We start from the raw sequence: 913,290 nt of genomic DNA on the forward strand, positions 1-913,290 counted from the left end.
GCCCGGCCCGGCCCCGATTCCCGCCGGCCTTTCTTTCTTTTCAGGTCAGCTTTTCGTGACCTTCCGGGTGTACAACCCTCGCCCAATGCAAAACCAAGACAACAAAGCAACGCAGGACCTTCGCCACGCCTCGCCGGCCGGACTCGCGCGCGGGCGCGTGGGCTGGCCCCGCCAGGGCGTCGTCCTGGGAGCGGCCCTGCTGCTGAGCGCCTGCACGCTTGGCCCCGACTTCAAGACCCCGGGCCTGCCGCCCGCCGCGCAGGGCGCCGACTACACGCCCTCGCCGATGCCCGAGCGCACCGCGCAGGCGCCGGTGCCGGGCGGCCAGTCGCAGCTGCTGCTGCCGGGCCGCGACATTCCCGCGCAGTGGTGGGCCGTGTTCCGTTCCGAACCGCTCGACCGCCTGATCCGCGACGCGCTTGCGCAGAGCCCCACGCTGGCCTCGGCCCAGGCCACCTTGCGCGAGGCCCAGGCCAACTACGAGGCGCAGTCGGGCAGCCTGCTGTGGCCCCAGGTCAACGGTTCGCTGGGCGGCACCCGCGAGCGCGCCTCGCAGGTGACGACGCAGGTGCCGGGCGGCCAGCTGCTCACGCTCTACAACGCCCAGGTCAACGTCAGCTATGCGCTCGACGTCTTCGGCGGCAACCGCCGCGCGCTCGAGGGCGCGCAGGCCACGCTCGAGGCGCAGCGCTACCAGGTCGAGGCGGTCTACCTGACCCTCACCGGCAACCTCGTGACCACCGCGATCCGCGAAGCCGCGCTGCGCGCGCAGCTGGAGGCCACGCGCGAGGTGCTGCAGGCGCAGCAGCAGCAGCTCGACGTGATCGAAAAGCAGTTCGACACCGGCGCGATCGCCAAATCGATCGTGCTGCAGCAGCGCACCCAGCTCGCGCAGACCCTGGCCACGATCCCCGCGATCGAGAAGTCGCTCGCGCAGACGCGGCACCAGCTCGCGGTCTACGCGGGCCGCCTGCCGAGCGAGGCCGGCCTGCCCGAATTCGATCTCGCGAGCCTGAGCCTGCCGGCCGAACTGCCGCTGTCGCTGCCCTCCGAGCTCGCGCGCCAGCGGCCCGACGTGCGCGCCAGCGAGGCGCGGCTGCACGCGGCCAGCGCGCAGATCGGCGTGGCCACCGCCAACCTCTATCCCAAGTTCAACCTCACCGGCAGCTACGGCAGCAGCGCCACGCGCTCGCGCGAGCTGTTCCGCTCGGCCACCGACTTCTGGAGCGTGGGCGCCGCGCTCACGCAGCCGATCTTCGACGGCGGCACGCTGCGCGCGCAGAAGCGCGCGGCGGTCGCGGCCTACGACGCGGCCGCGGCGCAGTACCGCGACACCGTGCTCGGTGCCTTCCAGAACGTGGCCGACGCGCTGCGCGCGCTCGAGATCGACGCCACCGCGCTGCAGACCCAGGCCACGGCCGAGTCGCTCGCCAGGCAGTCGCTCGACCTGGCGACGGCGCAGTTCCGCGCCGGGGCCGTCAGCTACGTGCAGCTGCTGACCGCGCAGCAGGCCTGGCTGCAGACGCACACCGCGCTGGTGCAGGCCCAGGCCGCGCGCCATGCCGACACGGCCGCGCTGTTCCAGGCGCTGGGCGGCGGCTGGTGGAACCGCGGCGAACTCGCCGACGCGACCATCGCCCCGGCCGCCGACGCCGCCGATGCCACTTCTGCCCCGGCGCGCAACTGAACCCCGCCGCGGCATGACAACCTCATGCCGCGGCAGCTCACCCCCTCATCCTTGACTCGAAGAGAAGCCTACCCATGACCCGGAGAATGATCATCATGATCGGCTGCGTGCTGCTGGTCGTTGCCGCGCTGGCGCTCGGCAAGTTCCTGCAGATCCGCGCGTTGATTTCCGCCGTGCCCAAGCCGGGCCCGCAGACCGTGTCGACGGTCGAGGTGCAGAAGCTGCAGTGGCAGTCGCAGTTCTCCGCGGTCGGCACGCTGAACCCGGTGCGCGGCGCCGACCTCGGCACCGAGGTGGCCGGCCTGGTGCGCCAGGTGCATTTCAAGTCCGGGCAGGACGTGAAGGCCGGCGCGCTGCTGGTCGAGCTCAACGCCGACTCCGACATCGCCCAGCTGCATGCGGCCGAGGCCGCCGCCGCGCAGGCCGCCACCGTGCTCAAGCGCGACCAGGCGCAGCTCGCGGTGCAGGCCGTGAGCCAGGCGCAGATCGATGCCGACACCAACGACCTCAAGGCCAAGCGCGCGCAGGTCGAGCAGCAGGCCGCCGTGGTGGCGAAGAAGTCGATCCGCGCGCCGTTCGCGGGCCGCCTGGGCATCACCACGCTGAACCCGGGCCAGTACGTGAACGCGGGCGACAAGCTGGTCACCCTGCAGACGCTGGACCCGATCTACGTCGACTTCACGCTGCCGCAGCAGCAGCTCGCCGGCCTCGCGGTCGGCCAGGTGGTGAACCTCGCGGTCGATGCCTTCGCGGGCCAGGCCTTCAGCGGCAGGATCAACGCGATCAGCCCCAAGGTGGATGCCGCCACGCGCAACGTGCAGGTGCAGGCGACCGTCTCGAACCCGAAGCAGCAACTGCTGCCGGGCATGTTCGCCACCGTGAAGATCGACATCGGCGGTGCGCGCGAACAGCTCACGCTGCCATCCACCGCCGTCACCTACAACCCCTACGGCTCGACGGTGTTCGTGGTGAAGACGGCCGATGCCTTCAAGGCCGCGACCGCGCCCGCCGCTGGCGCATCGGGCGCCGCGCCGGCGGCCAACGCCAATGCGCCGAGCGGACAGCAGCTGGTCGCGCAGCAGGTCTTCGTCGAGACCGGTCCGACGCGCGGCGACCAGATCGCCATCGTCAAGGGCCTGGAGGCCGGCCAGGTGGTGGTGAGCAGCGGGCAGAACAAGCTGAAGAACGGCACGCCGGTGAAGGTCGACAACAGCGTCCAGCCGACCAACAACCCGAACCCGACGCCGCAGGAAAAGTGAGGCCGCACGCATGAACTTCACCGACATCTTCATCCGCCGGCCCGTGCTGGCGATGGTGGTGAGCCTGCTGATCGTGGTGCTGGGGCTGCGCGCGCTGGCCGGCCTGCCGGTCAACCAGTACCCGAAGACCGAGAACGGCGTGGTCACCATCAGCACCGCCTACTACGGTGCCGACGCCGCCACGGTCGCGGGCTTCATCACGCAGCCGCTCGAGGCCGCCGTGTCGCAGGCCCAGGGCATCGACTACCTGTCGTCCTCGAGCAGCCTGGGCGTGTCGACCATCACCGCCACCCTGCGGCTGAACTACGACTCGAACCGCGCGCTGACCGAGATCAACACCCAGGTCAACTCGGTGCGCAACCAGCTGCCGCCGCAGGCGCAGCAGCCGGTGCTGACGGTGGCCACCGGCCAGACCACCGATGCCATGTACATCGGCTTCTACAGCGACACGCTGCCCAACAACAACGTCACCGACTTCCTGGTGCGCGTGGTGCAGCCCAAGCTCAATGCCATTCCCGGCGTGCAGACCGCCGAGATCCTGGGCGCGCGCACCTTCGCGCTGCGCGCCTGGCTCGACGCGCAGAAGATGGCCGCCTACGGCGTGACGGCAACCGACGTGAGCGCCGCGCTGGCCGCCAACAACTACCTCGCCGCCGTCGGCCAGAGCAAGGGCCAGATGGTGAGCGTGCCGCTCACCGCGGGCACCTCGCTGCACAGCGTGGACGAGTTCAAGCAGCTGTCCATCAAGAGCAGCAACGGCGCCATCGTGCGGCTGCAGGACGTGGCCAACGTGACGCTGGGTTCGGAGAACTACGACTTCAACGTCGCCTTCAACGGCGTGCGCTCGGTGTTCATCGGCATCAAGGTCGCGCCCGAGGCCAACATCCTCGACGTGGCCAAGCAGGTGCGCACCACCTTCCCCGAGCTGCAGGCCCAGCTGCCCAGCGGGCTGACCGGCAAGATCGTCTACGACTCGACCGACTTCATCAACACCTCGATCAGCGAGGTGATCAAGACGCTGGTCGAGGCGCTGTTGATCGTGACGGTGGTGATCTATCTGTTCCTCGGCAGCCTGCGCGCGGTGCTGGTGCCGGTGATCGCGATGCCGCTGTCGCTGATCGGCACCTTCTTCGTGATGCTGGCGCTGGGCTACTCGATCAACCTGCTCACCTTGCTGGCGCTGGTGCTGGCGATCGGGCTGGTGGTGGACGACGCCATCATCGTGGTGGAGAACGTCGACCGCCACATGCGCGAGGGCAAGACGCCGATGCAGGCCGCGCTGCTCGCGGCGCGCGAGCTCGGCGGGCCCATCCTCGCGATGACCGTGGTGCTGGTGGCGGTGTACGTGCCCATCGGCTTCCAGGGCGGGCTGACCGGCTCGCTGTTCACCGAGTTCGCGTTCACGCTCGCGGGCGCCGTGGTGGTGTCGGGCGTGGTCGCGCTCACGCTGTCGCCGATGATGTGCTCGCGCATCTTCAAGCCCGAGCAGGACAGCGGCAAGTTCGCGTCGAAGATCGAGCACGTCTTCGAGCGCGTGCACCACCGCTACGAGCTGATCCTGCGCGGCGTGCTTCGCACCTGGCCGGTGATGATCGTGATGGGGGTGATCCTCATCGGCCTCCTGTTCGTGATGTTCAAGATGTCGAAGTCCGAGCTGGCGCCTGAGGAGGACCAGGGCATCGTGCTGTCGCAGGTGGTGGGCGCGCCCACGGCCACCATCACGCAGATGCAGACCTATGCCGACCAGATCTTCAAGGTCGCGCACGACACGCCCGAGTACGCGCAGCTGTTCCAGCTGACCGGCGTGCCGAGCACCAATGCCGGCATCGCCGGCGTGCTGCTCAAGCCCTGGGACCAGCGCACGCGCAGCGCGCACGACATCCAGGCCGACCTGCAGCAGCGCTGGAACGGCATCGCCGGTGCCAAGGTGGTGGCCTTCCAGTTCCCGGCGCTGCCGGGCGCCTCGGGGCTGCCGGTGCAGTTCGTGATCAAGACCACCGAGCCGTTCGAGAACCTCAACACGCTCGCGCAGCAGATCATGGACAAGGCGCGCGCCGAAGGAAAGTTCTACTACATCGACGCCGACCTCAAGATCGACCTGCCGCAGGCCACCGTGGTGGTCGACCGCGACAAGATCGCCTCGCTCGGCATCACGCAGCAGGACGTGGGCAACGCGCTGGGCGCGGCGCTCGGCGGCGGCTACGTCAACTACTTCTCGATCTCGGGCCGCTCCTACAAGGTGATCCCGCAGGTGCAGCAGGTGGACCGGCTCAACCCCTCGGACGTGCTGAACTTCTACATCAAGACGCCCAACGGCGTGGTGCCGGCCAGCACGGTCGCGAGCCTGAAGTACAGCGTGCAGCCGCAGACGGTGAACCACTTCCAGCAGCTCAACTCCGTGACCATCCAGGGCGTGCCCAGCGGCACGCAGGGCGAGACGCTCGAGTACCTGCGCGGCGTGGTGCAGCAGCTCGCGCCCAGCGGCTACACGGTCGACTACGCGGGCCAGTCGCGCCAGTTCGTGCAGGAGTCGGGCAACTTCGCCATCACCTTCGTGTTCGCGCTGATCATCGTGTTCCTGGCGCTGGCGGCGCAGTTCGAGAGCTTCCGCGATCCGATCGTGATCCTGGTGTCGGTGCCGCTCGCGCTGTTCGGCGCCATGATCTTCATCTTCTGGGGCTTCGCCTCGATGAACATCTACACGCAGGTCGGGCTGGTCACGCTGATGGGCCTCATCAGCAAGCACGGCATCCTGATCGTCGAGGTGGCGAACCGGCTGCAGAAGCAGGGCCTCAGCAAGCTCGACGCCATCGTCGAGGCCTCGGGCACGCGGCTGCGCCCGATCCTGATGACGACGGCCGCCATGGTGTTCGGCGTGCTGCCGCTGGTGATCGCTTCGGGTGCGGGCGCGGCGGGCCGCAAGGCGATGGGCATCGTGATCTTCAGCGGGCTGTCGATCGGCACGCTGTTCACGCTGTTCGTGGTGCCGGCGATGTACCTGTTCATCGCGGCGCGGCACCAGAAGGAAGAAACCGGCCAGGCCGACCCGGTTGCGCCGCAGGGGCAGGTGGCGCCCGAGGCCTGAGCCGGCGCCCGTGCAACAGATGCAGAGCCCGCGGTCGCGAAGACCGCGGGCTTCTTTTTTGGGGCGGCCTTCTCGTGCCCGCGGCCTTGCCCGCGCGCTTTCAACTGCGCGACACTTAGGCCCATGCAACTCCCCACCTACGACGACGTCACCGCCGCGGCCGCGCGGCTCGAAGGCCATGCCCACCGCACGCCGGTGCTGCGATCCAGCACCGCCGATACCCGATGGGGCGCACAGTTCTTCTTCAAGTGCGAGAACTTCCAGCGCATGGGCGCGTTCAAGTTCCGCGGCGCGTTCAACGCCCTGTCGAAGTTCGACGCCGAGCAGCGCAAGGGCGGCGTGATCGCCTTCTCGTCGGGCAACCATGCGCAAGCGATCGCGCTCGCCGCGCGCCTGCTGGCCATGCCCGCGGTGATCGTGATGCCCAAGGACGCGCCGGCCGCCAAGCTCGTGGCCACGCGCGGCTACGGCGCCGAGGTGGTGCAGTACGACCGCTTCACCGAGGACCGCGAGGCGCTGACACGCCGGCTCGCCACCGAGCGCGGCATGACGCTGATCCCGCCCTACGACCATCCCGACGTGCTTACTGGCCAGGGCACGGCCGTGAAGGAACTGATCGAGGAAACGGGCCCGCTCGACCACCTGTTCGTCTGCCTCGGCGGCGGCGGGCTGCTGTCGGGCTCTGCCCTGTCGGCGCGCGCGCTCGCGCCCGGCTGCAAGGTTTACGGCGTCGAGCCCGAGGCCGGCAACGACGGCCAGCAGTCGTTCCGCGCGGGCCGCATCGTGCACATCGACACGCCCAAGACCATCGCCGACGGCGCGCAGACGCAGCACCTGGGCGAGTACACCTTCGGCATCATCCGGCGCGACGTCGACGACATCTTCACCGTGAGCGATGCGCAGCTGGTGGAGGCGATGCGCTTCTTCGCCGAGCGCATGAAGATGGTGGTCGAGCCCACGGGCTGCCTCGCGTTCGCGGCAGCCTGCGCGGCCGGTCCGCTGATCGCGGGCCAGCGCGTGGGCGTGCTGATCAGCGGCGGCAACGTGGACCTGGGGCGCTACGCGGCGCTGCTCGGCGGCACCGCCTGACAAGGTGTGAATAAACCTACTGCGCGCCCCGATCTCGCACCTGCGGTCCTCACCGTACAGAGTACGGCTCCGGGTCCTCGGCGCGACCTCGGGGCGCTCGCTACGGTTTCTTCACACCTTGTGAGGTCGGCGCCAGACGACCCGGCGCGCGTTCTCCCCGCATTCGAGCAACTGCCGGTAGGCCGGCGCATCGAAGCCCGGCAGCTCGAACAGCCAGGCCTCGAAGCGCGCGAAGCCGCCGGCCAGTGTGGTGACCGCCATCAGCGGCTGCGTGCCGTCGCGCTGCGCGCAGGGCTCGATCCACACGCGCGGCAGGCCCTCGGCCAGGGTCTGCGAGCGCACCGCGATCGCATCGATGGTCGCGAGCTCGACACGGGTCTGCACGCTGCCCTGGCGCACCAGCATCAGCGCGTCGCTGCCGAGCGCGATGCGCGCGCCGTCGTAGGGCGATTGCGACGGGGCCGCCGGTCCCTTGCCGCGCAGCGCGCCGCGCGACTGCTGGAACGCGCGCAGCGAGCGGCTGCCGAAGATGTAGGCCGTGCCCACCGCATAGAAGACGGCCTGGAAGCCGATGAAGGCGATCGTCGCCGGGCCCACGCCGTTGGCGTTGCGCGTGGAAACCAAGGTCCAGAGCGCGAAGGCGCTGGCGACGGCCGCGACCGCGCTGATCGCGCCCCAGAGCCAGGCCGCCGCGCGGCTGCCGCGCAGAGCGGCCAGGAACACCAGCGCGTAAACGGCCAGCCGGATGCCGATCATCGAACTGGGCCGCGCGGCCACCTGCCACAGCTCCGTGGCGACATAGATCGCCGCGATCGCGGCCAGCGGCCAGGGCGCGCGCGCCATCAGCCGACGCGGATGCCCGCGGCCGTGAGATGCAGCAGCCGGTCGGCGCGCGCGGCCGCGCTCTCCGAATGCGTGACCAGCACCAGCGAGGCGCCATGCTCGCGCGTCTGCGCGATCAGCAGGTCCATGACCTTGGCGGCGGTCGAGGGATCGAGGTTGCCCGTGGGCTCGTCGGCCAGCAGCAGCGCGGGCCGGTGAATCAGCGCGCGCGCGATCGCCACGCGCTGCAGCTGGCCGCCCGAGAGCGTCTGCGGCAGCCGCGCGCCCATGCCCGGCAGGCCCACGGCTTCGAGCATGCGCGCGATGCGCGAATCGTCGCGGCGCTCGCCGAGCAGCATCAGCGGCAGCGCGACGTTCTGCGCCACGTCGAGGTGCGGCAGCACGTGGAAGGCCTGGAACACGAAGCCCACGTGGCGCCGGCGCCAGAGCGCGCAGGCCTCGGCGTCGAGCGCGCCGATGTCGGTACCGTCGTGCACCACGCTGCCGGTGTCCCAGCGGTCGAGGCCGGCCATGCAGTTGAGCAGCGTGGACTTGCCGACACCCGATTCGCCGACGATGGCGACGAACTCGCCGGGCTCGATCGCGAGGCTGACGTGCTCGAACACCGGCGCCTGGCCGTAGTGCTTGCCCAGATCGGAGAGGCGCAGGGTCATGGGATAAGCGTGGGTGCGATGAGGCGCACCGCCGACGGCAGCGCGTCGGGCGCGTCGCAGGCGATCACGGTGCGGTGGGGCATGCCGCGCAGCCAGGTGACCTGGCGCTTGGCGAGCTGGCGCGTGGCGGCGATGCCGCGTTCGCGCAGGTCCTGCAGGGCGGCGGCATCGGGCGGGTCGGCGACGCCGAGGGTTTCCCAGGCCTGCCGGTAGCCCACGCAGCGCATCGAGGGCTGCTCGGGCGAGAGGTCGCCGCGCGCGCGCAGCGCACGCACCTCGTCGAGGAAGCCCGCGGCCAGCATGGCGTCGAAGCGCTGCGCGATGCGCGCATGCAGCCAGGCGCGGTCGGCGGGCTCGAGCGAGAACAGTCGGCCGCCTTCGACGCCACGCGTGGACTTGCTGTCGCTGCCATGGAAGTGCGACAGCGGCTGGCCGCTGCTCTCGTAGACCTCGAGCGCGCGCTGGATGCGCTGGCTGTCCTGCGGCGCGAGCCGCGCGGCCGTGACCGGATCGACCTGCGCGAGCCGCGCATGCATCGCGGGCCAGCCGCGTTCGGCGGCCTCGGCATCGATGCGCGCGCGCACCGAGGCATTTGCCGCGGGCATCGCGTCGATGCCGTCGAACAGCGCCTTGAAATACAGCATGGTGCCGCCCACCAGCAGCGGCATCGCGCCGCGCGCGCGGATCTCGTCGATCAGCCGCGCCGCATCGGCCACAAAGGCCGCGGCGCTGTAGCTCTCGCGCGCATCGAGGATGTCGATCAGGTGGTGCGGCACCGCGCGCAGTTCGTCGGCGCTCGGCTTGGCGGTGCCGATGTCCATGCCGCGGTAGACCAGCGCCGAGTCGACGCTGACGATCTCCACCGGGTGTTCGCGCGCGAGTGCCAGCGCGACGGCGGTCTTGCCGGAGGCGGTGGGGCCGGCGAGGGCGATGAAGCGCGGTGGATCGGGAGAGAGGAAAAGGGACCCATGAAGGGGTCGAGCGTAGCAAATAGAGGGGACGAAGACGGGGAGCGGACTTCCGGACGCAGAGGACGCGAAGGTCTCGCGAAGGACGCAAAAGGAATGCAAGGAGATTTTTTGAATTTCTCTTTCGCGCTCTTCGCGAAACCTTCGCGTCCTCTGCGTCCGGCTGTTGTGTTTCTATATCAACTCGTCTCGCGCATGCGCCGTATGTCGCGCAGCGGCGGTGCCCCGAACAGCCGCGCATATTCGCGGCTGAACTGCGAGGCGCTCTCGTAGCCCACGCGCACGCCCGCGGTGCCGGCGTCGATGCCCTGGTTCAGCATCAGCTGCCGTGCTTCCTGCAGCCGTAATTGCTTGAGGTACTGCATCGGGCTCATGCCCGCCACGGCGCGGAAGTGCTGGCGGAAGGTCGAGGGGCTCGATGTTCGCGGAGGCCGCCAGTTCGTCGGCCAGCACGTTGCGCGTGAAGTTGAGCTTGAGCCAGGCCATGCTCTGCGCCACCTGCTGGCTCGGCGAGCCGATCGCCACCAGGCGCTGCAGCTGCGGTCCGTGGCGGCCCGCGAGCAGCCGCACCATGATCTCGCGCTGCAGCAGCGGCGCCAGCTGCGGGATCAGCCGCGGCTCGGCGAGCAGCTCGACCAGCCGCGTCACCGCGCCGAGCAGCGTGGGGTCGAGGTCGCCGAGCGACATCGCGCGCTGGTTGCCGTCCCGGGGCGGCGCGGGCAGCGCCATCTCGGCAGCCAGTTGCACGACCGCGCGCGGATCGAGCTGCAATGCCAGGCCGACGAAGGGATGCGCCGCGCTGGCGCGGGTGATGTGCGAGACCACGGGCAGGTCGGCCGTGGTCAGCAGCGACTGGCCCGCCGCGTAATCGAACACCTCGCCGCCGAGCGCCACCCGCTTCTGCCCGCTGACCGTGATGCCCAGGCCGAAGCCGTAGAGGCAGTGCAGCGGCGCTGTCGCGGCGCTGCGGCGGTGCAGCGAGAGCGCGGGAATGGCCGTGAGGTAGTCGCCGTCGGCGTGCGCGGTGCGCGCCACGGCGCGTTGCAGGTCGTCGAGCACGGCCGGGGAATCCAGCCGCGCGGGCTCGGCGAGGTCCATCTGGATCCTTTCGAAGTACAGGTCGCGAAAAGTCTAGCCCGCCGCTTTCGTGCGGCGCGCATTTCCGTCGCAGTCTCGGTGTTTCAGGCGAGAACGCGAGCGAATCAGGCAAACGCGCGGCCGGTCTACGCCCCACACTCGCCGGCGGTGGGCCCGCGGCGCTGCGGTGTCGCGCGCCGCGGGCCCGCCGTCGAATCAGGCAACCCTCCTTTCCACGATGAACACAGAAAAGATCACCTCCATCGCAGCACCGCTCGTGCTGGCCCTGGCCGTCGGCGCCGGCGCGCTGTGGCCGCTGCAGGCCGACGCCAGCCTCGCGCTGGCCCAGAAGTACGCCTGCGTCGCCTGCCATCAACCCGCCACCAAGGTGGTGGGCCCGTCCTGGAAGGACATCGGCGCGAAGTACGGCGACGGCAAGGGCACGGCCGCGCAGCTCGCGGCCAGCATCAAGGCCGGCAGCTCGGGCAAATGGGGCCCGATGCCGATGCCGCCGCAGGCCCAGGTGCCCGACGCCGACCTGCAGGCGCTCGCGCAATGGCTGCTCGACGGCGCCAAGTGAATCCCGTTCCCCCACCCACCCTCGGAGAAAACAAGCAATGACTGCGCTCCACGTCAATGGCCGTGACCACACGGTCGATGCCGACCCCGGCACGCCCATCCTCTGGGCCCTGCGCGACACGCTGGGCATGACCGGCACCAAGTTCGGCTGCGGCGCCGCGCTGTGCGGCGCCTGCACCGTGCACCTCGACGGCCAGGCGATCCGCTCGTGCATCACGCCGATCGCCGCCGCCGAGGGCAAGAAGATCACCACCATCGAACGCATGACCGACGGCAGCGACCGCGTCGGCGCGGCCGTGCACGCCGCCTGGGTGCGGCACGACGTCGCGCAGTGCGGCTACTGCCAGAGCGGCCAGATCATGAGCGCGACCGCCTTCCTGCAGTCGCTGCCCGCGGGCAAGCAGCCCAGCGCCGACGAGATCGACTCGGCCATGGCCGGCAACATCTGTCGATGCGGCACCTATGCGCGCATCCGCGCGGCCGTGGCCGATGCAGCCCGCAACCTCGCCTGAAGGAAAAGCCATGCTGCCCCCACATCGACTACCACGACCTGCCGCGTTCGCTGCAACGCCTGATGGCCCGCCCCGCGGCCGACGAGCCCGCCGCGCTGCCGCGGCGCAGCTTCCTCAAGATCGTCGGCGCGAGCGGTTTCGCGCTCGGCACCTTCCCGCACCTGGCTCTGGCGCAGTCCGGCGCCGCGGCTCCCGCCGCTGGCGGCCTCAAACCGACCCAGCAGCCGCTGGCCTTCGTGCAGATCGCGCCCAACGGCGAGGTCATGGTGACCATCAACCGGCTCGAGTTCGGCCAGGGCGTGCAGACCGGCCTGCCGATGATCCTGGCCGAGGAGCTCGACGCCGACTGGGCGCTGGTGCGCAGCCGCAGCGGCACCAACGACGCCGCCTATGCCGATCCCTTCTTCGGCATGCACCTGACCGGCGGCTCGAACACCATCAAGAACAGCTTCGTGCAGTACCGCGAGCTCGGCGCGCGCGCCCGCGCCATGCTGCTGTCGGCCGCGGCGGCGCGCTGGAAGGTCGATGCCTCCACCCTGCGCACGCAGGCCGGCACGGTGCTCGGCCCGGGCGGGCGCAAGGCGAGCTATGGCGAACTGGCCGAGGCGGCGATGGCGCTGCCGGTGCCCGAGAAGGTGGTGCTCAAGGACCCGAAGGACTTCCGCATCATCGGCCGCCCGACCCAGCGCCTCGACGCGGCCGCCAAGAGCAGCGGCCGGCAGGACTTCGGCATCGACGTCAAGCACCCGGGCCAGCTCACGGCGGTGGTGGCCCATCCGCCGGTGTTCGGCGCCCGCTTGGCTTCGGTCGACGACAGCGCCGCGCGCGCCGTCAAGGGCGTGAAGGCCGTCGTGCGCATTCCGCTCGACCGCGGCGCCGAGGGCGTGGCGGTGGTGGCCGACGGCTACTGGCCCGCCAAGCTGGGCCGCGACGCGCTCAAGCTGCAGTGGGACACGGCGGCGGTCGAGAAGGTCGACTCCGACAAGCAGCTGGCCCAGTACCGCGAACTGGCCGGTCGTCCCGGCAACCGCAAGTTCGACGCCGACATGGCGCCGCTGGCCAGCGCGCCGCGCAAGCTCGAGGCCGAGTTCGTGTTTCCCTACCTGGCGCATGCGCCGATGGAGCCGCTGAACTGCACCGTGAAGCTGTCGGACGGTCGCGCCGAGCTGTGGGTCGGCACCCAGTCCGCCGACCTCGACGGCTTCGCCGCGGCGCGCGCGCTGAAGCTCGAGCCCGCGCAGGTGAAGGTCAACGTGCAGATGGCGGGCGGCGGCTTCGGCCGGCGCTTCGTGAGCACCAGCGACTTCGTGGTCGAGGCCTGCGAGATCGCCAAGGCCACGCGCGCGGCCGGCCTCGACGTGCCGGTGCGGCTGCTGTGGAGCCGCGAGGACGACATCAAGGGCGGCTACTACCGGCCGATGCACCTGCATCGCGCGCGCATCGGTTTCGACGAACGCGGCAGGATCCTCGCATGGGACCACGTCATCGTGGGCCAGTCCATCACCGCGGGCACGGTGTTCGCCGGCGCCATGGTGAAGGACGGCATCGACGCCACGGCGGTCGAGGGCATGCGCGATCCCTATCCGCTGCCGATGCGCCTGACGGTGCACCATCCGCAGCTCAACGTGCCGGTGCTGTGGTGGCGCAGCGTGGGCTCGACCCACACCGCCTTCGTGATGGAGACGCTGATCGACGAGATCGCGCGCAGCACGAAGCAGGACCCGGTGGCCTACCGCATGCAGCTGTTCGGCGACAAGCATCCGCGCCATCGCGCCGCGCTGCAGCTGGCGGTCGACAAGAGCGGCTACGGCAAGAAGAAGCTCGCGGATGGCCGCGCCTGGGGCGTGGCGGTGCACGAGTCCTTCGAATCGGTGGTGGCCTACGTGGTGGAAGCCTCGGTCAAGGACGGCCAGCCGGTGCTGCACCGCGTGACCAGCGGCGTGCACTGCAACCTGGCCGTCAATCCGCGCAGCGTGGAAGCGCAGGTGCAGGGCGCGGCGGTGATGGGGCTGTCGACCTGCCTGCCGGGCAGCGCGATCACCTTGAAGGACGGCGTGGTGCAGCAGGGCAACTTCGGCGACTTCACGGTGGCGCGCATCACGCAGGTGCCGGAGTTCGACATCCACATCGTGCCGAGCGCCGATGCGCCCAAGGGGATGGGAGAACCGGGCCTGCCACCGCTGGCGCCCGCGTTCGCCAATGCCGTGGCGCAGCTGACGGGCAAGCCGCTGCGGCAGTTGCCGTTCGACCTGGCCTGAAAACGGGGCGGTGAGAAAGGTCCGTGCCCTCGGGCACGGACCGGCGACGCTACTAGATCTAGATCGCCGCGGGCGCGGTGCTCGCGCGCGCTTCGCCGCGCACGTCCTGCGGCGACACCGCGGGCGGCAGCGCCGGCGAGGGCGGCGACAGCTTGGGCTGGTTGCGCGCCACCATGTTGTCGGGCTTCATGCGGAACAGCTGCGTGAGCGCCGCGCGGTACTGGGCCTCGCCGACCGAGTTGGTGTTGTGGTGCGAGCCGCCTTCCACCAGCACGAAGAGCTTGGGCACGGTGGCCGCGTCGTAGAGCTTGCGGCCAAGGGTCGGGTTGATCAGGCTGTCGGCGGTGCCGTGCACCACCAGCAGCGGCGCGCCGATGTCCTTGACCTTGTCGATGGCCTCGAACCGTTGGGTGATGAAGGGACGGAAGGGCAGCCAGCCCCACTTGAAGCTGCCGACCACGTCGGCGATCGAGGTGAAGGTGCTCTCGACAATGGTGCCGCTCTCGTCGTTCACGCGCGCGGCCAGGTCGATGCCGATGGCGCCGCCCAGCGAATGGCCGAAGATGTAGCGGTGCTGGCGCGGATGGCGCGCGGCCAGCCAGGTCCAGGCGGCGCGGGCATCCTCGCGCGCCGATTCCTCGGAGGGCAGGCCCTTGGAGCTCTTGCCGAAGCCGCGGTAATCGATGGCCAGCACCGAGAAGCCCAGCTCGTGCATGCGCTGGATGCGCGGGGCCGAGCCGGCCACGTTGTAGCGTGCGCCGTGCAGGTACAGCAGCACCGGGGTGTCGGTGGTCTCGGGCTCGCCGCCGAGCCACAGGCCGTGCAGGCGCGCGGGCTCGCCCGTGATGGAGGACTGGAAGTCGATCCACACGTCCTGCATGCCCTGGGCCATGGTGGCGGTGTTGCCCCAGCTGCGGTCGCTGGGCTGGAAGATCCATTCACGCTGCTGCTCGTCGAAGGTCGAGCAGCCGGCGGCAAGAATGGCGCAAAGCGATAGGACTGACGCGAGGAGGGTCCAGCGTTTCATCATGGGAATGAGGGACAGCGAAGCCGGCGAAAAAGTTCATCTGCTTTCTGCCGAAACACGCCGACGTGCATTTCGACACCTCCCTGGCCAGCGCTTCATGGCGTCTTTGGCGAACTCACCATGCAACGTGCGTGCCCGCCATGCGGATGACGGCCCCAAACCCGGAAAAACCCTCAAAAAGCCGCCAGTTGGCGGCTTTTGGGACGGCTTTTCGGGGCGGATTTCGCTCAGCGCCCGCGCATGAACAGGGCGTCGAGCTCCCGGATCGAGAGCTGGCGCCAGGTCGGACGGCCGTGGTTGCACTGGTCCGAACGCTCGGTCGCCTCCATCTGGCGTAACAGGGCGTTCATCTCGTCGAGCGTGAGCTTGCGGTTGGCGCGCACCGCGCCGTGGCAGGCCATGGTCGACAGCAATTCGTTCTGGGCCCGCTGCACCACGGTGCTCGCGTCGTGCTGCGACAGCTCGGCCAGCACGCTGCGCGCCAGCTCGACCGGGTCGCCGTCGGCCAGCGTGCCGGGCACCGCGCGCACCGCCAAGGTGCGCGGCGAGAAGGGCGTGATCTCCAGGCCCAGGGTAGCGAGCACGGCGGTGCAGGCCTCGGCCGTGGCCACTTCCTGCGGCGTGGCAGCGAAGGTGGCGGGGATCAGCAGCGGCTGGCTCGAGATGGCGGCACCGTCGAGCTGGGTCTTGAGGCGCTCGTAGACGATGCGCTCGTGGGCCGCGTGCATGTCGACCACGATCAGGCCCTGGCTGTTCTCGGCCAGGATGTAGATGCCCTGCAACTGCGCCAGCGCGCGGCCCAGCGGCCAGGCTTCGTCGTTGTGGGCCAGCGTTTGGGGCTCGGCTGCCAGGCCCGCGGAAGCCTGGAACGGCGCGGCCGGGGCCTGGGTGCCGAAGGCGGCGGCGGGCGCCGCGCCGACGCCGGAATCGGACAGCACGGGCCAGTGGGCCGAAGACGATTCGGGCGCCAGCAGGGTCTCGCTGGCGCGCCGCGGCCACATGGCCTCGAAGTCGCCGGCGCCGCGCTCGGCGGCCCTGAAATTGATGGCGGGCTGCGACCACGAGCCGGTCGTGACCGGCGACACCGGCTTGAAGAAGGGCTGCTGCGCCTGGGCCGCCTGCGTGGCGTCGCCGGCGCGCGGCGCGGCCAGTGCGTTCTCGACCGCATGGCGCACCGCCTGGTGCACCTCGCGGCCGTCGCGGAAGCGCACCTCGATCTTGGTCGGGTGCACGTTCACGTCGACGCGCGCGGGGTCGATCTCGAGGTAGAGCACGTAGACCGGCTGGCGCTGGCCGTGCAACACGTCCTCGTAGGCACTGCGCACCGCGTGCGACAGCACCTTGTCGCGCACGAAGCGGCCGTTGACGTAGAAGAACTGGTGGTCGGCGCGCGAGCGCGCGGCATCGGGAATGCCGGCGCGGCCGACCACGCGCACCGGGCCTCCGACGTGCTCGACGACGACGCTCTGCGCCACGAAATCCTCGCTGAGCGCGTCGCCCAGGCGCTGTTCGCGCTGCTCGCTGGCGCGCCACTGCTCGACCAGCTTGCCGTCGTGCCAGACCGAGAAGCCCACGTCGGGCCGTGCCAGCGCATGGCGGCGCACCGCCTCGATGCAGTGGGCGAGCTCGGTGGCATCGGTCTTGAGGAACTTGCGCCGCGCCGGGGTCGCGAAGAACAGCTCGCGCACCTCGACCGTGGTGCCGCGCGAACGCGCCACCGGGCGCAGCTCGCCGGTGCGGCCGTCGAGCGACCAGGCGCCGTCGGCACCCACCGCGCGCGACTGCAGGCTCAGCTCGGCGATCGCGTTGATGGCGGCCAGCGCCTCGCCGCGAAAGCCCATGGTGCCGACCGTCTCGAGGTCGTTGAGGCTCGCGATCTTGCTGGTGGCATGGCGCCGCAGCGCCACCACGAGTTCCTCGCGCGGGATGCCCAGGCCGTCGTCCTCGATCGAGATCAGCCGCACGCCGCCGGACGCCAGCCGCACCGTGACCTGTGTCGCGCCCGCGTCGAGCGCGTTGTCGAGCAGCTCGCGCACCACCGAGGCCGGGCGCTCGACCACCTCGCCCGCGGCGATCTGGCTGATCAGCTCGTCGGGCAGTTCGCGGATCGGGCGGCGTTCGGCGGGGGGAGGGAGGAGGTGGGAAGGGCGCTCACCGAACCATTCTAGAAGCTGGCCCGGACCGGACCGGCGGGCGGGGCATCGGCTGTATTTGCAGCGCTTATACGGCCTCGCAACCGATCTCATTGGCGCTCGCGCGGCGCTCTCCCTAAGCTCCGGCCGCTCCACGAGAACGCCCTTCGAGAAAGACCTCCAATGACCCCCCGCCCCCTCCGTTCCGCCGCCTGGTTCGACAACCCCGAGCACAGCGAACTCTCGGTCCTCCACCTGGCCTGGTACCTCAACTACGGCCTGACGCGCGAGGAGCTGCAGTCCGGCCGCCCGATCATCGCGATCGCGCAGAGCGGCTCCGACCTGACGCCGTGCAACCGGCACCACCGCGAGCTCGCGCAGCGGGTGCGCGACGGCATCCGCGAGATGGGCGGCATCGCGATGGAATTCCCGATGCACCCGATCCAGGAGAACGGCCGCCGGCCCACGGCCGCGCTCGACCGCAACCTGGCCTACCTGGGCCTGGTCGAGACGCTGACCGGCTACCCGATCGACGGCGTGGTGCTGACCACCGGCTGCGACAAGACCACTCCGGCCGCGCTGATGGCCGCGGCCACCGCGAACATCCCGGCCATCGTGCTGTCGGGCGGGCCGATGCTCAACGGCTGGCACGACGGCCAGCGCACCGGCACCGGCACCACGCTGTTCAAGGCGCGCGAGCTGTTCGCCAAGGGCAGCATCGATTTTCCGGGCTACATCGACCTGGTCGGCTCCACCGTGCCCTCGATCGGCCACTGCAACGTGATGGGCACGGCCTCGACCATGAACGCGCTGGCCGAGGCGCTGGGCATGAGCCTGCCGGGCTGCGCCGCCATTCCGGCACCGTACCGCGAGCGCGGGCAGATGGCCTACGAGACCGGGCGGCGCATCGTGCAGATGGTGCGCGAGGACCTCAAGCCCTCGGACATCCTCACGCGCGCGGCCTTCGAGAACGCGATCGTCGTCAACTCGGCGATCGGCGGCTCGACCAACGCGCCGATCCACCTGATCGCGATCGCCAAGCACGCGGGCGTGGACCTGACCATCCAGGACTGGGAGAGCGTGGGGCTCGAGGTGCCGCTGCTGCTCGACATGCAGCCGGCCGGCAAGTACCTGGGCGAGGAGTTCTACCGCGCCGGCGGCGTGCCGGCCGTGGTGGCCGAGCTGCATCGCCACGGCCTGATCCGCGAGGGCGCGCTCACGGTCACGGGCCGCACCCTGGCGCAGAACTGCGCGCAGGCGCCGGTGAAGGACGCCGACGTGATCCGCCCCTTCGAGGCGCCGCTGCGACAGAACGCCGGCTTCCTCGTGATGTCGGGCAATCTGTTCGACAGCGCGATCATGAAGACCAGCGTGATCTCGGACGAGTTCAGGGCGCGCTACCTGAGCGCGCCCGGCGACCCCGATGCCTTCGTCGGCCGCGCGATCGTGTTCGACGGTCCCGAGGACTACGAGCGCCGCATCGAGGACCCGGCGCTGGACATCGACGCTTCCTGCATCCTGTTCATGCGCGGCGTGGGGCCGATCGGGCACCCGGGCTCGTCGGAGGTGGTGAACATGCGCGCGCCCGCGCACCTGCTCAAGAGCGGCATCTCGGCGCTGCCCTGCATCGGCGACGGCCGGCAGTCGGGCACCTCGGGTTCGCCCTCGATCCTCAATGCTTCGCCCGAGGCCGCGGCGGGCGCGGGCCTGGCGCTGCTGCGCACCGGCGACCGCGTGCGCGTGGACCTGAAGGCGCGTCGCGTCGACATGCTCGTGGACGACGAGGAACTGCGCTCCCGCGCGCGCCAGCTCGAGGCGGCGGGCGGCTATCCGATCCCCGCGAGCCAGACGCCGTGGCAGGAGATCCAGCGCGCGATGGTCGACACGCTGTCCGAGGGCATGGTGCTCAAGCCGGCCGTCAAGTACCAGCGCGTGGCGCAGACGGCGGGGATTCCGCGCCGCAACCACTAGCGCCAAAGAACCCCACCCAGAACACCCAGGAGACAACGACGATGAATCCCTACAGCCCCCTGGTCGGCGCGGCCGTCCACAAGGCGCGCTGGCGCCTGCTGCCGATGCTGATCCTCATGTACATCATGTCGATCCTCGACCGCGTCAACGTCGGCTTCGCGAAGAACGCGCTGCAGATCGACACCGGCCTCAGCGACGGCGCCTTCGCGCTCGGCGCCGGCATCTTCTTCGTGAGCTACGCCATCTTCGAGGTGCCGAGCAACGTGATCATGACGCGCGTCGGCCCGCGCATCTGGCTCAGCCGGATCATGGTGAGCTGGGGCCTGGTGGCCTCGGCCATGATGTTCGCGACCACCGAGACCTCGTTCTACCTGCTGCGCTTCCTGCTCGGCATCGCCGAGGCCGGCTTCTACCCGGGCGTGCTGCTCACGCTGACCTACTGGTTCCCGGCCAAGGTGCGGGCGCAGGCCAACGGCATCCTGCTGTTCGGCTTCGCGGGCGCGCTGGTGATCGGCGGGCCGGTCTCGGGCGCGCTGCTCGAGATGCACGGCATCGGCGGGCTCAAGGGCTGGGAGTGGATGTTCCTGATCGAGGGCGCGATGGCGGTGGCGGTCGGCATCGCGGCCTTCTTCGTGATCGTCGACCGGCCGCATGCCGCGAAGTGGCTCGCGCCCGCGGAGCAGGATGCGCTGCAGGCCGTGCTCGACCAGGAGGCGGCGCAGAAGGCGGCCGGCAGCCCGCACACCGTGATGCAGACCTTGCGCAACCCGAAGGTGATGTTCTTCGCGCTGAACTTCTTCATCGTGCAGATCGCGGCCTACGGCCTGATCTTCTACCTGCCGAGCCAGGTGTCGCAGATCCTCGGCCAGAAGATCGGGCTGATGGTGGGCTTCGTCACCAGCATCCCGTGGCTGCTGGCGCTGTTCGTCGTCTACTTCGTCACGCGCTGGTCGGACCGGCACCACGAGCGGCGGCGCCTCACGGTGGCCTCGCTCTACACGGTGTTCGGCGTGTGCGTCTGCCTGTCGGCGCACGGTTCGCCGATCTTCGCGATCGCCGCGCTGTCGATCGGCGCCTCGACCTGGCTGTCGGGCACGCCGATCTTCTTCGCCTTCCTGTCGGAGCGCCTGTCGGGCCTGGGCATCGCCGCCGGCATCGCGCTGGTGAACTCCATCGGCAACCTCGGCGGCTTCGTGGCGCCGAGCCTGCGCACCTATGTCGAGCAGAGCCATGGCGGCTCGGCCGCGGGCCTCTACACGCTGGGCGGCGCGGCGCTGCTCGCGGCCCTGATGCTGGCGCTGATGCCCAGAGGCTGGCGCACGGTGGCCGCCGCGCCGCGCGAGGCCGCGCGGTCCGGCGCGGCGCTCGAAGGCTCGGCGCTGCCGCGCGGCTGAGGCCGGGTCAGAGCGAGAGCCGCCAGGCGCGCGCGAGCGCCTGCATCGCGCAGTCGACCTCGGGGCGCCGCAGCGCGCCCGCGAGGCAGACGAAGCGCAGGTCGCTCTCGATGCCGACCTGGTCGGCGATCACCAGCCCCTCGCGCTGGCTGGCGCGCAGCGCCACCGCGTCGCGCGCCAGCGAGATGCCCACGCCCGCGCGCACCAGCGCGAGCATCGACGACTCCTGGTCGGCCTGCGCCGCCTTCTTCAGCACCAGCCCGCGCGCCTGCAGCATCGGCGCCAGCAGCCGCGAGTGCGAGGAGGTCGCCGGCGCCAGCACCCAGGGCAGGCAGCTCAGGTCGGGCCAGTCGCGGCCCATCACCTGCGGCCCCCAGCCCGGCGGGCCGATCACCTGGTAGCTGAAGCGCGTGAGCACGCTCGAATGGAAGGCCTTGCCCTCGCTGCGGCGCGAGGCCGAGCTGGCCTGCGGCAGGTCGCTCGCGTCGGGATCGCCGAGGTAGAAGCCGACGTCGACCTCCTTGTTCAGCAGCTTCGCGAGCACCTCGCCGCTGGTGCCGTGGTGCAGCTCGGTCTCGAGCTCGGGCGCCAGCGTCACCAGCTCCCTGAGCAGGCCGCTCAGGCGCGTGAACTCGGGGTCGAGGATGGTGCCGATGCGCAGCGCGCCGCGCACGCCGCCCTTCATGCGCTCGGCGGCGATCGCGAAATCGTTGAGGCCCTCGAGCGCGTGTTCCGCATGGTTCAGCAGCGCCGCGCCGTCGCGCGTCAGCAGCAGGCCGGTGGGCGTGCGCTGGAACAGCTCGAGCTCGACCAGCGCGCCGAGTTCCTTGAGCTGCAGGCTGACCGCCGGCTGCGTGAGGAAGAGACGCTGCGCGCCTTTGGACACCGATCCCTCGCGCGCGACGGCCACGAAGGCCTGCAGCAGCCGCGGGTCGATCTTCTTCATGCGGCGCGCGTGTTCAGGGCATCAGCGTGTTCGACGGCAGGGTCTCGTCGAGCAGCTTGCGTGCCGTCTCGATGCCGGCCACCGGCAGCAGCTTCGGATCGAGCAGGCCCACCTGCACCAGCACGCTGGCCTGGTCCCAGTAGATGTGCTCGTGGTAGAGCTTGTCGCCGCGGAACTTGATGACCGCGAGCAGCGGCACCTCGACGCGCCGGCCCGTGGGCGCCACGCCCGGCAGCATCCACGGGATCTCGGTGGTGTGGGTGAAGGTGAACAGCAGCTCGTCGACCACCTGCGTCGCGCCGACGGTGCGCGAGATCGAGGTCAGCGCGGTGTCGGGCGGATTGCTGTTGACGAAGTGGTGGGTATAGAAGGCGTGCAGGTTCTTGTAGCCCACGCCGCCGGTCATGGTCGGGATGTGGTTGACGTAGGGCTCGGCCACCATGGTCGACATGGTGTCGTCGACGTTGCGCGTGCCGAACTCGTACTCGCAGTGCTTGTCCCACAGCGCCGAGAGGTCGTAGTGCGGGCCGATCGCGCCCTTGAGCGCGGCGATGCTGCGCTCGTGCGCCATCAGCGCCGAGGGCTTGTGGAAGTGGTCGCCGCCCGCGCGCGCGAAGGCGTGGTCGACGCCCGGATAGACGTGCAGCGCCACCTTCGGATGGCCCCGGAGCGCCTGCACGATGCGCTCGCGCGCCTCGGGCGGGCAGAACTTGTCGAGCTCGGCCACGTGCAGCAGCAGCGGTTTCTTGATGTTCTTCGCTTCCTCGAGCGCCGCGTCGATGCCCACGCCGTAGTAGCCCACCGACACGTCGGCATCGGTGCGGCAGGCCGCGAGGTAGGCCAGCTTGCCGCCGAGGCAGAAGCCCAGCACGCCGGCCCGGCGCTCGACCACCTCGGGCCGGTCGCGCAGCACGTCGAGCGCGGCCTGGATGTCCTCCATGCCCTTGGCCTCGTCGAAGCCGCCGTAGAACTTGAAGGCCTGCTGCCAGTCGGCCTCGCTGTAGCCCAGTTCCACGTCGGGCTGCTGGCGCCAGAACAGGTCGGGCACCAGCGCCACGTAGCCTTCCTCGGCGTAGTAGTCGGCCACGTCGCGCATGGTCTTGTTCACGCCGAAGATCTCCTGCGCGATCACCAGGCCGGGCCCGTGGCCCGCGGCCGGCACGGCGAGGTAGCCGCGGAAGCTGCCGCTGCCGTCTTTGGCGGCGAGCTGGATGTATTGACCTGTCATGGGTGTCTCCAAGGTGGGGATGGGTGTTCTGCAGGCGCGTTCGCGGCCTGGGGTCTTCGATCGAGGGGCGGACGCTGCAAGGATAATCCGCCCCCATGGAAATCATCAGCTTTCTCGTCGACTTCATCCTGCATGTCGACAAGCACCTCGAGGCCTTCGTCATCGCCTACGGTCCCTGGGTCTACGCGCTCCTGTTCCTGATCGTGTTCGTCGAGACCGGGGTGGTGGTGATGCCCTTCCTGCCTGGCGATTCGCTGCTGTTCATCGTGGGCGCGCTGTGCGGCGTGGGGCTGATGAGCTTTCCGATCGCCTGCACCTTGCTGGTGATCGCGGCGATCCTCGGCGACCAGTGCAACTACAGCATCGGCCGCTACTTCGGGCCCAAGGTGTTCCAGTGGGAGAGTTCGCGCTTCTTCAACCGCAAGGCCTTCGACCAGGCCCATGCCTTCTACGAACGCTACGGCGGCATCACCATCGTGCTCGCGCGCTTCATGCCCTTCATCCGCACCTTCGCGCCCTTCGTGGCCGGCGTGGCCGAGATGAGCCGCGCCAAGTTCAGCATGTTCAACGTCGGCGGCGCGCTGCTGTGGGTGCTCGGCATCGCGACCGCGGGCTACTTCTTCGGCAACCTGCCGCTGGTGCGCCAGCACCTCGACAAGATCATCTGGGCACTGATCTTCGTGCCGGGCCTGCTCGCGATCTTCGGCGCCTGGCGCGCGGCGCGGGCCGAGAAGGCGCGTGCGCAGCAGGGCGCCTGAAGCCGCGTCCGCCCACGAAGAAAGAGCGCCCCGCGGGGCGCTCTTTTCGTTGGTGCAGCACGGGTGCCTGGCACCCGGGTGGTCAGTAGGTCGGGCCGTTGCGCGGGTAGTAGTTGCCCTGCGGATAGCGCTGCTGGTTGTAGTAGTTGCGTTCGTCGGCGTTGCGGCCGACCTGGTTGCCGATGATGCCGCCGATGGCGGCACCACCCACGGTGCTGGCGGTGTTGCCGCCGATCGCATTGCCGACCAGCGCGCCGCCGACCGCGCCGACACCCGTGCCCAGGTTCTGGTTCGGGCCCGACGCGCAGCCCGCCAGTGCCATCACCGAGGTGGCCGCCGCAGCGGCAATCCAGATGCGTGCTTTCATGATGTCCACCTTTCTGTTTAAAAATCGATGGAGTGATCTTCTGCAGAACGGTGTTCCACCCCATGTAGGAGCCCGCCGCGCCTGCCTGTGCGGGGCGCCGGGCCGCGGCGTGGGAAGGGGAGCCTGCGCGGGGTCGGCGCTGCCCACGCCGCCCTCTGAAAACCGGCCCGCGGGCCGGCTCAGAGCTGCCGGCTGCGCGCCAGCGGCGGGTTCTGCGCGAAATAGCGCTGGATGCCGCGCATCAGCGCGTCGGCCAGGTCTTCCTGGTACTGCACGCGGCGCAGGTTGGCTTCTTCCTCGGGGTTGCTGATGAAGGCGGTCTCGACCAGCACGCTCGGGATGTCGGGTGCCTTCAGCACCGCGAAGCCGGCCTGCTCGACCTGGCCCTTGTGCAGCCGCGCGCCGATGCCCTTGATCTCGCCGAGCATCGCGCCGCCGAGCTTGAGGCTGTCGTTGATCTGCGCGGTGGTGCTCATGTCGAGCAGCGCGCGCTGCACCTGCGCCTCGTGGTTGCCGACGTTCACGCCGCCGACCTTGTCGGCGTCGTTCTCCTTGTTGGCGAGCCAGCGCGCGGCGCTGCTCGAGGCGCCGCTCTGGCTCAGCGCGAACACGCTGGCGCCGCGCGCGGCCGGCGTGGTGAAGGCGTCGGCGTGGATGCTCACGAACAGGTCGGCCTGCACGCGCCGCGCCTTCTGCACGCGCACGCCCAGCGGCACGAAGAAGTCGGCATCGCGCGTGAGGAAGGCGCGCATCGGGTTGCCGTTGATGCTGCTGGCGTTGATGCGGTCGCGCAGGCGGAACGCGACCTGCATCACGATGTCCTTTTCGCGCGTGCCGGCCGGACCGATGGCGCCGGGGTCCTCGCCGCCATGGCCGGGGTCGAGCGCGACGATGATGATGCGGTCGGTGCGGTTGGTGGTGGCACCGCCGCGCGCGACCGCCACCGGCGGCGGCGGGGCCACGGGCCGGGGCGCGGCCGCAGGCGGGCTCGGCGGCATCGGCAGCGGGCGGTTGTCGGCGACCGCGGGCGGCGGCGTCGCGGGGCCGGGCCGCATCGACTGCTGCGCCATGAGATCGCCCAGCGGGTCCTGCACGGGAGGCGGCGCGGTCGCCACGACGGGTGGGCGCGGCGCCGGTGCCGGCGCGACCGCGCCGGGCACGGGCCGCGGTGCGGGCACGTTGGGCGAGGGCCGCACGAGGATCGGCGGGCCGCCGTCGGGTGCCAGGCCCGAGGGCGGCGTCGCGGGCGGCGGCACCGCGGGCGCGCTGGCCACCGAGGTGTCGTTGCTGCCGCTGGTGCGCGGGGCGTCGCGCAGGCGCTCGGTGATCAGCGCCTCCATCGGGTCGATGGCCTTCTCGGGATAGAGGTCGAGCACCAGCCGGTGCTTGTAGGCGGCGATGGGCGCGAGCGAGAACACCTGCGGCGCCACGGTCTGCTTGAGGTCGAACACGATGCGCACCACCTTCGGTGCGTTCTGTCCCACGCGCAGGCCGTTGATGTAAGGGTCGCCGGGCTTGATCTTGCCGACCAGCTCGCGCAGTTCGCTGCTGAGGTCGATGCCCTCGATGTCGACCGCGAGCCGCGGCGGGTTGCCGACCACGAGCTGCTGCGAATGCAGGCGCACGTCGGACTCGATGGTCACGCGCGTGTAGTCGGCCGCGGGCCAGACGCGCACCGCGAGGATGCTGGCGCCGCGCGCGATCTGATGGACGCCGAGCACCAGCGCGAGGCTGCCGCCCTGCAGCAGCACGCGCCGCTTGAGGCCGCCCGCCTTCATGCGGCGGCGTGGGACAGCAGGTCGCCGCCGCGAGGTGTGTTCGCCAGGAGTTTCACGCTGCGTGTGTCGTCGGTCATTGCTTCGATTTTAATAGCTAGGTCCGCAATTGGAGTGCGCCCCGCCGCGTTTTCGGGCCATTCCGCCAGCTTGAGGCCCGGGCCCGCGAAGATGTCGCGGAAGCCCGCGTCCTCCCATTCGCGCGGATCGCTGAAGCGGTAGAAGTCGAAGTGGAAGATCGCGAGGCCGTCGGGCGCCTCGTGCGGCTCGACCACCGCATAGGTCGGGCTCTTGATGCGCCCCGTGATCCCGAGCGCGCGCAGCAGGTGCCGCACGAAGGTGGTCTTGCCGGCCCCGAGGTCGCCGTGCAGTTCGACGAAGGCATCGCGCAGGGCGGGGGAGGCCGCGAGCGAGCGAGCGAAGGCCTCGGTGTCGGCCTCGTCGCGCCAGCGCATTTCTACAATCGGCAAGTGATCGTCAGCAGCCATCCACTCGTTGTGCGTATTCAGGCCTTGGCCCGGGAACTCGGATTCTCCCAAATCGGAATCGCGGGCGTCGATCTGTCGAGCGCCGAGGACGGTCTGATGCAATGGCTGGCCCATGGGTTCCATGGCGAGATGGAATACATGGCCGCGCACGGCACGCGGCGCGCGCGGCCCGCCGAGCTGGTGCCCGGCACCGTGAGCGTGATCACCGCGCGCATGGACTACCTGCCGCGCGACACCGATCCCGACTGGCAGGCGATCGAGTTCGAACGCCTGCGCCGACCCGGCGAGGCCATCGTCTCCGTCTATGCGCGCGGCCGCGACTACCACAAGGTGCTGCGCAACCGGCTCGCGAAACTGGCCGAGCGCATCGCGCAGGAGGTCGGGCCTTTCGGGCACCGCGCCTTCACCGATTCGGCGCCGGTGCTCGAGGCCGAGCTGGCCTCGCGCAGCGGGCAGGGCTGGCGCGGCAAGCACACGCTGGTGCTCGATCGCAACGCGGGCTCGATGTTCTTTCTCGGCGAGATCTACGTCGACATGGTGCTGCCCGAGAGCGAGCCGGTGAGCTCGCACTGCGGCAGCTGCAGCGCCTGCATCGACGTGTGCCCGACGCAGGCGATCGTGGCGCCGCGGCGGCTCGATGCGCGGCGGTGCATCTCCTACCTCACGATCGAGCATGGCGGGGCGATCCCGGTCGAGCTGCGCACGTCGATGGGCAACCGGATCTATGGCTGCGATGACTGCCAGCTGATCTGTCCGTGGAACAAGTTCGCCAAGAAGAGTTCGTTGCCGGACTTCGATGCGAGGGAAGGGTTGACGGGGCGCGGCCTGGCCGAGCTGTTCGCCTGGACCGAGGAGGAGTTCCTGCGCCGGACCGAGGGCAGTCCGATCCGGCGGATCGGGCATGAGCGATGGCTGCGGAACATCGCGGTGGCGCTGGGGAATGCGCTGAGGGCTGGCGAGGAGGGGGCTCGCGAGGCCCTGGTTTCGCGCAAGGACGGGTCCAGTGCCCTGGTTCGGGAGCACGTCGAGTGGGCCTTGGGGGCGGTCGCTTCCGAATAGTTTTTTTGGGGATTGGCCGGCCGCGTTCGACCTCGGTGTCCGTCAGCCGGCTTCGCGCGCCACGGCGATGGCGGGCTGGCGGGCCAGTTCGATGAAGGCGCGCACGTAGTCGATGGCGGTGTCCGCCTCGCGTGCCCGAGGAAGATCTGCTTGGCGATGCCGCGCGGGCCGAGCCGCACCGGCACCACGTCCATCTTCTGCGCGTACTCCTCGACCAGCCAGCGCGGCAGCGCGGCCACGCCGCGGCCGCTGGCCACCATCTGCAACATGATGTCGGTGGTTTCGATCGCCTTGTGGCGCTTGGGCGTGACGCCGGCCGGCAACAGGAAGTGGTTGTAGATGTCCAGGCGCTCGACGTCCACGGGATAGCTGATGAGCACCTCCCCGGTCAGCTGCCGGGGCTTCACGTAGGGCGCCGAAGCCAGCGCATGACCCTTGGCCACGACCAGCACCTGCTCGTAGTCGAACACGGGCTCGAACTTCAGGCCCGGCTTGTAGAGCGGGTCAGGCGTGACCAGCAGGTCGATCTCGTAGCCGAACAGCGCGCCGATTCCGCCGAACTGGAATTTCTGCTTCACGTCCACGTCCACGTCGGGCCAGGCGGCCAGGTAGGGTGACACCACCTTGAGCAGCCACTGGTAGCAAGGGTGGCATTCCATGCCGATGCGCAGCGCGCCGCGCTCGCCCTGCGCGAACTGGCCCAGGCGCTCCTCGGCCAAGTCCAGTTGCGGCAGCACGCGGTTCGCCACCGCCAGCAGGTACTGGCCGGCCTGCGTCAGGCGCAGGCTTCGGCCTTCGCGCAGCCAGATGTCGGTGCCCAGCTGCTGCTCCAGCTTCTTCATGCTGTGGCTCAGCGCCGACTGGGTCAGGTTCAGCACGCCCGCGGCGGCCGTCAGCGAGCCTTGCTGTTCGACCTGCCGGACGATGCTGAGGTGGAGGCGTTCAAGCATTCACATGACTCCTGCTCATGGATTGTTGAAATAAAACCATTTTACGTCATCGATTCCCCTGGCTAGCATCCCCCCAGATGAAAGAAGAAATGACACGTCCACTCCGTCTCGTCGCCGTTTCCGGCGGGCTGCAACGCCCATCGAAGTCCGCCGCGCTGGCGGAACACCTGCTCGACCTGATCGCCGACGCGGTCCCTTGCGAACAGCGCCTGATCGAACTCGGTCCTCTCGCACCGCAGTTCGGCGGTGCGCTCCGGCGCTCCCTACTGCCCGACACGGTGGAGCGGGAACTGGCGGCGATCGAAGGAGCCGACGTGCTGGTCGTCGCAACGCCGGTCTATCGCGGCGCATACACGGGACTGTTCAAGCACTTCTTCGACTTCATCGGCCAGGACGCCCTGATCGACAAGCCCGTGCTGTTGGCCGCCACCGGTGGCAGCGAGCGCCATGCGCTGGTGATCGACCACCAGCTGCGACCGCTGTTCAGCTTCTTCCAGGCGCGCACCTTGCCGCTGGGTGTCTACGCGACCGACAACGATTTCGTCGACCACCGCCTGCGGAACCAGGCCCTCATCGAGCGGTCGAGGCTGGCGGTCCAGCGGGCATTGCCATTGATCGAATGGCTGCGCCACGCCTCGCCCTCCGCGGCCGAGGAAGCGGCGCTGGCCTGAAGCAGGAACTCGTCTTCCCTCTCGAAAAAATCAGATCACCGGATTCCAATGAACCAAGAACCCACCTTCACCCTCAAGAGCATCCGTTTCGATGAGAACTACCAGCCATCGGACAGCACGCGCATCACCACCAACTTCGCCAACCTGGCGCGCGGGAGCGAGCCGGCAGCAGAACCTGCGCAACACCTTGAGGATGATCGACAACCGCTTCAACGACCTGGCGCACTGGGACAACCCGACCGGCGATCGCTACGCCGTCGAGCTCGAGATCATCTCGGTGGAGATGAGCCTGGATGCCGAGAGCGGCAACGCCATGTTCCCCGCTGATCGAGATACTGAAGACCTGCATCCTCGACAGGACGACGAACCAGCGCATCGACGGCATCGCGGGGAACAACTTCTCTTCCTACGTGCGCGACTACGACTTCAGCGTGCTGCTTCCCGCATACAACGCCGACCGGGCGGAGTTCGGCACGCCCGAGGATTTCGGCGATCTGCACGGCAAGCTGTTCCAGCAGTTCGCCGGCTCGCGCATCTACAAGGAGCGTTTCGGCAAGCCGCCCGTCATCTGCATCAGCGCCTCGACCAGCAAGACCTATAGCCGCACCGGGAACCAGCATCCGGTGCTGGGTGCCGAGTACCAGCAGAACGAGCTGTCCTCGACCGATCGGTACTTCGCCAAGATGGGGATGCAGGTTCGTTTCTTCATGCCGCCCAATGGCGTGGCGCCCCTGGCCTTCTATTTCCATGGCGACCTGCTGGGCGACTACACGAGCCTCGAGCTGATCGGCACCATCAGCACGATGGAAAGCTTCCAGAAGATCTATCGCCCCGAGATCTACAACGCCAATTCCTCGGCCGGAAAGATCTACAGCCCGAGCCTGAAGAACCAGGACTACTCGTTGACGCAGATCGTCTACGACCGGGAGGAACGCAGCCAGCTGGCGGTCAGGCAGGGGAAGTTCGCGGAGGAGCACTTCATCAAGCCCTACGGGAACGTGCTCGCGCGGTGGGTTGCCGACTGCGTTGCCTGACCCCATCCCCACGCCATCAAACAGCTGCGCGGCCTGACAGGCCCCGCAGTACGCTCGCCATCCCGTCTTCGCTTGAAAAGGAAAATCCAGATGTTCGAAACCTCCATCGCCGGCAGCCTGCCGAAGCCAGCCTGGCTGGCCGAAACCGACAAGCTGTGGCCTCAATGGGCGGCCGAGGGCGATGCGCTGCGCCAGGCCAAGGCCGACGCGACCCTGCTGTGGATCAAGGCCCAGGAGGACGCGGGCCTGGACATCGTGTGCGACGGCGAGCAGTCGCGCCAGCACTTCGTGCACGGCTTCCTCGAGCAGGTCGAGGGCATCGACTTCGAGCACAAGGTGAAGATGGGCATCCGCGACAACCGCTACGACGCGATGGTGCCGCAGGTGGTCTCGGCCCTGCGCCTGAAGGGCCGCGTGCATGCCTTCGAAGCGCAACTGGCGCGTGCGCACACGAAGAAGAAGCTCAAGTTCACCCCTGCCGGGCCCGATGACCATCGTCGACACCGTGGCCGACCGCTTCTATGGCGACAAGGTCAAGATGGCCTTCGCTTTCGCCGAGTTGCTCAACCAGGAAGCCCTGGCGCTGCAGGCCGATGGCGTCGACATCATCCAGTTCGACGAGCCCGCCTTCAATGTCTACATGAAGGATGCCGCCGACTGGGGCGTGCAGGCGCTCGAGCGCGCGGCGCAGGGCCTGACCTGCACGACCGCCGTGCACATCTGCTACGGCTATGGCATCAAGGCCAACACCGATTGGAAGAGCACCCTGGGCGAAGAATGGCGCCAGTACGAGCTGGTGTTCCCCGCGCTCGCCAAGAGCCGAATCGACCAGGTGAGCCTGGAGTGCATCCACTCCCACGTGCCGCCCGACCTGATGAGCCTCTTGGCCGGCAAGGACGTCATGGTCGGCGTGATCGATGTGGCCAGCGAAGCGATCGAGACCCCCGAGGAAGTGGCCGACACCATCGGCAGGGCCCTGGAGTTCGTCCCGAAGGAGCGCCTGTTCCCGTGCACGAATTGCGGCCTGGCCCCGATGGGCAGGGACGTGGCATGGCGCAAGCTCAAAGCCCTAGCGGAAGGCACCCAGCTGGCCAAGGAGCGCCTGGCCACGACGTAACAACACCAAACACAACGAAACCCGCACAAGGACGCGCCATGGCGCGTTGACCCTCATCCCCTCTGGCTGTGCCGAGGAGCGCAGGAGAAAGCGGGATCAGGGCCGCAGCTGTTTGAGCGAAGCGAGTTCTGCGGACCCCCGCTTCTCCGAGCACCGCAGGTTGCCCGTAGCGAAGCGGAGGGACACAGGCAGCGGGGTCGCCTTCTCTTTGGTTACTTTCTCTTGGCGAGACAAGAGAAAGTGACTGGCCCGCCGGGGCGAGACCCGGCCAACGGCGCAACCAAAGCAAACAGTCGAAGATCGACCAAAAAGATCAACGAGGCAGAGCCAAAGCAAACGGCAAGCTGACCACCCCCAACACCGTAGACATGGTCACCAACCCCGCCACAAACGCCCCGTTGTACCCCATCCTCTGCGCCAACACATAAGCACTCGAAGCCGTAGGAACCGCAGAAAAAGCCATCAACACCGAAGCCTGCGCCGCATCCAGCCGCAACCACCGCGCCAGCCCCCAGGCCACCAGCGGCAACACGAAGTGCCGAATCGACAGCACCGAGACAGCCAGCACCTTCCCCCGCCCCAACGTGGCGAACTGCATCCCCGCCCCCGCCGCCAGCAACCCGAGCGCCAACGAAGCCGCCCCGATCCGCGACAAGGTCGGCGTGAGCCAGCCAGGCACCGTGAACCCCAGCACATTCGCCAGCAACCCCGCCACCGTCGCCACGATCAGCGGATTGCGCACCAACTGCCGCGCGAACCCCGTCTGCGCATGCCGCGTCATCGGCCACACCGCCGCGATGTTCATCATCGGCACGCACACCCCGATCAGCACCGCGATCAGCAGCAGGCCTTCGGGTCCCGCGAGCCGCTCGGCCATCGCGAGGCAGATGAAGGAGTTGAAGCGGAACGCGACCTGCACGCTCGCCGCATGGTCGCGCCGATCGAGGTGCGAGCCGATGCCGGGCACCCAGGGCAGCGCATAGGCCAGCGCCACGCCGCACAGGCTCACGCCCACGCCCGCCATCAGCAGGCTCGAGGTCGCACCAAAATCGAGCGGGCTGCGCACGATCGAATGGAACAGCAGCGTCGGAAAAAGAAAGTAGTAGACGAGGCTCTCGACCTGGTCCCAGACCTTGCGGTCCAGCGCGGTGTAGCGGCACAGGAGCCAGCCGATGGCGATCAGGGAGAAGTCGGGGAAAAGCAGCTGCGCGTAGTTCACCGCGCCGAGCATAAACCGCTCAAACCATGGGTATTCCACAGCCCGGGCCACGGCGGCGAGCCGCTAGCATCGCTGCTTTCGCAATTTCGTCCCCATCGTTCAAGGAGTAATCGATGCAACGTCGTCAATGGAGTGCCTTCGTCGGTGCCGCCGCGCTGGTCGCGGTCGCGGGCCCGGCCTTCGCCCAGGGCTATCCCAACAAGCCGGTCGAACTGAGCGTTCCCTTTGCCCCGGGTGGCACGACGGACATCGTGGCGCGCGTGGTGGCCGATCCGCTGGGCAAGGTGCTGGGCCAGCCGGTGGTGGTGATCAACCGCGCCGGCGGCGGCGGCATCGTGGGCGCGGCCGAGACGGCGCGCTCGGCGCCCGACGGCTACAAGCTCGGCGTGGCCACGGTGTCGAGCACCGCGGCCAACCCGGCCATCAACCCGAAGACGCCGTACGACCCGATCAACGACTTCACGCCGATCATCAACATCGCGGCCACGCCGAACATCATCGCGGTCAACCCGAGCTTCCCGGCGAAGAACTACGCCGAGTTCGTGGCCGAGCTGAAGAAGAACCCCGGCAAGTACTCGTACGCCTCGTCGGGCACGGGCGGCATCGGCCACCTGCTGATGGAGCTCTACAAGAGCCTCACCAACACCTTCGTCACGCACATCCCCTACCGCGGCGCGGGCCCTGCGCTCAACGACGTGGTGGCCGGCCAGGTGCCGATCATGTTCGACAACATCCCCTCGGCCATGCCCTTCATCCAGAGCGGCCGCCTGATCCCGATCGTGGTGTCGGCGCCGCAGCGCCTGGCCGCGCTGCCGAACGTGCCGACCTTCAAGGAAGTCGGTCTCGAGCCGGTGAACCGCATGGCCTACTACGGCATCCTCGGCCCGAAGGGCCTGCCGAAGGAAGTGGTCGACAAGATCAGCGCCGGCGTGAAGAAGGCGGTGGAAGACCCGGCGGTGAAGAAGCGCATCGAGGACACCGGCTCGCTGATCGTGGCCAACACGCCCGAGCAGTTCTCGGCCCAGATCAAGGCCGAGTACGAGGTCTACAAGGAAGTCGTGGCCAAGCAGAAGCTCAAGCTCGACTGATTCCGCGCCATCCGCAGGAAGGGCCGTTCCCCGTCGCGGGGGAGCGGCCTTTTTTTTGCTATCTTGCCCATCCATGACCGAGGCCGCCGCCGCACCCACCCCCGACATTGACGAGTTCATCGACGCCCTCTGGCTCGAGGACGGCCTGTCGAAGAACACGCTCGCCGCCTACCGGCGCGACCTCGCGCTGTTCGCGCACTGGCTCGACCAGCAGCGCGGCGGCATGACGCTCGGCGCCGCGCAGGAGTCGGACCTGCAGGCCTACATGGGCGTGCGGCTGTCGGCCAAGGGCAAGGCCACCTCGGCCAACCGGCGGCTCACGGTGTTCAAGCGCTACTACCGCTGGGCGCTGCGCGAGCGCCGCATCGTGGCCGACCCGAGCCTGCGGCTGATGCCGGCGCGCCAGATGCCGCGCGCGATCAAGCTGCTGTCGGAGAAGCAGGTCGACGACCTGCTCGGCGCGCCCGACGTCGACACGCCGCTGGGCCTGCGCGACCGCGCGATGCTCGAGCTGATGTATGCGAGCGGGCTGCGCGTGAGCGAGCTGGTGTCGCTCAAGGTGATCGACATCAGCCTCAACGACGGCGTGCTGCGCGTGCTCGGCAAGGGCAGCAAGGAGCGGCTGGTGCCCTTCGGTGGCGAGGCGCGGCGCTGGATCGAGCGCTACATCGAGGAATCGCGCCCCGTGATCCTCGACGGCCAGCAGACGCCCGACCTGTTCGTGACCGCGCGCGGCGCGGGCATGACGCGCGTGATGTTCTGGGTCATCGTGAAGAAGCAGGCGGCCGCGGCCGGCATCCACGTGCCGTTGTCGCCGCACACGCTGCGCCACGCCTTCGCGACCCACCTGCTGAACCACGGCGTCGACCTGCGCGCGGTGCAGATGCTGCTGGGCCACGCCGACATCTCGACCACCACCATCTACACCCACGTGGCGCGCGAGCGGCTCAAGCAGCTGCACGCGCAGCACCATCCGCGCGGCTGAGTCCGCCGCTCAGTGGCTCCTGCGGCGCCGGCCCTCTGGCGCGGCCGAGAGCGCGGGCGAGAGCGTGTCGAAGAAGGCGCTGACCATGCGCATGTCGCGCCGCTCGGCCAGGCACAGCGCATGGGCCGAGGTGAAGATCTCGGTGTCGCTGATCGCCACGCGATGCAGGTCGGGCGCGGGCACGTACTCGACCTCCGACACCGCGGCGATGCCCAGGCCCTGCAGCACGGCTTCGCGGATCACCTCGCGGCTGCCGATCTCCATCACCACATCGGTGCGGATGCGCGCCTTGTCGAGCGCGAGCTCGAGCGCCTTGCGCGTGGTCGAGCCCTGCTCGCGCATGATCAGCCGCTCGCCCTCGAGCTCGGCCAGCCGGATCGCGCGGCGGCGCGCGAAGCGGTGCGAGGAGGGCACGAAGATCACCACCGGCTGCTTCATGAAGGGCACCGCGAGGAAGCGCTCGTCGCGCACCATCTGCGCGAGCACGCCCACGTCGGCGCTGTAGTCGAGCAGCTGGTTCAGCACGTCCTGCGAGTTGCCGGTGCTGACCGTCACCTTGATGCCGGGATAGCGCTGGTTGAAGTCGACCAGCATCTTCGTCACGTGGTAGGGCCCCACGGCTGCCACGCGCAGGTGGCCGGTGCGCAGCTCGCCCGCGTCGCCCAGCAGGTTCACCGCGTCGGCCTCGAGGCTGAAGATCTGCTGCGCGAGCTGCATCAGCTGCTCGCCCATCACCGTGAGCTGCACGCGCCGGCCGCGGCGGTGGAACAGCTCCACCTTGTAGGCCTCCTCGAGAAAGCGCACCTGCGTCGTGATGGTGGGCTGGCTCACGTGCAGGCTCTCGGCGGCGCGCGTGAAGCTGCCTTCGCGGGCCACCGCGAAGAAGGAACGAAGCTGGGTCAGGCGCATGCGGCGGCTCCGGAAAAAGGCGGAATTCTCGATGAACTCGACTATAGGTTCATTGAATACATCGACGAAAAAATTTGAATTGGATCGATGAATAGGCCGGTGATGTACTCGCCGCCAGGTGCTCCAGGTCGGCACGAAAAAAAGACGACCGGAGCGCCACGAATCCTCGGGCCGCCACGACGGCGGCGCGAGGGACCGGAACCGCAGAAGAATGGAGACACAGATGATGAAACGCAGAAGCTTGCTGTTCGGCTCGGCCGCCGCCGTGGGCGCGGCCTTCCTTCCACCGGCGCGGGCGCAGCAGGCGCTCACGGTCGGGCTGATTCCTTCCGAGGATTCGCGCGCGATGATCGCCAACAGCCAGCGCATGATGGACATGCTGGCCCAGGGCCTCGGCATGCCGGTCAAGCCCTTCGTGGCGGCCGACTACAACGGCGTGATCGAGGCGCTGCGCTCGAAGCGGCTCGACGTGGCCTATCTCGGCCCGTTCTCGTACGTGCTGGGCGCCACGGTGGCCGACATCGAGGCCTTCGCGGTCGCCGAGACCAAGAAGGCCGGCCGCACCTTCTATTACAGCCAGGTGGTGGCCCACAAGGACAGCGGCATCAAGAGCGTGAAGGACCTGAAGGGCCGCACCTTCGCCTTCGTCGACCCCAGCTCCACCTCGGGCCACCTGTTCCCCAAGGCCGGGCTGATGAAGGCCGGCTTCGATCCCGACAAGGACTTCGGCCGCGTGATCTTCTCGGGCTCGCACGACTCGAGCGCGATCGCGGTGCAGAACCGCAAGGTCGACGCGGCCGCCATCGCCGACCGCATCCTCGATGCCGCGGTGGCGAAGGGGCTGGTCAAGCGCGAGGACCTGGTCGAGGTCTGGCGCTCCGATCCGATCCCCGAGTCGCCCACGGTCTGGCGCAAGGACCTCGGCGCCGATCTCAAGCAGCGCGTGCAGGCGGCCTTCTTGCAGGTGAAGGACATCCCCTGGTCCGACCAGGGCCTGCTCAACGGCTTCCATCCGACCAACGACGCGGCCTACAACGTGATCCGCGACACGGCCAGGATCCTGAAGCTCGATCTGGGGAAGATGAAATGATCGAGATTCGCGGCCTTTGCAAGCGCTACGGCGACTTCACCGCGCTCCACCAGGTCGACCTCGCGGTCGGCAAGGGCGAGTTCGTCGTCATCCTCGGTGCCTCGGGCGCCGGCAAGTCGACCCTGCTGCGCTGCATCAACCAGCTCGCCGAGCCCACGCAGGGCGAGGTACGGGTGGACGGCGCGCCGGTGCGGCGCGATCGCGCGGGACTGCGCCGCGTGCGCCGCGACGTGGCGATGATCTTCCAGCACTACAACGTGGTGCCGCGCCTGTCGGTGCTGAAGAACGTGCTGACCGGGCGGCTGGGCTCGATGCCGGCGCTGGCCTCGTGGTTCCAGGTCTTTCCGGCGCGCGACATCGCGATCGCGCGCGAGTGCCTGCGCCGTGTCGAGCTCGACCACAAGGCGGACCTGCGCACCGACACGCTCTCGGGTGGCCAGAAGCAGCGCGTGGGCATCGCGCGGGCACTGGCGCAGCGGCCCAAGGTGATCCTGGCCGACGAGCCGGTGGCCAGCCTCGATCCGAAGACCTCGCGCAAGGTGCTGAACTACCTGCGGCAGGCCAGCCGCGAGGACGGCATCACCGTGATCTGCAACCTGCACCAGGTCGACTACGCGCGCGAGTTCGCGCAGCGCGTGATCGGCGTGGCGGGCGGGCGCGTGGTGTTCGAGGGCCGCCCCGACGAACTGACCGACGAGGTGCTGCAGCGCATCTATCCGGGCGGCCTCGAGCCCGACCCGGGGGAGCCGAAGGAAGACGCGGCCCTGGCCGCCGCGCACGCGCCGGCGCTGCCGCCGGTCCAGCAACTCGCCCTGGAGCAGCCATGATCGCGATCGGACGCTACAACCTGTTGATCGCCCGCAGCGGCGGCAACCCCGGCTGGTGGAAGTACCTGGTCGCCGCGGCGGCCGGGCTCGGCGTGCTCTGGTGGGCCGCGATCGGCGCGCAGGTGAGCTTCGGCGAGCTCGCCAAGGGCATGCCGTGGATCGCCGACTTCCTCGGCCGCATGCTGCCGCCCAACTGGGAGTTCATGGGCAAGCTGGTGAAGCCCGCCATCGAGACGGTGCAGATCGCGCTCTGGGGCACGCTGCTGGCGGTGGTGCTCGCGGTGCCGCTGTGCTTCTTCGCGGCGCGCAACATCTCGCCGAACGCGGCGGTGTTCCATGCGATGCGGCAGGTGCTCAACATCACGCGCGGCATCAACGAGATCATCCTCGCGCTGATCTTCGTGGCGGCCGTCGGGCTCGGGCCCTTTCCCGGCGTGCTGGCGCTGGCGCTGCATGGCGCGGGCATGCTCGGCAAGTTCTTCGCCGAGTCGATCGAGGAGATCGACCAGGGGCCGATCGAGGCGCTGCGCTCCACCGGCGCGGGCCCGATCCAGACCATCGTCTTCGGCGTGATCCCGCAGGTCGTGACGGCATGGATCGGCGTCATCGTCTACCGCTTCGAGACCAACTTGCGCCAGGCCACGGTGCTGGGCATGGTGGGCGCGGGCGGCATCGGCTTCGAACTGGTGGGCAGCATGAAGCTGTTCCAGTACCAGGACACGGCGACCTGCATCCTGGTCATCGTGGTCATGGTGATGACCGCCGACTACCTCTCGACCCGGCTGCGCGCCTGGATCCAGCAGGGCGCGCGTTCCTGAAGCGGCGGCGGTTCGCGCTCCCCGTCTCCCGTGCTTCGAGGCCGTGCCGCGGCTTGCCGCAGAATCGGCGGCTTTCGAACACGAGAGACATCGACATGAGGATCCACCGCGTCTTCCTGGCCGGCCTGGCGCTGGCCGCAACCGCCGCCGCCACCACCGGCCCCGCCCTGGCCCAGGGCTACCCGTCGGCCAAGCCGATCCGCCTGATCGTGGGCTATCCGCCCGGCGGCGGCATCGACTTCGCGGCGCGCACGGTGCAGGTGCCGCTGCAGGAGGCGCTCAAGCAGCAGCTGGTGGTCGACTACAAGCCCGGCGCCAGCGGCATGATCGCCGCCACCGAGCTCACGCGCCAGCCGGCCGACGGCTACACGCTGCTGCTGGCCAACACCGGGCCGTTCGCGATCGCGCCGTACCTGCAGAGCAAGCCGCCGTACGACCCGATCAAGCAGTTCACCTACATCGGCCAGATCAGCCAGGGCAGCTACATCGCTGTGACGCGGCCCGACCATCCGGCCCGGGACCTCAAGGAGTTCGTGGCCTGGGCCAAGGGCCAGCCCGGCAAGGTCAACTTCGCCTCGGGCGGCAACGGCACCTCGACGCACCTCAACGGCGAGCTGATGAACCAGGTCACCGGCCTGGACATGACGCACGTGCCCTACAAGGGCAGCGCGCCCGCGGTGCAGGACCTGATCGGCGGGCAGACGCAGATCCTGATCGACGCGGGCAGCGTGCTGCTGCCGCAGGTGAAGGGTGGCAAGCTCAAGGCGCTGGCCGTGACCGGGCCGCAGCGCGATCCGCAACTGCCCGACGTGCCGACCGTGAAGGAGCTGGGCCTCGCGGGCATGGAGTCGGTGGGCTTCCAGGGCCTGGTGGGACCGGCGGGCATGCCGAAGGAGGTGGTGGACCGCCTGTCGGGCGAACTCGCCAGGTCGGTCGCGCAGCCGGCGATCCGCGCCAAGTTCGCCGCGGCGGGCGCCGAGGTCCATTCGCTGGGCCCGGTGGAGTTCGCGGCCTTCGTGAAGGCCGACAACGAGAAATGGTCGAAGCTGATCCGCGAGCGCAAGCTGCAGCTCGACTGATGGAGGCAGACTCGAGGGCCATGACGAATTCGATGCATTCCTTCTTCCCGTCGACGCGCCGCACCGCGGTGCTCGCCTCGCTGGCCGCGGCCGGCGCCTTCCTCTGCGGCGCCGCGGCGGCCCAGACCCCGGCCGTGCCCAAGACCCTGCGGCTGATCGTGGCCTATCCGGCCGGCGGCGTCAGCGACGTGGTCGCGCGCGCGCTCGGCGACCGGCTCGCGGCGCAGCTCGGTACCACCGTGGTGGTCGAGAACCGCGCGGGCGCCAGCGGCGCGATCGGCATGGACGCGGTGGCCAAGGCCGCGCCCGATGGCGCGACCCTGGGCTTCTCGGCCATCAGCCCGCTGGTGCTGAGCCCGCACCTGGGCAAGCTGCCCTTCGATCCGCTGAAGGACGTGGCGCCGGTGGCCAGCGTGATGTATTCGCCGGTGCTGCTGATCGCCACGCCCGCGAGCAAGGCGAAGGACTTCCGCGCGCTGCTCGACGACGCCAGGGCCCATCCGGGCGCGGTGCGCTGGGCCACCTCGGGGCCGGCCTCGCTCGGCCACATCGTGCTCGAGCAGCTGCGCTCGGCCGCCAACGTCGACATCACGCACGTGCCCTACAAGGGCGGCGGCCAGCAGCTCAACGATGCGCTGGGCGGGCAGTTCGAGATCCTCTCGACCAACGCCAGCCCCACGCTGGGCGCGCACATCCAGTCGGGCAAGCTGCGCCCGCTCGCGGTGGGCGCGCCGGCGCGGCTCGAGAGCCTGCCGCAGGTGCCCACGCTGGGCGAGCTGGGCTACAAGGCCGCCAACATCAACTCGCTGTTCGGCGTGTTCGCGCCGGCCGCCACGCCGCCCGCGCTGCTCTCGCGCTACAACGCCGAGATCAACAAGGCGCTGGCCAGCCCCGAGCTGCGCGCCAAGCTCACGGCCACCGACAACGTGCCCACGGGCGGGCCCGCGGCCGACTTCGCGAAGGAGATCGCCAGCGAGTTCGAGAGCAATGGCAGGATCGTGAAGGCGGCGGGCATCAAGGCGGACTGAGAACGCGCTGCGGACCCCGGCGGCGACGCGGGCATGTCGCCCGCGCGATAGGCCTTCTTTTTCCCCTACCTTATAGTAGGCAACATCATGAGCAGCGTTTCCTCAGCGGCCTCAGCGGCACTCGCCACCGGCAGCACGCGCGACCAGATCCTGGGCGCGGCGCGCGAGCTCATCACCACGCGCTCGTACCTGGGTTTCAGCTTCCAGGACGTGGCCGACGCGGTCGGCGTGCGCAAGGCCAGCCTCTATCACCACTTCCCGTCGAAGGAGGCGCTGGGCGTGGCCGTGCTGCGCGAGGCGATCCAGGGCTTCCGGCGCTGGGACGAGGCCAAGGCCCGCGCGCCGCGCGAGGCGCTCGACGCCTATTTCCGCATGTGCCGCAACGGCCTGCGCGCCGGCTCGGCCGTCTGTCCCGCGGGCGCGCTGACGCCGGGCTGGGACTGCATCCACGACGAGCTGCGCGGCACGGTGCAGGAGTTGCGCGAGCTGCAGGTGCGGTGGCTCGCGGGCGTGTTCGGTGCGCTGCTGCCCGCGCGCCCCGCGGAAGGCGGCGGCCCCGATGCCGCGGCGCTCGCGGCCTATGTGTTCGCGGTCTGCCAGGGCGCGCTGCTCGCGTCGCGCATGACCGGCCGCGTGGAGGATTTCGACGAGGCGATCGCGCAGCTGAGGAGCTCGCTGCCCGTCTGACACACCTGCATTCACCCGCAGGCACGCCCCGCGTGCCTCTTTTTTGACCTGTCAGCCTACCGATTGGATGGTAGTTTTAAGGAGCACACCATGAAAGCCGTCATTTCCGCCTATGCCCGTTCGCCGTTCCATTTCGCGAAGAAGGGCGCGCTGGCCGGGGTGCGTCCCGACACGCTGGCCGCCGGCGTGGTCCGGGGCCTGCTGCAGCGCACCGACCTCGATCCCGCGTTGCTCGAGGACATCGTCCTGGGCTGCGCCTATCCCGAGGCCTCGCAGGGCAACAACCTCGCGCGCATCGTCGGCCTGCTGGCCGGCCTGCCGCACGAGGTGGGCGGCATGACCGTCAACCGCTTCTGCGGCTCGTCGATGCAGGCGGTGCACATTGCCGCCGCGCAGATCGAGGCCGGCATGGGCGAGGCCTTCCTCTGCGTGGGCGTGGAGTCGATGAGCATGGTGCCGCAGGGCGGCTTCAACTTCTCGCCGAGCCCGGAGCTGCTGGCGAACACCGACGCCTACATCTCGATGGGCGAGACCGCCGAGAACGTGGCGCAGCGCTGGAACGTGAGCCGCGCCGACCAGGAGGCGCTGGCGGTGGAGTCGCACCGCAAGGCCGCGGCCGCGCGCGAGCAGGGCCGCCTGGCCGGCGAGATCGTGCCGGTGCGCCTGGCCTCGGGCGACCTGGTCGAGGCCGACGGCTGCATCCGTCCCACCACCTCGGCCGAGGCGCTGGCCAACCTCAAGCCCGCCTTCCGTCCCGACGGCGTGGTGACGGCCGGCACCTCGTCGCCGCTGACCGACGGCGCGGCCGCGGTGCTGGTGACCAGCGATGGCTTCGCCGCGCGCCATGGCCTGAAGGCGCTGGCGCGCATCAGGTCCTTCGCCACCGTGGGTGTCGACCCGGCGATCATGGGCATCGGCCCGATCCCGGCGACGCGCAAGGCGCTGGCACGCGCGGGCCTGAGCGTGGCCGACCTCGACGTGGTCGAGATCAACGAGGCCTTCTCCTCGCAGGCGCTGGCCTGCATCCGCGACCTCGGGCTCGACCCGGCCACGGTCAACCTCGACGGCGGCGGCCTGTCGATCGGCCATCCGCTGGGCGCGACCGGCGCGCGCATCACGGGCAAGGCGGCCTCGTTGCTGGCGCGCGAGAACGGCCGCTATGCGCTGGCCACGCAGTGCATCGGCGGCGGGCAGGGCATCGCGACCATCCTCGAGCGCGTCTGAGCGCCGGCGCGACACGACGCGGCACGGTGGCGACAATGCCGCCGTGCCATCAGCGAAGGAGGAACGCACCATGACCGACACCACCGCCACCCCCCGCGCCAAGCTCTACCTCGACGACCTCGCCGTGGGCGACCGCTTCACCAGCGGCGAATACGCGCTCGACGCCGAGAAGATCAAGGCCTTCGCGCTGCAGTTCGACCCGCAGCCCTTCCACACCGACGAGGAGGCCGCCAAGCGCACCTTCTTCGGCGGCCTGGCCGCGAGCGGCTGGCACACGGCGGCCGTCACCATGCGCCTCCTGGTCGACAGCGGCATCCCGCTGGCCGACGGCATCATCGGCTCGGGCGGCGACGAGATCCGCTGGCCGCAGCCCACGCGGCCCGGCGACGTGCTGCACGTGGTCAGCGAGATCGTCGAGATCGTGCCCTCGCGTTCCAAGCCGGGCCGCGCGATGGTCCGCGTGCGCTGCGAGACGCGCAACCAGCGCGGCGAGGTGCTGCAGCACTTCTCGCCCAAGCTGGTGGTGATGAAGAAGCCGGATTGACTTCGGTCGCTAGGGGGCTGGGCTGCCGCCGCCCAGCGCCTTCAGTTCCTCGTCGCTGAAGCCCGCGCGCGTGCGCGCCTCGAGGTTGAACGGCGGCTTGAGCCGCGGCGCCTCGTAGCGCGCCACGAGCGCCGGATAGGCCCTTTCCGCATCGATCCCCCGCGCGCTCGCAGAGCCAGCGATACCAGTGGTTGCCGATCGCCACGTGGCCCACCTCGTCGCGCAGGATGATGTCGAGGATCTCGACCGCGCGCAGCGCATCGGGCGTGTTCACGCGCTTGAGCTTGGCCTGGATCAGCGGCGTGGCGTCGAGCCCGCGCGCCTCGAGCGTGCGCGGCACCAGCGCCATGCGCGCGAGCACGTCGTCGCGCGTCTTCTCGCACATGCTCCACAGGCCGTCGTGGCCGGTGAAGTCGCCGTAGCGCCAGCCCATGGTTTGCAGGTGCGCATGCAGCAGCGTGAAGTGCTGCGCCTCCTCGTCGGCCACGCGCAGCCAGTCCTGGTAGTAGCGCGCGGGCATGCCGTCGTAGCGCCAGGCGGCGTCGAGCGCGAGGTTGATGGCGTTGAACTCGATGTGGCAGATCGAATGGACCAGCGCCGCGCGGCCCTCTGTGTTGAACGGCGAGCGCTTGCCCACCGCCATGGCCGACACGCGCAGCGGGCGCTCGGGGCGGCCCGGCACGCCGAGCTCGTCGCCGGGCACGCGCACGGGTTCGTCTGCTATGGTTTCGCTAGCGATATGCGCTGCCAGCGCGCGGGTTGCCGCCACTTTCTCTTCGGGGTCGGTGAGGCGCAACGCGGCCAGGGCGCTCAATCGGGGGTGCATCCCTACAATTCTAGGTTTCACCCCTCTTTCCCTTTCCGGAGACTCCCACGATGGCCCTCTATGAACTCGACGGCGTGGCGCCGCAACTCGGCGACGGCGCCTGGGTCGCCGACAGCGCCGAGGTGATGGGGCGCGTGACGCTGGCCGAGAACGCGAACGTCTGGTTCGGCGCCGTGCTGCGCGGCGACACCGAGGCCATGACCATCGGCCGCAACAGCAACATCCAGGACCTGTCGGTGCTCCATTGCGACATCGGCTGCCCGCTGACCGTGGGCGAGAACGTCACCGTGGGCCACCAGGTCATGCTGCACGGCTGCACCATCGGCGACAACACGCTGATCGGCATGCAGGCGGTGGTCTTGAATAACGCCAAGATCGGCCGCAACTCGATCGTCGGCGCCGGTGCGCTCGTGACCGAGGGCTCGGAATTCCCCGACAACTCGATGATCCTGGGATCGCCCGCGAAGGTGGTGCGCACGCTCGACGAAGCGGCCGCCGTCAAGCTGCGCCAGGGCGCGGAGCACTACGTCAAGAACGCCCGCCGCTTTGCGGCCGGCCTGAAGAAGATCGCCTGAGCCTGCGCGCGAGGGCACCCGAAGAAAGAACCCCGTTGTGAGCGAGCTGCATAAATTCCTGTTCGATGGCCTGCCGGTGCGCGGCATGATCGTGCGCCTGACGGACGCCTGGCAGGAGATCCTCGCGCGGCGCGCCTCCAACACCGCCACCGGCGCCTACCCGCCGCCGGTGGTCGAGCTGCTAGGCGAGATGACGGCCGCGGCCACGCTGATGCAGGCCAACATCAAGTTCAACGGCGCGCTGATCCTGCAGATCTTCGGCGACGGCCCGGTGAAGGTGGCCGTGGCCGAGGTCAAGCCCGACCTGAGCCTGCGCGCCACCGCCAAGACCATCGGCGAGCTGCCGGCCGATGCGCGGCTGCCCGACATGGTCAACGTGAACAACAAGGGCCGCTGCGCGATCACGCTCGACCCCAAGGACAAGCTGCCGGGCCAGCAGCCCTACCAGGGCGTGGTGCCGCTGTTCGGCGACGAGGGCGAGAAGCTCGGCAAGCTCAGCGAGGTGCTGCAGCACTACATGCTGCAGAGCGAGCAGCTCGACACCACGCTGGTGCTGGCGGCCGACGACAAGGTGGCCGCGGGCCTCCTGATCCAGCGCCTGCCGGTCAAGGGCGAGGGCAACCTCGAGGGCACCTCGCCGGCCGATCGCGACCAGGCGAACGAGGACCAGATCGGCCGCAACGAGGACTACAACCGGATCTCGATCCTGGCCTCGACGCTCACGCGCGAGGAGCTGCTCACGCTCGACGTCGAGACCATCCTGCGGCGCCTGTTCTGGGAAGAGAAGCTGCTGCGCTTCGAGCCGCAGCGCGGCATGCTAGGCCCGCACTTCGCCTGCACCTGCGGCCGCGAGCGCGTGGCGCAGATGATCCGCGGCCTCGGCGCCGAGGAGGCCGAGAGCATCCTCGCCGAGCGCGGCGACATCGAGGTGGGCTGCGACTTCTGCGGCAAGCAGTACCGCTTCGACGCGGTCGATGCGGCGCAGATCTTCCGCCCGCCGGGCGATCAGATTCCCGGCACGCCGGTGGTGCAGTAAGTCGGTGCCGGGCGCTCAGCCCGGCTGGCGCAGCACCTTGACCATCGCCGCGAGCCGCTCGTTCGCATAGCCGGCCGCGAGCGCGCGGTCGAACCAGCCCATCAGGAAATCGGGAAAGCCCGCGTCGAGCTTCGCCTCGCGCGCCTGCCGCACGAACAGCCGGCCCGAGCCCGCGCAGGTCGCCATCGAGCTCTCGGCTTCGCCGTAGCGCTCGGCGTGGATGTCCTCGCCCTCGGCGCGGATCATCTCGCCGATCACGGGCGAGATGGTGCCGATCATGTGTGCGAAGTCCCGCACCGGCAGCCGCTCGGATTCGAAGATGCGCACGCCGTGGAAGAAGCCGGCCATCGCGCCGAACATGCACGAGAGCGTGGCGAGGTCCCAGGCGGCGGCATTGCCGATCGGCTCGCCCAGGTAGGTGATGTGGCCCGCGATGGCCTCGAGCACCGGCCGGCAGGCCGCGAGCGCGCGCGCCTCGCCCGACACGAACAGCGGCGTGTCGGGCCGGCCGATCTGCGAGGGCGTGGCGAGCAGCGCGCCGTCGAGGTACGCGACGCCGTCGAGGCGGGCCCAGTCGTCGCGCGCATCCTGCGGCGTGCCGGTGCTCAGCTGCACCAGCACCTTGCCGCGCAGCGCCTCGGCCACGCCCGGCTGCGCGAGGATCGCGCGCCAGGCCGCGTAGTCGGCCACGCAGACCAGCACGATGGGGCTCGCGGCGACGGCGGCGCGCGCATCGGCGGCGAGCACGGTGCCCTGGCCAAGCAGCGCTTCGGCGCGGCTCGGCGTGCGGTTCCACAGCGTGAGCGTGTGGCCGCGCTGCAGGGCACGCGCGAGCGCGATGCCCATCGGGCCGAGGCCGATGAGGGAGACGTCGGTAGGGGTCATGGTTGCTTCCTGCATGGATCGGGGATGCGGTTCACTCGTGCGCCGGGCTGAGGTTCTGGCCCAGGCCGCCGTCGACCGTGAGCCGCGCGCCGGTGGTGAAGGTGGCGTCGAAGGCCAGGAACAGCACCGCGCGCGCCACCTCCTCGGCGCTGCCGTGGCGCCGCATCGGCGTGATCTGGTCGCCCAGGCGCACGAACTCCGCGCGCTCGGCGGGCGTGGCGTCGGCCACGCCGAGCGTGGGCGTGTCGATGAAGCCCGGGCTCACCACGTTGACGCGGATGCCGCGCCCGACCAGCTCGGCCGCGAAACCCGATGCGAAGGAGCGCAGCGCCGCCTTGGTCGCGCTGTAGACGCCCATGCCGTGCATGCCGCCCTCGTCGGCGATCGACGAGGTGAAGACGATGGACGCGCCGGGCTTCATCAGCGGCGCGAGCTTCTGCACCGTGAAGAAGGCGCCCTTGGTGTTGATCGCGAAGGCGCGGTCGTAGCCGGCCTCCGTGACCTGCTCGAAGGGCTCGAGCGTGGCGATGCCGGCGTTGACGTGCAGCAGGTCGACGTGGCCCAGCGTCGCGCGCGCGGTGGCCGCCAGCGCATCGATGTCGGCCAGCGAGGCGGCGTCGCTCGCCAGCACCTGTGCCTGCGGGCCCAGCGCGTGTCGTGCGGCCTCGAGGTTCTTCGGATTGCGCCCGGTCAGGATCACGCGGGCGCCGCCCGCGAGCAGGGCCTGGGCCGTGGCCAGGCCCATGCCGATGGTGCCGCCGGTGATGACGGCGGTCTTGCCGCGGTAGCGGGTGTGGCTGTGGTGGTGGAGAGTGGTGTTCATGGCCGCGATGATTCCGCGCGCATCGCGCGCGGTCGCGCACGATCGGGCAGCCCCGAGCACGAACGGACGACGGCGCGCGGCCGATAAATCGGCCCGATGAGCGACACCGACCTGCGCATCGAACTGCGGCAGACGCCCGCCGGCATCGTCGGCTACGAGCCGCTGCCCGAGCACCGCATCAAGCTCCACACGGGCGCGCCGGTGGCCGGTGCCTGCCAGTTCCACCGCTTCCTCTACACGCGCGGCGACCTCGACATCGTGCCCGCGGGCGTGAGCGACGTGTGGCACGAGGAGGCCGCGAGCACCTCGCTGATGCTGCGCGTGTCGAACGCGCTGCTGCGCCGCACGGCCGACGAGATGGGATTGCCTGCCGATCGCGCCACGCTCGCGCAGCGCCACCAGTTCCGCGATGCCCACATCGAGCACATCGCCTGGGCCCTCGACGCCGAGCGCCGCGCCGGCTTTCCCAACGGCACCCTGTATGCCGACAGCCTCGGCACCGCGCTCGCCGTGCACCTGCTGAGCGGCCAGCGCCGCCCCGAACCCGAGCCCGCGCGCGGCCTCACGCGGCCGCAACTGCGCCGCGTGACCGAGCACATCGAGGCCCACCTCGACGGCGACCTTTCGCTGTCTTCATTGGCGGACGTGGCGGGCCTCAGCGCCTCGCACCTCAAGACCTTGTTCAAGCGCTCGACCGGCCTGCCGGTGCACGCGTACGTGGTGCACCGCCGCGTCGACCGCGCGCGCGGCCTGCTGCTGCGCAGCGACCTGCCCGCGAGCCAGGTGGCGCTGGAGAGCGGCTTCTCGCATCAGAGCCACATGGCGCGCTGCATGCGGCGCGTGCTGGGCGTGACGCCGGGCGAGGTGCGGCGCGCGGGTTGAACGAGGCGCTCAGCGCGCCTTGGCTTCGCGCGGGTTCGCGCTGTCGAACCCCCCGAAGAAGATATCGGGCGCGCTCGTGTTGTGCTTCGACGGCACGCTGCGACCGAAGCGGAACTGCGTGCCCTCGAGCGTCTTCACCTCGGGCAGCGGCGTCGCGACCGGCGGCGCCTCGGGCGCGGCCTGCCAGCGCACTTCGCTGACGTCGGCGTTGTCGGGCGTCACGTACATCGAGCGCAGCACCGCGAAGGGCCGTGCCTCGCGGGTGGGGGCCGAGAAGCGCACGTCGAGCGCGGTGCGTTCGCGGCTGATCTCCTCGACGTTGGCGACGGCGCTGCCGCCGCGTGTGAAGCGCAGGTGGATCGACAGCGGCTTGGGCACGATGCGGATCGAGGCGATGTCGACCACCGGCCGGCCGGCCTGCTCGACCGGGCCGAGCAGGAACGAGGAACCGTAGACGCCGTCGCCGAAGCGCGCCTCGGGCAGGGGCTTGATGCGCCAGTAGCCGTCGGAGGGATAGAGCACCAGCGCCTCGAGCGCCTTGCCGTTTTCCTTGCGGAACACCTGGAGCAGATGGAAGCCGCGGTCGCTGACGGTGCCCACGCGCACCGGCACGCGCTGCGGCCGCCAGAAGCTCGCGAGCGTCATGCCGACGATGCGCCACTGCGCGTTGTCGAGCAGCACCACGGTGCGCGGCTCGAAGCGATGCGCGGGATCGGTGGGGTGCTCGCCGCCGTCGAAGTTGCAGCCCGAGAAGTCGGGCGCGGTGACGTCGTTGCCGATGCTGTCGAGGTAGGACGGCTGCAGCGCCTCGATGCGCAGCCGCCGGATGCCTTCGCCGCGCAGCACCAGCGAGACGTTGTCCTCCTCGGCGCAGGCGGTGGCCGTGGTGCCGTTCTCGACCGTGGCGCGCAATGGGGTCGCGCTGGCGGTGGCGCCGACCAGCACCGAGGCCGCGAGAGCGGCGGCGAGGAGGGCGGCGGTGCGGAAGCGGCGGCGAAGAGGCATCGGTTCTCCAGGCGAGAGGAAGAGGGGAAACAACGGCAACGAACGCCGAAGCTTAGAGGATGGCGCAGCACCGGCCGGCACCATGTCGGAGGGCACCGCGCGGGCGCGGCGGCCTCACTCGCGGCGCGCGAGCAGGTCGGTGAACAGGCGGTGCTCGCACTCGGGATCGGAGCACTTGTCGCAGGACCAGGTCCAGCCTTCGCCCGCCGTGGCCGCGTCGCGATCGGGCAGCGCGGCATCGCGTCCGCCGTCGCGCGCCAGGCCGCCGCGGTCGGCCACGCTCTGGATCGCGCGCCAGGCGCTGGCCAGCCGCTCGCTGCCATTGCCATGCACCACGGTGTAGGCCACGCCCGCGCCGGCGAGCGCGCGGCGCACCATCGCATCGACCGGCTCGCGCACGTGCGGGCCGTCGCGCATCTCGTCGGCCACCCAGGGCAGGTCGAGCGCGGTCAGCAGGGTGATCGCGCAGCGCTGCTGAGCCGCGAGCGCATCGGGGTAGAGCGTGGTGTCGGCGAACAGCAGCTCGCTGTAGACGGCGGTCATGACGGCCGTGGTGTCGGCCACCGCCACGCCGAGCGCGGCCGCGGCATCGATGCGGCGGGTCTGCTCCTCGGCGATGGCCTGCTGCTCGTCGGCACGCGGCGTGCGGCCCTCGCGCTCGCACCATTCGCGCAGGTACTCGCCGACGAAGGTGGCGTGGAGGCCGCGCTCGTTCATGCGCTGCACGAGGGCACGCGCGAGCTCGGTCTTGCCGGTGCTCTCGGCGCCGAGCAGCGCCACGATGCAGCCGGTGGGCAGCACGGGCGTCATGCGGCGGCCGCCCTCGGCAGCCGCTGGCGCCAGGCCAGGTAGCCGGCCACGCTGAGCGCCGCGAACACGGCGTACAGGCCGACCGTGAGCCACAGGCCCTTGTGGACGAAGAGGCCGATGCTGACCAGGTTGACGGCCAGCCACACGACCCAGTTCTCGATGAACTTGCGCCCGAGCAGGAACTGGCCGACCAGGCTCAGGCCGGTGGCGAAGCCGTCCCACCAGGGCACGTCGGTGTCGGTGAAGCGGCGCAGGAAGAGGGCGACCGCGGGCCAGGCCAGCGCGCAGGCCAGCAGCGCGAGCGCGAGGCCGCGGCGCGAGAGACGGCTCACGCGCAGCACGGAGCCGTCGGCCCGGTGGCCGCGCAGCCATTGCAGCCAGCCCCAGAAGGCGACGACGGCGAAGAAGACCTGCAGCGAGGCGTCGCCATAGATCTTCGCCTGCGCGAACACGCCCACGTAGAGCAGCGAGCTGACGATCGCCAGCGGCCAGCCCCAGTGGATCTCGCGCATGTTGCAGCCGACCATGGCCAGTGCCAGCACGGCGGCCACGCATTCGAGCCAGGTGACGGGGGAGCCCCAGAGCGCGAAGGCGGGGGCGGAGAGGAGTTCGGGCATCGGCTGGGCGGCGTGCACGGCGCGCCGAGGGCTCGGCGAGAGCGGCCCGCGTGGATCAGTGGGCGATCTGGACGAAGACCTCGTTGGGCTTGACCATGCCCAGTTCCTGGCGGGCACGTTCCTCGACCATCTCGAGGCCGTCCTTGAGGTCGTTGACCTCGGAGGCCAGCCGTTCGTTGGTGATGGTGGCCTTGGCGTTCGACTCCTTCTGCGAGGCCAGCTTGGCCTGCAGCTGCGCCACGTCGCGCACGCTGCCGCGCCCGTTCCACAGCTGCCACTGGAGGATGGCCAGCAGCACGAGCAGAACGATGGGGGGAATGAAGCGCGCGCGCATGGTCCGCGGACTTTACCCGCGCTCCCCGCACGGCCCGCCAAAGGCGGCGCACCGCCGGTCCGCGAAATGCGAACAAAGCGGCAATGCGCGCGGCTCGTCGGGCCGGGGAGGGGGCATCACTTGAGGTTGTAGAACGCGCCGCGGCCCGGGTACACGGCGATGTCGCCGAGGTCTTCCTCGATGCGCAGCAGCTGGTTGTACTTGGCGATGCGGTCCGAGCGCGAGAGCGAGCCGGTCTTGATCTGGCCGGCGTTGGTGCCCACGGCGATGTCGGCGATGGTGCTGTCCTCGGTCTCGCCCGAGCGGTGCGAGATCACGGCGGTGTAGCCGGCGCGCTTGGCCATCTCGATCGCGGCGAAGGTCTCGGTCAGGGTGCCGATCTGGTTGATCTTGATCAGGATCGAGTTGGCGATGCCCTTCTCGATGCCTTCCTGCAGGATCTTGGTGTTGGTGACGAACAGGTCGTCGCCCACCAGCTGCACGCGCTTGCCCAGGCGTTCGGTCAGGTGCTTCCAGCCGTCCCAGTCGCCTTCGTGCATGCCGTCCTCGATGCTGATGATCGGGTACTTGTCGACCCAGGTCGCCAGCATGTCGGTCCAGTTCTCGGCCGACAGCGAGAGGTTCTCGCCCGACAGCACGTACTTGCCGTCCTTGTAGAACTCGCTCGCGGCGCAGTCCAGGCCCAGTGCGATCTGCTCGCCGGCCACGTAGCCGGCCTTGTCGATGGCTTCGAGGATCAGCTGGATCGCCGCTTCGTGGCTCTCGACGCTCGGCGCGAAACCGCCTTCGTCGCCCACGGCGGTGCTGATGCCGCGGTCGCCCAGGATCTTCTTGAGCGCATGGAACACCTCGGCGCCGTAGCGCACGGCTTCGCGGAAGCTCGGCGCGCCCACGGGGATGATCATGAACTCCTGCAGGTCCAGGCTGTTGTTGGCGTGCGCGCCGCCGTTGATGACGTTCATCATCGGCACCGGCATCTGCATGCCGCCCATGCCGCCGAAGTAGCGATACAGCGGCAGGCCCGATTCCTCGGCGGCCGCGCGGGCCACGGCCATCGACACGGCCAGCGTGGCGTTGGCGCCCAGGCGGCCCTTGTTGTCGGTGCCGTCGAGGTCGATCATCGTGCGGTCGAGGAAGGCCTGTTCGCTGGCATCGAGGCCGAGCACGGCTTCGGAGATCTCGGTGTTGATGTTCTCCACGGCCTTGAGCACGCCCTTGCCGAGGTAGCGCTTCTTGTCGCCGTCGCGCAGCTCGATGGCTTCGCGCGAACCGGTGGATGCGCCCGAGGGCACGGCCGCGCGGCCCATGGTGCCCGATTCGAGCAGCACGTCGCACTCGACGGTGGGATTGCCGCGGCTGTCGAGGATCTCGCGGCCGACGATGTCAACGATTGCACTCATCTTCTTTTCTTTCTCCAGTAAAAACGGATCACAGACCTTCGACGACGATCATGCGCATGATCGCGGCACCCTGGCGCGCTGCGCGCGCCTTGCCGTATTCGGGCGAGCCGTCGAACTTCTTCGCGGCCTCGACGCTCGGGAACTTGAGGATCACGATGCGCTGCGGCGCCCAGTCGCCCTCGAGCACCTCGACCTTGCCGCCACGCACGCAGACCTCGGCGCCATGCGCCTGCATGGCGGCGGTCGACCACTTCTTGTACTCCTCGTACTGGGTCGGGTTCGTGACTTCGACGTTGGCGATGATGTAGGCGCTGGTCATGCCACCGCCTTCAGTGCCTTGCCCGTATTGCCGGCGCCCTGGCCCTTGTGGTCGAGCGCGGCCTTGATGAAGGCGTTGAACAGCGGATGGCCGCTCCACGGCGTGGACTTGAACTCGGGATGGAACTGCACGCCCATGAACCAGGGGTGCACGTCCTGCGGCAGCTCGACGATCTCGGTGAGCTGCTCGCGCTGCGTGAGCGCGGAGATCACGAGGCCGGCCTTGCGCAGCTGGTCGAGGTAGTTGACGTTGGCTTCGTAGCGGTGGCGATGGCGCTCGGTGACCACGTCGCCGTAGATGCTGTGGGCCAGCGTGCCGTCGGTCACGTCGGAGCTCTGCGCGCCCAGGCGCATGGTGCCGCCGAGGTCGGACTTCTCGTTGCGGACCTTGATCGTGCCGTCGGCGTCCTTCCACTCGGTGATCAGCGCGATCACGGGGCAGGAGGTCTCGGGGTCGAACTCGGTGCTGTTGGCATCGGGCAGGCCGGCCACGTGGCGTGCGTACTCGATGGTGGCGACCTGCATGCCCAGGCAGATGCCGAGGTAGGGCACCTTGCCTTCGCGCGCGAAGCGGGCCGCGAGAATCTTGCCCTCGACGCCGCGCTGGCCGAAGCCGCCGGGCACGAGGATCGCGTCGTACTTGGCCAGGCGCGAGACGTCCTGCGCGGTGATGGTCTCGGAGTCGACGTAGTCGATCTTCACGCGCGCATGGTTCTTCATGCCGGCGTGGCGCAGCGCCTCGTTGAGCGACTTGTAGCTGTCCGACAAGTCGACGTACTTGCCGACCATGGCGATCGAGACCTCCTGCTGCGGATGCTCGACCTCGTAGACGAGTTCGTCCCAGCGCGAGAGCTTGGCCGGCGGCGTGTTGATGCGCAGCTTGTCGCAGATCAGGCCATCGAGGCCCTGCTCGTGCAGCATGCGCGGCACCTTGTAGATGGTGTCCACGTCCCACATCGAGATCACGCCCCATTCGGGCACGTTCGAGAACAGCGAGATCTTGGCGCGTTCGTCGTCGGGGATCGGGCGGTCGGCGCGGCACAGCAGGGCGTCGGCCTGGATGCCGATCTCGCGCAGCTTCTGCGCCGTGTGCTGCGTGGGCTTGGTCTTGAGCTCGCCGGCGGCGGCGATCCAGGGCACGTAGCTCAGGTGCACGAAGGCCGAGTTGTTCGGGCCCATGCGCAGGCTCATCTGGCGCACGGCCTCGAGGAAGGGCAGCGACTCGATGTCGCCCACGGTGCCGCCGATCTCGACGATGGCCACGTCGACCTCGTGCGCGGTGCCGATGCCGGCGCCGCGCTTGACGTATTCCTGAATCTCGTTGGTGATGTGCGGGATCACCTGCACCGTCTTGCCGAGGTAGTCGCCGCGGCGTTCCTTCTCGAGCACGGTCTTGTAGATCTGGCCGGTCGTGAAGTTGTTGGCCTTGCGCATGCGCGTCGTGATGAAGCGCTCGTAGTGGCCGAGGTCCAGGTCGGTTTCAGCACCATCGTCGGTGACGAACACCTCGCCGTGCTGGAACGGCGACATCGTGCCGGGGTCGACGTTGATGTAGGGATCGAGCTTGATGAGGGTGACTTTGAGGCCGCGGGATTCGAGGATCGCGGCCAGCGAGGCGGAGGCGATTCCCTTGCCGAGGGAAGACACCACACCACCTGTGACGAAGACAAATTTGGTCATGCCAGTTCCGGACGCGAGGACCGGGCAGTGGGAAATTGAGATTATAGGTGTGCCCCCGGCGACACCCGGCGCGGGTGGACACTGTTACCTCGCCCGGCGCGGGACATCGGGGCTGCCGCGAACGACCGTTCGCCCCAGGGCGCGGCGGGGATGCGCGGGTCATTACACTCCGCCCCACCATGCAAGACCTCGCCGGCAAACACATCGTTCTGGGACTCACGGGCGGCATCGCCTGCTACAAATCGGCCGAGCTGTGCCGGCTGTTCGTGAAGGCGGGGGCCACGGTCCAGGTCGTCATGACCGAATCGGCCGAGCAGTTCATGACGCCGGTGACGATGCAGGCGCTGTCGGGCCGGTCCGTCTACACCTCGCAGTGGGACGCGCGCGAGCCCAACAACATGCCGCACATCAACCTGAGCCGCGAGGCCGACGCGATCGTGCTCGCGCCCTGCAGTGCCGACTTCATCGCACGCCTGGTGCAGGGCCGCTCCGACGAGCTGCTGAGCCTGCTGTGCCTGGCGCGCCCGCGCGACCGCGTGCCGCTGCTGCTCGCGCCCGCCATGAACCGCGAGATGTGGATGCATCCCGCGACCCAGCGCAACCTGGCGCAGGTGGCCGCCGACGGCGCCACCGTGCTCGGCGTGGGCAACGGCTGGCAGGCCTGCGGCGAGACCGGCGACGGTCGCATGCTCGAGCCGGCCCAGTTGCTGGAAGACATCACCGCCTTCTTCCATCCCAAGCTGCTCGCGGGCCAGCACCTGCTGGTGACGGCAGGGCCGACTTTCGAGGCGCTCGATCCCATCCGCGGCATCACCAACCACTCGTCGGGCAAGATGGGTTTCGCCATCGCCCGGGCCGCGCGCGAAGCCGGCGCCGAGGTCACGCTGGTGGCCGGGCCGGTCCACCTGCCGACGCCGCGCGGCGTCACCCGCATCGACGTGCGCTCGGCGCAGGAGATGCTCGCGGCGACCGTCGGCGCATCGTCGCGTGCTAGCGTTTTCGTAGCAACGGCGGCGGTCGCCGACTGGCGCCCCGCGACCCAGAGCGACCAGAAGATCAAGAAGGACGGCAGCGGCAAGACGCCGGTGCTCGAATTCGTCGAGAACCCCGACATCCTGCTGACCGTGGCGCGCGGCGAGCGCGCGCAGGCGAAGAAGCTGTTCTGCGTGGGCTTCGCGGCCGAGAGCGAGAACCTCGTCGCGCATGCCAAGGCCAAGCGCGAGCGCAAGGGCATCCCTCTGCTGGTGGGCAATATCGGCCCGCTGACCTTCGGCCAGGACGACAATGCGCTGCTGCTCGTGGACGCTGATGGCGTGCGCGAACTGCCTCGCGCGCCCAAGCTCACGCTGGCGCGCGAGCTCATGACGGAGATCGCGGCGCGGCTGCCCGACTGGAGGGTCTGATGAAGGCTGAATGGAACACCCCGCCCAATGGCGACTTCGTGCGCTATGTCGAGGGGCTGACGGCCCAGGCCGCGCGCAATCTCGGGCGTGGCCAGGCGGACGTGACCGGCGAACACGGCCTCGACGTCGGCATGACGCAGACCGCGGGACCGGGCGCGGTGGTGCCGCCGGCGCAGGCCCGCGCGCGTGCCGCGGCCACGAAGGCCGCCAAGTCCGAGTCCGCGCAGGGCGGGCCCTTCGGTGCGCTCACCAAACCCATCCTCGGCGTGGCCGGCGTGGCCTTCGTGATCCTGTGGTCGATCGGCGTGCCGATCTACGTGCTGGTGGTGCTGGCCGGCCTGGCCTTCTGGTTCGCCGGCAAGCTCAAGACGCTGGCCTTCCCGGGCGCGGCCAAGTGGCAGCAGGTGCTCGAGGAGGCGAACCGCCGCGGGACCGAATCTCAACAAGGAAAAGCAAGCAAGTGAAAGTCGACGTCCGCATCCTCGATCCCCGCATGGTGGAACAGTTGCCCACCTACGCCACGCCCGGCAGCGCGGGGCTCGATCTCAGGGCCTGCATCGATGCGCCCGTCACGCTGGAGCCCAATGCCTGGCAGCTGGTGGGCACCGGCATCGCGATCCACCTCGGCGACCCGGCCTATGCGGCGATGATCCTGCCGCGCTCGGGCCTGGGCCACAAGCACGGCATCGTGCTGGGCAACCTGGTCGGTCTGATCGACAGCGACTACCAGGGCGAACTCAAGATCAGCGCCTGGAACCGCAGCGACACGCCCTTCGTGCTGCAGCCGATGGAGCGGCTCGCGCAGCTGGTCATCGTGCCGGTGGTGCAGGCGAAGTTCCATGTCGTCACCGAGTTCGCGCCCACGCAGCGCGGCGAGGGCGGCTACGGTTCCACCGGCAAGCACTGACCGGCAGCTGACCGCGACCACGCGCAACCGCGCGCAACGGCGCGTATCGCGGCGGTAAAGAACGGAACCTCGACAGCCGGCTCCGGCTCACAGGTTTCAGCTTGTGTCCTTGCGTCATCGCCGCGGCCACTGCGGCGTTGAACACACAGGCGGGTGCGCCGGTCCTTCACAGGGCGCACCGTTCTTTCCGAGGAGCCTTTCAACATGAAGATCTCAATGCGCTTCGTTTCCGTCACCGCATCCGTGCTGGCCCTGGCCACGCTCACTGCCTGCGTGGCACCCGCACCGGTCTACCAGACCTCCCGCTATCCCTATCAGCCGCCGCCGCAGGCCGTGCCCTACCGCGAGGCCGCCTACGTCGAGTACGGCCACGTGGCGAACATCGAGGTGCTGCGCAGCGAGACCGCCGGCACCGGCACCAGCGGCGGCGGTGCCGTGGCCGGTGGCGTCATCGGCGGCGTGGTGGGCAACCAGTTCGGCCACGGCAATGGCCGCGCGGCCGCCACCGCGCTCGGCGTGATCGGCGGCGCGTTGCTGGGCAACACCATCGAGGCGCAGCAGAACGGTCCGCGCGCCTACGAGAGCTACCGCATCTCGGTGCAGACCGACCGCGGCGGCTACCGTGCCTTCGACGTGCAGCACCCGGGCGACCTGCGCATCGGCGACCGCGTGCGCATAGACAACGGCCAGCTCTCGCGCATGTAGTCCTGCGATCGCCGGATCGCATCGGTCGAAAAAAAGCCGGGCTCTGCCCGGCTTTGTCGTTGATGCGGTCGAGGGATCAGTGCAGCGTGCCGTTGCCCGGCGAGACCGGCTGCACCTTGAAGAAGGCCGTGCCCGCGGTGCCGCGGCCGATCTCTTCCTCGGTGGCTTCGCGCACCGAACGCACGAGGATGTCGAGCCGGATCGCGATGCCCGCCAGCGGATGGTTGCCGTCGAGCACGAGGTGCTCGGGTAGATCTCGGACACCGTGTACATCGCATCCTTCGGGATGTTCTCGCTCACGCCCGCGGGCAGCGCGCTGCCCTCGAAGCTCATGCCTTCCTCGGTGCCTTCGGGGAAGAGGGCGCGCGGCTCGAGGAAGAGCAACTGGTCGTTGAAGTCGCCGAAGCCTTGTTCGGGCTCGACCTGCAGCTGGACGCGGTCGCCGGGCTCATGGCCCTGCAGGGCCGCCTCGATCACGTCGAACAGATCGTCGCCGCCGATCAGGAATTCGACCGGTTCGTCGAGCACGTCCAGCACATCGCCGAGCGTGTCTTTCAGGGTCCAGGTCAGGCCGACCACGCATTGTTCAGAGATTTCCATTGCAGAATTCTCCCATGGAGATCACAACACCGCTGCCCCTGCTGGGCGGCCTGAGCGCCGCGCAGTTCATGCGGCGGCACTGGCAGAAGAAACCGCTGCTGGTGCGACAGGCGGTGCCCGACATGGTGCCACCCATCGACCGTTCCGCGCTGTTCGCGCTGGCCGAACGCGAGGAGGTCGAATCCCGGCTGATCCGCCACGGCAAGGCCGGCTGGAGCCTGAAGCACGGCCCGCTGCCGCGCCGCTCGCTGCCCTCGCTGAAGCAGGCCGCCTGGACCCTGCTGGTGCAGGGCGTGGACCTGCACCACGAGGGCATCCATGCGCTGCTGCGGCAGTTCAGCTTCCTGCCCGACGCGCGGCTCGACGACCTGATGATCAGCTACGCGAGCGACGGCGGCGGCGTGGGCGCGCATTTCGACAGCTACGACGTGTTCCTGCTGCAGGCACAGGGCCGGCGCCGCTGGTCCATCGGCAAGCAGGGCGACCTGCGGCTGCAGCCCGACGTGCCGCTCAAGATCCTCGAGCGCTTCGAGCCCGAGCAGAGCTTCGTGCTCGAGCCCGGCGACATGCTCTACCTGCCGCCGCGCTATGCGCACGACGGCGTGGCGGTCGGCGGCGACTGCATGACCTTCTCGATCGGGCTGCGTTCGCCGTCCGCGGGCGAGCTCGGCGCCGATCTGCTCGCGCGCATCGCGCAGGCCCATGCCGACGAACTCGAGGACGCGGGCCCGTCGGCCGCCGTGCGCTATCGCGATCCCGCGCAGCCCGCGGTCGAGGCGCCCGGTGCCATGCCCGCCGCGCTGCAGGCCTTCGCGCGCAAGGCGGTCGAGATGGCGCTGCGCGATCCCGATGCGATCGACCGCGCGCTCGGCGAGTCGCTGACCGAGCCCAAGGCCAGCACCTGGTTCGACGAGGGCGGCGAGGCGCCCGACGAGCTGCATGCGGTGCGGCTGGACCGTCGCACGCGCATGCTCTACGACGCGCGCCATCTCTACATCAACGGCGAGAGCTTTCGCGCGGGCGGTGCCGATGCCACGCTGATGCGGCGCCTCGCTGACCGGCGCGCACTCGGGCCGCGCGAACTCGCGAAGGCCAGCGACGATGCACTCTCGCTGCTGGCCGAATGGTGCGAGGCGGGCTGGCTGCATGCCGAGTGACACCGCGTTGCCGTCGCCGCTGCCCGAGGGCCGCTTCGACGGCCGCGAGGCATTCGACCAACTGCTGCGCACCGCGCTCGCGTCGGCCGCGCGGCAGGGCTGGAAGGAACTGATCTTCAGCGACCCCGACTTCGCCGACTGGCCGCTGGGCGAACGTGCGAGCATCGAGGCGCTGCAGGCCTGGTCGGCCAGCGGCCGCAGGCTGGTGCTGCTGGCCGAGCGCTTCGACGGCATGGAGCGCCGGCATGCGCGCTTCGTCGGCTGGCGCCGCACCTGGGACCACATCGTCGAATGCCGCGCGCTGCGCGTGCCGCATGCGCAGGCGGGCAGCGGCGTGCCGAGCGCGTGGTGGACGCCCTCGTGGTTCATTCATCGCATCGACGTCGAGCATGGCCGCGGTCTCAGCAGCGCCGATGCACGCGCGCGCAGCGCGCTGCGCGAGTCGATCGAGGAATGCTGGCGCCAGGCCCGGCCCGCCTTTCCCGCGAGCACGCTGGGCTTGTAAGCCAATGCCGCGAATCCCGCGGCCAGACATAAGAGCGACGGCATGCGGGTCTAGAATTTTTTTCGTCCCTCAAGACCTTCATTGCCAAAGGAGCCTTTTCATGAAGAAGACAACGTCCGTCCTGCTCGCCTCGCTGCTCGCCGCTTCCGCCCTGGTGGCTTGCGGCAAGAAGGAGGATGCGGCGCCCGCCGTGACCACGCCGCCGCCCGCGCCCGTGACCGAGCCCGCGCCGGCCCCCGCACCCGCACCTGCCGCATCGGCTCCGTCGGCGGGCGCCTGGCACCCTCGGCGGCGGCATCGTCGGCACTCGATGCGGCCAATGCCGCGACCGAAGCCGCGAAGAAGGGCGAAGCGCCGAGCAAGTAAGCCGTCGCCGCACACGAAGCAAAGCCGCCTCCAGGGCGGCTTTCTTCATGGGGCTTTCAATCGCCTTTCAATCGGCTGCCGATAGGCCCCCGATCGCGGCGTGCGTTCAGACGTCGAGCCAGGGCGAGCCTTCGGCCGCGCTCGCGGTGAGCATCTCCGCCTCGTTGCCGCCGAGTGCCTGTGCCATCAGCTGGCGCACGATCTCGGGCCGGTTGTTCTGTTCGCTCAGGTGCGCCGCGACCACGTGGCGCAACCCGTCGTGCAGCAGCGCGCGCGCGATGTCCGCGGCGGCCTGGTTCGAGAGGTGGCCGTAGTTGCCGCCCACGCGCATCTTCAGGAACGGCGGATAGGCCGAGTTGGCCAGCAGCTCGCTGTCGTGGTTGAACTCCAGCAGCAGCGAATGCGCGCCGCCCAATCGCGCAAGCACGTGGGTGGTGGCATGGCCGAGGTCGGTCAGCACGCCGAGCGTGCGGTTGCCGTCGGTGCAGCGCAGCTGCAGCGGCTCGCGCGCATCGTGCGGCACGGTGAAGGGATGCACCGAGAGATCGCCGACCGCGAAGTCCTCGTCGTCGCGCGCGAGGCGCAGCTGCCCTTCGAAGTCGCGCCCGCCCGTGGCGAGCCAGGTGCCTTCGCTCATCCAGACGGGAATGCGGTTGCGCCGCGAGAGGGTGTGGGCGCAGCCGATGTGATCGCCGTGTTCGTGCGTGACGAAGATGGCATCGATGTCGCTCGCGGCGAGCCCGGCGCGGGCCAGCCGCTGATCGAGCTGGCGGATGCCGAAGCCGCAGTCGATCAGGAGCCGGGAAGTGCGGCCGCCGCTGGTCGCCTCGACCAGCGCGGCATTGCCCGTGCTGCCGCTGCCGAGGCTTCGGAAGCGGAGCATGGGACTTACCTCAGGTCGTCGGCGATGACCTTGACGATGCGCTCGGCGTTGACCGAGGTCTCGGGCGCGCCGGCTTCGTTCTGCACCGACACCGTGCTGTTCTCGCCCTGGCTCTTGATCAGGATGCGGAACTTGAGCGGCGACTCGGTCTTGCTCGAGCTGAACAGCTTGCCGAAGAAGCCGGGCTCCTTCTTGTCGGGGTTCGGCGGCACGTAGCGCACGAAGTAGACGCCGGCGCTGCGGTCGCGGTCTTCCACCGTGAAGCCGGTGCGGTCGAGCGCGAGGCCGACGCGGCGCCATGCGCGGTCGAAGCCGTCGTTGAGCTGCACGATCGGCTGGCCGCCGACGTTGGACACGCGGGCGGTCTGCACCGGTGCCGCGGCGGCGGTGGCCGCGACCTGCTTGGCCTGCTCCTGCGAGACGCCGAGCTTGACCATCAGGCGGCGCAGGAATTCGGCTTCGAGTTCGGGGTCGGACGGACGCGGCTGCCAGACGGTCTGGTCCTGGCGCGTGGTCGTGTAGACCTCCTGCATGCCACGGTGGCTGATGTAGATCTCGGTGCCGGTCGGCGTGCGCTCCATGCGGGTGCGGAAGCGGTCGAGTTCGCCGGTGGAGTAGACCGAGTCGACCAGCTTGCCCAGCGTGCCGCGGATGATGTCCTGCGGCAGCTCGGCGCGGTTCTCGGCCCAGTCGGTTTCCATGATGCCGAGGTTGCGCTGCTCGGTGGTCAGCAGGAAGCCGCTTTCCTGCCAGAAGTCCTTGACCGGATCCCAGAGCTGGTCGGGCGAGCGGTTGATGACCAGCCAGCGCTGCGAGCCGGTGCGCTCCATGCGCACGTCGCCGAGGTTGGAGACGGCGGTGGGCACGCCCGGCGCGTTGGCGACGCCGGTCTGGTAGGAGTTGGCGGTGACGGCACCGCCGGGGATGGCGTAGCGGTTGTCACGCGCGAGCTGGGACAGGTCGGGCGGCACTTCGAGCGTCGGGGCCTTGCCGGCGCTCTTGTAGTCGATCTTGTCGCTCTCGAGAACGGAGCAGGCGGCGAGGCTGGCGACGAGGGCCAGGAGTGCGAATCGCGAGAGGTACTTCAACGTCGTCTTCCTTGTTGGAATGGTTCGGTCAATCGATGGGCCGCTGTGCCCGCCCGTTCTGAGCTCGGTTCAGGCAAAAGGTTGCTTAACCTCGGACGCGGCAGGGTAAAAGAAGATCGTGGAGGGATTGTGGAGGGGGAGGGCGCGTCGGCGCGCATCAGTCCTTGAGCAGCCCGGTCGCGCGCAGCGCGGCCTCGACCGCCGGACGGTTGGCCTCGGAGAGCTCGGTCAGCGGCAGCCGCAGCGCACCGCCGCAGAGGCCGAGGCGGGACATGGCCCACTTGAGCGGAATCGGATTGGGTTCGACGAAGAGATTGCGGTGCAGCGGCATCAGCTCGAACTGGATCTGCATCGCGCGCTTCACGTCGCCCGCGAGCGCGGCCACGCAGAGCTCGTGCATCTTGCGCGGCGCCACGTTGGCCGTGACGCTGATGTTGCCCTTGCCGCCGCACAGCATGAGCGCCACGGCGGTCGGGTCGTCGCCCGAGTAGACGGCGAAGCGCTCGGGCAGGTCGCGGATGAGCCACTGCGCGCGCTCGATGTTGCCGGTGGCTTCCTTGATGCCGATGATGCCGGGCACCTGGGCCAGGCGCAGCACGGTGTCGTGCGCCATATCGGCGACCGTGCGGCCGGGCACGTTGTACAGCACGGTGGGCAGGTCGCCCACGGCTTCGGCGATGGCCTTGAAGTGCTGGTACTGGCCCTCTTGCGTGGGCTTGTTGTAGTAGGGGACGACCTGGAGCTGGGAATTCGGCACCCACGCCCTTGGCGAACTTGGCGAGCTCGATCGCTTCCTTGGTCGAGTTGGCGCCGCAGCCGGCCATGACGGGTACGCGGCCCCGGGCCTGCTCGACCGACACGCGGATGATTTCGCAGTGTTCTTCCACGTCGACCGTGGGCGATTCGCCGGTGGTGCCGACGACGCCGAGGCAGTCGGTGCCTTCGTCGATGTGCCAGTCGATCAGCCGGCGCAGCGCGGGATAGTCAACGCTGCCGTCGTCGTGCATCGGCGTGGCCAGCGCGACGATGCTGCCTGTGAGTTGCTCCAAGGGGGAATCTCTTTGTCGTGGACGAAAGCACGCATTCTAATAGCGCACCCCCCGCCCGCCACCCGGGCGGCCCCGGGTCCCGAGGGGGTGGTCAGGCGGCCTTCAGCGGATGGCGCGCCGGCGGCTCCTCCGCTGCGGCGGGCGCCCGGACCGCCGCGATGCGCTGCACGAAGCGCGCCGGCTCGCTCAGGAAACCGTCCTCGTAGGCCACCACGCGCAGCCCCTCGCAGGCGGCCAGCAGCTCGCCCGGGCGCAGCAGGAAGTCGGGCCGCGAGGGCTTGCCCACGCTCTCGTTGCCCGCGGCGAAGGTCTCGTAGAGCAGCACGCCGCCGGGCGCCACGGCCGCGACGATGTCGGCCAGCCGCGCCCGCCACAGGTAGTTGGTGACGACCACCGCGCCGAAGCCCTGGCCGGCGAAGGGCCAGGGGCCGTCCTCGATGTCGGCGGTGACGACCGTGCCGAAGGCGGCCGCGGCCGCCGTGGCCTCGGGCGAGCGGTCGACGCCGGTGGCCGGGTGCCCGCGCCGCGCGAACCAGTGCATGTGGCGGCCGGCGCCGCAGGCCACGTCGAGCACGCTGGCGCCCGGCGCCAGCAGGTGGCTCCAGCGCACGATCCATTCCGAGGGCGCCGACAGCCCGTGGAGCGGGGCAGGGGGATTGGTTACATCTTTCATGGCGCCTTGCGCCCGCGGGGGCGCGCGAACGGTCAGAAGCACGACCAGATCTGGTCGACCAGCATCACCGCGAATTCGGGGTGGGTGTAGAGGCTGAACACGCCCGCCAGCGCCAGCGCCGCGGCGGCGAACCAGCCGGTGCGTGCGAGCCGTTGGCGCGAGAGGGGTGTCATGGCCGCCATTGTGATCCCGGCTCAGCCCGCGTATCAGCCCGCGTGCGCGGCGGGCCGGCCCACCGGGCGCGCGATCGCGCTCTCGCGCACCGGCAGGTTGACAAGCGCCGCGAACACCCCGAGCGCGATCGCGAGATACCAGACCACGTCGTAGCTGCCCGTGGTGTCGTAGAGGTAGCCGCCGAGCCAGACGCCGAGGAAGGAGCCGACCTGGTGGCTCAGGAACACGAAGCCGCTGAGCATCGAGAGGTGGGCCACGCCGAAGATGCCCGCCACGATCGCGTTGGTGGCCGGTACCGTCGAGAGCCAGAGGAAGCCCATCGCGGCCGAGAACAGGTAGACGCTCAGCGGCGAGGTCGGCACCACGAGGAACAGCGCGATGGACACCGCCCGCGCGAAGTAGATCGCGGCCAGGATCTTGCGCTTGGCGAGCTTCTGGCCCAGCAGCCCCACCGTGTAGGTGCCGAACACGTTGAACAGGCCGATCAGCGCCAGCGCATAGCCGGCCACGTCGGCCGGCAGGCTCTTGTCGCGCAGGTAGGTCGGCATGTGGATGCCGATGAAGGCGAGCTGGAAGCCGCAGACGAAGTAGCCGGCCATCAGCAGGCCGAAGCTCGGATAGCGGAAGGCCTCGCCCACGGCCTGCAGCACCGACTGCTCGCGCTGCGCGGCCGCCGCCTCGCGCCGCGGCTCACGCAGGCCGAAGGCCAGCGGCACGATCACCAGCACCAGCACCGCGACCACCGCCAGCGCGGTCTGCCAGCCGAACTGGCCGATCAGCCGGCCCTCGACCGGCGCCATCAGGAACTGGCCGAAGGAGCCGGCCGCCGCCGCCACCCCCATGGCCCACGAGCGCCGCTCGACCGGGATCTGCCGCCCGATCACGCCGTAGATCACCGCGTAGGTGGTGCCGGCCTGGGCCGCGCCGATCAGCAGGCCCGCGCTCAAGGTGAACAGCAGCGGCGTCGGCGAATGCGCCATGCCCAGCAGGCCCAGCGCATAGAACACCGCCCCGCCGATCAGCACCCGGAACGCCCCGAAACGGTCGGCCAGCATGCCCGCGAACACCCCGAAGACGCCCCACGAGAGGTTCTGTATCGCCAGCGCGAACGAGAAGGTCTGCCGGCTCCAGTCCTGCGCCTGCGTGATCGGCTGCAGCCAGAGCCCGAAGCCATGGCGGATGCCCATCGAGAGCGTGACGATCATGGCGCCGCAGAACAGCACCTGCCTGATCGAGAGGGTGGGAGTGGGAGACGGTTGCATGCGGCGACTGTAGCCAAGAGCCGGCTGCGGCATGCGCGCCGCCGGCGACAGCCATTGATGATTTATCGGCGGCAGATCGATGCGTGAATCGCATCAAAATCGCGCCGTGCCGCGCACCTGTATACACATCCAGTTCTTTTCCCGGCGACTGACTACAATCCGCCCCCATGGCGACTCCCCCCAAGACTCCAACCAGTTCCTCCGACGCCTCCGGCTACTCCGAAGGCTCGATCCGCGTGCTCAAGGGCCTCGAGCCCGTCAAGCAGCGCCCGGGCATGTACACCCGCACGGACAACCCGCTGCACATCATCCAGGAAGTGATCGACAACGCGGCCGACGAAGCGCTCGCGGGCCACGGCAAGAAGATCAGGGTCACGCTGCATGCCGACGGCTCGGTCGCCATCGAGGACGACGGCCGCGGCATCCCGTTCGGCCTGCATCCCGAGGAGAAGGCGCCCGTGGTCGAGCTGGTCTACACCCGGCTGCACGCGGGCGGCAAGTTCGACAAGGGCTCGGGCGGCGCCTACAGCTTCTCGGGCGGCCTGCACGGCGTGGGCGTGTCGGTGACCAATGCGCTGTCGAAGCGGCTCGAGGTGACGACGCACCGCGAAGGCTCGGTGGCGAAGCTGGCCTTCAGCGGCGGCGACGTGATCGAGCAGCTCGAGGTCCGCAAGCTCGAGGCCGGCGAGCGCAAGCAGGGCACCACGGTGCGCGCCTGGCCCGACGCCAAGTACTTCGAGTCCTCGGCGCTGCCGATGGGCGAGCTCACCCACCTGCTGCGCAGCAAGGCGGTGCTGATGCCCGGCGTGAGCGTCACGCTGGTCAACGAGAAGACCAAGGAAACGCAGCAGTGGCTCTACAAGGGCGGCCTCAGCGACTACCTGATGCAGACGCTCAACGGCGATCCGGTGATTCCGCTGTTCGAGGGCAGCGGCCATGCCGACAAGAACGCCGACAACTTCGCCGAGGGCGAGGGCGCCGACTGGTGCGTGGCCTTCACGGAAGACGGCCAGCCGGTGCGCGAGAGCTACGTCAACCTGATCCCCCACCAGCGCCGGCGGCACGCACGAGAGCGGCCTGCGCGACGGCCTGTTCACGGCGGTCAAGGGCTTCATCGAGCTGCACTCGCTGCTGCCCAAGGGTGTGAAGCTCCTGCCCGAGGACGTGTTCGCGCGCGCTTCCTATGTGCTCAGCGCCAAGGTGCTCGATCCCCAGTTCCAGGGCCAGATCAAGGAACGCCTGAACTCGCGCGACGCGGTGCGGCTGGTGTCGAGCTTCGTGCGCCCGGCGCTCGAGCTGTGGCTCAACCAGCACGTCGACTACGGCCGCAAGCTCGCCGAACTGGCGATCAAGGCCGCCCAGACGCGCCAGCGCGCGGGCCAGAAGGTCGAGAAGCGCAAGGGCTCGGGCGTGGCCGTGCTGCCGGGCAAGCTGACCGACTGCGAGAGCAAGGACATCGGCCACAACGAAGTCTTCCTGGTCGAGGGCGACTCGGCCGGCGGCAGCGCCAAGATGGGCCGCGACAAGGAAAGCCAGGCCATCCTGCCGCTGCGCGGCAAGGTGCTCAACACCTGGGAGGTCGAGCGCGACCGGCTGTTCGCCAACACCGAAATCCACGACATCTCGGTGGCGGTGGGCGTCGATCCGCACGGCCCCGACGACACGCCCGACCTCAGCGGGCTGCGCTACGGCAAGATCTGCATCCTCTCCGATGCCGACGTGGACGGCTCGCACATCCAGGTGCTGCTGCTCACGCTGTTCTTCCGGCACTTCCCCAAGTTGATCGAAACCGGCCACGTGTATGTCGCGAAGCCGCCATTGTTCCGGGTCGACGCGCCCCGCGCGCGGCAAGAAACCGGCCTCCAAGGTCTATGCGCTCGACGAGGGGGAACTGACCGCCACGCTCGACAAGCTGCGCAAGGACGGCGTGCGCGAAGGCGCCTGGAGCATCAGCCGCTTCAAGGGCCTGGGCGAAATGAGCGCGGAACAATTGTGGGAAACCACGCTCAATCCGGACACCCGGCGCCTGATGCAGGTCCAATTGGGCCGTTTCGACTTCAGCGCCACCCAGGGCGAGATCACCAAGCTCATGGGCAAGGGCGAAGCCGCGGCGCGGCGCGAACTGATGGAACTGCGCGCCGACGACGTCGACATCGATGTTTGATTCCACCCCGCATGTCCCTCCTCAAGCCTTCGCTGCTCCTGGCCTTCCTGCTGCTCGCGCTGCAGGGGCCGGCGCGCGCCGCTGACGTCTACGGCTACATCGACGCCAACGGCGTGGCGCACTTCGCGGCCGAGAAGGTCGACGAGCGCTACCAGGTGTTCTTCCGCGACGGCCAGAGCTTCGACACCACGCAGGGCATCTCGCCGCTCGGCCGCCTCGGCCGCGGCAACCGCAAGCTCGACGGCAAGTTCGACGGCAAGGTGTCGCCGGCCTCGCAGACGCTGCTGGCCATGTTCGAGGCCTCGCCGAGCTACAAGATCGCCAAGAGCGCGCTGCGCGATGCCTCGAACAAGCATGCGATCGACTACGAGCTGCTGCAGGCGCTGATCGCCACCGAGTCGGGTTTCGACGCGCATGCCGTCTCGCCCAAGGGCGCGCGCGGGCTGATGCAGCTGATGCCCGGCACCGCGCAGCGCTACGGCGTGGCGGGCGACCAGCGTGCGAGCCTCGAGAAGAAGCTGTTCGACCCGCGCATCAACATCGCCGCCGGCTCGCACTACCTGCGCGACCTGATCGCGATGTTCCCGGGCCAGATCGAGCTGGCGCTGGCGGCCTACAACGCGGGCGAGGGCGCGGTGCAGCGCGCGGGCAACAAGATCCCGAACTACAAGGAAACGCAGAACTACGTGCAGACGGTGCTGCAGCTCTACGCCTACCTCAAGCCCTCGGTGGCCCGGGGCGGCGGCCTGCGCGGCGGCAAGACGCCGGGGCGCATCCGCATGGAGATGACGGTGCCCGCCGGCGGCGCGATCGGCCGCGGCAACATGCCCCCGGATTCGCCGCGCAGCCTGCCGGCGATGCCGGCCGTGCCCGAGTCGGCCGCGCCGCCCGCCGCCGATGCCGGCGCCGGCGATCCCCCCGCTTCGCCGCTGTCGTGAGCGCAGCGTCCCGCGAGCGAGCGCCTTCGCCCGCCCCGACCATCCCAAGAACGAGGAGACCGCGATGCAACGCCGAGATTTCGTCCTGGCCGGCGCCGCCGCGCTGAGCGGTGCCGCGCGCGCCCAGCATCCGGCCTCGCACGCCGCGCCGCAGCCCGTGCCGTCCTCGGCCGAGCCCTATGCGCGGCTGCAGGGCGGCGTGCCGCACCACATGACGCCCGAGCAGGAGGCGCAGCGCGTCACCGACAGCCCCGCGCCGCGCGGCCCGCAGGGGCGCTGGACGGCGCGCGCGGCGCTGCCGCTCCCGCGCAGCGAGATGGCCTGGGCCACGGCCGCGCAGGGCCGCATGCACGTGGTCGGCGGTTACGGCGAGGGCGCGGTCAACCGCGACTACCACCACATCTACGACCCGCAGGCCGACCGCTGGCTCGACGGCGCGCCGCTGCCGCGCGGCGCCAACCACGTGGCCGTGGCGGCCGACGGCGGCCGGGTCTACGCGCTCGGCGGCTTCGTCGAGCAGAACCGGCGCTCCGACACGAATGCCTACGTCTACGAGATCGCGGCCAACCGCTGGACCGCCATCGCGCCGCTGCCGCGTCCGCGCGGCGCGGCCGCCGCCGTCGTGCTCGACGGGCAGCTGCACCTGATCGGCGGCGCCTCCGAGCCCGCGGCCGAGCGCGCCAGCGTGGGCTGGCACGAGGTCTACGATCCCAAGACCGACCGCTGGAGCGCGCGCAAGCCGCTGCCCGGCGCGCGCGACCACGTGGGCTGCGTGGCGCATGGCGGCCTGATCCACGTGGTGGGCGGGCGCTTCAACACCTTCGAATACAACACCGACCTGCACCACGTCTACCTTCCCGCGCGCGACACCTGGGAGCCGCGTTCGCCGCTGCCCACCGCGCGCTCGGGTCATGGCCTGGTGGTCTACCGCGACCGCTTCTTCGCCATGGGCGGCGAGGGCGGTTTCCTCGTCGGCGGCGTGCCGCGCCAGGCCAAGGTCTTCGGCCAGATGGAAAGCTACGATCCGGTGGCCGACAGCTGGCAGCGCCATGCGCCCATGACCACGCCGCGCCACGCGGTCGGCGCCGCCGTCATCGGCGACTGGATCTACGTGGCCGGCGGCGGCGCCGTGCTCGGCGGCTCGGTGCAGTCCGCGGTGCACGAGGCCTTCACGCTGGGCTGAACGCCTTCGCCGCCACTCCTTTTTTTCGTTTTCTCACCCGCTCTTTCATGGACTCCCAACCCCCGCTCGATCTCCTGCCTCCCGGCGACGACAACAACGACGGCGGCGACGGCACCTCGCTCACGCTCGCCGACTATGCCCAGACCGCCTACCTCGAATACGCGCTGAGCGTGGTCAAGGGCCGGGCACTGCCCGACGTGTCGGACGGCCAGAAGCCGGTGCAGCGGCGCATCCTCTATTCGATGTCGCGCATGGGCCTGGGCTTCGGCGGCACCAACGGCACCGTGGGCGCCAAGCCCGTGAAGACGCGCGCGCGTGGTCGGCGACGTGCTCGGCCGCTTCCATCCGCACAGCGACCAGGCCGCCTACGACGCGCTGGTGCGCATGGCGCAGGACTTCTCGCAGCGCTATCCGCTGGTCGACGGCCAGGGCAACTTCGGCAGCCGCGACGGCGACGGTGCCGCGGCCATGCGCTACACCGAGGCGCGCCTCGCGCGCATCACCAGCCTGCTGCTCGACGAGATCGACGAAGGCACGGTCGACTTCATCCCCAACTACGACGGCAGCACCGAGGAGCCGCGCCTCCTGCCCGCGCGGCTGCCGTTCACGCTGCTCAACGGCGCCAGCGGCATCGCGGTCGGCCTGGCCACCGAGATCCCGAGCCACAACCTGCGCGAGATCGCCGATGCCTGCGTGGCGCTGATCAAGTCGAACGGCAAGCTCAGCGAGGAAGAACTGTTCGCCATCGTGCCCGGCCCCGACTATCCGGGCGGTGCGCAGATCATCAGCAGCGCGGGCGACATCGCCGATGCCTACCGCAGCGGCCGCGGCTCGCTCAAGGTGCGCGCGCGCTGGAAGATCGAGGACCTCGCGCGCGGCCAGTGGCAGCTCGTGGTCAACGAGCTGCCGCCGGGCGTGAGCACGCAGAAGGTGCTCGAGGAGATCGAGGAGATCACCAACCCCAAGGTCAAGGCCGGCAAGAAGGCGCTGAGCACCGAGCAGACGCAGGTTAAGGCCGCGATGCTCTCGGTGCTCGACGTGGTGCGCGACGAGTCGAGCAAGGACGCCGCCGTGCGCCTGGTGTTCGAGCCCAAGACCTCGCGCATCAGCCAGGAGGAATTCATCACCACCTTGCTGGCGCAGACCTCGCTCGAGACCTCGTCGTCGATCAACCTCACGATGGTGGGCATCGACGGCAAGCCGACGCAGAAGTCGCTGCGCCAGATGCTCGAGGAATGGATCGAGTTCCGCGCCGCCACGGTCGAGAAGCGCTCGAAGCACCGCCTGGGCAAGGTGCAGGACCGCATCCACATCCTCGAGGGCCGGCAGCTGGTGCTGCTCAACATCGACGAGGTGATCGCGATCATCCGCGCCGCCGAGGATCCGAAGGCCGCGCTGATCGCGCGCTTCAACCTCAGCGATCGCCAGGCCGAGGACATCCTCGAGATCCGGCTGCGCCAGCTCGCGCGGCTCGAAGCCATCAAGATCGAGCAGGAGCTCTCCAACCTGCGCGAGGAGCAGAAGAAGCTCGAGGAGATCCTCGGCAGCCCGGCCGCGCTGCGCCGCCTGCTGATCAAGGAGATCGAGGCCGACGCCAAGACCTTCGAGGACCCGCGCCGCACGCTGATCCAGGCCGAGAAGCGCGCCGTCGCCGAGGTCAAGGTGGTCGACGAACCGGTCACCGTGATCGTCTCGCAGAAGGGCTGGGTGCGCGCGCAGAAGGGCTGGGCCAGCGAGAAGGCCGCGGGCAACGGCGCCGCGGCGCCCGAGTACAGCTTCAAGTCGGGCGACTCGCTCTACGGCGCCTTCGAATGCCGCAGCGTCGACACGCTGCTGGTGTTCGGCTCCGCCAAGGACAAGAGCGTGCGCGTCTACACCGTGCCCGTGGCCTCGCTGCCGGGCGCGCGCGGCGATGGCCAGCCGGTCACCACGCTGATCGAGCTCGATGCGGGCACGCATGTCACGCACTACTTCGCCGGCCCGGTCGCGGCCAGCCTGCTGCTGGCCAACTCGGGGCGGCTACGGCTTCATCGCCACGGTCGAGAACATGATGTCGCGCCAGCGCGGCGGCAAGGCCTTCATCGACGTGGGCGAGGGCGAGCAGCTGTGCCGGCCCTCGCTGGTGGGCGGTGCCGGCGGCGCCGAGCCCATGCCCGCGGCCACGCACGTGGCCTGCGCCTCCACGGGCGGGCGCATCCTGACCTTCGAGATCGCCGAGCTCAAGAGCCTGCCCAAGGGCGGCCGCGGCCTCACGCTGATCGACCTCGAGCCCAAGGACACCCTCGCGGGTGCCGCGGCCTACACGCGCAGCGTGAGGATCGAGGGCATCGGCCGCGGCGGCAAGGAGCGCGACGAGACGCTCGAGATCCGTACCCTCAACAACGCGCGCGGCACCCCGCGCGCGCAAGGGCAAGGCGGCCGACCTGGGCTTCAAGCCGGCCAGCATCGTGCGGGTGCTCTGATGGGCGGCCTCGACATCAGCACCATCGGCTTCGTCATCGCGATCGTGACCGGCGTCGGGAGCTTTCTCGTGGGCCGGCACTTCCGCCGGCAAGCGCGCCGAGAAGAAGCGCGCGAAGGACCGCGTGGCGGCGCAGGCGCTCGAGACGCGCCAGCAGCGCCGCGCGCGCGAGCGGCGCGAGCGCGGCTAGCCGCTCGCTACGCCCCCTCGTTACTTCAGGCCTTCCCACCAGCGCACGTTGGTGCGCGCCTGGCCCACCGTCAGCACCTCGCCGATCACCGGCGTGGCCAGTTCGATCTTGCGCTCCTGCGTGAGCTTCGCGATGCGGTCCAGCGGGTCGTGCCAGCTGTGGAAAGCGAGGTCGAAGGTGCTGTTGTGCACCGAGTACAGCACCTTGCCGCGCAGGTCCTCGAAGGCCTGCACGCTCTGCTCGGGCGTCATGTGGACCGCGGGCCAGTAGGCGTCGTAGGCGCCGTTCTCCATCAGCGCGAGGTCGAAGCCGCCGAAGCGCTCGCCGATCTGCTTGAAGCCCGGGAAGTAGCCCGAGTCGCCGCTGTAAAAGATGCGCTGCTCGCCGCTTTGCACCACCCACGAGGCCCACAGCGTGCGGCCGCGGTCGGTCAGCGAGCGGCCCGAGAAATGCTGCGCCGGCGTGGCCGTGAGCTTCACGCCGTCGTGCTCGCCGCCCTGCCACCAGTCGAGCTCGCTGATGCGCTCGGGCGGCACGCCCATCGCGACCAGCCGCGCCTTCACGCCCAGCGGCACGAAGTAGTGCTGCACCCGCTTCGCGAGGTACTCGATGGTGTAGACGTCGAGGTGGTCGTAGTGGTCGTGCGAGAGGATCAGGCCCTCGATCGGCGGCAGGTCCTGCAGCGCGATCGGCGGCTGGTGGAAGCGCTTGGGCCCCGCGAACGAGAACGGCGACACGCGCTCGCCGAACACCGGGTCGATCAGCCAGGTACTTGCCCCGCAGCTTCAGCAGGTGCGAGGAATGGCCCAGGCGCACCACGTGGTTGGCCTGCGCATCGAGCGCGGCCAGCGCCGCCGGCGTCAGCGGCTTCACGGGGATCGCATCGGTGGGCACCGAGTCGGTCTTGGTCTCGAAGAAGAAGCGGGTCCAGATCTTCCACGTGCTCTGGTTGGGCAGCACGTCGGGGTTGTCCATGTTCTCGAAGGTGCAGCCCTTGAACTGCGGCGAGGCGTCGTAGCGGACCTCGCAGCCGCTGTTGCTGCTGCAGCCGGCCAGCAGCGCGCAGGCGGCCGCGAAGGCGGCGGTGGCGCGCCTGCGCAGGCGCTGCGAAAGGGAAGGAGCGTTGGGGTCGGTCATGGCAGGTGTTGTGTGGTTCTGCGGGCGGCGCGAGCTTAGCGGCGGGTGCGCGGGCAATGGTTTCAACGTCAGAAACATTCGCCGGGCAGGGGCATTGGCGACGTCCTGTGCGATCCTTCGGCCCTGCCGTCCCGCGCACCAGAAAGGGTTCCCATGACACTCGCCGTCCTCGTCATCGACATGCAGCGCGGCCTCGTCGACGACGCCCCGCGTTCGCATGAAGCCGCCGCGGTGATCGAGCGCATCAACGCGCTCACCGAGCGTGCCCGCGCGGCCGGCGTGCCGGTGGCCTTCATCCAGCACGAGAACGAGGTCGACCTGGTGTTCGACTCCGAGCGCTGGCAGCTTGCCGGCGAGCTCGACACCGACACGCGCGACGCGCGGCTGCGCAAGACCACGCCCGATTCCTTCCTGCGCACGCCGCTCGATGCCTGGCTCTCGGAGCGCGGCGTGAAGCGCGTGGTGGTCTGCGGCTATTCGTCCGAGTTCTGCGTCGACACCACGGTGCGCCGCGCGGCCGGGCTCGGCTACGAAGTGACGCTCGCGGCCGACGCCCACACCTCGCACGACAAGCCGCATGCCACGGGCGCACGGATCCGCGCGCACCACAACGCCACGCTGGCGGACATCACGAGCTTCGGCGTGCCGATCCGCGCGGTCGACAGCGCGCAGGTGTCGTTCGGCGGTTGAAGCCGGCGCGCGGCTTCAGTCGGCTCCCGGCCGCCACACCCGCACCAGCGCCCCGAGCTTCTCCCGGAAGCTCATGCGGTCGTTCGACAGCACGTCGATGAAGTCCGACAGCCGCTGCGACTTGACCATGGTGTAGACCGTGAGCCAGGTCGTGAACACCAGCACCACGCCGAACCAGATCGCCTTGCGCCACAGCGGCGCCTCGGCCTCGGCCAGCAGGTTCATGCCGAGGAAGCCGGTGGTGATGGTGCCGATCAGGCCGAACAGGGTCACGACCGTGAGCCGCACCACGGTGTTGGCCTGGCGCCGCAGGCTGTCGGCGTCGAGGTAGGTGTTCATGTCGGCGATGCGCTCCTTGACCTCGTCGTAGAGCGGATCGAGCCCGAGGTGGGTGGCGCACAGGTGCGACAGCGCGCGCACCTGCGCCTGTTCCGAGATCTCGTGGAACCAGTAGCGGTGCGTGAAGCGCAGGAAGCGTTCGAAGCTCGCGCGGATCGCGCGCTTGAAGCGCTTCACGCTCGGCGTGCTGCGGATGTCCAGCCGCTTGAGCGCCTCCACCAGCTGGTCCGAGAACATCAGCAGCGAGGCCTTCTGGAAGTGCGCGATCAGGAACAGCAGGAAGTGCTGGTGGCGGAACTGCGCGAGCACGCCGCGGTCGCGGCAGCAGAAGAACTCGGAGCGCGCATCGCCCACCACGATCAGTGCATGGCCGTTGCAAAGGTAGCGCGTGTTGGGGGCCGCGCCGGCATCGACCCAGAAGCGGTCGTAGCAGTAGCGGCTCTCGAAGTCGGCCAGGTGGTGGTCGGCATAGGGCAGGTGGTCCTGGCGTCCCGCGAGCGCCGCCTCGGCCTCGCCCGCGCCCGTGACCAGCCCGAGGCGGACGAAGTCGTTGCGCGTGAGCCGCTTCGGATCGTCGAGCGACAGGTAGGCCATCACCGGCATGCGGTAGTACTCGATCTGCCGGTAGCGCAGCGCGCCCTTGTCCTCCGAATGGTCGCTCACCAGCGGCTGCATCAGGTAGGCCCAGTGGGCCGCGATGCGCGGCGCGCGGTGCTGCGCCACGTGCGAGATGAAGGCCTCGCTGTGCTGCGCGTCGGAGCTGGCGAGCACGCGGCCATCGGCGGCCAGCCATTCGACGCTGGCCATGCAGTGCAGCGCGCCGCCCTCGGCATCCCAGCCCGCGGGATAGGCGCGGCCGAAGCGGTAGAGCAGTTCCTGCGCCTGCGCCAGGCTCAGGTCGTTCACGCCGACCTCGAGGTTCAGAAGCACCACGTCGACGTCGAAGAAGAAGTAGAGGTCGCAGTGCACCACCTCGAGCGTGATCGGTGCCTCGCCGGCGCGCGTGACCACGCGCACCGCGGCGATGTCGTGGCGGCGGAAGATGCGCATCGGCGAGTCGCCGTCGCTGCCCGTCCCGGGTCCGCCGGCCTGCGCGCGCGAGCGTCCCTCGCCGTAGAGGAAGCGCTGCACGTAGGGCAGGAAGCTCACGAACTCGTTGTAGTGGCGCTGGTGGAAGCGGCTGCTGTCGCCCGTGTATTCGTCGATCTCCTCGCGCCACGGCGAGGCCTCGCCCATCTCGCGCAGCAGGTGCCAGGGCGCCTGGTGCGCGGACTTCGCATCGCGCACCGGCATCAGCCGCACCGGCCACAGCAGGGCCTGGCGCAGGTGCTTCACGGCGGGGGGCATGGGCGGAGGTCTCGGCAAGCATGGCGCCGGGGTCTGCGGCCATGTCGTCCAGCTGCGCGGTCGTGGGGTCGGCCAGGGGTGTGAGCATCGCGGAAGTGTAGGCAGCGGCCCCCCGCAAAGACCGACTAGGGTAATCCCTCGGTCATCGTGAAACCGGTTTCATATAAGCTGCAAGCATTGCTTTTCCACTGTGCGCGTGCACCCGCGCCGCAGCCGGACCATGAACTACCAGTTTCAATTCGACGCCGTCTTCGCCGCCTGGCCGCTGCTGCTCAAGGGCACGTGGATCACCGTCCAGCTGTCGCTGGTCGCCACCGTGCTCGGGCTGGTGGTGGCCATCTTCTGCGCCTGGGGCAAGACCTCGGGGCCGGGCTGGCTGCGCTTCGTGATCAACGCCTACATCGAGGTGATCCGCAACACGCCGTTCCTGGTGCAGCTGTTCTTCTTCTTCTTCGCGCTGCCGGCCATCGGCCTGCGCTGGTCGCCGCAGACGGCCGCGCTGGTGGCGATGGTGGTGAACCTCGGCGCCTATGCCACCGAGATCATCCGCGCCGGCATCGAATCCATTCCCAAGGGCCAGATCGAGGCGGGCCGCGCGCTCAACCTCAAGTCCTGGGAGATCTTCCGCTTCATCATCATCAAGCCCGCGCTCAAGGCCATCTATCCCGCGCTCACCAGCCAGTTCATCCTGCTGATGCTGAGCTCGGCGGTGGTCTCGGTGATCTCGGCCGACGACCTGACCTCGGTGGCCGCCAACCTGCAGTCGCAGACCTTCCGCAGCTTCGAGATCTACATCGTGGTCGCGGCCATCTACCTCGCGCTGGCGCTCGCCTTCTCGGCGATGTTCAAGCTGATCTACAAGCGCACGCTCAACTACCCGGACCGCCGGTAAGCGTCGACCGACGGAGACCACCACACCATGCGCACCTTCGGCTTTCCCGAATTCCTGTTCATCCTCGAAGCGGCCCAATGGACGCTCGCGCTGTCGGCCATCGCCTTCGTGGGCGGCGCGATCCTGGGTCTTGCGATCGCGCTCATGCGCACGTCCGAATCGGCGTGGGCACGCGGCGTCTCGACCACCTTCATCCAGATCTTCCAGGGCACGCCGCTGCTGCTGCAGCTGTTCCTGGTGTTCTTCGGCGCGCCGGTGCTGGGGCTGGACATCAACCCCTGGGTCGCCGCGGGCGTGGCGCTGGTGCTCAACAGCGCGGCCTTCCTTGGCGAGATCTGGCGCGGCTGCATCGAGGCCATCCCGCGCGGCCAGTGGGAAGCGGCGCAGGCGCTGAGCCTCAACTACAGCGCGCGCATGCGCGACGTGGTGTTGCCGCAGGCCTTCAGGATCGCGCTCGCGCCCACCGTGGGCTACCTGGTGCAGATCATCAAGGGCACCTCGCTCGCGGCCATCATCGGCTTCGTCGAGGTCACGCGCGCCGGCCAGATCGTCAACAACGCCACCTTTCAGCCGCTGGTCGTGTTCTCGGTGGTGGCCGCCATCTACTTCGTCATCTGCTGGCCGCTGTCGCTCCTGGCCGCGCGCATGGAACGCAAGCGCGCTCGCGCGCTGGCCCGCTGATTTCCCCGTTCGCTTTTCTTTTTTTCCGTCGCTTCCTTTCTTTTCAGGAGACACATCCCATGACCCGTACCACCACCCGCCGCGCAGCGATCGCAGCCCTCGGCCTCGGCGCCGCCCTCACCGTGTTCGCCCCCTTCGCCTCGGCGCAGAGCGTGGCCGACATCAAGAAGAAGGGCGAGATCACCATCGGCATGCTGGTCGACTTCCCGCCCTACGGCACCACCGATGCGAAGAACCAGCCCGACGGCTACGACGCCGACGTGGCCAAGCTGCTGGCCAAGGACTGGGGCGTGAAGGCCAACATCGTGCCGGTGACCGGCCCGAACCGCATTCCCTTCCTGCTGACCAACAAGGTCGACCTGCTGGTCGCTTCGCTGGCCATCACGCCCGAGCGCGCGAAGCAGGTGCAGTTCTCGCAGCCCTACGCGGCCGCCACCATCGTGCTGTACGGCGCGACCAAGACCCCGATCAAGGCCGCCGGCGACCTCAAGGGCCTGCGCGTGGGCGTGGCCCGTGCCTCGACCCAGGACGTGGCCGTGACCAAGGCCGCGCCCGAAGGCACCGAGATCCGCCGCTTCGACGACGACGCCTCGGCCATGCAGGCGCTGATCTCGGGCCAGGTCGACGCCATCGGCTGCTCGGTGACCGTGGCCGCCCAGATCGCCAAGCGCGTGCCCGCCGGCACCTACGAAAACAAGTTCACGCTGGTCCAGCAGTCAATGGGCATCGCGATGCGCCCGGGCCAGGACGAGCTGACCAAGGCCGTCAACGACTTCGTGGCGAAGAACACCGCCAACGGCGAGCTCAACAAGCTCTACCAGAAGTGGCTGCAGGCCGACCTGCCGAAGATGCAGTAAGCCGGGAGCGGAACACCTCATGACCGACCCCATCATCCGCATGGAAGCCGTCAACAAGTGGTACGGCGACTTCCAGGTGCTGACCGGCATCGACCTCAGCGTGCGCGCGGGCGAGCGCATCGTGATCTGCGGGCCCTCGGGCTCGGGCAAGTCGACGCTGATCCGCTGCATCAACCGGCTCGAGACGGTGCAGAAGGGCCGCATCGAGGTCGACGGCATCGATCTCACGGCCGGCGGCAAGAACGTCGACGCGGTGCGCGCCGAGGTCGGCATGGTGTTCCAGCAGTTCAACCTGTTCCCGCACCTCACGATCCTGCAGAACTGCACGCTGGCGCCGATGCGCTCGCGCGGCATGACACAGGCGCAGGCCGAGGAGGTGGCGATGAAGTACCTCACGCGCGTGCGCATTCCCGAGCAGGCCAACAAGTACCCGAGCCAGCTCTCGGGCGGCCAGCAGCAGCGCGTGGCGATCGCGCGCGCGCTGTGCATGACGCCCAAGATCATGCTGTTCGACGAGCCCACCTCCGCGCTCGACCCCGAGATGGTGAAGGAAGTGCTCGACACCATGATCGGCCTGGCCGAGGACGGCATGACCATGCTGTGCGTGACGCACGAGATGGGCTTCGCGCGCAGCGTGGCCGACCGCGTGATCTTCATGGCCGAGGGCAAGATCGTGGAGCAGGCGCCGCCCGAGGAATTCTTCGGCAATCCCAGAACGAGAAGACCCGGCAGTTCCTGGGCCAGATCCTCAGCTCGCACCAGGCCCACTGATGTCCTTCGAGGTCCTGATCTCCCTGTCCTCCTTCGGCGCGGCCGAGGTGGGACGCCATGGCCAGCTCTGGTGCTCGCAGCTGTCGAAGCGCGCGGGCGCAGATTCGGTGGAAGTGCGCGGCGAGATGCTGCGCGACGCCGAGACCGAACTGCCGGCGCTCAACGGCCTGGCCTCGGTCTACTCCAGCCCCGAGGGCCTGTGGGCCCAGGGCGGCTGGCTCGACAGCGCCGCGCTCAAGCGCGGCATCGCGGCCGCCACGCGCGTGGGCGCGAAGCGGCTGAAGATGTCGATCGGCGACTTCCAGCCGTCCTCGCACGGCTCGCTCTGGGGCCTGAAGGTCGAGCTGGCCGAAACCCGCGTCGAGCTCGTGATCGAGAACGACCAGAGCGTGCGCGCCGGCACCGTGCCCGCGCTGCAGGCCTTCTTCGAAGCCGCCGACCGCGCGGGCGTGTCGCTGGGCATGACCTTCGACATGGGCAACTGGCACTGGGTCGGCGAATGTCCGCTGCAGGCCGCGCAGGCGCTCGGCCAGCGCGTGCGCTACGTGCACTGCAAGGGCGCGCAGCGCCTGCCGCACAAGTGGGTGGCGGTGCCGCTCGGCGACTCCGTGGCCCCCTGGCGCGCCGTGCTGCGCGCGCTGCCGGCCGACGTGCCGCATGCCATCGAATACCCGCTCGTGGGCGACGACCTCGAGGCCGTCGTCCGCGCGCAGATCGACTTCATCCGCGCCGCGCGCGCGTAAGCGAAACCACACACACCGATGACAGAACCCACCGCCTTCGACGTCGCCCTGTTCGGCGAGGCCATGCTGCTGCTCGTGGCCGACCGGCCGGGGCCGATCGAGGATGCGCAGTCCTTCCACAAGCGCACCGCCGGCGCCGAGACCAATGTGGCCATCGGCCTGTCGCGCCTGGGCCTGAAGGTGGGCTGGGCCAGCCGGCTCGGCACCGACTCGATGGGCCGCGCGCTGCTCAACGCGATGCGCGCCGAGGGCATCGACTGCTCGCACGTGATCGCCGACGCCACGCAGCGCACCGGCTTCCAGTTCAAGGGCCGCGTCACCGACGGCAGCGATCCGCCGATCGAATACCACCGCAAGGGCTCGGCCGCGAGCCACATGGGCCCGGCCGACATCGACGAGCCCTGGCTGCGCTCGGCGCGCCACCTGCATGCCACCGGCGTGTTCGCGGCCATCTCCGAGACCAGCCTGCAGGCCGCGCTGCGTTCGATGGAGGTGATGCGCGCCGCGGGCCGCACCATCTCCTTCGACACCAACCTGCGCCCGACGCTGTGGTCCTCGAAGGAGACCATGCGCCACTGGATCAACGAGCTGGCCGCGCGCGCCGACTGGGTGCTGCCCGGCATCGAGGAGGGCCTGCTGCTCACCGGCCACGACCGGCCCGAGGACGTGGCGCGCTTCTACCGCGAGCGCGGCGCGAAGCTGGTGGTGGTCAAGCTCGGCGCCGAGGGCGCCTACTACGACAGCGACGTGGCGGGCACCGGTCGCGTCGAGGGTTTCCCGGTGAAGGAAGTGATCGACACCGTGGGCGCGGGCGACGGCTTCGCGGCCGGCGTGATCAGCGCGCTGCTCGAGGGCCGCAGCGTGCCCGAGGCGGTGCGCCGCGGCGCCTGGATCGGCGCGCGCGCGGTGCAGGTGCTCGGCGACACCGAGGGCCTGCCGACGCGGGCCGAACTCGAAGCGGCGGGGCTGTGAACGCCATGGCTTCCTCTTCGTCTTCCTCCCGCAAGAACGTCCTCGTCTTCCGCACCCTGCCCGAGGACCAGCTGGCACGCCTGCAGGCCGCGCACGAGGTCGTCGTGGCCGACGCGCGCCAGTCGCCCGAGGCCTTCGCGGCCGCGCTGCCGGCGGCGCAGGGCCTGATCGGCTCGAGCGTCAACTTCAATGCCTCGATGCTCGACGCGGCGCCGCGGCTCGAGGTGATCTCGAGCGTCTCGGTCGGTGTCGACAACTACCCGCTGACCGAGCTGCGCCGCCGCAACATCGTGCTGTGCCACACGCCCGACGTGCTGACCGAGACCGTGGCCGACACCATGTTCGCGATCCTCATGGCCACGCAGCGCCGCGTGGTCGAGCTCTCGACCCTGGTGCGCGAGGGCCGCTGGACGAAGAACATCGGCGAGGACCTGTTCGGCACCGACGTGCACGGCAAGACGCTCGGCATCCTCGGCTTCGGCCGCATCGGCCAGGCGGTGGCGCGCCGCGCCGCGTTGGGCTTCGGCATGCCGGTGCTCTACCACGCGCGCCGCGCGGTCGACCTGGCCGCGCAGGCGCCCGAGCTGCAGGGCCGCGCCACGCACACGCCGCTCGACGAACTGCTGGCGCGCGCCGACATCGTGCTCGCGATGCTGCCGCTGACCGAGGCCACGCGCGGCATGGCCGACGCCGCTTTCTTCGCGCGCATGAAGCCCGGCGCCGCCTTCATCAACGGCGGCCGCGGCGCGACCGTGGATGAGCAGGCGCTGCTCGACGCGCTCGACAAGGGCACGCTGCGCGCGGCCGGCCTCGACGTGTTCGCCAAGGAACCGCTGCCCGCCGACTCGCCGCTGCGCACCCATCCGCGCGTGACGCCGCTGCCGCACATCGGCTCGGCCACGCACGAGACCCGGCATGCGATGGCCGAGCTCGCGACCACCAACCTGCTGCAGGTGCTGGCCGGGGAGACGCCGACCGCGCCCTACGACACGGCCAGCGCATGACCGAACCCAGGTGTTTCTCCCTCCCCCGCCGGGGGAGGGCAGGGGTGGGGGCTCCGGGCCTTTGCACCGGCGGCAGCGCGCCGGTGGCCGCATGCCCCCATCCGGCCTTCCCCCAGAGGGGGAAGGAGGAAGACCATGAAAGCCACCGGCCGCGCCACCATCGCCGACGTGGCGCAGGCCGCGGGCGTTTCCAAGGCCACGGTCTCGCGCTTCCTCAACCACCGCGAGCGGCTGCTGAGCCCCGACATCGCCGCGCGCGTCGAGGCCGCGATCGCGCAGCTCGCCTATTCGCCGAGCCCGATGGCGCAGGCGCTGAGCCATGGCCGCTCGCGGCTCATCGGCCTGATCGTGGCCGACATCACCAACCCCTATTCGGTGGCGGTGCTGCGCGGCGCCGAGAAGGCCTGCCAGGACGCCGGCTACCTGGTGATGCTGTTCAACCTCGGCAACGAGAGCGAACGCGAGCGCGAGGCCATCGACGCGCTCGCGGGCTACCAGGTCGACGGCTTCATCCTCAACACCCTGGGTCGCGGCAGCGGCGTGTTCGACGCGGTCGCGCTGCACGGCAAGCCCGCGGTGCTGGTCGACCGGCGCCATGCGGGCATGCACACCGACTTCGTCTCGCTCGACAACGAGGCCGCGATGAAGGCCACCTGCGACCACCTGGTCCAGGGCGGCTTTCGCGAGCTGCTCTACGTGACCGAGCCGCTCGCGGGCGTGAGCTCGCGGCGCGAGCGCACCGCGGCCTTCGGCGCCTGCGTGACCGCGAACGGGCCGCGCATGGCCGGCGAGGTGTTCGAGAGCGTGGAGGGCGAGCAGCAGGCGCTCGACGATGCGCTGGCGGCGCTGCGCAAGCGTGCGAAGCGCGGCCGGCGCGCGGCCGTGGTGGCGGGCAATGCGGTCGTCACCCTGCGCGTGGCGCAGGCGATGGCGCGGCTGGGCTGGCAGTTCGGTGCCGACCTCGGCTTCGTCGGCTTCGACGATCCCGAATGGGCCTCGCTGATCGGCCCGGGCCTGAGCACCGTCGCCCAGCCCACCGACGAGATCGGCCGCGCCGCCGCTAGCTGCCTGATCGACCGGCTGCGGGGCTCGAAAGCCCGCCGCGGCAGCTGCTGCTGCCGGGGCAGCTGCAGGTGCGGGGCTCGTCGCAGGCGCCTGTCCCCGCGTAGCCGGATCGGCTTCGGCCGCGAAGCGCAGCGGCCCGCGCATCCAGTCGGCCGCGCGCTCGGCGATCATCACCGTGGGTGCGTTGGTGTTGCCGCCGATCAAGGTCGGCATCACCGAGGCATCGACCACGCGCAGGCCCTCGATGCCGCGCACGCGCAGCCGTGGATCGACCACCGCCCCCGCGTCGTTGGGCGCGCCCATGCGGCAGGTGCCGACCGGGTGGTAGATGGTGTCGGCGCGCGCGCGGATCTGGCGCACCAGGTCCTCGTCGCCGCGCGCATCGGCCGTGTAGAGCTCGCGCTGGCGGTACCTGGCGAGCGGCGCCGCCGCCATGATCTCGCGCGTCTTCTTCACGCCCTGCAGCAGCAGCGCGAGGTCCTCGGGGTCGGACAGGAAGCGCGGATCGATGCGCGGCGCCGAGGCCGGGTTGGCGTCGGCCAGCCGGACCTCGCCGCGGCTCTTCGGCCGCAGCACGCAGACATGGCACGAGAAGCCGTAGCCCGCATGCAGCTTGCGCGCATGGTCGTCGGTGATGGCGATCACGAAGTGCAGCTGCAGGTCGGGCCGGCGCAGCTCGGGCGAGGACTTCACGAAGGCGCCGCCCTCGGCGAAGGGCGTGGCGATCAGGCCGGTGCCGGTCCTGCGCCACAACAGCGCCTGGCGCAGCAGGGTCCAGCTCGCGCCGAGGCCGATGCCGAACAGGTCGCGGTGCTTCGAGCGGTAGGCGAGGATGAAGTCGAGGTGGTCCTGCAGGTTGCGCCCCACGCCGGGCAGCGCGTGCTGCACCGCGATGCCGTGCTGCTGCAGCTGCGCGGGATCGCCGATGCCCGAGAGCATCAGCAACTGCGGCGAATGGAAGGCACCGCCGCACAGCGCCACCTCGCGCCGCGCATGGATGCGCTCGACGTTGCCGCCGCGGCGCACCTCCACGCCCACGGCGCGGCCATGCTCGACCACCACGCGCAGCGCCTGCGTGTGCGTGAGCACCGCGAGGTTGGGGCGCGTCATCGCCGGATGCAGGTAGGCGGCCGCGGCCGAGCAGCGCTCGCCGTTCCTCGCGCCGCCATGGAACTGCGTGACCTGGAAGAGGCCCGCGCCTTCCTGCTCGATGCCGTTGAAGTCGTCGTTGAAGGGCACGCCGGACTGCACCGCGGCGCGCACGAAGTCCTCGCTGATGGCGCGCGGCGTCTGCTGGTCGGCCACCTGCAGCGGGCCGTCGGCGCCGTGCAGCGGGCTCGCGCCGCGCTGGTTGCCCTCGGCGCGGCGGAACCACGGCAGCACCTCGCCCCAGGACCAGCCGCTGCAGCCGGCGCGCTCCCAGTCGTCGTAGTCCTCGCGGTGGCCGCGCACGTAGAGCATGGCGTTGATCGCGCTCGAACCGCCGAGGCAGCGCCCGCGCGGCTGGTAGCCGCGGCGGCCGTCCAGGCCCGACTGCGGCTCGGTGCGCAGCGCGTAGTTGTTGATCGGCGGGCGGCCCGGCAGCATCGCCACCGTGGCGGCCGGCGCGCGCACCAGGATGCCGCGGCCGTCGCCGCCTGCCTCGATCAGGCACACGCGCACGCGCGCGTCCTCGCTGAGCCGCGCGGCGAGCGTGGCGCCTCCCGAGCCGCCTCCGACGATCACGTAGTCGAACTCCATCGCCCCGTGTCCTTTCTTGCTTCTTCTTCGATTGCGCCGATGCCGGCCCGTGGACTGTAGGAACGAAACGATGCAGGGCGCCTAGCGTTTTCCCCGTCGGACCAAAGTGGCACTGTCGCGTGCGCGACGCGTGTAGTAGGAAGCTCCGACGGGGTTTCCCCTGGCGAGGCCGACAGGCGAATGACAGTTGCGCGGTCCACACTCGGCGAAGAACGACGACAGCTCCCGGAGACCGCGCCATGCCGCCACCCGATTCTTCATCCTCCTCCTCCTCCTCTTCCTTCCCCGCGCTCTCGCGCCGCGGCGCGCTGCGCCTGTCGCTCGGCGGCATGGCGATGGCCTCGGTGCCCGGCCTCGGCTGGGCCGCCACCGGGCTGGCCGCGCCCGTGCCCGCCGACGGCCTGCCGCGCGGCGTGCCCGAGGCGCAGGGCGTGTCGTCGGCGGCGATCCTGGCCTTCCTCGACGACGCCGAGCGCGGCGCCTTCGAACTGCACGGCTTCATGCTGTGGCGCCGCGGCCAGGTGCTGGCCGAGGGCTGGTGGGAGCCCTACGGCCCGCAGCGCCGCCACATGACGCATTCGCTGACCAAGAGCGTGACCGTCTGCGCGGTCGGCATGGCGGTGGCCGAGGGGCGCTTCGGGCTCGACGACAAGGTGGTGTCCTTCTTCCCCGAGCACCTGCCGCCGGTGGTGAGCCCGAACCTCGCGGCGATGACGGTGCGCGACCTGCTGACCATGCGCACCGGCCATGCCGCCATGACCTCGGGCTCTGTCTGGCGCCAGATCCGCACCAGCTGGATCGCCGAGTTCTTCAAGATCCCGGTGGTGAATCCGCCCGGCACGCAGTTCGTCTACACCAGCGCCGCCACCTACATGCTGTCGGCCATCGTCACCAAGACCACGGGCCAGCCGGTGGCCGACTACCTCAAGCCGCGCTTCTTCGATCCGCTGGGCATCACGGGCTACGAATGGGAGGTCGGGCCCGAGGGCATCTCGCCGGGCGCCAACGGCCTGAGCTGGAAGACCGTCGATTCGCTCAAGCTCGGCATCCTGCATGCGCAGAACGGCGTGTGGAACGGCCGGCAGGTGCTCACGAAGGAATGGGTCGACGCGGTGCACCAGCCGCACACCAGGGACAAAGTACGGCTACCAGTGGTGGCTGGGCCCGAACGGTGCCTACAACGCCGACGGCCTGTTCGGCCAGTACGCGGTGGTGTTCCCCGCGCACGACGCGGTGCTCGCGATCAACGCGGCGCTGCCGCCGAAGGCCGGCTTCAACGCGGGCCTGCTCTACAAGCACTTCCCGGCCGCGTTCGAGAACGCGCCGGCCGACGGCGGCCAGGCCAGCGCCGCGCTGCGCCGGCGCATGGCGGGCCTGCGCCTGCTGCCGCCGGTGCGGCCGACCTCGTCGCCGGTGGCCGCGGCCGTGTCGGGCCAGCGCTACGAGTTTCCCGACAACCCCGACAGGATCAAGGCCGCGCGCCTGGACTTCGGCGCCGAGGCCTGCAGCTTCACGCTCGAGGACGAGCGCGGCACGCACACGGTGCAGGTGGGGCTCAGGAAGCCGATCGAGGGCGACACCACCATGACCGGCAACCGCCTGCATCATGAGTACCAGCCCGCGGTGATGCGCGTGGTCGCGAGTGGCGAATGGCTCGACGAGCGCACCTTCGTGATGAGCTGGACCTTCGTCGAATCGGCCTTCCGCGACACCGTGACCTGCCGCTTCGCCTCGCGCTACCTGCGGCTCGACCGCAGCGTGAACGTGAACTCGAGCGCGACCGAGATGCCGACCCTGACCGGCGCGCGCGCGGTGAAGGCGGCCTGACAACTACGAAAGGTCGTAGGCCTTGCAGGCGCGGCACGGCGGTGGCGATGGCCTGTTGTCCTGCACGCGGCGGCGGTCTCCGCAACCTTTGGCGACACGATGCGACGGATTAAAACCTCGAGTATCGAAAACCAGATGGAGGCCCGACCCGTGAATGAAGAACACCACTACCTCGACCAGTTCGAAAGCTTTCTGAAGCGCCGCGAGCAGGCCGCCGAGATATCGGTCAGCACCACGGTCGAGATCGAGGAGCGGCAGCCGCTCGGCGTGCCCGACAACTTCTGGGCCGGCGCCGATGGGTCGGGGGGCGAACGCGGCGTGGCCGCGCATTAGATCCTCGATGCCGGGGCGACAGCTCCGGCTCAGGCCGCGCGCAGCCAGACCTTGCCGTCGGCCGATTCCTCCACCGCCAGGGGAACGAGGCGCGCGCCCTTGCAGGGACCGCCCACGCACAAGCCGGTGTCGGGTTCGTAGATCGCGCCGTGCCGCGCGCACATCAGGAAGCGACCCGAACGCTCGAGCACCTGGCCCTCGAAATCGATCGGTCCGCCCACGTGCGCGCACTGGTTGAGGTAGCCATGGACACGGCCCTGCCAGCGCACGACGAAGGCCGGGCCGCGGCCCGGCGCCTCGAACTTCACCGCGTCGCGGGATTCGGGCAGCGCGTCGCAGATCAGCAATGCATCGGTCATGGTCGTGAAGGCATTCAGGGCGGGGAGGGCTGCGACAGCACCCACTGCGCGAGCCGGCGCGATTCGTCGAGGCTCATGTGGGGCTGGCGCGGCATGATGACGCGGCCCCAGGCGCCGACGCTGCCGTCGCGCAGCTTGTCGGCAAGCCGGGCCGGGGCCTCGGGGTCGTTGCGGTAACGCGCCGCGATCTGCGCGAAGCCCGGGCCCACCTGCTTGCGCACCATGCCATGGCAACTGAGGCAGGCATAGCGCGCGACCGGTTCGCGCAGCGGCGCCGGTATCTCGTCGGCCGCGGCCGCCAGCGGCGCGATGGTCGCGAGCGGCACTGCCAGCCACAGGGACCGCGGCAGGCGAATCAGCCGATCTCCGCGATCAGCTCGATCTCGACGCAGGCACCCATCGGGATCTGCGCCACGCCGAAGGCGCTGCGTGCATGCGCGCCCTTCTCGGGGCCGAACACTTCGGCGAACAGTTCGCTCGCGCCGTTGGTCACGAGGTGCTGCTCGGTGAAGCTGCCGACCGAGTTGACCAGGCTCATCACCTTGACGATGCGCTTGACCTTGTTCAGGTCGCCCACGGCCGCATGCAGCGTGCCCAGCAGGTCGACCGCGACCGCGCGCGCGGCCTGCTTGCCCTGCTCGGTGCTGACGTCGGCGCCGAGCTGGCCGGTCCAGACCTTGCCGTCCTTCTTGGCGATGTGGCCCGACAAGAACACGAGGTTGCCGGTCTGCACGAAAGGCACGTAGGCGGCGGCCGGAACCGAGACCGGCGGGAGGGTGATGCCGAGGCTGGAAAGCTTGTCGTAGACGCTCATGAAGAAGGCTCCTGGTGAGACGGTGGTGAAGGCGGCCGCGCGGAGGGCGGCTGCGGGGAATCGACCGGCGTTTGTACCGGCGAAGCCGCGATCGTAGGCGACGCCGCGGCCGAAGGCCCTGCGCCGCCGGGGGCTTGCGGCGGCTCGAGCTCGTCGACCGGCTGCACCGTCACGCCCACGTGCAGCGTGTGGCGCGCGCCGCCGTGCAGCACGCCGCGCATCGGCGAGACGTCGGAGTAGTCGCGGCCGATCGCCAGCGTCACGTAGTCCTCGCCGGGCTGGCGGCCGTTGGTGGGATCGAAGTCGGCCCAGTCGCCGGCGCTGTCGGGACCATCGCCTTCGCCCGGCAGGTAGACCGACACCCAGGCGTGCGAGGCATCGGCGCCGATCAGCCGCGGCTGGCCCGGCGCCGGCTGCGTCAGCAGGTAGCCGCTGACGTAGCGCGCCGGCAGTCCCATGCCGCGGAAGCACGCGATCATGATGTGCGCGAAGTCCTGGCACACGCCCTTGCGCTGGGCCAGCGCCTCGGCCGCGGGCGTGTTGATCTCGGTGCTGTCGGCGTCGTAGTCGAAGTCGCGGTGGATGCGCTCGGTCAGGTCCATCGCCACGTCGAAGGTGGGGCGGCCCGGCGCGAAGCTCGCGCGCGCATAGGCGACGAAGTCGTCGTGGCGCGGCACGTAGGGCGAGGGGAAGACGAACTCCGAGGCCGGGTCGAACAGCGCGTCCTTGCGGAAGCGGAAGCGCTCGCGCACCGACTCCCACGGCAGCTCGCGCGCCACCGCGCTCGAGAGCACGGGCTCCGAGGTCTCGACCACGCTCTCGGCCGTGACCACCAGGCTGTCGTGCGTGGTGTCGAGCGCGAAGAAGGCGCGCACGTTGCCGTAGAGGTCGGCCTGCTCGACGCGCTGCGCGGGCGCGGGCTCGATCGCGAGCCGGTGGCTCACGAGCCGCTGCGAGGGCGTGGCCAGCGGCCGCAGGTGCGCGAGATGCTGCGCGGTCTCGACCGGCGGCGCGTACTCGTAGCGGGTTTCGTGGGTGACGTGGAGTCGCATGATGCGGACCTATTTCGACGCGGCGCCGAAGTGCGCGGCGTAGATGCGGTCGTAGCTGCCGTCGGCCTTGATCCCGGCCAGGCCCTGGTCGAGTCTGGCGAGCAGCTCGGCGTTGCCCTTCTTCACGGCGAGGCCGTACTGCTCGGTCGCGAAGCCGGCATCGCTCACGGTCTTGAAGCCCGCGCCCGCGTTGTTCGCGAGGTAGTGCGCGACCACGCCGTTGTCGGCCACCACCGCCTGCACGCCGCCGGCCTCGAGCTCCTTGAGTGCGAGCGGCGTCGATTCGAAGCGCTTGATGCTCGCGTTCGACTTGCCCAGCAGCTTGCCGACCACCTCGTCGCCCGTGGTGCCGTTCTGCACGCCGACCTTGAGCGTCTTCAGGTCCTCGAAGCGGGTCACGCTCGCGTCGCTCCGGACCGCGATCAACTGGCGCGCGTCGAAGTAGGGCTGCGAGAAGTCCATGGTCTGGCGGCGCTCGGGCGTGATGGTGATGGCCGACACCAGCAGGTCGCGGTCGCCCTGGTCGAGCGTGTTGAAGATGCCTTCCCACGGCGTGTTGACGAACTTCACCTCGAGGCCGGCCTTCTTCGCGACGGCGTTCACGATGTCGATGTCGAAGCCCACGATCTCGCCCTTCTCGTTCTGCGATTCGAAGGGCGTGTAGGCGGCATCGGTGCCCACGACCAGCACGCGCGCCGCGGGCGGCGCGGGCGGCGCGGGCGGGGCCGATGCGGCGGCGGGCGCGGCGGCTTCCTGCTTGCCGCAGCCGGCGAGCGCGAGGACCGCGGCGAGGCCGGCGGCGGCCAGTGCGAAGCGGCGATGGATCGTGGTCATGGGGAGCCCTCCTGGGTCTGTCGTTGCTTGTGCGGTGGTCTGGTCGCGCGGCGCGCGCAGCGAGGGCTCAGGCGCCCACGGAGCGCAGCGATTCCGAGGTCAGCGTGAAGTAGCGGATGCCGATCGCATCGGACACATGGTAGGCGGCGGCCTCGCACTGCGCGAGCAGCGCGGCCAGCGCCGCATAGAGGCCGTCCTCGCCGTCGGCGGGGCCGGGATCGCACAGATGCTCGAGCGTCCAGGTGGCCGGGTCGGGGCAGCTCGTACGACAGGGCCGTGAGCTTGCCGGGCGCGCTGCCCGCGAGCCGCGCGATGCGCCCGCGCAGGGTCTGCGTGACCCAGGCCAGCGAGCGCGGGTTCTCGGCGTCGAGCACCAGCAGGTCGACGAGAGTGGCGACGTCGCGGCGCTGCTGGTAGCGCGCATGGAAGGTGATGGTGCTGTCGAACAGCGCGACCATGGCCTCGAAGCCGCTGACCTCGTGCACCGCGTGGTTCTGGAAACCCGCGAGCAGCGCGTTGGCGAGGAAGCTCAGGCGCTCGATGTGGCGGCCGATCGACAGCAGCCGCCAGGCATCGTCGCGCGTCATGCGGTCGGTCTGCGCGCCGGTCATGGCCGACAGCGCCGAGCTCGCCGATTCGAGCGAGCGCAGCGCCGCGCCGGTGGCGAAGCTGCCTTCGCCGGCCTGCTCGGCGGCGCGGCGCAGGAAGTCGGCTTCGGCGCGCACGATCTGGTTCCAGTGGTCGGGCGAGAGCCGCTCGCGCACCGCGGCCGCGGCCTGGCGGATGCTGCGCAGGCTGTAGCCCACGCTGCCGCCCTGCGCCACGTCGCCGAGTTCGGCGATCAGCGCGCGCTCGAACACGCGGCGCGACTGCGGCGCGCTCGGCACCCCGGCCGGCACCAGCGCATTGCGCGCCGCCATGCGGTGCAGCCATTCGAGCAGCGGGCGCGAGGATTGGTCCTCGCCGCCGAGGATGTTGAGCGTGAGGCGCGCCAGCCGCACCGCGTTCTCGGCACGCTCGGTGTAGCGGCCGAGCCAGAACATGTTCTCGGCCGCGCGGCTGGTGACCGGCGCGCGGTGCCGCGCCAGCGAGGCCGGCGTGGCCTGCGGCTGCAGCAGCGTGGTGCGGTCGACCTCGCCATGGGTCTGCACCCAGACGTCGGCGCTGCTGCCGCCGCGCTGCATCGAGGCGATCTGCGCATCGGGCCCCGCGAGCCGTGCCAGCCCGCCGGGCAGCACGCGCCACGACTGCGCGCCGTCGCTGACCGCGAACACGCGCAGCAGCACCGCGCGCGGCGCGATCTGGCCGGGCCCGAGGTCGCTGGCCCAGGTCGGCATCTGCGACAGCGGCAGGTAGCTCTGCACCGTGTGGGCCTCGCCCTCGCGCACGATGCGCCCGGCCCATTCGTCGAGTTCGCGGCGGCCGAGCTGGCGGCCCAGCACCGCGTCGAAGCTCTCGCGGCCGTCGATGCCCGGGTAGGTCGGCTTGATGAAGCAGTCACCGAGCTGCGGCAGCACGGCCTCGAGCGCCGCGCGCTCGCCGCACCACCAGGTGGGCAGCGCGGGCAGCAGCAGCTTCTCGTCGAGCAGGTGGCGCGCCAGGCCGGGCAGGAAGCCCAGCAGCGCCGGCGATTCGAGAAAGGCCGAACCCGGCATGTTGGCCACCAGCACGTTGCCCGCGCGGATCGCCTGCAGCAGGCCCGGCACGCCGAGCGTGGAGTCGGGGCGCAGCTCGAGCGGATCGAGGAACTGGTCGTCGAGCCGCTTGATGAGCCCGTGCACCGGGCGCAGGCCCTGCAGCGTCTTGAGGTACAGGCGCTGGTCGCGCACCGTGAGGTCGTTGCCCTCGACCAGCGTGACGCCCAGGTAGCGCGCGAGGTAGGCGTGCTCGAAGTAGGTCTCGTTGTAGGGACCGGGCGTGAGCAGCGCGATGTGCGGCGGCACGCCGGCCGGGCACATGCGCTGCAGGCCGTCCATCATGGCGCTGTAGGTGGCGGCCAGCCGCTGCACGTGCAGCGCCTCGAAGGCCTGCGGGAACTGGCGCGTGATGGCGAGCCGGTTCTCGAGCAGGTAGCCCAGGCCCGAGGGCGCCTGGGTGCGCTGCGACACCACCCACCAGTTGCCGTCGGGGCCGCGCGCGAGGTCGAAGGCCGCGATGTGCAGCCAGGTGTCGCCCGGCGGCTTCACGCCGTGCAGCGCGCGCAGGTAGCCCGGATGGCCGCGCACCAGCGCCGGCGGCAGCAGGCCTTCGGCCAGCAGGCGCTGCGGGCCGTAGACGTCGGCCATCACGCGGTCGAGCACGCGCATGCGCTGCAGCACGCCGGTCTCGATCTGCGCCCAGCTCTCGGGCGAGACGATCAGCGGGAACAGGTCGAGCGACCAGGGCCGTTGCGGGCCGTGGGTGGCGTCGGCGTAGACGTTGTAGGTGACGCCGTTGTCGCGGATCTGGCGCTCCAGGCTGACCGCGCGCCGCGGCAGGTCGACGAAGCCGTCGGGGCCGAGCTGTTCGAAGAAGGCATGCCAGGGCGGCAGCAGCGGGGGCTTGTCGCCGGCGGCGGGGGCCGGCGCGGCGGTGTCGGCGGTGTCGGCGGTGGGGGCGCGCTGGGCCGCGGATGGCGCCTGGGTCTGGCCGCCCTGTGTCTGGGATTGGCTTTGGCTGCCCGCCGTCGCGTCGTGCAGGTGCGGCCCCGTGGGCGCTACCGGCCCCGCGGCGGGCCGTGCGGGTGCCTCGGGCGTCGCGATGCCGCGCAGCTCGTCGAAGTGGCCGGGCAGGGCGGCCGGGGCGAGCGCCGACGCCAGGGCGGCCGGAAAATCCAGCGCCTGGGCGTCGAACAGGGATTCGTTGAGGGGTTCCACAGGGTTGGGATTGTCACATCGCTGTCACCGGGCCCGCCGGCGATGGCGTGCGAAATGCCCGCTGCAGCCATCCGTGTGGGCGGGACGACACACCCGGCGGCCCGGCCCGCGCCCCGTTGCCGGGGGGCGGGCCATGGGCGCCGCTCAGCGCCGCAGGTCGAGCGTGAACGGGAATTCGCGGCTGCCGGGCACCTCGATGGTGGCGGCCGGCGTGCGCATCAGCCCCGGCGTGTGGCCGGTGCGCGTGAAGCGCGACATGCGCCGGCTCTCGGCCTCGTAGGCATTGACCGGGAAGGTCTCGTAGTTGCGTCCGCCCGGATGGGCCACGAAGTACTGGCAGCCGCCCAGCGAACGCTTCATCCAGGTGTCGACCAGGTCCACCGTCAGCGGCGCATGGGCCTTGATGCTCGGATGCAGCGCCGAGGGCGGGTTCCAGGCCTTGTAGCGCACGCCGGCCACGAACTCGCCGGCCACGCCCGTGGGCTGCAGCGGCAGCACGCGGCCGTTGACGGTGACCACGTGGCGGCTCTCGTTGAGGCCGGTCACGCGCACCTCGATGCGCTCGAGCGAGGAATCGACGTAGCGCACCGTGCCGCCGGCCGAGCCTTCCTCGCCCATCACGTGCCAGGGCTCGAGCGCGTTGCGCAGCGAGAGCTCGACGCCCATCGCCTGCACCTGGCCCACGAGCGGGAAGCGGAACTCGAAGTGCGGCGCGAACCAGTCGGGATCGAAGGCGAAGCCGGCCTGGCGCATCTCGCTGATGACGTCGTCGAAGTCCATCCTGACGAAGGTCGGCAGCAGGAAGCGGTCGTGCAGCTCGGTGCCCCAGCGCGTGACGGGCGCCTTGTAGGGTTCGTCCCAGAAGCGCGCCACCAGCGCGCGGATCAGCAGCTGCTGCGCGATGCTCATGCGCGCATGCGGCGGCATCTCGAAGGCGCGCAGCTCGAGCAGGCCGAGGCGGCCGGTGCTGGAGTCGGGCGAGTAGAGCTTGTCGATGCAGAACTCGCTGCGGTGCGTGTTGCCCGAGACGTCGATCAGGATGTTGCGCAGCGTGCGGTCGACCAGCCAGGCCGGCATGTGCTGGCCGTAGAGCTCGCGGTTCTTCGCGATCTCCTTGAGCGCGATCTCGAGCTCGTAGACCTGGTCGTTGCGCGCTTCGTCCACGCGCGGCGCCTGGCTGGTCGGGCCGATGAACATGCCCGAGAACAGGTAGCTCAGCGAGGGATGGTTGTGCCAGTACAGCAGCAGGCTGGCCAGCAGCTCGGGCCGGCGCAGGAAGGGGCTGTCGGCCGGCGTGGCGCCGCCCATCACGAAGTGGTTGCCGCCGCCGGTGCCGGTGTGGCGGCCGTCGGTCATGAACTTCTCGGCCGACAGCCGGGTCTCGAACGCGGCCTGGTAGAGGAATTCGGTGTGGTCGACCAGTTCCTTCCAGTTGTGGGCCGGATGGATGTTGACCTCGATCACGCCGGGGTCGGGCGTGACCTGCAGCATCTTCAGGCGCGGATCGCGCGGCGGCGGATAGCCTTCCATCACGATGCGCACGCCGAGTTCGCGCGCGGTGGCTTCGACGGCGGCGACCAGGTCCAGGTAGTCCTCGAGGCGTGCCAGCGGCGGCATGAAGACGTAGAGCACGCCCGAGGCGCTGCCCTTCTTCTCGGCCGCCGGGCCGTTGGCGCGGCGCGGGTCGCGCACCTCGACGCACAGCGCGGTGCGCGTGACCCAGTGAGCCGACTCGCCGCGCAGCGGCTGGCGCGTGGCGGCGGTGTCGAAGGTGGCGTCGGCATCGGAATCGGCAGCATTGCCGTCGCCCGGGCCTTCACCGGTGCCGGTCCCCGGCCCCTGCATGCGCAGCGCGGCGGGCACGGCCGCGGGCGTGCCGAAGGCATAGGGTACGGCGCCCAGGTCGGCACCGGTGCCGCCGGTCGCGCCCACGGTGTAGCGCGCACGGTAGTCGGCCGCGCTCGGCAGCGCGTCGCGCGCCGCGGTCGGGTCGCGCTCGATCAGGTAGGGGTAGTCGCCCTTGCTGGCCCAGGGTTGGGAGTCGAGCGGCAGGCGGTAGCCCATTGGCGAATCGCCGGGGATCAGGTAGAGCCGGTCGTCGCGCAGGAACCAGGGGCCGGTCTTCCAGGCCGGGCCCTCGAGCGCGGGCGCGTCGCGGTTCGCGTTGCCGGGCTCGATCGGCAGCATGTAGCCGATCACCGCGTCGAGCTTCTGCGTGAACACGCGGCGCAGGCGCACGCGTTCGAGTTCGTCGTCGAGCTTGGAGTCGAAGGGGTCGACGTTGACCGGCAGGCGGCGTTCGCGCCAGAGGTAGTAGTAGATGTCCTCGAAGCCCGGCTGCACGTAGCGGTCGGTCAGGCCGAGCTTGCGCGCCAGCAGGCTGGTGAAGCGGCGCGCGTCCTCGCTGGTGTAGTGGGTCGGGAAGCGTTCGTCGGCGAACAGCTCGGGGTCGTGCCACAGCGTCTGGCCGTCGGCGCGCCAGAAGATCGACAGCGCCCAGCGCGGCAGCTGCTCGCCCGGGTACCACTTGCCCTGGCCGAAGTGCAGGAAGCCGCCGTGGCCGTATTCGGCGCGCAGCTTGTGGACCAGCTCGGTGGCATAGCCGCGCTTGGTGGGGCCGAGCGCGTCGGTGTTCCACTCGGGCGCGTCGCGGTCGCTGGTGGCCACGTAGGTGGGCTCGCCGCCCATCGTGAGGCGCACGTCGCCGGCCTTGAGCCGCGTGTCGACCGCGTCGCCCAGCGCCAGCACCTCGGCCCATTGCTCCTCGGTGTAGGGCTTGGTCACGCGCGGCGATTCGTAGATGCGCGTGACCTTCATGTCATGGCCGAACTCGACCTTCGACTCGTCGACGCCGCCCTCGATGGGCGCCGCGCTCGAGGGCGTGGGCGTGCAGGCCAGCGGGATGTGGCCCTCGCCGGCCAGAAGCCCCGAGGTGGCATCGAGGCCGATCCATCCGGCGCCCGGCAGGAACACCTCGCACCAGGCGTGCAGGTCGGTGAAGTCGACCGTGGTGCCGCTCGGGCCGTCGAGCGCCTTCACGTCGGGCGTGAGCTGGATCAGGTAGCCCGAGACGAAGCGCGCGGCCAGGCCGCAGTGGCGCAGCAGCTGCACCAGCAGCCAGCCCGAGTCGCGGCAGGAACCGCTGCCGTTGGTGAGCGTTTCTTCCGGCGTCTGCACGCCGGGCTCCATGCGGATCAGGTAGTTGACGTCCTGCTGCACCTGCTGGTTGATGCCGACCAGGAAGTCGATGGTGCGCTGTTCCTTGCGGTCGATCTTGTCGAGGTAGGCCGCGAGCAGCGGCGTGGGTTCCTCGGTGACGAGATAGGGCGCGAGCTCCTCGGCCTGCGAGGGCGTGTACTTGAACGGGAAGTTCTCGGCCTGCGGCTCGAGGAAGAAGTCGAAGGGGTTGTAGACCGCCATCTCGACCACGAGGTCGACCGTGACCTTGAATTCGCGCGTCTTCTCGGGGAACACGAGCCGCGCCTGGTAGTTGGCGAACGGGTCCTGCATCCAGTTGACGAAGTGCTCCGCCGGTTCGACGCGCAACGAGTACGAGATGACGTTGCTGCGGCAATGCGGCGCCGGCCGGAGCCGGACGACCTGCGGGCCGAGTTGCACCAGGCGGTCGTATTTGTAGTGGGTGACGTGGTGGAGCGCGGCGTGGATGGACATGCGTTTTTGTGTGCAGTACTGGCAGATTGCATCGAAAAGATGTCTCTGGTGAGACGCATACTAGCCCAGAAGACAAAGCAATTAGCGCGCCACGGAGCGTCGTTGGGGGAGGGTTTGCATCATGGTCGCCAAGGGGGAGCGAGGCGCATCCGATGCCTTCGTGCGCGCGCGCTGCGCCTTCGTCGCGCTCGCGGCAGCGCTCGCGGGCGTGGCGTTGCAGCTGCGGCAGCCGCAGCTGTGGGACGGCATGGTCTACGCGGGTGGACTGCTCGCGGGCATCGCGGGTCTTCGGGTGGCGTGGCACGTGCCGCGTCGTGCGTGGATCGCCTGGACCTGCGCCGCGCTGGCCGGCGCGGCGATCGGCGCGGGGCTCGCGGGCGCACGCGCCACGGTCTATGCAGCCGGCGCGCTCGATCCCGCGCTCGAGGGCCGCGACCTGCAGCTTGTGGGCGTCGTGTCGCAGATGCCGCAGCGTGGCGAGGCCGGCACGCGCTTCCGCTTCGCCGTCGAGTCCGCGCGCTGGGCCGACCCTGCGAGCACCGGATCGCCCGCGGTGCCCGACCGCATCGCGCTCGGCTGGTATGCCGAGGGCGCCAGCCTCTGGGATGGCCCCGCCGATTCATCCGCGCCCGCGCCCTGGCCCGAGAGCCCGGTGCATGCCGGCGAACGCTGGCGCCTGACCGTGCGCCTCAAGGCGCCGCACGGCCATCGCAATCCGCACGGCTTCGACAGCGAGCTGTGGATGTGGGAGCAGGGCCTGCGCGCCAGCGGCCATGTGCGCATCGGCGCGCGCGACGAGGCGCCCGCGCGGCTGGGCCCCACGGGACGGCATCCGATCGAACGCGCACGCGAGGCCGTGCGCGACGCCATCTTCGAACGCGTGCCCGAGCGCTTCGGCGCGGGCGTGATCGCCGCGCTGGTCACGGGCGACCAGGGCGCGATCGACCGCGAGGGCTGGGACGTCTTCCGCGCCACCGGCGTGGCCCACCTGATGTCGATCTCGGGCCTGCACGTGACCCTGTTCGCGTGGCTCGCCGCGCACGTCGTCGGCGCGCTCTGGCGCCGCAGTCCGCCGCTGATGCTGCGGCTGCCGGCGCAGCGCGCGGCGCTCGTGGGCGGCGTGCTGCTGGCCACGCTCTATGCGCTGTTCAGCGGCTGGGGCGTGCCGTCGCAGCGCACGGTCTGGATGCTCGCGACCGTCGCGCTGCTGCGCCTCACCGGGCGGCGCTGGCCCTGGCCGCACGGCTGGCTGCTGACCGCGGCGGTGGTGGTCGCGCTCGATCCCTGGGCCCTGACGCAGGCCGGTTTCTGGCTCAGCTTCGTGGCGGTGGGCGTGCTGTTCGCCACCGACGCGGGGCTGCCCGGCGACACGCGAGCGGGCCTGCGCGCACGGCTGTGGCGGCTGCTGCGCGAGCAGTGGACGATCACGCTCGCGCTCACGCCCCTGAGCCTGCTGCTGTTCCAGCAGGTGTCGCTGGTCGGGCTGGTGGCCAACCTGGTCGCGATCCCCTGGGTCACGCTGGTGATCACGCCGCTGGCGATGCTCGGCAACGTCGCCGCGCCGCTGTGGGACCTCGCGGCGCGCGCGGTGTGGGCCCTGGGGCTGCTGCTGTCGTGGCTCGCGGCGCTGCCATTCGCCAGCGTCTCGATGGCCGCGCCGCCGACGTGGCTGGCGGCCTGCGGCGTGGCGGGCGGCGTGCTGGTGGCGATGCGGCTGCCGTGGTCGCTGCGCGCGCTGGGCCTGCCGCTGCTGCTGCCGGTGCTGCTGTGGCAGCCGGCGCGTCCTGCCCTCGGCGAGTTCGAACTGCTCGCGGCCGACGTCGGCCAGGGCAACGCGGTGCTGGTGCGCACCGCGAACCACAGCCTGCTCTACGACAGCGGCCCGCGTTACAGCCTCGAGAGCGACGCCGGCCAGCGCGTGCTGGTGCCGCTGCTGCGCGCCCTGGGCGAGCGGCTCGACCTGCTGGTGCTGAGCCACCGCGACAGCGACCACACGGGCGGCGCGAGCGCCGTGCTCGCGACGCATCCGCGCGCCGGCTTGCTGAGTTCGATCGAGGCTGGGCACCCGCTGCAGTCGCAGCGCCCCGCGCGGCGCTGCGAGGCGGGCCAGCGCTGGACCTGGGACGGCGTGGATTTCGAGCTGCTGCATCCGCAGGCCGGCGACTACCTGTTCTTCACGCGGCCCAATGCCATCTCGTGCGTGCTGCGCATCGGCAACGGCCGCGCGACCGCGCTGCTGGCCGGCGACATCGAGCGGCTGCAGGAGGCCGCGCTGCTCGAGCGCCTGCCCGAACGGCTGCGCGCCGACGTGCTGCTGGTGCCGCATCACGGCAGCAAGACCTCCTCGAGCGCCGCCTTCCTCGACGCGGTGCGCCCGCGCATCGGCCTGGTCCAGGCCGGCTACCGCAACCGCTTCGGCCACCCGGTGCCCGAGGTGGTGGCGCGCCATGCCGAGCGCGACGTGCGGCTGGTCGAGAACGTGCGCTGCGGCGCCGCGCACTGGCGCAGCGCCAGCCCGGCCGAGGTGGGCTGCGAGCGCGAGCGCGCGCCTCGCTACTGGCAGCATCGGCCGGCGGCACTGCGATCTGTTGGGGTTAAAACTGTGAACTAGTTGTTAAAAACCCGCCGGACGAACCCTCGCGAGGTCGCGCGGCACGGCGTCCCATGCGTTGTAGCCAGGGACAACGCATCGAGGGGACACATGACATCGCACCACCGCCCGATCTTCTTCCCGCGCTCGCCCGCGGGCACCGCGCCATGACCGCCGCCGTTCCGGCCATCACCAGCAGCCACGTCGGCGGCAGCTCCGCCGCGCGGCTCAAGACCCACCGCGACGGCCCGGTGCTGGTGCTGACGCTGAGCAACCCCGGCGCGCGCAATGCGCTCAGCCCCTCGGTCTATCGCGCCGCCGCCAAGGTCATGCGCGACGCCGCGGGCTTTCGCACGGTGCGCGCCATCGTGCTGTGCGGCGAGGGCGAACATTTCAGCGGCGGCGGCGACCTGCGGCGCCTGTCGCGGCAGCGCCGGCTGCCGGCCGCCGAGCAGCACGAGCACCTGGCGGCGCTGCACGACTGGATCCTCGCGATCGAGGCGGCGCCGCAGCCGGTCATCGCCGCGGTCGAGGGCGCGGCGGCCGGAGGCGGCTTCTCGCTGGCCCTGGCCTGCGACCTGGTCGTGGCGGCCGAGGACGCGAAGTTCTTCACCTCCTTCGTCAGCATGGGCCTGACGCCCGACGGCGGCGCCACCGATTCGCTGGCCCGCGCGCTGCCGCCGCAGGCCGCGCTCGAGCTGCTGCTCGACGACGAGCCCTGCACGGCGCGGCGGCTGCACGGCTGGGGCGTGGTCAACAAGGTGGTGCCGGCCGGCGAGGCCTGCGCCGAGGCGATCGAGTGGGCCCAGCGGCTCGCGCGCGGCCCGTTCGAGGCCCAGGCGCGCACCAAGCAGCTCGTGCATGCGGCGCGCGGACGCAGCCGGCGCGAACAGCTCGATGCCGAGCGCGAGTCCTCGGTCGCGAGCCTCTACGGCGAGGAGAGCGGGGAGCGCATCAAGGCTTTCCTGTCGCCGCGCAACAAGCGCGCGGCCGACGAGGCACCCGTTCCCGAAGCGCGCGAATAAATCCGACCGTCGCCTGGCCGGGCTTGGCATCAGGGGTTCTACTGGCCTCGAACTTGCTAAGCTATGGCTCAAGGAGATTGGTCGTTCCATGCACAAATTCGATGAGATGTATGAGCAGCTCCCCTATGCGGGAGCCGCGATCCGGCAGCACTACAAGCGATACGACCAATGGCTGGCGAAGCAACCCGGTGAGGTGATGCGTTCGCGGCGCGAAGAGGCGGAAATGATCTTCCGCCGGGTCGGTATCACCTTCGCCGTGTACGGCGCCAAGGACGAGGACGGCTCGGGCACCGAGCGGCTGATCCCGTTCGACCTGCTGCCCCGGATCATTCCGGCGCACGAGTGGGACAGCATGGAGAAGGGGCTGGTGCAGCGCGTCACGGCGCTCAACCGCTTCCTGCATGACGTCTACCACGACCAGGAAATCATCAAGGCCGGCATCATCCCGGCCGAGCAGATCCTCAACAACGCGCAGTTCCGCCCCGAGATGATGGGCGTCAACGTGCCGCACAACGTCTACTCGAACATCTCGGGCATCGACATCGTGCGCGCGCCCGACGCCAGCGGCAACGGCGAGTACTACGTGCTCGAGGACAACCTGCGCGTGCCCAGCGGCGTGAGCTACATGCTCGAGAACCGCAAGATGATGATGCGGCTGTTCCCCGAGCTGTTCAACCAGAACCGCATCGCGCCGGTGGCGCACTACCCCGACCTGCTGCTCGAAACGCTGCGCGCCAGCGCGCCGGCCGCCACGGCCGAGCCCACGGTGGTGGTGCTCACGCCCGGCATGTACAACAGCGCCTACTTCGAGCACGCCTTCCTCGCGCAGCAGATGGGCGTCGAGCTGGTCGAGGGCCAGGACCTGTTCGTCAAGGACAACTTCGTCTACATGCGCACCACGCGCGGACCGAAGCGCGTCGACGTGATCTACCGCCGCGTCGACGACGACTTCCTCGACCCCGAGGTGTTCCGCCCGAGCTCCACGCTGGGCTGCGCGGGCCTGATGCGCGCCTACCGCGACGGCAACGTCGTGATCTGCAATGCCGTGGGCACCGGCGTGGCCGACGACAAGTCGATCTACCCGTACGTGCCGAAGATGATCGAGTTCTACCTCGGCGAGCAGCCGATCCTCAAGAACGTGCCGACCTACATGTGCCGCAACAAGGACGAGCTGCAGTACACGCTCGACAACATGAAGGACCTGGTGGTCAAGGAAGTGCACGGCGCCGGCGGCTACGGCATGCTGATCGGCCCGGCCGCCACGCAGGCCGAGATCGAGGACTTCAAGAAGGCCGTGATCGCCAAGCCCGACGGCTACATCGCCCAGCCCACGCTGAGCCTGTCGACCTCGCCGACCTTCGTCGACGCCGGCATCGCGCCGCGCCACATCGACCTGCGGCCCTTCGTGCTCTCGGGCAGCGAGGTGCAGATGGTGCCCGGCGGCCTCACGCGCGTGGCGCTCAAGGAAGGCTCGCTGGTCGTCAACTCCTCGCAGGGCGGCGGCACCAAGGACACCTGGATCCTCGAGGCCGACCGCACGGCCAGGCCGAAGGCGGAATCGCAGTCCCAGTCGCAGTCGCAGAGCCTGTCGGCCTGAGTGCAAGAAGCCCGGAGAACCACATGCTGTCCCGCACCGCAGACCACCTCTACTGGATGTCCCGCTACACCGAGCGCGCCGAGAACACCGCGCGCATGCTCGACGTCAACTACCAGACCTCGCTGCTGCCGCAGTCGGCCGAGGTCGCCAAGTACGGCTGGCAGGGCGTGCTCTCGATCAGCGAGCTGCTGCCCTGGTACAACAAGAAGTACGACCAGATCGCGCCCAACGAGGTGATGGAGTTCATGGTCAAGGACGAGAGCAATCCGTCCTCGATCGTCTCCTGCCTCAAGGCCGCGCGCGAGAACGCCCGCGCCGTGCGCGGCGCGCTGACCACCGAAGCCTGGGAAACGCAGAACACCACCTGGCTCGAGGTCAACCGCATGCTGCGCGCGGGCGACTTCGAGCGCGATCCCGGCCAGTTCTTCGAATGGGTCAAGTTCCGCTCGCACCTCTCGCGCGGCGTCACGCTGGGCACGATGCTGCAGGACGAGGCCTTCTACTTCTCGCGCCTGGGCACCTTCCTCGAACGCGCCGACAACACGGCGCGGCTGGTCGACGTGAAGTTCCACGCGCTCAACAGCGAGTTCTTCGGTGCCGCCACCGAGGAAGACCAGGAGTACGACTTCTATCACTGGAGCGCGATCCTGCGCAGCGTCTCGGCCTTCGAGGTCTACCGCAAGGTCTACCGCGACGTGATCAAGCCCGAGCGCGTGGCCGAGCTGCTGATCCTGCGCGCCGACATGCCGCGCTCGCTGCACGCGAGCCTGGCCGAGGTGGTGGCCAACCTCGCGAAGGTGCAGAACGAGCAGAGCGCCGAAACCCAGCGCCGCGCCGGCAAGCTCCTGGCCGACCTGCAGTACGCGCGCGTCGACGAGATCCTCGCGACCGGCCTGCATGCCTACCTCACGCAGTTCCTCGACCGCGTGAACGAGCTCGGCGTGCGCATCAGCCAGGACTTCCTGGTGCCGGCGCACTGAGCATCGGGCTTCACGTCCGCGCGATCGACCGCGGCGAATGAACCTCCGGGTTCATTCGCCGCCGTCTCAACGCTCGAACGACTCCACCGCCACCGGCAGCGCGGGCGCCTGCCAACGGTAGCCGGCACCGAGCACGTCGCGTTCGGGCCTTTGGCCGTTCCAGCGGATGTCGAGCAGGTTCATCAGCGTCCAGCCGGCCCAGTCGGCGCGGAACGGTTGCTGCGGCTGCTGCGGCGCATGGCCCGCGAACGGCGTCTGCGGACGGCGCCAGATCACGGTCGGTATACGGTAGCCCGAAGCGGTCGCGGGGCTGTGGCCCGCGCGGTCGCTGCCGTGGCCCACTTCCTGGCCGTGGTCCGACAGGTACATCCAGGCGCGGGGCTCCTGCGGCGAACCCGCGCTGCGCGTCTGCTGCAGCAGCTCGGAGACCACGAAGTCGTGATAGAGCAGGGCGGCGTCGTACTCGTGGCGGTAGTGGCGCACCCAAGCGGAGCGGCCGTTCTTCACCAGGCCGGTCTCGACCGCGTCGACGCTGTCGTCGAAGGGATTGGCGTCGGGCGGAAAGCGCAGGCTGTAGTGCGGATGGGCTCCCATCAGATGGACCACGATCAGCTTGCGCTCGGCGCTGGTGTCGTCGAGCGCCTCCTGCATGCAGTCGAGGATCTCGCCGTCGAGCGAGGCGCTCGCGCGGCCCGGCGTGCGGTTGACCATGTCGACCACGTCGGCGTAGCGCGCATGCTGCTGCTCGATCGCGAGGTCGTCGTGGTTGCTGATCCACCAGACCTTGTAGCCGGCCGCGCGCGCGAGCGCGATCAGGTGCGGCGGGTTCTCGCGCTCGGGCAGGCCGAAGTGGAACATGTTGCGCAACGCGGGCACGGTGGTGGCATCGACCGACCAGGCGTTGGGCAGCACCTCCATGTGCGCGCCCGCCTGCGCCTTGTGGGCCAGCAGGCGCGGCGTGGTCGGGCGGCCGTAGCCGTAGAGCGCCATGTTGTCGCGGTTGATGCTGTCGGTGATCACCAGCACCACGGTCGACGGACCGGTGCTCTCGATCACTGGCGCCATGGCCTTGGCGCGCGCGAGCATCTCCCCGCGCGTGCGTTCCTGGTCGGCCCAGAGTCCGCGCAGCGCATGGATCGACTGGCTCCATTGCGACCAGAAGAGCACCGGATGCAGCCGCCGCCACGGCTTGCTCGCATAGCCCACGCAGGCGAGCAGCAGCAGCAGCGCGAGCAGTGCCGTGGCCCAGGCCGGCGGCCGCGCGCGCGGACCGGCCGGCGCGGCGGCACCGCGCCGCGCGAAGGCCGCCACCAGCAGGGCGGCCGCGAGCGCCGCGCCGCTCCACAGCAGCGCCGAGCGCCAGTGCATCCGCAGGTACTCGCCGCTCTCGCGCGCATTGGTGTTGGCCGCGGCGCTGAGCACCATGGCGCCGTCGGGCGCGGCCTGGTAGGTGTCGAGCAGGTAGGCGCGCAGCGCGCCGTCGAAGGCGAAGGCCAGGGTCCAGGCACAGGCCAGCACGGTGCGCCAGCGGCGCACGCGCGCGCTGCGCACCGGCCAGGCCAGCCACAGCACCATCGGCAGCGCCAGCACCGCGAGCTGCGCGATGCGGCGCCCGTCGTGGCCCAGCACGATCATCGCGAGCAGGGTGGCGCCCACCACGCCGCAGGCGAGCAGGCCGTTGCTGCGCGGCGCGGTATCGGTGGAGGGGAGGGCCGGCGCCTGGAGCAGGTCGGGGGCTTGGGCGGGCGGCGGGGTCAAGCGGGGGGCGGGCGGAGGATGGATCGCGGGCGGATTCTGCCGCCCCGCGCCGCCGCCGCCGGCAGTGCCCCCGCCACTCGGGAGGACTTCGCCGCCGGCAGGGAGCGCTACGCGGCCGCGGCGCCCTCGCTGATCTCGCGGCAGTTCATCTGCAGCTGCTGGAAGTGCGAGCGCCATGCGACCGCGTCGATCCAGCGATCGAGGTCGAGCTTGAGCCGGACCTCCCGCTCGCCGTCCTCGAGGTGCTGCGCGAGCTTCACGCGCAGGCCGCTGCCGGTGGGCTGGGTCGCGATCTCCACGCTGGTCTCGAGCAGCGGGATCACGATGCGCTGCACCTGGCCGGCCTCGCGGCGCTTCTTGAGCACCACGTGGCAGTCGTCCTGGCTCACGAGCTTGCGGTGCACGGTGCCGCTCGCGGTGGCGCCGAGCGCGAGGTAGTCGTTGAGGGCGCGCAGGTGCTGGGCGCCCGTCATGTGGCGCACGTTCGGCGCATCCTCGCTCGGATAGCCGTCGGTGCAGCCCGATGCGAGCAGGCCGAGGGCGAGCAGCGCGGCCGCGGCGGCCCATGGAAGGGCGCGCCACACCCGCCGCGCGCGATCGTTTCGAGGATTCCTGGAGAGCGGGGACATCGCGCGAGTATCGATCAGCCATCGGCCCGGCCGCGGAACTTCTGCGGCGCATGCGGCCCAGAAGGGCTCGCGCCGGCCTTGCCGGCCCTCTGGAAAACCCTTGTTTCGCGAGAAAGGAAACCCTCCTCCATGAACGGATTCAGCCGACTGCCCGCACTGCTCCTCGTCATGACCCTGCTGCTCGTCTCGGCCCCGGCCGCGTGGGCGCGCGAGATGGTCAGTTCCGCGGTCAAGACGCTCAACCTGCGCAGCGGTCCGGGCGTGCGCAACCCCGCGCACTGGACCGTGACCCACGGCTATCCGTTCCAGGTGCTCCAGCGCAAGGGCGACTGGCTGCAGGTGCGCGACTTCGAGGGCGACCGCGCCTGGGTCTACCGCTCGATGACCAACAAGGTGCCGCACCGCGTGGTCAAGGCGCAGGTGGCGAACCTGCGGCGCGCGCCGGGCGTGCGCAGCCCGATCGTGAAGAAGGCCGGCTACGGCGACGTGCTGCGCACGCTCGAGAAGCGCGGCAAGTGGACCAAGGTGCGCCACGAGGGCGGCGCGGTCGGCTGGGTATCGACCAGCCTCACCTGGGGCTGGTGAGTACCGCGCAGGTGGCTCAGGCCTGCGTGGCCTGGCGCACCGCGCGTTCCCAGCGCGCCATCGATTCCTCGGCCTGCGCGCGGCCCATCGTGGGCATGAAGCGGCGCTCCACCTTCCACTGCTGCGAGAGCTGGCCGACGTCGCCGTAGACGCCGGTCGACAGCCCCGCGAGATAGGCCGCGCCGAGCGCGGTGGTCTCGACCACTTCGGGCCGCACCACCGGAATGCCCAGCAGGTCGGCCTGGAACTGCATCAGCAGGTCGTTCACGCTGGCGCCGCCGTCGACGCGCAGTTCGGCCACCGGCTTGCCGCCCGCGGCCACCGCGTCGCGGCTCATGGCCTGCAGCAGCGCGGCGCTCTGGTAGGCGATGCTCTCGAGCGCGGCGCGTGCGATGTGGGCCACGGTGGTGCCGCGCGTGAGGCCGGTGATGGTGCCGCGCGCGTCGGCGTTCCAGTAGGGCGCGCCCAGGCCGGTGAAGGCCGGCACCATCATCACGCCGCCCGCGTCGGGCACGCTCTCGGCCAGCGACTGCACCTCGGCGCTGCCCTTGATCGCCTTGAGGCCGTCGCGCAGCCACTGCACCACGGCACCGCCCACGAACACGCTGCCTTCCATCGCGTACTGCGGCTGTGCCGTGGTCTGCGCCGCGCTGGTCACGAGCAGGCCGTTGCTCGAGGGCTGGAAGGCCGCGCCCGTGTGCATCAGCAGGAAGCAGCCGGTGCCGTAGGTGTTCTTGGCCATGCCGGCCTCGAAGCAGGCTTGGCCGAACAGCGCGCTCTGCTGGTCGCCGGCCACGCCGCCCACCGGCAGCGAGCGGCCCAGCAGCGCGGCGTCGGTGTCGACGAAGTGCGAGGCCGAGGGCTGTACCGCCGGCATCAGCGCGGCGGGGATGTGCAGCGCCGCCAGCAGCTCGGCATCCCATGCGTTGTCGTGCACGTTGAACAGCATGGTGCGCGAGGCATTGCTCACGTCGGTCACGTGCCGGCGGCCGCCCGTGGCTGCCACATCAGCCAGCTGTCGACGGTGCCGAAGGCGAGCTCGCCGCGCTCGGCCTGTTCGCGCGCGCCGGGCACGTTGTCGAGCAGCCAGCGCAGCTTGGTGCCCGAGAAGTAGGCATCGATCACGAGCCCGGTCTTCTCGCGGATGGTGTCGGTCAGGCCTTCCTCGCGCAGCCGCGCGCACAGCGGCTCGGCGCGCCGGTCCTGCCACACGATCGCGTGGTGCACCGGCTTGCCGGTCCTGCGGTTCCACAGCACGGTGGTCTCGCGCTGGTTGGTGATGCCGATCGCATGGATGTCCTCGGGCCGCAGCTTCGCCTTGGCGATGACCTCGCGCGCGGTCGCGAGCTGGCTGTCCCAGATCTCGAGCGGGTCGTGCTCCACCCAGCCCGGCTGCGGATAGATCTGCGTGAGCTCCTTCTGCGCGATGGCCACCACGTGGCCGCCGCGGTCGAACACGATGCTGCGCGAGCTGGAGGTGCCCTGGTCGAGGGCGAGCAGGTAGGTGGTCGTCATGCGGGAGTCATTCCTTCGGGGTCTGATGGAGCCGGGCGATCTCGAGCCGCACCTGCGCGTCGCGCAGCAGCGTCGGGAAGGGATCGGGCGGTTCCGCATCGGTGAAGAGGCGGTCGATCTGAGACAGGGTACCGAGCTGGATCATCGCGGGGCGGTTGAACTTGCTGGCGTCGGCCGCGAGCCAGACCTCGCGCGCCTGCGCGATGATGGTCTGCGCCACCTTCACCTCGCGCAGGTCGAAGTCGCGCAGCGAGCCGTCGGACTCGATGCTCGACACGCCGATCAGCGCGATGTCGACCTTGAACTGCCGGATGAAATCGATCGTGGCCTCGCCCACGACGGCGCGGTCGCGCGCGCGCACCGAGCCGCCCGCCACGATCACCTCGCACTGGCTGTTGCCGCTCAGGATGGTCGCCACGTTCAGGTTGTTGGTGATCACGCGCAGGCCGCTGTGGCGCATCAGCGCCTTGGCGATCGCCTCGGTGGTGGTGCCGATGTTGAGGATCAGCGAGCAGTCGTTGGGCACCAGCTCGGCCACGCGCCGCGCGATCCGCGCCTTGCCTTCGGCATGCAGCGTCTCGCGCTGCTGGTAGCCGATGTTCTCGGTGGTCGAGCTCGGCACGCGCACGCCGCCATGGAAACGCGTCAGCAGGCCCTCGTCGGCCAGCCGCTGCACGTCGCGCCGCACCGTCTGCAGGGTCACGCCGAGCATGTCGGCGAGCTGTTCGACCGTGACCGAGCCGCGCGCGCGCACGGTGTCGAGGAGATTGATCTGGCGGGGGTTGGAATTCACTGAGTGGGGGCGGAAACGAATGAAAGTAAGCCGAGAGTACGCAAAAAAACGCGCCTGGAGCGGTGGCGGGGCGCAAGGTGCGTGACTTTATAGAACGAAAAAAAACGAACATGCTTAAGGGAAAACTCGGAGGAAAATCGCGCCATAAGGAACTCAAATGAAAAATACCGAAAATACAATGGCCGCCTCCGGTGACTCCGGTCACGCATCGAAACCACAAGCGACGGGCGAAAGGACGGGTGGCATTCCAGTGAGCGATCTCTCCCAGAATCCGCCGGCACCGGCCACCGACTGCGATGTGCTGATCGTCGGCGGCGGCATCAACGGCTGCGGCATCGCGCGCGATCTCGCGGGCCGCGGCTGGCGCGTGGTGCTGTGCGAGAAGGACGACCTCGCCGCCCACACCTCCTCGTCGTCGACCAAGCTGATCCACGGCGGGCTGCGCTACCTCGAGTACTACGAGTTCTCGCTGGTGCGCAAGGCGCTGCAGGAGCGCGAGGTGCTGCTCAAGAGCGCGCCGCACATCATGTGGCCGCTGCGCTTCGTGATGCCGCACGACCCCTCGATGCGTCCGGCATGGATGATCCGCATCGGCCTGTTCCTCTACGACCACCTCGCCAAACGCGAGGTGCTGCCGGGCTCGCGCAGCGTGGACCTGCGCAGCCATGCCGCGGGCGCGCCGCTCAAGCCGCAGTTCAAGCGCGGCTTCGTCGATTCGGACGGCTGGGTCGACGACGCGCGGCTGGTGGTGCTCAACGCGCTCGATGCGCGCGCGCGCGGCGCCGAGGTGCTCACGCGCACCCGCTGCGTGCATGCGCGGCGCGAGGCCGACGGCTGGACCGCGGTGCTCGAGGGCCCCGACGGCACGCACCGCACGGTGCGCGCCCGCGCGGTGGTGAATGCCGCCGGGCCCTGGGCCGAATCCTTCCTGCGCGGCGTGGCGAAGCCCTCCAACGGCGAGGCGCTGGCCACCAAGAGCCTGCGGCTCGTGAAGGGCAGCCACATCGTGGTGCCGCGCGTGTTCGCGCACGACCACGCCTACATCTTCCAGAACCCCGACAAGCGGATCATCTTCGCGATCCCCTACCAGGACGACTTCACGCTGATCGGCACCACCGACATCGAGCTGAATGGCGACGATCCGGGCGCGGCGCGCATCGCCGACGAGGAGGTCGAGTACCTCTGCACCCAGGCCAGCCGCTATTTCGAGAAGCCGATCGCGCCGAGCGACGTGGTGTGGACCTACTCGGGCGTGCGCCCGCTGCTCGACGATGCCTCGGGCGATCCGTCGGCGGTCACGCGCGACTACATGCTCGAGTCGAACACCGCCGCCGCGCCGCTGCTGTCGGTGTGGGGCGGCAAGATCACCACCTTCCGCAAGCTGGCCGAGGACGCCGCCGACGAGGTCGGCCGCATGCTGGGCCAGCCGAACAGCCAGCGCCCGGCCTGGACCGAGGGCGCCTTCCTCGCGGGCGGCGACCTGTCGGCCTGGATCGGCGCGGCGCAGCGGCCCGACGGCGACTTCGAACGCTTCCTGGCCGCCGTGCAGCAGCGCTACGGCTGGCTCGATGCGAAGCTCGCGCGGCGCCTGGCGCGTGCCTACGGCGCACGCATCGGCGAGCTGCTCGGCGATGCCGCATCGATGGCCGACCTCGGCGCCGAGGTGGCGCCCGGCCTGCACGAGCGCGAGCTGCGCTTCCTGCAGCGCGAGGAATGGGTGGTGAGCGCCGACGACGTGCTGTGGCGCCGCTCCAAGCTCGGGCTGCGCTACACGCCGCAGCAGCGCCGGCAGGTGGCCGACTGGCTGGACGCGCGGCGGGTGATTCCGGCAATGCAAGGGAGGGAAGGCTGATGCAGCTGTCACTGGAGCGCGTGACCAAGAAGGTCGGCGCGCAAACCTGGCTCTACGAGCAGAGCATCGCGCCGAAGAGCGGCGCGGTGACCGTCCTGCTCGGCGCCACGCAGGCCGGCAAGACCAGCCTGATGCGGCTGATGGCCGGCCTCGACACGCCGACCGAGGGCCGGGTGCTGGTCGACGGCCAGGACGTCACCGGCATGCCGGTGCGCGAACGCAACGTGGCGATGGTCTACCAGCAGTTCATCAACTATCCCTCGCTGAAGGTGGCCGACAACATCGCCTCGCCGCTCAGGCTGCGCGGCGAATCGAACATCGACGCGCGCGTGCGCGCGCTGGCCGACAAGCTGTCCATCGGCATGTTCCTCGACCGCTATCCGCAGGAGCTCTCGGGCGGCCAGCAGCAGCGCGTGGCACTGGCGCGCGCGCTGGCCAAGAACGCGCCGCTGATGCTGCTCGACGAGCCGCTGGTGAACCTCGACTACAAGCTGCGCGAAGGCCTGCGCGAGGAACTCACGCAGCTGTTCGCGGCCGGCGACTCGACCGTGATCTACGCCACCACCGAGCCCGGCGAGGCGCTGCTGCTCGGCGGCCACACGGCGGTGATGGATGCCGGCGAACTGCTGCAGTACGGCCCGACCGCCGAGGTGTTCCATGCGCCGCAGTCGCTGCGCGTGGCGCGCGCCTTCAGCGATCCGCCGATGAACCTGCTGGCAGGCACCGCCGCCGCGGGCAGCGTGCAGCTGGCGCGCGGGCCGGCGCTGGCGCTCGCGCTGCCCGAGTCGGTGGCGGGCGCGGTCACCATCGGGCTGCGCGCGAGCGCGCTCGACGTGGAAGCGGGCGAGGGCGACATCGCGCTGCCCGGCACCGTGGAGCTGGCCGAGATCTCGGGCTCCGACACCTTCGTGCACGTGGAGACCGCGGTCGGCGAACTGGTGGCGCAGCTTACCGGCGTGCACCGCTTCGAGCTGGGGGCCTCGATCACGCTGTATTTCAGCGCGGCGCGGGCCTATGTGTTCGATGCCGGCGAGAAGCTGGCGCGCGCGCCGGCATGGCGCAAAGGAAACTGAGATGGCCCGCATCGACCTCGACCTGGCCCACGCCTACCGACCGAACCCGATGCAGGACAGCGACTATGCGCTGCTGCCGCTCAAGATGAGCTTTCGCGACGGCGGCGCCTATGCCTTGCTCGGCCCCTCGGGCTGCGGCAAGACCACCATGCTCAACATCGTCTCGGGCCTGCTCGTGCCGTCGCAGGGCACGGTCAGGTTCGACGGCCGCGACGTGACGCAGGCCACGCCGCAGGAACGCAACATCGCGCAGGTGTTCCAGTTCCCGGTGATCTACGACACGATGACCGTGGCCGAGAACCTCGCGTTCCCGCTGCGCAACCGCAGGATGCCGGCCGACCAGATCAAGAAGCGCGTCGGCGAGATCGCCGAGATGCTCGACATGAGCGGCCAGCTCAACCAGCGCGCGGCGGGCCTCGCGGCCGATGCCAAGCAGAAGATCTCGCTGGGCCGCGGCCTGGTGCGCAGCGACGTCTCGGCGGTGCTGTTCGACGAGCCGCTGACCGTGATCGACCCGCACCTCAAGTGGCAGCTGCGGCGCAAGCTCAAACAGATCCATCGCGAGCTCAAGCTCACGCTGATCTACGTCACCCACGACCAGGTGGAGGCGCTGACCTTCGCCGAGGAGGTGGTGGTGATGACGCGCGGCAAGGCGGTGCAGGTGGGCAGCGCCGACGCGCTGTTCGAGCGCCCGGCCCACACCTTCGTCGGCCACTTCATCGGCTCGCCGGGCATGAACTTCCTCGCCGCGAAGAGTGCCCACGGCACCATCGAGGTGGCGGGCACGCCGCTGGTGCCCACGCGCGAGCTGCCGGCGGGCGAACTCAAGATCGGCATCCGTCCCGAGTACCTGCGGCTGGCCCCGGCCGGTGCCGGCGGCGCCGTGCCCGCGACGGTGGCGCAGGTGCAGGACGTGGGCACCTACACGATGGTGAGTGCCCGTACCGAGGGCAGCGACGGCAGCCCGCTCAAGGTGCGCCTGCATCCCGACGAGCAGCCGCCCGCGGTGGGCGACACGGTGTGGCTGCGCGTGCTGGATGCGCACACCTGCTACTACAAGGACGAGGAGCTGGTCGCATGAACGCCACCAACAAGCCGATCAACCAGAAGGCCTGGTGGCTCGTGCTGCCGGTGCTGATCTGCGTCGCCTTCTCGGCCATCGTGCCGCTGATGACGGTGGTCAACTACTCGGTGCAGGACATCATCTCGCCCGAGCGCCGCGTCTTCGTCGGCACCGAATGGTTCGCCGCCGTGATGCGCGACGACGAGCTGCACCAGGCGCTGTGGCGCCAGCTCGGCTTCTCGCTCGCGGTGCTGCTGGTCGAGATCCCGCTGGGCATCGCGCTCGCGCTGTCGATGCCGGCCAAGGGCTGGAAGTCCTCGGCCGTGCTGGTGGTGGTGGCGCTCTCGCTGCTGATTCCCTGGAACGTGGTCGGCACCATCTGGCAGATCTACGGCCGCGCCGACATCGGCCTGCTGGGCCACGCGCTGCAGAAGCTCGGCGTGGACTACAACTACACCGGCAGCGCCACCGACGCCTGGCTCACGGTGCTGGTGATGGACGTCTGGCACTGGACGCCGCTGGTGGCGCTGTTGTGCTATGCCGGCCTGCGCTCGATCCCCGACGCCTACTACCAGGCCGCGCGCATCGACGGCGCCAGCAAGTTCGCGGTGTTCCGCTACATCCAGCTGCCCAAGATGCGCGGCGTGCTGATGATCGCGGTGCTCTTGCGCTTCATGGACAGCTTCATGATCTACACCGAGCCCTTCGTGCTCACGGGCGGCGGGCCGGGCAATGCCACCACCTTCCTGAGCCAGTACCTGACGCAGAAGGCCGTGGGCCAGTTCGACCTGGGGCCGGCGGCGGCGTTCTCGCTGATCTATTTCCTCATCATCCTGCTGCTGTGCTTCGTGCTCTACAACTGGATGCAGCGGGTGGGAACGCAGGAAGCGGAGGTCGAGCGATGAACGAGAAACGGTTCCACAAGCGCAGCATCTTCCTGGTGCTGTACATCCTGTTCGCGCTGTTGCCCATCTACTGGATGATCAACATGAGCTTCAAGACGAACGAGGAGATCCTCTCGAGCTTCTCGTTCTTCCCGCAGCAGCTCACCTGGGCCAACTACGCGCGCATCTTCACCGACGAGTCCTGGTACTCGGGCTACATCAACAGCCTGATCTACGTGGCGATCAACACCGTGATCTCGCTGACCGTGGCGCTGCCGGCGGCCTATGCCTTCTCGCGCTACTCGTTCCTCGGCGACAAGCACGTGTTCTTCTGGCTGCTGACGAACCGCATGACGCCGCCCGCGGTGTTCCTGCTGCCCTTCTTCCAGCTCTACAGCACGGTCGGCCTGATGGACACGCACCTGGGCGTGGCGCTCGCGCACCTGCTGTTCAACGTGCCGCTCGCGGTCTGGATCCTCGAAGGCTTCATGAGCGGCATACCGCGCGAGATCGACGAGACGGCCTACATCGACGGCTACTCGTTCCCGCGCTTCTTCCTCACCATCTTCCTGCCGCTGATCAAGGCCGGCGTGGGCGTGGCGGCCTTCTTCTGCTTCATGTTCAGCTGGGTCGAGCTGCTGCTGGCGCGCACGCTCACGAGCGTGAACGCCAAGCCGATCGTGGCGACGATGACGCGCACCGTGAGCGCCTCGGGCATGGACTGGGCGACCCTGGCGGCGGCCGGCGTGCTGACCATCGTGCCGGGCGCGATCGTGATCTGGTTCGTGCGCCACTACATCGCCAAGGGTTTCGCGATGGGTCGGGTGTGACGGGATTTGCTCCTTCCCCCAGAGGGGGAAGGAGGAAGAGAAGAAGACAAGGAGATCTTGAAATGTTCGACTGGATGGTCTGGACCACCCCGGTGGCCGTGTTCTTCATCTGCATCGTGCTCATGCTGGCCGGCATGACGGTGTGGGAGCTCAAGTCGCCGACCACGCTGCGCCGCGGCTGGCTGCCGATCGCCACCACTCGCGGCGACCGGCTGTTCATCGGCCTGCTGTCGGCGGCCTACGTCAACCTGGCCTTCGTCGGCCTGGCCGACAAGCTCCAGGCCTGGTTCAGCCTCGAGGCCGAGCCCTCGGTCTGGATCAGCTTCGTGCTGTCGATGGCGCTGCTCGCGCTGATCCTGCGCAAGGGCTGAACGCGGCGCGCCTTCTTCTACCACAACGAATCCGGCTCTCCGCCTCCCCGGAGCCGTGATCGACAAGACCGGGGAAGCAATCGACCGAGGAGACACGTTCATGAAGATGCGCTACACAGCGTTGGCGTTGGCGGCTGCGATGTTCGCCGCGCACGGTGCGTCGGCCGGGGAGGCCGAGAGCCAGGAAATGGATCGACAGCGAATTCCAGCCTTCGACCTTGTCAAAGGACAAGCAGGCGGAAGAGATGAAGTGGTTCATCGAGGCCGCGAAGAAGCTGCAGGGCAAGGGCGTGAAGGAGATCTCCGTTGTGTCCGAGACGATCACCACGCACGAGTACGAATCGAAGACCCTGGCCAAGGCCTTCGAGGAGATCACGGGCATCAAGGTCAAGCACGACCTGATCCAGGAAGGCGACGTGGTCGAGAAGCTGCAGACCTCGATGCAGTCGGGCAAGTCGATCTACGACGGCTGGATCTCCGATTCCGACCTGATCGGTACCCACTACCGCTACGGCAAGATGATGAACCTCACCGACTACATGGCCGGTGCGGGCAAGGAGTGGACCAACCCCGGCCTGGACGTCAAGGATTTCATCGGCACCAAGTTCACGACCGCGCCCGACGGCAAGCTCTACCAGCTGCCCGACCAGCAGTTCGCCAACCTCTACTGGTTCCGCGCCGACCTGTTCGATCGCAAGGACCTCAAGGACAGGTTCAAGGCCAAGTACGGCTACGACCTGGGCGTGCCGCTGAACTGGAGCGCCTACGAGGACATCGCCGAGTTCTTCAGCAACGACGTGAAGACCATCGACGGCAAGCCGATCTACGGCCACATGGACTACGGCAAGAAGGACCCGTCGCTGGGCTGGCGCTTCACCGATGCCTGGCTCTCGATGGCCGGCACCGCCGACATCGGCAACCCGAACGGCATGCCGATCGACGAGTGGGGCATCCGCGTGGCCGACGACAAGTGCACGCCGGTGGGCGCGGCCGTGTCGCGCGGCGGTGCGACCAACTCGCCCGCGGCCGTCTATGCGCTCACCAAGTACATCGACTGGATGAAGAAGTACGCGCCCAAGGAAGCCATGGGCATGACCTTCGGCGAGTCGGGCCCGGTGCCGGCGCAGGGCCAGATCGCGCAGCAGATCTTCTGGTACACGGCCTTTACCGCCGACATGACCAAGAAGGGCCTGCCGGTCGTCAACGAGGACGGCACGCCCAAGTGGCGCATGGCGCCCGGCCCGAACGGCCCGTACTGGAAGCAGGGCATGCAGAACGGCTACCAGGACGTGGGCTCGTGGTCCTTCTTCAACGGCCATGACGCCAACAAGACCGCGGCCGCCTGGCTCTACGCCCAGTTCGTGACCTCGAAGTCGGTGTCGCTCAAGAAGACCATCGTCGGCCTGACGCCGATCCGCGAATCGGACATCCAGAGCAAGGCGATGACCGACCTGGCGCCCAAGCTCGGTGGCCTGGTCGAGTTCTACCGCAGTCCGGCGCGCGTGGCATGGACCCCGACCGGCACCAACGTGCCCGACTACCCGAAGCTCGCGCAGCTGTGGTGGAAGAACGTGGCCGAGGCCGTGACGGGCGAGAAGACCCCGCAGAAGGCGATGGACAACCTGGCCGACGAGATGGACAACGTGATGGCCCGCCTGCAGCGCGCCGGCATGGCCCACTGCGCGCCCAAGCTCAACCCGAAGGGCGATCCGAACAAGTGGCTCAGCGACCAGCACGCACCGTGGAAGAAGCTGGCCAACGAGAAGCCCAAGGGCGAGACCATCGACTACAACAAGCTGCTGTCGGCCTGGAAGGACGGCAAGGTCCGCTGATCGGCGGACCGCGAGGGATGTGACCGCAGGGGCCGCGCCGCGAGGCGCGGCCCCTTTTTTGCATGCGCGCAGGACATGCGCCCCTCGGGCCTACGAGTCCTCGTACGCCGCGCGTCGTCGGTTGGCCGCATCCTTTCGATGCATGACCTATGGCAGATGCGCGATGCCGGGGCATCGCGTACATTCGACGGCCCTTCGAACCGCCCACCCGTGAATTCCAGCTTGTCCAGCCCTTCCGAGGCCGCCGCGCCCCCCATCGCCAAGCGCGTGCTCGTGATCCACTATTCGCAGACCGGCCAGCTCGGCAGCGTCGCCGAGCGGATCGTGGCGCCGCTGCGCGACGACCCGGCGATCGCGGTGCACGTGGAGACGCTGCGGCCGGTGCGGCCCTTTCCGTTCCCCTGGGGCTTCATCCGCTTCTTCGACGCCTTCCCCGAGACCGCGCACCTGAAGCCGCCCGCGCTGCAGCCGCTGGCGCTCACGGGCGAGGAGGACTTCGACCTCGTGATCCTGCCCTACCAGGTGTGGTTCCTCGCGCCCTCGCAGCCGATCACGGCCTTCCTCAAGCACCCGGTGGCGGCGCGGCTGCTCCAGGGCAAGCCCGTGGTCACGGTGATCGCCTGCCGCAACATGTGGCACCTCGCGCACGAGAAGCTCAAGGGCCTGCTGGCCGCCATCGATGCGCGGCTGATCGACAACGTGGTGCTGACCGATCCGGGCCCCACGCTCGCGACCTTCTTCACCACCCCGGCCTGGCTGGTCTGGGGCCGCAAGCGCGGCTTCTGGGGCATGCCAGACGCGGGCCTCGAGCCGGGCCAGATCGCGCGCACCGTGCGCTTCGGCCGCGCGCTGCGCGATGCGCTGCACCAGGGGCTCGAGCGCGGCAGCGCGCCGCTGCTCGCGGGCCTGGGCGGGGTCAACGCCAATGCGCAGCTGCTGGTCAGCGAGAAGGCCGGCACGCGCAGCTTCTTCCTCTGGGGCAAGCTGCTGATGGCCGCCGGCGGCCCCGGGGCCTGGCAGCGCAAGCCGCTCTTGGTGCTCTACGTGCTGTTCCTGCTCGCGCTGATCGTCACCGTGGTCCCGGTGAGCCTCACGCTGCAGGCGCTGCTGCGCCCTCTGCTGCGAGGGTGGCTGACTAGAATGACCGCCCATTTCGAGTGGCCCTCCGGCTCGGCCACGGACCGTTCCCATCTCTATGACGACTGATGTCTTCCTGACCCGCACCGCCGCCTTCCTGCCTTTTGCTCCGGTCAGCAACGAAGACATCGAAGAAGTCCTGGGCCGCGTCGGCGATCGGGTGTCGCGTGCGCGACGCCTGATCCTGCGCAGCAACGGCATCCAGTCGCGCCACTACGCGATCGACCGCGCGACCGGGCTGCAGGCCATGAGCAATGCCGAGCTCACCGCCGCGGCGATCCGCAACCTGGGCACGCCCGAGGAACTGGGGCGCATCGACTGCCTCGTCACCGGCACCTCGATGCCCGACCAGCTGATGCCCAACCATGCGGTGATGGTGCACGGCGAGCTCGGCTGGCCGCGGCTCGAGGTGGTGGCCTGCGCGGGTATCTGCCTGGCCGGCGCCACGGCCCTCAAGCACGCCTGGCTCTCGGTGCGCGCGGGCGATGCCGAGCGTGCCGTGGCCACCGGTTCGGAGCTGGCGTCGCCGCTGATGCGCGGCTCGCGCTTCGAGGCCGAGATCGAGCACCGCATCGACCTGCTCGAGACCCATCCCGAGATCGCGTTCGAGAAGGACTTCCTGCGCTGGATGCTCTCGGACGGCGCGGGCGCGGTGCTGCTGGAGCGCGCGCCGCGCGGGCCGCTGTCGCTCAAGGTCGAGTGGATCGATCTCTCCTCGGCCGCGCACGAGCTGCCGGTGTGCATGTATGCCGGCGCCGACCGCAATGCCGACGGCAGCCTCACCGGCTGGGCCCGCACCGCGCCGCGCGACTGGCATCGCGACTCCACCTTCGCGATCAAGCAGGACGTGCGGCTGCTCAACGAGAACATCGTGCGCGCCACGCTCGGCGAGCCGCTTGCGGCCATCGTCGAGAAGCGCGGCCTGCGGCCCGATGACGTGGACTGGTTCCTGCCGCACCTGTCGTCGAGCTACTTCATGGAACCGGTGGCGCGCTGCCTCGAGCAGATGGACTTCGCGATTCCGCGCGAGCGCTGGTTCAGCAACTTGGTGCAGAAGGGCAACACCGGCTCCGCCTCGCCCTACATCATGCTCGACGAGCTGTTCCGCTCGGGCCGCATCCGGCCCGGCCACAAGCTGCTGATGTTCGTGCCCGAGAGCGGCCGCTTCTCGAGCGGCTTCATCTACCTCGAAGCCGTCTGACACGAAGCCGATGGTGAAGGAGAGACGCTGACATGGACCTCGACGCAGTTCCCCAGGAAGGCAATGCCACGCTCGCGGGTCACGCGAAGCTGATGTACGCGCGCGATGCGCAGGGCCGCGTGGTCACGACCACCTCGCGCGGCTGGGAGGCCGAGGAGATCGTCACCACCCATGCGGTCGACGCGCTGGTGGCGCAGGCCGCGGCCGCGCGCGAGCGCGTGGCGCAGGGCCTGGCCTCGCCGCTCGAATACTGGATGTACGACCGCCGCATGGACGTCGCGCTGCTGTCGCAGACCAGCGGCTTCTGGCAATGGCGCGTGCGGCGCCACCTGCAGCCGCGGCACTTCGCGGCGCTCTCCGGGGGACCGGCTCGCGCGCTATGCGCAGGCGCTGGGCCTGTCCGTCGCCGCACTCAAGGAACTGCCATGAATGCCATCGCCGCACCGGTTGCCGACGCCGGCTTCCGCCACAGCCAGGCCGCCCACTGCGAGAGCGGCGTGATCTCGAGCCTGATGCGCCACCACGGCGTGCCCGCGATGACCGAGAGCATGGCGCTGGGACTGTCCTCGGGGCTGTCGTTCGCCTACCTGCCGTTCATCAAGCTCTCGGGCCTGCCGCTGATCTCCTACCGCATGCCGCCGCGCGCGATGATCAAGGGCCTGCTCGCGCCGATGGCCGCGCGCTTTTGCTTCGAGACCTTCCGAAGCCCCGAGGACGGCCAGCGCCGGCTCGACGCGCTGCTCGCCGACGGCCACCTCGTGGGCCTGCAGACCTCGGTCTACTGGCTGCCCTACTTCCCGCCCAACATGCGCTTCCATTTCAATGCGCACAACCTGCTGGTCTACGGCAAGGAGGGCGACGAGTACCTGATCAGCGACCCGGTGTTCGAGGAGCCGGTGCGCTGCGCCAGCGCCGACCTGGCGCGCGCGCGCTTCGCCAAGGGCGTGCTCGCGCCCAAGGGGCTCATGTACTACCCGCAGGCGATCGAGCGCAAGGCGGTCGACGCGGGCGCGGTGCGCAAGGCGATCCTGAAGACGGTGCGCAACATGCTCGCGCCGGTGCCCATCGTCGGCGTGCGCGGCATGCGCACCCTGGCCGGCCGCATCGCGAAGCTCGCGCCCGCCGATCCGCGCACCGTGGCCTTCGTCGGCCACCTGGTGCGCATGCAGGAGGAGATCGGCACCGGCGGCGCCGGCTTCCGTTTCATTTACGCGGCCTTCCTGCAGGAGGCCGCGGCGCTGCTCGGCAAGCCGCAGCTGCTGCAGATGTCCGACCGCCTCACGGCCATCGGCGACGACTGGCGCGCCTTCGCGCTCAAGGCGGCGCGCATGGTCAAGGGGCGCGAGGCGGTCGATCCGGCGAAGCTCGCGGCGCTGCTGCGCGAGCAGGCGCGGCGCGAGGAGAGCTTCTTCCGCGACCTCAAGGCCGCCGTGTCCTGATGCTCGAACTGCAGGGGCTGAGCCACCGCTACCCGCACGCCGAAGCACCCGCGCTCGACGCGGTGTCGCTGGCCGTGCCGCGCGGCTGCGTGCTCGGCCTGCTCGGCCCCAACGGCGCGGGCAAGACCACGCTGATCTCGCACCTGTCGGGCGCGCTCGCTGTGCAGTCGGGCCAGATCCGCATCGATGGCGTGCCGCTCGCGCAGGTGCGCGCGCAGGCGCCCACGCGCATCGCGGTGGCGCCGCAGGACCATGCCTTCTATCCGATGCTCACCGTGGCCGAGAACCTGGCCTGCTTCGCGGCCGCGGGCCGGCTCGCGGGCGCGCGCCGGCGCGAGCGCATCGCGGCCTGCCTCGCGTTCGCGCAGCTCGAGGCCTTCGCGGGCACGCGCGCCGAGCGGCTCTCGGGCGGTCTCAAGCGCCGGCTCAACCTCGCGATCGCGCTCCTGCCCGAGCCCGAGCTGATGCTGTTCGACGAGCCCACCGTCGGCGTCGATCCGCAGTCGCGCGCCTTCGTGCTCGACGCCATCAAGGGCCTGGCGCGCGCGGGCGCGGCGGTGATCTATGCCTCGCACTACATGGAGGAGATCGAGGCCATCGCCGACCGCGTGGCGATCCTCGACCATGGCCGGGTGCTGCGCGAGGGTTCGCTCGAGGCGCTGCTGTCGAAGAACGCGATGCTGCTCACGCTGGCGGCCGAGGGGCTCGATGCGCGGATGCTCTCGCGCTTCGGCACGGTGGAGCAGGGCGGCGTGCACTGGCGCATCCACCTGCATCCGGGCACCGGCCCGGCCCCGGTGCTGGCGGCGCTCGAGGCCGCGGGCATCGAGGTGCGCCACGCCGAGTTCGGCCGCCACGACCTCGAGCAGCTGTTCATGGCGCTCACCCACCGCTCGCTGCGGGACTGACGACCGATGCTCCGGGCCCTCATCAAGAAGGAACTGCTCGCGCTGCGGCGCGACATGCACGGCCTGGCCGCGCTGTTCCTGATGCCGATGATCTTCATCGTGCTGATGTCGCTGACGCTCAAGGACATCTACCGCCCGCCGCTGGCCGCGCTGAACTACGCGGTCGACGTGCGCGACGACGGCACGCCCGCGCAGTGGCTGCTGCAGCAGTGGCGCAAGGCGCATGGCGCGCCCGAGCCTCTCGGCGCCGACTGGCAGGCACGGCTGCGCCGCGGCGAGCTCAAGTACGTGATCGTGCTGCAGCCGGGGCTGTCGGACGAGCTCGAATCGGTGGCGCTGTCGACGCGCCCCTACATCCAGCTGCTGACCGAGCCCGGCATCGACAGCAACCTGCACAACGCGCTGCGCGCCGAGCTGGTCGGTGCCTCGGGCGAGCTCAAGGCGCGGCTCGCGCTGCAGGTGCCGGGCACCGCGGGGCCGGCGCAGGGCGCGTCGATCCAGGCGCTGGTGCAGGCCGAGCGTTTCGCGAGCAGCGGGCCGCGGCCGACCTCGGTGCAGCAGAACGTGCCGGCCTGGCTGGTGTTCGGCATGTTCTTCGTCGTGGCCTCGCTCTCGAGCCTGCTGGTGCAGGAGCGCGGCTCGGGCGCGCTGGGCCGGCTGCAGAGCCTGGGCGTGTCGCGCGCCATGCTGCTGGCCTCGAAGGCCTTGCCCTATCTCGCGGTGAACGCGGTGCAGGCGGCGCTGATGCTGGCCGCGGGCATCTGGCTGATGCCGCTGATCGGCGGCGATGCGCTCTCGCTCGCGGGCATCGACTGGGGCGCGCTGCTGGTCGCGCTGGTCGCGGTGAGCCTCGCGGCCGTGAGCCTCTCGCTGGCATTGGCCTGCGCGGTGCGCAGCCATGCGCAGGCCGCCACCATCGGGCCGATGGTCAACGTGCTGATGGCGGCCGCGGGCGGGATCATGGTGCCCAAGTTCGTGATGCCGGGCTTCATGCAGCGGCTGGTCGAGCTCTCGCCGATGAACTGGGGCCTCGAGGCCCTGCTGACCGTGCTGCTGCGCGGCGGCGGCGTGGCCGACACGCTGCCGCAGGTCGGGCGGCTCGTGGTGTTCGCGGCCGCCATGTTCGTGCTCGCGGTCTTTCTCTTTCGCAGGCGCACGCCATGAACCCCGTCACTCCCGAATTCATCGCCCGGCTCAAGACGCTGGTGCTCGAGGCCGTCGAGAAGGAGCCGCCGCCCGGCGGCCTGTCGGACGACGAGGCCCTGTTCGGCCCCGAGGCCCGGCTGGACCTCGACTCGCTCGATGCGCTGCAGGTGTCGATGGCGATCCAGCAGGCCTTCGGCGTGCGCATGCCCGACAGCAAGGAGACGCGCCGCGCGCTGAGCTCGGTGGCGCACCTGGCCGAGCACCTGCTGCGCGAGCGGAAGGCATGAACGCGCGATGAGCGATGTGTACCTCGGCGGCGTGGGGCTGGCCTGCGCGCTGGGCGACGACCTGGACGCGGCGCTCGCCAGCCTGCGCGCGGGCGGCGTGCGGCCCGTGCCGGTGGCCGTGTCGGCGCAGGCGCAGTGGCCCGTCTACAAGCTGTCGGCGAGCGATGGCGGCTGGGACGAACGCGTGCGCCGGCGCGTGCGCGCGGTGGTGGCGCAGGCCGATCGCGCGGGCGGCGCGGTGTCGCGCGACGCGCCGCTGTTCGTCGCCTCGTCCTCGCTCGACATCGGCCACATGGAGCACGAGAAGGAGGACCGCCGGCTCGGCGGCGACCTGCTCGACTTCGCCGAGATCGTGGCCGGCGCGCTCGGCTGGCGCGGCCCGGTATTCACCGTGTCGACGGCCTGCACCTCGGCGCTCAACGCGATCCTCGCGGCCTCGGACTTGCTGCGCGGCGGCGGGGCCGAGGAGGCGCTGGTGCTCGGCGCCGAGCCCGACAACCGCTTCACCGTGGCCGGCTTCGGCGCGATGCAGCTGCTGTCGCCCGATGGCGCGCGGCCCTTCGGCGCCGGCCGCGACGGGCTGGTGCTCGGCGAGGCCTTCGCGGCGCTGCAGCTGCGCACGCGGCCCGCGCGCTGGCGCGTCGCGGGCGGCGCGAACATCGTCGACGGCAGCAATCCCGCGGGCAACGAGGCGGGCGCGGTGCGCGCCGCGTGCGAGGCCGCGCTCGCGCAGGCCGGGCTGCGGCCGCGCGACATCGGCCTGGTCAAGGTGCAGGCCGCGGGCAGCCCCGGCAACGATGCGGTGGAGGCGCAGGCGCTGCGCGCGCTGTTCGATCCGCTGCCGCCGCTGGTGTCGTTCAAGACCGCGATCGGCCACACGCTCGGCGCTTCGGGGGCGGCGGAGCTGGCCCTGCTGACCGGCTGCATCGCGCACGGCGTCTGGCCGGTGGCGACGCATGCGCCCGACGAAGCGCTCGGCCTGGCGCTGAGTGCCTCGGCACCGCGCGGGCTGCGGCATGTGCTGTTCAACGTGCTGGGCTTCGGCGGCGGCCATGCGGCGCTGGTGCTCGAGGATGCGGGGGAGGGCGCGCGGTGATCGAAGGCTGGCGCATCGTCGCGCACGTCGGTGCCGATCCGGGTGCCGGACGACTGGCACGCGCAGCTCGTGCAGCGGCTCGGCTACCGGCCGCGCCGTGTCGGCAACTGGACCGAGCTCGCGATGCATGGCGCGCTGCGCTGCATCGACGCGGCCGGCGAGGCCACGCTGCCGGCCGGCGCGCGCCTGCGCGTCGGCAGCCGGCGCGGGCCCTGGGCCGCGACCTGCGCCGGGCTCGAGCAGCTCGATGCGGGGCTCACCATGCCCTTCACCTTCATGCAGAGCCAGCCCGCGCTGGCACTGGCCGAGGTCGGCCGCTGCCTGGGCTGGCGCGGCGACGGCAGCTTCGTGCTGAACCGCGATGCGGCGCAACTGCTGCGGCTGGTGGTGCACGGCGCGGGGCCCGACGGCCTGCTGCTGGGCCAGGTCGAGGAGGCCGGCGGCGCCTTGTCGATGCGCTCGGAATGGTGGCGGCTGCTGCCGGCCTGAGAGACCGGCGGCGCGTTCAGCCCGCGATCGAACGGCGCAGGTTCTCGCGCGCGCGGGCCTCGAGCAGGGCGTGCATGCGCGGCGAGGCGTAGATCGCCTCGCGGTCAAGGAAGCGCTGCAGGATCTCGCGCCGGCGCGGCAGGCGAATCTCGAGCGGCACGAAGGCGTATTCCCGTCCGACCTGCGTCTCGTACTCGTCGAAGCGCGCGCGCTCGGCGCCGAGGATCGAGAGGTCGATGTCGATCAGCAGTTCGGCATCGCGGCCCTCGGGCACGGCATCGTGGCGCGTGGCCATCACGAGCTCGTGCACGCGCTGCGCCGCGTCCTCGCCGGCCTCGAAGCGGCGCAGCGCCTCGAGCGCCCAGGCGGCGCTGCGTGCCTCGTTGTCGTGCGCATGGACGTCGTAGACCGCGTCGTGGAACCACAGCGCGAGCGCCACTTCACCGGGCCGCTGCGCGGCGGCCTGCTCGCGCTCGAACCAGGCCAGGCACTCGCCGAGGTGCTGCAGCGTGTGGTAGTGGCGCTGCGGCTCGGCGTAGCGGCGCTGCAGTTCGTCGCACAGCGCATCGCGTTCGGGCGTGCCGGGTTGCGCGATGCCGAGCGCGCGCCAGGCGGCGTGCCAGTTGGCCCGCAGGGCCGTGCGCGACAGGGGCGTCATCGCGTGGCCCTCACTGCGGCAGCGGCATCGGTTGCCGCGGCGACGAGGCGGGCGGCAGCGGTTGCGACGGGGTCGGCTCGGTCGGCGTCGATTGCAGGGGCAAGGGCATCGGCTGCGCATCGAGCCTCGGCTGCGAGCGCAGCGGCGGCTGGTACTGCGGCGCGGGGGCCGGCGCCAGCACCGGCTGCGGCGCCGGCGCATAGCCCATCGCCGCCTTGACCTCGTTGCCGAGGTCGAGCACCGACATCGCGTAGTAGCTGCTCCAGTTGTAGCGCGTGATCACGTAGAAGTTGCGCGTGCCCGCCACGTAGGTCGGTGCGGCGTTGACGCCGTTCTGCAGCTCGATCAGCGCGAGCAGGCCCTTGTGCCGGATGCCCTCGCCCTCGGGCACCGCGCCCGCGGCCACGAAGCTGTCGGCGCTGAAGCTCGGCAGGATGTCGGGCGCCAGCAGGATGTCCTTGCGCAGCCGCGACTCGTCGAAGCGCACCGGGTAGATCGCGGGCATGCCCGGCTGCCAGCCGAAGGCCTTGAAGTAGCTGGCCACCGAGCCGATCACGTCGGCCGTGTTGTTGACCAGATCGATGCGGCCGTCGCCGTCGAAGTCGACCGCGTACTTGGCGATGCTGCTCGGCATGAACTGCGGCATGCCCATCGCGCCCGCGTAGCTGCCCAGCGGCACCATCGGATCGTCGGCGGTGCGGCTCTCGGTGCTCAGGAAGCTCTCGAGCTCGCCGCGGAAGAAGGCCTGCCGCTCGGCCGCGCGCGGATGGCCCTGCGGGAAGTCGAAGGCCAGCGTGGCGAGCGCGTCGATGACGCGGAAGTTGCCCATGTTGCGGCCGTAGATGGTCTCCACGCCCACGATGCCCACGACGATCTCGGGCGGCACGCCGTAGGTGGCCTCGGCGCGCGCGAGCAGGTCGGCGTTGGCGCGCCAGAAGCGCACGCCCGCGGCGATGCGCGTGGCGTCGATGAAGCGGCTGCGGTAGACCTGCCAGTTCTTCACCGTGCCCACCGGTCCCGGCAGCATCAGCCGCGGCACGTTGGGCAGGAAGCGCGCGCTGCCGATGGTGGCGCGCACCCATTGGCGGTCCAGGCCGCGGCGCGCCGCCACCTCGTCGGCGAAGCGCATCGCGTCGTCGCGCGTGGCGTAGGGCGTGCTGCCGACCACGGCCTTGACCGCGGGGCGGGGCTGGGCCGCGGCCTGCGTGGCGAACCCGGCGGCACAGGCGGCGCAGGCAGCGAAGAGGGCGAGGGCGGCGGCGCGGACCGGTTGGTGCCGCGAGGAAAGGGAGGATCGCATCGGCCGATTGTGCCGCCCGGCCGCGAGAGGGCCGGCGGGCGACACATGTGGTTGCGTTCAGCCGGGCTGCAGTCGTGCGGGCCCGGCCTTGCGCGCGGGCCATGGCAGGCGACGGAACTCGGCGCGCAGCGCGGCCGGCGTCTCGGGGCCGGCCGGTGCATAGCGCTGGGCCTCGAGCTTCAGCAGCCAGTCGCGCAGCGGCGCGCTTTGATCGGCGCCGAAGAAGGCCTCGGCCAGCGCCGCCATCTGGCGCGGCGGCGCGGTGTCGGGCACCGCGAGGCCGGCCTTCGCGAGCCGCGCGCGCGCACGGCCCAGCAGGCGCAGCCAGGGATCGTGCTGGCTGCGTTCCCACAGCGTCCAGAGCGCGCCGGCCAGGCTCGCGCCCACCAGCAGGTAGAGCAGCACGTAGGCCAGGTCCTCGAGGCTCGGCGCCGTGAAGCCGATGTTCTTCAGCAGGTCGAGCTGGCGGCTCTGCGTGTAGTTGAGCACCCACTGGTTCCAGCCGTTGTTGACGGCCTCCCAGGCCGCGCGCAGGTTCTGCGCGAAGGTCGGGCTCATCGCGATCACTGCGCCCGCGAACAGGCCCGGCGGTTGCACGAGGCGCATCGACTGGCCGACGCGTCCGGCGCCACCGCGCCCGTGGGATCGACGCGCACCCAGCCCTTGCCGGCCTCCCAGACCTCGGCCCAGGCATGGGCGTCGCTCTGGCGCAGCACCCAGTAGCCGTCGATGCCGTTGAGTTCGCCGCCCTGGTAGCCGGTGACGATGCGCGCGGGCACGTTCATGCCGCGCATCAGCACCACGAAGGCCGAGGCGATGTGCTCGCAGAAGCCTTCCTTGCGATCGAACCAGAACTCGTCGGCGGTGTTGTCGCCGTAGACGCCGGGCTCGAGCGTGTAGCTGTAGCCGCCGGTGCGCAGCCGCTGCAGCACCGCCTGCACCAGCGCGGGCGTGGCGGCACCGGCCAGCGCCGGGTCGGCGAGCATCTCGCGCGCGAGCGCCGCGGTGCGCGGGTTCGATGCGGGCGGCAGCGCGAGGTAGGCGCGCAGCGAGTTCGCGCTGGTCGCGGGGCCGCTCTCGAAGCGCGTGTAGCTCTGGGCGCGGTAGCGCACCAGGTCCGACAGCGGCCGGTTCACGAACCATTGCAGGTCCGAACTGCCCGTGACCTCGTAGCCCGGCAGTTCGGGTGCGCGTGGTGCGGCGTCGAGCGTCAGCAGCCGGGGACGGTTGCTGGGCTCGAGCGTGACCTCGTAGCCCAGCGGCTCGCCGCTGGTGCGCAGCTCGGAGCCGGCCGCGCCACGGCGCCAGGACGGCAGCGCGGTCCATTCGCGGCCATCGAACTGCGCGAGCACCGGGCCGCGGAAGTAGAGCTGGCTCTGCGGCGGCGCGCGGTTGCCGTCGAACTTGATGCGTGCCGCCACGCGCTCGTCGAGGGCGAGCTCGGCGATGGTGCCCACGCGCATCGTGTTCGACAGCCCGCTGCGGCCTGCCATCGCGTCGGTCGGCGTGCCCCACAGCGGCGCGAGCCGCGGGAACAGCAGGAACAGCGCGAACATGATCGGCGCGCCCGCGAGCGCCATCCAGCCGGCGGTGCGCGCGGCCTGCGCGAGCGGAGGCCGGCCCACCGGCATGTGGGCGTTGACCAGCGCGGTCAGGAGGCCCAGCAGCGCGAGCAGCATCGTGACGGCGGTGGCGAGCGACTGCGAGTGAAGAAAGTTCGTGAGCATCGCGAAGAAGCCCAGGAAGAAGACGACGAAGGCGTCGCGGCGGGCGCGCAGCTCGAGCGTCTTGAGTGCGAGCAGGATCACGATGAGGGTGACGCCGGCGTCGCGGCCCAGCAGGGTGCGGTGGGTGGCGAAGGTGGCGGCTACTGTCACCACGAGCAGGGCGATGCGCCACCAGCGGGAGGGGAGGGGTCTGGATTGGACGGCCAGGGGTGCCGCGCCAGATCAGGACCGCTGTGGTGAGGGTGGTGCACCACCAGGGGAGGTTGTCTACCTGGGGGAGGATGATGAGGGCGATGACTGCGAGGAGGAAGAGGGTGTCTCTTGTGTCTCTTGGCAATGTCGCCATTGTTAGCTTCTTCATGAAGTTGGTTTCTTATGAAGGCTGTTGGCCGGGTCTCGCCCCGGCGGGCGAGTCACTTTCTTTTGCTTCGCCAAAAGAAAGTAACCAAAAGAAAAGGCGACCCCACTGTCTGCGACCCCTTCGCTGCGCTACGGGGCAACCTGCGGTGCTCGCGTTTCGCGGGGTCTCGCAGAACTCGCTCCACTGCGTTCCGCTCAGACAGCTGCGAGCCCTTATCCGCGAAACGCTGCGCTCCTCGGCGCAGCCAGAGGGGGTGGGTCGGGCCTTTGCTTCGCTCGGCCTTGGAATGCCGCTCGGGCCATCGCTTCGCTCGGCTTCTTGTTCCCTCTCCCTCTGGGAGAGGGTTAGGGTGAGGGCACCGGGCCTTACCAAGGGTCTGACGGTATCCATCGCCCAGTGCCCTCACCCCAGCCCTCTCCCAGAGGGAGAGGGAGCAAGACCGAAGCCGAGCGAAGCGATGGCCCGTTGGGTATCCGAGGCCGAGCGAAGCAAAGGCCGATCACCCCCCTCTGGCTGTGCCGAGGAGCGCAGGGAAAGCGGGATAAGGGCCGCAGCTGTCTGAGCGGAACGAAGTGCAGCGAGTTCTGCGGACCCCGCTTTCCCCGAGCACCGCAGGTTGCCGCAGCGAAGCGGAGGGACACAGACAGCGGGGTCGCCTTCTTTTGCTTACTTTTCTTGGCGAGACAAGAAAAGTGAGTCGCCCGCCGGGGCGAGACCCGGCCAACGCCCTGCCGCACAAGGAGCAAAGCCAAGAACAACCCAAGAAGTCGAACATAGAGCCAGCATCTCCAGACAAGCCCTCCGATGCGCCTCCCCTTGCGAAGGCTTCAACACCCACCGCCAACACGAACCCCATAGTCCACCCCCAACCGATCCGCCATCAACACCCAGGCACACAACCGAGAAACCCGCCCTTCGACATCAGCCAACCCAGTAGCCTGCGCATCCAGCCAGAGCTCCTCGCGTTGCGTCTGCTGAGCATCCCGACTCACGAACTCCTCGGACCCGCAGCCAACGCCTGAGCCGCCTTCTTCCAGACCACCAGCTTCAACGGATCCCTTCGCCGATAAGCCCGCACCCCGTCATACTCCCCAGCCCCCAGAGCACGCACGACGGAAGAAACAGCCGCAGACCCGACAACGGTTCCCCCGCAGGCAAGGGCGGCGGATGCACCTCAGGCGCCGGATAAACAAGCATCCGCGAAGCCGGCCGCCACACCGTCCAAACCCGAAAGGTACCCAGCGGAAACCGTGTCTCCGCCGTCAGCGCAGGCACCGGATGCAACCCCCTTCGCTCCGGCAGAAAAGCGATCTCCACCGTCGAGCTGCCCTGCGCCGGCACATCGGTCCAGGCCCATTGCCCGCTGCCGCGCACCGCCATCCGATCCCGTAGCGCACCCCGCGCCGCGCGTTGTGCAGCACCACCCGGAACACCGCCGCGCTCCCCGCGTAATGCGCATCGGGCGGCATCAGGTGCATCGCCAGCCCGCGCAAGGTGCCGTGGCACACGTGCATGCCCACCGCCACGCTGCCCGCGAGCAGGAAGGTCAGCAGGTAGCCGAGGTTGAGCTGGTAGTTGATCGACGCCACCAGCAGCACCAGCAAGGTGAGCGCCAGGGTCCAGCCGGCGCGCGTGGGCAGGATGTAGACGTTGCGCTGCGTGAGCTCGAGCATGTCCGACGGCGGCCGGCGCGAGAGGAACCAGCCGTCGATGCGCGAGCGGATGGCGCCGACGGCGTTCACGGCAGCGGCACCGCCGCGATCATTGCCCGCACCTGCTCGACCGCGCCGCGGCCGGCATCGCCGACCGGCGTGAGGCGGTGCGCCACGGTCTGCGGCAGCACGGCCTGCACGTCGTCGGGCGCAACATAGTGGCGGTTGGCCAGCAGGGCCTGGGCCTTGGCGGCGCGCAGCACGGCGATGCCGGCGCGCGGCGACAGGCCCTGCAGGAACCAGCGGCCGAGCGGGTGGCGGCGATCAGGTCCTGCACGTAGTTCAGCAAGGGCTCGGCCGCGTGCACCTGCTGCACGCGCTGCTGCAGCGCGGTCAGCTCGCCGGGCGTGAGCAGCGCGGGCAGGGTAGCCAGCATCTCGCGGCGGTCGATGCCGGACAGCAGCTGGCGCTCGGCGGCGCGGTCGGGGTAGCCGAGCGAGATGCGCATCAGGAAGCGGTCGAGCTGCGACTCGGGCAGCGCGAAGGTGCCGAGCTGGTCCTGCGGGTTCTGCGTGGCGATCACGAAGAAGGGGGTGGGCAGGGGGGCGGGTCTCGCCCTCGATCGTCACCTGCTTCTCCTCCATCGCCTCGAGCAGCGCGCTCTGGGTCTTGGGGCTGGCGCGGTTGATCTCGTCGGCCAAAGCACCTGCGAGAAGATCGGGCCCGGATGGAACACGAAGGCCTGTTGGCCGCGGTCGTAGATCGCCACGCCCGAGAGGTCGCCCGGCATCAGGTCGGCCGTGAACTGCACGCGCAGAACTGCAGCCCGAAGGTGTGCGAGAGCGCATGGGCCAGGGTGGTCTTGCCGACCCCGGGCACGTCCTCGATCAGCAGGTGGCCGCCGGCCAGCAGGCAGGCCACGCAGTCGCGCACCTGGGCCTCCTTGCCCACGATCACCGTGTTAAGCTGGCTCAGCAAAGTGGCAAGCTTCGCGGCAACGTCCATATTTGTATCCATATGCAAACGATACCGTAAGACCCGGCAGCCCCGCGCCGCGTGAGGTCTAGACGCGACACCGAGACATGGGCAAGACCGGTTACTTCACTCATCGCGACTGCTGGAAGCACGACATGGGCCGGGGTCATCCCGAATGCCCCGAGCGCCTGGATGCCATCGAGGACCGGCTGCTGGCCACCGGCGTCGGCGACGCGCTCGAGCGGCGCGACGTCCCGCTGGCCACGCTGCCGCAGATCACCCGGGCGCACAGCACCGAACACGTCGAATACCTCGAGGCGCTGCACCAGCGGCTGGTGGCCGACGAGCCGGTCGGCGGCCCCGACCATGCGCACATCGACCCCGACACCGCGCTCAACCGCTTCACGCTGCTGGCGGCGCGGCGCGCCGCCGGGGCGGCCATCGCGGCCACCGACGCGGTGATCGCCGGCGAGGTCGAGAACGCCTTCTGCGCCGTGCGTCCGCCCGGCCACCATGCCTGCCGCGAGCAGGCGATGGGCTTCTGCTTCCTCAACAACGTCGCGATCGCGGCGCGCCATGCGCTCGAGGTGCACGGCTTCGACCGCGTGGCCGTGGTCGACTTCGACGTGCACCACGGCAACGGCACCGAAAACATCCTGTCGGACGATCCGCGCGTGCTGATGGTCGGCTTCTTCCAGCATCCGTTCTATCCCTACAGCGGCACCGAGCATCCGGCTTCGAACATGCTCAACCTGCCGATCCCGGCCTACACCAAGGGCATGGACGTGCGCGAGATGATCGAGGCGATCTGGATGCCCCGGCTCGAGGCGTTCCGGCCGCAGATGGTGTTCGTGAGCGCGGGTTTCGATGCGCACCGGGACGACGATCTCGGGCAGCTCGGTCTCAACGAGAACGACTTCGCCTGGATCACCGACCGCATCCGCGACGTGGCGCGCCGCCATTCGCGCGGACGCATCGTCTCGATGCTCGAGGGCGGCTACAACCTCGACGCGCTCGCGCGCAGCGTGGAAGCGCACATCCGGGTGCTGGCCGACCTCTGATTCGAAGGGCGCGGGCGCACCCCGGTGGTGCGCCGAGCGCGCCGTGTGTGGGCCCGGCCCCTTTTGCTGCAAGAGATGAACTTCAACGACTTCACCCAACGACTCGCGCAGGTCGACGCGCGCGGCATCGCCATCGAGCTGGCCGCGCTCGCCGCCTGTATCGCCCTGGCCTGGGGCATCTGCCGCTGGTTCGGACGCGACCAGCCCAAGGACTCGATCTGGTTCGGCGAGCGCACCTTCGACGGCGTGCTGTTCCCGCTCCTGGCGCTGGTGTTCGCCGAACTCGCGCGGCGGCTGGTGGCCGAGTACCAGACGATCCTGGTGCTGCGCATCGGCGTCTCGGTGTTCCTGTCGCTGGCCGTCATCCGGCTGTTCGCGCGCGTGCTGCGCGCCGTGTTCCCGGCCTCCAACCTCGTGCGGCTGCTCGAGCGCACCATCTCGTGGCTGGCCTGGGCCGCGGCCGTGCTGTGGATCATCGGCCTGCTGCCGCCGGTGCTGGCCGAGCTCGACGACATCACGCTGGCCTTCGGCAAGACCCGGGTGAGCCTGCAGACCATCATCCAGGGCGCGCTGTCGGCCGGCCTGGTGCTGGTGATCGCGCTGTGGATCGCCTCGACGATCGAGAAGCGCATCCTGCGCGAGGCCGTCACCGACCTGTCGATGCGCAAGGTGGCCTCGAACGCGGTGCGCGCGCTGCTGCTGCTCGTGGGCCTGCTGTTCGCGCTGTCGGCGGTGGGCGTGGACCTCACGGCGCTGTCGGTGCTCGGCGGCGCGCTCGGCGTCGGCCTGGGCTTCGGCCTGCAGAAGCTGGCGGCCAATTACGTGAGCGGCTTCGTGATCCTGCTCGAGCGCTCGATCCGCATCGGCGACAACGTCAAGGTCGACACCTTCGAGGGCCGCATCACCGACATCAAGACCCGCTACACGCTGATCCGCGCCGGCAACGGCCGCGAGGCGATCGTGCCGAACGAATCGCTGATCACCTCGCGCGTGGAGAACCTGTCGATCGCGGACCGCAAGTTCAACATCACGACCAGCATCGTGGTCGGCTACGAGAGCGACGTGGCGCAGGTGCAGGCCATCCTCTGCGACGCCGCCAAGGCCCAGTCGCGCGTGATGACCGATCCGGCGCCCGTGGCCTTCCTCATGAACTTCGCGCCCGACGGGCTGGAATTCACGCTGAACTTCTGGGTCGCCGATCCCGACAAGGGCAAGGACAACCTGCGCTCGGCGATCAACGTCGCGATCCTCGAAGGCCTGCGCGCTGCGAAGATCGACATTCCCTATCCGCAGCGCGTTCTGCGCGTCGAATCGCTGCCGCCCGGGATTTCGCCACCGGCGGACGCTGCCTTATAATCGAGGAAAAGCACGACCGTTCTTTTTTCGCCCCGCGGCGTGAATCGGAATGAGATCAGAGACGGCAAAGGTCGCGTCCTAAAATGACCGGTTGCTCTCAGAGCCCCCTTTTTGCAATCCCAATGGAGTCAAGTCAATGAAGGTTCTTGTGCCTGTCAAACGGGTCGTCGACTACAACGTGAAGGTGCGCGTCAAGAGCGACGGCACGGGCGTGGACATCGCCAACGTCAAGATGAGCATGAACCCCTTCGACGAGATCGCCGTCGAAGAGGCCGTGCGCCTGAAGGAGAAGGGCGTGGTGACCGAGGTCATCGCCGTCTCGTGCGGTGACGCCAAGTCGCAGGAAACCCTGCGCACCGCGATGGCCATCGGCGCCGACCGCGGCATCCTGGTCGGACCTCGGAAGAGCTGCAGCCTCTGGCCGTCGCCAAGCTGCTCAAGGCGCTGGTCGACAAGGAACAGCCCTCGCTCATCATCCTGGGCAAGCAAGCGATCGACGACGATGCCAACCAGACCGGCCAGATGCTGGCCGCGCTGGCCGACCTGCCCCAAGCCACCTTCGCCTCGAAGGTCGAAGTCGCAGGCGACAAGGCCAACGTCACGCGCGAAGTCGACGGCGGTCTCGAGACCGTCTCGCTCACGCTGCCGGCCGTCATCACGACCGACCTGCGCCTGAACGAGCCGCGCTACGTCACGCTGCCCAACATCATGAAGGCCAAGAAGAAGCAGCTCGACACCTTCAAGCCCGAGGACCTCGGCGTGGACGTCAAGCCGCGGCTGAAGACTCTGAAGGTCTCGGAACCGCCGAAGCGCGGCGCCGGCATCAAGGTGCCCGACGTGGCGACCCTGGTGGACAAGCTGAAGAACGAAGCCAAAGTGATCTGAGGAAGACAACGAACATGACCGCACTCGTCATTGCCGAACACGACCACGCCAGCATCAAGCCGGCCACCCTCAACACCGTGACCGCCGCGCTCGCCTGCGGTGGCGACGTCCACGTGCTCGTGGCCGGTGCCAACGCGGCCGAAGCCGCCAAGGCCGCTGCGCAGATCGCCGGTGTCAGCAAGGTCATCGCCGCTGACAGCCCGAGCCTCGCCGAGAACCTGGCCGAGAACGTCGCGGCTCAGGTGCTGGCCATCGCCGGCAACTACAGCCACATCCTGTTCCCCTCGACCGCCAACGGCAAGAACGTCGCGCCGCGCGTCGCCGCCAAGCTCGATGTCGCGCAGATCAGCGACATCACCAAGGTCGACAGCCCCGACACCTTCGAGCGTCCGATCTATGCGGGCAATGCGATCGCCACCGTGCAGAGCAGCGATGCCACCAAGGTCATCACCGTTCGCACCACCGGCTTCGACGCCGCAGCCGCCACCGGTGGCAGCGCAGCGATCGAAACCGCCGAAGGCGTGGCCGACAGCGGCAAGAGCAGCTTCGTGGGCCGCGAGGTCACGAAGAGCGAACGCCCCGAGCTGACGGCCGCCAAGATCATCGTCTCGGGTGGCCGCGCCCTGGGCAGCGCCGAGAAGTTCACCGAGGTGATGGCCCCGCTGGCCGACAAGCTCAACGCGGGCCTCGGTGCCAGCCGCGCCGCGGTCGACGCGGGCTACGCGCCGAACGACTGGCAAGTGGGCCAGACCGGCAAGATCGTCGCGCCGCAGCTGTACATCGCAGCGGGTATCTCGGGCGCGATCCAGCATCTGGCCGGCATGAAGGACTCGAAGGTGATCGTCGCGATCAACAAGGACGAGGAAGCGCCGATCTTCTCGGTGGCCGACTACGGCCTCGTGGCCGACCTGTTCACGGCCGTGCCGGAACTGGTCAAGGCGCTCTGATCGCCTCCATGCGTTAAGCCACAGGGCATCGTTCGCGATGCCCTTTTACATCCGCAGTATCGGGAGACATGAGATGAGCTACACCGCCCCCCTCAAGGACATGCTGTTCGACATCGAGCACCTGGCCAACATCGGCGAGATCGCCAGGCTGCCCGGCTTCGAGGACGCCGGCCTCGAGACCGCGCAGGCCGTGCTCGAGGAATGCGCGCGCTTCAACCAGGACGTGATCGCGCCGCTCAACGTCGCGGGCGACCGCAATCCCTCGTCGTTCAAGGACGGCGAGGTCACGACCACGGCCGGCTTCAAGGACGCCTTCGCGCAGTACGTGTCGGGCGGCTGGCAGGGCCTGCAGCATCCGGCCGACTTCGGCGGCCAGGGCCTGCCCAAGACCATCGGCGCCGCCTGCGGCGAGATGCTCAATTCGGCCGAACATGAGCTTCGCGCTGTGCCCGCTGCTCAGCGACGGCGCCATCGAGGCGCTGCTGACCGCGGGCTCCGACGAGCTCAAGGCCACCTACCTCGAGAAGCTCGTGAGCGGCCAGTGGACCGGCACGATGAACCTCACCGAGCCGCAGGCCGGCAGCGACCTCGCGCTGGTGCGCAGCCGCGCCGAGCCGCAGCCCGACGGCAGCTACAAGGTCTTCGGCACCAAGATCTTCATCACCTACGGCGAGCACGACATGGCCGAGAACATCGTGCACCTCGTGCTGGCGCGCGTGAGCGGCGCGCCCGAGGGCGTGAAGGGCATCAGCCTGTTCGTGGTGCCGAAGTTCCTGCTGAACGCCGACGGTTCGCCGGGCGCGCGCAACGACGTGCACTGCGTGAGCATCGAGCACAAGATGGGCATCAAGGCCTCGCCGACCGCGGTGCTGCAGTACGGCGACCACGGCGGTGCCGTCGGCTACCTCGTGGGCCAGGAGAACCGCGGCCTCGAGTACATGTTCATCATGATGAACTCGGCCCGCTACGCGGTGGGCATGCAGGGCATCGCGATCGCCGAGCGCGCCTACCAGCATGCGGTGGCCTACGCCAGGGAGCGCGTGCAGAGCCGCCCGGTCGACGGCTCGATCAATGCGAGCGCGGCGATCATCCATCACCCCGACGTGAAGCGCATGCTGATGACCATGCGTGCCTACACCGAAGGCTGCCGCGCCATGGCCAGCGTGGCCGCCGCGGCCTACGATGCCGCGCACCACCATCCCGATGCCGACGCGCGCAAGCAGAACCAGGCCTTCTACGAATTCATGGTGCCGCTGGTCAAGGGCTACAGCACCGAGATGAGCCTCGAGGTGACCTCGCTGGGCGTGCAGGTGCATGGCGGCATGGGCTTCATCGAGGAGACCGGCGCGGCGCAGTACTACCGCGACGCGAAGATCCTCACGATCTACGAAGGCACGACCGCGATCCAGGCCAACGACCTCGTGGGCCGCAAGACCGCGCGCGACGGCGGCCAGACCGCCAAGGCCATCGCCGCGCAGATCGAGAAGACCGAGGCCGAGCTCGCGAAGAGCGACAGCGCCGCCGCCAAGGCCGTGCTCAAGCGCCTGAAGGCCGCGCGCGAGGCCTTCGTCGAGGTGGTGGATTTCGTCGCGGGCCAGACCAAGGCCTCGCCCAACGCGGTGTTCGCGGGCAGCGTGCCCTACCTGATGCTCGCGGGCAACCTGGTGGCCGGCTGGCAGCTGGCGCGTTCGCTGATCGTGGCGCAGGACCAGGCCTCGCACAACGTCGACGTCGACTTCATGCAGGCCAAGATCACGACCGCGCGCTTCTATGCCGAGCACATCCTCGCGAAGGCGCCGGGCCTGCGCGACAGCATCGTCGACGGCGCCGAGAGCGTGAACGCGCTGGCGCTCGAGGCCTTCTGACATCCGGACTTCCGTACGCGAAGGTCGCAAAGGTTACGCAAAGGACGCGAAAGAGAAATCAAAATTTGATTTTGCTTTTGCGCACTTCGCGGAATCTTCGCGTCCTCCGCGTCCGGCTGTCCGCTCCCGAATTCAACAACCCCTGAGACAACGACCATGTCGAAACTGCCCCCCGTGCTCGCGAACCTGCCGCTGCCGATCATCGGCTCGCCGCTGTTCATCATCAGCAACCCCAAGCTCGTGATCGCGCAATGCAAGGCCGGCGTGGTCGGCTCGATGCCGGCGCTCAACGCGCGGCCCGCGGCGCAGCTCGAGGAGTGGCTGATCGAGATCACCGAGGAGCTCGCGGCCTACAACAAGGCCAACCCGGACAAACCCGCCGCGCCCTTCGCGATCAACCAGATCGTGCACAAGAGCAACGACCGCCTCGAGCACGACATGGAGATGGTCGTGAAGTACAAGGTGCCGATCGTCATCACCTCGCTGGGCGCGCGCACCGACGTCAACGACGCGGTCCACAGCTACGGCGGCGTGACCTTGCATGACGTGATCAACAACAAGTTCGCGCAGAAGGCGATCGAGAAGGGCGCCGACGGCATCGTCGCGGTGGCGGCCGGTGCCGGCGGCCACGCGGGCATCAAGAGCCCGTTCGCGCTGATCCAGGAAATCCGCCAGTGGTTCGACGGACCCGTCGCGCTGTCGGGCTCGATCGCCACCGGCGGCGCGGTGCTCGCGGCGCAGGCCATGGGCGCCGACTTCGCCTACATCGGCACCGCCTTCATCGCCACCGAGGAAGCGCGCGCGAGCGACGCCTACAAGCAGGCCATCGTCGAGGGCACTTCGGACGACATCGTCTACTCGAGCCTGTTCACCGGCGTGCACGGCAACTACCTCGCGCCCAGCATCGTCAACGCCGGCATGGACCCGGCGAACCTGCCCGAGGGCGACGTGAAGACCATGAGCTTCTCGGGCGGCGAGGGCAGCAAGGCCAAGGCCTGGAAGGACATCTGGGGCTCGGGCCAGGGCATCGGCGCGATCAGCGAGGTGTCGAGCGCCGGCGTCTTCATCGAGAAGCTCAAGCGCGAATACCAGGAGGCTCGCCAGCGGCTCGCGCTTTGAGAACGCGTTCCTAGCGTGCACGACCTGCCGGCACCCGCGGCGACAGCCGCAGCTGCTCCCGCCGCGCGGCGGGAGCGCATGCCGCTGCTCGACGCGGCCAAGGGGCTCGCGTGCGCGGTGATCGTCGGGCATCACCTCTCGCGCTACGGGCCGATGCCCGCCGGCGCTTTCCCGCTCGCGCCCGACTTCCTGGGCTGGCTGGCCAACGACGGTCGGCTCGCGGTCCAGATCTTCCTCGTGATCGCCGGCTTCCTCGCCGCGGCCAGCCTCGCGCCCGACGGGCTGCTGCGCATCGACCGCCCGTTCGTGCGCATCTTCCAGCGCTACGGCCGGCTGGTGATGCCCTACCTCGCCGCGCTCACCGTCTGCGTGCTGGTGGCAGCCGCGGTGCGGCCCTGGCTCGACGCCGACCTCGTGCCGGCCTCGCCGAGCATCGGCCAGCTGCTCGCGCACGGGCTGCTGCTGCAGGACCTGCTGGGCTACGAGGCGCTGTCCACCGGCGTCTGGTACGTGGCGATCGACTTCCAGCTGTTCGCGCTGGCGCTCACCTTGATCGGCCTGCCGGCGCTGCTCGCGCCCCCGGCCGACCAGGCGGCGCGGCCCGGCGAGGCCAGGCGCCGGCGCTGGCTCGCGGTCGCGCTGGTGCTCGGCGTGGCCGTCGCATCGCTGGCGTTGTTCAACCGCGAGTCCGAGCTCGACGACACCGCCTTCTATTTCTTCGGCGCCTACGGCCTCGGCATGCTGGTGTTCTGGATCGGCCGCGCCACGCGCGCGAGCACCTGGCAGAGCGCGGTCGCCTTGCTGCTGCTGGTGGGCACGGGCGCGCTGGCGCTCGAATGGCGTAGCCGCATCGCGACCGCGTTGGTCACGGCGCTGCTGATCGCGGTGGCGCAGCGCCGGCAGTGGCTGTCGCCGCCGCGCTGGCCGCTGGCGGCGGTCGCGCTGCAGCGGCTGGGGCGCATGTCCTATTCGCTGTTCCTGATCCACTTCCCGGTGCTGCTCGCGGTGAATGCCGCGGTGGTGCGGCTCGGGCCGCACGCGCCCTGGATCGACGGGCTCGGCATGCTCGCGACCTTCGGCCTGTCGATCGCCGCGGCCGCGCTCCTGTACCGCTGGGTCGAGGCCCGGCCGGCCTCGTGGCGCGCCGTCGCCGCGCTGTTCGCGGGGCTGCTGATCAGCGGCATCGTCGTCTCGCACTGACATCCCGCCGGCCGCTCTGGCCGGACGCGTTCCTTCGTTGACTTGCGCCTGCCCGCCGAAGCGAGCAGGCTTCGCCGTGCTCGCTGTCCGGTCAGGTTTTCGGTATCATTGTGGAAATTTCAGTAAATACTGAAAATTCACGAAATCAAAAACAGATGAACCCTTCCGCCCACCGTCGACCCCTGCGTGCCCTGGCCCGGCCGGAGATCGGTGGCGTGGTGCAGGGCGCGGCCGCGCTGTTGTGGCTGCCGCAGGCGGCGCTGCTGGCGGGGGCGGTGCAGGCGCTGGCCGATGGCGGCGGGCTGGCCGCGGTGCTGTGGCCCGCGCTCGGCATCCTCCTGTTCGGCTGGCTGCGCGCCGGCTGCGAAGCCTGGGGCGCGCGGCGCACCTTCGGACGGGCACGCGCTCGGCTCTCGGACTTGCGCGCCCAGGCCGCGGAAGCACTGGCCGGTGCGTCGCCGCTCGACCGCGGACGCGTGCCCTCGGGCCTGGCCGCGAGCGCGCTGGCCGAGCAGGCCGAGGCGCTGGTGCCGTACCTGGTGCGCTACCAGCCCGCGCGCTGGCGCGCCACCGTGGTGCCGCTCGCGATCCTCGCCGCGGTCGCGAGCCAGACCTGGGTGGCGGCGCTGGTGCTGCTGTTCGCGGCGCCGCTGATCCCGCTGTTCATGGCCATCGTCGGCTGGCGCGCCAAGGCGGCCAGCGAGGCGCAGATGGTGCAGATGGGCGGCATGAACGCCTTCCTGCTCGATCGCCTGCGCGGCCTCGCGACCCTGCGCGCGCTCGGCGCGGTCGATGCCACGGCGGCGCGGCTCGCCGACTCGGCGCAGTCGCTGCGCGAACGCACCATGGCCGTGCTGCGCATCGCCTTCCTGTCCTCGGCCGTGCTCGAGCTGTTCTCGGCGCTGGGCGTGGCGATGGTCGCGGTCTACGTCGGCTTCCACCTGCTGGGCACGCTGGGCTTCGGCACCTGGAACGGGCCGCTGAGCCTGGGCCAGGGCCTGTTCGTGCTGCTGCTCGCGCCGGCCTTCTTCGAACCGCTGCGCGAACTCTCGGCCGTGTGGCACGACCGCGCGGCGGGCGAGGCCGCGCTCGAAGCGCTCGAGGGCCTGCGGCGCGAGGCGCTGCCGCTGCCGGGCGCCCACGCGCCGGACATGCACCTGGTCTCGGTGCAGCCGTCGAACGCCGCGCCCTCGGTGGTCGTGCACGACCTGCATTTCGCGTGGCCCGGCGAATCGCGCCGCGTGTTCGAAGGCTGCGAGCTGCGCGTCGCCGCGGGCGAGCACATCGCGCTGGCCGGCGCCAGCGGTGCCGGCAAGACCGCGCTGCTGTCGCTGCTCGCGGGCCTGGTGCCGGCGCAGCAGGGCGAGATCCTGATCGGCGGCGTGCCGATGAACGACCGCACGGCCGCCGCGCTGCGTGCGCGCATCGGCTGGATGGGCCAGAGGCCGCATGTGTTCGCGGGCCCGGTCGCCGCCAATGTCGCGTTGGGCCGCGCGCTCGACGCGCTCAGCGTCGAAGCCGCGATGCGTTTCGCGCAACTCGAGCACGTCGCGCAGGCGCATCCGGGGCGCGGCGCTGGGCGAGGGCGGCCTGGGCCTGTCGGGCGGCGAGGCCGTGCGCCTCGCGCTGGCGCGCATCGCGGTCCATCCGCAGGCCGACCTGCTGCTGGTCGACGAGCCCACCGCCCACCTCGACACCGAGACCGCGCGGCGCGTGGCCGATGCGCTGCTCGCGCTCGCGCGCGGCCGCACGATGATCGTAGCCACGCACGACCCCGCGCTGGCCGCGCGCCTGGACCGCGTCGTGCAGCTCGGCGCCGATGCCGCGGAGAAGGCCGCATGAAGCCGAACACGCAACGTCACGCCGGCGAATTGCGCCTGGTGCTGCGCCCCTTCTTCGCGGCCCAGTCGCGCGCCTTGCGCTGGGGCGCGCTGCTGGCCGCGGTGACCGTGCTCACGGGCATGGCGCTGCTCGGGCTCTCGGGCTGGTTCATCACCGCCACCGCGCTCGCGGGCCTGCATGCGGCCACGGCCTTCACCTTCGACGTGTTCGCGCCCTCGGCCGGTATCCGGCTGCTGGCGCTGGGCCGCACCGCCTCGCGCTACGGCGAACGGCTGGTCACGCACGATGCCCACCTTCGGCGCGCTGGCCGCGCTGCGCGTGCGGCTGTTTCGCGGCTGGGCGCGGGCCGAGGCGGCACGCGCGCTGGCGCTGCGTCCGGCGCGCCTGCTGTTCCGGCTGACCAGCGACATCGATGCGCTCGAGTCGCTCTACCTGCGCCTGCTGGTGCCGGCCGCCGCCGCGCTCGGCGCCGCGTTGCTGGCTGGCGTGGTACTCGGCACGATGCAGGCCGCGATGGGCGCGGCGCTCGCGGCCTGGCTCGTGACCGTCGGCTGGGCCTGGCCTTCGCGGTGTCGCGCCGCGCGCGCCGTCCCGCCCTGCCGGCCGCGCGCGCGCGCCATCGAAACCCTGCGCGAGCGCGCGGCCGACCTGGTGGCCGGCCAGACCGAACTGGCGATGGCCGGCCGCCTCGATGCACAGCGCGAGGCGCTGGCCGCGGCCGACCAACGGCTGGCGCGTGCCGACCTTGCGCTCAACCGGCTCGAGAGCACGGCCGGCCTGGCATACGGCGGCGCGGGCACGCTCACGCTGGTGGCGGTGCTGCTCGCGGTGGCGGCGCTGGTGGGCGAGGGCGCGATCGGCGCACCCGCCGCGGCGCTCTGCGCGCTGCTCGTGGCGCTCACCGCGCTCGAACCCTTCGCGGCCTTGCGCCGCGGCGCGCTCGACGCGGGCCGCACCTGGCTCGCGGTGCGTCGCCTGGCGCCGCGCATGGCGCAGGAAGACACGCCCATCGCGCCCCGGCTTCCTGAGGACGCATCGCTCGCGCTGCGCCTCGACGCCATCGAGGCCTTCCACCGCGCCAGCGCCCGTGCCCGCGCTCGAAGACCTGTCGTTGACCATCGCCGAAGGCGAGCGCGTCGCCATCGTCGGCCCCAGCGGCAGCGGCAAGTCGACGCTGCTCTCGGTGATCGCGGGCGAGCTCGCGCCGCGCCGCGGCGAGGTGGCCGCGCAGCCGTGCTGCCTGCTGACTCAGCGCACCGAACTGTTCGAGGACACGCTGCGCGACAACCTGCGGCTGGCCGATCCCGCCGCGAACGACGAACAACTTGTGGGCCGTGCTGCAGGCCGCGGGCCTGGCCGACGACGTGCGCGATCTGTCGGCCGGTCTGTCCACGCGCCTCGGCGAAGGCGGCCTCGGCCTCTCGGGCGGCCAGTCGCGCCGCCTCGCGCTCGCGCGCCTGTTCCTGCGCCCGGGTACCGCTGTGGCTGTTCGACGAGCCCACCGAGGCGCTCGACGCCGGGGTCGCGCACGACGTGCTGCAGCGCCTCGCGCGCCACGCCGAGGGCCGCACGCTCGTGATCGCCACCCACCTGCGCCGCGAGGCCGCGCTCGCCGACCGGCTGCTGCGCATCGAGGACGGCCGTGTCGTCGCCGACCTGCGGCGCGGCAGCGAGGCCTTCGAGCAGGCACTGCGGCAACTGCGCGCCGATTGAACGACACCGAAGCCACGCCAACCACTCCACCACGAAGAACACAGGGAACACCAAGGAAGCCATCATGGACCCGACATCGTCGCCTTGTCGCGACTTCAATTCGCCGTCACGGCGCTCTACCACTTCCTCTTCGTCCCGTTGACGCTGGGCCTCTCGGTCGTCATCGCGATCATGGAGACCGTCTACGTCATGACGGGCCGCGTGATCTGGCGCGACATGACGAAATTCTGGGCGTGCTGTTCGGCATCAACTTCGCGATGGCGTCGCCACCGGCGTGGTGATGGAGTTCCAGTTCGGCATGAACTGGAGCTACTACAGCCACTACGTGGGCGACATCTTCGGCGCGCCGCTGGCCATCGAAGGCCTGATGGCCTTCTTCATGGAGGCGACCTTCGTCGGCCTGTTTCTTCGGCTGGGACCGGCTCTCCAAGGTCGGCCACCTCGCCACCACCTGGGCCGTGGCCATCGGCTCCAACTTCTCGGCGCTGTGGATCCTGATCGCCAATGGCTGGATGCAGAACCCGGTGGGCGCGGCCTTCAATCCGCAGACCATGCGCATGGAGGTCACCGATTTCGCCGCCGTGCTGACCAACCCCGTGGCGCAGGCCAAGTTCGTGCACACGGTGTCGGCCGGCTATGTCTGCGCGGCGGTGTTCGTGCTGGGCATCTCGGCCCGGTACCTGCTGAGGGCGCCACATCGAGCTCGCCAAGCGCTCGATGACCGTGGCCGCCTCCTTCGGCCTCGCGGCCTCGCTGTCGGTGGTGGTGCTGGGCGACGAGAGCGGCTACCTCTCGACCGAGCACCAGAAGATGAAGCTCGCGGCCATCGAGGCCATGTGGGAAGACCCAGCCCGCGCCCGCGGCCTTCACCGCCTTCGGCTTTCCCGACCAGGCCGGCGCGCGAGACCCACTACGCGATCCACATCCCGGGCGTGATGGGGCTGATCGGCACGCGCTCGCTCAGCACCGTGATCCCGGGCATCGACGAGCTCGTGAAGCGCGCCGAAGCTCGCATCCGCGAGGGCATCAAGGCCTACGACGCGCTGCAGAAGATCCGCGAGGCCGGCGGCAAGCCGGTCACGCAGGGCGTGCGCGACGCCTTCGAGAACAACGGCGTCGACATGGGCTATGCGCTGCTGCTCAAGCGCTACGTGGACGATCCGCGCCAGGCCACCGACGAGCAGATCGCCAAGGCGGCCTGGGACACGGTGCCCGCAGGTGGCGCCGCTGTTCTGGCTGTTCCGCATCATGGTGGGCATCGGCATGTTGCTGATCCTTCTCGACCGGCACCTTCTTCCGTGCTGTCGGCGCGCCGCACGCTGGACCGCCACCGCTGGCTGCTCAAGGCCGCGGTGATCGCGATCCCGCTGCCATGGATCGCGGCGGAGGCCGGCTGGCTGGCGGCCGAGTTCGGCCGCCAGCCCTGGGTGATCGAGGGCGTGCTGCCGACCGCGGTGGCGGTCTCGAACATCGGCATCAAGTCGGTGCTGTTCACGCTCGCGGGCTTCGTCGCCATCTACACCGTGCTGCTGGTCATCGAGCTCAAGCTGATGGTCAAGGCGATCCGCAAGGGGCCGGTCGCCGAGCACTCGCCCGACGAGGGCGACGCGCGTTCGCACGTTCCGCCCGCCCACGCCGTCTCGACCACCGGGAGCGCCGCATGATCCTCCACACACTCCTCGACTACGACACCCTGCGCTTCATCTGGTGGGCGCTGATCGGCGTGCTGCTGGTCGGCTTCGCCGTCACCGACGGCTTCGACCTCGGCAGCGGCATGCTGTTGCCGTTCGCAGCGCGCAACGACGTCGAGCGCCGGCTCGTCATCAACAGCGTGGGCCCGGTCTGGGAAGGCAACCAGGTCTGGCTGATCCTCGGCGGCGGCGCGGTGTTCGCGGCCTGGCCGCAGCTCTACGCCGTCTCGTTCTCGGGCTTCTACCTCGCGATGTTCGTCGTGCTCTCGGCGCTGATCCTGCGGCCGGTGGCCTTCAAGTTCCGCAGCAAGCGCGAGTCGCCGCAATGGCGCGCGCGCTGGGACGGCGTACTGTTCTTCAGCGGCCTGGTGCCCGCGCTGATCTTCGGCGTGGCGGTGGGCAACGTGCTGCAGGGCGTGCCGTTCCGCTTCGCGACCGACATGCACATCCACTACGACGGCAGCTTCCTCGGCCTGCTCAACCCCTTCGCGCTGCTGTGCGGGCTGGTGTCGGTGGCGATGATGGCGATGCACGGCGCGGCCTGGCTGCAGCTGAAGACCGCCGGGCCCGTGGCCGAGCGCTCGCGCCGCTACGGCATGGTCGCGGCCGTCGCCACCATCGTGCTCTACGCGGCGGCGGGCTTCTGGATGGCCTCGGCCGTCGGCGGCTACCGCATCACCAGCGTGGTCGACACCGTGGGGCCCTCGAACCCGCTGCTCAAGTCGGTCGAGCTGCAGGCCGGTGCCTGGTTCGCGAACTACGCGGCCCACCCCTGGACCCTGGCCGCGCCGGTGGCCGGCTTCGCGGGCGCGCTGCTGGCACTGGTCGGGCTCGCGCTGCGGCGCGAACTGCTCGCGCTGCTGGCCGGCGCGCTCGGCATCGCCGGCATCATCCTGAGCGTGGGCGCCTCGATGTTCCCGTTCATCCTGCCGTCCTCGATCGATCCGCGCGCCAGCCTCACCGTGTGGGACTCGTCCTCGAGCCACCTCACGCTGTTCATCATGCTGGTGGTCACGGCCATCTTCATCCCGCTGATCGTGGCCTACACGACCTGGGTCTACCACGTGCTGTGGGGCAAGGTCGACGAGAAGGCGATCCCGCGAGGAACGCGGTCACGCGTACTGATTGCAAGGAAGGAAAAGAACGATGTGGTACTTCGCCTGGATCCTCGGCCTGCCGCTGGCGGCCGCCTTCGCGGTGCTCAATGCGATGTGGTTCGAGCTGATGGCCGACGACGCCATCCGCAAGGAGAAATTCGAGATGCCTGAAACGCCGGAGGGGCAGGAAAGGCTCTGAAAGCGGACAGCCGGACGCAGAGGGCGCGAAGGTTTCGCGAAGAACGCAAAAGGGTCAAGGAAGAAATTTCAAATGTCTTCTTTCGCGACCTTCGCGGAATCTTTGCGTCCTTCGCGTCCTTGTCCCCGTATTCGACAGCCTCAATCTGTCGCAGGCTTCTTCTTCCTCGATGCACCCCCCGTGATCCGGTCCTTGAGCGTCAGCACCTTGGTCACGGTCGAGCCCATGCCCATGAGCTGCATCGCGGTCTCGGGCGACAGCCGCTGCACGTCGTCGAACCACTTCATCAGCCGGTCGATCAGGTCGTGCATCTCGCGCATGCGCTCCTGCGCATGGCGCTCGGCCTCGCTGTGGGGCGACTCAGCAGGGCGTTGCGCAGCATCGAGAGCGTGGGCTCGATCTCGCGGCGGCGGCGCTCCTCGGCCAGCACGCGGAAGATCTCCCACACGTCCGACGGTGCCTCGAAGTATTCGCGCCGGTCGCCGGGCTGGTGGCGCAGGCGCACCAGGCGCCAGGCCTGTAGCTCTTTCAGGCCCATGCTCACGTTGGAGCGCGAGAACTCGAGCAGCTCGGCGATCTCGTCGGCATTGAGCGGACGTTCCGAGAGGAAGATCAGCGCGTAGATCTGGCCGACGGTGCGGTTGATGCCCCACTTGCTGCCCATCTCGCCGAAATGGGCGACGAACTGGCGGTTGAGCGGGGGCAGGTCGGAGGTGGGAGGCATGGGGCGATTGTCGCCCGGGCCTTGCGGTGGTTCCGGAACCTTCTGAAAACTCAGGGCGCCGGCAGGGAATCGCCACCGCCCGCCGCGGCCACGCGCCGCCGGTACGAGCCCGGCGCGCCGCCGGTCCAGGTCTTGAAGGCGCGCTGGAAGGCCGCGCTGTCGGCAAAGCCCAGCTCCGCGGCCAGCGCCGCCAGCGGCACCGCGCTGGTGGCCAGCCGCACGATCGCCACGTCGCGCCGCAGCTGGTCCTTGAGCGCCTGGAACGAGGTGCTCTCGGTCGCCAGGTGGCGCTGCAGGGTGCTGACCGACATGTGCAGGCAGGCGGCCACGGTCGCGAGGTCGGCCCAGGCCGGGCGCTTCTGCTGCAGGATCTCGCGCACCCGGGCGCTGATGGGCTGCTCGGCCAGCCGCGGCAGGATCACGTTGCCGGGCGAGGCCGCGAGGAAGTCGCGGATCGCATGCGCGTCGCGGTGCATTGGCGTGCGCAGTGCCTCGGCGTCGAACCACACGGCCGAGCAGGGCTGGCCGAAGCGCAAGGTGCCCGGGAACACCTGGCATAGCCAGCCGCGTAGGGCGGCAGCGCGAAGCCGAAGTCGAAGCGCCGCGCCGCCAGCCGTCCGCCATGCAGCCAGGCCAGCAGGCGCCAGTACACGCGCAGCATCAGCTCGTGCAGGAAGTTCTGGTGGCCGATCGCCGGGTTCTCGATCGCGATGCCGAAGCCCGCGAGTTCGCCCTCGCGCAGCAGCACCAGCCGCAGGTCGTCCTGCAGCAGGCTGAAGGTGTGGGCCACGCGGCGCAGCGCATGGCCGAAATCGGGGGCGCCAGCGTGGAGCGCGCGATCAGCGCCAGGCTGCCGCGGCGCATCCGGCGCGTTCAGGAAGCACAGCGACTCGTCGTCGAGCCGGTCCATCAGCAGCGCGAACAGCGCCACGTACTGCTCGGCCGTGACGCGCGCGCCCGGCTCGGACAGCAGCGGCGGCGGCACGCCCGCGTCTTCCAGCGCCCGGTCGATGTCGATGGGCGCGGCGGCGCCGCGGGCGCGGATGCCGGAGAGCATGCCTTCGACGAAGGCGACCGGGATGGTGACGGGCGGCTGGAGCATGGAGGAGGGCGATTCGACCGTACACGGGACGCGCCGGGCCGTCGATTGACGTTTTCTGCAATGCGAACGACGCGAAGCGCAATCGCCGGCCCGGGCCCGGATTTCTACCATGCGTCCACGCCAGAAAAAGACCTGCAAAGGCGTGCCGACAAGACCAACGATTAGGAGACGAGCCACCATGTACCTGACCCAGGCGCTGCACCGCGCGATGCAGCAGAAACCGGACAAGACCGCGGTGCGCTTCGGCAGCCGCAGCAAGAGCTTCCGCGAATTCGGCGAACGCGTGGCCCGGCTGGCCGGCGCGCTGCAAAAGCTCGGCATGAAGAACGGCGACCGGGTCGCGATGCTGTCGCTCAACTCCGACCGCTACCTCGAATACCAGATGGCCGTGCCCTGGGGCGGCGGCGTGCTCAATCCCTGCAACATCCGCTGGTCGCCGGCCGAGATCCTCTATTCGCTCGAGGACTCGGGCTCGCAGATCCTGCTGGTCGACGAGGCCTTCCGTGCCGCCGCCGAGCAGCTGCGCGGCCAGTCCACCACCCTGCGCGAGCTGATCTACTGCGGCGACGGCGCGGTGCCCGCGGGCATGCTCGGCTACGAGGCGTTGCTCGACAGCGCGGCGCCCGTGCCCGACGCCTACCGCCATGGCGACGACCTCGCCGGCATCTTCTACACCGGCGGCACCACGGGTTTTCCCAAGGGCGTGATGCTGAGCCACGCCAACCTCTGCGCCTCGGCGCTGACCGCGCAGGCCGAGGGCATGGCGCCGGCCGAGGGCTGCTACCTGCATGCGGCGCCGATGTTCCACCTGGCCGACATGGGCATCTCCGGGCCGCACTGGTTCCAGGGCAACACGCACGTGGTGATCCCGATGTTCAATCCCGAGGCCGTGCTCGATGCGATCGAGCGCGAGCGCGTGAGCCACACGCTGCTGGTGCCGACCATGATCCAGATGCTGGTCGACCATCCCGCCATGCGCGACAGGCCGCGCGAGCTCGGCAGCCTGCGCGGCATCGCCTACGGCGCCTCGCCGATCTCCGAGGCCGTGCTCAACCGCGCGATGGCGGCGCTGCCGGGCGTGGACTTCGTGCAGGCCTATGGCATGACCGAGCTGTCGCCGATCGCCACCATCAACCCCGCCTGGTACCACACGGTCGAGGGCCGCAAGGCCGGCAAGCTGCGCTCGGCCGGCCGCGCGAGCTTCTGCATGGAAGTGCGCATCGTCGATGCCGAGGGCGCCGAAGTGCCGCGCGGCACCGTGGGCGAGGTGGCGGTGCGCGGGCCGAACGTGATGCTCGGCTACTGGAACAAGCCCGAGCAGACGGCCGCCGCGGTGCGCGAGGGCTGGATGCACACCGGCGACGGCGCCTACATGGACGACGACGGCTTCATCTTCGTGGTCGACCGCATGAAGGACATGATCATCAGCGGCGGCGAGAACATCTACTCGGCCGAGGTCGAGAATGCCATCGCCCAGCATCCGGCGGTCGCGGCCTGCGCGGTCATCGGCATCCCGAGCGAGGAATGGGGCGAGGCCGTGCACGCGGTGCTGGTCGCCAAGCCGGGACAGCCGGTCACGGCCGACGAGCTGATCGCGCACTGCAAGACTCTGATCGCGGGCTACAAGTGCCCGCGCAGCGTGGCGGTGGTCGAGGCGCTGCCGCTCTCGGGCGCCGGCAAGGTGCTCAAGACCAAGCTGCGCGAGCCGTTCTGGAAGGATCGCCAGCGCGCGATCGCCTGAGCTCTTCGTTTTCGCTTCAACACCCAGAGAGGAATTCCCATGACCCAGGATGTGCATGTCGTCGGCGTCGGCATGATCCCCTTCACCAAGCCCGGCGCGAACCTGCCCTATCCGCAGATGGCGGCGCAGGCCCTCAACGCGGCGCTGGCCGATGCCGGCATCGGCTACGAGCAGGTGCAGCAGGCCTACGTGGGCTATGTCTACGGCGACTCCACGGCCGGCCAGCGCGCGCTCTACGAGGTCGGCATGACCGGCATTCCCGTGGTCAACGTCAACAACAACTGCTCGACCGGCTCGACCGCGCTGTTCCTCGCGCGCCAGGCCGTGGCCAGCGGCGCGGCCGACTGCGTGCTCGCGCTCGGCTTCGAGCACATGAGCCCGGGCGCGCTGGGCGCGGTGTTCAACGACCGGCCCAGCCCCTTCGACCGTTTCGAGTCCATCACCGACGAGCTGGTCGGCAACGAACAGGTGCCGCTGGCGCTGCGCTACTTCGGCGGCGCGGGCCTGGCGCACATGCAGCAGTACGGCACGCAGCTGTCGACCTTCGCGAAGATCCGTGCCAAGGCCAGCCGGCACGCGTCGAACAACCCGGTGGCGCTGTTCCGCACCGTCGTGACCGAGGACGAGGTGCTGGCCACGCCCGTGATGTGGCCCGGCGTGATGACGCGGCTGATGGCCTGCCCGCCGACCTGTGGCGCGGCCGCCGCCATCATCTGTTCGGCCGCGTTCGCGCAGCGCCACGGCCTGGACCGAAGCGTGCGCATCAAGGCCCAGGCCATGACCACCGACCGCCCGGTGAGCTTCGAGGCGCGCGACATGCGCGAGGTGGTCGGCTTCAGCATGGCGCGCGAAGCGGCGCAGAAGGTCTACGAGGCGGCGGGCGTCGGCCCGCAGGACATCGACGTGGTCGAGCTGCACGACTGCTTCGCGCACAACGAACTCATCAGCTACGAGGCGCTGGGCCTGTGCCCCGAAGGCGGGGCCGAGAAGTTCGTGCTCGACGGCGACAACACCTATGGCGGCAAGGTCGTCACCAACCCCTCGGGCGGCCTGCTGTCCAAGGGCCACCCGCTGGGCGCCACCGGCCTCGCGCAATGCACCGAGCTGGTCCAGCAGCTGCGCGGCACGGCCGACAAGCGCCAGGTCGAGGGCGCGCGGCTCGCGCTGCAGCACAACCTGGGCCTGGGCGGCGCCTGCGTGGTCACGCTCTACGAACGCGTCTGAAGAAAGGCCCGCCGATGATCGACAGGAAATGGATCGGCCACGAGCTGCCCGCCTCGGTGCTGCCGCTGGAGCGCACGCGGCTGCAGTTCTTCGCCAAGGCGATCGGCGAGACCGATCCGGTCTACACCGACCCCGCGGCCGCGCGCGATGCCGGTTATGCCGACCTGCCCGCGCCGCCCACCTTCCTGTTCGCGGCCGAGCTCGACTCGGGCGCGTCCAGCCAGCTGCTGGCCGACCTGGGCATACCGCTGGCCAAGCTGCTGCACGGCGAGCAGGGCTTCAGCTACCACCGCGCGGCCTGCGCGGGCGACACCGTGACGGTGCGCTCGACCATCACCGACATCTACGACAAGAAGAACGGCGCGCTCGAGTTCGTGGTGAAGAGCTCGCGCGCCACCAACCAGCGCGACGAACTGGTGGCCGAGTTGCGCACCGTGATCGTCTGCCGGCATTGAGCCCGAGGAAACCCATGACCGCACCCAACCACGACACCGTGCAGGTCGGCGACGAACTGCCGCCGCTGCAACTGCCGCCGGTCGACCGCACCACGCTCGCGCTGTTCGCGGGCGCCTCGGGCGACCACAACCCGATCCACATCGACATCGACTTCGCGCGCCGCGCCGGTATGCCCGACGTGTTCGCGCAGGGCATGCTGGGCATGGCCTGGCTCGGCCGCCTGCTCACGCAGTGGGCGCCGCAGTCGAAGCTGCGCCGCTTCGACGTGCGCTTCCAGGGCGTGACCCACCTGGGCCACGCGGTGCGCTGCACGGGCCGCGTGGTCGAGAAGCTCGAGCGCGACGGCGAGCGCTGCGTGCGCGTGGAAGTCAGCAGCACCAACCAGCATGGCCAGGTGCGCATCGCGGGCGAAGCGCTGGTGGCGCTGGCCTGAAGACCCAACGAAGAAAGACACCCTGACATGACATCCAGACTCGAAGGCAAGGTCGCCCTCATCACCGGCTCGGGCCGCGGCATCGGCCGCTCGATCGCGCTCAAGCTCGCCTCGGAAGGCGCGCGCGTGGTGGTCAACGACCTCGATGCCGGCCCCGCGGAGGAGACCGTGCAGGCCATCCGCGCCGCCGGCGGCCAGGCCGTGGCCTGCAACGGCAGCGTGGCCGCGCCCGATTTCGCCGAACGCTTCGTCGGCACCGCGGTCAGCGAGTTCCAGGGCCTCGACATCATCGTCAACAACGCCGGCTACACCTGGGACAGCGTGGTGCAGAAGATGACCGACGAGCAGTGGTACGCCATGCTCGACGTGCACCTGACGGCGCCGTTCCGCATCCTGCGCGCGGCGCAGCCGGTGATCCGCCAGCTCTCGAAGACCGAGACCGAGGCCGGCCGGCGCAACGTGCGCAAGGTGGTCAACATCTCCTCGGTGGCGGGGCTGTTCGGCAACGCGGGCCAGGCCAACTACGCGACCGCCAAGGCCGGCATCGTCGGCATGACGCAGACGCTGGCCAAGGAATGGGGGCGCATGAACGTCACCGTCAACTGCGTGGCCTTCGGCTTCATCCAGACCCGCCTGACCGCGAGCGCGGCCGATGCGACCACGGCCCACATCGATGGCCGCGAGATCAAGGTCGGCATCAACCCCGGCCTGCTGTCGATGATGGAGCAGACCATTCCGCTGGGCCGCGGCGGCACGCCCGAGGAAGCGGCTGGCGCGGTCTACCTGCTGTGCATTCCCGAGTCGGACTACGTCAGCGGCCAGACGCTGATGTGCACCGGCGGCCTCACGGGCATCTGAGATGCCGCTCGAGCAGGGCATCGCCTGGTCGGTGGAGGAGGGCATCGGCCGCATCGTGCTGCGCCGTCCCGAGCGCGCCAACGCGATCGGCGCCGCGAGCAGCCGTGCGCTGGTGCGCGCGATCGACGAGCTGCTGGCGGCCGCGCCGCGCGTGGTGCTGCTGACCGGCGAAGGCCGGGTGTTCTGCGCCGGCGGCGACATCGAGGAGTTCGTCGCGGCCGGGGAGGACCTGCCCGCGCTGGTCGATGAGATCCTCGATCCCCTGCATCCGGCGCTGCTGCGGCTGGTGAACGGCCCGGCACCGCTGATCACCGTGCTCAACGGCGCGGTCGGCGGCGCGGGCGTGGGGCTCGCGCTGGCCGGCGACTTCGTGCTCGCGGCCGAGTCGATGAAGCTGCGCACCGGCTATGCGGCCATCGGCCTGTCGCCCGACGCGGGCAGCTCGTGGTCTCCTCGCGCGGCGCATCGGGGCGTTGCGCGCGCAGCAGTGGCTCATGCTCAGCGATCCCATCGACAGCCAGCGCTGCCTCGCGGCCGGGGCGGTCGATGCGCTGCATCCCGACGCCGAACTGGCCGCGGCCGGCGAGGCACTGGCGCGGCGGCTGGCCGCGGGCGCACCCGGCTCCTTCGCCGCGATCAAGGCGCTGTGCGCCGATGCGCCGGGCCGCACGCTCGAGGCGCACCTGGCGCTCGAGCACCGCCTGCTGCGGGAGCGCGCCGGCAGCGCCGATGCGCGCGAGGGCGTGGCGGCTTTCCTTCAGAAGCGCGCGCCGCGTTTCGGCGCGCCCTGAGGCGCGGCGGCGTTCAGCCGCCCGGCAGGCGCGCCGCCCCGAGCATCTCGTGCGTGTCGTGCGCCATCACCGCGAGAAAGGCCACCAGCCCGATGTAGTAGACGGCGTAGGTCAGCCGCGTCTCGGCCGACACCGCGTAGTACTGCCGATTGGCCGGGTCCTCGGGGTCGTACTTCCAGGCCCGCATGACCTGCGGCGCCGCCAGCACGGCCACCAGCACCAGCATCGGGCTCGGCCGCCAGAAGAAGAGGGCGACCAGCACCGGCACCCCGAGCAGCCAGATGCGCGGCGTGAGCACCGCGGTGATGCGGCCGCCGTCGAAGGGCGACAGCGGGATCAGGTTGAACAGGTTGATGAAGAAGCCCGCGTAGGCGAGCGCCAGCAGCAGCCGGCTGTCGCTCTCGCGCGCGAGGAAGTAGCAGGCCAGCGAGGCCAGGCTGCCGAGCAGCGGCCCCGCGAAGCCCACCCAGGCCTCGGTCTCGACGTCGCGCGGCTGGTCCTTGAGCTCGATCCAGGCGCCCACGAAGGGAATGAAGGTGGGCGCGCCCACATCGAGGCCGCGCTGGCGCGCCGCGAGGAAGTGGCCCATCTCGTGGATGAAGATCAGCGCCACGAAGCCCGCCGCGTAGCGCCAGCCGAAGACGAAGGCATAGGCGACCACCGACAGCAGCATCGTGCCGCCGGTGAGCAGCAGCTTGCCGAGCTTGCCGCGCTCAGCAGCAGGAGCAGCAGCTTGACCACGGCCCGCGCGCGCTCAGGCCGCGGGCGGATTCGTCGGCGGCAGCCCGCCGGCCGGCGTTTCGCTCGCCACCGGCGCCTTCTCCTTGCGGCGGAACAGCTTGCCCGCGCCCCACAGCGCGCCGCCCACGGCCACCGCGATGATCTTGGCGAACTTGGCCAGGAAGGCCGCGACCACCGCGAACAGGCCAAGCTTCTTGACCGCCGCGCCCGCCACCAGCGCCGCGAGGCCATAGGCCGCGACCTTGTCGATGGAGGCGTCGAAGTCGGCGTAGCGCTTGCCGTCGTCGTACTGCAGCGCCGCCAGCAGCTGGGTCGCGTCGGGCTTGTACTTCTCGAGGTCGTTGGCGTTGGTCACGAGGTTCAGGCTGATGTAGCCCTCGCGTCCCAGCGCATAGGTGTTGTAGTTGACGCCCTGGCTGCCCGAGGGCTCGTCCTTGTGCCTGGACAGCGCCGACCACACGAGGCGGTGCACCGAGGCGTCGTACTGCGGCTTCTGCGCCCAGCCCGTGACCTCGATCGCGGGGATGCCGCGCTTGGCGCGCTCCTCGTTCGCGGCCTCGGTGCCTTCCTTGAGGCTCTTGAGCAGGTCGTCGGCGTTCCAGTCCTTGGCGTCGTCGTCCTTGATGTAGCCCTCTTTCACGAACTTCACCACCGCGAACCAGTCGGCGTCGTTGTCGGGGAACACCGCGCCGAGGAAGCTGTCGTCGACCCGGTTGCCCATGCTGCGCATGAGCTGCGCCGCGGCCGGCGTGGGCACCCAGACGTAGCCCGGCGGCAGCTTCAGGTGGGCCTGGTCGCGCAGCGCGATGTCGGCAGGGCCGGTCTTCTGCACCGCGCGCGCGGCCTTGAAGGCGGCCTCCTGCTCGGCTTCGAGCGAGTCTGGCCGGCACGGCGGCGGAACTGGGTGGATTGGAAGGCGGCGCGGCGGCGGCGGGGCCGGCGGCCAGGACGGCGAACGCGAACAGGACGCCCGCCGACAGGCGGGCCATGGGGGATCCTCATGCTCTCTCTCCTCGGTTGTTATCGGTTTTGCGAGACGAGGGCGCAGTCTATCGGGCAGGCCGGAACGCCGTCCGTAGGACGGCGGCGAAAGCCGGTTCGCGGCGGCTCAGGGCCAGGGCGTGGGCGCCGGAATCTCGCACACCGGCTCGACGTCCACGCTCTTGAAGTCGGCCGGCGAGACGATCTCGAGGTACTCCATGTCGGGCGAGTAGTCGAACAGGAAGTGCCGGATGCCCGGGCGCTGGTGCACCACGTCGCCGGCCTCGACCAGCGTTTCCTTGTCCTCGTACATGAAGCGGGCCCAGCCCTTGACCATGATCACGATCTGGAAGTCGGCCTCGTGGCGATGCCAGCCGGTGCCCGCTTCCGGTGCCATGTTGGCCTTGACGAGGTGCGCGATCACCTTGCCGTTGGTGGCGGCGGCCACGCCGAGGTCGCGGTAGAGGAAGAAGTCGCGCAGTCCGCCCGAGACGAACTCGGTGTCGCCCGGTTTGACGTGGGAGAACTGGGTGGCGGTACGGTCCAGCATGGAAGCTCCTTGGCGGCGAGTGGGGATGCTGCGCCGCAGCACGCATAAAGCGTTCCCGCGGTCGCCCCTCCCATGCCCCCACGCCTTGACGCTGGCGCGCCGGGTCCAGATACTCAACCGCATGGTTCACTCAGATGCCGCCGCGCCGCCCGCGCCCGTTGCCCTCGATGCCGTGTTCGCCGCGCTCGCCGACTCGACGCGCCGCGCGGTGCTCAGACCCTGGGCGAGCGCAGCCTCAGCGTGACCGAGCTGGCCGCGCCCGCATGCGATGTCGCTCACGGGCTTCATGAAGCACCTGCGCGTGCTCGAGGACGCGGGGCTGATCTCGCGCACGAAGGAAGGCCGGGTCGTGCGCTGCGAGCTCTCGCCGCGGCCGATGCAGGAGGCCGCCGTGTGGCTGTCGCGCTACGAGAAGTTCTGGACCGGGCGCCTCGATGCCTTGGCGCGCTTTCTCTACCACCAGGAGCAAACCGAATGGCGCAACCTGCCAGCCCCAACACCGGACGTCCCTCCCTCACCCTCCGCCGCCACTACGCCGTCGCGCCCGACAAGGTCTGGCGCGCGTGGACCGACCCGCAGGCGCTGAGGCACTGGTTCGGCCCCGAGGAGATCGTCGCGGTGCCGCATGCCGAGGTCGACCTGCGCGTGGGCGGGCGCTTCCGCGTGGCGATGCTCGCGGCCGACGGCGAGACGCACGACGTCAGCGGCACCTACCTCGAGATCGTGCCGCAACGCCGGCTGGTCTTCAGCTGGGCCTGGCGCAGCACGCCCGAGCGCGAATCGCGCGTCACGGTGCGCATCGAGCCCGATGCGGCCGGCACCGGCTGCGAGCTCGAATTGCTGCACGAGCAGTTCTTCGACCAGGCCGCGCGCGAGGGCCACGAACACGGCTGGGCCGGGTCGATGGTGCGGCTCGAGCGCTGGCTGGCGGACGGCGGCCGATGACCGGCGCCGCCCCGCCGCGCGCCACGGTGCGCGAATGGACCGGCCTGGCCGTCATCGCGCTGCCGTGCATGCTCTATTCGATGGACCTCACGGTGCTGAACCTCGCGATCCCCGCGATCAGCGAGGCGCTCAAGCCCACGGCGGCGCAGCTGCTGTGGATCGTCGACATCTACGGCTTCCTGGTCGCGGGCCTGCTGGTCACCATGGGCACGCTGGGCGACCGCATCGGGCGGCGCCGGCTGCTGCTGATCGGCGCGGTGGCCTTCGGGCTGGCCTCGGTGCTCGCGGCCTTCTCGAGCAGCGCCAACATGCTGATCGCCACCCGCGCGCTGCTCGGCGTGGCCGGCGCGACGCTGGCGCCGTCCACGCTCTCGCTGATCCGCAACATGTTCCTCGATCCCGGTCAGCGCACGCTGGCCATCGGGGTCTGGATCTCGAGCTTCTCGGCGGGCGCGGTCATCGGCCCGGTGGTCGGCGGCGTGCTGCTCGAGTACTTCTGGTGGGGCTCGGTGTTCCTGGTCGGCGTGCCCGTGATGGTGCTGCTGCTGGTGCTCGGCCCCGTGCTGCTGCCCGAGTACCGCGACCCCGCCGCCGCGCGGCTCGACCTCGCGAGCGTGGCGCTGTCGCTGGGCGCGGTGCTGCCGGCCATCTACGGCGTGAAGCAGACGGCCGAGCACGGCGCGAGCGCGCTGTCGCTCGCCGCCATCGCGGTGGGGCTGTCCATCGGCTGGCTGTTCGTGCGGCGCCAGCGCCGGCTGGCCGATCCGATGATCGACCTGCGGCTGTTCCGCGCGCCGGCCTTCAGCGTGGCGCTGGGTGCCTACATGCTGTCGTGCTTCGTGATGTTCGGGCTGTTCCTCTACGAGGCGCAGTACCTGCAGATGGTGCTGGGGCTGTCGCCGCTGCAGGCCGGCCTGTGGAGCGTGCCCAGCGCGGGCGCCTTCATCGTCGGCTCGATGGCGGCGCCCGCGCTCACGCGGCGCGTGCGGCCGGTGCATGCCATGACGGGCGGACTCGTGGTCGCGGCGCTGGGCTTCGCGCTGCTGATCGCGCTGCCGGTGCAGGGCGGCCTGGCGCTGCTGGTGGGCAGCATGGTCGTGTCATCGCTCGGGCTGGCGGTGGTGTTCACGCTGTCGACCGACCTGGTGGTGGGCAGCGCGCCGCCCGAGCGCGCGGGCGTGGCCTCGGCGATCTCGGAAACCAGTTCCGAATTCGGCGGCGCGCTGGGCATCGCGATCCTTGGCAGCGTGGGCGCGGCGGTCTATCGCGCGATGATGGTCGACGCCGTGCCCGCCTCGCTCGGCGATGCCGCCGCGGTCGAGGCCGCGCGCAGCACGCTCGGCGGTGCCGTGGCGCTGGCGGGGCAGCTCGGCGGGGCCGCCGGTGCCGAGCTGCTGGCCGACGCGCGCACGGCGCTGCTGCGCGGCCTGCACCTGATGGCCGGCATCGGCGTGGTGGTGCTGCTGGCCATCGCGGCGCTGCTGGCCGTGGTCATGCGCCGCTCGGGACAAACCCGGCCCGCCGCGGCCGATGCGTTGCCCTGAGCCCGGGCCGGGCCCATACTGGCCGCGTCAGTCACCGAACGAAAACCCACGGAGCGCCCATGAGCAACGAACTGCGCAAGAAGCTGCACGACCTCGCGGAGCTGGTCGACAACACGCCCGATCCGCAGACCCGCGCGATCGTCGAAGCGATCCGGCTGCAGACCGCGGTGCTCAACGAGCGGCTGTTCTCGATCGAGCTGCAGCTCGGCGCGCTGGCGCGCCGGCTCGAGGGCGCGACCGAATAGGCCGCGCGGGCGTTGCCCTCGGGCATTCGGGCGCCGCGCCGTCCGGCCCGGCTTTGCGGGGGATAATCCCCGCCCATGAGCGGCAACACCTTCGGACATCTCTTCGCGGTCACCAATTTCGGGGAATCCCACGGCCCGGCCATCGGCTGCGTGATCGACGGCTGCCCTCCGGGCATGGCGCTCAGCGAAGCCGACATCCAGGCCGACCTCGACCGCCGCCGTCCCGGCACCAGCCGCCACGTCACCCAGCGCAACGAGCCCGACGCGGTGCAGATCCTCTCGGGCGTGTACGAGGGCAAGACCACCGGCACCCCGATCGCGCTGCTGATCCAGAACACCGACCAGCGCAGCAAGGACTACGGCCAGATCGCCCAGCAGTTCCGCCCGGGCCACGCCGACTTCACGTACCACAAGAAATACGGCATCCGCGATCCGCGCGGCGGCGGTCGCTCCTCGGCCCGGCTCACCGCGCCCACGGTCGCGGCCGGCGCGGTCGCCAAGAAGTGGCTGGCCGAGAAGTACGGCATGGTGTTCCGTGGCTGCATGACGCAGATCGGCGAGATCGCGATCCCCTTCGAGAGCTGGGACCACGTACCGAACAATCCCTTCTTCGCGCCGATCGCCGACGTGAGCGCGCTCGAGGACTACATGGACCGGCTGCGCAAGGCCGGCGACTCCTGCGGCGCGCGCGTGCGCGTGACCGCCACCCGCGTGCCCGTCGGCCTCGGCGAGCCGCTCTACGACAAGCTCGATGCCGACATCGCCTACGCGATGATGGGCCTCAATGCCGTGAAGGCGGTCGAGATCGGCGCCGGCTGGGACAGCGTGACGCAGCGCGGCACCACCCATGGCGACTCGATCACGCCGACCGGCTTCCTCGGCAACAACGCGGGCGGCATCCTCGGCGGCATCAGCTCGGGGCAGGACCTCGAGGTCAGCATCGCGATCAAGCCCACCAGCTCGATCATCAGCCCGCGCCAGTCGATCGACGTGAACAACAACCCGGTCGAGGTGGTCACCAAGGGCCGCCACGATCCCTGCGTCGGCATCCGCGCGACGCCGATCGCCGAGGCGCTGCTCGCGCTGGTCGTGATGGACCATGCGCTGCGTCACCGCGCGCAGTGCGGTGACGTGCACGGCGACGACGAGAAGACCCAGGCCACCTCGCCGCAGGCGTCCTTCCTCTAGTGTCGACACCGCCTCCAGTGGCCGCCGGGCGCGGCCACCTGTTGGCGTTCGCTGGCCTGTCGGCCAGCTACTTCGCGCACATCGGCTTCTTCAACCCCTACCTGCCGCTGTGGCTCAAGGACCAGGGGCTGCCGATCTTCACCATCAGCCTGCTGGCCTCGGTGCAGTCGGTCACGCGCGTGTTCGCGCCCTATGCCTGGGGCGCGCTCAGCGACCACACGGGCCAGCGCGTGCTGCTGCTGCGCATCAGCGCCGCGATCGCGCTGCTCAGTTCCTTCGGCCTGTGGTGGAGCGGCGGCCCCTGGTGGCTGGCGCTGGTGCTGCTTTTGATGTTCACCCACACCAGCTCGATGATGTCGCTGACCGAGGCCGCCATGGCCCACCTCGTGGCCGGCGACTGGGGCCGCTACGGGCGCATCCGGCTGTGCGGCTCGGCCGGCTTCCTGGTCACGGTGTTCGTCGCGGGCGAGTGGTTCGACCGCTTCGGCATGAAGCACTTCCCGGCCTGGGCCGCCGGCACCCTGGCGCTGGTGCTGTTCGCCACCCTGCGCCTGCCCGACAGCCGCGAGCCCGTGGCCGCGCACGACGCGCCCGGCGAGCCCATCGGCCCGGTGCTGCGCAACCGCGTCGTGCAGTGGTTCTTCGCCGCGCTGTTCTTCCAGGTGATGTCGCACTTCTCGGTCTATGCCTTCTTCTCGCTCTACCTCGATTCGCTCGGCTACGGCAAGAGCACCATCGGCCTGCTGTGGGCGCTGTCGGTGGTGGCCGAGATCGTCTGGTTCTTCCTGCAGGGCCGTCTGATCGGTCTGCTGCCGATGCCGCGCTGGATGCTGGTGTGCGGCATTGCGGCCGTCGCGCGGCTGGGCCTGACCGCCGGCCTCGGCGGCTGGATCGCCGCGCTGGTCGTCGCCCAGTGGCTGCATGCGCTGAGCTTCGCGGCCCACCACACCACCTGCATCGCCGTGGTGTCGCGCCGTTTCCCGGGCCGGCTGCGCGGGCGCGGCCAGGCGCTGTTCACCGTCATCGGCTACGGCTTCGGCGGCGTGCTCGGCGTGCTGCTGGGCGGCGCGGTGGCGCAGGCCTTCGGCTACCGCACGATGTTCGCGCTGGCGGCGCTGCTCGCGGTGGCGGGGATCCTGTGCGCGTGGAAGGTGATGCGGCTGGAGGCTGCGGCGCGGCGGGCTGCCAGCCCGGCCTGATGCCGGGTCAGCGCGGCAATGGCCAGAGAAAGGCCGCCAGCGCCACCACCCACGACAGCACCGAGCCCAGGAACACCAGCAGCGCCGCCTGCGTGGCCTGCGGCGGCCAGCGCCGCGCCAGTTCCGTGCGCTCGAACAGGGCCTGCAGCAGGAAGCCGCCGTTGCTGCCGGGCAGCGGCAGCAGGTTGAAGGCGGCGGTCTTCGCCGCGACCAGGCCGAGCAGCGGGATGAAGTCCAGCCCGCCGGCCGCTTCGGCCGCGAGCCGCAGCAGCCGCTGCGCCTGCCCGAACGGCGACAGCGCGCCCGCGACGTACTGAACGAAACCGCTGCCGACCTGCCCGAGGCCGTCGAAGGGCGACACCAGCAGCGCGAGCGTCAGCAGCGCGAACGGCCCGGCGCAGCCGATCAGCAGCCGCGTCATGCGCGGCTGGCTGTCGAAGGCATCGCGCTTGGCATCGCCTGCGAGCCCTTCGGCCCCGCCGTCCTTGAGCACGACCGAGCCCGCGAACACCAGCGGCTTGATGCGCAGCGGGCCGAGGCGCAGCAGCGTCGGACCCCAGCCGTAGTGGATCTCCCGGATCGGGATGCCGAAGCGCATCGCCGCCAGCGCGATGGCGCCCAGGTGGAGGGCGGTGCAGAGGGCAGCGGCGAGAAGAAGCCAGGGCATGCGCGAAGCGGTCGGTCCTCGCAGTCTATTTCTTCTTGCCGCCCCGGGCCTTCACCGCCTTCTGCGGCTTGACCACCACCGCCGACACCGCCGGATCGCTGCTGCGCCGGGCCTTGCCCGACTGCGTCTCGAAGCGCGCGAAGTACTCCGAGGCCAGCTTGCGCAGCGAGCGCCCGATGTTGGCGTAGTCGTACTCGTTGAGGTTGGCCAGCGAGACCCGGCCCGAGGCGTGCTTGCCGCCGAATCCGCGGCCCGGCAGCAGCACGATGCCGGTCTCCTCGGCGATGCGGAACAGCGCCTCGTTGGGCTGCAGCTGGGTCACGATCCAGTCGCCGAAGCGCTCGCCGTGCATCTGGGTGGCGATCTCCTGCAGGTCGAGCAGGTGGTAGTAGCTCACCGAGTTGGGGTCGGCCGACAGCGGCAGCCCGAGCTCGCGGTAGAGCGCCTCCTTGCGCCGCTTCACGATGCGCTTCATCGCGTGCTTGTAGGCCTCGGGTTCGTCCATCAGGCAGAACAGCGAGAACATCACCATCTGCGCCTGCACCGGCGTCGACAGGCCGGCCGTGTGGTTGAGCGCCACGGTGCGGCTGTCGGCCACCAGCCGGTCGATGAACTTGAGCCGGCGCGGCTCGGTGGTGATGGAGCTGTAGCGCGCGTCGAGTTCCTTCAGCGCCGCCTCGGGCAGGGCCGCGATCTGGTGGTCGAGCACGTTGTCCTCGTGCGTGGCCACCACGCCCATGCGCCAGCCGGTGGCGCCGAAGTACTTCGAGAACGAATACACGAGGATGGTGTTGCGCGGGCAGATCGCGAACAGCGAGCGGAAGTCGTCGGCGAAGGTGCCGTAGACATCGTCGGTGAGGATGATCAGGTCGGGCCGCTGCTTGACGATGTCGGCGATGTAGCCCAGCACCTCGTCGCTGATCTTCACCGAGGGCGGGTTGCTCGGGTTGCACAGGAAGAAGGCCTTGACCTTCGGGTCGAGCAGCTTCTGCAGCTCCTTCTTCGTGTACTGCCAGCCGTTCTCGGACGGCGCGTCGATCAGCGCCTCGATCAGCTGGTAGTCGTTGAGGTGCGGGATCTCGATGTAGGGCGTGAAGATCGGCATGCCCAGCGCGATGGTGTCGCCGGGCTCGAGCAGCCTGTTCTCGCGCAGGCTGTTGAACAGGTAGGTCATGGCGGCGGTGCCGCCTTCGACCGCGTACATGTCGAACCCGCCCACGAAGGGATGGGTGCCGATCATCTCCTTGTGGATGTACTGGCCCACGATGATCTCGCTGAGCCGCAGCATGCGGTCGGGCACCGGGTAGTTGCAGCCCAGGATCGCCTCGCACATCTCGTAGATGAAGTCGCCGGCCGACAGCCCGAGCTGGTCGCGCACGTACGACACGGCGGCCTCGATGAAGCGCACGCCGGGCCGGCCCGCGTTGGCCTTGGCGAAGATCTCGAAGCGCGCCTCGATGCCCTCGCGCTGCGGGAAGCCGCCCACGCCCTCCATGTAGACGAAGGAGCGCTCGCTCTCGGTCATGGCGAATTCGCCGAACGCGAAGAAGCCGTGGCGCGGCGTGGTCGCGAGGAAGTTCGGATTGCCGCGTCCCGCGTTGAGCATCAGGCGGTCGCCCTGGCTGGCCACCTGGATCAGCGCGTCCTTGAGCTCGAAGGGGCTCAGGCCGCTGAGTTTTTTCACGTCGCCGAAATCCATGGAAAGGCTCCTTGGTTGTGAGTAAGGCAAAAAAGAAGGGACGCCGCGCTCAGACCAGCGCGACGATCAGCGGCCCGAGCAGCGTGAGGAACACGTTGGCCAGCGCATAGGTGATCGCGAAGGGCACGGTGGGAATGGCGTTCTCGGCCTTGTCGAGCACCTCGCCGAAGGCCGGGTTGGCGCTGCGCGAGCCGCTGAGCGCGCCCGCGAAGACCGCGGTGTTGGCATAGCGCAGCACGTAGCGGCCGAACAGCATCGTGAGGATCATCGGCACGAGGGTCACGACCACGCCCACGCCGAAGATCGTGAGCCCGTGCTGCTTGACGGTCTGCACCGCCTGCAGCCCCGACGAGAGCCCGACCACCACCACGAAGCCGGCCAGGCCCAGGTCCTTGAGCAGTTGCACGGCGCTGGTGGGCAGCGCGCCGAAGGTCTGGCGCCGCGCGCGGTACCAGCCGAACAGCAGGCCCGAGAGCAGGGCGCCGCCGCCGGCGCCGAGCGTGAGCGGAATGCTGCCGATCTTCACGCTCAGCAAGCCCACCAGCAGGCCGACCACCAGGCCCGCGCCGAGATAGACGAAGTCGGTCTTGGCGCTCGGCACGATCACGTCGCCGACGATCGCGGCCACGCGCTTGACGTCCTGCTCGGCGCCGAAGATCGTGACCACGTCGCCGGCCTGCACCACGGTGTCGGGCTGCATCGGCAGCACCTGGCCCATGCGGCTCAACTGCACCACGAAGATGCCGTGGCGCACGCCGCCCGCGGTGGCCTCGCGGATCTGCGCCACGGTCTTGCGCTCGAAGTCCTTGTGGGTCAGCACGATGTCGCGCTTGTGCATGGTGAGCTCCATGCCCTCGACCGCGTAGACTTCCTTGCCCAGCAGCGGCGCGCTCGCCACCACCGCGTCGCGCCGGCCCACGGCCAGCACGATGTCGCCGCGGCGCAGCGCGAGCGTGGGGCTGACCTCGACGAAGCGGCCGTCGCGCTTCACGCGCTCGATCGTGATGGTGGTGGCCGGGTCGGCGTTCTCGATGTCGGCCACGGTGCGCTGCGGGTCGGCCGTGAGCTCGTAGATGCGGCCCACCAGCGAGGGCGCGGCTTCCTCCTGGTCGGCGCCCAGCACCTTCACGCCGGACTGCATCGCGGTCTCGGCCGCGATCGCGTCGTCGCGGATGGTGCGGCCCATGAACTTGGGCAGCAGGTTGACGCAGACGATGATCGCGCCGAAGGAACCGAAGACGTAGGTCACGGCATAGCCGATCGCCACGTTGGCCTGCAGTCGCGCGGTCTCGGCCGCGTCGAGGCCGAGCTTGGCGATCGCGTCGCCGGCCGTGCCGATGATGGCCGACTGCGTGAGGCCGCCGGCCGCGACGCCGGCCGCCAGGCCCTTGTCGAGACCGAACCACTTGGCCATGAGCACCACGGTGGCCAGGCCGGTGGCCGCCATCACCGCGGCCAGGACGATCTCCTTGACCGACTGCCGGCCCAGCGAGCTGAAGAACTGCGGCCCGCTCTCGAAGCCCACCGCGTAGATGAAGAGCGCGAACAGCACGGCCTTCACGCCGGCGTCGACCTGCACGCCGACCTGGCTCACGATCACCGCCACCAGCAGCGAGCCGGCCACGCCGCCGAGCTGGAACTTGCCGAACTTGATCTTGCCGATCCAGTAGCCGACCGCCAGCGAGAGAAAAGAGCGCCATCTCGGGCGACTTCTTGAATGTTTCGTGCAGCCATTCCATGGATCAGCTCCTTCGAGGTTGAGTCTTCATTTCGCCGCGTGGTGCACCAGGCCGGCCAGCGCGACGATCAGCGGTCCCATCAGCGGCAGCACCACGTTCGAGATCGCATAGGTGATGGTGTAGCCCAGCAGCGGCGTGGCGTTGCCGGCCGCGTTCTGCACCGCGCTGAGGGCCGGCGTGCTGCACTGCTGGCCCGCGATCGCGCCCAGCAGCACCGGCGCCTCGAGCTTGAGCAGCCGGTGGCCGACGAACAGCGACAGGCTCGCCGGCACCACCGCCACGGCCACGCCGACCAGCGGCAGCGCCACGCCGAACTTCTTGATCAGCGCCAGCGCCTGCGGCCCCGAGGCCAGGCCGACGCAGGCGATGAAGGTGGCGAGGCCCAGGTCCTTCATCAGCGCCAGCGCATCGGGCGGTACGCTGAGCCGGTGCGGGTTCTTCGCCTGATACCAGCCGAAGGCCAGGCCGGTGAGCAGTGCGCCGCCGCCGGTGCCCAGCGAGAACGGAATGCCGCCGAGCCTGACGCTGAAGCCGCCGATGAAGACGCCGAGCAGGATGCCTGCGGCCGCGAAGCTGATGTTGCTGCGCGTCGAGGCCAGCACCCGATCGCCGGCCAGCGGCAGCGCGCGCGCCACCTCGTCGACCGGGCCGTAGAGCTGGAGCACGTCGCCGCGCTTGAGCCGCAGGTCGCCCAGCAGCGGCATCGCATGGCGGTCGCGCGTCACACCCGTGAGCTGCACCGAGGGCGGCAGCGCCGCGGCCAGCTCGCGCAATTCGCGGCCGAACCACTCGCGCCGGTTCAGCACCGCCTCGGTGGTCTCGACCACCGCGTCGAAGGCCGTGGTGTCGGCGAACTCGCGGCCCAGCAGCTCGGCCACGTTGACCAGCGCCGCGCGGCGGCCGATGGCCAGCACCCGGTCGTGGGCGCGCAGCCGCAGCGCGGGTTCCAGCGCCAGGCTCTGGCCGGCACGCAGCACGCGCTCGATGTGGGCCTGGCCGCCGAGGATCGCCGCCAGCTCGCCGATCGAGCGGCCGCGTCCGGTCGTCACCTCGAACACGCGGCCGACCATCTCGGGCACGGCGCTCGCGGCGCCGGGATCGTCGCCGCCGCCACCCATGGTCTTCCACAGGCGGTCGGCCTCGGCGCGCAGGTCCACGCGCAGCAGCAGCGGGAACACCTGGCTCGTGAAGACCACGATCGCGATCAGCCCGAACACGTAGGTGATCGAGTAGGCCGTGACCACGTTGGCCTGCAATTGCTGCATGTCCGCCGCCGGCAGGCCGAGCTTGGAGATCGCGTCGGTGGCCGTGCCCACCACCGCCGACTCGGTGGCCGCGCCGGCCATCAGCCCGGCGGCCGTGCCCTGGTCGAGCGACAGCAGCACGGTGGCGCCCAGCACCAGCGCGAGCACCGCCACCACCTCGACCAGGCACAAGAGGCCCAGGCGCAGGCCCTTGGCGTCGAGGTTGGCGAAGAACTGCGGGCCGCCCGCATAGCCGAGCGCGAAGATGAAGAGCATGAAGAACACGTTCTTCACGCTGTCGTCGACCCGGATGCCGAGCTGGCCGACCACCAGCGCGGCGATCAGGGTGCCGCAGATGCCGCCGAGCTGGATCGGTCCGAAGCGGATGGCGCCGATGGCATGGCCGATGGCGAGCACGAGGAACAGCGCGATCTCGCTCTGGGTTCTCAGCAGTTCGACGACCTCGCCACTCACGCGTGCCTGACCTCCAAAGTGCCGGCTCATTCTGTCGGCAATGCGACCAAATGCAAGTAACTGTTTCGTTTGACAGACGTCCAGATCGCGCGCCGCGAGCCGAATCCTTGATGCTTCCTGTGCGGGTTTCCGATAACTAAATCATATTGATTTAGTCGCTTCCTTCGCCGATAGTCCGCTGGCGCCCGGCCCGGCGACGCCATCCGCATGGCGAGCCGGCCGGATTTCGAGAACCAAGAGGCGGTCCGATCCAGCCGCCTGCCCAAGGAGAGACAACCATGCCCCGCATCCGCTGCATCCTGGCCCTGGCGGCCGCGTCCGTCGCCGCATCCACCGCCTTCGCCGCCGGCGAACCGGTGATCGGCCTCGTCACCAAGACCGAGACCAACCCCTTCTTCGTGAAGATGAAGGAGGGCGCGCAGGAAGAGGCGAAGAAGCTCGGCGCCAAGCTGCTGTCGGGCGCGGGCAAGGCCGACGGCGACAACGCGGGCCAGATCACGGCCATGGAGAACATGATCGCGGCCGGCGCCAAGACCATCCTGATCACGCCGAGCGACGCCAAGGCCATCGTGCCGGCGATCAAGAAGGCGCGCGACAAGGGGATCATGGTGATCGCGCTCGACAGCCCGGCCGATCCGCCCGAGGCCACCGACGCGCTGTTCGCCACCAACAACTACACGGCCGGCGTGCTGATCGGCGAATACGCCAAGGCCGCGATGGCCGGCAAGACGCCGAAGATCGTCGCGCTCGACCTGCTGCCGGGCCACCCGGTGGGCGCGCAGCGCCACAACGGCTTCATGAAGGGCTTCGGGCTGGCCGCGAACGACGCCAAGTCGAACGAGCTGTCGAAGGCGCCCGAGATCGTCTGCATGGCCGACAGCTTCGGCGACCAGGCCAAGGCCCAGACCGTGATGGAGAACTGCCTGCAGAAGGCGCCCGACGTGAACCTGGTCTACACCATCAACGAGCCCGCCGCGGCCGGTGCCTACAACGCGCTCAAGCGCGCGGGCAAGGAGAAGGGCGTGCTGATCGTCTCGGTCGACGGCGGCTGCCAGGGCATCAAGGACACCAACGCCGGCATCATCGCCGCGACCTCGCAGCAGTACCCGCTGAAGATGGCCGCGATGGGCGTGGCGGCAGGCGTCGAATTCGCCAAGACCGGCAAGAAGGCCTCGGGCTACGTCGACACCGGCGTGACCCTGATCGCGGGCAAGAGCGTGGCCGGCGTCGAGAGCAAGGACACCAAGACCGGCGCCGAGCTGTGCTGGGGCAAGAAGTAATCGGCCGGCCCCGGGGAGGCACGACGATGGCGAAATCCGCAACGCACCACATCCCGTGGGGCGCCCTCGGGCCGTGGCTGGCCCTGCTGGGTGCCTGCATCTTCTTCGCGACCCAGTCCGACCGCTTCCTCACCGGCGGCAACCTCTCGCTGATCCTGCAGCAGGTGATGGTGGTCGGCGTGATCGCGATCGGCCAGACGCTGATCATCCTCACGGCCGGCATCGACCTGTCGTGCGGCATGGTGATGGCGCTGGGCAGCATCGTCATGACCAAGTTCGCCACCAAGCTCGGCCTGCCGGTGCCGGTGGCCATCCTCTGCGGCATCGGCGTGACCACGCTGTTCGGCCTGCTCAACGGCCTGCTGGTCACGCGCATCAAGCTGCCGCCCTTCATCGTGACCCTGGGCACCTTGAACATCGCGTTCGCGATCACGCAGCTGTACTCGTCCTCGCAGACCATCACCGACCTGCCGGCCGGCCTCACGGGCCTGGGCACCACCTTCGCCATCGGCGGCACCGAGGTCGCCTGGGGCGCGGTGCTGATGGTGCTGCTGTACCTGCTCGCCTGGTTCGTGCTGCGCGAGACTGGCGCCGGCCGCCACATCTACGCGGTGGGCAACAACGCCGAGGCCACGCGGCTGGTCGGCATCCCGACGCAGCGCGTGCTGCTGGGCGTGTACGTGGCCGCGGGCGTGTTCTACGGCATCGCCTCGCTGTTGTCGGTGGCGCGCACCGGCGTGGGCGACCCGAACGCGGGCCAGACCGAGAACCTCGATGCCATCACGGCCGTGGTGCTCGGCGGCACCAGCCTGTTCGGCGGCCGCGGCATCGTGCTCGGCTCGCTGATCGGCGTGCTGATCGTGGGCGTGTTCCGCAACGGGCTCACCTTGATGGGCGTATCGTCGATCTACCAGGTGCTGGTGACGGGCGTGCTCGTGATCCTCGCGGTGGCGGCCGACCAGCTCTCGCGCAAGGGGGCCCGCTGATGAACGCCGTGACGAACCCGAAGGTGGTGATGCAGGCCCAGGGCCTGGTGAAGCGCTACGGCCAGGTCACCGCACTCGACGGCGTCGACTTCGAGCTGCGCGAGGGCGAGATCCTCGCGGTGATCGGCGACAACGGCGCGGGCAAGTCCTCGCTGATCAAGGCGCTGTCGGGCGCGATCGTGCCCGACGAGGGCCGCATCCTGCTCGACGGCCAGCCGGTGCAGTTCCGCAATCCGCTCGATGCGCGCCGTGCCGGCATCGAGACCGTCTACCAGGACCTGGCCGTCGCGCCCGCGATGACCATCTACGAGAACCTGTTCCTCGGCCGCGAGCTGCGCCGCCCCGGCTTTCTCGGCAACGTGCTGCGCATGCTCGACAAGAAGAGGATGTTGCAGGAGAGCGCCGCCCGCATGGCCGACCTCAAGGTCGGCATCCAGTCGATGACGCAGGCCGTCGAGACCCTCTCGGGCGGCCAGCGCCAGTGCGTGGCGGTGGCGCGCAGCGCGGCCTTCGCGCGCCACGTGGTCATCATGGACGAGCCCACCGCCGCGCTCGGCGTGAAGGAGGGCAACATGGTGCTCGAGCTGATCCGCCGCGTGCGCGACCGCGGCCTGCCCGTGGTGCTGATCAGCCACAACATGCCGCACGTGTTCGAGGTCGCCGACCGCATCCACGTCGCGCGCCTGGGCAAGCGCGCCGCCGTGCTCGATCCGAAGAAGATCAGCATGAGCGACACCGTGGCCGTGATGACCGGCGCCATGCTGCCGAGCGCCTTGCCCGCGGAGGCGCATGCCTGATGCCGCGCCCGCCGCGCGCATGCCCGACCTGCTGCGCCCGCGCGGCTCCAACCAGGTCGGCATGCGCCAGTTCAACGAGCGCACCGTGCTGCAGGCGCTGCGCGTGCACGGCAGCCTGCCCAAGGCCGAGCTCGCGCGCCTCACCGGCCTGAGCGCGCAGACCATCGGGCTGATCACCGCGCGACTCGAGGAGGACGGCCTCATCGTCAAGCAGAGCCGCGTGCGCGGCCGCATCGGCCAGCCCTCGGTGCCGCTCGCGCTCAACCCCGACGGCGCCTTCGCGATCGGCGTCAAGGTCGGCCGGCGCGGCGCCGAATGGCTGCTGATCGACTTCACGGCCCAGGTGCGCGAGCGCCATGCGATGGCCTACGACTTTCCCGACGCCGAGGCGCTGCTGCCCGCGATCGCGCAGCACACCCACCGGCTGCGCGACGGCCTCGGACCCTTGGCCGCGCGCACCGTCGGCGTGGGGCTCGCCGCACCGTTCCTGCTCGGCGGCTGGCACCGCACGCTCGGGCTGTCGAAGGCGCAGTCCGACCTGTGGAACGGCATGGACCTGGGCGCCGAGGTGCGCCAGCGCACCGACCTGCCGGTGATCTTCGCGCGTGACACCGTCGCGGCCTGCGTGGCCGAGCTGGTGAGCGGGCGCGGCCACGACCTCAAGAGCTTTCTCTACGTGTTCGTCGACACCTTCGTCGGCGGCGGCCTGGTGCTCAACTCGCACCTGCATGGCGGTGCGCACGGCAATGCCGGTGCGCTCGCCTCGCTGCCGATGCAGCGCGTGCGCGACGCGCAGCGTGATGCCGACGCGGCGCCGCCGCAACTGATCGCCGAGGCTTCGCTGTGGGAGCTCGAGCAGCGGCTGCAGCGCGAGGGCGTCGACCCCGACGCGGCCTACGACGAGCGCGCGCTGCAGCCACCGTTCGCCGACGCCACCCGCGCCTGGCTCGCCTCGGCCGCCGAGGCTCTGGCCCACGCGATCGCGAGCGGCACCGCGATGCTCGACCTCGCCGACGTGGTGATGGACGGCTCGATGTCGCGCCCGCTGCAGCAGGCGCTGCTCGAGGCCACGCGCGCCGCGCTCGACGGCTGCAACTGGGAGGGCCTGTGGCGTCCGCAACTGCATGGCGGCCGCGTCGGCGCGCAGGCCTGCGCGCTGGGCGGTGCGATGCTGCCGCTGCACGTCAACTTCGCGCCCGACCACGAGGTGTTCCTCAAGGCCGGCTGAAGACCGGCCGGCATGCGGGCATGCCCGAGAATCGGCGCATGCCCCACGCCGTCTCCCTGCTGCGCGCCGAACGCCTCGCGCGCAGCGTCAAACCCTTCCTGGCCCGTGGCGGCTTCAAGCGCGAGCGCTGCGCCGGCTGCCGGCTCGCGCCCAGCCATTGCCTGTGCGCGCTGCGGCCCTCGATGGCCACGCGCGCGGGGGTCTGCCTGATCATGGGCGACATCGAGGCGCTCAAGCCCAGCAACACCGGCTGGCTGATCGCCGACGTGGTCGAGGACACCTTCGCCTTCGGCTGGTCGCGCACCGAGGCCGATCCCGCGCTGCTGGCCTTGCTGGCCGATCCGCAATGGCAGCCGTACGTGGTGTTCCCGGGCCAGTACGCCGCGCCCGAGCGTGTGGTGCAGACCGTCGCGGCGCCCGATGCGTCGCCGGACGGCCCCGCGAAGCGCCCGCTGTTCGTGCTGCTCGACGGCACCTGGGCCGAGGCCCGCAAGATGTTCCGGCGCAGCCCCTACCTCGAGCATTTGCCGGTGCTGAGCCCGGCGCTCTCGCGCAGCACGCAGTACCGGCTGCGCCAGTCGGGGCGCGACGACCACCTCTGCACCAGCGAGGTCGCGAGCCTGTGCATGGAACTGGCCGGCGACGCCCTGGCCGCGCAGATCCTCGATGCGTACCTTGCTGTCTTCACCCACCATTACCTGCAGGCGAAGAACCAGTCGCCGGTCGATGGGGAGGGCGAGGCGCATCGGAGGTTGCGGGCGCTGTCGGCACAGCGGCATCCGCGGGCCGAGCCCGTCGTGGCCGTGTAGCGCAGCGCGCCCGCGATCACCCGCCGGTCCTGAGCGCCACGAATTCCCCCGTCAACCGCCCCACGACCTGCCCGCCGAACTCGAGCTGCGACGACACCGAGATCCGCGCCTTGCCCTTGCGCGCCAGCATGCGCGCGAACTGCGGCCATTGCGCGGGCTCGTCGAAGGCCGAGCGCGCGATGAAGTCGCCCTCGATCGGCAGGTCGTAGGCCATGGTGTTGCGCTGGATCACGAGCCGGCTGGCCAGGCCCTCGGCCGTCAGTCGCGTGTTGAGCAGCGACCAGGCCGCGAGGATCGCGACCGCCGAGGCGCTGCCGCCGAACACGGTGTCGCGGTGGTTGATGTTGGGCGCGAGCGGTGCGCGCAGCACCACTTCATGCGGCGCTACCGAGGCGACGGACACGGCCATGGCCTTCGAGAGGGTGATGTGGTCGTGGAGGTAGGTTTGCAGTTCCGCGGGGGTCAAGACTTCTCCTGGTTCGAAGGATGTATCGCCTTCGGTGGATCGACGCGGCACTTCCCTCGCGCCAGACTTCGCGGCAAAGGAAGGAACACCATGGACCTCGACACCACCATCGATTGGCTGACCATCATCTCGATTGTCACGGGGGCGCTGTTCGTGCTGCTGCTCGTCATCTCGAAGGCAAGGAAGAAGGGCAAGTAGGCCCCCTCGAGGGCCGGTTCTGCATCAAGGATTCCACCGCCGCAGCCCCAACGCCTCGGCCTGCTGCCGATAAAGCTGGATGCGTTCCCGCACATAGGCATCGAGCGCGGGCCCCGTGAGCGCGAAGGGATAGAGCCCATGCCGCTCGCGCAGCGCAGCATAGCCGGACGCGGCCATGGCCTCCTCGAAAGCGGCGGTCCAGGCGCGCAGCGCGGCGTCGGGCACGTCGGCGCTGATGTAGAGGCCGCGCACGGTGGGCCACACGAGGTCCACGCCCTGTTCGCGCGCGGTCGGCACGCCCGCGAGCGCGCCGCCGAGCCGCGCTTCCGACAGCACGGCGAGCAGGCGCACGGCGGTGCCGCCGGCCATGGCCTGCAGCGCCTCGGCGGCGTCGCCCGCGAACACGTCGACATGCCGGCCCTGCAGCGCGCCGAGCGCATCGCCGCCGCCCTCGAAGGAGACGAAGCGCATCGCGCGGTGGTCGCCGCCGGCGGCGCGCACGAGCAGCGCGGCCTTCACCCAGTCCTGGCTGCCGACGGTGCCGCCGGCGCCGAACACGATGCGCGACGGCGACTGGCGCAGCGCGGCCATCAGCTCGCGCAGGCTGCGGTAGGGCGAATCGCGGTGCACCACGACCACGCCATAGTCGGTGCCGAGCGCGGCGACCCAGCGCACGGCGCTGGTCGGATGCGGGCCGAAGCGGCCCTGCGCGAGGTTGAGCAGCGAACCGCTCGAGAACGCGACCAGCGTGCCCGGGCCGCCGAGGCGGCCGGTGGCGATGCGGTCGAAGGCGACGGCGCCGATGCCGCCCGGCAGGAAGCGCTGCGCGAGCGGCGCGCGCGCGGGGCGCACGGCCTGCAGCGCGTCGCGCGCGAGCGCGCAGGTGAGGGCGAAGCCGCCGCCGGCCTTGGCGGGAATGATGCATTCGGCCGCGGCCTGCGACGGATCGGCCGGATCGAGCTGCGGCGCGGCGAAGGCACGCGCGATGCCGGCGGGCAGCAGCAGCGCCGAGAGTGCGCGCAGGGCCTGGCGTCGAGGAGGGGCGGTGCGGGTCGGCATGGCGAAGGGAGGGCGATGCGAGGCGGCGGCAACGCGCTCAGGCGCTGCCGGGTCGCGGCCACCAGATGATGGCATGCAGCCCGCTGCCGCCTTCGCGCACCTCGAGCCGCAATTCGCCGCCGTGGCGCTGCGCGATCGAGCGCGCGATGGCCAGGCCGAGCCCGAAGCCGCCCTTGCCGGCGCGCGCGCCGCGTCGGAAGCGCTGGCCGAGCTGGGCGCGCTCCTCCTCGCCGAGGCCGGGGCCGTCGTCCTCGACATTGAGGCTCCAGCCGGCCGCGTCGCCGGCCGCGAACACGGTGATGGTGCCCGCGTCCGGCGTGTAGGCGATCGCGTTGGCGACAAGGTTGGTGAGCGCCTCGCGCAGCAGCGCGCGGTCGGCCACCGCGAGGAGCGCAGGCTCCGCGGTCTCCTCGGGCGCATGGATGCCGAGGTCGATGCGCTTGGCGCGCGCCCGCGGCAGCAGGTCGACGGCGACCTCGCGCAGCAGCCCGGCGAGTTCGAACGCGGCCGGCGCCACGGCCACGGTGTCGCTGCGGCCCAGCGCCAGCAGCTGCTGCGCGCTGCGCGTGGCGCGGCCGATCTCGGTGCCGAGCGCGTCGAGCGCGGCGCGCACCTGCAGCGGATCGTGCTGGCGCTGCGCGTAGTCGGCCTGCATCTGCAGGGTGGTCAGGTGGGTGCGCAGCTGGTGCGAGGCATCGTCGAGGAACTGCCGCTGCTGCGCCACCAGGTCCTGCGTGCGCGACATCTGGCGGTTGACCGCGGCCACCAGCGGCCGCACGTCTGCGGGCAGGTCGGCGTCGGCGATGCGCGTGAGGTCGTCGGGCTTGCGTGCCTCGACCTCGCGCGCGAGGCGCGACAGCGGCCGCAGCGCCGCCGCCAGCGCGGCACCGGTGCCGAACACCAGCAGCGCGAGCACCAGCGCATCGCGCAGCGCCGCGCTGCGCACGAAGCGCGCGCTGAAGGCCTGGCGCGAGCGCGTGCTCTCGCCGACCTGGATCAGCACGCTGCGCCCGGCGCTGCCGGCGGGCGCGCGGTCGAGCTCGCGCCGGTAGGCCGCGAGCCGCACGGCCTCGCCGAAGTACTCGGCGTCGTAGAAGGCCGGCACGCCGAGCGCGAGCGAGGCGGGCGGCGCGGGCAGGTCGGCGCTGCCGAGCTCCACCAGCCCGTCGGAGGTGGCGACGCGAAAGAACACCTGGCCGCTGGCCGTGAGTTCGAAGAACTCGAACATGGTGTAGGGCAGCTCGACCGAGAGCCCGCCCGAGGCGGTCGAGATGTTGGCGTCGATGGACTTGAGCGCGCCGAGCAGCGAGCGGTCGTAGGCCGCGTTGGCCGATTCGAGCGCATCGTGCCGCGTGCGCCACAGCTCGATGCCGGTGACGACGACCAGCGCGGGCAGCAGCAGCAGCGCGAGCCGCTGCCAGAGGCTGGCGCGGCGCAGCCAGGCGACCGAGCGACGCACCATGCCGCCTTCAGTCCGCCTCGAGCACGTAGCCCAGGCCGCGCAGCGTGACGATGCGCACGCCGCGGCCGTCCAGCCGCTTGCGCAGCCGGTAGACCAGCACCTCGACGGCCTCGGGATGGACCTCCTCGTCGTCGGAGAACACGCGCTCGAGGATCTGCTGCTTCGACAGCGGCTCGCCGCTGCGCTGCACCAGCACGCGCAGCACCGCGAGCTCGCGCGGCGACAGCGCGAGCGCCTCGCCGGCCAGCGTGAACTGCCGCCGCGCGCCGTCGTACACCAGCGGCCCGCAGGCCAGCCGCGGATGCTCGACGCCGCGCGCGCGGCGCACCAGCGCATGCAGCCGGGCCTCGAGCTCGGCCAGCGCGAAGGGCTTGGCGAGGAAGTCGTCGGCGCCGGCATTGAGCGCGCTCACGCGCTCGTCGAGCGAGTCGCGCGCTGTGAGGATCAGCGCGGGCAGCCGCTGGTCGCGTTCGCGCAGCCGCTGCAGCACCGCGTGGCCGTCGAGCCCGGGCAGGCCGAGGTCGAGCACCAGCGCATCGTGGTCGCGCTGCTGCAGCGCGCGGTCGGCCAGCCGGCCGTCGTCCACCCACTCGACCTGGATGCCCGCATGCTCGAGCGCCTTGCTGAGCCAGGTTCCCAGGGTGTGTTCGTCTTCGGCCAGCAGGATGCGCATGGGGCGACTGTAGGGCGCGGCGGTGCCGCCGCCCAGGCGGCTTTCCCGCAGGTCCGCGCTCAATCGGGCTTGATGCCCGCCCGCGCGATCACCTTCTGCCAGCGCCCCTGCTCGCTCGCGATGAACTGCGCGAACTGCTCGGGCGTTCCCCCGACGGCCTCGGCCGCGTCGCCCGTGAGGCGGCGCATCGACTCGGGCGCCTTGACCGCGTTCATGGTCTCGGCCGAGAGCTTGGCGAGCTGGGCCGGCGTGATGCTGGCGGGCGCGAGCATGCCGTACCACTGCGTCATCTCGAAGCCCGGGAAGCCCTGCTCGGCCACGGTCGGCACGTCGGGCAGCTGGGCCAGCCGCCTGGCCGAGCCGGTGGCGATGCAACGCACCTTGCCGGCCTTGATGAAGGGAATGACCGCGGCCGCGCCGATGGCCGAGGCATCGAGTCGGCCCGAGAGCAGGTCGGTCACCATCGGGCCGGTGCCGCGGTAGGGCACGTGCAGCATGAAGACCTCGGAGGTCATCTTCAAATATTCGAAGGCGAGGTGGCCCGCGCTGCCGTTGCCGGCCGAGCCGTAGCTGAGCTTGCCGGGCTTGCTCTTGGCATAGGCGATGAACTCCCTGAGGTTCTTCGCGGGCACGTCGGGATGCACCACGTAGAGGCTGGGCACCTTGGCCAGCAGGCTCACGGGCTTGAAGTCCTTGTTCGCGTCGTAGGGCAGCTTGGCGAAGATGTACGGGTTGACCGCCAGGGTGCCGATGTGGCCGAGGATCAGCGTGTGCTGGTCGGTGCTGCGCGCCACCTCGCTCATGGCGATGTTGCCGGCCGCGCCGGGCTTGTTGTCGACGAACACGTTCTGGCCCAGCGTGCGCGAGAGCTCGACCGCGGTCGAGCGCGCCACGATCTCCGAGCTGCCGCCCGGCGCGAAGGGCACGACGAAGCGCACCGCCTTGTTGGGCCAGGTGTCGTCGGCGCGGGCGATGCCGGCGAAGCCCGGCAGCAGGCCGCCGAGCGCGAGCGCGCTGCCCGACTGCAGCCCGGATCGCAACCATTGGCGGCGGGTGGGCGAACCCAGCTGGTGGGGAAGTTCGAGGCGCATCGGTCTTGTCTCCGTGGTTTTTTCAGAAGGCCGCATGGTGCCTCGGGCTGGCTGTCGGAATGCTGTCAGTGCCGTGGACCGATGGTCGGGGCGGCGGGTTGGCATGTAGTTCTTACTGACTCAATTCCGTTTGCGCGGTATGTGGAACGTTGTGCCCCCCAAACACTTCCTTCCCCGCGTTCTGGAAATCCTTCGAACTGCAGGGTGACAAATTCACCGCAGGGTTAACAATAGTTAACAAACAACGGAGGCGAGACCTGTGAACCACATCTACCGCGTGATCTTCGACCGTCGGCTTGGCCGCTTCCGCGTCGCATCTGAACTGGCGAAGAGCTGCGGGAAGGGCAGCGGCACGGCGACGAAGGTCGGGGCGCTGCCGGCGCTCGCGCTGTTCGCGGCGCTGCAGTTCGGTGGTGGGGCGGCCTGGGCTGCCTGCGCGCCGGGCGCTCCGGTCGACGGCGCCACCGTCAGTTGCACGGGCGCGCCGATCCTGCTGCCGCCGAACCCCAACAGCTTTCTGAGCAACGCGAACAACCTGAACCTCACGGTGCAGGCGGGCGCGGTCATGAGCACGCTGCCCGGCGGCACGGCGATGAACCTGGGCGGCACCGGCGTCACGCTCACCAACCTGGGGGCGATCGACGCCAATGCCGCGGGCTCGCTGGTGCTGGCGCGCGCGCTGAGCATCGGCAACCTCTTCGCGCCCGGCAGTGGCGCGCTGGCGGTCAACAACCAGGGCAGCATCGAGGGCACCTTCGACGGGACCTTCAGCCTGGGCGGCGCCGCCATGCTGATCGGCAATGCGGGCACGAGCACCATCACCAATGCGGGCGCGATCGGGTTGGCCTCGCTCGGGTCCTTCGATGCGATCCAGGGCATTGCGGTCGGCATCTACGGTGGCGGCAATGTCAACTTCACGAACACCGGCACCATCACGGGCCGGGTCGCGTTCCAGAGCCCGACCACCGGCGGCCACCGCTTCGTCAATGCGGGCACCATCAACGGCAGCGTCGCGCTCGGCAGCGGCGAACGCGACGACACCTTCATCGCGGTCACCGGTTCGAGCGTCAACCCTGGCGCGGTGGCGCTGCCCGGCATCACGATTCCGACCGATGCGAAGAACTCGCTGAGCTACGCCGCCAGCGGCACGGTCGACGCGGGCTTGGGCGGCACCGACACGCTGGTGCTGCAGAACACCGTCAACAGCCCGGGCTCGGGCAACGGCGGCATCGGCACGATCTCTTCGACCCAGTACCTCAACTTCGAGAACCTGCTGGTCAACAGCGGGACCTGGACCCTGCAGGGCCCGGTCGTCAGCGGCAGCGCCGTGCTCAACGGCGGTACCGCGATCTTCGACAACGCGCTGTCCTTCGGTACCGGCACGCTGACCGGCAGCGGCGGCGCGATGCAGGCCTCGGTGGATGGCCTCGCGTTGGCGCAGAACGTGAACCTCAACAGCGGCCTGATCGTGCAGGGCGCCAACAGCCTCACGCTGAACGGCACCGTCAGCGGCGGCGCCGGCCTCGTCAAGTACGGCACCGGCACGCTCACGCTGAACGGCTTCAACAACTTCAGCGGCGGTTTCGCGCTCAACGGCGGCGGCGTGACGCTGGGCAACGCGAGTGCGCTCGGCTCCGGCCTGTTCCTGGTGGGCGGCAACGTCGCTCTCAATACCTTCTTCACCGGCACGCTCATCAACCAGGTGCAACTCAACGGCGCGCTGACGCTCGACGGGACCGGCACGCTGACCTTCGGCGCACCCATCTCGGGGGGCGGCAGCCTGACGTCGAACGGCAACCTTGCACTGGCCGCCAGCAATACCTATGGCGGCGGCACGACGATGGGCGGCGGCCGGCTGGACGTGGGCAGCAACACGGCGCTCGGCACGGGCGACCTCACCATCAACGGCGCCTCCGTGCTGACCGGCGTGAATGGCGTGGCACTCGCCAACAACGTGGTGCTCAACAACACGCTGAACTTCGGCGCGGGCGGCAGCGGCGGCGTGCTCACGCTCAACGGCACGATCAGCGGCGCCGGCGGCATCAGCCTGGCCGGCGCGCCGGGCGTCAGGCTCAACGGCGCCAACACCTTCACCGGTGGCTTCAACCTCGGCGCCGGCACGCTCACCGTGGGCAACGACCAGGCGCTGGGCCAGGCCGGCGTCACGGTCAGCGGCCCGAGCTCGCTCGCGTCGAACCAGGCGGTGAGCCTCGCCAACGACTTCCGCCTCAATGCGGCGCTCACCGTCGGCGGCGCCAGCGACCTCGCGCTCAACGGCACCATCAGCGGCCTGCGCGCCTTGACGAAGAACGGCACCGGCCTGCTCACGCTCGGCGGCGCCAACAGCTTCTCGGGCGGCGTGAACCTGGAATCCGGCGCGCTGCGCGTGGGCACCGACACCGCGCTCGGCGGCGGCGATCTGACGGTGAGCGGCATGGCCGCGCTCGACGCGAGCGCGGCCGTGAATCTCGGCAACGCGGTGCTGCTCAACGCCAACCTGGAGATCAACGGCGCGAACGACATCGCGCTCGGCGGCCAGATCACGGGCGCCGGCGGCCTCTCGTACAGCGGCACCGGCACCCTGACGCTCGGCAGGAACAACGGCTTCACCGGCGGCACCACGCTCAACAGCGGCACGCTGAGCCTCGGCGACAGCCTTGCGCTGGGAGGCGGCAAGCTTTCGGTGACCGGCGATGCGATCCTGCGCAGCGGCGTGGCGAACATCGGGGTGAACAACAAGCTGAGCCTGGGCGCCGGCACGACGCTCGGCGTGGACGGCAGCAACCCGCTGACGCTGGCCGGCACGATCGACGGCGACGGCGCGCTCGCGCTGTCCGGCACGGGCGCGGTGGGGCTGACCGGTGCCAACACCTACGGTGGCGGCACGACCGTCACCGGCACCACGCTGATCGTCGCCAACACCAGCGGCAGCGCCACCGGCAGCGGCGCGGTGCAGGTGCAGGGCGGCGCAACGCTCGGCGGCAGCGGCAGCATCGCGGGCACGGTGAGCGTGGGCGAGGGCATTCTTTCGCCGGGCGCCGGCGGCGCGGGCACGCTGACCGTCGGCGGCCTGAACCTCGCGGCCGGCTCGGTGCTGAACTTCGAGCTCGGCCAGGCCGGCACGGCGGGCGGCGCGCTCAACGACCTGATCAGCGTCAACGGCAACCTGCAGCTCGACGGCACGCTCAACGTGACGCAGTCGCAGGGTGGCAAGTTCGGCGCCGGCCTCTATCGCCTCATCGACTACACCGGCTCGCTGATCGACAACGGCCTGGAGATCGGCAGCGCGCCGACCGACGCGAAGAACCTGCAGGTGCAGACCGCGATCGCGAACCAGGTCAACCTCGTGAACCTCGACGGCGCGACGCTCACCTTGTGGGACGGCAGCGACCCGGCGAACTTCAACGACGGCAAGATCGCGGGCGGCGGCGGCACCTGGCGCGCGGGCGGCTCGACCGCGAGCTGGACCGGCGTCGACGGCAAGCTCAACGCGGGCTGGCAGCAGGACGGCGTCGCCATCTTCAGCGGCCAGGCCGGCATCGTCTCGGTCGACACCCAGGGCGGCGCGAACCCGCTGCGCATCGGCGGCGCGCAGTTCGCGGTCGACGGCTACACGGTCAACGGCGATGCGCTCACCATCGGCGCGCCGGCCACGGTGGTGCGCGTGGGCGACGGCACCGCCGCGAGCGCGGGCATGACCGCGACCATCGCTTCCGAAATCGCCGGCACCGGTGGCCTGGTCAAGGACGACTTCGGCACGCTGGTGCTCGACGGCAGCAACAGCTACAGCGGCGGCACCACCATCAAGGGCGGCATCCTGCAGATCGCGTCGGATGCCAACCTCGGCGCGGTCGGGGGCGACCTCGCGCTCGAAGGCGCCACCCTGCACGTGACGGGCGACACCGCGAGCAAGCGCGCCGTGAGCCTGGGCGCGGGCGTCAACACTTTCGACATCGACAGCTCCCTTGCGCTGGACGGCACGGTCAGTGGCGCGGGCAGCCTGCGCAAGACCGGCGCCGGCACCCTGCAGCTCGGCGCGGCCAACGCCTACGTGGGCGGCACCGACATCGCCGCGGGCTCGGTCGAGGCCCTGGTCACGGACGCGCTGGGTACGGGCCCCGTGTCGGTGGCGAACAATGCTTCGCTGGCCTTCGCCAACACGGCCGACGCGGGCAAGCTCGCGATCACGGTGGCCGCGCGCGGTGGCGCGCCGACCGACAACGGCGGCTTCCTCGCGTTCCGCGACAGCAGCTCGGCCGGCAATGCGAGCATCACGGCGAACCAGGGGGCCTCGGTCGAGTTCCGCGACACCTCGAGCGCGGGCAGTTCGGTGATCGAGAACCGCGGCGGCTCGACCACGCTGTGGTTCAACGCGGAGGGCGGCAAGGCGCAGATCACGAACTTCGCGGGCGGTCGCATCGACCTGCTCGACGACGCGAGCGCGGGCCAGGCACGCCTGGTCAACGAGAGCGGCGGTGTGATCAACCTGGCAGACCGCGTGAGCGCGGACCAGGCGACGGTGGTGAACGGCGCGGGCGGGAAACTGCGCATCATCAGCCTCACGAATGCGGGCGTGGGCATCGGTTCGCTCGAAGGCGCGGGTGACGTGTTCCTCGGCGCGAAGGCGCTGACCACGGGCGGCTTGAACACGAGCACGACGGTGTCGGGCACGATCAGCGGCACTGGTGGCTCGGTCGTCAAGGTGGGCAGCGGCACGCTCGAACTCAGCGGTGCCAACACCTACACCGGTGGCACCACGGTGGCGGGAGGCACCCTCGCCGCGAACAACACGAGCGGCAGCGCAACCGGCACGGGCAGCGTGCAGGTGCAGTCGGGCGCCACGCTCGCGGGCACCGGCAGCATCGCGGGTTCGGTCACGGTCGCCAAGGGTGGCGTGCTGTCCGCGGGCAACGGCGGCGTCGGCACGCTCACGCTGGGCGGCCTGAGCCTCGCAGCCGGCTCGGTGCTGAACTACGAGCTCGGCCAGGCCGGCGTGGCGGGCGGCGCGCTCAACGACCTGATCAGCGTCAACGGCAACCTGCAGCTCGACGGCACGCTCAACATCGCGCAATCCGCGGGCGGCAAGTTCGGCGTCGGCCTCTATCGCCTCATCGACTACACCGGCACGCTGACCGACAACGGCCTGGACATCGGCACCGCGCCGACCGCCGCGAAGAACCTGCAGGTGCAGACCGCGATCGCGAAGCAGGTCAACCTGGTCAACAGCGAAGGCGTGACGCTCACCTTGTGGGACGGCAGCGACCCGGCGAACTTCAACGACGGCAAGGTCGCGGGCGGCAGCGGCACCTGGCGCGCGGGCGGCTCGACCGCGAGCTGGACCGGCATCGACGGCCAGCTCAATGGCGGCTGGCAGCAGGATGGCGTCGCCATCTTCAGCGGCCAGGCCGGCACGGTCACGGTGGACAACAAGGGCACGGGTGGTGCGGTGCGCATCGGCGGCGCGCAGTTCGCGGTCGACGGCTACACGATCAACGGCGACGCGCTCACGATCAGCGCACCCCAGACGGTGGTGCGCGTGGGCGACGGCACCGGCGCCAGCGCGGGCATGACCGCGACCATCAACGCGGCCATCAGCGGCAGCGGCGGACTGGTGAAGGACGATGGCGGCACGCTGGTACTGACCGGCAACAACGGCTACACCGGCGGCACGACCATCAAGGGCGGCATCCTGCAGATCGCCGCCGACAACAACCTCGGCGCCTTCGGCACGGGGCTCGCGATCGACGGCGGCACCCTGCGCATCGCGGCCGGTTCCGCGCCGTTCTTCAGCATGCGTGCGCTCGCGCTCGGCGCGGGGCGGCGGCACCATCGACCTGGGCAACGGCCTCTTCGGCGTGGGCGGCCTCATCAGTGGCAACGGCCTGCTGACCGTCACGGGCAAGGGCGGCACCCTGGGCCTGGTGACGGCCAACAGCTACAGCGGCGGCACGCTGCTGCAGGACGGCGCGAGCATCACCACCACCGTGAGCGGCGTGCTCGGCAGCGGCGCGGTGCGCCAGCAGGGCAACGGCACGCTGCTGCTGTACACCGACAAGGCGAGCGCCGGCGGCAACGACTACACCGTGGGCCGCGCCGCGAGCGCGGACGCCGGCAACATGCTGCTGTTCTCGCAGAACGCCACCGCCGCCAGCTCGAAGATCACGCTCAATGGCGCGACCTGGCAGATGCTCGGCGCGAACTCGGTGCAGTTCAGCGGCAACACCAGCGCGGGCACGTCGAACATCACGAATGCCGGCGGGGCGATCAGCTTCTTCGAGAACGCCAGCGCCGGGTCGGCGACGATCGCCAACGGCGGCAAGAGCCTGCTGGGCTTCGGCGGCACCGCCACGGCGGGCAGCGCGCAGATCAGCAATGCCTTCGGCGGCCTGGTGCGCTTCGCCGACAGCAGTTCGGGCGCGGGTGCCACGGTCGGCAACGCCGCGGGCGGCGTGGTCGACGTGTCGGGCTCGACCGCCAAGACCGGTGTCGAACTCGGTTCGCTCTCGGGCGCGGGCGGTGTCGTTCTCGGCGCCACGCGGCTCACCGTGGGCGGGCTGAACACCAGCGATGCCATCTCGGGCGCCGTCAGCGACAAGGGCAGCGTGTTCGTGCAACCGGGATCGGGCACGGGCGGCTCCATCGTCAAGGTCGGCAGCGGCACGCTCACGCTGAGCGGCGCCAACACCTACACCGGTGGCACCACCGTCGCGGCCGGCACGCTCGCCGCGAACAACGCGAGCGGCAGCGCGACCGGCACGGGCGCCGTGCAGGTGCAGGCGGGCGCCACGCTGGTGGGCAGCGGCAAGGTCGCGGGCGCGGTCACGGTGGCCAAGGGCGGCACCTTGTCGGCGGGCAGCGCCGGCGTCGGCAGCGTGGGCACGCTCACGCTCGGTGGCCTGAGCCTCGCGGCCGGCTCCACGCTCAACTACGACCTGGGCCAGGCCGGCGTGGCCGGCGGTGCGCTCAACGACCTGATCAACGTCAACGGCAACCTGCAGCTCGACGGCACGCTCAACGTGAGCGAGACCGCCGGCGGCAAGTTCGGAGCGGGCCTGTACCGCCTCATCAACTACACGGGGACGCTGACCGACAACGGCCTGGACATCGGCAGCGCGCCCACGGGCAAGCTCGCCGTGCAGACCTCGGTCGCGAACCAGGTCAACCTGCTCAACAGCGATGGCCTGGTGCTCAACCTCTGGGACGGCGGCAACAGCGCCAACTTCAACGACGGCAAGATCGCCGGCGGCTCGGGTACCTGGCGCGCAGGCGTGCCCGGCGACAACTGGACCGACGCCAACGGCCTGGCCAACGGCACCTGGGGTGCAGGACGGCTTCGCGATCTTCAGCGGCCAGGCCGGCACCGTCACGGTGGACAACAAGGGCGGGTTCGGGCCGGTGCGCCTGGGCGGCGCGCAGTTCGCGGTCGACGGCTACACGATCAACGGCGACCCGCTCACGATCAGCGCCCCGCAGACGGTGGTGCGCGTGGGCGACGGTACCGGTGCCAGCGCGGGCATGACCGCGACCATCAACGCGGCCATCGGCGGCGCGGGCGGGCTGGTCAAGGACGATGGCGGCACGCTGGTGCTCACCGGCAGCAACAGCTACACGGGCGGCACCACCATCAAGGGCGGCATCCTGCAGATCTCCGCCGACAACAACCTCGGCGCCTTCGGCACGGGGCTCGCGATCGACGGCGGCACCTTGCGCATCGCGGCCGGCTCCGCGCCGTCTTTCGCTTCGCGCGCGCTCGTGCTGGGCGCGGGCGGCGGCACCATCGACCTGGGCAACAGCCTCTTCGGCCTCGGCGGTCCTATCAGCGGCAACGGCCTGCTGACCGTCACGGGCAAGGGCGGCAACCTCGGCCTGGTGGCGGCCAACAGCTACAGCGGGGGCACCGTGGTGCAGGGTGGCGCGAGCATCGGCGTCGGCGCGAGCGGGGCCTTCGGCAGCGGCGCGGTGCAGCAGCAGGGCAGCGACACGTGGGTGTACTTCTACAACTCGGCCAGCGCCAGCGCCGGCGGCAACAGCTACACCATCGCGCGCGCCGGCACGGCCGACAGCAACAACCGCCTGAGCTTCAGCGCGAACTCGACCGCTGGCAACGCGACCATCACGGTCAATGGCTCGGACTGGAAGTCGCCAGTGGCGAACTACCTGCTGTTCGGCGAGAACACGAGCGCCGGCACGGCCACCATCTTCAACCAGGGCGGCTCGGTCTACTTCCAGCAGGCCTCGACCGCGGCCAGCGCAACCATCGCCAATGGCGCCAACAGCGCCCTGAGCTTCCTGGGCACGTCCAGCGTCGGCAGCGCGAAGATCAGCAACGCGAAGGGCGGCCTCGTCTACTTCGCTGAAAGTGCCTCGGGCGCGGGTGGGTCGATCTCCAACGCCGCGGGCGGCGTGGTCGACGTGTCGGGCTCGATCGCCAAGACCGGTGTCGAACTGGGCTCGCTCTCGGGCGCCGGTGGCGTGGTGCTTGGCGCCACGCGACTCACGCTCGGCGGCCTCGGCACCAGCGATGCCATCTCCGGCACGGTCAGCGACAAGGGTGGTGCCTTCGGGGTACCCGGCCCGGGCGTAGGCGGCTCGATCGTCAAGGTCGGCAGCGGCACGCTCACGCTGAGCGGCGCCAACACCTACACCGGTGGCACGACGGTGGCGGCGGGCACGCTCGCCGTGAACAACGCCAGCGGCAGCGCGACCGGCACGGGCGCGGTACAGATCCAGGGCGGCGCGACGCTCGCGGGCAGCGGCAGCATCACGGGCGCGGTGAGCATCGCCAAGGGCGGCGTGCTGTCGACCGGCAATGGTGGTCCCGGCACGCTGACGGTGGGCGGCCTGAGCCTCGCCGACGGCGCGGTGCTCAACTACCAGCTCGGCCAGGCCAACACCGTGGGCGGTCCGCTCAACGACCTCGTCAACGTCAACGGCGACCTGCGCCTGGACGGCACGCTCAACGTGGCGCAGTCCACGGGCGGCAGCTTCGGCGCGGGCCTGTACCGGCTCATCAGCTACACCGGCGGCCTGATCGACGCCGGCCTGGACATCGGCACCGCGCCGGGCGCCAAGACCGACCTGCAGGTGCAGACCTCGGTGGCCAAGCAGGTCAACCTGGTCAACCGCGCGGGCCTGTCGCTGAACTTCTGGGACGGCGGCGACCCTAGCAAGTACAACGACGGCCAGATCGCCGTCGGCAGCGGCACCTGGCGCGTGGGCGTGCCGGGCGACGGCTGGACCGGCGCCGACGGCAAGATCAACGCCGCCTGGGTGCAGGACCAGTTCGCCGTCTTCAGCGGCACTGCCAGCATCGTCAGCGTGGACGGCGGCAACGGCACCGTGCGCATCGCCGGCGCGCAGTTCGCCACCGACGGCTACCGCGTGCAGGGCGACGCGCTCCTACTCGGCAACGCGGCCACCACCGTGCGCGTGGGCGACGGCACCGCGGCCAGCGCGGGCATGACCGCGACCATCGCCTCGGCACTCACCGGCACGGGCGGCCTGGTCAAGGAAGACCTGGGCACGCTGGTGCTCGAGGGCAGCAACAGCTACAGCGGCGGCACCACCGTCAAGGGCGGCATCCTGCAGATCGCATCGGACGCCAACCTCGGCGCGGCCACCGGTGGCCTCGCGCTCGAGGGCACCACCTTGCACGTGACCGGCGATACCACGAGCACGCGTGCCGTGAGCCTGGGGCGCGGGTGCCAACACCTTCGACATCGACCTGAGCCGCACCGTCGCGCTCAATGGCGCGGTCAGCGGCGCGGGCGGCCTGCGCAAGACCGGCGCGGGCACCCTGCAACTCGGCGCGGCCAACGGCTACGCGGGCGGCACCGAAGTCGCGGCGGGTTCGCTGCAGGCGCTGGTCACGGGCGCGCTGGGCACGGGGCCGGTGTCGGTCGCGGGCAATGCCTCGCTGGCCTTCACCAACAAGGCCGACGCGGGCAAGCTCGCGATCACCTTGGCACAGCGCGGCAGTGCGCCGACCGACAACGGCGGCTTCCTGGCCTTCAGCGACAGCAGCTCGGCCGGCAGCGCGACCATCACGGCGAACAAGGACGCCACGGTCGAGTTCCGCGACAGCTCGAGCGCGGGCAATGCCGTGATCGAGAACCGCGGCGGCATCACCACCCTGTGGTTCAACGCGAACGCAGGCAAGGCGCAGATCACCAACTTCGATGGCGGACAGATCAACCTGCTCGACGATGCGAGCGCCGGACAGGCGCGCTTCGTCAACGAGAGCGGCGGCCTGATCGACATGTACGACCGCGTGAGCGCGGACCAGGCGACGGTGGTGAACAACGCGGGTGCGCTGCTGCGTATCAGCAAGCTCGCCACGGCGGGCGTGGGCATCGGCTCGCTCGAAGGCGCGGGCAACGTGCAGCTGGGGGCGAAGGCGCTGACCACGGGTGGGCTGAACACCAGCACGACAGTGTCGGGCACGATCAGTGGCGCGGGCGGTTCGCTCGTCAAGGTGGGCAGTGGAACGCTCGAATTGAGCGGGGCGAACACCTATACCGGCGGCACCACCATCGCCGCGGGCACGCTCGCCGTGAACAACGCGAGCGGTAGCGCAACAGGAACTGGCGGCGTGCAAGTTCAGTCCGGCGCAACGCTCGCAGGCAATGGCAGCGTCGCAGGCGCGGTCAGCATCGCCAAGGGCGGCATCCTGTCGGCGGGCAACGGCGGCGTCGGCACGCTGACGCTCGGCGGCCTGAACCTCGCCGAAGGCGCGGTCCTCAACTACGACCTGGGCCAGGCCAACACCGTCGGTGGCGCGCTCAACGACCGCGTGCAGGTCAACGGCAACCTGCAGCTCGACGGCACGCTCAACGTGGCGCAATCGAAGGGCGGCGTGTTCGGCGCGGGCATCTATCGCCTGATCGACTACACCGGCAGCCTGACCGACAACGGCCTGGACATCGGCAGCGCGCCGATCGCGGCCAAGGACCTGCAGGTGCAGACCTCGGTGGCCAAGCAGGTCAATCTGGTGAACCGCACGGGCCTGTCGCTGAACTTCTGGGATGGTGGCGACAACACCAAGTACAACGACGGCAAGATCGCGGGCGGCACTGGCACGTGGCGCGTGGGCGTCCCCGGAGATGGTTGGACCGGTGCGGACGGCAAGATCAACGCGGCCTGGGCACAGGACCAGTTCGCGGTGTTCAGCGGCACGGGTGGCACGGTCACGGTCAGCAACGCGGGCGGTACGGTGCGCATCAACGGCGCGCAGTTCGCGGCCGATGGCTATGTGCTGCAGGGCGATGCAATCGAGCTCGGCGCTTCGGGCACGGTGGTGCGTGTGGGCGATGGATCGGGTACCGATACCACGCGCAGCGCAAGCGTGAATGTGGCGTTGACCGGCGCGGGCGGCTTGGTAAAGGACGACGTGGGCCGCCTGATCCTCGGCGGCACCAACACCTACACGGGCGGCACGACCGTGAAGGCCGGCGTGCTGCAAGGCAACACCGCGAGCCTGCAAGGCGGCATCGTCAACGATGCGGAAGTCGTGTTCGACCAGGCCAAGACCGGCAGCTACGCGGGCACCATGAGCGGCAGCGGCAAGCTGCGCAAGATCGGTGCGGGCACGCTGACACTGACCAGCGCGAACAGCTACGCAGGCGGAACCTTCGTCGATGCCGGCACACTGGCCACCGACGTGACCGGCGCCCTCGGCAGCGGCGCGGCGAGCGTCGCCTCGGGCGGCACGCTGCAACTGGGTGGCGGCTTCGATGCCGGCACCACGGCCATCGGCAACCAGGGCACGGTGCGCTTCCAGGACAAGGCGAGCGCGGGCACGTCGACGATCACGAATGCCGCGGGCGGTGTGCTGGCCTTCGCGGACGACGCGACGGCCGACAAGGCCACGGTGCTCAACCAGGCCGGCGCGCAGGTGCGCATCGACCAGTCGACCACGGGCGTGAGCTTCGGCTCGCTCAGCGGCGCGGGCGAGTTCGTGCTCGGCGCCAAGGCGCTCACGCTGGGCGCGAGCGGCGACAGCGCCACGCTGTCGGGCACGATCAGCGGCAATGGCGGATCGGTCGTCAAGGTGGGCGCTGGCACGCTGACGCTCACGGGCGCCAACACCTATACGGGCGGCACCACGGTGGGCGCTGGCACGCTGAGCGTGAACAACAAGAGCGGCAGCGCGACGGGTACGGGTGCCGTGCAGGTGCAGGCGGGCGCGACGCTCGCGGGCAGCGGCAGCATCGCTGGCGCGGTCACCATCGACAAGGGCGGCATCCTCGCGGCGGGCAACAGCCCGGGCACGTTGACGCTTGGTGCGCTCACGCTCGCGGGCGGCTCCACGCTCAACTACGAGTTGGGCCAGGCCGGCGTTCCTGGCGGCGCGCTCAACGACCTGATCAACGTGACGGGCAACCTGAACCTCGACGGCACGCTGAACATCGCGCAGTCGGCGGGCGGCAGCTTCGGACCCGGCCTCTACAGGCTCATGAGCTATGGCGGCAGCTTCACCGACAACGGTCTGGACATCGGCACGGTGCCGGGCTCTGCGAAGGTGGCCGACCTGCAGGTGCAGACCTCGGTGGCGAACCAGGTCAACCTGGTGAACCGCGCGGGCCTGTCGCTGAACTTCTGGGACGGCGGCGACAGCACCAAGTACAACGACGGCCAGATCGCCGGCGGTTCGGGCACCTGGCGCGTGGGCAACCCGCAGCCCTCGATGGACGCCTGGGCCGACATGGACGGCAAGCTCAACGGCAACTGGGCGCAGAACCAGTTCGCGGTGTTCGGCGGTAAGGCTGGCACCGTGACGGTGGATGCGGCCGGCGGCGCGGTGCGCATCGCGGGTGCGCAGTTCGCCACCGATGGCTATGTGGTGCAGGGTGACGGCATCGTGGTGGATAGCGCCAACTCGGTGATCCGCGTGGGCGACGGCACGGCTGCCGGTGCGACCATGACGGCCACGCTCAATGTGGCGCTCAGCGGTACGGGCGGTATCTCGAAGGAGGATGCCGGCAGACTGATCCTGGGCGGTGCCAATACCTACACCGGGGGTACCACCGTCAAGGGCGGTGTGCTGCAGGGCAGCGCGACGAGTCTGCAGGGCAATATCGTCAACAACGCGGAGGTGGCCTTCGACCAAGGCAAGACGGCCGGTACCTATGCAGGCGTGATGAGCGGCACGGGCAAGCTGCGCAAGATCGGCACGGGCACCTTGACCTTGAGCAGCGCCAACAGCTACAGCGGCGGCACGTTGGTGGATGCAGGCACGTTGACGACCGACACCACGGGCGCACTGGGAACAGGCGCGGTCAGCATTGCTTCGGGGGCAGCACTGCAGTTCGGCGGCAAGGCCGATGCGGGCAAGCTCGCGATCGCCAATGCGGGCACCTTGCGTCTGCAAGACACCGCGAGCGCTGCAGGCGCCACGGTGACCAATGCAGCGGGGGGCCAGGTGCGCATCGACCTGACGACCACTGGGACGAGCATCGGCTCGCTTGGCGGTGCAGGCGATGTGGTGCTCGGTACCAAGGCGCTGACCACCGGCGCGCTCGGCATGGACAACACGATCTCGGGCGCCATCACTGGCACGGCGGGCTCGCTCGTCAAGGTCGGCGCAGGCACGCTCACGCTCTCAGGTACCGCCAACTACAGCAGGCGAGACCCGCGTGACCGGCGGCACCCTCAAGGCCGGCGCGACCAACGCCTTCAGCGCCGCATCGAGCGCTGTAGTCGCCAGCGGCGCCACGCTCGACCTCGGCGGCTTCAGTCAGAAGATGGCCGGCCTGACCAACGCGGGCACGGTCTCCTTGCTCGGCACGGTCCCAGGCACGACCTTGACCTTGACCGGCCCCTACGTCGGCAACAACGGCGTGCTGCGCCTGGGCGCGAAGCTCGACAACCCGGGCATCGCAGACCGCCTGGTGCTCGATGGTGCATCGGCCAGTGCGAGTGGCAAGACGACGGTGCAGGTCACCAACCTCGGCGGCCTGGGCGCACGCACCAGCGGCGCGGGCATCGAGCTGATCAGCGCCAAGAACGGCGCCACCACCACCGCGCAGACCAGCAAGGACGCCTTCGTGCTATCGGGCGGCCGCGTCGACGCCGGTGCCTACGAGTACCGCCTGTACGCGGGCGACGCAGGCGGTGAGGGCGAGAACTGGTACCTGCGTACCGAGGCAGAACCCGGCGCCTCGCTGCCGACCTACCGCGCCGAAGCTTCCCTCTTCGCAGCACTTCCGAACCAACTTCGCCAAAGCAACCTCGGCATGCTCGCAAGCCTGAGCCAACGCATCGGCGACGACGACGTGCGCGGCAGCGGCGGTACGAGCTCGAGCATCGACGGCGGCAACCGTCGCGCGTGGGGCCGTCTGATCTCCACCGACATGGACATCCGCCAGGGCGGCACCGTCTCGCCGCATGCCGAAGGCCGCGTGAGTGGACTGCAGGCGGGCACCGACCTGTGGGCCAATGCGAACTGGCGCGCGGGCATCTATGTCGGCCAGCTCGAAGGCGATACGCGTGTCAGCGGCTTCAGCAGCGGTCTCCTGAACGGCGCCGCGGGCCGCAACGACCTGCGCAGCCAGTACCTCGGCCTGCTACGGCACCTTCACGAGCGACGACGGCTTCTATGCGGACACCGTGCTGCAGGCCGGCCGTCACCGCTACACGGTGCAGCCGCAACTGAGCGCGGGCGTGACGGGCAAGGGCAACAGCTTCCTGGCCTCGATCGAGGTCGGCAAGGCCTTCGCGCTGGGCACGGGCGGCTGGTCGGTGGAGCCGCAGCTGCAGCTGATCCATCAGCGCCTGCGCCTGGACGACGTGGCGATCCCCGGTGCGCTGGTGCAGCAGGACGCCGACAGCAGCTGGACCGCACGCGCGGGCGTGCGCATCAAGGGCAGCTTCGCGACGAGCGCGGGCACGCTGCAGCCGTATGCGCGCCTGAACGTCTATCGCAGCTCGAAGGGCAACGACATCGCGCGCTTCGTCAACCCGGCGGCGATCACGCCGGTGGGCGCGCCGATCGGCGGCACGAGCACCGAGCTGGCAGCAGGGTTCACGTTGGCTCTGAGCCAGCGCACGAGCCTCTATGGCGAACTCGGCAAGCAGTGGGCCTCGGGTGGCGTGGCGCGCGTGGGCAGCTCGGTCAATGCAGGGGTGGGTGTGCGTGTGAAGTGGTAACGACGTGCAAAGGGCCGGCGGTCGCGCCCCCCCGATGCATGACGCTTGGCGCCAGCTCGCGGATCGAAAGAAAAAGCAAGATGCAATCTCCGCGGCCGCGCCCCGGAATCCGATGCGAAACGGCGATGGAACCGTGCACACCCTTCGCGTGAAGCCCCGCATGAATTCGAGGACTCGGACGGCCACTTTGTTCATCGCGTCATGCGTGACGCGTCTGGTGGCATGGCTCGCCATGTGCCTGCTACGGACCGTGGCTGGCGCTGCCTGGTCATGCGCAGACGCAGGTGCCGCGCGCAGGTGGAGCCGCTGAGGCTCGACGCCGCGTTGAGCATGCGCGAACGCAACTTCGACGGACACCTGCAGGCCTATCACGACAGGACCGGTCTGCTGACGCGCGAGCAGGTGGCGTCGCCCGACTACGCGCAGCGATTCGAGACGCTGCCGGGCGCCTTCAATGGCGGCTACGCCCGCGGCGCGTGGTGGGTGCGCTTCCGGATCGAGGCCTCGCCCGAACAGGTCGCGCGGCCGCTCGAGGAACGGCTGGTGGCTGCGGCTCAATGCGCCCTATGTCGACTACCTCGACGTCTGGTGGCCCGATGCCGAGGCCGGCGCGAGCGGGGGCTTCACGCATCGCGCGCTCGGCGGCATGCGCGCGGGTTCGAGGCGCGAGCTGCCCTGGTCGATCCCGGCGACGCGCCTGCCCGATCTGCGCGATACGCAGCCGCGCTGGGTCTGGGTGCGGCTCGCGGGTGACCGTGTCGCTGAGCCTCGCGGGGGGTGTGTCGCCGCTGCGCGAGATGGCCGCGGTGCAACAGGAATTCAATTTCGCGGATGCGGGCGTCGTCGGCATGGCCCTGCTGATGGCCGTGGTGAGCCTGATGATGGGCATCGCGCTGCCGGACCGCCGCTTCATCGCCTACGCGGGCTACCTCGTCACGCTCGGATTGCTGTTCGCGAGTTCGGAAGGCATGCCGGCCTCCCTGTGGCTGCAGGACAGCCCCATTGGCCGCGGTTCGCTTGCACAACTTCTCGGTCTGCCTGCACACGGCGGCCGCATTCGCATTCGCCCGGGTGCTGCTCGACATGGACCGGCAGTTCCCGCGCATGAACCGCGTGTTCCAGGTGATGACGTTTCTCTGCTTCGCGGCCTGCGCGATTGGCCATCGCCGGCTGGGTACGGGTTCGTCGGCGCGGCCTCTGAACATGCTGTGGGTGGTGTTCGCGGCCTGCATCGTGCCGATGTGCGCCCTCGTGCTGCGCCGGAACATCCAGGCCTGGCCCGGGACTGGTCGGCTATGCGATCTATTTGATGATGGGCGCGGTGCACTTCGCGAAGAACCTGCAATGGCTGCCCTACAACCGACGCCACCCAGTACAGCTACGCGATCGCCAGCATCCTGCACATCATGGCCTTCTTCTTCGCGCTGGGCTGGCGCGTGCGCCAGCGCGAGCGGCGCGCGCTCACGCTGTCGCTGCGGCATCGCGCACGCCTCGCGCAGCGCGTGCACCAGCGCACGCGCGACCTGCGCCAGGAGATCACGGAGCACCATCGCACGCACGACCAGCTGGCGCTGGCGCTGCGCGAGCAGCGCGGCCTGCTGGCCATGGTGTCGCACGAGTTCCGCACGCCGCTGGGCACGATCGGCGGCGCCGGCGCAGATCCTCTCGGACGACCGGCTCGGCGCTGGCGCGCGAGGAGGTCAGGAAGGAGGCCGAGAAGATCAGCCGCACGGTCTATCGCATGCGCGATCTGGTCGACACCCTGCTGGCCGACGAATCGGCTCGATGCCTCGAGCAACAACCTGCACCTGGCGCCGCTCGAGCTCGCGGTCTTCCTGCGCGAGAAGATCGCGGAGCACAACGAAGGCGTCGCCGCCGGCCGCATCTCGCTGCAGCTCGACGCGCACGCGCTGCCGGTGCTCGCGGACGAGACGCTGATGCACATCGCGATGGACAACCTGTTGACCAACGCCATCAAGTACGCGCCGGCCGCATTCGCCGGTGCGCGTGCGCGCCGGCATCCGGCGCTGCCGTTCCGACGACTTTCCGGAAGGCGACCGATACCGGGCGTCTGCATCCAGGTGTGCGACGAAGGCCCGGGCTTCATGCCGCAGGACCTCACGCATGTGTTCGAGCGCTTCTACCGCGCGGCCGGCGTGCGGCGCATCCCGGGCATCGGGCTGGGCCTGCACATGGTGCACCGCATCGCCACGGTCCATGGCGGCAGCGTGGTCGCCTCGAACGGCGCCCAGCGAGGGCGCGGTGCTGACCCTGACGCCTGCCGCTGCTCGGCGGCGCCGAGCCGTCGCGAACGCCCGAGGCGGAAGGCGCATCGGCACCGCCGATGCCCGAGCGCGGAGGGCTGTCGATGAGCGTCGCAACGCGGGTGCTGGTGATCGAGGACGACGACGACCTGCGCGACACCGTGTTGCGCTACCTGCGCGGTGTCGGCATGCTCGCGCGCGGACTCGAGAGCGCCGAGATGCTCGATGCGGAACTCGAGCGGCAGGACTTCGATGCCGTGGTGTGCGACGTCAACCTGCCGGGCGAGGATGGCTTCAGCGTGCTGGCGCGCCTGCGCTCGCGCAGCGCCATGCGCATCGTGATGCTGACCGCGCGCGGCATGCTCGACGATCGCCTGCACGGACTCGGGCTCGGCGCCGATTACTACCTGGTCAAGCCGGTGAACCTGCGCGAGCTCGAGATGGTGCTCAACAACCTGCTGCAGCGCAGCCAGGAAGCGCAGGGGCAGGGCGCGCGCGAACCCGGTCACCATGCGGCGACGGAGGCCGGCGACATTACTGCGCACGCGCCCTGGCGCTATCACGACACAACCTGGCTGCTGCTGTCGCCGGCCGGCGACCGCGTGCAGTTGTCGAGCGCGGAAGCGCGCCTGCTGTTGTGCCTGATCGAACAGCCGCGCGAAGTGGTGGGCCGCGCCGCGCTGCTCGCGGCGATGGGCCGCCCCGGGCTCGAAGCCTACGAGCGCAACCTCGATGTGACGGTCTCGCGGCTGCGCCGCAAGGCCGAGCAGGCCTGCGGCGAGAAGCTGCCGATCGTCGCGGTGCGCGGCGAGGGCTACAGCTTCCAGGCCGACGCGCGCATCGACCCGTGAGCGCAGCGCGCACGCCGGCGCGCGCTGCACGAATCAATGCCTTCCTTTGCCGGCGAAGCCCACGGTTTTCCGTGGAGCGTTTTCGCCGTTCGTTGCAAGAAAAAGTAAGGTGCAAATCAGGTAGCGCCCTTTGAGAATTTCCTCCCAAGCGGCAACGCAGTGATGCCGCACGCGCCATCGCGCCTTTCGCGCCTGCATGGCAGGAGGAGATCCCATGAAAACAAGCACGCCAGCCATCGACCTGCGGTCGTCGGCTGCATTGGCCGTGCCCGGCTTCTTCATCCATTCCCGGCGCGGCACCCGCCTCCCTTGCCTGCCGCTCCCGATCTGATTTTTGCCTCGGCGCCTTGCGCGCACGGCCCACGGAGAACCGTTGATGAATGTCGTCTACAAAACCATCTGGAACGCAGCGCTCGGAGCCTGGGTGGCGGTCTGCGAAACGGCACGCGCACGCGGCAAGCGCGGCAGCAGCCGGCGCGCGCTGACCGGCGCGAGCCTGGTGGCGCCGCTGCTGGGCGTGCCGCTCTTCCTGCTGAGCGGAACGGCCTGGGCGGTGTGCACGCTCGCGGGCAACGCGCTCGACTGCACGGGCACCACGCCGGGCTGGGTCGGCGTTGCGAACGGCGGCACGATCAACAACAGCGGCGACGATCGCCAAGCTCGGCGACGGCACCTGGGGTATCTACACGGGCGCCAACATCACGGTCAACAACACCGGCACGATCAGCGGCACGTCGGGCGTGGTGATCGGCGGCAACGCGGTCATCAACAACGACGGCGGCATCATCCGCAGCACCGACCGCGCGATCCAGGTGACGGGCGGACCGGTCACGCTGACCAATTCGAACGGCGGCATCATCGAGGGCGTCGCGGGTGCCCTGATCTACGGCGGCGGCACGATCGTCAACACCGGCAACAGCCGCATCAGCAGCACGGGCGGCTATCTCGGCCTGGGCTTCGGCGGCGGCAGCGCCAGCATCACCAACACGCTGGGCTCCACCATCTCGGGCGCCGCCGCCAGCATCTACGGCCAGGCGACTTCGCTCACCCTCGACAACGGCGGCCTGCTGCAAGGCAGCGCCATCCTCGAAAACGGCCTGGTGCAACGGGTCACCTTGCGTGTGGGCAGCCAGATCGCCGGCGACCTCAGCATCGGCGCCCAGACCGGGTCGACGCTGACGCTGTTGGGCGCGGGCACGCAGCTGTATTCGCAGGCGGCCACGGGCACCACCACCTTCGGCGGCGACCTGATCAAGAACGACAGCGGCGACTGGGTGATCAATCGCTCGATGGCACCGCGCACCGCGACCGTCAATGCGGGCGCGCTGGGCTTCGCGGCCGGCGGCAGCTTCGGTGGCAACACCGCGCTGAGCCTGGCCGCGGCGGGCACCACGCTGCATACCGATTCGGGCAACGCCGTCGTGGGCAATCTCACGGGCGTGGCGGGCAGCAAGGTCGCGCTCGCGACCGGCTCTTCGCTGCGCATGGCGGACAACAGCAGCACCACGATTGCCAGCGACTTCAGCGGCGGCGGCACGCTGATCAAGAGCGGCACCGGCACGCTCACGCTGGGCGGCGACAACAGCGGCTTCAGCGGCAGCTTCACGGCCAATGCCGGCACGCTGCAGGCCGCGAGCGCGAATGCGATCGGCGGCGCCGCGCTCGGCATCGGCGGCGCGGTGACGCTCACCAGCCCTGGCGCGCTCGCGCTCAACGCGGTCGGCCTGAACACCAGCGCCGGCACCGGCGTGCTCAGCGTGCAGACGCCGGGCGCGGTGAGCTTCAACGGCGCCGTGTCGGGCGCGGGCTCGCTCGACCTGCGCGGCGTCGGCGGCAAGGTCTCGCTGCTCGGCAACAACAGCTACGCGGGCGGCACGCGCTTCGCCGACAACACGGTCGTGCTCGGCAGCAACACCGCGCTGGGCACAGGCGTGGCGACCATCGAGGGCAACACGGCGCTGTCGGGCAACGCGGCATTGACGCTGGGCAATGCCTTCGTCATCGGCAAGGCAAACCTGCTGGCCATTTCCGGGCCGGCCCTGACGCTCAACGGCCCGATCTCGGGCGCCGGCGGCATCGTGAAGCAGGGCACCGACACGCTCACGTTCGGCGGCGCAAACACCTATGCCGGCGGCACCACGGTGACAGCCGGCACGCTGAGCATCAACAACGAGAGCGGCAGCGCCACGGGCACGGGCGCGGTGCAGGTGCAGTCGGGCGCGACGCTCGTGGGCAGCGGCGCGATCGCGGGTCCGGTGAACGTGGCGGCGGGCGCGCGGCTGTCGATCGGCAATGGCGGCGTGGGCACGCTGACCACCGGCGCGCTCACGCTGGCCGCGGGTTCGGCGCTCGACATGGAACTGGGCCAGGCCGGCGTCGTCGGCGGCGCGCTCAACGACCTGCTCAACGTCAACGGCGACCTCTCGCTGCGCGGCACGCTCAATGTCGGCCAGTCGGCCGGCGGCAATTTCGGCGCGGGCATCTACCGGCTCATCAACTACACGGGCACGCTCACCGCCAACGCGATGACCATCGGCAGCGCGCCGACGCCGCCGGGCTATCTCGCGCTGCAGACCGGCCTGGCCAACCAGATCAACCTGGTCAACACCGGCGGCCTCGCGCTCAACATGTGGGACGGCGGCAATCCCGCGAACTTCAACGACGGCAAGATCACGGGCGGTGCGGGCAGCTGGCGCGCGGGCAGCCCGGGCGACAACTGGACCGACGTCAATGGCGTGGCGAACGCGGGCTGGATCCAGGACGGCTTCGCGGTCTTCGCGGGCACGGCCGGCGCCGTCACCGTCGACAACACCGGCACCGACGGCGCGGTGCGCATCGGGGGGGCGCAGTTCGCGGTCGACGGCTACGCCATCAATGGCGACGCCTTGACGATCAATGCGCCGGCCACGGTGGTGCGCGTGGGCGACGGCACGAACGCGGGCGCGGGCATGACCGCGACCATCGCGTCCGCGCTGGTCGGCACCGGCGGCCTCGTCAAGGACGACCTCGGCACGCTGGTGCTCGACGGCCTCAACAGCTACGGCGGCGGCACCACCATCAAGGGCGGCGTGCTGCAGATCGCATCCGACGGCAACCTCGGCGCGGCGACGGGCGGCCTGGCGCTCGAGGATGGCGCCACGCTGCGCGTGGCCGCCGGCGTTTCCAGCACGCGTGCCGTGAGCCTGGGCGCGGGTGCGGCCACCTTCGAGGTCGTGCCGGTCGAGACCCTGAGCCTCGGCGGCAAGGTCAGCGGCGCGGGCCGCCTGCGCAAGACCGGCGCGGGTCTGCTGCAGCTCGGCGCGGCCAACGACTACACGGGCGGCACCGAGATCGCGGAGGGTGGGCTCGATGCGACGGTGACGGGCGCGCTCGGCAGCGGGCCGGTGTCGGTGGCGGGCAATGCGACGCTGGCCTTCGCCAACACGGCCGATGCGGGCAAGCTCGCGATCACGGCCGCCGCGAGCGGCGGCGCGCCGGCCGACAAGGGCGGCTTCGTGCAGTTCGGCAACGGCAGCTCGGCCGGCGAAGCGACCATCGACGGCGAAGCCAGGGCGCCGCGGTCGAATTCGCGCGACAGCGCGAGCGCGGGCAAGTCCGTGATCGAGAACCGCGGCGGCCTGAGCACCTTCGGCTTGACCGCCAGCGCGGGCCAGGCGCAGATCACCAACGTCGCCGGCGGTCGCACTGAACTGCGCGGCGACTGGGCGACGCGCGGGCCAGGCGCGAAGCTGGTCAACGAAAGCGGCGGAACGATCGACTTCCTGAGAGCGCGCGAGCGCGGACCAGGCGACGGTGGTGAACAACGCGGGCGGCAACTGCGCATCGACGGCCTGGCCAATGCGGGCGTGGGCATCGGCTCGCTCGAAGGCGCGGGCGATGTGCTGCTGGGCGCGAAGGCACTGACCACGGGCGGGCTGAACGCCGAGCACCGACCCTGTCGGGCACGATCGCGCAGCGGGCGCGGCATGGGCTCGGGTGGTCAAGGTGGGCAGCGGAACGCTGGCGCTGACCGGCGCCAACACCTATACCGGCGGCACCACGGTGGCGGGCGGCACGCTGGCCGCGAACAACGCGAGCGGCAGCGCCACGGGCACGGGTGCGGTGCAGGTGCAGTCGGGCGCGACGCTCGCGGGCACGGGCAGCATCGCGGGCGCGGTGAACGTCGCGAAGGGTGGCGTGCTGTCGGCCGGCAATGGCGGTGCGGGTACGCTGACCGTTGGGCAGCTTGAATTTGGCCGAGCGGCGCGGTGCTCAACTACGACCTCGGCCAGGCCGGCGTGGCCGGCGGGGCACTCAACGACCTCGTCAACGTCAACGGCAACCTGCAGCTCGACGGCACGCTCAACGTGGCGCAGACGGCCGGCGGCAAGTTCGGCGCGGGGCCTCTACCGCCTCATCAACTACACCGGCACGCTGACCGACAACGGCCTGGAGATCGGCACCGCGCCCACCGATGCGCGCAACCTGCGGTGCAGACCGCCGATCGCGAACCAGGTCAACCTGCTGAACGTCCACGGCCTGACGCTCAATCTGTCGGGATGGCACCGACAGCGCGAACATCAACGACGGCAAGATCGCCGGCGGCCGGGCACCTGGCGCGCGGGCGCGCCCGGCGACCAGCTGGACCGACGTCAACGGCACGCTCAACGCGACCTGGCAGCAGGACGGATTCGCGATCTTCACCGGCAAGGCCGGCACCGTCACGGTCGACAACAAGGGCCCCGGCGGCGCGGTGCGCATCGGCGGCGCGCAGTTCGCGGTCACGGCTACACGGTCAACGGCAGCCCGCTCACGATCAATGCGCCCGCCACCGTGGTGCGCGTGGGCGACGGCACCGCGGCGAGCACGGGCATGAGCGCCACCATCGCCGCCGCGATCGGCGGTGCCGGGCGGCCTGGTGAAGGACGACGGCGGCACGCTGGTGCTGAGCGCCGCAAGAACAGCTACAGCGGCGGCACCACGGTGAAGGCCGGCGTGCTGCGGATCTCCTCCGATGCCAACCTCGGCGCCGCCAGCGGCGACCTCGCGCTCGACGGCGGCACGCTGGCCATCGCCGCGGGCTCGGGTCCACTGGCACCACGCGCGACATCGCGCTCGGCACGGGCGGCGGCACGCTGGACCTGGCGAACAACGCCTACGAGGTCTGACGGCGTCCGGTCAGCGGCAAGGGCGCGCTCGACGTCACAGGCAAGGGCGGCACGCTGCTGCTCTCCAAAGACCAGCAGCTTCTCGGGCGGTACCGTCGCTGCGCGGCGGCGCCGGCATCACGGCCTTTGCCGCCGGCGCGCTTGGGCAGCGGCGACGTGCGGCAGGTCGATACCGACACCACGCTCGTCTTCTCCGCCGGCGGCGGCGCCGGTTCCAACGACTTACATCGTCGGCACGGCCGGCGTGCCGGGGCGGCAACACGCTGGCCTTCGCGCAGAACGCGACGGCCGCCGCGGGCGAAGATCGCGCTGTTCGGCGCGGGCTGGCAGGACCCCGACCGCAACTCGCTGCAGTTCCTCGACGGCGCCGTCGGCGCCAGCGCCACGATCAACAACAAGGGCGCGGCGGTCGTCTTCGCGGCGAAGTCGAGCGCGGGCAGCGCGACGATCACCAACGGCGCCAACAGCCTGCTGTCCTTCATCGGTGCGTCCTCGGCGGCCAAGGCGGCGATCGACAACCAGGGCGGCATGCTGCAGTTCGCCGGCACCGCGACGGGCACCACGGGCACCGTCGTCAAGTCGACGGGCACGGTCGATGTCTCGGGCTCGACCGCGCCGACCGGCGTCGAACTCGGTTCGCTCTCGGGCTCGGGCGCGGTGGTGCTCGGTGCCCACGCGCCCTCACCGTGGGCGGCTTCGGCGGCAGCGACACGCTCTCGGGCGTGGTCAGCGACAAGGGCAGCGTATTCGCGCAGCCGGGCTCGGGCACCGGCGGCTCGATCGTCAAGGTCGGCGCCGGCACGCTCACGCTGAGCGGCGCCAACAGCTACACCGGCGGCACGACGGTGGCCGCGGGCACGCTGAGCGTGACCAACAAGAGCGGCAGCGCGACCGGCACGGGCGCGGTGCAGGTGCAGTCGGGCGCGACGCTGGCCGGCACGGGCACCATCGCCGGCACGGTCACGGTGGCGAACGGCGGCGGCGGTGCAACCCCGGCAATGGCGCGGGCACGCTGACCGTGGGCGGCCTGGCCCTCAATGCGGGTTCGGTGCTGAACTACCAGCTGGGCCAGGCCGGCGTGGCCGGCGGCACGCTCAACGACCTGATCAACGTCAACGGCAACCTGCGGCTCGACGGCACGCTCAACGTGGCGGAGACCGCGGGCGGCAAGTTCGGCGCGGGTCTCTACCGCCTCATCAACTACACGGGCACGCTGACCAACAACGGCCTGGACATCGGCACCGCGCCGAGCGACACCGGCAAGCTGTTCGTGCAGACCTCGGTGGCCAACCAGGTCAACCTGCTCAACACCAACGGGCTGGTGCTGAACCTCTGGGACGGCGGCAACGCCGCCAGCGTCAACGACGGCAAGATCGCCGGCGGCACGGGCACCTGGCGCGCGGGCGGCCCGGGCGACTACTGGACCGATGCCAACGGGCTGGCCAACGGCACCTGGTTGCAGGACGGCTTCGCGGTGTTCGCCGGCAAGGCCGGCACCGTCACGGTCGACAACAAGGGCGCGGCCGGCGCGGTGCGCATCGGCGGCGCGCAGTTCGCGGTCGACGGCTACACCATCGGCGGCGATGCGCTGACGATGAACGCGGCGGGCTCCGTCATCCGCGTCGGCGATGGCACCGCCGCGGGCGCGGGCATGAGCGCGACCATCGACGCGGCCCTCACGGGCACCGGCGGCCTCGTGAAGGACGACCTGGGCACGCTGGTGCTCGGCGGCGCCAACAGCTATGCGGGCGGCACCACGGTCAAGGGCGGCGTGCTGCAGATCACGGCCGACGCCAACCTCGGCAAGGCCGGAACGGGCCTCGGCCTCGATGGCGGCACCCTGCGCATCGGCGCGGGCGCCGCGCCTTTCGTGAGCACCGCGCGCCGTGGCGCTCGGCACGGGCGGCGGCACCGTCGACCTGGGCAGCAACAGCTTCGGCATCGGCGGCGCGGTCAGCGGCAAGGGCGCGCTCACGGTCACCGGCAAGGGCGGCACGCTGAGCCTGGCGCAGGCCGGCAGCTACAGCGGCGGCACGGTGCTGCGCGACGGCGCGGCCATCACCACCACCGCCAGCGGCGCGCTCGGCAGCGGCGCGGTGCTGCAGCAGGGCAACGACACCACGTTGACCCTGCTCGGATCGGCCAGCGGCGGCAGCAATGGCTACGCGGTCGGCCGGGCGGGTTCGAGCGACGACGGCAACCTGCTCGCGTTCGGACAGACCGCGACGGCCGCCGCCGCGAACATCGTGGTCAACGGCAAGGGCTGGCAGTCGGCGACGACGAACGAACTGCGGTTCGGCACCAGCGCCAGCGCGGGCAGCGCGACCCTCGCCAACGCGGGCGGCGCGATTCGTTTCCGTCGGCGCCTCCAGCGCGGGAACGGCGACGATCTCCAACGGCGACAAGGGCCTGCTGGCCTTCGCCGGGAGCGCCACGGCCGGCGGCGCGAAGATCGCCAACGCCTCCGGTGGCCTGGTGGCGTTCCTCGATGGCGCCAGCGGCGCGAAGTCGACGCTGGCCAATGCCGCGGGCGGCGTGGTCGATGTCTCGGGCGCGACCTCGAAGACCGGCGTCGAGCTCGGTTCGCTGTCGGGCGCGGGCGGGGTCGTGCTCGGGTGCCACGCAGCTCACGCTCGGTGGGCTGAACGCGGGCGACACGATCTCGGGCGTCGTGAGCGACAAGGGCAGCGTCTTCGCGCAGCCCGGGTCGGGCATGGGTGGCTCGATCGTCAAGGTGGGCAGCGGCACGCTCTCGCTGAGCGGCGCCAACACCTACACCGGCGGTACGACGGTGGCGGGCGGCACGCTGGCCGCGAACAACGCGAGCGGCAGCGCGACCGGCGCGGGTGCGGTGCAGGTGCAGTCGGGTGCGACGCTCGCGGGCACGGGCAGCATCTCGGGCGCCGTCGATATCGCCAAGGGCGGTGTGCTGTCGGCTGGTAATGGCGGTGCGGGCACGCTGACGGTCGGCAGCCTGAGTCTCGCCAATGGCGCGGTGCTCAACTATGACCTGGGACAAGCGGGCGTGGCCGGTGGGGCGCTCAACGACCTGGTCAATGTCAACGGCAACCTGCAGCTCGATGGCACGCTCAATGTGGCGCAGTCGAAGGGCGGGGTGTTCGGCGCGGGTATCTACAGGCTGATCAACTACACGGGTGGGCTGACAGACAACGGCCTGGATATCGGCACGGCGCCGGGTTCGAAGACCGACCTGCAAGTACAGACCTCGGTGGCCCAGCAGGTCAATCTCGTGAACCGCTCGGGCCTGTCGCTGAACTTCTGGGACGGCAGCGACGCGAGCAAATACAACGACGGTCAGATCGCCGGCGGCTCGGGTACCTGGCGCGTGGGCGTGCCGGGCGACAGCTGGACCGGGGTGGACGGCAAGATCAACGCGGCCTGGGCACAGAACCAGTTCGCGGTGTTCGGTGGTGTCGCGGGCACCGTCGATGTCGACGATGGCAATGGCACGGTGCGTATCACCGGTGCGCAGTTCGCTACAGGCGGCTATCGCCTGCAGGGCGATGCGATCGAACTCGGCGGCGCGGCCACCACCGTGCGCGTGGGCGATGGCAGCGCGGCCGGCGCGGGCATGACGGCGACCATCGCGTCCTCGGTGACCGGCACCGGCGGCCTGGTCAAGGAAGACCTGGGCACGCTGGTACTGGACGGCAGCAACGGCTACAGCGGAGGCACGACCATCAAGGGCGGCGTGCTGCAGATCGCTTCGGACGCGAACCTCGGTGCGGCCGCGGGAGGGCTCGCGCTCGAAGGCACCACGCTGCACGTGACGGGCGACACCGCCAGTGCGCGCGCCGTGAGCCTGGGTGCAGGCAGCAACAACTTCGACATCGACAAGACCGTCGCGTTGAATGGCACGGTCAGCGGCGCGGGCAGCCTCCGCAAGATCGGCGCGGGCACCTTGCGGCTCGGTGCGGCCAATGGCTACGTGGGCGGCACCTTCGTCGACGCGGGCACGTTGGCCACTGGCGTGACGGGCGCTCTGGGCAGCGGCGCGGCGAGCGTGGCTTCGGGCGCCACCTTGCAACTGGATGGCGGCTTCGATGCCGGAACCACGGCGATCGGCAATCAAGGCACGGTGCGCTTCCAGGACAAGACGAACGCGGGCACCTCGACGATCACCAATGCCAAGGGTGGCGTGCTGGCCTTCGCGAACGACGCATCGGCCAACAAGGCCACGGTGCTCAATCAGTCGGGCGCGCAGCTGCGCATCGACCAGGCGACAACCGGCGTGAACGTCGGTGCGGTCAGCGGTGCGGGCAACGTGCTGCTGGGCGCGAAGGTGCTGACCACGGGCGGTCTCAACACCAGCACGACGCTGTCTGGCACGGTCAGTGGCGCGGGTGGATCTGTCATCAAGGTGGGCAGCGGCACGCTCTCGCTGAGCGGAGCCAATACCTACACCGGCGGTACGACCGTGGCAGGCGGCACGCTGGCCGCGAACAACACGGGCGGCAGCGCGACCGGTAGCGGGGGCGGTGCAAGTGCAGTCGGGTGCCACGCTCGCGGGCACCGGTAGCATCGCGGGGACGGTGAACGTTGCCAAGGGCGGCGTGCTGTCCGCGGGCAATGGTGGCGCGGGCACGCTGACGCTGGGCGGTCTGAGCCTGGCCGATGGCGCGGTGCTCAACTACGACCTGGGCCAGGCCGGTGTTGCCGGTGGTGCGCTCAACGACCTCGTCAACGTCAACGGTAACCTGCAGCTCGACGGCACGCTCAATGTGGCGCAGTCGAAGGGCGGAGTGTTTGGCGCGGGTATCTACAGACTCATCAACTACACCGGTGGCTTGACCGACAACGGTCTCGACATCGGCAGCACGCCGAGCGCCAAGACCGACCTGCAGGTCCAGACTTCGGTGGCCCAGCAGGTCAACCTGGTCAATCGCGCAGGCCTGTCGCTGAACTTCTGGGACGGCGGCGACGCAAGCAAGTACAACGACGGCCAGGTGGCCGGTGGCAACGGCACCTGGCGCGTGGGCGTTCCAGGCGACGGCTGGACCGGTGCCGACGGCAAGATCAACGCGGCCTGGGCCCAGGGCCAGTTCGCGGTGTTCGGCAGCAGCGCCGGCACCGTCGACGTCAACGACGACAACGGCACGGTGCGCATCACCGGTGCGCAGTTCGCGACCAACGGCTATCGCGTGCAGGGCGATGCGATCGAGCTGGGCAATGCTGCGACGACCGTGCGTGTGGGCGACGGCAGCGCGGCCGGTGCCGGCATGACCGCGACCATCGCGTCGTCGCTGACCGGCGCGGGCGGATTGGTCAAGGAAGATCTCGGCACGCTGGTGCTCGATGGCAGCAGCAGTTACAGCGGCGGTACCACCATCAAGGGCGGCGTGCTGCAGATCGCATCCGATGCAAATCTCGGCGCGGCCGTCGGCGGGCTCGCGCTCGAGGGCACCACGCTGCATGTAACGGGCGACACCGCGAGCAAGCGCGCCGTGAGCCTGGGCGCTGGCAGCAACAACTTCGACACCGACAAGACCGTCGCGCTGAACGGCACGGTCAGCGGCCCGGGCAGCCTGCGCAAGATCGGCGCGGGCACCTTGCGGCTCGGCGCGGCCAACAACTACGCGGGCGGTACCTTCGTCGATGTCGGCACGCTGGCCACCGACGTAACCGGTTCGCTGGGCAGCGGTGCGGCGAGCGTGGCGTCGGGCGCCACCTTGCAACTGGATGGCGCATTCGACGCAGGCGCCACGGTCATCGGCAACCAGGGCACCGTGCGCTTCCAGGACAAGGCCAGCGCGGGCACGTCCACCATCACCAATGCCAAGGGCAGCGTGCTGGCCTTCGCGGACGACGCATCGGCCACCAAGGCCACGGTGCTCAACCAGGCCGGCGCGCAACTGCGCATCGACCAGTCGACAGCGGGCGTGAACGTCGGCGCACTCGATGGCGCGGGCGACGTGCTGCTGGGCGCGAAGGCGCTGACGACCGGTGGGCTGAACGCCAGCACCACGGTGTCGGGCACGATCGGCGGCGCCGGCGGTTCCGTCATCAAGATGGGCAATGGCGCGCTCGAGCTGAGCGGCGCGAACACCTACACCGGCGCGACCATCGTGGCGGGCGGCACGCTGGCCGCGAACAATGCAAGCGGCAGCGCAACCGGCACGGGCGCCGTGCAGGTGGAGTCGGGTGCCACGCTGGCGGGCACCGGCAGCATCGCGGGGACGGTGAACGTCGCCAAGGGCGGCGTGCTGTCCGCGGGCAATGGTGGCGCGGGCACGCTGACGCTGGGGCGGCCTGAGCCTGGCCGATGGCGCGGTGCTCAACTACGACCTGGGACAGGCGGGCGTTGCAGGCGGCGTGCTCAACGACCTCGTCAACGTCAACGGCAACCTGCAGCTCGATGGCACGCTCAATGTGGCCGAGACGGCCGGCGGCAAGTTCGGCGCGGGCATCTACCGGCTCATCAACTACACGGGCGGCCTGACCGACAACGGCCTCGACATCGGCACGGCACCGGGCGCGGCGGCCGACCTGCAGGTGCAGACCTCGGTGGCCCAGCAGGTCAACCTGGTCAATCGCGCGGGCCTGTCGCTGAACTTCTGGGACGGCGGCGACAGCACCAGGTACAACGACGGCCTGGTAGCCGGCGGCAGCGGCACCTGGCGCGTGGGTATACCGGGCGATGGCTGGACCGGTGCGGACGGCAAGATCAACGCGGCCTGGGCGCAGAGGCAGTTCGCGGTGTTCGGTGGTGTCGCTGGCACTGTCGACGTGGACGATGCCAATGGCACGGTGCGCATCACCGGTGCGCAGTTCGCGACCAACGGCTACCGCCTGCAGGGCGATGCGATCGAGCTCGGCAGCGCGGCCACCACCGTGCGCGTGGGCGATGGCACGAACGCCGGTGCTGGCATGACCGCGACCATCGCGTCTTCGCTGACTGGCGCGGGGCGGATTGGTGAAGGAAGACCTCGGCACGCTGGTGCTGGACGGCACCAGCAGCTATGCGGGCGGAACCACTATCAAGGGCGGCATCCTGCAGATCGCATCGGATGCGAACCTCGGTGCGGCCACGGGCGGCCTCGCGCTCGAAGGCACCACTCTGCACGTGACCGGCGACACCGCTGGCACCCGCACCGTGAGTCTGGGCACAGGCAGCAACAGCTTCGACATCGACGCGGCTCGCACGCTGGCGCTCAACGGCGCAGTGAGCGGCGCGGGCAGCCTGCGCAAGATCGGCGCGGGCACCTTGCGGCTCGGCGCGGCCAATGGCTACGCGGGCGGTACTTTTCGTCGATGTGGGCACGTTGGCCACCGGCGTGGCTGGCGCGCTCGGCAGTGGCGCGGCGAGCGTGGCCTCGGGTGCCACGCTGCAACTGGATGGCGCATTCGACGCCGGCACCACCGCGATCGGCAACCAGGGCGCCGTGCGCTTCCAGGACAAGGCGAGCGCGGGCACCTCGACCATCACCAATGCCAAGGGTGGCGTGCTGGCCTTCGCGGGCAACGCCTCGGCCGACAAGGCCACGGTGCTCAACCAGGCGGGCGCGCAACTGCGCATCGACCAGGCCAGTACCGGTGTGAACGTCGGTGCGGTCAGCGGCGCGGGCAACGTGCTGCTGGGCGCCAAGGCGCTGACCACGGGGGGACTGAACACCAACACGACGCTGTCGGGCACGATCGGCGGCGCGGGCGGTTCGGTCGTCAAGGTGGGCAGCGGGACATTGACGCTGACGGGCGCGAACACCTACACCGGCGGCACCACCGTGACGGGCGGCACGCTCGCCGCGAACAACGCGAGCGGCAGCGCGACGGGCACGGACGCCGTGCAGGTCCAGGGCGGCGCGACGTTGGCCGGCACCGGCAACATCGCGGGGGCGGTGAACATCGCGAAGGGAGGCGTGTTGTCGGCTGGCAATGGCGGTGCGGGAACGCTGACGCTGGGCAGCCTGAGTCTCGCCAATGGCGCGGTGCTCGACTACGAGCTGGGGGCAGGCGGGCGTTGCCGGCGGCGCGCTCAACGACCTGGTCAATGTCAACGGCAACCTGCAACTCGACGGCACGCTCAATGTGGCGCAGTCGAAGGGCGGGGTGTTCGGCGCGGGTATCTACCGGCTGATCAACTACACCGGCGGGCTGACCGACAGCGGCCTGGATATCGGTACGGCGCCGGGTTCAAAGACCGACCTGCAAGTGCAGACCTCGGTGGCGCAGCAAGTCAACCTGGTCAATCGCGCGGGCCTGTCGCTGAACTTCTGGGACGGCGGCGACGCGAGCAAGTACAACGACGGCCAGATTGCCGGCGGCTCGGGCACCTGGCGCGTGGGCGTGCCGGGCGACGGGTGGACCGGTGCGGACGGCAAGATCAACGCGGCCTGGGCACAGAACCAGTTCGCGGTGTTCGGCGGCGTCGCGGGCACTGTCGACGTGGACGATGGCAACGGCACGGTGCGCATCACCGGTGCGCAGTTCGCTACCGGTGGCTACCGCCTGCAGGGCGATGCGATCGAACTCGGCAGCGCGGCCACCACCGTGCGCGTGGGCGATGGCACGAACGCCGGTGCTGGCATGAGCGCGACCATCGCGTCTTCGCTGAGCGGCGCGGGCGGATTGGTGAAGGAAGATCTGGGCACGCTGGTGCTGGACGGCACCAACAGCTATGCGGGCGGAACCACCGTCAAGGGCGGGGTCCTGCAGATCGCATCCGACGCCAATCTCGGCGCGGCCACCGGCGGGCTCGCGCTCGAGGGCACCGCGCTGCATGTGACGGGTGACACCGCCGGCACACGCACCGTGAGCCTGGGCGCGGGCAGCAACAGCTTCGACATCGACGCGGCTCGCACGTTGGCGCTCAACGGGGTAGTGAGCGGCGCGGGGCAGCCTGCGCAAGATCGGCGCGGGCACCTTGCGGCTCGGCGCGGCCAACAACTACGCGGGTGGCACCTTCGTCGACGTCGGCACGCTGGCCACGGACGTGACCGGTTCACTTGGCAGCGGCGCGGCGAGCGTGGCATCGGGCGCCACCTTGCAACTGGATGGCGCATTCGACGCCGGCACCACCGCGATCGGCAACCAGGGAACCGTTCGCTTCCAGGACAAGGCAAGCGCGGGAACGTCCACCCTCACGAATGCCGCGGGCGGCGTCCTGGCCTTCGCGGACGACGCATCGGCCACCAAGGCCAAGGTGCTCAACCAGGCCGGTGCGCAACTGCGCATCGACCAGGCGACCACGGGCGTGAACGTCGGCGCACTGATGGCGCGGGCAACGTGCTGCTGGGCGCCAAGGCGCTGACCACCGGTGGGCTGAACACCAGCACGACGGTATCGGGCACGATCGGCGGTGCGGGCGGTTCGGTCGTCAAGGTGGGCAGCGGGACGCTGACGCTCACCGGCGCCAACAGCTACACCGGTGGCACGACGGTGACGGGCGGCACGCTGAGCGCGAACAATGCCAGCGGCAGCGCGACCGGCGCGGGCGCGGTGCTGGTGCAGTCGGGTGCCACGCTGGCGGGCACGGGCAGCATCGCGGGTGCCGTGAACGTTGCCAAGGGTGGTGTGCTTTCCGCGGGCAATGGTGGTGCGGGCACGTTGACGGTTGGCAGTCTGAGCCTGGCCGATGGCGCGGTGCTCAATTACGACCTGGGTCAGGCCGGTGTTGCCGGCGGTGCGCTCAACGACCTCGTCAACGTCAATGGCAACCTGCAACTCGACGGCACGCTCAATGTGGCAGAGACGGCCGGCGGCAAGTTCGGCGCGGGCATCTACCGGTTGATCAACTACACCGGTGGTCTGACCGACAACGGTCTCGACATCGGTACGGCGCCGAGCGCCAAGGCCGATCTGCAGGTGCAGACTTCGGTGGCCCAACAGGTCAATCTCGTGAACCGCGCAGGCCTGTCGCTGAACTTCTGGGACGGCGGCGACGCGAGCAAGTACAACGACGGCCAGGTGGCCGGTGGCAACGGCACCTGGCGCGTGGGTGTGCCGGGCGACGGTTGGACCGGTGCCGAGGGCAAGATCAATGCGGCCTGGGTGCAAGACCAGTTCGCGGTGTTCGGCAGCAGCGCCGGCACCGTCGACGTGGACGATGGCAACGGCACGGTGCGCATCACCGGTGCGCAGTTCGCCACCAACGGTTATCGCGTGCAGGGCGATGCGATCGAACTGGGCGCTGCGGCGACGACCGTGCGCGTCGGCGACGGCAGCGCGGCTGGTGCCGACATGACCGCGACCATCGCATCGTCGCTGACAGGCACGGGCGGTCTGGTCAAGGAAGACCTCGGCACGCTGGTGCTGGACGGCAGCAACAGCTATGCGGGTGGCACCACCATCAAGGGCGGCATCCTGCAGATCGCATCGGATGCCAACCTCGGTGCGGCCGCGGGCGGCCTCGCGCTCGAAGGCACGACGCTGCATGTGACGGGCGACACCGCCAGCAAGCGCGCCGTGAGCCTGGGCACGGGCGTCAACAGCTTCGACATCGACAAGACCGTCGCGTTGAACGGAACGGTCAGCGGCGCGGGCAGCCTGCGCAAGATCGGCACGGGCACCCTGCAACTCGGCGCGGCCAATGCATACGTTGGCGGCACCGACGTCGCCGCAGGCTCGGTCGAGGCCCTGGCCACGGACGCGCTGGGCACGGGAGCGGTGTCGGTGGCGGGCAATGCCTCGCTGGCCTTCACCAACACGGCCGACGCGGGCAAGCTCGCGATCACCTTGGCCAAGCGCGGCAGTGCACCGACCGACAACGGCGGCTTCGTCGCTTTCCGCGACAGCAGCTCGGCCGGCAATGCGACCCTCACGGCGCACCAGGGCGCCTCGGTCGAGTTCCGCGACACCGCGAGCGCGGGCAGTTCGGTGATCGAGAACCGCGGTGGCTCGACCACGCTGTGGTTCAACGCGGAGGGCGGCAAGGCTCGGATCACGAACTTCGCGGGCGGTCGCATCGACCTGCTCGACGACGCCAGCGCGGGCCAGGCACGACTGGTCAACGAAAACGGCGGTGTGATCAACCTGGCCGACCGCACGAGCGCGGACCAGGCGACGGTGGTGAACAACGCGGGCGGGCAGTTGCGCATCGGCAGCCTCACCAATGCGGGTGTGAGCATCGGCTCGCTCGAAGGCGCGGGTGAGGTGTTCCTCGGAGCGAAGGCGCTGACGACGGGCGGTTTGAACACGAGCACGACGGTGTCGGGCACGATCAGCGGCGGCGGTGGCTCGGTCGTGAAGGTCGGCAGCGGCACGCTCGAACTCAGCGGTGCCAACACCTACACCGGCGGCACGACGGTGGCGGGCGGCACGCTGGCCGCGAACAACAAGAGCGGCAGCGCGACGGGTACGGGCGTCGTGCAGATCCAGGGCGGCGCGACCTTGGCCGGCAATGGCAGCATCGCCGGTGCCGTGAACATCGCCAAGGGCGGTGTGCTGTCGGCCGGCAATGGGGGCGTGGGCACGCTGACGCTCGGCAGCCTGAGCCTGGCCGACGGCGCGGTGCTCAACTACGACCTGGGCCAGGCCAACACCGTGGGCGGTCCGCTCAACGACCTCGTCAACGTCAACGGCAACCTGCGGCTGGACGGCACGCTCAACGTGGCGCAGTCCACGGGCGGCAGCTTCGGCGCGGGCCTGTACCGGCTCATCAGCTACACGGGCAGCCTGACGGACAACGGCCTCGACATCGGAACGGCGCCGGGCGCGGCGGCCGATCTGCAGGTGCAGACCTCGGTGGCGCAGCAGGTCAACCTGGTCAACCGCGCGGGCCTGTCGCTGAACTTCTGGGACGGCAGCGACGCGAGCAAGTACAACGACGGCCTGGTGGCCGGCGGCAACGGCACCTGGCGCGTGGGCGTGCCGGGCGATGGCTGGACCGGTGCCGACGGCAAGATCAACGCGGCCTGGGCGCAGGGACAGTTCGCGGTGTTCGGCGGCAGCGCCGGCACCGTGACGGTCAGCAACGCGGGCGGCACGGTGCGCATCACCGGTGCGCAGTTCGCCACCAACGGCTACCGCGTGCAGGGTAACGAGATCGAGCTCGGCAATGCAGCGACCACCGTGCGCGTGGGCGATGGCACCAACGCCGGCACGGGCATGACCGCGATCATCGCGTCCTCGCTCACCGGCGCGGGCGGTCTGGTCAAGGACGACCTCGGCACGCTGGTGCTGGACGGCAGCAACAGCTACAGCGGCGGCACGACCATCAAGGGGGGCATCCTGCAGATCGCGTCGGACGCCAACCTCGGCGCCGCGGCGGGCGGTCTCGCGCTCGAAGGCACCACCCTGCGCGTGACGGGCGACATCGCCAGTGCGCGTACGGTGAGCCTGGGGGCGGGCAGCAACCGCTTCGACGTCGACGCGGCGCGTACGCTGGCGCTCAACGGCAGCGTGAGCGGCGCCGGCAGCCTGCGCAAGATCGGCGCGGGGCAGCTTGCGGCTCGGTGCGGCCAATGCGTATGCCGGCGGCACCTTCGTCGACGCGGGCACCTTGACCACCGACGTGACCGGTGCACTCGGCAGCGGCGCGGCGAGCGTGGCCGCGGGGGCCACGCTGCAACTGGGTGGCGGTTTCGATGCCGGCACCACGGCCATCGGCAACCAGGGCACGGTGCGCTTCCAGGACAAGGCGAGCGCGGGCACGTCGACCCTCACCAACGCCGCGGGCGGCGTGCTGGCCTTCGCGGACGACGCTTCGGCGAGCAAGGCCACGGTGCTGAACCAGGCCGGGGCGCAGGTGCGCATCGACCAGGCGAGCGCTGGTGTGAATGTTGGCGCTCTTGGCGGCGCGGGCGACGTGCTGCTGGGCGCGAAGGCGCTGACCACGGGTGGACTGAACACCAGCACGACCGTGTCGGGCACGATCAGCGGCAACGGTGGCTCGGTCGTGAAGGTGGGCAGCGGTACGCTCGACCTGATCGGCGCCAATACCTACACCGGTGGCACGACGGTGGCGGGCGGCGCGCTCGCCGTGAACAACGCGAGCGGCAGCGCGACGGGCACCGGCGGCGTGCAAGTCCAGTCCGGCGCCATGCTCGCGGGCAACGGCAGCGTGGCGGGTGCGGTCAGCATCGCCAAGGGCGGCGTACTGTCTGCGGGCAACGGTGGCGTCGGCACGCTGACGCTGGGCAGCCTGAATCTCGCCGAAGGCGTGGTGCTCAACTACGACCTGGGCCAGGCCAACACCGTCGGTGGGGCGCTCAACGACCGCGTGCAGGTCAATGGCAACCTCCAGCTCGACGGCACGCTCAACGTGGCGCAATCGAAGGGCGGCGTATTCGGCGCGGGCATCTATCGCCTGATCGACTACACCGGCAGCCTGACCGACAACGGCCTGGACATCGGCAGCGCGCCGATCGCGGCCAAGGACCTGCAGGTGCAGACCTCGGTGGCTCAGCAGGTCAATCTGGTGAACCGCGCGGGCCTGTCGCTGAACTTCTGGGATGGCGGCGACAACACGAAGTACAACGACGGCAAGGTCGCCGGGGGCAATGGCACCTGGCGTGTCGGTGTGCCCGGAGACGGTTGGACTGGTGCGGACGGCAAGATCAATGCGGCTTGGGCGCAGGATCAGTTCGCGGTGTTCGGCGGCACGGGTGGCACGGTCACGGTCAGCAACGCGGGCGGCACGGTGCGCATCAACGGCGCGCAGTTCGCGGCCGATGGGTATGTGCTGCAGGGCGATGCGATCGAGCTCGGTGCTTCGGGGTCGGTGGTGCGTGTGGGCGATGGCTCGGGCACTGACGTCGATCGCACGGCCACGGTCAACGTCGCGCTGACCGGCGCGGGCGGCTTGGTGAAGGACGACGTGGGTCGCCTGATCCTCGGCGGGACCAACACCTACACCGGCGGCACGACCGTGAAGGCCGGCGTGCTGCAAGGCAACACGGCGAGCCTGCAAGGCGGCATCGTCAACGACGCAGAAGTCGTGTTCGACCAGGCCAAGACCGGCAGCTATGCGGGCACGATGAGTGGCAGCGGCAAGCTGCGCAAGACCGGTGCGGGCACGTTGACCCTGACCAGCGTGAACAGCTACGCAGGCGGCACCTTCGTCGACGCCGGCACGCTGGCCACCGACGTAACCGGAGCCCTCGGCAGCGGCGCGGCGAGCGTGGCTTCGGGCGCCACGCTGCGGTTCGGCGGAAAGGCCGACCTGGGAAGCCTGTCGGTCGCCAACAGCGGCACGGTGCGCCTGCAAGGCAACGCGAGCGCGGGCAGCGCCAGCCTCGTCAATGCCTCGGGCGCCGTGCTGGCCTTCGCGGACGACGCGACGGCCGACAAGGCCACGGTGAGCAACGCGGCCGGTGCGCAGGTGCGCATCGACCAGGCCACGACGGGCGTGAGCATCGGCACCCTCGATGGCGCGGGCGACATCGCGCTGGGAGCGAAGGCGCTCACGCTCGGTGGGTTGAATGGCGATGCGAGCCTGTCGGGCACGATCGATGGCAATGGCGGTTCGATCGTGAAGGTGGGCAGCGGCAAGCTCACGCTGACCGGCGCGAACACCTACACCGGCGGCACCACCGTGGGCGCGGGCACGCTGAGCGTGAACAACAAGAGCGGCAGTGCGACGGGCACGGGCGCGGTGCTGGTCCAGAGCGGCGCGACCCTCGCGGGCAGCGGCAGCATCGATGGCGCGGTGACCATCGACAAGGGCGGCATCCTCGCTGCGGGCAACAGCCCTGGCACGCTGACGCTCGGTGCGCTCACGCTCGCGGGTGGCTCCACGCTCAACTACGAACTCGGCCAGGCCGGCGTTCCCGGCGGTGCGCTGAACGACCTGATCAACGTGACGGGCAACCTGAACCTCGACGGCACGCTGAACATCGCGCAATCCGCTGGCGGCAGCTTCGGCCCTGGCTTGTATCGCTTGATGAGCTATGGCGGCAGCTTCACCGACAGCGGTCTGGACATCGGCACGGTGCCGGGCTCGGCCAAGGCAGCCGACCTGCAGGTGCAGACCTCGGTGGCGAACCAGGTCAATCTGGTGAACCGCGCGGGCCTGTCGCTGAACTTCTGGGATGGCGGCGACAGCACCAAGTACAACGACGGCCAGATCGCCGGCGGCTCGGGCACTTGGCGTGTGGGCAACCCGCAGCCCTCGATGGATGCCTGGGCCGACATGGACGGCAAGCTCAACGGCAACTGGGCGCAGAACCAGTTCGCAGTGTTCGGCGGCAAGGCTGGCACCGTGACGGTCGATGCGGCCGGCGGCGCGGTGCGCATCGCCGGTGCGCAGTTCGCCACCGATGGCTATGTGGTGCAGGGCGATGGCATCGTGGTGGACAACGCCAACTCGGTGATCCGCGTGGGTGATGGGACGGCCGCGGGTGCGACCATGACCGCGACCCTCAATGTGGCGCTGAGCGGCACGGGCGGGATCTCGAAGGAGGATGCCGGCCGACTGATCCTGGGGCGGTGCCAACACCTACACCGGTGGCACTACCGTCAAGGGCGGCGTGCTGCAGGGCAGTGCGACGAGCCTGCAAGGCAATATCGTCAATAACGCCGAAGTCGCGTTCGACCAGGGCAAGACTGCTGGTATCTATGCGGGCGTGATGAGCGGCACGGGCAAGCTGCGCAAGATCGGCACGGGCACGCTGACGCTGGCCAGCGCCAACAGCTACAGCGGCGGCACGTTGGTGGATGCAGGCACGTTGACGACCGACACCACGGGCGCACTAGGAACGGGTCCCGCCAGCATCGCTTCGGGCGCCACGCTGCAGTTCGGCGGCAAGGCGGATGCGGGCAAGCTCGCGATCGCCAATGCAGGCACCTTGCGACTGCAAGACACCGCGAGCGCGGCAGGCGCCACGGTGACCAATGCAGCGGGTGGCCAGGTGCGCATCGATCTGACGACCACGGGCACGAGCATTGGCTCGCTTGGTGGTGCAGGCGATGTGGTGCTTGGCACCAAGGCGCTGACCACCGGTGCGCTCGGCACTGACAACACGATCTCCGGTGCCATCACCGGCACCACGGGCTCGCTCGTCAAGGTCGGCGCAGGCACGCTCACGTTGGCAGGAACCGCCAACTACGCTGGAGAAACCCGCGTGGCCGGCGGTACCTTGAAGGCAGGCGCCACCAACGCGCTGAGCGCGGCCTCGCGCACCGTGGTCGCCAGCGGCGCCACGCTCGACCTCGGTGGCTTCAGCCAGAAGATGGCCGGCCTGACCAATGCCGGCACGGTCTCCTTGCTCGGCACGGTCCCAGACACGACCTTGACCTTGACCGGCCCCTACGTCGGCAACAACGGCGTGCTGCGCCTCGGTGCGAAGCTCGACAACCCCGGCATCGCAGACCGCCTGGTGCTCGACGGCGCCACCGCTTCCGCCAGCGGCAAGACCACCGTGCAGGTCACCAACCTAGGCGGCCTGGGGGCACGCACCAGCGGTGCAGGCATCGAGCTGATCAGCGCGAAGAACGGCGCCACCACCACCGCGCAGACCAGCAAGGACGCCTTCGTGCTCTCGGGCGGCCGCGTCGACGCCGGTGCCTACGAGTACCGCCTGTACGCAGGCGATGCGGGCGGCGAGGGCGAGAACTGGTACCTGCGTACCGAAGCAGAACCCGGTGCCTCGCTGCCGACCTACCGCGCCGAAGCTTCGCTCTTCGCAGCCCTGCCAAACCAACTGCGCCAAAGCAACCTCGGCATGCTCGCCAGCCTGAGCCAGCGCATCGGCGACGACGACGTGCGCGGCAGCGGCGGTACGAGCTCGAGCATCGACGGTGGCAACCGTCGCGCCTGGGGCCGTCTGATCTCCACCGACATGGACATCCGCCAGGGAGGCACCGTCTCGCCGCACGCCGAAGGCCGCGTGAGCGGGCTGCAGGCCGGCACCGACCTGTGGGCCAATGCGAACTGGCGCGCGGGCATCTATGTCGGCCAGCTCGAAGGCGACACGCGTGTCAGCGGCGCAGCCAGTGGCTTGCTCGACACGGCCACCGGCCGCAACGACCTGCGCAGCCAGTACCTGGGCCTGTACGGCACGTTCACGAGCGACGATGGCTTCTATGCGGACACGGTGCTGCAGGCCGGCCGCCACCGCTACACGGTGCAGCCGCAACTGAGCGCGGGCGTCACGGGCAAGGGCAACAGCTTCCTGGCCTCGATCGAGGTCGGCAAAGCCTTCGCGCTGGGCACGGGCGGCTGGTCGGTGGAGCCGCAGCTGCAGCTGATCCACCAGCGCCTGCGCCTGGACGACGTGGCGATCCCCGGTGCGCTGGTGCAGCAGGACGCCGACAGCAGCTGGACCGCACGCGCGGGCGTTCGCATCAAGGGCAGCTTCGCGACGGGCGCGGGCACGCTGCAGCCGTATGCGCGCCTGAACGTCTATCGCAGCTCGAAGGGCAACGACATCGCGCGCTTCGTGAACCCGGCGGCGATCACGCCGGTGGGCGCGCCGATCGGTGGCACGAGCACCGAGCTGGCGGCGGGCTTCACGCTAGCGCTGAGCCAGCGCACGAGCCTCTATGGCGAGCTTGGCAAGCAGTGGGCATCGGGTGGCGTGGCGCGCGTGGGCAGCTCGGTCAATGCGGGGGTGGGCGTTCGCGTGAAGTGGTGAGGTTTCAGTCCGGTGGCTTCCCGCCCTGGGCCTCGGCCCGGGCGGGAATCGCCTCGGTCCACACCGCGATGTCCTCGGGCGTCATCGTGCTCGCGGGCGTGAGGCGTCCGTCGACATAGCCGAGCCGCTCGATGTCGTGCAGGAACTGCTCGCGCGAGAGCAGGGTGCCGGCGCACACGTTGTCCCCCGTGGCGGCCGTTGCGCGCAGCTCGCCGGCGAGGCGGCTCATGAGCAACGTCATCACCCAGCTTGGCACGTGGTCGCGCTCGGCGGGATAGATGTAGCCGAACAGCGTCAGGTGCGCGAGCAGCACGCGCCAGTGCGCGCCGAAGCGCTCCAGCAGCCCGGGCCAGTCGAGCCGCTGCGCGTTGACCTGCAGCAGGTGGGCGATGTCGCCGCCGTCGTAGCGCTCGCGTTCCATGATGAAGGCCTTCGACACCAGGCAGTCCTCCACGTTGGCGACGCAGACGGGAACGCCGAGCACGTCGGCGCGGCAGTTGTCGTGGAACCAGCGCGCGTCCACCGGCATGAGGCCGTTGCCCGAATTGAAGATCAGGTCGATGAACTCCTGGCCGTCGTAGACCTTGCCGAGCCAGTGCGGAAAGGTCATCTCGGTGCGCCATCCATGCGCGAGCGCGACCTGCGCGATGCGCTCGTAGTCCTCGCGGCGGATGAAGAGGTCGAGGTCCTTGGTCGAGCGGCGGATGCCGGTGTAGCAGGCCTGCGCGAAGGCGCCGCCGACGAGGAACGGAATGCCGGCCTCGTCGAGCGCGCGCAGCGCGCGCCGATAGAAATCGGCCACCCGTGGTTCGACTTCGTCTTCGAGCGAGGGCGCGAGGATGGTGGAGGGCGTCATGCACGCAGTGAATGCCGCCGCGCCGGCGGCGGGGCAGGGGCAAAGGGCCCCATCGAATGTCAGACGGGCGCCTACAAGCGCAGCGGGATGAGGCCGATGACGGCGCGCGGCGGCGGGGTGCACGGTGGGTTGCATGCCTACCCCCAAATCATCCACCCACGTCCGTTTCGCCGCCGTCGGCGACATCCATGTGCAGAAGGACTCCGCGGGTTCGCTGCGCGACTTCTTCGCCCAGGCCGCTGACGAGGCCGACGCGCTGCTGCTGTGCGGCGACCTAACCGACTACGGCACGGCGGAAGAAGCGCGGGTGCTGGCCGAGGAACTCGGCGGCCTCTCGATTCCCATCGTCGCCGTGCTGGGCAACCACGACTTCGAGTCGGGCACGCCCGAGGTGGTGAACGAGGCGCTGACGCGGATCGGCGTGCGCATGCTCGACGGCTCGGCCTGCGAGATCGAGGGCGTGGGCATCGCGGGCGTCAAGGGCTTTGCGGGCGGCTTCGGCCGCGCCTCGCTCGGCGCCTGGGGCGAGCCCGCGATCAAGATGTTCGTGCAGGAGGCGCTCAACGAGGCGATGAAGCTCGAATCGGCGCTGGCCAAGCTGCGCACCCGGCGCCGCATCGCGATGCTGCATTACGCGCCGATCGTGGGCACGGTGCAGGGCGAGCCGAGCGAGATCTTCGCTTTCCTGGGCAGCAGCCGGCTCGAGGAGCCGCTGCTGCGCTACCCGATCGATGCCGTGTTCCACGGCCATGCGCACCGCGGCACGCTCGAGGGCCGCACCATCAACGGCACGCCGGTCTACAACGTCGCCAAGCCGCTGCTGCAGCGCAGCCGGCCCGATGCGCCGCCGTTCCATCTCTACGAAGTACCGCGCGAGCCTGCCTCGGAACCCGAGCTGGCCGCGCACTGAGCCGACGACGACGCGGGCTCAACCCTTCGCGCGTTGCAGGCGCGTGGTGATGAAGAAGCGCTCGCCCGGGTGCGTGGCGACCGAGCTCACGAGCACCTCGCCCTCGGCATCGAGATAGCGCCGCAGGATCTGCAAGGTCGCGCTGCCTGGCTCGATGCGCAGCTTGCGCGCCATCGCCGCCGAGGCGTCGACCGCGCGCACCTGCTGCACGATCTCGGCCACGCGCAGGCCGTAGTGCTGCTCGAGCAGCGCGCTGACCAGCGTGTCGGGCGCGGCGCGCACCAGTGCCTCGAGCGCCGCGTACTGGGTGTCGACGTAGATGTCGGTCCAGCCCAGCGGCAGGCCCTGCGGACCTTCCTCCATGCGCAGGCTCGAGATGCGCAGCCAGCGCGTGCCTTCCTCGCAACCGAGCAGGCGCGACAGCGCGGCATTGCTCGCGACGGTGTCGATCTCGGGCGCCAGACGCAGGTGGGCGGCGCCGTACTGCATCAGGTCCTCCACCGAGGCCAGCGACTGCTGGAAGCCCATGCGCGCCACCGTCGATTCCACGCGCGTGCCCACGTTCTTGCGCCGCGACACCAAACCCGCGTCCTGCAACTCCTGCAGCGCCATGCGCACCGTGTGGCGGCTGATCCCGTAGTGGTCGCGCAGCTCGAGCTCGGTCGGCAGCAGCGAGCCCAGCGGGAAGCGTCCCGAGGCGATGCCTTCCTTCAGTTCCTGGGCGATGTCGGTGAAGCGCGGCTTGTTCATGGTGGTCCCGATTTTGACCTAAGGGTAAACCCTATTCATTCATATGTCCGGACATATTAAATTAAATATGTCCGAACATATCAAGGCCCGTCCATGTCCTCCGCCTCCCTTCCGATGGCCAGCACCGTCGTCGATTCGATCCTTTTCCGCGATGCCTTCGGCACGGCGCCGATGCGCGCGCTGTTCTCCGACGTGGCGCTGATCCAGCGCTACATCGATGCCGAGATCGCGCTGGCGCGCGCCGAGGCGAAGGTGGGCGTGATCCCGGCCGACGCGGCCGAGGTCATCGCGCGCGAGTCGCGCATCGAGCGCATCGACTTCGACCACATGCGCCACGAGACCGACATCGTGGGCTACCCGATCCTGCCGCTGGTGCACCAGCTGGTGGCCATGTGCGGCGACGCGGGCCGCTACGTGCACTGGGGCGCAACCACGCAGGACATCATGGACACGGCCGTCGCGCTGCAGGTGCGCGACGCGCTCGACCTGGTCGACGCCGAGATCCGCGAGCTGCGCGGCATCCTGGCCGACCTCGCGCGCAAGCATCGCGACACGCCGATGGCCGGGCGCACGCACCTGCAGCAGGCGCTGCCCGTGACCTTCGGCTACAAGGTCGCGATCTGGCTCGCCATGTTCGACCGCCACCAGCAGCGCCTGGCCGAGCTGCGCCCGCGCGTGGCGGTGGTCGAGTTCGCGGGCGCGGCCGGCACGCTGGCCTCGCTGGGCGACAAGGGCTTCGAGGTGCAGGCGGCGATGGCCGAGGAACTGAAGCTCGGCGTGCCCGCGACCACCTGGCACGTGGCGCGCGACGGCTTCGCCGAGGCGGTGAACCTGCTGGCGCTGGTCACCGGCTCGCTCGGCAAGATCGCGCTCGACATCATGATCATGGCCTCGACCGAGTTCGCCGAGGTCTACGAGCCCTTCGTCAAGGGACGCGGCGCGAGCAGCACCATGCCGCAGAAGCGCAACCCGATCTCGAGCGAACTGATGCTCGCGGCCTCGAAGGCGGTGCGCCAGCATGCGGGCCTGATGGTCGATGCGATGGTGCAGGACTTCGAACGCGCCACCGGCCCGTGGCATGCCGAGTGGATCGCGATCCCCGAGAGCTTCATCCTCACGGCCGGCGCGCTGCACCAGGCCAAGTTCGCGCTCGGCGGGCTGATCGTCGACGAGGCGCGCATGAAGCACAACCTGGGCATCAGCCGCGGGCTGATCGTGGCCGAGGCGGTGATGATGGGCATGGCGCCATACATCGGCCGCCAGCAGGCGCACGATGTGGTCTACGACGCCTGCCGCACCGTCAACGAGAAGGGCGGCACGCTGGCCGAAGCGCTGGTGGCCTTGCCCGAGGTCACGGCGCACTTCGACCGCGCGGCCATCGATCGCCTGACCGATCCCGCCAACTACCTGGGCCTCGCGCCCCGGATGGTGGACCGCGCGCTGGCGCTGTCCGCGCAGGCCCGGGGCTGAGCCCGGGCACCCAAGGAGACAACGATGCAATCCCATTCCGATCCCCAGGTGGCCATCGCGTCGCCGAAGAAGCAGCCCTGGTACCGCCGGCTCGGCATGCAGGTGCTGGTCGCGCTGCTGCTGGGCATCGCGGTCGGCTCTCCTGTTCCCGAAGTTCGCGGGGCAGCTCAAGCTGCTGGGCGACATGTTCCTGTCGCTCATCAAGGCGGGCGTGGCGCCGCTGGTGTTCCTCACCATCGTGCATGGCATCGCCTCGGCCGGCGACGTGCGCAGCGCGGGGCGCGTGGGTTGGCGCTCGCTGGTGTACTTCGAGGTGATCTCGACCATCGCGCTGGTCATCGGCCTGCTCGCGGGCAACCTGCTGCAGACCGGCAAGGGCATGGCCTCCGTGGCCGGCGCGGCCGCGGCACCGGCGGTGAAGGCCGCCGCGCCGCAGGGCTTCCTGGAGTTCATGGCGCACATCGTGCCCGACAACTTCGTCGGCGCCTTCGCCAAGGGCGAGCTGCTGCAGGTGGTGGTGCTGGCGGTGATGGTGGGCATCGGCATCCTCGCGATCCCCGAGCATCGGCGCGAGAAGATCAACGGCGGGCTCGACATCATCTCGGAGGTGCTGTTCTCCTTCATCAACCTCGTGATGAAGCTCGCGCCCATCGGCACCTTCGGCGCGGTGGCCTACTCGGTGGGCAGCAACGGCTCCGCGGTGCTGGTGGCGCTGGCGCAGCTGGTGCTGAGCTTCTATGCGGTGATCGTGCTGTTCATCGCGGTGGTGCTGGGGCTGGTCGCGAAGTTCGCGGGCTTCAGCCTGTGGCGCTTCCTGCGCTACATCAAGGACGAGATCCTGATCGTGCTGGGCACCGCCTCCTCGGAGAGCGCGCTGCCGCGCCTGCTCGTGAAGCTCGAGCGCCTGGGCTGCGCCAAGCAGACCGTGGGCCTGGTGCTGCCCACGGGTTATGCCTTCAACCTCGACGGCACCTCGATCTTCATGGCCATGGGCGTGATGTTCATCGCGCATGCCTACGGCGTGCCGCTCACGCTCGACCACCAGATCGGCATCCTGCTGCTGATGCTGCTGACCTCGAAGGGCGCGGCCACGGTCTCGGGCGGTTCGTTCGTGGTGTTCGCGGCCACCGTCACCTCGACCGGGCTGCTGCCGGTGGAGGGCCTGGCGGTGATCTTCGGCGTCTACCGCTTCCTGTCGATGGCCATCTCGACCTGCAACGTGATCGGCAACAGCGTGGCCACGGTGGTGGTCGCCAAGTGGTCGGGCACCTTCGACGCGCAGCAGGCCGAGCGCCACCTCTACCCCGAGCGCTACCCCGAGACCGCGCGCGCGGACCAGGACCTCGACGACGGCGTGGCGCCCGTCGAAGCCCATGCCGCGCGGGCTTGATGCGATGACCGCCATGACCGCCATGACCGCCATGCGCATCGAACGCGACGCCTTCGGTCCGGTCGAGATTCCGGCCGATCGCTACTGGGGCGCGCAGACCCAGCGCGCGCTGGGTGTCTTCGAGATCGGCGAGGAGCGTTTTCCGGCCTGCCTGATCCATGCCTTCGGTCTGCAGAAGATGGCCGCGGCGCGCGCCAACGTGCGCTGCGGCGCGCTCGACGCGGGCCTGGCGGCGCCGATCGTCGAGGCCGCGGCCGAACTGCGCGACGGACGCTTCGACGAGCACTTCCCGCTCACCGTGTGGCAGACGGGCTCGGGCACGCAGACCAACATGAACGCGAACGAGGTCATCGCCAACCGCGCGAACGAACTGCTGGGTCAGCCGTTGGGCACCAAGTCGCCGGTGCATCCGAACGACCACGTGAACGCCTCGCAGTCGTCGAACGACAGCTTTCCGACCGTGATGCACATCGCGACCGCGCTCGAGCTGCGCGAGCGGCTGCGGCCCGCGCTGCAGCTGCTGCAGCAGCGACTCCAGGAGCGCAGCGAAGCCTTCACGGACGTGCTGAAGATCGCGCGCACCCACCTGATGGACGCGGTGCCGATGACGCTGGGGCAGAGCTTCGATGCCTTCGCGCGCCAGGTCGGTCACGGCATCGACCGCATCGACGCCACCGTCGCGCGCCTGCAACTGCTGGCGCAGGGCGGCACGGCCGCCGGCACCGGGCTCAATGCACCGCCGGGCTTCGACGCCGCCTTCTGCGAGGAGCTGGGCGCGCTCAGCGGCATCGCCTTCGCGCCCAACCCCAGCAAGTTCGAAGGCATGGCCTCGCACGACGCGCTGGTGGAGGTGTCGGGCGCGCTCAACGTGCTCGCGACCTCGCTCGTGAAGATGGCCAACGACCTGCGGCTGCTGGGCTCGGGCCCGCGCTGCGGCCTGGGCGAGCTGCGCATTCCGGACGACGGGCTCACGAGCTCGATCATGCCGGGCAAGCGCAACCCGACCATCGCCGAAGTGGTGGTGCAGGCCGGGCTGCAGGCCATGGGCAACCACCTCACCATCACCATGGCGGGCGCCTCGGGCAACTTCGAGCTCAACGTGGCCAAGCCGCTGATCATCCAGAACCTGCTGCAGTCGATCCGCGTGCTGGCCGATGCCTCGCGCGTGTTCGCCGAGCGGCTGGTGAAGGACATCGAGCCCGAGCGCGAGCGGCTCGCGGCGAACGTCGACAACGCCTTGCTGGCGGTGACGGCGCTGAACCCGGTGCTGGGCTACGACCGCGTGGCGCGCATCACGCGCGAGGCGCTCGCGCGCGGCATCGCGCCGCGCGCGGCGGCCATCGCGCTGGGGCTGATCGACGGCGACGAATACGACCGGCTCGTCGATCCGGCGGCGATGGCGGGAGCCGGCCTCAGGCGGCCTTCGGAATCGTCAGCCCCGCGATGACCGCGGGCCGCGCCACGAAGCGCTCGAGCACGCGCGCCACGTTCGGGAAGCTGTCGAAGCCGACCAGCTCGCGCGCCTCGTAGAAGCCGATCAGGTTGCGGATCCACGGGAAGCTCGCGATGTCGGCGATGCTGTAGTCGTCGCCCATGATCCATTCGCGGCCGGCCAGGTGCTTGTCGAGCACGCCGAGCAGGCGCTTCGATTCGGCCACGTAGCGGTCGCGCGGGCGCTTGTCCTCGAACTCCTTGCCGGCGAACTTGTGGAAGAAGCCCAGCTGGCCGAACATCGGGCCGATGCCGCCCATCTGGAACATCACCCACTGCAGGGTCTCGTAGCGCTTCGCGGGATCGGCGCTCAAGAGCTTGCCGGTCTTCTCGGCCAGGTAGAACAGGATCGCGCCCGACTCGAACAGCGCCAGCGGCTTTCCGCCCGGGCCGTCGGGATCGATGATCGCGGGGATCTTGTTGTTGGGGTTCAGCGAGAGGAAGGCCTCCGACATCTGGTCGTTGCTGCCGAAGCTCACGAGGTGCGGCTCGTAGGGCAGGCCGATCTCCTCCAGCATGATCGAGACCTTCACGCCGTTGGGCGTGGGCAGCGAATAGAGCTGCAGCCGCTCGGGGTGCTGGGCGGGCCACTTCTGGGTGATCGGGAAGTCGGCGAGGGAGGCGGGAGTGGTCATGCGGTCGTCCTGTGTTTCGAGGGGGAGGATGTCGTGCCGGCGATCTTGCACGAAGGCGTGTGTCCCGTGCTCAGATCAGGTTGCGCATCGCCTGCGCCGTCTCCCGCAACACCGGCAAGACCCGCGCCACCGCATCCTCCGAGCTTTCGTGCCCCATCGGCATCGTGATGTTGAGCGCGCCCACCAGCGTGCCGTGGCGGTCGCGCAGCGGCACCGCGATGCCGCGCGAGTTGAGGTCGAGCTGCTGCTCGGACAGCGCCCAGCCCTGGGCGCGAATGCGCGCGAGCTCGAGCTTCATGCGCTCCATGCTGGCGATGGTGTGCGAGGTGAAGACGGTGAGCTGGCGCGTGGCGAGCCATTCGTTGAGTTCGGCGTCGCCGCGCAGCGCGAGCATCAGCATGCCCGAGGCCGTGACCTGCGCGGGCACGCGCGCGCCGAGCACGTAGCCGGTGCTCATGCTGCGGTTGGGGCCGTTGCGCGCGATGTAGACCACCTCGTCGCCGTCCATCACGCTGAGGTAGGCGATCTCGTTGGTGCCGGCGGCCACGCGCTGCAGAAACGGCTGCACCACGCGCGGCAGCCGCGCCGATTCGAGGTAGGACTGGCCCAGCCGCAGCACGCGCGGCGTGAGCCAGAACAGCTTGCCGTCGCTCGCCACGTAGCCCGATGTGCTGAAGGGTCAGCAGGTAGCGGCGCGCGGCCGTGCGCGTCATGCCGGTGCGCTGGCCGGCTTGGCTCGCGGTCAGGCGCGGATTGGCGTCGTCGAAGGCCTCGATGATGCTCACGCCGCGCTCCAGGCCGGCGATCCAGTCGCGCTTGTCGAGGCCGGGCGGTGCGGGTGGGTCGTCGTTGCTCATGACCGGGGAGTGTGCCTGCGCCGCCGGCCGGCCGCAGCGCCCGATGGATGGGCAAAAACCCTAGGTTTGAACGATTGACGATCTCGAAAGATCGATGATCGAACGAAATGGCTGTTTGACGCCAGCAGGTTCGAGGCGAAAGGACTATAACGCCGGGCATCCAGCCTCGAAACGAGCGATTGATGAACGGAAAGACGCCCATGAGCCTCCCCATCAGCGGCAGCACCCAGGCCTACCTGATTCCCGGCGACCCGGTGCGCAATGTGCGGCTGCCGCGCATGTTCAATGCCGCCTTCGAGCGCTTCGGCATCGACGCGGTGCTGGTGCCGATGCAGGTGCCGGTGCGTGACTTCGCGGTGTTCTTCAAGTCGGCCTTTCTCGCGCGCAATGTGCGCGGCATGGTGATCGCGCCGCCGCACAAGCCGCTGGTGGTCGACCTGCTCGAGGGCGCGGGCCTGTTCGGCCGCGTGGCCGGGTCGGTCAACGTGGTGCGCCGCACCGAGGCCGGCCAGCTCGAGGGCGACCTGTTCGATGGCGAAGGCCTGATCGGCGCGCTCGACCGTTTCGCGATTCCGTTTCGCGGCAAGCGCGTGCTGATCCTCGGCGCGGGCGTGAGCGCCGCGGCCATCGGCGTGGCGCTGGCCGAAGGGGGCACGGTCGATGGGGCCGAGTACATCGCCTTCTACGACAGCTCCGCGGGCAAGGCCGCGGGCGTGGCCGCCAAGCTCGATGCCTTCTTCGACGCCCGCGTGGTGGCGGTGGACAGCAACGCGCCCGAGGGCTACGACCTGGTCGTCAACGCCACGCCGCTGGGCCTGGCCGAGGACGATGCGCCGCCGGTCGACGTGGCGCGCATGGACGGCCACGCTGCCCTGTTCGACATCCTGCTGCGCAACCAGCCCACGCCGCTGGTGCGCGCGGCACGCGCGCGCGGCCTCAACGCACAGGCCGGCTTCGAGATGCTGATCCAGCAGATGCCGCACTACTTCGACTACTTCGGCCATGCCGATGCGGCGGCGGCGCTGCGTGCCGACTCGGACTTCCTGCGCGAGATCGTCTACCCCGACGCGATGCGCGCCGAGATCGCCACGCCGTTGCGTTACGGCGCGGCCTGAACCTCTTTTCTTATTTGGCTACGCGCATGATTTCCGGCAAGACCACGCTCATCGCCCACCTGGGCTATCCCACCGAGGCCTTCAAGGCCCCGATGATCTACAACCCCTGGTTCGAGCAGCAGGGCATCGACGCAGTGGTGGTGCCGATGGGCGTGAAGCCCGAGGACTATGCAGCCTCGCTCGCGCAGATCTTCCGCTTCAGCAACCTGCGCGGCGCGCTGGTGACGATGCCGCACAAGGTCACGACGATGTCGCTGGTCGACGAGGTCACGCCCACCGCGCGCATCGCGGGCGCCTGCAACGCGATCCTCAAGCGGCCCGACGGCACGCTGCTGGGCGACCAGTTCGACGGCGCGGGCTTCGTGCGCGGCGTGGAGCGCAAGGGCCGGCCTTTCCGGGGCACGCGCGTGCTGGTGTCGGGCGCGGGCGGGGTGGGCTCGGCCATCGCGGCGTCGATCGCGGCGGCCGGCGCGGCCGAGCTGATGCTGTTCGATGCGCATGCGGCTTCGGCCGAGGCGCTCGCGGGGCGGTTGCGCGAGCACTATCCGCAACTGAAGGTGGCCACCGGCTCGAAGGACCCGGCGGGCTTCGACGTGATCGTGAACGCCACGCCGCTGGGCATGAAGGCCGACGATCCGCTGCCCTTCGACATCGAGCGCATCGACGCCGGCACCTTCGTCGGCGAGGTCGTGATGAAGACCGAGTACACGCCGCTGCTCGAGGCCGCGCGCGCCAGGGGCTGCGCGGTGCAGGTCGGCACCGACATGCTGTTCGAGATGATCCCGGCCTACCTCGAGTTCTTCGGCTTCGGCAGCGCCACGGCCGACGAGCTGCGCGCCAGCGCGAAGCTCCAGTACTGACATCCCCACGACAAGAACACCATGAGCATCTTCGAAGGCTTCCTCTCCACTTCCGAAACCCTGGGCGCCTTCAGCGACCGTGCCTTCGTCGACGCGATGCTGCGCTTCGAGGCCGCGCTCGCGCGCGCGCAGGCGGCCGAGGGGCTGATCCCCGAGAGCGCGGCGCATTCGATCGTCGGCAGCTGCAAGGTCGAGTTGTTCGACGTGGCCAAGATCGTGCGCGAGAGCGGCCGCGCGGGCAGCGTGGCGATCCCGCTGGTGAAGGCGCTGCGCGAGGCGGTCGGGCTCTTCAACGCCGAGGCCGCGCCCTTCGTGCATTTCGGCAGCACCAGCCAGGACGTGATCGACAGCGCGATGTCGCTGGTCACGCGCGAGGCGGTGGCGCTGATCGAGACCGACCTCGCCAAGGCGGCCGAGGCGCTGCTGCAGCTCGCGGTGCAGCATGCCGCCACGCCGATGCTCGCGCGCACGCTGATGCAGCCGGCCTCGGTCACCAGCTTCGGCTTCAAGTGCGCGGGCTGGGCCGCGCCGCTGGTGCGTGGCCGGCTGCGGCTGCGCGAGGCCGCGCGCCATGCGCTGCAGTTGCAGCTCGGTGGCGCGGTCGGCACGCTGGCGCAGATGGGGCCGCAGGCGGGCGCGGTGCGCGCGCGCATGGCGAAGGAACTGGGGCTGGCCGATCCCGGCGCGACCTGGCACACGCAGCGCGACGAATGGGTGGCGCTGGGCTGCGAGCTCGGCCTCATGACCGGCAGCCTCGGCAAGATCGCGGTCGACGTGTCGCTCTTGGGCCAGTACGAAGTGGCCGAGGTGGCCGAGCCCAGCGAGCCTGGACGCGGCGGCTCGTCGGCCATGCCGCACAAGCGCAACCCGGTGGCGTCGATGGTGGCGATCGCCGCCGCGCATCGTGCGCCGCAGCGCGTGGCGGCCTTGCTCGGCGCCATGTCGCAGCAGCATGAGCGCGCCCTTGGCGCCTGGCAGGCCGAGCTCGGCGAATGGCCGCAGCTGCTGATGTCGGCGCACGGCAGCGTGCGCGCCATGGCTGCGGCGTTGCCGGGCCTGCAGGTGGATGCCGCGCGCATGCGCGCCAACATCGACCGGCTGCGCGCCGAGCTGCCGCGCGACGCGGCCGACGAATGGTTCGATCCCGCGCTGGCCACGCGTGCCGGCGAGATCGCGCTGGCCGAGGTGAAGGCACTGCGCGCGCGGCTCGCATCGGCGCAATGACGCAAGCTTTTCATGCGTGCATATTCCGAACAACCAGAGTCCGTTCACGCCGAGCTTGTCGAAGCGCGGCGCGAGGCTTCGACAAGCTCAGCCCGAACGGGTGGGGGATTTCATGTCGAAGGAATCGACGTGGACTCGATTTCCCAGAGGACTTCATCCAATGACTGACACCAACGCCACATCCCCCGCCGACGACTACGAATCGGGCCTGCTCAATCGCCGCCGCGTGCTCGGCGACGCCTGGGTCGACCGCTCGCTGGCCAACCGCAACGGCTTCAATGCCGAATTCCAGGAACTGATCACGCGCCATGCGTGGAACGACATCTGGGGCCGCCCCGCGCTGGGCGACAAGACGCGCCGCTACATGGTGCTGTCGATGATGCTGGGCATCCACGCCTATGAGGAGTTCGCGATGCACGTGCGCGCGGCGCTCGACGGCCCGCCCGAGTCGCGGCTCACGCCCGAGGACATCAAGGAAGTGATCATGATGGCCGCCATCTACTGCGGCGTGCCGGTCGCCAACCACGCCTTCGGCATCGCCACCGGCATCCTGCGCGAGAAGGGCCTGCTGCCTGCGGCGGCGCAGTGAGCGCGCCGCAAGGACCACCAGCAAACCTGAAGGGCCGCTGGCACGCCGGCTTCGCGCTGCTGCTGCCGTTGCTGCTCGCGGCCCAGCCGGTGGCCACCGACAGCTACCTGCCGGCGCTGCCCGCGATCGCGAAGGAACTCGGCTCGGCCAGCACCAGCCTCACGCTGTTCGTGCTGGCCTTCGGCTTCGCGCAGCTGCTGTGCGGACCGCTGGCCGACCGCTTCGGCCGCCGGCCGGTGCTGCTGGCGGGCCTGGGCTGCTATGCGCTGGCCGCGCTCGGCGGTGCCTTCGCGGGCAGCGTGTTCATGCTGGCCGGCTGGCGCACGCTGCAGGGCTTCTCGATGGCGGCGATCCTGGTCTGCGCGCGCGCCGCGGTGCGCGATCTCTATCCGGCCCACGAGGGCCCGCATGTGATGGCGCGCGGTCTCACGGGGCTGGGCGTGGTCGGGGCTGGTGGCGCCGCTGCTCGGTGCCTGGCTGGTGCAGGGCGCGGGCTGGCGCTGGGTGATGGGCGCGATGGCGCTCTATGCGCTGGTGCTGTTCGCGCTGTGCTGGCGCTCCTTCGGCGAGACCCGGCCGAGCTTCGTCGACACGCCCTCGGCGCCGCGCGGCAGCACGCGCGTGGTGTTCGCGAGCCGTGCCTTCCGCGCCTGGGCCTCGGTGGCGGCCTCGACCTATGGCGGGCTGTTCTGCTTCCTGCTGCTGTCGCCGATGGTCTACATCGGCTACCCTCGGCTGGTCGCCGGCCTGGTATGGCTGGATACCGGCCGGCGGCTCGCTGGTCTACATCTTCAGCACCACCATGTGCCGGCGGCTGCTGCGCCGCCACGGGCCGGTGCGCACGGTGCAACTGGGCGCCTCGCTGAGCATGGCGGGCGCCACGATCCAGGCGCTGGGCTGCTGGCTCGCGCCGCTGAGCGCGGTGCCGCTGCTCGCGGGCCACGCGGTCTATTGCCTGGGCCATGGCATCCATCAGCCCTGCGGCCAGGCCGGCGCGGTGGGCGACCTGCCGCAACTCGCGGGCCGCGCCGTCTCGTGGTCGGGCTTCGGCATGATGATGGTCGCCTTCTGCGTCGGGCAGTTCGCCGCGCTGTTCGTCGATGCCGAGTATTCGAACGGCGCGTGGCCGATGGTGCTCCCCATGGTCGCCGCCGCCTGCTCGCTGCTGGCCATCGCCTTCTTCTGGCTTCCCCGTCTTCATCCTCTTTCGAAGGAATCCGCACCATGACCCGTCTGAACCTCGTCCGCGAAGGCAATGGCCCGATCGTCGTGCTGAGCCATGCGCTCGGCTGCGACCTCCGCATGTGGACGGCGTGGCCGCGCAGCTCGCGCGCGCCCACACCGTGCTGCGCTACGACCACCGCAACCACGGCGCCTCCGAGCGCGTGCCGGGCGCTTTGCGCATAGAGACGCTGGCGCAGGACGCAGCCGAGCTGATCCAGCGCGAGGCCGGCGGCGAGCCGGTGCATTTCGTCGGCCTGTCGATGGGCGGCATGACGGCGCAGGCGCTGGCCGTGCGCCATCCCGAGCTGCTGCGCACCGTGACCATCGCGAACTCCTCGGCCCACTATCCCGACCAGGCGCCCTGGCGCGCGCGCGCCGAGACCGTGGCCGCGCGCGGCGTGGCCGCGATCGCGCCGGGCGCGGTGTCGCGCTGGCTCACGCCGGCCTTCGCCGCCACGCCCGAGGGCCAGGTGGCGGCCCAGCAGCTGCAGGCGGTGCTGCTGGCCAACGATCCGCAGGCCTACATCGAGAGCTGCAACGCGGTGGCGGCCATCGATTTCCGCGACAGCAACCGCCGCATCGCGGTGCCCACGCTAGTGATCGGCGGCCTGCAGGACGAGGCCACGCCGTTCGCGATGTCGGAAGCCATCGCCGCGGCGATCCCCAACGCGCGACTTGCCAGCATCGATGCCGCGCACGTGAGCGCGGTCGAGCGGCCGGTCGAATTCGCGCAGCTGCTGATCGATTACTGGCGCAGTCTCTGATTCGGCGGGGGTCATCGACGGTCCTTCGGACCTAGGTGTAACCCCTGATTCGTGCGAAATTCGCACGATAGCGTTCGATCATCGATCAAAGACCTCGCTAAATGGTTGTGGGCACGGGCCGGCGTTCCTAAAGTCGCTCCCGTGAACACGCTCCAGCCCTCCGCCGACCTTCCGCAGCGCGCCGCGCGGCGCATGCACCGCTCGATCGCCACCGTCTCGCTCAGCGGCACCTTGCGCCAGAAGCTCGAGGCGATCGCGGCCGCGGGCTTCGACGGCATCGAGCTGTTCGAGAGCGACTTCGTCAACTTCAAGGGCACGGCCGCCGAGCTGCGCGGCCTCGCGGCCGACCTGGGCCTCGCGATCGATCTCTACCAGCCGTTTCGCGATTTCGAAGGCATGCCCGAGCCGCAGTTCCGCCGCGGCCTGGAGCGCGCCGAGCGCAAGTTCGAGCTGATGGCCGCGCTGGGCGTGCCGCTGATGCTGTGCTGCTCGAACACCTCGCCGCTCGCCATCGACGATCCCGCGCGCGCCGCCGCGCAGCTGCATGCGCTGGCCGAACGCGCCGCGGCCCACGGCCTGCGCGTGGGCTTCGAGGCGCTGGCCTGGGGCCGCTTCACCTCGCGCTACGGCCAGGCCTGGGATATGGTGCGGCGCGCCGGCCATCCCGCGCTGGGCCTGATCCTCGACAGCTTCCACACGCTGTCGCTGCGCGACGATCCGGCCGGCATCGCCGACATCCCGGGCGAGAAGATCTTCTTCCTGCAGATGGCCGATGCACCGCAGCTCTCGATGGACGTGCTGCAGTGGGCGCGCCACCACCGCGTGTTTCCGGGCAGGGCGACTTCGACGTGGCGGGCTTCTATGCACAGGTGCTGCGCGCCGGGTACAGCGGGCCGCTGTCGCTCGAGATCTTCAACGACCTGTTCCGCGAGACGCCGAACCGCCGCACCGCGGTCGATGCGATGCGCTCGCTGCTGTACCTCGAGAGCCAGGTGCGCGAGCGCGTGGCCCCGGCGCCGGCGCAGCCGCTGCTGTTCGCTCCGCCGCAGGCGCCGGCCTTTCGCGGGCTGTCTTTCATCGAGTTCGCGGCCGACGAGGCCTCGGCCGGCGCGCTCGGTGCGCTGCTGCAGCAACCGGGCTTTCGCCGCGCGGGCCGCCATCGCTCGAAGGCCGTCACGCTCTACCGCCAGGGCGACATCCACATGGTCGTGAATGCGCAGCCCGAGAGCTTCGCGCGCACGCGCTTCGAGGCGCACGGCACCTCGGTCTGCGCGCTGGGCGTGCGCACCGACGATCCGCAGGCGGCCGTGGCGCGCGCCACCGCGCTGTGCTCGCAGCGGCACGACAGCCCGGTTGGCCCCGGCGAGCAGGCCGTGCCCGCGATCGTGGTGCCGGGCGGCAACCTGCTGCATTTCATCCCGTCGTCGCTCGGCGCCACGGGGCTCTACGAGGCCGACTTCATCCTCGAGTCCGGCGAAGCGCAGGGCGAAAAGGAGGGCGATGGCGCCGGCCTGCGCGCCATCGACCACGTCGCGCTCGGCCTCGCGCTCGACCAGCTCGACACCTGGGTGCTGTTCTCGCGCGCCGTGCTCGGGCTCGAGGTCGGCGAGAGCCTCGAGCTGGCCGATCCCTTCGGCCTGATCAAGAGCCGCGGCGTGGCCGACGCCGCGCGCAGCCTGCGCCTGGTGCTCAACGTGTCGCTGAGCCAGCGCACGCGCACCGCGCGCACCGTGCATGCGCAGGGCGGCGGCGCGGTGCACCACGTGGCGCTGCGCAGCGACGACATCTTCGCGTCGGTGGCGCGGCTGCGCGCCAACGGCGTGCGCTTCGTGCCGATCTCGGACAACTACTACGACGACCTCGCCACGCGCATCGCACTCGATGCCGCGCTGCTCGAACGCATGCGCGCGACCGGCGTGCTGTTCGACCGCTCGCCGGCCGGCGACTACCTGCACATCTACACCGAGAGCTTCGAGGACGGCCTGTTCTTCGAGGTGGCGCAGCGCATCGGCGGCTACGACGCCTACGGCGCGCTCAACGCGCCGGCGCGCATGGCCTCGCAGGCCCAGGACTGATTTCCCTTTCGTTCACCCAATCATTCACCCGCTCATCCTCGTCCACACCGGAGACAAACCATGGCGAACACCACGGCTCACGAGCCTCAAGGCAAGCACCAGTCGAAGAAGGCCGCCGCCAGCGGCTGGATCGGCTCGGCGCTCGAGTACTACGACTTCTTCATCTACGCCACCGCCGCGGCGCTGATCTTTCCGCAGATCTTCTTTCCCAAGGGCGACCCGACCACGGCCATCATCGCCTCGCTCGCGACCTACGGCGTGGGCTATGTCGCGCGGCCCATCGGCGCCTTCGTGCTCGGCCACTGGGGCGACACGCACGGGCGCAAGCAGGTGCTGATCCTGTGCATGTTCCTCATGGGCTTCTCGACCGTGGCCGTGGGCCCTGTTGCCCACCTACGACCAGATCGGCCTGGCGGCGCCCGCGCTGCTGGTGATCCTGCGGCTGATCCAGGGCTTCGCGGTGGCCGGCGAGATCTCGGGCGCGAGCTCGATGATCCTCGAGCACGCGCCCTTCGGCCGGCGCGGCTTCTTCGCGAGCTTCACGCTGCAGGGCGTGCAGGCCGGCCAGATCATGGCGGCCGCCGTGTTCCTGCCGCTCGCGCACTACATGCCGGAAGAGGCCTTCAACTCGTGGGGCTGGCGCATTCCCTTCCTGCTGAGCTTCGTCGTCATCATCGCGGGCTACGTCATCCGCCGCGAGGTCGACGAGACCCCGGCCTTCGCCGAGGCCGACAAGAAGGGCGAGGTGCCGCGCTCGCCGATCGTGCAGGCCTTCACCGACAGCTGGGCCGACATGCTGCGCGTGGTCTGCATGGCGCTGATGAACGTGATCCCGGTGGTCGCCACCATCTTCGGTGCCGCCTACGCGGTGCAGTCGGCCTACGGCATCGGCTTCCAGAAGGACGTCTACCTGTGGATCCCGGTGCTCGGCAACATCCTCGCGGTGCTGGTGATCCCGTTCGTGGGCAATCTCTCGGACCGCATCGGCCGCAAGCCGCCGATCATCGCCGGCGCGCTGGCCTCGGGCCTGCTCTCGTTCGCCTACCTCTTATGCCATCAGCGTGCGCAACGTGCCGCTCGCGATCTGCATGTCGCTCTTGATGTGGGGCATCGTCTACCAGGGCTACAACGCGACCTTCCCGAGCTTCTATCCCGAGTTGTTCCGCACCCGCAACCGGGTGTCGGCCATGGCCATCTCGCAGAACATCGGCACCACCTTCACCGCGCTGCTGCCCGCGCTGTTCGCCGCGGTCGCGCCTCCCGGTTCCAGCAACATCTGGCTCACCGTGGGCAGCATCACCTTCGCCGTGACCGTGCTGGCCGCGCTGGCCGCGATCAGCGCGCGCGAGACCTACCGCGTGCACATGAACGACCTCGGCGACCCCGATGCGGTGCCGGTCGACAAGGCCGAGTACGACCGCCTGCGGGCGCAGACCCTGGGCGCGAGCCCGGTGACGGCGCGCGCCACGGCCTGACGCCGCAGGGCTGGGGCGGCGGAAGACCTTGCACCTGACAAGGCCGCCGCCGCGCGGAAGAATGGCGGCCATGACGACCCCATCCTCCTCCCACCTCAAGATCGATTTCGTCTCGGACGTCTCCTGCCCCTGGTGCGCCGTCGGCCTGGGCTCGCTCGAGGCGGCGATCGCCCGCGTGGCGCCCGGGGTGACGGCCGAGCTGCACTTCCAGCCCTTCGAGCTGAACCCGCAGATGCCGCCCGAGGGCCAGGACACCTTCGAGCACCTGAACCAGAAATACGGTTCCACGCGCGAGCAGCAGGCCCAGATGCGCGAGGCTATCCGCCAGCGCGGCGAGGCCGTCGGCTTCGTGTTCAACCCAGAGGGCCGGCCGCGCATCTACAACACCTTCGACGCGCACCGGCTGCTGCACTGGGCCGAGCTCGAGGACGCGGCCAAGCAGGTCGCGCTGAAGAAGTCGCTGCTCAAGGCCTACTTCACCGATGCAGAGAATCCTTCCGACCCCGAGGTGCTGGTGCGGCTCGCGGCCGCCGCGGGGCTCGATGCGGCGCGGGCACGCGAGATCCTCGCGAGCGACGAGTACGCGGACGAGACCCGCGCGCGCGAACGCATGTACACCGACGCGGGCATCCACTCGGTGCCCGCGATCATCATCAACGACCAGCACCTGATCTCGGGCGGCCAGCCGGTGGAGGTGTTCGAGCGCGCGCTGCGGCAGATCGCGGGGGCGCAGCCCAGCGGGGTGGTGTCGGCCTGAGGCCTTTCAGCCGTCTTGAGCCGCGGCGGCGTTTCGCCTTGAAACGAAGCTGACTCGCGGCTTTACACGGCGCTGGCATGCTGGGGTCAACCGCGCACCGAGGGCGCGGGTTGAACCCACCATGCACATCTCTTCGATCCGGTCGCGCCTCGCGAGGGGCGCATGGCTGGCGGCCGCGGCGCTGTGGCTCGCGGGCTGCGCGCTCGGCACGCGGCCCGATGCGACACCGATCGCGCTGCGCGGCGCACCGCCCGATGCACTGACCCAACTGCGCTGGCTCGACCGCGTGAGCTGGGGCGCGAACGCCAGCGGCCAGGCCGAGGTCACCAAGCAGGGCCTGGCGGTGTGGATGGGACGGCAACTGAAGCCCGTGCCACAGCCGCTGCCGCCCGAGGCCCAGGCGCAGATCGACGCGATGGAGATCGCGCGCACGCCCATGGACACGCTCGCGATCGCGCTCGATGCCGAGCGCAAGGCCGCCGACGCGCTGGCCGACGAGGACCAGAAGAAGGCCGCGCGCCAGGCCTACCAGCAGCACCTGAACCGGCTCGCGCGCGAGGCGCAGCAGCGCTTCGTGTTGCGCGCGCTCTATTCGCCGAACCAGCTGCAGGAGCAGATGACCTGGTTCTGGATGAACCACTTCAACGTCAGCCAGCGCAAGGGCGGCGACATGCGCGCGCTGATCGGCGACTACGAGGAGAACGCGATCCGCCCGCAGGCGCTGGGGCGGTTTCGCGACCTGCTCGGTGCCACGCTGCACCATCCCGCGATGCTGCGCTACCTCGACAACGTGCAGAACGCCGCCAACCGCATCAACGAGAACTACGCGCGCGAGCTGATGGAACTGCACACGCTCGGCGTGGGCAGCGGCTATTCGCAGGCCGACGTGCAGGAACTCGCGCGCGTGCTCACCGGTGTCGGCGTGAGCCTGCAGCCGGCCGATGCGCCGCCGCCGAAGCTCAAGGCCGCGATCGCCGCCGACTACCGGCGCCAGGGCCTGTTCGAGTTCAATCCCAACCGCCACGACTACGGCCCCAAGACGCTGCTGGGCGAGCCGATCCGCGGCCGCGGCCTGGCCGAGGTCGACGAGGCGCTCGACCGCCTCGCGCGCGCGCCGGCTACTGCGCGCTTCGTCTCGCGCAAGCTTGCCGTCTATTTCGTGGCCGACGATCCGCCGAGCGCGCTGGTCGAGCGCATGGCCGCGAGCTTCACGCGCAGCGATGGCGATATCGCGGCCACCTTGCGCACGCTGTTCGAGTCGCCCGAGTTCACGGCCTCGCTGGGCCGCAAGTTCCGCGACCCGGTGCACTACGTGGTGGCCGGCGTGCGGCTGGCCTACGACGGCCGCGTGGTGGCGAACGTGGGCCCGATGCTCAACTGGATCGACCGCATGGGCGAGCCGCTCTATGGCCACGAGACGCCCGATGGCTATCCGCTGCACGAGGCGGCCTGGGCCAGCGCCGGGCAGATGAACACGCGCTTCGAGATCGCGCGCGTCCTGGGTGCGACCGGTGCCGTGCTGTTTCTCAACGACATGAAGGCGCCGATGGAGAAACCGGCCTTCCCGCCACTGGCCGAATCGCCCGTCGTGCGCGAGCTGCAGACCGGCTTCGGCCCCGGCACGCGCGAGGTGCTCGCGCAGGCGAAGAACCCGCCCGAATGGAACACGCTGCTGCTGGCCGCGCCCGAGCTGATGCGCCGGTAGCTGCCACCCCCACAAGGACCACGCTCATGCAACGCCGAGAACTGCTCCGTTTCGCCGCCGCCGCGCCGCTGGCCGGCGCCGCCGCCCGCCTGATCGCCGCGCCGGCCGCCGAGGGCGCCAAGCTGTTGGTCGTGTTCCTGCGCGGTGCCTACGACAGCACCAGCCTGCTGGTGCCCACCGCGAGCGACTTCTACTACGCCTCGCGGCCCGGCATCGCGATCGCGCGACCGGGCACCGCGGGCGGCGCCTTGCCGCTCGATGCCGACTGGGGCCTGCATCCCGCGCTGGCGCAGAGCGTGATGCCGCTGTTCCAGCAGAAGCAGGCCGCGTTCATCGCCTTCGCCGGCACCGACGACCTCACGCGCAGCCACTTCGAAACGCAGGACGGCATCGAGTTGGGCCAGGCGCTCGACCGCCGGCGCGACTACCGCTCGGGCTTTCTCAACCGCCTCGCGGGCGTGCTCGGCGCGGGGCCGCTCACCGATGTCTCGCCGATGGCCTTCACCGACCAGTTGCCGATCTCTCTGCGCGGCGATGCGAGGGCCGCCAACATGGCGCTCGCGGGCAATGCGCGGCCCACGCTCGATGCGCGCCAGAGCCAGCTCATCGCCTCGATGTACCGCGACACGCCGCTCGCGCAGACCGTGGCCGAGGGCTTCCAGGTGCGCGACGAGGTGCGGCGCGCGATGCAGGCCGAGATGGACGCCGCGAGCCGCAACGCCATGACCTCCAGGGGCTTCGAACTCGTCGCCCGCCGCATGGCCGCGCTGATGCGCGAACGCTACGACCTCGGCTTCGTCGACATCGGCGGCTGGGACACCCACGTGGGGCAGGGCGCCGCCACCGGCTACCTCGCGAACCGCTTCGAGGAACTGGGCCGCGGCCTCGCGGCCTTCGCGCAGGAGATGGAGCCCGAGAACTGGCGCCAGACCGTGGTGGTGGTCATCAGCGAGTTCGGCCGCACCTTCCGCGAGAACGGCAACAAGGGCACCGACCATGGCCATGGCACGGTCTACTGGGTGCTCGGCGGCGGCCTCTCGGCGCAGGCCGGCGGCCGCGTGGTCGGCGAGCAGCAGGCGCTGACGGCCGCCACGCTGTTCCAGAACCGCGACTATCCGGTGCTCAACGAGTACCGCGCGGTGCTCGGCGGGCTGTTCCAGCGCATGTACGGGTTGTCGTCCGCGCAGGTCGCGAAGGTGTTCGACGGCGTGACGCCGAAGGACCTGAAGCTGGTGTGAGTCTCACCAGAACTTCCACCAGGGCCTGCGCACCGGCGCGGGCGCGGCCGAGGTCGCGGGCCGCTTCGCGCGCCCGGGCGCGCCGCCCATTGCATTCGCACTGAAGCGCACGCTCGGCGAGCCCTTCGCGGTGGCCGCGGCGCGCGCGCGGCCGTAGTTCATCGTCGGCGGCGCGAAGTTCGACGGCATGCCGTCGTCGTGCACGGCCAGCGTGCCGCCCGCGCGTTCCACCAGCAGCTGGTAGTAGTGCCAGACGTTGTCCTCGGGGCCGTTGACGATGCGGTTGTAGGCGCGGCGCCAGGGCCAGAACAGCTGCTCGCGGTGGGTGCTGCGCATGCCGGGGTAGCTGTCGTCGCCGAGCGCGACCACGCCCCATTCGGCGCCATGGTTGCGGCGGAACACCTCGCCCACGTAGCTGCCCAGGCCCTTGGCGTAGTCGAAGACCTGCGCGTCGCTCGGCTTGTCGTTGCGCGCGCGCAGGTGCAACTGCTGCAGCAGCGCCTCGACCTTGCGGATGCTGGCGTCGGTGAAGTCGAGCGCCACATCGAAGTTGCGGCGCGCGCGCTCGATCATCTCGGCCGCGGCCTCGGTGGCCTCGGCTTCGATGCGGCGGTCGGGGATGAAGCCCATCGCTCGGTGCCCGTCTCAGAACGAGGGCACGGGATTGCGGCCCTGCACCAGCGCATAGGCGCCATTGCGCAGGCTGTAGACCAGCTGCTCGTCGACGGTCTGCACGCGCAGGTCGTTCGCGTCGCGCGTGCGCGCGCCCTTGAAGACGATCTGCAGCTCGCCCGGATCGTCCTGCGTGCCGAGCGCGAACTCGGGCTTGCCGTCGACGCGGTAGCAGGCGCCGCGCGGCGCTTCCTCGGGGCGCGTGCCCTGCAGCACCGGCTCGCAGGCGCCGTCGGCACCGCCGTTGTCGGCGCCCAGCGGCACGCCCTCGATCAACTGGCGCACCTCGGCGGCGCCGATCTCGTAGACCGAGAGCCAGCTGCCGCAGTAGCCCTGCCAGCAGCTGCCGCTCGTGACGGTCAGCACGAAGCGCTGCGGCGCGATGCGCTCGACGCGCGTGAGGCCGATGTTGCCGGAGAAGCCGAGGTAGTCGACGCCGTCGTTGCGGCCGGCGAGCTTCCAGCCCGCGTCGCCCTGCTCGAAGAAATAGGCGCCCAGCCATGCGCCCGCCACGTGGGCATCCATCGGCTGGCCGCGGTCGTCGAGCGGCACGGTCTCGGTGAGCAGCACGGCATGCGTGTCGTCGAGCCGGACCACCTCGCGCGGCGAGACCTGCGCGCGGGTCGGCGCGAAGCCCTCGGTCATCGGCTTGCCGTCGTTGCCGATCTCGGGCAGTTGCACGTCGTCGGTGCGGCTCGCGGTCTCGCCGACGGGCGGTGGCTCGAACAGCAGCGCCATCAGCGCATCGCGCTGCAGCGTGGCCGAGAATTCGGGCCGGGGCGTCGCGGGCGCCGCCGGGTCCGCGGCGGCGGGCGTGGCCTCCACGGCGGCCGTGTCCTGCGCAGCTGTCGCACTTTCGGATTCGTTCTGCGTGCAGGCCGTGAGCAGAATGAACATCACGGTACTAACGGCGAGCGATGCGAGCAATGCAAGGGGCCGGCGCTGCGAAGCAGGGCGGTTCGACGGGGTCGGTGTGCGCATGCGGGCATTGTTGCTCAAGCAGCGCCGATGACCCCGCGCGGGCGGCCCGACCGCGCTTCCCTTCAGAATCGGGGCGTGCGGCGCGCGCATCGGCATGCCGCGCCTTCCGAAGAATCCCCGTTCGCACTGGAGCCTCTTTCATGACCACCACCTCGACGCTGTTGCAACTGCTGGGCACCGAACTGCCGCTGATCCAGGCCCCCATGGCGGGCGTGCAGGGCAGCGCGATGGCGATCGCCGCGAGCAACGCGGGCGCGCTGGGCTCGCTGCCCTGCGCGATGCTCTCGAACGACGCCATCCGCGGCGAGGTCGCGGCGATCCGCGCGGGCACGACGAAGCCCTACAACCTCAACTTCTTCTGCCACCAGCCGCCGGTGCCGAGCGCCGAGCGCGAAGCCACCTGGCGCGCCGCGCTCGGTCCCTACTACGCCGAGTTCGGCATCGATCCCGCGGGCATCGCGGCCGGCCCGGGCCGCAACCCGTTCAGCGCCGAGATCGCCGAGCTGCTGGCCGAGTTCCGTCCGCCGGTGGTGAGCTTCCATTTCGGGCTGCCGTCGGCCGAGCTGCTCGCGCGCGTGAAGGGCTGGGGCGCGAAGGTGCTGGCCTCGGCCACCACCGTCGAGGAGGGCCGCTGGCTCGCGGCGAACGGCGCCGACGCGGTGATCGCGCAGGGCCTCGAGGCCGGCGGGCACCGCGGCCATTTCCTGTCGCACGACCTCACGGCGCAGCTGGGCACCTTCGCGCTGCTGCCGCAACTGGCGCAGACCTTGCGCGTGCCGGTGATCGCCGCGGGCGGTATCGCCGATGCGCAGGGCGTGGCGGCCGCGATGGCGCTGGGCGCGGCGGGCGTGCAGGTGGGCACCGCCTACCTGCTGGCCAACGAGGCCACCACCAGCGCCATGCACCGCGGCGCGCTCAAGAGCGAGGCCGCGCGCCACACGGCGCTGACCAATCTGTTCACCGGCCGGCCCGCGCGCGGCATTGTCAACCGCGTGATCCGCGAGCTGGGCCCGCTCGGTCCCGCGCCCGAATTCCCGCTCGCCACCTCGGCGATCGCGCCGCTGCGCGCCAAGGCCGAGGCCCAGGGCAGCGGCGACTTCTCGCCGCTGTGGTCGGGCCAGAACGCGAGCGGCTGCCGCGAACAGCCCACCGCCGAGATCACGCGCTCGCTGGCCGAAGGCTTCAAGGCTTCGCTGCGCTGACAGGACCTTCCGCTTTCTTCTTTTCATCGACATGACCACGCTCCAACTGCCGCTCCAATTCCTCGAACAACCGACCGCCGCAGGCACGCGCGATCCCTGGCTGCTGGTGCTGATGCATGGCGTGGGCAGCAACGAGCAGGACCTGTTCGGCCTCGCGCGCCTGATGCCGCCGCAGTTCCACGTGCTGAGCCTGCGCGCGCCCTATGTGCTCACGCCGGGTTCCTATGCCTGGTTCGAGTTCGAGGTGCTGGCCGATGGCCAGCGCCGCATCGACGAGGACCAGGAGCGCGAGAGCCGCTTCCTGGTCGGCGAGATGCTGGCCTCGGCTTCGGCGCAACTGGGCATTCCGCCGAGCGCGTGGTGGTCGGCGGCTTCAGCCAGGGCGGGATCATGGCGCTGTCGCTGCTGCTGACCAAACCGGCGTCGATGCGCGCCGCGATGGTCTGGCACAGCCGGCTGCTGCCGCAGGTGCTGCCCGATGTGGCCGCGCCCGAGGCCTTCGAAGGCAAGTCGCTGTGGGTGAGCCATGGCAGCGCCGACAACGTGATTCCGCCCGCGGCCGCGCAGGCCACGCGCGAACTGGCCGGCAGCCTGCCGCTGTCGCTCGCGGGCAGCGATTTCCCCGGCGGCCACGAGATCCGGCCCGCTGAATTGCAAGGCACGCTGGCCTGGCTGCAGTCGCTCACGGCCGCGCACTGAGCGTTGCCCGCGCGCCCCGGAAACCGGTGGCGCCGCATGCGTGTCGAGGGCGTGGCTGAACTTCCGTGTGGCGAGGGCGTCACACGGGGTTACGAGGACCGGCGCGTTCCGGTCCTCTTGTTCGTGCAACATGACGGTTCGTCATCACGCACCGCACGCCACAGGAGAGACACGCCGCCATGCCCGAGAACGACAACAACGACTTCCGTGCCGAACGCGACATGAGCACCGCGGGCGAGACCCGCGACTACGCACCGCGCCGCGAGCGCTCCATGCTGCCGTGGGCGCTGCTCGTGCTGGTGCTGCTGGTGGCCGGCTACTTCGGCTGGCGCTGGTACCAGCAGCAACAACAACCCGTGGCGCCGCCGGTGGCCACCACTACCCCCGAAGACGCACCGCCCGCGCCCGCGCCGGCCCCCGCGGCCTCGGGCCCGCAGAACCCGGTCGATGCGCTCGCGCCGCCCGATGCCGCGCTGCCCTCGCTGGCCGATTCCGATTCGCGCGTGCTGAAGGCGCTGGCCGAACTGCTCGGCGGCAAGAACGCCAACGCCTTCCTGCGTCCCGACGGCGTGGTGCGGCGCTTCGTCGCCACGGTCGACAACCTCGCGCGCGAACAGGCCCCCGCGAGCGCCTGGCCGGTGCAGCCCACTGGCCAGCGTTTCATCACAGAGGGGCAGGGCGCCAACCAGACCATCGCGGCCAACAATGCCGCGCGCTACAACGGCTTCGTGCTGCTCGCCGAATCGGTCGACCCGGCCAAGGCCGCGGGCGTGTACGCGCGGCTCTATCCGCTGTTCCAGCAGGCCTATGAAGAGCTCGGCTATCCGGGCCGCTATTTCAACGACCGGTTGATCGCGGTCATCGACCACCTGCTGGCCGCGCCCGAGCCCACGGGGCCGGTGCAGGTGCGGCTGGTCGAGGTCAAGGGCGACTATCCCTCGCAGCGCCCGTGGACGCGCTACGAGTACGTCGATCCGCAGCTCGAGTCGCTCAGCGCGGGCCAGAAGATCATGGTACGCATGGGCCCGGAGAACGAGCGCAAGCTCAAGGCCAGCCTGCGCGCGCTGCGCCAGCAGATCGCCACGGGCGAGGTCGCGAAGAAGAAGTCCTAGCCCGCCGCGCCGGTCTTCGGCGCCTGGATGTCGAGGCTCCACATCGCGGTGTCGCTGGTCGACACCGCCACCGCGCCGGCCGCGAGCGCGCTGCGTACGTCGTTGGTCGTCGTCACGAAGCCCGAGGCGACGATCGGCGGCAGCGCGTTGCGCTCCTTGATCGAGATGTGCGGCAGCATCGGCGCGGGCATCAGCTGGACCAGGTTCGGGTCGCTCTGCTCGAGCGCTTTCACGCTGCGCGGCCAGGTCGAGCGGTCGGTCACGAACACCTTCTGCATGGTCAGCAGGCCAGCGCGGTTGGCGCGCTGGATGGTCGCCACGCGCGTGGACACCAGGCTGGTCGCGCCGATCTCGGCCAGGTATTCCACGCCGCCCTTGTCGGGCGAGATGCCCTCGCAGCTGTCGATGTTGACGATGGCGATCTTGTCCGCGCGCGTGATGGTCGCGACCACGGCCTGCAGCCGGCGCAGCTCCACGTTCGCGACGATGGCGATCTCGCTCGCGCTGTCGACGAAGCTGTCGATCTGCTCCGCGCCGTAGAGCGTCGCGATGATCGGGTGCCGCGCGAGGCGCGCGCCGAGGGAACGGTCCATTCGATGGGGCTCAGTCTGCGGAAGGGGGCAGCTCGTCGGTGAGGCCGAGCTTGCCCGGGTTCAGGATGTTCTTCGGGTCCAGCGTGCGCTTGATCGCCTGCAGCACCGGGAAGGCGCTGCCCAGCGAGTCGGCCATGTAGGGCGCACGCAGCAGCCCGACGCCATGGTGGTGGCTCAACGCGGCATTGTGGCGCACCAGCACCGCGTTGGCCGCGTCCCAGGCCGCGCGGTACCAGCGCGCGCGGTCCGCCACCTCGACCTCGCCGCGCAGCGAGAAGTAGAGGCAGGCGCCGTCCACGTAGGCATGCGACTGGTGGGCCGAGCCGGCCAGCGTGCCGGGCACGGCGTTGATCGCGGCCACCACCTCGTCGTAGATCGCGGGCAGGTCGCTCCAGCGGCCGCTCATCTCGAGCGTGTCGGCCACGAAGCCCGGGCTGCGCTTGAAGCCCTCGGCGCTCTTGCCCGTGAGGTAGCGGGTGTCGAGCCAGCGCTCGAAGATCACGGGCCCGTCGAGCTCGCGGCCCAGCTCGCGGCAGGCGCGCTCGCTGATCGCCATGACCGCGTCGACCATCTCGGGCGCGCCCTCGTCGGCGATCAGAAGCACGTGCGTGTCGGCCAGCTCGAACTGCACCTTGCTCTCGAGCGCGTCGTACAGCCGCAGCGCGGCCGGGTTGGCGCCGCGCTGCATGATCTGGCGGCAGGCCTCGAGGCCGGTGGCGAAGCTGTCGAAACTGAAGGCGATGGCACGGCCGTAGTCGGGCAGGCGGTGCAGCTTGAGCCGCACGCGCACGATCACGCCGAGCGTGCCCTCGGAGCCGATGAACAACTGCTGCAGGTCGGTGCCGACCGCGGCGCGCGAGTAGCCGCCCACGGTGACGAGGCTGCCGTCGGCCAGCACCACGTCCATGCCGAACACCATGTCCTCGATCTTGCCGTAGCGCGTCGAGAGCTGGCCCGCGCCGCGGCAGGCGACCCAGCCGCCGACCGTGCTGATGCCGAAGGACGAGGGCCAGTGGCCCATGGTCATCCGGTGGTCGCGCTGGATGGTCTCCTCGAACACGTCGCCGAACATGCCGGCCTCGACCTCGACGATCTGGCTCTCGGCATCGAAGCCGATGAATCTGTTGAGCTCGCAGACGTCGAGCACGATGCCGCCGCGCACCGGCAGCGCCGCGCCGGTCACGTTGCTGCGGCCGGCCGACACGGTGACGGGAATCGATGCCGCGTGCGCGATGCGCATCACGGCCTGGATCTGCTCGACGCTGGAGACGCGCACGATCGCGGCCTGCGGCGTCGCGGGGCGGCCGCCGGTCTCGCTGACCATGGAGCCGGCCCACCAGTCGCGCGTCCAGGCCACCACGTCGGCGGTGGCGGTGAGCACCTCGTCGGCGACCTGGCGCAGCGCCTCGAGCTGCGCGAGCGGCACCGCGATCGGCGCGCGCTGCAGGCCCGCCGGGCCGTCGGTGGCCGCGATGGTCTTCGCATAGGCCGGTGGCGTGTGCGCACCGACGATGTAGTTGCGGCGGTTGTAGCCGCGCTGGATGGCGTCCTTGCTGATCATCTGCTTTCTCCCATGAGGATGGATTTTTCGTGTGCGAGGGCGGCGCGGTAGCTGGTGACCTGCTGCGCCGTCTCGGCGGGGGACAGGCCGAGTTCGGCCTGGAGGATTTCGCCCACGCGGTCCGCGGCGCGGCCCGAGGCGTCGCGCGCCATCAGGCGCGCGCGGATGCGCCGCGACAGCACGTCGTCGACGGTGCGAGCGAGTTCGTGGCGCACCGCGTAGACGATCTCGGCCTCGCTGTAGGGCAGGCCTTCGACGATCGGCTTCTGCAGGCTGGGGTCGTCCTGCAGGATGTCGCTGACGAAGCGCGCCTCGGTGCCGTAGCGCTCGCCCAGGTGGGCCGAGAGCCCGCCCGAGGCGGTGATCGCCTGCGCGTCGTAGCCGGCCGCGCCGAGCAGGAAGGCCGACTTGGTGGTGCAGCCGGCGCGCCGGCCCAGCACCTTCTGCGCGGCATCGATGGTCTGCTCGGCCATGTGGCGCGAGGTGGTGAGCTTGCCGCCGACGATGGTCAGCAGCCCGTCGGAGGCGGTGCGGATCTCGTGGTTGCGCTTGATCTCGAGCGTCTTGCCGCCGGGCGGCGCCACCAGCGGACGGCAGCCCGCGATACTGCCGACCACGTCCTCGGCGCGCAGGTCGGTCTTGAGCGCCGAGCGCGCGCCCTCGAGCAGGAAGTCGAGCTCCTCGCGCGTGCAGCAGACGTCGTCGAGGTTGCCCTCGTAGTCCTCGTCGGTGGTGCCGAGGTAGGAGACGTTGCCCCAGCGCGTGATGGTCGCGCGCCGGTTGCGGCCCGGCACCGGAATGGTCACGGTGCAGTCGTTGCGGATCTTGAGCCAGGGGATCGCCACGTGCACGCCCTTGGCCGGGCGCACGTTGAGCGTCTTCTCCTCGTTCTTGCGCCGGCCGTCCCAGTCGCGCAGCCATACGCCGGTGGCCATCACCACGACGCGGGCGCGCGCGCGGATCTCGCCGCCGTCGGCCTGCACGATCGCGCCGTCGACCTTGCCGTGCGCGTCGCGCGTGATCTCGATCGCCTTCGCATGGTTGAGCACCGCGGCACCGTGGAAGGCGGCGGTGCGCGCCACGTTGAGCGTGAGGCGCGCGTCGTCCACGCGCGCGTCGAAGTACATGAAGCCGCCGGTCAGGTGCTCCTCGCGGAAGGTGGGGCAGTGCGACAGCACCTCGGCCTTGCTGAGCTTCTGGTGCAGGATGCCCTCGCGCCAGCCGCCCGCGATGTCGTAGGTCCACAGCAGGCTCTCGAAGGCCTTGGCCAGGCGCTTGTCGAACACGCCCTCGCGCTCCATCACCGGGAACAGGAAGGGCAGGCGCTGCACCAGGTGGCGCGCGTTGCGGCGCAGGCGCTGGCGCTCGAGCAGCGAGTGCCGCACCAGGCCCAGGTTGCCCTGCTCGATGTAGCGCAGGCCGCCGTGCACCATCTTCGAGGACTTCGACGAGGTGCCGAAGGCGAAGTCGTCCTTCTCGACCAGCGCGACGCGGTAGCCGCGCAGGCTGGCATCGAGCGCGGCATAGGCGCCGGTGATGCCGCCGCCGACGATCAGCATGTCGAAGTGCTCGTCGCCCAGGCGCGCGATCAGGTCGGGGCGGTGCAGGCGCAGGGGCTCGGTGGCCGTCATCTCGGCGCGGTCCCTGGCCGGTCGAAGGGATGGCAGGACCCTCATCGTGGATGTTCTCCTGGCGTGGTGGAAAGTGGTGGGTTCTTGAAGCGCTGCGCATGCGCGAGCTCGGAGTCGACCCGTGCCTGCCATTGCGCGCGCCGGGCCTCGCGCTCGTCGGCGCCGATCGCGGGTTCGAACACCGCGTCGGTGGCCAGCGTGGCGCGGGCCTCCTGCAGCGAGGGCCACAGCAGGCCCGAGGCGCCCGCGAGGAAGGCGGCGCCGCGCAGGCTCGCGCGCTCGGTCTCGGCCATGCGGCGCACCGGCATGCCGCTGAGGTCGGCCTGGATCTGCAGCAGGGTCGAGCTGCCCGACAGCCCGCCGCCGACCACCAGTTCGGACACCTGCAGGCCCGAGACCTGCTCGTTGGCCGCGATGCACGCGGCCACCGAATGCGCGATGCCCTCGAGCACCGCGCGCGCCACCTCGGCGCGCGTGGTCGCCATCGAGATGCCGGTGAGCGAGGCGCGCGCGGCCGGCTCCATCGCGGGCACGCGCAGGCCCGTGAGGGCGGGGACGAAGCTGACGCCGTTCGCGCTCGCGGCCTCGGCCGCCAGCGCGCCGATCTGCGCCGCGTTCTCGAACCACTGCAGCTTCTCGCAGACCCAGTTGAGCGCGGAGCCGGTGGTGGCCACATAGGTCTCGACCGCGAAGTGCGAGACGCCGCCCGAGCGCCGCGCCGTCATGGCGAGCGTGCCCGGATGCAGGCCCGCGTCGAGGGGCGGCACGGTGCCGGTGATCACGTCGACGAAGCTGCCGGTGCCGTGCACGCACATGGCCTGCGCGCGGTCGAGGCAGCCCAGGCCGACGGCGCCCGCATGCTGGTCGCCCGCGCAGGCGAGGATCGGCACCGCGATGCCGAGCAGCTCGGCGCGCGTGCGGCCCAGGTCGCCGGCATCCTCGCGCAGCGCGGGCAGCAGCGCGCGTGGAAAGCCCAGGGTGTCGATCCATTCGAGCTGGTAGCGGTGCTCGGCCAGCACGTAGGCATTGCCCGAGGTCACGTTGGTCGGCGTGGTCACGCATTCGCGCCGCTCCGACAGGTGCCACAGCAGCCAGCTGTCGATGGTGCCGAAGGCGAGCCGGCCCTGCTCGAAGGCATGCGCCACGGCCGGCGTGTCGCGCAGGTGGTGCGTGGCCCAGAGGTAGGGCGAGCGCACGCCGACCGGGCGGCCGAGCTGGCGCATCAGCGGCGCGTCCCACTCGGGCGCGAGGCGCGCCAGTTCGTCGACATGGCGTGTGTCCTGCCAGACCATCACGGGCACCAGCGCGCGGCCCGTGCGGGTGTCCCACAGCACGGCCGAGCAGCGCTGGGTGGCGATGGCGAGCGCGGCGATGCGCTTGCCCTCGGCCGGCGCGCGCGCCACGCTGGCGCGGCACACGGCCAGGGTCTTCGCGAGGATCGCGTCGGCGTCCTGCTCGACCACGCCGGGGCGCGGCGTGTCGACCGAAAGGGGCGCGTACTCGAGGCAGGAGACGTGGCCGTCGCGGCCGACGACCGCGGCGCGCGTGCCCGAGGTGCCTTCGTCGATGGAGAGGATCACGTCCTCGGTGGTGGAGCTCATCGGTTCATTTTTCCCAGGGAGGGTTGGAGCGAATCGGAGGGGATGCCGGTGCGCGCGTCGTCCTTGAACTGCGGCGCGCCGGCTTCGTTGTCGGGGTTGATTCCAGTGCGGGTCGGGTCCCAGCGGATCGCGAAGCAGATCGCGCTCGCGATCAGCGGCACCACCGAGAGGATCAGGAAGGTGTGCTCGAGACCGTACTTCTCGCGGAACAGCGGGAACACCAGAAGGCCCAGCGCCGCGCCGATCGAGCCGAGCGCGCCGATGATGCCGTTGGCCCCCGCGCGCAGTTCGCTGCGGAAGGACAGCGAGGACAGGCTCTTGCCGTTGGCGCCCGGTCCGCCCGAATGGAACAGGATGAACAGCGAGGGCACCGCCACCGCCAGCCACAACGGCATGCGGCCATGGAACAGGCCCAGCGTCAGCAGCATGAGGAACACCATCGCGAAGCCGAAGGCCGAGGCGCGGCGCAGGCCGAGCTTGCGGCCGATCCATGGCGAGAGGAAGCCGCCGAAGATGCCGAACACGTTGAAGGCCAGCGCGCCGATGGTGGCCTGCGCGAAGTCCTTGCCGAACAGCGTGGCGCTGATCAGCGGCAGGTACCAGCCGACCGCGAAGTACTGGATCGACTGGCCGATCTGCACCGTGGCCGCGAGGATGGTGCGCGGCAGGTAGACGCCGCGGAAGATCAGCAGCACGTTGGCCGCGCCGCGGCGGGCCTGGTTCGTGACCGGCACGCGCTCGTGGCGCGGCGCGGCGGCGAAGCGCTCGGCATAGATGCGGCTCATGGCGGCGGCGGCCTCGTCGAGCCGCTCCTTGCGCGCGAGCCAGACCGGGCTCTCGACCAGCAGCGCGAACTGCAGCAGCAGGATCGCGAGGCCGAACACCGCGGTGGCGGCCACCGAGTAGCGCCAGATCGAGTCGCCCACGTTCCACGAATAGAACATCAGCGCCAGCAGCAGGTTGCTGCACACGGCTAGGTACCACATGCCCTGCCAGGTGTTGAGCCGGCTCTTGAAGCGCGCCGGCGTGAACTCCGCCAGCACCGCCATCGCGATCGCGAAGTCGATGCCGTAGGCCGCGCCCACGAAGAAGCGGCCGACCAGGATCGTCTCGAAGCCCGGCGCGAACACCACGATCACCGCGCCCGTGACGGCCAGCACCTTGGCGAGGATCAGCGGCCGGATGCGGCCCCAGCGGTCGGCCATCCAGCCGCCGATGGGATTGAAGGCGATCGCGACCCACGAGGCCATCGAGGTCATCAGCGCGACCTGCGCGGCGCTCAGCGAGAGGTTGCGCGTCATGGGCCCGAGGCCCGCGCTCAGTGCGGAATTGGAAAAGGCGTCGAGGAACAGTCCGCCGAGTGCGAGCCACCAGATGACGGCGGCCCGGCCCTTGATGCCCTGGCGTGAATCCAGGTAGGCGATGACATCGTCGATGCCGCGGATCTTGAGCACGTTGGGTTGCACAGTTGTCTCCATTGGAATAATCCGCAAGAAGACGATGCAAACCATGCAGGCGCGACAAAGCCATCTCACAGATGGTCTTTAAATCTGAACCTGCGCCGAAATTCTAAGTGCGAAGTTTTCAATCCGTCAATGAATGTGAATCGAGGCGGTGTTAACCACTAGGACCGCCAGAAGCCACCGTGTTGCATCTGTTCCCACGGGGACAAACAGCATGGCTCGTCGTTCCTAGAGTCGCGTGCTTCGAAAGACACGACGAGGAACGAACGAGACATGAAGACCCTGATCCACGCCATCGCGCTGTGCGCCGCCGCCTGCATGGCCTTGCCGGCGGCGCACGCGGCCACCGTGCAGCAGCATGCGGTGCAATCGACGGTGCCCGATCCGCTCGCGGGCGTCGATGCGGCCAAGGGCACCAAGGTCGCGTTCACGCTGTTTCTGCCCGATGCGAAACCCGAGGGCGGCTATCCGCTGGTGCTGCATGCGAGCGGCTTCGGCCTCGGCCGGCTGCGCGAGCTGCCGCCGCGCGACACCGATCCGGGCGCGAGCTACTGGTCGCGCGTCGACCGCCTCGTGCCCACGCTGGTCGAGCGCGGCTATGCGGTGATCAGCTTCGACCATCGCGGCCACGGCGACAGCGGCGGCGACAGCCGCATCATGGACCCGCGCGCCGAGATCGCCGACATCCGCAGCCTGATCGACTGGGCCGAGCGCGAGCTGCCGCTGCGCAAGGGCGCGGACGGCAGGCCGCGCATCGGCACCATCGGCGGCTCGTACGGTGGCGGCTACCAGATGCAGCTCGCGCAGCTCGAGCCGCGCATCGCAACCGCGATCCCGTCGATGACCTGGTACGACCTGCAGCATTCGCTGGCGCCGCAGGGCGTGCTCAAGCAGGGCTTCGTGCAGTTCGAATGCTTCATGGCGCAGCGCGGCAAGGTGCGCGACGGCGGCCTGCTGCGGCCGCTGTGCGAGACGGCGCCGAAGGCCGGTGCCTGGGCCTGGAACGACATGGGCGCCGATGCGCGGCGGCTGCGCGATGCCTACCAGGCGCACGGGCCCTCGGGCCTGAGCTGGGCGGGGCAGCCGTCGCGCCGCGTCGATGCGCTGGTGGTGCAGGCCAGCGAGGACGTGCTGTTCGACATGGGCGAGGGCCTGCGCAACTGGCGTCAGCTCAAGGCCGGCGGCGGCGACGTGCGGCTCATGGTGCTGCGCTCGGGCCATGTGAATCCGCGCGCGGGGCAGCGCGACAAGCCGGCGCGCTGCGGCAATGTCGATGCGATGGACGCGATGCTCGGCTGGCTCGATGCCAGGCTGCGCGACATCGAGCCGGCCGCGCCTTCGGTGCCCCAGCTGTGCATCGCGCTCGACGACGGCACGGCCTTCGAGGGCGCGGCACCGATCGCGGCGCAGTCAAGCGCGGCCCTCGCGCGCACCGAGGTGCGCGCGGGTTCGTCGGCGCCGGTCTTCGTTCCCTTGCCGACCGATGCGCCGCGCGGCGCGGTGCTGGCCGGCGTGCCCGAGGCCGAGCTCGACGTGCGGGCGGCCGGCGGACCCGGCGTGGCGCTGGTGGGGCTCGCGCTGCGCCGCAACGGCGAGCTGATGCTGCTGTCGGACCAGGTGGTGCCCGCGCCGCCGGGGCGGCAACGCATCGCGCTCGGCGGCGTGGCCGCGCGCCTGCGTCCCGGCGACGAGCTCGGCGTGGCGCTGTTCGCCACGCATGCGCAGTACGTCTGGGCGCCCGCGTCGGGCGCGCCGGTGGCCGGCATCGCCGGCGACAACGCCTATGCGGTCTCGGGCCGCGTGTGGCTGCCGCTGGCGGCCGAGGGCACGGCGCGGTAGGCACGCAGCGCATCGAGGTCGCGCAAGGTCACGACCTGGTAGCCGAGGGTGAGCAGGCCCTCGGCCTCGAGCCGCCGCAGCGCCGCGTTGAGCCGCGGGCGCGACATGTTGCAGTAGAGCGCGAGCTCGGCCTGGGACACCTGCAGCTCGAGCGAGCGCGGCGGAAAGCCCGCGGGGCTGAACAGCGAGGCCAGGCTCTGCGCGACCTTGGCGACCGGGTCGAGCGTGCGGTCCGACAGCGTGACGGCCATCGACTGCGTGAGCCGTTCGCTCAGCAGCTGCAGCACGAAGCGGTTGAAGGCACGGTTGCCGTCGAGCAGGTGGAAGAAGGCCGCCTTCGGCATCTTGATGACCACCGCGTCGGACAGCGCCACCGCGTCGCAGAAGCGCGGTTCGTTGCGGATCAGCTCGACCTCGCCGACCCAGCTGAAGGCCTGGCCCATGAAGGTCACGGGCTTGCCCGAAGCCGAGGTGGTGCACAGCTTCATGCTGCCGCGCCCCATGCCGACCCAGTGCTCGGCCGAATCGCCGCGGTGCCAGATGGCCTGGCCCGCGGCGAGCTCGACGAAGCGCAGCTGCGGCAGCAGCACTTCGGCTTCGTCGTCGCTCAGCGTGTGGGCCCAGACGCAGCCGCGCCAGCGCGACTTGAGCGAGGCGATCTCGCCGGGGTCCATACGGCGTCCGGCGGCCTGTCGCGGCTCAGGCCGCTTCGGTTTCCTGGTACTCGCCCACGGGCACGCAGCTGCAGAACAGGTTGCGGTCGCCGTAGACGTTGTCGACGCGGCCGATCGGCGGCCAGTACTTGGCGTCCTTGAGCCCGGCCAGCGGGAAGGCGCCGAGTTCGCGCGCGTAGGGATGGCCCCATTCGCTGCCGAGCAGGCTCGCGGCCGTGTGCGGCGCGTGCTTGAGCGGGTTGTCGTCCTTCGGCCAGACGCCTTCCTCGATGCGGCGGATCTCGCCGCGGATGGCGATCATCGCCTCGATGAAGCGGTCGAGCTCGGCCAGCGGCTCGCTCTCGGTCGGCTCCACCATCAAGGTGCCAGGCACCGGGAAGCTCAGCGTGGGCGCATGGAAGCCGTAGTCGATCAGGCGCTTGGCGACGTCCTCGGCGGTGACGCCGCTGGTGTCCTTGAGCGGGCGCAGGTCGAGGATGCACTCGTGCGCGACGTGGCCGTTAGGGCTCGCGTACAGCGTGGGATAGTGGTCCTTGAGCCGCGCGCTGATGTAGTTGGCGCTGAGGATCGCGGTCTCGGTCGCGGCCTGCAGGCCCTTCGCGCCCATCATGCGGCAGTACATCCAGCTGATCGGCAGCACGGCCGCATTGCCCAGCGGCGCGGCCGACACGGCACCCACGCCATGGCCCGAGACGCCCGCGGTCGCATGGCCCGGCAGGTAGGGCACGAGATCCTCGACCACGCAGACCGGGCCCACGCCCGGGCCGCCGCCGCCGTGCGGGATGCAGAAGGTCTTGTGCAGGTTCAAGTGGCTCACGTCGCCGCCGAACTCGCCCGGCGCGGCCACGCCCACCAGCGCGTTCATGTTGGCGCCGTCGACGTACACGCGCCCGCCGTGCGCATGCACCAGCTCGCACAGCTCCTTCACGCGGGTCTCGAACACGCCGTGCGTGCTCGGGTAGGTGATCATCACCGCGGCCAGGTTCCTGCCGTGCTTCTCGCAGGCGCGCTTCAGGTCGTCGAGGTCGACGTTGCCCTGCGCGTCGCAGGCCGTCACCACCACCTGCAGGCCCACCATCTGCGCGCTCGCGGGATTGGTGCCGTGCGCCGACGAGGGAATCAGGCAGATGTTGCGGTGGCCTTCGCCCTGGGCCTCGTGGAAGGCGCGGATCGCCAGCAGGCCCGCGTACTCGCCCTGCGAGCCGGCATTGGGCTGCAGGCTGATGCCCGCGTAGCCGGTGGCTTCGCAGAGCCAGGCGCGCAGCTGGGCGTCGAGCTGGGCATAGCCCTGCAGCTGCTCGGCCGGCGCGAAGGGATGGATGTTCGCGAACTCGGGCCAGGTGATCGGGATCATCTCGCTGGTCGCGTTGAGCTTCATGGTGCAGCTGCCCAGCGGGATCATGCTGCGGTCGAGCGCGAGGTCCTTGTCCGACAGGCTGCGGATGTAGCGCAGCATCGCGGTCTCGCTCTTGTGGGTGTTGAACACCGGATGCGAGAGGAAGGCGCTCGCGCGGCGCAGCGCCTGCGGGATGCGCGGCGCGGTGTTGGCGGCCAGCTCCTCGAAGCGCGGCATCGGCGTGCCGGCGGGCACGAACAGCGCCCACAGGGTCTCGACGTCGGCGCGCGTGCTGGTCTCGTCGAGCGAGATGCCAAGGTGCTGCTGCAGCCGCTGGCGCAGGTTCACGTTGGCGGCCTGCGCGCGCTCGAGGATCTTCGCGGTGTCCTCGCCGGTGCGGATGGTCAGCGAATCGAAGGCGGTCTCGTTGACCGGCTCGCGGCCCATCTGGGCCAGGCCGCGCGCGAGGATGGCGGTGAGCGCGGCCACGCGCTGCGCGATGCGCGTGAGGCCGTCGGGGCCGTGGTAGACCGCGTACATGCTCGCGACCACCGCGGGCAGCACCTGCGCGGTGCAGATGTTCGAGGTCGCCTTCTCGCGCCGGATGTGCTGCTCGCGCGTCTGCAGCGCGAGGCGGTAGGCGGGGCGGCCATGGGTGTCGACGCTCACGCCGACCAGGCGGCCCGGCAGCGAGCGCTTGAAATCGTCGCGGCAGGCCAGGTAGGCCGCGTGCGGGCCGCCGTTGCACAGCGGCATGCCGAAGCGCTGGGTGGTGCCGCAGACGATGTCGGCATCCCATTCGCCGGGCGGCGCGAGCAGGGTCAGCGCCAGCAGGTCGGCCGCGACGCAGAAGGCCGCGCCGTACTGGTGCGCATGGCCCGCGAGCGGGCGCAGGTCGTGCACGTGACCGGTGGTGGCCGGGTACTGCGCCAGCACGCCGAAGAATTCGCCGCTGGCCATCAGGTGCGGCAGGGTTTCCGAAGCGGTGCTGACCTTGACCTCGATGCCCAGCGGCGCGGCGCGGGTCTTCACCACCTCGATGGTCTGCGGATGGCAGTCGCCCGAGACCAGGAACACGTTGCTCTTGCTTTTGACGCTGCGCTTGGCCAGCGTCATCGCCTCGGCGGCCGCGGTGGCCTCGTCGAGCATCGAGGCATTGGCGATCGCCATGCCCGTGAGGTCGCAGACCATGGTCTGGAAGTTGACCAGCGCCTCCATGCGGCCCTGCGAGATCTCGGCCTGGTAGGGCGTGTAGGCCGTGTACCAGGCCGGGTTCTCGAGGATGTTGCGCAGGATCACGCCCGGCGTGTGGGTGCCGTAGTAGCCCTGGCCGATGAAGTTGCGGAACACCTTGTTCTTCGCCGCGATCGCCTTGAGCTCGGCCAGCGCGTCGGCCTCGGCGGCCGGTGCCGGCAGCCGCATCGGCTTGCTGCGCCGGATCGCCGCGGGCACGATGCCGTCGATGAGTTCGGCGCGCGTGGCCGACCCGATCACGGGCAGCATGCGCGCCTCGTCGTCGGCATCGATGCCGATGTGGCGGGCGATGAATTCCTCGGCGTTCTCGAGTTCTTGCAGGGTGGGCAGGGCGGCGGGGGTGGGCATGGCGGGCAGGGGAGGAAGGGGCGGGGGGAGCGGACTTCCGGACGCAGAGGACGCGAAGGTTACGCAAAGGGCGCGAAAGAATTCGATGAAAAAAGAACCAGGCAGAGGGCGATGCCGAAGCCGGTTCTCCTTTTTGCGTTCTTCGCGAAACCTTCGCGTCCTCTGCGTCCGGCAATCCGATTTCGGAACTTAGGCTTCTTCGGCGAACTTGCCGTAGGCGGTTTCGTCCATCAGCGCGTCGAGCTGCGCCGGTTCGGACAGCTTGACCTTGAAGAACCAGCCTTCGGCCAGCGGCGCGCTGTTGGCGAGCGAGGGGTCGGCGCGCAGCGCTTCGTTGACTTCGGTGATCTCGCCCGAGACGGGCATGAACACGTCGGCCGCGGCCTTCACCGATTCGACGACGCCGGCGACATCGCCCTGGGCGAAGCTCTTGCCGACCTCGGGCAGGTCGACGAAGACCACGTCGCCCAGCGCGTCCTGCGCATGGACGGTGATGCCGACCGTGGCGTTGCCGCCCTCGGCCTGCACCCATTCGTGGTCCTTGGTGTACTTGATGGTCATGTTGAAAAACTCCTCGTGGATAAAAAGTGGCCGATGCCGGGGCGTAGGTTAGCCGCGACGGCGGTCCGCCGGATGTCCGGTCGTCAGCCGCGGTAGTAGCGCGTCGGCACGAAGGGCAGGGTCGACACCTCCATCGGCACCGGCTTGCCGCGCACGATGGCCTGCACCCCGGGTGCCGGGCTCGGCGAAGGCGGTGGCCACGTAGCCCATGGCGACCGGCCGGTCGGCCGTCGGGCCCAGCAGGCCGCTGGTGACCTGGCCGATGTCCTGGCCCTCGAAGGACTGCAGCGGCGTACCGTCGCGCACCGGGATGCGCTCGAGCGCGACCAGGCCGACGCGGCGGCGCTTGAGCGTGTCGTGGTCGAGATGGCCGGCCGCGCCGGTGGCCGCCACGAGCTGGGCCAGGATCTTCTCGGCGCCGGGGAAGCCGCCCGCGCGCGCGCCGCCCGTGCGGCGCACCTTCTGGATCGCCCAGTTGAGCGAGGCCTCGACCGGCGTGGTGCTGGTGTCGATGTCGCTGCCGTAGAGGCACAGGCCGGCCTCGAGCCGCAGGGAGTTGCGCGCGCCCAGGCCGATGGGCTCGACCTCGGGCTGGGCCAGCAGCAGCCGGGCCAGCGCCTCGGCGTCCTTCGCGGCGACCGAGATCTCGAAGCCGTCCTCGCCGGTGTAGCCGCTGCGCGTGACGAAGGCGGCTATGCCGCCGATCTGCACCGCGCCGCCGGTCATGAACACGAAACGCTCGATGCCGGGAGACAGCCGCGCCAGCGTGGCCGCGGCCTGCGGGCCCTGCAGCGCGAGCAGCGCCTGCTCGGGCAGCGGCTGCACCTGGCAGCGCTGGCCGATCCTCTGCTGGATGTGGGCGATGTCGGCCACCTTGCAGGCGCCGTTGACGATCACGAACAGCGAGCCGTTGCCTTCGTTGAAGAACATCAGGTCGTCGAGGATGCCGCCCTGGTCGTCGAGCAGCAGGCCGTAGCGCTGCTTGCCCGCGGGCAGGTCGATCACGTCGACCGGCATCAGGGTCTCGAAGGCGGCCGCGGCATCGGGGCCGGACAGGCGCAGCTGGCCCATGTGGGAGATGTCGAACAGGCCCGCGGCCGCGCGCGTATGTTTGTGCTCGGCCATCAGGCCGGCGGGGTACTGGACCGGCATCGAATAGCCGGCAAACGGCACCATGCGGGCGCCGAGTTCCAGGTGCAGCGCGTGCAGCGGGGTCTTGAGCAGTTCGGATTCGGGGGCGGAAGCAGCCACGGGGCACTCCTGGGGGCAGCAATCGAATGCCATGGCTCGCGCCATGGGGCCACCCCTGCTGTCCGCTTTACCTGAGAGATTCGCCCCACGATCGGGGTTTGCTCCTTCGGTGGACCGGGCGCCTGCGGCACCGGCCTCTCTCCAGCAAGGAAACGCCGTCCCGCGAAGGCCGGCGCTGTGTCAGTCCTTTTGCCTGAGCGTTCGGGGGTTCCCCTGCGCCTTCGGCGGCCCCGTGCGGGGCTCTCTCCTGACCCGGGCGAGTGTAGTGGATTGCGGGCGGCTTCAGCCGCGGTCGCGCAGCCGGTCCGACAGTGATCGGCAGATGGCGTCGTGGGCCCGGCCGGCGGCGGCCGAGTGGGCGAAGAAGCCGAAGAACGGGTGGAACATGTCGTCGAAGGCCAGCAGCCGGGGTCGGAACGCCGGCCGCCTCGAGCCGGTGCGCGTAGGCCAGGCCTTCCTCGCGCAGCGGGTCGTGGCCGGCGACGGCGATCAGGGTCGGCGGTAGGTCCGCGACGTTCGCCGCGCGCAGCGGAGACGGCGGCACCTCGGCGGCGCGGTGGGCCGAGGCCCCCATGCAGAGCCGGGCGATCTCGCGCAGGTCGGCGGGCGCGAGCATCGGGTAGTCGATGCCGCGGGCCTCGATCGCGGCCACGTCGCGCGCCATGTCCAGGCCCGGCACCACCAGCAGCTGGGCCGCCAGCGGCCGCGCATGGCCGCGCAGCGCCAGCGCGGCGCAGGCGGCCAGGTTGGCGCCCGCGCTTTCGCCGGCCAGGGCGACCCGGGACGGATCGCCGCCAAGGGTTTCCGCATGGTCCAGCGCCCAGCGGGTCGCGGCCAGCGCATCGTCGTGCGCGGCCGGGAACGGATGCTCGGGCGCCAGCCGGTAGTCCACCGAGACCACCACCGCTTCGACGTCGCGGCAGAGCTTGCGCGCGATGTCGTCCATCAGTTCGACGCTGCCGAGCACGAAGCCGCCGCCGTGCAGGAACACCACGGTGGGCAGCACAGCGTCGGCCGAGACGGGCCGGTAGACCCGCACCGGCACGCGCAGGCCCTGGTGTTCGGCGATGCGGTCCTCGGTGGAAGCCACGACCGGCAGCGTCGTGCGCCCGCGCGCCGCCATCACCGCGCGGCGCATGCGTTCGCGCGCCTCGCCGGGCGTGCCGGAGAACGGCGGCGGTGCCTTGTTCGCGCGCATCGCCGCGACGATCGCGGCGAGCTCGGGATCGAGCGGCGCGCTCATTGCAGCCCCAGCACATAGGCCTGCGAATCCGCCGCGCGCTGCCGCAGCCGATCGAGGTCCACATCGAGCAGGCGGCCGTCGCGCTTCACCGGCCTCCCCGCGACGAACACGCTGTCGACATTGCCCGGATGGGCCGCCAGCACCACCGCGCCGACCGCGTCGGAGACCGGCGCGAGGTTCAGATCGTCGGCGCGGATCAGCACCACGTCGGCCTGCTTGCCCGGCGTGAGCGAGCCCACCTTGTGCGCCAGCCCGTTCGCCTGCGCGCCGGCCACGGTGGCGAAGCCCAGCACGTCGCGCAGGCCCAGCGTCGCCGGAGCGTTCGTCGTCTTCGAATGGCCGCCGCCCATCCACGAGCGGTAGTACGCCAGGGCATGGCGCATCTGCGTGAACATGTCGCCCGCGCACTTGGTCTCGGTGTCGCCGCTGAGGCTGGGCCGGATGCCCACGGCCAGCAGCCGGTCGAACGGGATGTCGCCCATGCCCTGCGCATTGAGCTCGCAGTGCACGCCGAGCGAGGCGCTGACGCCGGCGTCGGCCATCATCGCGAACTCGTCATGGTGCGAGCAGCAGCAGTGCACGAAGGTCAGGTCGTCGCCGAGCACGCCGGCCTCGTGCATCTGCGCGATGCCGCGCACGGCGGCGTTGCGCGCGTAGGCGCCCATGTGGATGCTCGAGCGGATGCCGAGTTCGCGCGCCAGCCGCAGGTCGCCGAGCCAGGTCTCGCGCTGCGCCATCTCGGGGCCGCGCGCGGCCATCGCGAGCGTGAGCAGCTGGTCGTCGCTCGAGAAGTAGCGCTCACGCAGCCGCCTGATGTCCTGCGGATGGCCGCGCTCGCTGCCGAACATCCACGAGGCGCCGTCGACCAGCGGCCAGCCGTGCGCGAACACGCCGCGGATGCCGGCGTCGCGCAGCGCCGCGATCGCCGCATCGGAATGCTCGGGGCTGTTCTGCACGTGCGACCAGTCGAGCATGGTGGTGATGCCGCTGTCGAGCGCCGCGACCGCGCCCAGCAAGGTGCCGGTGTAGACGTCCTCGGGACGGTAGGCCGCGCCCTTGGCGCCCAGCATCTCGGCGAAGTAGATCTGCGAATCGATGTCGGCATAGCGATGCCGCACGCAGCTCTGCCAGGTGTGGCGATGGGTGTCGACGAAGCCGGGCAGCACGATCATGCGGTCCGCCTCGATCCGTTCGGCCTGGGGGGCATCGATGCGCGGCGCGATCGCGACGATGCGCTCGCCCTCGATCAGCACATCGCCGCGGCGCAGCTCGCCGATGTCCGGGTCCATGCTCAGCACCCAGCCGCCCGCGATCAGCAATGGCCTGTCGTCGTTCTTCATCGCATCACCTCCTCATCCAGCGCGAGAGTTCGGCCTCGACCTCGGCGGCGCGCGCTACGTCCGCGCCGGCCCAGGCCACATAGGCATCGGGCCGCACCAGCATCGCCTGCACGCCGCGCATGGCGGGCGGCACGCGCGCCACGCGGGCCGGCACCAGGGTCACGGGCAGGCCATGCAAGTCCAGCGATTCGAACTGGCGCGAATTGCCTTCGAGATCGAGCAGCAAAAAGCGCCGCTCGCGCAGCAGCTCGGCGACGCGCACCGAGCGGCCGTCGCGCGTGACGAGGTCGAAGTCGGGCAGCCGCTGGCCGGCCTGCGGGTGGCGGTCGGCTTCTCCCGCGCGACCTGGGTAGGGCTGCTCGAGCCCGCACAACTCGAGCACCAGCTGGCGCTGCACCTCGGGCAGCGGAATGATGTGCCGCGCGAGCCGGCGCTTGAGCGCCACCGCATCGGGCTCGAAGTTGAACTGCAGCACGCACTGCGCCTTCACGCTCTCGAGCAGCGCATGCATCACCGGCAAGCGTTCGGCGTCGTAGCTGTCCAGCGTGGCCTCGTCGGCCACGCCCGTGACGACGTTCGCGAGCTTCCAGCCCAGGTTGAAGGCATCCTGCAGGCAGAAGTTCATGCCGACGCCGCTGGCCGGGTAGTGGATGCGCGCCGATTCGCCGACCAGGAACACGCGCCCCTGGCGCAGGCGGGGCACGGCGCGCATCTGATCGTCGAAGCGCGAGGCCCAGCGGAAGCCCTCGATGCCGTAGTCGCTGCCGAGCACGTCGCGCAGGCACTGCTTCGCTTCCTCGAGCGTCACCGGCTCGTCCTTGGTCGCATGGCGGCGATCGCGGTGCACGATGTTGAAGCGCGTGATGCCCTCGCCGAAGGCATAGCCGCGCACCCAGCCCATCTCGTTGTCGGCGCCGGTGCGGCCGCCGGGCCAGGGCGCGCTGAGTTCGGCGTCGATCACGATGCCGCGGAAGGTGCCCGAGTGGCCCTCGAAGGGCATGCCGCACTGGGTTCGCACGGTGCTGCGGCCGCCATCGGCGCCCACCAGGTACCTGGCGCGCAGGGTCGATGTTGCGCCCGACGGGTCGGCAACCTCGATCTCCACGCCCTCCGTGTCCTGCCGCACGGCGCGTACCTCGGCACCGCGGCGAAGCTCGGCGCCGCTTTCGGCCGCCCAGTCCCAGAGGATCTCCTCGGTCAGGTTCTGCGGCAGCCCGAGCGTGAAGCCGAAGCGGGTGTCGAGGTGCTCCCACTCGATCGACTGGAAACCGGCCCAGATGTGGCTCGAGCGGAAGGGGTAGTCGAGGATCTGCCTCGTGCGCTCGATGAAGCGGTCGGCGATGCCGCGCGCATCGAACAGCTCGAGCACGCGCGGCAGCAGCGTGCCCGCGCGCGACTGCACGCCCTCGACGCGCCGCTCCAGCACCAGCGTGCGCGCGCCCGAACCCGCCAACTCGGCCGCCATGGTCAGCCCCGAGGGGCCGCCACCGACGACGATCACGTCCCACTGCATTGAATCTCCGGTCACTCGATCTCCTTGGAAGAAAACTTTTTAGAAGGCGTGCGTCATGCCGACCTCGAACGCCGACTGGCGGCGGCCTCCGGCCACGGCCTGGCTGCGCAGCACCGCCTTCTGCCCGGGCCCCGCCTTCTGCAGCACGCCGAGCAGGTACAGGCTGGTGCGCTTGGACAGCGCGTAGTCGATGTGGCCGTGCACCTGGTCCCAGCGGTAGCTCGCGAGCTTCGTGAGCGAATAGCCGCCGCCGATGCGCAGCTGGTTCGTGAGGTACTTGTAGGCGCCGACGTCGATGGTTCGCGCGGTCTCCGTCTGCTGCAGCCCGGCCGCCGACAGGCGCGTGTGGCTGTAGTTGCCCATCCAGCGCCAGCCGTCGCTGGTGTAGGCCAGCCCGACCGTGGCCGTGTCCTGCGTCTGCGACAGCGTCGTGCCCGGCGCCTTGGCGACGTCGACGCCGTAGAGGCTGGGGACGCCGAGCCGGGTCGCGGGTGCAAAAGGAATGCCCTTGACCGACTCCCAGATCGCGAGCGCCTGCAGCGGCCCGCTGGCGTAGCTGAGTTCCGCGCCGACGGCGCGCCCGACGTTGGTGGTCGAGTCCGCCTCCGCGAAGCCGTACATCGCGCCGAACTGGAAGCCGCCGAACACCGGCGACTTGTACTTGACCAGGTTGCTCAGCGCGTTGCCGACCGTGCGGTCCAGGTTGCCGGGATGGGTGGCGAGCAGCGAGGTGTAGCGCTCCGAAGTGAAGGGCGTCGCGTCGGCGAGCAGGTCGTACATCGCGCCGAGCGTGAGCGTGCCCCAGGTGCCCGAGCTCAGGCCCAGGTAGCTCTCGAGCGGCGCGAGGGTTCCGCTGTCGACGAAGACCGAGTTGCTCCAGCGGAAGATCGCGCGCAGGTCGCCGCCCAGCGATTCGCTGCCGGTCAGTGCGAGGAAGGGCGCGGCATGCGTCGAGGTCATCTGCAGCTGGCTGCGGCCGCCCGAGTCGCGGGTGTAGAGCACGCCGCTGCCGAGCAGGCCCGACAGCTTGAGTTCCGATTGGGCCTGCGCGCCCTGCGCCAGCGAGAGTCCCGACAGGGCGAGCAGCAGGGCCTGGGTGTTGCGTTGGATCATGAGGGTGTGGCTCCCGGAAGGCTGCTGCGGGATCACGACGACATCCGCCGCTCGAGGGCCACGCCCGACGTCTCGCGCCGCGCGAGCCGCCCGCCGAGCAACAGCGCCGCGCCGACCGCGACGCAGCCCGAGAGCGCGAACACCGTGGCCATCGCCGAGGGCAGGGCCAGCGCCTGGCCCTCGTAGAGATGGCGCGCCACCAGCGCGATCAGCGTGGGCGAACCCGACTGCGCGATCAGTCCGTTGAGCACCAGCACGATCGCCATCACCATGCCGATGCCGCCGGCCGGCACGGTCCGGGCCACGAAGGTCGAGGCGACCGCCATGAAGCTCCACGAGCACAGCACCACGAGCGCATCGAGCACCCAGAAGGTGGTGAGGTCGCCGGTCAGGCACATCGACACGCTGAACACGGTGGCGGCCCCGGCCACCACGGCACCGATGCGCGCGACCGTCGCCAGCCCGGCGGCGCGTTCCAGCGCCACGCCGACCAGCCACAGGCCGAGCGGGCCCATGGTCAGCAGCAGGCCGCCCTGCATCAGGCCGATGTCGCGCAACTCCACGCCGTAGCGGCGCGCGATCATGGTGGGCACCCAGGCCGCCATGCCGAAGCCGATCATCGAGCTGCCGACCGCGAAGGCGAACAGCGGCACGAACAGCCGCCGCTGGCCGGCCAGCCAGCGCAGCACGGTGCGCAGGCTCTCCTGCGGACGGGCGGCGGCATCGCGCTGCGAGCGCGGGTCCTTGAAGCAGAAGATCAGCAGGCTCAGCGGCAGGCCGGCCACGCCGATCATGAACAGCGTCAGCTGCCAGGCCGAGACCTCGCCGACGAAGGGCAGCGCATGGATGCCCGAGGCCTGCACCAGGTGCAGCAGCGGTCCGCCGAGCACCAGCGAGAGACCCGTGCCCAGCATCATCGACATGGTGTAGACCGAGAGCGCGCGGGCGCGGCGCTGGTCGTCCACGCCATCGCGGATCAGCGAATAGGAAGAGGGCGGCGTCAGCGCCTCGGCGGCACCGACGACGGCGCGCGCGATCACCAGCGCGATGAAGGCGGTGGCCGCCGCGTTGGCCGCCACCGCCGCCGACCAGACCAGCACGCCGGTGGCGATCACGAGGCGGCGGTCGAAGCGGTCGGCCAGCCAGCCGGCCGGCAGGCCGACCAGGATGTTGGCGACCGCGAAGGCGGTGCCGATCAGGAAGCTGATCTGGATGTCGCTGACGCCGAAGTCGCGCTGGATCGGACCGACCATCAGAACCAGGATGTTCTTGTCGATCTGGGCCAGCATGTTCAGCAGGGTCAGGCAGGCCACCAGGGCCCACTGCGCGCGTGCGCGCTTGCGTTGGTCTTGCATCTTGTCTCCGGTTGCTTGTTCTGCGAGCTCGCGATGGCTCGGTGGAGGCGGATGATCCGGGGCCGCGATGCATATGCAAAATTCATTCTTTAAATGCAATGCATTTGCCGTGCAAATTGCCGAAGATCCGCGCACACCAAGGAGACGACCCATGCGCTTCAACAAACTCGACCTCAACCTGCTGGTGGTGCTCGATGCCGTGCTGACCACGCGCAGCGTGAGCCGCGCCGCCGAGAGGCTGTACCTGAGCCAGCCGGCGACCAGCCTGTCGCTGAGCCGGCTGCGCGAGTACTTCGAGGACGAACTGCTGGTGCCGGTGGGCAAGACGCAGGTGCCGACCGCGCTCGCCAACGAGCTGATGAAGCCGGTGCGCGACGTGCTGCTGCAGCTGCAGACCATCACGCGCGCGCGGCCCGGCTTCGACCCGGCCACCTCGACCCGGCGCTTCACCATCGAGTCCTCGGACTACGTGATCAGCGTGCTGCTGTCCGAGGTGGTGCGGCGCGCGGCCACGCTCGCGCCGCTGATGCAGTTCGACCTGCGCGCGATGAGCCCGCAGATGCGCGAGCACCTCGACAGCGGCGAGATCGAGCTGCTGATCTCGCCCGACTTCGCGATCGTGCCCGGGCATCCGTCCGAGCCGCTGTTCGAGGACACCTTCTCGTGCCTGCTGTGCCTCGACCAGCCGGTCAAGGGCAAGCGGCTCGGCGCCGAGCAGTACTTCGAGTCCGCCCACGTCGGCATCGAATGGGCCGGCGGCCGGCGCGTGACCTTCGACGCGCGGCTCATCTCCACCGGCCGGCGCACGCGTCGTCAGGACGTGATCGCGCCCAACTTCACGCTGGTGCCGGAACTGCTGCTGGGCACCGCGCGCATCGCCACCCTGCCGACGCGGCTCGCGCACCAGATGGCGCGGCGCTTTCCGCTGCAGTTGCAGCCCTGTCCCATCGAGATCCCGGGCTTCACCGAGAAGCTGCAATGGCACAAGCACCAGGACCGAGATCCGGCGATCGTCTGGCTGCGCTCGCTGCTGCGCGAGACCGCGCAGTCGTTGCCCGAAGTGAAGAGCCTGAAGGTCGCGCGGCCGGCCGCGCGCTCAGCGTCGCCGCGGCGGCGCGCCTGAGCTCAGTGCACCACTTCGGCCGGCGGCAGCAGCCGGTCGATGCGCTCGCGCAATGACTCGGCGCGCTCGGTGCCGGCCGTCTTCTCGACCTCGGTCAGCATCAGCGCGGCGATGGTCAGCATCGCCTCGCGGTCGCGCGCCTCGCGCAGCGCGTCGCGCATCTGCAGCGCGAAGCGTGGATCGCGGCGCACGAACATGCGCTCGCAGATGTCGAACAGGAACATGCGCGTGGTGGCCAGCGAGCGCTTGCCGTCGAAGGTGTCGGCGGCGGTCGAGACGTGGATGGGTTCGACGGCCGGCGCGGGCTGCGGTGCGGGCATTGCCTCGGCCGCGGCTTCGGCGGCCTTCGGATCGTGCAGGTAGCCGCGCTCCACCAGCGTCATCAGCGCCTGCTCGGCTTCGCCGCGGCTCGCGAACAGCGGGCTGAAGTCGGTCAGCGAACGGCGACCGTCGGCCATCAGCAGCAACGCCCGTTCGCGCTGGCTCAGGGTGCGCTGCCCGCCCTGGAGTTCGTCGCGCGCCTTGTCGGTCTTGGTGGGAAACATGCGGTGCCGCCGGGTCCGGGATGGAGCCCGAGCTTCACGGATGAGCGTGACACCCTCATGAAGCGCAGAGCACCAAAGACCTCAGTGGCGGCGCACGCTGCAAGCGCGCGCCGTTCACTGCCAGCGACATACGCGGCGGTGGCGTTAGCCGCCCGCGCTTTCCTTGCGGATCAGCCAGCGCCCATCGACGCGCTGCAGCTCGAGCGTCTTGCGGCCGCTCTCCTTGATCTTGTCGGCGGCGTAGCTCTGCTTGAACTTCGCGGTGGCCGTGTTCCCGTTGATGCTGACCACCAGGTTGTCGACCTTCACGCTGATGCTCGACTTGTTGCCGATGCGCTTGCGGCGCTCTTCTTCCCAGGCCTTGTGGCTGCTGCCCTTGGCGGGCTGGAAGTCGCTCGCGTAGCTGGCGAGGTACTTGTCGACGTCCTTCGAGGCCCAGGCGGCGGCCCAGGCGCGCACGGCGGCCTCGACCTCGGCCGGCGCGGCGGCGGCCGCGGCGGGCGCAGGCGCGGGGGCCGCGGCGGGAGCCGGTGCGGCTGCGGCCGGCGCTGCTGCCGCAGGGGCCGCAGCGGGGGCCGGCGCCGCTGCCGGTGCGGGTGCCTTCGCGGGTGCATCGGCCGCCACGGCCGGTGCGACTGCACAGAGGCCGGCCAGGGCCGCCGCCGCGAGCACGGCACCTGCGGAGAGACGGGGAAGGAATCGATTCATGCGCTTGTCCTGGTTGTGTTGATGTCGGAACCGTTCGCCGAGGGCGTTTTTCGATTCTGGCAGTGAAACCCGGCCCGCATGTGTCGGATCGTCGCGGCTGTACGCCCGCCGCAACGACAGGTCCGCGCGCACTCACCGGTTCCGGTGGTCAGGCGGCGCGCGCGGGCCGCGGCGCGATCGTGGCCGCGTCGAGCGAGCGGTTGCGCATGCGCAGCGACAGCACCGCCGCCACGCACAGCACGCACAGCACCGCGCTCAAGGTCACGCCCAATCCGCGCGCATCAGACAGCAGGCCGAACAGCGGCGACACCAGGCCACCCACCGAGAGCGCGAGTCCCAGCGTGATGCCGCTGGCCGTGGCCGGGTTGCGCGGCAGGTAGTCCTGCGCCAGCGTCACCTGCGCCGCGAAGGGCAGGAACATGCACAGCCCCAGCAGCGCCGTGCAGGCCAGCGCCCAGGCGGGCGAGGACGCGAGCACCAGCCCGGCCATGGCCGGCACCGCGAGCAGGTAGCCCGCGCGGATCGTGCCCATGCGCCCGATGCGGTCGCCGAGCCAGCCACCCAGCAGGGTGCCCACGGCACCGGCGGCGGTGAAGCCGGTCAGCGCCACCGCGCCCTGGAAGGCCGAGCCGTGCAGGTCGCGCGTGATGCGCAGCGAGAGCATCGACAGCACCGTCACGTAGGGGATCGACCAGCCGACGATGGTGGCCACCAGCAGCGCGAAGGCGCGCCAGTCGTTCGGCGCTCGCTGCGCCGCGGCCTGCGCGCGCCGGGCCGCGCCGGCCCTTGCCGCGTTCGCCGCGCCCTGGCCGCGGTTGGCCAGCAGCCACACGGCGCCCATCGCCAGCGCGGGCAGCCCGAGCAGGTAGCTGCGCGACAGCGCGCCGCCGCCGACCACCGTGGTGGCGAGCACCGGCGCGAACGAGGCGCCGATGGTGCCGCCGACCGAGAACACGCTCATCGCCTTCTGCGAGGCGCCGCCGGCCGCGCGCGCGGCCACGGTGGCGCTCGGGTGGTAGGCCGCGATGCCGAGGCCGCACAGCACGGTCGCGAGCCAGGTCCAGAGGTAGTTCGAGCCCAGGCCCGCGAGCACCAGGCCCAGCGCCGCGACCAGGAAGCCCACCGGCACCAGCCAGGGCCGCGGATGGCGGTCGGCATACAGGCCGAACAGCGGCTGCACCACGCTCGACAGCCCGGTGGCCGCGAGCATCAGCCCGCTCACGGCCGTGTAGCTGTAGCCGCGCTCCAGCACCATCAGCGGCAGCAGCGCGGGCACCAGGCCCTGGTAGAGATCGTTGACGGCGTGGGTGCCGGTGAGAAGCCCGAGGCGGCCCTTGTTCATCGGCGGCCTCCCGGCGTGGCCGGCGGCGGATTGCATTGCATGCGATAGCCCTTTCTGTGAAACCTCGTGTCGAGGCCGGGCCATGCTAGGAAGCCATGCGAAGATGATCTCGCTACGAAAGTACAAGGATCGTCGAGAAATGGACAAGATGCAGCCGCCCATCGAATTCGACCTGCGCCCCACGCACGGCGAGTCGACGCCGCGCGCCGTCGCGGTGCTGGCCACCGATGCGGTGGGCGACTCGGAGATTCCGCCGCACAGCCACCGGCGCGGCCAGCTGATCCATGCGATCTCGGGCGTGATGATCGTGCGCGCCGAAGCCGGCAGCTGGGTGGTGCCGCCGGGGCGCGGCGCCTGGCTGCCGCCCGGCATGGTGCACGGCATCCGCATGGCGGGCGACGTGCGCATGCGCACCGTCTTCGTCGAGCCTGGCACCCGCGCCGGCCTCGGCGCCGACTGCCGCGTGATCCCGGTCGATGCGCTGCTGCGCGAGCTCATCGTGGCCGCGATCGCGCTGCCGCTGGACTATGCGCGGGGCGGGCGCGACGAACGCGTGATGGAGCTGATCCTCGACGAGATCGAGCGCGCTCCCGCGCTCTCGCTGCATGTGCCGATGCCGCGCCATGCGCGCCTGGCGGCGCTGTGCGAGGAGCTGGTGCGCGATCCCGCGCTGCCGGTCTCGCTCGAGGCCTGGGCGAAGCGGCTGCACATGAACGCGCGCACGCTGGCGCGCCTGTTCCAGCGCGAGACCGGCATGAACTTCGGCGCCTGGTGCCGGCAGGCGCGGCTGCTGCTGAGCCTGCCGCGGCTGGCGGCCGGCGCTTCGATCCTCGAGCTGGCGCTGGCGCACGGCTACGAGAGCCCGAGCGCCTACGCCGCGATGTTCCGCCGCACGCTGGGCATGCCGCCGAGCCAGTACCTGCAGCGCGAGGCCTAGGAGGCCGCGCGGCAGAAGGCCGGGCTCCGGGATTCAGGAGCGGCGGCGTTCCTTCGAGCGAAAGCGACCGATGTACGGCAGGCCGTTGTAGGTCTTGCCCGCATCGTCGATCGGCCAGGCGGGATCGGCGTAGACGAAGCCCGCGTTGGCGGTCACGATGCCGCGCTCTGCGCAGGCCAGCGCGACCCGCTCGGTCGCGGCGCCCGACTCGATCGTGCTCTCGTCGATGATCCGGCGCACCGGCACGGGCTCGGGAAACCAGATGACCTGCAGCAGGTCCTCGTCGTAGAGGAACTTCATGCCGGCATCGATGCAGAAGCCGCAGCCGGTCACGTCGCCGGGCGCCGCCTCGATGTCTTCCACCTCGAGATCCCAGTAATTCCCGGCGTGGTCGAAATAGCGCATGAACGCCTCCTCGCCCTGCGTGGCGTTGCCGATCCAGAAGTGCAGCGACTCGAAGGGGCGCTCCGGCCGGGGCGGACCGTACGTCGCCACCCAGTCGAACAGCGTGCCGGACTTGAGGCCCTCGCGTTTCTCCAGGGCGGGGAAGCCGCCCGTCGGCGTGCGGTTCAGCGCTTCGTCGACCAGCGCGCGGATGTACGCCTCGTCATGCTTCTTGCGAGCGGGCATGCAGGCCGTGCCCCGCTACTTGAAGCCGAGCACGTGCGGCAGCCAGGTGCTGAGCGCGGGCACGAAGGTCAGGATCAGCAGCACCGCGCCATGGGCCCAGAGGAAGGGCACGAGCTCGCGCACCAGCGCCGACATCGGCACCTTCGACACATTGCAGGTCACGAACAGCAGCCCGCCCACGGGCGGCGTGATCATGCCCAGCGTGAGGTTGAAGATCACGATCATCGCGAAGTGCACCGGATCGACGCCGAGCTTGATCGCCACCGGCGCGAGGATCGGCGCCAGCACCATCACGCCCGGCAGCGGCTCGATGAAGATGCCGAACAGCAGCAGGAACACGTTGACGATGATCAGGAACATCCACGGCGAGAGGTTCATGCCGATCAGCCATTCGGCCATCTGCTGCGGGATGCCCTCGATGGTCAGCACCCAGGCGAACGAGGCCGACAGGCCGATGATGATCAGCACCGAGGCCGACAGCAGCGCCGAGCGCGAGAGGATGTCGGGCAGCATCTTCCACTCGAGCGTGCGGTAGACGAACTTGCCGCACACCAGCGCGTAGAACACCGCCACCACCGAGGCCTCGGTGGGCGTGAACCAGCCCGCGCGCATGCCGCCGAGGATCACCACCGGCAGCAGGATCGCGGGGATCGCCTTCCAGGTCGTGACGAGGATCTCGCGCAGCGGCGGGGTCTGGCCGTCGCCCTTGTAGTTGCGCTTCTTCGAGACGTGGTAGTTGACCAGGCACATCGCCACCGCGATCAGGATGCCCGGCAGGATGCCGGCCGCGAACAGCGTGCCGACCGACACGCTCTCGTCCTGCAGCGCATAGATGATCATGATGATCGAGGGCGGGATGATCGGCCCCACGATCGCGGTCGAGGCCGTGAGCGCCGCCGCGTAGGAGCGGTCGTAGCCGGCCTTGTCCATCATCTTGATCAGCATCGAGCCCGGGCCCGCGGCATCTGCCAGGGCCGAGCCCGAGATGCCCGAGAAGAAGGTCAGCGAGACCACGTTGGTGTAGCCCAGGCCGCCGCGGCGGTGGCCCACGAACTGGCCCGCGAAGCGCAGCAGCACCTCGGTCAGCGAGCCGCCGCTCATGAGCTCGGCCGCGAGGATGAAGAAGGGCACCGCCATCAGCGGGAAGCTGTCGATGCCGGTGAAGGTTTCCTTCAAGAGCACCATCAGCGGATAGCTCTCGGCGAGGATCAGCGTGGTGGCGGTGGACAGCCCGAGCGCGAAGGCCACGGGCACGCCGATCGCGAGGAACACGCAGGCGGAGACGATCAGAACGACACTGGCATCCATGGTCGTTCTCCTTACAGCGACGCCGAGGCGTTGGCGTCGAAGTGCGCGTCGGACGCGAACTCGCGGTTCATCACGTAGCCGCGCACCACCAGCAGCCAGTGCACGATCAGCAGCACGCCGCCGATCAGCATCGCGCTGTAGATGTAGGCGAAGGGAATCTGCGTCACCGCGGTGAGCTGGAACATGGTGCGTTCCATGTAGAGCCAGCCGTACCAGACCATGAAGCCGAAGAAGGCGAACAGCAGCGAGGCGACCACGATGCGCAGCGCGATCGCGGCCTGGCGCGGCAGCGCGTCCTGCAGGTTCTCGACCGCGATGTGCCCGCCGTAGCGCAGCACCGGGCCGGCGCCGATGAAGGTCAGCCAGATCATCATGTGGCGCGACACCTCCTCGGCCCACTCGATCGACTGGCTGGTGGTGTAGCGCAGCACGACGTTGGTGAAGATGATGACCGACATCGCGGCCAAGAGGAGGATCAGCGCCCAGCGGTTGGCGGCGAGGAAATAGCGCTCGAAGGCTTGCACGTGTGTTGTTCTCGGTTCTGTCTCAAAACGAAGCGCCCGGCGGGGCCGGGCGCGTTCTTCGGACGTCGGGGGCGCCGCGCGGCGCCGCCTTTTTCTTACTGGACGTCCGTGATCTTCTTGATGTTGTCCGCGCCGAATTCCTTGGCGTAGCTCGCGTAGGCGGGCTTGAGCGCCTCGCGGAAGGCGGCGCCGTCGACCGTGCGCGTGACCTTCATGCCGTCCTTCTCGAGCTGGGCGATGCCGTTGTTCTCGTCGTCGTTGACCTTCTTGCGCTGGGCGATGGCGGCCTTCTTCGCGGCTTCCACGAACACCTTCTTGTCGGCGTCCGAGAGCTTGTTCCAGACCTTGGGCGACAGCAGCAGCAGGGCGGGCGAGTAGACGTGGCCGGTCAGCGACAGGTGCTTCTGCACCTGCGAGAACTTCGAGGCCAGGATCACGGGGATCGGGTTCTCCTGGCCGTCGACGGTGCCTTGCTGCAGCGCGCCGAACAGCTCGGGGAAGGCCATCGGCGTGGGCAGGATGCCGAAGGTGCGGTAGCCGTCCATGTGCACCTTGTTCTCCATCGTGCGCATCTTCAGGCCGGCGGCGTCGGCGGGCTTGACGATGTCGCGCTTGCTGTTCGTCATGTGGCGGAAGCCGTTCTCGGTCCAGGCCAGCGCGACGATGCCCTTGCTCGGGAACTTGGTCAGGATGTCCTGGCCGATCGGGCCGTCCATGACCTTGCGCGCATGGGCGTAGTCGCGGAACAGGAACGGGATGTCGACGATCTTGACCTCGGGCACGAAGTTGCCGACCGGGCCGGTCGAGGTGTTCACCAGGTCCTGCGTGCCGAGCTGGATCGCCTCGATCTGCTCGCGCTCGCCGCCCAGCGCCGAGTTGGCGAAGTGCTGGCACTTGAAGCGGCCTTGCGTGCCCTTCTCGACCTCGTCGCAGAACACGGTCGAGCCGACGCCGTAGTGCGACTCCTTGGAGGTCGCGTAGCCGATCTTCAGGACGGTGGGTTGCTGCGCGAGGGCGCTGGTGCCCAGGGCGAACGAAAGGCAGGCGGCGGCGATGTGGCCGAGTTTCATGGTGTCTCCGGGGGATTGGTCAGGGTTGCGTCAGGCGCCCTGGACTATGCCGCAATCGGAAGCACCACAGCGTCGGGATTTTCACGGACGTACTCGCGGATCACCGCGTCGAAGCTGTCGTCCGACCCCAGGCCGAGCGCGCGGGCGCGCGGCGTGTCGAAGCGGCCGGGCCAGGACTTCACGATGCGCCGGATCGTCGGCTCGGGCGTGCGGTCGAGCAGCGCGGTCGCGGCCGGGCCGGCCACGCGCTCGAGGGCCGCGGCCATCTCGCCGACGGTCGTGGACAGCGAAGGCAGGTTCACGGCGGTGCGCGGACCCCATTCGGCGTCGCTCGCCTCGGCCGCGCGGATCAGCCCCTCGATGGTGCGCGCCGGCGAGGCGACGGCCACCGGCGTCTCGTCGGGCACCGGGCAGGCCGCGCGCAGCCCGGCCAGCGGCTCGCGGATCATGCCGCTGAAGAAGCCCGAGGCCGCGCCGTTGGGCTTGCCGGGGCGCACGCTCACCGTCATCAGGCGCACGCTGCGCCCGCGCACGAAGCCCTTGCGCGTGAAGTCGGCCACCAGCTGCTCGCCGATGAACTTCTGGATCCCGTAGCTGGTCTGCGGCGTGGGCAGCGTGTGGTCGTCGATCACCGGCGGCAGCGGCTGCTCGGGCGAATCGCCGAACACCGCGAGCGAGCTCGAGAACACCAGCACCGGCCGGGTGCCGAGCGCGCGCAGCCGCTCGAGCAGCGCATGGGTGGCGGCGAAGTTGCTGCGCATGCCGAGGTCGAAGTCGGCCTCGCACTCGCCGCTGACCGCGGCCGCGAGGTGGAACACGGCCTCGGCCTCGCGCCAGGGCGTGGCGTCGGCATCGGCGCCGAGCTGGTCGTTGAGGTCGCCAGTCACGAAGGCGACACGCGGGTCGGCCGCGAGGTCGGCCGGCGGCGGCGCGCGGTCGACCAGGGTGATCCTGGCGATGGGGGCGGGGGCCGCGCCCGCGAGCGAAAGACTGCCCTGCGCGAGCAGCGTGCGGGCGAGGCGGGCGCCCAGAAAGCCGGCGCCGCCGGTGATGACGATCTGCATGTCGGTCCTTGTCTCCTGTCGAGGGCCCGAGGATAAGCGCGGCCGGCGCGCGACACTCGGGTCTTTGCCAGTCCATCGAGCCGAACGATGAACCTCCGATTCGTGGAAGCCTTCCACTGGGCCGTGGCCCTCAAGAGCGTGACGCGCGCCGCCGAGAAGCTGCACCTCACGCAGTCCGCGCTGTCCAGCCGCATCGCCGCGCTCGAGCGCGAGCTCGGCACCTTGCTGCTCGATCGCCGCGACAAGCAGTTCCGCCTCACGGTGGCGGGCCAGCGCTTCCATGCCTTCGCGCAGAAGCTGCTCGAGATGCAGATGCACATCAAGGCCGAGATGGGCTCGGGCGCGGTGCGCGAGACCGTGCTGCGCGTGGGCGCGATCGAGTCGGTGGTGCACAGCTGGCTCACCGGCTGGCTCCAGCACATGCGGGCCACCTACCCGGACTTCGAGCTCGAGCTCACGGTCGAAACCACGCCGGTGCTGGTCGACCAGCTGCAGCGCGGCAAGCAGGACCTGGTGTTCGCCGCGCTGCCCGCGGTGGGCGACGGCGTGCGCACGCGCGCGGTGCCGCCGATGGCCATGTGCTTCGTCGGCCATCGCGAGCTGCACCCGCGGCGGCGCTACCGCATCGCCGATCTGCTGTCGCTCGACCTGCTGACTTTCCAGCGCGGCTCGCAGCCGCACGTGGCGCTGCTCGAGTTCTTCCGCGAGGCCGGCGGCGCGGCGCCGCGCGTGCATGCGATCTCGTCGATCTCGGCGATGGCGCAGTTGGTGGAGGCGGGCTTCGGCGTGGCCACCCTGCCGCGCGCGGTGGTCGATGGGCTCGCGCGACGGCTGCCGCTGCGCGTGCTGCCCAGCGAAGGCACGTTGGAGCCGTTGCCGATCTATGCGAGTTACCGAGACGACCCGTCCTCGCTGCTGCTCGAGGCCGCGGTGAGTTCCGCCGTGGTGCACGGTTCGCACCGCGCTGGGTCATCGAAAAAATCGATGAGCTGAGCAAGAAACTTTGCGTTGGCGTTCGGGCGCGCGGATTCCCACAATCCGCCCACCACAACGAAGAGACAAGCAGCCGCTCGCCAACGCCATGCCAGCCACAGACGAACCGACCTCCCTGCCCACCGGCGCGAGCAGCGCACGCGAAGTGCGGCAAGCCGCCCGTACCGGCCGCCTGAGCGGCCACACCAGCGGCCTGGCCAGCGCCCACGTGCAGGGCAATCTCGTGATCCTGCCGCAGACTTACGCGGGCGACTTCCTGCGCTTCTGCCAGGCCAATCCCAAGCCCTGTCCGCTGCTCGGCGTGACCGAGGCCGGCGATCCCTCGCTCCCCGCGCTCGGCGAGGACATCGACCTGCGCAGCGACCTGCCGCGCTACCGCGTCTGGCGCGAGGGCGAACTGGTCGACGAGCCCACCGACGTGCGCGCGCTGTGGCGGGACGACATGGTCGGCTTCGTCATCGGCTGCTCGTTCACCTTCGAGCATGCGTTGCTGGCCGAGGGCATCGCGCTGCGCCACGTGGCGCAGGGCCGCAACGTCGCGATGTACCGCACCGGGCTGCAGACGGTGCCGGCCGGTCCGTTCAGCGGGCCGCTGGTGGTGTCGATGCGCCCGCTGCGCGCGGCCGATGCGATCCGCGCGGTGCAGATCACCTCGCGCTTTCCGGCCGTGCACGGCGCGCCGGTGCACCTGGGCGATCCCGCGCTGATCGGCATCCGCGACATCGGCCGCCCCGACTACGGCGATGCCGTCGAGGCGATGCCCGACGAGCTGCCCGTGTTCTGGGCCTGCGGCGTGACGCCCCAGACCGCGCTCGCGGCCGCGCGGCTGCCGCTGGCGATCACGCATGCGCCGGGCGCGATGCTGGTCACCGACTTGCCGCACCACAGGCTCGCCGCGCTGTAGCGCGCCGCCCCTGGTTCCGATCGCCACCGGTCCCCTGGGCAGGGACCGCGCGGCGCCGTTCCCGCCCCCGACCCACCCTGGAGAAGACACACCATGAAAAACAGCACCCTCGAGGCCACCGCGCCGACGCCCGTCGACGGCACGGCGGAGGCCGGCGACGCCAACTGGCTGCGCACCCTGAACCCGAACGAGAAGCGCACGCTCGCGGCCTCGTTCAGCGGCTACGCGGTCGATGCCTTCGACTACTACACGCTGCCGCTGGTCACGCCGATCCTGCTGTCGCTGTGGGGCATGAGCAAGACCGAGGTCGGCCTGATCGGCACCGCCACGCTGGTGGCCTCGGCGCTCGGCGGCTGGGCCGCGGGCATCCTGGCCGACCGTTACGGCCGTGTGCGCATCCTGCAGCTCACGATCCTGGTGTTCGCGATCTTCACCTTCGCCTGCGGCTTGGCCCAGACGCCGGGGCAACTGCTGGTGGCGCGCACGCTGCAGGGCCTGGGCTTCGGCGGCGAATGGGCCGTGGGCTCGGTGCTGATCGCCGAGATGATCCGGCCGGCCTACCGCGGCAAGGCGGTCGGGCTGGTGCAGAGCAGCTGGGCCGTGGGCTGGGGCGCGGCGGTGCTGGTGTCGATGGCGCTGTTCTCGTTCCTGCCGCCCGAGGTCTCGTGGCGGGTGATGTTCCTGCTGGGCCTGCTGCCGGCGCTGCTGATCGTCTTCATCCGGCGCTCGATCAGCGACCCCGAGATCTACGTGCAGACCCGCGCCGCCGTGGCACGCGGCGAGCGCAGCGGCAACTTCCTCGCGATCTTCAAGCCCGGCGTGCTCGGCACCACGGTGCTCGCGAGCCTGCTGTTCACCGGCATGCAGGGCGGCTACTACGCCATCGGCGTGTGGCTGCCGACCTTCCTGAAGAATGAGCGCCACCTGACGGTGCTGAGCTCGGGCGGCTACCAGTTCATGTTCATCGTCGGCGCCTTCGTCGGCTACCTCTGCGGCGCCTACCTGTCGGACCGGCTGGGCCGCCGCCGCGCCTTCATCCTGTTCGCCATCGGCGCCGGCCTGCTGGTCTATGCCTACACGCTGCTGCCGATCACCGACGGCCTGATGCTGCTGCTGGGCTTTCCGCTCGGCTTCTTCATGTCGGGCATCTTCAGCGGCGCGGGCGCCTTCCTGGCCGAGCTGTTCCCCAACGAGCTGCGCGGCTCCGGGCAAGGCTTTTGCTACAACTTCGGGCGCGGCATCGGCGCCACCTTCCCGGCGCTGGTCGGCGTGCTGAGCGACCGCATGCACCTGCCGCTGGGCACGGCCATCGGCATCTGCGCGGCGGTGGCCTATGCGATCGTGGTGGTGGTGGCGCTGTGCCTGCCCGAAACCCGTGGCCGCGACCTGCGCCAGAACTGATCCGATTCCGCTTTTTTTCCTCGCGAACACCTATCCTCGTTCCCCATGACCACGCAAACCCTTCTCCCGTCCCGCTGGCAGTTCTGGATCGACCGCGGCGGCACCTTCACCGATATCGTGGGCCGCGATCCCGAAGGCGGACTGCACACGCTCAAGCTGCTGTCGGAGAACCCCGAGCAGTACCGCGACGCGGCCGTCGAGGGCATTCGCCGCCTGCTGAAGCTGGCACCGGGCGAGGCCGTGACGCCCGAGCGCGTTGAGTGCGTGAAGATGGGCACCACGGTGGCCACCAACGCGCTGCTCGAGCGCAAGGGCGAGCCCACGGTGCTGGTCACGACGAAGGGCTTTCGCGATGCGCTGCGCATCGCCACCCAGGCGCGGCCGCGGCTGTTCGACCGCCGCATCGTGCTGCCCGAACTGCTGTACCGGCGCGTGATCGAGGCCGACGAGCGCATCGACGCGCAGGGCGGCACCGTGCAGGCGCTCGACGAGGCGCCGCTGCGCGCGCAGCTGCAGGCCGCCTTCGACGAGGGCCTGCGCGCCTGCGCCGTCGTCTTCATGCACGGCTGGCGCCACACGGCGCACGAAATGGCGGCCGAAGGCATCGCGCGCGCCATCGGCTTCACGCAGGTGTCGGTGTCGCACAAGACCAGCCCGCTGATGAAGCTGGTGCCGCGCGGCGACACGACGGTGGTCGACGCCTACCTGAGCCCGATCCTGCGCCGCTATGTCGAGCAGGTGTCGCGGCAGATGCCGGGCGTGCCGCTGTTCTTCATGCAGAGTTCGGGCGGGCTCACGCAGGCGAACCGCTTCCAGGGCAAGGACGCGATCCTCTCGGGCCCGGCCGGCGGCATCGTCGGCATGGTGCGCACCGCGCTCGATGCCGGCCATGCGCGCGTGATCGGCTTCGACATGGGCGGCACCTCGACCGACGTGTCTCACTACGCGGGCGAGTTCGAGCGCTCGTTCGAGACCCAGGTGGCCGGCGTGCGCATGCGCGCGCCGATGATGAGCATCCACACGGTGGCGGCCGGCGGCGGTTCGATCGTTTCCTTCGACGGCGCGCGGCTGCGCGTCGGGCCCGAGTCGGCCGGCGCCAATCCCGGCCCCGCGAGCTACCGCCGCGGCGGGCCGCTGACCACGACCGACGCCAACGTGCTGCTCGGCAAGATCCAGCCCGCGCACTTCCCGCAGGTGTTCGGCCCGGGCGCCGACCAGCCGCTGGACCGCGAGGCGGCCGAGCGCGGCTTCGCCGCGATGGCGCAGCGCATGACCGAGGCCACGGGCCGCGCGGTCGGTGCCGAGGAGGTCGCGAGCGGCGCGCTGCGCATCGCGGTGGCGAGCATGGCCAATGCGATCAAGCGGATCTCGGTGGCGCGCGGCTACGACGTCACCCAATACACGCTGCAGTGCTTCGGCGGCGCGGGCGGCCAGCATGCCTGCCTGGTGGCCGATGCGCTGGGCATGCGCAGCGTCTACCTGCACCCGCTGGCGGGCGTGCTCTCGGCCTTCGGCATGGGACTGGCCGACCAGCTGGCGCTGCGCGAGCGCGCGCTCGAGCGCCGGCTCGACGCGGCGGGCCTGGCCGAGGCGCGCGAGGCGGCCATCGGCCTGGCCGGGCAGGCGGTGGAGGAACTGCGCGGGCAGGGCGTGGCGGAAGCCGTGATCGGCGTGCTGCATCGCGTGCAACTGCGCTACGAAGGCACCGACACGGCACTGCCCTGCGCGCTGCCGATGGACACGCCGGCCGCCGAGGCCATCGCCGCGATGCGCGACGAGTTCGAGCAGGCCTACCGCCGGCGCTTCGCGTTCCTGATGAGCGAGCGCGCGCTGGTGATCGAGGCGGTGGCAATTGAGGCGGTGGGCGCGGGCGAGCGCACGCGCGCCGCGGCGGCGACCGGCACGGCCGAGTCGCATGTGCCCGAGTCGCTCGCGGCCGTGCGCATGTACTGCGAGGCCGACGAAGCCGCCGCGGGCTGGCGCGATGCCGCGCTGTTCGACGAGGCCGCGCTGCGCCCCGGCGCGGTGGTCGACGGTCCGGCGATCCTGGCGGGCCGCAACGCCACCACCGTGGTCGAGCCCGGCTGGCAGGCACGCGCCACGGCCGACGGCGTGGAACTGCACCGCGTGCGCGAGCGCGCCACCAGCCACGCGATCGGCACGCGCGCCGACCCGGTGATGCTCGAGGTCTTCAACAACCTCTTCATGAACATCGCCGAGCAGATGGGGCTGCGGCTGCAGAACACGGCCTACTCGGTCAACATCAAGGAGCGGCTGGACTTCTCTTGCGCGCTGTTCGATGTCGAGGGCAACCTGATCGCCAACGCGCCGCACATGCCGGTGCACCTGGGCTCGATGAGCGAGTCGATCAAGACCGTGATCGCCTGCAACCCCGACATGAAGCCCGGCGACGTGTTCGTGCTCGAACGACCCCTACCACGGCGGCACGCACCTGCCCGACATCACGGTGGTGACGCCCGTCTACCTCGACGCGGCCGATGCGCGGCCCTCGTTCTACGTGGCCTCGCGTGGCCACCATGCCGACGTGGGCGGCATCACGCCGGGCTCGATGCCGCCGTTCTCGAAGACCATCGGCGAGGAGGGCGTGCTGATCGACAACTTCAAGCTGGTGGAGGGCGGCCGGCTGCGGGAAGTGGAACTGCGCGCGCTGCTCGGCGGCGGCGCGCATCCCTCGCGCAACATCGAGCAGAACCTGGCCGACCTGCGCGCGCAGATCGCGGCCAACGAGAAGGGCGTGCAGGAGCTGCAGGCCATGGTGGCGCAGTTCGGCCGCGAGACGGTGGCGGCCTACATGGGCCATGTGCAGGACAACGCCGAGGAGTCGGTGCGGCGCGTGATCACGGCGCTCAAGGACGGCGAGTTCGTGCTGCCGCTGGACAACGGCGCGCGCATCCAGGTGCGCGTGAAGGTCGATGCGGCGGCGCGCTCGGCGACGGTGGACTTCAGCGGCACGAGCGCGCAGTTGCCCAACAACTTCAATGCGCCTCGCGCGATCACGATGGCGGCGGTGCTGTATGTGTTCCGCACGCTGGTCGACGACGACATACCGCTCAACGCAGGTTGCCTGAAGCCGATCGATGTGATCGTTCCCAGCGGCTGCATGCTGAACCCGCTGCCGCCCGCGGCGGTGGTGGCCGGCAACGTCGAGACCTCGAGCTGCGTGACCAACGCGCTCTACGGTGCGCTCGGCGTGATGGCGGCGAGCCAGTGCACGATGAACAACTTCACCTTCGGCGATGGCGCGCACCAGTACTACGAAACCATCTCGGGCGGTTCGGGTGCGGGCGAAGGCTTCGACGGCACGAGCGTGGTCCAGACCCACATGACCAACTCGCGGCTCACCGATCCGGAGGTGCTGGAGTTCCGTTACCCGGTGCGGCTCGACAGCTACAGCCTGCGTTCGGGTCGGGGGGCGCGGGGCGCTGGCGTGGTGGTGATGGCGGTGTACGGCGGGTTCGGTTCCTTGCACCGATGACGGCTTCTATCCTCAGCAATGGGCGGCACCATGGTGCGTTCGGTGGTTCTGGTGGCGAAGCGGGGGCGGTGGGGGTCAATCGTGTGGAGCGGGCCGATGGAACCGTCGAGCCTTTGGATCACATCGGACAGGTTCAGATGGGGGCGGGGGATGTGTTCGTGATCGAGACGCCTGGTGGGGGTGGGTGGGGGGCTGCTTTGGGTTGAGGTCTTGAGGTCTGGGGCGGGCGCGCGCCGACGGGGTACTCCCCTCCGCGAATGTCCCCCGGCCTGCGGCCTCCTCCTTTATTTCGCTGCGGGGAGTACCCCGCCGACGCGCGCCAGACGCGCAGCGCTTGATCGGCCGGCACAACCCGAGCGCCTCCGTGCACAGGGCAGTGGGTGCTTCCCGCAGCGAAATAAAGGAGGAGCCGAAGGCGGGGGACATTCGCGGAGGGAAGTACCCGCTGTCCTGTGCACGCGCCCCGAACCGCAACAAAAAAACTGTCCGAGGCCAACAGAAAAACTGGTTGGACGCAAGGCAGCAGCGCCCCTACGCTTGCAAGACCCAGCAAGGATCCCCATGCCCCCCAACGAAGCATCAGATTTCTTCATGACCGACGGCCAATCGGACTACCGAATGGTGCGCCCCTGGCAGAAGCCTTCGCCACGCGGCAATGTCGGCGTGATCAGCCAATTGGCGCTCGACAGCCGCGGCCGCGTGTTCGTGCTACAGCGCTCGGCACCGCAGCTGTTGATCTACGGACCCGATGGCGAGCTCGACACGGTCTACGAAAACCCCAGGCTCACCAGCGGCCACGGTCTCTTCATCGATGGCGCGGACAACGTCTACCTCGTGTCGTACGACGCCCACCAGGTGCTGGCGCTCGATGCGGCGCTCGAAACGCGTTTCGAACTCGGCCACTTCAATGCGCCGCGCTGGGGTGCGCCGTTCAATCATCCGACCGACGTGGCGGTGGCGCCCGATGGCGAGATCTATGTGAGCGATGGCTATGGCAATGCCTGTGTGCATCGCTTCTCGGCCGAGGGGCGACATCTGCAGACCTGGGGCGGCGTGGGGCAGGGGCCCGGCGAGTTCTCGACGCCGCACGGTGTGTGGGTACTGGCGGATGACCGCGTGGCCGTGTGCGACCGCGACAACGACCGCATCCAGCTCTTCGATCGCGAGGGTCGCTATCTGACGCAGTGGACGGGCCTCTTGCGGCCGATGGACATCTGGTCGAACGGCAGCGAGGTGTTCGTGACCGAGCAGGCACCGCGCGTGAGCCGGCTCGATCGCTCGGGCGCGGTGCTGGGGCGCTTTCGCACTTTCGGCGTGTATGGTCATGGCCTGTGGGGCGCGGCCGATGGCAGCCTGTTCGTGGCCGAGCAGGGGCATGGCATGCATTGCGTGACCAAGTACGAACGCATCGGGCCGGTGGGGGCGGCTGCGCTACGCTCCCTTGCATGAAAGCGTTGCCACCGGATTTTCTCGACGTTCTGCGCCTGCCTGTGCTGCACGAGGACGACCTCGATGCGCAGGCGGGTTTCTTCGATCGCGATGCGGTGTCCGACTGCTACCGCGCGACGGTACAGGAGGGACTGGGCGACGAGGTGCTGCAAGCCGCGGCCGCGCTGCTGCCCGAACTGCATCCGCTGCGCGCCGCGTTGTTCGCGGTTCTTTGCGGCGGTCTGGTGGAGAACGGTGCCGATCCGCGGTTGCTGTTTCCGGCGGCGTTGCGGCGCCTGACGCAACTGCTCGAATCGCTCGCACCCTATGGCGCCGCGGAGCCGATGGAGGACGATGAAGAGGAAGAAGCGCCCGAGGAGGAACCGGCCGATGTCCTCGCCTGGCGCGCCGCCGAGGCCGCGCTCGAGGCGCTGCCGCCGGCCGAGCGCCTGCAGGTCGAAGCGAGTCGGCAGGCGGTCGACCTGCTGGTGCTGCCGCTGATGGCGATGCTGATGCGCGATGTGCGCAACCACCGCGAACTGCTGGCCGACGAGGCGCTGCGCGCGCGCATCGAGGCGTTGTCGGTCAACGGCACCTTGCCCTTCGAGGAGTTGCACTTCCTGCACCGCGCCGCCCAGATGGCCTACGAGGACGAGCTGGTCGTGCTGCTGCCGGCTTCGAACGCCGGGATGATCGTGCGCGCCCACGGCATCAACAACAACTTCCATGCCTTCTCGCTGCTGCAGGACCTGTTCAGCGTGCATGCGAAGACCTTGGGCATACGCCAACCGCTGGCCGACCGCCTCGGCGCCGACGACGAGCCGCGCGACTGCGACTCGGCGCAGTATCTCTGGTTGCAGGCCAAGGCCTATGCCGGTGGTGAACTCGTCGACCGCATGGCCTGGGCCTGGGGCGAGGGGACCTTGCGAGAGAACGCGCGTAGGCAGGGGAGGCTGGTGCTCGTCGCGCTGGAGACCGAGGACAAGCCAGCACGCGGCTGGAACGGTTTCAACCAGGCCTTCCATTCGGAGCAGAAACCACAGGTGACGGTAGTGCGCTTCCTCACAGCCGAAGAGGTAGCCACGTACCTCGCCTGACCCTGGCAGCCCCACACCGTCTCCTCGTGCACAGGGCAGCGGGTACTTCCCGCAGCGAAATAAAGGAGGAGGCCGAAGGCCGGGGGACATTCGCGGAGGGAAGCACCCGCTGTCCTGTGCACGCACCCCGAACTAGAACGACCAGAAGCAAAAAGGCCCTCCGAAGAGGGCCCCAGAAAACAGACCTCACATCCCCACGTAGTTGGGCCCACCGCCCCCTTCAGGCGTGACCCACACGATGTTCTGCGTCGGATCCTTGATGTCGCAGGTCTTGCAGTGCACGCAGTTCTGCGCGTTGATCTGCAGCCGCTGCTTGCCAGAACTGGCCTCGTCAGGCACGAACTCGTACACGCCCGCCGGGCAATAGCGGCTTTCGGGGCCGGCGAACTTCGCGAGGTTGACGTTGACCGGCACCGACGCGTCCTTCAGCGTCAGGTGGGCCGGCTGCTGTTCCTCGTGGTTGGTGTTGCTGATGAACACGCTCGAGAGCCGGTCGAAGGTGAGCTTGCCGTCGGGCTTGGGGTAGGCGATCGGCTGGCATTCCGCGGCCGGCTTCAGGTACTGGTGGTCGGGCTTGGTGCGGCGCAGCGTCCAGGGGATGTTGCCCTTGAGCAGCCATTGCTCGATGCCGTTCATCAGCGTCGCGACCAGCAGGCCCTTCTTGAACCAGGCCTTGAAGTTGCGCGCCTTCTTGAGTTCGGCATGCAGCCAGCTCTTCTCGAACGCCGCCGGATAGGCCGTGAGCTCGTCGTGCTGGCGGCCGGCCTGCAGCGCGTCGAAGGCGGCCTCGGCGGCCAGCATGCCGGTCTTGATCGCGGCGTGGCTGCCCTTGATGCGGCTCACGTTGAGGTAGCCGGCCTCGCAGCCGACCAGCGCGCCGCCCGGGAACACCGTCTTGGGCAGCGACTGCAGGCCGCCGGCCGTGATCGCGCGCGCGCCGTAGCCGATGCGCTTGGCGGGCTTGATGCCCTTGGCCTCGTCGCCCTCGAGGTACCAGCGGATGTTGGGGTGCAGCTTCCAGCGCTGCATTTCCTCGAACGGGCTCAGGTAGGGGTTGCTGTAGTCCAGGCCCGTGATGAAGCCCATGGTGACCTTGTTGTCCTCCATGTGATAGAGGAAGGCGCCGCCGTAGGTGTCGCTCTTCATCGGCCAGCCGGCCGTGTGCAGCACGAAGCCGGGCACGTGGCGCTTGGGATCGATTTCCCAGACTTCCTTGACGCCCAGGCCGTAGGTCTGCGGGTCCTTGCCCTCGTCGAGCTTGAACTTGGCGATCAGCTGGCGGCCCAGGTGGCCGCGGGCGCCCTCGGCGAACACCGTGTACTTGCCCAGCAGCTCCATGCCGAGCTGGAAGTTCTCGGTCGGCTCGCCGTCCTTGCCCACGCCCATGTTGCCGGTGGCGACGCCGCGCACGGCCCCCTTCTCGTCGTAGAGCACCTCGGCGGCCGGGAAGCCCGGGAAGATCTCGACGCCGAGGTTCTCGGCCTGCTGCGCCAGCCACTTGGTGAAGGCGCCGAGGCTGATGATGTAGTTGCCGTGGTTCTGGAAGCAGTCGGGCAGGAAGGCGTTGGGCGTGCGCAGGCTGGCCTTCTCGCCGAGGAACACCATCGCGTCGTCGGTCACGGGCTGGTTCAGCGGCGCGCCGAGTTCCTTCCAGTCGGGCAGCAGCTCGTTGAGCGCGCGCGGGTCCATGATGGCGCCCGACAGGATGTGGGCGCCGGGCTCGGAGCCCTTCTCGAGCACCACGACCGAGACCTCCTTCTCGTGCTGGGCGGCGAGCTGCTTGAGGCGGATCGCGGTCGAGAGGCCGGCCGGCCCGCCACCGACGACAACGACGTCGTACTCCATGGCTTCGCGGGGACCGTACTGGGCAAGGATTTCGTCGTGGGTCATGGGGGTCTCGTCGATATGATGGGAGGCACTGGCGCTTCGTGGCTGCGGGGCATTTTATGCGGGCGCCACGGGCCGCCCCGCGGGGCGTGTCGCCCGTGTTTTCACGTCGCCTTCGCGACTCCACAGGAACAGCACTCCAATGGCGTACAGCATCGATCTCTCGGGCCGCGTGGCCTTCGTCACCGGCGCCTCGAGCGGCCTCGGCGCGCAGTTCGCGAAAACGCTGGCGCGCGCGGGTGCCGCCGTGGTGCTCGCGAGCCGGCGCGTCGACAAGCTCAAGGAGCTGCGCGCCCGCATCCAGGGCGAGGGCGGCGACGCCCACGTGGTCGAGCTCGACGTGACCGACATCGGCAGCATCAAGGCGGCGGTGGCCCGCGCCGAGACCGAGGTCGGCGCCATCGACGTGCTGGTCAACAACTCGGGCGTGAGCACCACCCAGCGGCTGCAGGACGTGACGCCCGAGGACTACGACTTCATCTTCGACGCCAACCTCAAGGGCTCGTTCTTCGTCGCGCAGGAGGTCGGCAAGCGCATGCTGGCGCGTGCCAAGGGCGCGGCGCCGGGCACCTACATCGGCGGGCGCATCATCAACATCGCCTCGGTGGCCGGGCTCAAGGTGCTGCCGCAGATCGGCGTCTACGCCATGAGCAAGGCCGCGCTGATCCAGATGACCAAGGCCATGGCGCTCGAATGGGGCCGCTTCGGCATCAACGTCAACGCGCTGTGCCCGGGCTACATCGAGACCGAGATCAACGAATCGCACTGGAGCACCGAGGGCGGCGCCAAGCTCGTGAGCATGCTGCCGCGCAAGCGCGTGGGCAAGCCCGAGGACCTCGACGGTCTGATCGTGCTGCTGGCCAGCGGCGAGAGCCATTTCGTGAACGGCGCCGTGATCGCGGCCGACGACGGGTTCGCGCTCTGAGCCCGCGCGCCTGGATCGGCATCGCGGCCGGCCTGGGCGCGGGGGCGCTCTGGGGGCTGGTGTTCGTCGTGCCGCGCATGGTCGGGCACTTCGGCATGGTCGACATCGTCTCGGCCCGCTTCGCCGTCTTCGGCGCCGTATCGGCGCTGGCCGTGTTCGCGCGGCCCGCGGCGCGGCGCTGGCCCACGGGCCGCCAGGCGCTGGCCGCCCTCGGCCTCAGCGTGCTGGGCTTCAGCGGCTACTACCTGCTGCTGGCCTTCGGCATCGTGGCCGCGGGCACCGAGGTGCCCAGCCTCATCATCGGCACCATCCCGGTCTGGATGATGCTGCTGGGCCGCCCGCCGGGGCTGCGCATGGCCGCGCTGCTGCCCGGCCTGCTGCTCACCGGCGCCGGCATCGCGCTGATGATCTGGGGCGCGTGGTCGGCCCGGCAGGGCGGCGCGCACGGCGGCGGGCAGTTCGCCTGGGGCATCGTGCTCTCGCTCGGCGCGATGGCGAGCTGGACCGTCTACGGCCTGCTCAACGCGGCCTGGCTGCAGCGCCACACCGAGGTCCATGCGGCCGACTGGGCCAACTGGCTCGGCATCGCCACCGGCCTGGGCGCCATCGGCCTCTGGCTCGCGGCCGGCAGCGACCTCGCGGCGCTGCGGGCCCAGGCCGACGGCCTGCTGTTCGTCGTGCTGGCGCTCGCGGGCGGCTTCGGCTCCTCGTGGCTCGCCACCATCCTCTGGAACGTCGCGAGCCAGCGGCTGTCGGCCAGCCTCTGCGGCCAGCTCATCGTGAGCGAGACGCTGTTCGCGCTGGTCTATTCCTTCGTCTGGGACGGCCGCTGGCCGCAGGCCACCGAACTGGTGGCGGCGCTGCTGTTCGTCCTCGGCATCCTCGCCTCGATCAAGGCCCACCGATGAGAATCGAAATCCCCGAGAAGAAGAAACTGGTCTACGAAATGTCGATCCCGATCCGCTGGGGCGACATGGACGCGATGGGCCATCTCAACAACGGCACCTACTTTCGCTACCTCGAGACCGCGCGCATCGACTGGATGCATTCGATCGGCTTCGAGCCCGAGCCCGGCGGCGAGGGCATGGTGATCGTGAATGCCTTCTGCAACTTCTACAGGCAGATCGAGTACCCGGGCCAAGTGCTGCTCAAGATGTACGTGAGCGATCCGGGCCGCACCACCTTCGAGAGCTGGGCCACGATGGCGCGCGCCGACCAGCCCGATGTGATCTGCGCCGCGGGCGGCGCGACCACGATCTGGGTCGACTTCCCGAAGCAGAAGGCGCTGGCGCTGCCCGACTGGCTGCGCGCGCTGGTTAGCGACTGAGCGCGGGCGCCGGCCTTCAGGCCGGCCGCAGCACGATCCGCGCCTCGAAGCCCTGGGCCGCGCCCGCCGGCGGCGAGGCCAGCTCGAGCTTCGCGCCATGCTTCTCGACGATGGTGCTCACGATCGAGATGCCCAGGCCGTAGCCCGCGCGGTCGGAGCTGTGGCGCACATGGCGCTCGCGCAGGGTCGCGAGCTGCTCGGCGCTGACGCCGGGGCCGGCATCGCGCACCGCGAGCACGCAGGGCGCCATCACCTCGATCACGACGCGGCCGTCGCCGCCATAGCGCAGCGCGTTCTCCGCCAGGTTGCGCAGCGCGATCGCGAGCGCGTCGACGTCGCCCAGGGCCACCGGCGCCACGCTGTCGGGCACCTTGAGCGCGAGGCGCTCGGCATGCTGCGGGTCCTGCCAGAACTCCTGTGCCACCGTGCCGGCCAACTGCACCAGGTCGACCCGCGCACGTGCCAGCGAGGCGCCCGATTCGGCGCGCGAGAGCTGCAGCAGCTTCTCGGCGCGGTGGCTCAGCGTGCGCAGCGCGTCGAGCGCAGCCTGCACGTCGTTGCGCTGCAGGTCGTGCTCGAGCGCGGTCTGCAGCCGCAGCCGCGCAGCCGCCAGCGGCGTGCGCAGCTCGTGCGCGGCATTGGCCGCGAGCGCGCGCTCCACGTCGAGCGAATGCGACAGGCGCTCCAGCAGCAGGTTGACGTGGTCGCCCACGGTGCGCAGCTCGCGCGGCAGGTTGGGCAGGGCGATCGGGCGCAGGTCGGCGCCGCTGCGCTTCTCGATCTCGCCGGTGAGCTGCTGCAGCACGCGCAGCTCGGTGCGCGCCACGTTGCGCAGCACCAGCGCCAGCAGCGGCAGCACCGCGCCGAGCGGGATGATCAGGCCGAACAAGGTGCGGTTCAGTGCGCGGCGGCGTTCGTCGAGCGGATCGGCGACCTGGAAGAACAGGCCCAGCGTGGGATGGCGCACGGTGTAGATGCGCCAGTTCGGGTTGTTCGCGAAGCCCGCGGCCAGCGGCACGTCGAAGGTGTCCTCGGGCGCCTCGGCCGAGCGCAGCAGCACGTGCTCGTGCAGGTCGACGATCTGGTAGATCACCGCGTCCTCCGAGAACAGCTGCTTGGGCGCGATCAGCGGCGCGCGCGGGGGCTCCTGGCCCGGGTGCTGCAGCTTCTCGAGCTCCTGCACCGCCATCGCGAACATGCGGTGCGAGACCTCGACCAGCTCGTTGTCGAAGTTGTGGTTGATCTCGCGGTCCACGTACCAGACCACCGCGAACACGCACAGCAGCCAGACGCCGCCGACCCACAGGATCAGCGTGCGCGTGAGCCGGCCGGCCAGGGTGTCGCGCTCGCTGCGCGCGCGAGGTGCCACTGCTTCGGTCATCGGCTATTCCTCCTCGTCGGCCGAGAGCCGGTAGCCGAGCCCGCGCAGGGTCTGGATGTGGCTGCGGCCCAGCTTGCGCCGCAGCCGGCTGATGAAGACCTCGAGCGTGTTGCTGTCGGCCTCGTCGCCGAAGCCGTAGAGCGCATCGGCGAGGTTCTCGCGCGTGTGGATGCGCTCGGGCCGGGTGGCCATCACGCGCAGCAGCGCCCATTCCTTCTGCGTCAGCGTCACCGGCTGGCCGTCGCGGCGCACGCGGTCGTGCGCGATGTCGATCTCGAGCGTGCCCAGCTGCAGCACCGGCGAGTTGCCCGCGCTGCGCCGGCGTTCCACCGCGCGCAGCCGCGCCAGCAGCTCGGCCGGGTCGTAGGGTTTGATCAGGTAGTCGTCGGCGCCGGCATCGAGGCCGCGGATGCGGTCGGTGACCTGGTCGCGCGCGGTCAGCACGATGACGATCGGCGGCTCGCGCAACGCGCGCACCTGCGGCAGCAGCGAGAGCCCGTCGCCGTCGCCCAGGTGCAGGTCGAGCAGCACCGCCGCGTACTGCACCGAGAGCAGCGCGCCGCGCGCATCGGCCAGGCTCGGCGCCACGTCGACCACGAAAGCCTTGGCCAGCAGGTAGCCGCAGACCGCGTCCGCCAGCGACACATCGTCTTCGACCAGCAATATGCGCACGCGACGGCACTCCTCGGATTCGGTGGGAAGGCCGGAGTCTAGCGTCCGGGCCGCGGTCAGCTGGCGCTCAGCCGGCTTCAGCTTCGGTTCATGTGGCTTCAGGCCTGGTTCATTCGCGCGGCCTAGGCTGGCCCCCATTTTTGCCGATGGCCGCTTTTTTCCGATGACCCGCCGCTTCCCGAACCTCCGCCTGGGCGCCTGGACCCTGATCTCGCTCGCCCTGTTGCTGCTCTGGGACGCCAGCGGCGCCGACCTGCCGATCGCGCGCTGGATGGGCACGCCGATGGGCTTTCCGCTGCGCGAGAACCCGTTCTTGGTCCATGTGATGCACACCGGCGCCAAGAACCTCAGCTGGGCGCTGCTGGCCGGGCTGTTCCTCGCGATCCGCTGGCCCGTGGGCTTCCTGCGGCGGCTCGACCGCGCGAGCCGCGCGCAGCTGGCGCTGACGGTGCTGGCCTCGGTGTTCGCCGTCAGCCTGCTCAAGCACGCGAGCCACACCAGCTGCCCGTGGGACCTGCAGGAGTTCGGCGGCATGGCGCGCTACGTCTCGCACTGGTCCTGGGGCGTGCGCGACGGCGGCCCGGGCGGCTGCTTCCCGGCCGGCCATGCGTCCACCGCCTTCGCCTACCTGGGCGGCTACTTCGTGCTGCGGCGCGTCGCCCCGCGCATCGCGCTGGCCTGGCTGGCCGCCGCGCTGATCGGCGGCCTGCTGCTCGGCGTGACGCAACAGCTGCGCGGCGCCCACTACATGAGCCACACCCTCTGGAGCGGCTGGGTCTGCTGGGCCGTGGGCTTCGCCATCGACACGTTCGCCCGGCGCGCGGGCGCGCGCAAAGACGCCATTGCGTTGCAGGAAGCCTGAACAGCACCTGAACTCGAAGTTCAGGCTCCTTTCAGGCACGCTCCCTACATTTGTCGCATGTCTGTCACGCGCATAGAGCCAGCGCCGCTCCGGTCCGGCATTCCACCGATCTCCCAACACCGCCCGGGCACCGCAGCCGGGACCACGTGGGAGACGGCGCGCCAATGGCTGGAGCGGCCGCGATCGGCCCGCCAGATGGTGCTATGGCTGGCCCTGTACCTGGGCCTGGTCGCCAACTGGCCGCTGTGGAACGAACTGGCCCGCATCGGCGGCGCGCCCAGCACCTACCTGCCGACCATCGCCGCGATGAGCCTGCTGAGCTTCTGCGGCACGGTGGCCATGCTCTCGTTCACCGCCTGGACGCGCTGGATGAAGCCGCTGTGGCTGGCGGTGGCCGTGCTGGCGGCGCTGGTGCAGCACTACATGCTCGAGTACCGCGTGGTCATGGACCCGACCATGATCGCCAACGTCTTGCAGACCGATCCCAACGAGGCGCGCGACCTGCTGAGCTGGCGCATGGGCTTCAACTTGCTGGTGGTGATCGCGCCGGTCGCCGTCGTGCTGTGGTTCGCGCGCATCGCGCCGATGCGCTGGATCTCGCAGCTGTGGCGCAATGCCGTGCTGTTGCTGCTCGCGGTGGCCGTCGCGCTGGTCGCGGCCGTGGCCATGAACCGGCAGCTGGCGCCGCTGATGCGCAACAACGTGCACCTGCGCTACATGATGAACCCGATCGCCAGCCTCTACTCGACCGGCGCGGTGTTCATCAAGCCGCTGTTCAAGCGCAGCGGCAAGCTGATCCCGATCACCGCGGGCACGACGCTCGGCGCCAGCTACGCGGCCCAGCAGAAGCCGCCGCTGTTCGTGGTGGTGGTGGGCGAGACCGCGCGCGCCGACCACTTCGGCCTCAACGGCTATGCGCGCGACACCACGCCCGAGCTCGCGAAGCGCGGCGTGCTGAGCTACCGCGAGGTGCATTCCTGCGGCACCAACACGCTGGCCTCGGTGCCCTGCATGTTCTCGCCGCTGGGCAAGCAGGGCTACGAATCGCGCAAGGACGACTACGAGAACCTGGTCGACGTGCTGCAAGCGGCCGGGCTGGCCGTGTTCTGGCTCGACAACCAGGCCGGCTGCAAGGACGTCTGCACGCGCATTCCCAATGCCTCGGCCTTCGACAACCTGCCGAGCGCCACCAGGAGCGCGCTGTGCGACGGCGAGGAATGCCTCGACGACGTGATGCTCGAGGGCCTCGATGCGCGCATCGCCGCGCTGCCGGCGGAGCGCCGCGCCAAGGGCGTGGTGCTGGTGATGCACCAGATGGGCAGCCACGGGCCCGCCTACTACAAGCGCTCGGGCGCCGACATGAAGCGCTTCCAGCCCGAGTGCAAGACCAATGCGCTCGCCGAGTGCGGCCATACCGAGCTGATGAACGTCTACGACAACTCGATCGCGCAGACCGACCGCTTCCTCGGCCGCACCATCGACTGGCTCAAGGGCCAGTCGACCCAGTACGACCCGGGCCTGCTCTACGTGAGCGACCACGGCGAATCGCTGGGCGAGTTCGGCCTGTTCCTGCACGGCGTGCCCTACAGCTTCGCGCCCGAGGCGCAGAAGCACGTGCCGATGGTCACCTGGTTCAGCGCCGGGCTCAGCGAGCGCCGCAAGCTGTCGCGCCCGTGCATGGAAGCCGGCCTCGATGCGCCGCTCACGCACGACAACCTCTATCACACGGTGCTGGGCCTGATGGACGTGAACACGCCGACCTACAAGCCCGCGCTCGATGCGCTGGCCACCTGCCGCAAGGGCGACGCGGCCTGAGCGCCGGCCGCGCCGCCTACTGCTTCTTCTCGCGCGGCAGCCGACCCATCAGGAAGAACTCGGGATTCGGCTGCATGCCGCTGAAGCTCGCGAGCCGGTTGCTCAGGCCGAAGAAGGCGGTGATGGCCGCGATGTCCCAGATGTCCTCGTCGTCGAAGCCGTGGGCATGCAGCGGTGCGAAGTCGCTGTCGTCGATCTCGTGCGAGCGCTCGCAGACCTTCATCGCGAAGTCGAGCATCGCGCGCTGGCGCGGCGTGATGTCGGCCTTGCGGTAGTTCACGGCCACCTGGTCGGCCACCAGCGGCTTCTTCTCGTAGATGCGCAGCAGCGCGCCGTGCGCCACCACGCAGTAGAGGCACTGGTTGGCCGCGCTGGTGGTGGTCACGATCATCTCGCGGTCGCCCTTGGTGAGCGAGCCTTCCTCCTTGAGCATCAGCGCGTCGTGGTAGGCGAAGAAGGCGCGCCATTCGGCGGGCCGGCGCGCGAGCGCGAGGAACACGTTGGGCACGAAGCCGGCCTTCTCCTGCACCGCGAGGATGGCGGCGCGGATGTCTTCGGCAGGTCGGCGAGCTCGGCGAAGGGGTAGCGGGTGGTCATGGTGTCTCCTTTTCTCGGGAGAGCATCATAGGAAAACGGCATCAGCGGCGAATTCTTTGCGCTTGTTCTTCTGCAAAAGCTTTCGGCTCGTAGGCAAAACTTGCGGTCGCCACCTGAGGCTTGTGCATAGAGATAGGTAGAACCGACGACGATGTTTTCTATGAACTCTATGATTTCGTTCGCTCTGGTCGTAGACAAGCCGAAATATGCAGCGGATGCTTTTGCCAGTGCCGAAACTTGACTCGAAACGGCCCGGAGAGATCGCCATTGATTGATAGCCGGTTTGGCCTCCCCACTGCATCACAAGATCAAATGCGGGAGCGAGCTTCCAGAACCCGCTGCCTTGGTGCAGAACGCCATGATTTTTTCCATGGTCATCGCTGTTTCCAGCTGAGAGATTGAAGATCAGGCGGCGAAAAAGCTCTTCGAGATCCTGCACTGGCCGTGACGAAATTCGGCGAAGGGTTTGAGCCAATTCCACATAGCTTCCCTTGCTTGATTCATAAGGTGCATCGAGCAGAGCGGATGCTGAAAGGTAGTGAAATCGTTGCTCGTTCGAAATTGGACCATCGCGATCAAAGCGCTCAACCAGTAGGGCATGTCCCGTGGAGACGGGCAGAACAACAGTGCGAGGCACAGTTATTCCGCAAGCCAGCGCCAGGGACAGTGTGGTTGCCTCGAGCAACTCCACATCATGGTCGTCTCCCCGAGCTGCAAACTTGGCGATGTATCGCCGACCTTCCAAAACGAAGGGGGCTTTGGGGCGGGCACCACCGAGGCTTCCACCTCGAAGAAGTTGATTCATGTGGGGATCAATTTCCAATCCCGCTTCAATGCGTCTAGATGCATCTGCGAGCTCGTCGAGGGTAAGTGGCGGGATGGTCTCGACGGGGTATTCAAACTTCAAAGACTCGGAGAAAAACATTGCACCAATGCGATCCTCATTGGTCAACAGGAGCGCTTCCACATCTGATAACGATCGTCCGTGACGAATCTCAAGTACTTTGCGACCCCAGCTATCAGGTAGTGCGTCTTTGAGTGTGAGTGGTATTGCTCCGCCATCTCGGAATCGGCGTTCACCTAGGGTGAAAGTCGCCTCTTGTAGTGGCAAGTAGTCTGGGTTGAGTGGCTGCGCGTGTATTTTTTTCAGATATCGCTGCCCGTACGCGAATTCACCCGATTCCAGTACACCATGCCTTGTCAGCTTCATGAGCCCGACCGGCTCGACGCCCTGATCAGGGTCATGGGCAAGACCCACGTAGATACTCTGCTCCAAGGATTGGTTAGAAATCACGTTCATCCTCCCTGATGGAGCCCGGGACGATTCGTTTAGCGGACTTGCGTACCCTGCGCTGCGCAACCATCCCCGAGGGCGCCGGCGCCACCGCGTCGAGCGTGTCGATCTCACCGAAGAGCCACAGCGCGTGCGCGAGCAGGCCGATGCTCGTGCCCGGCTTGCCGGCTTCGAGCGCGCGCAGGGTCGTGGGCGAACACAGCAGGCGTTCCGAGGCCTCGGCCACCGTCCATTCGCGCTGGAACCGGTGAGCGCGCAATCGCTCGCCGAGGCGTGCCAGCGGCGCCAGCGTCCGGGACGGCAGTGCGGAAAGGCTGTTGCTTTGCCTTGACATCAATAAAATGGCCGTTAAGTGGTTTAAGAGCCATTATATTGACGAATCTGAGGACTGCTTGTCGAGGCGCCCGAGTGGTTCGGCGCCCGCCTCCAGCACCGCCAGGTCGCTCTCGTCCTTGAGCCCCACGCCGCTGAGCCCGCGCCGCAGCGCCTCGCGCATCAGCCAGGCCAGCTTGAAGGCCGCGAGTTCGTACGACAGGCCCTCGGGCCGCACGTTCGAGATGCAGTTGCGTTCGGCATCGTGGCGGCCCTTGCGCGGCGCGTGGGTCAGGTAGATGCCGAGGCTGTCGGGCGAGCTGAGGCCCGGGCGTTCGCCGATCAGCATGACCGAGAGCGTGGCGCTGAACAGCTCGGCCGCCTCGTCGGCGAGCGCGACGCGCGCCTGGGTCGCGATGACGACCGGGGCGAAACGGGTGTCGGGCGGCAGGTGCGGGCGCAGCGCCGCGAGCAGCGGCGCCGCATGGCGCGCGACCGCGAGCGAGGACAGGCCGTCGCCGATCACGATGCAGACATCGACCGGTGCGCTGGCGCCGGCGCGCAACCGGTCCGCATCGCCGGCATCGAGCTGCCGCCCCAGGTCCGGCCGCCGCAGGTAGGTGGCGCGGTCCTCGGCGCGGCTGCGCACCTGCGCTGTCTGCCAGCCGTCGTGCCGCAGCGCGGCTTCGAGCGCATCGACGTCGAGCGCCGCATGGATCGCGTCGCGCGCCATCGCATGGGCCCAGCCGAAGCGCAGCGTCTCGTCGGTTGGCATGCCGGCGCCGGCGCGGCCCAGCGCGAGCCGCGCGGGCGTGGCCGAGCGCCACTGGCCCCAGGGATTGGGCGTGACCGGATCGCTCATGAGGACAGCGCCGACAGGGCGCCCATGCCGGCCAGCAGCCGGTTGGAAGAGGGCGGCGCGATCCGCCCCGCCGCATCGGTGATCTGCATGCGCTGCAGCCAGGCCTCGAACTCGGGCGCGCGCTTCAGGCCCAGGGTCTGGCGCAGGAACAGCGCGTCGTGGAAGGAGGTGCTCTGGTAGTTGAGCATCACGTCGTCGGCGCCCGGGATGCCCATGATGAAGTTGATGCCCGCGGTGCCCAGCAGCACCAGCAGGTTGTCCATGTCGTCCTGGTCGGCCTCGGCATGGTTGGTGTAGCAGATGTCGCAGCCGATCGGCAGGCCCATGAGCTTGCCGCAGAAGTGGTCCTCGAGGCCGGCGCGGATGATCTGCTTGCCGTCGTACAGGTACTCGGGGCCGATGAAGCCGACCACGGTGTTGATGAGCAGCGGCTTGTAGCGGCGCGCCAGCGCATAGGCGCGCACCTCGCAGGTCTGCTGGTCGACGCCGAAGTTGGCATTGGCCGACAGCGCGCTGCCCTGGCCGGTCTCGAAGTACATGAGGTTGTCGCCGACGGTGCCGCGCCGGAGCGACTGCGCGGCATCGTGGGCCTCGGCCAGCAGCTCGGGCGTGACGCCGAACGAGAGGTTGGCCTTCTCGGTGCCCGCGATCGACTGGAACACCAGGTCGACCGGCGCGCCGGCCTCGGCCAGGCGCAGCGTGTTGGTGACGTGCGTGAGCACGCAGCTCTGGGTGGGGATCTCGAAGCGCTGGATCAGTTCGTCGAGCATGTGCAGCAGGCGACCGAGCACCGGCAGGCTGTCGGACACCGGGTTCAGGCCGATCACCGCGTCGCCCGCGCCGTAGAGCAGGCCGTCGAGCGTGGAGGCGGCCACGCCGCGCAGGTCGTCGGTGGGGTGGTTGGGCTGCAGCCGCACCGCGAGGTGGCCGGGCAGGCCGATGGTGTCGCGAAAGCGCGTGACCACGTTGCACTTCTTCGCGACCGAGACCAGGTCCTGGTTGCGCATGAGCTTCGACACCGCCGCCACCATCTCGGGCGTGAGGCCCGGCGCGAGGGCCGTGAGCGCCGCGGTGTCCGCCTGCTCCGACAGCAGCCAGTTGCGGAAGTCGCCGACCGTGAGGTGCGAGACCGGCGCGAAGGCCCGTGCATCGTGGCCGTCGATGATCAGCCGCGTGATGTTGTCGCTCTCGTAGGGGATCAGCGCCTCGTTGAGGAACTGCGCGAGCGGCGTGTCGGCCAGCACGTGGCGCGCGGCCATGCGCTGCTGCGCGGTGGCCGCGCCGATGCCCGCGAGGTAGTCGCCCGAGCGCGCGGGACTGGCCGCGGCCATGACCTGGCGCAGGTCGTCGAAGGCGAAGCCCTGGCCGGCGATGGTGGTGCGGTAGCGCATCGTTCGATCAGGCGGCGGGCGTGGAGGTGGGGGCCGACAGCATCTCGTCGGGCGCGGCCGCGTTGCGCTGGGCCGATGTCGCGAGGAAGTAGAGATAGGCCAGTGCCATCAGCACGAGGAACAGCAGGGTGAGCATCGGGTTGAACCACACCATCGCGCCCAGGCACACCAGGCCCAGGCCCAGCGCGATGGCGGGAACACCGGATAGAAGGGCGCGCGGTAGCTGCGCGGCAGCGCGGGCTCGGTGCGGCGCAGCCTGAACAGCGCGGCCATCGAGACCAGGTACATCACGATCGCGCCGAGCACGGCCATGGTCACGATGTTGGCCGTGAGCGTCTGGCCGCCGAACTGCACCCACTCGTCGCTGAAGATCGCCACCACGCCGACGACGCCGCCGGCCAGCAGCGCGCGGTGCGGCGTGTCGAAGCGCGGGCTCAGGCCCGCGAAGTAGCGCGGCAGGTAACCGGCGCGCGCCAGCGCGAAGATCTGGCGCGAGTAGCCCATGATGATTCCGTGGAAGGAGGCGATCAGCCCGAACAGGCCGATCCACACCAGCATGTGCAGCCAGCCGCTGTTGTCGCCCACCACGGCCTTCATGGCCTGCGGCAGCGGGTCGTTGATGTTGGCGAGCTTGCGCCAGTCGCCCACGCCGCCCGCGAAGATCATCACGCCGAAGGCCAGCACCACCAGCGTGACGATGCCGGTGGTGTAGGCGATCGGGATCGTGCGGTGCGGATCGCGCGCTTCCTCGGCCGCCATGGCCGCGCCCTCGATCGCGAGGAAGAACCAGATCGCGAACGGGATCGAGGCGAAGATGCCCGCGATGGCCGCGCCGTTCAGCACGCTGCCGCCGGCCCAGCCGTTGGCGACGAAGTTGGCCATCGACCAGCCCGGCGTGACCACGCCCATGAACACCAGCAGCTCGAAGATCGCGAGCACGGTGACGAACAACTCGAAGGCTGCGGCGATGCCGATGCCGATCCAGTTGAGGCCGATGAAGATCACGTAGGCGCCGAGCGCGAACCACTTCGGGTTGATGCCCGGGAACTGCACGTTGAGGTAGGCGCCGATCGCCAGCGCGATGGCCGGCGGCGCGAACACGAATTCGATCAGCGTGGCGAAGCCCGCCACGAAGCCGCCGTGCGGGCCGAAGGCGCGGCGCGCGTACGCGAAGGGGCCGCCGGCATGCGGGATGGCGGTCGAGAGTTCGGTGAAGCTGAAGATGAAGGTGGTGTACATCGTCGCCACCAGCACCGTGGCGACCAGGAAGCCCAGCGTGCCGGCGGTGTTCCAGCCGTAGCTCCAACCAAAGTACTCGCCCGAGATCACGAGGCCGACCGCGATGCCCCAGAGCTGCAGGGGACCGAGCACTTTCTTCAGATGGCCGCTGCCGCCGGGGGAGGGCGCCGCGGGCGTGGCTTCGGTGGAAGGCATGGGAGTTCCTCTCTCGGGCGATGTTGACAGTACCCCCGCCGCGAAGCAAGGGCCGTTCCATCGCCGGCTTCGGCGCTTCATGCGCGCTGGCCATAATCGGCCCTTTCCCACCATTCCCTCGAGGTATCCCGTGAAGTCCCTGTTCTGTGCCGCTCTCGTGTCCTTCTGCGCCGTGTCCGCCGCGTGGGCCCAGTCCGCGCCCGTCACCACGGCCAGCGGCCTGATCTACCAGTCGCTCAAGGAAGGCACGGGCGCCTCGCCGGCCGCGACCGACGTGGTCAAGGTGCACTACCGCGGCACCTTCCCCGATTCGGGCAAGGAGTTCGACAGCTCCTACAAGCGCAACGAACCCACCGAGTTCCCGCTCAACGGCGTGATCCCGTGCTGGACCGAGGGCGTGCAGAAGATGAAGCCGGGCGGCAAGGCCAAGCTAACCTGCCCGCCGTCGATCGCCTACGGTTCGCGCGGCGCGGGCGGCGTGATTCCGCCCAACGCCACGCTGAACTTCGAGATCGAACTCATCTCCGTGACCAAGCGCTGAGCTTCAGATCTGCGCCATGCCGCCGTCGACGAAGAGTTCGGTGGCATTGACGAAGCTGCTGTCGTCCGAGGCCAGGAACACCACGGCCTTGGCGATCTCGTCGGGCGTGCCGACGCGGCCCAGCGGAATGGCCTGGGCCTGCGATTCGATGAAGCCCTCGACCTGTTCCGGCGTGAGGCCCAGCAGCTCGTAGGCCGGGGTCGGCACCACGCCCGGGCTCACCGCGTTGACGCGGATGCCGGCATCCTTCAGGTCCACGGCCCAGCTGCGCGCGAAGCTGCGCACCGCGGCCTTGGTCGCGCTGTAGACGCTGAAGGCCGGCGTGCCCTTGATGCTGGTGATCGAGGCGTTCAGCACGATCGACGAGCCCTTGGCCATCAGCGGCAGCGCCTTCTGCACGGTGAACAGCAGGCCGCGCACGTTGATGCCGAAGGTCTTGTCGAAATGCTCCTCGGTGATCTGGCCCAGCGGCACCAGGCTGCCGCCGCCCGCGTTGGCGAACAGCACGTCGAGCCGGCCCTTCTGCGTGCGGATGGTGTCGTAGAGGCGGTCGAGGTCGTCGAGCTTCGAGACGTCGCCGAGCACGCCCGTGACGTTGCGGCCAATGGCTTTCACGGCCGCGTCGAGCTCGGCCTGGCAGCGGCCGGTGACGAACACGTGGGCGCCTTCGGCCACGAAGCGTTGCGCGGTGGCCAGGCCGATGCCGCTGGTGCCGCCGGTGACGAGGGCGATCTTTCCATCGAGCTTGAGCGTGGAGGTGGACATGACTTCTTTCCTTGGGTGATGCCGCGATGCGGCGTTGACGATGGAAGGAAGTTTGGGCGCGACCCCCGCGCCCACCAAGACGCCGCGCGTCACTTGTTTATTCACGAATCACTAATAATCGGCCGATGGACCAGATCGCCGCCATGCGCGTCTTCGCCCGCGTGGTCGAGGCCGGCACCTTCACGCGCGCCGCCGATTCGCTGCAGATGCCCAAGCCGACCGTGACGAAGATGGTGCAGCAGCTCGAGACCCATCTGCGCGTGAAGCTGCTGCAGCGCACGACCCGGCGCGTGACGGTCACGCCCGAGGGCGCGGCCTACTACGAGCGCACCGCGCGCGTGCTCGCCGAGCTCGAGGACATCGAGTCGGACCTCACGAACGCACAGGCCAATCCGCGCGGACGGCTGCGCGTGGACGTCGGCTCCTCGCTGGCCAACATGATCCTGATCCCGCAGCTGCCGGCCTTCCATGCGCGCTATCCCGAGATCGAGCTCGAGATCGGCGTGGGCGACCGGCCCGTGAACCTGGTCGGCGATGCGGTGGACTGCGTGATCCGCGCGGGCCCGCTCGACGACCAGACGCTGGTGGCGCGTCGCATCGCGACCATGCCCTTCGTGACCTGCGCCACGCCCGGCTACCTCGAGCGCCATGGCGTGCCGAAGACCCCGGCCGACATCGGCGATGGCCGGCACCGCGTGGTGGGCTATTTCTCGTCGCTGAGCAACCGGCCGGTGCCGCTGCGCTACGGGCGCGGCGAGGAGCGCATCGAGATCCACGGCCACACGGTGGTGGGCGTGAACGAGAGCACCGCGCACCTGAGCGCGATGCTCACCGGGATGGGCCTGGCGCAGACCTTCGACCTGATGGCCGCGCCGTATCTCGCGAGCGGTGCCTTGGTCGAGGTGCTGCAGGGCTTCGCGCCCGAGCCCTATCCGCTGCACGTGGTGTACCCGACCAACCGGCACCTGAGTGCCAAGCTGCGCGTGTTCGTCGACTGGGCGGTGGAGCTGTTCGCGCCCTACGACAAGCAGCGCAAGCCGCGCTGAAAGATCAGCCCGGCTGGTACTGGTACAGCCAGGTCTCGGTCAGTGTCTGGTCGCCGTTCTTCAGGAACAGGCGCATGTCGACCGGCTCGTTGCCCTCTGCCGTGAAGTCGAACTGCGCGCGCCAGTGGCCGGTGACGCCGTTGGGCACGGCCTCCGCGAAGATGTAGGAGAACTTGCCGCGCGAGGCCGTGAGCACCAGCTCGGGCTTGACGCCGAACGGGATGTTGGCGAGCGGCGCGCCGATGAACTCGACCATGAACTTGCGCACGCCCGGCGGCCGCGGCTGGCCCGGCTGGCCGCCGCGCCCGATGCGCGTGGCCACGCAGCGTGCCAGCGGCGAGGGGTAGGGCTCCTGGTCGGTCCAGTGCAGCCGGTACTTGAGGTTGTAGCTGGCGCCGGCCTTGGCATCGGCCTTGGGCACCCAGAAGGCCACGATGTTGTCGTGGATCTCGTCGTCGGTCGGGATCTCGATCAGCTGCACCGAACCCTCGCCCCAGTCGCCCAGCGGCTCGACCCACAGGCTCGGGCGCTTCTCGTAGTACACGCCGTCCTGGAAGTGGTCGAAGGACCGGTCGCGCTGCAGCAGGCCGAAGCCCTTGGGGCCGGTGTCGGCGAAGGCCGAGGCGCGGGTCTGCGTCGGGTTGTTGAGCGGGCGCCAGATGCGCTCGCCCGCGCCGTTCCAGATCGCGAGGCCGTCGGAGTCGTGCACCTCGGGGCGCCAGTCGATCGCGGTGGGCTTGGCGGTCTCGGAGTACCAGTACATCGAGGTCAGCGGCACCAGGCCCAGGCGCGCCACGTCGCGGCGCAGGAACAGACGCGAGTCGATGTCCATGATCACGGCCTTGCCGCGCTGCATCACGAACTTGAACACGCCGGTGATGCTCGGTCCCTCGAGCAGCGCATAGACCGTCATCGAGTTGGTGTTGCCGGCCGCGGGCGTCTCGAAATAGAAGCGCGTGAAGGCCGGGAATTCCTCGGGCCGGTCGGGCACGGCCACCTCGAGCGCGATGCCGCGCGCCGACAGGCCGTACTGGTAGAGCTCGCCGATCGCGCGGAAGTAGGAGGCGCCGAGGAAGGCGACCCAGTCGTTCTTCTGCCAGTCGAGCCTGGCCTGGTCGCCCAGGCGGCTTTCCTGCAGGCGGAAGCCCGCGAAGCCGGCGCCCTCGGGCAGCGCGCGCGCCGGGCTGTCGGCGGGCATCGAGAAGTACGAGGGGCTGTAGAGCACCTCGCGCGCGAAGCCGTCGCCGTCGGAGCTCTCGAGCACGTGCATGCGCACCGGCGTCTGGAAGAAGCGGCCGAGGTGGAAGAAGGTGACCGGGAAGGCGCCGGGGCCGTCGCGGAACAGGGCGTTGGCGGGGTCGAACTTGAGCTTGCCGTGCGCGTCGTAGTCGATCTTCTCGAGCACCTGCGGCGCGAGCGGCGCCGGTGCGGCATAGGGCCGGCCGGCGAGCGACTTGGCTTCGGCGACCAGGTTGTCGAACGAGAAGGGCCTCGGCTGACTCAGTTGCAGTCCGCTGGCGGCCAGCGCTTCGGCGGGCAGCCCGAGGGCGGCGAGGGTGGCGGCGGCGCTGCCGGCGGCAAGGAAGGATCGGCGATCAAGCATTGTTTTCTTGAGGGTTGCGATGGCTGTGACGAGTTCGGAGAACTCCGGGGAGGACGAAGAAGAGGAAGCGTGGGCGCGGCGGCCGGACGATCCTAATGCAGCGCGAAACTCCTCCGTCGGGAAGGCGCCGGCCTGTGCCGGGCGGCGCAGGTTCGGCGGGCGGGACGAGTCGGTAGCTTGCCCTGGCCCTGGTTCGGGGCGCGTCAGCCATTCCGCGCAAACGCCGCCGGACAAGGCCGGCGATGCGACGAAATTGTGCGTTTGTGTATCGAGCCCGGTTCAGTCCACCGCGTGCAGCGCGTACACCGCGTACATCGGCACGCCGAGGAAGGCACCGATCGCGCTCGAGAGCATGCCGTGCGGGAAGCCATAGCCCGCCATCACCTCGTGGGTGCCCGCGAGTCGCAGCCGCGGATGCGCGCGCGCCAGCTCGGCCGGCCGGCGCAGGCCCCAGCGGAACTGCGCGCCCGTGGGCCGCACCGAGGGATGCCGGTGCGCGCGGCCGGTGGCGAGCACGGCCTCGACCTGCGCGGGCTCGAGGTACATCAGCACGCCCTCGGAGAACAGGAACACCGGCGGCCCGTCGCGCGCGGGCAGGCCGAGGCCGTCCCACCAGTCGGGGGCCGTGAGGTCGAGCGGCCGCACCTCGTGGCGCGGTTCGTCGTCGGCCAGCAGCGCGCGGCGCACCGCGAGCACCTCGGGCAGGTCTGCATCGGTCATGCGGGCCTTGCCGTCGTCGAGCCATTGGAAGTAGTGGCTCAGGCCGCAGCCGAGGTTGACCACGTGGCCGCCGGGATTCGCCTGCAGGAAGTCGCGCGCGAGCGCGCGGAAGTAGCGCGTGCGCGCCAGCACGCCATAGACCGTGGCGCGGTCGCGCGGCAGCGGCGGGGCCTGGTCCTCGAGCGTGGCCAGCAGGCGCGCCGCGCTCGCATCGCCGACCGCCATGCGCGGAAACATCGCATCGCCGAAGGCGCGCGCGGCCAGCGGGATGCGCAGCGTCGAGGGCACGGCCGAGAGGCCGGAAGCGGGCGGGGCGGCGTCGGAGGGCATGCGGGGACTGGAAGTGAGGGCGGGGGCGAAGTCTCTCGCCTGATGAAGAGACGGGCAAGGGCGCGCGCTGTCCAGTCGCGGCGGGAATCGGCATTCGCCGTATCCATACATGCACAGTGATGGATCGCATACGAATGGAGCTATTGGATTCGAATGAATTCGCTATGTAAGAATAAACATATCGAAAAACATGGAGACGAGGTGGATATGAAACATTGGTCCGCGGGCGTGGTGTCCGGTCTGGTGGCGGTCGTGGTCGCCGGTTGCGGCGGTGGTGGCGATAGCGGGGTGTTCCTGCCGGTGGCGCCGCCGCCCGCGCCCGCACCGCCTTCTCCCCCACCGCCGCCGCCCGCGCCGCCGGCGCCCACGGTCAAGCTCGAAGGCGCCATCGACCGTCCCGCCGACTATGCCGAGGCCGACCTGGCCGCGCGCGCCGCCCTCACGCAGACGGTGAACTTCAACAGCGGCAGCACGCCGCAGACCCGCACCTACACCGGCACCAGCCTCTGGTCGCTGCTGTCCGACGCGGGCCTGCAGGCCGACGCCACGCGCAAGAACGACCTGCTGAGCCGCCATGTGCTGGCCACCGGCGCCGACGGCTACCGCGTGGTGTTCGCGCTCGGCGAGCTGAGCCCCGACTTCGGCAACAAGCCCGCGATCGTGGCCTATGCCGAAACCACCGGCGGCAGCTCGGGGCCGCTGGCCGCGGCCGACGGGCCGTTCCGCGTCACCGCGCCGGGCGACATCAAGGGCGAGCGCTATGTCTCGCAGCTCGTGCGACTGCGGGTGCAGCCCTCGGCCGCCACCGCCGCCGGCACGGGCGGCGGCGTGTCGACGAGCTTCGCGGTGTCGGGCGCGGTCGGCACGCCGCTGAGCTTCGACCTCAAGGCGCTGCAGGCGATGGTGCCGGTCACGCAGACCGTGGGCGCCAACGTCTACACCGGTGTCAGCCTCTGGACGCTGCTCAACGGCCTGGGCCTGCGCCTGCCCGCGGGCAAGAACCCCAGCCTGTCGATGTACGCCGTGGCGACCGGCAGCGACGGCTATCGCGCCGCGGTCTCGCTCGGCGAGATCGATCCCGGCTTCGGCAACAAGGGCGCGATCGTCGCCTACGACATGAACGGCGCGGGGCTCGGCGCCAACGGCGTCGCGCGGCTCGTGGTGCCGGGCGAGGTCAAGCAGGGCCGTTCGGTGTCGAACCTGGTCGCGATCGAGGTGTTCGCGGCGGACACGCCCTGAGCTGCGGATCGACGCGCGGCCGTCTCAGCCGGGCCGGCCGCGCTCGCGTGCCAGGTGCCGGTAGACGGTGCTGCGGTGGATGCCGAGCCGGCGCGCGGCCTCGGCGACGTCGTGCCCGCAGTCCTGCAGCGCCTGCGCGATCGCCTGCCGCGTGATCGCCACGAGCGGCGGCGGGCCACCGAAGCCGGGGCCCGCGTCGTCCCGCACGCTGGCGGCCGGCATCGCGGACACCGCGCGCAGGTTCGCCGGCAGCGCGTCGAGGCCGATCGCATCGCCGGGCTCGGCCAGCGCCACGAGCGAACGCAGCACGCTGCGCAGCTCGCGCACGTTGCCGGGCCAGGGGCAGGCCGCGAGCGCCTCGAGCGCCTCGTCCTCGAGCCGCAGCCCTCGCGCGGCCGCGCCCGATTCGAGGAACAGCCGCGCGATCAGCGCATGCCGGTCGGCGCGTTCGCGCAGCGGCGGCAGCGCCACGGTGAAGCCGGCCACGCGGTACATCAGGTCGGCGCGAAAACGTCCGGCCGCCACCAGCGCCGGCAGGTCGCCGTGCGTGGCGCAGGCCAGGTCGAAATCCACCGCCACGCCCTGGCCGCCGCCCAGCGGCGCGCACCGTGCGCTCCTCGAGCACGCGCAGCAGCCGCGTCTGCAGCGCCAGCGGCATCTCGGCGATCTCGTCGAGGAACAGCATGCCGCCCTGCGCCTCGCGGATGCGGCCCGGCGCGCCGCGGCGGCGGGCGCCGGTGAAGGCGCCGTCCTCGTAGCCGAACAGCTCGGCCTCGATCAGGGTCTCGGGCAGCGAGGCGCAGTCGACCGCGACGAAGGGCCCGGCGCTGCGCCGGCTCGCGGCATGCAGCCGGCGCGCGAACACCTCCTTGCCGCTGCCGGTCTCGCCGTTGACCAGCACCGGCACGCCCTGGTTCAGCACCCGCACCGCGCGCTCGAGCAGCGGCTGCACGTCGTCGGGCGGTGGCGCGGCGGCCGAGTCCTCGGGTGTCCATTGGCGCCGCGCGCCGCGCGACAGTGGTTCGCCGGGCCGGGCCGCGCGCTCGAGCACGGTCGCGATCTGGCGCCCGCCCGGCAGCGTGAGCAGGCTGCGGCGGCGCTCCATGCGCGCCCAGTCGCGGCCGAGGAAGGTGGCGGCGTCGAGGTCGAGCAGCTCCTGCCACGCGTGCCCGAACAGTTCGAGCGCCACGTGGTTGGCCGCGACGATGCGGCCGTCGGCGATCACCATCAGGCCTTCGCGCGCGGTGCCGATCAGCGAGGGCCGCGGATGGAAGCGCAGCAGGTGGCCGCTGGCCTCGCTGAGCATCATGCGGTGGCCGACCTGCTGCGCCGCCATGCGCACCAGCCCGAGCGCATGGCTGTTGACGCGCACCGTCTCGCCCGAGATGTCGAGCGCGCCCGCGACCTCGCCGCGGCCGGTGAAGATCGGCGCCGCCGCGCAGCCCAGCGTGCCGTTGCGCGCCAGGTAGTGCTCGCCGCCGAGCACCATCAGCGCCTGGCGCTCGGCCAGCGCGGTGCCGATGGCATTGGTGCCGCGCTGGTGTTCCGACCAGCCGGCGCCGGGCCGCAGCGCGAGGCGCTCGGCCTTGGGCAGGAAGTCGGGGCTGCCGATCTCGTCGAGGATCAGGCCGCTGGCGTCCGACAGCACCACCACGCAGCCGTTGCCGGTCGCGTGCTCGGCCAGGCCGTCGAGCTCGGGCTGGGCGCAGTCGAGCAGCCGCATCGCCTGTTCGCGCCGCTCGCGCAGCAGCGCCAGCGCCATCGGCTCGCACTCGCCGCCGCGCGGATCGACCGGCAGGCTGCGGCGCCACGAGCGCGAGATGTGCGGCGCGATCCAGGGCTCGGGGTCGCGGCCCTGCACGAAGAAGAGCTCCCGGGCCTGTTCCACCTGCGACGAGGGCGATTGCGAGTCGGTCATCCACGGCTCCAGTCGGTTCGAGGTGCGAGCCGGTTCGCCCGGTTCGCCTTTCGCGACATGCTAGCCGTCATGTTCGCGCGGATATGTCGCAGATTGCGAAAAGAAAACCCTTGCGACAGCCCCACTCCCAGGGCCGTCACCTTCGGGATTCCACCGAGGCCGGCGGGTACGGGCCTTGCAGACCTTCGTGCGGGACGCCGCATGTCGCGGCGCCTGCAACACACATGGAGACACGCATGGACATGCTCGAACCGGGCAAATTCGGCACCGCGGTGCCGTTCAAGAAGCGCTATGGCAACTACATCGGCGGCGAGTGGGTGGCGCCCGTGGACAACCAGTACTTCGAGAACATCACGCCGGTGACCGGCCAGGTCTTCTGCGAGGTGCCGCGCTCGAGCGCCGCCGACATCGACCGCGCCCTCGACGCCGCGCACAAGGCCAAGGCCGCCTGGGGCCGCACCTCGACCACCGAGCGCGCGAACATCCTCCACCGCATCGCCGACCGCATGCAGGAGAACCTGGCCGTGCTCGCGGCCGCCGAGACCTGGGACAACGGCAAGCCGATCCGCGAGACCACCGCGGCCGACCTGCCGCTGGCGATCGACCACTTCCGCTACTTCGCCGCGTGCATCCGCGCGCAGGAAGGCGGCATCAGCGAGATCGACCACGAGACCTTCGCCTACCACTTCCACGAGCCGATCGGCGTGGTCGGCCAGATCATCCCGTGGAACTTCCCGCTGCTGATGGCGGTGTGGAAGCTCGCGCCCGCGCTCGCGGCCGGCAACTGCGTGGTGCTCAAGCCGGCCGAGCAGACGCCGGTGTCGATCCTGGTGCTGATGGAGATCGTCGGCGACCTGCTGCCGCCGGGCGTGCTCAACGTGGTCAACGGCTTCGGCGTGGAAGCCGGCAAGCCGCTGGCCTCGAGCAACCGCATCGGCAAGATCGCCTTCACGGGCGAGACCACCACCGGCCGGCTGATCTCGCAGTACGCGAGCCAGAACCTGATTCCCGTCACGCTCGAGCTCGGCGGCAAGTCGCCCAACATCTTCTTCGCCGACGTGCTCGACAAGGACGATGCCTTCTTCGACAAGGCGCTCGAGGGCTTCGCGATGTTCGCGCTCAACCAGGGCGAGGTCTGCACCTGCCCCTCGCGCGCGCTGATCCAGGAATCGATCTACGACCGCTTCATGGAGCGCGCGCTGAAGCGCGTGGCCGCGATCCGCCAGGGCAGCCCGCTCGAGATGGAGACCATGATCGGCGCGCAGGCCTCGAGCGAGCAGCTCGAGAAGATCCTGTCGTACCTCGACATCGGCCGGCAGGAGGGCGCGCAGGTGCTGATCGGCGGCGAGCGCAACACGCTCGCGGGCGACCTCAAGGACGGCTACTACGTGAAGCCGACCGTGTTCAAGGGCCACAACAAGATGCGCATCTTCCAGGAGGAGATCTTCGGCCCGGTGGTGTCGGTCACCACCTTCAAGGACGAGGAGGAGGCGCTCGCGATCGCCAACGACACGCTCTACGGCCTGGGCGCCGGCGTCTGGAGCCGCGACATGAACCGCGCCTTCCGCATGGGCCGTGGCATCCAGGCCGGTCGCGTGTGGACCAACTGCTACCACCAGTACCCGGCGCACGCGGCCTTCGGCGGCTACAAGCAGTCGGGCATCGGCCGCGAGAACCACCGCATGATGCTCGACCACTACCAGCAGACCAAGAACCTGCTGGTGAGCTACAGCGAGAACAAGCTCGGCTTCTTCTGATCCCCAGCCGCAAGGCACGCCCCGCGCGGCCCGTGACGGGACGCGCGGGGGCGTTCGTGCAGCCCCGAACGAAGGTTTTCCATGACCCAAGAAGTCCTGCGCGTGACCGCGACCGACGCGGCGCTGGCGCTGATCGAGCGGCTCACCGCGAAGCACGGCGCGCTGATGTTCCACCAGTCGGGCGGCTGCTGCGACGGCAGCGCGCCCATGTGCTATGCCCAGGGCGAGTTCATCGTCGGCGACTACGACCGGCTGCTGGGCCACATCGGCGGCATGCCGTTCTACATCAGCGGCCCGCAGTTCGAGTACTGGCAGCACACGCAGCTGATCATCGACGTGGTGCCGGGGCGCGGCGGCATGTTCTCGCTCGAAGGGCCCGAGGGCGTGCGCTTCCTGACGCGCTCGCGACTGTTCACCGACGAGGAATGGGCCGTGCTCGAGGCGCGCGAGCGCGACGGCGCCAAGGCCTGAGCCTTTTCCGCCCCCAGACGGAATCCGGGTCGAAAGCCCTGGCGCTTGGCTTTCGCTATGTTGCGTCGTATATTGCGGTGTCGTTTTCGCCAGACCGCGCCGTCGCGCGCCCCGCCGATGCAGCAGCCGCCTTTCCGCCTTCTCGCCGCCGCCGATGCCGCGCTCACGCGCGTCGATCGCACGGATTCGCCGCTGCGCCATGCCGCGGTCGACTGCTGCGCCACGCCCGAGCCCGAGGCGCACGAGGCCGTCGCGGCCGGCCGCGCACGGCTGGCGGATCTCGACCACCATCTCCATTGCTCGGTGATCGGCACCTGCCTGAGCACGGCCGAGCTGCGCAAGCTGATGGACCGCTTCGCCGACGTGAAGGGCGCCAGCGATCTCGACATCCACCACGACGCGGTGCGGCAGACCTCGCACGATCCGCAGGTCGCGAAGGCGCTGCAGAAGGCGCTCGACCACCGGCATGCGCCGGCGCTGCAGCGCGCCTCGAAGCTGGCCGATGCCGAGGCGCTGACCGCCTATTGGGACGAATCGCTGCACCAGGGCGAGGTGCCCGGCGCCTACTGGGCCGTGCTGACGCATCGCAAGACCACGCCCGCGCTGCGCCAGCGCGTGTTCGGCGACGTCCACATGTTGTCGCACCTGGTCGGCGCGGCCAACCGTGCTGACATCCGCCGTCTCGTGGCGCTGGAGCGCGACAACGTCGACCTGCGCGAGAAGCTCGACCGCCAGCAGCTGCGCGCGCAGGAACTGATGGAGGAGCGCGACCGGCAGATCGCGGCGCTGCGTCGCGAACTGATCGAGGCCACGGCCGCCGCGGCGCCCGAACGGCAGGACCGCGTGGAGGAGACCGACAGGGCCGAGAAGGCGGCCGCGCTGATCGCCCTGCAGACCGCGCGCCGCGAACGTGCCGAACAGACCGCCGCCGCCGCGCAGGCCGAGGCGGCACAGCTCGCCGAGACACTCGATCATCTGCGCCGCCACGCCCAGGCGCTGGGCCGCGAACTCGGCGCCGCCGAGCTGCAACTGCGGATCAACGCGGACGACGGCGGGCGCAACGACCAGTCGGCGCAGCTCGATGCGCAGCTGCAGGGTCGCCGCATCCTCTACGTGGGCGGGCGGCCCAGCACCTATCCGGCGATCCGCGACCTCGTGCTGCGCCATGGCGGGGAATTTCGGCGCCACGGCGGCGGCCTCGAGGACCGTGCGGGCCTGCTGGCCGCGGCCGTGTCCTGGGCCCATGTGGTGGTGTTCCCGGTCGACTGCATCGACCACGAATCGGTGGACAACCTCAAGCGGCTGTGCACGCGCCAGCAGGTGCGCTACCTGCCGCTGCGCAGCGCGGGCATCGGCTGCTTCGCCGCGGCCTTCTCGGGACCGGTGGAAGGCATGCAGGCACAGGGCGAGGGCAGGGAGGACGGGCCGTCCGGCACGTCGCCGCTCTGCCCGCGGCACGGCTGAGCCGGGCGCGCGCCTCGCCCCGATGTTCATCCGCCAGCTGAACTACGTCGTCGCGCTCGCGCGCGGGCAGATGCGCAGTGCCCGGCATGCGGTTGCCGCGATGGCAACCGAAGAAGAATGAGCGCTGAATGAGGGGCGCCGTGGGCGCATCCCGCGATGCGTGCGGCGCGGCGCCTCTCGTTCAGCCCTGGCGCAATGCCAGGGTCAGGCGCGCACGCCGAGCACCGACAGGATGACGGCGGCCAGCGTCAGCGCGACCGGTGCCTTGTGCACGGCGAGCACGTGGGCATGCGCGGCCAGGCGCGATTGCAGAAGGGCCTTTTCGGAATGAAGAGCTGTGGTCATGAGACGACTCCTTGAACAGTGACGCGGACACCGTGTCCGCATGACTGCAACGATAGTCCTGCGAAAGCGCCGTGGTTCGTGCCTTTCATCGACACGGCGTTTCCGTTTCGGCAACGATCGAAGGGAACCCGGCGGCCCGCATCGCGATCCGCTCGACGGGCTGGTCAGCCCGCGATCAGCTTCTGCACCAGCTCCGCCGTCGTGGCCGCCGCGTACTTGCGCATCAGCCGCGCGCGATGCAGCTCCACCGTGCGGTGGCTGATGCCCAGCGCCTTGCCGATCTCCTTCGAGGTCAGGCCGCGCATCACCTGCGCGGCCACCTCGCGTTCGCGCGGCGTGAGCTGGGCCTTGGTCGCGCGGCGCGATCCCAGGTCCTCGAAGGTCCAGATGCCCGACTCGTGCGGGATGGCGCGGTTCATCGCATGGCCGGTGACATGGCACCAGAAGGTCTCGCCCGCGATCGCGCCATGCAGGCTGCCGAGGCGGCGCATCATGCGGTTGTCGGCGTAGTGCCCGCTGGCATTCATGATCGGTTCCATGCGCTTGCCGATGCGCTCGAACTCGGCGAGGCTGGGGTAGAGGATGCTGAACGAATGCCCCACCAGCGCGGAGGGCGTTGCGCCGAAGATCTCGCACACGCGCTGGTTGCAGGCCACGATGGCGCGGTGGCGCGACACCACCATCCCGACCGGGGCATGCTCGAAGGCCAGCCGGTAGTCGATGTCGGGCGTTGCCGCCTCAGCCTTGCGATCGGTCGTCTCCTGCATCGGGGGTCACCATTACGAAATACTACGTATGCGGGTACGTAGTATCGTTCAGGGCTTTCCCACCCACTCTCGACACAGCCAATCAAGGAGCACGAGTGAACAAGATCTACCCCTCCGCCGAGGCGGCACTCAAGGGGGTCGTGGCCGACGGGCAGATGCTCGCGGTCGGCGGCTTCGGCCTGTGCGGCATTCCCGAAGCGCTCATCGAGGCGCTCAAGGATTCCGGCGCGCAGAACCTCACCGTGATCTCGAACAACGCGGGCGTCGACGGCTTCGGCCTCGGCAAGCTGCTCGAGACGCGCCAGATCAAGAAGATGATCGCCTCCTACGTGGGCGAGAACAAGGAATTCGAACGCCAGTACCTGGCGGGCGAGCTCGCACTGGAATTCACGCCGCAGGGCACGCTGGCCGAGAAGCTGCGCGCCGGCGGCGCCGGCATCCCGGCCTTCTTCACCAAGACCGGCGTGGGCACGCAGGTCGCCGAGGGCAAGGAACTGCGCGAGTTCGACGGCGAGACCTACGTGATGGAGCATTCGCTGGTGCCGACGTGGCGCTGGTCAAGGCCGACGTGGCCGACAAGTCGGGCAACCTGCGCTTCCGCCTGACGGCGCGCAACTTCAATCCCGCGGCCGCGATGGCCGGCAAGATCTGCATCGTCGAGGTCGAGAAGATCGTCGAGGTGGGCGAGCTGGCCCCCGACCACATCCACCTGCCGGGCATCTACGTGCACCGCCTGGTGCTCGAACGCCACGCCCGAGAAGCGCATCGAGAAGCGCACCGTGAGCGCCGGCGTCGATGCCGCGGCCGCCAAGGTCGAGGCCCAGACGGCGATCGCCCAGGCCGCCGCCGGCAGCGAAGTGCCGGCCAAGGTCGTCAACAAGAAAGAAGGAGCCTGAGATGCCCTGGACCCAAGACCAGATGGCGGCGCGCGCCGCGCAAGAGCTGGAAGACGGCTTCTACGTCAACCTCGGCATCGGCATCCCGACGCTGGTGGCCAACCACACGGGCACCAAGGAAGTCTGGCTGCAGAGCGAGAACGGCATGCTGGGCATCGGCCCGTTCCCGACCGAGGACCAGGTCGACGCCGACCTGATCAACGCCGGCAAGCAGACCGTCACCACGCTGCCGGGCTCGGCCATCTTCGGCAGCCACGACAGCTTCGCGATGATCCGCGGAGGCAAGATCAACCTCTCGATCCTCGGCGCGATGCAGGTGAGCACCCAGGGCGACCTCGCCAACTGGATGATCCCCGGCAAGATGGTCAAGGGCATGGGCGGCGCGATGGACCTGGTGGCCGGCGTCAAGCGCGTGATCGTGCTGATGGAACACGTGGCCAAGAAGAAGGACGGCACCGAGGACTTCAAGATCCTCGAGAAGTGCACCCTGCCGCTGACCGGCGTGGGCGTGGTCGACCGCATCATCACCGACCTCGCCGTGATGGACGTGGTGCCCGAGGGCCTCAAAGTGATCGAACTCGCGCCCGGCGTGAGCTTCGACGCGCTGCAGGCCAAGACCGGCGCCAAGCTGATCCAGTAAGGCGAAGGCCGAATCGACAAACGAAGGGCAGGGCCGCGCGAGCGGGCCCTGCTTTTTTTCATTGGAGACAACGAAAGATGAGCGCGAGCGACATCCTCCACGACCTGTGGCGCCAGGCCGGCCTGCCGGCCGACGCACTGCCGCTGGCGCGGCTCACGGGCGCCGACCCGGTGCTGCCGTCGTCCTTCGCGGTCGGCGCGGCGGCGCAGGGCAGCATCGCCGTGGCCGCGCTGGCGGCCTGCGAACTCGGCCATGCGCGCGGCGTGCCGCGCCAGGCAGTCGCGGTCGACATGCGCCATGCCGCGCTCGAATGCACCGGCTGGTTCAGCCTCGATGGCCGCGTGCCCGAGCTCTGGGACGCGTTCTCGGGCCTCTACCGCACGGCGGATGGCTGGGTGCGCATCCACGCCAACTTCGCGCACCACCGCGAAGGCGCGCTGCGCCTGCTGGGCCTCGATCCCGCGACGGCCGTGCGCGCCGATGCCGAGGCCGCGATGGCCGGCTGGCGCGCGCTCGACTTCGAGGAAGCCGCCGCTGCGCGCGGGCTGGTGGCCACCGCGCTGCGCCGCTTCGACGAGTGGGATGCCACGCCGCAGGGCCGCGCGATCGCCGCGCAGCCGCTGTTCACCATCGAGCGCATCGGCGACGCGGCACCGCTTGCACTGCCGCCGCTGCGCGAGGACCAGCGGCCGCTCGCGGGCCTGCGCGTGCTCGACCTCACGCGCATCCTGGCCGGCCCGGTCGGCGGGCGCGCGCTCGCGGCCTACGGGGCCGACGTGCTGCTGGTCAACTCGCCGCGGCTGCCCAACATCGAGGCCATCGCCGACACCAGCCGCGGCAAGCTGTCGACGCACGTGGACCTGCGCACCGACGAGGGACAGGCGGCGTTGCGCCGGCTGGCCGGGGATGCGCATGTGTTCGTGCAGGGCTACCGGCCCGGCGGCCTCGAGGAATTGGGTTTCGGGCCGGCGCAGCTCGCGGCGCTGCGGCCGGGCATCGTCTGCGTCTCGCTCACCGCCTATGGCACGCAGGGGCCGTGGGCCGGCCGACGCGGCTTCGATTCGCTGGTGCAGACCGCCATGGGCTTCAACCAGGCCGAGGGCGAGGCGGCCGGCGACGGCAAGCCGAAGCCGCTGCCGATGCAGATCCTCGACGAGGCCACGGGCTACCTGATCGCCTTCGGCGCGGCCGCCGCGCTGCATCGACAGCAGCGCGAGGGCGGCAGCTGGCTGGTGCGGGTGTCGCTCGCGCAGACCGGCCACTGGCTGCGCGGACTCGGCCGCGTGCCCGGCGGGCTCGCTACGGCCAGGCCCGACATCGCGCCCTATGTGGAAACCGAGCCCTCGGGCTTCGGCGAGCTCGCGGGCTTGCGCCACAGCGCGCTGCTCGCGCGCACGCCGGCTGCCTGGCCGCGGCCCTCGATGCCGCCGGGCAGCGACCCCGCGGAGTGGCCCTAGGCCTTGAGCGCCGCGCGCACCTTGTCGCCGAGGCCGCGCAGCCGCTCCACCGGCTCGTTCGAGAACACGAAGCGCAGGTACTGCGCGCCATGCGTCTCGCCCCAGCCCTGCATGGCGGTGGCGCAGACGCGCGCCTTCAGCAGCCGCTCGGAGAGCGTCTGGCCGTCGATGCCGAAATCGCTGGCGCGCAGCAGCATCGACCAACCGCCGGCCGGCACGCCCACGGGCAGGCCGCGCAGCTCGTCGAGCAGCGTGTCGCGCCGCCGTTCGAGTTCGGCCACGTAGGGCGCCAGCGTGCGCGGCGACTGCGCGAGCGCGGTGGCGACCGCGTCCTGCGCGATGCCCACCGGCACCACCACGTTGGCCAGCGACACCGCCACCAGGTCGGGCATGTAGCTCTCGGGCGCCACGGTCCAGCCCACGCGCCAGCCGATCATGCGCAGCTCCTTGGCCGACGAGCCCACGGTGATCGTGCGCTCGGCCATGCCGGGCAGCCCGGCCGGATGGATGACCTGGCGGCCGTCGAACAGCAGCCGCTCCATCGCGGCGTCGAGGATCAGCGTCAGGTCGTGCTGCACGCACAGCGCGGCGATCGCGCGCCAGTCGTCGGCGTCGAAGAAACCGCCCGAGGGCATCGAGGGCGACATCAGCAGCATGGTGCGCACGCGCGGGCCCACGGCGGCGCGCAGCGCCTCGCGGTCGAGCTTCCATTCGCCGCCGGGCGTGAAGCAAAACGGCACGTACTTCGGCGTGCCGCCCGCGAGCCGGATGCGGTTGAGCAGGCCGGCATAGGTCGGGTCGGTCACCAGCACCTCGTCGCCGACCTCCACCGTGGCCAGCAGGGCATTGAGGATGCCCGAGAGCCCGCCGGCCGAGATCACGCAGTGGCGCGCCTCGTAGGCCACGCCCGAGAGTTCCGACACATGGCGCGCCGCGACCTCGCGCAGCCGCGCCTGGCCGACGAAGGGCAGGTAGCTGTTGTCGGCGTCCTCGGTGGCGGCGCGCACGGTGCGCGCCACGGCCTCGGCATCGGGCGGGATGTCGACGTCGAGGTTCTCGAGCCGCAGGAAGGGCGGGCCCTCGGCGTCGTCGGCGATGGCGCCCATGCGGTCGACGCCGATGCCGGCGATGTGGGTCAGGCGGGCGGGGCGGTGGCGTGGCATGCGAGCGTCTCCTGGCAGGCGTTGTCCGCGCATTCTGCGGCCGGCGCGCGCGTTCACACCCCCAGGCTGGCCGCGAGCTCGCGGAAGATGCCGTAGAGCGCGGGCTGCTCCTCGAAGCCGATGCCCGGCGACTCGGGCAGGGTGGCGCGCCCGTTCTCGATGCGGACCTCGCGGCTGAAGCCGCCGAAGGGGCCGAACAGGCCGGGATAGGACTCCGCGCTGCCGAGCCCCAGCCCCGCGGTCGCGTGCAGCGACATCAGGTTGCCGCCATGCGGCACGATGTTCTCGCGCGCCACGCCATGCGCCCGAGCCAGCGCCACGATGCGCTGCAGCTCGAGCAGGCCGTAGGCCAGCGGCGGATCGGGCTGCAGCACGACGCGGCCTTCGAAGCCGCCGTAGCGCAGGAAGTTGGCGACCTCCTCGCGCGAGAACAGGTTCTCGCCGCCGGCGACGGTGCCCGCATAGGCCTCGCTGACCGCGCGGTAGGTCTCGAAGTCGGCCGGGTCGCAGGGCTCCTCGAGCCAGCGCAGGCCATAGGGCGCGATGGCGCGCGCGAAGGCCAGCGCCTCGTCGCGCCCGAAGGCGCAGCTCGCGTCGAGCGCCAGCCGCGAACCCGAGTCCACCAGCGCCAGCACCGACTCGATGCGCCGCAGCTCCGCGGCCAGCGGCAGGCCGCCGGCCTTGATCTTGAGCTCGGTGTAGCCGGCATCGAGATGGCCGCGCACCTCGTCGCCGAGCCGGGCCATGTCGTCGTGGTCGCGGTAGAAGCCGCCGCCCACGTAGCAGCGCACCGAGCGCGCGGGTTCGATGCCGGGCTCGCCCATGCGCTCGGCCAGCACCCGGTACAGCGGCAGGCCGCGCATCTTGCCGACGATGTCCCAGAGCGCGAGTTCCAGCGTGCCGACCGCCATCGAGCGCTCGGCATGGGCGCCGGCCTTCTCGCGCCGCAGCATCAGGTCGAGCGCGCGTTGCGGGTCGACGATGCCGCTGGCGGGGTCGTTGAGTTCCTCGGGCGTGGCGCGCAGCAGGCGCGGGATGAAGCGCTCTCGCAGCGGCCCGCCGCAGCCGTAGCGGCCGAAGGAGTTGAAGGCATGGCCGACGACGCGGCGGCCGTCGCGGAACTGGTCGGTGACGATGGCCACCACGCTGGCGGTGATCTCGCTGAAATCGATGCGCGCGTTGCGCAGCAAGGAGGCGATGGGAACGGTGCGTTCCGCGATGCTGAGGATCTTCATGGGCGGTGCGGCCTCAATCGACGACGGCGCCGGTGCTCTTCACGATCGGCCCCCACTTGTCGTACTCGGCCTGGATGAAGGCGCCGAAGCGCTCGGGCGTGCCGTGCACGGGCGCGCTGCCGAGCCGCGCGATCTGCTCGCGCACGGCGGGTGTGTCGAGCGCCTGGCGCGCGGCCTCGTTGAGCCGCTCGACGATGGCGCGCGGCGTGCCCGCCGGCGCCATCAGGCCGTACCAGGCGAGCGCCTCGTAGCCGGGCACGCCGGCCTCTTCCATCGTCGGCACCCCGGGCAGCAGCGGCGAGCGCTGGCGGCCGGTGACGGCCAGTGCGCGCAGCCGTCCGGTCGCGAGGTTGGGCATGGCCGAAACCATGCTGTCGATCGCGAAGTCGATCTGCCCGCCCATCAGGTCGGTGGCCATCGGCGCCTGGCCCTTGTAAGGCACGTGCGTGAGCGTCACGCCGGTCATCGAACCGAGCAGCACCGCCGACAGGTGCTGCGGCGTGCCGTTGCCGGACGAGCCGAAGCTGTACTTGCCGGGGTTGGCCTTCAGCAGCCGCAGGAACTCCGCCGCGCTGCGCGCCGGGTTCGCGTCGTTGACCTCGAGCACCAGCGGCACTGCGGCGAGCTGCACCACCGGCACCAGGTCCTTGAGCGGGCGATAGGGCAGCTTCGGATAGAGCCACGGGCTGATCGCCAGCGGTCCGCTCGAGGACAGCAGCAGCGTGTAGCCGTCGGGTTTGGCCTTGGCCACGAAGTCGGTGCCGATGTTGCCGCCGGCGCCGACCCGGGCCTCGATCACCAGCGGCTGCCCGAGCGCGGCCTGCAGGCGCGGCGCGAGCAGGCGCGCGAGGGCATCCGACGGACCGCCGACCGGGTACTGGATGACGACGCTGATGGGCTTCGAGGGATAGGCCTGCGCGGCGGCCGGCGGACTCGCGGCGACGGTGGCGAACAGCGCGAGCGCGGTGGCCAGGCGGGCGAGGGGGTGGGGATGGATCTTCATGCTTGTCTCCTTTTTGGGTGTCGATGGAACAGCGTCAGCGGTGGACGCGGGGATTCGTGGGTCTCGATGGCCTCCACGAGGCGCGCGATCTCGTCCTCGTCCGTGAGGTAGTGCGGCGTGAGCCGCAGCACGCCCGGCAGGCCCGCGGCCTCGAGCGCCCAGCGCGCGTGCTGCGGGCCGACGAAGGAGGCGTGGACGCCCGCGTCGGCGAGGCGGCGGACGAAGGCCGCGCCATCGCCGAAGGCCTCGGGCAGGCGATAGGTCAGCAGCGCGCTGCGATCGGGCAGCCCGGCCTCGAGCGGCTGCCAGCCGAAGCGCTCCTGCAGCGCCTGCGCGAGGCGCTGGCGCACCCGCGCGTTCTGTCGTGCGATGCGCGCGGGGTCGACCGCGAGCGCGTAGTCGCAGGCCGCGCCCAGCGCCAGCCGCAGGCCCGGATGGAACTCGTGGCCCTCGAAACGCCGCGCATCGGACCAGGGCTGCAGGCGCTCGGCCTCCAGCCACTGCGCGCCCGCCACGTCGATGGCATCGGGCGTGCCGAGCATTTCGAGCGCGCGTTCCGACAGGCACAGCACGCCCGCGCCGCGCGGGCCGCGCAGCCATTTGCGCGTGGGGGAACACCAGCACGTCGCAGCCCAGGGCCTGCATGTCGACCGGCCCCTGGCCCACCGCATGGCTGGCATCGAGGAACAGCAGGCCGCCATGCGCATGCACGCAGCGCGCCACGCCGTCCATGGGCGTGGCAACGCCCCAGGCGGTCGGCACGGCGGCGAGCGAGACCACGAAGCGGCGGCCGGCGGGTGCATGGCGCAGCGCATGGTCCAGGCGCTGCGTCAGCGGCGTCGCGCCGGGCCGCGTGCCGATCACCGTGAAGCCGAGTCGCCCCTGTCGCGCCGCGTTCAGCAGGTGCAGCGCGTTGGCGCCGTATTCGTCATGGGTCGTGATCACATGGGGCGCGTGCGCCGCGCTCATCGCGGTGGCCCAGGCCTGGCTCGCGGAACCGAGCAGCGCGACCTGGTGCGGCTGCGCGTTGACGAGCCGCGCGACGCTGGCGCGCACCGCATGCAGCGCGTCCGCATGCCGTTCGGTGGCGCGGTGCGTGCCCAGCGTGCGCTCGGCCTCGAGCCAGGCTTGCCATTGCGCGTAGACGGGTTCGGGCGGCAGGCTCGCCGAGCCATGCGCGAAATGCGCGAGGTGCGCGTCGGCGCCCCAGGCGGGCGTGTCGCGGCGCAGGCGCGCGAGTTCGGCCTCGGTGAAGGGCGCGGCCGCGACCGGCTCAGTGGCGATCGCTGGCATCGACGTCGAGTGCGGCGAGATCGAAGGACTGGTCGCGCAGCGCCTGCCGCAGCGACGCCTGCCGCTGCGCATCGAGCGCCTCGAGCGGCGGCCGCACGCGCGCCCATTGCGCATCGCCCGTGGCCATCGCGATGGCCGACTTCATGGCGGGAATCAGCGGATGGGCCGCGAACTTCGCGCGCACCGCATTGAGCGCCGCCTGCCGCGCATCGGCATCCGCGTCCTGCCACGTGTCGAACAGGCGCACGATGGCGCGGGGATTGACGTTCGCGGTGGCCGAGATGCAGCCCGTGCCGCCCGTGGCGCAGGGTGTCGAGCAGGATGGTCTCGGTGCCCGCGAAGACGTCGAAGCCCTCGGGGCCCGAACTGCGCGATGGTGCGCGCGGTGTAGTCCCAGTCGCCGCCGGTGTCCTTCATGCCGGCGACCGTGCCGGGGTAGCGCTTCAGCAGGCGCTCGACCAGCGCGTGGGAGAAGCCCACCTGCGCCACCGGCGGGATGTGATAGAGGTAGAGCCGCAGGCCGCGTTCGCCGACCCGCTCGATCACCTCGCTGAAGAAGGCGAACAGGCCGTCGTCGGTGACGCTCTTGTAATAGAAGGGCGGCAGCGCCAGCACGCCGGCGCAGCCCTGGTCGACCGCGCAGCGCGTGAGCCGAACCGCGTCGGCCAGCGAGCAGCTGCCGGTGCCCGGCAGCATGCGCGCGGCCGGTACGCCCGCGGCCACGGCCTGCTGCAGCAGCTCGATGCGCTCGTCGACCGAGAGCGAGTTGCCTTCGGAGTTGGTGCCGAACATCGCGAGCCCGCAGTCCTGTGCCACCAGCCAGCGGCACAGCCGCAGGAAGCGGGCGGCGTCGGGCTTCAGAGTGGCGTCGAAGGGGGTGAGTACCGGGGCGAGCACGCCGCGCAGGCGTTGGGGGGTGGGGGACGGCATCTGGATTCCAGCAAGGGTTCGAGGTGCCGGAATTCTTGGGCGCAAGGGCCTCGAGCGGGTTGCCGATCGGGCGCCGGGTTTTGCGAAAGCCGCAAAAGGTAAGGATGCCGAAGTGCCCGTGCTGCAGCTGGGCGACAGTAGACTCGGATGGCCGCCAACTTTTGAGGAAACCGCAAATGATCGACCTGGTCAGCCTGAAGGATTTCCTGGTCCTGTGCCAGACGCGCAGCTTCAGCCGCGCCGCCGAGCGCTGCCATGTGTCGGTGTCGGGACTGAGCCGGCGCATCCAGGGCCTCGAGCAGTGGATCGGCGCGCCGCTGTTCGACCGGCGCACCGCGGCGCTCGAGCTCACGCAGCCCGGCGAGCGGCTGCAGGCGATCTCCTCCGAGGTGGTCTATGCGCTGGAGGGGCTGCGCAAGTCGATCAAGGCCGATGGCGAGGACCGGCAGCAGCGCATCCGCTTCGCGGCGCCGCACATCATGTCGGCCGTGTTCTTCCCCGACTGGGTGCCGCGGCTGCACAACGACTTCCGGAGCGCCAAGTTCAGCGTCAGCTCCGACAACCTGCCCGAGTGCTTCGAGATGCTGGCCGAGGGCTCGGTCGACTACGTGGTCGCGCTGTTCGACGAGGCCGGCGCGGTGGCCGCGCGCGCGGGCTCGGCCTGCGAGGCGGGCGACTGCCTGGTGCTGGAACTGGGGCGCGAACGGCTGGTGCCGGTGAGCGCGCCCAATGCCGCGGGCGGGCCGCTGTTCGACCTGCGCGATCCCGCCGGCGCGCCCGTTTCCTTCCTCGGCTATGCCGACGAATGCCACCTGGGCTGGTCGCTGGCGCCGCTGCTCGAGCGCCATGGCGAACTGCGGCTGCAGCGCCACCACGAGGCCAGCCTGACCGACGGGCTGCGCTTCATGGCGCTGTCGCGGCTCGGCGTGGCCTGGCTGCCGCAGGCGCTGGTGCGCGAGGACCTCGATGCCGGGCGCCTCGTGCGGGCCGGCGGCCCTTCGCTCGAGGTGCCGCTGCGCTTCATGCTGATGCGCCGGCGCGCGCCGCTGGCCGAGCAGGCCGAGCGGCTGTGGCGCCATCTGGGCGAGCTGGTGCGGGCCGCAGCGCCCGTACCCGGGCGAGCCGGTGCTCGAGAGCGTGGCTTAGGCGCCCGCATCGGGCAGCAGCAGCTCGCGCTGCGCCTGCGCGGTCTGCTGCAGGAACTCCCAGGTCGCCTTCATGCGCGCGAGGTGCTTGGTCTCGGCCGGCATCGACATCCAGAAGGTGCGCGTGAAGTTCGCCTGGCCCGCGAGCACCGGCTGCAGGCTGCCGTCGCCCTCGGCCAGGAAGGCCGGCAGCACCGCGATGCCCGCGCCCGCGGCCACCGCGCGGTGCTGCGCCAGCACGCTGGTGCTGCGCAGCGCGAAGCTGTCGGGGCGGTGCAGCTCGTCGAGGTACTGCAGCTCCTTGCTGAACAGCAGGTCGTCGACATAGCTGATGAAGGTGTGGCCGCGCAGGTCCTCGCGCGTGGCGATCGGCTTGTGCGCCGCGAGGTAGGGCTTCGAGGCGTAGAGGCGCAGCGTGTAGTCGCTGAGCTTGGTGACCAGCACCGGCCCGCGCGCCGGCCGCTCGAGCGAGATCACGATGTCGGCCTCGCGCCGCGACAGATGCACCAGCCGCGGCATCGCCAGCAGGTCGATGGTCAGCCGTGGATGCTGGCGCGCGAACAGCGCGAGTTGCGGCGCCAGCACCGCGGTGCCGAAGCCTTCGGTGGCGCCGATGCGCACCAGCCCCGACAGCCCTTCCTGCGAGGCCGGCGCCGTGCTCTCCACCGCGAGGAAGGCGCTCTCCATCGCCTCCACCTGCGGCTGCAGCCGCCGGCCGGCTTCGGTGAGCCGATGGCCGCCGGCCTCGCGCGCGAACAGCGGCGCGCCCACCTCCTTCTCGAGCGCCTGGATGCGGCGCGCCACCGTCGTGTGGTCGACTTCGAGCCGGCGCGCGGCGCTCATCAGCGTGCCGGAGCGCGCGAGTTCGAGGAAATAGCGGAGGTTGTCCCAGTCCATCGGCTCTTTCTGAATGCGGGAACCGGCACGCAGAGGACGCGAAGGTTCCGCGAAGGACGCGAAAGAAATCAAAAAAGTGAATTCGTTTTTTTGCGCTCTTCGCGGAACCTTCGCGTCCTCTGCGTCCTTGTACCCGCGTTCTGCATTTTTGCAAAACCCCAGCGCAATTTTGTCTATTGTCATAGCAAAACTGCAAAGCTACGATGCCCGCTGTTCCGCCGCCTTCGGCACCGCATTCACAGGAGACAAGCACATGGACGCCAGCACCCAGCCCTCGACCCAGATCGCCACCGTCAAGCTCTTGATCGGCGGCAAGTTCGTCGAGTCGAAGACCACCGAATGGCGCGACATCGTCAACCCGGCCACGCAGCAGGTGCTGGCCCGCGTGCCTTTCGCCACACAGGACGAGCTCGACGCCGCCGTCGCTTCGGCCAAGGACGCCTTCAAGACCTGGCGCAAGACCCCGCTCGGCGCGCGCGCGCGCATCTTCCTCAAGTACCAGCAACTGATCCGCGAGAACATGGCCGAGCTGGCCGCGATCCTCACGGCCGAGCAGGGCAAGACCCTGCCCGATGCCGAGGGCGACGTGTTCCGCGGCCTCGAAGTGGTCGAGCACGCCTCGAACATCGGCAACCTGCAGCTCGGCGAGCTGGCCAACAACGTGGCCAACGGCGTCGACACGTACACCCTGCTGCAGCCGCTGGGCGTGTGCGCGGGCATCACGCCGTTCAACTTCCCGGCCATGATCCCGCTGTGGATGTTCCCGATGGCCATCGTCACCGGCAACACCTTCGTGCTCAAGCCCTCCGAGCAGGACCCGATGGTCACGATGCGCCTGTGCGAGCTCGCGCTCGAGGCCGGCATCCCGGCCGGCGTGCTCAACGTGGTCCATGGTGGCGAGGCCGTGGTCAACGGCATCTGCGACCACAAGGACATCAAGGCGATCAGCTTCGTCGGCTCGACCAAGGTCGGCACCCACGTCTACAACCGCGCCACCCTGGCCGGCAAGCGCGTGCAATGCATGATGGGCGCGAAGAACCACGCCATCGTGATGCCCGACGCCAACAAGGAACAGACGCTCAACGCGCTGGCCGGCGCGAGCTTCGGCGCCGCGGGCCAACGCTGCATGGCGGTGTCGGTGGCGGTGCTGGTGGGCGACGCGCGCAAGTGGGTGCCCGAGCTGATCGAGAAGGCCAAGACGCTGAAGATCGGTGCCGGCACCGAGAAGGGCGTGGACGTGGGCCCGCTGGTCTCGTGCGCGGCGCACGACCGCGTCAGCAGCCTGATCGAACGCGGCCTGGCCGACGGCGCCGAGCTCGTGCTCGACGGCCGCAAGCCCAGCGTGCCCGGCTACGAGAAGGGCAACTTCGTCGGCCCGACGATCTTCACCGGCGTGAAGCCCGGCATGACCATCTATGACCAGGAGATCTTCGGACCGGTGCTGTGCGTGGCCGACGCCGAGACCATCGACGAGGCCATCGAGCTGATCAACAGCAACCCGAACGGCAACGGCACCGCGATCTTCACGCAGTCGGGCGCCGCGGCGCGCCGCTTCCAGGAAGACATCGACGTGGGCCAGGTCGGCATCAACGTGCCGATCCCGGTGCCGGTCCCGATGTTCTCGTTCACCGGTTCGCGCGCCTCCAAGCTCGGCGACCTCGGCCCGTACGGCAAGCAGGTCATCATGTTCTACACCCAGACCAAGACCGTGACGGCACGCTGGTTCGACGACAGCACCGTCTCGCACGGCGTCAACACCACCATCAGCCTCAAGTGAGGAAGCGCCTTCGCGTCGCGGCCTGGGGCGCGGTGGCGACGCTCGCGCTGCTCGCCGGCGGCGCGCGGGCGGCCGCCGACGCGGACGACTGCGATCCCAACGGGAACCAGCAGCAGATGAACGCGTGCGCGGCGCGCGATTTCCGCGCCGCCGATGCGGCGCTCAACATCCGCTATGGCGAGGTGATGAAGACGCTGTCGCCGTCGATGCGCACCGCGCTGCGCAACGAGCAGCGCGCCTGGCTCAAGGGCCGCGACCCGGCCTGCAAGCGCGCCTCGAAGGCCAACGAGGGCGGCTCCATGTGGCCGCTGGTATTCAATTCATGCCTGGAGAAATCGACCCGGAAACGGACCGCCGAACTGGATCGCTGGAAGGGTCGCGAACAATGAACTTCGAACTGTCCGAAGAGCAGAACGCCTTTGCGCAGAGCGCGCGCGATTTCGCGCAGGCCGAATTCGCGCCGCATGCGGCGCAGTGGGACGCCGAGGCTTTCTTCCCGAAGGAGGCCATCGCCAAGGCCGGCGAGCTGGGCTTCTGCGGCCTCTACGCGCCCGAGCGCATCGGCGGCCTCGGCCTGCCGCGGCTCGATGCCGCGCTGGTGTTCGAGGAGATGGCCGCGGTCGACCCGTCGACCACGGCCTTCATCACCATCCACAACATGGCGACCTGGATGCTCGGCACCTGGGCCACCGATGCGGTGGCCGAGCAGTGGGGCGAGGACCTCACGAGCGGGCGCAAGCTGGCCTCGTACTGCCTCACCGAGCCGGGCGCCGGCTCGGACGCGGGCTCGCTCAAGACGCGCGCCGAGCTGCAGGGCGCCGAATACGTGATCAACGGCGGCAAGGCCTTCATCTCGGGCGCCGGTTCCACCGACGTGCTGGTGCTGATGGCGCGCACCGGCGGCGCGGGCGCCAGCGGCATCTCGGCCTTCGCGGTGCCGGCCGATGCGGCCGGCGTGAGCTACGGCAAGAAGGAGCACAAGATGGGCTGGAACAGCCAGCCCACGCGCACCATCAATTTCGACAACGTGCGCATCCCCGCCGCAAACCTGCTGGGCAAGGAAGGCGAGGGCTTCCGCATCGCGATGAAGGGGCTCGACGGCGGGCGCATCAACATCGCGACCTGCTCGGTGGGCGCGGCGCAGGGCGCGCTCGACGCGGCGCGCCGCTACCTGCACGAGCGCCAGCAGTTCGGCAAGCCGATCGCGAGCTTCCAGGCGCTGCAGTTCAAGCTCGCCGACATGGCGACCGAGCTGGTGGCCGCGCGCCAGATGGTGCGGCTGGCCGCGAGCAAGCTCGACGCCGGCCACGCCGACGCCAGCACCTACTGCGCGATGGCCAAGCGCTTCGCGACCGATGCGGGCTTCGATGTCTGCAACGACGCGCTGCAATTGCACGGCGGCTACGGCTACCTCAGCGAGTTCCCGCTCGAGCGGCTGGTGCGCGACACCCGCGTGCACCAGATCCTCGAGGGCACCAACGAGATCATGCGCGTGATCGTTGCGCGAAAATTGCTGGAAGGGGACAGCGATATCCGCTGACGCCCCGTATCCGGAACCCCTCAAGACAATGACCGACTCCGTAGTTCTCTTCGACGAAATCAAGACCGCCGGCGGCCAGCGCTTCGGCGTCGCCACGCTCAACGCACCCGCCTCGCTCAACGCGCTGTCGGTGGACATGGTGCGCCTGCTCACGCCCCAGCTGCGCGCGTGGGCGAAGGACGACGGCATCGTCGGCGTGCTGCTGCAGGCCGCGGGCGAGAAGGCCTTCTGCGCCGGCGGCGACCTGCGCCAGCTCTACCAGACGCTGCGCGAATGCGGCGCCGAACGCAACACCTACGCCGAGGACTTCTTCCGCGAGGAGTACGAGCTCGACCACCTGATCCACACCTTCCCGAAGCCCTTCCTCTGCTGGGGCCACGGCATCGTGATGGGCGGCGGCGTGGGCCTGATGTCGGGCTGCTCGCACCGCGTGGTGACCGCGCAGAGCCGCATCGCCATGCCCGAGATCAGCATCGGCCTGTACCCCGACGTGGGCGGCAGCTGGTTCCTGCGCCGCACGCCGGGCCGCACCGGTCTGTTCCTCGCGCTCACGGCCGCGAACCTCAATGCCACCGACGCGATCTTCTGCGGCCTGGCCGACGTGCTGGTGCCGCAGGAGCACAAGGGCCAGGTGCTCGAGGCCATCGCCGCCGCGCGCTGGGCCGGCGATGGCAAGGCCGACCGCGCCACGCTGTCGCGCATCCTCGCCAAGGCCGGCGAGGGCGCCGAACTGCCGGCCTCGAAGGTGCGCGAGCACTACGACACCATCAACGCGCTGATGGCCGGCGACGACCTGCTCGACATCGCGCGGCGCCTGCGCGGGCTGCAGAGCGACGACGCCTGGCTGCAGGGCGCCGCCAAGACCTTCATGAAGGGCGCGCCGAGCTCGGCCGCGCTGAGCTTCGAGCTCTGGCAGCGCGTGCACCGCATGTCGCTGGCCGAGGTGTTCCGCCTCGAGTACTGGGCCTCGCTGGGCTTCTGCGCGCACAAGGACTTCGCCGAGGGCATCCGCGCGGTGCTGATCGACAAGGACCGCAATCCCCAGTGGTCGCCCGCGAGCATCGAGGAGATCACCCAGGCCTTCATCGACGACCACCTGCGCCCGCGCGGCGAGATGCCGGCGGAGCTGGCGACGCTGAGGTAAAGACGGATTTCCGGACGCAGAGGACGCGAAGGTTTCGCGAAGAGCGCGAAAGAAATCCATTTGAAGTTTTTTTGCGTCCTTCGCGAACCTTCGCGTCCTCTGCGTCCGGTTCCTGCATTCAAGACACTCAATCCTTCGGAGACAACACATGAAGATCGCATTCATCGGCCTCGGCAACATGGGCGGCCCGATGGCCCTCAACCTGCTCAAGGCCGGCCACACGCTCAGCGCCTTCGACCTCTCGGCCGACGCCTGCAAGAAGTTCGGGGATGAGGGCCTGCCAATCGCGAAGTCGGCGGCCGACAGCGTGGCCGATGCCGAGGTCGTGATCAGCATGCTGCCGGCCAGCGCGCATGTCGAGGGCCTGTTCCTCGGCGGCGCGGGCAAGCCCGGCCTGCTCGAGAGCATCCAGGCCGGCGCGCTCGTGATCGACAGCAGCACCATCGCCGCCGCCACCTCGCGCAAGGTGGCCGAGGCGGCCGCCGCCAAGGGCATCGCGATGATCGATGCGCCGGTGTCGGGCGGCACGGGCGGTGCCATCGCGGGCACGCTGACCTTCATGGTCGGCGGCGAGACGAAGGACCTCGAGCGCGCGCGGCCGGTGCTCGAGAAGATGGGCGCCAACATCTTCCACGCGGGTGCCGCGGGCGCGGGCCAGACCGCCAAGATCTGCAACAACATGCTGCTCGGCATCCTGATGATCGGCACCTCGGAGGCGCTCGCGCTCGGCGTGGCCAACGGGCTCGATCCCAAGGTGCTGTCGGAGATCATGCGCCGCAGTTCGGGCGGCAACTGGGCGCTCGAGAAGTACAACCCGATGCCCGGCGTGATGGAGGCCGCGCCGGCCTCGAAGAACTACGCGGGCGGCTTCGGCACCGACCTGATGCTCAAGGACCTGGGCCTGGCGCAGGAGAACGCGACCGCCGTGCGCGCCTCGACGCCGCTGGGCGGCATCGCGCGCAACCTCTATGCGGCGCACAGCCTCGCGGGGCATGGCGCGCTCGATTTCTCGAGCGTGCTGAAGCTGTTCCAGAAGCCCTGAGCGGGCTTGGCTCGACGCGAGACAGCGGCCTCAGTGCCGCTGTTTCGGCTTGTGGGCGGTCTTCTCGGCCTTCTCGAAGGCTTCGTCGCTGGGCGCGCCCTCGCTGCCCGGCTTGCGCATGTGCTCGCCGCTGCCGTGCTTGATGCGCTCCTGCTTGGCGTGGATGTTGGCGTAGAGGCCCTTGGTCTTTCGGGTCGGCATCGATGGCTCCTTGATTCGGTGCTGGCAGCGTGGTCACCGTGCGTGGCTCGCCTGGCACGCGCAGGCCGCGTCGCGGCGTAGGACATGTCGCGCGGCACGTCGTTGCCGCAGCCGGGCGCGGGGCCTTTGCGCGCGTCGTCAGAATGGGGGCATGCCCCATGTCACTTCACGTCTACCGCATCGCCTGCCGTACCACGCATCGGCGAGCCTGCTGCTCGCCGCCTTCATCGCGGGCTGCGCCGCGCCGCCCGCGCGCACGCAGACCCAGCCCGTACCCGCCGTGCCGCGCGCCGCCGCGCCCGTGCCTTCGCCTGCTCCCGCCGCACCGGTGGCACCCGCCGTCGACGATGCCCGCATCCAGCAGGACTTCGAGCGCTGGGTCGCGCAGTTCCGCACCCAGGCGCGCGCCGCCGGCATCGACGAGGCGACTTTGCACAGCGCCTTCGACGGCGCGAGTTACCTGCCGCAGGTGGTGGAGCGCGACCGCAGCCAGGCCGAGTTCGTGCGCGCGGTCTGGGACTACCTCGACACGGCCGTGTCGGCCCAGCGCGTGGCGCGCGGCCAGGAACGGCTGCAGGCGCTGCGGCCTCAGCTCGATGCCGTGGCCGCGCGCTACGGCGTGCCGGGCGAGATCGTGGTCGCGATCTGGGGCATGGAGAGCAACTACGGCGCCAACTACGGCGACATCTCGACCATCGATGCGCTCGCCACGCTGGGCTTCGAGGGCCGGCGCGCCGGCTGGGCGCGCGAGCAGCTGATGGCGGCGCTCAAGATCCTGCAGCGCGGCGACATCCCGCGCGACCGCATGATCGGCTCCTGGGCCGGTGCGATGGGCCAGACGCAGTTCCTGCCGACCGTGTTCCTCGCGCATGCGGTCGATGCCGACGGCGACGGCCGGCGCGACATCTGGGACAGCATGGCCGACGTCACGGCCTCGACCGCGAACTTCCTCCAGCACTCGGGCTGGCAGGCCGGCCAGCCCTGGGGCGTGGAGGTGCGGCTGCCGCCGGGCTTCGACCTCGCGCGCGCCGATGGGCAACAACGCCAGTCCGCGAGCCAATGGGCCGCCGAGGGCGTGCGTGCGATGGACGACGCCACGCCGCTGCCCGCGCTGGCCGATGCCTCGATCCTGCTGCCGGCCGGCGCGCGCGGGCCGGCCTTCCTGGTCGGGCCCAACTTCCGCACCATCCTGCGCTACAACAACGCGACCAGCTATGCGCTGGGCGTGGGCCTGCTGGCGCAGCGTCTCGCGGGCGGGCCCGGCGTGCGCGCCGACTGGCCGCGCGACCTGCAGCCGCTGTCGCGCGCCGAGACGATCGCGCTGCAGCAGGCGCTCAATGCGCGCGGCTTCGGCGCGGGCACGGCCGACGGGCTGCTCGGCCCGGCCACGCGCGATGCGATCCGGCGCTGGCAGCGCAGCGTGGGCGAGCCGGCCGACGGCTATCCGACCGTGCAGCTGCTGCAGCGCATCGCCACGCCGTAGCGCTTATTCCTCCGAGGTCGCGAGCGTGGCCTTCTGGCGCCGCGTCGCGCCCGCGCGCCACAGCGTGAGCTCGACCGCGTCGCCGGGCTGCAGGCGCTCGAGCACGGTCAGCACGTCGTCGGCGCTGGTGACGGCCGCGCCGTCGATCGCGGTGATCACGTCGCCCGGCACGATGCCGCGCTCGCCGCGCGCGAAGGCCCGCAGGCCCGCGCGCGCGGCGGGGCTGTCGGGCTGCACGCGCAGGATCGCCACGCCGCGCGGCAGGTCGAGCGCGCTGTTGAGTTCCTTGGGCGCATAGGTCAGGCCCAGCGCGGGGCGCACGAAGCGGCCGTCGCGGATCAGCCGCGGCACGATGCGGTTGACCTCGTCCACGGGGATCGAGAAACCGATGCCCGCGCTCGCGCCCGAGGGGCTGAAGATGGCCGTGTTGACCCCGATCAGCCGGCCCGCCGAATCGAGCAGCGGGCCGCCCGAGTTGCCGGGGTTGATCGCGGCATCGGTCTGGATCGCGCCGCGGATGGTGCGCCGGTTGACCGAATCGATCTCGCGGTTGAGCGCGCTCACGATGCCGGTGGTCAGCGTCTGGTCGAGCCCGAAGGGATTGCCGATGGCGTAGACCTTCTGGCCCACCTGCAGGTCGGCGCTGCTGCCCAGCGGCAGCGGCCGCAGCTTGGCCGCGGGCGCGTCGATGCGCAGCACCGCGAGGTCGCGATCGGGGAACACGCCCACGAGCTGTGCACGGTGGCTGCTCTGGTCGGCCAGCGTCACGCGCGCGGCGGCCGCGTTCTGGATCACGTGGTAGTTGGTGACGATGTGGCCCTGCGTGTCCCAGACGAAGCCGGTGCCCCGTGCCCTGCGGCACCTGCTGCACGTTGAGCGAGAACAGGCCGCGCTCGAGCCCGATCGAGGTGATGTTGACCACCGCGGGCGAGGCGGCCTTGAACACGGCGATGTTGTTCTGCTCCTCGGCCCCGAGCGCGCCGCGCGCGGCGATCGGGCGCGGGGTGGCCTCGGCGCGCGGCTGGGCATGGCCGGGCAGGGCGAGCAGGGTGGTCGAAAGGAGGAGCGGGAGGAGGAAGAGGGTTCGCATGGCGCGGTGGGCATTGAGCGTGAGCGGGGCGGACTTTAGCGGGCCGCGGTGACCGGCGTTCGATTGCGATCGCGCCGAGCGCTTTCGGTTCTGCGCGCGCCGCGATTTTTCCGGGGTGCCCGGCTGGCGCTCGTCCGACGCGGCCCGGCCGGGCCGGCGCCAATAATCGCGCCATGTCGCTCCTCCGCTCCCGCTGCCTTCGAACCCTGGCCTTCTCCCTCCCGCTCTCGCTGCTGCTGGCCGCCGCGCCCGCCGCGGCCCAGGACCGCGCGCAGGCGCTGCTGCAGTTCGAGGGCGTGGCGGCGCGCTACCAGGCGGCCTATGCGCCCGGCGCCGTGGCGCGCGGCGCCAGGCAGCAGCTCGAGCCGGCCGACGAGGCCATCGCGGGCGGCGCGCTCAAGGCGCTCGATGCCGCCTCGGCCCATGCCTTCGACGCGAACGCCGCGGTTGCCGCGGTGCGCACGGCCGTGGCGGCCGCCGGGCAGGGCGGCGCGGCGCCGTCTCCCGCGGCGCTGGCCGCGGTCGCGCACCTCGCGAAGGTGCGCGCCGACTATGGCGCGATGGACGACGCGGCTCGCGCCGACTTCGTCAAGCGCCAGCAGGCCCAGCCGCCGGGACCGGCGCGCACCGCGCTGCTCGAGCGCATGGCGGTGGCCGACCTGCGCGAGATCGACTTCTCGAGCGAGCTGCTGATGACCGCCGTGGTCAAGCAGCTGGCGCGCGGCAACGCGGCCCAGTTCAGCGCGCTGCCCGAGGCCACGCTCGAGGGCGCCATCGACTCGCTGTGGTCGCGCGGCGTGACCTCCACGCGCCAGCGCAACCTGCTGATCGTCGCGCGCGAGTTCGAGCGGCAGCTCACGCTGGTGTGGCTGTCGGCGCTCGGCGAGGACGAGATCGCCGCGCTCGCGGCCTGGCGCGGCGACGCGCAGGCCGATGGCGAGCGCGAGGCGCTGGTCGGCAGCTACCGCGCCGAGGTCAAGGCCGGCGACACGCGGGCGATCCGCGCCGTGCTGCGGGCCTGGCCGCGGTAGCCGGAAGGTATTCGACGGACGGCCCGACAAGCGCCGATTCGGCGCCGAATGTAGCCATTTGGGCGTCGTCGTCGGAAAGTTCCCCGTCATTGTTTCAATTTCATGAACACCGTGGTTCATTCGAGCGAGGGTTTTCCCTTGTTTCCTGGGGCAAACTTCGAGCCCGTCCAAAAGAAGACCATCCAAGGAAAGACACTCGTATGAAGACCTCGAACATCCTCGCTGCCGCCGCCCTGTCGCTGATCGCCGTTGCCGGCGCCCACGCCGAAACCTATGAAGGCGTGCATTCGGTGACCGCCGGCTACAGCCGCGCCGACGTGGCGCCCCAGGCTGCCGCCGCTGCCCGCGAAGGCAACATCTACGCCGACGGCGCGACCGCCAACCTGGCACCCGTGGTGGCCGGCAACACCGACCGCGCCGTGGTGCGTGGCGAAGCCGTGGCAGCCGCCCATGCTCCTGGCCAGAACCTGCGCCGCGAATCGTTCCCGGGCAGCGTGATCCCCGCGCAAGCCCGCACGCTGACGCGTCAAGCCGGCCTGTGAGGCTGGGCGGCGCAAGCCGCTTTCTGCTGAAGAGAATTGGTTCGAAAACCGGGCCACGCGACGAGCGTGGCCCGGTTTTTCGTTGGGGCGCGCGTCGCGAGGCTGCTTGTGACGTGGGCTCGGCTATCGTCGGCGGATGTATCTGCCACGAGGGAGCTCCTCCATGCCATCGCGTCTTTTCCGCCTTTCGCTGCCCGCCCTGTCCCTCGGCTGCGCCGTGCTCGCCCTCGGCGGCACGGCCGTCGCCGACACGCTCAAGAAGCCCGCGCTCGACCTGCTCGCCGCACGCTGGCAGGCCGGCCAGACTGCGAAGGACTTCCATGCCTTCCTGGCCCAGGCCGTGGCCGCGAACCCCGCCAACAAGGAGCTGGCCGCGGCCGTGTCCGCGTATGGACAGCGCCAGCCGCTCGCGGGCGATGCGCTGGTCGACATCGCGCGCCTGCTCGGCCTGTACAACCGGCTGCACAACCAGCAGGCGGCGATCGCGACCATCGGCGCCATGGTCGCGATCCCGACCGTGCGCAACGTGCAGGTGCCGCCGCACGAGAGTCCCGCGATCCTCGACTTCGGCCGGCTGGTCGAGAAGATGGCGAAGGATTTCGGCCTGAACTGGCGCAACGTCGACAACCGCATCTTCGAGGTCAGCCTCCAGGGCCGCGGCAGCGAGGAGTTCGGCATCCTCACGCATGCCGACGTGGTGCCCGCCGTGCTGTCCGAATGGGTGCTCGAAGACGGCACCCGGCTCGATCCCTTCACCATGACCCGCGTGGGCGACTTGCTCTACGGCCGCGGCACCATCGACGACAAGGGTTCGATCGCCGCTGTGCTCTATGCGATGAAGGCCGTCAAGGACAGCGGCCTGCCGCTCGAGCGCGGCATCCGGTTGATGATCGAGACCACCGAGGAGACCGGTGGCGACGCGATGCTCTACTACCGCAACAAGACGGCGCTGCCGGCCTACAACATCGTGCTCGACAGCAAGTACCCGGCGGTCGTGGCCGAGAAGGGCTCGGGCGCGCTCAAGGTGTTCTTCCCCGCGCAGCCTGCCGACCCCGCGGCCACCGCCATCGTCGCGATGGCCGGTGCCGCCTCGGCCAATGCGATCGCGCAGACCGCCACCGCCACGCTCAAGGGCGGCGACCTCACCGCGGCGGCCGCGACGCTCGAGGCCGCGAAGGCCGGCTTCCTGCGCAAGTACGAGGCCCAGGGCGGCAAGTTCGCCATCGACATCGCGCGCGGCGCCGACAGCATCGAGCTCAAGGTGACCGGCGTCTCGGCCCATGGTTCGCGGCCCGAGGAGGGCGTGAACCCCGTGCCGCGCCTCGCGCTGTTCCTCAAGGAATCGGGCCTGGCGCTCGCGCCCAACGGCTTTCGCCAGGCGGTCGACTACCTCGATGCGCTCTACGGCACCGGCTACCTCGGCGAGAAGCTGGGCCTGGGCTATGCCGACGACTTCATGGGCCCTCTGACCTTCTCGCCGAACCTGGTGCGCGCGGGCGCCGATGGCCGCGTCGAGGTCACGGTCAACGTGCGCATGCCGCGCGGCCGCACGCCCGATGAACTCAAGACCCAGGTCACCGCGAAGGTGCAGGCCTGGGCCGACGCCGCCAAGGTCAAGCCCGAGATCCAGTACGACCAGGGCAACTGGATGGCGCGCGATCCCAAGGGCGCCTGGCTCTCGACGCTGCTGAACATCTACGGCGACACCACCGGGCTGGAGGCCAAGCCCGTGCCCACGGCAGGCAGCACCACCGCCAAGCTGATGCCCAACGCGATCAACTTCGGCCCCGCGATGCCCGGCAAGAAGTACACCGCGCACAACGCCAAGGAATACAAGGAAGTGCCCGACCTCGACGCGGACATGCAGATGTTCACCGAGATGCTGGTGCGGATCGGGAATCTGCCGCGGATGCAGTGAGATTCCGGTGAGCATCGAGTTCGCCACGGCCGGCGCCGTGCGCAACGCACGACGGATAGACTGAAACTCGCTCCCGCGCGAACGACCGGTGAAATGGAACGCGGGGAGCGCTCAATCAAAAAAAAGAGGGGTATGAATGGGAGGAGTCTGGGGACTATTGGGGCCTGAGCAGCTTCCGATTTCTCGTCGCACCCGAAGCCTGGGGCTCGCTGCGACTATCCGACGGTTCAATGAGCTTGCCGTTCCCGGCATGGGTGGTGTCTGGTACGGCAAGCGCTTCCTGCTGGCGACCCTGGGGATCGTGGTGGCCGAGCGTGTGCGACTGCGCGGAGGCAAGGTGCAGAACATCGAGGTCGCGAATGCCGTCGAGGCATTGGCATGCTGCCTGGCTTTCAAGGGCCAGGGGTGGCAACCCGATGCCCGCCTGCGAGGCCGCACCAAGCTGCAGGGACAGACCGCCGATCTTTCTTTCAGGAAGGTCGGGCGACGCGGCTTCTACGTGAGCCAGCCGATGCGCATGGCGGCGGTACGGGCATTGCCCGCACTGGGATTCGCCGAGAACGGCGCCACACGCTTCAATGCCTTTCGCGCCTCGGACGAAGGAGAGGCGTTCGTCGAAGATGCGTGCCGGCCTTACTCGCCCTACAACCGGTCCGTGGTCGACCATCTCGTGAAGTGGGTGCGCGGAGAGGAAAACCGCACCGACACCGCCTCCTTGAGCGACGCGTTGTCTCCCTTGCTGGCGTTGCCGGGCTCCGCCTGCACGCAGATCCGGGCACGGCTCGAACTGGGTGGAAAGAACGAGGAGCCCGACAGTCGCCTGCGTCGACGCAGCGCATTGAACTGGGTCGCTCGTCTCGACACCGACCCGACGACGGATTGGCGCAGGCCCGCCGAGATTTCGGACGATAGGCATTGGCACGACCTGCAGGCGGGCGCTGCGTTCTTTGCCGTTCGCGATGCCGCCATCGCGACGCTCGATGCGGTGGAGGGGGCCATGGGGCGCGAAGGGCGGCCGACCTCCATCGATGACGCGGCGCGACGCACCGGGCATTCCATCGATGCGCTGCGGCGGACGGCGAACGAATTCCTCGCGCTCGGGCATCGAGACGCGGAAGCCCTCGATTTCTCCCGCCTGTGCGCGGCCGACAGCCCTGCGCAGGTTCTCCGGGGCTTGGTCGAGCGCGACGGCAGGGTGCTTCGCCTCGCCGGGAGCGAGGTACGGCCGGCGGGCGCGGCATTTCGCGGCACGGCCATCGAGGAATCCTCGCAGGCGGACGAAGACGACGATGGCCCGACGGGCGACGTTCGCGTTCCCTCCGGAGTTTCCTATCGCGTGCGCAACCTGTACCTGCTGAACCTCGACATGCAAGGCCGTCTCGGCGAATGGCTTCAAAGGAATCGATCGGAGGCGGCGCATGAGCAGTGACCGTGGTCGTCTGAGCCTGCCTTCGCTGGCTCAGCATTTCGATGCGCCTGAAGGCTACGTTGGTCATTTCGGCTGGATCTGCGGGTATTCGGCCGATGCCCCGTTCCTGAACGACGCAGCCGAGCGCTTCACGGCGCTCACCAAGGATCAGCGCGCCAGCCAGGGTCACGTCGCGCTGGCCCTGATCGTCGACCCTGGCCATCCGCCGATCGGCTTCATCGACGCGCCGGGCATCGCTCATCTCGCGATCCTGGAGGCGCGGGACAAGCCCTTTCGGCTGCTGCACGCCAAGGTCGCGCTCTTGGGCTATCGCCATCTGGAGCAGCGCGATCGCTGGCGTCTGCGATTGGTCGTTGCGACGGGAAACTGGACACGCCAGACGCTTGAGGACAGCCTCGATCTGGCATGGCGCGTCGAGGTCGACAGCGATTCGTTGGCACAGCCCGCGGCCGACGATCGCCGGGCGTGCGCGGACATCGGCGCCGCCCAAAGGCTGCTGGGTGCTATCCGGGCGTCGTTCGACACCCGGCTGCTGGACGCATCGCCATCGGGCTCCGAGCACGTCCAGCTTCTCGATGCCTGGATGGCACGGTGCGCGGCGGAGGCTGCGGGCGAACCGCGGTTCTTCGACAACAGGCATGCCTCCTTGCTAAGTCAATTGCCGACCAAGGTGAAGGCCGAAAGCGAATCCGGCGCAAGGAACTACCTGGCCATGGGGTCCGGCTTCTACGAATCGGGGGGGCATCCGTCGGAAGCGCCTTCGGTGCCCATCGCGGCGATCCGCGCACTGAAGGAGGCCTCGTTGTTGACCCCGGGCCGCGGAGGTGGATCTCTTCGTCAACCGGCTGGCGTGCCAGGCGGTGGCGTCCTCGGTGCAGGCCCTGGAAGACCAGGGCGTGAAAGTGAGACCCGCTGCGGCCCCGTCACCGCTGTTCGGCGACAACAGTGCGCGGACGCTGCACGCCAAGTTCCTGTTCAGCGCGAAGTACGCCAGCAACGCCCCCCGATGCAATGGCGCCTGGATCTACCTGGGCTCGGGCAATCTCACGGGGCCGGGGTTCGCGAACGCGATGAGCCCTTCATCGGGAAATCTCGAGGCCGGCGTCGTCTTCGCGCCCGGTCCCCTGTACTGGCATGCGGACCGGGGAATCGAGGCCCATCAGGTCGTCGGCGATCTGCTGCCGATCCAATGGACCGAGGCCTTCGATGGTTCCACGGTCCTGTCGGCCGGCGATTCCTTCGAACGGCCCGAGACCTTGCATACGGCGCCGCCGGTGGCCTGGCTCGCGTGGTGCGAGACAGGCGATGGCGGATTCCTTTCGCTGCCCGCCGAAGTGCTGGACTACGAATTCGCCTTCCAGGTGCTGACGCCCGAAGGCATTCCAGGCGTCGTGAGCGGTGGCACCATCCCATGGACGGGGCGCCGCCCTCGGGTCGTGCGCTGCCGGTGGAATGCCGATGGCACGCGGAAGGAAGCGGACATCCCCGTGATCGACGAGTTCGGACGCATTGCGGCAGCCAAGCTGATGCCTCTGGGGGTCGACGAGGGCTGGTGGCAGTTGGCGGACTTTCCGCTGGTGCCGATCGAGGAGACCGCCAATGATGATCCCGATTCACAGGACGACCACCCGGGCGAGCCGGGCGGGGAAGGCGGTCGCACGCTGGTGTCGAGCTATTCGATCCGCCAGATGATGGAGCTGATCGAGAACATCGCCGAAAAGCAGACGGCCATCGACAGGCGCGATTGGGAGCCCTGGTGCCGACGGCTCGAACAGACGCTGGTTCGCATGAGGGACAGCGGACCGGTGGCCTATTTCCGGATGCAGCAGGCGCCGAAGTTGAATCCCTTGAGTCCTCTGCGGTGCGCTCCCTTTCGCCGAGCTTCGCCGAAACCGCCGAAACCTCCGAGGGGCGGCTCTACGAGGAGGCGCTCCGGCGCATCGAACTCAGCTGGGGCGTGGATGAGATGGTGTCGATGGGAGAACTGCAATGAGCCGGTCATTTGCGGGCTGGGAGGCCGTCGGGCGGAATCTGCAGGAGATTGCCGCCGGCCACGCCATCGAACTCAACGCGGGGCAGCGTGCCAGCCTCGTCGCCATCGCCGAGCGCCTGCCGGGCAACGGCGTGCTCATCGCGGACGAAGTCGGACTGGGCAAGACGCGCATTGCCGCGGCCGTCGCGCGTGGCGTAATCGACGCCGGAGGACGCGTCGCCATCATCGTTCCGCCGGTGCTGGGCTATCAGTGGCGCGAAGAGCTGCAGCGCAAGGCGCACATCGAGAACACGCCCCTGATCATTCGAAGCCTGGACGCATACCTGGATGCGTGGAAGCAAGGGGCCGGCGCGGAGGAGCCCTGGGGAGAGCCCCCGGCGTTGCTGATCTCGCATGCCTTTTGCAACTGGTCGATCAAGGGCAATACCAAGACCAACTGGAAGTGGGCACTGCTGCCGGCCACGCTGGCCTTGGCCCGCGCACGCAGCGCGGGAAGCGGCCGCCTTCCGCGTGGCTACTGGGCTGGCGGGAAGATGGACGACGACCGCATCGCCGCCGCGGCGCAGTGGATCTTTGGGAATGCGGACGAGGCCTTGCTGGATGCATTGGCCTCCAGCCCCGAGTTGAACCGCTGGGGCAGCGAGTCGCCGTTGTTCGACCCCGGCAACTACCTCAAGCGCACGGTATTCAGGAGCGCGCTCGAACAGGTGGTGGGCCTCGGGCTGGGCACCTTCGATCTCGTGATCGTCGACGAGGCGCACAAGAGCCGGGGCGAGGAAAGCAATCTCAACCGCTTGCTGGACTTCGTCGTACAGCCCGGCACCGATGCGCGGCGGCTTGCCATGACGGCAACGCCGATCGAACTGGACGCGAAGCAATGGACCTCCACGCTCCAGCGCCTGGGCACGAATCTGCCCGATGCCACGCGGGTGATCGATGGCTATGCAGCTGCGGTCAAGCAGGTGCGCGCCAGCCCCACCGATGCGGAAACGCGTGCCGCGTTCGGCAGGGCGGCCCAGAGCTTCAAGAACACCTTCGGCGCGGTCCTGGTGCGCCGAGACAAGCGAGACGATCCCTGGGGTCAGGCGCTTCGCCGAGCTATCGGGCGAGAGCCATCATGCCTACAGACGCGAGCGAGCCATCGCGATCGACGCGGCAAGCCTGCCGCCGGCGTGGCGGCAGGCGGTCTGTGCCGCCGAAGCCCTGTCGTTCGCGACGCGGGGCAGCGACGACGCGGTCGCCAAGCGCTTGCGACTGACGCTTGGCAATGGGCACGGAATCGCCGCGCTGATGGATCAGCTGCTGGAGGATGCCAAGGAAGACAAGACACAGGCAGAGGCGGATGGCTTGGGTTTGGTCGATGTCGCGGAAGCCATAGTTGCCGCGCCCAGGAACAAGCGGGAGCAGCGTGCCGACTGGTGGAAGCAAAGGATGGCCGACGCGTTCCGCGAGGGGCCGACACCGTCGAGCGATGCGGCCCTCTACGAGCATCCAGCCATTTCGGCCGCCGTCGAGGCGATCGAAGCCACCTGCGGACCTGCTGCCAACGAAAAGGTGCTGGTCTTCGGTCGATTCACGCGGCCGATGCGTTCGCTGGTCCGGCTTCTCAATGCCCGCGCGTTGCTGCGCAGCCTCGACAGCGGCGTGCTCTGGCCGCAGGAGAAGCTGGCCGATACCGAGCGCGCCGCCGTGCTCGCCGCGCTGCGCCAATCGGGCCGGCGCGATTCGCTCGATGACATCGACAGTCGACTGAAAACCCAATACGCGGCGCTGGAACAGCAGCGGGAAACGTTCAGGACCCATCTGGTGGCGTCGATCGCGCAGGGCTTCGGATCGATCGAGGTCGGACATCGGATCCGGTCGATCTACGAGGCGTTTGCAGCACGCGTGGAACACGAGGCCGGACGCGAGACCCCCCGCCATGCGGGTGTGCTGGCGCTGGTGGCGCGCGCGATCCAGGACCTCATGGGGCACGGCGATGCCGCCGTGGACGCGGGACGTATCGCGGCAGCCTTCGTCGAGCTGGTCGACGCGGCCAGCGACCAGGAAGACCGCTCCGATGCGGAGGGCCAGGGCGGGCAGGCACAGGCAGTGCAACGATGGGAAGCGCTCGAAGAGCGGCTGAGGGGTGAGTTCAATCTGGCGGAGGGTGCTTTCGCGCGCCTGATGCACGGAGACACCCGGCCCCACACGCGCCGGATGCTCCAGCTCGCATTCAATCGCGAGCACAGCCACCCCAAGGTGCTCGTGGTCCAGTCGGTCGTGGGCCGCGAGGGGCTGAACCTTCACACCGCGTGCCGGACGGTCGTCCTGCTTCATCCGGAGTGGAATCCGGGTGTCGTGGAGCAGCAGATCGGCCGCGTGGACCGCATCGGGAGCCTGTGGCAATCGAAGTTCCAGGCCTGGGAGAAAGCCGGCCCCGACTTGGCTGGCGACGGCCCGCCCCGCATCGAGATCCGGCCCGTGGTTTTCAAGGGAAGCTACGACGCGGAGAACTGGCGGGTGTTGCGCGAGCGCTGGGAGGAGCTGAGGGCACAGCTTCACGGCGTCGTGGTCAACGAGCACGCGAGCGACGAGCTCATGCGACAGCTGGCGCGGGAGATCAATGCCCTGGCGCCTGATTTTTCTCCTGCGCCGATCCGGCCCGCTCATTGATCGAAGGGGCCAAGTCGCCCTGCCACTGCGCGGCAAAGCCCCGGAGCTCCACCAGCTCGTCGAGGATCGGACACGCCGGCCGGTGGTCGCCCCGGCACAGGCCCGCGAGCCGCTCGAGCACGCGCTTCGTCGCCTGCAGCTCCTCGATGCGCGAATCGAGCGCCTCGGCGCGGCACAGCGTGAGGCGCCTGACCTCGGCGCTCGCGCGTTCCTCGTCGCGCCACAGCGCCACCAGCCGTTCGATCTCGTCCATGGCGAAGCCCAGCGCCAGCGCGCGGCGCGCGAAGCGCAGCACGGCGACGTGGGCGTGCGTGTAGCGGGGCTCGGCCGCGGCGATCAGGCCGCGCGCCTCGCACTGGCGCAGCAGCCGTTGCGAAACGCCGGCGCGCGCGAGCGCGGCCTCGAGGTCGAACCGCGGCGCGGTGTCGGCGTGGACGGGCGATGGAAGGGTGCGAGGGGTCATGCGGCCTCCTGTGGAAGAGGCCCGAAGTCTTCGGTCTCGCACGGTGTCAAGGTCAAGCCGCGGCGCGGCTTTTCCTTGCGGCGCGTGGGCCTATCGCAGGCCGTGCGCCTGCAGCACCGTCTTGAGCCTGCGCACCTCGTGCTGCAGGTCGAGGATCAGCGCCGCGGCATCGAGGCCGACGCCGAAGTCGCGCTCGAGCCGCCGTGCCTCCAGCGCATGCTGCAGGTCGGCGCTCGAGAAGCGCCAGCGCTCGGGCTGCGCCTCCTCGGTCTCGATGCGCACGATGCCGACCTCGACCAGTTGCACGACCCAGGCGGTGTCGGCACCGCAGGCATGCGCGAGTTCGCTCGCGGCCAGCGGATGCAGTTGGCCGACGGCGGTGGTGGTGATGGAAACGGTCGCCATCTCAGACTCCCAGATGCTGGCGTGGGTTGAACGAGGCCGAGGCCTGTGCAAGCGCCTCGTAGGCGCTGCGCGCGGCCTCGCTGTCGGCGGGCGGCAGCGCGATGTCGAGCAGCAGGTAGAGGTCGCCGGGCGTCTTGCCCGCGAGGCCGCGGCCCTTGAGGCGCAGCTTGAGGCCGCTCTTGGCCTGCTTCGGCACCGTGACCTCGACCGCGCCGCCACCGGGTAGCGGCACCTCGACCTGCGCGCCGAGCGCGGCCTCGGTGGGCGTGACCGGCAGGGTCATGTAGAGGTCGCGCGCCTCGACGCGGTAGAGCCTGTGCGGCGCGATGCGCACCTCGAGGTAGAGATCGCCGGCCGGCTCGCCGCCATGGCCCGGCAGGCCCTGGCCCGCGAGGCGGATGAACTGGCCCGGGTGCACGCCGGGCGGGATCTTCACGCTCAGGGTGCGGGTTTCCCAGCGCGGCTGGCCCTGCGCGTCGAGCACCTGCGAGCGCAGGCTGATCTCGCGCTCGGCGCCGCCGATGGCGTCTTCCAGCGCGATCTCGATCGCCGCATGGTGGTCCTCGCCGCGCGCGCGGAAGTTCTGCCGCGCGGCGCCGCGGCGCTCGGCCTCGCCGAACATCGAGGAGAAGAACTCGCTGAAGTCGGCATGGTCGGCCGGACCCTGGCGCGGTCCGCGGTGGAACTCGAAGCCGGTGTCCCAGCCCGGCGGCGGCTGGAAGTCGCCGTCGGGGCGGCCGCCGCGCGCCACGCGGTCGGCCAGGGCGTCGTAGGCGGCGCGCTTCTCCTTGTCGCCGAGCACGTCCTTGGCTTCGTTGATGTCGCGCATGCGCTGCTCGGCGTCGGGCTCCTTGCTGACGTCGGGGTGGTACTTGCGCGCGAGCTTGCGGTAGGCCTTGCGCACCTCGTCGTCCGACGCGGTGCGCTCGATGCCCAGGGCGCTGTAGTAGTCCTTGAATTCCATGGTCTTGGTGTGGGGTGTGGGGACGGCTCGCGCGCGGCGCTCGGAGAACCCTAGGCCAGCGCGGCGTCGCCGTCGGCATGCCGCGAGAGCGGCGTCACGGCCCATGTGGGGCCGCTGCGGTCGAAACGCAATGGCTGCGCGTTGCCCAGGAGCCCCAGGTCGACCGGCACGCCCAGCAGCGCGGCCAGCGCATAGAGCGTGCCGCCGTGCGCCACCACCAGCACCGGCGCGGGCTGGGCCAGGGCCTCGGCCAGCGCGGCGCGCTTGCGCGCGACGAACTGGGCCAGCGTCTCGCCGCCCTCGGGCTCGCAGGCCCAGTCGATGTTGGCCGACGAGGTGCCGATCAGCGCGCCGAAGTTGCGCTCGCGCAGCACGGCCTGCGCGGTGGGCACCAGCTTGAGCGCGCTGCCCACCGCGTGCGCGGTGTCGAAGGCGCGCCGCGCATCGGAGCAGACGATGGTGCGGATCGGCTCGCCCGCCAGCAGCTCGGCCGCGCGCGCGGCCTGCCGCAGGCCTAGCTCGCTCAGCGGCTCGTCGGTGGCCTGGAAGATGCGCTGCGCGTTGCGGCCGGTCTGGCCGTGGCGCAGGAAGTAGAAGTGGTCGCAGGCCGGCGCCAGCGGCTGCGCGGCGGCGAGGGCGATCAGCTGGTCGAGGCCCGAGGGCCGGTGGCCGGAGGCGGAAGGAGTTGCGGCAGGGGTTTGGGACATGGCGTCGATTCTGCGCAATCCATGTGTCGCAGCGGCGGGCTCGGGTTTGCTCGATCTCAGTAGGCGAACTGCAGCGGCCGTCCCTCGCGCTGCGCCTCGACGTCCGCGCGGTGGAAGGGCAGCGCGTGCCACTGCTTGGCCGCGAACAGCGGCAACTGGTCGTAGGCGCGCGGCGAAGCGAGGTCGCTGCTCTGGCCGTAGGTCAAAAGGCCTTGCGCCACCGGCCCGCGCTCGTCGAAGCCCACCACCTGGATGTAGCTGCTGCCGTAGTTGACCTGGTAGCCCTTCGGGTCGATCAGCGACTGGCCCTGCGACTCGAGCTTGTTGAGCACGCCCTCGAACTCGTCGCCGCCATGCAGCGCGATGCGCTGGCCGCGCACCTCGCGCGACTGCGGCACGCCCAGCGGCACGTCGGCCGCGAAGCCCGCGGTGCGCAGGATGCCGACCGCCTCGCCCAGGGCCTTGAAGACCGCGGCGCGGGTGGCGGGCGCGGCCATGTCGAGGCCGGCCGGCGTGGTCACGGGCTGCGCCGGATCGAAGGGCAGGCGCCAGACCTTCGGGATGTCCTTGGCCTTGCGCCAGAACTCGCGGAACAGCGCCGCGCCCTTCGCGTCGGCGTTGCTGGTGCGGCCCAGGCCGCGAGCACGCGGCAGCCCAGCGCCTGGTCGACGTCGAGCGCGCCGCCGGCCGCCGCGCAGGCCGCCTGCAGGTCGTCCATCACCAGCAGGCCCGCGAGGTTGCGGTCGCGGAAGATCACGCTGCGCAGCTCGGCCGCGCCCATGCGGTTGCCGGGCAGGCCGTCGGCGCCCGCGAGCCGGCCCTCGATCTCGAGGATGCCGCTGCGCGTGCGCAGCCGCTGCGGCACGCCCACCGGCCCGACCAGCGGCGACACGCCCGCCATCGGCGCGATGCGCGGGTTGCTGAGCCAGTAGCTGTCGTTGCTGTTTCTGCACCCAGTCGGGCGTGACCACGACCGGCATGCGCACGGGCGCGATGAGGCCCGGCGACGCGGCCGTGGCGTCGCGCTGCCAGGCGCAGGCGGCGCGCGAACCGTCGAGCACGGCGAGGCTGGCCGCGTCAGCAGCGCCGCCGCACCCGGCGAGGGCGCGCAGGCGCGCAGCTGCTCGGCCGAGACGTCGGGCACCGCCGAGAGGTCGGCGTACATCGCGTTGCCGTCGCGGTCGGCCGCGATGGTGTTGATCCACGGCATGCCCTGGTTGCCCATCGCGGCGCGCAGCTCGGCCACGTTGCGCGCCTGCGCCATGCGCATCCAGGCCTCGGCCGAGCGCACGTTGAGCGTGTTGGCGTCGCGGATCGCATAGGCGCGCTGCGCGGTCCAGCCCAGGCCGGCCTTGGGCAGCGCGATCAGCGGGCCCCATTCGCTCTCGTAGAAGGTGTGCTGCAGCGCCGGCGCGCCCTCGCTCGCCGGCAGGGTCACGGTGCGCGCCGTCATGCGGCGGCGCTGGCCGTCGACGAGGTAGACGGTCGGGTCGGCCGGGTCGAGCTGCAGCTCGTAGAGCGTGAATCGCTTGCCGGTCGACACGGTGTGGGTCCAGGCCACGTCCTTGTTGAAGCCGATCGCCACCACCGGGCTCAGGCCGCCGGTGGCGCCCATCACGTCGACGCGGCCGGGGATCGTCAGGTGCAACTGCCAGAAGCGGTTGGTGCCGGTCCACGGGAAGTGCGGGTTGCCCAGCCGCAGGGCGCGGCCGTCGGGCGTGGCGTTGCGCCCGAAGGCCCAGCCGTTGGAGCCGAGCTCGCCGCCCTCGGGATTGGCGTTGAAACTGTGGCGGCCGATCTCGGCCACGGCCTGGTCGAGCGGCACCGGCGCCGCGCCGGTGCGCGCGCCCGGCGCGGGCGGCGCCGCCTCGAGCACCGCGCCCGCGAGCGCGCCCAGGCCGCCCTGGATCATCGATTGCTCGGTGGCGCGCGCCAGGTCGGCCGCCGTCATCGGCCGTACCCAGGGCTTGCCGCGGCAGGCCGCGGGCAGGCCGTTGGGGCCGGCGTCCTGCAGGTAGCGGTTGTAGCCGGCCACGTAGCCGCGCATCATGGTCTGCACCTCGGCGCTGGTGGTGGCGCCGGCGCGCGCGAGCGCGGCATCGTCCATGTGGTAGCGCACGAACAGGTCGATCTGCGCGTTGGGCATCAGGCCCAGGCCGAAGGCGCCGCGCTCCTGCGCGCCGAAGAAGCGCGAACGCTCGCCGCGCATCGTCACCAGGTGCTCGGCGGTCTGGCAGACGTTGTCCTGCGCATGCGCGTAGGCGGCGCCGAAGGCCAGGCCTTCGTAGTCGGGCGCGGTGACGTGGGCGATGCCGTAGGTGGTGCGCTCGATCGTGACCGCGCGCCCCGAGGGTGGCGGGGCGCTGGCGCAGCCCGCGAGCAGCAGGGCGGCGGCGAGCAGGGAAAGGGGAAGGGTGGCTGCCTGTCTCTTGGTGTTGTTCATGGTGGTGCGGCGCGAAGCCTTCGTTGGAAAACAGCGGGGGACCGAGCGTAGGCCCGCCTCTGCCGCGCCACCTGTCGCCGGCGCGGCAGCCGGCGCCGGAACGTCTCGCTTCAGCCGAAGCGCATGCCCTTCGGGCGTGCCTGCAGCCGGTTGACGTAGGCGTCGATCCGGGGCCGGTTGGAACGGCCGCCGAAGGCGCGCAGGTAGATGAACATCGAGCCGATCATCACGTCGGCCGCGGTGAACTGCGCGCCGAACAGGTAGGGGCCGTCGCCGAGCTCGCGCTCGACCGCGTCCTTGGCCTCCTCGAAGTCGGTCCAGCCGCGCGCGCTGTTGTTGCTGCGCAGCTTCAACATGCTGTCGCCCATCGCGGGCTCGAGCTGCGCGGTCGAATAGACCATCAGCGACAGGAAGCGGCCACGCGCGGGCGTGCCCACGGGCGGCGCCAGCTTCTTCGCCGGGTACTTCTCGGCGATGTAGAGGCAGATGGCCGCGTTCTCGAACAGCCGCGTGCTGCCGTCGACCAGCGCGGGCAGCTTGCCGGCGGGGTTGATCTTGCGGAACTCGGGCGTCTTGTGCGCCTTCTCGCGGATCAGCGTGGGCACGATCTCGTAGTCCACGCCGGCCTCGTCGAGCATCCACTTGGCGACCTGCGCGCGGCTGTGCGGGTCGAAATACAGCTTCATGGTCATGAGGGTGTCTTCCTTGGGTTTGCGCTGGCTCAGAACTTCGGGATGCGCAGCGTCTTGCTGATCATCAGCGTGCCCGAGAGCGCGAACAGCAGCGCCATCGGATGCAGCTGCCACGGGCCCACGCTCCAGGCGCCGCCCCACAGCGCGTCGCCCAGCCGGCCCTGCGAGGCGGCCCAGGCGAGCACGCCCACCAGCACCACGCTGGTCGGGATCGGCGTGCCCTCGAAGTACTTGACCTTGTCGCCGCCGGCCGAGAGCGATTCGGCCGTGACGTTGAAGCGCGCGAGCCGGCTCACGCCGCAGCAGACGAAATAGACCAGCGCCACGCAGTCCCAGCCGCCGTCGAGGCCGGCCGCGAAGCCCAGCGCGGCCGGCGCCACGCCGAAGGAGATGATGTCGGCCAGCGAATCGAGCTCGCGCCCGAGCGCCGAATGGGTCTGGCGCCAGCGCGCGATGCGGCCGTCGAACACGTCGAACACGAAGGCCGCGGGCGCGAGCGCGGCGGCCCAGTAGAAGTGGGTCAGCGACTGGCTCGCCATGTAGGCCATCGCGAGGAACACCCCGCCCACGCCGCAGGCCGCGTTGCCGAGCGTGAACACGTCGGCGAGGTGGAAGCCGCGGATCATCGAGAAGTGCTTGCGCACGGGAGGGGAGTCGGGGCGGGGCATGGCGTGGGGGCCTCGGTGGAGGGAAGTGCGGGCCACCTTAACCGAAGCGCCGGGCGCGATCTGTAGTCGCGGTCCGACGCCGACGCGAAGCCGCGCGCGGGTTCGAGGCGAAAAAAACGGGGCGCGGTCAGGCGTCGACCGGCACGCGGCCGCGGGCCTCGTCGTGCGCCTGCGCGATCCGCGCGAAGCGCGCCAGCAGCGAGGCCGCGGCCGGCGTGGCGCCGACACCTTCGCGCAGCGCCGCGGGATCGACGCCGTCCGCGCGCAGGTCGCCGGCCAACTGGTCGACGTAGCCGCGCATCATCGGCGCGCCGAACTCGGGATGGAACTGCAGGCCCCAGGCCCGTTCGCCGACGCGGAAGGCCTGCACCGGCTCGTGCGCGTTGCCCGCCAGCCGCACCGCGCCCTCGGGCAGGCGCAGCGCGCTCTGGCGGTGCACCACGTGGGCCTCGAAGCGCGGCGGCAGCTCGCGCAGCAGCGCGTCGTCGGCCGCGGCGGCTTCGAGCGCCACCGTCACGGTGCCGATCTCCAGCCCGCGCGGATGGTCGCCGGCCTCGCCGCCGAGCGCATGCGCGAGCAGCTGGTGGCCATAGCAGATGCCGAGCACCGGCGTGCCCTGCGCGACCGTGCGCGCGAGCCAGCCGGCAGTGCGTTCGCTCCAGTCCTCGCGGTGCGACACCATCGCATGCGAGCCGGTCAGCACCGCGCCCGCGATGGCGGCGGGATCGGGCAGCGTGTCGCCGCGGCGCGGGTCGATCACGGCGATCGGCAGCGTGTCGTTCGCCAGGCCGTCGGCGATCCAGTGCTCGAAGTCGCCGTGCGTCTCGCGCAGGGCGTCGAAGGTGTCGCCGAGCTTGACGATGACCAGGGGAAGAGGGTGCGCGGTATCCATTCCCCGATGATGCCAAAGCCTCAGGCCAGCACCACGCGCTCGCAGGCCCGGCGCAGCGCCGGCAGCGCCGGCATGTCGCGCGAGGCGGCGTCGGTGACGACCACGTCGATGTCGGCGCTGCGCGCATAGGTGACGCGGCTGGCCTGGCCGATCTTGGCGTGGTCGGCCAGGATCACCAGCTGCTGCGCCTGCTCGGCCATGGCGCGCGCGATCGCGGCCTCGTGGTGCTCGAAGCTCATCGCGCCGTGCTTGGGATGCATCGCCACCGGCGACAGCAGCGCCACGTCGGCGCGGTAGCGGCGGATCTCCTCGACCGTGCCGGCGCCGCAGGTGGCCTGGGTCTTGACGTCGATCTCGCCGCCGAGCAGCACGGTGCGCCCGCCGGTATCGCGGCCCTCGGCCGCGCCCGCGAGCTTGAGCGCGATGCTCAGCGAGTTGGTGATGACGGTCATGCCGCTGAGCGTGGCCAGTGCCTCGGCCAGCAGCGCGGTGGTGCTGCCGGTGTCGAGGAACACCGTCTGCCCCGGCTCTAGCAGCGCGATCGCGGCCCGGGCGATGGCGCGCTTCTCGCGCTGCCGCGCCACCAGCCGCACCGCGAGCGGCGGCTCGGGTTCCGCGCCCGTGGCGACGGCGCCGCCATGCACCCGCCGCAGCTCGCCCAGGCCCTCGAGCTCGAGCAGGTCGCGGCGCACGGTTTCGCGCGAGACCGCGAGGTCCTGCATGATCCGCTCGACGCTCAGGCGCGAGAAGGTGGCCAGCAGGCTGCGGATGCGCAGGAATCGTTCTTCTTGGAGCATGGGATGCCGATGGGAGAGGGAGCGATGGCGCCGGTGGCGGACCGGCGCCATTGTGGAGGAGGCGCGTGACGCTCAGGCCGCCTGGCCCATCGCCGGATCGCTGATGCCGTGGCTGCCGTTCTCCACCCGGCCCGCGAAGCGCCGCAGGTAGCTGCTGCCGTCGTCGACGTTGGCCGTCACGCTGAAGTCGTACCAGTGCTTCGCCGGTGCCAGGTCCCACTTCTGCACCACCACCTGGCCCGGCGCGAGCGCGAAGGACCACGGCCCGTCGGTGCGGTAGGCATTCGGCGCCACCGTGACGGTGCAGCTGATGTTGCCGAGGTTGTGCATCTCCAGGTGCACGTCGCCGTTGGCGGCGTCGTAGCAGACGCGGACCTCGGGCAGCGCCGTGCCGCCCGCGAGCGCGGCCGGCAGCTTGCCGCCGAAGCGCCGGAAGTAGCCGTTGGGGCCGAACACCGAGAGGTCGTAGCGCCCGCCGGCCGCCACCGCCCAGGCGTCGTTGAGCAGCTTGCCGGGCTCCACCGTGTAGCGGCGCGGCACCTTGTCGAGCGCGAGATGGTCGTAGACATGGAACACCGCACCCGCACCGCCGGTGTTGCCGAACACCAGCCAGAATTTCTGCTGCGCCACGTCGGGCCGGCCGCTGGTGTGCAGCTCGTAGGGCAGGGCGCGCGAGTAGCGCACGCCGGTGGCCTGCTGGGGCAGGGTGCCGGTGCCGGGCGCGGGCGCGACCGGGGTGGGCAACAACAGCTGCTTCGCGATGGCATCGTCGGCCGCCTTGCCGTCGATGTGCGGCAGCGCGGGCAGCGCCGCATTGGGCGTGGCGAAGTCGAAGCAGGTGCCGAGGTCGCCCGCGACCGCGCGCCGCCAGGGGCTGATGTTGGGCTCCATCACGCCGAAGCGCGTCTCGAGGAAGCGCACCACCGAGGTGTGATCGGCCACATGCGAGTTGACCCAGCCGCCGCGGCTCCAGGGCGACACCACGTACATCGGCACGCGCCAGCCCATGCCGAAGGGCGAACCGCGGTAGGGCGCCTTGAGGTCGTTGCGTTCGCCCAGCGTCGACACCGTGCTCATGCCGGCCTCGCTGCCGTCGGCGTTGAGCGAAGGAATGGACGGCGGCGGCATGTGGTCGAAGTAGCCGTCGTTCTCGTCGAACATGATGAACAGCACCGTCTGGCTCCAGACCGCGGGATCGGCCGTGAGGGCGTTCAGCACGCGCTCGGTGTATTCGGCGCCCCACAGTGGCGACGAGGGGCCGGGATGCTCCGAGTACTTCTCGGGCGCGACGATCCAGCTCACCTGCGGCAGGCGGCCGGCCTTCACGTCGTCGGCCAGGGCGTCGAGCGAGCGCGTGGACAGGCCGCGCGCCTTGAGCGAGCGCTGCGCCTCGGTCGGCTCGGGCGCGTAGTAGGCCTGGCGAAAGCTGGTGAAGCCCTCGAGCGGGTTGTCGGTGTAGTTGTCGGCCATGTCCTGGTAGATCTGCCAGCTCACGCCGGCCTGTTCCAGGCGCTCGGGGTAGGTGGTCCAGTCGTAGCCGGGCGCGTTCGCGAGGTCGTCGTTCGAGTTGTCGATCGCGGGGCCGCCGCCCTGTCCCAGCGGGTCGTTGGTGCCGCTCCAGAGGAACAGGCGGTTGGAGTTGGTGCCGGTGAGCTCGCTGCAGTGGTAGGCGTCGCACAGCGTGAAGGCATCGGCCAGCGCGAACTGGTAGGCGATGTCGCTCTGCGTGTAGTAGCCGAGCGCGCGCGCCGTCTTGGCCGCCACCCACTGGTTCATGCGCCCGCCGTTCCAGGCCTGCTGGCCGTCGGACCAGCTGTGGGCCATGCCGGTGGTGCGCTGCGCGCTGGTGGCGGTGGTGTCGTAGCGGAAGGGCACGCAGGTGCCGCTGCCCGAGGTCGGCGGTTGCTGCCACACCGGCTTGCCGTTGGACAGCGGTACCGGGAAGCGGTCGCCGAAGCCGCGCACGCCGCGCAGGGTGCCGAAGTAGTGGTCGAAGGAGCGGTTCTCCTGCATGAAGATCACGACGTGCTTGACGTCGCTGATGGTGCCGGTCTCCTGCGTGGCGGGAATCGCCAGCGCGCGGCGGATGCCGGGCGGCAGCAGGCCGAGCGCGGCGGCCGCGCCCGCGGTGGTGGCGGCGCCGCGCAGGAAGCCGCGGCGGGAAGGGGATGCTTGCTTGTCGCTCATGGTGTTCGGGCTCAGGGCGCGCAGCGCACCGACTCGGGACGGCGCGGCGGCAGTTGGGAATCGGGCGTGCCGCCCGGCGGGGTCAGCGCCTCGGCCGGCGGGCCGGCGGTGGCCGGGTCGTTGGGCACGAGGCCCGTGGCCGGGGGCAGGGCGATGGGGCCGCCACCCCCTCCGCCGCCGCCGCAGGCCGTGAGCACGGTGGCGGCGAGCAGCGCCAGGGCGCAGGCCGCGCGTTGCATCGTTGGGTTGCGCATGCGTGTCTCTCCTCAGGGCACCAGCGTGGTCAGCGAACCGCGCGAGCGCGCGATCGACTCGATCTCGGCCGCGCTCAGCACGCGGTTCCAGGTCGCGAACTCGGCGAAGTCGAAGCGCCCGGCGATGGTGTTGCTCGCATTGCCGTTGCGGTAGTTCGGGCCGTAGCCGCCGTCGCCGTCCTCGTTGAGCGAGAAGCCCTTGTTGAGGCCGTTGAGCGCGGCCGCGAAGGCGCCGGTCAGCGTCACCGAACTGCTCTGCAGGCCCAGCGAGGGGTCGAACACGTAGTAGTTCGCCTTCAGCGCCGACACGTCCACCGTCATCACCACATAGGCCCAGGTGTTGGCGCTGAAGCCCAGGTCCTTGTCGCCGACGCGCTCGCCGCCGCGGCCGATGTTGAAGCGCAGCGCGCTGCCGTACTGGCCGATCGCGATGCCCGGGTTGGAGCCGCTGCCCCAGTCCTTGTTCGAGATCACCGGCATGCCCGAGCGGGTGGCGTCGGAGCGGAACCAGAAGCCGAAGCTGAAGGGCGCGCTGGTGCTGGTCACGCTGGCGGTCGGGATCGAGTAGCCGCCGTCGCAGGCGGTGCAGACCTTGGTGCCGGTGTAGTCGGTCGACAGCAGCGCGCGCGTGCCGCTGCCCAGCGGTCCGTCGCCGGCCGCCGCGTAGACCGCGGTGGCGCCCTTGACCCAGGGCGCGAAGACCTGGCCACCGGCGATGCGGTCGCCGAGCGCGCCATTCAGCGGGAACAGGTGCGTGAGGCCGTTGGCCACGCTGGGCAGCAGCACGATCGGCTTCACGTAGTCGAGCGAGGCGCGCAGCGAGACCGGCGTCTTGTCGGCCATCACCGTGTAGTCGTAGGCGTAGGTGCCGCTGGCGTCGAAGGGCATGGTGGTGTCCTCGAAGCCGAGGGCGGTGCCGGGCAGCGTGGCCACGGGCGCGCCATCGCTCAGCACCGTGATGGAGGCGACCGGGGCCGGCAGCGTCCAGCTCAGGCGGATGCCGTTGCGCTTGTCGTTGGCCAACGCAGCGAGCTGGCGCACGCCGGGCGCGCCCAGCAGCGGCGCGCCGTCGATCGCGTACTTGTCGGCAGCGGGCAGGGCCGACAGGTGGGTCAGCAGGGTGGGCGCGATGTCGGCCGTGGAGGCGTAGCCGTACCAGTCCGCGATGTTCGCGGGCAGCCCGGCCGGCGCTGCTGCGTCGAGGTTGGCGCGGCGGTCGAGCACCAGCGCGGTCGCGAGGTTCGACGGCACCGGAATGCCGTCGGCCACGCCGGTGGCGCCCAGGCCGTGGGTGGTGGCGACGACCACCAGCCAGTCCTCCTGCGGCTGGGCCGCGCGGCGCCGCGCCAGCGCGGAGCGCAGCGTGGCGATCTGCTTGTCGACCTGCGCGAGCGCGTTCTGGTAGTCGGTGCCGTAGCCCGCCACGTCGGCGACCTGCGCCGGGCCCTGGTAGTCGGCCACCACGAGGTCGTAGCCGCCGCTCTCGAGCGCGCCCGCGGCCTCGGTCGAGACGCAGTCGTCGCTGCCGTCGCAGTCCTTCGCGAGCTCGAGGTAGCCCGCGGCCTTGTCGGTGCGCAGCAGTTGCGGCAGGCCGCTCCAGCTCGCGACCACCGCGCTGCGGGTGTCGGCGCGGCGCTGTTTGAGCAGCTTGAAGACCGTGTCGGCGCGGAAGGCCTGGCCTTCGTAGTTGGAGCGGATCTCGTGCCGGTCGGCCCAGCCGCCGGTCAGCAGCGTGGCCCACGACGGTCCGTCGGTGGCCTGCTGCTGCGTGCGCCGGCCGATCACGCCGCCGGTGTAGGAGGGCAGCAAGGTGCCCAGGCCTTGCAGCGCGGGCATGCGCGCATCGCCAAGCGCCTGCTGCAGGGCCGCGTACTGCACGCCGTCGACGCCGATGACCAGCGCCTTGGGGCGCGGTGCCGGCGCCGGGGAGGGCGCGGGTGCGGGAGCCGGCGCGGGCGGCGCAACGGGAAGGAAGGGGGGCGAACCACCGCCACCGCCGCCGCAGGCGGCCAGCAGTAGCACGGGGGTCAGGCACAGGGCGGCGCGCGCGAGGCGGCCTCTCGGCGTTGTCATCGGGGAACTCCGGCAGGTCAAGATCGCCGGGGCGGGCTCAAGGCCGCCCCGGCACGAAGGCATTCGCGGTCGCGCGTGGCCTGCCGTCGATCGATGCATTCATGTGCACTTGGGCAGATGAATGTGATTTACAACAAAGTCCACAAATACAACCAATGCCACGGATGCTGCGCGACGCGCATGACAGCGCCGCGACAGCGCAGGCCGACGAAGGCGCAGGAAGGCGCCGTTACACCCGATACAGCCGGGACGCCCGCCGCCCCGCTCGCGCTGGCGGCGCGGGGCACCCGTTCCTACGATGCGGTCTCGTCCAACCACTCCCTTCGCACCAAGACACCCATGAACACACCGATCCGACGCCGTACGCTCCTCGCCGCCGCCAGCGCGGTGCCGCTCGCGAGCGCCTGCACGGCCTGGTCCGCCGCCTCCGGCCCGGACGCCGAGGCCCGGCTCGCCGCGCTCGAGCGCGACTGCGGCGGCCGCCTGGGCGTGCACGCGCTCGACACCGGCAGCGGCGCGCGCATCGCGCACCGCGGCAACGAGCTGTTTCCGATGTGCAGCACCTTCAAGCTGATGCTCGCGGCCGCGATCCTGCAGCGCGCCACCGCGCAGGAGCCGGCGCTGCTCGAGCGCCGCCTGAGCTACACCCGCGCCCAGCTGCTGCCCAATTCGCCGATCACCGAGAAGCACCTGGCCGACGGCATGACCGTGGCCGACCTGTGCGCCGCCACGCTGCAGTACAGCGACAACGCCGCGGCCAACATGCTGATGCACCAGCTCGGCGGGCCGGCCGGCGTCACGGCCTATGCACGCTCCATCGGCGACACGGTGTTCCGCCTCGACCGCTGGGAGACCGAGCTCAATAGCGCCATCCCCGGCGATCCGCGCGACACCACCAGCCCGGCCGCGATGGCCGCCAGCGTGCAGCGGCTGGTGCTCGGCGATGCGCTGGCCGCGCCGCAGCGCGCGCGGCTCGAGGCCTGGCTGCGCGGCAACACCACCAGCAAGGAGCGCTTCGTGGCCGGCGTGCCGGCCGGCTGGACCGTGGGCGACAAGACCGGCGCGGGCGACTACGGCACCAACAACGACGTCGGCGTGCTGTGGCCGGCTTCGGGCGCGCCGCTGGTGCTCGCGGTCTACCTGACCTTCCCGGGCGACAAGGGCGCGAAGACGCGCAACGACGTGGTGGCGTCGGCGGTGCGCATCGTGGCGAACGCGATGCGGGGCTGAGCGCCCGCGCTGCTTGCGGGCCGCAATGCCGTACCCGCCCCATCGGGCACTGCGCGGCGCGCCTGCGCCCTGGCGCCATCGGCGGGACAATGGCCGCGCCTTGCGCGCCCCGCGCGGCCAGGGCATCCAGCCAGAGCCCCCGCCGCATGTCGTCCCCGCCCGCCGTCTCCACCTCCTCGTCCTCCTCCCAGCCCTCGTTCTCGCTGTGGCGCATCGCGGTGCCGGCCTTCGGCCCCTCGCTGCTGTTCGGCATCGGGGAGGGCGCGATCCTGCCGATCGTGCCGCTCACGGCGCGCGAGCTCGGCGCCTCGGTGCCGATGGCGGCGCTGGTGATGGCGCTGATCGGCATCGGCTCGCTGCTCAACAACATCCCGGCCTCGATGATCACCATGCGCTGGGGCGAGCGCTGGGCCATCGTGGCGGCCGGCGCCTGGAGCGCGCTCGGCATGGCGCTGTGCGTGTGGACCTCGCACCTGGGCCTGTTCGCGCTCGGCTGCTTCATGGTCGGCATGTCGCAGGCGGTCTACAACCTCGCGCGCCAGAGCTACATGAGCGAGGCGGTGCCGGTCGAGTACCGCGCGCGGGCGCTGTCCACCCTGGGCGGCGTGATGCGCATCGGCATGTTCATCGGCCCCTTCCTGGCGGCTGGCGCGGTGCATTTCTTCGGCCTGATGGCGGCCTATGTGCTGGGCATCGTGGCGGTGGCCGGCGCGGCCATCCTCGGTGCGCGCATTCCCGACCTCGAGCTGCCGCCCGCGCCGCCGGGCCAGGCCGCGCCCGCGAAGCCCACCATCGTCTCGACCCTGCGCGACCACCGCCGCGTGTTCCTCACGCTGGGCATCGCCGTGACCCTGGTCAGCGCGGTGCGCGCCTCGCGCCAGGCGGTGATCCCGCTGTGGGCCGACCATCTCGCGCTGGCGCCCTCGGTGGCCTCGCTGATCTACGGCATGGCCGGCGGCATCGACATGCTGGTGTTCTACCCGGCCGGCAAGGTGATGGACCAGAAGGGCCGGCGCTGGGTCGCGGTGCCCTCGATGCTGATCATGGGGCTCGCGATGCTGCTGATGCCGCTGACCACGGGCGCCGCCACGCTGCTGGTCGCGGCGCTGGCCATCGGCTTCGGCAACGGCATCGGCTCGGGAATGATCATGACCCTGGGCGCCGACCATTCGCCGCGCCACGGCCGCGCGCATTTCCTCGGCGTGTGGCGGCTGATGTCCGACATCGGTGCCTCCTGCGGGCCGGCGCTGCTGTCCTTCCTCGCGGGCAGCCTGTCGCTGGCCGCGGGCATCGCGGTCACGGGCGGGCTCGCCTTCGCCGCGGCCGGGGTGCTGGCCCACTGGATTCCGCGCCGCACGCCGGGCCACGAGTCCTAGCGAAGCCTGCCGCGTCCTGGCGCCGCCTATCATCCACCCCACACGGGGGTCCCGACACACATGTCCAATCTCATCGTCCACGGCGGCACGCCGCTGCGCGGCCGCATCACGCCGTCGGCCAACAAGAACGCGGTGCTGCCGATCCTCTGCGCCACCCTGCTCACGCGCGAGCCGCTGCGCCTGCACGGCGTGCCCGACATCACCGACGTGCGCAAGATCCTCGACATCTTCCGCACGCTGGGCAGCGAGGTGCAGCTCGACCACGCCACCGGCACGCTCGCGCTGCACCACCGCGACACCGTGTTCGACGCCGCCGCCCACCGGCTGCCCGAGGAGATGCGCTCCTCGATCATGCTGGTGCCGCCGCTCTTGGCGCGCTTCGGCGTGGCGCGGCTCGAGGACAACGTCAAGGGCTGCACGCTGGGCGTGCGCGAGATCGATCCGCACGTCGAGGTGTTCCGCAGCTTCGGCGGCCAGGTCGAGCGCGCCGAAGGCTCGCTGCTGGTGCGCACCGACGGGCGCCTGGTGCCCACCGACCACTGGCTCGACTACGCCTCGGTCACCACCACCGAGAACTTCGTGCTGTGCGCGGTCGGTGCCGAGGGCACCTCGACCCTGACCAACGCCGCCTCCGAGCCGCACGTGCAGGAGTTCTGCCGCTTCATGGCCATGATCGGCGCGCGCATCGACGGCATCGGCACCTCGCGCCTCACGGTGCATGGCGGCCATGCGCTGGGCGGCGGCGAGTTCCGCTTCGACGAGGACTTCCACGAGATCACCACTTTCCTCGCGCTCGGCGCCATCACCGGCGGCGACGTGGTGGTGCGCAACAGCGCGCCGGCCAACTTCCCGCTGATCGACCGCACCTTCGCCAAGTTCGGCGTGCAGATCGTGCACGAGGACGGCTGGTCGCGCGCCGTGCGCTCGGGGCCGCTGAAGGTGCAGACGCCCTTCACCGCCAACGTGCTGACCAAGGTCGAGGCCGCGCCGTGGCCGTACTTCCCGGTCGACCTGTTGCCGATCTTCATCGCGCTGGGCGTGCGCGCGCAGGGCAACGCGATGTTCTGGAACAAGGTCTACGACGGCGCGCTCGGCTGGACCGGCGAGCTCTCGAAGTTCGGCGCCCACGTGTTCTCGTCCGACCCGCACCGGCTCATCACCTTCGGCGGTGCCCCGCTGGTGCCCGCGGTGGTCGAGAGCCCCTACATCATCCGCGTGGCGATCGCACTGTTCATGGTGGCCTCGAGCATCGAGGGCCGCTCCGAGATCCGCAACGCCACGCCGATCCGCCGCGCGCATCCGCGCTTCGTGGAGAACCTGCGCAGCCTGGGCGTGCAGGTGGAGTGGACCAGCGAGGAGTAGAAGTAAGCGGGTTCGCTACAGCACGAACCAGCCCACCGCCACGTAATGGCTGACCGTGCCCCCGAGCACGAACAGGTGCCACACGGCATGCGCATGCCGGAAGCCCCGGCGGTTGCGATAGAAGACCGTGCCCGCGGTGTAGAGCACGGCGCCGATCAGGAGCCATGCGAGGCCGCCGCCCTCGAGCTGCATCGCCAGCGGCACGGCCGCCGCGATCGCGAGCCAGCCCATGCCGATGTACAGCGGCAGCGAGGGCTTCACGGGCGCGCCGCGCGCGGCCAGCAGCTCGCGTCGGATGCCGACCGCGGCCGCGCCCCACATCGCCAGCAGTGGCACCCAGGCCCAGGCGCCTTCGAGCATCACGAGTGCGAACGGCGTGTAGGTGCCGGCGATCAGCAGGTAGATCGCGCAATGGTCGGCGCACTCCCACAGGCGCTTGCGCCGGCCGCGCGTGCTGTGGAACAGGGTGGAGGCCGCGTAGAGCGCGACCGCCGAGAGCGAGAACACGAGCGAGCCGGCGATCTTCGCCGGGTCGCCCGTGGGCAGGGTCTTGGCCAGCAGCAGCACGGCCGCCGGCAGGGCGAGCAGCAGGCCGAGCAGGTGGCTGTACCCGTTGAGTCGTTCGCCCGGGTACATGGTGTGCCGCCTGCCTGCTTCGGTCGGTCCGCCGCGAGCCGGCTCAGCGGCCGGTTTCCTTCAGGTAGTCCTGGCGCGCGTCGAAGGCCGTGTTCGCGAAGTCCGAGAACACGCCGTCGATGCCGGCGCGGAAGTACGCGAGGTACTCGGCCTTCGGGTCGCCCTTGTAGACGGCGGCCAGGTAGCGCGACTCGTTGCGGAAGGTGTAGCTGTGAACGAACAGGCCGGCCTTGTGGGCGTCGGCGATCAGGCTGGTGGGCTTGATCGTGTTGGCTTCGACCATGCCCTTGTTGGGCGTCTTGAACGGAACGATCGTGTGCGCCATCACCTGCGGCTTCCACGGGCCGATGCCGTCGGCATAGGTCTTGACCTCGGCCAGGCCGGCGGGCGTGAGCATCGCGCCGAACCAGCGCGGGTCGCCCGCGAGGGTCCAGCTGTAGGGACGGCCGTCGACGAAGGTGTAGTCGTCGGTGGTGACGTAGATCATCTCGCCGGTCTTGAAGTCGATGTCGTTGCCGTCGACCAGCTGCACCGCGCGCGCCTTCAGGCCGGCCGAGCGCAGGTACTTGAGGCTCACCGGGTCGAAGCTCTGCACGAAGATCGGTGCGTCCTTGCGGTTCAGGTCGTTGGCGTTCATCGCCTTGAGCAGCGCGTCTTCCAGCGGGTGGCTGCCGGCCGGGCCGCAGCCGTTGGCGATCGCCTGGGCGTTGTTCCAGATCGGGTTCTTGGTTTCCGGATACACGGTGATCGTGCGGCCGGTGGCCTTGGCCTTGGCACGCATGATGTCGATCACTTCCTGGAAGCTCAGGATCGGCAGCTTGCCGTTCAGCTCGGTCGGGCGCTCGTCCTTCGCGTCGTAGGTGGTGCCGTGGATCCACTGCTTGAGTTCGGCCAGCGTGAAGTCGGTGATCGACCAGTCGTTGGTGTGGTCCTCGCCGTCGACGACCAGCGACTTGAGCACCGACTTCGGATCCTTGGGATCGGTCAGGTCGCTCAGGTACTTCGCCGGGCCGTTGGCGGGAATCGCCGGGTAGGTCACGTCGACGCGCACGCCGGGCACGGTGCGCTTGCGCGCGGCCACGGTGGCGTTGGTCTTCGCGACGTCGGCGATGTCGGTGTTGTCGCTGAGCCAGGGGTTGTGGCGCGCGACCAGCACGCAGTCCTTGGTCAGGTGCAGGTCGGTCTCGAGCGAATCGGCGCCGGCATCGGCGGCCGCTTCGTAGGCCTTCTGGGTTTCCTCCGGGAACAGGCCGGGCAGGCCGCGGTGGCCGATCACCAGGGGCACCGAGCCGTCGAGCGTGCCCAGCGGGGTCGGTGCCGGGGCGGGGGCAGGGGCAGGCGCCGGAGCGGACGGAATGACCGGGACGAAGGCGCTGCCGCCACCACCACCGCCGCAGGCGGCGATGACGAGGCTGCCGCCGAGCGCGACGAAGGCGGCACGCAGGGGACGGGGTGCGGGCGCGGGAAGCTTTGAGGTCATGGTTGTTTTTTGCGTGTTGGATATGGCCAGAAGGCCGCCGGATGCTAGGTTTGACCCATGACGGAACCATGACTGGCGCAACGGCCCGCGGCAGCGACATCGTGGCGTCATGAAGCCTCCGACCCGCTGGCCGAGCACCGGCCTGCGTGCCGCTTTCAACGCGGATGCGTGGCCATGAGGCGGCGTCCATCGAAGAAGGGTTTGCGTCCGGTACATTCGCGCTCGATGGGCGAGGCCAGGCAATGTCCTGCGCGATGTGCGCGATGTGCAATCGAGGGAGAACAAGGCGATGTCAGGGTGGAAACGCTGGATCGGCGGTCGCGTCGCGCCGCAGAACGCGGTGGACGCGGCGCCGAAGGAAAGCGGCGCGGTGGAACTTCGCGCCGGCACCTTCGAGTTCGAGCGATGGATCGCGCGCAACTCACTCGAGATGGTCGGCGAACTCGCGCATGGCGCGCAGCACCTGGGCAATCTGCTGCTGATGGCGCCGACCGATGCGGACTCGCTGGCCTTGGCCGGGCGCTATGCGCACAAGGCGGGCAGCGGTGCCGCCGAGACGCTGCTGCCTCCTGAACAGCAAAGGTACGCGGGCCCCGAGGCGTTGCGGGCATGGCTCTGGCGGCGCGATGGCCGGCTGGAGGAGGCCACCGAACTCGTGGTGGAGATCGTGCAGTCGGAACCCGAGGGCGCTGGCAGGCTGAGTGCCTGGCTGCTCGAGTGGCTCGAGCCCGCGGGAGCGATCGAGTCGCTCTCCGTCGGGCTGCAGATGCGCCTGGCCAAGACGATGCTGACGCAGTCCTCCGAAGCCCGACTCAGCAGCGCCCGCCGACTCTTGTCGATGCAGCGCTGGGCACGGGTGCTGGCGCGCATCGCGCCGCCGGACGAGTTCCAGGCGCAGTGGTGGATGCTGCGGATCGGCTTCCTGCGGCGCGCCGGCCTGTTCGACGATGCGCTGCGGCTGGCCGGGCCACTGGCCGAAGCTTCCGACTGGCATGCGGCGACGGCGATCGGCCTGGTGTTGCGCCAGCAGCGGCGCATGCCCGAGGCCGAGCAGGCCTTTCGCCGTGCGATCGCGTTCGAACCGCAAGAGCTCAGCACCTTTCTCGAGATGGCGGATGGCTGGCTCGAGAACCATGACTGGACACAGGCGCTGCAGGGGTACGACCATGTGCTTGCGCAGGAGGCCCATCATGACTGGGCGCAGGCCTCGCAGTGGTATTGCCAATGGAAGCTGACGGGAGACGCGCAGTGGATCGACCGCGTCCTCGAAGCCGCCCAGGCAGGCAATGCGCGGGCGCAGCGGCTCTGGCATGCCGCGTTCGACAGGCTGCCCGAGCCGGAGGACGCGAGCGCCAATACGCTGCGCCAGCTGCTGGCGTCGCTTCGGGCCGCCCCGCCGGCCGGCAACAGCACCGAGCCGTCTCGGCCGAATCGCTTGACGATGAGCCTGTCCTCGATCGAGGCGCCTTCCAATGCCCTGGCTTTCACGCTGGCGCTGGCGGCACTGGATCAGCCCGTGACTCTGGCGGTGCGGATCGGCGGCATCCCGCATCCCGATCCGCGGGAGCCGGCCGGTCCGGTGGCACATTCGCTGTGGCGCTACGACGGCACCGATGCGAGCCCGGCATTGCCGGCTCCTGCGCCGGAGGTGCTCGAACGCATCGCCGGGCTGGCCCGGATGCCCTATGAACCGGATGCCAACTGGGCCGCCGCCAGCCACGCGGCGCTGGCCCTCGGTCCCGCGTCGGGGCAAGACCGTTCGCTCGAGGTGCTGGCTTGCATGGTGCATCCACCCGCGCTGCCGGCGGGCACCGAGGCGCTGGCCTGGGTACCGCGCGTGCAGATGGTCGCGGCGCAGGTCCTGGCGCAGGTTGACGAGGGCTGGCAGGGTTCGCGGCGGCGCGAGCTGCTGCTCTCCGCGATGCTCGGTCCCGCCGATTGGTCGACCTGTGCGGCGATCCGTGCGCTCGCGTGGATCGGCCGCCATGAACCGGCCCACATGCTCGACATCCATCAGTGCTTCGAGCGCCTGGAGGCGCATCGGCCCGACAGCGGCTATTGCTGCTGGATCGCCACGCTCTACGAGCAATGGCTGGCGCTTCCGCTGCTGTTCGATAGCGAGCGCGAGACCTTGCGCGTCAAGCTGGCGCAGCTGTCGGACGATGAATGAGCGGCCGGCCCGGATGCCGCGGCCATGCCTGCCGGCGCGGCACGGTCCCACGGCATGGCGCTACTTCAGCGCCCCGAAGCGCTCGGCATAGAGCGCCGTCACCCAGTCCACGAACACCCGCACGCGCGGCGACAGCAGCCGGTGCTGCGGGTAGAGCACCGAATAGACCATCGGCGGGCAGGGCGTGTCGGCGAGGATCTCGACCAGCGTGCCGGCGCGCAGCTGGCGCTCGATGTGATAGCGCGGCACCTGGATGATCCCGCAGCCCTGCTCGGCGCAGGTCTTGTAGCTGTCGGCGTTGTTCACGCTGATCCAGTCGGGCAGCACGACCTGCTCGATGCGCCCGTTCACCTCGAACAGGTAGGGGAAGTGGTCGGGCCGCGAGGACGAGAAGAAGTTCACCGCCAGGTGCTGCTGGCTCAGCAGGTCGGCCGGCGTCAGCGGCGTGCCGCGTTCGGCCAGGTAGGCCGGGCTCGCGCAGGTCACCTGCGGCAGCAGCGCGAGCCGGCGCGTGACCAGCGAGGAGTCCTTGGGCTCGCCCGCGCGCACCACGCAATCGACGCCCTCGCGCACCAGCTCCACGAGCCGGTCACCGCTGCCCACGGCGAGCACGATGTTCGGATAGCGCGCATGGAAGTCGCCGATGCGCGGCAGCACGATGTCGTTGGCGGCCGCGCCATGGATGTCGATGCGCAGCCGCCCGCGCGGATTGACCGCGAGCTGCGCGAGCGAGGACTCGGCGTCCTCGAGTTCGAGCAGCAGGTGGCGGCAGCGCTCGTAGTAGGCCTGGCCGTCGACGGTGGTGCGCACCTGGCGCGTGGTGCGCTCGAGCAGACGCACCTGCAGCCGGGCCTCGAGCTCCTTGATCGCATGGGTGGCCGTGGCGCGCGGCAGCTCGAGCGCGGCCGCGGCCTGCGTGAAGCTGCCGAGCTCCACGATGCGGGTGAACAGGCGCATGGCGTCGAATCGGTCCATGGAATGAGCTCGGTGGATTGTTGGCTGCCATTGAATTGTATTGGCGAGATTCGCGTATTTATTCGCCAGTTCAGAACAGAGAGACTGCCAGCGCGCGGCCATCCCGCCGCGCCTCGTCACCTTTTTCCTTCCGAGGAGCGACCCCCATGCAGTTGATCTTTCCGCGCCTGCGCGGCACCTATGACCGCTTCGAGCCGCTGAGCTACGCGCTGCTGCGCCTGGCTTTCGGCCTGATGCTCGTGACCCACGGCCTGCCCAAGCTGCTGGGCCGCAGCCACGGCAGCATGGCCGACCCGATGAAGGGCTCGGTCAACCTGATCGCCAACGTGCTGCACCTGCCGGGCGCCGAGCTGCTGGGCTGGTTCGTCGCCATCCTCGAGGGCGTGGGCGGGCTGATGCTGGCGGCCGGGCTGCTCACGCGCGTGGTCGCCGCGATGGTCGCGGCGCAGATGCTGGTCATCTGCTACGTGATGGGCCCGACCTTCCCGTGGATCGACCGCGGCTTCGAATACCCGTTGATGCTGTTCTTCATCGCGCTGTGCCTGCTGGCGCGCGGCGGCGGCCGGCTGTCGCTCGATGCGCGCATCGGGCGCGAAGTCTGAACGGAAGAAGAAAGAAAGGAAGCCACGATGAATCCCACCGCATCCTCCGGCACCGGCGCGCCCGCGCTGAACCGGCGCACCTTCATGATGAGCACCGCGGCCGGCGCCGCCGGTGCGGCCGGTGCCGCGGGCACCGGTCTGGCGAGCGCGCAGGAGGCCACGGCCCCGCCCGCGCCGCCGCGCATCGACACCCGCGTCGTCATCAACGGCCAGCCGCATGCGCTGCAGCTCGAGCCGCGCGCCTCGCTGCTCGACGTGCTGCGCGAGCAGCTCGGCCTCACGGGCGCCAAGAAGGGTTGCGATCACGGCCAGTGCGGCGCCTGCACCGTGCACCTCGACGGCCGGCGCGTCGCCTCCTGCCTCACGCTGGGCGTGAAGGCCGACGGCTGCACCGTCACCACCATCGAGGGCATCGCCGCGCCCGACGGCACGCTGCATCCGATGCAGCAGGCCTTCGTCGACCACGATGCGCTGCAGTGCGGCTACTGCACGCCGGGCCAGGTGATGGCCGCCATCGCCTGCGTGCGCGAGGGCCATGCCACCAGCGAGGCGCAGATCCGCGAGTACATGAGCGGCAACCTCTGCCGCTGCGGCGCCTACGCCGGCATCCTCGAGGCGATCCGCGATGCCGCCCCGCGCATGCGCGCCGAGACCGAAGCCATGGAGGGCCGCCGCCATGCATGACTTCGCCTACCACCGGCCGCGCAGCGGCGCGAGGCCGTGCAACTGCTGGCGCGCAGCCAGCCCGGCGCGCGCTACTTCGCGGGCGGCACCACCCTGTTCGACCTGATGAAGCTCGGCGTGGAAGCGCCGGCCACCGTCATCGACATCGGCCGCATCGAGGGCCTGCGCGAGATCGACGCCGGCGACCGGGCCGAGCTGCGCATCGGCGCGCTCGCCGCGATGAGCGACGTGGCCGAGCATCCCGTGGTGCAGCGCGAGTTCACCGCGCTGTCGGAGTCGCTATGGAAGGCCGCCTCGCAGCAGCTGCGCAACATGGCGAGCGTGGGCGGCAATCTGCTGCAGCGCACGCGCTGCGCCTATTTCCGCGGCGGCCCCGAGTTCGCCTGCAACAAGCGCGTGCCCGGCAGCGGCTGCGCGGCACTGGCCGGCGTGAACCGCGGCCATGCGGTGCTCGGCGGCAGCGAGGCCTGCGTGGCGGTCTACCCGGGCGACTGGGCGGTGGCGCTCGCGGCCTTCGATGCGCAGGTCGACACGCTGAGCCCGCGCGGCGAACGCACGGTGGCCGTGCGCGAGCTGCACCGCGCGCCCGGCGCCACGCCGCACCTCGAGACCGTGCTCGCGGCCGACGAGCTGATCGTGCGCGTCCGCGTGCCGCGCACGCCGGCGGGCAGGGCCTCGACGTACCACAAGATCCGCGACCGCGAGTCCTATGCCTTCGCGCTGGCCTCGGCCGCCGTGGGCCTGCACCTGCGCGCCAACCGCGTGGTCGATGCGCGCATCGCGCTCGGCGGCGTCGCCACGCACCCGTGGCGCGCGCTCGAGGCCGAGCGCAGCCTGGTCGGGCGGCCCTTCACGCAGGCCGCGGCGCGACGCGCGGCCGAGATCGCGTTCGCGCAGGCGAAGCCGCTCGAACACAACGGCTTCAAGGTGGCGCTCGGCATCGAGACGGTGACCGACGCGCTGATGCTGGCCCGGGACAGGAGCTGAACCATGGCAACCACGACAAGCAATCCCCCACGCGGCGCGCGACCCGGCGCCGAGCGCGTCGATGCGCACGACAAGGTGCGCGGCGCCACCCGCTATGCGGCCGACGATGCGCGCGCCGGCCTGCTGCATGCCGCGCTCGGTGCCGTCGCGCATCGCGCGCGGCAGCGTGGCACGCATCGACACCGGCGCCGCCGAGCGCGTGCGCGGCGTGCGCAAGATCTACACGCACCAGAACATCGGCGCTTTCGAGTCGGGCGGCTTCCTGATGGGCGGCGGTTTCGGCTTCCAGAGCTTCTATCCGCTGCGCTCGGCGCAGATCGCCTACCGCGGCCAGCCCGTCGCGATGGTGGTTGCCGACACGCTCGAGGCCGCGCGCGAGGCGGCGGCGCTGGTGGCGGTGCGCTACGAGGCCCAGCCCTTCGTCGCCGGCATCGATGCGTCCGACGCGCAGCCGCAGGCGCAGTCCGCGCTGCTGCCGCAGCCGATGTTCGCCGACCGCCGCGTGGGCGATGCCGAGGCCGCGCTGGCCGCGGCGGCCTTCACGGTGGAGGCGCGCTACGAGCTGCCGATCCAGCACCAGAACCCGATGGAGATCATCGCGACCGTGGCCGAATGGAACGAGGGCGTGCTGACCGTGCGCGAGCCGACGCAGAACGCAGAGGGCGTGCGCCACGGCCTCGCGAAGCAGCTCGGCATCGAGCCGGCGCGCGTGCGTGTGCTCTCGCCCACGCTGGGCGGCGGCTTCGGCCAGAAGAACTCGCTGCAGTCGCACACCGCGGCGGTGGCGATCGCCGCGCGCGAGCTCGGCCGGCCGGTCAAGCTGGTGCTGACGCGCGCGCAGCTGTTCCACAACGCCAGCTTCCGGCCCGCGAGCCGCCACCACGTGCGCCTGGGCGCGGACCGCGAAGGCCGGCTGGTCGCGGCCGTGCACGACATCGACCAGCAGACCTCGCGCCACGACCTCTTTCCCTCGAGCGGCAGCGAGATCACTTCGCGGCTGTACGGCGTCAGGCACTTCCTCGGCCGCGACCGGCTGGTGCGCACCGACGTGCAGACGCCGGGCTACATGCGCGCGCCCTTCGAGCATCCGGCGGCCTTCGCCTTCGAGAGCGCGGTCGACGAGATGGCCTACCTGCTGGGCCGCGACCCGGTGGCCTTCCGGCTCGCCAACGACACCGCGGTCGATCCGCTGAGCGGCAAGCCCTTCTCCTCGCGCCACTTGGCCGAGTGCCTGGTGCAGGGCAGCGAGGCCTTCGGCTGGGCGCGGCGCGACATGGCGCCGGGTTCGATGCGCGCCGCCGACGGCAGCCGCATCGGCTGGGGCGTGGCCGTGGGCGCCTACAAGGCCGCGATGGCGCCGGCCTTCGCCACCGTGAGTCTGGCCGGCGACGGCCGCGTGCGCGTGGCCGTGGGCGGGCACGAGATGGGGCAGGGCATGCGCACCGCGATCGCGCTCACCGTGTCGCGCGTGCTGGGCGCACCGGTGGCCGCGGTGGAGATCGCGCTCGGCGACACCGGTGCCGCGCCGCAGCACCTGACGGCCGGCTCCTGGGGCACCGCGACCGTGCTGCCGCCGGTGCAGGAGGCGGCGCAGCGATTGATGGAGGACCTGCGCACCCGTGCGCCCGGCGCGGGCGCGAACGCCACCGCGCTCGAGCTGCTGCGCGCTTCGGGCCGCGCGCAGGCCGAGGCCGAGAGCCGGCGTCGCGCGCCCGGCCAGCCCGAGCAGGTCTACGGCCGGCTCACGGGCGGGCTGCCGGCCGCGGCCGGGCCGGTCTATCCCGACTACGTGGGCTTCAGCTTCATCGCGCACTTCGTCGAGGTGCGCATCGAGCCGACCACGCGCCGCATCCGCGTGCCGCGCGTGGTGAGCGTGGCCGACTGCGGCGCGGTCGCGAGTCCGCGCACCGCGCGCAGCCAGGTCGAGGGCGGCGTGGTCTGGGGCATCGGCGCCGCGCTGCGCGAGGCCAGCGAGGTCGATCCGCGCCATGGCGGCTTCCTCAATGCCGACCTGGCCGAGTACGTGCTGCCGGTGGCGGCCGACATCGGGCGCATCGAGGTCGGCTTCGTCGGCAAGCCCGACACGCGCTTCAACGCGCTCGGCGTGAAGGGGCTCGGCGAAGTCGCGATGGTGGGCGTGGCGCCCGCGATCGTGAACGCGGTGTTCCATGCCACGGGCAAGCGGCTGCGGCGGCTGCCGCTGCGGCTGGAGGACCTGCTCGACTGAATTCGGGGGCCGGACGCAGAGGACGCGAAGGTTTCGCGAAGGACGCGAAAGGAAGACCGGAGAAAGGTGGGCTGCCATTGCGCATGGGCTGCGGGCTTCGCAGTCCCCGCGAAGAAGCACAACCTTTGAGAGGGCGCAGCCCACCTTCAAAGGCTGTTCTTTTGCGTTCTTCGCGAAACCTTCGCGTCCTCTGCGTACGGCTGCCCGATCCCGATCCCCTATCGAGCCACAACGACGCCTCAGACGTCGAAGCCGCCCTGCAGCAGCCCGGCGAGCGTGGCCACCAGCGCCTCGCGCTGCGGCGCGGGCCGCCCACAGCGCGCGCATCGATTGCAAGGCACCGGCCGCGCCCTGGCCGCTCTCCCACTCGGGATGGCTGCGCGCCGGCTGCGCGGCACGCAGCGCGGCGGCGATGGCTTCGCCGGCCGTATCGACGCGGCCGTCCACCGCCTCGATGCGCTGCGTGGCCGCATGGCCGCGGCGCTCGAGCGCGCGCGCGAGCTGCAGTTGCCAGGCCGCGAGGGTGAACAGCACGCCGTCTTCCACGGTGAGCTCGTGCACGTCGCGCAGCTTGTTGGCGAGCTTTCGGCCCAGCGGGCCCCAGCCCTGCGACACCGCGCTGCCGATGGCGCCGCCCAGCGCCACGCCGGCGCCGAGCGAGAGGCCGGCCACCGCGAGATCGGCCACCGCGCCGACCGCGGCGCCGATGGCCGCGCCCTTGCCCAGGCGCAGGCCGGCGTCCTTCATCGCCTCGGGGTTGAAGAAGTCGAGCGCCCAGCGGCCCTCGATCATCGGCAGCGGCGCCTCGGCCGCGTCGCCCTGGCGGAAGCCGTAGAGCGCGAGCAGGTCGTCGGCGCAGCGCTGCGCCTTGTCGAACACGGTCTTGCGCAGCGCGGCGACCAGCGCGTCGCGGCGCGCGGGATCGGCGAACTCGGCGGCCGGCACGCTGCGCCGCAGCGCGGTGGCATCGACCAGCAGCTCGGCCACGCGCGTGGCGGCCGCGCGGCGACGCGCCGCGGCCTCGGCCTCGAGCGCGTCGGCCACGCCGCGCAGCAGTTCGCGCCGGTCGCGCAGCAGGGTCGCGAGGTCGCCGTAGAGATCGCGCTCGGCGCCGACGAAGGGCGCGGCCGCGTCGAAGCGCACCTGCACGTGCAGGCCATAGGCCGAGAGCAGTTCCTTCCACGCGGCTTCGCGGCTGGCCCCGTCGCGCACGAAGTTGAGCACCGGCAGCACCGGCCGCGCGCAGGCATTGAGCAGTTCGATCTCGTCGCGGAACTTGGGCAGGACCGGTTCGCGCACGTCGATCACGAGGAAGGCGGCGTCGATGTCGAGCATGGCGCGCAGCACCTTGGCCTCCTGCTCGAAGGTGCCGTGCGCCTCGGGGCCCTGCAGGAAGCGGCGGATGCGCTCGGGCGGCGTGGCCTGGCCCGCGGGATCGATGCGCGCGAGGTGCTCGCGCAGGGCCACCGCGTCCTCGAGGCCCGGCGTGTCGTAGAAGCGCACGGCGGGATGGCCATCGATCTCGAGGTCGACCGACTCGACATGGCGCGTGGTGCCGGGGCGGTCGGACACCGCGCCGAAATCGATGCGCCGCGTGAGCGTGCGCAGCAGCGAGGTCTTGCCGGCGTTGGTGTGGCCGACGACGGCGATGCGGATCGGGTCGCTCATCGAAGTACCTTCGTGCTTCGCACTGCGGTGCGAGCGTGCTTGGGGCGGCCCGGCGCGGCGCTCATGGCACGACGGTGTCGGTGGAGCCAAGCAACTCGGCGAGCGAGGTGCCCGCGGCCACGCGCTCGAGGCCGGCGTCGCGCAGCCACGCGAGCCAGCGCGCGACCGCCGGGCCGTCGTTGCCGCCCTCGGCGATCAGCCACAGGCGGCACTCGCCGCTGTGCGCGAGCAGGTCGCGCACGAAGCGCTCGGTGCCGCGGTCGGGGCTCGCGGCCGCGCGGCAGGCCAGCACCACGCTGCGCGGCCGCGCGAGCGCGAGGCGGTCGAGCAGCGCGCGGCGCTCGGGGGCGCTGCCGTCGATGCGCTCGAGCCGCAGGTCGGCGGGCAAGCCTTCGGGCGGCCAGGCGATGTCGGGCGGCAGTTCGAAACCGACCAGCACGCGCAGGTCGCGCAGGTCCGAGGGCGCGAGGCCCACGGGCGCCTCGCGCGCGCGGCGGCCCGGATCGGCATCGACGATGGCGCTGGGCGCGAGCGCCGCGAAGCGGGCCGCGAGCTGGCGGTAGTAGGGCGCATCGAGCGCGGGCCGCAGCGCCTGGCGGCGCAGGCGCCACACGGCGGCGCTCCAGCCCAGCAGCACGAGGCGCGGCAGCAGCCCGTAGGTGAGGATGCAGCCGGTGAGCCACAGCGCCCAGGTGCGCTGGCCCGAGGCCGGCGGCGCGGCGGCCAGCACGGTGGCGGCATCGGGCACCGGGAAGCCCAGCTTCGACGGCGCCCAGCCCAGCGCATCGACCGCGCGCACGAAGAAGGCGGGGTCGAGGATGGTGGTCTCCCAGCTCAGCGTGTAGCTGCGGAAGGCCAGCGCGAACAGCATCGCCGCCAGCACCACCGCGAAGGACAGCGACCAGATGCCGTGGCTCACGATGCCGAAGGCCCAGGGCAGCAGCTTCGCGCGGCCCAGCAGGTCGGTGGAGGCGCGCACGAGCAGCGGCGCCTGCCCATGCCGGCCGCCGGCCACGCGCGCGGTCAGCGAGAGCCAGATCCAGCCCAGCGAGGCCGAGCCGAACGACGCGAGCGGCAGCCACAGGCCGAGCAGCCACAGCAGCAGCGTCAGCAGGTGCACGCCGAGCAGGCTCACGAGCGCGACGATCACGTTGATGTGTCGCTCGCCGCCACCCACCACGTTGCCCGCGAGCGCGAGGCCGGCCATGACGATGAGGGCCACGAGCCCGAGCAGTACCCAGGGCGACCATTGGCGCGCGCGCCGCAGTTCGGCCTGCAGTCCCAGCCGTTCGCCGAGCTGGCGCGCGCGTTCAGCGATGCGCGCCGCGGTGTGCGGCGCCTGCGCGGCGATGCGCATGGCCTGCGCGTCGTCGAGCGGGCCGTTCTGCTCGGCCCATCGGATCGCCTCGGTGATCACCGCATCGGAAAAGTCGGGGTCCTCGCGCAGTGCGGTGGTGGTCAACAGCGTCCCTTCGCGAACAGAGGCGGCGCCGGCGGAAAGCCGACGAATCGAGCCCTCGGCCGAGGGCGGCTCAGCGCGCGGATTATGCCCGGCGCCCCCACAGCAAAACGGGGCCGCGTGGCGGCCCCGTTCTTTCTGAGGTGTGGATGGTTCGAGGGGGACTGACGTCTTTCAGCGCAGGCCGAAGAACGAAAGCACGGCCACGACCACGACGACCAGACCGACGATGTAAATGATGGAATTCACCGCGAGCACTCCACGTTGTTGACGATGGTCCCAGCATCACTGCGCGAGGGGTGGGGGAGGTGTCGGCGGGGGGCGGCGGGTTCTGTAGGACTCGCGGGGCCGCGCATGACATATCTCCCGCTTCCGCGGCCTGTCTGCGCCGGCGCGCGGCGGCGTGACCATTGTTTGCACTGCCGCATCGCGCGGGCCGCCACACTCGGCGGCCTTTGCGGAGGTAGCGACCATGTCCGACGATTTCATCGACCCCATGCATCCCGGCGCGCGCGTGGCGCGAGCGGGCCATGCGCCTGCGCGGCGCCCGCATGCGTGGCTTCTGCCCACGCTGTTTGACCGGCTGCGCGACGAGGCGCCGGGCCAGCGGCGCGACACCATGTCCGACGCGGCGGCGAGCCCCGCGCGGCTGCGCGAGATCGTGCGGCGCGACCTCTCCTTCCTGCTCAACACCACCAGCGCCGAGGACCGCATCGATCGCGCGCGCCACGCGCTGGCCGCGGCCTCCACGCTGAACTTCGGCGTGCCCGCGTTCGCGGGCGGCCATGCGTCGCAGCGGCGCTGGAGCGAACTCGAACGCATGCTGCGGCGCGCGATCCGCGACTACGAACCGCGCCTGGTTGCCGACTCGCTGCGCATCGTGCCGCTGGCCGGCGCGGACGACCCGGGCAACGAACTGCGCTTCGAGATCCATGCGCTGATCGACCATCGGCCCTGTCCGCTCGAGTTCATGGTGCACGGCACGGTGGACCTCGAGTCGCGCCGCGTGCGCATGACGCCTGTCGAACGTTGAGACCCCGGGAGCGCCCGCCATGGACCCCCGAATGCTCGAGGCCTACAACCAGGAACTGGTCTACATGCGCGAGGCCGCGGCCGAGTTCGCCGCCGCCCATCCGAAGATCGCGCACCGGCTCGGCATGCAGGGCATCGAGGTGGCCGATCCTCATGTCGAGCGGCTGATCGAGGCCTTCAGCTTCCTGTCGGCGCGCATGCGCATCAAGCTCGATGCCGAGTTCCCGCGCTTCACGCAGCGGCTGCTCGAGGTGATGCATCCCCACTACCTGAGTCCCACGCCCTCGATGGCGGTGGCGCAGCTGCATCCGAGCGCGAACGAGGGCGACCTGCGGCGCGGCTTCGTCGTGCCGCGCGGCACGGCCTTCCATGCGAAGGTGGCGCCGGGCGAGCAGACGCCGTGCGAGTTCCGCTCGAGCCAGGCCGTGACGCTGTGGCCGCTCGAGATCGCGCAGGCCAGCCTCACGGGCGCGCCGCCCGACCTGCCGGCGCTCGAGCGCCACCTGCCGCCGCAGGTGCAGGTCGGCGGCGCGCTGCGGCTGCGCCTGCGCACGATCGGACCGCTGGGCTTCTCGGCGCTGGCCGGGCTCGACCGGCTGCCGGTCTGCCTGGTTGGCGATGCGCGCCTGGCCTCGCACCTGTTCGAGCTGCTGCACACCGCCGCCGTCGCCACGGTCACGGGCGCGCCCGGGCGGCTCGGCGAGCGCCCGCACGTGGTCGTGCACGAGGCGCTGGTGCACGAGGGGCTCGAGCCCGGCGAAGGGCTGCTGCCGCCGACATGGAACGGCCTCCATGGCCACAACCTGCTGCACGAGTACTTCGCCTGTCCCGAGCGCTTCCTCTTCTTCACGCTGACGCAGCTCGCGCCGGGCCTCGCGCGCATCGAGGGGCGCGAGGCCGAGATCGTGGTGCTGCTCGCGCGGGCGCCCCAGGGCCCGGCCATCGCGCAGGGCCTGGTCGACGCGGCGCAGTTCGCGCTGTTCGCCACGCCGGTGGTCAACCTGTTCCCGCGCCGTACCGACCGCATCGAACTCGATGCCGCGCGCACCGAGTTCCATCTCGTGCCCGACCGCTCGCGCCCGCTCGACTTCGAGGTCTACGCGGTCGAGCAGCTGACGGGCCAGCAGGCGGGCCGCACGGTCCCGACGCCGTTCCGCCCGCTCTACCAGACGCTCAATGAGGACGAGGGCAACCACGGGCGCTACTTCTCGCTGCGGCGCGAGCCGCGGCTGGTGTCGGACGCCGCGCGCCGCCACGGCACGCGTACGCCGTACGTGGGCACCGAGGTGTTCGTGTCGCTGGTCGACCAGCACGAGGCGCCGTACCCCGAAGGCCTGCGCAGCCTGTGGGTGCAGGCCTGGCTCACCAACCGCGACCTGCCGTGCCTGGTGCCGCGCAACGGCCGTGCCGATCTCGCGGCGGCCGAGTCGATGCCGGTGTCGGCGGTGGGACTGGTGCGCCCGCCGAGCACGCCCCGGCCGCCGTTCGCGCAGCGCGAGATCGCCTGGCGGCTGATCCGGCAACTGGGCTTCAACCACCTGCCGCTGGCCGGCATGCCGAGGCACGAGGGCGCGCAGGCGCTGCGCGACATGCTGCGGCTGTTCGTCGCGGCCGACGACGAGGCGATGCGGCGGCAGGTCGATGCGCTCGTGGGCTCGCGCATCGCGCCGGTCACGCGCCGGCTGCCGGGCCACGGGCCGCTGGTCTACGGCCGCGGCGTGGCCTGCACGCTGAGCGTGGACGAGCAGGGCTTCTCGGGCGCCAGCCCCTACCTGTTCGGGCTCGTGCTCGAGCGCTACCTCGCGCGCCACGTGAGCATCAACGTCTTCACGCAGACCACGCTCGAATCGATGCAGCGCGGCACGGTCGCGCGCTGGCCGGTGCGCATGGGCGGGCGCGGGATCGTCTAGCGCTCGCTCTAGTTCTTGCGCCTGGGCGCGGGTTTGGCGGGCGCTTCCGCGCCGAGCGCCTGCCGCAGCAGCCAGCGCATCGCGTCGCGCACCTCGGTGGCGTCGGCGCCCGCGTCGATCTCGAGCGCGGCGCGGTCGAAGGCGGCCGACAGCAGCTGCGAGAGCGCATCGAGCGAGACCTCGCCGCGGCCCATGCCGGCCTCGGCCAGTCCCTGGCGCAGCGAATGGGCGGCGTTCGCGTCGTCCATCGCCATGATCTCCGCCATGCCCAGCACGGCCGGCCCGTCGATCAGCAGCAGCCGGGTGCGGCCCGGCACCGTCATCGCGCGCAGGTAGGCATCGCTGCCGGCCAGCAGCGCCTCGCGCGGCGCCAGTGCCTCGGGCGTGGCGGCCGCGATCTCGGCGGCCACCGCGCGCGATTCCTGCTCGAGCACATGGCGGAACAGGTCGCGCTTGTCGGCGTAGTGGTGGTAGAGCGCGCCGCGCGTGATGCCGGCCGCGGCCACGATGTCGGGCGTGGAGGTCTGGCCATAGCCCTGGTCGACGAAGAGGGCGCGCGCCGCCTCGGTCAGTGCCTGCCGCGTGGTCTCGGTGCGCTCCTTGTTGGTCCGGATGATCTTGGAGGTCATTTACATGCAGTCTGTATGTATGTATATTCAATCAAACATACAGACTGTATGTCAGTTCCAGCCTTCCGTTCCAGCCCTCCAAGGAGCCCTCATGAAAGTCACGAGCTACTACCCGGTCATCATGACCCACGACGTCGCCGGCACGGCGGACTTCTACCAGCGCCACTTCGGCTTCGCGCCGCTGTTCACGAGCGACTGGTACGTGCACCTGCAACTGGAGGGCGAGCCCTCGGTCAACCTCGCGGTGCTCGACGGCCGGCACGAGACCATTCCCGCCGCGGGCCGCGGCAAGGTGGCGGGCGGGCTGCTGTTGAACTTCGAGGTGGACGATCCCGACGCGGTGCACGACCGTCTGGCCGCGGCCGGCCTGCCGGTGCTGCTGCCGCTGCGCGACGAGGCCTTCGGCCAGCGCCACTTCATCACCAGCGACCCGAACGGGGTGCTGATCGACATCATCAAGCCGATCCCGCCGAGCGGGGAGTTCGTGGCGCAGTACGAGGCTGGGGCGCTGCCGACCTGATCGGTCAGGCCAGGCGGTTGCGAGGCTCAGGCCAACGCCGCCTCTTCCTCGTCGAGCGCGTCGCCCAGGAAGCCGCCGCTCTGGTGCGCCCACAGCCGCGCATAGAGCCCGCCCTTGGCCATCAGCGTGCGGTGGTCGCCTTCCTCCACCACGCGGCCCTCGTCGAGCACGATCAGCCGGTCCATCGCCGCGATGGTCGACAGCCGGTGCGCGATCGCGATCACGGTCTTGCCTTCCATCAGCGTGTAGAGGCTCTGCTGGATCGCGGCCTCGACCTCGGAGTCGAGCGCGCTCGTGGCCTCGTCGAGCAGCAGGATCGGCGCGTCCTTGAGCATCACGCGCGCGATCGCGATGCGCTGGCGCTGGCCGCCCGAGAGCTTCACGCCGCGCTCGCCCACATGGGCCTCGTAGCCGTGGCGCCCGCTGGCGTCGCCCAGCGTGCCGATGAAGTCGTGCGCCTCGGCGCGGCGCGCGGCGGCTTCGATCTGCGCCGGCGTCGCGTCGGGGCGGCCGTAGGCGATGTTGTCGGCCACCGAGCGGTGCATCAGCGAGGTGTCCTGCGTCACCATGCCGATGTGGCTGCGCAGCGAGTCCTGCGTGGCCAGCGCGATGTCCTGGCCGTCGATCAGGATGCGGCCGCTCTCCAGGTCGTGGAAGCGCAGCAGCAGGTTCACCAGCGTCGACTTGCCGGCGCCCGAGCGGCCCACCAGGCCGATCTTCTCGCCGGGCGCCACCGTCAGCGTGAGGTCCTCGATCACGCGCCGGCCGCCGGCCGCGCCGTAGCGGAAGCTCGCATGCTCGAAGCGCACCTCGCCGCGCGGCACCTCGAGCGCCTTCGCGTCCGGTGCATCGAGCACGGCGCGCGGGCGCGACAGCGTCTTCATGCCGTCCTGCACCGTGCCGATGTTCTCGAACAGGCTGGTCATCTCCCACATGATCCAGTGCGACATGCCCTGCAGCCGCAGCGCCATGGCGGTGGCCGCGGCCACCGCGCCCACGCCGACCGCGCCGGTGGACCACAGCCACAGCGCCGTGCCCGCCATGCCGGCGGTCAGGCCCATGCTCAGCGTGTGGTTGACGATCTCGAAGGCGCTCACCAGCCGCATCTGGCCGTAGCCCGTGTGCATGAACTCGCGCATCGCATCGCGCGCGAAACCGGCCTCGCGCTGCGTGTGCGAGAACAGCTTCACCGTCGCGATGTTGGTGTAGGCATCGGTCACGCGGCCGGTCATCAGCGCGCGCGCATCGGCCTGCGCCTTGCCGACCGCGCCCAGGCGCGGCACGAAGTAGATCAGCGCGCCGATGTAGAAGGCCAGCCAGATCACGAACGGCCAGATCAGCTGCGCGTCGAGCACGCCCACCAGCACGATCATGGTGGCGACATACACGCCCATCGCCACCAGCACGTCGGCCAGCACGAACACGGTCTCGCGCACCGCGAGCGCGGTCTGCATCACCTTGGCCGTGATGCGGCCCGCGAACTCGTCCTGGTAGAAGGCCATGCTCTGGCCCAGCATCAGCCGGTGGAAGTTCCAGCGCAGCCGCATCGGCAGGTTGATCGCGAGCGTCTGGTGCTTGACGATGGTCTGCAGCGCGACCACCGCGATGCTGGCGACCAGCAGCCCGGCCATCCATGCGAGCGTGGTGCCGCGGTCTTCCCACAGGCGTGAGGGCACTTGCCCGCCGAGCCAGTCGACCACGCGTCCGAGCAGCGCGAACAGCAGCGCCTCGAAGGTCGACATCACGGCGGTGAGCACCGCCATCGCGAGGATCTTGCCGCGCACGCCCTGCGTGCAGGCCCAGAGGAAGGCGAAGAAGCCTTGCGGCGGAAGCGGAGGTTCGGCGGCGGGGTAGGGGTGTAGAAGTTTTTCGAAGAAACGGAACAAGGACTGACTCTCCCGAAGAGCCGAAGACTGTAGCCGCGAGCGCATGACCTTGCCCTGAAAAGGTGCGTTTCTTCAGCTTCTGCGTGGTTTGCGCGACGAAGTGGCAGGAACGGGCGCGGTCTTTGGTTCGAGCGCCGCGAGCCGCTCGCCGAGGAAGTCGATGAAAGTACGCAGCTTGGGCGCCATGTACTGGCGGCTGGTGTAGACCGCGAACAGCGTCACCGGATGCGGTGCGTGGTCGGGCAGCAGGCGCACCAGCCGGCCCTGCGCGAGGTCGTCCTCGAGCAGCCAGCCCGGCATGAAGGCGATGCCCATGCCCGCGCGCACCGCATGCAGCGTGAGCGTGGTGTCGTCCGAGCGCATGACCGGCGTGAGCCGCAGCGGGAACATGCGCCCGCCCGGCCCCTGCAGCGCGAGATGGTCGAGCGCCACGTAGCTCGGCACGATCGCGCCGAGCCGCGCCACCTCGGCCGGCAGCGCCGGCACGCCGCCCATGCGCGCGAGGTACTCGGGCGTGCCCGCGAGGAAGAAGGGCACGCGGCACAGCGGCCGAGCGATCAGCGCGGGCGAGGGCTCCTGCGTGGCGCGCAGCGCGAGGTCGTAGCCATCGGCCGCGAGGTCGACCTTGCGGTTCTCGAGGTGGATGTCGAGCAGCACCTCGGGATAGCGCTCGCGGTAGTCGGCCAGCACCCGCGCGAAGCGCGCGGTGGCGCACCACACGGGCGCGCTGAGCTTGAGCTGGCCGCGCGGCGCCTCGCGGGTCTGGCCGATCGCGGCCTCGGCGGCGTCGAGCAGGTCGAGCGCGCGCCGGCTCTGCTCGTACCAGGCGGTGCCGGCCTCGGTCAGGCTCAGGTGGCGGCTCGAACGGTGCAGCAGGCGCGCGCCCAGCGACTTCTCGAGCTGCGCCACGTGCTTGCTGGCCATCGGCGCCGACAGCCCGAGCCGCTCGGCGGCGGCCACGAAGCTGCCCGATTCGACGACCTCGCGGAACACGCGCAGGCTGGTCATGCGGTCCATCGATGATTTCCTCTGGAGAAACGATTCGATGAATCGTAGCCTGTCGATTTCCTTGCAGGAAATATCTACAGTCGACGCAACGCCTTCAAGGAAGCAACGACATGACCCACGACAACCCGAAGCGCCTGCCCACCTACTTCATCTCGCACGGTGGCGGCCCCTGGCCCTGGATGAAGCGCGAGATGGGCGCCACCTACGACCGGCTCGCCGCCGCGCTGGCCGACATGCCGCGCCAGCTCGGCCGCACGCCCAAGGCCATCCTCATGGTGTCGGCCCACTGGGAGGCGCCGGTGTTCACGGTGCAGGGCAACCCGCGCCCGCCGATGATCTACGACTACGGCGGCTTCCCGGCCCATACCTACGAGGTGCACTACGACGCGCCCGGCTCGCCCGAACTCGCGCAGCGCGTGCAGGCGCTGATCGCCGCGGCCGGCCTGCCGGCGGCCGTCGATCCCGAGCGCGGCTACGACCACGGCATGTTCTCGCCGATGGCCGCGATCTATCCGCAGGCCGAGGTGCCGGTGGTGCAGCTGTCGCTGCGCCGCGGCCTCGATCCGGCCGAGCACATCGCGCTGGGCCGCGCGCTCGCACCGCTGCGCGACGAGGACGTGCTGATCGTCGGCAGCGGCCTGAGCTATCACAACCTGCGCAACTTCGGGCCGCAGGCGCATGGCGTGTCGAAGGCCTTCGGCGACTGGCTCGATGCCACCTCGGTCGAGGCCGCACCGGCGGAACGTGTGCAGCGCCTGCGGGACTGGGCCGCCGCGCCCTCGGCGCGCATGGCGCATCCGCGCGAGGAGCACCTGATTCCGCTGATGGTGGCGGTGGGCGCGGCCGAGCAGGAGGCGGGCGAGCGCGTCTACCACGAGGAGGCCTTCATGGGCGGCCTCGTGGTGTCGAGCTACCGCTTCGGCGGCGCCGGCTACTTCTGATCGCCGCGGCGCTCGGCGCCGTCGGCATCGACCAGCCCGACGCGCTGCTGCCGGCCCCAGGTGCCGCGACCGGTCAGGAAGGTCCACCAGCCCCAGGCCGCGCCCGTGTGGCGCAGCAGCTGGAAGGTGAAGGGCTCGATCAGCGCGGCCGCGAAGGCCTGCAGCATGCCGGCCTCGCCGCCGTGGCCGACCCAGCGCCGGTACAGGTGCACCGACCACAGGTGGAAGACGAGGTCGAGCACGATCTTGGCGGCGATCACGCCGGCCGCGGGCAGCAGCACGCCGAAGTCGCCGCGCACCAGGTACATCACGAGCAGGCCGAAGGCGGCGAGGCCGTACAGCGGCTGCAGGGTGTCGATGGCCTTGACCGGCAACATCGCGGTGCCGAGCCAGCCGTAGCGGCGGTCACCCACCATCGCGCGGTACCAGTACTGGGTCTGCAGGAAGCCGCCGAACCAGCGCCGGCGCTGGCGCAGGAAGGCGCCCACGCTGCTGGGCGCGTCGGTGCGTGCCTGCGCGTCGCCGAGCACGCGCACGCGCCAGTCGAGGCCGTGCGCCTGGGCATGGCGGTGCAGCCGGTGGATCAGCTCGTAGTCCTCGACCAGGCAGTCGGTGTCGAAGCCGCCCACCGCGCGCACCGCGTCGCGCCGGAAGCCCGCGAAGGCGCCCGAGATCAGCAGCAGGCCGTCGACGCGCATCCAGGCATAGCGCGAGAGGAAGTTGCGGATGTACTCGTAGGTCTGGAACCACTGCAGCAGGCGACCGCCCAGCGTGCGGCTGCACACCGGCGTGATGACGCCGGTGGCCGCCACCAGCGCGGGCTCGTCCGAGAAGGCGCGGCGCACCGCGGCGATGGCGTGCGCGTCGAGCAGGGTGTCGCCGTCGACGGTGAGCACGGTCTCGGTGTCGATGCACAGCACCGCGACGTTCAGCGCCACCGCCTTGCCGCCGTGCGGCAGCCGCAGCCAGTGCAGGTTGGGGTGCAGGGTGCTGGCGGCGCTGAGCTGCCCCGGCTCGGGCGCTTCGAGCCCGTAGCGCGTGGTGAGCAGCTCGGCCGTGCCGTCGGTCGAGCCGTCGTCGGCGATCACGATGCGGTCGGGCGTATCGGTCTGGCCCAGCAGCGCGGCCAGGGTCACGGGCAGCACCGCGGCCTCGTCGTGCGCGGCGACGATCACGCCCAGCGTGGCGCGGTGCGGCGCCACGGCGGGATGCGGCAGCGGCGCCGAGGCCAGCACGATGCCGCGCGGGCGCAGGATCGCGAGCGTCTGCCAGCCCACGAACAGCAGCAGCACGGTGTCGTAGAGCACGTAGGCCACGCCCACCGACCAGGCCTGCACGTTGCCCAGGCGGAAGGCCATGGCGAACAGCAGGCCCCACAGCAGCAGCACGCCGCCATGGATGAGCCAGCTTCGCAGCGGCGTGGCGGGGGGCGAGAGTCGCGGTGACGCGGCGACGAAGGCGGAGCGGAGCAGGTCGTTCAAGACAGGGGGCGCCAGGGCGATGGGAATGTGTACGCACGGAACGGGCCGGCGGTTTCGAATGTCCGAGGCCGAAGACCGGACAATCGCGCGCCTGACAGGCTGAGTCGCACTCCCGCCGAAAATTCCCGCATGCCCCCTCACCATCGCTACACACGCACCGCCATCGCGCTGCACTGGATCATCGCACTGCTGATGATCGTCAACATCGCGCTGATCCTCTCGGTCGACCGCTTTCCCGACGACTGGGTGCGCCCGGCCATCGACACCCACAAGTCGATCGGCATCACCGTGCTGGGGCTGGTGATCCTGCGCATCCTGTGGCGCGCCACCCATCGGCCGCCGGCCATGCCCGGCAGCTACGGCCGGCTCGAACGCATCGGCGCGCATGCGGCCCATGGCGCGCTGTACCTCGTGATGATCGCGCTGCCGCTGTCGGGCTGGATGCACGACTCGGCCTGGAAGGATGCGGCCACGCACCCGATGCAGCTGTTCGGCCTGTTCGAATGGCCGCGCATCGGCTGGATCATGGACATCGAGGCCGCCGCCAAGGAGAACCTCCACACCGTGCTGGGCGGCGTCCACACCTGGGCCGGCTACGTGCTCTATGGGCTGTTCGCGCTGCACCTGATCGGTGCGCTCAAGCACCAGTTCCTCGATGGCGAGGCCGAGCTGCAGAGGATGCTGCCATGAGCGCGGGCCTGTCCGGACTCTCGGCCGTGACCGAGGACGAAGCCCGCGCCGTCATCGCGCGCGTCGATGCGCTGTCGACCCACCACGACATCGAGCAGGCCGGCGTGCGCGTCCGCTGGCGCCGCTTCGGCCCCGCCGACGGCGGCGCCCATCCGCCGCTGGTGCTGCTGCATGGCGGCCACGGCAGCTGGATGCATTGGCTGCGCAATGCCGAGGCCCTGTCGGCCGAGCGCGCGCTGTGGCTGCCCGACATGCCGGGCTTCAACGATTCGGGCACGCCGCCCCCGCCGGCGCCCGACGAGCATCCGCTCGCGCCCTCGCTCGCGGCGCTGGCCGGCTCGCTCGATGCGCTGATCGGCGCCGGCACGCCGATCGACCTCGGCGGCTTCTCCTTCGGCGGCGTGGTGGCCTCGCAGTTCGCGCTGCACCGGCGCGCGGTGCGCCGCATGCTGCTGGTGGGCAGCGGCGGCCACGGCACGATGCGGCGCATGGCGGTGGAGATGATCAACTGGCGCCTCGCGCAGGACCGCGAGGCGGAGCGTGCCGCGCTGCTGCACAACCTCGGCGCGCTGATGCTGCACGACATGTCGCGCGCCGATCCGTTGGCCTTCGAGATCCACGACATCGCCTGCCACGGCACGCGCTTTCGCAGCAAGGAGGTGTCGCGCCGCGGCGGCCTGCAGGCGGCGCTGGCCGAGATTCCCGGGTCCAAGCTGTTCCTCTGGGGCGAGTTCGACGTGACCGCCGATTCGCGCGCGCTGGTCGCGCGGCTCGTGGCCGAGGGCCCGCAGCGCGAAGGCGCCGTGGTCGACGGCGCGGGGCATCGGGTGCAGTACGAGCGGGCCGAGGAATTCAACCGGCGCGTGGCCGACTTCCTCGATCGCTGAGCGGCGTCAGCCCAGCACCTCGGCCGCGTGCCGCTTCCAGAACGCCGCGTCGGGCACCGGCCCCGCGCCGGCCGCGGCGTTCTCGGCCATGTGGGCCGCGCGGCTGGTGCCGGGGATGGTGCAGGTCACGGCCGGATGGCTCAGCACGAACTTCAGCAGCACCTGGGCCCAGCTCGCGCAGCCGATCTCCGCGGCCCAGCCGGGCAGCGCGCGATCGCGCAGCCGGCGCAGCAGGCCGCCGCCGCCGAAGGGCATGTTGACGATCACCGCCACCCCGCGCTCGGCCGCCAGCGGCAGCAGCCGTTCGGCGGCGGCGCGTGCGTCGAGCGAATAGTTGATCTGCAGGAAGTCGAGTCGCTGCGCGCGCAGCACCGCCTCGACTTCGTCGTAGGCCGAGGCCGTGTAGTGCGTGATGCCCAGGTAGCGCACGCGGCCCTGCGTCTTCCACTCGCGCAGGGTCGCGAGCTGGGTGCGCCAGTCGACCAGGTTGTGGATCTGCATCAGGTCCATGCGCTCGGTGCGCAGCCGCGCGAAGGACTGCTCCATCTGCGCGATGCCGGCCTCGCGGCCCGAGGTCCAGACCTTGGTCGCGAGGAAGGGGCGGCGCGCGCCGCGAGCCGCCGCCGTGGCGGCCAGCAGCTCGCCGGTGCTCGCCTCGGAGCGGCCGTACATCGGCGAGCTGTCGATCGCCGTGCCGCCCGCGGCGAACAGCGCCTCGAGCACGCCCGCGAGGCGCTGGTATTCCTCGCTGCCGGGACGCTGGTCGAAACCGATCCAGGTGCCGCAGCCGATCACCGGCAGCGCTTCCTGGGTGGAGGGAATGGGGCGGGTGTGCATGGTCGGCGGGGGCGTGGGCCCGGTGGGCCGCTGCGCGAAGGCGGCCAGCGCGGCGCTCGCGGGCAGGGCCGCGGCGAGGCGCAGGAAGCGCGCGCGATGCATCGGCACCGCGAACGCGGACCGCGAGGAAGGCGTCGGGCCGGGGGACTTCATGGGGGGGGAGGGCGACATCGACGATAGCACCGCCCCCCGGATCGCGCAGCGGGCCCGCCGGTTGGCGCCGATGCAACACCTTCGTCCGGTGGATTGCCCGCGGATGTTCCCGAATGTATCGTGCGCGTCCGCAGGTGGAGGGCCTGCCGCCCGGCCATCGATCGATCGATCCGCCGGCGCCATCCCGCAAGACCATTCCAGCAAGAGAGACACGACGTGAACCCGCTCCCCCGAACCATCGTCCGCCTGCTGCGCGGATGCGTGCTGCTGCTCGCCGCGGCCCTGCTGGCCGCCTGCGTCGCGCCGCCGATCGCCCCGCAGCAGACCCTGACCGGCCACGAAGGTGCCGTGGTGATGAAGCTGATCACCAACAGCCCCGGCGAGAACGACCCGGCCGAAACCCTGTGGACCCTGCATCTGCAGCGCGTGCTGGAGCCCGGCGAGAAGCAGACCGGCCAGGACATGGTGGTGCTGCAGCGCACGCGCCATTCCACCTACACCACGGCCGTGTTCAGCGGCATGGTCGCGCCGGGCCGCTACATCATCAAGCACGCGGCCGGCGGCTCGGGCAACATGAGCTACACCTTCCCCATCGATGCGAAGTTCGGCAGCTTCGATGTGGTGCGCAACGAGGTCACGCTGCTCGGCACCCTGCTGATCCAGCCGCGCGGGGGCACGCGCTTCGTCGTCGCCTACGTGCGGCCGGAGGAGGAGCTGCAGAAGACCTTCGAGACCCTCTATCCCGCGCTCGCGGCGCAGACGCGCGATCGTCCGCAGCACGGCTTCATCTACACGCCCGACCTGCAGCGCCGCGCCGCGCTGGCGCCGCAGCTCAAGCGGCTCGCGTCCGCCTGGCACGGCCTGTCACAGACCGCCGACGGCGAGTTCATGGCCGGCGCCAAGCTCGGCAAGGTGCTGTGGCGCAAGAGCGGCGAGAGCCGCTGGCGCGAGATCGACGCGAAGACCTGGCGCGAGGTGCTGTCGGTGCGGCCGTACCGCGGCGGCCTGCTGGTGGCCGGCGAGGAGGGCCTGCTGCGGCTGTCGACCGACGAGGGCGATACCTGGAAGGACCTGCTGCCGCCCGACGACGGCCTGATCCAGCTGGCGCAGCCGATGCGCGACGGCAGCCTGGTGGTGATCTCGCGCAGCGACAGCCAGTGGAAGGTCTACGCGTCCGCCGACCCGGCCGCCGGGTGGCGCAAGCTCGGCGAGTTCTCCGACACCCGCTCGATCAACATCCCGTGGATGCGCAGCATGGCCTTCGGCACGCCCGAGCGGGCCGGCGTGATGATGCCCAACGGCGACCTCCACGCCACCGACGGCCGCACGCTGACGCGCTCGAGCAATGGCCAGTCCACCCTCGACGTGAACGCGCTGCCCGACGGCACCCTGGTGTCGCAGACGGCGATCTTCACCAAGTCCACCATGCTGTCGCCGGACTGGGGGCAGACCTGGACCGATCTCAACACCAGTCGCTTCGTCGTGACCATCGCTTTCAAGGACCGCCAGACCGCCTATGCGGTGGCGCCGATCGCGCCCGGGTTCATGCCCGGCGCGATGGGCCTGATGACGACCCGCGACGGCGGCAGGAGCTGGACGCACACCGGCAGCTCGCCGAGCGTCACGGGGCCGCACGCCGTGCGCCAGATGATGGTGGACCGCTCCGACGGTTCGCTGATCGCCTTCCTGCCCGACAACCTGATCCTGCGTTCCGCGGACGAGGGCAAGAGCTGGAAGATCGTCAAGGACAACTGACGCGCGGCGCGGTCTTCACTGCGCCTGCGAGACCTTGACCCCCGCGGCCCCGCCGGCCGGCCGGTTCATGTACGCCAGCGTGCTGCCCACCACGCGCGCGCACGCCCACGCGCAGCGCCGACTCGTCGATCACGAACTCCGACGAATGGTTGGGCGCGCCGTTGCGGTCGGCGAAGGGCGAGGCATTGAGGTGCCAGAACACGATCGGGATGTTCTTGCCGAAGGAGCCGAAGTCCTCCGAGCCCATGCTCGGCTGCGACTCGCGCGCCTTGCCCGGACCGGCCGCGGTCTCGAGCGCCTGCGTCACGGCCTGCGTGGCGGCCGGGTCGCTGACCAGCACCTCGTAGCCGGTGTCGATCGTGACCTCGGCCGTGAGGCCGTGGCTCTCGGCGATCTTCTGCGCCTTGAGCCGGATGGCGTCGTGCGCGGTCTTCTGGTTCTTCTGCGACAGCGAGCGCACGGTGCCGGCGATCTCGGCGGTGTCGGGCAGGATGTTGACGCGGTTGCCGCTCTGCAGCAGGCCCACGGTCACCACGGTCGGGCCGTCGAGCGGATCGATCTGGTGGCTCACGATGTTCTGCAGCGCCAGCGCGATCTCGGCCGCGGCCAGCGTGGGGTCCTTCGCGGTCCAGGGCGAGGAGCCGTGGCCGCCCTTGCCCTTGAGCGCGATCTTGAACACGTCGCCGCTGGCCATCAGGCTGCCGCGCCGGTAGCTGATGGTGCCCGAGGGCGCGCGCGCACTGATGTGCTGGCCCATCACCACGTCGACCTTCGGGTTGTCGAGCACGCCGGCCTTGACCATCGCGGGCGCGCCGCTGGCCACCGGGCCCGGGCCCTGTTCCTCGGCGGGCTGGAACAGGAACACCACCGTGCCCGGCAGCTCGTCGCGCACCTTCGACAGCGCCTGCGCCGCGCCCAGCAGCATCGCCACGTGGGTGTCGTGGCCGCAGGCGTGCGAGACCGGCACGTCGCTGTTGAGCCAGGGCGCCTTCACGGTCGAGCGGAACGGCAGCTCGTTGCGCTCGGCCACCGGCAGCGCGTCCATGTCGGCGCGCAGCGCCACCACCGGCCCGGGCTTGCCGCCGCGCAGCACCGCCTTGATGCCGGTCTTGGCGACACCGGTCTGGACCTCGATGCCCGGCATCTTCTCGAGCGCCGCCGCGATGTAGGCGGCCGTCTGCACCTCCTGGTACGACAGCTCCGGATGTTGGTGCACATGGCGGCGCCATTCGATCACCTGCGCCTCGGAGGCATCGGCGAGCGCCAGCGCGCGTGCCGTCAACGCATTGCCGGCATCGGGCGCCGGCGCGGTCTGGGCCGAGGCCGCGACGTGGAGGAGGCTGCCGGAGAGCATCAGCAGGGCGAAGCGGGAGCGGAGTTTCATGGGTGGATGCGAAAGGAGGGATGAAGGGAGGTGTCGAGGCGGCCGACCTTAGCGAAAGCCGGCGCATCGGAAAAGACTCGAAAAACTCCAGGGCGATCAAAATCCCTGATCACCCCATTCCTTGCCCTCCCATGAACCTGCGCCATCTGAGAATCTTCGAAGCGATCGCCGAGGCCGGCAGCATCCGCGCCGCGGCGCGCGTGGCCGGCCTCACGCAGCCCGCCATGACCTACGCGATGCGCGAGCTCGAGCAGAGCGTGGGCGCGCAGCTGCTGGTGCGCAGCGCCCAGGGCGTGTCGCTCACCGTGATCGGCGAGGCCCTGCTCCAGCGCGCGCGGCTGCTGGCCAACGAGGTGCGCCGCGCCGAGGACGAGATCGCTCAACTGCGCGACGGTGCCGGCGGGCTGCTGCGCGTTGCCTTCAGTTCCTTCGCGGTCGAGCGGCTGCTGCCCGACGCGCTGCAGGACTTCCGCCGCAAGTGGCCGGGTGTCGCACTCGAGCTGCAGGAGCTCAGCGGCGCCGACGTGAAAGGCCTCTGGAGCCGCGGCGACTTCGACTTCGCCATCCTCGGCGAACTCGCGCCCGATGCCGATGACGGCGTGCACCGCGAGCTGCTGCTCGAATTCCCGCTGGCCGTGGTCGCCGGCGCCAGGCATCCGCTCGCGCGCGTGCGCTCGATGGCGAAGCTGCACGAGGCCATGTGGGTGGTGCCCTGGTACGGCGTCGAGCTGCTGCGCCGCCATTTCGCCGCGGCCGGCCTGCCGCCGCCGCGCGACATCGTGATCTGCCATTCGTGGCAGCTCGGCATCACGCTGGTGAAGAAATCCGGCGGGCTGACCCTGGCCGCGACCTCGCTGTTCAGGCATGCGGCGGCGGCGCGCGGGCTGGTCGCGCTGCAGGTCGCCGACAGGCTGCCCCAGGTGCGGGTGTCGCTGCTGATGCGCGACCCCGCGGCGCTCACGCCGGCGGCGCGGGCCTTCTCGCAGTCGCTGAAGGCGGTGGCGGACGGGGTGGCGGCGCTCGGGCGGTAGCCGGGCGCCCCGACCCGAAGACACGAAGGGGGGTGGCTGTGCTCCAATCCCATCCCACCCTCGCCATTCAGCCGCACTCGCCGCACTCGCCGCACTCGCCATGGGCCTGCCGCTTCCGCTCGTTCGCCTGTCCTCGCTCGACCTCGTGCGCGGCTTCGTCGCGGTGGGGCGGCGCATGAGCATCTCGCTGGCGGCGCAGGACCTGTGCGTGACGCAGTCGGCGGTCAGCAAGCAGGTGCATGCGCTCGAGGCGCAGCTCGGCGTGAAGCTGCTGGTGCGCGGCCATCGCTCGATCTCGTTCACGCCCGAGGGCGAGCGGCTGTTCCGCAGCGCCGATGCGGTGGTGCAGCAGCTGCAGGAGGTGATGGGCGAGATCGGCCGCACCGGCGCGCAGCGGCCGGTGACGCTGAGCGCGAGCATCGGCGTCACGGGGCTGTGGCTGCTGCCGCGGCTCAGTCGGGTGCAGGACATCCATCCGGGCGTGGACGTGCGCGTGTCGGCCAACAACCGCGTGGCCGACCTGCGCAACGAAGGCATCGACCTCGCGATCCGCTACACCACGCCCGCGCTGGCGCCGGCGGGCGCGGTGCGGCTGTTCGGCGAAACGGTGGCGCCGGTGGCCCATCCCTCGCTGGCGCTGCCGCCGCTGGCCTCGGCCGAGGCGATCGCGGCGCTGAACCTGCTCGAGTTCGACGATGCGCAGCGGCCCTGGCTGCAGTGGCGCGACTGGCTGGCCGCGGCCGGCTGGGCCGACGCCAGGCCACGCGGCATGCTGCGCTTCAACCAGTACGACCAGCTGATCCAGGCCGCGATGGCGGGGCAGGGCGTGGCGCTCGGGCGGCTCGAGCTGATCCAGCCGCTGCTCGACGACCGGCGGCTGGTGCGCGTGGAAGCCGCGCTGCCGGCCCAGCCCTCGGGCCATGCCTACTGGCTGATCCAGGCCGAGCCGCAGCCGCGCGAGGAGGTGCGGCACGTGGCCGAGTGGCTGGTGGCCGAAGCGAAGGGTTCCGCGCCGCGCTGAGCCCTGGGTTCAGGCGCCGGCCTGCGCGCGGGCGAATGCCAGCGCATCGTCGAGCCGGTCGTTGCCCCAGAACATCTCCTCGCCCACGAAGAAGGTGGGCGCGCCGAAGATGCCTTTCTCCATCGCGGTCTCGGTCTGGCGGCGTAGGCGCAGCTTGTTGGCGTCCGACAGCGCCTCGTCGATCACGCGGTGCGCGGGCAGGTCCATGTCGGCGAGCAGCCGGGCCATGGTCTCGGGCGCGTCGATGTCGCGGTCCTCGGCGAAGTTCAGCCGCATCGTGCGGCGGCAGAACTCGCCGATCCACGGCTGGCCGGCGCCGGCCAGCGCGATGCGCAGCGGCAGCACGGCGGCACGCGGGAAATTGCTGGGCCGCTGCCAGGGCAGGCCGTACTTGCGGCACTGGCGCACCATGTCCTTCCAGGCGTAGTCGCCCTTTTCCTTCTGCAGCACGAAGGGCGAGGTCTCCCAGCCCAGCGCGCGGAACACCGGCCCGAGCAGGAAGGGCTGCCAGCGCAGCGCGACGCCGTGCACGGCGGCGGCTTCCTCGATGCGCATCGCGCTGAGGTAGCTGTAGTTGCTGCCGAAGTCGAACCAGAAGTCGAGCGTGGGTGCGTTCATGACCATCGCCTTTCTCACTCGAACACCACCAGGCAGCGCGCCTCGATGCTCTCGCGCAGCGGGGCATCGGCCGGTGCCAGCGGATGGTCGAAGGCCGCGTGCGGCGTGAAGCGCGCGACGCCGCCGAGCTGCGCGTCGTACTGCTTGAACACCAGCGCCTCGTGCCGGTCCATGCGCGAGAAATACGACCAGCGGTGGGTGGCGGCATGGGTGGCGAGGTAGATCTCGCCGGTGCGCTTCGGATAGCGCACCTCGGCATTCACCAGGTCGCGCGCCATCACCGTGCGTGCATCGCAGACGGCCAGCGGGGTGTCGAGCACCGGCCCGGCGATCGAGCGCCAGATGTTGACGATGCAGTAGCGCCGCACGGCCGCGGCCTCGGCCGCGCTCGCGAGCACCAGCGCGAGCCGGCGACGGCCCGATTCCTCGGTGTAGTCGTTGTGGATGCGGCCATTGGCGGCGGCCTTGCCGTCGGTCTTGCCGCGGCCGAAGTTCAGCGCGGTGCGCTCGGGCTCGCGCTGTCGCACCAGGTGATCGAACACGTGGGCGCGCGCGCCGCCGGTGACCGCGAGCGCGAGCGCGGCCAGCTCGGGGTAGTAGACGGCCCGGACCTCGGCGTCATCGAGGAAGTCGGCGACCGCCGTGGGCGCCTCGCGCAGCTCGAAGCCCTCGCGCTCGATATGGGTCGGCCGGCCGCGGGCATCGGCGATCGGCATCGCGATCCGCTCGTACTCGCCGCTTTCCCAGGGCAGGCCGGCCGGCGGCGTGAAGGCGTAGCTGTAGGGCCGCAGCGCGGTCGGCCGCAGGTAGTTGAGGCCGGCCTCGATGTCGCCGCTGGCGGGCAGCGCCGCCGCGGCGATGGCCGAGCCGGCGGGTGGGGAATGGGAAAGGGTGGCGTGCATTCCTGGGGCTCCTGGGACATGGCCCGCTGGCGGCCGCGGCGGCCCATCCGCCGCGGCCATGAGGACCATTCTTCGTAGCCTCATTGAAGCGGCTTCGGCGCGGGGCCTCAAACGAGATCTTGGCGTCATCGCATGAGCCAATGGAATGAGAAAGAGGGCGCCGCAAAGAAATTTGCCGCCCCGATTGCGAACCCTGGAAATACTGGATAAAAATACAGTTAACAGTTCCATCATGGGCCTTCCTTCCCTCGCCTCCCTCTCTCCCGCCGCCGGCCGCGGCGTCTGGCATGCCGACGAGCTCGGCAGCGCCGACGCGCAGGTCATCGGCACCGGCCATGCCGCGCTCGACGCGCAGCTGCCGGGCGGAGGCTGGCCGGTCGGCGCCATGAGCGAGCTGCTGCAGGCCGCGCCCGAGGACCATGTCTGGCGGCTGCTGCTGCCCGCGCTGGTGCAGTCGGTGGCGGCGCGCGGCGGCCCCGTGGTGCTGATCGGCCCGCCGCGCGAACCCTTCGGCGCCTCGCTCGCGGCCCATGGCCTGCGGCCCGAGGCGCTGATGTGGGTGCGCAGCGAGGCCGCGGCCGCGCGGCTGTGGGCCTGCGAGCAGGCGCTGCGCTGCGCCGAGGTGGGGGCGGTGCTGGCCTGGTTGCCGCAGGCGCGCGTGGGCGAGCTGCGGCGGCTGCAGCTCGCGGCCGCGCAGCACGAGGCGCTGCTGTTCGTCTGTCGGCCCGAGTCGGTGGCGCAGTCGGCCTCGCCCGCGCGGCTGCGGCTGCGCATCACGCGCTGCGAGGCCGACCCGGCGCAGATCGAGCTGCACATCCTCAAGCGCCGCGGCCCGCCGCTGGCCGCGCCGGTGCTGCTGCCGGCGCGCGGCGAACGGATGGCGGCGCTGCTCGCGGCCGCGCGGCTGCGGCGCAAGCTGCGCGCGCAGCAGCAGGGCGTGGTTGCGGTGGAGGCGGTCGTCGACGCACCGCCGGCCGCCAACGTGGTGCGCATCGACGCATGGAAGATGGGAGGCGCCAATGCACTGGATCGCCTTGCAGTGGTCGCTTGAGGCGCAGGCCGAGGCCGGTGCCGCCGCGGCCGCCGCCGATGCCATGCCCACGCCCGAGGCGCTGGGCTGGTGGGCACTGCGCTACACGCCGCACGTGTGCTGGCTCGACGAGGCGCTGATGCTCGAGGTCTCGGCCTGCGAGCGCCTGTGGGGCGGTCGTTCCTCGCTGATGCGCCAGTTGCTCAACGAGAACCCCGCGCCCGCCGCCGCCGCGCTGCGCGGCGCGCAGGGCGCCACCAGCCTCGAGGCGCTGGCGCGGCTGCGGCTGTTCGTGCGCGACGAGAAGCGGCCGCCCGAGATTCCCGCCGGCCTGCCCCTCGACACCCTGAGCGCCGCGCGCGGGCACCTCGATGCGCTCGCGCGGCTCGGTTGCCGCAGCTGGGGCGAGGTGGCGGCGCTGCCGCGCGGCGGGCTCTCGCGGCGCTTCGGCGCCGAGCTGCGCGCCGCGCTCGACATCGCCTGGGCCCTGCGCCCCGAAAGCCATGCCTGGCTCACGCTGCCCGACGTGTTCGAGCAGAAGCTCGAGCTGCCCGCGCTGGCCGAGACCGCACCCGAGCTCATGTGGTCGGCCAACCGGTTGTTGTCGGCGCTGCAGATCTGGCTGCGCGCACGCCAGCGCGGCGCGCGCGCGCTCGAGCTGGAATGGACGCTCGACCTCAAGCGCTTCAACGGCGTGAACCTGCCGCCGACCCAGCAGATCGCGGTGCGCACCGCCGAGCCCACGCAGGACCTCGCGCACCTGCGCCGCCTGCTGTCCGAAAAGCTCGCCTTGGCCACGCTCGCCGCGCCCGCGAGCTGGCTCAAGCTGCGCTCGCTCGAGACCGATCCGTGGGCCGGGGCGAGCACCAGTTTTCTGCCGGAGGACAACCGCAAGGGCGACAAGTTGCACGAGATGGTGGAGCGGCTGAGCGTGCGGCTGGGGGCGATGCAGGTGCTGGTGCCGCGGGCGCGGGCGGATCACCGCGCCGGACACACGCAGACCTGGCAGCCGGCGCTGCGCAGCGTGCAGCCGGACCGCGCCGCGCCGCCCAGGGCCCGCAAGGAAACGCAGGCCGAGGCCTCCCAGCCCGACGCCATCTATCCGCCCTGGCTGCTGCCCCAGCCCCTGCTGCTCGAGATGGACGGCGAGCGCCCCTGCTATGGCGGTCCGCTGAGCAGGCTGATCGGGCCGCAGCGCGTCGAGGCGGGCTGGTGGGGCGGCGAGGAGGAGGGCGGGCAGCCCGCGATGCGCGACTACTACGTGGCCGAAAGCCCCGAGGCCGGCTTGCTGTGGATCTTCCGCGAGCGGCCGCTGGCGCGCTTTTCCGCGGGCGAGGTGCGCTGGTACCTGCAGGGCTTCTATGCCTGAACTCAGCGACAGGCAGATGCGCAACCGCCAGCCGGCGCAGGTGCATGCGCTGCCGGCGCCGTCGAGGACCGCGCCGGTAGCGACGCTGCCGGGCTATGCCGAGCTGCACTGCCTCACGAACTTCAGCTTCCAGCGTGGGGCGTCGACGCCCGAGGAGGTGGTGGACCGGGCCTACCAGCTCGGCTATTCGGCATTGGCCATCACCGACGAATGCTCGGTGGCCGGCATCGTGCGGGCCTTCGTCTGCCTGCGCGACATGGAGCGCAAGCTCGCCGACTACGAGAAGAAGCATCCCGAGGAGCCGCCGATCCCGCGCAACCCCGATTTCCGCTTGCTGTACGGCAGCGAGTTCCGCTTCGAGCGCTTCAAGCTCGTGGTGATCGCGAACGACACCGAGGGCTGGGGCAACCTCTGCGAATTCATCACCGCCGCGCGCACCACCGAACTGCGAAAGGGCGAGTACCGCGTGAGCTGGGAAGAGAGCGATGTGGCATCGCTGCAGCGTTGCCAGATCCTGTTCGTGCCGCACCGCCATCCGGGCCAGGACCTGGACACCGCCACGCTGCACGAAGACCTGATGGCCGCGAAGGCGCTCTATGGCGACAACCTCTGGCTGGCGCTGGAGCTGTTCAACGAGCTCGACGACGACCTGTGGTTCGTCGGACTGGTCCAGGCGAGCGAGCAGGCCGGTGTGCCGCTGGTGGCGGCCGGTGACGTGCACATGCATGCGCGCTCGTGCAAGCCGCTGCAGGACGTGCTGACGGCCGTGCGCGTGGGGCGGCCCGTGGCCGAGTGCGGCTTCGCGCTGCAGTCGAATGCCGAGCGGCATCTGCGGCAGCGCATGCGGCTGGCGGAGATCTATCTGCGCGACATGCTGGCGAACACGCTGGTGGTGGCGAATCGATGCCGCTTCGATCCGGGAGTGATCAGGGAGAACTACAAGTACCCGCTCGAGACCCTCGGTTCCAGCGAAACCCCCGTTCAAACGCTGAGGCGCAAGACCTGGGAAGGCGCCGCGCTGCGCTATCCCGCTGGCGTTCCGGACAAGGTGCGCGAGCAGGTCGAGAAGGAGCTGGCACTGATCGTCGAGCTGAAGTACGAGATGTTCTTCCTCACGGTGGAGGACATCGTGAAGTTCGCGCAGTCGCAGAAGATCCTCTGCCAGGGTCGCGGCTCGTCGGCCAACTCCGCGGTGTGCTTCTGCCTCGGCATCACCGCGATCGACCCCGACAAGGGCACGCTGCTGTTCGAGCGCTTCCTGAGCCGGCACCGCAACGAGCCGCCCGACATCGACGTGGACTTCGAGCACCAGCGGCGCGAACAGGTCATCCAGTACATCTACGAGAAGTACGGCCGCGAACGCGCCGCCATCGCCGCGGTCGTCATCTGCTACCGCGCGCGCAGCGCGCTGCGCGACGTGGGCAAGGCCATCGGCATCGACGAGCGGCTGATCGACGAGTTCGCCAAGGACCACTACTGGTTCGACGAGACCGTGCTCGGCGAGCAGTTGAATGCGGCCTGCGCGCGTGTCGGCGTGCGGGAAGACGCGTTGAAGCTCGTGCAGTGGATCGAGATGACGCGGCGCCTGCGCGGCTTTCCGCGCCACCTGAGCCAGCACGTCGGCGGCTTCGTGCTGACGCACACGAAGCTCACGCGGCTGGTGCCGGTGGAGAAGGCCTCGATGAAGGACCGCTCGGTCATCCAGTGGGAGAAGGACGACCTCGAGGCCATGGGCATGCTCAAGGTCGACGTGCTCGCGCTCGGCATGCTCAGCGCGATCAGGCGGGGGCTCGACCACATGAACCGCTGGCGGGGCTGGTCCAGGCAGATGCACCAGATCCCGAGCGACGATGCCGAGGTGTTCGACATGATCTGCGATGCCGACACCGTGGGCGTGTTCCAGATCGAGAGCCACGCCCAGATGTCGATGCTGCCGCGCCTGAAGCCGCGCAGCTACGAGGACCTGGTGATCGAGGTCGCGATCGTGCGGCCCGGGCCGATCCAGGGCGGCATGGTGCATCCCTACCTCAAGCAGCGCGAACGCGTTGCCAAGGGCCTGCCCATCGTCTACGAGAAGGACGATCTGAAGCCCGCGCTGGAGCGCACGCTGGGCATCCCGATCTTCCAGGAACAGGTGATGCAGATCGCGATGATCGCGGCTGGCTTCTCCGCCGACGAAGCCGACCAGCTGCGCCGTGCCATGGCCGCGTGGAAGCGCAAGGGCGGACTCGAGGGCTTCCACGACAAGCTCGTGCGGGGCATGACCGGCAACGGATACAAGGCCGAATTCGCCGAAGCCATCTTCAAGCAGATCCTCGGCTTCGGCGACTACGGCTTCCCCGAAAGCCACGCCGCCAGCTTCGCGCTGCTGGTCACGGTCAGCAGCTGGCTCAAGTGCCACGAGCCCGCCTGCTTCCTCGCCGCCTTGCTCGATTCGCAGCCGATGGGTTTCTACAGCCCCTCGCAGCTGGTGCAGGACGCGCGCCGGCATGGCGTGGAGGTGCGGCCGGTCGACGTGACCTGCAGCGGGATCGACACCACGCTCGAGCCGCGCGCGGCCGATGCGCCGCGCGTGCCGCCGGGCACCGACATGCGCTATGCCGAGCGCCTGGGCCACGACGATCAGCCCGCGGTGCGCCTGGGCCTGAACCGCGTCGCGAGCCTCAGCCAGGGCGGTGCCGAGCGGCTGCTCAAAGCCCGCGCGCAACAGGCCTTCACCAGCACCGAGGACCTCGCGCTGCGCGCCGAGCTCGACGGCAAGGACATGGCGGCGCTGGCCGCGGCCGATGCGCTGGTCTCGCTGTCGGGCCATCGGCGCCAGCAGTTGTGGATGCGACGGCGCAGCGGCGCGCGCCGGGGCTGCTCAAGGGCGTGCCGATCCACGAGGAGGCGCTGGCGCTGCCCGCGGCGCCCGAGGGCGAGGAGATCGTCGGCGACTATGCGTCGATGCGCCTCACGCTGCGGCGCCATCCGCTCGCGCTGCTGCGACCGCGGCTGGCGCGCATGAACCTTTTGAGCGCCGAGCAGCTGCGCGCCATGCCCAGCGGCCACGTGGTGCGCGCCTGCGGCATCGTCAAGGGCCGGCAGCGGCCGCAGACCGCCAACGGCACCATCTTCGTCACCCTCGAGGACGAGACCGGCAACGTCAACGTGATCGTCTGGAACCACGTGATCGAGGCCTGGCGCGAGCCGCTCCTGAAATCGCACCTGCTCGCGGTGCAGGGCACCTGGCAGCGCGACGACGACAGCGGCGGCAAGGTGCAGCACCTGATCGCCACCGGCTTCAAGGACCTGACGCCGCTGATGGGCCGGCTCGCGCAGAGCAACAGCAGCCGGGATTTCCACTGACGCGATGACCGCATCCGCGCGTTCCGTCCGTCTCTGCAACCGATCGCAACCCTTCGTTCGAGTCCTCGCCTCATCCACCGGATTTCGCTAACCTGTTCCTCACCATGTCCGCACTCGCCCTCGATCCCATCGTCGCCACGCCCATCGGTCCGCCGCCCCCCGCGCCCGACGTGCCCGTGGTGCCGCCACCGCCCGTCATGCCGCCCGGCCCGCCGCCCGAGGGCGATCCGCCGCCCGCGATGCCGCCCGTGACCGATCCCGGTTTTCCGCCGCCGGTGCAGGAACCGCCGATGCAGACCGCGGTGTCGCTCGCGGCCTCGCTGGCCATCGCCACGGCTTCGGGCAGCGTGCCCTTCGGCAAGCTGCATGCGCGGCGCCTGCGCGAGATGTACCGCTCGGCCGGCTGGCCCTGCTGCGACGCGGTCGAGGTCGAGCTGCTCGCGGGCGGCTTCCTCGAGCGCGTGCGGTCGGCGCAGGGCCACGAGACCCTGCGCGTGACCGATGCCGGCCTCGCGCGCATCGCCACCACGCTCACGATCAACCGCGCGGCGCTGTCGCCGCACGAGGCGCTGGTCGAACGCGTGGCGCGCGAGATGACGCGCGGCGGCCGCATCGCCTGGCGCGGACTGAGCCTGCGCGCGAAGCTGCCGCCGGCGGAGGAGGGCGGCAAGGCGCGCTGGTGCATGGCCAGGCCCGATGTCTTCTCGATCCGCAACACCAGCGTCGAGGCCTATGCGCATCCGATCGTGCACGAGGTGAAAGTGAGCCGCGCCGACCTGCTGGGCGACCTGCGCAAGCCCGACAAGCGCGCGGCCTACCTCGACCTCGGCGGCGAGTGCTGGTACGTGCTGGGCAACGACGCGCGCGGCCGCTGCATCGCCACGCCCGAGGAGGTGCCGGCCGAATGCGGCGTGATGGTGCTCGAGGGCGAACGCCTCGTGGTCGCGCGTGCCGCGGTGCATCGCAGCTTCGAGCGCATTCCGTTCGCGGTGTGGCTGGCGCTCGCGAAGGCGCAGCCGATGGCGGGGTTCGATGAGGACGTGCAGGACCTGCTGGTCTGAGGTCCGAGGGGCCGGCGCAATGGTTGCCGGTTCGGTGGCGTGAGGCGAGCGCACGGCGTGGATCTCGCCGGATGCCGTTCTTTCACTTTCGAACGCTGAGCGATTCAGTCCTCCTTCGGCCACCACTGCTGCGCCGTCGTCCGCAACACCCGCGCAGCCTGCGCCTTGATGTCGTGCGGATCGTCCTGTTCGTTGTGCCGCAGCACGCGGAACGGCCAGGTCGAGAGGCGTCCCGTGGCGCGCAGACGCGGGGTGGGTCGCGGGGCGGGCTGCGGCTGCGCGGGGCGTGAGAAGAAGAGGATGCGCGCAGCGGCTGCGGGCGGATTGGCGGTGGTCATGCGGTCGCCTCGAAGTTGTTCTTGGAGACGAGGCATTCTAGAGAAGTACTGTATGAACGTACAGTTGAAAGTCCTTCTCCGAAGCCCGCGCGGATGGGGAATTCCTATCGCGCGAAAGCCCCGCGCCGCGCCAAGAAAAAGGGGCTCCGAAGAGCCCTGAAATCCCCATCATGAAACCGTCAGTTCAGCGGCAGGCGCAGGTAGCTGCCCTTCAGCGGCTGCTGCCCCACGCCCGGCTTGCTCCAGTCGCACACGCCGGCCGGGAAGATGGTCTTGAGCCGCGTCTCCTCGGCGCCGCTGAAGGTCGCCGTGTAGTCGGCCATCGCGACCGGCTTGAGCTGGCACTTGAGCACGTCGTTCACGAGCGGCGAACCGGCCACGATGCGCGGCGTGCTGAAGCGCGGATAGACCACGTTGCACTTCGCGGCCGGGTCCTGCGACGCGACCTCGTCGATGCGCTTGTTGCTCTTGTCCCAGCAGGCATCGTTGGCGCCCGCGGGTTTGTTGCGCACCACCTTGTCGGTCGAGGCCGCGGCGCTGTCGGCCGCCATGTTGTCGAGCCACTTGTTCATCAGGTCGATCGAATCGCCCACGTAGCTGAGGATCGAGGTCGACGAACCCAGCGTCCAGATGATCTGGTTGTCGCTGCGGCCGTTGGCGCGCTGCAGCCGGGCGCGGATGATCAGGTCCTGCAGCGTGTCGTGGATGTCGCCGGTCGCATCGGCATTGCCGCGCTGCGTGATGATCGGGATGTTCGCGAGGCCCGGGCCCGAGAAGCTGTTCTTGAAGCCGCCCGAATAGGTCGCCTCGAGCGCACCGGCATCGGCTTGCGAGCGTGCCGCCTGCACGTTGCCGTCGCGGTCGTAGCCGCCGACCTTCTCGTTGAGGTCGAGGAACTCCTTCACCGAGATCGTGCCCTTGTTGAGCGCGGCCAGGCCGTACTGCACGCCGATGTTGTCGATCGGGCGACGCGCCTCCTGCGTGCCGGGGCGCTTGCCCAGCAGGTTGACGTTGGTCTGGAACAGGTCGCAGCGCACGCCGTTCGGGTTGGTCGCGCGGTTGAACACGTTGGCCGCATTACCGGGCTCGAGGAAGCCGCAGCCCACCGCGTTGTCGGACTTGATGATGCTTGCGAAAGACCCATCCCAGTTGTCACAGGTGCCCTGGTTGAAGCCATTGACCGCGACCTTCTTGGCCGGCGTCCAGGTCGCCATGTCGAGTCCGTAGACGTTGTCGAGCAGCCGGCACTCCATCACCTCGGGCATCAGCGTCTCGGGGAACGAGACGATCGGCTGGATGCCGTCGAGCAGCCCCGGATAGAGCTGCGCGATCAGGTACTGCTGGATCGCGCCGCCCGAGCCTCCGATGCCCGCGGTCCACTTCGGCACCTCGCCGAATTCCTCGATCACGTGCTCCTTGATCATCATCAGCGTCTCGCCCTGCAGGTGCGGGTTCGCATGCTGGTTGTTCCACAGCTCGGTCGAGTTGAAGAAGGCGAAGCCGCGCGACAGGTAGATGTCGGCGATCGGGTCGAGGATCGACTCGATCGGGTGCACGCCCTGGTTGTACTGGGCCGAGCCGCAGCAGTCGAAGTAGGGCACCAGCTTCCTGTTCCAGCCCTTGCCGGGCTTCCAGGTGGCGGGCGCGTCCTTCGCGGGGTTGTCGAGCACCGCGAGGCGGTACACGCCGCGGTCGATGGTGCCCGACTCCACGCGCACGATGTAGGGCACGGTGACGCCGTCGTTGGTGGTGGTGTCGGCGAGGTCGGCCGGGCGCGTGCCGGTCGGATCGACCAGCGGCTTGAAGCTGCCGGCCTTGCTGCGGTAGTACCAGACCACCTGCGTGGTGGCCGAGCAGTTGGCGTCGAGCGCCACGCCCAGGCCGTTCTGCACCGTGCGGCATTCGTAGGGCGTGATGTGCGGGCCCGAGAGGATCGGGCCGGTGATCGGGTAGTTGACCAGCTTGAGTTCGGTGCGCTGCTCGGGCTTGTCGGCGTTGGTCACGACGATCAGGTTGTCCTTGCCGGTGGCCGAGGCCGGGTCCTCGGCGAGGCCCGTGACCAGGCCGCGCAGCGTGCGCGTGGCGGCATCGCGCGTGCTCAGTTGCGCGCTCACGTCCTTGCCGTTGAGGCTCACGCGCACCTTGTCGGTGGCCACGCCTTCGGGCGCGCGCACCTCGAGCAGCGTGTCGCCGCCGCTCACCATCTCGGGCCTGGACGACAGCGTGCGCACGTCGAAGGCGGCCGGGGCGGGCGGCGGCGCGGCCGGCGGCGGCGGCGCGACCGGCAGGAACACCGCGCCGCTGTCGGAGCTGCCGCCGCAGCTGGCGAGCAGCGCGGCCGCGGCGATGGCCAGTGCCGCGACGGAGCCGGCGCGAAGGGCCGGCCACGGAGAAACCCGCTTGCGCGAGGCGTGAGGGATGGCGAACATGAGGTCTCCTGTGTTGGTGTCGATCTCCACAAAGATTAAGGAGCGGCACGCGGCACCACGGTCGTTGCGACGACAGATGAGGCGTGAATTGCTACAGGTAATCCCTGATACCCCGCAGCCCGCGGCCTGCCTCGAAGGCATGGTGCGGCGCTCCCGGTGGGCGGCCGGTCTTTCTTCTTCCGATCTCGAGCGCGTGCTGGGCGGCATGCAGGAGCGCCAGTACGCGCGCGGTGCCTGCATCGCGGGCGCGGGCCAGCTGGTCGAGCACTGGATGGCGCTGATCGACGGCTTCGCGAAGATGTCGGTGGCCTCCGAGGACGGCCGCGTGTCGACGCTCACGGGCGTGTCGGCGGGCGTGTGGTTCGGCGAGGGGTCGCTGTTCAAGCACGAGGCGCGTCGCTACGACGTGTTCGCGCTGCGGCCCACGCGCGTGGCGCTGATGCCGCGCCGCACCTTCGACTGGCTGCGCGAGACCAGCGTGCCCTTCAACCACTACCTGCAGGAGCTGCTCAACGCGCGGCTGAGCCTGTTCATCGGCGCGCTCGCGCACGAGCGCCTGCTCGACACCGACGCGCGCGTGGCCAACTGCCTCGCGAGCCTGTTCGATCCCGAGCTCTATCCCGATGCGCCGCGCCACCTGCAGGTCGGGCAGACCGAGATCGGCCTGCTCGCCAACGTCTCGCGCCAGCGCGTGAACGTCGCGCTGCAGCGGTTGCAGGCGCTGGGGCTGATCCGGCTCGAGAAGCGCGGCCTTACGGTGCTCGACCTCGCGGGACTGAGCAACTACCGCGTGTCCTACGACGGCCCCGCGCTGGCCGAGGACGCGGCGTCGGCACGGCGCGCCTGAAGCGCCGCGGCGAACGCCACGCCAGCGCCCCGGGTCGCGTGCCAAGGCGGGCTGTTGGCTGAAAATGAATTCTTTTTGCTACAGTTCGGCGATGAAATCCCCGTCAGACGCCGCCGCAGCCCTGTCCGAAGACCTGGGCGAGGTGCTTCGGAAACACGGCGTGCAGGCGGCGCTGCGCTGCCTCAACGCCGAGGTGCCGCACCGCTACACCGCGGTCTTCGTGCTCGACGGCGACCTGCTGCGCAATGTCTACATGGTCGACAAGCTCGGCGAGGCGCGCCCCGAACAGCTCGCCGTGGTGCCGCTGGGCAACAGCTTCTGCCAGTTCGTGCTGCGCGACGGCCGCCTGTGCACCGAGGATTCGCGCGAGGAGCGGCTGCTCGACGGCAGCCCCTACCAGGGCATGGTGATCGCCTACCACGGCGTGCCGCTCACTCATGGCGACGGCCGGCTGGCCGGCACGCTGTGCCATTTCGACCTGGTGCGCCAGAGCCTCGGCGACGCGCAGTTCGAGCGGCTGCAGCAGGCCGCGCGGCTGCTGTCGGACCACGTGCTGCGCGCCGCCTCGCCGCGGCTGCCCGATCAGCCCGGCGCGACCGCGTAGCTTTGATAGGTGCCCTTCAGCGGCACCTGCCCGACACCCGGCTTGCTCCAGTCGCACACGCCGCTGGAGAACACGGTGCGCAGCCGGGCGAGCTGCGTGGGCGTGAGGGTTTGGGCGTAGTCCGACGCCAGCACCGGCTTCAGCTGGCACTTGTTGATGTCGTTCGTGAGCGGCGCGCCGGCCTGCTGGCGCGGCTCGCCATGCAGCGGGTACATCGTGGCGCAGGTGCCGGTGGCGCCGTAGGCCGGCGATTCCTCGTACTTGGTGCCGCTGCCGTCGAAACAGGCGTCCACCGCGGCCCGGGGCTTGTGCGCCACCACCTTGTCGGTGGTCAGTGGCGCCGGGTCGGCCGCGATGCCGTCGAGCCACTGCGTCATCACGTCGAGCGACAGCGCGGCCAGCGGATAGCCGGTGCGCGGGCCGACCCAGATGATCTGGTTGTCGACGCGACCATTGGCTCGCTGCAGCCGCGCGCGCACCACCAGGTCGCGCTCGTGCGAATGGATGTCGCCCGAGGCGTCGTTGTAGGTGCGCGAATGCAGGATCGGCACGAAGGCCAGCCCGCCGCCGCCCGAGTTGACCAGCCCGCTCGCATAGGCGCGCTCGAGCGCGAGCGCATCGCCCACGGTGCGCTGCGGCACCGGCTTGCCGTCCTTGTCGTAGCCGCCGACCTTCTCGTTGAGCGTCACGAACTCCTCGGCGCTGATCGCGCCCTTGTTGAAAGCCTCGAGCCCGTACTGCACGCCGACGTTGTCGAGCGGGCTGCGCGCGAAGCCGGTGATCGGGTCGCGGCCCATGATGTTGGTGCGCATGTCGGAGGTGGTGCAGCGCGCGCCGGTCGGGTTGTTGATCGGGTCGTAGACCTTCGAGACGTCCTTGAGCGCGCAGCCGGGCGCGTTGGTCGCGACGATGGTGTTGACGAAGCTCAGGTCCCAGGCGCGGCAGGTGCCGTTGGTGAAGCCGTCGACCGCGGTGCGCTTGGCATTGGTCCAGGTCGCGGTGTCGGCCTTGTAGACGTTCTCCAGCAGGCGGCAGTCCGCCACGTGCAGGCTGCCGTCGGGGAAGGTCAGCGAGGGCTGCAGGCCGTCGAGCAGGCCCGGGTAGATCTGCGTGATCACCAGCTGCTGGATCGCGCCGCCCGAACCGCCAGAGCCCGCGGTCCAGCGCGGCACGCCGTAGGTCTCGATGAAGCGCTCCTTCAGCATCATCAGCGTCTCGCCCTGCAGCACCGCGTTGCCGCGCTGGCCGTTCACCAGTTCGGTCGAGATCATGTAGGCGAAGCCGCGCGACAGGTGCAGGTCGCTCAGCGCATCGGTGGCCTGGTTCACGCCCTGGTTGTACTGCGTGCCCGCGCCGCCGCCGAAGCTCACGACCAGCCGGCCGTTCCAGCCCGCCGCGGGCTTGTAGCCGGCGGGCGCCGCGGTCTCGGCCGTGGGATCGTCGAGCAGCGCGATGCGGTAGATCGTGCGGCCCACCGTGCCCGAGTCCACGCGCACGATGTAGGGCACCGTCTTGCCCTCGATGGTCGTGGTCTGCGCCAAGTCCGACGGGCGCGCGAGCGGGATCGGCCAGCGGCTTGAAGCTGCCGGCCGGCGTGCGGTAGAAGTAGTCGAAGCGCCGCGCCGCCGAGCAGTTGGCGTCGAGCGGCGTGCCCATGTTCGACTCGACGGTGCGGCACTCATAGGGCGTGAGCAGCGCGCCCGCGAGGATCGGCCCGGTGTCGGGATGGTTGGTGAGCACCAGTTCGGCATTCGAGGACGCGCGGCCCTCGGCGCTCGCCTTCACCGCGAGCGTGTTCGCGCCCATGGCCAGGCCCTTGACCATGCCGCGCAGGTTGCCGCTGGCGTCGGGCGCGAACTGGGCCGTCACCGGCTTGCCGTTCAGCGTGAGTTCCAGCCCCGAGGCCTTCGCGCCCGCGGGCGCCTTCACTTCGACCAGCGCATCGCCACCGCTCACGAACTGCGGTTTGGACGACAGCACCGTGATCGAGGCCTTGTCGAGCGCCGCCGGCGCCGAGGGCGGTGGCGAGGCCGGCACGACGGGGGTGAAGCCCCCGCCACCACCGCCATCGCCGCCGCAGGCGGCCAGCAGCGCCGCGCAGGCGATACCGAGGGAAAGGATGCGTGCCGGCCGCGCAAGCGGCGGCGCGGTTCGCGTCGAACCGAGCGTTTGTCTCATGGTGTTCTTCTTTCGTGGGACGGATGATGTCGACGCGCACGGCCTGATCGAGCCCTCGCCGCACGGCGTCGGCTTCACTCTATGCAGCGCATGCGGTCCCGTGTTCTCCGATCGCGCCAACTTCATTTGCCAATCACGCCATGCACATGCCTCTTGCAGCGAGATCCGCTGCATCGAACTTCGCGGGCCGGCCCACCTTGCCGATCTCGTACGTCAGGGATTTCCTCGAGGGACTGCCGATCGATGCGCCGACCCTGCACGGCATGCTGCACCTGGCCACGATCTCGCCCACCTTGCTCGCGCAGCGGCATGGCCGCGTCACCGAGGAACAGTTCGCCGAGCTGTTCCGCAGCGTGGCGCTGCACATGGACGACGAGATGCCCGGCCTCTATGCGCGGCCGCTGCGCTGCGGCACGCTCAAGGTGCTGAGCATCCTGATGCTCGATGCACCGACCCTGCAGGTCGCCATCAAGCGATGGATGCAGTTCAACCGCGTGCTCGACGACGGCTCGGTGTTCACCCTGCATCGCGACGAGCACGAGGCCGTGATCCGCATCGATGCCTATCCGCGCCAGGCCCGCAGCGCGCGCCTGGTGCAGGAGCTGCACATGAAGCTGGTGCACGGCCTGTGCTCGTGGATCATCGGCGCGCGCATCGAACTGCAGCGCATCGACTTCGGCTTCGCGCGGCCCGACGACGCGGCCGACTACCTGTTCATGTTCCCCGGCCCCGCGCGCTTCGAGCAGCCCGTGACCGCGATGGTCTTCGACTCCAAGTACCTCGACCGGCCGGTGCGCCGCCGCTCCGGACTCGAGTTGCGCGAGCTGCTGCATCGCGCGCCGCTCGACTGGCTGTTCGTGCCGCCGGGCGCAGACAGCGTGGCGCACCGCGTGCGCGGCTGGCTGCAGGCGCGGCTCGGCGAGGACTGCGACATCGCCCATGTGGCGGGCGCCTTCGGCCTGTCGGCGCGCACGCTGGTGCGGCACCTGCAGGCCGAGGGCGCGACCTTTCAGGACATCAAGGACGCGCTGCGCCGCGACGTCGCCATCGAGCGGCTCACGCGCGGCTCGGAGCCCTGATCTCGATCGCCTCGGACCTCGGCTTCTCCACGGTGGCGGCCTTCCACCGCGCCTTCCGGCGCTGGACCGGCGGCACGCCGGGGGACTACCGAGAGGGCGGCGAAGCGATGGAGCGCGGCCTTGCGCGCGAGGCGCGGACTTCGAAGACCGCGCCCGCGTACCGCGAGGGCGCGCACGCATGATCGACCTGCCAGGCCACGTGCTCGTTCTCACCGGTCCGCCCGGCGCGGGGAAGACCACCACCGCGCGCGCCCTCGTGCCGGCCATCGCCGAACCCGTGGTGCACCTGCATGCCGACGACTTCTGGCACTTCATCCGCAGCGGCGCCATCGCGCCCTATCTGCCCGCCGCGCAACGGCAGAACGAAGCCGTCGTGGGCGTGCTCGCGGAGGCGGCGCAAGGCTATGCTCGGGCCGGCTTCTTCGTCATCGTCGACGGCATCGTCGGGCCCTGGTTCCTGCCGGCCTTCCGCGGTCTGGCGGTGCCGCTTCACTACGCGGTGCTGCGGCCGGTGCTCGACGAGGCGATCGTGCGCTGCCGCGAGCGAGGCGGCGACACGCTCACCGACCCGGGGCCCATCGGCGAGCTGCATGCGCAGTTCGGGGCGCTCGGGGCGCTGGAGCCGCATGTCATCGAGACTGCCGGGCAGTCGCGGGACGACACGCGGAGCGCGGTCGTGAAGAGACTGGGAGACGGCTCGCTGCGCCTCCCGCCGCTTCAGGGCGCGTAGGCGGCCGAGCGGCAGGGCGCGCCGCCGCACACGTCGATCACCTTGCCGGTGCTGCGCAGGAACTCCGACTTCTGCTGCCGCGCGGCCGGCGTGGCGCGCGGGTCCTCGTGTGGATCGCTGCCGGCCGTGGGCGCGAGGTTGTCCTGCGGCGGGGGCGGCAGGCGGCCCGGACCGCTGTCCCACACCACCATCGCGGAGCCGTCGTAGCCGCCGGCGCCCAGGTCCATGCACGAGAGCTGGAAGTAGGGCTGCGCGTCGGGATGGCGGCCGCTGGCCGTGGCCGGGCAATAGAGCCTGGCGCCGATGGTGCGCGCCTCGACCTCGGCCGACCACATCGTGACCTGGTGGTCGCCGAAGGCCACGTGCATCAGCACCTTGTGCGCGGGCGTGCCGGGCAGCGGCTTGTCGGTCATCGCCTGCGCATAGCCATTGGCCTCGGCGCGGTCCCACAGCGTCTGCCACAGCGAGAAGATGAACTGCTGGTCGAGGCTGTCGGGGTAGGCGGCGTAGACCATGGTCGCGAACTCGGGGAAGTCCGCGCTGCGCTCGAGCAGCAGCGAGTAGTTCATGCCGGGCACGCCGAGCACGCCGCGGTGGATGTCCTGCGCCACGCTCATCAGCATGCCGCCGAGGATGCCGCCCTGGCTGTTGCCGTCGTAGAACAGCTCGCTGGTGTCGAGCACGCTGCGCGGCGTGGTGCCCATCTGGAAGGCGGCATTGCTGCCGAACCCCTTGGCGCTTTGCATCGCGCGGCCCAGCATCAGCATGTTGAGCACGCCCTGCTGCGTGGTGTCGAAGGGCACGCGCGCGTTCGACAGGTCGAAGAAGCCGAACACCGAGGGCACGATCTCGGTCTGCGAGAAGCCGTACCAGTTGGTCGCGCAGAACACGAAGTTGTGCTCGTTGCTCATGTCCTTCACGTTGCTGGCGTTGACCTCGGTCGGCTTGCCGAACAGGCCGTGGCCGTACAGCGAGATGCGCGCGGGGTTGATGCTGCCGTCGGGGTTGAGCGCCGCGCGCGGGATGTTGCAGATGAAGGGCACGGTGAGCGTCGAGTGGCCGTCCCACACCGGCGTGTCGTACACGCCCGGCGTGGCCGAGGCGTAGCGGAAGGTCTCCAGCGGCAGCGGCTTGTCGCCGAGCGTGTCGAAGGCGGCCTTGACGGCCGGCACCGACAGCGCGCCGCCACCCAGGTAGGGCGCCACCGCGGCGATCACCGGCGTGATGTCGGCCGTGCCGGCCGTGGGAGCCGCCACGAAGCTCGGCACCGTGAGCGTGCCCTCGATGTGGCGCGCGATGCGCGCGTCCTGCGCGGGCGTCAGGTCCTGCACCGTCGTCACCTTGAAGCCGGGCGTGCCGTCCGTGAGCGCCGCGAAGCCGGCATCGCGGATCGCGAGCATGCGGCCCGTGATGCTGCGCTGCGAACCGACGGTGAAGTCCCAGGCCAGGTAGAGCGGCTCGCGTGCCACGCCCGCGCGTTGCAGCGTCGAGAGGATGCTCTCCATGTGCGCCCGGCGGTCGTTCACGAAGCCCAGCGCGCTCTCGTGGCGGTCGCGGTAGATGCGGAACGCGGGTCCGGCCTCGATGGTCTTGCCGGCGGCATCCTTCATGTTGCGCATCGCCACGATGTAGCGATGGCCCCACTCGAGGTTCTTCGCCACGCGGATGTTGAGGCTCTGGCGGTCGGGCGCGCTGACGTTGTTCTTGTCGAGCTCGACCCAGATCAGCTTCTGCTCGAGCGTGTCGGCATCGATCAGCACCACGGGCGCGTCGGCCTTGAGCGAGGCCGAGAGATCGCCGATGCCCGGCGCGCCGGTGCGCGCGAGGTCCACGCCCGGCACGCGCGTCACGATCATCGCGCCCGGCGAGAAGCCGTCGTTGCGGTTCCATTCGGTGGTGTCGATCGGCTTGTTGCGCACCACCTCGCTGCGCGGCATCGAGGCCGTCTGCAGGTTCAGCCGGCGGCCGGTGTCGGTGCTGGCATCGGCCACCGTGTAGTAGTCGTTGGGAAACGGCAGCATGCAGTGCGCGGGATCGAGGAAGTCGCAGCGCTGCGCCGTGGTGGCCGTGTCGGCGGGCAACTGGCTGTCGATGCTCGCGAGCATCGGCGGGTCACTCGGCGGCGGGTTGCCGGTGCCGGGTCCCGACGGGGGCGGAAAGCCGGCGAAGCCGAAGCTGGAGCCTCCACCGCCGCCACCGCAGCCGGACAGCGCCGCCATCGTGGCCAGCAACGCCGTGCCGGCGAGCAGGCGCCAGCGGCGTGGCCGGCGGGAGGTCGTGGTCCTGTCGTGAAGCAGGTCGGGGCGCGCAGGGGCCTGCGCGCGATCGGGCATCGGCATGGGTCGTTGTCTCCTGTTGTGTCTTCTCGAAGGCCCAGGCCGCCACATGGCGTGGCCATCCGCGGGCTCCCGCACTCTACGGACGGGTTGCCGCGCGCGCCATTGGCAAGGTGCCCTGCCGGGCTGTGCATCTGCACAAGGGCGGGTGCCCTCGGCGCGATGGCCTCAGTGCAGCGCCGAGGTCCCGCCGCGGCCCAGGCGGCGCTGGCGCAGCGCGAGATACATCCGCGAGAGCCAGGCCATGTCGTCCAGCCGCGCGCCGAGCAACGACTCGATGTGCGCGAGCCGGTGCAGCAGCGTGTTGCGGTGGATGCCGAGCGCGGCCGCGGTCGCCTTGTGGTTCTGCCGGTGGTCGAAATAGCTCTCGAGCGTCTCGAGCAGCGGCTGCTCGGCCGCGAGGGCCGCGATCATCTCGTTGCACAGTGCCGAGACCTCGGTCGACTGGCGCATCAGCGTGTCGAGCGCGAATTCGGAATAGCAGAAGCTGGCGTCGTTGCGGCGCAGGCGCTGTCCCATCTCGATCGCGGCCAGCGCCTGCTCGGCACTGCCGCGCCAGCCCGCGGCGCCCTGCGAAGGCAGTCCCAGGCCCGCCGCCTCGATGCTCGGGCGCAGCCGCATCGCCTGCTCGATGCTCGCGAGCAGGCGGCGCTCGCGCGCGTCGGCCGCTTCACCGGGAGGCGCCGGCAGCCAGGCCACCCAGTGGCCGCGATGCAGCGAGAGCGCGACCGGTCCCAGGTCTTCGCGCACCGCCGCCGCCACCGCCTCGAGCACCCGCTCGCCGGCCTCGGGCGTCGTCGGCTCCAGCGGCATCGGCCGCAGCGCCAGCGCCACGTGCGGCTGGTCGGCCTGGATGCCGAGCGCCTGCGCCGCGTCGTCGAAGGCGCCGACCCAGGTCGGATCGAACACCGCCGCCGCGAGCCGCGCCTGCATCTGCGCCTTCCAGCGCATCTCGCGCGTGTGCTCGGCCAGGTAGGCATCGCTCACCGTGCGGCTCAGCAGGTCGCTGTAGTACAGCAGGAAGGGCGAGACGCGGAACAGCACCTCGTCGCACAGCGCGGGATGCGGCCGCACGTGCGCGAGCAGCGCGTCCATGTAGACGCGCGTGCCGGTGCGGTAGGCCTGCAGCAGCGCCGACAGCGAGAGCGCCTGCGCGTGGCGGCGCTGGCTGAAGCGGCCGATCCATTGCAGGTCGTCGTCGTGCGGCTTGTCGCGGATCAGCAGCGCGTCGTACCAGAGCTCCGCGTTGCGCAGGCCGACGCGGTAGACGTCGTGCGCGAGCGCCTGCCCGAGCGCGCCGTACTCGGGAATGCTGCCGCGCAGCGTGTCGAGCATGTGCGTCGAGAGGTTCGGGCTGTCGCGGCGCAGTTCGCGGACCAGTCCGCGCAGCCCGGGCGACAGCGGTTCCATCGCGGGCAGGCTCATGCGCTCGGGCGTGGGCGGGTTTTCCATGCGGGATTCGTCTCCATCCATCTCTTCGTGCCGTGCCGCTCGGATGGCGGCTGGCCGACAGTGTCGGGCGGGGAGGAGAGGGCGCGCAAGAGTGCTTGCCAGAAGCACGACGGGCCGCATTGCGCGGCCCGGGGTCAGGTGTGTGGAGCGGGTGAAGGGAATCGAACCCTCGTATGAAGCTTGGGAAGCTGCCGTTCTACCATTGAACTACACCCGCGTGGGGGCGGATTCTAGCGTCAGTCCTGGTGGCTCCTCCACAGTGGGGATCCAGGATGGGACGACTTCCTTGACGATTCGGCGGCTTGGAAGTGATTGAGAGGCTCTCGATCGGTCTGGCAGCGGTCAAGAGCGTTCGAACACGATCGGACGACTACTGGTGACGGTCGGGATTGAGTGGTTGGAGGTTAGACGTAGGGAATGGCCGTGACTGCCAAGACAAGGATGATGGCCATTACAACGAATGCGAGGACGCCACTTCCGCCATTCCCTTCCCTAAAAGAGGCCCAGAGAACACCAAGCGCTGCTAGCGCGAACGGGATCATGAGAGCCAGATAGATGAGCTGCTTGCGCGTGAAGTGCTCAAAGAAATCGATCATCGAATTTCACTACTGAGGTCTGGAGATGTTCCGCTACAGGCCGGCTTCAATCAGGAGCGCACTGATCGAGACACCCAGCGCTGCCGCAATCCGGGAGAGGGTCAGCATCGCAACGTTGTTGTCCCCTCGCTCCACACGACCGACATAGCTGCGGTCCAGCTCGGCGGTGAGGGCAAGTTTTTCCTGCGAGATTTTGTTCGCCTGTCGAACCCTACGGATAGCCATGCCTAAGGCCACGAGTTGTGGGTCTTGGCGATGACTGGAGAGGTTTGGCACCCTCTGATCGTTACGGATATGATGCATATGAGGCCACGGTCCATGTACCGCAGTCGTCGTTGAAGGATTCGATTCATGCCGGGAAAGTGAGGGAGCCGGCTGCTTGAACGGCATCGCGACCACCGTCGTGGCTTTGACGCGAGGTCACCCTCGGGTCGAATTCATCTTCAAGTCAACGAGTCGAGGAGAAATTGATCAATGAGAACCGTATTCACCGTCGCTGCGACCATCGGCGTCCTGTCGCTTGCCGGCTGCTTCAATGAGAACAAGCCCAGTCCCAGTCCAGCACCTGCGTCTTCCGCGTCGAAGATCACGCAACGCGCACCGGAGCCCGCGCATCCGGAAGACGCCTTGGCGCTTCGGTTTCTGTCCTCGCCTGACTTGTTCGGGTATGTCTGCGACAAGTTGGGAGACGCCAAGGTGATTGAGCGCATCAGAGGAACGGCCTCCGCCAACAATCGTCCGGCGTACGTGGTGGGCTACACCTTCAACTGCGTGAGCAACTACGGCAACAAGCCGCAGACGGCGTACATCGGGTGGATGGAGAACACTGATACCAATCAAGCGCAATGCATTCATCACAATCAGGATCGCAACCGGGTGGTCAATGAGGGATGGCATTCGTGCGGAGGGAACTTCCGTCCGCAGTGATGGGCACTTTCATTTGATCAAAATAGAGGTACATGTACCTCTATTCAATTTATTCTGATCACAAGCACCGACCGTCACCAGTAGTCGTCCGATCGTGTTCGAACGCTCTTGACCGCTGCCAGACCGATCGAGAGCCTCTCAATCACTTCCAAGCCGCCGAATCGTCAAGGAAGTCGTCCCATCCTGGATCCCCACTGTGGAGGAGCCACCAGGACTGACGCTAGAATCCGCCCCCACGCGGGTGTAGTTCAATGGTAGAACGGCAGCTTCCCAACGAGTGCCTACGGGTCGCCGATTCGACTCGTCCTCACATGCTCCGCATGTGATCCTCGTCTCACCGTCGAAGCCTCTTCACAATCGACCGTTTTGGGGACCAGCACTAGGTCTCATCAAAACTGCTTCGAAGGTCTTCATCGTCATCAAGACGGAACGACCCAGACCTTCCTCCCCCTCTGTTTTCTTGACCCTATTTCTGGTCGGTCGGTGGTCCGGGTAGCCAACGTGGTCTGCCGGGTAGTCCACCGGAAATTCACGGTTTTGGGCCTCCCAGATCAACAACCCCGGGGGTAGGCCACCACGTGGTAGGGCACTGAGGAAGATAACAGTTTTTATTTTTATATATAAACAAGAAATTCTGTTATCTGCGGTGACCCTAATTTCTGGGGCCAGGGTGGTGGTCCGAAAGTGCTACTTCGGATGGTTTGTCATCCGACGATGACCTCCGTAGCTGGCCGAGACATGAAGGGCCGAAAATCAACGCAACGGCTGAGCTGCTAGGCGATTTCAGCTCAGCCGCTTGCCGTGAGCGAGTAGCTCACGCAACGATGCCATCGATGCACGTCCGATCACTTTCGATCGGTCCTGATCGGTCTTCATTGCGCCAGGCGCCTTCACATGCGCCCTGTACTCGACCACGACGACGTGTTCCTGCTTTGCGTCGTCAAACGTCTGGTGCACGACCCTGACGGTCGATCTCGTTCGGTTGGAGAAGACGAACATCGAGTCCAGTAGCGCTCGCAGTCGGTTCCAAGGTGTGGCGTTCTCGTTCATGGTTGTCTCTCGCCTCCAAGCTGTATTTATCGAGACAAGCACCGTGTTCTGAACGGCAACCACTGCCAAGAGTCGGCCCAGTCACGAGCCGCTCCGTCAACTCCTGCGGTTTCCGCGACTTCCCAAGCCTAGATCAGCAGCTTTGAGAGAAGCGGCTACCTCTTTTGCGGATGGTATAACATGGAATTATAAAAGCCCATGTAACTAGTGGAAGAAAATAAGGATGCAGATCAACGGATGGAGTTCAAATAAAAAACTCTGGATATATCGCACGCATTCGGAACAATCCGCCATCCATGAAAATAAATCAGAAGAAATGATCGAACCAAATGCCAATCGAATTGCCGAATTAAGGCGAGGCGACCAATATGTGCCGAGAGAGCCTAGACGCATCGACGCTTGACCCTTCCGCAAAGGAGCTATAAATGAATCTCGAGCCATGGAAATGGACTGAAGAGGATCTGCTCGAATTAATCTCTTCTGAAGTCCAAGAAAGCTTGGAGCTCGACTACAAGCGATGCGAAGCGCTACAAAAAAGCGAAGGAAAAAAGAACGAACTCAGTAAAGATGTGAGCGCCTTCGCAAACGCCGCCGGCGGTATAATTGTTTACGGAATCAAAGAGGATGGTCATTTTCCCATCGGAATTGACGAAGGCCTTGATCCTGAGGAAATCTCGAAAGAATGGATTGAGCAAGTAATCAATTCAAAAATCCATAGAAGAATTAGCGGGATTCTGGTCAACCAAGTTCAATTAAAAACAACGGCACCCGGGCGAGTGGCTTACGTCATTTATATCCCTCAAAGTTCAAACGCCCCACACCAAGCCGCAGACAAGCGATTCTACAAAAGGTTCAACTTTGAATCTACTCCAATGGAAGAGTATGAAATTCGCGATGTGATGAATCGAGCCACCGCTCCGGATCTTTTTGCAACTTTTTGTTTTAAAAATCGAAAAGAGTCGGTGCAGCTAGAAGAGTTCTCCGAAAAACTCTATAGTCAAGTAGAAATATTTTTGGCCATAGTCAACCAATCCTCCAAGATTGCCGAATATGCTGTTATTGATATTTTGATAGATCAGCGCATAAAATGGAGGCCAGAAAAGCTATCTCCGGATGTTCGCGTAAATAAGCAGCCATCCACTCTTAGCTACGAGGGCATTCCAGTGCCTCTTAATCGTCTTGTATTCTTATGGGACGCAAAAAAAGGAATGCCATTGTTCTCCGGCATAGAAGCAGAAATTCCAACCCCGGCCTTGGAGCTTTTTCTTCCTCGAAATGAACCGATGCTTGCTCTCGGCGTCACAATAGGTTCACCTGGCATGAAGACCCGCCATGAGTACACATTTATATCCATAAAAGACAATGTTGCAGAATTTATTATTCCAGTGAAAAAAGAGATCGATTCTTTGTAAATTGAAACATTTTCATTCGATGCTTTTTGCCCGCAATCTAGAATATCAGATTAACTTTGCGCCTCTATCGTTAATCGATTAATTACATCGCGCGCCTTCGACGTGACCTGACGAGTTTCAAGATGGGCATACCGCATGGTCGTCTTGATGTCAGTATGACCAAGAACTTCTCTCACTTCGTAGACGCTCAGACCGTTCTGGATCAGTCTCGATGCGTGCGTATGCCGCAGCGTGTGGATCTTGCTATCGGCGAGGCCGGCTTTCCGCAGAGCCTTCCGAATCGCAAGGCTCGCATAGCCTCTCGGCCCACCTCGCTTGTTCTGGAACAAATACTGGTCGGCCCCTTCTTTGCGACGGTTGAGGATGTCGAACACACGGTCCGTCATGTAGAGGATCGCCTCGTTCTGAACCTTCGGCCGCCACAGATGAATCGTCCGCTCGGCCAAGTCGATCCGTGACCACTCGATGTTCGCGATTTCGCTGTACCTGGCGCCGGTATCAAGCAGCATTACGACAAGATCGTAGGCGTCCTGCATCGTCCTTTTCATTTCGGGAAGGCGCTCTTCGTAGGGAGGCAAGCCCTTGACCTCTCGCTTTGGATCGAGACACGCTAGCAGTCGTCGTTCCTCGTCATCGGAAAGGTAGCGAAGCGGCGACTTCCCGAGCTTGACCTCTGGAAAATTCAGTTCTCCCACACGGTAGCCAAGCTTGGTCGCGTACTTCCATGCCCCACGGATCAGATTGAGGTTGTGGCGGATCGTCTGGCCGCTTGCTCCCTCCTTCATGCGATCGCGCTTGAATCGCTCAAGGTCATGCGAAGTGACCTCATCGATCGGCTTGTTGATCGCCATCAGTCGCGTGACGATTCGAATCCCGCTCTCAAGAACGCGGTGGTTCGGTGTTCCTCGCCTGGATTCCGCAAACTGGGCCATCGCCGCCTTCAGCGTGACCTTCTCCTTGTGGCCGAGATGCTGCTCAGCATGGAGCTTCGACTTCCAGTCGGTCTCCATCTGCTGCGCCGCTCTCTTGTCGGTCGTCCTCGACGACTTGATGTACGTCTTTCCGTTCATCTGGAACTGGATGTACCAGACCCTGCTGTTGCCACGCTTGATGATCGACATCGAATGAGTCTTTCCGGGGTAATCGGGTTGTTGATTCCCGATGACCATCCCTCGTGTCTCGACCCAGGACAACAGTTTCCGATCTACCAATCACGTTCCATCGGTCTACTCGCATAAATACCGGCGGACACAGTGACGGCTTCCATAGCCTCCGTTCAGTTCCGAAAACCCGAGCCTCCAGCTTGCGTAGTCGTCACCGGTCCCACTCGCCGTACGGAACTCGGCGATCATTCAAAATGAGAAGAACGGAGAAGACATGCCCTCTATCACTACTGACCGTCCATTGAAGGCGTCGGGACCCACCACTTTTACAAGAGCACACGCAGATACGCGATCTGCACGCGGCTTCGATCATCATCGACTGGAATACATCGATTTCCTTCGTGACGAAAACGGAGGCGAGCACGCATGCTGATCGCCATCAATCGCCAACTCATCAACAAGGCATCCAAGGACGTTCTCAAGGAGGCCAACGGGCTGTTCGAAAATGTCGATGTCACAGCACAAGAACTCGCGGCGCTTATCGATCAGGGATTCGCGTTCTGCGCCCAGCACAAGAAAGGCTGGCGAAAATCAGAAAACTTCACGGCGGCGGGCTTCCTGGCGGTAGATATTGATCATGGCCTGAGCCTAGACGCAGCGTTATCGGATCCATACGTTCGGCAGTACGCATGCCTGCTGTACACCACGCCTAACCACCAACCGGAAGCGCATCGGTTCCGAGTTGTCTTCGAACTGGAGTCGCCGATCTCGGACTCTGAAACGCTGAAGCGAGCGCTGACAGGCTTGATCGCGAAATTCGGTGCAGACGGCGCTTGCAAGGACGCGTGCCGGCTGTTCTTCGGCTCCAAAGGGGCTCGACCGATCGTTCTGAATGGCCGCCTCCCGGCCTCGGAAGTCGAGGCACTTCTGACGCGGGCGGATGAAACGATCGATTCTTCTTCTTCAGGGTCCGGTCGGCGGCATGGCATCTCTAGCACCATCCGGTCCCGCCTGACCATAGCACCGAACGTTACTGTACGCACGGCCCGAGGAGCGACTGCACTTCTGAGTGACCTTCCCCCCTACACGAGTATCTTTTGCCCGCAGCATGTTGACTATCGACCGAGTGCATTCACGCTGCGAAACCGACACGGTGTGCCGGGTCTGTCATGCAGTGCTTGCAACGCGACCTTCTTCATCGACGATGGCTCGGGTGTGAAACACTCGGAATACCTTTTTGACTACGAATGGAACAAGGTGCTGTCGCTGAGCTACGACCAGTACGAAGCTTATACGGACGATGACGGTCTTATCGACATGTCGGAGGTCCTCGGGCTCCCAGTGCGTCAATGGTCGGAGCTGCGATATCTTCCCTACGAAGAGTCGCCTCCCGAGCTGAAGCCTGTCTTCGAGGCGGAGAAGCCCTTGCCTGGCGTGGAAATGGGCGACACGATGGTGGGGACCTCCTTCAAAGCACGCGCGAACATCACGCTTGTCAAGAGTCCGAAGGGTACAGGCAAGACGGAATGGCTCATGAAACTGGTCGCTGATGCGAAGGCTGCCGACCTTTCCGTCCTCTTGATCGGACATCGCCGTGCACTGGTTGCAGCGACCGCCGAGCGGCTTGGGCTAACGAGCTACTTGAATATCTCGGAAAGCGACAACAGTTCAGGCGGTTCGACCTTCCATCCTCCCACCCGCCACTACGCGATCTGCTTGGACAGCATCGATAGACTGAACACGGAGTTCGACCGCTATGACATCGTGCTGATCGATGAGGTCGAGCAAGTTTTCTCCATCTCCTGTCGGCCACACTACGTGAACACCGACGCAGTGCATTGCTGCGGTTTCAGTTCTATCTCAAGCAAGCAGAGGCCATGTACCTGCTCGATGCGGACTTGAATCGAGTCACGATCGAAGTGCTTGGCGACTTACTGGACGATCAGAGGGATCGTACCGTTCAGGTCTTGTTGAACTGGTGGAAACCGGAAGAACGCACCGTGAATCTCCATGAAGGTGCGAAATCCGATGCACTGATCGCCGCGCTGTTTTCCAGCGTTGAGCGTGGGGAACGGTGCTTTGTCTGTTCAAACTCAAAAACTTTTATCAATCAGATCGAAACCAAGCTAATAGAAAGGGTTGAGCCGCGGAAGGTCCTGAAAGTCACCTCGGACAACTCGCAAAATCCGGAGATTCAGGCCATCATGCGGGACATCAAAACGCGTGCTCTGGACTACGCCGTGATCCTTTCATCGCCGGCGATCGGGACAGGAATCGACATCACTTTCGAAGATGACGCCCCCTTGATCGATGCAGTCTATGGTTTCTTTGAGCCACGGATCAACACCCACTTTGACATTGACCAGCAACTGTCGAGGGTACGTAATCCGGGCCAAGTTCACGTATGGATATCCTCAGAGGAGTATCGCTTCGAGACAGACGTGCTGGCAATCAGAGCCGAACTGCTCGCCTCCGGCCAGAAGCAGCGTGAACTCTTGAGTATTTCTCCTGATGGCAAGCCTGTCTACGACGATCTTTATGACAAGATCTATGGGACAGTCACCGCAAGCGAACGAGCCTCTAAGAATCGCTTGCGCAAGAACTTCATCGATCTTCGGCGTAGCAACGGTTGGAATGTCGAGGTCATCGAAACGAACGGCGAGGCCCGGAAAGTAGGAAAAGCGATCCGGAAGGAGGGGAAAGAAGCGCTGTTGAACAAGCGACTGCAATCGATCTTGGCCGCGCCTCAAATAAGTGAACAGCAGTTTGGCAATCTGCGAAGTCGTGAGAGCGCCGACAAGCTGAATGACAACGACCGGCCGGCCATGCGTCGATACGAGATCGAGTCCTTCTACTGCGAGGATGCAACGCTGGAGTTATTGGTCCTTGATGATGACGGAAGACTGAGAGAGAGCATTCGTACCTTCGGATTGCTCGTGTCCGATGACGAGACGTTGAAATCGGAGGACAGATGGGACCGGGAAATTCTGCTCCCAGATCAGAAGCAGTTGCTCCAGAAGAAGCATCTGCTGCTTGAACTGTTCAAGAGCGCAGGTATTCTGCGCGACAAGGCATTCGACCCTGCTATCGAGATCGATTCTGCCCAACTCGAAGCGTTTGCGCGTACAGCGCAGAAGAACAAAGCCGAGATCGAGCGACACTTCAAGATTCCAGTCCGAGGCGATGTTTACAAGAAGCCCATCACGCAGCTGCAGTCGATCTTGAAACTGGTTGGCCTTAGACTTCCTAAGAGCCGAACAGAACAGTCCGGAGGCAAGAAGCGATACTTCTACCGTCTGGCTGCGGATGAACTCGCCACGGTGTCAACCTGGGCCAGTCGTCGAAGCGATCCTCACCGCCGTCAGGCATGGCGAAAACAAAGAGACGCATTGATCAATGCGGGAGACCCCGGAAGTCGTGTGGTTGACTGAACATCGTCAGAAAGCCGAAATGGGCTATCTGACGATGCTCGGAAACTCAGGAGAGGTTTGCTGCCGCCGCAGCTTCCTTAGCGGCCTTTCGTCGACAGTTGTACCAGTACGTCAGCGCGCCCTTGTCGGTGAGCGCGGCGCCTTCGACGAATGCTCCGACGATCACTTCTTTCGGTTCGTCCTTGATCGCGCCGAAGATGGCCCGGGCCGCATCGGCCTTGGTTTTTCCTTCGGCGAGAACGGCCTTGCCCTGTTCGATTGCAGCGCGGATCGATGGCTTGCTCAGATCGACAACGACCGGCTCCGAGGACTTCGACGGCGTCTCGATTGCGTTCGAACCGTTTTCGATGCCTTCGGTGTTGTCATTGCTCACGGCGGGCTTCTTTCCCATGGTACGTACTCCAGAGTTGGTTGACGGTGTGGCTCGCCTTGGCAGGCGAGATGGTCTCGAAGCCTGGAATGTTTTCGAACAGATCCAGCATCGCCTCGTCGAACTCTTCTCGGATGAGGCCCGGTCCGAATTGCTCGTCGATGATCGCGAGCAGCGTGGTTCGTTCGTCTTCCGAGAGGATGTGCGCGGCGGCTTTTTTCTTGACCATGCGCACACCATCCCGTCAGAAACGGTGTTGCACAACAGGGGAGGAAAGATAAATACCGGAGCAGGACTCAACGGGACATTGAGCTAGGAGGCCGGATATGTACCCGCTCAAATACTTCAATATCAATAACTACACTGAAACACAGATTCAGACGGCTCGTGGGGCGACGCTTGACGACGCGATCACACTCTGGAAGGTGAAGGACTGGGAAACCTACAGAACCATGCAAGAGACTTTGCTCGCGTTGCTTCAAGTATTTCGATGGAATGAAGTCAGCATGCCGGCGCTCTAGTTCATGCACTTTGTCAACACCCATCTTAGAGGACGGCTTCCTGATGGGTATTCTGACCGCCGCCTTTTCTTGGCGAAGCTACCAGCAGATAAACCAGCAGGAGACGCGGGATGGGAACGAATATCAGATCCCGCGTTCTGGGAGCAGGTGCTTTAGGCATATCTTGAGAAACAGCTTTGGGCCCGAAGCAGCTGTACGGCGTGCTCTGATCGGACCTTCAGCGAGCGTCCGCTTTTGAGTACCGCGTATGTCGCTATGGGCGCATTTGAGACATTGGACCTTGCTCGAAGCAGCTTCCGTCTTTGCTGGATCGCTGTCCTAAAGCGGGCGTTCAACATCCGACCTACTGCTGCCCCGGGGTTCATGCTGACACGCCGACAAGCGCTGAGCAGGCGGCTCCTGACGCGCGTGCCAAGGCCGGGGCAGAGAAAGGTCGCAAAATGCAAGGTGCGGGCGGCTTTGTTGCCCTGGTGCATTGCGTGCAAGTGCTTTGTACATCCGTGCGACTAAAAGGCCAACCGCAGCCACATGCGGGACCAGCGGAGCATCCATGATCGAGCGCATTAACCACATCAAGGGCCTCGGCGTATATGCCGACTATCGGCCAGCGGCCGGCATGGCGGATTTCGGCATGAAGAACGTCATCTACGGCTGGAACTACTCCGGCAAGACGACACTGTCGAGGCTATTCGCCATGCTCGAGCACCGTCAGGCGCTGCCCGGCCTGCCGGCCTTCGAATTCGAGTTCAGATGTGAGGGTGGCGTCGTCAACGAAGCCAACTATCAGAGCAACACTTTGAACGTCCGCGTGTTTAACGCGGACTTCGTGGCGACGAATCTCAATTTCGCGGGCGACCACTTCAATCCGATCTTCCTGTTGGGCGAGGAGTCCAAGGCGGCGATTGAGAAATTAGCTCAATGTGAAAGACTGCGGTCCAAGATTGCGCAGGCTGCGGCCAAAACCGAAGCAGCCCTTGAGAAAGCTGCCAACGATCTTGGTGCGGCGCGCACGGCCACGGCGGCGACCATACGGGAGACCATGGCGCTCAACGCTTCGTTCCGAGCAGACCACCTGGACCGGGAAGCACAATCAGTCCGGCAGAACCCGGGGGCGGCCATACTGTCTGCAGATGATCTGCAGGCGAACCTACGTCTGGCCCGCGCCTCGGATCAGGACCGCCTGCACCCGCTGCCGTCCAGCAGCTTGGACACCAAGCTTCGCCAGCTCCTTTCCGAGGCTCAACCGCTACTGGCCAAGGTGCCGGACTTGGCCAACGCCATCCAAGCCTTGGCGCAGAACGCAGACGTCGAGCGGTGGGTGCTGCAGGGCATGCCGCTCCACCAGCACCAAGACGACTGCCTCTTTTGTGCTTCGCCGCTCAGTGAGGCACGACTGGCGGCACTTCGAACCCACTTCTCCAAAGACCTGACCACACACGCGGACGCTATCGCCGCCCTACTGGCCAGAGTTGGGACGTCCGTGCTGGCCTTCGCGCCTCGGCGGAGAGCGAGCTGTACGCCTCATTTCGCGAGAGCTACAGAGATGCTGCCGCCAACTTGATGCAGTCGGTCAGCGCGTACAACGCGGACGTGTTGGCACTGCGATCAGCGCTCGAGCGTAAGGTCGAGTCCCCGCGCACGTTGATCGCGATGCCGGGAATCCAGGGCGAGCCTTGGGCCGACGTGGCTCAGGCTGTGTCCGCCATCAACACCATCATCGCGGAGCACAACCGGGTCTCCAACAATTTCGACCAGGCCAAAGCGCAGGCCATCACCAAACTAAAGGCGCACTACGCCGCTGACTTCGTCGTGAAGCAGCAGTTGGATCGACTCGATGCCGAGCGCAAGGTCCAGGAGCAGCGCCGCGCGCGCTTCCACCGTTGGCGGAATGGCGTAGCGGCCGCGGAAGCTAGGCAGCGGGCCATCGTCCATAAGGCGCAGCGGGGCCGGCAGGAGATCAACGAGCGAATCCACTCCTTGCTGGGGCCGTCCAGCGTCAACATCGATGTCGTCGACGTCAACGGGCAGGAACGGTTCCGGCTCATGCGCAACGGTGGCCGGCCGGCTACATACCTGAGCGAGGGTGAGAAGACTGCCATTGCCTTCGCGTACTTTATGGCCAAGCTGAAGGAAGTGGCCAATCTGGCCGACGTCATCGTGTGCATCGACGACCCCATATCTAGCTTGGACAGCAATCACGTTTTCCAGGTGATCGGCGTCATTCGAGAAGCGTTTTTCCACCAAGTGCAGGTCAACGGAAACATGGAGTGGCGCACCCGCTGCAAGCAGCTGTTCGTGCTGACCCACAACTTTAACTTCTTTTCCTTGGTACGCGAGCTCAAGCCCGACAAGAAGAAGGCTAGGTACTGCCTAGTCAAGCGCACCACGCCGACCATATCCGTGTTGGTCGACATGCCTGCAGCACTGCTGAATTACTCGTCTGAGTACCACTTTCTGTTTGGTGTGCTGAACAGGTTCCGGCAGGAGCGCGGCCCCGAGGAGATGGAGTTGCTACTAATGCTGCCCAACGCCATGCGCCGCTTTGTTGAGCTGTATTCCTACGGACGCATACCGACCCACCACGAGGTGACGGTCGACACCCGTGTCGAGATGCTTTTTGGCGTGGAGCCGGCTAAGCGGATCCTCAAGGCCTTACACTACTTCAGCCACGCCAACAACATCGAGCGGCTGGCTGAGAACAACGACCTGATCTGCGACATTGAAGCAGCGATCGATGAGATGCTGGCGCTCATCCAGACCGAGGATCCCAAGCACTGGCAGGCGCTGATTGAAGCGCATCCCTGAGATCAAGCGACGAGCGCGCAACAAGGCCGCCGCGCATCAAAGTCGGGAGATCGATTAGCAGCCGCAGAAAACAAAAGCGGCTAAGTGAGATGTCCTAGAACTGCCCTTGGCAAACGGCAGCATGTGGCCAAAACCTGCCGCAGACCCAGACAGCACGAGCTTCGAAGCGCGCTCAAGCATAGTCGTCGACGTCGCCGTTTCCAGCATGCGCGTACCGCAACTCCGCGCCATACTCTGCCGCAACGGCTGCTGCTTGCCCGAAAACGCCACGACATCGTCGGCAGGCCTGAACTTGCTGTACACATCTATGGCGATCTGCCTGCCGCTGCCTGAAGGGTAGACCTCACTGAGTTCGTTCGCCTCGATGGACCCTAAGTAGCGATTGATCTTTTCTTAAGGAGGAGTTTCGCACGTCGATCTCACTGCGGATGCGCAAAAGCGCTTAGATGGACAGTGCCCGCCTCTTTGTTTGTGCCGATCGCGTCGACTATTAAGGCATCGTCGATGGTCATCGCACCGCTATGAATGTTTGGTTCGGGGCGGCTTGTGCCCGCCGGCGAAGTGCCGGTTCTGGCTGGAGTCTGCCCCCCGCACGCCAGCGCCGATTGGGTCCGGAGTGGAGCGCTTACCTCTCATTGCAATGTCCGTGTTGAACCACTTCCATCGGCGCCTCTAGCCAGCCTTGTGTGAGGCCTGCCAGCGTCGCACTTTCTTAGCTGCCAGTCGGCTTTGCGTGGTAGGCCGTGGCCAGCATGCCGAGAAGCGCTCGCTTCGTGCGGCCTTTCTCAGCAAGCTCCGCTGCCTTGTCCTTGGCTCGAGCTAGGCCGCCGGCACCCAATGCTGCCAAGAACGGCGCCGCCGGCGCAACCGGTCCGAGTGCAGATGCCAGGAACGGCATGAAAGCCATTGCGGCTCCACTTAGGGCTCCCGCGCCAATTCCAAGGTTGGTGGCCCAGTTCTTGGGCCTGTATCTGTCCTCAATGTCCTGAATCGCCTTCTTCTGTCGGTCGACCAACACCTTGAGGCCATGGTTGACCTCTCGGACTACTTGGTCGAGGTCTGCCGGACCCGCTGACATAAGCTGCGCGGTGACCTTCTTCAGTTCTTCTCGAAACGCCATGTGCTCCTGGTTCTGTCTAAGCTCCAAGAGCCCGCCAATGGGAATGTTTCCAAGCCAACTAAGGCTATCGTCTTGGAGCGCCTGGAGGGTCTGAAACGCCTGGTCCGACAGGACCTGCTGCCTTACTAAGGCTCTGGCCTCTGCGGTCGCACAAAGCTGGTAGTAGTGCCAATGCACCGGAAGCGTCAAGAGCGGCTGCGCCTCAAGCTCGTCCGAGTTCTCCAGGAGATGGTATTGTCCACGCACACGCTGCATCGTGTTAATCAGGACCACCTGTTCCGGAGGCATTGCGGCTATTGCCTCGAAATACGACTCGCTCACGCTTCCGTGGAGTTCTTCGAGTTGGAGCTTGACCGCTTCCTGCCAGGAATACGTTCTGTTGACGTCGCCTCCTTGTGGAACAAACAGCCGCGCTTTCATCACGTTTTGCAAGAATGCGTCCGGCTGCTTCTTCGCATACTCCTGCACCTCTTCGTAGGATTCGACCGTGCCGTCACACGCCGGGGCCAAGACCTTGTACGTAAGGTTGGCCAAACCAGCCTGTGTCACCGCGTCGTGTTCTTCAAGCCCCTCGTCAAAACTGGGAAAAACGAATACAAGCGGGGTGGCCAAGTGCGCATGTACAAGCGGTTCGAGCTGCAGCAGGAAAAAGAGGGTGTGCGCCAGTTGGAGCGGCGCAGCATTCATGCTCTTCGCAATCGAGCTTGTAATGAAGGAGAAGACTGGGTCTGGAATCAGTTGAGTGTCGAGGTACAGGCCGGAGACGCGAACTCCATTGAGCGTCGTTTCAGTAAAGCGGCGCTGCCCGCCAAGAACGGCCTTCATGCCCCCGAGTTCTTTGGCGGCCCTAAATAGGGCATGAGCATTCTTTTGGTAGAAGGCATGCAGCTCATCGGTCGCAGCGTTCACCCTCTTGAAGACCGTGGCGGAGTCGTCCTTCAGCCTTGCTAGCAGACTGCCTTGGATGTCGGAGTACGAAATGTCCTGAGCTGACACGCCAATCAAGGCCGCGAAGAGAATAGCAAAGAGCCGAAAAAGCTCTGCCTGCGTTTCAGCTATGTCGAGTTTGACAACAGGCTCTGGGTTAGGCTCGTGAGCTTGCTGCTGCATGAACCTGACTGCCATGGAGACGGCTCGAGCTCTGGAAATCGTCCCCTGCGACAAACCCTTCAACAATACGCTTCCGGTGGGGCCGCGAGGCGCCGTCAGCAGTTCCTGCACCCAAGGCTCGTCGGGGACTCCTATCTTCCCCTCCTTGATGGCATTCACGGCAATTGTCACTTTTATCACTGAATCATCGTTGTCGCTGGCCACAGTTTTCCTTGTTCGCTGTCCAAGCATCCTCGGGTGTGGTTTAGATATGCGCCGTCCATTTTTGGCCCACCGAATGAGCTCGTCTACCTAGCGCAGCTTGCATGCAATGTCCACGCAATCACAGAGATGGTTGCGGTTGCTCTAACCTAGTTAGTCCGACGGCATCGAGGGCGTGCTACGGACGCCCGCTGCGGCGGATGGCGGCTTTGGCTGACGGCCAACTGCCTCAACACCTATCGATCAAACTGCACGAGCCCCACATTCTTCTCCCTCATGCGCCGATGCAATGCCTTCATCTGGGTGAACTCAGCAGCAAACCCGGCCTTGACGCCGACTGCGCTACAAAAGTCAGCTGCGGATATGTCTTCAAGCATTTCCGCATTCCGAAGCACTATCAGGTGGAAGGCAGCAAGCTTTTTTCCGTCCTCTTCGGCCACCGACAGTTCTTGTTTGCACTGGTCCAGGAAGTCCTTGCGATCCATGTTCACTCCTTTGATTGTGAGTGAATGTAGCAAGAATCTGAGCGCGCTTGTGGTGCAAGGATCGCTTTTGATCAGTACTTAGGGAAGATACCGCTCTCAACGTTCTCGATCAGCGTTCTGGCGCGCTTGACCATTCGAGAGAACGTCACGGCCATCTTGATCTTCTTGTCTTCTGCGTCCCAATCGACCCCGCGGCCCTCTGGGCTGCTGCCGGTTTCAAAGACACCTTGTTAAGGTGTGAAATGAAACCGGAGGTGGTTCATGGAGAGAAGAAGGACATTCAGCCGCGAGTTCAAGCTCGAGGCGGTCAAGCTGGTCACTGAGCGTGGGGTGACCGTGGCCCAGGCGGCCAAGGACCTGGACGTACACGAGAACGTGCTGCGCAAATGGGTTCGCGAGCTGCGTGAGGCACCGCAGGAGGCCTTTCCGGGCAATGGCAAGCAGACGGCCCAGGACGCGGAGATAGCCAGGCTGCGCAAGGAAGTGGCCAAGCTCAAGATGGAGCGCGACATCTTGAAAAAAGCCGCGGCCTACTTCGCGAAGGAGTCGATGTGAAGTTCGGCTTCGTGGCGAAACACCGAGGGGCATGGCCGGTCAATCTGATGTGCGAGGCGCTCGGTGTCTCGCGAGGCGGCTTCTACGCTTGGCTGGCGCGCCCCAGGAGCCGGCGCAGCCTCGATGACGAGAAGCTGGGCGCTCAGGTGCACCAGAGCTTCGTGCACAGCGACCGCACCTATGGCGCCAGGCGCGTGTGGCGCGATGTACTGGAGCAGGGCCAGCCTTGTGGCCTGCACCGCATCGAGCGGCTCATGCGCGAGCAGGCTCTTCGTGCACGTCCCAGGCGCCGGGGCTTACCCAAGGACCGGGGCGAGCGCTGTGCGATTGCCGACAACGTGCTGGACCGCCAGTTCCAGGCCGATGCACCGAACCAGAAGTGGGTGGCCGACTTCACCTACATCTGGACGGCCGAAGGCTGGCTGTACGTGGCAGCGGTGCTGGACCTTTACTCGCGTCGCATCGTGGGCTGGTCGATGCAAGAGAGCATGACCTCGCAGCTCGTGGTGGACGCGCTGATGATGGCCGTATGGCGCCGGGGCAAGCCAGTAGCACTGCTTCATCACTCGGACCAGGGCAGTCAATACACCAGTGCGCACTTCCAGCAACTGCTGCGCGAGCAAGGCATCACCTGCAGCATGAGCAGAGCCGGCGAGGTCTGGGACAACTCGGCGATGGAGAGCTTCTTCAGCTCAATGAAGACCGAGCGCACGGCCAGGCGCGTGTACCGCAGTCGGGAGCAAGCTCGGGCCGATGTGTTCGACTACATCGAGCGGTTCTACAACCCGATGCGCCGGCATTCGACGCTCGGCTACGTCAGTCCCGTACAGTTCGAACAAGCTCAAAAAGCTTAGGTCGGTGTCAACGAAACCGGCAGCAGCCCAATATGCCTGAAGCCGCGCTGGATGGCGATGTACTCTCGAATGGAGACACCCTTGTACTTTTCACCCGCGTAGAACAGTGTCTCCTTGCTTGAGTCCTCATCAATCTTGAGTGTGATCTTCACGCCATTGACGGCGATTACCTCTCCTACCTGAATGCTCATGCCACGCCACCCTGAGGCGCTGCGGATATAGGGGCCGTAGCTGGCATTGAGATCGAGATCGGAGTCGGCGCGGTTAAGGGGGCTGGCGGGCTAACAAAGAAGACGCGCTCATTGAATGCGGTGAAGTCCATCACACCATCTTCGATTACGACGCAGCGCACATTGTTGTACCCCCGAAACGTCTCACTCAATCTTTCGCTTGAACCAGCGCTATAGCAACAGATGAACACTTGCAAATGCGGGTTTGACAGCGATCTCTTAACAAGGTTGAGAATATGTTCGTCCGCGAAGGAGAACCCGAACGTAATCAGCACAGCATTAGGCTTCTCAAGCTCGTAGCTCAGCATCCGGAGCATTTGGTAGTAGTGCTCCTCGAACACTGTTTCGTGAAACTTCCACTTGGTGGGGTTCACGATGGGTAGCTTCTTGTAAGCCATCCAAAAAGCATCACGCTCGACTTGCGTGAAGGCCGGGAATGGAAGGCTTGCGAGCGTCGCCCCTTTGTCCTCCAATGCTGTCGAGAACGCCTGCAGCCTACCTAGTACATCAACGCTCAACAGTCCGCCGAGGGAATCGTCGTCGTACTCTACGACTATGTTGTCGCCGTCCTTCCTCCAGTAGACGGATCCATGCACATGCACCAGATTGATCTGTGGAATGCTGGTCTGGTGACGCTCAAAGATCCCGGTCTGACATACAAAGGTGTTGAAGTTGCGCGCCTGGAGGTAACGTCGACTGAACCCACGGGCTCCATCATTCAACACAAAGTCAGTGTCGCCTTGTTGAAGGATCTTGTCGGCGACCAGTGGGAAGCAGCCGTCGTAGTTCGTAGTGAAGAGGTTGCAACGTTTCTCCATCGGCTTGCGATGTTGAAGAATTTGGAGAATATTCTTGATGAAAGTCGAGTAGTTCTTCACGACACTCTCGCGTACTGAATCACCCTCGGCCGAGGCAATGGTGAACTTCTGCGCGGGGTCGATGCACGCACGGTAGTAGTGCATGAAAAGTGGGGTGAGTCGCTCGTCACCCGTATTCTCGAAATGAGTCGCAAGATCCTCAAGCGACCAAGACTTTCCTTCATCCGTCTGTATTCCCAAAGAAAGAGTGGGAAATAGCCCGAACGACGCGCCTGATCCAAACAGAAAGTTGAGATTCTTGTCGTATACGTCACTTGGTGAAATCGTTGCTGTCATTGGATTTCCGTTAACGAGGCAAATCTGAAATCTTGCTTTTAAGCAAATTGGACTACAGGGATGGTGATAGTCACGGACTGTAACCGCAGTCGTGACAAGGCGCTTCTCTCAAAGCTGCTGATCTAGGCTTGGGAAGTCGCGGAAACCGCAGGAGTTGACGGAGCGGCTCGTGACTGGGCCGACTCTTGGCAGTGGTTGCCGTTCAGAACACGGTGCTTGTCTCGATAAAATACAGCTTGGAGGCGAGAGACAACCATGAACGAGAACGCCACACCTTGGAACCGACTGCGAGCGCTACTGGACTCGATGTTCGTCTTCTCCAACCGAACGAGATCGACCGTCAGGGTCGTGCACCAGACGTTTGACGACGCAAAGCAGGAACACGTCGTCGTGGTCGAGTACAGGGCGCATGTGAAGGCGCCTGGCGCAATGAAGACCGATCAGGACCGATCGAAAGTGATCGGACGTGCATCGATGGCATCGTTGCGTGAGCTACTCGCTCACGGCAAGCGGCTGAGCTGAAATCGCCTAGCAGCTCAGCCGTTGCGTTGATTTTCGGCCCTTCATGTCTCGGCCAGCTACGGAGGTCATCGTCGGATGACAAACCATCCGAAGTAGCACTTTCGGACCACCACCCTGGCCCCAGAAATTAGGGTCACCGCAGATAACAGAATTTCTTGTTTATATATAAAAATAAAAACTGTTATCTTCCTCAGTGCCCTACCACGTGGTGGCCTACCCCCGGGGTTGTTGATCTGGGAGGCCCAAAACCGTGAATTTCCGGTGGACTACCCGGCAGACCACGTTGGCTACCCGGACCACCGACCGACCAGAAATAGGGTCAAGAAAAACAGAGGGGGAGGAAGGTCTGGGTCGTTCCGTCTTGATGACGATGAAGACCTTCGAAGCAGTTTTGATGAGACCTAGTGCTGGTCCCCAAAACGGTCGATTGTGAAGAGGCTTCGACGGTGAGACGAGGATCACATGCGGAGCATGTGAGGACGAGTCGAATCGGCGACCCGTAGGCACTCGTTGGGAAGCTGCCGTTCTACCATTGAACTACACCCGCGTGGGGGCGGATTCTAACGTCAGTCCGAGGGTGGGTCCGTGCGCCCGGGGCCAAGGTCACCGCTTGATGAGCTCACCCACGGCCCGCGCCGCCAGCGACACCTCCCCCTCGAGGTTCCGCACCAGACTCTCCCGATCCGCCTCGGTCCGCTGCTGGGAAAGAAAGCGCTTGCCGGTCAAGGCCTGGATCTCGATCTCGAAGCCCACGAGCCGCCGTGCCGTCTCGCCGAGGAATTCGGGCGATGCGTCGTCCACCGACCAGGGCTGCGGCCGTCCCGCCTCCTGCGCCGCGGTCAGCGCGGCAAGGTGGGCGCGCATCCAGTCGGCGTCGTCGATGAATCGCAGCCGTCCCTGCGCCTGCACCCCCACGTAGTTCCAGCTCGGCGCATTGCGGCCACTGCGCTGTCCATTGACGTACCAGCGCGGGGAAATGTAGGCGTTGGGGCTCTGGAAGACGGCGGTGACCTCGGTCTCTGTCGGGTCCTGCGCCCACAGCGAATGGCTTCGCGCCACATGGCCCGACAGCAGGCCATGCGCGCCGCGGTCCGCGAGATGCAGGGGCAGCAGGTTCGCGTCCATCTTGCCCGACCGGGCGACGACGACGGTGGCGAGTGGGTAGTCGCGCATGAGCCGATGCAGCGCCTCGCGCTCGGTCATGGCGAACAGCGGTTGGACGTGCATGCGCCGCGCTACTTCGCGCCGCTGACCAGCGTCTGCACCGTCGCGCGCGAGATCGCGGCGATGTGCGCATCGATCGCCGTCACCACCGGCTGGAACTCGGCCTTGCTCAACTGGTTGAAGTCCTTCGGTTCCGCGAAGTCCTTGAGCTGCCGCACGCGGCCCGCCTGCAGCGTCTTCAAGGGCTCGTAGGCCGAGAGCTCGATCGGCGGGGCGAGGGCGAAGACCTTGGCTTCCATCGCGGGCACGGCGGAATAGCGCGTCGAGCCGAACATGCTGCGCGTGAAGAGTCCCGAATTGGCCATGTAGCTCTCGGCGCAGGGGCCGCCGCTGCATTCCATTCGCGTCAGGGTGCGCTTGCCTTCGATCACGACGACCGCGGCGATCTGCTCGTCCTTGAGCTTCTGCGTCGCCCAGGCCTGGGCCGGATTGGCGCGCCAGCCGTCGTTCTGCGAGACCGCGAGCGCATTGACGGTGGTGGTGGCGTAGCTCGTGAGGCGCACGACCTGGAAGCCGGCGCGCTCGAGGTCGGCCGTGAAGACCTCGTAGGTGCGAGAGGTAGGGTTCCACGGAAACTGGTGGTTCGTCGCGAAGTTGGTGAAGACGGTGGTGCCCACGTGCATGTGCTGCGCGGGCGCCGGCATGTTGACGAGCAGGCCCACCTTCGCGCCCCTGGGCAGCTTGCCGGCATTGGGTGGAATGGGCGGCGCCGTGGTGCAGCCCACGAGCACGGTGGCAAGCATGACTAGGGCCAGAAGCCGTTTCAGCATCGGTTGTCTCCTCGTTTTCTTATGGGGGGCGAATGCACGCTGGCGCGGGCACGCGCCATTCTGCAAGGGCGTTGCGCGCGGCGGCAAGCCGCAACGGTCGCGGGCGGCACAATCGAAGGCTTTGCTCCAGGAGATGGCGTGCGTCGACCCGAGTTCTTTTCGCATCCGGCGCTGATCGGTCCGCGCAAGTGGCGCTGGCTGCTGGCCCTCACGATGGTCGTCGTGCTCGTGCTGAGCCTGCTGCCCCAGAACGTGCCGATGCCGAGCACCGGCTGGGACAAGTCCAACCACCTGCTGGCCTTCGCGACACTCGGCGGGCTCGGCTGCTGGTCGTGGCCTGGGCGGCTGCGCTTCGTGCTGCCGGCGCTGCTGGCCTATGGCGGTTTGATCGAGGTGCTGCAGTCCCTCACGCCCGATCGCTCGGCGGAGTTCGAGGACCTGCTGGCGGACGCGATCGGGCTGCTCATCGGCGCGGCCATCGCCGCGTTCGTGGCGAGCCGGCTGCGGCGCGCCTGAGGCGTGCGGGACGCTGGGACACGGATCGCAGGCCCCAAAAAAACACCCGCCGAAGCGGGTGAGGTGAGCATGTAGCTCAGGGGGAGGGAGGATTCGAGCGAAGTTTCCGATGAAAACAAAAGTTCAACGTCGGTACTTTCCCTGCCTTCATGCCGCCTGGGCGACAGCGGGCGGCGGCGCCCGGATCGGGGCACGATTCCGTGACCGATTCCCTCGTGTCTACGCCCGCGTGGCGCATGAGACTACAGACCGCCGCCGCCCGGCGGCCAAGGATGGCTCCATCGCATCACATCCGAAAGGAGCTTTTCATGATGTTCGACTTCCTTCGTTCGAGCCCGACCGCCTACCTGAAACGCGCAGCCACGCTGCTCGAGGAGGCGCAGATGGCGCGCATCGAGCACCAGGCCGCGGCCGAGCACCACAGCGCGCTGGCGCGCATGTACGCCGAGCGGGTGCGGCGCCTCGAGAGCGAGCTGTACCGGCCGCAGCAGCCCGCTGGCGCGGAGACACCGAAGGTGTCCGAGGAGCGTCCGCAACCGCAGCTCTATTCGCTCGATGCCGGCCGGCGTGCCGGCGCGACCTCGGCGAGCTGACACCGCGCGTCGATGACAAACGGCCGCTGATGCGGCCGTTTTTCTTTGGAGGGGGGAGCGCTTTCAGTGGCGCGCGGCCGCCGCCGCGTTCGCGGCCTCGATGGTGCGCCGGCGCAGCGGCGCCAGCACCAGCTTGGCCGCGATGCCCGAGCCGATCGAAACCACCGCGACCAGCAGGAACACGCGGTCCCAGTTGCCGCCCGCGGCCAGCACGGTGCCCAGCGGCACGAACAGCGAGGCGGTGCCCTTGGCGGTGTACATGGTGCCGGCGTTGCCGGCGGCGTTCTTGATGCCGAAGGTGTCGGCCACCAGCGCCGGGAAGATCGAGTAGATCTCGCCCCAGAACAGGAACACCAGCGCCGCGAAGGTCATGAAGGCCACCGGCTCGTGGCCGTACTGGCGCAGGCCCAGCAGGGCCAGGCCCTCGCCGATGAAGACGATCAGCATGGTGTTCTCGCGGCCGATCTTGTCCGACACGAAACCGCACAGCGGCCGCGTGAAGCCGTTGGCGAGGTTGTCGATGGCCAGGGTCATGGTCAAAAGCGGCATCGACAGGCCGAGGAAGTGCATCGGCAGCTTGTCGATGTGGTAGTCCTTGGCGATCGGGCCGATCTCGGCGGTGGCCATCAGGCCGCCCGCGGCCACCAGCACGAACAGCAGGTAGGTGAGCCAGAAGACCGGCGTCTTCACCATGCCGGCCGGCGTGTAGTCGACCTTGGTCATCACCAGGCGGGTCTGCGCGATCACGCCGCTGGGCACGAAGGGCTTCACCATGAACATCGACATCACGAAGATGCAGGCGCCCTGCAGGATGCCGAAGTACAGGAAGGTGTGCTCGTAGCCCGAGGACTGGATCATGTTGGCGATCGGGATCACGGTGATCGCCGCGCCGGCGCCGAAGCCCGCGGCGGTGAGGCCCGCGGCCAGGCCTCGGCGGTCGGGGAACCACTTGAGCGCGTTGCCCACGCAGGTGCCGTAGACGCAGCCGGCGCCGATGCCCGAGATCACGGCCGCGACGTAGAGCATCGGCAGGCTGTCGGCATAGGCGTTGATGATCCAGCCGCAGGCCGCGAGGATCGCGCCGCCGGCGATCACCGGCCGCGGCCCGAAGCGGTCGACCAGCCAGCCTTCGATCGGCACCAGCCAGGTCTCGACCACGACGAAGACCGAGAACGCGATCTGGATCGCGGCCAGCCCCCAGTGGTGCTTGGCCTCCATCGGTGCGACGAACAGGGTCCAGCCGTACTGGACGTTGGCGATCATCGCCATGCAGACGATGCCCAGCGCGAGCTGGATCCAGCGCGTGGAGGGATTGCGGGTGGTGGCGGTGCGGGAGGAGGAAGAGGAGGAAGTGGTGGAGGGGCGCAGCGTGCTGCTGCTCTCCACGGCGACGGGCGAGGGTGTGGTCATGACGAACCTGTCCTTTGTCTCTGGGCGAGTCTGTAGTTATGGAAGGTGCTCGGAGCCTTCGCGTGGAGGGCTTCCGAAACGGTTTCCACTGTCGGAGCGTTCGCCTCAAAAACTCTTGACGTGCGTCAATTTCATGCCGACGGCGGCATGCTCGTTCTCCCTTATTCGCTGTCGTGAATGGATGGCCGCGCGGGCCCGCATGCACCGCGCCTCAGCGCAGGAACACGTGCTGCATGAACTGCTGGATCGGGTACTGCACCACCGTCTGCACGCGCGCGGGCAGCTCGAGCGGACGCATCAGCATCTTGAGCGTGGCGCCCGGGCTCAGGTGGGTGCGGATGGTGCGGTTCATGGTGGCGCCGAGGCCGCGCACGTAGACGGCATCGTCGGCGCGCTCGGGCGAGCGCGCGCGCACCACGTGGCGGATCGCGCAGTCGGCGTCCTCGCTCTTGAGTTCCAGCGTGCGCCGGCCAATGGTGCCGAGCACGCGGAAACGGCTCAGCCCCTCCTGCTCGCGGTAGCGGCGGAAGAAGCGGTAGAAGTGCTTGTAGTGGTTGACCTCGTCGGTCGCGATGCGGGTCGCGAGGTCGTGCAGCACGGGCTCGTCGGTGCTGCGCGCCATGGCCTTGTAGTAGGTGGCGGTGCCGGTCTCGACCACGCAGCGCGCGCTCATCTCGAGGCCGCGCGTGGGCGCCAGCAGCTCGACCTTGCAGTAGGTGGCGTACTCCTCGAGGAAGCCGCGGTAGGCCTGCTCCCAGGGGAACTCGGGCCAGACGTATTCGACGTAGGCGCGCAGCGCCTTGCCGTGCTGCAGCTCCTCCTGTTCCCACTGGGTGCTGAGCCAGGCGGTGACTTCCTCATCGCCACGAAAGAAATCGACCAGGTTGTGGGTGTAGAGGTCCGATCCGCTTTCGATGAAGGAGGCGGCGGCCACCAGGTAGAAGAGGTTTTCGTCCGAACGCACCCGGTCGAGTGCGATGCGGGAGAAGTCGAGGTCTTCGATCGTCCAGTGCGCTTCCGCCTCGTGGCTTGCCATGCGTGTTCCTTGATTCATGTCCAGATGAATAGGAGGAGGCCGGCCGCTTTTGGTTCTCGTCGGTCCCCGGATTCGCGTCAGCGCACATATTAGCCCCGTGGCCGGGGCCGTGCAGCGCGGGCCGCGCCCGGGGGCGCCCGGGCCGGGGCGGGGGATTGCATCGGGCCGGACCGCCCGGCGGGCGCCAAACCTATAATCGATTGTTCAAGCAAATCAAGCAGTTAGGCCGGTTCGCCGCAGTGGGTTCGACATGAGGGTCGCCATCGCCGCGCCGCCCTCGACAGAAGACGAATCCAAAGATGAGCCAGCCCACATTCACTGTCGCGGACATCCGCAAGACCTTTCTCGATTTCTTCGCCTCCAAGGGCCACACGGTGGTGGCCTCGAGCCCGCTGGTGCCGGGCAACGACCCGACGCTGATGTTCACCAACTCGGGCATGGTGCAGTTCAAGGACGTGTTCCTCGGTGAAGACAAGCGTCCCTACGTGCGCGCCGCCTCGGTCCAGGCCTGCCTGCGCGCCGGCGGCAAGCACAACGACCTCGAGAACGTGGGCTACACCGCGCGCCACCACACCTTCTTCGAGATGCTGGGCAACTGGAGCTTCGGCGACTACTTCAAGCGCGAATCGCTGCACTGGGGCTGGGAGCTGCTCACGCAGGTCTTCAAGCTGCCGCCCGAGCGCCTGCTGGCCACCGTCTACCACGAGGACGACGAGGCCTTCGACATCTGGACCAAGGAGATCGGCCTGCCGCCCGAGCGCGTGATCCGCATCGGCGACAACAAGGGCGGAAAGTACAAGTCCGACAACTTCTGGATGATGGCCGACACCGGCCCCTGCGGCCCGTGCTCCGAGATCTTCTACGACCACGGCCCGCACATTCCCGGCGGCCCCCCGGGCAGCCCGGAGGAAGACGGCGACCGCTTCATCGAGATCTGGAACCACGTGTTCATGCAGTTCGACATGCAGCCCGACGGCAGCGTCGTCAAGCTGCCGGCGCCCTGCGTCGACACCGGCATGGGCCTCGAACGCCTGGCGGCGATCCTGCAGCACGTGCACAGCAACTACGAGATCGACATCTTCGACGCGCTGATCAAGGCCGCCGCGCGCGAGACCGGCGAGAAGGACCTGCTCAACAACTCGCTCAAGGTGATCGCCGACCACATCCGCGCCACCGCCTTCCTGGTGGCCGACGGCGTGATCCCCTCGAACGAGGGCCGCGGCTACGTGCAGCGGCGCATCATCCGCCGCGCGATCCGCCACGGCTACAAGCTGGGCCAGAAGAAGCCCTTCTTCCACAAGCTGGTGCCCGACCTGGCGCGCCTGATGGGCGAGGCCTATCCGAAGCTGGTGGCCGACGAGAAGCAGATCACCGACACGCTCAAGGCCGAGGAAGAGCGCTTCTTCGAGACGCTGGCGATCGGCATGGAAATCCTCGACACGGCGCTGGCCGGTGGCGTGAAGACGCTGCCGGGCGACGTGGCCTTCAAGCTGCACGACACCTACGGCTTCCCGCTCGACCTGACGCAGGACGTCTGCCGCGAGCGCGACGTGCAGGTCGACGAGGCCGGCTTCAACGACGCGATGCGGCGCCAGAAGGAAGCCGGCCGCGCGGGCGGCAAGTTCAAGATGGAGCGCGCGGTCGAATACAGCGGCGCGGGCAACGTCTTCACCGGCTACGAACACCTCGAGGAAGCGGCCAAGGTGCTGGCCCTGTACCTCGAAGGCTCGGCCGTGCAGGAACTGAAGGAAGGCCAGAGCGGCATCGTGGTGCTCGACACCACCCCGTTCTATGCCGAGAGCGGCGGCCAGGTCGGCGACCAGGGCTTCATCTCGGCCGAGGGCGTGCAGTTCGGCGTCGAGGACACGCTCAAGATCAAGGCCGACGTCTACGGCCACCACGGCACGCAGACCCAGGGCACGCTCAAGGTCGGCGACAGCGTCAAGGCCGCGGTCGACGGCGCGCGTCGTGCCGCCACCATGCGCAACCACTCGGTCACCCACCTGATGCACAAAGCACTGCGCGAGGTGCTCGGCGGCCATGTGCAGCAGAAGGGCTCGCTGGTCGATGCCGACAAGACGCGCTTCGACTTCGCGCACAACGCACCGGTCACGCGCGAGCAGATCCTCGAGATCGAACAGCGCGTGAATGCCGAGATCCTCGCCAACGCCGCCACGCAGGCGCGCGTGATGGACATGGAATCGGCCCAGAAGACCGGCGCGACGATGCTGTTCGGCGAGAAGTACGGCGAGACCGTGCGCGTGCTCGACATCGGCTCGAGCCGCGAACTCTGCGGCGGCACGCACGTGACGCGCACCGGCGACATCGGCCTGTTCAAGATCGTGGGCGAAGGCGGCGTGGCCGCCGGCGTGCGCCGCGTGGAAGCCATCACCGGCGCCAATGCGCTGGCCTACCTGCAGGACCTCGAATCCACCGTGCACAGCGCGGCCGCCACGCTCAAGGCGCCGGCCGCCGAGCTGCAGGGCCGGCTGGCCCAGGTGCTCGACCAGGTCAAGGCGCTCGAGCGCGAGGTCGGTTCGCTCAAGGGCAAGCTCGCCTCGTCCAAGGGCGACGAGCTGCTGGCGCAGGCCATCGAGGTCAAGGGCGTGAAGGTGCTGGCCGCCAAGCTCGACGGCGCCGATGCCAAGACGCTGCGCGACACCATGGACAAACTCAAGGACAAGCTCAAGAGCGCCGCCATCGTGCTGGCCGCGGTCGACGGCGCCAAGGTGCAGCTCGCGGCCGGCGTCACGGCCGACGCGATGGGCAAGGTCAAGGCCGGCGAACTGGTCAACTTCGTGGCCCAGCAGGTGGGTGGCAAGGGCGGCGGCAAGCCCGACCTGGCGATGGCCGGCGGCACCGATGCCGCCGCGCTGCCCGCGGCGCTGCAGTCGGTGCAGGCCTGGGTGACCGAACGCCTCTGATCCCGCGGAAACCGTCGCGATGACCGACACGGTGCCCGGCGAAGTCCTCGTGATGGGCGCGGGCACCATCGGCTGCTTCGTCGGCGGCAGCCTCGCGGCGGCCGGCGCGCCGGTCACCTTCGTCGGGCGTGCGCGCGTGCTGCAGGCGCTGGCCGCGCAGGGCCTGGCGCTGACCGATCTCGAAGGCCGCAAGCACCATCTGCCGGCCGCCGGCCTGCACCTGGTCGACCGGGTCCCGAGCGGCATCAAGCCCGCGCTGGTGCTGCTCAGCGTCAAGAGCGGCGCCACCGCCGAGGCCGCGGCCGAGCTGGCCTTCTCGCTGCCCGCGGGCACGCTGGTGGTCTCGCTGCAGAACGGGGTCTCGAATGCCGCGGTCGCGTCCGAGGCCGGTCCCACGCTCAACGTGGTGCCGGCGATGGTGCCCTACAACGTTGCCGAGCTCGGCCCCGGTGCCTTCCATCGCGGCACACCGGGCCGGCTCGCGGCGCGCGACGACGCGGCGCTGCGGCCCTGGCTGCCGGTGTTCGAGCGCGCGGGCGTGCCGCTCGACCTGCATGCCGACCTGCGGCCGATCCAGTGGGGCAAGCTGCTGATCAACCTCAACAACCCGGTCAATGCGCTGTCGGGCCTGCCGCTGCGCGAGCAGCTGATGCAGCGCGGCTACCGGCGCTGCTTCGCGGCGCTGATGGACGAGGGCCTGCGCGTGCTGCGCCAGGCCGGCATCGCGCCGGCCCAGGTCACGGCCGTGCCGCCGAACCGGCTGCCGGGCCTGCTGCGGCTGCCCGACTGGCTGTTCCGCATCGTCGCCGCGCGCATGCTGCGCATCGATGCCAAGGCGCGTTCCAGCATGGCCGACGACCTCGCGCTCGGCCGGCGCACCGAGATCGATGCGCTCAGCGGCGAGATCGTGCGGCTGGCCGAGGCCTGCGGGCTCGAGGCACCGCGCAACGCGCGCATGGTCGAACTGCTCGAGGCCTGGCCCGAGGCGCGCCAGCGCTTCTCGGCACGGCAGTTGCAAGACGCTTTGAAGCTCTAAGTCGGCCGCTGTACCCTCGCGGCATGCCGGTCTCGGCAGCGGGAGGTCTTCGATGCGGGTTCTGGTCCTGGGCAGCGGTGTCATCGGCACCTCGGTGGCGTACTACCTGGCGCGCGACGGCCACGAGGTGACGGTGCTCGAGCGCCAGCCGGCGCCCGCGCTCGAAACCAGCTTCGCCAACGCGGGCGAGGTCTCGCCCGGCTATTCGGCGCCCTGGGCCGGGCCCGGCGTGCCGCGGAAGGCCGTCAAGTGGATGCTGATGCAGCACAGCCCGCTGGTCATCAAGCCGATGCTCGACCCGGCGATGTGGCGCTGGGGGCTCGCGATGCTGCGCAACTGCACGCAGGCGCGCTACGAGGTCAACAAGGCGCGCATGGTGCGGCTGGCCGAATACAGCCGCGACTGCCTGAAGGCGCTGCGCGCCGACACCGGCATCGCCTACGACGAGCGCATGCAGGGCACGCTGCAGCTGTTTCGCAGCCAGCAGCAGCTCGACGGCAGCGCCAAGGACGTCGAGGTGCTGAAAGCCTCGGGCGTGCCCTACCAGCTGCTCGACCGCGACGGCTGCGTGGCGTACGAGCCCGCGCTGGCCGCGGTGCGCGAGAAGTTCGTCGGCGGCCTGCGGCTGCCGGGCGACGAGACCGGCGACTGCTTCAAGTTCACGCAGGCGCTCGCGGTGCTGGCCGAGGGCCACGGCGCCAGCTTCCGCTTCGGCGTGAACATCGACGCCATCGAGCACGACGGCGGCGGCGTGACCGCGGTGCGCACCGATGCCGGGGCGCTTCGTCGCCGACCGCTACGTGCTCGCGCTCGGCAGCTACTCGCCCGCGCTCGCCAGGCCGCTGGGCATCGACCTGCCGGTGTACCCGGTCAAGGGCTTCTCGATCACGGTGCCGATCGCCGACCCGGCGGGCGCGCCCGAATCCACCGTGATGGACGAGACCTTCAAGGTCGCCGTGACCCGGCTCGGCGAGCGCATCCGCGTCGGCGGCACGGCCCAGCTCTCGGGCTTCGACCTGCGCCTCGATGCCGGCCGGCGCGACACGCTCGAGCACGTGGTGACCGATCTGTTCCCGCGCGGCGGCGACGTGGGCACGGCCAGCTTCTGGACCGGCCTGCGCCCGATGACGCCCGACGGCACGCCCGTGATCGGCGCCTGCCGCCTGCCGAACCTGCTGCTGAGCACGGGCCACGGCACGCTGGGCTGGACCATGGCGGCCGGCACCGGCCGCGTGATGGCCGACCTGGTCGGCGCGCGCGCACCCGAGATCGACATGGAAGGGCTGACGGTCGCGCGCTACGGCGGCTGAGCGGCACCGGTGCCACCGGGCAGGGCGGTTCCGGAAGGAGCCGCCCTGTTTTTGCATGGGCAAAGCCGACTAGGGTTTCTACCTAGTCATCAAGTTGTCTCGTTCGTTATCCTTCGTGGCGTTCCATTAATAAATCGTTGTTTCATTAGTAAAACAAACGGCGATTCACCGAACTCCACGAACCCATGTCCCTCACTCGCCGCCTTGCCCTCGCCGCCGCCGTCTGCGCGGCCGCCGCCAGCGCCACCGGCCTCGCCTGGGCCGACGCCTATCCGGCCAAGCCGATCACGCTGGTGGTCGCCTATCCGGCCGGCGGCGACACCGACGCGCTCGCGCGGCTGTTCGCCGAGAAGCTCGCCACGCGCGTCGGCCAGCCGGTGCTGGTCGACAACCCGGCCCGGCGCCAGCGGCATCATCGGCAGCGCCTTCGTGTCGAAGGCCGCGCCCGACGGCTACACGCTGCTGCTCGCGCCCAGCACCTTCTCGATCGCGCAGCTGGTGCTCAAGACCGGCGGCACCTCGGGCTACGACGTGCTCGCGGGCTTCACGCCGATCGTGCAGACCGGCAGCCAGCCGCTGTTCCTGGTGGCCGGCGCCGGCAGCGGCTTCGCGAGCCTGAAGGACGCGGTGGCCGCGGCCAAGCCCGGCAAACCGCTCGGCTACGCGAGCCCGGGCAGCGGCTCGCCGATGCACATCCTCGGCGAGATGTTCGCGCGCGCCTCGGGCGCCAGCCTCGCGCACGTGCCCTACAAGGGCGTGGCGCCGGCGGTCAACGACGTGCTCGGCGGCCACGTGCCCGTCACCTTCATCACGCTGGGCCCGGTGGCGCCGTACTTCGCCAACGGCAAGCTGCGCGCGCTGGCCGTGGCCTCGGCCCAGCGCACGCCGCTCGCGCCCAACGTGCCCACGCTGGCCGAGCAGGGCTACAAGGACGTCGAGGTGACGGCCTGGAACGGCCTCTGGGGCCCGCGCAACCTGCCGCCCGAGATCGCGAAGACGCTCAACGGCCACTTCAACGAGATCCTCCGCATGCCCGAGATCGTCTCGCGTATGTCCGTGCTCGGCACCACGCCCGTGGGCGGCGAGGCCGAGCTGCTTGGCAAGACCAACGCCGCCGACTACGCGCGCTTCGGCAAGGTCATCAAGGAGCTCGGCATCCAGGCCGACTGAACACCCCATGACCGAACTCAAGACCACCGCCGATCCCCGCCAGCCTGCAGGCGCTGCTGGCCGAACTGCCGGCCAACCTGCTGGCCGGCCGCCGCGTGCTCGTCACCGGCGGCGCGCGCGGCCTCGGCCTCGCGTTCGCGCAGTGCATCGCCGCGGCCGGTGCCGGCGTGGTGCTGGCCGACATCCTCGGCGAGCAGGCCGAGACCGAAGCGAAGGCGCTGCGCGACGCCGGCCGCCAGGCGCATGCGCTGGCCATCGACCTCGCGGACCCGGCCTCGATCGAGGCCGGCGCCGCCGAGGCGATCCGGCTGCTCGGCGGGCTCGACGGCCTGGTCAACAACGCCGCCATCACCAACTCGGGCGGCCGCGACGCGCACCAGCTCGAGATCGACACGTGGGACCGCGTGATGGCCGTCAACGTGCGCGGCAGCTGGCTCATGGGCCGCGCCTGCCGCGCGGCGCTGGCCGAGAGCGGCCGCGGCGCCGTCGTCAACCTCGCCTCCGACACCGCGCTGTGGGGCGCGCCCAACCTGCTGGCCTATGCCTCGAGCAAGGGCGCGGTGATCTCCATGACGCGCTCGCTGGCGCGCGAATGGGGCGGCGACGGCATCACCGTCAACGCCGTGGCGCCGGGCCTCACGCTGGTCGAGGCCACCGAGTACGTCGCCGATGGCGCGCCACCAGAAATACCTCGAGGGCCGCGCCATCCCGCGCGAACAGCAGGCGGCCGACGTCTGCGGCGCCACCGTGTTCCTGCTCTCCGGCCTCGCGCGCTTCGTGACCGGCCAGCTGCTGGCCGTCAACGGCGGCTTCGCGATGCACTGAATCCCTTCCTCTTCGACCCAGGAGTCCCACACCATGAGCGATCTGTCCGAACAGCAAAAGATCAACGATGCCGGCACCAGCAGCCTGGCGCAGCCCGCAGGCAGCAGCCTCGCCGAGTGGATGGACAGCCGCATCGCGCGCTATTCGACCCGCAAGTACGACTGGGACGCGCTGAAGTTCCAGGCCGATTTCGATCCCAAGTTCCGCCGCGCCCAGATGCGCTACGTGGGCACGGGCGGCACCGGCGTCGCCAAGGACGTCAACACCGTGCCGGCCGAGCACTTCACCTTCTCGACCATGGTGATCCCGGCGGGCCACGAAGGCCCGCCGCACCTGCACACCGACGTGGAGGAAGTGTTCTTCCTGATCCGCGGCAAGCTCAAGGTGGTGATCGAGAAGGACGGCGAGCGCTTCGAGACCATCATGACCGACCGCGACCTGATCTCGGTGCCGCCCGGCGTCTACCGCGAGGAGATCAACATCGGCGACGAGGACGCGCTGATGTGCGTGATGCTCGGCGCCAAGAAGCCGGTGACCCCGACCTATCCGGCCGACCACCCGCTGGCCAAGATCAAGCGTTGAGCGCGACGGCCATGCAGACCCTCGATACCCAGGCCTCGATGCCGCCCGCTGCCGAGCTGGCGCGGCTCGATGCGCGCTTCGCGGCCCGCGAGGTCGCGGTCGCGGGCGGTGCCGTGGTGTCGGTGCGCGAACGCGGGCAGGGCCCGGCGATCGTCTGCCTGCATGGCATCGGCTCGGGCGCGGCCTCGTGGCTCGAGGTCGCCGAACTGCTCGCACCCGAGGCGCGCCTGATCGCCTGGGACGCACCGGGCTACGGCGCATCGACGCCGCTCGAGGCCGATGCACCGGCGGCCGCCGACTACGCGGCGCGCCTGGGCGCCTTGCTCGATGCGCTGCGCATCGAGTCCTGCGTGCTGCTCGGCCATTCGCTCGGCGCGATCGTCGCCGCCGCGGCCGCGCGGCGCGATGCGCGCATCCGCCGGCTCGTGCTGGTCAGCCCCGCGATCGGCTACGGCGCCGCGCAGCGCGCGGAGGCGCGCGCCAAGGTCCGCGCCGAGCGGCTCGCCACGCTCGAGCAGCTCGGCATCGCCGGCATGGCCGCGCAGCGCGCGGGCCGGCTGGTGTCCGACCAGGCCAGCGAGTCCGCGCGCCAATGGGTGCGCTGGAACATGGCGCGCCTGAACGACCGCGGCTACCGCCAGGCCGTCGAGCTGCTGTGCAACGCCGACCTGCTGGCCGAGCTGCCGCCGCCGATGCCGGTGCGCGTGGCCTGCGGCGCGCTCGATGCCGTCACGCCGCCCGCGGCCTGCGAGGACGTGGCGCGGCGCTGCGGCGTGGCGCTCGAATTGGTGGACGATGCGGGCCACGCCGGCTACGTGGAGCAACCGCGGGCCGTCGCCGCGCTGCTGCGCGAATCGCTCGCGCACTGAGCGCCATCACCCCCTATCCAACGAAGGAAATCAAGAGACATGGCCACCAACGACAACGACGCGATGGAAGAGGGCGCGGACCGCTACAACGTGCCCGCGCTCGAGCGCGGACTGCGCGTGCTGTGCGAGTTCAGCCGCGAGAGCCGCACGCTCTCGGCGCCCGAGCTGGCGCGCCGCTTCGACCTGCCGCGCTCGACCGTGTTCCGCCTGCTCACCACGCTCGAGAACATGGGCTTCCTCGAGCGCGCCGAGGGCGGGCGCGACTACCGCCTGGGCCTGGCCGTGCTGCGCCTGGGCTTCGAATACCTGGCCTCGCTCGAGCTCACGCAGCTCGGCACGCCGCTGCTCAACCGCCTCTGCGAGGAGTTGCGCACGCCCTGCAACCTGGTGGTGCGCGACGGCCGCTCGATCGTCTACGTCGCCAAGGTCGCGCCGCCCACGCCCTTCGCGAGCTCGGTCACCGTGGGCACGCGGCTGCCGGCCCATGCCACGGTGCTGGGCCGCATCCTGCTGGAAGACCTGACCCTGCCGCAGCTGCGCGCCCTCTATCCTGAGGACAAGCTCGAGACCTTCTCGCCGAGCACGCCGAAGACCGTCAACGAGCTGTTCGACATGGTGCAGGCCGACCGCCAGCGCGGCTACGTGCTCGGCGAGGGCTTCTTCGAATCGAACATCTCGACCATCGCGGCGCCGGTGCGCGACCACGGCGGCCACATCGTGGCGGCGCTGGGCGCCACCATCACCTCGGGCCACATCGACGAGAACCGCATGGACGAGATGGTGCAGCGCGTGCGCGGCACGGCCGACGAGATCTCGGGCCTGCTCAACTATTCGCCCGCGCGCGCCGCCAAGGTGGTGCCGCTGCGCAGCGCCTGAGATCCATGGCTGCTTCTTCTTCCTCTTCCTTCTTTGCCGCCGATGCGCTGGCCGGCCGCGTGGCCGTGGTCACGGGCGGGTCGTCGGGCATCGGCCTGGCCACGGTCGAGCTGCTGCTGGCCTGCGGCGCCGCGGTCGCGCTGTGCGGCCGCAATGCCGAGCGGCTCGATGGCGCCGTGGCCGGCCTGCGCGCGCGCTTTCCCGCGGCGCGGCTGTTCGCGCAGCCCTGCGACGTGCTCGATGCCGCCGCGGTGCGCGCCTTCGCGGCCGCCAGCGAGGCCGCGCTGGGCCCGGCCTCGATGCTGGTCAACAACGCGGGGCAGGGCCGGGTCTCGACCTTCGCCGACACCGACGACGAGGCGTGGACGCAGGAGCTGCACCTGAAGTTCTTCTCGGTGATCCATCCCACGCGCGCCTTCCTGCCGCAGCTCGCGGCGCAGCGCGCCGTGCTCGGCGACGCCGCCATCGTCTGCGCCAACTCGCTGCTGGCGCGCCAGCCCGAGCCACACATGGTCGCGACCTCGGCCGCGCGCGCGGGCCTCCTGAACCTGGTGCGCTCGATGGCGACCGAGTTCGCGCCGCAGGGCGTGCGCGTCAACGGCATCCTGATCGGCCTGGTCGAGTCGGGCCAGTGGCGCCGCCGCTTCGAGGCGCGCGAAGACAAGTCGCTGGACTGGGCCGCCTGGAGCGGCCAGCTCGCCAAGACCAAACACATCCCGCTGGGTCGCCTGGGGCTTCCGACCGAAGCCGCGCGCGCGATCCTGTTCCTCGCTTCCCCCCTCGCTTCCTACACGACGGGCAGCCACATCGACATCTCCGGAGGCCACTCCCGCCATGCATAACCCCCAGAACAACAACAGCCCCGTGACCGTGGGCGCGGTCGTCGCCGCCTTCCTCGAGCAGTGCGGCGTCAAGGCCGCCTTCGGCGTGATCTCTATCCACAACATGCCGATCCTCGACGCCTTCGCGCAGCGCGGCACGATCCGCTTCGTCTCGGCGCGCGGCGAGGCCGGCGCGGGCAACATGGCCGATGCCTATGCACGCTCTACCGCGAGCCTGGGCGTGTGCATCACCAGCACCGGCCCGGCCGCGGGCAACATCGCGGGCAGCCTGGTCGAGGCGCTGACCGCCGGCGCGCCGCTCTTGCACATCACGGGGCAGATCGAGACGCCCTACATCGACAAGGGCATGTCGTACATCCACGAAGCGCCCGACCAGCTCACCATGCTCAAGGCGGTGTCGAAGGCGGCGCTGCGCGTGCGCAGCATCGAGACCGTGCTCGGCACGCTCAAGCGCGCGGTGCAGCTCGCGCTGACGGCGCCCACCGGCCCGGTCAGCGTGGAGATCCCGATCGACATCCAGTCGGCGCTGACCACCATGCCGGCCGACCTGTCGCCGCTGCCGATCGAGCGGTCCGTGCCCTCGGCGGCCGGGCTCGATGCGCTGGCCGCGCGGCTCGCCGCCGCGAAGCGTCCGCTGCTGTGGATTGGCGGCGGCGCGCGCCATGCCCGCGCCGCGATCCAGCGGTTGCAGAAGCTGGGCTTCGGCGTGGTCACGACCACGCAGGGCCGCGGCACCGTGCCCGAGGACGATGCCGGCTCGCTCGGCGCCTACAACATCCAGAAGCCGGTCGAGGCCTTCTACCAGAGCTGCGATGCGCTGCTGGTCGTCGGCTCGCGGCTGCGCGGCAACGAGACGCTCAAGTACGAACTCAAGCTGCCGCGCCCGCTCTACCGCATCGATGCCGACGCGGCCGCCGAAGGCCGCTGCTATGCCTCCGAGGCCTTCGTCTGCGGCGACTCGGCGCTCGCGCTCGAGGGCCTGGCCGATCGCCTCGAGGCGGCGGGCTACCGCGCCGACCCCCAACTGCTGGTCGACCTGCGCGCCGCGCACGACCAGGCGGTGGCCACGCTGCGCGACGGCCTCGGCCCCTACGCCGAACTCGTGCGCCGCCTGCAGTCGGCGGCCGGCCGCCAGTTCAACTGGGTGCGCGACGTGACGGTCTCCAACAGCACCTGGGCAACCGCGAGCTGCGCATCTTCGAACCGAGCACCGGCGTGCATGCCACGGGCGGCGGCATCGGGCAGGGCATGCCGATGGCGATCGGCGCGGCCATCGGTGCCGCGGTCACCGGTTCGGGCCGCAAGACCTTCTGCCTGGCCGGCGACGGCGGCTTCATCCTCAACCTCGGCGAGCTGGCCTGCATGGTGCAGGAGAAGGCGCCGATGGCCATCGTGCTGATGAACGACCAGAGCTACGGCGTGATCAAGAACATCCAGGACGCGCAGTACGGCGGCCGCCAGTGCTATGCCGAGCTGCACACGCCCGACTACGAACTGCTGTGCCGGTCGATCGCGCTGCCGCATGCGCGCGTGAAGGACCTGGCCGAGCTGCCGGCGCGGCTCGACGAGGCGCTGTCCACCGACGGCCCCTTCCTGCTCGAGATCGACATGCTGTCGATCGGCGGCTTCAAGACCAGCTTCGCGGGCCCGCCGACCAACACGGTCACGCAGATTCCCGCGCTCGGCACGGCAAAGTGACAGCGAGCGAGGCCCGATCCATGACCGCCCCCACGCGCATCGCCCTGGTCGGCTGCGGCGCCATCGGCACCGCGGTGCTCGAACTGCTGCGCGACGACCCGGCCCTGCAGGTGACGACCGTCGTCGTGCCCGCCGACGGCGCCGACGCCGCGCGCCAGGCCGCGCCCGGCGCGCAGGTGCTCGCCGCGGTGCCGGCCGAAGGCATCGACCTCGTGGTCGAGACCGCGGGCCATGCGGCCATCGAGCAGCACGTGCTGCCGGCGCTGGAACGCGGCACGCCCTGCGTGGTCGCCTCGGTGGGCGCGCTGTCGGCGGCAGGCTTCGCCGAACGGCTCGAGGCCGCGGCGGTCGCGGGCCGCACCCAGGTGCAGCTGATCCCGGGCGCCATCGGCGCGATCGACGCGCTGGCCGCGGCCCGCATCGGCGGCCTGGCCAGCGTGCGCTACACCGGCCGCAAGCCGCCGAAGGCCTGGAAGGGCACGCCGGCCGAGCAGGGCCGCGACCTCGATGCGCTGGCGCAGGCCACCGTCATCTTCGAGGGCAGCGCGCGCGAGGCGGCCTTGCTCTATCCGAAGAACGCCAACGTCGCGGCCACCGTCTCGCTCGCGGGGCTGGGGCTCGACCGCACGCAGGTGCGGCTGATCGCCGACCCGGCCACGGCCGAGAACGTGCACACCGTCGAAGCCGAGGGCGCCTTCGGCAGCTTCGAGCTGACCATGCGCAACAAGCCGCTCGCGGCCAATCCCAAGACCTCCGCGCTGACCGTCTACAGCGCCGTGCGCGCGCTGCGCAACCGCGTCGCGGCGCTCGCCATCTGAGCCACCCCATGATTTCTTCCGAACTTCTTCCGATCTGCATCGCCGGCGAATGGCGCCTGGGCGGCGGCGACATCTACGAGAGCCTGTACCCGGCCACCGGCGAGCCGATCGCGCGCCTGCGCGCCGCGAGCCTGGCCGACGTCGAGGAGGCCATCGCGGGCGCCGACCGGGCCTTTCGCACCAGCGGCTGGGCCCAGCGCCTGCCGCACGAGCGCGCCAGCGTGCTGCACCGCGTGGCGCAGCTGATCCGCGACGAGGCCGAGTCGCTGGCGCAGAAGCAGCGTCTCGACAACGGCAAGCCGATCAACGAGACGCGCAACCTCGTGGCGAGCGCCGCGGGCACCTTCCAGTTCTTCGCGGCCGCGCTCGAGACGCTCGAGGAACGCATCACCCCGTCGCGCGGCGCCTTCGTCACGATGAGCGTGCACGAGCCCATGGGCGTGGTCGCGGCGATCACGCCGTGGAACTCGCCGATCGCGAGCGAGGCGCAGAAGCTCGCGCCCGCGCTGGCGGCCGGCAATGCCGTGGTGGTGAAGCCCGCCGAGGTCACGCCGCTGATGGCGCTCGAGCTGGCGCGCATCTGCGAACAGGCCGGCGTGCCCAGGGGCATCGTCAGCGTGCTGCCGGGCCGTGGCTCGGTGATCGGCGATGCGATCACCAAGCATCCGCTGGTCAAGCGCGTGTCCTTCACCGGCGGCACCACCACCGGCAAGCACATCGCCCACATCGCGGCCGACAAGATGATGCCGGTGTCGCTCGAGCTCGGCGGCAAGTCGCCGACCATGGTGCTCGAGGACGCGGACCTCGACCATGCGGTCAACGGCGTGCTCTACGGCATCTTCAGCTCGTCGGGCGAATCGTGCATCGCGGGCTCGCGGCTGTTCGTGGCGCGCGGCATCTACGACGAGTTCCTTACGCGGCTGGCCGAGGGCGCGAACGCGCTGCGCGTGGGCGACCCGGCCTCGGAGCGCACGCAGATGGGCCCGCTGATCACGGCGAAGCACCGCGAGGGCATCGAGCGCTACGTCGAGCTCGGCGTGTCCGAGGGCGGCCGCATCCGCACCGGCGGCGTGCGCCCGCAGGGCGCCGGCTACGACAGCGGCTACTTCTACCGGCCGACCATCATCGAAGGCCTGGACAACGGCGCGCGCACCAGCCAGGAGGAGATCTTCGGCCCGGTGCTGGTCGCGATGCCCTTCGACGACGAGGCCTCGCTGATCGCGCAGGCCAACGACAGCGTCTATGCGCTGGCCGCGGGCGTGTGGAGCCGCGACTTCAAGCGCGCCTGGAAGCTCGGCCGCGCGGTGCAGGCCGGCACGGTCTGGGTCAACACCTACAAGCAGTTCTCGGTCTCCACTCCGTTCGGCGGCTGGCGCGACAGCGGCCTGGGCCGCGAGAAGGGCCGCGAAGGCATCTTCCAGTACATGGAGCAGAAGAGCATGTACTGGGGCACCAACGAACAACCGCTCGCGTGGGCGAACTGAACAGGGCCACACCATGAGCGTTCTAGGCATCGACCAGATCACCTACGGGGCGGACGACCTGCCCACCTGCCGCCGCTTCTTCGAGGACTGGGGCCTCGCGCTGAAGTCCGAGGCGCCCGGCGAACTCGTCTTCGAGTGCCTCAACGGCTGCCGGGTCGTCGTTGCGGCGTTGGACGATGCGCGCCTGCCGCCCGCGATGGAAGAGGGCCCGACCCTGCGCGAAGTGGTGTGGGGCGTGGAGAGCGAGGCCGACCTCGAGCGCTACGCCGCCGCGATCGCGAACGATCCGGGCTTCCTCGACGCCAGCATCGACGGCGCGCGCCGCATCGGCTGCATCGATCCCAACGGCCTGGCGGTGCGCCTGCAGGTCAGCCGCAAGCATGCCGTCGAGGTCGACTGCGGTGCGATGAACACCTGGAACGCCAAGCCGCGCCTCAACCGGCCCGCGCCGATCTACGAGCGCGCCACGCCGATCGAGGTCGGCCACGTGGTGTTCTTCGTCGGCGACGTGAAGGCCACGAGCGCCTTCTATGCCGAGCGCTTCGGCTTCGTCGGCTCCGACAGCTATCCGAACCGCGGCGCCTTCATGCGCTGCGCTCCCGACGGCGGCCACCACGACCTGTTCCTGCTGCAGATCCCCTCGGGCAAGCGCGGGCTCAACCACGTGGCCTTCACCGTGCGCGACATCCACGAGGTGTTCGGCGGCGGGCTGCACTTCTCGCGCCAGGGCTGGGACACGCAGCTCGGCCCGGGCCGGCACCCGGTCTCCTCGGCCTACTTCTGGTACTTCAAGAACCCGGCCGGCGGCCTGATCGAGTACTACGCCGACGAGGACCAGCTCACGGGCGACTGGCAGCCGCGCGAGTTCGAGCCGGGGCCGACGGTGTTCGCCGAATGGGCGGTCGATGGCGGCCTCGACGGCCACACGCGACGCCAGAAGAACGCGGAGGGGCCGAAGGGCGCCTTCCTCACCGAGAAGAAATGAGGGGTCCGATCACCATGCAACGACGCTTCTCCCTCTCCCTGCTGTTCGCGGCGCTGGCCGCCGTCGCCTTGCCCGCGGCCGCGCAAAGCGATGTGCACAAGCAACTGGCCACCGAGCGCTTCACCATCGTCTCGCCGTTCCCGCCGGGCGGGCCGGTCGACACGCTCGCGCGCATGCTGTCCGACGGGCTCGCCAGGCGCTACGGCCAGGCGGCCGTGGTCGACAACCAGGTCGGCGCGGCCGGCAACATCGGCATGGAGAAGGTCAAGCGCGCCAAGGGCGACGGCCACACGCTGATGGTGATCCCGGCCGGCAACGTCACGATCAATCCCACGCTGATGCCGAACTTCCCGTTCGACATGCAGAAGGACTTCGTGCCGATCACCATGCTGGCGAAGGCACCCAACGTGCTGGTGGCATCGCCGGCCTCGGGCATCAGGAACGTGAAGGAGCTGGTGGCGCAGGCCAAGGCCAGGCCGGGCACGCTGTCGTACGCCTCTCCGGGCGTGGGCAGCGGGCTGCACCTGGCGGGCGAGCTGTTCAAGCAGCAGGCCGGCATCGACCTGCTGCACGTGCCCTACAAGGGCACGCCGCCCGCGCTCAACGACGTGCTCGGCGGCTCGGTGCCGCTGATGTTCAGCAACCTGCCCGCGACCCTGCCGTTCATCGGCAACGGCAAGCTGATCGCGCTCGGCGTGACCGAGGCCGTGCGCAGCCCCGCCGCGCCCGACATCCCCACGCTGGCGGAGCAGGGCATACAGGGCGTGGCCGTGACCTCGTGGTACGGCCTGATGGCACCGCGCGGCACGCCGGCGGCGGTGGTCGACCAGCTCGCGAAGGACGCGTCCGAGATCCTGGCGCAGCCCGAGGTGCGCGAGCGCCTGAAGGCCCAGGGCATGACCGCCGCCGCGATGAAGCCGGCCGAGTTCACCGCGCACATCCGCGACGAGACGGCCGTCTGGGCCCGCATCGTCAAGGCGAGAAACATCGTGGCCGAATGAGCCGCGAACAAGAAGGAAGAGACACACCACCATGAACACCAGCGAATCCACCCTCGGCATCGTCGGCGCCGGCATCGGCGGCCTGGCCGCCGCCATCGCGCTGCGCCGCGCCGGCCACGACGTGGTCGTGTTCGAGCAGGCGAAGCAGTTCGCGCGCGTCGGCGCCGACATCAACCTCACGCCCAACGCGGTGCGCGCGCTCGACGGCCTCGGCGTCGGCGAGGCGGCCCGCGTGACCGCCGCGCGGCCCTCGCACCGCATCAGCCGTACCTACGACAGCGGCGTGGAGACCTCGCGCCTCGAGATGGCCGAATCGGCCGAGGCACGCTACGGCGCGCCGCAGCTCACGATCCACCGCGCCGACCTGCTGGCCGCGCTGGCCGGCATGTTCCCGGCCGAGCGCGTGGCGCTGGCCCGGCGCGCCGAGCGCATCGCGGCCGACGAGGGCGGCGTGACGATCTCCTTCACCGACGGCAGCGAGGCCCGCATGGGCGCGCTGATCGGCGCCGACGGCATCCACTCCTGCGTGCGCAACGCGATGTTCGGCGCCGAGAGCCCGCGCTTCACCGGCATCGTGGCCTACCGCGCCGTGGTGCCGGCCGAACGCGTGGCCGGCCTGCCGAACCTCGGCGCCTTCACCAAGTGGTGGGGCCGAATCCGCAGAGCCAGATCGTCACCTTCCCGCTCAACCGCGGCCGCGACATCTTCATCTTCGCGACCACGCCGCAGGACAGCTGGCAGCTCGAATCCTGGACCGCGCCGGGCGACGTGGACGAGCTGCGCGCCCAGTACACGGCCTACCACCCCGAGGCGCGCGCGCTGCTCGACGCCTGCGACACGGTGCTCAAGACCGCGCTCTACGAACGCGACCCGATGCCCGCCTGGGCGCGGGGGCGCATGGCGCTGATCGGCGATGCCGCGCATCCGATGCTGCCCTTCATGGCGCAGGGCGCGGGCATGGCGATCGAGGACGCGGTGGTGCTCGCGCGCCATCTCGAGGGCGTGGCGATGGACGGCATCGCCGCCGCGCTGGCCGACTTCGAGACCGCCCGCATCGAGCGCGCGAGCCAGGTGCAGCTCGGCTCGCGCGGCAACAACTGGCTGCGCGAGGGCGGCAACGCCGACTGGGTCTACGGCTACGACGCCTGGACCGCGCCGCTCGCCACGCCCGCGCTGGCCGCGATGGCCGCGACCGTTTGAAGAATTCCACCTCACCCACGGAGGACCCCATGCCACAAGACCGCTACCTGCAACCGCACCAGGCGCGCCAGCGCCCGGCCACCACCTACGAAGACCTGCTGGGCGACGTGATCGAGCGCGCCTTCGCCGACGGCATCCACGACCTGCCCGGGCTGGTGCAGCGGCTCAACGACAGCGGCCTGGCCACGCCCGGCGGCCTGGCCTGGACCGAGGCGCTGTACCGCAAGGAAATGGCCACGCTGGCCGGCTGAGGAGACACCATGAGCATCGCCATCCAACCCGTTCCGGCTGACCCGGTCGACCACCTGCTCGAGATCGGCCTCAAGGACCTCTGGTACCCGATCTGCCCCTCGCACTTCATCCAGGAGAACCCCGTCTCGCTGCGCCGCCTGGGCCGCAAGCTCGCGCTGTGGCGCGACGGCGAGGGCGTGCTGCATGCGCTCGAGGACCGCTGCCCGCACCGCGGCGCGCCGCTGTCGCAGGGCGTGGTGCTCGGCGACCGGCTCTCGTGCCCCTACCACGGCGTGGAGGTGCGGCACGACGGCGTGGTCACGCGCGTGCCCGGCAGCCCGGGCTGCAAGCTCGAGGGCTCGAAGGCCACGCGCCACTTCCACGTGCAGGAGCGCGCCGGGGCCGTGTTCCTCTACAACGCGAAGGAGCCGGTCGACGTGCCGCCGCCGCTGGTGCTGCCCGAGCAGCTGACCGACGACGCCGAGTATTCGAGCTTCCTCTGCTACACCGAGTGGAAGGGCGACTACCGCTACGTGCTCGACAACGTGATGGACCCGATGCACGGCACCTACCTGCACAAGCAGTCGCACTCGATGGCCGAGGGCGACTCGAGCGCCAAGTTCGGCATCCGGCCGACCGACATCGGCTTCGTGTTCGAGAAGGAAGGCCAGCGCAACGTCAACTTCGACTGGACCGAATGGGCCGACACCGGCATCCACTGGATGCGGCTGGAGATCCCGTATCCGAAGACCGGCGGCCCCGGCGGCAACTTCATCATCGTGGGCGCCTTCGCGCCGATCGTGAAGGGCATGACCGCCACCTTCTTCTGGCGCGTGCGCAAGCTGGCGCCGGGCTGGCAGCGCGACACCTGGCGCTTCCTCTACCGCAACCGGCTCGAGGCGCGCCACTGGCACGTGCTCGAGCAGGACCGCGTGATGCTCGAGGAGATGGAGGCCGACGCCAACCAGCACGAGAACCTCTACCAGCACGACCTGGGCATCGTGCGGCTGCGCCGCCACATGCGCAACCTGGCGGTGGCGCAGCTCGCGGAAGCGGCCGAGCCGGTCACCGCCTGAGCGAGGAAGCGATCGCCATGTCTTCTCCCACGCTGAACGCCCTCGTGCACACGATGCGCTACGAGGCCGACGGCATCGTGAGCGTCGAGTTCCGGCCGGCCACGCCCGCGGTGGAGTTTCCCGCCTTCGAGGCCGGCTCGCACATCGACCTGCACCTGCCCAACGGCCTGGTGCGCAGCTATTCGCTGTGCAATCCGGCCAGCGACCGCCAGCGCTACGTGGTGGGCGTGCTCAACGACCGCAAGAGCCGCGGCGGCTCGCGCTACGTGCACCAGCAACTGCGCGTGGGCATGACCCTGCCGATCTCGGCGCCGCGCAACAACTTCGCGCTCGAGGAGGACGCTCGGCGCTCGGTGCTGGTGGCTGGCGGCATCGGCGTCACGCCCATCTGGTGCATGCTGCAGCGGCTCGCGTCGCTCGGGCGGCCGGTCGAGCTGGTCTATTGCGCGCGCAGCCGCAAGGAAGCGGCCTTCGTCGAGGCCATCGAGGCGCTGGCGCGCGAGAAGGCCATCGAACTCAGCTGGCACTTCGACGACGAGCAGGGCGCGCCGCCCGATCTCGCGAAGCTGCTGGCCGGGCGCGGCGACGACAGCCACTACTACTGCTGCGGGCCCACGTCGATGCTCGATGCCTTCGAACGCAGCTGCGAGCAACTGGCCTATGCCAACGTGCACATCGAGCGCTTCGCCGCCGTGCATGTGGAGGCACCGGCCGCGACGCAGGGCTGCGTGGTGGCCTGCGCGAAGAGCGGGCGCGAGATCGAGGTGCCCGCGGGCAAGTCGATCCTCGACAGCCTGATCGATGCCGGCCTCGACCCCGACCACAGCTGCAAGGAAGGCGTGTGCGGCGCCTGCGAGACGGCCGTGCTCGAGGGCGAGGTCGAGCACCACGACGGCATCCTCACCAAGGCCGAACGCGCGGCCAACAAGACCATGATGATCTGCGTGTCGCGCTGCAAGGGCGCGCGTCTGGTGCTCGATATCTGATTCCCCCAAGGCCTCAGGCCAGAAGAAAAACCACCCGAGACATTCCATGAAAAAGTACTTGCTCACGCTGGTTTCGATCAGCGCGGCTGGCGGAGCGCTGGCCCAATCCTCCCTCACGATCTTCGGCGTGGTCGACGCCGCCGCCACCTACACGCGCGGCAGCGGGCCCGGCGCGGGCAGCAAGACGCAGCTCACGAACAGCGGCAACATGTTCAGCCGGCTCGGATTCCGCGGCACCGAGGACCTCGGTGGCGGCCTGTCGGCGGGCTTCTGGCTCGAGATGGGGCTGCAGAACGACAGCGCGCTGGGCTTTCCCTCGAACTCGAACAACCAGGCCAGCGGCAACGGCACGCCCGGCGTGCTGAGCTTCAACCGCCGCGCCACCGTGAGCCTCGCGGGGCCGTTCGGCGAGATCCGCCTGGGCCGCGACTACGTGCCGGCGTTCTGGAACACCGCGATCTACGACCCCTTCGGCACCGGCGGCGGCATCGGCGCCAACCAGCTGTACTTCTCGGGGCTGGGCGGCCTCACCGCGCCGACCGGTACGCGTGCTTCCAACAGCGTGGGCTACCTGCTGCCGGGCGGCCTCGGCGGCTTCTACGGCCAGGTGATGTACGCGATGGGCGAGAACGAGTCGACCTCGGTGCTGCCGGGCACGCTGGTGTCGAACAAGCGCGACGGCAACCATGCGGGCCTGCGCCTGGGCTATGCCGACGGCGGCTTCAACATCGCGCTGGCCACAGGCAAGACGCGCTACGCGAGCGGCGACCTGCGCGTGACCAACCTCGGCGCCTCCTACGCCTTCGGCCCGTCGCTGATGAATTTCAAGCTCACGGGCGAGCTCTACAGCGAGTCGAAGGGCTCCGCCGATGCCAAGGGCGCGCTGATCGGCTTCCATCTGCCGATCGGGCCGGGCGAGATCAAGGGCTCGTATGCGCGCTACCGGCTCGAGCCCTTCGGCGCGCTGCGCAATCCCACCTCGTCGAAGCTCGCGCTGGGCTACGTGCACAACCTGTCGAAGCGCACCGCGCTCTACGCCACCGTGGCGCGCATCAGCAACAGCAACGGCGCGGCCGCGGCCCTCACGGGCGCGATCACGGCGCCGAACCGGTCCTCGAGCGGCACCGAGTTCGGCATGCGCCACATGTTCTGAGAGGGCGAACGCGCCCGGAAAGTCCCATGCGAAGCCAGAGCAAGAACCTCCGCTGGTACGGCGTGATCACGCTGTTCCTGATCGTCGCGATCTCCTACGTGGACCGCATCAACATCGCGGTGCTGATCACCGACGCCGACTTCCTGCGCCACGTGGGCATCGCGCCGGACGACCGGGTGCGCCAGGGCTTCCTCGCGACGGCCTTCATGCTCGGCTACGGCATCTCGGCCTTCGTGCTCACGCCGTTCTGCTCGGCGCTGTTCGGCGTGCGGCGCAGCCTGATCTATGGCCTCGTGTTGTGGGGCGTGGTGACCTGGGCCTCGCCGCTGTTCCACAGCTACGGGCTGCTGCTGGCCTCGCGCGTGCTGCTGGGCGTGTCGGAAGGGCCGCTGTTCTCGCTCGCCTCGTCGTACATCAAGGCGCATTTCCGCGGCGACGAGAACGGCAAGCCCAACGCGATCGTCAACATGGGCACCGGGCTCGGGCTGGCGCTGGGTTTCCCGCTCGTGGGCTGGCTGCTCGCGCAGTACGCCTGGGACAGCTCGTTCCACGTGCTGGGCGTGCTCAACATCGTGCTGGGCATTCCGCTCGTGCTGGCCTTCGTGCGCATGCCGGCCGGGCAGGGCGATGCGATAGCGCCGAAGTCCTTCGGCGACGCGATGGCGCGCGTGGGCGGCATCGTGAAGGGCGCGCTGCACACGCGCCACCTGTTCCTGATCACGCTGCTGACCTCGGCCGCGCTGGCCTACCTCTGGGGCAGCAGCAACTGGCTGCCGACCTACCTGCGCGAGGCGCGCGGCTTCTCGCTGCGCGAGATGGGCTGGCTGGCCTCGCTGCCGCAGTACGCGACCGTGCTCGCGGTGTTCGTCGGCGGTGTGCTGGTCGACCGGCTGGGCCGCGCGCGCGTGCCCTTCATCTTCATGGGCGCCAGCGCGGGCGTGGCGCTGTCGGTGCTGCTGGCGATCAGCGCGCACGATCCCTACGTGGCGGCCTGCTGCCTGGTGGCGGCGAACTTCTTCTGGGGCCTGCAGAGCCCGGCGATCCCGAGCACGGTGCAGCACTGCGCGCGGCCCGAGCACACGGCCAGCGCCTTCGGCGTGACCAACGGCGTGGGCAGCCTGGTGGCCGGCTTCATGCCGGTGCTGATGGGCGGGGTGATCGGCGCGCTGTCCTCGGCCGGCGCGGCGGGCCATGGCGCGGGCGGCGGATCGGCCGCGGGTTTCTTCGCGGGCTTCGCGCTCTTGATCGGCACGCAGGTGGTGGTGTTCGGCTGCGGGCTGGCGCTGTGGCGGCGCGACCGGGTGCCGCGGGCGGTGGAAGGACTGGACGGGGTTTCTTCCCGGCTGTCCTGAGCCGCAGAGAACCGTTCACGCCGAGCGTGTCGAAGCGCCGCGCAAGGCTTCGACAGGCTCAGCCCGAACGGTTTCTCGTCGATCGAGCGCGCGGCAGCTTCAGGGCGCGACGCTCGCGCCCTCGATGCCATGGCGCTGCAGCGCGTCGGCCACGAAGCCGCTGGACTTCATCTCTTCCACGAAGGCCGCGAGCAGCGCCTGGGCCTCGGCGCCGCGGCTGGCCGGCGTGCCCATGGCCTGCTGGATCACCATGAAGCGGCCCGGCAGCAGGCGCACGCCCGAGGACCGTCGCGCCTCGGTCTCGAGCAGCTGGCGGATGCCGGCGGCCACGTCGACCTGGCCCGCGCGCAGCGCCGAGAGCACGGCCTGCGCGCCCTGCACGCGGACCAGTTCGGCCTGGCGGATCTCGCGCGTGAGGAACAGGTCGTAGGCGCTGCCCGCGCCGACCGCGATGCGGTGGCCGGCCTCGTCGACCTGCGCGTTGTCCTGCAACTCGGAGCCGTCGCGCACCAGGTAGCTGCCCTCGATCAGCACATAGGGCGCGGTGAAGCGCAGGCCCTCGCTGCGCGCCGGATCGATCGCGAAGAAGCCGATGTCGGCGCGCTCGGCCTTCACCGCGTCGACCGAGGCCGCGGCCTTGTCGAACACCACCAGCTCCACGCCCACGCCGAGGCGGCGCGCGAATTCGTGGGCCAAGTCGATCGACACGCCCACGGGCTGGTAGCTCACCGGGTGCTTGTTGGCCAGGATCGGATTGCCGAGGTTGATCGAGGCGCGCAGCGTGCCGCTGGGCGCGAAGGCGGTGACGAGGGCGGGGGAGATCTGGGTCATGGCAGTGCGTCGGGGAGGGCGCGCGGGCGCCGGGGCGTGGCCCCCGGAGTTTACGGGCGCGGCCGAAATTCCTACTGCGCCTACAGGTTCTCACTCACCGGACTTTCAGCCTCATCGCGTAGGCTTCGGGTATCCCAAGAAAAATAGCTGCCAGGCTGTCGCCCATCGTGCCGATCTCCACCTTTCTCGTCGAAGACAACCCCCTCATCCGCCACAACCTCATCGCCGCCATGGAGGATGAAGCCGACATCCTGCTGGTCGGCACGGCCGCCACCGAGGCCGAGGCCATCGAGCGGCTCGACGCCTGCGACCCGCCGTGGGAGCTGCTGGTGGTCGACCTGTTCCTCGAGGAGGGCTCGGGCCTGGGCATCGTCAAGCGCTACCGCGAGCGCCGCGCCGGCCAGCGCGTGGTGGTGCTGACCAACTACGGCACCGACGACATCGCGGGCTGGGCGCGCGAGCTCGGCGCCGACGCGGTGTTCGACAAGTCGGCCGGGCTCGACGACTTCTTCTCGTTCTGCGCCGGACTCGGGGTCGAGGCCCCGGGCGCCCGCTGATGGCGGCGCCCCGGCCGGCCGCCTCGGTCGCGCTGCAGCCGCTGCGCGAGGCCACGCGCGACCTGCACCATGCGCTCGACAGCCAGCTGCGCATCGGCGGCGACGAGGCCACGCTGGCCGACTATGCCGCGCACCTGCGCGCGCTGCGGCCCTGGCTGGGCGCGGTGCGCACCGCGCTCGCGGGCTCGGGCGTGGCGGCGCTCGAGGCGGTGGCGCGGCAGCTCGGGTTGCGGCTCGAGGCGCTCGAACTCGACCTGCGCGACGCGCAGGCCGCCGGGCCGGCCACGCTGCCCGCACCGCCCGATGCGGGCGCGCTCGCCGCGCAGGCCACCGACCCCGGCTTCGCCTGGGGCCTGGCCTATGTGGTCGAAGGCTCACGCCTGGGCGGCAGCGTCATGCACCGCCGGCTGGCGCCGCGGCTCGCGCCGCATCCGATGCGCTACTTCGCGCCGGTCGGCGCCGAGGACGGCACGCCCGCGCACTGGCGCCATTTCGTCGCCCAGCTCGGCGAGGCACTGCGCGATGCGGCCGCCGTCCGGTCGGCGCAGCGCGGCGCGGTGGCGGGCTTCGAGGCGCTGATGCCGTGCTTCGGTCTCGCGCGCGACGGCGGAACCGCGCCGTCTCCAAGCCGCGACCCCAGCCTTCACGCCACGTAGGAATCCGCTGACGCGACCCCCCCTGGGGCCGCTGGCATGATCGATTCGACCTCGATTCGTTCTTCCTCCAATACCGCGCCGGCCCGTCCGGCCTCGTTTTCCGCCCCGAAAGTGCCAGCTCCCCCCACGTCATCGAACCCCCACCCAGGCGCTGCTCGCGGCGGCGTCGATGCGGTCGACCTGACGAGCTGCGATCTCGAGCCGATCCGCGTGCCCGGTTCGATCCAGCCGCATGGCCGGATGCTGGTGCTGGCGGCCGAAGGGCTGGATCGGCTGGCCTGGAGCGACAACTGGCCCGAGGGCGAAGCCGCCGCCGCGGCGCAGGCCCTGCGCGCCGTGGTGCTGCCGCCGCTGCAGCCCGGCGCCTCGCCGGTGTCGCTGGGCGCGCTCGACATCGCCGGCCGCGCGCTCGACGTGGCGGTGCACCGCACCGAGCAGCACCTGATCGCCGAGTTCGAGGCCGCGAAGCCGGCCGCGGGCAACGAGGCGCCGATCTATGCGCTGAGCCGTATCCTGCTGCCCGCGCTGCAGCAGGCGCGCGACGTGGACGAGCTCGCCGGCCTGGTAGCGCGCGCGATGAAGCAGCTCACGGGTTTCGGCCGCTGCCTGGTCTACCGCTTCGATGCCGCGGGCCACGGCGAGGTGCTGGCCGAGGCCGCCGACGCGGGCTACGACAGCTACGTCGGCCATCACTTCCCGGCCTCCGACATCCCGCAGCAGGCGCGCGCGCTCTACCTGGTCAACCACTTCCGGCTGATCGCCGACGCGAACTACCAGCCGGTGCCGCTGGTCTCGAGCGACGCGGCGCTGGCGCCGGCCGACATCGACCTCTCGCAGGCGCAACTGCGCAGCGTGTCGCCGATCCACCTCGAGTACATGCGCAACATGGGCACCCTGGCCTCGATGTCGGTGTCGATCGTGGTGCGCGGCCGGCTCTGGGGCCTGATCTCCTGCCACGACCACGACCCGCGCTTCCTCGACACCGCGACCCGGCTGGCCTGCGAGCACATGGGCCAGCTGCTGTCGATGCAGATCGACGCCAAGGAGACCCACGGCGAGGTGGCCGAGCGGCTCGAGCTGCGCCAGCTCACGCTGCAGACCGTGTCGCAGCTCGCCGACAGCGATGCCACCTTGCGCCGGCTGGTCGAGGAAGGCTCGCTGCTGCTGCGCGTGGCGCGCGCCACCGGCGCGGCCGTGGTGCTCGACGACGCGGTCTGGACCGTGGGCGACGTGCCCGACGAGGCGCGGATCCAGGAGCTCGCGCACTGGATCGCCGGGCTCGGCGTCGAGGTCTACGACAGCGACTCGCTGGCCACCCACTTCAAGCCCTTCGCCGACTGCCAGGCGGTCGCGGCCGGCGTGCTGGCCATCTCGATCTCGCAGGTGCACCGCCACCTGATCCTGTGGTTTCGGCCCGAGATCGTGCAGACGGTGCAATGGGCCGGCGATCCGCGCAAGCCGATGGTGCCGAGCGGCCAGCGCATGCATCCGCGGCTGAGCTTCCAGAGCTGGGTCGAGCACATCCGCGGTCGCTCCAATCCCTGGTCGGCGGCCGAGGTGGGCGCGGCCGTCGAGCTGCGCCAGGCGCTGATCGGCATCGTGCTGCGGCGCGCCGAGGAACTGGCGGCCGTGGCGACCGAGCTGGGGCGCGTCAACCGCGAGCTCGAAGCCTTCTCGTACACCGTCTCGCACGACCTGCGCGCGCCCATGCGTCACATCGCGGGCTATGTCGACCTGGTGACGCAGACCGAGGGCCAGCAGCTGACCGACCGCGCGCGCCGCTACCTGGGGCACGTGAAGGACGCGGCCGCCTTCGCGGGCCAGATGGTCGACGCGCTGCTCGACTTCTCGCGCATGGGCCGCGCCGCGCTGCAGAAGCGCGCGGTCGACACGCCCTCGCTGGTCGAGGGCCTGGTGCGCGAGCTGGTGCGCATCGAGCCGGGGCGTCACATCGAATGGCACGTCGAGCCCGACCTGCCGCCGCTGCATGCCGACCCGCTGCTGCTGCAGGTCACGGTGCGCAACCTGCTGGCCAACGCGGTCAAGTACTCGCGCACCCGCGAGCCCGCCGTGATCACGGTGCGCGCGGTGCGCAATGCCGCCGGCACCGGCCTCGAGGTCGAGGACAACGGCGTGGGCTTCCAGATGAAGTACGTCGACAAGCTGTTCGGCGTGTTCCAGCGGCTGCACCAGGCCGAGGAATTCGAGGGCACGGGCATCGGCCTGGCCAACGTGAAGCGGATCGTGGAGCGGCATGGCGGCACGGTGTGGGCGCGCGGCGAACTCGGCGCGGGCGCCTGCTTCGGCTTCGTGCTGCCGGGCCCGGACACGGAAGCCGGCAAGACAATCAACGGAACTGACGGAGAAGAGGATGCTTAAGCCGATCCTGCTGGTCGAAGACGACAAGCGCGACCTGGAACTCACCCTGGTGGCGCTCGAGCGCAGCCAGCTTGCGAACGACGTGGTCGTGCTGCGCGACGGCGCGCAGGCGCTCGACTACCTCAAGCGCGAGGGCGAGCATGCGGACCGTGCCGAGGGCAATCCGGCCGTGATCCTGCTCGACCTCAAGCTGCCGAAGGTGACCGGGCTCGAGGTGCTGCAGGAGGTGCGCGCCTCCGCCGCGCTGCGCAGCATCCCGGTGGTGATGCTGACCTCGTCGCAGGAGGAGTCGGACGTGCTGCGCAGCTACGAGCTCGGCGTCAACGCCTATGTGGTCAAGCCGGTGGCTTTCGACCGGTTCGTCTCGGCGATCGCCGACCTCGGGGTGTTCTGGGCCGTGCTCAACGAACCGCCGCCGGGGTCGCTCAAGGCCACCCGGCGCCATGAGTAGCGGCACGTCTTCCACGACGGCCCCCGACATCCTCGTCCTCGAGGATTCGCGCTTCGACGTCGAGCTGCTGACCGAGGCCCTGATCGCCGCGCTGCCCGAGGCACGCGTGACCGTGGTGTGCGACGAGGAGGGCTTCACGGGCGCGCTGGAAAGCGCGCGCTACCAGCTGATCCTGTCGGACTACGAGCTGCCGGGCTTCTCGGGCGCGCATGCGCTCGAGATCGCGCGCGCGGTGGCGCCGCTCACGCCCTTCATCTTCGTCTCGGGCGTGATCGGCGAGGACAACGCGGTCGAGCTGCTCAAGCGCGGCGCCACCGACTACGTGAGCAAAGGCCGCCTGGCGCGGCTGCCGGTGGTGATGGAGCGCGCGCTCAAGGAGGCGGCCGACCGCGAGGCCAAGCAGGCGGCCGAGGCCAAGCTGCGCGTGGCGCACGAGATCTTCGGCGCCGCCGAGGCGCGCCGGCTGGCGCTGATCGAACTCAGCGACCGCATCCGCGACATGGACGGCATCTGCGAGATCGCCTACACCGCCTCGCAGATGCTGGGCACGCAACTGGGGGTGGACCGCGCGGGCTACGGCCTGGTGAACACGGCGGCCGAGACCATCGAGATCGAGCGCGACTGGACCGCGCCGGGCGTGAGCAGCCTGGCCGGCACGCTGCGCTTTCGCGACTACGGCAGCTACATCGACGACCTGCGCCGCGGCACGACCGTGGTCTTCGCCGATGCCCACGAGGACCCGCGCACGCGCGCCAATGCCGCCGCGCTCGACGGCATCGGCGCGCGCGCCGTGGTCAACATGCCGCTGACCGAACGCGGCGGGCTGGTGGGGCTGCTCTTATCTCAACCACGGCAGCGCGCGCCCCTGGTCGCGCGACGAGCTCGATTTCATCGGCGAGGTCGGCGAGCGCATCCGCTCGGCGATCGCGCGGCGCGAGGCGCAGCTCGAGCTGCAGGCCTTCGCCGAATCGCTGGCGCGCGAGGTCGAGGTGCGCACGCGCGAGCGCGACCGCACCTGGGAACTGAGCCAGGACCTGCTGGCCGTGGCCAATGACCAGGGCCGTTTCGAGAGCGCCAATCCGGCCTGGGAGGCGGTGCTCGGCTGGAGCCGCCAGGAGCTGATGGCGATGCCGTTCCGCGAGCTGGTGCATCCGGACGACCTCGAGGCCACCGAGGCCGAACTCGCGCGGCTGGCCCGCGGCGAGCGCACGCGCGGCTTCGAGAACCGCTACCGCGCCAAGGACGGCAGCTACCGCTGGCTGTCGTGGACCGCGGTGCCCGACGGCGGCCTCAACTACTCGGCCGCGCGCGACATCACCGAGCAGAAGGAACGCGCCGCGGAACTCGAGACGGCGCGCGAGCAGCTGCGCCAGAGCCAGAAGCTCGAGGCCGTGGGCCAGCTCACGGGCGGCCTGGCGCACGACTTCAACAACCTGCTGGCGGCCATCGGCGGCAGCCTGGAACTGATGCGCCGGCGCGGGCTCGAGGGCCGGCAGGCCGACCTCGAGCGCTACATCGGCGTGGCGCACGGCGCCGTCAAGCGCGCGGCCGCGCTCACGCACCGGCTGCTGGCCTTCTCGCGCCGGCAGACGCTGGAGCCCAAGTCGGTCAACCTCAACCGCCTGGTGAGCGGCATGGAGGACCTGCTGCGCCGGACCATGGGGCCCGCCATCGCGCTCGAGACCGTGGCCGCGGTCGGGCTGTGGAACGTGCATGCCGATCCGAGCCAGCTCGAGAACGCGCTGCTCAACCTGTGCATCAACGCGCGCGACGCCATGCCCGAGGGCGGCACGCTGGTGGTCGAGACCGCCAACCGCTGGGTCGATGCGCGCAGCGCGCCGGGCCGCGACCTGCCGGCGGGCCAGTACGTCTCGCTCACGGTCAGCGACAACGGCGTGGGCATGAGCCCCGAGGTGGTGGCGCGCGCCTTCGATCCCTTCTTCACCACCAAGCCGATCGGCATGGGCACCGGGCTCGGGCTGTCGATGATCTACGGCTTCGCCAAGCAGTCGGGCGGGCAGGTGCGCATCTATTCCGAGGTCGGCAAGGGCACCTCGGTCAGCATCTACCTGCCGCGCCACGACCGCAAGGAGGAGCGCGCGGACGAGGCCGAGCAGGTCGAGACCGCGCCGCGTGCCGACCGCGGCGACACCGTGCTGGTGGTCGACGACGAGGCCTCGCTGCGCATGCTGATCGTCGAGGTGATGCAGGGGCTGGGCTATGCCACGCTCGAGGCCGGCGACGGCGCCGACGCGCTGCGCATCCTCGAATCGAACCAGCGCATCGACCTGCTGCTGACCGACGTCGGCCTGCCCGGCGGCATGAACGGCCGCCAGGTGGCCGATGCCGCGCGCACGCTGCGCGCCGGCCTCAAGGTGCTGTTCATCACCGGCTATGCCGAGAACGCGGTGCTGAGCCATGGCCACCTGGCGCCCGGCATGCACGTGATGACCAAGCCCTTCGAGATGGATGCGCTGGCCAAGCGGGTCAAGACGCTGATCGAGTCGCGCTGAGGGCAGGGATGTTCGCCCGCCGCTAGGATCGGCGGGTCCTTCGCATCCTCCTCGGCGCCATGACCCAACTCTCGCCCCTGCTGCTCATCGCCGGCGTCTACCTCGCCGTGCTCGCGAGCCCGGGCCCCAACTTCTTCATCCTGAGCCAGATGGCGCTCGACGGCCGGCAGCGCGAATCGCGCTACGTGGTGCTGGGGCTCACGACCGGCTCGATCTTCTGGGTCGTGCTCTCGCTCGCGGGCATGTCCACCCTGATGGCTCACCACCCGTGGCTGGCCTCGGCCGTGCGCCTGCTCGGCGCGAGCTACCTGGTCTGGTATGGCGCGAGCCTGCTGTGGCGCGCCGTGGCCCGGCCCGCGAAGACCGCCGCGGGCACTGCGCGCCGTGCGCCCGCGAGCACGCGCAGCGATGCGCGCGGCGCCTACCGCGCGGGCCTGCTGACCGGCATCACCAACCCCAAGGGCGCGGCCTTCTGGACCAGCGTGTTCGCGACCCTGGTGCCCGCGCAGGCCGCGGGCTGGTTCTATCCCGCCACCATCGTGATGGTGGCCGTGCTCTCGCTGCTGTGGCACTTCGGGATCACCGTGGTGTTCGGCGCCGAGGCGATCCGCGCGCGCTACCTGCGCGTGGAGCGCTGGGTCGATGGCGTGGCCGGCGGCATGCTGGTCATGCTGGGGCTGCAGCGGATCGTGGCCAGATAGGCGCTCAGGCCGCGGCGGCTTCGGGCAGCTTCGCGACCACCTTGATCTCGAAGTCGAAGCCGTAGAGCCAGGTCACGCCGATGGCGGTGGCCGTGGGATGCGGCGCATCGCCCCAGAACTCGGCGAGCACCAGGTTCCAGATGCGCTCGAACTTCGAGGCCGGATCGACGATGAAGACGGTCACGTCGATCACGTCGGCGAAGCTGGCGCCGGCCGCCGCGAGCACGGCATTCAGGTTCTCAAAGGCCAACCGGACCTGGGCCTCGAGCTCGGGTTCGGGCGAACCGTCGGGCCGGCTGCCGACCTGGCCCGAGACGAACAGCAGGCCGTTGGCGCGCACGGCCGGCGAATAGCGGTGGCGCTCGTAGAGCGCCTGGCGGCCGGCGGGGAAGACGACATCGCGTGCGGAGGACATGGGATTCACTTTCTTCGATGGTTGCGGATGCAGTGAATCTAGGTGTTCGCCCTTTGCGGATAAACGGGCAAGACGCACAATGACTGTTTGGTAACCCCAAACAATCGGGCGACGAGATGGACCGTTTCGATGCGATGCAGGCCTTCGCGCGCGTGGTGGAAGCCGGCAGCTTCACCAAGGCGGCGCAGACCCTGCACATGAGCAAGACCACCGTGACCCAGCTGGTCCAGCAGCTCGAGGCGCGGCTGCGCGTGAAGCTGCTGCACCGCACGACGCGGCAGATCAAGGTCACGGCCGAGGGCACGCTCTACTACGAGCGCGTGGTGCGCCTGCTGGCCGACCTCGAGGACGCCGACACCAGCCTGGCCAGCGCCACCGCCTCGCCCAAGGGGCGGCTGCGCATCGACGTGCCAGCCCCGCTGGCGCGGCTGATCCTGGTGCCGGCGCTGCCGGCCTTCCATGCGCGCCATCCCGAGATCCAGCTTGACCTCGGCGTGAGCGACCGCGTGGTCGACGTGATCGGCGACAACGTCGACTGCGTGCTGCGCGGCGGCGAGCTCACCGACTCCTCGCTGGTGGCGCGCCGCGTGGGCGACCTGCGGCTCGGCGTCTATGCGGCGCCCGGCTACCTGGCGCGCGCGGGCACGCCCGTGCATCCGCGCGAGCTCGAGGACTCGCACCATCGCATCGTCGGCTTCCTGCGCTCGCGCAGCGGCACGCTGGCGCCGATCGCGCTGTCGCGCGCGGGCGAGCAGTTCGTGCCGCGGGGCCGCCACGTGGTCGCGCTCGACGACGGCAACGCCTATGCCGCGGCCGGCGTCGCGGGCATGGGCGTGCTCTGGCTGCCGCGCTACATGGCGACGGCGCACCTCGCCAGCGGCGAGCTGGTGCCGCTGTTCGAGGACTGGGAGGTGGCTTCGATGCCGCTGTACCTGGTGTTCCCGCCGAACCGGCACCTGAGCGCGAAGCTGCGCGTGTTCATCGACTGGGTCGACGAACTGATGGCGAAGCATGCGCCGCTTGCGGTGCCGGGCGGCTCATGAAGCGGCGCGCGCCTCAACGCGAGGCCAGCGGCTCCAGCCCCGTCTTCGCGATCGTCGGCGCGCTGGCCGGCGAGTTCAGGTAGCGGATCAGTTCGCGCGCGGCCTCGGGCTGTGTCGACGCGGTGGCGATGCCGGCCGAGAACACCGTCACCTGCTGCACCTCGGCCGGCAGCGGGCCGACGTAGTCGATGCCCTCGATCGGCAGCAGTTCGCTGACCTGCTGCAGGCCGAGCGCCGCGTCGCCGCGCGCCACCACGCTGCCCACGCGCTCGCTGAGGATGCGGCGGCTCTTGGGCTTGACCTGGGCCTCGAGGCCGAGCTTCCTGAGCAGCTCGGTCTCGTAGTAGGTGCCGCTGGCGCTGGCCGAATAGGCGATCGAGGGCGCCGCGAGCAGGGTGCGCTTGAGCGCCTCGACGCTCGAGATGTCGGGCCTGGGCGCGCCCTTGCGCACCGCGAAGCCGATCGAGGAACGCACCAGGTCGACCTGGCTGCCGGGTCGCACCTGGCCCTGCGCGACCAGCGCATCGAGCGCGGGCCGGGCCAGGATCACGACATCGACCGGCTCCTTGCGCGCGAGGCGGCTCGGAATGGAGTCGTTGGCATTGCCCATCGAGGCGCCGTAGGCGGTCTTCACCGCGCGGCCGCTGGCGCGCTCGAAGCCGGGCGCAGTTCGTTGTAGGCGGCGGTGAAGCCGCCCGAGGTCATCACGTGGAGCTCGGGCTTCGGTGCCGGCGGCGTGCCGCCGGGGCTGCCGCAGCCGGCGAGCGCGAGCCCGAGGGCCGCGCCGAGCAGGGCACGGCGCGTGAAGGCTGCGAGGCGAGGGGGCTGGATGGTCATGGTGTCTCCTGTGTCGATGTCGCGTCCGCCATCGTAGGAGCCCTGGCTGTCAATCCGCCGTCAGCGCAGCGCGGGTCTTCACCGAGGCGGTGGCACCCCGCTCGATGCCTTCGCGCGCGAGCGGCAGCCGCACCGTCACCAGCAGGCCCGGGCCGGGCCGGGTCTCGCCGAGCGCGATGCTGCCGCCGTGCGCCTCGGTGGCCGAGCGCACGATCGCGAGGCCCAGGCCGCTGCCGGTCTGGGTCTGGTCGGGGTCGCGGAAGAAGCGGTCGAACACGCGCTCGCGCAGCGCGGGCGGAATGCCCGGGCCCTGGTCGGCCACGCTCAGCTCGGCCTGCGCGCCGTCGCGCCGCAGGCCCACGGTCACGGTCGATCCCGGCGGCGCGTACTTGGTGGCGTTGTCGATCAGGTTGTCGATCATCGACACCAGACTGTCGCGGTCGCCGGCCACCGGCGCGGGGTCGTCGCTCAGCAGTTCGACCTCCACGCCGCGCGTGCGCGCGAGCACCGACAGCGCGGCCAGCCGTTCCTGCACCAGGTCGTCGAGGCGCAGCAGCGCGGGGCGCGGCGCCGACACCTGGGCCGCGCTGCGCATCAGGTGCAGCAGCTGGTTCACCAGCCGCTCGGCGCGCGCGCTGGCGCTGACTATGCGCGCCATCAGCTCCTGCTGGCGCGCGGGCGGCACCGCCTCGGGCTGCGCCTGCAGGCCCTGCAGCGCCTCCACGTTCACGCGCAGCGCCGCGATCGGCGTGCGCAGCTCGTGCGCGGCATCGGCGATGAAGCTCTGCTCGCGCTCCATGCTCGCGCGCAGCCGCTGCATCAGCGCGTTGAAGTTGTCGACCAGCGGGCGCAGCTCGTCGTGGCGCGTCTGCGTGGCGAGCGGCGCGAGCTCGCGCACGTCGCGCGACGCGATCTCGCGCGCCACCTTGCGCCAGGGCCGCAGCGCGAGCCGGATCGACAGCCAGGCCGGCAGCAGCAGGAAGGGCACGCTGATGACCAGCGGCAGGATGTAGTAGCCGCGCGAATGGAAGGTCAGCCACATCTGCGGGCCGGCCGGCAGCACCAGCGCGACGCGCGTGGCGCCGTCCTCGCTCTCGAGCGAGCGCGTGCGCCACTGCTTGCCCTGCGCGGTCACGTCCTCGGGCACGCCGAGGCGGCTGTTGGCGATGTCGACGGGCACGCCGTCCGAGTGGTAGACCAGCCGGCCGTGCTGCCACACCAGCAGGCTCGGCGAGAGCGAGGGATCGTTGTCGCTGCCCATGGTCTCGCGCAGCGCGGTGTCCATGCGCTGGAGGCTCTCGGCCAGCGCGGCGGGCCGGTCGGCCAGGTTGTGCGCCACCGACAGCACGCTGCGGTGCGAGGTGTCGACCATGCCCATGTCCTCGGTCAGCGAGGTGCCGAGCACCAGCCCCACCGCGATGCTCCACAGCAGCGTGAGCATCGCCACCTGCGCCAGCATCAGCCGGCGCACCAGCGTCGGCCGCAGCAGCCGGCGCCAGCCGCGCGGGGCGTCGGAGGCTGCCGCCAAGGCCGTCAAGACGACGTTCCCGGCAGCCTCAGCGCGGCCTGGTCGATCACGTAGCCGATGCCGCGCACGGTGCGGATGTAGCCGTCGCCGATCTTGCGGCGCAGGTTCGAGATGTGGACTTCGAGCACGTTGCTGCCATGGGTCTGCCAGGCCGGCAGCACCTGCTGCTCGAGCATGCGCCGCGTGATCACGCGGTCGGTGCGCTTGATCAGCAGGCTCAGCAGCTTGAACTCGCTGCGCGACAGGTCGACCGGCTGGCCGTTGACCTGCACGCGCTGCGTGGGTTCGTGCAGCCACAGGCCGCGCACCTCGAAGGTCACGCCGTCGCTGCCGTAGCTGCGGCGCGCGAGCGCGCGCACGCGCGACAGCATCTCGGCGAGAACGAAAGGTTTCACCAGGTAGTCGTCGGCACCGTTGTCGAGCCCGAGCAGGCGGTCGTCGAGCGCATCGCGCGCGCTGAGGATCAGCACCGGCAGCCGCGATTCGGCGCGCCGCACGTGCTGCAGCAGGCCAAGGCCGTCGCCGTCGGGCAGGCCCAGGTCGAGCAGCAGCAGGTCGCAGCCCTCGCCATCGAGGATGCGCCGCGCATCCTCGATGCGGCGCACCCACACCACCTCCATGCCCTGCGTCTGCAGCGCCACGCGGATGCCGGTCGCGAGGTCGAAATCGTCTTCCACCACAAGTATCTTCATGAATGCAATCTAACCGTCGAAGCTGAAGAAATTCCTAATGCTTCTCGACCAGGCCCGAAAGGTGCAAGGCCGTACGAGCTGCCGAATCTTCAGCAGATCTTCATCTGCGTTGCCCACGATCCAGCAGGCTCGCGCGTTGCTCCACCGGCCGGCCTGTGCGCCGGCATCGCATCCCCCGGTCCTTCCTCGCCCTTCGACGATGTCCCTCGACGCCACTTCCTTCCTGCCGCATTTCCGCTCGGCCCAGGCCCATGCGGCGCTCTCGCAGTCGTACGACCGCGTGCTCGCGCACTGGCCGGTGCCGGTGGAGTCGCGCCATGTCGACACGCGGCGCGGCCGCGCCCACCTGCTGGTCTGCGGCCCGGCTTACGGCGTGCCGGTGCTGCTGCTGCATGCCGAGGGCGGCAATGCCACCACCTGGGTCCACATGGCCGGCGTGCTCGCGGGCGCGCTGCGCGTGTATGCGGTCGACATCGTCGGCGATGCCGGCCGCAGCGAGGGCCGCCGCCCGGCCAGCGAGGACGACTACTGCGACTGGCTCGAGGACGTGCTGATCGGCGTCGGCCGGCCCAAGGTGGGGCTGTGCGGCGTCTCCTTCGGCGCCTGGCTCGCCGCGGCCTACATGCGGCGCTCGTTGCGCCGCGTCTCGAAGCTCGCGCTGCTGGCGCCGCCGCGCATCGGCCCGCGGCGCGTGCTGCCCGCGGCCTGCGCGCTGCTCGCGCGGATGTTTCCCAGCGACGGCAACCTGCGCCGCCTGCATGCGCTGAACTCGTCGCCGCGTGCCTGTCCGCTGCCCGAATGGGCGCTCGATGACCTGCTCGTGCGCTGGCGCAGCCAGGGCGCCGGACCGCCGCGCGCCGCGGGCCTCGGCGACGCCGAGCTGCGGCTGCTGCCGGCCGGCACCCGCGTGCTGCTCGGCGAGGACGATGCGCGGCATGCCATCGATGTCGCGAGCCGAAGGCTGCGCGTCCATGCGCCGCGTGTCGAGCTGATGGTGGTGCCCGATGCGGGGCATGCGATCGAGCTGGACCAGGCGCAGCGCGTGGGGCAGATCTTGCTCGATCACTTTCGCGGGCGCGGCTACGTGCTGTAGCGCGGTCCAAAGTCCGCAGCAGCGGTGGCGACGCGAACCAAAGAACGCGTGCGTCGCGATCAATGCAACTGCGCTGCATCAACGAAAAAAGCGTCGCCCTGTGGTTTCGATGCATCGCATCGACAGCGCGGCACCGCGCATCGCGTGAGTCCATCTTCGTACCCCGCGAAGCATCACGCATCGTTGACTCCATTCGTCGTACGACGCGCGAACAATTTGAGAGGGAAAAGTTCCGCGCTTCGTTGACGCGCAGGGGGAGCGGCAGTTAGAACTGTGCGCACTCGATGGAGGGAGAACGCGTGAAGATCTCGAACACCAAGCGCACACACTCCCGCCGTTGCGTCCTCGCTGCCGACCGCTTCATGGTCGGTGCCGGAAGACGCAAGGCGGCCGATGGGTCCGTGCCGATCGCGGCCTCGGCCATCGCACGCCGCGTGCATCGCATGCGCGCCCCTCGCTGAATCGAACGCTCCGGCTCCCGGTGCGATTCATCCTCTCGCTGCCCCGCGCATCGTCGGGTATGCACATCCTGCTGCGCATACCGAATCCGCCGATGCCGCGGATCCTCGGCCCGCCGCGTCGATCGCCGGTGCGGTCGCACGCGGCACGCGCTTGCCGCGTCCACTGAAACCGCTGCTCATGGCTGGCACTGCCTGCCTGTCGAACGATCGGTTCGACGGGAGGGTGGCGTCTTGCCGGCGCGCGAGCCTTTCACCCCCTTAACCCGCGCGCGTTCCATGCAGGAGCCGGCCACACGCCGGCAGGTGCAGGACGGCGCATGTCCCTACAAGAGGCGATCATGAAGAAATTTCTCAAGCCCGCAGTCCCGTACTTTGCCATCGGTGCAGTGACCCTTGCCGCGCTCGTGGCTTGCGGTGGCGGCGGTGGCGGCACGCCATCGTTCGGTGGCACCGGCGCCGCGCCCGACACCGGCAACGTGGTGGCGCAGAACGGCAATGCCGACGCGCCCGACGATGGCAATCCCCAGGCCGCGCCCGACGCGGCCGCGAGCAACAACATCGATCGCTCGGCCCCGCCGATGGAGCTGCCCGACACGGTCTGGCCGAAGAACTACAAGCTGTGGTTCCGGCCCGATGCGGCACTCAAGACCTTCACGGGCCGTGGCGACGTCGAGATCGAGGTGCTGAAGCCGGTCGATGCGATCGTGGTGGCCGCGCACGACCTCAAGTTCGCCAACGGCCGCACCACGCTGCGCAAGCTCTCGAGCCCGGGCGAGGCGATCGCGCTGATCCCCACGCCGCAGACGCGCGGCGACTTCGTGCAGCTGCGGCTCAACGACGGCCAGATCGCCAAGGGCAAGTACCTGCTGCACATGGAGTGGGACGGCAAGATCCAGTTCTCCGACGCCGAGTACTGCCCGCCGGCCGAGATGATCAAGAACCCGCTGTGCTCGGCCGCCACCGGCGTTTTCAAGGTCGGCCTCTCCACGCCGGAGGGCGTGAGCAGCGACGCCATCGTGACCCAGGGCGAGACCAACTTCGCGCGCCAGTGGTTCCCGGGCTGGGACGAGCCCGCGTTCCGCCACACCTTCGAGATCTCGGCCGAGGTGCCGGGCGACTGGAAGACGGTGTCGAACGGCGCGCAGAAATCGCAGACCAGATTGCCCGACGGCTACCAGCTGGTGTCGTTCGAGAAGACGCCCTCGATGCCCATGTACCTGACCTTCTTCGGCGGCGGCAAGTTCGACATCCTCGAGGACACCTTCAAGAGCCCGCTCGACGGCAAGACCATGCCGCTGCGCTGGTTCACGCCACCGGGCCGCTCGACCTGGGCCACCTTCGCGATGGAGTGGACCAAGGTCGCGATGGACTACTACTACAAGTACACCGGCATCCCGCTGCCCTTCGACAAGTTCGACACCGTGGCCGCCAACGACAGCTACGACAACAAGCCCAACACCGGCTTCGGCGGCATGGAGAACTGGGGCTCGATCTTCGAGTTCGCCGACTCGGTGCTGACCAAGCCCGGCGACACGCCCACGCTCTACTCGGTGACGGTGGTCACGCACGAGGTCGCGCACCAGTGGTTCGGCGACCTGGTCACGCTCGACTGGTGGGACAACGTGTGGCTCAACGAGTCGTTCGCGCGCTGGTTCGAAAGGCGCACCACGATCAAGTTCCACCCCGAGTACTACAGCTTCTCGGACTACGTGCTCGACAAGCACAGCGTGATCGTGGCCGACCTCAAGAACACGGCCGTGCCGGTGCAGCGCAACCTCAACGACGCGGGGTCCTTCGGCTTCATCAGCCCGTCGATCTTCGTCTACAACAAGGGCAGCCACGTGCTCGAGACGATCCAGAACTACATCGGCGAGGAGGCGATGCAGAAGGGCCTGCAGATCTACCTGAAGGACTATGCCTATGGCAACGTCACGCCCTCGCGGCTGTGGAGTTCGCTCGAGAAGGCGACCGACAAGAAGGTCAGCGCCATCGGCGACAGCCTGATCCGCCAGACCGGCGTACCGCTGCTCACGGTCGATGCGCAGTGCGCGGGCGACCGCACCTACGTGTCGATCACGCAGGAGTCGTTCCCGAACCAGAACCAGTACCCGGCCTCCACCTGGACCGTGCCCGTCACGCTGGCCTATGGCGACGCGATGGCGCAGCGCAAGACCATCGTGATGGACAACAACCGCACCAACCTCGAGCTGCCGGGCTGCACCGCGGTGCTGGCCGGGCCGACCGGGCAGGATTACTACGTGAGCAACTACAGCGCGGCCTCGTGGAGCGCGCTGCTGGCGCAGGCGCAGAACTTCGCCGACAACAAGCCGCTGCTGCTGAACATCGAGCGCGATGCCTTCCGGCTGCTCGGCGTGGGCCGCATCACGCAGGCGCAGTACGACCAGATCAAGGGCGTGCTGAACCTGCCGACCGCGCTGCTGGCCAAGACGCAGGAGAGCCAGCAGAAGATGGCGGCGGTGGACGCGGGCGCCAAGGAGGAGCACCCGCATGCGCTGCGCTTCCAGGGCAGCCTGAAGCTGCGCGAGAACCTGAAGCGCTGACGGTCCGAACCCACCCGGGCGACGCGCCCGGTGGGCCACCCATCTTTCACCGGAGACCAATGATGAGGACATGGAACAACGCACTGCGCGCGCTGGCGTGCATCGCCTGCGCGCTGCTGCTGGCCGCCTGCGGCGCGCGCGGCGGCCCCGAGGCCGAGCTGGTCGGCGTCTATGCCGTGAAGCAGGGCGGGGCGCTCAAGGAACTGATCAAGATCGAGCGCAAGGACGGGCGCTACGTGCTGCGCGACAAGGTGCGCACGCCCGAATGGAGCGAGCCCAAGATGCAGCTCGCGCCGGCCACGCGCGACGACTGGAATCGCATCACCACCGATGGCGCGCAGACCGCCTTCGTCGGCATGAAGAGCGAGCAGCTCGCGCTGTTCAAGGTGCCGCCGGGCTGGGAGAAGAACGGCTTCCGGACCTCGACCGGCTACTTCCTGTTCTATTCGCACGGACCGGTCGAGGCCTACAAGCTCTGAGCGCCGTCATGCGCGAGCCGGCTCACAAGGTATGAAGAAACCGTAGCGAGCGCCCCGAGGTCGCGCCGAGGACCGGAGCCGTACTCTGTACGGTGAGGACCGCAGGTGCGAGATCGGGGCGCGCAGTAGCGTCTATTCATGCCTTGTCAGGCCGGCAGCGCGAAGGTCGCAACCGCGGTCGCGAGGGTCTGGCCGGTGGAGGCCAGGTCCATGGTCACGCGCGCGAAGGCCAGCGAGCGGCCCGAGCGCACCAGCTCGGCATGCGCGAGCACGTCCTCGCCGCCGCCCGCGCGCATGAAGGTCATGTGCAGGTCGACCGTGGCGATCGGGCGGCGCCCGCGGCCGTCGGTCCAGATCGCGAAGCACATCGCGCTGTCGGCCAGCACCGAGAGCGCCTGGCCGCCGAAGATGTTGCCCTCGCGCGTGGCCTGCTCGCCGGCCGGCATGCGCAGCGTGGCCTTGCCTTCGCCCAGCGATTCGACGCTGACGCCGAGGCTGCGCACGCAGCCGGGCAAGGCGGTGGCGAGGACGTCCCTGGCTTCTTCGAGGGTGAACGCGGTCATGGCTGGAGGTCTTTCCGTGGTCGATGCGGTGGAGGGGAGCCGCGCGCCCGCGCGGCGAAGGCCGGCAGCGTACCGCACCGGCGCGCGTCGAACGATTCCACGAAAGAGATAGTCAGCCGCGCGCCGCTTCGAGGAAGGCCAGGATCTGTTCGCCCAGCCATTGCTCGCCGCTGTCGAAGTGGGCCATGACGGAGACGTGGTTGTGCCCGGGCACGCTCAGGTGGCGCGGCGCGCCTCCCCGGGCCTCGGCCATGCGCCAGGCGAACTCCGTCGCGTAGACGTCGAGCAGCGGGTTCTCGTGCTCGGCATGCACGACGAAGGTGGGCAGCGCCAGCCGGTGGGCGTGCGCCATCGGCGACAGCGTGTCGTAGGCCGCGGCGTCGTCGCCGAAATAGGCGCGCACGCCGGCCGCGTTCGGGTTCTCGGGCCGCGCGTCGGCGCGCAGCCGCGCCGACACCAGCACCAGCGCGCGCAGATGCCGGCCCATGAAGCCGAGCGACGGATCGCAGGCATAGCTGGCCGCATGCGTGCCGCCGGCCGAATGCCCGATCAGGCAGATCGCGCCGGGGTCGCCGCCGTGCGCGGCCGCATGGCGTGCGACCCAGTCGCAGGCCGCGGCCACGTCGAGCGCGCCCTGCGGATGCGTGGCCTCGGGCGCGAGCCGGTATTCGACGTTGATGCCCACGCAGCCCCGGCGTGCGAACCAGCGCAGCACGTTGCCGTACATCGCGGCGTTGATGTCCTTGCCGCCGCGCACGAAGGCGCCGCCATGCACGAACACGATCACCGGCGCGGCCCGCGCGCCGCGCGGCCGGTAGACATCGAGCACCTGCCGCGGATGCGCGCCGTAGGGCAGGTCGCGCACGACCTCGCAGCCGTCGGCGGGCGCGGCCAGCAGCAGTGGCAGGTAGGCGGCCTTCACGCGGTCGCCGGCCGCGCGGATGTCGGCCTGCTAGGCCGGGCCGGTCTCGCGCAGCATCCGGTCGATGGCCTCGGAGCGTCCGTCGGGGCGCATGCCGTCTTTAGTCGGCACGGAAGGCCGTGGCCTCGACCTCGATGCGCCAGGCCGGCTGCGCGAGCGCCTGCACCACGAGCAAGGTCGAGGCCGGACGCGCCTCGCCGAGGAAGCCGGTGCTCGTCATCAATGCACCGCGCCGTCGAGTTCGGGAATGAACGGGATCTCGACCCCATAGGCGCCGATGTCCTCGCGGATCTTGTCGACCCCGCGCTTGATGATGCCCATCTCCTCGTCGGGATGGGTGGCGCCCAGGCCGTGGTCGGCCGCCAGCGCGCGGTTGCGGCCCGAGCGCCGGCGTTCGTCCTCGGGCAGGTTGACCACCGCGTAGACGCCGTTGAGCAGGCTGCCGCGCAGCTTCTTCGCGACCTTCTCGCCGATGGTGCGCTTCTCGTCGGCCGGCAGCTCGCTGAAGAAGCGCCGCATGATGATGCGGCCGAACTGGATGTGGCGCGCCTCGTCGCGCAGGATCAGCCGGCAGGCCTCGCGTATCGAGCCGAAGCGCGCGTTCTCGTAGCGCGCCTGCAGCAGCTCGCCCGAGAGCTGCTCGAACAGCGTGTTGACCGAGAGGCCCGCGAAGAAGCTCATCGCCTTCTCGTCCTTCTCGTCGTGGAAGCGCGGAATGATGTCGCGGAAGTAGTCGGCCCGCGGCGTGGGCTCGTAGGCCGCGAGGTGCTCGGCGATGCGGAAGCTGGCCTCGTGGTGGCGGAACTCCTCGGCGATGAAGTTCGTGATGTGCTGCTTGATCTCGAAGGGCTGGTGGCCAAAGATCGCCTCGCGCAGCCGTTCGGCGCCATAGGGCGTGGCGCCATGCTCCATCCAGGCGCGCAGGCTCCACCATTCGGCGCCGGCCTGGCGCACCTCGGGCGGCAGCTCGGCCTCGCGCAGGTCGGCGTAGTCGATGTCGGCCACCGGGTCCCAGGCCAGTTCGCGCGCCTGGGTGCACAGGCGCCAGACCTCGGGGTATTCGACCTTCGAGACCACGGGATAGGGGTTCGGCACGGAAGGGATTTCTTCGAGCAGCGAGGCTTGCATGGGCGGTGTCCGTCGTGGGTGTTGGAAAGGCCATGCTAGGAAGCCCGCGCTCATACATCCAATACTGTTTAAAGTGGTTCGTCATTCGCCGCAGCTATCTCCACGCCCATGTTCGAATTCAGACAACTGCGCCAGTTCGTGGTGCTGGCCGAGGAACTGAACTTCGGCCGCGCCGCGATCCGGCTCCACATGTCGCAGCCGCCCTTGAGCGTGGCGATGCGCAACCTCGAGGAGCAGCTCGGCGCGGTGCTGTTCGACCGCAGCCGGCATCACGTGCGGCTCACGCCCGCGGGCCAGGTCTTCCACAAGGACGCGCAGCGCCTGCTGCAGCAGGCCCAGGCGGCCGGCGAACGCGCGCGCCGCGCGGCACAGGGGCTCGAGGGCTCGCTGCGGCTCTCGTTCGTGCCGAGCGCGGCGCTCGACGTGCTGCCCGCAATCTTCAAGCGCTTCCAGCACGACTACCCGACCGTGCAGTTGCGCCTCACGGCCGAGACCACCGCGCGGCAGCTCGAGGACCTGCGCAAGGGCGAGGTCGAGCTCGCGCTGGTGGTGGGCCCGGTCTACGAATCGCGCGGGCTGGTGCTGGTGGACCTGCAGGCGCAGAAAAGTTCGTGATCGCCGTGCCGCGCAGCCATCCGCTGGCGGCGCAGCGCTCCGTGAAGATCGAGGCGCTCGCGGCCGAATCCTTCATCTCGTTCCCGGCCGCGGAAGGCGCGGGCTTCGTCGCCGCGCTGCTTGGCGCCTGCCAGCCGGCGGGCTTCCTGCCGAAGGTGGTGCAGGAGGCCGCGCAGATGCAGTCGATCCTCACGCTGGTCGCGGGCGGCCTGGGCATCGCGCTGGTGCCGGCCGCCATGCGCGTGCTCGCGATGGCCGACGTCGCCTTCCTCGAGATCGCCGGCTCGCGGCCGCCGCCGACCTACAGCCTGGTGTTCGCGCATGCGAGCGGCAACGACAACCCGGTGGTGCAGTCGTTCCTGGCGGTGGCGAAGAAGGCGGTGGAGGGGGCGGGGCGATAGGGCGCGCGAAGGCCGAGTCGCCTCAGTCCCACCAGCAATAGAGTGGGTTTCCGCAGACGCCATGCGCGCCGAGGCTGTCCGCGTCCGCGCCCCAGAAGCAGTAGTACTGGTCTTCGTCGGGTTCGTAGACCAGCCAGTAGCCTTCGAATCGCGCGAGAAGCCAGCCCGAGATCCGCGACCCGAGTTCGCGGTGGGCGAATCCGGCGCCACGACCGTGGCCGACACAATCTCCGCCCCGGTGGCATGTTCGCGAATGCTGAAACGCAGCCGCTCGAAGTACGCCCCTCGTCCTCGCCCTGGGGGACGATGATTCCCGAGGTGTCGGATAAGGCGGCTTCGAGCTTCGGCCAGTAGGGATGGGCGTGGTTCATGCCGGTGGTGCCAGCGAGGGCATCCTCAACCCGGAATATCCGGCTCCACCAGCTGCGCCAGCGCCACCAGCGATTCCTGCCAGCCCAGGTAGCACATCTCGACCGGAATCATCTCGGGAATGCCCTCCTGCACGATCGACACGTCGGTGCCGCAGGACACGGCCGTCAGCGTGACGGTGGTCTTCATCGTGCCCGGCAGGTTGGGGTCGTCGAAAGTCGCGTCGTAGGCCACGCGCTGGCCCGGCACCAGCTCGAGGTACTTGCCGCCGAACGAATGGCTGTGCCCCGAGCTGAAGTTGCTGAAGGACATGCGCCAGCTGCCGCCGACCACCGGCTCCATCCGGTGGACCTTGCCGGTGAAGCCGAAGGGCGGCAGCCAGCGCTCGAAGGCGCCGGGTTCGGTGAAGGCGCGGTAGAGGCGCTCGGGCGGGGCGCGCAGCACGCGGTGCAGGCGGACGGTCTGGGTAGCCATGGTGTGTTCTCCTGGTGAAGTGGTGTGGAGGACGACCCTCCACTGACACGACGGACGAGCGCCGGACGGATCGACACGCATCCGAAGAAATTTTTTCGAAGCGGCGGGATTCACTGTAGCCGGCGCCGGACCTCGGCGGCCCGGTGATTCATTTCAGATATGAACGCCGGCCAGTGAACGTATTGGACAGACCGCGGCCCCCGTTCGCACCATGCGGTTCCCAACAAGGAGTCCCCCGATGAATCTCCCTCGCACGCTGCTCGCGGGCCTGCTGCTCGTTGCCGCCGGCATCGCCGGGGCCGGTCCTGGCCCAGGGCTTTCCCGATCGCCCGGTGACGCTGGTCGTGCCCTATCCGGCCGGCGGTTCGGCCGACATCCTGGCGCGCACGGTGGGGCAGAAGCTGGCGGCCCGGCTCGGGCAGCCGGTGGTGATCGAGAACAAGGGCGGCGCCGGCACGGCGATCGGCGCGCGCTTCGTCGCGGAAGCCAGGCCCGACGGCTACACGCTGCTGCTCGGCACGGTGAGCTCGCAGGCCATCAACCCGGCGATGACCAAGGTCGGCTACGACCCGGTGAAGGACTTCGTGGCGGTCAGCGCGCTGGCGTCGATCCCGTTCGTGCTGGTGGCCCGTCCCGGGCGCGCCCTACGGCAGCGTGGCCGAGCTGCTCGCGGCGGCCCGGCAGAACCCGGGCTCGATCAGCTACGCGTCGGCCGGCCCCGGCACCTCGAACCACCTGGCCGGCGAGATGCTCGCCTCGGCCGCGAAGCTCAAGCTGCTGCACGTGCCCTACCGGGGCAGCGCACCGGCGCTGGCCGACGTGCTCGCGGGCCACGTGCCGCTGATGTTCGATCTGCAGACCACCTCGCTGCCCAACATCGCCAGCCACAAGCTCAAGCCGCTGGCCGTGACCGGCAGCCGGCGCAGCCCGTTGCTGCCGAGGTGCCCACGGTGGCCGAGAGCGGGCTGCCGGGCTTCGAGGTCAGTGCCTGGTTCGGCGTGTTCGCGCCCGCGAAGCTGCCGCCGGCGCTGCGCCAGCAGCTCTCGGCCGCGATGGCCAGGGTGCTCGAGGACCCGGCGCTGGTGCAGCGGCTGCGCGACATCGGCGCCGAGCCCGATCCGCGCGATGCCCGCGCAGTTCGGTGCCTATGTCGCCGAGGAAGCGGCCAAGTACGCAACGGTCGTGAAGACGGCGGGACTCGCACCCTGACCGCTGCCTGACCGGGGCGCCGCCAGCGCGCCGAAAAGCCCGATACCGGCGAAATCCTGCCGCCTTCACTGCCGCCAGGGTTCCCGTGTTCCAACGCCTCTCCATTGCCGTCCGGACGATGGCCTTCGTGGCCGCCGTGTGCCTCGCCCTCGTGGCGCTCGACATCTGGCACAGCTGGGAATCGCGCACGGTGCTGCTCGAGCAGATGGGCGTGGCGACGGCCAATCTCTCGCGCGCGCTGGCGCAGCAGGCCGACGACACGATCAAGCAGGCCGACACCGTGCTGGTCGGCGTGGTCGAGCGCATCGAGCAGGAGGGCACGGGGCCGGTGCAGGTCGAGCGGCTGCGCCGGGTGCTGGCCGCGCAGGTGGCCGAGCTGCCGCAGCTCGACGCGCTGCACGTCTACGACCAGGACGGCAACTGGGTCGCCAACTCGCGCGCGGCGGTGCCGCAGAAGCTCAACAACGCGGACCGCGAGTACTTCGTCTTCCACCGCGATCATCCCGACCGCGGCCCGCACATCGGCATCCCGGTGAAGAGCCGCACCAACGGCAAGCTGCTGATCCCGGTGTCGCGCCGCATCGACCATGCCGACGGCAGCTTCGCGGGCGTGGCACTCGCGAGCATCGACGTCGACTTCTTCCTCAAGTTCTACGACAGCCTCGACATCGGCAAGGGCGGCGCCGCGGCGCTGATCCTCGAGAGCGGCACCATGATGGTCCGCCGCCCCTTCGGCCCGGAGATGGTGGGGCGCGACATGCGCGGCTCGCAGCTGTTCACCTCGTACAAGGAGAACGGGCCGGTCGGCACCGCCTACATCAAGTCGGCGCAGGACGGCGTGCTGCGGCTCAACAGCTTCCGGCGGCTCGAGCACTACCCGCTGTTCGTGGGCGCGGCGATGTCCAAGGACGAGATCCTCGCCGGCTGGTGGAAGGACACCTTCTGGCATTCGGGCGGCGTGCTCGCGCTCAGTGCCGTGGTCGCCTTCGTCGGCCTGGGGCTGGTGCGCCAGATCGAGATGCGCACGCGCACCGAGGCCGAACTGCTGCGCGCGCGCGCGACGCGCTCGAGGCGCTCAACAAGACGCTCAACACGCTGGCGATGGAGGACGGCCTGACCGGCCTCGCCAACCGCCGCCAGTTCGACGTCACGCTCGACACCGAGTTCGGCCGCGCGATGCGCGACGCCAGCACGCTGGCGCTGATCCTGCTCGATGTGGACCGCTTCAAGCAGTACAACGACATCTATGGCCACACGGCCGGCGACGAGTGCCTGCAGAAGATCTGCCGCACCATCGCCAACGTGGCGGCGCGCCGGCCCCGCGACCTCGCGGCGCGCTATGGCGGCGAGGAGCTCGCGGTGCTGCTGCCGGGCACCGACGTCGAGGCCGCCGCGCTGCTGGCCGAGCGCATCCGCGCCGCGGTGCGCGCGCTCGAGATCGAGCATGCCGGCGCCACCGACGGTTTCGTCACGCTGAGCGCGGGCGTCGACGCGCTGCGGCCCGAGGCCGGCGCCGCGCAGCCGAAGGAGCTGGTGCGCGGCGCCGACAAGGCGCTGTACGTGGCCAAGTCGGGCGGGCGCAATCGGGTGTGCACGAACGCGGAGCCCAAAGCCTAGGTCAATCGAGCTTCGCGCCCGAATTTCGAACCTGTTCGGCGGCCTCGGGCATCTGCTTCCTCACGAAGGACCAGAAGGCATCGGGCGTCATGCCCTTGGACGGGAACGCGCCTTGCTCGACGAAGAGCCGTTGCACTTCCGGGTCCTGCAATGACTTGTTCAACGCCGCATTGAGCGTCTCCAGCACCGGCCGAGGCGTTCCCGCGGGGGCCACCAGCCCGTACCAGCTGTCGGTGTAGAAGCCCGGGACGCCCGCTTCGTCGAAGGTCGGCACGTCGGGCAAGCCCGGCAGCCGCTGGTGCGCCGCCACGGCCAGCGCGCGAAGCTTGCCTGTCTTGATGAAGGGGATGGCGCCCGTCGAGATGACGAAGTCGACACGTCCCGACATCAGTTCGGTGAGCGCGGGAGCGACGCCCTTGAACGGGATGTGCATGACGTCGGTGTTGCTGATCTTCCTGAACATCGCACCCGCCAGGTGCTGCGACGAGCCGACGCCCGCGGAGCCGTAGTCGAGCTTTCCGGGCCGCGCCTTCGCGGCCGCGATCACGTCGCGCACCGTCTTGTACGGCGAGTCCGTGGGAACGAGCATGGTGCTCGGAGACGTGTTGATCAGGCCGATCGGCGCGAAGTCCTCGATGGGCTTGTAGTTCAGGCCGGGATAGAGCACCGAGTTCCATCCGTGCGAAGCGACGGTCGCGAGCATGATGGTGTAGCCGTCCGCCTTCGAGCGCGCCGCGAGATCGGAGCCGATGTTTCCGCCGGCACCCGCCCGGTTGTCGACGATGACCTGCTGGCCGAGAACGCTCGACATACGCATGGCGACCAGCCGCGCGACGTTGTCGGCCGACCCGCCGGCGGTCCAGCCCACGATCAGGGTGATCGCGCGATGGGGAAACGCCGGCTCCGCATGGGCGCCGGCATGGGCCAGGCCGATGGCGGCGAAAAAAGTGCAGAGCCAGCGCCGTGGGGCCTTGAAGCTTTCGATCACGTCTTTTCCTTGAGATGCCTGAGGATGTTGCGGGCCGCGCCCACGCCCATGCCGGCGCATGCCGCCGTCGGTGGTGCCGCCCACGTGCGGTGTCAGCACGGCGTTCGGCACATCGAGCCATGCGGAGTCGGCCGGCAGGGGCTCCTGGACGAAGCAGTCGAGGCCCAGGCTGATGCCTCCGTCGCGCAGCTTCTGCTGCATGGCGGCCTCGTCGAACAGGCCCGCGCGCGCGGTGTTGATGACGATGGCCTTGTCCTTGAGCAGCGCGAGCCTGGACGCATCGAGCATGCCGCGGGTCTCGTCGTTGAGCGGGCAATGCAGCGACACGACGTCCGAGCGCCGCAGCAGGCTCTCGAGCTCGACCCGCACCGTGTCCGCCGGCAGGAGGTGCTCGCCGAGATACGGATCGCAGACCAGGACCTTCATGCCGAGCGCCTTCGCGAAGGCCGCGACACGGCCACCGATCGAGCCGCAGCCGATCACGCCGAGCGTCGCGCCCTGCAGCTCGAGGCCGAGATAGCCTTCCTTGTCCCCACCGGGCCTGCTTCATCCTTTGGTCGAGCCAGGCAAGCTTGCGCGCGCAGGCGAACATCAGGCCGATCGCGTGTTCCGCGACGGCCTGGCTGTTGGAGCCGATCGCCGCTTCGACCGCGACGCCGACCCGCTGCGCCGCGGCGATGTCGATCGAATCCATGCCGACGCCGTGGCGCGAGATGACCTTGAGCCGTGGCGAGGCACGGAACACGCGCTCGTTGAAGAAGCCGTAGCGCGCGAGGATCGCCACCGGTTCCTCCCTGGCGCAGATCGCGACCAGTTCGTCCTCGGTGACCGTCGTGCCGGTCTGGATCACCCGGTACTCGCTCAGCAGCGCCATGGCGTCTTCGTGAATCCTCGGTGCCGTGACGAGGATGGTGCCCTTGGGCTTCCCCGGCGAGGCGGAGAGGGGTGCGCGATTCATGGCTCGATGAAGCAGTTCAGGCGCGTCAGGGTGGCATCCACCCACGAGCGATCGAAGGTGCCGGCCTGGATATCGGCAACCATCTTGTTCTCGATCTGCTGCTTCCTGTTCGCCGCGGCCAGCAGTTCGGCCACGTCGTCGTAGGGCAGGCAGAGGAAGCCGTCGTCGTCGCCGATGACCAGGTCGCCGGGCTCGATGACCATTCCATCGATGGCGACCGGCACATTGATCTCGCCGGGGCCGTCCTTGTAGGGGCCGCGGTGCGTGACGCCCGCGGCATAGACGGGCAGCGTGCCCGCGCGGATGGCGCCGGCATCGCGGATGGCGCCATTCACGATGAATCCGCCCAGGCCCCGGTGCACGGCTTCGCCGACCATGATCTCCCCGATGAGCGCGTTGGTCAGGTCGCCCGCGCCATCGACGACGATCACATCGCCCGGCCTGGCCAGCTGCAGTGCCTTGTGGATCATCAGGTTGTCGCCCGGACGGGTCTTGACCGTCAAGGCGGGGCCGGCCATGCGTCCTCCCGCGTGCATCGGTCGCAGCCGCGGTCCGCCGGCGGTCATGCGCGACATGCAGTCGCTCACGTTGGCCACTGGAACGTCGAGGAAGCGGCGTGCGAGGTCCAGCTCGACGGCGCGGCGGCGATGGAGGATGCGGAGTCCGTTGTTCATGGATATCACCAATCGGCAGGTTGAAAGTCGGTTCGATGCGATGTCGGGAGGTCGGGTCCGCTAGTGCGAGCGCAGGTCGGCGAGGAACTTCCGCGCCCGCTCGCTGCGTGGCTTCGAGAAGAACTCGTCCGGCGGGCCCGTTTCCACGATGCGGCCCTGGTCCATGAACCAGACGCGGTCCGCGACTTCGCGCGCGAAGTTCATCTCGTGCGTCACGCACATCATGGTCATGCCGTCGCGCGCCAGCGACTTCATCACCTGCAGCACCTCGCCCACCATCTCGGGGTCGAGGGCGCTCGTGGGTTCGTCGAACAGCATGGCCGGCGGATCCATGGCGAGCGCGCGCGCGATCGCCACGCGCTGCTGCTGGCCGCCGGACAGCTGGCCGGGGAACGCGTCGGCCTTCGACGCCAGGCCCACGCGCTCGAGCAGCTCGAGCGCGCGGGTGCGTGCCTGCGCGCGCTTGTGCTTTCGCACGGTGACCGGGCCGAGCATGATGTTCTGCGCCACCGACAGGTGCGGAAACAGGTTGAAGCTCTGGAACACGAAGCCGACCTGGCTGCGGAAGCGGTTCAGGTCGATCGACGGCGCGTGCACGTCGTTGCCGTCGAAGCGGATGGTTCCGCCCTGGATGTTCTCGAGCCGGTTCACGGTGCGTATCAGCGTCGACTTGCCCGAGCCCGAAGGTCCGCACACGACCACGACCTCGCCCTTGCGGACCTCCGCGCTGATGTCGTCGAGGGCATGGAAGTCGCCATACCACTTGTTCACGAGATCGAAGGCGATCAGGGGCGTACTGCTGGAAGACATGGTCATGCGGCCTGCTGGGGAGCGACGGACGGGATGGCCGCGGAGGCGGTGGCGCGTGCGGCCGCGGCATCCCCCTCGCGGCGTGCGGCGATGCGGCGCTCCAGCCAGCGGGCCAGCCGCGTGAGCGAGAAGCACAGGCAGAAGTAGATGGCCGCGAGCACGAAGTACACCTGGAACGGCTGCGTCATCAAGGAGCTGTTGATCTGGTTGGCCGCGAAGGTGAGCTCGTTCACGCTGATCACGTAGCCCAGCGAGGTTTCCTTGATGGTGGAGACGAACTGGCTGACCAGGGCCGGCACCATGTTGTAGAGCGCCTGCGGCAGCACCACCTTCGTCATGGCCTGGCGGTAGTTCAAACCGATGGCACGTGCCGCCTCGGCCTGCCCGCTCGGCAGGCCCTCGATGCCGGCGCGCACGATCTCGGCCAGGTAGGCCGCCTGGTAGATCACCAGCGTGACCACCATGGTCGTGAAGCCGCTGACCGTCCGGCCCGTCAGCACCGGAACGAAGAAATAGACCCAGAAGATGAACATGACCAGCGGCACGCCGCGCACCACGTAGATCACCGCCAGGGCGGGAAACCGCAGGCAGGCGAAGGTGCTCATGCGGGCCAGCGCGATGGCCACGCCCAGCGGAAAGGCCAGCGCCAGGCCGAGCACGGAGAGCAGCAGCGTGATGGCCAGGCCGCCGAGCGGGCCGTTCGGGTACTGGCCCACGAGCAGCAGCACGCCGTATTCGCGCAGGATGGAAAGGATGCTGTCCATGGCTTACCTCGCGCGGATGCGGTAGCGGTTTTCCAGGCCGGTGCCGATCGTCATGATCAGCAGCGATACGCCGAGGTAGATCACCGTCGAGAGCAGATAGACCTCCACGGTCCTGAACGACTGGCTTTCGATCTCGCGCGTGACGTAGGTCAGCTCCGCCAGCCCGACCGTCATGGCGAGGCTGGTGTTCTTGAACAGCAGCACCGTGTGGCTCACCAGCGTGGGCAGGGCGATGCGCAACGCCTGCGGAACCATCACCAGGCGCGAAGCCTGCAGGTACGACAGGCCGATGGCGCGCGCGGCCTCCAGCTGCGACTTGGGAATCGAGCGGATGCCGCCGCGCAGGCCTTCGGACACATAGGCCGCCATGCACAGGCCGATGGAGATGAAGGCCAGCAGGAACTCGCTGTCGTGCGCGTTGAGCCATTGCTGTCCCGCATGCGGCAGCAGCGCCGGCATGCCGAAGTACCAGAGGAAGACCTGCACGAGCATCGGCACGTTCTGGTGGTACTCCACATAGCCGGCCACACAGGCCTTCGCCACGCGGCTGTCCGACATGCGCACCACCGCGAGCAGCGTGCCCAGCACCATGGCGAACAGCCATGCCGCCGCCGTGAGCTCGAACATGGTGAGCACCCCGTGCCATATCCACTGCGGATAGTCGCCGCGCCCCAGCACGGAAAAGTCGAGCTTGCTACCCACGGCATGCGCTTTCTTGCATGGTGTCCGTCAGCCCTTGATGGGCTCGATCCTGAAGCCGCGCTGCATCTTGTAGGCCGTGCCGGTGCCCAGCCACTTGTCGAAGATCCGCTGTGCCTCGCCGGACTTCTCCATGGTCTCCAGCGTGTCGTTCACCTGCCTGATGAATCCGGCCTCGTCCTTGCGCATGCCGATGCCCCACGGCTCCAGCACCAGCGAGGGCTCGAGCGCGACGATGGGCACGGTGCTCTCGGACTGCTGGCGAAACTTCACGAGGTTGAGCTCGGACACGGCAAACCCGTCCGCCTTGCCCTGCTGCATGGCCAGGAACGCGTTCGGCGGGTCCTGGAAGGTGATGGTGGTGGCGCCCGGAATCGCCTTGCGCACCAGCAGCTCCGAGCTGGAGCCCTTCACCGCGCTCACGCGCTTGCCGCTCAGGTCCTTCAGCGTGGTGAAGCCGCTGTCCTTGCGGGCGGCCACCTTCTGCTCGCTGGCGAAGTACTGGTGGCTGAAGGCGATCTGCTCGGCGCGCTCGGCGCTCCAGCCCAGGTTGGCGATCACGGCGTCGACGCGGCCCTGCTGCAGCTCGGGGATGCGCGCGGCCACCGAGATGAGCTTGAGCTCCAGCTTGACGCCCAGCGACCTGGCCAGGGCCTTGCAGAAGTCCACGTCGTAGCCTTCCACCTCGCGGGTCTGCGCGTTGGAGAAGCTGAACGGCTCCGCCGTGCCCAGCGTGCCGCACACGAACACGCCCCTGGACTTGATGTCGGCGAGCTGGTCCGCGCACGCCAGGTTGGCCAGCAAGGCGAGGCATGTGCCTGCGATCAGTGTCGATGCGGTCTTTCTCATGGGGACTGCTCCTGGAAGGTCTTGTGAAGGGGATGAAGCTCAGCGCAGCTCGGCCACCGCGGCGTGCAGCAGTTCGCCACCCTGCTCGATGACATCGACGCCGGTGGCGAACGACATGCGCAGATGGCCGGGCATGCCGTACGAAGTGCCGTCGATCGTGGCGACGCCGGAGCGCTCCAGCAGGTAGAGCGCCACGTCGACATCGGAGCAAAGACGCTGCCCCGCCGGTGTGTGTCGTCCGATCAGCCCGGCCACGCCGGGGAACACGTAGAACGCGCCGTCGGGCGGTGCGCAATCGAAGCCCGGCAGCGTCCGCAGCATCTGCACCATGCGGTCCCTGCGCGTTTCGAACAGGGCGGCGGCTTCGGCGACGGTGTGCTGGGGCCCGTCGAGCGCGATGGCCGCCGCGGCCTGGCTCATGGCACCCGGGCACGAGGTGCTCTGCGACAGCAGCATCGTGATGGCCTTGATCAGAGGCGCCGGCCCCGCGCCGTAGCCGATGCGCCAGCCCGTCATCGCATAGGCCTTGGACACGCCGTTGATCACCAGCGTGCGCTCAGCCAGCCCGGGCATCACGTTCAATGGCGACACGTGCGTGGCGCCACCGTAGACGAAGTGCTCGTAGATCTCGTCGGTCATCAGCCACACCCGCGGGTGGCGTTCGAGCACCGCGCCGAGCGCGGCGAGTTCGTCGCGCGTGTAGACCGCGCCCGTCGGGTTGTTGGGCGTGTTGAGCACCAGCCATCGCGTGCGCTCGCCGATGGCCGCCTCGAGGGCCCGGGGCGTCAGCTTGAAGCCCTCGGCGGCGCTGCACGGCACCACGACGGGCGTGCCGCCATGCAGCGCCACCATGTCGGGGTAGGACACCCAGTAGGGCGCGGGAACGATCACCTCGTCGCCCTCGTTCAGCGTGGCGGCGAAGGCGTTGTAGATGACGTGCTTGGCGCCGTTGCCCACGGCGATGTGCCCGGGCTCGTAGGCCAGCGAATTCTCCCGCCGCAGCTTGTCGGCGATCGCCTGGCGCAGGGCCGGCGTGCCGTTGGAGGCCGTGTAGCGCGTCTGTCCGGCCAGCAGGGACGCGACGCCGCCTTCGACGATGTGGCGCGGTGTCGGGAAGTCGGGCTCGCCGATCGTGAAGTCGACGATGCGGCGGCCGGCCGCGCGAAGGGCATCGACGCGCGTCTTCGCCGCCATGCTCGGAGACGCTTTGACGCCGTCGAGGCGATGGGCCAACAAGGTGCCCGGCAGGCTGTTGCCGAGGTGGGCGTTGGGACTGAGAGCAACCATGGACACGGACCCCGGATCAATTCGATGGCGGGATTGTGAAAGTTGCCTAAAATTTCAAAAAGCGAATTTTTTCCGAGGATTTTGTGGAAAAAAAGGAAACCGTTTAGGGTTTTGCCTGACCATGATGACGTTCAAGCAGTTGGAGGCCCTGTACTGGGTCGTGCAGTCGGGCGGCTTCTCGCAGGCCGCGCACAAGCTGCACACCTCGACCTCCGCCGTGTCCAAGCGCGTGCACGAACTCGAAGCCGGCTTCGACCTCGAGCTTTTCGATCGCACCCAGCGCACCGCGCGTCTCACGGAAAAGGGCGAGCAGATGTTCGTGCTGGCGAAGAAGCTGCTCGAACACCGCGACGCGGCCATCGACCAGATCGGCAGGCCCGAGGTCATCGAGCGCCGCGTGCGCATCGGCGTGACCGAGTTCACCGCCATGACATGGCTGCACCGGCTGGTGGACGCGATCCAGCGCTGCTACCCCAAGGTCATTATCGAGCCCGACGTGGACGCGAGCGGCAACCTGAAAGACAAGCTGCTGGCCGACGAGCTCGACCTGGTGCTGGTGCCCGACGTGTACGCGGAAGCGCACCTGCGCAGCCACGCGGTGGGGGCGTTCTCGAGCGTGTGGATGTGCAAGCCCGGCTTCGTCGAGGCGGACCGGAGCTTCAGGCTGCATGAGCTGGCATCGCGCCGGCTGTTGCTGCAGGGCAGCAGGTCGGGGGCCGGCACGGCGCACAACAGCTGGATGAAGTCGCTGGGCGTGCAGCCGACCGACGTGATCATCGTGAACAACCTGGTGGCGATGATGGGCCTGACCATGTCCGGCCTGGGCATCGGCTGCATGCCCGAGGAGTGCCTGGCACCCATGGTGGCCAATGGCTCGCTGATGGTCATTCCCTGCACGCCCGCGCCGCCCAAGATGACCTACATCGCGATGTACAAGGGCGACCAGCGCAGCACGCTGATCTCCTCGATCGTCATGCTCTCGCAGGAGTGTTGCGACTTCAGCCGCATGTTCGATATCTCCGCGCCGGCCGCTGCCGAAGGCGCGGGATCGTCGTCTCGTTGAACACTTGCGTACTCAGCAATCCCGCCGGGTGGCGGGCCCTCGCGCGGCGCTCTACGATCTCGCATCCGCGCGCCGCGAACGCATCGCCACCGGCGCGCCCGCCACACCCAACAGGAAAAGAACAAGCCATGTCATTCACCGAAGTCACCTTGCCCGAGCAGCTCGTGCGCGCGCTCGGCGCGCAGAGCCGGATGCCGATCACGCGGATCGGCGAGGCGCTGGTCGCGCTGGGCATGATCACCGGCGACCAGCTCGCCGCCGGGCTGCGCCAGCAGCGCCGCGAGCCGCAGGTGCCGCTTGGCGAGACGCTGGTGCGCATGGGCGCGGTCAGCCATGGCCAGCTGCAGACCGCGCTGGTGCGCAAGATGGGCTATCCGCTGGTCAACCTGCACGTGTTCCCGGCGACGGCCGAGGCGCTGCGCAAGGTGGGCCATGCGGTGGCGCGGCGGCTGCAGGTCATGCCGCTGATGCTGCACGAAGGGCGGCTGGTGATCGCGATCGACGATCCCACGAGCCGGTATTCGGTGATCGACGAGGTGCAGTTCGTCGCGCAGATGAAGGTGATCCCGGTCGTGGGCCAGTGCCTGGACCTCGACAGCGTGCTGGGCGTGGCCTACGAGAAGATCGGCGACGCGGCCGACGGCGGCGGCGGCGCGGCCCACCTCGATCCGATGCGCCCGATCGAGTTCGACCTGACCGGCACCACCGAACTGCTGCAGACGCTCGAGAAGGAAGGGCCCGCGCCGGCGCCGGTGGAGTCGCCGATCGAGCAGTCGGACAACTCGCTGGTGCGCATGATCAACAGCATGATCCAGGAAGCGCACCGCGACGGCGCCTCGGACATCCACATCGAGAGCTACCCGGGCCAGGAGAAGACGCGCATCCGCTTCCGCCGCGACGGGCTGCTCTACACCTACCTCGAGCTGCCGCCGAGCTACCGCAACGCGATCGTGGCGCGCGTGAAGATCATGTGCGACCTCGACATCAGCGAGAAGCGCAACCCGCAGGACGGCAAGATCAACTTCGCCAAGTACTCGCCGCAGCACAAGATCGAGCTGCGCGTGGCGACCATTCCCACCAACAACGGCCTGGAAGACGTGGTGATGCGGATCCTGGCCTCGGCCAAGCCGCTGCCGATGCAGTCGCTGGGCCTGTCGCCCGACAACCTGCGGCGCCTGACGTACGCGGTGGAACGGCCCTACGGCATGGTGCTGTGCGTGGGGCCCACGGGCTCGGGCAAGACCACCACGCTGCATTCGGCGCTCATGCACATCAACACGCCCGAGCGCAAGATCTGGACCGCCGAGGACCCGGTGGAGATCACGCAGAACGGGCTGCGCCAGGTGCAGATCAATCCGCGCATCGGCTGGACCTTCGCCAAGGCGCTGCGCGCCTTCGTGCGGCGCCGATCCCGACGTGATCATGGTCGGCGAGATCCGCGACGAGGAGACCGCGAAGACCGCGATCGAGGCTTCGCTGACCGGCCACCTGGTGCTGTCGACCCTGCACACCAACAGCGCGCCCGAGACCGTGACGCGCCTGCTCGACATGGGCATGGACCCGTTCAACTTCGCCGACTCGCTGCTCGCGGTGCTGGCGCAGCGGCTGGTGCGGCGCATCTGCGGCCACTGCGTGCGCAGCGCGCCCGCGAGCGAAGAGGCGATCGAGGAACTGCTGGCCGACTACCTGCACGCCTTCCCGCCCGAGGAAATCCCCGTTCGGCGGCAGGCCACGCTGGCCGGCTGGCTGCAGCGCTTCGGCCGCGACGGGCGGCTGCACCTGCACAGCGGCGCGGGCTGCGAGCACTGCGCGAAGACGGGCTTCCGCGGCCGCGTCGGTGTGCACGAGCTGATGACGGTGTCGAAGGAACTGCGCCGGCTGGTGCAGAGCGGGGCGCGCGCCGAGGAGCTGCTGCAGGCGGCGCTGAAGGAAGGCATGCGCACGCTGAGGCAGGACGGCATCGAGAAGGTGCTGGCCGGCCAGACCACGATCGAGGAAGTGCGCGCGACCAGCAACGCCTAGAGAAAGAACGCGTCAGTCGAACCGTCCGCTGGCCAGCGCCGCCGCGGCCGCGCGGGTCTCCACGCCGAGCTTCTCGAAGATGTGCTCGAGGTGCTTGTTCACGGTGCGCGGGCTGGTGCCGAGGATCTCGCCGATGTCGCGGTTGGTCTTGCCCTTGGCGAGCCACGACAGCACCTCGGTCTCGCGCGGCGTGAGCGCGGCCTCGGCCAGCCGCGCCGACGAGGCGCCGCCCGCGCCCTCGCGCTGCACCGCGAACAGCAGCATGGTCTCGCCCAATGCGGCCGCGCCGAGGTTGCGCACCGACAGCCGGATGCCGGCCGCCGTGACCACGCCCAGGGTGGCGCCGGGCGCCAGCGCGGCCTCGAGCGCGCGCGGCAGCAGGCCCGGCGCACGCGCCTCGCCCAGCGCATGCAGCCACAGGCCGGCCTGCGGCGAGCGCCAGGCGATGCGCCCGCGCGCATCGACGAAGACCACGCCCATGCCGGCCACGTCGACCGCGTCGCGCGCCATGCGCGTGATGCGGGCGTTGCGTGCATGGGTGTGCAGGCGCGCCAGCACCTCCTGCGCGCGGATCGGCTTCACCACGTAGTCGACGCCGCCGCATTCGAAGCCCTCGACCACGTCGGCGGTTTCCGAGAGGCCGGTCATGAAGATCACCGGGATGTGCGCGAGCGCCGCGTCGGCCTTGATGCGGCGGCAGGTCTCGAAGCCCGAGAGGCCGGGCATCATGCCGTCGAGCAGGATGGCGTCGGGCACCACCAGCGCGAGCCGCTGCAGCGCCGATTCGCCGTCGGCCGCCACCAGCACGGTGTAGCCGCTGGCCTCGAGCGTGTCGCACAGCATGCCGAGGCTGCTGGGGGCGTCGTCGACCACCAGCACCACGGGGCGTTCGGCTTCAGGAAGGGGAGGCGAGGGTGTCAGCATCTTCGGCGAGGGCCTTGCGGAGGGAGTCGAGTTCGAAGCGCGCGACCATGCCGCGCAGCCAGGTGCAGGTGGCGGCCGCGCCCGGCGAGCGGGCGGCCAGCCGGTCGAGCGCCTGGTGCAGGCCGCGCACGTGGCCCATCTGCACCAGCCGCATCAGCTCGGCGCGCTCGTCCTCGCCGAGCAGCAGCCGGGGTGGGCGCGCGGGCGCGAGCTCCTCGTCGGCCAGCGGGCGCAGCGCGTCGGCGGCATCGAGCCATTCGAGGCCGAGGTGGCGCTCGAGCGTGGCGATCAGTTCCGACTCGATCACCGGCTTGCCCACGAAGGCCTGGCAGCCCGCGGCGCGCAGCCGCTCGGCCTGGTTCTCGAACATGTTGGCAGAGACGATGATGATCGGCAGCGCATCGAAGCCCGAGGCCCGCACCAGGCTCGCGGTCTGCCAGCCGTCGAGGTCGTCCATGCTGAGGTCGAGCAGGATCGCCGAGGGCAGCTCCTCGCGCAGGTTGTCGAGGCACTCGGTGCCGCTCGCGGCCTCGCGCACCTCGAAGCCCAGCGGCGCGAGCATGCCGGCCAGCATCTGGCGCTGCACCGGCTGGTCGTCGACCACCAGCAGCGTGCGGCGCTCGCCGAGGTAGCCCGACACCGGCTGGCGCAGCGCGCCGGCCTTGGCCTGCGGTCCGGGGTCGGCCACCGCGCGCAGGTAGACGCGCACGCTGAAGGTGCTGCCGGCCGAGGAGGTGGCGGCCAGCTTGAGCTCGCCGCCCATCAGCGAGGTCAGCAGGCCGGTGATGGTGAGGCCCAGCCCGGTGCCGGGCTCGCCGCGCCGGCGCCCCGCGGCACCGCGCTCGAAGGGCAGGAAGATGCGTTGATGGTCCTGCGGCGCCACGCCGATGCCGGTGTCGATGACGTCGAAGCGCAGCACCTCGCGGCGCGCGTCCACGTGCAGCGTGACGGTGCCGCTGTCGGTGAAGCGCACGGCGTTGGTCAGCAGGTTGATGAGGATCTGGCGCAGCCACTTGGCGTCGGCATGCACCCAGGGCGGCAGCCGCCCGGCATGGGTGTAGACGAAGGCCAGGCCCTTGTTCTCGGCCTGCGGCCGCACCATGTGCACCACCTGGTCGAGGAAGGCCGGCAGCGCCAGCGGTGCCGGCTCGAGCTGCAGCCGGCCGGCCTCGATGCGCGCGAGGTCGAGCAGTCCGTCGATCAGGCCCAGCATGTGCTCGCCGCTGCGGTGGATGGTCTGCACCGCCTCGCGCGGCGGCAGCGCGGCGTCGCCCTTGAGCAGGATCTGCGAATAGCCCAGGATGCTGTTGAGCGGCGTGCGCAGCTCGTGCGTCATGCCGGCCACGTAGCGCGTCTTGGCCTGGTTGGCCGCCTCGGCCGCCTCCTTGGCGGCCTGCAGCGCCGCATCGGTGCGCTGGTGGGCCTCGATCTCGACCGTGAGCAGGTGGTTGTGGCGGTTCGATTCCTCCTGCGCCATCTGCCGGCTCTCGCTGCCCAGCACCACCCACCAGGCCGCCACCGCCGCCACGAGCGACAGCAGCGTGAAGACCTTGAGGAAGGCGTCGCGCAGCCGCGGATCGACCGCGCTGGCGCCGGTGATCGCCTCCTGCGCGTAGACCACGCCCATCACCGTGGCCAGCAGCGCCACCAGCGAGGCCGCCACCATCAGGTAGTGGGCGACGCGGAAGTTGAGCCGCGCCGACAGCGCCGGCGGCAGCAGCGACTGCAGCCAGCCGCTCATCTGCTCGGCCGCGCGCGAGTCGGTCTTGCAGCGGTCGTGGCAGCGCGACTCGAGCGTGCAGCACAGCGAGCAGATCGGCGCGCTGTAGGCCGGGCAGTGGGCCATGTCCTCCGATTCGAAGCCGTTGTCGCAGACCGAGCACTTCACGATCTGCCCCGGCGTCCAGTGCGCGATGTCGCGCCGCGCCAGGTAGTAGCGCCCGCGCGTGCGCCAGGCCAAAAGCGGCGAGACCGCGAGCGCGGTGGCCAGCGCGATGAAGGGCGAGAACGAGCGCGCCCACTGGCCGATGGCGCCCGAGTAGGCCAGCATCGCGAGCGCCGCCGCCACCAGCGTGGCGACCAGGCCCACGGGGTTGATGTCGTAGAGGTGGGCGCGCTTGAACTCGATGGTCTTCGGGCTCCAGCCCAGCGGCTTGTTGATGATCAGGTCGGCCACCAGCGCGCCGACCCAGGCGATCGCGATGTTGCTGTAGAAGCCCAGCACGTGCTCGAGCGCGGCGAACACGCCCAGCGCCATCAGCAGGATCGCGATCACCACGTTGAACACCAGCCACACCACGCGGCCCGGATGGCTGTGCGTGAGCCGCGCGAAGAAGTTCGACCAGGCCAGCGAGCCGGCGTAGGCGTTCGTGAGGTTGATCTTCATCTGCGAAACCACCACGAACAGCACCGTGATGCCGAGGATCCAGGCCGGGTCGCGCAGCACGTAGGCGAAGCCCGTGAGGTACATCTGCGTCGGCTCGATCGCGTGGTTGGCCGGGATCTCGTGCTGCAGCGCGAGGAAGGCCAGGAAGGCGCCGCCCATCATCTTGAGCATGCCCGGCACGATCCAGCCCGGCCCGGCCACCAGCACCGCGGTCCACCAGCGCGCGCGGTTGGCGGCCGTCTTCTCGGGCAGGAAGCGCAGGTAGTCGACCTGCTCGCCGATCTGCACCACCAGCGAGAAGGCGACCGTGGCGGCGGCGCCGAACATCAGCGGATCGAAGCCGCTGCTGTTCGAGACCCGGCCCACGAGCCCGGTGAAGTCGGCATAGAGCTCGGGCTTCTTCACCAGCACCGCGACGAAGGGGCAGACGAACAGCACGATCCAGATCGGCTGCGTCCACAGCTGCAGCCCAGAGATCAGCGTGATGCCGCGCGCCACCAGCGGAATGATGACCAGCGAGGACACCAGGTAGAGCAGCCACAGCGGCCAGTCGAGGTACATCTGCAGCGCGAGCGCGAGGATGGCGGCCTCGAGCGCGAAGAAGATGAAGGTGAAGCTCGCGTAGATCAGCGAGGTGAGGGTGGAGCCCAGGTAGCCGAAGCCGGCGCCGCGCGTGAGCAGGTCCATGTCGACGCCGTGGCGCGCGGCGTAGTAGGAGATCGGCAGACCGGTGAGGAAGGTGATCAGCCCCACCACCAGGATCGCCCACAGCGCGTTCGAGAAGCCGTAGCTCAGCGCGATGGCGCCGCCGATGGCCTCGAGCGCAAGGAAGGAGGTGGCGCCGAAGGCCGCGTTCGCGACCCGGAACTCCGACCACTTGCGGAAGCTGCGCGGCGTGTAGCGCAGCGCGTAGTCCTCCAGCGTCTCGTTCGCGACCCAGGCGTTGTAGTCGCGTCGGATGCGGAAGATCTTCTGCCCGCTCACGGAATTGACGGAAGGCATCGGGGTGTCTCGTGGAGACGGCGACGGCGAGGGGATCGGCGGCATGGTGCAGCTGCATTGCAAGAAGCGCTCCGTGCCCGCCGTGCGTCCCCGCGCGTCGTCGTCGGTCCCGCGAGTCTGCGGGCAGGCGATGCGCGTGCCGCTACGTTGAATGACGTATTCGCGCAGCGGCCAGTGATTTCTAAAGTTCCAGCCATGGTGCCAGCCGCACCGTCCGACGCACTTCGATGGTGCGCGGCCTGTACTTTCCTCAACCTGCTGGAGTTCTTCGATGTCGCGTGATTCCGATCTTTCCCTCGATGCCCTGGCATTGCGCCGCCGCCGCCTGCTGCAAGGCGCCGCCGCGCTGCCCGTGCTGGGCCTGAGCGGCCTGAGCTTCGGCCAGGGCCAGTTCCCCACGGCCAAGGTCAACACCACCAAGCTCGCCGTGACCGACACCGAGGTGACGGTGGGCCAGCTGCATTCGTCCACCGGCACGATGGCGATCTCGGAGACCGGCTCGATCCAGGCCGAGCAGCTCGCGATCGACCAGATCAACGCGATGGGCGGCATCCTGGGCCGCAAGATCAAGGTCATCAAGGAAGATGGCGCCTCCGACTGGCCGACCTTCGCCGAGAAGTCGAAGAAGCTGCTGGTCAACGACAAGGTCGCGGCCGTCTTCGGCTGCTGGACCAGCGCCTCGCGCAAGGCCGTGCTGCCGGTGTTCGAGAAGGAGAACGGCCTCCTGTACTACCCGACCTTCTACGAAGGCCTGGAGCAGAGCAAGAACGTGATCTACACGGGCCAGGAAGCGACGCAGCAGATCATCTGGGGCCTGGACTGGGGCGCGAAGGAGAAGAAGGCGAAGACCTTCTTCCTCGTCGGCTCCGACTACATCTGGCCGCGCACCTCGATGAAGATCGCGCGCAAGCACATCGAGAACTTCCAGAAGGGTTCGGTCAAGGGCGAAGAGTACTACCCGCTGGGCCACACCAACTTCAACTCGCTGATCAACAAGATCAAGGTCGCCAAGCCCGACTGCATCTTCGCGGCCGTGGTGGGCGGCTCGAACGTGGCCTTCTACAAGCAGCTCAAGGCCGCGGGCATCACGGGCGACAAGCAGTTCCTGCTGACCCTGGCCGTGACCGAGGACGAGATGACCGGCGTGGGCGGCGAGAACTTCGCGGGCTTCTACTCGTCGATGAAGTACTTCCAGTCGCTCGACAACGAGAACAACAAGAAGTTCGTGGCCGCCTTCAAGGCCAAGTACGGCAAGGACGCGGTGATCGGCGACGTGACGCAGGCCGGCTACCTCGGCCCGTGGCTGTGGAAGGCCGCGGTCGAGAAGGCCGGCAGCTTCGACGTCGACAAGGTGGTGGCCGGCTCGCCGGGCATCGAACTCAAGACCGCGCCCGAAGGCTACGTGAAGCTCGACGCGAACCATCACCTGTGGAGCAAGGCGCGCATCGGCCAGGGGCAGCCGGACGGGACCTTCAAGGTGGTGGCGGAATCGGCGGAGCTGATCAAACCGGATCCGTTCCCCAAGGGCTACCAGTAATCCCTGCCTGCCCGTCCTTCTCCCTCCCCCAGAGGGGGAAGGAGCAACTACCCAACACCTGGAACTGTCGCCATGACGCTGTCGGACATGTGGAACATCGGCCTGATGCAGGGCTTCGCGGGGCTGAGCCTCTTCGCGGTGCTGCTGCTCATGGGCCTGGGGCTCGCGATCATCTTCGGCCAGATGGGCGTCATCAACATGGCGCACGGCGAGTTCATGACCATCGGGGCCTACTCGGTCTTCCTCGCGGCGCAGGTCACCGAGCACCTGGCACCGGCCTTCATGCCGTACTACTTCCCGATCTCGATCGCGCTGGCCTTCGTGTTCGCCTTCATCGTCGGCTGGCTGGTGGAGTGGGCGCTGATCCGTCATCTCTACAAGCGGCCGCTCGACACGTTGCTCGCGACCTGGGGCGTGAGCCTGGGGCTGCAGCAGATCTTCCGCACCTTCATCGGTCCGAAGGAAGTGAGCCCGACCCTGCCCGAGTGGCTGATGGGCTCGTGGACGCCGCACGAGGGCCTCGACATCCCGATCAACGGCATGTTCGTGCTGGTGCTCACGGCGCTGGTCACGGGCGGCGTGTTGATCGCGCTGCACCGAAGCCGCTGGGGCCTGCGGGTGCGCGCCACGGTGGCCAACCGCGTGATGGCCAACGCCACCGGCATCGACACCAAGAAGACCGACCGCCTGACCTTCGCGATCGGCTGCGGCATCGCCGGCGTGGCGGGCGCGGCCTTCACCACCATCGGCTCGACCGGGCCGACCTCGGGCTCGCTCTACATCGTCGACGCCTTCCTGGTCGTCACCTTCGGTGGCGCGGCCAGCCTGCTGGGCACCGTGGTCTCGGCCTTCGGCATCGCGCAGACGCAGTCGGTCTCGGAATTCTTCATGACCGGCTCGATGGCCAAGGTGCTGACGCTGTCGCTGATCGTGCTCATTCTGATGATGCGGCCCCAGGGCCTGTTCGCCGTCAAGGTGCGTCGCTGACTTTCGCTTTCCCGGAGAACTCCCGATGAATTTCCTCAAGGCCTCGATCCAGCGCTACCAGCTCGGCAGCCTGCTGCTGCTGGTGCTGCTGCTCGCGGTGGTGCTGCCGCTGTCGCTCGACATCTTCCGACTCAACCTGGTGGGCAAGTACCTCACCTATGCCTTCGTCGCCGTGGGGCTGGTGATGGTGTGGGGCTACGGCGGGGTGCTGAGCCTCGGACAGGGCGTGTTCTTCGGGCTCGGCGGCTACGCGATGGCGATGTTCCTCAAGCTCGAGGCCTCCGATCCGGTGTCGACCAAGATCCAGTCGACGCCCGGCATTCCCGACTTCATGGACTGGAACCAGATCACGGCGCTGCCGGCGTTCTGGCTGCCGTTCAAGAAGTCTGCCGCTGACCTTGATCCTGGTGGTGGCGGTGCCGATGGCGCTGGCCTGGCTGATCAGCTTCGCGATGTTCAAGCGCCGCGTGGGCGGCGTCTACTTCGCGATCATCACGCAGGCGGTGGCGCTGATCCTCACGGTGCTGATCATCGGCCAGCAGGGCTACACCGGCGGGGTGAACGGCATGACCGACCTGAAGACGATGCTGGGCTGGGACACGCGCACCGACAGCGCGAAGTACATCCTCTACTACGTCTGCGTGGCGCTGCTGGTGGCGGCGATCGTGCTGTGCCGCTGGGTCCAGACCAGCAAGCTCGGCACCTTGCTGCTGGCGATGCGCGACAAGGAAGACCGGGTGCGCTTCTCGGGCTACGACGTGTCGAACTTCAAGGTCTTCACCTTCTGCCTGGCGGCCGGACTCTCGGGCATCGGCGGCGCGATGTTCGCGCTGCAGGTGGGCTTCATGTCGCCGAGCTTCGTGGGCATCGTTCCCTCGATCGAGATGGTGATCTTCTGCGCGGTGGGCGGCCGCATGAGCCTGGTGGGCGCGGTCTACGGCGCGCTGCTGGTGAACGCGGGCAAGACGCTGTTCTCGGAGAGCTTCCCGGACCTGTGGCTGTTCCTGATGGCGGGGTTGTTCATCGGCGTGACGATGGCCTTCCCGATGGGCCTGGCGGGCCTGTGGGAAGAAAAGATCCGCCCGTGGTGGAAGTCGCGTCGCCAGGCGCTGCGCGAGGCCGCGGTGAAGCCGCCCGCGGTGGCCGCGGCTCCCGTCGCGCCCACACCCGAGCACGAACCCACGCTGCCCGAAGGCGTGGGCAGCCAGCGCGCCTGAACCGGAGACCGACCATGAGCAACACCGACTTCGCGCTCGCCGTGGAAGACCTCAGCGTGTCCTTCGACGGCTTCAAGGCCATCGACGACCTCACGCTCTACATCGACCGCAACGAGCTGCGCGTGATCATCGGCCCGAACGGGGCTGGAAAGACGACGCTGCTCGACCTGATCTGCGGCAAGACGCGCGCGAGCAGCGGCAGCATCAAGTTCAAGAACACCGAGCTCACGAAGATGGCCGAGCACAAGCGCGTGCGGCTGGGCATCGGGCGCAAGTTCCAGACACCGTCGATCTACGAGAACCTCAGCGTGTTCCAGAACCTCGAGGTGTCCTTTCCCAAGGGCCGCTCGGTGTTCGGCGCGCTGGCCTTCCAGTGCGATGACGAAGTGAAGGCGCGCGTGCAGGCCGTGGCGACGGAGATCGGGCTGGCCGACCGGCTCGACACCGAAGCGGGCCTGCTGAGCCATGGCCAGAAGCAGTGGCTCGAGATCGGGATGCTGCTGATGCAGGAGCCCGAGTTGCTGATGCTCGACGAACCGATCGCGGGCATGAGCGCGCGCGAACGCGAGCTCACGGCCGAATTGCTCAAGCGCATCTGCCAGAACCGCGCGGTGATCGTGATCGAGCACGACATGGCTTTCGTCAAGCAGATCGCGCACAAGGTGACCGTGATGCACCAGGGAAAGATCCTGGCCGAGGGGCCGATGGAGAAGGTGCAGGCGGATCCGAAGGTCATCGACGTTTATCTGGGGCATTGATGAAGTTCTCGTCGTGCCGAGTGTTCATCGGCTGGAGCGGGCACAGCGCCGATGGGGCATCCCCTCCCGCGAATGTCCCCCGCCTTCGGCTCCTCCTTTATTTCGCTGCGGGGAGTACCCCATCGACGTGCGCCTGGACGCGCCGGTTGTTGAACCGCCCGCACCACCGCTGCGCCCCCGTGCACAGGGCAGTGGGTGCTTCCCGCAGCGAAATAAAGGAGGAGGCCGAAGGCCGGGGACATTCGCGGAGGGAAGTACCCGCTGTCCTGTGCACGCGCCCCGACCCGTCGTGCCTCGAACCACAGCGCCCCCAACAAAGAACGCACCTAAGCAGAGGCCCAGCAAATGAGCAACATCACCCTCAAGGTAGAAAACCTCCACGTAGCCTACGGCCAGAGCGAGGCCCTGCATGGCATCTCGTTCGAGGGCATGGCCAACGAGACCGTCGCCATCATGGGCAGAAACGGCATGGGCAAGACCACGCTGTTCAAGAGCCTCATGGGCGCGCTCCCCTTGAAGAGCGGCCGCATCGAGGTGGCGGGACAGGATGTCTCGCGCGACGAGAGTTTCAGGCGCGTCGCCAAGGGCATCGCCTACGTGCCCAGGGTCGCATGATTTTCCCGACCCTGACAGTCGAGGAGAACATCGAGACCGGCCTCGAGAACTCCAAGACCCGCCGCATCCCCGAGGAGATCTACGCGCTCTTTCCCGTGCTGTGGGACATGCGCCGGCGCAAGGGCGGCAACCTCTCGGGCGGGCAGCAGCAACAGCTGGCCATCGCGCGTGCCCTCGTCACCGATCCCAAGGTCCTGCTGCTCGATGAGCCCACCGAGGGTATCCAGCCTTCGATCATCAAGGACATCGCCAAGGCACTCAACGAGATCCGCAAGCTGCGCGGCCTGACCATCGTCGTGTCGGAGCAGGTGCTGAGTTTTGCCATGGATGTCGCCGACCGCCTGTTCGTGATCGAAGGCGGGCGCCTCGTGCACGAGACCGCGCGCGACAAGACCGATGTCGAGCGCATCAAGGCCTATCTCTCTGTTTAACCACAACCCCAACCAGGAGCCACTGCAAATGACGGACACGCTGATCAAGGTCGATCTGACCAAGTCGCCCACCGAGAACGAGATGATCCACAACCGCTGGCACCCGGACATTCCGATGGCCTGCTGGGTCAACCCCGGCGACGACTTCATTCTCGAGACCTTCGACTGGACCGGCGGCTTCATCAAGAACAACGACAGCGCCGACGACGTGCGCGACATCGACCTGAGCACCGTGCACTACCTCTCGGGCCCCGTGGGCGTGAAGGGGGCCGAGCCCGGCGACCTGCTGGTGGTCGATCTTCTCGACATCGGCGCCAAGCAGGACAGCCTCTGGGGCTTCAACGGATTTTTCTCGAAGAAGAACGGCGGCGGCTTTCTCACCGACCATTTTCCCGAGGCACAGAAATCGATCTGGGACTTCAAGGGCATGTTCACGAGTTCGCGCCACATCCCCGGCGTGAACTTCGCGGGCCTGATCCATCCGGGCCTCATCGGCTGCCTGCCCGACAAGCCCATGCTCGACATGTGGAACGAGCGCGAGAAGGCGCTGATCGCCACCGACCCCGATCGCGTACCGGGCCTGGCCAATCCGCCGTTCGCCGGTACCGCCCACATGGGCAAGATGACCGGCGAGGCGCGTGCCAAGGCCGCGGCCGAGGGCGCGCGCACCGTGCCGCCGCGCGAGCATGGCGGCAACTGCGACATCAAGGATCTCTCGCGCGGCTCGAAGGTGTTCTTCCCCGTCTACGTCGATGGCGCGGGCCTCAGCGTGGGCGACCTGCACTTCAGCCAGGGCGACGGCGAGATCACCTTCTGCGGCGCCATCGAGATGGCCGGCTGGGTGCACATGAAGGTCTCGCTGATCAAGGGCGGCATGGCCAAGTACGGCATCAAGAACCCGATCTTCAAGCCCAGCCCCATCACGCCGCAGTACAACGACTACCTGATCTTCGAGGGTATCTCGGTCGACGAGAGCGGCAAGCAGCACTACCTCGACGTCAACGTCGCCTACCGCCAGGCCTGCCTCAACGCCATCGAGTATTTGAAGAAGTTCGGCTACTCGGGCGCGCAGGCCTACTCCATCCTCGGCACGGCGCCGGTGCAGGGCCACATCAGCGGCGTGGTCGACGTGCCCAACTCCTGCGCCACCTTGTGGCTGCCCACGGGCATCTTCGACTTCGACATCAATCCCAACGCCACCGGGCCGGTGAAGATGATCGACGGCAGCATCGACATGCCGCTGTCGCCCGACCTGCGCTGAGGCATTGAACAAGGAAGCCGCATGCCCACCTACGACTACGACTGCGGACGCTGCGGCGGCTTCGAGGCGCTGCGCCCCTCGGCGCTGCGCGACGAGCCCGCTGCCTGCCCCGACTGCGGCGGCGCCTCGCCGCGCGTGCTCTCGGCCGCGCCGCGGCTCGCGCTCATGGCGGCCGACACGCGCCTCGCGATGGCCACCAACGAGCGCGCGCGTCACGAGCCCGCGAGCTCGCGCGACTACGCGCGATTGCGGCATCCATCGGGCTGCGGATGCTGCTCGACGAGCGCGCGCCGCGTGCTACGGTGACCGCGTCGAACGGTGCCAAATCGGCACCGTCGCGGCGGCCGTGGATGATCTCGCATTGAGATTCGGCAAGTTTTGATGCATGCGCTGGGCGCATGCAATGGATGCAAGAAAGTAGTGCATTCGGCCGATCTCCCTCTGCAGAGGGTGGATTCGGCGGTCCGCTCGCATGCGTGAAACTTGCCCAAAACTTTCTGGATTGTTTCGAAACGGCGAACGCCGTGATTCTTTTTGCGGCGATTCAAAAGGGGCCAACAGGATCAAACTTCTCCTCACGGACAAACCACCGTTCAACCTGAAGGAGATACCAAATGACCGCCTCGAAGATCCTCGCCGCCGTTGCCGTTGCACTGCTTGCCGCCACCGGCGCACATGCCGAAACCTATGACGGCGTCCACACCGTGCATTCCACGGTCTCGCGTGCCGAAGTCGAATCGCAAGCCGTGGCAGCCGCCCGTGCCGGCGATGCCTACAGCGAAGGTGCCACCGCCGGTGCGCAAACCTTCAGCTCGACCGCCGACCGCGCAACCGTTCGTGCCGAAGCCGTTGCCAAGGCCCACGACCCGCTGCAAAGCCTCGACCGCCGCGCGTTCTACCGCGACGAAGTGCCGCAAGCCTACAAGAAGCCCAGCGTGTCGTTCACGCGCCAAGCTGGCCTCTGATCGGCCACGGTGCCAAGCCGGTGCGAGAGCATCGGCCGCATGAAGGAAGCGAATGAGGAAAGGGCCTGCGGGCCCTTTCTTCGTGCGTGGTGCGACAGCGCGCCGCTCACACCAGCGTCTCGCCTTCCCCGAGCACGCCCGCCTTGCGCAGTGCCGCGTCGAGCCAGCTGGCCGTCGTGTGGCCTTGCCTGATCGCTTCGATGCGCGCGGCTTCGTCCTCGACCTTCTTCTGCGCCGCGCGAAGCAGGGTGTCGACTTTCTCTCGCTCGACCACCACCACGCCATCGGCATCGCCGATCACCAGATCGCCGGCACGCACGGCCACGCCGCCGACCGACACCGGATGCCCGATGCGTCCCGAGGCCAGCTTGGTCGGGCCGTTGGGATTTGGTGCCCACCGAGAACACCGGGAAGTCCATCTCGTCGATCTCCACGCTGTCGCGCACCGCGCCGTCGATCACCACGCCGGCGATGCCGACCTGGCGGCAGGCATTCATCATGATCGTGCCCATCAGCGCCGCGCTGCGGTCGCCCTTGCCGTCGATCACCAGCACGTCGCCCGGCTGCGCGAGCGCGATCGCGGCATGGATCATCAGGTTGTCGCCGGGCCGCACCTCCACCGTGAGCGCGTTGCCCACCAGCTTCATGCGGTGGCGCAGGGCCTCGATGCGGCCATGCATGGCGCCGCGGCGGCCCGCGACGTCGGCGAGGATGGCCGGCTGGAAGGCCGCGGCACGGCGCAGCAGTTCGGGAGCAACGCGCTCGAAGTCGCGAACGATGTCGGGATGCGGGTTCATGGTCTGGTGTTCTCTCATTCGGCCTTGACGTCAGCGTCCTTCACCACGCGGCCCCACTTGCGCTTGTCGGCCGCGAGGAAGGCGCGGAATTGCTCGGCGTGTTGCCCACCGGCTCGAGGCCATCGGACGTGAGGCGCTTGGCGATCTCGGGCTGCGCGAGCACCTTCGCGATCTCGCGCTGCAGGCGCTCGACCACGGCCGGCGGCGTGTTCTTCGCCGCGCAGATGCCGGCCCAGGTCACGGGCTCGACCTCGGCGACGCCGGCCTCGGCCAAGGTCGGAATCTCGGGAAAGGCCGCGAGCCGGCGCGGACTGGCCACCGCGAGCGCGCGCAGCTTGCCGGCGCGCGCGTACTGCATCGAGCTCACGGGCTGGTCGAAGATCATCGAGACCTGGCCCGCGATCAGGTCGGTCATGGCCTGGCCCGTGCCCTTGTAGGCCACGTGCACGATGTCGATGCCCGCGCGGCTCTTGAGCATCTCGCCCGCGAGGTGGCCGCCCGTGGCCGTGCCCGAGGACGCGAAGTTGATCTCGCCGGGCTTCTGCTTCGCGTAGGCGACCAGCTCCTTCACGTTCTTCACCTGCAGGCTCGCGTTGACCAGCAGCATGTAGGGCGCATTGACGACCTGCGTGACCGGCACGATGTCCTTCTCGGGATCGAAGGGCATGCTTTTCAGCACATGCGGCTGGATCGACAGCGTGCCCGTGGTGCACATCAGCAGCGTGTGGCCATCGGCCGGCGCGGCGAGCATGGCCGAGGCCGCGATGTTGCCGCCGGCGCCGGGACGGTTGTCGATCAGCACCTGCTGGCCCAGCCCTTCGGCCAGCTTCGGCGCGATCAGCCGCGCCACCACGTCGTTCGAGCCGCCGGGCGAGAAGCCCACGAGGATCTTCACGGGCCGCGATGGAAAGGTGTCGGCCGCGCTCGCGGTGGCGGCGCCGAGCCAGGCCGTGCCCGCGGCCACGACCGGCAGCAGCGTGAGGAGGGAGCGGAGTTTCATTGCGGTTCCTGGTGAAGCGGTTGGCCCGAGAGTTCGGCGCGTGCGCGCGCGATGCGCCGGCAGCCTTCGAGCAGCTGCTCGGTGCCGGCGGCGAACGAGAGGCGGAAGTGCGTCGGCACCCCATAGGCGCTGCCCTGCAGTGACGCGAGGTCCTGCGCGTCGAGCAGGTGCATCACCCAGTCGTCGCTGTCGGCGATCGTCGTGCCCTGGGGCGTGCGCAGCCCGAACAGCGCGCTGCACGAGGCGAAGACGTAGAAGGCGCCGTCGGGCACTTCGCAACGGATGCCGTCGACGGCATTGAGCGCCTCGACCACCGTGTCGCGCCGCGCGCGGTAGGCCTGGCGGTTGGTGGCGATGCTGTCCTGCGGCCCGGTGAGCGCCGCGATGGCGGCCGCCTGCGCGATCGAGTTCGGGCCCGAGGTGCTCTGCGACTGCAGTTTGACCATCGCCTTGATCAGCGCCGCGGGCCCGGCACCGTAGCCGATGCGCCAGCCCGTCATCGCATAGGCCTTGGAGACGCCGTTCACAGTGAGCGTGCGCTCCCGCAGGTCGGGCGCCACCTCGGCGAGGGTGGCGAAGGGTGCGTCGCCGTAGACCAGGTGCTCGTAGATGTCGTCGGTCAGCACCCAGACCTGCGGATGGCGCCGCAGCACCTCGGCCAGTGCCAGCAGCTCGGCGCGCGTGTAGGTGGCGCCGCTCGGGTTGTTCGGCGAGTTGAGCATCAGCCAGCGCGTGCGGCCGGTGATGGCGCGCTCGAGGTCGGCGGGCTGCAGCTTGAAGCCTGCGCCGGCCGGGCCGTCGACGAACACCGGCACGCCGCCGGCCAGCCGCGCGATGTCGGGGTACGAGACCCAGTAGGGCGCCGGCACGATGACCTCGTCGCCGGCCGCCACCGTGCACATCAGCGCATTGAAGATCACCTGTTTGGCGCCGGTGCCGACGATGATCTCGCCCGGCGCGTAGCGCAGCCGGTTCTCGCGCAGGAACTTGCCCGCGATGGCCTCCTTGAGCGCCGGCGTGCCGCCGACGTCGGTGTAGCGCGTCTGGCCCTCGGCCATCGCGCGGATGGCGGCCTGCTTGATGTGTTCGGGCGTCTCGAAGTCGGGCTCGCCGGCGGTGAGAGCGAGGATGTCGCGGCCCTGCGCGCGCAGCTCGCGCGCCCGCTGGCCGGCCATGGAACTCGGAGAGGGCTGGATCCGGTTCAGTCGTGGTGCGATGTGAAGCATGCGGCCAGTATCGAAGTGCCTTCGCCGCGGGACAAACGAGTAATCGGCGTGGCGCGGTATTCCTTTTTTTCCTGGCCGGTGGCGGGCGTACATTCCGCCGCATGAACTTCACCTTCAAGCAGCTCGAGGCCTTCCTGTTCAGCGCCAGGCTCCAGAGCTTCAGCGCCGCGGCGGTGAAGCTGCACACCACGCAGTCGGCCATCTCCAAGCGGCTGGCCGAGCTCGAGGAGTCGCTCGGCGGTCCCTTGCTGCACCGCAGCTCGCACGGCCTGGAGCTGGCGCAGGCCGGCCGCGAGCTGCTGCCGCTGGCGGAAGAAGCGCTGCGGCTGTGGCAGCGCATCGAGCACGACATCAGCCTCGACAAGACGCTGCGCGGCAGCTTCCGCGTGGGCGTGACGGAACTGATCGCGATGACCTGGCTCACGCGGCTGATCCAGCTGCTGCAGAAGCTGCATCCGCAGGTGACGATCGAGCCGGTGGTCGACGCCGGCCTCACGCTGTTCGAGCGGCTCGAGGCCAACAAGCTCGACCTGACGATCATGCCGGGCACCTTCTGGGGCCAGGCCTTCGAATCGGTCAAGGTGGGGCAGGTCGACCAGGCCTGGATCGCGAGTCCGCGGCTGCGCATTCCGCAGCGCGCGCTGAAGCCGCACGAGTTCGCCGACTACCCGGTGATCGAGCAGCCCGCGGGTGCCTCGAAGAACCGCTTCTACGAGGCCTGGCGCGCCGAGCACGGCTTCCGTTTCGGCAAGGTCATGCTGACCAACAGCACGACGGTGCTGCGCGAGCTGACGATCAGCGGCTTCGGCATCAGCCAGCAGGCGCTCGACTACGTGCGGCCCGACATCCGCAGCGGCCTGCTGCGCATCGTGCGCAGCGACCCGATGCCGCCGCCGCTGGTCTACAGCGCCGTGCACCGGCGCGACAACGCGAGCCCGGCGCTGGCGCGCATCGTCGAGCTGGCCGTGCAGACCTGCGACTTCAAGCTGCGCGCGAGCCAGCACGACGTGGCGCCGGCGGGGCCCGCGCGCGGCGCGGGCACGCGGCAGCGCGCGCTGCGCCCGGGTGCGAAGAAGCCCGTGAAGGCGGCCCGGCGCTAGGATCCGGGCAGGATTTCCGAAATATACGCATTGCGTATAAACTCGCGGCCCATGAACATGCCGCAGCAAGTGCTTCTCCGCGACGCGATGCGTCAGCTCAACATGACGCGCGATGCCTTCGCCGAGCGCATCGGCAGCCGTCGGAGGGCGCTCGACGCCTGGCTGCTGCCCGACGAGTCGAACGAATTCCGGGCCATGCCCGAGGTGGCGCGGCGCTTCGTGAGCGAGATCCTGGCGTCGAGCAGGCGTCCTGGTGAATATACGCAGAGCGCACAGGATGGCGCGCTGCGCCGGTCGCTCCATGTCGACGGCGCGCAGCACCTGCTGTCGGTGGCCCAGTTCGACCGCGAGGCCATCGACGAGCTGTTCCGGCTCGCCGACGTGATGCAGCCGATCGCGCGCCGCCGCAAGGTCAGCCGCGTGCTCGAGGGCGCGGTGCTGGCCAACCTGTTCTTCGAGGCCAGCACGCGCACGCGCGTGAGCTTCGGCGCCGCGTTCTGCCGGCTCGGCGGCTCGGTCTGCGACACGACGGGCTTCACCTTCTCCTCGATGGCCAAGGGCGAATCGATCCGCGACACCAGCCGCGTGATCAGCGGCTATGTCGACGCGATCGTGGTGCGTCATCCCGAGCAGGGCTCGGTCGCCGAATTCGCGCGCGCCACCAACGTGCCGGTCATCAACGGCGGCGACGGGCCGGGCGAGCATCCGAGCCAGGCGCTGCTCGACCTCTACACCATCCAGCGCGAGTTCTCGCGCCTGGGCAAGCTGGTCGACGGCGCGCATGTCGCGATGGTCGGCGACCTCAAGTACGGCCGCACGGTGCATTCGCTGATCAAGCTGCTCGCGCTGTACCGCGGCCTGAAGTTCACGCTGGTCGCGCCGCCGCAGCTCGCGATGCCGGCGGAGATCGTGGAACTCGTGAGCCGCAACGGCCACGTGGTGGAGACCGCCACCGCGCCGGCGCAGGCGCTGGCCGGCGCCGACGTGGTCTACGCGACGCGCATCCAGAAGGAGCGCTTCGCGCACGACGAGGTGCTCGAGGGCTTCGACCAGGCCTTCGCGATCGACCGCGCGCTGGTCGATGCGGCGTGCAGGAAGGACGTGGTGCTGATGCATCCGCTGCCGCGCGACGGCCGCCCGGGCTCGCACGACCTGAGCACCGACCTCGACAACGACCCGCGGCTGGCGATCTTCCGCCAGACCGACAACGGCATCCCGGTGCGCATGGCGATCTTCGCCACGCTGCTGGGCGTGGACCGGCTCGTGAGCCGCTCGATGCGCGACGCGACGTGGACGCCGCCCGCGCACATCGGCCCCGACGACAGCAGCTTCCACGGCCTCGACTGAGCGATGCGCGAAACCGCCATCGAGCGCGGGTAAGCTCGCCGCCCATGAAGCGCAACACCACCGCCAAGTCCACCAGCGTCACCCCCGCGCCCAACGGCAAGGCCTCGGCCGCCGATGCCTCCGGCGGCGCCCAGGTGTTCGCGGTGCTCGCGCGCATCGAGACCCTTTGGTCCTCGCTCGGCCCGGTGGGCCAGCGCATCGCCGACTTCATCGTGAAGAACCCGCGCGAGGTGGTCCACATGTCGGTCAGCGAGGTGGCCGAGCGCACCGGCTCGAGCGAGGGCAGCATCGTCGGCCTGTGCAAGAACCTCGGCGCCACCGGCTTCCAGCAGATCAAGATCGCGCTGGCGCAGGAGATCGTGCGGCCGGTGCAGTTCATCCACGAGGACCTCGATCCGCAGGACGCGGCCGATGCGGTGATCCGCAAGATCTTCCAGAGCAACGTGCAGACCCTGCACGACACGCAGGCCACGCTCGATGCCGGTGCGATGGAGCGCGCGGTGAAGCTGCTGCGCGAGGCCGAGCGCATCGAGATCTACGGCATCGGCAGCTCGGCCACCATCGCCGAGGACGCGCACTACCGCATGCTGCGCATCGGCCTCAACGCGAAGGTGGTGGTCGATTCGCACGTGCAGGCGATCAGCGCCTCGCTCACCGACTCGCGGGTGGCGGTGCTGACCATCTCGCACTCGGGCAGCACGCACGAGACCGTGACCGCGACGCGGCTGGCCAAGGAGGCCGGCGCCTCGACCGTGTGCATCACCAACTTCGGCAAGTCGCCGATCCAGGCCTTCGCCGACGTGCTGCTGTTCACCATGGCGCGCGAGACCAACTTCCGCACCGAGGCCATGACCAGCCGCCTCGCGCAGCTCGCGATCATCGACGTGCTGATCGCCTGCCTGGCGCTGTCGGACTACGACACCTCGGTGCGCACGCTGCGCCAGACCTTCGACGTGCTGTCGCTCAAGCGGTACTGAGGCGGCTGCGCGCGGGCGGCCGCGCGGGCAGGGCGGTCACCTCGGCCGTGGCGCGCGGCGGCAGCAGGCCCGCGACCGAGGGCGCCACCGCCTCGGGCGCGGCGCCCACCAGCAGGCAGGCCATGCCCAGCCGCGCGGCGCCCGCCGCATCGGTGGCCGGGTTGTCGCCGATCACCACCGTGCTCGCGGGCTCGGCGCCCAGGCAGCGCAGGCCTTCCTCGAACAGCAGCGGTTCGGGCTTGCCGACGATGCGCCAGGGCTGCACGCCACTGGCCGTGAGCACGGCCGCGAGCAGCGAGCCGGTCTCGGGCACCACGCGGCCGTGCGGGCCCGGATGGGTGGCGTCGGCGTTCGTGACCACCAGCCGCGCGCCGCGCAGCAGCTCGTTGGCCACCGCGCCCAGCCGCGCATGGCTGAAGCGCATGTCGAGCGCCAGCAGCACGAACTCGGCCTCGGACGCGACCAGCCGGAAGCCGAGCGCGCGCGCATGGCGCTGCAAGGCCGGCGTGCCCACCACCATCAGCCGCGCCGTGGGGTGCTGGCGCGCGAGCAGGCTCACGGCGAGCTCGCCGGCCAGCACGATGCGCTCGGGCGGCGCGCGCAGGCCGAGCCGGCGCAGCCGCAGCGCGAGGCCCTGGGCGGTGTGGGTCGAGTTGTTCGACACGATCGCGAAGCGGCCCTCGAAACGCTCGAGGAGTTCGGCCGCGCCGTCGATGGCCTCGTTCTGGCGCACCAGCGTGCCGTCGAGGTCGAGCAGCAGGTGCCGCGCCTGCGCGAGCGGTGCCAGGTCCGCTGCCGCGGGGCCTCCCGGCGCCCGGGTCTGGGTTGCGATGTTCTTCATGGATCTCCGGTTCGGGCCATCGGGGGAGCGGGGTGCTGGCCGTGCGGCGGGATTGTATTGAACATTGCTCAGTCGATTGCTAATTTTCAAATGAGCTTATTTCATTTGCTTGTCATCTTCGACTTCTAAAGTTCAACGCATCCGAGCGAGCCACTCGCCCGCGCAATGCCCCCGAACCGAAGGAATCGATCATGAAGAAACTCCTGGCCATCGCCGCCGCCGTCTCGTTCAGCGCGCTGCTGGCCCTCCCGTCCCATGCCCAGTCCGTGGCCGACGGCTCGCGCGAGCATCCGCTGCGCGTGCTGCTGATTCCGGCCGACGGCGGCACCGAGTCGGGCACCAAGGCCGACTACGCGCCGGTGTTCAACGCCATCACGCGCAGCACCGGCCTGAACTTCGACCTCAAGGTCGGCCAGTCGTACGGCGCCGTGGTCGAGGGCATGTGCAACCAGCTCGCCGACATCGCCTTCTTCGGCCCGGTGTCGTACGTGCAGGCCCACAAGCGCGGCTGCGCGCAGCTGCTGGCCGTGGGCGTGGAGAAGGGCGCCTCGGTCTACTACGCCGGCATGTTCGCCAAGGCCAATGCGCCGATCGCCTCGATCAAGGACCTGAAGGGCAAGCGCGTGGCCTTCGGCGACGTGAACTCGGCCTCGAGCTTCACCTTCCAGATCGCGATGCTGCTCGACGCCGGCATGGACCCGGCCAAGGACCTGTCGGCGATCCGCATGACCGGCAGCCACGCCAGCAGCCTGGCCGCGCTGCGTGCAGGACCAGGTCGACGTGGCCTCGCTCTCGTTCGATTCGTACGAGAAGGCGGTCAAGCAGGGCGCGGCCGATCCCAAGACCATCAAGGTGATCGCCAAGAGCATGGCCATTCCCTATCCGCCGCTGGCGCTGAACTCCAAGCTGCCCGAGGCGCTGAAGACCAAGCTCAAGGACGCCTTCCAGACCGTGAACAAGGCCCCCGGCATCACGCCCGACATGATCCGCGGCTACGGCGGCGGCAAGATCGACGGCTACGACACCAGGTTCTCCGAGGAGGAGTTCAACGTCGCCGCCGAGAAGCTGGGCCTGCTGACCGACGACCTCAAGGGCCGCATCCTCGCCAAGGCGGCCGAGCGTTGATCGCCGGCGATCGCACGCACGCCCCAGAGCCCGCCGCCGGAAGCACGCCCATGCTGCAGTTCGAATCGGTCGCCATGCGCCACCCCGACGGCACGCGCGCGCTCGGCGGCGTCTCGCTCGAGGTGCCCGCGGGCCAGTTCTGCGTGGTGCTGGGCGCCTCGGGCGCCGGCAAGTCGACCCTGCTGCGCACCGCCAACGGCTTGGTCGTGCCCACGCAGGGCACGGTGCGGGTCGAGGGCGTGCGCATCGCGCCGGGCTCGCTGGCGCGCGTGCGTCCGCGCATCGGCATGATCCACCAGCAGTTCAACCTGGTGCTGCGCTCGAGCGTGGCCGAGAACGTGCTCGCCGGCGCCTTGCCGGCGCTGGGCACCTGGCGCGCGCTGCTCGGCCTGTTCACCGACGACCAGCGGCGCAAGGCCTGCGAACTGGTCGAGTCGGTGGGGCTGGGCGAGGAGCATCTGCTGCGCCGCGTGAGCGAGCTCTCGGGCGGCCAGCAGCAGCGCGTGGGCATCGCGCGCGCCTTCATGCTCGATCCGCCGCTGGTGCTGGCCGACGAGCCGGTGGCCAGCCTCGATCCGCAGACCAGCCACGACGTGCTGTCGCTGCTGCGCCGGCAGGCGCGCGAGCGCGGCACCACGGTGCTGTGCAGCCTGCACCAGATCGAACTGGCCTGCGAGTTCGCCGACCGCATCGTGGCCTTGCGTCGCGGCGTGGTCGTGTTCGACGGCGCGCCGCGGACGTTCCAGCCGCAGGTCTTCGATGCGATCTACGGCCGCGACGATGCGGCGCCGGCGTCCGTGCCCGCGGCCCGGCCGCCGTTGGCCGGCGAGCCCGAGGCGGCGTTGCCGCTGCATGCCGGTGCCCTGGAGCTCGCGCAATGAACACGTTCTCTTCCTCCTCTTCCGACGCGCGCACATCGCGCCCGGCCTCGGCCTGGGACCTGCCGCGGCCCTTCGGCACCCGCACGCTGGTCGTGCTGCTGCTGGTGCTCGTGGTGGGCTTCTTCGCGGGCCAGCGCGTGGAGATGGGCCGCATGCTCTCGCTGACCGGCGAGGGCGTGCTCGCCGCGGTGGGCCTGCGTGACAACTCGCAGGTGCTGTCGGGCCTGGGCTCGATCGCGCGCTCGCTGTTCCCGCCGCAGGTCTCCGAGCAGACCGAGGTCGCGCGCATCGAGGGCTTCGACCGCAACCGGCTGCCCTGGTTCTCGCACGTCGAGACGCTCGAGACGCACGAACCGAAGCTGAACCCCGAGACCCTGCAGATGGAGGACCGCGTCGAGCGCCGCGAGGTGCTGGTCGAGCCGCTGGGCTACCTGTGGCACGTGGCGGTGAAGATGCTCGAGACCTTCGAGATCGCGGTCTGGGCCACGCTGATCGCGATCGTGCTGAGCGCGCCGCTGGCCTGGTGCAGCGCGAGGAACTACGCGCCCAACCGCCTGGCCTACGGCCTCGCGCGCAGCGTGGTCGGCCTGTTCCGCGCGGTGCCCGAGCTGGTGAGCGCGCTGTTCCTGGTGCTGGCCTACGGCTTCGGCCCGATCGCCGGCGTGCTGGCCCTCGCGCTGCACTCGGCCGGTTTCCTCGGCAAGTTCTACGCCGAGGACATCGAGACCGCCGACGACAAGCCGCAGGAAGCGCTGCGCGCCATCGGCGCCAACAAGCTCAAGGTGATGCGCTTCGCGGTGCTGCCGCAGGTGATGCCGCAGTTCATCGCCTACACGCTCTACGTGCTCGACCGCAACGTGCGCATGGCCACCGTGGTCGGCCTGGTCGGCGCGGGCGGCATCGGCCAGGAGCTCAAGGGCCGCTACGACATGTACAACTATGCGCACGTCGGCACGATCCTGATCGCGATCTTCCTGACGGTGCTGGTGCTCGACCGCATCGCCGCCCGGCTGCGCAGCCGCTATGGCTGAGCCCTGAGTCCCCCGCGGATACCGCGTTCGCGGCGCCCGCCCCCCATTCCCTGATTTCTGTCCGAACTCTCGCGCGGCTTGTCCGCCGCGCGGAGCGGCTTCGGCCGCGCCTTTGTCTCCCACGTCCCTCGATTCGAAAGGAACCCTCATGAAAACAGCATCTTCCCGGTACGGCCTCGCTGCGGCAGGCCTTCTCCTGTGCCTGAGCCTCGCCGCCTGCGGTGGCGGTGGTGGGGGCGGTGGCCTGCCGATCCTGCCGCCGGGACAGACCCCGCCGGCCGGCGACGGCAACAACGGCAACGGCAACAACCCGCCGCCCCAGCCCGCGCTCAAGTGCGCGCCCTGAGTCCGCGCCTTCCTCCAGACCTCCCTTCGCCCCTGCGTTGAAAGAACCTCCCATGAACACCACCTCCCGTCGCGATTTCTTCCGCAAGTCGGCCGGCGCCATCGGCGCGGCCTCGGCCCTCACCATGCTCCCGCCCGTGATCCGCAAGGCCCTGGCGGTCGAGGCCGCGGTCGACACCGGCTCCATCAAGGACATCAAGCACATCGTGATCCTGATGCAGGAGAACCGCAGCTTCGACCACTACTTCGGCACGCTGAAGGGCGTGCGTGGCTTCGGCGACCGCTTCCCGCTGCCGCTGGCCAACGGCAAGTCGGTGTTCTTCCAGTCCAACACCACCGCGGGCACGCCCGAGATCCAGCCGTTCCGCCGCGACTCCACGATCGCCAACGCGCTGATCGGCTCGGGCGCGCCGCACAACTTCCCCGACATGCAGGGCGCCTGGGCGCAGGGGAAGATGGACCGCTGGATCCAGTTCAAGGGCCAGGTGGCGATGGGCTACTACCTGCGCGAGGACATCCCGTTCCAGTTCGCGCTGGCCGATGCCTTCACGATCTGCGACGGCTACCACTGCTCGATCCTCACCGGCACCGATCCCAACCGCATCGTGTTCTGGTCGGGTTCCAACTTCAACCCCGAGCTGCGCAAGAAGGGCATCAACAGCACCGACACCGATTCGGAACCCGTCAACTCGCGCTGCTGGCCGAGCCCGTCGAACTGGATCGCCGGCAACCCGCAGGAAGCCGACGGCACCGGCCAGAAGAACGCGACGACGGGCGCCTACAACTACAAGTACGTCAACAACGCGTTCAAGTGGGACACGCTGCCCGACGTGCTGCAGAAGAACGGCATCAGCTGGCACATCTACCAGAACATGAACAACAACTGGACCGGCGCCATGAACGGCTGCCTGGCGTTCCAGAGCTTCCGCACCGCGCAGCCCGGCTCGCCGATCTACCAGCACGGCCTGACCGGCGGTCCCGCCGCGGCCGACGGCGCCACCAACTTCCTGGCCCAGCTCAAGCAGGACGTGATGAACGACACCCTGCCGCAGGTCTCGTGGGTGCTGCCCACGCAGGCGCTGGCCGAACACCCGGGCAGCAGCGAAGGCACGGCCGGCGCGGCCGACTTCATCTCCGACGTGCTGAGCGCGCTGACCTCGAACCCCGCGGTCTGGAGCAAGACGGCGCTGTTCGTGACCTTCGACGAGAACGACGGCTTCTTCGACCACCTGGCGATGCCCGCCGTGCCCTCGTACGACGCCAACGGCAACCTGATGGGCAAGTCGACCGTGCCGCTCGATGGCGAGTACTTCGACGCCTCGGTCGGCAGTTACCTCAACGCCGCCGACACCGTCAGCGGCAAGATCCGCCCCTGGGGCCTGAGCTCGCGCGTGCCGATGTACGTGGTGTCGCCGTGGAGCAAGGGCGGCTGGGTCAACTCGCAGGTGTTCGACCACACCTCGATGGGCCGTTTCCTCGAGAAGCGCTTCGACATCACGATCGACGCCATCAGCCCCTGGCACCGCGCGGTCTGCGGCGACCTCACGAGCTGCTTCGACTTCGTCAGCCCGAACGATCCGGTGGTGCCCAAGCTGCCCGACACCAGCGGCTATCCCGCCATCAACACGGCGCAGAGGGCGCTGGGCAACACCGGCGTCATCACCAAGGCGCCCGTGCCCGCCACGCCGCTGTTCCAGGAGACCGGCACGCGCTTCTCGCGCGCGCTGCCCTACGAGCTGCACACCAGCGCGCGCGTCGAGGCGCGCGGCCTGGTCTCGCTGATCTTCAGCAACACCGGCGACCAGGGCGCGGTGTTCCACGTCTACGACAAGCTGCACCTGGACCGCATCCCGCGCCGCTACACGGTGGAAGCCGGCAAGCAGCTGCAGGACTACTGGGACACCGGTGCCACCGACGGCGGCAAGTACGACCTCTGGGTCTACAGCACCAACGGCTTCGTGCGCAGCTTCAGCGGCGATGCGATGGCCTTCAATTCGGCCGCCTTCAGGCCCGAGGTCCAGGTCTGCTACGACCCGGCCGCCGGCAACGTCTACGTGAAGGTGCACAACAACGGCAGCATCGACGGCGAGGTGACGGTGCAGTCGAACGCCTACCGCACCGACGGCCCCTGGACGCTGAAGGCGCCGAAGGGCGACATGGGCATGCTGCACTGGGAGCTCAAGGACAGCGGCCACTGGTACGACTTCACCGTGACCGCCGGCAACGCCGTGCGCCGCTTCGCGGGCCGTGTCGAGACCGGCAAGCCCACCGTGAGCGACCCCGCGATGGCGATGCACCTGCAGGCCTGAGCGCGCTTCCACCCCCACGAGGAGAAACACCATGAAGAAGAACAAGCGCATGCCGCGCGGCGCCAGCCTGCTCGGCGCCTCGCTGGCCCTGGCCGCGATCTGCGGACCGGCCCTGGCCCAGACGGTGCCGGTGGTCTGGGACCCGGCCAAGGCCAACCTCGGGATCGGCACCGGTGCCGGCACCGGCGTCACCGGCAGCAACAACCAGGCGATCGGCGAGGGCGCGGGCAACACGGTCAACGGCAGCGGCAACCAGGCCATCGGCCAGAACGCCGGCAACAACGTGACCGGTTCCACCAACCAGGCCATCGGGCAGGGCGCCGGCAGCAACGTCACCGGCACCAGCGACATCTCGATCGGCCTGGGCGCCGGCAACAACGTCAGCACCAACTGGAACCTCGCGATCGGCAACAACGCCGGCACCAACGTGTCGGGCGGCAATGCCAACGTCGGCATCGGCTTCGAGTCGGGCCAGAACGTCAAGGGCGGCTGGAACCAGTCGATCGGCCGCAGCGCGGGCGACAACGTCACCGGCGACCACAACAACGCCACCGGCTTCCACGCCGGCAGCGGCGTGACCGGCAGCGACAACAACGCCACCGGCACCAACGCCGGCATGACCGTGACCGGCAGCAACAACAACGCCATGGGCAACGGCGCCGGCAGCAAGGTCACGGGCAGCGACAACACCGGCATCGGCACCAATGCCGGCAGCAACGTGACGGGCAGCAACAACGTGTCGCTCGGCGAGGGCGCGGGCAACAACGTCGGCACCAACTGGAACCTGGCCATCGGCGAGGGCGCGGGCAGCAACGTGTCGGGCAAGAACGCCAACCAGGCGATCGGCTACTACGCGGGCACCAACGTCAACGGCGGCTGGAACCAGACCATGGGCCGCAGCTCGGGCCAGAACGTGACCGGCGACTACAACAACTCGACCGGCTACGCGGCCGGCTCGAACGTGACCGGCAGCCGCAACGACGCCACGGGCCAGAACGCCGGCCAGAACGTGACCGGCAACGACAACGAGGCCTACGGCACCGGTGCCGGCAGCAACGTCAAGGGCAACGGCAACCAGGCCTACGGCACGGGCGCGGGCAACAACGTCAACGGCAGCAACAACCTGTCGATGGGCCAGGGCTCGGGCGCGGGCGTCACCGGCGTGGGCAACCAGGCCTCGGGCATGCAGGCCGGCGCGGGCGTCTCGGGCAACAACAACATCGCCACCGGCCAGGCCGCGGGCGGCGGCGTGCAGGGCAGCAACAACGTGGCCTCGGGCACGATGGCGGGCCAGGCGGTCAGCGGCAACTCGAACCTCGCGCAGGGCAGCAGCGCGGGCCAGCACGTGCGCGGCAACGACAACATCGCGATCGGCTCGGGCTCGGGCGCCTACGTGAGCGCCAACCAGACCGCCTCGATCGGCGCCGGCGCGCGCGCCAGTGCCGACAACGCGCTGGCCATCGGCACCAACGCGCAGGCCTTCGAGGACTCGGGCGTGGCGATCGGCAACGGCGCCGTGGTGAACCATGCGAACAGCGTGGCGCTCGGTGCCGGCAGCGCGACCACGCGCGGCGCGCTCAACAACTACACCGCCATCGGCATGGCCGGCGTGCAGTCGTCGATGGGCGAGGTGGCGCTGGGCAACCGCCAGATCACCGGCGTGGCCCCGGGCAGCGCGCCCACCGACGCCACCAACGTCGGCCAGGTGCAGGGCATGGTGAAGGAGGGCGTGAGCCAGGCCAATGCCTACACCGACACCGTGGCCGCGCAGGGCCTGCCGGTCGGCAAGGCCTACACCGACCTCACGGCCGCCCGCCTGCAGAGCCAGATCGACGACACGGCCCGCCGTGCCTACGCCGGCATCGCCAGCGTGGCCGCGATGGAGGCCGCGCCGATGGTGCCCGGCAAGATCAGCTATGCCGTGGGACTGGGCAACTACCGCAGCGAGAGCGCGATCGGCGGCTCGCTGCGCCACACCTCGCAGGACGGCCGCTACAGCGTCACGCTCGGCGTGGGCGCGAGCAGTTCGGGCGTGGTGACGCGCGTGGCGCTCACGGGCGTGTTCGACTGAGGACGGTGCCGGCGGGGCGGAGGGGCGGAGGGGCGGAGGGGCTCTGCTATAACGCAGCGGCCCCGTTCAACCCGCCGCACCCCTCATGCACAACACGTCGCTGACGCTGCTCAAGTGGATCTTCATCGCCGTCGGACTGGGCCTGCTGCTCATCGCGATCGTGGTGCCCAACGAGGCCAAGTGGCTGCTCACGCTGCTGGGCCTGATGTTCACGGGCGTGGGCGGCGGCATCCTGTTCATCGGCGAACGCAACGCGAAGCGCGCGGCCTGGCTGCTGCAGCACGGCCAGCGCATCGATACCGAGCTGCGCGAGGTCGAGCTCAACACCACGTTCCAGGTCAATGGCCAGCATCCCTACCGCGCCATCGTCGAGGCGCGCGCCGGCTTCGGGCGCGAGCTGCGGCAGTTCCGCAGCGCCAACATCTGGTTCGATCCCACGCGGCACCTGAGCGGGCGCCCGATCGCGGTCTACGTCGATCCCGCGAACCCGAAGCGCTACCACGTGGACCTGTCGTTCCTGCCGCCGCGCGGCTGAGCTTCAGCGCACTTCAGCGAACCAGCGCGAAGCGCGCGTGCAGCCCGCCCACGGCCGAGGGCGACACCCAGAGGTCGAAGTCGCCGGGCTCCACGGTGGGCCGCAGGTCGCGGCCGATGAAGGCCAGGTCGGCCGCGCGCAGCGCGAACTCGACCTGCACCGAGGCCCCGGGCGCGATGCGCAGCTTGCGGAAATCCTTGAGCTCGCGCACCGGCCGCGTCACGCTCGCGGTGCGCTGCGCGATGTAGAGCTGCACCACCTCCTCGGCTTCGCGCTGGCCGGTGTTGGTGACGGTGGCGCGCACGCGCAGCGTGCCGTCGGCCATCGACAGCCGCTCGCTGTCGAGCGCGACGCCGTCGTAGCGCACCGGCGCGAAGCCCAGGCCGAAGCCGAAGGGATAGAGCGCCTCGTTGGAGGCCTCGATGTAGCGTGTCTTGAAGGCGGTGCCGGGCGCGTCGCTCGGCAGCGGCCGGCCGGTGCGCTTGTGGGCGTAGTAGTAGGGCACCTGTCCCGCTGCCTGCGGAAAGCTCACCGGCAGCCGGCCCGAGGGATTGAAGTCGCCGAACAGCACGTCGGCGATCGCGTGGCCGGTCTGCACGCCGAGGAACCAGGTCACGAGGATCGCGCGCGCATCGCGCGCCACCGGCGGCAGCGCCATCGCGCGGCCGTTGCTCAGGAGCACGACGATCGGCTTGCCGGTGGCGGCGACCGCCTCGGCCAGCGCCTGCTGCACCAGCGGCAGGCCGATGTCGGCGCGCGAGCGCGATTCGCCCGACATGCGCTCGCCCTCGCCGATGGCCAGCACCACCACGTCGGCCTGGCGCGCCGCGGCCACCGCGGCCTCGATGCCGCCGGGCAGCAGCGACTCGACGTTCGAGCCGCGCGTGACCGTGAGCGAGGCCGCGTCGCCGAGCGCGGCGCGCAGGCCCTGGTCGATGCCCACCGGCGCGCTCTGGCCCGGGAACAGGCTCCAGGCGCCCAGCAGGTCCTGCGTGCCCGAGGCGAAGGGGCCGATCAGCGCGACCTTGGTGCCGCTTTTCGCGAGCGGCAGCAGCGCGCCCTCGTTCTTCAGCATCACGATCGAGCGGCGCGCGCTCTCGCGCGCCAGCGCGATGAAGGCCGGGTCCTCGGCGCGCTGCGCGGCCGGCGGGCCGTCGAGGCCGCGCATCGGCTGGTCGAACAGGCCGAGCCTGAGCTTGGCGTACAGCACGCGGCGCACCGCGTCGTCGAGCCGCGCCATCGGCACCTCGCCCGCGGCCACCAGGCCCGGCAGCTCGCGCATGTAGAGGCCGCTCTGCATGCTCACGTCGGTGCCCGCGAGGAAAGCCTGCTTCGCGGCCTCGCGGCCGTTGGCCGCGTAGCCGTGCGCGATCAGTTCCTCGTCGGCCGTGTAGTCCGACACCACGAAGCCGGCGGAAGCCCCACTCGCCGCGCAGCACCCCGGTCAGCAGCGCCGGATTGGCGGTCGAGGGAATGCCCGAGATCTCGTGGAAGCCGCTCATCAGCGACAGCGCGCCCGCGTCGAGCGCGGCGCGGAACGGCGGCAGATAGACCTCGCGCAGCGTGCGCTCGGAGATGTCGACGGTGTTGTAGTCGAGCCCGCCCTCGGCCGCGCCGTAGCCCGCGAAATGCTTGGGCGTGGCGAGCAGCGCATCGGCGCGCGACAGGTCGTCGCCCTGGAAGCCGCGCACGCGCGCGGCGGCGAAGCGGCTCGCCAGCAGCGGGTCCTCGCCCACGCCCTCGATGCCGCGGCCCCAGCGCGCATCGCGCGCGATGTCGACCATGGGCGCGAAGGTCCAGCGGAAGCCGTCGGCGCTGGCCTCGACCGCCGCCGCGCGCGCGGTGCGCTCGGCCAGCGCGGGTTCCCAGCTCGCGGCCTCGGCCAGCGGCATCGGGAAGATGGTGCGAAAGCCGTGGATCACGTCGGCGCCGAAGATCAGCGGAATGCCCAGGCGAGACTCCTGGACCGCGATGCGTTGCAGCTCGCGCTTGCGCGTCAGGCCCTCGTTGTTGAAGAGCCCGGTCACGCGGCCCGCGCGTACCTCGTCGGCCTCGAGCTGCGCATTGCGCCGGTTGGCCTGCGGGTTGCCGGGGATGTTGGTGTCGGCCGGGCCGTAGAGGCTCAGCTGGCCGACCTTCTCCTCGACCGTCATGCGCGCGATCAGCGCTTTGATGCGCGGCTCGGTGGCGGCCGGGGCGGGCGAGACGGGAGACTGGGCGGAGGCGAGGAGGCTGGCGAGGAGGCCGAGGGCCAGAAGGAGGAGCGGGGGCTTTTTTTCCGACATGCATGGCCCTCCATTCTGCAGACATCGCCCGCCGCGGCCGCAAGCAGGTTTCCGCCATGGCCGTAGGGCGATGTCCGACCTGCCCGCGCAGGCCCGGGCTATTCGGCCGTCGCGCCCGACTCCTTCGCGACCTTGACCCACTTGGTGGTCTCGCTGCCAATGAAGGCCGCGAGCTCGGCGGGTTTCATGTGGCCGGCCGTCACGCCCTGTTCCTCGAAGCGCTTCACGACGTCGGGCTGCTGCAGGGCGCGCGCGAGTTCGGCGTTGAGCCGCTGCACGATCTCGGGCGGCGTGCCGTGCGGCGCCATGAGCGCGAACCAGGTCGTCATGTCGTAGCCCTTGAGGCCGGCCTCGTCGAGCGTGGGCACGCCGGGGTAGGCGGGCGAGCGCGCCTTGGTGGTGACGGCCAGCGCATGCACCTTGCCGGCCTTGACGTGCGGCGAGGCCGAGGGGCTGGTCTCGATCGCCATCTGGATCTGGCCGCCCATCAGGTCGGCCATCATCGGCGCGCCACCCTTGTAGGGCACGTGCACGATCTCGGTCTTCGTCATCGAGCGGAACAGTTCGCCCGAGATGTGCTCGGTGCTGCCGTTGCCGGCCGAGCCGAAGTTGACCTTGCCGGGATGGGCCTTGATGTAGGCCACGAGTTCGGCCACGGTCTTCGCGGGCACCTTGTCGTTGACGATCAGCACGTTGGGCGTGGAGGCCACCATTGCCACCGGGTCGAAGTCGCGCTGGAAGTCGTAGGCGAGCTTCTTGTAGAGGCCCGGCGCGATCGAATGCGCGATGGTCGCGAGGAACAGCGTGTAGCCGTCGGCCGGCGCCTTGGCCGCGATGGTCGCGCCCACGGTGCCGCCCGCGCCGCCGCGGTTGTCGACGATCACCGGCTGCTTGAGCGATTCCGAGAGCTTCTGCCCACGGTGCGCGCGACGATGTCGGTGGTGCCGCCGGCCACGAAGGGCACGACGAGGGTGATGGGCTTGCTCGGCCAGTCGGCGGCGAGCACGGGCAGGGTACCCGCGCCAAGCAGCAGGGTCGCGAGGGCGGTGCGGAGGAAGGCTTGTCTTTTCATGGTCGTGGGGGTCTTGGTGTTTTTATGAAGAGGGTGGTCAGGCCACGCGGTTCAGCAGCGGCAGGCCGGCGTTCCAGCGCCGCAGGTTGTCGAGGAAAAGGGCGGCCACGCGCGCCTCGTTGCCGTCCGAATGGCCGGCCGTGTGCGGCGTGACGATGACGTTCGGCAGCGACCACAGCGGCGAGTCGGCGGGCAGCGGCTCGTGCGCGAACACGTCGAGGTAGGCACCCGCGAGCGCGCCGCCGCGCAGCGCCTCGATCAGCGCGGCTTCGTCGACCACCTCGCCGCGCGCGACATTCACGAGCCGCGCACCCGGTGGCAGCAGCGCGAGCGCTGCCGCATCGACGAGCCCGCGCGTGCGCTCGGTCAGCGGGCAGGCGAGCAGCAGCCAGTAGGCGCGCGGCAGCACCTGGCCGATGTCCTCGAAGCGCACGCTCTCGACGGCGGGCGCCAGCGCTGCATCGCCACTGCTGCGCACCGAGACCACGCGCAGCCCGAGCGCCGACAGCAACGCGCCCAGGCCCTGCCCGATCGGTCCCCAGCCCACGATCACCGCGGTCTGGCCCGCGAGGTCGCGCGGCAGCCCGCTGCCCACGAGCGGCGCCCAGGTCTTCTCGCGCTGCGCCGCGAGCAGTTGCGGGAAGCGGCGCGCGAGCATCAGCACGCCGGCCAGCGCGGTCTGCACCACCACGCCCGCGTTGGCGCCCGAGGAGGTCGTGACCTCGACGCCTCGCGCGCGCAGTTCGCCGTACACGGGCCGGTCGGCGCCCGAGGAATGGGCATGCACCCAGCGCAGCGAGGGCGCGTGGCGCAGCGCATCGTGGAAGCGCAGGGTGTGCGGCAGCAGTTCGTGCTTGGTCGACAGGCCGGTGACGTCGCGCGAGACGAAGGCCACGTCGGCATCGTCGCCCTCGGCCACCACCAGGTGCGCGCGGCCGGCCAATGCCTCGGCCAGGCCGGTGCCGGCCTGAAGCGCGGCGGCTTCCGTCATCAGAATGCGCAGCGGCCCGCTCATTCGGCCGTCGCGCCCGACTCGCGAACGATGCTCTTCCATTTCTCGTACTCCTGCCGCGTGAACCGGCCGAACTGCTCGGGCGTGCCGCCCACCGGGTCGGCGCCCTCGCGGATCATCTGCGCTTCGAGCGAGGGCAGCGCGTCGTTGACCGATTTGTTGAGCAGCGCGATCACCGGCGCGGGCGTGCCCTTGGGCGCGAAGAAGCCGAACCAGGAGCCGGCCGAGAAATCGCCGAAGCCCTTCTCGGCCACGGTCGGCACGTCGGGCAGCGAGCGCGAGCGCTTGAGGCTGCTGACCGCGATGGCGCGCAGCTTGCCCGCGCGGATGTGCGGGATCACCGAGGGAATGGTCGCGAACATGAACTGGATGCGCCCCGCGAGCAGGTCGGTGAGCGCGTTGGCGCCCTTGTAGGGCACGTGCAGCGTCTCGGCGCCGATGCGCTTGCCGAGCATGTAGCTCGACAGGTGCGAGGAGGTGCCGATGCCGGTCGAGCCGTAGTTGAGCTTGTTGGGGTTGGCCTTGGCATAGGCGATGAACTCCTCGAGCGTCTTCGCGGGCACCTCGGGGTTCACCACCAGCACGTTGGGCACGTCGGCGATCTGCACCACGGGCACGAGGTCGCGCAGCGGGTCGTAGGGCAGGCTCTTGTAGAGCGTCTGGTTGACGGCCATCGGGCCCACCGAATTGACGATCAGCGTGTAGCCGTCGGCCGGCGCGCGCACCACGAACTCGGTGCCGATGTTGCCGCCGCCGCCGGGCTTGTTGTCGATCACGAAGGGCTGGCCGAGCTTCTCGGACATCTGCTGCGTGACGGCGCGCGCGAGGATGTCGGTGGTGCCGCCCGCGGTGAAGGCGACGACCACGCGCACGGGCTTGGCGGGATAGGCGGCCTGCGCCTGCGCGCGCGGCGCGGCGCCGAGGCCGGCGGCCAGCAGCAGGGCCGCGGCCATTCCCAGGAGCGGTCGCGGCAGGAGGGAGGGCTTGTCTCGTTTCATTCTTGTGATCCTCGGAGGGGTGGATGGGCTCTACACGGGCGGGGGGAAAGTCGTACAGCGCGGCCGGGTTGTCGACCAGCACGCGCCGGCGCTGCGCCGCGTCGGGCAGCCAGCGCGCCAGCAGGTTCAGCAGGGCGCCGTCGTCGGGCACCTGCGCGGGCTCGAAGTAGTTGATGTGCGGCCAGTCGCTGCCCCACACCACGCGCTCGGCATTGGCCTGCAGCAGCGCTTCGGCGAAGGGATCGATGTCGGCGTAGGGCGCGCCCAGGCCGGTGTTGCGGTCGGCGCCCGAGATCTTGGTCCAGGCCTTGCCGTCGGCCAGCAGTCGGCACAGCGTGCGGAAGCCCGGGTCGTCGATGCCGCGCGTGGCCGCCATGCGGCCCATGTGGTCGATCACCAGCGGCAGGCCCAGGCGCAGCAGGCGCGGCGCGAGCTCGATCAGGTCGGGCGCGTGGATCCAGATCTGCGCATGCCAGCCGCGTTCCGCGAGGCGCGGCGCGAGTGCCTCCAGCACCTCGATGCCCACGCCGTTGCGGTAGACCGCATGGCCGTCGCGCTGGAACAGGTTGAAGCGCACGCCGCGGATGCCCGCCGCATGCCAGCGGTCGAGCTCGGCATCGCCGGTGTCGGCGCGCGGCACGGCGATGCCGCGCAGGCGCTCGGGGTACTGCGACAGGGCTTCGAGCACCGCGCCGTTGTCGGTGCCGCTCGCGCTGCCGGTCACCAGCACGCCGCGCGCGAGGCCGAGCCGGTCGAGGTGCGCGATGAAGGCCGCGCCCGGATATTCGGCGGGCGTGTAGCTGCGGTCCTCGGCGAGCGGGAATTTTGCGTAGGGACCGAAGACGTGGGCATGGCTGTCGCAGGCGCCGGGCGGCAGTGCGAAGGCCACGGGTGCGAAGGCTTCGTGGGGAGGCAGGCAGGGGCGGGTCATGCGGCTGCCTCCTCAGTCGACCTTGAGCTTGCCGCTCTTCGCGAGCAGGCGGGCGCCGGCGTCTTCCTTCTTCAGCGTCGCGAGCCACTCCTCGGGCGAGGAAGCCTGGCCGGGACTGCCGACGGAGATCAGGCGGCGCTTCACGTTCTCGTCGGCCAGCGCCTTGCGCAGCGCGGCATTGAGCGCCTGCACCACGTCGGCGGGGGTGCCGGCCGGCGCGAGCAGGCCGGTGGCGGTGGTGGCGTCGAAGTCCTTGAGGCCGGCCTCGCGCAGGGTCGGCACGTTCGGCAGCGCGGGGTCGCGTTCCTTCGACATCACGGCCACGGCGCGCAGCATGCCCGACTGGATGTGGGCGGCCGAGCTCGTGAGCTGGTCCACCACCAGGTCGATCTGGCCGCCCAGCAGGTCGGTGAGGGCCGGGGCCGAGCCCTTGTAGGGCACGGTGTTGAGGCTCAGCTTGCCGGCCTGCTCGAGCTGCAGCAGCGCGATGTGGTTGGTGGTGCCCGGGCCCGCATGGCCGGCCGTGACCTGGCCGGGCTTGCCACGCGCGGCGGTGAGCAGGCCCTCGATGTCCTTGTACGGACCCTGGCCGCGCACCGCGATCACCAGCGGCGTGGTGGCGGCGAGGCCGATGGGCGCGAAGTTGTCGAGCGCATAGGTGGTCTTCGTCATCAGCGGCAGCACCACCAGCGCGTTGGGCGTGCTGACCAGCAGCGTGTAGCCGTCGGGCTGCGCGCGTGCCACGTAGGAGGCGCCGATGGCGCCACCGGCGCCGGCGCGGTTGTCCACGATCACCGACTGGCCCAGGATCTGGCCGAGCGCGGGCGCGAGCGTGCGCGCGACCACGTCGAGGTTGCCGCCGGGCGCGAAGGGCACGACCAGCGTGACGGGCTTCTGCGGGAATTTCTGCGCGAAGGCGGGAACGGCCATGGCCGCGGCGAGCAGCGCCAGCACGGCGGGGAACAGTCTTCTTTTCATCGGGAGTCGTCTTGGTTCTTCTGGGGGAGGCGGGGAGGCGGGGGCTTCAGTCGCGGAAGCCCGGATCCATGCGGTCGAGCTTGCGCAGCAGCGCCGGCCATTCCATGAGCCCGTAGGGGCGGCGCGTGCCGGGCTGGTAGTTGTTCCAGGTCTCCTCGAGCACCTCCTGCGGCACCGCCTTGAGCGGCGTGTTGCACGACATCGCGCCGATCTGCGCGCGGCAGGCCAGCTCGAGCCGGTGCATCCAGTTGAAGGCCTCGCCCACGCTGCGGCCCACCACCAGCGCGCCGTGGTTGCGGAAGATCACGGCCTCGCTGTCGCCCAGGTCTTCCAGCAGCGAGGCCTGCTCGGCGGTGTTCAGCACCACGCCCTGGTAGTCGTGGTAGCCGATCTTGAGGAAGCGCATCGCGGTCTGCGTGAGCGGCAGCAGCCCGCATTCGAGCGAGGACACCGCCATCGAGGCCCAGCTGTGGGTGTGGATCACGCAGGCAACGTCGGGCCGTGCGGCATGCACCGCGCTGTGGATCACGTAGCCGGCCTTGTTGATGCCGTAGTTCAGCTCGCCGAAGTCGGGCGAGGACAGGATGTTGCCGTCCTGGTCGACCTTGATCAGGCTCGAGGCGGTGATCTCCTCGTACATCATCCCGTAGGGGTTGATGAGGAAGGCGCCCTTCTCGCCGGGCACGTGCGAGGAGATGTGGTTGGCCATCATGTCGGACATGCCGTAGAGGTCGACCAGCCGGTAGCAGGCGGCGAGGTCGATGCGCGCCTGCCATTCGGCGGCGGAGCACTGGTCCTTCATGGAGGGAATCTGGAGTACGCCAGGGTTGGTCATCGCACGGGTCCTTTCTTCGATATCGGTGTGGGTTCCGGGGGCAGGTTCAGTCGGCGCCGAGCTGCAGGCGGCTGGGCAGGCGCTTCTCGATCGCGAACTTCAGCAGCGCCGCGCAGCGGAAGATGCCGTGCGCGAACTTGCCGTAGGGCAGCGTGAGGAACAGTGCCATCACCACGCCCAGGTGCACGGCCAGCAGCAGCGCCATGAATTGCGTGTCGCGCCAGGCCAGCAGCGCCAGGCCCGTGAGGCTGGTCAGCAGCAGCAGCGCGATGAAGCCGCGGTCCATGGGCCGCTGCGCGACGTCGCCATGCGCCGGGTCGCGCCGCAGGTTGAGCCACAGCAGGCCGATCGGGCCGACCACCAGGCCGATGCCGCCGGCGGTGCCCAGCAGCACCGGCAGGCTGGTCAGCGCATAGGGCGCATGCAGGTCGAACAGGTAGTGGTAGAGCGTGGCCACGCAGGTCGACGCGAAGCACAGCATGAAGCCGTAGAAGGTGAAGTGGTGGAAGCGCCGGCGCCACAGCGTGAAGCGGTCGTCCTCGTTGTTGCAGCCCTCGCCGTGGCCGCCGCCGAGGTACTTCAGGCGCAGCGCGTCGTGCGCCGCCTCCGCGCTCGCGGGTCCGCGCACGCCCGCCATGGCCGGCGCGTTGCCGGGGTCGTTGGCCGGCGAGACCTCGCGCCAGAAGCGCCGCACGCCCAGGGCCAGCGCGAGCAGCACGAACAGCGACACCGCGCCGAACAGCAGCGCGAGGAAGTTGTGCGGGAAGATCGCGTAGAAGTTGCCGGCCAGCGGCTCGTGCAGCAGCGAGCCGCTCATCGCGACCGCGAGCACCAGGAACAGCGCGAGGCCGCCGGCCAGGGCCAGTGCGACCGTGAGCCCCGCCTTCTCGTAGAGCGAGCCCATCGCGGCGGGCCAGGCGTAGTCGTGGTAGGTCTGCATGCGCACCTGGGCCATGGCCTGCGGCACGTTGACCGCGAACTCGTGCGGCGGCGCGTACTGGCAGGCATGCAGGCAGGCGCCGCAGTTGTGGCAGAGGTTGGCCAGGTAGTGCGTGTCGGCCTTGCCGAACTCGAGCCGCCGCGTCATCGCGGGAACACGGCGCAGAAGCCTTCGCAGTAGCGGCAGGCGTTGCAGATCTGCAGGATGCGCGCGACCTCGCCCTCGGGGGCGGTCAGCGGAAGGGCGGGCTGGATCGGGATCACGCGCGACGGGGTGGCGCCGATGCCGTCCGCATCGGCACGCGCGCGGGCGACGAGATCAGTGAGCTGCTGCAAGAGGGGTCTCCGGGGAATTCTTCGAAATGTTCTTGGCGGCCTTCGCTGCCTGCGTGCCGGCGATGCGGCCGAAGGCCGTGCCGATGCTCATGCCGACGCCCGCCGTGTAGCCCTTGCCGAGCACGTTGCCGGCCATCATTTCGCCGGCCACGAACAGGTTGGGGCTGGGCCGGCCGCCGAAGCGCACGGCCGCGGTCTCGTCCACCTTCAGGCCCAGGTAGGTGAAGGTGATGCCGGGGCGCACCGGGTAGGCGTAGAAGGGCGCGGTGTCGAGCGGGCGCGCCCAGTGCGTCTTGGCGGGCGCGAGGCCCTCGGTGTGGCAGTCGTCGAGCGCGGTGTGGTCGAAGCGGCCGACGCGGCAGGCGGCGTTGTAGTCCTGCACGGTGCGCACGAAGGTGGCTTCGTCCAGGCCGATCTTTTGTGCCAGCTCGCCGAGCGTGCCGGCCTGCGTGCCGGTGAACACCGGCGGCATGAAGCGCCCGACCGCCTTCTGGTCGATGATCGACCAGGCGATCTGCCCGGGCTGCTGCGCCACCAGCCGGCCCCAGATCGCATAGCGCTTGGGCCAGAAGTCCTCGCCCTCATCGTAGAAGCGCCGGGCTTCGCGGTTGACCACCACGCCGAGCGAGACGCAGTCGATGCGCGTGCAGATGCCGCCGTCGTAGAGCGGCGCGCGCGCGTCGATGGCGACCATGTGGCCCTGCGAGGGATCGCCGATGCTGTCGGCGCCCGCGGCGATCATGTGCTCGAGCAGCACGCCCTGGTTGAAGCGCGTGCCGCGGATCAGGAAGTTGTCGGCCGGCCATTCGCCGCGCTCGTTCTGGCCCCAGGCCTCGCGCAGCCATTCGCGGTTCGACTCGAAGCCGCCGGCCGCGAGCACGCAGCTCTTCGCCGCGATGCGTTCGCCGGCCTCGGTGCGCACGGCCACGAAGCGCTCGCCGTCGAGCTCGACCGAGGCCACGGGCGTGTCGTAGCGGATCTGCACGCCGAGCCTCTCGGCGCTGCGGAAATAGGCGTTGACCAGCGCCTTGCCGCCGCCCATGAAGAAGGCATTGGTGCGCGCCACGTGCAGCGCGCCCGACAGCGGCGGCTGGAAGTGCACGCCGTGGCCGCGCATCCAGTCGCGGCAGTTCGATGAGGCGCGGATCACGAGCCGCGCGAGGTGCTCGTCGGTGAGGCCGCCCGTCACCTTCAGCAGGTCCTGCCAGTACTCCTCTTCAGGGTAGGCATCGACCAGCACGTCCTGCGGCGCGTCGTGCATGCAGCGCAGGTTGCGGGTGTGCTGCGAATTGCCGCCGCGCCATGCCTTGGGCGAGGCCTCCAGCAGCAGCACCGAAGCGCCGGCCTCGCGCGCCATCAGGGCGGCGCACAGCGCGGCATTGCCGCCGCCGACAACCAGTACGTCTATCACTCGTGGGTCTCCTTGGAATCCAGGAGACTGTAGGCAGCGCGGCCTTCACGCGAAAGGCCGAAAGCGGCAACGGGTGTTCAGTTTTCGAGAAGACTTGCACCCGTCCAGCGGCCGTCGCGAACGAGGCTGCGGGCCGTGTCGGCCACCACCACGCGCGTGGCCAGCGCGGCCGGCGAGAGCTCGTCGTCCGACAGGCTCACGAGCAGGTTGCGCCGGCCCACGTGGGCATCGGCGATCTGCGTGAGCTCGAGGTCGTCGCGGTCGTGGCGCGCGGTGGCGGCGCCGGGCTGCACGGTGGCGCCGTAGCCGGCGCGCACCGCGTCCATCAGCAGCGCGAGGCCGTCGACCTCGGCCACGATGTTCGGCTGCACGCGCGCGCGCAGGAAGGCCGCCATCAGCGTGGCGCGCAGGCCGTGGCTGCCGCTCGGCAGGATCAGCGGCACCTCGGCCAGCTGCGAGAGCCGCACCTTGGTGCCCATGGGGCGCTTGGCGAGCGTGGGCGAGGCGACCACGAAGAGCTTTTCCGCCAGCAGCGGCGAGACGCTCCAGCGCCGCGGCGTGTCGGTCTGGAACAGCACGGCCAGGTCGAGCTGGCGCGCATGCAGCATGGTCGTGAGATGGCCCGACAGCGCCTCGACCATGTGCAGCCGCACCTCGGGATAGCGCTCCTGCATGGCGCGCATCAGCGGCACGCCGAGCACGGTGGCGGTGGTGGGCGCGAGGCCCACGCTCACGTGGCCCGACAGCCGCGCCTGCTGCGCCGCGCGCACCGCGTCGTCGGCATGGCGCAGCGTGAGCTGGGCCTGCTGCAGGAAGGCCAGGCCGGCATCGGTGGGCGTGACGCCGGTGGAGCTGCGCTGCAGCAGGCGGGTGGCGAGTTCGCTCTCGAGCCGGCTGATCTGCTGGCTCAGCGCCGAGGTGACCACGCCGAGCTCGACCGCCGCGCGGCCCATGCTGCGCAGTTCGCAGACCTTGACGAAGTAGCGCAGTTGCCTCAGTTCCATGCGCGCATCATCGCGCAGGCGCCGCCTCGCTCGCGCCGCGGCGCAGCAGCAACCATCCGAACAGCGGGGCGGTGACGTACATCGCCACCGAATACACCGCGGCCGGCAGCGCGAGCTGGAAGCTGCCGAGCACGCTGACCGCGACGAAGATCGCCAAGGTGGAGTTGTGGATGCCGATCTCGTAGCTGATGGCGGTGGCCAGCGGCTTCTCGAGGCCCGCGGCGCGGCTCAGGTAGTAGCCCGCGAGCAGGCTCAGCACATTGAACAGCACCACCGGCAGGCCGATCTCGGCGAAGGTGGCGGCCATGGTCTTCCACTCGTTCGCGATCGCCAGCACCGTGACCACCGCGAGCACCACGCCGCTGAAGATCTTGGTCGGCTTCTCCATGCGCGCCGCGAAGCCGGGCCGGCGCGAGGCCACGAACATGCCGATGGCCACCGGGATCAGCACGATGGCGATCACCTCGACCAGCTTGCGCGTCTGCAGCGGCACCACCTGGCCGCTCTGCGCGAAATGGTGGATGGCCCAGTTGGCGATCAGCGGCAGGGTGACGATCGACAGCAGCGTGTTGACGGCCGTGAGCGAGATGTTCATGGCCACGTTGCCGCCGAACAGGTGCGAGAACAGGTTGGCCGAGATGCCGCCGGGCGAGGCCGCGAGCAGCATGAGCCCGATCGCGAACACCGGCGAGAGCCCGAAGCCGACGATGATCGCGTAGCAGGCCAGCGGCAGGCCGATGACCTGCAGCAGCAGCGCGATGGTCACGGCCTTCGGATGCCGGAACAGGCGCCGGAAGTCGTCGAGCGAGAGCGACAGCCCGAGCCCGAACATCACGAGCGCGAGCGCGCCGAACAGGAACCGGGTCACGATGAGCGTGGCGTCCATGGGTCTTGTCTCCTCAATCGTTCTTCTGGATCTAAAAAAATGGCTGCCGGCCCCCGTCGCGCGGGTGCTGGCAGCCTGGGAAACCGGGATCGACGCGTCTTAGTTTTTGTAGCTGTCGTCGATGCGGTCGAGCTTGCGGATCAGCGAGGGCCAGACGAACATGCCGCCGAGGCCGCCGCTTTGCACCTTCATGGCCTGGCCCACGCCTTCGATGATCTGCGGGTTCACCTGCGTGAGTTCGCTGCCGCCCGACTGGGCCGCGATCTGGATCTGGCAGGTGTTCTCGAAGGTGTACATCGAAAGGAACGCATCGGCAATGGTCTTGCCGCAGGTCAGCAGGCCGTGGTTGCGCAGCATCAGGAAGTTGGCGTGGCCCATGTCGGCCTGCAGCCGCGGCTTCTCGTCGTCGCGGAAGGCCACGCCCTCGTAGTCGTGGTAGGCCAGCGAGGCCAGCACGAAGGTCGACTGCTGGCTGATCGGCAGCACGCCGTTCTTCTGCGCGCTGACCGCGATGCCGGCCTTGGTGTGCGTGTGCAGCACGCACTGGATGTCCTCGCGCGCGGCATGCACGGCGCTGTGGATCACGAAGCCGGCCGGGTTCACGGGGTAGGGCGAGTCGATGATCTTGTTGCACTGCTGGTCGACCTTGACCAGGCTCGAGGCCGTGATCTCGTCGAACATCAGGCCGTAGGGATTGATCAGGAAGTGGTGCTCGGGGCCGGGCACGCGCGCGCTGATGTGGGTGAACACGAGGTCGCTCCAGCCGTACAGCGCCACCAGGCGGTAGCAGGCGGCGAGGTCGACGCGCAGCTGCCATTCCTCGGCGGAGACGAGCTTCTGGACTTCGGTTGGTGTGGTGGCATTCACTGGGTGATGTCCTTGGGAGGTTGTTGAATTCGGGCAGCCGGACGCAGAGGGCGCGAAGGTTTCGCGAAGGACGCAGAAGAAGACATCAAAAAATTTCTTTTGAATTTTTCGCGCTCTTCGCGGAACCTTCGCGTCCTCTGCGTCCTGATGTCCGCTTTCGACGGCGTATCAAACCGCAGCCGGCTCCTTCAGCGCCGCCTTGTAGATGCTCTGCTTCGGCTGCGCCATCACGCGCCGCAGCAGCGGCTCGAATTCGGCGATCGGCAATGTCTCGGCGTTCGGGTCGAAGGCCGGGTTGTCGTAGAGCGCGCAGAACTCGGCCGTGCGCTCGTAGTGGGGATGGTCCTTGAAGTTGTCGCGCAGGTCGCGGTCCAGGCCGATGTGGTGGAAGAAGTAGTGGCCCTGGAAGATGCCGTGGTTCTGCACCATCCAGTGGTTGGCCTCGCTCACGAAGGGCTTGAGGATCGCGGCGGCGATGTCGGGATGGTTGAAGCTGCCGAGCGTGTCGCCGATGTCGTGCAGCAGCGCGCACACCACGTACTCCTCGTCGCGGCCGTCGCGCAGCGCGCGCGTGGCGGTCTGCAGCGAGTGGGTGTAGCGGTCGACCGGAAAGCCGCCGTAGTCGCCCTCGAGGATCTGCAGGTGCTTGATCACGCGTTCCGGCAGGCCGCGCGTGAATTGCATGAATTCGCCGCCGATCAGTTGCCAGTCCTCGCGCGTGCTGTCCTGCATGGTCTTGAAGCTTGCCCGTGCATTCATCGTTGTCGTCTCCGGTGGGTCTCTCGTTCGTGGGTGAGGGCACTGTAGACCCGTGCTTGACGCTCAACTGTCAAGAATTTGACAATTGAGGCTGCTGGTAAACCCCGCCCGCGCCTGTCGCCGACTTGTCTCGCGCCACCGGCCTCCCCCCTTTTCCGTCACCGCCACACCGCATGCCCGCACCGTCGAAACCGCGCCTGTCCGCCGCCCACCGCGCGGCGATGGAGTCCAACCCCTGGTTCATGAGCATGCCGCGCGCGCAGCGCGAGACCTGCTGGGCGCGGCCGAGCTGATCCACCTGCGGCGCGGCGCCATGGTGTTCCGCCAGGGCGATCCGGTGATCGCCGATGGCGGCTTCTTCGGGTTGGCCGCGGGCACCATCAAGATATCGTCGCTGCGCCAGGACGGCCGCGAGGCGATCCTCGCGGTGCTCGAGCCCGGCAACTGGTTCGGCGAGATCACGCTGATCGACGGCTCGCCGCGCACCCACGACGCCACCGCGCTCGAGGCGCTCGACCTGCTCGTGATCTCGCCGCAGTCCTTCGGCCAGCTGATGCGCGACGTGGTGTTCGCCAACGCCATGGCCGCGATGCTGGCCGCGCGCGTGCGCATGCTCTACGGCCTGGCCGAGGACGCCACGCTGCGCAGCCTGCGCGCGCGTGTCGCGCACCGGCTGCTGGTGCTGGCGCGCGGCGATGCCACGCAGTCGCAGCACACGCGCCAGCGCGTGGCGCTGCCGCAGGAGGCGCTGGCGATGATGCTCGGCGTGACGCGCCAGACGCTGTCGAAGGAACTGAATGCGCTGGCGGGCGAGGGCGTGGTCGCGCTGGGCTACGGGCGCATCGAGCTGGTGTCGCTCGACGCGCTTCAGCAACTGGTGCGCGCCGGCTGAACGCGCCGGCCCAGCAGCGCCACCGAACAGGCCGCCGCGACGACGATCGCCACGGCCACGGCCATCACCGCGAAGAAGGCCTGGTCGAAGGCCATGTGCGCGAGCGCCACGAGCTGCGTGCCGATCTGCGCGGGCAAGGTCTCGGCCGCGAGCAGCGCGCCGTCGATGCCGTCGCGCGCGGAGGCCGGCACCGCCAGCGCGTCGGGAATGGCCAGCGTGGCCGTGTAGGTCGACGAGAGCACGCTGCCGAGCAGCGCGATGCCGAGCACGCCGCCGAGTTCGTACGACACCTCCTCGATCGACGCGGCCATGCCCGCATGCTCGGCCGGCGCGTTGTTCATGATCGCGTTCGAGGCCGCCGTGATGGTCGCGCCCACGCCCAGGCCCAGCAGCACCAGCACCGCGAGCTTGAGCACGCCCGTGGCATCGACGGCCAGCGCCAGCCCGCACAGCGAGAGTGCGGTGGCCAGCAGGCCGCCGAGGATCAGCGGGCGCGAACCGGTGCGCGGCAGCAGCATGCCCGCGAGCGGTCCCGCCACGAAGGCGGCGAGCGGCACCGGCAGGATCGTCAGGCCGGCCTGCAGCGGCGAGAGGCCGCTCACCAGCTGCAGCCGCTGGCTGAACACCAGCTCGACGCCGATCAGCGCCACCGAAGCCACGATGGCCGCGATCACGCCGCCCGAGAAGTACGGGTCGCGGAACAGCCGGAAGTCGACCAGCGGGCTCGCACTGCGCCGCTGGCGGCGCGCGAACAGCGCCATGGCCAGCAGGCTCGCGATGGCGCTGATGCCCAGCGCGAGGCCCGAGGGCACGGGCTTGGCGAATTCCTTGATCGCCAGCACCAGGCAGACCAGCGCGACGAACACCTGCACCGAGCCGACGACGTCGAAGGGCTTCGGGTGCGCGCTGGCGCCCGCGCGCCGCCCCGGCAGCAGCCAGGCGCCGAGCACCAGCGCGAGTACCACCACGGGCACGTTGATGAGGAACACGGAACCCCACCAGAAGTATTCGAGCAGCACGCCGCCGACCACCGGGCCGAACGCGGCGCCGCCCGAGGCGACCGAGGCCCAGACGCCGATGGCGACCGCGCGCTCGCGCTCGTCGGCGAAGGCGAGCCGGATGATGGCCAGCGTGGCCGGCATCATCATCGAGGCGCCCACGCCCAGCAGGCCGCGCGCCGCGATCAGCGCACCGGGGCTGCCGGCATAGGCGGCGCACAGCGAGGCCACGCCGAACACGACGAGGCCCGCGAGGAACATGCGCTTGTAGCCCACGCGGTCGCCGAGCGCGCCCATGCCGAGCAGGAAGCCCGACACCACCACCGTATAGGCGTTGACGATCCAGAGCTTCTCGGACGAGGAGGCCGCGAGGTCGTGCGTGAGCGTGGGCAGCGCCGTGTAGAGCACGGTCATGTCGACCACGATCAGGAGCAGCGCCATCGAGACGATCACCAGGGTGATCCATTTCCTGAACACGGGATTCATCGCTCAGGCCTCCAGTTGCTTGAGCATCGTGACCGAGATCGGCACGCAGCCGCGCGCCTCGAAGAAACGATGCGCGCCCCGGTTGTCGATGCCGCTCTCGAGGAACAGGCGCGCGATGCCGCGCTGCCGCAGTTCGGCGCAGACCCAGTCGAACAGCTGGCCGCCGACGCCGGCCGACTGGAACGGTGCGTCGACCACGAGGTCGTCGAGCGTGGCGAAGGCGCGCGCGGCGCGCCGGGCCTCGTCGATCGACACCAGCGCGATCGCGGCCAGTGCGTCGCCGGCATGCGCGGTCGCGATCAGCGAGGCGGCCGTGGCCGGCGGCAGCGCGAGCGTTTCGCGCAGTTCGGCGCGCAGCACATCGGGCAGGTCGCGGCGCCATTCGCCGGGCGCGACGGCGCGCGCGCCCTGCAACTCGGAATGCGAGATGTAGCGCGGGCTCAGCTGGCGCATGAACAGCGCGGCGATGGCGGCTTCCTGCGCGGGGTCGTGGCACCAGTTCAGGGTGAGGGGGGCGGTGGGGATGCGGGGCATCGCGAGACGGGAGATCGGCATGCGAACGGACTTCTTTCTTCCCGGGCTAGGGCGGGGTCGCCTCGCCTGGAGTCCCGATCTTGCTTCACTAGAATGGATGAATAAAGATGAAATCCATCTGAAAAGTAGATAAGAAGGCGAGCGCCATGGAGTGGACCGTCGATCAGCTGCGCCAGTTCGTCACCACCGCCGACTGCGGGATCGTTCTCGGCGGCCGCGCGCCGGCTCGGCAAGGCGCAGTCGGCCGTGAGCACCGCCATCGGCCTGCTCGAGGCCGACCTCGGCGTGGCGTTGTTCGACCGCTCGCGGCGCAATGCGCAGCTGTCCGAGGCGGGACAGGTGCTGCTGCTCGAGGCGCGCGAGCTGCTGCGCCAGGCCGAGCAGCTCGACCAGCGCGCGCGCTCGCTGCACGACGGCAACGAGGCCGCGCTCTCGATGGCCTTCGACGAGGCGCTGCCCTACACCGCCATCGCCACGCTGTTGCGAGAGATCTCGGTGAAGTACCCGAGCCTCGAACTCACGCTGCTCAACGGCACCGCCACCGAGGTGGCCGACTACGTGGAGCAGGAGCGTGCCAGCGTGGCCTTCCATTTCGACCGCGGCCCGGCGCGCGCCTGCTTCGAGCTGCGCCGCATCGGCAGCGTGCCGCAGGGCGTGTTCGTGGCGGTCGACCATCCGCTGGCCGACGGCCGCACCGTGCGGCGCAAGGACCTGGTCGGCCACCGGCAACTGCTGATGCATGCGGACGACGTGCACGAGGTGGCCTACAGCCCGCGCGTGTGGCGCTCCGACAGCTTCTACAGCACGGCCGAGATGGTGGCCGACAAGCTCGGCTGGGCCGTGCTGCCCGTCAACATCGCGCATTACGAGGGCTACCGCCAGGCCCTCAAGGAACTGCCGTGCCCCGCGCTGGCGCTGCCGCGGCTGTCGGTGCGCATGCTGTGGCTGCAGGGGCGGCCGCTGGGCGCCACCGCGCGCTACGTGCAGCAGCGCTTCGCGGAGCTGCTGCTCGACAGCACGGCCTGAGCCGCTGCGCGGCTTCGCCCCGACCTTCCTGAACCGATGCATTCCGCCCGCGGGCGGCGGCCTGCGCGCGCCTGCCCGATGGCCGTCTCCCGTGGCATGGCTCTTGCGAAGAAGTAGCCCGATGGGAAACTTATTCACCAAAACTGGGCAACTCGTCTACAGGATTCAGCCCTGAAACGGTGGATATTGCTTCTCAGGGAAAGCGATATGTTTCCCATTGGGAAACAAAAACTAATCTTCGCCCAGCTTCACCGCCCGTGCACGAAAACGGGCAACCCACGCCGCCACCGCCCCCGAGGCGGGCGGTCCCCGTCAGCAGAGCCATCAACCTCGCATCGGAGAGCCACCACCATGAATCACCCCGCAAATCCCGCGCTGGCCCAGGAGGGACGGTCGGCCGAGACCGACAGCTCCGAAGTCAGCCGTGTCGTGTTCGCCAGTTCGGTCGGAACCATCATCGAGTGGTACGACTTCCTGATCTACGGCACCGCCGCCGCGCTGGTCTTCAACAAGATCTTCTTTCCGGCCGACGACCCGCTGATGGGCACGCTGGCCGCCCTGGGCAGCGCGGCCGTGGGCTTCTTCGCGCGGCCCTTCGGCGGCGCGGTGTTCGGCTACTTCGGCGACCGGCTGGGCCGCAAGTCGATGCTCTTGCTGACGCTCGCCATCATGGGGCTCGGCACCTTCGCCATCGGCCTGCTGCCGACCTACCAGCAGATCGGCATCTGGGCGCCGATCCTCTTGATCGTGCTGCGCATCGTGCAGGGCATCGGCCTGGGCGGCGAGTGGGGCGGGGCGGCGCTGATGGTGCTCGAGCATGCGCCGAAGCGCCGGCGCGGACTCTGCGGCAGCCTGGTGCAGGTCGGTTTCCCGATCGGCCTGATCCTGTCGGCGGGCGTCTATTCGATGGTGTCGACCTTGCCCGAAGAGGACTTCATGGCCTGGGGCTGGCGCGTGCCCTTCCTGCTGAGCGTGGTGCTGGTGGCGCTCGGTGCCTTCATCCGCACGCGGGTGTCGGAGTCGCCGGTGTTCCTCGAGATGAAGGCCAAGAAGGAGATCGCGCGCAATCCCTTCGCCGAGGCGGTGTTCCGCGATCCGAAGAACTTCCTGATCGCGGTCGGCCTGAAGATCTGCGAGGTCTCGTGGGTCTACATGCTCACGGTGTTCATGGTGGTCTATGCGACCAAGAACCTGGGCCTGCCCAAGGAGATGCTGCTCAACGCGATCATGGTCGCGGCGGCGATCGAGGTGGTGACGATTCCGCTGTTCGGCTGGCTGTCGGACATCATCGGCCGTCGCCCGTTCTACTTCGCGGGCACGCTCTTCACCATCGTCTTCGCGTTCCCGCTGTTCTGGCTGGTCGACACGCGCGATCCGTGGATCATCATCGCCGCGACCGCGGTGGCGCTGAGCTTCGGCCACGGCCTGATGTTCGGCCCGCAGGCCACCTACTTCCCCGAACTCTTCGGTGCGCGCGTGCGCTACACCGGTGCCTCGTTCGGCTTCCAGGTGTCGGCCGCGCTCGGCGGCGGACTCGCGCCGATCCTCGCCACCCTGCTGGTGGGCAAGCTCGGCGGCACCGCGGGCGTGTCGATCATGCTGATCGGCCTGGCCTGCGTGACCCTGGTGGCGGCCTTCTTCGCGCACGAGACGCGCGACGACTCGGTGCGCAACTTCTGAGCGCGGCGCCCCACGACTTTCCATCCAGAACGAAAGACCCGCGAATGCACATGACCTTCCTGCTCTACGAGGGCATCGAACCCGTGGACCTCGCCGCCATCGGCGTGGTCTCGATGGCCCGGCGCGTGATCCCCGAGCTCGGCTACGAGACCGTGTCCTTCGACCGCGCGCCGGTCACGCTCGCCAACGGCCTGCAGGTGCTGCCGAGCCGCAGCTTCGAGGAGGTGCGCGAGGTCGACGTGCTGCTGGTGCCCGGCGGGCCCGGCTGGCGCGCCGCCTCGCAGGATGCGCGCGTGCTCGCATTCGTGCGCCGCGTCGCGCCCGCGGCGCTGGTCTGCTCGGTCTGCACCGGCGCGATGATCCTGGCCGAGGCCGGCGTGCTCGACGGCCTGCGCGCGACCACCAAGTTCGAGGTGGTGCCGCCCGAGACCTCGCCGCTCGACGAACTGCGGCAACGCCATCCGGCGATCCGCACCGAGCCCGCGCTCGTGGTCGACAACGGCCGCGTGGTCACGGGCGGTGGCGTCACGCTGTGCATCGACGCCACGCTGCACCTGATCGAGCGGCGCTTCGGCCCCGCGCCCGCGGCCGAGGTGGCCCCGGATCATGGAATACGGCGCCGCGCGCGAGGCCAATCGGCTGCGCTTCGCGGGCTGAGGTTCAAGTCATTTCCAGGAGTTGCCCGTCGGGAAACATCGGTCCAAAGCTGGTGCCACCCGTCGCGGAGACGTCCCATTCCCCACCACCCCATCCACAGGAGTCACACACATGTCCGCCGTCTTCAAGGAACGCCTCTCCGGCAAGCTGCAACCCACCATCGGTGGTTCCGTCTACGTCGATCCCGCCACGCTCGAATGGCGGCCTTCGCAATTCCCGAAGATCCAGATGAAGGTGCTCTACCGCGACGACGCATCGGGCGAGATGACGGTGCTGCTCAAGTGGGAGCCGGGCGCGGTGCTGCCGTTCCACAGGCATCCCGAGATCGAACAGAGCTGGGTGCTCGAGGGTTCGTTCTCGGACCACGACGGCATCTGCCGCGCGGGCCAGTTCGTCTGGCGCCAGCCGGGCTCGCTGCACGAGACGCGCTCGGACGAGGGCTGCACCATCCTCGCGATCTACCGCAAGCCCAATGTGTTCTTCAACGCGGCGGGTTTCGAGGCCGACAAGAACTGAGTCGTTCTCGCGCGGTGCCGACCATCCGGGCAACCGGATGTGCCGGGCGGTAAACCGGTTCCGTTAAATTCGGAGCATGGTTGCTTCAAAGAAAACCGCCCGGCCGTCCAGGCGCGCGGCGGCCCCCGCCGTTCCTGCCGTCGCAGCGGCCCCCGCCGAGGTGCCGGCCCACGTGGACCTCGGCGTGCGCCTCAAGCAGCGGCGCCTCGAGGCGGGCCTCACGCTCGCGGCGCTGGCCGAGCAGGCCGGCTTCGGCAAGGCCTATCTCTCGCGCATCGAGAGCGGCCAGAAGGTGCCGCCGATCGGCTCGCTCGCGCGCATCGCGAGCGTGCTGGGCATCGAGGCCGCGAGCCTGCTGACCGACAACGCGCATGCGCAGCAGAGCTGGCGCGGCGTGAGCCTGGTGCGGCATGCCGACAAGCGCCCGACCGTGATGGGCGGCAGCGCCTTCGGCTACGACTACTTCGCGCTGACCGACGCCACCACCGACCGCGCGCTGCAGCCCTTCCTGTTCACCTTTCCCGACAAGGTCGACAAGTTCGTGTTCTTCGAGCACGAGGGCGAGGAGATGATGCACGTGCTCACGGGCCGCGTGGAATGGCAGGTCGGCGGCGACAAGTTCATCCTCGAGCCCGGCGACACCCTGCATTTCGACGCGCGCATCCCGCACCGCGGGCATGCGCTCGCGGGACCGGCGACGGCGCTGGTGGTGATCTATTCGCCCGTGGGCTACCACCCGAACCTGGCCTGAGGCTTCAGCGCAGCACGCGGCCGTCCGACGAGATGCTGATCAGGTCGATGCTGCGCACGTTGTCGCGCAGTCCCGGGCGCAGGTTGATGCGAAAGCCGCCGACGTCGTAGTCGGTCATCGCGCTCATCACGCGCTGCAGGCTCTGCGGCGTGAAGCTCCGGCCCGCGCGGCGCACCGCCTCGCCCACGGTCTTGGCGGCGATGAATCCCTCGAGGCCCTCGTACGAGGGCGCCTGGTCGGAGTTGTCGACCGCGGCGCGGTACTCCTTGACGATCGGGATCGCCGAGGGCCGCGGCGAGGGCACGACCTGCGAGATCACGATGCCGCCGATGTCCTTGCCGAGCTCGGCGTAGAGCGGGTCGATGCCCACGATCGAGAAAGCCATGAAGCTGCCGGTGTAGCCGCTCTTGCGCAGCGCACGGATGGCATTGGCCGTGGTGCCCGAGAGCGACACCAGCACGATGGCCTGCGGCGCGGGCTTCTGCACCGCCTTGAGCGCCTCCTCGAGTGCCTTGCCGCCGCCCGCGGGCACCAGCGCGGTGGCGACCAGCGGCGGCAGCTTGAGTTCGGTCACGGCCTGCTGCACCGCCGCGAGCCCGGCGTTGCCCATCGCGTCGTCGTCGCCGACCAGCGCGATGCGGGTCTGCCCCACGGTGGCGCACTGGCGCACGATCTTCAGCGCCTCGTCGATCATGCCGGGGCGCACATGGAACACGTTGGGATGCGCGGGGCCGCGCAAGGTGTCCGAGGCCGCGAAGGGCGCGAACAGCAGGCTGCCCTGCTGGGTGGCGACCTCGGCGCCGGCATTGCTGCTGGCGGTGCCGACGAAGCCGAACAGCATGTCGGCCTTGTCGCGCGACAGCAGGGTGCGCGCGTTGGTTGCGGCGCGCGCGGCATCGTAGCCGTCGTCGAGCTGCAGCAGCTTGAGCTGCAGGCCGCTGGCGGCATTGCGCTCGTTGAAGTCGCTCACCGCGAGCCGGCTGCCGGCCGCGAAGGCCAGGCCGATCTCGCCGGCCGTGCCGGTCAGCGGCACCGATTGGCCCAGCAGCACCACGCGGGCACCGGCGGCCACGGCCGCGCGAGGGGTCTGCGCGAACGCGCGGGGCAGGGCACTGCCCAGGGTCAGCAGGGCGCCGGTCTTCATCAGCCACTGTCTGCGTGCGTCGTTCATCGAACACCTTTTGCTCAAAATAGTAAAAAAGTGTAGCAATTTGGATGCCCGGCGGGAAGTTTTTGCGCCCTGCAGAATCGCCGCCATGAACAAGATCGTCGTGCTGGCACTGGGATGTGCCGTGGTGGCCGGTTGCACCGACCTGGCCAGGAACCGGGCGCCGGAGCCGCCGGAGGTAGGTTTCTCGCCGGGCGGGACCGGGACGCCGACGCTGGAGGTCGCCGCGCCGCCCACGATCGCAGCCCCTCCCATGGCGGATCCGACGCCGGCGCGCCGGCCTGCGCCAGTGTCCGATGCGCGCGTGCTGCAGCGCGCGATCCCGAGCTATCCCTCGCAGCTCGCCGAGCAGGGCGTGGCGGGCACGGTGGTCGCGGCCTTCGACGTGAACCCCGAGGGCCGCGCCGATCGGATCCGGATCGTCAGCTCGCCGCATCCGCTGCTGTCGCAGGTGGTGACGAAGTCGCTCGAAGCCTGGCGCTTCGAGCCGCGCGCGCGACGCGAACGGCCAGGGCCTGCGCAGCGCGATGCGGCTGCCGTTCCGCTTCGTGGTCGAGGACTGACGCAGGGCGCGCTCAGGCGCGCTCGAACACCAGGTCCCAGACCCCGTGGCCCAGCTTGAGGCCGCGGTTCTCGAACTGGTCAGCGGCCGGTAATCGGGCTTGGGCGCGTAGTCGGCGGCGGTGTTGCGCAGCAGCGGCTCGGCCGACAGCACCTCGAGCATCTGCTCGGCATAGGGCTGCCAGTCGGTGGCGCAGTGGATGTAGCCGCCGGGGCGCAGGTGCCGCGCGAGCTTGGTCACGAACTCGGCCTGGATCAGCCGGCGCTTGTTGTGGCGCTTCTTGTGCCAGGGATCGGGAAAGAACACGTGCACGCCGGCCAGCGTGGCGGGCTGCAGCATGTGGTCGAGCACCTCGACGGCATCGTGCGCGCAGATGCGGATGTTCGGGATGCTCTGCTCGCCGATGCGCTTGAGCAGCGCGCCCACGCCGGGCTCGTGCACCTCGCAGCAGAGGAAGTTGGTGTCGGGCCGCACGGTCGCGATGTGGGCCGTGGCCTCGCCCATGCCGAAGCCGATCTCGAGCACGGTCGGCGCCTCGCGGCCGAAGGCCGCTGCCAGGTCCAGCGCCTGCTCGCGGTAGGGCAGCAGGAACAGCGGGCCCAGCTCGGCGAAGGCGCGTGCCTGGCCGTCGGTGGTGCGGCCGCCGCGCTTCACGAAGCTCTTGAGGCGGCGGTGCAGGGGATGGGGCTGGGGGCTGTCGCCCGCTGCGTCGTCGGCGGGCGGAAGGTCGTGGGACACGGTGTCGGGAAAGGTCATTGCGGCCGCGAATTGTAGAGAGCGCGCCAGGCGGGCACCCAGCCGGCCAGCGCCTCGGCGCACGAGGCCCCGCCAGCGGGGCCCAGGCCGAGCACGCGCGCGGCCGCCTCGAGCGCGGCGCGCGCGGCCTCGGGCGTGGCGGTGTCGAAGGCGGCCGCGCCGTTCTGCTTCGAGAGCTTGTGGCCATCGGCGCCGCGCACCAGCGGCGTGTGCAGGTAGCTCGGCGTCGGCAGGCCGAGGGCGCGCTGCAGCAGGATCTGGCGCGCGGTGTTGTCGGCCAGGTCCTCGCCGCGCACCACGTCGCTCACGCCCTGGTCGGCATCGTCGACCACCACCGCGAGCTGGTAGGCCCAGGGGCCGTCGGCGCGGCGCAGCACGAAGTCGCCGACCTCGCGGCTCACGTCCTGGCCTTGGTCGCCGAGGCGGCGGTCGGTCCAGTGGAGTTCGCCCGGCGCCGCGGCCTCGAACTTCTGCGTGGCGAAGCGCCAGGCGCGCGCGGGCTTGCCGTGCAGGCCGTCGCGGCAGGTGCCGGGATAGACGCGCTCGCCATGACGCTCGTGGCGCTGGCCGAGCCGCGCGAGCGCCTCGTCGATGTCCTTGCGCGAGCAGCCGCAGGGATAGGCGAGGCCGCGTTCGCGCAGGCGCGCCAGCGCGGCCTCGTAGCGCGCGGTGCGCGCGGTCTGCCACGCGGGTTCCTCGTCGGGCAGCAGCGCGCAGTCGGCGAGCTGGCGCAGGATGCGCTCGCCCATGCCCGGCAGGCAGCGCTCGGTGTCGGCGTCCTCGATGCGCACCAGCCAGCGCGCTCGCGGGCCTTGCGCGCGCACGTCGAGCCAGCTCGCGAGCGCGGCGACCAGCGAGCCCGCGTGCAGCGGGCCGGTGGGCGAGGGAGCGAAGCGGCCGACGGGAGGCATGAAAAAACGGCAAGGGGCCGCGGCCGGCCCCGGCACGCGAACTACAGCGCCGCGAGCGCGAGCGACAGGCCCGAGACGAAGGCGTCCTCGACGCGGTGGCCGATGCACCAGTCGCCGGCCACGCCGATGCGCGCCTTGGCGTCCCACAGGTGGCTCTGGCCCACCGGCACCTGGGTCTGTGCCTCGGCCCAGCACAGCGCCTGCGCATGGGCCGGCGTGGCATGGATGCCGGTGATCTCGGAGAAGGCGCGCAGCAGCTTGGCCTCGATGCGCGGCGCGTCGTCGCGCAGGTGTTCCTGCGACCAGGTGGCGCTGGCCTGCAGGGTCCAGCGCTCGATGCGCTCGCGCCCGGGCTTGGACGATTCGCGCGCCAGCCAGGCCACGCGGTGGTGCGTGCTGCGCGCGGCATTCCATTGCGGGCCCAGGTGCGACATGGTCGGCTGGTTGGCCTGCGGGAAGGCGATCATCAGCGTCCAGCACGGCGCGATGCGCACCGGCTCGACCTGGCGGCTGATGCCGCGCGACAGCTTGCCGTCCTCGAGCAGCGCGCGGGCGCGCGAGGGCGGCACCGCGAGCAGCACCGCGTCGAAGCCCGAGTACACGCGCTGCGAGTCGCCGGCACCGGCGGTGCGCAGCTGCCAGCGCGCGGCATCGAGCGCATCGGGCTCGATGCGCGTGACCTGCGTGCCGGTGACCAGGCTGTCGCCCAGCGGTTGGGCCCATTGCGCCACCAGCGAGTCCATGCCGGGCTGGGCCACCCAGTGCGATTCGAGCGAGGGCAGCGCGGCCTCGGCCACGCGGCCGTGGGCATCGAGCACGCGCACGAGGTTGGCGCTCCAGCGCCGGCACAGACCCGGCACGGTCTCGAGTGCCTGCGCGAAGCGCGCGTCGCGCACGGTGAAGTACTGCGCGCCGCTGTCGAAGCGGCCGAAGGCGGTGTCGACGCTGGCCATGCGGCCGCCCGCGCCGTCGCCGCGCTCGAACACGGTGACGCGGTGACCGGCCTGCACCAGCGTGCGCGCGCAGGCCACGCCGGCCATGCCGGCGCCGACGACGGCGTAGTGGCGCGGCGCCGTGGCGGCTGTGTCGGAGGCTGTGTCGGGGGAGGGGGCCGGGCTTCGGTGGCGGTCTGCCTTGGCGCGAGGACGAGTGGTCATTGCTGGACCCTTTTCTTGTGACGAGGTGAAGACGGTTGGATGCTGCGCCGACTCTAACCCGGTCTGCGCGCGCGCCGCAGCCACCCTGGGGCAAACGACGATGCGCGCCCCCGAGGCATCAGCGGCCGCGGTGCCGCTCGAGCAGCGCGCGCCGCGTGCCCTCGTGCTCGAACTGCGCGAGCCACCATTCGAGCGCGCGCCCGGGCTTGCCCGCCGCGCGCACGCGCCAGGCGCAGTGCATGCTGCCCAGCGGCGGCTGGCGCTCGGTGCGGCGCTCGACCAGGTGGCCGGCCTCGATGTAGGGCCGCGCCATCGGCTCGGGCAGGAAGCCGCCGCCCAGGCCGTGCAGCTGCGCCGCGAGCTTGGCCTGCATGGTCGGCACGGTCAGCACGTCCTGCCCGCCGACCAGGTTGACCGTCATGCCGGGACTGCTGCGCGCCGAGTCGGCCGCGGCCACCGCGCGGTACTGGCGCAGCACGGCGTCGCTCAGCGGTTCCTCGAGCCGCGCCAGCGGATGGTGCGGCGCCACCGCGTAGATGAAGCGCAGCTCGCCCAGCGGCAGGCTGCGCAGGCCGGTGGCGGTGAAGGCCAGGCTGGCGGCGTCGAGCACCGCGCCGATCGCGAGGTCGGCCTCGCCGCTGGTCAGGGCCTCGATGGTGCCCAGCAGGGTCTCGTCGCGCAGCTTCAGGCGGGTCGGCGGCTCGAGCGCGAAGAATGCGGTGGCGAGGTCGAGCAGCGGATCGCGCGCGATCACGCTGTCGACCGCGATCGTGAGCATCGGCTCCCAGCCGGTGGCCACGCGCTTCACCCGGTTGGCCACGGCATCGATCTCGCCGAGCAGCCGCGCCGCCTCGCGCAGCAGCTCGGCGCCGGCCTCGGTCAGCTTCGCCTGGCGCGCGCTGCGGTCGAACAGCAGCACGTCGAGCGCGTCCTCGATCTGGCGCACGCGGTAGCTCAGCGCGCTGGGCACCAGGTCGAGCGCGCGCGCCGGCGGCGGCGAAGCTGCCGGTGTGGGCCACGGTCTGCAGCATGGCGAGCGCATCGGGGGTCAGCACGTCGCGGGGGCTGGGCATGATCGCGGCTCCATTGATCAAAAAATTTGAATGATGCCATCAAAGCGCGGCGCTTTTCACTCGGGGGCACGGGCCTAAAGTTCTTCCCATCCGCTGCGCATCCGGCGCGGCATACGAAGAAGGCCGAAGATCCCCACGGGTCCGGCCCAAGGAGTCCGAAGATGTTGCAAGTCCGTAGATCCCAGGAACGCGGTTATGCCGACCACGGCTGGCTGCGCTCGTTCCACAGCTTTTCCTTCGCCAACTACTACGACCCGGCCCACATGGGCTTCGGCAACCTGCGCGTGATCAACGAAGACCGCGTGGCCGCGGGCGCCGGCTTCGGCACCCATGGCCACAAGGACATGGAGATCATCAGCTACGTGCTGTCGGGCGAGCTGGCGCACAAGGACAGCATGGGCAACGTGGAGTCGATCCCGCCGGGCGACGTGCAGCGCATGAGCGCCGGCCGCGGCGTGATGCACAGCGAGTTCAACCACAAGGCCGACGAGACCACGCACTTCCTGCAGATCTGGATCCAGCCCAACGTGCGCGGCATCGAGCCCGGCTACGAGCAGAAAAACTTCGATGCCGCCGAGAAGCGCGGCAAGCTGCGCCTGGTGGCCTCGCCCGACGGCGCCGACGGCTCGGTGACGGTGCATGCCGATGCGCGCCTGTTCGCGGGCCTGCTCGATGGCGACGAGAGCGCGAGCCTCGCGCTCGACCCGAAGCGCAAGGGCTACGTGCACCTGGTGCGCGGCGAGCTCGAGGTCAATGGCCAGAAGCTCGCGGGCGGCGACGCCGCGCTGCTCGAAGGCGAATCGCGGCTGACGCTGGCCGGCGGCAAGGACGCCGAGGTGCTGGTGTTCGACCTCGCCGCCTGATGTTCCCGCGGCCGGGCGAGGGCCCGGCCTTTTCTCAGCGACCCGTTCCTTTCATTCCATTCAACACAACCGAGGAGTTCGAACCATGACAACCACCACCACCCCCAACGGCGCGCAGGACACGCTCGCGCTGATCGGCCGCATCCTGATCGCCTACCTGTTCATCCCGGCCGGCATCGGCAAGCTCATGGGCTTCGGCGGCACCGTGGGCTACATCAGCTCGGCCGGCCTGCCGCTGCCCGAGGTGGCGGCCGCGGTCGCGATCGTCATCGAACTCGGCCTGGGCATCGCGCTGCTGCTGGGCTTCAAGACCCACTGGACCGCGATCGTCATGGCCATCTTCACCGTCGTGACCGCGCTGTTCTTCCACAAGTACTGGGCCGTGCCCGATGCGATGAAGATGATGCAGCAGATCAACTTCAACAAGAACATGGCCATCGCCGGCGGCCTGCTCGCCTTCGCCGCCTTCGGCCCCGGCCGCTTCAGCATCGACAAGCGCTGAGCCGCGCCCACCCATCCACCACGAGGAGCAAACCGAACATGGCCAACATCGTCATCGTCTTCCATTCCGGCTACGGCCATACCCAGCGCGTGGCGCAGGCCGTGGCCGACGGCGCCGGCGCGCAACTGCTCGCCATCGACGCCGACGGCAACCTGCCCGAGGGCGGCTGGGAAACCCTGGCCGCGGCCGACGCGATCATCTTCGGCTCGCCCACCTACATGGGCGGCGTGAGCTGGCAGTTCAAGAAATTCGCCGATGCATCGTCGAAGGTCTGGTACACGCAGGGCTGGAAGGACAAGCTGTTCGCCGGCTTCACCAACAGCGCCACCATCAACGGCGACAAGGTCACGACCCTGACCTACCTCTGGACGCTCGCGATGCAGCACAGCGGCATCTGGGTCAGCATGGGCATCCTGCCGACCAACAACAAGGCCGCCACGCGCGATTCGACCAACTACATCGGCGGCTACGGCGGCCTGCTGACGCAGTCGCCCTCGGACGCGAGCCCGGCCGAGATTCCCCGCGGTGACCTCGACACCGCGCGGTCTTTCGGCGAGCGCGTGGCCGCGGTGGCAAGATCGCGCGGCTGACCACCGCCTGCGCGGGCCGCCCCCGGCCCGGGGCACCCACGGAGAGAACACGATGACCGCCGCCACCCCCACCACCCGTTTGCTGCAACCGCATGACAAGGACCTGGGGGGCGGCTTCAACGTGCGGCGCCTGCTGCCCGCGGCCGTGCGCCGCTCGGTCGGCCCCTTCGTGTTCTTCGACCATTTCGGCCCGGCCACCGAGCAGCCGGGCAACTCGCACGACGTGCGCCCGCATCCGCACATCGGCCTGGCCACCGTCACCTACATGTTCGAGGGCGCGATGATGCATCGCGACAGCATCGGCAGCGTGCAGGAGATCCTGCCGGGCGCCATCAACTGGATGACCTCGGGCCGCGGCATCGTGCACTCCGAACGCAAGCCCGAGCGCCTGCTGGCCGAGAGCTTCGTGAACCACGGCCTGCAGCTGTGGGCCGCGCTGCCGCAGGCCCATGAAGAGGTCGAGCCCGCCTTCGAGCACACCGCAGCCGATGCGATTCCCGCGCTGTTCGAGCAGGGCGTGGGCGTGCGCGTGCTGGTGGGCGAGGCCTTCGGCAAACGCTCGCCGGTCACGACCTTCTCGCAGACCGTCTACCTCGACATCGCGCTGCCGGCCGGCGCGAGCTTCGCGCTGCCCGCGCTGGCGCCGAGCTCGCGGTCTATCCGATCGACGGCGACATCGGCCTCGACGGCGTGGCCGTGCCGATGCACACCATGGCCGTGCTGCCCGACGGGCAGGGCGCCAACCTCACGGCGCCGGTGACCGCGCCAGTGCGGCTGGTGGTGATCGGCGGCGAGCCGCTCGACGGCCCGCGCTACATCACCTGGAACTTCGTCTCGAGCCGGCGCGAACGCATCCTGCAGGCCGGCGAGGACTGGGCCGCGCAACGCATGGGCCACGTGCCCGGCGAGACCGAGTTCATTCCGCTGCCGGGCAAGCCCTTCGGCGTGCGCGAGCCCGACACGGGCAGCACGCCCACCTGAACTCGTTGCGCGGCTACAGCGCGAGCTTGTAGCCCTCGTGGCTCGCCACGAAGCCCAGCTTCTCGTAGAAGCGATGGGCATCGGGCCGGCGCTTGTCGGTCGTGAGCTGCACCAGCGCGCAGCCCCGCTCGCGGCAGCGCGCGATCGCCCACTCGAACATGCGCTGGCCCAGGCCCGCATCGCGCCGCTGCGACGCGATGCGCACGGCCTCGATCTGGCCGCGCCATGCGCCCTGGCGCGCGATGCCCGGGATGAACGAGAGCTGCAGCGTGCCGACCACCGTGTCGCCCTCGGTCGCGACCACGAGCTGCTGGTTGGCATCGGCCGCGATGGCCTCGAAGGCGGCGAGGTAGCGCGCATCGATGGCATCGGCCGCGGGGCTCGCGGCCTCGCGTTCGCGGCCCAGCGGATCGTCGGCGAGCAGGGCGACGATGGCGGCCAGGTCGGCGCGCGTCGCGGTTCTGAAAACTATAGGGTTCACTTGTGAAACTTGTTGCATCGTTCGCGCGCAAGGCGGCGCGAAATGCCATCGTCCGATAGTAAAGTGCGCCCGCCGCGAGGGAGGGAACACCGGCCCCGCGACCCACAACCACAACGACGTTGAAGAAAGCGAGCGAGGCGAGATGGCGATTCAGAAGACTCCGGAAACGGCCCCGGGCGAATACGGCGACCTGTTCGAATTCCTGATGAAGGAACTCAAGCTGTTCCAGCGCAAGCTGCTGGTGATGCTCAAGCACGTGAAGACCGGCGAGTCGCAGGTCTACAAGCAGGCCTGGTACGACTTCCACCTGAAGGACCGCCTCACCGCGCTGCTCAAGGCCGAGGACTATGCGGCCGTCGCGCAGCTGCCGATCAACAAGGCCGGCCAGACCGGCATCTACATCGAGACGCGCTACGTGAAGTCGGGCGAGGTGGTGGGCTTCCAGCTGGTGGAAGCGCGGCCGCACGAGGGCGGCCGCTATGTGGGGCTCACGCCGGCCGCGGTCTATACCGAGGCCGACGGGCGCCGCGTGCTGGCCTTCGCCGAAGGCCTTTAACTACTTGCCGAGCGTCACCGCTTCGGCCGGTGGCGCACCGTCGGGCGCATCGGGCAGCAGCTGCGACTTGCGCCGCGAGCCGCGCCAGGCCGAGTAGCCGACGCCGATCAACAGCAGCACGCACAGCCCGATGAAGGTGCCGCTGATCGGGCGCGTGATGAACACCGACATGTCGCCGCGCGAGAGCAGCAGCGCGCGGCGGAAGTTCTCCTCCACCATCGGCCCGAGCACGAAGCCCAGCAGGATCGGCGCGACCGAGAACTCGAGCGACATCAGCAGCGCGCCGATGATGCCGAACACCAGCACCTCCCAGATCTGGAACAGGCTGTTCTGCGTGCTGAACACGCCCACCGCGATGAAGAACATCGCCGCCGGGAACAGGTATTTGTAGGGCACCTTCAGGAGCTTCACCCAGACGCCGATCAGCGGCACGTTGAGCACCACCAGGATCACGTTGCCGATCCAGAAGCTGGCGATCAGGCCCCAGAAAATGTCCGGGTGCTCGGTGATCAGCTGCGGGCCGGGCTGGATGCCCTGGATCAGCAGCGCGCCGAGGATCAGCGCCATCACCGCGTCGCCCGGGATGCCCAGGCTCATGGTCGGGATGAAGTCGACCTGCGTCTTCGAATGCGCCGAGGCCTCGGGCCCGGCCACGCCTTCGATCATGCCGGTGCCGAAGGCCGCGGGCGTCTTCGACACCTTGCGTTCGAGCGCATAGGCGATGAAGGTGGTGATGGTCGGGCCGGTGCCCGGCATCGCGCCGAAGATCGTGCCGACGATGGTGCCGCGGATCATCGCGGGGAAGGCGCGCTTGAGCTCTTCCCTGCTCGGGCGCATGTCGCTGAGCTTGAGCGTGCCGGTGTCGCCGATGCTCTTCATGCGGTTCACGTTGAGCAGGAAGTCGGCCACGCCGAACAGGCCCATCGAGATCGCGACCAGCTCGAGGCCGTCGCTGAGCTCGGGCAGATCGAAGGCGAAGCGGAAGCTGCCGCTGTTGACGTCGGTGCCGACCACGCCGCACAGCAGGCCGAACACCGTCATCGCCACGCCCTTGAGCGCCGAGCCGCGCGACATGGTCGAGCCCGCGAGCAGGCCCAGCATCATGATCGAGAAGATCTCGGTCGGGCCGAACTTGAACGCGATCTGCACCAGCAGCGGCGAGGCGAAGATCATCACCACGATGCCCACCGAGGCGGCGAAGAACGAGGAGATCATCGTCACGCCGAGCGCCACGCCGCCCTTGCCCTGCTTGGTCATCGGGTAGCCGTCGAGGCAGGTCACCGCGTGCGGCGGATGCGAGGGCATGTTCATCAGGATGGCGCCGATCGCGCCGCCGTACTGCGAACCGTAGAAGATGCCGGCCAGCATCAGGATGGCGGGCACCGGATGCATCACGTAGGTGAGCGGCAGCAGGATCGAGATGGCCTGCAGCGCGCCCATGCCGGGCAGCACGCCGATGAGGTTGCCCACCAGCACGCCGAAGAAGGACCAGAGCAGGTTGGAGCCCTGGAACGCGACGCCGAAGCCGAACCAGAGGTCGTGGAGCGATTGTCCGATCATGGTCTCAGCCTCCCCACTGGAACAGTGGCAGCTGCAGGCTCAGCGCCCACCAGAACACCACCACCGCGATGACCATCATCGCGAGCGCGAGCAGCAGCGCCTCGCGCAGCGTGTTGTCGCGGTCGCCGAGCGCCGAGATGAACACGATCGCGAAGGTCGCGGGCAGCAGCCCGCCGTACTCGCCGAGCAGCAGGAACGAGAGGATGCCCAGCACGATGCAGACGCAGCCGCGCAGGTCGGGCAGGCCCGAGGGATGGCCGTGCGAGACGGCGGCCTCGGGTGCCGGTTGCTGGCCGCGCGCCGAGATCACCATCAGCAGGCCGATGAAGGCCAGCAGCAGCCCGAGCGCGACCGGGAAGAAGCCCGGTCCCATGTGCGCGAGTTCGCCGACGCGATAGCCGTAGCCGGCATAGGCGGCGGCCAGTCCGACGATCACCATCAGGGCTCCGCCGTAGTAGTCTTTCTTGAATGTCGATGGGGCGCGCGATGCCTGCGAGGCCGCGCCACCACCCGTGCTGTGCTGCATATGTCTCCTTCGGGCTGAAGCAATGCAGTCTAGGAAGCGGGGCTTTCAATCCCCTTTCGCAACACGCTTGCAAGGGCCTTCGAGGCCCAAAATACGTGTTATCACGTACGGGCGAGCGGCAAACGGAGGATCGCGCGCAGGCCGCCGCCGTTGGCGCTCTCGGGCATGTCGGCGCTGGCCAGCACGATCTCGCCGCCGTTGCGCCGCGCATAGCCGCGCGCGATGGTGAGGCCGAGGCCGGCGCCCTGCATCGCGGGCGCGCCCGGGGCCTGCGAGGCCGGGTCGCGCTGGAAGCGCTCGAACACGCTGGCGCGCCGCTCGGGCGCGATGCCGGGGCCGCTGTCGCAGACCTCGGCCAGCGCCTGCGAGGCATCGCGGCGCACCGTCACCGTGATGTTGCCGCCGCGCGGCGTGTACTTGATCGCGTTGTGCACCAGGTTCGCGAGCAGCTCGTGCAGCTCGGCGGCATGGGCGCGCACCGGGATCACGGGCGAGGCCGCGTCCTCTTCCTCGTCGGGCGCGACGAGGCCCTCGGTGGCGGTGTCGCCGCGCGCGTCGACCCAGCCCAGGTCCTGGTCGTGCTCGCGCGCAAGCGGCAGGTACTGCAACACCACGGCGCGCGCGATCGCGTTGAGGTCCACGATCCCGGGCGCGGCGGCTTCGGTCCCGCCTTCGTGCGTCGCATGCGCGAGCGCCAGCAGCTGTTCGCTCAGGCGCCGCGTGCGCGCGAGCTGCGCGACGATCGCATGCAGCGATTCGCGCATGCGCTCGGGGTCGGTCTCGCGCACCGCGTAGCCGACCTGGATCGACAGGATGCCCAGCGGCGTGCGCAGCTGGTGCGAGGCATCGGCGAGGAACTGCGAATGCTCGGCCACCATGCGGCGATGGCGCCCGATGTGGTGGTTGACCGCGTCGACCAGCGGCACCACCTCCTGCGGCACGCCGGCGGGATCGAGCGGCTGGATGTCGTCGCGCGCGCGTTCGCGCAGCGACCGGCGCAGCCGCTCGAGCGGGCGCAGGGTCCAGGCCACCCCCAGCCACACCAGCAGCGCCATCACCACCACCATGCGAGCGGCGCGCAGCAGCTCCTGGCGCAGCGATTCGTCCTGCGCGCGCCGGCGCGGGCCGGTGCCTTCGGCGGCCTGGATCAGCACGGTGTAGGCGCTGCCCGCGTGGCTGTTGTAGACCGTCTGGCGCAGCGCGGTCACGCGCACCGGGTGCTGCTGGTAGGTGGCGTCGTAGAACACCGGCGCGCCCTCGGGGCCGCCGCCGCGCGGAGGCGGAGGGGGCAGGTCGGGCACGCCCATCAGCGTCTCCTCGGTGCCGGTCTCGCCCCGCACCACCGGCGCCGCGCCCACGTGCAGGTACTTGTAGCGCAGGTGGGTCGACTCGAACATCGCCTGCACCGAGAACGCCTCCTGCACGCGCACGCTGCCGTCGCTCGCCACCACGATGCCGTTGGCCAGCGCCTGCACGGGCTCGAGCAGGCTCTGGTCGTAGGCGTCCACCAGGCTCTCGGTCAGCGCCTGGTAGTCGCTCCAGCTGTCGAGCGCGAGCAGCGCGACCATGCCCGGCAGCAGCAGCGCCAGCAGGCGCGCGCGGATGCCGAAGCGCCAGCTGTCAGTGGGGGACGGAGACGGTGCCGGCGCGTGCGGGTCCATCGGCGATGCCTTCGAGCATGTAGCCCAGCCCGCGCACGGTGACGATGCGCACGTCGCTGTCGGCGAGCTTGCGCCGCAGCCGGTGCAGCACCACCTCGATCGCATCGGGCCCGGCGGTGCTGTCGTTGGTGAACACCTTGCCGAACAGCTGCGACTTGCCCACCGGCGAGCCGCTGCGCATGAGCAGCGCGCTCAGGGCCGCATGCTCGCGCGGCGTGAGCGCCAGCAGCGTGCCGCGCAGCGTGAAGGCGTGGCTCTCGCCGTCGTAGGCCAGCGAGGCGCACTGCAGCCGCGGATGCTGGCGGCCGCGGCTGCGCCGCACCAGCGCGGTCAGCCGCGCCTCGAGCTCGACCAGCTCGAAGGGCTTGGTGAGGAAATCGTCGGCGCCCAGGTGCAGGCCGCGCACCCGGTCCTGCAGCGCGCCCTGCGCGGTGAGGATCAGCACCGGCGTGCGGTCGTCGGCGTTGCGCATGTCGGCCAGCACCGAGAGGCCGTGCTTGTCGGGCAGCCGCAGGTCGAGCACCACCGCGTCGTACTCGGTGCCGGCCATCAGGGCCTCGGCGGTGCGCGCGTCGGGCGCATGGTCGGTGACGAAGCCGCCCTGCGTGAGCGCGCGCACCAGCCAGGAGGCCATGTCCAGTTCGTCTTCCACCAGCAGGATGCGCATCGCGGGGCGGTCGGCCTATCGTTTCTTGTGGAGATCGGGGTCTTCGGCGGCGCGCGCGCTGGCCTTGGCCGCGCGGGCGCTGAGGTCGGGCGCGAGCGCCTCGCGGCCGTCGAACACGAAGCAGTCGCCCCGGTAGTGGGCGCCGCCCACCAGCTCGAAGTACTTGAGGATGCCGCCCTCGAGCTGCAGCACGTTGTCGACGCCTTCCTCGCGCATCAGGATCGCGGCCTTCTCGCAGCGGATGCCGCCGGTGCAGAAGCTCACCACCGTCTTGCCCGCGAATTCGGCGCGGTGCGCGCGCAGCGCGGGCGGGAACTCGGTGAACTTCTCGATGCGCCAGTCGATCGCGCCCTCGAAGCTGCCGTGGTCGACCTCGAAGGCATTGCGCGTGTCGAGCAGCGCGATCTCGCGGCCCGCGTCGTCGTGGCCCTGGTCGAGCCAGCGCTTGAGCGTGGGCGCGTCCACGCCCGGCGCGCGGCCGGCCGCGGGCTGGATCGCGGGATGGTCCATGCGGATGATCTCGCGCTTGAGCTTGACCAGCATGCGCCGGAACGGCTGGGCGGCGGACCAGCTGTCCTTGGTCTCGAGGTCGGCGAAGCGCGCATCGGCACGCACGCCAGCCAGGAAGTCCGCCATCGCGCCGGGCTCGCCGGCCAGAAACATGTTGATACCCTCGGGCGCGATCAGGATCGTGCCCATCAGCCCGAGCGCGCGGCTGTGGTCCAGCAGGCGTTCGCGCAGCACGGGGCCGTCGTCGATGGCCACGAACTTGTAGGCCGCGATGTTCAATATCTCTTGGGTCTCTTGCACGGCGGGAATTCTAGGCGCCGCAGGTTGACCCGTTCCTGACTCGGGCACTCCCGAACGGTCGGCCGCCCGGGTGTCAATAGGGGCCGCGCCAACTCACATCGTGGAGGCCCGCCTTCCTACAATGGCCGGATGTTCGTTCACCTGCGCCTGCACACCGAGTTCTCCGTCGTCGACGGCACCAACCGCATCGACGAAGTCGTCAAGGCCGCCGCTGCCGACAAGCAGCCCGCGATGGCCATCACCGATCTCAACAACCTGTTCGGCGGGATCAAGTTCTACAAGGAAGCGCGCGGCAAGGGCGTCAAGCCCGTGATCGGCGCCGAGATCTTCCTCGAGGGCATGGGCAAGGATGCGGCGACGCTCACGCGCATCGTGCTGCTGGTGCAGAACAAGCAGGGCTACCTCAACCTCTCGGAGCTGCTGGCACGCGCTTGGACGCAGAACGTCGGCCGCGGCCAGGCCCAGGCGGCCTGCAAGCTCGAATGGGTGGAGGAACTGCAGGGCGGGCTGATCGCGCTGTCGGGCGCGCAGGCCGGCCCGCTCGGCGCGCCGCTGGCCGCGGGGCAGGGCGAACGCGCGGCCGAGCTCGCGCTGCGCCTCGCGGGCATCTTCCCGCACCGCTTCTACATCGAGTTGCAACGCGCCGGCCGGCCCGAGGACGAGCCGCACGTGCTGGCCGCGGTGCAACTGGCCGCGCGGCTGGGGCTGCCGGTGGTGGCCACGCACCCGGTGCAGTTCGCCACGCGCGAGGACTACGAGGCGCACGAGGCGCGCGTGTGCATCTCCGAGGGCGAGATCCTCGGCAACCCGCGGCGCGTGCGCCGCTTCACGCCCGAGCAGTACTTCAAGTCGAGCGCCGAGATGCAGGCGCTGTTCGCCGACATCCCGAGCGCGCTGGCCAACACGGTCGAGATCGCCAAGCGCTGCAGCCTGACGCTGGTGCTCGGCAAGCCGCAGCTGCCCGACTTCCCCACGCCCTTCGTGAGCGAAGGCGTGCGCATGCCGATCGACGAGTTCTTTCGCCAGGAATCGTTCGAGGGCCTCGAGAAGCGACTCGAGCACCTGTTCCCCGACGCGGCCAAGCGCGATGCGCAGCGGCCGCGCTACGTCGAGCGGCTCGAGTTCGAGATCAACACCATCCTGAAGATGGGGTTCCCGGGCTACTTCCTGATCGTGGGCGACTTCATCAACTGGGCCAAGCAGAACGGCTGCCCGGTCGGCCCGGGCCGGGGCTCGGGCGCCGGCTCGCTGGTGGCCTATGCGCTGAAGATCACCGACCTCGATCCGCTCGAATACAACCTGCTGTTCGAACGCTTCCTGAATCCCGAGCGCGTCTCGATGCCCGACTTCGACATCGACTTCTGCCAGGGCAACCGCGACCGCGTGATCGACTACGTGAAGGACAAGTACGGCCGCAACGCCGTGAGCCAGATCGCCACCTTCGGCACCATGGCCGCGCGCGCGGCCATCCGCGACGTGGGCCGGGTGCTCGACATGAGCTACATGTTCTGCGACGGCATCAGCAAGCTGATCCCGAACAAGCCCGGCATGTCGGTCACGCTGCAGTACCCGCCGCCGCAGAAGATCGAGGGCGACAAGAACAACTACGCGCTCGAGATGGAGCCGCAGCTCGCGGAGCGGCTCGAGAAGGAGGAAGAGGTCAAGACCGTGGTCGAGCTGGCGCAGAAGCTCGAAGGCATGACCCGCAACATCGGCATGCACGCCGGCGGCGTGCTGATCGCGCCCGGCAAGCTCACCGACTTTTGCCCGCTCTACCAGCAGCCTGGCAGCGACTCGGCCGTGAGCCAGTACGACAAGGACGACGTGGAGGCCATCGGCCTCGTGAAGTTCGACTTTCTGGGCCTGGCGACGCTGACGATCCTCGAGATCGCGCGCGAGTTCATCATGAAGCGGCACAAGGGCCGCGAGAACTTCGCCTACGAGAACATCCCGCTCAACGACGCGCCGACCTACCGGCTGTTCTCCGAGGGCAAGACCGAGGCCGTGTTCCAGTTCGAATCGCGCGGCATGCAGGGCATGCTGAAGGACGCGCGGCCGACCCGGCTCGAGGACCTGATCGCGCTCAACGCGCTCTACCGCCCGGGCCCGATGGACCTGATCCCGAGCTTCGTGGCGCGCAAGCACGGCCGCGAGGACGTGGAGTATCCGCACCCGGCCGTGGCCCAGATGCTCTCGGAGACCTACGGGATCATGGTCTACCAGGAGCAGGTGATGCAGACCGCGCAGATCCTGGGCGGCTACTCGCTCGGCGGCGCCGACCTGCTGCGCCGCGCGATGGGCAAGAAGAAGCTCGAGGAGATGGCCGAGCACCGCGAGAAATTCCGCGCCGGCGCCCTGAGCACGCACGGCATCGCGCAGGACAAGGCCGACGAGATCTTCGACCTGATGGAGAAGTTCGCGGGCTACGGCTTCAACAAGTCGCACGCCGCCGCCTACTCGCTGCTGGCCTATCACACGGGCTGGCTCAAGGTCCACTACACGGCCGAATTCTTCTGCGCCAACATGACGGTGGAAATGGACGACACCGACAAGCTCAAGGTGCTGTTCGAGGACGCGCAGAAGAACTTCGGCCTCACCTTCGAGCCGCCGGACGTGAACCGCGGCAACTACCGCTTCGAGCCGGTCACCGACAAGGTCATCCGCTACGGCCTGGGCGCCGTCAAGGGCACGGGCCAGCTCGCGGTCGAGGCCGTGGTGCGCGCGCGCGAGGAGGGCGGTCCGTTCAAGAGCCTGTACGACTTCTGCGTGCGCATCGACCGGCAGCGCATCAACAAGCGCACGGTCGAGGCGCTGATCAAGGCCGGCGCCTTCGATGCCATCCAGCAGAACCGCGCCTCGCTGATCGCCTCGGTCGACCGCGCCTTCGAATTCGCCAACGCGACCGCGGCCAATGCCGCGCAGGTCGACATCTTCGGCGACAGCGAGCACGGCTCGGCCACGGCCGAGCCCGAGCTGGTCGACGCCACGCCCTGGGGCGTGAAGGAACGCCTGACCTTCGAGAAGACGGCGGTCGGCTTCTACCTCTCGGGCCACCTGTTCGACGAGGTCTCGCACGAGGTGCGGCGCTTCTGCAAGCGCGAGATCACCGACCTGCTCGACAGCCGCGACCAGCAGGTGATCGCGGGCATCGTGAGCGACTTCCGCGTCATCAACGGCCAGCGCGGCCGACTCGCGATCTTCAAGCTCGACGACAAGTCCGACTCGATCGACGCCACTGCCGACGAGGCGCTGATGAACGCCAACCGCAACACGCTCAAGGACGACGAACTGGTGATCGTCTCGGGCCGGCTGCAGCCCGCGCGCGGCGGCTTCGAGGCGCGCTTCCAGGTGCAGCAGGTCTGGGACCTGGCCAGCGCGCGCTGCCGCTTCGGCAAGTTCCTGCGCGTGGCGGTCAACGGCAAGGCGCCCGACATCGCGCGCCTGCTCGAGGACTTCCCGGCGCGCACCGAGCAGAGCGAGCATGGCGAGCTGGTGCAGGGCCTGCCGGTGCGCCTGTCGATGGCGCGTGGCGGCGCGCAGGTCGAGCTGCAGCTCGGCGAGCGCGCGAAGTTCTTCCCGACCGATGCGGCGCTCGCGAGCTGGACCGCGCAGGCCGAGGCGGGCAAGGCAGCGGTCATCTACGAATAACCGCGCGGCGCGCAGGGACGGCGAAAAGCGATAGCGGGAACTCCTCGCGGTCAGGGCCTTCTTACCGGGGCAGGCTTCGCGCCTGCGCGTTTTCAACCGGCAAGTTCGAGGAGGAACATTCGCCATGCCATACAAGACCGCCACCGGCACCCGCAACGCATCCATCAAGCAGGCCTTCCTGGCCACAGCCGCCCTGGCGCTGGCACTGCCCCTGAGCAGCCTGGCCCAGTACGCCGGCCCGAGCTCGGTGCCCGCCATGACCGTCAAGCAATTGCTCGACACCGGCAAGGACGACCAGCACGCCACCCTGCGCGGCTTCATCGTCTCGCACGACGGCGGCGAGCACTACACCTTCGCCGACGACACCGGCCGCATGAAGGTGGAGATCGACGCCAAGTACTTCCCGCCCGGCGTGAGGATCGACGACAAGGTGCGCGTCGAGATCACCGGCGAGTTCGACAAGGACCTCGTGGGCAACAAGGTCGAGCTCGACGTCAAGCAGCTGGTCGTGGTGCGCTGAGCGCGCCCTTCTCGACCAGCGCGTGCTCGATCCCGTCGAGCACCGCCTCCGGTGCGTGCAGCCAGTCCTTCGCGAGCACCTGCCGCACCTCCCAGCCGAAGGCATCGAGGATCCGCGGGCGCGATACATAGCGCTCGAGCACGTTGCGGTTCTCGTAGTGGGCCGCCGTGTCCACGAGGATGCCCAGCGCGTAGTGGCTGTCGCCCGCGCCTGAACCCGTGCCGGCGGCACGGATCGCCAGATCGCAGCGAAAGCGCGACTGGCCCACCTGTTCGTCCACCGCATGGCCGCGCGCGCGCAGCGCGGCCGCGAGCTGCACGCTCACCGCGTCGGCCCGCGCGTGGCCCGCCCGCGCCGCGCCGCGCGCGAGCGGGTTCATGTCCTCGAGCACGCGCGTGGCGGTGGCATCGTCGCCGCGCGACAGGCATTCGGCATAGCGCAGGAAATTCTTCAGCGCCGCGGCGCCCTCGTTGTGGTCGTTGGTGATCGCCTCGTGGCGGATCGTCGAGACCACCGCCATGTGGTGGCGTGCGCGGCTGAAGATCACGTTGAGCCGCTTCTCGCCGCCGCGCTGGTTGATCGGCCCGAAGTTCATCAGCATGCGGCCCTCGGCATTCGGGCCGTAGCAGATGCTCAGCAGGATGATGTCGCGCTCGTCGCCCTGCACGTTCTCGAGGTTCTTGATGAACAGGCCGCAGAACTGGTCGTCCTCCTCGCGCACGTACTCGGCCTCGAGCCGCGCCGCGAACTCGGCGTCGGCCGCGGCGAGGCTGTCGAGCTCGGCCTCGATCTCGCCCTGCTGCGCTTCCGAAAAGGCCACGATGCCGAGGCTGCGCCCGGTGCCGCGGCGCAGCAGCTCGCGCACCAGCTGCGCGATGTGGCGCGCTTCGCCGCTGTTGCGGCGGCTGTCGTAGACCGCGTCGGTCACGCGGTGGAAGCTGATGGCGCGCGAGAGCAGCGCATCGGCCTGCGCGGCCACCGACTCGGCCGTGGCGGCGCTCGACTGCACCAGGATCTCGGCGCGCGCCTCGCTCGGCAGGCTGCGGTCGGGGATCGTGTAGAGGTTGCCCGCGTAGAAGGCCGCGTTCGAGAAGCCGATCAGCGACTCGTAGCGGCTGCGGTAGTGCCAGGCCAGCAGGGTGGCCGGCAGGTTGCGCGCGCCCTGGTTCAGCAGGCTGTCGGCATCGAGCACCACCGCGATGCGGTCGCCCTCGTTGTCCTCGTCCTCGACCGACACGGTCTGGTCCTCGGCATCGCGGCCCGACGAGAAGAAGCTGGTCGGCGGCAGCTGCATCTCGTCGCCCACCACGATGATCTGCGGCGCGCGGTAGAGCGCGGGCACCGCTTCCTCGACCGGGATCTGGCTCGCCTCGTCGAAGATCACCACGTCGAACAGGTCGGCCGCGAGCGGCAGCGTATCGGACACCGACAGCGGGCTCATGAGCCAGATCGGCTTCATGTCGCGCACCACCTGCCCGGTCTCGCCGCTCGCGAGTTCGCGGATCGCCTTGTAGCGCATGGTCTTGCCGAACTCGTGCTCGAGCTCGCGGCGCCCGGCGTTGTAGCTTTTCTTGAATGCCTTGCCCTCGGCATCGAGCTGGCTCGCGGGCAGGGCGCTCTTCTGCACGTGGTCGCGGAAGCGCTGGCGCACGGCGGCGGCCAGCGTGCGCGCATTGCGGCCGAGCAGTTGGCGCTCGGCATCGCCCAGTCGCTGCGCATGGCGCGCGAGCGTGGCCGCATCGAAGCGCGGCAGCCAGCGCTCGGTGCGGTAGACGCGCTCGAGGCCCTCGCGCGCGACCGCGAATTCGATCGCCTCGGGCACGAGCGGCAGGCCGCGCAGCGCGGCGGCCACGGCCGGGTCGGCATCGGCGAGTTCCTGCAGCGGCGCGAGCACCGCGGGCAGCGCATCGGCCTGGTCGTGCAGCGTGCGCGCGAGGTCTTCGAGCGTGGCCAACGGCAGGGCTGCGGGATCGTGGACCAGGTCGCGCCACAGCGCATCGAGCGCGTCGCAGCGTGAGCCCGCGGCGACCAGGCGTTCGACGTCGCGGCTCGCGCCGGGCGCGCTGCGCAGATGGGCCTGGAAGGCGACGCGCAGGCTGCCGGCATCGTCGAGGCCGCGCAGCGTCTGCATCTGCTGCGCGTAGGCCTCGGGGTCGGTGCAGCCGTAGTCGGCTTCGAGCCGCGCGGCCTGCTTTTGCAGCGCGGCGCGGGCGGTGTGCTCGGCGAGCAGCTCCTCGAGCAGTTGCGCGGGCTTGGGCCGCACCGCGTGCGCGGCGTGGTCGTAGCGGCGCTTGAGTTCGCTCGACAGCCGCCACCACGAGGGCTGGAGGAAGCGCAGCAGCGAGTGCTGCTGGCGCGCGGGCCTGCGCGAGGCCGGCCTCGGTGTCGGCGGGCGAGAGCTTGTCGCGCCAATGGGCGGTGCGTTGCAGCTTCTCGTCGAGCGCCTGCTGCAGGCCGCGGCGTTCGGTGAGCGCGGCATTCAGCGCCTGGCTCGCGGGATGGATGCATCGAGCAGCGCGAGCTGCCCGCGCGCGGCCAGCGTCGCGACGCGGCGCGCATCGGCCACCAGATCGAGCGCGTCGCGCCATGTGGCGCCGGCTTCGGCCAGCGGTGGCCAGGCCTCGACCAGCGCATCGCGGCAGGCACCGCTTTGCGCCGCGGCGCGTTCGGCGCCTTCGACCAGCGCGGCCAGCGGCTTGGGCTGGCGCAGCAGCGCGGGCGCGAGCAGCGCGAACGGATGCTGCGCGAGCGTGGGCGCGCCCAGGCTCTCGGTGACGGCCAGGTGCAGCCGCGCGGCCAGCTCGGCATGGCGGCGCCAGGCCGCGTAGTCGGGCAGGGCCTCGGCCTGCAGCGGCGTGAGCTTGGGATCGGCGGTCTTGAGCGCGACCAGTCGCGCCACCAGCTCGCGCAGCGTGACGGCCAGGTGCGCGGGCACCTCGCGCATCGCGGCATCGAAGCGCTCGAGCGCGCGCAGGTCGAGGTCCATCGCATCGAGCAGCCGCGTGCGTTCGCCGCCCTCGGCCTCGAGCGTGGAGGGCGCCTCGAGCCACTGCTCGTAGGTCTGGCGCAGGTTCTGCACGAAGGCCTTCTTGTCGCCCTGCGAGTCGTGGATCATGCAGCACAGCTCGTCCAGCCCCTGCTGGCGCAGGCGGTGGAACACCACGTCGATCGCGGCGCGCTTCTCGCAGACGAACAACACGCGCCGGCCGCGCCCCACGTAGTCGGCGATCAGGTTGGTGATGGTCTGCGACTTGCCGGTGCCCGGCGGCCCCTGGATGATGTAGCTGGCCCCGGTGCGCGCCAGCGCCACCGCGGCGGTCTGGGTCGCGTCGGCCTGCACCACCGGCCATTGCTCGGCCAGCGGCAGCACCGCGGGCGCCTCGGTGTCGACCTGGCGCGGCTGCAGCGAGAACACGCGGTCGAAGGCCTCGCTCGCCATGTCCGATTCGACCAGCCCGCTGTAGTCGCGCACCAGCGACATCTTGCGGTGGTTGAAGTTGCCGAGCGTCACGGCCGTGAGGTCCACGTCCCACTGGTAGGGGTTGCCGGCGTTCTCGCGCAGCGCGAAGGTCTGGCGCTCGGCCTCGGCGGGCGCCGTCTGTGGTGCCATTTGCGGCGCCATCTGCGGCGCGCGCGGTGTCGGGCGCGCGCCCACCGCGCCGGCCAGCGGCAGCGGCACGCGCTGCACGCGGGCATGAAAGAGCTGCAGCCCGCGCGGGCGGAAATCGTCCTGCGCATAGCTGTAGTCGGTGGCCGCGAGGGACAAGGCCGAGGGCGCGCGTTCGCGCACGCGCCGCTTGAACTGCTCGAGCCGCTGGCGCGCGCGCTGGTGGATCAGCGCGATCTCGGGCTGCCGCAGCAGCCGCAACTGCACGCCGGGCTCGGTGCGCGCGATCTGCGCGGCCAGCTCGGCATGAAACTGTTCGATCGAGGTCTCGCGCAGGTCGATGCTCTCGGGCAGCACGATGCCGTAGAGCTGGCGCAGGTGATGGCGCAGCGTCGGGTTGACCTGGGCCTCGGGGCCCGCGGCCTCGAGCAGGTACTGGTCGCGCACGCCCTTCTTGCGCGCGAGCTCCACCGGCAGCATCAGCAGTGGCGAGACGATGCGCTCGTCGGCGTCCTCCTTGAGGTTGTGCCAGCGCAGGAAGGCGATCACCAGCGAGAGCTGCGACAGGCCGTACTCGGCGCGGTCGCGCCGCGCCTCCTGCAGGATGCGGTCGAGCGCACCGGGCAGGTAGGGCTGGTCCTCGAAGCGCAGCCAGCGCGCGAGCGGCACCGGGTCGCCGCTCGCGACCTCGGCGGCGAAGCGGCCGTCCCACACGCAGAGCTGGTCGACGCGGATGCTCTGCAGGTCGACCACCAGCGGTACGCTGGCCACCGTGAGGTTGACGTGCGCCTGCGTGGGCTTGAAGTACAGCAGCCGGTTGCGCCGCGAGAGGTCGAACAGCCGGTCGCGCAGGTGCAGCTGGATCGCCTGGCGGCGCTGGCCCGCGCCGTCCTTCGGGTTCGCGAGGCGCTCCAGGCCCAGGTCCAGCGGCTGGTCGCGGTAGGTCTCGAGGCGGCGGATCACCGAGGGCAGGTCGCGCGTGCGCTCGTGGCGATCGAGCGCCGTCATCTCGACGATCACCGCGGCCAGCACCGGGTGCAGCCGGCGGTTGATCTCGAACAGGTTGCCGCGGTGCTCGGCGAAGCGCGCGAGCTCCTCGCCCTGCGTGAAGTCGAGCCCGCAGGCCAGGCTGGCCAGCACCTGGCCCAGGCACAGCATGTCGCTGAGCGCATCGTGGTGCGCGAAGCGCTGCTCCCAGGCGCCGTAGCCGGGCAGGTAGGCCGGGCGCTGCGGCACCGTATCGGGCGTGGCCTCGGGCAGCACCTCGAGGTTCTCGCGCGCGACGCCGATGCCGCCCTCGACGGTGACGCGTTCCTCGCCGACCACGCGCAGCACCGAGGCCACCGGGCGCTCGAGCGGCGCGATCGCCTGCGGGTTGCGCTTCGGCTCGGCGCCCGCGGGCTGGGCCAGTTCCAGCGCGGGCAGCTCGTTCACGCGGTAGGCCATCGCATGGCCCAGCGCGGCGACCCGGCCCTGCTCGTGCAGCGCCGAGACTTCGCGCAGCAGCGGCAGCGCGAGGGCGAGCACGTCGTCGGTCTGCAGGCCGCCGTGGGCATCGGCGGTGTCGAGCAACTGCAACAGCGGTGCGATGCCCGTCATGCCGTGGCGCTCCGTGCGTGCTGGGCCCGGGCCTTGTCGAGCACGGTGGTGACGTCGCGCTTGACGCGCGCGAGCGTGCGCCTGGCCAGCTTGAGGTCCTGCGCGAGCCGCTGCTCGAGGGGCGCGGCGCAGCCCAGCGGCTCGGCCAGCGCGAGCGCCGCGGCCAGCGCGGCATCGTCGAGCTCGGGATCGGCCGCGACGAAATCGACCAGCACGCTGGCCATGTAGTCGTGCAGCCCGACGGGCAGCGGATCGGGCGGCGGCGGTTCGACGGCCTGCGGCAGCGAGGGCACGAAGCCCGGGAAGAAGCGCCGCGCATGCGCGAGCAATGGATCGGACTGCATGAAAGGCTCGCGCAGCAGCCGCGCGACCACGGCGCGGGTCAGGCCGCCCACGCGCTCCTGGCCCAGCACGTCGAGCGTGCCGAGGTCGAGCGGGCCTTCGAGCGCGCCGGCCAGCCAGGCATCGGCCTGCGGATCGCGCTCGCTCCACAGCCGCAGCGCGCGGGCACGCACGAAGACCTCGGGATGGCTGGTGCCGCGCGTCGCCGCATCGGGCCCGGCGCTGATCTCGTCGGCCTGGCGCAGGTAGCTCGCGGCATGGACCTGCGCGAGGCCGGTCTGCACCTTGACCAGCGCGCTCACCGCGGGCTCGAGCGCGCCGCAGCCCACGCAGGCGCCGCGATCGGCGAAGGCCTCGGTGTAGAGGCTGTGGCGTCGCGCGGTCTGCAGATGGCTCGCGTCGGCGCGCGGATCGGCCGCGGTCGCCTGCAGCAGCCGGTCGACCACCAGGTGGCGGCCGTCGTCGCGCGTCCACAGCAGGTGGTGGGCCAGTTCGTGGCCGAGCACGGCCTGCAGCTCGGGCCCCTGCAGCCGCTCGAGCAGCGGGCCCGAGAGCACGATGTGGGCCTCGCCCGGCAGCATGTGGATGGCGGCGTTCATCGCGCCATCCTGGCCCTGGTAGAGCGTGATCGGCACGGTGACGCCGAGCCGCTGCGCGACCAGCGCGCTGTGCGCATGCAGCTCGGGATGCGCGTCGGCGTCGAGCCGGTACGACTGGCGCAGCAGCTCGGCGCGCACGGCCACCGCATGCTCCTCGCGCGCCTCGGCCGAGGCGGCCCAGCGCCAGGCCTCGGGCTCGTTCGCCTGCAGGTGGGTGGCCAGCGCCTGCTGGTAGGGCAGTGGGACGAGGTCGCCGAGCGCGACGGGAGAGGAGTCGACCATGTCGGGATCGCCGGTGACAAGAGTTGCCGACGATCCTAAACGAGCACCGTGGCGGCGCCGTCCCTCTTCAGTGCGCCATCGGCGCGACCGCGAGGTCGGGCAGCACGTTCATGATGCGCAGGGTCTCCTGCACCACCTGGCTGAACACCGGCGCGGCCACCAGCCCGCCGAAGTACTTGCCGGCACCGGGCTCGTCGACCATCACCGCAACGATGATGCGCGGCTTGTCGATCGGCGACATGCCGGTGTACCAGGCGCGGTACTTGTCGGAGGCATAGCCCTTGCCGACCTGCTTGTGGGCGGTGCCGGTCTTGCCGCCCACCGAATAGCCCATGGTCTGCGCCAGCGGCGCGGTGCCGCCGGGCGCGGCCGCCAGGTGCATCATCTGGCGCACCTCGCTGGCCACCAGCGGCGAGAACACCTGCACGCCCGTGGGCGGCGTGCCGTCGTTCTTCAGCAGGCTGACCGGGATCACCTCGCCGTCGTGCGCGAAGGCGGTGTAGGCATGGGCGATCTGGAACAGCGAGGCCGAGAGGCCGTAGCCATAGGACATGGTGGCCTGCTCGATCGGCCGCCACGACTTCCACGGCCGCAGCCGCCCGGTCACCGCGCCCGGGAACACGGTCTGCGGCTTCTGGCCCAGGCCGACCGCGGTCAGCGAGTTCCACATCTCCTGCGCCGACATGCGCTGCGAGATCTTGGTGGCGCCGACGTTGCTCGACTTCTGGATCACGCCCTCGACCGTGAGCACGCCGAAGTTCTCGTCGTCGTGGATGGTGGCGCCCGAGACGGTGATGCGGCCCGGGTTGGTGTCGATGATGGTCTTGGGCGTGACGCGGCCGAGCTGCAGCGCGGTCGCGATGGTGATCGGCTTCATGGTCGAGCCGGGCTCGAAGACGTCGGTCATGGCGCGGTTGCGCAGCTGCTCGCCGCTGAGGTTGCGCCGGTCGTTGGGGTTGTAGCTCGGGTAGTTGGCCATCGCCAGCAGCTCGCCGGTGCGCGCGTCGACCACCACCACGCTGCCGGCGCGGGCCTTGTTCGCGACCACGGCGTCGCGGATCTTCTCGTAGGCCACCGATTGCACGCGGTCGTCGATGCTCAGCTGGATGTCGCGCCCGTCGGTCGGCGGCACCTGGTCCTCGGTGTCCTCGACGATGTGGCCGAGCCGGTCCTTCAGCACATGGCGCGAGCCGGCCTTGCCGGCGAGGTCCTTGTCGAAGGCCAGCTCCACGCCTTCCTGGCCGATGTCCTCGACATTGGTGAAGCCGGCCAGGTGGGCCGCGGCCTCGCCCTCGGGGTATTGGCGGCGGTAGTCGCGGCGCAGGTAGAGGCCCTTGATGCCGAGCGCCGCCACCTGCTTGGCCACGGATTCGTCGACCTGGCGCCGGATCCAGACGAAGCTCTTGTCCTCGTCCTCGAGCTTCTTGTCGAAGTCCTTCTGCGGCATGCCGAGCAGCCGTGCCGCTTCGTGCAGCCGGGCCTGCACCGCGGGATCGCCGCGCTCGATGTCCTCGGGAATGGCCCAGATGCTGGGCGCGGGAATGTCGGAGGCCAGGATCAGTCCGTTGCGGTCGAGGATGCGGCCGCGGTTGGCCGGCAGCTCGAGCGTGCGCAGGTAGCGCACCTCGCCCTGGTGCTGGAAGAAGTCGTTGTCGAAGACCTGCACGTAGGCCGCGCGCACCGCGAGCAGCAGGAAGCCGAAGGCCACGGCCGCGACGATGAGCTTGCTGCGCCAGACCGGTGTCCTGCTCGCGAGCAGGGGGCTGCTGCCATACCGGATGTGTCCGTTGGGCTTCATCGTTCTTGTGAGGGAGCGCTCTTCCCCGCCGTGTTGTTGTGGGCGGTAGAGGGGGCCGGAGGCCGCGAGTTCCGGGCCGGCGCGCGCGCTCATTCGGCGCTAAGACTGCGGCGGCGCGCGGCCGAAGCGCCGCGCCGCTCGCGTCTTCACCGCATCACTGCGATTTCGGCCGCACGCTGATGATCGGGAACGGCGAGGGCACGCGGCCGTCGACGTCGCGCGGCATCACCTCGGTCTTCTGCACCGCGCGCAGGGCGGCGTCGTCCCAGGCGGCATTGCCGCTGGACTTCACGAGGCGCGGCGTGCCGACGATGGTGCCGTCGGGCGAGGTCTGGATCTGGATCTCGGCCGCGGGGTTGTCGCTGATCGAGTTCGGATCGAACACCACGTTGCGCTTGATCAGCGCGGCCACGCGGCCGAAGTAGCCGGCCGACGGACCGCCGCTGCCCGCGCCCTTGCCCGAGCGCGGACCGGTGGTCTGTTCGGCCGTGGAGCCGGCCTGGCCCATCAGGCGGCGCAGGTTGTCCTGGCGGTCCTTGTCGAGCTGCGCCTTCTGCTGTTCGAGCTTCTTGGCGTCGTCGCGCTTCTTCTGTTCCGCGAGCTTCTGCTGCTCGGCCTGCTTCTGCTGCTGCAGTTCCTTCTGGCGGTCTTCCTCGCGCTTCTTGGCCTCGAGCTGGTCCTTCTCCTTCTTGGCCTGCGCTTCCTGGCGCTTCTTTTCCTGCTGGCGCTGCTGTTCCTGCTCGCGCTCGCGTTGTTCCTTCTCCTCGCGCAGCTTCTTCTCGCGCTCGAGCGCGATGTCGGGCGCCTTGGGCGCTGGCGTGGGATCGGGCCGCACGGCCTGCGGAGGAGGTGGCGGGGGCGGGGGCGGGGGAGGCGGCGGTGCGGGCGTGGGCGCGGGGGCGGGCGGCGGATTGGCGATGCGCGGCGCGGCCACCTGCTGCGTGGGCGACCACAGCTCGGCTTCCACCGCGTCGTCGTCGCCTTCGCTCTTCCAGCGCACGCCCCAGGTCAGGGCGGCGATCAGCAGCGCGTGCGCGATCAGCGCGAGCACCACGGCGCGCGGCGTGCCGCGCTGCGGCGGCGGCGCGAACTCGGGGCGATCGAGGGCGAGTGACATGCGTTCTCGGGTCCGGCTGGCGCTACTTGGCGTTGGTGGTCTGGACCGACAGGCCCACGCGCTCGATGCCGGCGCGCTTGAGCTGGTTCATGGCCTTCACCACGGTCTCGTACTTGACCGACTTGTCGGCGCTGATGACCACCGGGCGCTGGTCATCGCCGTTCTGCGCGGCCTTGGCGATGCTGCCGATCTGCGTCATCGGCACCGAGGCGCCGCCGGTGCCCTGGGACGGGTCCTTCTTGACCTGGACCTCGTCGTCGCTCTTGATGACGATCTCGATCGGCTTGTCGGGCTGCTTGTTGGCGCGGTCGACCGTGGGCAGGTTGATCACGCTCGGCGTGATGAGCGGCGCGGTGACCATGAAGATGATCAGCAGCACCAGCATCACGTCGATGAACGGGACCATGTTGATCTCGTTGATGGTGCGGCGACCGCGGCCGCGGGACGAAACGGCGGGCATGCGTGCGCGCTCCGGTTCAGCGGTTGGTGGCCGAGGGGCCCGCCGGGGCCGCCGCGGACGGGTTGGAAGAGAGGTTGCGCTGGAGGATGTTCGAGAACTCCTCGATGTAGGTCTCCAGGGCGATCGCAATCTTGTCGATCTCGCGCGCGAAGCGGTTGTAGCCCACCACGGCCGGGATGGCGGCGAACAGGCCGATGGCGGTGGCCACCAGCGCTTCGGCGATGCCGGGCGCCACGGTGGCGAGCGTGACCTGGGTCAGCGCGGCCAGGCCGGTGAAGGCATGCATGATCCCCCAGACCGTGCCGAACAGGCCGACGTAGGGCGAGACCGAGCCCACGGTGGCGAGGAAGGACAGGTTCTGTTCGGCCGCGTCGAGCTCGCGCTGGAAGCTCGCGCGCATCGCGCGGCGGGCGCCGTCGAGCAGCGTGGGCGCGTCGCTCACGTGGCGCTCGCGCAGCTTCTGATACTCGCGCATGCCGGAGGCGAAGATGCGTTCCATGGGGCCGGCGAACTTGGCGTTCTGCGCGGCAGAGGCGAACAGCTCGTTGAGGCTGGTGCCCGACCAGAACTCGCGTTCGAAGTCGTCGTTGAGCGCGCGCATGCGCTTGAGCGCGAAGTACTTGCGGATGATCGCGGCCCAGCTTGCGATCGAGACGATCACCAGGAGGAGCACGACCGCTTGCACCATGAAACTGGCATGGAGCAGGAGATTGATGATGGAGAGATCTTGATTCATGGCTTGAAGGGTTGAGTCATGGAGCCGCGATAGCGTTCGAGGGTTCCCGAAACCTGCGCCGGAATCCGTGCCGGGCGCAGGCTGGCGGCGTCGACCCAGCCGATGCGGATCGTGCCTTCGCACAGCAGGGTGGGGGTGGCGCCCGCCTGCTCCGGCTTCAGCAGCACGGTCTGCGCGATTATCAGTGAGGCGGAGCCCATCTGGCGTAGGTCGGCGGTGACGATGAGCTGATCGTCGAGGCGGGCGGGGCGGTGGTATTTGATCTGGGTCTCGCTGACGACGAACTGGCCGCCTGTTTCATTGCGCAGCTTGTTCTGCTCGACGCCCAGGGAGCGAAGCCATTCGGTGCGGCCGCGTTCCATGAACTTGAGGTAGTTGGCGTAGAAGACGATGCCGCCGGCGTCGGTGTCTTCCCAGTAGACGCGTAGGGGGAACTCGTAAGTCATTCTTTTTTGAGGCTGTTGGCCGGGACTCGCCCCGGCGGGCGAGTCACTTTCTTTTGCTTCGCCAAAAGAAAGTAACCAAAGAAAAGGCGACCCACTGTCGGGACCCCTTCGCTTCGCTACGGGGCAACCTGCGGTGCTCGCGTTTCGCGGGGTCTCGCAGAACTCGCTCCGCTGCGCTGCGCTCAGACAGCTGCGAGCCCTTATCCGCGAAACGCTGCGCTCCTCGGCGCAGCCAGAGGGGTGGTTCGGGCCGTCGCTGCGCTCGGCCCTGTGTTTGTCTTGTCCCCTCTCCCTCTGGGAGAGGGTTAGGGTGAGGGCACCGGGCCTCACCGATGTTGCGACGGTATCCACCGCCCCGGAGCCCTCACCCCAGCCCTCTCCCAGAGGGAGAGGGAGCAATATCCCAAGCCGAGCGAAGCGAAGGCCCGAATGGATGTCGTGTGGCCGAGCGAAGCAAAGGCCCGAGTCACTCCCCTCTGGCTGTGCCGAGGAGCGCAGGCGTAGGCGGGATCAGGGCCGCAGCTGTCTGAGCGCAACGCAGTGGAGCGAGTTCTGCGGACCCCCGCCGTAGCCGAGCACCGCAGGTTGCCCGTAGCGAAGCGAAGGGACACAGACAGCGGGGTCGCCTTTTCTTTGCCTACTTTCTTTTGGCGAAGCAAAAGAAAGTAGGTCCGCCGCCGGGCGGAATTCCCGGCCAACGGCCTCAACAAAAACGCAGCGTCAAACCAGAAAGCCGAACCCCTCATCCAGCCAAACCACGCAACCGACCAATAGCTTCCTCAAGATGCGCCATCGAACTGGCCGTAGAGAACCGAACAAAGCGAGCAGTATCAGCAGTCCCGAAGTCGCGACCAGGAGTCACAGCCACATGCGCCCGCTTCATAGCCTCGAACGCAAAATCCCAGCTCCCCGAAATCCCGAGCCGAGCAGCCAGCCCCGAACAATCGGCCCAGGCGTAGAAAGCGCCATCGGGAACCACCGGAACCGGTAGCCCCAACGCCTCGAGCTGCGGAATGAACCAGTCGCGCCGAGCCTTGAACTCACCGCGCCGACGCTCGTACTCCGCAATGCTCTCCGCCTCGAAGCAAGCCAGCGCCGCGTACTGCGCCACCGTGCTCGCACAGATGAACAGGTTCTGCGCCAGCCGTTCCACCACAGGCACCAGAACATCGGGCACCACCAGCCACCCCAGCCGCCAGCCCGTCATGTTGAAGTACTTGCTGAAGCTGTTGATGCTGATCACGTTGTCGTCGATCGCGAGCGCCGTCTGCCCGTAGGCATCGTCATAGGACAGCCCCAGGTAGATCTCGTCGATCAGCGTGATGCCGCCGCGCGAACTCACCACCTCGTGGATGCGCCGCAACTCGTGGCGCGCGATCGAGGTGCCGGTGGGGTTCGAGGGCGAGGCCAGCAGCACGCCGCGGGTCTTGTCGGTCCAGGCGGCCTCGACCTTGTCGGCGCTGAGCTGGAAACGCTCCTCGGCGGTGGTCGGGATCAGCACGGCCTTGCCTTCGGCCGCGCTCACGAAGTGGCGGTTGCAGGGATAGCTGGGATCGGGCAGCAGGATCTCGTCGCCGGCCTCGATCAGCGTGAGGCAGGCCAGCTGCAGCGCGGCCGAGGGCGCCGGCCGTCACCACGATGCGGCGCGCCGGCACGTCGACGCCGAAGCGGTCGCGATACCACTGGCTGATGCGTTCGCGCAGGTGGTCGAGGCCGGTGGCCTGGGTGTATTGCGTGGCACCGGCACGCACCGCGCGCGCCGCGGCTTCCTGCACCAGCGGCGGCGCGGTGAAGTCGGGCTCGCCGATGTTCAGGAAGATCATCGGCCGGTCGGTGTGGGCCACCTCGCGCGCCAGCTTGCCGGCGGCCTTGGCCACTTCCATCACGTAGAAGGGCTCGATGCGCTCGGCCCGGGTCGAAATCCTCATGCGGGGTGCCTCGCGAAAGAAGATGGAGGAAGAGAAGGAGATGGCGACGGGATCAGGGCCGCGCCTTGCCGGTCGCGCGGTCGGCCTCGACCTCGAGCGGACGCAGCTGGGGCGCGAGGCCGTTGAGCACCGCGTTCACGTACTTGTGGCCGTCGGTGCCGCCGAACTCCTTGGCGAGCTCGATGCATTCGTTGAGCACCACGCGCCACGGCACGTCGAGGCAGTGCTGGAACTCGTAGACGCCGATCCACATCACGGCATGCTCGATCGGCGAGATCTCGGCCAGCTTGCGGTCGAGCAGCGGCACGATCAGCGCGTCGAGCTGTTCGGCGCCTTCGATCGAGCCGTGCAGCAGCGCGTCGTAGTGCGCGGCATCGGCCTTGTGGAAGCCCGCGAGGTCGCGCGTGAAGCTGTCGATGGCGGCCGGCTCGTTGCGGCCCACCAGGTGCTGGTAGAGCGCCTGCAGCGCGAACTCGCGCGCGCGGGTGCGGTTGGACTTGGCCGAGGCCTTGCGCGCGCCGGTGGCGGTCAGGCCGGTGCGCGTCGCGCGCGCCTTGTCCGGTCGTGCGGAACGCTGCGGCGCAGCGCCTCCCTGGTCTTCTTGGGTGGTGTCGTCGGTCATGAAAGGTCGGCCAGCAGTCGCGCCATTTCGACCGCCACGCGGGCCGCGTCGCGGCCCTTGTCGGTCTGGCGGGCGACGGCCTGCTCGAGGTTCTCGGTGGTGAGGATGGCGTTGGCGATGGGCAGCTTGTAGTCGAGCGCGACGCGGCTCACGCTCGCGCCCGATTCGTTGGCCACCAGCTCGAAGTGGTAGGTCTCGCCGCGGATGATGCAGCCCAGCGCGACCAGCGCGTGGTAGCCGCCGCGCTCGGCCAGCGCCTGCAGCGCGACCGGCACTTCGAGCGCGCCGGGCACGCGCACGTGGTGGATGTCGTTGGCGGCCACGCCCAGCGCCGCGAACTCGTCGAGGCAGGCGCGGGCGAGCGCATCGGTGATGTCGGCATTGAAGCGCGCCTGCACGATGCCGATGCGCAGTCCCTTGCCGCTGTTGCCGTCCAGCGGCTTGTCGGCCGCGCCCTGGTTTGCACCTTGCATGTCGTTCAGTCCTTTGCCAGATAGCCGGCGATCTCGAGGCCGTAGCCGGCCGCCATGCTGGGCATGCGCCGCGGCGTGCCGAGCAATCTCATCTTCTGCACGCCGCATTCGCGCAGGATCTGCGCGCCGATGCCGTAGCTGCGCAGGTCCATGCGGCCGCGCTCGGGCGCCTGCGCGGGGCGCGCGGTGCCGTCGAACTGGGCCAGCAGCTCGTGCGCCGTCTCGCCGCAGTTCAGCAGCACGGCCACGCCCCGGTCGAGCTGCGCGATGTGCGAGAGGCTGGCGTCCAGGCTCCACGAATGCAGCGAGCGGTTGATCTCGAGCGCGTCGAGCACCGACAGCGGCTCGTGCACGCGCACGTCGACCGTGTCCTCGGGCGCCCACTTGCCGCGCACCAGCGCGAGGTGCACGCCGCCGCTGGGCTGGTCGACGAAGGCATGGGCGGTGAACGCGCCCCAGGCGGTCTGGATCTCGCGGCAGCCGACCTTCTTGATCAGCGATTCGGTGCGGCTGCGGTGCTCGATCAGCGCCGCGATGGTGCCGATCTTGAGGCCGTGCTCGGCCGCGAACAGCTGCAGGTCGGGCAGGCGCGCCATCGTGCCGTCCTCGTTCATCACCTCGCAGATCACCGAGGCGGGCGAGCAGCCGGCCATGGCGGCGAGGTCGCAGCCGGCCTCGGTGTGGCCGGCGCGCATCAGCACGCCGCCGTCGACCGCCTGCAGCGGGAAGATGTGGCCCGGCTGCACCAGGTCGGCGGCCACGGCGTTGCGCGCCACGGCGGCCTGCACGGTACGCGCGCGGTCGGCGGCCGAGATGCCGGTGGTCACGCCCTCGGCGGCTTCGATCGAGACCGTGAAGGCGGTCGCGTGCTCGGTGCCGTTGCGCGCCACCATCGGCGGCAGCTGCAGGCGTTCGCACATCTCGCGCGACAGCGTGAGGCAGATCAGGCCGCGCGCATGGCGGGCCATGAAGTTGATGGCCTCGGGCGTGATGTGGTCGGCGGCGACCACGATGTCGCCCTCGTTCTCGCGGTCTTCCTCGTCGACGAGGATGACCATGCGGCCGGCGGCCAGTTCGGCCACGATCTCCTCCACCGGGGAGATCGGCGCGGGCGTCCGATTGGCGCGCGAGGCGCCGATCGGCGTGACGGATGCGTTCATGATGGGGCGGGGTCCTTGGATGCGGGGAATGTCGGTCAATCAGTCGGTGGCCGGCCGGGCCGGCTGCAGCACGCCGGCCTGGAGCATGCGCTCCACGTAGCGCGCCACGGTGTCGATTTCGAGGTTCACGCGCGAGCCGGCGCGCAGGTCGCCCAGCGAGGTGTTCTGCACGGTGTGCGGGATCAGGTTGATGCTGATCTCGCTGCTGCCGTCGGCCGCGTCGGCGACGGTGTTGACCGTGAGGCTCACGCCGTTGATGGTGATCGAGCCCTTGTAGGCCAGGAAGCGCGCCAGCGCCTGCGGCGCAACCACGCGCAGCTCCCAGCTCTCGCCCACGGGCTCGAAGCGGCTCACGGTACCGATACCGTCGACGTGGCCCGAGACGATGTGGCCGCCGAGGCGGTCGCTCGCGCGCAAGGCCTTCTCGAGGTTGATGCGCGCACCTTCCTCGGTCAGGCCCGCGGTCTTGTCGAGCGACTCGGCCGAGATGTCGATGGTGAAGAGCCTCTGCGCGGGGTCGAAACTGGTGACGGTCATGCAGGCGCCGTTGAGCGCGATGCTGTCGCCGAGGCCGACGTCGTCGAGGTAGCCGTCGGGCGCCGCGATGCCGAGTCTCTTGCCGTGGGAGGAGGAGGAGCCGAGGTCGTGGATGGCGGCGATACGCCCCACGCCGGTGATGATTCCGGTGAACATCCGCGCATTTTCGCAGGTCCGGAAGGCCCGCGGCATTTCCTGGCACTTCGGGACCGGCGGCGAGGTCGCGCGGGCGTCTCGGCGGGCGGCTCTGGACGGCAGCCGGCGCGCCGCGGGCGGCGTCAGAAGGCGTCCCGGCCGGCCACGCGCGCCACGATCCGCAGGTCGGGGCCGATCCGGTCGGCCGAGCGGAATTCCAGCGGCAGTGCCCCGGCCAGCGAGACCAGCGGTCCGTCGGCGTGGATCTGGCTCGCGATGTCGAGGCCGCTGCCGATCAGCTTGGGCGCGAGGTAGACCAGCAGCTCGTCGACGCAGCCCTCGCGCAGCAGCGAGCCGTTGAGCTTGTGGCCCGATTCCACGTGCAGCTCGTTGACGCCGCGCGCCGCGAGGTCGCGCAGCATCGCGCCCAGATCGACCTTGCCGTGCGCATTCGGCAGGCAGCTGACCGTGGCGCCGCGGGCCTCGAGCGCCGCGGCCCGGGCTTCGTCGCGCGCCGCCGCGTAGATCCAGACCGCGCGACCTGCTATGAAAAGGTGAGCGTCGGGCGGGGTCTGCAGGTGGCTGTCGACGATCACCAGGTGCGGTTGGCGCGGCGTCTCGACCAGCCGCACGTCGAGGCGCGGGTTGTCCTCGAGCACCGTGCCGACGCCCGTCAGCACCGCGCTGGCGCGGGCGCGCCAGGCGTGGCCGTCGGCGCGCGCGGCCTCGGCCGTGATCCATTGGCTCACGCCGTTGGCGAGGCCGGTGCGGCCGTCGAGCGAAGCCGCGACCTTCATGCGCACCCAGGGTGTCTTGCGGACCATGCGCGAGAGAAAACCGATATTGAGTTCGCGCGCTTCCTCGGCGCCCGGACCCACCTCGACCGCCGCGCCCGCCGCGCGCAGCCGCTCGAAGCCCTGGCCCGCGACCAGCGGATTCGGATCGGCGAGCGAGGCGACCACGCGGCCGATGCCGGCCGCGATCAGCGCGTCGCAGCATGGGCCGGTACGGCCATGGTGGGCGCAGGGTTCGAGCGTGACGTAGGCGGTGGCGCCCGCGACCGAATGCCCCTGTGCCGCCGCATCGCGCAGCGCCATCACCTCGGCATGCGGGCCGCCGGCCTTCTGCGTGTGGCCCTGGCCGAGCACGCGGCCCTGCGCATCGGCGATCACGCAGCCCACGCGTGGGTTCGGGTCGGTGATCAGCAGCGCCGACGCGGCCAGGCGCAGGGCGCTCGTCATGTGCTGCGCGTCGTGTTCGGGGGAGGGCATGGAGGCTTCGCGAGGAAAAGTTGACACGGGTGCGCCGGGATCATACGAGCGGCGCGCGAATGCGGATGGACGGAGCGTTGCCTGCGCGCAGAGCGCTCGTACGCTTGCCGCTCGATCGCGAGACACGCGACACAAGAAGAGAAGGGGGAGGACGGATATGGGAATGTCGAATCGATCGGCGCGCGCCGGCACGGGCTTCTCGCTCATGGAGGTGCTGGTGTCCATCGCGCTGCTGAGCCTGGGGCTGCTCGGCGCGGCGGCGATGCTGCTGCAGGCGGTGCGCGCGAGCGGCGAGGCCGCGAACTTCGGCGCGGCGCTGAACCTGGTGCGCGAGCTGTCGGAGAAGACGCGGCTCAACCGGTCCGTGGCCGGGCGGCGCGATGCGGCGAATGGCTACCTCGTGGCGAGCTGGACCGCGGCATCCGCCATGGGCGAGACCGGCGTCACCGATTGCGCGGCGACCGGCGTCGCCTGCAAGCCCGAGGCGCTCGCGCACTGGGACATGCAGGCCTGGAAGCACCGCGCCGCGAAGGCCCTGCCGGGCGCGCGCGTCACGGTCTGCTTCGACGGCAATCCATGGAACGAGGCATCGGGCGCCCATGCCTGGGCCTGCGAGGCCGATGGACCGTTGCTGGTCGTCAAGCTCGGCTGGTTGCCGCGCAATGCGAGCGAGGCGCAGCGCCGCGCGGCTGCGTCGGCACCGCCGCGGCTTGTGATGTCGCTGATGGCCGAGCCGGCCAGCGAAGGGGCGCGCGGTGACTGAGCATCCCGGACTCGGAGGCCGCGCGCGGCAGTGCGGCGTTTCGCTGGTCGAGTTGATGGTCGCACTGGCGCTCGGCCTGGTGGTCGTGCTCGCGGCCACGCTCGCCTTTGGCGGCAGCCGGCAATTGTTCGTCGCCGAGTCCGATGCCCGCACGGTGGAGGAGTCGCTGCGCTTCGCGGCCTTCGTCGTGCGGCGCACGGTGCGGCAGGCCGGCTATGCCGATCGCGTGGCCGGCGCTGCGGCCACGGCCGCCGGGAACGATCCCCTCGACCTCGACATCGTCGGCGCGCGCAACACCCGCGTCGGCGCCAGCGGCGAAAGCTATGGGCGGCACCACACCCGCGGCGTGAACGACAGCGATTCGCTGCTCGTGCGCTTCGCCGGCAGCTCGCGCACCGACGACAACGGCGATGCCATGGAGGCCGACGGCACCATGGTCGACTGCATGGGATTCGCGCAGCCCGCGCCGAGCTTCGGCACGGCCACGGCGGCCGACCGGGCCTGGAGCATCTTCCATGTCGCCGAGGCGGCCGACGGGGAGCCCGAGCTCTATTGCAAATACCGCGGCGACCGGCGCGGCAGCTTCCGCTCCGAGCCGCTGGCGCGCGGCATCGAGGTGTTCCGCGTGCTGTTCGGGCGTGACCTCGATGGCGACGGCACGCCCGAGCAGTGGCTCGATGCCGCGCAGCTCGATGCGGCGGCGGCTGCGTCGTCGCTCGGCAACGCGGCCTGGCGCCAGGTGGTGGCGCTGCGCATCGGGATGGTGGCGCGCAGCGCACGGCCGGGTCACTGGCCCCGGCCCGAGGAGGCGCAGCTGCATCCACTCGGCCCCGAGTTCCCGGCGGTCCGCTTCCGGCCGGCGGCCGACGGGCGGCTGCGGCGTGTCGCGAGCTTCACGGTGGCGCTGCGCAACAGCCAGCGCGAGGACGCGCCATGAGCCCGCGCGTGCGTGCATCGCGCGGCTTCTCGCTGGTCGTCGTGCTGATGCTGCTGCTCGTGGTGTCGGTGCTCGGCCTTGCCGCGGCGCAGAACGCATTGCTCGGCGAACGCATCGCGCGCCACGACCGCGACACCGAGGTGGCGTTCCAGGCCGCCGAGGCCGCGCTGCTCGATGCCGAGCGCGACCTGCTCGGGCCCAACGACCATGCGGCCCGGCGGCTGTGCCTGTTCGATGGCCGCGATGTCTCGGCCTTCGTTGCCGATTGCGCCGGCACCGGTGCACGGCTGGGGCTTTGCGCGGCCGCACCGGTGGGCGCGAACCCGGCGTGGACGCAGGTCGATTTCAACGCCGATGCCGGGCCGTCGGTGGCCTATGGGCGGTTCACGGGGCAGGTCTATGCCACCGGTGCCGGTGGCCTGTCGGCGCGGGCGCCGCGCTATGTCGTCGAAGCCCTGCGCAGCCGGGGCGGCGGAGCGCAGGGCGTGCTGCACAGCGCGAGCGCGGCCACCGCGACGCATGTCTTCCGCGTCACCGCCATCGGCTACGGACCGCGCGAGGAGACGCGCGTGCTGCTGCAGACCACGCTGGCCAAGCCGTCGGCGAGTCCCGGCTGTGCCGGCGCTTCCTCTTCGTCCTCCTGATCGGACTGCCATGCCCTTGCTTCGAACATTCATCGTGTGCATCGCCGTGGTTTTCTGCATGACGTGGAAGGGCCCGGCATGGGCCGGTGCGTCCTCCGCGATGCCGCCCGACGCGCTGCTGACCGACGTGCCGCTCCATGCGCTGGCCGGCCAGCCCGAGCCCAACGTCGTGATCGACCTGGCGATCCAGGCCTCGAACGCGGGACCGGCGTACCTCGGCGACTTCGAGCCCACCAAGGTCCACGGCGGCTACTGGGATGCGAAGGGCTGCTACGACTACCTGCGCGTCGACGGCTATTTCCGCCGCACGGCAACCGCCACCACGCTTGCCGGCGGCGAGATCGTCTGCGAAGACCAATGGAGCGGCAATCTGCTGAACTGGGCCACGGCGTCGCCGCTCGACCATCTGCGCATGGCGCTGACCGGCGGCGACCGCGTGGTGGACACGCCCGAGCGGACCGTGCTGCAGCGCGCGACCTGGCCGGTGGATGCCGGCCTCGAGCTTCCCGTGAAGACCGTGCGCGGGCATCTCGAGTGGCTGGTTCCGCGCGGCAGGCTTCGCGCGGGCGGTGCGCTGCGCATCCGCAACTGCGGGGAGCGGCTGGTCGTCGATACGGACATGCGCGCCGACGCCGACCGTGGCTGCGCCTCGGCGGCCGGCGCCGATCTCCACTTCGCGCGCGTCGAGGTCTGCACCGCCGACGAGGCCGTCGCGCGCCGCGATCTGTGCGCCGCCCATCCCAGCGGGCATCACAAACCCGTGGGCGCCTTGCAGATCCATGCGGGCGACGCGCGTTTCGCCGTGTTCGGCGGCGATGCCGTGCGCCTCGGCGGCTTGCCGCGCGAAGCGATGAAGTCCATCGGGCCGGAGAAGACCGATGCCCGCTTCGATCGGGTCGCGAACCCGCGGGCCGAGTGGGATGCGCGCACGGGCGTGTTCCATGACGGCGGCGCGGGCACCGCGCAGGGCATCGTCCTGGCGGTCAATCGCTTCGGACGTTCGGGCGCATACGCGCGCTTCGGCGCCGCGGGCGAGCTGTTCCACGAATCGCTGCGCTACCTGCAGGGCAGACCGTCGACGGCAGCCGATCCGGTGCTTGGCAACTGCCAGCGCCAGCACGTCCTGAGCATCGGCGGCCTCGACGCCCGCGAGGAGCGTCCATGGCCGGGCGCGGCCTTCGAGCCCGGCGTCGCGCACGGGGCTCGCCTTGTCGCTGCGTTCGAGCATGGAGACGCCGCCGCGGCCCCTGGCTCCTTCGCCATGGCGGGACTCGCCTACTGGGCGCGCACCCAGCGGGTCCGCAGCGACCACCCCGACCTGCGCGTCCAGACCTTCGCGATCGACCTCGATGCCGGCCGCGGCGCGTCGGTGGGCAAGCGCGAGCGCGGCAGCGCGCTCTACCTGGCCGCGAAGTACGGCGGATTCGTGGACCGCAACGGCGATGGCGATCCGTTCCGAACCGCCGCGCTGTTCGGTGCCCCGGACACGGCGGGCAGGTCGGCATGGTTCGGCAACGCCGAATGGGCGGAGGGGCTCGACAGCGACGGGCAGCCGATGCCGGCCAACTACGTCCTGGCCAGCGATGCGCGATCGACGGCGCAGGCGTTGCGCGGCGTGCTGCGCCGTGCCACCGCGCCGCCGCTGGGCGCGAATGCCACGGCCGCGATCTCCTCGGACACGGTGGGCGCGGCCGGCGCGAGCGTCTATCGCTCGCGTTCCGACAGCCGGCGCTGGTCCGGCACCCTGCAGGCGTTTCGCCTGTTCGTGGACCCGGAGACCGGCGCCTTGCGCGTGGCCGACGAGCCGTCGTGGGACGCGGGTGCCTTGCTCGATGCGCGCATGGAGCAGCCCGGTGCAGCGGCGTCGCGGAAGATCTTCACGCTGTCGAGCGCCGGCCTCGGCATCCCCTTCGAATGGGAGGCGCTCGACGAGCCGTTGCGGCGCTCGCTGCGCGCGGACCCCGATCCGGCGGCCGAGCCTGCGTCGGCGGCATCGGTCGATGTCCTGGCCCGCGACCGCCTGAACTACCTGCGCGGCGAGCGCCGCAACGAGGCCTCGTTCGCGGGCGGCCGCTTGCGCGTGCGCGACTCGGTGATGGGCGACATCGCGCATGCGGCGCCGCTGTACGTCGGCGCGCCCGATGCCGCCTTGCGCGAGGCGGGCTACCCGGCGTTCCTCGATGCACACCGCCAGCGCGAGAGAGTCGTCTATCAGGGCGCCAACGACGGCATGCTGCATGCCTTCTCGGCGCGCACGGGCGAGGAGCTGTTCGGCTATGTCCCGCGCCTGGTGTTTCCCGCGCTGGGCCAGCTGGCGCAGGCCGGTGGCGCGCACCGTGCCTACGTCGATGGCACGCCCACGGTGGCCGAGGCACGCATGGCCAGCGGCAAGTGGAAGAGCGTGCTGGTCTCCGGCCTCGGCGCGGGCGCGGCCGGTGTCTTCGCGCTCGATGTCAGCGACCCGCGCGCCTTCTCGGCCGACAAGGTGCTGTGGGAATTCGGCAGCGCCGACGACCCCGACATGGGCCACCTGATGCAGCCGCCGCGCATCCTGAAGTTCCGTACCAGGGCGGCGACCGCGGGCCGCCCGGCCACCCATGCCTGGTTCGCGGTCGTGCCCTCGGGCTTCAACAACCGCAATGCCGACAAGCGTGCCGCGCTGTTCCTGCTGTCGCTCGACAAGCCGGCCGGCACGCCGTGGCGGCGCGGCGTCGACTATCACAAGATCCTGCTGCCCCGGCCCGCCGATGCCAGCTTGCTCAATGCGCTCGCGAGCGCACCGGGCGACCATGCGGCCGACGACGGAACGGTCCGCTGGCTCTATGCGGGCGATACCCAGGGCCATCTCTGGAAGTTCGACTTCGAGCGCGATGCGCCGTGGAGCGAAGCCAACGCACTGGGCTTCGGCGGGGCGCCGCTGATGGTCGCGATGGATGGCGGCGCGGGCAGCCGGCGCCAGCCGATCACGGTGCCGCCGGAGGTGGGGCTCGGGCCCGGCGGCGGCAGCGTCGTGCTATTCGGCACCGGCCAGTTCATCGAGCCGGCGGACCTCGGTGCCGCGCGCCGCGGCCTCCAGACCGTGTATGCGGTGCAGGACACGGGCACGCCGATCCGCGCCGGCGAGGCGCGCACCCAGTTGATGGCGCGGCAGGCGCGATCCGTCGAGGGCGGGCTGACGGTCATCGAAGGCCCGTCCTTCGTCTACGGCGCCTTCGATCGCACGACGACACGGCGGCGTGGCTGGTACCTCGACCTGCCGGCCTCGCGCGAGCAGGGCGAGCGGCAGGTCGAGCGCTCCGTGCTGGCCGACGGCCGCCTGTTCTTCAACACGCTGATCCCGCCGCAGGCGGCCTGCGGCGAAGGCGGTGGCCGCAGTTGCGCCGTCGACGCGATGACCGGGCTGTCGATGGGCGGCACCTGCGTGCCTTCGGAGGCGGGGCTGCCGGGCGCGCCCTTCGTGGTCCAGCAGGGCGACGCCGCCTACGGTGCCGCCGATCCGACGGGGCGGCGCGCCGAGACCCGGCGGCTCGCGGTCCTCAGTCCCGGCACGCTGATGAAGGGCAAGGCGGTGTCGCTCACCCGGCCGCTCGAAGACGCCACGGTCTCGCGCCGCGCCGGCCGTCTCAGCTGGCGGCAGGTGCCGGATCCGCAAGGGAGGCGGCCATGACCGCCCGCCACGGCCAGCGAGCGGGCGCGGCCCTCGGCTGGAGCCTGATCGAAGTGCTGATCGCGCTCGCGATCATCGCCATCCTCGCGGCCATTGCCTTTCCCTCGTACGTCGATGCGGTGCACCGCGGCTGGCGCGCCGAGGCGCGCTCGGCGCTGCTCGCGCAGATGCAGCAGCAGGAGCGCCATTTCACCGTCGATGGCCGCTACCGGCGCTACGAGGGCGATTCCGCCGAGAGCGGGCAGGGCGGCAAGTACCTCGTGCGCAGCGAGCATTGCGACGGCCAGCGCAGCCTCGACGACTGTCTGCGGCTTTCCGCGCGGCTCAAGCCCGGCTTCTCGGACCCGCCGGTCGGCAACCTGTGGCTGGACAGCACGGGCGGACGCGGCTGCGATGGCGCGCAGCGGGCGCGGTGCTGGCAATGAAGCGATCCGGCAGGGCGCGCGGGCTCACGCTGATCGAGCTGCTGACCGTGATCGCCATCGTCGCCATCCTGGCCGCCGTGGGCGTGCCGGGTTTTCGCGCGTTGCTGCTGCATCAGCGGCTGGCAGCCGCGTCGCAGGCCTTCATGAGCGCGCTCGCGATGGCGCGGATCGAGGCGATCCGGCGCGGCGAGCCGGTCGGCGTGCTGCCCGAAGGCGGCGCGGGCTGGGACGGGGGCTGGGCGATCGTCGTCGATCCCGGCGGCGAAGGCGCGCCACGCGTGCTGCGCCGCTTCGACCAGCTCCCGCCGGGCGTCGCCATCGACAAGGAACTGGGCGACGGGCTGGCGCAAGGCGTGCACTACGACGGCAACGGCTTCTCGCGGCGCCTGCGCAATGCCGGTTTCGGCGCGGGCTGCGTCGCGTTCAGGGCCGAGACGGGGCGGCGCGCGGCCATCGTCCTCTCGGCGTCGGGGCGGCCTCGAAGTTGCGACCCCGATCGGAAGGGGGAATGCGGAACGGGGGTGTGCGGAAAGGGCGGCGAGTAGCAGCCGGCAGCGGCGGGTAGCGCCCGCCACTCAGATGTCGCGCAGCAGTTGCCTGAACTCGTCCACGTCCTCGAAGCTGCGGTAGACCGAGGCGAAGCGCACGTAGGCCACCTTGTCGAGCTTCTTGAGCTCGCGCATCACGAGTTCGCCGACCTTGGTCGACTCGATCTCGCGCAGGCCGCTGGCGAGCAGCTTCTGTTCGATGCGCAGCAGCGCGTTGTCGATCTGCTCGATGCTCACCGGGCGCTTGCGCAGCGCCAGCATCATCGAGGCACGGACCTTGGTCGAGTCGAAGTCGGCGCGGCTGCCGTCCTTCTTCACCACGACCGGGAAATTGACGTCGGGGCGCTCGTAGGTGGTGAAGCGCTTGTCGCAGGCACCGCACTGGCGGCGCCTGCGCACGAAGTCGGCGTCTTCCGAAACGCGGGTCTCCACGACCTGCGTTTCGAGATGACCGCAAAAAGGGCATTTCATGCGGTCAGGGCTTCTTCTTCGGGCTCAGCGGTAGACCGGGAAGCGGCTGGTCAGCGCGTGGACCTTGGCGCGCACGGCGTCGATGTTCGCGGCATCGCGCGGGTTCTCGAGCACGTCGGCGATCAGGTTCGCGGTGATGCGCGCCTCTTCGTCCTTGAAGCCGCGCGTGGTCATGGCCGGCGTGCCGACACGCACGCCGCTGGTCACCATCGGCTTCTCGGGGTCGTTGGGGATCGCGTTCTTGTTGATGGTCATGTGGGCGCTGCCCAGCACGGCCTCGGCTTCCTTGCCGGTGATGCCCTTGGCGCGCAGGTCGACCAGCATCACGTGGCTTTCGGTGCGTCCGCTCACGATGCGCAGGCCGCGCTGCGTGAGGGTTTCGGCCACGATCTGGGCGTTCTTGACCACCTGTTGCTGGTAGGACTTGAACTCGGGCGACAGCGCTTCCTTGAAGGCCACCGCCTTGGCGGCGATCACGTGCATCAGCGGGCCGCCTTGCAGGCCGGGGAAGATCGCGCTGTTGATCGCCTTCTCGTGCTGCGACTTCATCAGGATGATGCCGCCGCGCGGGCCGCGCAGGCTCTTGTGGGTGGTCGAGGTCACGATGTCGGCGTGCGGCACCGGGTTCGGGTAGACGCCCGCGGCCACCAGGCCGGCGTAGTGGGCGATGTCGACCATGAAGATCGCGCCGACGTCCTTGGCCACCTTGGCGAAGCGCTCGAAATCGATGCGCAGCGAGTAGGCCGAGGCGCCCGCGATGATCAGCTTGGGCTGGTGCTCGTGCGCCTTGCGTTCCATCGCGTCGTAGTCGATGGCTTCGTTGGCGTCCAGGCCGTAGCTCACCACGTTGAACCACTTGCCGCTCATGTTGAGGGGCATGCCGTGGGTCAGGTGGCCGCCTTCGGCCAGGCTCATGCCCATGATGGTGTCGCCGGGCTTGAGGAAGGCCAGCAGCACGGCCTCGTTGGCCGAGGCGCCGCAATGGGGCTGCACGTTGGCCGCTTCGGCGCCGAAGATCTGCTTCACGCGGTCGATGGCCAGCTGCTCGGCCACGTCGACGTGCTCGCAGCCGCCGTAGTAGCGCTTGCCCGGGTAGCCCTCGGCGTACTTGTTGGTGAGCTGCGAGCCCTGCGCGGCCATGACGGCCGGCGAGGCGTAGTTCTCGCTCGCGATCAACTCGATGTGGTGTTCCTGGCGCGCGTTTTCGGCCTGGATGGCAGCCCAGATTTCGGGATCGGTCTGTTCGACCAGATTGTTGCGTTGGTACATGGCAGTCCTTTGAAGACGAGGTCCTTGTTCTTCAACCAAACAAGGGCTGCCCAGGCGAACGGCTGATCGCCCGCGCGTCTGGAGCGACGTCGCGGGCGGTACGCTTCCCAGTGGTAGTCCACGTCAGCGCGGGCGCCTTGTCGGCACCGCGCCTATCGCCAGTCGCGTACCCGCTCGAGTGTAGCGGATCGGGCCGGCCCGGCGGCGGGCGAAAGGAGATTCAGGACACGGCCGACAGCAGCGCCACCTTCGGCGGCGTCGGGCCATTGGCCGGCTCGGTCGCCTCGTCGGGCTTGGCCGGGGCCACCACCGGCAGCGGCAGCGGCTGCGGGCGCAGCACCGGCGGCGTCGGCGCGAACGGCGAGGGCGCGCGGCCGCTGGCCACCTGCAGCAGGCGCTCGCGCTCGGCCATCACCTTGCCCGCATAGCCGCCGTCGTCCTCGAGGTTGGCCGCGCCCACGTAGTAGCGCAGGCCGCCTTCGAGCGACCCGGCGCGGGCGATGCATTCCTGCAGCACCTTCACGCCGACCCGCATGTTGGTCACGGGGTCGAAGGCGGTCAGCGTGCCGCCGGCCGGTTCGTACTTGTCGCCGTGCACGCGGGTCATGACCTGCATCAGCCCCTGCGCGCCGACCTGGCTCTGCGCGAACGGGTTGAAGCTGGACTCGACCGCCATGATCGCGAGGATCAGCGTCGGGTCGAGCTTGGTGTGCTTGCCGATGTTGTAGGCCTCGGCCACGAGCACGCTCAGCGGCTCGGCCGCGACGCGGTACTTCTTGCTGAGCCAGTAAGCCACGGCGGCCTGCTGCTTGGGCAGGTCGCCGGGGCTCGCGGCCGTCGTGCGCTCGATCGCGGTCGGCTCGAGGTCGGTGGCTTCGGGCGCGGGTTTGCGCGACTGCAGCCAGCCCATGAGCTGTTCCTCGCCTTGATGGCGCAGGTCGGGCCGCGCCACGAGGGCGAGGGCCGCGAACACGATGGCCAGGCCCAGCAGGGCGAAACCGTTGTGCGTGATTTCAAAAAAGCCGTCTGCCGCATCGGACACGAAGGTCCTCAGCCCGCGGGCCGTGGCATCAAACGCCTTGTTCATCGCTCTTCCTTTCTGTGCGGCACCTGTCGCAGCGCCGGGAAGGGCGGTGGGATGGAGGCAGCGGCGCTTGGATTGGTACCAATCAGGTTCCGCGCTGGAGGGATGAGGTGCGCGGCCGCCTGATCAAGCCGGGGGGAGTCGGCAGCGGATACAGGGTGGCTCCGTCGCGTCGGGCGTCCGGAGCAGGCGGGATTCTATCGTTGCTAAATACCCGGTCAAGCATAAGGAATTCCGTCTTAATTCTTAAAAGTGTCGAACAAATGTTTCAAACCGACCGCGGGGACCGCGTCTTTCTTAAGGGAAATCCCTTGCGATTTCGGGTTTGAAAAGCCGTGTCGGGCCGCCTAAGCTGAACGGGCCTGAGGTTTTCAGGTGCTTTCCGAAGCCAGGCGGTCGCGGTGCGAACCGGGGCCGGAACGGCGGAGGAACCACGGCGGCAATCTCTGCCGCCAGCACGACCGGAACCATCGACTTCCGGTCGAGCGAAACGATGGCAATGGGTCGTATGCCCGCCATCAAGCCCGGTGACATGACATTCGTCGCGTCGCCGGGCTTTCTTGCTTCTGGCATGCCACTTGTTTGGGGCACACTCGCGCGAATGAATGCTGCCGCCTCGATACAAAGCTTAAGAAAGAACAAATGGGTGCGACGCGGGATCGTGGCACTGCTCGTGCTTCTCGGCCTCTGGGTCCTGGCCTGGCTGGCGGTGCCGCCGATCGCCAAGAGCCAGCTGCAGAAGATCGCCAGCGAGAAGCTGGGCCGCCAGGTCACCGTGGAGCGCATCGGCTTCAAGCCCTGGACCCTCGAGCTCACGCTCAACAACCTGCGCATCGCCACCGCCGACGGCAAGGGCAACCAGGTCGTGGTGCGGCGCATCTATGCCGATGCCGAGCTGCAGTCGATGTTCCGGCTCGCGCCCGTGATCGACGCGGTGACGGTGGAAGCGCCGGCCATCCTGCTGACCCACCAGGCCGACGGCAAGTACGACATCGACGACATCCTCGCCAGGCTGGCCTCCGGCCCGCCGCCCGACCCCAAGGCCGAGCCCGCGCGCTTCGCCATCTACAACATCGCGATCACCGAGGGCGCGGTCGATTTCGACGACCAGACCGTCAAGCGCCGCCATGAACTGCGCGACTTCGTGCTCAAGGTGCCGTTCCTCAGCAACCTGGCCTCGCAACGCGAGGTCAACACCGAGCCCAAGCTCGCCTTCGCGCTCAACGGCAGCAAGTTCGACTCGGCCGCGCTGACCACGCCTTTCGCCGCCAGCCGCAAGACCGACGCCCACGTGCAGTTCAAGGGGCTCGACCTCGCGCCGTACCTGGGCTACATCCCGGGCGGCCTGCCGGTTCAGCTGCAGGCCGGCAGCCTCGACGCCGACCTCAAGATCGACTTCCAGCAGGCCAGCACGGTCGGCCTCAAGGTCACCGGCACGGTCGAGGCGCACGGCGCCAAGCTCGCCGACGCGCGCGGGCGCGACCTGCTGGCCTTCGACTCGCTCAAGCTCGCGCTGGCCGACGTGCGGCCGCTCGAATCGGTGTTCCATCTGAGCGAGGTCGCGCTCGCGAGCCCGCAGCTGGTCGTGGCGCGCGATGCCTCGGGCCAGCTCAATCTGATGGCGCGCGATCCGACCACGGGCAAGACCGAGAAGGTGGTCGCGGCCAAGCCGCCGGCACCGCCCGCTTCGTCCGCCAGTGCCGCCAGCGGCGCCGCTGGCGCGGCAGCACCCAAGCCCGCGCTCAAGGTCCAGGTCGACAAGATCGCCCTGAGCGGCGGGCGCATCGGCTGGCGCGACGAGACCGTGCAGCCCGGCGCGGCGATCGACGTCAGCGCGCTCGGCATCGACGTCACGGCCCTGACCTGGCCGATGGAGAAGCCGGCCCAGTTCAGCGGCAGCACCGAGGTCGGCGGCGCCACGCTCAAGTTCAAGGGCAGCGGCACCGACAAGGCGGCCGAGGTGCAGACCGAGGTCGAGGCGCTGCCGCTCTCGCTGGCCGCGCCCTATCTGGCCAACAGCCTCGAGCCCACGCTCGACGGCAAGCTCAGCGGCGAGATCGGCATCGCCTGGGCTCCGCCCGACCTGCGCTTCAAGGCCAAGCGGGTGGCGGCCGACAACCTCGCGCTGACCCAGGCCAAGACCGCGCTCGCGAGCGTCGGCCGCTTCGAACTGCGCGATACCGAGGTCGACATGGCGAAGCACACGCTGGCCGTGGGCTCGTTCACCGCCACCAATCCCAAGGTCAGCATCGAGCGCGACAGCGAGAAGCGCTGGATGTTCGAGCGCTGGCTCAAGACGCCGGCCGCCGCGGGCGGCAAGCCCGAAGCCGAGGCCAAGGTGGCGGCGCCCAAGCCGGCCGGCAGCGGCCCCGAATCGGCACCCCCGGGCGCCAACACCAAGCCCTGGGCGCTGACCGTCGGCACGTTCGCGGTCGACAACGGCAGCCTCTCGTACGCCGACAAGGCCAGCGCCACGCCGGTCGCGGTCGAGATCACGGCCTTCAAGCTCAATGCCGAGAAGCTCGCGCCCGAGACCGCCACCAAGTCGCCGCTGCAGGTGTCGGGCCGCATCGGCTCGGGCCGCCGCGCCGACCCGGGCCGCTTCGACTACAAGGGCCACATCGTGCTCAAGCCGCTGGCCGCCGAGGGCCGGCTCGAGGTGGCCTCGTTCCCGGCCCATGCCTTCAAGGCCTACTACGCCGACGCGCTCAACGTCGACATCCGCCGGGCCTTCGTCAGCTACCGCGGCAGCGTGAACTACGCGACGGCTCCGGCGGGCATGACCGTCAAGCTCGCGGGCGACACCGCGCTCGACGACTTCCGCGCCAACAGCGTCTCGCTGACCCAGTCGCCGGGCTTCGACCGCGGCGACAACCAGCTGCTGAGCTGGAAGACGCTGAGCCTGCGCGGCCTGCAGGTCGGCCTGGCGCCCAACGCCGCGCCCACCGTCGACGTGCGCGAGACCACGCTGACCGACTTCTTCGCCCGGGTCATCATCGACCCCAGCGGCCAGCTCAACCTGCTGAGCCTCACGAAGAAGGGCGAGGCCGAGTCCAAGGCCGCCGCGGCCACGACGGCCGAGACCCGTTCACGCCGCAACCTGGGCGGCACGACCACCACCACGCGCGGACCCGAGCGGCCCGCGGGTGGCGCGCCGGTGCCGGCCGAGCTGATGGTCGGCGGCGCCGCCACGCCGGCGGCGCCGGCCTCCGCGCCCGCCGCGGTGGCCCAGGCCGCGCCCGCCGCGCCGGGCGGCCCGGCGCCGGTCATCAACTTCGGCCCGATGAGCCTGGTCAACGGCAAGATCGACTTCACCGACCTGTTCGTCAAGCCCAACTACTCGGCCGACCTCAGCGAGCTGACCGGCAAGCTCAGTTCCTTCTCCTCGAACCCGCCGAACGGGCAGGGCGGCCGGCCCGCGCTGGCCGAGCTCGAACTGCGCGGCAAGGCGCAGCAGACCGCGGCGCTCGAGATCACCGGCAAGCTCAATCCGCTGGCCAAGCCGCTCGAGCTCGACATCACCGCGAAGATGCGCGACCTCGACCTCGCGCCGCTGTCGCCGTATTCCGTGCGCTACGCCGGCCACGGCATCGAGCGCGGCAAGATGAGCATGGACGTCAACTACAAGATCGCGCCCGATGGCCAGCTCACCGCCACCAACAAGCTGGTGCTCAACCAGCTGCAGTTCGGCGAGGAGGTCGCCGGCGCGCCCGACAGCCTGCCGGTCAAGCTCGCAGTGGCGCTGCTGGCCGACCGCAACGGCGTGATCGACGTCGACCTGCCGCTGCGCGGCTCGCTCAACGACCCGCAGTTCAGCATCGGGCCGCTGATCTTCAAGGCGGTGGTCAACCTGATCGTGAAGGCCGTGACCGCGCCGTTCAGCCTGCTGACCGGCGGCCTGGGCGGCGGCGGCAGCAGCGAGTCGAGCACCATCACCTTCGAGCCCGGCAGCTCGGCGCTGAGCGCCTCGGCCAAGGAAAGCCTCGACAAGGTGGTGAAGGCGCTGGTCGACCGGCCGACGCTCGAGATGACCGTGATCGGCACCGCCAGCCTCGAGAAGGAGCGCGATGCCTACCAGCGCCAGCGCCTGCGCCAGATGGCCCTGGCCGAGAAGCGCCGCGCCGCGGTGCGCGGCGGCCAGGCCGGCACCGAGGTGCCGCCGGTCACCGACGCCGAGTACCCCGCGCTGCTGACCGCCGTCTACAAGCGCGCCGACATCACCAAGCCGCGCAACATGGTCGGCCTGGCCAAGGACCTGCCGCTCAACGAGATGGAGAAACTGCTGCTCGCGAGCGTGCCGGTCGACGAGGAGTCGATGCGGCAACTGGCGGTGGAGCGCGGCGCCGCCGTGCGCGACTACCTGCTGTCGCAGAAGCTCACGAGCGAGCGGCTGTTCCTCGGCGCGGTGCGCACCACGGCCAGCGGCGACGACTGGAAGCCGGGCGCCGAACTCAAGCTCGCGATGCGCTGAGCGTCCGTCCGGGGGGCGCCGCGCGGCGCCCCTTGGTTTTTCAGCGTGCACTGCTATATATGCAGGCACCGTTTCCCCTGCGGCGCGACCGGCCCCGGCGTCGTTTCGCCGCATCGCCGGGCCGCGCCGCAAGGTGGATTTCGACGGCGCGCGGCAAGTGGGTCAAAATGGCGGTCTGCGCCGGCCTCTGCCGGCGCCTTCGCTTTCTCTCTTCAGACAACGATCTCGCGCACGTGACCTCTAATTCTTCCAAGCCACACGACCTTCAGGCCCTCGATTCGCTGACCGGCGGCGCCTTCACCGCGCCGACCTCGGGCGAGCGTGCCTCGCGCATCCGCGACTGGCTCGCGAGCAACCCGGCACCCGAGCAGATGCAGGAAGTCTTCAAGGAGTTGAGCGGGCGCGACAAGGGTGCCGCCCGCCTGCTGCGCGAGAAACTCGACGAGCTCAAGCGCGCCAAGGGCCAGGAGGCCATCGCCGCCGAATGGGCCCAGAAGGCCGAGGGGCTGCTGGGCCAGTCCAAGCTCAACATCGCCGACGCGCTCGCCTGGCAGCGCGATGCCGCCAAGGCCGGCGCGCCGCTGTCGCGCGAGCCGCTGGCCGGCCTCAAGGCACGGCTGGCCGAGCGCATCAAGGGCATCGAGGACCTGCAGCACCGCGCCCCAGGTCCACCGCGAGGCCGCCGTGCTGCTGGCGCAGCGCTTCGAGGTGCTGTCGACCAAGGGCTGGAAGGATGCGCAGGTCGCCGAGGAATCCCTGCGCACCGACGTGACGCACTGGCAGCAGCAGGCCGCGGACATCGCCGCCGACGCCAACTGGACCAGCCTCGACGCCAAGTTCGCCCCGCAGCTCGAAGCCTCGAAGGCACAGCTGCTCGTGGTGTCCGATGCCTTCCACAGCGCGCTGGCGCAGGCCATTGCCGCCGCGGCCGACGCCGCCGCGCCGCTGCCGCCGGTGCCCGTCTGGGCCGATGAACTGCGCGCCGCGCGCGGCGAGGCCGTCGCGCCCAAGGCCGCGGCACCCGCGCGCCCGCCGGCACCCAAGGTCGATCCCGCGGTGCGTGCCGCCGCGCAGGACGCCGTGCAGGCCGCGCTGGCCAAGCTCGAACAGGAAACCGCCGAGGGCCACGGCAAGGCCAGCGCCGGCGCCGCCGCCGCGCTGCGCGCGGTGCTGAAGGAACACGGCAAGCTGGTCGAGGCCCCGCTCGAGGCGCGCGTGCATGCCGCGCTGGTGGCGGCCGGCGAACTCGAAGGCTGGCAGCGCTGGAGCGCCGACAAGGTGCGCGAGGACCTCGTGGCCAAGGCCGAAGGCCTGCTCAAGCGCCCGAGGGTCAGGCCCTGGGCGGCCGCAAGATGCAGGAAACCCTGCGCGCGCTGCGGGACCAGTGGAAGCAGGCCGACCAGGGCGGCGTGCCGAACCACGCGCTGTGGAAGCGTTTCGACGAGGCCTGCAACGAGGCCCACAAGGTGGTCGAGGCCTGGCTCGAGAAGGTGCGTGCCGACGCGGCCGAGCACCGCGCGCTGCGCGTGGCCCTGATCGAGGAGGTCAAGGCCTGGGCCGCCGAACATGCGGGCGCCACCGACCTGAAGGCGCACAACCGCGCGCTGCACCAGTTCGCCGACCGCTGGCGCGATGCCGGCCACGTGGGCGAGAAGGTGTTCGCCGAGCTGCAGCCGCAATGGAACGAAGCCTTCGGCGCCGCCCGCGCGCCGTTCGAGACCGCGCAGAAGGCCAGCATCGAACGCCGCCAGGCCATGATCGGCGAAGCCACGGAACTGGGCGCCCAGCCCGTGCTGCGCATCGACGCCGTCAAGGCGCTGCAGCAGCGCTGGCAGGCCGAGGCGCAGGGCGTGCCGCTCGACCGTCGTCAGGAACAGAAGCTCTGGGACGCCTTCCGCGCGCCCATCGACGAAGCCTTCAACCGCAAGTCGGCCGAGCGCGAGAAGGCCTCGGCCGCGATGAGCGACCGCGACCGCCACGTGCTCAACGCCTCGAAGGCGCTCGACGCGGCCAATGCCAGCGGCGACGCGCAGAAGATCCGCGCCGCCATCGCCCAGCTCGAAGCCGCGCTGCGCGGCGAGGTGCCGCCCCCGGCGCCCGCGCCGGCCCCGCAGCGCACCGCATCGGGCGACGGCCCGGCGGTCGGCGCGACCGAGGTGGCCGGGCCCGACCAGGCCGCCGCCGAATTCGGCGAGAGCGCCGAGCAGGCGCCGTCGCCCAGCGATGCCGAGGCTTCGCCCGCGGCCGTGCCGGCCCATGAATCCGCACCGGCCGCCGACCTCGTGGCACCGGCCGACGGTGCCGACGCCTCGGCGCGCGCCGACAGCGAAGCGCACGATGCCGGCGAAGCCGCCGCTGCCGAACCTCCGGCGCCGGCCGCGCCGCCCAAGCCCGCGCCCCGTCCGGTGGTGGCCGTGCGCGGCGACGATCGTCCCGGCAACCGCAAGTCCGAACCCGCGGCACCCGCGACGCGTGGCGGCGGCCGCTTCGGCGACCGGCGCGGACCTGGCGGTCCCGGCGGCCCTGGCCGTCCGGGCGGCGACCGTGGCGGTCCGCGCCCCGATGGCCGTGGCGATCGCGGTGGCGACCGTGGCGCACCGGGCGGCCGCTTCGGCGACTACCCGCCGCGCGAAGACCGCGGTCCGCGTCTGGGCGACACCGCCTTCCGCGCCCAGCGCGAGGCGCTCGAGCGTGCCGACATGGCGCTGCGCAAGCTGGCGGCCCAGGCCCACGGCGAAGCGCTGACCCAGGTGCTCGGCGCCTGGGAGCAGCGCGATGCCGCGCGCCTGCCGAGCGTGCAGGAACTCGGCCGCGCGGTCACGCCCGCGGTGCGTAGCAGCTGGTCGCAGGCGATCGGCGCTTCGCCGGCCGCACGTGCCGACGAGGCCGCCGAGGCGCTGCTGCGTCTCGAGATGGCCGCCGAGGTGCCGACGCCCGCCGAGCAGCTCGAAGCGCGCCGCGCGCTGCAGCTCAAGCTGCTGACCAAGCGTGGCGATCCGGCCCCGGCCCAGACCTGGGGCCAGGACGCGGGCAAGGTGCTGGCCGCGGCGCACGACGCGAACAGCGCGCGGCGCCTGCAGAACGCGCTGAATGCGCTGCTGCGCAAGTAAGCGGCCGAAGCGCCGCCGCGGGCCCGGGCGCCCGTGGCGAGCCCGGCATTCCTCGGGCCGCTTCGTGCGGCCCTTCCTTTTTCCGACTTCCGACGATCGCCGCATGGCCTCCACTCCTGACGCATCCCCCGTACTGATCGCCGGCGGCGGCATCGGCGGCCTTTCGCTCGCGCTGACCCTGCACCAGCTCGGCGTGCCCTGCCGCGTGTTCGAGGCGGTGCCCGCGCTGCAGCCGCTGGGCGTGGGCATCAACCTGCAGCCCAACGCGGTGCGCGAGCTTCACGAGCTCGGCATCGGCAACGACGTGCTCGACCGCATCGGCATCCAGGCGCGCGAATGGGCGCTGGTCGGGCGCAACGGCAACGAGGTCTATGCCGAGCCGCGCGGGTTGCGCGCGGGCTACCGCTGGCCGCAGTACTCGGTGCATCGCGGCGAGTTGCAGATGCTGCTGTATCGCACGGTGCTCGAGCGGCTCGGGCCGGAGGCCATCGAGCTCGGCCAGCGGGTCGCGGGCTATCGCAATGGCACGCATGGCGTCACCGCGCTGGTCGAGTCGCGCGACGGCCAGCGCAGCGAGGTCGAGGGCCGCCTGCTGATCGCGGCCGACGGCCTGCATTCGGCCGCGCGCGCGCAGATGCATCCGCGGCAGCCGCCGATCCAGTGGGGCGGCGCCATCATGTGGCGTGGCACCACGCCGGGCGTGCCGGTGCGCAGCGGCGCGTCCTTCGTCGGCGTCGGCTCGCTGCGGCACCGCGTGGTGCTCTATCCGATCTCGCCGCCCGATCCCGCCACGGGCCTGGCCACCATCAACTGGATCGCCGAGATCACGGTCGACAACGCCGAGGGCTGGACCCAGGGCGACTGGAACCGGCGCGTCGAGTTGAAGGACTTCGCCCACCACTTCGATGGCTGGGACTTCGGCTGGCTCGACGTGCCCTCGATGCTGCGCGGCGCGAAGGAGGTCTTCGAATACCCGATGATCGACCGCGACCCGGTGCCGACCTGGGTCGACGGCCATGTCGCGCTGCTCGGCGATGCCGCGCACGTGATGTACCCGGTGGGTTCCAACGGCGCGAGCCAGGCCATCGTCGATGCGCGCGTGCTCGGCGCCTCCATGCTTTCGCACGGCGTGACGCCGGCAGCGCTGCGCGCCTACGACGAGCGCCTGTGCGCCGACATCTCGGCGCTGGTGCTGCGCAACCGCGGCGCCGGTCCGTTCGGCCTGCTGGGCCTGGTCGACGAGCGCTGCGGCGGCGTGTTCGACGACATCGAGCAGGTCATTCCGGCCGCGGAGCGTGAGGCCTACATGGCGCGCTACAAGGCCGCGGCCGGCTTCGCGATCGAGACCCTCAACGCGGCACCGTCGACGATCGCGCCGGGCGCGCGGGTCGCCCTCTAGCCTCGACTCGGCGGCGGGCCGAAGAAGCGGTCGAACAGCTCGAGCACGCCCGGAAAGTCGCGCCCGAAGTTCGCGCGGTTCACGAAGTAGGCCTCGCAGGCCACCGCGAAGAATTCGCCGATCGAGGTCGCGCCATAGTCGTCGAGCCAGGGCGGCTCGGCGCCGAAGCGCTCGGCCATGATGGTCTGCTCGCGGAAGGCCTCGTAGGCGGGCTGCAGCGCGCCGAGCCAGGCCGCGCGGGCCTCGCGCGCATTGCGGCTGCCCGCGAAGCCCGGCGGCAGCGGCGGGCAGCCGTCGGCGTCGCCGCCGCGCATGTCGATCTTGTGGGCGAACTCGTGGATCACCACGTTGTAGCCGCCCTCGCTGGTGACGCCGCTGGCCAGCACGTCCTGCCAGCTCAGCATCACCGGGCCGTGGTCCATGGCCTCGCCGGCCACCACTTCCTCGTACTCGTGCACCACCGAGGCCTCGTCGACCACCTTGCGCTGGGCGACCACCTCGGAGGGATGCACCACGATGCCGACGAAATCGTCGTACCAGGCCAGGCCGCCGCGCAGGTGCAGCACCGGCAGCACCGCCTGCGCCGCGATCGCGAGCGCGACCTCGTCGGTGATGACGAAGCCCTGGGCGCCATGGAACTGCTTGTCGCGCAGGAACTGCGCCGTGAGCGCGCGCAGCCGCTCGACGTCGGCGGCCGGGCGCTCGGCCAGGAAGGCATAGCGCGCGAGCGTGGCCTGCCAGGCGGCTTCGGGAATCGGGGGCAGGGCGCGCGGATGGCGCAGGCGGCGCAGCCAGTCGAGCATCGCGTCGGCGGCCCTCAACGCAGATCGACGCGCTGGGCGCCCGCCGGAGACAGGCACAGCAGCTGTGCGCGCGGCGGATGCGCGGCGGCATCCCAGTCGCTGAGCACGAGGCGGCGCAGGCCGTCGCCGAGGTCGTGCTCGGCGGGGCGGTGCGTGTGGCCGTGGACCAGCGTGCGTGCGTTGGCGCGCGCGAGCCAGTCGCGCGCCGCATCGGCATCGACGTCGGCCCAGACCACCGAGGGATCGCGCTTGCGGTCCTCGCTCTGCACGCGCATCGCACGTGCCAGGGCACGGCGCTCGGCGAGCGGGCGCGCGAGAAAGGCCGACTGCCATTCGGGCGTGCGCACCTGGGCGCGAAAGCGCAGGTAGTCGGTGTCGTCCAGGCACAGTGCGTCGCCATGGCTCAGCAGCCAGCGTTCGCCGTGCAGCACCAGCACCGTGGGATCGTCGAGCAGCGTGAGGCCACTTTGGGCGGCGAGCGCGGCGCCGACGAGGAAGTCGCGGTTGCCGTGCATGAAGAACACCGGCAGCCGCGCGGCCGTGTGGCGCAGCAGCTCGGCGCACTGCGCCTCGAAGCCCGGTTCGCCGGCCGCGTCGTCGCCGACCCAGACCTCGAACAGGTCGCCGAGGATCACCAGCGCATCGGCCGGCGTGGTCTCGAGATAGCCGCGCCAGGCCTCGAAGGTGGCGGGCTCGCCGGTCTGCAGGTGCAGGTCGGAGATCAGGTCGACGGTGCGCCAGGAGGCGGGCGCCACCAGTTCCGCGAAGACCGCGGGTGCAGTGGCTGCCGTGCTCATGCCGCCGTCGGCCCTGTCGTCATTCGCCGACGACGACGGCCTTCTCGATCACGACGTCCTCGAGCGGCACGTCGTCATGGAAGCCCTTGCGGCCGGTCTTCACGGCCTTGATCTTGTCGACCACCTCGGTGCCCTTGACGACCTTGCCGAACACGGCGTAGCCCCAGCCCTGGGCCGAAGGCGCGGTGTGGTTGAGGAAGCCGTTGTCGGCCACGTTGATGAAGAACTGGGCGGTGGCCGAGTGCGGCGCGCTGGTGCGGGCCATGGCGACGGTGTAGACCTCGTTCTTGAGGCCGTTGTTGGCCTCGTTCTCGATCTCGGCGCCGGTGGGCTTCTGCTTCATGCCGGGCTCGAAGCCGCCGCCTTGCACCATGAAGCCGGGGATCACGCGGTGGAACACCGTGTTGTCGTAGTGGCCCTTCTTCACGTACTCGATGAAGTTGGCGGCCGACTTCGGCGCCTTCGCGGCGTCGAGTTCGAGCGTGATGACGCCGAGGTTCTGGATATGCAGGTCGACTTGGGGATTGCTCATGCTGATGCTCCTTGAAAGGGGGTGGATGCCTGGCGGGGCCGGCTTACTTCGCCAGGGTGGCGGACTGGATCACGACGGGCGTGACCGGCACGTTCTGCATGCCGTTCTTGTTGCCGGTGGCGACGCCGCGGATCTTGTCGACCACGTCGGTGCCCGCCACCACCTTGCCGAACACCGTGTAGCCGTAGCCATCGGGGTTGGGGGCGTTGAGCGAGTCGTTGTTCTTCACGTTGATGAAGAACTGCGAGGTGGCCGAGTTCGGGTTGCCGGTGCGCGCCATGGCGATCGTGTACTTGTCGTTCTTCAGGCCGTTGCTCGCCTCGAGCGGGATCGGCGCGCGCGTGGGCTTCTGCTGCAGGTCGGCCGTGAAGCCGCCGCCCTGGATCATGAAGCCGTCGATCACGCGGTGGAACACGGTGCCGTCGTAGTGCTTGTCCTTGACGTACTGCAGGAAGTTCTCGACCGTCTTCGGCGCCTTGGCCGCATCGAGCTCGACCACGATGTCGCCGGCGGAGGTCGCGAGCTTCACGCGCTGCTGCGCCTGCGCATGGCCCGCGGCGGCGAAGGCGAGGGTGGCCGCGAACACGAGGGCGCCGCGGCGGCTGAAACGGGAGAGGGCTTGGATCGTCAAGGAAGAGCTCCGTGTCCGGGGGATGAAAAGGGTGGAAGGCCGGCCGTGAGAGCGCGAGCCTGCTGCAAACGTTCCGGCGTGCGTGCGCGCGATCGGCGACCGGCTTGCGCCGCCTACTTGCTGGTGCGGCCCACCGGCTTGCGCACCACGGGCGCGGCCCCGGGCAGCGCGGCCGCGTCGGCCTCGCTCTTCGGCGTGAAGATCTGGCGGATCAGTTCGAGCTTGGGCGCCACGCTCGTGCTGGTGGTCGCGAAGCGCTGCGCCTTGGTGTAGGACTGGGCCGCGAGGCGCGCATACACGTCGCCGAGGTTCTCCTCGGCCGTGGCGTAGTTGGGGTTGAGCTTGAGCGCGGTCTCGAGAGCGTCGCGCGCCTTGTCGAACTGGCTCTGCGAGGCATAGAGCGCGGCGAGGTTGTTGTAGGGCTCGGGCAGCTCGGGGAAGTCCTGCGTGAGCTGGGTGAAGGTCTTGACGGCCTCGTCCTTCTTGCCCTGCTCGGTGAGGATCACGCCGCGCAGGAAGCGCATCTGCGGATCGCGCGGCTTGCCGGCGATGTAGGTGTCGGCCTTGGCCAGCGCCTCGTTCGACTTGCCCTGGCGCAGCAGCTGGTTGACGTCGTCGTAGTCGTTGGCCTGGGCCGCGGAGGCCCACAGGCCGAACAGCAGCGCGATGGCGATCGAGAGTCTGGAAAACACGGCGTTCTTCATGAAGCCTCTGCAAAGGTGCGGCACGAATGCTGCGGAATGGGGGGCGGGGTGGAGCCGGGTCGGGAGCAAGCCTTGCGCTGCGCAAGGGCTCGAAAACACCCGGAAGAAGACTCGGCGACAGCCGTTTATACTGCCCGGCATTGTAGCCGAGGGGCCCTGTCCAGCCGCCTCGTCGCCACAGCCCCATCACCCCTGAAAACACCGTCGTTCGCCCGCATCGCACGAGCGCGACACGACGCTTTCCGAATCTCATGAGTCTGCGCATCTACAACACGCTTTCGCGTGAACTGGAGGAGTTCTCCCCTTTGCGGCCCGGTCAGGTGCGCATGTACGTCTGCGGCATGACGGTCTACGACTTCTGCCACCTGGGCCATGCGCGCTCGATGATCGCCTTCGACGTGGTGCAGCGCTGGCTCAAGACCAGCGGCTTCGCCGTGACCTACGTGCGCAACATCACCGACATCGACGACAAGATCATCCGCCGCGCGGTCGAGAACGGCGAGAGCATCCGCTCGCTGACCGACCGCATGATCGACGCGCTGCACGAGGACGCCGATGCGCTCGGCATCGAGCGCCCCACGCACGAGCCGCGCGCCACCGAGTTCATTCCGCAGATGCTCGCGATGATCGGCACGCTCGAGCAGAAGGGCCTGGCCTACCGCGCGCCCAACGGCGACGTGAACTATGCGGTGCGCAAGTTCCCCGGCTACGGCAAGCTCAGCGGCAAGTCGCTCGACGAGCTGCATGCGGGCGAGCGCGTGGCTGTGCTCGACGGCAAGGACGATCCGCTCGACCCGGTGCTCTGGAAGAGCGCCAAGCCCAGCGAGCCCGACGAGGTGAAGTGGGCCAGCGAGTTCGGACCCGGCCGCCCGGGCTGGCACATCGAATGCTCGGCCATGGCCTGCGACCTGCTGGGGGAGCGCTTCGACATCCATGGCGGCGGCGCCGACCTGCAGTTTCCGCACCACGAGAACGAGATCGCGCAATCCGAGGGCGCGACCGGCCAGGCGCCGTTCGCGCGCACCTGGATGCACAACGGCTTCATCAACGTCGACGACGAGAAGATGTCCAAGAGCCTGGGCAACTTTTTCCTGATCCGCGACGTGCTCGAGAAGTACGACGCCGAGACCATCCGCTTCTTCGTCGCGCGCACGCACTACCGCAGCCCGCTCAACTACAGCAACGTGCATCTCGACGATGCGCGCAACTCGCTCAAGCGTCTCTACACCGCGCTCGACGCGGTGGCACCGGCGAGCGTGGCGATCGACTGGACGCAGCCGGACGCGGCACGCTTCAAGGCCGCGATGGACGAGGACTTCGGCACGCCCGAGGCGATCGCCGTGCTGTTCGAACTCGCGGGCGAGGTCAACCGCACGCGTTCGGCCGAGATCGCGGGCCTGCTCAAGGCGCTGGGCGGCGTGCTCGGCCTGCTGCAGGACAGTCCACAGGCTTTCCTGCAGGCGGGCAGCGCGCTCGACGACGCGGCCATCCAGGTGCTGATCGCACAGCGTGCCGATGCCAAGGCCGCGAAGAATTTCGCCGAGGCCGACCGCATCCGGAAGGAGCTGCTCGACCAGGGCATCGTCCTGAAGGATTCGCCGACCGGCACCACCTGGGCCGTCGCCCAGTGAACGGAACGACCAATCCCATGCCCACCCTGCCCAAGACGAGCGTCGAGATCATCACGCCGGACTATTGGGAGGAGGCCTGCAGGCACCTGGCCAAGAAGGACCGCGTGATGAAGCGGTTGATCCCGAAGTTCGGCGACGCCTGCCTCGAGTCGCATGGCGATGCCTTCGTCACGCTGGCGCGCAGCATCGTCGGGCAGCAGATCTCGGTGAAGGCCGCGCAGTCGGTCTGGGACCGCTTCGCCGCGCTGCCGCGCAAGCTCACGCCGCGCAACGTGCTCAAGCTCAAGGTCGACGACATGCGCGCGGCCGGGCTGTCGGTGCGCAAGATCGACTACCTGGTCGACCTGGCGCTGCACTTCGATTCGGGCAAGGTGCACGTCGACGCCTGGAACGACATGGCCGACGAGCAGATCATCGAGGAGCTCGTGGCCATCCGCGGCATCGGCCGCTGGACCGCCGAGATGTTCCTGATCTTCCACCTGATGCGGCCCAACGTGCTGCCCGTGGACGACCTGGGGCTGCTCAACGGCATCAGCGTCAACTATTTTTCGGGTGATCCGGTCAGCCGCAGCGATGCCCGCGACGTGGCCGTGGCCTGGGCCCCGTATTGCAGCGTGGCGACTTGGTATATTTGGCGCTCTCTCGACCCGGCGCCGGTCGTCGCATACTGAAAAACAGGAGAAGACGTTGGCGAAACGAACCTTCCTAGACTTCGAGCAACCCATCGCGGAACTCGAAACCAAGATCGAAGAATTGCGCTATGTGCAGACCGAATCCGCGGTCGACATCTCCGAAGAAATCGATCAGCTCGGCAAAAAGAGCCAGCAACTCACCAAGGACATCTACAGCGACCTGACGCCCTGGCAGATCACCAAGATCGCGCGGCATCCGGAACGTCCCTACACGCTCGACTACGTCAACGAGATCTTCACCGACTTCGTCGAACTGCATGGCGACCGCCATTTCTCCGACGATCTCTCGATCGTCGGCGGCCTCGCGCGCTTCAACGGCACGCCTTGCATCGTGCTCGGCCACCAGAAGGGCCGCGACACCAAGGAGCGCACCGCGCGCAACTTCGGCATGAGCAAGCCCGAGGGCTACCGCAAGGCGCTGCGCCTCATGAAGACGGCCGAGAAGTTCAAGCTGCCGGTCTTCACCTTCGTCGACACGCCCGGTGCCTATCCCGGCATCGACGCCGAGGAGCGCGGCCAGTCCGAGGCCATCGGCCGCAACATCTTCGAGATGGCGCAGCTCGAGGTGCCGATCATCGTGACCATCATCGGCGAGGGCGGCTCCGGCGGCGCGCTGGCGATCTCGGTCGGCGACCAGGTGCTGATGCTGCAGTACTCCGTGTATTCGGTGATCAGCCCCGAAGGCTGCGCATCGATCCTCTGGAAGACCAGCGAGAAGGCGCAGGAAGCCGCCGACGCGCTCGGCATCACCGCGCACCGTCTCAAGGCCCTGGGCCTGGTCGACAAGATCGTGAGCGAGCCGGTCGGTGGCTCGCACCGCGACCATCGCCAGATGGCCGCGTTCCTCAAGCGCGCGCTCAACGATGCATTCCGCCAGGTCAGCGACCTGAAGCCGCGCGAACTGCTCGACCGCCGCTACGAGCGCCTGCAAAGCTACGGCCGCTTCACCGACACCAAGGCCGACGCCGGCCGCTGAGCCGGCCGCGGCACCGCCATGACCGCCGCCTTCGAACGGGCCATGGCCGCGTTCGAGCCGGCGCATCTGCCGCTGGCCGTGGGCTTCAGCGGCGGCGCCGATTCCACCGCACTGCTGGCGGCCTGCGCCGAGCGCTGGCCGGGTCAGGTGCGGGGCTTGCACGTGCATCACGGCCTGCAGTCTGCCGCTGACGATTTCGAACGGCATTGCCTCGCGGTCTGCGAGCGGCTCGGCGTGCCCTTGAGCGTGCGGCGCGTCGATGCGCGCCATGCGGCCGGCGACAGCCCCGAGGATGCGGCGCGGCGCGCGCGCTACGAGGCTCTGGCCGCGATGGCGAGCGAGGAGGGCGTGCGCGCCATCGCGCTGGGCCATCACGCCGACGACCAGGTCGAGACCCTGCTGCTGGCGCTGTCGCGTGGCGCGGGGTTGCCGGGTCTTTCGGCCATGCCCGCGCATGCGCTGCGCGGCGGCATCGACCTCCATCGGCCCTTGCTCGCGGTGCCGGGCAGCGAAATCCGTGAGTGGCTCGCGGCCACCGGACTGCCCTGGATCGAGGACCCGACCAACACCGACGCGCGCTTCACGCGCAACCGCATCCGCGCCGTGCTGCTGCCTGCGCTGGCCGAGGCTTTCCCGCAGTTCCGCGGCACCTTCGCGCGCAGTGCCGGCCATGCGGCGCAGGCGCAGCAACTGCTCGACGAGGTCGCGGCGCAGGACTTCGAGGCCGCCGGCGAGCCGCCGCGGATCGCCGCGCTGCAGGCGCTGTCGCGCGCACGCCAGGCCAATCTGCTGCGCCACTGGCTCGTGCGCACGCATGGCCGCGCACCGAGCGCGGCGCAGCTCGACCAGCTGCTCGACCAGGTCCGCGCCTGCACCACGCGCGGCCACCGGATTCACCTCAAGGTGGCCGACGGTTTCGCCGAACGCAGGGGGGATCGGCTGCATTGGTACAATGCCCCGCCCTCGCCAGCAGCCTCGCGCTGACAGCCTGCGGGGCGCCGCCTTCGCCGCATGCGCCGCATATGGTTGAAGCGCGGGATTTTTCTTCTCTCAGAATTCACCCATGGCATTGATCGTTCACAAATACGGCGGCACGTCGATGGGCTCGACCGAGCGCATCCGCAATGTCGCCAAGCGCGTCGCCAAGTGGGCGCGCGCCGGCCACCAGATGATCGTGGTCCCGAGTGCCATGAGCGGCGAAACCAATCGCCTGCTCGGCCTGGCGAAAGAGCTCGCACCCAGCAAACCGGCCGAGGCGCACAACCGCGAACTCGACATGCTCGCCTCCACCGGCGAGCAGGCCTCGTCGGCGCTGCTGGCGATCGCGCTGCAGTCCGAGGGCGTGGAGGCCGTGAGCTATGCGGGCTGGCAGGTGTCGGTGCGCACCGACAGCTCCTACACCAAGGCCCGCATCGAGAGCATCGACGACGCCCGCGTGCGCGCCGACCTCGCGGTCGGCCGCGTGGTCGTCATCACCGGCTTCCAGGGCGTGGACGATGCCGGCAACATCACGACGCTGGGCCGTGGTGGCAGCGACACCTCGGCGGTGGCGATCGCGGCCGCGATGAAGGCCAACGAGTGCCTGATCTACACCGACGTCGACGGCGTCTACACCACCGACCCGCGCGTCGAGCCCGATGCGCGCCGCCTCTCGACCGTGAGCTTCGAGGAGATGCTCGAGATGGCGAGCCTGGGCTCCAAGGTGCTGCAGATCCGCTCGGTGGAATTCGCCGGCAAGTACAAGGTGCCGCTGCGCGTGCTGTCCAGCTTCACGCCCTGGGACATCGACATCAATGAAGAGGCCAAGTCCGGCACGCTGATCACTTTCGAGGAAGACGAAAACATGGAACAAGCCGTCGTATCCGGCATCGCTTTCAACCGCGACGAAGCCAAGATCTCGGTGCTCGGCGTGCCCGACAAGCCGGGCATCGCGTATCACATCCTCGGTGCGGTGGCCGACGCCAACATCGAAGTCGACGTGATCATCCAGAACCTCAGCAAGGACGGCAAGACCGACTTCAGCTTCACGGTGCACCGCAACGAGTACGCGCGCACCGTCGACCTGCTGCAGGCCAAGGTCATGCCCTCGCTGGGCGCGACCGAGATCGTCGGCGACACCAAGATCTGCAAGGTCAGCATCGTGGGCATCGGCATGCGCAGCCACGTGGGCGTCGCGAGCAAGATGTTCCGCGTGCTGAGCGAAGAGGGCATCAACATCCAGATGATTTCGACCAGCGAGATCAAGACCTCGGTCGTGATCGACGAAAAATATATGGAGTTGGCGGTGCGCGCGTTGCACAAAGCCTTCGATCTGGACCAACCGGCCGCCTGAGTGATGGCATAATCTCGGCTTCTTTCAGGAACTGTGACCGAGTGGCCGAAGGTGCTCCCCTGCTAAGGGAGTATGGGGTGTAGAGCCTCATCGAGGGTTCGAATCCCTCCGGTTCCGCCAAGACCCGTGCCGAAGACGAAAGTCCAAGGACGGAAAAGCCCAGAAGCATCGCTGCTTCTGGGCTTTTTTCTTGGCCGCTCGAAATGCGCTCTGGTGGCGCTTCCTTCTTTTCGTTTCTTCGCGGCCCGACAGCAATGCGGTGGCTTCGCGCCGCCGCGCGATCGCTTCGCCTACTGGCCGGACGCCAGGGCCTGCGGCGCAGGCATGGCGGGCACGCCCACCGGCATCGTGTCCACCAGCCGCACTTCCAGCGGATCGCAGGGTGCGCCGTTCTGGCGGCCGTCGAAGCGCACGCGGATGTGCGAATGGGTCGCGCCGGTGATGGTGCCCAGGCGTCCGTCGCAGAACACGCGGCTGCCGCGCTGGAACTGCAGGCCGAAACGATCGTTGATCTCCTTGAAGCTCATCCGTACCTCCTGTTGTCGATGGGCTGGAGCGATGGTCGAGTGCTTTAACAAACGTTGCCGTCAGTTACCTGATGTCTTTGGCTGTAGGCCGAGTCGCGCGCGTGACGAAGGTCAAAACCTTAGCGCCAGGGAGCCAAGCCTTGTGAACTGAGCGTGCTTGAAAGCCGTGGACGTCGGGTCCATGCGCTTCAAACCGTGAACTGTGAATCCCCAAGCGTGTGTTATTCACAAACCGTCGGCGCAAAACCTAAGCTGATTCTTCTCTGCCATGCAGGGAGGAATTAACTTACGTAACTCGTCACATAAAAAAGGAACAGGGAGTGACAAACACATTGCAGGACAGCTTCGCCTGTCGCGTCAGCATGCCCATCGCCACGGCCGAGGAGCGGAGTTTTCGCTATGTCCCGGCGGTCGCCGTCTTCCGGCGGATTCCCCCGGAGACGCTCGACACCTGGCTGATGCCCAACGGAAAGGCCCGCGGCGACCGCGAGCTCGCGAGCGAGGTGCTGATCGAGGTCAGGCATGCGGGCGACGACAGCGGCGCCGCGCCGCAGCGCTTCGACCTGTCGGAGGTGCTCGAGGTCGGGCGGGCCGCTTCGCTGTTCGTCTCGACCTTCCTCTCGAGCCTGCCGCGGCCCTGAGCCGAGGCGCCGGCACCGCGCCGGCAGGCGGATGGAGCGAATTCCCCCCGAATTGCTATCAAAACCTTTACGTTTTCGCGTGGTAATCGTGACTTTGTTCCGGCGGGAATGTTAACTTTTGTTGTCGATTTGAGGCCTGCGTCCTAAGATTGGGCGCACATGCACGCCCCATCCCTCGTTCTCGAACTGCCGGATCACTGGACCGGCGCTTTCGAACCCACGGTGAACGCCGACGGCTCCTGCGCCGGAGTGGCCGAGATATTCCTGGACGGCGTCCCGCGCTGCGCCCTGGTGATTGCCGACCAGCCGACCTGGGACATCGCCTTCCAGCGCGCCCAGTCCAAGGCCGTCCAGTTCGTGCGCGCCTGGAACTGCAGCGCCGACTGAGCCCGGCCCGGTCCCGGCGCCGCGGCGCTCAGCAGGTCACGCCGCCATCGATGACCAGGCTCTGCCCGGTCATGAAGGCCCCCGCGCGCGAAGCCAGGAACACCGCCGCGCCCGCGATCTCGTCGGGGTCGCCGATGCGCCGCAGCGGCGTGCTCTCGGTGCGACGGCGCAGGTTCTCGGGGTCTTCCCAGAGCGCACGCGCGAAATCGGTCTTGATCAGGCCCGGCGCGATGCAGTTCACGCGCACGTTGTGCGGCCCGTACTCCACCGCGAGGTTGCGCGCGAGCTGGAAGTCGGCCGCCTTCGAGACGTTGTAGGCGCCGATCACCGGCGAGCCGCGCAGGCCGCCGATCGAGGAGACGATGATGATCGAGCCCTCCTTGCGCTCGATCATCTGCGGCACCGCGAAGTTGATCAGCCAGTGGTTGGCGATCACGTTGTTCTCGAGGATCTTGCGGAACTGGTCGTCCTCGATGCCGGCCAGCGGGCCGTAGTAGGGGTTCGAGGCGGCATTGCACACCACGATGTCGACGCGCCCGAGCTGGCGCGTGGTCTCCTCGACCAGATGGCGCAGCTCTTCCTTCGACGAGATGTTGGCCGGGATCGAGATCGCCGCGCCCGCGCCGTGCGCGGCGTTGATGGCGTCGCGCACCTCGGCGCAGGGCTCGGGCTTGCGCGACGAGATCACGACCTTGGCGCCGTGCTCGGCCAGGCGCTCGGCGATGGCGCGGCCGATGCCGCGCGAGGAACCGGTGACGATGGCCACCTTGCCGGCCAGCGAGAACAAGGACATGGTGTGTTGTCTCCTCGAAATGGTCAGTCCGCGTAGCGCCCGTACTCCATGCGCGCGATGGAGCGGTTGTGCACCTCGTCGGGTCCGTCGGCCAGCCGCATCGTGCGCATGCTGGCGTACTGCTTGGCCAGGCCGAAGTCGGTGGTGACGCCGGCCGCGCCATGGGCCTGGATCGCCATGTCGATGATGCGCAGCGCGGTGCGCGGCGCCGCCACCTTGATCATCGCGATCTCGAGCCGCGCCACCTTGTTGCCCACGCGGTCCATCAGGTCGGCGGCCTTGAGGCACAAGAGGCGCGTCATCTCGATGTCGATGCGGGCCTCGGCCACGCGCTGCTCCCACACCGACTGGTCGGCGATGCGCTTGCCGAAGGCGGTGCGCGACTGCAGCCGGCGCACCATCTTCTCGAGCGCCACCTCGGCGCCGCCGATCGAGCGCATGCAGTGGTGGATGCGCCCGGGCCCGAGCCGGCCCTGCGCGATCTCGAAGCCGCGGCCCTCGCCGAGCAGCAGGTTCGAGACCGGCACGCGCACGTCGCGGAATACCACCTCGGCATGGCCGTGCGGTGCGTCGTCGAAGCCGAACACCGGCAGCATGCGCACGATCTCGATGCCGGGTGTGTGGAGCGGCACCAGGATCTGCGACTGCTGCGAATGGCGCGGCGCCTCGGGGTCGGTCTTGCCCATCACGATGGCGATCTCGCAGCGCGGATCGCCCACGCCCGAGGACCACCACTTGCGGCCGTTGATCACGTAGTGGTCGCCGTCGCGGCGGATCGAGGTCTCGATGTTGGTGGCGTCGGACGAGGCGACGTCGGGCTCGGTCATCAGGAAGGCCGAGCGGATCCGGCCTTCGAGCAGCGGCTGCAGCCAGCGCTTCTTGTGCTCGTCGCTGCCGTAGCGGATCAGCACTTCCATGTTGCCGGTGTCGGGCGCCGAGCAGTTGAAGACCTCGGAGGCGAAGCCGACCTTGCCCATCTCCTCGGCGCAGACGGCGTACTCGAGGTTGGTGAGGCCGGCGCCCTTGTAGGGGCTGTCGGAGGGCACCGAATCGAGCGGCAGGAACAGGTTCCACAGCCCGGCCTCGCGCGCCTTGGCCTTGAGCTCCTCCACGATCGGCACGACCTGCCAGCGGTTCTCGCCGAAGCCCTGCATCTGCGCCATGTAGGTGGGCACGGCGGGGTAGACGTGCGCCTTCATGAACGCGATCACGCGATCGCGCCAGTGCACTTGCTTGTCGGACAGGGTGAAGTCCATGACGGTCTCCTTTTTCTTCGTTCGTCGGATCCGGCGCGAGCCGGGCCCGGCGACGATAGCAAGGGCGCCGTTCCAATACAAACCGCCGATTCCAAAATGGTGGAACCTAGGCGACTCGCATGGGAAGTGCCCATGAACGCGCGAATACCTGATCTTCGATTGCTGCTCGGTATCATCGCGGCCCACCGTCCTTTCCGCCGCCGAAGAAGCTTGCCCCCATGACCGCCGTCACCGCCCGCGAGCCGCAGACCGCGCGTTTCCAGGAAAAGCGCGATGCCATCCTCAACGCGGCCGCGGCGCAGTTCAACGCACAGGGCGTCAAGGGCGCGACCCTGGCCGGCATCGCGGCCAGCGTGGGCCTGGTGACCAACAGCGTCACCTACTACTACCGAAAGAAGGAGGACTTGGCCACCGCCTGCTTCCTGCGCGCCATCGTGCTGTTCGACGGCATCGCGGAGGCCGCGGCGCGCGAGGCCACGGTGGAGGCGCGCGTGCGTGCCTTCCTCGCGGGCCATGCCGCGCTGCTGGCGGCCGTGGCGCTCGGCGAGCATCCGCCGGTGGTGGCCTTCAGCGACGTGCGCGCGCTGCCGAGCCCGCAGCTCGAGACCGTGCACATCGCCTACACCGGCATGTTCCGCCGCGTGCGCGGGCTGTTCAAGGACGAGGCCACCGCGCTCTGGCCGCGCGAGGTGCGCAATGCCCGCACCCACCTGCTGCTGTCGCTGGTCCACTGGCTGCCGGCCTGGTTCGGCCGCTACGAGGCGGCGCAGTACCCGCGCATGGCCGCGCGCGTGGCCGACATCGTGCTCCACGGGCTCGGCGCGCCGGCGGCGCGATGGGAGGCGGTCGCGCTGTCCGATGAGGCGGTGCTGCATGGGCCCACCGACAACGCCGCGATGGATGCCTTCCTGCGCGCGGCCACCGCGCTGCTCAACGAGCAGGGCTACCGCGGCGCCTCGGTCGACAAGATCTCGGCGCGGCTCCATGTCACCAAGGGCTCGTTCTATCACCACAACGACAACAAGCTGGACCTGATCTCGGCCTGCTTCGAGCGCACTTTCGAGGTCATCCGCCGCGCCTTCGAACTCGCCGAGGACACTGGCGGCAGCGGCTGGCAGCGCGCGGGCCTGGCGGCGCGCATGCTGGTGCGCTTCCAGCGCTCGGCCGAGGGCCCGCTGCTGCGCCTGTCGTCGACCAGCGCGCTGCCCGAGGCGGCCGACCGCGCGCGCGTGCACACGACGCTGCAGCAGCGCATCGAGCGCCTGGCGGCGATGCTGGTCGACGGCCTGGTCGACGGATCGGTGCGGCCGCTCGATGCGGCGCTCGCGGCGCAGCTGCTGGTCGGCGCGATCAACGGCGCGGCCGAGCTGCACCGCTGGGTGCCCGATGCGAGCGAGGCCTCGGTGGTCGAGTTCTACCTGCGGCCGGCCTTCATGGGCTTGCTCGGCGAGGCGTCCGCTGCCGCCTGACGGCGTTCACATGCGTGCGCGATGCGCCTCGTAGCCGGGCTCGAGCTCGACGTCCATCGACTGCAGGAAGCGGCTCACGCAGACATAGAAGCTCGCGGTCAGCACCAGCTCGACCACGGCCGCGTCGTCGAAGCCGCGCGCCTTGAGCTGCGCCACGGTGGCCGCCGAGGCCGCGGGCCCGCGCGTGACCTCCTCGGCGAGCTGCAGCACCGCGCGTTCGTCGGCATCGAAGAGATCGCTGTCGCGCCAGTGCGCGAGCGCGTCGATCTGCGCCTCGCTCACGCCGGCCTCGGTGGCCATCGGCAGGTGATGCGCCCATTCGTAGGCGGTGCCCGAGAGCTGCGCGCCGCGCAGGATCATCAGCTCGCGCAGCAGCCGCGGCGTCTTCGCATCCAGGCGCAGCGGCCACGCGAAGTCGAGCCAGCCGCGGAACAGCGCGGGCGCGGTGCCCAGCACGCGGTAGAGATGGGGCAGGTGGAAGTCCGGGCCGCGCGCCGCGCGCACGCGCTCGAACAGCGCCGCGGCGGCGGGATCCTCGGGATGCTCGGGCAGCAGGGGTACGCGGGCATGGGTCGGGGTCCTCGGTCGGTGGATGTCAGGCGGCGCGGGTGTCGGGCCGCAGGCCGGGCGAGGGCGCGTTGCCGGCCGTGGCGCCCGCGTCGACCGGCAGGATCACGCCCGTGACCCAGCGCGCCTCGTCGCTCGCGAGGTAGGCCACGGCTTGGCCCACGTCCCAGCCCGAGCCCTCGGTCTGCAGCAGCGAACGCTTGCGGCGCTGCTCGCGCACCTCGGGCGTCATGCGGCCCGCGACCATCGGCGTGTAGACCATGCCGGGCGCCACGCAGTTGACGCGGATGCCCTCGACGCCGTGGTGCGCGGCCATGGCACGGGTCATGTTGACCACCGCGCCCTTCGAGGTCGGATAGAGCAGCGCCGGCGTGCCGCCGATCAGGCCCGCGACCGAGGCGATGTTGACGATGGCGCCGCGGCCCAGCTTGCGCATCTCGGGGATCGCGTACTTCGCCATCAGCATCATCGACGTGACGTTGACGCGCAGCGCGTGGTCCCATTCATCCAGGTCGAGATCGACCGCATTGCCGGCCGGCCCGCCGATGCCGACGTTGTTGACCAGGATGTCGACGCGGCCCCAGGCCTCGACCGCCCGGGCCACGGCCTGGCGGCATTGCGCGGCGTCCGACACGTCGCAGGCCAGCGCGAGCGCGCTGCCGCCCTCGGCCGCGATCATGCGTTCGGTCTCGCGCGCGCAGTCGAGTTGCGCATCGAGCAGCAGCACGCGCGCGCCGCGGCGCGCGAGCAGCAGGGCGGCGGCGCGGCCGTTGCCGATCTCGGCGCTGCGCGAGCCGGCGCCGGTCACGATCGCGACGCGGCCCTCGAGGCTGCTGCTGGCGGCTTCGGCATGGGGTGTGGGGGCGGTGGAGAGGTTCACGGTGCGGGCGCGGGGCCGGGGACGAGGGAGGGAATGTCCCGCAGCTTAAGTCCCGAGGCCGACACCGGCAAACGGTGTTTCTCCCAGGGTGAATCGTTTCATCGAAAGGTGTAGGGCGACCGCGGGCATGGTCGGGGCGGAGTCAGCCCGCGCGCCTGCGCGGCTTCGGTGCGGCCTGCGCGGGCACCGGCCCGCACGAGCCGCGCGGCACGAACCGCGTGGGCGCGAGCACATGGCGCGGCGGCGCATCGGGCGCGTCGCGCATGCGCTCGAGCAGCATCCGCACGCCATCCTCGGCCGCGCGGTCGAGGTCCACCGCCACGCTGCCGACCGGCGGGCGGTGGCTGCGCGCGAAGTCGGGCTCGCCCAGGGTGACCAGCGAGATGTCCCGCGGGATGCGCAGGCCCTGCGCGGCGATGGCGTGGAGCACGTCGGCCAGCACGCTGGTGCCGAGCGTGACCAGCGCGGTGGGGCGCACCGCGCCTTCGAGCAGTTGCGTGACGGCATCGAAGGCGGGGCTGGTGGAGGTGGGCAGCCGCACGATGTGCTCGGGCCGCGCCGCCAGGCCGACGGCCTCGAGCCCGGCCTCGAAGCCCTCGATGCGGCGGCGCATCGGCCGGTTCTGCATGCCGGCCACCACCAGGCCCATCTCGCGATGGCCCAGGCCCGCGAGGTGCCGCACGGCCTCCTTCATGCCGCGCGGATGGTCGAACAGCAGCTGGTCCTGCGCCACGTCCATGTCGCGGTCGAGGATCACGGCCGGGATGCCGAGCTTCTCGACCGCCTCGAGCACCGCCGGATCGCGCTCGTTGCCCGGCGCGATGATCACGCCGTCCATGCGGCGGCCCTGGAACATCGCGAGGATCTCGAGCTCCCACTGCGGATCGTTGAGGCTGTTGGCCAGCAGCACCATGTAGCCGGCCTCGCGCAGCTTGGCCTCGAAGGTGCGGTAGAGCTTGGCGTAGAGCGGATTGGCGACGTCGGTGAACATGCAGCCCACCGTGCGCGAGCTGCGCGCGCGCAGCGCCTGCGCCGCATGGTTGAGCCGCCAGTCGAGTTCGCGCATCGCACGCTCGACGCGCTCGCGCAGCGCGGGGCTCACGTTCTGGGCCTTGTTGATCACGCGCGAGACGCTGCCCAGCGACACGCCGGCAAGCGTGGCCACGTCCTTGATGCTCGCCTTGCCGGCCTTGGGGTTCATGCGCAGTGCGGTGCTCGTGACCGAAAGCGCGAGATTCTAGGGGGCGGTTCAGGGCGCCGCGGGCGCCACCATGCGCTGCAGGAAGGGCTGGCGCGCGAACACCGCGTCGCGCGGACCGGCATCGACCACGCGGCCGGCCTCCATCAGCACCACCGCGTCGAAGCGCTCGAGCAGGCTCAGCCGGTGCACCGAGGCCACCACGCAGGCGCGCGGAAAGGCCTGCGCGATGCGCTCGAGCACGCGCGCCTCGGTGGCGGCATCGAGCGCGCTCGTGGGCTCGTCGAGCAGCAGCAGCGAGCTGCCCTGGGCCGCGAGCACGCCGCGCGCCAGGCACAGCCGCTGGCGCTGGCCGCCCGAGAGGTTGAAGCCGCGCTCCGACACCGCGGTGTCGAGGTCGCCGTGGGTGGCGGCCAGCACCTCGTCGAAGGTGCTCGCATGCAGCGCGGCGCGCAGCGCGTCGTCGTCGAAGGGCAGGCCGAAGGCGAGGTTCTCGCGCACGCTGGCCTCGAACAGCTCGGTCTCCTGCGGGATCAGCGTGGCGATGCGGCGCAGCTGCGTCCAGTCGACCGGCTGGCCGTCGAGCGCGAGCACGCCGCCCTGCGGCGCATAGAGGCCCGCGAGCACGCGCAGCAAGGTGCTCTTGCCGCCGCCGCTCGGGCCCACCAGCGCCACGCGTTCGCCGCGGCGCAGCGCGAGCGACACCGCATGCAGGCCGCCGCGCGGGCGTTCCTCGCCGGGAGCCGTTGTCGTTGCGGGTGCGCTGCCGCGCGGCGCGTAGTTCCAGTCCAGCGCATCGACGGCCAGCGCCTGCCAGGCGGCTTCGGCATCGATGCGCTCGCTCGCGGGCACCTGCTCGGGCGGCGTGGCCAGCGAGTCGCCCTTCGGCGCCTCCCAGATCGGCGCCGCGCTGCCGTAGTCGGTGTGCATGCGCGCGAAGAAGCTGAAGTTGGCCGCCACCGAGGTGACCACGCCCGCGGCCTGCTGCGCGTACTGGTAGATCATGAACACGCCGCCCAGCATCACGGCCTGGCCCGGCGTGCGCGACTGCCAGACGTAGATGACCACCAGCCCCCAGGTCAGCGCCAGGCCCATGAGGTCGACCGCGAACCACTTGCCCTCGTTGAGCACCACGGTGCGCTTCAGCGGTTCGGACACCGCGCGCATGCGCCGGCGCAGCAGCAGCCGCGAGGCGCCCTGCAGCCGCAGGCCGATCACCGTCGAGGCGTTGCCGAGGAAATCGAGCAGCGCCGCCACGTAGCGGCGGTCGGCGTCGTTCTCGGCGCGCGCCAGCCGCATCAGCGCGCGGTCGATGCGCAGGATCACGACCGCGATCAGCACGTAGCCCGCGAGCGCCGTGGCGCCGCTGGTGCGCGACAGCAGCGCCAGCGCCACCAGCGGCCCGACGAAGTTGACGACGTTGGTGAGCCAGATGAACTGGTTCTGCGCGAAGTCCGACAGCGCGCGGCTGGCCTGGTGCACGCGGTGCTGCAGCTCGCCCGAATGGTGGCCGTCGTGCCAGGCCAGCGGCGCCGCGGCGATGCGCGCGTAGAGCTGGTCGGCCAGGGTCTCGCGCACCTTCACGCCCACGTTGCGCTCGAGGATGCGGCCGGGCCCATGCAGCGCCCAGGCGCCGACGTAGACCCCGGCCAGCGTCGCGATCCAGCGGCCGGCACCGCCGAAGTCGCCGCGCTGCAGCGCATTGATGGCCTGGCCCGCGAGGTAGGGCAGGGTGAGGCGGATCAGCTGCGAGCTGGCCAGCAGCGCGGTGGCGCCCAGCAGCTGGCCGCGCGCGCCGGCGGCGAAGTGCCACAGGGCCGAATAGAGTTCGCGGATGGCGCTGCCGGGCCGGGTGCTCGTGGATTGCATGGGCTCAGTGTGCCCAAGGCACAGGGGCGCCCGGCGTAGGAGCGCGGCACGCACGCGTCGCTGATCCGCAACGAGGCGATGCAAAAGTAACTTTATGTATGGTTAAATCCGCCGCAACTTACGCGAAGTAGAGGACGAGGGGATCCCATGAAGCTGCTGTTGAGCCTTGCGTGCGCGGTCGTGGCCCTGGCCGGCTGCGTCAGCGCGCCGCCGACGCCGACCGAGCCCGGAACCGGCCGCGGCCTGTCCTATGTGCCGAAGGTCGCGATGCAAGGCGTGGACCGTGTCCGCTACGACGCCGACGTGGCCGAGTGCCGCACGGCCGCCACGCGCATCACCGCGCGCAACGAGGACAACGACTGGATGTGGGCCGCCTTCGGCCTGGGCCTGATCACCGTGCACGGCCAGGGCATCGCGGGCGCGGCCGCCTGGACCGGCCTCGCCGCCGTCATCGTCGACATGAACTCGCGGCCGCCCGAGTCGGTGATCGCCGAGCACCAGCAGATCGCCGTCGTGCACTGCATGGCCAAGCGCGGCTACCGCAACCTCGACCCGAACGTGCGCGACAGCTTCTATGCCTACGGCTATTCGCCGGTCGAGTCGTTCGCGCCGCGCCGCACCGGCGTCGACACCTACAACGTCGAACGCATCGCGAAGAACGGCCGCTGCAACCTGCAGCCGCGCGCCGAGCTCACGGCCAAGGGCCCGGGCTACGAGGCCTACACCGTGCCGTGCGAGAACGGCGGCACCTGGGCCGTGCGCTGCGAGTTCGGCCAGTGCCGAGTGCTGGCGCAGGCGCCCATGCGGCGCTCCTGAACCGGGTTCGACCGGTCAAGAAAAAGCGGCGCCTCGGCGCCGCTTTTTCGTTGGGCTGGCTCAACGCCAGACGTAGTGCCCGCGCACCAGCCGGCCGTGCTCGCGATGGGCCGGCACCCACACCTTGTGCTTGCGGTGGTGCGGCGCCATGTGCGGCCGGTCGTAGCCGGGGCCGCCATGGGGCTGGGCCATGACGGCGCCGGAGGAAGCGAGCAGGCCGAGGGCGGCCGCGACGATGAAGAGGGTCTTTTTCATGTTGGAGTCCTTCATGGGAGTGGATGCGCGGCGAAGCACCGTTGCATGGGCCTCGATCCGCACGGTTGAACCTTAGTTCGCTCCCATGACGGCGTCGCGTAGGCGTTCGCGCAGTCCGCGCGCGGGCGCTCGGCCCTTGAACGCGTGCTGCTCAGTTCACGATCAGCCCGCGCAGCGCGGGATCGGCCGGCGGCGGCTTCAGGTCCATCTCGTGCAGCGTCTTCACCAGCAGCTCGGCGATCATCAGGTTGCGGTGCCGCTTGCTGTTGGCCGGGATCACGTGCCAGGGCGCATGCGCGCTCGAGGTCGCGCCCAGCGCCTTGTCGTAGGCGCGCTGGTAGGCATCCCACTTGGTGCGCACCTCGAGGTCGGCCATGCTGAACTTCCATTCCTTGCCGGGCGTGTCGATGCGCGCCTGCAGCCGCTGGCGCTGCTCCTCCTTGTCGATGTGCAGCATGCACTTGACGATGGTGGTGCCGGTCTCCACGAGCAGGCGCTCGAAGTCGTTGATCTGCGCGTAGCGGCGCTTCGTCTCGGCCTTGTCGATCCAGCCCTCGACCACCGGCACCAGCACGTCCTCGTAGTGGCTGCGGTTCCACACCATGACCTCGCCGGTGCGCGGCACCACCGCATGGCAGCGCCACAGGTAGTCGTGCGCGCGCTCCTCGTCGTTGGGCGCCTTGAAGGCGCTCACGCGCACGCCCAGCGGCGAGGTGCGCGAGAACACCCAGCGCACGGTGCCGTCCTTGCCGCTGGTGTCCATGCCCTGCAGCACCACCAGCAGCTTGCGGCGGCCTTCGGCATGCAGCAGGTTCTGCAGTTCGTCGAGCTCGATCGCCAGGGCGTCGAGGCGGTCGCGCTGCGCGGCCTCGTTGCCCTTGAGGAAGGGCGTGTCGCCGGGATCGAGGTCGGAGAGCTGGAACTTGCTGCCGACGCGGTACTTCTTGAAGCTGGCCATGGCCTGCGGTCTCCGTTGAATGAACGAAGGCCACAGGGTACGCGATGGGCGCGTCGCGGCTGTCAGCGCTCGTCGGGATCGATCGAGGCGCTCCAGCGGTTGTCCCACTCGGCATGGCGCGCCGCGTCGTCGAGCACGCGCCGGTCGCGCTTGGTCGGGCGGCCCTGCTCGATGGCGAGCGCGGGTTCGCTGCCCATGCGGCGCTGCTCGCGGAAGGCGGCCTGCGCCGCCAGGCTCTCGGGCGTCTCCTCGTAGAGCTGCTGGGCCACGGGCGCCGGGCCGCGCTGGCCGCTGAGGCCGCGCACGGCGACGGTGCGGGTCAGCGGGCCGAGCCGGATCGAGACGGTGTCGCCGACCTTGACCTCGCGCGAGGCCTTGGCGACATCGCCGTTCACCAGGATGCGGTTCTTGCCCGATCTCCTCGGCCGCCAGCGAGCGGGTCTTGAAGAAGCGGGCGGCCCAGAGCCATTTGTCGATGCGAAGACGATCCATAAGTCAGGAGGTGTGCCGGTCCAGTGGCAGGTGCACGACGGCGTCGAGCCCGGCGATATTGTCCCGCGTGTCGGGCCCCGTGCGGTTGTCGAGCGCGATCCGGCCGTCGAGCGCGAGCACGATCTCGCGGCAGATCGCGAGGCCCAGGCCCGAGCCGCTGGCGCTGTCGCCGGCCGAGAAGGGCGCGAACAGCCGTTGGCGCAGTTCGGCGGAGATGCCCGGGCCGCTGTCGCGCACCCGCAGCATCGCCTCGCCGGCCTCGGCGCGCACCGCCACCGACAGCGCGCCGCCGGCCGGCGACTGCTTGATCGCGTTGTGCAGCAGGTTGCGCGTGAGCTCCTGCAGCATCCAGCGGTGGGCGCGCACCGGCACCGGCGCGTCGGCATCGAGCTCGAAGTCCAGCGCCTTGTCGGCGATCAGCGGCGACAGGTCGAGCACGATCTGGCGCGCCACCCTCGGCCAGGTCGAGCCGCACCGACTCGGGCTGCTGGCGCAGCTGCTCGACCTTGGCCAGCGACAGCATCTGGTTGGCCAGCGCGGTCGCGCGGTCCACGGTCTGGTTGATCTCGACCAGCGCCTGCTCGGGCGCCAGGTCGCCGCGGCGCGCCGACTGCACCTGGGCCTTGAGCACCGCCAGCGGGGTGCGCAGCTGGTGCGCGCTGTCGCGCACGAAGCGCTTCTGGTGATCGAGCAGCCGCTGCAACCGTCCCATGACCTCGGTGGTGGCATCGATCAGCGGGCGCAGCTCGCGCGGCGCATCGGGCGCGTCGATCGGCGACAGGTCGTCGGCGGCGCGCCGGTCGATCGCCTCGCCGAGCTGGCGCACCGGCCGGGTCGCGCGCTGCACCACGAACACGGTGACGGCCGCGATCACGCCCATCAGCAGCAGTTGGCGCCACAGCGTGTCGAGCAGCAGCTTGCGCACCAGGGTCTCGCGCAGCTCCAAAGTCTCGGCCACCTGCACCACGGCCATGCCGCGGCCGCGCGCGCTGGCCACCGGCTGCAGCAGCACCGCCACGCGCACCGGCTGGTCGCGAAAGCGCGCGTCGTAGAAGTCGACCAGCGCGGCATAGGGCGTGCGATCGGGAATGCGGCCGTGCCAGAACGGCAGCTCGGCGAAGCCCGAGATCATCTCGCCCTGCAGCGTGGAGACGCGGTAGAAGAGCCGGCTGCGGTTGTCGGCCTCGAAGGCCTCGAGCGCCGAGTAGGGCACGATCGCGCGCAGCTCGGCATGCTCGTCGTAGCCTTCCACGTCGAGCTGTTCGCCGATGGTCTTGGCCGAGGCGAGCAGCGTGCGGTCGTAGGCGGTGGTGGCGGCGGCCAGGCTCTGGCGGTAGAGGCTCACGCTGTTGATCACGATCAGCAGCGCGACCGGCGCGAGGATGCCGAACAGCAGCCTCGCGCGCAGCGACAGGTTGGCCGTCATGGCTCGGCGCGAAGCAGGTAGCCGAGGCCGCGCAGCGTCATCAGCGCGGCGCCGGTGCCCACGAGCTTCTTGCGCAGCCGGTACACCACCACCTCGACCGCCTCGTACTGCACGTCGGTCTCGCCCGGGAACACCAGCTCGAACAGCCGTTCCTTGGTGAGCGCGTGGCCGGGCTTCATCATCAGCGCCTTGAGCAGCGCGAGCTCGCGCGGCGTGAGCTCGAGCACCTCGGCGCGGTGGTAGATGGCGCCGCTGTCGGGCTCGAAGCGCAGGCCGCCGACCTCCTGCGGATTGAGCACCGGGTCGGGTCCGGCGTTCTGGTTGCGCCGGCGCAGCGCGCGGATGCGGGCCTCGAGCTCGTCGAGGTCGAAGGGCTTGGGCAGGTAGTCGTCGGCGCCGGCGTTGAGGCCGACGATGCGGTCGCCCACGGTGCCGCGCGCGGTCAGCAGCAGCACCGGCGTGCGCAGGCCCTCGGCGCGCGCCTGCGCCAGCACCTGCAGGCCGTCGAGGTTGGGCAGGCTGAGGTCGAGCGCCACCACGTCGGGCTCGACCGCGCGCCAGTGCTCGAGCGCGAGCGCGCCGTCGCCGCAGACCCGCACGTCGATCTTGCGGCGCGCGAGGCTGCGCTGCAGCGTGACCTGCATCGAGGGATCGTCTTCGACCAGCAGCAACTTCATGGATCGGGGGCGGCCGGCGGGCTCGCGCAGGGGGGCTCGGGCGGGGAGGGCTTCGGTGTTTTCCCCAGTCCGGTGGACAGCCAACTGACAGCGGGGCGGCGCATGATAGCGGTTCAGGTCCAAGTCAGGTTCCGTTCCTTTTCCCCCTCAGGAGACACCAACGATGCGTCGCGATACCTTTTTGAAGTCCCTGGCCGCGCTGGCCGCCGCCGGCGCGCTGCCGCTGTCGGCGCGTGCCGCCGCCAACGTCAAGATGATGATTCCCGCCAACCCCGGCGGCGGATGGGACACCACGGGTCGCGCGCTCGGCAAGGCGCTGACGGACGCCAAGGTGGCCGACACGGTCGCCTACGACAACAAGGGCGGCGCCGCCGGCGCGCTGGGCCTGGCCCAGTTCGTCAACGGTTCCAAGGGCGATCCGAACGCCCTGATGGTGATGGGCTCGGTCATGCTGGGCGGCATCATCACCGGCAAGCCGCCGGTCAAGCTCGAGCAGGCCACGCCGATCGCGCGCATGACCACCGAATACAACGTCTTCGTGCTGCCCTCGAACTCGCCGTTCAAGACCATGAAGGACGTGGTCGAGCAGCTCAAGAAGGACCCGGGCAGCGTCAAGTGGGGCGGCGGTTCGCGCGGCTCCACCGAGCACATCGCCGCGGCCATGATCGCGCAGAAGGTCGGCGCCGATCCCTCGAAGATCAACTACGTGGCCTTCCGCGGAGGCGGCGAGGCCACCGCGGCCATCCTCGGCGGCAACGTCACCATCGGCGGCAGCGGCTACAGCGAGTTCGCCGAATACATCGCGGCCGGCAAGATGAAGCCCATCGCCGTCACCTCGGCCCAGCGCCTGCCCGGCATCAACGTGCCCACGCTCAAGGAGCAGGGCATCGACGTCGAGATCGGCAACTGGCGCGGCGTGTACGGCGCGCCCGGCATCAGCGCCGAGCAGCGCAAGGCCCTGACCGAGATGGTGCTGGCCGCGCTCAAGAGCGCCTCGTGGGCCGAGTCGCTCAAGAAGAACGACTGGACGCCGGCCGTGCTGTCGGGCGACGCCTTCAGCAAGTTCGTCGACGACGACTTCGCGAGCCTGCGCGCCATCATGGCCAAGTCCGGCATGGTCTGAGCCTGCGCTCCACCCAGCCCACACGGCGCGCTGTCCCTCACGACAGCGTGCCGTTTTCAAATCCAGCCCGTCTCGCTCGAATCCGGGAGCAGAAATGACAACACCAAATCCCTCGATGGCGCCGCCCGAACCGGGCGCCGCCCCCGCCGCGCCGTCCGCGCCGTGGCCCCAAACCGTCGTCGGCGTCGGCGTGCTGCTGACCGGCGCCGCGCTGGCCTATGGCGCCATCGGCATTTCCTCCGAGGCCGGCTACGGCGGCGTCGGTCCCAACTTCCTGCCCTGGCTGGTGTCCATCGTGCTGATCATCTGCGGCGCCTGGATCACCTGGGAAGCGCGCAGCGGCGGCTTCCGCGAACTCGAGGCGCCCTCGGGCGACGACCGCGCCTACTGGCCCGGCTTCGTCTGGGTCTCGGCCGGGCTGCTGCTCAACGCGGCGCTGATCACCACCATCGGCTTCATCCTGAGCTGCGCGCTGTGCTACCTGCTCGCGGTGCAGGGCCTGCGCCGCGCGAGCGGCCAGGCGGCCGCCGGCTCGGCGCGCACCTGGGGGATCGATCTCCTGACCGGCGTCGCGATCTCGGCGCCGGTGTTCTGGATGTTCACCAAGTTCCTGGCCATCAGCCTGCCGGGCCTCACTGCCACAGGGTGGATCTGACATGGACATCTTCAACGCCCTAATGAGCGGCTTCGCGGCCGCGATCACCCCGATCAACCTGCTCTGGTGCCTCATTGGCTGCGCCCTGGGCACGGCCGTCGGCGTGCTGCCCGGCATCGGCCCCGCGGTGGCGGTGGCGATGCTGCTGCCGATCACCGGCAAGGTCGACATCACGGCCTCGATGATCTTCTTCTCGGGCATCTACTACGGCGCCATGTACGGCGGCTCGACCACCTCGATCCTGCTCAACACGCCCGGCGAAACCGCCAGCATGGTGACGGCGATGGAGGGCAACAAGATGGCCAAGAGCGGACGCGCGGGCGCGGCGCTCGCCACCGCGGCCATCGGCTCCTTCGTCGCCGGCACCATCGCCACCGTGGTCGTCACGCTGTTCGCGCCCTTCGTGGCCGACTACGCGGTGCGGCTCGCGGCGCCCGAGTATTTCCTCCTGATGCTGCTGGCCTTCACCACCGTGAGCGCGGTGCTCGGCAAGAGCACGCTGCGCGGCATGACGGCGCTGTTCGCGGGCCTCGCGATCGGCTGCGTCGGCCTCGACCAGATCTCGGGCCAGGGTCGCTACACGGGCGACATGCCCGAGCTGCTCGACGGCATCGAGATCGTGCTGGTGGCCGTGGGCCTGTTCGCGGTGGCCGAGGTGCTCTACGCGGTGCTCTACGAAGGCCGCGTGGTCGAGGGCCAGAACAAGCTGACCCGGGTGCACATGACCAAGCGCGACTGGAAGCGCTCGATCCCGGCCTGGCTGCGCGGCGCGGCCATCGGCACGCCCTTCGGCTGCATTCCGGCCGGCGGCACCGAGATTCCGACCTTCCTGAGCTATGCCACCGAGAAGAAGATGGCGAAGGACGCCGACGCCAAGAGCGAGTTCGGCACCACCGGCGCCATCGAGGGCGTGGCCGGTCCCGAGGCCGCGAACAACGCCACCGTGACCGCGGCGCTGATCCCGCTGCTCACGCTCGGCATCCCGACCTCGAACACCACGGCCATCATGCTGGGCGCGTTCCAGAACTACGGCATCCAGCCGGGCCCGCAGCTGTTCACCACCTCGGCCGCGCTGGTGTGGGCGCTGATCGCCTCGCTCTACATCGGCAACCTCATGCTGCTGGTGCTGAACCTGCCGATGGTGGGCCTGTGGGTCAAGCTGCTCAAGATCCCGAAGCCGCAGCTCTATGCCGGCATCCTGATCTTCGCGACCGTCGGTGCCTACGGCATGCGCCAGAACACCTTCGACCTGTTCCTGCTCTATGCCATCGGCCTGCTGGGCGTGGTGATGCGGCGCTTCGACTTCCCGACCGCGCCGGTGGTGGTCGGCATGATCCTGGGCCCGCTGGCCGAGGCCAACCTGCGCAACGCGATCTCGATGGGGCAGGGCAGCCCGGTGGTGTTCTTCCAGCGGCCCGAGTCGATCGTGATCCTCGTCGTGATCGTCGCCGTGCTGGTGCTGCCGCGCGTGGCCAAGCGCATGAGCGAGAAGAAACTCGCGCGGCTCGCAGCCTCGGGCTGAGCCGGTTCCATCCATCCTTCCTTTTCGAAGACGCCGCGGGCAGCGATGCCCGCGGCGTTCGTTCTTGGCGCGGCCGCGTTTCGCGCCGCGCGCGCGGCCTTTCGCTCCATCCGTGCGGCATTCCGTCGCAAGGCTGCTGCCGGGCGCCGCCCGGCTTCCTAGAGTCGCGTCCATTGCAGGACCCGAACACTTCGAACCGAAAGGAGCTTCCATGGAACGCCGACACTTCGCCCGCGCGATCCTCGCCGCCACCGGCGCGATCGCTCTCGCCACCCAGGCCCGCGCGCAGGCCGCGGAAGCACCCGCGGCCGCCGCGGCACCGGCATCCGCCCCGCCCGCCGGCCTGCGGCCGCTGTTCTTCGAGAACGATCCGACCTTCTGGTTCGAGACGTTGCGCTCCTTCGGCCACATCGCCTACGCGGCGCCGACTTCGGCGAGGTTGCTGTCACCGCGCAGCGCATCCGCGCCGGCGACTACGACAGCTGGCACGACGAATGGCGGCTCACTGCCGAACGCGTCGAGGCCGAGGCGCGGCGCAGCCTCGGCGGCGGCCATGCCGCGAGCGCGCGCGATGCCTTCCTGCGCGCTTCCAACTACTACCGCAGCGCCGAGTTCTTCCTGCACGGCAACCCGGCCGATCCGCGCATCGACGCGGCCTACCGCCAGGGCGTCGAGTGCTTCCGCGCGGCCTGCCGCCTCTCGGGCGGCGCGGTCGAGCCGGTGCGCATCCGCTACGAGGGCACGCACCTGCCGGGCTACTTCTACCGGGCCGCGGGCACGGCGACGGGGCGCGGCGGGCGCCGGCCGCTGGTGGTGATGCACAACGGCTTCGACGGTTCGGTCGAGGAGATGCACTACGTGGCCGCCGCCGCGCTGGCCGAGCGCGGCTATCACGTGCTGAGCTTCGACGGACCGGGCAACCCGGGCCGATGCACGCGCAGGGCCTGGTGCTGCGCCCCGACTGGGAGCACGTGGTGGGGCCGGTGCTCGACCATGCGCTCGCGCGGCCCGACGTCGACGCGCGCCGCGTCGCGCTGCTGGGCAACAGCCTGGGCGGCGTGCTCGCGCCGCGCGCGGCCGCCTTCGAGCCGCGCATCCGCGCGCTGGTGGCCGTCGACGGCATCTACGACATGGCGGCGAAGACGCTACCGCTGTTCGGCGGCCAGCGCGAGGTCGCGCGGCGCCTGCTGACGGCACCCGAGGCGCCCGAGATCGACCGCGCGCTGGCGCAGCTCGCCGCGCGCGACACGCAGGCGCGCTGGGCCTTCGCCCATGGCGCCTGGGTCACGGGCAAGGGCACGGCGCGCGGCTATCTCTCGACGCTGCTCGACTACAACGTGGCCGACGGCGTGGCCGAGAAGATCCGCTGTCCCACGCTGGTGTGCGCGGGCAGCGACGACATCTTCTTCCAGGGGCAGCCCGAGCAGCTGTTCGCGCACCTGGGTTGCGAGAAGACCTTCCTCTCGCTCGACCACACGCTGGGCGCCGGCGCCCACTGCCATGCGGGCGCGCAGCGGCTCGCGATGGCGCGCATCGGCGACTGGCTCGACGCCACGCTCGGGGCTTGAGACCCGGCGATGGCTGCGAAGGGCTTCGAAAAAAGCCGCGGGCCTCATAAAATGAGAACCATTCTTATTTGTTGATGGGTGCCCGGCACTCGTTGGAGAAGTGCCATGGCCGCGGCCGAATCCGCCTTGCAGCAGGAAGTCCGAAGCTTGTACAGCGACCATCACGGCTGGCTGCAGGGCTGGCTGCGCCGTCGGCTGGGCAATGCCTTCGATGCCGCGGACCTCGCGCACGACGTCTTCCTGCGCCTGTTGGCACGGCGCGAACCGGTGGGCATGAAGGAGCCGCGCGCCTACCTGTCGTCGGTGGCGCGCGGCCTGGTGATCGACCACTGGCGCCGCCGCGAGCTCGAGCAGGCCTGGCTCGAAACGCTCGCGCAGATGCCCGAGGCGACCGCGCCTTCGCCCGAGCAGCGCCTCTCGATCCTCGAGGCGCTGGTCGAGATCGACCGCATGCTCGACACGCTCAAGCCCGCCGTGCGCAGCGCCTTCCTGCTGGCCCAGTTCGACGGCCTGAGCTGCCGCGAGATCGGCGAGCGGCTGGGTGTCTCGCTCGCCACGGCCGAGCGCTACGTGGCGAAGGCGCTGCGGGCCTGCTACGCCTTTCGCTTCGAAGCATGAGCGCCGTTCTGCCCGACAGCGTGATCGACGCCGCCATCCTGTGGTCGGTGCGCCTCGACCATGGCGAGCCGACGCCGAAGATGCGGCGCGCGCACGCGCAATGGCTGGCGGCCGATCCGCGCCATGCGCAGGCCTGGCAGCGCGTCGGCGACCTGCGGCGCGGCTTCGCCGGCATGCCGGCCGGCCCCGCGCGCGACACCTTGCAGGCCGCGCAGCTGCACCGGCAGCAGCGCGGCCGCCGTACCGCGCTCAAGCTGCTGTCGCTGGCCGGCGTGGCGCTGGGTGCCGGCTGGCTGATGCGCGAGCACGCGCCGTGGCAACGCCTGCTGGCCGATGCCAGCACCGACACCGGCGAGCAGCGCACCCTGCGGCTGGCCGACGGCACGACGCTGGTGCTCAACACCGACAGCGCGGTCAGCACCGCCCTGAACGGCGAGCGCCGCCTCGTGGTGCTGCGGCGCGGCGAGATCATGGTCAGCACCGGCGACGATGCCGGCGCCGCCGCCGCCGCCGCCGCCAAACGCCCGTTCTGGGTCTACACGCCGTTCGGCCGGATGCAGGCACTGGGCACGCGCTTCGTGGTGCGCATCGACGAGCGGCGCGCGCGCGTCAGCGTGCAGCAGGGCGCGGTGGCGCTGCATCCGGGCGACGGTCCCGCCGAGGCCGTGGTGCAGGCGGGCCAGAGCCGCTGGCTCGCCGAATCGGGCAGCACGCCGGCCGCCAGCCGCGGCTTCGACGAGGACGGCTGGGTCGACGGCGTGATCGCCGGCCGGAACATCCGCATGGCCGACCTGCTGGCCGAGCTCGGCCGCTACCGCCATGGCGTGGTGCTGTGCGATCCGGCCGTGGCCGAACTGCGCGTCTCGGGCGTGTTCCATGTGCGCGACAGCGACCGCGCGCTGCGGTTCCTCGCGCAGACGCAGCCGATCTCGGTGCGGTTGCGCACGCGCTACTGGGTGTCGGTCGGGCCACCGGCCTGAGCGGGCTTTTCAAAAAAATTTCGAGAACGACGCGAAAAAACTGAGGGGATCGCGTTTCTCGTCCGACCTCCTGGATGCACCCGCTCGGCGACGAGCGCCTTCCATCCTTCGAGCCTGTCCAGACCCATGAGCCTTTCCCGATTCCGCGCCGCCGGCGCGCCGACCTTCGCGCTGCACACGGCGCTGCATGCCGCGCTGGCCCTGGCCATGTTCGCCGCCGCCGCGCTGCCCGAGGCGGCGCGCGCGCAGGCGCCCGACGAGATTCGCAGCTTCAGCGTGCCCGCCGGCCCGCTCGATGCCGCGCTCGACCGCTTCGCGCGCAGCGCGGGCGTCAACCTCAGCTACGACCCGGCGCTGGTCGCGGGCGCCGTCACGCGCGGGCTCGAGGGCCGCCACGGCATCGCAAGCGGACTGGCCGCGCTGCTGGCCGGCAGCGCGCTCGAGGCCGTGCCGCGCCAGGGCGGCGGCTTCTCGCTGCGCCGGGTGGAGACGCGCGCGCCAGTGGTCCCCGGGGCCGGCGGCGCGGCACTGGCACCGGTGACCGTCACGGCCGCCGGCCCCGCGGCCGAAGTGCTCGCGGCGCCTTACGCGGGCGGACAGGTGGCGCGCGGCGGCCGGCTCGGCATGCTGGGCACGGCCGACATCTTCGAGACGCCGTTCAGCACCAAGGCCTACACGGCCGAGCTGATCCGCAACCAGGGCGCGCGCAACGTCAACGACATGGTGGCCAACGATCCCTCGATCCGCACCAGCCTGTCGGCCACCTCGCCGCTCGACCAGAGCTCGATCCGCGGCTTCCTCACCAACAGCGACGCCTACCTGTTCGATGGCCTCGAGGGCCTGTTCGCGTACAGCAACATCCCGATCCAGCACTACGAGCGCCTCGAGGTGCTCGAGGGGCCGGCGGCCGGGCTGGTCGGCGCCTCGGGCTACGGCAGCACGACCGGCGGCAGCTTCAACCTGGTGCCCAAGCGCGCCACCGACGCGCCGGTGCGCTCGATCACGCTGTCGGCCAACCAGCGCTCGCTGCTCGGCACCCACGTCGACCTGGGCCAGCGCTTCGGCGCCGACCACCAGTTCGGCGCGCGCATCAACTTGAGCGCCGAGGACGGCCGGGTCTACGACGGCGCCGACCGGCGCCTGGCCGCGGCGCAGATCGCGCTCGATTACCGCGGCGACCGCTTTCGCGCCGTGCTCGATGCCGGCTACACGCGGCGCACCTCGTCGCCGCTGTTCAACCACTGGCTGTTGCAGCCCGGCGCCGCGCTGCCCCCGCCGCCCGATCCCAAGGTGCATCCCAAGCCTTCGTGGGAAATGCTCGAGGTGCGCCAGCCCTTCGCGCTGCTGAGCACCGAGTGGGACTTCACGGACAACTGGACCGCCTACGCGCGCTTCGGCAAGCTGCGCGAGACCGCGCCCGAGCGCCGCTACATCGACCAGACCACCATCAACGGCCTGGGCCAGGTCAGCTACAGCAGCGCCTCGAGCCTGCTGTGGACGCAGTCCAACCAGGTGGCCGACGTCGGCGTGCGCGGCAGCTTCTCGCTGGGGGCGACGAAGCACAAGCTCGCGCTCAGCGCCGTGTCGCAGCGCCAGCAGCTGCTCGACATGCGTTCGCAGTCGCTGCCGCTGCCCCAGCGCGTGGTCGGCAGCATCTACACGCAGAACCTGGTGCCGAACCCCTTCGCCTTCGGCGTGCCGCTGGTGCCGGGCGTCGACAGCCCGGCGCTCGACCTCGACAGCCTCGCCGTGGCCGACACGATCTCGGCCTTCGACGACCGCCTGTTCGTCACGCTGGGGCGCGCGCCACCAGCGCATCAAGAAGCTGCCCTACGACCAGTCGAAGACCACGCCCACCGTGGCCGCGCTCTACAGGTTCGACAACGGCATCTCGGTCTACGGCAACTACGCCGAGGCGCTGGCGCAGGGGGCGGTGGCGCCGGCCGGCGCGCGCAACGCGGGCGAGCAGCTCGCGCCCTACCTGTCGCGCCAGCACGAGTTCGGCCTCAAGTGGGACCGCGGCAGCCATGGCCTCACCGTCGCGTACTTCGACATCCGCAAGGCCACGGCCTTCGTCGACAGCGACAACTTCTTCCGCGCCGCCGGCCTGCAGCGCAACAAGGGCGTGGAGATCGGAAAGCTTCGGCGAGATCGGCAAGGGCCTGCGCCTGCTGGGCGGCGTGGCCTGGATCGACGCGCGCATGTCGAAGACCGCGGGCGGCGCGAGCGACGGCAGGAAGGCCATCGGCGTGCCCGAGTTCACCGCCAACCTCGGCCTGGAGTACGACGTGCCCGCCGTGCCCGGCCTCACGCTGACCGGCCGCTACATCTACACCGACAGTGCCTGGGTCGACCTCGCCAACACGCAGCGCGTGCCCTCGTGGAAGCGCATCGACATCGGTGCGCGCTACGCCACGCGCATGAACGGCGTGGCCACCACGCTGCGCGCCGGCATCTCGAACCTGCTCGACGACAACTACTGGACCATCGCGGGGCGCAACTTCATCTCGGTGGCGCCGCCGCGGACCTGGCAGGTGCAGGCGAGCTTCGATTTCTGAGGGCGTTGGAGTTCTTCAATTCGGGTACCGGACGCGAAGGACGCGAAGATCACGCGAAGGGCGCGAAAGAACACCCAAAGCATTTCTGGATTTCTTTCGCGCCCTTCGCGGAACCTTCGCGTCCTCTGCGTCCGGTTCCCGTATTCAGTGCTGCTGAACCTTCAGGTCGTCGTCGATATGAGGGTCCGGCGGCTGCCGGCGCAGCCTGCGCACCACGCGCCGGATCCAGTGCTCGATGTCGTCGACGTAGGTGAACACCGCCGGCACCACCAGCAGGCTCAGCACCGTCGAAGTGATCAGCCCGCCGATCACCGCCATCGCCATCGGCGAGCGGAAGCTCGAGTCGGCCGCGCTCCAGCCGAAGGCGATCGGCGCCATGCCGGCGCCCATGGCCAGGGTGGTCATGATGATCGGCCGCGCGCGCTTGTGGCAGGCGTCGAGCAGCGCCTCCCAGCGGTTCATGCCGTGGTCGCGGCGCGCCACGATCGCGTACTCCACCAGCAGGATCGAGTTCTTGGTCGCGATGCCCATCAGCATGATCAGGCCGATCAGCGAGGGCATCGACAGCGCCTTCTGCCCCAGCAGCAGGCCGACGAAGGCACCGCCCAGCGCGAGCGGCAGCGCGCACAGGATCGTCACCGGGTGCAGGAAGTCCTTGAACAGCAGCACCAGCACGATGTAGATGCACAGCACGCCGGTCAGCATCGCCAGGCCGAAGCTGTTGAACAGCTCGGTCATCACCTCGGCGTCGCCGACCTCGGTCACGCGCACGCCCGGCGGCAGGTTGCGGATCGAGGGCAGGGCCATCGCGGCGTTCTTCGCGTCGCCCAGGCCGACCGAGGAGAGTTCGATCTCGAAGTTGACGTTGCGCGAGCGGTCGTAGCGGTCGATCACGGCCGGGCCGCCCTCGACCGTGAGCTGCGCCACCTGGCCCAGCATCACCGGGCCGCGGCTGCCGGGCACGGTCAGGCGCTCGAGCAGCGCCAGGTCCTGCCGCGCGCTGTCCTCGAGCTTCACCAGGATCGGCACCTGGCGCTGCGCGAGGTTGAGCTTGGGCAGCGACTGGTCGTAGTCGCCCAGGGTGGCCACGCGCAGCGTCTCGGCGATCGCGCTGCTGGTCACGCCCAGGTCGGCGGCGCGCGCGAAGTCGGGGCGCACCGCGATCTCGGCCGGATCAGGCTCGCGGTGGAAGTGATGTTGCCCAGGCCCGCGATGGTGCGCAGGTCGCGTTCCACGTCGCGCGCGGCGCCCACCAGCGTGGCCGGATCGTCGCCCGACAGCGAGAGGATGTACTTCTCGCCCGAGCCGCCCAGGCCCACGGTACTGCGCACGCCGGGCAGGGTTTCCAGCGCGCGACGGATCTCGTTCTCGATCACCTGCTTGCGCGGCCGGTCGCCGCGCGGGTCGAGCTTCACCGTCAGCGTGGCCTTGCGCGTCTCGGGCGTGCCGAAGTTCGCGAACGGATCGCCGCCCGCGCTGCCGCCGCCCACGGTGGTGTAGACGCTGCGCACATGGCGGATCTTCATCAGCCGGTTGCGCGTCTCCTCGGCCGTGGCCTGCGTCTGCGCCAGCGTGGCGCCGGGCGCGAGCGACAGGTAGACCTGGGTCTGCGAGTTGTCGTCGGGCGGGATGAAGCCGGTCTTCAGCAGCGGGATCATCGCCAGCGAGCCGAAGAAGAACAGCGTGGCCAGCACCATGGTCGCGAAGCGGTGCGTCATGCACCAGGTGACCCAGCGCATGTAGACCGACAGCCAGCGCGGCTCCTTCTCCTGGTCGACGATGGGCTTGAGCAGGTAGGCGGCCATCATCGGCGTGAGCACCCGCGCCACCACCAGCGAGGCGAATACCGCGAGCGAGGCGGTCCAGCCGAACTGCTTGAAGAACTTGCCGGCCACGCCGCTCATGAAGGCCGTGGGCAGGAACACCGCGATCAGCGTGAAGGTGGTGGCGATCACCGCCAGCCCGATCTCGTCGGCCGCCTCCATCGCCGCGTCGTAGGGCGACTTGCCCATGCGCAGGTGGCGCACGATGTTCTCGACCTCCACGATCGCATCGTCGACCAGGATGCCGATCACCAGCGACAGCGCCAGCAGCGACACCACGTTGATCGAGAAGCCCAGCAGGTGCATGCCGATGAAGGCCGGGATGGCCGACATCGGCAGCGCCACGGCCGAGACGAAGGTGGCGCGCATGTCGCGCAGGAACAGCCACACCACCAGCACCGCGAGGATGGCGCCCTCGTACAGCAGATGCAGCGAGCCGTCGTATTCCTCCTGCACCGGCTCCACGAAGTTGAAGGCCTCGGTGAGCTCGATGTCGGGGCGCTGGGCCTTGAGCTCGTCGAGCGCCTTGTGCACCAGCGCGCCCACTTCCACCTCGCTGGCGCCGCGGCTGCGCGCCACCTCGAAGCCCACGACCGGCTTGCCGTCGAGCAGCGCGGCCGCGCGCGGCTCGGCGATGGTGTCGCTGATGCGCGCCACCTGATCGAGGCGCACGCGCCGGCCGTCCGACAGCGCGATCTGCATCGCGTTGAGCTGGTCGGCCGAGGTCACGGTGGCGAGCGTGCGCACCGGCTGCTCGCTGCCCGAGAGGTCGAAGCGGCCGCCCGCGCTCTCCACCTGCACCTGGCGCAGCTGGCGCGAGATGTCGGCGGCGGTGGCGCCGAGCGCCTGCAGCTTGTTCGGGTCGATGTCCACGTGCACCTGGCGCGTGACGCCGCCCACGCGCGAGACCGCGCCCACGCCGGGCTGCGCGAGCAGCTTCTTGCTCACGTCGTTGTCGACGAACCACGACAGCGCCTCGGCGTCCATGTGGCTCGAGGCGATGGTGAAGGCCAGCACCGGTTGGGCCGCGAAGTCGAGCTTGGTGATGACCGGGTCGCGCACGTCGGCCGGCAGGTCGGCGCGCACCTTCTGCACCGCCGAGCGCACGTCGTCCACGGCCTCCTGCACCGGCTTCTCGAGCCGGAACTCGACGATCAGCGTGACCGCGCCGTCCTGCACCTTGGTCGTGATGTGCTTGAGGCCCTGCACGGTGGCGATCGAGTTCTCGATCTTGCGCGCGACGTCGTTCTCGAGCTGCGAGGGCGCGGCGCCCGGCAGCGAGGCCGAGACGGTGACGGTCGGCAGGTCGATGTCGGGGAAGTTCTGCACCTTCATCGCGTTGAAGGACAGCAGCCCGCCGAAGGTGAGCAGCACGAACAGCATCACCGCCGCGATGGGGTTGCGGATGGACCAGGCGGAAACGTTCATGGCGGTTTCTCCGGGGCTGGCTTACTTGCCGTTGCCGGCGGGCTGCGCGGCCGAGGCGGCCGGTGCGGGGGCGGCGGCGGGCGCCGTGCCCTTGGCCGCGGCGGGCGCATCGACCACCTTCACCAGGTCGCCGTCGTTGAGGAAGCCCGCGCCCTGGACCACCATGCGCGCGCCCTGCGGCAGCGCGCTCGTGATCTCCACGCGGTCGCCGACACGGCGGCCGGTCTGCACCTTGAGCTGCGAGACGCGGTTGTCGTCCTTCAGCAGGAACAGGTTGTTGAAGCCGTCGCGCGGCACGATCGCGCTCTGCGGCACCGTGGGCGCGCTGCTGCGGCCGAGCTCGAAGTCGCCGCGCGCGAACATGCCGGCCTTGATGCCGGTGTTCTGCTGCACCGGCGGCAGGTCGACGTAGACCAGCGCCGCGCGCGTCTGCGGATCGACCGTGGGCGCGATGCTGCGCACCTTGCCCTGCACCTGCGCGCCGCTGGCGCCCACCACGAACACCGGCGTGCCGAGCGCGATGCGCGCGATCTCGGCCGAGGTGACCTCGGCGCGCCATTCGAGTCGGCCCTGGCGGATCAGCCGGAACAGCTCGGTGCCGGCCGACACCACGCTGCCCACGGTGGCGCTGCGCGCGGAGATCACGCCGTCGTCGGGCGCCAGCACCTGCGTGTTGCGGCCGCGCACCTGCTGCGCCGCCAGCACCGCCTCGGCGGCCTCGACGCGCGCCTTCGCGGTCTGCTCGCTGGTCTGGTACTGGTTGATCTGCTGCTGGCTCAGCGCGCCCGTGGCCTGCAGGGTGCGCGCACGCGCCGCGTTGCCGGCCGCGTCGGCCGCGGTGGCGCGGGCCTCGGCCAGCGAGGCCTTGGCCTGCGCGATGTCGGCCTGCACCGTCTCGGGCGAGAAGGTGGCGAGCACCTGGCCCTTCTTCACCAGGTCGCCGACGTTGACGCGCACCTCGGCCAGCCGCAGCCCGTTCGATTCGGAACCGACGCTGGCCTCCTGCCAGGCCGCGACATTGCCGTTGGCCGCCAGCGTCACCGCGAGTTCGGTGGTCTCGGGCTGGCCGATGGTGACCGTGAGCACGGGCCGCGCCGGGGCGGCCTTGCCGTCCTTCGCGGCCGCCTGCTGCCCCTGCTGCGCAGGCGCGTCCGCGGACTTGCCGCGGCCGAACAGGAACAGCGCCGCGGCGATGGCGGCCACAGCGACCAGGACGACGATGAGGGTGGTGCGGGAGGGGCTTTTCATGGCGACGTCGCGACCTTGGCGGCCGGGGTGGAGGAGCGGTAGATGGTGAGGGTGCGGCCCGGCGTGGTGATGATGGTCACGGGGACGCGCTGGGGCGTGGCTTCGGCTTCGGCGGCCGCGGTGCCGGGGCGGGTCCAGCCGCCGCCCATGGAGCGGTACAGCGCGACCCAGGCCTCGGCGCGCTCGCGCTGCAGCGAGACGCGCGCGGTCTGCGCGCTGAACAGCGTGCGGCGCGCATCCTCGAGCTCGAACAGGCTCGCCAGGCCGCTGTCGAAGCGCGCCTGCGTGGCGTTGAACGAGGCCTGGTAGTTCTGCACCGCGGCGTCGGCGTCGCCGGTGCGCGCATCGGTGGCGTCGAGGTTGACCAGCGCCTCCTCGACCTCGCGCACCGCCTGGCGCACGTTGGCGCGGTAGAGCGCCACGGCTTCGGTGTAGCGCGCCTTGGCCGCGTCGGCATTGGCCGCGCGCGCGCCGCCGTCGAGCAGCGGCACGGTGAGCGCCACCGGGCCGACGGTCCAGGTCTCGATCGATTCGCGGAAGCCGCTGACGCGAAAGCCCGTGCGGCCGATGTTGCCGGAGATGGTGAGCCGCGGATAACGCTCGGCCTCGGCCGAACCCACCTCGGCGCTGGCCGCGGCCACGCCGAGTTCGGCCGCATAGACGTCGGGCCGCTGGGCGATGGCGTTGGCCGGCACGCTGTCGATGCGGCCCACGGCCGGCAGCGCGCGCTGCGCGGGCGCGGCCGCGAGCCGGGTCTCGAGCTCGGTCTCGGCGATGCCGGTGAGCGCCACCAGCGCCTTGCGCTGCACCGCGCACTGCGCGCGCTGCTGCGTCAGCCGGCCCGAGGCGTCGGAGGCGCTGGCGCGCGCGAGCGCGGCGTCGGCCGGCGCGGTGAAGCCGGCGCGCATCGACAGGTCGGTCAGGCGCGCGGTCTCGCCGCGCGAGCGGGTGTCGGACTCGGCCACGCGCAACTGCTGCTGGCAGGCGCGCTCCGCGAAGTAGGCGTTGGCGGTCTCGGCCGCGACCGAGACGCGCGCCTCGTGCCACTTGGCATCGGCGCTGCGCTCGCGCTGCACGGCCGCGTCGCGGTCGGCGCGCAGGCGGCCGAACAGGTCGATCTCCCACTTGGTCTGCAGGCCGGCCTGCAGCGTGGTGATCGGCGTGGTGGCCGAGGTGCTGCCGGAGCCCGAGCTGGCGCCGCCGGAAGCGCCGGCGGCACCGCTGCTGCCGCCGGGAGCGCCGCCCGTCAGCCCCGCGGTGCCCCGGCTCGCCGAGGCCGTGCCATCGAGGCTGGGCAGCAGCGCGGCACCGGCCTGCACGCGGGTCGAGCGCGCCTCCGCCAGCCGCGCCGCGGCGCTCGCCACGTTGGGGCTCGCGCCCTCGGCGGCCGCGATCAGGTCGACCAAAAGCGGATCGTCGAGCTGGCGCCACCATCCGGTCAACTGGGCCAGCGAGCCGCCATGCGGCAGCGGCGCGTGCCATTGCGCGGGGGCGGGCGCGCCGACCGTGGCGGGCGGCCGGGTCAGGCCGCAGCCGGCGAGGCCGGCGGCCAGGCCGAGTCCGAGGCCTGCCCGCAGGCAGAGGAGGGCGATCGGTCGTGGAACTCGTCTCATGCTGTCTTTCTCCCGGAGCGGGATGGAGGGCGGGGCGATCGCGCGCGCGCGGGCGGCACCGGGTCGGCGGCGCGGCGCCGCGCTTCCGCCTCGACCAGCGCGAGCGCGTAGCCGGCCAGGCGCCGGGCCCAGGTGTCGACGGCGCGCGGCGTGTCGAGCAGCGCGGGACGGATCGCCTCGATCACGTCCTGGCTCACGAACAGCTGCATCGCGAGGCCCGTGATCGCGAAGGTCAGCCGGTGGATGTCGTCGTCGGCGCGCGCCACGCCGAGATGGCGGCACAGCATCGCGGCGATGGCGCGGTGCGGGTCCTTGATGTCGCGCTCGAGCTCCTTGGCCCACAGGCTCGTGGGCTCGAGCATCTCGCGCATGTGCAGGTGGATGCACTGGCGCACCACCTCGCCCTGGTCGAAGGGCTCGACCATCTTGGCGAAGAAGATGCGCAGCGATTCCTCGAGCGAGAGGCCGGGCGCGGCGTACAGCGCCACGAAGTCGCCCGCGTTGCCGCCCATGGGCTCGCTGAAGGTGGCGGCGTAGAGGCCGGCCTTGTCGCCGAAGTAGTAGCTGATGGCCGAGATGTTGACCCCGGCCTCGCGCACGATCTCGCGCGTGGAGGTCTTGGCGAAGCCCTTCTGCGCGAACAGCCGCAGCGCGGTGTAGAGCAGCCGCTGGCGCGCCTCGGCGCCGTCGCTGCGCGGCGCGCGCGGGACGGCGGCGCTCTTGCGCGCCGGCTCCGTCGATGGAGGAAGCGTGGACTTCATGCGGGCGATTACACCATGCTTCAAATCAAACGATTGATTAACTTAGGCCGGCCTGAACCCATGCTGAAGGTCTCCTGAAGACGGGAGCGGCGCGGGCCGCTGGGGCGCGAGGGAAACGGGGGGCGGGGCGCGTGGGTGGCGGGGGAGGGCGCCCGGCGCTGCCGGGCGGCGGCACCCCGGGGCATTCTGACCCGCCGGCGCCGGCCGGCGATGCCGGATTTGTTGCGGATTGATGCAGGCTACGATCCGCGCATGCCTGCCCCTACCGCCGCCGCGGCCGCCGCGCCCTCCGCCCTGCCGCTCGATGCCGACGGCATCCTCGCGCTGGCCGCGCGTTCCATGTTCCACCTGTTCTCGCGCATGAGCCAGGGCATGTTCCTGGTCGACCGCAGCGGGCGCATCGTCTGGGTCAACGAGGGCTACCGGCGCTTCCTGCCCGCGCTGGGCTTCTCGTCGATCGACCAGTTCCTCGGCCACATGGTGGAGGACGTGATCCCCAACACCCAGATGCGCCGCGTGCTCGAGACCGGCGAGCCGATCCTCATCGACCTCTTGACCAACAAGGCCGGCACCTTCGTCGTGAGCCGCATCCCGCTGCGCGAGGAGCGTGCCGACGGCGCGGGCGAGGTGATCGGCGCCATCGGTATCGTGCTGTTCGACCAGCCCGAGACCACGCTGCAGCCGCTGATCAGCAAGTTCGCGCTGCTGCAGCGCGACCTCGACGATGCGCGGCGCGAGCTCGCGAGCCAGCGCAACAACCCGCTCTACCAGCAGGCGGCCGAGGGCCAGCGCCGTTCCAAGTACACCTTCGCGAGCTTCATCGGCAGCAGCCCGGCTGCGGTCGAGGTCAAGCGCCATGCGCGCCGCGCGGCGCAGTCGGCGAGCCCGGTGCTGCTGCTCGGCGAGACCGGCACCGGCAAGGAGCTGCTCGCGCACGCGATCCATGCGGCCTCGGCGCGCGCCCGGGGCCAGTTCGTGAGCCTCAACATCGCGGCCGTGCCCGACACCCTGCTCGAGGCCGAGTTCTTCGGCGTCGCGCCCGGTGCCTTCACCGGCGCCGACAAGCGCGGGCGCGAAGGCAAGTTCAAGCTGGCCGACGGCGGCAGCCTGTTCCTCGACGAGATCGGCGACATGCCGCTGGGCCTGCAGGCCAAGCTGCTGCGCGCGCTGCAGGAGGGGGAGATCGAGCCGCTCGGTTCGAACAAGCTGATTCCCTTCGACGCGCGCGTGATCGCCGCCACCTCGCGCGACCTGCCCGAGCTGGTGCGCCGCGGCCAGTTCCGCGAGGACCTCTACTACCGCCTCAACGTGCTGCCGCTGCGCGTGCCGCCGCTGCGCGAGCGGCGCTCCGACATCCCGGCGCTGGTCGAGGCGCTCGGCGAGGACATGGCGCTGCGCAGCGGCGAGGCCCCGCCCGAGCTCACGCCCGATGCGCTCGCGCTGCTGGCCGGCCAGCACTGGCGCGGCAACATCCGCGAGCTGCGCAACGTGCTCGAGCAGGTGACCATGCGCAGCGACTCGCAGCGCATCGACGCGGCGCAGCTCGAGCGCATCCTGCGCGAAGCCGGCCTCGAGCAGATCGCGCAGCCCGCCGCGCTGCGCGACGCCCACGACGCCGACGAGGAGGCCGCGCTGCTGCGGCCGCTCGCGCAGCAGGTGGCCGAGCTCGAGCGCCGCGCGATCGGCGCGGCGCTGGCGGCGACCGGGGGGAACAAGCTCGCGACCTCGCGCCTGCTGGGCATCTCGCGGGCGACCTTGTACGAACGCATGACGAACCAGGCGGATTGACCCGCGCGCCGAGCGCAGACCACGAAGGAGGAGAGCATCGATGAAGGGCTTGTTGACGCGATTGAAGGGGGCGCTGGGCCGGCCGGCGCCAGGCCGCGCCGAGGAGGCCGGGCAGGGCGAGCGGGTCCTGGTCAACGCCTACTGCACGCGTGCCGATGTACCGGCGCTCGAGTTTCCCCATGCCCTGCAGGGTCGCCGCGATCTGTCGGATCCCGAACTCGCGCCCCACCTGGCCGGCTTCGTCGGCTACGTGCTGAGCCGCGGCGACGGCACGATGTCGCGCAACCGCTATCACGTGATGCGTCATGTCCAGCGCGTGCGCCAGCACCTGAGCCTGTCGATCGACGAGGGCCTGCTCGATGCGTTCTCGGACTGGGCCGTGCGCGCGAATGCGATCGTGTTCCTGCCCGACGGCAGCATCCGCGATCCCCGGGGGCGCATCCTCCTGTCGGCGGCGGGCGAGGCGCCCGATGGCGAAGCCGCGCTGCCCTATCCGGCCGAGGCCCGGGAACGCAAGGCGCGCACCGAGGCAGCGCTCGCGGCGCGCGGCATCGAGGTCCCGCGGCACCTGCCGCCGCTGGTCTGCGAGCCCGAGCTGCGGCTGCGCGCGCCCCAGGAGATCGCGGGCCGGGCCTTCGCGCTGCTGGCGGTAGCGGCGCGGGCCGAGTCCCTCGCGAGCAAGGAGCCGCTGGCGCCCGAGGACCTGTTCGAGCGGCTGCCCTCGGCACGGGCGCATCTCACGCCGGCGGAGCAGGCTTTCCTCTCGGACCCCGAACCGCTGGCGTCCGATGTGGTCCAGTTCGGCTGGCGCTACGAATGCCTGTATCTGCTCGAGTGGGCGATGGGCCTGGTCGATGCGCTGCCTTTTCCCGGCGCGATCTGCGACGTGCCGCTCGCCGCGCGCACGATGCTGGAAGCCCGCGACCTGCCGGGCGCGCTGCGTTCGCTGCGCATGCGCGGCGAAGGCGAAATCCTCGATGCGCTCGACCTGCACTACCGCCTGCACTGGCGCGTACGCCAGGCCGGGCTCCAGCAGGTCCCCGTGCCGCCGGAACTCGATGCGGGCGTGATCGCCGAGCGGCATCGCGCCTTGAACTGGCTGGTGCGCTTCGAGGACCGCGAGTGGGACGAGGTCGACACGCCCACCTGACAATGCGGCCTCCATCCGCCTGCGAACCAGCCTTCCACCAGAGCCTCCCATGAAGACACCGATCCGCTCCCTCGTTCTCGCCGCATCGTGCGCCTGTGCCGGCGCCGCCCTGGCCGCGCCGCCCTGCGCCGACGAGGCGGTCTCGCGCGCGAAGAAGCTGCTGGTGTTCCATTTCGGCGAGGACGATCGCATCCGCGTCGGCTCCGAGGTCAAGGAGCTGCCGCCGCTGCGCAACCCGGCCAACAAGGCGCAGCAGTTCCGTGTGCTCGAGGTCTGGGGCTCGATCTACAAGGGCAACTACCGCATGCGGCTGATCTATCACGTGGCGGGCAAGGACTGCACGCTGATGGGCCAGGAAATCCTCGAGCATGCCAGCCTGTGAGCGTCCGCGCCCTGCGTTCCACCTTCGGCCCCAACTGCCACTGGTGCGGCCTGCCGATGGACTTCGAGGAGCCGCATGGGCGGCCCGAATCGGCCACCATCGAGCACCTGGTCGACGCCACGCTGGGCGGCGTGCGCTCGCCCAAGCACCGGCGGCTGGCCCATGCGGCCTGCAACCACGCGCGCAACGAATTCCGGCTGCAGGCCGAGCGGCAGTTCCGGCAGTGGCTCGAGGAGCGCCGGGCCTCCGCGAAAACCCTGACTGAAGAATAGACAGTCGCCTGAAATTCAGACACAACAACTGTTCTGAATTCAGCCGAATCGCGCTTTCCCCGAATGAAGAAACCTTTGTTATCAACGGTTTAGCGCGTGGCACGAAGTGTGCAATATTCAGTCATCTTTATCAGGAGACAACGAATGAACCGTCGCCACCTCGTCGCCCTGGCCGCGCTCGCCGCCTGCGCCGCCGCCGCACCCGCCTGGGCCCAGTCCGGCGAGATCCGCATCGCCCACATCTACAGCAAGACCGGCGCGCTCGAGGCCTACGGCAAGCAGACGCAGACCGGCTTCATGATGGGCCTGAACTACGCCACCGAGGGCACGATGACCGTGGCGGGCAAGAAGCTGGTCGTGATCGAGAAGGACGACCAGGGCAAGCCCGACCTCGGCAAGTCGCTGCTGGCCGCGGCCTATTCCGACGACAAGGCCGCGCTGGCCGTCGGCCCGACCGCCTCGGGCGTGGCGCTGGCGATGCTGCCGGTGGCCGAGGAGTACAAGAAGATCCTGCTGGTCGAGCCTGCCGTGGCCGACTCGATCACCGGCGACAAGTGGAACAAGTACATCTTCCGCACCGGCCGCAATTCGAGCCAGGACGCGATCTCCAACGCGGTGGCCGTCGACAAGGCCGGCGTGACGGTCGCCACGCTGGCGCAGGACAACGCCTTCGGCCGCGACGGCGTGAAGGCCTTCGGTGCCGCGCTCAAGAAGGCCAAGCTGGTCCACGAGGAGTACCTGCCGCCCGCCACCACCGACTTCACGGCCGGCGCCCAGCGCCTGATCGACAAGCTCAAGGACCAGCCGGGCCGCAAGATCATCTGGATCGTCTGGGCCGGCGCGGGCAACCCGTTCAAGATCGTCGACCTCGACCTCAAGCGCTACGGCATCGAGATCGCCACCGGCGGCAACATCCTGCCGGCCATGGCGGCCTACAAGGCGCTGCCGGGCATGGAAGGCGCGGCCTACTACTACTTCGGCATTCCGAAGAACCCGGTGAACGAGGCGATGGTCGCGGCGCACTACAAGGAATTCAAGACGCCGCCGGACTTCTTCACGGCCGGCGGCTTCTCGGCCGCGATGGCGGTGGTGACGGCGCTCAAGAAGACCAACGGCGACACCAACACCAACAAGCTCATCGGCACCATGGAAGGCATGAGCTTCGACACGCCCAAGGGCAAGATGACCTTCCGCAAGGAAGACCACCAGGCGATGCAGTCGATGTACCACTTCAAGATCAAGGTCGACCCGGCGTTCGCCTGGGGCGTGCCGGAGCTGGTGCACGAGATCAAGCCTGAAGAGATGGACATCCCGATCAAGAACAAGCGCTGAGTCCGGCGCTTCCCGCCACCCGAACGCGGCGCCGCGCGCCGCCCACCGTTTTCTTTCTCTTTCGCCCCGGATGGCCGCCGGGCGAAGCGCCAGCCTGCGTCCGCGGGCGGCGCGCTCCACGGCCGAGTCCTCGATCAGCCAAGCAGCGTTCTTACACCCATAACGGAAGGAGACAGCGATGCCAGCGATGAATTGGAACTGGAAGAGATTGGCCATGGCCGCGGCCATGGCGGTGGCCGCGCAGGGCGCGGCGGCGGCGGTGCCGCTGCCGGCGCTCGGCGCGAACCCGGCGGAGGTCAGCGTGTCCGGCCTGTCGGCCGGCGGCTTCATGGCGGTGCAACTGCACGTGGCCTATTCGGCCACCTTCAAGCGCGGCGCCGGCGTGGTGGCCGGCGGCCCGTACTACTGCGCCGAAGGCTCGGTGCTCAACGCCACCGGCCGCTGCATGACGCATGCGAGCAGCATCCCGGTGTCCACGCTCGTGAGCACCACCAACAGCTGGGCCGCCAGCGGCGCGATCGACCCGGTGTCGAACCTCACGGGCTCGAAGGTCTACCTGTTCTCGGGCACCTCCGACAACACGGTCAAGCAGCCGGTGATGGACGACCTCAAGACCTACTACCAGAGCTTCGTGCCGGCGGCCAACACGGTCTACAAGAACAACCTCGGCGCGGGCCACGCGATGGTCACCGACGATTACGGCGGCGCCTGCGCCACCACGGCCTCGCCCTACATCAACAACTGCGGCTTCGATCTCGCGGGCGAGATCCTCAAGCACCTCTACGGCCCGCTCAACGCGCGCAACAACGGCACGCTGGGCGGCAGCTTCACCGAGTTCAACCAGGGCGAGTTCTCGGGCGGCTCGGGCATGGCCGCCACCGGCTGGCTCTACACGCCCGCGGCCTGCGCGGCCGGCAGCGGCAACAGCTGCCGCGTGCACGTGGTGCTGCATGGCTGCAAGCAGAACTACACGGACGTGAGCGACCAGTACGTGAAGAAGACCGGCTACAACCGCTGGGCCGACACCAACAACATCGTGCTGGTCTATCCGCAGACCAGCACCGCGGCCACCAACAGCTGCTGGGACTGGTGGGGCTACGGCAGCGTCAACTACGCCAAGAAGTCCGGCCCGCAGATGGCGGCCGTCAAGGCCATGGTCGACCGCGTGACGGGCGGTGGAGGCGGCAGCGCGCTGCCCGCGCCCACCGGCGTGGGCACCTCGGGCGCGACCAGCACCAGCATGGTCATCGGCTGGACCGCCGTGGCCGGCGCCAGCGGCTACAACGTCTATCGCGGCGGCAGCAAGGTCAACGCCTCGCCGGTGACCGGCACCAGCTACACCGACACCGGCCTGGCACCCTCGACCAGTTACAGCTGGACCGTGACCGGCCTGACCGCGGCCAATGCCGAGGGCGCGATGTCGACCGCCGCCACCGGCACCACCACCGGCGGCAGCGGCGGCGGCGGCACCTGCTTCACCGCGAGCAACTACGCCCACACCGTGGCCGGCCGCGCCTATGCGCTGTGGGGCCTGACCTATGCCTACGGCTCGGGGCAATCGATGGGCCTGTGGAACATCTACGTGACCACCACGCTGAAGCAGACCGGCCCCAACTACTACGTGATCGGCAGCTGTTGAGGCCGGTCGACCTTCCTGGAATTTTCGTTTTCGCAATGACCAACGATGCTTGAGACCCGAGATCTGACCATCCGCTTCGGCGGGCACGTGGCCGTCAATGGCGTGAGCTGCGCATTCGCGCCGGGCACGCTGACGGCCATCGTCGGCCCGAACGGCGCGGGCAAGACCACCTACTTCAACCTGATCTCGGGCCAGCTCAAGGCGAGCGCGGGCACGGTGTCGCTCGACGGCCAGCCGCTGTCGGGGCTGTCGCCGTCGGCCCGCACCCGCGCCGGGCTGGGGCGGGCCTTCCAGCTCACCAACCTGTTCCCCAACCTCACGGTGCTGGAGAACGTGCGCCTCGCAGTGCAGGCCACGCGCGAGGGCGCGCACCGCCGCGGGCTCAACCTCTGGAGCATCTGGAGCGACCACGCGGCGCTGACCGCGCGCGCCGACGAGCTGCTGGCGCAGACCAACCTCAAGTCGCGCGAGCACGCCACCGTGGCCAGCCTGCCGCACGGCGACCAGCGCAAGCTCGAGGTGGCGCTGCTGATGGCGCTCGAGCCCAAGGTCTTTATGTTCGACGAGCCCACGGCCGGCATGAACGCGGCCGAGGCGCCCGTGATCCTCGACCTGATCCGCCAGCTCAAGCAGGACCGCAGCAAGACCATCCTGCTGGTCGAGCACAAGATGGACGTGGTGCGCGAGCTCGCCGACCGCATCATCGTGCTGCACAACGGCACCCTGGTGGCCGACGGCGATCCGGCCACCGTGATCGCCTCGCCGGTGGTGCAGGAAGCCTACCTGGGCATCGCGAAGGAGGCTGCTGCATGAGCACCAACCTGCTGACCCTCGAGGGCGTGCACACGCACATCGGGGCCTATCACATCCTGCATGGCGTCGACCTCGCCGTGCCCAAGGGCCAGCTCACGATGCTGCTGGGCCGCAACGGCGCGGGCAAGACCACCACCCTGCGCACCGTCATGGGCCTGTGGCATGCGTCGCAGGGCAGGGTGCGCTTCGGCGAGCGCGACATCACGGCCCTGCGCACGCCGCAGATCGCCGAGCTGGGCATCGCCTACGTGCCCGAGAACATGGGCATCTTCTCCGACCTCACGGTGAAGGAGAACATGCTGCTGGCCGCGCGAGGCGCGAAGAACGCGCAGCAGATGGACGACACGCGTTTGCAGTGGATCTTCAAGCTGTTCCCCGCGGTCGAGAAGTTCTGGAACCACCCGGCGGGCAAGCTCTCGGGCGGCCAGAAGCAGATGCTGGCCGTGTCGCGCGCCATCGTCGAGCCGCGCGAGCTGCTGATCGTCGACGAGCCCAGCAAGGGCCTCGCGCCGGCCATCATCAACAACATGATCGACGCCTTCGACGAGCTCAAGCGCAGCGGCGTCACGATCCTGCTGGTGGAACAGAACATCAACTTCGCGCTGCGCCTCGGCGATGCGGTCGCGGTGATGGACAACGGGCGCGTGGTGCACAGCGGCTCGATGGCGGCCTTCGCGGCCGATGCGCAACTGCAGCAGTCGCTGCTGGGACTCGCCCTATGAAAATCGAATTCGACTGGAAGCCGCTGCTGCTGGTGCCCGTCCTCGCGCTGGTCGCGCTGCCGCTCACCGGCTCGTTCTCGACCTGGCTCACGCTCACGGTCGCGGGCCTCGCGATGGGCATGATCATCTTCATCATCGCCTCGGGCCTCACCCTGGTGTTCGGGCTGATGGACGTGCTGAACTTCGGCCACGGCGTCTTCATCGCGCTGGGCGCCTTCGTGGCCAGCAGCGTGCTCGGCCTGATGGGCGACTGGACCGGCTCGCAGGAGCTGTGGCGCAACCTGGTGGCGGTCTTCCCGGCCATGCTGGTCGCGATGGCGGTGGCCGGCGCGGTCGGCCTGGCCTTCGAGCGCTTCATCGTGCGGCCGGTCTACGGCCAGCACCTGAAGCAGATCCTCATCACGATGGGCGGCATGATCATCGGCGAGGAACTGATCAAGGTGATCTGGGGCCCGGCGCAGGTTCCGCTGCCGCTGCCCGAGGCGCTGCGCGGCTCGCTGCTGGTGGGCGACGCGGCGATCAGCAAGTACCGGCTGCTCGCGGTGGCGGTGGGCGTGGTGGTGTTCGGCCTGCTGGCCTGGACCCTGAGCCGCACCAAGATCGGCCTGCTGATCCGCGCCGGCGTCCAAGACCGCGAGATGGTCGAGTCGCTCGGCTACCGCATCGGCCGCCTGTTCGTCGGCGTGTTCGTGGTCGGCAGCGCGCTGGCCGGCCTGGGCGGCGTGATGTGGGGCCTGTTCCAGCAGAACCTGGTGCCGCAGATGGGCGCGCAGGTCAACGTGCTGATCTTCATCGTCATCATCATCGGCGGCCTCGGCTCCACCGGCGGCGCGCTGCTCGGTGCGCTGCTCGTCGGGCTGATGACCAACTACATCGGCTTCGTGCTGCCCACGCTCACGCAGTTCGCGAGCATCTTCCTGATGGTGGCGGTGCTGCTGTGGCGTCCGCAGGGCGTATATCCGGTGGCGAACCGCTGAGGACCGAGCCATGTTCCTGAAACGACTCCTCTCCAACGACATGCCCCGAAGCCGCCTGCTGGCGGTGCTGCTGGTGGCGCTGTTCCTCGCGCTGGCCTTCGCGCCCTTCCTGTTCCCGGGCGTGAAGGCGCTCAGCGTCGCGGCCAAGATCCTGGTGTTCGTGGTGCTGGTCGCGAGCTTCGACCTGCTCTTGGGCTACACCGGCATCGTGAGCTTCGCCCACACCATGTTCTTCGGCATCGGTGCCTACGGCATCGCGATCTCGGCCTCGCGGCTCGGGCCCGACTGGGGCGCGGTGCTGGTGGGCCTGGGCGCCTCGCTCGCGGTCTCGCTGGTGCTCTCGTTCGCCATCGGCCTGTTCTCGCTGCGCGTGCGCGCGATCTTCTTCGCGATGATCACGCTGGCCGTGGCCTCGGCCTTCCAGACGCTGGCCTCGCAGCTGTCGGACTTCACGGGCGGCGAGGACGGCCTGACCTTCAAGCTGCCCGAGCTGATCTCGCCGAGCTTCGAGTTCGCGGAGGAACCCTTCCTCGGCGTCTCGCTCGACGGTCGCCTGCTGTGCTACTACCTGCTGTTCGTGGCGGCCGTGGTGCTGGTGCTGGCGATGCTGCGCATCGTCAACTCGCCCTTCGGCCGCGTGCTGCAGGCGATCCGCGAGAACGAGTTCCGCGCCGAGGCGATCGGCTACCGCGTGGTGGTCTACCGCACCACGGCCGCGGTGCTGTCGGCGCTGTTCGCCACGCTGGCCGGCGCCATGCTCGCGATCTGGCTGCGCTACAACGGCCCCGACACCTCGCTGAGCTTCGAGATCATGGTCGACGTCCTGCTGATCGTGGTGATCGGCGGCATGGGCACGATCTACGGCGCGGCCATCGGCGCCGTGCTGTTCGTGGTCGCGCAGAGCTATCTGCAGGACCTGCTGCGCATGGGCAGCGAGGCCGCGAGCGGCCTGCCGTGGCTCGCCGCGCTGCTGTCGCCCGACCGCTGGCTGCTGTGGCTCGGCGTGCTGTTCGTGCTGTCCGTCTATTACTTCCCCACCGGCATCGTCGGCAAGCTGCGGGCCCGCCGCGCCAGCGCCGTGCGATGAGCGACCTGATGACTTCCCGCATCGTTCCTTCCTCCCACTACGCACGGCTCGCGGGCCGCGAGATCCACTGGCTCGACTGGCCCGCGGCCGGGCCTGACCCGCAGGTGCTGATCGCCTGGCACGGCCTCGCGCGCACCGGCCGCGACATGGACGAGCTGGCCGAGCACTTCGCCGCGCGCGGCTTCCGCGTGATCTGCCCCGACACCATCGGCCGCGGCCTGAGCCAGTGGAGCCCGCTGCCCGACGAGGAGTACCGGCTCGCCTTCTATGCGCAACTGGCCGAGGCGCTGTGCGACGAGCTGCAGCTCGAGCGCGTGCACTGGGTCGGCACCTCGATGGGCGGCGCGATCGGCACCGTCTGCGCGGGCGGGCTGGTCGTGCCGCGCATGAAGGCGCGCATCGCCAGCCTGGTGCTCAACGACAACGCGCCCGAACTCGCGCAGGCCGCGATCGAGCGCATCCGCGCCTATGCCGGCAACCCGCCGGCCTTCGACACGGTGAGCGAGCTCGAGACCTTCTTCCGCGGCGTCTACAAGCCCTATGGCTGGCTCAGCGATGCGCAGTGGCGCCGGCTCGCCGAGACCTCGACGCGCCGGCTGCCCGACGGCCGCGTCACGCCGCACTACGACCCGGCCATGGTGCGCCAGTTCAGCACGCGCGAGGACGACTACCTGATCTGGCCGCACTACGACGCCATCGAGGCGCCGGTGCTGTGCCTGCGCGGCGCCGAGTCCGACCTGGTGCTGCCCGAGGTGGTCCAGGCCATGCGGCAGCGCGGCCCGGGCGCGGCGGGGCGGCTCGAGGTGGTCGAGATCCAGGGCTGCGGCCACGCGCCCGCGCTGAACGTGCCCGAACAACTGGAGTGCATCGAAGGGTTTATTCGCGCCGCGGGTCGCTGAGGGGACGGCGGCCTCCACAATCGCCGCCGGTCATCACCCCACAGCAACACTTAGAGGCATTCGCACCATGGCGCTTTCGATGTACGACATTTCCGTGCCGGTCTTCACCCGCGGGCTGGCCCAGCTTCGCCACGTGCTCGGCAAGGGTCTGGCCCATGCGCAGGCCAACGGCATCGATCCCTCGACCCTGGTCGATGCGCGCCTCGCGCCCGACATGCTCACGCTGGCCGGCCAGGTGCAGCGCGCGAGCGATGCCTGCAAGCTCGGCACCGCGCGCATCGCGGGCGTGACCGCGCCCAGCTTCCCCGACGAGGAGAAGAGCTACGACGAACTGCTGGTGCGCATCGCGAAGACCGAGGAGTTCCTGCTCGGCGTGGACCGCGCGCAGATCGACGGCCACGAGGACCGCCCGGTGGTCATCACCGCGCGCGGCACCGAGGTGCATTTCACCGCGCAGCGCTACCTGCTGCAGTTCGCGCTGCCCAACTTCTTCTTCCACGCCACCACCGCCTACGACGTGCTGCGCAACGCCGGCGTGCCGGTGGGCAAGATGGACTATCTCGGCAAGTTCTGAGGCCGTGAAGGCCGGCAGCCTTCACGCCGCCCGCATCGACAAGTGGCTCCACCCGGAGCCGCTCACCCTGCAGGGGCTGGCCGGCAAGGTGGTGCTGGTCGATTTCTGGACCTGCTCCTGCATCAACTGCATCCGCACCTTGCCGCACGTGGTGCGCTGGTACGAGAAGTACAGGGACCAGGGCTTCGTGGCGGTGGGCGTGCATTCGCCCGAGTTCGCCTACGAGAAGTCGACGCGCAACGTGCAGGACGCGATCAAGCGCTTCGGCATCGCTACCCGGTGGCGCAGGACAACGGCTTCACCACCTGGAAGGCCTGCGACAAACTCAGCGGGTGGTCCAGCCCGCCAGATGCCGCTCGGCGATGTCGGCGAGCGCGTCGATCCAGGCCGGGCCGTCGTTGAGGCAGGGGATGTAGCTGAACTGCTCGCCGCCCGCATGCAGGAAGGCCTCGCGGCCTTCCATCGCGATCTCCTCGAGCGTCTCGAGGCAGTCGGCCGGAAAGCCGGGGCAGGCCACGTCGACGCGCTTCACGCCCGCGGCGCCGAGTTCGCGCAGCGTGGGTTCGGTGTAGGGCTCGAGCCACTTCGCCTTGCCGAAGCGCGACTGGAAGGTCACGCGGTACTGCGCGGGCGCGAGGCCCAGGCGCGCGGCGAGCAGGCGCGCGGTCTCGAGGCACTGCGACTGGTAGGGATCGCCGAGCTCGATGTTGCGCGCGGGAATGCCGTGGAAGCTCAGCAGCAGCACCTCGCCGCGGCCCTGGTCCTGCCAGTGCGCCTCGATGCGCCCTGCGAGCGCCGCGATGTAGCCGGGGTCGTCGTGGAACTGGTTGACGAAGCGGAACTCGGGCACGCTGCGCTGCGCGCGGCTCCAGTCGTTGACGGCGTCGATCACGCTCGCGGTGGTGGTGGCCGAGTACTGCGGATAGCCCTGCAGCACGAGCACGCGCTCGACGCCCTCATCCTGCAGCGCATCGAGCCGCGCGCCGATCGAGGGATTGGCATAGCGCATCGCGTCGCGCACCGCCACGCGGTGGCCGCGCCGGCTGAGCGTGTCGCCCAGGCGCTGCGCCTGCCGTTCGCTCCAGACCTTGAGCGGCGAGCCCTCGGGCAGCCAGATGCTCGCGTACTTGGCGGCCGACTTCGCGGGCCGCACGCGCAGGATGATGCCGTGCAGGATCGGCAGCCAGAGCAGGCGCGGGATCTCGACCACGCGCGGGTCGCCGAGGAAGTCCGCGAGATAGCTGCGCACGGCGCTGGCGGTGGGGGCATCGGGCGAGCCGAGGTTGCACCAGAGGACGGCGGTGTTGCGGGGGGCGTTGCCGGGGACGGGCGAGGGACTTGGAGGCATGCGATATTCTCGGGCATGACTTCTCGACCCCACGGTCCCCGCGAGCAGCGCGCCGCTCGATCTCGAGCGCATCAGCGCCATCACCCTCGACCTCGACGACACCCTCTGGCCGATCTGGCCGACCATCGAGCGCGCCGAGGCCGTGCTGCATGCCTGGCTGCTGCGCGAGGCGCCGAAGACGGCCGCCTTGCTGGTCACGCCGGGCGTGCTGCGCGAGCTGCGCGAAGCCACGGCCAAGGAGCGTTCCGACCTCGCGCACGACCTGAGCGCGCTGCGCCGCGAATCGATACGCACCGCGCTGCGCCGCGCGGGCGAGGACCCGGCGCTGGCCGACCCGGCCTTCGATGCCTTCTTCGCCGAACGCCAGCGCGTGACGCTCTACGACGATGCGCTGCCCGCGCTCAAGTGGCTCAGCGAACGCTATCCGCTGGTGGCGGTGTCGAACGGCAATGCCGACATCCACAAGACCGGGGTGGGGCGCTGGTTTCGCACCGCCTTCAATGCGCGCGCCTTCGGCAGCGGCAAGCCGCATGCGCCGATCTTCCGCGCCGCCGCGGCCTCGGTCGGCCTGCTGCCCAAGGACGTGCTGCACGTGGGCGACGATGCCGAGCTCGACGTGGTGGGCGCGCTCAATGCCGGCATGCAGGCGGCCTGGCTGGTGCGCGACGAGCGGCCCTGGGTGCATGGCGCGCGGCCGCAGCTGATCGTGCCGAACCTGCACGCGCTGTGCGTGGCGCTCGGCGCTTGAGCCTTACCCGAAGACCGGGCGGAAGAAGCTGCGCTCGTAGCTGAGGAAGCAACGCGTTTCCTCGGCATAGCGGAAGGCGGCCTGGCAGTCGGCGTCCTGCATCGAGTCGGCGCGGTACTGCTCGTAGGCCGCGAGGCTGGGAAAGCTGAACATCGCGAGCGCCACGTTGCTGACGCCCTCCGAGGGCAGGAAGTAGCCGTGGTGCTGGCCGCCGAACTTCTCGACCAGCGGGATCCAGAGCTTGCCGTAGTGCTCGAACTCCCTGAGCTTGTAGGGGTCGACGATGTAGCGCAGGTAGCAGGTGACCATGGTTCGTCCCGGGAGAGGGTGGGCCGTGAGGGCAATTTCCGCCGCGGCTGCGGCGAACGGGTTGCCCGACTATAGTTTTGCTTCCCCGGCCTGCGGCGCGAGCGCGCCGCGCGAAAGCTCCCCATGCATCTGTCCAACTGGCTCCTCTTCTGCGGCGTGACCCTGCTCGTCGCCTTCACGCCCGGCCCCGCGGTGCTGCTGGCGGTGTCGAACTCGATGTCCGTGGGCCCGCGCCGCGCGATGATCAGTTCGCTGGGCAATGCGTTGGGGCTCTTCATGGTGTCGGCCGCCGCGATGGCCGGGCTGGGCGTGGTGCTCTCGACCTCGGCCCATGCCTTCATGGTGCTGAAGCTGGCGGGCGCGGCCTACCTGATCTACCTGGGCATCAAGCAGTGGCGCAGCCAGGGCAGCGTGTTCGCCGACCTGCAGGGTGCTTCGGCGGCGGGCTCGCCGCGCTCGAGCTGGCGCCTGTTCGGTCATGGCCTGACGGTGGCGCTGACCAATCCGAAGAGCATCCTGTTCTTCTCGGCGCTGTTCCCGCAGTTCCTCACGCAGGATGCGCCGATCGCCACCCAGTTCGCGGTGCTGACCACCACCTTCGCCGCCGCCTCGGTGCTGTCGCACGCCTTCTACGTGCTGCTCGCGCGCCTGCTGCGCAAGCAGCTGTCGGACCCGCGCCGCACGCGGCTGTTCAACAAGGTCTCGGGCGGCGCCTTCGTGCTGCTGGGGCTGAGCCTGCTGCGGTTGCGCAACAAGGCGGCGGCTTAGTCGAGGCCGAAGCGCTCGCGCAGCGCGGCGCAGAAATCGGCCGTGCCGCTCAGCGAGAAGGCCAGGGTCTCGAAGCGCGCATCGTCGCGCGTGTGCTGCAGGTCGTGGTCCCAGGTCGCTCCTTCGTCGAGCGCGCCGCGCGCATCGGGAAAGGCGGCCTCGGCCCAGGCCAGCACGCGATCGATCTCGGCTTGCACCTCGCCCACGCGCTCGGGCGCGACCGAGGCCATCGCATCGAAGCTGCCATGGCCATCGGCGTCCTCGCTGTAGTCGAAGTCGAGGTAGCGCAGCTCGGTGCTCATGCGGTCATCCTTGCCGCTGCCAGGCCGCTGAGCACCGCGCCCTCGAGCGTGGCGGGGTAGGGGCCTGCCACGTAGTCGCCGCAGGCCAGCAGGCCGGGCGCGATGGTCGCGGGCGGACGGGCCAGCCCGGGCGTGCAGGCGAAGGTCGCGCGCTTCTCGACCACGGTCTGCACGACGCGCAGGCCGGCCTGGCCCAGTTGCGCGGCCGCCTGCGCGAGCGCCTGCGTCTCGAGCAGCTCGCGCGGCGTCTCGTTGGCGCTCACGACCATCGCGAGCACGCCGGGCAGGCCGCAGAGCCGGTCCTTGTCGAACACGAACTGGGCCGGTGCCGTGGCCGAGTCGCTGCGCAGCGCGAGCATCGGTTCGGCCAGCGGCCTCGCGCCGCGCAGGTAGATCGTGGCGATGGCCTCGAAGCGCAGTGCTTCGGTGCTGGCGCACCAGGCCTCGGCCGGCAGGCCGCTGGCGCGCACCAGCCGGGCGGCATCCCAGGGCGCGCAGGCCAGCACCACGCGGTCGAAGGCTTGGCCGTCGACGCGCCAGCCCTTCGCCTCGGGCGCGATCGCGCGCACGCGCTGGCCGATGCGCAGGCTCGCGGCATGCGCGCGCAGCCAGGCGAGCGCCGCATCGGGCAGCAGCGCGCCGAGGTCGGCGCGCGGCAGCAGCAGGTCGGCGCCGCCGCTGCCGCTGAAGAGGGCATCGTGGAGCACGCGCAGGAAGACCTGGCCGCTCGATTGCGCGACGGGGGTGTTGAGCGCCGAGACGCACAGCGGCTCGATCAGCTCCTGCATCACGCGCGGCGTGAGGCCCGCGCAGAGCTCGGCCACGGTGGTGGAGGCGTCGCAGCGAAAGCCCTTGAGGCGCCAGCCGATCGCGGTGCGCAGCAGCGCGGACTTGTCGCGCCAGGTCCAGCCGCGCGCCCGGAAGATGCCCGCGAGCAGGTCGAGCGGCGCGGGCAGGCGCGGCAGCTGCAGGCCGCCGCCATCGGCGAAGCGCAGCGACAGCGGCAGGCGCAGCAGCGCCCGCTCGGGATCGACGCCGACATCGCGCATCAGCTGCAGCGTGGCGGCATAGGCGCCGATCAGGATGTGCTGGCCGTTGTCGAGCGCCATGCCGTGCATGTCGTCGACGCGGCGGGCGCGGCCGCCAGCGTTGGGCGCGGCCTCGAACACGGTGACCGCGTGGCCCTGGCGCACGGCCTCGACCGCGCAGGCCAGGCCGGCCCAGCCGGCCCCGACGACCGCCAGCCTCACAGCCGGCCCAGCGCCTGCACCTTCCAGGCCAGCCACAGCTTGCGCACGGGCGTGAGGCTCACGCGCTGGTTCAGCACCTGGAAGTCGTCGCGCTCGATCTCGCGCAGCAGGGTGCGGTAGATGCTGGCCATCATCAGGCCCGGTTTCTGCGCGCGGCGGTCGGCCGCGGGCAGCAGCGCCAGCGCCTCGTCGTAGGCGGCATGGGCGCGCTGGGCCTGGAACTTCATCAGCGCGACGAAGCGCTCGGAATGCACGCGGTTGAGGATCTCGTGCGCCTTGACCTCGTGCTTCTGCAGGTCGTTGACCGGCAGGTAGATGCGTCCGCGCAGCGCGTCCTCGCCCACGTCGCGGATGATGTTGGTGAGCTGCAGCGCGAGGCCGAGCTTGTGCGCGTAGGCGGTGGTCTGCGCCTCGGTCTGGCCGAAGATGCGCGCCGCCACCTCGCCCACCACGCCCGCCACCAGGTGGCAATAGCGCGCGAGGCCGGGGAAGTCGAGGTAGCGGGTCTGCTCGAGGTCCATCTGGCAGCCCTCGATGACCTGGTCGAGCTGGCGCGCCTCGATGCCGTAGGCCGCCACGTGCGGCATCAGCGCCTGCATCACCGGATGGTGCGGCGTGCCCGCGAAGGCCTGGGCGACCTCGGTGCGCCACCAGGCGAGCTTGGTGGCGGCCACGCCGGGGTCGCTGACCTCGTCGACCACGTCGTCGACCTCGCGGCAGAAGGCGTAGAAGGCGGTGATGGCCGCGCGCCGCGGCTTGGGAAGGAACAGGAAGGCGTAATAGAAACTGCTGCCCGAGGCGGCGGCCTTGTCTTGCACGTATTGCTCGGGATTCATCGGGAGGGCGCTGCGTTCATGGGCCGTGATTGTCTCCGCATCCGCAGTGCCTTCCAGAGCAGCACGGGGGCATCGGCCTTGCCGATCGTGGGCCGCTGCGTGAAGCTGTCGAAGCCCAGGTCCTCGATCTTGTCGAGGATGCGCAGGCCGCCCTGCACGACCAGGCGCAGCTCCCAGCCGGCGCGTCCCGGCAGGCGGTGCACCAGCGGCGCGCCCTGGTGCATCAGCTCGCGGGCCCAGAACGACACCACCGAGATCAGGTTGATCGCCTCCTGCGGCGGCGGGTAGGCGGGCGAGAGCGGCGCGAACACCTTGAAGTGCTGGCGCGTGAAGCCGCGCCGGGCGCAGTCGGTCAGCGGGAAGTAGAAGCGCCCGCGCGGCAGGTCCACGCTCGGGTCCTGCCAGAAATTGATGAGCTGCAGCGCGCTGCAGATGGCGTCGCTCTGCGCGAGCGAGGCCGGGTCGTCGACGCCGTACAGGTGCAGCAGCAGCCGGCCCACGGGGTTGGCCGAGCGGCGGCAGTAGTCGAGCAGCTCCTCGCGGTCGGCGTAGTCGCTGCCGTCGCGGGTCTTCACGATGTCCTGCATGAAGGCGTCGAGCAGGTCGGCCAGCAGCGTCTCGGGCAGGCCGAAGGTTTCGATGTTGTGGGCCAGCGGGCCGAACACGCCGGCCCAGGGCCCGGCCGGATCGACCCGGCCCCGCGCCGCATCGGCCAGCGCGGCGCGGTAGGCGTGCAGCTCGGCCAGCCGCTGCGCGGGCGTGGCCTGGCCCTCGTCGGCGATGTCGTCGGCCGTGCGCGCGAAGTGGTAGATGGCCGCGATCGGCGCGCGCAGCCGCGGCGGGCACAGCCACGAGGCCACGGGAAAGTTCTCGTAGTGCGTCGGGGCGGCGGCGGCGTGGGGGGGAGGGGGCGTCTGGGACACGCTGCGATTGTCAACCAGCGCGGCTATGCTCCCGGCGTCCCCACTCCCGATTCTTGCTCCCATGAATGCACCGGCCAGGACTTCCACCGCGCAAGGCGACGCGGCGCACCCGGCCGGCAGGGGCCTGGTCGTGATCGCGGCGCTCGGCGTCGTGTTCGGCGACATCGGCACCTCGCCGCTGTACGCCTTCAAGGAAACCCTGAATCCCGAGCACGGCGTGCCGTTCTCGCCCGACGCGGTGCTGGGCCTGCTGTCGCTGATCTTCTGGGGCCTCCTGTTCGTGGTGACGCTCAAGTACGTGGTGTTCGTGCTGCGCGCCGACCACGATGGCGAGGGCGGCATCCTGGCGCTGCAGGCGCTGGCGCGCAATGCCGCCGCGCGCATCGGCGCGAAGCCCTGGCTCGGCCACCTGATCGGGCTGCTGGGCCTGGTGGGCGCGGCCATGTTCTACGGCGACAGCCTGATCACGCCGGCGATCTCGGTGCTGTCGGCGGTCGAGGGGCTGGAGGTGCGCGCGCCGATGCTCGAGCGCGCGGTGCTGCCGATCACGGTGGTGATCCTGATCGCGCTGTTCGCGGTGCAGAAGAAGGGCACCGGCGCGGTCGGCAAGGTGTTCGGGCCGGTGATGCTGCTGTGGTTCGTGGTGATCGGCGTGGCCGGGCTGCTGCAGGTGCTGGCCCAGCCGCAGGTGCTGGCGGCGCTCGATCCGCGGCGCGCCGTGCTGTTCCTGGTCGAGCACCGGCTGCAGTCGCTGGCGGTGCTGGGCGCGGTGTTCCTGGCCTTCACCGGCGGCGAGGCGCTCTACGCCGACATGGGCCACTTCGGCGCGCGGCCGATCCGGCTCGCCTGGCTGTTCATCGCGCTGCCGGGGCTGGTGCTCAACTATTTCGGACAGGGCGCGCTGGTGCTGGCCAATCCGGCGGCGATCGACAACCCCTTCTTCCGGCTCTTTCCGGCCTGGGGCGTGCTGCCGATGGTGCTGTTGGCCGCGATGGCGACGGTGATCGCCTCGCAGGCCGTGATCTCGGGCGCCTTCTCGCTCACGGCCCACGCGATGCGCATGGGCTACCTGCCGCGCATGCGCGTGATCCAGACCTCGGGCACGGCCATCGGCCAGATCTACGTGCCGACCGTCAACTGGCTGCTGATGGTGGGCGTGCTGCTGCTGGTGCTGGGCTTCCGCAGCTCGAGCGCGCTGTCGGCGGCCTACGGCATCGCGGTGTCGATCACCATGGTGACGACCACCCTGCTGGCCGGCATCGTGGCCTGGGGGCTGTGGCGCTGGAACAAGCCGGCGGTGGCGCTGGGCGTGGCGGCCTTCGCGGCGGTCGACCTGACCTTCGTGGTCGCCAACAGCCTCAAGGTGGCCGAGGGCGGCTGGCTCACGCTGGCGGTGGCGGCGGGCGTGATGCTGCTGTTCACCACCTGGGCCAAGGGGCGGCGCCTGGGGCTGGACGCGGCCGCGGCCGAGAGCCTGCCGCTGCGTCCCTTCTTCGAGTCGCTGGCCCACCACATGCCGCACCGGGTGCAGGGCACGGCGGTGTTCCTCAACGTCGACGTGACCTCGGTGCCGCATGCGCTGCTGCACAACCTCAAGCACAACCAGGTGCTGCACGAGCAGGTGATCGTGCTGCGCGTGCTGCCCTGCGACACGCCGCGCGTCGACGCGCGCCTGCGCATCGAGGCCGAGTCGCTGATGACCGGCATCTGGGTCGTGACCGCGCGCCACGGCTTCATGGAGCGGCCCGACGTGCCCGAGTTCATCCGCATCCTGGCCTACCAGAAGACGCTGGCGATCGACTCGATGAAGACCTCGTACTTCGTCTCGCGCGCCTCGGTGGGCGAGGAGAACCTGCCGGGCCTCAACCCGATCCGGCGCGCGCTGTTCGGCTGGCTGCAGCGCAACGCGGGGCGTGCCTCGGACTACTTCGAGCTGCCCGACAACAGGCTGGTGGAAATGGGCCAGCGGACCTGAGCACGGGGCGGGCGCCGGCGCTACTGACCGGCGGGTAATTGACAGCGGTTCACGTTTACCCTAGATTACTAACCGGTGGGTCATTAAAGACCCGGTTCGTTCCTTCCAGGGTGTCTCATGACCGCCTCCCAATCCATCTTCTCGCTCGACCGCGCGGCCGCCTGGCTGCTGGTTCCCGCCCTCGTGGCCCTGGTCGGCTGCTCGCCGTCCAAACCCGCGGAGGAACCGGTCCGCGCGGTCAAGCTGGTGACCGTGGGCACCAGCGCCTACGACGCACAGCCCGAGTTCTCGGCCGAGGTGCGGGCGCGCGTCGAGTCGCGCCTGGGCTTTCGCGTGGCGGGCAAGATCACGCGCCGCCAGGCCGAGCTCGGCCAGCGCGTGCAGGCCGGCCAGGTGCTGGCCCAGCTCGATCCGCAGGACTATCGGCTGGCCGCCGAAGCGGCACGCGCCCAGCAGGCCGCGGCGCTGACCAACCGCGACCTGGCCGCGGCCGACCTCAAGCGCTACCGCGAGCTGCGCGAGCAGAACTTCATCAGCGGCGCCGAGCTCGAGCGCCGCGAATCGACCTGGAAGGCGGCCCAGGCGCAGCTCGAGCAGGCGCAGGCCCAGCTCTCGTCGCAGGGCAACCAGGCCGCCTACACGACGCTGGTGGCCGACGTGGCCGGCGTCATCACCGCCATCGAGGCCGAGCCGGGCCAGGTGGTGCAGGCCGGCACGCCGGTGGTGCGGATCGCGCAGGACGGCGCGCGCGACGTGGTGTTCGCGGTGCCGGAAGACCGCGCGGGCCTGATCAAGCCCGGCTCGGCGGTCGCGGTGCGCGGCTGGTCGGGTGGCGAGGAACTGCAGGGCCAAGTGCGCGAGGTCGCGGCCAGCGCCGATGCCGTGACGCGCACCTTCACCGTGAAGGTGGCGATCGATGCCGCCAGCGCGCCCGCGCTCGGCGCCACCGTCTATGCGCGGCCGCAGGCGCTCGCGCGCGGCGGCCCGGCCGTCGTCAAGCTGCCGACCAGCGCGCTGCGCCAGGAAGGCAAGGGCACGGCCGTGTGGGTGCTCGACAAGTCGACCATGACGGTGCGCTCGCAGTCGGTGCAGGTGGCGACCGCCGACGGCAACGAGGCCGTGATCGGCGCCGGCGTCACGCCCGGCATGCAGGTGGTGGTGGCGGGGGTGCACGTGCTGTCGCCGGGCCAGAAGGTCACGATCTACCAGCCCCGTGAAGTGGCGGCCGGCGGTGCGGACGCGGGCGGTGCCACGCAGGGCGTCGCGCCCGTGGCCGCCGGCCAGAAGGAGATCGCAGCGGGTGCCGGCAAATGAGCGGCGCTGACAAGGCGACGCACGGCACCGAGCCGGCCGGCCGCGCGGGCGGCTTCAATCTCTCGAAATGGGCGCTCGACCACGCGCCGCTCACGCGCTACCTGATGCTGGTGCTGATGCTGCTGGGCGCCTTCGCCTACTTCCAGCTCGGGCAGGACGAGGATCCGCCCTTCACCTTCCGCGCGATGGTGGTGCGCACCTACTGGCCCGGCGCCACCGCGCAGCAGGTGGCCGAGCAGGTCACCGACAAGCTCGAGCGCACGCTGCAGGAGGCACCGTACGCCGACAAAATCCGCAGCTACTCCAAGCCCGGCGAGTCGCAGATCATCTTCCAGATCAAGGACTCCTCGAAGGCGAGCGAGGTCGCCAACGTCTGGTACACGGTGCGCAAGAAGATCGGCGACATGCGCGGCACCCTGCCCGCGGGCGTGCAGGGGCCGTTCTTCAACGACGACTTCGGCGACGTCTACGGCGTGATCTACGCCCTCGAGAGCGAGGGCTTCACCTACGCCGAGCTCAAGACCCTGGCCGACGACGTGCGCCAGCAGCTGCTGCGCGTGAAGGACGTGGCCAAGGTCGACCAGTTCGGCGTGCAGGACGAGAAGGTCTTCATCGAGATCTCGCAGAAGCGCCTGGCGCAACTGGGCCTCGACTTCAACGCCGTGCTGCAGCAGCTCGGCTCGCAGAACGCCATCGAGAGCGCCGGCACGATCCAGTCGCCGCTCGACGTGGTGCAGGTGCGCGTGGGCGGCCAGTTCACCAGCGTCGACCAGCTGCGCGAGATGCCGATCCGCGGCAGCTCGGGCAACCAGCTCAAGCTCGGCGACATCGCCGAGATCCGCCGCGGCTACATCGATCCGCCCGCGGTCAAGGTGCACCACCAGGGCAAGGAAGTGATCGCGCTGGGCGTGTCGATGACCAAGGGCGGCGACATCATCGCGCTGGGCAAGGCGCTGCGCGCGGCCACCGCGAGCATCGACAAGCAGTTGCCGCTGGGCGTGAAGCTCGCGCAGGTGCAGGACCAGCCGGTCGCCGTGGCGAGCTCGGTCAACGAGTTCGTGCGCGTGCTGATCGAGGCGGTGGCCATCGTGCTCGCGGTCAGCATCATCTCGCTGGGCCTGCACAAGGGCGGGCGCTTCGGCTGGTACATCGACATGCGTCCGGGCCTGGTGGTGGCGATCACCATTCCGCTGGTGCTGGCCGTGACCTTCCTGGCGATGAACTACTTCGGCATCGGCCTGCACAAGATCTCGCTGGGCTCGCTGATCATCGCGCTGGGCCTCTTGGTGGACGACGCGATCATCGCGGTCGAGATGATGGTGCGGAAGATGGAGGAAGGCTACGACAAGGTCCGCGCCGCCACCTTCGCCTACGACGTGACGGCCAAGCCCATGCTCACCGGCACGCTGATCACCGCCGCGGGCTTCCTGCCGATCGGCATCGCCAAGTCGGTGACCGGCGAATACACCTTCGCGATCTTCGCCGTGACGGTGATCGCGCTGGTGCTGTCGTGGATCGTCTCGGTGTACTTCGTGCCATACCTGGGCACCTTGCTGCTCAAGGTGAAGCCCCATGACCCCGAGGCAACGCCGCACGAGCTGTTCGACACACCGTTCTATAACGCCTTCCGCCGCGCGGTGAACTGGTGCGTGCAGCACCGCTGGCTGACCATCGGCGCCACCGTGCTGATCTTCGCGCTCGGCATCGTCGGCATGGGCAAGGTGCAGCAGCAGTTCTTCCCCGACTCGAGCCGGCCCGAGATCCTGGTCGACATCTGGTTCCCCGAAGGCACCTCGTTCCAGGCCAACGAGGAAGTGGCGAAGCGGGTCGAGCAGCGCATCCTCAAGGAAGCCGGCGTGAAGACCGTCAGCACCTGGATCGGCTCGGGCGTGCCGCGCTTCTACCTGCCGCTGGACCAGGTGTTCCCGCAGTCCAACGTCTCGCAGCTGATCGTGCTGGCGAGCGACCTCAAGGTGCGCGAGACGCTGCGGCTGTCGCTGCCCGGCCTGCTGGCGCAGGAATTCCCCGAGGTGCGCGGCCGCGTGAAGCTGCTGCCCAACGGGCCGCCGGTGCCGTACCCGGTGCAGTTCCGCGTGATCGGCACCGACCCGACGCAACTGCGCGCGCATGCCGACGAGGTCAAGGCCGTGCTGCGCGAGAACGCCAACATGCGCGGCGTGAACGACAACTGGAACGAGTCGGTGAAGGTGATCCGCCTCGAGGTCGACCAGGCCAAGGCGCGCGCGCTCGGCGTGACCAGCCAGGCCATCGCGCAGGCCTCGCGCACCATGTTCAGCGGCACCACCGTGGGCCAGTATCGCGAGAACGACCTGCTGATCGACATCGTGCTGCGCCAGTCGGCCGACGAGCGCGAAGCCATCTCGGACATCGGCAACGCCTACCTGCCGACGGCCTCGGGCCGCTCGATCCCGCTGACGCAGATCGCCAGGCCGGTGTTCACCTGGGAGCCGGGCGTGATGTGGCGCGAGAACCGCGACTACGCGATCACCGTGCAGGGCGACGTGACCGAGGGCCTGCAGGGCGCGACCGTGACCGACCAGCTGCTGCCGAAGCTGCGCGAGCTCGAGGCCGGCTGGCACGCGGCCGGGCAGGGCGCCTATCGCATCGAGGTGGCGGGTGCGGTGGAGGAGAGCAGCAAGGGCTCGGCCTCCATCGTGGCCGGCGTGCCGATCATGCTGTTCCTGGTGTTCACGCTGCTGATGCTGCAGCTGCACAGCTTCAGCCGCTCGCTGCTGGTGTTCATCACCGGCCCGATGGGCATCGCCGGCGTGGCCGGTGCGCTGCTGCTGCTGAACCGGCCCTTCGGCTTCGTCGCGCTGCTCGGCGTGATCGCGCTGATGGGGATGATCCAGCGCAACGCCGTGATCCTGATCGACCAGATCGAGCACGACCGCGCGGCCGGCGTGCCGGCCTGGGACGCCATCGTCGAGTCGGCCGTGCGCCGCCTGCGTCCGATCGTGCTGACCGCCGCGGCCGCCGTGCTGGCGATGATCCCGCTCTCGCGCAGCGTGTTCTGGGGGCCGATGGCGGTGGCCATCATGGGCGGGCTGATCGTGGCGACCGTGCTGACCTTGCTGGCGCTGCCGGCGATGTATGCGGCGGCGTTCCGCGTGAAGCGCGACGAGGCGCCGCCGCCGGCACCGCAGGGCGCCGGCGCCCTGCCGGGCCCCCAGGCGGCCTGAGCGGGCGGATGCAGGGTTTGTCCCGCCCCGCCGGGCCGCGAACTCCGCACCGAGGAGAAGCCGGGAGCCTTCCGGTTTCGACTAAAATGCGCGGTTGACCGATTTCGAGCGGACGGTCTTGGACTGCCGGGTTCTTCCCGGCGCCCAGGCCGTCCGCTTTTGCATTCACCTGAAAAAGGCAAAAGCGCGGGTGGCGAAATTGGTAGACGCACCAGGTTTAGGTCCTGACGTTCGCAAGAACGTGCCGGTTCGAGTCCGGCCCCGCGCACCAGCCAATCCCTCACTAGGAAGAAGTTCATGACCGTGACCGTTGAAACCCTCGAGAAGCTCGAACGCAAGATCACGCTGACCCTGCCGGTCGGCATCATCCAGTCCGAAGTCGATTCGCGCCTCAAGAAGCTCGCGCGCACCGTCAAGATGGACGGCTTCCGTCCCGGCAAGGTGCCGATGAACGTCGTGGCCCAGCGCTATGGCTACTCGGTGCAGTTCGAGGTCATGAACGACAAGGTCGGCGAGGCCTTCTCGCAGGCCGCCAACGAAGCCAAGCTGCGCGTGGCCGGCCAGCCGCGCATCACCGAGAAGGAAGGCGCGCCCGAAGGCGAGCTGTCCTTCGACGCCGTGTTCGAGGTGTTCCCCGAGGTCAAGATCAACGACCTGTCGGGCGCCGAAGTCGAGAAGCTGTCGGCCGAAGTGGGCGACGACGCGATCGACAAGACCCTGGACATCCTGCGCAAGCAGCGCCGCACCTTCGCGCAACGCGCGCAGGACGCCGTGGCCCAGGACGACGACCGCGTGACCGTCGACTTCGAAGGCAAGATCGATGGCGAGCCCTTCCAGGGCGGCAAGGCCGAGGACTTCCAGTTCGTGGTCGGCGAAGGCCAGATGCTCAAGGAATTCGAAGACGCCGTGCGCGGCATGAAGGCCGGCGACAGCCGCACCTTCCCGCTGTCGTTCCCGGCCGACTACCACGGCAAGGACGTGGCCGGCAAGCAGGCCGACTTCCTCGTCACGCTGAAGAAGATCGAAGCCTCGCACCTGCCCGAAGTCAACGAGCAGCTCGCCAAGTCGCTCGGCATCGCCGAAGCCACGGTCGAAGGCCTGCGCGCCGACATCAAGAAGAACCTCGAGCGCGAGGTCAAGTTCCGCCTGCTGGCGCGCAACAAGAACGCCGTGATGGACGCGCTGGTGGCCAACGCCGAGCTCGATCTGCCCAACGCCAGCGTGCAGTCCGAAGTCAACCGCATGATCGAAGGCGCGCGCGCCGAGCTCAAGCAGCGCGGCATCAAGGACGCCGACAAGGCCCCGATCCCCGAGGAAGTGTTCCGTCCCCAGGCCGAGCGCCGCGTGCGCCTGGGCCTGGTGGTCGCCGAGCTGGTGCGTGCCAACAACCTGCAGGCCAAGCCCGAGCAGATCAAGGCCCACATCGACGAGCTCGCCTCGAGCTACGAGAAGCCGGCCGACGTGGTGCGCTGGTACTTCAGCGACAACAATCGCCTGGCCGAAGTCGAGGCCGTGGTGATCGAGAACAACGTGACCGATTTCGTGCTCGGCAAGGCCAAGGTCGCCGAGAAGTCGGTGTCGTTCGACGAACTGATGGCGCAGCAGCAACAGGCCTGATCGCCGCCTCGGCCCGGGACGCCATGGGGCTTGTGCTTTGCGGCACGAGCCCCATTTCACTCAGGCGTACAGTTCAGATTGACGACAGCGAACGAACCCTTCTCCGGAGCAAATTCATGAGCGCACAGGAAATCCAAGGCCTCGGCATGGTCCCGATGGTCATCGAGCAATCGGGCCGTGGCGAACGGTCCTACGACATCTACTCGCGGCTCCTCAAGGAACGCATCATCTTCCTGGTGGGCGAGGTCAACGACCAGACCGCCAACCTCGTGGTGGCCCAGCTGCTGTTCCTCGAGAGCGAGAACCCCGACAAGGACATCTCGTTCTACATCAACTCGCCGGGCGGCAGCGTCACGGCCGGCATGGCGATCTACGACACCATGCAGTTCATCAAGCCCGAGGTCTCGACCCTGTGCGTGGGCTTCGCGGCCAGCATGGGCGCGTTCCTGCTCGCGGCCGGTGCCAAGGGCAAGCGCTTCTCGCTGCCCAACTCGAAGATCATGATCCACCAGGTGCTCGGCGGCGCCCGCGGCCAGGCCACCGACATCGAGATCCATGCGCGCGACATCCTGCGCACCAAGGACCAGATGAACCGCATCCTGGCCGAGCGCACCGGCCAGCCGCTGGACAAGGTCAAGTCCGATACCGAGCGCGATTACTTCCTGACGGCCGACGAGGCCAAGGACTACGGCCTGGTCGACCAGGTCATCGCCAAGCGCCCCTGAGGAGGGGCCCGGCGCTCTGGCGTCACGACGCCGGCGGCGCCAAAAAGGCAACAACGGCGTTTTCCACACGGGAAACGCCGTTTTTGTTTCGTTATCATTGTCCAAACCCGTTACGAGGCACCTGTCCATGGCCGAGAAAAAAGGCACTTCCAGCGAAAAAACGCTCTACTGCTCGTTCTGCGGCAAAAGCCAGCACGAGGTGAAGAAGCTGATCGCGGGTCCTTCGGTCTTCATCTGCGACGAGTGCATCGATCTCTGCAACGAGATCATCCGCGACGAACTGCCCGCGGGCGAGGAAGCGCGCGATGCGCGCAACGACCTGCCCACGCCGCTCGAGATCAAGACCAACCTCGACAACTACGTGATCGGCCAGGAGCCGGCCAAGCGCATGCTGTCGGTGGCCGTCTACAACCACTACAAGCGCCTGCGCCACAAGGAAAAGGCCAAGGGCGAGGACGTGGAGCTCAGCAAGAGCAACATCCTGCTGATCGGCCCCACGGGCTCGGGCAAGACGCTGCTGGCGCAGACGCTGGCGCGCCAGCTCGACGTGCCCTTCGTGATGGCCGACGCCACCACGCTGACCGAGGCCGGCTACGTCGGCGAGGACGTCGAGAACATCATCCAGAAGCTGCTGCAGAGTTGCAATTACGAGGTCGAGCGCGCGCAGCGCGGCATCGTCTACATCGACGAGATCGACAAGATCTCGCGCAAGTCCGACAACCCCTCGATCACGCGCGACGTGTCGGGCGAGGGCGTGCAGCAGGCGCTGCTCAAGCTCATCGAAGGCACCATGGCCAGCGTGCCGCCGCAGGGCGGGCGCAAGCACCCGAACCAGGACTTCCTGCAGATCGACACGACCAATATCCTGTTCATCTGCGGCGGTGCGTTCGCGGGCCTCGAGAAGGTGATCGAGAACCGCACCGAGGCTTCGGGCATCGGTTCCGGCGCCAGCGTCAAGAGCAAGGCCCAGCGCAGCCTCACCGAGGTGTTCCGCGAGGTCGAACCCGAGGACCTGATCAAGTTCGGCCTGATCCCCGAACTCGTGGGCCGCATGCCCGTGGTGGCCTCGCTGGCCGAGCTCAGCGAGGACGCGCTGGTGCAGATCCTCACCGAGCCCAAGAACGCCGTGGTCAAGCAGTTCACCAAGCTGCTGCAGATGGAGGGCGTGGACCTCGAGATCCGTCCCGCCGCCCTCAAGGCGATCGCGCGCAAGGCCCTGGCCCGCAAGACCGGCGCGCGCGGCCTGCGTTCGATCCTCGAACAGTCGCTGATCGACACGATGTTCGAGCTGCCCAATGCCACCAACGTCGACAAGGTCGTGGTCGAGGAATCGACCATCGACGAGAACAAGCCCCCGCTGCTCGTGTACCGCGAGGCAGCCAAGAAGGCCTGAGTGACTCCCGCGCCGGCTCTTCCCCCCGAGATGCCCGGCGTCTTCGACAAAGACTGCGGCCGCGGGCTTGAAATGCCCGTGTCGCCGTCCATCTTTGCTTGATCAATCAAAGGATATCCATGTCCGGTCATACCCCTCTGCCCGCCGACGCCATCGACCTGCCGCTGCTGCCGCTGCGCGATGTCGTCGTGTTTCCCCATATGGTGATCCCGCTGTTCGTGGGGCGCCCCAAGAGCATCAAGGCGCTCGAGCTGGCCATGGAGGCCGAGCGCCGCATCATGCTGGTGGCCCAGAAGGCCGCCGCCAAGGACGAGCCCTCGGTCGAGGACATGTTCGAGGTCGGCTGCGTCTCGACCATCCTGCAGATGCTCAAGCTGCCCGACGGCACGGTGAAGGTGCTGGTCGAGGGCCAGCAGCGCGCCCGCGTGAACCGCATCGATGACGGCGAGACCCACTTCTCGGCCAACGTGACGCCGGTGGCGGCGCCCGAGGGCGGCGAGAAGGGCACCGAGGTCGAGGCGCTGCGCCGCGCGGTGATGCAGCAGTTCGACCAGTACGTGAAGCTCAACAAGAAGATTCCGCCCGAGATCCTGACCTCGATCTCGAGCATCGACGATCCGGGCCGCCTGGCCGACACGATCGCCGCGCACCTGCCGCTCAAGCTCGACAACAAGCAGGCGGTGCTCGACCTCGACGACACCAAGGCACGGCTGGAGAACCTGTTCGGCCAGCTCGAGCGCGAAGTCGACATCCTCAACGTCGACAAGAAGATCCGCGGCCGCGTGAAGCGCCAGATGGAGAAGAACCAGCGCGACTTCTACCTCAACGAGCAGGTCAAGGCGATCCAGAAGGAGCTCGGCGAGGGCGAGGAGGGCGCGGACATCGAGGAGATCGAGAAGAAGATCAAGCTCGCCAAGATGCCCAAGGACGCGCTCAAGAAGGCCGAGGGCGAGCTCAAGAAGCTCAAGCTGATGTCGCCGATGTCGGCCGAAGCCACCGTGGTGCGCAACTACATCGACGTGCTGGTGGGCCTGCCCTGGGCCAAGCGGACGAAGATCAAGCACGACCTCGCGAATGCCGAGGCGGTGCTCAACGCCGACCACTACGGCCTCGAGAAGGTCAAGGACCGCATCCTCGAGTATCTCGCGGTGCAGCAGCGCGTCGACAAGGTCAAGGCGCCGATCCTGTGCCTCGTGGGCCCGCCGGGCGTGGGCAAGACCTCGCTCGGGCAGTCGATCGCCAAGGCGACCGGCCGCAAGTACACCCGCATGGCGCTCGGCGGCATGCGCGACGAAGCCGAGATCCGCGGCCACCGCCGCACCTACATCGGCGCGCTGCCGGGCAAGGTGCTGCAGGGTCTGAGCAAGATCGGCACGCGCAACCCGCTGTTCCTGCTCGACGAGATCGACAAGCTGGGCACCGACTTCCGCGGCGACCCGTCGAGCGCGCTGCTCGAGGTGCTCGATCCCGAGCAGAACCACACCTTCGGCGACCACTACGTGGAAGTCGACTTCGACCTGAGCGACGTGATGTTCGTCGCCACCTCGAACTCGATGAACATTCCGCCGGCGCTGCTGGACCGCATGGAAGTCATCCGCCTCTCGGGCTATACCGAGGACGAGAAGACCAACATCGCGATCAAGTACCTGCTGCCCAAGCAGCTGAAGAACAACGGCGTGAAGGAAGAGGAACTGCTCGTCACCGAGGAGGCCGTGCGCGACATCGTGCGCTACTACACGCGTGAAGCCGGCGTGCGTTCGCTCGAGCGCGAGCTCTCGAAGATCTGCCGCAAGGTGGTCAAGGGCCTGCTGCTCAAGCAGATGACGCCCAAGGTCACGGTCACCGGCGAGAACCTCAACGACTTCCTCGGCGTGCGCAAGTTCACCTTCGGCCTGGCCGAGAAGCAGAACCAGGTCGGCCAGGTGGTCGGCCTCGCATGGACCGAGGTCGGCGGCGACCTGCTGACGATCGAGGCCGTGACCATGCCCGGCAAGGGCGTGATCAGCCGCACCGGTTCGCTGGGCGACGTGATGAAGGAATCGGTCGAGGCAGCGCGCACCGTGGTGCGCAGCCGCTCGCGCCGCCTCGGCATCAAGGACGAGGTGTTCGAGAAGCGCGACATCCACATCCACGTGCCGGACGGCGCCACGCCCAAGGACGGCCCGAGCGCGGGCGCGGCGATGACCACGGCCTTCGTGTCGGCGCTCACGGGCATCCCGGTGCGCGCCGATGTGGCGATGACCGGCGAGATCACCCTGCGCGGCGAGGTCACGGCCATCGGCGGCCTGAAGGAGAAGCTGCTGGCGGCCCTGCGCGGCGGCATCAAGACGGTGCTGATCCCCGAGGAGAACGCCAAGGACCTGCAGGACATTCCCGAGAACGTGAAGAACGGCCTCGAGATCGTGCCGGTCAAGTGGATCGACAAGGTGCTCGAGATCGCGCTCGAGAAGCAGCCCACGCCGCTGTCCGACGAAGAGGTCGCGGCCTCGGCGGCGGCCGTGGCCGAGCTCGCGAAGCAGCGCGAGTCGCGGGCGTCGGAAGGCTCGGTCAAGCACTGAACGACACGATCATGAAATTCGGGGGACGCAACTTGCGAAACCCCGAAAATCTGGTCTATAATTCAAGGCTCGAAACGCGGGAATAGCTCAGTTGGTAGAGCGCAACCTTGCCAAGGTTGAGGTCGAGAGTTCGAGACTCTTTTCCCGCTCCAGTTTTGAAAAAGGGAAGCATCAGCTTCCCTTTTTTTCGCTAGTTCGATTTCGTTTTTCTGCGTGGCGCGATAGCAAAGCGGTTATGCAACGGATTGCAAATCCGTCTAGTCCGGTTCGACTCCGGATCGCGCCTCCACACTTCTCCCGTTGAATCCAGCGTCGATACACCAGGCCCCGCCAACCATGTTGACGGGGCTCGTTTTCGTTTGGGGTATCGTCGTCATTCAACCCGGGGCCCGGATGGTGAAATTGGTAGACACATCGGACTTAAAATCCGCCGCTTCCTTAATCGGGGCATACGGGTTCGACCCCCGTTCCGGGCACCACATCTAACAAGGGAGCATTCAATGCCTCGCTACAACGCTCCATTCGAAATTCATGTGCATGGCGACGTGGCCCTGCGTTCGGACGTCGGTTTCGACCAGATCCAGGAAGCGCTGAAGCCGCTGTGGAAATACGCGGGCGCCAAGTCGCTCGCCGACGGCGCCGCCAGCTCCTACGAGGAAGAACCCGGTATCCGCTTCGAGCCCAAGGACCACATGCTCCAGATGTGCTGGACCGTGGCCGGCGACGAGGACTTCCGCCAGGCGCTCGACGAGATGTGCATGGCTTTGAACGAACTCTCCGAGCGCGGCGCGGCCATCGAGGTCACCTTCTACGACACCGATTTCGACGAGGAAGAGGGCGACCCCGACGAGGAGTCGCGCGACGACTTCGTGATGCTGTTCGTGGGCCCCAATCCGGCCGCGATCATGCAGGTGCAGCGCGACCTGCTGGTCGAGGACGTGGTGAACCTGATGGAGCGTCACTTCGACGGTTCCGAACTCGGCGGCGTGGTGGCCGAGATCGACCGCCTGTTCAGCGACCGCTTCGATGCCCTGGTGAACTCGCTCGAGATCGGCAAGCGCCCGCGCGGCACCGGCGGTACCGGTGGCGGCGGCGGCAGCGGCCATGGCGGCGGACGCCGCCCGCGCCACCTGCACTGAGCGCCACACGCCTGCCACGCGGCGCCACCACCATCCGCCGCATGGCAGCGCTCTTTCCTTCTTCCGCCCTCAACGCCGGCGTGCGCAAGCGCGAGGTGTTCGGCTGGGCCATGTACGACTTCGCCAACTCGGGCTACACGACCGTGGTCATCACGGCCGTGTTCGCCGCCTACTTCGTGGGCGGCATCGCCAAGGGCGCGCCCTGGGGCCCGTTCGCCTGGACCGTGGCGCTCAGCATCTCCTATGCGATCGTGATGTTCACGATGCCGGCCCTCGGCGCCTGGGCCGACCTGCGCGCGGCCAAGAAGCGGCTGCTGGTCATCACCACCGTGGGCTGCGTGATCGGCACCGCGGCGCTGGCGCTCTCGCCGCGCTTCTCGGGCGCCACGGGCGTGGCGGTCGCGATGCTGCTGATCGTGGTGTCGAACACCTTCTATTCCTACGGCGAGTCGCTGACCGGCGCCTTCCTGCCCGAGCTCGCGACGCCCGAGGGCATGGGCAAGGTCAGCGGCTGGGGCTGGGCCTTCGGCTATGTCGGCGGCATGCTGGCGCTGGGCCTGTGCCTGGCCTACGTGCTGTGGTCGCAGGCGCGCGGCCTGCCGGCCTCGCACTTCGTGCCGGTGACGATGCTGATCACCGCCGCGATCTACGGCACGGCCGCCTGTGCCACCTTCGTGCTGCTGCCCGAGCGCGCCAGACCCAGCGCGCAAGCCCTCGGCGACGCCAGGGCGCCGGGCGCCTGGCAACAGCTGCGCTCCACCTTCCGTCAGGCGCGCGCCTACCGCGACTTCATGACCCTGCTGGCCTGCACCGTCTGCTACCAGGGCGGCGTGGCGGTGGCGATCACGCTGGCCGCGATCTATGCCGAGCAGGTGATCGGCTTCGTCGCGAGCGAGACCATGGTGCTGATCGTCGTGCTCAACATCGCGGCGGCGCTCGGCGCCTTCGGCTTCGGCTACGTGCAGGACCGCATTGGCCACAAGACTTCGCTGGCCGTCACGCTGGTGGCCTGGATCGCGGTCTGCGTGATCGCCGCGGTGGTCACGACCAAGGGCGGCTTCTGGTGGGCCGCGGCCATCGCGGGCCTCGCGATGGGTTCGAGCCAGTCGGCCGGCCGTGCGATGACCGGCTATTTCGCGCCGCCGGCCCAGATGGCCGAGTTCTTCGGCCTCTGGTCCTTCGCCACGCGGCTCGCGAGCATCGTCGGCCCGCTGGCCTATGGCGCTGTCACCTGGCTCACGGCCGGCAACCAGCGCATCGCGATCCTGTCGACCGCGGTGCTGTTCGTCGCCGGCCTGCTGCTGCTGTGGCCGATCGACGTGCGGCGCGGCCGCGAGGCCGCGCTGCGAGGGCAGGGGTAGGTCTCAGGAGCCGCTGAACAGGCTGTTGTTGGTGATCGGCCAACCCGCGGCCGGCGCGTAGCGAATGGTCCAGTTCGCCGGGTTCTTCACGCGCGCTGCGAAGGCGGGCAGGTCCGATCGGTCGAGCGATCCGGTGTAGATCGCGTTGGTCTGGTTCGCCGGACTGACCGTGAACGAGAAGGCGGTGCCCGCCGTCGTGAGCGCGTCGGGGATGGTGCCCGCCGCGCCGCCGAGCGTCAGGCTCGCGAGGTAGTTGCCGACCGCGGTGATCTTGCCCGCGGTGCCCACGCCCAGACCATCGATGGTGCCGCCCTGGAAGGCATAGACCGTCTCGGACTTGCCGATGCCGCCGGGCGAGCCGAGCGTGGTGCCCTTGTCGGCGATCGGGTTGCCCGTCACGTCGGTCTGGATGGTCACGATCGTGCCCGCGGGCAGGTTGCGGTCGGCGGTCCAGACGAAGGCCGTCTCGTTCGTGATGTCGGTGAATTCGAGCGCACCGGCCTTGCGGTCGCGGTCGGTGAAGGTCACCTGGGTGCCGCCGTTCACGGCCTTGAGCAGCACGAAGGCGTAGGCATCGGGTGCTTCGGCATTGCCCGCCATGAACAGCAGGTCGCCGGCCACCAGCTGCGTCGGCGCGCCGGCCGTGACGAAGCTCAGTTCGGTCGCGCTGCTGATGCCCGCATAGGCATTGCCGACCGGATCGGTGATCGCGTTGGCATCCACCGTCAGGTAGTAGCCGCTGTCGCCGGCGAGCTTGGCGCTGGGCACCAGCGTCAGCACGTTGAATGCCAGCTGCACGCGCGCTGCGGCACTCTTGGCGTTGAAGGTCTCGACCACGCTGCCGTCGGCCTTGCGCAGCACGATGTTGCCGGCGCCGAGGCGGATGGCTTCGTTGAACGAGAGCGAGATCGAGGTGTCGAGGTTCACGCCGACACGGCCGGCGTCCGGTGCGGCGACCTTGAGCCGAGGTCCGGTGGTGTCGACCCCAGGGTTCGCCGAGGCGCACGACGAAGCCGTCGAACTTCTGGTCGGCCGGGTCGAGGTCCTTCGAGGCTTTGGTCTGGCCGGGCCACACGGTGTCACCGTTGTCCAGCAGCAGCTGGACCTGCGTGCCCGCCTTCACCGGACCCGGCACCTCGACCGTCGATTCGAAGCTGCCGCCCGTGGCCTTGCGCAGCGCGTCGAGGTCGTTCGAGAGCTCGACCGGCGCGCTCGACGGATTGCCGTTCCAGGCGAACAGCGCGAAGTTGCGGTCCACGTCGGGGCTGGCGGCGCCCGCGGGGCCGGCCACGATCAGGTAGTTGCCGTCGGTGCCCTTGTCGATCGAGCGGATGCCGCGTCCGCCCAGTTCGAGTTCGATCGGTGCGCCGAAGGTGGCTTGCGTGGCCGTTCCTCCGACCAGCGCGGCGTAGTTCTGCACCGGCACGATCAGCGCCTTGGCGCGCGTCGAGCCGCCGGTCTGCGGCGCCCGGAAGCCCAGCCACAGCGCGCTGTCGTTCGGTGCGCTGGTCATGCCTTCGACCGAGAAGCCGTCGACCCGCTCGGGCACGACGCCGGCACCCGCCGAGACGGCGAAGCCGAAGTGGTTGGCGCCGAGGCCGTGGCCGTTGGAGACGTCCCAGGCGACGAGCTGGGCTTCGAGGGCCGAGAACTGGCCGACATAGGTGAAAGTGGTGGCAGCGCCCGTGCCAGAGACCTTCACGGCGAACAGGTGCGAGCGGTCCGGCGCATCGCCGCCGTCCTTCTTGTTGCTGTTCGAGCCAGTGAGGTACAGCGTATCGCCGATCCGCACGCCGGCCTCGAGGTCGAGTTCCTTGCCGAGCTTCGGACCGTCGGTCTCGTAGCTCCATTCCTTGACCGCGGCGCCGCCGGCACGCGGGTACACGCGCAGCACGTTGGCCTCGTCGTCGGCCACGAGCATGAAGCCGTCGGGCAGCGCGAACGCGGTGGAGGCGTCCGAGGGAACCTTCGGTGGTGCCGGCGTTGGGCGTGAAGGTCGCGCTCGACACGAGCTGCGGCGCCGGCGGGGGCGCAGGCGGCGGCGGCGCCGTGGCGGGCGGCGGGGGCGGCAGAAAACCGATGAAACCGCCGTCGCTACCGCCGCCACCGCAGGCGGCCAGCATCAGCGAGAGGGCGCTGGCGAGCAGCATGGGCTTGAAGGGAATGCGGGTCGAGCGAAGCGGAGTGGGCGTTGTCATGGTGCGCGGTGGTTGTTCTGAACAAACCGCGCATGCTGGTACTTTGGGATGACATTTCAGTGAAACACCGAGGTGCTTCACGGTAAAGACCCGATGTCAGAACGAAGACTGCCGCAGCGACTTCGGGACCTTGTAGCGTTCGCCGTCGTAGCGCAGCGTCACCGAATTGAAACGCGCGGGCTGCGCCTTCTCGACGCAGCCCTGGTCCTCGGAGGCCTGCGCGCGGCTTTGCACCACGGTGCGCGACAGCATCAGGTCGGCGTAACCGTTGCTCGCGGCCTTGCCCACCGACAGCATGGTGCGCAGCTTCTCGAAGCGGCCGGCGCAGGCCGAGGCATCCCACTCGCCGCTCTCGCGGTCGAGTTCGATCTCCGGCAGCACCTGGCGCAGCTTCGCGCCTTGCTGCACGTACAGGCGCAGCGTCTCGCTCGCGGCGCTGGCCGTGCCGACGTCGCGGTAGCGCACGCGCAGGCCGAAGGCGCGGGTGTCGCTCGCGAGCACGTAGCGCGAGGTGTCGATGCGCACGTCCTGGATCAGGTTGTGGCGGTCCTCGTCGAGCGCCTCGGCCTGGAAGAGCCGGCCGATCACGGTGTCGCGCTCGGTGTTGCCGTTGTCGGGCCGCTGGATCAGCAGCACCTCGAGGTCGTAGACCTTGGCGCCGTTGTCGCTGCTCTCGCGCGGCATCGGCAGCACGACGATGCTGCGGCCCGGATAGGCCGGCCAGGGCTTGCAGGCGGCCAGCCGCTCGTCGAGCGGCCGCTGCGAATGCAGCTTGGCGTGCATGCGCTCGGCCAGGCCGCTCTCGCAGGCCGCATGGCCCGCGCCGGCCGCGAGCAGGCCGGCGAGCACGAGGACGAGATGGCGCAGCGGGCGCATGGAATCGGGCGGCCGTTCAGGCCGTGCTCGCCTGCGGCCGATCGGGCAGCAGGTCGGAAGGGCGCAGGCCCAGCCAGCGCGATGCAGCGGTCTCGAGCACCGCTCAGTCGCCGCTGCTGCGCAGCGTCACCCAGGCTGCGTCCAGGGGCGTCGCGGCCTCCTGCAGCAGCCCCGCGGCGCCGAGCAGCCGCCGCGTCTGCAGCGCCACCGGCACGCCCGAATCGAGGAAGCGGACGGCGGAGGGCGCCAGCCGCCGCAGCCGGTCCTGCAGCAGCGGATAGTGGGTGCAGCCGAGCACCACGGTGTCGGTCTCGCCGGCGTCGCCGCCGAACGGGCCGGCCAGCGTCATGTAGTGGGCGCAGAGCTGGTCGATGGCGAGTTCGTCGAGCCGCTCGATCGCCGCCACCAGCCCGTCGCAGGGCACCGAGCGGATGCGCTCGGGATGGACAAAGGTATGGCGCAGCGCCGCGTACTTGGCGCTCGCCAGCGTGCCGCGCGTGGCCAGCACCGACACGTGGCCGGTGGCGCTGCCCGCCACCGCGGGCTTGATCGCGGGCTCGAGGCCGACGATCGGCAGCTCGGGATTCTCGGCGCGCAGCACGTGGATCGCGGCCGTGGTGGCGGTGTTGCAGGCCACCACCAGCGCCTTGATGCCGTGCTCGCGCACCAGCGTCTGGACCACGCGCCGCGAATGCTCGGTCACGTAGGCATCGCCGCGCTCGCCGTAGGGCGCATGCGCGGTGTCGGCGAAGTAGACGAAACGCTCGCGCGGCAGCTCGGCGCGCAGCGCGCCCAGCACGCTCAGCCCGCCCACGCCGCTGTCGAACACGCCGACGGGCGAAGCGGAAGCAGGCGGCTGCGGACGCGCGGCGAGGCTCAAGCGGGTTCCAGCGTGATGGTCTTGAATTCGCCGCTGGCGATGCGCTTCTGCCACTCGGCCGGGCCGGTGATGTGCGCGCTGGTGCCGCCGGCATCGACCGCCACCGTCACCGGCATGTCGACCACGTCGAATTCGTAGATGGCTTCCATGCCCAGGTCCTCGAAGCCCACCACCTTGGCGGTCTTGATCGCCTTGCTCACGAGGTAGGCGGCGCCGCCCACGGCCATCAGGTAGGCGCTCTTGTGCTTCTTGATCGCCTCGATCGCGACCGGGCCGCGCTCGGCCTTGCCGATCATCGCGATCAGGCCGGTCTGGGCCAGCATCATCTCGGTGAAGCCGTCCATGCGCGTGGCGGTGGTCGGGCCGGCCGGGCCCACGGCCTCGCCCTTCACCGGATCGACCGGGCCCACGTAGTAGATGACGCGGTTGGTGAAGTCCACCGGCAGCTTCTCGCCCTTGGCCAGCATGTCCTGGATGCGCTTGTGCGCGGCGTCGCGGCCGGTGAGCATCTTGCCGTTGAGCAGCAGCGTGTCGCCGGGCTTCCAGCTCGCCACTTCGGCCGGCGTGAGCTTGTCGAGGTCGACGCGCTTGCTCTTCTTCTCGTCGGGTGCCCAGTCGATCTTGGGCCACAGGTCGAGCGAGGGCGCCTCGAGGTAGACCGGGCCGCTGCCGTCCATCACGAAGTGCGCATGGCGCGTGGCCGCGCAGTTCGGGATCATCGCCACCGGCTTGCTGGCCGCGTGCGTCGGGTACATCTTGATCTTGACGTCGAGCACGGTCGCGAGGCCGCCCAGGCCCTGCGCGCCGATGCCCAGGGCGTTGACCTTCTCGAACAGCTCGAGGCGCAGGGCCTCGACCTTGGTCAGTTCTTCTTTTCGCGCGGCCTTGGCCTGCAGCTCGTGCATGTCGAGGTCGTCCATCAGGCTTTCCTTGGCCAGCAGCGCGGCCTTCTCGGCCGTGCCGCCGATGCCGATGCCCAGCATGCCCGGCGGGCACCAGCCGGCGCCCATGGTGGGCACGGTCTTGAGCACCCAGTCGACCACGCTGTCGCCGGGGTTCAGCATCACCAGCTTGCTCTTGTTCTCGCTGCCGCCGCCCTTGGCGGCCACCGTCACCTCGACTTTGTCGCCCGGCACGATCTCGGTGAAGATCACCGCGGGCGTGTTGTCCTTGGTGTTCTTGCGATCGAACTGCGGATCGGCCACGACCGAGGCGCGCAGCGTGTTGTCGGGGTGGTTGTAGCCACGGCGCACGCCTTCGTTGATGGCGTCGTCGAGGCTGCCGGTGAAGCCGCCCCAGCGCACGTCCATGCCCACCTTGAGGAACACGTTGACGATGCCGGTGTCCTGGCAGATCGGGCGCTGGCCGGTCGCGCTCATCTTGCTGTTGGTGAGGATCTGCGCCATCGCGTCCTTGGCGGCGGGGCTCTGCTCGCGCTCGTAGGCCTTGGCCAGGTGGGCGATGTAGTCGGCGGGGTGGTAGTAGCTGATGTACTGCAGCGCGGCGCTGATCGATTCGATCAGGTCGGCCTGCTGGATCGTGGTCGTCATGGTGGGGGCTTTTTTAGGGTGTGGAAACGCCCCCCGATTATCTCAGCGCCGGGTTTCGCCGGCTGGGGCGCTCACAAGGTGTGAAGAAACCGTAGCGAGCGCCCCGATGTCGCGCCGAGGACCGGAGCCGTACTTTGTACGGTGAGGACCGCAGGTGCGAGATCGGGGCGCGCAGTAGGTTTCTTCACACCTTGTCAGGCGGGCCCCGCCGCGCGCATGCCCGCCGCCAGGAACGGAATCATCTCGCGCAGCGCCTTGTCGAATTCGCGGCCGTTGCTCGCGCCGTCGGAGATCACTTCGAGCCGGCCGGTGTCGGCCAGCACGTACTGGTAGGTGCCCAGCACGAAGATGAAGCGCCAGGCCACCTGCTCCTGCGAGAGCTCGGGCAGGCTGCGCGCGAAGGCGCGCACGAAGCGCCGCGACGAGTCGTCGTAGAGCGAGCTGCGCAGCTTGCTGCCGAAGCGCGTGCCGTCGAGCTGCAGATGGGCCTGCATGCGCAGGAAGTTGCGGCCCCGCGCGCCGCTGAGCGCGAGCGCCACGGCCGGCGTCAGGAAGATCTCGATCAGGCGCTCGAGCCCGATGGGGCGGCCTTCCTGCAGCGCCTCCTCGGCATCGAGCAGCCGCATGCGCTCGTCCACCAGCGGCTGGCCGCCGCGCATGTAGGTCTCGAGGAAGAGGGCGTCCTTCGACTTGAAGAAGTAATGAATCATCCCCTGGTTGACCTTGGCCAGGTCGGCCACCGCGCGCAGCGAGCAGCCTTCGAATCCGTGCTCCGCGAACAGCCGCTCGGCCGCGCGCAGGATGGCTTCGCGGCCATCGGTCTTGCGGGGTGTTCGAGGGGCCTTGGGCGCGGGCGCTTCGTCCGTGGAGGCTTTGGGAGTGGCGGGCATCGGGATCGCGATCGCGCGGGCTGCGGGGAAGGGGCCCGATGGTAACTGGCCTTGCCGAGGGTCCGATCTCGTGGTTATTATTAGTCGATCGACTAACTAACAAGACCGACAGATGGGCTGCCGGTGGAGACCCGATGACCCTGTTCACCCTCTGGCGCGGCGCTGCCGCCGCCTTGTCCCTGGCCGTGCTCGCCGCCGCGCCGGCCTGGTCGCAGTACCCCGAGCGCAGCGTTCGCCTGGTCGTGCCTTACCCCGCGGGCGGCGGCACCGACAACATCGCCCGCCTGCTCGCGGACAAGCTCTCGCGGCGCCTGGGCCAGCCCTTCGTGGTCGACAACCGGGGCGGCGCCAACGGCAACATCGGCGCCGATGCGGTGGCCAAGGCGCGGCCCGACGGCTACACGCTGCTGCTCGCGGGCCTGGGCCCGCTGGCCGTGAACCCGGGGCTCTACGCTCGCATGCCCTACGACCCGGCACGCGCATTCGTGCCCATCGTGCAGGTCTCGTCCGCGCCGCTGGTGCTGGTAGCGGGCCCGGGCGCCCCCGCGGGCGACCTGCGCCAGCTGATCGCCTTCGCGCGCCAGCATCCGGGCCAACTGACCCTGGCCAATGCAGGCGAAGGCTCGCCGCACCACATCTGCGCCGGGCTGTTCGCCCGCGAGGCCGGCGCCAGCGTGACCCATGTGCCGTACAAGGGCGCCGCTCCCGCCATCACCGACCTGCTGGGCGGCAGCGTGCAGGCGCTGTGCGACAACGTGGGCACGATCCGGCCCTTCATCGAGTCGCGCAAGGTGCGGCCGCTGGCCGTCTCCACCCGCGCCCGCACCAGCCTGCTGCCCGAGGTGCCGACCTTCGCCGAGGCCGGCCTGCCGGGCATCGACTTCTCCCTGTGGTTCATGCTGGTGGCGCCGGCCGGCACGCCCGCCGACCTGGTGGCGCGCCTCAATCGCGAGGCGAACGCGATCCTCGCGCAGCCCGAGGTGGCCGCGAAGTTCCGCGAGTTCGCCAACGAGCCTGTCGGCGGCACGGTGGAGGCGGCCGCCGCGCACCTCAAGGCCGAAACGCAGCGCTGGCCCGGACTGGTGAAGTCCATCGGCCTGGCGCAGCAGTGAGGCGGGGGCATCCATGCAACTGATCGACCTGTCCGTCGCCATCGAGAACGACCTGCCGGTGGACCGCCCGGGCAATGGCCCCCGCATCCACTACCAGCACCACCACGAGACCTTCGCGGCCCTGGCCGGGCCCTTCGCCGGCCTGCGGCCCGAGGACCTGCCCGATGGCGAGGCCTGGGCGGTGGAGCGCATCGACCTGTCCACCCACAACGGCACCCACATGGATGCGCCATGGCACTACGCCTCGACCATGGACGGCGGCCAGCCCGCCGCCACCATCGACGAGGTGCCGCTGGACTGGTGCCATCGCCCCGGCGTGAAGCTGGACCTGCGCCACCTGCCCCACGGCCACGTCGCCACGGCCGACGACCTCGCCATGGAACTGCAGCGCATCGGCCACGTGCTGCAGCCGCTGGACATCGTGCTGGTGAACACGGCCGCCGCCGCGCGCTACGGCCAACCCGACTACCTCGACAGCGGCTGCGGCCTGGGCCGCGAGGCCACGCTCTGGCTGACGGCGCAGGGCGTGCGCGTGGTGGGCACCGACGCCTGGTCCTGGGACGCCCCCTTCTCGCACACCGCCCGGCGCTACGCCGCCACCGGAGACGCCTCCCTGATCTGGGAGGGGCACAAGGCCGGCCGCACCACGGGCTACTACCAGATGGAAAAACTGACCAACCTCGACCTCCTGCCCGCCAGCGGCTTCCACGTCATCTGCTTCCCCGTGAAGATCCACAAGGCCTCGGCCGGATGGGTGCGGGCCGTGGCGGTGCTGCCATGAGCGGCGTACCGGACCACGCCTTGCTCGGGACCTGGTACCTGCGCGAGGCCTATGCCGTGGACCCAAGGGGCGAACGTCTTTTCGACGTCTACGGCGCCCGGCCCTCGGGCGTCATCCACTACGGCGCCGATGGCCGCATGACGGCGCTCATCACGCACGACGGCCGCGCGCGCCTTTCGGGCTCGGACCGGCAGGACGCCACCGACGCCGAGAGCGCAGCGGCGTACCGTTCGTCGATCGGCTATGCCGGGCGCTACGTGCGCGAGGGCGACTGGATCGTGCACCACGTCGACATCTCGACCTATCCGAACTGGGTGGGGACCCGGCTGCGCCGCCAGTGGCGATGGACCGGCGACAGCCTCGAGCTGCTCACCGCGCCGCAGCCGCAGGCCGGGGTGGAAACCGTCATGAAGCTCGTCTGGCAGCGCGAGTCCGCCGGCTGATCCCTAGCGTGCCGCCGCCAGCGCCTGCTCGACCCAGCCGTCGAACAGTTTCTGGTGCGCGCGGATCCAGCCGTCGGCATGCCGCTCCACGTCCTGCTGGCTGTTCGCGCCTTCGCTCATCCGCAGGTTCTGCGCGTTGATGTCGCCGATCGGCACGTTCATGACCTCGAACAGCTTCGCCGCGGCCGGGTTCTTCTCGGCGAACTCGCGGTTGGCGACGATGCGCTCCTGGTTGGCGAGGAAGCCGTAGTTCTTGCCGTTCGGCTGGCGCGTGTCCACGTTCTCGCCGCCTTGCGAGGCCGAGAACGGCACCTGCAGCCACACCACGTCGGCGCCCGGACGCAGCACGGCGCTGACCCAGTAGGGCGTCCAGGTGTAGTAGAGGATCGGCTTGTCCTGCCTGAAGCGCGCGATGGTGTCGGCCATCAGCGCGGCATAGCTGCCCTGGCGGTGCGTGACGGTGTCGCGCAGGCCGTAGGCGCCCAGGTGGTTCTCGATCGCGAGCTCGCAGCCCCAGCCGGGGTTGCAGCCGGTGAGATCGGCCTTGCCGTCGCCGTCGGTGTCGAACAGCTTCGCGATCGCCGGCTCCTTGAGCTGCGCGATGTTGGTGATGTGGTACTGCTCGGCGGTCTTGCGGTCGATCAGGTAGCCCTGCACCGCGCCGTCGGCGTACACGCCCTGGCGCCACAGCTTCGCGTCGCCGCCGCTGTTCTTGTAGAAGTCGGCGTGCAGCAGGCTCCAGTGGTTGGCCATGAAGGTGGCGTCGCCGTTGGCGATCGCCAGGTGCTCGGTCGCGGGCTCCAGGTCCTTCATCGGCTCGACCGTGTAGCCGAGCTTCTCGAGCGCGCGCATCACGAGCAGGGTCTGGAAGGCCTCCTCGGCCAGCGAGCTCTTGAGCGGCTTGACGACGATGCCCTGGCCGGGCAGGTCGGTGGCGGCATGCGCGGGGAAGCTGGCGGCCGCGAAGGCCAGGGCCAGCAGCCCGAGGCCGCGCGCGAATGGATTCATCGATGTCTTCATGCGTCGTGTGCCTCCGGTGCTTCAGCGGGTCTGGGTCGAAAGGGCCGGCACGGCTTCTTCCGTGCCGCGCGACGCGGCCGGCGCCACCGCGCGCTGCAGCGTGCGCAGCGCCAGGCCCACGGGGCCGCCATGCCACCAGCGCTGGCCGCCGCGGCGCGGCCGGCCCATGGCCTGCGTCAGCCGGTCGAGCGAGATCGCGAGCAGCACGATGCCCAGGCCGCCGACGGTGGCCAGGCCCATGTCGAGCCGGCCGATGCCGCGCAGCACCATCTGGCCCAGGCCGCCCACGGCGATCATCGAGGCGATCACCACCATCGACAGCGACAGCATCAGCGCCTGGTTGATGCCGGCCATGATCGAGGGCATGGCCAGCGGCAGCTTCACCTTCACCAGCATCTGCCAGGGCGAGGCGCCGTAGGCGCGCGCGGCCTCGATCAGGTCGGGCCGCACCTGGCGCAGGCCGAGGTTGGTCAGGCGCACCAGCGGCGCCAGGGCGAACACGATGGTCACGATCACGCCCGGCACGTTGCCGATGCCGAACAGCATCACCACCGGCACCAGGTAGACGAAGGCCGGCGTGGTCTGCATCGCGTCGAGCACCGGGCGCATCACGCGCTGGGCACGGTCGCTGCTGGCCAGCAGCACGCCCAGCGGCAGGCCGATGACCATGCAGAAGACCAGCGAGGTCAGCACCAGCGACAGCGTCACCATGGCCTCGGGCCAGATCCCCAGCATCGCGACCAGCAGCAGCGCGACGGTGCTGCCGATGGCGAGCGCGCGGCCCGCGAACTGCCAGGCCAGCAGGCCGATCAGCGCGATCATCGCGAGCGTCGGCAGCCCGGTCAGCAGGCTCTGCACCGAGTTCAGGGTGCTGTCGATCGGCAGCCGCACGGTCTGGAAGAAGGGGCGGAAATGCTCGACCACCCAGCCCAGGCCCTGGTTGATCCAGGACTCGACCGGCAGCGAGCCGTCCCAGAGGCGGTGCAGCTGGAAGCCGGCGGCATCGGCCTGGCCGGCGAGCTGGTGCGCGGCGTCTTGCGGCACGGGCGCGTCGAGCCAGGCGCTGGTGGCCGCGGGATCGGGCGCGGCCGACAGGGCTTCCCAGGGATCGAGCGCGACGGGCGCCGGCGCGGGCTGCTGCGCCAGCGCGGCGGCGGCATCGTTGGCGGTGGCGAGGTCGGAGGGCAGGGTGGTGTCGTTCATCTCGGCGTTTCCTTCGAAATCGGGTTCAGGCCAGGACATGGGCTGGGGCGGCGCTCGCGGCGGGGGCGGGCGGCAGCGCGGGATCGATCGGCGGCGTGTCGCGATCGAGGAACTTCAGCAGCGTGGTCTTGCTGATCGCGCCGCAGAAGCGGCCGTCGGTCGCCACCACCGGCACCGCGCAGGGCGCCTGGCCCACCTGTCCGATCAGTCCGGCCACGGGCGCGTCGGCCTCGATGGTGCCGAGGTCGGCGAGGAAGGCATGGCGCAGGCCCAGCGGTCCCGAATGGCCGTCGAGCGCGGCGCGCAGCGTGTCGGCCGAGACCGTGCCGAGGTAGCGCCGGTCGGGGCTGGTCACGTAGGCGAAGTCGCGGTCCTGGTCTTCCAGCAGCTTGAGCGCCGCGCGGGCGCCGCGCTCGGGGTGTTCGCAGACCACGGTCAGCGGCTTGCGCGCGATGTCGGCGGCCTTGAACACGGCCGCCGCGTCCACGCCGCGCACGAAGCTGCGCACGTAGTCGTTGGCCGGGCAGCGCAGGATCTCGTCGGGCGTGCCGACCTGGATCACCTGGCCGTCCTTCATGATCGCGATGCGGTCGCCGATGCGCATCGCCTCGTCGAGGTCGTGCGAGATGAAGACGATGGTGCGGCGCTGCTGTTGCTGCAGCCGCAGCAGCTCGGATTGCATCTCGGTGCGGATGATCGGGTCGAGCGCCGAGAAGGCCTCGTCCATCAGCAGGATCGAGGGGTCGGAGGCCAGCGCGCGCGCCAGGCCCACGCGCTGCTGCATGCCGCCCGAGAGCTCGTCGGGATAGCTGTCGCCCCAGCCCGCCAGCCCCACCTGCGCGAGCGCCAGGTCGGCCTGCGCCAGGCGCTCCTTCTTGCCGGTGCCCGACAGCTCGAGCCCGAAGGCCGTGTTCTCGCGCACCGTCATGTGCGGCATCAGCGCGAAGGACTGGAACACCATGCTGATGTCCTTGCGGCGCAGCGCGCGCAGCCTGGCGTCGGAGTGTTCGTTGATGTCGGCGCCGTCGATCACGATGCGGCCCGCGGTCGGCTCGATCAGCCGGTTCAGCAGCCGCACCAGCGTCGACTTGCCCGAGCCCGACAGGCCCATGATCACGAAGATCTCGCCGGCCTGGATCTCGAAGGTGGCGTCGAACACGCCGATCGACTGGCCGGTCTTCGCGAGGATCTCCTTCTTCGACAGACCTTGGCGCACCAGCGCCAGCGCGTCGTCGGGCGCATCGCCGAAGACCTTGAAGACGTGGTCGATGAGAATTCCTTTGGCCATATGCCGGGCTCCTTGTGCGAAGGTTGGACGGGTGCCGTTCCGCCTGGAAGCGGGACGGCAGCGGCCACGCCATCAGCCGATGGCTGCCGGAAGGCACTGAGGACGACGTGGCGACGAAACCAGTGCCCGCCGGATGCTTCGCTCGCGGGCAACGGGCCTGGTCGAGGGGCGCCGCCTGGAGAAGCGTGACGTGGCAGTGGGGCCGGAACTATCCGGCCGGTGTGCCGGGCTGGCCCGGCGGGAGAACCTGCACCGCGACGGGATTCGAAGATCCGCGAGTAGTGCCGGTGGGAGCTGCAGCGTCATCCCGCAGCGGGGATTCCGCGACGGGTTCGTAATGACTTGCAGGTCCGCGAAAGACGATGATTGTAACTTTTTGACATGAAGCATGTCAATCCGCCGCCCGCGAACGGCTGTAGTCTGGAACGCAATGGCCGCGTCAGATGAGAGCCATTCTTATCCGGCGATACTCGGGGCCGCGTCCGGCGAGCGGGCGCACCCATTTCCAAGACTGCGGAGCTTTTCTCATGACGACTTCCCCCAAGACCCGTGCCGAGCGCGACACCTTCGGACCGATCGACGTGCCGGCCCACAAGCTGTGGGGCGCGCAAACGCAGCGCTCGCTGCAGAACTTCGACATCTCGGGCGAGCAGCAGCCGCGCGAGATCATCAAGGCCCTGGCCCAGGTCAAGCGCGCATCGGCCGTGGTCAACCACGCGCTGGGCCTGCAGGACGAGAAGAAGACCCACGCGATCGTCGCCGCGGCCGACGAGGTCATCGCCGGCAAGCACCCGGGCGAGTTCCCGCTGGTGGTCTGGCAGACCGGCTCCGGCACGCAGACCAATATGAACGTCAACGAGGTGCTGGCCAACCGCGCGAGCGAACTGCTGGGCGGCGAGCGCGGCGAGGGCCGCCTGGTGCATCCCAACGACGACGTGAACCGCAGCCAGTCGAGCAACGACGTGTTCCCGACCGCGATGCACGTGGCGGCCGTCGAGGCCATCACGCACAAGCTGCTGCCGGCCATCGCCAAGCTGCGCGGCACGCTCGAGCAGAAGTCGAAGGACTTCGCCGACATCGTGAAGATCGGCCGCACCCATCTGCAGGACGCCACGCCGCTCACCCTGGGCCAGGAGTTCTCGGGCTACGTGGCGCAACTGGCGCATGGCGAGGCGCACGTGCGCGCTGCGCTGCCGCACCTGAGCGAACTGGCGCTCGGCGGCACGGCCGTGGGCACCGGCCTCAACGCACCCAAGGGCTATGCCGAGCAGGTGGCGGCCGAGCTCGCGAAGCTCACCGGCCTGCCGTTCGTGACCGCGCCGAGCAAGTTCGAGGCGATGGCCAGCGTCGATGCGCTGGTGCATGCCCACGGCGCGCTCAAGACGCTCGCGGCCAGCATGAACAAGATCGCCAACGACGTGCGCTGGCTCGCGAGCGGCCCGCGCAGCGGCATCGGCGAACTGAGCATTCCCGAGAACGAACCGGGCTCGTCGATCATGCCGGGCAAGGTCAACCCGACCCAGAGCGAGGCCGTCACGATGCTGGCCGCGCAGGTGTTCGGCAACGACGTCGCCATCAACATCGGCGGCGCCTCGGGCAACTTCGAACTCAACGTGTTCCGCCCGATGGTGGCCCACAACTTCCTGCAGAGCGTTCGCCTGCTGGCAGACGGCATGGTGAGCTTCAACGACCATTGCGCCGTGGGCATCGAGCCGAACCGCGAGCGCATCACGGAGCTGGTGCAGCGCTCGCTGATGCTGGTGACCGCGCTCAACACGCACATCGGCTACGACAAGTCGGCCTACATCGCCAAGAAGGCGCACAAGGAAGGCACCAGCCTGCGCGAGGCCGCGATCGCCTCGGGCCACCTCACGGCCGAGCAGTTCGACCAGTGGGTGGTGCCGGAGAACATGACGGGCCGCTGATGCGGCGATGGGGCCCGTATTTCGTGGGGGCCGCCGCGCACGGCCGCCCGAAGCGGCCGGCCCGCCCCCGGTAGGGGGTTGGCGAAGCGACACGAAGTGCGCGCAGCCTGGGGGCGAGCTTTAGTACCCGATCGTGTAGCGCTGGCGCGAGTGCGCCGGCTTCTCGAGCTCGTCGATGAAGGCGATCGCGTAGTCCTCGAAGCTGATCCAGCTGCGGCCCTCGGCGCTGACCAGCAGGTCGTTCTGGCCGAGGCGGAACTTGCCTGTGCGTTCGCCTTCGACGAATTCGGCCGAGGGCGAGAGGAAGGTCCAGTCGAGTTCCTTCTCGCCGCGCAGCGCCTCGAGGAACACGCCGCCGGCCGAGGCCTCGGCCTTGTAGGCCTCGGGGAAGTTCGGCGTCTCGATGACTTTGAGGCCCGGTGCCGCGAACAGGCTGCCGGCGCCGCCGACGACCAGCAGGCGCTTCACGCCCGCGCGCTTCGCGGGTTCGATGATGGCCGCGGGCGGCACGGTCGCGAAATGGGCGGCGCTGAAGACGGCGTCGTGGCCGGCCAGGGCCTTCTCGAGCGCGGCGCCGTCGAGCACGTCGAGGTCGACGGCCTTGACGTTGGCGCGGCCGGCGAGCTTGGCGCTGGCATGGCGCGCGATGGCCGTGACCGTGTGGCCGCGGCGCAGTGCTTCTTCGAGGAGGCGGCCGCCGGCGCGACCGGTGGCACCGATGATGGCGATGTGGCTCATGGAGGACTCCTTGGAACGAGATGAGAAGAGGGCGATGAGGCTCATCTTAGGTTTCTCATTTCGAAAGAAATACCTCGAAATTCGCGCTTCTTTATTCCTAAAATCGTTCGAATGGACCGTCTCAACGCAATGCGCGTCTTCGTGACCGTGGTCGACGCGGGCAGCCTCTCGGCCGCCGCCGACCTGCTCGACATGTCGCGCCCCGTGGTCACGCGCTACGTCGCCGAGCTCGAGCAATGGACCGGCGCGCGGCTGCTGCACCGCACCACCCGGCGCCTGAGTCTCACGGCCGCGGGCGAGGAGCTGCTGCCGCGCTGCCGCCAGGTGCTGGAGCTCGCGGGCGACATGCAGGCCGCGGTGCGCCATCCGGCCGAGGCGCCGCGCGGGCAGTTGCGCATCACCACCGGCACCTCGTTCGCGCAGGCGCAGCTGGCCGACGCGATTGCCGAGTACGTACGGCTCTATCCGGGCGTGATGGTCGACCTGGTGCTGCTCGACCGCACCGTGAACCTGGTCGACGAGCGCATCGACCTCGCGATCCGCACCGCGGCCGAGATCGATCCCAACCTGATCGCGCGCCGGCTCACGGACTGCCGCTCGGTGGTCTGCGCCTCGCCGGCCTACCTGGCCGAGCACGGCACGCCGCAGCGCGTGGACGAACTCGCGCAGCGTAACTGCCTCACGCATTCGTACTTCGGCCACAGCCTCTGGAGCTTCACGCGCAAGAGCGATGGCGCGCCGGTGTCGGTGGCCGTGGACGGCAACGTGTCGGCCAACGACGCGGCCAGCCTGATGGGCCTGGCGCGCGCGGGCGCGGGGATCGCGATGCTGCCGACCTACCTGACGGCGCAACTCGTGCACGGCGGGGAGCTGGTGCCGCTGTTCCCCGATTTCGAACCGCAGGTGGTGGGCATGTACGCGGTCTACACCTCGCGCAAGCATATGCCGGCCACCCTGCGCACCATGCTCGATTTCCTGGCGCAGCGCTTCACCGAAGTGCCGGCCTGGGACCTGCCGCTGGCGGCCTGAACGAAGCTCAGTGGTCGGCCGGGGGGTGCGCCATCAGGCGGTCGGTGAAGGCGATCGCCATGGCCGAGAGCAGGAAGGCGACGTGGATCACCGTCTGCGCGATCAGCACCTTGTCGGTGTAGTTGTCGGCGTTGATGAAGGTCTTGAGCAGGTGGATCGAGCTGATGCCGATGATGGCGGTGGCCAGCTTGACCTTGAGCACCGAGGCGTTCACATGGCTCAGCCACTCCGGCTGGTCGCGGTGGCCCTCGAGGTCCATACGGCTCACGAAGGTCTCGTAGCCGCCCACGATCACCATGATCAGCAGGTTCGAGATCATCACCACGTCGATCAGCGCCAGCACCACCAGCATGATCACCGTCTCGTTGAGCGCGGCCACCGGCGCGGTGGTCTTGTAGCCGATGCTGTTGATCAGCGCCTGCAGCGCGGTCTGGCTGCCGAACGCAGCCTCGACCAGGTGCAGCAGCTCGACCAGGAAATGCACCACGTAGACCGCCTGCGCCACGATCAGTCCCAGGTACAGCGGCAGCTGGAGCCAGCGGCTCGCGAAGATCAGCCGTGGCAGCGGGCGCAACGGGGAGGTGCGGGCGTGAACGGGCATGTTCCGGGGATCGAAGGGGTCGGGGAGGACATCGAGGGGGCGTGTGTGACGGGGAGCGCGATTCTAGGGGTGTCCCGGTGACGCACTCGTGATAACCCCCCGCTCTAACATCGGGGTCCGTCAGCAGCACGCCGGTTCGGCGTCAGTGGCCCGTAAGTGGTCGCGCCGACATTACGGCCGCAATTCATCCAGGAGACACGAGACATGAGCAGCGCATCGAAGAACATTGAATCCGTCCTGGTCGAGAACCGCGTGTTCCCGCCCGATGCCCGCGCCACTCAAGGCGCACGCATTTCCGGCATGGCCGCCTACGAGGCCCTGTGCAAGGAAGCGGAGGAGGACTTCGAAGGCTTCTGGAGCCGCCAGGCGAAAAGCCACCTGCAGTGGACCAAGCCCTTCAGCAGGATCCTCGACGAATCGAACGCGCCGTTCTACCAATGGTTCGGCGACGGCGAGCTCAACGCCAGCGCCAACTGCCTCGACCGCCACATCGGCACGCCCGTCGAGAACAAGACCGCCATCGTCTTCGAGGCCGACGACGGCACCGTCACCCAGGTCACCTACAAGGAGCTGCTCGCACGCGTGAGCCAGTTCGCCAATGCACTCAAGGCGCAGGGCATCAAGAAGGGCGACCGCGTCATCGTCTACATGCCGATGACGGTCGAGGGCGTGATCGCGATGCAGGCCTGCGCGCGCATCGGCGCCACCCACAGCGTGGTGTTCGGCGGCTTCTCGGCCAAGGCGCTGCAGGAACGCATCATCGACGCCGGCGCGGTCGCGGTCATCACCGCCAACTTCCAACTGCGCGGCGGCAAGGAACTGCCGCTCAAGGCCATCGTCGACGATGGCATCGCGCTCGGCGGCTGCGAGTCGATCAAGACCGTGTTCGTCTACGAGCGCACGGCCTCGGCCTGGAACCGTGTCGAAGGCCGCGACAAGACCTTCGCCGAGGCGCTGGCCGGCCAGAGCACCGAGTGCGCGCCCGAGCCGGTGAATGCCGAGCATCCGCTGTTCATCCTCTACACCTCGGGCTCCACCGGCAAGCCCAAGGGCGTGCAGCACGCCACCGGCGGCTACCTGCTGTGGGCCAAGATGACGATGGACTGGACCTTCGACATCCGTCCCGAGGACGTGTTCTGGTGCACCGCCGACATCGGCTGGATCACGGGCCACACCTACGTCGCCTACGGCCCGCTCGCGGCCGGCGCCACGCAGGTGGTGTTCGAGGGCATCCCGACCTTCCCGCACGCGGGGCGCTTCTGGCAGATGATCGAGAAGCACAAGGTCAGCGTGTTCTACACCGCGCCGACCGCGATCCGCTCGCTGATCAAGGCGGCCGAGGGCGACGAGAAAGTGCATCCGAAGAACTGGGACCTCACGAGCCTGCGCATCCTCGGTTCGGTCGGCGAGCCGATCAATCCCGAAGCGTGGATGTGGTACCACCGCAATATCGGCGGCGAGCGCTGCCCGATCGTCGACACCTTCTGGCAGACCGAGACCGGCGGCCACGTGATCACGCCGCTGCCGGGCGCCACGCCGCTGGTGCCGGGCTCGTGCACCTTGCCGCTGCCGGGCATCATGGCCGCGATCGTGGACGAGACCGGCAAGGACCTGCCCAACGGCGCGGGCGGCATGCTGGTGATCAAGCGGCCCTGGCCCTCGATGATCCGCACGATCTGGAACGATCCCGAGCGCTTCAAGAAGAGCTATTTCCCCGAGGAGATGGGCGGCACGATCTATCTGGCGGGCGACGGTGCGGTGCGCAGTGCGGACCGTGGCTACTTCCGCATCACGGGCCGCATCGACGACGTACTCAATGTCTCGGGCCACCGGCTGGGCACGATGGAGATCGAGTCGGCGCTGGTGTCCAAGACCGACCTCGTGGCCGAGGCCGCGGTGGTGGGGCGTCCCGACGACGTGACGGGCGAGGCGGTGTGCGCCTTCGTGGTGCTCAAGCGCGCGCGGCCGACCGGCGAGGAGGCAAAGCAGATCGCCACCGAGTTGCGCAACTGGGTGGCCAAGGAGATCGGGCCGATCGCCAAGCCCAAGGACATCCGCTTCGGCGACAACCTGCCGAAGACGCGCAGCGGCAAGATCATGCGGCGGCTGCTGCGCAGCATCGCGAAGGGCGAGGCGATCACGCAGGACACCTCGACGCTCGAGAACCCGGCGATCCTGGATCAGCTGTCGCAGACGAATTGATCGACGCGGCACTCCTGCTGTAGGACAGGGGCGTCTGTACCGGGCCGAGCGCCGGGCAGGCCCCTTCGCTGAGGTAAAACCGCTGGCACCACCGCGCGCCTCGAAGCGCGCGGGTTCCCAACGTGTTCGATCTTTCCGAAGGAGGCCCCCATGGGCGTGAGATCCGCTTTCCTGTTCGTCATCGTGCTGCTGATCGCGGCGCTGGCCGCGCTCAACTGGGGCACGCTGGCCACGCCCACCGACGTGTGGCTGGGCTTCATGACCGTCTCGGCGCCGCTGGGCCTGATCATGCTGGGGCTCACCGTGGTGCTGGCGGCCTTCTTCCTGGTCTACGTGCTGTACCTGCACAGCTCGGTGCTGATCGAGACCAAGCGCCACACCAAGGAGATGCAGGTGCAGCGCGACCTGGCCGACAAGGCCGAGGCCTCGCGCTTCACCGAACTGCGCAACTTCCTGCAGACGCAGGAGAACCAGCACATGGCGCAGAACGCCGAGCGTCAGACGGCGCTGCTGGCGCGCATCGACCAGCTCGAGGCCGCGGTGCGGCTGCGTTCGGAGCAGTCCGACAACACGCTGGCCGCGCACATCGGCCAGCTCGAGGACCGGATCGAGCGCCGGCCTTCGCTGCCCGTGGACATCGAGCCACGGATCTGAGGACGCGTCGTCCTACTTCGTCGACAGGATCCAGGCGGCGAGCTTCTTCGCGTCGGCTTCGCTGACCTGGTTGTTGGCCGGCATCGGCACCGGGCCCCAGACGCCCGAACCGCCCTTGATGATCTTGCCGGCCAGCATGTCTACCGCGCCCGCGTTGTCCTTGTACTTGGCCGCCACGTCCTCTGAACGAGGGGCCGAGCACCTTGCGCTCGACCGCATGGCAGCTCATGCAGTTCTTCGAGGTGGCCAGCGCCAGGTCGGCGAAGGCGGGGGCTGCCAGGCCGAGGGCCAGGGACGCGAACAGCAGGGCTCTTTTCATGGGGGTCGGATTCTCTGTTTATGTAAGGGCTGAGTTACATTCGATGGCTCAACGCGACGATTGTAGGGAGCGCCGGGCACCGGCGTGCGACCGCATCGCGCGACACGACCCGGAGGGATTCGCGATGTGGTTTCTGGTGTTGGGCATCCTGGGCGTGGCCCTCAAGTACTTCGAAGTCGGTCCGGTCGCCACCTGGAGCTGGTGGATCGTGCTGATTCCCTTCGCGCTCGCCATGGCCTGGTGGGCCTGGGCCGATGCCTCGGGCTACACCAAGCGCAAGGTGGTCGAGCGCGAGGATGCCCGCCGCCAGGCGCGCATCGACCGGCAGAAGACCAACATGGGCATGAAGACCGGCACCGGGCAGCGCCCGCGCCGCTGAGCGCGCACCGCACGGCATGGGCGACGAGGCGGTCGAGCACGCACTGAGCGTCTTCAAGTACGGGTTGATGGCGGGGCTGCTCGTGGGCGCGGCCCTGGTGGTCTGGCGCCGCCGGCTGCTGCTGGGCATCGGGCTCGGCGCGCTGGCGATCGCTGCCGCGGGGCTCTATGGCGCGGGCTCGATCGCGGTGCAGCGCGTGATCGCGATCGCGGACACCGTCGGCACGCAGGGCACGCTGATCGAACACATCGCGGAGCGCGGCACCGACAGCAAGGGCCGCACCACGGTGTCGCGCGTGCCGTTGGTCGAGTACACGGCGGCCGACGGCCGGAAGCTGCGCGTCAAGGGGCTTGGCGGCAGCGCTCCCGGCAAGCGCCCGGGCGATGCCGTCGCGGTGCGCTACAGCCCCGACGATCCGGCGCGGGCGCGCGTGGACGACTTCCAGAACATGTGGGGCATCGTCATCGCCTTCTGCGTCTTCTCGCTGCTGCCGTTGCTGGTCGGCCTGTTCTTCACGCGCATGGCGCTGCGCTTTCGCGGCCTGCCGGGCGCCTGAGCCTTTGGCCGACAGGCCGCGGCCGCCGCGCATGTGAGACTCGCCGCAGCGCGCCGTCGCATCGCGGCGCTCCACCGAGGGGAGGATCGAGAATGACCACACGCATGCCATCGCGGGGGCTCGCGCCCGTTGTTCGGATCGCCATGGGCTTGCTGATCGTGCTGGCCATGGGCGCGGCCGGCTGGCTGCATCGCTCGCCATGGATCGTGCTGCTGGCGACGCCGCTGTTCACCGGTCTCTACGCACTCGGCAAATGGAATGCCTGGGCGCTGGCCTGGCGGCTCGGCGGCGCGAAGCGGATCGCGCTGTCGGCGCTGGTGACGCTGCCTATCCAGGCGGTGCTCGCGGGCGTGTTCTACCTGCTCGGACTGGGGCTGAGCATGCTGCTGGCGCCCACCGCGGCTATCGCCGCGTTCTCGACTTCCGATGTTCAATGGGCCGCGGCGCTGTTCGTCGTGGCGGTCGCCGTGAGCGCGGCGATCATCCGGCTCGAATCGAAGGCCTCGCCCGCGGCACCCGAGCCGATGGTCGGCACGTCATCGCCCGCGCCGGAAGCCGAGCCCGAACTCGACATCGACCCGACGCCGCTGAATCACCACACCTTCTTCGAGTCCCCGGGCTACTGGCGCCAGAACGCCGCGCGCGAAGCGCTCGCGCAGCGCGGCACGCCGGTCGAGAAGCCGCCGTTCGCGGCCAGCGAGGCCATGATCGCGGCCACCGAAGCGCGGCTCGGTTTTCGCCTGCCCGACACGCTGCGCCAGCTCTATGGCCGGATGAACGGCGGCTACGTCGGTTGGCTCTACGTGCCGTTGAAGCGCGATGCCGGCCCGTTCCACGACGACTGGCGCGGCGCTTTTTCCATCGACTATTCGAGCCTCGCGGCCGTGGAGAAGCTGCGCACCGTGGCCGAGCACTACGAGGACTTCACGCACGAGCCCGAGGACGTGCCGGCCGGCGCCGACCAGCTGGTGGTGCTGCAGGCCCGCTATGGCGACATGACCCTGCTCGACTACACGCGCGGGCCGCAGGCGCGGGTGCTGATCGTGGACTTCGACCGCCAGAGCGGCGTGGAGCCGGTCGACATCGCCTTCGAGAACTTCGACGATTTTTTCGCGGCGCTGCGGCGCGTGCGCCCGGAGCGCGGCGTGGCGCGAACGGTCGCGCGCGACCTGGGCCCGCCGCTCGGCGAGGCACCGGCGGAATGGCGCGCGCCGATGTTCTGGGGCGAGGCGCAGCCTCATTTCTTCTACCTCAATGCGGTGCAGCGCAAGGACGGCTCCGAGCCGCAACTGATGGCCGACGAGGCGCTGGTCGCGCAGACCGAGGCCCGGCTGGGCCTGCGGCTGCCGGGCGCACTCGTGGCGCTGTGGCGCGTGAAGAACGGCGGCGGCGTGTCGTGCCGCTGGGTCGACATCGCCGACGGCGAAGCCCGGCCCTACAGCGAGGCGTTGCGCCACCTGATGCCGATGGAATACCTCGTGACGCTGGCCGAGCTGTCGGACCGCATCGTGTTCCCGCCGGGCGAAACGCCGTGGAAGCAGCGCTTCGATGCGCCGCAGCTACTCGTGGTGCTCGAGGCCGATCACGGCCGGGTGGTCATGCTCGACTACCGCGACAGCGGCGCACAGGCCCCGGCCGTGCTCGTCGTGGACGACCTGGACCGCGGCCCGCCGCGCGAGTTGCTGCGCTTCGAGAGCGTCGACGACCTGCTGGCGCGCCTGCGCCCGAAGTCCATCGGCTACGAGGACGTCGCGACACCGTGGCAGCCGCCGGCCGCCACGGCCTGAGCGCCGGGCTTCAGAACTTGTCGAGCACCGCGCCCGAGCTCGCGCTCGAGGCGTTGAACGCGAACTTGGCCTGCACGCCGCGCGTGTAGCGCGGGGCCGGGGCCTTCCAGCCTTCGCGGCGCTTGGCGATCTCGGCCTCGGGCACGTTGAGCTCGAGCTTGAGCGCATGCGCGTCGATGGTGATCGAGTCGCCCTCGTTCACGAAGGCGATGGTGCCGCCGGCCGCCGCTTCGGGCGCCACGTGGCCCACCACCATGCCCCAGGTGCCGCCCGAGAAGCGGCCGTCGGTGATCAGGCCCACGCTCTCGCCGAGGCCCGCGCCGATCAGCGCGCCGGTGGGCGCGAGCATCTCGGGCATGCCGGGGGCCGCCCTTGGGGCCGAGGTAGCGCAGCACCATCACGTCGCCGGCCACGATCTTGCCGTCGAGGATGGCCTTGAGCGCCGACTGCTCGTCGTCGAACACGCGCGCCGGGCCGGTGATGACCGGGTTCTTGAGGCCGGTGATCTTGGCGACCGCGCCTTCGGGCGACAGGTTGCCCTTGAGGATCGCCAGGTGGCCTTCGTCGTACATCGGCTTGTCGATCGGGCGGATCACGTCCTGGTCGGCGCGCGGCACGTCGGGCACGTCCTTGAGCACTTCGGCGATGGTCTGGCCGCTGATGGTGATGCAGTCGCCATGCAGCAGGCCGGCGTTGAGCAGCACCTTCATGACCTGCGGAATGCCGCCGGCCTGATGCAGGTCGACCGCGAGGTACTTGCCCGAGGGCTTCAGATCGCAGATCACCGGCACCTTCTTGCGCATGCGCTCGAAGTCGTCGATCGACCATTCCACGCCGGCCGTGTGCGCGATCGCGAGGAAGTGCAGCACCGCGTTGGTGGAGCCGCCCGTGGCCATGATCACGGCCACCGCGTTCTCGATCGCCTTCTTGGTCACGATGTCGCGCGGCTTCAGGTCCTTCTTGATCGCCTCGATCAGCACCTTGGCCGATTCCTTGGCCGAGTTGGCCTTCTCGTCGTGCGGGTTCGCCATGGTCGACGAATAGGGCAGCGAGATGCCGAGCGCCTCGAACGCGCTCGACATGGTGTTGGCCGTGTACATGCCGCCGCAGGAGCCGGTGCCGGGGATGGCGCGCTTCTCGATCTCGTGCAGGTCCTCGTCGCTCATGTTGCCGGCGGCGTTCTGGCCCACGGCCTCGAACACGCTGACGATGTTCAGGTCCTGGCCCTTGTAGCGGCCCGGCAGGATGGTACCGCCGTAGACGTAGATGGCGGGCACGTTGGCGCGCAGCATGCCCATCAGGCCGCCGGGCATGTTCTTGTCGCAGCCGCCGACCACCAGCACGCCGTCCATCCACTGGCCGCCGACGCAGGTCTCGATGCAGTCGGAGATCACCTCGCGGCTCACCAGCGAGTACTTCATGCCTTCGGTGCCCATGGCCATGCCGTCGGAGATGGTCGGGGTGCCGAACACCTGCGCGTTGCCGCCGGCTTCCTCGATGCCCGCGATGGCCGCGTCGGCCAGCTTCTGCAGGCCCGAGTTGCAGGGCGTGATGGTGCTGTGGCCGTTGGCGACGCCGACCATCGGCTTCTTGAAGTCGCCTTCCTCGTAGCCCATCGCGTAGAACATCGAGCGGTTGGGCGCGCGGCTCTTGCCTTCGACGATGTTGGCGCTGCGGCGATTGATCTGGATTGGCTTGGTGTCCATGGTGGGTGTCTCTTCGATCGTGGGGAGGGAAAACCGGGGAGCGCCAAGTATCGGACTTCTGATTGATTGCTTCCAATCCATTTTGAGAGGCCGATTGATATGCTTGGCGAATGAATGAAAGCCTGATCGACCTGCGGGCCTGGCGCCAGTTCGTGGCCGTCGCCGAGGAGCTGCATTTCGGCCGCGCCGCGCAGCGCCTGCACATGACCCAGCCGCCGGTCACGCAGGCCATCGCCCAGCTCGAGAAGACCCTGGGCGTGGTGCTGTTCGATCGCACGCGGCGCCGGGTCGCGCTCACGCCGGCCGGCGAGGCGCTGCTGCCCGACGTGCGCGAGCTGTTGGCGCGCGCCCAGGCGCTGCCGGCGCGCGCCCGCGCGGCCGCGGCCGGGCAGGTGGGCCGGGTGCGCATCGCCTTCGTCTCGACCGTCGGCTTCGAGCAGCTGCCCGACTGGGTGCGCGAGTTCCGCGTGCTGTGTCCCGAGGTCGCGCTCGAGCTGGTCGAGGCCACGGGCGACGTGCAGCTCGAGGCCTTCGCGCGCGGCGAGATCGATGCCGGCCTGATGCTGCATTCGCCCGGTGCCGCGCCGCCGGGGCTGGCGCGGCTCGCGGTGTCGCAGGAGCCGCTGGTGCTGGCGCTGCCGCAGCGGCATGCGCTCGCGAGCGCCGGGCAACTGCCGCTGGCCGAGGTGCTGGCCGAGCCGCTGGTGATCTTTCCGCGCCGCATCGTGCCTTCGCTGCACGACGCGGTCTTCGCGCTCTACCACGCGGCCGGGCGCGTGCCGCTGCTGGCGCAGGAGGCGATCCAGATGCAGACCATCGTCAACCTGGTCTCGGGCGGCATCGGCGTGGCCTGGGTGCCCGAGAGCGTCACGCAGTTCCGCCGCGCGGGCGTGGTCTACCGGGGCGCCGACGAGTTTGCGCCCGCGGGCCGGCGCCGTGCCGCGCCGGCGCTGCCGCGCTGCGAGACCAGCCTGGTGTGGCCGGCCGAGGCCGCCAACCCCGCGCTCGAGCGCTTCATCGCGTTCGTGCGGGAGCGCCAGCCGGCGGCCGCGCGCGGCGCGACGTAGCGGCGGAGGAGGGCGGCGGCCCGTCGAGGGCCGGGGCCAGCAGCGTCTCGAGCCAGCCCGCGAAGGCCTGCACACGCCGCGACAGGTTGCGCCGGTGCGGATACACCAGGTGCACCGGCAGCGGCTCGGCGCGCGCATCGGGCATGAGCTCGACCAGCTCGCCGGCCGCCAGATGCGTTCGCACGTCGTACAGCGGGATCTGGATCAGCCCCAGGCCCGCGAGCGCGCAGGCGATGTAGGTCTCGGCGTTGTTGGCCGTCACCTGGCTGCGCATGCGCAGCGAGGCGGTCTCGCCGTCGCGCCGCCATTCCCAGGGCGCCGCGCGGCCGCTGGTCGGCGAGGCGTAGTTCACCGCCAGGTGCTGCGGCAGCTCGGCCGGCGTGCGCGGCGTGCCGTGCCGCGCGAGGTAGGCCGGGCTCGCGCAGTTGACCAGCGTGAAGTGCCCGAGCGGCCGCGCCACCAGGCTGCTGCTCGCCAGCGGCCCCACGCGCAGCGCGCAGTCCACGCCCTCGTGCACCAGGTCGACCGCGCGGTCGCTCGAGCCGAGTTCGAGCTCGAGCGCCGGATGGCGCGCGAAGAAATCCGGCAGCGCGGGCGCGATCAGCAGCCGCGCGATGCGGCTGGGCACGTCGACCTTGAGGCGCCCGCCCACGCTGCCGTGCGAAGGCAGGAACTGCTGCTCGAGGTCGTCCATGTCGGCCACCAGCGCGCGGGCGCGCTCGAGCAGCACCTCGCCGTCGGGCGTGAGGCCCACGCGCCGCGTGGTGCGGTGCAGCAGCCGCGAGCCCAGCCGCGCCTCGAGCTGCTGCACCGCGGTCGAGATGGTGGCACGCGGCAGGCCGAGCCGGTCGGCGGCGCGCGTGAAGCTGCCGGATTCGGCCACGCGCAGGAAGACCTGGAGGAGGTCGATGCGGTCCATGGAAGGGCACCGGCGGCGGTCCGGCGATTGTTCGTGGATTTCCGAACAGTCTAGCCTCGAATTGCCCATTTATCGGCCGTCTGGCGATCAATACACTGCGCCTCGTGTCACACATCAATGGCTTTCAACCCAGGAGATTTCCATGTCCGCACGCACATTGAAGAACAAGGTCGCCGTCATCGCCGGCGGCGGCAAGAACCTCGGCGCGCTCGTCGCGCAGCAACTGGTCGACGGAGGCGTGCGCGGCGTCGCCATCCACTACAACAGCGACAGCTCGCGCGCCGATGCCGAGAAGACCGCAGCCGCCCTCGAGGCCAAGGGCGCCGCCACCCTGCTGGTGCAGGGCGACCTCGCGGTGGTCGAGAACAACGTCGAGCTGTTCGACCAGGCCGTCAAGCAGTTCGGCCAGGTCGACATAGCGATCAACACCGCGGGCGTGGTCATCAAGAAGCCGATCCTCGAGGTCACCGAAGCCGACTACGACAAGAGCTTCGACGCCAATGCCAAGGCCGCCTTCTTCTTCATCCAGCAGGCCGGCCGCACGCTGGCCGAGGGCGGCAGCATCGTCACGATCGTGAGCTCGCTGCTCGCGGCCTACACGCCGTACTACGCGATCTACCCGGGCTCGAAGGCCGCGGTGGAGCACTACACGCGCGCCGCCTCCAAGGAGTTCGGCGAGCGCGGCATCTCGGTCAACGCGATCGGCCCGGGCCCGATGGACACGCCGTTCTTCTACGGCCAGGAGAGCAAGGAGGCGGTGGATTACCACAGCAGCGCCGCCGCGCTCAGCAAGTTCTCGACGAAGGGCCTGACCGACATCGAGGACATCGCGCCGATCGTGCGCTTCCTGGTCACCGAGGGCTGGTGGATCACCGGCCAGACCATCTTCGCCAACGGCGGCTACACCACGCGCTGACGCATCGCACCAGGCAAGCGATGCATACGCTCATCGTGATGGGCAGCGGCATCGTGCTGCTGGCCCTGTTCCTGCTGGCCGGCCGCGTGCTCGGCGGCAGCGGCGACGCGGCCCTGAGCACGGCCGCGATGTGGTTCGTGCCGGCCTGGTTCGTCGGCGCCGGCATCAACATGGCGGTGGGGGTGATCGAGGCCGGCTACAGCGTGGCCGAGGAGCTGCCGATCTTCCTGCTGGTGTTCGCCGTGCCGGCCGCGGTGGCCGGCCTGGTGTGGTGGAAATTCGGGCGCTGAGCGCCTGAGGGGGGCGGGGCGCCGGGCCGCGTGCCGGGAAGCCCCCACGCCCCCGGCCGCGTCATGCGGCGCGGGCACAATCCGCGGATGCTCATGTATCCGCAGATCAATCCCATCGCCCTGCAGCTCGGGCCGATCGCCATCCACTGGTACGGCCTGACCTACCTGGCGGCCTTCGCGCTGTTCTACTTCCTCGGCACGCTGCGGCTGAAGCACGAGCCCTACCGCAGCCTCGTGGGCGCCGGGGCCTGGCAGCGCAAGGACATCGAGGACATCCTGTTCCTCGGCGTGGTCGGCGTCATCGTCGGCGGCCGGCTCGGCTACTGCCTGTTCTACCGGCCCGAGTTCTACCTGTTCAATCCGCTCGAGATCTTCAAGGTCTGGGAGGGCGGCATGAGCTTCCATGGCGGCATGCTCGGCGTGATCGCGGCCATGGTCTGGTTCGCGCGTTCGCGTGCGCGGCCGTTCTGGCAGGTGATGGACTTCGTCGCGCCCTGCGTGCCCACCGGCCTCGCGGCGGGGCGCGTGGGCAACTTCATCAACGGCGAACTCTGGGGCCGCTTCAGCAGCCCCGACCTGCCCTGGGGCATGGTGTTCCCGCAGAGCGGCTCGATGCTGCCGCGCCATCCGTCGCAGGTCTATCAGTTCCTGCTCGAGGGACTCTTGCTGTTCGTGCTGCTGTGGCTCTACGCGCGCAAGCCGCGCAAGCAGGCCCAGGTGTCGGCCGCGTTCCTGGTCGGCTACGGCATCTTCCGTTTCATCGCCGAATTCTTCCGCGAGCCCGACAAGATCTTTGCCCACCCGGGCAACGAACTGGGCCTGCGCGCGCTCGACCTGAGCCAGGGCCAGTGGCTCTGCGTGCCGATGATCCTGGGCGGCATCGCGCTGTGGGTCTGGGCCTCGCGCCGCGAGCAGGCCGTGCCGGTCGCCAGCAAGGCCTGACGCCGCACCGGGAGCCGGGGAGGGCGGGGCAGCGCCCCGTCCCGCGCTTCCTTCATCTGCCGCGTGCCGCACCGCCGGCCACGCAAGCTATCGTCTGACCAGGGTAAGTCCGGAGCCCCGCGTTTCACGCGCGGCCCTTGCGCTGCTTCGCGTCCGGGCTCAGAATTACGCGTAATTACAGGAAATTACGCGATCGAACCCGCCATGCGCCTGGTCCACAACTCCCTGCACGACGAAGTCGCCACCACGCTGCGCGAGCAGATCTTCGACGGCACCCTGGCGCCCGGCAGCTTCGTCGACGAGGTCGCGCTGTGCGAGCGGCTGTCGATCTCGCGCACGCCGCTGCGCGAGGCGCTCAAGGTGCTCACGGCCGAGGGCCTGCTGCGCCACGAGCCGCGCCGCGGCTGCTTCGTGCGCGAGGTGACCGAGCGCGACCTCGACGAGATCTTCCCGGTCATCGCGCTGCTCGAGGGCCGCTGTGCCTTCGAGGCGGCGCGCAACGCCAGCGATGCCGAGCTGCACGAGCTCGACGCCCTGCACGAGCGGCTGGTGCGCCACGCCAAGGCCAAGCGCATCAACGACTACTACGCCACCAACCACCTGATCCACGAGGCCATCATCCAGCTGGCCGACAACAAGTGGCTGGCCCAGGTGATCGGCGACCTGCGCAAGATCCTCAAGCTCGCGCGCCAGCAGCAGCTGCATGCGCCGGGGCGGCTCGAGCAGAGCCTGTCGGAGCATCTCGCGGTGTTCGCGGCGCTCAAGGCGCGCGACAGCGAAGGCGCCGATGCCGCGATGCGCACCCACATGACGCGCCAGCGCGAGGCGCTGCGCGAGGTGATGCGCAACCAGCAGAAATCGCGGGTCATGCCATGAGGCGCGCCGCCACCTCTTTCTCGTCTTTTTCTTTCTGCATGGGAGTGCATCCACGATGAGTGCGACCGAATGGTTCCAGGCGCGATTGCGCACGGGCGACAAGAACGAACGCAAGGTGCCGGTAGCTTCCGACGCCCCCGCGAAGGCCGCCGCCAAGTCGGCCCCCAAGCCCAGCGCCCGCACCACCGCCGAGCGGCTCGAGGCCACCCTGCGCAAGGCTGACGAGGCGCTGTCGCCGCGCGCGCTGCGCCGCGTGCTGGCCGCCATGCAGTCGGTGATCGACCCGCGCGTGAGCGAGGTCGAGGGCGGCCGCCGCGCCCATGCCATCGCGGTGGAATACGCGGCCGCCACGCCCGAGGAGCGGCGCGATTTCTGGGCCCTGATGAGCGAGCATTTCGCCGCCGACGCGCAAAAGCTCAAGACCGCGCGCGACCAGCACCAGGCCGCCGTCGGCACGCCCGACGAGGGCCAGGCCGAGCTGAAGCTGCGCCGCGCGCTGGTGTCGCCGCGCATGCGCCTCTTGCAGCGCTTCGCGGTCGAGCCCGCGGGCATGCGCTTCCTGGTCGACCTGCGCGCAGAGCTGCTGCCCGGCCTCAAGGGCGACCGCCGCCTGCTCGCGCTCGACGCCGAGCTCGAGCAGCTGTTCTCGACCTGGTTCGACGTCGCCTTCCTCGAGCTGCGCCGCATCGACTGGAACTCGCCGGCCTCGCTGATCGAGAAGCTGATCCGCTACGAGGCGGTGCACGACATCAAGAGCTGGAACGACGTGAAGAACCGGCTCGACGACAGCGACCGCCGCTGCTACGGCTTCTTCCATCCGCGGCTGCCGAACGAGCCACTGATCTTCGTCGAGGTGGCGCTGGTCGACCGCGTGAGCGACGGCATCACGCCGCTGCTCGACGAGACGGCCGTGCCGGTGCCGCCGGCGCGCGCCACCACCGCGATCTTCTATTCGATCAGCAACACGCAGAACGGCCTGCGTGGCGTGAGCTTCGGCGACTCGCTGATCAAGCGCGTGGTCGAGACCCTGCAGGACGAGCTGCCGCGGCTCAAGACCTTCGCCACGCTGTCGCCGATCCCGGGCTTTCGCACCTGGCTCGCGAAGAACGCGCCCGACATGGTCGCGCGCCTCGACGAGAAGCGCGCCGCCGAGATCGGCCGGCTCGTGGGTTCGCTGCCGCCCACGGCCGACCGGCTGCTGGCCGCGGTCGATGCCGCCGCGAGCCTGGACGCTAAGTCGCCGCTGCGCCAGTGGCTGCTGCAGTGCGCCGCCGAATACCTGGGCCGCTCGCTGGTCGACGGCACGCCGGCCGATCCGGTCGCGCGCTTCCACCTGGGCAACGGCGCGCGCGTCGAGCGCCTCAACTGGGCCGGCGATCCGTCGCCCAAGGGACAGAAGCAGTCCTATGGCCTCATGGTGAACTACCTATACGATCTCAAGCGTCTCGACCGGCACCGCGACTGGCTCGCGCAAGGCAAGGTGGCCGTGTCGGGGGACGTCGACAGTCTGTTTTTCAAGAAGGCCTGACCGGGCCCCAAGTCCGGCGCACACAGCGCCGGCCGTCGCATCCGCGGCGATCCACAACGACAGGAGATGAGACAGATGAACCAGAGTTTTCAGCGGCGCGACGTGTTGCGCCTGGCGGCTGCGGGCGCGGCGGTTCTGTGCGGCGGCGCCGCGACCGCGCAGAGCAACTGGCCGACCAAGCCGGTCAACATGATCGTGCCGTTCCCGGCCGGCGGCGGCACCGACGCCTTCGCGCGTCCGCTGTCGGGCCAGTTCGCCAAGCTCACGAGCCAGACCCTGGTGATCGACAACCGCGGCGGCGCGGGCGGCACGCTGGGCGCGAGCATCGCCTCCAAGGCGCCGGCCGACGGCTACACGCTGTTCATGGGCGCGGTGCACCATGCGATCGCGCCCTCGATCTATCCCAAGCTCGACTACGACATCGAGAAGGACTTCGTGCCGCTGATGCTGCTGGCCAACGTGCCGCAGGTGGTGGTGGTCAATCCGAAGCGCGTGCCCGCCACGACCATCCAGGAATTCATCGCGCTGGTGAAGCGCAGCCCCGGCAAGTTCAACTACGGTTCGGCCGGCGCGGGCACCTCGCACCACCTGGCGGGCGAGCTGTTCAAGATCCAGACCGGCACCTTCATCACCCACATCCCCTACCGCGGCGCGGGCCCGGCGCTGGCCGACCTGATCTCGGGCAACGTCGACCTGATGTTCGACGGCCTCGGCTCCTCGGCGCAGCACATCAAGAGCGGCCGCATCAAGGCGCTGATGGTCGCGGGCGCCAAGCGCAACCCGGCGTTTCCCGACGTCCCCTGCGCGGCCGAGGTGGGCCTGCCCGACTACACCGTGACCACCTGGTACGGCCTGTGGACGCCCAGAGCACGCCGGCCGACGTGCAGGCCAAGGTGGTCGAGGACATGAAGAAATCGCTCGCGAGCGACGAGCTCAAGGCCATCTGGGCGCAGAACGGCTCCGAGATCCCGAACCTGACCATGGCCGCGTACGGCGGCTTCGTCAATTCGGAGATCAAGCGCTGGGCCGCCGTGGTCAAGGCCTCGGGCGCCAAGCTCGAATGAGCGCGGGCAGCGTCGGCCTGCGCCGCGAGGGCGCGCTCGCGTTCCTCACGCTGTCGAACCCGGCACGCCTGAACGCGATGACGCGCGCGATGTGGCGCGAGCTGCGCGCGCTGGTGGCCGGCCTCGCCGCCGACCCGGCGCTGCGCTGCGTGATCGTGCGCGGGGAGGGCGGCGCCTTCTGCGCGGGCGGCGACATCTCCGAATACCCGTCGTTCCGCTTCGAGGCCGCGAGCCTGCGCGAATTCCACGAGAACGAGGTCTGGGCCGCGCTGCAGGCTCTGCTCGACTGTCCCGTGCCGCTGGTCGCGCAGATCGAGGGCGCCTGCATGGGCGCGGGCATCGAGATCGCGAGCTGCTGCGACATCCGCCTCGCGGGCGCCGCGTCGAAATTCGGCGCGCCGATTGCGAAGCTCGGTTTTCCGATGGCGCCGCGCGAGGCCGCGCTGGTGCAGGGCGCCATCGGCGACACGCTGGCGCGCGACATGCTGCTGGCCGCCGGCGTGCACGACGCCACGCGGCTCTACCACGCGGGCTTCCTGCTGTCGGTGCTGCCCGATGCCGAGGTGGCCGCCGCGGCCGAGGCGCACGCGGCGCGCATCGCGCGGCTCGCGCCGCAGACCGCGCGCATGCACAAGCGCACATTCGCCGTGCTGCACCATGCCGTGACCGGCGCCAACACCGCGCCGCCCGAGGTGGAGCCGGTCGCCGCGCTGGTCGCCACCGCCTACGACTACGCCGACTCGGCCGAGCACCGCGAAGGCATCGCCGCCTTCCTCGCCAAGCGCGCGCCCGATTTCTGACCCGCCTTTCGTTTTCCGCCTCCTGTGAAGTCCGACCGATGAAGAAGACCGCCAACGCCAACCTGTTCGCCGCCCTGCGCGCGGCCTTTCCCGCCGACCTCGATGCCATCGCGGTCGAGACCGACAACGGCCTCGCGTACTCGTGGCGCGACCTCGACCGCGCGAGCGCGATGATCGCCAACCTGCTCGACGCGCTGAAGCTCGAGAAGGGCGCGCGCATCGCGGTGCAGGTCGAGAAGTCGGTCGAGGCGATGCTGCTGTACCTCGCCACCTTGCGCGCGGGCTATGTGTTCCTGCCGCTCAACACCGCCTACCAGAGCGCCGAGATCGAGTACTTCATCGGCAATGCCGAGCCCGCCGTGGTGGTCTGCACCAGCCGCAACGCGGCCTGGGTGGCGCCGCTGGCCACGGCCGCCGGCACCCGCCACGTGTTCACGCTCGACGACGACCGCAGCGGCACCCTGCTCGAGGTCGCCGCCAGCTGCAGCGACGTGCACAAGCCGGCCGCGAAGTCGGCCGACGACCTGGCCGCGATCCTCTACACCAGCGGCACCACCGGCCGCAGCAAGGGCGCGATGCTCACGCACGGCAACCTGCTGTCGAATGCCGAGGTGCTCAAGGACTACTGGGGCTGGACCGAAGGCGACGTGCTGATCCATGCGCTGCCGATCTTCCACGTGCACGGCCTGTTCGTGGCGCTGCACGGCGCGCTGCTCAACGGCAGCAAGATCCTCTGGTTCTCCAAGTTCGATCCCAAGCGCATCGCCGCGAAGCTGCCCGAGGCCACCGTGTTCATGGGCGTGCCCACGCTCTACGTGCGCCTGCTGGCCGAGCCCGGCCTCACGCGCGAAGCGGTGCGCAACATGCGGCTGTTCGTCGCGGGTTCCGCGCCGCTGCTGATCGAGACCTTCGACGAGTGGCGCGAGCGCACCGGCCACACCATCCTCGAGCGCTACGGCATGAGCGAGACCATCATGCTGACCTCGAATCCCTACCGCCCCGAGCAGGGCGAGCGCCGCGGCGGCACCGTCGGCTTCGCGCTGCCGGGCGTGCAGCTGCGCGTGCGCGACGACCAGGGCCGCGACTGCACCACCGACGAGATCGGCGGCATCGAGGTCAGCGGCCCCAACGTGTTCGCGGGCTACTGGCGCATGCCCGAGAAGACGCAGGAGGAGTTCACGACCGACGGCTTCTTCAAGACCGGCGACGTGGGCAAGATCGACGGCCGCGGCTACATCACCATCGTCGGGCGCAGCAAGGACCTGATCATCAGCGGCGGCTACAACGTCTATCCGGCCGAGATCGAGGGCTACATCAACGAGATGGCCGGCGTGGCCGAGAGCGCGGTGGTCGGCGTGCCGCACCCCGACTTCGGCGAGGTCGGCGTGGCGATCGTCATCGCCAAACCCGGCGCCACGCTCGATGGCGACGCGATCGTGGCCGAGCTCAAGGCCAGGCTCGCGAACTTCAAGATCCCGAAGCGCTGCTTCATCGTGCCGGAGCTGCCGCGCAACACCATGGGCAAGGTGCAGAAGGCGCTGCTGCGCGGCGAGCACAAGGGCTTGTTCGCCTAGTTTCTTCTAGGCCTCGGGCGCGTCCTTCGCGCGCCTGAACACGATGTCCTCCACCATCGGCTCGAAGGGCACCGCGATGCGGTCGATGCGGCCCGCGCGGTCGTAGAGAAAGCTCAGCGCGAGGTTGTCGGGGTGGAACACCGTCGGCCGGTCCGGCGTGACGAACATGTCGTAGTGCCAGTGCGTGAGCGCGCCGGCGGCGCCGCGCCAGTGCCAGGCGAGGTGGTCGCCCTCGTGCGCGATCTCGATGCGGCCGTAGGCCGGATGTTCGTAGCGCCCCGCGTACTCCTCGAGCGCATGGCTGGGCTGCGTGCCGGGGCGGCGTCGGTCGGTGCGTGCCTTGTCGTCGACCCGCTGCTGCACCAGGTCGGCGCGGCGCTTCGCGAGCAGCCGCTGGAACCAGTCGACCGGCTCGCGGCCCGCGATGCGGTCGAGCGCCGCGAAGGTGAGGATCGAGGGCACGGCGCCCGGCGCGCGGTTGGTCAGCACCGCCACGCCCGCGCGGCGCGACGGCACCACGGTCATCAGCGTGGCCCAGCCGAACCACGAGCCCGAATGCGCGAGCGTGCGCTCGCCGCGATAGTTCTCGCAGAACAGGCCCAGGCCGTAGTGCGAATCGCCGATCTCGGCATGCTCGGAGCGCGACATCCAGGCGCGTGGCATGCCCATCTCGCGCACCGTCCTGGCCGACAGCAGCGGCGTGTCGCCCACGCGGCCTTCGTCGAGCAGGCAGCGCATCCACTTCGCGAGATCGGCGGCGCTCGCATTGAGCCCGCCGCCCGCGGCCGTCGGCACCGGCCACAGCTGCGCGGGGACGGGATCGTTCTCGACCATGGTGTGCGGGCGGGCCGCATCGGCGGCCGCCACCAGCGCGTCGATGCCGAAGCCGTAGTGAGTGAAGCCCAGCGGCTTCAGCAGCCGCTCGGTCACGAAGTCCTGCCAGCCCTTGCCGCTGATGCGTTCGATCACGATGCCCGCGACCATGTAGCCGAGGTTCGAGTACTGGAAGGCCTCGCGCAGTTCGCGGCTCGGCACCAGGTGGCGCAGCAGTGGCAGCATCTGCGCGCTCGTCAGGTCGGCCGGCATGTGCAGCCAGTCGTGGCGCGGCAGGCCGCTGAGGTGGCTCAGCAGGTCGCGCACCGTGAGCTGCGCGGTCGCCACCGCATCGTGCAGCCGGAACTCCGGGATGACTTCGCGCACCGGCCGGCTCCAGGCGAGCCGGCCCTCGTCGACCAGCAGGCCGAGTCCGGCCGCGGTGAACGACTTGGTGATCGAGCACAGCAGGAACTGCGTGTCGGCGGTCACGGGCTCGTTGCCGCGCAGGTCGCGCACGCCGTAGCCCTTCAGCAGCGAGACCTCGCCATCCTCGATCACCGCGAGCGCGAGCCCCGGGATCTTCCATTCCTTCATCGAGCTTTCGACGAGGCTTTCGAATTCGCGCCACATGATCGGGGTCCTTGGGTTCGGGGCGCGAATCCTACGGCATCCGTCATGCGGCGCTCTCAACCCATGCCGTTCATCAATCCCGTGCGTGCATGGCAGTTGATGTATTCGTAGCGCTGCTCGTCGGCCTTGAGCACCGACACCTCGTGGTACACGCGCAGCTGCAGCTGGAAGTTCAGCGCCTGCACGTAACGCATGAAGCTGCCGAAGATCGCCACGTGGGTCGGATGCGATTCGGCCCAGCGCTCCATGTCGGCCAGCGAGCGCCAGAAGCTCAGGCCGAAGGACTTCTGCAGCGGCGCGCCGCGCGCATCGAGATGCCGCATGTAGCGGTTGCTGTAGCAGCCGATCGCCAGGCCCTGGTCGCGCAGGAAGTCCATGCCCTCGCGCAGCACCGGCTCCATCTCCTCGAGATAGAGCGTGCGCTCCTGGCCGGTGGTGTCGGTCCATTCCTGGCCAGAGCGGATCATCGCGACGTGTTCATGGCCCGCGATGCGCACACGCCGGCCCGGCGCGGGCGCGTCGCCGATCGCCCGCGCGCGTGCCCGAGGGCGACATCGGATCGGTCTGCGACAGCGGGATGCGGTCGCGCATCGATCCCCAGTAGCCATGCTCCTGCAGCTCGCCGCTCACGCCGCCCATGGCCACGCCGATGCCCTCGAGACGGTCGGGCGTGTTGAACATGGTCTCGAAGTGCTGCACGCGCGGCGACACGATCTCGCGGAAGTAGCCCAGGCCCTCGTGCAGCCGCTCGTCCGACTGCCACCAGTCGTCGATCTCGGGCGTCGCGCTCCAGCGCGCGAAGGCCGCCGGATCGGTCCAGTAGGCGATCGCGATCATGTTGTCGTAGCCCTCGGCATCGACATAGTGCGTGAGGTCGTGGTGCAGCGGGCCGTCGGGCCGCGCGAAGTCGCGCGCGATGCGCATCAGCGCGGCGCAGGCGCGGCCCTGCTGCGCGGCGCCGAGCGACTGCACGCCGAAGTAGCCCATCACCACCTGCGTGACCGCGCGGTCGGCGCGCGCCGACCAGACGGGGTAGGGCGGTGTGTAGTCGTCCTCCACGCGGCGGGTGCGCGTGCGCGGGCACTTCAGGTGCTCGTCGATGGCGGATTCCATGGCGCGGCTCCTTCGTGCGCGCTCAGGCCTCGACCGGCTCGGCCGCGTTGCCTTCCGGCACGGGCGTGAGCTGCACCACCACGGGTTCGCGGCGCGTCTTGTTGAGCAGCAGCTGCGTGACGTCGGGGCGCGAGTAGTGGCCGCTCGGATCGGCCGCGGCCTTCGCGAGCGAGATCATCCCGAGGTCGATGTCGGCGATCACCAGGCCTTCCTCGGTCTCGGGCAGCGGCGTGCCCAGAGCCGAGCCGTCGGGCCCGTAGATGCGCGCATGGCCGCCGCCCACGCCCAGCATCTGCTGCTTGCCGGCGTCGGTGCACATCAGCTCGCTCATCGCCTTCGACACCGTGGCGCAGGGCGCGAGCACGAAGCAGCCGCCCTCGACCGCATAGACCTGGCTCGCGGCATTGTTGACCTCGGCGCCCAGCGCGTTGGCCGCGCCGCGGTAGAGCGAGAAGCTGGGCCAGGCCGCGCAGTGGATCTGCTCGTTCTGCGAGTACATCGCGTACTTGCTCAGCGGCTGCAGGTGTTCCCAGCAGCACAGCGAGCCGATGTTGCCGATGGCGGTGGGCACCACGTGCAGGTCGGCGCCGTCGCCTTCGCCGAACACGGTGCGCTCCACGTGCGTGGGCTTGAGCTTGCGGCGCGTCTGCGCCACCTGGCCCTGGTCGTCGATCAGCGCCTGCGCGATGTAGAGGCTGCCCGCGGCCTTCTCGCTGAAGCCGAACGAGAGCCAGATCGAATGCTGGCGCGCGGCCGCCTGCAGGCGCTCGAACTCGGCCGAGCCGATCACCAGCGAGTTGTCGTGGTAGCGCTGCACGAACTGCATGCCCCAGGCCGGCGAGTCGAGCCAGATCCACCACGGGTAGCCGGGGATCCAGGTCTCGGGAAAGGCGATCAGCTTCACGCCTTGCGCGGCGGCCTGCGCCATCAGGGCGATGGTCTTGTCGATGGTGCCGTCGAGGTCGAGGAACACGGGCGCGGCCTGCACGGCGGCGACGCGGAGCTTGGGGTGAACGGTGGTGGGCATGGCGGGGCCTTTCGGTGGAGAACGTGGATTCGCCGCCTTGCTCCGGCGCGGGTTTGCGCGGTGGCATGCGGGTTGCTTGAAGCGTAAATTCGCCGCCTGCGAACGCCTTGACCGCAACTTGCGGCATTCTTGTTCCTGCGTTGCATGCCCGCCGATTCCCGTTTTTCGAGATGCCACCGATGAACACGCTGCTCAGCACCGATGCCGTTGCGCGATCGCAGCGGCTGGCCTACTGGACCGACATGATCTGCAACGTCTATGTGCAGCTCGGTTGCGATCCCGTGCGGCCCGACGAGTCCGAGGACTTCGAGGGCAGCATCCGCCAGCACACGCTGCCCGGGCTCGACGTGTCGGTGGTGCGCTCGGGCCCGCAGAAGGTGCTGCGCACCTCGGGCCACATCGCGCGCTCGGGCGACGACTACTTCCTCGTGAGCATCCAGGCCCAGGGCCGCGGCGTGGTGCGCCAGGACGGGCGCGACGCGGTGCTCGAGGCCGGCGACTTCGCGCTCTACGACAGCACGCGGCCCTACCAGCTGCTGTTCGAAGACCGCTTCGAGCAGATCGTGCTCAAGCTGCCCGGCGACCGGCTGCGCAGCGAGCTGCGCGAGACGCAGGCGCTGACGGCCACCACCGTGTCGGGCCGCCAGGGCGCGGGCCACCTGCTGCTGGGCATGATCCGCACCCTGCGCGAGGACATCGAGACGCTGCAGCCGGCCTCGGCGCTGGCGGTGGCCAATGGCGTGCAGAACATCCTGGTGGCGGGGCTGCAGACCCTGCCTGCCGCCAGCGCGCCCTCGCTCAGCAGCCTCACGGCCTACCACCTCGCGCGCGTGAAGCGGCGTATCGAGGAACAGCTCGGCGATCCCGCGCTGTCGGTGGGCAGCCTCGCGGCCGAGCTCGGCGTGTCGGCCAGCCAGATCCACCGCGTCTTCAAGAGCGAGCCGCTGACGCCCGCGCAGTACATCTGGGAGCGCCGGCTCGAGGCCTGCAGCCGCGACCTGCTCGAGCCGCGCCTCGCGGGCCGGCCCGTGGCCGAGATCGCCTATGGCCGCGGCTTCAACGACGCGGCGCATTTCAGCCGCGCCTTCAAGGAGCGCTTCGGCTGCTCGCCGCGCGAGTGGCGGCAGCAGCGCGTGCAGTAGGCCTCGAGAAGAAGCCGACGCTGCTTCAGACCGTCCGGCGTGCGCGCTCGAGGTGGGCCCGCAGCGCGGCGTCGAAGCGCTCGGGCTGGTCGATGTTCGGCAGATGGCCCGCGTCGGGAACGATCTCCAGGTGCGCCCCGGGAATCTCGGCCCGCAGCTCGCGCATCGCATCGGGCAGCGCGGCATCGTTGGCACCGACGACCAGGGTCGTGGGCACGCGGATGGCGCGCGCGGCCGCGCGGTGGTCGAGTTGCTGGATCGCGCGCGCGCAGCCGACCATGCCCGCGCGCGAGGTGCCGGCCGCGGCCGCATGCAGCGCCTGCGCCTCGGCCGGATGGGCGGCGATGAAATCGCGGCCCAGCCAGCGCTCGATGGTCGGGCCCGCGAGCGCTTCGCAGCCCTGGGCCTCGACGAGCGCGATGCGTTCGTCCCAGGGCTGCGCGAAGGCCGCGGGCGCGTCGGCGCGGCAGTCGCACAGGCACAGGCTGGCCAGGCGCTCGGGATGCCGTTCGGCCAGCGCGAAGCCGCACATGCCGCCGAGCGAGAGCCCGACGTAGTGCGCGGCGCGGATGTCGAGCGCATCGAGGATCTCGACCACGTCGCGCGCCAGGTCGCCCATGCGCCAGGGCAGTGATGGCGGTGAGGGCGCCTCCGACCGGCCATGGCCGCGCGTGTCGGGCCGCAGCACGCGCCAGCCCTCGGCGGCCAGCCATTCGGCCTGGCGGCGCCACAGAACGGAGGATGAAAGGATCGCGTGCGCGAGCAGCACGACGGGGCCGTCCGTGGGGCCGTCGACGTGGACCGCGACGCGGCAGGCCGCGCTCGGCAGGAACAGATGCTGGGTGGTGGTCATGAGAGCGCCAGTCTCGGCCCGTTCCCCCGGCCCCGCCACCGAGTAAAACTGAAGCCCGTTGAGAAAAACGCAACCCGCTTGCACCCGTCGCGGCCTACAGTCGCCCCGCCATGTCCAGAAAACTTCCACCCCTGAACGCGATCCGTGCCTTCGAGGCCGCGGGCCGGCACGTGAGCTTCACGCGCGCCGCGGAAGAGCTGAGCGTGACCAACGGCGCCATCAGCCGCCAGGTCGCGCTGCTCGAGGAATGGCTGGGCGTGCCGCTGTTCCGCCGCACCTCCTCGCAGCTCGCGCTGACCGAGGCCGGGCGCCTCTACCTCGGCGAGCTGACGGCCACGCTCGACCGCGTGGCGGTGGCCTCGATGCAGCTGCGCGAGCAGGCGGTGCCGACCGCGCTGCGCATCAACGCGCCGCCGACCTTCACCATGCGCTGGCTGCTCTCGCGCCTGCCGGCCTTCCAGCGCAGGCGGCCCGAGGTCGACCTGCGGCTCACCACCCTGCTGGCGCCGGTCAACTTCGACGAGGGCCGCTACGACATCGCCATTGCGGGCGCGCTCGAGCCGCCGCCGCACTGCGTGTCGCGGCCCTTCATGAGCGAGCTGATCCTGCCGGTGTGCCATGTCGACCTGCTCGACGGCGGCCGGCTGCGCGCGCCGCGCGACCTGGCCGCGCACACGCTCGTGAGCTTCGCCACCGAGCCCTATGCCTGGGAGGACTGGCTCGCGGCCGCCGGCGTGGCCGGGCTCAAGCCCGGCGGCGCGATCCGCTTCGAGCAGATGTACTTCGCGCTGCAGGCCGCCATCGACGGGCTGGGCCTCGCGCTGGTGCCGCTGTTCCTCGCCTTCGACGACATCATCGCGGGCCGGCTGTGCGCGCCTTTCGGCGTGCTGGCCGCCAAGCAGCGGCGCTACTTCGCGAGCACGGCCCATGCCGACCCGGTGACCGAGAGCTTCTGCGAATGGCTGGTGCGCGAGGGCAGCGACACCGAGGCCTCGATGCAGCAATGGCTGCGCTCGCAGGCCCCGGCGTCCTGAGCGCGCCGCTCAGTCCATCTGCACGCCGCTGCGGCGCACCAGCTCGCCCCAGCTCTTGAACTCGCTGGCGACGTAGGCCGTGGCTTCCTCGGGCTGGCGCTGTAGCGCGGCAGCGCGCCGATGCTGCGCATGCGCCGCTCCACCTCGGGCTTGCGCATCGCCTTGGCGATCGCGTCGTGGGTCGAGGCCACCAGCGCCTTCGAGGTGCCGACCGGATAGAGCAGCATCAGCCAGGTCGAGGCGCGGAAGTCGGCGAAGCCCTGCTCGATCAGCGTGGGCACGGCCAGCGGCGCGTCGAGCCGGCTCGCGGTGGCCGCGCCGAGCGCGCGCAGCTTGCCGCCCTGCACGAAGGCCTGCACGCCGGCCGCGGTCTCGAGCGCCAGCGAGACATTGCCCGCGACCACGTCGGTCAGGCCCGGCGCGCTGCCCTTGTAGGGCACGTGCACGATGTCGATGCCCGCGCGCCGCTTGAGCTCCTCCATGGCGAGGTGCGACACCGTGCCGTTGCCCGACGAGGCGTTGGTGAGCTTGCCCGGGTGGGCCTTGGCATAGGCCACCAGCCCCCGCGCGTCGGTGAAGGGCAGCGAGGGATGGCACACCAGCACGAAGGGCAGGTCGCCGACCAGGCCCACCGCCTCGTAATCCTTGAGCGAGTCGTAGGGCACGCTGCGGTAGAGGTGCGGGTTGGTGGCCACGGCCGACATGTGCGTGAGCATCATCGTCGAGCCGTCGTTGGGCGACTTCGCGAGCTGGCCCATCGCGATGCCGCCGCCCTGGCCGGGCTTGTTGTCGACGGAGGGCCTGTTGACCCGATTCAAGGGGTCGCGTTGCCCCGCAAAGGGGCTGGATGCAAGGCGCCCGCGCGCAGCAAGGCTGATGCCTTGCAAGCGCGGGCAACGCCGCAGACGGCCCCTTTGCGGGGCAACCCGCAGGGAAGCTCGCCAGAGCCCGCCCCTCGGCGTTGCGCTCCTAGCGTGTGCGGACGCACACGCGTCGTCACGCGCCTTGATGGGCGGGCTCTGGCGAGCTTCGCGACCCCTTGAATAGGGTCAACAGGCCCTAGTTTTCGCCCGTCACGGCCTGCATCTTCTCGGCCATCAGCCGCGCCACGATGTCGGTGGCCTGGCCCGGCGGAAAGCCCACGAGGATCTTCGTGACCTTGCCGCGCGTGGTGGCCGGCTGCGCGAGGGCGGCCGCGCCCATCGACGCGGCCGCGAGCGCGATCAGTGCGCGGCGGCTCAGCATTGCCTGGTTGTCCATCTCGTTGTCTCCGATGTTTTTTAAAGGGCGAAGCTTCAGACGAGCTTCATCTCCTTGAGCACCTCGCGCGCGTTGCGCAGGCTGTCGAGCGCCGCGGGCACGCCGCAGTAGATGGCGACCTGCAGGAACACCTCCTGCAGCTCGGCGGGCGTGATGCCGTTGTTGATCGCGCCGCGCACATGCAGCCGCAGCTCGTGCGGCCGGTTGAGCGCGCTGATCATGCCGAGGTTCAGCAGGCTGCGGCTGCGCCGGTCCAGGCCCGGGCGGTTCCAGATCTCGTCCCAGCAGTACTCGGTGGTGAGCTGCTGCATCGGCCAGCTGAAGTCGTCGGCCTCGGCGATCGACTTCTCGACGCATCCGGCGCCGAGCACCGCCTTGCGCGTGGCGAGCCCGCGCTGGAACTTCGCCGAGGTGTGGGTCTTGTCCGTCATGTCGTCGCTCTCCTTCAGGCCACGGCCGGCTCGGCCAGCGGCGTGTTCCAGGCGTCGTAGGCATAGACCCAGTCGGCGTCCTGCGGGTCGCGCAGCCAGGTGTTGGTGCGCGAGGTCAGCTGGACCTTCGAGGTGCGCGGCTTGCGCGTGGCCTCGAAGCGCTGGAAGGCCTCGGCCACGCCGTCGCGGTCGCAGCCCTGGAGGCAGCGCGAGAGCACCGCCGCATCCTCGATCGCCATCGCCGCGCCCTGCGCCATGTAGGGCGTCATCGGATGGCAGGCATCGCCGAGCAGCGTGATGTTGCCCTCGCTCCAGCGCGGCAGCGGATCGCGGTCGACCAGCGCCCATTTGTGGACCTCGGGGCAGGACTGCAGCACGTGGCGCACCTGCGGATGGAAGTCGGCGAAGGCCTCGCGCAGCGCGTGGATGTCGCCCTTGGTCGACCACGATTCGAGCCGGAAGCCGGGCTCGGGCTGGCTGGTCACGAAGTAGACCTCGCTGCGGTCGGGCTTGACGTAGTAGATGACGATGTGGCGGTCCTTGCCCCACCACTTGGTGCACTGGTCGATCTCCTGGCCGCCGAGCAGCGCCGCGGAGAAGGTGGTGCGGTAGGCGATGCGGCCCGTGAAGTTGGGCTCGGACCTGCCGAACAGCTGGTCCTTGACCAGCGAGTGCACGCCGTCGGCTGCCACCACCGCGTCGGCATGCACGGTGGCGCCGTTGGCGAAGCGCAGCTCGACGCCGCCATCGCCCTGCGAGAAGCCCGCGAGCTTGTGGCCGCGGCGGATGAATTCGTCGGGCACCGCGCTGTGCAGCGCGGCATGCAGGTCGCCGCGGTGCGCGAGCAGGTAGGGCGCGCCGAACTTCCGCTCGGCGGTCTCGCCGAAGATCATGTCGAAGCGCACCTCGCCGGTGTAGGCGTCCTTGTTGTTCCACGAGCGCGGGTAGAAGGCCTCGGCGCGCATGCGCGCCTCGAGGCCCAGGCCGCGCAGCACCTGCATCGCGTTGCAGCCGATCTGGATGCCCGCGCCCAGGCGGGTGAATTTCTCGGCCTGTTCGTAGACCATGACGTCGATGCCGACGCGGCGCAGCGCCGCGGCCGTGGCCAGGCCGCCCATGCCGGCGCCGATGATGGCGACCGAAAGTCTCTTGCTCATGTCCGTTCCTCGTGTGGTTGGCATGAACGGAATGGTCCGGCTTTCGGCCGGCGCGAACCATCGAGATTTGCTGGCGCTGGTTGAGAAAAACTGCGGCGCGCGCGACCTCACGGCGCGCCGGGCAGGCGCGTCGCGTCATCGAGGAAGGGAGAGCGGAAGAGGGCCGCGCGCTCAGCCGCGCAGGCCCTTCCAGAGCATGTAGGCCGCGAGCAGGTACAGGATGCTCGCGAACACGCGCTTGAGCTTCTTCACCGGCAGGTTGTGAGCGGCTCTGGCGCCCAGCGGCGCGGTCAGCACGCTGCACACGGCGATCACCGCGAGCGCGGGCAGCCAGATGTAGCCGAAGGAGCCGGCCGGCAGGCCCTGCACCGTCTGGCCGCTGATCACGTAGCCGGCCACGTTGGCCACCGCGATCGGAAAGCCCAGCGCGGCGCTGGTGGCGACCGCGTTGTGGATCGAGATATTGCACCAGGTCATGAAGGGCACGCTGATGAAGCCACCGCCCGCGCCGACCAGGCCCGAGACCAGGCCGATGGCGCCACCGGCGCCGAGCTGGCCCGCGGTGCCCGGCATCTGGCGCGTGGGCTTGGGCTTGCGGTCGAGGAACATCTGCGTGGCCGAGAAGCCCACGAACAGCGCGAACACGATCGCCAGCGCCGTGCCCTTGAGCAGCGCGAAGATGCCGAGGCTGCCCACGAGGCTGCCGATCACGATGCCGGGCGCGAGGCGCTTGACGATGTCCCAGCGCACCGCGCCGCGCTTGTGGTGCGCGCGCACGCTCGACACCGAGGTGAAGATGATGGTGGCCATCGAGGTCGCGATCGCCATCTTCACCGCGAGGTCGGCCGGCACGCCGCGGTGGCCCATGATGATCGTGATGAAGGGCACCATCACCATGCCGCCGCCTATGCCGAGCAGGCCCGCGAGAAAACCGGTGCCGAGGCCGAGGGCGACCAGTTCGGCGATCAGGAGGGGGTCGAGCAGGCTGGTCACGTTCACGCCACGGACTTTCGGGTAAGGCAAGGGCGCCGTGCAACGATGGCAACGGGCCTCGGTTCGAGGGACAGAGGGAGGGGGGTGGGCCGCAATGCTATCTGAAACGTAGCTGCGGCCCGGCGCGCACTGTCGCGCAGCAGCCAGGATCGGATGTATCGATGCGGATACAGCGTGGGTTCTTGGGGCGATCCCGCCATGCCGGGGACCGCCGATGTTCGATGCGCATTCAGCGCAGCGAAGAGGAATAGGTGTCTGCGAATGGGCGCCAGACTCGCATCCTGAACCGGGGTTCAGGTGGGCGAGGGCAGCAAGACTTCGGGTTCATCTGACGCGAGATGATCACACCCGTCGAGCGATATACCAAGCCCGGCTCCGTAGAGCATTGGAACAAGGACATATAAAGCCCAACGCGCACCGCAGACAGGATCGATTTTACGCCTTCGCGCCCGGGCACTTTCCGGTTTTTTGCGGGGGAGTCCCTGCGCAGCGGGCAGGTTTGCATCGAAGTTCTTGCAGTGCGCGCCGATCTCTGCAAGCGAGAGAAAGAAAGCGCGTAACGCTTAAAGCAGATGTCCGTCGCCGGCCAGTGCCTGGTCGAGCTTGTGGATCAGCTGCGTGGCCTTCGGATCGACCGCGCCGTCGTCGGCGGGTGCCGCGGCCGGAGTCGGGGCCGGCTCCGCGGGCGGCGCGGCCTTCGCCGTGGCTTCCTGCGCCGCGAGATCGAAGGCCAGGTTCAGCGAGGCCAGCACCGCGATGCGGTCGCGCGCCTTGACCTTGCCCGCGTCGCGGATCTTGCACATGGCTGCATCCACGCGTTCGACCGCGTCGCGCAGCTGCGCTTCGCCGCCATCGGGACAGCCGAGCAGATAGCTCTGGCCCATGATCTGAACTTCGATCTGCTTCATGCGGGGGAATCTTCGGAGGGAGGTACGGCCGGCAGCTGCTCGAGCAGCGCATCGAGCCGCGTGCGCGCCGCCGCGAGCCGCGACTTGAGCGCATCGCGCTCGCGCGTCAGCGCATCGACCTGTTCCTGCAGCAGCGCATTCGTGCGCTGCACCTCTTCGTGACGCAAGAGCAGGCGTTCCACGCGCTCGGCGATCTGGTCGATGGGGCTGGAGGCGGGCATGGTGCGCGATTGTAGTTTCCCGTGAAAGCGGCGGTCCTCCTGGGCACCCGCCGCGCCTGGCACGGCATTCTGCGGCCTGCGCGCCGCGCCATCAAACTTCGCTGAGCCGCACGTAGGTGGCGAGCAACGCGCTCTTGGCGGCCACGCCCAGCAGCACCGGGTTCGCCGCGCTCTCGATCACCGGCAGCCGCTCGCCCAGGTGCTCGAGGAAGCGCTGCAGCGCCTCGCCCAGGCTGGTGTCGGCGGTGATCGGCGCGATGGCCTGCGACAGCAGGTCCGCCGCGCGCACCTCGGCCGCGGCCGTGCCGAGCGCGGAGAGGGGCACCACGCCGAGGTAGCGCTGGTTCGCATCGACCACGTAGAGGTACTTCACCGGATGCTGCAGGAACAGCCGGCTCATCGCCTCGCGATCGGCCTCGGGGCCCACCACCGTCTGCGCCGGCTGCACCAGGTCGCGGATGTGCAGCGAGCGCAGCCGCAGCTGCTCGTCCTGCTGCTCGCGCCGGCGCAGCGTGATCTCGTACATCGAGCCCGCATTGGCCGAGCGCGCGACGAAATAGGCGATCACGCCGGCCAGCATCAGCGGCAGCATCACCTGGTAGTTGAGCGTCATCTCGAAGATCATGAGGATCGCCATCAGCGGCGCCTGCGTGGCACCCGCGAGAAAGGCGCCCATGCCGACCACCGCATAGGCATAGGGCGCCGACACCGCATGCGGCCACAGCGCCTGCGCGGCATGGCCGAACAGCGCGCCGACCATGCAGCCGAAGAACAGCGCGGGCGTGAACACGCCGCCCACCGCGCCCGAGCCGGCCGTGGCCAGCGTGGCGACCAGCTTGGCCGCGAGCACCATGGCGATCAGGGTCCAGGTCCAGGGCGTGTGCAGCACCGCGTTGACCACGCTGTAGCCATTGCCCCAGACCTCGGGCCAGGGCACCGACACCAGCCCCATCGCGAGCCCGCCGAGCGCGAGCCGCCACGGCAGCGCGAACGGCAGCCGCGCGAACAGCGCCCGGCTGCCCTGCAGCGCGCGCAGGAAGCCCGCGGCCGCGAAGCCCAGCAGCAAGCCGAGCAGCGCGAACAGCGGGATCTCGGCGCCATGCAGTTCGGGGAACACCGGCATCTGGTAGGGCGGCTGGTAGCCGGGCAGGGCGCGCATCACGATGTTGGCGACCACCGCCGCGATCAGGATCGGTCCCACGCTCTCCATCACGATCGAACCGAGCACGATCTCGGCGACGAAGAAGGCGCCCGCGATCGGCGCGTTGTACGCGGCCGTGAGGCCGGCCGCCGCGCCGCAGGCCACCAGCAGCCGCAGCCGCTCGACCGGGAAGCGGAACACCCGGCCCAGCAGCGAGGCGGCCAGCGCGGCGAGCTGCACCATCGAGCCCTCGCGGCCGATCGAGCCGCCGGTGCCGATGCTCACCAGCGAGGAGGCACTGCGCACCAGCGTCTGCGCCACCGGAATGCGGCCGTCGCCAAGCACGATCGCTTCCATGTAGTCGGAGGTGGCGCTGCGCACAGCGACGCGCTTGGCGAGCACGAGCAGCCCGCCGGCCACCAGGCCGCCCGCGGCGGGGAAGGCGATGCGTGCCCACCACGGCAGCGCGCGCGCCATCGCGACCAGGCTGTCGCCGGGGCCGAGCACCAGGTGCTCGAAGCCGCGCAGCGCGGCGCGAAAGCCTTCGGTGGCGAGCGTGCCGAGCAGGCCGGCGACGATCGACCACAGCAGCATCGACTGCCAGCCCGAGACGCCGAACAGGCGCTGCAGGGCGGAGCGCAGGCGCAGCAGCGGCGAGGAGTGCAGGGTCATGCGGGGGTGCGGTGAGGGCATCGCATAGCCTGTCGATGTTAGTGCGCGAGCCGGTGCGCGAGGCCCGTCGACCGTCGGGCGCACGCAACTTTCGACTTAAAGCGCGCGGCGCAGCGCCTAGCAATCTCGCCCGTTGGTGCCTGCGGCGTGGTTCACGCGCCGCGGTTCAACGGGAAGCAGGAGTGAAGGGACCGGCCGCGCGCCGGCACCGAAGCCGCCTGCGCTGCCCCCGCAACGGTCAAGCAGACGGCGCCGCAAGGCGCCACCCTCTCCACACGAGCCACTGGGCGCCCTGAAACAGGCGCCTGGGAAGGCGGCGAGGGCCGGTCTGCCAGCCCGGATACCGGCCAACAAGGCGGTTCGCGCATGCCCTTCGCTTCGTCGATGCATGCACGAGCCAATGGCGCCCCGGGCGTCGGCGGGGAGGCCGGCAAGGGGCATAGACGTTCGCTCGCTCACTCCATGATTTCCTGCGTTTCCTTCTCGCGCCGTTCGCGCGCTCGCATTCCCGCGTCCCGCATCGGCATGCGCCTGGCCGGCCTGCCGCTGGCCCTGGTGCCGGCCTTCGGCGGCCTGCTGCTGGCCCAGCTGCCGCTGGCCGCTTCGGCGCAGGCCCAGCCCGGCGCGCTCGGCGAAACGGTGGTCACCGCCACCCGCACCGCGCAGCCGCTGTCGGACCTCGTGGCCGATGTCTCGGTGATCGACCGCGAGACCATCGAGCGCAGCGGTTCCACCGGCGTGGCCGACGTGCTCGCGCGCCAGGCCGGCATCCAGATCGTGCGCAACGGCGGCGTGGGCAACTCGACCAGCGTCTACATCCGCGGCGCCGAGACGCGCTTCACCGCCGTCTACATCGACGGCGTGCGCGTGGACTCGCAGGCCACCGGCGGCGCGGCCTGGGAGAGCATCCCGCTGGCGCAGATCGACCGCATCGAGGTGCTGCGCGGCCCGGCCGCCGCGGTCTACGGCTCCGACGCCATCGGCGGCGTGATCCAGCTGTTCACCAAGCGCGGCGAGGAGGGCGTGTCGCCCTCGATCGGCGTGGGCTTCGGCAGCCATGGCCTTTCGCGCACCGAGGCCGCGATCAGCGGCAAGGCCAATGCCTTCGACTATTCGTTCGGCGTGGCCCACGAGGAGAGCCGCGGCTTCAACATCCAGCCGCTCGAGAAGCGCACCCTGCCCAAGGACGGCTTCACCAGCCCCGACCGCGACGGCTACAACACCACCTCGGGCAATGTGCGCCTGGGCTGGCAGATCGCGCCCGGCCAGCGCCTCGAGGCCACCGCGCTGTCGAGCGACACGCAGGCGCGCTACGACGCGGCCAAGTCCGGCAGCAAGCCGCCGGCCGACCACCTCGACGACCAGAGCCGCAACCGGCTGCGCACCGGCGGCCTGACCTGGTCGGCGCAGTGGAACGAGGTCTACAGCACGCGGCTGCAGGTGACCGATTCGCAGTCGGTCTACAGCACCATGCCCTCGTACTACCGCACCGAGACCCGGCTGCGCGGCTACCTGTTCCAGAACGAGCTGCGCTTCGGAGCGCACCTGGTGACGGCCGCGCTCGAGCGCCGCGAGGACCGGCTCGAGAACGCGCCCACCAGCGCCACCGACAAGGGCCTGGCGCGCAAGCGTTCGCAGGATGCGGTCTCGCTCGGCTACGGCTTCGTGCAGGGCCCGCATTCGCTGCAGCTCAACGTGCGCCACGACGACGACAGCGAGTTCGGCGGCAAGACCACCGGCAGCGCCGCCTACGGCTTCGCGATCACGCCGAAGCTGCGCGTGACCGCCTCGGCCGGCACCGCCTTCCGCGCGCCCACGCTCTACCAGCGCTTCAGCGAATACGGCAAGCCCGACCTGCAGCCCGAAGCTAGCCGCAACGTCGAGCTTGGCCTCAAGTACACCGACGGCCCGACCCACGCGGGCATCGTGGTCGTACCGCAACAACGTGCGCAACCTGATCGTGTTCGACTCGACCGCCAAGGGCTGCGCCTCGTCCTTCGGCTGCTACGGCAGCACCGCGCGGGCGCGCTACGAGGGCGTGACGCTGTCGGGGGGCCACCGCATCGGCGACGTCACGCTGCGCGCCTCGCTCGACTTCCAGGACCCGCGGGACCTGGCCACCGACAAGCTGCTCGCGCGCCGCGCCAAGCGCTATGCCACGCTGGGCGCCGACTGGCGCCTCGGCGGCTGGACCCTGGGCGCCGAGGTGCAGACCTCGAGCCAGCGCTACGACGACGCGGCCAACACGCGCACGCTCGGCGGCTACACGCTGCTGAACCTCGTGGCCAGCACGAAGATCGTGCGCGACGTCGACCTGGTCGCGCGCATCGACAATGCGGGCGACAAGGACTACATGCTCGCGCGCGGCTACGTCACCGGTGGCCGCAACGCGTACGTCGGATTGAAGTGGACGCCCCAGTAAGCCAGCACCTGCCCGATCGCGCGGCGACCTGCGCCGCCGTGCTCGTGGCCGCGCCCGCCTCGGGGCAGGGCAAGACCACCGTGGCCGCCGCGCTCGCGCGGCTGCATGCGCGCCAGGGTCGGCGCGTGCGCGCCTTCAAGTGCGGGCCCGACTTCCTCGACCCGCACTGGCTGCGGCTGGCCACCGGCGCGCCCGTGCATTCGCTCGACCTGTGGATGACCGGCGAGGCCGACTGCCGCGCGCGGCTGCATGCGGCCGCGGCCGAGTCGGACCTGGTGATCGTCGAGGGCGTGATGGGCCTGTTCGACGGCACGCCGAGCGCGGCCGATCTGGCGCAGCGCTTCGGCCTGCCGGTGCTGGCCGTGATCGACGCCCATGCGATGGCCGGCACCTTCGGTGCGCTGGCGCATGGGTTGCAGAGCTTCAGGCCCGCTCTGCCCTGGGCCGGCGTGCTGGCCAATCGCGTGGCCGGCGAGCGCCATGCCGACATGCTGCGCGGCGCCTTGCGCGAGCCCGCGGACTGGCTCGGCGCCTTGCCCGCGCGACGCGGGCTTCTCGCTGCCCGAGCGCCACCTGGGCCTGGTGGCGGCGCACGAGCTCGGCGACGCGGCCGAGCGGCTCGACCGCGTGGCCGATGCGCTGGCCGGCACGCCGCTCGGGTCGCTGCAGCTGCCGCGGGTGCGCTTCGAGGCACCGCCCGCGAACGAGGTCGCACCGATCGCGCCGCTGCTCGCGGGCCGCACCATCGCCATCGCGCGCGACGCGGCCTTCTCGTTCATCTACCCGGCCAACCTCGACACGCTGAACGCGCTCGGCGCCAGGCTGGTCTTCTTCTCGCCGCTGGCCGGCGAGGCGCTGCCCGACTGCGATGCGCTGTGGCTGCCCGGCGGCTATCCCGAGCTGCATGCCGCCGCGCTCGCGCGGCGTTCGGACCTGCGCGCCGCGCTCGCCGCCCATGCGGCCGCGGGCCGGCCGATCTGGGCCGAATGCGGCGGGATGATGGCGCTGTTCGACGAGATCGCGGTGCCCGGAGACGGAGGCGACGTCGAGGTGCATGCGCTGTGGAGCCTGCTGCCCGGCCGCGTCACGCTGCAGAAGCGGCTCGCCGGCCTCGGCCCGCAGGCACTCGCGCTGGGCGCGCACACCTTGCGCGGCCACACCTTCCACTATTCGCGCTGCGAGACATCGCTCGTGCCGGCCGCCCATTCGCGCCGCCCGCAAGGCACGGCCGATGGCGAGGCGCTCTACGTGCGCGGCAGCGTGCGCGCGAGCTATTTCCACGCCTGGTTCGCCTCCAGTCCCGAAGCCACCGCGCGGCTGTTCGATGCCGCGCCGCTCGAAACCGGGGCACCGGCTGCCCAGGAGCATCGCGTTGACGCCTGAACACGAATTCATCCTCGGCGGCCAGAAGAGCGGCAAGTCGCGCCGCGCCGAGCAGCGCGCGGCCGACTGGCTCGCGGCCGCGCCGAAGCAGCGCCGCGCGGTGCTGATCGCCACCGCGCAGGCCTACGACGACGAGATGCGCGAACGCATCGTGCGCCACCAGGCCGACCGCGCCGAGCGCGTGCCCAGCTTGCGCACGATCGAGGAACCGGTCGAGCTGGCGCGCGCCATCGTGACCCAGAGCACGCCCGAATCGCTGGTGCTGGTCGACTGCCTCACGATGTGGCTCACCAACCTGCTGATGCCGCTGCGCGCCGAGGGCGCGCGGCCGGTCTCGCGCACGCCCGCCGCGCACATCAACCTGCTGCTGGCGCGCGCTGCGCGATGCGCGCGGTCCCGTGGTGCTGGTGGGCAACGAGATCGGCCTGGGCGTGATCCCGCTGGGCCGCGAGACGCGCGCCTTCGTCGATGCGCTGGGGCGGCTCAACCAGGACGTCGCCGGCGTCTGCCACCGCGTCACGCTGATGGCGGCCGGGCTGCCGCTGACCCTGAAGGAGCCGGGCCGATGAAGGGCTTTCTCGTCGCCGCGCTGGCGGCACTGGCACTCGCCACGGGCCTGTGGTCGCCGCCCGCGAGCGCGCTCGAGGTGGTCGACGAACGCGGCGTGAGCGTGGAGCTGCCGCAGCCGCCGCAGCGCATCGTGACGCTGCTGCCCTCGCTGACCGAATCGGTCTGCGCGCTCGGTGCCTGCGCGCGGCTGGTCGGCGTCGACCGCTATTCGAATTCGCCGGCGCCGGTGCGCGGCCTGCCGCAACTCGGTGGCGGCATCGACCCCAACGTCGAGGCCGTGGTGGCGCTCAAGCCCGACGTGGTGCTGCTCGCCAAGTCCTCGCGCGTGACCGAGCGGCTCGAGGCGCTGGGCCTCAAGGTGCTGGTGCTCGAACCGAAGAACCATGCCGACGTGCGCCGCGTGCTCGGCAAGCTCGACCAGGTGCTCGGCACCCACGAGGCACCGGCGGTCTGGCGCGCCATCGATGCCGCGGTGTCGGCCGCGGCGCAGTCGCTGCCCGCTGCCGCGCGCGGGGTGCGCGTGTACTTCGAGGTCAACAGCGGCCCGTACGCGGCCGGCGAATCCTCCTTCATCGGCGAGACGCTGACGCGGCTGGGCGCCAGGAACATCGTGCCGGCGGCGCTCGGCCCCTTTCCCAAGCTCAACCCCGAATACGTGGTGCGCGCCAATCCCGACCTGATCATGGTCAGCGTGCGCAGCGCGCAGGGCCTCGAGCAGCGCCCGGGCTGGAGCACCATGCGCGCGGTGCGCGAGGGACGCATCTGCCGCTTCACGGCCGAACAGTCCGACGTGCTGGTGCGCCCCGGCCCGCGCATGGACGAGGCGGCACGGCTGATGGCGCAATGCCTGGGCGACAAGGCAAACACGCGAGGCGCGCGCTGATGCCCGCGGGCCACCTGCGCCGCGTGCTGCTGTTCGGCCTCGCGCTGCTGGTGCTCGGCGCCGCCTTGCTGCTGCTCGGCCTGGGCATCGGCAGCACCGGCTTCGAGAGCTTCCTGTCGGCGCGCCACGATCCGGTGGCGCTGCAGATCGTCTGGGACATCCGGCTGCCGCGCACCCTCGGCGCCTGGCTCGCGGGCGCGCTGCTCGGGCTGGCCGGCGCGGTGGCGCAGGGGTTGTTCCGCAATCCGCTGGCCGATCCCTTCCTGCTCGGCAGCGCCTCGGGCGCCTCGTTGGGCGTGGCGCTGGCGCTGCTGTTCTTCGGCGGTTCGGCCGCCAGCGCGCAGTGGGTGGTGCGTCTCGGCCTCACGGGCGCGGCCTTCCTGGGCTCGATGGCGGCCGTGATGCTCACGCTGCTGCTCGCGCGCGGCGTGCAGCAGACGCTGCGGCTGCTGCTCGCGGGCGTGATCGTGGGCGTGGTGCTCGGCGCGATGAAGGACCTGATCACCATCGCCTCGGCCGACATCCTGCAGGCGATCCAGGGCTTCACGCTCGGCAACACCGGCCTGGTCGGCTGGAGCGCCTGCGCCGTGATGGCGCTGGCCTGCGCGCTGTGCCTGCTGCTGGCCTGGGCGCTGGCGCCGGTGCTCGACGGCCTGGCGCTCGGCGAGTCCACCGCGCGCAGCCTGGGCCTGCCGCTGGGCGCGATGCGCGCCGCGCTGGTGGTGGTGCTGGCGCTGGCCACCGGCGCCGCGGTGGCGCAGACCGGCCTGATCGCCTTCGTCGGACTGGCCGCGCCGCACCTGGTGCGCTCTGTCGTCAAGACCACGCATGCGCGGCTGATCGTGCTGTCGGCCGCGATGGGCGGGCTGCTGCTGATGGCGGCCGACCTGCTGGCGCGCTGGCTGATCGCGCCGCAGGAACTGCCCGTGGGCGTGCTCACCGCGGTGCTGGGCGGCAGCTACCTGCTGTGGCTGATGCACCGGCGCACCGCGAGGGGCACGGCCTCATGACGGCCGTCACCGCACAGGCGCTCGAGGTGCGCGGCGTGAGCGCGGCGCTCGGCAACGCCGAGGTGCTGCACGGCATCGATCTAGCGATCGCGGCCGCGCGCTGGACCAGCATCGTCGGCCCCAACGGTGCCGGCAAGTCGACCCTGCTCAAGGTGCTGGCGGGCCTGCTCGCGCACCGCGGCGAGCTGCGGCTGTTCGGCGAGCCCGCGGCGAAGCTGCCGGCGCGCCAGCGCGCGCGCCGCCTCTCGTGGCTGGGCCAGGGCGTGGCGGGCGAGGGCGCGGCCGACGACCTGCTGGTCTACGACGTGGCGATGCTCGGTCGCCTGCCGCACCAGCGCTGGCTGGCCGCGCCCGACGAAGCCGACCGCGCCGCCGTGGAGCGCGCGCTGCGCGCCACCCAGGCCTGGGACTGGCGCGAGCGGCCGCTGGGCCAGCTCTCGGGCGGCGAGCGCCAGCGCGTGCTGCTGGCGCGCGCGCTCGCGGTCGAGGCCGAAGCTGCTGCTGATGGACGAGCCGCTCGCCAACCTCGACCCACCGCACCAGGCCGACTGGATGCAGACCGTGCGCGCGCTGGTCGCCGCGGGCCGCACCGTGGTCAGCGTGCTGCACGAACTGCCCATGGCCCTGGCCGCCGACGAGCTCGTGGTGATGGACCGCGGCCGCGTGGTGCACCACGGCGGCAGCAGCGATCCCGCGACGCATGCGGCGCTCGAGCAGGTGTTCGATCACCGCATCCGCGTGCACCGCGTGGCGGAACAATGGATTGCGTTGCCGCGATGAATGCGGGGTCGGACAGCCGTACGCGAAGGGCGCGAAGGTATCGCGAAAGGCGCGAAAAGAATTCAAAGAAAATTTTTGGATGTCTTCTTTTGCGTCCTTCGCGAAACCTTCGCGTCCTCTGCGTCCGGCTGCCCGTATTCGAAAGCCTTGAAAGAGACCCACCCATGCAGATAGAAACCCCACCCAGCGAGAAGCCCTACGAAAAGCCCGAAGGCGAACGCCGCGGCATCGTCATCGTCAACACCGGCGACGGCAAGGGCAAGAGCACCGCGGCCTTCGGCTTGGCACTGCGCGCGCATGGCCGCGGCAAGGCCGTGAAGATCTACCAGTTCATGAAGGTGCCGAGCGCGCGCTTCGGCGAGCACCGCATGTTCGAGCAGATCGGCATCCCGATCGAGGGCCTGGGCGACGGCTTCAGCTGGAAGAGCCAGGACCTCGAGCGCTCGGGCAGCTGGCGCGCGATGGCTGGGAGAAGGCGAAGGCCGCGATCCTCTCGGGCGAGTATTTCCTCGTGGTGCTCGACGAGATCACCTATCCGCTGATCTACGGCTGGCTGCCGCTCGAGGGCGTGCTCGAGACCCTGCGCGCGCGGCCGAAACATGTGCACGTGGCCCTCACGGGCCGCCGCTGCCCGCCCGAACTCATCGAGCTGGCCGACACGGTGACCGAGATGACGCTGGTCAAGCATGCGTTCAAGGCCGGCATCCCGGCGCAGCGCGGCATCGAGGATTGAGCCGGATGAGCCAGGCGTTCGCGGCCGAGGAGGCGAGGGCGGTCTACCGCGCCATCCACGAGCGGCGCGACATGCGGCATTTCGCGGGCGGCGAGGTCGCGCCCGCGCTGCTGCGCCGGCTGCTCGAGGCGGCCCACCATGCGCCCAGCGTCGGCTTCATGCAGCCCTGGCGCTTCATCCGCATCCGCGACGCGGCCCTGCGCACGCGCCTGCATGCGACGGTCGAGCGCGAACGCGTGCTGACGGCGCGCGCGCTCGGCGAGCGCGAGGACGCCTTCATGCGGCTCAAGGTCGAGGGCCTGCTCGACGCGGCCGAGCTGCTCGCCGTGACGCTGGCCGACGGCCGCGAGCACCATGTGTTCGGCCGCCGCACCCTGCCGCAGATGGACCTGGCCTCGGCCGCCTGCGCGATCCAGAACCTCTGGCTGGCCGCGCGCGCCGAGGGGCTGGGCATGGGCTGGGTCTCGCTGTTCGATCCCGCCGAGGTGGCGGCGCTGCTGGGCCTGCCGGCCGGCGCCGAGACCATCGCGCTGCTGTGCCTCGGGCCGGTGCACGGCTTCTACGAGGAGCCGATGCTGCAGCGCGAGCGCTGGGCGCGGCGCGCGCCGCTGTCGTCGCTGGTGTTCGACGAGGCCTGGGGCCGGCCCTCGGACCTGTTCGATCCCGATCCTTCTTCGCCTGACCTGGAGTCCGCCTGATGCTGGCCTTCGATACCGTGCTGTTCGAGCTCGCGCGCCTGTTCCTCTGGCCGGTGACGCTGGGCGTGCTGCTGTCCTTCGTCTATGCCGTGTGGTGCCTCGGTGCCTTCGGCGTCGAATACCTGCAGCGCCGGCGCGATCCGTCGCGCGCGCTGGTGCTGGCGCGCCATGCGCAGGCCAGCCAGGAGCAGATGGAACTGGCCGTGCTCAAGGAACTCGAGGGCGTGCGGCTGTGCAGCCGCGTGGCGCCGATGCTGGGCCTGATCGCCACCATGATCCCGATGGGCCCCGCGCTGGTGGCCGTGGCCTCGGGCGAGTCGCAGGGCGTGGCGCAGAGCCTCGCGCCGGCCTTCGCGAGCGTGATCGTCGCGCTGGCCTCGGCCTCGATCGCCTTCGTGGTCTACACCGTGCGCCGGCGCTGGCTGATGCGCGAACTGGTGATGCTGCTCGACGCGCGGGACCGGCTCTCATGAGCAAGCGGCAGTTCTCGATTCTGAGCAGCCTGGACGGCGACGACGACGATCCGGTGCTCTCGACCATCAACCTGATCGACGTCTTCATGGTCGTGATCGGCATGCTGATGATCGCGGTCATCAACAACCCGATGAACCCCTTCGCGCAGGACAAGGTCACGGTGATCCGCAACGAGGGCCAGCCGAACATGGAGATCGTGACGCGCGAGGGCCGCAAGATCACGCGCTTCAAGGCCAGCGGCGCGACCGGGGAGGGCGACGGCGAGCGCGCGGGCACGGCCTGGCGCCTCAAGGACGGGACCATGGTCTACGTGCCGGCCGACGCGGTGCCGGTGCAGGGCGGCAAGTGAGCCTGGCGCGGCGCTGGGTCGCGCTGTGGCTGCTGGCATGGCTGGCGGCGCTGCCGGCCTGGGCGCAGCAGCCGTCAACCGGCCCGGTCGTTGTGCTCGCGACTTCGCTGGTGTCGCCCGCACGCGTCGCGCGGCTGCAGGCCGAGGCGCAGCAGGCCGGGCTGCCGTTGCAGGTGCTGTCGGCCACGCGGGATTCGCCCGAGGCCCTGTCGGCCGCGCTCGAGGGCGCGCGGTTGCTGGTGATCGACGCGCCGCATCTGAGCGTGGCGCAGGCCGCGGCGGCGCGCTTCGGCGACGCGATCGCGCGCAGCGCGGCGCCCTATGTGCTGGTCGGCGAGTTCGCGCTGGTGGCCCGGGGCCAGCTCACGGCCGCGCCGCCTCTCGCGGCCGAGCGTGGCGTCGACGCGGCCTGGGCGCAGCGGCTGCGCGCCTACTGGCGCTTCGCGGGCGGCGCGAACCTCTCGGCGTCGATGCAGGCGCTCGCCAGGGTCGGCGTGTCCGATGGGCTGCCCGAACCCGTGGCGACGCCGCTCGCAGGCTTCTATCACCCGGGGTGGCCGCGCATCGAGACAGGCATCGAGGCGGTCGAGCGCTTGCCAGGCGCGAACGGCACGGTGGCGATCGCGGTCAATGCCGCCACCGTGACCGGCGAGGACACGGCCTGGCTCGACACGCTGATCGCCGCGCTCGCGCAGCGCGGCCTGCGTGCCTATGCCTTCTACGGCCCGCGCCAGCAGAAGGACCTCTACACGCGCATGACCCAGGCCGAGGGCGGGCGCCGCGTGGCCGACCTGATCGTGAATGCCGCGCTGGTCTTCACGCCCAACGAGCGCAAGGCCGAGCTCGAGCGCATCGGTGTGCCGGTGCTGCAGACCCTGCCGTCGCTGGCGATGGATGCGGTGCAATGGGCGCAGAGCAAGGACGGCCTCGCGCAGTCCGACATCGCGGCCTACTACAGCCCGAGCGAACTGGCCGGCATGACCGACCCGATGCTCGTGAGCGCGCGCGATGCCGCGAGCGGCAGCCTGCAGCCGCTGCCCGCGCAGATCGAGGCGGTCGCCGACAAGGCCGCGGCGCTGCTGCGGCTGCAGCGCACGAGCGCCGACCAGCGCCGGGTCGCGATGCTGGTCTACAACTACCCGCCGGGCGAGGCCAACTTCGGCGCCTCCTTCCTCAACGTGCCGCGCAGCGTGAGCCGCATGATCGCGGCCATGCAGGCGGCCGGCTACCGCACCGAGGCGCCCGCGCCCGAGGCGCTGATCGCGCAGGTGCAGGCCACGCTCAAGGCGTCCTACCCGGCACCCGGAACCGACGAACTGCAGCCGCTGCTCGCGCAGGGCCTGGCCGACACGCTGCCGCTCGCGCGCTACCTCGCATGGTTCCGCGCGCTGCCCGTCGAGACGCAGCAGCGCATCGAGGCGTACTGGGGCGCGCCCGAAAGCTCGACCCAGCTGCGCACGGTGGACGGCGCACCGGCCTTCGTGATCCCGCGCGTGCGCTTCGGCAACGTGGTGGTGCTGCGCCAGCCGCCGCGCTTCGAACCCGGCACGGCGGTGAAGGACAAGGCGCAGCAGGTCTACCACCGCTCGGCGGTGCCGCTGGGCCATGCCTACCTCGCCACCTATCTCTGGCTGCGCACGCAGTTCGGCGCCTCGGCCGTGGTGCACGTGGGCACGCACGGCACGGTCGAATGGTCGGCCGGCAAGGAGCGCGGGCTGTCGGTGCAGGACGATCCGCTGCTGGTGCTCGGCGACCTGCCCAACGTCTATCCCTACGTGATGGACAACCTCGGCGAGGCCACCACCGCCAAGCGTCGCGGCCGCGCGACCATGGTCAGCCATTCGACGCCGATGTTCTCGCCGGCCGGCCTGCGCCCGGGCCTCGCGCAGATGCACGAGCGCATGCACGACTGGGAGACGCTCGCGCCCGGTCCGGTCAAGACCGCGCTCGAACGGCAACTGCTGGCCGATTTCGTGGCCCGGCACTACGACCGCGACCTGGCCTGGACCGCCGCGCGCATCCGCGCCGACTTCGCGGGCTTCGTGGCGGTGCTGCATCCCTACCCTCGACGAACTCGCGCAGACCGCGCAGCCGCTGGGCCTCGCGACCTTCGGCGAGGCGCCCGATGCCCGGCGGCGCGCCACGCTGCTGCAGATCGTCGGCAAGCCGCTCGCGACCGCGCTCGGCGAGGACCTCGACGAGACCTTCCTGCGCGAGCCGGCCGACATGGCCGACTCGCCGCTGGGGCGCTGGGTGGCGAGGGTGCTCGACGATGCCGACTTCGACGGTGCAACCACCGCGCCCGCGCAGGCCGAGACCCTGCGCGCGCTGGCCACGCGCGTGCGCCAGCTCGACGCGGTGCTCGCGCACAACGAGGAGATCGAGGGCCTGCTGACGGCCCTCGACGGCCGCTACCTGCGCGCGAGCTATGGCGGTGATCCGGTGCGCAATCCCGACAGCCTGCCGACCGGGCGCAACCTCTACGGCTTCGATCCCAGCCGGGTGCCCACGCGCGCGGCCTGGGACACCGGCGTGGCCGCCATGGATGCCTGGATCGCCGCCTATGCGCAGTCCCACGGCGGCAAGGCGCCCGAGAAGATCGCGTTCACGCTCTGGGCCGGCGAAGCCTCGCGCCACCAGGGCGTGCTCGAGAGCCAGGCCTTCCACGCGATGGGCGTGCGGCCGCGCTGGGACGAGGCGGGGCGCATGCACGGCATCGAGGTGCTGCCCGCCGCGGCCTTGAAGTGGCCACGCATCGACGTGCTGGTCAGCGTGACGGGCTCGTACCGCGACCAGTTCCCGCACGTGATGCGCTGGCTCGACGAGGCGGTGCGGCAGGTGGCGGCGCTGCGCGAGCCCGCGGGCGCCAACGCGGTCGCGCGCCACAGCGAGGCGCTGGCGCGGCGGCTGCGCACCGAGGGTGCGTCGGAGGCGGAGGCCGCGCGCTGGTCGACCGCGCGCGTGTTCTCGAACGAGCAGGGCAGCTATGGCGCCGGGCTCGAGGAGGCCGCGCTCGCGAGCGAGCTTTGGCGTTCGCAGCGCCGCGGTGGCGGCGACGCGCAGATGGCGGGCCTGTTCATCGACCGCATGGGCCATGCCTATGGCCAGGGCCTCGAAGGCGCCGCGCGGCCCGGCGCCTTCGCGGGCAATCTCGCGCAGGTCGACGCGGCGCTGATGGCGCGCAGCTCCAACCTCTATGGCGTGCTCACCAACGACGATCCGTTCCAGTACCTCGGCGGCATCGCGCAGGCGGTGCGCCATCTCACGGGCAAGGACCCGGCGCTCTACGTGCTGAACCTGCGCGACACCGGCGCGGTGCGCACCGACACCGCGGCCGGCGCGATCGCGCGCGAGATGCAGACGCGCTACCTGCATCCGCAATGGATCGCGGCGCAGCAGGCCGAGGGCTACAGCGGCGCGCTGCAGGTGCTGAAGACCGCGCAGTTCCTCTGGGGCTGGCAGGTGACCGCCCCGGCCACGGTGCGGCCCGACCAGTGGCAGTCATTGCACGACACCTATGTGCGCGACCGCGAGCGGCTCGGCACCCGCGCCTGGCTCGAAGGCGCGAACCGCGCGGCCTTCGCGCAGACGCTGGAGCGCATGCTCGATGCGGTGCGCCTGAACTACTGGTCGCCCGATGCCGCGACGCGGCGCGAGCTCGCGCAGGCCTATGCGCAGGCTGCGCAGGCCAGCGGGCTGCGCGAGCGCAACGTGGCGGTGGAGCGCTTCGCGCGCGCGGCGATGAGCGCACCGCCGAAGCCGGCCGTGGTGCCGGTGGAAGTGCAGCGCGCCGCGGCCATGCCGGCCGAGTCGCCGGCACCGAGTGAAAGCAAACAAGGCAACGAGGCCGCGACTCAAGCCGTGCGCGGCCTGCGGCTCGAACCGCAGCCCGAGACGGTGCCCGCGCCGCGCAGCGACTCGGTGGTGCGCACGCTCTGGGCGCTGTTCGGCATGGCGGTGCTGCTCGCGCTCGGCGCGCTGACCCAGTGGCACCGGCACCGCCGGCCGCGGCCGGCCCTCTGATTCGGGACAATCGCGCCATGCCGGCCATCGACTTCACCGCTCCCGTGCTGGCCATGCTGGCCGCGCTGTGGATCGCGCTCGCGGTCGACCTCTGGCTCGGCGAGCCGCCCGCGCGCTGGCATCCGGTGGTGTGGATCGGGCGCTACCTGGGCTGGGCCGGCGCGCGCATCGCGCCGCCGTTCGGCGCGGCTTCCGGCAAGGCAGGACGCGCCTTCGTGCTCGGCGCCATCGCCTGGTGCGCAGGCGCGCTGGCCGTGCTCGCGATCGCCGTCGCGCTGCAGGCGGTGCTGCAGAACGCGCTGCCGGCCTGGGCCTTCGCGCTGCTGCTGGGGCTGCTGCTCAAGCCGCTGTTCGCCTGGCGCATGCTGCGCGACGAGGTGCTCGCGGTCGAGGCCGCGCTCGGCGAATCGCTGGAAGCGGGCCGGGCGCGGCTCGCGCGCCTCGTGAGTCGCGATGTCTCGCAGCTCGGCGAGCGCGAGGTGCGCGAGAGCGCGATCGAATCGCTGGCCGAGAACCTCAACGATTCGTTGGTGGCGCCGCTGTTCTGGTTCCTGCTGTTGGGCCTGCCGGGCGCGGCGCTCTACCGCTTCGCCAACACGGCCGATGCGATGTGGGGCTACCGCGGCGAGCGCGGCGGCCGCGACTGGACCTGGGCCGGCAAATGGGCCGCGCGCGCCGACGACCTGCTGTCGTGGCTGCCCGCGCGGCTCACGGTGCTGCTGCTCGCGCTGGCGGCCGGGCGCTGGCCGCGCGGCCTCGCGCGCGAGGCGCGCCGCACGCCGTCGCCCAACAGCGGCTGGCCGATGGCAGCGATGGCGCTGCTGCTCGGCGTGCGGCTGGCCAAGCCCGCGGTCTATGCGCTCAACGCCGAGGGCCGGGCCGTGATGCCCGCCGACACGGCGCGTGCCGCCCGCTTCGGCCAGCGCACCGTGCTGCTGCTGGCGCTGGCCGCCTGGCTGCCGGTCGTCCTCCTGTTTCGTGGCGGCGCGATGAGCGAGCTCGACTTCACCCCGACCCACGGCGGCCCCGATGCGCTCGGCGCGCCCGCGCACGATTTCTCGACCAATGCCAACGCCTGCGGCCCATGCCCCGAGGCGCTCGCGCAAGTGCGCGCGGCCGATGCGACGCGCTATCCCGATCCGGCCTACACGGTCTTGCGCACGCGGCTCGCGGTGCTGCATGGCGTGGCGCCCTGGCGCATCGTGATCGCGGCCGGCGCGAGCGAGTTCATCCGTCGCATCACCTCCTGGGTGGCGCGGGAGGACCGCGGCACGCATGGCGAGGTCGTGCTGCCGGCCACCTCCTATGGCGACTACGCGGCCGCCGCGCGCGCCTGGGGCCTGCAGGTGGTGCGCGCGCCGCATGCGGCACGGCGGCCGCGGCTCGCGTGGTGCTGCGATCCCTCCGCGCCGCAGGGGCAGGCGCAGCCCGGCCTGGCCGCGTCGATCGCCGCGCTGCCCGAGGACGTGCCCTGCGTGCTCGACCGCGCCTATGAACCATTGCGGCTCGATGGCGAACTCGCGCTGGCGCCCGCGCGGCTCGACCGGCTCTGGCAGATGTGGTCGCCCAACAAGGCGCTGGGCATGACGGGCGTGCGCGCGGCCTATGCGATCGCGCCGGCGGATGCGCAGGAGGCGGTGGGCGCGCTGCTGCGGCTCGGTTCATCGTGGCCCGTGGGCGCGCATGGCGTGGCGATGCTGTCGGCATGGGCCGAGCCCGCGGTGCAGGCCTGGGTGCGCGACAGCCTGAGCACCTTGCGCGAATGGAAGGCGGCGCAGCTCGCGCTGTGCGCGCGCATGGGCTGGCAGACCCTGCCCAGCGTGGCGAACTACCACCTCGCGCAACCGATGGCGACGGACTTCGCGGGCCTGCTGGCCGGCTTGCGCGCCGAGGGCATCAAGCTGCGCGACTGCGCGTCCTTCGGCCTGCCGGGCCAGGTGCGCATGGGCGTGCTGCCGCCCGCGAGCCAGGCCGCGCTGCATGCCGCATGGCGGCGCCTGGCGGGTACAAACTAGCCGACGAGAACGACCACGAGGACCTCTTCCATGCTCTACGCCATCACCACGCTCTTTCTCTGTCAGCTCGCCGGCGAACTGCTGGTGCAGTGGCTGAGCCTGCCCGTGCCCGGTCCGCTGCTCGGCATGCTGTTCCTGTTCGCGGGCCTGCTGTGGCGCGGCGGCGTGCCCGAGAGCCTGGGCGAGACCTCGGGCCATCTGCTGCGCAACCTGATGCTGTTGTTCATCCCGGCCGTGACCGGCGTGATGCTGCATTTCGAACGCGTGGGCCGCGAGTGGCTGCCGTTCCTGGCCGCGGGCATCCTGGGCGCGGCCTTCACGATGACCGTGACCGCGCTCACCCTGCGCTGGATGATCCGCATCACCGGCAAGGACGCCCAATGAGCGCGCCCGCGAAGCTGTCCGAGATCTGGGTCTTCCTGGCCCAGTCGCCGCTGCTGTGGCTCGCGCTCACGCTGCTGGCCTACCTGGGCGCGCTGTGGCTGCACCGGCGCAGCGGGGCCAACCCGGTGGTCAATCCGGTGCTGGTGTCGGTGATCGTGATCGTCACCGTGCTGCTGGCGACGCGCACGCCCTACGACACCTACTTCGAAGGCGCGAAGTTCGTGCACTTCCTGATCGGGCCGGCCACGGTGGCGCTCGCGGTGCCGCTCTACAGCCAGGTGGCGCGGTTGCGCCGGCTGTGGCTGCCGATCGGCGTGGCGCTGCTCGCGGGCTCGGTGGCGGCCATCGTGTCGGCCGTGGGCATCGCCTGGGCGCTCGGCGGTTCGCACGAGCTGCTGATGTCGCTGGCGCCGAAGTCGGCCACCATGCCGATCGCGATGGGCGTGTCGGAAAAGATCGGCGGCCTGCCGTCGCTGTCGGCGGTCGCGGCCGCCATCACCGGCATCGCGGGCGCGATCATGGCCACGGGCCTGTTGAACCTGCTGCGCATCAAGGAACCCGCGGTGCGCGGCTTCGCGGTCGGCATCACGGCGCACGGCATCGGCACCGCGCGCGCGATCCAGGTCAACGAGACCGCGGGCGCGTTCTCGGCGCTCGCGATGGGGCTCAACGGCATCGCGACGGCCCTGTTGGTGCCGCTGGTGGTGCGCTGGCTCGGGGCCTGAGGCGCAAGGAGCTTTCGGGCTGAGCCTGGCCTGTCCTGAGCTGGTCGAAGGGCGAAGCCTTGCGCGGCGCTTCGACAGGCTCAGCGTGAACGGGTGGGGATCTCAGGTCGCGGCGCGCTCCTGCAGCACCAGCGAGATCTCGACCGCACCGCCGCCCGGCAGCGAGGCCACGCCGACCGTGGTGCGCGCGGGCAGCGGCTGGTCGGGGAACACCTGGCGCAGCAGCTCGCTCGCGGCATTCATCACCCGCAGATGCTGCGTGAAACCAGGCCCGGCCTGCAGGTAGCCGGTGAGCGCGACGATCTTCTGCACGCGGTCGAGGCCGCCGAGCTCGGTGCGCGCGGCACGCAGCAGCGCGATGGCGGCGGCGACCGCGGCCCGTTCGCCGAGGGCGATGCCCGACTCGCTGTCGTCGATAGTGCCCGCGATCACCACGCCGTTCTCGCGGCCGACCACACCGCTCGAATGCAGCAGATCGCCGGCGCGCGCGAAGCTCGCATAGCGGCCCGCGGGGCGCGCGGCGGGCGAGGCATCGTGGCCCGCCTGGGCGGCGAGTGCCTCCAGGCGCCGGTCGGCATCAGTCATGCGGCACCTCGTCCATCGCCTGCGCGTCGCCGCGCAGCCAGCAGCCTTCGGCGGCCTCGGCCTGCGCGGGCAGCCGCACCTGGATCGCCGACGGCGAGCCCATGGCCTCGCCCTGGCGCACCGTGACCAGCGTGCCGTCGGCGCCGACCAGCGCCATCTCGCGCAGGCCCCAGGCCAGCGCGGCGGCGGCGATGCCGGTGGCCGCGTCCTCGGGATAGCCGGAGGAGCGCGGGAACTGGCGCGCGCTGACCTCGGTGCCCCGCGCATCGGCGTTCGATGCGAAGGGATAGAGCCCGGTCGAGCCGAGCCGGTCGCACAGCGCCTCGACGCGCGCGAAGTCGGGCCGCAGGCCATGCAGCAGTTCGGGGCTCTCGAGCCGCACCAGCGTCTTCACGCGGCTGGTGGCGGCGTTCAGCCCGGGCGCGACGATCCGCACGAGGTCGATGCCCAGGCACTGTGCGATCTCGCGCACCAGGGCCGCGTCGACCGCGGCGATGGTGGCGCTGGGCTGGCTGATCTCGACCGCGCCGTCGACGAAGCGGCCATGCACCGTGCCGCTGAGCGTCTGCACCGCGATCGGTTCGCCGTTCCAGCGGCCGCGCTCGTGCAGCAGCCACAGCGCGCCGAGCGTGGCATGGCCGCACATCTCCATCTCGTGGCGCGGCACGAAGTAGCGCATGCGCAGGCGGTGCCGGGCGGCATCGTCGGGCGCGAGCACGAACACCGACTCGTGCCCGCTCTCGCGGGTGCGGGCCTGCATGTCCTCGGTGGACATGGCATCGGCATCGAGCCAGACCGGGGCCGGGTTGCCGCCGGCGCGGGTGCCGGGGCGGGCGAAGACGCGTACGAGCTGCATCGTCATCTCAGTCCGCCTTCGCGTTGACCGAGCGCGCGATGCCGCCCCACAGCGCGATGTCGGCGCGCACGCGCTGGCCGAACTGCTCGGGCGACCAGCTCGCGGGCGAGACGCCCTTGGCCATCATGTCGGCGCGCAGGTTGCGGTCCTGCAGCGCCTTGTCGAGCGCCGAGCGCAGCCGCTCCACCACCGGTTTGGGCGTGGCCGCGGGCGCCATCAGGCCGTACCAGAGCTCGGGCTTGAAGTCCTTGATGCCCGCGGCCTCGAAGCTCGGCAGTTCTGGAAAAACCGCCGAGGGCTGGCTGATCGCGAGCGCGCGCATGCGGCCGGCGCGCACCTGGGGCGCGAGCGCGGTGGGGTTGTCGAACAGCGCCTGGATCTGGCCGGCCATCAGGTCGGTCTGCGCGGGCGCGGCGCCGCGGTAGGGAATGTGGGTCATCTCGATGCCGGTGCGCTGCTTGAACAGCTCGCCCGCGAGGTGGCTCGCGGTGCCGTTGCCGATGCTGCCGTAGTTGAGCGTGCCGGGCTTGGCCTTGGCATCGCGGATGAAGTCGGCGAGGTTCTTCGCGGGCAGCGTGGGTGCCACCACCAGCACGAAGGGCGTGGTGCCCAGCGTGCCCACGGGCGCGAGGTCGGCCAGCGGGTCATAGGGCAGCTTGGGGTAGACGGCCTGGGCCGAGGCGATGGTCGTGGTGGTGGCGGCCACCAGCGTGTAGCCGTCGGGCGCGGCCTTGGAGGCATAGCCGGTGCCCACCGTGCCGCCGGCGCCCGCGCGGTTGTCGATGATCACCGGCACGCCGAGCTCGGCCTGCAGCCTGACCTGCACCGCGCGGAAGATCACGTCGGTGCCGCCGCCGGCCGGGAAGGGCACGACGATGGTGATCGGCTTGGCGGGATAGGTGTCGGCGGCGGCCGCGGCACCGCAGGCGGCGGCGAGCAGGGCGGCGGCGGCCATCAGGGCGAGGCGCCGTGGCGGGCGGAGGCTGGCGGTCATGGAGGTCCTTGGCGGAACGGGTGGAGGAGGGGCCTAGTCTTCCCGTCGGTGCCCATCCGCGTGCCTCGGTTCGCGACGCCGGCGCGCACGATCGCGACATCGGCCGCGCGATTGACCACACAATCGGCCCATGCCGTCCCCCGCCGCCCCCTCCGGACCGCGGATCTCCGCGTTCGCCGACCGCCTGGCCCACAAGGCGACGCCGGTGGCGAGCACGCTCGACGGCTACGCCACCACGCCGCATGCGCACGATTGCGACATGCTGTTCGTGCCGCTGGCGGGCCGCTTCGACGTGATCGATCCGCGCGGCGACGCGCTGCAGTCCTCGCCCGGCCACTTCCTCTGGTTCGCGGCCGGCGCCGCCCATGCCACCAGTGCGATGACGCTGCGCCAGACGCACCTCGCGGTCTATGTCGATTCGGAATTCTGGGACACGGCGCTGCGCGCGCACGGCATCGCGAAGCCGGCCCAGGGCCTGCGCGCGGGCAGCGGCGCGCTGAACCTGCTGTCGCACCGGCTGCTGGAGATGGCCGGCGCGCCGGCATCGCCCGAGCCCTCGATGGCGCACGTGGCCCACTGCGGCGCGCTGGTGATGGAGGCGGCGCGGCTCATGGCCAACCCGCTGGTGCATCCCGACGGCCGCGGCACGCCCGGCGCGGTGATCGCCGCGCTGCTGGCCAGCGACATCGAGGCGACGCTGGCGGCGCCGCTGCCGCTCGAGGCCTTCGCGGCGCGGCACCGGCTCTCGCGCCGGCAGATCGAGCGGCTGTTCCGCGCGGCCTACGGGCTGTCGCCGCTCGAATTCCAGCAGCAGCGGCGACTCGAGCGCGCGCGCCACCTGCTGCAGAACACCGACGAATCGGTGCTGTCGGTGGCGCAGCAGGTCGGCTGGGCCTCGGGGGCCTATCTCACGCGCATGCTCGGCAAGGCCTGGGCGACGACGGCGGGCGAGCTGCGCGCGCGGCGGCCGCCGGCCTAGAAGAAGCAGTCGAGGGTCGGAAAGCGGTCCGTGCCCTCGATGCAATCCCACAGGTAGATCGCGAAGCCGGGGTCGCCGGTCCACAGCGAATAGCGCCGGTGGCCGTGCGCGGCCAGGTCGGCCTCGGTCTGCGCGATGCCGTGCATGGCGAAGGCGCGCGCCCGGTCCAGCCAGGCTTCATCGCCGAAGCGGCGGTGCAGCTTGAGGAAGGCATAGCCGTTGCCGCCGGTGCCGTGGCACAGGTTCGCGCCCTTGTTCAGCGGGCCGGCCTGCCAGGTGGTTTCGCCGGCGGCGAGCAGCAGCTCGCCGGTGCGCTCGTGCATGAACAGCGCCGCGAGCAGGGTGCCGGGCGTGCCCCACATCAGTTCGAGGGTTGGGTCGTCGAGGTGGCCGCCGCACAGCCGAGCGAGTTCGTCGGCGATGGCGGCCGAGGGCTGGAGCCGGTGCTCGAGCAGCCGGATGCCGGTGTCGCCCATCAGGTAGGCCGCGAAGCCGGCGTCGGCGGGGCGGCCCATGGCCGCGCGGTTGGCGGCGCGGTCCCGCAGATGGTGCAGCGCCCAGATCACGCCGCTGGCGCCCCAGTACAGCAGGTACTGGGGGTCGGGATTCGACGCATCGCCGGGATGCATGGGCCACAGCCCCTCGGGCGTGAAGCGCGCCTCGGTGTCGCGCACGATGGCTTCGATGGCCTCGCGCGCGCGGGCCTCGTCCCAGGCGTCGGCCCGCAGGGGCTCGTGGCGCTCGGGCGAGAACAGCATGGCGCTCAGCGCCGTTGCAGCCGCGGCGTCTTCGCGAACAGTTCGGCGGCCCAGTCCACGAAGGCGCGCACCTTGGCGCTCAGGTGGCGGTTGGGCGGGTAGACCACGTGGATCGGCAGCGGGTCGCGGTGCCAGTCGGGCAGCACCTCGATCAGCTCGCCGCTCTCGAGGTGCGGCTCGGCCATGAAGGTGATGCACTGCGAGATGCCGAAGCCGCCGAGCACGGCCGCCATGTGGGCGTTGCTCTCGTTGACCGACACCCGGTAGGGACCGTTGAGCTCGATGTGCTCGTCGCCCTTCTTGAACTCGTGCGGGTAGACGCGCCCGCGTGGTGCCCGAGAAGTAGCTCACCACGTGGTGGCGCTTCTCGATGTCGTTCGGATGCTGCGGCGCACCATAGCGCTTGATGTAGGCCGGCGAGGCCACGGTCACGAAGTGCAGGGTGCCGATGCGCCGCGCCACCAGCGACTGGTCGGCGAGGTCGCCGGCGCGGATCACGCAGTCGACGTTGTCGCTGATCAGGTCCACCGTGCGGTCGCTGACGCCGAGGTCGACCTGGATCTCGGGGTAGCGGTCGCAGAAGGTGGCCAGCGCCGGCAGGATCACCAGCCGCGCGACCGAGGTGCCGACGTCGATGCGCAGCCGGCCCGTGGGGCTGGACTGCGCATTCGTCATGCTGGCTTCCATGTCGTCGAAGTCGTTGAGCAGCCGCGCCGCCCGCTCGAAGTACGCGGCGCCGTCCGGCGTCACCGTCACCCGGCGGGTGGTACGGTTCAGCAACTTCACGCGCAGCCGCGATTCCAGGGCCTGGATCTGCTTGGTGACGGTGCCCTTGGGCAGGGCGAGCGAGTCCGCCGCGCGGGTGAAGGTGCCGGCTTCCACGACGCGGACGAAGATCCGCATGGCCTGGATCTGATCCATCGAATGCCTGTTCTTGAGACCCGGCCCTCGCCGGGGGGTGCGGATTCTCACACAAGGTCATAACCCTTTGGTGACCCGGTCCGATTGTTCGTAGTTTGGAAACAGAGTAGGGCTTGCATGCCTGTTTAACGCGACAGTCGGCGCCTTATATTTCAACCATCGCCCATTTCCCGAGGTCGTCCCCATGTCACCCCGTCCATCGTCCCGCTCCGCCGAAGCAGCCGCGCTCGCCGCGGGGCAAGGCGCGGAAGCCGATCTGTCGATCGAGCTGCCCGGCCGCGATCCGGTGGGCGCCCGTGTCTACGGCCAGCGCCCCAAGGGTGAAACCGTGCCGCTGGTGCTGCACTTCCATGGCGGCACCTTCATCTGCGGTGGGCTCGACAACGGCCGCAACGTGGCGCGCCTGCTGGCCGGCGCCGGCGCGGTGGTGGTCTCGCTCGACTACCCGCTGGCCCCCGAGTCGCCGTTTCCCGAGCCGATCGAGGTCGGCTACGCGGCGCTCGAATGGCTCTACAAGCAGCGCGTCAAGCTCGGCGGCCGCGGCGCCCAGGTCTACCTGGCCGGCGAGGAAGCCGGCGGCAACCTGGCGGCGGCGGTGGCGCTGATCTCGCGCGACCGCGCCCATCCGCCGCTGGCGGGCCAGATCCTGCTGTCGCCGATGCTCGATCCCTGCGCCGGTACCGCGTCGCTGCGCAAGGCGACCAACGACTCGCCCGAGTGCCGCTGGGCCACGGGCTGGGAGAAGTACCTGAGCTGCCCGTCGAACGCCACGCACCCCTATGCGGTGCCCAGCGGTTCGCTGCGCCTCTGGCCCTGGCCCCGGCGCTGGTGCTGGTGGGCGAGGACGACGCCATGCGCGACGAGGCGCTGACCTTCGCGGGCCGGCTGCGTTCGGCCGGCATCGAGGTCACGAGCGCGGTGCTGAGCAACGCGGCCGAATGGCCCAAGGCGCTCTACGACGCCGAGTGCATGGGTTGCAAGGTCTGCGAAGCGACCGTGCAGCAGCACTTCCGCGAATTCTTTGCGGCGACCACACCGCCCCAAGGGGCGACACCGAAGCCCAGTTAGCCAGCGACCTCAGTCAGATAGCCAGCCGCTAGCGCGGTGAGGTCGGTCGCCAACGAGGCGACGGCCCCGCCGATACGGCCGAGCCACCGGGGGCACCCGGTGCGGCCGGCCTGTTTCCGAAATCTCCGTTTTTCTTGGTGCGAGGGCGCCAGGACGGACTGTTGCATCCCGAAAAGTCATCCGAGTCATTTGAGTCATCTGAGAGAAGGACGAATCACCATGTCGAACAACAAGCCAACGTTTTCCTCCGCGGCCCGCAAGGGCCTGTGGCCCGCCGTGACCGGCGTCACCGCCTTGCTGGCGGTGGCCGCCGCGGTGCTGGGCATGCACAGCTTCAAGGCCGAGGCCAACGCGCCGGCCGCGGGCGCGCCGCAAGCCATCCCGGTCTCGGTCGCGGCGGTGGCGCCGAGCGAGATCAACGCCTGGGACGAGTTCTCGGGCCGCCTCGAAGCGGTCGAACGCGTCGACGTGCGCTCCCGCGTCGCGGGTGCCGTGCAGTCGCTGCACTTCCGCGAAGGCGCGCTGGTCAAGCAGGGCGACCTGCTGGTGACCATCGACCCCGCGCCGTACGCGGCCGAGGTCGAGCGCGCCGAGGCGCAGGTGGCGTCGGCGCAGGCCCGCCAGTCCTTCAGCCGCAGCGAGCAGGAGCGCGCCAAGCGCCTGTGGGACGAGCAGGCGATCGCCCAGCGCGAATACGACGAGCGCGTGAACGCCGGCCGCGAAGCCGAAGCCAACCTGCGCGCGGCCCAGGCCTCGCTGCAGTCGGCACGTCTGAACCTGGGCTACACCCAGGTGCGGGCGCCGGTCTCGGGCCGCATCGGCAAGATCGAGGTCACGGTGGGCAACCTGGTGGCGGCCGGTCCCGGCGCGCCGGTGCTGACCACGCTGGTCTCGGTGAGCCCGATCTACGCGAGCTTCGATGCCGACGAGCAGGTGATCACGCGGGCCCTGAAGGACCTGCCGAGCGGCTCCAGCGCGCGCGGCCAGATCGAAACGATCCCGGTGCAGATGGGCACGGCCGGCCTGGAGGGCACGCCCTTCGTCGGCAAGCTGCAGCTGATCGACAACCAGGTCGACGCCCGCAGCGGCACGGTGCGCGTGCGCGCCTCCTTCGACAACAAGGACGGCGCCCTGATCCCCGGCCAGTTCGCCCGCATCCGCATGGGCCAGGCCCGCAACGACACCGCGCTGCTGGTCAGCGAACGCGCCATCGGCACCGACCAGAACAAGAAGTTCGTGATGGTCGTGGGCGAGGACAACAAGGCGGTCTACCGCGAAGTCGCGCTCGGCGCCTCGATCAACGGCCTGCGTGTCGTGAGCAAGGGCCTGAAGGCTGGCGACCGCGTGGTGGTCAACGGCCTGCAGCACATCCGCCCGGGTGCGCTGGTGGCGCCGCAGACCGTGACCATGGACGCCAAGGCCGACGGCAAGGCGCAACAACCGACGGAACAAGTGGCGCAGGCCGCGAAGTCCTGAACGACACCGGGCCCCGCGCGCCAGCCTGACGACAGGCCGGCGCGCCGGGAAACCCGGGACACCGACGACGGCGACAGCGGCAACGGCCGGCTCTCGCCAGCGTTACTCGAAGTTCCTTGATGGGAGCCACCTGGATGCCGCTCGTCTTTTTCGAAGCGGCGTGGATCGCGCTGTCCGCGCGATGGAGCCAACGAAATGAATCTCTCTAAATTCTTCATCGACCGGCCGATCTTTGCCGGCGTGCTGTCGCTCTTGATGCTGATAGCCGGCCTGATCGCGCTGCGCGGTCTGCCGATCTCCGAGTACCCGGAAGTCGCGCCTCCCTCGGTGGTGGTGCGCGCCCAGTACCCGGGTGCCAACCCGAAGGTGATCGCCGAGACCGTGGCGACTCCGCTGGAAGAGCAGATCAACGGCGTCGAGGGCATGCTCTACATGGGCAGCCAGGCCACCACCGACGGCGTGATGACGCTGACGGTGACCTTCCGCCTCGGCACCGACCCCGACAAGGCCCAGCAGCTGGTGCAGAACCGCGTCTCGCAGGCCGAGCCGCGCCTGCCCGAGGAAGTGCGCCGGCTCGGCATCACCACGGTGAAGAGCGCGCCCGACCTCACGATGGTGGTCCACCTCGTGTCGCCGAACAACCGCTACGACATCAACTACCTGCGCAACTACGCGGTGCTGAACGTGAAGGACCGCTGGCGCGCATCGAAGGCGTGGGCCAGGTCCAGATCTTCGGCGGCGGCGACTACTCGATGCGCGTCTGGCTCGACCCGCAGAAGGTGGCGCAGCGCGGCCTCTCGGCCTCCGACGTGGTGGCTGCCATCCGCGGCCAGAACGTGCAGGCCGCGGCCGGCGTGGTCGGCGCTTCGCCGGGCCTGTCGGGCGTTGACATGCAGCTCTCGATCAATGCGCAGGGGCGCCTGCAGAGCGAGGAAGAGTTCGGCGACATCATCGTCAAGAGCGGCACCGACGGCGCCGTCACGCGTCTTCGCGACATCGGCCGCCTCGAGATGGGCGCCGCCGACTACTCGCTGCGCTCGCTGCTGAACAACGACCCGGCCGTCGGCATGGGCGTGTTCCAGGCTCCGGGCTCGAACGCGCTCGACATCTCGGCGAACGTCCGCAAGACCATGGCCGAGCTCAACAAGAACATGCCGGAAGGCCTGGAATACCGCATCGCCTACGACCCGACGCAGTTCGTGCGCGCGTCCATCGAATCGGTGATCCACACGCTGCTCGAAGCCATCATGCTGGTGGTGCTGGTCGTGATCCTGTTCCTGCAGACCTGGCGCGCGTCGATCATTCCGCTCCTGGCCGTGCCGGTGTCGGTGATCGGTACCTTCGCGGTGCTGCACGTGCTCGGCTTCTCGATCAACGCGCTGAGCCTGTTCGGGCTGGTGCTGGCGATCGGCATCGTGGTGGACGACGCCATCGTGGTGGTGGAGAACGTCGAGCGCAACATCGAGGCGGGGCTCACGCCGCGCGAAGCGACCTACCGCGCGATGCGCGAGGTGTCCGGGCCCATCATCGCGATTGCGCTGGTGCTGGTGGCCGTGTTCGTGCCGCTGGCCTTCATCAGCGGCCTGACGGGCCAGTTCTACCGCCAGTTCGCGGTGACCATCGCGATCTCGACCGTGATCTCGGCGATCAACTCGCTGACCCTGTCGCCCGCGCTCGCCGCCTTGCTGCTGCGCGGCCACGACCAGCCCAAGGACGCGCTGACGCGCGGCATGGACCGGGCCTTCGGCTGGCTGTTCCGCGGCTTCAACCGGTTCTTCCATCGCGGCTCCGAGGCCTACAGCGGCGGCGTCAAGCGCGTGATCTCGCGCAAGACGCTGATGCTGGTGATCTACCTCGCGCTGGTCGGCGTGACCTTCGGCCTGTTCAAGGCCGTGCCCAGCGGCTTCGTGCCGGCGCAGGACAAGCAGTACCTGATCGGTTTCGCACAGCTGCCCGACGGCGCCACGCTCGACCGCACCGACGAAGTGATCCAGCGCATGGGCGAGATCATGAAGAAGAACCCGAACGTGGAAGACGCCATCGCCTTCCCGGGCCTGTCGATCAACGGCTTCACCAACAGCTCGAACTCAGGCATCGTGTTCGCCACGCTCAAGCCCTTCGACCAGCGCAAGCGCGCCGACCAGAGCGGCGGCGCGGTGGCGGGCCAGCTCAACGGCGCCTTCTCGAGCATCCAGGACGCGTTCATCGTGATGTTCCCGCCGCCGCCGGTGGCGGGCCTGGGCACCACGGGCGGCTTCAAGCTGCAGATCGAGGACCGGGCTTCGGTCGGCTACGACCAGATGGACGCGGCGGTCAAGGCCTTCATGGCCAAGGCCTATGCGGCGCCCGAACTCACGGGCATGTTCACGAGCTGGCAGGTCAACGTGCCGCAGCTGTATGCCGACATCGACCGCACCAAGGCGCGCCAGCTCGGCGTGCCGGTGACGGACATCTTCGACACGATGCAGATCTACCTGGGCAGCCTGTATGCCAACGACTTCAACAAGTTCGGCCGCACGTACAGCGTGCGCGTCCAGGCCGACGCGCCTTACCGCGCCCGTGCCGAAGACGTGGGCCTGCTGAAGGTGCGCTCGACCTCGGGCGAGATGGTGCCGCTGGCCGCGCTGATGAAGGTCAACTCGACCTTCGGTCCGGAACGCGCCATGCGCTACAACGGCTACCTGGCCGCCGACATCAACGGCGGCCCGGCACCCGGCTACTCGTCGGGCCAGGCGCAGGACGCGATCACCAAGATCGCGGCCGAGACGCTGCCCAAGGGCGTGAGCTTCGAGTGGACCGAGCTGACCTACCAGGAGATCCTGGCCGGCAACTCCGCCTTCCTGGTGTTCCCGCTGGCGATCCTGCTGGTGTTCCTGGTGCTGGCCGCGCAGTACGAGAGCCTGACCCTGCCGATCGCGATCATCCTGATCGTGCCGATGGGCATCATGGCCGCGATGGCGGGCGTGTGGATCTCGGGAGGCGACAACAACGTCTTCACGCAGATCGGGCTGATCGTGCTGGTGGGGCTCAGTGCGAAGAACGCGATCCTGATCGTGGAGTTCGCCCGCGAGCTCGAGTTCGCCGGGCGAACGCCGATCCAGGCCGCGATCGAGGCCAGCCGGCTGCGCCTGCGCCCGATCCTGATGACCTCGCTGGCCTTCGTCATGGGCGTGCTGCCCCTGGTGCTGTCGACCGGCGCGGGCTCGGAGATGCGCAAGGCGATGGGCGTGGCGGTGTTCGCCGGGATGATCGGCGTGACGGCCTTCGGCCTGTTCCTGACGCCGGTGTTCTACGTGCTGATGCGCCGCATCGCGGGCAACCGGCCGCTGAAGCTGCACGGCGAGGTGCCGCATGGCGAGGACTTCGTGTCGGCCGGCCATCCGGCGCCGGCCTCGGGCGGATCGCACGGCGGATCGGGCGGCGGCCATGGCGGCGGCCTGCATCCGGTGCCGGCCTCGCCGCGGACCTCGCATGAATGACGAACGAACCACAGAACAAGAAGGAAGCTCGATCATGAACTTCAAGCTCTCATCCCTCTCGGCGCCGCTGCGCGCGGCCGTGCTGCCCCTGGTGGCGGCGCTGGCCCTGGCCGGCTGCGCGAGCGTGCCCTCGGGCCTGCCCGAGACCCCGGCCGCGGCCCAGTTCAAGGAGCAGGGCGCCACGCCGCCCGCCGGCTGGACCCGCGCCGTGCCTTCCGAAGGTGCCGCGCGCGGCGCCTGGTGGCAGGCCTTCAACGATCCGGTCCTGAACGAGCTCATCGCCAAGGCCGAGGTCAGCAACAACAACATCCAGGGCGCGGCGGCGCGGCTGGCCGAGGCCCGCGCCATCGCGCGCAGCGTCAACGCCGACCGGCTGCCGCAGGTGGGCCTGAGCGCCGGCGCCAACCGCGGCGCCGGCCTCGACAAGGCCACGGCCAGCACCTCGCCGGCCACCATGACCAATGCCGGCGCCACCTTCTCGTACGAGCTCGACCTGTTCGGCCGCCTCTCGCGCGCCAGCGACGCGGCGCGGCTCGACGCGGCCGGTCGCGAGGCGCTGCTGCAGAGCACGCGCCTGGCGGTGCAGGCCGAAGTGGCGCAGACCTACCTCACGCTGCGCGCCCTCGATGCCGAGCGCGTGCTGGTGCGCGAGCAGGTCGAGGCCTACCGCGACACGCTGCGCCTGTCGCAGCGCCGCCAGCAGGCCGGCGACATCGCCGAGCTCGACGTGGCGCGCGTGCAGACCGAGGTCTCGTCGACCGAGTCGGACGCGCTGGCGATCGATCGCCAGCGGGCCCAGGTCGAGCACGCGCTCGCGGTGCTGGTGGGCGATTCGGCCTCGAGCTTCGGCGTGCGGCCGGCAGACTGGACCACCGCGCTGCCCGCGATCCCGCCCGGCGTGCCGGCCACGGTGCTGACGCGCCGGCCCGACGTGTCGGCCGCGCAGAACGCGGTGTTCGCGGCCCAGTCGCGCGTGGGCGTGGCGCAGGCCGCGTGGTTCCCGGACATCTCGCTGACCGGCGCGGCCGGCTATGCCTCGCCCGAGATCGGCGACCTGTTCAAGTGGTCGGCCCGCTCGTGGGGCGTGGGCGCGCTGCTGTCGCTGCCGATCTTCGACGGCGGCCGCCGCGAGGCCGGGCTGCAGAGCGCCAATGCGCAGCTCGACGGCGCGCTGGCCGGCTACCGCAACCAGGTGCTGGTGGCCTTCCAGGAGGTCGAGGACCAGCTGTCGTCGATCCGCATCCTGCAGGAGCAGTCGGGCGTGCAGGCCACGGCCGTGGCCTCGGCCGCGCGCGCGACCAGCCTGTCGGACACGCGCTACCGCAACGGCTACATCAGCCAGCTCGACCTGCTCGACGCGCGCCGCAGCGAGCTGCGCAACCGTCGTCAGGCGCTGCAGGTGAAGTCGGCGCAGTACCAGGCGGCCGTGGGGCTGATCCGCGCGATCGGCGGCGGCTGGGAAGTGCCGGGCGCGGTGGCCTCGGGCGACGGTGCCCCGCGCGGCCCGCAGAGCTGAGCGCTCTTCGCTTCGTCGCTACGCGCCCCGCTTCGGCCAGCGGTGGCGCGTGCCGCCCGAACGGCGGTCGGCCTTCTCGGCACCATGCCCTGGGCGCTGAGCGCGCCGCCGCGCTGCTCGAGTCGCTGCAGGCACTGCAGCAGGATCTCGATGTGCGCGGGCTCCAGGCCATCGAGCAGGCCGGTGTTGAGGTCGGCGATGCGCGGGAACAGCTCGTCGTAGAGCTGCCGCCCCGCGGGGCTCAGCCGCACATGCACCTCGCGCCGGTCCTCGGCGTCGCGGCGCCGCTCCACCAGCTGCTTCTCGACCAGGCTGCGCAGCCCGCGCGAGGTGCGCACGCGGTCCAGGTTCAATTGCTCCGACAGCGCCGAGGGCGTGATCTCGCCGGTCTGCGCGAGCGTGCCGATCATTCCCCATTCGCGGCGCGTGATGCCGAAGCCGCCCTCGACCAGCCGCGTGGCCATGCCGGCACCGGCGCGCGCCGCGCGCGAGAGCCGGTACAGCAGCAGGTCGTCGAGGGAGCGGGGCGCGAGCAGCGCGGCCGCGTCGGGAAAGGCTTGCAGGGAAGAAGAGCTCACGGAGGGCGCGGGATGTGGCGGCGCCGCCGCGGCGCCCGATGATGGATTAGATCAACTATTTGTTACCTGCATATAAACAGCGTAACAAAAGCCGGCCACCAGCCGCCGGCGTGAGGAGATCCCCCGTGCCCTTTTTCCCTTCCCGGCGACGACTCGCCGCCTGCTGCCTCGCGCTCGCGATCGGCGGCATCCTGGCGCCCGCGCAGGCGCAGAACCTCGACAGCCCGCTCACGCTGGTCGTGGGCTATGCGCCCGGCGGCAGCACCGACCGCATCGCGCGCCTGATCGCCGAGCGGCTCGGCCCCAAGCTCGGCGTGGCGGTCACGGTCGAGAACCGCGCGGGCGAGGGCGGCCGGCTCGCGGCCAAGCAGCTGCGGCGCGCGAGCGCGACCGAGAACGTGCTGATGCTCGGCAACCCCGCCGTGATGGTGGTGGCGCCGCTGGTGATCAAGGACGCGGGCTACGATCCCGACAAGGACTTCGTGCCCGTCACCCAGGTCAGCAGCTACGACTTCGCGCTGGCCGTGGGGCAGAAGCTGCAGCTCGACCGCGCCATGTTCCTGGTGGGCCGGCTCTCGGGCCCATCCCGAGGAGGCGGTCTTCGGCGTGCCGGCCACCGGCAGCCTGCCGCACTTCTTCGGCCTGATGGTGGGCGATGCGCTGAGCGTGCAGCCGCAGATCAAGGGCTACGGCGGCTCGGCGCCGCTGGCGGCCGACCTGACCGGCGGCTCGCTGCCGATCGCCATCGACACGCTGGACTCGCTCTATGCGCAGCACGTGGCCGGCAAGATCCGCATCCTGGCCGTGTCGGGCAAGAAGCGCGCGAGCTTCGCGCCCTCGCTGCCGACCTTCCGCGAGGCCGGCATGAAGATCGATGCCGACGGCTGGAACACCTTCTTCGCGCCGAGCAGCATGCCGCCGGCCAGGGTGCAGCTGCTGGCCGCGAAGATCCGCGAGGTGATGCAGGACCCGGGGCTGCAGAAGGCGGCCGATGCGCTCTACATCACGCCGGTGGTCAGCAGCAACGCCGAGACGGTGCAGATGCTCAAGGCCTACCGGCAGCAGTGGGAGCCCGTGGTGCGGCGCTCTGGCTTCGCGCCCTGAGCGCGCGCAGGTTCAGGTGTCGGGATCGGACGTCCGCGCGGCGCTGATCTTCTGCAGCTCCGCCACGCCCATCACCAGCGCATTCGAGTAGCTGGCCTCGGCGCGCGCGGCGCGGCGGTAGACGCGGTAGTCGAGCACCTCGGCCTCGCCGCTGTCCAGCGCCTCGAGCAGCACCCAGTGGAAACGGTCCGGTTCGGGTTCTTCGACGGTGAGGGCCAGGTCGTTGAGGGCAGGCATGGGGCGTGGTCGCGGGTGCTGTGACGGAGAAGCCGGGTATACGGAGGAATCGCCGAACCGGATGCAGCCCGTGGGTTCGCAGGCCCGGTTGCGTGACGGAAGCCGCATTCCGGCGTTGCGTTTCGGGCACCCGCGCGCGCTCAACGACAATCCCGCCATGAATTTCCAGGCAGCGGCGGCGCCGGCGAGCGCGCGAGAGCACACCGGCGGGGCGCGTTGCGTGATGGTGCTGGGCACGACCAGCGGGGCCGGCAAGAGCTGGATCGCGACCGCGCTGTGCCGCTGGTATGCGCGCCAGGGACTCAAGGTGGCGCCCTACAAGGCGCAGAACATGAGCAACAACGCGCGCGTGGTCGAGGGCGGCGAGATCGGCAGCGCCCAGTACTTCCAGGCGCTCGCGGCGCGCGCGCGGCCCGAGGTGCGCATGAACCCGCTGCTGCTCAAGCCCGAGCGCGACACCCACAGCCAGGTGGTGCTGATGGGGCAGGTCGACGAGACCCTGTCGGCGCTGCCGTGGCGCGGGCGCAGCGAGCGCGTGTGGCCGCAGCTCGCGCGTGCGCTCGACGAACTGCGCGCCGAGAACGACGTGGTCGTGATCGAGGGTGCGGGCTCGCCGGCCGAGATCAACCTGATGGCCAGCGACATCGTCAACCTGCGCATCGCGCGCCATGCCCGGGCGCGCTGCCTGCTGGCCACCGACATCGACCGCGGCGGCGCCTTCGCCCATCTCTACGGCACCTGGGCGCTGCTGCCCGAGGCCGACCGCGCGCTGCTCGCGGGCTTCGTGCTCAACAAGTTCAGGGGCGATGCCTCGCTGCTCGCGCCCGCGCCCGAGCAGCTGCGCGCGATGACCGGCGTGCCCGTGGTCGCGACCCTGCCGATGTGGTGGCAGCACGGCCTGCCCGAGGAGGACGGCGTGTTCGACGACCGCAGCCGGTCCTCGGGCGCGGTGACGCGCACCGTCGCCGTCATCGCCTATCCGCGCCTCAGCAACCTCGACGAGTTCCAGCCGCTGAAGAACGTGCCCGGCGTGCGTCTGGTCTGGGCCCGCGCGCCGGCCGACGTGGCCGGCGCCGACTGGATCGTGCTGCCCGGCTCCAAGCACACCAGCGGCGACCTGGCCTGGCTGCGCGCGCAGGGGCTCGACCGCGCGGTGGCCGAGCATGCGGCGCGCGGCGGCGCGGTGCTCGGCGTCTGCGGCGGGCTGCAGATGCTCGGCGAGGCGCTGGTCGATCCGCACGGCATCGACGGCAACGCGCCCGGGCTGGGCCTGCTGCCGCTGGTGACGGTGTTCGAGCGCGACAAGACCGTGCGCCGCCGCGAGGCCGCCTTCGGCACGCTGGCGGGCGCCTGGGCCGCGCTGTCGAACGTGGCGGTGGCCGGCTACGAGATCCACCACGGCCAGACCGCGGCCCACCCGCAGATGGCCGGCGACGGCGGCGCGGTGATGCCCGAGGGGCTGGCCTGGCAGAACGCGCGCGGCAACGTGCTCGGGCTCTATCTGCACGGGCTGTTCGAGGACCCCGCGGCGCTGCAGGCGCTGTTCGGCGTCGCGGCGCCCACGCTCGACGCCACCTTCGACGGCCTGGCCGACTTCATCGACAACCACTTCGACGCCGGCGTGCTCGCCGGCCTGATCGCATGACCCACGACGACCTTCTTCCCGCGGTGCCCGACATCGCCGACGCCGCGCTCGCGGCCCGGCTGCAGGCCGCGCTCGACAACAAGACCAAGCCGCTGGGCGCGCTCGGCCGGCTCGAGGCGCTGGCGCTGCGCCTGGGAACGATCCTCGGCACCGAATCGCCGGCGCTCGATGCGCCGCAGATGCTGGTCTGCGCGGCCGACCACGGGCTGGCGGCGCGCGGCGTCTCGGCCTATCCGAGCGACGTGACCTGGCAGATGGTCGAGAACTTCCTGGCCGGCGGCGCCGCCGTCAGCGTGCTCGCGCGCCAGCACGGCCTGGCGCTGACCGTGGCCGACTGCGGCGTGCGGCGCGACTTCCAGCCGCGGCCCGGCCTGGTGCAGCGGCGCATCGCGCCCGGCACCGCCGATGCCTCGGCCGGCCCGGCGATGAGCGCCGCGCAGTGCGCGCAGGCGATCGCCAACGGCCGCGAGATCGTGCGCGCGCTGCCGGGCAATGCGCTGCTGCTCGGCGAGATGGGCATCGGCAACAGCTCGGCCGCCGCGCTGCTGCTGGCGCGCCTGGCCGACATCGACATCGATCGCTGTACCGGCGCCGGCACCGGGCTCGACGCCGACGGGCTGGCGCGCAAGCGCACCGTGCTGCGCGAGGTGCTGGCGCTGCATGCGCGCGCCACCGCGCCGCTCGACGCGCTGGCCGCGCTCGGCGGCTTCGAGATCGCGACCCTGGTCGGCGCGGTGCTGCAGGCGGCCGAGGAACGGCGCGTGATCGTGCTCGACGGTTTCATCGCGAGCGCCGCCGTGCTGGTGGCGCAGGCGCTGCGACCGCACGTGGCGCAGCGCTGCGTGGCGGCCCATGTCTCGGCCGAACCGGGCCATGCGCTGCTGCTCGAGCGCTTGCGGCTCGAGCCGCTGCTGAACCTGGGCCTGCGCCTGGGCGAGGGTTCGGGCGGCGCGCTGGCCTGGCCGCTGCTCGAATCGGCCTGCCGCATCGTGCGCGAGATGGCGAGCTTCGAGTCGGCCGGCGTCTCGCGCAAGGACGCCTGAGATCGATGACGGGCCTGCGGCACTTCCTGCTAGCGCTGCAGTTCTTCACCCGCGTGCCGGTCACGGGCCGGCTCGCGGCCTGGGTCGGCTACAGCCCGCAGATGCTGCGCGCGAGTGCGGCGCACCTGCCGGGCATCGGCTGGCTGGCCGGCGGCGTGGCGGCGCTGGTGTTCGTGGGCGTGGCGATGGGGCTGCCGGGGCTGGCGGGCGCGTTCGCGGCGGCGGTGCTGAGCACGGTCGCGACCGTGATGCTGACCGGCGCCTTCCACGAGGACGGGCTGGCCGACGTGGCCGACGGCCTGGGCGGCTCGGCCGACCGTGCGCGGGCGCTCGAGATCATGAAGGACTCGCGCATCGGTGCCTTCGGCGCGATCGCGCTGGTGCTGGCGCTGGGCCTCAAGTGCGCGCTGATCGCGGTGCTGGCCGGCGGCGGGCTGCATGCGGTGGCCGCTGCCATCGTCGGCGCGCATGTGCTGTCGCGGCTCGCGCCGCTCGGTCTGATCCGCTGGCTGCCCTATGTGGGCGACAGCGGCGCGAGCAAGGCCAAGCCGCTGGCCGATGCGATCAGCGGCGGCGCGCTGGCGATCGGCGTGCTGTGGACGCTGCCCGCGCTGGCGCTGCTGGCGCTGTCGCACGGCGCGGTGCATGCGCTGGCGGCGCTGCTCGCGGCGGTGCTGGCGGCGTTGTGGATGGCGCGGCTCTTCCGGCGCCGGCTGCAGGGCTTCACGGGCGATGGCCTCGGCGCCACGCAACAGGTCTGCGAGATCGCGATCTACCTCGCGCTGGCGTGGCGGGCATGAGCATGCGCAGGCTCTGGCTGCTGCGGCATGCGCCGGTGATCGCCGAGGCGGGGCTGTGCTACGGCGCGAGCGACCTCGAGGCCGAGGCCGAGGCCACGCACGCGGCCGCCGAGCGCATCGCTCGAGAGTTGCCGCCGGGACTCGCCGTGCTGTCGTCCCCGCTGCGGCGCTGCGCCATGCTCGCCGACGCGATCGCCGCGCTGCGGCCCGACCTCGCCGTGCAACACGATGCGCGCATCGCCGAGATGGATTTCGGCGCCTGGGAAGGGCAGTCCTGGTCGGCCATCGCGCGCGCCGAGCTCGATGCCTGGACCGCCGACTTCGCCGACACCCGAGCCGGCGCGCATGGCGAGAGCGTGCGTGCCTTCATGGCGCGCGTGGCCGGCGCCTACGACGAATGGCGAGCCGGGCAGGGCGATGCGCTGTGGGTCGCGCATGCGGGCGTGCTGCGCGCCGTGTCGCTGCTGCATGCGGGCACGCGCTTTCCACGCGATGCCACCGAGTGGCCGTCGACGCCGCTGCCCTTCGGCGGCTGGCAGGTGGTCGAGCTTCGGTCGACCTGATGCGGCTTCAGCGCTTGGGCGCCGGCGTCTTCGGCTTGTAGTCGCAGTAGGTCGACACCGCGCAATCCCAGCAGCGCGGCGTGCGCGCCACGCAGACGTAGCGCCCGTGCAGGATCAGCCAGTGGTGCGCATGCAGCCGGTATTCGAGCGGCACGCGCTTCTCGAGCTTGAGCTCGACCTCGAGCGGCGTCTTGCCCGGCGCCAGCCCGGTGCGGTTGCCGACGCGGAAGATGTGGGTGTCGACCGCGATCGTGGCTTCGCCGAAAGCCACGTTGAGCACCACGTTGGCGGTCTTGCGGCCCACGCCGGGCAGCGCCTCGAGCTCGGCGCGGGTGCGCGGCACTTCGCCGCCGTGCTGCTCGACCAGCATGCGGCAGGCCTCGATCAGGTGCTTGGCCTTGCTGCGGTACAGGCCGATGGTCTTGATGTAGCCCTCGAGGCCCTCGACGCCGAGGTCGAGGATCGCCTGCGGCGTGTTGGCCACGGGGAACAGCTTGCGCGTCGCCTTGTTCACGCCCACGTCGGTGGCCTGCGCCGACAGCAGCACGGCGGCCAGCAGCTCGAAGGGCGTGCTGTATTCGAGTTCGGTCTCGGGCGTGGGGTTGGCGGCCTGCAGGACGGCGAAGAAGGGCGCGATGTTTTCTTTTTTCATGGGGCGGGACAAAGGCAGGCGCAATATATCGCTGAAACGGGAATGACCTACGCAACTTAATTTCCCGCGGCTTTCGCCACAATGGCGGCCAGAAAGTGAGACTGACCATGCAATTCGCCTCCCGCCTCGACAACGTCGAAACCTCCGCCATCCGCGAACTCTTCAAGCTGCTGGGCAAGCCCGGCATCATCAGCTTCGCGGGCGGCTTCCCCGACAGCGCGATGTTCGACGTCGAGGGCCTCAAGGAGGCGAGCCAGAAGGTGCTGGCCGAGGAGGCCGGTGGCGCGCTGCAGTACGGCGCCACCGAAGGCTACGAACCGCTGCGCGCGCAGCTCAGCGCTTTCATGAAGACCAAGGGCGTCGAGGTCGATCCCAGCGGCCTGATCGTCACCACCGGCAGCCAGCAGGCGCTCGACCTGCTGGGCAAGACCATGATCTCGCCCGGCGACAAGGTGATCGTCGAGGGCCCGACCTTCCTGGCCACCATCCAGTGCTTCCGCCTCTACGGCGCCCAGCTCATCAGCGCGCCGATCGACGCCAACGGCGTGAAGACCGACGAACTCGAGAAGCTGATCGCCGAGCACAAGCCCAAGTTCGTCTACCTGATCCCCCACCTTCGGCAACCCCAGCGGCGCGATGCTGAGCCTGGAACGTCGCAAGAAGGTGCTCGAGCTGGCCGTGAAGTACCAGACCTTGATCGTCGAGGACGATCCCTATGGCGACCTGTACTTCGGCGAGGCGCCGCCGCCCTCGATCATGGCCCTGAGCAAGGACGTGCCCGGCAGCCGCGAACTGCTCGCGCACTGCGGCAGCCTCAGCAAGGTGCTGAGCCCGGGCCTGCGCATCGGCTGGATGATCGCGCCGGCCGAACTGCTGGCCAAGGCCACCATGTGCAAGCAGTTCAGCGACGCCCACACCAGCACCTTCTCGCAGGCCACCGCGGCCCAGTACCTCAAGAGCGGCCGCATGCCGGCCACGCTGGCGCATGTGCGCGAGGTCTACGGCCAGCGCGCCAAGGCCATGGGCCAGGCGCTGCAGCGCGAGCTCGGCGACGCGGTGAGCTTCACCCAGCCCAACGGCGGCCTGTTCTTCTGGGCCCGCCTCACGGGCGCCAACGGCAAGCTGGCCAATGCCAACGAACTCGCCAAGCGCGCGATCGAGAAGCTCGTGGCCTTCGTGCCCGGCGCGCCGTTCTATGCCGAGAACCCCGACGTGGCGACCCTGCGCCTGAGCTTCGCGACCGCCGACGTGGCGAAGATCGAAGAGGGCGTCAAGCGCCTCGGCCAGGCGCTGTAAAGCCCGGTCGTTGTCAGGGCGAGCGGTGCAGCCGGGGCGCCGCGAGCAGCGCCAGGTTGTCCGCGATGGCCGCATCCACGTTCGGATAGCGGCCTTTCATCTTCGAGAGCGTCATGATGGTCTGCAGCGCCTTCAGGTCCTTGACCGAGGGCGCGACCTTGATCTGCGCGATGGCCGCGGCGGGATTGCCGCCGTTGATCAATGCCATCACCTTGCTTGCCCAGTCGTTCGCGCGCGCCATGTCTTTCACCTGCTTTCCGTTGAGCCGCCGACTGTACACAGTGGCACGGCGGGGGCATTGGTTACCATCACCCATGAGAAAAACCTTCCAGCTTCAGGTCGAGGGCAAGCACCCCGACCGCCACCTCGAAGCCACCAAGCACGAAATCCGCAAGTACATCAAGCGCGAGCGCGGCCATGCACTGCCGGCCGGCGCCGATTTCTGGGACTTCGATTGCCGCTTCGGCACCGCCGCCGACGACGCCGAGACGATCCACCTGTCGGCCATCACCGCCAGCATCGACCACGTGGTGGCCGAGGGCGGCAAGCAGTTCTACCTCGAGATCCTCGCGCGGCCCGCGACGCGCAAGCCGCGGCCCGCGGGCGAGGCCGCGCCGTCCGACGAGGACGGCGACGACCAAGACAACTGATCAGGCCAGCGCCTGCGCCAGCCGCAGGCCGTGCCGCTGCTCCACGTCCTGGAGCGAACGCGCGATCGACGGGTGCAGCCGCACCCCGTCCCTCGATTGCGCCTCCCGACGCTTCAACCCGCCTTCGCCCGGCAGCCGCACCGGCTTCGCCGGATCGATGGGCGCATTGCCGCGGCAGCGCTCGGCGACCTCGTCCATCTGCCTCAGGAAGGCCGCCTTGCCGCCGAAGGCATGCAGGTCGTGCAGCGTGACGTGCACGGTCGCGCCCCAGCCCTCGGGCGGGTCGGCGCGGCCATGGCCGGCGAGGCCGCCGGTCAGCGCCTCCACCAGCAGCGCCATGCCGTAGCCCTTGTGGCCATGGCTCAGGCCGCCCACCGGCAGCAGGGTGCCGGGCGGGCTGTCGAACAGCACCTGCGGATCGTTCGAGGGCCGGCCCCGCGCATCGATCAGCCACTGCTCGGCGAAGGTCTCGCCGGCCGCGCGCTTGCGGTTGCTCATGCCGTTGGTGGTGATCGAGGCCGAGATGTCGACCATCACGCCGCCCTGCGTGAGCCCGAAGCCCAGCGCCAGCGGGTTGGGCGTGAACACCGCCTGCGTGCCGCCGAAGGGCGCGACGCTCGCAGTGTTGGGGTCAGAGCAGGCCAGCAGCATCAGCATGTCCTCCCGCAGCGCGCGCAGCATGTAGACGGCGAGGCAGGCGATGTGGTGGCTGCGGCGGATCACCAGCGAGGCGGTGCCGAGTTCGCGGGCGCGCGGGATCAGCAGGTCGAGGCCTTGCTCCATGAGCCAGGGGCCGGGCAGGCGCCGGCCGTCCCACAGCACGGCGGCGGGGCGGTCCGACAGCACCTCGGGCGCACCCTCGCGTGCCATGCCACCGGACTCGAGCTCCTTCGCGTAGCCCGTGAGCAGCGCGAGGCCGTGGGTGTCGTGGCCCAGCAGGTCGCCCTCGACCAGCGTGCGCGCCACGCTCGCGGCCATCGGCGCGGCGAGGCCGCACTTCTGCAGCAGGGCATCGGCATAGGCAACCAGCGCCGGCGCGCTGTAGAGGGGGGCTTCGGACGAGGGGACGGCTTGGTTCATGCCGCCATTCTGGGTCACTCGGGCTTGATGTTGGCGATGGCCGCGATCTTGCGGAAGCGCGCGATCTCCTCGAGGTGGAAGCGCTGCATCTTCTCGGGCGGGTAGGGCATGAGCTCGGCGCCCGACTTGCGCACGAAGGCGCGCGCGTCCTCGGTGGCCAGCGTCTTCTGCAGCGCCTCGGCGAGTTTGGCGGTGACGTCGTCGGGCGTCTGCGAGCGCACGTAGAACGACACCCAGCTGTACTGCACGTACTCGTTGAAGCCCTTCTCGCGGATGGTCGGCACGCTGGGCAGGTCGGGGTTGCGCGCCTCGCCCGAGACCGCGAGCGGGCGCAGCTTGCCGCCCTTGATCAGCGGCATCGCGCCGCCGAGGTCGACCAGCGCGAAGTCGAGCTGGTTGCCGATCACGTCGGTCATGATCGGCGCCTGTCCCTTGTAGGGCACGTTGGTGAAGTCGCCGCCGGCCACGTTGGCGAGCCAGGCGGCCGCGAGCTGGTAGCCCGCGGAGTAGGTGCCGACGGTGAGCGACTTGCTCCTGCTGGCGGCCAGCAGCGCCTCGATGCTCGCGAACGGCGAATCGTTCGAGACCACCACCACGTTCATGCCGCGCGTCAGGCCCGACACCGGCTTGTAGTCCTTCACCGAGTCGTAGCCCAGGTCCTTGATGGTCAGCGGGTTCACGGCCATCGGCGAGTTGCTCGCCAGCAGCAGCATGTAGCCGTCGGCCGGCGCGTTCTTCACCTGCTGCAGCGCGATGATGCCGTTGGCGCCTGGCTTGTTCTCGACCACTACCGCCTGGCCGAGCTGCGTGGCGAGCTGGTCGCCGAAGTAGCGCGCCGAGTTGTCGGAGCCGCTGCCCGGCGTGAACGGCACCACGATCTTGATCGGCCGCGTCGGGAAGGCCGTGCCCTGCGCGAAGGCCGGTCCCGCCACCGCCGCGCCCGCCGTTCCCGCCAATGCCAGCAACAGCCGGCGCCTGCTTGTCTCCATCTTTTTTGCTCCTGAGTTCGTGACTGAACCGGTCGTTCGCCGACCTGCCCGAGCTTCGGGCTGGCCAAATAATAATACATATGTGCTTTTAAAAAACATGTATCTGTTATATCGTTGAAAAAGAACAGCCTGACAGGAGTCCCATGAGCACCGCAGCGAATCCGCCCGACCTCTCGATCCACCGCGCCGGCCACACGGCCACGGTGGAGATGTGCCGGCCGCCCCACAACTTCTTCGACCTCGCGCTGATCTCGGCGCTGGCCGAGGCCTTCGAATCGCTGCAGGCCGACCCGGCATGCCGCGCCATCGTGCTGGCGGCGCAGGGGCGCTCCTTCTGCGCGGGCGCCGATTTCTCGTCGCCCACGCCCGCGGCCGGCGAGCGGCGCGACCCGGGCGAGCTCTACCGGCAGGCGATCCGGCTGTTCGCCGTGACCAAGCCGGTGATCGCGGCGGTGCACGGGCCGGCCGTGGGCGGCGGGCTCGGGCTCGCGCTGGTGGCCGATTTCCGCGTCGCCTGCGCCGAGGCGCGCTTCAGTGCCAACTTCGCGCGCCTGGGCTTCCATCCGGGCTTCGCGCTGAGCCACACGCTGCCGCGCCTGGTCGGCGCGCAGCAGGCCGCGCTGCTGCTCTACACCGGCCGCCGCATCGACGGCGCCGAGGCGCTGCGCATCGGCCTGGTCGACGAACTGGCGCCGCAGGACCAGGTGCGCGAGCGCGCCCAGGCATTGGCCGAGGAGATCGCGATCTCGGCGCCGATCGCGGTCGAGTCGACCCGCGCCAGCTTGCGCGCCGGGCTGGTCGAGGCGGTGCGTGCCGCGGTCGAGCGCGAGGCCGGCGAGCAGCGCCAGCACTTCCAGACCCAGGACTTCCGCGAGGGCGTGGCCGCGATGGCGCAGCGCCGCGATCCCGTCTTCGGACGCCATTGAGCCGCGCCGGAGCACGCCATGATCGATTTCGCACTCGATGAAGAACTCGCGCTGGTGGCCGAGACGGCCCAGCGTTTTTCCGACGAACAGTTGTTGCCCTCGCAGCGCGCCTTCGAGGCGCAGCGCGCGCTGCCCGAGGCCCTGCGGCGCGAAGCGGCCCAGATCGGCTTCGACCGCATCGACTGGCCCGAGTCCGCGGGCGGCGCCGGCCTCGGCGCGCTCGCGCGGGTGCTGGTGACCGAGCGGCTCGCGGCCGGCTGCCCGGGCGCGGCGCTGGGGCTGCAGCCGATCGGCGCGGTCGCGCAGGCACTGCTGGCATTTGGCGGCGAGGCGGCGTTGCAGCGCCATCTGCAGCCGCTGCTGGCGCGGCCCGATCGCGCGCGCGGCGCTGGTGTTCGATGCGCGCGGCCAGTGGACGAGCGACGGCGATGCGCTGAGCGGCCAGGCGGCCTGGCTGCCGACCGACCGCATCGACCTGCTCGCGGTGCTGAGCCGCGACGGGCTGCGCTTGGTCACGCAGGGCATCGTGCTCACCGAAGTGCCCGGTGCCGGCCTGCGTGCCGCGGGCGCAAGCGAGCTGCGCGTGGACCGCGCGCCGGTCGAGGCCGCGTGGTCCGACCCCGCGGCCGCCGCGCTCGCGCTGGCCCATGGGCGCGTGCAGCTCGCGGCGCTGCTGGTCGGCCAGATGCATGCGGCGGCCGACTACTCGCGCCGCTACGCGCTCGAACGCGTCGCCTTCGGCAAGCCGATCGCGCACCACCAGGCGCTGGCCTTCCTGATCGTCGACATGCACAGCGCGGTCGATGCCGCGCGCCAGTTGCTGCACGAGGCCGCCTGGCGGCTCGATGCCGGCCGGCTCGCGCGCGAGGCCGCGGCCACGGCGCTGATCGAGGCGACCGAGAACGCGGTCTTCATCGGCGCCAACGCGGTGCAGATCCTCGGCGGCGCGGGCTTCATGCGCGACTACCCCGTCGAGAAGCAGCTGCGCGAACTGCGCGCGCTGGGCCTGCTGCTCGGCGGCGCCGATGCCGCGCGCGACGACGCGCTGCCGGCCGCGATCGCCGCGCCGATCGACTTTCTTGCCACCACCGACGCAACGACCCAGGGAGCCTGAGATGGATTTTTCGATCAGCGCGGACGACCAGTTCCGCCTGCAGACCCTGCGCCGCCTCGGGCGCGACGAGATGCGGCCCGCGGGCTGGCGCGCCGACCGCGCGGGCGCGCCGCTGCCGGTGGACGACCCCTTCTTCGTGCGCATGCTGGCCGAGGGCTTCGGCCGCACACGCTGGCGCGCGGCCGGCGCGGCGCCCGAGGGCACCGATGCGCCCGCGCCCAACAAGGCCGGCTCGGCCGTGGCCCAGGTGCTGCTGGCCGAGGAGGGCGCCTACTGGGACCGCGGCATCGGCGTCGCGCTGCCGGGCCCGGGCCTGGGCGAACCGCCGATCCTCTCGATGGGCACGCCCGAGCAGAAGCAGCGCTTTCTCTCGCCCTTCGTGAATCCGCAGCGCCCGATCTGGGGTGCCTTCGCGATGACCGAGCCCTCGGGCGGTTCCGACGTGGCCAACATCAAGACCCCGCGCGCGGCGCGACGGCGACCACTGGGTGCTCGACGGCGCCAAGTCCTTCTCGGGCAACTCGGGCCGCGCCGAATGGACCGTGGTGTTCGCCACCATCGATCCGGCGCTGGGCCGCGCGGGCCACCGTGCCTTCGTGGTCGAGCGCGGCACGCCGGGCTTCGGCGACTTCCGCATCGAGAAGAAGATGGGCCTGAAGGCCTACGAGTCGACCTCCTTCTTCCTCTCGGGCTGCCGCGTGCCGGCGGCCAACCTGCTCGGCGGCGAGGCCTACTACGAGCAGCGCTCGGGCGGCTTCAAGGGTGCGATGAACACCTTCAACGCGGGCCGTCCGGCCATCGCCGGCATGGCGGTGGGCATCGGCCGCGCCGCGCTCGACGAGGCCGCGGCCTTCATGCAGGCCCAGGGCCTGGCCTCCGACCTGCGGCTGCGCGACCGGCTCGAGCGTTCGCGCCGCAAGCTCAAGGCCGCGCTGCTGATGGCGCTGCGCGCCGCCTGGCTGGCCGACCGGCGCCAGCCCAACATGCTCGAGGCCTCGGCCTCGAAGGCGCTCGCGCCGCCGGCCGCCTTCGAGGCCACGAGCTTCGCGATGGAGGTGCTGGGCCTGGCGGGCGGCCGCGGCGACCACCTGATCGAGAAGCTGTTTCGCGACGTGAAGGCGCTCGACATCGTCGAGGGCACCGGCCAGATCCAGCGCGTGGTGATGGCGCGGCATCTCGTGGGCCTGCCCAACTGAATCCCTCTTCTTTCTTCTCTATGACCGATACGACTTCCAACGCGCCCTCGGGCCCCCTCAAGGGCATCCGCGTGCTCGACCTCACGGCCGTGGTGCTCGGCCCGCTGGCCACCCAGATGCTGGCCGACTACGGCGCCGACGTGATCAAGGTCGAGCCGCCCGAGGGCGACATGATGCGCGCCAACGGCATCTCGCAGCACCCGGGCATGAGCTCGATCTTCCTGGCCGTGAACCGCAACAAGCGCTCGCTCGCGGTCGACCTCAAGTCGCCCGAGGGCGTGGCGGCGCTGCGCGCGCTGATCCCGCAGGTGGACGTGGTGGTGCACAACATGCGCGTGGCCGCGGTCGAGCGCCTCGGGCTCGGCTACGAGGCGGTGGCGAAGCTCAATCCCAAGGTGGTGTATTGCGCCGCCACCGGCTTCGGCCAGGACGGCCCGCACCGCGACAAGCCGGCCTTCGACGACATCATCCAGGCCGCCTGCGGGCTGGTGGGCGTGGGCTCGGTGGGGCGCGAGCAGCCCGACTACACGCCCAGCCTGATCGCCGACAAGACCACCGGCCTCGCGGTCTGCAACGCGGTGCTGGCGGCGCTGCTGCACCGCGAGCGCAGCGGGCAGGGCCAGTACGTCGAGGTGCCGATGCTCGAGACCATGGCGGCCTTCGTGCTGGCCGAGCACATGGGCGGCATGACCTTCCAGGGTTCGGCGGTGAAGGCCGGCTATCCGCGGCTGCTCGAGGGCGGCCGCAAGCCGGCGCGCACGCGCGACGGCTGGATCAGCATGCTGCCCTACACCGAGCGCCACTGGCAGGCCTTCTTCGTCGAGGTCGGCCAGCCCGAGCTGGCCGAGCGCTACAGCATCGCCAACCGGCAGGAGCGCAACGCGCAGGTGCGCGCGCTCTACGGCCACCTGCGCGAGCTGTCGCCGCTGAAGACCACGGCCGAGTGGATGGCGCTGTGCGAGAAGCTCGACATCCCGGCCACGCCGATCTATGCGCTCGACGACCTGCCCGCGCATCCGCACCTGAAGGCCGTGGGCCTGTTCGAGGACGCGCAGCATCCGACCGAAGGGCCGATCCGCCAGCTGCGGCCCACGGCGCGCTTCTCGGCCACGCCGACGCGCGTGTACCGCCAGGCGCCCACGGTGGGGCAGCACACCAGCGAGATCCTGCGCGAGGCCGGCCTCGGCGAGGAAGCCATCGCGCGACTCAAGGCCAGCCGCGCGGTGGCCGGCAAGTGAGGGCGGGGCATGAACTTCGAACTCGACGACGAGCACCGCATGCTCAAGGACCTGGTCGCGCGCTTCGTGCGCGACGAGCTGCTGCCGCTGGAGCCGGCGGTGCTGAAACGCGAAGCCGAGGGCGGGCAGCTGATGCTGATGCCCGAGGAGCACGAGCGGCTCGACGCGCTCTCGCGCGAGCTCGGCCTCTGGGGGCTCGATGCGCCGGCCGAACTCGGCGGCTCCGACCTGCCGGTGACGGCGATGGTGGGCGTCAACGAGGAGCTCGGCAAGACCATCGTGCCCTACGACCTGCCGCCCGATTCGCCGAACCTGCGCATGCTGCTGAAGACGGCCGACGCGGCGCAGACCGAGCGCTATCTCGCGCCCTATGCGCGCGGCGAGACGGTCTCGGCGATCGCCATCTCCGAGCCCGGCGCGGGCGCCGATCCGTCGGCGATGGGCACGCGCGCCGAGCGCGACGCGCAAGGCAACTGGGTGCTCAACGGCCGCAAGATCTGGATCAGCCGCGCCGCGCGCGCCGACTGGACCATCGTGATGGCCGTGACCGACAAGGCGCTCGGCTCGCGCGGCGGCATCTCGGCCTTCATCGTCGACAAGGACACGCCGGGCTTCATCGTCGAGCGCCGCATCCCGATGCTCGGCGGCGTGTCGACCTACGAGGTGGTGCTGCAGGACTGCCGCGTCGGCGCCGGCCAGCTGCTGGGCCAGGAAGGGCAGGGCTTCGCGCCGATGCAGGCGCGGCTGTCGAGCCGGCGCGTGCAGATGGCGGCCTGGTGCATCGGCCGCGCCCAGCGCGCGCTCGACATGGTCTGCGAGTACGCGCCGATGCGAAAGACCTTCGGCGCGCTGCTGTCCGACCGCCAGAGCGTGCAATGGGGCGTGGCCGATGCCGCCACGCGCATCCACGCCTGCCGCCTCATGACCTACGAGGCCGCCGCGCGCATCGACCGCGGCGAGGAGGCACGCTCGCAGGTCTCGATGATCAAGGTCTACGCCACCGAGATGGCCTGGGACGTGATCGACATGGCGATGCAGATCTTCGGCGCCATGGGCATGACCAAGGAAATGCCGCTGCAGCAGATGGCCAACGAGACCCGGCTGATGCGCATCTACGAAGGACCCAGCGAGGTGCACCGCTGGGTGGTGGCGCGCGAGCTCTTGGGCTCGCGGCGCTGAGAACAAAGAAACCAGGAGACGACCCATGAGTGATTTCTCTCGCGACCGCCGCCGGCTGCTGCTCGGCACCGGCGCGGCGCTGGCCGGTGCCGCGAGCCTGCCCGGCCTCGCGCAGGCGCAGGCCTTTCCCTCGCACGCGATGCGCTTCATCGTGCCGTTCCCGCCCGGCAGCGGCACCGACATCACGGCGCGCCTGTTCGCCAGGAGCATCGGCGACCTCTCGGGCCAGGCGGTGACGGTGGAGAACAAGCCCGGCGGCAACGGCTTCATCGGCGTGCAGACCGCGCTGAATCCGCCGCACGACGGCCACACGGTGTTCATCGGCAGCAACTCGACGCTGACCACCAACGCCGCCACCTTCCGCAAGCTGCCCTACGACCCGATCGCCGACTTCGCGCCGATCACGCTGCTGTCGCGCGGTGCCTGCCTGGTCATCGTGCCGGCCGCCTCGGCCCACCGCTCGCTGGCCGAGCTCGTGGCCGACGCGCGCAAGCGGCCGGGCAAGCTCAACTACGCCAGCGGCTCCATGTCGTACACGCTCTACTCCGAGTGGTTCAACGAGATGGCGAAGATCAAGACCGCCGGCATCAACTACAAGGGCGCGGGCGAGGCCGTCAACGCGGTGCTCACGGGCGAGGTCGATTTCGCGGTGGTCGACGCCACCGGTGCCAACGAGCTCGCGCGCTCGGGCCGCGTGCGGGCGCTGGCCTTCACCGCGCCCAAGCGCTCGATCGTGCTGCCCGAGGTGCCCACCGTCGGCGAGGCCGGCTATCCCGACTACCTCGCGTTCAACTGGGTTGCCGCCGCCGTGAGTTCGAAGGCGCCGCCGGCCGCGCTCGAGCAGCTCGGCGCGCTGTTCGCCAAGGCCGCGCAGACACCCGAGATCCAGGCCTACTACCGCAAGCAGGGCACCGAACTGATCATGTCCTCGGCGCCCGAACTGCGCCGCTACCAGGCCGAGGAGATCGAGCGCTGGAAGCGGCTGATGGGCATCACCGGTATCGAGTTGCAGTAGCATCGCGCGCGGTCCGGCCCGGGCGGTCGAGCGCGCAACATGCCGGCTGGGACCGCGGAGAACATGAAGTGGAGCAATCGGTCATCAAGACGGCGGGGCGGGTGTTTCAGGTGCTCGAGTACCTGCGGGAGGTGCGGCGGCCGGTGACGGTGCGCGAGATCTCCGAGCGGCTCGGCTACCCGCTGTCGAGCGCGCAGGTGCTGCTCAAGAGCGTCGCCACGCTGGGCTACCTGCGCTACGACTCCTCGCTGCGCGCCTACCTCGCCACGCCGCGCCTGGCCTCGATCGGCGACTGGGTGATGGACTCGATGTTCCAGGGCGGGCAATTGCTCACCGTGCTCGGCGACATCGCGCGCGAGACCGGCTTCACCGCCATCCTCGCCGTCGAGAACGACATCTACGCGCAGTACGTGCATGTGATCTTCGGCAGCCGCGCGATCCAGTTCAACGTGCAGCCCGGCACGCGCCGGCTGCTGTGCATGTCGGGCACCGGCTGGGCGCTGCTCGCGGCCAGCAGCGACGACCATGTGGCGCGCACCATCCATCGCAGCAACGCGCGCCTCAAGCCCGGCGGGCAGGACGTCGATGCCGACTACGTGAAGGCGCGCGTGCAGGAGACGCGCGAGCGCGGCTATGCGTTCTCGCGCGGCGTGGTCACCGAGGGCATCGGCATCATCGCGCTGGGCTCGGCCTCGAGCGCCTCGGGCGCGCGCTTCGCGGTCGGCGTGGGCGGCCTCGTGGAGCAGCTCGAGCGCGCGGCCGACACCGTGGTGCCATCGATGCGCGAGCGGCTGCTGGGCACCGCGGCCAAGGCACCCGCGGCCGGCAGCCCGGCCTGACCGGTCAGGGCCGGACGACCTCGAGCAGGCGGTCGAGCCCGCCTTCGTCGATCGCCACCATCGCCTGCTCGCGCACCTTGGGCTTGGCGTGGTAGGCCACCGACAGCCCGGCCTCGCCCATCATCGGCAGGTCGTTGGCGCCGTCGCCCATCGCGATGCATTCCCGCGCCGAGATGCCCATCAGCGAGGCCACCTCGAGCAGGGTGCGGCGCTTCTCGGCGCCGTCGCAGATGTCGCCCCAGCTCTGCATCGCGACCTGGCCCGTGAGCTGGCCGTCGGCCTCGTCGAGCAGGTTCGAGCGTGCGAAGTCGATGCCCAGGCGCTCCTTCACGCGGTTGGCAAAGAAGGTGAAGCCGCCCGAGACCAGCAGCACCTTGAGGCCCGCCGTCTTGCAGGCCGCCACCAGTTCGGTCGCGCCGGGGTTGAGCTTCAGCCGCTCGTCGTAGACCTGCTGCAGCGCGCCGACCGGCACGCCCTGGAGCAGCGCGACGCGGCGGCGCAGGCTCTCCTTGAAGTCCTTGATCTCGCCGCGCATCGTGGCCTCGGTGATCGCGGCCACCTCGGCCTTCTTGCCGACGGCATCGGCGATCTCGTCGATGCACTCGATGCTGATCAGCGTCGAGTCCATGTCGAAGGCGATGAGCTTGAAGTCCTGGAGGGCGAGCGGCGGCGTGAAGCGCTGGAGGACGAGGCCGGGGGAGGAGGGGGCAAGGGTCATTCAGTGATACCAGTTCTCGACGCGCAGGCCGGGCACGCGCGAGAACTCGCTGACGTTGCGGCTGACGACGATCAGGTTGTGCGCCATCGCGATGCCCGCGATGAGCAGGTCATAGGGGCCGATCGGCGTACCGGCCTGTTGGAGGTGGGCCTTGATCTGTCCGGCCGATTCCGCGCTCGCGCTGTCCAGCGGCAGGATGCGCAGGCGCTGCACGAGTTCATCGAGCAGCGCACGCTGCGGGCCCGGGTTGGCGGACTTGGAGAAACCGAACTCGAGTTCGAACAGATTGATGGCGCACAGATTCATGTCCGCATCGCTCGTGCCATTCATGCGCACGCGCACGCCGCCCGTGCCGCGAAAGGCGTAGATGAGGGTGTTGGTGTCCAGCAGGTACTTCACAAGGACTCGCGCGGCGTATCGGGAGGCAGGTCCTTGTGCATGTCCTCGGTCAGGGGGAACTCGTCCCAGGCGGCTTTCTGCTTGTCGGCTTCGGCGAAGAAGCTCTGCCAGCCGGTCTTCTTGCCGCGCTGCCCTTCACGCGCCACCAGCAGGGCGAACCAGCGGCTCAAGGGCAGGTTCGCCGCCGCCGCCGCCGCGCGCGCTGTTTTCTCGGACTCTTCGTCCAGGTAGATCGTGATCTGGGACATGGCGGATCTCCCGAAAAATTACATCGGCAATTATATAAGTGCCAGGCACTTATACGACGGCCGCGGGGCTTTCCTTCACCAACGGTTGCCCCAGGCTGCGCAACACATCGCGCACCATCTGCGCCCGATCCTTCGGCTCCTTGAGCTCGCGCTCGATGCGCAGCTTCTCGTTGCCGGCCAGCTTGATGTGCTTGTTCTTCTGGATCAGGTGGATGATCGCCATCGAATCGACCGGCGGATCCTTCTTGAAGGTGATGTTGATGACGCCGGGCGCCGCATCGACCTTGACCACGCCGTAGGGCCGCGCGAGCACGCGCAGGCGGTGGGTGTCGATCAGGGTCTGGGCCTGCGGCGGCAGCTTGCCGAAGCGGTCGACGATCTCCTCCAGCAGGGTGTCGATCTGGTCGGGGTTCTTCGCGGTGGCGAGCTTCTTGTAGAACGACAGCCGCAGGTGCACGTCGCCGCAGTAGTCGTCGGGCAGCAGGGCGGGGGCGTGCAGGTTGATCTCGGTCGTGACCGACAGCGGCGACAGCAGGTCGGGCTCCTGCCCGGCCTTGAGCGAGCGCACGGCCTCGCTGAGCATCTCGTTGTAGAGCTGGAAGCCGATCTCCATCATGTTGCCGCTCTGGTTCTCGCCGAGCACCTCGCCGGTGCCGCGGATCTCGAGGTCGTGCATCGCGAGGTAGAAGCCCGAGCCCAGCTCCTCCATCTGCTGGATCGCGTCGAGCCGCTGCGCCGCCTGCTTGGTCAGGCCCTCGGTATCGGGCACCATGAGGTAGGCATAGGCTTGGTGGTGCGAACGACCGACGCGTCCGCGCAGCTGGTGCAGCTGCGCCAGGCCGAACTTGTCGGCGCGGCTGATCACGATGGTGTTGGCGGTCGGCACGTCGATGCCGGTCTCGATGATGGTCGAGCACAGCAGCAGGTTGTAGCGCTGGGCCACGAAGTCGCGCATCACGCGCTCGAGTTCGCGCTCGGGCATCTGGCGATGGGCGACGGCGATGCGCGCCTCGGGCAGGATCTCCTCGAGCTTCTGGCGCCGGTTCTCGATGGTCTCGACCTCGTTGTGCAGGAAGTAGACCTGGCCGCCGCGCTTGAGCTCGCGCAGCACGGCCTCGCGGATCACGCCGGTGCCCTCGTTGCGAACGAAGGTCTTGATCGCGAGCCGGCGCTGCGGCGCGGTGGCGATCACGCTGAGGTCGCGCAGGCCCTCGAGCGCCATGCCCAGCGTGCGCGGGATCGGTGTGGCGGTGAGCGTGAGCACGTCGACCTCGGCGCGCAGCGCCTTCATCGCCTCTTTGTGGCGCACGCCGAAGCGGTGCTCCTCGTCGATGATCAAGAGCCCGAGGTTCTTGAACTTGACCGATTCCGAGAGCAGCTTGTGGGTGCCGACCACGATGTCGACCGTGCCCTCGGCCAGGCCCTTGGCGGCGGTCGTGATTTCCTTGGTCGAACGGAAGCGGCTCATCTCGGCCACCTTCACCGGCCATTTGGCGAAGCGGTCGACCAGGGTCTGGTAGTGCTGCTCGGCCAGCAGCGTGGTGGGCGCGAGGAAGGCCACCTGCTTGCCGCCGGTGACCGCAATGAAGGCGGCGCGCAGCGCGACCTCGGTCTTGCCGAAGCCGACGTCGCCGCAAACCAGGCGGTCCATCGGCTGCGGCGAGATCATGTCCTGCACCACGGCATGGATCGCCGCCTTCTGGTCGGCGGTTTCCTGGAAGCCGAAGTCGTTGGCGAACACCTCGTAGTCGGCCGGCGAGTAGCGAAACGCATGGCCTTCGCGCGCGGCGCGGCGCGCGTAGATGTTGAGCAGCTCGGCGGCCGAGTCGCGCACCTGCTCGGCGGCCTTGCGCTTGGCCTTGTCCCACTGGCCCGAACCGAGCTTGTGCAGCGGCGCCTCGTCGGCGCTGACGCCGGTGTAGCGGCTCACCAGGTGCAGCTGGCTCACGGGCACGTAGAGGGTGGCCTTGTCGGCGTACTCCAGGTGCAGCATCTCCTGCAGCAGCGGCTTGCCCTCGGCATCGGTGCCCTGGCCCAGGTCCATGTGGATCAGGCCGCGGTAGCGGCCGATGCCGTGCGCGGAATGCACCACCGGGTCGCCCACGTTGAGCTCGGACAGGTCCTTGATCAGCGCCTCGACGTCGCTGACCTGTTCCTGCTTCTTGTTGCGGCGCCGGCCGGTGCTGCCGGTGGCGAACAGCTCGGTCTCGGTGACGAAGTCGATGCCTTGTTCGCGCCAGGCGAAGCCGGCCGCCAGCGCGGCGGTGGCGATGCCGACCTTCTCGTCGGTTGCGGCCTCGAACTCGGCCAGCGAGTCGAAGGCCGGCGGGCTCACGCCGCTGGCGCGCAGGAAGTCGAGCAGGCTCTCGCGCCGGCCGTCGCTCTCCGCGATCATCAGCACGCGGTGCGGCGTGGCGGCGATGTGGGCCTTGAGCCGCACCAGCGGATCGTCGGCGCCGCGCACCACCGAGAAGGCGGGCAGGGTGTCGAACTCGGCGAAGGGCGCGGCGTCGGCGGTCGAGCGGATCGAGAGCTGCGCATGCGGCTTCACGCGCTGGTAGAACTGCTCGGCGTTGAGGAACAGCGCCTCGGGCGGCAGCGCCGGGCGCTCGGGGTCGCCGCGCACCAGGCGGTAGCGCTCGCCGGTGTCCTGCCAGAAGTGCTGGAACGCGGGCTCGAGCTCGCCATGCAGCACCACGGTGGTGTCGGGGCCCAGGTAGTCGAACACGGTGGCCGTCTCGTCGAAGAACAGCGGCAGGTAGTACTCGATGCCGGCGGTGGCGACGCCGTTGCCCATGTCCTTGTAGATGCGGCTCTTGGTCGGATCGCCCTCGAGCAGCTCGCGCCAGCGGCCGCGAAAGCGCGCGCGCGCGTCGTCGTCCATCGGGAACTCGCGGCCCGGCAACAGCCGCACCTCGGGCACCGGGTAGAGGCTGCGCTGGGTGTCGGGATCGAAGGTGCGGATCGAGTCGATCTCGTCGTCGAACAGGTCGACCCGGTAGGGCACCGGCGAGCCCATCGGGAACAGGTCGATCAGGCCGCCGCGCACCGCGTACTCGCCCGGGCTCACCACCTGCGTGACGTGGGTGTAGCCGGCCAGCGTGAGCTGCGCCTTGAGCTTGGCGTCCTGCAGCTTCTGCCTGGTCTTGAAATGGAAGGTGTAGCCCGCGAGGAAGGACGGCGGCGCGAGCCGGTAGAGCGCGGTGGTGGCTGGCACCAGCACCACGTCGGCTTCCTTCTGGCTGATGCGCCACAGGGTGGCCAGGCGCTCGCTGATCAGGTCCTGGTGCGGCGAGAAGCTGTCGTAGGGCAGCGTCTCCCAGTCGGGGAACAGGGCGCAGCGCAGTTCGGGCGCGAAGAAGGCGATCTCGTCGATCAGGCGCTGGGCGTCGTTGGCATCGGCCGTGAACATGGCCGTGGCGCGGCCCGCGGCCTTTTCGCGCCGCGCGAGCTGAGCCAGCAGCAGTGCATCGGCCGACAGCGGGGGGCGCGGCAGCGTGAAGCGCTTGCCCGCCGTGAGGTGGGGAGGTCCATAAAGGCTTGCTGGAAATGCACAACACCCCGCGCCGACTGGCGAGGGGTGTGCAATGGGGTCGATTCTAGAATGGCGGCCTTTCTTCTGCTTGTCGGCGCACCGGCCGACCGTCCGCCCCGCCATGTCTTCCTCCCGCCTCTTCGTGCTGATCCCGTGCGCCGGTTCCGGCCACCGTGCCGGCCATGCGCAGTCCCCGCAGCCGAAGCAGTACCGGCGGCTGGCCGGGGCGCCGATGGTGGCGCACACGCTCGAGGCCTTCCGCGCGCTGGTCGGGCGCTTCGCCGGCATCGCGCTGGTGGTGGCGCCCGAGGACCGCGACGTGGACGCCGCGCTGCCGCTCTTTCCTCAGCAGGACGAGCACCTGCTGCGCGTGGGCGGCGTGACGCGCGCGGCCTCGGTGCGCAACGGCCTGCTGGCGCTGCGGCAGAAGGGCGCCGGCGCGCACGACTGGGTGCTGGTGCACGACGCGGCGCGCTGCCTCGTGACGCCGAGCCAGATCGAGGCGCTGATCGCGGCCTGCGAGCACGATGCCGTCGGTGGCCTGCTGGCGCACCGGCTGGCCGACACGCTCAAGGTGTCGACGGCCGACAGCCGCGTGGCGCAGACCCTGCCGCGCGCCGATAAGTGGCTCGCCCAGACGCCGCAGATGTTCCGCATCGGCATCCTGCTCGACGCGCTCGAGCGCGCCGGCGACGCGGTGACCGACGAGGCCGGCGCGATCGAGGCGGTCGGGCTGACGCCGCTCTTGGTGCCGGGCAGCGCGCAGAACTTCAAGGTCACCTATCCCGAGGACTTCGCGCTGGCCGAGGCGCTGCTGCTGGCGCGCAAGAAGGTGATGCCATGAGCGCGGCCTTCGACATCCGCGTCGGCGAGGGCTGGGACGTCCATCAGCTGGTGGCGGGCGCAAGCTGATCCTCGGCGGCGTCGAGGTGCCGCATGTCACGGGCCTGCTCGGCCACTCCGATGCCGACGTGCTGCTGCATGCGATCACCGACGCGTTGCTCGGCGGCGCGGGCCTGGGCGACATCGGCCGGCATTTTCCGGACACCGATGCGCAGTTCCGCGGCGCCGACTCGGCCGTGCTGCTGGCCGAAGCCGCACGCCGCGTGCGTGCCGAGGGCTGGCAGATCGGCAACGTCGACAGCACCGTGATCGCGCAGGCGCCGAAGCTGGCGCCGCACATCCCGGCCATGCGCGAGCGCATCGCGCAGACGCTGGGCATCGCGGGCGAGCAGGTCAACGTGAAGGCCAAGACGGCCGAGAAGCTGGGCCCGGTGGGCGAGGGCCGCGCGATGGAAGCGCGCGCCGTGGTGCTGCTGCACCGCTGAGCGCGCGGTTCTTTTCTTTCAGATCTTGCGGACCGGCGGCTGCACCGGCCGCGGCGGCGCCGGCATCGCGCGCGGCATGCGGATGTGCGCCGCCAGGCCGCGTCCCGGCGTGCTGGTGAGCGCGAAGGTGCCGCCCATGCGCTCGATGTTCTTCGCCACGATCGACAGGCCCAGGCCCGCGCCCGCGGCCGAAGTGCGCGCCGCGTCGCCGCGGAAGAAGGGCTTGGTGAGCTGCGCGAGCTGGGCCGGCTCCACGCCGGCGCCGCGGTCGCGCACCTTGATCAGCACCGCGTCGTTGCTCGCCTGCGCCTGGATCACCACGTCGGCGATGCCGGTGGCGGGCGTCTTGCCGTAGCGGCGCGCGTTCTCGACCAGGTTGGAGATCACGCGCGTGAGCTCGACCTCGTCGCCCATCACGCGCAGGTCGGGCGGCACGTCGACCGTGATGCTCATCTCCTCGTAGTCCTGCACGGCGTAGGTGCAGGAGTCGACCACGTCGCGCAGCAGCACCGGCTTGGGATCGACATGGTCGGGCCGCGCGTAGTCGAGGAACTTGTCGATGATCGCGTCGAGCTGCGCGATGTCGGCCGCCATGTGGTCGCGCGCGTCCTCGTCGGCCACGCTCATCTCGGTTTCGAGGCGCAGCCGCGCGAGCGGCGTGCGCAGGTCGTGCGAGATGCCGGCCAGCATGATCGCGCGGTCCTGCTCGATCTTGGCGAGCTGGTCGGCCATGCGGTTGAAGCCGATGTTGACCGCGCGGATCTCGTTGGTGCGCGCGCGTTCGTCGAGCCGGTGCGCCTCGTACTCGCCCTCGCGCACCTGCATGGTGGCGCGCGAGAGCTGCTTGAGCGGCAGGTTGATGAGCCGCGTGATCAGCGCCGCGCCCGCGAGCGACAGCGCCATGGCGGTGCTGAGCCAGACCAGCCAGGTGCGCCCGCCCACGCGGCTGAAGCGCGTGGGGTCGAGCAGCAGCCAGTAGGTGTCGCTCTCGATCGTGAAGCCGATCCACAGGCCGGCCTCGTCGTTGACGCGGCTGGCCACGGTCGTGCCGGCACCGAGCTGGTCGATCAGCTCCTCGGTCACGCGCTGGTCGAGCGCGCCACTGGTGTAGGGCTGCACGCGGTCGTTGGGCTCGCGCGGCAGGATGCGCACGCCTTCCTGGTCGGCCAGCGTCTTGATCAGCGACACGCGCGTGATGGCGTCCGAGTACACCAGCGCCGCGCGCGTGAGGTTCACGAGCGAGGCGATCTGGTGCGCGGTCTGGATCGCGCGCGGTTCGTATTCGAGCGAACGGAAGGTCTGCAGCCAGGCGACGGTGCAGCCGATCAGCAGGAGGGCGAGCAGGAAGAAGGTGCGCCAGAAGAGACTGAAGCCGAGCTTGAGCCCGGGACGCCGGTCACGCTGCGCCGAGCCCTCGAGCGGGCTCGGCATCGTGACCTGGGCGCCGTCCTCCTGGGTACTTTCTCTTCCGGAGGGGAGGCCGATGGCCACCGCTGGTGCCGCGTCAGGCCGTGCCGTCCGGCACGAAGACGTAGCCCACGCCCCACACCGTCTGGATGTAGCGCGGTGCCGCGGCGTCGGACTCGACCAGCTTGCGCAGGCGCGAGATCTGCACGTCGAGGCTGCGGTCGAAGGGCTCGAACTCGCGGCCGCGCGCGAGCTGGGCCAGCTTCTCGCGCGACAGCGGCTGGCGCGGGTGGCGCACCAGCGCCTTGAGCATCGCGAACTCGCCGGTGGTCAGCGAGAGTTCCTCGCCGTCCTTCTTGAGCGTGCGCGAGCCGAGGTCGAAGGTGAAGGGACCGAAGGTGACGGTCTCGTTCTCGGTCGAGGGCGCGCCGGGCGCCTCGAGCGGCGGACGGCGGCGCAGCACGGCGTGCACGCGGGCCAGCAGTTCGCGCGGATTGAAGGGCTTGCCGAGGTAGTCGTCGGCGCCGACCTCGAGGCCGACGATGCGGTCGACGTCCTCGCCCTTGGCGGTGAGCATGATGATCGGCGTGCGGTCGTTGGCGGCACGCAGGCGGCGGCAGATCGACAGCCCGTCTTCGCCGGGCATCATCAGGTCGAGCACGATCAGGTCGACCGTGTCGCGCAACAGGATGCGGTTGAGCGCCTTGCCGTCCTCGGCCACGATCACTTCGAAACCTTCCTGGGTCAGGTAGCGGCGAAGCAGGTCGCGGATGCGGGCGTCATCGTCGACGATCACGATCTTGTCGGTGCGAGCGGGAACTTGAGTCATTTCTACAACGTCGAATTTGTAACAGCGCCGATTCTGAAGGCGTTGGAAGCCGGTTGAGCCGGATTTGCTTTGAGACTGACACTAAGTTACAAAACTTGCGACCGCTCGCGGTCCAGTCATCCGGTGTAAGCGTGGCGGTGGCACAGTGCCTCTGCCCTATGACTTTTGCGCAGAGACTTCTTCCATCCGCCGCACCCCTGCTTCTGCTCGCGTGTGCCTGTATGCCGTCGATTTCGGCGGCCGAATTCCTTCGGGTGGCCGAGGGGCGCCGCAACGACCTGCGGTCCGCGGTGGCCGCGCACCGCGCCGCGCAGCGCGACGAGATGCGCCGCGGCGAAGCCATCGCGGGGCGGCGTCTCACGCCGGCCGAGCTCTACGAATTGCGCCAGCAGGTGCGCGGTCAATGGGCCGCGCCGGGCATCCCCGGGCATTCGGCAGAATCGCAGCCGGCCGAGCGCATCGTGCCGGCACCGATGCCGGCCGCGCGGCTCCTGCCCGCGCCGCGCAGCCAGCGACCTTGAGCGCAGCGCGCGAGCCACGGCTCGCGCCGCGAGGGCGGGTGCACCGAGCACCCGTCTTCTTCTCGTACGTCGTCGACGTACCTACAACCTGGGAGAGCCATCTTGAAAAAAACCATTACCTTGATCGCGGCGTGCGCCGCATGGGCCGGCATGGCCGGCGCGGCCATGGCGCAGAACGCCGTCATGGCGCCGCCGCAGAACGTGCTGCAGCTCAGCGCCAACGGAACCGTCGAGGTGCAGCAGGACCTGCTGAGCATGACGCTCGTGACCACGCGCGACGGCACCGATGCCGGCAGCGTGCAGACGCAGCTGAAGGCCGCGCTCGATGCGGCGCTGACCGAGGCGCGCAAGAACGCGCAGGCCGGCCAGCTCGACGTGCGCACCGGCAACTTCAGCCTGTCGCCGCGCTACACGCGCGAGGGCAAGATCAACGGCTGGCAGGGCACGGCCGAGCTCGTGCTCGAGGGCCGCGACTTCCCGCGCATCGCCCAGACGGCCGGCCGCATCACGACCTTGACCGTCGGCAACGTGGGCTTCGGCCTGAGCCGCGAGCAGCGTGCCAAGACCGAGGCCGAGGCGCAGACGCTCGCGATCGACGCCTTCAAGCAGAAGGCGACCGAGCTGTCGAAGAACTTCGGCTTCGCGGGCTACACGCTGCGCGAGGTGACGGTGAATGCGAACGACGGCGGGCCGATCCGCCCGCGCATGATGGCGGCCGCGGCCAAGTCCTTCTCGGCCGACGCGCAGGTGCCGATCGAGGCGGGCAAGACCAGCGTGGTGGTCAACGTCTCGGGATCGGTGCAGCTCAAGTAAGGGCTGCGGGGCGGGGCGCCTGGCGCGCCCCGCCCGTGTTTTCTCTTATTGCGCGGTCCAGCCGCCGTCCATCTGCCAGGCCACGCCGCGCACCTGGTCGGCCGCGGGCGAGCACAGGAACACGGCGAGCCCGCCGAGCTGTTCCACCGTGGTGAACTGCAGCGAGGGCTGCTTCTCGCCCAGCAGGTCGTTCTGCGCCTGCGTGGCGCTGATGCCTTCGCGCGCCGCGCGGTCGTCGATCTGCTTTTGCACCAGCTGCGTCAGCACCCAGCCCGGGCAGATCGCGTTGCTCGTGATGCCGGTGGTCGCGGTCTCGAGCGCCACCGACTTCGTGAAGCCGACGATGCCGTGCTTGGCCGCCACATAGGCCGATTTCTGGGCCGATGCCACCAGGCCGTGGGCCGACGCGATGTTGATGACGCGGCCCCAGTTGGCTTCGCGCATCGCGGGAATCGCCAGCCGCGTGGTGTGGAAGGCGCTCGTGAGGTTGATCGCGATGATCGCGTCCCAACGTTCGGGCGGGAAGTCCTCGACCTTGGCCACGTGCTGGATGCCGGCGTTGTTGACCAGGATGTCGACGCGGCCGAACTCGGCGGCCGCGAACTTCATCATGTCCTCGATCTGATCGGGCTTGCTCATGTCGGCGCCGTGGTATTCGGCGCGCACGCCGAGCGCGGCGATCTGCGCCTTGGGCGCCTCGGCGTCGCCGAAGCCGTTGAGCACGATGTTCGCGCCCTGCTGGGCGAGGGCGCTGGCGATGGCGAGCCCGATGCCGCTGGTGGACCCCGTGACAAGAGCGGTTTTGCCTTTGAGCATGAAGATGAATCTCCGGATGAATTAGGATGCGACGAGAAGATTATCCGCACCAGAACGGCCCTGTTTCCATGACCGAACCGACGCTTCACCACGTGGCGTGCAACGACACCCACGGCGGCCACCGCATGGCCTATTGGCAGTGGGGCGACGCGGGCAGCCCTCACCTGGTGCTCTGCGTCCACGGCCTGACCCGGCAGGGCCGCGATTTCGACGCGCTGGCCCGTGCACTGGTGGCGCGCGCCGAAGGCCGGGTGCGGGTGGTCTGCCCCGACGTGGCGGGCCGCGGCGCCAGCGACTGGCTGCGCGACCCGGCGGCCTACCAGGTGCCGCTGTACGCGGGCGACATGGTGGCGCTGCTCGCGCAGCTCCATGGGCAGCATCCGATCCAGACGCTCGACTACGTGGGCACCAGCATGGGCGGCCTGATCGGCTTCGTGCTGGCCGGCCACAAGGAACTGCCGCTGCCGGCACCGGTGCGGCGCTTCGTCGTCAACGACGTCGGCCCGACCATCGAGGCGGCGGCGATCCAGCGCATCGCGGCCTACGTGGGGCAGGGCGGTCGCTACGACAACCTGCAGCAGGCGGCCGACGCGCTGTGGGCGATCTCCACCAGCTTCGGTCCGCACACGCCCGAGCAGTGGCTCGACCTCACGCGGCCCATGGTCGTGCCGGCCTCGCAGCGCAGCGCCGATGGCGCGGCCAAGGTCGACGCACCGGCCGGTGCGGACGGCCCCTGGATGCTGCACTACGACCCGGCGCTCGCGGTCGGCCTGCGCGCCATCACGCCCGAGGCCGCGGCACAGGTCGGCGCCATCATGTGGGGCCTCTACGACGCGATCACGGCGCGCGTGCTCGTCACGCGCGGCGCCCAGTCCGATCTGCTGTCGCGCGAGACCGCCATCGCGATGACGCAGCGCGGCCCGCATGCGGCGCTGGTCGAGTTCGAGGGCGTCGGCCATGCGCCGACCTTCGTCGATCCCGCGCAGGCCGCGGTGGTCGCGGACTTCCTGTTCGATTGAGGGCAGCGTGAAGCGCGAGTCTTCCAGCCTCCAGGGGATGCCCGCTTCGGACGGCATCGTCGTCGACTATCCGCTGTCGGCCGCCACCGCCGAGCGTTCGCCGGTGATGGAGAACATGCTCGCGCGTGCGCGCGCCTTCGCCGAGCCGCTGATCGTCGACGAGCTGCTCGACACCGGCGAGAACGCCCTGGCGCATGCCGACGCGGTGGCCGCCATCGTCAAGAAGATGGGTGGCTCCGAGGCCATGCAGGGCGCGAGCTACCTGGTCTACGCCTGCTCGCACCTCAACCGGCCGCAGGAAGTCATCGCCAAGGTCTTCGGCGACAACTTCGCCGCGCTGGCGGTGGAAACCACCAAGCTCGTGCGGGTGCAGGAGCAGGCCCGCGCGGCGGCGCGCGCGCATCAGAACGAGGGCGCGGGCGCCCAGACCGAGAACGTGCGCAAGATGCTGCTGGCGTTCTCGCGCGACCTGCGCGTGGTCATGCTGCGTCTGGCCTCGCGCCTGCAGACGCTGCGCTACGCGGCCGCCAGCAAGCAGCCCGTGCCCGAGGGCGTGGCGCGCGAGTCGCTGCAGGTGTTCGCGCCGCTCGCCAACCGGCTCGGGATCTGGCAGGTCAAGTGGGAGATCGAGGACCTCTCGTTCCGCTTCCTCGAGCCCGAAACCTACAAGCTGATCGCGCGCCTGCTCGACGAGAAGCGCATCGAGCGCGAGAGCTACGTCGAGCAGTTGCGCTCGCGGCTCGAGGGCGAGCTGCATGCCGAGGGCATCCGTGCCACGGTGCAGGGGCGGCCGAAGAACATCTACAGCATCGTCAAGAAGATGCGCGGCAAGTCGCTCGACTTCGCGCAGGTGTTCGACATCCTCGCGCTGCGCGTGGTGGTGCCCGACGTGAGGGACTGCTACGCGGCGCTGGCCTGGGTGCATTCGCACTTCCAGCCGATCGACGAGGAGTTCGACGACTACATCGCGCGGCCCAAGCCCAACGGCTACCAGTCGCTGCACACGGTGGTGCGCGCGCTGGTCGACGGCCAGGTCGGCAAGCCGATCGAGATCCAGATCCGCACCGAGGAGATGCACGACCACGCCGAGCATGGCGTCGCGGCGCACTGGGCCTACAAGGAAGCGGGCCACAAGGGTTATGCGGGCGTGTGGGCCAGCGGCGAGTACGACGCCAAGATCGCGGTGCTGCGCCAGCTGCTGGCGTGGGAACGCGACCTGTCGGGCGGCCTGCAGGGCCAGGGCCTGTTCGACGACCGCATCTACGTGCTGACGCCGGACGCGGCGATCGTCGAGCTGCCGCAGGGCGCGACGCCGGTCGACTTCGCCTACACCGTGCACACCACGCTGGGCCATCGCTGCCGCGGCGCGCGCGTCGACGGCGCGATGGTGCCGCTGAACACGCCGCTGTCGAACGGGCAGACGGTGGAAGTCATCGCGGCCAAGGAAGGCGGCCCGTCGCGCGACTGGCTCAACGCGGAGCTCGGCTATCTCGCGAGCCATCGCGCGCGCGCCAAGGTGCGCGCCTGGTTCAATGCCCAGATCACGCACGAGACGGTGGCGCGCGGCCGCGAGGCGGTCGAGAAGCTGCTGCAGCGCGAAGGCCGCACGGCCATGCGGCTCGAGGACCTCGCATCGCAACTGGGTTTCAAGTCGGCGGACCAGCTGTTCGAGGTGGTCGGCAAGGACGAGTTCTCGCTGCGCAACATCGAGACGCTGCTGCGTCCGCCCGAACCGCCGGCGAATCCCGACGACGGCGTGCAGATCAAGAAGCCGCGTGCCAGCGAGAAATCGGGCAAGGGCGGCGTGCTGGTGGTCGGTGTCTCCTCGCTGATGACGCAGCTCGCGAAGTGCTGCAAGCCGGCACCGCCCGATGCCATCGCGGGCTTCGTCACGCGCGGCCACGGCGTGAGCGTGCACCGCGTGGACTGTAGCAACTTCCGCACGATGGCCTCGCGCGACGGCGAGCGCGTGATTGATGTGGAGTGGGGCTCTACCAAGGGCGAGGCGCCGGTCTATGCGGTCGACGTCGCCGTGGAAGCGGCCGACCGGCAGGGCCTGCTGCGCGACATCTCCGATGTCTTCGCGCGCGAGAAGATGAACGTGATCGGCGTGCAGACGCAGTCGGTCAAGGGCACGGCATGGATGACCTTCACCGTGGAGATCGCCGACGCGGCGCGTCTCGCGCAGGTGCTCAACGTGGTCACGGCGGTGGCCGGCGTGCGATCCGCGCGACGTCGATGAAAAAGCGGCGGCGGGTCCGGAAACCGCCATTTCTCCTGCTATACTTTCAGCTTCTCGAAACAATCGCAGGCGCGTAGCTCAGCTGGTTAGAGCACCACCTTGACATGGTGGGGGTCGTTGGTTCGAGTCCAATCGCGCCTACCAAATCTCCCTCTGAAGAAGACCAGTCTTCAGGCCCAACGGGAGATTTCGGGGAGATTACTCTCCCCCTTGCAGTGGAGCCCGAAGCTTCATCTCCTGTCTCTCATCCCATCCGTGATCTGACGTGACGTCGATGCGTCCTTCGAGGATCGGGGTTGGGGCGCTCGAGGCGGGCTGTGGCTGACGGGGCGAAAGCGGATCCTACCCGTGGGTAGAATCTTTTTCGCAGAGCTGCCTGGATCCGACCGGGCGCCATTTTCTGGATCGGCCATTCGCCGCACTGGAGGACCAGACCTTCGGCTGGGTTCCCATCGTGGCAATCGCCCATTCGGATGTCCGCCACGGGCAACCACCGGGCCATTTTCTTGTGCTAACTTGGCTGCCGTGCAGAGCCTTTTTTCTTTTCATTTCCCCTCGGGGATCATCCGATGAGCGCGCGATCGATCGTGGTGGATCGCGAGCGCGCGCAGGCGCGTTTGGCCGCGCTGATGAAGCAGGCGCCGATCGAGTTCGCGCGCGCCGTCTACGGCATCAACGACCGCGCGGGCGGCCGCCTCGACACCATGGCCGCGCGCGAGGTCGAGCGCGCGGCGCGGCAGGGCATGCCGGTCACGCAGGAGCGCGCCGAGCAGCGCGCCCGCGCCTATCTGCCGACGGTCGGCCACGAGCATTGCCCGCGTTGCTGGGTGGTCTACGGGCACAAGAGCCCGTTGCGTTTCCGCGAGGAGAGCGCGGAGCGGCCCGAATCGGCCGTCTGCGCGGCTTGCGGCGCCGAATACGCCACCGCCGCGGAGTGAAGGCGCGGCCGCCGGTCGCGCGCGGTCAGGGTAAACCTTGTCGCGATGCAGCAAAACCGCTCCCTAGAATCATCCGATGACATGGGCGTCCATGTGAAGGAGTCCGCAGTGCAGAGCAAGAAGTCCGGGGTCAAGCCGGTACAGCGTGTGATCAAGAAGTACCCGAACCGAAGGCTCTACGACACCGAGACGTCCACCTACATCACGCTGACCGAGGTCAAGCAACTGGTGATCGAGCGCGCCCAGTTCGTGGTGCGCGATGCCAAGACTGGCGACGACCTCACGCGCAGCATCCTGCTGCAGATCATTCTCGAAGAAGAGGCGGGCGGTGCGCCGATGTTCACCGAGCAGGTGCTGGCCAACATCATCCGTTTCTACGGCCAGGCCATGCAGAGCTACATGGCGCCCTACCTCGAGAAGAACATCCAGGCGATGACCGAGGTGCAGGCGCAGCTCGCCGAAAAAGCCGAGGGCCTGACGCCCGAGATGTGGTCGCGCTTCATGAGCATGCAGTCGCCGATGCTGCAGGGCCTGATGGGCAACTACGTGGAGCAATCGAAGAACGTGTTCCTGCAGATGCAGGAGCAGATGCAGAAAAGCACCGAGCAGGTATTGGGCGCCTTTGGCATCAAGCGTCCCTGAAATACCTGTCGTCCCAGATAGCTGGGACAATAGGAGGCTATGAGCGAAGTTGCCTCCCACGAAAGAACAGCCACGACGGCCGCCCCCAAGGTCGGTTTCGTGAGCCTGGGCTGTCCCAAAGCCCTTACCGATTCCGAATTGATCCTCACGCAGCTGAGCGCCGAGGGCTACCAGACCGCCAAGTCCTTCGAGGGCGCCGACCTGGTGATCGTCAACACCTGCGGCTTCATCGACGATGCCGTCCGGGAAAGCCTGGACACCATCGGCGAGGCGCTGGCCGAGAACGGCCGGGTGATCGTCACCGGCTGCCTGGGTGCCAAGACTGGCGACCAGGGCGGCAACCTGGTCAAGCAGATGCACCCCAGCGTGCTGGCCGTCACCGGTCCGCATGCCACGCAGGAGGTGATGGATGCGGTGCACGCCAATCTGCCGAAGCCGCACGATCCCTTCGTCGACCTCGTGCCCAACAGCTTCGGCGTGGCGGGCCTCAAGCTCACGCCGCGCCACTATGCCTACCTGAAGATCAGCGAGGGCTGCAACCACCGCTGCACTTTCTGCATCATTCCCTCGATGCGCGGCGATCTCGTGTCGCGGCCCGTGGGCGACGTGCTGAGCGAGGCGAAGGCGCTGTTCGAGGGCGGCGTCAAGGAGCTGCTGGTGATCAGCCAGGACACCTCGGCCTATGGCGTGGACGTCAAGTACCGCACCGGGTTCTGGGACGGCAAGCCGGTCAAGACCCGCATGCTCGAGCTGGTGCGCACGCTCGGCGAGATCGCCGAGCCCTATGGCGCCTGGGTGCGGCTGCACTACGTCTATCCCTATCCGAGCGTGGACGAGGTCATTCCGCTGATGGCCAGCGGCAAGGTGCTGCCATACCTCGACGTGCCGCTGCAGCACAGCCATCCCGACGTGCTGCGCCGCATGAAGCGCCCCGCGAGCGGCGAGAAGAACCTCGAGCGCATCGCGCGCTGGCGCGAGGTGTGCCCGGAGCTCGTGATCCGCAGCACCTTCATCGCCGGTTTTCCGGGCGAGACGGAAGCGGAATTCGAGCACCTGCTCGACTTCATCCGCGAAGCGCGGATCGATCGCGCGGGCTGCTTTGCCTACAGCCCGGTCGAGGGCGCCACCGCCAACGACATTCCCGGCATGCTGCCCGAGGCCGAGCGCGAAGCACGTCGCGCGCGCTTCATGGAGGTGGCCGAGGCGGTGTCGATCGCCAAGCTGCAGGAGCGTGTGGGCGCCACGATGCAGGTGCTGGTCGACTCCGCGCCGGCGATGGGCCGCAAGGGCGGCGTGGGACGCACTTACGCCGACGCGCCAGAGATCGATGGCACCGTGCCGGCTGCTGCCGCCCGAGAAGATCAGCAAGACGCTCAAGGTGGGGGAGTTCACGCGCGCGCGCATCGTGGGCGCCGAGGGGCACGACCTGATCGCGCTGCCGATCTGACGACCGCTTGATGATTCGAACGGACAAGAAAAAAGCCACCGTGAAACGGTGGCTTCATTCGAAGAATCTCAAGAACCTTTTGAAGGTGCTCTTGGATCTGGTGCCCAGAAGAGGACTCGAACCTCCACGATGTTACTCGCTAGTACCTGAAACTAGTGCGTCTACCAATTCCGCCATCTGGGCTTTTCAGGAAAGCCTACGAGTATATCAAATCAAAAACGATTTTCTCGCGGGCTCGCAATTTTGTGCGCACGATGATGCGTTCACGACACAGGCACCGATGCGCGGACTGACCGCGCGCGCGCCGACGTCGATGACGACCATGATCGGAGCGGGCAAGAAAAAGCCACCGGAGGCCGGTGGCTTGAATCGAAAGACTTGGTGAGAGTCTATTTAAACTTGGTGCCCAGAAGAGGACTCGAACCTCCACGATGTTACTCGCTAGTACCTGAAACTAGTGCGTCTACCAATTCCGCCATCTGGGCCCGCATACTTGCCGAAGCAGGTACGCTTTGAATTTCAGGAAAGAAGGAGATCATATCAAAAATAATGTCACTTCCAGCGGCTTGCTGGATGAATTCGAAGGCTCTGTTCAGGGCCATCGCGACGGACATGGCTTCGTGCAACGCGACGACGGCGAAGCCGACATCTATCTGCCCCCCAACGAGATGCGCGCGGTCCTGCACAAGGACCGGGTCAAGGCGCGCGTGGTGCGGCTCGACCGCCGCGGTCGTCCCGAGGGGCGCGTGGTCGAGATCATCGAGCGCCCCGAGCAGCCGATCATCGGCCGCCTGCTGCACGAGGGCGGTATCTGGCTCGTGGCACCGGAGGACAAGCGCTACGGCCAGGACGTGCTGATTCCCAAGGGTGCGACCGGTCCCGCCAAGGTCGGGCAGGTGGTCGTTGTGCAGCTCACCGAGCCGCCCGCGCTCTTCGGCCAGCCCGTGGGCCGGGTGAAGGAAGTGCTCGGCGAGATCGATGACCCCGGCATGGAGATCGAGATCGCGGTGCGCAAGTACGGCGTGCCGCACGAGTTCTCCGAAGCGTGCCTGGCCGAGGCCAAGGCGCTGCCCGAGAAGGTGCGCCCGGCCGACAAGAAGGGCCGCGTCGACCTCACCGACGTGCCGCTGGTCACGATCGACGGCGAAGACGCGCGCGACTTCGACGACGCCGTGTACTGCGAGCCCGCGAAGGTCGGCCGCGGCAAGGGCTGGCGCCTCCTGGTTGCGATTGCGGACGTCAGCGCCTACGTGGGCACCGGCTCGGCGATCGACATCGATGCCTACGACCGCGCCACCAGCGTGTACTTCCCGCGCCGCGTGATTCCGATGCTGCCCGAGAAGCTCTCGAACGGCCTGTGCTCGCTGAACCCCGAGGTCGAGCGCCTGTGCATGGTCTGCGACATGCTGGTCGCGGCCGATGGCGAAATCTACGCCTACCAGTTCTATCCGGCCGTGATGTTCAGCCACGCGCGCTTCACATACACCGAGGTGGCTGCCATCCTCGGCAACACGCGCGGCCCCGAGGCGGCCAAGCGCAAGGAGCGCGTCAAGGACCTGCTGAACCTCGCCGACGTCTACAAGGCCCTGCTCAAGCAGCGCGGCAAACGCGGCGCGGTCGACTTCGAGACCACCGAGACGCAGATCATCTGCGACGACGCCGGCCGCATCGAAAAGATCGTGCCGCGCACCCGCAACGAGGCGCACCGCCTGATCGAGGAAGCGATGCTCGCGGCCAACGTCTGCAGCGCCGACTTCATCGCCGAGGGCAAGCACCCGGGCCTGTACCGCGTGCACGAGGGCCCGACGCCCGAGAAGAAGGAGATCCTGCGCGGCTACCTGAAGGCGATGGGCGTGGGCCTGAGCATCACCGACGACCCGGCGCCCGGCGAGTTCCAGGCCATCGCCGAGGCGACCAAGGAGCGCCCCGACGCGCAGCAGATCCACACCATGCTGCTGCGCTCGATGCAGCAGGCGATCTACACGCCGATCAACAGCGGCCACTTCGGCCTGGCCTACGAGGCCTACACGCACTTCACGAGCCCGATCCGGCGCTATCCCGACCTGCTGGTGCACCGCGTGATCAAGGCCATCCTCGGCAAGACGCGCTACCAGTTGCCGATGCTGCCGACGCCGGGCGAGGCGCATGCCAAGCTCGCCAAGCGGCTGGCCTCGCGCGTGAAGGCGCCGACCACCAAGCCGCAGAAGGCGACGGTTGCGCCGACCAAGGAAGTGCAGGCCTGGGAGGCCGCCGGGCTGCATTGCAGCGCCAACGAGCGCCGTGCCGACGAGGCCAGCCGCGACGTCGAGGCCTGGCTCAAGTGCAAGTACATGCGCGAGCACCTCGGCGAGGAGTACGGCGGCGTGGTCACCGCGGCCACCACCTTCGGCATCTTCGTCACGCTCGATGCGATGTACGTCGAGGGCCTGGTGCACATCACCGAGCTCGGCGGCGAGTACTTCAAGTTCGACGAGATGCGCCAGGAGCTGCGCGGCGAGCGCACCGGCATCCGCTATGCCATCGGCACGCGGGTGCGGGTGCAGGTCAGCCGCGTCGACCTCGACGGCCGCAAGATCGACTTCCGCCTGGTGCGCGACGGCGAGGAGCTCACCGCGCGTGCCATGAAGGACAAGGGTGCCGCGGCCGGCGGCGTGCCGGTCAAGGCCTCGGCCAAGCGCGGTGCGCGCCAGAAGGCCGAGGCGCCGAGCGGCGGCGCCCGCGCCGGACGGGAGCCGGCCGCGGGCGGCCCGCAGTCCGCGATGCAGGCCTTCAAGTCGGCGGTCAAGAAGGCCGCCAACAAGATGAAGGGGCGCAAGACGCGCCGCGGCTGAATGCCTCCTTCATCCACATCCATTCCATTCGAATCCATGAACACGCCGAGAAGGAGACAACGGGCATGAGTACAGAGAAGAACAAGGGCATCGCGATCGTCACGGGCGCCGGCACCGGCATCGGCCGCGCCGCGGCGCTGGCCCTTTTGGGCGACGGCTGGAGCGTGGCCCTGGCGGGCCGCCGCCTCGAGCCGCTCGAGCAGGTGGCCGAGGAATCGGGCGCGGGTGCGCGCGCCTTCGCGGTGCCCACCGACGTGGCCAGTGCCGAGTCGGTGCAGGCGCTGTTCGGCGCCACCGTCGAGCGCTTCGGTCGCGTCGATCTGCTGTTCAACAACGCGGGTGTCGGCAACCCGCCCGGTTCCTTCGAGGACTGGACGCCCGAGCAATGGCGCGGCGTGGTCGACATCAACCTCAACGGGATGTTCTTCTGCATCCAGCAGGCCTTCCGCACGATGAAGGCGCAGACGCCGAAGGGCGGCCGCATCATCAACAACGGCTCGATCTCGGCCACCGCGCCGCGGCCGAACTCGGCCGCCTACACGGCAACCAAGCATGCGGTCGAGGGCCTGACGAAGACCGCGTCGCTCGACGGGCGCAAGCACGACATCGCGGTGGGCCAGATCGACGTCGGCAACGCGATGACGGAGCTGGCCGCGCGCATGGCCAAGGGCGTGCCGCAGGCCAATGGCGAGCTCGCGGTGGAGCCGCTGATCGACGTGAAGATCGTCGGCCAGTCGGTGCTCTACATGGCGAACCTGCCGCTCGAGGCCAACGTGCTGTTCCACACGGTGATGGCGACGAAGATGCCCTTCGTCGGCCGCGGCTAGAAGCCTGTCAGCGCGGCGACTGGCGCGCGAGCGCGCCGGCCGTCAGCGGCGGCGCGTCGGCCGGCCAGCGGTCGGCCAGGTCGCCGTGGTGCCAGGCTGCGTGCCAGGCCGCTTCGAATGCTTCATGGCCCGCCGCCAGGCCCGCGCCGACCATGCCGGCCAGCACGTCGCCGGTGCCGGCGCTCGCGAGGCGGGCGTTGCCGGTCGGATTGAGGACGGGCACCGCGCCCCCATCGTCGGCGACGATCGTTCCCGACCCCTTGAGCACCACGACGGCGCCCGTCTGCGCCGCCAGCCGGCGCGCGGCCGCCAGGCGATCGGCCTGCACCTCGCCGGCCGTGCCGCCGAGCAGGCGCGCCGCCTCGAGCGGATGCGGCGTCAGCACCGTGGGGCGACCGCGTTGCGTGCGCGCCTTCAACTGGGTCTGCAGACCGTCGTCGCTCGCGATCGCGTTGAGCGCATCGGCATCGAGCACCAGCGCGCGGGCGGTCGACAACACGCGCGGCAGCAGCTCGCGCACCGCGGTGCCGCCACCGCAGCCGCAGACCACGGCCATCGCCGAGAGATCGAGCGAACGCGCGTCGCGCAGCATCAGTTCGGGGCTGCGCGAGATCGACCGGCGCCGCGCCGGGATCGAGCAGCCCGACGAAGCTGCGGCCCGCGCCCGCGTGCAGCGCGGCGGAGCCCGCCAGCAGCGCCGCGCCGGCCATGCCCGATGCGCCGCCGATCACGGCCACGTCGCCATAGCTGCCCTTGTGGGAGGCGTGGGCGCGCGGGGCCAAAGGCGGGGCGCCCGGCAGGCGCGCCACCGGTGCTTCGTTCGCCGTGCCGCAACCGAGGTCGTCGAACCAGGTCTCGTCGGCCGCATCGCGGCCCTGGGCCGTGAAGAGACCGGGCTTCAGTGTCAGCAGGCTCAGGCAGATGCGCCGCGATGCCGCGCTCTGCCCGATCAGCTCGCCAATCGGGTGTGTTCCGGTGTCCGCATTCAGCCCCGATGGCACATCCACCGCGAGCACGGGATGCGTCTCGCCATGCATGCGGCGCAGCCACTCGGCCATTGCACCTTGCGGCGGCCGGCCGGCGCCGATGCCGAGCAAGGCATCGATCGCGAGTTCGTAGCGCGCGGGCGGCTCCGAAGCGAAGGCCACGCCCGCGTCGCGAGCTCGCTGCAGCGAGGCCTTCGCATCGGCGGGCAGGCGGGCCTCGTCACCCGCGAAGCTGACGATGGTCTCGAACCCGCGCTGCCTCAGTTGTGCGGCCGCCTCGAAACCGTCGCCGCCGTTGTTGCCCGGCCCGCAGGCCACCCAGACCGTGCGCGCATGCGGCGCGATCGCCATCGCGAGCCGTGCCACCGCCAGCCCGGCGCGCCGCATCAGCGCGTGGGCGGGCAGGGCGGCCGCGGCGGCCTGCTCGATGCGGCGCGTGGCGGCGAGGTCGAACAGGTCGGCTGCGGTGGCGGAGGTGATGCGGTGCATCGGTGGATTCTGCCCCTGCCTATGATCGCGCGATGAAACGCCTCGGGATCCTCGGCTGGCTGATCGCGCTGCTGTTCGCGTGGTTCGCGGCCTTCGTCTTCACCGGCATGGTGCTGGACGAGGGCCTGTCCTGGGCGCTGGGGTGGCTGGCCCTCGTCTGGGGCCGTGTTCCTGCTGGCCGAATCGTTGCGCTGGGTGTCGCTGCGCGACCTGGCCTGGGCCGCGAGCGTGGGGTGGGGCTTCGGGCTGATCCGCTGGCTCGATCCCCTGGTCGACGGCTCGCCGGGCGCGTGGCGCTGGCTGCTGATGGCCGCCGATCTGCTGTGTCTGGCGGTGTGCGTGCTGGTCGCGCCCGCGTTGCTGTCCGGGCTGGCCCGGCGCCTGCGGCCGCCGGAGCCGCCGCCCTTGCCGGTGGAGAAACCGGCCGCCCATCCGCGCCAGTGGGGTCCGAAGGACGAGGCCTGAGCCTCAGCTTCCGAGCCGCTCGACGCCCAGGCCTTCGAGGTCCACGCCCGGGTCCTGCCCGGCGATCAGGTCGGCCACCACGCGCGCGCTGCCGCACGACAGTGCCCAGCCGCTGGAACCGTGGCCCAGGTTGAGCCACACGCCCGGGATGCCGCTCGCGCCGAGCACCGGCGGCCCGTCGGGCAGCATCGGCCTTGCGCCTTTCCACTGTTGGACGCCCGACTGCAGGGTGGCCGCGCCCGGAAACCAGTCCTGCAGCACCTTGTAAAGCGTGAGGATCGCGGGCTGGCTCAAGGTGTCGGCCGAGCCGCCGATCTCGGCGCTGCCGGCCACCCGCACGCGCTGGCCGAGGCGCGAGATCGCGACCTTGTAGCGCTCGTCCATGATCGCGCTGCGCGGTGCATTGAGCGGCTCGCGCACCGGCGCGCTCACCGAATGCCCGTAGACCGGCGCCATCGGGATCCGCAGGCCGAGCGGGCGCAGCAGCGAGGCCGAGCCGAGTCCGGCGCAGACCACCACCGCATCGAAGCGCAGCGCATCGGAGCCGCTGGCCAGCGACACCGAGGTGGGCGCGGCGCGGCTCAGCGGCGCGATGTCGCAGTTGAAATGGAACTGCGCGCCGAGCGCCTCGGCCTCCCACTTGAGCAGCAGCGCGAACTGGCGGCAGTTCGCGACCTCGTCCTCGGGCAGGTGGATCGCGCCGGCCAGCGGCGTGTCGGGATTGAGGGCCGGCTCGATCAGCCGGGCCTCGTCGGCGTCGACTTCGCGGAACACGCTGCCCGCGCCGCGCAGCACTTCGAGCCCGGCCTGGACCAGTTTGCGCTCGCGCTTGGAGCGCAGCAGCACCAGGTAGCCGTCGCTGCGTTCATAGCTGAGCTCGCGGGCCTCGCTCACTTCGTGCAGCCGCGGGTGCGGCTGTAGAAGGCCAGGCGCTGCATGCGCGCGCGGTTCGCGAGGTAGGTCTCGAGCTTGCAGGCCTTCTGCCAGCGCGACATCCAGCCCAGGTCGCGCGAGGTCAGCGGCCAGCGCAGCTTGATGGCGCCGTGCGACGACAGCAGCGAGCGCAACACCTTGAGGCGCATGCCGGGCGCCGCCCAGGGCGTAACGTAGCCGGGCGCGACCACGCCGGCATTGGCGAAGCTGGCCTCCTCGGCGGCAGCGCCCGGCGCTCGAAAACGGCCACTTCATGGCCGTCGGACGCCAGCTCCCAGGCGGTGGTGACACCGATGATGCCGGCGCCCACGATCGCGATTTCATTGAGATTCAGGATAAGAAAGAGTGCTGACGCCCATCTGACGAGGGTGCCTAGCTATTGTTTTTGCAGCAGCCACGCGGCCTCGTCGCGCAGCGCAGCATGCCAGAGCATGGACGCCCGGGGCGTTCTCCCGGCGCTGGACGGGGCTTCAGGCGCGTGCATCCGCCGAACGGCGTTCGGCGGCGGGGCGGGAGGTGGGGCGTCGGGGACTGGCAAGGCGTGCAGGGCAGAGGTGTCTGAGGCGCGTGCTATACTCTTTGGGTTTCGCTCACGCGGTACTTTGCCTGTCAAGGGGAGAGTGCCACGCAGAAGAAACACATTCGCAAACCAGCCCAATCAAGGTGTTGCGACTTCGCTGATGCAGCGTGGCCGGCCAGGCCGGCATGCAGTGTCCAGCGGAGTGCAAAAACGGGCTGGATTTTAGACCCAACCTTCGGAGTAACTTCAATGTCCGTCACCATGCGCGAAATGCTGGAAGCCGGTGTCCATTTCGGTCACCAAACCCGCTTCTGGAACCCCAAGATGGCCCCGTTCATCTTCGGTCATCGCAACAAGATCCACATCATCAACCTGGAAAAGTCGCTTCCGATGTTCCAGGATGCGGCCAAGTACGCCAAGCAGCTGACGGCCAACCGCGGCACGATCCTGATGGTCGGCACGAAGCGCCAGGCGCGCGAAATCGTTCCGCCACCGAAGCTCGCCGCGCCGGCGTGCCCTTCGTCGACACCCGCTGGCTCGGCGGCATGCTGACCAACTTCAAGACCGTCAAGACCTCGATCAAGCGTCTGAAGGACATGAAGGCCCAGCAGGAAGCCGGCCTCGACAGCCTGAGCAAGAAAGAGCAGCTCACCTTCACCCGTGAAATCGAGAAGCTCGAGAAGGACATCGGCGGCATCCAGGACATGACCGCGCTGCCCGACGCCATCTTCGTGATCGACGTGGGCTTCCACAAGATCGCCGTGGCCGAAGCCAAGAAGCTCGGCATTCCGCTGATCGGCGTGGTGGACTCCAACCACTCGCCCGAAGGCATCGACTACGTGATCCCCGGCAACGACGACTGGTCGAAGGCTGTCACGCTGTACGCCCGCGGCATCGCCGACGCGATCATCGAAGGCCGCAACAGCGCGACCAGCGACGTGGTCAAGGCCATCGCCGAAGGTAGCGACGAATTCGTCGAAGTCGAAGAAAGCGCTTCGGCCTGAGCTGCGCGTCCCCGCGCCTGAAGAAGGGGCTTCGTTGCCCCTTTTTTTTAATCTGATTTTCTGAATACGGAGAGAAACAATGGTTGCAATCACCGCAAGCATGGTCGGCGAACTGCGCGCCAAGACCGACGCGCCGATGATGGAGTGCAAGAAGGCTCTGACCGAGGCCGACGGCAACATGGAAAAGGCCGAAGAGCTGCTGCGCATCAAGCTCGGCAACAAGGCTGGCAAGGCATCGAGCCGCATCACCGCCGAAGGCGTGGTGGCTGCCTATGTCGACGACGCCGCCGGCGCGATGATCGAGATCAACTGCGAAACCGACTTCGTCACCAAGAACGACAGCTTCCTGGCCCTGGCCAATGCCGCCGCCAAGCTGGTCGCGCAGAACAACCCGGCCGACATCGCCGCGCTGGGTGCGCTGGCCTACGAGCAGGACGGCTTCGGCCCCACGCTCGAGGACGTGCGCAAGGGCCTGGTCGGCAAGATCGGCGAGAACATGAGCTTCCGCCGCTTCAAGCGCTTCGCCGGCAACGGCAAGCTGGCTTCGTACCTGCACGGCACGCGCATCGGCGTGGTGGTCGAGTTCGAAGGTGACGATGCCGCCGCCAAGGACGTCGCGATGCACATCGCCGCCATGAAGCCGGTGTCGGTTGCCGCGTCGGATGTGCCGGCCGAACTGATCGAGAAGGAACGCGCCGTGGCCGCGGGCAAGGCGGAAGAAGACCGCAAGACCGCCGAAGCCGAAGGCAAGAAGCCGCAACCCGCCGACATCGTCGCCAAGCGCATCGAGGGCGGCGTGCAGAAGTTCCTCAAGGAAGTCTCGCTGCACAACCAGCCGTTCGTGAAGAACGACAAGCAGACCGTCGAACAGATGCTCAAGTCCGTCAACACCACCGTCAAGGGCTTCACCCTGTACGTGGTCGGCGAAGGCATCGAGAAGAAGGTCGACGACTTCGCCGCCGAAGTCGCGGCCCAGGTCGCAGCCGCCAAGGCCGCTGCCTGAGACCGTCCCCGCCAGAAGGCGACAGCGTGCCGGTGCATGCTGTCGCCTTTTCACCGCCAAGCTCTACACTCGCCCCCGCTCACTCTTAAAGGAAATTGCCCATGTCTGATCCCCGCCCAGCCCACAAGCGAATCTTGTTGAAGCTGTCGGGAGAGGCACTGATGGGCGACGACGCCTTCGGCATCAACCGCGCCACCATCGTCCGCATGGTCGCGGAAGTGGCCGAGGTCGTGAACATGGGCGTCGAGGTGGCGGTCGTGATCGGTGGCGGCAACATCTTCCGCGGCGTCGCGGGCGGTTCGGTCGGCATGGACCGCGCCACGGCCGACTACATGGGCATGCTGGCCACGGTGATGAACTCGCTGGCGCTGGCCGATGCCATGAACAAGCAGGGGCTGGTGGCGCGCGTGATGTCCGCCATCGCCATCGAGCAGGTGGTCGAGCCCTACGTGCGGCCCAAGGCGCTGCAGTACCTCGAGGAGGGCAAGGTCGTGGTGTTCGCCGCGGGCACCGGCAACCCCTTCTTCACCACCGACACCGCCGCCGCGCTGCGCGGCGCCGAGATCGGCGCCGAGCTGGTGCTCAAGGCGACCAAGGTCGACGGCGTCTACAGCGCCGACCCGAAGACCCATCCCGACGCGACGCGCTACGCCAGCCTGACCTTCGATCAGGCCATCGCGCAGAATCTCGGCATCATGGACGCGGCAGCCTTCGCGCTGTGCCGCGACCAGAAGCTGCCGATCAAGGTGTTCTCGATCTTCAAGAACGGCGCGCTCAAGCGCGTCGTCATGGGCGAGGACGAGGGCACGCTGGTGCATGCCTAGGAGTATTTGAGAATGACCATTGCCGATATTCGCAGCACGACCGACGCGAAGATGAACCAGTCGATCGCTGCCTTCCAGAACAACCTCACCAAGATCCCGCACCGGCCGTGCCAACGCCGCGCTGCTCGACTCGATCCATGTCGAGTACTACGGCTCGCAGGTGCCGCTGAGCCAGGTGGCCAACGTGTCGGTGCTCGACTCGCGCACGCTGAGCGTGCAGCCCTGGGAAAAGGGCATGGGCGCCAAGATCGAGAAAGCCATCCGCGAAAGCGACCTGGGTCTCAACCCTGCCTCGATGGGCGAGCTGATCCGCGTGCCGCTGCCCGCCATGAGCGAAGAGCGCCGCCGCGAAATGACCAAGCTGGTGCGCAACGAAGGCGAGAGCGCCAAGGTCGCGACGCGCAACCTGCGCCGCGACGCCAACGAATCGGTCAAGAAGCTGGTCAAGGACAAGCTGGCTTCGGAAGACGACCAGAAGCGCGCCGAAGCCGAGATCCAGAAGGTGACCGACCGCCACATCGCGGAGATCGATCGCCTGATCGCGGCCAAGGAAGCGGAGATCATGGCCGTTTCGAGGCTGCCCATGGCCGCCTCCACGCCGCAGACCATTCCGCACCACATCGCCATCGTCATGGATGGCAATGGCCGCTGGGCCACGCGGCGCTTCCTGCCCGCGTGGCAGGGCACAAGCAGGGCGTGGAGTCGCTGCGGCGCTGCGTCAAGGCCTGCGTCGACCGCGGCGTGCGGGTGCTGACCGTGTTCGCCTTCTCCTCGGAGAACTGGAACCGCCCGCCCGAGGAGGTCTCGGGCCTCATGGACCTGATGGTCGGCGCGCTGGCGCGCGAGGTGCCCAAGCTCGGCCGCGACGGCGTGCAGCTGCGCTTCGTCGGCGAGCGCGGCGGCCTGTCGCCGAAGATGGTGAAGGGCCTGATCGACGCCGAGAACGCCACCGCGATGAACGATCGCCTGGTGCTCAACGTGTGCTTCAACTACGGTGGCCGCTGGGACATCGCCCAGGCCGCCGCCAAGCTGGCCGAGCGCGGCGAGCCGCTGACCGAGCTCAACCTCGACCGCGCGATGGCGCTCGCCCACGTGCCCGATCCCGACCTGTTCATCCGCACCGGCGGCGAGCAGCGACTGTCGAACTTCCTGCTCTGGCAGAGCGCCTATGCCGAGCTGTACTTCAGCGACAAGCTCTGGCCCGAGTTCGACGAGGCCGCGCTCGACGAGGGCATTTCCGCCTTCCAGAACCGCGAACGCCGCTTCGGCAAGACATCGGCGCAGGTCTCGACCAGCGCCAGACCCCGCCAGACGGCCTGAATCTCTCTTTCCCGGACGAACCCCGCTGCATGCTCAAGCAACGCATCCTCACGGCGATCGTCCTGCTGGCGATCCTTCTGCCGGCGCTTTTCTATCCTTCCTACGTTCCCTTCGGCTGCGTGATGCTGGTTTTGATCGGCGCCGCGGCCTGGGAGTGGGGGCGCCTCAACGGCTATGGCCAGCGCGTGTCGGTGTTCCTCGGCCTCGAGATGGTGGTGCTGTGCGCGCTCTCTTGGTGGCTCGGGCTGCTCGAGCGGCCGCTGCTGCTGCTGTGGACGCTCGCCAGCGCGGCCTGGGTGCTCGGCGGCGCGGCGCTGCTGCGCGCGGCGGTGCCGGGCTGGCCCAAGGTGCCGCGCGGCATCCGTCTCGTGGGCGGCTTGCTGGCGCTGTGGGTAGCCTGGCTGGCCGCGGTGCAGGCGCGCCTGATCGGCATCAACTTCCTGCTCTCGATCCTGGTGCTGGTCTGGGTTGCCGACGTCTTCGCCTATTTCGCCGGCCGCGCCTTCGGCCTCAAGTTCACGCGGCGCAAGCTCGCGCCCGCGATCAGTCCCGGCAAGAGCTGGGAAGGCGTCTGGGGCGGCATGGCGGGCGTGGTGGTGCTGGCGCTGGCCTGGGTCTGGGCCGATGCCTCGGCGCAGGCCACGGTGGCCAGCCTCTACAGCCGGCTGGCGGCGCGCGGCTGGTGGCTGCTGCTGCTCGGCGTGGTCTTCCTGGCGGCGATGAGCGTGGTCGGTGACCTGGTCGAGTCGCTGATCAAGCGCAGCGCGGGCGCCAAGGACAGCAGCCGGCTGCTGCCCGGCCACGGCGGGGTGCTCGATCGGGTGGATGCCCTCTTGCCCACGCTCCCCATTGCAATGATGCTGGCTTTTCTGTGAACACTTCCCCCCGACAACGCGTGACGGTGCTCGGCTCGACCGGTTCGGTCGGCGTCAGCACGCTCGACGTGATCGCGCGCCATCCCGAGCGCTTCGAGGTCTTCGCGCTCTCGGCCGCCACCAAGGTCGACGAGATGCTCGCGCAGTGCGCGCGCTTCTCGCCGCGCTTCGCGGTGATGGCGAGCGAGGCCCATGCGGCCGTGCTGGCCGAGAAGCTCCAGCAGAGCAACCTGCCGACCCGGGTCCTGTCCGGCGCCGGTGCTATCGAAGAGATAGCGTCGCATGACGAGGTCGATGCCGTGATGGCGGCCATCGTCGGCGCCGCGGGCCTGGGGCCCTGCCTGGCGGCCGCGCGCGCCGGAAAGCGCCTGCTGCTCGCCAACAAGGAGGCACTGGTGGTCGGCGGCGACCTGTTCATGCGCACGGTGCGCGAGGGCGGGGCGACGCTGCTGCCGATCGACAGCGAGCATTCGGCCATCTTCCAGTCGCTGCCCGAGGACCCATCCACCTGGGCGCGGCGCATCGACAAGATCATCCTCACGGCCTCGGGCGGCCCGTTCCGCACCCGTGCGCCCGAGACCCTCGGTTCCGTCACGCCCGAGCAGGCCTGCGCCCATCCCAACTGGGTCATGGGGCGCAAGATCTCGGTCGACTCGGCCACCATGATGAACAAGGCCCTCGAGGTGATCGAGGCGCGGCACCTGTTCGGCGTGGCGCCCGAGCAGATCGAGGTGGTGATCCATCCGCAGAGCGTGGTCCATTCGATGGTGCAGTTCACCGACGCATCGATCCTCGCCCAGCTCGGCACGCCCGACATGCGGGTGCCGATCGCCGTCGGCCTGGCCTGGCCCGAGCGCATCGAGAGCGGAGCGGCGCGGCTGGACTTTCCGCCAATTGGCCGATCTGAGCTTCCATGCGCCCGACGCGGCGCTCTTCCCGGGCCTGGACCTGGCCTGGCAGGCGCTGCGCGCGGTGCCCGGCACCACGGCCGTGCTGAATGCCGCCAACGAGGTCGCGGTCGAGGCCTTCCTGGCGCGCCGGCTGCGCTTCGATCGCATTCATGCGGTCAACATGGAAACTTTGGAGGCGGTCGCGCCCTCCAAGCCGGCGTCGCTGGCCGATCTGCTGGCCCTCGACGCCAGCGCCCGCGCTGCCGCGAATGCCGCGGCGCTGCGTCTGTCCGCCTGACGCCCCGCGCGCCACCGATTCCAAGAAGCAAGGTTCCGGATGCTCACCCTCGTTGCATTCATCGTCGCGCTCGGCCTGCTGATCACCGTCCACGAGTACGGCCACTACCGGGTCGCGGTCGCCTGCGGCGTCAAGGTCAAGCGCTTCGGCGTGGCCACGCTGCCATTCGGCAGCCCCGACAGCCCCTCGCTGCTCGGCCGCATCCTGTGGCGCGTCAGCAAACCGGTCTACGCCTGGAAGCCGCGGCGCCAGCATCCGGGCCAGGACACCGAGTTCGCCATCGGCCTGTTTCCCTTCGGTGGCTACGTGCAGATGCTCGACGAGCGCGAGGCCCCGGTGGCGCCGAAGAGCGCCATCGCGCCTTCAACACCCAGCCGCTGCGCTCGCGCGCGGCCATCGTCGCGGCCGGTCCGATCGCCAACCTGCTGATGGCGGTGGCGCTCTACACGGTCGTGAACTGGATCGGCGTGCAGGAGCCGGTGGCGACGCTGGCGCGGCCGGTGGCGGCTTCGCTGGCCGAGCAGGCCGGGCTGCGCGGCGGCGAGCACATCGCCCGCGCCGGCTTCGAGGGCGACGAGCTGACCGAGGTCCAGTCCTTCGAGGACCTGCGCTGGCGCATGACCCGTGGCGCGCTCGACGGCCACGACCTCACGCTCGAGGTGGCGGGGCAGGGCGGCCAGCCGGCCCGCACGCTCGTGCTGCCGCTGAGCCGCATCGAGGTCAAGGATGCCGATGCCCAGATGTTCCGCAAGATCGGCGTGCTGGCGCCCATGACCCGTCCCGAGATCGGCGAGGTGATGGCCGGCGGCGCCGGCGAGCGTTCGGGCCTGCGCCGCGGCGACCTGGTGCGCGCCATCGGCGACACCGCCATCGTCGACGGCCAGCAGCTGCGCGAGGCGATCCGCGCCTCGGTCAAGGACGGCAAGGCGCTCGCGCTGCCCTGGCAGATCGAGCGCGAGGGCCGCGCGCAGACGATCGAGGTCACGCCCGAGGTGCGCGAGGAGGGCGGCCTGAAGGTCGGCCGCATCGGCGCCTACGTGGGCGCGCCGCCCGACATGGTGACCGTGCGGCAGGGTCCGGTCGACGGCGTCTGGCGCGGCGTGGTCCGCACCTGGGAGGTGTCGGCGCTGACCGTGCGCATGATGGCCAAGATGGTCATCGGCCAGGCCTCGATCAAGAATCTCAGCGGCCCGATCACCATTGCCGACTACGCCGGCAAGTCCGCCAGCCTCGGCCTCACGCAGTACCTGGTGTTCCTCGCGCTCATCAGCGTGAGCCTGGGCGTGCTCAATCTGCTCCCGCTGCCGGTCCTCGATGGGGGGCACCTGATGTATTATCTTTGGGAGGGCCTGACCGGTAAAAGCGTCTCCGACGTCTGGATGGACTGGCTTCAGCGCGGTGGCGTTGCCCTGCTCCTGGTCATGATGTCGATTGCCTTGTTCAACGACACATCGCGGCTCTTTCGGTTAACTATCTTGCCGGCCCTTTCCGCGCCGGATCAATTCACAGATGAACAAAAACTTCAGTCGCTTTCGCCTGCGTAGCGTTGCCGCACTGGTGGCCAGCACGCTGGCGGCCACGGCAGCCTGGGCCGTCGAGCCCTTCACCGTGCGCCGACATCCGCGTGGAAGGCCTGCAACGCGTGGAGCCCGGAACGATCTTCGCGTCGTTGCCGCTGCGCGTGGGCGACACCTACAGCGACGACCGCGGTTCCGCCGCCATCCGCGCGCTGTTCGATCTGGGGTTGTTCAAGGACGTGCGCATCGACGTCAACGGCAATGTGCTGGTGGTGATCGTCGAGGAACGCCCGACCATCGCCGACGTCGATTTCGTCGGCACCAAGGAATTCGACAAGGCGGCGCTGCAGAAGGCGCTGCGCGAGGTCGGCCTGACCGAAGGCCGGCCCTACGACAAGGCCCTGGCCGACCGCGCCGAGCAGGAGCTCAAGCGCCAGTACGTGAGCCGCAGCCTCTACAACGCGCAGGTCGTGACCACCGTCACGCCGATCGAGCGCAACCGCGTGAACCTGACCTTCACGGTCACCGAAGGCGACTCGGCGCGCATCCGCGAAGTGCACATCGTCGGCAACAAGGACTTCAGCGAGAGCACGCTGCTCGACCTGTTCGACCAGGACAGCGGCGGCTGGCTCAGCTGGTACACCAAGATCGAACCAGTATTCGCGCGTCAAGCTAATGCCGACCTCGAGACGCTCAAGAGCTACTACATCACGCGCGGCTACCTCGAGTTCCGCGTCGACTCCACGCAGGTCGCGATCTCGCCCGACCGCCAGGACCTGTCGGTGACGGTCAACATCACGGAAGGCGAGAAGTTCGTCGTCGCGGGCGTCAAGCTCGACGGCAACTTCCTCGGCCGCGACGAGGAATTCAAGACCCTGGTCACGATCAAGCCCGGCGAGCCCTACAACGGCGAGCAGGTCACGGCGACCACCAAGGCCTTCACCGACTACTTCGGCACCTTCGGCTACGCCTTCGCGCGCGTGCAGGCCAAGCCCGAGATCGACCGCGTCAACAACCGCGTGACGCTGGTGCTGCAGGCCGAGCCTTCGCGCCGCGTCCACGTGCGCCGCGTGAACGTCGGCGGCAACTCCCGCACGCGCGACGAAGTGATCCGCCGCGAATTCCGCCAGTACGAGGCTTCCTGGTACGACGGCGACAAGATCAAGCTCTCGCGCGACCGCGTGGACCGCCTGGGCTACTTCACCGAAGTGAACGTCGAAACCCAGGAGCTGCCGGGCTCGCCCGACCAGGTCGACCTGCTGATCACCGTGGCCGAGAAGCCCACCGGTTCGCTGCAGCTGGGTGCCGGCTACTCGAGCGCCGAGCGCGTCTCGCTGACCTTCGGCATCCAGCAGGAAACGTGTTCGGCTCGGGCAACTACCTGGGCCTGCAGGTCAACACCAGCAAGTCGAACCGCACGATCTCGGTGACCACCACCGATCCGTACTTCACCAAGGACGGCATCTCGCGCACGATCAGCGTCTATCACAACACGACCCGCCCGTACAACACGGCCGTCGACGGCGACTACCAGCTGGTCAACCAGGGCGCGTCGATCCGCTTCGGCGTGCCGTTCAGCGAACTCGACACGGTGTTCTTCGGCATCGGCGTGGAGCGCTATGCGTTCAATGCCAAGAACACCTACGCGTTCCTGACCCCGAACTCCTACCGCAGCTACTTCGGCTGCACGACGCGTCCGATCCCGAGCCTGGTGCCGGGCCTCAACTTCGACGTGATCGACGGCTGCTCGAACGACAGCGTCTGGGGCATCCCGCTGACCGTGGGCTGGGCGCGCGACGACCGCGACAGCGCACTGGTCCCGACCAAGGGCCGCCTGCAGCGCGCCAACCTCGAGATCGGTGTCGGCGGCGACATGCGGTACTTCAAGACCAACTACCAGTACCAGCAGTTCTTCCCGATCAACAAGCAGTACACCTTCGCGATCAACTCCGAAGTCGGCTACGGCAAGGCGTTCGGCGGCAAGGTCTACCCGATCTTCAAGAACTTCTACGCCGGTGGCCTGGGCTCGGTGCGCGGCTTCGAGCAGAACTCGCTCGGTCCGCGCGACCAGCCGCTGCTTGGCCAGACCGAAGGCGCCGCGCTCGGCGGCACCCGGAAGGCCATCTTCAACGCCGAACTCAGCACGCCGTTCCCCGGCGCCGGTAACGACCGCACGCTGCGCCTGTACGGCTTCTTCGACGCCGGCAACGTGTTCGGCTCGCGCTCGGCCGGCCTCACCGACGAACAGTGGAAGGCTTCGAAGAAGATCCGCGCCTCGGTCGGTCTCGGCATCAGCTGGATCTCCCCGCTCGGCCCGCTGCGGATCGCCTATGCCGTTCCGGTGCGCCAGCAGAAGGAAGTGCAGGACCCGAACACGGGCCTGATCCTGATCCCGAAGGATAGAATCCAGCGCCTGCAATTCCAGATCGGAACCTCTTTCTAATGACGCATTTGATTCGCGCCACGGCAGGCGCGTTGCTGATTCCCGCGATGGCATGGCTCGCGGCGCCCGCTCGGGCGCAGGCGCAGGAAACATTTCGTATCGGCTTCGTCAATCCCGATCGCGTGCTGCGCGAGGCGCAGCCCGCGAAGACGGCGCAGGCCAAGCTCGAGGCCGAGTTCCTCAAGCGCGAAAAGGACCTGACCGCGCAGGGCGATGCCCTGAAGGCCGCGTCCGAGAAGTTCGAGCGCGAGGCCGTGACCCTGCCCGAGAGCCAGCGTGCCGCGCGCCAGCGCACCCTGATCGAGCAGGACCGCGACTTCCAGCGTCGCCGCCGCGAGTTCCAGGAAGACCTCAACGCGCGCAAGAACGAAGAGCTGCAGCAGGTCTACGACCGTGCCAATCGCGTGGTCAAGCAGGTCGCCGAAGCCGAGAAGTACGACGCGATCCTGCAGGAAGCGATCTACATCAATCCGAAGCACGACATCACCGACAAGGTGATCAAGGCGCTCAACGCCTCGGTGAGCACGCCCTCGTCCGCTTCCTCGCCCACGGGCGGCAAGTAACGCCGCGTACCGGCGTGGCACTGCAGCTAGGAGCCATCGTTGACGCCCTCGGGGGCGAGCTTCATGGCGATGCGACGCTGTCCATCGAGCGCCTGTCCCCGCTCCAGAATGCACAGCCCGATGCGCTCAGCTTCCTGAGCCATCCCAAGTACCAGCAGGAACTCGCGGCCTCCAGGGCCGCCTGCGTGATCGTGTCGCCCGCGATGAGCGAGCCGGCCGCCGCGCGCGGCGCCTACATCGTCGCGCCCGATCCCTACCTCTATTTCGCACGGCTCACGCAGCTGTGGAAGGCGAGCCATGCGCGGCCCGAGGCCGAGCGCATCCATCCCTCGGCCGTGGTCCATCCCGAAGCTCAGGTCGATCCCACGGCCCGCATCGGCGCGCTGTGCGTGGTCGAGCGCGGGGCGCGCATCGGTGCCGGCACGGTGCTGAAGTCGCGCGTCACCGTGAGCGAGGACTGCACGATCGGCGAGCGCTGCCTGCTGCATCCAGGCGTGGTCGTCGGTGCCGACGGCTTCGGCCTCGCGCCGAGCAAGGAGGGCTGGGTCAAGATCGAGCAGCTGGGCGCGGTGCGCATCGGCAACGACGTCGAGATCGGCGCCAATACCTGCATCGACCGCGGCGCGCTCGACGACACCGTGCTCGAGGACGGCGTGAAGCTCGACAACCTGATCCAGATCGGCCACAACGTGCGCGTGGGCCGCAACACCGCGATGGCGGGCTGCGTCGGCGTGGCCGGCAGCGCGACCATCGGCGCCAACTGCACCTTCGGCGGCGGTGCCATCGTGCTGGGCCACCTGAGCGTGGCCGACGGCGTCCACGTGTCCGCCGCCACCGTGGTGACACGCTCCATCCGCAAGGCCGGCCAGTACACCGGCATGTTCCCCATCGATGACAATGCGACCTGGGAAAAGAACGCCGCAACGCTCAAGCAGTTGCACAGCCTGCGCGAACGACTGAAGGCGCTGGAGAAGGCTCCCCCCCAACAATGACGACGATGCAGGAACAGAAGACCACCATGACGACGACGCTCGACATCCATCAAATCCTCAAGCTGCTGCCGCACCGCTATCCTTTTCTGCTGGTCGACCGCGTGCTGGACATGGAGAAGGGCAAGCGCATCACGGCGCTCAAGAACGTGACCATGAACGAGCCGTTCTTCAACGGCCACTTCCCGCATCGCCCGGTGATGCCGGGCGTGCTGATGCTCGAAGCCATGGCGCAGGCCGCGGCGCTGCTGTCGTTCCGTTCGCTCGACATCGTGCCCGACGACAACACCGTCTACTACTTCGCCGCGATCGACGGCGCGCGCTTCAAGCGCCCCGTGGAGCCGGGCGACCAGCTCACGCTGGAGGTCGAGATCGAGCGCATGAAGGCCGGCATCTCGAAGTTCAAGGGCCGGGCGCTGGTGGGCAGCGAGCTGGCCTGCGAAGCCTCGCTGATGTGCGCGATGCGCCAGATCAACGCCTGACGATCGGCGCATGACGCAGGTTCATCCGACGGCCATCGTCGATCCCAAGGCCGAGCTCGACCCGTCGGTCGCGGTCGGCCCCTATACCGTGATCGGTCCGCATGTGCGTATCGGTGCGGGAACGGTCATCGGCTCGCACTGCGTGATCGAAGGCCACACGACCATCGGGCGCGACAACCGCATCTTCCAGTTCTCGTCGCTGGGTGCGGTGCCGCAGGACAAGAAGCACGCGGGGGAGCCGACCGAGCTCACGATCGGCGACCGCAACACGGTGCGCGAGTTCTGCACCTTCAATGTCGGCACGGTGCAGGATGCGGGCGTCACCCGCATCGGCGACGACAACTGGATCATGGCCTACGTGCACATCGCGCACGACTGCCAGCTCGGCAACCAGATCACGATGGCCAACAACACCACGCTGGCCGGCCATGTCCAGATCGGCGACTGGGTCACGGTCGGCGGGCTGGTGGGCATCCTGCAGCGCATGCGCGTCGGCGCGCATTCGATGATCGGTTTCGGCAGCCATATCGCGATGGACGTGCCGCCCTACATGGTGGTCGACGGCACCCCGCTCACGGTGCGCGGCGTGAACCTGGTCGGCCTGCGCCGGCGCGACTTCTCGGCCGGGCGCATCGCCGCCATCCGCGACATGCACAAGCTGCTGTACCGCCAGGGCAAGACGCTCGAGGAGGCGCGTGCCGGCATTGCCGCGCTGGCCGCCGAAACGCCCGATGCGGCCGCCGACGTGGCGCTGATGGACGGCTTCCTCGCCACCTCCACGCGCGGCATCGCGCGCTGAGTTTCCAGCAATGACATCCAACGGGCAGCGACGCTTCGCGCTGGTCGCCGGCGAAGCATCCGGCGACCTGCTGGCCGGGCTGCTGCTCGACGGCCTCACCGCGCGCTGGCCCGGCCTGCAGACCGCCGGCATCGGCGGCCCGCGCATGCTGGCGCACGGTTTCGAGAGCTGGTGGCCGCAGGAAAAGCTCGCCGTGCGCGGCTACATCGAGGTGCTGCGCCACTACGCCGAGATCGCGGGCATCCGGCGCCAGCTCAAGGCGCGGCTGCTGCGCGAATGGCCCGAACTCTTCATCGGCGTCGACGCGCCCGATTTCAACCTCGATCTCGAGGCCGGCCTGCGTGGCCGCGGCATGAAGACGGTGCACTTCGTCTGCCCGTCGATCTGGGCCTGGCGGCCCGAGCGCATCGAGAAGATCCGCGCCGCGGCCGACCACGTGCTGTGCATCTTCCCGTTCGAGCCCGAGCTGCTGGCCTCGCAGGGCGTGCAGGCGAGCTATGTCGGGCATCCGCTGGCCAACGTGATTCCCATGACGGTCGACCGCGCGGCGGTGCGCGCCTCGCTGGGCCTCGCGCCCGACGCCCAGGTGGTGGCGCTGCTGCCGGGCAGCCGGCGCTCCGAGGTCCGCTACCTGGCGGCCCGTTTCTTCGAGGCCGCCGCGCTGATGCGCAAGGCGCGGCCCGCGCTGCGCTTCGTGGCGCCGATCCTCCCGGGGCTGCGCGCCGAGGTCGAGGCGCTCTTGAAGGCCAGTGGCCTGGACGACGCGGTGACGCTGCTCGATGGCCAGTCGCATGCCGCGCTGTCCGCCTGCGACGTCACGCTGATCGCCAGCGGCACCGCCACGCTCGAGGCGGCGCTGTTCAAGCGGCCGATGGTCATCGCCTACAACATGAACAGCCTCTCGTGGCGGATGATGCAGCGCAAGCAGCTCCAGCCCTGGGTCGGGCTGCCCAACATCCTGTGCCGCGACTTCGTGGTGCCCGAATTGCTGCAGGAAGCCGCGTCGCCCGAGGCGCTGGCCCAGGCCACGCTCGAATCGGCTCGATGCCCCCGAGCGGGTGCGCGCGCTCGAGGCGCGTTTTGCCGAACTCCACGTGCAACTGCAGCGCGATACGCCGACACTGTGCGCCGATGCGATCCAGAAAGTTCTTGAAGGCTGAACAGGCGCCCCTGGCCTGGGACGCGCCCGGCCTGCTGGCGGGCGTGGACGAGGCGGGACGCGGTCCGCTGGCCGGGCCGGTGGTGGCCGCGGCCGTGATCCTCGACGACGAGCGCCCGATCCGCGGCCTGGCCGACTCCAAGACCCTGACCGCGCTGCAGCGCGAGCGGCTGCACGACCAGATCATGGCCAAGGCGCTGTGCTGCTCGATCGCGCAGGCCAGCGTGGAGGAGATCGACACCCACAACATCCTGCACGCGACCATGCTGGCGATGCGCCGCGCGGTCGAGGGCCTGCGCCTGAAACCGGCCAAGGTGCTGGTGGACGGCAACCGGCTGCCGCAGCTCGACGTGCTGGCCGAGGCCATCGTCAAGGGCGACGCGCGCGTGAAGGCGATCTCGGCCGCGTCGATCCTGGCCAAGGTGCACCGCGATCGGCTCTGCGAGCAGCTGCACCAGGAGTTTCCGCACTACGGCTTCGCGGGCCACAAGGGCTACGGCACGCCCGAGCATCTCGAGGCCCTGTTGCAGCATGGCGCCTGCGTGCACCACCGGCGTTCGTTCAGCCCGGTGGCGGCCGCGCTGGCGCGCATGACGCCGACGGTGCCGGTGGTCCAGGTCGAATCCACGCTCACCGCGGTTGCGGTGCAGACCCAGGTCGTGGCCATCGAACTGCGCCCGGCGCCCTGATCCGATGACCACGCCCGCCGGCCCGAGCCGCATCAGCTCGCGCGACAACCCATTGCTCAAGGACCTGCGCAAGCTGGCGCAGGACCCGGGCGCCTACCGCAAGCTGAGCCGCATCTGGCTCGAGGGCGACCACCTGTGCCGCGCCGCGCTGGCACGCGGCGTGACGCCGGCGGTGGCCGTGTTCTCGCTGTCCTTCTGGCCGCAGGCGCCCGCCGAATGGTCGCGCGATGCCGCCAAGACCGTGGTCGTCGACGACGAATTGCTGAAGGCGGCGAGCGGACTGGAATCGCCGGCGCCCATGGGTTTCCTGCTCGAGCTGCCCGAGCGGCCCGCGGTGCTGCCCGAGGCGCCGACCGTGGTGCTCGACCGGCTGCAGGACGCCGGCAACGTCGGTTCGGTGCTGCGCAGCGCCGCGGCTTTCGGCTTCCAGCAGGTGATCGCGCTCAAGGGCACGGCGGCGCTCTGGTCGCCCAAGGTGCTGCGCGCGGGCATGGGAGCCCATTTCGGCCTGCGGCTGATCGAGGGCGTCGATGCCGAGGCGCTCGAGGCGCTGGCGGTGCCGCTGGTCGCCACCAGCTCGCACCGCGGCGACTGGCTGCACGCGGCGAAGCTGCCGCATCCCTGCGCCTGGCTGCTGGGCCATGAAGGGCAGGGCGTGTCGGCCGTGCTCGAGGCGCGGGCCACGCACCACATCCGCATTGCGCAGCCCGGGGGGCGAGGAGTCGCTCAACGTGGCCGCGGCCGCCGCCATCTGCCTGCATGCGAGCGGCGCGGTCACCCTCAAAAGATAAGAAACATTCTCAGTTGCCGCCGGGTTCATGCCATTGACGCATGGCTGGTGTACGCGCTAGCGAATCTTCATGCCCCACGAGGCGAGAGGCCGCGGCCGCCGGGCTACAATCGGGGGCTTACTCGCAAATCAGCGTCGCCCGGCCGCATTCCACGCCATCTTCCCCTTAAGCAGCAGTCCCAAGGCTTCGAAGCCCGGGACGCCGGGCGACCGTAACCATCCGGAGAACCCAGTGCTTTTGTCTCTCAAGGGAAGTTTCCCGCCCGCCATCCTGGCGCTCGCAGACGGCACGGTCTTTCAAGGCAACTCGATCGGAGCCACCGGCTCCACCGTCGGCGAAGTGGTGTTCAACACCGCGATGACCGGCTACCAGGAAATCCTCACCGACCCGAGCTACTGCCAGCAGATCGTGACGCTCACGTATCCGCACATCGGCAACTACGGCGTCAATCCCGAGGACATCGAAGCCGACAAGATCCATGCCGCGGGCCTCATCATCCGTGACCTGCCGCAGATCGCCTCCAACTTCCGCCATACCGCGACGCTGTCGCAGTACCTGGTGGAAGGCAAGACCGTCGCCATCGCCAACATCGATACCCGCAAACTGACCCGCCACCTGCGTACGCATGGCGCGCAGAACGGCTGCATCCTGGGACTGGCCGAAGGGGAAGCGGTCACCCAGGCGCTGATTGACAAGGCCATCGCCGCCGCCAAGGCCGCGCCGAGCATGGCCGGCCTCGACCTGGCGAAGGTCGTGTCGGTCAAGCAGACCTACGAGTGGACCGAGACCGAGTGGAAGCTGGGTTCGGGCTACGGCGTGCAGATCACGCCGCGCTTCCACGTCGTGGCCTTCGACTACGGCGTCAAGAAGAACATCCTGCGCATGATCGCCCAGCGCGGCGCGCGCATCACCGTGGTGCCGGCGCAGACGCCCGCGGCCGACGTGCTCAAGCTCAAGCCCGACGGCATCTTCCTGGCCAACGGTCCCGGCGACCGGAGCCCTGCGACTACGCGATCAGCGCCGTCAAGGAACTGATCGAGACCGGCATCCCGACCTTCGGCATCTGCCTGGGCCACCAGATCATGGCGCTGGCCTCGGGCGCGAAGACCTTCAAGATGAAGTTCGGCCACCACGGCGCGAACCACCCGGGTCAAGGACCTCGACAGCGGCCGCGTCAGCATCACGAGCCAGAACCACGGTTTCGCGGTCGACGAGAAGTCGCTGCCGGCGAACCTGCGTCCCACCCACGTGAGCCTGTTCGACAACACGCTGCAGGGCCTGGCGCGCACCGACAAGCCGGCTTTCTGCTTCCAGGGCCACCCCGAAGCCTCGCCCGGCCCGCACGACATCGGCTATCTGTTCGACCGCTTCACGGCACTCATGGAAAAGAACAATACGGAAAAGACGGAGAAAGAGAATGCCTAAGCGCACAGACCTCAAATCGATCCTCATCATCGGCGCCGGCCCGATCATCATCGGCCAGGCCTGCGAGTTCGACTACTCCGGCGTGCAGGCCTGCAAGGCGCTGCGCGAGGAAGGCTACAAGGTCATCCTGATCAACAGCAACCCCGCGACGATCATGACCGACCCGGCCACGGCCGACGTCACCTACATCGAGCCGATCACCTGGCAGACGGTCGAGAAGATCATCGCCAAGGAGCGTCCCCGACGCGATCCTGCCGACCATGGGCGGCCGAGACCGCGCTGAACTGCGCGCTCGACCTCTGGCACCACGGCGTGCTCGACAGCGTACCAGGGCGCGGCCACCGGCAAGCCGGTCGAGCTGATCGGCGCCACGCCCGAGGCCATCGACAAGGCCGAGGACCGCCTGAAGTTCAAGGACGCGATGACCAAGATCGGCCTGGGCTCGGCGCGCTCGGGCATCGCGCACTCGATGGACGAGGCCTGGGCGGTGCAGAAGAGCGTGGGCTTCCCGACCGTGATCCGCCCGAGCTTCACGCTCGGCGGCACCGGCGGCGGCATCGCCTACAACTCGGAGGAGTTCGAGACCATCTGCAAGCGCGGCCTCGAGGCCTCGCCGACCAACGAGCTGCTGATCGAGGAATCGCTGCTCGGCTGGAAGGAGTACGAGATGGAGGTCGTGCGCGACAAGGCCGACAACTGCATCATCGTCTGCTCGATCGAGAACCTCGACCCGATGGGCGTGCACACCGGCGACTCGATCACCGTGGCGCCCGCGCAGACGCTGTCCGACAAGGAATACCAGATCCTGCGCAACGCCTCGCTGGCCGTGCTGCGCGAGATCGGCGTCGACACCGGCGGCTCGAACGTGCAGTTCTCGATCAATCCGAAGGACGGCCGCATGGTCGTGATCGAGATGAACCCGCGCGTGTCGCGTTCGTCGGCGCTGGCCTCGAAGGCCACCGGCTTCCCGATCGCCAAGGTCGCGGCCAAGCTGGCCGTGGGCTACACGCTCGACGAGCTGCGCAACGAGATCACCGGCGGCGCCACGCCGGCCTCGTCGAGCCCTCGATCGACTACGTGGTCACCAAGATCCCGCGCTTCGCGTTCGAGAAGTTCCCGCAGGCCGACTCGCGCCTCACCACGCAGATGAAGTCGGTGGGCGAGGTGATGGCCATGGGCCGCACCTTCCAGGAATCGTTCCAGAAGGCGCTGCGCGGCCTCGAGGTCGGCGTCGACGGCATGAACGAGAAGACGCAGGACCGCGAGGTGCTCGAGAAGGAACTGGGCGAGCCCGGCCCCGAGCGCATCTGGTACGTGGGCGATGCCTTCGCCCAGGGCCTGAGCGTGGACGAGGTGTTCGCGCTGACCAAGATCGACCCGTGGTTCCTGGTGCAGATCAGGAGATCGTGAAGATCGAGCTCGAGCTCGAGACCAAGTCGCTCGACGACATCGACAAGGACACGCTGCTCGCGCTGAAGAAGAAGGGCTTCTCCGATCGCCGGCTCGCCAAGCAGCTGAAGACCACGGACACGGCCATCCGCGAGAAGCGCCGCGCCCTGGGCGTGCGCCGGTCTACAAGCGCGTGGACACCTGCGCGGCCGAGTTCTCGACCGACACCGCCTACATGTACTCGACCTACGAGGACGAGTGCGAGGCCGATCCGTCGGACAAGAAGAAGATCATGGTGCTCGGCGGCGGTCCCAACCGCATCGGCCAGGGCATCGAGTTCGACTATTGCTGCGTGCATGCAGCGCTCGCGATGCGCGAGGACGGCTACAGACCATCATGGTCAACTGCAATCCCGAGACCGTGTCGACCGACTACGACACCTCGGACCGCCTGTACTTCGAGCCGCTGACGCTCGAGGACGTGCTCGAGATCGTCGACAAGGAAAAGCCGGTCGGCGTGATCGTGCAGTACGGCGGCCAGACGCCGCTGAAGCTCGCGCTCGACCTCGAGGCCAACGGCGTGCCGATCATCGGCACCTCGCCCGACATGATCGACGCGGCCGAAGACCGCGAGCGCTTCCAGAAGCTGCTGCACGAACTGCAGCTGCTGCAGCCGCCGAACGCCACCGCGCGCACCGAAGCCGAGGCCCTCGAGAAGGCAGCGGCACTCGGCTATCCGCTGGTGGTGCGCCCGAGCTACGTGCTCGGCGGCCGCGCGATGGAAATCGTGCACGAGCAGCGCGACCTCGAGCGCTACATGCGCGAGGCGGTCAAGGTCAGCAACGACTCGCCGGTGCTGCTCGACCGCTTCCTCAACGACGCCGTCGAATGCGACGTCGACTGCCTGCGCGACGCCGAGGGCCAGACCCTGATCGGCGGCGTGATGGAGCACATCGAGCAGGCCGGCGTGCACTCGGGCGACTCCGCCTGCTCGCTGCCGCCCTACAGCCTGTCGGCCGAGACCGTGGCCGAGCTCAAGCGCCAGAGCGCCGCGATGGCCAAGGCGCTGAACGTGGTCGGCCTGATGAACGTGCAGTTCGCGATCCAGCAGAAGGACGGCAAGGACACGATCTACGTGCTCGAAGTCAATCCGCGCGCCTCGCGCACCGTGCCCTACGTCAGCAAGGCCACCGGCATCCAGCTCGCCAAGGTGGCGGCGCGCTGCATGGCGGGCCAGTCGCTCGCGTCGCAGGGCGTGACGAAGGAAGTCACGCCGCCGTACTTCAGCGTGAAGGAGGCCGTGTTCCCGTTCGTCAAGTTCCCGGGCGTGGACACCATCCTCGGCCCCGAGATGAAGTCGACCGGCGAGGTGATGGGCGTGGGCAAGACCTTCGGCGAGGCCTTCGTGAAGTCGCAGCTCGGCGCCGGCACGCTCCTGCCGAAGTCGGGCAAGGCCTTCATCTCGGTGAAGAACAACGACAAGACGCGCGCGGTCGAGGTCGCTCGCGGCCTGGCGCAGCTGGGCTTCGTGCTGATCGCGACGAAGGGCACGGCCGCGGCCATCAACGCCGCGGGCATCGAGTGCGCGACGGTGAACAAGGTAACCGAAGGCCGCCCGCACATCGTGGACATGATCAAGAACAACGAGATCGCGCTGGTCATCAACACGGTCGAGGAGCGCCGCAACGCGATCACCGACTCGCGCCAGATCCGCACCTCGGCGCTGCTGGCGCGCGTGACCACCTTCACCACGATCTTCGGCGCCGAAGCCGCGGTCGAAGGCATGCGCTACATGGACGACCTCGACGTCATCTCGGTGCAGGAGATGCACGCGCAGCTGGCCGCGGCCTGAGCCTCGCGATGGAAACGCAGCTCGTCGAACTGGCACTGGACGACTGGAGCGCGGCCACGCCCAACGAGGCGTGGATCGCCGCGCTCGAGGCCGGCAAGGTGCTGTACTTCCCGCGGCTGGGCTTCGAGCTGCTGCCGCAGGAGCGTGCGCTGCTCACGCCCGCGCTGCTGTCGCCCGACGTGCGCAACATCAGCCTCGACGCCAACGGCAGGCTCAAGGGCGCCGTGGGCGACGAGGCGGTGCAGCAACTCGCGGCCGGCATGGTCGGGCGCTTTCGGGCGCAGGCGCAGCAGCTGATCCACGGGCTGCTGCCGCACTACGTGGCCGCGCTGCGGCTCGCGCCCACCAGCTACCGCCCGGCGCAGGTCGAGACGCGCGTGCAGTCGTGGCGCGCCGACGACCGGCGGCTGCACGTCGATGCCTTCCCTTCGCGGCCCAACTACGGCGAGCGCATCCTGCGCGTGTTCACCAACGTCAATCCCGACGGCGCGCCGCGCGTGTGGCGCGTGGGCGAGCCCTTCGAGGACATCGCGCGCCGCTTCCTGCCGCGCGCCAAGCCCTATGCGCGCTGGCAGGCCAGGCTGCTGCAGGCGCTGCACGTGACCAAGTCCTTCCGCAGCGAGTACGACCACCTGATGCTGCAGCTGCACGACGGCATGAAGTCGGACCTCGACTACCAGAAGACCTCGCCGCAGGAGAACGCGGAGTTCCCGCCCGGCTCGGTCTCGGGTGTGCTTCTCCGACCAGACCTCGCACGCGGTGATGGCCGGGCAGTACATGCTCGAGCAGACCCTGCACCTGGACGCGGCGAAGCAATACAATCCCGCTTCGAGCCCGCTCGCCATCCTGAGCCGGCTGACCGGACGAACTCTCGTTTGAGAGCCTTCCCCCATCGACCGCCGAACGGCAGCGTTCGGCGGTTTCGCTTTATGGAGAACGATATATGGCGACAACCATCCCCATCACCAAACGCGGCGCGGAAAAGCTGCGCGACGAACTGCGCCGCCTCAAGACTGTGGAGCGGCCCGCGATCATCAATGCGATCGCCGAGGCACGCGCCCAGGGCGACATCAGCGAAAACGCCGAGTACGAAGTCGCCAAGGACCGCCAGGGCTTCATCGAGGGCCGCATCCTCGAGATCGAGGGCAAGCTCTCGGCCGCGCAGGTGATCGACCCGACCGAGCTCGATGCCGGCGGCAAGGTGGTGTTCGCCTCGACGGTCGAACTCGAGGAAGAGGACAGCGGCGATCCGGTCAAGTACCAGATCGTGGGCGAGGACGAGGCCGACCTGAAGCAGGGCCTGATCAACGTGTCGAGCCCGATCGCGCGCGCGCTGATCGGCAAGGAAGAGGGCGACAGCGTCGAGGTGCAGACGCCCGGCGGCCTCAAGCGCTACGAGATCGTGGCGGTCAGCTACCTCTGAGCGGCATCGCGATGAAAGACCGTGTCGCGCTGATGCTGGCCGCCCTCTGGTGGGGCAGCCTCACGACCATCGGCTTTCTCGTCGTGCCGATGCTGTTCGCGCGGCTCGGCAATCCCTCGGTGGCGGGCAACTTCGCGGCGCAGTTGTTCGAGGCCCAGAGCTGGATCGCGCTGCTGTGCGGACTGATCCTGCTGATCCATTTCCGCGCCAAGGCCGACGACGGCATGACCCCGCCGATGCTGACGGCCCTGTTCCTGGTGCTGGCCGCCATGCTGCTCGCGCTGTTGCAGCAGTACGCCGTGGCGCCGCGCATCGTGGCACGCGACAACCTCAAGCTCTGGCATTCGGTGGGCAGCGGGATGTACCTGGTGCAGTGGCTGTGTACCAGCGTGCTGCTCTGGCGCATGAGCGGCGGCCAGCGGCCGCGCTGAAGTCCGGGAGGAGGACCTACTCGGTCCAGTGCTCGGCAACCCAGTGCGCCGGGCGGATGTAGCGAAAGCGCCGGTTGCGCCGGCCGGCCAGCGCATCGGGCGGGTTGACCTCGCCGTGAAACACCATGATCCGCGCGTCCCGCGGCACGAACGGCGCCTTCCAGTAGTTGGCGGGCCAGGCCGGGATGCCGTGGTACTTGAAGCTCGGGCACCAGCCGTCGGGCCAGTAGGCCAGCTTGCCCTGCTTGTGCAGCACGTCGGACAGGTAGGTCTGCTCGTTGCGGTAACGGGCCTGCACCTCGTCGAGATGGTCGCGGAAGTAGCCGAGCACGTCGGCGTGCGCGCCGAGCTCGAAGCGGTAGACCGACGAATTGCCGGTGATGCGGCCGCGCCGCCAGAAGCGGTCGTAGTCGCGGATGATCAGGAAGTCGCCGGGCTGCTCGAAGAAGGCGTCGAGGCTGCCGACGATCACCACGTCGAGATCCAGGAAGAGGGCGGTTCCGCGCAGCCCGTGCAGGTCGGCCTCGAAGGTCGTCAGCTTCTTCCAGGCGCCGTCGCGCTGGCCCGGCGCCAGGTGCAGGTTCAGCGGCGGGATCGGCAGGCAGGTGACTTCGGGCCGCACGCCCTGGCCGTCGTCGGTCAGGCAGACGAAGCGGAAATCGCCGCTCAGGTGGCGGCGCACCATGGCGTAGAGGCGATTGACGTACTCGGGGCCGTACTTGGCGCCCCACTTCATGCAGAGGATATGGCGCACGGCGCCCTGTGCTGGCGCCAAGCTCAGTCCGCCTGGTTGCGCTTCTTGGCCGACAGCGGCCGCTTGGCCTTGGCGCGCTTGATCGTGCCGCCGGGCGTGAGGCGCTGGTTGCCGAGGACGCGCAGGGTCTTGATCTCGGGGCGCTGGCCGCCGCGCTTGCTGTACTTGACGATCTTCACGTCGCGCGGGCCGGGCATGCGGTCCTCGTCGACGACGCGTTCCTTCTCGGGCTTCGGACGCCACAGCACCAGCAGCTTGCCGATGTGCTGGATCGGGGCGGCATCGAGCTCGTCGGCCAGCTCCTGCAGCATCGCTTCGCGCGCGGCGCGGTCGTCGGAGAAGACGCGCACCTTGATGAGGCCGTGGGCCTTGAGGGCCGCATCGGCCTCTTTCTTCACGGCAGGGGTGAGCCCGTCGCCACCGACCATGACGATCGGATCCAGGTGGTGAGCTTCGGCGCGGTGCACCTTGCGCTCGGCAGGGGTAAGTTGAATGGCGGGCATCCCCGTATTATCGGACGTAGATCAGCACCTCCACGAGCCGAACCGCCAGCCCCCGTAGAAACCGGGGCCCGGCACCCAGGCCAATCCATGAGCACCAAGGCGAAGCCCAAGAAAGTCAACAAGGCGTGGTTGCACGACCACATCAACGATCCCTACGTGAAACTGGCCACGAAGGAGGGCTACCGTGCCCGCGCGGCCTACAAGCTCAAGGAAATCGACGAGGCGCTGGGCCTCGTCAAGCCCGGCCAGCTGGTGGTCGACCTCGGGTCGGCCCCCGGCGCCTGGAGCCAGTACGTGCGCCGGCGCATGTCGCCGGGCGGGGCCGCCACGGGCGCGCTCGAGGGCACCATCGTCGCGATCGACATCCTGCCCATGGAGCCGATCGAGGGCGTGAACTTCCTGCAGGGCGACTTCCGCGAGGACAGCGTGCTGGCGCAGCTCACCGAGGCGTTGGGCGGCCGCAAGGCCGACGTGGTGGTCTCGGACATGGCGCCCAACCTCTCGGGCATCGAGTCGGCCGACGCGGCGCGGATCGCCCACCTGATCGAGCTGGCCATCGATTTCTCGCAGCACCACCTCAAGCCCGAGGGGGCGCTGGTGGCCAAGCTGTTCCACGGCAGCGGCTACGACCAGCTCGTGAAGCTCTTCAAGGCCCATTTCCGCACCGTGAAGCCGTTCAAGCCCAAGGCTTCGCGTGACCGTTCGTCCGAGACCTTCATGGTCGGGATCGGCCTGAAAACCGGCGTCTGATACGCGTTGATACCGAAAACCCCCCAAACCCTTGTCAGGCTATGGCTGCTTTAGGGAAATCCGAGCTTTTCGCAGCTTGAAAAGCCTAAAATGGGGCGCAACTGCGTACCCAAGCGCGTATTTTCATCTTCCCGTCACGCGCTTTCGACTGGAGCTTCGTTTGAACAATCAGTGGTTTTCCAAGGTTGCCGTCTGGCTTGTCATCGCGATGGTGTTGTTCACTGTGTTCAAGCAGTTCGACACCCGCGGCGCCGCCGGTGCAGGCAATATCGGTTATTCGGACTTCCTCGAGGAAGTCCGTGGCAACCGCATCAAGAGCGCCACGATCCAGGAAGGCCAGGGCGGCAGCGAGATCGTCGCGATCACCAACGACGACCGCAAGATCCGCACCACGGCCACCTACCTCGACCGCGGCCTGGTCGGCGACCTGATCGCCAACAACGTCAAGTTCGACGTCAAGCCGCGCGAAGAGGGCTCCCTGCTCATGACCTTGCTGGTCAGCTGGGGTCCGATGCTGCTCTTGATCGGCGTGTGGGTCTACTTCATGCGACAGATGCAGGGCGGCGGCAAGGGCGGTGCCTTCAGCTTCGGCAAGAGCAAGGCGCGCATGATGGACGAGAACAACAACACCGTTACCTTCGCCGACGTCGCGGGCTGCGACGAGGCCAAGGAAGAGGTGCGCGAAGTCGTCGACTTCCTCAAGGACCCGCAGCGCTTCCAGAAACTCGGCGGCCGCATTCCGCGCGGCCTGCTGCTGGTCGGCCCGCCCGGCACCGGCAAGACCCTGCTGGCCAAGTCGATCGCCGGCGAAGCCAAGGTCCCGTTCTTCTCGATCTCGGGTTCCGACTTCGTCGAAATGTTCGTCGGCGTGGGCGCGGCCCGCGTGCGCGACATGTTCGAGAACGCCAAGAAGAACGCGCCCTGCATCATCTTCATCGACGAAATCGATGCGGTGGGCCGCCAGCGCGGCGCCGGCCTCGGCGGCGGCAACGACGAGCGCGAGCAGACCCTCAACCAGATGCTGGTCGAGATGGACGGCTTCGAAACCAACCTCGGCGTGATCGTCGTGGCCGCGACCAACCGTCCCGACATCCTCGACGCCGCGCTGCTGCGTCCGGGCCGTTTCGACCGCCAGGTCTACGTCACGCTGCCCGACATCCGCGGCCGCGAACAGATCCTCGGCGTGCACATGCGCAAGGTCCCGCTGGGCCAGGACGTGAATCCGAGCGTGATCGCGCGCGGCACGCCCGGCATGTCGGGTGCCGACCTGGCCAACCTCTGCAACGAAGCCGCCCTGATGGCCGCCCGCCGCAATGCGCGCGTGGTCGAGATGCAGGACTTCGAGAAGGCCAAGGACAAGATCTTCATGGGCCCCGAGCGCAAGAGCATGGTCATGCCCGAGGAAGAGCGCCGCAACACGGCCTACCACGAGTCCGGCCACGCCCTCATCGGCAAGCTGCTGCCCAAGTGCGACCCGGTCCACAAGGTCACGATCATTCCGCGCGGCCGCGCCCTCGGCGTGACCATGAGCCTGCCGGCGCAGGACCGCTACAGCTACGACCGCGAGTACATGCTGAACCAGATCAGCATGCTGTTCGGCGGCCGCATCGCCGAGGAAGTGTTCATGCACCAGATGACCACCGGCGCGAGCAACGACTTCGAACGTGCCACCAACCTGGCGCGCGACATGGTCATGAAGTACGGCATGAGCGATGCGCTTGGCCCGATGGTCTACGCCGAGAACGAAGGCGAAGTGTTCCTGGGCCGCTCGGTGACCAAGACCACGAACATGAGCGAGCAGACCATGGAAAAGGTCGACTCCGAAGTGCGCCGCATCATCGACGACCAGTACGCGCTGGCGCGTCGCCTGATCGAAGAGAACAGCGACAAGATGCACGCGATGGCCAAGGCCTTGCTCGAATGGGAAACCATCGACTCCGAGCAGCTCGACGACATCATGGCCGGCAAGGAGCCGCGCCCGCCCAAGGACTGGACGCCGCGCACGCCCCCCTCGGGCAGCAACGGTGGCGGCAACGGCGGCACGCCGGCCGTGAATCCGGAACCTTCGCCGACCGCCGCCTGAGAAGTGCGTCTGGCATCAAACAGCAACGGGGCCTCAGGCCCCGTTTTCCATGTTCGGGCCCTCGTGGCCGCATGACGATGCACCTCGCCATGTCTTCCTGGCAGACCTCCCGCTTCACGATCGACCTCGCGCAGCCGCGCGTGATGGGCATCGTGAACGTCACGCCCGACTCCTTCTCCGACGGTGGCGCCCATGCCTCCACCGCGGCCGCGCTGCGCCACTGCGAGCAGTTGCTGGAGGAGGGCGCCGACATCCTCGACATCGGCGGCGAATCCACCCGGCCCGGCAGTCCCGCCGTGCCGCTCGAGGCCGAACTGGCGCGCGTGCTGCCGGTGGTGCGCGAGGCGGTGAAGCTCGGCGTGCCGCTCTCCATCGACACCTACAAGCCCGAGGTCATGCGCGCGGTGCTCGACCTCGGCGCGGACATCGTCAACGACATCTGGGCGCTGCGCCAGCCGGGCGCGCGCGAGGCGGTTGCCGCGCATCCCTCGTGCGGCATCTGCCTCATGCACATGCACCGCGATCCGCAGACCATGCAGGCCGCGCCGATGGACGGCGAGGTCGTGCCGCAGGTGCTGGACTTCTGGCGCACGCAGCTCGACGCCCTGGCCGTGCTCGGCATCGCGCCCGAACGCATCGCGCTCGACCCCGGCATCGGCTTCGGCAAGACCGTGGCGCAGAATTTCGCGCTGCTGGCCCGGCAGCGCGAGCTGCTCGGCGCGGGCCATCCGCTGCTGCTGGGCTGGTCGCGCAAGTCCTCGATCGGCGCCGTCACCGGCATCGAGCAGGCCGCGCAGCGCACGGTGCCCAGCGTGGCCGCCGCCGTGCTCGCGGTCGATCATGGTGCTGCCATCGTGCGCGTGCACGATGTGCGCGACACGGTCGCCGCGCTCGCGGTCTGGCGCGCGATGAAGGCCGCCGCATAGCCATCGGATCGCCACGGCAGCCGGGCCAGGTTTCCTCAGAAATATTCCTTCAAACATCCCGAGAAAAGACAAGAACATGACTCGCAAGTACTTCGGCACCGATGGCATCCGTGGCACCGTCGGCCGTTCGCCGATCACCGCCGATTTCGTGCTGCGCCTCGCGCATGCGGTGGGCCGCGTGCTCAAGAAGACCGAGGCCCGGCCCACCGTGCTGATCGGCAAGGACACGCGCATCTCGGGCTACATGCTCGAGTCGGCGCTCGAATCGGGCTTCAACTCGGCCGGCGTCGACGTGGTGCTGCTCGGCCCGCTTCCGACCCCGGGCGTGGCTTACCTCACGCGCGCGCAGCGCGCCAGCCTCGGCGTGGTGATCAGCGCGAGCCACAACGCCTATCCCGACAACGGCATCAAGTTCTTCAGCGCGCAGGGCACCAAGCTCAGCGACGAGTGGGAGCTCGCGGTGGAAGCCGCGCTCGAGGAAGACCCGGTCTGGGTCGAGTCGGCCGGCCTGGGCAAGGCGCGCCGACTCAACGACGCGGCCGGCCGCTACATCGAGTTCTGCAAGAGCACCTTCTCCAACGACCTCACCTTGCGCGATCTGAAGCTGGTGGTCGACGCGGCCCATGGCGCGGCCTACCAGGTGGCGCCCGACGTGTTTCACGAGCTGGGTGCCGAGGTGCAGAGCATCGGCTGCACGCCCGACGGCCTCAACATCAACGACGGCTTCGGCGCCACGCACCCCGAGGCCCTGATCGCCGCCGTGACGGCTCAGAAGGCCGACTACGGCATTGCGCTCGACGGCGACGCCGACCGGCTGCAGCTGGTCGATGCCAGCGGCCGCCTCTTCAACGGCGACGAACTGCTCTACCTGATGGTGGCCGAGCGCATCGCGCGCGGCAGCAAGCCGGCCGGCGTGGTCGGCACCTTGATGACCAACAAGGCGGTCGAGGTGGCACTGCGCGGGCAGGGCATCGAGTTCGTGCGCGCCAAGGTCGGCGACCGCTACGTGCTCGAGGAGCTCGAGAAGCACGGCTGGCTGCTGGGCGGCGAGGGCTCGGGCCACTTGCTGGCGCTCGACTGCCACACCACCGGCGACGGCATCGTGAGCGCGTTGCAGGTGCTGCAGGCCTGCGTGCGCAGCGGTAAGAGCGTGGCGCAGCTGCTCGAGGGCGTGACGCTGTTCCCGCAGACGCTGATCAACGTGCGCCTGGCGCCCGGTCAGAACTGGAAGGACAACGCGGCGCTGGCCAGCGAAACGAAGCGCATCGAGGCCGAACTCGGCGACTCGGGCCGCGTGCTGATCCGTGCCAGCGGCACCGAGCCGCTGCTGCGCGTGATGGTCGAGGCACGCGATGCGCAGGTGGCCGAGGCCAGCGCCCGGCGTCTCGTGGCCACGGTGGAAGGCGCGAAGTGACGATCGAGGTCGTGCTCGTCGACTACCGCGACCCCGCGCAGGCCGCGGCGCTCGTCGAGCTGCTCGATGGCTACGCGCGCGATCCCGCCGGTGGCGGCACGCCCCTGAGCGCCCAGGTGCGCGCCAACCTGCCGGCCGCGCTCGCGGCCAGGCCGCAGGCCTTCAGCGTGCTCGCCTACGACGACGGACAAGCGGTCGGCCTGATCAACTGCGTCGAAGGTTTCTCGACCTTTGCCTGCCGTCCGCTGGTGAACGTGCACGACGTGGTCGTGGCGTCCAGCCACCGCGGCCAGCGGCTCGCGCAGCGCATGCTCGAGCGCGTGGAGCAGGAGGCCCGTGCGCGCGGCGCCTGCAAGCTCACGCTCGAGGTGCTGTCGGGCAACGTGTCCGCGCGCAAGGCCTACGAGCGCGAAGGCTTCGCCGACTACCAGCTCGACCCGGCCTTCGGCAGCGCGATGTTCATGCAGAAGAAGCTCTGAGATTCGTTCAGATAGGCAGCGAATCCAAAAACCTTCCTTGGGCTTGCAACCTCCGTTGATGATTTTTTGCGAATCAATTCGCAGAAAAAGGGTGAGTCCTCTTAAAAGGCTTTGAAGAAGCCGGTGTAGGATGCCACATCCATTCATAGAGCTTGCAAACAAGCCGAAAGGGAGTGAGTCATGATGAAAGATTGGTGCGTACGCGCGCTCAGTCGCGACAGTGCCCGTCGGCAGTCGGATGGTCATGCGGAATCCAATAATCCCCTAAACCATTTGATGCCTCGCCTGAAGTTGCCGGCTCTGCGCGAATTCAAGCGTTGCTTCCTGTTATTGGCTGTCCTGCCTTTTTCATCAAATGCAACGGGCTCGAATTACTCTGCGATCGCTCTGGCCGATCTTGCACGGGCGCAACAGGTTCTCCGTGATGCCCATCCGGCAGTAGCGCTGAAAACAGACCGGCCGTTCAACGATTGGTTTGTTCGAGGTTATGACGATGCCGAGAAACTTGCAATGCGGGCTGCAAACGCGCGGCAGGTATTGGCGGCGGTCCGCTATTACCTATCCGGTTTTCGCGACGGTCATGTGGCCGTCTGGGATCCGAACGCCTCCAGCAAGACAATGTGGGCCGGCTGGACCGCGCAGTGGAGGAGTGGCGAATGGCGGGTCGTGCGTGCCGCTTCAGGATGGCCCACTCCGTTGCCAGAGAAAGGGGCCATCCTGATCGCCTGCGATGGACTGAAACCATCCGAATACATAGATACCCACATCGCGCCTTTCGTGGACCGGCGCACCGGCTTGGAATCCGTTCTGGACAGGCTCGCACTGCTGCTTTCGAATCGAATTCCTCGTGACGGCATCTGGGAAAGAGAAAAACCGTATAGCTGCACTTTTGAGTCGAATGGGGAAACCCGGGAATATCGGCTCGATTGGAAAGCTTCGGATGCAGGAATTTATTCCTCGAACAGGCAACGACCCCGCACGGGCGTTGAGCCTTGGGGGAAGAATCGCTATTGGATCTATGCGCAGCAGTTCCTGTCTTCGGATTTGGAAAAAAACGAAATGGAAGACGCCATTTTGGCCATTCTGAGTGTTCCGGCGAAAGCCGATGTCGTCGTATTCGATGCGCGCGGAAACAACGGTGGAAGCAGTCTCTTCGGCTATCAACTGCTGGCGGCACTGATGCGACGAGATACACCAAATCTGGAAAGTGGTGCGCAAGCGTGGTGGCGTCCATCTCGAATTTCGGTGGATTGGTTTGCGCGCCTTGCGCGCGATGAATTGGCGCGCGCGGGGCCGCAGAGCGTCAGATACAGGAAGATTTCGGAGATGGAAAAATTCCTGAAAGAGGCGCATCAGAAATCCGGGCCCGATGTATTGGTTTCCGACGGTGCGATTGAAGGAAGCCAGTACCCGTCGCCTCCCGAGGGAGATTCATTCAAGGGTCGCGTCGTTTTATTGACGGATAAAAACTGCGCGAGCGCTTGCCTGGATTTTTCGGATCTGGTGCTCGCAGTTCCGGGCGCTTTGCATGTCGGTGAAGCGACCAGCGCGGACTCCGACTATCTCGACATCGCCGTGGTCGATCTGCCGAGCGGCTTGCAAATGGCCGTTCCCCAGAAGGTCTGGATCGGTCGGAGCCGAAAAGCAAACGAACCTCTCATCCCCGAGCACCTATTCGGGGGCGATATTCACGATACGCCATCGCTCCGCGCCTGGTTGGAGCCATTGCTGTAAGGCTTGAAGAACAGGTGGTCTGCCGGCGCCTTGCCACGATGGCGAGCTCTTGCTGCGCGGGAGTGGGGCTATCGAGCATCCTGTCATCCAAAAGCACAAAGCCCTCGCCGAGAGGCGAGGGCTTGAGGTTAGCCAGCAATCCGAGGGCGCGAAGATCGCGCCCTTTGCTTTTGGGAAAGCCGCCCGCTCAGAAGCGCGTGACCGGCATCTCCGCCTCGGCCTTGCCCGGCGCGTACTTGCCCAGCTCCCACTTGGCGATCGCGTTGCGGTGCACTTCGTCCGGGACCGTCGGCGAAGCGCAGGGTGCGCGCGCCGGCATAGGCGTAGGCGAGCGGGAAGTCGTCGCACATGCCGCCGCCGCCATGCACCTGCATGGCCCAGTCGATCACCTGGCAGGCCATCGAAGGCGCCACCACCTTGATCATCGCGATCTCGTTCTTCGCGACCTTGTTGCCGGCCACGTCCATGAGCCAGGCGGCCTTGAGCGTGAGCAGGCGGGCCATGTCGATCTTGCAGCGCGCCTCGGCGATGCGTTCCTGCGTCACGGTCTGCGAGGCCACGGTCTTGCCGAAGGCGATGCGCGACGAAGCGCGGCGGCACATCAGCTCGAGCGCGCGCTCGGCCAGGCCGATCAGGCGCATGCAATGGTGGATGCGTCCGGGGCCGAGGCGGCCCTGGGCGATCTCGAAGCCGCGGCCTTCGCCGAGCAGGATGTTGTCGACCGGCACGCGCACGTTCTCGAAGTACATCTCGACGTGGCCGTGCGGCGCGTCGTCGTAGCCCATCACGTTGAGCGGGCGCACGATGCGGATGCCCTTGGCATCGGCCGGCACGATCACCATGCTCTGCTGCGAATGCTTGGGTGCCTCGGGATCGCTCTTGCCCATGGTGATGAACACGGCGCAGCGCGGGTCGGCGGCGCCCGAGATCCACCACTTGTGGCCGTTGATGACGTACTCGTCGCCTTCGCGCGTGATGCGCGTCGAGATGTTGGTCGCGTCGCTCGAGGCCACGTCGGCTCGGTCATCGCGAAGGCCGAGCGGATCTGGCCTTCGAGCAGCGGCTTGAGCCAGCGTGCCTTGATGGCGTCGGAGCCGTAGCGCGCGATGGTCTCCATGTTGCCGGTGTCGGGCGCCGAGCAGTTGAAGGCTTCAGACGCCCATGGCACCCGGCCCATGATCTCGGCCAGCGGCGCGTATTCCTGGTTGGTGAGGCCGGCGCCGTCGTAGCCCGAGGCGGCCGCGCTGTCGACGGGCAGGAACAGGTTCCACAGGCCCTGGGCCTTGGCCTTGTCCTTGAGCTTCTCGACGGTCTTGAGCGCGGTCCAGCGCTTGCCGGCGGCCGTGTTGGCCGCGAGTTCGGCGCTGTATTCGGCTTCGGCGGGATAGATGTATTTCGTCCATGAACGCGCTGACGCGTTTCTGGAGGTCTTTGGTCTTGGCCGAGTATTCGAAATCCATGGGGGTCTCCGTTGGGGGTGAAGGGCGGGCGGCTCGGGTGGTGCCTAGCCGCCGGTACGGCCGTGTGCGCACAGGGTGCGTTGTGCGTTTCGTGAGCGCACGAGCGGGCCGGGCCTCCCCCGCGAGGGGCGGCGGATCACATGCCGGAGGGCGACGTGAAAGGCCGGGAGGCTCATGCTCGCTGCGCGAATTGCCAGGCCATTTCGGCCATGGGACGGGCACCGCGGCCCGAGGCCACGGCTTGCTCGCTCGATGCGGTGCCGGCCTCGACCCGCTTGGCAATGCCTTGCAGGATCGCGGCCATGCGGAACAGGTTGTAGGCCTGGTAGAAGTTCCAGTCGGGCGCCAGCGCCTCGGGCGTGGTGAGGCCGGTGCGCTCGCAGTACTTGCGGATGTATTCGCTCTCGGTCGGGATGCCCAGGCTCGCGTGGTCGAGGCCCGCGATGCCGCGGAAGGTCGCGCCCGAGATGTGCCAGGACATGCAGTGGTAGCTGAAGTCGGCCAGCGGATGGCCCAGTGTCGACAGCTCCCAGTCGAGCACCGCGATCGCGCGCGGCTCGGTGGCGTGGAACATCAGGTTGTCGAGCCGGAAGTCGCCGTGCACGATCGAGGTCATGTTCTCGTCGCGCGCGCTCGCGGGCATGTGCGCCGGCAGCCACTCCATCAGCTTGTCCATCTCGGGGATGGGCTGCGTGATCGAGGCCACGTACTGCTTGCTCCAGCGGCCGATCTGGCGCTCGAAGTAGTTGCCGGGCCTGCCGTAGTCGGCGAGGCCGCGCTCGGCGTACTTCACCGTGTGCAGCGCGGCTATCACGCGGTTCATCTCGTCGTAGATGGCGCTGCGCTCGGCATTGCCCATGCCCGGCAGCGACTGGTCCCAGAGCACGCGGCCCTGCATGAACTCCATCACGTAGAAGGCGCGGCCGATCACGGCCTCGTCCTCGCACAGGCAGTGCATGCGCGGCACGGGCACGTCGGTGCCGGCCAGGCCGCTCATCACCTTGAACTCGCGCTCCACCGCATGCGCGGAGGGCAGCAGCTTGGCGACCGGGCCCCGGCTTGGCGCGCATCACGTAGCTCTGCGTGGGCGTGACCAACTTGTAGGTCGGGTTGGACTGGCCGCCCTTGAACATCTCGACCGTCAGCGGGCCCTTGAAGCCCTCGAGGTTCTTCTCGAGCCAGGCCGACAGCGCGTCGACGTCGAAGGCGTGCTGCTGCGACACCGCGCGGGTGCCGACGAAGTTCGAAAAATCCTGGCTCATGCTATCGATCCGATTCCGAGACGCGCATCAGTGCCGCGCGATCGAGCACCACCAGTCCGGCCGGCTCGATGCGGATGATGTCCTCGCGTTCCATGGTCTTGAGTTCCTGATTCACGCGCTGGCGCGAGGCGCCCAGCAACTGCGCGAGTTCTTCCTGCGCCAGCTGCAGGCCGATGCGCATCTGGCTGCCGTCGTCCAGGTTGGGCACGCCGTAGCTGCGCACCAGGTGGATGAGCTGCTTGGCGAGCCGCGCGCGCAGCGGCAATGTGTTGAGGTCTTCCACCAGCCCGAACAGCGTGCGGATGCGCCGTGCCTGCAGGCGCATCAGCGCCTCGTAGAGCTCGACGTGCGCGGCCAGGATCTTCTGGAAGTCGGCGCGCGCCACGCACAGGATGGTGCTGTCGCCATGCGCATAGGCGTCGTGCGTGCGCCGGTCCCCGTCGAACATCGCCACGTCGCCGAACCAGATGCCCGGCTCCACGTAGGTCAGCGTCACCTGCTTGCCCGAGACGGCCGTGGAGCTCACGCGCACCGCGCCCCTGGCACAGGCGATCCAGTGCTCGGGCGGATCGCCGCGCGCGGCGATCAGGTCGCCGTCCTTGTACCGTCTGACGAATGCGCATCGGAGGATGTCGTGCCTGAGCGAAGGGGAGAGGGAAGAGAACCAGCGACCACTGTTGATCGCTTCACGTTCTTCGATGGTAAGAATGGGGTCGTCCATGGTCTGTCCTGTCGGCGACTGAAAGGCGTAGGGTTGTCACGGGAGCGACGCGAGGCGCCGCCGCCCGTCACGCGTACTCACTCGTACTGGGGCTTCTTCTTCTCGAGGAAGGCGGCGATGCCGATGCCGGCATTGGCGTGGTGCAGGTTGCGCACGAAGTGATCGCGCTCCTGGCTCAGTTGCGACGAGAGCGTGGCGCCGCGGCCCTCGCTCAGCAGTTCCTTGATGCTCGCGAGCGAGTTGGGCGCGCGCTCGTCGAGCTTGGCGGCCAGCGCGAGCGCACCGGCCAGGGCCTGGCCCGGATCGCTCAGCGTGTTCACCAGGCCCAGCGCATGCAGGCGCTCGGCGCCGATGCGCTCGCCGTTCATCAGCCATTCGCTCGCGAGCTGGCGCGGCAGCATCTGCGCGAGATGCCAGCTCAGGCCGCCGTCGGGCGACAGCGCGACGTTGCTGTACGAGGCGGCGAACACCGCGTCGCGCGCGGCCACCACGAAGTCGCAGGCCAGCGCGAGCGAGAAGCCCGCGCCCGCGGCCGGACCCTCGACGGCCGCGATCACCGGCTTCGGAAAGGTGCGGATCGAATCGATCCAGTTGTGCAGCCCCTCGATGCTCTCGGCCTGCACCGAGCGCTCGCGCTGCCGGTTGGCCTGCAGCCGCTGCAGCGAACCGCCGGCGCAGAACCACGGGCCTTCGCCCACGATGACCACGCTGCGGATCTCGCTGCTGTTCTCGGCGCCGTTGAGCGCCTCGATGCCGGCGGCATAGATCTCGGACCGAGCGCGTTGCGCTGGCTGGGATTGGCGATCGTCAGCACCATGGTGCGACCTTCGCTCGTGCTCTCTGAGTTCGGCGGTCATGTCGCGGCTCACTCTTCCTCGTGCAGCAGGCTCAGGCCCAGCGCGCCGCGGCGGCGCAGCCACGGGCTCGGGCGATAGCGCGGATCGCCGTAGACGGTCTGCATGTTGAACAGCACCTCGAGCATGTTGGTCGGTCCGTAGAGGTTGCCCATGGCCAGCGGGCCGCGCGGATAGCCGAGGCCCAGTTGCACCGCGGTCTCGAGGTCGCCCGGCGTGCACACGCGCTGCTGGCACATGTCGGCGGCGATGTTGACGATGGTGCCGATCACGCGCTGCGTGACGAAGCCGCCGCTGTCGCGGATCACGCTCACGGCCTTGCCGTCGCGCGCGAACAGGGCGTGCGCGGCGTCGCGCATGTCGCGCCGCGTGGCGGGGTTGGTGGCGAGCACGCGGCGCTTGCTGGCGGCGTCGTCGATCAGCATGTCGATGCCGACGGTGCGCGTGGCATCGAGGCGGTCGACGGCCGCGACCGTGGTGACGTCGAAGCCCAGCGGCGCGACCAGGATCAGCGACTGCGGCGCGGCGGAGGCGCCGCTGTCGATCTGCGCGCCCAGCGTGTTGACCAGCCGCAGCAGTTCGGCGCGGCGCGCCGCGCGCGGCGAGACCCACACGGCGGGCAGCGTATCGACCTTCGGCGCCGGCGCCTCGGGCGCTTGCTGCATCACTCCGTCCTCGTAGCGGTAGAAGCCTTCGCCGGTCTTGCGGCCCAGCGCGCCGGCCGCGAGGCGCTGCGCGGTGATCACGCTCGGGCGGTAGCGCGGCTCGTCGTAGTACTGGCGGTAGATCGATTCCATCACCGGATGCGAGACGTCGAGCGCGGTCAGGTCCAACAGCTCGAAGGGGCCGAGGCGGAAGCCCGCCTGTTCGCGCAGGATGCGGTCGACGGTCACGAAGTCGGCCACGCCTTCGCCCACGATGCGCAGCGCCTCGGTGCCGTAGCCGCGGCCGGCGTGGTTGACGATGAAGCCCGGCGTGTCCTGCGCCTGCACCGCGCTGTGGCCCATCTGCGTCGGCATAGCCAGCGAGCCGGCCGCAGACCTCGGGCGCGGTCTTGAAGCCGGCCACCACCTCGACCACCTTCATCAGCGGCACCGGGTTGAAGAAGTGGAAGCCCGCGAAGCGCTCGGGGTGCTTCAGGCCGGCCGCGATCGCCGTCACCGACAGCGAGGAGGTGTTGGTGGCCAGCGTCGCATCGGGCGCGACGATGGCTTCGAGCTCGGCGAACAGCTTGCGCTTGACCTCGAGGTTCTCGACCACGGCCTCGATCACGAGATCGCAGCCGGCCAGCGCCTGCGCCGACTCGGCGATCCGTACGCGCGCGATCTGGGCGTCGCGCGTGGCCTCGTCGATGCGGCCCTTCTCGTGCAGCTTGTTCCATTGGGCGACGATGGCATCGCGCCCACGCGCCGCGGCGCCTTCGAAGCTGTCGAGCAGCAGCACCTCGCTGCCGGCCTGGGCCGCGATCTGGGCGATGCCGCGGCCCATGGCACCGGCGCCGACGACGCCGATCCGGGTGTAGTTCACTGTCATGTGTGGCTGGGGTTTTTCAAAGGTTGAGAGATCTCTGGCGGGCCGCCCGCGCGTGCGCGCACGCCGGCCGCTGCAGCAGCGATTTTGCAGTCTGGCGGGAGCAGGGTTTCCCCGGTGTTTCTCGGGGAGGCTTGCGGGAGCCGGTGCGACCGGGTTTCGCCGCGCCGGTCAGGCCGTCCGGCGGCTGCGGTCGATGCCCGCGCTGAGCACCATGGCCACCAGCAGCAGCGCGAGCCCGACCCAGCTCATCCAGTGCATGGCATCGCGCGCCAGCAGCCAGCCGCCGAGCGCGGCGCCGAAGGCCTGGCCGATGTAGATGCCCGAGCTGTTGAGCGCCACCGAGCCCGGCGCCAGCGCGGGCGCAAGGCCAACCAGCCGCGCCTGCTGGGCCGAGTTGGTCGAGAAGCAGCCCAGGCCCCAGGGCGAGACCACCACCGCGATCCAGAACAGGCTGTCCGCCAGCGGCCAGAGCGCCAGGCTCAGCGCGATCAGGCCCGTGGTCACGAGCACCATGCGGCCGGCGCCCGCGCGGTCGATGATGCGGCTCACGACCATGTTGCCCCAGCAGGCCGCAGGCGCCGAACCAGCCCCACATCAGGCTCAACTCGGTGGCGTCGGCGCCGAAGCGCTGCTTGAGGATCGGGCCGAAATAGCTGAACAGCACGAACTGGCCCGCGCCCTGCAGCGCGGTGATCGACACGATGCCCATCAGCACCGGGCTGCGCAGCACGCGCGCCCAGGCCGCGGCCGTGAGCGCCACCGGCCGGATGCCGTTGGGCAGCGTGAGCCACACCGAGATCGCGCTCACGACGCTGAGCGCCGAGATCGCGAGGAAGGCCGCGCGCCAGCCGAAAATGGCCGCCGATCAGCGCGCCGATGGGCAGGCCCAGCACCGAGGCCATCGACCAGCCGAGGAAGACGAAGGTGACCGCGCGCCCGCGCTGCTCGGGCGGCACCAGCACTGCCGGCGCAGGCGGCGGCCTGGGGCGTGAAGATGGCCGGCGCGATCACCGCGAGCATGCGCACCGGCAGCAGGGCGCCGAAGCTCGGCATGAAGACCGACACCGCGTGCCAGGCCGCGTACCACAGCATCGTGAGGGCCAGCAGCCGGCGCCGGTCCCAGCCGGCCACCGCGGCCGCGAGCAGCGGCGCACCCAGGCAGGTGACGAAGGCCGCGGCCGTGATCAGCTGTCCCGCGGTGGCGGCGCTGACGTCGAGCGAGACGCTGATTTCGTTGAGCGTGCCCGGCACCACCATCACCCCGGTGCCGATCACGAAGTTGCCGGCGAGCAGCGCCCAGAGTGCGCCCCTCGGCGCCGGCTGGCTCACGGCTTCACCGCCGGACCTGCAACGCCCCGGGGTTGACGATGTTGGTGGGGTTGCCCTTGATGAAGCTCACGACGTTGTCGAAGGCCTGGCCGAAGTACATCTCGTAGCTCTCCTGCTCCACGTAGCCGATGTGCGGCGTGCAGATGCAGTTCTCGAGGCGCAGCAGCGCATGGCCCTGCAGCGGCGGCTCGCTCTCGAACACGTCGATCGCCGCCAGACCGGGACGGCCGCGGTTGAGCGCCGCGAGCAACGCATCGGACTCGACCAGCTCGGCGCGCGAGGTGTTGACGAACAGCGAGGTCGGCTTCATGCGCGAGAGGTCCTCGAGCGTGATCAGGCCGGTGGTTTCGTCGTTGAGCCGCAGGTGCACCGACAGCACGTCGGCCATCGCGAAGAACTCCTGGCGGCTCTGCGCCACCTGGAAGCCGTCGGAACGCGCCTTGGTGCAGCTCGCCTCGCGGCCCCAGATCACCACCTGCATGCCGAAGGCCTGGCCGTAGCGCGCCACGAGCTGGCCGATGCGGCCGTAGCCCCAGACGCAGAGCGTCTTGCCCTTGAGCACCGAGCCCAGCCCGAAATTGGGCGGCATCGAGGCCGACTTGAGCCCCGACTGCTGCCAGGCGCCATGCTTGAGGTTGCTGATGTACTGCGGCAGCCGGCGCATGGCCGACATGATCAGCGCCCAGGTCAGCTCGGCCGGCGCCTGCGGCGAACCCGACCCCTCGGCCACCGCGACGCCGCGCTCGGTGCAGGCGGCCACGTCGATGTGGCTGCTGATGCGGCCCGTCTGCGAGATCAGCTTGAGCTTGGGAGTTTCTCGATCAGCTGGCGCGAGATCTGGGTGCGCTCGCGGATCAGGACGATCACGTCGGCATCCTTGAGACGCACCGAGAGTTGGCCGATGCCCTTGACGGTGTTGGTATAGACCTTGGCTGCGTAGGCATCGAGCTTCGAAGCACAGTGCAGCTTGCGCACCGCATCCTGGTAATCGTCGAGGATCACAATATTCATGGCATGCCATTGTGCCTCGCAGCATGGAATCGGCGCGCCGGTGAACGTTTGGATACGGCCCCCGGGCCCCCAAGGGCGAAAACGGGGCAAAGGCGAAAGAAGGGCCGCGAAGAATGGGCAAAGGGCGATGTTGGCCCGCAGAGTGCCCTGGGCCCGAGGCGTCGTGCCCACGCGATCGAGCGATCGCGCGAGCCGAGCCTTGCTCCCTCAATGCAGGTGCACGGGGCGGGGCGACACGGCGGTGGTTTCGAGTGCCTCGAGCGCGGCGAGCCGGTCGAGCTCGGCGCACACATCCGCCATCCGGCCCGAGATCACCACGCGGTTGCTGTTGCGCGCGCCGCCCTGCTGGCGGTCGACGAGTCGTACCACCCGCAGCGGACGCGAGGGTGCCTGCGCCACGGCCGCGGGCGCGACGGCGTTGTGCCCGCTGTCGCCGCGTGCGACGCTCGACGGCCGTACCGACACATAGCGCAGCTCGCTGGCGCAGAGGTCGTCATCGCGACGGTGCGCGGGGCGGGCGGGCAGCCAGCGGCTCGCGAGCGACTGCAGCGGCATCCAAAGATCGACGAAGGTGAGGAGGGCGATTCCCATGTGAACTCCAAGAAGGTTTGAGGTTGAACACAGGCAGGATTCGTTGTCATCGGGCGCAGCAGGGTGATGGCGACAAAGCGCCATACGCCCGCCACCTGCGGCGACCGGATGGGGGATGCGTGGTGCGGATCCGCGATGCGGCTCGGCGATGCGGACCGCCCAGCCGGCTCGGCGTGCCTACATCAGCATGGTGTTTCGGATCAGGCCGACCGCGAGGCCTTCGATTTCGAAGGGTTCGCCGGGCTGGACGACGATGGTCGGGTAGTCGGGGTTCTCGGCGTGCAGCTCGATCACCTGCTTGTTGCGCTTGAGGCGCTTGACGGTCACCTCGTCGCCGAGGCGCGCCACCACGATCTGGCCGTTGCGCGCTTCCTTGGTGGCCTGCACGGCGAGCAGGTCGCCGTCCATGATGCCGGCGTCGCGCATCGACATGCCCGCGCACCTTGAGCAGGTAGTCGGGCTGGCGCTGGAACAGCGTGTTCTCGACGTAGTAGGTCTGGTCGACGTGCTCCTGCGCGAGGATCGGCGAACCGGCCGCGACACGGCCGATGAGCGGCAGCGCGAGCTGGGCCATGCCGGGCAGCGAGAGCGAAAACTGGCTGTTGCGCGACTCGGCCAGCGAGCGCAGCGCATCGCCCTTGAGGCGGATGCCGCGCGAGGTGCCGCTCACGAGCTCGATGACGCCCTCGCGGGCCAGGGCCTGCAGGTGTTCCTCGGCGGCATCGGCGGAGCGAAAGCCCAGCTCGCTCGCGATTTCGGCGCGGGTCGGCGGCGCCCGGTACGGGCGATGGCGCTCTGGATCAGATCGAGGATCTGCTGCTGGCGGGCGGTAAGCTTCACGGCGAACTGCATGGTGGTTCCTTGCGGCACTGGCTGAACATCCAGTACCTGTATTTTTAACCAGTTTTTCAAAGTTGGCAAGCCATGGTGAATTCATCCCTCTCGATCCACGGCGCGTGGTGGTGCTCGGCACCGGCGGCACCATCTCGGGCCGCGCGGCGAACAGTGGCGACAACATCGGCTACACCGCCGGCGAGGTGGGCGTGGCCGACCTGCTCGGCGGCATCGAGGCGCCCGCGGGCGTGACGCTGGCGGCCGAGCAGGTGGCGCAGGTCGACAGCAAGGACATGTCCTTCGCGATCTGGCGCGCGCTGGCGCTGCGCTGCGCCCATTGGCTGGCGCAGCCCGACGTGGCCGGCGTGGTGATCACCCACGGCACCGACACGCTCGAGGAGACCGCCTTCTTCCTCCAGTCGGTGCTGGCACCGCGCAAGCCCATCGTGCTGACCTGCGCCATGCGCCCGGCCTCCGCGCTGTCGCCCGACGGTCCGCAGAACGTGCGCGATGCGATCGCCGTGGCCGCGACGCCGGGCGCGCAGGGCGTGAGCGCGGTGTGCGCGGGCACGGTGCTCGGTGCCTTCGACGTGCAGAAGGTGCACAGCCTACCGGCTCGATGCCTTCGACGCCGGCGACGCGGGGCCGCTGGGCTACGTGGAGGAGGGCGCGGTGCGGCGCGTGCGCGACTGGCCGGCGTCGGAAGCGGGCGCGGCCCTCGACCGCCTGCCCGAGGACGAAGCCGCGTGGCCGCGCGTGGAGATCGTGATCAGCCACGCGGGCGCGAGCGACGCGGTGATCCGTGCCTTGCGCGCCGACGGCGGCGCCACTTCGCCGCTGCGCGGCCTCGTGCTGGCGACCACCGGCAACGGCACGCTGCACCACGCGCTCGAGGCGGCGGCGCTCGAGGCGCAGGCGGCCGGCATCGCGGTGCTGCGCGCCACCCGCTGCACGCAGGGACGCATCCTGGCCAAGCCGGGCGACACGCTGCCCGACGCGGGCGCGCTGACGCCGGTCAAGGCGCGCATCGCGCTGACGCTCGCGCTGCTTTGAAGCCGGGCCCCAAAGAAAAAGCCGCGTCGCGGGCCCCGGGGGCCCGCACGCGGCTTGCGATTCGAGCCGGGGCTCAGCTGCTCAGTGCGGCCAGTGCGCGCTGGGTGATCTCTTCGACCGTGCCCACGCCCTGGATGGCGCGGTACTTCGGCGCGGCGGCCGGATCGGCCTTGGCCCAGGCCGAGTAGTAGTCGACCAGCGGACGCGTCTGCTGGCTGTAGACGTCGAGCCGCGTGCGCACGGTCTCTTCCTCGTCGTCCTTGCGCTGGATCAGTTCCTCGCCGGTCAGGTCGTCCTTGCCTTCGACCTTGGGCGGGTTGAACTTGAGGTGGTAGGTGCGTCCCGAGGCCGGGTGCGAGCGGCGGCCGCTCATGCGTTCGATGATGTCGCTGAAGGGCACGTCGATCTCGAGCACGTAGTCGAGCTTGACGCCCGCGGCCTTCATCGCGTCGGCCTGCGGAATGGTGCGCGGGAAGCCGTCGAACAGGAAGCCTTCGGCGCAGTCGGGCTGGGCGATGCGTTCCTTCACGAGATTGATGATGAGGTCGTCGCTGACCAGCGCGCCCGCATCCATCACGGCCTTGGCCTGCAGGCCCAGCGGCGTGCCGGCCTTGACGGCGGCACGCAGCATGTCGCCGGTGGAGATCTGCGGAATGCCGTACTTCTGGCAGATGAAGGCCGCCTGCGTGCCTTTGCCCGCCGCCCGGGCGCGCCCAACAAAATCAGTCTCATGGTGTCCTCGGAGGGTTCTTGGATTTGTGTCGCGTCGCGCACGCAGCCCTCGATAAAGACAGAGTGCGGCGGACGGAATTGCGTCGAGGATAGCACGCGGCCCCGTGAACAATTTCGCCGGACACCGAAGGCGCCGACGGCGAAAAAGCAGTACTTAGGACTTCTTGACCCCCAAAGGCAGCTCTTCGTAGACTGATCCGGAAAGTTAAAAGAAGAAACAAAGATGACGCCATCGTGTCCACGATCCGGCGCCTCATCGCATCACGGGACCCATCCAACTTCATGCCCATTGCTTCCTCGCAGGCCGGCTGCATCCTCGACGCCAGCTGTGCGACCATGCCCACGCTCGGAGGCCGGCCGGCCCTCCAGCCGGTGTCCATCGACGGCGAGGAGGGGCTGAGCCGGCTCTTCCGCTACAGCCTGGTGCTCGCGACGCCCGAAACCCCGGGCCACAGCCCACGCCAGGCGGCCAACGTCAACATCAAGCCGATGGTGGGCGAGACGCTCACGGCCCACATCGTGCTAGACGGCCGCCCCGGCGCGGGTGGCAGCAAGCGGCACATTTCCGGGCTGGTGACGCGCATGCGCTTCCTGCGCCTGGAGAACCGTCGCGCCCTCTACGAGGCGGTGATCGAGCCCTGGCTGACCCTTGCCGTGCGTACCAGCGACTACCGCATCTTCCAGAACAAGAGCGTGCTCGAGATCGTGCAGGAGGTGCTCGGCAGCTACGGCTTCGCGTTCGAGCTGCGCGCCACGCAGAGCTACCCGGCGCGCGAGTTCCAGGTGCAGTACGGCGAGAGCGACTACGACTTCGTGGCGCGGCTGCTGCACGAGTGGGGGCTGTACTACTACTTCGAGCACGCCGAGGATTCGCACAAGCTGGTGATCGTGGACGACATGTCCTCGCACCAGCCCTACGCCAACGCCGCCTACCGCAAGGTGCCGTTCCGCGGCGCCGACGAGACCATCGCCGAGGAGCATTGCGACAGCTTCCAGGCCGCCGAATGCCTGCAGAGCGGGCGCTGGGTCACGGACGACTTCGATTTCCAGCGGCCGAAGGCGCGGCTGCAGCAGGTCAGCGCGATGCCGCGCAAGACCGCACAGAGCGACCGCGAGCGCTACGGCTGGCCCGGCGACTACATGGTCGAGTCCGAGGGCGAGCAACTGGCGCGCGTGCGCATGCAGGAGGCCGGCGTAGGCGGCGAGCGCGCCAGCGGCTCGGGCAACCTGCGCGCCGTGGTGCCGGGTTGCCTGCTCGAGCTCGAGCGCCATCCGCAGGACGAGGCCAACCGGCAGTACCTCGTGACCGACGCGCGGCTGCACCTGCAGGACGTGGGCGACGCGAGCGACCAGCAGGGCTTCGAGTGCCGCGTCGACTTCGAGGTGATTCCGACCAGCAAGGTCTTTCGTGCCGACGCACCCACCGTGCCGCGCCCGCGCACCACCGGCCCGCAGACCGCGATCGTCACCGGCCCGGCCGGGCGCGAGCTCTGGACCGACCAGTACGGCCGCGTGAAGCTGAGCTTCCACTGGAACCGCACCTGCTCGAAGGACGAGAACAGCTCGTGCTGGATACGTGTCTCGTCGCCCTGGGCCGGCACCAACTTCGGCGGCATCCAGATCCCGCGCATCGGCCAGGAGGTGATCGTCGACTTCGAGAACGGCGACCCCGACCGGCCGATCGTCACCGGCCGGGTCTACAACGCCGACAACATGCCGCCGTGGGAGCTGCCCGCCAACGCCACGCAGAGCGGGCTGCTGTCGCGCAGCTCCGAAGGCGCGACCGACGCCAACGCCAACGCCTTTCGCTTCGAGGACAAGAAGGGCGCCGAGCAGGTGTGGCTGCATGCCGAGCGCAACCAGGACATCGAGGTCGAGCACGACGAGAACGCACTGGGTCGGCCACGACCGCGCCAAGACCATCGACCACGACGAGACGGTGCACGTGGGCCACGACCGCACCGAGACGGTGGACCACGACGAGACCATCACGGTGCACAACGACCGCACCGAGACCGTCGACGGCAACGAGCGCATCACCATCCACAAGAACCGCAATGAGCGGGTGGAACAGAACGAGACGATCTCGATCGGCGAGAACCGCAAGGAGGACGTGGGCCTCAACGAGACCATCAAGATCGGCGTCAACCGCACGGAGACGGTGGGCAACAACGAGAAGGTGAAGATCGGCGTCAACCAGAACCTCACGGTGGGCTCCAACAAGCAGGAGACCATCGGCCTGACGAGCCTGAAGAACGTGGGCATCGCGCAGATGACCAACATCGGCGCGGCCTACAACCTCAACGTGGGCGCGACGTGGATGAGCAACGTGGGCTTCCTGCACACGCACAACGTCGGCTCCCGCTACGCGACCACCGTGGGCACCAGCTATTCGCTGAGCTCGGGCAAGACGGTCAGCGTGAACGCGGGCAGCACCATGGTGCACCAGGCCGGCGACGAGCTCACGCTGGTGTGCGGCGCCTCGTCGATCACGCTCAAGTCGGACGGAACCATCGCCATCCGCGGCGACCGCATCCAGGTCAACGGCGCCACCGTCGTCGACATGGACGGCCAGCACATCCACATGAACTGACGATGGCCATCGCCCTGATCAACGAGACCCCGTACCCCGCCTTTGGATTCGACACCGAGCTGTACGACGAGAAGGAATACCACAGCCTCGCCGCCAAGGCCACCTTCGCGATCACGGCCCAGGGTCTGTCGCCGCTGGAGGAACAGCCGCCGCTCAACATGGCCGACCGCTACGCGGGCGAGCCGGGCGCGTCGAGCCTGCTGCAGCCCAGCGACCTGATCCCGTTTCGCGAGCGCACCGACGTGCTGGTGACCGGCGAGGCCAGGGCGCCCGGCGGCGAACCGGCCCACGGCTGGCTCGCGCACGTGCAGGTGGGGGCGCTGCGCAAGTCGCTGCAGATCACCGGGCCGCGCCACTGGCGCTACCGCGCCATGGGAGGCTGGGAGCTGTCGCATCCCTCGCCGGTGCGCGGCGTGCCGCTGCTCTACGAGCATGCCTTCGGCGGCGAGCACCCGAGCGGCGACGACGCGCCGCGCGATGCCTGGCTCGCCAACCCGGTCGGCGTCGGCTTCGGCGGCCGGCTGCGCGGCGAACGCGGCGAGCGCTGGGAGCGCGACCGCGAATGGCCGGCGCCGCAGCTGCTGTCGCCCGACGAGACGCTGGCCGCCGCGCCCGGGCGCCACTACCGCACCCTCAACTTCGCGCCCGTGCCCGGCGACTGGCAGCCGCGCGTCTCGCGCATCGGCACCACCGACGAGGCCTGGCGCAAGCAGGTTGCGCCGCACCTGCCGCGCGACTTCGACCTGCGCTACTTCAATTGCGCGCCCGACGACCAGCAGACCAACGGCTACCTGCGCGGCGACGAGGACGTGGAGCTCGAGGGCCTGTTCGAGGCCGTGCGCGGCTTCCGGCTGCCGGCGCTCAAGGCCACCGCGCTGATGGCGGACCACGACGGCATCGTCGTGCCGCTGGACATGGACCTGTCGACGCTCCACATCGACCTCGACCAGGGCACGCTGGCGCTGGTCTGGCGGCTGACCACCGGCGCGCAGGACTGGTCGCAGGCCAGCCTCAGCATCATGGAGCGCTGAACGCATGGCCGCACCCGAGCAGGCGGAGAAACGCCACGAACACTTCGCGCTGGCCAAGGCGCCCGACTGGAAATACACGCCGCTCAAGCCCGACAAGGGCGTGCCGGTTCCCTACTGGACGATCTCGTACTTCGACGAGTCGGTGAAGACCGCCAACCGTTCCGACGGCCGCACCAACGAGTACTTCCTCGACCGCTCGCGCGTGCCGGTCAGCCGCGGCGGCGAGGCCGGCAAGGGCAAGGGCGTCATGTCGGGCACGTACATGGACGAGTTCGAGCCCAAGGAGTGGTCGCAGACGCTGCACATCGACGGCGGGCTGGCCGTGTTCAACGGCCACACGGGCACCATCAACAAGGGGAACGCGCCGGCCAAGGTCTACACCAGCATCAACCCCGAGCAGGCGATCGCCGACAAGGCCTGCTGGGAGCAGATGAAGACCAACATGGCCGCGCTCGGCGTGGCCAGCAAGGACCGAATGTTCGCGGACCCTGCGGGCTGCGGCAAGGACGTGCTCTCGGGCGCCTGGAACACCATCACCGGCGACGTGGCCGCGGTGGGCGACATGCTCGGCAGCGTGTGGGGCGGCATCAAGGCCTTCTTCTCCGATCCGCTGGGCTCGATGGGCAGCGCGGTCGACGGGCTGCAGAAGTTCGGCACCCAGGCGGTGGAGGCGGGCAAGCAGGTGGTGGGCGTGATCAATGGCCTGCGCGACGGCTCCATCACCATGGACGACCTGCTCGACTTCGCGGCCGACATGCTGCAGGACCAGCTCTGCGAGATCGCGGCCCAGGTCGAGGAGATGGTCAAGCAGGGCAAGGGCTGCGAGGCCGTGGGCGTGATCCTCGGCCAGACGGCGGAAGCCGTGGCCGTCTCGCTGGCCACGGCCGGCGTGGGCGCGGCGGCCGGCGGCGCGACCAAGGCCGCGCAGCTGATGGCCAAGGCCGGCATCACCAAGGGCGACGACATCGCCGCGGCGATCCGCAAGCTCAAGGAGTTCAAGAAGAAGCACAAGGAGCGGCCGCACGAGGGCGGCGAGCCGCATCCGCGCCGGCTGGCGGATGGGGAGGACTCGAGCACGCCGGGGGATGGACGATCGCCGCCGTGCGTGGTGTGCCCGCTCGTGGCCCATCCGGTGAACCCGGTGCTGGGTTGCAAGGTGCTGGCCGACGGCATGGAGCTGGACTTCGAGCTGCCCGCGCTCATGCCGCTGGTCTGGCAGCGCACCTACACCTCGAGCAATGCGCGTTCGGGCTGGTTCGGCCAGGGATGGGCGCTGAAGCTCGACGCGCGCATCGAGACGCGGCGCACGCCCGGCGGGCGGCGGCTCGTGCTGATCGATGAATACGGCCGTGAGGTGATGTTCCCGCTGCTCGCGCCGGGAGGGCGCCACTACAACGAGTTCGAGCAATTCGCGCTGAGCGCGCCCGACGCGGACCACCTGGAACTGCTCGGCCCCGCCGGCAGCCCGCGCCTGGTCTTCGGGAAGGCCGGCGCGCGCTATCTGCTCGAGGCCATCGTCGACCGCAACGACAACGCACTACGCATTCGCTATGGCGCGCAGAGCCTGCCGGTGCGCATCGAGGACAGTGCCGGCAGGGCGTTCCTGCCGGTCTTCGAGACGCTGGCCGGCGGGGCCGTGCGAATCCGCCGGGTCGCGCTCGAGCGCGCGGCGGGCCAGCCGCCGGTCACGCTGGTGACCTACGACTACAGCGCCGAGGGCGACCTGGTCCGGGTCGTCGATCGCAGCGGCCATGTCGCGCGCGAGTTCGAGTACATCGAGCACATGATGGTCTCGCACACACGGCCCGACGGCATGCGGGTGCGCTACGAATACGACGTCTGCGCACCGCGCGGCAAGGTGCTGCGCTGCGATGCCGACAACGGCGAGTCCTATCGCTTCGAGTACGCCGAGCGCGAGACCCGCGTGCGGGACCAGCTGGGCCGCGTCGAGGTCTACGAATTCAACCAGCACAGAGAATGGATCGGCACCGTCGACGCGATGGGCGGGCGGACCCGGCGCCGAGCTCGATGCCTTCGGCATGCTGCTGGCACAGACCGATCCCGCGGGCCGCACCCGGCGCTACGCCTACGACGGCCAGGGCCGACCGACGCGCATCCAGGAGCCCGGGCCCACCGCGCAGGAGTCGCTGGTGACCTGGGTTGCCTACGACGACCGCCTGGGGCTGCCCAGCCGCATCGTCGACCCGGCTGGCGCGACCATCGAGCATCGCCATGACGAGCGCGGCAACGTGGTGGCGACCGTCGACGCGCTCGGGCAGGAGACGCGCTACGCGTACGACGGGCGCGGCCTTCCCGTCGAGATCGTCGACGCGCTGGGCAAGACACGGCGCATGGCCTACGACGCGGCCGGCCGGATCGTTCGCCATGTCGATTGCTCGGGCCTCGCGACGTCCTATGCCTACGACGATTGGGGCTACCTGGCGAGCGTGACCGACGCGCTCGGGCAGACCACCTCCTACCGGCACGACAGCCTCGGCGGCTGCTGTCGGTGCAGTACGCCGACGGCGCCTGCGAACGCCAGGTCTACGACGCGGCGGGACGCCTGCTCGAGCACGTGGACGCGCTGGGGCGGCGCACCGAGTACCAGCTGGCCGTGGACGGCTTGCCGGTGCTGCGCCGCAACGCGCTGGGGCACGAGCTGCGCTACGAGTACGACAAGGCCCGCCGGCTGGTCGCGCTCTACAACGAGAACGCCGTGCGCCACGACTTCGTCCATGATGCGCTCGACCGCATCGTCGAGGAGACCGGATTCGACGGCCGGCACGTCCGGCACCGCTACGACCCCAGCGGCCTGATGCTGGCCAGGATCGAGCTGGGTTGCCTGGACCGCCGGCAGCGGCTCGCGCGCCGGCTGGCGCTCGAGCAGCAGCGCGAGGGCGCGGGCCGGGGCGGGCTGCCGCGGCAGCGCTCGGCCCCGACCTACGAGGACCCGTGGGGATTCGGCCTGGCCGACGAGGTGGCCCCGAGTTCCGCGCTGCCCGGGCATGCGATCGTCACGCACTACGAGCGGGATGCCGCGGGGCGCCTGGTTCGCAAGGAGGTCGCGGGCCACGCGGTGGGGCCCGATGGGGTGAGCCGGCCCCAGTTCAAGGTCACGCGCTACCGCCACGACGCCGCCGGCCGGCTGGTCGAGGCCGTCAACGACGCGGGCAGCCGCAGCCGCTTCGTGTTCGACGCGGTGGGGCAACTGATCGAGGAGAGCCGCACCGGCATGGGCCCCGAGGCCCGCTGGCGCCACCGCTACGACCCGCTGGGCCATCGTGTGTCGACCCTCCTGCCCGACGGGCGGACGCTGAACTGGCTGCACTACGGTTCGGGGCATCTGCACCAGGTCAACATCGACGGACGCGTGGTCTGCGACATCGAGCGGGATCCGTTGCACCGCGAGACAGCCCGCAGCCAGGGTCGTCTGCACAGCCGCTATCGCTACGACGCGGCGGGGCGCCTGGCCGAGCAGACCGCCTGGGCCGCCGAGGCGCAAGCCGGGCCCGATGGAATCGAGGGGCCGTCGCTGGCGGTGCTGCGGCGCAGCTATGCCTACGACCGCGCCGGCAATCTGTCCGAGTCGATGGATGCGCGCCATGGTGCCGTGCGCTATGCCTACGATCCGGTCGGCCGCCTGCTCGCCGCCGCGCAGCCGGACCTCGCCGAACGCTTCGCTTTCGATCCGGCGGGCAACCTGCTGGCGGCCGATGCGCCCGCGGGCAGCTCCGCGGGCCTCGTGCGCGACAACCGCGTCGAGGTCTTCGAGGACAAGCGATACCGCTACGACAGCCATGGCAACGTGATCGAAAAGCGCATCGGCAAGCACACCGCGATCCGCTTCGAATGGGACGTGGAGCACCGGCTCCAGCGCACCGTCGTCACCCGCGGCGGCGACGCGGGCGCCGCGCCGCTGGTCACGCACTATGCCTACGACGCCTTCGGCCGCCGCATCCGAAAGACAGACCGCTTCGGCCAGACCCTGTTCGACTGGGACGGCAACCGTCTGTGCGGCGAACTGCGCGGCAGCCGACGGATCGTCTACCTCTACGAGGGCGACGGCTTCGTTCCACTGGCGCAGATCGTGAGCGATGCCTCGGCCGCACAGCAGCCCCCGGCCATGCCCGCGGCACCGGTGGCGGCCGACGCTGCCGGCGACGAGGAGTGGCAGCCGCGAAAGTCGCAGGCCGTCTTCATGGAACGGATGCTGGCGCAACAGCGGCGCATCCGTGCGGTGGCGCGGGGCGAGGCGGATGCCGCGCCGGACGACGGGAAGGCGCAGGACGATGGCCGCGCGACGGTTGCGCGGCTGGCCGACTGGCGCGCGCGCTACTACCACAACGACCATCTCGGCACGCCGCGCGAATTGAGCAGCGAGGCGGGCGAGATCCTCTGGCGCACCAGCTACAAGGCCTGGGGCAACACCTGGCGGCTCGAGCAACATGCCGAGCGCCTCGCCGGCCAGGAGGAGGGCGAGGTGGTGCAGAACCTGCGGTTCCAGGGGCAGTACCGGGACGACGAGACCGGCCTCCACTACAACCGCTTCAGGTACTACGACCCCGATTGCGGCCGGTTCGCCAGCCAGGACCCGATGGGGCTCTCGGGCGGCATCAACCTGTTCGCGTATGCACCCAATCCGACGGGGTGGGTCGATCCGCTCGGGCTGGTCGACATCAAGCACTTTCCCTCGCACGAGAGCATCTGCGGCTTTGCCGACCTGGTGCCCGACAACCCCAAGCGGATCTCGGTGGGCGGCCACGGTACGCCGCTTCATGACTGCAACAACGTCCCCCTCACCGTGCAGGAGATCGCCGATGAGATCCGGGCCCATTCCAAGTACAAGAAGGGCATGGGCGTCGACCTGCTGTCATGCTCCACCGGTGCCGGTTCGGCCAGCTATGCCCAGCAACTCGCCAACGAACTCGGCGCGACGGTGCGGGCCCCGGACACCTTGCTGTGGTACTACTCGAATGGCGCCTTGCTGCCAGCGCCCCGCGATCCGGCGAACCCGGCCTTGCCGGACACGAAGAACCCGGGGACCATGCGGCGCTTCAAGCCGCAGAAGCGGCATCGGCGATGCCCCTGACGAGAAAGGCGCAATGAACGTGGATCCGATCACCGGCGCGACGCGCTTCCTTCTGGACGAAACGGCGCTGAAAGCGTCTGAGCTCGCCTCCGAGGCGGGTGACGGGCTGGCTTCGTACCGTCTGTTCGAGCACCACCAGAAGGGGCTCGGCGATCTGGTCCGGGGCGTTCCGTTCCTCCTGCGCAGCGCGGATCAGCGGCATCCGCTGGCGCTCTACCAGGTGGGGTTGATGCGGCTGGGCCAGCTTCCCTCGCAGGGGGTGCCCAGGGACGAAGCGCGCGGGCGTGCGGATCTGCGGGCGGCGGCGGACCTGGGCTTCGAGAAGGCCGCGGCCTACCTGGAAAAGCTGGCCGGCCGCGCCTGAACCCGGTCGCGCGTCTAGGCGAACAGCGCCCGCACCCGCGCCAGGTCTTCCGGCGTATCCACGCCCGGCCCCGGCGCCGCGTCGCTCACATGCACCGCGATGCGGTGCCCATGCCACAGCGCGCGCAACTGCTCGAGCGCCTCGATGCCTTCGAGCGGCGAGGGCGGCAGCATGGGGAATCGGCGCACGAAACCCGCGCGGTAGCCGTAGATGCCGATGTGGCGCAGCGGCGCGGGCGAGGGCAACTGCGCGGGCGGCACGCCCGGCGCGGCGCCGTCGCGCCACCAGGGAATCGGCGCGCGGCTGAAATAGAGCGCGTTGCCCTGCGCGTCGAGCACGGCCTTCACGACGTTCGGATTGAGGTAGTCGGCCACCGAATCGATGGCATGCACCGCGGTGCTCATCGCGGCGTCGGGCCGCGCGAGCAGCGCGGCGGCCACGGCGTCGATCAGCGCCGGGTCGATCAGCGGCTCGTCGCCCTGCACGTTGACCACCACCGCGTCGCCGTCGAGGCCGAGCTGTTCGCAGGCCTCGGCGAGACGGTCGCTGCCGCTCGGATGGTCCTGGCGGGTGAGGATCGCTTCCACGCCGTGGGCCTGGCAGGCGGCGAGGATCGAGGCATGGTCCGCCGCCACCACGACGCGCGCCGCGCCGGACTGCGCCGCGCGTTGCGCCAACGCGCGCCACCATCGGCACGCCGGCGATGTCGGCCAGCGGTTTGTCGGGCAGCCGCGTCGACGCCAGCCGGGCCGGCACCAGAACCGTGAAGCTCACAGTCCGAGCTCGTCGTCGGACAGGGTGCGGGCCTCGTTCTCGAGCAGCACCGGAATGCCGTCGCGCACCGGATAGGCCAGGCGCGCGCTGCGCGAACAGAGTTCCTGCTTCTCGGGATTCCAGGTCAGGGGGCCCTTGGTGACGGGGCAGACGAGCAGTTCAAGCAGCTTGGTGTCCATCGGTCGATGATAGCTTTGCGTCGAGCGCCGCGAGGAAGGCTTCGGAGGGGGTGAACAGCAGCGGCACGGCCAGCGCATCGGGCTTCTTGCGCCAGAGCTTGACCGCGTCCTTCTCGGTGCACAGCAGCAGGTGGTCGGCCGGCAGGTCGTCGTGCCAGTCGGCGAAATCGTGGTGGTCGGGCAGGGCGATGGTTCGCTCGGCTTCGATGCCTTGCGCGCGCAGCATTTCGAAGAAGGCTTCGGGCCGCGCGATCGCCGCCAGCGCCGTCACCGGGCGCGCAGCCAGCGAGGCCAGCGGCGTTCGGGTGCCGTCGTTCGCCACCGCGTAGGTCGCGAGCTGACGCGTGGCGGTGAAGCCGCCGGCGAAGGCCGGGTGCTCGCCGCTGTGCAGCACCAGGTCGCAATCGCGCGGCCAGGGTTCGCGCAGCGGGCCGGCCGGCAGCAGCCAGCCGTTGCCGATGCCGCGGTCATCGAACACGCAGACTTCGATATCGCGCGCCAGTGCCAGGTGCTGCAGGCCGTCGTCGCTCACGATGAGCTGCGTGGCGGGATGGGCCGCGAGCAGCGCGCGCGCGGCCTCGGCACGGCGGCGCGCCACGAACACCGGCGCGCCGGTGCTGCGACGGATCAGCGCCGGCTCGTCGCCGACCTCGCCCGGATCGCTGTCGGGCAGGACTTCGCGGCAGTCGTCGGTATGCCGGCCGTAGCCGCGCGACACCACGCCCACCCGCCAGCCGCGCGAATGAAGATGCTGCACCACCGCCATCACCACCGGCGTCTTGCCCGCGCCGCCGGCGATCACGTTGCCGACGATCACCACCGGCACCGGCACGCGTTCGGTACGCAGCCAGCCGAGGCGATAGAGCAGCGCGCGCAGCGCCACCAGGGTGCGAAAGAGCAGGGACAGCGGCCACAGCAGCATGGCCAGCGGGCCGCGCCGCAGCCAGGCGTGCCGAAGCCGGGAGGCGGTTGCGCCGGCGTCGGTGCCGTTGCGCCCCTGCGACGGCAATCGAGTGCCCGGCTTGCGCCGTCGACTGGGCGGCGAAGGTGATCTGCATCAGGCCCGCGCGGCGCGCGGCCTCCATCACCGTCACCACGGCCTGGTGCGGGCTGCTGGCATCGGCGCTGATGATCACCACGCTGTCCTTGCCGCCGGTGGCGGCCGCGGCGAGCGCCGCCGCCACGGTGTCCACGCTGCGGTCGGGCACGGGCGTCTTGTTGATCGAATAGCGTCCGTCGGCCGACACGCCGACGATCACTTCTTTGGGGTAGTCGCGCTGCGCGTCCACGTCCGCCGTCGGCAGCCGCAGCTGCATCTCGGTGAACTTGCTGTAGGTGGTCGACAGCATCAGGAAGATCAGCACCACCAGCAGCACGTCGATGAACGGGATCAGGTTGATCTCGGGCTCGTCGCGCGCGCCGTGGCGAAACTGCATGCGGCCGCGGCTCACCGGGCGCTCCCGGCGGCGGCCATGGCGGCGGTGCGCGCCCTCATTTGCGCAGCGCGTTGAGATGGCGCGCGAAGCGCTCGCCCGAGAGTTCCAGGTTCAGCAGGTACTCGTCGACGCGGCTGCGGAAATAGCGCCAGAAGATCAGGGTCGGGATCGCGACGATCAGGCCGAAGGCGGTGTTGTAGAGCGCGATCGAAATGCCGTGCGCGAGCTGCGCTGGATTGCCCGAGCCGACCGCGCCGCTGGTCGGCGACTGCGAGCCGAAGATCTCGATCATGCCGATCACCGTGCCCAGCAGCCCGAGCAGCGGCGCGGCCGAGGCGATGGTGGCGAGGGCGGGCAGGTAGCGCTCGAGCCGGTGCGCCACGGTGCGGCCCGAGGCCTCCATGGCGGCGCGCAGGTCGTCCTCGGTGCAGCGCGGGTTGGCGTTCAACGCGCGCAGCCCGGCGGCCAAAACCTGGCCGAGCATCGAGTTGTTTTCCAGCTTGGTCACCACGTCGGGCCCCGGCACCGCGTTGTGCGACACCGTGATGGTTTCTTCGAGCAGCTTGGGCGGAAGCACCTTCACTGTCTTGAGACTCGTGAAACGTTCTATAACAAGCGCGAGTGCGATCACCGAGCAAGCGAGCAGCGGCCAGATGGGCCAACCTGCAGCAACTATGATGGAAAACAAGGAATCCTCCGGCCCCGTAGGCTGTCAATGCGCGGCGATTATCCACCGAGCCACCATCGCCACAGCGCTTGTTTGCGTGTCGGCCAAGACGCACAGATTCTGTGGATAACTTTGTGATTAACCCGCTGCGCAAGTCGCCGCGAGCCGCGCCAACTGGGCTTTCCATTGGATCGATTGAATTTTGGGCACCGCTTTTTTAAATGAAATCAACAACTTGCACGAGAAACCGTGCAATTGTCCGACCCCCGGGGCCTGGCACCCGAGCCACGGCACCCGTTGTGGAAGAGTGGCAAATCACGATTCGGCGGTTCTGTGAACTTGCGTGACCCGAACCCGGCCGCCGGACCGCGCGTGTGGGCAGTCGGCGCGCTGTGCCGCGCGGTCGCCGACGCGCTCGATGCCCGCTTCAACCCGGTCTCCGTGCGCGGCGAAATCTCCGGTTTCTCGCGCGCGGCGAGCGGACATCGTTACTTCTCGCTCAAGGACGAATCGGGCCAGCTGCGCTGCGCCATGTTCCGCCGCGCGGCCGGCCTGCTCGATTTCTCGCCGCGCGACGGCGACCAGGTCGAGGTGCGCGGGCGCCTCGCGGTCTACGAGCCGCGCGGCGACCTGCAACTGGTGGTCGAGAGCCTGCGCCGGGCCGGGCAGGGCGCGTTGTTCGAGCAGTTCCTGCAGCGCAAGGCGCGCCTCGAGGCCGAGGGCCTGTTCGATCCGGCACGCAAGCGCGCGCTGCCGGTGATGCCGCGTTCCATCGGCGTGGTCACCTCGCTGGGCGCCGCGGCGCTGCACGACGTGGTGACCGCGCTGCGCCGGCGCGTGCCCCATATTCCGGTGACGGTGGCGCCCGCGGCGGTGCAGGGTGCCGGCGCGCCCGGCGAGCTGGTGCGCGCGCTGCAATCGCTCTATGCGCTGCAGCCGGCGGTCGACGTCATCCTGCTGGTGCGCGGTGGCGGCTCGATCGAGGACCTCTGGGCCTTCAACGACGAGAGCCTGGCGCGCACCATCGTGCAGAGCCCGGTGCCGCTGATCAGCGGCGTGGGCCACGAAACCGACTTCACCATTGCCGATTTCTGCGCCGACCTGCGCGCGCCCACGCCCACCGCCGCGGCCGAGCTGGTCAGCGCGCCGCGGGCGCTGTGGCTCGATGCCCTGACACTGCTCGAGGAGCGCCTCGACGACGCCATCGGCGCGCGGCTCGACGTGCTGGGCCAGCGGCTCGACCAGGCCGCGGGCCGGCTCGGTCGACCTTCGTCGCTGGTGGCGCGTCAGCAGTTGCGGCTCGCGCACCATGCGCAGCGCCTGCACTATGCGGTGCTGTCGAGGACGCAGCGGCAATCGCAGGCGGCCCAGAGGCTGGCCGACGATTTCCCCGCGAAGTTCGAGCGCGCGCTGGTGCAACGCCGCGAGCGCCTGGAGCGCGTCGCGCTGCGGCTGAGGCTGCTCGATCCCGCGCTCGTGCTGCAGCGCGGCTATGCCTGGATCACCGATGCCGACGGGCGCGCCGTCATCAGCGCGAAGGCGCTCGCACCCGGCGATGCCGTCGTTGCCCGCCTGTCCGATGGCTCCGTCGATCTGACCGTCGCGTCACGCGGCGCGACGGGAACGCGTCCGACGTGAGTGCCACGATTCCTTTCTAGAATCATCGATTCCCCACAACCAACCCACGAGAAAAAACCATGGAACATGTGCTCCCACCCCTGCCGTACGCCCTCGACGCGCTGGCACCCGAGTACTCGAAGGAGACCCTCGAGTACCACTACGGCAAGCACCACAACGCCTACGTGGTGAACCTCAACAACCTGCAGAAGGGCACCGAGTTCGAGTCGATGACGCTCGAAGAGATCGTCAAGAAGTCCAGCGGCGGCATCTACAACAACTCGGCCCAGATCTGGAACCACACCTTCTTCTGGAACTGCATGAAGCCGCAAGGCGGCGGCGCTCCGAGCGGCGCGTTGGCCAAGGCCATCGATGCCAAGTGGGGCAGCTACGACGCCTTCAAGGAAGCCTTCGTGAAGTCGGCCGTGGGCAACTTCGGCTCGGGCTGGACCTGGCTGGTGAAGAAGGCCGACGGCAGCGTGGACATCGTGAACACCGGCGCCGCCGGCACGCCGCTGACGACCGCCGACACGGCGCTCTTGACGGTCGACGTCTGGGAGCACGCCTACTACATCGACTACCGCAACCTGCGTCCCAAGTTCGTCGAGACCTTCCTGGCCAAGCTGGTCAACTGGGGCTTCGCCGAGAAGAACTTCGGCTGAGATCGACGCAAGGCACCATCACGGTGCCTTCATGCAAAAAGCCCCGCATGCGGGGCTTTTTCGCTGGGCCAACCGGTACCGGTTGGCGGCGTGCGGATGCGGCGGGACTCAGCGCTTGCCCGCGGCGAACAACTCGCCGGTGATCTTCGCGCCCTTCTTGATGTTCTTCTTCTTGAACCAGCCCTGGTTCATCTCGAGCACGTACTTCACCGGCTCCTCGGAGCAATGCGACTCGTCGGTCTGAGGCTTCATGTCGGCCAGGTTGACGATGCGGCCGTCCTCGGCCACGAAGGCAGCCGTCAGCGGCAGCAGCGTGTTGCGCATCCAGAAGCACTGGGTGGCCGGCTGTTCGAACACGAAGATCATGCCTTCGGCCTGCGGCATCTCCTTGCGAAACATCAGGCCGATCTGGCGCTCGACCGGCGCCTGGGCGATCTGCGCATCGATGGTGTACAGGCCGATCGACAGCTTGGTGCGCGGGAGGTTGGTTTGAGGTTCCTGCTGGGCGTGGGCCGGGGCGAGCAGGGTGGCGGAAACGGCGACGGAGAAGGCCAACAGGGCGGCAAAACGCTGGAGCATCGGGGTTCTTTCAGACTCTTCCATACAAAGAGGCCGTGCCCGGCCCCATGAAAAAGCCCGCTGACGCGGGCCTGGCGGGCATGGCCTGTGAAGGCGGCTAGCTTACGCCTTCTTGGTGGCGACGTGGGCCTTGGCGACCTTGCGTGCCTTGTGCTTCTTGGCGGCGGCGTGCTTTTTGGCCGGTGCCTTGGCCTTGGTGGCGGCAGCGGCGGGAGCTGCTGCGGCGGGTTCGGGTTGTTGAGCAAAGGCACCGAATGCGACGAGACCGGCGACCAGGGCAGCGAACAGCTTCTTCATGACAAATCCTTTGAGATTGTTAGATATGGACCACCTCCCTGTGGAGGTGCGTGTTCAACGGAAAGCATTCGTTGCGGTTGACAGTGCGGGCCCTGGAAGAATGAGCAAAGAATGAGGGCGAAAAAAAAGCGCTCCGATGGAGCGCTTTCTTTCAAGAGGACGAATCCTTACTGGGGCGTGCCGCCTTGGGTCGACTTGCGCTTCACGCTGCCGTCCTTGTTGCGACGACGTTGGTCGCGGCTTTCAGCGCGCTTCTCGCCGGAGGTAGCAGCCTTGTCGGTGCCGATGGCGCCGCCTTCGGGCGTCTTGGCGATGTCGCCAGCGGGAGCGGCCACCTTGCCAGCGGGACGTGCGTCCTTGCGGGCTTCAGCGCGTTGCTGCGCCTTGCTGTTGCTGGCGTTCCCTTGCTCGGGGGTGGTGCCAGCCGGGTTTTGGGCATAGGCGCCGGCTGCGAACAGGCCAGCGATCATGACTGCGAGAAGTTTGCTCATTGATGGATTCCTCTATCGAGAATTGGTTGGAAACGCCTCCCGGCGAGCAGAAGGTCAGGCACTAACGAGGCCGGCGGCCCGCAGGTTGACAAACGCCCACTGATGGGTTGCGTCTAAAATGTACAGCGATTTGTTCGCGCGCTGTACAGCGAATCCCCCTCGCTGTCTGAATTCGCAGACAGTCGTCTCGAATTACTTCCACTCCGGAGTCTTCTCCCCTCATGTCCAGCTACCAGCACATCAAAGTCCCGACCGAAGGCCAGAAGATCACGGTCAACGCCGACAACTCGCTCAATGTGCCGACCAGCCGATCATCCCCTTCATCGAAGGCGACGGCACCGGTCTGGACATCACGCCGGTGATGCTGAAGGTGGTGGATGCGGCGGTGGCCAAGGCCTACGGCGGCAAGAAGAAGATCCACTGGATGGAGGTCTATGCCGGCGAGAAGTCGACCAAGGTCTACGGTCCCGACGTCTGGCTCCCCGAGGAAACGCTGCACGCCGTGCGCGACTACGTCATCTCGATCAAGGGCCCGCTGACCACGCCCGTCGGCGGCGGCATCCGTTCGCTGAATGTCGCGCTGCGCCAGGAACTCGACCTCTACGTCTGCCTGCGTCCCATCCAGTACTTCGAAGGCGTGCCCAGCCCGGTGCGCGAGCCGCACAAGACCAACATGGTCATCTTCCGCGAGAACTCGGAGGACATCTACGCCGGCATCGAGTTCGAAGCCGAGAGCGACAAGGCCAAGAAGCTCATCAAGTTCCTGCAAGAGGAAATGGGCGTCAAGAAGATCCGTTTCCCCGACACCTCGGGCCTCGGCGTCAAGCCGGTGTCGCGGGAAGGCACCGAGCGTCTGGTGCGCAAGGCGCTGCAGTACGCGATCGACAACGACAAGTCGAGCGTCACGCTGGTGCACAAGGGCAACATCATGAAGTTCACCGAAGGCAGCTTCCGTGACTGGGGCTATGCCCTGGCCCAGAAGGAATTCGGCGCCGAACTCATCGACGGCGGCCCGTGGATGAAGTTCAAGAACCCGCGGACCGGCAAGGACATCACCGTCAAGGACAGCATTGCCGACGCGTTCCTGCAGCAGATCCTGCTGCGTCCCGCCGAATACAGCGTCATCGCCACGCTCAACCTCAACGGCGACTACGTGTCCGACGCGCTGGCCGCGCAGGTCGGTGGCATCGGCATCGCCCCGGGCGCGAACCTGAGCGACACCGTCGCCATGTTCGAAGCCACCCACGGCACCGCGCCCAAGTACGCCGGCAAGGACTACGTGAACCCCGGTTCCGAAATCCTCTCGGCCGAAATGATGCTGCGCCACATGGGCTGGAAGGAAGCCGCCGACCTGATCATCAGCGCGATGGAGAAGTCGATCGCCAGCAAGAAGGTCACCTATGACTTCGCCCGCCTCATGGACGGTGCCACGCAGGTGAGCTGCTCGGGCTTCGGCCAGGTGATGATCGACAACATGTGATCCCGCGCTCGGCGTCCTCGAACGCCGAAGCGACAGTCACAAGCCCCCGGGGTCTCGCGAACCCCGGGGGCTTTTTCTTTGGGTGCGCGCATCTCGTTTTTGACGGTCCGGAAAGACTCATTGGGGGCAAAGATCACGGTTGAAGTTATGCCTGTGCGCATTTAACTATTGCTAGAAACTGGGGACGAAAAAACACGCGCCCCCCTCGACAGAATCGCGCTCATCGAGGACCAGGGGAGCGTGAAATGAGGGAGAGCAAAACGCAGCGATCGATGCCGTCGCACGCGCAAGCCGCGCATCGTCTCGTGCCGGCATGCATGCGATTCGAGCGCGGGGAGGGCCGGCCATGACGCTGTCCCGCCGCGCGCTGTTCGGCAAGCTCGACCTCACGCTGTTTCGCGCGCTCGAATCGGCGACGGCATTCGCGAGGGTGCGAGGCCATTCGCACGTGGAACTCGTGCACTGGCTGCACCAGCTTCGGCAGGCTGGCGACAGCGACCTGCATCGCCTCTGCCATCACCATCGCATCGACCCGCAGGTGCTCGACAAGGACTTCGGCGACGCCTTGTCGAGCCTGCCCGCCGGTGCCTCGTCGTTGAGCGATTTCTCGCATCACATCGAAGCCGCGGTCGAACGGGCCTGGCTCCTGTCCAGCCTCGAGTTCGGCACTTCCTGCATCCGCGGTGCGCAATTGATGCGCGCGCTGCTGCAGACACCGGACCTGCGGCGTGTGCTGTTCGAGATCTCGCCCGCGTTCCGTGCGCTGGCGGTCGACCGGCAGCCCGATGAACTGCTCGCGCTCGTGAAGGGCTCGCCCGAGGCAACGGAAGGACCGCACGACGGTTCGCGCGCGACGCCAACGACGCGTGGCGAAGCCATCCCCATGGCGGTGTCCGCCACCACGGCGGCCTCGGCACTGGCCACCTACTGCACCGACCTCACCGAAAGCGCCCGCGCCGGCCGGATCGATCCCGTCGTCGGTCGCGGCCAGGAGATCGGCGCCATGGTCGACATCCTGCTGCGTCGGCGCCAGAACAACCCCTTGCTCACCGGCGAGGCCGGCGTGGGCAAGACCGCGGTCGTCGAGGGGCTCGCCCTGGCGATCGCCAGGGCCGAGGTTCCGCCCAAGCTGCGCAACGCGCGGCTGCTGAGCGTCGATCTCGGTGCATTGCTGTCGGGGGCCGGCATGCGCGGCGAGTTCGAGGCCAGGCTCGAGTCGCTGCTGCAGGAGGCGGTGCAGTCGACGCAGCCGGTGATCCTGTTCGTCGACGAGGTGCATGTGCTGGTCGGCGCGGGCGGGCAGGCCGGAACGGGAGATGCCGCCAATCTGCTGAAGCCCGTGCTCGCGCGCGGTGCGTTGCGCGTCATCGGCGCGACCACCTGGCGCGAATACAAGCGCTACATCGAGAAGGATCCGGCGCTCGCGCGCCGCTTCCAGGTGCAGCAGGTCATGGAGCCGCACGCGGCCGCCGCCATCGACATGGTGCGCGGACTCGCGGCCACCTTCGCCGCGCACCATGGCGTGACCGTGCTCGACGAGGCGGTGCGTGCCGCCGTCGTGCTGTCGCAGCGCTATCTGCCGTCGCGTCAGTTGCCCGACAAGGCCATCAGCCTGCTCGACACCGCCTGCGCGCGCGTCGCCATGTCGCTGCACGTGCCGCCACCCGCGGTGATGGGCTTGCGGCAGCGCATCGCGTCGCTCGCGGTGGAGGTGGAACTGCTGCGCGACGAGACCCGGATCGCCCAGGGCTGCGAGACCCGGCTCGCGCGAATGATCGCGGCGCGCGAGTCGCTCGAGAAGATCCGCGACGAACTCCGGACGCAGAAGAACAAGTGGCAGGGGGAGAAGGCGCTGGTCCGGCGGATCCAGGCGCTGAGGGTAGAAGAAAGAAAGGAGGGGGAGGATGAGCCGGACCATCCTCCGCATCTCGATGTCTCGGCGCTCGAGGAGGAACTCCAGGCACTCCAGCAAGGCGCGCCGCAGGTCTTTCTCCAGGTCGACGAAGCGGTGGTCGCGAAGATCGTCGCCGAGTGGACCGGCATTCCCGCCGGCCGGCTGCTCACCGACGAGGCCGCGGCCGTGCTTCAGCTCCGATGCGCGCTCGAGCGGCGCGTGCTCGGCCAGCCGGGTGCGCTCGACATCGTCGCGCAGCGCATCCAGACCGCGCGCGCGCGGCTCACGGATCCGTGCAAGCCCGTCGGCGTGTTCCTGCTGGCCGGCCCTTCGGGCGTGGGCAAGACCGAAACCGCGCTGGCATTGGCCGAGGCGATGTACGGCGGCGAGCAGAACCTCCTCACCCTCAACATGAGCGAGTTCCAGGAACCGCACAGCGTGGCGACGCTGCGCGGCGCGCCGCCGGGCTACGTCGGCTACGGCGAGGGCGGCGTGCTCACGGAGGCCGTTCGCCGCCGGCCGCATGGCGTCGTGCTCCTGGACGAGATCGAGAAGGCCCATCCCGACGTGCACGAGGTCTTCTACCAGGTGTTCGACAAGGGATGGATGGAGGACGGCGAGGGTCAGCGCATCGACTTTCGCCACACCACGATCCTGCTCACCAGCAATGCCGGCGCGGCCTTCATCGAGAACGCCTGCGGCGATCCCGCGTCGATGCCCTCGATCGATGCCTTGTGCGAGGGTCTGGCGGCACCGCTGCGGCGTGTGTTCTCCGCGGCCTTCCTCGGTCGCGTGACGGTGGTGCCGTATCTGCCGTTGTCGACGCCGGTCATGGCCGGCATCGCCGCGCTGCAGCTGCAGCGCATCGCGGACCGGATGGGAGAGCAGCACGGGATCGATCTGAGCTACGCGGACGACCTCATCGCCCACGTCATCGGTCGATGCCGGATGCACGACACGGGAGCCCGGCAGCTTGCCGCATTCATGGAGCAGCAGCTGTTGCCGGTCCTGTCGGGGCACTGGCTCGATGCGTTGCAGGGCAAGCGAGAGATCGCCCGCATGCACGTGGGCCTTCGAAGCCACGACGCGCAAGGGCCTGCAACCGGGGCGCAGGGCGCCGCCGAGAAGCGCATCGCCTGCCACGTCGAGTACGCCTGAGGGGCCCTGGGCGGCATCCGGGTTTTCGCTTTCGCTCAAGGGTCTGTTCGTGCGGGCCCGTCATTCACTGTCTTTTTCAGGAGGGGTTTCATGATCGACAACAGCAGCCAGAAGTTCATTGCCCGCAATCGGGCGCCGCGCGTGCAGATCGAGTACGACGTCGAGGTCTACGGGTCCGAGAAGAAGATCGAATTGCCTTTCGTCATGGGCGTGCTCGCCGATCTGTCGGGCAAGCCGGCCGAGCCGTTGCCGCCGGTCGCGGAGCGCAAGTTCCTCGACATCGACGTCGACAACTTCGACGAGCGCATGAAGGCGGTCGCCCCGCGCGTTGCGTTCGCCGTTCCCAACACGTTGACGGGCGAAGGGCAGCTCCTGGTCGACATCAGCTTCGAGAGCATGGAGGACTTCTCGCCGGCGGCCATCGCACGGAAAGTCGAGCCGCTCGCACGCCTGCTCGAGGCCCGCAGCCAGCTCGCCAACCTGCAGACCTACATGGACGGCAAGGCCGGCGCCGAGGAACTGATGAACCGGCTGCTGCAAGACCCCGCGCTCATGAAGTCGCTGGCTTCCGCCGCCAGGCCCGCGCCCGAGCTCGGATGCGATGCCGACATCGCGGCGGCCGCCTGACGGTCGATCCATTTCAAGGAAACGCCATGTCATCCATCGACGCCATCGTCCTCGCCGAGCCCGCACCTCGTGGCTACGGCGAAGTCTCGGACTTCTCTTTCCTGCTCGACCGGGAGTTCCGCCCCAAGACCGACGCAGCCCGCGGCGCCGTCGAGGCCGCGGTGCGCACCCTGGCCCAACAGGCCCTGGTCCATGCCGCGACCATGACCGACGATGCCTACACCAGCATCCAGGCCATCATTGCCGAGATCGACCGCAAGCTCTCGGCGCAGATCAATCTCGTGCTGCACAAGGAGGAATTCCAGCAGGTCGAGTCGGCCTGGCGGGGCATGAGCCACCTCGTCAGCAACACCGAGACCGACGAGAAACTCAAGATCCGCTTCATGGACGTCTCGAAGGACGAGATCCGCCGCACGCTGCGCCGCCACCGGGGCACGGCATGGGACCAGAGCCCCGTCTTCAAGCGCATCTACGAGGAGGAGTACGGCCAGCTCGGCGGCGAGCCCTACGGTTGTCTGGTGGCCGACTACTACTTCGACCACACGCCCGCCGATGTCGAACTGCTCGCCGCGATCGCCAAGGTGGCGGCTGCCTCGCATGCGCCGTTCATCGCCGGATCCGCGCCCTCGCTGCTCGGCATGGAGTCCTGGCAGGAGCTCGCGAATCCCAGGGATCTCGCGCGGATCACCTCGAACCTCGAGCACGCACCCTGGAATTCGCTGCGCGGCATCGAGGACTCGCGCTACATCGGCCTCGCCATGCCGCGCTTCCTGGCCCGGCTTCCCTATGGCGCGAAGACCAATCCCGTCGACGCCTTCGATTTCGAGGAGGAGACCGAGGGCGCCGACCATCGCAACTACGTCTGGAGCAACGCCTCGTATGCGATGGCGGCCAACATCAACCGCAGCTTCAAGCACCATGGCTGGTGCACGATGATCCGAGGCGTCGAGTCGGGCGGCGCGGTGGAGAACCTGCCGTGCCACACCTTTCCGACCGACGACGGCGGCTTCGACATGAAGTGCCCCACCGAGATCGCGATCTCCGACCGGCGCGAGGCCGAGCTCGCCAAGGCGGGCCTGATCCCGCTCGTGCATCGGAAGAACTCCGACAGCGCGGCCTTCATCGGCGCGCAATCGATGCAGCGGCCGCAGGAATACATGGACCCCGATGCCACCGCCAACGCCCACCTGGCGGCGCGTCTGCCGTACCTCTTCGCCAGCACGCGGTTCGCGCACTACCTCAAGTGCATCGTCCGCGACAAGATCGGCAGCTTCAAAGAGCGCGACGACATGCAGCGTTGGCTCAACGGCTGGATCATGAACTACGTCGATGCCGACCCCGCGAACTCTTCGCAGGAGACCAAGGCGCGAAGGCCGCTCGCGGCCGCCGAGGTCGTGGTCGAGGACATCGAGGGCAACCCCGGCTACTACGGCGCCAAGTTCTTCCTGCGCCCGCACTTCCAGCTCGAGGGCCTGACGGTCTCGCTGCGGCTCGTGGCCCGGCTGCCGTCGCTCAGGGAAGAGGCCTGAGCGGCCCGTCCGCTTCTTCGAACCAGGCCCCGCGGTCCATGCGGCGGCTCGAAATCAACAACGAGAGAACAGGGAGTTCGCATGTCTCAAGACATCTTTCTGAAGATCGACGGCATCGAAGGCGAGTCGCTGGATGCCGAGCACAAGAACGAGATCGAGGTGCTCGCCTTCAACTGGAAGGCGTTCCAGGAGTCGTTCATGCATGCCGGCTCGGGCGGCGGCGCCGGCAAGGCCACGGTGGAAGACCTCGAGTTCGACCACTACATCGATCGCGCCAGCCCCAACCTCATGAAGTACTGCCTGACCGGCAAGCATGTCCAGGAAGCGAAGCTGACGGTGCGCAAGGCCGGCGGCAGCCCGCTCGAGTACCTCAAGTACACCTTCACCGACGTGATCGTCACGGCCGTCCATCCCTTCGGCGCGAACTCCGACGCGCTGCGCATCAAGGAACGCGTGCGGCTCTCGTTCTCGAAGATCAAGCAGGAGTACGCGGTGCAGAACGCGCAGGGCGGCAGCGCCGGTGCCGTGACCGCGGGCTACGACATCAAGGGCAACAAGGAGTCCTGAACGCCAGGTCCCGATCTGCGTCGTCCGGCTGCTCTGCATCCTGTCACTCCCATGCGCCTGCTCCGACTTTGCATGCTCGTCGTCATGCCGCTGATGGCGATGCCGGCGATGGCCCAGTTCTCCCATCCGAGGGAGCAGACCCGGCTGGAGCTCGCGGTCATCGCCGAAGCCGAGGTCAACCCCGACGACAAGGGCCGGCCGGCGCCGATCCTGGTTCGCGTCTACGAACTGAAGTCCAGTGCCGCGTTCGAGACGGCGGACTACTTCACGCTGCACGGCAACGACAAGGCCTTGATCGGCACCGACATGCTCGTGCGCGAGGAGTTCATCCTGCGGCCCGGCGAAACGCGCTCGATCCGCCGCAAGTCGCATCCCGACCTGGCTGCGATCGGCGTGCTGGCGGGCTACCGCGAGCTGGGGGCCTCCGACTGGCGCGCCGTACGGCAGGTCGAGGCCGCGCCCGAGATCGCCTGGTACCGCGCCGTGCTGCCGGCCCGCAAGCTCAAGCTGGAGGTCCGGCTGCAGGCCAGGGGCATCCGGCTCGTTCCCGCCGATTGAGCGCCGGCCATGCAAGCGAGCACCGAACCATGAGCTGGTACAACAAGGTCGTCTGGAGCGAAGGGCTGTTCCTGCGCCCGCAGCTGTTCCAGCAGCAGGAGCGTTACCTCGAGCATCTGGCCCACAAGCGCGCGGCCGCGCTCGATCCCTTCTACTGGGGTTTTCATCGGTATGCGATCGATGCCGAGTCGCTGTCGCTCGGCAAGCTGGTGCTGGCCGACGCGGCGGGCATCTTCCAGGACGGTACGCCCTTCGACGCGCCGGCCCAGGCCCTGCCACCGGCACCGCTCACGGTGGGGCCGGAGCACATCGACCAGGTCATTCACCTCGCGGTGCCCATCCGCACACCGAACGGCGAGGAGACCACTTTCGACGATGCCTCGACGTCGGCGGGTTCGCTCGCGCGCTTCGGCGTGTTCGACACCGAGCTGCGCGACGCCAACTCGATCGGCCAGGGACCGAAGCTGGTGCAGCTCTCGCGCCTGCGTCTGCGGCTGCTGCCCGAGCGCGAACTGACGGACGCCTGGATCGGCCTGCCGCTCGCCAAGGTCACCGTGCTGCGATCCGACGGCAGCATCGCGCTCGACAGTCGGCTGATCCCGCCAGTCTCGGGCTATGGCGCCAGTGCCTTGTTGAGCGACTGGATGACGCACTTGCACGGGCTGTGCCGCCTGCGTGCGGATGCGCTCGCCGCGCGGTTGAGCGGCAGCGACGGCAAGTCCAGGGAGGCCGCGGAGGTGTCGGACTTCCTGCTGCTGCAGATCCTCAACCGCTACGAGCCCCTGCTCGAGCACTGGCTGCAGGTCAGGGACACCTCGCCGCAGCAGCTGTTCGTGACCTTGCGCGCGCTGGGCGCCGAGCTGGCCACCTTCGTGCGTGCCGGCACTCGCCGCCCCGCGCCCCATGGCAGCTACCGGCATGTCGACCCCTATCTGTCGTTCAAGGGGCTGGTGGCTGACGTGCAGTCGCTGCTCAACGACGTGCTGGTGCGCAGTGCCCAGCCCATCGCGCTGGCGCAGCGGGCCAACGGCGTGCACGTCGCGAGCGTCGAGCCCGCGGAACTTCGGGGTTTCCAGAGCCTGGTTTTTGCCGTGGCGGCGCACCTGCCGCCGGATCAGCTCGCGAGCCAGTTCGTCGCCTGCTGCAAGGCCGGGCCCAGCGACCGCTTGCCCGAACTCATCCGTTCGCATCTGCCGGGCATTCCGCTCCAGGTTCTCCCGGTGCCGCCGCGACAGATTCCTTTCAACGCCGGCTTCGTCTATGTCCAGCTCGAGCCGCAGGGCGCCCTCTGGGAGCACATGGTCCGCCATGGCGGCCTGGCGCTGCATGTGGCGGCGGAGTTTCCGGGGCTGCGCATGGAACTCTGGGGAGTGCGCGAGAAATGAAGCGAGTCCTGCATGGCGATGCCCGTGTCGCGCGGTGGCCAGGGGGGATGGCATGAGCACGCCGATTGCCCAACTCCCCAAAGAGCACGCCCGGCTGCTCGACGGTGGCCGCGCGCCCATGACCATCACCGGCGCCGACCTGGCCGCGGGATTCTTCACAGGCGTGGCCTGGCACGACCTGCGCTTCGTCGATTGCGACTTCGCGGGCGAGGGCCATCTGCGGCTCGATGCCATGTCCGGTTGCCGCTTCGTCGACTGCCGATTCGTCGCGCCAGGCCATGACTTCGGCGTGATGAGCGACGTGCGCTTCGTGCGTTGCCGGAGCTTCGGACACGCGGTCTTCGGCGGCCGGGACGGAAGCACCGGCGTGGTCTTCGAGCAGTGCATCTTCTTGGGTGGCGACGCGGCGCCGCATGCACGCGAAGGCATCGGCAGCACGGGCGAGACGACCTTTGCCAACTGCACGGGCAGCGGCGCCGTTCTCGTGGCCGGAACGCGGCTCGTGATCGAGGGCTGCCGCTTCGACCACACGAGTTTCGTGATCGGCCGGCAGCGAAGCCGCGGCGTGCCGTTGGCCGCCGCCATCGTGATCGAGAACACGCAGGGCACGGGCGTCTGGCGCATGACCGATGCCCGCATGCGGAGCTGCCATATCCGCAACAGCCGCTTCGAGCGGATCGTCGACGACGGATCCGAGTGCGAGGCCTGACGCCACGTCGTTCGAACTTTTTTTCGCTTGCCAACGCCACCATGCACGACTTCGAAGAAAAGAGCGATCCGGCATTCGGTGCCGATGACTTCCACGACGGCGGTGCCGATCCGCTGTTCGCGGACGGCGCCGATCGCGCGACTGCATCGCCTGCCGAGGGCGGTTCGGTGCGTGAGCGCGTGGCCGTCATCGTGGCGGCCCGGAATCCCTTGCTCGAAGCGGCCGGTCCCTTGCTGCGTGCGCTGGCGGACCTGCCGCCGACCCTGGGCGCGGAGGGCGTCCAGCTGTGGCATGGATTGCTCGAGCGCGAGGTCGCGGCGTTCCAGTCGATCTGCGCCGCCGCGAGGATCCGCCACGAGCATGCGCTGGCCGCGAGCTACGCCTTGTGCACCGCGATCGACGAAGCCGCGAACAGCACCGCGTGGGGCGGCGGGCAGGCCGGCGAGGCGGGCGTCTGGGCCGGCCTGCAGCTCGCAGCCAGGTTCCATGGCGATACCAAGGGCGGCGACAAGTTCTTCCTGCTGATCGGCCGGCTGGCCACCGACCCCGAGCAACACGCCGATCTGCTCGAGCTGATGTACCAGGTCCTCGGCCTGGGTTTCGAGGGCCGCTTCAGCACGGCCGCGCACGGCAGGCGGCAGCTCGAAGCCGTGCGCCATCGCCTGTTCGAGCTGCTCGCGACGGTTCGCGTCGAGGTGCCCCATGCGCTGTCGCCGCACTGGAAGGGCGCGCCAGCGGGGCGATTGCGGCTGGCGCGCAGCCTGCCGGTGTGGATCACGGGCGTCGTGGCCGTATTGGTTCTTTCCGGTCTTTTCGGCTGGTACAGGTACCAGCTCTCGGCCATGAGCTCGGCGTTGACGCAGCGCATTGCCACTATCGGCCGGATGCGGCCGCCGACCGCGGCGATGGTTCCGCCGGCCAGGGCGTTGCGTCTGAAGGAACTGCTGTCGGCCGAGATCGCGCGCGGCAGCGTGAGCGTCGAGGAGGATGCGCAGCGCAGCGCCGTCAGCTTCCGTGGCGACCAGATGTTCGTGCCGGGCCGCGCGAGTCTCAACGCGCGGACGCTTGCGGCGCTGGGCAAGGTGGCCGACGAGATCAATCAGGTGGCCGGCACGGTGCAGGTCATCGGGCACACCGACAACCGGCCGATACGCACGCGCGAGTTTCCCGACAACCAGGTGCTGAGCGAAAAGCGCGCCGCGGCCGTCGCCGCCGTGCTGCTCGACAAGGGTGTCGAGGCCTCGCGCATCCGCAGCACGGGACAAGGCGAGACCTCGCCGCTGGACGACAACGCCACCGTACAGGGGCGCGCTCGCAATCGGCGCGTGGACATCGTGGTGTCCCAAGACGCGGGCATCGATCCGCAGGCCCGGGCCGCCGCGTCCGTGCGGGGCGAAAGCCTGCCGCCGCTTCCTCGTTGAACAGACAGCAGAAAGGTCGCAGCTCCATGCCATACCTCAAGCAAGTGGGCGCATTCTTGGTGTCGCGGCCCATCCTGGCGCTGCTGGCGGTCGTGCTGGCGGGCTGCGCCATCTGGTTCGCGGGCGATCTGCTCGCCGTCAACGGTGTGCGCCCCCTTGCTTCGCAAGAGGTTCGGCTGGCGCTGATCGTGCTGTCGCTGCTGCTCGGCATCCTCTGGCTGGCCTCGGGGCCCTACAGCCTCGTCGGCGTCGCGGCGCTGTGCCTGCTCGTATGGCAGGCGGGGCCGACCTTGGCGATCGGGGAGGCCCAACCGCTCTCGCCGGTCTGGGCGCGCGTTGCGCTGATCGCCGCGGTGCTGCTGCTGTACGCCCTCTACGGCTGCTTCCGCCTCTGGCAGGCCTTGCGCAACGACGACGACCTGCTCGCGAAGCTCCTGTTTCGCAAGACACAGACCCATGGCAACGAGGTCGCGAAGGAAGAACTCAGGCGCGTGGCCGCGGCAGTTCAGGCCGCAGTGGCGGCGCTGCGAAAAATGCGCGGGCTCGGCGGGTTGCGCCGAATGCTGGATGGCAAGCGCCACCTGTACGAACTGCCCTGGTACCTGGTCGTCGGCAGTCCGGGCGCCGGCAAGACGTCCGTATTGCTGGCGCGGGACTCCAGTTCCCGCTGGCACGCCAGATGGGGCTCGGCGCCCGAACGACGCCGTCCGATGCACCGGCCGAAACGCCGCATTGCGACTGGTGGATCGCGAACGAGGCCGTGTTCATCGATACCGCGGGCCGCTACACCACCCAGCAGCGCCATGCCACCCGCGATGCCGCCGAGTGGCTCGGCTTCCTGGCCCTGCTGCGCCAGCATCGCGTGCGCGCACCGATCAATGGCGCGGTCGTCGTCCTGAGCGTGACGGAATTGCTGAGCGCGGGTGACGCCGAACGGTCCGCGCATGCGGCGCTGGTGCGCGATCGCCTCGCGGAGCTTCGCCGGGAACTGGGCATCCGTTTCCCGGTGTACGTGATCGTGACCCAGATGGATCGGCTGCGCGGCTTCGGCGAGTACTTTCATTCGCTCACGAGCGACAGCCGGACCCAGCCCTGGGGCTTCACCTTGCCGCTCGAAAAGGCGGGGCGCATCGGTTCGCGCGGCAGCCCGATGTTGGACGGCGAGGCCTTGCACCAGCGGGTTCGCACCGAGCTCGCCACGCTCCAGGAGCGGATCGAGGCCGGGGCTTCGCGCCCGGTTGAACGAGGAGTTCGATGTGGAGCGACGGCGGCGCCTCTTTGCGCTGCCGCAGGAGCTGGGGGGCTTTCGTCGCGGCTGGCGCCGCTGCTCGAGCAGGTCTTTCTCTCGTCCCGGTTCGACGACACGCAAAGCCGGAGGCGCTTCGCGGCGTCTATTTCACGAGCGGCGCCCAGTCGGGCTGCGAGTTGCCGGCGGATGGCCGCACGCTGCTGCAGCGGATGCGGCGGCGCCTCGCACAAGCGCAAGAGCGGGAGCAGGGCATGCCCGCATCCGATCGTCTGGAGGAACAGGAGAACACCGTCGCGACGCACGGCCGGCAAGGCTTCTTCATCCACGATGTGCTGGCGCGCGTGATCGTTCCCGAAGCGCATCTCGTGCGCCGAATCTGCGGTGGGAATTCCGTTATCGGCTGCTGCGGACCCTGGGCCATGCGCTGGTCGTCGTGCTCTTCGTCTGGCTGGCTGGCGCCTTAGCCTCGAGTTTCGCGAACAACCGACGCTACCTCGAGGCGGCGGGCCAGCGAACGCAGGCGCTGGCGCTGCAGGTGGGCGCGCTGTTCGAACGCTTCAGGGCCATCGACGTTCCGGATGCGCTGAACGCGGCGCGCGAACTGCCGGGACAGCCCGGGTTGGATCTGGACGACCCGGGCAGCGCCTATCTCTACGGCCTCTACGCTGCCCCCGACGTGCTGGCGGCGACCGACGAGACCTATGCCCGACTGCAGAACCGCATGCTGCTGCCCGTCATCGTGCGGCGCATGGAAGCCGCGTTGTCGCAGCGTGTGAAGGAGGGCGATGCCAAGGCGGCCTACGACGCGCTGCGGGCCTACAGGCTGCTGTTCGACCGGGAGCGCTACATGCAGGGCGGTGCCGCAGACGTGCGCAACTGGGTGCTGAAAGATGGGGCGACCCCCGGCAGCGCCGCCGTGTTCCACGGGCGGGCGTCGGTGGCCGAGCATGCGGCCGCGCTCTTCGCGGCGAGCGGGCGCTCGAACTCGATGCGCTGCCCGACGAAGCGCTGGTGCGCGCGGCGCAGGATTTTCTCGGCACCCAGGCCGCCACCCAGCGGGTCTACGAGCGCGCGAAGGCGACGATGGAAGCCGAGGCGCCCCAGGCGTTCACGCTGGTTCGCGCGGTCGGTCCGCAGGCCGGCACCGTGTTCGCGCGCGACGGCGGATTGCCGCTCGAGAAAGGCGTGCCGGGTCTCTTCACCTACGACGGCTACCACGAGGTCTTCGGCAAACGCCTGCCGGTTTTCGTGGCGCGTGCCTTCGACGACGACGGCTGGGTCATGGGACGCGGCGCTGCTTCCTCGGCCCCGGGCCCGGCGCGCGAGGCCGACGGCGACCCGCGGCTGGACGACATCCGGCGCCTGTACCTCGAGGAGTACGCGCAGCACTGGGAGCACTTTCTGGGCTCGATCCGTCCGGTCGGCGGCAGCGATGCGGCGGCGACGAACCTGGGTTTCGACCTGAGCGTGCTGCGACAGCTCGCGGCGCCCGATTCGCCGCTGAGCCGGTTGGCGCGAGCCGCCGCACGCGAAACCACCTTGTCGCGCCCGCTGGTGGTTCAGCCGGAGGAGGCCAAGGGCCTGCTCGACAAGGCGGCCGAGCAGTTGAGCCGGCAGACGCAGGCGGTGGGACGCCGTCTCGGCATCCGTGCCGAGGAGCGGATGGAGCGGCAGCTCGTCGACAACCGTTTCGCCGCGCTGCGCGAACTGGTCACCGGCCAGCCCGACGCGGGCATGGTGTCCGCCGGCACGACGGGCGCCATCCGGCCGGGGCTCGAAACCGTCACGGGCCTGGTCAACGAGTTCTACACCCTGCTCGTGGTGGCGGACACGGCCCTGAGCGCGCGCAGCCTGCCACCCGGCGGCGCCGAGGTCGGTGCGCGCCTGGTGCTCGAGGCCGGGAAATTGCCGTCGCCGTTCCGGGAGGTGCTGACGGCATTGGCCACGAGCGGCGGCGGCAAGGTGGTGCAGGGCGCGACCGAAATCCTGCGCGGCCAGGCCCAGCTCCAGTTCGACCGCCTCATGGGCCTGATGGCTCAGCAGGTCGGCGAGCCCTGCAGGCGCGGCGTGGAAGGCCGGTATCCGCTGGCGTCGACGTCGCAGGATGCCTCCATCGAGGACTTCACGCTGATGTTCGCCGCGGGAGGCGCGGCCGACGAATTCTTCGGCAAGCATCTGGCGATCTACGTCGATACCAGCGTGCGTCCCTGGCGCTACAAGGATCCTGTCAGTACCGCGGGTCTCGCGGGGCCTGAGTCGCCCGCGAGTCCGGCGGCGCCGGTCGTAACGACGGCCGCCGCCGGTCCCACCCTCACGGGAGAACTGCTCCAGCTGCTGGCGCGCAGCGGCCCGGACCTCGACGCTTTCGACCGGGCGCAGCAGATCCGCGATCTCTTCTTCCGCGAGGCGGGCGGCAGGAAGCTCGGTTGGCGGCTGGAGCTCAAGGTGCTCGAACTCGAACCCAGCATCACCGACCTGAGCATCGACATCGACGGGCAGGGCCTGCGCTATGTCCATGGGCCGGTGCAGGCGTTTCCCGTCCTCTGGCCTGGACCGCGTGGCGGATCGATGGCGGAGCTGAGCGCGAATCCCCGGGTGTCGGGCCCGACCTCGACCCTCGGCGGCAGCGGACCCTGGGCGCTGCTGCGGCTGCTGGACAAGGGCCGCATCGTGAACACGGCGACCCCGGGCCGCGTGGGCGTGGAATTCCAGTTCGACGGGCGTCGGGCGCTGCTCGAGATCGGCGCCGGCAGCCAGCCGAATCCGTTCAACAGCGATCTGCTCAAGGGGTTTCGCTGCCCCGGGCGCAGGGGGTGATCCGATGCTCGGCGAACTGATCGCATCGTGGCAGGTGACCCCGCCCGCCATCTGGGCGAGTTGCCGGCCACGCGGACTTCGTCCGCTTCGACACCGGGCTCGGCGAGATCTCGGCCTGGCGCGCCTGGCTGGCGCTGGAAGGCCGGCGATGCGGCATGCCAGCGGGCGAGGGGGCAGTCGTGCCGGGACCTCGCGGCGAAGGAGCCAGCGCACTGCCGGTGGCTTTCGTGCTGTCGCCCGGGACGCTGCCATTCGCTGCGCGGCAGTGCGTTCTCGGCGTCATCGTTCCTTCCTGCGACAGCCTCGGGCGTCGTCATCCCTTGATCGTCTACCAGGCGGCGAGGCCGCACTGGATCAGGAAACACTACGAAAGCCATGCGGCGCAGCCTTGCGACTGGCAGTTCTGGCTGGCCCGGATGCTCGCGCGCCATGTGGCAACGGGCAAAGCCGCGAGCTTCCGGACGCTGGTGTTCGCCGTTCAGGCGCTCTGGTCGAGCGGTCGGGTGCCGAGGGCCACGATGCCCGGCGCCGTCGGATGCAGGCGGTGATCGACCGCTGGATCGGGGCGGGACCGGTGGCCGACCCCGCCGCGCGTGTACGCGGCGTTCGTTATCTGCCCTGGTCCGACTGGCCAGACCGGACATGGGCGCACACGCCGGCAACGCGTTCTGGCTGCAGGACGCAGAGGGCCGTTTCGTCGATGCCAGCCACCGGCTGCAGCCGGCCTGGGGCGTGCTGCCATGAGCGCGGACGATCCTTTCGGCGTGCTCGACATCGCGGGCGCCCGGCGCCGGCCGCAGGCCGATGTCGTGACCTCGCTGCTCCAGAGGGGCCGCCGATGGCGCGGCCTCTCGAGCCATCGTCGGGCCGCAACGGGCGGTCCTCTTCCATTGGACGAGCGGCTGGGGCCTGCGAGCTGTTCGATCGATGGCACGAAGCGTTCGAGCGCGCGGTGCGCGATCCGCGCGCGCTCGCCGGCCATGCCGATTGGCGGCAGGCTCCGGAGCCCGAGGGGCCGGCCGCACCGACGCTCGCGCAGTTGAGCGCGCAGGGCGCCGCGTTTCCCTCGTTGCTCGACATCCTCCATGCGCGCGGCAGCATCGACCAACTGATCGAAGGCTTCGACCGGCTCGACGGTCCCGATCTGCTGGCGTTCGAGCCGCCCGCCGACGTGCTCGCGGCGTTCGCTCCCGAACTCGTGCGGCAGGCCGGCTTCGACCTGCCCGGATTGACGCGGCGCGAGCACCACGACATCTCGCCCGACAGCCATGTCCGCATCGGCGGACGCGCGGGCGACACCGAGAAAGCGGCGACATGAACGATGCGTGCCATGACGACGGTCCGGCGGCACGGCAGACCGCCGTGGCGCTCGACGAAGCCAGCCGCACGCCCTGGAAGTTCGGCTTCTTCGCGCTGCTGCGCCGGCTGGCCGCTTCCAGCCCCGAACGGCCGCCGATCGGGCTGGCGGCGAGGCCGCAGCAGGAAGGCTTCAGGCTGGGGCAGGCGGCGGCCCTGGCCTTCGCGCCGCGCGAAATCGCCGAAATCGTGCTGCCGCTTCGGCCTGACCCGGCGGAAGCCGTGGCGCCGCGAGCCGGGCCGCACCGCGGCGGCAACGATCCGTCGCGACCGCTGATCCGGCTCTACGGACTGGGCATGCTCGGATCGAACGGTCCCTTGCCGCTGCATTTCACCGAGATCGTTCGCGATCGCATGGAGAACGCGAACGACAGCACGCTCGCGGACTTCCTGGACCTGTTCCATCACCGCTATCTCACGCACATGTACCGGGCCTGGGCGCAGAGCCAGGCGGCGGCGGGGCTGGACCGCCGCGGCGACGAGCCTTTCAGCCGCTATGTCGCGCGCCTGAGCGGACACGATCCCAACGAGATTCTCGATTCGGTGCTGCCATCGCATGCGCGGCTGGCCGCCGCTTCGCACCTGGTTCGCGAGGCGCGCGATCCCGACGGCCTGGCGGGCACGCTGGCGCGCTTCTTCTCCATGCCGGTGCAACTGCGGGAATTCATGCCGCACTGGATCCGCATCGCACCCGAGGAGTGCAGCCAATTGGGAAGTGCCCGCGCATCGAGCGTGATGGGCGACGGCGCCCTGGCCGGCGAGGTGGTCGCCGACCGGCAGTCCAGGTTCCGGCTGGTGCTCGGGCCACTGACGCTCGAGCGCTACCTGCGTTTCACGCCGCAGGGGCGCGATCTCCCGTTGCTGGTCGAGTGGGTCCGTGCCTTCGTTGGCCACGAGTTCGTCTGGGACGTCGAACTGCGGATCCGCCGCGACAGCAGACCGCCCGCGCGCCTCGAGGCCTTGCGCCGGCTGGGATGGTCGACCTGGCTGGGCGGGGACGACGCGGCGAGGGGCGACGCCGAGGGCCACACGGCGGGCATGGTCTTCGAGCCCGAGCAGTACGTCGGCACGCCGGAGTCGCGATGAATTCGAGTCTCGATGTGCCCGAGCCGGCCGTGGATTGGGCCGCCAGTGGCTGCTCCCCGTGAGCCCCGTGGCGCCCTGCGGCCCAGCCTCGAGTACGACCCGGACTATGCGGTGCTGCGTTCGTGCATGGTGCCGCGCGTCGAGGCGCAGTACGGCGATTTCATCGGCCTTCCCGAGGCGCCTAACTGGGGCGACATCGAGCGGGATTGCGCGCAACTGCTGGCGCGCACCCGCGACATCCATGTGCTGGTCTGGCTCTGCCGGGCGCGCACCCGGCTCGCGGGCGCCGCGGGGCTGGCGCAGGCGCTCGCGCTGCTGGCCGCGGTCCTCGCGCGTTGGCCGGACGCCGTGCATCCGCAGCGCGTGATCGAGGGCGAGGAGGATCCCACGGTGCGCGCGAACGCCGTCGCGGCGCTGGCCGATCCGGAGGGACTGGTCGGCGACGTCCGGGACATCGTGATCGAGGCGGGCACCGCCGCGCGTCTGAGCGTGCGCGATGTCGAGCGGGCATCGCGCGTGTCCGCCGGTGCCTCGCTACGGGATTCCGTGGTCCAGCAGCTGTCGGAGTTGAGGCGGACATCGGCCGCGGACACCCAGGCACCGTTGAATCGGTTGGCGAGCGCCGCACGGTCGCTCGACGGCATCGCGCGCTGGAGCCGGGCACAGCTTGGCGGCCATGCGCCCGAACTGCGCGCGCTCGAGCAGTTGCTCGAGCCGTTCGGTGGGGCTGCGCAGGATCCGCCCGCCCGGCGCGCCTCGCCGGTGCCTGCCGTGCGTCTCGACGACGCCGTGACGGTTGCACGGCCTGCCTCGCGCGACGAAGCGCTCAGCGCGATCCGGGCAGTGCGGGCCTGGTTCGAGGTCCATGAGCCGAGCACCCCGGTCGTCGTGCTGCTGCGCCAGGCCGAAAACCTGGTCGGAAAGCCGTTCTCGGAGGTGGTCGGGGCGATCCCGCAGGATCTGCTGCAGAAATGGGAGGCCGGGCGGTGAGTTCGCTCCCCTCGGCATGGGTGCTCGCGGGCGCCCTGGCCGTCGGCTGGCTCGGCGGCGGGGTGTCGGCCTGGGTGTTACTGCGGGCAAGGCGCAAGGCGCCGCGGGCCGTGGAGGAGGGCGCCGGGCCCGAGGAACCCGCGACGATCCTCTTCGCCGCCGACCCGGTTGTGTCGCCTCCCGAGCCCGAGCTCACGGCAGCGCCCAAGCCCGTTCCCGCCCCGGAACGCCGGCTGCTCGAGCTCAGCGACGAGGACATCGACGCCCTCCCGGCGGAACTGCCGGCCGCCGAGCACGGCCAAAGGCGCAAATTGCCGGCTCCCCGAAAGCCTGTTCTGCGGAATATCTGAGCGGGATATCGTCAAAATCCGTTGAACGGATTTTTGACGGCGTATGAGCCGCAAGCCTCTTGATTTGTCGAATTCTCGCCACCAGCTTTTCCCGAGCCGGCACGGCGCTTGCACGCTCTATAGAATCTTTTTCATGGCAACGAGAATTCCTTCGACCCCTCCCACGCCACCGGTGCGTAAACCGGCGCGAGACGACGGAGATTCGGTCGTCCTCGAGCGGCGTCCGCAGAAAACGGCGCCACCCCAGATGTATCAGGTGGTCATGCTCAACGACGACTACACGCCCATGGAGTTCGTGGTCGTCGTCCTGCAGGAGTACTTCAGCAAGGACCGCGAAAGCGCCACCCAGATCATGCTCAAGATTCACCTCGATGGCCGCGGCGTCTGTGGGGTCTATTCCCGCGACATGGCGGCCACCAAGGTCAACCAGGTGATGGAGGCGGCCAAGCAGGCAGGGCATCCTTTGCAATGTGTCAGCGAACCCGTGGAATGAACCTGTTGATTTAGGCAAGCTCCAACCCATCTGAGAACTTATTTACAGCAAGGCAAAAAGGAAATCACATGATTGCCCAGGAACTGGAAGTCAGCTTGCACATGGCCTTCGTCGAGGCCCGGCAACAGCGCCACGAGTTCATCACCGTGGAGCATTTGCTGCTCGCTTTGCTGGACAACCCGAGCGCCGCGGAAGTTCTGCGCGCCTGCTCGGCCAACGTCGACGACCTGCGGGCGTCGCTCACCAACTTCATCAAGGACAACACGCCCCAGGTGGCGGGTACCGACGATGTGGACACCCAGCCCACGCTGGGCTTCCAGCGCGTGATCCAGCGCGCCATCATGCACGTGCAGTCCACCGGCAACGGCAAGAAGGAAGTCACCGGCGCCAACGTGCTGGTCGCGATCTTCGGCGAGAAGGACTCGCACGCGGTCTACTACCTGCACCAGCAGGGCGTGACCCGCCTCGACGTGGTGAACTTCATCGCCCACGGCATCAAGAAGAGCGATCCGCCGGAAGCCGTCAAGGGCAACAGCGAAGCCTCCTCGAACGAGAGCGAAGAGGGCGGCGGCGAGAAGAACGAGAAGGCCTCGCCGCTCGAACAGTTCACGCAGAACCTCAACCAGATGGCCAAGGACGGCAAGATCGATCCGCTGATCGGCCGCGAGTACGAGGTCGAGCGCGTGATCCAGATCCTGTGCCGCCGGCGCAAGAACAACCCGCTGCTGGTCGGCGAGGCCGGCGTGGGCAAGACCGCGATCGCCGAGGGCCTGGCATGGCGCATCACGCAAGGCGACGTGCCCGAGATCCTGGCCGAGTCGAACGTGTTCTCGCTCGACATGGGCGCGCTGCTCGCGGGCACCAAGTACCGCGGTGACTTCGAACAGCGCCTCAAGGGCGTGCTCAAGTCGCTCAAGGACAAGCCGAACGCGATCCTGTTCATCGACGAGATCCACACGCTGATCGGCGCCGGCGCGGCCTCGGGCGGCACGCTCGACGCGTCGAACCTGCTCAAGCCGGCGCTCTCGAGCGGCCAGCTCAAGTGCATCGGCGCGACCACCTTCACCGAGTACCGCGGCATCTTCGAGAAGGACGCGGCCCTGTCGCGTCGTTTCCAGAAGGTCGACGTGGTCGAGCCCTCGGTGCAGGAAACCGTCGACATCCTCAAGGGCCTGAAGTCGCGCTTCGAGGAACACCATGGCGTGAAGTACGCGGTGGCCGCACTGCAGGCCGCGGCCGAGCTGAGCGCCAAGTACATCAATGACCGTCACCTGCCCGACAAGGCGATCGACGTCATCGACGAAGCGGGTGCGGCGCAGCGCATCCTGCCGGCGAGCAAGCGCAAGAAGACCATCAGCAAGACCGAAGTCGAGGAAATCGTCGCGAAGATCGCGCGCATTCCCCCGGCCAACGTCAGCAACGACGACCGCGGCAAGCTGCAGACGATCGAGCGCGACCTCAAGAGCGTGGTGTTCGGCCAGGACAAGGCGCTCGAAGTGCTGGCCTCCGCGGTCAAGATGGCGCGCTCGGGCCTGGGCAAGGGCGACAAGCCGATCGGCTCGTTCCTGTTCTCGGGTCCGACGGGCGTCGGCAAGACCGAAGCGGCCAAGCAGCTTGCCTACATCATGGGCATCGAGCTGATCCGCTTCGACATGTCGGAGTACATGGAGCGTCACGCGGTGAGCCGCCTGATCGGCGCGCCTCCGGGCTACGTCGGTTTCGACCAGGGCGGTCTTCTGACCGAGGCCGTCACGAAGAAGCCGCACTCGGTGCTGCTGCTCGACGAAATCGAGAAGGCGCATCCGGACATCTTCAACGTGCTGCTGCAGGTCATGGACCATGGCACGCTGACCGACAACAACGGGCGCAAGGCCGACTTCCCGCAACGTCATCATCATCATGACGACGAACGCGGGTGCCGAGACCATGAACAAGGCGACCATCGGCTTCACCAACCCGCGGCAGGCCGGCGACGAAATGGGCGACATCAAGCGCCTGTTCTCGCCCGAATTCCGCAACCGGCTCGATGCCATCGTCAACTTCAAGGCGCTCGACGAGCAGATCATCCTGCGCGTGGTCGACAAGTTCCTGCTGCAGCTCGAAACGCAGCTGGCCGAGAAGAAGGTCGAGGTCACGTTCACCGACAAGCTGCGCAAGCACCTGGCGAAGAAGGGCTTCGATCCGCTGATCGGGCGCACGGCCGATGCAGCGCCTGATCCAGGACACGATCCGTCGTGCACTGGCCGACGAACTGCTGTTCGGCCGCCTGACCGAAGGCGGGCGCCTGGAAGTCGACCTCGACGAGAAGGACGAAGTGCTGCTTGACATCCAGCCGCTGCCGAAGAAGGAAGGCAAGTCGAAGCCCGAAGCGGAAGAGGCCGCGGCCGGCTAAGACAAGCGAAGGAACTGGGCATTCCGTGGCCGACGAGGCCGCGGAACCGCCCCCCAAAGGCCGGTAGCATCGCGCTGCCGGCCTTTTTCTTTTGAGGGGTCCGCCCCTCGCCTTGATCCTCCCCGAACTCAGTCCCGAATGGAAAACCGGCCTCTCCCTGGCATGGAGCGGCTACATCGCCGTGCTGTCGGTCTGGATCGTGATGCAGAAGCGCGCGCCGGTGTCGACGATGAGCTGGATCCTCTCGCTGGCGCTGCTGCCGTTCGCGGGATTCGTCATCTACTACTTCCTCGGGCCGCAGCGCCTGCGCAAGCAGCGGCTCAAGCGCCTGCGCACCCGCGCGAACGCCAACGCGCAGGCCGACCTGGCGCGGCTGCGCGACGCGGCCGAACATGCGCCGCCGGCGCTGCAGCAGATGGCGCGGCTGGGCACCGCGACCTGCGGCATCCCGGTATCGAGCGCCACCGGCGTCGAGCTGCTCTCGGGCGGGGCGCGCACCTTCGACGCGATTTTCGAGGCGGTGCGCGCGGCGCGCGACCATGTGCATCTCGAGTACTACATCTTCGAGCCCGACACCATCGGCACCGCGCTGCGCGACCTGCTGGTGGCGCGCGCGGGCGAGGGCGTGAAGGTGCGGCTGCTGATCGATGCGCTCGGCTCCCAGCGCATCGGCCGCAAGTTCATGGCGCCGATGCTGGCCGCGGGTGTGCAGGTGGCGCTGTTCCACGACACCAGGATCGGCCGCCGCCTGCGTCCGGTGACCAACTACCGCACCCACCGCAAGATCGTGGTGTGCGACGGCCGCGTGGGCTTCACCGGCGGCGTCAACATCACGGACGAGGAAGACAAGCGCACGCGGCCCGATGCCTACCACGACGTGCACCTGCGCGTGGAAGGCAGCGCCGTGCGCTGGCTGCAGACCACCTTCATGGAGGACTGGACCTATGCCACCGGCGAGGACCTGCACAGCTTCGGCGACGGCCTCGATGCCATGCTGCCCAAGGTGGAGGCCGGCGAGATCCCGGTGCAGATCGTCACCAGCGGGCCCGACAACACACTCGAGGCCATCCACCGCATGCACGTCGAGGCGATCCACAACGCCAACCACCGCGCCTGGCTCACCACGCCGTACTTCGTGCCCGGCGAGCCCGCGCTGATGGCGCTCACGAGCGCCGCGCTGCGCGGCGTCGACGTGCGGCTGCTGGTGCCGCGGCGCAGCGATTCGGCCATCGTGAGCGCCGCCGCGCGCTCCTACTTCGACGAACTGATCGCCGCGGGCGTGAAGGTGTGGGAGTACAAGGCGCGCATGCTGCACTCGAAGACGCTGGTGGTCGACGAGGACTGCGCGATGATCGGCACCGCGAATTTCGACAACCGCAGCTTCCGCCTCAACTTCGAGGTCTGCGCGGTGGTTTATGGTCCGGCATTGGCGCGACCGCTGGCGGCGCAGTTCGAGACCGACCTGCACAGCTCGGCCGCCGTGCGCGCGCACCGGCCCCAGCCCTTCTGGCAACGGCTCGGCGACTCGGTCGCGCGGCTGTCGTCGCCGCTGCTCTGAGGCCGGGCGCCGCACCCGGTATCCGCTTTCGCTTTTCCCCAACGACATGACCGCTCAAACCTTCCTCTGGCACGACTACGAAACCTTCGGCGCCGTCCCGCGCCGCGACCGGCCCTCGCAGTTCGCCGCCATCCGCACCGACGCGGCGCTCAACGAGATCGGCGAGCCGCTGATGATCTATTGCAAGCCCGCGCCCGACTACCTGCCGAGCCCGGAAGCCACGCTGATCACCGGCATCACGCCGCAGCTGTGCCTCGAACGCGGCCTGCCCGAGCACGAGTTCGCGGCGCAGATCGAGCGCGCCTTCTCGCAGCCCGGCACCATCGGCGTGGGCTACAACACCATCCGCTTCGACGACGAGGTCACGCGCTTCCTGTTCTGGCGCAACCTCATCGATCCCTATGCGCGCGAGTGGCAGAACGAGTGCGGCCGCTGGGACCTGCTCGACGTGGTGCGCCTGACCTATGCGCTGCGGCCCGACGGCATCCAGTGGCCGAAGAAGGAGGACGGCAGCCAGAGCTTCAAGCTCGAGGACCTCGCCAAGGCCAACGGCCTGCTGCACGAGTCGGCGCACGATGCGCTGTCGGACGTGCGCGCCACCATCGCGCTGGCACGGCTGATCCGCAACGCGCAGCCCAAGCTGTTCGACTTCGCCTTCGCGCTGCACCGCAAGGACCGCGTGGCCAGCGAGCTCGGCCTGCCGGCGGTGCGCGAGACCGCGAAGCCCTTCCTGCACGTCTCGGGCATGTTCCCGGCCGAGCGCGGCTGCCTGGCCGTGATGTGGCCGCTGGCCAGCCATCCCACCAACAAGAACGAGCTGCTGGCCTGGGACCTCGCGCACGACCCGAGCGAGCTGCGCGACCTCGATGCCGACACCGTGCGCCTGCGTATGTTCACGCGCGCCGCCGAATTGCCCGAGGGCGTGGTGCGGCTGCCGATCAAGGGCGTGCACCTCAACAAGTCGCCGATGGTGGTGGGCAACCTGCGCACGCTGGCCGCGCCCATGGCCGAGCGCTGGGGCATCGATCTCGACACGGCCATGCGCCATGCCGCGATCGCGCGCGACCTGCCCGACATGAGCGCGATCTGGGCCAAGGTCTACGAGCGGCCGAAGGAGGACGCGCCCGACGTCGACGAGGACCTCTACGGCGGCTTCGTCGGCAACGGCGACCGGCGCCGGCTCAACCAGCTGCGCACGCTCTCGCCGGCCGAACTCGCGAAGGACCGCACCGGCTTCGACGACGGGCGGCTCGAGGAGATCGTGTTCCGCTACCGCGCGCGCAACTGGCCCGAGACGCTGAGCGAGGAAGAGGCGCAGCGCTGGGAAGAACACCGCGTGGCGAAGCTGTTCGACGGCGAGGGCGGCGCCCGCACGGTCGAGGGCCTGTTCGCCGAGATCGATGCGTTGTCGGAGACCGTGGACGAGCAGGGCGAGGAACTGCTGGGCGCGCTCTACGACTATGCCGACGCGATCGCGCCGTCGCGCTGAGCCCCACGCAGGCGCCGGGCCGGCGATGGAAAGGCGAGCTTTTCATGTCCGATTCTGAACAGAGGACCGAAGTGAATGTCGTGCGGCGGCTGGTGCCGGCCGACGCCATGGCCTATCGCGCGCGCATGCTCGATGCCTACGAGCGGCATCCGAGCGCCTTCACCTCGACGGTGGCCGAGCGCGGCGCCTTGCCGCTGCGCTTCTGGGAGGAGCGGCTGGCGCCAGGCGAGGACACGGCCGACGTGGTCTACGGCGCCTTCGATGCCGGCGGGCTGGTCGGCGCGGCCGGACTGAGCTTCGAGTGGCGCGAGCGCGCGCGGCACAAGGCCACGCTGTTCGGCATGTCGGTGGCCGAATCGGCCCGGCAGGCGGGCTTCGGCCGCCGGCTGGTGCTGGCGCTGCTGGAGCACGCCCGCCAGCGGCCGGGCCTGCGCCTGGTGCAGCTCACCGTGACCGAGGGCAACGATGCCGCGCAGCGGCTCTACGAACGCTGCGGCTTCCAGCCCTTCGGCGTCGAGCCGCTGGCGATCGCGCTCGACGGCCAACTGCTGGGCAAGGTGCACATGTGGTGCGACCTGCTGCAGCCCGGCCACCTGCAGGGCTGAGCTTCGGGGCAGGGCGGCCTCGCCCGGCTGCTACGATCCTCGGCCTTCTCGCTGCCGGACCGCGCCATGCGGCCTTCGTTTCGCCGAACCAGCCCGAATGCCCCAAGCCCAAGCCTCTACCACCGATCTCTTCGTGGGCCCGAACGGCCTGCTGCGCCGCCATGCGCTCGGCCTCGGCGTGGCGACGCTGGCCGGCGTCGGCGGCAGCGCCGCCACGGTTTCGCTGCTCGCGCTCATCAACCGCATGCTGCACGCCGAAGGCGGACTGGCTTCGGGCCTGGCGCTGGCCTTCGTCGGCCTCGCCTTGCTCACGCTGGTCGGGCGCGTGCTCTCCGACGCGCTCACCAACCGCATCGGGCAGGACATCCTGCGCAGCCTGCGGACGCGGCTGGCGCAGCGGATCCTCGACGCCCCCATCGACGAGCTCGAGCGCTTCCGCACCCACCGCCTGACACCCGTGCTCACGCACGACATCGGCATGGTGAGCGGCCTGTGCCTGAGCCTGCCGATGACGGTGGTTTCCGCGACCATCGTGCTCGGCTGCCTGGGGTGGCTGGTCTGGCTCTCGTGGCAGCTCGCGGCGCTGCTGGCCGTGGTCATGGCGGGCGGCATCGCCATCCACCGGATCGCGCTGCGGCGCGCCATCGCCAGCTTCGACGCGGCGCGCGAAGGCGAGGATGCGCTGCACAAGGCCTGGCGCCGGCTCGGCGACGCGGCCAAGGAACTGCGCCTGAGCCGTGGCCGGCGCGCGCAGGTCTACCGGGGCGAGGTGCTGCACAGCGTGGACCACATCCGCCGGGCCAGCGTGAAGGCCGGCGATGCCTTCTCGCTCGCGCACGAGGCCGGCTCGGCGCTGTACTTCCTGTTCATCGCGGTGGTGTTCGGCGCCGCCGGGTTGTGGCGGCTGCCGGCCGAGGTGCTCAGCGGCTTCGTGCTGGCGCTGCTCTATCTGCAGGGGCCGATGGACCAGGTGCTGGGCTTCCTGCCGTTCTTCGCGCGGGCGCGCGTGGCGCTGGGTCGGGTCGCCGAACTGACCGAGCGCTTCGAGAGCCCGGAGCCGGGCCTGGCCGGTGCCGTCGCCGACACGGGCTCACGCCCGGCCTTCGCCGAGGCCATCGCGCTCAGCGGCGTGCGCTACGCCTTCGCGCCCGCGCAGGCCGAGGACAGCACGCCCGTCGCGCAGGGCAACGCGCCGTTCGCGCTCGGCCCGATCGACCTGCGCATCGCTCGCGGCGAAATCCTCTTCATCGCGGGCGACAACGGCTCGGGCAAGACCACCTTCCTCAAGCTGCTGACCGGCCTCTACCTGCCTCAGGCGGGCACGCTGACGGTCGATGGCGAGGCGGTGACCGACGCGAGCCGCGACGCCTACCGGCAGCTGTTCTCGCCGGTGCTCTCGGACTTCCACCTGTTCGAGGCGCTGCCCGACGAGCCCGGCCTCGCGTCCGCACAGCGCGACGAGATCGCGCGCGCCGGCCTGGCGCGGCTCGCGCTCGACGGCAAGGTGGCGGTCGACGACGGCGCCTTCAGCACCATCGACCTCTCGACTGGCCAGCGCAAGCGGCTCGCGCTGGTGCATGCCTGGGTCGAGGCTCGGCCCGTGATGGTGTTCGACGAATGGGCGGCCGACCAGGACCCGAGCTTTCGCCACCAGTTCTATACCGAGCTGCTGCCGGAGCTGCGCGCCAGGGGCCACACGCTGGTCGTGATCTCGCACGACGACCGCTACTTCGGCGTGGCCGACCGCGTCGTGCACTTTCGCGACGGGCGCATCGCGGCCGCTTGAGGCGCCTGGAGGCCGGCGGCGCGTCGCTGTCCGCGATTTCCCCCGTGCGCACGGCCATGGCCCGGCCCACGTATGCTCCCCGCATGGACGCCACCGCCGCCGCGCTCACCGACTTCGCCACGCGCCACCGCCAACTGTTCGTGCTGACCGGCGCGGGCTGCAGCACCAGTCGGGCATCCCCGACTACCGCGATGCGCGCGGCGAATGGAAGCGGCCTTCGCCCGTGACCTACCAGGCCTTCATGGGCGAGGAGGCGACACGGCGCCGCTACTGGGCGCGCAGCCTGATCGGCTGGCCGACCATGGCGCTGGCCCGGCCGGGCGCCGCGCACCACGCGCTGTCGCGGCTCGAGGCGGCCGGCCGCGTCGGCCTGCTGCTGACCCAGAACGTCGACGGCCTGCACGAGGCCGCCGGCAGCCGCGCCACCATCGACCTGCACGGGCGCATCGACACCGTGCGCTGCATGGGCTGCGAACGCCGCATACCGCGCGCGGAACTGCAGCGCGAACTGCGCGCGCGCAATCCGCGCTGGGCCGCGCTCGAGGCGCGCGCGGCACCCGACGGCGATGCCGATCTCGAAGGCCATGACTTCTCCGCCTTCGACGTGCCGGCCTGCGCCCATTGCGGCGGCCTGCTCAAGCCCGACGTGGTGTTCTTCGGCGAGAGCGTGCCGCGGGAGCGCGTCGCCGCCGCCTTCGCGGCGCTCGAGGCCGCCGATGGGGTGCTGGTGGCGGGCTCGTCGCTGATGGTCTATTCGGGCTTCCGCTTCGTGCAGGCGGCCGCGGCGGCCGGCAAGCCGGTGGCGGCGGTGAACCTCGGGCGCACGCGGGCCGACGAGCTGCTGGCGCTCAAGGTCGAGCGGCCGGTGGGCGAGGCGCTGGCGGCCCTGGCCGAGGCGCTGGCGCCCGAATCGCGCGCGGCCTAGCTAGCAGCTATCGCAACGAGCGGATGAAGCCATCCACCGCCGAGGTGCAGCCACCCGGCCGGCGGAGTTGCGCGAGCGGCGCGAAGGCTCAGGTTTTCGGCAGGCTCCAGCTCGTCGCGTCGCCGCGGCCCGGCAGATGCAGCGAGGCCGTCGCCGCCGGCGTCTCGGCCAGCAGCCGGCCCTTGCGGAACACCCTCAGGCGCGTGGCGCGCAGCCGAATCGCCTCGACCGGATCGCGCGCCTGCAGCAGCACGAAGCTCGCATCGCAACCGGCCTCGAGGCCGTAGTTCTCGAGCTGCATCACGCGCGCGGCGTTGGTGGTCACCGCCTCGAAGCACTGGTGGATGCCGGCCTGGCTGGTCATCTGCGCCACGTGCAGGCCCATGTGCGCCACCTCGAGCATGTCGCCCGAGCCCATGCCGTACCAGGGGTCCATCACGCAGTCGTGGCCGAAGGCGACGTTGACGCCGGCGGCCAGCAGCTCGGGCACGCGCGTCATGCCGCGGCGCTTGGGGTAGCTGTCGTGGCGGCCCTGCAGCGTGATGTTGATCAGCGGGTTCGAGACCACGCTCACGCCGGCCTCGGCGATCAGCGGCAGCAGCTTGCTCACGTAGTAGTTGTCCATCGAGTGCATCGAGGTGCAGTGCGAGCCCGTGACCCGGCCCTGCAGGCCCAGGCGCTGCGTCTCGAAGGCCAGGGTCTCGATGTGGCGCGAGAGCGGGTCGTCGGATTCGTCGCAGTGCATGTCGACCAGCTTGCCGCGCTCGGCCGCGATCTCGCACAGCCGCTTCACGCTGGTCGCGCCGTCGGCCATGGTGCGCTCGAAGTGCGGGATGCCGCCGACCACGTCCACGCCCTTGTCGAGCGCGCGCTCGATGTTCTCGAGCCCGCCCGGGATGCGCAGCGCGCCGTCCTGCGGGAAGGCCACCAGCTGCAGGTCGAGGTAGGGCGCCACGCGGCGCTTGACCTCGAGCAGCGCATCGACCGCCAGCAGGCTGGCATCGCTGGTGTCGACATGCGAGCGCACCGCGAGCAGCCCCTTGGCCACGGCCCAGTCGCAGTAGGCCAGCGCGCGTTCGATCAGCGCGTCGGCCGTCAGCAGCGGCTTGAGCTCGCCCCACAGCGCGATGCCCTCGAGCAGCGTGCCGCTCTGGTTGACGCGCGGCAGGCCGTAGCTCAGCGTGGCGTCCATGTGGAAATGCGGGTCGACGAAATGCGGCGCGACCAGCTGGCCGGCGGCATCGAGCGTGTCGTGCGCCGGCGCGGCCAGGCCGGCCGTGACTTCGGCGATGCGGCCGTCCTGCACGGCGATCGACATGCCGGTGCGGCCGTCGGGGAGGGTGGCGTTGGTGACGAGGAGGTCGAGCATCGTGGGGCTTGGGGATCGTTGTGGGGGGATTCGGCCTGGCGTGGCCGTCTGGCTGGCTTCAGCGCGAGGGCTGCGGCCGGAAGCGGTACTGGCCCGGTGCCGGACCGACCTCGATGGTCACGCGCCGCAGCTTGTCGTCGTGTCCCGAGTCGGCCTTGGCCGTGAGCACGATGCCGCGCGGCGTGGCGCGGCAGGTCAGGTCGCTGAGGGCGATCTCGGCATGGTCGTTGTCGAGCTCGGCGATGGCCACCGTGTGCGCGGCCTGCAGGCTGCCGTTGGCATCGCGCGCCATCCATTGCACATAGAGAAAGGACTGCGCGTACTGCTCGGCATGCACCACGCGGTAGGTGCCCTGGTGGTTCGGTCCCCAGGTGCCGCAGAGCTGGACCCAGGTGACCGCATCGGGCGTCTGGAAGCGTTCGTAGCCGTAGTCGGTGCCCAGCGCATGGGCGGCCGCGCCGCATGCGAGCACGGCGGCGATCGAGGCGGATTGGAGGAGGTTCGGCATGGGTGTGTGGAGGGCGATGGCGGACCGTCGTAATTCTCTACTCAGAATTTTTTACCTTGCAGAGACAAAAGTCGAAGGGGTGCCGCTTACGCTTTGAAAACAATGAAGCGCGACGACCTTGACTTCGGACCTGGCGTCCTGGCACTGCCGGGGCATCCCGGCAGTCCATCATGCGTCATGTGGATGACCGGGCTCTCCGGCGCGGGCAAATCCACCCTCGCGCAGGGCCTGCGGGCCCGGCTGCAGGGCGAGCAGGTGGCCAGTGTCATTCTCGACGGCGATGAGGTGCGCGGCGGCCTGAGCCGGGGGCTGGGGTTCAGCCAGGAAGACCGGAGCGAGAACATCCGCCGCATGGCCGAAGTCGCCCGGCTGCTGAGCCGGCAGGGCATGCTGGTGATCGTCGCGGCCATCACGCCGCTGCAGGCGCAGCGCGCGATGGCGCGCGAGATCGTCGGCGAGGCCTTCCGCGAGATCCACGTGCATGCGCCGTTCGCCCTGTGCGAGCAGCGCGACGTGAAGGGGCTGTACGCCCGGGCGCGCCGCAACGAGATCGCGGCGTTCACCGGCATCTCCGACAGCTACGAGCCGCCCGTCGCGCCCGACCTGGTCATCGACACCTCGGCCTGCCGCCTGGCCGACGCCGTGGAGGCGCTGCTGCTGGCCTTCGGCACGGCGCCGCGGCCGGTCGTCGCCCCGCTGGGCGCCCGCGCATGAAGCATCACCTGCTGATCGCCGGCACGGGCCGCGCGGGCACGACCTTCCTGGTGCAGTACCTCGCCGAATGCGGTCTGGACACCCACATCGCGCGCGACCAGTACCGGGGCTACGACGAGGATGCCAACGCGGGCCTCGAGGACCTGCCGCTGGACGACCTCGACGCGCCCTACGTGATCAAGTCGCCCTGGCTGTTCGAGTACGTGGAGCGCGTGCTGGCCGACCCGCAGACGGTGGTCGACGCCGTCGTGATCCCGATGCGCGGCATCGTCGAGGCCGCCGCCAGCCGCACCGTCAACGAGCTGCGCGCGCGCCACGCCATGCCAGGCCTGCACGACGACTGCAAGCAATGGGAGACCTGGGGCACGACGGCGGGCGGGGTGGTCTATTCGCTCAACCCGATCGACCAGGCGCGGCTGCTCGCGCTGGGTTTCCACGAGCTGCTGCATGCGCTGGTGAAGCGGAACGTGCCGATCGTGCTGCTCGACTTTCCGCGCTTCATCGAGGACCCGGACTATCTCTACGGTGCCCTGAGCGCCACGCTGGGCGACGGGGTCGATCGCGCCTCGGCCCTGCGCGCGCATGCCCGCGTCGCGGAGCCCTCGAAGGTGCGCGTGGGGCGGGAACTGGCCGAGCCGACCGCCGAGGCCGCGGCCTCGCCGCGTCTCGCGTTCCCGAACCATGCCGCGCTGGACCGCAGCGCGCTCAAGCGCGAGCTGGCCAACGCGAGCCGCCGCGTCGCGCAGCTCGAGCGGCAGATCGCCGAGCTGCGCAACTCGCGTTCATGGCGCATCACCGCGCCACTGCGTGCACTGGTGCAGCTGCTGCGCCGCGGCGGCGAACCGGCGCTGCCGGCCGCCACCCCTCAGCGTTCTCCCTTGCGGTAGGGCTTCATCAGCGCCTGCGGATAGCTGGCCTTGCGGGCCACGAGCACCAGCGCGAGGATCGACAGCAGGTAGGGCAGCATCAGGTACAGCTGGTACGGCAGGAAGGCATCGCCCGATTGCTGCAGGCGAAGCTGGAGCGCGTCGAAGAAGGCGAACAGCAGCGCGCCCAGCAGCGCCTTGCCCGGCCGCCACGAGGCGAACACCACCAGCGCCACGCAGATCCAGCCGCGGCCGTTGACCATGTTGAAGAAGAAGGCGTTGAAGGCCGACAGCGTGAGGAAGGCGCCCGCCACGCCCATCAGCGCCGAGCCCGCCACGATGGCGCCGGTGCGCGTGGCCGCGACCGACACGCCCTGGCTCTCGGCCGCCTGCGGGTTCTCGCCGACCATGCGCAGCGCCAGCCCCAGCGGCGTGCGGTAGAGCAGCCAGGCCACCGCGGGCACCAGCGCCAACGCGAGCAGGGTCAGCGGCGTCTGGGCGCCGAGCACCGGGACGTGCAGCCACTCCATGGGCGCGAAGGGCACGATGGTCGGCGGCGTGTTGACCTTCGGGAAGCTCACGCGGTAGCCGAAGTAGCTGAGCGCGGTCGCGAGCATGGTGATGCCCAGCCCCGACACGTGCTGCGAGAGCGCCAGCCCGACGGTCAGGAAGGCATGCAGCAGCCCGAACACGGCGCCCGTGAGCGCGGCGATGCCCACGCCCGCCCACAGCGGCGCGCCCAGGTACACCGCGAGCCAGCCGGTGAAGGCGCCCGCGACCATGATCCCCTCGATGCCGAGGTTGAGCACGCCGGCGCGCTCGCACAGCAGCACGCCGAGCGTGCCGAGGATCAGCGGCGTGGCGATGCGCAGCACCGCGACCCAGAAGGCCGGGTTGGCGAGGATGTCGAGCAGGTCGGTCATCGGCTCCTCCGCACGCGGTACTGGGTCAGCAGGGTCGCCACCAGCACCGCGATCAGCGAGGCCGCGACGATCACGTCGGCGATGTAGGTCGGCACGCCCACGGCGCGGCTCATGGTGTCGGCGCCGACCAGCACGCCGGCCACGAACACGCCGGCCGCGATCACGCCCAGCGGATGCAGGCCGGCCAGCATCGCGATCACGATGCCGGTGTAGCCATAGCCGGGCGACATGTCGAGCGTGACGTAGCTGGTGCGGCCCGCGACCTCGATCGCGCCCGCCAGCCCGGCCAGCGCGCCCGACAGCAGCGCCACCGAGACCACGGTGCGCGTCACCGGCACGCCGGCGAAGGCGGCGGCGCGCGCGTTGGCGCCGACGGCGCGGATGTCGAAGCCCAGCACCGTGTACTTGAAGACCGCCCACACCATCACCGCGAGCGACACCGCCCACAGCAGCCCGGTGTGCACGCGCGTCTGGGCGATCAGCTTGCCGAGTTCCAGGTCCGACTGCAGCGACACGCTCTGCGGCCAGCCCATGGCGGTCGGGTCCTTCATCGGCCCGTCGAGCAGCGCCGACACGCCCAGCAGCACGATGAAGTTGATCAGCAGCGTGGTCACGACCTCGTCGACGCCGAGCCTGTTCTTCATCAGCGCCGGGCCCAGCAGCATCAGCGCGCCGGCCACGGCGGCGGCCAGCATCATCAGCGGGAACAGCAGCCAGGGCGACAGCTCGAAGCCGGTGCCGCCGTGCATGCCGCCCACGGCGACCGCGGCCAGCGCGCCCGCGTACAGCTGCCCCTCGGCGCCGATGTTGAACAGCCGCGCCTTGAACGCGACCGTGGCGGCCAGCCCGGTGAGGATCAGCGGGATCGCGCGCGTGAGGGTCTCGCTCCAGGCGAACACCGAGCCGAAGCCGCCCTGCAGCAGCAGCGCGTAGGTGCGGCCCACGGGCGCGCCGGCCCACAGCACCAGCAGCGCGCTGATCGCCAGTGTGAAGGCGACCGCGCCGATGGGCGCCAGGACCAGCGCGGTGCGCGAGGCCTGGTGGCGTCGTTCGAGCCGCATCATGGCGTGGCCTCCTTCGTGGTGGAGGCGGTGGCACCGGCCATCGCCAGGCCGATCGCCTCGCGCGTCCAGGCCGAGGCGGCGCGCGCCTCGCCCAGGTGGCCGCCGTGCATCACCGCCACGCGGTCGCCGAGCGCCAGCACCTCGTCGAGGTCGTCCGAGATCACGAGCACGGCCGCGCCGGCATCGCGCGCGGCGATCAGCTGCTGCTGCACATAGGCCACGGCGCCGATGTCCAGGCCCCAGGTCGGCTGGTGCGCGACGATCAGGCGCGGGGCCTGGGTCGGGTGCTTGCGTTGCTCGTCGCGGCCGGGCTCGGGCTGCTCGGGCGGCAGCAGCGCGCGGCCGAGGATCAGCTTCTGCATGTTGCCGCCCGACAGCGAGCGCGCCGGCGCCATCAGGCCGGCGCCGCGCACGTCGAAGGCCTGCTCGATGCGGCGCGCATGCAGCCGCGCGGCCGCGCGCTTCACGAACATCGCGCCGCGCGAGAACACCGGGCTGCGCAGCCGCTCCGACACCGCGTTCTCCCACACCGGCAGGTCGCCGACCACGCCGACCGCATGCCGGTCCTCGGGAATGCGCGCCACGCCGCGCTGCACCAGCCGCGCGGGCGAGGGCGGCAGGGCGCGGCCCATGAGCTGCGCGCGGCCCGCGGTGGCGCGGCGGGTGCCGCACAGCAGCTCGGTGAGCGCCACCTGTCCGTTGCCCGAGACGCCCGCGATCGCGGTGATCTCGCCCGCGCGCAGCGTCAGCGACACCTCGCGCAGCCGGTCCTGGCCGCCGCTCTTCGAAGCCGCGGTGCTCACGCGATCGAGCACGCAGACCGCGTCGCCGACCGACTTCGCGGGCCGGCGCTGGGGCGCCTCGACCGCATGCCCCACCATCCACAGCGCGAGCTGCGCCTGCGTGGTGTCGGCCGTCGCGGCCTCGGCCACCAGCTTGCCGCCGCGCAGCACGGCCACGCGGTGCGACACCCGCAGCACCTCGCCGAGCTTGTGGCTGATGAAGATCACCGACAGGCCCTGCGCCACCATCTGCGAGAGCGTGGCGAACAGCGCCTCGCTCTCCTGCGGCGTGAGCACGGCCGTGGGTTCGTCGAGGATCAGGATGCGCGCGCCGCGGTACAGCGCCTTGAGGATCTCCACGCGCTGGCGCTCGCCCACCGACAGGCTGCCGATGGTCGCCTCGGGCCGCACCGGCAGCCCGAAGCGCTGCGCCACCTCCAGCAGCCGCGCCCGCGCGGCCGCGCGGCGCGACAGCGGGCGCCACAGCGGTTCGGTGCCCATGGTCACGTTGTCGAGCACGCTGAGGTTGTCGGCCAGCGTGAAGTGCTGGTGCACCATGCCGACGCCCGCGGCCAGCGCGGCCTTGGGGTTGCCCGGCGCGAGCGGCGCGCCGAAGACCTCGATGCGGCCTTCGTCGGCGACGTAGTGGCCGAACAGGATCGACATCAGCGTCGACTTGCCGGCACCGTTCTCGCCGAGCAGCGCCAGCACTTCGCCGGCGCGCAGGTCGAGGGAGATGGCATCGTTGGCGACCAGGCTGCCGAAGCGCTTGGTGATGCCTTCGAGCCGGAGCACGTTGGAGTTCATGGTGTGGCGGGCGCGGACAGGGCGCGCTCGCGGCAGAAATTGTCGATGACCCGGGCCGCCGCGGCGGGCGAGGCCTGCAGCAGTCCGTGCGGCCCGTCGAGCCGGACGATGCGCAGCGCCGGCAGCGCGCGCTCGATGATCGCGGCCGCCTTCGCGGGCACCAGCCGATCCTGCAGCGCCTGCAGGTACAGCGCGGGCACGCGGATGCGGGGCAGCAGCGCGGTCACGTTCACGCGCTGCACCGCCCGCAGGCGATGCGTCATCACGGCGGTCGAGACCTTGCCGAGCGCGGCCTGCAGTTGCGCGCCCAGGCGCGGATCGGCGCCGCGGCCCAGCAGCATGCGTTGCATGGGGCCCCGCAGCGGTGCCGCATGCAGGAACTTCATCGCCAGCCCGAGCAGGCCGCCGCGCAGCAGCGCGAGCCCGGGCGCGGGGGCTCGCGCGAAGCTGCAGCACAGGATGAGGCCGCGCAGGCCCGGCGGCGGCGCGGCAGCGATCGCGATGGCGAGCGGGCCCGAGAAGGATTCGCCGAGCAGCACGAAGGGCTCGTCGGCCGGCAGTTGCGCGCGGATGCGGGGCTCGAGTTCGTCGTAGCCCTGCGGCCCGGAACCTGGGTAGCGCACGATGTCGACGCGCGTGCGCGGGTCGAGGGCTTCCTGCAGCGGTTCGAAGAGATCGCCCGTGCCGTCCATGCCGGGCAGCAGAACGAGGCGGATCGGCGCCGTCACTTCCAGGCAGCCAGGAACGCCAGCATGACCTTCGCGGAGTTGTCGGCCGCGATGTTCATGAAGGTGCCCATCTCGTTCTCGCCATCGCCGCCGCCGGCCAGGTCGCTGAGCGAGCGGAAGGCGATGTAGGGCACGCCGTTGCTGTAGGCCACCATGCCCACGGCCGCGGTCTCCATGTCGAGCACGTTGGCCTGGAAGGTCTTGAAGGTGTATTCGCGATAGGCCTTGTTGTCCATGAAGGCCTGGCCCGAGACGCCGTTGCCGCCCACCACGAGCTGGGGCTTGCGCGCCAGGCACTTGCCGGCGCTGCAGCTCGCGAGGTCGACGTTGCGGATGCCGCGTGCCACCTCGAGCATCTTCGGGTCGGCCTCGAACCAGAACTTGCGCTCGATGCCGGGCCGCGCGGCCGAGCGCACCTCGACCGGGCGGGGGAATATCATGCCGAAGTTGGGCAGGGTGGCGTCGGTGATGAAGGGCGGGGCGGCGTACTTGCCGGGCGCGGTCTCGCGCGCCATCAGCACCTCGAGGTACTGGCCCCACTGGGCCGGCACCGTCACGTCGCCGACGTGCAGCGAAGGATTCACGCCGCCCGCGATGCCGCTGAACACGATGTTCGTGACGCGGAAGCGGTTCAGCGCGAGCTGCGTGTTCATGGTCGCGTTGGTCATGCTGATGCCCGAGAGGAACAGCACGACCGGCTTGCCCTCGAGCGTGCCGGTGGTGAACTCGACGCCGTTCACGCCGTGCTTCGCCGCGCCCTGCAGGCGCGCGAGCAGCAGCTTGAGTTCGGGCTCGAAGGCCGAGATGACCGCGATGCGCGGCGTGTCGTCGAGCCGGGTGCCGCTGTTGCTGCTGACGCCGGTGCCCTTGTAGACACCGACGCAGCCCGCGAGGCCGAAGGCCAGCACACCGGCCGCGAGCAGGGAACGCCAGCGCAGGGTCATTGGGCGGCTCACTTCGCGGTGGACTTGGGTTGGCCGTCGTCCACCTTCACGGTGAACTTGCCGGCGAGGATGTCGGCCTGCTTGGCCTTGACCTTGGCGACGATCTCGGCCGGCACCTTCTTCTCGAAGGTGCCCAGCGGCGCGAGCTCGGAGCCCTTGTACTTCATCTGCGAGTAGATGCCGTAGTCCTCGGCGGCGAACTTGCCATCCTTCACCAGCTTGATCGCGCGGTCGGCCGAGGGCTCGAAGTTCCACAGCGCCGAGGCGACCACGGTGTCGGGATACTGGGCCTGGGTGTCGATCACGTTACCGATCGCGAGCTTGCCCTTTTCCTTGGCCGCGTCGGAGACACCGAAGCGCTCGGCGTACATGATGTCGGCGCCCTTGTCGATCATCGCGAAGGCCGCTTCCTTGGCCTTAGGCGGGTCGAACCAGCTGTTGATGAAGCTCACGCTGAACTCGACCTTGGGATTGGTCTCCTTGGCGCCGGCCATGAAGGCGTTCATCAGGCGGTTGACCTCGGGGATCGGGAAGCCGCCGACCATGCCGATGCGGTTGCTCTTGGTCATGCCGCCGGCGACCATGCCGCTGAGGTAGGCCGGCTCCTGGATGTAGTTGTCGAACACGCTGAAGTTGGGCGCCTGCGGCTTGAGCGAGGAGCCCATCAGGAAGGCGACCTTCGGGAAGTCCTTGGCGACCTTGCGCGCCGCGGCCTCGACGCCGAACACCTCGCCGAGGATCAGCTGGTTGCCGCCGGTGGCGTATTCGCGCATCACGCGCTCGTAGTCGGCGTTGCTGACGTTCTCGGTGGCCTTGTACTCGATCTCGCCGCGCGCCTCGGCGGCCTTCAGCGCCTTGTGGATGCGGCCGACCCATTGCTGCTCGAAGGGGACGGTGTAGACCGCCGCCACCTTGAGCTTGGCCTGCGCGAACGCGAGGCCGGGAAGGCCGGCCGCGAGGGCCGCGGCGATGGCGATGGAACGAACGATCAGGGGGCGGCGTGCTGTCACGGTGCTTCTCCTCGGGTGTTGAAAATGAATGTCTTGCAATCCGCGTGCCCGTGCCGAAGCCTTTCGGGAAACACCGCGGAACCGGCTTTGCCGGGCCGCTGGTGTTGCCCCCGGTAGGGGGTTGGCACAGAGGCGCGAAGCGCCGCGCAGCCTGGGGGCGAGCCTTATTTCGTGCCGAAGATGCGGTCGCCGGCGTCGCCGAGGCCCGGCAGGATGTAGCCGTGGTCGTTCAGTTCGCGGTCGATCGCGGCGGTGTAGATCGGCACGTCGGGGTGCGCCTTCTGCATGGTCGCCACGCCCTCGGGGCAGGTCAGCAGGCAGACGAACTTGATCGACTTGGGATTGAGTTCCTTGAGCCGCTCGACCGCCGCCACCGCCGAGTTGCCGGTGGCCAGCATCGGGTCGACCACGATTACGTCGCGGCTGTCCATCTCGCCGGGCATCTTGAAGTAGTACTCGACCGCGGTCAGCGTCTTCGGGTCGCGGTACAGGCCGATGTGGCCGACGCGAGCGCCGGGCACCACGGTGAGCATGCCGTCCAGGATGCCGGTGCCCGCGCGCAGGATCGACACCAGCACCAGCTTCTTGCCGTCGATGACCTTGGCCTGCATGGTCTCGAGCGGCGTCTCGACCTCGACGTCCTGCATCGGCATGTCGCGCGTGACCTCGTAGGCCATGAGCATGCTGATCTCGTTGAGGAGCCGGCGGAAGCTGTTGGTGGACGCGTCCTTGCGGCGCATCAGCGTGAGCTTGTGCTGGACGAGGGGGTGGTCGAGGAGGTGGACGTTGCTCATTGGAATTCTTCGATTCGTTCTGCGTTGGCGAAACCCGGAAGTCTAAAAGACTGGCCAGGCCCTAGAAGACCGTGCCGTCGCTCTCGATTTGCAGCGGTGGCGCACCGTCACGCAAGCGCTGTGCCAGTGCCCGGCCCGCGGCCCAGGTGCCGCCTTCGAGCACGCAGGCCAGCGGCAGCTGTTCCTCGCTGCGGCCGAGCACCTTGCGCACGCGCGGCGCCAGTTCGTCGAGCAGGGCCACGGTGAGCGCGCGCCATTCGACGATGAACTCGTCGCCGGCCTTCCAGCGCCGCTCGAGCAGCGCGGCGTCCTTGGGCACGATCACGCCGCTGTCGATCAGCAGGCCGCCGTTGCGGTACTCGGGCAGCGCGGTCAGGGCCTCGAGGTGGCGCACCTTCACGCCGGCCCATTCGAAAGGCTCGAGCAGCGAATAGGTCAGCCACTGCGAGAGCTTGTGGAAGGGCATCCAGCCGTTGGTCAGGCCCGGGCCCGGCACCGCGCTGTGGCGCCAGCAGTCGCCGAGCGCCAGCGCGGGATCGCCCGACCCGATGCCGCCGAGGTTGTCGCTGCCATCGGCCGCGATGCTGTCGACCGCATTGGCCGAGGGCCAGATGCGCGAGAGCGAGTCGAGCAGCAGCGACAGGATCGCGTGCGCGCCGATCTCGGCGGTGGGCGGCGCGGCCGGGCCGAAGGGGCCGACCAGCGCATCGAACAGGTTGCCGGGCCGGCCGTCCTCGCCGAACACCTCGGGCTGTTCGGCCAGCGCCTCACCGAGCCGGCGCAGCAGCGTGGCACGGCCCGCGAGGCCGACCAGCGGATTGACTTCGCTGACCTGGAAGGCGGCGCCGAGCCGGTCGGTGACGAGGCCGCGCAGGCCGGCGGCATCGGCCTGCAGCGGGCGCTCGGGGTCGGAGGAGAACAGGCCGCTGGTGAAAGCATGGAAGCTCGCCACGCCCAGGCCCTCGGAACGCGTGAAGCGCTCGCCGCTGGCCGGTTCGGTGTAGCGCCAGTCGGGGCCGGCGCCGGCGTCGAGCAGCACGCTGACCAGCACCAGGTCGATGTGGGCGCGCGCGCGCTGCCGCGCGTCGGCCTCGCCGAGCAACTCGTCGAGCTGGGCCCGGCGGTCGATGCCGCCGGCCTCGAAGTGGCGCCAGCGGCTGTGGTACGGGATGGTGTCCCAGGGATAGCGCTCGCGCGTGACCTCGGCCACGGTGCGCGCAGCATCCTCGAGCGCGTTGTCGTCGCCGATGCGGAACCAGCGCGATTCGCCGTTGCGCGCGCGCGCCAGCAGGCCGGCGGCGCGGCGGCGCACTTCGGCGGTGCTGCGCAAGAGGCGCGCGGCGCCCGCAGGATGGCCGGCATCGACCGCGAACTCGATCGCGGGATCGACCCGGCCCTCGTCGCCGGGCCGCAGGCTGCCCGAACCGTCGACGGGAAGGTGGTCGCGAAAATCGTTGTTGCTGCTCGTCATTCGTTCAGTCCTCGGCCCTTGGCCTTCTTGAGTTCCTCCGCGTCCGGCACCGGGCCCGGCGTGAAATAGCCGGCGGCCATCTTGGCGTCCATCTCGACGCGCGCGTCGGCGGGGATCAGTTCGTCGGGAATGTTCACGCGTTCGCCGATCTCGATGCCCGAGCCGACGATGGCGTCGAACTTCATGTTGCTCATCGACACCAGCCGATGGATCTTCTTGATGCCCAGCCAGTGGAAGACGTCGGGCATCAGCTCCTGGAAGCGCATGTCCTGCACGCCGGCCACGCATTCGGTGCGCGCGAAGTACTGGTCGGCGGTGTCGCCGCCGACCTGGCGCTTGCGCGCGTTGTAGACCAGGAACTTCGTGACCTCGCCGAGCGCGCGGCCTTCCTTGCGCGAGTAGGCGATGAGCCCGACGCCGCCGCGCTGTGCGCCCTGGATGCACTCCTCGATGGCGTGCGTGAGGTAGGGCCGGCAGGTGCAGATGTCGGAGCCGAACACGTCGGAGCCGTTGCATTCGTCGTGGATGCGCGCCGTGAGCTCGACCTCGGGATTGGCGAGGTCGCGCGGGTTGCCGAAGATGTAGAGCGTCTGCCCGCCGATGGGCGGCAGGAACACCTCGAGGTCGGAGCGCGTGACCAGCTCGGGGTACATGCCGCCGGTTTCCTCGAACAGCACGCGGCGCAGGTCGGTCTCGGAGCAGCCGAAGCGCCGCGCCACCTCGGGCAGGTACCAGACCGGCTCGATCGCGGCCTTGGTCACCATCGCTGCGCCGCCGGCCGTGAGGAAGTGGCCGTCGGCCTTGAGGCGGCCGCTCTGCAGCGCCTCGATCACCTCGGGCAGGATCACGTGCGCCTTGGTGATGGCGATGGTCGGGCGGATGTCGTAGCCGGCCGCGAGCTCGTTCTTGAAGGCATCGGCCACCAGCGCGCCCCAGGGGTCGAGCGAGACGATGCGCCCGGGCTCGCCCCACTGCGGATAGGGGCCGATGATGTCGGTGGGCGCGGTGTTCGTGAGGTCGGCCTTGTGCTCGCGCTTGAGCGCGCCCGCGGCCACCGCGAGCGCGCGATACACGCTGTACGAGCCGCTGTGCGTGCCGATGACGTTGCGGTGCGCGCGCCTGGTGGTGGTGCCGACGATCGGCCCGCGCTCGGTGGCGGTGGCCGCGCCCCAGCGGATCGGCAGCGCGCCGAAACCGCCGCTGTGCGAGGTCAGCCGGATGTGGCCGCTGGGCGTGGGGACGACGGTCTGGACCGGGAGCGCGGAGGCCGAGGGAACCGGTGGCACCGGCGCGGCGGGAGGAACGGGGGAGGCGGAGGACGAAGGGATCGCAGTGCTGTCGACGGACATGAATGGCCCTCAAAAAATGCAATGTACCGATCGACCGCATGGCTTGCAAGCCGGGGAACGACGGACAACGCCGCGTGCGCGGCGCGGCGGAGGGCGCGAGAAGAAACGCCGAAAGAAGCTCAGGCCGGCGAGGAGCGCAACCCGTAGACCTTGCCGTCGACGAACAGGTACTCGGCGCGCAGCACCGCATCGCCTTTCTCGCCGGTGAAGGTGAAGCCCAGCACGCCGAGCTGCGTGCCGGTCTTGATCTCTTCCACGCCCCAGGCCGACAGCCGCGTGAGCGGCGCGAGCTCGACCAGCCACTTGCGGTCGCGCCGCGTCGGCAACTGGGCCCTGGCGAGCAGCGCAGGGCCGTCGACCGATGCGCTCTGTTTCGGCAGCGCGCGCTGCTTCAGGTCGGCCGGCAGCGCGGGTTTCTCGGGCAGCTCGAGTTCGAGCTCGCCATGCGGGTTGCGCCACATCACGCGGGTGGCGCGGCCCTCGAGGTAGAGCGGGCGCTCCTGGTCGAAGCTGCTCCAGCCATGGTGCGCGCGCGCCGGCAGCGCGAGGCCCAGGCCGAGGCCCAGCGAAGTGGCGACGAAGGCGCGTCTTGGCAGCGGCATGGCGTTCTCCTCGGAGAAAGGGTGGGAGCGGGCCGGGGCCCGCTCAGGCATAGGCGATCCAGCGCCCGCAGATGATGACAGCGAGCCAGAAGGCCAGCGACAACAGGCACTGCAGCCGTCCGGTCTTTGCGGCGGGCCCGTCGAGCAGCGCGGAGCCGCCGCGCGCATGGAACAGCGCCGCGTTCGCGCCGGCCAGCGCGATCAGCAGCAGCTTGATGCGGAAGGCCGGGTTGGCCAGCAGCTCGCCGGGCTGGCCCGCGAACATGGCCAGGCCGGTGGCGGCGCACAGGCCGAAGCCCGCCAGCGCGGGCGTCAGCGTGAGGCGCGCGAGCCGGGCCGCGGGCAGGTCGCGGCCCAGGCCCAGCGCGCGCAGCTCGAACACCAGCAGGCCGCCGAACAGCATCGCGATGCCGACGATGTGCACCGCCTCCAGTGCCGGGTAGGCCCACGGATGCGAGACGAGTCCTTTGAACACCGGGGCGATGCCGGACGACATGGGCGCTCCTTGAGGGGTGGCGAACAGCTTAGTCCAGCGAGCGCCGGGGCAGGGCCAAGGCCCGCGGCCGCGCGGGCCCTTGCGGCGGCGCGGCACAATCCGTCGGAACTTTTTCGACGAGGCTGTAACCAGCCGGTCCGATGGCACGAAACAACGAAGGCAGCAGGATGCAAACGAGCGACGCCGAGGCGGCGCTGCGCAGCCTCTTCCTTCGCGGCCTCGACGGCGACGCGAAGGCGTACCGCGACTTCCTGCAGCGACTCAGCGCGCACCTGCGCGCTTTCCTGGGCCGGCGGCTGTTCGGCTGGCCCGATGATGTGGAAGACCTCGTCCAGGAATGCCTGCTCGCCATGCACAACCAGCGCCATACCTACCAGAGCGACCAGCCGCTGACGGCCTGGGTGCATGCGATCGCGCGCTACAAGATGATCGACCTGCTGCGCGCGAAGTCCTCGCGCGAGGCGCTGCAGGACCCGATCGACGATGAACAGGGCCTGTTCGCGGCCTCCGACATCGAGGCCAGCGATGCGCGCCGCGACCTCGGCGGCCTGCTCGAGACCCTGCCCGAGCGCCAGCGCCTGCCGATCGTGCACGTGAAGATCGAGGGCCTGTCGGTGGCCGAGACCGCGAGCCTCACGGGCATGTCCGAGTCGGCGGTCAAGGTGGGCATCCATCGCGGGCTCAAGGCATTGGCCGCGCGCTTCGGGAGCGCCGCATGAAGACCGACGATCTGGTCGCCTTGCTCGCCGCCGGGCCGGTGGCCGTGCCGCGCCAGGCGGCGAGCCGGCGCTTGGGGCTGGCACTGGCCATCGGCGCGCCGCTGTCGCTCGCGATCCTGCTGGTCGACTACGGGCCGCGGCGCGACCTGCTGCAGGCCCTGTTCTGGCCGATGTTCTGGGTCAAGCTGCTGTTCCCGCTGGCGATCGCGGGCGCCGCCTTCGTGATGGTGCAGCGGCTCGCGCGGCCGGGCGTGCCGGTGCGCCGGGCCTGGATCGGTGCCGTGCTGCCGGTGCTGGCGGTCTGGGCGCTGGCCGTGGTGGCCTGGTTCGACACGCCGATGGAAGGGCGCATGCCCTCGTTGATGGGCCAGTCGTGGCGCATCTGCGCCCTGAGCATCGCGGTGATGGCGCTGCCGGTGTTCGTCGGCGCCATGGCCGCGCTGCGCAGCCTCGCGCCGACCCGGCCCGCGCTGGCCGGCGCGGCGGCCGGCGCGCTCGCCGGTGGCGTGGGCGCGGCCGTCTATGCGCTGCACTGCATGGAGCTCACGGCGCCGTTCCTCGCGGTCTGGTACGTGAGCGGAATCGCGGTGCCGGTGCTGGTCGGCGCCTTGCTCGGGCCGCGGCTGCTGCGCTGGTAGGGGCCTGCGAGCGCTCGTACGCCGCACTGGGACAAACCCTGTCCCGCGGCGAAATGTCGTTCGCTGAACAGTTCGAAAAGAGCGAAAGGATTGCAATCGCGTCGCGTTTCTCTCACAACAACAGGAGACATCGATGCGAGACATCCTCAGAACGGGACTGCGGGTCCTGGGCCTGTGCGCGGTCGTCACCCTCGCGAGCTGCGGCGGCAGCGGCGGCGGCGGCGTGGCACTGCCGATTCTTCCGCCCTCCGGCTCGCAGCCGGAATCGCCACCGCCACCTTCGGCGGCGACGGGCGAACTCAAGATCAGGACGCTGTCGAACCGCGCCGACATGATCAGCGACGGCGATGCCTACGTCGAGATCGTGTTGCCCGAGGGCAAGAGTGCACTCGACCTCGCGGTGGACCTCGACGGCAAGGACGTCTCCTCCGCCTTCGCGCTGCGCGCCAACGGCCGCGTGCTCGGCACCGTGACCGGGCTGCGCGTGGGCAGCAACACGCTCACCGCCACGCTCAAGTCGACGAAGACGGGCGCCAAGCTCGCGATCGAGAACTTCGCGCGCGGCGGCAACATCTTCGCGGGCACGCCGGTGCAGCCGTGGATCTGCGCCACGAAGGCCGGTTCGGTCGCGACGGTGACGGTGCCCGGCACCGGGCTCTCGGCCACCGCGACCACGCTGGTGAGCGGGCTCGACGCCGACCCGGTCGACGCCGACTGCAACGCGCCCACCGTCTACACCTACTACTACCAGCCGAAGGCGAAGGAGGGCACCGACTGCGGCCAGCAGCCCTTCGGTCCCTACGCCTGCTTCCTGCAGTACGACCCGGCCAAGCGGCCGAAGGACGCCGAGATCGCGAACTTCACGACCGACCGCGGCGACACCGTGAAGGCGCTGCTGCGCGTGGAGCTGGGCACGATGGGCCGCGGCGAATACCAGGTGGCGGTGTACTTCGATCCCGCCAGGCCGTGGACGCCGTGGGAGCCGCAGAAGGGCTGGAACGGCAAGGTGCTCTGGAAGATGGGCGCCTCGGCCTCGGGCAACCGCTTCCAGCAGAACCCGGGCACGGCGCTGTTCGACGACAACGCGCTGCGCGCCGGCTTCATGACGGTCAACTCGCAGCTCACCAACCACAACGACAACAACAACGAGTTCCTCGCGACCGAGAACATCATGATGGTCAAGGAACACATCGTCGATACCTACGGCGAGATCCGCTACACCATGTCCGATGGCGGCTCGGGCGGCTCGATGATGCAGACCGTGCCGGCCTCGGTGATGCCCGGCCTGCTCGACGGACTGCAGACCGGCTACAGCTACCCCGACGCGGTGACGACCTGGATCGAGACGCGCGACTGCGGCAACCTCTGGCGCTACTACGGCACCGGCCCGGGCGCGGGCCTGTCGCCGGCGGCACGCGCGGCCATCGAAGGCCATCCGACCGCCGACTACTGCACCAACTGGGTCTATTCCTTCCTCGCGCCGCAGAACCCGGTGCAGGCCACCAACTGCGGGCCGGGCTTTCCGGCGGCGCTGGTGTACGACCCGGCGCTGCGGCCCAACGGCGTGCGCTGCACGATCCACGACGTGATGACGGCGATCCTCGGCACCACCGAGCTCAACGGCAACACTGTGCCGAACCTGCCCTACGACAACGCGGGCGTGCAGTACGGGCTCAAGGCCCTGCGCTCCGGCGCCATCACGCCCGAGGAGTTCGTCGCGCTCAACGAAGGCATCGGCAGCTGGGACGCCGACATGATCTGGTCGGGCGACAAGGCCGTCATTCCCGCGGCGCGTGCGCGGATGCAGGCCAGCGCGATGACCGCGCTCTACCGCAGCGGCCTCGTCAGCTACGCGAAGAACCTCGCGAAGGTGCCGGTCATCGACCTGCGGCCCGAGCTCGGCGCCGACATCCACATGGCCTGGCGCACCTACCAGCAGCGTGCGCGCCTGGACGCGGGCAACGGCGGGCACGACAACCACGTGGTGCTGGCGAGCAACGCCGGCACCGGCGTCGCGCTGACCCGGCAGGCCTTCCTGATGATGGACCGCTGGCTCGGCGCCATGGAGGCCGACAGGTCCGCCGACACGAAGGAGAGGAAGGTCGTGAAGAACAAGCCCTCCGACGCGGTCGACCAGTGCATCGCGACCGCGGGCATGACCACCGCCGAGCTGGTCGACATCGGCTTCGGCAGCGCCGCCTGCCCGGTCAAGCCCTACGAATCGGTGCGCATCGTGTCGGGCGGACCGCTCTCGGAAGACGTGTTCAAGTGCCAGCTCAAGCCGATCGACTTCGCCTCGGCCGACTACGCCGGCGCCGTCTTCACGGGCGGCCAGCAGGTGCGGCTGCAGGCGACCTTCCCCGATGGCGTGTGCGACTGGAGCAAGCCGGGCGTGGGGCAGGTGCCGTGGACGCCGACCACCTTCCGCGGCGGCCCGGGCGGGCAGGACCTGCCGGCCGCGCCGGTGTCGACGCCGCTCTGAGGCAGCGAACGAGCGAAGCGCCCGCCGCGCGGGTGTTTCAGCCCGGCTGGTTGTTCGGATAGCGCGACAGCCGCTGCCGGTCGAGCACGTTGATGTAGCCGTAACCGGTCTTGATGAGCTGCGCCGCCTCGAGTTCGTGCAGCGCCACGTTCACGCGCTGGCGCGACACGCCGACCATCCAGCCGATTTCTTCCTGACTGATCTGCAGGGTGGCGTCGGTGTTGGGATAGAGCACCGGATGGAACAGGCTCGCGATGCCGCGCGCGACGCGGCCCGTGGGCTCGAGCAGGCGGTCGAACTTGACCGTGGCGATGAACTGGCTGAGCCGCTCGTTCAAATGCGACAGCATGAAGTGGTTGAACGGCACGCTCCTGTCGAGCAGCCAGGCGAAGGTGTCGCGCGGCAGGTGCAAGGTGACGGTGGGGCGGGTGGCGGCGATCTCGTACTTGCGCTGCTCGACCTTCAGCAGCGAACCTTCGCCGATCCAGCCGCCCGCGGCCACGCCCGTGAACATCACGGGCTTGCCGTCGGCCGAGGTGTCCTGCACGCGCAGGAAGCCCTCGATCACGCCGATCCAGCTGTCGGCGATCTCGTTGCGCTGGCAGACGAATTCGCCCTGGCCGTGCTCGCGCGTGTAGAGCGCCTTGTAGGCGGTCTCGCGTTCGCATTGAGTGAGCACGCGCGGCCAGATGCAGCGCTCCCAGAACGCCGCGATGTCCCTGGCCGGAGGCTTGCCCGAGGACATGGGGCCGTCGCCGCGCCGCTCAGCGCTTCTTCGAGCCGAAGATGCCGCCGAGCACGCCGCGCAGGATCTCCTTGCCGACCGAGGTGCCCATGGTGCGCACCGCCGACTTGGCCATGGTCTGCACCAGGCCGTCGTGCTTGGCGCCGCGCGGGCCGGTGTGGCCGAACAGCAGGTCGTTCGAGCATGCCGCCGGCGCCCGAACCCTCTTCCGCCGGCTTGCCGGGCGTGGCCTTGCCCGCGGCGGGTGCTCCGGGCGCGGTCTCGGCGCGGCCCTTGAGCTTCTCGTAGGCCGATTCGCGATCGACCGCCTTCTCGTAGACGCCCGCCACCAGCGAACCGGCCAGGAGCGCCTGGCGCTGAGCGGTCGTGATCGGGCCGATCCGGCTGCCGGGCGGCAGCACGTAGACGCGCTCGGTCACGCTCGGGCGGCCCTTCTCGTCGAGGAAGCTCACGAGCGCCTCGCCGACCGCGAGCTCGGTGATGGCCTTCTCGATGTCGAGGCCGGGCTTCTGCCGCATGGTGGTGGCCGTGGCCTTCACCGCCTTCTGGTCGCGCGGCGTGAAGGCGCGCAGCGCATGCTGCACGCGGTTGCCGAGCTGGGCCAGCACCGAATCGGGAATGTCGAGCGGGTTCTGGGTCACGAAATACACGCCCACGCCCTTGGAGCGCACCAGCCGCACCACCAGCTCGATGCGCTCGACCAGCGCCTTGGGCGCCTCGTTGAACAGCAGGTGGGCCTCGTCGAAGAAGAAGGCCAGCTTGGGCTGGTCGGGGTCGCCGATCTCGGGCAGTTGCTCGAACAGCTCCGACAGCATCCACAGCAGGAAGGTGGCGTACAGGCGCGGCGAGTTCATGAGCTTGTCGGCCGCGAGGATGTTGACCACCCCCTTGCCGCCCACGGTCTGCATGAAGTCGGCGATGTTGAGCATCGGCTCGCCGAAGAATTTGTCGCCGCCCTGGGTCTCGATCTGCAGCAGGCCGCGCTGGATCGCGCCCACGCTGGCGGCGCTGATGTTGCCGTACGCAGTGGTGAACTGGCTCGCGTTCTCGCCCACGTGCTGCAGCATCGCGCGCAGGTCCTTGAGGTCGAGCAGCAGCAGGCCGTTGTCGTCGGCGATCTTGAACACCAGGTTCAGCACGCCGGCCTGGGTTTCGTTCAGGTCGAGCATGCGGCCCAGCAACAGCGGGCCCATGTCGGAGACGGTGGCGCGCACCGGGTGGCCCTGCTCGCCGAACACGTCCCACAGCGTGACGGGGCAGCCCAGCGGCTCGGGCAGCTCGATGCCGCGCTCCTTGAGCGTGGCGGCCATCTTCTCGCCGATGGCGCCTTGCTGGCTGATCCCGGTCAGGTCGCCCTTGACGTCGGCCATGAACACCGGCACGCCGATGGACGACAGCTTCTCGGCCATGGTCTGCAGCGTGACCGTCTTGCCGGTGCCGGTGGCGCCGGTGATGAGGCCGTGGCGGTTGGCGAGGGCCGGGAGGAGGGCGCATTCCACGCTCTCGTGGCGGGCGATCAGAAGAGAGTCGGCCATGGACGGTTCCGGGTCGTGTCGGGGCGGCCAGTCTAATCAAGCCGCCCTCCTATAATCCACGGCCCACGCGCCCTTGCGGCAAAAAGTTTCTGGAGGTTTTTCTTGTCTTCGACTGCTCAGCCCCCCATTCCCGCCGATGGCGATGCCGAACAGTCGCCGATCGAGCAGGAACTGGCCGTGCTGCTGGTGAACGCGCTCAATCTCGAGGTGGCACCGGCCGACATCGTCCCGACCGATCCGCTGTATGGCGAAGGCCTCGGCCTCGATTCGATCGACATCCTCGAGGTCGCGCTCGAAGTCTCGCGCCGCTATGGCTTCCAGCTGCGTTCGGACGACGAACGCAACCAGCAGATCTTCCAGTCGTTGCGCACGCTCGCGGCCCACGTCGCCCAGAACCGCGCGGCCTGAACCCCATGTCACGATGGCGCCTGGCGCTCCTGCTGCTGGTGGGGGTGGCCTATGCCGGTGCTTCCCACTGGATGATGCTGTTCCACGCCACCGAGCCGTGGGCGGTGGTCGTGCTGCTGGGGCCGCTGTGGCTCGCCGCCATGGGCTTCGCCGCCAGCCGCTTCGGCCGCTGGGGCTTCGCCGCGGTGGTCGCGCTGGGCCTGGCCGGCTTCGCGCTGGTGCTCAGCGGCGAGGCGGGCGACACCAACCGGCTCTACGTGTTCCAGCACGTGGCCATCAATGCCTTGCTGTGCGGCTGGTTCGGCTCCACGTTGCGCGGCGACAGCACGCCGCTGATCACCCAGTTCGCGCAGCGCGTGCATCCGCTGCGCGGCGCGATGCGCGCCTACACCACGCAGCTCACGCGCATCTGGACCGGCTATTTCGCGCTGGTGGTGCTGTCGTCGATCGTGGTCTACCTCACGCTGTCGTTCTCGGCCTGGTCGCTGCTGGCCAATGTGCTGACGCCCGCCAGCGTGGCGCTGCTGTTCGTCGGCGAACACCTGCTGCGCTACCGGCTGCACCCCGAGTTCGAGCGCACCCGCATGGTCGATGCGGTGCGCGCCTTCTACGGGAGTTCGTCGGCCGACAGCAGCGCCGGCGGCGGCCCGCGCTGAATTCCGCCGGCCCGGCGGACCGACACGAAAGAGGAAGAGGCACCGCGTGACACCGAATCCTGGCCTGCTGCCGCTGCTTGCCGACCGCGATCCCGATGCGCCGCTCGCCTGGCGCGACGGCGTGCCGCTGAGCACGCGCCAGTTCCTGGCCGACGTGGCCCGCCTCGCGCCGCAACTGCCGGCCCACGGCGCCGCGGTCAATCTCTGTTCCGACCGCTACGACTTCATCGTCGGCATGGCCGCGGCCCTGGTGCGCGGCCACGCCAGCCTGCTGCCGCCCGATGCGCGCGCCGACACGCTGTCGCGGCTGCGCGAATCGCATGGCGGCGGGCTGTTCGCGCTGGTCGACGACCCGGCGCTGCAGACGCCCGGCATGGCGCGCGTGGTGATCGAGAAGAGCGCCGGCCCGTCGCCCGCCGAGGCGGCGGACCTGGCCGCCGTGCCGATGATCGACGCCGCACGCCACGCGGCCAGCCTGCTGACCTCGGGCTCCACCGGCGCGCCCCAGCCGCATGCCAAGACCTGGGGCACCCTCACGGGCGACGTGGCGGTGGCGGTGGAGCGCCTGTGCCGCGTGCTCGATCTGCCTTCGCTCGCGGGCCTGACCCTGGTCGCCACGGTGCCGGTGCAGCACAGCTACGGGCTCGAATCCTCGGTGCTGCTGGCGATGCTCGGCGGCGCCGCCTTCGACAGCGGCCGGCCCTTCTTCCCGGCCGACGTGGCGCAGGCCCTGGCCTCGGTGCCGCGGCCGCGCGCGCTGGTGACCACGCCGTTCCACCTCAAGACGCTGCTGCTGTCGGGCATCGCGCTGCCCGAGGTCGACCTGATCCTCTCGGCCACCGCGCCGCTGTCGCCGCAGCTCGCCGCCCAGGCCGAGCAGGCGCTGCACGGCGTGCTGCTCGAGATCTACGGCAGCACCGAATCGGGCCAGGTCGCGATGCGCCGCACCACCGAGACCGAGGTCTGGGAGACCTTCGGCCAGATCCGCGTGCATGCCGAGCCCGGCGGCGAGGACGGCAACGAGCGCTTCATCTTCAGCGGCGACTTCCTGCCCGAGCCGACGCCGATGGCCGACGTGCTCGAGCTGCTCGACGAACGCCGCTTCCGGCTGTTCGGCCGCGCCAACGACCTGATCCACGTGGCCGGCCGGCGCAGTTCGCTGGCCCACCTCAACTACCACCTCAACAGCATTCCGGGCGTGGACGACGGCGCCTTCTGGCTGCCCGACGAGGTGGCCGACGGCGTGGTGCGGCCGATCGCCTTCGTGGTGGCGCCCGAGCTCACGGCGGCGGCCATCGTCGGCGCGCTGCGGCAACGGCTCGAGCCGGTGTTCGTGCCGCGGCGCGTGGTGCACGTGAAGCGTTTTCCGCGCGAGGGCACGGGCAAGCTCACGGTGCGCGCGCTGCGCGAGTTCGCGCTGGCGCAGCTGGCCGAGGACGACACGCCGGTGCGGCTCGTGCACACGGTGCCGGTCGACCATCCGGTGTTCGCCGGCCATTTTCCCGGCCAGCCGCTGCTTCCCGGCGCGCTGGTGCTGGCCGAGGTGCAGGAGGCGATCCGCCGCGTGCCGGCGCTGCTGGCCCGGCTCGGCACCCATCCCACGCTGGCGGCGGCCAAGTTCCTGGCGCCGGTGCGTCCGGGCGCCGTGCTGGCGATCGAGCTGAATCCCGAGGCCGGCGGCGGCGGTGTGCGCTTCGACGTGCGCTGCGACGGCGTGGTGGCCGTCACCGGCCGCTGGACGCCCGTGGCAGAGTCGCCGCGATGAAGCACACCGAGGCCGAGACCCGCGCGGTGAACGCCGCGGCCCGGACCGCGCCGCCCGCGGGCGCCACTCCCGCCGCTTCCGCCGACGCGGCCGACTGGACCCGCGCCCCCGAGCGCAGCAACATGCTCGCGCTGCGCTTCATCTGCTTCATGGCGATCTTCTTCGGCCGCCGCGTCACGCGGCTGCTGCTGCCGCCGATCGCGCTGTATTTCCTGCTGTTCGCGCCCACGCCGCGGCGCCACATCAAGCGCTACCTGTTCCGCGCCATCGGCCCGCGGGCCGGCTGGGTCGACGGCTTCAAGCTGCTGCATGCCTTCGCCTCGACGGTGCTCGACCGGGTGTATTTCCTGCGCGGGCGCATGGACCTGTTCGACTTCCGCATGGACGGCCAGGTCGAGCTCGAGAACGCGGCGCTCGAGGGGCGCGGCGCCTTCCTGCTCGGCGCGCACGTGGGCAGCTTCGAGGCCATGGGCGCCTGCAAGCGCCAGCAGCCCGACGAGGCGCGCATGCGCCTCGCGATGCTGATGTACCCCGACAACGCGCAGCGCATCACCGCCATCCTCAACGCGATCAGCCTGCCCGAGGCGCGGCCCCATGTGATCGCGCTGGGCCGGCCGCATTCGATGCTCGCGCTGCGCGACTGGCTCGACGGCGGCGGCATGGGCGGCATGCTGGCCGACCGCACGCTGCCGGGCAGCGAGGACCAGCCCGCGCAGCAGCGCGGCAACAACATCGTGCTGCCGTTCCTGGGCCGCGACGCCAGCTTCAACGACGGGCCGTTCCGGCTCGCGGCGCTGCTGCGGCGGCCGGTGTTCTTCATGGCCGGCGTCTACCAGGGCGGCGCGCGCTACGATGTCCGCTTCGAACGCCTGGCCGACTTCGGCCCACGCCCGGCCGATGCCGCCGAGCGCGAACGGCTGATCCGCGCCGCGGTCGAAGCCTATGTGGCGCGCCTCGAGGCGCTGTGCCGCGCCTACCCCTACAACTGGTTCAATTTCCATGATTTCTGGCTCGAAGATGCAGATGCGCCCGCGGCGGCTTGAGCGGTTCTTCCAGGCGCTGCTGCTGGTGCTGGCCTTCGGCGCCGCGCCGGCCTGGGCCTTCGACCTCAACGAACTGATGGGGCTGCTGGCCAAGCAGAAGAGCGGCGAGGCCCGCTTCACCGAGCAGCGCTTCGTGCACGGCCTCGAAGGCCCGCTCGATGCGCGCGGCACCCTGAGCTTCGATGCGCCCGACAAGCTGGTGCGCCGCACCTTGTCGCCGCGCGTCGAGACCATGGCGGTCGAGGGCAACACGCTGACCCTGTCGCGCGGCGGCCGCAACCGCACGCTGGCACTCGACAGCATGCCCGAGCTGCTGGGCCTGGTCGAAGCCATGCGCGGCACGCTCAGCGGCGACGGCAGCACGCTGCAGCGCTATTTCCGCAGCACCGTGACCGGCTCGGCCAGCCAGTGGGCGCTCGATCTCACGCCGATCGACAGCCGGCTCGCGGCCCAGGTGCGCAGCATGCGCATCAGCGGGCGCGCGAGCGACGTGCTCGGGCTCGAGATGGAGTTCGTCGGCGGCGACCGCTCGGTGATGAACATCGTGCCCGACCGTCCCGCGGCCGCCCCCGCACCGGCGGCGGCGCCGGCCGGGCGCGCCACGCCGTGAGCGCGACCGCGCCGCAGGGGCCGCCGAGCTGGCAGCGCCGCGCGGTCGTGCTGCTGGTCTGGGTGGCGCTGCTGCTGGCCGGCGTGTTCGAGATCTCGCGCACCCAGTTCAACGCCGACCTGTCGGCCTTCCTGCCCAAGAGCCCGGATGCGCGCCAGCGCGTGCTGATCGAGCAGCTGCAAAGCGGCGTGGCCTCGCGCACCCTGATGCTGGGCCTCGAGGGCGGCACGCCCGAGGCGCGCGCGCAGGTGTCGCGCGCGATGGCGAAGAGCATGCGCGAGAGCCAGCTGTTCGACCTGATCCAGAACGGCGACACCGGCGACTGGACCGAGGCCGGCACCTGGGTGTTCCAGCACCGCTACCAGCTCTCGCCGGGCGTGGCGCCCGAGCGTTTCACGGTCGAGGGCCTGCGCGACGCGATCAACGAGACGCTGTCGCTGCTCGGCACGCCGGCCGGCAACGTGATCAAGCCCTTCCTCGACCGCGACCCCACGGGCGAGACCACGCGCATCGCCGAGGAGCTGGTGCCGGCCAGCGCGCCGCGCAGCGAGGACGGCGTGTGGATGTCGCGCACCGCGCCGCGCGCGCTGATGATCCTGACCACGCGCGCCGCCGGCAGCGACCTCGACGCGCAGGCGGTGGCGATCGCGCGCGTGCACGCGGCCCACGAGGCGGCCACGCGCGACCTCGGCGAAGCGAAGCCGCAACTGCTGTTGACCGGCCCGCCGGTGTTCTCGGTGCTCAGCCGCGACAAGATCAAGACCGAGGCGATCCATCTCGCGATCGTCGGCGGCATCGTCATGGGCGGGCTGCTGCTGCTGGCCTTCGCCTCGCCGCGCGCGCTGGTGATCGCCTTCCTGCCGGTGGCCACCGGCGTGGTGATCGGCACCGCGGCGGTCAGCTGGGTCTTCGGTTCGGTGCACGGGCTCACGCTGGGCTTCGGCAGCACGCTGATCGGCGAGACGGTCGACTACGCCATCTACTACCTGATCCAGGCGCGCGGCGCCGCCGTGCCCGGCACCGGCTGGCAGCGCTGGCGCACGGTGCACTGGCCCACGGTGCGCATCGGCCTGCTGACCTCGGTCTGCGGCTTCGCGGCGCTGGTGTTCTCGGGCTTCCCGGGCCTGGCCCAGCTCGGCGTGTTCTCGATCGCGGGCCTGGTCGCGGCCGCCGTCGCGACCCGCTACGCGCTGCCGATGCTCGCGCCCGACGGCGCCACCGGCATGGGCATGCGGCGCCAGATGGCGAGCTTCGCCGGCCTGATGGTGCGCAACCTGCCGCGCCTGCGCTGGCCGCTCGCTGCGTTGGGCGTGGCCGCGTTGGCGCTGGTGCTGTGGCAGGGCGGCCACCTGTGGCGCGCCGACCTCAGCGCGATGAGCCCGGTGCCGCGCGCGCAGCAGCAGCTCGACGAGATGCTGCGCAACGACATCGGCACCAGCGACGGCGGCATCATCGTGATGGCCAATGGCGCCGACGCCCAGGCGGCGCTGCGCAACAACGAGGCCGCGAGCGCCAGGCTCAATGCACTGGTCGACCGCGGCGAGCTCGGCGGCTTCGAGACCGTGACGCGCGTGCTGCCGAGCATCGCGGCCCAGCAGGCGCGCCTGGCGAGCCTGCCCGATGCCGACACGCTGCGCACCCGCCTGGTAGAGGCCACGCAGGGCCTGCCGCTGCCGGCCAGCCGGCTCGCGCCTTTCGTGGCCGACGTCGAGGCCGCGCGTCAGCTCAAGCCGGTGCAGCTCGACGAACTCCGCGAAGGCCCGCTGCGCGCGGTGGTCAGCTCGCTGATGTACGAACGCCCGGGCGGCGGCTGGTCGACGCTGATCGCGCTGCATCCGGGGCCGAAGTTCGAGCAGTCGAAGCTCGAGGCCGCGCTCGCCGGCGTGCCCGAGGTGCAGGTGGTCGACGTGGGCCGCGAGCTCGGCAGCCTCTACCGGCGCTACCTGCACGAGGCCTTCGTGCAGGTGCTGCTGGGCGCGCTGGCCGTGGTCGTGCTGCTGGGCATCTACCTGCGCTCGGGCCGGCGCCTGCTGGCGGTGTGCCAGCCACTGCTGTTCGCCGTGATGCTCACGCTCGGCGGCATGGCCGTGATGCAGGCCGCGCTCGGCATCCTGCACCTGGTGGGACTGCTGCTGATCGTGGCGGTGGGCTCGAACTACGCGCTGTTCTTCGACCAGCTGCGCACCACGGGCCGGGCCGACGAGGACACGCTGGCCTCGCTGATGCTCGCCAACCTGACGACCGTGGTCTCCTTCGGCCTGATCGCGATCTCCGACATTCCCGCGCTGTCCTCGATCGGCCGCGTGGTGGCACCGGGCGCACTGCTCGCGCTGCTGCTGTCGGCCGCCTTCGCGCGCCGCGTGACGCCGCCCGCGGCACCACCCGCGGGCGAGACGGGGTCTTCGGGCGGCGGCGCGCGCGGCTGACGCACAATCCCGCGCCATGTCGACCGCACCCGCCACCCCCGAATCCTGGCCCTGGCCGCCGGCCATCCGTGCCAGCGCGGCCTGGCACGCGGCCGCCGTCGGCGCGGGCGTGCTGGCGCCGGGCGCCTGGCCCTGGGCCCTCGGCGCGATCGTGCTCAACCATGCGCTGATCACCGCGGCCGGCCTCACGCCGCGCAGCCGGCTGCTGGGCCCCAACGTCACGCGGTTGCCGGCCGCGGCGATCGCGCGCCGCGAGGTGGCGATCACCATCGACGACGGCCCCGAGCCCGCGGTGACGCCGCGCGTGCTCGACCTGCTCGACGCCCATGGCCAGCGCGCCACCTTCTTCTGCATCGCCGAGCGCGTGCGGGCCCAGCCGGCGCTGGCGCGCGAGATCGTCGCGCGCGGCCACAGCATCCAGAACCACACGGCGCGGCATCGGCACAACTTCTCCTTCCTCGGCCCGCGCGGCTTCGCCAGCGAGATCGCGCAGGCGCAGCAGATCCTGGCCGAGGTCACGGGCCAGCGCCCGAGCTGCTTTCGCGCGCCGGCCGGGCTGCGCAATCCCTTTCTGGAACCGGTGCTGCACCGGCTCGGCCTGTCGCTCGTGAGCTGGACCCGCCGCGGCTTCGACACCCGCGAGGGCGATGCGCAGCGCGTGCTGGCGCGCCTGACGCGCGGTCTGGCGGCCGGCGACATCCTGCTGCTGCACGACGGCAATGCCGCGCGCACCGCCCGTGGAGAACCCGTATTGCTGGAGGTACTGCCCTTGCTGCTCGAACGCCTGCGCGCCGATGGACTGCGCGCCGTGACCCTGCCCGAGGGGCTTCGGGAATGAGCGCCGTGCTCTCGGCCGACAACGCCTGGCGCGAGCTGCACGAGGCCGCCACCGATCCCTACAGAAAGGGCGGCAGCTTCGCCTGGCACTTCGCGCGCGGCAAGCTCGGGCGCGATCCGGTGTTCCGCGGTCTGCTCGAGCGCGGGCTGATCGATGCGCAGCATCGCCGCGTGGTCGACATCGGTTGCGGCCAGGGCCTGTTCGCGAGCCTGCTGGCCTCGATGAGCCGCATGCAGCAGCAGGGCCGCTGGCCGGCCGGCTGGGGCGCCACGCCGAGCGCCGCCGAATACACCGGCATCGAGCTGATGCCCAAGGACGTGGCGCGCGCCGAAGCGTCCATCGGCCATCTCGAGCCCGCGCCGCGGCTGCTCTGTGCCGACATGTGCGCGGCCGATCTGCCCGATTGCGACCTGGTCGTGATCCTCGACGTGCTGCACTACGTGGACCATGCCGCGCAGGAAGGCGTGCTGCGCCGCGTGCGCGACGCCTTGCAGCGCGGTGGCAGTCCCCGGGCGCGGCTGCTGCTGCGCGTGGGCGATGCCTCGAGCCGCCGCGGCTTCGCGATCAGCCAGTGGGTCGACCGCACCGTGACGCGCGTGCGCGGCCACAAGGTGTCGCCGACCTGGGGCCGTCCGCTGGCCGAATGGACGGCGCTGCTCGAGCGGCTGGGCTTCGGCGTGCAGAGCATTCCGATGAGCGAAGGCACGCCGTTCGCCAATGTGCTGCTGGTGGCCGATCTGGTGCCGGAGGCCGCGCGATGAGCTTCGTGCCGCAGACGCTGGAGCGCGAGGGCATCGCGCAGCGCATTCCGCACCGCGGCAGCATGTGCCTGCTCGAGCGGCTCGAGGGCTGGGATGCGGAAACGATCCGCTGCAGCACCGCCACCCACCGCGATGCCGACAACCCGTTGCGCACGGCCAGCGGGCTGCTGGCGCCGAATGCCGTCGAGTACGCCGCGCAGGCGATGGCGCTGCATGGCGGGCTGCTGGCGAGCGAGGGCGCGACGCCCTCGGCCGGCTTCCTCGCGAGCACGCGCGGCGTGCGCACGACGGTGGCGCGGCTCGACGAGGTCGAGGGGCGCCTGCAGGTCGAGGCGCGGCGGCTGTCGGGCGACGCCCGGCAGGTGATGTACGAGTTCTGGCTCAGGGACGGCGAAGGCCGTGCGCTGGCCGATGGCCGCGCGGTGGTGGTGCTGAACACGCCGCTGGCCCTGGACACCCCGAAGGAATCATGAGCCTCCAAGGAAAACGCGCCCTGATCACGGGCGCCAGCGGCGCGCTCGGCGCCGCCATGGCCGAGCGCTTCGCGCGCGACGGCGCGACCGTGCTGCTGCATGCGAACTCGCGCCCCGAAGCGGTCGAGCAACTGGCCGCGAAGATCGTCGCGGCCGGCGGCAAGGCCGAATGCCACGTCTTCGACCTGCGCAGCGACGAGGCCTGCGCGGCCGCCTGCGCGCGCATGCTCGAGCCGGGGCCGGTGCAGGTGATCGTCAACAACGCGGGCGTGCACGACGACGCCGTGCTGCCGGGCATGCGCGCCGAGCAGTGGCACAAGGTGATCGACATCTCGCTCAACGGCTTCTTCCGCGTGACCCAGCCGCTCTTGCTGCCGATGATGCGCACCCGCTGGGGTCGCGTGCTCAACATCTCGTCGGTGGCGGCGCTGGTGGGCAACAAGGGCCAGGTGAACTACGCCGCGGCCAAGGGCGCGCTCAACAGCGCGACCAAGGCGCTGTCGCTCGAGGTGGCCTCGCGCGGCGTGACGGTCAATGCGATCGCGCCCGGGATCATCGCCTCGCCGATGGCCGACGCCGTGTTCGACCCGGCGCTGATCCAGCAGATGGTGCCCGCCAAGCGCGCCGGCAAGCCCGAGGAAGTGGCGGCCCTGGCCGCCTTCCTCGCGAGCGACGAGGCGGCCTACATCACCGGGCAGGTGATTTCGGTCAACGGCGGAATGATCTAGCTCGCGCTCAGAGCGGCAGCGTGTCGAAGGCCGCGTAGGCGGTCGCCAGCCACGACTTCACGCGCTGGCGTTCGAGCAGGCCCAGCGCGTGCGGGCCTTCGCGGTCGTTCACGGCCTTCCAGAAACTGGTGCTCTGCGCATCGATCTTGCGCATGCTGGCCTCGTGCAGGCGCGGCAGCGCGATCACGCGCGCGCCGTTCGCGGTGGCCTTGGACATCGACTGCGAACCGAGCAGGGTGCCGAAGTCGCTGCCGCGGCCGTAGTTCTGCACCACGATGTAGTTGGGCCGGCTGCCGAAGGTGTCGACCAGCGTGCCGAGCAGGTCCGAGGAGTCCTTGCCGTCGTCGAGCACGTGCCAGAAATTGACGGTCACGCCGATCTCGGCGAAGACGTCGAACAGGTCGGATTCCTTGATCCAGCGCGCCAGCGGCGCCAGCGTCTGCGCCGCGAGGTCGACGATCACGCTCTGCTGCGGATGGGTCTCGAAGCCGTTGACCACGGTGTCGAGCCCTTCGAAGCTGTCGACCACCACGGGCGAGGCGAAGCCTTCGTAGAAGCGGGTGAACGAGCTGTGCGAGCGGTCGGTGTCGAAGCCCGTGAAGGGGCGGCTGTGGTCGATGAAGTACTGGGCCAGGACCCGTGCCGTGACCGACTTGCCGACCCCGCCTTTTTCGCCGCCGATGAAATTGATGGAGCTCATGGTGTCGCTGGTAGATGTGGAAGATTCAGGGAGCCGGCGACAGTTTGCCTCAGCTTGGGGTGGCGGACTCCCGGCGCGGGGACGAATCGCCCGCAGGGCCGCCGTCGATGTGGTCGTCGGACTGGCCGTTCGCGGAGGGCGCCGCGAGGCTCTCGTCGCCGCCGATGTAGCGGCGCCTCGCGGCCGTGAAGGCGGCGCTGCCGGCACCGAGCAGGCCCAGGGCGGCGCAGGCCGCGCCCGCGTCGATCAACAACTCCAGAACCACGATACCGACTCGCATGCGCCAATTCCTGTCACGTTGCGTTGAACTATGTCACCCGGGCGGAAGCATCATCGCGCAAAGTTGTGCGCGTGTGTATCTCGTGCCGCGCGGCGATGCCGGCTCCGTCGGGCCCAGCCGCTATTGGCCGCGCCGGGCCATTCCCTGCAGCAGGGGGTGGGATTGCAGGCGCTGCTGCAGCCGTGCCTTCCACGGCGCGGGCAGCGCGGCGCGGTCGATCATCGCGGGCCACTGCTCGCGCGCGCGGCGTGCGGTGTCGCTGACCACGCGTCGCACCTGCGGCTCGTGCAGGCCGGCCGAGAAGCAGAAGGCGCGCACGTTGGCGGGGCTGAACAGTCCGCTGCGCCGAGGCGCTGCACTGCCTGTGGCTGGCAGCAGCGGCAGCGCATGGCCCTCGACGCCCTGCAGCGCCGCATAGGCCACGATGTCGTAGGCCGGCGCGAAGCGCGGCGAGGCGCCGTCGGGATAGAGCACGCCGAAGTTCTTCAGGTGCGCATCGGGATTGCCGAGCAGTTCGTTGACCGCGAGCCGGCGCACCAGCTCGAGCACCGCCTCCTCGCCGAGCGAGGGAAAGGCCCGCATCGCGAGCGCCATGTCGAGGTAGCTGCCGCCGTACTTGTGCAGCGGGTCGAAGCCCAGCACCTGCGCGAAGTCCTCGAAGTGGATGCGGCGCGCACCGTCGCGGTCGAAGCGCGTGACCGCGAGGAATTCGGGTTCGTCGGGCAGGGCGTAGCTGTGTTCGGCCGAGATGGCGGACAGCGGCGCGAGTTCGGCATGGCAGACCTCGACGCCCGCTGCGGCCGCCATCCGCAGCGAGAGCATCTCGAGCTGCGGCATGTGCGGTCGCCCGGCCACGGGCAGCTTGGCGATCACGCGCGTGCTGGCGCCGGCGCGGGTGCGCGCCACGTAGCGCCCGCCCTGGCGACGCAGGCCCAGCTTGGGCTGCACGCCCGACACCGAGATGCCCTGCGGCATCGGCAGCTCGACCACCGACATCTCGAGCGCGTCCTGGTCCTGCGTGATGAGCCGCTGCAAGGTGGCGCGGTCCACCGACACCGGGCGCGCGCTCACCGCGCCCGGCAGGTCGCCGCCGCAGGCCGCGAGCAGCTCGAAATGGTCGTTCTCGCGGCAGCCGCGCAGCTGCGCGATGTGGCTGCGCAGCACGCCCTCGGGCAGCAGGTTCTGGAAGAAGCGCGGCAGCTGACCGCCCTGGGCGTTGAACAGCGGGTTCTTGACGTCGCTCCACAGAGCCGCCTGCGAGGCGGCGTCGTTCGCCACCATCGACAGCGACAGCACCTCGGCCGGCGGCGCCGCGACGATCTCGGGCTCGGCCACGAAGCGGCACAGGTCGGCGTACTGGAACAGCTTGCCGAAGCGGCGCGCGCCGAGCGCGATCTCGAGGATCTTGACGTTCATGGCGAGCGCCTGCGCGAGCCGCGCCGGGTCGGCTCGCCGGGGGGATAGGGCGGCGGCGCCGGGGACTGCGCCACGGCGGCCACCGCGGTACCCACGCGCGTGGCAACGGGGCGATAGCCGGCATCGGTGTCGAGCGAGGCACTGGCGCCGAAGCCCTTGGGCGCCAGCTGCAGCTCGAGCCCCAGCGCCTCGACCAGCGCGAGCAGCGAGGACATCTGCGGATTGCCCTGCGGCCCGAGCGCGTTGCGCACCGAGCGCTCGGTCAGGCCCGAGCGCTGCGCGATCTCGGCCCCGGAGAGGCCGGCGGCCTCGCGGCGGGCGATCAGCGCGGCGATCAGTTCCTGCTTGGTCATGGAAAGATATTACCGCAAATGGCAAATTCGGAAATATGTTTCCGAATGATCCCTGGCCCGTGGCCGCCGTTGCCGCCGCGCCGCCGGCCCGGCGTCAGCGCGGCACCAGCGTGAAGAAGGGCATCACCACGCCCATCACCCAGTTCTGCCCGAAATCGAGCGCCGCGCGCCGGTACTTCTCGTCGGCCTGGGCCGCCAGCAGGTCGAGCCGCGCGACCACCTTCGACAACTCGCGGTCGGCCACGAGGTTGCGGCCGCGTTCGCTGATCTCGGTCGCCAGCAGCAGCGGCTGGCCGTCGGGCCCGGTCTTGGAGGCGATCAGCCACAGCGAGATCTCGAAGTTGCGCGCGGCCCGGTAGCTGTTCTCGGCATTGATGCCGTCGATCATGCTCTGCTCCCAGGTGTCGCCGTTGGCCTGCTTGAGCATCGAGGCCCAGCCCACCACCAGGGCGGCCACGCGGTCGCCCTGGTAGCCCTGCGGCCCGGTGTCGAAGGCCAGACGGATCGCGTCGATGCCGGTGGCGCCGCGCAGCTCGGGCAGGTCGGGCCCCTGCGTCACGGCGGCCCAGGCGCGCTGGCTGGCGGCGTCCATGTTGGCGGCCGACTTGCGCCACTCGCGCGGATTGCGCCGGTAGAGCGTGGTCTGCACGCGCCGTATCGACTCGAGGTTGTCGCGCAGCGAGAAGGTTGGCGATGCGGTTGGCGCTCGACTGCAGCCATTCCTGGTTGGCGTAGGGTTCGGCGCGCTGGGTGTTCTGGAACGCGCCGCAGCCGCCGAGCCCGAGCAGGGTGCCGGTGCCCGCGAGCAGCCAGGCGCGGCGGTCTTTCAGGGGAGAAACCGAGGATTCGCTCATGCCCTGACGTTATCATCCACGGCTGGGGCGGCGGCCTGCTTCAAGCGGCGGGCCCGTGCAATTTTCCTTACAAATCAATACCTTGGCGTTAATTGTTGACCTGGCCCTCTAGCCGGGGACACATTCACGCAGGACAGGCCGACAAGTCGTGCGTCTCAATTCCATCAAGCTCTCGGGCTTCAAGTCGTTCGCCGAACCCACCAACTTCCTGCTGCCGGGCCAACTGGTCGGGGTGGTCGGGCCCAACGGTTGCGGCAAGTCGAACATCATGGATGCGGTGCGCTGGGTGCTGGGCGAGTCGCGTGCCTCGGAACTGCGTGGCGAGTCGATGCAGGACGTGATCTTCAACGGCACGACCACGCGCAAGCAGGCCAGCCGCTCGAGCGTGGAACTGGTGTTCGACAACGCCGACCACCGCGCCGGCGGCCAGTGGAACCAGTTCGGCGAGATCGCGGTGCGGCGCGTGCTCACGCGCGACGGCACCAGCAGCTACTTCATCAACAACCAGCCGGTGCGCCGGCGCGACGTGCAGGACGTGTTCCTCGGCACCGGCCTGGGCCCGCGCGCCTACGCCATCATCGGCCAGGGCACGATCAGCCGGATCATCGAATCGAAGCCCGAGGAACTGCGCCTGTTCCTCGAGGAGGCCGCGGGCGTCTCGAAGTACAAGGAACGCCGCCGCGAGACCGAGAACCGCCTGGGCGACACGCGCGAGAACCTGACGCGCGTCGAGGACATCCTGCGCGAGCTCAACGCCAACCTCGAGAAGCTCGAGAAGCAGGCCGAGGTGGCCGCGCGCTACAACGCGCTGCAGGGCGACGCCACGAAGAAGCAGCACCAGCTGTGGTTCCTCAAGCGCGCCGAGAGCGAGAGCGACAAGGCGCGCATCAAGGCCGAGTCCGAGAAGGCGATCAACGACCTCGAGTCGCGCACCGCCGACCTGCGCCACATCGAGAACGAACTCGAAACCGTGCGCCAGGCCCACTACGGCGCCGGCGACCTGGTCAACCAGGCCCAGGGCAAGCTCTACGAAGCCAGCGCCGAGGTCGGCCGGCTCGAGGGCGAGATCCGCTTTGTGGTCGAGGGCCGCCAGCGCGTGGAGCAGCGGCTGGTGCAGCTGCGCGAGCAGATCGCGCAGTGGGACAACCGCCGCGTCGAGGCCGAGGCCGAGATCGAAACGCTGGCCGGGCAGGGCGTGGACGCCGAGGAGCAGGCCGTGCTGCTGGCAGCCCAGCTCGAGGAGCACGACGCGCGCATGCCCGAACTCGAGGAGGCGCAGCAGCGGGCGCAGGACCAGGCCAACGCGCAGCGCACGGCCGTGGTGCAAGTGCAGCAGCAGATCCAGGTGCTGGCGGCCGACCAGCGCAACATCGAGGAGCAGTCGCGCCAGCTCAACCAGCGCAGCGAGCGGCTGCGCGCCGACCAGAAGGGGCTGGCCGCGCCCGACGAGGCGAAGCTGGTGGCGATGCAGGAGCAGCTCGAGGCCGCGCAGGAAGCGGCCAGCGAGGCCGATGCGCGGCTGCAGGACCTGCAGGAAGCGGTGCCGCGGCTCGACGACGACCGCCGCACGCGCCAGCAGGCGGTGAACAGCGAGGGTGCGCGCCATGCCGAGCTGTCGGCGCGGCTCGAGGCGCTGCGCGCGCTGCAGGAGAAGGTCAAGACCGACGGCAAGCTCGCGCCCTGGCTCGCCAAGCATGGGCTCGACGGCCTGCAGGGCCTGTGGAGCCGCATCCACATCGAACAGGGCTGGGAGAACGCGCTCGAATCCGCGCTGCGCGAGCGCCTGGGCGCGCTCGAGGTCAGCCGGCTCGACATGGTCCGCGCCTTCGCCAACGACGCGCCGCCGGCCAAGCTGGCCTTCTACAACCCGCCGGTCGCCGGTGTGCCCGAAGGCACCGCCAGCCTGCCGCGGCTGTCGAGCCTGCTGCGCCTCAACGACGCGGGCCAGCAGGCCTTGCTGGCCGACTGGCTGCACGGCTGCTACACCGCCGCGAGCTTCGAGGAGGCGCTGGCCCAGCGCGGCAGCTTGCAGCCCGGCGAAACGATCTACGTGCAGAGCGGCCACGCGGTCAGTTCGCACGGTGTCAACTTCTACGCCCCCGATTCCGAACAGGCCGGCCTGCTGGCGCGCCAGCAGGAGATGGAGAACCTCGACCGCCAGCTGCGTGCCCAGGCGCTGATCAGCGAGGACGCCCGTGCCGCGCTGGTGCGCGCCGAGGCCGCCTATGCCGACGCCGCCCAGCGGCTGGTGTCGGCGCGGCGCGAAGCCGCCGACACGCAGTCGCGCGCGCACGAGTTGCAGGTCGAGACCCTGCGCCTCACGCAATTGGCCGAACAGACCCGCGCGCGCAGCGAGCAGCTCGCGGCCGACCTCGGCGAGGTCGACGCCCAGCTCGAGGAGCTGCAGGAGCGCCGCATCGCGGCCGAAGGCCGCTTCGAGGAGCTCGACATGCAGCTGGCCGACAGCCAGGAGCGCCATGCCGAGCTCGACGAGCGCGTGATCGAGGCCGGCCGCGCGCTGACCGCCAGCCGCGAGCAGCACCGCAGCCTCGAACGCCAGGCGCAGGAAGCCACCTTCGCGCAGCGCACGCTCGAGGCGCGCCGCGGCGAACTCAACCGCTCGATCGAGACCGCCTCGCAGCAAACGGTGGCGCTGGCCGACGAGGACGAACGCGCCCGCGGCGAACTGAGCCGGCTGTCGGATGCCGCCGCCCAGGCCGGGCTGCAGGACGCGCTCGCGCTCAAGCTCGAGCGCGAGACCGCGCTGGGCGCCGCGCGCAGCCAGTACGACGACCTCACGCTCAAGCTGCGCGCCAGCGACGAACGCCGGCTGCAGCTCGAGCGCGAACTCGATCCGCTGCGCCAGCGCATCACGGAATTCCAGCTCAAGGAACAGGCCTCGCGCCTGGGCTTCGAGCAGTACGAGCAGCTGCTGGCCGATGCCGGCGCCGACCTCGAGGCCATCGCGTTGTCGATCGAGACCGACAAGGTGCGACTGGCCGGCCTTCAGGGCGAGATCGACAGGCTGAACCGCGAGGTGGTGGCGCTCGGCGCGGTCAACCTCGCGGCGCTCGACGAGCTCGCGGTGGCGAGCGAGCGCAAGGTCTTCCTCGACGCGCAATCGACCGACCTCAACGAGGCGATCACCACGCTCGAGGACGCCATCCGCAAGATCGACGCCGAAACGCGCGACCTGCTCGGCGGCACCTTCAAGACGGTGAACGAGCACTTCAGCCGCATGTTCCCCGAGCTGTTCGGCGGCGGCAACGCCAAGCTGATGATGACCGGCGACGAGATCCTCGATTCCGGCGTGCAGGTGATGGCGCAGCCGCCGGGCAAGAAGAACCAGACCATCCACCTGCTGTCGGGTGGCGAGAAGGCGCTGACCGCGATCGCGCTGGTGTTCGCGATCTTCCAACTCAATCCCGCGCCGTTCTGCCTGCTGGACGAAGTGGATGCGCCGCTGGACGACGCCAACACCGAGCGCTACGCCAAACTCGTGACCGCCATGAGCCGCGAAACCCAGTTCCTCTTCATCAGCCACAACAAGATCGCCATGGAAATGGCCGAGCAACTGATCGGCGTGACCATGCAGGAGCAGGGCGTCTCGCGCATCGTCGCGGTCGACATGGAAGCGGCGGCCTCGATGGTCGAGGCAGCCTGAGGCGCGCGCACCCATGAGCAATCTCACGCTTGCCCTGGCCATCCTCGGTGGCCTCGTCCTCGCGGCCGTGATCGGCTACGACGCCCTGCGTTCGCGCCGCAACGCGCCGCGCCAGCCCGATGCGGCCGACGACGATCCGGCCGATGCGCAGCGCGCACCGTCCGACGACGGCTACGAGCCGGTGCTGCATGTCGATCCGCGCCAGGTGCCGACGAACGACCGGCACGAGCCGCTGTTCGATCCCGACCTGCCGGCGCCCGGCACGCTGCCGGTGCCCACGGGCGAGCGGCGCGGCGGGCTCGATCCGCTGATCGACGTGATCGCGCCGATCTCGCTCGACGGCCTGGCCTCGGGCGATGCCGCGATCGCCGCCATGCCGCCCACGCGCCGCGCGGGCAGCAAGCCGGTGGCCATCGAGGGCCTGAACGAGCACTCGCGCCAATGGGAGCCGCCCGTGCCGGGACAGCGCTACGGCGCGTTCCAGGTCGGCGTGCAACTGGCCAACCGCACCGGCGCGCTCAACGAGATCGAGTATTCGGAGTTCGTGGTCAAGGCCCAGGCCTTCGCCGACGCGCTGAACGGCGCGCCCGAATTTCCCGAGATGCTCGACGAGGTGGCGCGCGCGCGCGAGCTCGACCAGTTCGCCAGCGCGCACGATGCGCAGCTGGGCTTCGTGCTGCGCGCGCTGCATGCGGCCTGGAGCCCGGGCTATGTGCAGCAGAACGCTGCGCGGCTGGGCTTCGTGGCCGGCATCATCCCGGGCCGCATGGTGCTGCCGACCAGCGAGCTGGGCCTGCCGCCGATCCTCGGCCTGGCCTTCGACACCCAGGCCGCGCTGGCCGACGATCCGGCGCAGTCGGCCATTCGCGAACTGAGCCTGAGCCTCGACGTGCCGCAGGTCGACCGCGGCGAGCAGCCCTTCACGCGCATGCGCGAGATCGCCGCCACGCTGGCGCGCGAGATGGACGGCGTGGTGACCGACAGCGACGGCCAGCTGCTGCGCGACGAGACCATGGACGCCATCGGCGCCGACCTCGAGCAGCTCTACGACACGCTCGACGCGCGCGACCTCGCGGCGGGCTCGCCGCTGGCGCGCCGGCTGTTCAGCTAAACCGCTGCCGCCATGCACAAGGCCGCTCCGCCCGCCATGCAGCGGTCGGGCGGCCGCATCGTTTTTTCGGAAGACACCCCATGACCACGCGCGACGAAGCGGCCCGCGAAGCCGCCGACCTGAGCGAGAAGCTCCACCACAACGCCCATCTCTACTACGTGCTCGACGCGCCCGCGCTGCCCGATGCCGAGTACGACCGGATGTTCCAGCGGCTGCAGGCGATCGAGGCCGAGTTCCCCGAGCTGCGCACGCCCGATTCGCCGACGCAGCGCGTGGGCGGCAAGGTGCTCGACGGCTTCGTCAAGGTGCGCCACAAGGTGCCGATGCTGTCGATCCGCACCGAGACCGACATCACGCCCGGCGGCGCCAGCAGCTTCGATGCGCGCGTGCGGCGCGAGCTCGGCCTGGCCGAGGACGGTCCGCAGATCGCCTACGTCTGCGAGCTCAAGTTCGACGGGCTCGCGATGAACCTGCGCTACGAGCACGGCGTGCTGGTGCAGGCCGCCACGCGCGGCGACGGCGAGGTCGGCGAGGAGGTCACGCAGAACATCCGCACGGTGCGCGAGATCCCGCTGCGCCTGAAGGGCAACGCACCGCCGGTGGTCGAGGTGCGCGGCGAGGTCTACATGAAGCGCGCCGACTTCGAGGCGCTCAACGAGCGCCAGCGGCAGAGGATCGCGGCCGGCCAGAAGAACGAGAAGGTGTTCGTGAACCCGCGCAACGCGGCGGCGGGCGCGGTGCGCCAGCTCGACCCCGCGATTGCCGCCGAGCGGCCGCTGAGCTTCTTCGCCTACGGCCTCGGCGAGGTCACGCCGCCGGCCGAGGGCGGGCCCGACTGCCCGACCCAGTTCGACTGGCTGCAGCAGTTCCATGCCTGGGGCTTCCCGGTGGCGATACAGACCGCGCGCGCGACCGGCGCGATCGAGCTGATCGCGTTCCACGAGAACATCGGGCGCCAGCGCGACAGCCTGCCTTACGACATCGATGGCGTGGTCTACAAGGTCGACAGCGTCGAGCTGCAGCGCCAGCTCGGCTTCGTCTCGCGCGAGCCGCGCTGGGCGGTGGCGCACAAGTACCCGGCGCAGGAACAGGTCACCGAGGTGCTCGGCATCGAGGTGCAGGTCGGGCGTACCGGCAAGCTGACGCCGGTGGCCAAGCTGGCGCCGGTGTTCGTGGGCGGCGTGACCGTGACCAATGCCACCCTGCACAACGAGGACGAGGCACGCCGCAAGGACGTGCGCGTGGGCGACCGCGTGATCGTGCGCCGCGCGGGCGACGTGATCCCGGAGGTGGTGGGCGTCACGCCCGAGAGCCTGGCGCGGCCCGAGGGTGAGCGCGGCGCCATCTTCACCATGCCGCGCAAGTGCCCGGTCTGCGGCTCGGATGCCGTGCGCGAGGAGGGCGAGGCCGACTACCGCTGCACCGGCGGGCTGTTCTGCGGTGCCCAGCGCAAGGAGGCGATCCTGCATTTCGCGGCGCGGCGCGCGGTCTACGTCGACGGGCTCGGCGACAAGCTGGTCGAGCAGATGGTCGATGCCAACCTGATCCGCACCTTGCCCGATCTCTACAAGCTGGGCTTCACCACGCTGGCGGGGCTGGAGCGCATGGCCGACAAGTCGGCGCAGAACCTGGTCGACGCGCTCGAGGCCTCGAAGAAGACCACGCTGCCGCGCTTCCTGTTCGGCCTGGGCATCCGCCACGTGGGCGAGAGCACCGCCAAGGACCTGGCCAAGCATTTCGGCAAGCTCGACGCGATCATGGACGCGAGCGAGGAACTGCTGCTCGAGGTCAACGACGTCGGCCCGGTGGTGGCGCAGAGCCTGCGCACCTTCTTCGACCAGCCGCACAACCGCGAGGTGGTCGAGCAGTTGCGTGCCTGCGGATTGAATTGGGAGGAGGGCGAGCCCGCGGCGCGCGCGCCCAAGCCGCTGGCGGGACTGACCTTCGTCATCACCGGTACCCTTCCTACGCTGAGCCGCGACGAGGCGAAGGACAAACTGGAATCGGCTGGCGCCAAGGTGGCCGGCTCGGTCAGCAAGAAGACCCACTACCTGGTGGCCGGCGAGGAAGCCGGCAGCAAGCTCGACAAGGCGCGCGAGATCGGCGTCGAGGTGATCGACGAGGCACGTATGCTGGACATACTGGCCAACGGCGTGCCTCCGGCCGCGGAATGAGGAGACCGTCTCCTCCTTACCGGCCGTTACGCGACTTCACATCAGCGCAGTCAACAGGGTCTACAAGCTGGGACGTTGAACGAACGCAGAAGGCTGACAAGGAGACCCTCATGCAAAAAACTCGTGTTCTCGGTTTATGCCTCGCGGCCGGCGGCCTCGCGCTGCTCACAGGCTGCGTCGCGGTGCCCGGCGATCCGTACTACAGCGGGGGCTACTCGGATCCCTACTATTCCGACCCGGTGGTGGTGCAGCCCGCGCCTGTCTACATCAACGGCGGGACCTACTACGACCGCCGTCCCTACTACCGCGACCGGCCGTACTACGGCCGCCCCGGCTATCCGTACCCGTCCCGTCCGGGCTGGAACGGCGGTGGACGCCCCGGCTGGAACGGTGGCCGTCCGCCTGCGGGCGTGCCGCCAGTGGCGCTGCCGCGCCCGCAGCCGCAGCGCACCGTGCCGGTCACGCCCGGCACCGGCCGCGGCGTTCCGGGCTCCTTGCCGGGCATGCCCGGCTATGTGCCGCAGAACATTGCGCCGACCCTGCCGGGTCATTGAGACCGAGTGAAGCGGGTGGGCGCGGCGCGCCCGCCTGCGCGGTCCGCGGGCCCTCGCGATAATCCGCGCCATGGCCATCCACGAAATCCTCAAGATGGGCGACCCGCGCCTGCTGCGCATCGCGCAGCCGGTCACCGCCTTCGACACCGACGAACTGCACCTGCTGGTGCGCGACATGTTCGAGACCATGCATGCCGTCAACGGCGCCGGCCTCGCGGCGCCGCAGATCGGCGTCGACCTTCAGCTGGTGATCTTCGGCACCGACGTCGTGAACCCGCGCTATCCCGATGCGCCACCGGTGCCGCGCACCGTGCTGCTCAACCCCGTGATCACGCCGATCGGCGAGGCCGAGGAAGAGGGCTGGGAAGGCTGCCTGTCGGTGCCCGGCCTGCGCGGCGTGGTGCCGCGCTTCTCGAACATCCGCTACACGGGCTTCGATCCCTATGGCGATCCGATCGATCGCACGGCCAGCGGCTTCCACGCGCGCGTGGTGCAGCACGAGGTCGACCACCTGCTGGGCAAGCTCTATCCGATGCGGGTGCGCGACTTCTCGCGCTTCGGCTACACCGAGGTCCTGTTCCCGGGCCTCGATGCGGCTGACGACGATTGAGCCGGACTACTTGTTGTTGAGCCCGAAGCGGCCGCCGCCCGTGAACGCGAGCGCGATGGCCGAGAACAGGAACATGCCCTGCAGCTCGAGCGCCCAGCCACCCTGGCCGTTGAGGGCGCCGAGGTCCTTGCGGTGCGCCAGCCAGATCGCCACCAGCATGTTGATCGCCACGATCGCGGCCGCGGGCCGCGTGTACAGGCCGATGATCAGCAGCACCGGCGCGACGATCTCGCCCACGTAGACCAGGTAGGCGAGCACGCCCGGCAGTCCATGCGAGGCCAGCATGCCGCCGATGCCGTCGACGCCCTTGGTCACCTTGGCGATGCCATGCAGCAGGATGAAGATGCCCAGGGCGACGCGAAGAATGAGCTTGCCGGTGTCGTCGGACTTGAACATGGTCGGGGTTCCTCGGTGATGGTTCGAAATGTTGCGAGGGCCGTATGGTAGTGAAGAAACGGCAGGCAGCCGCGCCCGCGTCCTTCGCGTCCGCACGGGCTTCGCATATGCATCCAACCGCCTGTTCTTTGGCGGCCCGGCGCGCCGCCTCGTACACTGCCTTTTTGCCTCCGCGCAGACACCCCCACCGCAGACCGCGACCCTTGAGGAGAACCCACCCATGACGCCCCGATTCCGATCCGCCTTCGCCCTGGCCGCGGCCGCCGCCGCGCTGGTCGCCGCCGCGCCCGCCTTCGCCGGCAAGACCCTCGATGCGGTCAAGCAGCGCGGCAGCGTCAAGTGCGGCGTGACCAACGGCGTGGCCGGCTTCTCGGCGCCCGACACGCAGGGCAACTGGTCGGGCCTCGACGTCGACACCTGCCGCGCGATCGCCGCGGCCGTGCTCGGCGATGCGAAGAAGGTCGAGTTCGTGCCGCTCAATTCGCAGCAGCGATTCTCGGCACTGCAGGCCGGCGAGATCGACATCCTCGCGCGCAACACCACCTGGACGCTGACGCGCGACGCCTCGTTGGGCTTCAACTTCACGACCATCACCTACTACGACGGCCAGGGCTTCCTGGTGCCGAAGAAGCTCAAGGTCACGAGCGCCAAGCAACTGAAGAACGCGACCATCTGCACCCAGTCGGGCACCACCAACGAGAAGAACGTCTCGGACTACTTCCGGGCCCAGAACATCCCCGTCAAGACCGTCGTGTTCGAGAGCTTCGAGGCCTCGTTCAAGGCCTTCTTCTCGGGCCGCTGCCAGGCCTTCACCACCGACGCCTCGGCGCTCGCCGGCCTGCGCAACAAGGAAGCGCAGAACCCCGACGACTACCTGATCCTGCCTGAGCTGATCTCCAAGGAACCGCTGGCGCCGCTGGTGCGCCGCGGCGACGACGAATGGTTCGCGATCGCCAAGTGGGTGCCCAACGCGCTGATCGAGGCCGAAGAGGCCGGCATCACCGAGGCCAACGCCGAACAGCTCAAGGCCTCGAGCAAGGACCCCGCGCAGCAGCGCCTGCTGGGCGCCGGTGAAGACCTCGGCAAGCTGCTGGGCCTCGACAAGGACTGGTCCTACCGCGCCATCAAGGCCGTGGGCAACTACGGCGAGATCTTCGAGCGCAACGTCGGACCGAAGTCGGTGCTGAAGCTGCCGCGCGGCTCCAACAACCTCTGGAGCAAGGGCGGCCTGATCTACGCACCGCCGGTGCGATGAGCCTGCGGGCCGCGGGCGGCGCGCGCCGCTCGGCCTGGCTGGCCTGGGCCGTGCAGGTGCTGCTGGTGCTGGCCGTGGTGGCCGGCGCCTTCTGGGTCGTGCACCACGCGCTCGAGGTGCTGCGCGCGCGCGGCGTGCGCTCGGGCTTCGACTTCCTCACCGAGCCCGCGGGCTTCGCGATCAGCGAGGGCTGGCTCGACTTCGAGGCCAGCCAACCCTCGTGGCGCGCCTTCCTCGCCGGCCTCGTCAACACCGTGCGCGCCGCGGTGCCGGCGGTCGTCTTCTCGGTGCTGCTCGGCACCCTGATCGGCATCGGCCGGCTCGCGCCGCACGTGCTGGTGCGCGGCATCTGCACCGCCTACGTCGAGCTGCTGCGCAACGTGCCGCTGCTGGTGCAGCTGCTGATGCTGGCCTTCGTGATGGCCAACCTGCTGCCCGACCCGACCGAGCCGGTCCGGCTGCTGCCGGGCGTGTGGCTCAGCAAGGGCGGCCTCAGCGTGCCGTGGCCGGTGGCGGGCGAGGGCGGCTGGTGGCCCACGCACCTCGAATGGCCCGAGCGCGGCGACTTCGGCGTGAACGGCGGCGCGGCGCTGAGTCCCGAGTACGTGACCATCGTCGCGGGCCTGTCGTTCTATTCGGCCGCCTTCGTGGCCGAGATCGTGCGCGCGGGCATCCTGTCGGTGTCGCAGGGCCAGGTGCTCGCGGGGCAGGCGATGGGCTTCTCGGCGGTGCAGCAGCTGCGCATCGTGATCCTGCCGCAGGCACTGCGCGTGATCGTGCCGGCGCTCACGAACCAGGTGCTGAGCCTGGTCAAGAACTCCTCGCTCGCGGTGGCGGTCGGCTATCCCGAGCTGGTGTCGGTGGCCAACACCACCATCGGCGCGAACGGCCGCGCCTTCGAATGCATCGCGATCATCATGGCGGTCTACCTGCTGCTGTCGCTCGTGATCTCGCTGGGCATGAACCGCTACAACGCGCGCGTCGCGCTGCGGGGCTGGCGATGAGGGTCGTGCGAGGCCCGATCGCCTGGCGGCACGAACTCTGGGGTTCGCCACTGCGCACGTTCGCCACGCTGCTGCTCGCGGCGCTGCTGGCCTGGGCCGGCTGGCACTTCGTCGAGTGGGCCGTGGTGCACGCGGTGTTCCGTCCCGATGCCGAGGCCTGCCGCGCGGTGCAGCACGGCGCCTGTTGGGGCGTGGTGGCCGAGAAATGGCGGCCGATGCTGTTCGGCCGCTTCCCTTACGAAGACCAGTGGCGTCCCGCCATCGCGGTCGCGCTGCTGTCGGCGGTCACGCTGCTCAGTGCCTGGCCGCGCAGCTGGCGCTGGTGGCTGTTGCCGCTGTGGCTGCTGACGCTCGCGGCCTTCGTGCTGCTGATGCGCGGCGGCGTGTTCGGCTGGAGCCATGTGCCGACCAACCGCTGGGGCGGCCTGCCGCTGACCATCGGGCTGGCGGTGGTCGGGTTGGCGCTGGCCTTTCCGCTCGCGCTGCTGCTGGCGCTCGGGCGCCGCTCGGGCTGGCCGGTGGTGCGCACGCTCTGCGCAAGCTACATCGAGCTGGTGCGCGGCGTGCCGCTGATCTCGGTGCTGTTCATGGCCTCGTTCCTGCTGCCGCTGCTGTGGCCGGCGGGCTGGCAGCCCGACGTGCTGGTGCGCGTGCTGGCCGGGCTGTCGCTGTTCGTGGCCGCCTACCTGGCGGAGATCATCCGCGGCGGCCTGCAGGCCGTGCCGCGCGGCCAGACCGAGGTCGCGATGGCGCTGGGCTTCGGCCGCTGGCCGGTGCAGCGCGACATCGTGCTGCCGCAGGCGCTGCGGCTGGTCGTGCCGGCGCTGACCAACAACGTGGTGGGCACGCTCAAGGACACCTCGCTGGTCACGGTGGTGGGCCTGTTCGAGCTCACCGGTGCGCTCGGCCTGTCGCTCGGCGGCGATCCGACCTGGCGGCCGTTCTACCTCGAGGGCTACCTGTTCATCGCGGCGATCTACTGGCTGCTGTGCTTCGGGCTCTCGCGCTACAGCGTGTGGCTCGAAGGGCGCTTGTCGGCCGTGCCGCGCATGGTGCCGGCCGAGCCGGCTTGGGCGTCCTGTACACTCCGGCCCCATGTCGTGTTTCCTCCCCGCCTTCGCATCGAGCGCCGCCCGCATGGGCCGCATGATGCCGTCCGCTTTCGCGCGGACCGGATGGGCAATGGATGCACGAATGATTACCACCATTACCACCGCGGCCACCTGAGCACGCGCAGGTGGCCGTTCCGGCAGCCACCTGGTGATCGCTCTTCCCCCGAACGAATGAAACCCAGCTCTGGCAGCTGGGTTTTTGTTTTTGTCGTTTGGAGAAGCCCATGTACCGCGATCCCGTCCAGTCCCTAGAAACCGTCGTGCCCAGCCAGGCCATGCGAGCGCTGCGCGTGGGCATGATCGGCATCGGCACCGTCGGCTCGGGCACCTTCCGCGTGCTGGCGCGCAACCACGACCAGATCGCCGCGCGCGCCGGCCGCGGCATCGAGCTCGTCATCGTGGCCGCGCGCAACCTCGCGCGCGCCGCGGGCATCGTGGGCGAGGG

Annotated in this window: 698 protein-coding genes, 9 tRNA genes, 154 pseudogenes and 4 riboswitches (1 of these 865 running past the window's edge); of the genes and pseudogenes, 506 read left to right on the forward strand and 355 right to left on the reverse strand. The window is 69.7% G+C overall.

Annotated elements, in window-relative coordinates; translation table 11 throughout:
* The first annotated feature begins 85 nt into the window (after positions 1–85).
* The 4 genes from ACHMXE_RS22380 to ACHMXE_RS22395 all read left to right on the forward strand — a co-directional run bounded on the left by ACHMXE_RS22380 (position 86) and on the right by ACHMXE_RS22395 (position 7,120).
* On the forward strand, positions 86–1,687 hold the full coding sequence (locus ACHMXE_RS22380; RefSeq protein WP_395351353.1) for an efflux transporter outer membrane subunit: 1,602 nt from the start codon (positions 86–88) through the stop codon (positions 1,685–1,687).
* Positions 1,688–1,761: 74 nt separating this feature from the next.
* The gene (locus ACHMXE_RS22385) at positions 1,762–2,946 is read left to right on the forward strand and encodes an efflux RND transporter periplasmic adaptor subunit (protein ID WP_395351355.1); all 1,185 of its coding nucleotides are present in this window, start codon (positions 1,762–1,764) and stop codon (positions 2,944–2,946) included.
* A gap of 10 nt (positions 2,947–2,956) precedes the next feature.
* The gene (locus ACHMXE_RS22390) at positions 2,957–6,031 is read left to right on the forward strand and encodes an efflux RND transporter permease subunit (RefSeq protein ID WP_395351357.1); all 3,075 of its coding nucleotides are present in this window, start codon (positions 2,957–2,959) and stop codon (positions 6,029–6,031) included.
* A gap of 123 nt (positions 6,032–6,154) precedes the next feature.
* Positions 6,155–7,120 (forward strand): threo-3-hydroxy-L-aspartate ammonia-lyase, encoded by a 966-nt coding sequence (locus ACHMXE_RS22395; protein WP_395351359.1) that lies wholly within the window; start codon positions 6,155–6,157, stop codon positions 7,118–7,120.
* Between the two features lie 111 nt (positions 7,121–7,231).
* On the opposite strand, the gene ACHMXE_RS22400 is transcribed toward ACHMXE_RS22395, so the two are convergent.
* From ACHMXE_RS22400 to ACHMXE_RS22420, 5 genes and pseudogenes are all read right to left on the reverse strand, one after another.
* Positions 7,232–7,963: a hypothetical protein gene (locus ACHMXE_RS22400; RefSeq protein ID WP_395351361.1), complete on the reverse strand. Its 732-nt coding sequence runs from the start codon at positions 7,961–7,963 to the stop codon at positions 7,232–7,234.
* Positions 7,963–8,616 (reverse strand): ABC transporter ATP-binding protein, encoded by a 654-nt coding sequence (locus ACHMXE_RS22405; RefSeq protein ID WP_203201871.1) that lies wholly within the window; start codon positions 8,614–8,616, stop codon positions 7,963–7,965. The genes ACHMXE_RS22400 and ACHMXE_RS22405 overlap by 1 nt, the downstream gene beginning before the upstream one ends.
* Entirely contained in the window at positions 8,613–9,608 is a 996-nt protein-coding gene (miaA, locus tag ACHMXE_RS22410; protein ID WP_395352751.1) for a tRNA (adenosine(37)-N6)-dimethylallyltransferase MiaA, read from the reverse strand. The genes ACHMXE_RS22405 and miaA overlap by 4 nt, the downstream gene beginning before the upstream one ends.
* A 155-nt stretch (positions 9,609–9,763) precedes the next feature.
* Positions 9,764–9,958, reverse strand: a complete 195-nt coding sequence (locus ACHMXE_RS22415; protein ID WP_395352753.1) for a helix-turn-helix domain-containing protein — start codon at positions 9,956–9,958, stop codon at positions 9,764–9,766.
* A 226-nt stretch (positions 9,959–10,184) separates the two neighbouring features.
* Positions 10,185–10,682, reverse strand: a pseudogene (locus tag ACHMXE_RS22420) (AraC family transcriptional regulator); the annotation flags it as partial.
* Between the two features lie 217 nt (positions 10,683–10,899).
* On the opposite strand from ACHMXE_RS22420, the gene ACHMXE_RS22425 reads away from it, so the two are divergent.
* The 3 genes from ACHMXE_RS22425 (at position 10,900) to ACHMXE_RS22435 (ending at position 14,010) form a co-directional block, all read left to right on the forward strand.
* On the forward strand, positions 10,900–11,241 hold the full coding sequence (locus ACHMXE_RS22425; RefSeq protein ID WP_256223031.1) for a c-type cytochrome: 342 nt from the start codon (positions 10,900–10,902) through the stop codon (positions 11,239–11,241).
* A gap of 37 nt (positions 11,242–11,278) precedes the next feature.
* Positions 11,279–11,752 (forward strand): (2Fe-2S)-binding protein, encoded by a 474-nt coding sequence (locus tag ACHMXE_RS22430; RefSeq protein WP_296777200.1) that lies wholly within the window; start codon positions 11,279–11,281, stop codon positions 11,750–11,752.
* 62 nt (positions 11,753–11,814) lie between these two features.
* Positions 11,815–14,010 carry a molybdopterin cofactor-binding domain-containing protein gene (locus tag ACHMXE_RS22435; protein WP_395351364.1) on the forward strand — a complete coding sequence of 732 codons (2,196 nt, stop codon included), beginning with the start codon at positions 11,815–11,817 and terminating at the stop codon, positions 14,008–14,010.
* A gap of 58 nt (positions 14,011–14,068) precedes the next feature.
* Here the strand turns inward: ACHMXE_RS22435 and ACHMXE_RS22440 are convergent, their stop codons facing one another.
* Both ACHMXE_RS22440 and mutL read right to left on the reverse strand, forming a co-directional pair.
* Positions 14,069–15,037 (reverse strand): alpha/beta hydrolase, encoded by a 969-nt coding sequence (locus tag ACHMXE_RS22440; RefSeq protein WP_093354797.1) that lies wholly within the window; start codon positions 15,035–15,037, stop codon positions 14,069–14,071.
* A 227-nt stretch (positions 15,038–15,264) separates the two neighbouring features.
* Positions 15,265–17,097 (reverse strand): DNA mismatch repair endonuclease MutL, encoded by a 1,833-nt coding sequence (gene mutL / locus ACHMXE_RS22445; RefSeq protein WP_395351366.1) that lies wholly within the window; start codon positions 17,095–17,097, stop codon positions 15,265–15,267.
* Positions 17,098–17,352: 255 nt separating this feature from the next.
* Here mutL and ACHMXE_RS22450 point away from each other — a divergent pair, with 255 nt between their 5' ends.
* Complete coding sequence (locus ACHMXE_RS22450) at positions 17,353–19,140, forward strand: IlvD/Edd family dehydratase (protein WP_395351368.1); 1,788 nt, start codon at positions 17,353–17,355, stop codon at positions 19,138–19,140.
* A gap of 41 nt (positions 19,141–19,181) precedes the next feature.
* Positions 19,182–20,534 carry an MFS transporter gene (locus tag ACHMXE_RS22455; RefSeq protein ID WP_395351370.1) on the forward strand — a complete coding sequence of 451 codons (1,353 nt, stop codon included), beginning with the start codon at positions 19,182–19,184 and terminating at the stop codon, positions 20,532–20,534.
* A gap of 7 nt (positions 20,535–20,541) precedes the next feature.
* On the opposite strand, the gene ACHMXE_RS22460 is transcribed toward ACHMXE_RS22455, so the two are convergent.
* Entirely contained in the window at positions 20,542–21,480 is a 939-nt protein-coding gene (locus ACHMXE_RS22460) for a LysR family transcriptional regulator (protein WP_209543378.1), read from the reverse strand.
* A 13-nt stretch (positions 21,481–21,493) separates the two neighbouring features.
* Entirely contained in the window at positions 21,494–22,708 is a 1,215-nt protein-coding gene (locus tag ACHMXE_RS22465) for a dienelactone hydrolase family protein (RefSeq protein WP_395351372.1), read from the reverse strand.
* Between the two features lie 95 nt (positions 22,709–22,803).
* Here ACHMXE_RS22465 and ACHMXE_RS22470 point away from each other — a divergent pair, with 95 nt between their 5' ends.
* Positions 22,804–23,466: a DedA family protein gene (locus tag ACHMXE_RS22470; RefSeq protein ID WP_093354573.1), complete on the forward strand. Its 663-nt coding sequence runs from the start codon at positions 22,804–22,806 to the stop codon at positions 23,464–23,466.
* Between the two features lie 82 nt (positions 23,467–23,548).
* Here ACHMXE_RS22470 and ACHMXE_RS22475 read toward each other — a convergent pair whose 3' ends face one another.
* The 3 genes from ACHMXE_RS22475 to tsaE all read right to left on the reverse strand — a co-directional run bounded on the left by ACHMXE_RS22475 (position 23,549) and on the right by tsaE (position 26,063).
* Positions 23,549–23,833, reverse strand: a complete 285-nt coding sequence (locus ACHMXE_RS22475) for a glycine zipper domain-containing protein (protein WP_203201862.1) — start codon at positions 23,831–23,833, stop codon at positions 23,549–23,551.
* Positions 23,834–24,012: 179 nt separating this feature from the next.
* Positions 24,013–25,611 (reverse strand): N-acetylmuramoyl-L-alanine amidase, encoded by a 1,599-nt coding sequence (locus tag ACHMXE_RS22480; RefSeq protein WP_395351375.1) that lies wholly within the window; start codon positions 25,609–25,611, stop codon positions 24,013–24,015.
* Entirely contained in the window at positions 25,608–26,063 is a 456-nt protein-coding gene (gene tsaE / locus ACHMXE_RS22485; protein WP_395351377.1) for a tRNA (adenosine(37)-N6)-threonylcarbamoyltransferase complex ATPase subunit type 1 TsaE, read from the reverse strand. Before tsaE ends, ACHMXE_RS22480 begins: the two co-directional genes overlap by 4 nt.
* Before the next feature lie 18 nt (positions 26,064–26,081).
* Between tsaE and queG the strand changes: the two genes are divergently transcribed.
* Positions 26,082–27,155 carry a tRNA epoxyqueuosine(34) reductase QueG gene (gene queG / locus ACHMXE_RS22490; protein ID WP_395352755.1) on the forward strand — a complete coding sequence of 358 codons (1,074 nt, stop codon included), beginning with the start codon at positions 26,082–26,084 and terminating at the stop codon, positions 27,153–27,155.
* Between the two features lie 42 nt (positions 27,156–27,197).
* On the opposite strand, the pseudogene ACHMXE_RS22495 reads toward queG, so the two are convergent.
* A pseudogene (locus ACHMXE_RS22495) lies at positions 27,198–28,105 on the reverse strand (LysR family transcriptional regulator).
* A gap of 89 nt (positions 28,106–28,194) precedes the next feature.
* On the opposite strand from ACHMXE_RS22495, the gene msuE reads away from it, so the two are divergent.
* The 3 genes and pseudogenes from msuE to ACHMXE_RS22510 all read left to right on the forward strand — a co-directional run bounded on the left by msuE (position 28,195) and on the right by ACHMXE_RS22510 (position 30,927).
* Complete coding sequence (gene msuE, locus ACHMXE_RS22500) at positions 28,195–28,776, forward strand: FMN reductase (RefSeq protein WP_395352757.1); 582 nt, start codon at positions 28,195–28,197, stop codon at positions 28,774–28,776.
* A 48-nt stretch (positions 28,777–28,824) separates the two neighbouring features.
* A pseudogene (locus tag ACHMXE_RS22505) lies at positions 28,825–29,810 on the forward strand (DUF1852 domain-containing protein).
* Between the two features lie 90 nt (positions 29,811–29,900).
* A pseudogene (locus tag ACHMXE_RS22510) lies at positions 29,901–30,927 on the forward strand (methionine synthase).
* A gap of 313 nt (positions 30,928–31,240) precedes the next feature.
* Here ACHMXE_RS22510 and ACHMXE_RS22515 read toward each other — a convergent pair.
* Positions 31,241–32,158: an AEC family transporter gene (locus tag ACHMXE_RS22515; protein ID WP_395351379.1), complete on the reverse strand. Its 918-nt coding sequence runs from the start codon at positions 32,156–32,158 to the stop codon at positions 31,241–31,243.
* Positions 32,159–32,259: 101 nt separating this feature from the next.
* Between ACHMXE_RS22515 and ACHMXE_RS22520 the strand changes: the two genes are divergently transcribed.
* Together ACHMXE_RS22520 and xerD are read left to right on the forward strand one after the other, a co-directional pair.
* On the forward strand, positions 32,260–33,234 hold the full coding sequence (locus ACHMXE_RS22520) for a tripartite tricarboxylate transporter substrate binding protein BugE (protein WP_209543370.1): 975 nt from the start codon (positions 32,260–32,262) through the stop codon (positions 33,232–33,234).
* A 73-nt stretch (positions 33,235–33,307) separates the two neighbouring features.
* Positions 33,308–34,219, forward strand: a complete 912-nt coding sequence (gene xerD / locus ACHMXE_RS22525; RefSeq protein ID WP_395351381.1) for a site-specific tyrosine recombinase XerD — start codon at positions 33,308–33,310, stop codon at positions 34,217–34,219.
* 9 nt (positions 34,220–34,228) lie between these two features.
* Here the strand turns inward: xerD and ACHMXE_RS22530 are convergent, their stop codons facing one another.
* On the reverse strand, positions 34,229–35,128 hold the full coding sequence (locus tag ACHMXE_RS22530; RefSeq protein ID WP_203201853.1) for a LysR substrate-binding domain-containing protein: 900 nt from the start codon (positions 35,126–35,128) through the stop codon (positions 34,229–34,231).
* A 226-nt stretch (positions 35,129–35,354) separates the two neighbouring features.
* Here ACHMXE_RS22530 and phnD point away from each other — a divergent pair, with 226 nt between their 5' ends.
* The 8 genes from phnD to ACHMXE_RS22570 all read left to right on the forward strand — a co-directional run bounded on the left by phnD (position 35,355) and on the right by ACHMXE_RS22570 (position 42,425).
* Entirely contained in the window at positions 35,355–36,218 is an 864-nt protein-coding gene (gene phnD, locus ACHMXE_RS22535) for a phosphonate ABC transporter substrate-binding protein (RefSeq protein WP_395351384.1), read from the forward strand.
* On the forward strand, positions 36,215–37,045 hold the full coding sequence (gene phnC, locus ACHMXE_RS22540; protein WP_395351386.1) for a phosphonate ABC transporter ATP-binding protein: 831 nt from the start codon (positions 36,215–36,217) through the stop codon (positions 37,043–37,045). Before phnD ends, phnC begins: the two co-directional genes overlap by 4 nt.
* On the forward strand, positions 37,042–37,863 hold the full coding sequence (gene phnE / locus ACHMXE_RS22545) for a phosphonate ABC transporter, permease protein PhnE (RefSeq protein ID WP_203201851.1): 822 nt from the start codon (positions 37,042–37,044) through the stop codon (positions 37,861–37,863). The genes phnC and phnE (ACHMXE_RS22545) overlap by 4 nt, the downstream gene beginning before the upstream one ends.
* A gap of 95 nt (positions 37,864–37,958) precedes the next feature.
* Positions 37,959–38,942, forward strand: coding sequence for a Bug family tripartite tricarboxylate transporter substrate binding protein (locus ACHMXE_RS22550; protein WP_395351388.1), 984 nt, complete (start codon positions 37,959–37,961; stop codon positions 38,940–38,942).
* Between the two features lie 32 nt (positions 38,943–38,974).
* On the forward strand, positions 38,975–39,970 hold the full coding sequence (locus tag ACHMXE_RS22555; RefSeq protein WP_395352759.1) for a Bug family tripartite tricarboxylate transporter substrate binding protein: 996 nt from the start codon (positions 38,975–38,977) through the stop codon (positions 39,968–39,970).
* Positions 39,971–40,057: 87 nt separating this feature from the next.
* On the forward strand, positions 40,058–40,657 hold the full coding sequence (locus ACHMXE_RS22560) for a TetR/AcrR family transcriptional regulator (protein WP_395351390.1): 600 nt from the start codon (positions 40,058–40,060) through the stop codon (positions 40,655–40,657).
* A gap of 90 nt (positions 40,658–40,747) precedes the next feature.
* Entirely contained in the window at positions 40,748–41,881 is a 1,134-nt protein-coding gene (locus ACHMXE_RS22565) for a thiolase family protein (protein ID WP_395351392.1), read from the forward strand.
* A gap of 70 nt (positions 41,882–41,951) precedes the next feature.
* Positions 41,952–42,425, forward strand: a complete 474-nt coding sequence (locus ACHMXE_RS22570; protein WP_093354609.1) for a MaoC family dehydratase — start codon at positions 41,952–41,954, stop codon at positions 42,423–42,425.
* A gap of 9 nt (positions 42,426–42,434) precedes the next feature.
* Here the strand turns inward: ACHMXE_RS22570 and ACHMXE_RS22575 are convergent.
* Positions 42,435–43,251 (reverse strand): annotated as a pseudogene (locus tag ACHMXE_RS22575) (ferritin-like domain-containing protein).
* Positions 43,252–43,301: 50 nt separating this feature from the next.
* Between ACHMXE_RS22575 and ACHMXE_RS22580 the strand changes: the two are divergent.
* Both ACHMXE_RS22580 and ACHMXE_RS22585 read left to right on the forward strand, forming a co-directional pair.
* The gene (locus ACHMXE_RS22580) at positions 43,302–43,826 is read left to right on the forward strand and encodes a gamma carbonic anhydrase family protein (RefSeq protein WP_395351395.1); all 525 of its coding nucleotides are present in this window, start codon (positions 43,302–43,304) and stop codon (positions 43,824–43,826) included.
* Between the two features lie 37 nt (positions 43,827–43,863).
* Complete coding sequence (locus tag ACHMXE_RS22585) at positions 43,864–44,862, forward strand: Hsp33 family molecular chaperone HslO (RefSeq protein WP_057595926.1); 999 nt, start codon at positions 43,864–43,866, stop codon at positions 44,860–44,862.
* A gap of 15 nt (positions 44,863–44,877) precedes the next feature.
* On the opposite strand, the gene ACHMXE_RS22590 is transcribed toward ACHMXE_RS22585, so the two are convergent.
* A complete protein-coding gene (locus ACHMXE_RS22590) occupies positions 44,878–45,747 on the reverse strand; it encodes an NAD(P)-dependent oxidoreductase (RefSeq protein WP_395351397.1) in 870 nt (289 codons plus the stop codon).
* A gap of 31 nt (positions 45,748–45,778) precedes the next feature.
* Complete coding sequence (locus ACHMXE_RS22595) at positions 45,779–46,570, reverse strand: SDR family oxidoreductase (protein ID WP_395351399.1); 792 nt, start codon at positions 46,568–46,570, stop codon at positions 45,779–45,781.
* 96 nt (positions 46,571–46,666) lie between these two features.
* Between ACHMXE_RS22595 and ACHMXE_RS22600 the strand changes: the two genes are divergently transcribed.
* On the forward strand, positions 46,667–47,452 hold the full coding sequence (locus tag ACHMXE_RS22600) for a helix-turn-helix domain-containing protein (protein WP_395351401.1): 786 nt from the start codon (positions 46,667–46,669) through the stop codon (positions 47,450–47,452).
* A 9-nt stretch (positions 47,453–47,461) separates the two neighbouring features.
* Here ACHMXE_RS22600 and ACHMXE_RS22605 read toward each other — a convergent pair whose 3' ends face one another.
* From ACHMXE_RS22605 to ACHMXE_RS22635, 7 genes are all read right to left on the reverse strand, one after another.
* Complete coding sequence (locus ACHMXE_RS22605) at positions 47,462–48,457, reverse strand: hypothetical protein (protein ID WP_395351403.1); 996 nt, start codon at positions 48,455–48,457, stop codon at positions 47,462–47,464.
* A 114-nt stretch (positions 48,458–48,571) separates the two neighbouring features.
* Positions 48,572–49,267 (reverse strand): AAA family ATPase, encoded by a 696-nt coding sequence (locus ACHMXE_RS22610; RefSeq protein WP_395351405.1) that lies wholly within the window; start codon positions 49,265–49,267, stop codon positions 48,572–48,574.
* Entirely contained in the window at positions 49,264–49,884 is a 621-nt protein-coding gene (gene pnuC, locus ACHMXE_RS22615; RefSeq protein WP_395351407.1) for a nicotinamide riboside transporter PnuC, read from the reverse strand. The genes ACHMXE_RS22610 and pnuC overlap by 4 nt, the downstream gene beginning before the upstream one ends.
* Positions 49,885–49,939: 55 nt before the next feature.
* Positions 49,940–50,218, reverse strand: a complete 279-nt coding sequence (gene ftsB, locus ACHMXE_RS22620) for a cell division protein FtsB (RefSeq protein WP_395351409.1) — start codon at positions 50,216–50,218, stop codon at positions 49,940–49,942.
* Between the two features lie 116 nt (positions 50,219–50,334).
* A complete protein-coding gene (gene eno, locus ACHMXE_RS22625; RefSeq protein WP_057595934.1) occupies positions 50,335–51,618 on the reverse strand; it encodes a phosphopyruvate hydratase in 1,284 nt (427 codons plus the stop codon).
* Between the two features lie 28 nt (positions 51,619–51,646).
* The gene (locus ACHMXE_RS22630; RefSeq protein ID WP_203201839.1) at positions 51,647–51,937 is read right to left on the reverse strand and encodes a DUF1330 domain-containing protein; all 291 of its coding nucleotides are present in this window, start codon (positions 51,935–51,937) and stop codon (positions 51,647–51,649) included.
* Positions 51,934–53,616, reverse strand: a complete 1,683-nt coding sequence (locus tag ACHMXE_RS22635) for a CTP synthase (protein ID WP_395351412.1) — start codon at positions 53,614–53,616, stop codon at positions 51,934–51,936. Before ACHMXE_RS22635 ends, ACHMXE_RS22630 begins: the two co-directional genes overlap by 4 nt.
* Positions 53,617–53,795: 179 nt before the next feature.
* Between ACHMXE_RS22635 and coaBC the strand changes: the two genes are divergently transcribed.
* The 4 genes from coaBC (at position 53,796) to ACHMXE_RS22655 (ending at position 56,631) form a co-directional block, all read left to right on the forward strand.
* A complete protein-coding gene (coaBC, locus tag ACHMXE_RS22640; protein ID WP_395351414.1) occupies positions 53,796–55,019 on the forward strand; it encodes a bifunctional phosphopantothenoylcysteine decarboxylase/phosphopantothenate--cysteine ligase CoaBC in 1,224 nt (407 codons plus the stop codon).
* On the forward strand, positions 55,019–55,483 hold the full coding sequence (locus tag ACHMXE_RS22645; RefSeq protein WP_395351416.1) for a hypothetical protein: 465 nt from the start codon (positions 55,019–55,021) through the stop codon (positions 55,481–55,483). Before coaBC ends, ACHMXE_RS22645 begins: the two co-directional genes overlap by 1 nt.
* Entirely contained in the window at positions 55,480–55,926 is a 447-nt protein-coding gene (gene dut, locus ACHMXE_RS22650; RefSeq protein ID WP_057595939.1) for a dUTP diphosphatase, read from the forward strand. The genes ACHMXE_RS22645 and dut overlap by 4 nt, the downstream gene beginning before the upstream one ends.
* A gap of 204 nt (positions 55,927–56,130) precedes the next feature.
* A complete protein-coding gene (locus ACHMXE_RS22655) occupies positions 56,131–56,631 on the forward strand; it encodes a glycine zipper 2TM domain-containing protein (RefSeq protein ID WP_209543349.1) in 501 nt (166 codons plus the stop codon).
* Between the two features lie 76 nt (positions 56,632–56,707).
* Here the strand turns inward: ACHMXE_RS22655 and ACHMXE_RS22660 are convergent.
* Positions 56,708–57,159: pseudogene (locus tag ACHMXE_RS22660) on the reverse strand (peptidylprolyl isomerase).
* Between ACHMXE_RS22660 and ACHMXE_RS22665 the strand changes: the two are divergent.
* Genes ACHMXE_RS22665 through ACHMXE_RS22675 form a run of 3 tightly spaced genes read left to right on the forward strand, consistent with a single transcriptional unit; the run spans position 57,040 to position 58,893 of the window.
* Positions 57,040–57,285, forward strand: a complete 246-nt coding sequence (locus ACHMXE_RS22665; RefSeq protein WP_395353114.1) for a hypothetical protein — start codon at positions 57,040–57,042, stop codon at positions 57,283–57,285. The pseudogene ACHMXE_RS22660 and the gene ACHMXE_RS22665 overlap by 120 nt on opposite strands.
* Positions 57,246–58,388 carry a JmjC domain-containing protein gene (locus ACHMXE_RS22670; RefSeq protein ID WP_395351419.1) on the forward strand — a complete coding sequence of 381 codons (1,143 nt, stop codon included), beginning with the start codon at positions 57,246–57,248 and terminating at the stop codon, positions 58,386–58,388. Before ACHMXE_RS22665 ends, ACHMXE_RS22670 begins: the two co-directional genes overlap by 40 nt.
* A complete protein-coding gene (locus tag ACHMXE_RS22675; protein WP_203201833.1) occupies positions 58,378–58,893 on the forward strand; it encodes a hypothetical protein in 516 nt (171 codons plus the stop codon). Before ACHMXE_RS22670 ends, ACHMXE_RS22675 begins: the two co-directional genes overlap by 11 nt.
* A gap of 472 nt (positions 58,894–59,365) precedes the next feature.
* Here ACHMXE_RS22675 and ACHMXE_RS22680 read toward each other — a convergent pair whose 3' ends face one another.
* From ACHMXE_RS22680 to ACHMXE_RS22705, 6 genes and pseudogenes are all read right to left on the reverse strand, one after another.
* A complete protein-coding gene (locus ACHMXE_RS22680; protein WP_209543344.1) occupies positions 59,366–60,142 on the reverse strand; it encodes an MBL fold metallo-hydrolase in 777 nt (258 codons plus the stop codon).
* A gap of 5 nt (positions 60,143–60,147) precedes the next feature.
* A complete protein-coding gene (gene bamC, locus ACHMXE_RS22685) occupies positions 60,148–61,230 on the reverse strand; it encodes an outer membrane protein assembly factor BamC (protein WP_395351422.1) in 1,083 nt (360 codons plus the stop codon).
* A 157-nt stretch (positions 61,231–61,387) separates the two neighbouring features.
* Positions 61,388–62,237, reverse strand: a pseudogene (gene dapA, locus ACHMXE_RS22690) (4-hydroxy-tetrahydrodipicolinate synthase).
* Positions 62,238–62,370: 133 nt separating this feature from the next.
* A complete protein-coding gene (locus tag ACHMXE_RS22695) occupies positions 62,371–62,952 on the reverse strand; it encodes a class I SAM-dependent methyltransferase (RefSeq protein ID WP_395351424.1) in 582 nt (193 codons plus the stop codon).
* 32 nt (positions 62,953–62,984) lie between these two features.
* On the reverse strand, positions 62,985–63,125 hold the full coding sequence (locus ACHMXE_RS22700; RefSeq protein ID WP_172705632.1) for a hypothetical protein: 141 nt from the start codon (positions 63,123–63,125) through the stop codon (positions 62,985–62,987).
* A gap of 33 nt (positions 63,126–63,158) precedes the next feature.
* A complete protein-coding gene (locus ACHMXE_RS22705; RefSeq protein WP_395351426.1) occupies positions 63,159–64,388 on the reverse strand; it encodes an MFS transporter in 1,230 nt (409 codons plus the stop codon).
* Between the two features lie 167 nt (positions 64,389–64,555).
* Between ACHMXE_RS22705 and ACHMXE_RS22710 the strand changes: the two are divergent.
* From ACHMXE_RS22710 to parC, 4 genes and pseudogenes are all read left to right on the forward strand, one after another.
* Positions 64,556–66,552: pseudogene (locus tag ACHMXE_RS22710) on the forward strand (DNA topoisomerase IV subunit B).
* An 11-nt stretch (positions 66,553–66,563) separates the two neighbouring features.
* A complete protein-coding gene (locus tag ACHMXE_RS22715) occupies positions 66,564–67,490 on the forward strand; it encodes a lytic transglycosylase domain-containing protein (RefSeq protein WP_395351428.1) in 927 nt (308 codons plus the stop codon).
* Positions 67,491–67,554: 64 nt separating this feature from the next.
* Entirely contained in the window at positions 67,555–68,673 is a 1,119-nt protein-coding gene (locus ACHMXE_RS22720) for a Kelch repeat-containing protein (protein WP_395351430.1), read from the forward strand.
* 47 nt (positions 68,674–68,720) lie between these two features.
* Positions 68,721–71,135, forward strand: a pseudogene (gene parC / locus ACHMXE_RS22725) (DNA topoisomerase IV subunit A).
* Positions 71,136–71,344: 209 nt separating this feature from the next.
* Here the strand turns inward: parC and ACHMXE_RS22730 are convergent.
* Positions 71,345–72,461 (reverse strand): annotated as a pseudogene (locus ACHMXE_RS22730) (MBL fold metallo-hydrolase).
* 153 nt (positions 72,462–72,614) lie between these two features.
* On the opposite strand from ACHMXE_RS22730, the gene ACHMXE_RS22735 reads away from it, so the two are divergent.
* Complete coding sequence (locus tag ACHMXE_RS22735; protein ID WP_395351432.1) at positions 72,615–73,151, forward strand: cysteine hydrolase family protein; 537 nt, start codon at positions 72,615–72,617, stop codon at positions 73,149–73,151.
* Positions 73,152–73,166: 15 nt separating this feature from the next.
* On the opposite strand, the gene ACHMXE_RS22740 is transcribed toward ACHMXE_RS22735, so the two are convergent.
* Positions 73,167–74,540, reverse strand: a complete 1,374-nt coding sequence (locus ACHMXE_RS22740) for a hypothetical protein (RefSeq protein WP_395351434.1) — start codon at positions 74,538–74,540, stop codon at positions 73,167–73,169.
* Here ACHMXE_RS22740 and ACHMXE_RS22745 point away from each other — a divergent pair.
* From ACHMXE_RS22745 to ACHMXE_RS22785, 9 genes and pseudogenes are all read left to right on the forward strand, one after another.
* Positions 74,533–74,607, forward strand: a complete 75-nt coding sequence (locus ACHMXE_RS22745; RefSeq protein WP_395352761.1) for a hypothetical protein — start codon at positions 74,533–74,535, stop codon at positions 74,605–74,607. The genes ACHMXE_RS22740 and ACHMXE_RS22745 overlap by 8 nt on opposite strands.
* Positions 74,608–75,057: 450 nt before the next feature.
* Positions 75,058–75,729 carry an amino acid ABC transporter permease gene (locus ACHMXE_RS22750; protein ID WP_057595383.1) on the forward strand — a complete coding sequence of 224 codons (672 nt, stop codon included), beginning with the start codon at positions 75,058–75,060 and terminating at the stop codon, positions 75,727–75,729.
* A 27-nt stretch (positions 75,730–75,756) separates the two neighbouring features.
* Positions 75,757–76,410, forward strand: coding sequence for an amino acid ABC transporter permease (locus ACHMXE_RS22755; RefSeq protein WP_203201819.1), 654 nt, complete (start codon positions 75,757–75,759; stop codon positions 76,408–76,410).
* 59 nt (positions 76,411–76,469) lie between these two features.
* Positions 76,470–77,267, forward strand: a complete 798-nt coding sequence (locus ACHMXE_RS22760; protein ID WP_057595381.1) for a transporter substrate-binding domain-containing protein — start codon at positions 76,470–76,472, stop codon at positions 77,265–77,267.
* Between the two features lie 19 nt (positions 77,268–77,286).
* Positions 77,287–78,038: pseudogene (locus ACHMXE_RS22765) on the forward strand (amino acid ABC transporter ATP-binding protein).
* Complete coding sequence (locus ACHMXE_RS22770; RefSeq protein ID WP_395351437.1) at positions 78,038–78,781, forward strand: sugar phosphate isomerase/epimerase family protein; 744 nt, start codon at positions 78,038–78,040, stop codon at positions 78,779–78,781. Before ACHMXE_RS22765 ends, ACHMXE_RS22770 begins: the two are co-directional and overlap by 1 nt.
* Before the next feature lie 18 nt (positions 78,782–78,799).
* Positions 78,800–79,753, forward strand: a complete 954-nt coding sequence (locus tag ACHMXE_RS22775) for a sugar kinase (RefSeq protein ID WP_395351439.1) — start codon at positions 78,800–78,802, stop codon at positions 79,751–79,753.
* Between the two features lie 5 nt (positions 79,754–79,758).
* Positions 79,759–80,757: a 2-hydroxyacid dehydrogenase gene (locus ACHMXE_RS22780; RefSeq protein ID WP_395351441.1), complete on the forward strand. Its 999-nt coding sequence runs from the start codon at positions 79,759–79,761 to the stop codon at positions 80,755–80,757.
* A 135-nt stretch (positions 80,758–80,892) separates the two neighbouring features.
* Positions 80,893–81,926, forward strand: a pseudogene (locus tag ACHMXE_RS22785) (LacI family DNA-binding transcriptional regulator).
* Here the strand turns inward: ACHMXE_RS22785 and ACHMXE_RS22790 are convergent.
* A pseudogene (locus ACHMXE_RS22790) lies at positions 81,862–83,562 on the reverse strand (GMC family oxidoreductase); the annotation flags it as partial. The pseudogenes ACHMXE_RS22785 and ACHMXE_RS22790 sit on opposite strands and share 65 nt — an antisense overlap.
* Before the next feature lie 239 nt (positions 83,563–83,801).
* On the opposite strand from ACHMXE_RS22790, the gene ACHMXE_RS22795 reads away from it, so the two are divergent.
* The 3 genes from ACHMXE_RS22795 to ACHMXE_RS22805 all read left to right on the forward strand — a co-directional run bounded on the left by ACHMXE_RS22795 (position 83,802) and on the right by ACHMXE_RS22805 (position 85,722).
* Positions 83,802–85,172 (forward strand): serine hydrolase domain-containing protein, encoded by a 1,371-nt coding sequence (locus ACHMXE_RS22795; RefSeq protein ID WP_395351443.1) that lies wholly within the window; start codon positions 83,802–83,804, stop codon positions 85,170–85,172.
* Positions 85,147–85,389 (forward strand): hypothetical protein, encoded by a 243-nt coding sequence (locus ACHMXE_RS22800; RefSeq protein ID WP_395351445.1) that lies wholly within the window; start codon positions 85,147–85,149, stop codon positions 85,387–85,389. The genes ACHMXE_RS22795 and ACHMXE_RS22800 overlap by 26 nt, the downstream gene beginning before the upstream one ends.
* A 150-nt stretch (positions 85,390–85,539) precedes the next feature.
* Positions 85,540–85,722 carry a hypothetical protein gene (locus ACHMXE_RS22805; RefSeq protein ID WP_395351447.1) on the forward strand — a complete coding sequence of 61 codons (183 nt, stop codon included), beginning with the start codon at positions 85,540–85,542 and terminating at the stop codon, positions 85,720–85,722.
* Between the two features lie 29 nt (positions 85,723–85,751).
* Here the strand turns inward: ACHMXE_RS22805 and ACHMXE_RS22810 are convergent, their stop codons facing one another.
* The 7 genes and pseudogenes from ACHMXE_RS22810 to ACHMXE_RS22840 form a co-directional block, all read right to left on the reverse strand.
* A complete protein-coding gene (locus ACHMXE_RS22810) occupies positions 85,752–86,081 on the reverse strand; it encodes a Rieske (2Fe-2S) protein (RefSeq protein WP_395351449.1) in 330 nt (109 codons plus the stop codon).
* A gap of 14 nt (positions 86,082–86,095) precedes the next feature.
* Positions 86,096–86,407, reverse strand: coding sequence for a c-type cytochrome (locus tag ACHMXE_RS22815; RefSeq protein WP_395351451.1), 312 nt, complete (start codon positions 86,405–86,407; stop codon positions 86,096–86,098).
* Between the two features lie 29 nt (positions 86,408–86,436).
* On the reverse strand, positions 86,437–86,895 hold the full coding sequence (locus tag ACHMXE_RS22820; RefSeq protein ID WP_261216038.1) for a RidA family protein: 459 nt from the start codon (positions 86,893–86,895) through the stop codon (positions 86,437–86,439).
* Positions 86,892–87,947, reverse strand: coding sequence for a transglutaminase N-terminal domain-containing protein (locus ACHMXE_RS22825; protein ID WP_395351454.1), 1,056 nt, complete (start codon positions 87,945–87,947; stop codon positions 86,892–86,894). The genes ACHMXE_RS22820 and ACHMXE_RS22825 overlap by 4 nt, the downstream gene beginning before the upstream one ends.
* 9 nt (positions 87,948–87,956) lie before the next feature.
* Positions 87,957–88,781, reverse strand: a complete 825-nt coding sequence (locus tag ACHMXE_RS22830) for a basic amino acid ABC transporter substrate-binding protein (RefSeq protein ID WP_395351456.1) — start codon at positions 88,779–88,781, stop codon at positions 87,957–87,959.
* 67 nt (positions 88,782–88,848) lie between these two features.
* Positions 88,849–91,636 (reverse strand): annotated as a pseudogene (locus tag ACHMXE_RS22835) (circularly permuted type 2 ATP-grasp protein).
* A gap of 144 nt (positions 91,637–91,780) precedes the next feature.
* Positions 91,781–95,308, reverse strand: a complete 3,528-nt coding sequence (locus ACHMXE_RS22840; protein ID WP_395351458.1) for a DUF2126 domain-containing protein — start codon at positions 95,306–95,308, stop codon at positions 91,781–91,783.
* 121 nt (positions 95,309–95,429) lie between these two features.
* Between ACHMXE_RS22840 and ACHMXE_RS22845 the strand changes: the two genes are divergently transcribed.
* From ACHMXE_RS22845 to ACHMXE_RS22860, 4 genes are all read left to right on the forward strand, one after another.
* A complete protein-coding gene (locus tag ACHMXE_RS22845; protein WP_395351460.1) occupies positions 95,430–97,919 on the forward strand; it encodes a DNA internalization-related competence protein ComEC/Rec2 in 2,490 nt (829 codons plus the stop codon).
* A gap of 146 nt (positions 97,920–98,065) precedes the next feature.
* Positions 98,066–98,923, forward strand: coding sequence for an oxepin-CoA hydrolase, alternative type (locus ACHMXE_RS22850; protein WP_203201741.1), 858 nt, complete (start codon positions 98,066–98,068; stop codon positions 98,921–98,923).
* A gap of 88 nt (positions 98,924–99,011) precedes the next feature.
* Positions 99,012–100,520 (forward strand): circularly permuted type 2 ATP-grasp protein, encoded by a 1,509-nt coding sequence (locus tag ACHMXE_RS22855; RefSeq protein WP_203201740.1) that lies wholly within the window; start codon positions 99,012–99,014, stop codon positions 100,518–100,520.
* A 23-nt stretch (positions 100,521–100,543) separates the two neighbouring features.
* On the forward strand, positions 100,544–101,500 hold the full coding sequence (locus ACHMXE_RS22860) for an alpha-E domain-containing protein (protein WP_203201739.1): 957 nt from the start codon (positions 100,544–100,546) through the stop codon (positions 101,498–101,500).
* A 66-nt stretch (positions 101,501–101,566) separates the two neighbouring features.
* Here ACHMXE_RS22860 and ACHMXE_RS22865 read toward each other — a convergent pair whose 3' ends face one another.
* Positions 101,567–103,135, reverse strand: a complete 1,569-nt coding sequence (locus tag ACHMXE_RS22865) for a phosphoethanolamine transferase (RefSeq protein WP_395352763.1) — start codon at positions 103,133–103,135, stop codon at positions 101,567–101,569.
* 230 nt (positions 103,136–103,365) lie between these two features.
* On the reverse strand, positions 103,366–103,887 hold the full coding sequence (locus ACHMXE_RS22870; protein ID WP_395351463.1) for a hypothetical protein: 522 nt from the start codon (positions 103,885–103,887) through the stop codon (positions 103,366–103,368).
* A 129-nt stretch (positions 103,888–104,016) separates the two neighbouring features.
* Between ACHMXE_RS22870 and ACHMXE_RS22875 the strand changes: the two genes are divergently transcribed.
* Positions 104,017–104,472 (forward strand): SH3 domain-containing protein, encoded by a 456-nt coding sequence (locus tag ACHMXE_RS22875; protein ID WP_203201737.1) that lies wholly within the window; start codon positions 104,017–104,019, stop codon positions 104,470–104,472.
* Positions 104,473–104,488: 16 nt separating this feature from the next.
* Here the strand turns inward: ACHMXE_RS22875 and glpK are convergent.
* Positions 104,489–105,987: pseudogene (gene glpK / locus ACHMXE_RS22880) on the reverse strand (glycerol kinase GlpK).
* Positions 105,988–105,994: 7 nt separating this feature from the next.
* Positions 105,995–106,780, reverse strand: a complete 786-nt coding sequence (locus ACHMXE_RS22885; protein ID WP_203201735.1) for a DeoR/GlpR family DNA-binding transcription regulator — start codon at positions 106,778–106,780, stop codon at positions 105,995–105,997.
* Positions 106,781–106,937: 157 nt separating this feature from the next.
* On the opposite strand from ACHMXE_RS22885, the gene glpD reads away from it, so the two are divergent.
* From glpD to ACHMXE_RS22960, 15 genes and pseudogenes are all read left to right on the forward strand, one after another.
* Positions 106,938–108,632 (forward strand): glycerol-3-phosphate dehydrogenase, encoded by a 1,695-nt coding sequence (gene glpD, locus ACHMXE_RS22890; RefSeq protein ID WP_395351465.1) that lies wholly within the window; start codon positions 106,938–106,940, stop codon positions 108,630–108,632.
* Positions 108,632–109,705, forward strand: coding sequence for an ABC transporter ATP-binding protein (locus ACHMXE_RS22895; protein ID WP_395351467.1), 1,074 nt, complete (start codon positions 108,632–108,634; stop codon positions 109,703–109,705). Before glpD ends, ACHMXE_RS22895 begins: the two co-directional genes overlap by 1 nt.
* Position 109,706: 1 nt before the next feature.
* Positions 109,707–110,786 carry an ABC transporter ATP-binding protein gene (locus ACHMXE_RS22900; RefSeq protein WP_395351469.1) on the forward strand — a complete coding sequence of 360 codons (1,080 nt, stop codon included), beginning with the start codon at positions 109,707–109,709 and terminating at the stop codon, positions 110,784–110,786.
* Positions 110,783–111,673, forward strand: coding sequence for a carbohydrate ABC transporter permease (locus ACHMXE_RS22905; RefSeq protein WP_093354758.1), 891 nt, complete (start codon positions 110,783–110,785; stop codon positions 111,671–111,673). Before ACHMXE_RS22900 ends, ACHMXE_RS22905 begins: the two co-directional genes overlap by 4 nt.
* A complete protein-coding gene (locus ACHMXE_RS22910; RefSeq protein ID WP_019656045.1) occupies positions 111,670–112,482 on the forward strand; it encodes a carbohydrate ABC transporter permease in 813 nt (270 codons plus the stop codon). Before ACHMXE_RS22905 ends, ACHMXE_RS22910 begins: the two co-directional genes overlap by 4 nt.
* A gap of 62 nt (positions 112,483–112,544) precedes the next feature.
* Positions 112,545–112,853, forward strand: a complete 309-nt coding sequence (locus ACHMXE_RS22915; protein WP_395351471.1) for a DUF2160 domain-containing protein — start codon at positions 112,545–112,547, stop codon at positions 112,851–112,853.
* Between the two features lie 100 nt (positions 112,854–112,953).
* Positions 112,954–114,685: pseudogene (locus ACHMXE_RS22920) on the forward strand (ABC transporter substrate-binding protein).
* A gap of 222 nt (positions 114,686–114,907) precedes the next feature.
* A complete protein-coding gene (locus ACHMXE_RS22925) occupies positions 114,908–115,891 on the forward strand; it encodes a dialkylrecorsinol condensing enzyme (RefSeq protein WP_395351473.1) in 984 nt (327 codons plus the stop codon).
* A complete protein-coding gene (locus ACHMXE_RS22930; RefSeq protein WP_395351475.1) occupies positions 115,881–117,023 on the forward strand; it encodes a beta-ketoacyl-ACP synthase III in 1,143 nt (380 codons plus the stop codon). Before ACHMXE_RS22925 ends, ACHMXE_RS22930 begins: the two co-directional genes overlap by 11 nt.
* 32 nt (positions 117,024–117,055) lie before the next feature.
* Positions 117,056–118,462, forward strand: a complete 1,407-nt coding sequence (locus ACHMXE_RS22935; protein WP_395351477.1) for a BtrH N-terminal domain-containing protein — start codon at positions 117,056–117,058, stop codon at positions 118,460–118,462.
* Positions 118,462–119,370 carry an ABC transporter ATP-binding protein gene (locus ACHMXE_RS22940; protein ID WP_395351479.1) on the forward strand — a complete coding sequence of 303 codons (909 nt, stop codon included), beginning with the start codon at positions 118,462–118,464 and terminating at the stop codon, positions 119,368–119,370. Before ACHMXE_RS22935 ends, ACHMXE_RS22940 begins: the two co-directional genes overlap by 1 nt.
* Positions 119,371–119,376: 6 nt before the next feature.
* Positions 119,377–120,534 carry an ABC transporter permease gene (locus ACHMXE_RS22945; protein WP_395351481.1) on the forward strand — a complete coding sequence of 386 codons (1,158 nt, stop codon included), beginning with the start codon at positions 119,377–119,379 and terminating at the stop codon, positions 120,532–120,534.
* The gene (locus tag ACHMXE_RS22950; RefSeq protein ID WP_209543276.1) at positions 120,531–120,803 is read left to right on the forward strand and encodes a phosphopantetheine-binding protein; all 273 of its coding nucleotides are present in this window, start codon (positions 120,531–120,533) and stop codon (positions 120,801–120,803) included. Before ACHMXE_RS22945 ends, ACHMXE_RS22950 begins: the two co-directional genes overlap by 4 nt.
* 7 nt (positions 120,804–120,810) lie before the next feature.
* The gene (locus ACHMXE_RS22955; protein WP_395351483.1) at positions 120,811–121,899 is read left to right on the forward strand and encodes a beta-ketoacyl synthase N-terminal-like domain-containing protein; all 1,089 of its coding nucleotides are present in this window, start codon (positions 120,811–120,813) and stop codon (positions 121,897–121,899) included.
* A 30-nt stretch (positions 121,900–121,929) separates the two neighbouring features.
* Positions 121,930–122,388 carry a hypothetical protein gene (locus ACHMXE_RS22960; protein WP_395351485.1) on the forward strand — a complete coding sequence of 153 codons (459 nt, stop codon included), beginning with the start codon at positions 121,930–121,932 and terminating at the stop codon, positions 122,386–122,388.
* 16 nt (positions 122,389–122,404) lie between these two features.
* Here the strand turns inward: ACHMXE_RS22960 and ACHMXE_RS22965 are convergent, their stop codons facing one another.
* From ACHMXE_RS22965 to ACHMXE_RS22985, 5 genes and pseudogenes are all read right to left on the reverse strand, one after another.
* Positions 122,405–123,046, reverse strand: coding sequence for an N-methyl-D-aspartate receptor NMDAR2C subunit (locus ACHMXE_RS22965; protein ID WP_395351487.1), 642 nt, complete (start codon positions 123,044–123,046; stop codon positions 122,405–122,407).
* A gap of 205 nt (positions 123,047–123,251) precedes the next feature.
* A pseudogene (gene mltB / locus ACHMXE_RS22970) lies at positions 123,252–124,346 on the reverse strand (lytic murein transglycosylase B); the annotation flags it as partial.
* A 57-nt stretch (positions 124,347–124,403) separates the two neighbouring features.
* Positions 124,404–126,434 (reverse strand): annotated as a pseudogene (locus tag ACHMXE_RS22975) (transglutaminaseTgpA domain-containing protein).
* Between the two features lie 771 nt (positions 126,435–127,205).
* A pseudogene (locus ACHMXE_RS22980) lies at positions 127,206–128,176 on the reverse strand (DUF58 domain-containing protein); the annotation flags it as partial.
* Positions 128,173–129,091, reverse strand: a pseudogene (locus ACHMXE_RS22985) (AAA family ATPase). The pseudogenes ACHMXE_RS22980 and ACHMXE_RS22985, both read right to left, overlap by 4 nt.
* Before the next feature lie 77 nt (positions 129,092–129,168).
* Here ACHMXE_RS22985 and ACHMXE_RS22990 point away from each other — a divergent pair.
* The 13 genes and pseudogenes from ACHMXE_RS22990 to cydX all read left to right on the forward strand — a co-directional run bounded on the left by ACHMXE_RS22990 (position 129,169) and on the right by cydX (position 144,036).
* On the forward strand, positions 129,169–130,122 hold the full coding sequence (locus ACHMXE_RS22990; RefSeq protein WP_395351489.1) for a histone deacetylase family protein: 954 nt from the start codon (positions 129,169–129,171) through the stop codon (positions 130,120–130,122).
* A gap of 75 nt (positions 130,123–130,197) precedes the next feature.
* Positions 130,198–131,478 carry a mechanosensitive ion channel family protein gene (locus ACHMXE_RS22995; RefSeq protein WP_395351491.1) on the forward strand — a complete coding sequence of 427 codons (1,281 nt, stop codon included), beginning with the start codon at positions 130,198–130,200 and terminating at the stop codon, positions 131,476–131,478.
* A gap of 136 nt (positions 131,479–131,614) precedes the next feature.
* A pseudogene (locus tag ACHMXE_RS23000) lies at positions 131,615–132,363 on the forward strand (electron transfer flavoprotein subunit beta/FixA family protein).
* Positions 132,364–132,377: 14 nt separating this feature from the next.
* A complete protein-coding gene (locus tag ACHMXE_RS23005; protein WP_395351493.1) occupies positions 132,378–133,310 on the forward strand; it encodes an electron transfer flavoprotein subunit alpha/FixB family protein in 933 nt (310 codons plus the stop codon).
* 73 nt (positions 133,311–133,383) lie between these two features.
* Positions 133,384–135,175: pseudogene (locus ACHMXE_RS23010) on the forward strand (acyl-CoA dehydrogenase).
* A 156-nt stretch (positions 135,176–135,331) separates the two neighbouring features.
* Positions 135,332–136,294 (forward strand): NAD(P)H-dependent flavin oxidoreductase, encoded by a 963-nt coding sequence (locus ACHMXE_RS23015; protein ID WP_395351495.1) that lies wholly within the window; start codon positions 135,332–135,334, stop codon positions 136,292–136,294.
* Positions 136,295–136,372: 78 nt separating this feature from the next.
* Positions 136,373–137,494 carry an acyltransferase family protein gene (locus tag ACHMXE_RS23020; protein WP_395351497.1) on the forward strand — a complete coding sequence of 374 codons (1,122 nt, stop codon included), beginning with the start codon at positions 136,373–136,375 and terminating at the stop codon, positions 137,492–137,494.
* 155 nt (positions 137,495–137,649) lie between these two features.
* Positions 137,650–139,336: pseudogene (cydD, locus tag ACHMXE_RS23025) on the forward strand (thiol reductant ABC exporter subunit CydD).
* Positions 139,333–141,049, forward strand: a pseudogene (locus ACHMXE_RS23030) (amino acid ABC transporter ATP-binding/permease protein). The pseudogenes cydD and ACHMXE_RS23030 overlap by 4 nt, the downstream one beginning before the upstream one ends.
* Positions 141,050–141,347: 298 nt before the next feature.
* Positions 141,348–141,985: pseudogene (locus ACHMXE_RS23035) on the forward strand (cytochrome ubiquinol oxidase subunit I).
* The gene (locus ACHMXE_RS23040) at positions 141,985–142,713 is read left to right on the forward strand and encodes a cytochrome ubiquinol oxidase subunit I (RefSeq protein WP_395352765.1); all 729 of its coding nucleotides are present in this window, start codon (positions 141,985–141,987) and stop codon (positions 142,711–142,713) included. The pseudogene ACHMXE_RS23035 and the gene ACHMXE_RS23040 overlap by 1 nt, the downstream one beginning before the upstream one ends.
* Positions 142,710–143,865 (forward strand): annotated as a pseudogene (gene cydB, locus ACHMXE_RS23045) (cytochrome d ubiquinol oxidase subunit II). The gene ACHMXE_RS23040 and the pseudogene cydB overlap by 4 nt, the downstream one beginning before the upstream one ends.
* Before the next feature lie 21 nt (positions 143,866–143,886).
* Positions 143,887–144,036: a cytochrome bd-I oxidase subunit CydX gene (cydX, locus tag ACHMXE_RS23050; RefSeq protein WP_057595803.1), complete on the forward strand. Its 150-nt coding sequence runs from the start codon at positions 143,887–143,889 to the stop codon at positions 144,034–144,036.
* Positions 144,037–144,176: 140 nt separating this feature from the next.
* On the opposite strand, the pseudogene ACHMXE_RS23055 reads toward cydX, so the two are convergent.
* The 3 genes and pseudogenes from ACHMXE_RS23055 to ACHMXE_RS23065 form a co-directional block, all read right to left on the reverse strand.
* Positions 144,177–144,760, reverse strand: a pseudogene (locus tag ACHMXE_RS23055) (GbsR/MarR family transcriptional regulator).
* Positions 144,761–144,810: 50 nt separating this feature from the next.
* The gene (locus ACHMXE_RS23060; protein WP_395351500.1) at positions 144,811–145,236 is read right to left on the reverse strand and encodes a helix-turn-helix domain-containing protein; all 426 of its coding nucleotides are present in this window, start codon (positions 145,234–145,236) and stop codon (positions 144,811–144,813) included.
* On the reverse strand, positions 145,179–145,862 hold the full coding sequence (locus tag ACHMXE_RS23065; RefSeq protein WP_395351502.1) for an AraC family transcriptional regulator ligand-binding domain-containing protein: 684 nt from the start codon (positions 145,860–145,862) through the stop codon (positions 145,179–145,181). The genes ACHMXE_RS23060 and ACHMXE_RS23065 overlap by 58 nt, the downstream gene beginning before the upstream one ends.
* Positions 145,863–146,040: 178 nt before the next feature.
* Here ACHMXE_RS23065 and ACHMXE_RS23070 point away from each other — a divergent pair, with 178 nt between their 5' ends.
* From ACHMXE_RS23070 to ACHMXE_RS23100, 7 genes and pseudogenes are all read left to right on the forward strand, one after another.
* Positions 146,041–147,603, forward strand: a complete 1,563-nt coding sequence (locus ACHMXE_RS23070; RefSeq protein WP_395351504.1) for a long-chain-fatty-acid--CoA ligase — start codon at positions 146,041–146,043, stop codon at positions 147,601–147,603.
* A gap of 39 nt (positions 147,604–147,642) precedes the next feature.
* Positions 147,643–148,827, forward strand: coding sequence for a lipid-transfer protein (locus tag ACHMXE_RS23075; RefSeq protein ID WP_203201706.1), 1,185 nt, complete (start codon positions 147,643–147,645; stop codon positions 148,825–148,827).
* Positions 148,828–148,841: 14 nt separating this feature from the next.
* On the forward strand, positions 148,842–149,282 hold the full coding sequence (locus ACHMXE_RS23080) for a MaoC family dehydratase N-terminal domain-containing protein (protein ID WP_395351506.1): 441 nt from the start codon (positions 148,842–148,844) through the stop codon (positions 149,280–149,282).
* A 14-nt stretch (positions 149,283–149,296) separates the two neighbouring features.
* Positions 149,297–149,716 carry a MaoC family dehydratase gene (locus ACHMXE_RS23085; protein ID WP_261216469.1) on the forward strand — a complete coding sequence of 140 codons (420 nt, stop codon included), beginning with the start codon at positions 149,297–149,299 and terminating at the stop codon, positions 149,714–149,716.
* Positions 149,717–149,743: 27 nt separating this feature from the next.
* Positions 149,744–150,574 (forward strand): SDR family NAD(P)-dependent oxidoreductase, encoded by an 831-nt coding sequence (locus tag ACHMXE_RS23090; RefSeq protein ID WP_203201703.1) that lies wholly within the window; start codon positions 149,744–149,746, stop codon positions 150,572–150,574.
* 1 nt (position 150,575) lies between these two features.
* Positions 150,576–150,965, forward strand: a pseudogene (locus tag ACHMXE_RS23095) (enoyl-CoA hydratase-related protein); the annotation flags it as partial.
* Between the two features lie 103 nt (positions 150,966–151,068).
* Positions 151,069–151,365: an enoyl-CoA hydratase-related protein gene (locus ACHMXE_RS23100; protein WP_395351509.1), complete on the forward strand. Its 297-nt coding sequence runs from the start codon at positions 151,069–151,071 to the stop codon at positions 151,363–151,365.
* A gap of 13 nt (positions 151,366–151,378) precedes the next feature.
* Here the strand turns inward: ACHMXE_RS23100 and ACHMXE_RS23105 are convergent.
* The 3 genes and pseudogenes from ACHMXE_RS23105 to ACHMXE_RS23115 all read right to left on the reverse strand — a co-directional run bounded on the left by ACHMXE_RS23105 (position 151,379) and on the right by ACHMXE_RS23115 (position 153,637).
* A pseudogene (locus ACHMXE_RS23105) lies at positions 151,379–152,106 on the reverse strand (site-2 protease family protein).
* A 13-nt stretch (positions 152,107–152,119) separates the two neighbouring features.
* Positions 152,120–152,938 (reverse strand): DUF2167 domain-containing protein, encoded by an 819-nt coding sequence (locus ACHMXE_RS23110; RefSeq protein ID WP_395351511.1) that lies wholly within the window; start codon positions 152,936–152,938, stop codon positions 152,120–152,122.
* 276 nt (positions 152,939–153,214) lie between these two features.
* Positions 153,215–153,637, reverse strand: a complete 423-nt coding sequence (locus tag ACHMXE_RS23115; protein ID WP_203201699.1) for a cupin domain-containing protein — start codon at positions 153,635–153,637, stop codon at positions 153,215–153,217.
* An 85-nt stretch (positions 153,638–153,722) separates the two neighbouring features.
* On the opposite strand from ACHMXE_RS23115, the gene ACHMXE_RS23120 reads away from it, so the two are divergent.
* From ACHMXE_RS23120 to ACHMXE_RS23145, 6 genes are all read left to right on the forward strand, one after another.
* Positions 153,723–153,881 carry a hypothetical protein gene (locus ACHMXE_RS23120; protein ID WP_395351513.1) on the forward strand — a complete coding sequence of 53 codons (159 nt, stop codon included), beginning with the start codon at positions 153,723–153,725 and terminating at the stop codon, positions 153,879–153,881.
* Between the two features lie 230 nt (positions 153,882–154,111).
* Positions 154,112–154,582, forward strand: a complete 471-nt coding sequence (locus ACHMXE_RS23125) for an SRPBCC domain-containing protein (protein WP_395351515.1) — start codon at positions 154,112–154,114, stop codon at positions 154,580–154,582.
* Positions 154,579–156,126, forward strand: a complete 1,548-nt coding sequence (locus ACHMXE_RS23130) for an MFS transporter (protein WP_209542824.1) — start codon at positions 154,579–154,581, stop codon at positions 156,124–156,126. The genes ACHMXE_RS23125 and ACHMXE_RS23130 overlap by 4 nt, the downstream gene beginning before the upstream one ends.
* A 59-nt stretch (positions 156,127–156,185) precedes the next feature.
* A complete protein-coding gene (locus tag ACHMXE_RS23135) occupies positions 156,186–156,371 on the forward strand; it encodes a hypothetical protein (protein WP_203201696.1) in 186 nt (61 codons plus the stop codon).
* 75 nt (positions 156,372–156,446) lie between these two features.
* On the forward strand, positions 156,447–157,559 hold the full coding sequence (aroC, locus tag ACHMXE_RS23140; protein ID WP_395351518.1) for a chorismate synthase: 1,113 nt from the start codon (positions 156,447–156,449) through the stop codon (positions 157,557–157,559).
* On the forward strand, positions 157,559–158,758 hold the full coding sequence (locus tag ACHMXE_RS23145; protein WP_395351520.1) for an MFS transporter: 1,200 nt from the start codon (positions 157,559–157,561) through the stop codon (positions 158,756–158,758). Before aroC ends, ACHMXE_RS23145 begins: the two co-directional genes overlap by 1 nt.
* Before the next feature lie 7 nt (positions 158,759–158,765).
* Here the strand turns inward: ACHMXE_RS23145 and ACHMXE_RS23150 are convergent, their stop codons facing one another.
* The 4 genes and pseudogenes from ACHMXE_RS23150 to aspT (ACHMXE_RS23165) form a co-directional block, all read right to left on the reverse strand.
* The gene (locus ACHMXE_RS23150; RefSeq protein WP_395351522.1) at positions 158,766–159,425 is read right to left on the reverse strand and encodes a site-2 protease family protein; all 660 of its coding nucleotides are present in this window, start codon (positions 159,423–159,425) and stop codon (positions 158,766–158,768) included.
* A 25-nt stretch (positions 159,426–159,450) separates the two neighbouring features.
* Entirely contained in the window at positions 159,451–161,124 is a 1,674-nt protein-coding gene (locus ACHMXE_RS23155) for a bifunctional aspartate transaminase/aspartate 4-decarboxylase (protein ID WP_395351524.1), read from the reverse strand.
* Positions 161,125–161,173: 49 nt separating this feature from the next.
* Positions 161,174–162,863: pseudogene (aspT, locus tag ACHMXE_RS23160) on the reverse strand (aspartate-alanine antiporter).
* Positions 162,864–162,889: 26 nt separating this feature from the next.
* Positions 162,890–164,581, reverse strand: a complete 1,692-nt coding sequence (gene aspT / locus ACHMXE_RS23165; protein ID WP_395351526.1) for an aspartate-alanine antiporter — start codon at positions 164,579–164,581, stop codon at positions 162,890–162,892.
* A gap of 278 nt (positions 164,582–164,859) precedes the next feature.
* On the opposite strand from aspT (ACHMXE_RS23165), the gene ACHMXE_RS23170 reads away from it, so the two are divergent.
* The 5 genes from ACHMXE_RS23170 to ACHMXE_RS23190 are packed head-to-tail and all read left to right on the forward strand — an operon-like array spanning position 164,860 to position 169,681.
* Complete coding sequence (locus tag ACHMXE_RS23170; RefSeq protein WP_203201689.1) at positions 164,860–165,861, forward strand: sugar ABC transporter substrate-binding protein; 1,002 nt, start codon at positions 164,860–164,862, stop codon at positions 165,859–165,861.
* Between the two features lie 26 nt (positions 165,862–165,887).
* Complete coding sequence (locus tag ACHMXE_RS23175; RefSeq protein ID WP_395351529.1) at positions 165,888–166,847, forward strand: ABC transporter permease; 960 nt, start codon at positions 165,888–165,890, stop codon at positions 166,845–166,847.
* The gene (locus ACHMXE_RS23180; RefSeq protein ID WP_395351531.1) at positions 166,847–167,644 is read left to right on the forward strand and encodes an ATP-binding cassette domain-containing protein; all 798 of its coding nucleotides are present in this window, start codon (positions 166,847–166,849) and stop codon (positions 167,642–167,644) included. Before ACHMXE_RS23175 ends, ACHMXE_RS23180 begins: the two co-directional genes overlap by 1 nt.
* Entirely contained in the window at positions 167,637–168,872 is a 1,236-nt protein-coding gene (locus ACHMXE_RS23185; protein WP_395351533.1) for an ROK family protein, read from the forward strand. Before ACHMXE_RS23180 ends, ACHMXE_RS23185 begins: the two co-directional genes overlap by 8 nt.
* 38 nt (positions 168,873–168,910) lie before the next feature.
* A complete protein-coding gene (locus ACHMXE_RS23190) occupies positions 168,911–169,681 on the forward strand; it encodes a tRNA-uridine aminocarboxypropyltransferase (protein ID WP_395351535.1) in 771 nt (256 codons plus the stop codon).
* Positions 169,682–169,697: 16 nt separating this feature from the next.
* On the opposite strand, the gene ACHMXE_RS23195 is transcribed toward ACHMXE_RS23190, so the two are convergent.
* The 5 genes from ACHMXE_RS23195 to ACHMXE_RS23215 all read right to left on the reverse strand — a co-directional run bounded on the left by ACHMXE_RS23195 (position 169,698) and on the right by ACHMXE_RS23215 (position 174,630).
* Entirely contained in the window at positions 169,698–170,147 is a 450-nt protein-coding gene (locus ACHMXE_RS23195; protein WP_395351537.1) for a YiiD C-terminal domain-containing protein, read from the reverse strand.
* A 222-nt stretch (positions 170,148–170,369) separates the two neighbouring features.
* Positions 170,370–171,404 carry a tripartite tricarboxylate transporter substrate-binding protein gene (locus ACHMXE_RS23200; protein ID WP_395351539.1) on the reverse strand — a complete coding sequence of 345 codons (1,035 nt, stop codon included), beginning with the start codon at positions 171,402–171,404 and terminating at the stop codon, positions 170,370–170,372.
* A gap of 37 nt (positions 171,405–171,441) precedes the next feature.
* Positions 171,442–172,866, reverse strand: a complete 1,425-nt coding sequence (locus ACHMXE_RS23205) for a sensor histidine kinase (RefSeq protein ID WP_395351541.1) — start codon at positions 172,864–172,866, stop codon at positions 171,442–171,444.
* Positions 172,867–172,873: 7 nt separating this feature from the next.
* Positions 172,874–173,539: a response regulator gene (locus ACHMXE_RS23210; protein ID WP_203201666.1), complete on the reverse strand. Its 666-nt coding sequence runs from the start codon at positions 173,537–173,539 to the stop codon at positions 172,874–172,876.
* A gap of 59 nt (positions 173,540–173,598) precedes the next feature.
* The gene (locus ACHMXE_RS23215; protein ID WP_395351543.1) at positions 173,599–174,630 is read right to left on the reverse strand and encodes a Bug family tripartite tricarboxylate transporter substrate binding protein; all 1,032 of its coding nucleotides are present in this window, start codon (positions 174,628–174,630) and stop codon (positions 173,599–173,601) included.
* A gap of 259 nt (positions 174,631–174,889) precedes the next feature.
* On the opposite strand from ACHMXE_RS23215, the pseudogene ACHMXE_RS23220 reads away from it, so the two are divergent.
* From ACHMXE_RS23220 to ACHMXE_RS23265, 10 genes and pseudogenes are all read left to right on the forward strand, one after another.
* Positions 174,890–180,286, forward strand: a pseudogene (locus ACHMXE_RS23220) (autotransporter-associated beta strand repeat-containing protein); the annotation flags it as partial.
* Between the two features lie 529 nt (positions 180,287–180,815).
* Positions 180,816–181,316: pseudogene (locus ACHMXE_RS23225) on the forward strand (autotransporter outer membrane beta-barrel domain-containing protein); the annotation flags it as partial.
* An 829-nt stretch (positions 181,317–182,145) separates the two neighbouring features.
* Positions 182,146–184,179, forward strand: a pseudogene (locus ACHMXE_RS23230) (beta strand repeat-containing protein); the annotation flags it as partial.
* Between the two features lie 247 nt (positions 184,180–184,426).
* A pseudogene (locus tag ACHMXE_RS23235) lies at positions 184,427–188,227 on the forward strand (beta strand repeat-containing protein); the annotation flags it as partial.
* Between the two features lie 145 nt (positions 188,228–188,372).
* Positions 188,373–188,708 (forward strand): annotated as a pseudogene (locus ACHMXE_RS23240) (autotransporter outer membrane beta-barrel domain-containing protein); the annotation flags it as partial.
* A gap of 529 nt (positions 188,709–189,237) precedes the next feature.
* Complete coding sequence (locus ACHMXE_RS23245; RefSeq protein ID WP_395351545.1) at positions 189,238–189,777, forward strand: autotransporter domain-containing protein; 540 nt, start codon at positions 189,238–189,240, stop codon at positions 189,775–189,777.
* Positions 189,778–190,047: 270 nt separating this feature from the next.
* Positions 190,048–190,530 (forward strand): 7TM-DISM domain-containing protein, encoded by a 483-nt coding sequence (locus tag ACHMXE_RS23250; protein WP_395351547.1) that lies wholly within the window; start codon positions 190,048–190,050, stop codon positions 190,528–190,530.
* Between the two features lie 2 nt (positions 190,531–190,532).
* Positions 190,533–191,087, forward strand: a complete 555-nt coding sequence (locus ACHMXE_RS23255; protein ID WP_395351549.1) for a hypothetical protein — start codon at positions 190,533–190,535, stop codon at positions 191,085–191,087.
* A gap of 96 nt (positions 191,088–191,183) precedes the next feature.
* Entirely contained in the window at positions 191,184–192,149 is a 966-nt protein-coding gene (locus tag ACHMXE_RS23260) for a sensor histidine kinase (protein ID WP_395351551.1), read from the forward strand.
* A complete protein-coding gene (locus ACHMXE_RS23265) occupies positions 192,146–192,892 on the forward strand; it encodes a response regulator transcription factor (protein WP_395351553.1) in 747 nt (248 codons plus the stop codon). The genes ACHMXE_RS23260 and ACHMXE_RS23265 overlap by 4 nt, the downstream gene beginning before the upstream one ends.
* 33 nt (positions 192,893–192,925) lie before the next feature.
* Here ACHMXE_RS23265 and ACHMXE_RS23270 read toward each other — a convergent pair whose 3' ends face one another.
* Entirely contained in the window at positions 192,926–193,174 is a 249-nt protein-coding gene (locus ACHMXE_RS23270; RefSeq protein ID WP_395351555.1) for a hypothetical protein, read from the reverse strand.
* A 94-nt stretch (positions 193,175–193,268) separates the two neighbouring features.
* On the opposite strand from ACHMXE_RS23270, the pseudogene ACHMXE_RS23275 reads away from it, so the two are divergent.
* Both ACHMXE_RS23275 and ACHMXE_RS23280 read left to right on the forward strand, forming a co-directional pair.
* A pseudogene (locus tag ACHMXE_RS23275) lies at positions 193,269–193,349 on the forward strand (ESPR-type extended signal peptide-containing protein); the annotation flags it as partial.
* A 1,027-nt stretch (positions 193,350–194,376) separates the two neighbouring features.
* Positions 194,377–196,203, forward strand: a pseudogene (locus tag ACHMXE_RS23280) (beta strand repeat-containing protein); the annotation flags it as partial.
* 1,030 nt (positions 196,204–197,233) lie between these two features.
* Here ACHMXE_RS23280 and ACHMXE_RS23285 read toward each other — a convergent pair.
* A complete protein-coding gene (locus ACHMXE_RS23285) occupies positions 197,234–197,656 on the reverse strand; it encodes a hypothetical protein (RefSeq protein WP_395353116.1) in 423 nt (140 codons plus the stop codon).
* 87 nt (positions 197,657–197,743) lie between these two features.
* Here ACHMXE_RS23285 and ACHMXE_RS23290 point away from each other — a divergent pair.
* Positions 197,744–197,857: pseudogene (locus ACHMXE_RS23290) on the forward strand (hypothetical protein); the annotation flags it as partial.
* A 169-nt stretch (positions 197,858–198,026) separates the two neighbouring features.
* Here ACHMXE_RS23290 and ACHMXE_RS23295 read toward each other — a convergent pair.
* On the reverse strand, positions 198,027–198,629 hold the full coding sequence (locus ACHMXE_RS23295) for a hypothetical protein (RefSeq protein ID WP_395353118.1): 603 nt from the start codon (positions 198,627–198,629) through the stop codon (positions 198,027–198,029).
* Positions 198,630–198,725: 96 nt separating this feature from the next.
* Here ACHMXE_RS23295 and ACHMXE_RS23300 point away from each other — a divergent pair, with 96 nt between their 5' ends.
* The 5 genes and pseudogenes from ACHMXE_RS23300 to ACHMXE_RS23320 form a co-directional block, all read left to right on the forward strand.
* A complete protein-coding gene (locus tag ACHMXE_RS23300) occupies positions 198,726–199,055 on the forward strand; it encodes an autotransporter-associated beta strand repeat-containing protein (RefSeq protein ID WP_395352767.1) in 330 nt (109 codons plus the stop codon).
* 2 nt (positions 199,056–199,057) lie between these two features.
* Positions 199,058–202,579 (forward strand): autotransporter-associated beta strand repeat-containing protein, encoded by a 3,522-nt coding sequence (locus ACHMXE_RS23305; RefSeq protein ID WP_395352769.1) that lies wholly within the window; start codon positions 199,058–199,060, stop codon positions 202,577–202,579.
* A 13-nt stretch (positions 202,580–202,592) separates the two neighbouring features.
* Complete coding sequence (locus ACHMXE_RS23310; protein WP_395351557.1) at positions 202,593–204,977, forward strand: autotransporter-associated beta strand repeat-containing protein; 2,385 nt, start codon at positions 202,593–202,595, stop codon at positions 204,975–204,977.
* A 20-nt stretch (positions 204,978–204,997) separates the two neighbouring features.
* Positions 204,998–205,276 (forward strand): annotated as a pseudogene (locus ACHMXE_RS23315) (hypothetical protein); the annotation flags it as partial.
* A 7-nt stretch (positions 205,277–205,283) separates the two neighbouring features.
* Positions 205,284–205,763, forward strand: a pseudogene (locus tag ACHMXE_RS23320) (hypothetical protein); the annotation flags it as partial.
* Here the strand turns inward: ACHMXE_RS23320 and ACHMXE_RS23325 are convergent.
* The gene (locus ACHMXE_RS23325; protein WP_395353120.1) at positions 205,763–205,903 is read right to left on the reverse strand and encodes a hypothetical protein; all 141 of its coding nucleotides are present in this window, start codon (positions 205,901–205,903) and stop codon (positions 205,763–205,765) included. The pseudogene ACHMXE_RS23320 and the gene ACHMXE_RS23325 sit on opposite strands and share 1 nt — an antisense overlap.
* A gap of 680 nt (positions 205,904–206,583) precedes the next feature.
* Here ACHMXE_RS23325 and ACHMXE_RS23330 point away from each other — a divergent pair.
* The 5 genes and pseudogenes from ACHMXE_RS23330 to ACHMXE_RS23350 form a co-directional block, all read left to right on the forward strand.
* Positions 206,584–206,703: pseudogene (locus tag ACHMXE_RS23330) on the forward strand (autotransporter-associated beta strand repeat-containing protein); the annotation flags it as partial.
* Between the two features lie 217 nt (positions 206,704–206,920).
* Positions 206,921–207,307 carry a hypothetical protein gene (locus ACHMXE_RS23335; protein WP_395351559.1) on the forward strand — a complete coding sequence of 129 codons (387 nt, stop codon included), beginning with the start codon at positions 206,921–206,923 and terminating at the stop codon, positions 207,305–207,307.
* Positions 207,308–207,378: 71 nt separating this feature from the next.
* Positions 207,379–210,192 (forward strand): annotated as a pseudogene (locus ACHMXE_RS23340) (beta strand repeat-containing protein); the annotation flags it as partial.
* Positions 210,193–210,439: 247 nt separating this feature from the next.
* Positions 210,440–212,515 (forward strand): annotated as a pseudogene (locus ACHMXE_RS23345) (beta strand repeat-containing protein); the annotation flags it as partial.
* Positions 212,516–213,464: 949 nt separating this feature from the next.
* Positions 213,465–215,570 carry an autotransporter outer membrane beta-barrel domain-containing protein gene (locus tag ACHMXE_RS23350; protein WP_395351561.1) on the forward strand — a complete coding sequence of 702 codons (2,106 nt, stop codon included), beginning with the start codon at positions 213,465–213,467 and terminating at the stop codon, positions 215,568–215,570.
* Positions 215,571–215,574: 4 nt separating this feature from the next.
* On the opposite strand, the gene ACHMXE_RS23355 is transcribed toward ACHMXE_RS23350, so the two are convergent.
* On the reverse strand, positions 215,575–216,426 hold the full coding sequence (locus ACHMXE_RS23355; RefSeq protein ID WP_395351563.1) for a nucleotidyltransferase: 852 nt from the start codon (positions 216,424–216,426) through the stop codon (positions 215,575–215,577).
* 133 nt (positions 216,427–216,559) lie between these two features.
* On the opposite strand from ACHMXE_RS23355, the gene ACHMXE_RS23360 reads away from it, so the two are divergent.
* Positions 216,560–217,336 (forward strand): metallophosphoesterase, encoded by a 777-nt coding sequence (locus ACHMXE_RS23360; protein WP_203201656.1) that lies wholly within the window; start codon positions 216,560–216,562, stop codon positions 217,334–217,336.
* Positions 217,337–217,354: 18 nt separating this feature from the next.
* On the opposite strand, the gene ACHMXE_RS23365 is transcribed toward ACHMXE_RS23360, so the two are convergent.
* Positions 217,355–218,086: a GntR family transcriptional regulator gene (locus tag ACHMXE_RS23365; RefSeq protein ID WP_395351565.1), complete on the reverse strand. Its 732-nt coding sequence runs from the start codon at positions 218,084–218,086 to the stop codon at positions 217,355–217,357.
* Positions 218,087–218,179: 93 nt separating this feature from the next.
* Here ACHMXE_RS23365 and ACHMXE_RS23370 point away from each other — a divergent pair, with 93 nt between their 5' ends.
* The 3 genes and pseudogenes from ACHMXE_RS23370 (at position 218,180) to ACHMXE_RS23380 (ending at position 222,393) form a co-directional block, all read left to right on the forward strand.
* Positions 218,180–219,556: an adenylosuccinate lyase family protein gene (locus ACHMXE_RS23370; RefSeq protein ID WP_395351567.1), complete on the forward strand. Its 1,377-nt coding sequence runs from the start codon at positions 218,180–218,182 to the stop codon at positions 219,554–219,556.
* A 24-nt stretch (positions 219,557–219,580) separates the two neighbouring features.
* Positions 219,581–220,946 (forward strand): annotated as a pseudogene (locus ACHMXE_RS23375) (cation:dicarboxylate symporter family transporter).
* A 22-nt stretch (positions 220,947–220,968) separates the two neighbouring features.
* Positions 220,969–222,393, forward strand: coding sequence for a class II fumarate hydratase (locus ACHMXE_RS23380; RefSeq protein ID WP_395352772.1), 1,425 nt, complete (start codon positions 220,969–220,971; stop codon positions 222,391–222,393).
* On the opposite strand, the gene ACHMXE_RS23385 is transcribed toward ACHMXE_RS23380, so the two are convergent.
* Together ACHMXE_RS23385 and ACHMXE_RS23390 are read right to left on the reverse strand one after the other, a co-directional pair.
* Positions 222,359–223,072, reverse strand: a complete 714-nt coding sequence (locus ACHMXE_RS23385; protein ID WP_395351569.1) for a glutathione binding-like protein — start codon at positions 223,070–223,072, stop codon at positions 222,359–222,361. The genes ACHMXE_RS23380 and ACHMXE_RS23385 overlap by 35 nt on opposite strands.
* Positions 223,073–223,142: 70 nt before the next feature.
* Positions 223,143–223,929 (reverse strand): annotated as a pseudogene (locus ACHMXE_RS23390) (IclR family transcriptional regulator C-terminal domain-containing protein).
* 200 nt (positions 223,930–224,129) lie between these two features.
* Here ACHMXE_RS23390 and ACHMXE_RS23395 point away from each other — a divergent pair.
* The 11 genes and pseudogenes from ACHMXE_RS23395 to ACHMXE_RS23445 all read left to right on the forward strand — a co-directional run bounded on the left by ACHMXE_RS23395 (position 224,130) and on the right by ACHMXE_RS23445 (position 236,955).
* A complete protein-coding gene (locus ACHMXE_RS23395; RefSeq protein ID WP_395351571.1) occupies positions 224,130–225,044 on the forward strand; it encodes a shikimate dehydrogenase family protein in 915 nt (304 codons plus the stop codon).
* A gap of 26 nt (positions 225,045–225,070) precedes the next feature.
* Positions 225,071–225,904 (forward strand): shikimate dehydrogenase, encoded by an 834-nt coding sequence (locus ACHMXE_RS23400; protein ID WP_093344970.1) that lies wholly within the window; start codon positions 225,071–225,073, stop codon positions 225,902–225,904.
* Between the two features lie 21 nt (positions 225,905–225,925).
* Positions 225,926–227,128 (forward strand): 3-carboxy-cis,cis-muconate cycloisomerase, encoded by a 1,203-nt coding sequence (gene pcaB / locus ACHMXE_RS23405; RefSeq protein WP_395351574.1) that lies wholly within the window; start codon positions 225,926–225,928, stop codon positions 227,126–227,128.
* A gap of 160 nt (positions 227,129–227,288) precedes the next feature.
* Positions 227,289–227,717: a carboxymuconolactone decarboxylase family protein gene (locus ACHMXE_RS23410; RefSeq protein ID WP_395351576.1), complete on the forward strand. Its 429-nt coding sequence runs from the start codon at positions 227,289–227,291 to the stop codon at positions 227,715–227,717.
* Between the two features lie 26 nt (positions 227,718–227,743).
* Positions 227,744–228,945: pseudogene (locus tag ACHMXE_RS23415) on the forward strand (MFS transporter).
* Positions 228,942–229,705: pseudogene (locus tag ACHMXE_RS23420) on the forward strand (alpha/beta fold hydrolase). Before ACHMXE_RS23415 ends, ACHMXE_RS23420 begins: the two co-directional pseudogenes overlap by 4 nt.
* Before the next feature lie 192 nt (positions 229,706–229,897).
* A pseudogene (locus tag ACHMXE_RS23425) lies at positions 229,898–231,780 on the forward strand (bifunctional sugar phosphate isomerase/epimerase/4-hydroxyphenylpyruvate dioxygenase family protein).
* Between the two features lie 60 nt (positions 231,781–231,840).
* A pseudogene (locus ACHMXE_RS23430) lies at positions 231,841–233,255 on the forward strand (MFS transporter).
* Between the two features lie 70 nt (positions 233,256–233,325).
* A complete protein-coding gene (locus ACHMXE_RS23435; RefSeq protein ID WP_395351578.1) occupies positions 233,326–234,012 on the forward strand; it encodes a DsbA family oxidoreductase in 687 nt (228 codons plus the stop codon).
* Between the two features lie 121 nt (positions 234,013–234,133).
* A complete protein-coding gene (locus ACHMXE_RS23440) occupies positions 234,134–235,717 on the forward strand; it encodes a DUF1800 domain-containing protein (RefSeq protein WP_395351580.1) in 1,584 nt (527 codons plus the stop codon).
* Positions 235,718–235,743: 26 nt separating this feature from the next.
* Positions 235,744–236,955 (forward strand): DUF1501 domain-containing protein, encoded by a 1,212-nt coding sequence (locus ACHMXE_RS23445; RefSeq protein WP_395351582.1) that lies wholly within the window; start codon positions 235,744–235,746, stop codon positions 236,953–236,955.
* A gap of 3 nt (positions 236,956–236,958) precedes the next feature.
* Here the strand turns inward: ACHMXE_RS23445 and ACHMXE_RS23450 are convergent, their stop codons facing one another.
* Together ACHMXE_RS23450 and ACHMXE_RS23455 are read right to left on the reverse strand one after the other, a co-directional pair.
* Positions 236,959–237,585 (reverse strand): hypothetical protein, encoded by a 627-nt coding sequence (locus ACHMXE_RS23450; RefSeq protein WP_395351584.1) that lies wholly within the window; start codon positions 237,583–237,585, stop codon positions 236,959–236,961.
* Positions 237,586–237,600: 15 nt separating this feature from the next.
* Positions 237,601–238,452, reverse strand: coding sequence for a hypothetical protein (locus ACHMXE_RS23455; protein ID WP_395351586.1), 852 nt, complete (start codon positions 238,450–238,452; stop codon positions 237,601–237,603).
* 296 nt (positions 238,453–238,748) lie between these two features.
* On the opposite strand from ACHMXE_RS23455, the gene ACHMXE_RS23460 reads away from it, so the two are divergent.
* The 3 genes and pseudogenes from ACHMXE_RS23460 to ACHMXE_RS23470 all read left to right on the forward strand — a co-directional run bounded on the left by ACHMXE_RS23460 (position 238,749) and on the right by ACHMXE_RS23470 (position 241,621).
* A complete protein-coding gene (locus tag ACHMXE_RS23460; RefSeq protein ID WP_395351588.1) occupies positions 238,749–239,810 on the forward strand; it encodes an NAD(P)H-dependent flavin oxidoreductase in 1,062 nt (353 codons plus the stop codon).
* Between the two features lie 31 nt (positions 239,811–239,841).
* A pseudogene (locus tag ACHMXE_RS23465) lies at positions 239,842–240,509 on the forward strand (alpha/beta hydrolase).
* 179 nt (positions 240,510–240,688) lie between these two features.
* Positions 240,689–241,621: a DUF3014 domain-containing protein gene (locus ACHMXE_RS23470; protein ID WP_395351590.1), complete on the forward strand. Its 933-nt coding sequence runs from the start codon at positions 240,689–240,691 to the stop codon at positions 241,619–241,621.
* Here the strand turns inward: ACHMXE_RS23470 and ACHMXE_RS23475 are convergent.
* The 5 genes from ACHMXE_RS23475 to ACHMXE_RS23495 are packed head-to-tail and all read right to left on the reverse strand — an operon-like array spanning position 241,618 to position 248,473.
* Complete coding sequence (locus tag ACHMXE_RS23475) at positions 241,618–242,214, reverse strand: glycerol-3-phosphate responsive antiterminator (RefSeq protein WP_395351592.1); 597 nt, start codon at positions 242,212–242,214, stop codon at positions 241,618–241,620. The genes ACHMXE_RS23470 and ACHMXE_RS23475 overlap by 4 nt on opposite strands.
* Positions 242,215–242,224: 10 nt before the next feature.
* Entirely contained in the window at positions 242,225–243,775 is a 1,551-nt protein-coding gene (locus ACHMXE_RS23480) for an FAD-binding oxidoreductase (RefSeq protein ID WP_395351594.1), read from the reverse strand.
* Positions 243,772–245,451 (reverse strand): FAD-dependent oxidoreductase, encoded by a 1,680-nt coding sequence (locus ACHMXE_RS23485; RefSeq protein ID WP_395351596.1) that lies wholly within the window; start codon positions 245,449–245,451, stop codon positions 243,772–243,774. Before ACHMXE_RS23485 ends, ACHMXE_RS23480 begins: the two co-directional genes overlap by 4 nt.
* Positions 245,448–247,007 carry an FGGY family carbohydrate kinase gene (locus ACHMXE_RS23490; protein ID WP_395351598.1) on the reverse strand — a complete coding sequence of 520 codons (1,560 nt, stop codon included), beginning with the start codon at positions 247,005–247,007 and terminating at the stop codon, positions 245,448–245,450. Before ACHMXE_RS23490 ends, ACHMXE_RS23485 begins: the two co-directional genes overlap by 4 nt.
* Positions 247,004–248,473, reverse strand: a complete 1,470-nt coding sequence (locus ACHMXE_RS23495) for a nitrate/nitrite transporter (RefSeq protein WP_395351600.1) — start codon at positions 248,471–248,473, stop codon at positions 247,004–247,006. The genes ACHMXE_RS23490 and ACHMXE_RS23495 overlap by 4 nt, the downstream gene beginning before the upstream one ends.
* Positions 248,474–248,743: 270 nt before the next feature.
* On the opposite strand from ACHMXE_RS23495, the gene ACHMXE_RS23500 reads away from it, so the two are divergent.
* Entirely contained in the window at positions 248,744–250,309 is a 1,566-nt protein-coding gene (locus tag ACHMXE_RS23500; RefSeq protein WP_395351602.1) for an alpha/beta fold hydrolase, read from the forward strand.
* Here the strand turns inward: ACHMXE_RS23500 and ACHMXE_RS23505 are convergent.
* The 9 genes and pseudogenes from ACHMXE_RS23505 to ACHMXE_RS23545 form a co-directional block, all read right to left on the reverse strand.
* On the reverse strand, positions 250,252–250,983 hold the full coding sequence (locus ACHMXE_RS23505; RefSeq protein WP_395351604.1) for a Crp/Fnr family transcriptional regulator: 732 nt from the start codon (positions 250,981–250,983) through the stop codon (positions 250,252–250,254). The two genes, ACHMXE_RS23500 and ACHMXE_RS23505, sit on opposite strands and share 58 nt — an antisense overlap.
* Before the next feature lie 25 nt (positions 250,984–251,008).
* Positions 251,009–253,921: an aminomethyl-transferring glycine dehydrogenase gene (gene gcvP / locus ACHMXE_RS23510; RefSeq protein ID WP_395351606.1), complete on the reverse strand. Its 2,913-nt coding sequence runs from the start codon at positions 253,919–253,921 to the stop codon at positions 251,009–251,011.
* A 189-nt stretch (positions 253,922–254,110) separates the two neighbouring features.
* Complete coding sequence (gene gcvH / locus ACHMXE_RS23515) at positions 254,111–254,482, reverse strand: glycine cleavage system protein GcvH (protein ID WP_203201634.1); 372 nt, start codon at positions 254,480–254,482, stop codon at positions 254,111–254,113.
* Positions 254,483–254,565: 83 nt separating this feature from the next.
* Positions 254,566–255,766: pseudogene (gcvT, locus tag ACHMXE_RS23520) on the reverse strand (glycine cleavage system aminomethyltransferase GcvT).
* 15 nt (positions 255,767–255,781) lie between these two features.
* A riboswitch (glycine riboswitch) is annotated at positions 255,782–255,888 on the reverse strand.
* 20 nt (positions 255,889–255,908) lie between these two features.
* Positions 255,909–255,993, reverse strand: a riboswitch (glycine riboswitch).
* A gap of 209 nt (positions 255,994–256,202) precedes the next feature.
* Positions 256,203–256,976 (reverse strand): annotated as a pseudogene (locus ACHMXE_RS23525) (alpha/beta hydrolase); the annotation flags it as partial.
* Positions 256,973–258,316: an amidohydrolase family protein gene (locus ACHMXE_RS23530; protein ID WP_395351608.1), complete on the reverse strand. Its 1,344-nt coding sequence runs from the start codon at positions 258,314–258,316 to the stop codon at positions 256,973–256,975. The gene ACHMXE_RS23530 and the pseudogene ACHMXE_RS23525, both read right to left, overlap by 4 nt.
* Before the next feature lie 4 nt (positions 258,317–258,320).
* Positions 258,321–259,844 (reverse strand): FAD-dependent monooxygenase, encoded by a 1,524-nt coding sequence (locus ACHMXE_RS23535; protein ID WP_395351610.1) that lies wholly within the window; start codon positions 259,842–259,844, stop codon positions 258,321–258,323.
* A 24-nt stretch (positions 259,845–259,868) separates the two neighbouring features.
* The gene (locus ACHMXE_RS23540; RefSeq protein WP_203201630.1) at positions 259,869–260,942 is read right to left on the reverse strand and encodes a porin; all 1,074 of its coding nucleotides are present in this window, start codon (positions 260,940–260,942) and stop codon (positions 259,869–259,871) included.
* Between the two features lie 32 nt (positions 260,943–260,974).
* Positions 260,975–262,297, reverse strand: coding sequence for an MFS transporter (locus tag ACHMXE_RS23545; protein ID WP_395351613.1), 1,323 nt, complete (start codon positions 262,295–262,297; stop codon positions 260,975–260,977).
* 151 nt (positions 262,298–262,448) lie between these two features.
* On the opposite strand from ACHMXE_RS23545, the gene ACHMXE_RS23550 reads away from it, so the two are divergent.
* Positions 262,449–263,420, forward strand: a complete 972-nt coding sequence (locus ACHMXE_RS23550; protein WP_395351615.1) for a LysR family transcriptional regulator — start codon at positions 262,449–262,451, stop codon at positions 263,418–263,420.
* Between the two features lie 2 nt (positions 263,421–263,422).
* Here the strand turns inward: ACHMXE_RS23550 and ACHMXE_RS23555 are convergent, their stop codons facing one another.
* The 3 genes from ACHMXE_RS23555 to ACHMXE_RS23565 form a co-directional block, all read right to left on the reverse strand.
* A complete protein-coding gene (locus ACHMXE_RS23555; protein WP_395351617.1) occupies positions 263,423–263,965 on the reverse strand; it encodes a hypothetical protein in 543 nt (180 codons plus the stop codon).
* A gap of 144 nt (positions 263,966–264,109) precedes the next feature.
* Positions 264,110–264,673, reverse strand: a complete 564-nt coding sequence (locus ACHMXE_RS23560; RefSeq protein WP_395351619.1) for a DUF4440 domain-containing protein — start codon at positions 264,671–264,673, stop codon at positions 264,110–264,112.
* A gap of 148 nt (positions 264,674–264,821) precedes the next feature.
* Complete coding sequence (locus tag ACHMXE_RS23565) at positions 264,822–266,015, reverse strand: MFS transporter (protein ID WP_395351621.1); 1,194 nt, start codon at positions 266,013–266,015, stop codon at positions 264,822–264,824.
* Between the two features lie 148 nt (positions 266,016–266,163).
* On the opposite strand from ACHMXE_RS23565, the gene ACHMXE_RS23570 reads away from it, so the two are divergent.
* Positions 266,164–266,952 carry an AraC family transcriptional regulator gene (locus ACHMXE_RS23570; protein WP_395352774.1) on the forward strand — a complete coding sequence of 263 codons (789 nt, stop codon included), beginning with the start codon at positions 266,164–266,166 and terminating at the stop codon, positions 266,950–266,952.
* 33 nt (positions 266,953–266,985) lie between these two features.
* Here ACHMXE_RS23570 and ACHMXE_RS23575 read toward each other — a convergent pair whose 3' ends face one another.
* The 5 genes from ACHMXE_RS23575 to denD all read right to left on the reverse strand — a co-directional run bounded on the left by ACHMXE_RS23575 (position 266,986) and on the right by denD (position 271,548).
* Complete coding sequence (locus ACHMXE_RS23575) at positions 266,986–267,582, reverse strand: hypothetical protein (protein WP_395351623.1); 597 nt, start codon at positions 267,580–267,582, stop codon at positions 266,986–266,988.
* A 15-nt stretch (positions 267,583–267,597) separates the two neighbouring features.
* The gene (locus ACHMXE_RS23580; RefSeq protein ID WP_208510014.1) at positions 267,598–268,890 is read right to left on the reverse strand and encodes a TRAP transporter large permease; all 1,293 of its coding nucleotides are present in this window, start codon (positions 268,888–268,890) and stop codon (positions 267,598–267,600) included.
* 11 nt (positions 268,891–268,901) lie between these two features.
* Positions 268,902–269,414, reverse strand: a complete 513-nt coding sequence (locus tag ACHMXE_RS23585; protein ID WP_203201622.1) for a TRAP transporter small permease — start codon at positions 269,412–269,414, stop codon at positions 268,902–268,904.
* A 95-nt stretch (positions 269,415–269,509) separates the two neighbouring features.
* The gene (locus tag ACHMXE_RS23590) at positions 269,510–270,484 is read right to left on the reverse strand and encodes a TRAP transporter substrate-binding protein (RefSeq protein ID WP_395351625.1); all 975 of its coding nucleotides are present in this window, start codon (positions 270,482–270,484) and stop codon (positions 269,510–269,512) included.
* 44 nt (positions 270,485–270,528) lie between these two features.
* On the reverse strand, positions 270,529–271,548 hold the full coding sequence (gene denD, locus ACHMXE_RS23595; protein ID WP_395351627.1) for a D-erythronate dehydrogenase: 1,020 nt from the start codon (positions 271,546–271,548) through the stop codon (positions 270,529–270,531).
* Positions 271,549–271,635: 87 nt separating this feature from the next.
* Between denD and ACHMXE_RS23600 the strand changes: the two genes are divergently transcribed.
* From ACHMXE_RS23600 to ACHMXE_RS23625, 6 genes and pseudogenes are all read left to right on the forward strand, one after another.
* Positions 271,636–272,541 carry a LysR family transcriptional regulator gene (locus ACHMXE_RS23600; RefSeq protein ID WP_395351629.1) on the forward strand — a complete coding sequence of 302 codons (906 nt, stop codon included), beginning with the start codon at positions 271,636–271,638 and terminating at the stop codon, positions 272,539–272,541.
* A gap of 88 nt (positions 272,542–272,629) precedes the next feature.
* Positions 272,630–273,445 (forward strand): putative hydro-lyase, encoded by an 816-nt coding sequence (locus ACHMXE_RS23605; RefSeq protein WP_395351631.1) that lies wholly within the window; start codon positions 272,630–272,632, stop codon positions 273,443–273,445.
* A 93-nt stretch (positions 273,446–273,538) separates the two neighbouring features.
* Positions 273,539–274,846, forward strand: a complete 1,308-nt coding sequence (locus ACHMXE_RS23610; RefSeq protein WP_395351633.1) for an MFS transporter — start codon at positions 273,539–273,541, stop codon at positions 274,844–274,846.
* Positions 274,847–274,891: 45 nt separating this feature from the next.
* Positions 274,892–278,548, forward strand: a pseudogene (locus tag ACHMXE_RS23615) (hydantoinase B/oxoprolinase family protein).
* Between the two features lie 355 nt (positions 278,549–278,903).
* Entirely contained in the window at positions 278,904–279,791 is an 888-nt protein-coding gene (locus tag ACHMXE_RS23620; protein WP_395351635.1) for a 6-bladed beta-propeller, read from the forward strand.
* Complete coding sequence (locus ACHMXE_RS23625) at positions 279,788–280,867, forward strand: hypothetical protein (protein ID WP_395351637.1); 1,080 nt, start codon at positions 279,788–279,790, stop codon at positions 280,865–280,867. The genes ACHMXE_RS23620 and ACHMXE_RS23625 overlap by 4 nt, the downstream gene beginning before the upstream one ends.
* A gap of 186 nt (positions 280,868–281,053) precedes the next feature.
* Here the strand turns inward: ACHMXE_RS23625 and ACHMXE_RS23630 are convergent, their stop codons facing one another.
* Positions 281,054–282,757, reverse strand: a complete 1,704-nt coding sequence (locus ACHMXE_RS23630; protein WP_395351639.1) for an electron transfer flavoprotein-ubiquinone oxidoreductase — start codon at positions 282,755–282,757, stop codon at positions 281,054–281,056.
* A 139-nt stretch (positions 282,758–282,896) separates the two neighbouring features.
* Here ACHMXE_RS23630 and ACHMXE_RS23635 point away from each other — a divergent pair, with 139 nt between their 5' ends.
* The 3 genes from ACHMXE_RS23635 (at position 282,897) to ACHMXE_RS23645 (ending at position 285,006) form a co-directional block, all read left to right on the forward strand.
* Entirely contained in the window at positions 282,897–283,679 is a 783-nt protein-coding gene (locus ACHMXE_RS23635) for an SDR family oxidoreductase (RefSeq protein WP_093344855.1), read from the forward strand.
* A gap of 77 nt (positions 283,680–283,756) precedes the next feature.
* Positions 283,757–284,587 carry a DMT family transporter gene (locus ACHMXE_RS23640; RefSeq protein WP_395352776.1) on the forward strand — a complete coding sequence of 277 codons (831 nt, stop codon included), beginning with the start codon at positions 283,757–283,759 and terminating at the stop codon, positions 284,585–284,587.
* Positions 284,584–285,006 carry an acyl-CoA thioesterase gene (locus tag ACHMXE_RS23645; protein ID WP_395351641.1) on the forward strand — a complete coding sequence of 141 codons (423 nt, stop codon included), beginning with the start codon at positions 284,584–284,586 and terminating at the stop codon, positions 285,004–285,006. The genes ACHMXE_RS23640 and ACHMXE_RS23645 overlap by 4 nt, the downstream gene beginning before the upstream one ends.
* A 16-nt stretch (positions 285,007–285,022) precedes the next feature.
* Here the strand turns inward: ACHMXE_RS23645 and ACHMXE_RS23650 are convergent, their stop codons facing one another.
* The gene (locus tag ACHMXE_RS23650) at positions 285,023–286,387 is read right to left on the reverse strand and encodes a sensor histidine kinase (protein WP_395351643.1); all 1,365 of its coding nucleotides are present in this window, start codon (positions 286,385–286,387) and stop codon (positions 285,023–285,025) included.
* 3 nt (positions 286,388–286,390) lie between these two features.
* Complete coding sequence (locus ACHMXE_RS23655; RefSeq protein ID WP_209542754.1) at positions 286,391–287,059, reverse strand: response regulator transcription factor; 669 nt, start codon at positions 287,057–287,059, stop codon at positions 286,391–286,393.
* A gap of 163 nt (positions 287,060–287,222) precedes the next feature.
* Between ACHMXE_RS23655 and ACHMXE_RS23660 the strand changes: the two genes are divergently transcribed.
* Together ACHMXE_RS23660 and ACHMXE_RS23665 are read left to right on the forward strand one after the other, a co-directional pair.
* Positions 287,223–287,921 (forward strand): phosphatase PAP2 family protein, encoded by a 699-nt coding sequence (locus tag ACHMXE_RS23660; RefSeq protein ID WP_395351645.1) that lies wholly within the window; start codon positions 287,223–287,225, stop codon positions 287,919–287,921.
* A 57-nt stretch (positions 287,922–287,978) separates the two neighbouring features.
* Positions 287,979–289,736, forward strand: a complete 1,758-nt coding sequence (locus ACHMXE_RS23665) for a phosphoethanolamine transferase (RefSeq protein WP_395351647.1) — start codon at positions 287,979–287,981, stop codon at positions 289,734–289,736.
* Positions 289,737–289,752: 16 nt separating this feature from the next.
* Here the strand turns inward: ACHMXE_RS23665 and ACHMXE_RS23670 are convergent.
* From ACHMXE_RS23670 to eat, 6 genes and pseudogenes are all read right to left on the reverse strand, one after another.
* Positions 289,753–290,333 (reverse strand): annotated as a pseudogene (locus tag ACHMXE_RS23670) (peroxidase-related enzyme).
* A gap of 25 nt (positions 290,334–290,358) precedes the next feature.
* Complete coding sequence (locus ACHMXE_RS23675; protein WP_395351649.1) at positions 290,359–291,627, reverse strand: type II toxin-antitoxin system HipA family toxin; 1,269 nt, start codon at positions 291,625–291,627, stop codon at positions 290,359–290,361.
* Positions 291,617–291,961, reverse strand: a complete 345-nt coding sequence (locus ACHMXE_RS23680; protein ID WP_395351651.1) for a helix-turn-helix domain-containing protein — start codon at positions 291,959–291,961, stop codon at positions 291,617–291,619. The genes ACHMXE_RS23675 and ACHMXE_RS23680 overlap by 11 nt, the downstream gene beginning before the upstream one ends.
* Positions 291,962–291,994: 33 nt before the next feature.
* On the reverse strand, positions 291,995–292,801 hold the full coding sequence (eutC, locus tag ACHMXE_RS23685; protein WP_395351653.1) for an ethanolamine ammonia-lyase subunit EutC: 807 nt from the start codon (positions 292,799–292,801) through the stop codon (positions 291,995–291,997).
* Positions 292,798–294,192, reverse strand: coding sequence for an ethanolamine ammonia-lyase subunit EutB (locus ACHMXE_RS23690; RefSeq protein ID WP_395351655.1), 1,395 nt, complete (start codon positions 294,190–294,192; stop codon positions 292,798–292,800). Before ACHMXE_RS23690 ends, eutC begins: the two co-directional genes overlap by 4 nt.
* Positions 294,193–294,199: 7 nt before the next feature.
* Positions 294,200–295,626: pseudogene (gene eat, locus ACHMXE_RS23695) on the reverse strand (ethanolamine permease).
* Positions 295,627–295,756: 130 nt separating this feature from the next.
* Here eat and ACHMXE_RS23700 point away from each other — a divergent pair.
* Positions 295,757–296,167, forward strand: coding sequence for an FKBP-type peptidyl-prolyl cis-trans isomerase (locus tag ACHMXE_RS23700; protein WP_057597061.1), 411 nt, complete (start codon positions 295,757–295,759; stop codon positions 296,165–296,167).
* Positions 296,168–296,170: 3 nt separating this feature from the next.
* Here ACHMXE_RS23700 and ACHMXE_RS23705 read toward each other — a convergent pair whose 3' ends face one another.
* The gene (locus ACHMXE_RS23705; RefSeq protein ID WP_395351657.1) at positions 296,171–296,932 is read right to left on the reverse strand and encodes a glucose 1-dehydrogenase; all 762 of its coding nucleotides are present in this window, start codon (positions 296,930–296,932) and stop codon (positions 296,171–296,173) included.
* Positions 296,933–297,057: 125 nt separating this feature from the next.
* Between ACHMXE_RS23705 and ACHMXE_RS23710 the strand changes: the two genes are divergently transcribed.
* The gene (locus ACHMXE_RS23710) at positions 297,058–297,978 is read left to right on the forward strand and encodes a LysR family transcriptional regulator (protein ID WP_209542745.1); all 921 of its coding nucleotides are present in this window, start codon (positions 297,058–297,060) and stop codon (positions 297,976–297,978) included.
* Positions 297,979–297,982: 4 nt separating this feature from the next.
* On the opposite strand, the gene ACHMXE_RS23715 is transcribed toward ACHMXE_RS23710, so the two are convergent.
* Both ACHMXE_RS23715 and ACHMXE_RS23720 read right to left on the reverse strand, forming a co-directional pair.
* Positions 297,983–299,581, reverse strand: a complete 1,599-nt coding sequence (locus ACHMXE_RS23715; protein WP_395351660.1) for a glucan biosynthesis protein — start codon at positions 299,579–299,581, stop codon at positions 297,983–297,985.
* Positions 299,582–299,860: 279 nt separating this feature from the next.
* Positions 299,861–300,631, reverse strand: a complete 771-nt coding sequence (locus tag ACHMXE_RS23720; protein ID WP_395351662.1) for a class I SAM-dependent methyltransferase — start codon at positions 300,629–300,631, stop codon at positions 299,861–299,863.
* A 207-nt stretch (positions 300,632–300,838) separates the two neighbouring features.
* On the opposite strand from ACHMXE_RS23720, the gene ACHMXE_RS23725 reads away from it, so the two are divergent.
* Positions 300,839–301,870: a molybdopterin-binding oxidoreductase gene (locus ACHMXE_RS23725; RefSeq protein WP_395351664.1), complete on the forward strand. Its 1,032-nt coding sequence runs from the start codon at positions 300,839–300,841 to the stop codon at positions 301,868–301,870.
* Positions 301,871–301,894: 24 nt separating this feature from the next.
* Here ACHMXE_RS23725 and ACHMXE_RS23730 read toward each other — a convergent pair whose 3' ends face one another.
* Positions 301,895–302,449, reverse strand: a complete 555-nt coding sequence (locus ACHMXE_RS23730; protein ID WP_395352778.1) for a helix-turn-helix domain-containing protein — start codon at positions 302,447–302,449, stop codon at positions 301,895–301,897.
* 70 nt (positions 302,450–302,519) lie between these two features.
* Positions 302,520–303,788: pseudogene (locus ACHMXE_RS23735) on the reverse strand (sigma-54-dependent Fis family transcriptional regulator); the annotation flags it as partial.
* Between the two features lie 236 nt (positions 303,789–304,024).
* Here ACHMXE_RS23735 and adh point away from each other — a divergent pair.
* The 3 genes from adh (at position 304,025) to ACHMXE_RS23750 (ending at position 307,480) form a co-directional block, all read left to right on the forward strand.
* Complete coding sequence (gene adh, locus ACHMXE_RS23740) at positions 304,025–305,545, forward strand: aldehyde dehydrogenase (protein WP_395351666.1); 1,521 nt, start codon at positions 304,025–304,027, stop codon at positions 305,543–305,545.
* An 81-nt stretch (positions 305,546–305,626) separates the two neighbouring features.
* Positions 305,627–306,016, forward strand: a complete 390-nt coding sequence (locus ACHMXE_RS23745; RefSeq protein ID WP_395351668.1) for a DUF779 domain-containing protein — start codon at positions 305,627–305,629, stop codon at positions 306,014–306,016.
* A gap of 117 nt (positions 306,017–306,133) precedes the next feature.
* Positions 306,134–307,480 (forward strand): DUF2325 domain-containing protein, encoded by a 1,347-nt coding sequence (locus tag ACHMXE_RS23750; RefSeq protein WP_395351670.1) that lies wholly within the window; start codon positions 306,134–306,136, stop codon positions 307,478–307,480.
* A 204-nt stretch (positions 307,481–307,684) separates the two neighbouring features.
* Here the strand turns inward: ACHMXE_RS23750 and ACHMXE_RS23755 are convergent, their stop codons facing one another.
* Positions 307,685–307,825 (reverse strand): hypothetical protein, encoded by a 141-nt coding sequence (locus ACHMXE_RS23755; protein ID WP_172705439.1) that lies wholly within the window; start codon positions 307,823–307,825, stop codon positions 307,685–307,687.
* A gap of 164 nt (positions 307,826–307,989) precedes the next feature.
* Positions 307,990–308,592: a LuxR C-terminal-related transcriptional regulator gene (locus ACHMXE_RS23760; protein WP_057595047.1), complete on the reverse strand. Its 603-nt coding sequence runs from the start codon at positions 308,590–308,592 to the stop codon at positions 307,990–307,992.
* 95 nt (positions 308,593–308,687) lie between these two features.
* On the opposite strand from ACHMXE_RS23760, the pseudogene ACHMXE_RS23765 reads away from it, so the two are divergent.
* The 3 genes and pseudogenes from ACHMXE_RS23765 (at position 308,688) to ACHMXE_RS23775 (ending at position 311,585) form a co-directional block, all read left to right on the forward strand.
* Positions 308,688–309,488 (forward strand): annotated as a pseudogene (locus ACHMXE_RS23765) (CoA transferase subunit A).
* A gap of 1 nt (position 309,489) precedes the next feature.
* Complete coding sequence (locus ACHMXE_RS23770; protein WP_057595049.1) at positions 309,490–310,128, forward strand: 3-oxoacid CoA-transferase subunit B; 639 nt, start codon at positions 309,490–309,492, stop codon at positions 310,126–310,128.
* A 77-nt stretch (positions 310,129–310,205) separates the two neighbouring features.
* On the forward strand, positions 310,206–311,585 hold the full coding sequence (locus ACHMXE_RS23775; protein WP_395351673.1) for a CoA transferase: 1,380 nt from the start codon (positions 310,206–310,208) through the stop codon (positions 311,583–311,585).
* Here the strand turns inward: ACHMXE_RS23775 and ACHMXE_RS23780 are convergent.
* From ACHMXE_RS23780 to ACHMXE_RS23810, 7 genes and pseudogenes are all read right to left on the reverse strand, one after another.
* Positions 311,582–312,748 carry a pyridoxal phosphate-dependent aminotransferase gene (locus ACHMXE_RS23780; protein ID WP_395351675.1) on the reverse strand — a complete coding sequence of 389 codons (1,167 nt, stop codon included), beginning with the start codon at positions 312,746–312,748 and terminating at the stop codon, positions 311,582–311,584. The genes ACHMXE_RS23775 and ACHMXE_RS23780 overlap by 4 nt on opposite strands.
* A 53-nt stretch (positions 312,749–312,801) precedes the next feature.
* Complete coding sequence (locus tag ACHMXE_RS23785; RefSeq protein WP_395351677.1) at positions 312,802–313,983, reverse strand: enolase C-terminal domain-like protein; 1,182 nt, start codon at positions 313,981–313,983, stop codon at positions 312,802–312,804.
* Between the two features lie 13 nt (positions 313,984–313,996).
* Complete coding sequence (locus ACHMXE_RS23790; protein ID WP_093344764.1) at positions 313,997–314,986, reverse strand: tripartite tricarboxylate transporter substrate binding protein; 990 nt, start codon at positions 314,984–314,986, stop codon at positions 313,997–313,999.
* Entirely contained in the window at positions 314,983–315,558 is a 576-nt protein-coding gene (locus ACHMXE_RS23795) for a hypothetical protein (protein WP_395353122.1), read from the reverse strand. The genes ACHMXE_RS23790 and ACHMXE_RS23795 overlap by 4 nt, the downstream gene beginning before the upstream one ends.
* Before the next feature lie 49 nt (positions 315,559–315,607).
* A pseudogene (locus tag ACHMXE_RS23800) lies at positions 315,608–316,351 on the reverse strand (aminotransferase class V-fold PLP-dependent enzyme); the annotation flags it as partial.
* The gene (locus tag ACHMXE_RS23805) at positions 316,260–316,526 is read right to left on the reverse strand and encodes a hypothetical protein (RefSeq protein WP_395351679.1); all 267 of its coding nucleotides are present in this window, start codon (positions 316,524–316,526) and stop codon (positions 316,260–316,262) included. The gene ACHMXE_RS23805 and the pseudogene ACHMXE_RS23800, both read right to left, overlap by 92 nt.
* The gene (locus tag ACHMXE_RS23810; RefSeq protein ID WP_395351681.1) at positions 316,433–317,209 is read right to left on the reverse strand and encodes a dihydrodipicolinate synthase family protein; all 777 of its coding nucleotides are present in this window, start codon (positions 317,207–317,209) and stop codon (positions 316,433–316,435) included. Before ACHMXE_RS23810 ends, ACHMXE_RS23805 begins: the two co-directional genes overlap by 94 nt.
* Positions 317,210–317,385: 176 nt before the next feature.
* On the opposite strand from ACHMXE_RS23810, the pseudogene ACHMXE_RS23815 reads away from it, so the two are divergent.
* Positions 317,386–318,237: pseudogene (locus ACHMXE_RS23815) on the forward strand (LysR family transcriptional regulator); the annotation flags it as partial.
* Between the two features lie 114 nt (positions 318,238–318,351).
* Here ACHMXE_RS23815 and ACHMXE_RS23820 read toward each other — a convergent pair.
* Positions 318,352–319,251, reverse strand: a complete 900-nt coding sequence (locus ACHMXE_RS23820) for a LysR family transcriptional regulator (protein WP_395351683.1) — start codon at positions 319,249–319,251, stop codon at positions 318,352–318,354.
* 253 nt (positions 319,252–319,504) lie between these two features.
* On the opposite strand from ACHMXE_RS23820, the gene ACHMXE_RS23825 reads away from it, so the two are divergent.
* The 5 genes from ACHMXE_RS23825 (at position 319,505) to mmsB (ending at position 324,754) form a co-directional block, all read left to right on the forward strand.
* The gene (locus tag ACHMXE_RS23825; RefSeq protein WP_208510962.1) at positions 319,505–321,028 is read left to right on the forward strand and encodes a CoA-acylating methylmalonate-semialdehyde dehydrogenase; all 1,524 of its coding nucleotides are present in this window, start codon (positions 319,505–319,507) and stop codon (positions 321,026–321,028) included.
* 32 nt (positions 321,029–321,060) lie between these two features.
* A complete protein-coding gene (locus ACHMXE_RS23830) occupies positions 321,061–321,417 on the forward strand; it encodes a lysozyme inhibitor LprI family protein (protein ID WP_395351685.1) in 357 nt (118 codons plus the stop codon).
* Positions 321,414–322,568, forward strand: a complete 1,155-nt coding sequence (locus ACHMXE_RS23835; protein WP_395351687.1) for an acyl-CoA dehydrogenase family protein — start codon at positions 321,414–321,416, stop codon at positions 322,566–322,568. The genes ACHMXE_RS23830 and ACHMXE_RS23835 overlap by 4 nt, the downstream gene beginning before the upstream one ends.
* 28 nt (positions 322,569–322,596) lie before the next feature.
* Entirely contained in the window at positions 322,597–323,712 is a 1,116-nt protein-coding gene (locus tag ACHMXE_RS23840; protein WP_395351689.1) for an enoyl-CoA hydratase/isomerase family protein, read from the forward strand.
* 148 nt (positions 323,713–323,860) lie between these two features.
* Entirely contained in the window at positions 323,861–324,754 is an 894-nt protein-coding gene (mmsB, locus tag ACHMXE_RS23845) for a 3-hydroxyisobutyrate dehydrogenase (protein WP_395351691.1), read from the forward strand.
* Positions 324,755–324,784: 30 nt separating this feature from the next.
* Here the strand turns inward: mmsB and ACHMXE_RS23850 are convergent, their stop codons facing one another.
* Positions 324,785–324,955, reverse strand: a complete 171-nt coding sequence (locus ACHMXE_RS23850; RefSeq protein WP_208511154.1) for a hypothetical protein — start codon at positions 324,953–324,955, stop codon at positions 324,785–324,787.
* Between the two features lie 151 nt (positions 324,956–325,106).
* Here ACHMXE_RS23850 and ACHMXE_RS23855 point away from each other — a divergent pair, with 151 nt between their 5' ends.
* The gene (locus ACHMXE_RS23855; RefSeq protein ID WP_395351694.1) at positions 325,107–326,438 is read left to right on the forward strand and encodes a lytic murein transglycosylase; all 1,332 of its coding nucleotides are present in this window, start codon (positions 325,107–325,109) and stop codon (positions 326,436–326,438) included.
* 3 nt (positions 326,439–326,441) lie between these two features.
* On the opposite strand, the gene ACHMXE_RS23860 is transcribed toward ACHMXE_RS23855, so the two are convergent.
* Positions 326,442–327,233, reverse strand: a complete 792-nt coding sequence (locus tag ACHMXE_RS23860; RefSeq protein WP_395351696.1) for a S1C family serine protease — start codon at positions 327,231–327,233, stop codon at positions 326,442–326,444.
* A gap of 28 nt (positions 327,234–327,261) precedes the next feature.
* Here ACHMXE_RS23860 and ACHMXE_RS23865 point away from each other — a divergent pair, with 28 nt between their 5' ends.
* The 7 genes from ACHMXE_RS23865 (at position 327,262) to ACHMXE_RS23895 (ending at position 334,441) form a co-directional block, all read left to right on the forward strand.
* The gene (locus tag ACHMXE_RS23865) at positions 327,262–327,567 is read left to right on the forward strand and encodes a hypothetical protein (RefSeq protein WP_395351698.1); all 306 of its coding nucleotides are present in this window, start codon (positions 327,262–327,264) and stop codon (positions 327,565–327,567) included.
* 134 nt (positions 327,568–327,701) lie between these two features.
* A complete protein-coding gene (locus ACHMXE_RS23870; RefSeq protein ID WP_395351700.1) occupies positions 327,702–328,559 on the forward strand; it encodes a hypothetical protein in 858 nt (285 codons plus the stop codon).
* A 200-nt stretch (positions 328,560–328,759) separates the two neighbouring features.
* A complete protein-coding gene (locus tag ACHMXE_RS23875; protein WP_203201575.1) occupies positions 328,760–329,101 on the forward strand; it encodes an alpha/beta hydrolase in 342 nt (113 codons plus the stop codon).
* A gap of 163 nt (positions 329,102–329,264) precedes the next feature.
* A complete protein-coding gene (locus ACHMXE_RS23880; RefSeq protein WP_395351702.1) occupies positions 329,265–331,019 on the forward strand; it encodes a dipeptidase in 1,755 nt (584 codons plus the stop codon).
* A 250-nt stretch (positions 331,020–331,269) separates the two neighbouring features.
* Positions 331,270–332,448 carry a hypothetical protein gene (locus ACHMXE_RS23885; RefSeq protein WP_395351704.1) on the forward strand — a complete coding sequence of 393 codons (1,179 nt, stop codon included), beginning with the start codon at positions 331,270–331,272 and terminating at the stop codon, positions 332,446–332,448.
* Positions 332,438–334,051 carry a hypothetical protein gene (locus ACHMXE_RS23890; protein WP_395351706.1) on the forward strand — a complete coding sequence of 538 codons (1,614 nt, stop codon included), beginning with the start codon at positions 332,438–332,440 and terminating at the stop codon, positions 334,049–334,051. The genes ACHMXE_RS23885 and ACHMXE_RS23890 overlap by 11 nt, the downstream gene beginning before the upstream one ends.
* Before the next feature lie 258 nt (positions 334,052–334,309).
* Positions 334,310–334,441 (forward strand): hypothetical protein, encoded by a 132-nt coding sequence (locus ACHMXE_RS23895; protein WP_395351708.1) that lies wholly within the window; start codon positions 334,310–334,312, stop codon positions 334,439–334,441.
* A 5-nt stretch (positions 334,442–334,446) separates the two neighbouring features.
* Here ACHMXE_RS23895 and ACHMXE_RS23900 read toward each other — a convergent pair whose 3' ends face one another.
* Entirely contained in the window at positions 334,447–335,319 is an 873-nt protein-coding gene (locus tag ACHMXE_RS23900) for a hypothetical protein (protein WP_395351710.1), read from the reverse strand.
* A 103-nt stretch (positions 335,320–335,422) separates the two neighbouring features.
* On the opposite strand from ACHMXE_RS23900, the gene ACHMXE_RS23905 reads away from it, so the two are divergent.
* Complete coding sequence (locus tag ACHMXE_RS23905; protein ID WP_395351712.1) at positions 335,423–337,096, forward strand: C-terminal helicase domain-containing protein; 1,674 nt, start codon at positions 335,423–335,425, stop codon at positions 337,094–337,096.
* Here the strand turns inward: ACHMXE_RS23905 and ACHMXE_RS23910 are convergent.
* The 13 genes and pseudogenes from ACHMXE_RS23910 to ACHMXE_RS23970 all read right to left on the reverse strand — a co-directional run bounded on the left by ACHMXE_RS23910 (position 337,044) and on the right by ACHMXE_RS23970 (position 349,641).
* The gene (locus tag ACHMXE_RS23910; RefSeq protein ID WP_395351714.1) at positions 337,044–337,559 is read right to left on the reverse strand and encodes a MerR family DNA-binding protein; all 516 of its coding nucleotides are present in this window, start codon (positions 337,557–337,559) and stop codon (positions 337,044–337,046) included. The two genes, ACHMXE_RS23905 and ACHMXE_RS23910, sit on opposite strands and share 53 nt — an antisense overlap.
* A gap of 90 nt (positions 337,560–337,649) precedes the next feature.
* A complete protein-coding gene (locus ACHMXE_RS23915; protein WP_057595067.1) occupies positions 337,650–337,964 on the reverse strand; it encodes a chaperone modulator CbpM in 315 nt (104 codons plus the stop codon).
* A 1-nt stretch (position 337,965) separates the two neighbouring features.
* The gene (locus ACHMXE_RS23920) at positions 337,966–338,928 is read right to left on the reverse strand and encodes a DnaJ C-terminal domain-containing protein (protein ID WP_395351717.1); all 963 of its coding nucleotides are present in this window, start codon (positions 338,926–338,928) and stop codon (positions 337,966–337,968) included.
* Positions 338,929–338,978: 50 nt separating this feature from the next.
* A complete protein-coding gene (locus ACHMXE_RS23925) occupies positions 338,979–339,635 on the reverse strand; it encodes a histidine phosphatase family protein (RefSeq protein ID WP_395351719.1) in 657 nt (218 codons plus the stop codon).
* A gap of 56 nt (positions 339,636–339,691) precedes the next feature.
* A complete protein-coding gene (locus ACHMXE_RS23930) occupies positions 339,692–340,840 on the reverse strand; it encodes a penicillin acylase family protein (protein ID WP_395352780.1) in 1,149 nt (382 codons plus the stop codon).
* Positions 340,780–342,078, reverse strand: a pseudogene (locus ACHMXE_RS23935) (penicillin acylase family protein); the annotation flags it as partial. The gene ACHMXE_RS23930 and the pseudogene ACHMXE_RS23935, both read right to left, overlap by 61 nt.
* Before the next feature lie 110 nt (positions 342,079–342,188).
* Positions 342,189–342,770 carry a glutathione S-transferase family protein gene (locus ACHMXE_RS23940; protein ID WP_395351721.1) on the reverse strand — a complete coding sequence of 194 codons (582 nt, stop codon included), beginning with the start codon at positions 342,768–342,770 and terminating at the stop codon, positions 342,189–342,191.
* A 29-nt stretch (positions 342,771–342,799) separates the two neighbouring features.
* Positions 342,800–343,438 carry a CDP-alcohol phosphatidyltransferase family protein gene (locus tag ACHMXE_RS23945; protein WP_209542714.1) on the reverse strand — a complete coding sequence of 213 codons (639 nt, stop codon included), beginning with the start codon at positions 343,436–343,438 and terminating at the stop codon, positions 342,800–342,802.
* Between the two features lie 127 nt (positions 343,439–343,565).
* A complete protein-coding gene (locus ACHMXE_RS23950; protein ID WP_395351723.1) occupies positions 343,566–344,330 on the reverse strand; it encodes a glutamine amidotransferase in 765 nt (254 codons plus the stop codon).
* 20 nt (positions 344,331–344,350) lie between these two features.
* Positions 344,351–345,127, reverse strand: coding sequence for a DeoR/GlpR family DNA-binding transcription regulator (locus ACHMXE_RS23955; RefSeq protein WP_203201563.1), 777 nt, complete (start codon positions 345,125–345,127; stop codon positions 344,351–344,353).
* A 72-nt stretch (positions 345,128–345,199) separates the two neighbouring features.
* The gene (locus ACHMXE_RS23960; protein WP_395351725.1) at positions 345,200–347,314 is read right to left on the reverse strand and encodes a phosphocholine-specific phospholipase C; all 2,115 of its coding nucleotides are present in this window, start codon (positions 347,312–347,314) and stop codon (positions 345,200–345,202) included.
* Between the two features lie 11 nt (positions 347,315–347,325).
* Positions 347,326–347,568, reverse strand: coding sequence for a hypothetical protein (locus ACHMXE_RS23965; RefSeq protein WP_395351727.1), 243 nt, complete (start codon positions 347,566–347,568; stop codon positions 347,326–347,328).
* Between the two features lie 12 nt (positions 347,569–347,580).
* The gene (locus ACHMXE_RS23970; protein ID WP_395351729.1) at positions 347,581–349,641 is read right to left on the reverse strand and encodes a hypothetical protein; all 2,061 of its coding nucleotides are present in this window, start codon (positions 349,639–349,641) and stop codon (positions 347,581–347,583) included.
* Positions 349,642–349,980: 339 nt separating this feature from the next.
* Here ACHMXE_RS23970 and bla point away from each other — a divergent pair, with 339 nt between their 5' ends.
* The 3 genes from bla to ACHMXE_RS23985 all read left to right on the forward strand — a co-directional run bounded on the left by bla (position 349,981) and on the right by ACHMXE_RS23985 (position 353,609).
* Positions 349,981–350,871, forward strand: a complete 891-nt coding sequence (bla, locus tag ACHMXE_RS23975) for a class A beta-lactamase (RefSeq protein ID WP_395351731.1) — start codon at positions 349,981–349,983, stop codon at positions 350,869–350,871.
* 146 nt (positions 350,872–351,017) lie between these two features.
* On the forward strand, positions 351,018–352,247 hold the full coding sequence (locus tag ACHMXE_RS23980) for an MFS transporter (protein ID WP_395351733.1): 1,230 nt from the start codon (positions 351,018–351,020) through the stop codon (positions 352,245–352,247).
* 60 nt (positions 352,248–352,307) lie between these two features.
* Positions 352,308–353,609, forward strand: a complete 1,302-nt coding sequence (locus ACHMXE_RS23985; protein WP_093344681.1) for a UDP-N-acetylglucosamine 1-carboxyvinyltransferase — start codon at positions 352,308–352,310, stop codon at positions 353,607–353,609.
* A gap of 15 nt (positions 353,610–353,624) precedes the next feature.
* On the opposite strand, the gene ACHMXE_RS23990 is transcribed toward ACHMXE_RS23985, so the two are convergent.
* Both ACHMXE_RS23990 and ACHMXE_RS23995 read right to left on the reverse strand, forming a co-directional pair.
* Positions 353,625–354,245 (reverse strand): hemolysin III family protein, encoded by a 621-nt coding sequence (locus ACHMXE_RS23990; protein ID WP_395351736.1) that lies wholly within the window; start codon positions 354,243–354,245, stop codon positions 353,625–353,627.
* A gap of 43 nt (positions 354,246–354,288) precedes the next feature.
* Positions 354,289–355,725: a glycerophosphodiester phosphodiesterase family protein gene (locus ACHMXE_RS23995; RefSeq protein ID WP_395351738.1), complete on the reverse strand. Its 1,437-nt coding sequence runs from the start codon at positions 355,723–355,725 to the stop codon at positions 354,289–354,291.
* Between the two features lie 256 nt (positions 355,726–355,981).
* On the opposite strand from ACHMXE_RS23995, the gene ACHMXE_RS24000 reads away from it, so the two are divergent.
* Positions 355,982–357,895: a hypothetical protein gene (locus ACHMXE_RS24000; protein WP_395351740.1), complete on the forward strand. Its 1,914-nt coding sequence runs from the start codon at positions 355,982–355,984 to the stop codon at positions 357,893–357,895.
* 60 nt (positions 357,896–357,955) lie between these two features.
* Here ACHMXE_RS24000 and ACHMXE_RS24005 read toward each other — a convergent pair whose 3' ends face one another.
* Complete coding sequence (locus tag ACHMXE_RS24005; protein ID WP_395351742.1) at positions 357,956–358,870, reverse strand: LysR family transcriptional regulator; 915 nt, start codon at positions 358,868–358,870, stop codon at positions 357,956–357,958.
* Positions 358,871–359,016: 146 nt separating this feature from the next.
* On the opposite strand from ACHMXE_RS24005, the gene ACHMXE_RS24010 reads away from it, so the two are divergent.
* The 4 genes from ACHMXE_RS24010 (at position 359,017) to ACHMXE_RS24025 (ending at position 363,370) form a co-directional block, all read left to right on the forward strand.
* Positions 359,017–359,472 (forward strand): DoxX family protein, encoded by a 456-nt coding sequence (locus tag ACHMXE_RS24010; protein WP_395351744.1) that lies wholly within the window; start codon positions 359,017–359,019, stop codon positions 359,470–359,472.
* Positions 359,473–359,499: 27 nt separating this feature from the next.
* Positions 359,500–360,156 (forward strand): (2Fe-2S)-binding protein, encoded by a 657-nt coding sequence (locus tag ACHMXE_RS24015; RefSeq protein ID WP_395351746.1) that lies wholly within the window; start codon positions 359,500–359,502, stop codon positions 360,154–360,156.
* 36 nt (positions 360,157–360,192) lie between these two features.
* Entirely contained in the window at positions 360,193–361,143 is a 951-nt protein-coding gene (locus tag ACHMXE_RS24020; protein ID WP_395351748.1) for an FAD binding domain-containing protein, read from the forward strand.
* A gap of 106 nt (positions 361,144–361,249) precedes the next feature.
* Complete coding sequence (locus ACHMXE_RS24025) at positions 361,250–363,370, forward strand: xanthine dehydrogenase family protein molybdopterin-binding subunit (protein ID WP_395351750.1); 2,121 nt, start codon at positions 361,250–361,252, stop codon at positions 363,368–363,370.
* A gap of 411 nt (positions 363,371–363,781) precedes the next feature.
* On the opposite strand, the pseudogene ACHMXE_RS24030 reads toward ACHMXE_RS24025, so the two are convergent.
* Positions 363,782–365,038, reverse strand: a pseudogene (locus tag ACHMXE_RS24030) (GTPase/DUF3482 domain-containing protein); the annotation flags it as partial.
* A gap of 61 nt (positions 365,039–365,099) precedes the next feature.
* Complete coding sequence (locus tag ACHMXE_RS24035; RefSeq protein ID WP_395351752.1) at positions 365,100–366,500, reverse strand: DUF2868 domain-containing protein; 1,401 nt, start codon at positions 366,498–366,500, stop codon at positions 365,100–365,102.
* Positions 366,501–366,969: 469 nt separating this feature from the next.
* On the opposite strand from ACHMXE_RS24035, the gene tssE reads away from it, so the two are divergent.
* Both tssE and tssF read left to right on the forward strand, forming a co-directional pair.
* Positions 366,970–367,530 carry a type VI secretion system baseplate subunit TssE gene (gene tssE, locus ACHMXE_RS24040; protein ID WP_395351754.1) on the forward strand — a complete coding sequence of 187 codons (561 nt, stop codon included), beginning with the start codon at positions 366,970–366,972 and terminating at the stop codon, positions 367,528–367,530.
* A 19-nt stretch (positions 367,531–367,549) separates the two neighbouring features.
* Positions 367,550–369,439, forward strand: coding sequence for a type VI secretion system baseplate subunit TssF (tssF, locus tag ACHMXE_RS24045; protein ID WP_395351756.1), 1,890 nt, complete (start codon positions 367,550–367,552; stop codon positions 369,437–369,439).
* Positions 369,440–369,447: 8 nt separating this feature from the next.
* On the opposite strand, the gene ACHMXE_RS24050 is transcribed toward tssF, so the two are convergent.
* Complete coding sequence (locus ACHMXE_RS24050) at positions 369,448–370,068, reverse strand: TetR/AcrR family transcriptional regulator (RefSeq protein WP_395351758.1); 621 nt, start codon at positions 370,066–370,068, stop codon at positions 369,448–369,450.
* A gap of 91 nt (positions 370,069–370,159) precedes the next feature.
* On the opposite strand from ACHMXE_RS24050, the gene ACHMXE_RS24055 reads away from it, so the two are divergent.
* Positions 370,160–370,588: a VOC family protein gene (locus ACHMXE_RS24055; RefSeq protein ID WP_203201545.1), complete on the forward strand. Its 429-nt coding sequence runs from the start codon at positions 370,160–370,162 to the stop codon at positions 370,586–370,588.
* Between the two features lie 26 nt (positions 370,589–370,614).
* On the opposite strand, the gene ACHMXE_RS24060 is transcribed toward ACHMXE_RS24055, so the two are convergent.
* Positions 370,615–372,474, reverse strand: a complete 1,860-nt coding sequence (locus ACHMXE_RS24060) for an ABC transporter ATP-binding protein (protein ID WP_395351761.1) — start codon at positions 372,472–372,474, stop codon at positions 370,615–370,617.
* A gap of 72 nt (positions 372,475–372,546) precedes the next feature.
* Entirely contained in the window at positions 372,547–373,491 is a 945-nt protein-coding gene (locus ACHMXE_RS24065) for a LysR substrate-binding domain-containing protein (protein WP_395351763.1), read from the reverse strand.
* A gap of 101 nt (positions 373,492–373,592) precedes the next feature.
* Between ACHMXE_RS24065 and ACHMXE_RS24070 the strand changes: the two genes are divergently transcribed.
* A complete protein-coding gene (locus ACHMXE_RS24070) occupies positions 373,593–374,423 on the forward strand; it encodes a DODA-type extradiol aromatic ring-opening family dioxygenase (RefSeq protein ID WP_395351765.1) in 831 nt (276 codons plus the stop codon).
* Here ACHMXE_RS24070 and ACHMXE_RS24075 read toward each other — a convergent pair.
* Positions 374,414–375,904, reverse strand: a complete 1,491-nt coding sequence (locus ACHMXE_RS24075; RefSeq protein WP_395351767.1) for a glycosyltransferase family 2 protein — start codon at positions 375,902–375,904, stop codon at positions 374,414–374,416. The genes ACHMXE_RS24070 and ACHMXE_RS24075 overlap by 10 nt on opposite strands.
* Positions 375,905–376,033: 129 nt before the next feature.
* Here ACHMXE_RS24075 and ACHMXE_RS24080 point away from each other — a divergent pair, with 129 nt between their 5' ends.
* A complete protein-coding gene (locus tag ACHMXE_RS24080) occupies positions 376,034–376,594 on the forward strand; it encodes a cytochrome b (protein WP_203201540.1) in 561 nt (186 codons plus the stop codon).
* A complete protein-coding gene (locus ACHMXE_RS24085; RefSeq protein WP_395351769.1) occupies positions 376,591–377,481 on the forward strand; it encodes an alpha/beta fold hydrolase in 891 nt (296 codons plus the stop codon). Before ACHMXE_RS24080 ends, ACHMXE_RS24085 begins: the two co-directional genes overlap by 4 nt.
* Before the next feature lie 6 nt (positions 377,482–377,487).
* Here the strand turns inward: ACHMXE_RS24085 and ACHMXE_RS24090 are convergent, their stop codons facing one another.
* Positions 377,488–378,420 carry an aldo/keto reductase gene (locus tag ACHMXE_RS24090; protein ID WP_395352782.1) on the reverse strand — a complete coding sequence of 311 codons (933 nt, stop codon included), beginning with the start codon at positions 378,418–378,420 and terminating at the stop codon, positions 377,488–377,490.
* Positions 378,421–378,687: 267 nt separating this feature from the next.
* Between ACHMXE_RS24090 and ACHMXE_RS24095 the strand changes: the two genes are divergently transcribed.
* Positions 378,688–380,226 carry a WD40/YVTN/BNR-like repeat-containing protein gene (locus ACHMXE_RS24095; RefSeq protein WP_395351771.1) on the forward strand — a complete coding sequence of 513 codons (1,539 nt, stop codon included), beginning with the start codon at positions 378,688–378,690 and terminating at the stop codon, positions 380,224–380,226.
* Here the strand turns inward: ACHMXE_RS24095 and ACHMXE_RS24100 are convergent.
* Positions 380,213–381,610, reverse strand: coding sequence for a M20 family metallopeptidase (locus ACHMXE_RS24100; RefSeq protein WP_395351773.1), 1,398 nt, complete (start codon positions 381,608–381,610; stop codon positions 380,213–380,215). The genes ACHMXE_RS24095 and ACHMXE_RS24100 overlap by 14 nt on opposite strands.
* 131 nt (positions 381,611–381,741) lie before the next feature.
* Here ACHMXE_RS24100 and ACHMXE_RS24105 point away from each other — a divergent pair, with 131 nt between their 5' ends.
* Both ACHMXE_RS24105 and ACHMXE_RS24110 read left to right on the forward strand, forming a co-directional pair.
* A complete protein-coding gene (locus tag ACHMXE_RS24105; protein ID WP_395351775.1) occupies positions 381,742–382,641 on the forward strand; it encodes a LysR family transcriptional regulator in 900 nt (299 codons plus the stop codon).
* A gap of 106 nt (positions 382,642–382,747) precedes the next feature.
* The gene (locus ACHMXE_RS24110) at positions 382,748–383,662 is read left to right on the forward strand and encodes a LysR substrate-binding domain-containing protein (RefSeq protein ID WP_395352784.1); all 915 of its coding nucleotides are present in this window, start codon (positions 382,748–382,750) and stop codon (positions 383,660–383,662) included.
* Between the two features lie 9 nt (positions 383,663–383,671).
* Here the strand turns inward: ACHMXE_RS24110 and ACHMXE_RS24115 are convergent, their stop codons facing one another.
* Positions 383,672–384,280 carry a 2-hydroxychromene-2-carboxylate isomerase gene (locus tag ACHMXE_RS24115; protein WP_395351777.1) on the reverse strand — a complete coding sequence of 203 codons (609 nt, stop codon included), beginning with the start codon at positions 384,278–384,280 and terminating at the stop codon, positions 383,672–383,674.
* Between the two features lie 14 nt (positions 384,281–384,294).
* A complete protein-coding gene (locus ACHMXE_RS24120; RefSeq protein ID WP_395351779.1) occupies positions 384,295–385,182 on the reverse strand; it encodes a CmcJ/NvfI family oxidoreductase in 888 nt (295 codons plus the stop codon).
* 232 nt (positions 385,183–385,414) lie between these two features.
* Between ACHMXE_RS24120 and imuA the strand changes: the two genes are divergently transcribed.
* The 4 genes and pseudogenes from imuA (at position 385,415) to ACHMXE_RS24140 (ending at position 391,990) form a co-directional block, all read left to right on the forward strand.
* Complete coding sequence (gene imuA, locus ACHMXE_RS24125) at positions 385,415–386,233, forward strand: translesion DNA synthesis-associated protein ImuA (protein ID WP_395351781.1); 819 nt, start codon at positions 385,415–385,417, stop codon at positions 386,231–386,233.
* On the forward strand, positions 386,202–387,581 hold the full coding sequence (locus ACHMXE_RS24130) for a DNA polymerase Y family protein (RefSeq protein ID WP_395351783.1): 1,380 nt from the start codon (positions 386,202–386,204) through the stop codon (positions 387,579–387,581). Before imuA ends, ACHMXE_RS24130 begins: the two co-directional genes overlap by 32 nt.
* Positions 387,574–390,929: pseudogene (locus ACHMXE_RS24135) on the forward strand (error-prone DNA polymerase). Before ACHMXE_RS24130 ends, ACHMXE_RS24135 begins: the two are co-directional and overlap by 8 nt.
* A gap of 104 nt (positions 390,930–391,033) precedes the next feature.
* Entirely contained in the window at positions 391,034–391,990 is a 957-nt protein-coding gene (locus ACHMXE_RS24140; protein ID WP_203201531.1) for a hypothetical protein, read from the forward strand.
* Positions 391,991–392,094: 104 nt separating this feature from the next.
* Here the strand turns inward: ACHMXE_RS24140 and ACHMXE_RS24145 are convergent, their stop codons facing one another.
* The gene (locus ACHMXE_RS24145) at positions 392,095–392,328 is read right to left on the reverse strand and encodes a hypothetical protein (protein ID WP_395351786.1); all 234 of its coding nucleotides are present in this window, start codon (positions 392,326–392,328) and stop codon (positions 392,095–392,097) included.
* A 179-nt stretch (positions 392,329–392,507) separates the two neighbouring features.
* Complete coding sequence (locus ACHMXE_RS24150; RefSeq protein ID WP_395351788.1) at positions 392,508–394,757, reverse strand: DUF6351 family protein; 2,250 nt, start codon at positions 394,755–394,757, stop codon at positions 392,508–392,510.
* A gap of 139 nt (positions 394,758–394,896) precedes the next feature.
* On the opposite strand from ACHMXE_RS24150, the gene ACHMXE_RS24155 reads away from it, so the two are divergent.
* Both ACHMXE_RS24155 and ACHMXE_RS24160 read left to right on the forward strand, forming a co-directional pair.
* On the forward strand, positions 394,897–395,604 hold the full coding sequence (locus tag ACHMXE_RS24155) for a Crp/Fnr family transcriptional regulator (RefSeq protein WP_395351790.1): 708 nt from the start codon (positions 394,897–394,899) through the stop codon (positions 395,602–395,604).
* A gap of 91 nt (positions 395,605–395,695) precedes the next feature.
* Positions 395,696–396,208 carry a GAF domain-containing protein gene (locus ACHMXE_RS24160; protein ID WP_203201527.1) on the forward strand — a complete coding sequence of 171 codons (513 nt, stop codon included), beginning with the start codon at positions 395,696–395,698 and terminating at the stop codon, positions 396,206–396,208.
* On the opposite strand, the gene ACHMXE_RS24165 is transcribed toward ACHMXE_RS24160, so the two are convergent.
* The gene (locus tag ACHMXE_RS24165) at positions 396,187–397,749 is read right to left on the reverse strand and encodes a DUF6351 family protein (protein WP_395351792.1); all 1,563 of its coding nucleotides are present in this window, start codon (positions 397,747–397,749) and stop codon (positions 396,187–396,189) included. The two genes, ACHMXE_RS24160 and ACHMXE_RS24165, sit on opposite strands and share 22 nt — an antisense overlap.
* Positions 397,750–397,762: 13 nt before the next feature.
* Positions 397,763–398,560 (reverse strand): annotated as a pseudogene (locus tag ACHMXE_RS24170) (DUF6351 family protein); the annotation flags it as partial.
* Between ACHMXE_RS24170 and ACHMXE_RS24175 the strand changes: the two are divergent.
* Positions 398,527–399,465, forward strand: coding sequence for an AraC family transcriptional regulator ligand-binding domain-containing protein (locus ACHMXE_RS24175; RefSeq protein WP_395351794.1), 939 nt, complete (start codon positions 398,527–398,529; stop codon positions 399,463–399,465). The pseudogene ACHMXE_RS24170 and the gene ACHMXE_RS24175 overlap by 34 nt on opposite strands.
* Before the next feature lie 178 nt (positions 399,466–399,643).
* Positions 399,644–400,195 (forward strand): AAA family ATPase, encoded by a 552-nt coding sequence (locus ACHMXE_RS24180; RefSeq protein WP_395351796.1) that lies wholly within the window; start codon positions 399,644–399,646, stop codon positions 400,193–400,195.
* Here ACHMXE_RS24180 and ACHMXE_RS24185 read toward each other — a convergent pair.
* The 4 genes from ACHMXE_RS24185 to ACHMXE_RS24200 all read right to left on the reverse strand — a co-directional run bounded on the left by ACHMXE_RS24185 (position 400,183) and on the right by ACHMXE_RS24200 (position 404,855).
* Complete coding sequence (locus ACHMXE_RS24185) at positions 400,183–402,534, reverse strand: hypothetical protein (protein WP_395351798.1); 2,352 nt, start codon at positions 402,532–402,534, stop codon at positions 400,183–400,185. The two genes, ACHMXE_RS24180 and ACHMXE_RS24185, sit on opposite strands and share 13 nt — an antisense overlap.
* Positions 402,535–402,699: 165 nt before the next feature.
* Complete coding sequence (locus ACHMXE_RS24190) at positions 402,700–403,983, reverse strand: PucR family transcriptional regulator (protein ID WP_395351800.1); 1,284 nt, start codon at positions 403,981–403,983, stop codon at positions 402,700–402,702.
* A 143-nt stretch (positions 403,984–404,126) separates the two neighbouring features.
* A tRNA-Gly gene (locus ACHMXE_RS24195) sits at positions 404,127–404,200 on the reverse strand.
* Positions 404,201–404,612: 412 nt separating this feature from the next.
* The gene (locus ACHMXE_RS24200) at positions 404,613–404,855 is read right to left on the reverse strand and encodes a helix-turn-helix domain-containing protein (protein ID WP_395351802.1); all 243 of its coding nucleotides are present in this window, start codon (positions 404,853–404,855) and stop codon (positions 404,613–404,615) included.
* Between the two features lie 198 nt (positions 404,856–405,053).
* On the opposite strand from ACHMXE_RS24200, the gene ACHMXE_RS24205 reads away from it, so the two are divergent.
* Positions 405,054–405,506 carry a hypothetical protein gene (locus ACHMXE_RS24205; RefSeq protein ID WP_395351804.1) on the forward strand — a complete coding sequence of 151 codons (453 nt, stop codon included), beginning with the start codon at positions 405,054–405,056 and terminating at the stop codon, positions 405,504–405,506.
* A 783-nt stretch (positions 405,507–406,289) separates the two neighbouring features.
* On the opposite strand, the gene ACHMXE_RS24210 is transcribed toward ACHMXE_RS24205, so the two are convergent.
* The gene (locus ACHMXE_RS24210; RefSeq protein WP_395351806.1) at positions 406,290–406,556 is read right to left on the reverse strand and encodes a hypothetical protein; all 267 of its coding nucleotides are present in this window, start codon (positions 406,554–406,556) and stop codon (positions 406,290–406,292) included.
* Between the two features lie 223 nt (positions 406,557–406,779).
* Here ACHMXE_RS24210 and ACHMXE_RS24215 point away from each other — a divergent pair, with 223 nt between their 5' ends.
* On the forward strand, positions 406,780–406,959 hold the full coding sequence (locus tag ACHMXE_RS24215) for a hypothetical protein (protein WP_395351808.1): 180 nt from the start codon (positions 406,780–406,782) through the stop codon (positions 406,957–406,959).
* Positions 406,960–406,981: 22 nt separating this feature from the next.
* Positions 406,982–407,968: a helix-turn-helix domain-containing protein gene (locus tag ACHMXE_RS24220; RefSeq protein WP_395351810.1), complete on the forward strand. Its 987-nt coding sequence runs from the start codon at positions 406,982–406,984 to the stop codon at positions 407,966–407,968.
* A gap of 50 nt (positions 407,969–408,018) precedes the next feature.
* Here ACHMXE_RS24220 and ACHMXE_RS24225 read toward each other — a convergent pair whose 3' ends face one another.
* Positions 408,019–409,089 carry a tyrosine-type recombinase/integrase gene (locus ACHMXE_RS24225; protein ID WP_395351812.1) on the reverse strand — a complete coding sequence of 357 codons (1,071 nt, stop codon included), beginning with the start codon at positions 409,087–409,089 and terminating at the stop codon, positions 408,019–408,021.
* 408 nt (positions 409,090–409,497) lie between these two features.
* Here ACHMXE_RS24225 and ACHMXE_RS24230 point away from each other — a divergent pair, with 408 nt between their 5' ends.
* Both ACHMXE_RS24230 and ACHMXE_RS24235 read left to right on the forward strand, forming a co-directional pair.
* Complete coding sequence (locus ACHMXE_RS24230; protein ID WP_395351814.1) at positions 409,498–410,973, forward strand: DEAD/DEAH box helicase family protein; 1,476 nt, start codon at positions 409,498–409,500, stop codon at positions 410,971–410,973.
* On the forward strand, positions 410,910–412,502 hold the full coding sequence (locus tag ACHMXE_RS24235; protein ID WP_395351816.1) for a plasmid replication protein, CyRepA1 family: 1,593 nt from the start codon (positions 410,910–410,912) through the stop codon (positions 412,500–412,502). Before ACHMXE_RS24230 ends, ACHMXE_RS24235 begins: the two co-directional genes overlap by 64 nt.
* 46 nt (positions 412,503–412,548) lie before the next feature.
* On the opposite strand, the gene ACHMXE_RS24240 is transcribed toward ACHMXE_RS24235, so the two are convergent.
* Positions 412,549–412,875, reverse strand: coding sequence for a hypothetical protein (locus tag ACHMXE_RS24240; protein WP_395351818.1), 327 nt, complete (start codon positions 412,873–412,875; stop codon positions 412,549–412,551).
* The gene (locus ACHMXE_RS24245; RefSeq protein WP_395351820.1) at positions 412,865–413,101 is read right to left on the reverse strand and encodes a hypothetical protein; all 237 of its coding nucleotides are present in this window, start codon (positions 413,099–413,101) and stop codon (positions 412,865–412,867) included. Before ACHMXE_RS24245 ends, ACHMXE_RS24240 begins: the two co-directional genes overlap by 11 nt.
* Positions 413,102–413,198: 97 nt before the next feature.
* On the opposite strand from ACHMXE_RS24245, the gene ACHMXE_RS24250 reads away from it, so the two are divergent.
* The 3 genes from ACHMXE_RS24250 to ACHMXE_RS24260 all read left to right on the forward strand — a co-directional run bounded on the left by ACHMXE_RS24250 (position 413,199) and on the right by ACHMXE_RS24260 (position 416,198).
* Positions 413,199–413,393, forward strand: coding sequence for a hypothetical protein (locus ACHMXE_RS24250; RefSeq protein ID WP_395351822.1), 195 nt, complete (start codon positions 413,199–413,201; stop codon positions 413,391–413,393).
* A gap of 550 nt (positions 413,394–413,943) precedes the next feature.
* Positions 413,944–414,954 carry an AAA family ATPase gene (locus ACHMXE_RS24255; protein WP_395351824.1) on the forward strand — a complete coding sequence of 337 codons (1,011 nt, stop codon included), beginning with the start codon at positions 413,944–413,946 and terminating at the stop codon, positions 414,952–414,954.
* A complete protein-coding gene (locus ACHMXE_RS24260; protein ID WP_395351826.1) occupies positions 414,954–416,198 on the forward strand; it encodes an AAA family ATPase in 1,245 nt (414 codons plus the stop codon). The genes ACHMXE_RS24255 and ACHMXE_RS24260 overlap by 1 nt, the downstream gene beginning before the upstream one ends.
* Before the next feature lie 54 nt (positions 416,199–416,252).
* On the opposite strand, the gene ACHMXE_RS24265 is transcribed toward ACHMXE_RS24260, so the two are convergent.
* The 3 genes from ACHMXE_RS24265 to ACHMXE_RS24275 form a co-directional block, all read right to left on the reverse strand.
* On the reverse strand, positions 416,253–416,585 hold the full coding sequence (locus tag ACHMXE_RS24265) for a hypothetical protein (RefSeq protein WP_395352786.1): 333 nt from the start codon (positions 416,583–416,585) through the stop codon (positions 416,253–416,255).
* Between the two features lie 325 nt (positions 416,586–416,910).
* On the reverse strand, positions 416,911–418,632 hold the full coding sequence (locus ACHMXE_RS24270; RefSeq protein WP_395351828.1) for a hypothetical protein: 1,722 nt from the start codon (positions 418,630–418,632) through the stop codon (positions 416,911–416,913).
* A gap of 233 nt (positions 418,633–418,865) precedes the next feature.
* Positions 418,866–419,114 (reverse strand): hypothetical protein, encoded by a 249-nt coding sequence (locus ACHMXE_RS24275; RefSeq protein WP_395351830.1) that lies wholly within the window; start codon positions 419,112–419,114, stop codon positions 418,866–418,868.
* A gap of 261 nt (positions 419,115–419,375) precedes the next feature.
* On the opposite strand from ACHMXE_RS24275, the gene ACHMXE_RS24280 reads away from it, so the two are divergent.
* Positions 419,376–420,523 (forward strand): IS3 family transposase gene (locus ACHMXE_RS24280; protein WP_395347880.1). Its coding sequence is split into 2 segments (ribosomal slippage): positions 419,376–419,637 and positions 419,637–420,523, totalling 1,149 coding nucleotides; the frame shifts between segments, so codons are not numbered across the junction.
* Here ACHMXE_RS24280 and ACHMXE_RS24285 read toward each other — a convergent pair.
* Positions 420,520–420,714 (reverse strand): hypothetical protein, encoded by a 195-nt coding sequence (locus ACHMXE_RS24285; protein ID WP_395351832.1) that lies wholly within the window; start codon positions 420,712–420,714, stop codon positions 420,520–420,522. The genes ACHMXE_RS24280 and ACHMXE_RS24285 overlap by 4 nt on opposite strands.
* Positions 420,711–421,907 carry an SIR2 family protein gene (locus ACHMXE_RS24290; RefSeq protein WP_395351834.1) on the reverse strand — a complete coding sequence of 399 codons (1,197 nt, stop codon included), beginning with the start codon at positions 421,905–421,907 and terminating at the stop codon, positions 420,711–420,713. The genes ACHMXE_RS24285 and ACHMXE_RS24290 overlap by 4 nt, the downstream gene beginning before the upstream one ends.
* Before the next feature lie 255 nt (positions 421,908–422,162).
* Here ACHMXE_RS24290 and ACHMXE_RS24295 point away from each other — a divergent pair, with 255 nt between their 5' ends.
* Positions 422,163–422,429 carry a hypothetical protein gene (locus ACHMXE_RS24295; RefSeq protein ID WP_395351806.1) on the forward strand — a complete coding sequence of 89 codons (267 nt, stop codon included), beginning with the start codon at positions 422,163–422,165 and terminating at the stop codon, positions 422,427–422,429.
* Positions 422,430–423,032: 603 nt separating this feature from the next.
* Here ACHMXE_RS24295 and ACHMXE_RS24300 read toward each other — a convergent pair.
* Entirely contained in the window at positions 423,033–423,656 is a 624-nt protein-coding gene (locus ACHMXE_RS24300; RefSeq protein ID WP_395351836.1) for an FMN-binding negative transcriptional regulator, read from the reverse strand.
* Positions 423,657–423,664: 8 nt separating this feature from the next.
* Positions 423,665–424,423 carry a hypothetical protein gene (locus ACHMXE_RS24305; RefSeq protein WP_395351838.1) on the reverse strand — a complete coding sequence of 253 codons (759 nt, stop codon included), beginning with the start codon at positions 424,421–424,423 and terminating at the stop codon, positions 423,665–423,667.
* Positions 424,424–424,561: 138 nt separating this feature from the next.
* Between ACHMXE_RS24305 and ACHMXE_RS24310 the strand changes: the two genes are divergently transcribed.
* Both ACHMXE_RS24310 and ACHMXE_RS24315 read left to right on the forward strand, forming a co-directional pair.
* Positions 424,562–424,939: a VanZ family protein gene (locus tag ACHMXE_RS24310; protein WP_395351840.1), complete on the forward strand. Its 378-nt coding sequence runs from the start codon at positions 424,562–424,564 to the stop codon at positions 424,937–424,939.
* Between the two features lie 308 nt (positions 424,940–425,247).
* Complete coding sequence (locus ACHMXE_RS24315) at positions 425,248–425,532, forward strand: hypothetical protein (protein WP_395351842.1); 285 nt, start codon at positions 425,248–425,250, stop codon at positions 425,530–425,532.
* Between the two features lie 63 nt (positions 425,533–425,595).
* Here ACHMXE_RS24315 and oxlT read toward each other — a convergent pair whose 3' ends face one another.
* Both oxlT and ACHMXE_RS24325 read right to left on the reverse strand, forming a co-directional pair.
* Complete coding sequence (gene oxlT, locus ACHMXE_RS24320) at positions 425,596–426,942, reverse strand: oxalate/formate MFS antiporter (RefSeq protein ID WP_395351844.1); 1,347 nt, start codon at positions 426,940–426,942, stop codon at positions 425,596–425,598.
* Positions 426,943–427,153: 211 nt separating this feature from the next.
* The gene (locus tag ACHMXE_RS24325) at positions 427,154–427,978 is read right to left on the reverse strand and encodes a ferritin-like domain-containing protein (RefSeq protein WP_209542665.1); all 825 of its coding nucleotides are present in this window, start codon (positions 427,976–427,978) and stop codon (positions 427,154–427,156) included.
* Positions 427,979–428,277: 299 nt separating this feature from the next.
* On the opposite strand from ACHMXE_RS24325, the gene alaS reads away from it, so the two are divergent.
* The 20 genes and pseudogenes from alaS (at position 428,278) to ACHMXE_RS24425 (ending at position 450,396) form a co-directional block, all read left to right on the forward strand.
* Positions 428,278–430,902 (forward strand): alanine--tRNA ligase, encoded by a 2,625-nt coding sequence (gene alaS / locus ACHMXE_RS24330; RefSeq protein WP_395351846.1) that lies wholly within the window; start codon positions 428,278–428,280, stop codon positions 430,900–430,902.
* A gap of 19 nt (positions 430,903–430,921) precedes the next feature.
* Positions 430,922–431,938: a 2-dehydropantoate 2-reductase gene (locus ACHMXE_RS24335; protein ID WP_395351848.1), complete on the forward strand. Its 1,017-nt coding sequence runs from the start codon at positions 430,922–430,924 to the stop codon at positions 431,936–431,938.
* A 52-nt stretch (positions 431,939–431,990) separates the two neighbouring features.
* Positions 431,991–433,248: pseudogene (locus tag ACHMXE_RS24340) on the forward strand (D-amino acid dehydrogenase).
* Between the two features lie 185 nt (positions 433,249–433,433).
* Positions 433,434–434,418, forward strand: a pseudogene (locus tag ACHMXE_RS24345) (Bug family tripartite tricarboxylate transporter substrate binding protein).
* Positions 434,419–434,471: 53 nt separating this feature from the next.
* Positions 434,472–435,243: pseudogene (locus tag ACHMXE_RS24350) on the forward strand (SDR family oxidoreductase).
* Positions 435,244–435,276: 33 nt separating this feature from the next.
* Positions 435,277–435,825 (forward strand): cupin domain-containing protein, encoded by a 549-nt coding sequence (locus ACHMXE_RS24355; RefSeq protein WP_395351850.1) that lies wholly within the window; start codon positions 435,277–435,279, stop codon positions 435,823–435,825.
* An 11-nt stretch (positions 435,826–435,836) separates the two neighbouring features.
* The gene (locus ACHMXE_RS24360; protein WP_395351852.1) at positions 435,837–436,694 is read left to right on the forward strand and encodes an alpha/beta fold hydrolase; all 858 of its coding nucleotides are present in this window, start codon (positions 435,837–435,839) and stop codon (positions 436,692–436,694) included.
* 39 nt (positions 436,695–436,733) lie between these two features.
* Complete coding sequence (locus ACHMXE_RS24365; RefSeq protein ID WP_203201511.1) at positions 436,734–437,570, forward strand: IclR family transcriptional regulator; 837 nt, start codon at positions 436,734–436,736, stop codon at positions 437,568–437,570.
* 5 nt (positions 437,571–437,575) lie between these two features.
* Entirely contained in the window at positions 437,576–438,412 is an 837-nt protein-coding gene (locus tag ACHMXE_RS24370; protein ID WP_395351855.1) for an SDR family oxidoreductase, read from the forward strand.
* A pseudogene (locus tag ACHMXE_RS24375) lies at positions 438,405–440,110 on the forward strand (thiamine pyrophosphate-binding protein). The gene ACHMXE_RS24370 and the pseudogene ACHMXE_RS24375 overlap by 8 nt, the downstream one beginning before the upstream one ends.
* Before the next feature lie 20 nt (positions 440,111–440,130).
* Complete coding sequence (locus ACHMXE_RS24380) at positions 440,131–440,928, forward strand: aspartate dehydrogenase (protein ID WP_395351857.1); 798 nt, start codon at positions 440,131–440,133, stop codon at positions 440,926–440,928.
* An 8-nt stretch (positions 440,929–440,936) separates the two neighbouring features.
* Positions 440,937–442,412, forward strand: coding sequence for an aldehyde dehydrogenase (locus ACHMXE_RS24385; protein WP_395351859.1), 1,476 nt, complete (start codon positions 440,937–440,939; stop codon positions 442,410–442,412).
* 13 nt (positions 442,413–442,425) lie between these two features.
* Positions 442,426–443,397, forward strand: coding sequence for a VOC family protein (locus ACHMXE_RS24390; RefSeq protein WP_395351861.1), 972 nt, complete (start codon positions 442,426–442,428; stop codon positions 443,395–443,397).
* Positions 443,398–443,411: 14 nt separating this feature from the next.
* Positions 443,412–444,398 (forward strand): Bug family tripartite tricarboxylate transporter substrate binding protein, encoded by a 987-nt coding sequence (locus ACHMXE_RS24395; protein WP_395351863.1) that lies wholly within the window; start codon positions 443,412–443,414, stop codon positions 444,396–444,398.
* Between the two features lie 31 nt (positions 444,399–444,429).
* Positions 444,430–445,598 (forward strand): annotated as a pseudogene (locus tag ACHMXE_RS24400) (FAD-dependent monooxygenase).
* A 29-nt stretch (positions 445,599–445,627) separates the two neighbouring features.
* Positions 445,628–445,849, forward strand: coding sequence for a recombinase-like helix-turn-helix domain-containing protein (locus tag ACHMXE_RS24405; protein ID WP_057595700.1), 222 nt, complete (start codon positions 445,628–445,630; stop codon positions 445,847–445,849).
* A gap of 9 nt (positions 445,850–445,858) precedes the next feature.
* Positions 445,859–446,905 carry a Rieske 2Fe-2S domain-containing protein gene (locus ACHMXE_RS24410; RefSeq protein WP_395351865.1) on the forward strand — a complete coding sequence of 349 codons (1,047 nt, stop codon included), beginning with the start codon at positions 445,859–445,861 and terminating at the stop codon, positions 446,903–446,905.
* 17 nt (positions 446,906–446,922) lie between these two features.
* The gene (locus ACHMXE_RS24415; RefSeq protein WP_395351867.1) at positions 446,923–447,891 is read left to right on the forward strand and encodes a PDR/VanB family oxidoreductase; all 969 of its coding nucleotides are present in this window, start codon (positions 446,923–446,925) and stop codon (positions 447,889–447,891) included.
* A 46-nt stretch (positions 447,892–447,937) separates the two neighbouring features.
* Positions 447,938–449,044 carry a porin gene (locus tag ACHMXE_RS24420; protein ID WP_395351869.1) on the forward strand — a complete coding sequence of 369 codons (1,107 nt, stop codon included), beginning with the start codon at positions 447,938–447,940 and terminating at the stop codon, positions 449,042–449,044.
* 26 nt (positions 449,045–449,070) lie between these two features.
* Positions 449,071–450,396, forward strand: coding sequence for an MFS transporter (locus ACHMXE_RS24425; protein ID WP_395351871.1), 1,326 nt, complete (start codon positions 449,071–449,073; stop codon positions 450,394–450,396).
* A 99-nt stretch (positions 450,397–450,495) separates the two neighbouring features.
* Here ACHMXE_RS24425 and ACHMXE_RS24430 read toward each other — a convergent pair whose 3' ends face one another.
* Positions 450,496–451,227, reverse strand: a complete 732-nt coding sequence (locus tag ACHMXE_RS24430) for an ABC transporter substrate-binding protein (RefSeq protein WP_395351873.1) — start codon at positions 451,225–451,227, stop codon at positions 450,496–450,498.
* Between the two features lie 167 nt (positions 451,228–451,394).
* On the opposite strand from ACHMXE_RS24430, the gene ACHMXE_RS24435 reads away from it, so the two are divergent.
* From ACHMXE_RS24435 to ACHMXE_RS24465, 7 genes are all read left to right on the forward strand, one after another.
* A complete protein-coding gene (locus tag ACHMXE_RS24435) occupies positions 451,395–451,784 on the forward strand; it encodes a response regulator (protein WP_203201498.1) in 390 nt (129 codons plus the stop codon).
* Positions 451,784–452,440 carry a biliverdin-producing heme oxygenase gene (locus ACHMXE_RS24440; protein ID WP_395351875.1) on the forward strand — a complete coding sequence of 219 codons (657 nt, stop codon included), beginning with the start codon at positions 451,784–451,786 and terminating at the stop codon, positions 452,438–452,440. The genes ACHMXE_RS24435 and ACHMXE_RS24440 overlap by 1 nt, the downstream gene beginning before the upstream one ends.
* Positions 452,441–452,551: 111 nt before the next feature.
* Positions 452,552–454,819 carry an ATP-binding protein gene (locus ACHMXE_RS24445; RefSeq protein WP_395351878.1) on the forward strand — a complete coding sequence of 756 codons (2,268 nt, stop codon included), beginning with the start codon at positions 452,552–452,554 and terminating at the stop codon, positions 454,817–454,819.
* On the forward strand, positions 454,812–455,270 hold the full coding sequence (locus ACHMXE_RS24450; protein ID WP_057593082.1) for a response regulator: 459 nt from the start codon (positions 454,812–454,814) through the stop codon (positions 455,268–455,270). Before ACHMXE_RS24445 ends, ACHMXE_RS24450 begins: the two co-directional genes overlap by 8 nt.
* Complete coding sequence (locus ACHMXE_RS24455) at positions 455,263–456,324, forward strand: response regulator (protein ID WP_395351880.1); 1,062 nt, start codon at positions 455,263–455,265, stop codon at positions 456,322–456,324. The genes ACHMXE_RS24450 and ACHMXE_RS24455 overlap by 8 nt, the downstream gene beginning before the upstream one ends.
* Positions 456,260–457,783 carry an ATP-binding protein gene (locus ACHMXE_RS24460; protein ID WP_395351882.1) on the forward strand — a complete coding sequence of 508 codons (1,524 nt, stop codon included), beginning with the start codon at positions 456,260–456,262 and terminating at the stop codon, positions 457,781–457,783. Before ACHMXE_RS24455 ends, ACHMXE_RS24460 begins: the two co-directional genes overlap by 65 nt.
* Before the next feature lie 59 nt (positions 457,784–457,842).
* Positions 457,843–458,484 (forward strand): LysE family transporter, encoded by a 642-nt coding sequence (locus tag ACHMXE_RS24465; protein ID WP_395351884.1) that lies wholly within the window; start codon positions 457,843–457,845, stop codon positions 458,482–458,484.
* A 4-nt stretch (positions 458,485–458,488) separates the two neighbouring features.
* Here ACHMXE_RS24465 and ACHMXE_RS24470 read toward each other — a convergent pair whose 3' ends face one another.
* The gene (locus ACHMXE_RS24470; protein ID WP_203201494.1) at positions 458,489–458,899 is read right to left on the reverse strand and encodes a RidA family protein; all 411 of its coding nucleotides are present in this window, start codon (positions 458,897–458,899) and stop codon (positions 458,489–458,491) included.
* Positions 458,900–459,015: 116 nt separating this feature from the next.
* Here ACHMXE_RS24470 and ACHMXE_RS24475 point away from each other — a divergent pair, with 116 nt between their 5' ends.
* Positions 459,016–459,942, forward strand: a complete 927-nt coding sequence (locus ACHMXE_RS24475) for a LysR family transcriptional regulator (protein ID WP_395351886.1) — start codon at positions 459,016–459,018, stop codon at positions 459,940–459,942.
* Between the two features lie 13 nt (positions 459,943–459,955).
* Here ACHMXE_RS24475 and ACHMXE_RS24480 read toward each other — a convergent pair.
* From ACHMXE_RS24480 to ACHMXE_RS24490, 3 genes and pseudogenes are all read right to left on the reverse strand, one after another.
* Positions 459,956–460,779: pseudogene (locus tag ACHMXE_RS24480) on the reverse strand (substrate-binding domain-containing protein).
* Positions 460,780–460,828: 49 nt separating this feature from the next.
* Positions 460,829–462,307, reverse strand: coding sequence for an ATP-binding protein (locus ACHMXE_RS24485; protein ID WP_395351888.1), 1,479 nt, complete (start codon positions 462,305–462,307; stop codon positions 460,829–460,831).
* Between the two features lie 5 nt (positions 462,308–462,312).
* A complete protein-coding gene (locus ACHMXE_RS24490; RefSeq protein ID WP_203201491.1) occupies positions 462,313–462,999 on the reverse strand; it encodes a response regulator in 687 nt (228 codons plus the stop codon).
* Between the two features lie 199 nt (positions 463,000–463,198).
* Here ACHMXE_RS24490 and ACHMXE_RS24495 point away from each other — a divergent pair, with 199 nt between their 5' ends.
* The 4 genes from ACHMXE_RS24495 (at position 463,199) to ACHMXE_RS24510 (ending at position 467,593) form a co-directional block, all read left to right on the forward strand.
* Positions 463,199–464,092, forward strand: a complete 894-nt coding sequence (locus tag ACHMXE_RS24495) for an alpha/beta fold hydrolase (RefSeq protein WP_395351890.1) — start codon at positions 463,199–463,201, stop codon at positions 464,090–464,092.
* Between the two features lie 299 nt (positions 464,093–464,391).
* A complete protein-coding gene (locus ACHMXE_RS24500) occupies positions 464,392–464,553 on the forward strand; it encodes a hypothetical protein (protein WP_395351892.1) in 162 nt (53 codons plus the stop codon).
* Positions 464,554–464,891: 338 nt separating this feature from the next.
* Positions 464,892–467,114, forward strand: coding sequence for a M1 family metallopeptidase (locus ACHMXE_RS24505; protein WP_395351894.1), 2,223 nt, complete (start codon positions 464,892–464,894; stop codon positions 467,112–467,114).
* Between the two features lie 62 nt (positions 467,115–467,176).
* On the forward strand, positions 467,177–467,593 hold the full coding sequence (locus ACHMXE_RS24510; protein ID WP_395351896.1) for a hypothetical protein: 417 nt from the start codon (positions 467,177–467,179) through the stop codon (positions 467,591–467,593).
* 146 nt (positions 467,594–467,739) lie between these two features.
* Here ACHMXE_RS24510 and ACHMXE_RS24515 read toward each other — a convergent pair whose 3' ends face one another.
* From ACHMXE_RS24515 to ACHMXE_RS24525, 3 genes are all read right to left on the reverse strand, one after another.
* Positions 467,740–468,156, reverse strand: coding sequence for a PaaI family thioesterase (locus tag ACHMXE_RS24515; RefSeq protein ID WP_057593094.1), 417 nt, complete (start codon positions 468,154–468,156; stop codon positions 467,740–467,742).
* Positions 468,157–468,268: 112 nt separating this feature from the next.
* Positions 468,269–469,078, reverse strand: coding sequence for an alpha/beta hydrolase (locus ACHMXE_RS24520; protein ID WP_395351898.1), 810 nt, complete (start codon positions 469,076–469,078; stop codon positions 468,269–468,271).
* Between the two features lie 219 nt (positions 469,079–469,297).
* Positions 469,298–470,206, reverse strand: a complete 909-nt coding sequence (locus ACHMXE_RS24525) for a hypothetical protein (protein WP_057593097.1) — start codon at positions 470,204–470,206, stop codon at positions 469,298–469,300.
* Positions 470,207–470,314: 108 nt separating this feature from the next.
* Here ACHMXE_RS24525 and ACHMXE_RS24530 point away from each other — a divergent pair, with 108 nt between their 5' ends.
* Both ACHMXE_RS24530 and ACHMXE_RS24535 read left to right on the forward strand, forming a co-directional pair.
* Positions 470,315–470,821, forward strand: coding sequence for a LysR family transcriptional regulator (locus ACHMXE_RS24530; protein WP_395351900.1), 507 nt, complete (start codon positions 470,315–470,317; stop codon positions 470,819–470,821).
* A complete protein-coding gene (locus ACHMXE_RS24535) occupies positions 470,818–471,222 on the forward strand; it encodes a LysR family substrate-binding domain-containing protein (RefSeq protein ID WP_395351902.1) in 405 nt (134 codons plus the stop codon). Before ACHMXE_RS24530 ends, ACHMXE_RS24535 begins: the two co-directional genes overlap by 4 nt.
* A 396-nt stretch (positions 471,223–471,618) precedes the next feature.
* On the opposite strand, the gene ACHMXE_RS24540 is transcribed toward ACHMXE_RS24535, so the two are convergent.
* Entirely contained in the window at positions 471,619–472,065 is a 447-nt protein-coding gene (locus tag ACHMXE_RS24540) for an SRPBCC family protein (RefSeq protein WP_395351904.1), read from the reverse strand.
* Between the two features lie 428 nt (positions 472,066–472,493).
* Between ACHMXE_RS24540 and ACHMXE_RS24545 the strand changes: the two are divergent.
* The 4 genes and pseudogenes from ACHMXE_RS24545 to ACHMXE_RS24560 form a co-directional block, all read left to right on the forward strand.
* Positions 472,494–472,640: pseudogene (locus ACHMXE_RS24545) on the forward strand (tripartite tricarboxylate transporter substrate-binding protein); the annotation flags it as partial.
* Between the two features lie 79 nt (positions 472,641–472,719).
* Positions 472,720–473,285 (forward strand): annotated as a pseudogene (locus ACHMXE_RS24550) (tripartite tricarboxylate transporter substrate-binding protein).
* Positions 473,286–473,359: 74 nt separating this feature from the next.
* The gene (locus ACHMXE_RS24555) at positions 473,360–474,391 is read left to right on the forward strand and encodes a hypothetical protein (RefSeq protein ID WP_395351906.1); all 1,032 of its coding nucleotides are present in this window, start codon (positions 473,360–473,362) and stop codon (positions 474,389–474,391) included.
* Positions 474,376–474,891 carry a diguanylate cyclase gene (locus tag ACHMXE_RS24560; protein ID WP_395351908.1) on the forward strand — a complete coding sequence of 172 codons (516 nt, stop codon included), beginning with the start codon at positions 474,376–474,378 and terminating at the stop codon, positions 474,889–474,891. Before ACHMXE_RS24555 ends, ACHMXE_RS24560 begins: the two co-directional genes overlap by 16 nt.
* Position 474,892: 1 nt before the next feature.
* On the opposite strand, the gene ACHMXE_RS24565 is transcribed toward ACHMXE_RS24560, so the two are convergent.
* Entirely contained in the window at positions 474,893–475,939 is a 1,047-nt protein-coding gene (locus ACHMXE_RS24565) for a Bug family tripartite tricarboxylate transporter substrate binding protein (RefSeq protein WP_395352788.1), read from the reverse strand.
* 30 nt (positions 475,940–475,969) lie between these two features.
* Positions 475,970–476,395, reverse strand: a pseudogene (locus ACHMXE_RS24570) (NAD(P)-dependent oxidoreductase); the annotation flags it as partial.
* A 56-nt stretch (positions 476,396–476,451) separates the two neighbouring features.
* Between ACHMXE_RS24570 and ACHMXE_RS24575 the strand changes: the two are divergent.
* Positions 476,452–476,646: a hypothetical protein gene (locus ACHMXE_RS24575; protein WP_395351910.1), complete on the forward strand. Its 195-nt coding sequence runs from the start codon at positions 476,452–476,454 to the stop codon at positions 476,644–476,646.
* 187 nt (positions 476,647–476,833) lie between these two features.
* Here the strand turns inward: ACHMXE_RS24575 and ACHMXE_RS24580 are convergent, their stop codons facing one another.
* From ACHMXE_RS24580 to ACHMXE_RS24605, 6 genes are read right to left on the reverse strand one after another with little or no spacing between them, the layout of a single operon-like run.
* Positions 476,834–477,511 carry an RraA family protein gene (locus ACHMXE_RS24580; protein ID WP_395351912.1) on the reverse strand — a complete coding sequence of 226 codons (678 nt, stop codon included), beginning with the start codon at positions 477,509–477,511 and terminating at the stop codon, positions 476,834–476,836.
* A gap of 60 nt (positions 477,512–477,571) precedes the next feature.
* Positions 477,572–478,300 carry an amino acid ABC transporter ATP-binding protein gene (locus ACHMXE_RS24585; RefSeq protein ID WP_395352790.1) on the reverse strand — a complete coding sequence of 243 codons (729 nt, stop codon included), beginning with the start codon at positions 478,298–478,300 and terminating at the stop codon, positions 477,572–477,574.
* Between the two features lie 23 nt (positions 478,301–478,323).
* Positions 478,324–479,085 carry an amino acid ABC transporter permease gene (locus ACHMXE_RS24590; RefSeq protein ID WP_395351914.1) on the reverse strand — a complete coding sequence of 254 codons (762 nt, stop codon included), beginning with the start codon at positions 479,083–479,085 and terminating at the stop codon, positions 478,324–478,326.
* 3 nt (positions 479,086–479,088) lie between these two features.
* On the reverse strand, positions 479,089–479,787 hold the full coding sequence (locus ACHMXE_RS24595) for an amino acid ABC transporter permease (protein WP_395351916.1): 699 nt from the start codon (positions 479,785–479,787) through the stop codon (positions 479,089–479,091).
* A gap of 27 nt (positions 479,788–479,814) precedes the next feature.
* The gene (locus tag ACHMXE_RS24600) at positions 479,815–480,633 is read right to left on the reverse strand and encodes an ABC transporter substrate-binding protein (protein WP_395351918.1); all 819 of its coding nucleotides are present in this window, start codon (positions 480,631–480,633) and stop codon (positions 479,815–479,817) included.
* Between the two features lie 39 nt (positions 480,634–480,672).
* Positions 480,673–481,920 (reverse strand): pyridoxal phosphate-dependent aminotransferase, encoded by a 1,248-nt coding sequence (locus ACHMXE_RS24605; protein ID WP_395352792.1) that lies wholly within the window; start codon positions 481,918–481,920, stop codon positions 480,673–480,675.
* A gap of 124 nt (positions 481,921–482,044) precedes the next feature.
* On the opposite strand from ACHMXE_RS24605, the gene ACHMXE_RS24610 reads away from it, so the two are divergent.
* Together ACHMXE_RS24610 and ACHMXE_RS24615 are read left to right on the forward strand one after the other, a co-directional pair.
* Positions 482,045–482,983, forward strand: coding sequence for a LysR family transcriptional regulator (locus ACHMXE_RS24610; protein WP_395352794.1), 939 nt, complete (start codon positions 482,045–482,047; stop codon positions 482,981–482,983).
* A gap of 128 nt (positions 482,984–483,111) precedes the next feature.
* A pseudogene (locus tag ACHMXE_RS24615) lies at positions 483,112–485,005 on the forward strand (GspE/PulE family protein).
* Positions 485,006–485,017: 12 nt separating this feature from the next.
* On the opposite strand, the gene ACHMXE_RS24620 reads toward ACHMXE_RS24615, so the two are convergent.
* Together ACHMXE_RS24620 and ACHMXE_RS24625 are read right to left on the reverse strand one after the other, a co-directional pair.
* Positions 485,018–485,929 (reverse strand): response regulator transcription factor, encoded by a 912-nt coding sequence (locus ACHMXE_RS24620; protein ID WP_203201475.1) that lies wholly within the window; start codon positions 485,927–485,929, stop codon positions 485,018–485,020.
* On the reverse strand, positions 485,901–489,317 hold the full coding sequence (locus ACHMXE_RS24625; protein WP_395351921.1) for an ATP-binding protein: 3,417 nt from the start codon (positions 489,315–489,317) through the stop codon (positions 485,901–485,903). The genes ACHMXE_RS24620 and ACHMXE_RS24625 overlap by 29 nt, the downstream gene beginning before the upstream one ends.
* Positions 489,318–489,588: 271 nt before the next feature.
* Between ACHMXE_RS24625 and urtA the strand changes: the two genes are divergently transcribed.
* The 8 genes and pseudogenes from urtA (at position 489,589) to ACHMXE_RS24665 (ending at position 497,088) form a co-directional block, all read left to right on the forward strand.
* Positions 489,589–490,854 (forward strand): urea ABC transporter substrate-binding protein, encoded by a 1,266-nt coding sequence (gene urtA / locus ACHMXE_RS24630; RefSeq protein WP_209542623.1) that lies wholly within the window; start codon positions 489,589–489,591, stop codon positions 490,852–490,854.
* Positions 490,855–490,926: 72 nt separating this feature from the next.
* Positions 490,927–491,841, forward strand: a complete 915-nt coding sequence (gene urtB / locus ACHMXE_RS24635) for an urea ABC transporter permease subunit UrtB (RefSeq protein WP_093344444.1) — start codon at positions 490,927–490,929, stop codon at positions 491,839–491,841.
* A gap of 25 nt (positions 491,842–491,866) precedes the next feature.
* Positions 491,867–493,058, forward strand: a pseudogene (urtC, locus tag ACHMXE_RS24640) (urea ABC transporter permease subunit UrtC).
* Positions 493,059–493,072: 14 nt separating this feature from the next.
* Entirely contained in the window at positions 493,073–493,816 is a 744-nt protein-coding gene (gene urtD / locus ACHMXE_RS24645; RefSeq protein WP_057593108.1) for an urea ABC transporter ATP-binding protein UrtD, read from the forward strand.
* A gap of 453 nt (positions 493,817–494,269) precedes the next feature.
* A pseudogene (locus ACHMXE_RS24650) lies at positions 494,270–494,862 on the forward strand (ATP-binding cassette domain-containing protein).
* A gap of 28 nt (positions 494,863–494,890) precedes the next feature.
* On the forward strand, positions 494,891–496,123 hold the full coding sequence (gene fmdA / locus ACHMXE_RS24655; RefSeq protein WP_057593110.1) for a formamidase: 1,233 nt from the start codon (positions 494,891–494,893) through the stop codon (positions 496,121–496,123).
* Positions 496,124–496,144: 21 nt separating this feature from the next.
* Positions 496,145–496,488 (forward strand): annotated as a pseudogene (locus tag ACHMXE_RS24660) (zinc ribbon domain-containing protein).
* Between the two features lie 249 nt (positions 496,489–496,737).
* Positions 496,738–497,088 carry an alpha/beta hydrolase gene (locus ACHMXE_RS24665; RefSeq protein ID WP_203201470.1) on the forward strand — a complete coding sequence of 117 codons (351 nt, stop codon included), beginning with the start codon at positions 496,738–496,740 and terminating at the stop codon, positions 497,086–497,088.
* Positions 497,089–497,194: 106 nt separating this feature from the next.
* Here the strand turns inward: ACHMXE_RS24665 and ACHMXE_RS24670 are convergent.
* The 3 genes and pseudogenes from ACHMXE_RS24670 to ACHMXE_RS24680 all read right to left on the reverse strand — a co-directional run bounded on the left by ACHMXE_RS24670 (position 497,195) and on the right by ACHMXE_RS24680 (position 500,111).
* A pseudogene (locus ACHMXE_RS24670) lies at positions 497,195–497,885 on the reverse strand (RraA family protein).
* 14 nt (positions 497,886–497,899) lie between these two features.
* Positions 497,900–498,885 (reverse strand): annotated as a pseudogene (locus ACHMXE_RS24675) (Bug family tripartite tricarboxylate transporter substrate binding protein).
* On the reverse strand, positions 498,882–500,111 hold the full coding sequence (locus tag ACHMXE_RS24680; RefSeq protein ID WP_395351925.1) for a pyridoxal phosphate-dependent aminotransferase: 1,230 nt from the start codon (positions 500,109–500,111) through the stop codon (positions 498,882–498,884). The pseudogene ACHMXE_RS24675 and the gene ACHMXE_RS24680 overlap by 4 nt, the downstream one beginning before the upstream one ends.
* Positions 500,112–500,212: 101 nt before the next feature.
* On the opposite strand from ACHMXE_RS24680, the gene ACHMXE_RS24685 reads away from it, so the two are divergent.
* The 3 genes from ACHMXE_RS24685 to ACHMXE_RS24695 are packed head-to-tail and all read left to right on the forward strand — an operon-like array spanning position 500,213 to position 503,535.
* On the forward strand, positions 500,213–501,211 hold the full coding sequence (locus tag ACHMXE_RS24685; protein WP_203201466.1) for a LysR family transcriptional regulator: 999 nt from the start codon (positions 500,213–500,215) through the stop codon (positions 501,209–501,211).
* A gap of 51 nt (positions 501,212–501,262) precedes the next feature.
* Positions 501,263–502,558 carry an aspartate carbamoyltransferase gene (locus ACHMXE_RS24690; RefSeq protein WP_395351927.1) on the forward strand — a complete coding sequence of 432 codons (1,296 nt, stop codon included), beginning with the start codon at positions 501,263–501,265 and terminating at the stop codon, positions 502,556–502,558.
* 44 nt (positions 502,559–502,602) lie between these two features.
* Entirely contained in the window at positions 502,603–503,535 is a 933-nt protein-coding gene (locus tag ACHMXE_RS24695) for a MurR/RpiR family transcriptional regulator (RefSeq protein ID WP_395351929.1), read from the forward strand.
* Here the strand turns inward: ACHMXE_RS24695 and ACHMXE_RS24700 are convergent.
* Complete coding sequence (locus tag ACHMXE_RS24700; RefSeq protein WP_395351931.1) at positions 503,522–504,376, reverse strand: HAD-IIA family hydrolase; 855 nt, start codon at positions 504,374–504,376, stop codon at positions 503,522–503,524. The two genes, ACHMXE_RS24695 and ACHMXE_RS24700, sit on opposite strands and share 14 nt — an antisense overlap.
* 191 nt (positions 504,377–504,567) lie before the next feature.
* Here ACHMXE_RS24700 and ACHMXE_RS24705 point away from each other — a divergent pair.
* From ACHMXE_RS24705 to ACHMXE_RS24740, 8 genes and pseudogenes are all read left to right on the forward strand, one after another.
* Positions 504,568–505,080, forward strand: a pseudogene (locus ACHMXE_RS24705) (PhnD/SsuA/transferrin family substrate-binding protein); the annotation flags it as partial.
* Between the two features lie 76 nt (positions 505,081–505,156).
* The gene (locus ACHMXE_RS24710) at positions 505,157–505,501 is read left to right on the forward strand and encodes a PhnD/SsuA/transferrin family substrate-binding protein (RefSeq protein ID WP_395352796.1); all 345 of its coding nucleotides are present in this window, start codon (positions 505,157–505,159) and stop codon (positions 505,499–505,501) included.
* A gap of 116 nt (positions 505,502–505,617) precedes the next feature.
* Positions 505,618–506,382 (forward strand): annotated as a pseudogene (locus tag ACHMXE_RS24715) (phosphonate ABC transporter ATP-binding protein); the annotation flags it as partial.
* Positions 506,379–507,413 (forward strand): phosphonate ABC transporter, permease protein PhnE, encoded by a 1,035-nt coding sequence (gene phnE, locus ACHMXE_RS24720; protein ID WP_395351933.1) that lies wholly within the window; start codon positions 506,379–506,381, stop codon positions 507,411–507,413. The pseudogene ACHMXE_RS24715 and the gene phnE (ACHMXE_RS24720), both read left to right, overlap by 4 nt.
* 148 nt (positions 507,414–507,561) lie before the next feature.
* Positions 507,562–507,759: a hypothetical protein gene (locus ACHMXE_RS24725; RefSeq protein ID WP_143129180.1), complete on the forward strand. Its 198-nt coding sequence runs from the start codon at positions 507,562–507,564 to the stop codon at positions 507,757–507,759.
* Positions 507,760–507,811: 52 nt separating this feature from the next.
* Positions 507,812–510,067, forward strand: coding sequence for a phosphocholine-specific phospholipase C (locus tag ACHMXE_RS24730; RefSeq protein ID WP_395351935.1), 2,256 nt, complete (start codon positions 507,812–507,814; stop codon positions 510,065–510,067).
* Positions 510,068–510,098: 31 nt separating this feature from the next.
* The gene (locus ACHMXE_RS24735) at positions 510,099–512,138 is read left to right on the forward strand and encodes a YadA family autotransporter adhesin (RefSeq protein WP_395351937.1); all 2,040 of its coding nucleotides are present in this window, start codon (positions 510,099–510,101) and stop codon (positions 512,136–512,138) included.
* 85 nt (positions 512,139–512,223) lie between these two features.
* The gene (locus ACHMXE_RS24740) at positions 512,224–512,673 is read left to right on the forward strand and encodes a DUF3592 domain-containing protein (RefSeq protein ID WP_395351939.1); all 450 of its coding nucleotides are present in this window, start codon (positions 512,224–512,226) and stop codon (positions 512,671–512,673) included.
* Positions 512,674–512,686: 13 nt separating this feature from the next.
* On the opposite strand, the gene ACHMXE_RS24745 is transcribed toward ACHMXE_RS24740, so the two are convergent.
* The 14 genes and pseudogenes from ACHMXE_RS24745 to ACHMXE_RS24810 all read right to left on the reverse strand — a co-directional run bounded on the left by ACHMXE_RS24745 (position 512,687) and on the right by ACHMXE_RS24810 (position 526,986).
* Positions 512,687–514,075 (reverse strand): glycoside hydrolase family 3 C-terminal domain-containing protein, encoded by a 1,389-nt coding sequence (locus ACHMXE_RS24745; protein WP_395351941.1) that lies wholly within the window; start codon positions 514,073–514,075, stop codon positions 512,687–512,689.
* A gap of 73 nt (positions 514,076–514,148) precedes the next feature.
* Positions 514,149–514,958: pseudogene (locus ACHMXE_RS24750) on the reverse strand (glycoside hydrolase family 3 N-terminal domain-containing protein); the annotation flags it as partial.
* Positions 514,959–515,056: 98 nt separating this feature from the next.
* Positions 515,057–516,030 (reverse strand): annotated as a pseudogene (locus ACHMXE_RS24755) (tripartite tricarboxylate transporter substrate binding protein).
* Positions 516,031–516,067: 37 nt separating this feature from the next.
* On the reverse strand, positions 516,068–517,021 hold the full coding sequence (locus ACHMXE_RS24760) for a D-2-hydroxyacid dehydrogenase (RefSeq protein WP_395352798.1): 954 nt from the start codon (positions 517,019–517,021) through the stop codon (positions 516,068–516,070).
* A 20-nt stretch (positions 517,022–517,041) separates the two neighbouring features.
* Entirely contained in the window at positions 517,042–518,040 is a 999-nt protein-coding gene (locus tag ACHMXE_RS24765; protein WP_395352800.1) for a Bug family tripartite tricarboxylate transporter substrate binding protein, read from the reverse strand.
* A 58-nt stretch (positions 518,041–518,098) separates the two neighbouring features.
* A pseudogene (locus ACHMXE_RS24770) lies at positions 518,099–518,971 on the reverse strand (amidohydrolase family protein); the annotation flags it as partial.
* Between the two features lie 12 nt (positions 518,972–518,983).
* A complete protein-coding gene (locus tag ACHMXE_RS24775; protein ID WP_395351943.1) occupies positions 518,984–519,949 on the reverse strand; it encodes a tripartite tricarboxylate transporter substrate binding protein in 966 nt (321 codons plus the stop codon).
* 46 nt (positions 519,950–519,995) lie between these two features.
* Entirely contained in the window at positions 519,996–520,784 is a 789-nt protein-coding gene (locus ACHMXE_RS24780) for a class II aldolase/adducin family protein (protein WP_395351945.1), read from the reverse strand.
* Between the two features lie 46 nt (positions 520,785–520,830).
* Positions 520,831–522,059, reverse strand: a pseudogene (gene tcuB / locus ACHMXE_RS24785) (tricarballylate utilization 4Fe-4S protein TcuB).
* Positions 522,043–523,470, reverse strand: coding sequence for an FAD-dependent tricarballylate dehydrogenase TcuA (gene tcuA, locus ACHMXE_RS24790; protein ID WP_395351947.1), 1,428 nt, complete (start codon positions 523,468–523,470; stop codon positions 522,043–522,045). Before tcuA ends, tcuB begins: the two are co-directional and overlap by 17 nt.
* A gap of 77 nt (positions 523,471–523,547) precedes the next feature.
* Positions 523,548–524,474 (reverse strand): LysR substrate-binding domain-containing protein, encoded by a 927-nt coding sequence (locus tag ACHMXE_RS24795; RefSeq protein WP_296785194.1) that lies wholly within the window; start codon positions 524,472–524,474, stop codon positions 523,548–523,550.
* Between the two features lie 7 nt (positions 524,475–524,481).
* Positions 524,482–525,360 carry a bile acid:sodium symporter family protein gene (locus tag ACHMXE_RS24800; protein WP_203201448.1) on the reverse strand — a complete coding sequence of 293 codons (879 nt, stop codon included), beginning with the start codon at positions 525,358–525,360 and terminating at the stop codon, positions 524,482–524,484.
* 99 nt (positions 525,361–525,459) lie between these two features.
* Entirely contained in the window at positions 525,460–526,227 is a 768-nt protein-coding gene (locus tag ACHMXE_RS24805) for a class II aldolase/adducin family protein (RefSeq protein ID WP_203201447.1), read from the reverse strand.
* 168 nt (positions 526,228–526,395) lie between these two features.
* Entirely contained in the window at positions 526,396–526,986 is a 591-nt protein-coding gene (locus tag ACHMXE_RS24810) for an HD domain-containing protein (RefSeq protein ID WP_395351950.1), read from the reverse strand.
* A gap of 313 nt (positions 526,987–527,299) precedes the next feature.
* Here ACHMXE_RS24810 and ACHMXE_RS24815 point away from each other — a divergent pair, with 313 nt between their 5' ends.
* Positions 527,300–527,878 carry a Crp/Fnr family transcriptional regulator gene (locus ACHMXE_RS24815; RefSeq protein WP_395351952.1) on the forward strand — a complete coding sequence of 193 codons (579 nt, stop codon included), beginning with the start codon at positions 527,300–527,302 and terminating at the stop codon, positions 527,876–527,878.
* Here ACHMXE_RS24815 and ACHMXE_RS24820 read toward each other — a convergent pair.
* On the reverse strand, positions 527,854–529,362 hold the full coding sequence (locus tag ACHMXE_RS24820; RefSeq protein ID WP_395351954.1) for an MFS transporter: 1,509 nt from the start codon (positions 529,360–529,362) through the stop codon (positions 527,854–527,856). The two genes, ACHMXE_RS24815 and ACHMXE_RS24820, sit on opposite strands and share 25 nt — an antisense overlap.
* A gap of 3 nt (positions 529,363–529,365) precedes the next feature.
* On the reverse strand, positions 529,366–529,917 hold the full coding sequence (locus tag ACHMXE_RS24825) for a GNAT family N-acetyltransferase (protein ID WP_395351956.1): 552 nt from the start codon (positions 529,915–529,917) through the stop codon (positions 529,366–529,368).
* Positions 529,918–530,042: 125 nt separating this feature from the next.
* On the opposite strand from ACHMXE_RS24825, the pseudogene ACHMXE_RS24830 reads away from it, so the two are divergent.
* The 5 genes and pseudogenes from ACHMXE_RS24830 (at position 530,043) to ACHMXE_RS24850 (ending at position 534,526) form a co-directional block, all read left to right on the forward strand.
* Positions 530,043–530,922, forward strand: a pseudogene (locus ACHMXE_RS24830) (LysR family transcriptional regulator).
* Between the two features lie 351 nt (positions 530,923–531,273).
* A complete protein-coding gene (locus tag ACHMXE_RS24835) occupies positions 531,274–532,602 on the forward strand; it encodes an MFS transporter (RefSeq protein ID WP_395351958.1) in 1,329 nt (442 codons plus the stop codon).
* 113 nt (positions 532,603–532,715) lie between these two features.
* A pseudogene (locus tag ACHMXE_RS24840) lies at positions 532,716–533,105 on the forward strand (DJ-1/PfpI family protein); the annotation flags it as partial.
* 265 nt (positions 533,106–533,370) lie between these two features.
* Complete coding sequence (locus ACHMXE_RS24845; protein ID WP_203201440.1) at positions 533,371–533,775, forward strand: cupin domain-containing protein; 405 nt, start codon at positions 533,371–533,373, stop codon at positions 533,773–533,775.
* 160 nt (positions 533,776–533,935) lie between these two features.
* On the forward strand, positions 533,936–534,526 hold the full coding sequence (locus tag ACHMXE_RS24850; protein ID WP_203201439.1) for a helix-turn-helix domain-containing protein: 591 nt from the start codon (positions 533,936–533,938) through the stop codon (positions 534,524–534,526).
* 4 nt (positions 534,527–534,530) lie between these two features.
* On the opposite strand, the gene ACHMXE_RS24855 is transcribed toward ACHMXE_RS24850, so the two are convergent.
* On the reverse strand, positions 534,531–535,697 hold the full coding sequence (locus tag ACHMXE_RS24855; protein ID WP_395351961.1) for an ABC transporter substrate-binding protein: 1,167 nt from the start codon (positions 535,695–535,697) through the stop codon (positions 534,531–534,533).
* An 85-nt stretch (positions 535,698–535,782) separates the two neighbouring features.
* On the opposite strand from ACHMXE_RS24855, the gene ACHMXE_RS24860 reads away from it, so the two are divergent.
* On the forward strand, positions 535,783–536,316 hold the full coding sequence (locus ACHMXE_RS24860; RefSeq protein WP_395351963.1) for a TonB family protein: 534 nt from the start codon (positions 535,783–535,785) through the stop codon (positions 536,314–536,316).
* On the opposite strand, the pseudogene trmB reads toward ACHMXE_RS24860, so the two are convergent.
* From trmB to ACHMXE_RS24880, 4 genes and pseudogenes are all read right to left on the reverse strand, one after another.
* Positions 536,270–537,012: pseudogene (gene trmB / locus ACHMXE_RS24865) on the reverse strand (tRNA (guanosine(46)-N7)-methyltransferase TrmB). The gene ACHMXE_RS24860 and the pseudogene trmB overlap by 47 nt on opposite strands.
* On the reverse strand, positions 537,009–537,923 hold the full coding sequence (gene gluQRS / locus ACHMXE_RS24870; RefSeq protein WP_395351965.1) for a tRNA glutamyl-Q(34) synthetase GluQRS: 915 nt from the start codon (positions 537,921–537,923) through the stop codon (positions 537,009–537,011). The pseudogene trmB and the gene gluQRS overlap by 4 nt, the downstream one beginning before the upstream one ends.
* A 41-nt stretch (positions 537,924–537,964) precedes the next feature.
* Positions 537,965–539,080: an NAD(P)/FAD-dependent oxidoreductase gene (locus tag ACHMXE_RS24875; RefSeq protein ID WP_395351967.1), complete on the reverse strand. Its 1,116-nt coding sequence runs from the start codon at positions 539,078–539,080 to the stop codon at positions 537,965–537,967.
* A 118-nt stretch (positions 539,081–539,198) separates the two neighbouring features.
* Positions 539,199–540,153: pseudogene (locus tag ACHMXE_RS24880) on the reverse strand (LysR family transcriptional regulator).
* A 161-nt stretch (positions 540,154–540,314) separates the two neighbouring features.
* Here ACHMXE_RS24880 and ACHMXE_RS24885 point away from each other — a divergent pair.
* The 4 genes and pseudogenes from ACHMXE_RS24885 to ACHMXE_RS24900 all read left to right on the forward strand — a co-directional run bounded on the left by ACHMXE_RS24885 (position 540,315) and on the right by ACHMXE_RS24900 (position 543,089).
* Positions 540,315–541,016, forward strand: a complete 702-nt coding sequence (locus ACHMXE_RS24885) for a pirin family protein (RefSeq protein ID WP_203201433.1) — start codon at positions 540,315–540,317, stop codon at positions 541,014–541,016.
* 85 nt (positions 541,017–541,101) lie between these two features.
* Entirely contained in the window at positions 541,102–541,518 is a 417-nt protein-coding gene (locus ACHMXE_RS24890) for a DoxX family protein (protein ID WP_395351970.1), read from the forward strand.
* Positions 541,519–541,556: 38 nt separating this feature from the next.
* Positions 541,557–542,108 carry a flavodoxin family protein gene (locus ACHMXE_RS24895; RefSeq protein ID WP_395351972.1) on the forward strand — a complete coding sequence of 184 codons (552 nt, stop codon included), beginning with the start codon at positions 541,557–541,559 and terminating at the stop codon, positions 542,106–542,108.
* A 52-nt stretch (positions 542,109–542,160) separates the two neighbouring features.
* Positions 542,161–543,089, forward strand: a pseudogene (locus ACHMXE_RS24900) (pirin family protein).
* A 13-nt stretch (positions 543,090–543,102) separates the two neighbouring features.
* Here the strand turns inward: ACHMXE_RS24900 and ACHMXE_RS24905 are convergent.
* A complete protein-coding gene (locus ACHMXE_RS24905; protein ID WP_395351974.1) occupies positions 543,103–543,570 on the reverse strand; it encodes a GNAT family N-acetyltransferase in 468 nt (155 codons plus the stop codon).
* Between the two features lie 142 nt (positions 543,571–543,712).
* Between ACHMXE_RS24905 and ACHMXE_RS24910 the strand changes: the two genes are divergently transcribed.
* Complete coding sequence (locus tag ACHMXE_RS24910) at positions 543,713–544,126, forward strand: hypothetical protein (protein WP_093344353.1); 414 nt, start codon at positions 543,713–543,715, stop codon at positions 544,124–544,126.
* On the opposite strand, the gene ACHMXE_RS24915 is transcribed toward ACHMXE_RS24910, so the two are convergent.
* From ACHMXE_RS24915 to ACHMXE_RS24935, 5 genes are all read right to left on the reverse strand, one after another.
* Positions 544,127–545,686, reverse strand: a complete 1,560-nt coding sequence (locus ACHMXE_RS24915; RefSeq protein ID WP_395351976.1) for a tripartite tricarboxylate transporter permease — start codon at positions 545,684–545,686, stop codon at positions 544,127–544,129.
* 4 nt (positions 545,687–545,690) lie between these two features.
* Positions 545,691–546,212 carry a tripartite tricarboxylate transporter TctB family protein gene (locus ACHMXE_RS24920; protein WP_281080675.1) on the reverse strand — a complete coding sequence of 174 codons (522 nt, stop codon included), beginning with the start codon at positions 546,210–546,212 and terminating at the stop codon, positions 545,691–545,693.
* Between the two features lie 101 nt (positions 546,213–546,313).
* Complete coding sequence (locus ACHMXE_RS24925; RefSeq protein ID WP_395351978.1) at positions 546,314–547,873, reverse strand: sensor histidine kinase; 1,560 nt, start codon at positions 547,871–547,873, stop codon at positions 546,314–546,316.
* The gene (locus ACHMXE_RS24930) at positions 547,833–548,540 is read right to left on the reverse strand and encodes a response regulator (RefSeq protein ID WP_395351980.1); all 708 of its coding nucleotides are present in this window, start codon (positions 548,538–548,540) and stop codon (positions 547,833–547,835) included. Before ACHMXE_RS24930 ends, ACHMXE_RS24925 begins: the two co-directional genes overlap by 41 nt.
* A gap of 15 nt (positions 548,541–548,555) precedes the next feature.
* Positions 548,556–549,350, reverse strand: a complete 795-nt coding sequence (locus tag ACHMXE_RS24935) for a sulfurtransferase (protein ID WP_281080673.1) — start codon at positions 549,348–549,350, stop codon at positions 548,556–548,558.
* A gap of 129 nt (positions 549,351–549,479) precedes the next feature.
* Here ACHMXE_RS24935 and dnaE point away from each other — a divergent pair, with 129 nt between their 5' ends.
* Positions 549,480–552,998 (forward strand): DNA polymerase III subunit alpha, encoded by a 3,519-nt coding sequence (gene dnaE, locus ACHMXE_RS24940; protein WP_395351983.1) that lies wholly within the window; start codon positions 549,480–549,482, stop codon positions 552,996–552,998.
* 124 nt (positions 552,999–553,122) lie between these two features.
* Positions 553,123–553,518, forward strand: coding sequence for a YgiW/YdeI family stress tolerance OB fold protein (locus ACHMXE_RS24945; RefSeq protein WP_093344340.1), 396 nt, complete (start codon positions 553,123–553,125; stop codon positions 553,516–553,518).
* Here the strand turns inward: ACHMXE_RS24945 and ACHMXE_RS24950 are convergent.
* The 14 genes and pseudogenes from ACHMXE_RS24950 to ribD all read right to left on the reverse strand — a co-directional run bounded on the left by ACHMXE_RS24950 (position 553,493) and on the right by ribD (position 570,630).
* Complete coding sequence (locus ACHMXE_RS24950) at positions 553,493–555,997, reverse strand: AAA domain-containing protein (RefSeq protein WP_395351985.1); 2,505 nt, start codon at positions 555,995–555,997, stop codon at positions 553,493–553,495. The genes ACHMXE_RS24945 and ACHMXE_RS24950 overlap by 26 nt on opposite strands.
* A complete protein-coding gene (locus tag ACHMXE_RS24955) occupies positions 555,998–558,724 on the reverse strand; it encodes a DUF4011 domain-containing protein (RefSeq protein WP_395351987.1) in 2,727 nt (908 codons plus the stop codon). It lies immediately after the preceding gene.
* Positions 558,721–559,947, reverse strand: coding sequence for a M48 family metalloprotease (locus ACHMXE_RS24960; protein WP_395351989.1), 1,227 nt, complete (start codon positions 559,945–559,947; stop codon positions 558,721–558,723). Before ACHMXE_RS24960 ends, ACHMXE_RS24955 begins: the two co-directional genes overlap by 4 nt.
* 67 nt (positions 559,948–560,014) lie before the next feature.
* Positions 560,015–561,745, reverse strand: coding sequence for a peptidoglycan D,D-transpeptidase FtsI family protein (locus tag ACHMXE_RS24965; protein ID WP_395351991.1), 1,731 nt, complete (start codon positions 561,743–561,745; stop codon positions 560,015–560,017).
* A gap of 154 nt (positions 561,746–561,899) precedes the next feature.
* The gene (gene tolA, locus ACHMXE_RS24970) at positions 561,900–562,862 is read right to left on the reverse strand and encodes a cell envelope integrity protein TolA (RefSeq protein WP_395351993.1); all 963 of its coding nucleotides are present in this window, start codon (positions 562,860–562,862) and stop codon (positions 561,900–561,902) included.
* A gap of 22 nt (positions 562,863–562,884) precedes the next feature.
* Positions 562,885–563,322 carry a biopolymer transporter ExbD gene (locus ACHMXE_RS24975; RefSeq protein WP_057594490.1) on the reverse strand — a complete coding sequence of 146 codons (438 nt, stop codon included), beginning with the start codon at positions 563,320–563,322 and terminating at the stop codon, positions 562,885–562,887.
* Positions 563,323–563,338: 16 nt separating this feature from the next.
* Positions 563,339–564,058 carry a protein TolQ gene (gene tolQ, locus ACHMXE_RS24980; protein WP_093344331.1) on the reverse strand — a complete coding sequence of 240 codons (720 nt, stop codon included), beginning with the start codon at positions 564,056–564,058 and terminating at the stop codon, positions 563,339–563,341.
* Entirely contained in the window at positions 564,055–564,504 is a 450-nt protein-coding gene (gene ybgC, locus ACHMXE_RS24985) for a tol-pal system-associated acyl-CoA thioesterase (protein WP_093344330.1), read from the reverse strand. Before ybgC ends, tolQ begins: the two co-directional genes overlap by 4 nt.
* Before the next feature lie 742 nt (positions 564,505–565,246).
* Positions 565,247–566,432: pseudogene (locus ACHMXE_RS24990) on the reverse strand (pyridoxal phosphate-dependent aminotransferase).
* A gap of 52 nt (positions 566,433–566,484) precedes the next feature.
* On the reverse strand, positions 566,485–567,054 hold the full coding sequence (nusB, locus tag ACHMXE_RS24995; protein WP_203201419.1) for a transcription antitermination factor NusB: 570 nt from the start codon (positions 567,052–567,054) through the stop codon (positions 566,485–566,487).
* Positions 567,051–567,527 carry a 6,7-dimethyl-8-ribityllumazine synthase gene (ribH, locus tag ACHMXE_RS25000; RefSeq protein ID WP_203201418.1) on the reverse strand — a complete coding sequence of 159 codons (477 nt, stop codon included), beginning with the start codon at positions 567,525–567,527 and terminating at the stop codon, positions 567,051–567,053. The genes nusB and ribH overlap by 4 nt, the downstream gene beginning before the upstream one ends.
* 5 nt (positions 567,528–567,532) lie before the next feature.
* Positions 567,533–568,687, reverse strand: a complete 1,155-nt coding sequence (gene ribBA, locus ACHMXE_RS25005; protein ID WP_395351997.1) for a bifunctional 3,4-dihydroxy-2-butanone-4-phosphate synthase/GTP cyclohydrolase II — start codon at positions 568,685–568,687, stop codon at positions 567,533–567,535.
* A 39-nt stretch (positions 568,688–568,726) separates the two neighbouring features.
* Entirely contained in the window at positions 568,727–569,380 is a 654-nt protein-coding gene (locus tag ACHMXE_RS25010) for a riboflavin synthase (RefSeq protein ID WP_203201416.1), read from the reverse strand.
* Between the two features lie 122 nt (positions 569,381–569,502).
* Positions 569,503–570,630, reverse strand: a complete 1,128-nt coding sequence (gene ribD / locus ACHMXE_RS25015; RefSeq protein WP_395351999.1) for a bifunctional diaminohydroxyphosphoribosylaminopyrimidine deaminase/5-amino-6-(5-phosphoribosylamino)uracil reductase RibD — start codon at positions 570,628–570,630, stop codon at positions 569,503–569,505.
* A 163-nt stretch (positions 570,631–570,793) separates the two neighbouring features.
* Here ribD and pilV point away from each other — a divergent pair, with 163 nt between their 5' ends.
* Genes pilV through ACHMXE_RS25045 form a run of 6 tightly spaced genes read left to right on the forward strand, consistent with a single transcriptional unit; the run spans position 570,794 to position 577,611 of the window.
* Positions 570,794–571,393, forward strand: a complete 600-nt coding sequence (gene pilV / locus ACHMXE_RS25020; protein WP_395352001.1) for a type IV pilus modification protein PilV — start codon at positions 570,794–570,796, stop codon at positions 571,391–571,393.
* Positions 571,386–572,330 carry a PilW family protein gene (locus ACHMXE_RS25025; RefSeq protein WP_395352003.1) on the forward strand — a complete coding sequence of 315 codons (945 nt, stop codon included), beginning with the start codon at positions 571,386–571,388 and terminating at the stop codon, positions 572,328–572,330. Before pilV ends, ACHMXE_RS25025 begins: the two co-directional genes overlap by 8 nt.
* The gene (locus ACHMXE_RS25030) at positions 572,327–572,974 is read left to right on the forward strand and encodes a PilX N-terminal domain-containing pilus assembly protein (RefSeq protein ID WP_395352005.1); all 648 of its coding nucleotides are present in this window, start codon (positions 572,327–572,329) and stop codon (positions 572,972–572,974) included. Before ACHMXE_RS25025 ends, ACHMXE_RS25030 begins: the two co-directional genes overlap by 4 nt.
* A 58-nt stretch (positions 572,975–573,032) precedes the next feature.
* Complete coding sequence (locus tag ACHMXE_RS25035; protein ID WP_395352007.1) at positions 573,033–576,641, forward strand: pilus assembly protein; 3,609 nt, start codon at positions 573,033–573,035, stop codon at positions 576,639–576,641.
* Positions 576,638–577,066, forward strand: a complete 429-nt coding sequence (locus ACHMXE_RS25040) for a type IV pilin protein (protein WP_395352009.1) — start codon at positions 576,638–576,640, stop codon at positions 577,064–577,066. Before ACHMXE_RS25035 ends, ACHMXE_RS25040 begins: the two co-directional genes overlap by 4 nt.
* Positions 577,063–577,611, forward strand: a complete 549-nt coding sequence (locus tag ACHMXE_RS25045; RefSeq protein WP_395352802.1) for a GspH/FimT family pseudopilin — start codon at positions 577,063–577,065, stop codon at positions 577,609–577,611. Before ACHMXE_RS25040 ends, ACHMXE_RS25045 begins: the two co-directional genes overlap by 4 nt.
* 30 nt (positions 577,612–577,641) lie before the next feature.
* On the opposite strand, the gene nrdR is transcribed toward ACHMXE_RS25045, so the two are convergent.
* From nrdR to ACHMXE_RS25060, 3 genes are all read right to left on the reverse strand, one after another.
* Positions 577,642–578,085 (reverse strand): transcriptional regulator NrdR, encoded by a 444-nt coding sequence (gene nrdR, locus ACHMXE_RS25050; RefSeq protein WP_057594475.1) that lies wholly within the window; start codon positions 578,083–578,085, stop codon positions 577,642–577,644.
* Positions 578,086–578,109: 24 nt separating this feature from the next.
* A complete protein-coding gene (gene glyA, locus ACHMXE_RS25055) occupies positions 578,110–579,354 on the reverse strand; it encodes a serine hydroxymethyltransferase (RefSeq protein ID WP_203201410.1) in 1,245 nt (414 codons plus the stop codon).
* A gap of 41 nt (positions 579,355–579,395) precedes the next feature.
* Positions 579,396–579,530, reverse strand: a riboswitch (ZMP/ZTP riboswitch).
* 44 nt (positions 579,531–579,574) lie between these two features.
* Positions 579,575–580,441 carry a transglycosylase SLT domain-containing protein gene (locus ACHMXE_RS25060; protein ID WP_395352012.1) on the reverse strand — a complete coding sequence of 289 codons (867 nt, stop codon included), beginning with the start codon at positions 580,439–580,441 and terminating at the stop codon, positions 579,575–579,577.
* A 598-nt stretch (positions 580,442–581,039) separates the two neighbouring features.
* On the opposite strand from ACHMXE_RS25060, the gene ACHMXE_RS25065 reads away from it, so the two are divergent.
* The 3 genes and pseudogenes from ACHMXE_RS25065 to ACHMXE_RS25075 all read left to right on the forward strand — a co-directional run bounded on the left by ACHMXE_RS25065 (position 581,040) and on the right by ACHMXE_RS25075 (position 589,418).
* Complete coding sequence (locus ACHMXE_RS25065) at positions 581,040–584,909, forward strand: DUF748 domain-containing protein (protein ID WP_395352804.1); 3,870 nt, start codon at positions 581,040–581,042, stop codon at positions 584,907–584,909.
* A gap of 167 nt (positions 584,910–585,076) precedes the next feature.
* Positions 585,077–588,019: pseudogene (locus ACHMXE_RS25070) on the forward strand (DUF349 domain-containing protein).
* 103 nt (positions 588,020–588,122) lie between these two features.
* Positions 588,123–589,418, forward strand: coding sequence for a flavin-dependent oxidoreductase (locus ACHMXE_RS25075; protein WP_395352014.1), 1,296 nt, complete (start codon positions 588,123–588,125; stop codon positions 589,416–589,418).
* Here the strand turns inward: ACHMXE_RS25075 and ACHMXE_RS25080 are convergent.
* The 5 genes from ACHMXE_RS25080 to ACHMXE_RS25100 all read right to left on the reverse strand — a co-directional run bounded on the left by ACHMXE_RS25080 (position 589,415) and on the right by ACHMXE_RS25100 (position 592,885).
* The gene (locus tag ACHMXE_RS25080) at positions 589,415–590,221 is read right to left on the reverse strand and encodes a zinc-dependent peptidase (protein WP_395352806.1); all 807 of its coding nucleotides are present in this window, start codon (positions 590,219–590,221) and stop codon (positions 589,415–589,417) included. The genes ACHMXE_RS25075 and ACHMXE_RS25080 overlap by 4 nt on opposite strands.
* Before the next feature lie 14 nt (positions 590,222–590,235).
* Positions 590,236–591,018 (reverse strand): UDP-2,3-diacylglucosamine diphosphatase, encoded by a 783-nt coding sequence (locus ACHMXE_RS25085; RefSeq protein WP_395352016.1) that lies wholly within the window; start codon positions 591,016–591,018, stop codon positions 590,236–590,238.
* A 19-nt stretch (positions 591,019–591,037) separates the two neighbouring features.
* On the reverse strand, positions 591,038–591,550 hold the full coding sequence (locus ACHMXE_RS25090) for a peptidylprolyl isomerase (protein ID WP_203201404.1): 513 nt from the start codon (positions 591,548–591,550) through the stop codon (positions 591,038–591,040).
* A gap of 43 nt (positions 591,551–591,593) precedes the next feature.
* Positions 591,594–592,181, reverse strand: a complete 588-nt coding sequence (locus tag ACHMXE_RS25095) for a peptidylprolyl isomerase (RefSeq protein WP_082321896.1) — start codon at positions 592,179–592,181, stop codon at positions 591,594–591,596.
* A gap of 113 nt (positions 592,182–592,294) precedes the next feature.
* A complete protein-coding gene (locus ACHMXE_RS25100) occupies positions 592,295–592,885 on the reverse strand; it encodes a tetratricopeptide repeat protein (RefSeq protein WP_203201403.1) in 591 nt (196 codons plus the stop codon).
* 251 nt (positions 592,886–593,136) lie between these two features.
* Between ACHMXE_RS25100 and cysS the strand changes: the two genes are divergently transcribed.
* The 6 genes from cysS to ACHMXE_RS25130 all read left to right on the forward strand — a co-directional run bounded on the left by cysS (position 593,137) and on the right by ACHMXE_RS25130 (position 598,636).
* Positions 593,137–594,516, forward strand: a complete 1,380-nt coding sequence (gene cysS, locus ACHMXE_RS25105) for a cysteine--tRNA ligase (protein ID WP_395352019.1) — start codon at positions 593,137–593,139, stop codon at positions 594,514–594,516.
* Between the two features lie 17 nt (positions 594,517–594,533).
* On the forward strand, positions 594,534–595,187 hold the full coding sequence (locus ACHMXE_RS25110) for a DNA-3-methyladenine glycosylase 2 family protein (RefSeq protein ID WP_209545184.1): 654 nt from the start codon (positions 594,534–594,536) through the stop codon (positions 595,185–595,187).
* Between the two features lie 16 nt (positions 595,188–595,203).
* Entirely contained in the window at positions 595,204–596,184 is a 981-nt protein-coding gene (locus tag ACHMXE_RS25115; protein ID WP_395352022.1) for an acetyl-CoA carboxylase carboxyltransferase subunit alpha, read from the forward strand.
* An 18-nt stretch (positions 596,185–596,202) separates the two neighbouring features.
* Positions 596,203–597,168, forward strand: coding sequence for a tRNA lysidine(34) synthetase TilS (tilS, locus tag ACHMXE_RS25120; protein WP_395352024.1), 966 nt, complete (start codon positions 596,203–596,205; stop codon positions 597,166–597,168).
* A gap of 79 nt (positions 597,169–597,247) precedes the next feature.
* Positions 597,248–598,516, forward strand: coding sequence for an aspartate kinase (locus ACHMXE_RS25125; RefSeq protein ID WP_203201398.1), 1,269 nt, complete (start codon positions 597,248–597,250; stop codon positions 598,514–598,516).
* A gap of 27 nt (positions 598,517–598,543) precedes the next feature.
* Positions 598,544–598,636 (forward strand) — tRNA-Ser (locus ACHMXE_RS25130).
* 170 nt (positions 598,637–598,806) lie between these two features.
* On the opposite strand, the gene ACHMXE_RS25135 is transcribed toward ACHMXE_RS25130, so the two are convergent.
* Positions 598,807–599,043: a hypothetical protein gene (locus tag ACHMXE_RS25135; RefSeq protein WP_203201336.1), complete on the reverse strand. Its 237-nt coding sequence runs from the start codon at positions 599,041–599,043 to the stop codon at positions 598,807–598,809.
* Between the two features lie 320 nt (positions 599,044–599,363).
* Here ACHMXE_RS25135 and ACHMXE_RS25140 point away from each other — a divergent pair, with 320 nt between their 5' ends.
* A complete protein-coding gene (locus ACHMXE_RS25140; RefSeq protein WP_281080666.1) occupies positions 599,364–599,684 on the forward strand; it encodes a hypothetical protein in 321 nt (106 codons plus the stop codon).
* A gap of 159 nt (positions 599,685–599,843) precedes the next feature.
* A complete protein-coding gene (locus tag ACHMXE_RS25145) occupies positions 599,844–600,071 on the forward strand; it encodes a hypothetical protein (RefSeq protein ID WP_203201335.1) in 228 nt (75 codons plus the stop codon).
* 28 nt (positions 600,072–600,099) lie between these two features.
* Here ACHMXE_RS25145 and ACHMXE_RS25150 read toward each other — a convergent pair whose 3' ends face one another.
* Positions 600,100–600,864 carry an SDR family NAD(P)-dependent oxidoreductase gene (locus tag ACHMXE_RS25150; RefSeq protein ID WP_203201334.1) on the reverse strand — a complete coding sequence of 255 codons (765 nt, stop codon included), beginning with the start codon at positions 600,862–600,864 and terminating at the stop codon, positions 600,100–600,102.
* Positions 600,865–600,887: 23 nt separating this feature from the next.
* Positions 600,888–602,120 carry an acyl-CoA dehydrogenase family protein gene (locus ACHMXE_RS25155; RefSeq protein WP_395352028.1) on the reverse strand — a complete coding sequence of 411 codons (1,233 nt, stop codon included), beginning with the start codon at positions 602,118–602,120 and terminating at the stop codon, positions 600,888–600,890.
* A 218-nt stretch (positions 602,121–602,338) separates the two neighbouring features.
* Here ACHMXE_RS25155 and ACHMXE_RS25160 point away from each other — a divergent pair, with 218 nt between their 5' ends.
* Entirely contained in the window at positions 602,339–603,589 is a 1,251-nt protein-coding gene (locus ACHMXE_RS25160; protein ID WP_395352030.1) for a TetR/AcrR family transcriptional regulator, read from the forward strand.
* A 6-nt stretch (positions 603,590–603,595) separates the two neighbouring features.
* On the opposite strand, the gene ACHMXE_RS25165 is transcribed toward ACHMXE_RS25160, so the two are convergent.
* The 4 genes from ACHMXE_RS25165 to ACHMXE_RS25180 form a co-directional block, all read right to left on the reverse strand.
* Complete coding sequence (locus ACHMXE_RS25165; RefSeq protein ID WP_395352032.1) at positions 603,596–604,093, reverse strand: carboxymuconolactone decarboxylase family protein; 498 nt, start codon at positions 604,091–604,093, stop codon at positions 603,596–603,598.
* A gap of 91 nt (positions 604,094–604,184) precedes the next feature.
* Entirely contained in the window at positions 604,185–605,036 is an 852-nt protein-coding gene (locus ACHMXE_RS25170; RefSeq protein ID WP_395352034.1) for an SDR family NAD(P)-dependent oxidoreductase, read from the reverse strand.
* Positions 605,037–605,178: 142 nt separating this feature from the next.
* The gene (locus tag ACHMXE_RS25175) at positions 605,179–606,237 is read right to left on the reverse strand and encodes a substrate-binding domain-containing protein (protein WP_395352036.1); all 1,059 of its coding nucleotides are present in this window, start codon (positions 606,235–606,237) and stop codon (positions 605,179–605,181) included.
* Positions 606,238–606,285: 48 nt separating this feature from the next.
* A complete protein-coding gene (locus tag ACHMXE_RS25180) occupies positions 606,286–608,103 on the reverse strand; it encodes an ABC transporter ATP-binding protein (protein WP_395352038.1) in 1,818 nt (605 codons plus the stop codon).
* Positions 608,104–608,250: 147 nt separating this feature from the next.
* Here ACHMXE_RS25180 and ACHMXE_RS25185 point away from each other — a divergent pair, with 147 nt between their 5' ends.
* A complete protein-coding gene (locus ACHMXE_RS25185; protein ID WP_395352040.1) occupies positions 608,251–608,919 on the forward strand; it encodes a hypothetical protein in 669 nt (222 codons plus the stop codon).
* A 60-nt stretch (positions 608,920–608,979) separates the two neighbouring features.
* Here the strand turns inward: ACHMXE_RS25185 and ACHMXE_RS25190 are convergent, their stop codons facing one another.
* From ACHMXE_RS25190 to ACHMXE_RS25210, 5 genes and pseudogenes are all read right to left on the reverse strand, one after another.
* Positions 608,980–609,174, reverse strand: a complete 195-nt coding sequence (locus ACHMXE_RS25190) for a hypothetical protein (protein ID WP_203201327.1) — start codon at positions 609,172–609,174, stop codon at positions 608,980–608,982.
* A 151-nt stretch (positions 609,175–609,325) separates the two neighbouring features.
* Positions 609,326–610,132, reverse strand: a complete 807-nt coding sequence (locus ACHMXE_RS25195) for a PPK2 family polyphosphate kinase (RefSeq protein ID WP_203201326.1) — start codon at positions 610,130–610,132, stop codon at positions 609,326–609,328.
* A 62-nt stretch (positions 610,133–610,194) separates the two neighbouring features.
* Positions 610,195–610,624: pseudogene (locus ACHMXE_RS25200) on the reverse strand (RNA-binding S4 domain-containing protein).
* A gap of 3 nt (positions 610,625–610,627) precedes the next feature.
* Positions 610,628–612,050: pseudogene (locus tag ACHMXE_RS25205) on the reverse strand (sensor histidine kinase).
* Entirely contained in the window at positions 612,047–612,727 is a 681-nt protein-coding gene (locus ACHMXE_RS25210) for a response regulator transcription factor (protein WP_093344273.1), read from the reverse strand. Before ACHMXE_RS25210 ends, ACHMXE_RS25205 begins: the two are co-directional and overlap by 4 nt.
* Before the next feature lie 163 nt (positions 612,728–612,890).
* On the opposite strand from ACHMXE_RS25210, the gene ACHMXE_RS25215 reads away from it, so the two are divergent.
* From ACHMXE_RS25215 to ACHMXE_RS25225, 3 genes are all read left to right on the forward strand, one after another.
* The gene (locus tag ACHMXE_RS25215; protein WP_093344272.1) at positions 612,891–613,850 is read left to right on the forward strand and encodes a tripartite tricarboxylate transporter substrate binding protein; all 960 of its coding nucleotides are present in this window, start codon (positions 612,891–612,893) and stop codon (positions 613,848–613,850) included.
* 115 nt (positions 613,851–613,965) lie between these two features.
* On the forward strand, positions 613,966–614,505 hold the full coding sequence (locus ACHMXE_RS25220; protein WP_395352043.1) for a tripartite tricarboxylate transporter TctB family protein: 540 nt from the start codon (positions 613,966–613,968) through the stop codon (positions 614,503–614,505).
* Between the two features lies 1 nt (position 614,506).
* A complete protein-coding gene (locus ACHMXE_RS25225; protein WP_395352045.1) occupies positions 614,507–616,027 on the forward strand; it encodes a tripartite tricarboxylate transporter permease in 1,521 nt (506 codons plus the stop codon).
* Between the two features lie 414 nt (positions 616,028–616,441).
* Here the strand turns inward: ACHMXE_RS25225 and ACHMXE_RS25230 are convergent, their stop codons facing one another.
* On the reverse strand, positions 616,442–616,921 hold the full coding sequence (locus tag ACHMXE_RS25230) for a hypothetical protein (protein WP_395352047.1): 480 nt from the start codon (positions 616,919–616,921) through the stop codon (positions 616,442–616,444).
* A gap of 35 nt (positions 616,922–616,956) precedes the next feature.
* Between ACHMXE_RS25230 and ACHMXE_RS25235 the strand changes: the two genes are divergently transcribed.
* The 5 genes and pseudogenes from ACHMXE_RS25235 to ACHMXE_RS25255 all read left to right on the forward strand — a co-directional run bounded on the left by ACHMXE_RS25235 (position 616,957) and on the right by ACHMXE_RS25255 (position 621,751).
* Positions 616,957–617,595, forward strand: a complete 639-nt coding sequence (locus ACHMXE_RS25235; RefSeq protein ID WP_395352049.1) for an alpha/beta hydrolase family protein — start codon at positions 616,957–616,959, stop codon at positions 617,593–617,595.
* Positions 617,596–617,700: 105 nt separating this feature from the next.
* Positions 617,701–618,213: a sigma-70 family RNA polymerase sigma factor gene (locus tag ACHMXE_RS25240; protein ID WP_209545161.1), complete on the forward strand. Its 513-nt coding sequence runs from the start codon at positions 617,701–617,703 to the stop codon at positions 618,211–618,213.
* The gene (locus ACHMXE_RS25245; RefSeq protein ID WP_395352050.1) at positions 618,210–619,193 is read left to right on the forward strand and encodes a FecR domain-containing protein; all 984 of its coding nucleotides are present in this window, start codon (positions 618,210–618,212) and stop codon (positions 619,191–619,193) included. The genes ACHMXE_RS25240 and ACHMXE_RS25245 overlap by 4 nt, the downstream gene beginning before the upstream one ends.
* Before the next feature lie 624 nt (positions 619,194–619,817).
* Positions 619,818–620,069 (forward strand): annotated as a pseudogene (locus ACHMXE_RS25250) (TonB-dependent receptor plug domain-containing protein); the annotation flags it as partial.
* A gap of 982 nt (positions 620,070–621,051) precedes the next feature.
* A pseudogene (locus ACHMXE_RS25255) lies at positions 621,052–621,751 on the forward strand (TonB-dependent receptor domain-containing protein).
* Positions 621,752–621,895: 144 nt separating this feature from the next.
* On the opposite strand, the pseudogene ACHMXE_RS25260 reads toward ACHMXE_RS25255, so the two are convergent.
* The 4 genes and pseudogenes from ACHMXE_RS25260 to ACHMXE_RS25275 form a co-directional block, all read right to left on the reverse strand.
* A pseudogene (locus ACHMXE_RS25260) lies at positions 621,896–625,002 on the reverse strand (efflux RND transporter permease subunit).
* Positions 625,003–625,023: 21 nt separating this feature from the next.
* A complete protein-coding gene (locus tag ACHMXE_RS25265; RefSeq protein WP_395352052.1) occupies positions 625,024–626,250 on the reverse strand; it encodes an efflux RND transporter periplasmic adaptor subunit in 1,227 nt (408 codons plus the stop codon).
* Complete coding sequence (locus tag ACHMXE_RS25270; protein WP_395352054.1) at positions 626,247–627,863, reverse strand: efflux transporter outer membrane subunit; 1,617 nt, start codon at positions 627,861–627,863, stop codon at positions 626,247–626,249. Before ACHMXE_RS25270 ends, ACHMXE_RS25265 begins: the two co-directional genes overlap by 4 nt.
* Positions 627,860–628,624, reverse strand: coding sequence for a CerR family C-terminal domain-containing protein (locus tag ACHMXE_RS25275; protein WP_395352056.1), 765 nt, complete (start codon positions 628,622–628,624; stop codon positions 627,860–627,862). Before ACHMXE_RS25275 ends, ACHMXE_RS25270 begins: the two co-directional genes overlap by 4 nt.
* A gap of 252 nt (positions 628,625–628,876) precedes the next feature.
* Between ACHMXE_RS25275 and ACHMXE_RS25280 the strand changes: the two genes are divergently transcribed.
* The 13 genes and pseudogenes from ACHMXE_RS25280 to ACHMXE_RS25340 form a co-directional block, all read left to right on the forward strand.
* Positions 628,877–630,412, forward strand: a complete 1,536-nt coding sequence (locus ACHMXE_RS25280; protein ID WP_203201315.1) for a sigma-54-dependent Fis family transcriptional regulator — start codon at positions 628,877–628,879, stop codon at positions 630,410–630,412.
* Between the two features lie 40 nt (positions 630,413–630,452).
* On the forward strand, positions 630,453–631,562 hold the full coding sequence (locus tag ACHMXE_RS25285; protein ID WP_395352058.1) for a DUF4272 domain-containing protein: 1,110 nt from the start codon (positions 630,453–630,455) through the stop codon (positions 631,560–631,562).
* Between the two features lie 49 nt (positions 631,563–631,611).
* Complete coding sequence (locus ACHMXE_RS25290) at positions 631,612–631,944, forward strand: hypothetical protein (protein ID WP_395352060.1); 333 nt, start codon at positions 631,612–631,614, stop codon at positions 631,942–631,944.
* Positions 631,941–632,216, forward strand: a complete 276-nt coding sequence (locus tag ACHMXE_RS25295; protein ID WP_395352062.1) for a hypothetical protein — start codon at positions 631,941–631,943, stop codon at positions 632,214–632,216. Before ACHMXE_RS25290 ends, ACHMXE_RS25295 begins: the two co-directional genes overlap by 4 nt.
* A gap of 144 nt (positions 632,217–632,360) precedes the next feature.
* Positions 632,361–633,548 carry a substrate-binding domain-containing protein gene (locus tag ACHMXE_RS25300; protein WP_395352064.1) on the forward strand — a complete coding sequence of 396 codons (1,188 nt, stop codon included), beginning with the start codon at positions 632,361–632,363 and terminating at the stop codon, positions 633,546–633,548.
* 178 nt (positions 633,549–633,726) lie between these two features.
* Positions 633,727–635,187 (forward strand): fibronectin type III domain-containing protein, encoded by a 1,461-nt coding sequence (locus ACHMXE_RS25305; RefSeq protein ID WP_395352066.1) that lies wholly within the window; start codon positions 633,727–633,729, stop codon positions 635,185–635,187.
* A gap of 45 nt (positions 635,188–635,232) precedes the next feature.
* The gene (locus ACHMXE_RS25310; RefSeq protein WP_208508136.1) at positions 635,233–636,000 is read left to right on the forward strand and encodes an ABC transporter ATP-binding protein; all 768 of its coding nucleotides are present in this window, start codon (positions 635,233–635,235) and stop codon (positions 635,998–636,000) included.
* The gene (locus tag ACHMXE_RS25315; RefSeq protein ID WP_209545139.1) at positions 635,997–636,722 is read left to right on the forward strand and encodes an ABC transporter ATP-binding protein; all 726 of its coding nucleotides are present in this window, start codon (positions 635,997–635,999) and stop codon (positions 636,720–636,722) included. The genes ACHMXE_RS25310 and ACHMXE_RS25315 overlap by 4 nt, the downstream gene beginning before the upstream one ends.
* The gene (locus ACHMXE_RS25320) at positions 636,719–637,699 is read left to right on the forward strand and encodes a branched-chain amino acid ABC transporter permease (RefSeq protein ID WP_203201311.1); all 981 of its coding nucleotides are present in this window, start codon (positions 636,719–636,721) and stop codon (positions 637,697–637,699) included. The genes ACHMXE_RS25315 and ACHMXE_RS25320 overlap by 4 nt, the downstream gene beginning before the upstream one ends.
* Positions 637,700–637,709: 10 nt before the next feature.
* A complete protein-coding gene (locus ACHMXE_RS25325; protein WP_209545134.1) occupies positions 637,710–638,786 on the forward strand; it encodes a branched-chain amino acid ABC transporter permease in 1,077 nt (358 codons plus the stop codon).
* An 8-nt stretch (positions 638,787–638,794) separates the two neighbouring features.
* Complete coding sequence (locus ACHMXE_RS25330) at positions 638,795–639,685, forward strand: alpha/beta fold hydrolase (protein WP_395352070.1); 891 nt, start codon at positions 638,795–638,797, stop codon at positions 639,683–639,685.
* Between the two features lie 67 nt (positions 639,686–639,752).
* Complete coding sequence (locus ACHMXE_RS25335) at positions 639,753–640,259, forward strand: DUF1993 family protein (protein ID WP_093344245.1); 507 nt, start codon at positions 639,753–639,755, stop codon at positions 640,257–640,259.
* Positions 640,243–640,574, forward strand: a pseudogene (locus ACHMXE_RS25340) (redoxin family protein); the annotation flags it as partial. The gene ACHMXE_RS25335 and the pseudogene ACHMXE_RS25340, both read left to right, overlap by 17 nt.
* A 10-nt stretch (positions 640,575–640,584) precedes the next feature.
* Here ACHMXE_RS25340 and hemH read toward each other — a convergent pair.
* Positions 640,585–641,607, reverse strand: a complete 1,023-nt coding sequence (gene hemH, locus ACHMXE_RS25345; RefSeq protein ID WP_395352072.1) for a ferrochelatase — start codon at positions 641,605–641,607, stop codon at positions 640,585–640,587.
* A 70-nt stretch (positions 641,608–641,677) separates the two neighbouring features.
* On the opposite strand from hemH, the gene ACHMXE_RS25350 reads away from it, so the two are divergent.
* Complete coding sequence (locus ACHMXE_RS25350; protein ID WP_395352808.1) at positions 641,678–642,355, forward strand: HAD family hydrolase; 678 nt, start codon at positions 641,678–641,680, stop codon at positions 642,353–642,355.
* A 3-nt stretch (positions 642,356–642,358) separates the two neighbouring features.
* Here the strand turns inward: ACHMXE_RS25350 and ACHMXE_RS25355 are convergent, their stop codons facing one another.
* Positions 642,359–642,664, reverse strand: a complete 306-nt coding sequence (locus ACHMXE_RS25355; RefSeq protein WP_395352074.1) for an NIPSNAP family protein — start codon at positions 642,662–642,664, stop codon at positions 642,359–642,361.
* A gap of 123 nt (positions 642,665–642,787) precedes the next feature.
* Between ACHMXE_RS25355 and ACHMXE_RS25360 the strand changes: the two genes are divergently transcribed.
* Positions 642,788–643,432, forward strand: coding sequence for a LysE family translocator (locus tag ACHMXE_RS25360; protein ID WP_395352076.1), 645 nt, complete (start codon positions 642,788–642,790; stop codon positions 643,430–643,432).
* Here ACHMXE_RS25360 and ACHMXE_RS25365 read toward each other — a convergent pair.
* From ACHMXE_RS25365 to hpnC, 4 genes are read right to left on the reverse strand one after another with little or no spacing between them, the layout of a single operon-like run.
* Positions 643,429–643,734 (reverse strand): hypothetical protein, encoded by a 306-nt coding sequence (locus ACHMXE_RS25365; protein ID WP_395352078.1) that lies wholly within the window; start codon positions 643,732–643,734, stop codon positions 643,429–643,431. The two genes, ACHMXE_RS25360 and ACHMXE_RS25365, sit on opposite strands and share 4 nt — an antisense overlap.
* The gene (gene hpnE / locus ACHMXE_RS25370; RefSeq protein ID WP_395352080.1) at positions 643,731–644,984 is read right to left on the reverse strand and encodes a hydroxysqualene dehydroxylase HpnE; all 1,254 of its coding nucleotides are present in this window, start codon (positions 644,982–644,984) and stop codon (positions 643,731–643,733) included. Before hpnE ends, ACHMXE_RS25365 begins: the two co-directional genes overlap by 4 nt.
* The gene (gene hpnD / locus ACHMXE_RS25375; protein WP_209545118.1) at positions 644,981–645,820 is read right to left on the reverse strand and encodes a presqualene diphosphate synthase HpnD; all 840 of its coding nucleotides are present in this window, start codon (positions 645,818–645,820) and stop codon (positions 644,981–644,983) included. Before hpnD ends, hpnE begins: the two co-directional genes overlap by 4 nt.
* On the reverse strand, positions 645,817–646,743 hold the full coding sequence (hpnC, locus tag ACHMXE_RS25380; protein WP_395352082.1) for a squalene synthase HpnC: 927 nt from the start codon (positions 646,741–646,743) through the stop codon (positions 645,817–645,819). The genes hpnD and hpnC overlap by 4 nt, the downstream gene beginning before the upstream one ends.
* Before the next feature lie 130 nt (positions 646,744–646,873).
* On the opposite strand from hpnC, the gene ACHMXE_RS25385 reads away from it, so the two are divergent.
* The 13 genes from ACHMXE_RS25385 to ACHMXE_RS25445 all read left to right on the forward strand — a co-directional run bounded on the left by ACHMXE_RS25385 (position 646,874) and on the right by ACHMXE_RS25445 (position 662,028).
* Complete coding sequence (locus tag ACHMXE_RS25385) at positions 646,874–648,718, forward strand: potassium transporter Kup (RefSeq protein WP_203206214.1); 1,845 nt, start codon at positions 646,874–646,876, stop codon at positions 648,716–648,718.
* A 117-nt stretch (positions 648,719–648,835) separates the two neighbouring features.
* Positions 648,836–650,032 carry an efflux RND transporter periplasmic adaptor subunit gene (locus tag ACHMXE_RS25390; protein ID WP_395352084.1) on the forward strand — a complete coding sequence of 399 codons (1,197 nt, stop codon included), beginning with the start codon at positions 648,836–648,838 and terminating at the stop codon, positions 650,030–650,032.
* On the forward strand, positions 650,029–653,235 hold the full coding sequence (locus tag ACHMXE_RS25395; RefSeq protein ID WP_395352086.1) for an efflux RND transporter permease subunit: 3,207 nt from the start codon (positions 650,029–650,031) through the stop codon (positions 653,233–653,235). The genes ACHMXE_RS25390 and ACHMXE_RS25395 overlap by 4 nt, the downstream gene beginning before the upstream one ends.
* Positions 653,236–653,419: 184 nt before the next feature.
* A tRNA-Leu gene (locus ACHMXE_RS25400) sits at positions 653,420–653,506 on the forward strand.
* Between the two features lie 26 nt (positions 653,507–653,532).
* On the forward strand, positions 653,533–654,852 hold the full coding sequence (gene tig / locus ACHMXE_RS25405; protein ID WP_209545111.1) for a trigger factor: 1,320 nt from the start codon (positions 653,533–653,535) through the stop codon (positions 654,850–654,852).
* 116 nt (positions 654,853–654,968) lie between these two features.
* Positions 654,969–655,577, forward strand: coding sequence for an ATP-dependent Clp endopeptidase proteolytic subunit ClpP (gene clpP, locus ACHMXE_RS25410; protein WP_093344225.1), 609 nt, complete (start codon positions 654,969–654,971; stop codon positions 655,575–655,577).
* 127 nt (positions 655,578–655,704) lie between these two features.
* Entirely contained in the window at positions 655,705–656,970 is a 1,266-nt protein-coding gene (gene clpX / locus ACHMXE_RS25415) for an ATP-dependent Clp protease ATP-binding subunit ClpX (protein ID WP_395352089.1), read from the forward strand.
* 119 nt (positions 656,971–657,089) lie between these two features.
* On the forward strand, positions 657,090–659,528 hold the full coding sequence (gene lon / locus ACHMXE_RS25420) for an endopeptidase La (RefSeq protein WP_203201297.1): 2,439 nt from the start codon (positions 657,090–657,092) through the stop codon (positions 659,526–659,528).
* Between the two features lie 76 nt (positions 659,529–659,604).
* Positions 659,605–659,680: transfer RNA gene (locus ACHMXE_RS25425), tRNA-Gly, on the forward strand.
* 63 nt (positions 659,681–659,743) lie between these two features.
* Positions 659,744–659,817 (forward strand) — tRNA-Cys (locus tag ACHMXE_RS25430).
* A 98-nt stretch (positions 659,818–659,915) separates the two neighbouring features.
* A tRNA-Leu gene (locus ACHMXE_RS25435) sits at positions 659,916–660,007 on the forward strand.
* A gap of 21 nt (positions 660,008–660,028) precedes the next feature.
* Positions 660,029–660,667: a DUF6806 family protein gene (locus ACHMXE_RS25440; protein WP_203201296.1), complete on the forward strand. Its 639-nt coding sequence runs from the start codon at positions 660,029–660,031 to the stop codon at positions 660,665–660,667.
* 41 nt (positions 660,668–660,708) lie between these two features.
* A complete protein-coding gene (locus tag ACHMXE_RS25445) occupies positions 660,709–662,028 on the forward strand; it encodes an MFS transporter (protein ID WP_395352092.1) in 1,320 nt (439 codons plus the stop codon).
* A gap of 3 nt (positions 662,029–662,031) precedes the next feature.
* On the opposite strand, the gene ACHMXE_RS25450 is transcribed toward ACHMXE_RS25445, so the two are convergent.
* The gene (locus tag ACHMXE_RS25450; RefSeq protein WP_395352094.1) at positions 662,032–662,955 is read right to left on the reverse strand and encodes an Ig-like domain-containing protein; all 924 of its coding nucleotides are present in this window, start codon (positions 662,953–662,955) and stop codon (positions 662,032–662,034) included.
* Between ACHMXE_RS25450 and ACHMXE_RS25455 the strand changes: the two genes are divergently transcribed.
* Positions 662,921–664,021, forward strand: coding sequence for a hypothetical protein (locus ACHMXE_RS25455; RefSeq protein WP_395352096.1), 1,101 nt, complete (start codon positions 662,921–662,923; stop codon positions 664,019–664,021). The genes ACHMXE_RS25450 and ACHMXE_RS25455 overlap by 35 nt on opposite strands.
* A gap of 301 nt (positions 664,022–664,322) precedes the next feature.
* Here ACHMXE_RS25455 and ACHMXE_RS25460 read toward each other — a convergent pair whose 3' ends face one another.
* The 4 genes from ACHMXE_RS25460 to ACHMXE_RS25475 form a co-directional block, all read right to left on the reverse strand.
* Complete coding sequence (locus tag ACHMXE_RS25460) at positions 664,323–665,102, reverse strand: hypothetical protein (protein ID WP_395352098.1); 780 nt, start codon at positions 665,100–665,102, stop codon at positions 664,323–664,325.
* Between the two features lie 103 nt (positions 665,103–665,205).
* Positions 665,206–665,982: a glutamate racemase gene (gene murI, locus ACHMXE_RS25465; RefSeq protein WP_395352100.1), complete on the reverse strand. Its 777-nt coding sequence runs from the start codon at positions 665,980–665,982 to the stop codon at positions 665,206–665,208.
* Positions 665,979–667,532: a fumarate hydratase gene (locus tag ACHMXE_RS25470; RefSeq protein WP_209545105.1), complete on the reverse strand. Its 1,554-nt coding sequence runs from the start codon at positions 667,530–667,532 to the stop codon at positions 665,979–665,981. Before ACHMXE_RS25470 ends, murI begins: the two co-directional genes overlap by 4 nt.
* A gap of 194 nt (positions 667,533–667,726) precedes the next feature.
* Positions 667,727–668,422 (reverse strand): TetR/AcrR family transcriptional regulator, encoded by a 696-nt coding sequence (locus ACHMXE_RS25475; protein ID WP_395352102.1) that lies wholly within the window; start codon positions 668,420–668,422, stop codon positions 667,727–667,729.
* Positions 668,423–668,556: 134 nt separating this feature from the next.
* Between ACHMXE_RS25475 and ACHMXE_RS25480 the strand changes: the two genes are divergently transcribed.
* The 3 genes from ACHMXE_RS25480 to ACHMXE_RS25490 are packed head-to-tail and all read left to right on the forward strand — an operon-like array spanning position 668,557 to position 670,758.
* Positions 668,557–669,534 carry a Bug family tripartite tricarboxylate transporter substrate binding protein gene (locus ACHMXE_RS25480; protein WP_395352103.1) on the forward strand — a complete coding sequence of 326 codons (978 nt, stop codon included), beginning with the start codon at positions 668,557–668,559 and terminating at the stop codon, positions 669,532–669,534.
* 13 nt (positions 669,535–669,547) lie between these two features.
* Entirely contained in the window at positions 669,548–670,315 is a 768-nt protein-coding gene (locus ACHMXE_RS25485) for a cyclase family protein (protein ID WP_395352105.1), read from the forward strand.
* The gene (locus tag ACHMXE_RS25490) at positions 670,312–670,758 is read left to right on the forward strand and encodes a lipocalin-like domain-containing protein (RefSeq protein WP_395352107.1); all 447 of its coding nucleotides are present in this window, start codon (positions 670,312–670,314) and stop codon (positions 670,756–670,758) included. The genes ACHMXE_RS25485 and ACHMXE_RS25490 overlap by 4 nt, the downstream gene beginning before the upstream one ends.
* A gap of 3 nt (positions 670,759–670,761) precedes the next feature.
* On the opposite strand, the gene proX is transcribed toward ACHMXE_RS25490, so the two are convergent.
* From proX to proV, 3 genes are read right to left on the reverse strand one after another with little or no spacing between them, the layout of a single operon-like run.
* Positions 670,762–671,766, reverse strand: a complete 1,005-nt coding sequence (gene proX, locus ACHMXE_RS25495) for a glycine betaine/L-proline ABC transporter substrate-binding protein ProX (protein WP_395352810.1) — start codon at positions 671,764–671,766, stop codon at positions 670,762–670,764.
* A gap of 33 nt (positions 671,767–671,799) precedes the next feature.
* A complete protein-coding gene (gene proW, locus ACHMXE_RS25500) occupies positions 671,800–672,981 on the reverse strand; it encodes a glycine betaine/L-proline ABC transporter permease ProW (protein WP_395352109.1) in 1,182 nt (393 codons plus the stop codon).
* 25 nt (positions 672,982–673,006) lie between these two features.
* Positions 673,007–674,269: a glycine betaine/L-proline ABC transporter ATP-binding protein ProV gene (gene proV / locus ACHMXE_RS25505; protein WP_203201288.1), complete on the reverse strand. Its 1,263-nt coding sequence runs from the start codon at positions 674,267–674,269 to the stop codon at positions 673,007–673,009.
* Between the two features lie 527 nt (positions 674,270–674,796).
* On the opposite strand from proV, the gene fumC reads away from it, so the two are divergent.
* The gene (fumC, locus tag ACHMXE_RS25510; protein WP_395352111.1) at positions 674,797–676,194 is read left to right on the forward strand and encodes a class II fumarate hydratase; all 1,398 of its coding nucleotides are present in this window, start codon (positions 674,797–674,799) and stop codon (positions 676,192–676,194) included.
* Between the two features lie 120 nt (positions 676,195–676,314).
* On the opposite strand, the gene ACHMXE_RS25515 is transcribed toward fumC, so the two are convergent.
* On the reverse strand, positions 676,315–676,932 hold the full coding sequence (locus ACHMXE_RS25515; RefSeq protein WP_395352113.1) for an NAD(P)-dependent oxidoreductase: 618 nt from the start codon (positions 676,930–676,932) through the stop codon (positions 676,315–676,317).
* Between the two features lie 111 nt (positions 676,933–677,043).
* On the opposite strand from ACHMXE_RS25515, the gene ACHMXE_RS25520 reads away from it, so the two are divergent.
* On the forward strand, positions 677,044–677,961 hold the full coding sequence (locus ACHMXE_RS25520; RefSeq protein WP_395352115.1) for a LysR family transcriptional regulator: 918 nt from the start codon (positions 677,044–677,046) through the stop codon (positions 677,959–677,961).
* A gap of 7 nt (positions 677,962–677,968) precedes the next feature.
* Here the strand turns inward: ACHMXE_RS25520 and ACHMXE_RS25525 are convergent, their stop codons facing one another.
* Positions 677,969–678,562 (reverse strand): YqhA family protein, encoded by a 594-nt coding sequence (locus ACHMXE_RS25525; protein ID WP_395352117.1) that lies wholly within the window; start codon positions 678,560–678,562, stop codon positions 677,969–677,971.
* 204 nt (positions 678,563–678,766) lie between these two features.
* Between ACHMXE_RS25525 and acs the strand changes: the two genes are divergently transcribed.
* Both acs and ACHMXE_RS25535 read left to right on the forward strand, forming a co-directional pair.
* Positions 678,767–680,764 (forward strand): acetate--CoA ligase, encoded by a 1,998-nt coding sequence (acs, locus tag ACHMXE_RS25530; RefSeq protein WP_395352119.1) that lies wholly within the window; start codon positions 678,767–678,769, stop codon positions 680,762–680,764.
* Between the two features lie 150 nt (positions 680,765–680,914).
* Positions 680,915–681,418: a LapA family protein gene (locus ACHMXE_RS25535; RefSeq protein WP_203201283.1), complete on the forward strand. Its 504-nt coding sequence runs from the start codon at positions 680,915–680,917 to the stop codon at positions 681,416–681,418.
* A gap of 12 nt (positions 681,419–681,430) precedes the next feature.
* Here the strand turns inward: ACHMXE_RS25535 and ACHMXE_RS25540 are convergent.
* Positions 681,431–681,737, reverse strand: a pseudogene (locus ACHMXE_RS25540) (c-type cytochrome).
* A 124-nt stretch (positions 681,738–681,861) separates the two neighbouring features.
* Here ACHMXE_RS25540 and ACHMXE_RS25545 point away from each other — a divergent pair.
* The 3 genes from ACHMXE_RS25545 (at position 681,862) to ACHMXE_RS25555 (ending at position 684,459) form a co-directional block, all read left to right on the forward strand.
* Positions 681,862–682,116 (forward strand): TIGR04438 family Trp-rich protein, encoded by a 255-nt coding sequence (locus tag ACHMXE_RS25545; protein ID WP_203201281.1) that lies wholly within the window; start codon positions 681,862–681,864, stop codon positions 682,114–682,116.
* A gap of 16 nt (positions 682,117–682,132) precedes the next feature.
* Positions 682,133–682,672 carry a DUF3592 domain-containing protein gene (locus ACHMXE_RS25550; RefSeq protein WP_395352121.1) on the forward strand — a complete coding sequence of 180 codons (540 nt, stop codon included), beginning with the start codon at positions 682,133–682,135 and terminating at the stop codon, positions 682,670–682,672.
* 92 nt (positions 682,673–682,764) lie between these two features.
* Positions 682,765–684,459, forward strand: coding sequence for an SMI1/KNR4 family protein (locus tag ACHMXE_RS25555; protein WP_395352123.1), 1,695 nt, complete (start codon positions 682,765–682,767; stop codon positions 684,457–684,459).
* Positions 684,460–684,469: 10 nt separating this feature from the next.
* Here ACHMXE_RS25555 and ilvD read toward each other — a convergent pair.
* Positions 684,470–686,165, reverse strand: a pseudogene (gene ilvD / locus ACHMXE_RS25560) (dihydroxy-acid dehydratase).
* Positions 686,166–686,275: 110 nt separating this feature from the next.
* Between ilvD and ACHMXE_RS25565 the strand changes: the two are divergent.
* On the forward strand, positions 686,276–687,232 hold the full coding sequence (locus ACHMXE_RS25565; RefSeq protein ID WP_395352125.1) for a LysR family transcriptional regulator: 957 nt from the start codon (positions 686,276–686,278) through the stop codon (positions 687,230–687,232).
* Here the strand turns inward: ACHMXE_RS25565 and ACHMXE_RS25570 are convergent.
* Positions 687,180–688,151 carry a LysR family transcriptional regulator gene (locus ACHMXE_RS25570; protein ID WP_395352127.1) on the reverse strand — a complete coding sequence of 324 codons (972 nt, stop codon included), beginning with the start codon at positions 688,149–688,151 and terminating at the stop codon, positions 687,180–687,182. The genes ACHMXE_RS25565 and ACHMXE_RS25570 overlap by 53 nt on opposite strands.
* 142 nt (positions 688,152–688,293) lie before the next feature.
* Between ACHMXE_RS25570 and ACHMXE_RS25575 the strand changes: the two genes are divergently transcribed.
* The 8 genes and pseudogenes from ACHMXE_RS25575 to ACHMXE_RS25610 all read left to right on the forward strand — a co-directional run bounded on the left by ACHMXE_RS25575 (position 688,294) and on the right by ACHMXE_RS25610 (position 696,141).
* A complete protein-coding gene (locus tag ACHMXE_RS25575; RefSeq protein ID WP_395352128.1) occupies positions 688,294–689,067 on the forward strand; it encodes an SDR family oxidoreductase in 774 nt (257 codons plus the stop codon).
* A gap of 20 nt (positions 689,068–689,087) precedes the next feature.
* On the forward strand, positions 689,088–689,357 hold the full coding sequence (locus ACHMXE_RS25580) for a hypothetical protein (protein ID WP_395352130.1): 270 nt from the start codon (positions 689,088–689,090) through the stop codon (positions 689,355–689,357).
* Between the two features lie 87 nt (positions 689,358–689,444).
* Positions 689,445–690,299, forward strand: a complete 855-nt coding sequence (lgt, locus tag ACHMXE_RS25585) for a prolipoprotein diacylglyceryl transferase (RefSeq protein ID WP_203201273.1) — start codon at positions 689,445–689,447, stop codon at positions 690,297–690,299.
* 204 nt (positions 690,300–690,503) lie between these two features.
* A complete protein-coding gene (locus ACHMXE_RS25590; protein WP_093342380.1) occupies positions 690,504–691,175 on the forward strand; it encodes a GntR family transcriptional regulator in 672 nt (223 codons plus the stop codon).
* A 55-nt stretch (positions 691,176–691,230) separates the two neighbouring features.
* Entirely contained in the window at positions 691,231–692,703 is a 1,473-nt protein-coding gene (locus ACHMXE_RS25595) for a malonyl-CoA decarboxylase (RefSeq protein WP_203201272.1), read from the forward strand.
* Between the two features lie 75 nt (positions 692,704–692,778).
* Positions 692,779–693,767, forward strand: a pseudogene (locus ACHMXE_RS25600) (Bug family tripartite tricarboxylate transporter substrate binding protein).
* A complete protein-coding gene (locus ACHMXE_RS25605; protein ID WP_395352132.1) occupies positions 693,764–694,567 on the forward strand; it encodes an enoyl-CoA hydratase/isomerase family protein in 804 nt (267 codons plus the stop codon). The pseudogene ACHMXE_RS25600 and the gene ACHMXE_RS25605 overlap by 4 nt, the downstream one beginning before the upstream one ends.
* A 38-nt stretch (positions 694,568–694,605) precedes the next feature.
* Entirely contained in the window at positions 694,606–696,141 is a 1,536-nt protein-coding gene (locus ACHMXE_RS25610) for a malonyl-CoA synthase (RefSeq protein WP_395352134.1), read from the forward strand.
* A 6-nt stretch (positions 696,142–696,147) separates the two neighbouring features.
* Here the strand turns inward: ACHMXE_RS25610 and ACHMXE_RS25615 are convergent, their stop codons facing one another.
* From ACHMXE_RS25615 to ACHMXE_RS25625, 3 genes and pseudogenes are all read right to left on the reverse strand, one after another.
* Positions 696,148–697,587 carry a serine hydrolase gene (locus ACHMXE_RS25615; RefSeq protein ID WP_395352136.1) on the reverse strand — a complete coding sequence of 480 codons (1,440 nt, stop codon included), beginning with the start codon at positions 697,585–697,587 and terminating at the stop codon, positions 696,148–696,150.
* 56 nt (positions 697,588–697,643) lie between these two features.
* A pseudogene (locus ACHMXE_RS25620) lies at positions 697,644–698,700 on the reverse strand (phenylacetaldoxime dehydratase family protein).
* 22 nt (positions 698,701–698,722) lie between these two features.
* Positions 698,723–699,727: a carbon-nitrogen hydrolase family protein gene (locus ACHMXE_RS25625; RefSeq protein WP_203201266.1), complete on the reverse strand. Its 1,005-nt coding sequence runs from the start codon at positions 699,725–699,727 to the stop codon at positions 698,723–698,725.
* 179 nt (positions 699,728–699,906) lie between these two features.
* Here ACHMXE_RS25625 and ACHMXE_RS25630 point away from each other — a divergent pair, with 179 nt between their 5' ends.
* A complete protein-coding gene (locus ACHMXE_RS25630; RefSeq protein ID WP_203201265.1) occupies positions 699,907–700,869 on the forward strand; it encodes a helix-turn-helix domain-containing protein in 963 nt (320 codons plus the stop codon).
* Positions 700,870–700,894: 25 nt separating this feature from the next.
* Here the strand turns inward: ACHMXE_RS25630 and ACHMXE_RS25635 are convergent, their stop codons facing one another.
* On the reverse strand, positions 700,895–701,722 hold the full coding sequence (locus ACHMXE_RS25635; RefSeq protein WP_395352139.1) for an alpha/beta fold hydrolase: 828 nt from the start codon (positions 701,720–701,722) through the stop codon (positions 700,895–700,897).
* 110 nt (positions 701,723–701,832) lie between these two features.
* On the opposite strand from ACHMXE_RS25635, the gene ACHMXE_RS25640 reads away from it, so the two are divergent.
* Positions 701,833–702,756: a LysR substrate-binding domain-containing protein gene (locus tag ACHMXE_RS25640; RefSeq protein ID WP_395352141.1), complete on the forward strand. Its 924-nt coding sequence runs from the start codon at positions 701,833–701,835 to the stop codon at positions 702,754–702,756.
* A gap of 128 nt (positions 702,757–702,884) precedes the next feature.
* Here the strand turns inward: ACHMXE_RS25640 and ACHMXE_RS25645 are convergent.
* The 8 genes and pseudogenes from ACHMXE_RS25645 to ACHMXE_RS25680 form a co-directional block, all read right to left on the reverse strand.
* A pseudogene (locus tag ACHMXE_RS25645) lies at positions 702,885–703,643 on the reverse strand (Bug family tripartite tricarboxylate transporter substrate binding protein); the annotation flags it as partial.
* Between the two features lie 172 nt (positions 703,644–703,815).
* On the reverse strand, positions 703,816–704,016 hold the full coding sequence (locus ACHMXE_RS25650) for a hypothetical protein (RefSeq protein ID WP_395352143.1): 201 nt from the start codon (positions 704,014–704,016) through the stop codon (positions 703,816–703,818).
* 35 nt (positions 704,017–704,051) lie between these two features.
* Positions 704,052–704,447: a carboxymuconolactone decarboxylase family protein gene (locus ACHMXE_RS25655; RefSeq protein ID WP_395352145.1), complete on the reverse strand. Its 396-nt coding sequence runs from the start codon at positions 704,445–704,447 to the stop codon at positions 704,052–704,054.
* Between the two features lie 14 nt (positions 704,448–704,461).
* Positions 704,462–705,604, reverse strand: a complete 1,143-nt coding sequence (locus ACHMXE_RS25660; protein ID WP_395352147.1) for an FAD-dependent monooxygenase — start codon at positions 705,602–705,604, stop codon at positions 704,462–704,464.
* 171 nt (positions 705,605–705,775) lie between these two features.
* On the reverse strand, positions 705,776–706,597 hold the full coding sequence (locus ACHMXE_RS25665) for a sulfite exporter TauE/SafE family protein (protein WP_203206213.1): 822 nt from the start codon (positions 706,595–706,597) through the stop codon (positions 705,776–705,778).
* 563 nt (positions 706,598–707,160) lie between these two features.
* Positions 707,161–707,505 carry a cell division protein ZapA gene (locus ACHMXE_RS25670; protein WP_395352149.1) on the reverse strand — a complete coding sequence of 115 codons (345 nt, stop codon included), beginning with the start codon at positions 707,503–707,505 and terminating at the stop codon, positions 707,161–707,163.
* Positions 707,502–707,726, reverse strand: a complete 225-nt coding sequence (locus ACHMXE_RS25675; protein WP_057594567.1) for a hypothetical protein — start codon at positions 707,724–707,726, stop codon at positions 707,502–707,504. The genes ACHMXE_RS25670 and ACHMXE_RS25675 overlap by 4 nt, the downstream gene beginning before the upstream one ends.
* 91 nt (positions 707,727–707,817) lie before the next feature.
* Positions 707,818–709,539, reverse strand: coding sequence for a ClcB-like voltage-gated chloride channel protein (locus tag ACHMXE_RS25680; protein WP_395352151.1), 1,722 nt, complete (start codon positions 709,537–709,539; stop codon positions 707,818–707,820).
* Between the two features lie 117 nt (positions 709,540–709,656).
* A riboswitch (cobalamin riboswitch) is annotated at positions 709,657–709,906 on the forward strand.
* A gap of 95 nt (positions 709,907–710,001) precedes the next feature.
* Between ACHMXE_RS25680 and ACHMXE_RS25685 the strand changes: the two are divergent.
* The 16 genes and pseudogenes from ACHMXE_RS25685 (at position 710,002) to ACHMXE_RS25760 (ending at position 725,988) form a co-directional block, all read left to right on the forward strand.
* A pseudogene (locus ACHMXE_RS25685) lies at positions 710,002–711,961 on the forward strand (TonB-dependent receptor domain-containing protein).
* Between the two features lie 8 nt (positions 711,962–711,969).
* Positions 711,970–713,344, forward strand: a pseudogene (locus tag ACHMXE_RS25690) (cobyrinate a,c-diamide synthase).
* Positions 713,286–713,913: pseudogene (locus ACHMXE_RS25695) on the forward strand (bifunctional adenosylcobinamide kinase/adenosylcobinamide-phosphate guanylyltransferase). The pseudogenes ACHMXE_RS25690 and ACHMXE_RS25695 overlap by 59 nt, the downstream one beginning before the upstream one ends.
* Positions 713,910–714,797 carry an ABC transporter substrate-binding protein gene (locus ACHMXE_RS25700; RefSeq protein ID WP_395352153.1) on the forward strand — a complete coding sequence of 296 codons (888 nt, stop codon included), beginning with the start codon at positions 713,910–713,912 and terminating at the stop codon, positions 714,795–714,797. Before ACHMXE_RS25695 ends, ACHMXE_RS25700 begins: the two are co-directional and overlap by 4 nt.
* Positions 714,797–715,807, forward strand: a complete 1,011-nt coding sequence (locus ACHMXE_RS25705) for a FecCD family ABC transporter permease (RefSeq protein WP_395352155.1) — start codon at positions 714,797–714,799, stop codon at positions 715,805–715,807. The genes ACHMXE_RS25700 and ACHMXE_RS25705 overlap by 1 nt, the downstream gene beginning before the upstream one ends.
* Positions 715,804–716,587: pseudogene (locus ACHMXE_RS25710) on the forward strand (ABC transporter ATP-binding protein). The gene ACHMXE_RS25705 and the pseudogene ACHMXE_RS25710 overlap by 4 nt, the downstream one beginning before the upstream one ends.
* Positions 716,588–716,751: 164 nt before the next feature.
* Positions 716,752–717,320, forward strand: a pseudogene (gene cobO / locus ACHMXE_RS25715) (cob(I)yrinic acid a,c-diamide adenosyltransferase).
* A gap of 5 nt (positions 717,321–717,325) precedes the next feature.
* Complete coding sequence (gene bluB / locus ACHMXE_RS25720) at positions 717,326–718,018, forward strand: 5,6-dimethylbenzimidazole synthase (RefSeq protein WP_395352157.1); 693 nt, start codon at positions 717,326–717,328, stop codon at positions 718,016–718,018.
* Positions 718,018–718,491, forward strand: a complete 474-nt coding sequence (locus tag ACHMXE_RS25725; protein WP_093342339.1) for a MotA/TolQ/ExbB proton channel family protein — start codon at positions 718,018–718,020, stop codon at positions 718,489–718,491. Before bluB ends, ACHMXE_RS25725 begins: the two co-directional genes overlap by 1 nt.
* Complete coding sequence (locus ACHMXE_RS25730) at positions 718,488–718,841, forward strand: DUF2149 domain-containing protein (protein WP_093342337.1); 354 nt, start codon at positions 718,488–718,490, stop codon at positions 718,839–718,841. The genes ACHMXE_RS25725 and ACHMXE_RS25730 overlap by 4 nt, the downstream gene beginning before the upstream one ends.
* Before the next feature lie 470 nt (positions 718,842–719,311).
* Positions 719,312–720,841, forward strand: a pseudogene (locus ACHMXE_RS25735) (cobaltochelatase subunit CobN); the annotation flags it as partial.
* Positions 720,842–720,935: 94 nt separating this feature from the next.
* On the forward strand, positions 720,936–722,864 hold the full coding sequence (locus tag ACHMXE_RS25740) for a cobaltochelatase subunit CobN (RefSeq protein WP_395352812.1): 1,929 nt from the start codon (positions 720,936–720,938) through the stop codon (positions 722,862–722,864).
* Positions 722,865–722,881: 17 nt separating this feature from the next.
* A pseudogene (gene cbiB, locus ACHMXE_RS25745) lies at positions 722,882–723,835 on the forward strand (adenosylcobinamide-phosphate synthase CbiB); the annotation flags it as partial.
* 18 nt (positions 723,836–723,853) lie between these two features.
* On the forward strand, positions 723,854–724,879 hold the full coding sequence (locus ACHMXE_RS25750) for an aminotransferase class I/II-fold pyridoxal phosphate-dependent enzyme (RefSeq protein WP_395352814.1): 1,026 nt from the start codon (positions 723,854–723,856) through the stop codon (positions 724,877–724,879).
* Between the two features lie 30 nt (positions 724,880–724,909).
* The gene (locus tag ACHMXE_RS25755) at positions 724,910–725,263 is read left to right on the forward strand and encodes a CidA/LrgA family protein (protein WP_057591611.1); all 354 of its coding nucleotides are present in this window, start codon (positions 724,910–724,912) and stop codon (positions 725,261–725,263) included.
* On the forward strand, positions 725,260–725,988 hold the full coding sequence (locus tag ACHMXE_RS25760) for an LrgB family protein (RefSeq protein ID WP_395352161.1): 729 nt from the start codon (positions 725,260–725,262) through the stop codon (positions 725,986–725,988). The genes ACHMXE_RS25755 and ACHMXE_RS25760 overlap by 4 nt, the downstream gene beginning before the upstream one ends.
* Positions 725,989–726,090: 102 nt before the next feature.
* On the opposite strand, the gene ACHMXE_RS25765 is transcribed toward ACHMXE_RS25760, so the two are convergent.
* From ACHMXE_RS25765 to ACHMXE_RS25775, 3 genes are read right to left on the reverse strand one after another with little or no spacing between them, the layout of a single operon-like run.
* Positions 726,091–726,573 carry a RidA family protein gene (locus ACHMXE_RS25765; RefSeq protein ID WP_395352163.1) on the reverse strand — a complete coding sequence of 161 codons (483 nt, stop codon included), beginning with the start codon at positions 726,571–726,573 and terminating at the stop codon, positions 726,091–726,093.
* Positions 726,566–727,429 (reverse strand): PhzF family phenazine biosynthesis protein, encoded by an 864-nt coding sequence (locus tag ACHMXE_RS25770; protein WP_395352164.1) that lies wholly within the window; start codon positions 727,427–727,429, stop codon positions 726,566–726,568. Before ACHMXE_RS25770 ends, ACHMXE_RS25765 begins: the two co-directional genes overlap by 8 nt.
* 7 nt (positions 727,430–727,436) lie before the next feature.
* Positions 727,437–728,423 (reverse strand): Bug family tripartite tricarboxylate transporter substrate binding protein, encoded by a 987-nt coding sequence (locus tag ACHMXE_RS25775; protein ID WP_395352166.1) that lies wholly within the window; start codon positions 728,421–728,423, stop codon positions 727,437–727,439.
* A 130-nt stretch (positions 728,424–728,553) separates the two neighbouring features.
* Here ACHMXE_RS25775 and ACHMXE_RS25780 point away from each other — a divergent pair, with 130 nt between their 5' ends.
* The gene (locus tag ACHMXE_RS25780) at positions 728,554–729,402 is read left to right on the forward strand and encodes a helix-turn-helix domain-containing protein (protein ID WP_395352168.1); all 849 of its coding nucleotides are present in this window, start codon (positions 728,554–728,556) and stop codon (positions 729,400–729,402) included.
* On the opposite strand, the gene ACHMXE_RS25785 is transcribed toward ACHMXE_RS25780, so the two are convergent.
* Complete coding sequence (locus ACHMXE_RS25785) at positions 729,399–730,160, reverse strand: lanthionine synthetase LanC family protein (protein WP_395352170.1); 762 nt, start codon at positions 730,158–730,160, stop codon at positions 729,399–729,401. The genes ACHMXE_RS25780 and ACHMXE_RS25785 overlap by 4 nt on opposite strands.
* A 5-nt stretch (positions 730,161–730,165) precedes the next feature.
* Positions 730,166–731,081 (reverse strand): annotated as a pseudogene (locus tag ACHMXE_RS25790) (LysR family transcriptional regulator).
* Positions 731,082–731,265: 184 nt separating this feature from the next.
* On the opposite strand from ACHMXE_RS25790, the pseudogene ACHMXE_RS25795 reads away from it, so the two are divergent.
* The 4 genes and pseudogenes from ACHMXE_RS25795 to ACHMXE_RS25810 all read left to right on the forward strand — a co-directional run bounded on the left by ACHMXE_RS25795 (position 731,266) and on the right by ACHMXE_RS25810 (position 738,620).
* Positions 731,266–732,149 (forward strand): annotated as a pseudogene (locus tag ACHMXE_RS25795) (alpha/beta hydrolase).
* 219 nt (positions 732,150–732,368) lie between these two features.
* Positions 732,369–733,625 carry an efflux RND transporter periplasmic adaptor subunit gene (locus tag ACHMXE_RS25800; RefSeq protein WP_395352172.1) on the forward strand — a complete coding sequence of 419 codons (1,257 nt, stop codon included), beginning with the start codon at positions 732,369–732,371 and terminating at the stop codon, positions 733,623–733,625.
* Between the two features lie 195 nt (positions 733,626–733,820).
* Positions 733,821–737,104: pseudogene (locus tag ACHMXE_RS25805) on the forward strand (efflux RND transporter permease subunit).
* A gap of 34 nt (positions 737,105–737,138) precedes the next feature.
* Positions 737,139–738,620, forward strand: coding sequence for an efflux transporter outer membrane subunit (locus ACHMXE_RS25810; protein ID WP_209541389.1), 1,482 nt, complete (start codon positions 737,139–737,141; stop codon positions 738,618–738,620).
* A gap of 18 nt (positions 738,621–738,638) precedes the next feature.
* Here the strand turns inward: ACHMXE_RS25810 and ACHMXE_RS25815 are convergent.
* Positions 738,639–739,183, reverse strand: a pseudogene (locus ACHMXE_RS25815) (MarR family winged helix-turn-helix transcriptional regulator).
* Positions 739,184–739,323: 140 nt separating this feature from the next.
* Between ACHMXE_RS25815 and ACHMXE_RS25820 the strand changes: the two are divergent.
* Positions 739,324–740,302, forward strand: a pseudogene (locus ACHMXE_RS25820) (tripartite tricarboxylate transporter substrate-binding protein).
* A 12-nt stretch (positions 740,303–740,314) separates the two neighbouring features.
* Here the strand turns inward: ACHMXE_RS25820 and ACHMXE_RS25825 are convergent.
* The gene (locus ACHMXE_RS25825) at positions 740,315–740,539 is read right to left on the reverse strand and encodes a hypothetical protein (RefSeq protein ID WP_203201237.1); all 225 of its coding nucleotides are present in this window, start codon (positions 740,537–740,539) and stop codon (positions 740,315–740,317) included.
* Positions 740,540–740,696: 157 nt separating this feature from the next.
* Between ACHMXE_RS25825 and ACHMXE_RS25830 the strand changes: the two genes are divergently transcribed.
* Genes ACHMXE_RS25830 through ACHMXE_RS25845 form a run of 4 tightly spaced genes read left to right on the forward strand, consistent with a single transcriptional unit; the run spans position 740,697 to position 744,590 of the window.
* Entirely contained in the window at positions 740,697–742,184 is a 1,488-nt protein-coding gene (locus tag ACHMXE_RS25830) for a cobyric acid synthase (RefSeq protein WP_395352174.1), read from the forward strand.
* Positions 742,181–743,227 (forward strand): nicotinate-nucleotide--dimethylbenzimidazole phosphoribosyltransferase, encoded by a 1,047-nt coding sequence (gene cobT, locus ACHMXE_RS25835; RefSeq protein ID WP_395352176.1) that lies wholly within the window; start codon positions 742,181–742,183, stop codon positions 743,225–743,227. The genes ACHMXE_RS25830 and cobT overlap by 4 nt, the downstream gene beginning before the upstream one ends.
* 5 nt (positions 743,228–743,232) lie before the next feature.
* Positions 743,233–744,027 (forward strand): adenosylcobinamide-GDP ribazoletransferase, encoded by a 795-nt coding sequence (locus ACHMXE_RS25840; protein WP_395352178.1) that lies wholly within the window; start codon positions 743,233–743,235, stop codon positions 744,025–744,027.
* Positions 744,024–744,590, forward strand: a complete 567-nt coding sequence (locus tag ACHMXE_RS25845) for a histidine phosphatase family protein (RefSeq protein ID WP_395352180.1) — start codon at positions 744,024–744,026, stop codon at positions 744,588–744,590. Before ACHMXE_RS25840 ends, ACHMXE_RS25845 begins: the two co-directional genes overlap by 4 nt.
* Before the next feature lie 7 nt (positions 744,591–744,597).
* On the opposite strand, the gene nth is transcribed toward ACHMXE_RS25845, so the two are convergent.
* Positions 744,598–745,242, reverse strand: coding sequence for an endonuclease III (gene nth / locus ACHMXE_RS25850; RefSeq protein ID WP_209541393.1), 645 nt, complete (start codon positions 745,240–745,242; stop codon positions 744,598–744,600).
* A 107-nt stretch (positions 745,243–745,349) separates the two neighbouring features.
* Between nth and ACHMXE_RS25855 the strand changes: the two are divergent.
* Positions 745,350–746,538: pseudogene (locus tag ACHMXE_RS25855) on the forward strand (PLP-dependent aminotransferase family protein).
* 13 nt (positions 746,539–746,551) lie between these two features.
* On the opposite strand, the gene ACHMXE_RS25860 reads toward ACHMXE_RS25855, so the two are convergent.
* Complete coding sequence (locus tag ACHMXE_RS25860; protein WP_203201232.1) at positions 746,552–746,779, reverse strand: hypothetical protein; 228 nt, start codon at positions 746,777–746,779, stop codon at positions 746,552–746,554.
* 73 nt (positions 746,780–746,852) lie between these two features.
* Here ACHMXE_RS25860 and ACHMXE_RS25865 point away from each other — a divergent pair, with 73 nt between their 5' ends.
* On the forward strand, positions 746,853–747,188 hold the full coding sequence (locus tag ACHMXE_RS25865; protein ID WP_395352183.1) for a DUF6172 family protein: 336 nt from the start codon (positions 746,853–746,855) through the stop codon (positions 747,186–747,188).
* Here the strand turns inward: ACHMXE_RS25865 and ACHMXE_RS25870 are convergent, their stop codons facing one another.
* Together ACHMXE_RS25870 and ACHMXE_RS25875 are read right to left on the reverse strand one after the other, a co-directional pair.
* Positions 747,189–748,268, reverse strand: a complete 1,080-nt coding sequence (locus ACHMXE_RS25870; protein WP_395352185.1) for an Ldh family oxidoreductase — start codon at positions 748,266–748,268, stop codon at positions 747,189–747,191.
* 14 nt (positions 748,269–748,282) lie between these two features.
* Positions 748,283–749,257 (reverse strand): tripartite tricarboxylate transporter substrate binding protein, encoded by a 975-nt coding sequence (locus ACHMXE_RS25875; RefSeq protein WP_395352187.1) that lies wholly within the window; start codon positions 749,255–749,257, stop codon positions 748,283–748,285.
* Between the two features lie 143 nt (positions 749,258–749,400).
* On the opposite strand from ACHMXE_RS25875, the gene ACHMXE_RS25880 reads away from it, so the two are divergent.
* The 9 genes and pseudogenes from ACHMXE_RS25880 to ACHMXE_RS25920 all read left to right on the forward strand — a co-directional run bounded on the left by ACHMXE_RS25880 (position 749,401) and on the right by ACHMXE_RS25920 (position 756,764).
* Positions 749,401–750,183: an enoyl-CoA hydratase/isomerase family protein gene (locus ACHMXE_RS25880; RefSeq protein WP_395352189.1), complete on the forward strand. Its 783-nt coding sequence runs from the start codon at positions 749,401–749,403 to the stop codon at positions 750,181–750,183.
* Positions 750,184–750,201: 18 nt separating this feature from the next.
* A pseudogene (locus tag ACHMXE_RS25885) lies at positions 750,202–750,489 on the forward strand (acyl-CoA dehydrogenase family protein); the annotation flags it as partial.
* A 13-nt stretch (positions 750,490–750,502) separates the two neighbouring features.
* Positions 750,503–751,297 (forward strand): acyl-CoA dehydrogenase family protein, encoded by a 795-nt coding sequence (locus ACHMXE_RS25890; protein WP_395352191.1) that lies wholly within the window; start codon positions 750,503–750,505, stop codon positions 751,295–751,297.
* A gap of 142 nt (positions 751,298–751,439) precedes the next feature.
* A pseudogene (locus ACHMXE_RS25895) lies at positions 751,440–751,619 on the forward strand (acyl-CoA dehydrogenase); the annotation flags it as partial.
* Between the two features lie 166 nt (positions 751,620–751,785).
* Positions 751,786–752,493 carry an acyl-CoA dehydrogenase family protein gene (locus tag ACHMXE_RS25900; protein WP_395352816.1) on the forward strand — a complete coding sequence of 236 codons (708 nt, stop codon included), beginning with the start codon at positions 751,786–751,788 and terminating at the stop codon, positions 752,491–752,493.
* Positions 752,494–752,513: 20 nt separating this feature from the next.
* Positions 752,514–753,731: a CaiB/BaiF CoA transferase family protein gene (locus tag ACHMXE_RS25905; RefSeq protein WP_395352818.1), complete on the forward strand. Its 1,218-nt coding sequence runs from the start codon at positions 752,514–752,516 to the stop codon at positions 753,729–753,731.
* A 9-nt stretch (positions 753,732–753,740) separates the two neighbouring features.
* Positions 753,741–754,910, forward strand: a complete 1,170-nt coding sequence (locus ACHMXE_RS25910; protein ID WP_395352193.1) for an acyl-CoA dehydrogenase family protein — start codon at positions 753,741–753,743, stop codon at positions 754,908–754,910.
* Positions 754,911–754,935: 25 nt separating this feature from the next.
* Positions 754,936–755,925 (forward strand): Bug family tripartite tricarboxylate transporter substrate binding protein, encoded by a 990-nt coding sequence (locus ACHMXE_RS25915; RefSeq protein WP_395352195.1) that lies wholly within the window; start codon positions 754,936–754,938, stop codon positions 755,923–755,925.
* Between the two features lie 68 nt (positions 755,926–755,993).
* Positions 755,994–756,764, forward strand: a complete 771-nt coding sequence (locus ACHMXE_RS25920; RefSeq protein ID WP_177239289.1) for an IclR family transcriptional regulator — start codon at positions 755,994–755,996, stop codon at positions 756,762–756,764.
* 4 nt (positions 756,765–756,768) lie between these two features.
* Here ACHMXE_RS25920 and serB read toward each other — a convergent pair whose 3' ends face one another.
* The 4 genes from serB to mfd are packed head-to-tail and all read right to left on the reverse strand — an operon-like array spanning position 756,769 to position 761,541.
* Entirely contained in the window at positions 756,769–757,482 is a 714-nt protein-coding gene (gene serB / locus ACHMXE_RS25925) for a phosphoserine phosphatase SerB (RefSeq protein WP_395352197.1), read from the reverse strand.
* A complete protein-coding gene (locus tag ACHMXE_RS25930; protein ID WP_395352199.1) occupies positions 757,483–757,881 on the reverse strand; it encodes a type II toxin-antitoxin system VapC family toxin in 399 nt (132 codons plus the stop codon). It lies immediately after the preceding gene.
* A complete protein-coding gene (locus ACHMXE_RS25935; RefSeq protein WP_143129128.1) occupies positions 757,878–758,129 on the reverse strand; it encodes a CopG family transcriptional regulator in 252 nt (83 codons plus the stop codon). Before ACHMXE_RS25935 ends, ACHMXE_RS25930 begins: the two co-directional genes overlap by 4 nt.
* Positions 758,130–758,178: 49 nt before the next feature.
* Positions 758,179–761,541, reverse strand: coding sequence for a transcription-repair coupling factor (gene mfd / locus ACHMXE_RS25940; protein ID WP_395352202.1), 3,363 nt, complete (start codon positions 761,539–761,541; stop codon positions 758,179–758,181).
* A 244-nt stretch (positions 761,542–761,785) separates the two neighbouring features.
* Between mfd and ispD the strand changes: the two genes are divergently transcribed.
* Both ispD and ispF read left to right on the forward strand, forming a co-directional pair.
* A complete protein-coding gene (gene ispD / locus ACHMXE_RS25945; RefSeq protein WP_395352204.1) occupies positions 761,786–762,508 on the forward strand; it encodes a 2-C-methyl-D-erythritol 4-phosphate cytidylyltransferase in 723 nt (240 codons plus the stop codon).
* Positions 762,505–762,992, forward strand: a pseudogene (ispF, locus tag ACHMXE_RS25950) (2-C-methyl-D-erythritol 2,4-cyclodiphosphate synthase). Before ispD ends, ispF begins: the two are co-directional and overlap by 4 nt.
* Positions 762,993–763,010: 18 nt before the next feature.
* On the opposite strand, the gene ACHMXE_RS25955 reads toward ispF, so the two are convergent.
* Positions 763,011–764,423, reverse strand: a complete 1,413-nt coding sequence (locus tag ACHMXE_RS25955; RefSeq protein WP_203201217.1) for a sensor histidine kinase — start codon at positions 764,421–764,423, stop codon at positions 763,011–763,013.
* A gap of 73 nt (positions 764,424–764,496) precedes the next feature.
* Positions 764,497–765,228, reverse strand: a complete 732-nt coding sequence (gene ompR / locus ACHMXE_RS25960) for a two-component system response regulator OmpR (RefSeq protein WP_093342288.1) — start codon at positions 765,226–765,228, stop codon at positions 764,497–764,499.
* Positions 765,229–765,449: 221 nt separating this feature from the next.
* On the opposite strand from ompR, the gene ACHMXE_RS25965 reads away from it, so the two are divergent.
* Positions 765,450–765,749 (forward strand): hypothetical protein, encoded by a 300-nt coding sequence (locus tag ACHMXE_RS25965; protein WP_281080655.1) that lies wholly within the window; start codon positions 765,450–765,452, stop codon positions 765,747–765,749.
* Positions 765,750–765,851: 102 nt separating this feature from the next.
* Positions 765,852–766,562 (forward strand): SIMPL domain-containing protein, encoded by a 711-nt coding sequence (locus ACHMXE_RS25970; protein WP_395352207.1) that lies wholly within the window; start codon positions 765,852–765,854, stop codon positions 766,560–766,562.
* Positions 766,563–766,607: 45 nt separating this feature from the next.
* Here the strand turns inward: ACHMXE_RS25970 and ACHMXE_RS25975 are convergent, their stop codons facing one another.
* Positions 766,608–767,378 carry a 3-hydroxybutyrate dehydrogenase gene (locus tag ACHMXE_RS25975; RefSeq protein ID WP_395352209.1) on the reverse strand — a complete coding sequence of 257 codons (771 nt, stop codon included), beginning with the start codon at positions 767,376–767,378 and terminating at the stop codon, positions 766,608–766,610.
* Positions 767,379–767,446: 68 nt separating this feature from the next.
* On the opposite strand from ACHMXE_RS25975, the gene ACHMXE_RS25980 reads away from it, so the two are divergent.
* The 6 genes and pseudogenes from ACHMXE_RS25980 to rimO all read left to right on the forward strand — a co-directional run bounded on the left by ACHMXE_RS25980 (position 767,447) and on the right by rimO (position 773,666).
* A complete protein-coding gene (locus ACHMXE_RS25980; RefSeq protein ID WP_395352211.1) occupies positions 767,447–768,397 on the forward strand; it encodes an alpha/beta fold hydrolase in 951 nt (316 codons plus the stop codon).
* Between the two features lie 37 nt (positions 768,398–768,434).
* Entirely contained in the window at positions 768,435–770,639 is a 2,205-nt protein-coding gene (locus ACHMXE_RS25985; protein WP_395352213.1) for a RelA/SpoT family protein, read from the forward strand.
* Positions 770,640–770,706: 67 nt separating this feature from the next.
* Positions 770,707–770,783 (forward strand) — tRNA-Val (locus ACHMXE_RS25990).
* Positions 770,784–771,208: 425 nt separating this feature from the next.
* Entirely contained in the window at positions 771,209–771,577 is a 369-nt protein-coding gene (locus tag ACHMXE_RS25995) for a hypothetical protein (protein ID WP_395352215.1), read from the forward strand.
* A gap of 81 nt (positions 771,578–771,658) precedes the next feature.
* Entirely contained in the window at positions 771,659–772,219 is a 561-nt protein-coding gene (gene phaR, locus ACHMXE_RS26000) for a polyhydroxyalkanoate synthesis repressor PhaR (protein WP_057591651.1), read from the forward strand.
* A 39-nt stretch (positions 772,220–772,258) separates the two neighbouring features.
* Positions 772,259–773,666 (forward strand): annotated as a pseudogene (rimO, locus tag ACHMXE_RS26005) (30S ribosomal protein S12 methylthiotransferase RimO).
* 98 nt (positions 773,667–773,764) lie between these two features.
* On the opposite strand, the gene ACHMXE_RS26010 reads toward rimO, so the two are convergent.
* A tRNA-Leu gene (locus tag ACHMXE_RS26010) sits at positions 773,765–773,849 on the reverse strand.
* Between the two features lie 217 nt (positions 773,850–774,066).
* A tRNA-Leu gene (locus ACHMXE_RS26015) sits at positions 774,067–774,151 on the reverse strand.
* A gap of 81 nt (positions 774,152–774,232) precedes the next feature.
* Here ACHMXE_RS26015 and rnr point away from each other — a divergent pair.
* Together rnr and ACHMXE_RS26025 are read left to right on the forward strand one after the other, a co-directional pair.
* On the forward strand, positions 774,233–776,497 hold the full coding sequence (rnr, locus tag ACHMXE_RS26020; protein WP_395352217.1) for a ribonuclease R: 2,265 nt from the start codon (positions 774,233–774,235) through the stop codon (positions 776,495–776,497).
* Positions 776,498–776,562: 65 nt separating this feature from the next.
* Positions 776,563–777,324, forward strand: a complete 762-nt coding sequence (locus tag ACHMXE_RS26025; protein ID WP_093342279.1) for an SDR family oxidoreductase — start codon at positions 776,563–776,565, stop codon at positions 777,322–777,324.
* A gap of 7 nt (positions 777,325–777,331) precedes the next feature.
* Here ACHMXE_RS26025 and ACHMXE_RS26030 read toward each other — a convergent pair.
* A pseudogene (locus ACHMXE_RS26030) lies at positions 777,332–778,799 on the reverse strand (NAD(P)H-hydrate dehydratase).
* 165 nt (positions 778,800–778,964) lie between these two features.
* On the opposite strand from ACHMXE_RS26030, the gene ACHMXE_RS26035 reads away from it, so the two are divergent.
* Entirely contained in the window at positions 778,965–779,264 is a 300-nt protein-coding gene (locus ACHMXE_RS26035; RefSeq protein WP_395352220.1) for a hypothetical protein, read from the forward strand.
* Between the two features lie 3 nt (positions 779,265–779,267).
* On the opposite strand, the pseudogene ACHMXE_RS26040 reads toward ACHMXE_RS26035, so the two are convergent.
* A pseudogene (locus ACHMXE_RS26040) lies at positions 779,268–780,531 on the reverse strand (D-amino acid dehydrogenase).
* 435 nt (positions 780,532–780,966) lie between these two features.
* On the opposite strand from ACHMXE_RS26040, the pseudogene rpsB reads away from it, so the two are divergent.
* From rpsB to ACHMXE_RS26145, 21 genes and pseudogenes are all read left to right on the forward strand, one after another.
* A pseudogene (rpsB, locus tag ACHMXE_RS26045) lies at positions 780,967–781,721 on the forward strand (30S ribosomal protein S2).
* Between the two features lie 79 nt (positions 781,722–781,800).
* Positions 781,801–782,724, forward strand: coding sequence for a translation elongation factor Ts (gene tsf / locus ACHMXE_RS26050; RefSeq protein ID WP_209541417.1), 924 nt, complete (start codon positions 781,801–781,803; stop codon positions 782,722–782,724).
* Between the two features lie 101 nt (positions 782,725–782,825).
* Positions 782,826–783,548 (forward strand): UMP kinase, encoded by a 723-nt coding sequence (gene pyrH / locus ACHMXE_RS26055; protein WP_057591659.1) that lies wholly within the window; start codon positions 782,826–782,828, stop codon positions 783,546–783,548.
* A 12-nt stretch (positions 783,549–783,560) separates the two neighbouring features.
* Positions 783,561–784,119, forward strand: a pseudogene (frr, locus tag ACHMXE_RS26060) (ribosome recycling factor); the annotation flags it as partial.
* Between the two features lie 12 nt (positions 784,120–784,131).
* A pseudogene (gene uppS, locus ACHMXE_RS26065) lies at positions 784,132–784,868 on the forward strand (polyprenyl diphosphate synthase).
* Positions 784,869–784,897: 29 nt separating this feature from the next.
* Positions 784,898–785,743, forward strand: a complete 846-nt coding sequence (locus ACHMXE_RS26070; RefSeq protein WP_209541419.1) for a phosphatidate cytidylyltransferase — start codon at positions 784,898–784,900, stop codon at positions 785,741–785,743.
* Positions 785,740–786,931: pseudogene (ispC, locus tag ACHMXE_RS26075) on the forward strand (1-deoxy-D-xylulose-5-phosphate reductoisomerase). Before ACHMXE_RS26070 ends, ispC begins: the two are co-directional and overlap by 4 nt.
* 39 nt (positions 786,932–786,970) lie before the next feature.
* Positions 786,971–788,394: pseudogene (gene rseP / locus ACHMXE_RS26080) on the forward strand (RIP metalloprotease RseP); the annotation flags it as partial.
* A gap of 46 nt (positions 788,395–788,440) precedes the next feature.
* A pseudogene (gene bamA / locus ACHMXE_RS26085) lies at positions 788,441–790,891 on the forward strand (outer membrane protein assembly factor BamA).
* Positions 790,891–791,454 carry an OmpH family outer membrane protein gene (locus ACHMXE_RS26090; protein ID WP_395352224.1) on the forward strand — a complete coding sequence of 188 codons (564 nt, stop codon included), beginning with the start codon at positions 790,891–790,893 and terminating at the stop codon, positions 791,452–791,454. Before bamA ends, ACHMXE_RS26090 begins: the two are co-directional and overlap by 1 nt.
* A gap of 14 nt (positions 791,455–791,468) precedes the next feature.
* Complete coding sequence (lpxD, locus tag ACHMXE_RS26095; RefSeq protein ID WP_395352226.1) at positions 791,469–792,446, forward strand: UDP-3-O-(3-hydroxymyristoyl)glucosamine N-acyltransferase; 978 nt, start codon at positions 791,469–791,471, stop codon at positions 792,444–792,446.
* Positions 792,443–792,925 (forward strand): 3-hydroxyacyl-ACP dehydratase FabZ, encoded by a 483-nt coding sequence (gene fabZ / locus ACHMXE_RS26100; RefSeq protein WP_172705594.1) that lies wholly within the window; start codon positions 792,443–792,445, stop codon positions 792,923–792,925. The genes lpxD and fabZ overlap by 4 nt, the downstream gene beginning before the upstream one ends.
* 10 nt (positions 792,926–792,935) lie before the next feature.
* A complete protein-coding gene (gene lpxA, locus ACHMXE_RS26105; RefSeq protein ID WP_203201198.1) occupies positions 792,936–793,724 on the forward strand; it encodes an acyl-ACP--UDP-N-acetylglucosamine O-acyltransferase in 789 nt (262 codons plus the stop codon).
* A gap of 10 nt (positions 793,725–793,734) precedes the next feature.
* Positions 793,735–794,884: pseudogene (lpxB, locus tag ACHMXE_RS26110) on the forward strand (lipid-A-disaccharide synthase).
* Positions 794,856–795,572 carry a ribonuclease HII gene (gene rnhB / locus ACHMXE_RS26115; RefSeq protein ID WP_395352229.1) on the forward strand — a complete coding sequence of 239 codons (717 nt, stop codon included), beginning with the start codon at positions 794,856–794,858 and terminating at the stop codon, positions 795,570–795,572. Before lpxB ends, rnhB begins: the two are co-directional and overlap by 29 nt.
* Before the next feature lie 4 nt (positions 795,573–795,576).
* Positions 795,577–796,363: pseudogene (locus ACHMXE_RS26120) on the forward strand (TrmH family RNA methyltransferase).
* A gap of 231 nt (positions 796,364–796,594) precedes the next feature.
* Positions 796,595–797,788: pseudogene (gene carA / locus ACHMXE_RS26125) on the forward strand (glutamine-hydrolyzing carbamoyl-phosphate synthase small subunit).
* Positions 797,781–801,028: pseudogene (carB, locus tag ACHMXE_RS26130) on the forward strand (carbamoyl-phosphate synthase large subunit). Before carA ends, carB begins: the two co-directional pseudogenes overlap by 8 nt.
* 8 nt (positions 801,029–801,036) lie before the next feature.
* Positions 801,037–801,907 (forward strand): annotated as a pseudogene (locus ACHMXE_RS26135) (Kdo hydroxylase family protein).
* A 64-nt stretch (positions 801,908–801,971) separates the two neighbouring features.
* Positions 801,972–802,451: a transcription elongation factor GreA gene (gene greA / locus ACHMXE_RS26140; protein WP_203201191.1), complete on the forward strand. Its 480-nt coding sequence runs from the start codon at positions 801,972–801,974 to the stop codon at positions 802,449–802,451.
* 11 nt (positions 802,452–802,462) lie between these two features.
* Positions 802,463–802,882: a DUF4149 domain-containing protein gene (locus ACHMXE_RS26145; protein WP_395352232.1), complete on the forward strand. Its 420-nt coding sequence runs from the start codon at positions 802,463–802,465 to the stop codon at positions 802,880–802,882.
* Between the two features lie 16 nt (positions 802,883–802,898).
* On the opposite strand, the gene ACHMXE_RS26150 is transcribed toward ACHMXE_RS26145, so the two are convergent.
* Together ACHMXE_RS26150 and ACHMXE_RS26155 are read right to left on the reverse strand one after the other, a co-directional pair.
* Complete coding sequence (locus tag ACHMXE_RS26150; protein WP_395352234.1) at positions 802,899–803,657, reverse strand: glycosyltransferase; 759 nt, start codon at positions 803,655–803,657, stop codon at positions 802,899–802,901.
* A 2-nt stretch (positions 803,658–803,659) separates the two neighbouring features.
* Entirely contained in the window at positions 803,660–804,139 is a 480-nt protein-coding gene (locus tag ACHMXE_RS26155) for a YhbY family RNA-binding protein (protein ID WP_093342246.1), read from the reverse strand.
* Between the two features lie 87 nt (positions 804,140–804,226).
* On the opposite strand from ACHMXE_RS26155, the gene ACHMXE_RS26160 reads away from it, so the two are divergent.
* The 6 genes from ACHMXE_RS26160 (at position 804,227) to ACHMXE_RS26185 (ending at position 811,525) form a co-directional block, all read left to right on the forward strand.
* Positions 804,227–804,889, forward strand: a complete 663-nt coding sequence (locus tag ACHMXE_RS26160; protein ID WP_395352236.1) for an RlmE family RNA methyltransferase — start codon at positions 804,227–804,229, stop codon at positions 804,887–804,889.
* 160 nt (positions 804,890–805,049) lie between these two features.
* Positions 805,050–806,972 carry an ATP-dependent zinc metalloprotease FtsH gene (gene ftsH, locus ACHMXE_RS26165; RefSeq protein WP_057591678.1) on the forward strand — a complete coding sequence of 641 codons (1,923 nt, stop codon included), beginning with the start codon at positions 805,050–805,052 and terminating at the stop codon, positions 806,970–806,972.
* Positions 806,973–807,061: 89 nt separating this feature from the next.
* Positions 807,062–807,898 (forward strand): dihydropteroate synthase, encoded by an 837-nt coding sequence (gene folP / locus ACHMXE_RS26170; RefSeq protein ID WP_395352238.1) that lies wholly within the window; start codon positions 807,062–807,064, stop codon positions 807,896–807,898.
* A 76-nt stretch (positions 807,899–807,974) separates the two neighbouring features.
* Complete coding sequence (gene glmM, locus ACHMXE_RS26175) at positions 807,975–809,312, forward strand: phosphoglucosamine mutase (protein ID WP_209541429.1); 1,338 nt, start codon at positions 807,975–807,977, stop codon at positions 809,310–809,312.
* Entirely contained in the window at positions 809,309–809,791 is a 483-nt protein-coding gene (locus ACHMXE_RS26180) for a GNAT family N-acetyltransferase (RefSeq protein ID WP_395352240.1), read from the forward strand. The genes glmM and ACHMXE_RS26180 overlap by 4 nt, the downstream gene beginning before the upstream one ends.
* Positions 809,792–809,971: 180 nt before the next feature.
* Positions 809,972–811,525 (forward strand): hypothetical protein, encoded by a 1,554-nt coding sequence (locus ACHMXE_RS26185; protein ID WP_395352242.1) that lies wholly within the window; start codon positions 809,972–809,974, stop codon positions 811,523–811,525.
* A gap of 187 nt (positions 811,526–811,712) precedes the next feature.
* On the opposite strand, the pseudogene ACHMXE_RS26190 reads toward ACHMXE_RS26185, so the two are convergent.
* From ACHMXE_RS26190 to lexA, 9 genes and pseudogenes are all read right to left on the reverse strand, one after another.
* Positions 811,713–812,985: pseudogene (locus tag ACHMXE_RS26190) on the reverse strand (acyl-CoA dehydrogenase family protein).
* Positions 812,986–813,157: 172 nt separating this feature from the next.
* Positions 813,158–814,247: pseudogene (locus tag ACHMXE_RS26195) on the reverse strand (phosphotransferase).
* A gap of 1 nt (position 814,248) precedes the next feature.
* Positions 814,249–814,968: a Crp/Fnr family transcriptional regulator gene (locus ACHMXE_RS26200; RefSeq protein ID WP_093342235.1), complete on the reverse strand. Its 720-nt coding sequence runs from the start codon at positions 814,966–814,968 to the stop codon at positions 814,249–814,251.
* A 77-nt stretch (positions 814,969–815,045) separates the two neighbouring features.
* A pseudogene (locus ACHMXE_RS26205) lies at positions 815,046–815,825 on the reverse strand (oxepin-CoA hydrolase, alternative type).
* Between the two features lie 8 nt (positions 815,826–815,833).
* Positions 815,834–817,355: pseudogene (locus ACHMXE_RS26210) on the reverse strand (3-hydroxyacyl-CoA dehydrogenase).
* A 168-nt stretch (positions 817,356–817,523) separates the two neighbouring features.
* A pseudogene (locus ACHMXE_RS26215) lies at positions 817,524–818,684 on the reverse strand (MFS transporter).
* Positions 818,685–818,688: 4 nt separating this feature from the next.
* A pseudogene (locus ACHMXE_RS26220) lies at positions 818,689–819,695 on the reverse strand (D-2-hydroxyacid dehydrogenase family protein).
* Between the two features lie 207 nt (positions 819,696–819,902).
* Entirely contained in the window at positions 819,903–820,286 is a 384-nt protein-coding gene (locus ACHMXE_RS26225) for a hypothetical protein (RefSeq protein ID WP_395352245.1), read from the reverse strand.
* A gap of 177 nt (positions 820,287–820,463) precedes the next feature.
* A pseudogene (lexA, locus tag ACHMXE_RS26230) lies at positions 820,464–821,138 on the reverse strand (transcriptional repressor LexA).
* 83 nt (positions 821,139–821,221) lie between these two features.
* Between lexA and ACHMXE_RS26235 the strand changes: the two are divergent.
* A pseudogene (locus ACHMXE_RS26235) lies at positions 821,222–822,173 on the forward strand (asparaginase).
* 73 nt (positions 822,174–822,246) lie between these two features.
* Here the strand turns inward: ACHMXE_RS26235 and adk are convergent.
* Positions 822,247–822,905, reverse strand: a pseudogene (gene adk / locus ACHMXE_RS26240) (adenylate kinase).
* A gap of 282 nt (positions 822,906–823,187) precedes the next feature.
* Here adk and ACHMXE_RS26245 point away from each other — a divergent pair.
* The 7 genes and pseudogenes from ACHMXE_RS26245 to ACHMXE_RS26275 all read left to right on the forward strand — a co-directional run bounded on the left by ACHMXE_RS26245 (position 823,188) and on the right by ACHMXE_RS26275 (position 831,982).
* Positions 823,188–824,966 carry a type VI secretion system Vgr family protein gene (locus tag ACHMXE_RS26245; RefSeq protein WP_395352247.1) on the forward strand — a complete coding sequence of 593 codons (1,779 nt, stop codon included), beginning with the start codon at positions 823,188–823,190 and terminating at the stop codon, positions 824,964–824,966.
* Positions 824,851–825,498, forward strand: a complete 648-nt coding sequence (locus ACHMXE_RS26250) for a bacteriophage T4 gp5 trimerisation domain-containing protein (RefSeq protein WP_395352249.1) — start codon at positions 824,851–824,853, stop codon at positions 825,496–825,498. The genes ACHMXE_RS26245 and ACHMXE_RS26250 overlap by 116 nt, the downstream gene beginning before the upstream one ends.
* A 2-nt stretch (positions 825,499–825,500) precedes the next feature.
* On the forward strand, positions 825,501–826,529 hold the full coding sequence (locus tag ACHMXE_RS26255) for a DUF2169 domain-containing protein (RefSeq protein ID WP_395352251.1): 1,029 nt from the start codon (positions 825,501–825,503) through the stop codon (positions 826,527–826,529).
* A 4-nt stretch (positions 826,530–826,533) separates the two neighbouring features.
* Positions 826,534–827,880: pseudogene (locus ACHMXE_RS26260) on the forward strand (DUF6531 domain-containing protein); the annotation flags it as partial.
* Between the two features lie 688 nt (positions 827,881–828,568).
* Positions 828,569–828,997, forward strand: a pseudogene (locus ACHMXE_RS26265) (hypothetical protein); the annotation flags it as partial.
* A gap of 41 nt (positions 828,998–829,038) precedes the next feature.
* Positions 829,039–831,618 (forward strand): RHS repeat-associated core domain-containing protein, encoded by a 2,580-nt coding sequence (locus tag ACHMXE_RS26270; protein WP_395352253.1) that lies wholly within the window; start codon positions 829,039–829,041, stop codon positions 831,616–831,618.
* 13 nt (positions 831,619–831,631) lie between these two features.
* Positions 831,632–831,982, forward strand: a complete 351-nt coding sequence (locus ACHMXE_RS26275) for a sel1 repeat family protein (protein ID WP_209541439.1) — start codon at positions 831,632–831,634, stop codon at positions 831,980–831,982.
* A 14-nt stretch (positions 831,983–831,996) separates the two neighbouring features.
* Here ACHMXE_RS26275 and kdsB read toward each other — a convergent pair.
* The 5 genes and pseudogenes from kdsB to ACHMXE_RS26300 all read right to left on the reverse strand — a co-directional run bounded on the left by kdsB (position 831,997) and on the right by ACHMXE_RS26300 (position 835,059).
* A pseudogene (gene kdsB, locus ACHMXE_RS26280) lies at positions 831,997–832,756 on the reverse strand (3-deoxy-manno-octulosonate cytidylyltransferase).
* Positions 832,753–832,935, reverse strand: coding sequence for a Trm112 family protein (locus tag ACHMXE_RS26285; protein ID WP_057596378.1), 183 nt, complete (start codon positions 832,933–832,935; stop codon positions 832,753–832,755). The pseudogene kdsB and the gene ACHMXE_RS26285 overlap by 4 nt, the downstream one beginning before the upstream one ends.
* Entirely contained in the window at positions 832,916–833,857 is a 942-nt protein-coding gene (gene lpxK / locus ACHMXE_RS26290) for a tetraacyldisaccharide 4'-kinase (protein ID WP_395352821.1), read from the reverse strand. Before lpxK ends, ACHMXE_RS26285 begins: the two co-directional genes overlap by 20 nt.
* 94 nt (positions 833,858–833,951) lie before the next feature.
* Positions 833,952–834,371 (reverse strand): annotated as a pseudogene (locus ACHMXE_RS26295) (ExbD/TolR family protein); the annotation flags it as partial.
* A gap of 55 nt (positions 834,372–834,426) precedes the next feature.
* Positions 834,427–835,059, reverse strand: coding sequence for a MotA/TolQ/ExbB proton channel family protein (locus tag ACHMXE_RS26300; protein ID WP_057596380.1), 633 nt, complete (start codon positions 835,057–835,059; stop codon positions 834,427–834,429).
* A 312-nt stretch (positions 835,060–835,371) separates the two neighbouring features.
* Here ACHMXE_RS26300 and xseA point away from each other — a divergent pair, with 312 nt between their 5' ends.
* A complete protein-coding gene (gene xseA, locus ACHMXE_RS26305) occupies positions 835,372–836,676 on the forward strand; it encodes an exodeoxyribonuclease VII large subunit (protein ID WP_395352257.1) in 1,305 nt (434 codons plus the stop codon).
* Positions 836,677–836,735: 59 nt separating this feature from the next.
* The gene (locus tag ACHMXE_RS26310) at positions 836,736–837,317 is read left to right on the forward strand and encodes a superoxide dismutase (RefSeq protein WP_395352259.1); all 582 of its coding nucleotides are present in this window, start codon (positions 836,736–836,738) and stop codon (positions 837,315–837,317) included.
* 108 nt (positions 837,318–837,425) lie between these two features.
* Here the strand turns inward: ACHMXE_RS26310 and ACHMXE_RS26315 are convergent, their stop codons facing one another.
* The 3 genes from ACHMXE_RS26315 to ACHMXE_RS26325 all read right to left on the reverse strand — a co-directional run bounded on the left by ACHMXE_RS26315 (position 837,426) and on the right by ACHMXE_RS26325 (position 838,684).
* Positions 837,426–837,896, reverse strand: a complete 471-nt coding sequence (locus ACHMXE_RS26315) for a DUF192 domain-containing protein (RefSeq protein WP_395352261.1) — start codon at positions 837,894–837,896, stop codon at positions 837,426–837,428.
* 102 nt (positions 837,897–837,998) lie between these two features.
* On the reverse strand, positions 837,999–838,193 hold the full coding sequence (locus ACHMXE_RS26320) for a hypothetical protein (protein ID WP_093342215.1): 195 nt from the start codon (positions 838,191–838,193) through the stop codon (positions 837,999–838,001).
* Positions 838,194–838,360: 167 nt separating this feature from the next.
* Positions 838,361–838,684: a cell envelope biogenesis protein TolA gene (locus ACHMXE_RS26325; RefSeq protein ID WP_203201166.1), complete on the reverse strand. Its 324-nt coding sequence runs from the start codon at positions 838,682–838,684 to the stop codon at positions 838,361–838,363.
* Between the two features lie 221 nt (positions 838,685–838,905).
* Between ACHMXE_RS26325 and icd the strand changes: the two are divergent.
* From icd to ACHMXE_RS26455, 26 genes and pseudogenes are all read left to right on the forward strand, one after another.
* Positions 838,906–840,164 (forward strand): annotated as a pseudogene (gene icd, locus ACHMXE_RS26330) (NADP-dependent isocitrate dehydrogenase).
* A gap of 346 nt (positions 840,165–840,510) precedes the next feature.
* Positions 840,511–843,216: a type VI secretion system ATPase TssH gene (tssH, locus tag ACHMXE_RS26335; protein WP_395352264.1), complete on the forward strand. Its 2,706-nt coding sequence runs from the start codon at positions 840,511–840,513 to the stop codon at positions 843,214–843,216.
* A gap of 90 nt (positions 843,217–843,306) precedes the next feature.
* Positions 843,307–843,843 carry a type VI secretion system contractile sheath small subunit gene (gene tssB, locus ACHMXE_RS26340; RefSeq protein ID WP_203201163.1) on the forward strand — a complete coding sequence of 179 codons (537 nt, stop codon included), beginning with the start codon at positions 843,307–843,309 and terminating at the stop codon, positions 843,841–843,843.
* Positions 843,844–843,869: 26 nt separating this feature from the next.
* Positions 843,870–845,372, forward strand: a complete 1,503-nt coding sequence (gene tssC, locus ACHMXE_RS26345; RefSeq protein WP_395352267.1) for a type VI secretion system contractile sheath large subunit — start codon at positions 843,870–843,872, stop codon at positions 845,370–845,372.
* 81 nt (positions 845,373–845,453) lie between these two features.
* Positions 845,454–845,939: an Hcp family type VI secretion system effector gene (locus ACHMXE_RS26350; protein ID WP_203201161.1), complete on the forward strand. Its 486-nt coding sequence runs from the start codon at positions 845,454–845,456 to the stop codon at positions 845,937–845,939.
* 72 nt (positions 845,940–846,011) lie between these two features.
* Positions 846,012–846,497 (forward strand): type VI secretion system lipoprotein TssJ, encoded by a 486-nt coding sequence (gene tssJ, locus ACHMXE_RS26355; protein WP_281080650.1) that lies wholly within the window; start codon positions 846,012–846,014, stop codon positions 846,495–846,497.
* 29 nt (positions 846,498–846,526) lie between these two features.
* Positions 846,527–847,882, forward strand: coding sequence for a type VI secretion system baseplate subunit TssK (gene tssK / locus ACHMXE_RS26360; RefSeq protein WP_395352270.1), 1,356 nt, complete (start codon positions 846,527–846,529; stop codon positions 847,880–847,882).
* A 52-nt stretch (positions 847,883–847,934) separates the two neighbouring features.
* The gene (locus tag ACHMXE_RS26365; RefSeq protein WP_395352273.1) at positions 847,935–848,591 is read left to right on the forward strand and encodes a hypothetical protein; all 657 of its coding nucleotides are present in this window, start codon (positions 847,935–847,937) and stop codon (positions 848,589–848,591) included.
* A gap of 41 nt (positions 848,592–848,632) precedes the next feature.
* The gene (tssL, locus tag ACHMXE_RS26370) at positions 848,633–850,012 is read left to right on the forward strand and encodes a type VI secretion system protein TssL, long form (RefSeq protein WP_395352275.1); all 1,380 of its coding nucleotides are present in this window, start codon (positions 848,633–848,635) and stop codon (positions 850,010–850,012) included.
* Positions 850,013–850,038: 26 nt separating this feature from the next.
* Complete coding sequence (locus ACHMXE_RS26375; RefSeq protein WP_395352277.1) at positions 850,039–850,911, forward strand: hypothetical protein; 873 nt, start codon at positions 850,039–850,041, stop codon at positions 850,909–850,911.
* Positions 850,875–851,303: pseudogene (locus tag ACHMXE_RS26380) on the forward strand (type VI secretion protein IcmF/TssM N-terminal domain-containing protein); the annotation flags it as partial. The gene ACHMXE_RS26375 and the pseudogene ACHMXE_RS26380, both read left to right, overlap by 37 nt.
* Positions 851,267–851,725 (forward strand): type VI secretion protein IcmF/TssM N-terminal domain-containing protein, encoded by a 459-nt coding sequence (locus ACHMXE_RS26385; RefSeq protein ID WP_395352823.1) that lies wholly within the window; start codon positions 851,267–851,269, stop codon positions 851,723–851,725. The pseudogene ACHMXE_RS26380 and the gene ACHMXE_RS26385, both read left to right, overlap by 37 nt.
* Positions 851,726–851,796: 71 nt before the next feature.
* Positions 851,797–852,189 (forward strand): annotated as a pseudogene (locus tag ACHMXE_RS26390) (ImcF-related family protein); the annotation flags it as partial.
* 83 nt (positions 852,190–852,272) lie between these two features.
* A complete protein-coding gene (locus tag ACHMXE_RS26395; protein ID WP_395352279.1) occupies positions 852,273–854,078 on the forward strand; it encodes an ImcF-related family protein in 1,806 nt (601 codons plus the stop codon).
* A gap of 65 nt (positions 854,079–854,143) precedes the next feature.
* Positions 854,144–854,626: pseudogene (locus ACHMXE_RS26400) on the forward strand (TagF domain-containing protein); the annotation flags it as partial.
* Between the two features lie 290 nt (positions 854,627–854,916).
* Entirely contained in the window at positions 854,917–855,396 is a 480-nt protein-coding gene (locus ACHMXE_RS26405; RefSeq protein ID WP_395352281.1) for a TagK domain-containing protein, read from the forward strand.
* The gene (gene tssG, locus ACHMXE_RS26410; RefSeq protein ID WP_395352283.1) at positions 855,393–856,520 is read left to right on the forward strand and encodes a type VI secretion system baseplate subunit TssG; all 1,128 of its coding nucleotides are present in this window, start codon (positions 855,393–855,395) and stop codon (positions 856,518–856,520) included. Before ACHMXE_RS26405 ends, tssG begins: the two co-directional genes overlap by 4 nt.
* A 126-nt stretch (positions 856,521–856,646) precedes the next feature.
* Positions 856,647–857,510: an ImpA family type VI secretion system protein gene (locus tag ACHMXE_RS26415; RefSeq protein ID WP_395352285.1), complete on the forward strand. Its 864-nt coding sequence runs from the start codon at positions 856,647–856,649 to the stop codon at positions 857,508–857,510.
* The gene (locus ACHMXE_RS26420) at positions 857,507–857,860 is read left to right on the forward strand and encodes a hypothetical protein (RefSeq protein ID WP_395352287.1); all 354 of its coding nucleotides are present in this window, start codon (positions 857,507–857,509) and stop codon (positions 857,858–857,860) included. The genes ACHMXE_RS26415 and ACHMXE_RS26420 overlap by 4 nt, the downstream gene beginning before the upstream one ends.
* A 133-nt stretch (positions 857,861–857,993) precedes the next feature.
* Positions 857,994–858,353 carry an ATP-dependent Clp protease adapter ClpS gene (gene clpS / locus ACHMXE_RS26425; RefSeq protein WP_093342210.1) on the forward strand — a complete coding sequence of 120 codons (360 nt, stop codon included), beginning with the start codon at positions 857,994–857,996 and terminating at the stop codon, positions 858,351–858,353.
* A 68-nt stretch (positions 858,354–858,421) separates the two neighbouring features.
* Positions 858,422–860,745 (forward strand): annotated as a pseudogene (gene clpA, locus ACHMXE_RS26430) (ATP-dependent Clp protease ATP-binding subunit ClpA).
* Positions 860,746–860,857: 112 nt separating this feature from the next.
* Positions 860,858–862,303, forward strand: coding sequence for a cardiolipin synthase (cls, locus tag ACHMXE_RS26435; RefSeq protein ID WP_203201149.1), 1,446 nt, complete (start codon positions 860,858–860,860; stop codon positions 862,301–862,303).
* Positions 862,304–862,349: 46 nt separating this feature from the next.
* On the forward strand, positions 862,350–863,792 hold the full coding sequence (gene sbcB, locus ACHMXE_RS26440; protein WP_395352290.1) for an exodeoxyribonuclease I: 1,443 nt from the start codon (positions 862,350–862,352) through the stop codon (positions 863,790–863,792).
* A 44-nt stretch (positions 863,793–863,836) separates the two neighbouring features.
* Entirely contained in the window at positions 863,837–864,397 is a 561-nt protein-coding gene (locus tag ACHMXE_RS26445) for a GNAT family N-acetyltransferase (protein WP_395352292.1), read from the forward strand.
* Between the two features lie 97 nt (positions 864,398–864,494).
* The gene (locus tag ACHMXE_RS26450) at positions 864,495–866,183 is read left to right on the forward strand and encodes a cyclic peptide export ABC transporter (RefSeq protein WP_395352294.1); all 1,689 of its coding nucleotides are present in this window, start codon (positions 864,495–864,497) and stop codon (positions 866,181–866,183) included.
* A gap of 83 nt (positions 866,184–866,266) precedes the next feature.
* Positions 866,267–867,108, forward strand: a pseudogene (locus ACHMXE_RS26455) (NAD-dependent protein deacetylase).
* Between the two features lie 88 nt (positions 867,109–867,196).
* Here the strand turns inward: ACHMXE_RS26455 and ACHMXE_RS26460 are convergent.
* Complete coding sequence (locus ACHMXE_RS26460) at positions 867,197–868,477, reverse strand: amidohydrolase family protein (protein WP_395352296.1); 1,281 nt, start codon at positions 868,475–868,477, stop codon at positions 867,197–867,199.
* Positions 868,478–868,535: 58 nt separating this feature from the next.
* Positions 868,536–868,985, reverse strand: a complete 450-nt coding sequence (locus ACHMXE_RS26465; RefSeq protein ID WP_203201143.1) for a hypothetical protein — start codon at positions 868,983–868,985, stop codon at positions 868,536–868,538.
* Positions 868,986–869,087: 102 nt separating this feature from the next.
* Between ACHMXE_RS26465 and cysC the strand changes: the two genes are divergently transcribed.
* The gene (gene cysC, locus ACHMXE_RS26470) at positions 869,088–869,699 is read left to right on the forward strand and encodes an adenylyl-sulfate kinase (protein WP_395352298.1); all 612 of its coding nucleotides are present in this window, start codon (positions 869,088–869,090) and stop codon (positions 869,697–869,699) included.
* Complete coding sequence (locus ACHMXE_RS26475) at positions 869,696–870,586, forward strand: hypothetical protein (protein ID WP_395352300.1); 891 nt, start codon at positions 869,696–869,698, stop codon at positions 870,584–870,586. Before cysC ends, ACHMXE_RS26475 begins: the two co-directional genes overlap by 4 nt.
* Here the strand turns inward: ACHMXE_RS26475 and ACHMXE_RS26480 are convergent.
* From ACHMXE_RS26480 to ACHMXE_RS26530, 11 genes are all read right to left on the reverse strand, one after another.
* Positions 870,565–871,488 (reverse strand): ABC transporter permease, encoded by a 924-nt coding sequence (locus ACHMXE_RS26480; protein ID WP_395352302.1) that lies wholly within the window; start codon positions 871,486–871,488, stop codon positions 870,565–870,567. The genes ACHMXE_RS26475 and ACHMXE_RS26480 overlap by 22 nt on opposite strands.
* Entirely contained in the window at positions 871,485–872,549 is a 1,065-nt protein-coding gene (locus ACHMXE_RS26485; RefSeq protein ID WP_172705451.1) for an ABC transporter permease, read from the reverse strand. The genes ACHMXE_RS26480 and ACHMXE_RS26485 overlap by 4 nt, the downstream gene beginning before the upstream one ends.
* The gene (locus ACHMXE_RS26490) at positions 872,549–874,141 is read right to left on the reverse strand and encodes an ABC transporter ATP-binding protein (protein ID WP_395352304.1); all 1,593 of its coding nucleotides are present in this window, start codon (positions 874,139–874,141) and stop codon (positions 872,549–872,551) included. Before ACHMXE_RS26490 ends, ACHMXE_RS26485 begins: the two co-directional genes overlap by 1 nt.
* Positions 874,138–874,869: an alpha/beta fold hydrolase gene (locus ACHMXE_RS26495; RefSeq protein WP_395352306.1), complete on the reverse strand. Its 732-nt coding sequence runs from the start codon at positions 874,867–874,869 to the stop codon at positions 874,138–874,140. Before ACHMXE_RS26495 ends, ACHMXE_RS26490 begins: the two co-directional genes overlap by 4 nt.
* The gene (locus ACHMXE_RS26500) at positions 874,866–875,813 is read right to left on the reverse strand and encodes a 5'-methylthioadenosine/S-adenosylhomocysteine nucleosidase (protein WP_395352308.1); all 948 of its coding nucleotides are present in this window, start codon (positions 875,811–875,813) and stop codon (positions 874,866–874,868) included. The genes ACHMXE_RS26495 and ACHMXE_RS26500 overlap by 4 nt, the downstream gene beginning before the upstream one ends.
* An 8-nt stretch (positions 875,814–875,821) precedes the next feature.
* Positions 875,822–876,823: a BMP family protein gene (locus tag ACHMXE_RS26505; RefSeq protein ID WP_395352310.1), complete on the reverse strand. Its 1,002-nt coding sequence runs from the start codon at positions 876,821–876,823 to the stop codon at positions 875,822–875,824.
* A 164-nt stretch (positions 876,824–876,987) separates the two neighbouring features.
* Positions 876,988–877,617 (reverse strand): uracil phosphoribosyltransferase, encoded by a 630-nt coding sequence (gene upp / locus ACHMXE_RS26510; RefSeq protein ID WP_093342184.1) that lies wholly within the window; start codon positions 877,615–877,617, stop codon positions 876,988–876,990.
* A gap of 61 nt (positions 877,618–877,678) precedes the next feature.
* A complete protein-coding gene (locus ACHMXE_RS26515) occupies positions 877,679–879,088 on the reverse strand; it encodes a URC4/urg3 family protein (protein WP_395352313.1) in 1,410 nt (469 codons plus the stop codon).
* Positions 879,085–880,437 carry a GTP cyclohydrolase II gene (locus ACHMXE_RS26520; protein WP_395352315.1) on the reverse strand — a complete coding sequence of 451 codons (1,353 nt, stop codon included), beginning with the start codon at positions 880,435–880,437 and terminating at the stop codon, positions 879,085–879,087. Before ACHMXE_RS26520 ends, ACHMXE_RS26515 begins: the two co-directional genes overlap by 4 nt.
* Before the next feature lie 119 nt (positions 880,438–880,556).
* Positions 880,557–881,039 (reverse strand): DUF6152 family protein, encoded by a 483-nt coding sequence (locus ACHMXE_RS26525; protein WP_209541465.1) that lies wholly within the window; start codon positions 881,037–881,039, stop codon positions 880,557–880,559.
* A gap of 43 nt (positions 881,040–881,082) precedes the next feature.
* The gene (locus ACHMXE_RS26530; protein WP_203206202.1) at positions 881,083–881,514 is read right to left on the reverse strand and encodes a hypothetical protein; all 432 of its coding nucleotides are present in this window, start codon (positions 881,512–881,514) and stop codon (positions 881,083–881,085) included.
* Between the two features lie 161 nt (positions 881,515–881,675).
* Here ACHMXE_RS26530 and ACHMXE_RS26535 point away from each other — a divergent pair, with 161 nt between their 5' ends.
* The 3 genes from ACHMXE_RS26535 to ACHMXE_RS26545 all read left to right on the forward strand — a co-directional run bounded on the left by ACHMXE_RS26535 (position 881,676) and on the right by ACHMXE_RS26545 (position 885,374).
* Complete coding sequence (locus ACHMXE_RS26535; RefSeq protein WP_203201135.1) at positions 881,676–882,254, forward strand: sigma-70 family RNA polymerase sigma factor; 579 nt, start codon at positions 881,676–881,678, stop codon at positions 882,252–882,254.
* Complete coding sequence (locus ACHMXE_RS26540) at positions 882,251–882,892, forward strand: DUF1109 domain-containing protein (RefSeq protein ID WP_395352318.1); 642 nt, start codon at positions 882,251–882,253, stop codon at positions 882,890–882,892. The genes ACHMXE_RS26535 and ACHMXE_RS26540 overlap by 4 nt, the downstream gene beginning before the upstream one ends.
* Positions 882,893–883,025: 133 nt before the next feature.
* Positions 883,026–885,374, forward strand: a complete 2,349-nt coding sequence (locus ACHMXE_RS26545) for a DUF6351 family protein (RefSeq protein ID WP_395352320.1) — start codon at positions 883,026–883,028, stop codon at positions 885,372–885,374.
* Between the two features lie 37 nt (positions 885,375–885,411).
* Here ACHMXE_RS26545 and ACHMXE_RS26550 read toward each other — a convergent pair whose 3' ends face one another.
* Together ACHMXE_RS26550 and ACHMXE_RS26555 are read right to left on the reverse strand one after the other, a co-directional pair.
* On the reverse strand, positions 885,412–886,053 hold the full coding sequence (locus tag ACHMXE_RS26550; RefSeq protein ID WP_395352826.1) for a Crp/Fnr family transcriptional regulator: 642 nt from the start codon (positions 886,051–886,053) through the stop codon (positions 885,412–885,414).
* An 85-nt stretch (positions 886,054–886,138) separates the two neighbouring features.
* Positions 886,139–887,654: pseudogene (locus tag ACHMXE_RS26555) on the reverse strand (helicase HerA-like domain-containing protein).
* 102 nt (positions 887,655–887,756) lie between these two features.
* On the opposite strand from ACHMXE_RS26555, the gene ACHMXE_RS26560 reads away from it, so the two are divergent.
* From ACHMXE_RS26560 to fabG, 10 genes are read left to right on the forward strand one after another with little or no spacing between them, the layout of a single operon-like run.
* Complete coding sequence (locus ACHMXE_RS26560) at positions 887,757–888,062, forward strand: phosphopantetheine-binding protein (protein WP_203201130.1); 306 nt, start codon at positions 887,757–887,759, stop codon at positions 888,060–888,062.
* Positions 888,063–888,067: 5 nt separating this feature from the next.
* Positions 888,068–888,718 (forward strand): hypothetical protein, encoded by a 651-nt coding sequence (locus ACHMXE_RS26565; protein ID WP_209541469.1) that lies wholly within the window; start codon positions 888,068–888,070, stop codon positions 888,716–888,718.
* A gap of 46 nt (positions 888,719–888,764) precedes the next feature.
* Positions 888,765–890,483, forward strand: a complete 1,719-nt coding sequence (locus ACHMXE_RS26570; protein WP_395352322.1) for an AMP-binding protein — start codon at positions 888,765–888,767, stop codon at positions 890,481–890,483.
* The gene (locus ACHMXE_RS26575) at positions 890,480–891,526 is read left to right on the forward strand and encodes an acyl-CoA synthetase (RefSeq protein ID WP_395352323.1); all 1,047 of its coding nucleotides are present in this window, start codon (positions 890,480–890,482) and stop codon (positions 891,524–891,526) included. Before ACHMXE_RS26570 ends, ACHMXE_RS26575 begins: the two co-directional genes overlap by 4 nt.
* Entirely contained in the window at positions 891,483–892,136 is a 654-nt protein-coding gene (locus tag ACHMXE_RS26580; protein ID WP_395352325.1) for a LolA-related protein, read from the forward strand. The genes ACHMXE_RS26575 and ACHMXE_RS26580 overlap by 44 nt, the downstream gene beginning before the upstream one ends.
* On the forward strand, positions 892,133–894,562 hold the full coding sequence (locus tag ACHMXE_RS26585; protein WP_395352327.1) for an MMPL family transporter: 2,430 nt from the start codon (positions 892,133–892,135) through the stop codon (positions 894,560–894,562). Before ACHMXE_RS26580 ends, ACHMXE_RS26585 begins: the two co-directional genes overlap by 4 nt.
* Before the next feature lie 16 nt (positions 894,563–894,578).
* Positions 894,579–895,400, forward strand: a complete 822-nt coding sequence (locus tag ACHMXE_RS26590; protein ID WP_395352329.1) for a polysaccharide deacetylase family protein — start codon at positions 894,579–894,581, stop codon at positions 895,398–895,400.
* Entirely contained in the window at positions 895,397–896,161 is a 765-nt protein-coding gene (locus tag ACHMXE_RS26595) for a class I SAM-dependent methyltransferase (protein ID WP_395352331.1), read from the forward strand. The genes ACHMXE_RS26590 and ACHMXE_RS26595 overlap by 4 nt, the downstream gene beginning before the upstream one ends.
* Entirely contained in the window at positions 896,158–896,634 is a 477-nt protein-coding gene (locus tag ACHMXE_RS26600; protein WP_203201123.1) for a hydroxymyristoyl-ACP dehydratase, read from the forward strand. Before ACHMXE_RS26595 ends, ACHMXE_RS26600 begins: the two co-directional genes overlap by 4 nt.
* The gene (fabG, locus tag ACHMXE_RS26605; RefSeq protein WP_203201122.1) at positions 896,631–897,362 is read left to right on the forward strand and encodes a 3-oxoacyl-ACP reductase FabG; all 732 of its coding nucleotides are present in this window, start codon (positions 896,631–896,633) and stop codon (positions 897,360–897,362) included. Before ACHMXE_RS26600 ends, fabG begins: the two co-directional genes overlap by 4 nt.
* 7 nt (positions 897,363–897,369) lie before the next feature.
* Here fabG and ACHMXE_RS26610 read toward each other — a convergent pair whose 3' ends face one another.
* The 5 genes from ACHMXE_RS26610 to ACHMXE_RS26630 form a co-directional block, all read right to left on the reverse strand.
* Positions 897,370–898,062 (reverse strand): mobilization protein, encoded by a 693-nt coding sequence (locus ACHMXE_RS26610; RefSeq protein ID WP_203201121.1) that lies wholly within the window; start codon positions 898,060–898,062, stop codon positions 897,370–897,372.
* A gap of 49 nt (positions 898,063–898,111) precedes the next feature.
* On the reverse strand, positions 898,112–898,342 hold the full coding sequence (locus ACHMXE_RS26615; protein ID WP_395352334.1) for a hypothetical protein: 231 nt from the start codon (positions 898,340–898,342) through the stop codon (positions 898,112–898,114).
* A gap of 120 nt (positions 898,343–898,462) precedes the next feature.
* Positions 898,463–899,758 carry a type II toxin-antitoxin system HipA family toxin gene (locus ACHMXE_RS26620; RefSeq protein WP_395352336.1) on the reverse strand — a complete coding sequence of 432 codons (1,296 nt, stop codon included), beginning with the start codon at positions 899,756–899,758 and terminating at the stop codon, positions 898,463–898,465.
* Positions 899,755–900,111, reverse strand: a complete 357-nt coding sequence (locus ACHMXE_RS26625) for a helix-turn-helix domain-containing protein (protein ID WP_395352338.1) — start codon at positions 900,109–900,111, stop codon at positions 899,755–899,757. Before ACHMXE_RS26625 ends, ACHMXE_RS26620 begins: the two co-directional genes overlap by 4 nt.
* Before the next feature lie 94 nt (positions 900,112–900,205).
* On the reverse strand, positions 900,206–900,760 hold the full coding sequence (locus ACHMXE_RS26630) for a hypothetical protein (protein ID WP_395352340.1): 555 nt from the start codon (positions 900,758–900,760) through the stop codon (positions 900,206–900,208).
* Between the two features lie 353 nt (positions 900,761–901,113).
* On the opposite strand from ACHMXE_RS26630, the gene smc reads away from it, so the two are divergent.
* The 5 genes from smc (at position 901,114) to def (ending at position 909,078) form a co-directional block, all read left to right on the forward strand.
* Entirely contained in the window at positions 901,114–904,629 is a 3,516-nt protein-coding gene (smc, locus tag ACHMXE_RS26635; protein WP_395352342.1) for a chromosome segregation protein SMC, read from the forward strand.
* 13 nt (positions 904,630–904,642) lie between these two features.
* A complete protein-coding gene (locus ACHMXE_RS26640; protein ID WP_209541482.1) occupies positions 904,643–905,740 on the forward strand; it encodes a cell division protein ZipA C-terminal FtsZ-binding domain-containing protein in 1,098 nt (365 codons plus the stop codon).
* An 80-nt stretch (positions 905,741–905,820) separates the two neighbouring features.
* Positions 905,821–907,914, forward strand: a complete 2,094-nt coding sequence (gene ligA, locus ACHMXE_RS26645) for an NAD-dependent DNA ligase LigA (RefSeq protein ID WP_203201114.1) — start codon at positions 905,821–905,823, stop codon at positions 907,912–907,914.
* A 110-nt stretch (positions 907,915–908,024) separates the two neighbouring features.
* The gene (locus ACHMXE_RS26650; RefSeq protein ID WP_281080641.1) at positions 908,025–908,468 is read left to right on the forward strand and encodes a hypothetical protein; all 444 of its coding nucleotides are present in this window, start codon (positions 908,025–908,027) and stop codon (positions 908,466–908,468) included.
* A gap of 70 nt (positions 908,469–908,538) precedes the next feature.
* On the forward strand, positions 908,539–909,078 hold the full coding sequence (def, locus tag ACHMXE_RS26655) for a peptide deformylase (RefSeq protein WP_057596930.1): 540 nt from the start codon (positions 908,539–908,541) through the stop codon (positions 909,076–909,078).
* Between the two features lie 6 nt (positions 909,079–909,084).
* Here the strand turns inward: def and ACHMXE_RS26660 are convergent, their stop codons facing one another.
* The gene (locus ACHMXE_RS26660; RefSeq protein WP_209541484.1) at positions 909,085–909,474 is read right to left on the reverse strand and encodes a DoxX family protein; all 390 of its coding nucleotides are present in this window, start codon (positions 909,472–909,474) and stop codon (positions 909,085–909,087) included.
* A 220-nt stretch (positions 909,475–909,694) separates the two neighbouring features.
* Between ACHMXE_RS26660 and ACHMXE_RS26665 the strand changes: the two genes are divergently transcribed.
* From ACHMXE_RS26665 to ACHMXE_RS26680, 4 genes and pseudogenes are all read left to right on the forward strand, one after another.
* Positions 909,695–910,729: an amino acid ABC transporter substrate-binding protein gene (locus tag ACHMXE_RS26665; RefSeq protein WP_203201111.1), complete on the forward strand. Its 1,035-nt coding sequence runs from the start codon at positions 909,695–909,697 to the stop codon at positions 910,727–910,729.
* Positions 910,726–911,733, forward strand: a complete 1,008-nt coding sequence (locus tag ACHMXE_RS26670; RefSeq protein ID WP_209541486.1) for an ABC transporter permease subunit — start codon at positions 910,726–910,728, stop codon at positions 911,731–911,733. Before ACHMXE_RS26665 ends, ACHMXE_RS26670 begins: the two co-directional genes overlap by 4 nt.
* A pseudogene (locus ACHMXE_RS26675) lies at positions 911,730–912,770 on the forward strand (amino acid ABC transporter permease); the annotation flags it as partial. The gene ACHMXE_RS26670 and the pseudogene ACHMXE_RS26675, both read left to right, overlap by 4 nt.
* A gap of 299 nt (positions 912,771–913,069) precedes the next feature.
* Positions 913,070–913,290, forward strand: a pseudogene (locus ACHMXE_RS26680) (homoserine dehydrogenase) (it continues 1,136 nt past the right edge of the window).

This window comes from Variovorax sp. UC122_21, assembly GCF_044056785.1.
Lineage (GTDB): Bacteria > Pseudomonadota > Gammaproteobacteria > Burkholderiales > Burkholderiaceae_C > Variovorax.

Coding starts and splice junctions, on each gene's coding strand:
- ACHMXE_RS22915 (WP_395351471.1), top strand. CDS start 112,545: ATGTTCGACTGGATGGTCTGGACCACCCCGGTGGCCGTGTTCTTCATC.
- ACHMXE_RS25755 (WP_057591611.1), top strand. CDS start 724,910: ATGCTCTACGCCATCACCACGCTCTTTCTCTGTCAGCTCGCCGGCGAA.
- ACHMXE_RS26450 (WP_395352294.1), top strand. CDS start 864,495: ATGCCCCAAGCCCAAGCCTCTACCACCGATCTCTTCGTGGGCCCGAAC.
- ACHMXE_RS25010 (WP_203201416.1), bottom strand. CDS start 569,380: ATGTTCACCGGAATCATCACCGGCGTGGGGCGTATCGCCGCCATCCAC.
- ACHMXE_RS25135 (WP_203201336.1), bottom strand. CDS start 599,043: ATGAGCTTCAAGGAGATCAACGATCGTTTCGGCCTGCAGTTCCAGCGC.
- tolA (WP_395351993.1), bottom strand. CDS start 562,862: ATGTCACTCGCCCTCGATCGCCCCGAGTTCGCGCCGCCGCCGCAGCGC.
- ACHMXE_RS26515 (WP_395352313.1), bottom strand. CDS start 879,088: ATGACGAGCAGCAACAACGATTTTCGCGACCACCTTCCCGTCGACGGT.
- ACHMXE_RS23620 (WP_395351635.1), top strand. CDS start 278,904: ATGCCCCCCAACGAAGCATCAGATTTCTTCATGACCGACGGCCAATCG.
- ACHMXE_RS22630 (WP_203201839.1), bottom strand. CDS start 51,937: ATGACCAGCGCCTACATCATCGCCAACGTCGAAGTCACGAACCCGACC.
- ACHMXE_RS25675 (WP_057594567.1), bottom strand. CDS start 707,726: ATGCCCGCCTCCAGCCCCATCGACCAGATCGCCGAGCGCGTGGAACGC.
- ACHMXE_RS26405 (WP_395352281.1), top strand. CDS start 854,917: ATGGCGCGGCCTCTCGAGCCATCGTCGGGCCGCAACGGGCGGTCCTCT.
- ACHMXE_RS25195 (WP_203201326.1), bottom strand. CDS start 610,132: ATGGCCAGCTTCAAGAAGTACCGCGTCGGCAGCAAGTTCCAGCTCTCC.
- ompR (WP_093342288.1), bottom strand. CDS start 765,228: ATGACTCAAGTTCCCGCTCGCACCGACAAGATCGTGATCGTCGACGAT.
- ACHMXE_RS23870 (WP_395351700.1), top strand. CDS start 327,702: ATGTCGCTCCTCCGCTCCCGCTGCCTTCGAACCCTGGCCTTCTCCCTC.
- ACHMXE_RS24925 (WP_395351978.1), bottom strand. CDS start 547,873: ATGGACCCGCACGCGCCGGCACCGTCTCCGTCCCCCACTGACAGCTGG.
- ACHMXE_RS22465 (WP_395351372.1), bottom strand. CDS start 22,708: ATGACAGGTCAATACATCCAGCTCGCCGCCAAAGACGGCAGCGGCAGC.
- ACHMXE_RS24085 (WP_395351769.1), top strand. CDS start 376,591: ATGAGCGCGGGCCTGTCCGGACTCTCGGCCGTGACCGAGGACGAAGCC.
- ACHMXE_RS26490 (WP_395352304.1), bottom strand. CDS start 874,141: ATGAACTCCAACGTGCTCCGGCTCGAAGGCATCACCAAGCGCTTCGGC.
- ACHMXE_RS24740 (WP_395351939.1), top strand. CDS start 512,224: ATGCACAACACGTCGCTGACGCTGCTCAAGTGGATCTTCATCGCCGTC.
- ACHMXE_RS24290 (WP_395351834.1), bottom strand. CDS start 421,907: ATGACAGCAACGATTTCACCAAGTGACGTATACGACAAGAATCTCAAC.
- nusB (WP_203201419.1), bottom strand. CDS start 567,054: ATGACCGACGACACCACCCAAGAAGACCAGGGAGGCGCTGCGCCGCAG.
- ACHMXE_RS25485 (WP_395352105.1), top strand. CDS start 669,548: ATGCAACTGATCGACCTGTCCGTCGCCATCGAGAACGACCTGCCGGTG.
- ACHMXE_RS26500 (WP_395352308.1), bottom strand. CDS start 875,813: ATGACCCTGCGCTGGCGTTCCCTGCTCGCGGCCGGTGTGCTGGCCTTC.
- ACHMXE_RS26580 (WP_395352325.1), top strand. CDS start 891,483: ATGATTTCTGGCTCGAAGATGCAGATGCGCCCGCGGCGGCTTGAGCGG.
- ACHMXE_RS22840 (WP_395351458.1), bottom strand. CDS start 95,308: ATGTCCATCCACGCCGCGCTCCACCACGTCACCCACTACAAATACGAC.
- ACHMXE_RS24540 (WP_395351904.1), bottom strand. CDS start 472,065: ATGGCTACCCAGACCGTCCGCCTGCACCGCGTGCTGCGCGCCCCGCCC.
- ACHMXE_RS23875 (WP_203201575.1), top strand. CDS start 328,760: ATGAAGACCTCGAACATCCTCGCTGCCGCCGCCCTGTCGCTGATCGCC.
- ACHMXE_RS22850 (WP_203201741.1), top strand. CDS start 98,066: ATGACCGCCGCCGTTCCGGCCATCACCAGCAGCCACGTCGGCGGCAGC.
- ACHMXE_RS24150 (WP_395351788.1), bottom strand. CDS start 394,757: ATGTTCGCCATCCCTCACGCCTCGCGCAAGCGGGTTTCTCCGTGGCCG.
- ACHMXE_RS24475 (WP_395351886.1), top strand. CDS start 459,016: ATGGACCGTTTCGATGCGATGCAGGCCTTCGCGCGCGTGGTGGAAGCC.
- glyA (WP_203201410.1), bottom strand. CDS start 579,354: ATGTACCAACGCAACAATCTGGTCGAACAGACCGATCCCGAAATCTGG.
- glmM (WP_209541429.1), top strand. CDS start 807,975: ATGACTCGCAAGTACTTCGGCACCGATGGCATCCGTGGCACCGTCGGC.
- ACHMXE_RS25760 (WP_395352161.1), top strand. CDS start 725,260: ATGAGCGCGCCCGCGAAGCTGTCCGAGATCTGGGTCTTCCTGGCCCAG.
- ACHMXE_RS25305 (WP_395352066.1), top strand. CDS start 633,727: ATGCCAGCGATGAATTGGAACTGGAAGAGATTGGCCATGGCCGCGGCC.
- ACHMXE_RS26480 (WP_395352302.1), bottom strand. CDS start 871,488: ATGACCGACCTGCTCGACATCCTCGCCAACCCGGCCTTCTGGGTCGCG.
- ACHMXE_RS24930 (WP_395351980.1), bottom strand. CDS start 548,540: ATGCGCATCCTGCTGGTGGAAGACGAACTGGACATGGCCTCCTGGCTG.
- ACHMXE_RS25765 (WP_395352163.1), bottom strand. CDS start 726,573: ATGACTGATGCCGACCGGCGCCTGGAGGCACTCGCCGCCCAGGCGGGC.
- ACHMXE_RS25330 (WP_395352070.1), top strand. CDS start 638,795: ATGACTTCCCGCATCGTTCCTTCCTCCCACTACGCACGGCTCGCGGGC.
- hpnD (WP_209545118.1), bottom strand. CDS start 645,820: ATGAATCCCGAGCAATACGTGCAAGACAAGGCCGCCGCCTCGGGCAGC.
- ACHMXE_RS25670 (WP_395352149.1), bottom strand. CDS start 707,505: ATGAAGCAGATCGAAGTTCAGATCATGGGCCAGAGCTATCTGCTCGGC.
- ACHMXE_RS26200 (WP_093342235.1), bottom strand. CDS start 814,968: ATGGACGACCCCATTCTTACCATCGAAGAACGTGAAGCGATCAACAGT.
- acs (WP_395352119.1), top strand. CDS start 678,767: ATGAGCAGCGCATCGAAGAACATTGAATCCGTCCTGGTCGAGAACCGC.
- ACHMXE_RS22780 (WP_395351441.1), top strand. CDS start 79,759: ATGGCTTCCTCTTCGTCTTCCTCCCGCAAGAACGTCCTCGTCTTCCGC.
- ACHMXE_RS23070 (WP_395351504.1), top strand. CDS start 146,041: ATGTACCTGACCCAGGCGCTGCACCGCGCGATGCAGCAGAAACCGGAC.
- ACHMXE_RS24325 (WP_209542665.1), bottom strand. CDS start 427,978: ATGGCAAGCCACGAGGCGGAAGCGCACTGGACGATCGAAGACCTCGAC.
- tssH (WP_395352264.1), top strand. CDS start 840,511: ATGACGCTGTCCCGCCGCGCGCTGTTCGGCAAGCTCGACCTCACGCTG.
- clpS (WP_093342210.1), top strand. CDS start 857,994: ATGGCAACGAGAATTCCTTCGACCCCTCCCACGCCACCGGTGCGTAAA.
- ACHMXE_RS22995 (WP_395351491.1), top strand. CDS start 130,198: ATGAACTTCAACGACTTCACCCAACGACTCGCGCAGGTCGACGCGCGC.
- ACHMXE_RS24355 (WP_395351850.1), top strand. CDS start 435,277: ATGAGCGATCTGTCCGAACAGCAAAAGATCAACGATGCCGGCACCAGC.
- ACHMXE_RS22675 (WP_203201833.1), top strand. CDS start 58,378: ATGCCGAGTGACACCGCGTTGCCGTCGCCGCTGCCCGAGGGCCGCTTC.
- ACHMXE_RS22475 (WP_203201862.1), bottom strand. CDS start 23,833: ATGAAAGCACGCATCTGGATTGCCGCTGCGGCGGCCACCTCGGTGATG.
- ACHMXE_RS25145 (WP_203201335.1), top strand. CDS start 599,844: ATGCACGCCCCATCCCTCGTTCTCGAACTGCCGGATCACTGGACCGGC.
- ligA (WP_203201114.1), top strand. CDS start 905,821: ATGACCACGCGCGACGAAGCGGCCCGCGAAGCCGCCGACCTGAGCGAG.
- ACHMXE_RS26535 (WP_203201135.1), top strand. CDS start 881,676: ATGGCACGAAACAACGAAGGCAGCAGGATGCAAACGAGCGACGCCGAG.
- ACHMXE_RS22595 (WP_395351399.1), bottom strand. CDS start 46,570: ATGAACACCACTCTCCACCACCACAGCCACACCCGCTACCGCGGCAAG.
- ACHMXE_RS24065 (WP_395351763.1), bottom strand. CDS start 373,491: ATGGACCGCATGACCAGCCTGCGCGTGTTCCGCGAGGTCGTCGAATCG.
- ACHMXE_RS23440 (WP_395351580.1), top strand. CDS start 234,134: ATGCACATCTCTTCGATCCGGTCGCGCCTCGCGAGGGGCGCATGGCTG.
- ACHMXE_RS24960 (WP_395351989.1), bottom strand. CDS start 559,947: ATGGTCGACTCCTCTCCCGTCGCGCTCGGCGACCTCGTCCCACTGCCC.
- ACHMXE_RS25160 (WP_395352030.1), top strand. CDS start 602,339: ATGACCGCCGTCACCGCCCGCGAGCCGCAGACCGCGCGTTTCCAGGAA.
- ACHMXE_RS23665 (WP_395351647.1), top strand. CDS start 287,979: ATGTCTGTCACGCGCATAGAGCCAGCGCCGCTCCGGTCCGGCATTCCA.
- ACHMXE_RS25625 (WP_203201266.1), bottom strand. CDS start 699,727: ATGCCCACCACCGTTCACCCCAAGCTCCGCGTCGCCGCCGTGCAGGCC.
- ACHMXE_RS24530 (WP_395351900.1), top strand. CDS start 470,315: ATGTTCGAATTCAGACAACTGCGCCAGTTCGTGGTGCTGGCCGAGGAA.
- ACHMXE_RS24825 (WP_395351956.1), bottom strand. CDS start 529,917: ATGCCGATCTCCCGTCTCGCGATGCCCCGCATCCCCACCGCCCCCCTC.
- ACHMXE_RS23400 (WP_093344970.1), top strand. CDS start 225,071: ATGATTTCCGGCAAGACCACGCTCATCGCCCACCTGGGCTATCCCACC.
- ACHMXE_RS25325 (WP_209545134.1), top strand. CDS start 637,710: ATGTTCCTGAAACGACTCCTCTCCAACGACATGCCCCGAAGCCGCCTG.
- ACHMXE_RS24775 (WP_395351943.1), bottom strand. CDS start 519,949: ATGAAAAGAAGACTGTTCCCCGCCGTGCTGGCGCTGCTCGCCGCGGCC.
- ACHMXE_RS23480 (WP_395351594.1), bottom strand. CDS start 243,775: ATGATCAGCAAGGACGCCATCCAGCGCGGCTACAACCGCCGCAACTAC.
- ACHMXE_RS25980 (WP_395352211.1), top strand. CDS start 767,447: ATGACCGAACCGACGCTTCACCACGTGGCGTGCAACGACACCCACGGC.
- fmdA (WP_057593110.1), top strand. CDS start 494,891: ATGACGGACACGCTGATCAAGGTCGATCTGACCAAGTCGCCCACCGAG.
- ACHMXE_RS24175 (WP_395351794.1), top strand. CDS start 398,527: ATGCACATGCCTCTTGCAGCGAGATCCGCTGCATCGAACTTCGCGGGC.
- ACHMXE_RS24215 (WP_395351808.1), top strand. CDS start 406,780: ATGCAGATCAACGGATGGAGTTCAAATAAAAAACTCTGGATATATCGC.
- ACHMXE_RS26625 (WP_395352338.1), bottom strand. CDS start 900,111: ATGACCAAGCAGGAACTGATCGCCGCGCTGATCGCCCGCCGCGAGGCC.
- ACHMXE_RS23905 (WP_395351712.1), top strand. CDS start 335,423: ATGCGGAAACGCGTGCCGCGTTCGGCAGGGCGGCCCAGAGCTTCAAGA.
- ACHMXE_RS25575 (WP_395352128.1), top strand. CDS start 688,294: ATGTCCGCACGCACATTGAAGAACAAGGTCGCCGTCATCGCCGGCGGC.
- ACHMXE_RS22515 (WP_395351379.1), bottom strand. CDS start 32,158: ATGCTCGGCGCGGTGAACTACGCGCAGCTGCTTTTCCCCGACTTCTCC.
- rnhB (WP_395352229.1), top strand. CDS start 794,856: ATGCGATCCAGAAAGTTCTTGAAGGCTGAACAGGCGCCCCTGGCCTGG.
- ACHMXE_RS25360 (WP_395352076.1), top strand. CDS start 642,788: ATGCATCTGTCCAACTGGCTCCTCTTCTGCGGCGTGACCCTGCTCGTC.
- ACHMXE_RS26415 (WP_395352285.1), top strand. CDS start 856,647: ATGGTGCCGCGCGTCGAGGCGCAGTACGGCGATTTCATCGGCCTTCCC.
- ACHMXE_RS24620 (WP_203201475.1), bottom strand. CDS start 485,929: ATGCTGACACCCTCGCCTCCCCTTCCTGAAGCCGAACGCCCCGTGGTG.
- ACHMXE_RS26310 (WP_395352259.1), top strand. CDS start 836,736: ATGGAACATGTGCTCCCACCCCTGCCGTACGCCCTCGACGCGCTGGCA.
- ACHMXE_RS24120 (WP_395351779.1), bottom strand. CDS start 385,182: ATGCACGCCACCCTTTCCCATTCCCCACCCGCCGGCTCGGCCATCGCC.
- ACHMXE_RS23210 (WP_203201666.1), bottom strand. CDS start 173,539: ATGCGCATCCTGCTGGCCGAAGACGAACACACCCTGGGAACCTGGCTC.
- ACHMXE_RS22670 (WP_395351419.1), top strand. CDS start 57,246: ATGGAGATCACAACACCGCTGCCCCTGCTGGGCGGCCTGAGCGCCGCG.
- ACHMXE_RS23560 (WP_395351619.1), bottom strand. CDS start 264,673: ATGAATCGATTCCTTCCCCGTCTCTCCGCAGGTGCCGTGCTCGCGGCG.
- ACHMXE_RS24025 (WP_395351750.1), top strand. CDS start 361,250: ATGCGCGCGCCGGCCTGCTGCATGCCGCGCTCGGTGCCGTCGCGCATC.
- ACHMXE_RS22655 (WP_209543349.1), top strand. CDS start 56,131: ATGAAGATCTCAATGCGCTTCGTTTCCGTCACCGCATCCGTGCTGGCC.
- fabG (WP_203201122.1), top strand. CDS start 896,631: ATGAGCCTCCAAGGAAAACGCGCCCTGATCACGGGCGCCAGCGGCGCG.
- ACHMXE_RS22580 (WP_395351395.1), top strand. CDS start 43,302: ATGGCCCTCTATGAACTCGACGGCGTGGCGCCGCAACTCGGCGACGGC.
- ACHMXE_RS25640 (WP_395352141.1), top strand. CDS start 701,833: ATGTCCAGAAAACTTCCACCCCTGAACGCGATCCGTGCCTTCGAGGCC.
- ACHMXE_RS25175 (WP_395352036.1), bottom strand. CDS start 606,237: ATGAACCCCAAGGCCGGCAAGGCGAGCATCAAGGACGTGGCCACGCTT.
- ACHMXE_RS25905 (WP_395352818.1), top strand. CDS start 752,514: ATGACCGATACGACTTCCAACGCGCCCTCGGGCCCCCTCAAGGGCATC.
- ACHMXE_RS24495 (WP_395351890.1), top strand. CDS start 463,199: ATGTCCCTCGACGCCACTTCCTTCCTGCCGCATTTCCGCTCGGCCCAG.
- ACHMXE_RS24685 (WP_203201466.1), top strand. CDS start 500,213: ATGAACTTCACCTTCAAGCAGCTCGAGGCCTTCCTGTTCAGCGCCAGG.
- ACHMXE_RS25555 (WP_395352123.1), top strand. CDS start 682,765: ATGACCACACGCATGCCATCGCGGGGGCTCGCGCCCGTTGTTCGGATC.
- ACHMXE_RS24515 (WP_057593094.1), bottom strand. CDS start 468,156: ATGACCGCGTTCACCCTCGAAGAAGCCAGGGACGTCCTCGCCACCGCC.
- ACHMXE_RS24260 (WP_395351826.1), top strand. CDS start 414,954: ATGCAGTCGGTCAGCGCGTACAACGCGGACGTGTTGGCACTGCGATCA.
- ACHMXE_RS23660 (WP_395351645.1), top strand. CDS start 287,223: ATGACCCGCCGCTTCCCGAACCTCCGCCTGGGCGCCTGGACCCTGATC.
- ACHMXE_RS24800 (WP_203201448.1), bottom strand. CDS start 525,360: ATGGACGCCACGCTCATCGTGACCCGGTTCCTGTTCGGCGCGCTCGCG.
- gcvP (WP_395351606.1), bottom strand. CDS start 253,921: ATGCCCACCCCCGCCGCCCTGCCCACCCTGCAAGAACTCGAGAACGCC.
- ACHMXE_RS26365 (WP_395352273.1), top strand. CDS start 847,935: ATGAGCACGCCGATTGCCCAACTCCCCAAAGAGCACGCCCGGCTGCTC.
- ACHMXE_RS24250 (WP_395351822.1), top strand. CDS start 413,199: ATGTACCCGCTCAAATACTTCAATATCAATAACTACACTGAAACACAG.
- ACHMXE_RS23260 (WP_395351551.1), top strand. CDS start 191,184: ATGGCCTTCTTCTTCGCGCTGGGCTGGCGCGTGCGCCAGCGCGAGCGG.
- ACHMXE_RS24695 (WP_395351929.1), top strand. CDS start 502,603: ATGAAGCGCAACACCACCGCCAAGTCCACCAGCGTCACCCCCGCGCCC.
- ACHMXE_RS23365 (WP_395351565.1), bottom strand. CDS start 218,086: ATGAACAAGCCGCGCTTCACCGACATCGCCCAGGAACTGAAGGAAGGC.
- ACHMXE_RS23135 (WP_203201696.1), top strand. CDS start 156,186: ATGAGCAACGAACTGCGCAAGAAGCTGCACGACCTCGCGGAGCTGGTC.
- ACHMXE_RS24385 (WP_395351859.1), top strand. CDS start 440,937: ATGATTTCTTCCGAACTTCTTCCGATCTGCATCGCCGGCGAATGGCGC.
- ACHMXE_RS23680 (WP_395351651.1), bottom strand. CDS start 291,961: ATGTCAAGGCAAAGCAACAGCCTTTCCGCACTGCCGTCCCGGACGCTG.
- ACHMXE_RS23125 (WP_395351515.1), top strand. CDS start 154,112: ATGGCGCAACCTGCCAGCCCCAACACCGGACGTCCCTCCCTCACCCTC.
- ACHMXE_RS26160 (WP_395352236.1), top strand. CDS start 804,227: ATGAGCACCAAGGCGAAGCCCAAGAAAGTCAACAAGGCGTGGTTGCAC.
- ispD (WP_395352204.1), top strand. CDS start 761,786: ATGTCTTCCTCCCGCCTCTTCGTGCTGATCCCGTGCGCCGGTTCCGGC.
- ACHMXE_RS22450 (WP_395351368.1), top strand. CDS start 17,353: ATGACCCCCCGCCCCCTCCGTTCCGCCGCCTGGTTCGACAACCCCGAG.
- ACHMXE_RS25845 (WP_395352180.1), top strand. CDS start 744,024: ATGAGCATGCGCAGGCTCTGGCTGCTGCGGCATGCGCCGGTGATCGCC.
- ACHMXE_RS24855 (WP_395351961.1), bottom strand. CDS start 535,697: ATGAACGACGCACGCAGACAGTGGCTGATGAAGACCGGCGCCCTGCTG.
- ACHMXE_RS23940 (WP_395351721.1), bottom strand. CDS start 342,770: ATGACCATGAAGCTGTATTTCGACCCGCACAGCCGCGCGCAGGTCGCC.
- ACHMXE_RS24735 (WP_395351937.1), top strand. CDS start 510,099: ATGAAGAAGAACAAGCGCATGCCGCGCGGCGCCAGCCTGCTCGGCGCC.
- ACHMXE_RS25610 (WP_395352134.1), top strand. CDS start 694,606: ATGAAGAAGACCGCCAACGCCAACCTGTTCGCCGCCCTGCGCGCGGCC.
- ACHMXE_RS25075 (WP_395352014.1), top strand. CDS start 588,123: ATGGCCTCCACTCCTGACGCATCCCCCGTACTGATCGCCGGCGGCGGC.
- ACHMXE_RS26525 (WP_209541465.1), bottom strand. CDS start 881,039: ATGCCGCTGCCAAGACGCGCCTTCGTCGCCACTTCGCTGGGCCTCGGC.
- ACHMXE_RS26090 (WP_395352224.1), top strand. CDS start 790,891: ATGACGCATTTGATTCGCGCCACGGCAGGCGCGTTGCTGATTCCCGCG.
- ACHMXE_RS23190 (WP_395351535.1), top strand. CDS start 168,911: ATGCCCCACGCCGTCTCCCTGCTGCGCGCCGAACGCCTCGCGCGCAGC.
- ACHMXE_RS25985 (WP_395352213.1), top strand. CDS start 768,435: ATGCCCGCTTCGGACGGCATCGTCGTCGACTATCCGCTGTCGGCCGCC.
- ACHMXE_RS22590 (WP_395351397.1), bottom strand. CDS start 45,747: ATGACCCCTACCGACGTCTCCCTCATCGGCCTCGGCCCGATGGGCATC.
- ACHMXE_RS25810 (WP_209541389.1), top strand. CDS start 737,139: ATGAACTTCAAGCTCTCATCCCTCTCGGCGCCGCTGCGCGCGGCCGTG.
- ACHMXE_RS25060 (WP_395352012.1), bottom strand. CDS start 580,441: ATGAACAAGGCGTTTGATGCCACGGCCCGCGGGCTGAGGACCTTCGTG.
- ACHMXE_RS26325 (WP_203201166.1), bottom strand. CDS start 838,684: ATGAGCAAACTTCTCGCAGTCATGATCGCTGGCCTGTTCGCAGCCGGC.
- ACHMXE_RS24115 (WP_395351777.1), bottom strand. CDS start 384,280: ATGAACGCACCCACGCTCGACTTCTGGTTCGACTTCGGCAGCAACTAC.
- urtA (WP_209542623.1), top strand. CDS start 489,589: ATGTCGCGTGATTCCGATCTTTCCCTCGATGCCCTGGCATTGCGCCGC.
- ACHMXE_RS24590 (WP_395351914.1), bottom strand. CDS start 479,085: ATGGACAGCATCCTTTCCATCCTGCGCGAATACGGCGTGCTGCTGCTC.
- proV (WP_203201288.1), bottom strand. CDS start 674,269: ATGGCCAAAGGAATTCTCATCGACCACGTCTTCAAGGTCTTCGGCGAT.
- ACHMXE_RS22390 (WP_395351357.1), top strand. CDS start 2,957: ATGAACTTCACCGACATCTTCATCCGCCGGCCCGTGCTGGCGATGGTG.
- pnuC (WP_395351407.1), bottom strand. CDS start 49,884: ATGCCCGAACTCCTCTCCGCCCCCGCCTTCGCGCTCTGGGGCTCCCCC.
- ACHMXE_RS22560 (WP_395351390.1), top strand. CDS start 40,058: ATGAGCAGCGTTTCCTCAGCGGCCTCAGCGGCACTCGCCACCGGCAGC.
- ACHMXE_RS26320 (WP_093342215.1), bottom strand. CDS start 838,193: ATGAAGAAGCTGTTCGCTGCCCTGGTCGCCGGTCTCGTCGCATTCGGT.
- ACHMXE_RS23460 (WP_395351588.1), top strand. CDS start 238,749: ATGACCACCACCTCGACGCTGTTGCAACTGCTGGGCACCGAACTGCCG.
- ACHMXE_RS25445 (WP_395352092.1), top strand. CDS start 660,709: ATGGCAGCGCTCTTTCCTTCTTCCGCCCTCAACGCCGGCGTGCGCAAG.
- ACHMXE_RS25660 (WP_395352147.1), bottom strand. CDS start 705,604: ATGAGCAAGAGACTTTCGGTCGCCATCATCGGCGCCGGCATGGGCGGC.
- ACHMXE_RS22755 (WP_203201819.1), top strand. CDS start 75,757: ATGCGCACCTTCGGCTTTCCCGAATTCCTGTTCATCCTCGAAGCGGCC.
- ACHMXE_RS23505 (WP_395351604.1), bottom strand. CDS start 250,983: ATGGACCCCGGCGAGATCGCCTCGCTCAAGTCGCGCTGGCGCGGCTGC.
- ACHMXE_RS24820 (WP_395351954.1), bottom strand. CDS start 529,362: ATGAATCCCGTGTTCAGGAAATGGATCACCCTGGTGATCGTCTCGATG.
- ACHMXE_RS25965 (WP_281080655.1), top strand. CDS start 765,450: ATGCCGTCGATTTCGGCGGCCGAATTCCTTCGGGTGGCCGAGGGGCGC.
- lgt (WP_203201273.1), top strand. CDS start 689,445: ATGCTCATGTATCCGCAGATCAATCCCATCGCCCTGCAGCTCGGGCCG.
- ACHMXE_RS23355 (WP_395351563.1), bottom strand. CDS start 216,426: ATGACGCCCTCCACCATCCTCGCGCCCTCGCTCGAAGACGAAGTCGAA.
- bluB (WP_395352157.1), top strand. CDS start 717,326: ATGAGCCAGGCGTTCGCGGCCGAGGAGGCGAGGGCGGTCTACCGCGCC.
- ACHMXE_RS24875 (WP_395351967.1), bottom strand. CDS start 539,080: ATGACCACTCGTCCTCGCGCCAAGGCAGACCGCCACCGAAGCCCGGCC.
- ACHMXE_RS24365 (WP_203201511.1), top strand. CDS start 436,734: ATGGCCACCAACGACAACGACGCGATGGAAGAGGGCGCGGACCGCTAC.
- ACHMXE_RS24915 (WP_395351976.1), bottom strand. CDS start 545,686: ATGATCGGACAATCGCTCCACGACCTCTGGTTCGGCTTCGGCGTCGCG.
- ACHMXE_RS23100 (WP_395351509.1), top strand. CDS start 151,069: ATGCTCAGCGATCCCATCGACAGCCAGCGCTGCCTCGCGGCCGGGGCG.
- lpxK (WP_395352821.1), bottom strand. CDS start 833,857: ATGCTGCTGTGGCCGCTGTCCCTGCTCTTTCGCACCCTGGTGGCGCTG.
- ACHMXE_RS25285 (WP_395352058.1), top strand. CDS start 630,453: ATGAAGGGCTTGTTGACGCGATTGAAGGGGGCGCTGGGCCGGCCGGCG.
- ACHMXE_RS24470 (WP_203201494.1), bottom strand. CDS start 458,899: ATGTCCTCCGCACGCGATGTCGTCTTCCCCGCCGGCCGCCAGGCGCTC.
- ACHMXE_RS25825 (WP_203201237.1), bottom strand. CDS start 740,539: ATGCCTGCCCTCAACGACCTGGCCCTCACCGTCGAAGAACCCGAACCG.
- ACHMXE_RS25480 (WP_395352103.1), top strand. CDS start 668,557: ATGACCCTGTTCACCCTCTGGCGCGGCGCTGCCGCCGCCTTGTCCCTG.
- ACHMXE_RS24955 (WP_395351987.1), bottom strand. CDS start 558,724: ATGACGGGCATCGCACCGCTGTTGCAGTTGCTCGACACCGCCGATGCC.
- ACHMXE_RS22855 (WP_203201740.1), top strand. CDS start 99,012: ATGCACAAATTCGATGAGATGTATGAGCAGCTCCCCTATGCGGGAGCC.
- ACHMXE_RS25040 (WP_395352009.1), top strand. CDS start 576,638: ATGACCGCCCGCCACGGCCAGCGAGCGGGCGCGGCCCTCGGCTGGAGC.
- ACHMXE_RS22860 (WP_203201739.1), top strand. CDS start 100,544: ATGCTGTCCCGCACCGCAGACCACCTCTACTGGATGTCCCGCTACACC.
- ACHMXE_RS24725 (WP_143129180.1), top strand. CDS start 507,562: ATGAAAACAGCATCTTCCCGGTACGGCCTCGCTGCGGCAGGCCTTCTC.
- ACHMXE_RS25185 (WP_395352040.1), top strand. CDS start 608,251: ATGAAGCTGCTGTTGAGCCTTGCGTGCGCGGTCGTGGCCCTGGCCGGC.
- ACHMXE_RS22720 (WP_395351430.1), top strand. CDS start 67,555: ATGCAACGCCGAGATTTCGTCCTGGCCGGCGCCGCCGCGCTGAGCGGT.
- ACHMXE_RS25635 (WP_395352139.1), bottom strand. CDS start 701,722: ATGACCACCACCCAGCATCTGTTCCTGCCGAGCGCGGCCTGCCGCGTC.
- ACHMXE_RS23475 (WP_395351592.1), bottom strand. CDS start 242,214: ATGGACCGTTCCCTCGGCGCGCGCCTCGCGCGGCACCCGATCATCGCG.
- ACHMXE_RS23835 (WP_395351687.1), top strand. CDS start 321,414: ATGAACTTCGAACTGTCCGAAGAGCAGAACGCCTTTGCGCAGAGCGCG.
- ACHMXE_RS26615 (WP_395352334.1), bottom strand. CDS start 898,342: ATGCGAGTCGGTATCGTGGTTCTGGAGTTGTTGATCGACGCGGGCGCG.
- ACHMXE_RS25265 (WP_395352052.1), bottom strand. CDS start 626,250: ATGAAAAGCCCCTCCCGCACCACCCTCATCGTCGTCCTGGTCGCTGTG.
- denD (WP_395351627.1), bottom strand. CDS start 271,548: ATGCAGATCGTCATCACCGGCGGCGCCGGCTTTCTGGGCGCCCGCCTC.
- ACHMXE_RS24975 (WP_057594490.1), bottom strand. CDS start 563,322: ATGCCCGCCGTTTCGTCCCGCGGCCGCGGTCGCCGCACCATCAACGAG.
- ACHMXE_RS23760 (WP_057595047.1), bottom strand. CDS start 308,592: ATGCAGGAGACGACCGATCGCAAGGCTGAGGCGGCAACGCCCGACATC.
- ACHMXE_RS23960 (WP_395351725.1), bottom strand. CDS start 347,314: ATGAGCGACAAGCAAGCATCCCCTTCCCGCCGCGGCTTCCTGCGCGGC.
- ACHMXE_RS25515 (WP_395352113.1), bottom strand. CDS start 676,932: ATGAGCCACATCGCCATCATCGGTGCCACCGGTCGCGCCGGCGGCCGC.
- gcvH (WP_203201634.1), bottom strand. CDS start 254,482: ATGACCATCAAGTACACCAAGGACCACGAATGGGTGCAGGCCGAGGGC.
- alaS (WP_395351846.1), top strand. CDS start 428,278: ATGAGCCAGCCCACATTCACTGTCGCGGACATCCGCAAGACCTTTCTC.
- ACHMXE_RS24335 (WP_395351848.1), top strand. CDS start 430,922: ATGACCGACACGGTGCCCGGCGAAGTCCTCGTGATGGGCGCGGGCACC.
- ACHMXE_RS25310 (WP_208508136.1), top strand. CDS start 635,233: ATGCTTGAGACCCGAGATCTGACCATCCGCTTCGGCGGGCACGTGGCC.
- ACHMXE_RS25365 (WP_395352078.1), bottom strand. CDS start 643,734: ATGAGCACCGAGCTGCGCTACCTCGACTTCGACTACAGCGAGGACGCC.
- ACHMXE_RS24145 (WP_395351786.1), bottom strand. CDS start 392,328: ATGACCACCGCCAATCCGCCCGCAGCCGCTGCGCGCATCCTCTTCTTC.
- tssK (WP_395352270.1), top strand. CDS start 846,527: ATGAGCTGGTACAACAAGGTCGTCTGGAGCGAAGGGCTGTTCCTGCGC.
- ACHMXE_RS23445 (WP_395351582.1), top strand. CDS start 235,744: ATGCAACGCCGAGAACTGCTCCGTTTCGCCGCCGCCGCGCCGCTGGCC.
- ACHMXE_RS24230 (WP_395351814.1), top strand. CDS start 409,498: ATGCTGATCGCCATCAATCGCCAACTCATCAACAAGGCATCCAAGGAC.
- ACHMXE_RS24950 (WP_395351985.1), bottom strand. CDS start 555,997: ATGCCGCGCTCACCGAACGCCGCGGCCTGCAGCAGGCGCTCGACGAGA.
- proW (WP_395352109.1), bottom strand. CDS start 672,981: ATGAACGACACCACCCTGCCCTCCGACCTCGCCACCGCCAACGATGCC.
- ACHMXE_RS22750 (WP_057595383.1), top strand. CDS start 75,058: ATGAACTACCAGTTTCAATTCGACGCCGTCTTCGCCGCCTGGCCGCTG.
- ACHMXE_RS24845 (WP_203201440.1), top strand. CDS start 533,371: ATGTCCGCCGTCTTCAAGGAACGCCTCTCCGGCAAGCTGCAACCCACC.
- ACHMXE_RS24465 (WP_395351884.1), top strand. CDS start 457,843: ATGACCCAACTCTCGCCCCTGCTGCTCATCGCCGGCGTCTACCTCGCC.
- ACHMXE_RS23385 (WP_395351569.1), bottom strand. CDS start 223,072: ATGACCACTCCCGCCTCCCTCGCCGACTTCCCGATCACCCAGAAGTGG.
- ACHMXE_RS25080 (WP_395352806.1), bottom strand. CDS start 590,221: ATGCTCGACTGGCTGCGCCGCCTGCGCCATCCGCGCGCCCTGCCCCCG.
- ACHMXE_RS22865 (WP_395352763.1), bottom strand. CDS start 103,135: ATGATCGTGCTGGGCCACGACGGGCGCCGCATCGCGCAGCTCGCGGTG.
- ACHMXE_RS23635 (WP_093344855.1), top strand. CDS start 282,897: ATGGCGTACAGCATCGATCTCTCGGGCCGCGTGGCCTTCGTCACCGGC.
- ACHMXE_RS24605 (WP_395352792.1), bottom strand. CDS start 481,920: ATGGTTGCTCTCAGTCCCAACGCCCACCTCGGCAACAGCCTGCCGGGC.
- ACHMXE_RS24510 (WP_395351896.1), top strand. CDS start 467,177: ATGAGGACATGGAACAACGCACTGCGCGCGCTGGCGTGCATCGCCTGC.
- ACHMXE_RS26595 (WP_395352331.1), top strand. CDS start 895,397: ATGAGCGCCGTGCTCTCGGCCGACAACGCCTGGCGCGAGCTGCACGAG.
- ACHMXE_RS24600 (WP_395351918.1), bottom strand. CDS start 480,633: ATGAGAAAGACCGCATCGACACTGATCGCAGGCACATGCCTCGCCTTG.
- ACHMXE_RS23065 (WP_395351502.1), bottom strand. CDS start 145,862: ATGCTCCAGCCGCCCGTCACCATCCCGGTCGCCTTCGTCGAAGGCATG.
- ACHMXE_RS26275 (WP_209541439.1), top strand. CDS start 831,632: ATGAACGTGGATCCGATCACCGGCGCGACGCGCTTCCTTCTGGACGAA.
- cysC (WP_395352298.1), top strand. CDS start 869,088: ATGAAGCGCGACGACCTTGACTTCGGACCTGGCGTCCTGGCACTGCCG.
- ACHMXE_RS22845 (WP_395351460.1), top strand. CDS start 95,430: ATGGTCGCCAAGGGGGAGCGAGGCGCATCCGATGCCTTCGTGCGCGCG.
- ACHMXE_RS25460 (WP_395352098.1), bottom strand. CDS start 665,102: ATGCGCCCGCTGCGCCATCTCGTCCTCGTGCTCGCCGGCCTGCTCGCG.
- ACHMXE_RS24885 (WP_203201433.1), top strand. CDS start 540,315: ATGTTGCAAGTCCGTAGATCCCAGGAACGCGGTTATGCCGACCACGGC.
- ACHMXE_RS26245 (WP_395352247.1), top strand. CDS start 823,188: ATGCCCATTGCTTCCTCGCAGGCCGGCTGCATCCTCGACGCCAGCTGT.
- ACHMXE_RS23775 (WP_395351673.1), top strand. CDS start 310,206: ATGAGCGCGAGCGACATCCTCCACGACCTGTGGCGCCAGGCCGGCCTG.
- ACHMXE_RS22405 (WP_203201871.1), bottom strand. CDS start 8,616: ATGACCCTGCGCCTCTCCGATCTGGGCAAGCACTACGGCCAGGCGCCG.
- ACHMXE_RS24505 (WP_395351894.1), top strand. CDS start 464,892: ATGAAGAAATTTCTCAAGCCCGCAGTCCCGTACTTTGCCATCGGTGCA.
- ACHMXE_RS23915 (WP_057595067.1), bottom strand. CDS start 337,964: ATGGCGACCGTTTCCATCACCACCACCGCCGTCGGCCAACTGCATCCG.
- ACHMXE_RS24080 (WP_203201540.1), top strand. CDS start 376,034: ATGCCCCCTCACCATCGCTACACACGCACCGCCATCGCGCTGCACTGG.
- dnaE (WP_395351983.1), top strand. CDS start 549,480: ATGTTCGTTCACCTGCGCCTGCACACCGAGTTCTCCGTCGTCGACGGC.
- ACHMXE_RS22570 (WP_093354609.1), top strand. CDS start 41,952: ATGACCGACACCACCGCCACCCCCCGCGCCAAGCTCTACCTCGACGAC.
- ACHMXE_RS25245 (WP_395352050.1), top strand. CDS start 618,210: ATGAGCGCCGTTCTGCCCGACAGCGTGATCGACGCCGCCATCCTGTGG.
- ACHMXE_RS26225 (WP_395352245.1), bottom strand. CDS start 820,286: ATGGGAATCGCCCTCCTCACCTTCGTCGATCTTTGGATGCCGCTGCAG.
- ACHMXE_RS26610 (WP_203201121.1), bottom strand. CDS start 898,062: ATGAGCTCCATCAATTTCATCGGCGGCGAAAAAGGCGGGGTCGGCAAG.
- phnE (WP_203201851.1), top strand. CDS start 37,042: ATGATCGCGATCGGACGCTACAACCTGTTGATCGCCCGCAGCGGCGGC.
- ACHMXE_RS22705 (WP_395351426.1), bottom strand. CDS start 64,388: ATGCAACCGTCTCCCACTCCCACCCTCTCGATCAGGCAGGTGCTGTTC.
- ACHMXE_RS24965 (WP_395351991.1), bottom strand. CDS start 561,745: ATGAAGCCCAACGGACACATCCGGTATGGCAGCAGCCCCCTGCTCGCG.
- ACHMXE_RS25550 (WP_395352121.1), top strand. CDS start 682,133: ATGGGCGACGAGGCGGTCGAGCACGCACTGAGCGTCTTCAAGTACGGG.
- phnD (WP_395351384.1), top strand. CDS start 35,355: ATGAAACGCAGAAGCTTGCTGTTCGGCTCGGCCGCCGCCGTGGGCGCG.
- ACHMXE_RS24100 (WP_395351773.1), bottom strand. CDS start 381,610: ATGAAACTCCGCTCCCGCTTCGCCCTGCTGATGCTCTCCGGCAGCCTC.
- ACHMXE_RS22530 (WP_203201853.1), bottom strand. CDS start 35,128: ATGCGCCTGACCCAGCTTCGTTCCTTCTTCGCGGTGGCCCGCGAAGGC.
- ACHMXE_RS23395 (WP_395351571.1), top strand. CDS start 224,130: ATGAGCCTCCCCATCAGCGGCAGCACCCAGGCCTACCTGATTCCCGGC.
- ACHMXE_RS23570 (WP_395352774.1), top strand. CDS start 266,164: ATGCAGCCGCCCATCGAATTCGACCTGCGCCCCACGCACGGCGAGTCG.
- ACHMXE_RS25535 (WP_203201283.1), top strand. CDS start 680,915: ATGGGCGTGAGATCCGCTTTCCTGTTCGTCATCGTGCTGCTGATCGCG.
- ACHMXE_RS22870 (WP_395351463.1), bottom strand. CDS start 103,887: ATGTCCCCGCTCTCCAGGAATCCTCGAAACGATCGCGCGCGGCGGGTG.
- ACHMXE_RS25300 (WP_395352064.1), top strand. CDS start 632,361: ATGAACCGTCGCCACCTCGTCGCCCTGGCCGCGCTCGCCGCCTGCGCC.
- urtD (WP_057593108.1), top strand. CDS start 493,073: ATGAGCAACACCGACTTCGCGCTCGCCGTGGAAGACCTCAGCGTGTCC.
- ACHMXE_RS25590 (WP_093342380.1), top strand. CDS start 690,504: ATGCGCCTGGTCCACAACTCCCTGCACGACGAAGTCGCCACCACGCTG.
- ACHMXE_RS22395 (WP_395351359.1), top strand. CDS start 6,155: ATGCAACTCCCCACCTACGACGACGTCACCGCCGCGGCCGCGCGGCTC.
- fumC (WP_395352111.1), top strand. CDS start 674,797: ATGACGACTTCCCCCAAGACCCGTGCCGAGCGCGACACCTTCGGACCG.
- ACHMXE_RS22600 (WP_395351401.1), top strand. CDS start 46,667: ATGAGCGACACCGACCTGCGCATCGAACTGCGGCAGACGCCCGCCGGC.
- clpX (WP_395352089.1), top strand. CDS start 655,705: ATGGCCGAGAAAAAAGGCACTTCCAGCGAAAAAACGCTCTACTGCTCG.
- ACHMXE_RS23605 (WP_395351631.1), top strand. CDS start 272,630: ATGCCAGCCACAGACGAACCGACCTCCCTGCCCACCGGCGCGAGCAGC.
- ACHMXE_RS23380 (WP_395352772.1), top strand. CDS start 220,969: ATGACCGCCATGCGCATCGAACGCGACGCCTTCGGTCCGGTCGAGATT.
- ACHMXE_RS22775 (WP_395351439.1), top strand. CDS start 78,800: ATGACAGAACCCACCGCCTTCGACGTCGCCCTGTTCGGCGAGGCCATG.
- ACHMXE_RS23955 (WP_203201563.1), bottom strand. CDS start 345,127: ATGCTCCAAGAAGAACGATTCCTGCGCATCCGCAGCCTGCTGGCCACC.
- ACHMXE_RS23785 (WP_395351677.1), bottom strand. CDS start 313,983: ATGAAGATCCTCAGCATCGCGGAACGCACCGTTCCCATCGCCTCCTTG.
- ACHMXE_RS23645 (WP_395351641.1), top strand. CDS start 284,584: ATGAGAATCGAAATCCCCGAGAAGAAGAAACTGGTCTACGAAATGTCG.
- ACHMXE_RS25180 (WP_395352038.1), bottom strand. CDS start 608,103: ATGCAATCCACGAGCACCCGGCCCGGCAGCGCCATCCGCGAACTCTAT.
- ACHMXE_RS25355 (WP_395352074.1), bottom strand. CDS start 642,664: ATGGTCACCTGCTACCTGCGCTACATCGTCGACCCCTACAAGCTCAGG.
- tsf (WP_209541417.1), top strand. CDS start 781,801: ATGGTTGCAATCACCGCAAGCATGGTCGGCGAACTGCGCGCCAAGACC.
- tssL (WP_395352275.1), top strand. CDS start 848,633: ATGCACGACTTCGAAGAAAAGAGCGATCCGGCATTCGGTGCCGATGAC.
- ACHMXE_RS24945 (WP_093344340.1), top strand. CDS start 553,123: ATGCCATACAAGACCGCCACCGGCACCCGCAACGCATCCATCAAGCAG.
- ACHMXE_RS25570 (WP_395352127.1), bottom strand. CDS start 688,151: ATGGACCGCATCGACCTCCTCCAGGTCTTCCTGCGCGTGGCCGAATCC.
- ACHMXE_RS24245 (WP_395351820.1), bottom strand. CDS start 413,101: ATGGTCAAGAAAAAAGCCGCCGCGCACATCCTCTCGGAAGACGAACGA.
- ACHMXE_RS26520 (WP_395352315.1), bottom strand. CDS start 880,437: ATGTCCGTCGACAGCACTGCGATCCCTTCGTCCTCCGCCTCCCCCGTT.
- ACHMXE_RS24680 (WP_395351925.1), bottom strand. CDS start 500,111: ATGCTTCACATCGCACCACGACTGAACCGGATCCAGCCCTCTCCGAGT.
- ACHMXE_RS22950 (WP_209543276.1), top strand. CDS start 120,531: ATGAACCCCGTCACTCCCGAATTCATCGCCCGGCTCAAGACGCTGGTG.
- ACHMXE_RS24140 (WP_203201531.1), top strand. CDS start 391,034: ATGTCCGCACTCGCCCTCGATCCCATCGTCGCCACGCCCATCGGTCCG.
- ACHMXE_RS26670 (WP_209541486.1), top strand. CDS start 910,726: ATGAGCCTGCGGGCCGCGGGCGGCGCGCGCCGCTCGGCCTGGCTGGCC.
- ACHMXE_RS22430 (WP_296777200.1), top strand. CDS start 11,279: ATGACTGCGCTCCACGTCAATGGCCGTGACCACACGGTCGATGCCGAC.
- mmsB (WP_395351691.1), top strand. CDS start 323,861: ATGAAGATCGCATTCATCGGCCTCGGCAACATGGGCGGCCCGATGGCC.
- tssG (WP_395352283.1), top strand. CDS start 855,393: ATGAACGATGCGTGCCATGACGACGGTCCGGCGGCACGGCAGACCGCC.
- ACHMXE_RS24210 (WP_395351806.1), bottom strand. CDS start 406,556: ATGAACGAGAACGCCACACCTTGGAACCGACTGCGAGCGCTACTGGAC.
- ACHMXE_RS24205 (WP_395351804.1), top strand. CDS start 405,054: ATGAGAACCGTATTCACCGTCGCTGCGACCATCGGCGTCCTGTCGCTT.
- ACHMXE_RS24010 (WP_395351744.1), top strand. CDS start 359,017: ATGCAGTTGATCTTTCCGCGCCTGCGCGGCACCTATGACCGCTTCGAG.
- ACHMXE_RS24860 (WP_395351963.1), top strand. CDS start 535,783: ATGAACAAGATCGTCGTGCTGGCACTGGGATGTGCCGTGGTGGCCGGT.
- ACHMXE_RS22810 (WP_395351449.1), bottom strand. CDS start 86,081: ATGACCGATGCATTGCTGATCTGCGACGCGCTGCCCGAATCCCGCGAC.
- ACHMXE_RS26315 (WP_395352261.1), bottom strand. CDS start 837,896: ATGCTCCAGCGTTTTGCCGCCCTGTTGGCCTTCTCCGTCGCCGTTTCC.
- ACHMXE_RS25275 (WP_395352056.1), bottom strand. CDS start 628,624: ATGAAGTCCACGCTTCCTCCATCGACGGAGCCGGCGCGCAAGAGCGCC.
- ACHMXE_RS23625 (WP_395351637.1), top strand. CDS start 279,788: ATGAAAGCGTTGCCACCGGATTTTCTCGACGTTCTGCGCCTGCCTGTG.
- ACHMXE_RS24700 (WP_395351931.1), bottom strand. CDS start 504,376: ATGAAGAACATCGCAACCCAGACCCGGGCGCCGGGAGGCCCCGCGGCA.
- ACHMXE_RS26255 (WP_395352251.1), top strand. CDS start 825,501: ATGGCCATCGCCCTGATCAACGAGACCCCGTACCCCGCCTTTGGATTC.
- ACHMXE_RS25780 (WP_395352168.1), top strand. CDS start 728,554: ATGCCGTCCCCCGCCGCCCCCTCCGGACCGCGGATCTCCGCGTTCGCC.
- ACHMXE_RS24420 (WP_395351869.1), top strand. CDS start 447,938: ATGAAAAAGTACTTGCTCACGCTGGTTTCGATCAGCGCGGCTGGCGGA.
- ACHMXE_RS23490 (WP_395351598.1), bottom strand. CDS start 247,007: ATGAGCTCCACCACCGAGGACGTGATCCTCTCCATCGACGAAGGCACC.
- ACHMXE_RS23790 (WP_093344764.1), bottom strand. CDS start 314,986: ATGAAGATCCATCCCCACCCCCTCGCCCGCCTGGCCACCGCGCTCGCG.
- ACHMXE_RS24360 (WP_395351852.1), top strand. CDS start 435,837: ATGCAGACCCTCGATACCCAGGCCTCGATGCCGCCCGCTGCCGAGCTG.
- ACHMXE_RS25865 (WP_395352183.1), top strand. CDS start 746,853: ATGAGAAAAACCTTCCAGCTTCAGGTCGAGGGCAAGCACCCCGACCGC.
- ACHMXE_RS22520 (WP_209543370.1), top strand. CDS start 32,260: ATGCAACGTCGTCAATGGAGTGCCTTCGTCGGTGCCGCCGCGCTGGTC.
- ACHMXE_RS25045 (WP_395352802.1), top strand. CDS start 577,063: ATGAAGCGATCCGGCAGGGCGCGCGGGCTCACGCTGATCGAGCTGCTG.
- ACHMXE_RS26665 (WP_203201111.1), top strand. CDS start 909,695: ATGACGCCCCGATTCCGATCCGCCTTCGCCCTGGCCGCGGCCGCCGCC.
- ACHMXE_RS24070 (WP_395351765.1), top strand. CDS start 373,593: ATGACCCACGACAACCCGAAGCGCCTGCCCACCTACTTCATCTCGCAC.
- ACHMXE_RS23170 (WP_203201689.1), top strand. CDS start 164,860: ATGCCCCGCATCCGCTGCATCCTGGCCCTGGCGGCCGCGTCCGTCGCC.
- adh (WP_395351666.1), top strand. CDS start 304,025: ATGGACATGCTCGAACCGGGCAAATTCGGCACCGCGGTGCCGTTCAAG.
- ACHMXE_RS24275 (WP_395351830.1), bottom strand. CDS start 419,114: ATGGATCGCAAGGACTTCCTGGACCAGTGCAAACAAGAACTGTCGGTG.
- ACHMXE_RS25655 (WP_395352145.1), bottom strand. CDS start 704,447: ATGACGGACAAGACCCACACCTCGGCGAAGTTCCAGCGCGGGCTCGCC.
- ACHMXE_RS24160 (WP_203201527.1), top strand. CDS start 395,696: ATGAAATCCCCGTCAGACGCCGCCGCAGCCCTGTCCGAAGACCTGGGC.
- ACHMXE_RS24920 (WP_281080675.1), bottom strand. CDS start 546,212: ATGCAGCACAGCACGGGTGGTGGCGCGGCCTCGCAGGCATCGCGCGCC.
- nrdR (WP_057594475.1), bottom strand. CDS start 578,085: ATGAAATGCCCTTTTTGCGGTCATCTCGAAACGCAGGTCGTGGAGACC.
- ACHMXE_RS24090 (WP_395352782.1), bottom strand. CDS start 378,420: ATGCATCGCGCGCGCTTCCTGCGCCTCGCCGCGGCCCTGCCCGCGAGC.
- ribH (WP_203201418.1), bottom strand. CDS start 567,527: ATGCAAGGTGCAAACCAGGGCGCGGCCGACAAGCCGCTGGACGGCAAC.
- ACHMXE_RS26025 (WP_093342279.1), top strand. CDS start 776,563: ATGAGTACAGAGAAGAACAAGGGCATCGCGATCGTCACGGGCGCCGGC.
- ACHMXE_RS23745 (WP_395351668.1), top strand. CDS start 305,627: ATGACCCAAGAAGTCCTGCGCGTGACCGCGACCGACGCGGCGCTGGCG.
- ACHMXE_RS24525 (WP_057593097.1), bottom strand. CDS start 470,206: ATGCAAGCCTCGCTGCTCGAAGAAATCCCTTCCGTGCCGAACCCCTAT.
- ACHMXE_RS24815 (WP_395351952.1), top strand. CDS start 527,300: ATGGTGTTCCGCCAGGGCGATCCGGTGATCGCCGATGGCGGCTTCTTC.
- ACHMXE_RS25650 (WP_395352143.1), bottom strand. CDS start 704,016: ATGGACAACCAGGCAATGCTGAGCCGCCGCGCACTGATCGCGCTCGCG.
- ACHMXE_RS23500 (WP_395351602.1), top strand. CDS start 248,744: ATGAAGACCCTGATCCACGCCATCGCGCTGTGCGCCGCCGCCTGCATG.
- ACHMXE_RS24380 (WP_395351857.1), top strand. CDS start 440,131: ATGACCGCCCCCACGCGCATCGCCCTGGTCGGCTGCGGCGCCATCGGC.
- ACHMXE_RS22930 (WP_395351475.1), top strand. CDS start 115,881: ATGACGACTGATGTCTTCCTGACCCGCACCGCCGCCTTCCTGCCTTTT.
- ACHMXE_RS24810 (WP_395351950.1), bottom strand. CDS start 526,986: ATGAATGCACGGGCAAGCTTCAAGACCATGCAGGACAGCACGCGCGAG.
- ACHMXE_RS22990 (WP_395351489.1), top strand. CDS start 129,169: ATGGGCAAGACCGGTTACTTCACTCATCGCGACTGCTGGAAGCACGAC.
- eno (WP_057595934.1), bottom strand. CDS start 51,618: ATGAGTGCAATCGTTGACATCGTCGGCCGCGAGATCCTCGACAGCCGC.
- pilV (WP_395352001.1), top strand. CDS start 570,794: ATGTCGAATCGATCGGCGCGCGCCGGCACGGGCTTCTCGCTCATGGAG.
- ybgC (WP_093344330.1), bottom strand. CDS start 564,504: ATGACTTACGAGTTCCCCCTACGCGTCTACTGGGAAGACACCGACGCC.
- ribD (WP_395351999.1), bottom strand. CDS start 570,630: ATGCCCTCCCCCGAACACGACGCGCAGCACATGACGAGCGCCCTGCGC.
- ACHMXE_RS26640 (WP_209541482.1), top strand. CDS start 904,643: ATGAGCAATCTCACGCTTGCCCTGGCCATCCTCGGTGGCCTCGTCCTC.
- ACHMXE_RS23755 (WP_172705439.1), bottom strand. CDS start 307,825: ATGACCACAGCTCTTCATTCCGAAAAGGCCCTTCTGCAATCGCGCCTG.
- ACHMXE_RS23185 (WP_395351533.1), top strand. CDS start 167,637: ATGCCTGATGCCGCGCCCGCCGCGCGCATGCCCGACCTGCTGCGCCCG.
- ACHMXE_RS22635 (WP_395351412.1), bottom strand. CDS start 53,616: ATGACCAAATTTGTCTTCGTCACAGGTGGTGTGGTGTCTTCCCTCGGC.
- ACHMXE_RS22480 (WP_395351375.1), bottom strand. CDS start 25,611: ATGAAGGCGGGCGGCCTCAAGCGGCGCGTGCTGCTGCAGGGCGGCAGC.
- ACHMXE_RS23005 (WP_395351493.1), top strand. CDS start 132,378: ATGACCGCACTCGTCATTGCCGAACACGACCACGCCAGCATCAAGCCG.
- ACHMXE_RS24895 (WP_395351972.1), top strand. CDS start 541,557: ATGGCCAACATCGTCATCGTCTTCCATTCCGGCTACGGCCATACCCAG.
- ACHMXE_RS26565 (WP_209541469.1), top strand. CDS start 888,068: ATGTCACGATGGCGCCTGGCGCTCCTGCTGCTGGTGGGGGTGGCCTAT.
- ACHMXE_RS25880 (WP_395352189.1), top strand. CDS start 749,401: ATGAGCACCGCAGCGAATCCGCCCGACCTCTCGATCCACCGCGCCGGC.
- ACHMXE_RS25395 (WP_395352086.1), top strand. CDS start 650,029: ATGAGCGGCGCTGACAAGGCGACGCACGGCACCGAGCCGGCCGGCCGC.
- ACHMXE_RS24130 (WP_395351783.1), top strand. CDS start 386,202: ATGCACTGGATCGCCTTGCAGTGGTCGCTTGAGGCGCAGGCCGAGGCC.
- ACHMXE_RS25775 (WP_395352166.1), bottom strand. CDS start 728,423: ATGACCGCCAGCCTCCGCCCGCCACGGCGCCTCGCCCTGATGGCCGCC.
- msuE (WP_395352757.1), top strand. CDS start 28,195: ATGACACGTCCACTCCGTCTCGTCGCCGTTTCCGGCGGGCTGCAACGC.
- ACHMXE_RS23715 (WP_395351660.1), bottom strand. CDS start 299,581: ATGCTTGATCGCCGATCCTTCCTTGCCGCCGGCAGCGCCGCCGCCACC.
- ACHMXE_RS23750 (WP_395351670.1), top strand. CDS start 306,134: ATGCAGCAGCCGCCTTTCCGCCTTCTCGCCGCCGCCGATGCCGCGCTC.
- ACHMXE_RS23840 (WP_395351689.1), top strand. CDS start 322,597: ATGACCGACTCCGTAGTTCTCTTCGACGAAATCAAGACCGCCGGCGGC.
- ACHMXE_RS25190 (WP_203201327.1), bottom strand. CDS start 609,174: ATGAAAAAGACCCTCTTCATCGTCGCGGCCGCCCTCGGCCTGCTCGCT.
- ACHMXE_RS25875 (WP_395352187.1), bottom strand. CDS start 749,257: ATGGAGACAAGCAGGCGCCGGCTGTTGCTGGCATTGGCGGGAACGGCG.
- ACHMXE_RS26185 (WP_395352242.1), top strand. CDS start 809,972: ATGATGAAAGATTGGTGCGTACGCGCGCTCAGTCGCGACAGTGCCCGT.
- cydX (WP_057595803.1), top strand. CDS start 143,887: ATGTGGTACTTCGCCTGGATCCTCGGCCTGCCGCTGGCGGCCGCCTTC.
- ACHMXE_RS22400 (WP_395351361.1), bottom strand. CDS start 7,963: ATGGCGCGCGCGCCCTGGCCGCTGGCCGCGATCGCGGCGATCTATGTC.
- ACHMXE_RS22910 (WP_019656045.1), top strand. CDS start 111,670: ATGAACGAGAAACGGTTCCACAAGCGCAGCATCTTCCTGGTGCTGTAC.
- ACHMXE_RS23435 (WP_395351578.1), top strand. CDS start 233,326: ATGACGACCCCATCCTCCTCCCACCTCAAGATCGATTTCGTCTCGGAC.
- ACHMXE_RS24565 (WP_395352788.1), bottom strand. CDS start 475,939: ATGCGCCGGCATGGGCGTGGGCGCGGCCCGCAACATCCTCAGGCATCT.
- ACHMXE_RS25125 (WP_203201398.1), top strand. CDS start 597,248: ATGGCATTGATCGTTCACAAATACGGCGGCACGTCGATGGGCTCGACC.
- gluQRS (WP_395351965.1), bottom strand. CDS start 537,923: ATGCCTCCCGTCGGCCGCTTCGCTCCCTCGCCCACCGGCCCGCTGCAC.
- tssE (WP_395351754.1), top strand. CDS start 366,970: ATGTCCGACGATTTCATCGACCCCATGCATCCCGGCGCGCGCGTGGCG.
- aroC (WP_395351518.1), top strand. CDS start 156,447: ATGAGCGGCAACACCTTCGGACATCTCTTCGCGGTCACCAATTTCGGG.
- ACHMXE_RS25910 (WP_395352193.1), top strand. CDS start 753,741: ATGAACTTCGAACTCGACGACGAGCACCGCATGCTCAAGGACCTGGTC.
- ACHMXE_RS25215 (WP_093344272.1), top strand. CDS start 612,891: ATGCGTCGCGATACCTTTTTGAAGTCCCTGGCCGCGCTGGCCGCCGCC.
- ribBA (WP_395351997.1), bottom strand. CDS start 568,687: ATGAACGCATCCGTCACGCCGATCGGCGCCTCGCGCGCCAATCGGACG.
- ACHMXE_RS26545 (WP_395352320.1), top strand. CDS start 883,026: ATGCGAGACATCCTCAGAACGGGACTGCGGGTCCTGGGCCTGTGCGCG.
- ACHMXE_RS24560 (WP_395351908.1), top strand. CDS start 474,376: ATGGAGGACGGCCTGACCGGCCTCGCCAACCGCCGCCAGTTCGACGTC.
- ACHMXE_RS24005 (WP_395351742.1), bottom strand. CDS start 358,870: ATGGACCGATTCGACGCCATGCGCCTGTTCACCCGCATCGTGGAGCTC.
- ACHMXE_RS22820 (WP_261216038.1), bottom strand. CDS start 86,895: ATGAGCGTCTACGACAAGCTTTCCAGCCTCGGCATCACCCTCCCGCCG.
- ACHMXE_RS22905 (WP_093354758.1), top strand. CDS start 110,783: ATGAACGCCACCAACAAGCCGATCAACCAGAAGGCCTGGTGGCTCGTG.
- ACHMXE_RS24300 (WP_395351836.1), bottom strand. CDS start 423,656: ATGCACGTCCAACCGCTGTTCGCCATGACCGAGCGCGAGGCGCTGCAT.
- ACHMXE_RS24050 (WP_395351758.1), bottom strand. CDS start 370,068: ATGACCTCCAAGATCATCCGGACCAACAAGGAGCGCACCGAGACCACG.
- lon (WP_203201297.1), top strand. CDS start 657,090: ATGTCCGGTCATACCCCTCTGCCCGCCGACGCCATCGACCTGCCGCTG.
- ACHMXE_RS25490 (WP_395352107.1), top strand. CDS start 670,312: ATGAGCGGCGTACCGGACCACGCCTTGCTCGGGACCTGGTACCTGCGC.
- ACHMXE_RS23980 (WP_395351733.1), top strand. CDS start 351,018: ATGTCGTCCCCGCCCGCCGTCTCCACCTCCTCGTCCTCCTCCCAGCCC.
- ACHMXE_RS24430 (WP_395351873.1), bottom strand. CDS start 451,227: ATGACCCAGATCTCCCCCGCCCTCGTCACCGCCTTCGCGCCCAGCGGC.
- ACHMXE_RS26660 (WP_209541484.1), bottom strand. CDS start 909,474: ATGTTCAAGTCCGACGACACCGGCAAGCTCATTCTTCGCGTCGCCCTG.
- ACHMXE_RS25270 (WP_395352054.1), bottom strand. CDS start 627,863: ATGAGACGAGTTCCACGACCGATCGCCCTCCTCTGCCTGCGGGCAGGC.
- ACHMXE_RS22795 (WP_395351443.1), top strand. CDS start 83,802: ATGCCGCCACCCGATTCTTCATCCTCCTCCTCCTCCTCTTCCTTCCCC.
- ACHMXE_RS26465 (WP_203201143.1), bottom strand. CDS start 868,985: ATGCCGAACCTCCTCCAATCCGCCTCGATCGCCGCCGTGCTCGCATGC.
- ACHMXE_RS23130 (WP_209542824.1), top strand. CDS start 154,579: ATGACCGGCGCCGCCCCGCCGCGCGCCACGGTGCGCGAATGGACCGGC.
- ACHMXE_RS25390 (WP_395352084.1), top strand. CDS start 648,836: ATGACCGCCTCCCAATCCATCTTCTCGCTCGACCGCGCGGCCGCCTGG.
- ACHMXE_RS23360 (WP_203201656.1), top strand. CDS start 216,560: ATGCCTACCCCCAAATCATCCACCCACGTCCGTTTCGCCGCCGTCGGC.
- ACHMXE_RS23040 (WP_395352765.1), top strand. CDS start 141,985: ATGGGGCTGATCGGCACGCGCTCGCTCAGCACCGTGATCCCGGGCATC.
- phaR (WP_057591651.1), top strand. CDS start 771,659: ATGGGCGTCCATGTGAAGGAGTCCGCAGTGCAGAGCAAGAAGTCCGGG.
- ACHMXE_RS23565 (WP_395351621.1), bottom strand. CDS start 266,015: ATGAACAAGGGCCGCCTCGGGCTTCTCACCGGCACCCACGCCGTCAAC.
- ACHMXE_RS25320 (WP_203201311.1), top strand. CDS start 636,719: ATGAAAATCGAATTCGACTGGAAGCCGCTGCTGCTGGTGCCCGTCCTC.
- ACHMXE_RS23920 (WP_395351717.1), bottom strand. CDS start 338,928: ATGGAATTCAAGGACTACTACAGCGCCCTGGGCATCGAGCGCACCGCG.
- ACHMXE_RS25440 (WP_203201296.1), top strand. CDS start 660,029: ATGCCTCGCTACAACGCTCCATTCGAAATTCATGTGCATGGCGACGTG.
- ACHMXE_RS24190 (WP_395351800.1), bottom strand. CDS start 403,983: ATGGAAAACCCGCCCACGCCCGAGCGCATGAGCCTGCCCGCGATGGAA.
- ACHMXE_RS26600 (WP_203201123.1), top strand. CDS start 896,158: ATGAGCTTCGTGCCGCAGACGCTGGAGCGCGAGGGCATCGCGCAGCGC.
- ACHMXE_RS22550 (WP_395351388.1), top strand. CDS start 37,959: ATGAGGATCCACCGCGTCTTCCTGGCCGGCCTGGCGCTGGCCGCAACC.
- ACHMXE_RS24795 (WP_296785194.1), bottom strand. CDS start 524,474: ATGGAACTGAGGCAACTGCGCTACTTCGTCAAGGTCTGCGAACTGCGC.
- ACHMXE_RS25800 (WP_395352172.1), top strand. CDS start 732,369: ATGTCGAACAACAAGCCAACGTTTTCCTCCGCGGCCCGCAAGGGCCTG.
- ACHMXE_RS23115 (WP_203201699.1), bottom strand. CDS start 153,637: ATGCTGGACCGTACCGCCACCCAGTTCTCCCACGTCAAACCGGGCGAC.
- ACHMXE_RS23590 (WP_395351625.1), bottom strand. CDS start 270,484: ATGAAACTCGGCCACATCGCCGCCGCCTGCCTTTCGTTCGCCCTGGGC.
- ACHMXE_RS22460 (WP_209543378.1), bottom strand. CDS start 21,480: ATGAAGAAGATCGACCCGCGGCTGCTGCAGGCCTTCGTGGCCGTCGCG.
- ACHMXE_RS26350 (WP_203201161.1), top strand. CDS start 845,454: ATGTCTCAAGACATCTTTCTGAAGATCGACGGCATCGAAGGCGAGTCG.
- ACHMXE_RS26485 (WP_172705451.1), bottom strand. CDS start 872,549: ATGCGGCTCGAACGACGCCACCAGGCCTCGCGCACCGCGCTGGTCCTG.
- ACHMXE_RS23720 (WP_395351662.1), bottom strand. CDS start 300,631: ATGCCCTCCGACGCCGCCCCGCCCGCTTCCGGCCTCTCGGCCGTGCCC.
- ACHMXE_RS26155 (WP_093342246.1), bottom strand. CDS start 804,139: ATGCCCGCCATTCAACTTACCCCTGCCGAGCGCAAGGTGCACCGCGCC.
- ACHMXE_RS24155 (WP_395351790.1), top strand. CDS start 394,897: ATGGTGCGGCGCTCCCGGTGGGCGGCCGGTCTTTCTTCTTCCGATCTC.
- ACHMXE_RS24730 (WP_395351935.1), top strand. CDS start 507,812: ATGAACACCACCTCCCGTCGCGATTTCTTCCGCAAGTCGGCCGGCGCC.
- ACHMXE_RS22385 (WP_395351355.1), top strand. CDS start 1,762: ATGACCCGGAGAATGATCATCATGATCGGCTGCGTGCTGCTGGTCGTT.
- ACHMXE_RS22715 (WP_395351428.1), top strand. CDS start 66,564: ATGTCCCTCCTCAAGCCTTCGCTGCTCCTGGCCTTCCTGCTGCTCGCG.
- ACHMXE_RS24425 (WP_395351871.1), top strand. CDS start 449,071: ATGCGAAGCCAGAGCAAGAACCTCCGCTGGTACGGCGTGATCACGCTG.
- ACHMXE_RS24625 (WP_395351921.1), bottom strand. CDS start 489,317: ATGCCTTCCGTCAATTCCGTGAGCGGGCAGAAGATCTTCCGCATCCGA.
- tig (WP_209545111.1), top strand. CDS start 653,533: ATGACCGTGACCGTTGAAACCCTCGAGAAGCTCGAACGCAAGATCACG.
- ACHMXE_RS22380 (WP_395351353.1), top strand. CDS start 86: ATGCAAAACCAAGACAACAAAGCAACGCAGGACCTTCGCCACGCCTCG.
- ACHMXE_RS26385 (WP_395352823.1), top strand. CDS start 851,267: ATGTGGAGCGACGGCGGCGCCTCTTTGCGCTGCCGCAGGAGCTGGGGG.
- ACHMXE_RS23990 (WP_395351736.1), bottom strand. CDS start 354,245: ATGTACCCGGGCGAACGACTCAACGGGTACAGCCACCTGCTCGGCCTG.
- def (WP_057596930.1), top strand. CDS start 908,539: ATGGCCATCCACGAAATCCTCAAGATGGGCGACCCGCGCCTGCTGCGC.
- ACHMXE_RS25840 (WP_395352178.1), top strand. CDS start 743,233: ATGACGGGCCTGCGGCACTTCCTGCTAGCGCTGCAGTTCTTCACCCGC.
- tsaE (WP_395351377.1), bottom strand. CDS start 26,063: ATGCGCTGGCGCGACGAGGCCGACACCGAGGCCTTCGCTCGCTCGCTC.
- ACHMXE_RS26620 (WP_395352336.1), bottom strand. CDS start 899,758: ATGAACGTCAAGATCCTCGAGATCGCGCTCGGCGCGCGCCGCTTCGGC.
- ACHMXE_RS25615 (WP_395352136.1), bottom strand. CDS start 697,587: ATGTGGCGCGAATTCGAAAGCCTCGTCGAAAGCTCGATGAAGGAATGG.
- ACHMXE_RS22770 (WP_395351437.1), top strand. CDS start 78,038: ATGTCCTTCGAGGTCCTGATCTCCCTGTCCTCCTTCGGCGCGGCCGAG.
- ACHMXE_RS23600 (WP_395351629.1), top strand. CDS start 271,636: ATGAACCTCCGATTCGTGGAAGCCTTCCACTGGGCCGTGGCCCTCAAG.
- tssB (WP_203201163.1), top strand. CDS start 843,307: ATGATCGACAACAGCAGCCAGAAGTTCATTGCCCGCAATCGGGCGCCG.
- lpxA (WP_203201198.1), top strand. CDS start 792,936: ATGACGCAGGTTCATCCGACGGCCATCGTCGATCCCAAGGCCGAGCTC.
- ACHMXE_RS25315 (WP_209545139.1), top strand. CDS start 635,997: ATGAGCACCAACCTGCTGACCCTCGAGGGCGTGCACACGCACATCGGG.
- ACHMXE_RS24780 (WP_395351945.1), bottom strand. CDS start 520,784: ATGACCAACCCTGGCGTACTCCAGATTCCCTCCATGAAGGACCAGTGC.
- ACHMXE_RS23810 (WP_395351681.1), bottom strand. CDS start 317,209: ATGCCGTCCCCCACCCCCCAACGCCTGCGCGGCGTGCTCGCCCCGGTA.
- ACHMXE_RS26070 (WP_209541419.1), top strand. CDS start 784,898: ATGCTCAAGCAACGCATCCTCACGGCGATCGTCCTGCTGGCGATCCTT.
- ACHMXE_RS25520 (WP_395352115.1), top strand. CDS start 677,044: ATGGACCGTCTCAACGCAATGCGCGTCTTCGTGACCGTGGTCGACGCG.
- ACHMXE_RS24440 (WP_395351875.1), top strand. CDS start 451,784: ATGGCGGCGCCCCGGCCGGCCGCCTCGGTCGCGCTGCAGCCGCTGCGC.
- ACHMXE_RS26145 (WP_395352232.1), top strand. CDS start 802,463: ATGAAAGACCGTGTCGCGCTGATGCTGGCCGCCCTCTGGTGGGGCAGC.
- ACHMXE_RS23485 (WP_395351596.1), bottom strand. CDS start 245,451: ATGAGGGTCCTGCCATCCCTTCGACCGGCCAGGGACCGCGCCGAGATG.
- ACHMXE_RS25065 (WP_395352804.1), top strand. CDS start 581,040: ATGAATGCTGCCGCCTCGATACAAAGCTTAAGAAAGAACAAATGGGTG.
- ACHMXE_RS22875 (WP_203201737.1), top strand. CDS start 104,017: ATGAACGGATTCAGCCGACTGCCCGCACTGCTCCTCGTCATGACCCTG.
- ACHMXE_RS22830 (WP_395351456.1), bottom strand. CDS start 88,781: ATGACCACGATCCATCGCCGCTTCGCACTGGCCGCCGCCGGCCTCGCC.
- ACHMXE_RS25030 (WP_395352005.1), top strand. CDS start 572,327: ATGAGCCCGCGCGTGCGTGCATCGCGCGGCTTCTCGCTGGTCGTCGTG.
- mfd (WP_395352202.1), bottom strand. CDS start 761,541: ATGTTCACGGCCGATGCCAACGACGCCCAGCGCCTGATCGACGAGATC.
- ACHMXE_RS23985 (WP_093344681.1), top strand. CDS start 352,308: ATGTCCAATCTCATCGTCCACGGCGGCACGCCGCTGCGCGGCCGCATC.
- ACHMXE_RS23580 (WP_208510014.1), bottom strand. CDS start 268,890: ATGGATGCCAGTGTCGTTCTGATCGTCTCCGCCTGCGTGTTCCTCGCG.
- ACHMXE_RS24665 (WP_203201470.1), top strand. CDS start 496,738: ATGACCGCCTCGAAGATCCTCGCCGCCGTTGCCGTTGCACTGCTTGCC.
- tolQ (WP_093344331.1), bottom strand. CDS start 564,058: ATGAATCAAGATCTCTCCATCATCAATCTCCTGCTCCATGCCAGTTTC.
- oxlT (WP_395351844.1), bottom strand. CDS start 426,942: ATGACCACACCCTCGCCCGTCGCCGTGGAGAGCAGCAGCACGCTGCGC.
- ACHMXE_RS22945 (WP_395351481.1), top strand. CDS start 119,377: ATGCTCCGGGCCCTCATCAAGAAGGAACTGCTCGCGCTGCGGCGCGAC.
- ACHMXE_RS24395 (WP_395351863.1), top strand. CDS start 443,412: ATGCAACGACGCTTCTCCCTCTCCCTGCTGTTCGCGGCGCTGGCCGCC.
- ACHMXE_RS24765 (WP_395352800.1), bottom strand. CDS start 518,040: ATGAAACGAGACAAGCCCTCCCTCCTGCCGCGACCGCTCCTGGGAATG.
- ACHMXE_RS23090 (WP_203201703.1), top strand. CDS start 149,744: ATGACATCCAGACTCGAAGGCAAGGTCGCCCTCATCACCGGCTCGGGC.
- ACHMXE_RS25475 (WP_395352102.1), bottom strand. CDS start 668,422: ATGCCCGCCACTCCCAAAGCCTCCACGGACGAAGCGCCCGCGCCCAAG.
- ACHMXE_RS23410 (WP_395351576.1), top strand. CDS start 227,289: ATGACTGACACCAACGCCACATCCCCCGCCGACGACTACGAATCGGGC.
- ACHMXE_RS25730 (WP_093342337.1), top strand. CDS start 718,488: ATGAGCAAGCGGCAGTTCTCGATTCTGAGCAGCCTGGACGGCGACGAC.
- ACHMXE_RS23725 (WP_395351664.1), top strand. CDS start 300,839: ATGAAACATTGGTCCGCGGGCGTGGTGTCCGGTCTGGTGGCGGTCGTG.
- sbcB (WP_395352290.1), top strand. CDS start 862,350: ATGACCGCTCAAACCTTCCTCTGGCACGACTACGAAACCTTCGGCGCC.
- tssF (WP_395351756.1), top strand. CDS start 367,550: ATGGACCCCCGAATGCTCGAGGCCTACAACCAGGAACTGGTCTACATG.
- ACHMXE_RS25235 (WP_395352049.1), top strand. CDS start 616,957: ATGCACGCGCAGGGCCTGGTGCTGCGCCCCGACTGGGAGCACGTGGTG.
- ACHMXE_RS22435 (WP_395351364.1), top strand. CDS start 11,815: ATGGCCCGCCCCGCGGCCGACGAGCCCGCCGCGCTGCCGCGGCGCAGC.
- ACHMXE_RS25700 (WP_395352153.1), top strand. CDS start 713,910: ATGAAGGGCTTTCTCGTCGCCGCGCTGGCGGCACTGGCACTCGCCACG.
- ACHMXE_RS24610 (WP_395352794.1), top strand. CDS start 482,045: ATGACGTTCAAGCAGTTGGAGGCCCTGTACTGGGTCGTGCAGTCGGGC.
- ACHMXE_RS24315 (WP_395351842.1), top strand. CDS start 425,248: ATGATGTTCGACTTCCTTCGTTCGAGCCCGACCGCCTACCTGAAACGC.
- proX (WP_395352810.1), bottom strand. CDS start 671,766: ATGAATCCATTCGCGCGCGGCCTCGGGCTGCTGGCCCTGGCCTTCGCG.
- ACHMXE_RS25210 (WP_093344273.1), bottom strand. CDS start 612,727: ATGAAGTTGCTGCTGGTCGAAGACGATCCCTCGATGCAGGTCACGCTG.
- ACHMXE_RS24890 (WP_395351970.1), top strand. CDS start 541,102: ATGACAACCACCACCACCCCCAACGGCGCGCAGGACACGCTCGCGCTG.
- ACHMXE_RS23550 (WP_395351615.1), top strand. CDS start 262,449: ATGCGCTTCAACAAACTCGACCTCAACCTGCTGGTGGTGCTCGATGCC.
- ACHMXE_RS25035 (WP_395352007.1), top strand. CDS start 573,033: ATGACGTGGAAGGGCCCGGCATGGGCCGGTGCGTCCTCCGCGATGCCG.
- ACHMXE_RS25110 (WP_209545184.1), top strand. CDS start 594,534: ATGCCCACCCTGCCCAAGACGAGCGTCGAGATCATCACGCCGGACTAT.
- ACHMXE_RS22965 (WP_395351487.1), bottom strand. CDS start 123,046: ATGACGCCCCTGTCGCGCACGGCCCTGCGGGCCAACTGGCACGCCGCC.
- ACHMXE_RS22735 (WP_395351432.1), top strand. CDS start 72,615: ATGACACTCGCCGTCCTCGTCATCGACATGCAGCGCGGCCTCGTCGAC.
- cobT (WP_395352176.1), top strand. CDS start 742,181: ATGACCCACGACGACCTTCTTCCCGCGGTGCCCGACATCGCCGACGCC.
- ACHMXE_RS25225 (WP_395352045.1), top strand. CDS start 614,507: ATGGACATCTTCAACGCCCTAATGAGCGGCTTCGCGGCCGCGATCACC.
- ACHMXE_RS23540 (WP_203201630.1), bottom strand. CDS start 260,942: ATGATCCAACGCAACACCCAGGCCCTGCTGCTCGCCCTGTCGGGACTC.
- ACHMXE_RS26540 (WP_395352318.1), top strand. CDS start 882,251: ATGAAGACCGACGATCTGGTCGCCTTGCTCGCCGCCGGGCCGGTGGCC.
- ACHMXE_RS25860 (WP_203201232.1), bottom strand. CDS start 746,779: ATGGCGCGCGCGAACGACTGGGCAAGCAAGGTGATGGCATTGATCAAC.
- ACHMXE_RS25785 (WP_395352170.1), bottom strand. CDS start 730,160: ATGCTGTTCTCGCCCGAGCGCCACGAGCCCCTGCGGGCCGACGCCTGG.
- ACHMXE_RS24455 (WP_395351880.1), top strand. CDS start 455,263: ATGAGTAGCGGCACGTCTTCCACGACGGCCCCCGACATCCTCGTCCTC.
- ACHMXE_RS23150 (WP_395351522.1), bottom strand. CDS start 159,425: ATGCCCTGGCTTCTTCTCGCCGCTGCCCTCTGCACCGCCCTCCACCTG.
- ACHMXE_RS26375 (WP_395352277.1), top strand. CDS start 850,039: ATGCCATACCTCAAGCAAGTGGGCGCATTCTTGGTGTCGCGGCCCATC.
- ACHMXE_RS23265 (WP_395351553.1), top strand. CDS start 192,146: ATGAGCGTCGCAACGCGGGTGCTGGTGATCGAGGACGACGACGACCTG.
- tilS (WP_395352024.1), top strand. CDS start 596,203: ATGACCGCCGCCTTCGAACGGGCCATGGCCGCGTTCGAGCCGGCGCAT.
- ACHMXE_RS24405 (WP_057595700.1), top strand. CDS start 445,628: ATGCCACAAGACCGCTACCTGCAACCGCACCAGGCGCGCCAGCGCCCG.
- eutC (WP_395351653.1), bottom strand. CDS start 292,801: ATGAGCGATCCGGTCACGCCCAATCCCTGGGGCCAGTGGCGCTCGGCC.
- glpD (WP_395351465.1), top strand. CDS start 106,938: ATGAAAAATACCGAAAATACAATGGCCGCCTCCGGTGACTCCGGTCAC.
- pyrH (WP_057591659.1), top strand. CDS start 782,826: ATGTCTGATCCCCGCCCAGCCCACAAGCGAATCTTGTTGAAGCTGTCG.
- urtB (WP_093344444.1), top strand. CDS start 490,927: ATGACGCTGTCGGACATGTGGAACATCGGCCTGATGCAGGGCTTCGCG.
- ACHMXE_RS23080 (WP_395351506.1), top strand. CDS start 148,842: ATGATCGACAGGAAATGGATCGGCCACGAGCTGCCCGCCTCGGTGCTG.
- fabZ (WP_172705594.1), top strand. CDS start 792,443: ATGACGACGATGCAGGAACAGAAGACCACCATGACGACGACGCTCGAC.
- ACHMXE_RS24015 (WP_395351746.1), top strand. CDS start 359,500: ATGAATCCCACCGCATCCTCCGGCACCGGCGCGCCCGCGCTGAACCGG.
- ftsB (WP_395351409.1), bottom strand. CDS start 50,218: ATGCGCGCGCGCTTCATTCCCCCCATCGTTCTGCTCGTGCTGCTGGCC.
- ACHMXE_RS24690 (WP_395351927.1), top strand. CDS start 501,263: ATGAACATGCCGCAGCAAGTGCTTCTCCGCGACGCGATGCGTCAGCTC.
- ACHMXE_RS25290 (WP_395352060.1), top strand. CDS start 631,612: ATGAAGACACCGATCCGCTCCCTCGTTCTCGCCGCATCGTGCGCCTGT.
- ACHMXE_RS23995 (WP_395351738.1), bottom strand. CDS start 355,725: ATGACCTCAAAGCTTCCCGCGCCCGCACCCCGTCCCCTGCGTGCCGCC.
- ACHMXE_RS23175 (WP_395351529.1), top strand. CDS start 165,888: ATGGCGAAATCCGCAACGCACCACATCCCGTGGGGCGCCCTCGGGCCG.
- ACHMXE_RS23180 (WP_395351531.1), top strand. CDS start 166,847: ATGAACGCCGTGACGAACCCGAAGGTGGTGATGCAGGCCCAGGGCCTG.
- ACHMXE_RS22895 (WP_395351467.1), top strand. CDS start 108,632: ATGCAGCTGTCACTGGAGCGCGTGACCAAGAAGGTCGGCGCGCAAACC.
- ACHMXE_RS22955 (WP_395351483.1), top strand. CDS start 120,811: ATGAGCGATGTGTACCTCGGCGGCGTGGGGCTGGCCTGCGCGCTGGGC.
- ACHMXE_RS24220 (WP_395351810.1), top strand. CDS start 406,982: ATGAATCTCGAGCCATGGAAATGGACTGAAGAGGATCTGCTCGAATTA.
- ACHMXE_RS22440 (WP_093354797.1), bottom strand. CDS start 15,037: ATGAAACGCTGGACCCTCCTCGCGTCAGTCCTATCGCTTTGCGCCATT.
- ACHMXE_RS25545 (WP_203201281.1), top strand. CDS start 681,862: ATGTGGTTTCTGGTGTTGGGCATCCTGGGCGTGGCCCTCAAGTACTTC.
- ACHMXE_RS22740 (WP_395351434.1), bottom strand. CDS start 74,540: ATGCGCATCTTCCGCCGCCACGACATCGCCGCGGTGCGCGTGGTCACG.
- pcaB (WP_395351574.1), top strand. CDS start 225,926: ATGAGCATCTTCGAAGGCTTCCTCTCCACTTCCGAAACCCTGGGCGCC.
- ACHMXE_RS23610 (WP_395351633.1), top strand. CDS start 273,539: ATGAAAAACAGCACCCTCGAGGCCACCGCGCCGACGCCCGTCGACGGC.
- ACHMXE_RS24295 (WP_395351806.1), top strand. CDS start 422,163: ATGAACGAGAACGCCACACCTTGGAACCGACTGCGAGCGCTACTGGAC.
- ACHMXE_RS25595 (WP_203201272.1), top strand. CDS start 691,231: ATGAGTGCGACCGAATGGTTCCAGGCGCGATTGCGCACGGGCGACAAG.
- ACHMXE_RS23325 (WP_395353120.1), bottom strand. CDS start 205,903: ATGTTCACCGCCCCCGCGATGTTGCCGGTGCCGGCCAACGTCGCGCCG.
- ACHMXE_RS24835 (WP_395351958.1), top strand. CDS start 531,274: ATGAATCACCCCGCAAATCCCGCGCTGGCCCAGGAGGGACGGTCGGCC.
- ACHMXE_RS23880 (WP_395351702.1), top strand. CDS start 329,265: ATGCCATCGCGTCTTTTCCGCCTTTCGCTGCCCGCCCTGTCCCTCGGC.
- ACHMXE_RS24105 (WP_395351775.1), top strand. CDS start 381,742: ATGAACCTGCGCCATCTGAGAATCTTCGAAGCGATCGCCGAGGCCGGC.
- phnE (WP_395351933.1), top strand. CDS start 506,379: ATGAACACGTTCTCTTCCTCCTCTTCCGACGCGCGCACATCGCGCCCG.
- ACHMXE_RS23825 (WP_208510962.1), top strand. CDS start 319,505: ATGGACGCCAGCACCCAGCCCTCGACCCAGATCGCCACCGTCAAGCTC.
- ACHMXE_RS22700 (WP_172705632.1), bottom strand. CDS start 63,125: ATGACACCCCTCTCGCGCCAACGGCTCGCACGCACCGGCTGGTTCGCC.
- bla (WP_395351731.1), top strand. CDS start 349,981: ATGAACACACCGATCCGACGCCGTACGCTCCTCGCCGCCGCCAGCGCG.
- ACHMXE_RS25915 (WP_395352195.1), top strand. CDS start 754,936: ATGAGTGATTTCTCTCGCGACCGCCGCCGGCTGCTGCTCGGCACCGGC.
- ACHMXE_RS23885 (WP_395351704.1), top strand. CDS start 331,270: ATGGGTGGTGTCTGGTACGGCAAGCGCTTCCTGCTGGCGACCCTGGGG.
- ACHMXE_RS23970 (WP_395351729.1), bottom strand. CDS start 349,641: ATGACAACGCCGAGAGGCCGCCTCGCGCGCGCCGCCCTGTGCCTGACC.
- ACHMXE_RS23770 (WP_057595049.1), top strand. CDS start 309,490: ATGCCCTGGACCCAAGACCAGATGGCGGCGCGCGCCGCGCAAGAGCTG.
- ACHMXE_RS26475 (WP_395352300.1), top strand. CDS start 869,696: ATGAAGCATCACCTGCTGATCGCCGGCACGGGCCGCGCGGGCACGACC.
- ACHMXE_RS25830 (WP_395352174.1), top strand. CDS start 740,697: ATGAATTTCCAGGCAGCGGCGGCGCCGGCGAGCGCGCGAGAGCACACC.
- ACHMXE_RS23965 (WP_395351727.1), bottom strand. CDS start 347,568: ATGCGCAACCCAACGATGCAACGCGCGGCCTGCGCCCTGGCGCTGCTC.
- ACHMXE_RS23945 (WP_209542714.1), bottom strand. CDS start 343,438: ATGCCCCGCCCCGACTCCCCTCCCGTGCGCAAGCACTTCTCGATGATC.
- ACHMXE_RS25155 (WP_395352028.1), bottom strand. CDS start 602,120: ATGGACTTCACCCTGTCCGACAAGCAAGTGCACTGGCGCGATCGCGTG.
- folP (WP_395352238.1), top strand. CDS start 807,062: ATGTCTTCCTGGCAGACCTCCCGCTTCACGATCGACCTCGCGCAGCCG.
- ACHMXE_RS25955 (WP_203201217.1), bottom strand. CDS start 764,423: ATGCCGAGCCCGCTCGAGGGCTCGGCGCAGCGTGACCGGCGTCCCGGG.
- ACHMXE_RS22565 (WP_395351392.1), top strand. CDS start 40,748: ATGAAAGCCGTCATTTCCGCCTATGCCCGTTCGCCGTTCCATTTCGCG.
- ACHMXE_RS23205 (WP_395351541.1), bottom strand. CDS start 172,866: ATGGTGCGTCGCTCGGTCGCCTGGCTGCGCCGCGCCAGCCTCTGGCAG.
- ACHMXE_RS25725 (WP_093342339.1), top strand. CDS start 718,018: ATGCTGGCCTTCGATACCGTGCTGTTCGAGCTCGCGCGCCTGTTCCTC.
- ACHMXE_RS22605 (WP_395351403.1), bottom strand. CDS start 48,457: ATGCCTCTTCGCCGCCGCTTCCGCACCGCCGCCCTCCTCGCCGCCGCT.
- ACHMXE_RS22935 (WP_395351477.1), top strand. CDS start 117,056: ATGGACCTCGACGCAGTTCCCCAGGAAGGCAATGCCACGCTCGCGGGT.
- imuA (WP_395351781.1), top strand. CDS start 385,415: ATGGGCCTTCCTTCCCTCGCCTCCCTCTCTCCCGCCGCCGGCCGCGGC.
- ACHMXE_RS24285 (WP_395351832.1), bottom strand. CDS start 420,714: ATGAGCATTCAGGTAGGAGAGGTAATCGCCGTCAATGGCGTGAAGATC.
- ACHMXE_RS25705 (WP_395352155.1), top strand. CDS start 714,797: ATGCCCGCGGGCCACCTGCGCCGCGTGCTGCTGTTCGGCCTCGCGCTG.
- ACHMXE_RS23020 (WP_395351497.1), top strand. CDS start 136,373: ATGCCGCTGCTCGACGCGGCCAAGGGGCTCGCGTGCGCGGTGATCGTC.
- ACHMXE_RS24180 (WP_395351796.1), top strand. CDS start 399,644: ATGATCGACCTGCCAGGCCACGTGCTCGTTCTCACCGGTCCGCCCGGC.
- ACHMXE_RS24490 (WP_203201491.1), bottom strand. CDS start 462,999: ATGAAGATACTTGTGGTGGAAGACGATTTCGACCTCGCGACCGGCATC.
- ACHMXE_RS25935 (WP_143129128.1), bottom strand. CDS start 758,129: ATGTCCCAGATCACGATCTACCTGGACGAAGAGTCCGAGAAAACAGCG.
- ACHMXE_RS22645 (WP_395351416.1), top strand. CDS start 55,019: ATGAAGGCTGAATGGAACACCCCGCCCAATGGCGACTTCGTGCGCTAT.
- ACHMXE_RS22825 (WP_395351454.1), bottom strand. CDS start 87,947: ATGCGACTCCACGTCACCCACGAAACCCGCTACGAGTACGCGCCGCCG.
- ACHMXE_RS25240 (WP_209545161.1), top strand. CDS start 617,701: ATGGCCGCGGCCGAATCCGCCTTGCAGCAGGAAGTCCGAAGCTTGTAC.
- ACHMXE_RS22800 (WP_395351445.1), top strand. CDS start 85,147: ATGACCGGCAACCGCCTGCATCATGAGTACCAGCCCGCGGTGATGCGC.
- ACHMXE_RS24225 (WP_395351812.1), bottom strand. CDS start 409,089: ATGTCGATCATCAAGCGTGGCAACAGCAGGGTCTGGTACATCCAGTTC.
- ACHMXE_RS23710 (WP_209542745.1), top strand. CDS start 297,058: ATGGACCAGATCGCCGCCATGCGCGTCTTCGCCCGCGTGGTCGAGGCC.
- ACHMXE_RS26285 (WP_057596378.1), bottom strand. CDS start 832,935: ATGGACACCAAGCTGCTTGAACTGCTCGTCTGCCCCGTCACCAAGGGC.
- ACHMXE_RS25975 (WP_395352209.1), bottom strand. CDS start 767,378: ATGCTCAAAGGCAAAACCGCTCTTGTCACGGGGTCCACCAGCGGCATC.
- ACHMXE_RS25750 (WP_395352814.1), top strand. CDS start 723,854: ATGAGCGAGCTCGACTTCACCCCGACCCACGGCGGCCCCGATGCGCTC.
- ACHMXE_RS24055 (WP_203201545.1), top strand. CDS start 370,160: ATGAAAGTCACGAGCTACTACCCGGTCATCATGACCCACGACGTCGCC.
- ACHMXE_RS23850 (WP_208511154.1), bottom strand. CDS start 324,955: ATGCCGACCCGAAAGACCAAGGGCCTCTACGCCAACATCCACGCCAAG.
- ACHMXE_RS24415 (WP_395351867.1), top strand. CDS start 446,923: ATGTCTTCTCCCACGCTGAACGCCCTCGTGCACACGATGCGCTACGAG.
- cysS (WP_395352019.1), top strand. CDS start 593,137: ATGAGTCTGCGCATCTACAACACGCTTTCGCGTGAACTGGAGGAGTTC.
- ACHMXE_RS24185 (WP_395351798.1), bottom strand. CDS start 402,534: ATGCCGATGCCCGATCGCGCGCAGGCCCCTGCGCGCCCCGACCTGCTT.
- ACHMXE_RS23925 (WP_395351719.1), bottom strand. CDS start 339,635: ATGTCCCAAACCCCTGCCGCAACTCCTTCCGCCTCCGGCCACCGGCCC.
- ACHMXE_RS26575 (WP_395352323.1), top strand. CDS start 890,480: ATGAAGCACACCGAGGCCGAGACCCGCGCGGTGAACGCCGCGGCCCGG.
- ACHMXE_RS22940 (WP_395351479.1), top strand. CDS start 118,462: ATGCTCGAACTGCAGGGGCTGAGCCACCGCTACCCGCACGCCGAAGCA.
- hemH (WP_395352072.1), bottom strand. CDS start 641,607: ATGCCTCCAAGTCCCTCGCCCGTCCCCGGCAACGCCCCCCGCAACACC.
- ACHMXE_RS25100 (WP_203201403.1), bottom strand. CDS start 592,885: ATGAAGAACGCCGTGTTTTCCAGACTCTCGATCGCCATCGCGCTGCTG.
- phnC (WP_395351386.1), top strand. CDS start 36,215: ATGATCGAGATTCGCGGCCTTTGCAAGCGCTACGGCGACTTCACCGCG.
- ACHMXE_RS25580 (WP_395352130.1), top strand. CDS start 689,088: ATGCATACGCTCATCGTGATGGGCAGCGGCATCGTGCTGCTGGCCCTG.
- ACHMXE_RS22555 (WP_395352759.1), top strand. CDS start 38,975: ATGCATTCCTTCTTCCCGTCGACGCGCCGCACCGCGGTGCTCGCCTCG.
- ACHMXE_RS22680 (WP_209543344.1), bottom strand. CDS start 60,142: ATGCTCCGCTTCCGAAGCCTCGGCAGCGGCAGCACGGGCAATGCCGCG.
- ACHMXE_RS25770 (WP_395352164.1), bottom strand. CDS start 727,429: ATGCAGCTCGTACGCGTCTTCGCCCGCCCCGGCACCCGCGCCGGCGGC.
- ACHMXE_RS23650 (WP_395351643.1), bottom strand. CDS start 286,387: ATGACCGAAGCAGTGGCACCTCGCGCGCGCAGCGAGCGCGACACCCTG.
- ACHMXE_RS22415 (WP_395352753.1), bottom strand. CDS start 9,958: ATGAGCCCGATGCAGTACCTCAAGCAATTACGGCTGCAGGAAGCACGG.
- ACHMXE_RS23630 (WP_395351639.1), bottom strand. CDS start 282,757: ATGACCCACGACGAAATCCTTGCCCAGTACGGTCCCCGCGAAGCCATG.
- ACHMXE_RS23855 (WP_395351694.1), top strand. CDS start 325,107: ATGCCCCATGTCACTTCACGTCTACCGCATCGCCTGCCGTACCACGCA.
- ACHMXE_RS25630 (WP_203201265.1), top strand. CDS start 699,907: ATGAACACGCTGCTCAGCACCGATGCCGTTGCGCGATCGCAGCGGCTG.
- ACHMXE_RS24760 (WP_395352798.1), bottom strand. CDS start 517,021: ATGACGGAAGCCGCCGCGCTTCAGGCCGGCACCGGCCTGGCCGAGGCA.
- ACHMXE_RS23270 (WP_395351555.1), bottom strand. CDS start 193,174: ATGAAGAAGCCGGGCACGGCCAATGCAGCCGACGACCGCAGGTCGATG.
- ACHMXE_RS25605 (WP_395352132.1), top strand. CDS start 693,764: ATGAGCGCGGGCAGCGTCGGCCTGCGCCGCGAGGGCGCGCTCGCGTTC.
- ACHMXE_RS23470 (WP_395351590.1), top strand. CDS start 240,689: ATGCCCGAGAACGACAACAACGACTTCCGTGCCGAACGCGACATGAGC.
- ACHMXE_RS23450 (WP_395351584.1), bottom strand. CDS start 237,585: ATGGGCTTCATCCCCGACCGCCGCATCGAAGCCGAGGCCACCGAGGCC.
- ACHMXE_RS26590 (WP_395352329.1), top strand. CDS start 894,579: ATGTCGACCGCACCCGCCACCCCCGAATCCTGGCCCTGGCCGCCGGCC.
- ACHMXE_RS25090 (WP_203201404.1), bottom strand. CDS start 591,550: ATGAGCAATCCCCAAGTCGACCTGCATATCCAGAACCTCGGCGTCATC.
- ACHMXE_RS23890 (WP_395351706.1), top strand. CDS start 332,438: ATGAGCAGTGACCGTGGTCGTCTGAGCCTGCCTTCGCTGGCTCAGCAT.
- ACHMXE_RS26445 (WP_395352292.1), top strand. CDS start 863,837: ATGTCCGATTCTGAACAGAGGACCGAAGTGAATGTCGTGCGGCGGCTG.
- ACHMXE_RS23575 (WP_395351623.1), bottom strand. CDS start 267,582: ATGCCCGCTCGCAAGAAGCATGACGAGGCGTACATCCGCGCGCTGGTC.
- ACHMXE_RS24390 (WP_395351861.1), top strand. CDS start 442,426: ATGAGCGTTCTAGGCATCGACCAGATCACCTACGGGGCGGACGACCTG.
- ACHMXE_RS23545 (WP_395351613.1), bottom strand. CDS start 262,297: ATGCAAGACCAACGCAAGCGCGCACGCGCGCAGTGGGCCCTGGTGGCC.
- ACHMXE_RS24370 (WP_395351855.1), top strand. CDS start 437,576: ATGGCTGCTTCTTCTTCCTCTTCCTTCTTTGCCGCCGATGCGCTGGCC.
- ACHMXE_RS26460 (WP_395352296.1), bottom strand. CDS start 868,477: ATGCTCGACCTCCTCGTCACCAACGCCACCCTCCCCGACGGCCGCACC.
- serB (WP_395352197.1), bottom strand. CDS start 757,482: ATGACCCTTGCCCCCTCCTCCCCCGGCCTCGTCCTCCAGCGCTTCACG.
- tssC (WP_395352267.1), top strand. CDS start 843,870: ATGTCATCCATCGACGCCATCGTCCTCGCCGAGCCCGCACCTCGTGGC.
- ACHMXE_RS25680 (WP_395352151.1), bottom strand. CDS start 709,539: ATGACCCTGCACTCCTCGCCGCTGCTGCGCCTGCGCTCCGCCCTGCAG.
- ACHMXE_RS23780 (WP_395351675.1), bottom strand. CDS start 312,748: ATGCCACGCCACCGCCCCGCCCGCCTGACCCACATCGCCGGCATCGGC.
- ACHMXE_RS26650 (WP_281080641.1), top strand. CDS start 908,025: ATGCAAAAAACTCGTGTTCTCGGTTTATGCCTCGCGGCCGGCGGCCTC.
- ACHMXE_RS23690 (WP_395351655.1), bottom strand. CDS start 294,192: ATGCGCTACCGCACCACCATCGCCGGCCAGGGCTTCGCCTTCGACGAC.
- ACHMXE_RS23370 (WP_395351567.1), top strand. CDS start 218,180: ATGTCCTCCGCCTCCCTTCCGATGGCCAGCACCGTCGTCGATTCGATC.
- ACHMXE_RS22425 (WP_256223031.1), top strand. CDS start 10,900: ATGAACACAGAAAAGATCACCTCCATCGCAGCACCGCTCGTGCTGGCC.
- ACHMXE_RS23640 (WP_395352776.1), top strand. CDS start 283,757: ATGGTCGGGCACTTCGGCATGGTCGACATCGTCTCGGCCCGCTTCGCC.
- ACHMXE_RS24305 (WP_395351838.1), bottom strand. CDS start 424,423: ATGCTGAAACGGCTTCTGGCCCTAGTCATGCTTGCCACCGTGCTCGTG.
- ACHMXE_RS23530 (WP_395351608.1), bottom strand. CDS start 258,316: ATGAAGAACGACGACAGGCCATTGCTGATCGCGGGCGGCTGGGTGCTG.
- ACHMXE_RS25870 (WP_395352185.1), bottom strand. CDS start 748,268: ATGAACCAAGCCGTCCCCTCGTCCGAAGCCCCCCTCTACAGCGCGCCG.
- ACHMXE_RS23215 (WP_395351543.1), bottom strand. CDS start 174,630: ATGCGCCTCGAACTTCCCCACCAGCTGGGTTCGCCCACCCGCCGCCAA.
- upp (WP_093342184.1), bottom strand. CDS start 877,617: ATGAGCAACGTCCACCTCCTCGACCACCCCCTCGTCCAGCACAAGCTC.
- ACHMXE_RS23075 (WP_203201706.1), top strand. CDS start 147,643: ATGACCCAGGATGTGCATGTCGTCGGCGTCGGCATGATCCCCTTCACC.
- greA (WP_203201191.1), top strand. CDS start 801,972: ATGGCGACAACCATCCCCATCACCAAACGCGGCGCGGAAAAGCTGCGC.
- tssJ (WP_281080650.1), top strand. CDS start 846,012: ATGCTCGTCGTCATGCCGCTGATGGCGATGCCGGCGATGGCCCAGTTC.
- nth (WP_209541393.1), bottom strand. CDS start 745,242: ATGAAAAAAGAAAACATCGCGCCCTTCTTCGCCGTCCTGCAGGCCGCC.
- ACHMXE_RS22610 (WP_395351405.1), bottom strand. CDS start 49,267: ATGACGCCCGTGCTGCCCACCGGCTGCATCGTGGCGCTGCTCGGCGCC.
- ACHMXE_RS25220 (WP_395352043.1), top strand. CDS start 613,966: ATGGCGCCGCCCGAACCGGGCGCCGCCCCCGCCGCGCCGTCCGCGCCG.
- ACHMXE_RS24410 (WP_395351865.1), top strand. CDS start 445,859: ATGAGCATCGCCATCCAACCCGTTCCGGCTGACCCGGTCGACCACCTG.
- ACHMXE_RS22470 (WP_093354573.1), top strand. CDS start 22,804: ATGGAAATCATCAGCTTTCTCGTCGACTTCATCCTGCATGTCGACAAG.
- ACHMXE_RS25335 (WP_093344245.1), top strand. CDS start 639,753: ATGGCGCTTTCGATGTACGACATTTCCGTGCCGGTCTTCACCCGCGGG.
- ACHMXE_RS24255 (WP_395351824.1), top strand. CDS start 413,944: ATGATCGAGCGCATTAACCACATCAAGGGCCTCGGCGTATATGCCGAC.
- ACHMXE_RS24450 (WP_057593082.1), top strand. CDS start 454,812: ATGCTTAAGCCGATCCTGCTGGTCGAAGACGACAAGCGCGACCTGGAA.
- ACHMXE_RS25525 (WP_395352117.1), bottom strand. CDS start 678,562: ATGCCCGTTCACGCCCGCACCTCCCCGTTGCGCCCGCTGCCACGGCTG.
- ACHMXE_RS24580 (WP_395351912.1), bottom strand. CDS start 477,511: ATGAACAACGGACTCCGCATCCTCCATCGCCGCCGCGCCGTCGAGCTG.
- ACHMXE_RS23910 (WP_395351714.1), bottom strand. CDS start 337,559: ATGACCCCTCGCACCCTTCCATCGCCCGTCCACGCCGACACCGCGCCG.
- ACHMXE_RS25150 (WP_203201334.1), bottom strand. CDS start 600,864: ATGTCCTTGTTCTCGCTGGCCGGCAAGGTGGCCATCGTCACCGGTTCC.
- ACHMXE_RS23705 (WP_395351657.1), bottom strand. CDS start 296,932: ATGTCCACCTCCACGCTCAAGCTCGATGGAAAGATCGCCCTCGTCACC.
- xerD (WP_395351381.1), top strand. CDS start 33,308: ATGACCGAGGCCGCCGCCGCACCCACCCCCGACATTGACGAGTTCATC.
- ACHMXE_RS23085 (WP_261216469.1), top strand. CDS start 149,297: ATGACCGCACCCAACCACGACACCGTGCAGGTCGGCGACGAACTGCCG.
- ACHMXE_RS23555 (WP_395351617.1), bottom strand. CDS start 263,965: ATGTTTCCCACCAAGACCGACAAGGCGCGCGACGAACTCCAGGGCGGG.
- ACHMXE_RS23250 (WP_395351547.1), top strand. CDS start 190,048: ATGCGCAGACGCAGGTGCCGCGCGCAGGTGGAGCCGCTGAGGCTCGAC.
- ACHMXE_RS22760 (WP_057595381.1), top strand. CDS start 76,470: ATGACCCGTACCACCACCCGCCGCGCAGCGATCGCAGCCCTCGGCCTC.
- ACHMXE_RS24910 (WP_093344353.1), top strand. CDS start 543,713: ATGGCGATTCAGAAGACTCCGGAAACGGCCCCGGGCGAATACGGCGAC.
- ACHMXE_RS25470 (WP_209545105.1), bottom strand. CDS start 667,532: ATGACGACCACGATCCAGCAGGCCGACCTGATCGAATCGATCAGCGCC.
- ACHMXE_RS25995 (WP_395352215.1), top strand. CDS start 771,209: ATGAGCGCGCGATCGATCGTGGTGGATCGCGAGCGCGCGCAGGCGCGT.
- ACHMXE_RS25565 (WP_395352125.1), top strand. CDS start 686,276: ATGAATGAAAGCCTGATCGACCTGCGGGCCTGGCGCCAGTTCGTGGCC.
- ACHMXE_RS25085 (WP_395352016.1), bottom strand. CDS start 591,018: ATGAGCACGGCAGCCACTGCACCCGCGGTCTTCGCGGAACTGGTGGCG.
- ACHMXE_RS23200 (WP_395351539.1), bottom strand. CDS start 171,404: ATGCCGACCCGCACCGCCCCTCCTCGACGCCAGGCCCTGCGCGCACTC.
- ACHMXE_RS23950 (WP_395351723.1), bottom strand. CDS start 344,330: ATGGATACCGCGCACCCTCTTCCCCTGGTCATCGTCAAGCTCGGCGAC.
- ACHMXE_RS22455 (WP_395351370.1), top strand. CDS start 19,182: ATGAATCCCTACAGCCCCCTGGTCGGCGCGGCCGTCCACAAGGCGCGC.
- ACHMXE_RS23155 (WP_395351524.1), bottom strand. CDS start 161,124: ATGGATTTCGGCGACGTGAAAAAACTCAGCGGCCTGAGCCCCTTCGAG.
- clpP (WP_093344225.1), top strand. CDS start 654,969: ATGAGCGCACAGGAAATCCAAGGCCTCGGCATGGTCCCGATGGTCATC.
- ACHMXE_RS23820 (WP_395351683.1), bottom strand. CDS start 319,251: ATGGACTGGGACAACCTCCGCTATTTCCTCGAACTCGCGCGCTCCGGC.
- ACHMXE_RS25280 (WP_203201315.1), top strand. CDS start 628,877: ATGCCTGCCCCTACCGCCGCCGCGGCCGCCGCGCCCTCCGCCCTGCCG.
- ACHMXE_RS23015 (WP_395351495.1), top strand. CDS start 135,332: ATGTCGAAACTGCCCCCCGTGCTCGCGAACCTGCCGCTGCCGATCATC.
- coaBC (WP_395351414.1), top strand. CDS start 53,796: ATGCAAGACCTCGCCGGCAAACACATCGTTCTGGGACTCACGGGCGGC.
- ACHMXE_RS22695 (WP_395351424.1), bottom strand. CDS start 62,952: ATGAAAGATGTAACCAATCCCCCTGCCCCGCTCCACGGGCTGTCGGCG.
- ACHMXE_RS23060 (WP_395351500.1), bottom strand. CDS start 145,236: ATGCACCGCGACGCGCATGCGATCCGCGACTTCCTCGCGGCCTCGCCC.
- ACHMXE_RS22900 (WP_395351469.1), top strand. CDS start 109,707: ATGGCCCGCATCGACCTCGACCTGGCCCACGCCTACCGACCGAACCCG.